Raw genomic sequence first — 910,996 nt, 5'->3', positions numbered from 1 at the left:
AGGCTATGCTGGTCACAACGAGAGGATGTCCGTCATGGAACCCCGGCGCTCGCGCATCGACCTCCCGCATGCCACCGTGTCCGTCCTGGAGTGGCTCCCGGCCGAACAGACCGGCGTCCCGGTGCTGCTGCTGCACGGAGGCGGCGCCGACAGCGCAGAGCTCTCGTGGGGCGAGGTCGGCCCTGCACTCGCTGCCGCGGGACACCGCGCGGTGGCGCCCGACCACCCCGGCTTCGGGCAGAGTCCCCGCGCGCACTGGGCGCTGACCCAGGAGAAGCTCGTCCGGCACGTCGCGGAGCTCGTGGACGCTCTGGACCTCACCGACTACGCGATCGCCGGACTCTCGCTCGGAGGTGGGATGACCGTCGGCCACCTGCTCGACCAGCCCGGGCGGGCGCGGGCTGCGATCCTCCTCGGCTGCTACGGCCTGATGCCGCGCCTCGCGGACGGTTTCCTGGGTCCGGCGACCCACCTGTCGTCGTTCCTGCTGCTCCGGTCGGGGCTGCTGGGTGCGCTGACACGCTCGTACGCACGCGACGATGCCGCGATGGAGCGCGCGCTTCGAGACCTCGTCAGGAACCCGCAGGCACGGACACCCGCGCTCGTGCAGGCCGTGATCACGGAAGCAGCCTCGGGCACTGGTCTGGAGGTCTTCGGCGAATGGCAGCGCGATCAGGTGCTCTGGAACCGTCTGCGCACCGTCTACACCGACAGGCTGTCGTCGATCGAGACACCGGTGCTGCTCGTGCACGGCGACCGTGACACCGGCGTCCCGATCGCACGCGTCGAGACCGCAGCCGAGCTGCTGCCCTCCGGCACGATCCTCGAGGTCCCCGGCGCCGGGCACTGGGTGCAGCGGGACCGGCCCGACCTCGTCATCCCGGCGATGCTCGATCATCTGAGGAGTGGCGATCATGCCCCGACCCCGCGTACCGAATAGGCGAGACCGCATCCTGGATGCGGCAGAGGAGCTGGTGCTCGCACACGGCTTCGACCGCATGAGCATCGCCGCCGTCGCCGAGCACGCGGGCATCGGCAAGGGCGCCGTGTACCTCGAGTTCGACGGCAAACGCGGCATCCTCGACGCCCTCCTGCAGCGCGGCACCGCGCGCATGAACGCCCGGGTGCGCGACGAGCTGGGCGACCACCCCCGCCTCAGTTCCGCGTATCGAGCGTCTGCACGGGCGCTCAGCGAAGATGCCCTCATGACCGCGGCGTTCCTCGACGATCGCGGAGTGCTCGGCGACCATGTCGCCGCGGTCGAGGACGGCCGCTACCGGGATCGGCAGCGACGAGTCGTCGCGTGGCTCCATGATCTGCAGAACCGCGGGGAGATCGTGGCCGACGTGGATGTCGATGCCCTCGCCCTTGCGTTGTCCAGTGCCTCGATCGGACTGCTGTCGGCCGCGCGCCTGCTCGGGCCCGTGGATCCCGCACACCTCGAACGCGCCATCGACACGATCGGGCGCATGGCCGAGACCTTCGAGAGGAGCTGACGATGCACATCGCCCGCTACGGGCCGACCGACGGCCGACGTGTGCTCCTCCTCCATGGCGGAGGTGTCGCGGGGTGGATGTGGGAGCCCCTTCGCGCGCACCTCGGCGACGAGCACCGCATCCTCATCCCGGACCTCCCGGGTCACGGACGCAGCGCAGACGAGCCGTACGTGTCGCATGCGCAGACCACCGCCGCGCTCGCCGGACTCCTCGAAGACGAAGCGCGACCCGCCATGGTCGTCGGCTTCTCGCTTGGAGCCCAGTTGGCCGTGCATCTCGCCTCCGCGCATCCGCGGCTGGTCGACCATGCCGTCATCGTGAGCGCGCAGGCCGTGCCGATGCGGGCGACTCGACCCACTCTCGCTCTCCTCGGGGCGACGGCGGGCCTCGCGAGGCGGGAATGGTTCGCGAGGCTGCAGGCGCGACAGCTGTTCGTTCCCGACGAGCTCGTCGCGGAGTACGTGCAGACCTCGGCCGGCATCTCGCGGGAGACGCTTCTGCGCACGGTCGAAGAGAATCTCCGGTTCACCCCTCCCCCGCGATGGCGGGCTTTTCCCGGTGCGGCGTCCATCCTCGTCGGAGCCGAGGAGAAGGGCCTCATGAAGCGCTCAGCGGCAGCGCTGCACCGAGACCTGCCGCACAGCGCGCTCGAGGTCGTCGACGGGTGCGGCCACGGGATTCCGCTGCAACGTCCCTCCTGGCTCGCCGCTCATCTCGGGCCGGCCCTCGACGCGCACCCGGACCCCCGCTGACCGGGATTCGCACGGCGTCAGCTCGGGCAGACGCCCTTCTCCTGAAGGGAGGCGTCTGTGACGATCGCGCCGTCGACGTCGATGTCGATCACGGCGGCCCCCTCGACGATCTCGAGTCCGGTCAAGGTGAGCCCTGCGGGAAGCTGATCGGCGATGCACACCCGCTGCGGTTCGGTGAGCCGCGCGCCGAGCGAACCGAGATTCGAGCCGAGCTGGTCGAGGTCGATGTCGAGCCCGCCGATGCTGGCCGCGACCGGAGTGAGCTCGAGGTCACCGTCGACAGCACCGGGAGTGAGGGTCAGCGACAGCGGAACGGCCGATCCGAACACGTCGATGGACCCGCCGACCGTCGCGTTCGGCGCGGCGAACTCCACCGACTCGATCGGCAGATCGGTGCCGGAGAGCAGCGAGGTGAACTCCTCCTGATCGATGCGGATCGTGCCGGACGCGCCGCCCAGATCGCCGCCGCGCAACGGCACGCCCGTCGCCGTGACGTCGGCCGCACCGGTGATCCCCTCCAGCGTCACGGAATCCGTCGAGAGGTGGAGCGTGTCCAGGCTGCCCCCGATGAGCTGCGGAAGCAGAAGGCCTTCGGTCTCGACATCCAACTGCTGGTCGGCGGGGAGGTCGAGCTGCTCGACCACGATCGACCGCACGATGCCCGGCAGGACGGCGCGCGCGATGAACTCCGCCGCGACGACGAGCAGTGCCAGCACGACGACCACGATCAGCACCACCCATGGCCAGCGACGGCGCGTCCGGGGCGCAGCGTCCGTGGCCGCAGCGGACGTGGAGCCGGGGATCACGAGCGTCGGATGCTCGGCCGAGGCGTCCGGATACGGCAGGGTGTGGTTGTCGTCGCTCATGCCTGCCATCCTGCCGCACGCCCGGAGACGGCGTCGTGCACTACATGCGCTCCGGCGCGCTCACACCGAGCAGGTCGAGCCCGTTGCGCAGCACCTGACCGGTCGCGTCGTTGAGCCAGAGACGCGTGCGGTGCACGCTCTCGATCGGGTCATCGCCCTGAGGGATCACGCGGCAGTTGTCGTACCAGCGGTGGTAGAGGCCCGCGAGCTCCTCGAGGTAGCGGGCGACGCGGTGAGGCTCGCGCACCTCCGCGGCGAAGGCCACGATGCGCGGGAACTCCTGCAGCGCACCGAGCAGGGCGCCTTCGGTCTCGTGCGTGAGCGTCTCGGGGACGAACTCGGTGCGATCGACGCCGGAGTCGGCGGCGTTGCGCGCCACGTTGTGCGTGCGGGCATGCGCGTACTGCACGTAGAAGACCGGGTTGTCGTTCGTGCGCTTCTGCAGCAGCTCGGGATCGAGGGCCAGCGGCGAGTCGGCGGGGGAACGCTCCAGCGAGTACCGCAGCGCATCGGTGCCCAGCCATTCCCGCAGGTCGTCCATCTCGATGATGTTCCCCGCGCGCTTGCTCAGGCGCGCGCCGCCGATCGACACGAGCTGACCGATCAGGACCTCGACGTTCTTCTCCGGGTCTTCACCCGCAGCGCCGGCGATCGCCTTGAGACGGTGCACATAGCCGTGGTGGTCTGCGCCGAGCAGATACAGCTTGTGCTCGAATCCACGGTCGCCCTTGTTGAGGTAGTACGCGGCATCCGCGGCGAAGTACGTGTACTCGCCGTTGGACCGGCGGATCACGCGGTCCTTGTCGTCGCCGAAGTCGGTGGTGCGCACCCAGACGGCGCCCTCGTCGTCGAACACGTGGCCCTGCTCGCGAAGGCGGTCGACGGCCTGGTCGACGAGGCTCACCCCCTGCGCGTTCTTCGCATGCAGGGTGCGCTCGGAGAACCAGACGTCGAAGTCGACGTTGAACTTCGACAGCGACTGCCTCTGCTCCTCGAGCTGGTACCCGTAGGCGAGCTCGCGCGTGACGACGACCTGCTCCTCGGCGGGCAGATCGAGCAGGTCGGGGCGCGCGCCGAGCACGCGTGCGGCCAGGTCGCCGATGTAGCTGCCGGCGTAGCCGCCCTCCGGCGTGGGCTCGCCCTTGGCCGCGGCGAGGACGGAGTTCGCGAAGCGCTCCATCTGCACGCCGGCGTCGTTGATGTAGTACTCCCTCGCGACCGTCGCTCCGGAGGCGGTGAGCACGCGGGCGATCGCGTCGCCGAGCGCCGCCCACCGGGTGTGCCCGATGTGCAGGGGTCCGGTCGGGTTCGCGCTCACGAATTCGATGTTGATGCTCTGACCGGCCTGGGAGTCGTTGGTCCCGTACGCCTCGCCCGCATCGACGATGACCTTCGCCAGCGCGCCTGCGGCCGCGGCATCCAGACGGATGTTGAGGAACCCGGGACCTGCGACCTCAGCCGTGGCGATGCCGTCGACCTGCGAGAGGCCGTCGGCGATCTGCTGCGCCAGTTCTCGCGGGTTCGTGCCGAGCGGCTTCGCCAGGCGCATCGCGATGTTCGACGACCAGTCGCCGTGCTCGCGGTTGCGCGGGCGCTCCAGCACGACGTCGGATGCGGCGAGGCCGAGGGGCACGCCAGGACGTCGTTCCTCGGCGATCGGTGCGAGGACGGCGAGGACGGCGGCGGCGAGGGTTTCGGGGTTCATAGCCTCCCCAGTTTACGGGGCTGGACAGCCGGATCCGACGGCATGAGGCGCGCGGAATTCGCGATCGACGCGCCGTGATCTACTCTCAAGCCATGAAGGCCTCCGCCCCCGACCGTCGACTGCGCACCGCAGGGGTCGCCATCGCCCTGCTCGTCGCCGTCACGGCGGGCGTTCTCGGCATGTGGCGGCCGTGGACTCCGCTCCCCTCCGCGGCACCCGTCGGGGCTGCCGCAGACGGCGTGACCGCGGCTGCGGAAGCGATCGCTCCCGCGGCGCTCACCCTTCCGGAGCACCCCACCGTGCTGGTGTTCGGCGACTCCTGGACGTACGGCTCCGCTGCGTCCGAGCCGACCCTCGGCTATGCCTACGTCTTGGCTGACCTGATCGGCGGCGAGACGATCGTGAACGGCGTGCGCGGGAGCGGGTACCTCAAGCCGGGAATCGACGGACCGACCTTCGGACAGCGCATCGCCGCCCTCGACCCCTCGCTCTCCCCGGACCTCGTGATCATCCAGGGCTCCATCAACGACCGCGCGCAGGGCGCCGCGGGCTACCGGGAAGCCGTCACCGCCGCCTGGGACGCCCTCGCCGCGATCTACCCCGACGCCGCGATCGTCGTTCTCGGTCCGGCCCCGCACGAGTTGCCGGTGGGCGCGACGACGGCGCGCATCGACACCGACCTCGGCGAACTCGCCGGCGCACGGGGCTGGTGGTACATCTCCCCCATCGCCCAGGACTGGATCACCGAAGAGAACTATCTCTCCGTGATCGACGTCGAGGTCGGACGCAAGCACCCTTCGACCGAGGGCCACCGGTATCTGGCCGAGCGCCTCGCCGCAGCCCTCGACGAGATGCGCGTCGCACCCGTCACCGAGGCAGGCGGGTCGGAGACCACCCCCGACGAGTGATATTGTCGACCGGTACGCCTCCGTAGCTCAGTGGATAGAGCGCCGGTTTCCGGTACCGTAGGTCGCAGGTTCGACTCCTGTCGGGGGCACATCGGGTTTTTCTACGCTGACGGTTCGTGAACACGTCAGTCAGACCCTTCACCACGAGAAAGGCCGCCTGGTTCAGGCGGCTTTTCTCGTCGAAGCCCGGTCGTGACAGGACTACTCGGCAGGGGTGCTCTGCATGGCTGAAAGGCTGCCCAGCAAGCGGAGACGCTCTTCCGTCGGCGTGTCTGCGGTCGGGGTCATTGTGAACATCACGAGCCCCGCGTCTGCGGGCAGCTCGAGTGCTTCGTAATCGAACTCGAGGTCGCCGACGTCGGGGTGATGGATCCGTTTGCTTCCGGTGCGGTGGAAGCGCACGTCGTGCGCAGCCCAGCGAGTGCGGAAGACATCACTGCGGGTGACGAGTTCTCCGATGAGGTCGGTGAGTTCCTTGTCGTGCGGATTGCGTCCTGCTTCGATGCGCAGCGACGCGATGATGCTGTTCGCCCCGGCTTCCCAATCGCTGTAGAAGTTCTGCGCCGCGGGGTTGAAGAACGTGAAGCGGGCGTTGTTGCGCTGGCTGGAGGCATCGTCCAGGATCGGCGAGAAGACGGCGTGGCCGATGGCGTTCTCGGCGAGGAAGTCTTTGCGTGCGTTCGAGATGTAGGCGGGCGCATTGATGCTGTCGAGGAGACGCTGGAGCGAGGGCCGGATCACGGGGGTTGCGGGCCGAGGGCGTTTGCGTGCCGCCCCGCTCGGTGCGGCGTTCCGTGCGAGGTCATGGAGGTGTGCGAGCTCGGCGTCGTCGAGGTGGAGCGCCCGGCCGAGCGCCTCGAGCACTTCCGGTGAGACGCCCGACAGGTTTCCGCGTTCCATCCTCGCGTAGTAGTCGACGCTCATCCCGGCGAGCATGGCCACCTCTTCGCGGCGCAGGCCGGTGACACGTCGCCGGCCTCCGCCGATGATGCCGGCTTGCTCCGGGGTGAGACGTGCTCGTCGCGTGGCGAGGAACTCGCTCACCTCGGATCGTAGCGTCATGCCTGCCACGCTATGCCTCCTGGTCGTGTGGGGATAGATGTCCGAGGCCGCTCAGGTCTTCCCACACGAAGGCGAGTTCTCGGCGAGCTCCCACGACGAGAACCGTGGCGGTTGCGGTCATGTCAGTTCTCCGGAATGTCCCGGCCGAACGCCTCGAGGGTGATGGCCTCAGGCTCGGGGCCGCCGCGGACGCCGGTGTCGAGAGCGTCGATGCGAGCGATCTCGTCGTCGGTGAGTTCGAAGTCGAACACGTCGAAGTTCTCCGCGATACGAGCGGGCTTCACGGACTTGGGGATGGCCTGGACGCCGTTCTGGATGTGCCAGCGGAGCATGACCTGTGCGGCCGACTTGCCGTGTGCATCGGCGATGGCGATGATGACCGGGTCGTTGAAGGTGCTCTTCGAGTCGTCTCCGCGGTAGGACGTGATGCCTCCGATGGGCGACCAGGCCTGTGTCAAGATGCCGTGCTCCTTCCCGAACGCCTGCAGGTCGCGCTGCTGGAAGTACGGGTGCACCTCGATCTGGTTCACGGCCGGCACGATCTCGGTCTGGTCGAGCAGTGTGGTGAGGTGGTCGACCATGAAGTTGCTCACGCCGATGGCGCGGACCTTGCCGTCCGCGAGAAGGGTCTCCAGCGCCTTGTAAGCGGCGATGGTCTTGTCGAACTCGCCGGGGAGAGCCTGGTGGAGGATGAAGAGGTCGATGACGTCGACCTGGAGCTTGCGAGCGCTCTTTTCGAACGCGTGCAGCGTCTCGTCGTAGCCGTAGTCGCTAATCCAGACCTTCGACTCGATAAACACATCGTCGCGAGAGAGGTCAGACGCCTGGATTGCGTCGCCGACGCCGCGCTCGTTGGCGTAAGCGGCGGCAGTGTCGATGAGACGGTAGCCCGTGGAGAGTGCGGAAGCGACAGCCTCGACCGTCTCGTCAGGAGGAGTCTGGAAGACGCCGAAGCCCAGTGCGGGCATCTCGACGCCGTTGTTCAGGGTGAGGTGAGTGTTCGTCATGGCATCGACGTTACGACGATCCACCACCCCCTGGGAGTGACTGTCGTTACACGGATAAGTAGTCACTCCCACCGCGACCGGTAGAGAGCTCTGATGGGTGACATGGCATCTCCCTCGACCTCGACCGTCGCACGAATGGCTCGCCCTGGAGCCGTGCTCGCCATCGTGCTGGTGAGCTATTTCATGATTGTGCTGGACAACTCCATCATCTTCACGGGGCTGACCCGCATCCGCGAGGACCTGTCATTCACGACCAGCGGACTCTCGTGGGTGCAGAACGCGTACGCTCTGGTCTTCGGTGGCCTGCTCCTCCTTGCCGCCCGTGCCGGTGACATCGTCGGCCGCCGTCGAACGTTCCTCATCGGCCTGGCGATTTTCGCCGTCGCATCGCTCCTCATCGGCGTCGCCCCGACCTCGGAGTGGATGATTGCGTCCCGCGCGCTCCAGGGTGTCGGTTCCGCGATCCTCGCCCCGACCTCGCTCGCCCTGCTCACCGCGCATTCCCTGCGGGCCCCGAACGCACAAGGGCCATCGCCGCGTACGGGTCGACAGCGGGGATCGGTGCGAGCCTCGGACTCGTCGTCGGAGGTGTACTCTCGGACCTCACCTCGTGGAGGGTCGGGTTCCTCATCAACGTTCCCATCGGTATCGCCCTCGCCATCGCCACCATCGTGTACATCCGGGAGACCTCCCGCCTGAGCGGACGTTTCGACGTCCTCGGAGCGCTGTTGTCCACGGTCGGGATGGCTGCTCTCGTGTTCGGCGTTACCCGCACTGCCGACGCAGGTTGGGACGATGCCACCGCCTTGACCTTCCTCGCCGTTGGGGTCGCGCTCCTGGTCCTCTTCGTGCTCGTCGAGCTGCGGGCGCCGCAGCCGATCCTGCCGATGCGGATCCTCACCAGCGGTGTGCGGGGCGGAGCCTTCATCTCGCGAATGGCGTTCGCCGGTGCGATCTTCGGCTATTTCTTCTTCATCAGCCAATACATGCAGACCGTCCTCGGCTTCAGCCCGCTGCAGGCAGGCATCGCGTTCCTGCCCATGACGGTCGTCCAGTTCGTCCTGTCCTTGCTCGTACCTCGCCTCACCAGACGATTCGGGAACACCGCGCTCGTCACTGTAGGTCTGGCCGTCACGCTCGCCGGCATGCTGTGGCTGAGCTTCATCGGCCCGGATAGCTCCTATTGGACGGCGGTGGCTCTGCCGATGCTCCTGCTGGGAGCCGGTCAGGGACTGGGGTTCGCGCCGCTGACGGCCGCAGGAGTCGCCGGCATCGAAGCCCGTGACGCAGGGGCAGCCTCCGGCGCCGCGAACGTCGCTCACCAGCTGGGTGGCGCCCTAGGGGTGAGCATCATGGTCGCCGTCGCCTCCACGATGACGCCCGTCGAAGATGTCGCCGCGGAGGCGCCCGCAGGCATCGCGACCGGTGCCGCGCTCCTCGGCCTCGCACTGCTATCCGCGGTCGCGCTCGTCATCCCCGGTTCTCGGCGGGCCCGCTGAACTGTGGCTCACGCACGGAACGGGCGGGCATCCGGGATGGATGCCCGCCCGTTCTGTCACTGGTCAGACCTGCGAGGCGGGCCGGAGCAGGATCTCGTTGATAGCGAGGTGCTTGGGGCGCTGCACGGTGAACGTGATGATCTCAGCGACGTCCTCCGCCGTCACCGTCGCCTGCGCGTACATCTCGTTGACGGCCGTGTTCGTCGCCTCGTGCGTGATGTGGGTCGGAAGCTCGGTCGCCACGACGCCCGGCTCGATGAGCGTCACGCGTACGTCAGGAAGAAGCTCCTGGCGGAGAGACTCCGACCATCCGTTGATGGCCCACTTCGTCGCGGCATACACGCCGTTGCCAGCCCGGGCCGTACGCCCGGCAACCGAGGAGATGTTCACGATGTCGCCGCCACCGTCGACGAGCTGGTCGAGGAACACCTCGGTCGCGGTGATGGCGCCGAGGAGGTTCACGTCGACCATGCGCCGGTAGTCCTCCCGCTGTTCAGACGAGAATGGGCCGAGGAGCATGATGCCAGCGTTGTTGACGAGGATGTCGACGCGTCCCAGGCTTTGCTTCACACGGGTTGCTGCTGCGACGAGGGCGTCGCGGTCTGTGACGTCGGCGGCAACCGCGACCGCGCCTTCACCCAGCTCTGCAGCGATGGTCTCGATGCGTTCAGTTCTGCGGGCAAGCAGTGCGACTTTGAAGCCCGCGGCGTGGAACGCGCGCGCCGTGGCCTCTCCGATTCCGGAGGATGCTCCCGTCACCAGGGCGACACGGGCGGTGTCAGTTGTGCTCATGGGTGGATCTCTTCTTCCTTCTCGGCGAAGACGCGCTTCGCGACCTTGATGGCGGACATCGCCTTCGGCCACCCGGCGTAGAAGGCCAGATGGGTAATCACCTCGACCACCTCGTCTTCCCGCACACCGTTCTCCTTGGCCAATCGCAGGTGGCTCTCCAACTGCTCGAAACTGCTCGAGGTGACCAGACTCGCCACCGTCACCAGGCTGCGGTCACGACGGCTCAACGCCTCGTGCCTAGACCACACCTGTCCGAACAGCACATCATCGGTGAGGGAGGCGAGCTGAGGCGCGACATCCCCCACCGCGCTCTGAGCGGGTGTCAGTTCTGTCATTGCAACGTCCTTTCCTTAGAGGTCACCGACAGGCTCCCTCGACTTCACAGTGACGCACCAGTGGCCAGCTATCCAGGTAACAACAGGGCACCCCACGCAGCGAGGTAACGGCATAGCGTCGAAGAATGTCCCGCACCAACGCTTCCCCACAACGATCCGCGACCGCCGGGCGTGGGGTCGCTGCTGCCGCAGGAATCGTGGCATCGGCGGTGTCGCTCGCTGCGTGCGCGACCCCGGCTGACTCGCGGCCCCACAGCTCAGCCGCCCCATCCGCGGTGCCGACTGTCGAGGAGGACGACATGACCCCTGACACGTACCGCGATGGCGAATACACCGCACGCGGCTGGTACGGCTCTCTGCCGTCCCATCACGACGTGACTCTCACCATCGAGAACGGCATCGTTACCGACGTCGACATCACCACACCCGCAGAGGACGAGGTCTCCCTGGGCTATCAACAGCGCTTCGCTGATGCCCTCCCCGCAGAGGTCGTCGGGAAGCCGCTCGACGACGTCGCGGTCGACCGACTCGCCGGATCCAGCGGATGCTCAGAAGGATTCATGAACGCGCTCGCAGACATCCGCGAGGACGCGCTCCGCTGATTCTCGCACGGCACTCGCTCAGACGCTCGGATGCGAAAGGAAGGCCCCAGGTGCACACTCAGCGTGACACTCCCACCTATTCGCCCCTCTGCCGCGGAGACTCACGAACGCCCGAGAGCAGTTGTCTGAAGGTGAACGCTTCACATCCACTTCTGTCGCTTGAAGATGACGTACAGGACGAGCGCGAACGCGACCATCCCACCGACGGCGAGCGGATAGCCGAAGGCCCAGTGGAGTTCGGGCATGTTGTCGAAGTTCATGCCGTAGATCGCGCCGATGAGTGTGGGGGCGAAGAGGATCGCGGCCCAGCCGGAGATCTTCTTCATGTCCTCGTTCTGGCGCTGGGCGACGAGGGTGCCGTTGACCGTGAGGATCTGCGAGAGAGATTCGCGGAGGTCGCTGACCTGTGTCTCGGCGCGGCTGAGGTGGTCGGCGACATCCTGGAGGTACGACTGCAGCGGCTCGGGGATGTCATAGCGGCGGAACCCCTTCCGCAGCGCGGCGAGCACCTCGGCGAGACCCGAGGTCGCCTGTTGGAGGTCGATGACCTCCTGACTCAGACGATAGATACGTTCGGTGACACTGGCGTCGCCGCTGAACACCTGACGTTCGATCTGCTCCCGGTCGATGGCGAGACCACGGAGCACGGGCATATAGCCGTCGACGATGGCGTCGAGCAGGCGGTACACGATGGCTTCGGGGCCGTGGTGGAGCAGTTGCTCGTCGTCGAGGAGGGTGTGGTCGCCGCGGTCGGTCGCCCCGGAGGCGTCATCGGCGTCGAGGCCGTCTATCCACCTCCCGTCCTGACAGAACACGGCCACGGCCTGCGGGCGCACGAGGATGTGGAACTCGGCGAAGTCGACGTCCTCTCTCGCGTCGACGTACCACGCGGACCTCACGACGAGGAACAGCGTGTCGTCGTAGCGTTCGAGCTTCGGGCGCTGCCCGGCATGGAGGAGATCCTCCACGAGTAGAGGATGGAGGTGCCAGCTGCTCGCGAGTTCGGCGACGTCCTCCAGCGTCGGCTTCGGATACAGCAGCAGCGCTGTACGCCGATCGTCCTCGTCGGTGAATGCCTGAGCGCCGTCCACGGTGGTGTCGCGCGGCGCGCGGAGGAGGTGGCCATCATCGACGTAGCGGGTCCGTCGACTCGTTCCCTCGGTGGGTGTCGCCGCGTTGGGCGTGCGGCGACGGAACACTCCGCCACGGGGACGGTTCGTGCCGTCGCTCGTCGACTGTGTCATGTCCTGTCCTCTCACTCTGTTCGGAGTATCCCGCAGATGGCGACGAGGTTCAGGAGAACCGCGGTGCGAGCACGTCTTGGAGCGCCGGCGCGACCACCCGGGCGAGGTCGTCGATGGCGCCTGGTTTCAGGCGGCTTTTCTCGTCGGTGCTCGCCCTTCACCTGTCGCGGAGCCTCCTCCGGCGCGAACGGACCTTCAGCGCCTGCCAGACGAGCAGCACCGCCGACCCTGCCACGATCATTCCGATGACCGTCCATTGCAGGACCGAGTACGCGATACCTGAGGTCAGCGTCTGCAGCAGGAGACCGACGATGAACGCGAAGAGCGGCGCGGCGAGCGCCAGCCTCCGCCACTCCCGCCGGTATCGCCGTCGTGCACCCCGCTCGACCATGTCAGTACGTGTACTCCCAGCCGTCTTGTCCCCCGAGACGCAGGATCAGCGTCCCATGCTCCGTCGGGACATCGAGGACGACGCTTCCGACGCCACGCTCCCCCGGGTTGATATCCGTGTAGTAGATCATCTCGGGGCGGGTCAGACAGGCGATGCCGGACTCGGTGACCGGATCGGTATTCACATTCACCCCGCTGGAGTCGATCGCACTCCAGTCGCTGAACGACAACACGGGAGGCACGCCGCCCTCCTGGTACGCCTGCGTGAGCCCGGGCAGAGCCTCGCCTTGGAGGTCGACACGGACGAAATACCCGTTCTCCGGAACGGGCGCGGCGTCGCCGCCCTCGCACTCCGGCTCGATCGAGATGGCCTGCACCATGAATCGCAACAGGTCTTCGCCGTTCGCGTCGGCGAGACCCGCCACCTCGCCGGGTTGTTTGACGACGTTCCCGCGTTCGCTCACCGAGGGCTCGTCATCGTATGCGGGGAATTCGACCCACTCGATGATGCTCGGAGTACGCGTCGGAGTCGGTGTGGGACCGAGCGTCACGACCGGCGCCGTCTCTTCGACAACCTCCGGCGCTGATGCCGTACATCCCGTCGCGATCGTTGCGGCGGCCGCGAGTGCGAGTATCGCCGGGAACCGGCGCGCAGAAGTAGTCATGAACACTGGTCGCTCTCCCCTTGGCAGTCGTCTCCGTAGACGGCAGCGCGCTCAGTCTCCCAGAGCCGCGGGAACCGCCGACACGGTGGAGCCGAATCGTTACGCGGAAAGGTGAAGCGGCTCGGCACCACGTCATCACCGTCGGTTCAGCCGGCGTGACCTCCCACGAATCGGGACTCTTCGGAGTCGAGGAGGTCGGCGTCGTGCACGAGGGGCGGGATGGTGGGGTCGTCCGGGAGGACGATCGACTCCGAGAGCAGGATGTCCTGGGAGGAGGAGCCCACATCGATGCGGAACTCCCCGCCTTCACGACGCCAGACACCGAATCGACCGTCGTCGCGTCGCGCCGCGGAGTCCCAGTAGGCGAAGTCGCGGTTGCCGAGCGGGAACTCGACCCGGACGCTCTCCCCCGCGTCGAGGAACACCTTCTCGAAACCGCGCAGTTCACGCACCGGACGCGAGACCTCGGCGTCGGGGTCTCCCACGTAGAGCTGCACGACCTCCGCGCCCGCGACGTCACCCGTGTTCGTGATCTCGCAGGTCACCCGCACCCGAGCGGCTTCGGCGTCGATCACATCGACCTCCAGTGCCGAGTACGCGAACGACGTGTACGACAGCCCGTATCCGAAGGGATACAGCACAGGCCTCCGCAGCGCGTCGTACCACCGGTAGCCGATGTAGACGCCTTCGCCGTACAGCACCGTGCCGCGCTCGCCGATCCAGTTCGGGAAACCGGGAGTGTCCTCCACCGCCAGCGGGAACGTCTCGGCGGTCTTCCCCGAGGGCGACAGCCGCCCGAACAGCACATCGGCGACAGCCGCGCCCGTGCCCTGACCACCGAGCCAGGTCTCCACGATGCCGTCCACCCTGTCGTGCCACGGCGCCATCGTGACGGGCGAGCCGTTCGCGAGCACCACGATCAGAGCCGCACCCGTGCGATCACGGAGATCGGCGAGGCGTGAGATCAGTTCGTCCTGCTCCGCGGGGAGGGCGAGCGAATCGCGATCGTTGGCCTCCTGTTCGAACGACAGCGGCAGACCGGCGAACACCACGATCGTGCCCGCGGTCTCGGCCGTCGCGACGGCCTCATCGATCAGCGCCAGCGCCCGGTCGGACAGCGGCCCCTTCGCCTGATGTCGCACGGCCTCGGCGAGCTGGAGCTCCTTGGCGAGGGCGGCCGACCTGCGCGCCACGCGCGGTCGCTGCTCCTCCACCGTGATGCCGTGCACGGCGAGGATGCCGAGATTGTCATCCTGATAGGCGTTCTTCGTGAGGTACGCATAGCCCTCCGCGAAGTCGATGCGTGCGCCGGCGATCGCCCGCAGCTGCTCCAGGGGGACGTCGACGCGCGTGGGATCGACGCCGGACGACCCGCCTCCCTGGATGCGCGCGTGGTGGGCGAACGCGCCGATCACGGCGATGCGTCCCTCCGCGGTCTCGTCGAGCGGAAGCACCGGCCGGCCGCTGCCCGACCGGACCTCGTTGCGCAGCAGGGTGACGCATCCGGCAGCAGCCTCGCGCGCGAGCGCATGGTGCTCGTCGGCACGCAGCAGTCCGAGTTGCGCCGCACTCAGACGCGCGCCCGGCGCGTGCCCCAGGTCCATGACCGCACCGGTCGCGGAGGCATCCCTCGGGTACGCGCGCGCCACGAGCTCCAGCACGCGCCGTGCAGCGTCGTCGACGACCGCTTCGTCGAGCACGCCCGCGCGCACGGCGGTGACGATCTCGGCGTCGGTCCGCCCCTGAGTGCCCGGCATTTCCAGATCGAGCCCTGCGACGAGCGCGGCGACACGATCGTGCACGGCGTTCCAGTCGGACACCACCGCTCCGTCGTATCCCCAGTCCTCACGCAGCACCTCGGTGAGCAACCAGCGGTTCTGCGAAGCGTGCACGCCGCCGATGCGGTTGTAGGAGCACATGACCGTCCACGGATCGGCCTGACGCACCACGCGCTCGAAAGCCGACAGATAGGTCTCGCGCAGCGTGCGGTCGTCGGCGACCACCGAGATGCGCGTGCGCTCGATCTCCTGATTGTTCGCAGCGAAGTGCTTGAGCGACGCGCCGACGCCTGTCGACTGCAGCCCGTTCACATAGGCGGCGCCGAGTTCGCCGCTGTGCAGCGGATCCTCCGAGAAGTACTCGAAGTTGCGACCGCACAGCGGAGAGCGCTTCATGTTGACCCCGGGACCGAGCACGACCTGCACGCCTTCGGCCCTCGCCTCCTCGCCGATGGCCGCGGCGACCCGGGCGACCAGCGCGCGGTCCCACGATGCCCCCATCGCCGACGCCGTCGGGAAGCCGGTCGCCGGCACCCACACCATGTCGACGCCGGTCTCCTTGCGCAACCCGTGCGGACCGTCTCCGACTTCGATCGAGGGGACCCGCGCGGGCAGCCCCTGGCGGTCGAGCGGCTGGGTGAACCAGTCGTCGAGGCCCGACAGGAGCGACGCCTTCTCCTCGAGGGTGAGCGCGGAGACCACAGCCTCCACGTCATACAGGGGCGGGGTCATCGACGGCCCGTCGTCTGGACGCTCAGCAGACGACATCAGCGCAGCGGGGGCAGGACGTCGGCCTGCAGCTCGAGGAACTCGTCGAGCATGGCGACGGCCCGGTTGTGGGAGTCGACGACCGGATCGAGCAGGATCGCCTGGAGCAGCTTCGCCTTCGACTCCTCCGCATACGCCTCGACGAGCAGCTTGTGGATCGAGCCCTGCAGCCGGATCATCGCCAAGATGCCCTCGGGGAGCTCGTCCATCTGCACCGCGACCAGTTCGCCGTCGACGACACGTGCCGGCACCTCGACCACCATCTCGTCCGGCAACCCGGGGATCGCGCCGCGGTTCGGGATGTTCACGGCGGGCAGTGCGCGCTCCACACCGCACGCCACCCACTCGATGATCGGGATCGCGAGCTCTTCGGACGACACGACCGGACTGTCCTCGAGCGACCCTTCGAGGGAGGCGTCGGGGCGCGGCGCATGGAACGGACGGTCGGTGTCGGCGAAACGGATCTCGTAGTACCACTCCGGCGTCGGCGCTCCCGGCCGCCACGGCGAACCCTCGGCGGGGTCATGGAAGTACTGCAACTGCGCCGGCACGTAGTCCTCGGCCCAGGAGATGTACTCGCCGATGTGGTTGGCGCTGGGCGACGGCCACAGCCCGAACCGACGGAACAGGATCCGGGACAGTCCGATCTCGTGCCAGTCGGACACCCAGTTCGCTGTGCTCTCACGCTCGCGGAGCTTCGGATAGAGGTCCTCTCCCGTCCGACGGTCGCGCATCGCCTGGAACCAGGTGAAGTGGTTGATCCCCGCGGCCGGGAGTTCCAGGTCCTCGCTCGGCATGTCGAGCAGCGCCGAGATCTGGCGGACGCCGTAGAAGTACCCGTGGCACAGTCCGACCACCTTGACCGACGTCAGGCGGCTGATCGCCTCGCACACCTTGTGTTCGGGATTCGAGAAGTTGAGGAAGAGAGCGTCCGGGGCGTTCCGCTCGATCGCCCGCGCGATCTCCAGCAGCGGACCGAACTGGCGAAGCGCATGGAACAGACCTCCGGGGCCGCCGTTCTCCCCGTAGACCTGACGGAAGCCATGTGCGCGCGGGACGGTGAAGTCCTGCGACCAGTAGTGGTACCGGTTCACCTCGATCGCGGTGATCACGAAGTCGGTCCCCGTCACCGACTCGTCGAGATCCGTCGTGGACGCCACGGTCGCTGCGTGCCCGAGGCGCTCGATCAGATGCCGGGTGTAGGCCTCCATCTCGGCGAGGGGCGCGGGCGCGATGTCCATCAGGACGATGTCGAGACCCTTCTCGGCGATCGGTGCGCTCAGGAGGAGGTCTCTGACCATCTTCCCGGCGAATTCGCGGCTTCCTGCGCCGATCAATGTGACTTTCATGAGTGAGGTTCTCCGATTCGGATGGGGGTGGATTCGAGGGCGAGGGTGCGTGCGAGCGCCAATGCTCCCCACACGGGTGGACGGTCGAGGACCAGGAGAGTGATGCCGGGTCTCGTGCGGGAGAGGTCGTCGTGCACGGCGGCTCGCATCCGCGGCTGCTTCTCGATGACCGAGCCTCCGGCCACGACGGTCGAGGCGGCGACGCCGCGATCCAGGAGCCGACCGACCAGAACGGCGAGTGCTTCCCCGGCGGCGTCGATCACCGCCGTCGCGAGAGCCGACCCTTCGTCGGCCGCGGCGAACACGACGGGCGCGTGCGCACCCCAGGATTCCGCCGAAGCGGTGTCGGTCAGGGCGAGGGCGAGTTCAGGTCCGTCGACGGCGTCGAACGCGGCGAGCAGCGCTGCCCCGAGCGGATCGGCGGCGGCTCCCTGTCTCGTTCGGCGAGCACGGCCCTGACCGCGTCGCGCACCACGCCGGGCGCACTGCCCTCGTCGCCGATGAGCCATCCCCAGCCCCCGGCGGTGATCAGCTCACCTTGGTCGGTGCGGGCCGTCGCGATCGATCCCGTACCGACGACCAGGCCGATGGCGCGCCCTGCGTCCATCGCGGGCGCCATGAGTTCGGAATCGTTCACGACCCGCACGGGGCCGCGCCACAGCCGGCCGAGTTCCCGCTCGAGGGTGCGGCACTGCGCGGTGCTGTCGCACCCGTGTGCGCCGACCGCCAGAGGCACCGCGCGCACGCCCTCTCCGAGCACGCCCACGAGCAGATCGCTCAGTCCCCTGGCATCGGCTGCCGGGTCGCCCAACGATCCGCGCCACGACGACGAGGCGACCACTTCGTCACGCACGACGTCGTCCGAGTCGCACCGCAGGAGGGCGAGTCGGGTCTTGGTGCCGCCGATGTCGACGCCGACGGCGGCGTTCATGCGTGGACGACGGCCGCGCCGCGGTCGGCGAAGAGGACGGGCTCTCGGCACTCGGTGATGATGGTCGCCGGCCAGTCGGGGTCGTAGGCATCGGCGGCGGTGATGCGCGCGTAGGCTTCGCGCTTGTTGACTCCCGTCAGGATCATCACGACCTCTGCCGACAGGCTCGCTATCGTGTCGACGCCGACGGTCACCCCCTTGCGCGGCACCATGTCCAACCGGGTGAACTCCGGGAACGTGCCCATATTGTCGCGACGCGTCGCCTCCCCGAGGTCGACCAGATGGGTTCTGGCATCGCGCGGTGTTCCCGGCTGGTTGAAGGCGACGTGACCGTCGCTGTCTCCCGAGGCGAGCAGGAAGACGTCGATACCGCCGGCGTCGGCGATCCGGCGGTCGTACTCTTCCGGATGCGCGGGGTCGGCCGTCCAGATCTCCGTCGGCGCCGTCGTGCCTGCCTTCTCCACGGCGCGCGCGAGCGGGCGAGGATGTCACGACGAGCGAAGCCCAGGCAGGAGTACGACGCATCCGGATCCACGACCGAGAAGCCGCCGTCCTCTCCTCGCTGGACGTAGTCGTCCATCATCACGATGACCAGGGCCGAGAGGTCGGCGCCGTCGGCCGCACGCCGAGCGAGCGCGGCATAGACCGGGACGGCCGTGCGCCCGCTCGGGCACCCGAGCAGGAACGGACCATCACTGCGGAGCGCCATCCGGTCGATGACCAGGTTCGCGACCGTCTCGCCGACCTGATCGGCGGTCTCGAGGACATGAGGGGTGAGTTGCACGATTCCTTGCTTTCGATTCGAAGGAGGGGGATGACGGGGGTCATTCCTTGACGGAGCCCGCGAGCATCCCCGAGATGAACTTGCGCTGGAAGATCACATAGAGGATCAGGACCGGCGCGGCCACGATCAGTCCGCCCGCCGCCATGAGATTGATCTGCGTGACGTACTTGCCCTGGAACACACCCAGCGCGACCGTGGCCGTCTGGTTGTCGCCGTGCAGGAAGACCAGGGAGAGGAAGTAGTCGTTCCAGGTCCACATGAAGCTCAGGAGGATCAGGGTGTACACCGCGGGCATGAGATTGGGCACCGCGATCGACCACAGCATGCGCAGCGGCCCCGCGCCGTCGAGCTCTGCGGACTCGAAGACCGCCTTCGGCAGGGCGCGGAACGCCGCACGCATCCAGAACACCCCGAACGGCACCCCCATGCCGAGGTGGATCAGGATCACCCCGAGCAGGTTGTTCGTCAGGCCCATGGTGCGGAACTGGTAGTACAGCGGCACGATGATGACCTCGAGCGACACCATCATCCCCAGCAGGATGACCGGGAACAGCACCTTCTCGCCGACCACCCCGAGGACGCCGAACGCGTACCCGCCGAACAGAGCGAGGAGGACCCCGACGATCACCACGACCGCCGTGATGATGAGCGACACCGACATCGAGCGGGCGAAATCCGCGTCGTTCCATGCGGTGGCGAAGTTCCCCCACTGCAGATCGACCGAGGGCCGTCCCGCACGATCCGGGCTGAGTGAGGCCGCGAGGAACGTGCCGACCGGCCACAGCACGATGAGCGCCATGGCGGTCAGGATCAGGTAGTTCCAGAACTTCTCCGAGCGAGAGGACACTGCTACTCCTTCTCCGACACGCGGGTGATGACGAGGGCGATCACGAGGCAGAGCGCGGCCATCACGACGCCGATCGCCGCAGCCTGCCCCACGTCGGGGTTGACGAAGGCCGCCTTGTACAACGCGACGGCGGGTGTCTGGGTCGAGGTGCCCGGTCCTCCGCGCGTGGTGATCCAGATCAGGTCGAAGGCACGCAGCGCGGCCGTGATCGTGAGAGTGAGCGCCACGGCGATCTGCCCGCGGAGACCGGGGAGCGTCACCGAGAAGAACTCGCGGAACGGGCCTGCGCCGTCCATCCGCGCGGCCTCGTACAGGTCGGGAGAGATGGCGGCCGCACCCGAGATGAACAGGACCATGCAGAACCCGAACGTCACCCAGGTGCCGATCAGGCCGACGGCGGGCAGTGCCCAGGTGAAGTCGCCGAGCCAGTTCTTCGTCAGAGCATCGAGGCCCAGGGCCCTGAGCGCTTCGTTGATCGGCCCCTCCGGCGCGTACATGCGCTTGAACAGGAGGGCGATCACGACGCTCGTCATGACCTGCGGGAGGAAGAAGATCCACCGGTAGACCGCCATGCCGGGCTGCCGCGAGCGGGTGATGAGCGCCGCCGACAGCAGGCCGAGGACGATGGGGAGCAGAGCGAAGAAGATCAGCAGCACGAGGACGTTGCCGAGAGTCGAGCGCAGAACCGGATCGGTGAAGAAGTTGATGTAGTTCTGCACGCCGACCCACACCGAGGCGGTGACGCCGTCCCACTTGTAGAACGAGTACTGGATCGATTGGATCATCGGCCACAGCACGACGCCGGCGTAGATCAGCAGACCCGGGAGCGCGAACAGCAGCCCGACCCTCCGAGAGCGACGCTGCGCGCGGGAGGCGCCACGGCGACGCCTCCCCGCGGTCACGATCGCCTCGGTCGCCGGGGTGTCGTCGCCGACCGCTCTCGCGGCGACGGCGACACCCGGATTCGGAGTCGACATGTGTGTCAGGATCCGGCGGACTCGGCGAGGAACGCACTGCGGTCGTCGTCGACGGCCGTGGTGAAGTCCTCGGGGGTCGTCTTCCCGGCGAGCAGCAGCTGGGTGTTCTGCGTCAGGATGTCGAGCATCGTCGGGCTCGCCCAGTCGAAGTAGGGCACGTAGCCGTCGTCGGCGTCGAGCGTCGCGGTCGCTGCGGCCTCACCGCTCTGGCTCAGCACGTCCGGGGTCTCGACCTCGTTCAGCATCGGGACCAGACCGAGGTCCGTCGCCGTCTGGCTTGCCTTCTCCGACATCAGGAAGTCGAGGAAGGCCGCAGCCACGTCCGGATGCTCGCACTTGGCGGAGATGACCATCGCGCCCGGCGCCGCACCGACGCCCACCGTGGCGTCGCCGTCGGCCTGCGGGAGCTGGATGTAGCCGAACTGGTCGAGCTGATCGCCGGTGAGCCCCAGCGCGCCCGTGTACTCGAAACGGAAGACGCTGTCGCCGTCGAGGTAGTTGGCCAGGGACGTCTGATAGTCGAGGCCCTGGAAGTCCGGCATCAGCCAGCCCTCGGTGTTCCACTCCTGCAGCGTCGTGGCCGCCTTCGTGAAGCCGGTCGTCTCCGCGTCAACCTCGGCATCGCCGTATACGAAGTCGTTGATCTCGTCGGCCGTGCCGTACATGGCCTGAAGGCCCAGCAGCGGCGCGGTGTTGCCGTCGAGACCGCTGTAGCTGAACGGGACCTCCCCCGCCGCCTTGACCGCGGCCGCGGCGGATTCGAGCTCGTCGAGGGTGGTCGGGACGGGGATGCCGAGCGCGTCGAGCATGTCGGCGTTGTAGTAGATGCCGATGAGCGAAGCCCGGGCGAGCGGCGTCGCGAACCAGGACCCCTCGCCGATCGTCGTGAAGTCCTTCGTGAACTGGTTCTGGCGGGCGATCGTCGTCGGGACCGCGTCTGCCCACCCGTACAGGTCTGCATAGGCGTCGAGGTTCAGCACGAGCCCACCCTTGGCCAGGGTGCCCAGGGAGGACCAACCGTTGTTCGCGGAGGCGATGTCGGGACCGCCCGCGTCCTGCAGCTGGAGGTTCAGGGTGCCGGTCAACTGGCCCCAGTCCTCCCGCGTGCGCTCGATCGTGACGTTCGGGTACTCGTCCTCGAACTCGTCGATGAGGGTCGTGATCCACTCCTCCTCCGCCGAGCCCCAGAAGTCCGACAGTTTGAGGGTGACATCCCCCGCACCGGCGACATCTTTGGAGACGTCGGTGGGACCGCTGCTCTCGGCTCCCCCTCCGCCCGGTGCACATGCGGAAAGGGCGAGCACCGCCGCGATCCCTGCGGACACCGCTCCCGCGGTGCGCGTCTTCTTCGAGAACATCGTTCACTCCATCGTGGTGGTCGGGTACATGCCGTCGGGAACCGGAATCGAGAACGCTCCGGGTCAATCGGAACGCTAACACTAACGAACCAGTTGCACCAGTGAAATACCAATGTGCGCAAATCTTGATCCAGATAGCCGCTGTGGTATGTTTCTGCCTGTGGTTCTGACTCCTGCCGCCTCCCTGGCCTACGACAAGCTCGTGCACGACATCGAGCTCGGCGTCTTCGCGGCCGGTGCGAGACTCCCCGGCGAACGCGATCTGGCTCTGCAGGTGGGCGTGAGCCGTTCCACTCTGCGCGCAGCGCTCGGTGCGTTGGAGGCAGAGGGAAAGGTGAACCGTTCGGCGCAGCGGGGCTGGTTCACGCCCGCGCAGGTCGTCGGCGAACCGCCGAGCACCCTGCAGTCCTTCAGCGAGATGGCCCGCGCACGCGGCCTGCGGCCGACCGCCGTCATCCTCAGCCAGGAGACACGTCCCGCGACCATCGACGAGGCGACGAGCCTCCGCATCGCACCGACGTCTCCTGTGTTGAAGATCAGTCGCCTTCGCGGCCTCGACGGGAACCCGGTGTGCTTCGACACCGTGGTGCTCCCGCAGCAGCGCACGGCCGCGCTCGTCGACGTCGACCTGACGGATGCGTCGCTCTACGACGCGCTGCGCGACGTGTGCGGGATCGCGATCCACCGCAGCGCCTACAGCGTCACGGCCTCCACCGCCGACGCCGACCTCGCACGACTGCTCGGCACCACCGTCGGCGCGGCGATCCTCGTAGGCGAAGAGATCGCCTACACGAGCGACGGCACCCCGTGCTGCTCGGCGTCAACCGCTACCGCGGCGACGCCTACCGCTTCGAGGCCGATCTCTTCCGCCGGGTGCAGTGAGCCGCCGCGCCTGAGGCAACCTCCCCGGGTGATTTCCCGCCCTTCCCGCCGGATCAGGACACAGGCGTGGGCAGCCTGACTCGACGGAGGCGCGGCGCTTCCGTCCACGACGGCTGCGGCGGCTCGTCTCAGCCCAGAGAAGGGAAGAGCTCATGGCCGAACTGATCGTCATCTCCTACGATTCCGAGACGCAGGCGGAAGGCGCGTACGAGCAGATCCAGTCGCTGCAGAACGATCTGGTCGTCGAGCTGGCGGGTCTCGCGCTCGTCAAGGTCGATCAGAACGGCAAGACGAAGGTCGAGTATCCCGGGGCCGCCGCCAACGTCGGTGTCGGTGCGGTCGGGGGCGCACTCTTCGGAATGCTGATCGGTCTGCTGTTCTTCATCCCCGTCGCCGGTCTCCTGTTCGGCGGCCTCTTCGGCGCGCTGTTCGCCGGACTGGACAAGACCGGAATCGACGCGGAGTTCCGCGACCGGGTGAAGAGCACCGTCTCGGCCGGCAAGTCGGCGGTCGTCGTGTATGCGACCAAGATCACGCAGGACAAGTTCGCCGCGGCGCTCGCCCCCTACGAGGGCACGGTCGTGCAGACGTCGCTCTCGGCCGAGGAGGAGGCGGAGCTCATCCACGAGCTCGGCGGAGCGAAGTGATCTGACCCCTCACAAGCCGCGCGACACGCGCGACCTCAGCGGTCGAGGATCGCGCGTGTCGTCACCTCCGGCCGCAGGTCCAACCGACGCAGCAGCTGGGCGTTGAGCGCGACGACGATGGTCGACAACGACATGAGGATCGCCCCCACCGACATCGGCAGCACGAACCCGATCGGCGCGAGCACTCCCGCGGCGAGCGGCACGGACAGCAGGTTGTAGCCGGCAGCCCACCACAGGTTCTGCCTCATCTTCCGGTACGCAGCCCTCGAGAGCTCGATCACCGAGAGCACCGAGCGCGGATCGTCGCCGGCGAGGATGACCCCGGCCGACGCGATCGCCACGTCGGTACCCGCGCCGATGGCCAGACCCACGTCGGCCTGCGCCAGAGCGGGGGCGTCGTTCACGCCGTCGCCGACCATCGCGACCCTGCGCCCCTCGCGCTGCAGCTCCTGCACCTTCGCGGCCTTGTCCTCCGGCCGCACCCCCGCGAACACCCTGTCGATGCCGAGATCCGCGGCGACGGTGTGCGCGACGGCTTCGGCGTCTCCCGTGATCATGACGACCTGGACCCCCAGGGCGTGCAGCGCGTCGACCGCCTCCCGCGACTCGGGACGCACCTCGTCGGCGAGCTTGAGCGCACCGATCACCTGACCGTCTTGGACGACGTGCAGGATGATGGCGCCATCCGCGCGCCAGGCTTCGGCGACAGCGAGCTCCTCGCGGCCCTCCTCGGACAGCAGGTGCGGGCCACCGACCCGGACCGTCGTGCTCTCGACCTCCGCTGTGACACCCACGGCAGGGGACGAGGTGAAGTCGCGGCTCTCCGGCACGGGGAGTCCCCGATCGGCAGCCGCGCGCACGATCGCCTTCGCCAGAGGATGCTCACTGTCCGCCTCGGCGGCGGCGGCGAGGGCGAGCACCGCGTCCGCGTCGCGCCCCTCGACGACCGACACCTCCGACACGACCGGCTCTCCCCTGGTGAGGGTGCCGGTCTTGTCGAACAGCACCGTGTCGACGGTGCGCATGCTCTCCAGCGCCAGGCGGTCCTTGACGAGCACCCCGCCCCGCGCGGCCCGCTCCGTCGCGATGGAGACGACGAGCGGGATGGCGAGGCCGAGCGCATGCGGGCAGGCGATCACGAGCACCGTGATGGTGCGGATGACGGCGTCGTCGGGCAGGCCGACGAGCGTCCAGACGATCGCGGTGATCGCGGCGGATCCGAGCGCGAACCAGAACAGCCATCCGGCAGCCGTGTCGGCGAGGCGCTGCGCTCGCGACGACGAGTTCTGCGCCTCCGTGACGAGCCGCTGGATTCCGGCGAGCGTGGTGTCGTCACCGGTCGCGGTGATCTCGACGCGCAGTCCGGAGTCCGTCGCGACGGTACCGGCGGTGACGGGGTCGCCGACGCCGCGGGCGACCGTGCGCGACTCCCCGTCACCATCGACTCGTCCATCGAGGCGCGACCGTCGACGATCCGGCCGTCCGCGGGGATGCTCCCCCGGGGCACGACGACGACGTCGCCGACGGCGAGGTCGGCGGGCGCGACGACGACCACCTGCCCGCCTTCCACGCGCTCGGCCTCATCGGGGAGGAGCGCCGCGAGAGAATCGAGTGCCGAGGTCGTCTGCGCGAGCGAGCGCATCTCGATCCAGTGCCCGAGCAGCATGATCACGATCAGCAGCGCCAGCTCCCACCAGAAGTCGAGCTCGTGATGCAGGATGCCGAGGCTCGCCCCCCACGATGCGAGGAAGGCGACCGTGATGGCGAGACCGATCAGCAGCATCATCCCGGGCTTGCGCCCGCGGATCTCGCTCACCGCGCCGACGAGGAAGGGCTTCCCTCCCCACACGTACATGACGGTGCCGAGGATCGGCGACACCCAGCGGAGGCCGGGGACATCGGGGAGCGGGTAGCCGAGGATCATCGCGAACATGCCGGACAGCGCGACGGTCGGCACGGCGAGCACGAGCATGATCCAGAACAGACGCCGGAATTGGGCGACGTGGTCGCCGTGATCGGCGTGACCGCCGTGCCCGCCGTGGTGGCCGTGACCCGCGTGGTCGGCGGGGGTGCCGTGTCCGGAATCCGCGCTGTGCTCGGCGTCGTACGGGTGTCCGTGGTGGGTATCGTGCGCGGGTTCGGGATGCGGGGTGCTCATGAACCTCTCCTCTTCGGGAAGACGGTGGTCGGGGCCGGCACGTGGTCGACGCCGAGCGGGGAAACGATCAGGCTGCTGCGGTGTACTTCGCGGGATCGGCGTCGAACGCCGGTCCGCACCCTGCGCAGCAGAAGTAGTAGCGCGTGCCCTCCCAGTCGCGGAAGAGTCCTGCGGCTTCCGCGTCGGCGATGACGACGGGACTGCCGACCATCACCGGGCACTCTGCCATGCCGGCGGCCGGTGGCGCGAGCAGATCCTTGCGTCCTGCCGGTGCGACGGCACGGCGGGTGTCGATGCTGCAGCACGAGGCTGCGGGGGAATCGGACATGTCGTTCTCCTCGTTCGTTCTCAGATGGTTTCCGCGGAGACGGTCTGCGGTGTGCGCTCGCGCGACGCCGTGGCCGCCGCCGGGGAGGGATCCGCCGCCTGGCTCCGGAAGGAACGCAGGCGGAGGCTGTTGCCGACCACGAAGACGCTCGAGAACGCCATCGCCGCACCGGCGAGCATGGGGTTGAGCAGTCCGAGAGCCGCCAGCGGGATCGCGGCGACGTTGTACGCGAACGCCCAGAACAGATTGCCCTTGATCGCGCCGAGGGTCTTGCGGGAGAGCCGGATCGCATCGGCCGCGCTGCGCAGATCGCCGCGGACGAGCGTGATGTCGCTGGCCTCGATCGCGACGTCGGTACCGGTGCCCATCGCGAGTCCGAGGTCGGCCTGCGCGAGGGCGGCGGCGTCGTTCACGCCGTCGCCGATCATCGCGACGACCCTGCCCTCGCTCTGGAGCCTGGTGACGACGTCGACCTTCTCCTTCGGCAGCACCTCGGCGATGACCTCCGCGATGCCGACCTCGGCGGCGATCTGCTCCGCGACGGCGCGGTTGTCCCCGTCAGCAGGATGGGTGCGAGTCCCAGGCTCTTCAGCTGCGCGATGGCCTGAGCGCTGGTGGGCTTCACCGTGTCGGCCACCACGAGCACACCGCGGGCCTCGCCGTCCCAGCCGACGGCGATCGCCGTCTCCCCGACGCTCGGCCTCGGACTTCGCGGCCGCGAGCGCGGCGGGCAGGTGCTGCGACCACTCGGCGAGCAGCGAGTCCCGACCGACCAGGACCGCACGTCCGTCGACGACGCCCTGCACACCGCGACCCTCGATGGCGGCGAAGCCCTCGACGAGGGGCAGTGTTCCGGCCTCCCGCGTCGCTGCCGCCGCGACGGCCTGCGCGATGGGGTGCTCCGAGGCGTCTTCCACGGCTCCGGCGAGCCTGAGCAGCTCGCCCCGGTCGACTCCCTCTGCCGTGTGCACGGCGGTGAGCGTCATCCGACCCGACGTGACGGTGCCGGTCTTGTCCAGCACGACCGTGTCGACCTTGCGGGTGGACTCGAGGATCTCCGGCCCCTTGATGAGGATGCCCATCTGGGCGCCGCGTCCCGTTCCCACGAGCAGGGCGGTCGGGGTGGCGAGTCCGAGGGCGCAGGGGCAGGCGATGATCAGCACCGCGACAGCGGCGGTGAAGGCGGCTGAGGCGGGGAACCCTGCGCCGAGCCAGGCCCCGAGGGTTGCGACGGCGATGGCGATCACGATGGGGACGAAGATCCCCGAGACGCGGTCCGCCAGCCGCTGCACTTCGGCCTTGCCTGTCTGGGCGTCTTCGACGAGTCTGGCCATCTGCGCGAGCTGGGTGTCGGATCCCACGCGCGTGGCCCGCACGACCAGCCGTCCCCGGCGTTGACAGTCGCCCCGGTGACAGTGTCTCCCTCGCCGACCTCGACCGGAACCGACTCGCCCGTGAGCATCGACGCGTCGACCGCCGAGGTCCCGGAGACGACGACCCCGTCCGTGGCGATCTTCTCCCCGGGGCGGACGACGAACTCGTCTCCTGCTGCGAGCTCCGCAGTGGGGATCCGCACCTCGACCCCGTCGCGGACCACGGCCACGTCTTTCGCTCCGAGTTCCAGCAGGGCCCGCAGCGCCGCTCCGGCCTGACGCTTGGACCGTTTCTCGAAGTATCGTCCGGCGAGGATGAACGTGGTCACCCCGGCGCCGACCTCGAGGTAGATGTTGGCGGCGCCGTCGCTCGGAGCCACGGTCAGCTCGAAGGGGTGCGTCATGCCGGGAGCCCCCGCGGTGCCGAAGAACAGCGCGTACAGCGACCACAGCAGGGCGGCGAGCGTGCCCATCGAGATGAGGGTGTCCATGGTCGCGGCACCGTGTCGGAGGTTCGTCCACGCCGCCGTGTGGAACGGCCACGCCGCCCACATGATGACCGGGGCGGCGAGCGCGAGCGAGAGCCATTGCCAGGAGGTGAACTGCAGCGCGGGGATCATCGCCATCGCTACGACCGGGACGGTGAGCACGATCGAGGCGACGAGCCGGTGCTTCAGACCTGTCAGCTCCGGGTCGGACGCGTCGTCGGGGCCATCCTGACCCCCGGTCTTCTCGGGTGCGGGGAGGGCGGCGGTGTACCCGGTCTTCTCGACCTCGGCGATGAGCAGTGCGGGGTCGAAGCCCTCGGGTGCGCTCACCTTGGCCTTCTCCGTCGCGTAGTTCACGGTCGCCGTGACGCCGTCGAGCCTGTTGAGCTTCTTCTCGATGCGCATCGCGCACGACGCGCAGGTCATGCCGCCGATGTCCAGCTCCATGCTCGTGCCTGCCGCGGGGGCCGCGGACCGTGTGTCCGTCATGATGTCTCCTCGTTCTGTGCCGTTCGCGCCGGATGGCGCATGACGCGCGGTGCCGGTGGGTCAGTGTCCGCCGTGGTCGTCGCCGGAGTCGTCTGCGGCGGCGTCTCCCGGTGCGGCGTCCAGGACGAACTCGGCCGTGTGCACAGCGCCGTCCACCTGGAAGTCCAGGTACAGCAGGTAGCGGCCGGGGTCGGGGTCTGTGCGGTGAAGACCACCTCGGGGCCTGCCAGGTCGCCGGGTTCCGGCTCGTCCCCGTGCGCGTGGACGTGGAGGTAGGCGAGGTCGCCCTCGCGCAGGGCCACCAGATGGCCGAAAGCGCCCAGGTAGGGTTCGAGAGTCGTGACCGGGGCGCCGTCGCGAGCGACCTCGACGGTGAGCTCGCTTCCGGTGCCGGCGACCAGCTCACCGCTGATCGTCACATCGAATCCGGCGACGTTCGCCGAGGTCTGCGTCGCCCTCGGGGCGTCGGGCACGACGGCACCCGAGACGTCGACGGTGCGGGAGAGCGTCACGCCGCTTCCGCCGTCGGCGGTGAAGTCCGCGTAGACGCGGTACGTGCCGGCGGCGTCCCATGTCCACGGCAGCGACCAGGTGCCCGTCTGCGGGTCGAGCGCGGGGTGCACGTGCCGGTAGCGGCTGCCGTCGCTGCGCACGACGATGAGGTGGAGCTGTCTGCCGTGCGCCGTCTCGTATCGGGTGACCGGCGCGCCGGTGGCGTCGCGGATGTCGAAGGACAGCTCGCCCTCCGCATCGACCTTCTCCGGCGCGCTGACCGGTCCGATGGCGTATCCGGATGCGGCGATCGTGACTCCGCTCACTTCGGTCTCCTCCTGCTCTTCTGCGCCCGCGTGCTCCGCGGACTCGTCTGCCGCGTGTCCGTCGGGGCCACGCTCCGTCCATGACGCCACGGCGTCGGCGGGGACGATGGCACCCGCCACGACGAACGCGGCGCCGAACACCACCGCGAGTCCCGCACCGTAGACGCCGAGACGGCCGGCCGTGTTCATCAGGCTCGCACCGCCTGGTACCCCGCTTCGTCGACCGCCGCGAGGATCGCCGCATCGTCGACGGGTTCTGCGCTGGTCACGACGAGCCTGCCCGTCTGCGCGCTGACCTCGATCGCGTCGATGCCGGGGATCTGGCCGACTTCGCCGCGGATGGCGACCTCGCAGTGGCCGCAGCTCATCCCGGTGACCTGGTATTCGCTCGTGCTCATGACGTTCCTCTCCTCGGATCCGGATACCCCCATGGGGTACTCCCTCGACACAACCCTATACCCACCGAGGGTATTCCGCACACCACGATTCCGGCTCATTCCCGGTCCCCCTCATCCCCCGGGGGTGACGCCTGCGCGTGCCACGCGACGCCCGATGTCAGCATGAAGAGGCCGCCGACCATCGAACGAGACGCGAGGATCCGACATGACCGACCACCCCTCCCTGCGCTCATGGCGCGACACCCGGACCCGCCGTGACATCGAGGCCTTCGTGGCCGCCGTCACCGAGGGACCGGATGCCGTCCCCGTCGAGGAGCGGATCGCCGTGTTCGACAACGACGGCACCCTGTGGTCGGAGAAGCCGATGCCCACGCAGCTGCACTACGTGGTGGAGCAGTGGCGGGCGGCGGCCGAACTCCGCCCGGAACTGGCCGAGCGACAGCCGTATCGCGCTGCCGTGAGCGGTGACTTCGGGTGGCTGAGCACCGCCATCGACAAGCACTACGCGGGCGACGACTCCGACCTCACGACCATCATCCAGGCGCTCGTCGGACTCACGGACGGCATGAGCGTGGAGGACTACGCCCGCTCGGTCGAGGACTTCTACCGCACGGCGCAGCATCCGGTCCTGAGACGGCCGTACTCCGAGGCCGTGTACGCGCCGATGGTCGAGCTTCTCCGCTACCTGGAGCACCACGGCTTCACCTGCTACATCGTCTCCGGCGGCGAGCGCGACTTCATGCGACCGATGACACTGTCGAACTACGGCATCCCCCCGGAACGTGTGGTCGGATCCGCCTTCGGACTCACCTGGGACGACTCTGACGCGACCGTGCGCTACTCGTCGTCTCTCGCCTTCTTCGACGACGGCCCGGAGAAGCCGGTCCGGATCTGGACGCGCATCGGTCGGCGTCCCCTGTTCGCCGGCGGCAATTCCAACGGCGACACCGCGATGCTGGACTTCGCCCGTCGAGGACCGCGGTCAGGGTTCGCGATGCTGATCCACCATGACGACCCCGACCGCGGCGACACGCCATACGACGCCGGCGCCGAGAAGGCTCTCGCTGCGGCGTCGGACAGCGGCTACACGGTCGTCAGCGTGCGGGACGACTGGGACACGGTGTTCCCCGGCTCCGTCGCGGACGCCGGGACCTCGTAGTCGGCCTCGGTCAGTCCATCTGCGTCGCGAGTTTCAGCCGCTCGTGCCCGCTCGGTGCCTGCACGGACGGGAGGTCGAACGTGACGGATCGGATCCTACCGGTGAAGGGGAAGAGCCCCCTGCTCGCATAGTCGTCGCACACCGGCGAGACGCAGTCCATCCCGACATCCATCGATTCCGTACCGCATCGCATCGGGATCTGCTCGGGCAGCAGGAGATCGCCGACGACCTGTCCGTCGACCGCCATCTGCACGTCGGCGGGTGCCCCTGGCCGAGGCTCCTGCGGGGTGATCGTGACGGTGACGGTGTGGGCGCCGGGGCCGACGGCCTCCGGCGAGACGATGTCGTACCGGCGGATACCGAAGAAGTTGTAGTGGAACCGCACCTTCCCCTCCCACCCGAACACGGACCAGCCCGCGGCGTCGCCGCCGACCGCGAAGATCACTCCCTCGGCGCCCTGATCGGCGACATCGACGTCCGCCGTGAGAGTGAGCGGGACGCTGACGAGCTTCGGCCCGCTTCCCTCGGGCAGTCGGGTCATCCCCTCACGGAAGGTGACGCGGTCCCGCCCCGCGAAGAAACTCGGGCGCAGCGTCACGTCGAGGCGCTCGGCGAATCGATCATCGAGCGGAAGGACGTCGTACCGGGCCGCCTCTGCCATGAACATGTCCTGCAGCGCGCGCAGTCGCTCCGGTTCACGCGCGGCAAGGTCTTCCGCCTGGCTGAAATCGTGCGTGATGTCGTACAGCTCCCACACATCGTCGTCCCAGCTGTACGACCCCGAGGTCTCCCACGGAAGCCGGCCATGTCGACAGGAGGCGATCCACCCATCGGCGTACATCGCGCGGTTGCCGAGCATCTCGAAGTACTGCTTCTCGTGACGGCTGGGCCGCTCGGCGCTCTCCGCCGCGAACGTGTAGGCGAAACTCGTCCCCTCGATGGGCTTCTGGATGACCCCGTTCACCACGGTCGGCTGAGCGATGCCGACGATCTCGAGAAGAGTCGGAGCGACGTCGATGACGTGGTGGAACTGCGAGCGGAGCGTGCCGGTGTCGGTGATCCGATCCGGCCACGAGACGATCATGCTGTTCCTGGTGCCGCCGAAGTGCGAGGCGACCTGCTTCGTCCATTGAAACGGCGTGTCACCCGCATGCGCCCAGCCGACGGCGTAGTGCGGCGACGTGCCGGGAAGCCCCCAGTTGTCGATGAAACCGATCGCCTCGTCGATCGACGGCTGACGCCCGTTGAGGCTCATGATCTCGTTCGGGGTCCCGATCAAGGATCCCTCACCGCTCGAACCGTTGTCCCCGAGGATGTAGATCACGATCGTGTTGTCGAGCTCTCCCAGCGCGTCGATCGCGTCGACGACCCGTCCCACCTCGTGGTCGGCATGTTCCAGGAAGTCGGCGAAGTTCTCCGCCTGACGAGCGAACAATCGGCGGTGCTCCTCCGGCTGGCTGTCCCAGGACGGGATCTGATCGGGGCGCTCGGTGAGCGCAGTCCCTGCGGGGATGATCCCGGCTTGGAGCTGGTTGCGATGCACCACCTCGCGATACTCGTCCCACCCCATGTCGAAGCGACCCGCATTGCGACCGCGCCAGTCGAGCGGTGGCTGATGCGGAGCATGAGCGGCACCCAGGGAGAGATAGGCGAGGAAAGGGCGATCGGGTGCGATGCCCTTCTGCGTGCCCACCCAGCCGATGCACTTCTCGGCGAGGTCCGTGGTCAAGTGATACCCGTCTTCCGGGCGCGCAGGGGGCTCGACGGCGGTCGTCCCATCGTACAGGGAGGGGTAGAACTGGTCGGTCTCCCCCGCGATGAAACCGTAGAAGTGATCGAAACCCTGACTCGTCGGCCAGTTCTCGAACGGCCCGGCCGGACTCGTCTGGTTGTCCGGGACGTTGTGGTTCTTCCCGAACCACGCAGACGTGTACCCCGCATGCTTCAGAAGCTCAGCGAACGTCGCCGTCGCCTTCGGGATGATGCCGCTGTAGCCCGGATAGCCCGTCGCCATCTCCTGGATGACCCCGGTGGCCACCGTATGGTGGTTCCGACCTGTCAACAGCGCGGCGCGCGTCGGCGAGCAGAGCGCGGTCGTGTGGAACTGGTTGTAGAACAGCCCTCGTCCCGCGAGCCGCTCCGCCGTCGGCATCCGCACCAGACCGCCGTTCACACTCGGCCAGCCGAAGCCGACATCGTCGAGGAGGACGAGCAGGATGTTCGGGGCCCCAGGACGCGCCGTCTTGGGCAGCGGGAAGTCGGGTACCGACTCGGTGGCGTGCATGCCGATCGTGGCATCCGCGTACGTCCATTCCGGTTCGGGGAGGTGGTTCCTGTCGAGACTCACGGGGAACTCGGGATGGATCGTCGGCTCAGGCACGTCGGCTCCTTCTGCAGTTCGTCCGGACACGGTCATTCGCGCGACAGCATCGCCGCGGCTTCGAGCTCGAGGTCGCGGTAGCGTTCGGCGCTGACGTCGATGCCGACGCCGAGCAGCTTCCCGCCGGTGAACGGGAACGGGTTGGCGTACTGCCGGCTCACCGGGTCGGCGCTGTCCCATCCCACGCACAGGCCGTCGCCGCACAGCGTGAACTTGCCGACCTGCGCGCGCATCGGCCCGGAGGCGACCGCGCGATCGTCGACGTACAGCGTGGCCGTGCCGACCGACTCCCCGTGCTCGCCGGCGCCCTCGCGGACGAAGTCGACACCGACCGTGTGCGGTCCCGGGGTGAGCTCCTCCGACGTGAACGACTGCTCCGGAGGGATGCCGAGGAAGTTGTAGACGTACGTGAGGCGGTTGTCCTTGAGGAACAGGGTGTGGCCGCCGAACCTCGAGCCGTGCGCGAAGAGGACACCCTGCGCGCCCTCATCCAGGACCACATCGGCCACGATCTTGTACGAGCGTCCTCGCAGATTCACCGCCACGCTCTCGGGCACGGCGTCGGTGCCCGGGTAGTACACGTAGCGATCCCGCGGCGGTTCCGCCTGTGGACGCTCGACCGTGAGCAGCTCCCGAGCGGACCGGTCGTCGAGCGGGAGCACGAAGTTCTTCTCCGCCTCGTCGAACCATGCGGCGATCAGCTCCTGGAGCTTCTCGGGCTGACTCTCCGCCAGATCGTTCGACTCCGAACGGTCCTCCGCCACGTGGTAGAGCTCCCAGACGTCCTGGTCGAAGTTCCCCTTGCCGGTGAGGGGTGCATGCACGGCTGCCGCCTTCCATCCGTCCTTCCAGATGCCGCGCGTGCCCAGCATCGAGTAGTACTGGACCTTCTTCTCGGTCGGCCCGTCCGGTTCCGCGTCGAAGCTGTACTTCATCGACACCCCGTCGAGCGGATGCTGGGCGACACCGCGGAACGAGTCCGGCATCTCGATGCCGATCACATCGAGCACCGTGGCGACCACGTCGACGGAGTGGTGGTACTGGTGCCGGAACTCCCCTCGGGCGGTGATCCCCTTCGGCCAGTGGATGACCATCGGGTCGCACGTTCCGCCCGCGTACTGCGAGTAACGCTTGAACATCTGGAACGGCGTGGAGAACGCGGCGGCCCACCCCGTCGGGTAGTGGTTGTAGGTGTCGGGCGATCCGAGGCGATCGATCATCGTCAGGTTCTCGGCGAGATCGTCGGGGTAGCCGTTGAAGAACTTGTTCTCGTTGACGGAACCGTCGGGCGACCCTTCACCCGAGGCGCCGTTGTCGGCGCAGTAGAAGATGAGCGTGTTGTCGAGCTGACCGCTCTCCTCCAGATAGTCGACGATGCGTCCGACCTGCGCGTCGGTGTACTCGGAGAACCCGGCGAACACCTCGGCGAATCGTGCGAACAGCTTCTTCTCATCGTCGGAGAGCTGGTCCCAGGGGCGCACGTGGTCCGCGGGGTTCGCGGCATCCTCCGGCAGCGGGTTGATCGGGGTCATCGCCGTGCCTTCCGGGAGGACGCCCTTCTCGATCATGCGGGCGAGCACCCAGTCCCGATAGGCGTCGTAGCCGTCGTCGAACGCACCCTTGTACTTGTCGATGTACTCCTGCGGTGCGTGGTGCGGAGCGTGGTTGGCGCCAGGACAGAACCACATGTACCAGGGCTTGGACGGGTTGGACGCCTGCTGGTTGCGGATCATGCCCAGGGCCTGATCGGCGAGGTCCTTCGAGAGGTGGTACCCCTCCTCCGGGGTCGCCGGCGCCTCGATGAAGTGGTTGTCCTCGACGAGGTCGGGATACCAGTTGTTGGTCTCGCCGCCGAGGAAGCCGTAGAACCGGTCGAAACCGAGCTGGAGCGGCCACATCGAGCGGTTTCCGCCCGGGGCGTTGTCCTCCTCGGGGACGTTGTGGTCCTTGCCCACCCAGAACGTCGAATAGCCGTTCCCCTGCAGGATCTGTCCGATCGTCGCGCACTCAGCCGGAAGTCGTCCGGCGAATCCGGGGAAGCCGTTCGTGCCCTCCATGATGACCCCGGCGCGGTTGACATGGTGGTTCCGTCCGGTCAGCATGGTCGACCTCGTCGGCGAGCACAGCGCCGTCGTGTGCCACTGCGTGTAGGTGAGACCCGATTGCGCCAGCCGATCCATCGTCGGCATGTTGATGCGACCGCCGTAGGGCGACCAGGACGCGAGTCCCGTGTCGTCGTAGAGGACGATCAGCACGTTGGGAGCCCCGTCCGGGGCGACCGGGAGTTCGTACGGCGACCAGTCCGGCGTGGAGTCACGCACGTCGAGCTCGATCTCCCCCGCGAAGTCCGCATTGAATTCCGACATCATCTCTCCTCCGGTCCCGGGTTGCACAACATCGTCCTCCTGCCGAGTATCGGCGTCCCGCCGAGCGGGCAGGCAGCCCGCTCACCCTCAGGGGGTGATCGATCGGGCGAGACCGTCAGAGCGCCGGCGCGGCCGACGACGCCGCAGCGGCGCCGTCCGCCTCACCCTCGTCCTGCACGGCGTCGTCCGGGGAATCGGTGCGCGTCTGCTCCATCTCGACAGGCCCCGGCCGTCGGAGCAGTTCCACCAGGATGGCGAAGACGAGGAGGCCGGCGCTGACGCCGAGCACCGTGCCGAAGGAGACGGGGCGGGTCATGACGAGGACGAGAAGGGCGAGCGCCATCCCGGCGATCAGGATCGGTCCGTGGAAGCGGTCGACGGCGAGACCGAGACGCCCCGTCGACAGCCCGCGTCCCTCCCAGGTGCCGCGGATGGCAGAGAAGCCGCTGCCGAGCACGCCACGGATGGCCACGGCACTGCGGCTCGACCCGGCGAACCACGCCCAGATCGCGACGAGCAACCCGACCATGGCCAGTGCAGCGATCGTCGAACCGAGCAGCGCGGTCACTTCGTCGAACAACGCCTCAGCGGCCGCCGACGTCATGATCGACGGACTCACCGCACCGATGAAGAACGTCCTGCCGATCCCCATCCCTGCGGAGAGGAGGAGGAATGCCGCGGCGAAGGCGGCACTGGTCCAGAAGAGGGCACGGGGACGGTTGCGGGCGAGGAGGACCCCGGCGACCACGAGTCCGAGGACGACCCACGGCAACCAGAATCCCGCGGCGACGGCGATCTGATAGATCGTGCGCACCAGGACGAGGGCGTCTGCCTGGGCGATGGGGATCGAACGGTCGATCACGGGGATCAGGTCGGCGAAACCCACGCCGCGCGTGGTCAGCTCCGCCTTGACCCGTTCGACGACCAGACCGAGGTCGATCGACAAGACGCCGTCGTCCGCGAGCTGCACCGCGGTGTCCGGACTGTTCTGCATGATCGCCACGGCACGCTCGTGCGTGAATCGGAGAGTCTGCGCCCAGATGTCGGCGAACTGCTCGGAAGCGACGACGTCGTGGACGACACCGTCGACGAGCGACGTCAGGCCACTGGCCGCCGGCGCCTCGAGCAGAGTGAGAGCCGATGCGGCACGCGGGGGGAGGTCGAGTTCGCGGAGTCCGTCGAAGACCTCGCCGACGACGGCATCGAGGTCGATCTGCTCGTGGATCGCGGTGCTGACCTGGGCGGAGACGAAGTCCTGGACATCGGGGTCGTCCGCCAAGGGGGCGAAGGTCGCGACGAAGCGATCGGAGTCCACGAGCTGGAGGCGGGCCCAGGTGCCCATCGCGGCGATCGGCGCCATCAACACCGCCAGTGCGAGCACGATCGCTGCGACGATGCTCCGTGCCATCGGGCGGCGACGCGGGGCCTTGAGCGTCTGGTTCTCCTGCTCGAGGAGGAGGACGCGGGCGCGCAGGTCATCCAGTTCACTCATTCGTCGTCTCCTCGGGGCGGGCGGCTCGGTCGGCGCAGACGGACGGCTCCTCAGCTGAGGAGCTTCTGCTTCGCCGCCGCGAACTCCTCCTCGGACAGCACGCCCGAGTCCTTCAGCGACGCCAGCTGCTGCAGTTTCGCGATCATGTCGTCGGCGCCGCCGACTGCGGGGGCTGCCGCCGGGGGCGCGGCGTACTGTGCGGCGGCGTTCTGCGCGGCGGCGTCGATCTGGGCCTGCTGCTGTGCGGCTTCGTACTGCTGCTGCTCGTACTGCCCCTGTGCGCGTTGCTGCTGGCTCCGTGACATGGCGCCGCCCACAGCCGAAGCCGTTCCGGCGACCACGGCCGTCCTGGCGGCGAGGCCGATCAGTCCGGGGCGACCGAATCTTCTCAATGGCATGTCATTCACCTTCCTGATCGAGGATGTCCATCATGGCGTTCACGACCGGCGCGGGGACCCGCTCGCTGCGGAGCACCTGACCGCCCGCGGCCGCGAGGCTCTGTGCCAGGGTGCGGGCGAAGGCGAGTTCGAGGACCACGACCGCAGCCGACTGGCCGGGGGCGAGGGCCTCGGCGAGCGCTTCGACGTCTTCCTCGCCGGCGAGGCCTGCCGCGATCGGCGCGAAGTCGTCGAGGCCCAGCGACGCGCCGTCCGCGTCCAGCTCGACGATCTCGACGTCGCCGCTCGCCGACTTCGACAGCACCACGAAGTCGAGGAGGCGGACCACTCCGCTGTCGACGAGGTCGGTGAGCGCGCGGAACGTGGCAGGGTCCGGACGCTCGCCCTCGAAGCCCACGAGGTAGAACTCGGCGGGGCCGAATCGGAAGTCGTTCATGAATCGTCCTTTCTCACGGTGGCGAGGAGCGGGGCCGTCCGCTCATGCTCGCACCGCCGCCCTCGAGGCGATGCCCGTGCTCACCCCAACGGGGTGAGCACGCCGTCGTCCGGCGGCATGGTCCGACTGTTCTGTCGCGGGATCCACACCTTGCGGACCACGATCAGGATCGACGCGGTCAACGGGATCGCGACGAGTGCGCCGAGCAGACCGAGCAGCGTGGCGCCGATCATCGCCCCGATGATCACGAGCACGCCGGGCACCGACGCGGCTCTGCCCATGATCCGCGGCGTCACCACGTATGCCTCGATCTGGATGTACACGAGGTAGGCGACGACGAAGACGAGCGCCGCCGTCGGGCTGACGAACAGCGTCGCGACGCCGCCGATGAGGAGGAAGACGAGTGAGCCGATCATCGGGACCAGGGTGATGAAGAACGCGACGATCGCCATCACCGCGGGGATGGAGGAGCCGACCGCGAGCTGGATCAGGAGCACGACCAGAGCATTGATCGCCGACAGGGTGACGCCACCGGCCACCACTCCCCCGACCGACTGCGTGATCTCCTCCAGCAACGCGGTGAACCGCGCACGCCGATACTGCGGCACCAGGTTCGCGACCGCCGCCTTGACGCTCGTGAGCGACGCGACGAAGTACAGCGTGAGCACCACGACCATGACGAAACTCGACACGGCGCCGATGACGCCGAACCCTGCCTTGAGGACGCCCCCGGAGATCGCGAGGAACGACGAAAGGGTGGTGAGCGAGCGGAGGCCTTCCGAGATCGCCACCGAGAGGTCGACGCCGAGGTTCGCCTCCAGCGTGCGGTACCACGTGCTCGCCTCCATCGCCGCGATGGTCTCCGGCGCCGCTTCGATGGCAGCGGTGATCTGGCGTACCGTCGCCGGGACCAGCACCAGGAGGATCACGGCCACGACCCCGAGGAAGATGATCGCCACGATCGCCACGCCCGCCGCCCGCGTCGTTCCGCGCCGCTCCAGGGCCCGCACCGCAGGGTCGAGCCCCAGGGCGAGGAACATGCCGAGGAAGATCGAGATCAGCACGGTGGAGATGCCGGCGATCGTCGTGGCGAGGGCGATCGCCAGGAGCACCCCGACCGCGACGGAGAAGCCGGAGAGCACGGGCTGTGCAGGCAGAACCTGCCGCAGCCGGGATCGGCGGCTGCGGTCGTCGGGCGCGTCGCCGCGCATGGTCTGGCTGTCATCCACAGGTGCACGCTACGCGCGGGCGACCCGCGCGGACCGTGGGCCCTCACCCGTTCCTGGTGACCGCCGTGGCCGCCGGTGCCGAACGGGGTCGCCCGCTAGGGGTGAGCGGTCCTCCCCCCGGCGGCGCGGACGCTGCCACCATCGCGATACGCAGTAACTCAACGAAAGGGGTCCGACGTGTCCATTTGGGAAAGCTTCTGGGACATCATCTGGTGGTTCTTCTGGGTCTTCGTGTTCATCTCCTACCTGATGGTGCTCTTCAACATCGTCGCCGACCTGTTCCGGGACCACAGCCTCAACGGCTGGTGGAAGGCCGTGTGGATCATCTTCCTCATCTTCGTCCCGTTCCTGACGGCGCTCGTGTACCTGATCGCGCGCGGCCGGGGCATGGGCGAGCGCAGCGCTTCGGTGTATCGCGAGCAGCAGCACGCCGCCGATTCGTACATCCGGAGCGTTGCGGGATCCAGTCCCAGCGATGAGATCGACAAGGCGTCGAAGCTCCTCGCGGCGGGGACGATCACGCCCGACGAGTTCGCCGCCATCAAGGCTCGCGCTCTGAGCTGACAGCATGGTTGAGGCGGTCGGTGTGACCCTGCAGGCGCTCGGCGACGTCGAATTCGTCGTCGTGCGCCTGGAAGACGACCGCCTCAGCCCGCGGATCCTCGAAGCACTGCTGCGCCAGGTGGAGGGCGGCACCATCCGCCTGCTGGACTTCGTGATGATGCGGCGTCTCGAAGACGGCTACCACCTGATCGAGATCGACGGCGACGAGTTCACGCTCGCGGGCCTCGGGCTGGACACCCCCGGACTGGTGTGCGAGGACGACGTGCGGTACTTCGCGTCACAGCTGCCGGTCGGAACGCTCGCCGCCCTCATGCTCGTCGAACCGACCTGGAGCGAACGGTTCGCGCAGGACGTCGACCATCGAGAGGACCGTATCCTCGCCGTCCAGCCGATCCCGGCAGAGATCGCGAACACGGTCCTCGCTGCCGCGCTTCGACAGTCGCGACCCGGATGAGGGAGATTCAGACGGTCGTCCGCACGGCCTCACGCCGAGAGGACACTCCGAGCTTGCGGTAGATCGCCCTCTGGTGGGTCTTCACCGTGTTGATCGACACGGAGAGCTCGCCGGCGATCTCGTGCAGGGTGCGTGCCGTCTGCAACTGCTGGAAGACCTCACGCTCCCGATCGGACAGGGCATCCACGAGCGAACCCGCCGCATCGTTCGCCAGGCACCGGCCGATGAAGTCCTCGAACTGGGTGCCGTAGTGCACGTGCTCGCCGAGGAGCTTGCGCACCGCGGTCTCCCTCGGGCCGAACGGCAGTCGGATGTTCTCGCCGCAGGCGACCGCGACCGCGGCCTCGCACAGTTCGTGCGCCTCCTCGCGGTGCCCCGCATGACGACGCAGCACCGCCGCGGTGATCAGCGTCGCGGATTTCACGTACGACACCTCGCCGAACGCACGCAGCGCTCTCAGCATCTCGAGGGCGCCAGAGTACTCCCCGGCGCGACGGAGCAGGCCGGCGAGGGCGACGTTGACGACCGGCAGGTCCGGGCACTGGATGTACTTCCTGGCGATCCGCATCGCGCGATCCTGGCGTCCGACCGCCTCCTCGAGCAGAGCGACCGACGACTCCCGGAACGCCGGCCAGGAGATGCCGTGGACCACTTCCAGCGGGATGTCCTGGATGCCGATCGCCGCTCAGCGACAGGCCGCGACGTCCCCCGTCTCGGCCGATGCATACGCGATCATCATGCGCGCGATGCTCGTGAACGACCTGTCCGAGCTCCCGTTCGCGATCACGGTCCCGAACGCCCGGATCGCCTCGTCCGACTCGCCCGCCCAGTACGCGACGTACCCTGCCGCGGCCGCCGCGCTTCCGCCCGCGTATGTGCTCCAGGGCAGGCTCACGTCTTCGGCGCCCTCGACCGAGGCGAGCGCCGATCGGGCGTCGGAGAAGCGCCCCGCCCACGTCTGGCCGAAAGCGAGATGACCCAGTGAGCGTTTCGCCAGCTCCCGGTCCCCGAGCTCTGCGCCTCTCGTGCCGCGGCCGAGAAGTACTCGAGGGGGATGGCGGGGTTGCCCCGATGTCGGATCTCGGTCCATCCGAGGAGATAGTTGAGGGCTGCCCGGTCGCCGAGCTCTGTCGAGTCCGCGTCCAGCAGCATCTGCCGCACCTTCGCGCTCGCATCGGCCACCGCCGCGCGCTCGTCGGCGATGAACAGGCGTGCGATCTGCAGGACCGCGGGTTCCCTGCCGTCGCCGGCTCCGGCGATCATCGCCTCCGCCCGCCGGAACAACTCGCGGGCCACCCGATGGTCGCCCAGCACATCGCTCGCGCAGGCGCGGACGAGGAGCACCTGCGCATCGTCCGGCGTGCGACGCAGCATGTCGGTCGAGGTACGTTCGACCTCTGCGGCGCTCGCCCCGACGACGAGCCCGAGCCAGTGGCGCAGCAGAGACTCCCGTGCGGCCAGAGGGTCGTCGGCGCGGAGCGAGTGCGTGATCGACGCGATGGGGTCCGTCGCCTGAGTGCCCCCGCCGCCCGACGATGACAGGCGGCGGCACGAGCCGCATCGTGTCGGAGGATCTCCGCGCACTGTCTGGCGAACGACGCATGCCAGCGGTAGACGACGCCGTCGGGTTCCTCGAACCGGTCGAGGAACAAGCCCAGGCGCACGCAGCTCTCGAGAAGTTCGGCTGCGTCCGGCCGTTCCGTCACCGCCGCCGCCAGCTCGGGTGTCAGTTCGCCGCACACACTCGCCTCGAGCACGAAGTCCGCGACGTCAGGCGGCAGCACACCGAGAACGTGCTCGCGCACGTACGTACCCAGGAAGCTCGACGCACTCTGCGCACCGGAGTCGGCCCTGGCGCCGCCGATCATCATCAGCCGCACGGCGATCGGCCACCCCTGCGTCTCTTCGAAGATCGTCCCCGGATCGAGAGCGCTCGCCTTCGCACCGTGCAGGAGCTGCACCTCCGCCGCCGTGAAGCTGAGGGTGTCCGCGCTCACGAACGACTCCGGATGCATGAGCCGATGCCGCGACAGCGTGACCTCCAGCAGGGTCGTCCCCACGAGCACGACCCGCAGACCGTCCGGCGCCTGCTCGGCCAGCATGCCGAGGAGACCGCTTCGCCAGTCCTCCCCTGCCCGTTGCGCGTCGTCGACGATGAGGTGGATGCGGGTGTCGAGGTGTTCGAGGACCCGGCAGATCTCGGCGTAGGCGTGATGGGGATCGTCCAGGTCGCGGCCAAGCGCGAGCGGTCGTCCCGCGCGTTCCGCCCCGACCAGGAGCGAGTTCACGACGCCCTGCGCCAGGCGGGAGGGATCGGCATCGGAGGAGCCGAGCCCGAGCCAGGCGACCTGTTCCAGCGACGCTGCCCAGTCGGCCACGGCCGTCGTCTTGCCGAATCCGCTGGGGGCGCTGACCACGGTCAGCGGATCCCGCGCCGCCGCCTCGGCGATCGCGGTGCTGACGCGCTCGCGGCGGATCGCACCGGGCTGGGGAGCCGGCGGCCGGAACCGAACCGTCGGTCCCGGCATCGTCGAACGTACGGGGGGCGACATGGCACCAAAGCTAGTGGCGCCGTCCAGCCCCCTTCAAGGGCCTCCCCCGGGTGATCTTTCCCTGCGCCACTCCCTCTGCGGCGTCTCGTTCGAGGGCGTCCGCCGTGCGGATGAAGAGGATGATCCACGTGAAGACGACCGTCCCCGCCACCAGCTCGACGGCGGTGAGGGTGTAGTAGCCGACCGCGAAGAACACCGACAGCACGAGGATCACCAGGACGAACACGTACCCGAGCACGAGAAAGGTCCGCGAGACCCCCGGCACCCACCAGCGGATCGCCACCACGAGGATCGTGTAGGCGACGACCATGCCGGACGCCACCCCGGTGTGGAGGGCGAAGTGCTGATCCACGGGGAACACGCCGACGAGTCCGAGGAAGATGCCGACGATGACGAGGCACGCGCGGACCGAGGCGACCCCGCGCGGATGCGTGGTGGGCAGATCCCGGGTCGCGTACCGGGCGAGCGTCGTCACGAGGATGCCGGCGACGATCAACGTCAGGTTGAAGGCGCGCGCCGACAGATCGTCCGTCATGCCCAGGGCGCTGAGATTCTCCTTCCACCACTGCGGATCGCTCGCCGTGAGCATGCTCGCGAGGACCCCGAGCACGAGGAACAGGGCGAGCACGGTCGCCAGAAGCTGCAGATCCAGATGCGTCGCCGAATAGTAGGTCACGTACGCCGTCAGGCCGGCGGCCGCCCCCGCCAGCAGGAGCACGGGCACCGGGAACACGACGGCTCCGATGAGCCCCGCCTCGATGATCGTCGCCGCCAGGGTCCACCCGAGCAGCGCGATCATGGCATGAGCGAACGCGAAGGCCGCGACGTCGATGATGTCGAGGGCGCCGAACTTCCGGCCACGCGCGGGGTCGGCTGCGATGATGCGGCCCAGCACGAAGACGACGATCGCCGTGATCGCGGACGTCAGCGCGGCGAACTGTCCGAGTGAGTCCGGTCCCGAGATCGGCGCGGGCTGCATCCGGAAGACGGGGAGGGCCACGAGCGCGGCGAGGACGAACGCGAAGATCGAGATCTGGAGGCCGATCGCCTCACGCGCTCGCTCCCGTGTCGCACCGTGGGCGCGTGCAGCCGAGAGGAGATCGGGATCGGCCGGCGTCGACGACATGCGTCCAGTGTCCGTCGCGTCCACGAAGCGGGCGACCCCGGGTCATCCGTACCGGGCGAGGTGGTGACGGTGTCAGATCTTGATCGGGTAGGTCGTCAGGACGATGACCCCGACGATCGCGAGCACCCCGCTGAGCGTCACGAAGACGGTCCGCCGCCAGCGCGCGCGCTGGTTCTGGGAGAGCGCAGCGAAGAACAGCACGAGCGCGAAGAGCACGGTCAGCAGCGAATAGTCGTCACCGCGCTGGTTGTTCCGCAGGGCTTCGTCGAACTTCTCGTCTGCACGAGCACCCAGCTCTGCCGCTTCCGCCTCGCCGGCCGGCACGTACTCCTCCATCGCGAACGGCCCGTCCGACACCCGCCCTTCCGCATCCCAGGCATCGAAGGCGACGGCGAACTCCGGTGTGAAGCGCTGTTCGATGAACTCCACCAGGTCGTCCGGTCCCTCGCGATCCGCGAGCACCCACTGCGTGTAGATCGTCAGATCGTATTGGCGCGCCGCCTGCGCTGTCGACTGCGCCGACGCCGCCTGCACCCGCGCGCTGGATGCCTGGCTGAAGGCGATCGACATCTCGCCGCCCCACTTCGACGCCTCGAAGCCGCACCACGCGGTGATCACAGCCGTGATCGAGAGGAGGAGCACGGTGCTGATCTCGAGCACCCCGTAGGTGCGGTCGTGGGCGGGAGCGGGCTTGTCTTCCATGCCGCTATCGTGCAGGTCCCGTCGGTGAGCGTCGTTCGGCGCTCACCCTCGTGGGGTGAGCGCCCCCTCCGGCGCATGCGGCACGGGCGCATCCTGGACGCATGAGGCGCACACCCCGGCGGAAGACACCGAGCGGCACGCGACCGTGAGCCTCAGCGACCTCTTCCCCGACGGGCTCTCCGCCTGGCAGATCGTGCTGGCGCTGCTGTCGGTGCTCGTCGGATGGCTGTTGTCGCGCTTCGCGCGCAAGGGTGTGCTCTCACTCGCCAAGCGCACTCCCGGGATCTCCGACACGGTGTCTCAGCTGGCAGCCCGACTCACGCAGTACGCCCTGCTCCTGGTCGGGATCGGGGTCGGTCTCGCGTTCCTCGGCGCGAACGTGCAACCGCTGCTCGCGATGACGGCCGTCGCCGTCGTGATCGTGATCCTGGTGCTGCGCGGCGTCGCGGACAACTTCGCTGCGGGAGTGCTGATCCAGTCCCGCCAGTCGGTGAAGATCGGCGAGGAGATCGCGGTCGACGGGCCCGACGGCGTGATCCGCGGCACCGTGCAGGAGCTCAACGGTCGATCCGTGGTCCTCACCACCGTCGACGGCCGCACGGTGCACGTGCCCAACGCCGCGCTGCTCAGCGGGGTGCTCGTGAACGATTCCCGGCACGGGGCGCGTCGCAGTGCCGTGGACGTCAGGATCGTCCGGTCGGACGGCGCCGACCTCGACGAGGTGATCCAGGTGATCACGACCGCGGCGAGCGCCGTCGACGGTGTGCACGCCCGCGAACACCCGGTCGTGCGCGTCGTCTCGATCTCGCCCGACCGCTGGATGCTCGCTCTCCAGGTCTGGCACCACCCCTGCACGGCGCCGCCATCGTCTCGGCCGCGGTGCGTGCCGTCGCCGACGCGCTGGAGGCCGCAGAACTCACGGCGGTCGTCGTGCAACGCGAGGGCCCGCCGCCGCTCGTCGCACCGGAGTCGTTCTGAGCCGCGCTCGTTTGAACCCCGCGGGGCGACGGGGAACCGGCGTCCTGACGGCTACGCTGGCCGCGTGACCACCTCGCCGGCACCCCAGGGTGCGCCAGACCGCATGCTCTCCCCCAGCCTGCGCGTGCTGCTCGTGCTCGCGGCCGCCGTCGTGACGCTGGCCGGCGTGTCCTTCGCACGCGACCTGGTCGGACCGGTCGCGCTCGCGATCGTCATCGTGGTGATCTGCGAACCGCTGCGCCGTCCCCTCGATCGACGCGGGTGGCCGACGTGGGCGAGCACGACGAGCGTGATCGTGGTCGCCTATCTGATCCTCTTGGCGATGGGAGCGCTGCTCTGGCTCGCCGGCACGCAGTTCGCCCGCCTGATCGGCGATCTCGTCTCCGAGGGCGGCCTCGCGGACACCGCCGACCAGGTCGTCGCCTGGCTGCAGTCGCTCGGCCTCGACGAGGAGGCCTCGGATGCCGCGGCCTCCGTGCTCGACCCCACGACCCTGTTGGGTATCGCGCGCAGTGTCGGCGGCACGGTCCTCAGCGTCGCCACCGCGCTGTTCTTCGTGTGCGCGTACATCATCTTCATGGCGGTGGACGCCGCGCGGTATCGTCAGGCGCCCGCGCTGTTCGGGGCCACGAAGGGCGTCGTGATCGCCCGCATCGCGCATCTGAACGCGGGCATCCGCCGCTACTACATCGTGAACGCCACGTTCGGTGCGATCGTCGCGATCATCGACGGCCTCGCCCTGTGGTGGATGGGCGTGCCGGCTCCCGTGGTCTGGGCGATCCTCGCGTTCGTCACGAACTTCATCCCCAACATCGGCTTCGTCCTCGGACTCGTGCCCCCAGCGATCCTCGCCTTCGTGGTGGGGGGCTGGCCCCTCATGCTCGGCGTCGTCGCCGTGTACTGCGTCGTGAACGTGGTGCTGCAGGTGCTCGTGCAGCCGAAGTTCGTCAGCGACGCGGTCGACCTCAGCCTGACCCTGAGCTTCTTCTCCGTCATCTTCTGGACGTTCATCATCGGACCGCTCGGAGCAATCCTCTCCATCCCCCTCACTCTCCTCGCGCGCGCACTCGTCCTGGAAGGCGATGCCGATCAGACGTGGGTGCGCTGGCTCTCGGGAGACCGCACCGCCGTGCCACCACCCCCTGAACCGACGCCCGCGCCCACAGCTCGTGGTCGTCGACGGCGCCGCACCGGCGCGTAAATCACCAGGGGAGGTTCGCGGCCAGACATGGTCGCCGCGTCCGTCGCGGTGGGATCGTTGACCCGGACGCGCTCGCCTGAGCGCCGGCGAAGGGAGGCGCTGTGCAACGACCACTCGCGGGTCTGACCCGGCGGAACTTCGTCACCGAGCTGACCGCGGGCGTCACGCTGCTCGCGATCGCGATCCCGCTGAACATCGGATACGCGCAGATCGCGGGTCTCCCGCCCACCGCCGGCCTCTACGCGCTGATCGTCCCCACCATCGTCTACGCCCTCGTCGTCTCCTCCCGGCAGCTGGTCGCCTCACCCGACGCCGCCGCAGCCGCGCTCGTCGCCTCCTCGATCGGCGGCCTCGCCGCGGCCGGCAGCGCCGACTACGCCACACTCGCTCTCGCCCAGGCGATCATCTGCGGCGGCATGTTCGTGCTGCTCGCCGTGTTCAAGCTCGGGTTCCTGGCGAACTTCCTGTCGAAGCCGATCCTCGTCGGGTTCGTCGGAGGACTGGCGCTCGACATCATGGTCAGCCAGGTAGCGAAGATGCTCGGCGTCACGATCGACTCCGGCAAGGAGTTCACCGGCAAGGTGGCCGACCTCGTCGGGGGGATCACGACGCTGAACGGGTGGGCCGTCCTGATCTCGGTCTGCTCCGTCGCGGTGCTGCTGCTCGGACGCGCGTTCCTGCGATCGGTGCCCTGGGCACTGATCGTCCTGATCGCGACGACGCTCGTCGTGGTCCTCACCGGTCTCGACCAGCGCGGCGTCGATGTCCTCGGCGAGGTCCCGGCCGGTCCTCCGGTGCTCACCTGGCCGATGATCGACTGGTCCCTCTGGCTGGCTCTGGTGCCCTCTGCCATCGCCTTGACCCTCGTCACCACGGCCGAGGGCCTCCTGGTCTCGCGGTCGTACTCCGAGAAGCACGGGTACCCGTTCCACGCCAACCGCGACCTCTTCGCGTTCGGTGTCTCGAACATCGCCGCCGGCGCACAGGGCAGCTTCGCGGTCGGCTCCTCGACCTCGCGCACCGCGGCCATGGATCAGGCGGGCTCGCGAACGCAGTTCCCCGCCCTGATCCTCGCCGCGGGCACCCTCCTGCTGCTCCTGTTCGGCACGGCGCTGCTGGCCGATATCCCCTCTCCCGCGATCGGAGCGATCGTCGGGGTCGCGATCATCCCGCTCCTCGGCATCCGCGACTTCGTGGACCTGTGGCGCAAGGATCGTTTCGAGTTCCTCATCGGGGCAACCTGTTTCCTCGTGACGCTCTTCATCGGATCGATCCCCGGGATCCTGGTCGCGTTCGTGCTCGCACTCATCAACCTCGCCAAGCGGGCGTCGAACCCCGCCATCGACGTCCTCGAATCCAGCGGCGACCCCGGCGAGTCGCTGCTCGAAGACGCTCCCGCCGGAACCGTGACCGCACCCGGCGTGATCGTCATCCGCCTCGCCGCACCGCTGTTCTTCGCCAACGGCGCCGTGTTCTCGAGCGCCGTCAAGGAGGCCGTCCGGTCGGCCGGGGAAGACGAGGTCCGCGATCTCGTGATCGACATGGAGGCGGTGACCGACGTGGATGTCACCGGCGCGGAGTCCTTCGTCTCCCTCAGGGAGTGGCTCGCGAACCATGCGGTGTCACTGTCCTTCAGTCGGGTCAGGCCGAACACGCTCCAGCGCCTCACCGCCCTCGGGCTGCTCACGTCCGAGACGGTCTATGCCACCAACCGCGAAGCGATCGCACGGCTCGCGCCGTCGACGACGGCGCGGTCGCCACAGGAGAAGGGCCGCTGATGGGCGCCGTCATAGGAGACATCCTTCCGCTCGCGCTCGGGGTCGCGATCAGTCCGATACCCGTCATCGCCGCGATCCTCATGCTGCTCTCGCCGAAAGCACGCGTGACCAGCGTCGGCTTCCTGCTCGGCTGGGTCATCGGGATCGTGGTGGCCGTGACGGTCTTCACGCTGCTGTCGTCGGTGCTGCCGGAGGAGGATCCCGACGCCTCCCGACCGATCCGGGGTGTCGTTCAGCTCGTGCTCGGAGTGCTCCTGTTCCTCCTCGCGTTCGGGCAATGGCGCAAGCGGCCGAAGGCGGGCGAAGATGCCGCACTCCCGAAGTGGATGAAGGCGATCGACACCATCACCTTTCCGGTGGCCTTCGGCCTCGGTTTCCTGCTCTCCGCCGTCAACCCGAAGAACCTCATCATGGCCGCCGGCGCGGGTACGGACATCGGCGGCGGAGCGCTCTCGACGGGCTCGACGGTCGTGGTCGTCCTCCTCTACACGCTCATCGCCGCGTCGACCGTCCTCGTGCCGGTGCTCGGATATCTGGTCGCATCGAACCGCCTGCGCGGCCCTCTGGATGCCCTGCGCGGGTGGTTGGCGCAGGAGAACGCCGTGATCATGGCCGTCCTCCTGCTGGTCATCGGGGTCTCGATGATCGGCAAGGGCATCGGCAGCTTCTAGGCCGCGAGCGCTTCGAGCAGACGGAGGATCCGGCGATGGGCGAACTGATCCTCGACCTCGTCCCGGTCGCTCTCGGCGTTGTCCTCAGTCCCCTCGCGATCATGGCGCTCGTCGCGGTGCTGCTCTCCGGCCGCGCGCGCACGAACGGGATCGCCTATCTCCTGGGCTGGCTCCTCGGGCTCGGCGGCCTCCTCGCGTTCTTCCTGTGGCTGTTCCCGCAGCTCGCCATCCGCGAGCGGAACGAGCCGCCGCTGTGGGTTCCGGTCGTGCGCCTGCTCATCGGCGCGTTCCTGGTCTGCGCGGCGGTGTGGGTGTATCGCAAGGGCCATGCCCACGTGGAGCAGATGGCTGCGGCCTCCTCGCCCCGCGACGTCGTCGCTGCGTCTCCGCAACTGCCCGGCTGGCTGCACTCGGTGGAGTCCTTCCGTCCCGGCCGCACGTTCCTCCTCGGGGTGGGGCTGTTCGTACTGAACCCGGTGGATGCGTCGTGCGCGATCCTCGCGGCGCTCGACATCTCCCAGTCGGAGGTCGGCGGCACCGCGGGAACCGTGGTGGCGATCGTGTTCGTCGTCGTCGGCACCCTGCCCGTCGCCGCACCCGTCCTCTACGTCATCATCCGCGGCGCTGACGCGCAGCCGGCGCTCGACCGTGTGCGCACCTGGATCGCCGGCAACTCCCACGTTCTCAACGCGGCGCTGCTCCTCGTGATCGGAGCGCTCCAGCTCGAGAAGGCGATCGCCGCCCTGCTGTGAACCGATGCGCGCCGCATGGCGACCGGACGACGAGGAGCGCGCAGAGATCACCCGGATGAACGCGTCCCCGCACGGGTGCTGGGAGAGGCGCGTCCCAGTACCGTGAAAATCCACGGGGCGATGGATGACCCACGATCTGAAGGAGACGATGATGGCTCGCGACTTCCAGGGCAAGATCAACCTCGACGTGCGCGACTCCGTCGCCGATTGGGACGCCTTCCTCCCCACGCGACCTCCGCAGGGGGCGCCCAACGTCCTCGTGGTCCTGTACGACGACACGGGCATGGCCGCGTGGTCGCCATACGGGGGTCGCATCAACATGCCGACCATGGATCGCCTCGCGCAGAACGGCCTCACCTACTCGCAGTGGCACACGACGGCACTGTGCTCGCCGACGCGGTCGACCTTCCTGACCGGTCGCAATCATCACCTGAACGGATTCGCGACGATCTCGGAGTCGTCGACGGGCTTCCCCGGGTACAACTCCCACATCCCCGAATCGAACGCCACGATGGCGCACGTGCTGCGCGACGCCGGCTGGTCGACGTTCTGGGTGGGCAAGAACCACAATGTGCCGATCGACGAGTGGACGGCCGGCGCGTCCAAGAAGCACTGGCCGCTGGCGCAGGGTTACGACCGCTTCTACGGCTTCATCGGCGGCGAGACGAACAACTGGTACCCGTCGCTCGCCGAGGACAACCACTACATCGATCAGCCGTACCTTCCCGAACAGGGCTACCACCTCTCGCGGGATCTGGCCGACCAGGCGTTGACGATGATCCGCGACGTCAAGCAGACCGAACCGGACAAGCCGTGGTACCTGTGGTTCTGTCCCGGCGCGAACCACGCACCGCACCACGCGCCGCAGGAGTACATCGACAAGTACAAGGGCATGTTCGACGACGGCTACGAGGCCTACCGCGAGTGGGTGCTCGCCCGCATGATCGAGAAGAGCATCCTCCCCGACGACACTCCGCTCACGGCGCTCAACCCCATGCCGGACGGCACGTTCTCTCCGTCCGACGAGGTGCGCCCATGGGACTCCCTGACCGACGAGGAGAAGGGGATGTTCAGCCGGATGGCCGAGGTGTACGCCGGATTCAGCGAGTACACCGACTCGCAGGTCGGACGCATCGTGGACTATCTGGAGGAGTCAGGTCAGCTCGACAACACGCTGATCATCTACTGCGCCGACAACGGGGCATCGGGTGAGGGCAGCCCGAACGGATCGGTCAACGAGGGCAAGATCTTCGGCGGGTACCCGGACGACGAGGCGGAGAACCTGCGCCTGGTCGACAAGCTCGGCTCCCCCGACACGTACAACCACTACCCGACGGGGTGGGCTGCGGCGTTCTCGACCCCGTACAAGATGTTCAAGCGCTACACGTACCAGGGCGGGGTGTGCGATCCGCTCGTCATCCACTGGCCTGCGGGGATCCGCGCGCGCGGCGAGGTTCGGCACCAGTACCACCACTCGACCGACATCGTCCCCACGATCCTCGAGGCGTGCGGGGTGGCGTTCCCCGACGTGTACAACGGCGTCGAGCAGACCCCGCTGTCCGGCATCTCGATGGCGTACTCGTTCGATGCCGCCCCCGATGCGCCGACCGCGAAGAAGACCCAGTACTACGAGATGTTCGGTCAGCGCGGCATCTGGCACGACGGGTGGAAGGCGGTGACGGTGCACGGTCCGATCAGCGGCAAGGGGAACTTCGACGACGACGAGTGGGAGCTCTACCACACCGACGTCGACCGGGCGGAGTCCACGAACCTCGCGGCGGAGCAGCCGGAGAAGGTCGAGGAGCTCAAGGCCCTGTGGATGGAGGAGGCGAAGGTCAACGACGTGCTTCCTCTCAACGATCTGCAGATCATCGGGAATCCGAAGGACTTCGAGACGTTCGTCGCGATGGAGTTCCACCAGCCGGCTCCCCCGTCCGGGCGGTTCGTGTACTACCCCGGCACGAGCGAGGTGCCGGAGCGGTCCGCCGCGAACACGCACGGCGTCTCGTACAAGATCGCCGCCGAGGTCGAGTTCACCTCGGACACGCAGGGAGTGATCTTCGCGCACGGGTCCCGCTTCGGCGGCCATGCACTCGTGGTCAAGGACGGACAGGTCCACTACGTGTACAACTTCCTCGGCATCCCGCCGGAGGACCGGGTCTCCGCCCCCGCGCCGACGACCGGGAAGCACATCATCGGGGTCGAGTTCACGAAGGAGAGCATGGGAGAGCACCGCGAGGGTGTCGGGCCGGTGAAGCTGTACATCGACGACCAGGTCGTCGGCGAGAAGCAGATCCGCACGGTGCTCGGGCACTTCTCGCTCTGCGGCGAGGGTCTGACGATCGGACGGGACAGCGCGGATCCGGTGTCGTCCCTGTACGGCTACGGGTTCGACTTCGCCGGCGGCGAGATCACCAAGGTCGTCTTCGACATCGCGGACGACGCGTACCTCGACCTGGAAGCCCACCTCGCGGCGGCCATGGCCCGCGACTGACGCGAAGGATCGGCGGCCGGGCGCGTCACTCGATCCCGAGGGCGTGCGCGGCCGCCGTGACGCCGTCGCGGTCGGAGACGCCCAGCTTGCGGTAGATGTTGCGCACGTGGGTCTTCACGGTGTTCGGAGAGATGAACTCCTGCTGGGCGATCTGACGCAGGGTCGAGTTGCGCGTCAGCGCTCGGAGCACGATCCGTTCGCGCTGAGTGAGTTCCTCGTCCACGAGCGCCCCGGCCGAGGCGAGCCGATCCCTGACCGTGTCGGCGAAGTGCGTTCTCGTTCCCGATGTGGCTCGCGCACCGAGCAGTCGCAGCACCGCAGGATCGGCGTGGGCGAAGCGCCGGACGTGCTCCTCTGGCTCGGCGAGCGACAACGCCGTGGCGAGCGATTCCTGCGCTCTGACCGGATCGCCGCCATGCACGTCGAGTGCGGCCTCGACCAACCAGGCGTCGACCATCGAGGCGGGCAGCAGGCACCGCGACGAGCCGTCGAGGACGGGGGCGAGAGTCGCGCGTGCCGACGCATGGCGATGATCGTGCAGCGCCGCGATCGCCCGGAGCACGACGACGTCGCCGGTCGCACCGAGAGCGTGTTCGGCGTCGGCGATGAACTGGTCCCGCAGGGTGGGTTCGTCGAGGCGGTCGAAGGCGTGCACCGCGAACGTGCTCACCATCGCGTACCAGTGCAGCGGAAGCGGCATGTCATCGCGCGGCGCGAGGTTGTCGAGGAGGGCGATCGCCGCGGCACGCGGATCGTCCGCCACGTCGTGCGTGAGCAGGACGACCAGCCCGCGGAGGCCCCGGGCGATCGCCGGTTCGGAACCGGAGTCGATGATCGCCGTCGCTTCGCGCAGCGTGCGGTCGGCATCGACCGTCTGCAGCCGCTCGTAGGGAACCCAGGACCGCCACACCCTGGTCACCTCGTAGAACGCGTCCTCGGGACTCCCGAGCTCGCGCCAGCGGGCGTCCAGCTGCGCACCGGAGTCGAGGACGTCGCGCATCCTCCCGCGGAAGAGCGCACTGGTGTTCCGGATCGCGGATGCCTGCAGCTCCGCGGCGATCGCGCCGACCATGCGAGCCCGATCCCCCGCGAAGTGGGCATAGCGTTCCGCGCGGTCGAGATGGCCGACGTACAGCTCCCCCATGGCCGCCTGGAGGAACGCGTAGGTGTCGACCTGGGATTCACCGGTGACCGCATCGAAAGCGGCTCCCAGCCTGTCGAGCGCCGCGACGATGCCCCCGCGGCGCAGGGCGGTGTGCAGGTCCAGCCCCGCCTCCCAGCGGCGCTGCACCGGCGAGTCGGTCCGATCGTGCGACTCGGCGAGCACGGCGGCCGCGGCGGACGCGTCGCCGCGGGCGAGCTCGGCCGCGGCGACGAGCATCTGCACGGCGGGGTCGGAGCGCAGTGGCGGCGGCATCGTCGCGATCGCCTCGATCACGCGCTCCGCGTGCCCGGTGAGGATCAGCTGCATTCCGCATCGACGCAGGATGACGGAGATGCACACGGGATCGGAGCTCAGGGTCGCATGGCGCAGTGCGGGCAGGTGCTCCTGCTGCTCCGCGAACCACCCTGCGGCCTCTTTCTCGAGACGTTCGACGACCGTATGCCCTCGATCGGCGAGGCGACCGGCGAGGAACTCCCGCAACAGCGGGTGGTAGTGGTACCAGACCGGTTCATCTCCGTGGCGGCTCATCAGCACGTGGAGGTGGGTCAGCCGTTCGACCAGCGCCGCGGCAGGGGCCCCGTCCGAGAGCACGGTGGCGAGCTCCAGGGTGAACGCGTCAGGCACCGATGTCACGATGAGGAAGTCGCGCAGTTCCTCATCGAGATCGGCGAAGACCTCCTCGAGGAAGTAGTCGACCAGGGCGGGAGCGTCCCCACGGAGCGGGCGTTCGTCCGCGCGCGTGCTCCGCTCGCGCGAGCAGCATGAGCCGGAGTCCGGCCGCCCACCCCTCGGTACGCTGCAGGATCGCGCTGATCTCCCCTGCGAGAGCCGATACCCGTGTGCTCGGAACAGCGTGCGCACCTCGGCGGGGGTGAAGGCGAGGTCGCCGTTGTCGAGTTCGAGCGCGATTCCGGCGATGCGGCGCCGCGCCACCGGGATCAGACGTGTGCCGCGGCCCGACAGCACCACGTGGGCGTTGCCCGGTACCGCATGCACGAATGCCGAGAGGGAGTCGGCCAAGTCCGGCGACTCGATGACATGCACGTCGTCGATCACGATCACCACCCGACCGGCGGCACCTCGCAGGGCTCGCGCGAGCGACCGCGCTGCGGCCGTCGAGGTGTCGGACGGAACCCTCGAGAGGCTCTCCCGGAGCCGCGGGTCGTCGACGCGCTCGAGTGCGGCGCGCAGCGAGGTGAGGTCGAGGTCGTCCTTCTCGACGGTGACCCACACGACCTCCATGTCCGCGTGCACGCCGATCGTCTGGGTCCACTGAGCGAGCAGGCGAGTCTTCCCTGCACCCGCCGGCGCCGTGACGAGGGTCAGCGTCCACGGTTGGTCCATCGCGGTGGTGAGGCGATCGAGCAACCGGATGCGGGGCAGGTCGTCATCGACGACCGCAGGGACGAGCGTCCGCTGCACGTCGTCGTCGTCGCCACCTTCCGCCATGGAACCCCCCGGTTCGTCCGTCGACGCCAGGTCAACCGATATTCCGCAGTATGGCATCGCGCGCGCACAGCCTCAAGCGCCTTGCGCGCAGGAACGAGTCACACCGAGCGCACTCCGTGTCGACGGGCGACGAACGACAGGAGCGATGGGACCGCGGCGCCGAAGACCAGTGCGAGCCCGACGCCGAGAAGCGTCTCCAGCGCCCGCTCGAGGAACCGCTCGGCCGGGGGTGCCGACGACGTCACCAGAATCAGCGTCAGGGCGATGAAGGTCGTGAACCCCGGGGCGACGTACCAACGGCTCTCCTGACTCGCACACAAGGCGCCGACCACGACACCCGCGGCGATCCCGATCATGAGGTCGTCCGGTCGGACGACAGCGAAGGCGGCAGCCGCGAAGGCGCCGACGAGAACCGACGCCGCACGACCGATGCTGCGCGCGATGAGCTGCCCGCGCACGGGTCGCATCACGAGCAGCACTGCCGCCGTGGCCCAGCCGACGTGCTCGAGTCCGAGGAGGAATCCGATCGCGGCCGCGATCGCGGCGGCCGCACCGAGAAGGATCCCGTAGACGAGCATCGCCCGCCCCCGAGGGACCGGTGCTGCCGCGGGCGGCGGTTCGTCGCGCTCCGGCCACGCGAGCGACACCACCCACGCGTATGCCGACCCCGCGAGCATGCTGGCGGCGAGTCCGATGGAGACGGCAGACCAGGGAAAACTCAGTCCGATGCCCACCATCGGCAGCGCGAGGATCAGCACCAGCTGCGCCACGCGCCCCCGAGCCGCGGTGACGGCCGCGATCACCGCCGACGCGAACACCGCGACGACGGCGACGACGGGAACCGTCGCCAGCAGCGATCCGAGGAGCACACCGGCGGCGCAGAGCACGCCGACGAGAGGGATGACCGCGCGCCCGCGACGTCGCGGCGGGAGTCGGAACGCCGCCGCCGGCAGCACCCCGGCCGCGAGCGCGAGCCCGGCCGTGACGCTGAACGGAGCGACGATCATCGCAGGGAGGGCGAAGATCAGGCCGAGGCCGAACCGCGACCACTGCCAGGTCACGCCGCCGTGGTCATCCACCTCGGCCGCCCCGCCGGCGCGGTCTTCCGTGTGTCGAGCATGCGAGTCCCCGTTCCCCGATCACGACGGCGGTCTCCGCCTACCGTGTTCGGGGCCAGCCTAGGCATCTCCCGGTCGGCCGTCAGCGGGCCTCGTCGACTTCACCAGGGTGAACGGCGCCATCGGAGGCATCCGTCGGTGCGGCGGCAGCGGCGTCCATCCCGTCGCGCACGGATCCATGCACGCGGCCCGCAGACCGGAGCGAGGTGAACCACGGGGTGCGTTCGGCGACCGCGACCGCTGCGGCAGGAAGCCCGGCGAGGTGCAGAGTCACCTCCTGCGTGGCGAGTTCCCTGTCGAGCTCCGCGAGTGCGTCGAGCACCGTGATCGTCATGACCTCCTGCTGCTCGAGCCCGAGCACGAGCGCGCGGATCGGCTCTTGCGCTCCCCGACGATCTCGAGGATCCTGCGTTCGTTGGCCTGCGCGTTGGCGGTGTACAGACCGCGGTCGAGCTCGACCCCGAGCACGCCGCGCGCCTGCCCCACCACTCGTGCCTTGGGCACGTTCAGCTCTCGCAGCACCAGGATGAGCGTGACGACGACCCCGATCGCCACGGCGGGGAGCAGCCCCGCCGTGAGTCCGATGATCGCGACGGAGAGCGCGATCCAGAAGTCGACCCGGCTGATGCGTGCCCAACGGACGAGCTCGGGGATGTTGATGAGCCCGGCGACCGCGACGAACACCATCGCGGCGAGGGTCGCCTCCGGCATCAGACTCAGGACGGGGCCCAGGAACAGCGCGACGAGGATCGCGAGGACGACGGTGGCGACGGTGGCGAGTTGGGATCGCGCACCCGCGCTCTGGTTGACCGCGCTCTGCGAGAAGCCCCCGCTGCGGGCATCGCGCCGAAGAAGGCGCCGACGCCGTTAGCGGCGCCGGTGGCGAACAGCTCCTGGTCGCTGTCGACCTGAGGCTCGGATGCGGTGCGCAGGCTCCGCGCCACGGCCGCAGATTCCAGGAAGGCCATGACCGCGATCGCGAGCGCGCCCGGCACCAGTGCCGTCGCCTGGGCGAAGTCGGGCACCCCGGGAAGCGGCAGTCCGCCGGGGACGGGGGCGATGAGGTTCACACCGAGGTCGTCGATGCCGACGAGCCACACGAGGAGGATGCCCCCGACCACGACGACGAGTGCCGGGGATCCGCGGCGCCACCTTCTTGAGGATCACCAGCACCGCGATCGATCCGACCGACAGCGCGACCGTCGGCCCGTTCAGGCTGTCCAGCGCCTGACCGACGGCGAGGAGCGAACGGAAGAAACCATGGCCGGAGAAGTCGAAGCTCTCCCCAGCAGCTTCGGCAGCTGTCCGACCGCGACGGTCGCCCCGACGCCGATCTTGAGGCCGAGCACCGTGGCGCCGCTGATGTTCTCGACGAGCGAGCCGAGTCGGCACAGCCGCGCGAGCAGCAGCACCACCCCGACCAGCAGGGTCAGCATCATCAGGGAACCCATCGCATCGTCGGCTCCGGCAGCCACTCCCGCCGACACCAGGGTCGTGGCCGTCAGCGTCGCGATCGTCGACGTCGTCGAGACGCTCATCGCCCTGCTCCCGCCGAGGAACGCGTAGACGATCATGGGCACGATGCACGTGTACAACCCGACCTGCACCGGCAGGTTCGCGATCGTCGCGTAGGCCATCGCCTGCGGGATCACCACGGCGCCGGCCGACAGTCCCGCGACCAGGTCGCGCACGATCCATCGACGCTGGTATCCCCCGAGCGTGCTGAACAGCCACGGTGGTCGTCTCACAGTGCTCACCTGCCTCCAGGGTGCTCGATGGCCCCGAGCGTACAGCGAGCGTGCGCCGGAGCATGCGATCGCTCACCCCGCGCGGGTGGGTCGTGCCATCCGCGCTTTGGGTTGTGCACAACTCACTTGTGTGCGATGCTTCTTTCATGGCCATGACCGACGAGATGGTGTGCTTCTCCCTCTATTCCGCCACTCGGGCCACCACCCAGGCGTACCGCGCGCTCCTCGCTCCCTGGGGCCTGACGTACCCGCAATACCTCGTGCTCGCGGCACTGTGGCTCGACGGAGAGCAGACGATCGGCTCGCTCGGCGAGGTGATGCGCCTCGACTCCGGCACGCTGTCGCCCCTCGTCCGTCGCCTCGAACAGGCAGGGCTCCTGTCACGGACGCGCAGCGCCGCGGACGAGCGGGTGGTCGCCGTGCGACTCACGCCCAGAGGCCAGGAGCTGCGAGCCGAGGTCGCTCCGATCCACGCCGTCGTCGCCGAGGCCGCCGGCCTTGACGATGACGAGCATCGCCGCGCTCTCATCTCCGAGCTGCACGACATCACGCAACGGCTCCAGCGCGTGAGCGCCGGCATCGCCTCGTCCGCCCGCGCCGCCGACACCCCTGAACTCTCACGAAAGAACGGAAACCCCATGCGCGCACTCATCCATCCGACGTTCGGTGATCCCGAGCTGGTCCTCCACGTCGAGGAGCGTCCGCTGCCCGTGCCGGGCGCCGGCCAGGTGCGTCTTCGGACGCTGCTCTCCCCGATCCACAACCATGACCTGTGGACGGTCCGCGGAACGTACGGCTTCACCCCGGAACTGCCCGCCGCGTCCGGCACCGAGGCGCTCGGCATCGTCGACGCTCTCGGCGACGGGGTCGAGCACCTCGCCGTCGGTCAGCGCGTGGCGACCGGAGGCACGTTCGGCGCGTGGGCGGAGTACTTCCTCGCCGACGCCGCCGGCCTGATCCACGTTCCCGATTCCCTCCCGGACGAGAGCGCGGCCCAGCTCGTGTCGATGCCGTTCAGCACGATCACCCTGCTGCGCTTCCTCGACGTGCAGCCGGGCGAGTGGATCGTGCAGAACGCGGCGAACGGGGCGGTCGGGCGCATGCTCGCCCAACTGGGCGCCGCACGCGGTGTCCGGGTCCTCGGCCTCGTCCGACGGACCGCGGGGGTCGACGAACTCCGCACACAGGGCATCGGTGATGTCGTCGCCACGGATCAGGACGACTGGCGCGAGCAGGTCGCCGCGCTCACCGGCGGAGCACCGATCGTGGCGGGCGTGGACTCCGTCGGCGGCTCCTCCGCCGGAGACGTGCTCTCCCTGCTCGCGGAGGGCGGCACGCTCGTGGCCTTCGGCGCCATGGACTCCCCACGATGGAGATCGCCTCCTCCGACGTCATCTTCAAACAGGCGACGGTGAAGGGATTCTGGGGCAGCAAGGTCATCCCGCAGCTCGAGCCCGCCGTCCGCAGCGAGCTCTTCGGCGAACTGTTCCAGCGGATCGGCGACGGCACGCTGACCCTTCCGGTCGCTGCGACCTTCGACGCCGCCGACATCCGTGCCGCCGTGCAGGCGAGCAATGCCCCCGGACGCGTGGGCAAGGTCCTGCTGCGGTTCTGATCCCCGCGACATCGGGGTTACCGTTGTCCGTCCTCCGGAGCAGAGTGTGCACATGGAGATCACACTCACTCAGCCGGAGGGGCTCGTCGTCAGCCCTGCGTTCAGTCACGTCGCCGTCGTGCCGCCCGGAGCGACGACGATCTATGTCGGCGGCCAGAACGGGGTCGACGCCACCGGTGCCGTCGTCTCCACGGATGCCGGAGAGCAGTCGCTCCGCGCCGTGGAGAACGCGCGCATAGCGCTGGAATCCGCTGGCGCAGGACTCGACGACGTCATCAGCTGGACCGTCCTGATCCACCAGGATGCCGACCTTCGCGCCGCGTACGGCGCCGTCGGTGCGAGACTCGCACGCGACGGCGCACCTCCCTGGTCACGGCGGCGCTCGTGGCGGGTCTGGGAGTACCGGGGGCGCTCATCGAGGTGAGTGCCGTGGCCGCGGTGATCCGCGGGTGAGCCCGGCCGGTCGAGCTCACCTGCCGTGGGCCGCCCGATCGCTCAGATCCTCCCGCGCACGGGTGTCCGCTCGACGTCGTCCGCCGCGTCGGGCATCGTCATCTCCGCACGCACGCCGAGCAGACGCACCTCCCGGTCGACGTCGAGGGCGGCCGCGAGTGCGAGCGCCGCGGCGACGAACTCGTCCCGGTCGCCGGTGGGGGCCGGCAGCTTCCGGCCGGACGTCTTGGTCTCGAAGGGCGCGTAGCGGACCTTGAGGTGCGCACGGACGACGGGTCGGCCCTCCGCCGCGCAGTCGTCGAACGCCTGCACGGCGAGCTCCCGGACCGCGGACTCGACCTGTTCGGGTGTGGTGAGGTTCTCCTGGTACGTCGTCTCACGGCTGTGGCTGCGGGCGACCCAGGGGGTGTCGTCCACGACGCTCGGCCCCAGGCCGGATCCGAGTCCGTGATACCAGACACCCATGCGCGGTCCGAACTCCGCGATGAGAGTCTGCTCGTCCGCATCGGCGAGGTCACGAACCGTGGCGATCCCGTGCGCGGCCAGACGCTTCTGCACCTTCGAGCCGATGCCCCACAGATCACGGGTCGACTTGGCGCCCATCACCTCGAACCAGTTCTCCGCGGTGAGCCGGAAGATCCCGCCGGGCTTGCCGAACTCGGTCGCGATCTTGGCGCGCACCTTGTTGTCGCCGATGCCGACCGAGCAGTGCAGTTCCGTCGCCTCGAGGACAGCGGCCTGCGCGGCGCGCGCGACCCCTTCCGGATCGTCGGTGGAGACGCCGAGGAAGCACTCGTCCCAACCGACGATCTCGACCACGACGTCGGGCAGGGCACGCAGCGCTGCCATGACCTCCCCGGAGGCGATCCCGTACGCCTCATGGTCGACGGGGAGGAACACCGCGTCCTCGGGGGCCTTCCTGGCGGCGATCTTGAGCGGCATGCCAGAGCCGATGCCGAATGCGCGGGCCTCGTACGATGCGGTGGACACGACGGCGCGCTCGGTGGGGTCGCCACGGCCGCCGACGATCACCGGCCGCCCTGCGAGCTCCGGCCTTCGGAGCACCTCGACGGCGGCGATGAACTGATCCATGTCCACGTGCAGCACCCAGTCGGCCATGCATCGAGTGTGACGGGTACCGGCGCGGCTGTCACCCCGGGAATGGGACGGCTCTCAGCCGGCGGCCACCCCGATGGCCGTCACGACGACCGCGAGCAGCGGGAGCGTCCCCTGCATGGCGGCCGCACGCACCTTCGTCCGGTCCGAGAGCACCAGCACGAGCGCGGCGGCGAGCATCATGGCGGTGCCGGCGAACACCAGGGTCAGCCCGACCGTCTGCGCGCCCACGATCACCAGGCCGATGCCGAGCAGCGTCGTCAGCGCCAGGAAGAGGTTGTAGAAGCCCTGGTTGAAGGCGAGCTGCTTCATCGTGACGGCGTCCGCCTCGCTCGCGACACCGAAGATCTTCCTCGTCTCCGGTTCGGTCCACCTCAGCGACTCGAGCGCGAAGATGAAGACGTGGAACGCAGCGGCGGCTGCGGCGAGGACGAGTCCGACGATGAGCATGGCCTGATTCTCTCGTCCCCACGACCGCTCGGCAACCTGAGCTCTCGCCGCCCCTCAGACGAGGAAGATCGGCAGGAGGCCGGGGTTGTGTGCGTGCACGAGCACGGCGAACACCACGGCGTCGAACAGCAGGTGCACGGTGACGACGTAGGCGAGCGAGTGCGTACGGAGGAAGATGTAGCCCTGGAGGAGCGCGAACGGGATCGTCAGCAACGGTCCCCACTCGCGGTAGCCCAGCTCCCACAGGAACGACACGAACACGATCGCCTGCAGCAGGTTCGCGAGCAGGTCGGGAAAGTGACGGCGCAGGAGGGCGAACACCGTGCAGATGAAGAAGAGTTCGTCCCAGATGCCGACGGCGCCGACGCCGACGAAGAGGCGCGCGATGAGGTCCGGCGTGTCGACCACCGGCCAGTTCTGGTAGACCCCGCTGGTGATGAAGTAGAACGGCAGGATCAGCCAGCCCAACACGAGCACGGCCACGAGCCAGCCCCACTGCAGCCGACCCCAGCGCCGATGCGTCCGCCACGGGAAGCCGATGGCACGGTCGCGGTAGACGAACCGGGAGATCGCATACGGCACCGCGACCGCCCCGCCCAGAGCCAGCGTGAACCGCAGCATCGCGAGGTTGTCGAGCTCGGCGGCGAGCGGGATGATGCTGACGATCAGCAGACCGACGGCGATCAGGGACAGGTCGCGGGTGAGCGAGGGCGGGCGATGCACGCCGAGCACCTTCGCGGTATCCCGACGCGCTCCCATGCTCACGACCTGATCCTCGGCGTGGCGGCCGCGCTCGAGCAGCCACGAGGCACCGATGCCGAGCGCCAGCAGCGCCCACCCCAGCCACGGGATCTCGAGCACGAAGAACGCCGGGGCCGCGGCGCACACGAGCAGTGCGGGCAGGATGCGCAGCCTCGTCGTCGTGGCGCGCCGCACCTCGGTCACGGGCGCGCCCGGCGCCGATAGACCAGGTCGCGGATGTCTCGCCCCTTGGCGATGCCCTTTCGTTCGAAGGCCGTCATCACGCGGCCGTCGAAGCGTTCTGCCCACTCCCCCTCGAAGGCGCGCTCGAACAGCGGTTCGGCGTCGAGCACCTCGCGCATCTGGAGCGCATAGTCCTCCCAGTCGGTCGCGAGTCGCAGCAACCCGCCGTCGCGCAGAGCCCGCGCCGCGGTGTCGCCGAACCCGGCACGGACCAGGCGCCGCTTGGTGTGCTTCTTCTTGTGCCAGGGGTCGGGGAAGAAGATCCAGACCTCGCGTGCGGCAGCCTCGGGCAGGTACGACGAAAGCACTTCCGGCGCATTCGCCTCGACGACGCGCAGGTTGCGGGCTCCCTCGCGGTCGGCGTCGAGCATCGTCCTGGCCAGACCCGCGCGGAACACCTCGACCGCGAGGAAGTCGTCATCGGGTCGGGAGGATGCGGCCGCCACGATCGCGTGGCCCTGCCCCGAGCCGATCTCGACGTACAGGTCGGCTTCCCGGCCGTACTCGGTCACAGGGTCGAGGCGCGCTTCGGGGTGCACCGACGTCCACGCGACGTCGCGGGGGACGTCGAGCAGATAGTGCGGCCCGAGTTCGGCGAAGGCGCGTTCCTGAGCGTCGGACATCCGGCCGCTGCGGCGCACGAACGACACCGGTTCGTCACGGAAGGTACGGGGTTCGGGCATGATTCCAGGGTAGCCGCCGCCGTCGTCGGTCCTCGCTCCCTGACGCGGCGGACTCAGGTCGCCGGCGCGGTCACGAAGTCGATGAGCTCTTCCACCCGGCCGAGCAGCGCCGGCTCGAGGTCGCGGTACGTGGTGACCTTCGACAGGATGTGCTGCCAGGCGCGCCCGGTGTCGCCCTGGGTCTCGTGGGGCCAGCCGAACGCCCGGCAGATCCCGGTCTTCCAGTCGGTGCCGCGCGGGATCTCGGGCCACTTCTCGATGCCGAGCGCGCGCGGGGTCACGCACTGCCAGACATCGACGAACGGGTGCCCGACGATGCGGAGGTGCCTCCCGTGCGGGCCGCGTGCGATGGCCTGCGCGATCCGTGTCTCCTTCGACCCCGGCACGAGGTGATCCACCAGGACGCCGTAACGACGCGTCGCGCTGGGGGCTCGGCCGCCAGCAGCTCGTCGAGCAGGTCGATGCCCTGCAGGAACTCGACGACGACTCCCTCGACGCGCAGATCGGCACCCCAGACCTTCTCGACGAGCTCGGCGTCGTGCTTGCCCTCGACGAGGATGCGACTGGGGAGGGCCACCCGTGCGCGCTGGTCGGAGACGACGAACGAGCCCGATGCCGTCCGCCGTGGTCCCTGTTCCTTCGCCGCGGGGACCACGAGTCGGACCGGAGCGCCGTCGATGAGGAAACCGCCCCCGAGCGGGAACAGCCGTCGGCGGCCGAGGCGATCCTCCAGCTCCACGGTGCCGCCGTGCACCCGGGTGACCGCACCACAGAACCCGTCGTCGGCGACCTCCACGACCAGATCGGCTTCTGCGGCGACCTGCGCCACCTGCTTCGCACCGCGGTCGCGCCAGCCGGGTGCCAGCACATCCGAACCGTACATGTCGTCCATGCCTTCCAGCGTATGTGCCTCCGCTGACGGCGAACGGTGATCAGGGGCCCGGAGCTGTCGCGTGTCGTGGTCTGTGCATAGACTCGTGACATGGGGCTCGGCTGCCGGTCGGAGGGAACACGATGACGAAACGGTGGCTCGCGCTGGCCGCACTCGCACTGGCCGCCGCGATGGGGACGCTCTCCGCATCCGCCGCCTCCGCCACCGACCCGGTGACGCTCGACGCCGGGTTCGTCACCGATCAGGCCGACGTGCTCAGCGCCGATGAGGAGGCGACGGTCGAGGCGCGCCTCCAGGAGCTGACCGACAACTCCACGGCCGACCTCTTCGTGGTGCTCGTCGACGACTTCACGAACCCGAGCGACAACGTCGAGTGGGCCGACACGGTAGCGGAGGCGAACAACCTCGGCACCGACCAGTACCTGCTCGCGATCGCCGTCGACGGCCGCAACTACTACATCTCCGCTCCTGCCGACGGTCCGCTGAGCTTCGGCCAGCTCGACGACATCGAAGAGAAGATGGTCCCCCTCGCCGCCGACGGCGACTGGGTAGGCGCCATCACCCTCGCCGCCGACGAGATCCAGGGCGACGGCGGCGCAGGGGCGATCCGCACGGTCCTGATCGTCGTCGCGATCATCGCCGTCGGCTTGCTCCTCTGGCTCATCATCGCGCTGGTGCGGCGGTCGCGCCGCAACGCCGAGGTCCGCAGGCGTGGCGCCATGCCGGAGAAGCCCGATCCCGCCGATCCCTTCTCCACGCTCACCGATCAGCAGGTCGAGACGCAGGCGGGGCTCGCCCTCGTACAGGCCGACGACGCGATCACCTCCAGCAAGGAGGAGCTCGGCTTCGCGGTCGCCCAGTTCGGAGAAGGCGCCACCGAGGAGTTCACCCGTGTCGTCGAGGCGGCGAAGGCGAAGATCGCCGAGGCGTTCGATCTCCAGCAGAAGCTGGACGACGAGATCGAGGACACTATCCACGACCGACGCGCGTGGCATATCCGGATCATCCAGATCGCGGCAGAGATCGACGACGTGCTGGACGACAACACCGAGGCTTTCGACGCGCTCCGCAAGCTCGAGCAGAACGCGCCTCAGGAGCTCGAACGCGTACGAGGCGAACGCGCGGCGCTCGATCCCGTGCTCGCGGCCGCCGCGCCCGCACTGGCGACGCTGTCGGCGACCTACGCTCCTGACGCGCTCGGCACGATCGCGGACAACCCGGCGCAGGCACAGGAGCGGGCGGCTCTGGCCGATCGCTCCATCGCCGCCGCGACTCAGGCGATCGCCGCCGGTCGATCCGGCGAAGCGGCCTTCGCGATCCGCACCGCAGAGCAGTCCGTCGCGCAGGCCGCTCAACTCGCGCAGGCCGTCACCACCCTCGGCAGCGAACTCGCCGGGATCGAGACTCAAGCGCAGGCACTCGTCACCGAGCTGCAGGGAGACCTCGCCGCCGCGCAGCAGCTCCCGGATGCCGATGGCACGATCGCCGCCGCGGCGTCGGCGACGGCCCGCCAGCTCCAACTCGCACAGGCGGATCTCGCAGGTACTCCCCGCAACCCGCAGCGCGCGTTCGAGGCCCTCACGGCTGCGAACACCCAGATCGACGCCGCCATCGCCCGCGGCCGCGAGGGCGTCGAGCGCTCGCGTCGTGTGCAGCAGATGCTCGAGCAGACCCTCGCCCAGGCCAACTCCGAGATCCGCGCGGCCCGCGAGTTCATCGAGACCCGCCGCGGCACGGTCGGGTCCACCGCTCGCACCCGGCTCGCGAGTGCCGAGGCGAGCCTCGCCCAGGCCGCGAACCTGCGCGCCACCGATCCGGAGGCCGCACTGTCCGAGGCGAACCGCGCCCTGGCCCTTGCCGGGCAGGCGACGTCGGCCGCGCAGTCCGACGTGCAGTCCTACCGTCCGAGCAGCGACGACGACGGGTGGGGCGGCCTCTTCGGCGGCTCGGGTTCGTCGTCGGGCGGCTCGGGAATCGGCGGCGACATCCTCGGCGGCATCATCGGCGGCTTGCTCGCCGGCGGTGGCGGCGGGTCGTCGCGGCGGAGCGGCAGCAGCGGCTGGCGCTCGTCAGGGGCGGCGGACTCCGCAGCTCCGGCTTCGGCGGCGGCGGTTCCCGCGGCGGAGGCGGCCGCAGCGGTCGATCCGGAGGTAGACGCTTCTGATCCCCTACACAGACACATACGACAAGCTCTCGAAGACGCCCTCTGAAAGGAACCACGCATGACCAAGCAGTCCATCTTCGGACGTATCTCGACCCTCGTCCGCGCGAACATCAACTCTCTGCTGGACTCTGCGGAAGACCCGCAGAAGATGATCGACCAGCTGGTTCGCGATTACACGAACAGCATCGCCGACGCGGAGTCCGCGATCGCCGAGACCATCGGCAACCTGCGCCTCCTCGAGCGCGATCACGAAGAAGACGTCCAGGCCGCGACCGAGTGGGGCAACAAGGCGCTCGCCGCCAGCCGCAAGGCCGACGAGATGCGCGCCAGCGGCGACGCCACGGATGCCGACAAGTTCGACAACCTCGCCAAGATCGCCCTCCAGCGCCAGATCAGCGCCGAGCGCGAGGCCACCGGTGCCGAGCCGCAGATCGCGGCGCAGACCGAGATCGTCGACAAGCTCAAGAGCGGCCTGAACGGCATGAAGGACAAGCTCGTCGAACTCAAGAACAAGCGCAGCGAGCTCCTCGCCCGCGCCAAGGTCGCCGAGGCGCAGACGAAGGTGCAGGACGCGGTGGGGTCGATCAACGTGCTCGACCCCACCAGCGAGCTGGGCCGGTTCGAAGACAAGGTCCGCCGCCAGGAGGCCATCGCGCAGGGCAAGATCGAGCTGGCAGCGTCCAGCCTCGACGCGCAGTTCGAGAGCCTGGAAGACCTCGGCGAGCTCACCGAGGTCGAGGCCCGTCTCGCCGAGCTCAAGGCCGGCGGCAGCGCTCCCCGTCAGGCCATCGAAGGCAACTGACACGATCAGCGGATGCCCCGGGCTGCTCGCTCGGGGCATCCGCGCTCTTCTTCCCGGAGGCACCCATGGTGCGATTCCTCGTCGTCCCGCAGTGGCAGGGGTCTCCTGCGCCGCGCGCGATGCTCCTCATCGACGGCGCCTCCGCGATCGCCGGTGACCTTCCCCGTGCGGCGACGACGGTGCTGGAGGTGCCGGTCGAGGCCGGAGAATCCCTCGGCACCGGCGTCCGTCGCCTCAGCGCTCTGCTGCGCACGCGCGAACTCGTCCACGGTCATATCGACGCCGACACCGTCGTCATCGGCGGCGACTGCAGCGTGACGGTGGCGGCTCTCGACGCCCTCCCTGGGGGCACGGGCGATCTCGCGGTCGTCTGGTGCGACGCCCACGCCGACATGCACACGCCCGAGACCTCGCCGTCCGGCGCCTTCTCCGGCATGGCCTTGCGCGCTGCTCGGCGATGGCGAGGAGCAGCTCGCGCTCTCCCCGCGATCCCCGCCGAGCGCGTCGTCACGGTCGGGGTACGCAATCTCGACGACGCGGAGGTCCCGCAGCTCGACCCGCTGACGAACCTCTCGGTCGCCGACCTGGACCGACCCGATGCGCTGCTCGAAGCCGTGCGCGGGACCGGCGCCGCGCGTGCGTGGGTCCACATCGATGTGGACGTGCTCGATCCGCCGGACTTCTCCGGGGTCTCCTCCGCGGTGCCCTTCGGCCTCTCTCCGGCAGCACTCGCCACGGCGATCCGGGTCCTCCGTGCGGAGATCCCGCTGGCGGGCGCGACGATCGCGGGCTTCGCCCCCGGTCGCCCGCCGATGCCGTCGATGACCTGGGTGCCCTGCTGCGCCTGGTCGGGGCCGTGGCGTGACCCCGCGCTCGGACTGGCGCCCTGCTGCCGACGAGGCACTCGCCCGCGGACGGCGGGCCGACCTTCGCATCCCGTCATTCCTGCTGCGGTCGCCGATCAGCCGCCTCGGCTACGCGTGGGGCACCGCCGTGGGGTGGTTGTGGGGCTCGCTGTGGAGCACCGGTCCCGTGGAGCGCCGTGCAGGACTCTGGATCTTCCGCGGCATGCCCGCGTGGACCTTCAATCGCGGCGGGGTGTGCGTCGGTGGCTGCTTCCTGACCGGAGATGAGCGTCCGAGCGATGCCGTGCTCCGCCACGAGGCCGTGCACAAGGCGCAGTGGCTCCGCTACGGTTTCCTGATGCCCGTCCTGTATCTGTTCGCGGGGCGTGATCCGCTGCGCAACAGATTCGAGATCGAAGCGGGTCTGGAAGACGGGAACTACGTGCGGCGCACGCGCTGACCGCGATCGGCGGTGCGACTCAGTGCGGGGCGGGCAGCAGGCCGAAGCGCTCGGGGGCCTGGATGAGCGCCGGGGAGATCTCCAGCGAGCTCGTGAGGTGCTCGACGATGTCGGCGGTGCCGAGGTAGCCGCCGAGCAGGGTGACATGCGTCTCGATCTCGTCGTCGCACATCATCTCGTCGGCCCAGGCGCAGGTCGCGCGGGCCAGGGCCTGCCCTGGTGCGCAGGAACGACCGCTTCCCGGAGTTCCGGAACGCTGCTCGCGGGCGAGCCAGGTGACGGTCATGCGGCCAGGCGCCTGGATCACTCCGATATCGGCGACTTCGGGCACCTCGATGAAGATGCGCCCGGATGCGCAGAGCGGCAGCGTCGTCAGGAACACCTCGAGTTCGGCGAGCGACTGCTCGTCTGCCGTCACCAGGTGGTGCGCCCGCTGACGGGCCGCGCGGCGTTCGGCTCGCGTGCTGCGGGTCTCGAGGGAGGTGTTCATGATGCCTCCATCGTACACCAAGAGAAGGCTTGCCTAACCTTGCTCCTGCGAGGAGTGTTCGTGGGGGGCGCCGCCTTCACTCGGCTCGACGAGGACGGCCCTCAGCGCTGCGAGTTCCTCCTCGGTCATCCCGTTGGCGCGCAGGTACCCCGCGGCGGATCCCCATCGCTCATCGACCTCTTCGAGCAGATGACGCATGACCGGCGCGGGCGATTGCGTCGCGAGAGCCACCGCGTGCACCGCTTCCGGATGCTGGGTGCGCAGATACTCGGCGATGCGCTGCGACCGCTGCGCGGGGAGCTGCGATTCGGTGAGCGCGTAGTCGGCGATCACCGCTTCCCTCTCGGCACCCACCGCAGAGAGGGCGAGCGCCACCGTGACGCCCGTGCGGTCCTTGCCCACCGTGCAGTGCACCAGGGTCCGCTCCCCCGCCGCGATGATCCGGATCGCGTCGACGATGCGATCTCCGCTCTCCTCGAGCAGGTGCAGATACAGCTCATCGAGACTCGTGTCCGCCTCGAAGAAAGAGCGGACCGACCCGAGGAACAGCGGAAGGTGCGTGGTGTCGGGGCCCTCGATCTCGGTCGGCTCCGCCGCGACCTCCTCGCCGTCGCGGAGGTCGACGATGTGCGCGACGTTCGCACGCAGCATCGCCGCTCCGCTCGTCGTCGCGCCGGACAGCTGACCCGACCGCAGCAGGACACCGGAACGGATGCGTCCGCCCGCCGTGGGGATGCCGCCGACATCGCGGACGTTCGTCACGCCCTCGACATCGAGGATGGTCATACCTCGGCCTTCGGTGCGCGTGCCGGGACGGGGTAGCGTCCGGCGATCACGACACGGTTGAACGCATTGATCGAGACGCAGGCCCAGCTCAGAGCCGCGTACTCCTTCTCTGTGAACACGCTGCCGACCAGGTCGTAGACCTCATCCGAGACACCGTCCTCGGAGATGAACGTGAACGCCTCGGCGAGTTCGAGCGCCGCGCGCTCCCGCTCGCTGAACACGCCGCTTTCACGCCAGGTCGGGATCTGGGTGAGCGTGTCGGTGTCGATGCCGGCCGCGACGGCGCGATCGACGTGGATCCGCGCGCAATAGGCGCATCCGTTGAGCTGGGAGCAATGGATCATGACGATCTCCTTGAGGCGATCGTCGATGCCGTTCGCGGCGCAGATCTGTCCGACCGTCTTGGAGAACGCATCGAGTGCCTGATAGGCGGCAGGCTCGGTCTTGGACAGGTGCACACGCGTCTCGCTCATGCCTCCATGATATTCGCCGTCCGTCCGCACGGGCCCACCTGGCGCGATGACGCGGAATGCAGAAAGACAAGACATGACGGTGAACAGCACGCATAAAGCGCATATGTTACGCATCAATGATGGGCACTCTGCTCTCGCATTTCTCTCGCGATGTCGCAAGGGCGCAGAATGTGGACGTGGCGATCGACAACAGCGAGTTCAGCTATCTTCCCGCACAGGCCGACGCACTCGGCGTCCCCCTCCCCCCGGTGGAGCGCCTGACGCTCCCCCTCGCCGACGGACGCACTCTGAGCGCTCTCCGTTTCGGCACGGACACTCCGCACGTGACGCTGCTGCACGGCGCGGGCCTGAACGCACACACCTGGGACACCACGGCCCTCGCTCTGGGACAGCCGCTGCTCGCGATCGACCTCGCCGGTCACGGAGATTCCTCGTGGCGCGACGACCAGGACTACACACCGCGAACCCTCGCGCGTGACGTGGCCGAAGCCCTCGAAGCCTGGTCGCTTCCGCCGCAGCTAGTCGTCGGACAATCGCTCGGCGGCCTCACCGGTGCGGCGCTCGCCGCGTCACGCCCCGACCTGGTGTCGGAGCTCGTGATCGTCGACATCACTCCGGGAATCGATGTGACCGCGGGTCCTGCCGCCCTCCGCGCGTTCTACGAGGGCCCCACCGACTTCGCGACTCGCGATGAGCTCGTCGACAAGGCGATGTCGCTCGGTTTCGGCGGCAGCCGCCCCGAGACCGAACGCGGCGTCTTCCTCAACACGCGCGTGCGCCCCGACGGACGCATCGAATGGAAGCATCACTTCGCACATCTCGCCGCGCAGTCCCTCGCCGCCCACGACCCCGGACCCTCCGCGACACCGTCGGCGCTGCATGAGACCGGGTGGGACGACCTGGCCGGTGTCGAGGCCCCGCTCACGCTGGTCCGCGCGGCGCGCGGATTCGTGAGCGAATCGGATGCCGCCGAGTTGCAGCGCCGTGTCCCCTCCGCGCGCCTCATCACCCTGGAGGCGACGCACAACGTCCAGGAGACGGCGCCCGTCCCCTTGGCCTCGCTCATCGGCTCCGCGTCCGCCGCGCGCGGAATATGACGATTCGTTCCACACCCGACCCGCACCCCGCCACGCAACTCTAGGCTCGATCCAACGGCACACAGCATCTGCCGCACCGAGAGGAAACACCCCATGTTCCGACGCACCCGACGTCTCGCGCTGATATCCGCGCTCGCAGCCACCGCGGTGGTGCTCAGCGCCTGCGCAGGCTCTTCCGCGCCGCAGCCGTCGACGACCACGGGAGCGCCCGACCCCGATGCGACCCTGCACGTCGGCCTGGTCCTGGAGCCGACCAACCTCGACATCCGCCACACCAGCGGCGCCGCCCTCGAGCAGATCCTGATCGACAACATCTACGAGGGTCTGGTCAGCCGCACTCAGGAGAACGAGATCGAGGGCCGCCTCGCCTCCGACTACACGGTGTCCGACGACGGCCTGACGTACACGTTCACCCTGAACGACGGTGTCGCGTTCCACGACGGGACGGCGCTCACGTCGGCCGACGTCGTCTCCTCATACGAGACGGTCCGCACGGACGCGACGGTGCAGGGCAACGCCGATTTCGCCTCCGTCGCATCGATCACCGCGCCGGATGCGACAACGGTCCAGATCGTCCTCGCCGCTCCGAACCAGAACTTCCTGTTCGCGTTGACGGGGCCCGCCGGGCTGGTCTTCAAGACCGGCGACACGACCGACCTCAAGTCGGCGGAGAACGGCACCGGGCCCTTCACGCTGACCCGGTGGAACAAGGGCAGCACCATCACCTTCGCGCGCAACGACGACTACTGGGGCGAGAAAGCAGGCGTCGCCCAGGTCGAGTTCCAGTACATCCCCGACTTCACGGCCGGCGTCAACGCCGCACTCGCGGGCGACGTCGACGTGCTCACCGCAGTCGACCCCAACCTCGCGCCGCAGCTCGAGGATTCCGGCGACTTCGCACTCACGAAGGGCCGCACGACCGACAAGGCGACGCTCGCCTTCAACAACAAGAAGGCACCGCTGGACGACGTCCGCGTGCGCGAGGCGCTGCGGCTGGCCATCGACCACGAGGCCCTCATCGAAGCGGTCGGAGCCGGGACGACCCTGTACGGACCGATCCCGGAACTCGACCCCGGCTACGAAGACCTGTCGGATGTGATCTCCTACGACCCCGACAAGGCGAAGGAGCTGCTCGCCGAAGCGGGCCAGGAGAACCTCGACCTCACGCTCACGATCCCCTCGTTCTACGGAACGACCGTGCCGAAGGTACTGATCTCCGACTTCAAGAAGGTCGGCGTCTCCCTCGAGGTGAACTCGGTCGAGTTCCCGACCTGGCTGGAAGACGTGTACACCAACCACGACTACGATCTCAGCTTCGTGCTGCACGTCGAGCCGCGCGACTTCGGCAACTTCGCCAACCCCGACTACTACTTCGGCTACGACAACGCCGAGGTGCAGGAACTGTACGCGCAGGCGCTCGCGGAGGTCGACCCGGACAAGTCCGCCGAGCTCCTCGCGCAGGCCGCGCGCATCGTGTCTGAGGACCACGCGGCGGACTGGCTGTACAACGGCGAGACCATCACCGCGGTGAGCCCGATCGTCGCCGGCTTCCCTGAGGACTCGATCAACTCGCGCATCAACCTCGCCGGAGTCACCGTCTCCGCCGAGAAGTAATCGGCGACGACACCTCCGTGATCCGCTACACGCTCGTCCGAGGAGCCCTGCTCATCGCAGGGCTCCTCGTGTCGAGCGTGCTCATCTTCCTCACCCTTCGCGTGTTCCCCGGTGACGTCGCCCAGTTGATCGCCGGCACCCAGGCCTCTCCGGCCGAGGTCGACGCTCTCCGCGAGTCGCTCGGCCTGAACCGCCCGCTGTTCGCGCAGTACACCGACTGGATCGGCGGCATCTTCCGAGGCGACCTCGGAACCTCGCTCCTCTCGGGCGCCTCCGTGAGCGAGGAGTTGCTCCTCAAGGCCCAGGTCACCGTGCCCCTCGGCATCATGTCGCTGCTCATCGCCGTGCTGATCGCCGTCCCGTTCGGCATCCTCGCCGCACTCCTCCGCGGTCGTCGCGGCGGCACAGCGCTCAGTGTCGGTGCTCAGGCGCTGGCCGCGGTGCCCGTCGTGTGGGCGGGCATGATGCTCATCGTCGTGTTCTCCGTGTGGCTGGGCTGGTTCCCGCCGCAGGGCTTCCCCCGCACCGGCTGGTCCACACCCTGGCAGGCCATCGAGTCCCTGCTGCTGCCGGCGCTGACGATCGGCATCGTGGAGGGGGCGATGCTCATGCGCTTCGTCCGCAGTGCGACCCTCCAGGCGGCCGGGCAGGACTTCGTCCGCACCGCCGCCGCGAAGGGACTCACCCGCACGCGTGCGCTGATCCAGCACGGGATCCCCGCGGTCGGACTGTCGATCGTGACGGTGCTCGGGCTCCAGGTCGCCGGCATCATCGTGGGGTCGGTCGTGATCGAGCAGCTGTTCACCCTCCCCGGTATCGGCCGCATGCTGGTGGCCGACGTCGGAACCCGCGATCTCATCAAGGTGCAGAGCGAGCTCCTCGTGCTGACCGGTTTCGTGCTGATCGTGGGTTTCCTGGTCGATCTCCTGCACCGTGCGATCGACCCCCGTCAACGGGAGGCCGCATGATGCCGCGCTGGCTCGGCAGGCTCTGGGGCACCTCGACAGGTCGCTTCGGCGTCATCGTGGTCGCCGTGATCGCACTCACCGCCGTCGTGGCGCTGTTCTGGACCCCGTTCGACCCTCAGTCCTCGGACATCGGCGACCGCTGGCTGCCGCCGAGCTGGCCGCACCTTCTCGGCACCGATGACACCGGCCGCGACATCCTGAGCCTGCTGATGGCCGGCGCCAGGACGACCGTCTTCGTGAGCGTCGGCGCCGGGATCGTCGCCACACTCGTCGGCATCGCGCTGGCGGCTCTCGGCGCCCTGACCGCACGATGGATGCGGGAGACCGTCGCGGTGCTCGTCGACATCCTGATCGCCTTCCCCGTCCTGCTGATCGCGATGATGATCTCCTCGGTGTGGGGCGGTTCGCTCTGGGTCGTGATCTGGGCGGTGGGCATCGGGTTCGGCGTGAACATCGCCCGCGTCACCAGGCCCGAACTGCGTCGCGTGCAGCAGAGCGACTTCGTGCTGGCCGCCCGCGCGGCGGGGCTCACCCGTCGCAGAGCCTCGTGCGGCACCTGCTGCCCAACGTCGCGCCGGTGTTCATCGTGCAGCTGTCGTGGTCGATGGCCGTGGCCGTCCTCGCCGAAGCCGGCCTGTCGTACCTCGGTTTCGGCGCATCGGTGGTCGAACCGAGCTGGGGTCTGCTCCTCGCCGATCTGCAGCGTTACATCGGCGTGCATCCGCTGTCTGTGATCTGGCCAGGACTCGCCATCACGATCACGGTGCTCGCCCTCAACCTCCTCGGCGACGGGCTGCGTGAAGCGACCGACCCCACCCTGCGGCACCGCGCCGCCGAGATCCACACTCCGGGGTGGTCGCATGAGTCTCTCCGTGCAGGATCTGGTGATCGAGATCGACGGGCGCCGCGTCGTGGACGGCATCTCCTTCGAGGTTCCGGACGGCGCGCGACTGGGCCTGATCGGCGAGTCCGGATCGGGCAAGTCGCTGACCGCCCTCGCCGTGCTGGGTCTGCTCCCCGACGGGGCGACCGCGAGGAGCGGCAGCATCCGCTGGAACGGCATCGAACTCATCGGAATGCCCGACAGCGAACTGGCGAAGCTGCGCGGCGACGACATCGGCATCGTGTTCCAGGAACCGCGCACCGCACTGAATCCCATCCGCACCGTCGGCAGGCAGATCGCGGAGTCGATCCGCATCCACGAAGGTCTGGGCCGCAGAGAGGGCAGAGAGCGCGCGATCCGGGAGGCCGCGCGCGTGCGACTGCCCGATCCGGAGACCATCGTCGACAGGTATCCGCACCAGCTCTCCGGCGGCCAGCGGCAACGCGTCGCGATCGCGATGGCGCTCGCCTGCCGACCCAAGCTGTTGATCGCGGATGAGCCGACGACGGCCCTCGACGTCACGATCCAGGCCGAGATCCTGTCGCTGCTGCTCTCCCTCGTCGCCGACGAGGGCATGTCGCTCGTCTTCATCACGCACGATCTCGCGGTGCTGGCACAGGTCGCGACAGAAGGTGTCGTGCTGGAACACGGCCGTGTGGTGGAGGCCGCCCCCGTCTACACGCTCCTCTCGACGCCCGCGTCTCCGATCACGCAGGGTCTTCTCCGCGATGCGACGGCGACGTTGTGGCGGCCGGACGGCGGTGTCGCATGAGCCTGATCGAAGCCAGGGGTCTGCGTCGGGACTTCTTCGTCCCGAAGCGCGCGACGTTCGAACGCACGCGCACGCAGACCGCGCTGGCCCCGACCGACCTCGACGTCGTGGAGGGCTCGTCTGTCGGCATCATCGGCGAGTCGGGATCGGGGAAGTCGACCCTGGTCCGGCTGCTGCTGGGCCTGGATCGGCCGACGGCGGGCACGGTGTCGATCGACGGTCGCCCCGTGGACGCGACCGCCTCGGCGAAGTCGCTGCACTGGCTGCGCCGCGAGACCGGACTGGTCTTCCAAGACCCGTATGCCTCGCTCGACCCTCGGATGACCGCAGGGCAGATCGTCCGGGAACCGCTGTGGGCGCTGGGCATCGACGGAGACCATCGTGCGCGGGTGCGCGAGGTCCTGGCGCAGGTCGGGCTCGAGTCCGACGCGGGCGACCGCTATCCGCATGAGTTCTCTGGCGGTCAGCGGCAGCGGATCGCCCTGGCCCGCGCGATCGTGCATCGACCACGCATCCTCGTCGGCGACGAGCCGCTGTCGGCCCTCGACGTGACGGTGCGCGCGCAGATCCTCGAACTGCTGATCGAGCTGCGGAAGACGACCGACCTCACGCTCCTGCTCGTGTCGCACGACATCGGGGTGGTCCAGAACCTGTGCGACACGGTCGTCGTGATGAAGGACGGGCACATCGTCGAGCGCGGCCCGACGCAGGACGTGCTCCTGCACCCGACCCAGGACTACACGAAGACGCTGCTCGCCGCGATCCCCGTCATCCCGGATCGCTGAGGCTCTCGGCGGGTGTCAGCGTCGGGCGCCGAAGAGCGAGCCCCGTCGTCTCCCTGTGGGTGTGAGCGCACGTCGCATGTAGACGGTGCCGAGGTCGCGGCCGAACTTGTGCCCGACCCGCCCCATCCGTCCCGCCTCGACGAAGCCGAGCTTCTCGTGCAGGCGGATCGACGCCTCGGCTCCGCGGTCGCTGATCACCGCGACCATCTCTCGGAGTCCGATCTGCTCGCACGCGTCGATGAGCGCCTGCAGCAGCACCGCGCCGAGGCCCTTGCCGCCTGCGCCGGGCCCGAGGTAGATCGAGTCCTCCACCGTGTACTTGTAGGCGTTCTTGCCCGCCCATGGCTGTGCGAGCGCATATCCGATCACCACGCCGGCCGGTGAGACCGCGACGAGGAACGGCAGTTGCAGCCGGGTGAGCAGCGCATATTTCTCGCGCCAGTACGGGATGCTGCTGCGCCGCTCGTCGAGCGTGACCGCCGAGTTGCTGACGAAGTGGTTGTAGATCTCCCGCACATGAGGAAGGTCGGCGGGCCGAGCGGCGCGGATCGTGTAGGAGAACACCTCCGGCGCGACATCAGGGCGCAGATGGCGCGGGAGGACGCGACGACGGTCCCCCGGTTCGAACTGCATGCGCTCAGCTTAGAGACGGAGGGGCTTCGCCTTCCACCCTCCAGTCGACCGGCGCGGCACCCTGCTCTTCGAGGAGGGTGTTCGCGCGGGAGAACGGGCGGGAGCCGAAGAAGCCCCGACTCGCCGAGAGCGGAGACGGATGCGCCGAGGCGATGACGGGCGTCGACCCGAGCATCGGCTGCAGATTCGCCGCGTCCCGCCCCCACAGCACGGCGACGAGCGGCTGATCACGCGCGACCAACGCGCGGATCGCGAGCTCGGTCACCTTCTCCCAGCCCCAACCGCGATGCGAGGCCGCAGCCCCTGGACGGACGGTGAGCACGCGGTTCAGCAGCAGCACGCCCTGGTCGCTCCACGCCGTCAGGTCGCCATGCGGCGCTGGCGGGATCCCGAGGTCGCTCTCGCGTTCCTTGTAGATGTTCGCGAGGCTGCGGGGCAGCGGGCGCACGTCGCGGTCGACAGCGAACGACAGACCGATCGGATGCCCCGGCGTGGGATACGGGTCCTGGCCCGTGATCAGCACCCGCACGTCGGACAGCGGCCGCTGGAACGCCCTGAGCACGTTCTCCCCGGCGGGCAGGTAGCCGTGCCCCGCCTGCTGCTCGGCACGGAGCCGGTCACCGAGTGCGGAGATCACGTCCTGCACAGGAGTGAGCGCCTGCGTCCAGCCCGGATCGATCCGGCCATCCGCCGCGAGCTCGGCGAGTGATCGCGCCATCGTCAGTCGATGGATCGCACACGCAGGGGCCGCGCGCGAGCAGATGCTGGGCCGACTGGGCGACGGGTCGCATCGTGATCAGGTCGAGGTTCACGTGCCCGGGCGACTCGAGGGCGTAGGCGATCACGTCGGCGACATCGTCGGCGACGAGAGGTGCCTCGACCCCGGCGTACACGGCCTCGGCGGCCACGGAGTCCCCACCGAGACGGTTCAGGGTGAACTCCTCGGTGTGGACCATGCCGGGCGCGACCTCGACGACGCGGATGGGCTCGCCGTTCAGCTCCTGACGCAGCACCCGCACGAGCATCGCCTCTGCAGCCTTCGCCGCGTTGTACCCGGCGCCTCCTGCGTACGCCGACTGCGCGGCCGTCGAGGTGACGAAGATCGTGTCGGCGTGACCGTCGGCCGACGCGGCCTTGCGCAGCAGCGGCAGCAGCCCCGCCACGAGCCGCTGAGTCGCGAGCACGTTCGCCTCGAACATCCACTGCCAGTCCTCGACCGCGGCGTCCTCGATGCGGTCGGTGCCGCGCGCTCCACCGGCCACCTGCACGAGAGCGTGGACAGGCCCCGACGCGGCGAGCTGCTCGACGAGAGCGTCGACGGCGGCGGAGTCGGTCAGATCACACGCGATGGCGGAAGCCCCGGTGGCTGCGGCGAGCGCGGACAGCCGGTCCTCGCGTCGCGCCACGCCGACGACGTCCCATCCACGCGCACGGAGCGCGCGCACCGTCGCCTCCCCGATGCCCGAGCTCGCACCTGTCACCACTGCACGTCTGTTCACCATGCCTCCACCGTACGATGTTCGCGGCCCTGCGCGGACAGACACCGCGCCTTCGCGCGAATCTCTCAGAACAGGGTGGCGGTGCGCGTGTGCACGAACCCGTCGGTGGGGCTGCCGGTCGACGTCACGGTGACCGACACCCCGGAGTGCAGCGGCGTCGGGCCGAGGATGCCGAACGTCACGTGCGTCACCCCCTGCCCCGGGAGGCTTCCGGCGTAGGCGAGCGTGTACGTCACGGTGCCGTCGCCATTGTCCGAGACGCCGGCGGCGGTCCAGGTCGGATCCGTGTTCGGGAGTGCGGGGACGGTGGGGCTCGAGCCGCCGGCGTTGGCGATCACGACGGGAGCGAGCGTTCCGGCGTCGGCCAGTGCGAACGTGACCGTGACCGTGCCGCTGGTGATGTCGGCGACCGGGAGCGACGCGGCCTGCGTGTCATCGTTGCGGAGTTGCAGCGATGCACCGTAGTAGTCGGGGTTCACCCACGTGCCGCCCTGCATGGTCTCGATCACGAAACGGCCAAGCGCGGCGGTCGAAGCCGCCGCTGCCGGGGTCGCGACGGCGACGGCGACGACAGGGAGCGACCACGCGGCTCCGATGAGCACCGTCCGCCGCGCGACGCCCGGTCTCGACGCCTCACGCCCGCTGAGGACACTGGTCGGTTCCGACTCGGCAGTCATCTGACGTTCCCTCCTCGCTCCGACGTGCGCGGTCGTGAGCACTTGAGCCACACAGTACAGAAATCCTTCGCGACCCGATACCCGCACTCCGGATGTCGGTCGCGCGTCGATCCTGTCGCTCCATCCGCCGCAAACCGCGTGATTCCGGGCCTCAGCCGTGTTACGTCACATTTCCCGGGTGTTGTTGACAACGAGCGGAGTTCCGTACTCTCGCTTCAACGGCATCCGCCATCCGACCTTCCGACCTCCTGGGGGAACATCATGTCCGCACCCGAGTCCTGGCGCTTCGAGACCAAGCAGATCCACTCCGGTGCTGCCCCCGATCCCGTCACGAAGGCCCGCGCGACGCCGATCTACCAGACCACGTCGTACGTGTTCGACAGCGCCGACCACGCGGCGAACCTCTTCGCCCTCGCGGAGTTCGGCAACATCTACACGCGCATCCAGAACCCCACGCAGGACGTGCTGGAGCAGCGTCTCGCCGCGCTGGAAGGCGGCACCGGCGCCCTCGTGCTCGCCAGCGGCCAGGCGGCCTCGACCTTCGCGATCCTGAACATCGCACAGGCCGGCGACCACTTCGTCGCCTCGAGCTCCATCTACGGCGGGACATACAACCTCTTCAAGTACACGCTCGCGAAGCTCGGCATCGAGGTCACGTTCGTCGAGAACCAGGACGACCCGGAGGAGTGGCGCCGCGCCGTCCGCCCGAACACCAAGCTGTTCTTCGCCGAGACGATCGGCAACCCGCAGATCAACATCCTCGACATCCGCACGGTCGCCGACATCGCGCACGACAGCGGCGTCCCGCTCATCGTCGACAACACGATCGCGACCCCGTACCTGATCCGTCCGTTCGAGTTCGGCGCCGACATCGTCGTGCACTCGGTCACGAAGTTCCTCGGCGGCCACGGCACCACGATCGGCGGCGTCATCATCGACGGCGGGAAGTTCGAGTGGTCGAAGAACGTCGACCGGTTCCCCGGCCTCACGGTTCCCGACCCCTCGTACCACGGCGCGAGCTACACCGCCGCGGTCGGCGACCCGCTCGCCTACATCATCAAGGCCCGCGTGCAGCTGCTGCGCGACCTCGGTTCGGCCATCGCCCCGCAGAGCGCGTGGAACCTCATCCAGGGTGTCGAGACGCTCTCGCTGCGCATCGAGCGCCACGTGCAGAACGCCCAGGAGATCGCCGAGTGGCTCGACGGCCGCGACGACGTCGCGACGGTCAACTACTCCGGCCTGCCCTCCTCCCCCTGGTACGCCAAGGCCAACGAGTACGCGCCGAAGGGCGTCGGCGCGGTGCTGTCGTTCGAGCTGAAGGGCGGCGTCGAAGCCGGCCGCGAGTTCGTGAACAGCCTGTCCCTGTTCAGCCACCTCGCGAACATCGGCGACGTGCGCTCGCTCGTCATCCACCCCGCCTCGACCACGCACGCGCAGCTGACGCCGGAGCAGCAGCTCACGGCCGGAGTCACGCCGGGCCTCGTGCGCCTGTCGGTCGGCATCGAGAACATCGACGACCTCAAGGCCGACCTCGACCAGGCTCTCGCCGCGGCCCGCGCCGTGTCGGAGGCCGCTCGCGCCTGACCCGCACCGCCTCGACGATGCCCCGGACCGCACGGCCCGGGGCATCGTCATGTGCGGGTTCCCTCTGCGCCCGTGCGGAGCAGACCCGAAACCCGGGTCGTAACCTGCCGCCGTCGGGCATCCGGCCACGCGAGAATGGATGCATGGACTGGCAGACGACCTCCGAGGACACGGTGCCGTCGGCGCCCGTGACGGAGGCCGACGTGCGGCTGCTCCGTGCCCGCCCCCGGCGACGGGCGCATGGCGCGACGGCGACCCCGTCGGCGGCCGACGCTTCGCCGCGTTCGGGCCGTTCTCCACGGAGAGCCGCGCCGAGCTGCCCGGCATCCGCATCGCCTACGAATCCTGGGGCGAGCTCAACGCCGCCCGCGACAACGCGGTCCTCGTGCTCCATGCCCTCACCGGGGACAGTCACGTGCGTGGTGCCGCGGGCGCCGGCCACCCCACCGTCGGCTGGTGGGAGGACATCACCGGTCCCGGTGCTCCGCTCGACACCGACCGTTGGTTCGTCATCGCCCCGAACATGCTCGGCGGCTGCCAGGGGTCGACGGGGCCGGCCAGCGTCGCCCCCGACGGCTACGAATGGGCCTCCCGCTTCCCGTACCTGACCATCCGCGATCAGGTGGCGGCGCAGGTGCGGCTCGCCGACGCGCTCGGCATCGACAGCTGGGCGGCCGTCATCGGCGGTTCCATGGGCGGAATGCACGCCCTGGAGTGGGCGGTCGCCCACCCCGAACGCGTGCGACGTCTCGCGGTGCTCTCCTCACCGCCGGTCACGACAGCAGACCAGATCGCTCTGAACACCGTGCAGCTCGAGACCATCCGCATGGATCCGCGCTTCCAAGGCGGCGAGTACTACGACCTCGGCGACGGCGAGGGCCCGCACCGGGGACTCGCTCTGGCACGGCGCATGGCGCTGCTGAACTACCGCAGCCCGATCGAGCTCAACCAGCGGTTCCAACGGTCCTGGCAGTCGGATGTCTCCCCGCTCGGTCATGGAGGACGCTTCGCAGTGGAGTCCTACCTCGACTTCCACGGCAACAAGTTCACACGTCGCTTCGACGCCAACAGCTACATCACCCTCGTCGAAGCCATGAACTCGCACGACGTCGGACGAGGGCGGGGCGGCGTCGAAGAGGCGCTGCGTGCGGTCACGGCGACCACCCTGGTCCTCGGCATCGACAGCGACCGTCTGTTCCCGGTGGACGGGCAGCAGCGCATCGCCCGCAGCATCCCGGACGTGATCGGCGGGGAGGCCGTGGTGCTCGCCAGCGACTTCGGCCACGACGGGTTCCTCATCGAGACGGACGCGGTCGGCGCGAACCTGCGGCGCCTGCTCGACAGCTGAGCCCGATGCACGAGTCGCGGCTCAGCCGGCGATGAACCGCCACGGCAGGGTGCCGGCTTCGAGTCGTCCCTGCTCCCAGGCGAAGACCTGTCCTGTCTCCGAGCCGAGCACCCGTGTCTGGAACAGCTGCGCAGCCCCACCGGAAGACAGGACGGACCGCGCATCGGTGAACGCCGAGAGCTGGTGCAGGGTCATCCAGGTCGGCGGATACAGCGTCCACTCCCCTGCTCCGTGCCGGGCCAGCGCCTCCTGCGGACGGACCCAGGCGACCTCGGCCACTTCGTCGGCGGACGGCGAGACCTCGGCATCGGGTGCCTCCGCGAGGAAGAACCAGGTGCGGATCCGGGTCGGCGCCTCGAGGGGCGGCTGCCACTCGGAGAACATGACGAGGTCGTCGACGTGAAGGCCGACCTCCTCGAAGGTCTCGCGGACCGCGGCGCGGCGTGCCTGTTCGACCTCGCCGTCGCCCGGATGCCGGTCCGCCTGGTCGACCTTGCCGCCGGGGAAGACCCACGCGCCGGCGAAGGATCCTCGTTCGGGACGGCGCATGACGAGCACCTCGAAGCCCTCGTCCACCGCACGCACGAGTACGGCGGTGCCGGCGAGAGGCAGGGGACGATCGGCTGTGCTCACCCCGTCACTCTATGACGCACCGGCTACGACGCGACGGCTATCACGCGACCGCTACGACGCGACGAGCTGCGGGACCGCTGGACGGCGCCTTTCGACCCGATAGGAGAGCAGAGCGATGAGCAGTCCGGCCACCGCGAGTGCCGCCCCGGTCCATGCGGGCGCCGTGAAACCCCACCCTGCCGCGATGACCACACCCCCGAGGAAAGCGCCGAGGCTGTTGCCGATGTTCAACGCCGAGTGGTTCATCGCCGCCGCGATCGACTGGTTGTCCCCTGCGACGTCCATGAGCCGTGTCTGGATCGTCGGGCTCAGGATCGACGAGACGAAGCCGACGACGAGCACCAGCAGGCCGAGGGTCACGATCCAGAACGCCAGCAGCGCGAGCAGCACGAACACGACGCCCATCGCCGCGAGGCCGAGGAGCAGAGTGCGTCGCAGGTCGATGTCGGCGAGATGCCCCCCGACGAGGTTTCCGGCCGTCATCCCGAGGCCCATCAGGACGAGGACGATCGGCACCGCCCACTCCGGGGATCCGGCGACCTCGGTCACGAGCGGCGCGATGTAGCTGTAGACCGCGAAGAATCCGCCGAAGCCGATCGCGCCGACCCCGAGCGTGAACCACACCTGAGGGATGCGGAACACGCGCAGCTCCTGGCGCATCGTTCGACCGGGATCTCCAGGATGCTCGGGCACGAACAGCGCGATGAACAGCGTCGCCAACGCGAACACCAGCGCGACGACCGCGAAGGCCGCCCGCCACCCCCACTGCTGCCCGAGGAACGTCCCCAACGGCACACCGACGACGTTCGCGACCGTCAGACCGGTGAGGATGAACGCGACGCCCTTCGCTCGTTTGCCCGGCCCCATGACGTCGGCGGCGACGAGCGCACCGATCCCGAAATAGGCACCGTGCGGAAGGCCTGCGAGGAACCGTGATGCGGCGACCAGCTCGAAGCTCGGGAGCACGACCGTGAGCGCATTGAACAGGGCGAGCGACAGGGCGAGCACGATCATCACGCGATGCCGCGGATAGCGCGCTACGAAGCCGGCGATGGTCGGAGCACCCACCACGACGCCGAGCGCATACAGCGAGATGAGCCATCCGGCCTGACTCAGCGCTTCTTCCTGGCTGGTCGCCCAGAGCGCAGGCAGCAGGTCTGCGGCGATGTTCGGCAGCAGCCCCATGACCACGAACTCGGTCATGCCGATGCCGAAACTGCCGATGGCGAGAGAGAGGAGCGCCCACTTCGCCGCACCCCTCGATTCAGTCGAGGGATTCACCGGTACAGCTTAGCGGTCGCCTGAGTCCTCGATCGCCGCCTCGAGACGTTCGATCTTGGCGTCCAGCTCGCCCGAGTAGCCGGGGCGGATGTCGGCCTTGAGCACGAGCGAGACGCGCGAGCCGAATGGCATGACCGCCTCGGTGGCGCGCTTGACCACGTCCATGACCGTGTCCCAGTCCGGGCCCTCGATCTCGGTGAACATGCTCGTGGTGCGGTGCGGCAGTCCCGACTCGCGCACCACACGCACGGCGGCGGCGACGGCGTCGTGCACGGAGGCGTCAGTGCGCTCGGTCCCCTCGGCGGGGACGCCGCTGGGGGCGACGGAGAAGGCGATCAGCATGGAATCACTCCTGAGGTTTCGAGGGACGGATGGCGGGTACCCGCACGAGTGCGCGGATGCCGAGGATGAGCAGGACGAGTAGGAGGAGGTTGCGCATGGTCAACACGGCAACCGCGAGAACGTCCGCGCGCAGCAGGGCGTCGTAGCCGAGCGGATACACCAGACAGGTGAACAGGCACAGCGCGAGCACGATGACCGCCGGCACGCGTGCCCTGGATCGATCGAGGACGATCCACAGGATCACCGGTGCGAGCAACCAAGTCTGGAACTGGGGCGACCCGACCTTGTTCGTGACGATCAGGGTGACCACCAGCGTCAGGGCAAGCGGAGGGAACAGTCGGGCGAACGCGGCACCGCGGACCGCCTTCACCGCGCCGATCCCGGTGACCGCAACGACGGCGATCGCCATGACGGGTGTCAGGGCCGCAGCGACCGCATCGACACCCGGTGCCGTGATCTGGAAGGTCAGGATCTCGAAGCTGTACTCGATGCGCGCAGCCCCCGCGACCGCCAGCCAGAGGAAGGGCGTCGCCGCGACGGCCTCGATCTGTAGACCTCGTCCTGTCTGCTCGGTGAGGAAACCGAGGATCTCGGTGTCCGCGCCGAGCAGCAGCAGCACGACGGCGACCGCTGCCGTGACGACCACCGCGCCGAACAGCATCCGGAGCCTCGCACGCGCCGCGACCAGCGCGGCGACGACGAGCGCGCCGGGCCAGATCTTGATCCAGGCCCCGATCGTCAGCAACGCGGCGGCGATCGTCGGCCGGGAGACGAGCCACAGCCCGGCGATCACGGCGATCGGTACGGTGATCGCGTCGATCCGATACAGCGCGATGGGTCCGAGGAACAGCAGAGCGGCGCACCAGAACCAGCCGGCTGCGCGCCGAGCGCGAGACGGAGACCTGCCGACCAGCACGACGAAAGCGATCACGTCGAGCACCACGACCAGCACCGCCCAGCCCACCAGGTAGGCGCTCGAGGCTCCGAGGAGCGGCACCAACGGCGCGGCGAGTCCCGCAGCCAGGAGCATGGGCACGAGGGCGAGCTGCGGATACACCCACGTCTCGGTGACACCGACGATCGCGCCTCCGCCGAGGGCCGACGACGCCCAGGGTTCGTACACCAGCACCACGTCACCCATCGGCTGGCTCGGATACACCCATCCCAGTGCTGCCGTCAGCACGTGCGCGAACACGAACGCCGACCACAGCGCGAGCACTCCCGACCTGAGGCGGCGGTTCACTCCCAGACGTCCCTGATCGCGAGCGGAAGGGCTTCGGCGACGTCCATCGCCACGATCGGATGCCCGGGACCGCCGTCGATCACGTCGGCGGCGATGCGCGCGGCGTGACCGTGGAGCCATGCCCCCGCGGCCGCGACGTCGGCGAACGGCGCACCCGGATTCGCGGCGGTCACCGCACCGAGGACTCCGGCGAGCACGTCTCCGGTTCCGGCGGTGGCCAGCCAGCCCGTCCCCGCCTCGACCGCGATCACCTCGGCGTCAGGAGCGGCGATCAGCGTGCGCGCCCCCTTGAGCAGCACGGTTCCGCCGATCTTCACCGCGACCTGGTGCGCTGCCTCGGTCCGATCGTCGCCATCCGTCTGCACGCGCAACCGCTCCTGCAAACGCGAGAACTCCCGCGCGTGCGGGGTCACGAGGAACGGAGCACGGGCCCCTGGTGCGAGATCCAGGGCCCCGGCGTCGATGACGACGGGAGCCGCGCCCGCGAGGATCTCCCGGAGTGCGATGCTCTCGTCGTTGGTGCGTTGGGCGGGGTCGGTGCCCGAGCCGATGACCCAGGCGTCGACGCGCGAGTGGCCGGCATCGGCGCCGACGACCGTCTCCGGCCGGCGCGAGAGCACCCGGTCCGCCACGCGCTCGTCGCCGACGAACCGCACGAAACCGGCACCTGCGCGCCAGGCGGCTTCGACGCCGAGCACCGCGGCACCCGGATAGGCGGGCGATCCGGTGCGCACGGCCACCACGCCGCGCGCATACTTGTCGTCCTCCGGCGTCGGCGGACGGAAGTACCGCGCCGTATCGCTGCGTGACCACTCGCGCACCTCGACCATGGCTCCACGTTAGTGCGACGGCCCTCGGTGCGCGTGCGCGACGGTAGCGTCGAACCGTGAGTCTTCTCTTCTCCCCCTTGCACCTGCGCTCCGTCACATTCCGCAACCGTCTCTGGGTCTCCCCGATGTGCATGTACAGCGCCGTCGACGGCCTCGTGCAGGAGTGGCACCACACGCACCTGTCTCAGTTCGCCTCCGGCGGGGCGGGGCTGATCGTCGCGGAGGCGACGGCGGTCGTCCCGGAAGGACGGATCTCCCCGCGCGATGCCGGACTCTGGAACGACGAGCAGCGGGATGCCTGGACACCGATCGTGACGGCGATCCATGACCGCGGCGCGACCGCCGGCATCCAGCTCGCCCATGCCGGGAGGAAGGCCTCGACGTGGTGGCCGTGGGCGGATGCGCGCGGGTCGGTGCCCTCCGCAGACGGCGGGTGGACGACGACGGCTCCCTCCGCGATCGCGTTCGACGGGTTCGCCGCTCCCGTGGCTCTCGATCTCGAGGGAATCGACCGCGTGGTCGACGCCTTCGCCGCGGCCGCACGCCGCGCCGTCGATGCCGGCTTCGACGTCCTGGAGATCCACGGAGCACACGGGTACCTCCTGCACCAGTTCCTGTCGCCGCTGTCGAACCTCCGCGACGGCGAGTACGGCGGCTCGCTCGAGAATCGCGCGCGGCTGCTGCTGCGCGTCGTGGACGCCGTCCGCGAGGTCACGGGTGACGGCGTCCCGCTCTTCGTCCGTATCTCTGCGACCGACCATGCGGACGGCGGGTTCACGGCCGAGGAGGCGACCGTCGTCGGGGACTGGGCGGCAGCACACGGCGCGGACCTGATCGACGTGTCCAGCGGCGGCCTCGTGGCGCATCAGCGGATCGACGTCTTCCCCGGCTACCAGGTGCCGCTCGCCGAGACCGTGCGCCGGGGCGGACGCATCCCGGTCTCGGCCGTCGGACTCATCACTGCGGCCGCACAGGCGGAGCAGGTGCTCGCCGATGGTGCGGCCGACGCGATCTTCGCTGGCAGGGAGTGGCTGCGCGACCCGCATTTCGCCCTGCGCGCGGCGCACGAGCTGGGCGCAGAGGTCTCCTGGCCCCCGCAGTACGAACGCGCACGCTGGCGCTGACGCACCCGATCATGACGATGGCCGCCGAACCCGTCCGGGTCGGCGGCCATCATCATCGGATCAGCGCCCGCGGAACCGCCGGGTCGCGTCCTGCACCTCTCCGACCAGCTCCTCGAGGATGTCCTCCAGGAACAGCACCGCGGTGGTGTCGCCCCTGGCGTTGCGCACCTTGGCCAGGTGCCGTCCGGCGCGGCGCATGACCGCGAGCGCGTCCTCCAGATCGGTGTCCTCCTGCACGGGCACCATGTGATGAATGCGCTTCGCCGGGAGGGGTTCGACCATCTTGGTCTCCGCGTCGGGTCCCTCGGAGGCGCGAAGGATGTCCTTCAGGTGCACGTAGCCGATCGGCACCTCGGCGTCGTCGACGATCACATAGCGGGAGAATCCGTAACGGGCGACGGCCTTCTCGATGTCTTCCGGGGTGGTCGATTGCGGAAGCGTCACCAGGTCGCTCAGGGGCACAGCGACGTCACGCGCCTTCTTGTCCGTGAACTCGACGGCTGCCGTGACGGTGCCCGCCGCATCCATCAGCACGCCCTCGCGCCGCGACTGGCTGACGATGGTCGCCACCTCGTCGAGCGTGAAGGTCGATGCGGCCTCGTTCTTCGGCTCGACGCGGAAGAGACGCAGCACGCCGTTCGCCGCCGCGTTGAGCACCCAGATCACCGGCATGAACACCTTCGACACCCACACCAGCGGCGGGGCGAGGAGCAGCACGGCACGGTCGGGCACCGAGAACGCCAGGTTCTTCGGCACCATCTCGCCGAACACCACGTGCAGGAACGACACGATCAGCAGGGCGATCGTGAACGACACCGCATCCACCGCGCCGTCCGGCCATCCGAGCGCGTGCAGCGGCACGGCCAGCAGGTGGTGGATGGCCGGTTCCGACACGTTCAGGATCAGCAGCGAGCAGATCGTGATGCCGAGCTGCGATGTCGCGAGCATGAGCGTCGCGTGCTCCATCGCATACAGCGCGGTCTTGGCAGCGCGCGACCCCTGCTCCGCGCGCGGCTCGATCTGCGACCGTCGCGCGGAGATGACGGCGAACTCGCCACCGACGAAGAACGCGTTCGCGACGAGAAGCACGACGAGCCAGGCGAGTCCTCCCCAATCGTTCATCGGGTGGCCTCCTCGTCGGCGTCGACCGGTCTCGGCACGTAACGGACACGATCGACGCGCCGGCCGTCCATGCGCACGACCTGCAGGGTGCCGCTGTCGAGGGGCACCTCGTCGCCGACGGACGGCACACGCTCGAGCACGCTCATGACGTAGCCGCCGACGGTGTCGTACACCTCGCCCTCCGGCACCTCGACGCCCGCGCGTCGGCGCACCTCATCAGGTCGGAGCTCGCCGGGGAACGTGATGCCCTCGCGGTTGCGGATGACGCCGGCCCTGGTGCGGTCGTGCTCGTCGGCGACCTCGCCGACGAGCTCCTCCACGAGATCTTCCAGCGTCACGAGTCCCGCCGTGCCGCCGTACTCGTCGACGACGACGGCGAGCTGATATCCGCGCGCACGCAACTCGGCGATCAGGCCGTCGACGTGCACGGTCTCGGGCACACGCAGGGGCTCGGTCGAGCGCACCGACCGGCACTTCCGCCCGACGGTCGCGGGGCACCGAGATCGCCGCCTTCAGATGCACGACGCCCGTGATGTCGTCCAGGTCGTCGTCGTACACGGGAAAGCGGCTGTGGCCGGTGCGGCGGGCGAGCTGGATGACGTCGTCGACCGAGTCGCTCGCGGCGATCGCGTGCATGCTCGGGCGGGCCGTCATGACGTCGGCGGCCGTGAGCCGGGAGAAGGTGAGAGTGCGGTCGAGCAGCGTCGCGGTGTCAGCTTCGAGCAGGCCGGCGCTGGCGGAGCGTCGGACGAGCGACGAGCTCCCTCAGCGCTGCGGGCGCCGGAGAGCTCCTCCTTCGGCTCGATCCCCATGCTGCGCAGCACGCCGTTTGCGCTGCCGTTGAGCACCACGACGGCCGGCTTGAAGATCGTGGTGAAGGCAGTCTGGAACGGGACGACGAGCTTGGCGGTGGCCAGCGGCAGCGCGAGCGCGAAGTTCTTCGGGACGAGCTCTCCGAGGATCATCGACAGCACGGTGGCGACGAGCATCGCGACGATGGTCGCGATCGGCGCGACGGCGGCCTCGGGAATGCTCCAGGCGATGAGCGTCGGTCGGAGCAGGTTCGACAGCGCGGGCTCCATCGTGTAACCGGTGAGGAGCGTCGTCAGGGTGATGCCGAGCTGCGCCGCGGAAAGATGCGTCGATGTGTGCTTGAGCGCGCTGATCGTGAGCGAGAGCCGGGATTCGCCTCGTGCCTGCCGCGCCTCCAGATCGGCGCGGTCGAGGTTGACCAGCGCGAACTCGCTCGCGACGAAGAGGCCGGTGCCGACCGTGAGCAGGAGCCCCACGCCCAACATGATGTAGTCCATCAGAGGTTCCTCTCCGGTGAGAGAGGCGGACAGTGGGGCGATGTTCTGCAACTGGGAGGGTCGTCCATTATGCGGACGATTGTACAGAAGACGGCTGTGCGCGCGCTCGCCCGATCACCAACTGACCGGCAGCGCCTTCCCCTCCTCGTACCCCGCGGCCGACTGGAGTCCGACCAGCGCGCGGTCGTGGAACTCCGGCACCGATGAGGCCCCGGCATAGGTGAACGAGGACCGGACGCCCGAGGTGATCATGTCGAGGAGGTCCTCGACACCGGGGCGCAGGGGGTCCAGGTAGATCTTGGACGAGGAGATGCCCTCGGCGAACAGCTCCTTGCGAGCCCGCTCGTACGCGTCGAGGCGTCCGAACCGCGCCTGCACCGCCTTGGTCGACGCCATGCCCCACGACTCCTTGAACAGACGCCCCTCGGCGTCACGCTGCAGCTCCCCGGCGCTTCGATGGTGCCGGCGAACCATGACCCGACCATGACCGATGCCGCGCCGGCCGCGAGGGCGAGAGCCACGTCGCGGGGATACCGCACGCCACCGTCGGCCCAGACGTGGGCTCCGAGTTCCCGTGCGGCCTGCGCGGTCTCGAGCACGGCAGAGAACTGTGGGCGTCCGACGGCCGTCATCATCCGGGTCGTGCACATCGCCCCGGGCCCGACGCCGACCTTGAGGATCGATGCACCCGCGTCGACCAGGTCGGCCACGCCGTCGGCCGTGACGATGTTGCCCGCGACGATGGGCAGCCCGAGATCGAGGGCGGCGACGGCGCGCAGCGCCGTGAGCATGCCCTCCTGGTGGCCGTGGGCCGTGTCGACGACCAGTACGTCGACACCCGCCGCGGCCAGTGCACGGGCCTTCGCGGCGACGTCGCCGTTGATGCCGACAGCGGCCGCGACGGCGAGACGGCCGTCCGCATCGACCGCGGGGGTGTAGAGCGTCGAACGGAGCGCACTGCGCGCGCTGAGCGTGCCGACGAGGTGACCGTGGTGCACGACCGTGACCATCTCGACGTCGGCGTCCGTGATGACGTCGAACGCGTGCCGCTCCGATCCGATGTCATCCGCGTCGATGGACGGCGTGCCACGGTGCACGAGGTCGCCGAGCTGCGCATCGGGCAGCGCGGTCGCGAGGCGTGTCGCCGGGAGCACTCCGACGATGCGTGCCACCTCGAACGGGGCGGAACCCTGCGCGACCACGATCCCGTGCCCAGGGGTGGCGGGGAGCAGCCGGAGCGCGTCGGCGACCGAGGCCTCCGGCGGGAGGACGATCGGCGTGTCCCACAGCACGGGCTGGGCCTTCACCTCGCGGATCGCGGAGTCGAGGTCCTGCAGCGGCAGGTCCTGCGGGAGAACGCCGAGCGCCCCGCGGCGCGCGAGGACGGCCGCGATGCGGGGACCCGTGACCGAGTTCATGTTCGACGCGACGATCGGCAGGGTGGCCGGGGTGCCGTCGAGCGGCGCGAGGTCGACCTGGAGGCGACTGGTGACGGCGGATCGGCGCGGCACGAGGAACACGTCCGAGTAGGTCAGATCGACGGTCGGTTGCGCTCCTGAGAACTCCATGTCTCCACGGTACTCAGAACACGCCGGTATGGGCGCACGGCTTCGACGATTCCCCGAGCGAAACAGGTTAGGCTTGTTGGTCGAGAGTGTGCGGGCCCGAACGCATCCTGCGTCGTGCGCCCCCACAGGACAGCTTCAGCGATGAAAGAGGGCGATAGAGCGTGTCGAACCAGGTGACCGGCGTCGGTGGCGACGGGGGGTTCGGAGCCAATTCCTGGCTCGTCGAAGAGCTCTACGAGCAGTTCAAGGTGAACCGCGACTCGGTCGACAAGGAGTGGTGGCCGATTCTCGAGAAGTACCACTCCGAGACCGGGGGTCCCGGCGCGGGCGCACCCGCCGCGGCGAACGATCAGACCGCGCATCCGGTCACCGCACCCATACCGGTCATCGGCTCGCAGCCGGTGGCCCGCACGACCGCCAAGCCGGCCGCCACCGCCCCGATCCCCGCTCAGGCCCCGAAGCCCGCGCCGAAGCCCGAGACGAAGGAAGCGGTCGAGCCCGTCGAGGAGGACAAGGTCACGCCGCTGCGCGGACTTCCGAAGACCCTCGCCGCGAACATGGACGAGTCGCTGACCGTCCCGACCGCCACCAGCGTGCGCACCGTGCCCGCGAAGCTGATGATCGACAACCGCATCGTCATCAACAACCACATGGCGCGCACGCGCGGCGGCAAGATCAGCTTCACGCACCTCATCGGCTGGGCGCTGATCCGCACGCTCGACGAGTTCCGCAGCCAGAACGTGTTCTACGCCGAGGTCGACGGCAAGCCCTCCGTCGTCGCGCCGGCCCACGTCAACCTGGGCATCGCGATCGATCTGCCCAAGCCCGACGGCACGCGCGCGCTCATGGTGCCCAGCATCAAGCGTGCCGACACCATGACCTTCACCGAGTACCTCACCGCGTACGAGGATCTGGTCACGCGTGCCCGCGGCAACAAGCTGACGGCTGCGGACTTCCAGGGCACGACCGTGTCCCTCACGAACCCCGGCGGTATCGGCACCGTCCACTCCGTCCCCCGGCTCATGAAGGGCCAGGGCTGCATCATCGGCGCCGGCGCGCTCGAGTACCCGGCCGAGTTCCAGGGTGCGAGCGAGAAGACGCTCAACGAGCTCGCGATCGGCAAGACGATCACGCTCACCAGCACCTACGACCACCGCGTCATCCAGGGTGCAGGCTCCGGCGAGTTCCTCAAGAAGGTGCACGAGCTGCTCGTCGGGCAGCGCGGGTTCTACGACGACATCTTCGCCGCGCTGCGCATCCCCTACGCACCGATCCGGTGGAACCCGGACATCGCGGTCGACCTCGCCGAGCGTGTCGACAAGCAGTCCAGGGTCCAGGAGCTCATCAACTCGTTCCGCGTGCGTGGTCATCTGATGGCCGACATCGACCCGCTCGAGTACGTGCAGCGCTCGCACCCCGACCTCGAGATCGAGAGCCACGGCCTCACCTTCTGGGACCTCGACCGCGAGTTCGTCACCGGCGGTTTCGGTGGTCGCCGCGTCGCGAAGCTCCGTGACATCCTCGGCGTGCTCCGCGACTCGTACTGCCGCACGCTCGGCATCGAGTACATGCACATCCAGGACCCCGAGCAGCGCCGGTGGTTCCAGGAGAAGGTCGAGGTCAAGTACCAGAAGCCCGGCCACGACGAGCAGCTCCGCGTCCTCCGCAAGCTCAACGAGGCCGAGGCGTTCGAGACCTTCCTGCAGACGAAGTTCGTCGGGCAGAAGCGCTTCTCGCTCGAGGGCGGCGAATCGCTGATCCCACTCCTCGACGAGATCCTCCAGGGCGCGGCGACCGCAGGGCTCGAAGGCGCCGCGATCGGCATGGCGCACCGCGGCCGCCTCAACGTGCTCACCAACATCGCGGGCAAGACCTACGGCCAGGTTTTCCGCGAGTTCGAAGGCACCCAGACACCCGGCAACCAGCGCGGCTCCGGTGACGTGAAGTACCATCTCGGCACCGAGGGCACCTTCGTCGCCGACGACGAGTCCGAGCTGCCGGTGTACCTCGCGGCGAACCCGTCTCACCTGGAGACGGTCGACGGCGTGCTCGAGGGCATCGTCCGCGCCAAGCAGGACCGCAAGCCGATCGGCACCTTCGCCTGGCTGCCGATCCTCGTGCACGGAGACGCCGCGTTCGCCGGGCAGGGCGTCGTGGTCGAGACGCTCCAGATGTCGCAGCTGCGCGGCTACCGCACGGGTGGCACGATCCACGTCGTCGTGAACAACCAGGTCGGCTTCACCACCACCCCGAACGACGGACGCACGTCGATCTACTCGACGGATGTCGCCAAGACCATCCAGGCGCCGGTGTTCCACGTGAACGGCGACGACCCCGAGGCCGTGATCCACGTCGCCCAGTTGGCGTTCGAGTACCGCGAGCGCTTCCACCGTGACGTCGTGATCGATCTCGTCTGCTACCGCCGACGCGGACACAACGAGGGCGACGACCCCTCGATGACGCAGCCGCTGATGACCGACCTGATCCAGGCGAAGCGCTCCGTCCGCCGTCTGTACACGGAGTCGCTCGTCGGCCGCGGTGACATCACCGAGCAGGAGTACGACGAGGCCAAGGCCGACTTCCAGAACCGCCTCGAGATCGCGTTCGCCGAGACGCACGCGGCCGAGACGGGCGCGACGCCGATCGCACCGGAGCTGCCTCCCGTCGAGGACCAGGTCGGCGCCCCCGAGGTCACCGGAGTGCCGAGCGAGGTCATCCAGCTGATCGGCGACGCCTTCGTGAACAAGCCAGAGGGCTTCACGGTGCACCCGAAGATCCAGCAGCTGCTCGAGAAGCGCCTCGACATGAGCCGAAACGGCAGCATCGACTGGGGCTTCGGCGAGCTGCTCGCGTTCGGCTCGCTGCTGGTCGAAGGCACCCCCGTCCGTCTCGCCGGACAGGACGCCCGCCGTGGCACGTTCGTGCAGCGCCACGCCGCTTTGCACGACAGGGCGAACGGTCAGGAATGGCTGCCGCTGTCGAACCTGTCCGACGCGCAGGGCCGGTTCTTCATCTACGATTCGCTGCTCAGCGAGTACGCCGCGCTCGGGTTCGAGTACGGCTACTCCGTGGAGGCGCCTGAAGCCCTCGTGCTCTGGGAGGCGCAGTTCGGTGACTTCGTCAACGGTGCGCAGTCTGTCATCGACGAGTACATCTCGGCGGCCGAGCAGAAGTGGGGGCAGCAGTCGAGTGTGACGCTGCTCCTCCCCCACGGCTACGAGGGCCAGGGACCTGACCACTCGTCGGCTCGCATCGAGCGCTTCCTGCAGCTGTGCGCGCAGGACAACATGATCGTGTCGCGCCCGTCGACTCCCGCGTCGTACTTCCATCTGCTGCGACGCCAGGCCTACGCCCGTCCGCGCAAGCCGCTCATCGTCTTCACCCCGAAGGCGATGCTGCGTCTGCGCGGCGCCACGAGCCCCGTGGAGGCCTTCACCCAGGGTCGCTTCGAGCCGGTCATCGATGACGACCGCGGGCTCGACCGCAATGCCGTCAAGCGCGTCCTCGTGCACTCCGGAAAGGTGCATTGGGATCTGCGCGCCGAGCTCGAGAAGAACCCGAACCCCGAGGTCGCCCTCGTCCGGCTCGAGCAGCTGTACCCGACGCCGATCGACTCCCTCAAGGCCATCACCGACTCGTACCCGAACGCCGAGCTGGTGTGGGTGCAGGAAGAGCCGGAGAACCAGGGCGCCTGGCCGTTCCTGGCCCTGGCCTTCGCCGACGTCCCCGGCGACCGGTCGTTCCGTCCCGTCTCGCGTCCGGCCTCCGCGTCGCCCGCGACCGGATCCTCGAAGGTCCACGCAGCCGAGCAGGCCGCACTGATCCGCTCGGCCGTCACACCCGGCTGATCGCGATCGACGACGAAGGGCGCCTCGACTCGGTCGGGGCGCCCTTCTCGTCTTCACGGCCGGCCTGCGGCGTGGCTCAGCCCGTGACGAGCGGCACCCGCGCCAGGCGCAGGTCGGAGCCCAGGTGGCTCCTGGCACGCTCCAGCGCCGGAGCAGCCGCCCCGGCCGCGCCCAAGACGAGCAGGGCTGCGCCCAGCACCGGCGGGGCATCGACGATCTGCAGGCGGGCCGCCGGCGCGTGTTCCGCCAGCCCGGCCCGGATGGTGTCGAGCAGAAGGGGTTCCTGCCTCGGGCGACGCCCCCGCCGAACACCACGGGCACCTCGACTTCGCGGAGCCCGAGCCGGTTCACACAGGCGCGCACGAAAGCCACCACTTCATCCGCCTGCCTCTGCACGATGCCCCGAGCCACTGCGTCGCCTGCCGTCGCGGCCTCGAACAGCATCGGGCTGAGGGTGGCGAACCCCTGCTCTTCCCGCCGACCGAGGTGAACGTCTTCGATGAACGCCGCCACCGTCGTCGCCTCGACGGCACGCAGGAGCAGTGGGACGAGCGCGGTCTCCGGTCCGCGACCGTCTTCGGCGCGGGCGGCGTGCCAGACGACGGCGTCGCCGAGCTCGGAACCACCGCCCCAGTCGCCGGACAGGGGTCCCAGTGCGGGAAAGCGCACCTGTGCGCCGTCAGCGCGGACCCCGATCGCATTCATGCCGGTTCCACAGATCACGGCGATCGCGTCCTCCGCGTCGGTGCCGGCACGAAGGAGCGCGTGCAGATCGTTCTCGATGACGGCGCCTTCCGCCCAGGGCAGCGAGGAGATCGCGTCGCGGAAGGCCGCGATCTCCTCCGCGAGATCGAGCCCGGAGAGATACAGCCCCACCTCGATGAGCTCACCCGGCTGGTTGTCTCCGAGGGCACGGCGCACGAGGTCGTCGATCACCCGCACCGACTGGTCCAGCCCATCGATCTGCGGGCTCGATCCGGGTCCACGCTCCCACGCCAGGACACGGCCGGTGATGTCGAGGAGCACGACATCCGTCTTGGAGCCGCCGCCGTCGACGGCGAGGACCAGCGCCGGTCGATCCGTGGCGCTCACGCCCACTCCAGGAACCGCGAATTGGCAGCCAGAAGCAGGTCGGTCAATTTCTCCGCACGTTCGTGCTGCAGCACCAGCGGGTGCGCACGCATCGCACGAAGCACCCGATCACGCCCACCGCCGATCGCGGCGTCGAGCGCGAGGCGCTCATATCCCGCGACCGCACCGATCAGGCCGCTGATGTCGTCCGGGAGGGCGGCGACCGGCTCGGCCACGAACCGCCCGTCGATGTGGCGCGCGGGGACCTCGATCACGTGGTCGTCGGGGAGGAACGGCAGCACACCGTCGTTGCGCAGGTTGACCACTCGCGGCTGATCCGTGCCACCGCGGATCGCGATCAGCAGCTCGATGGCCGCTTCGGAGTAGAACGCGCCACCACGCTTCCCGAGGATCTCCGGCTTGGTGTCGACGCGGGGGTCGGCGTAGAGGCCGAGGAGGTCGTTCTCGATCGCGCGCACCTCGGCAGCCCTGGTGTCGTTGTGGCGCTGTTCATGCAGCACCTCGTCGTGTGCGTAGTAGTAGCGCAGGTAGTACGAGGGGATCACTCCGAGTTGAGCGAGCAGCGCCGGAGCGAGCTCCACCGTGTCCGCCAGCTCGCCGACGCGGGTCTCGAGCGCCTCGGGCAGCCGGTCGACGCCGTCGATGAAGACGCCGCGCTCCCAGGTGAGGTGATTGAGCCCCACATGGGCGAGGGCCACCCGATCGGGCTCCACTCCTGCCTCTTCGGCGAAGCGCCGCTGGAAGCCGATCGCGACGTTGCACAGTCCGACCGCGCGATGCCCCGCCTGCAGAAGCGCGCGGGTGACGATGCCGACGGGGTTCGTGAAGTCCACGATCCATGCATCGGGCTTGGCGTGCCGGCGCACGACGTCGGCGATGCGGAGCACGACCGGCACGGTCCGCAGAGCCTTCGCGAGGCCGCCCGGTCCCGTCGTCTCCTGGCCGATGCAGTCGACCTCGTGCGGCCAGCTCTCGTCCTGCTCCCTGGCGTCCTGTCCACCGACGCGCAGCTGGATGAGAACCGCATCCGCTTCGCTCACACCCGCGACCAGGTCATCGGTCGTGAGAAGCCTGGCGGCGTGTCCTGCCTTGGCCAGCATGCGTCGGGACACGGCTCCGACGAGCTCCAGACGGGTCGGATCCGAGTCGACCAGCACCAGCTCCTCGATGGGCAGTTCACGCTGCAGGCGGATGAATCCGTCGACGAGCTCCGGGGTGTACGTCGATCCTCCGCCGACGATGGCCAGTTTCATCTGGTCTCCTTGTTCCTGATGGTCGTCCGCCCGCCGATGGGCGTCAGTCTGTGGGGATGCGTTCTTCGAGAAGGGTGCGGATCTGTTCGACGAGCAGTCGACGCGCGCCCACGAGCACGGCGCTCTCGCCCGTGCCGCTGACACGCACCGCCGGAACGGGTCTCTCGTCGGCCGCGGCCCGCTCCGCGACCAGCTCCGCCAGGCGGCGCCCGCCAGCAAGGCCCGTGGGTCCGCCCAGCACGATCATGGCGGGGTCGAGCACCACGAGCACCGGTTCGATCGTGAGGGCGATGCGCTCAGCGACGGTGCGCAGGGCTGCGTCGTCCTCGGCGAGGGCACGGATGCCGCGTGAGTTCGTGCCGTGATCGGCGAGGAGGTCGAGGATCACCTGCGAGCCCAGCAGGTCGGTGGTCACGGCTCCGGGCTTCCCGGTTCCGGCCGACACCGTCAGGTACCCGATCTCACCCGCGCTCCCGTGCGCACCGCGATGGATCGTGCCGCCCAGGTCGACGCCGACACCGAGGCCGACGCCCACCCAGAGGAAGGCGAAGCTATCGACCTCCTGCGCCACACCGACGGCGCGCTCCGCCATCGTGGCGAGGTTCACATCGTTCTCCAGAGTGACGGAGACGCCGAGCTCGGCCTCGATCCGGGCTCTGGCACCGAACGCCGGCCACCCGGGAAGGGAGTCGGTCAGCGACAGCGTGTCCTGCCCGCTGCTGACGGCGGCCTGCACGCCGACGGTCACCGCCTCGATCGTGGTGCGGTCGGAGCCGGCGGCGTCACAGGCGGCGTCGATGGCACGGGCGATGTCCCGCTCGGGCGAGCGCTCCTCGTCACGGACCGGAAGCTCGACGATGGGGTACTCGGTCCCCGCCGCGTCGACCAGCACCGCCTGGATGCTGTCGTCGAGCATGTTCACGGCCACACCGGCGACCCGGTCAGTCCGCACGCCCCAACTGACCGCACTCGGCCCGCGGCTCCCGGCGATCTCGCCGACCGGCAGCACCAGATCCGCACGCTCGAGTCGCGCGATCATCTGGGTCGCCGTCGGTTTCGACATCCCGGACAGCTCGCCCAGGCGCGAACGCGTGAGCGGGCCGTGCTCGAGGATCAGCCGCAGCGCCTCGCGGTCGTTCCTGGTACGCAGCCAGGCCGAGGTTCCCGGGTCGATCTGTGACATTGACTCTTCCTTCCGAGCAGCCTTTTCAGGCCACGCCGAGTTCGGTGCGGACTTCGTCGCGGAGGCGGCCGAGGTTGTCGGGTTCGGGTGCGGCTCCGAGGAGTGTCTTGGTGTATTCGTGCTGCGGGTTGAGGATGACCTCGTCCGCGGGTCCGCGTTCCACGACGTCGCCCTTGTAGAGCACCATGATCTCATCGGAGAAGTGGCGGGCCGTGGCCAGGTCGTGCGTGATGTAGAGGACGCCGAGGTTCTCCTCACGCTGCAGGTCCGCGAGCAGGTTCAGCACGCCGAGGCGGATGGACACGTCGAGCATGGACACGGGCTCGTCCGCGACGATGAACCGGGCGCCGGGAGCGAGCGCACGTGCGATCGCCACACGCTGCCGCTGCCCTCCCGACAGCTCGTGCGGGCGGCGTTCCGCGAAGCTCTCGCCGGGGTCAGCCGTACACGCTCGAGCAGTTCGACGGCGCGTTCCCTGACCTGTGCTCGGGAGAGCTCCGGCTGGTGGAGGCGGATCGGACGCTCCAGGTGATGCACGATCGTGTGGAACGGGTTCAAGGACGCGAACGGGTCCTGGAACACCATCTGCACGTCCGACCGATACCGCTCCAGTGCGTGCCCCCGCGTCCCCGACGGCTTGCCGTCGAGCAGGATCTCCCCTCCCGTCGGCGTCTCCAGCTTCATCAGCATGCGTGCGATCGTGGACTTCCCCGACCCCGATTCGCCCACCAGCGCGACGGTCTTCCCGGCCTCGATCGTGAATGACACATCCTTCACCGCGTGCAGGATGCTCGTGCGGAACCCGGAGCGCAGGGAGAAGTCCTTGACCAGATTCCGCGCCTCCAGGGTCGCGGTCGGCATGGCAACGCTCATCGGACGCCCTCCTGGCTCACTCCGGTGCGAACGAAGTCGCCCCGCTCACCCGTCAGCGACGGGAAACTCGACAACAGCCGCTTCGTGTACTCGTGCTGCGGGGTGCGGTAGATCTCTTCCGCCGTCCCCTCCTCCACGATCCGCCCCTGCAGCATGACCGCGATCCGGTCGCTGATCTCGATGAGCATGGGCAGGTCGTGGGTGATGAAGATCACCGCGAAGCCGAGCTTCTCCCGCAACCGCATGATCTCGCGGATGATGCCCCGCTGGACGACGACATCGAGCGCGGTGGTCGGCTCGTCCATGATCATCACCTGCGGATCGAGCGCCAGGGCCATCGCGATCATCATGCGCTGACGCATACCGCCGGACAGCTCGTGCGGGAAGCTCGTGAGCCGGTTCGGATCGACGCCCACGAGCGAGAGCAGCTCCTCGGCGCGCGCCGTCTTCGCCTTCCTGCTCATCCCCGGACGATGCGTGTCGAAGATGTCGAAGATCTGCGCCTTGACGCTGATCACCGGGTTGAGGGAATTCATCGCCCCCTGGAACACCATCGAGATCTTGTCCCAACGGAACGCCCGGAGCCCTTCGCCGTCGAGGCCGACGATGTCGACGTCATGACCATCCCGGTCATGGAAGACGATCTCCCCACCCGTCATCAGCGCCGGAGCCTTCAACAACCGATTCATCCCATACGCCAGAGTCGTCTTCCCACACCCCGACTCCCCCGCGAGCCCCAGGATCTCCCCGCGGTGCAGCGTCAACGACACGTTCCGCACGGCTTTCACCGGCGGGTCCACCTCGTATTCGATCGACACATTCCGCGCCGTCAACACCGCCGCTCTCTCGGTCACGCGACCGCTCCCTCTCCCCCGACACCATGGCCGGCACGACGCGCCAGACGCTGCCGTCGCGCGGCCACCGGCACCAGACGCAGCTTCGGATTCACGATCTCGTCGATCGCAAAGTTGATGAGCGACAAAGCGGTCCCGATGAGCGCGATGATCAGGCCGGGCGGCACGAACCACCACCAGGCGCCACTTCCCACGGCCTGCCCCGTCTGCGCATCGTTCAGCACCGTGCCGAGGGTGATGGATCCGGTCGGACCGAGGCCCAGATACGAGAGCCCTGCCTCACCGAGCACCGCGAAGATCACCCCGAAGATGAGTTGGGCCGCGAGCAGCGGAACGAGGTTCGGGAGGATCTCGACGAAGATGACCCGCAGCGGACGCTCGCCCGCGACGACCGACGCCGCGACGTAGTCTCGGGTGCGCAGCGATCTGGCGGTGCCGCGAAGCACCACGGCGGAACCCGCCCAGCCGGTGATGCCGAGCACCAGGGCCACGAGCAGCGAACTGCGCGCGAGGTCGCCGAGCCCCTCGGTGTGCTGCACGTACGCGGCGATCACCATGACCAGCGGCAGCCCGGGGATCACGAGCATGATGTTCGTGGCGAGCATCAGCGTCTCATCGAGGGCTCCGCCGAAGTAGCCGGCGAGCACACCGAACACCAGGGCGAGGAACAGCGCGACGACGCCCGCGACCGCGCCGACGAAGAGCGACCCCTGTGTGCCGGTCGCCACCTGGGCGAGCACGTCGAAACCGAGCTTGGTGGTGCCGAGCGGATGCTCGGGGCTCGGCGGCAGCAGCGGGTCGAAGCTCGCGTCACGCGGATCGCCGAGGAGCAGCGGTCCGATCAGCCCGAAGAGCACGATCACACCGAGGAGGATCACTCCGACGAGGAGCTTGCCGGAGATCCGGGGAAATCCGTCGCGCAGCCGTGCCGTCCGCGCGACGGCGACGGCGTGCGTGGACTCGGACGGGGAAACGATCAGGTCAGCCATCACGTCGCACTCTCGGGTCGATGAAGCCATAGAGGAGGTCGATGAGGAAGTTCGCTGCCAGCACCGTGAGGGTGATGACGAGGAATACTCCCTGCATCAGGGCATAGTCGAGCCCTTGCACGGACTGGATCATCAGCTTGCCGAGACCGGGATAGCTGAACACCTGCTCGGTCACGATGGAACCGGCGACCACGAAGCCGAGGGCGATACCGAAGCCCGCGAGGCTCGGGATCGAGGCGTTCCGCGCCGCATACGCCGTGCGGATGCGGGAGGGCCGCAGCCCCTTGGCCTCGGCAGTGAGCACGTAGTCCTCCGCCATGGTCTGCACCATCATGTTCCGCATCCCCAGCAGCCAGCCGCCGACCGAGGAGATGACGATCGTGGCCGCAGGCAGCAGGGCATGCACGAACGCACTGGCGAAGAAGGCCGGCGTCCACTCCGGACCCGCGGGGAACTCGAACACGTCGTACCCCCCGATGATGGGCAGCAGCCCGAGCTGCACCGAGAACACCGCGACCAGCACGAGGGCCAGCCAGAAGTACGGGATCGACTGCAGGAACGTGGTGATCGGCACGAGCTGATCGACCCACGTCCCCCGGAACCACCCCACCCACGCGCCGGCGATGATGCCGAGGACGAACGAGATGATGGTGGCTGCTCCGACGAGAGTCACCGTCCACGGCAGCGCCGCCGCGATGAGCTCGCCTACCGGCGCCGGGTATCGGGTCGATGAGACCCCGAGATCACCGTGCAGCAGCCGGCCCCAGTAGGCGAGGTACTGATCCCACAGGGTCGATCCCTTCTCTGCGCCGAGAATCGAGGTGATCGCCTTGATCGTCTCCTCGGAAAGCGGCCTGCCCCCGTTCGCACGCCGGAGCTTGCCCAGCATGATCGCGGCAGGGTCGCCGGGGAGCAACCGCGGCAACAGGAAGTTGAGGGAGATCGCGGCCCACAGCGTGATGATGTAGAACGCGACGCGGCGCATCCAGAACTTCACGAGCCTCTCCTCTCGACGGATCGATCCATGGGTGCTGTCCTACTTCTTGGCGGGACGGAGATGGGTCAAGATCACAGCCGACGCCGTCGACAGGTACGGCAGCGGTGCTGCGTACAGGTCGTCTTCGGTCGGCCATCCGGTGAAGTCCGCCGTGTTGAAGAACGACTGCGACGCGTTGAGCACCACGGGGATGTACGGCAGGTCCCGGGCGATCTCGGTCTGCACCGTCGCGTAGGCGTCCTTCTTGATCGCCTCATCCTGCGTCGCCCCGGCCTGCTTCACCGCCGCGTCGACGGCGGGGTTCGTGTAGCGCGAGTAGTTCTGCCCCTTGGCCGGCTCCTCCCCGACCTTCGCACTCGCGATCGTCGTGAAGTACTGGTCGTAGTTGGAGAACGGATCCGCCACGAGCGACTGCGTGATGCCATAGAGGGCGAGCTGGAACTCGCCGGTCGAGATCGGCGTCCAGTACTCGGCCTCGGAGACAGTCCGCGCGTTCACGCGGATGCCGGCCTTCGCCGCCTGCGCACTGATGAGCTTCGCTGCGTCGTTGTAGTCGGTCCACCCGTCGGGCGAGAAGAGGTCGAGCTCGATGGCCGTGCCGTCCGTGCCGTAGAAGCCGTCGTCGCCCTTGGTGTAGCCGGCCGCCTCGAGGATCCCCTCCGCGGCCGCGGCATCCGGTTCCTGCGGGCTGACGGCGAGAGAGGGGTCGCTCAACCACTTCTCGTCGCGCGGGAGCAGCGCGAAGCTCGGCGACGCCTCGCCGGAGAGCCCCGCGAACGCCTTGCTGCTGATGGCACCCCGGTCGATAGCGACGTTCAGCGCCTGGCGCACGGCCGGGTCGGTCTGCGCCCCCGTGCATCCCATCGACGCGTCAGCGCAGGTCATGATCACGGTCGGATCCTGCTGCTGGTTCATCGTGCTGATGCGTCCGTTCGAGGTCACCCCGTCCGGGTTGGCGATGAACTGGCCGACCCAGTCGAGCTTGCCCGTCTTCAGCAGGTCCTCCGACGACTGGTTCGAGTCGATGCCGATGTCCTGCACCTCCGTGATCGCGGGAGCCCCGTCGCGGAAGAGCGGGTTCGCCTCGAGCGTGTACGCGGCGTCGGTGAACGACTTGAGCGTGTACGGTCCGGAGCCGATGGGCTTCGGGTTGGTCTCCGTCATGTAGTCGTCGATCTCGGACCAGATGTGCTTCGGGATGATCCAGGTGGAGCCGAGGATCAGCGAAGTGGCCGTGAACTTGGCGGAGGAGTAAGTGACGACGACGGTGGTGTCGTCGGTCGCGTCCGCGGAGACCATGTCGGGATCGAGGTTCGAGCCGTAGCCGAGGCTGAACGCAACGTCCTCAGCCGTGAGGTCCTCACCGTCGCTCCACTTCAGGTCGGGCTTGATCGTGATCGTCAGCACCGTCCCGTCGTCGTTGAACGCGTACGAGTCGCCGAGCATCCCGACGGGGCCCTCATCCGAGAGCTGGTTGAAGAAGAACAACGGCTCGTAGATGGCCCCGAAGGTCATGTGCGTCGCCGTGTCGACCGCGAACGGATTGAAGTTGTTCGTGATCGGAGTCATCGATCCTGACCACATGCGGAGCGGTCGATCACCACCGGATGAGCTGCCTCCGGGCGTGCAGCCGGCCAATGCCAGGGCGAGCGCTGCAGCGCCGGCGACGAGAGGAAGGGTCTTCCTCCAGCGGTTGTCGTGCATGGGAACCTCGTCTCAAGAGCTTCGTTGCGGAAGTCGAGCAGGGCGGAAGGGCATCCGCTCTGAGGCGAGGTTATAGTAAAGGTTCTTTCCAGTAAAGAGGTTTCTAGTTTATTCTCATGCCAGACGTTCTTGCGGCGACGGTGTCGCTCGAGGCGAGGGGAATCAGTACCAGATGTCCAGGGAGGGCGCAGGGAAGGCGATCAGCGCCCGGTCGAGAGCCTCGACAGCCGCCGCGTCACCCGAGATCCGCCCGGCACCGTGCAGCGATGCCGCTCGGACTCCGCCCGCGTACAGCGAGGACAGCGCCGAGACATCGAGCGCGATGTCGGCGTCGCGGCCTTCGGTCGCGACCTCGACCTCCGCGACGCCGGATTCGTCGACGCGCAGCCGCCAGTCGCCGTCCGCGAATCCGAGGGAGTCCTCGACACGCAGCACCGTGTCCAGCGGCGCCGAATAGCGTCGTGCCGTCAGTGCGGCCGGCAGATCGAGGATGCGCAGCCACCCGTGGTCGTGCAGCACCTGGGTCACTCCACGAGAGTCGGCCACCAGCCAGGGCAGCGGGTCGTCGAGCGGCCGCAGGTCTGCCGTGACCTCGTCGACCAGATCATGCTGGAGGGCGTACCGCCAGAGCGCGGCGACGGCCGCCGGGGTCTCGCCCACGAGCATGCGCACGCGAAGCCGGAACCGGAACGTCCCCCCCATCTCCTCGAGGGTGTACGCCAGCACGCCGCGAAGGACGTCGTCCTGATCGAGAAAATGCACGCCACGCACCCGGTCGCGGTCCGTGTCTGCGCTGGCCAGGCCCGCGATCCCCGCCCATCTGGCGCTCCATCCGGGCACCTGACCCGGGCGCCCTCTCCGCGCGCGCTCGTGCACAGCGCCGAGGTCGGCGGCGAGCTGCTCGCGGTCGACGTATTCGAAACGGCCTCGCGACGGCGTGGCCGCCCATCCGGCGCGGCGTGTGTCGACCGTGAGGTGAGAGACGGGAACGGCAGCGCCGAAGCCGTAGCGTCCGTAGATCGTCGCCTCGGTCACCGTGAGTCCCGCAAGCGCGACACCCGCCTGCGCAGCGGCCCGGAGTTCGCCCTCGAGGAGCGAGCGAGCGATACCGCGGCGCCGATGGGTGCCGGAGACGGTGACCCCGCTGATCGCCCACATGCCGATGTCGCCGCCGGGCAGCGTCAGCGGCGTCACCCACGAGTCGATCGTCGCGACCGGGAGGGTCCCCCGCGCCGTGCCCCGCTCGTACACGCCGATGTTGCGACGGGAGCGCACCGTCGGCAGGCCCTCCTCGAGAGTGGCGGAGGTCGGCTCGGCGCCGAGGAATCCGCGGGACATCGCCCGCTGGAAAGGCACCGCCTGGGCGGGGTCGTCGGGGTCGACGACGCGATAGTCGAGGTCTTCGCGCGCGAGCCGCTCGACAGAGGTCTGGTCAGCGGGAATCCCGCGTGCATCGATGAGGGCCATGAGAACAGCCTACGGTCGCCCTCCGACGCGAGGTCAGTGCTGGACGGCCTGCACAGCGCGCAGACGCGCGAACACCTGGTCGCGCAGCTCCTCTGGAGCCGTCTCCTTGCAGGCACGTGCGACGACCTCGGTCAGGGTCTTCGCGACGAGCGCCTCGTCCCGACAGGACGGGCAGTTCTCGAGATGCTCGCGGATCTCGGTGTGCTCGGTGTTGCACACCTCGTTGCGGAGGTACTCCTCCAGATCCTGGCGAGCTTTGTCGCAGCCGCAGTCGCTCATTTCTTGCTCCTCGTGTCAGCCGCGGCGATGCCCCGCTCGGCGGCGTACTCTGCCAACAGCTCCCGCAGCATCCGTCTGCCACGGTGCAGACGGCTCATCACGGTGCCGATGGGGGTCTTCATGATGTCGGCGATCTCCTGGTACGCGAATCCCTCGACATCGGCGAGGTACACGGCCAGTCGGAAATCCTCGGGAACAGCCTGCAGCGCGTCCTTGACGACCGATGCCGGCATCCGGTCGATCGCCTCGGCCTCTGCCGAGCGGCTGTGCGAGGCGGTCGTCGACTCGGCACCGCCCAACTGCCAGTCCTCGAGCTCGTCGATCGTGCCCTGGAAGGGCTCGCGCTGCCGCTTGCGGTAGATGTTGATGTAGGTGTTCGTGAGGATGCGGTACAACCACGCCTTGAGGTTCGTGCCCTGCGAGAACGTCGACCAGGAGCCGTACGCCTTCACGAACGTCTCCTGAACGAGGTCGGCGGCGTCGGCGGGGTTGCGCGTCATGCGCATCGCGGCGGCGTAGAGCTGATCCATGAAGGGGATCGCCTGCTCCTCGAACTCGCGCCGAGGGTCGCCGACGGTGTCTGCGGTTGCGGTGTCATCCATCACCGGCCAGTCTAGGCCGCTGAGGTCGATCACCTCGCGCTCGAGCGTCGCCGGCATTCTCTCTCCTTCGTGACGGAAGCCCCGTGTCTGACGACGAACCTTCCCGCGTTTACTAAGGTGAGAACCGATGAGCGCCAACAGGTATTCCCCCTCCCGCGTGCAGGGCGCCTATCCTGCGCCCACCACCGACGTGCCCGTGCACGCCGAGCTCACGATCCCCGGCTCGAAGTCGCTGACGAACCGCGAGTTGATGATCGCCGCGATCGCAGACGGCCCCGGCAGACTGATCGCTCCGCTGCACTCCGACGACTCCGCCCGTATGGTCGATGCGCTCCGGGCGCTCGGCGTCGGCATCGAGGAGGTCGACGCCCGCCACGAATTCGGCCCCGATCTCGTCGTCACGCCAGCAAAGCTCCACGGCGGCACGACGGTCGACTGCGGACAGGCGGGCACGGTGATGCGTTTCATCGCTCCCCTGGCGGGCCTCGCCGAGCACGACGTGCACCTCACCGCGCACGAGACGGCGCTGCACCGGCCGATGGGCGGCCTCATCAGCGCTCTCCGCGACCTCGGTGTCGACATCGACGACGAGGGCACGTGGGCGCTCCCCTTCACGATCCGCGGACATGGTCGCATCCGTGGTGGTCGCGTGGAGATCGACGCCTCGGCGTCGAGTCAGTTCGTCTCCGGTCTCCTCCTCGCCGCTCCCCGCTTCGATGTCGGCCTCCATCTGGTGCACACCGGCGAACACCTCCCGAGCCTTCCGCACATCGACATGACGATCGAGGCCCTGAGCCGCCGCGGCATCCGGATCGAACGTCCTGCCGTCGGCGAATGGCTCGTCGAGGCCGGCGTCCCGCGGGCCAAGGAGATCGCGATCGAACCGGATCTCTCGAACGCGGCGCCGTTCCTCGCGGCAGCGCTCGTCACCGGAGGCTCGGTCGCCGTCACCGGGTGGCCGGCGCACTCCACCCAGCCCGGGGCGTTGCTCCCGGACATCCTCCAAGCAGCGGGAGCGCACGTCAGCCGACACGGCGGCACCCTCACCGTGCGCGCCGGCTCAGGCATCCGCGGCCTCGACCTCGATCTGTCGGCGGCGAGCGAGCTCACACCGACGCTGGTCGGGCTCGCCGCCTTCGCCGACTCGCCGACGACGATCCGTGGGATCGGCCACATCCGGCTTCACGAGACCGACCGGATCGCGGCGCTCATCGGCAATCTCCGGGCGCTCGGCGGCGAGGCGGAAGAACTGCCGGACGGACTCCGCATCATCCCCCGCCCGCTGCACGGCGGCACCTGGGCCGCACACCACGACCACCGCATGGCAACGACCGGAGCGCTCGTCGGGCTACGCGTCCCCGGAGTGGAGATCGACGACATCGGCACGACCGCCAAGACCCTCCCGGAGTTCACGATGCTCTGGGAGCGGATGCTGCGAGGCTGACGGTGAGCTGGCTCGACGACAACGACGACCTCGACGACGACTTCGAGGACTACGACGAGAGCAGTATCCGGACACGACCGAACCCGAAGGCCAACCGCCCTCGGACCAAGCGCCGCCCTGCGCACGACGACGCCGAGATCGGACGGGTGCTCGGCGTGGATCGCGGCCGCTACTCCGTGCTCCTCGGCGAGGACACTCCCGACGAGCGCATGATCACGACCACGAGGGCGCGCGAGTTGCGGCGGATGCCGATCGTGACCGGCGATCAGGCGCGTGTGGTCGGCGACACCTCGGGAGACGAGGGCACGCTCGCCCGCATCGTCGGCATCGTGGATCGCACTTCTCTCCTGCGGCGGAGCGCCGACGACACCGATCAGGTGGAGCGGGTGATCGTCGCGAACGCCGACCAGATGCTCGTCGTCGTCGCTGCCGCCGACCCCGAGCCACGCGCGCGCCTGGTCGACCGGTACCTGGTCGCAGCGCTGGATGCCGGGATCCGACCTCTGCTCGTCGTGACCAAGACCGACATCGCCGATCCCTCGGAGTTCCTCACCCACTTCGACGGCCTCGATCTGCGGGTGTTCACGAGTGCGCAGGATGAGATGCCGATCGACGAGATCGGTGAGGCTCTCGTCGGTCACTCGACCGTGTTCGTCGGGCACTCCGGCGTGGGCAAGTCGACGCTCGTCAACGCGCTCGTCCCGACGGCTGGTCGCGCGACGGGGCACGTGAACCAGGTCACCGGACGCGGCCGCCACACCTCGTCGTCGACGGTGTCGCTGCGCTACGAGGGGACGCACGGCACGGGGTGGGTGATCGACACCCCGGGCGTGCGGTCGTTCGGCCTCGGCCATGTGAACCCCGACAACATCCTCGCGGCGTTCACCGAGCTCGCCGTGATCGCACAGGATTGCCCCCGCGGGTGCACTCATCTGGCGGACGCTCCCGACTGCGCCCTCATCGAAGCTGCGGAGCGGGGCGAGCTCGGCGAGACCGGCCGCGCCCGCCTCGACTCCCTGCAGCGTCTGCTGCAGACGTTCGCCGACAAGGCTGAGCAGGCGCCCGGCCGATAGGCTGAGGGGGTGACTCAGCGCCTGGAACCCGGAACCGCCGCCCCCGACTTCTCCCTCCTCGATCAGGACGGCACGACGGTCCGTCTCACGGATCTGCGCGGGCAGAAGACCGTGCTGTACTTCTACCCCGCCGCCATGACGCCCGGATGCACGACCGAGGCGTGCGACTTCCGCGACAGCATCTCGTCGCTCCAGGGCGCCGGCTACCGCGTCATCGGGATCTCCCGCGACGAGCCCGCGACGCTGGCGAAGTTCCGTGAGCGCGACGCTCTCACGTTCCCCCTCCTCAGCGACCCCGATCACTCGGTCCACTCCGCCTACGGCGCCTGGGGCGAGAAGATGAACTACGGCAAGGTCGTCGAGGGCGTCATCCGCTCGACCTTCGTCCTCGACGAAGACGGAACCATCGACATCGCCCTCTACAACGTCAAGGCGACCGGACACGTGGCGCGGCTGCGCAAGCAGCTCGGCATCGACGCCTGACCCCTCCCCTCCGCGCACACACCGGATCCCCCGCACGCACCGACCCTCCCGAACGCCTTCACCCGTCGGGAGAAGTCACGGATGTCGGGGCGGAGACCACTTTCCCGCCCTGCACCCGTGCGAACTCCCGACAGGTGTCCCGGTGCCGGACGGACGTCACTCCGCGGTGCGCTGCGGCCCTTCGCGACGTGCACTCGAGATCAGCAGTGCGAATCCGAGGAGGCCGGGGAGCCCGACGCCGAGCGTGAACGTCCAGGAGACGGGCTGCACGGTGAGCGACGCCAGGGCGAGCGCCACGGCGAGCACCTGGAACACCACTCCTCCGGAACGCGCCCACGACTTGCCTGCGCGCGTTCCGACGGCGAACGCTGCGAGGGCGGCGGCGGCGATCAGCGTGAGCACGATGAGTGCCAGCGCAGTCGGCAGCGATGCGGCGTCACCGGCCCCGAGACCGGCGAGCTCGATGATCGCGAAGACGAGGAGCGCCACCGCTTCGAGAGAGAGGACCGCCGCGGCCGCGAGGGCGATTCCAGGTGCGCGCACGGGGTACTCCCAGGGATCGAAAGAGAAGAAAACCCTTGATTTCAGGGTATTCATGTAACAGAATAGACAAAGTCATGTGCTCCCACAGCGGCGTGGGGCGAGCGTTCACGCTCGCATCACAATTCGCGGGCATTCCGTCCGCATCTCAACAGGGTAGCCGAACCCGAACTGCTACCCGAATCCGAGAAGTCGCATCGCGAAATCTCACGATATCCACACCGAGGAGCCCCCATGGACTGGCGCGATAAGGCCGCCTGCCTGACTGTCGACCCCGAGCTTTTCTTCCCCGTGGGGAACACCGGCCCGGCCGTCGATCAGATCGAGAAGGCGAAGACCGTCTGCGCCACCTGCACGGTCACCGAGATCTGCCTGCAGTACGCCCTGGAGACCAGCCAGGACTCCGGCGTGTGGGGCGGCCTCTCCGAAGACGAGCGTCGCGCTCTGAAGCGCCGCGCCGCCCGCGCCCGCCGCGCCTCCTGACCTTTCGGCAAGCGGCCTGAGAGCACGTCTCAGGCCGCTTTCGCATGCGGGGCGTCGCGCCTCAGCGCTCCAGCCAGCGCAGCGGGATGTCGATCACGACCTCGGTCCCTTCGCCGTCGCTGCCGTGCCACTCGATGGTGCCGCCGAGTTCACCCTGGATGAGCGTCCTGATGATCTGCGTCCCCAGCCCCTGCCCGATCCGCCCCTCAGGCAGACCGTGTCCGGTGTCTCTCACGGTCACGCGGAGATTCTCCTCGGTGCGTTTCGCGTCGATCGTGACGACGCCCTCCTGACCCGCGAGGCCATGCTCCACCGCATTCGTCACGACCTCTGTCAGTGCGAGGGCGAGCGGTGTCGCGTACTCGCTCGGAAGCACCCCGAACCGACCGGTCGACTGTGTGCGGGCACGCGTATTGGGCGCGGATGCCACCTCGGCCACAAGCTTGAGGACCCGGTGGAAGACCTCGTCGAAGTCGACCTTCTGCGTGAGGCCCTGGGCCAGCGTGTCGTGCACGACGGCGATCGCGTCGACGCGCCTCATGGCCTGCGTCAGTGCGTCCCGAGCCTCGTCGGAGTGGGTACGACGCGCCTGGATCCGAAGGAGCGAGGCCACGGTCTGGAGGTTGTTCTTCACCCGGTGATGGATCTCGCGGATCGTCGCGTCCTTGGTGATGAGTTCCTGCTCCTGGTGGCGCAGCTCCGACACGTCGCGGCACAGCACGATCGCACCGATGCGGGTCCCATGATCCTTCAGCGGGATCGCTCGCAGCGACACCGTGACACCGCGTGCCTCGATGTCGGTGCGCCAGGGCGCGCGACCGGTGACCACGACGGGCAGGGACTCGTCGACCTGCCGCGACGGCGGGACGAGGCGGGTGGTGACCTCGGCCAGAGACTCGCCCTCGAGCTCGTCGTCGAACCCCATCCGGTTGAACGCCGAGAGGGCGTTGGGGCTCGCGAAGGTGCTGATGCCGTCGACGTCGATGCGGATGAGCCCGTCGGAGGCGCGCGGCGCCCCCGTCGCGGTGACGTCGGAGCGGCGAGATCGGGGAAGCTGCCGTCCGCGATCATCCGGAAGAGATCGTTCGCGCATTCGTCGAACGTGATCTGCTGACGCGATGGGGTCCGCAGCTCCCCCAGGTTCGTGTGCCTGGTGACCACTCCGATCACGGTGGCCGCAGAGTCGGCGGCGCGCCGTTCGATCACGATCGGCACGGCCCGAACCCTCGTCGGCGTCTCCTCGAACCAGTCGGGCGACGACGAATCGACGATCTCCGCCGAGTCGAAGGCGCCCTGCACCTGGGTGCGCCACTGCGGTCTCACCCGTTCGCCGACGATGTCGCGGTAGAAGAGCGTCGCGGCACCACTGGGCCGCGCGTGGGCGACCGCGATGAACGACCCGTCGTCGGTCTGGATCCAGATGACGATGTCGGCTGACGCGAGGTCGGCGAGGAGCTGCCCGTCGCCGGCTAGTCGGTGGAGCCACTCGACGTCGTTGTCGGTGAGGAGGCCCTGGGCATGGGCGAGATCGCTGAGGGTTGACACCTCACCAGCCTACGGTGACCTGTGTCAGAGAATCGCCAGGGATGTGGCGCGCCAGCGTCGGTCGAAGCCGTCCAGACGTACGGCGACCGCACGCGTCCGGCCCGGCCCCGCCACCACCACCACGGCTTCGATCACGCCATCACGAGGCTCCGCAACGCGGAGGGACACGATCTGGAAGGTCGGGCGCGCGGGCGCGACACCCCGCGCACTGCGGGCCCTGGCCGACAGGTTCGCCCTCGTGACCAGGCTGCGGTACGCCTCTTCGCTGAACCAGCGGGCGAGCTGATCGACCTCCCGCACACCGGCGAGCACTTCGAGGACCCCCTGCGTGAGGCTGCGGAGCAACGGCGCGGGATCCGGGAGGTCACTGGTCGACGTCGGCTGGGGTGCGAAGTACTCATGTGGCGTCATGTCGAACCTTCGATCGGGGCGGTCTGCGAGGCCGTCAGTACAGCACCGCATCGCTCGACCGCGTGTGTCGGCGGCGTAAGTATGTGGATAACTCGTACATCGGATCTCCCGCTCCCCTACGCTCGGGCGAGTGCACTGGGACCGCCTGTTCGAAGACCTCGAAGGTCAGCTGGAATCGGACTGGGAGGCGGAGCGCGCGGTGCTCGACGCCGAGTCCGAGAGGCTCCGCATCGCCCGGCTCGACCTTCGTGCGCGCCTGAGGTCCCTCTGCCGGACCGGCACCGATGCCACGGTCGACCTCGTGGACGGACAGCGTCTGGCTGTGACGATGCAGACGCTGGGAGCGGAGTGGATCGCCGTCGCATCACGAGGCACGACTGTCGAAGGCGGACGCGCGACGGCATCCGCTCTTCTCCTCCCCCTCGAAGCGATCGCGGGGATCACGGTGGACCACGGTGCTCTCCTTGCGAGCCTCGACGCCCTCGTTCCTGCAGAGCACTCGCTCCGAGAGCGGATGACGCTCGGATTCGTCCTCCGCGATCTCGCCAGGCGCCGCGTCTCCGTCCACATCAGCACCCGCACCGGGCACGACGCACACGGCACCATCGACCGCGCGGCGGCGGATCACCTCGATCTGGCCGTCCATGATCCGGGGCAGGCGCGCCGCGCGGAGGCCGTGCACGGGTTCCGGATCATCCCCTTCGCGTCGGTGGTCGCGATAAGGACCTCAGGGGATCAATTCCCGTGAGCGGATGACGTGCCCCAGACCTCCGGGAAGCTGGCCGCCGCCGACTGCCGCCACAGGGCCATCCGGCGGGAGGTCTCGGACTCCTCCGCCAGATACCCGGCGAGGCTCGACTCCTCGACTCGCCACCGCGGCGGCGAGCCCAGCTGTGCCCCACGAAGCCTGCCCTCGTGCAGGAGTTCGATCACCTCGCCGACCTCGATGCTCAACAGCTCGGCGACCTGCGAGGGAGCCAGGAATCGCGGTGCATGCGAGGAGGGGGCTGCCATGACCCCATTCTCCACGACCAGCATTCCGGGGGAACGGCCGAGGCCCGGCTGTGGATAACCGCGGTCGACCCGTCACGATATCTGTGACCATATGGCCATGGTCTCCCACTCTCGTCCACGGCGCGCGTTCTGGGGCGACGTGCGATTCCTCGTCGGCATCGCCCTGGTGGCCGTCTCCATCACCGCGGTGTGGCTCATCGTCACCGGAGCGGACGACGCGGAGCCGGTGCTGCGTGCCGGCCATACGATCGTGCAGGGCGATGCCTTGAGCTCCGATGACTTCCAGGTGGTCGACGTGGATCTCGGGCCATCGACCGACGACTATGCAGGCGCCGATGACCTGCAGCCGGGTCAGATCGCCGCACGTACGCTCATGAAGGGCGAACTGGTTCCGCACGCCGCGCTGACGGATGCGGAGAGCAGTCGCACCACCACGATCGTCATCGCGTCCAGCACCGGACTCCCCGACGAGGTGCGGGCCGGAACCGTCGTCGATGTCTGGAGTGCCCCGCCCATCGACGACGGACGATCCTACGACGTCCCCCGCGTCCTGGTCGCGGGTGTCGTCGTGCGCGACGTGCGCGAGCCGGAAGGCGTGCTGGCCGACACCGGCACGTCGCTCGAACTCGTCATCGAACGGTCTGATGCCGCCGACGTGCTCGCCGCCGTCAACGGAGGATCAGCCCTCTCCGTGCTTCCGGTGGGGGCGGCTCGTGACGCGGGTCGTCGTGGCGATCCCCGCGCCGCGTGCGAACCGGTTGGCGGCAGAGCTGGAGCTCGAGGGCATCACCGTGGTGGCGACGCTCGCACCTGCCGCTCCCCTCCCCGAACTCCCTCCGATGCCGAGGCACTCATCGTCTCCCCCGCGCGCACCCTGCTCACAGCCGAACTCGTCTCGAGGTGCGACCGCGCGGGCGTGCGCATCCTCGTCCTCGGCGGTACGGACAGTCGCCTCCTCGGTCGGCTGGGGCTGTCAGCCGCGCTCTCGTCCGAGGCCACGGGCTGGGAGATCGCCGCTGCGCTGCGAGCGGATGCGCCCGCAGCCCCCGCGCTGCGCCCTCCGCATCCGCATCGCGTCGTCGCCGTGTGGGGACCCCAGGGCGCTCCTGGTCGCTCCACCGTGGCGATCGATCTCGCCCTCGAACTCGCGCGCACCGGTCGCAGCGCGGCTCTGATCGATGCCGATACGGTGGCCCCGTCGCTCGCCCTGCTCCTCGGCCTCAGCGATGACGCCCCCGGCATCGCCGCTGCCTGCCGGCGCGCCGAGCGGGGCGTGCTCGACGACGCCGAGCTCACCCGCCTGTCGATGCGGATCGGCAGCGGAGGCGACGACGTCCAGGTGCTCCCCGGAATCAATCGGCCCAACCGCTGGCCCGAGCTGACCTCAGCCCGCGTACGCGCGACGTTGAACGCGTGCCGGCAGTGGGTCGAGGAGACGGTCGTCGACGTCTCCGGTGCATTCGATGCCGACGAGGAGGTGACGTACGACCTCATCGGGCCTCGGCGTCACGATGCCACATCCGCAGCGCTCCGGGAAGCGGACCACATCGTGGCGGTTGCGGCCGCCGATCCCCTGGGCATCAGCCGCTTCCTGCGGGATCATGCGGAGGTGCGACGCCTCACGGCACCCGCTCCGGTCACCGTGGTCGTCAATCAGGTCCGACCCGGGCCCCTCGGCATCGACGCGCGCGGGCAGGTGAGACGCACTCTCGAGCGTTTCGCGGGGATCACAGAGGTGACCTTCCTGCCGTTCGATCGACGAGCGGCAGACGCGGCGCTGCTGCACGCGCGACCGGTGACCGATGTCGCCCCCGATCGAGCTTCGTGGCCGGCGTGCGACGGCTGGCTGCGACGCTCTCGCCTCGGGGCGCGGAGGGCGTCACTGTCGATAGCTCGCCAGGAAGTTCCCGAGTCGCTCGACGGCTTCGCTCAGCACTCGGGGCTCGGGAAGCGTGACGAGGCGGAGGTGATCCGGCGTCGCCCAGTTGAAGCCGGTGCCCTGCACCAGGAGGATGTGCTCCGACACGAGAAGATCGTAGACGAGCTTGGCATCGTCCCTGATCTCGTGCACGTTCGGGTCCAGGCGCGGAAACGCATACAGCGCGCCCTGAGGCTTGACGCAGGAGACCCCCGGGATGGACTCGAGTCCTTCCCAGGCGATGTCGCGCTGCTCGTGCAGACGTCCGGTCGGCGCGATCAGCGCATCGATCGACTGCACCCCCGAGAGCGCCGCCTGCACCGCATGCTGAGCCGGCACATTGGGGCAGAGACGCGTCGAAGCCAGCAGTGTGATCCCCTCGAGGAATCCCTTGGCATGGTCCTGCGGACCCGTGATGACCATCCACCCCGAGCGATAGCCGGCGACACGGTAGGTCTTCGACAGCCCGTTGAAGGTCAGGCACAGCAGGTCGGGCGCGAGAGTCGCGGTCGGGATGTGCACGGCGCCGTCGAAGAGGATGCGGTCGTAGATCTCGTCCGAGAGCAGCAGCAGCTGATGCTCTCGGGCGATCTGCACCAGGCCCTCCAGGATCGGCCGTGAATACACCACTCCCGTCGGGTTGTTCGGGTTGATGATCACGAGCGCCTTGGTCTTCGGCGTGATCTTCGACCGGATGTCTTCCAGGTCGGGCTGCCACTCGTCGTCCTCATCGCACAGGTAGTGCACAGGGGTACCGCCGGCGAGACTCGTCATCGCCGTCCACAACGGGTAGTCGGGCGCCGGGATCAGGACCTCGTCGCCTTCGTCGAGCAGAGCCTGCATGGTCATGGTGATCAACTCGGAGACCCCGTTGCCGAGGTACACGTCGTCCGGGTCGAAACGAGGGAAGCCCTCGATCTGCTCGTAGCGGCTCACGACGGCCCTGCGAGCGGAGATGATGCCCTTGCTCTCGCTGTAGCCGTGCGCCGTCGGCAGTGCGGCGAGCATGTCGTGCACGATCTGGTGGGGTGCATCGAAACCGAAGATCGCCGGGTTCCCGGTGTTCAGCTTGAGGATCTTGTGACCCTCGGCCTCCAGACGCGCCGCCTCGACGAGGGCGTTTCCGCGGATCTCGTACAGGACGTTCTTGAGCTTCGACGACTGATCGAAGTTGCGCGTTGGTGTCATCGACCAAGCCTACAGCGACGAAAGGAGGGCCAATCCTCTCGGACTGGCCCTCCTTCCGTCGAGCACTACTTCTTCTTCTTGCCCTGGGCGCGTCGCTGTTCCCGGTTGCCTGCGGCCGGCGGTTCCGCCTCCGTACGCTGACCGAACGCTCCGCGCGGAGCCTCCTCGGCATCGGGCTGCGGGGCCGGAGTGCGCGCCGCAGCCTGGCGTACCCGATCGGTCGCCGCCTGCTGCACCTGCCCGCGGTCGTTTCGCACCTCGACCTCGCCCGCATCATTCGCGGCGGAGTACTCGAGACGCTGCTCGCCGCCGCCCGTGGAGAGCCCCTTGGCCTCGACCTCGGCGGTCTCCGAGTCGCCGGCGCGACGCACCTCGACCTCGAGGTTGTAGAGGTAGCCGACCGACTCCTCCTTGATCTGCCCCATCATCGACTGGAACATCGCGTAGCCTTCACGCTGATACTCGATCAGCGGGTCGCGCTGCGCCATCGCCCGCAGGCCGATGCCGTCCTTCAGATAGTCCATCTCGTAGAGGTGGTCGCGCCAGCGGCGGTCGAGGACCTGCAGCACCACGCGTCGCTCGAGTTCACGCGTCGCCGCCTCGCCGAGGGACGCCTCGCGGGTATCGTACGCGATCTTGGCGTCGGAGAGGAGTTCGCGAGTGAGCCCGTCGGCGGTGATGCCGCCCTTGCGGCCCGCAGCCTCGGAGACGACCTCGTCGATCGTGACGCCGACCGGGTAGAGGGTCTTGAGCTCGGTCCAGAGCGCGTCGAAGTCCCAGCTCTCGTTGTGCCCCTCGCCGGTGTGGTCGCGGACCACGCTGCTGATGGCGTCTTCGATGAAGTGCTGCACGCGGTCGGCGATGTCATCGCCCTGCAGGATCTGCCGACGGTCGGCGTAGATCGCCTCACGCTGGCGGTTCAGGACGTCGTCGTACTTGAGCACGTTCTTGCGCATCTCGGCGTTGCGCGCTTCGACCTGCGATTGCGCGCTGCGGATGGCCCGCGACACGAGTCCCGATTCGATCGGCACGTCATCGGGGAAGTTCGTCCGGGAGAGGATCGCCTCGGCTGCGCCCGACTGGAACAGCCGCATCAGGTCATCGGTGAGGCTCAGGTAGAAGCGGCTCTCCCCGGGGTCTCCCTGTCGGCCGGAACGTCCGCGGAGCTGGTTGTCGATGCGACGAGACTCATGCCGCTCTGTTCCGAGCACATAGAGCCCGCCGGCCTCGATGACCTTCTCGGCCTCCTCGGCGACGACGGCCTTCATGGCCTCGTACGTCTCGTCCCAGGCGACCTCGTACTCCTCGGGCGTCTCGACGGGGTCGAGTCCCTTGCCCTTGAGCTCCTGAACCGCGAGGAACTCGGCGTTCCCGCCGAGCATGATGTCGGTACCGCGACCGGCCATGTTCGTGGCGACGGTGACGGCGCCGAGGCGGCCCGCGCGGGCGACGATCTCGGCCTCACGCGCATGGTTCTTCGCGTTGAGGACCTCGTGCTTGACGCCCTTCTTCGCGAGCAGACGCGAGAGGTACTCGCTCTTCTCGACGCTCACGGTTCCGACCAGCACCGGCTGACCCCCCGCGTGACGTTCCGCGATGTCCTCCACGACCTGTGCGAACTTCGCCGTCTCGTTCTTGTAGACGAGGTCGGCCTGATCCTTGCGGATCATCGGCTTGTTGGTCGGGATGGGGATGACACCGAGCTTGTAGGTCGACATGAACTCGGCCGCCTCGGTCTCGGCGGTACCGGTCATGCCGGCGAGCTTGTCGTAGAGGCGGAAGTAGTTCTGGAGCGTGACCGTCGCGAGGGTCTGGTTCTCGGCTTTGACCGGCACCCCCTCCTTGGCCTCGATCGCCTGGTGGATGCCCTCGTTGTAGCGGCGACCGACGAGGATGCGACCGGTGTGCTCGTCGACGATCATGACCTCGTCGTTCATCACGACGTAGTCGGTGTCCTTCTTGAAGAGGGCGAGCGCCTTGATCGAGTTGTTGAGGAACGAGATGAGCGGGGTGTTCGCGGACTCGTAGAGGTTGTCGATGCCGAGGTAGTCCTCGACCTTCTCGATACCGGGCTCGAGCACACCGACCGTGCGCTTCTTCTCGTCGACCTCGTAGTCCTCGCCGACCTCGAGGGTGCGGGCGATCTTCGCGAACTCGGCGAACCAGCGGTTGGCCTCGCCCGAGGACGGGCCGGAGATGATGAGCGGGGTGCGCGCCTCGTCGATGAGGATCGAGTCGACCTCGTCGACGATCGCGAAGAAGTGCTCGCGCTGGACGAGGTCCTCCTTGCGCCACGCCATGTTGTCGCGCAGGTAGTCGAAGCCGAACTCGTTGTTCGTGCCGTAGGTGATGTCGGCCGCGTACTGCTCGCGACGGACCGCGGGGGTCTGGCCCGAGACGATGATGCCCGTGGTCATGCCCAGGGCGCGGAACACGCGGCCCATCAGCTCCGCCTGGTAGCTCGCGAGGAAGTCGTTGACCGTGATGACGTGCACGCCCTTGCCCGCGATCGCGTTCAGATAAGCGGGCAGCGTGGCGACGAGGGTCTTGCCCTCACCGGTCTTCATCTCGGCGATGTTGCCGAGGTGGAGGGCGGCGCCACCCATGACCTGCACGTCGTACGCGCGCATGCCGAGCGTGCGCTTGGCAGCCTCACGCACCGCAGCGAACGCCTCGGGCATCAGCTGGTCGAGCGTCTCGCCCTTCTCGAAGCGGGCGCGCAGCTCGGTGGTCTCGTTGCGCAGCTCGTCGTCGGTGAGCTTGGAGATGTCCTCTTCCAGCGCCCCCACTGCCTTGACGACCTGATTCAGACGGCGGATGACCCGCCCCTCGCCAGCACGCAGCAGCTTCTCAAGAGGATTGGCCACGGATGTCATCTCCCTGTCAGTGGGTAAATCGCCGGCAGCCGGTGAACCCGACGCGAGGCATGCTTTGCCATGTTACCGGGCTGTGACCTGCACGTCGCCTGCAAGGAGCGACCGGTGCGTCATCCGCGTGGCGCGATGCGCGAATACCGAGTATGCATATACTCGGTATTGCATTCCGGACGACCCACCAGGAGATCACCCATGTCGGTACGCCAGAGCCTTCTCGCCATCCTCGATCAGGGACCCTGCTACGGCTATCAGCTGCGGCACGAGTTCGACCGGCGCACCGGCTCCACCTGGCCCCTCAACGTCGGACAGATCTACAACACGCTCGAGCGGCTCGAACGCGACGGGCTCGTGCAGCGCGGCGATGCAGACGACCAGGGCCATATCTACTGGCAGATCACGGAGAGCGGTTCGGCCGAAGTCGCGCAATGGCTCTCCTCCCCCGTGGTGCGGACGCAGGCGACCCGAGACGAGCTGGCGATCAAGCTCGCGGTCGCCGCGACACTGCCCGGCGTCGACGTCACGGCGGTCATCCAGGCACAGCGCACCGCGTCGCTCCGTCAACTGCAGGCTCTGCAGCGCGCCAAGTACGCGGGTGGCGATGCGGACGGGCCCGAAGAACTCTCCTGGGCGCTGGTCGTCGACTCGATGATCTTCGCCGCGGAGGCCGAGGTGCGCTGGCTCGACCACACGGAACAGCGGCTCGCGCTGCATCCCCGCCACGCGATGACGCTCGAACTCGCCACCGAGCGCCCCAAACGAGGTCGTCCGGCCAAGGCCGGAGCCGCACTCGCGGATGCCGAGCCCACGCCGTGAGCGACGAGACGGTCCTGAGCCTCGTCGGCGTGACTCAGCAGTACGGTCACGGCGCGACGGCGGTCTCCGCACTCTCGGGCGTGGATCTGGAAGTTCGACGCGGTGAGCTCGTCGCCGTCATGGGTGCTTCCGGCTCCGGCAAGTCGACGCTGCTCGCGATCGCGGGCGGTCTCGCCAGGCCCACAACGGGCGAGGTCGTGATCGAAGGCGCGTTCCTCAGTGAACAGAGTGCTGCGGATGTCGCCCGCCTGCGCCGGAGATCGCTCGGGTTCGTCTTCCAGGACTTCAACCTGATCCCCACGCTCACCGCGATCGAGAACGTGACTCTCCCGTTGGAACTCGACGGCTTCCGCAGGCGGGTCGCGCGCCGCGCCGGCAAGGACGCCCTCGAGTCCGTCGGGCTGGCCGACAAGCTCGACTCCTACCCGGACGACCTCTCGGGAGGTCAGCAGCAGCGCGTCGCCATCGCCCGCGCAGTCGTCGGCGGCCGACGGCTCATCCTCGCGGACGAACCGACCGGCGCACTCGACTCCGTCACCGGCGAGCTCGTGCTCCGGATGCTCCGTGGGCGCGTGGATGCGGGAGCAGCGGGCATCCTCGTCACCCACGAGGCGCGGCATGCGGCGTTCGCCGACCGGATCGTGTTCCTCCGCGACGGCAGGATCGTCGACGAGACCCGACGCGATGATGCCGAGGTGCTCCTGAGCGGAACGGGCCGATGACCTCGACCGTCGAGCGGCCGGAGACACGGACGTCCCGACGTCTCCCCGCCGGTGGGCCGCGTCCGGGGACAGGGATCCGCTGGCGCGTCGCCGCCCGGCTGGCGCGCCGGCAACTGCGTCGCACTCTCCTGTCCAGCGCGCTCATCGGCGTCCTCGTCATGCTCCCGATCGCGGCCATGACGGCCTATGCGGTCATCGGGGCGAGCATGGTCGGCACGGCTCAGGAGCGCGTGACCGCGGAGCTGGGGCAGACGGAGGCGTGGATCTCGGTGGCAGGCGCACCGGGGAGCGGTTTCTGGCAGTCGCCGACCGATCCCACCTGGTTCGGATATCCCGAGAACACGAGCACCGCCCCGGAGGTGACACCGATCGCCGACCCGACCGCCCTGCTCCCGTCCGGCACCGAGGCCATCCGCGTGGTCGAGACCGACGTGCGCGTGGAGACACCGGACGGCGTGACGAGGATCCCGGCGTGGGGCGGTGAGGTGTGGGATGAGCGTTTCCACGGACGCTTCGAACTCGTCGACGGGACCACCCCGCGCACCGGACGCGAGATCATGGCGACCCCCGCCACGCTCGAGCGACTCGGAGTCGCGATCGGCGGCGAGGTGGTCCTCACCGACAGCGACCGGACCTACACCGTCGTCGGAACGCTCGACTCCGCCGTGCTCTCCGATGCGACCTCCGCGCTGTTCCTCCCGGCGAGCGCGGGGCTCGAGGGCGACGCCCGCTGGTACCTCCCGATCTGACGCTCAGCTGGTCGGACGTCGAGAAGCTGAACGAAGACGGAGTCGTCGCGTACGCCCGATCGGTGATCCTGGACCCACCCGACATCGCCGACGACTCGAGGCGCGGGTGGTCCGGAGCCGACGACGGCGCATTGTGGACGATGCTCATCGTGCTCATCGCCGGAGGGCTCTTCGCGGCCTACGTCGTCGTGATGCTCGCGGGCGCCGCCTTCGCCGTCGCCGCGCGTCGCCAGCAGCGATCCTCGCCGTCGCCGCGAGCGTCGGTGCGTCAGCTTCCGACCTCCGCCGCGTCATCCTGCTCCAGGGAACCGCGCTCGGACTCGTCTCGGGGGTCATCGGACTCGCCCTCGGCGTCGGCGCCGCCTCCATCACGATGGCGGTGCTCGCCGACGGCACGGCGACGCAGTTCTGGGGCTTTCACGTCCCCTGGCTGATCCTGGCCGGAATCCTCGCGTTCTCGGTGCTCGTCGGCACCATCTCTGCGGCTTTCCCGGCGCGGACGGTGGCGCGCTCCGACACTCTCAGCGCCCTCCGCGGCGCACGTCGCCCGCAGTCGCCCCGTGCGTCGAGACCCATCTGGGGATCGATCCTGCTGCTGGTCGGCGTCGCTCACGATCGGCAGCGCTTTCGCTGTCCTGGCGATCGTCGTCACCGATCTCCCGTGGGACTCCCCCTGCGGACCATCCCGCCGTTCGGGATCGTGATCGGGCCCGTCCTCGTGCAGATCGGCATCCTCCTCTCGGGACGCTGGCTGCTGTGGGTCACCGCCAAGGCGCTGTCCCGGCTCAGCCTCGCGGCCCGCATCGCCGCGCGCGACGCCGCTGCGAACTCGTCTAGGACAGTTCCCGCCTTCGCCGCGATCGCCGCGACCGTGTTCATCGCCGTCTTCGCCATCGGTCAGACCTCCATGCAGAACGCGTGGACGGCCCGTGATTGGATGTACCAGGCACCGGTCGGCACCCTCGCGATCAGCATTCACGAGACCGGGACGGGCGCTCCCCTCGATGACCCGGCGGCGGCCGAGGCCGAGAAGGCGGGCATCGAGCTCGCGGACGCCGTGGGGGCTTCTGGTATCGCTGTCGTCTCCCACCAGCCGGAGATCTGGTCGTACGCCAGCGCCGGCGATGTCCCCGCTGATGCGACCAGAGTCATCGCCGTGATGCCGGAGCGCCATCTTCTCGACCCGGTCGAGCAGGACTCGTTCTCCGGCGGGCAGAACCGGGCGAATCCGATCGCCGTGATCGCCGCGGACGAGGTCGAGGACGCGCTCGGGATCACGATGACGTCTGCCCAGCGCGCCGCCTACCGAAGCGGCGCCGCCATCGTCACAGACCCGGACTACGTCACCGACGGCACGATCGACGTCGGCGCGTGGACCGGCAGGGAAGCCTACGAAGGAGAGATGCCCGACAACATCTGGACCCGGTGGGAAGAAGGGCCCCCGCGCAGCGAACCGATCTGGGAGAAGAAGGTCGACGCCATCGAACTCGACCTCCCCCACCAGGGAATCGCGGTGGCGATCGCCCCGGAGACCGCGACGGAACTCGACATGGAGATTCGCCCGTTCCTGGTGATCGCGTCGTTCGACGGCCCCGTACCGGTGGAGGTGCGGGACCGCGTGCAGGAGCAGGCCGACGCGTCCACCGCGGATGCGTGGGTCCTCGCCCCGTACTTCGAAGACGGTCCACCGGATGACTCCCTGTGGATGATCCCGATCCTGGCGGCCGTGGGTGTGCTCGTCCTCGGAGCAAGCGGTGTCGCGCTGAGTCTCGCTCGATTCGAACGCCGGCCCGACGACGCGACTCTCTCCGCCGTCGGTGGGACGGACTCGCTCCGTCGCCGGATCGGGTTCTGGCAAGGGCTCATCATCGCCGGGTTCGGCACGATCGCGGGGGCTGCGGCCGGAGTTCTCCCGCCGATCGGATTCGCCATCCAATCGCGCGACGTTCTGCTCATCTCCGACATCCCCTGGCTGGTGCTCGCTCTGCTGGCCGTCGCCCTGCCTCTCGCGATCGCGACGGTCAGCTGGCTCGTCCCCCCGAGGAAGGCCGAGTTGACACGACGGACAGCGATCGCGTGACGTGCCCTGAGCGAACACCGCCCACCTGAAGCGGATGCTCAGCCAGCTCCCGCACACGGGAAACTAGGATCGGTTCATGGCTGGATTTTGGGGCAGACGCAAACGCGAACAGGAAGAACTCGCCGCACAGGACGCCGATCTGGCGCGTCGCGCCGAGCAGGCCCTGGTCGGGGCGGACGAGCGGATCCGCACGACCTCGGATGAGCTCGCGTTCGCGGAGGCCGAGCTCGGCGAGTCGCTGACCGCTGATCTGCGCAAGGCGCTGATCGCCGTGCGCACTCACCTGCGCGAGGCATTCCAACTGCACCAGCTGAACCACGACGAGATCCCCGACACTCCTGAGGAGCTGCGCACACGGAATGCGCGCATCCTGCAGCTGTGCGATTGGGCCCAGGATCTCCTCGACGAGAAGACCTCCGTGCTCGCGGAGTCCGTGGCGAAGGTGCGACGAGCGCCGGAGATCATCGCGCAGGTGCGCGCCGAGGCTGCCGCCCTGAGCACCCGCATCCCGCAGACCAACGAGACCGTCGCACGTCTCTCCGCCCGCTACTCCGATTCTGCGATGCACCAGATCACCGCGAGCGCTGCCGAGGCGGAGCAGCTCATCCGCTTCGCGACCCACAGCGCCGATGTCTCGGAGCGCCGCCGGGCGGCGAAGCAGAACGAGGAAGCGAACGTCGCACTCGAGACCGCGACCGAGGCGACCCGGCGTGCCTCGGCCCTGCTCGACGCGGTCGAGGACTTCGAGATCGAAGCGCTGCGGGCGGAGTCCACCCTCGCAGAAGTCGTCGCGGACTCGCGGGGCGACCTCATCGCGGCTCGCACCGCACCAGCGGTCCCCGCCGTGGCCGACGCGGTCGCCGCGCTCCAGGCGGCGCTGGCCGCGTTGACGCCGTCCGGGCAGCCCAACGACCCCTTCGCCGAGCTCTCCCAGCTGCGCGAGGCCAACTCCGCTCTGGACGACGCGATCGCGAAGGCGCGTCATCGCGCCGAGAATCCGCTCCCGAGCGTCGCGCAGGTGCAGCACGCGATCGATGACGCCGACCGGCAGCTCGGCGTGGCGCGCGGCCTCATCGCGGGGCATCGCGGATGGATCGGCGCCGACGCCCGCACTCGACTCGCCGAAGCCGAGCGGCTGCGTGTCGACCTCTCCGATCTCCTCCCCGCGGAAGAGACGCGGGAAGCCGCCCTGGTACAGGCCCGGCGAGTCGCTCATCTCGCGTCGGAGGCCCTGCAGCTCGCGCAGCGTGACATCGATTCGTCCCGTCCGCCGGACCAGGACTGGGGCGGCGGCGGTTGGGGCGGAGGACCGCGACGCGGTGGTGGTGGCGGCGACCTCGCTTCCGGCATCCTGGGCGGCCTCGTGATCGGCAGCCTCCTCGACGGCATCTTCGACTGACGGCTTCCGCCGCACGGACGCCGGAACGGCCCGGTCCCTCCGAGGGACCGGGCCGTTCTGCGATGCGGCTCAGGACGCGAGGGCCGCCGACGGCGGGGCCTGCGTGCTCAGAGCGATCACACCGTAGTCCCACCCCTTGCGGCGGTAGACGACGCTCGGGTGATCGGTGCGGACGTCGACGAAGAGGAAGAAGTCGTGACCGACCAGCTCCATCCGGTCGACCGCCTCCTCGACGGTCATCCATTCGGCGTCGAAGCTCTTGGTGCGGATCACGACAGGAGAATAGGCCTCCTCCTCGGACTGCTGCACGGGGACGCTGCCCGTCGCGACCGCATGGAGCACGTCGGCGGATGCGGGCTGGACATCGATGCCCTCCAGTGCGCCGCTGCCCTTCTCGAAGTGGGCGCCGCGGGGGTGCTGTCGACCATCGACTCGCTTCTCCTTCGCGCGACGCAGTTGCTCGGACATCTTGTCGACGGCGAGATCGAGAGCCACGAATTTGTCGCCATCGGTCGCTTCCGCGCGGACGACGGGTCCCTTTCCGACCAGCGTCAATTCGACGGTCTCATCGGGGATGCGGCCATTGCGATACACCCGATGGGTGACTTTCACGTCCAGTCGTTGCGCGCGAGACGCGAGCATCTGGACCTTGGCGATCTTCTCTTCGACAACGGTTCGGAAGCGATCGGTGATACCCACTCCGACGCCAACGATGCTTGTTTCCATTGCTGCCTCCTTGTCCCGGTCCTCCCGGCCAAGGGCGGACCGTGGTCGCCTTGTGTCCCCCCACCGTAGTCCGCCCGCCGACGGATGTCACGGGGTCCTGCCCCTGTGTCGCCGGTGCGTTCTCGATGAGGTTCCTCAGAATCCGGATCGACGCGGCGTGGCGGCGAGCGCGACCGCCGCGATGACGCGGAAGCCGGCGACATCGAGGGCCCGGAATGCTTCGTCGAACGTCGCTCCGGTGGTGACGACGTCATCCACGATCACGGCCTCGGCGCCGTCACCGCGCCGCCGCGCACGCATCGTGTGGTGCACGTTCATCGCCCGGGCGCGGGCCCCCAGCCCTCGCTGATCGACGCTCCTGGTGACGACGGAGAGCACTCGCTGCGGGAGGAGGCCCGCCCGACGGATCAGCAGCTCGGGGACCCGGTAGCCGCGCCGACGGAAGGCCGCGCGCGCCGTGGGCACCGGCACGACCCAGGTCGCGGGGGTGACACAGGGAGCGAGCACGGTCGCGAGAGCAGATCCCAGCGGACGCGCGAGGACCGTGGCGCCCTCGCCCTTGAGCCGACGGATGCAGCGCGCGGCGACTCCCTCGAAAGCGAGTGCCGCCTGGACCGGCAGCCCGCCGGTGGTCACCCCTGATGCGGTCGCGGTGCCAGCTCCTGCCGGCAGCGGGCGCACAAGGTGCTCCCCGGCACATCGCATCCGGCGCACGTGGCCGCCGAAAGGAACGCCGCGACCTCCGCGCCGAGGCGGAGCATCCGGGAGTCTGATCGCATCTCCCGATTCTGCGGGCGAGAAGCGCGCCATGACACCCGGATCGCATCGTCGAGAGAACTCGGCGCGAGCGCCTCCATCGTGGAGGAGGAGTCACTCCCCCGCGCGTGTGCCGAGGACGGAGATCCCGGAAGCGACCTCCCGCCAGGCGGACCCGGCGTGGGCGAACAGCTGCCCGCTCGCACCCAGGATCCGGACACCCGCCGACGTGCGCGCACCGGCCACCGAGATCGCATCGCTCGGTGCCGCCTCTGCCGACCCGGGTCCGCCCACCATCTGGGTGAGGAGCCGCGGGCCGGTCGGACCGGTGAGGATCCCGAGACGATCCGGCCCCAACCAGACGAGGCTGGTCGCCGGTTCGGTCAGCTGGGTGACCTGCTTGGCGTCTCCGAGCTCGATCGGGACCCCCGCCGAATCGCGGATCACGGCCGCGACGACGACCCAACGCTGCTTGCCGACCGCCACGACCGCGGCCACTCGTGCCCCATCTGCCGACACCCGCATATCGGAGATCGCGGAGGCCGTCGGCCATGCGTTCGCCACGGCCTGCGGTGCGACATCCGGGTCGCTCCCCGAGACCTGCACAGCAGAGGGCTGTCCTTCGGGAACGGACCAGGTGTACCCCCACGGATCGAGCGACGGCTCGATGAGGCCGGGGCGGGCATCCACCTCGTCGCGACTGTCGTCGTGAACCGCGTAGACGTGACCGTCGCCCAATTGGACAGCGGCGCGGGAGTCGTCTGCGGCGACGTCGATCGAGACGACCGGTTCTTCGATGGCGGCGATCTGCGCACTGATGTCGGCGACCGGCACGATCTCATCGCCCACGAGCCGGCCGAAGACGCCGTCCTGCAGCACCAGACTGCCGATCTCCGCTGTGGGCTCGACGACGTCGGCGACCCCGGCATCGAGGGAGCGCCCGTCGACCGTGAACTGCACGCGGGTGACGGCGACCCCCGCGGCCTTGAGCGTCGCCTGCAGCTGGGTGCGCATGCGGGAGAGGGTCGTCTCGTCGAGATCAGCCGCCGGCCGGGTGAGGGCGACCTCGGCGACCTGCCCGACGACGGGAACCGCATCCTGCGCGAGTTGGACATCAGCGGGGAAGGCGTTCTGCACCGCGGGCTCGAGCCATTCGCTGGGGGCTCCGCCGATCAGCGCCTGGGTCACGGTGGTCGCGGGGCTCAACCGCCGCGGGTACCACCTCATGTCGGGCACGAGTCGCGACCAGGCGAGATCGAAGTACTGCAGCGGATACCCCTGGAAGACGGTGGCGAACCGCGGGGCGTCGATCACGATCCCGTCGAGTGCCTCCGTGATGCGCCACTCACCGTCGTCCATCCGCTCGAGTGCGAACGGCATGGTGGACGCACCGAGCGCGTCGGAGTACGCCCCTGATTCGTCGACGCTCGCCACCAGATCGAGCAGCACCTGCACCTCCGCCGAGTCGGCGTCCTCCACCTGTTCGACGGGAACGGTGGAGGAGATGGTGCGCGTGTCCGTACCGAGATCGATCGACACCCCCGCCGCGGGCCGCCAGGTGCGCTGCAACTCCGGCGCCAGGAACTCGCGGGCCGTCGCCCAGTTGTCGGAGGTCGTGATCCCCGCCTCGAGGAAACCCTCGACGATCTCCTCGGGACCGGCTCCCTCGATGGGACCCGATGCCACCGGGAGGAAGTCCAGGTCCTGCGTCGACTCGCCGAGTTCGAGGCCGACCGACACGCCGCCGGTCGTCGGCAGACCGGCGCAGGCAGGGAGCAGGAGCGCGGCGAGCGCGAGACCGGCCGCGCGCAGCACCTTCTTCGACGTCGCCCGCCTCATGACCGGTCCCTCTCATCGAACAGGTCGGGACGGCTCTCGGCCAGTGAGATGGGCTGCGTCGCGTCGCCGAGTTCGGCGAGGGGCTCCTGTGGCTCCACGGGAATCGGACTCGGTCCGTCCAGGACGCCTTCGTGACGGGGAATCGTGAGCACGAAGTTCGTGCCGACACCGAGCTCCGACCACACCGCGAGCGTTCCGCCGTGCAGGGTGGCGTCCCCGAGCGCGATGGACAGCCCGAGACCGGTTCCACCGATCGTGCGCTGCCGGGAGGGATCCGCACGCCAGAACCGGTCGAACACGCGTTCGGCGTCGCCCGGCTCCATGCCGAGCCCGAAGTCCCGGACTCCAGCGGCCACCGCATGCTGATTGCTGTCGACCGTGATCACGATGGGGCGGCCCTCGCCGTGCTCGATGGCGTTGCCGATCAGGTTGCGCAGGACTCGACGGACGCGCCGCGGATCCATATCGACCGGAGAGTAGCCGCCGGGGGCGACGAGCCGCAGTTCGCTCCCGCGTCCCTCCGCGAGCGGGACCATCTGTTCGATGATGTCCTCCGCCAGGTGGGCGAGGCTCGTGGCCTCGAGCTCGAGCTGCACCGATCCCGCATCGTAGCGACTGATCTCGAGCAGGTCGGAGAGCAGCGTCTCGAATCGCTGCACCTGGGCATGCAGCAGTTCCGCAGTACGCGCGGTCGTCGGGTCGAACTCCTCACGCTGATCGTTGAGCATGTCCGCGGCGAGCCGGATCGTCGTCAACGGTGTGCGAAGTTCGTGCGAGACGTCGGAGACGAAGCGCTGTTGCACCATCGAGAGCTCGCCGAGCTCCTTGATCTGCGCCTCGATGCTGTCGGCCATCGCGTTGAACGAGCGCCCGAGGATCGCCAGCTCGTCCTCTCCGTGCACCTCGAGCCGCACGCCGAGATCTCCCGCAGCGAGCCGTGCACTCGTCTCGGCCGCCTGGACGATCGGCGTCGAGACCGCGCGCAGCACGATCCAGGAGATGGCGGCGACGATCGCCACCAGCCCGATGCCGGCGATCCAGAGCGTGCGCTGCACGAACACGAGCGTCTGATCGGCATCGGCGAGATCGTAGGCGAAGTAGATCTCGAAGGCCCCGGCCTCCGGCACCTGCAGCTGCTGGCCCACGACGATCCCCGGCACCACCCCGCCGTCCGCCACCGGCAGGGCCACGGACTGCCAGGCCTGGCGATCGTCGAGCTCGACCACCCGCCGCTGCAGCTCTGGACTGAGCAGATCCTCGTTCAACCCCGCCTCGAAGCCGTTCAGACGAACGCCGTCCGCTCCGGTGTCGATCTTGTATCCGGCCAGCTGGTCGGTGCTCGAGGTGCGGGCGAGCGTGTCTCGGATGCTGTCCCAGAGCGTCGAGAGCGCCGCAGGGTCATCGCCGACCTCCGCGACGTCGAGGATGCGTTGGGCCTGGTCGACGGCCCGCCGGGCATCTTCCAGCGCGACGTTCTTGCGCGAGATGAAGAGGTCGTTCTGGATCACGAGCGCCATCGTCACGCACGTGATGAAGATCGCCAGCGAGGTCGCCAGCAGTGTGATCGACAGCGTCCGGAAGCGGAGCGAACGCCGCCACAGCATGCCGAGCATGGTCGGCCAGCTCCGCCAGTCGCGCAGGACAGCGACCGTGGAGGTGGTCGCAGTCGTCGCGGCCATCGTGCTCCTAGCCGACGCTCCCGGCCCGATAGCCCACGCCACGCACCGTCATCACGATCTTCGGGTTGTCCGGGTCGAGCTCGACCTTGGCACGGAGGCGCTGCACGTGCACGTTCACCAGCCTGGTGTCGGCCTTGTAGTGATAGCCCCACACCTGCTCGAGCAGCATCTCGCGGGAGAACACCTGTTGCGGCTTCGACGCGAGTGCCACCAGGAGCTGGAACTCCAGCGGCGTGAGCGCGATCGGCGCCGTGCCACGCCGCACCTCGTGCGCATCGACGTCGACCGTGAGATCGCCGACCCGCAACTGCTCGCTGGTCGTCTGCGGGGCAGGACGGAGACGGGTGCGGATGCGCGCGACGAGCTCTTTCGGGTTGAAGGGCTTGACCATGTAGTCATCTGCCCCCACCTCCAGCCCGCGCACCACATCGGCGGTGTCGCTGCGGGCCGTGAGCATGATGATGGGGACACCCGATTCGGCGCGGATGCGCGTGCAGATCTCGATGCCGTCCATCCCGGGCAGCATGAGGTCGAGCAGAACCAGGTCCGGTCGCTGCGCGCGCCATTCATCGACAGCTCGCGCACCGTCAGCGCAGAATACCGGCTCGAAACCCTCGGTGCGCAGCACGATCCCGATCATCTCGGCGAGCGCTGTGTCGTCGTCGACCACGAGAATGCGTGAGGTCATAACAGTTACCTTATGGCACCGAGTCCCGCCGACCCCAGGTCTGCGCACCACGCGCGGGATATGACACGATGGGAGCGCACGATGGAGGGAGTGCCTGTGAGTGGCCAGACGTGGACGCCCGCCCCGAAGAAGGGGATCATCCCTCTTCATCCGCTGACGTTCGGGATGCTGCTGGGAAAGGCCTTCGCGGCGCTCCGCCATAACCCGAAGGTGCTCTTCGGCTTCGCCGTCGCCATCCAGCTGGTCGTCGTCATCGCCACGGCCGGCGTCATGGGGGTCGTGCTGTTCACGACGTTCTCGCGCCTGGAGACGGTCTCCCCGTCATCCCCCGACTTCGAGGCGGTGCTCGCCGGGACCATCGGGATCAACATCATCGCCGGGGTCGCCGTCGGACTCGCCTCGATCGCATTCACCGCCATGATGCAGGGCGTCGTCGCGGCAGAGATCGGCTACGCGGCGGTCGGCGTGAAGGCCACCCTGCGGATGCTGTGGCGGAGGATGGCACCGTCGTTCTGGCGCCTGGCCGGCTTCGCCTCCCTGTCGGTCGTGGCGCTCTTCGGCATCTTCGCGATCGTCGCGGCCGTGATCGCCGCGTTCGTCGCCGGCGGTCTGGGCGGCAGCGTCGAACTCATCGGGGTCGTCGTGCTCGTCGTGATCCTCATCGCATTGGCAGCGGTGCCGCTGAGCGTGTGGCTGACGACCAAGCTGCTGCTGGTGCCCTCGATCCTCGTGCTCGAGCGGGCCCGCTTCCGCGAGGCGTTCGTCCGCTCGTGGCGCCTCACCCGCGGGCGCTTCTGGGTCGCCTTCGGAGTGACCTTCCTCATCAGTCTCATCATGGGCCTCGCCATGCAGGTCGTGAGCTTGCCCGTGACCCTGCTCAGCAGCCTCCTCGGCTCCGTCGTCGCCCCGACCGGCGCGGAGGAGCCGACTGCCGCGATCGGGTTCGTCCTCACGCTGCTCGCGCCGCAGATCCTGCTCCTGGTGATCCAGGCGATCGCGCTGGTGGTGCAGAGCACCGGGTCGGCGCTCGTCTACCTGGACTGCCGGATGCGTTACGAGGGGCTGGATCAGACGCTCATCGCCTTCGTGGAGCGCCGCGACCTCGGCTGGACCGAGGAGCAGCTCGGCGATCCGTTCCGCGTCGACCCGACACGAGCGGTGTCCTCGGCGCCCCCGCCCCGGCAGGTGCCCGAGCACGTGATGATGACCCAGGGGTACGCCCAGAGCGCCTACGCGATGCAGCCTCCGGTGGCGCAGGGATACCCCCGCAGAGTCACCCGACGCAGCCGTGGCCGGGGCAGCCCTTCGCACCCCAGCCCCCATGCCGCCGCACCGCAGGGCACGTCGCCCGCGGCGTTCCCTCCGCCTCCCCGCCCGCGCCGACAGCAGCATCGTCGGACACCGCGCCCGGTCCGACGGCGGCGGAAAGCGCCTGGGCCGCTCCCGGCGGCGACGACCCGGCATGATCCTGCGGTTCGACGACCTGATCGTCCCTGACGGGGACGAGGCACGACGCTGGGCGCAGGACGAACTCGCCAACCCCAAGTACGCCGACGCCACACCGACCTGGTTCGACCTCGTGGCCCGTGACATCGGCCGGTTCCTCGCCGATCTCTTCAGTTCGGAGAACGGCGCCAACGTGGGCCCATGGGCGCTCATCGTCGTGAGCGCCATCATCGCGGCGGCACTGATCGCCGCTCTGCTCATCTGGGGCAGGCCCCGGAGCTCGCGAGCGGTCCGCCGCGCACGCACCGACCTTCTCGGTGAGAGCGACGACCGCACGGCCGCCCAGCTCCGCTCCGACGCCGATCGCAGTGCCCGCGACGGCGACTGGGACCTGGCGACGATCCTCCGCTATCGTGCGCTCGCTCGCGGCCTGCTCGAACGCGACCTGATCGACCCGGCGCCCGGAGCGACCGCGCAGGCGATCGCGCGCGAAGCGAGCACCGTCTTCGCCGATGAGGCGGACGCGATGCGGCGGGCGGCCGTCCTGTTCGACGACGTCCGCTATCTCGGACATCCGGCCACCGCGGAGAGCTACCGCGATCTCGCGGACACCGACGACCGGCTCCGCGCCCGTCGGCCCGAGGCGGTCCCGGCGTGACGACGACGGAGAGCGCCCAGAGCACGTCCGCTCCTTCGACCGCGGAGCGCAGGCCCCGCCGGGCGAAGACCATCCTCGGCTGGACGATCGTGGTGATCCTCGTGCTCGTCGTCTCGTTCGTCGCCCTCCGCGTCGCCGCGAGCCCTCCCGGCGGACGAGGCGCCCTCGACCCCGAGGGTCGCGACGACGCCGGCGCCCTCGCCCTCGCGGAGATCCTGCGGGATCAGGGCGTCGAGGTCGAGGTGCACCGCTCCCGGGCCGACGCGCGCGACGCTATCGACGACGACACCACACTCGTGATGGCGAATCCGTACACGCTGACCGATGAGGCCCTCGAAGAGCTGATGGAGCCCGCCGACCGTGTGGTCTTCCTGTCGACGAGCACTCACCTGCTGAGCGCACTGGGGATCGGCGAAAGCGCTCCTGGAACGCTCCCGGCCGTCGCCGCCGACTGCAGCGTGCCCGAGTTCGCGAAGGTCGGGACGATCCGCGCCGACCGGCTGTTCTCCGCGGAGCCCGAGGTGAAGGCCTGCTTCGGCGACGACGAAGGCTCGGCCGTGCTCGTCGACGACCGTTCCGGCACCCGCCGTGTCGTCGTGGAGGGCACGAGACTGTTCGGCAACGCCTCTCTCGCCGAAGACGGGAACGCCGCCCTCGCCCTCGCGCTGCTCGGCCAGACCGATCGCGTCGTCTGGTACGTGCCGAGCTATGCCGACTCCGACATCGAGGGCGAGTCCATCGACACGCTCGGGAGCCTCACGCCGCCCTGGGTCACCCCCGCCATCCTCCTGCTGATGCTGGCCGGAATCGCCACCGCCGTCTGGCGCGGCCAGCGCTTCGGTCCGCTGGTCGCCGAGACGCTGCCAGTGACCGTCCGCGCATCCGAGACGATGCACGGACGCGCACGCCTCACGGCCAAGGCCGCCGACGCGGCGCATGCCGCGGACGCGCTCCGGGACGGCGCGCGACGACGCATGGCTCGCCGGCTCGGGCTCGCCCTCCACTCCGGTGCCGATGAGGTCGCCGATGCCGCGTCAGACCGGCTCCGGATCCCTCGTGGCACGCTGCAGGCGCTTCTCACCGGCCCGCTCCCCACCGACGATGCCGCGCTGATCGACCTGGCGCGACGACTCGACGAGCTCGAGGCGGCCGTGGAAGCGAGCGCCCGGACCACCAGGGGCGACGAATGATCCGTACCGCACACCCGTCCATCCATTCCAGAGAAGCCGAGGGAACCCCGTGATCTCCGAGAATCAGACCGCCGACGACGCCGCGCTCCGTCAGGCCATGCATCGCGTGCGCACCGAGGTCGACAAGGCGGTGGTCGGTCAGGCCGGAACCGTCACCGGTCTCCTCGTGTCTCTCCTCGCCCGCGGACATGTGCTCCTGGAGGGTGTGCCGGGGGTGGCCAAGACGTTGGTGGTCCGCTCGTTCGCGCGCGCTCTCGGACTCGACACCAAGCGCGTCCAGTTCACGCCCGACCTGATGCCGGGGGACGTCACCGGCTCGCTCGTGTACGACGCCCGCACCGGCGAGTTCGACTTCCGGGCGGGGCCGGTGTTCACGCACATCCTGCTCGCGGATGAGATCAACCGGACGCCGCCGAAGACGCAAGCAGCACTGCTCGAGGCGATGGAGGAGCGTCAGGTGTCGGCGGACGGCGTCAGTCGCGCCCTGCCGGATCCGTTCCTCGTCGCCGCGACGCAGAACCCGATCGAGCACGAGGGCACGTACTCGCTCCCCGAGGCGCAACTCGACCGCTTCCTGATGAAGCTCGTGGTCGGCATGCCCGAGCGCGATGCGGAGGTGGCCGTGCTCCGCCGACACGCCGAGGGCTTCTCCCCCGCGAGCTCACCGGTGTCGAGGCCGTGGTGTCGGCGGAGGAGATCCGCGCAGCGCAGCAGGCCTCCGCGGCCGTCGAGGTGACCGACGACGTGCTCGGGTACGTCGTCGACCTGGCCAGGGCGACGCGGCAGTCGCCATCGGTCGAGCTCGGGGCAAGTCCCCGTGCCTCGACCGGGCTCCTCGCGGCGGCGAAAGCCTGGGCCTGGCTCAACGCCTCGTCGGCTGTCACTCCGGACCATGTGCAGACCATGCTGGTTCCCGTGTGGCGCCATCGCCTCCAGTTGCGGCCGGACGCCCAGATGGAAGGCGTCTCCGCCGATGCCGTGCTGACGTCCGTGGTCCAGCAGACGAGGGTTCCGATCTAGGTGTTCGTCACCGGCCGCCTCGCCGTCGCTCTCGCCGTCGGAATCGTCCCGCTCGTCCTCGCCGGACTCGCGGGGTATCCGGCGTACCCCGTGCTGGGAGCGTGGATCGGCCTGTGCGCTGTGCTCGTCGCGATCGACCTCGTGCTCGCCGCCAGCCCTCGCTCTGTGACCGTGAGCCGCCGGGTGCCGAAGCGCGCGCCCTGGGCGAGCGGGTCCCCGTGAGCGTCGCCGTCCACAACCACGGGACCAGGGTGCTCCATGCGGTGCTCAGGGACGCCTGGCAGCCGACGGCGGGTGCGCCCACCGAGCGACAGCAACTGCACGTGCCGTCGGGCGAACGCGGCCGCGTGGAGATACCGCTTCTCCCCGCCGCCGCGGCGAACTGGTCAGCGAGTTCGTGATGATCCGCTCGCGTGGACCTCTCGGCATCGCCGGTCGTCAGGCCACGCACTCCGTCCGCGGAGCGATCCGGGTGCTTCCCGCATTCTCCTCCCGCAAGCACCTGCCGTCGCGTCTCGCCCGGCTGCGGGAGCTCGACGGCAACACCAGCATCCAGGTGCGCGGCCAGGGGACCGAGTTCGACTCGCTCCGCGAGTACGTGCGCGGCGACGACGTGCGCTCGATCGACTGGCGGGCCACGGCGCGCGGGGGACGACGATGCTGCGGACGTGGCGGCCGGAACGCGACCGGCACGTGGTGATCATCATCGACACCGGGCGCACCGCGGCTGCACGTGTCGGTGACGGGACCCGCGTCGATGCGTCGCTCGAGGCCGCTCTCCTGCTCGCCGCACTCGCCTCCCGTGCCGGAGACCACGTGCACCTGCTGATGTACGACCGCGTGGTGCGCGGTCGAGTGACCGGCGTCGACGGTGCGGCGCTCCTTCCGGCGATGAGCGATGCGATGGCGCCCGTGCACGCCCGCCTGGTGGACACGGATTGGCACGGCGCGTTCGCGTCGGTGCGCACCCTGACGACGCGGCCTTCGCTGATCGTCGTGCTCACGGCGCAGGACGCGGCCGAGTCGGCCAGAGGTTTCCTCGGGCGTTCCCCGACGCCTCCCGCGCGACCACGGTGCTGGTCGGATCTGTGACGGACGGCGGGATCGCCTCCATCGCCCGCCGACGCGACTCCCGCGAAGACGTGTATCTCGCCGCAGCCGCCGAGCGGACTCTGCGCGATGCGGAGAACGTCGCCGAAGCGATCCTGCGCGCCGGAGGCGAGGCGATATCCGCCGACCCGGACGACCTCCCGCCGCGCATCGCCGACCGCTACCTCGAGCTCAAGGCCGCAGGACGGCTCTGATCGCGGTCGCCCCGCGCCGACATCTGCGCGGGGCCACCGGGCGCAGGTGCGGTGGAGGAAGAGGCTCACCCGCGACGAGGCGCGGGGTGCCCGCCTCGTACTCGACCAGGTCGCCGGTCTCGCCCTGCCGGTGCGCCCTGCCTCCGACGACGAGCATGTAGATGAGGAACACCGCGAGCGCTCCGGCACCGATCCCGATCTTCACCGGCCACGGCAGGGCCCAGCCCGTGACGAAACCCTCCACGAGGCCCGCGAGGAGCAGAGCGAACACCAACCCGATCGCGACGGTGGCGAGCGCCCTTCCCTGTTCTGCGAGGGCCTCACCACGCGAACGGCGGCCGGGAGCCACCCAGGCCCAGAACACGTGCAGTCCCGCAGCCGCGGCGACGAAGATGCAGGTCATCTCCAACATGCCGTGGGGGAGGATGTACAGCACCATGACGTCCGCCTTGTCATGCGCCGCCATCACCGCGCCGGCGGTGCCGATCCCCATGGCGTTCTGCACGAGCATGTACACCGGCCAGATGCCGGTGACGCCGAAGAGCACGCACTGCATCGCGATCCACGCATTGTTGGTCCAGACCATGCCCATGAACGTCGCAGCGGGGTTCTCGGTGTAATACCCCGTGAAGCTCTCGTCCGCGTACTGCTCGAGCGCGTCGGGCGGGCCGAGGGTCGCCACGAGTGCCGGGTCGCCCGCGATCCAGGCTGCGGTACCGACGGCGATCGCGACGAAGGCGACCGCGATGACCAGGGTCGTCCACCGCAGGCGATAGAGAGCGGCGGGCAGCTGCAGCCGGAAGAATCGCGCGGTCTGGGTCAGGATGCTGTCGGAAGCTCCGGTCAGGCGCAGTCTGGCGCGGACCAGGATCGTCGAGAGATACGCCCCCTGCGGGGTGTCGCCCACCGACGTCTTCAGCTCCGCGAGGTCGGCCGAGGCTGCGCGATAACGCACGATCAGCTCGTCGACTCCTGCACCGTCGAGGCGCGCACGGCTGAGCTCCTCGAGCCGCTCCCATTCGGTGCGGCGTGCATCGGTCAGCGCATCGGCATCCACCTGATTTACTGTACTCATGTCCGTCCCGATCGACGTCTCCGACGAGGTGCTCTCCGGCGAAGCCGTCGCGATCGACGTGCAACCGGTCGGCTTCCTGCTGCGAGCGCTCGGCGCCGCGATCGACATGATCGTCGGCTACGCGGTGTTCATCCTGTGGCTCTTCCTCCGCATCTGGCTCCTCGATGCCGGTGTGCTGGATGAGGCCACCGACCGCATCGCGACGGTCGCAGCGCTCGTCGTGAGCTTCGTGGTGCTGCCGATCACGATGGAGGTGGCGCTGAAGGGCCGCAGCCTGGGGAAGCTCGCCGTCGGCGGCCGCATCGTCCGCGTCGACGGAGGTGCCGCAGGATTCCGACACGCGTTCATCCGGGCCCTCCTCGGGGTGCTGGAGATCTACATGACCTTCGGCGGTCTCGCGGTGCTCACCGGGGCGTTCAACGCGCGATCGCAGCGTCTGGGCGATCTCGTCGCCGGCACCTATAGCCAGCGCGTCCGCACGCCCGCTCTCCCCTCGCACGTGCCGGTGCTCCCACCTGCGCTGGCGGGATGGGCTCAGATCGCCGACGTCGCGCGGATGCCGGATCGACTCGCTCGTCGCATCTCGCAGTTCCTGGTGAGCGCACCACGCATGCTCCCCGATGCCCGCGCGCGTCGCCCTCGAGCTGCTGACCGAGGCGACCCCGTTCGTCTCACCGGTCCCGCCCGTTCCGCCCGAGCAGGTGCTCATGGGCATCACGGTGCTGCGCAGAGAGCGCGAGCGACGCGCGCTGGAGAACGCCGACCGTCGGACCGAGAGGCTCACGGGCCGTCGGATCGGCGTCTGATCATCCGTCGGACCGCACCGGATTCGGGTCAGTAGCGGTAGTGCTCGAGCTTGTAGGGGCCCTCCACCGGAACGCCGATGTACGCCGCCTGCGCGTCGGTGAGCGTGGTCAGCTGCACGCCCAGCGCATCGAGGTGCAGGCGCGCGACCTTCTCGTCGAGCGCCTTGGGCAGAACGTACACCCCCGTCGGGTAGGCCTCGATGTTCGTGTAGAGCTCGAGCTGCGCCAGCACCTGGTTCGTGAATGACGCGCTCATGACGAAGGACGGGTGTCCTGTCGCGTTGCCGAGGTTCATCAGTCGACCCTCGCTGAGCACCAGGACGCTGCGTCCGGTCGGCATCCGCCATTCGTGGACCTGCGGCTTGATCTCGACCTTCTCGACGCCCTCCAGCGCCTCGAGGCCCGCCATGTCGATCTCGTTGTCGAAGTGGCCGACGTTGGCGACGATCGCGAGGTGCTTCAGCGCCTGGAGGTGCTCGGTCGTGACGACGTCACGGTTGCCCGTTCCGGTGACCACGATGTCGACCGCGCCCGCGACGTCGATCAGGCGCGCCACCTGGAACCCATCCATCGCCGCCTGGAGGGCGCAGATCGGGTCGACCTCGCTCACGATCACGCGCGCGCCTTGACCCCGCAGGGCTTCGGCCGCACCCTTGCCCACGTCGCCGTAGCCGCAGACGAAAGCGACCTTGCCGCCGATGAGCACATCCGTCGCGCGGTTGAGCCCGTCGGGAAGCGAGTGCCGGATGCCGTACTTGTTGTCGAACTTGCTCTTGGTGACCGAGTCGTTGACGTTGATCGCCGGGAACAGCAGTTCGCCTGCTGCGGCGAGCTCGTACAGCCGGTGCACGCCGGTGGTCGTCTCCTCGGTCACGCCGATCAGACCCTCGGCGAGCTTCGACCAGCGGTCGGAGGACGAGGTGAGCGAGCGGCGGAGGACGTCGAGGATGATCCCGTACTCGTGCGAGTCCGCCTCGGCGGTGTCGGGGACGACTCCGGCCTTCTCGAACTCGACGCCCTTGTGCACGAGCAGGGTCGCATCGCCGCCGTCGTCGAGGATCAGGTTGGGGCCGTCGACGCCCGATGCCGACCAGTCGAAGATCCGCTCGGTGCATGCCCAGTACTCTTCGAGCGTCTCGCCCTTCCACGCGAAGACGGGCACGCCCGCCGGGGCGTCGACCGTCCCTCGAGGGCCGACCACGACCGCAGCGGCTGCTTCGTCCTGGGTCGAGAAGATGTTGCAGCTCGCCCAGCGAACCTCGGCTCCGAGCGCGACGAGGGTCTCGATCAGCACGGCGGTCTGCACGGTCATGTGCAGGGATCCCGCGATCCTGGCACCCTTCAGGGGCTGGGTCGCCCCGAACTCCTCGCGCAGTGCCATGAGTCCCGGCATCTCGTTCTCGGCGAGCCGCAGCTGATGGCGGCCGGATTCGGCGAGGGACAGATCGGCGACGCGGTACTCGAGCTCAGGCATCTCCCCATTCTTCCATCACGCCGCAGCCGGACTCGCGTGTGTGTCCGACGCGTGATGCTCAGGCGCGAAGGGCTTCGTGGCGCACGACGAGCCACCCGGCCGGCACCGAGAGTCGGTCGGCATGCGGTGAGCACAGGTCATGGGCCTGGGGATCGTTCGCGGCGCCCAGCGGACCGAGCGCCGCCATCTGGTCCCCATAGTCGTAGGTGAGGGTGGCCACGGCTTCTCGCGCGCAGCCGACCTTCGAGCACAGTCGTCCGTCCATCTCCGTCAGAGTACGTCCCTGGAGTCCCCCGATCGGGATGCCGCGCCGCGCACGCGGGCACCGCCTAGACTTTCGTCATGCCCCGTCGTCGCGCCGCCCATGCCTCCGCCGCCCCACGGCGCGGTGCACGACACGGACGCCATGGACGGCTCGGCCGGAGCGAGGTCGTCCGGCCTCCGCTCGCGCCGCTGGACGGACGCATCGATCGTTTCGACCTGACCGTGAGCACGGCCGTCGAGTTCCTCCGTGGAACGTGGCCGGAGCTGCAGGACGTCCGCTTCGAGATCGGCGCGATCCCCGGTTTCGACGCGACCGAAGAAGTCCCGCGCTGGTATCTCGATCGGGAACGCGGGCGCATCGTGCTCTTCCGCCTTCCGATCGAACGGTTGCTCCCCCGGGGCACGACGACGCCGCGCACCGCCGGATGGCGATCGAGAGCGCCGTGTTCCGCGCGGCGGCCGAGTACGTCGGCCGCGAGCCGTGGGATCTCGGTCACGAGCATTGACCACCGTCCGCTGTCCACGCGGAAGCCGGAGCACGCTCAGGGGTAGACGGCGATCGCCTTCTCGACACCCGCGTTCGCCTGCAGGGGCAGCACCGCGAGCGCACCAGGACCGGTGAGGGTCACGGCGGCGTGGACCGGCCCCGTGGCGCGCAGCAGATACGTCTCACGGGCACTGACCTCGAGCCCCACGCTCTGCCCCGCCGCCACAGTGACCTCCTCCGGCTGTCCGCTGTCCAGGGCCTCGAGCGTCACCGTCGCGTCCTGGTCCGATGCGTTGACCACCTGGACCCGGGGTGAGGGACCCGCTGGCACCGCGAAGAGGACGTCGTCGTCGATCTCCTGAGCCGGTGTGATCCATGCGAAATCGGACCCTTGACCGAACCCGTCCTGCTGGCGCAGAGCCGCCACGACCGGCGCATCGGCCACGACATCGACTGTGTACGCCCCGGGTTCGAGGCCGCTGAGCGACACCTGGGCCGGCATGTCGGGCTCGAGCGGAACGGTGAACTCGTCGACGGCGCTCGATGAACCTTCGGGTGTGACCCTGACCTGCACGCGGGCGTCGGCCCCAGGGGACAGCACTCGCAGGACAGCCATCTCCGCGTCGTCCCCGTTCGCGGCGAACACCTGCACCCCGGAGAGCACGAGCCGCTGCTGTGGACCGGGCACCGCATCCTGCAGGTCGATCCCGGCCGGGTCGAGGACCTGCACGAGCGACGACTGGAGCACGGCGCGCACCGGAGCACCGGCGGCCTCGACGCGGACGACCGGGGCGGCGGTGCCCGCGGCGACGGAGGTCAGCGGAAGCGCAGCCTGGGTCCGTGCGGGAACCACGACGGTGCGCGTTCCGCGGGTCTCGCCGTACACCGTCAGCGTCACGGTCGACGGAACCTCTGCGGCATTGGTCAGGATCACGATGTCCTCGGTGCCGGTGTCCGTGCTGCCACCCACGAGCCACGAGTCGAGCCGCGGCGTGCCGCATGCCGCCGCGGCGTACCCGGCGAGGTCATCGGCCGCGAGCGTCGCCGACTCGGACGCGGCGATCAACGGCGCGGAACGCCCCTCCACCGCCCCGGTGAACACGCTCACCTCTCCGGCACCGGGCAGATCCGGCACCGCCAGCTGTTCGGAGGACGGATCTCCCGAGGTTCCCCCGATGGTGATGCCCGGCCGCCCGGCCGAGACCATGCTCAAAGGATCTGCCGCGTCACGTCCGAGCGCACGCATGTCACCGTTGCACACCACGATGTTGTCGCCAGGGAGCGGGGTCACCTCGACCTGAGCCGGGTCGTGGCCGATGATCGGCCACGGTGCATGCACCGCGGCCGTGACGCCGACGACGCACGCGGCGATCACGACGAGTCCCGTCACGACGCGAGCCCCGGTCGCCGCGACGCGGAATGCGCGAGAGCCGCTCATCGGTCATCCTCCACGGTGGTCGGCTTCGGTTCGTCGACATCGTCCGATGGCGGTGACGACTCCTCCGGGTCGGACGGCTCCTCATCGACAGGTTCGGCGATCGGTGCGAGCGCCTCGTCGTTCAGAGCCGCCTCGTCCTGCGGATCGTCGACAGCACCCACAGGGGCCTCCTCGTCGAGCGTCGCCCTGTCCTCCGCATGCCGTGGCAGGACGAGGGGCTCGTCGGGGGCCCGGCCGACGATGCGTGATCGGGCCCGCGCCGCGCGCCGCGAGGCACGCGTCGGAATGGACAGCAGCAATGCTGCCAGCACCGCCATCAGCTGGATGGTGATCACGAGACGAGCGGTGCCCTGCTGCGCATTCGTGAGGCTCGCCGGACCGGCGACGTCGACGTCGGCCTCGAGCCGCCACAGGACGCCGCGATCGGTCGTTCCCGCATGAACGAGTCCAGGACGCTGATCGATCGATGCGATCGCCGCGGTGCGGAGGGTGCGGGCCTTGTCCGCTTCGCCGCCGGGATCTGCGCCACCAGCACGTAGCTGATCCCGGCCGCGGCGAGTTCGCCCGGCGCATCGAAGTCGCGGGCCGACAGGAGGTCGACCGCCAGAGTCGAGATGTCGGCGCCCTGCGGCTCGACCGCCGTCGAGATCATGGTCGACTGCGACCCGAGCGTCTCGCTCGCGCCCCAGACGGCCTCGACCGCGAGACCGCCGTCGTTCTGCGGGGTCAGCACGAGCGTGGCGATGTCACGGTCGCCGGCGGCCTGGGCCGCGACGTAAGCGGGAAGGGTCGACTCCGGTCCGTTCGCGAGGACGGAGCGCTCGGTGTGGAACGCGGTGAGTGCGGGAACCGCGCAGATCCCGAGGGCGACGGCAGCGACGACCGTCGCGAGGGCGCGCAGCCGGGGAAGCGTGATCGCCGTGTCCAGCGTGACGAGCGCGGCCCCCACCAGCCCCGCCCAGGCCAGGCTGAGTCCGGCACCGGGCCAGATCGCCACTCCGATGCCCTGGGCGAAGCTCACGGTGATCCCGACGGCGAGGAAAGCGGTCGCGAGACCTGCGAGCGCGACGACGAGGAGCGTGATCCCGGCGCGCCATCGCGGGGCGACCGCCGCGCCGAGGGCGAGGAGGGCGATCGGCGCGCACAGCAGCGCGGTGCCCAGGCGGCGATCGGGGCGGGAAGCAGCGACATCCAGCCGGCGAGATCCGTGGTCGGGAAGCCCGTGGCGAGCGCCAGACGACCTGCCGTGTCCGCTGCAGCCTGCGGCCCGACCCAGATCGACCCTGGATCACCGAGCAGCGCCAGAGGCGTCCCGTGCGCGAGCTGCCAGAACACGAGAGGAGCGAAGAGGGCGGCCGTCGGCACGGGCACCCACAACAGCCGTGCCGCCCCGCGGAACTGTGCGGTACCGAGCACGATGCCCATCGCCACCACCCAGAGCAGCACGAGAGCGGGCACCAAGGACGGTGCGCACGCGCTGACGGCGGCGAGCAGGAGCGAGGCGCTCCCGGCCGCACCCCAGGAACGGTGCGCCACCACCGCGCTGTGGAACAGCCATGGCAACAGCAGATGGACCAGGACAGCCGTCGGGCGTCCGTCGACCAGCGCCGTCAGGAATGTGGGCGCGAGGGCCCACGCGACACCGGCGAAGATCCGCAGCCCCGATCGGTCGGTCACCCTGGTCGCGGCGAACCACCCGCCGAGCACGGCGAGAGGAAGGGCGAGGACCCACAGCAGAACCATCGCGAACGACGGAGCGCCCGGCCACAGGGTGCCGAGCACCGCGACGACAGCGGCGAACGGATCGGCGGGACCGATGAGGTCGACCGCGGTTCCACGCACCCCCCACGCCGCGTCGCTCCACAGCGCTGCGACGGTCTGCCGCAGCGGCAGCAGTCCCCCGCCGCCGAGCGCAGGCCAGGCCAGCAGCGTCGTGAAAGAGGCGATGCTGACCACGAGAGCCGCGAGCACGACCCATGCACCACCCCGGAGAAGAAGCGGAGCTCGCTCACGGCGCCGCCCTCGCTCCCATGACCGTCGTCGAGGCGTCGCCGCAGATCCGAGGAGGTCACGCGCAATGGTGCGATGCTCGCCCAGCTGGACGAGCGGAACGCACGGATACGAGACCGCGACCGCGTGATCGCCCCGATCCGGAGCATCGCGGTCAGCGCCGCGCCCCATTCCGGCAGGACGGCTTCCGGCCGCTTGCCGATGAGGTCGGCGGCGGAGCGCCAGAGAGCGAGAGGAAGCAGACTCAGCCAGTGGAAAGGCACAGCGACCGCCGGCGCATAGGCCAGACGACGGTGCAGTTGCGCGAGCCGGGTGACGTAGGCGCGACGGAATCTGCCCGAGGGCAAGGCGGCGGGGCCATCGGGCGCCACGGAGATCCTCGCACTCGGCGCGAGGACGACGCGGCCTCCCCCAGGCGCGCGCGCACGCCGAGGTCGAGCCCCTCGTCGGCTCCCGCGAGCGCCGGATCGGGGCGCAGCGCGTCTCGGACCTCACCACGGATGAGGATGCCGCGGATGTCGGATCCGAGCGCGTCGTCCATCCGATCGTGCTGTCCCTGGTCGAGTTCTCCCGCGGCGAGCTCGACCGAGCGACCCAGCGCGGTCATGCTGACCCCGAGCGACACGATCTCCCTGTCGTTGTCTGTCGCGACCAGCTTGGGCGCGATGACAGCCGCGGAGGGCGAGCGCTCCAACATGCCGCGAAGTCGCTCGAGGGCGCGAGGATGGGGCGCCGTGTCCTGGGCCAGCAACCAGATCGCGGACCCTTCGGACACCCGGGGTCGCGCGAGTTCGACCGCCTCGGCGAAGGACGTCGTGGCGCGCGCCTCGATGATGCCCTCGACGGTCGCGGCGACGGCTTCGCTCTCCCGCGCAGACGAGGCATCGCCGCACATCACGAGAGTCACCGCATCGACGGGGGCGGTCTGGGAGCGCAGTGCTTCGAGAGTGCGGAGGAGCTGCGCGCGGGAAGAGGATCCGGGGCGCGCGACGATGATGGCGTGAACACGGGCTGGCATGACGTCGTCAGCCTATGCGCGCTCCGCGTGGGGCCGGAGCAGTGGACGCGGCGCGCCCGCGAAGCCGCGGGATCCGGGTCGCACGGAGGCCCTCGGCGCGAGCGCGTTCACCGCGCGACGTCACGTCGGCCGGATCCCTACAGAAACCCGACGGGAGCGTCAGCTCGCGCGGCGCTTGAGCTTACGACGCTCGCGCTCGGAGAGTCCGCCCCAGATGCCGAACCGCTCGTCGTTGTTGAGCGCGTACTCGAGGCATTCGCTGCGCACGTCGCACGTGGTGCAGATGCGCTTGGCATCGCGGGTCGAGCCGCCCTTCTCGGGGAAGAAGGCCTCGGGGTCGGTCTGCGAGCAGAGCGCATCGCTCTGCCAGGCGAGAGCGTTGTCATCATCGGTGGCGTCTGCACGACGCACACCGGGAACTCCGAGGTTGACCGGGTCGACGAACCAGTTCTCCGGCACTTCCGAACGGTAACCCGTCATCTCGACCTCCAACCCTTCAATCCGCCCCCCTGGCGGGCCGTGCGCATGACTAATTACACCCGTGTCATTCGCTGCGGTCAAGTCGCGGATCGTAAACCCTCAAGCGAGTCTTGAAGGTTCACGGCGAATCGTCGGCGTGTCGCGACACCACGCGGAGCGCCCGCTCAGCGCCCAGGGCTCGCGACGAAGGCCTCGCCGACACCCGAGAGAGTGAGAGCGGATTCGTCCGCGCTCGCGAAGCCCGTCGTCCCGACCGCGAGCGCCAACTCCTCCCCGTCGCCGACGTGACGACGACGGAGCCTGCGGTGGCGAGGACCATCGTCGGTCCGGCGACCTCGATCACCACCGGATCGCCGTCGAGCGTGATGCGCGTCAACGCGAAGTCCGGCACCGGAACGGGGTACTCGGTGACGACCTCCCCTGCCGCAGGCCGCAGCACCGGCACCTCACCGGGAGACGTGTCGAGGATGGCGAGGAGCTCCGGCACGTCGATGCGCTTCGGGGTGAGGCCGCCGCGCAGGACGTTGTCGCTCGCGGCCATGATCTCGACGCCGAGCCCGGAGAGGTACGCGTGCAGCAGACCGGCACGCAGGAAGAGACCATCGCCGCGACGCAGCACGACATGGTTCATGAGCAGGGCGACGACGACCCCGGGATCGCGCGGATAGGTCTTCGCCACATCCGCGATCGCGCGGAGGTTCGCACTCCACTCCCCCGCGTCGTCGCGCTCGGCGGCCGCGACGACGGCCTCGATGATCTGGTCGACCTCGCGCTGCGCCTCACCGCCGAGAAGCCATCCGATCGCGTCGCGCAGCGGGTCGCCGGCGGATTCGAGACGCGCACGCAGCTGGGCGACTCCCTCGCCGCTGCCGAGGAGGCCGAGCAGGGCGACGGTGCGGTCGATCGGCCGCAGACCGCTCAGAGACTCGAACCTCTCGCTGAGGGCGACGATGAGCTCCGGCTTGTGGTTGTCATCGCGATAGTTGCGCTGCGGGTCGTCCGCGGGGAGCCCGAGTTCGCGCTCCCACCCCGCCCGTGCCTGTGCGATCGTCGGGTGCACCTGGATCGAGAGCGGCCGCGCCGCGGCGAGCAGCTTCAAAAGGTACGGGAGGGAGCCACCGGTGACCTGGTCGAGCGTGCCGCCTCCCACCACATCGGCGGGGTCACCCGGATGGTCTCCGAACCACACCTCGGCTTCGGGTGCACCGGTGGGCGCACGCCCTTCGAGGGAGGCCAGGAGGGAGGCGGAGCCCCAGGCGTAGTCGCGGGGCTCATTCGTCAGGCTCAGCAGCATGTCCCCCAGCGTAGAGCCGCGCTGCGGCGTTCAGGGATGCCGGGAGCGCGGCGCGGTAGCCTGAACGCGATGGCCCAGTACACCAAGCACCCGGTGACAGCCCCGCCCTCGGCGCCGGAGCGCGAGTCGACGGGGCATCTCCTGCTGCGCGGTTACGTGATCCTCGTCCTCATCGCGACGTTCGCGCACAGCGCCGTGTACAACCTCCTCGGCATCGAGGGGGCCGCCGTCGTCCTCGTCGTGTTCACCCTCGCGACGATCGGCATCGGCGTCCCGATGCTCACTCGCAACAGACCGCAGGCGTTCCGCTGGCGACGCCTTCCGTGGACGGCTGTCGGCTATGTCGCCTTCGCCCTCCTGTCGGTCGCCTGGTCCCAGTGGCGCGGGCCGACCCTCATCACCTGGGTCCTGCTCGCGGCGGTCACCGTGAACGGCCTGTTCATCGCGCACGTGCTCACGTGGCACGAGATCGTGCGGGCGCTGTCCTCCGCCTTCAAGTGGATCCTCGGCCTCTCGCTGGCGATCGAACTGTGGGTCTCCCTCGTGCTGCACGGACCGCTGCTGCCGAACTTCGTGACGCTGCCGGACGGCGAGATCGACCCGCAGTGGTACTGGGTGCGCGACAACCTGTTCGACGGTGGACGCATCCAGGGCATCGTGGGCAATGCGAACCTGCTGGCGATCATCTCCCTGTTCGCGATCATCACCTTCGGTGTGCTGTTCGCCGCTCGCGCTCGCTGGCGCACCACACTCGCACTGTGGATGCTTCTCGCGGCATACTTCCTGTTCCGCACGTCCTCGGTCACCGCGCTCGCGTGCGCCGCAGCGTCGCTCGTGGTCCTCGTGGTCGCACTGCTGATGCGACGGGCGCGCACTCCCGGTGCGCGAACCCGCATCTACGTGATCGCGATCGGCGGCACCTCCGTGGCGGCGGCCGCCGCGTGGCTGCTGCGTGACCAGCTGCTCGGTCTCGTGGGGCGCAGCTCCGACCTGACCGGCAGATCCGACCTGATCTGGGCCAAGGTCCTCGAGCGTGTGAGAGATCACCCGATCTTCGGCAACGGCTTCTCCAGCCCGTGGATCCCGACCGATCCTGCGTTCGACCGCTGGATCACCGACCACGACATCACGGTCTTCCACGCCCACAACATGTGGCTCGACGTGCTGTTCCAACTCGGCGTCGTCGGGGTGGTCCTGATGGGCGTCGCCTACCTGAGCATGCTCTGGCGGTCCTGGTTCTTCGCCGTCGACCGCCCGCGATGGGACCTCGATGCCGGGCGCCCCTTCTCGCCGCTGACCCTGCTCCCCAGCCTCTTCACGGTGGTGCTGCTCGTGCAGGGGTTCTCCGAATCGACCCCGATCATGCTGTGGGGGTGGATGCTCGTGGTCCTGCTGTCGTTCAAGCTCAAGTCCGTGCCGCTCGTGGGCGTCGGAGAGCGGGACCTCGTGTTCGAACGCGGCACGCGGCAACGGCGGGTGCCGTGACGTCGGCGCGTCCTCTCGTGCGCCTCCTCGGCTCGGCGGAGTTCGCGCGGGCCTTCACCCTCGCCGCTCTGACCGCGGTCTTCGGCTCCTTCGCGATCGAGCGGATGGCCTCGGGCGTCACACTGGCCGCCGTCATCACCGTGCTGTGCGTCCTGGGCGCCGCGATCCTCTGGGTCCGTCGCGAAGAGCTCTCTCCGCTGAGGATCGCTCCCTCGTCTCTCTTCGCCTTCCTCGGCTGGGCGCTGGTGAGCCTGGTGTGGACGACGGATCGCTCCGACACGTTCTTCGGGTGGATGTCCCTGTTCGGATTCGCCTTCCTGGCGATCACGATCGGCCATATCCGTGACACGCTGCAGACCGTACGTGCGATCGGCGACACGCTGCGCGTCCTCCTCGGCGCCTCGCTCGGACTCGAGATCCTCTCGGGCATCCTGCTCGACGTCCCCTTCACGTTCCTCTCCATCCAGGGCGATCTGGCGGAGGGCGGTCCGATCCAGGGCCTGTTCGGCAGCCGTAACATGATGGGATTCATCGCAGTCATCGCGCTCATCACGTTCGTGATCGAGTGGCGCACGCAGTCCGTGGATCCGCCGCTCGCCGTCGTCTCGATCGGGCTCGCCGGGGCGCTGGCATTCCTCTCCGCCTCCCCCACCGTGCTCGTGCTCGCCGTCGCCGTCGGCATCGTCACGCTCGCCCTCACGATCGTGCGGCACACCGCGCCGCACCGGCGCAACGTCGTCCAGTGGATGCTCGGAGCCCTGGTCGCGCTCGCTCTCGTGATCGCCTTCGCGTTCCGCCACCAGATCATCGCGCTGCTCGACGCCGGGTCCGACTTCTCGATCCGGGCGTCGCTGTGGAACACGATCCTCGACTTCGTCGCCCTGAAGCCGATCCAGGGGTGGGGATGGTTCGGCGATTGGGCCCGCGGCGAATACCCGTTCACGTTCATCAACTTCCAGCTCGACGACCACCACCAGAGCGCGTTGAACGCGTTCTTCGACGTGCTCCTCCAGCTCGGCTGGGCAGGGCTGGTGCTGTTCCTGCTGCTCGGTGGAGTGGCCCTGATCCGGTCGTGGCTGGTGGCGAGCGCTCGGCGGTCCGTCGTCTACGCCTGGACACCGATCATGCTCGTCACCCTCGCCGTCGACTCGATGTTCGAGAGCTTCACCCTGGTCGGTGCGGGGTGGTTCATGCTGGTTCTCTGCGCGCTGCGCGCCGGGCAGTCGCGGTCGTGGCGCGAGAACATCGATGCCGCGCACACCGGGGCGATCCCGACACTCCGCCCACAGCAGTAGTGGCGCGCGCTCGGGGAGGCGTCAGCCCAGCGAGCGCAGCTTCTCCGCCCACGCGATCGCGTCGCGCACGCCGTCGTCCACCGAGCGTTCCGCACGCCAGGCGAGCACATCGGCCGCGCGGTCGACGATCGCGTACGCGCCCGCCTGGTCACCCGGGCGGCGGGCGGCCTCGACCACGGGGAGCGGCTCTCCGGTGACGCGCTCGAAGGCGCTGATGAGTTCGCGAACCGTCACCCCGGCTCCTGTGCCGAGGTTGATCACCTGAGAGGGCGCGTCAGGGGTTGCGACCTGGTCGAACCTCTGCACTGCCGCGACATGCGCGAGAGCCAGATCCCAGACGTGGATGTAGTCCCGAAGCCCCGTCCCGTCCCGCGTCGCCCAGTCGGTGCCGGTGATCGTGAACGGCTCCCCGGACGCGCGTGCCTGCATGATCCGGCCCAGGGCGTGCGAGGGGGTCGGGTTCTGCAACCCGGTGCGCAGCCGCGGGTCCGCTCCGATCGGATTGAAGTAGCGCAGCGCGATGGCACGGAAGTCCCCCGCTCTCGCGGAGTCGTCGAGGATCTGCTCGATCATGGCCTTGGTCGCCGCGTACGGGCTCGCCGGCGCGAGGCTGCCGTGTTCGTCCACGCCTTCGCCGGACTCGCCCGCATACACCGCCGCCGAGGAGCTGAACACGATCCGGGGGATCCCCGCGTCGCGCAGCCCCTGCAGGAGCGTGATCGTCTTGCCGACGTTCGCGTCGTAATACCCGAGCGGGTCCGCGACGGATTCCGGGACAACGATCCGCGCGGCGCAATGGATGACCGCGTCGATGTCGGGGTGATCGGCCAGCAGCGTGTCGAGCACGGCACGGTCGGCGATGTCGCCGATGTAGAGATCGCGCCCCTCGCCGAAGGCCTTGAGCCCGGTGGAGAGATCGTCGAGGATCACGACCTCGATCCCTGCCTCGATGCATGCCGTCGCGACAGTCGCGCCAATGTAGCCGGCACCGCCGGTGATCAGTACCTTCATCGCGGTCAGTCTAGCCAGTGCGTCTCGTCGCCCGGCGGGAGGCTCTCCGCAGATCCAGAGGTCATCGACGGTAGGCTACTCACTGCTCGTCGAATCCCGCGCCGTCCTCCGACGGCGGCCTGTGGCATCAACATCGGAGAACCTCCCAGTGGCTCACGTCCTTCAGAACGTCGTCTTCCCACTTGATCGCGACCCCGATCTGCTCCCCCTCTACGCCGACCCGGAGACGTGGTCGGTGATCGAGAACGAGCCCGTGCGCGTGTCCAATCGTGCGCACCTCGGAAACATCCTCGGACGCCACCGCGCACGCATCGTGGCAGGGCGTCGCGTCTCGCTCGGGACCTACTTCAACGCGTTCCCCGCCTCCTACTGGCAGCACTGGACGAGCGTGCGCGACGTGCGGCTCACCGTGCGGACCACAGGACCCGCCACCATCCTGGTCTACCGCTCCAACGGGTCGGGCGTCCGCCAGCGCGTCGCCACCCGCGAGGTGACCGGCGAGTCATCGACGTCCTTCGACCTCGAGCTCACGCAGTACAGCGACGGCGGGTGGATCTGGTTCGACATCGTCGCCGACGAGAAGCCGGCCGTGCTCGAGGGCGCCGTATGGACCACAGAGCAGGAGCCCGCGCGGACCGGCAAGGCCTCGCTCGGCATCACGACCTACAACAAGCCCGACTACTGCGTCGAGACGCTGCGCGCGCTGGCCGCATCCCCCGACGCACTGGAGTTCGTCGACCGGATCTTCCTGGTCGACCAGGGCAACCGGCTCGTCGCCGACCAGGACGGCTACGACGACGTCGCCGCGAGTCTCGGGGAGACTCTGCAGGTGATCCGGCAGGACAACCTTGGCGGCTCCGGCGGATTCGCCCGTGCCATGCATGAGGCGCTGCAGCGTCCGGAGAGCGACTTCGTCCAGCTCCTCGACGACGACGTGCGGCTCGAACCCGAATCGCTGCGCCGTTCGATCGTGTTCGGTCAGTACGCGACCAGTCCGCTGCTCGTCGGCGGGCACATGTTCGACCTGCTCGATCGCCCCAAGCTGCACGGCTGGGCCGAGGTCGTCGACGAGGGCCCCTTCATGTGGCGCAACCTCTATCAGGAGAAGATGCCGCACGACTTCGGCGTCTCGAACCTCCGTCAGTCCACTCTCCTGCACATGCGCATGGATGCCGACTACAACGGCTGGTGGATGTGCCTGATCCCGCTCGACGCCGTCCGGAAGGTCGGTCTGTCGCTTCCGGCCTTCATCAAGTGGGACGACGCCGAGTTCTGCCTGCGCGCCGGAGAAGCGGGTTTCCCGACCGTGTCGATGCCGGGAGTCGCGCTCTGGCACGTCGCCTGGGTCAACAAGGACGACACGATCGACTGGCAGGCGTATTTCCACGCGCGCAACCGCATCGTCGCGGGCTTGCTGCATTCCAACGCCCCCCGTGGGGGTCGCCTCATCGTGCACAGCCGACGCGTCGACCTCAAGCACCTCATGATGATGCAGTATTACCCGGCTGCCCTTCGCGCCAGGGCGCTGAAGGATGTGCTCTCCGGTCCGGAGCACCTGCGCCGAGACCTCGCCACCGCGATGCCCGCAGCGCGCGCCCTCGCCGCGGACTTCCCGGAGACCGTCGTGCATCGCGACCCGTCGACGGTGCTGCACTCGCGGCGCGGGCGTCAGGTGTACAAGCAGCTGGACAAGAACGATCTGGACAACCCGAAGGGCCTCCGGCTGCGCTGGTTCACCCTCGCCACGCTCGCGTCGCACTTCCTGCACCGTCCGAATCCTGCCAACGTCGCCCAGCCCGAGGTGGAGTTCGGCAAGGAGGATGCGCACTGGTGGCGCGTCCCCGCCTTCGACAGCGCCCTCGTGAGCGCCGCCGACGGGTCAGGCAAGAACATCTACACGCGTGACCGCGCGAAGTACCGCCGGATGCTGCGAGAGACGCTGCGGCTGCACGCCGAACTGCGCCGCCGCTGGCCCGAGCTGCAGAAGCAGTATCGGCAGGCGCTCCCCGATCTCGTCTCCCCCCAGTCCTGGCAGAAGATCTTCGAGGAGAAGGCATGACCGCGGCTCCCGCTGCATTCGACCCGAAGTCCGCGACGATCGTCGTCGTCACCTTCAACCGCTCCCACCTTCTCTCGGGCCTGCTGACCAGCATCACCGCGATGGACCCCAAACCGGGGCGCGTCGTGATCATCGACAACGCCTCGTCCGACGACACGACCGACGTGGTCGAGTCGTTCCGCGACGACATCGGCACCGAGATCGTGTACCGACGACTGGACACCAACACCGGCGGCTCCGGCGGCTTCAGCGAGGGCATGCGCACCGCGTACGAACTCGGCTCCGAGTGGATCTGGATGATGGACGACGACGTCGAGGTCCTCACCGAGGGTCTCGCGAAGATGGGCGCCTGGAGCAGCCGGTTCAAGAGCATCCAGGGACGCCGCTTCGACTACGACGGCAGCGAGTTCTACTGGCAGTACCGCATCGCCGAGCGCATGGGCATCCCGATCCCGTTCGCCCCGTCGGGCTTCGACGAGACCGGATACAAGGAGATGAACAGCGGATGCTTCGAGGGCATGTTCATCCACCGCTCGATCGTGCAGCAGATCGGATTGCCCGACCCCCGGTTCTTCATCTACTGGGATGACCAGATGTACGGGTGGCTGGCCTCGCGTCTGACCACCGCGGTGATCGTCGACGAATTCGTGCTGCGTCGCACCCGTGAGATCAAGCAGTGGGACATGGGCATCCGCCACATGAACGCGTCGAGCAACGCCTACCGCTACTACATCATGCGCAACCGCGGCTTCATCAAGCAGTATTACCGTGTCCACGGGGTCTACAACCCCGTGCTGTTCGGCCTCGGCACCGCGGCGACCTTCTTCAAGGAGCTCATCCGCCTCGTCTTCGTCGAGCGGACCGTGCGCGGTACGAGCAACCTCTTCCGCGGCATCCGCGACGGGGGTAAGGCGGGCCGCGACCGCACCTGGCAGCCCATGCCCCCTCTGGAGGCGTGAAGCATGGACGAACAGGCGCCGGAGCTGCGCTGGGCTCCCCTGCCCCCGCAGCCGAAGAGGACGGGACGAGTCTGGCTCATCGTGGGGCTCGTCGTCGCGGCGCTCGCGATCGTCGGAGCCCTCCTCTTCTTCCTGGTGCCGCGCGGCGAGAACACGCCGCCGTCGGAGTCCGCCTCCCCTTCGCCCTCCGCTTCCGCATCGCCCACCCCGACGGCGACCCCGACCGCTTCTCCGACGCCCTCCGCCGTACCGGAGCCGACGCAGACCCCGATGGTGACCCCACCGCCCGTCGCAGACCCCAGCCTCGAGGTCTTCCGCGAGCGCGTGAGCGGCCCGCTGGGCGCCGCTCCTCGCGGCCTCGACATCATCGCCGGGTCGAGCGGGCAGGACGCCCTCTCCGTCGTCGACACGCTCCAACTGGACGCGCAGGGGCTTTCGGATGCCCGGCCGCCGTCATCGATCGATGCGGCCTGGCACGACGGGGTGTCGGCGTACAGCGAGCGCCTCACGCAGCTGCGCACGGCGATCTCGAACCAGTCGGGCGTCTCCGCGGCCGTGGATGCGGCCAGGGCGTCCGTCCAGCAGCTGAGGACAGTGGTCGGACTCTGAGCCGGAGGCGGTCGTGGTCCGTCGGGATCGCGCTCGTTACACCGCGTAGTCGGCGTTGTAGCGGTCGAGCACCTCGGCGATCGGGGCGTCGAGCGCCAGCGCTCCCTTGTCGAGGTAGAGCCCCCTGGTGCAGAAACGTCGCAGGTCGCGCTCGTTGTGACTGACGAAGAAGAGCGTGCGCCCTTCGGCGAGCAGCTCGTCGATGCGCTTGTAGCACTTGTCGCGGAACGCCTTGTCGCCGACGGCGAGCACCTCGTCGACGAGCAGGATCGGCTCGTCGAGCTGCGACACGACCGAGAACGCGAGCCTCACCTTCATCCCGTTGGAGAGGTGCTTGTACGGAGTCTCCTCGAACCCGGCGAGTTCCGCGAAGGCGATGATGTCGTCGTAGCGCCGAGAGACCTCGTCGCGCGACATCCCGTGCAGGCCCGCGGTCAGACGGACGTTCTCGCGCACGGTGAGGTCGCCGACGAATCCGCCGGTGATCTCGATCAGGGGGGCGACTCCCCCGTTCACCGAGACGGTGCCCTCATCCGGGAGCAGCACCTTCGCGACGAGCCGGAGCAGCGTGGACTTGCCCTGCCCGTTGCGCCCGACCACCCCGATGGACTCCCCGGGCTGCACGGTGAAGGAGACGTCGCGAAGCGCCCAGAACTCGCCGGGGCGCGACCTGCGCGAGGCTCCGGCGAACAGGTCCTTGAAACTGCGGCGTCCTCGCCTGTTCCGTCGGAAATGAACGCCGAGCCCCTGGACTTCGATCGCCGGTGCCATCACAGCTCCTTCAGCACGGGGCGCTCGAGACGGCCGAACGTCCACATCCCGAGCGCGAGGATGCCCACGCACATCACCGCGCTGATGAGAACCGGCATCGGCTCCCACAGGTCGGGGAAGAAGCCGACCCGGTACAGCGTGAAGATGCCCGCGAGCGGGTTGAACGCCCCGATGATGTCGAAGGGCGCGGGGAGGTCGCGGAAGCTGTAGATCACGGGCGAAGCGTAGAAGAGCGCCCGCAGGATGAGCGCCGTCGTGCGTTCGAGATCGGCGTACAGGGCGCACAGCGGCGCCACGAGGAGGCCGAGTCCGACGAGAAGGACGGTCTGCATGAGGATCGCCACCGGGAACCAGAGCAGCATCCAGGAGACGTGCGCCCCGCTGAAGACCGCGAAGAGGACGAGCACGGGCATGGAGAACAGGAACTCGATGCCCTTGCTCAAGACGATGCGGTTCACCCAGATGGAGCGGGGGATGGCGGTGGACCTGACCAGGCGGGAGTCCTTCTTGAACGCCCGTGTGAAGTCCGACACCGAGGTGTTGAACCAGACCCACGGCAGCAGCGCGACGATGAGGAACACGATGTACGGGTCCTCACCGACGCTCCGGTGGAAGATCTGCGTGAAGACGAACCAGTAGATCGCGCTCATCACGAGCGGATCGAGGATCGACCACAGGTAGCCGAGGGAGCTCGTCGCGTACCGGACCTTCAGGTCGCGGGCGGACAGCAGCCACAGCGAATGCAGATAGCGCCGGGGCGTCCCGGGCGCCCCGACAGCAGCGTGACTCACGATGTCGAGTCTAGGAGAGAGTGTTGTTCCAGAGCGACAGCGCCGAGCCGATGGCCATGTGCATGTCGAGGTACTGGTACGTTCCGAGGCGGCCGCCGAAGTGCACGTCTTGCTCGCCCTTGGCCAGCTCGCGGTAGGCCAGCAGCCCCTCGCGGTCGGTCGGGGTGTTCACCGGGTAGTACGGCTCGTCCTCCCGTTCCGCGAAGCGCGAGAACTCCCGCATGATCACGGTCTTGTCCGACTCGTAGACGTCCTTGCGCTCCGGGTGGAAGTGCTTGAACTCGTGGATGCGGGTGTACGGCACGTCCATGTCGGGGTAGTTCATGACGCTCGTGCCCTGGAAGTCGCCCACGTTCAGCACCTCCTGCTCGAAGTCGAGCGTGCGCCAGCTCAGCGCGCCCTCGGCGTAGTCGAAGTAGCGGTCGACCGGGCCGGTGTACACGACGGGGACCTGCCCGACGGTCGCCTTCTTGCTGAGCGGCTGCGCGTCGTCGAAGTAGTCGACGTTCAACTTCACGTCGATGTTCGGGTGGTCGGCCATCCGCTCCAGCCACGCGGTGTAGCCGTCTGTGGGAAGGCCCTCCCAGGTGTCGTTGAAGTAGCGGTTGTCGTACGTGTAGCGCACCGGGAGGCGGCTGATGATGTCTCCGGACAGCTTCTGCGGATCGGTCTGCCACTGCTTCGCGGTGTAGTCACGGAAGAAGGCCTCGAAGAGGGGACGTCCGACGAGCGCGATGCCCTTCTCCTCGAAGTTCGCAGCTGTCTTGGCGTCGAACTCGCCCGCCTGCTCCTTGACCAGCGCGCGCGCCTGATCGGGCGTGTACGCCGACTGGAAGAACTGGTTGATCGTCCCGAGGTTCACCGGCATCGGGAACACCGTGCCCTTGTGCGTCGTGTAGACCCGGTGGACGTAGTTCGTGAACGACGTGAAGCGGTTCACGTACTCCCACACGGTCGCGTTGGAGGTGTGGAAGAGATGCGCACCGTAGCGGTGCACCTCGATCCCCGTCTCGGGCTCGGCCTCGCTGTAGGCGTTGCCGCCGATGTGGTGGCGGCGGTCGATGACAGTTACCTTGCGGCCCGCTTCGGCGGCACGCTCAGCGATGGTGAGGCCGAAGAAGCCCGACCCGACGACGAGAAGATCCATGCCACCCATGGTATCGGCGCGTGGCTGGGAGCCCGTCCCGCGGCGGCGTCCCCTCCCGCTCTCCCCAGTTTGTCCACGCGCGCGCACTCGACCGCTACGCTGAGCGGCATGCGGGAACGCCGCAGCCAGTTCACCACAAGATGGAGTTCCCATGTCCCGACGTGCGGTACCCGCTGCTCTCGCCGCGGTCGTCTTCGCTGCCTCTCTGCTCACCGCGACCGGGATGAGCGCGTCCGCCGACGTCACGCGACCGTCGGAGACCGGCACCGCAGCCGACATCTCCTTCCCCGCCGGGGTCTCACGTCTTGCGGGCAACGACCGCTACGACACCGCGATCGCCGTGTCGAAGAAGTACGCTGCGGGCACGGATGCGGTCTTCGTCGCCACCGGCGCGAACTTCCCTGACGCCCTGTCCGCGGCCGCGGCCGCGGCACGCCTCGGCGCACCGCTGCTGCTCACGCCGGGCACGGCATTGCCTGCCGCCGTGCGTACGGAGATCACGCGGCTGAGCCCCTCGACCATCTTCATCGCCGGTTCCGAAGGTGCGGTCGGCGCTGGCGTCGAACGCGCGCTCACGGCGATCGCGCCGGTGGAGCGACTCGGGGGCGCCTCCCGATATGAGACGGGAAATGCGCTGGTCCGCCGGGTCTTCCCAGGAGCCACCCACGCCTTCATCGCGACAGGAAGGACGTTCCCCGACGCCCTCGCCGCCACCGGCGCCGCAGGTGCCACGTCAGCACCGGTCATCCTCGTGGACGGCGCAGCCGCCTCGCTGCCGACCGACACTCGAGACCTGCTCGACGCTCTCGGCGTCTCCGCGGTGACCATCGTCGGAGGGGCGGGTGCGGTCTCCCCGGCATCGAGGCGGAGCTCGCGAACGCGTACGACGTCCAGCGGCTGGGCGGCGCCGGCAGGTTCGACACCGCGGCACTCATCAACGATTCCTTCTTCTCCGCCGGCTCGGCCCCCGCGGCCTTCCTCGCGACGGGACAGAACTTCCCTGACGCGCTGGCCGGTGCCGCGCTGGCAGGACGCACCAAGAGCCCGGTCTACGTCACGAACGCCGCCTGCGTGCCCGAATCCGCGCACCTGTCGCTGCAGCGACTCGGCGCCCCCAGCACGGTGGTGCTCGGAGGGGTCGCCGTGGTCGGCGCTCAGGCCGCCGCGAACATGGGCTGCCTCACGGCGGGAACTCCGACGATCTCCGGCACCGCCCAGGTGACCGGCTCGCTCACGGCGAACGTCGGGACGTGGACGGCGGGGACGACCTTCCAGTACCAGTGGCTTGCGAACGGGAGCCCCCTGACGGGGGCGACGGGGGCACGACTCCCGCTGAATGCAGCGCATGCGGGCAAGCAGATCTCCGTGCGGATCACCGGCTCCAACCCCGGCTACGTGTCGGCGACGGTGCTCTCCGGACGGACCTCGACCGTCTTCTATCCTGCGCGCACGACCCCGATCGACAGCTGGAACTGCCCGAGCTGGGCGCCGATCAAGGGGAACATCGGGGACAAGGAGAACATCTATCACATGCCAGGCGGACGTTACTACGCGGCTACGAACCCCGAAGAGTGCTTCCGCACGGAAGCCGCCGCGAAGAGCGCCGGCTACCGCCGCTCGAAGCTGTGACGACGTCGTCTCCGATCGCCCTGGCGCCCGGCTCGCGGCACGATAGGATCACGCAACGGCCCCGGGCTCTCCGGCGCCTCGAAGAGAAACGATGACTCCTTGAAAACACGTTCGCACCGTCGCGCCGTCGTTGCCGCGACCGTTCTCGCCCTCGCGCTGTCGACTCCACTCGCCGCAGCGGCCGCCGGAGACCAGGAGCTTCCGCAGCTCGATCAGACCGACTCCTCGACGCCGCCTGAAACGCACTTCCGGCTGGACGAGGCGCCGGTCTCGAGCAACCGCTCGGCGGAACCGAAGGCGCTGGCCGCTGCAGAAGCGCCCGGCACCGTCACGGGTGTGACCATCGGCGATGTGACCTCCACTGACGCTCACGCCGCCTGGGCCGCGCCCGCGGACAACGGTTCGACGATCATCGGGTACCACCTGCAGCTCCTCATCGGCGGCTCCGTCATCGAGGAGTTCGTGTCTGACACCCCCGTGCTCGGCGCAACCCTCTTCAACCTCGCCCCCGACACCACCTACGGGTTCCGCGTCGCTGCGGTGAACGCCGTCGGCACCGGTGCCTTCTCCGCGGTGCAGTCCTTCACCACGACGCATACGTGGGTGGAGCGGCAGTTCGGCGCCGACCGCTTCGAGACCGCCGTGCGCGTCTCCGAGAGCGCCTTCCCCTACGAGGGGGTGCCGGTCACGTTCATCGCGAACGGTCTGAACTTCCCCGATGCTCTGGCCGCGGCCGCGGCCGCCGGCACCTTCGGTGGGCCTGTGCTCCTCACGCGACCGACCAGCGTGAGCGTCGGAACCGTGGACGAGGTCGCCGCGCTGAAGCCGGAGTACCTCTTCGCCGCCGGAGGAAAGGCCGTCGTCGGGGATTCCGTGTTCAACAAGCTCTCGCCGTACGCGACCATGGGCTCCGACCGCGCTGCGGGCGCGTCGCGATACGAGACCGCCGGCCTCATCTCCACGCTGTGGGAGTCGACCGGTACCGTGTACCTCGCCAACGGGATGAACTTCCCTGACGCCCTGGCCGGTGCTGCCGCGGCGGGGTACGAGGGCGCTCCGGTACTGCTCACGAAGCAGGGCTCACTCCCGCCGGAGACGGCGGCGTACCTGAACTACCTCCGACCGACGAGACTCGTCATCCTCGGTGGTACCGGCGCCGTCAGCCAGGCCGTCGTCGACCAGGCGCAGCGGGCAGCCGGCGGATTCGTCGCGTCGATCCAGCGCCTGTCGGGCGACAGCCGCTACGACACCGCGGTCGACATCTCCCGTCGCACCTTCACCGCGCCGCGGGTGCCCGTGGTGTACATCGCCAGCGGGCAGAACTTCGCCGATGCGCTCGCGGGAGCTGCGGCGGCCGGCGCCCTCGGTGGACCCGTGCTGCTGACAGAGCCGAACGCGATCAGCGACGCGACCATCGCCGAGATCGAACGACTGGACCCGGTCCGCGTGGTCGTGCTCGGGGGTCCCGCGGTCGTGAGCGACACCGTCAAGGACCGCATCGCGAACGCGCTCGACTGACCGACTCGGAACGGTCGCGGCGCCCTCGTGCCGCGACCGTTCTGGTGTTCTCGGCCCGTACCGAAAGGGTTTCCCTTGTCTCCCCGATCACGACGCCGCTCCTTCACCGTCGTTCTGACGCTCGCCCTCGCCGTCGCCACGCCTCTCGCTGCTCACCCCGCCGCGTCCGCGACCACGGCCGCACAGACCTCGGTCGAGCGGATCTTCGGCACCGACCGCTACGAGACGGCGGCAGCGGTGTCAGCCGACGCGTTCTCGCGCGGCGGAGTGATCACTGCCTTCGTCGCGAGCGGCGTGGACTTCCCCGACGCCCTCTCCGCCGCTGCCACCGCCGGACTCATGGACGGCCCTGTCCTCCTCACGAAGCCGGGGTACCTGCCTGCGGTGACGGCGCAGGAAGTCGACGCCCTCGAGCTCGATTCGGTCTTCGTGACCGGCGGAACCGGCGCTGTGAGCGACACGGTGCTGCGTCAGCTCGAACCGCTCACGGCCGAGGGGTCGTTCCGCTTCGGCGGTGCGGACAGATACGCCACCGCGGCCGCCATGCTGCCCTGGTGGACCCTCGAGTTCCCTGACACGGTCTTCCTCGCGAGCGGCGCCGACTATCCGGACGCGCTCTCGGGAGCGGCGGCGGCAGGATTCCTGCATTCGCCGGTCCTCCTCACCGCGCCCGACGCCCTGCCCGCCCAGACCGCGGACGCACTGCGGCGCCTCGCCCCGTCCACCGTGATCGCGCTCGGGGGCACCGGTTCCCTCAGCGACGCCGTGCTGGAGAGCGCGCGCCTCGCCACCGGTGTCGACGATGCGACGACCGAGCGCCGAGGCGGCCAGACCCGGTACGACACGGCCGTTTCCGTGTCTCAGGGGACGTTCGCCACCGGCGCACGCGTGCCGATCGTGTACGTCGCCAGCGGCGAGAACTTCGCCGATGCCCTCGCCGGAGCGGCGGCCGGAGGCAGTCTCGGCGGCCCCGTTCTGCTCACCCCGGCGCAGGACGCCCCCGCAGCCGTGCTCGCAGAACTCCGAAGGCTCGACCCGCAGCGTGTCGTGATCCTCGGAGGGCCGAGCGTGATCAGCGACCACGTCGCCACTCAGATCGCCGCCGCCCTGGGCTGAGGCATCTCCCCAGGGGTGGCGACGATGCCGCTTCCGGTGCGGAGGTGCGGTGTCAGCCCGCGGTACCGACGACGATGCGCGGCGTCCCGGCCCACAGAGCCGGATCGGTAGCCGCGCGGCCGTCGACGATCAGCTTGATGCCGGGCAGCTGCGCAGGCGTCAGCTCCTTGTAGTCGGCGTGGTCGGTCTGCAGGACGGCCAGGTCGACCTCGCCCCCGATGGCGTAGGGCTCGAATCCGAGGCCGCGCAGCTCGTCGTCGCTGTACAGCGGGTCGTGCACCACGACCTCGGCCCCACGATCCTTCAGAGCCTTCACCGTCGGGAACACCCCGGAGAACGCCGTCTCCTTCACGCCGCCGCGGTAGGCCGCGCCGAGGACGACGGCGCGCTGGCCGCTCAGGTCGCCGAGGATGCCCTCGGCCTGCGCGACGAGGCGCTCCGGCATCGAGGCGTTGAGCTGACGTGCGACGCGCACGATGTCGGCATCGGGGTCGGTCGACAGGTACAGCCGCGGGTAGACCGGGATGCAGTGACCGCCGACAGCGATGCCGGGGCGGTGGATGTGGCTGTAGGGCTGCGAGTTGCAGGCCTCGATCACCTTGTAGACGTCGATGCCGTGGGAAGCGGCGAAGAGCCCGAACTGATTGGCCAGCCCGATGTTCACGTCGCGGTAGGTCGTCTCGGCCAGCTTCGCCATCTCAGAGGCCTCGGTGCTGCCGAGGTCCCAGACGCCGTTCGGCTGAGCCAGATCGGGGCGCTCGTCGAACTGCAACACGGCCTCGTAGAACTCGCGGGCGCGACGATTGCCCTCGTCGGAGAGGGCGCCGATGAGTTTCGGGTACTTGCGCAGGTCGGCGAAGACACGGCCCGTGAGCACGCGCTCCGGAGAGTAGGCGAGGAAGAAGTCGGTCCCCTCGGTGAGGCCCGATCCCTCCTCGAGCATCGGCTTCCAGCGGTTCCGCGTGGTTCCGACCGGAAGGGTGGTCTCGTAGGAGACCAGGGTGCCCGGCGTCAGATGCTCCGCGAGCGAGCGGGTGGCTGCATCCATGTACTTGAAGTCGGGTTCCCAGGTCTCATCGTCCACGAACACGGGCGCGACGAGCACGACGGCGTCGGCCCCGGGGATCGCCTCGGCGTAATCGGTCGTGGCACGCAGTCGACCGGCGGGGATCAGCTCCTCGAGACGCTCCTGCAGCTCGGCCTCGCCGGGGAACGGCTCCTTCGCGGCGTTGATCAGGTCGACGGCCCTCTGATTGACGTCGACGCCGACCACATCGTGACCGGAAGAGGCGAACTGGACGGCGAGAGGGAGCCCGATCTTTCCGAGGGCTACGACGGCGATACGCATGATCCCCAGTCTACGGGCGCGTCAGACGACGCGTCGCAGACCCGGGACCCGCCGCATCAGGAAGACGACCAGGAACGAGGAGCAGACGACGACGAGCCACTCGAGCACCGACAGCAGCAGCGACCCCGCTGCGGACTCGAAGGGCGGGAGTGCACGCACCAGGAGCATGATCGCGAAATGCACGAGGAAGACGCCGAAGGCGCAGTCGGACAGCTCGCGCACCATACGCTGGGCGCCCGGTCCGGGGTTCCACCGCCCCAGCGCGCTGTTGACGCAGATGAAGACGCCGAGCGATGCGGCGGCCACCACGGGCCCGAAGTAGCTCAGGGAAGCACCGCGTCGACCAGCGGCAGGGAGGGACGCAGTCCGTACTGGACGATCGAGGCGACGATCGCGAGGACGGTGAGTCCCAGCACCACGACGAAGCGCCAGCCCGACACACGGACCGCACGCAACGCCCACCCCGCCAGGAAGTAGCCCGCGTAGGGCAGCCACTGCGTCAGCGCGAGCAGTGTCAACGGGGCCGCATCCCCCATCGCCGTCAGGACGCTCGAGGAGACCCCCGTGACGACGGTCGCACCGAGCGTCACTGCGGCGAAGATGACGGCTCGACGCTGTCCGCCGCCCTGAAGGAACGACGCCAGGACGGGCGCCACGACGTACAGGCCCACGATGAGCCACAGGAAGTACAGATGCGTGTAGGGCTGGCCGTCCAACACGAAGCGCGCGAGATCGAGACGGGTCGGCGCGATCTGCGAGAACAGCGTGCGGATGAGCACGAAGTAGAGGAGCGACCAGAAGACCAGCGCGGTGAGGAGCCGCGGAAGCCGCTTCCGGTAGAACAGTGCCGGACCGCCGGCATGCTGCCGCGGGGCCAGCACGAGGGCACCGGAGATCATGACGAACACGGGGACGACCCACACGAAGCCGATGTCGGCGACGACGGCGCCCCACCAGCCCGCCGTGCCACGGACGTCGGGATTCGCCACCATCCCCGCGAAGACATGGATCGCCACGACCCCGACCACCGAGCCGATGCGCAGGGCGTCAAGCGCCCACTGACGCCCGGACGCGGCGGACCTCGCTCGCCCAGGAGCGCCGGGCGAGCTTTCCTGCGCGGGTTCGGACGTCACGTCCGGTCCTGGAGCACCTGCACGACACGTTCTGCTGCACGACCGTCGCCGTAGGGTGCCGCATCGGTGGGCTGCGGGCGCTCACGGGCGACACCGCGCGCGATCTCCGCAGCGTCCTGTGCGAGGACGTTCCACCCGAGCTCGACCGTCTCGACCCACTCCGTCTCTGTCCGCACCGTCGTGCACGGCACTCCCAGCAGGAACGCCTCCTTCTGCAGGCCTCCGGAGTCGGTCACCACTCCGGCACTGGACAGCATGGCAGCGACGAGTTCGGGGTAGGCCAGCGGCGCGTGGACGATGAGCGATCCGCTCGCGAGGTCGATGCCGTGCTCTTGCGCCTTGGCGACCACCCGGGGGTGTGCGAGGAGGACGACCGGACGATCCAGACTCCCCAGCCCGGCCACCACCTCGGCGAGTCGTGCCGGGTCATCGGTGTTCTCGGCACGGTGAATGGTGGCGATGTAGTGTCCACCGACAGGGAGGCCGAGCTCTTCGACCAGCGGAGAAGGACGCGAGGCGACCTCGTCGCGAACCGTGAAGAGGACATCCGTCATCACGTCGCCGACGAGCACGGTGCGTTCGGCGAGCCCTTCCGCCGCGAGGTGATCGACGGCGACCTGCGTCGGTGCGAGCAGGAGGTCGGCCGCATGATCGGTCATCACCCTGTTGTGCTCCTCCGGCATGCGCCGGTTGAAGCTACGGAGCCCTGCTTCGAGGTGGGCGACGCGAATGTGCATCTTCACCGCGCTGAGCGCGGCCGCGACGGTGGAGTTGGTGTCTCCGTACACGAGCACCCAGTCCGGACGGTGCTCGTCGAACACCGCGTCCAGAGCCGCCAGCATCGCCCCGGTCTGGACACCATGAGACCCGCTTCCCACGCCGAGGTGGACGTGGGGGGCTCCGATGCCGAGGTCCTCGAAGAAGACATCCGACAGCATCGGGTCATAGTGCTGACCCGTATGCACGATCACATGGTCCACTCCTGCGGCCACGAACGCCTTGTGGATGGGCGCGAGCTTCACGAACTGGGGACGGGCGCCGACGACGCTGACGATCTTCACAACAGGCAAGTCTACGGAAGACGGAGGGCAGCAGTCATCGCCGTCCCGCCCACCAGGTCGCGGCACTGAATCGCAGCGGAGCCTCCCGAGCGAGCACACGCGGCAGACGCGCGGGAAGCAATGCCTTGATCGAGACGAAGCGCCGGCGGCGTCGGGACAGGTCGTCCAGGGCCTCATCGGAGACGGTCGGGTCCGCTGCGCCGGCGATCAGTGCGCGATCCGCGAGCGAGAGAACCCCCGCCGCTGAGGGCGAGAACGATCGCAGCGCCCGCACGATCTCCCGCAGCGCCTCGCGATCGTCGGATCCCCAGTCCCCTGCGCGATAGTGCACGGCGCCGAAGACCGTCACCCGCCAGAGCTTGACCGCGAGGGCCTCGCGATCACGGCGGGAGAGCGCTCGTGCGAACGGCGCGGCGAGGAGCAGTCCGACCGCCTCGAGTTCCTCGCGCAACGGGCGCGCCGTGAAGGTGACGCGCTCCTCCCCATCGTGGATCAGGTAGTCGTCCGGCCCGGCGTGTCGACTGATGCGAGCGCCGGAGAACCAGAGCCGGGCGCCGAAGTCCAGGTCCTCCCCGTCGCGACCCCCGGGGTGAATCTCAGCCCGCCGAAACGCGGCACTGCGATCAGGCCGAGCGGCGCGGTTCGATAGGCGAGGCGATCGCGGCGACCGCGAAGGTCGCGGCGTCGAAGCGTCGGCGGCGTGGGCACGCGGTGGCCGCCCGCATGACGCAGCGGCGCCACCACCATGTCGGACGCGTCCTGCTGCGCGGTCCGACGCCAGGCGTCGATCGCCCCCGCCGTCACCTCGTCGTCCGAACCCATCACCGCGACGTAGAGGCCCTCCGCGGCGTCCAGTCCGTGGTTGAAGGGCCCGGCGGGACTGCGCACCCCGTCGCGCAGTTCCAGGAACCGCACGCGGACGTCTTCCGCCGCCGCGCCCGCGGCCCGGCGGATCGCGGCCTCGTCCACGTTGTGGCACACCACGTGGACGGCACGCACGCTACGGGAAGTCAGGACGGACGAGATCGCGCGGCCGACGTCCCTGCGGGGGTCGTGGGCGGCGATGACGACGTCGACGTCCTGGGGAAGCGGGTCTGCCTCCGTCTCGGCGGCCGCGAGATACGCCGCACGCGTGGCGTTGCGCCGCTCCTCGGGATCGAACAGGGCCGACGCCGCCGACGCGATCTCCGCCGCGGAGCGGTCGCGGTTGAGCTCCTGGACGCGCTGCACGGCATCGGCGTAGTCGGAGGCCGACCATCCTTCGACCAGCACGCCATCGGGCTCCGAGACGAACGAGGCCTGCTCTCCGGACGCCGACACGACGACCGGCCGTCCCGCGACGAGCGCCTCGGCGATCGCCACCCCGAAGGTCTCCATGCGCGTGGGGAGGATGAAGACGTCTGCCTCGGCCAGGAGGCCCTCCACCTCGTCCGGCGAGACCCGCCCGCGGAGTTCCACATGGTCGCGCACGCCGAGCTCCTTCGCGAGCGAAGCGACGGATTCGCGCATCGGACCGTCGCCGGCCCAGAGGAGTCGGGCATCCTCGCCCCGGCCGCGGAGCTCGGCGACGGTCCGCACCGCGATGTCAGGTCCCTTGCGCGCGATCAGGCCTCCGACGCCGACCAGAGTCAGCACACCGCCGTCCGGCCGTGCATGGACTTCGACCGGGCGCGGCACCGCGTTGGGGATGATGCGCGTCCGCCCCCGCCGCGTCTTGCCGATGGCGGTCGCCAGATCGTGACCAACGGCGATCACGACATCCGGACGGCGGAGCAGCATACGCACGAGCGGCAGCGAGACGCGAGCCGACACCGGCGCCGTGGAGGGCGCGAGGAGGGCGGACCAGTGCTCCGTGTGCACCCACGGGCGCCCGATCCGTCGGCCGAGGAACGGGAGGAGCGCCGACGCGGCCATGGAGTGCACGAGATCGGCATCTCCGGCGCGCTCGGCGATGACACCCCGGCGCGCCGGATGCTGCGGGGGTCCGCCGTCGACATGCGCACGGTCGTGACCGGGAAGTCCACGGTGGCCTCTTGCCCGTCCGCGGAGAGGTGGATGACCTCCACGTCGTGATCCGCGCGCAGCATCTCGATGTCGCGCCGGATGAAGACGCCGATGTCCGGTCGCCCTGCGGTGGGAAGCCAGGGTGTCACGACCAGAACCTTCACGGTACGAAGCTATCAGGGTCGCTCATGCTCACGACGTGGTCCGCTCGCGAGAGAGCTCACCAGCTCTGCGGCGCGCGCGCCGGTACGCTCGGCGTCGTACTCCGATTCCCATCTCTCGCGAGGGGCGTATGTGCCCGGCGCTGCGTCGAGCACCGAGGCCAGTGTCGCCGCGACCGTTCCGCTGGACGCTTCGGCCTCGACCAGCTCACCGGTGCGCAACGCGGAGCCCACGATCTCCGGAGTCCCCCCGACGGCCGTGGCGACGACCGGCACGTCGTAGGCGATGGCCTCCATGATGCTGACCGGGACGCCCTCGGATGCCGAGAGATTGACGAAGAGATCCACCTCGCCGGACTCGTAGAACGCCGCGATCTCCGAGTTCGGCACCTGTCCGCGCAGATCCACCTCGATCCCCTCCGGGAACGCGCCGACGTGCTCACGCAGCTGTGGCATGAGCGGTCCGTCGCCGAAATGAACCCAACGCACCGGCCGCGACGGGTCGACGGCATGCAGCTCGCGGACGGCCTCGGCGATGCGATCGACCCGCTTCACCTCGCTCACCGCCGAGCACGACACGATGGTCGGTGCGCCGTGCAGTCGACGCTCGGGGGCCTGCGGGGGCCGTAGGCGCCGAGCCTGCTCAACCGGACCTTCCCCGGACCTCGGAGTAGCGACCCTCCAGGTAGCGCACAGCGTCGTCGGAGATCGCCAGGACCCGATCGGTGCGCGCGAAGAAGAAGGGACGGAAAGGCAGGTAGCCGCCGATGGCCCGCTCCTCGTAGAGGTCATACCGATGGACCCGCACCACGCGGGCCGACACCCCCGAAGCCAGGGCAGGACGAGCCCCCGCCCATGGCCCAGAAAGCGTAGGCGACGGTGTCACGGTCGCCCGCGACGGCCTCGCGCACCGCGGATCGGTGCGCCTGCGTCATCCCGACCTTCGCCCCCATGGCGAAGAGGCGCGCGTTCCGCAGGAGGCGGCCGCTCCACAGCTCTCGCCACGTCGCCTGCAGGAGCAGGAGGAGCGGGGCGAACTCGAGCAGTCTCCGGGGCGCGTCCTCCGGTGCAGGCACGAAGAGGTTGCCTCCGAAACGGACCCCCTCGGGGAGGTCGACCATGCCGGCACTCGTGTCGCGTGCATGACAGAACACGATGACGTCGTCGAATCGCGCGGCGAGCGCCTCGATCTCCTTCTCCACGAACACCACGTCGCCGGTGCGATAGGGATAGTCGTTCGTGAAGAGGAGCAGCCTGCTCATCCGCGCTCCTGACGAGGCGGCGCCGCCATCAGAGCGGCGAGGGCCTCGGCCCAGCGCTCGGCCTGCTCTTCACCGGAGAGTTCCCTGGCTGAGGCGTCGGACGCCTGCTTCCACTCCCGCACCCGCTCGGCGTCGAGTTCGTCGATGAGGCGCGTGAGCGCGGCCGCGTCGAAGCCGTCCGCCACGGCACCGAAGCCTCGTTCCTTCAGGACGCGGGTCATCTCGGGCGAGGGCCCGATGATCACGCCGAGTCGCGCCTGCACGTAGTCGAAGAACTTGTTCGGCAGCGCCCACGTGTTGTTGAAGTTGACCGGCGGGAGGAGATGGACGCCGACATCGTGGGCGTTGAGGGTCTCGCCGAGCTCGGCGTACGGCACGGGGTCGTGGAGCTCGACGCGCTCCGACGCCGCCGCCCTCGCACGGACCTCCTCCAGGAATCCCGGGTCGTTCGGCGTGAGGTAGAGGGCGAGCCGGACGTCAGCGGACGCCGCCTCGACCGCTTCCATGATCGCCACGATGTTGCGATCGCGGAGGGCGGCACCCGAGTGCACGAGGCGGATCGGCGACGCGACAGGGTGCGGGGTGAGTTCCGCATAGGGGGCCGCATTGGTCACCACCGTGGCCCTGATCCCGTAGCGTCGCTCGTACTCCTCCGCGATTCCCTGGCCGACCGTGGTGACGGAGTCGGCGCGTATCACGAACGTCCGGCACATCCACCGGACGAAGGGAGCGACGAACAGTCGCCACTTCCAGACGTCTTCCTTCTGACGGGGCGCGTACTCGTGCAGATCGGCATGCACCCCGTGCACGGATCGCTGAGCGAGCGCGAGTCCCACGGCATCCACGTCGTTCGCGAGCACGAGGTCCCAGTCCGTGTCGCGCAGCGCCGTCACGGCGGCGGCGATCGCGGGGTTCGACCAGTACGCGTGGCGGTATCGGCGCAACAGCACGGACGCCCGGTCGTAGCGCCAGATCGGGTGCTCGTCGGGGATGCGGATGTGGCCGCTCACACCGTCCGGGGTCTCGCCGTACCCGACCGTGTGCACCTCGTAGTCGCGGCGCAGACGAGTGATCTGCTTCAGCAGCCGCGCGTCGGCCCTGATCGTCGAGAACGAGATGATCAGGAGCTTCGGGGCGGTCATCGGCGGCCCTTCGCGACGAGGCCGTGGATGATGCGATCCCACTTCTGGACCTGCCGTTCGCCCTCGAGCTCGTGCGCACTGTCATGGGCGTGCTGTTTGTACGCCGCGACGGCCTCCGGCGTCAGCTGCTCGATCCTCTCGCGCAGCGCATCGACCGTGAAGTCGGAGGCCACCGACCCCAAGCCGTACCGCTCGACGTACCCGGCCATCTCCGGCGAGGGTCCGACGATGATCCCGAGTCGCGCCTGCACGAAGTCGAAGAGCTTGTTCGGCAGGGCGTGCCGGTAGTTGAAGGTCAGCGGCGGGAGGAGGAAGACCCCCACGTCGTAGGAGTTCAGGGTCGTCACCAGCTCCGAGTACGGCACGGGATCGAGGACGCGGACCCGGTCGGTCGTCGCCGCGTACTCCTTGAGCTCCTCGAGATAGGCGGGGTGGTTCGCGGTGAGGTAGAAGTCCAGCGTGACGTCGGCCTGCGCCGTCGCCACCGCCTCCGCCATCAGGTGGAGCTGACGATTGGTGAGGCCGGCCCCGCTGTGGACCAGTCGGATCGGGGCCGAGACCGCGCCGGGGCGCAGCTCGTGATACGGGGTCGCGTTGCTGACGAGCTCGGCGTGGAAGCCGAAGTTCCGCTCGTACTCCGCAGCGAGTCCTTCGCTCACCGTCGTCCAGGCCGCTGCCTTCGTCACGTAGGTGCGCACCACCCACTCGAACCACGGCGTGATGCGCTGGAACCAGAGCTCGTTGTCGTCATGCAGCCGCGGCGAGTACTCGTGCAGGTCCGCGAGGACACCGAACCGCGGACGCATCTTGACCGCGACGGGGACGGCCTCGACGTCGTTCGCGATGATCACGTCGAACCGTCGCCCCTTCAGCGCCGCCCGCGACCAGCGCACCGCGGACAGCCGCCAGTACGCCGTCCGATAGCGCTTGAGGGTGATGAGCTTGCCGTCGAGGTCGTTGTAGCGGACCTCCTTCGGCATGGAGAGGTGGTCGACCACTCCCTCCGGAGCGTCACCGTATCCCAGAGTCGTCACGTCGAAGTCGCGGGTGAACCGTGCGATCTGCTTCAGCACCCTGGCGTCGCCGGTCAGAGGCGAGAACGACATGATGAGCATGGTCGGGCGGGCGGTCATCGGGTTCTCCTTCGCTCGCGCTTGCAGAAGTAGAGGACGTATCGGCGCAGGGTGGATTCGCGCGCGAAGCTGTGCACCAGGTCGGGAGTGAGCCACCGGTCGCGCCGCCCTGCGCCGCGCGACGACGCCACATCGGACCGCAGCCGGGCAGCGCGAGGCTCGGCCAGCAGCCCGTCGAGAATCCGGCGGTCCTGGCGGTTGAACGGCAGCAGTGCCCGCGGCGCGACATCGAGGAGCCGATGGAGCAAGGTCGAGAAGGCCGCGACATCGTCGTCGTCGAGCTCTTCTGCGAGGGCCTGCGCATTGCCGACGATCGTCACCCTGATGAGTTTGACGGCGAGGGCGGTGCGGGCGCGAGCGGAGAGATCGGCGAAGACCCCGTCCTCGAAGAGCCGCACGATCGGGGCGAGCCGCTCGGTGACGGTCATCGCGCCGAGAGTCGTCCGCTCCGCGGCGTCCTCGCCGATCACGTACGTGCCGGCACCACGGAGGAGGTCGATCCGTCCACCCTGCGCCCAGAGCCGGATGCCGAACTCGAAGTCCTCGCCGACGCGGACGCCTTCGAGCATGCGCAGCCCCAACTCGCGCACCCGGGCAGTGCGGAACAGCCCGAGCGGTGCGGTGCGGTAGAAGAGTCGGTCGCGAGCGGCGTCGAGTCGCCGGTGGCGTCCGAGTCGCACGAGCGGGTTCGGCATCAGGCCTTGGCCCTGCAGCCGGATCTGCGCGATCGCGGCGTCCGGCCGTTCCGCGCGCACATATCGGACCCACTGCGACATCGTGCCGGGTTCGAGGAAGTCGTCCGAGCCCATCACACCGCTGTACTCCGCGTCGACAGCCGCGAGGCCGTGGTTGAACGGTCCGGCCGCGCTGCGGATGCCGTCCTGGAAAGGCAGCACACGGATGTCGCCGTCGATCCCCGCGAGGCGCCGTTCGAGGATGCCCGCGTCCAGCCCGTGAGCGACGACCGTGACGCGTACGACGTCGCGCACGTCATCGTCGTGAATGAGCGAGGCGACGGCCCGCTCGATCGGTCGCCGTTCGTCGTGGCAGGCGATCACGACGTCGACGAAGGGCCTCGTCACGTCAGGCCAGCCAGCTGAGCCTGCTCGGCGAAGTTCGGCACCCGGGCGACGAGTTCGTCGAACGTGCCCTGGTCGGCGATCGTGCCGTCCTGCATGAAGCAGACGAGATCGCTGTCGCGGATCGTCGAGAGCCGGTGCGCGACCGAGACGATGGTGACTTCCCCCTTGAGGCTGCGGATGGCCTCCGTGACCTTCGACTCCGTCTTGGTGTCGAGCGCACTCGTCGCCTCGTCGAGGACGAGGATCAGCGGGTCGCTGTACAGCGCCCTGGCGATGCCGAGACGCTGACGCTGCCCTCCGGACAGAGAGAGACCGCGCTCACCGATCCGGCCGTGCATGCCGCCGTCCCGCGCCTCGATCGTCTCCCAGAGCTGCGCGCGTTCGAGGGAAGCACGCACCCGGTCGAAGTCGATGTCCTTGTCGTCCCAGTCCAGGGCGACGTTCTGGGCCACGGTGCCGTCGAAGAGCGAGACGTCCTGGGGCACATATCCCACGCGGGAGCGCCAGGCGGCGAGGACGTCGTTGAGGTCCTGGTCGTCCAGGCGGATCGAGCCCTTCTGCGGGACGAGGAGACCGAGCAGGATGTCCACCAGAGTCGACTTGCCCGCGCCGGACGAACCCACCAAGGCGAGCGAGCTGCCGATCGGGATGCGCAGGTCGATGTCGTGCACCGCCGGCGTGTCCTCGTGCTTCGGGTATCCGAACGACACGTCGGTCAGGGTGAGCACGCGCGGCTCCCCCTCGATCGGCTCCTGTCCGAGGCGCTCCGCCACCGAGATGTACTTCTCCGACACCTTGATGTCGAAGATCACGGCCTGCACGTGCGGCACGTTCGCCGTGGTGGTCGTCACGATCGACTGGAATCCGGTCAGTGAGGGGACGAGGCGGAACCCCGCCACGGCGAACAGCGCCACCGACGCCAGCGCCTCCTGCATGCCCCCCAGCGCGTAGCCGATGCCGCCGACGAGCACGAAGCCTCCGACCAGCGCGGAGTTGAGGACGAACCCGGGGACGGAACCGAGGAAGTTCATGTTCGCACGAGCCCGGGTGCTGAAGGAGCGGTTGTACTGCACGATGCCGGCGACCTCACCGGTCTTGTTCCGCAGCGTGATCTCCTTGAGAGCCTGCATCATCTCGGTCATCAGCGTCGCGACCTTGAAGGAGTAGTCGCGCGAGACGCGCCCGGCCTGCACCGACCGTCCGGAGACCACCCAGTAGAGCAGCGCCATGATGCCGCCGAGGTAGACGACGGTGATGAGCGCTGTGAGCGGCTGGGCGACCACGATCACCGCCAGGATCAGCACGAAGCTCACGATGATCGACGGCAGCTGCACGATCGGCAGGAGGAAGCCGCTGATGGTGTTGGCGATGCCGACGTCGGCGATGCGGACGATCTGCGCGGTGTTCCGACCGAGACGATAGGTCCACGGCGCCTTGATGTAGCTGTCGAAGAGCTGCCGGCCGATCTCGAGTTCGAAGGAGGCGAATCGACGGGTCGCGAACCACTGCTGCAGCAGGGCCAGCGCGGACTTCACGAGGATGAGCACCGCCACGGAGCCGATCAGCCAGACGTAGTCGTCTTCCCCGATCTCGCCGATGACGGGGAGAGTGATGGTCGTTCGCGCGATCATCGGGGTCAGGCTCAGGGCGAGGAGCATGATCGCGCCGATGTCGAGGATGGTGAGCAGACAGGAGACCACGACGTAGCGCAGCAGGTAGGAACGCGCATCTGCGGGGAGATAGGTCACAAGCTCCCGGTAGGTCTTCGCAACGAGCTTCATGACGCGGAGTCCTCAGGGTATCGATCAGCGGGCATCGGTCCAGTCTTCCATGTGGGACCCTGCCGCGCCTTCACGTTCACCCAGGAACCCGGCGAGCGCATCGGCGGATCGGCGTCCGGAATGAACGGCCCGCACGAACTCGGGTCCGGCTGCGGCGATCCCCTTCGCCCGGTCCCGGTCGGCGAGGATGTCCCGCAGCACCCGTTCGAGGTCTGCCGCCCGAGCCTCGAGCACCGGGAGATCTCGCGACGTGCGCGCCCGCACCCTCTTTCGCACGACCTCGGACACGTGGCTGACCACGACGCGTCCGCTCGCCAGAGCCTCGCACGCGGCGACGCCGTAGATGCCGAGGGAGAACTGATCGAGCACGATGTCCGCTTCTCCGTACACCTCCGGCATGCGCGACGCGGGGACGCCGGTGATCTCGCGGTACTCGATGGCGCCTTCGTCGTGCAGACGGCGCATGGTCGGAGTGATCAGTGCCGTCCCCTTCAACCCTGCGCGACTCGGGGCGTGCACGACCACGGGACGATCGCGCACGAGGGGCGCTGACGGAGCCGCGTCGGCCCACCTCGCCGCATCGACGACGACGGGAAGCCAGGTCGCCTCCGGCACGTCCGTGAGCAGGTCGGGTGTGGAGACGAAGGCCGGGAGCTCGAGGGTCCGCAGCAGACGATGATTCGCCTCGGTGATGGCCTGGAGCCGCGGTTGCTCGGGATAGCGCCCTTCGCGGAACGGGGAGTCGGCATCAGTCCGCGCGTGCTGGTCCGGCAGACGGATATCGCTGCCGTGCCAGAGGAGCGCGACCTGGATGCCCCGTCGGCGGAGCCAGGCGATCTCGTCGTCGGGCGTCGAGCTGCCGCCCAGCACCTGCCGACCGGATTCGACGAGCACATGGGTGAACCCCGGGCGATCGCCCGACGCTGCGCGGCCTGCCATCGCCGGTTCTGGACGAAATACGCCGTCGAGACCGAGTGGTCGGCAGGGTAGGCGAAGACATCGTCCGCACCGCGGTACATGAAGTTCGCCGCACTCACATCGGGAAGCCGCTCGGCCGCGCGGGCCCAGGCGAAACCCTGACCCGCGGAGTTCACCGGAGCGATCAGCAGCCTTGTCTCGGCGGGGGCCACCCCGATGACACCCGCTTCGCGGAACGCCGCGCGCTTCCAGGGGAGGATGCGCTCGGCCACGGGGTCGGGAATCGCCTCCGTCACGGCTCTCTTGAGCCCCGCCAGTGCGCTCATCCCGCTCCTCGCGTCAGGTGTCCAGAAGAGGAAGGGCGTTCCCGGTCCGCGAAGACTCGAGCGCTGCTTCGACGACCACGAGCGTGCGCAGTCCCTGCTCCATGGTCACGACGTCGGTCTGCTGCCCGAGCACGGCATCGCGGAAAGCCTCATGCTCGACGCGCAGCGGCTCGCGCTTGGCGAACGCGTAGCGCGTGACGTCTCCTTCGGAGACCCCGCGGAAGGAGGACACGGATTCCCATTCGAGGGGGATCGTGCCGTTGGCGTAGAACGTGAGGTCGCCGGTCGAGGTGTCTGCGACGAATGCGCCCTTCTCCCCCGTGACGACCGTCAGTCGTTCCTTCATCGGGCTCAGCCAGTTGACGATGTTGTTCACGATGACGCCGGACGCCGTCCGTCCGGTGATCGTGATCATGTCTTCGTGCTCGCGACCGCTCTTGAACGCCGTCTGCGCGAACACACGGTCGTAGTCGCTCTGCACGACCCACGCGGTGAGGTCGACGTCGTGCGAGGCGAGGTCCTTCGCCACGCCGACGTCGGCGATACGCGAGGGGAACGGCCCCTGCCGACGGGTGACGACCTGGTAGACCGCCCCGAGCTCGCCCGCCTCGATCCGGCGTCGCAGTTCCTGGACCGCAGGGTTGAAGCGCTCGATGTGACCGACCGCTCCGACGAGCCCGGCGGAGGCGAACGCGTCGACCATGCGCTGCCCGGCCTCGACGCTGTGGGCGATGGGCTTCTCGACGAGAGTGTGCACCCCCGCGGCAGCCAGTTTGAGGGCGGCATCCTCGTGGAAGCGCGTCGGCACCGCGACCACCGCGATATCGATGCCCGCCGAGATCAGGGCATCGATGTCGGGAAGGATCTCGAGGTCGCCTGCCACGCCGTGCGGATCCCCACCGGGATCGGCGATGGCGACGAGCTCGACCCCGTCGAGTTCCCGCAGGACGCGGGCGTGGTGACGGCCCATCATCCCGACGCCGAGCAGGCCGGCGCGCAACGCCATCAGGCGCCCGCTCCGGCGACGGCCTCGACCGCGGCGACGATGCGCTCGAGGTCGGACGACGTCAGCGAGGGGTGGACGGGCAGCGAGACGACCTCGCGCGCCGCGCGCTCCGTCTCGGGCAGGTCCAGCCCCGGGGCGTACGGTGCCAGCGACGGCAGGCGGTGATTCGGGATCGGGTAATAGACCCCTGCTCCCACGTTGTGCTCGGACTTCAGCGCGGCGACGAAGCCATCGCGATCCTCCGGCACGCGCACGGTGTACTGGTGGTACACGTGCACCGCGCCCTCGGCGACGGGCGGGATCACGACACCCCGCAGGTTCGCATCGAGGAACGCGGCGTTCGCCTGACGGGTGCGCGTCCACGCGTCGACCTTGGTCAGCTGCACACGGCCGATCGCGGCGTGGATGTCGGTCATCCGCGCGTTGAAGCCGATGATCTCGTTCTCGTACTGGCGCTCCATGCCCTGGTTGCGCAGCAGCTTCACGCGACGCGCGACCTCATCCGTCGCGGTCGTGACCATGCCGCCCTCGCCGCTGGTCATGTTCTTGGTCGGGTACAGGCTGAACATCGCGAACTCGCCGAACGAGCCCACCGGCCGTCCGTCGAGGGAGGCGCCGTGCGCCTGGGCGGCATCCTCGTAGAGGGCGACGCCGCGCTCGGCGGCGAGGGCCTCGAGCTCACGCATGCGTGCGGGGTGACCGTAGAGGTGCACCGGCAGGATGCCCTTCGTCCGCGGTGTGATCGCGGCGGCGACGGCCTCGGGGTCGAGCGTGAAGGTCTCCGGCTCGATGTCGACGAACACCGGGGTGCCGCCCGTGAGCGCGACCGAGTTCCCGGTCGCGGCGAAGGTGAAGGACGGCACGATGACCTCGTCGCCGGCGCCCACGCCCGCGGCGAGCAGACCGAGGTGGAGCCCTGCCGTGCCCGAGTTCACCGCGACGGAGGGACGACCGGGGACGAAGTGGTCCGAGAACTCCTGCTCGAACGCCGCGACCTCGGGTCCCTGGGCGACCATCCCGCTGCGCAGGACTCGATCGACGGCGGCACGCTCGTCGTCTCCGATGATGGGCTTTGCGGGGGGGATGAACTCGGTCACACGGTCTCCTTGATCAATGTTCCGTCGGACTCGACGAATCGAGCACCGGTCGAAGGGCATATCCAGATGCCATCGCGCTCGCCTGCCGTGAGCGGCACGCCGGACTCCCCACCCAGCCGATGCGGCGGGCCGGAACCCCGGCCACCAGGGCGTATGCGGGGACGTCCTTCACGACCACGGCGCCTGCTGCGACGGTCGCCCAGGCTCCGATGGTCACCGGCGCGACGCAGGTGGCACGCGCGCCGATAGCGGCGCCGGTCTCGATGGTCACGCCGACCGGCTCCCAGTCGTGGGCGCTCTTGATGGTGCCGTCCGCGTTGATGGCCCTCGGGTACGTGTCATTGGTCAGCACGACGGCCGGTCCGATGAAGACACCGTCGGCCAGGCGGGCCGGTTCGTAGACGAGCGCATAGTTCTGGACCTTGCAGTTGTCGCCCATCACCACGCCGGTCCCGATGTACGCACCACGCCCGACGATGCAGTTCTCGCCCAGCACGGCCTCCTCGCGGACCTGGGCGAGGTGCCAGATCGACGAGCCGTCACCGATGCGCGCATCGGGCGAGACATCCGCGGACTCCACGATCCGCACACTTCCGGTTTCGGTCACGCAAAAGGCCTTTCATCGGGTCCAGAACGCGCGGGACGCGCAGGTCCGATCTTAGTCGTCCGCCGTTCACGAACCTGCGAGGTGACTGCGGCGACCCGCTCCGCGACGGCGGTGAGCGAGACGTTGGCACGCGCCCAGGCGGCCCGCGCGGTGCGCTGCTCCGCTGCGCGCCCCGAGCGCTCCTCGGCCAGCAGCTCTCGCATCGCGGTGGCGACCGACTCCGGGTCGAAGTCCACCGACGTTCCGAGATCGGCGTCCCGCACGAGACGCGCACCGGTTTCCGGGCCCGCGAAGAGAACGGGCGTTCCGACGGCAGCGGCGGCGTACGTCTTGGTGGGGCGAGCGAAGTCGTAGCCGATTCCCGGGACGATGCTCACCAGCGCCGCCGTCGCACCGCGGATCCACGAGGCCGATTCCTGCGGGCTCACCACTCCCCCGAACTCGACCCGCCCTGGGACGATCTCCTCCGCCAGAGCACGGAGGTCGGCTTCCACCGCCCCCTGACCGAAGAAGCGGATCCGCGCTGCGGGCTCCTCCTCCGTGATCAGAGCGAGGGCGCGGATGAAGAGGTCAGGGCGCTGCCACTCCGACATGGTCCCGGTGTACACGAAGTACGGGTCGACCCCCGTCGGAAGAACGGCATCCGGGGTGAAGATCGACGTGTCGATCCCGTTGCCGACCGTCTCTATCCTGGTCCGATCCGCGTCGAGCGCGACGAGCCGCTCGGTGACCTCGTCGGAGACGGAGACGATCGCCTGGGCGCGACGGAGGACGATCCTCTCCATCCAGCGCATCACGGCGATCACCGGGGCGGGAGCACCCATCGAGATCACGCCGTCGGTCCAGACGTCGGCGGCGTAGTACACGACCGGCTTGCGTCGCAGCGCCGCGACCGCGGTCACCACGAGACCCGTGGTGGGCGGCGATTCGGCGACCGCGACGTCGAACGACGAGAAGAGCAGGCGGAAGAAGAGCGGCGCGTCGTAGCTGAGGTACTGGATGTAGCCGCGGACGTTGCCTCCGCTGTCGCGCAGAACAGGCCACCGACGAACGACCACACCCGGTGCATCCGCCGTCTGCGGCGCATGTCGCGGCGGACGCGTCGTGAGGACGACCACCCCGTCTCCGCGTTCGTGCAGCGAGCGGGCGAGCGCGCCGAGTCGGAACGCACCGGCACTCACCTCGGGCGGGAACAACCGTGACGCGATGAGGATGCGGGAGCGCCCGCTCACTGCTCGTCCTCCTCGTCCGGGCGCGCGCCCCGTTCATGTTCGGCGGCCTTCGCCTCGAGGGCTTCGATCCGCGCCTCATGGAAGGCGGACTTCTCGGCGAGGGTGCGCATCTTCTCCTCCGTGCGCGTGAGCTCGGCACCGTACTGGAGGCTGACGAGGAACAGCAGGGCGATCGCGATGAAGAAGACGAGGTTCACCGGCAGCGCGATCCCGAGGGCTCTGGCCGCCCAGGTGAGCGTCTGCGGGAACACGGCGATGACGAGGGCGAGCAGGCCGCCGACGAACCACCACACGGCATGCCGCTCGCGAAGAGTGCCCCTTCGCATGAGTTCGACGATCGCGATCAGGGCCAGCACCGCCGCGACGATGCCGAAGGCGTACGTGACGGGGTTCATGCGATGTCCTCCATCCGCGCGCGCGGACGCATCATGGCGAGCAGGAAGGCCGCACATGCCCGGAGGAGATAGACCGCAGCCTTCCACGGGCGGTGCGACGGCTCGCCGCCCTGCCGCTGTCGCATGACGACCGGCAGCTGTCTGATCTTCAGACCGGCACGCGCGCCGATCACGAGGGCTTCGATCGTGTCGCCGAGGTATTCGGCGGGGAAATTGTCGGCGAACAGCAGCACGGCGCGCGGTCCCGCGGCCTTGAAACCGCTCGTGACGTCGGTCAGTCGTGTCCCCGCCACGCGACTCATCACGGCCGCGAGCACTCGCATCGCCCAGCGGCGAGGCCCTCGCACCCCGTAGTCCCCCACGCCGGCGAATCGTGCGCCGATGACCAGATCGGCGTCGCCCAGTGCGTCGATGAGGGCAGGGATCGCCGCGGGGTCGTGCTGACCATCCGCATCGACCTGCACCACGACGCCGTGTCCGTTGGCGCGGGCGTATCGGAACCCGGCGCGCATCGCCCCGCCGACACCGAGGTTGTACGGCAGCGACAGCACCTGCGCTCCCGCCTGCCTGGCTCGGGCCGCGGTGGCATCCGAGGATCCGTCATCGATGACGAGACACCGTGCAGAGGGGAGAGCAGCCACGACCGCCCCGACGACCTCTCCCACGGAATCCTCTTCGTTCAGCGCCGGGATGACGACGAGAACGGAGGTAGCTGACGGACGCATCGTCTGCGATCCTACAGACGGTGGGGCCGTGCTCACCGCGCGCACGCTGTGATCCGCCAGAGGGAGACCTCGCCGACCTCGGCGACGCGCTCGAATCCCGGCTCGCTCGCGAAGTCGGTCATGCCCGGCATCTCGAAGCGACCCGGTGTGTTCTCCCCTGGCCCGAAGTCGAGGACATACTGCGGATCCCCGTACTCATGAAGCGCCTCGCACACGGCCGGGTCGGATGCGGCGTTCCGCAGACCCTCGGCGAGCACCGTCCAGGTCTCGGTGCGCGGAGCCGACCAGGTCCGCGGATACACGTCAACGCCGCTGAGCATGTAGCCGAAGCCAGCTCCGGTCGAGGGATTCGCGATCACCCGCTCGTCCGTCCCGACGATGCCGTCCAGGGACTCGAGCAGCGTGCGCTCGTCGGGCGAGAGATAGCTGTCGGATACGGCGAGATAGCGCGATTCCCTGTCGAAGGTGCCCTCGATCACGGCCGGCATCGCGACAGGACGGACCAGGATCAGGACGACCATGAAGACCACCGTCGCCGCGAGCGCGCTCACAGCGAGAGTGTCGCCCCCGAACGCACGGGAGGCATCCCCGGTTCGACGACGGATCACACTCCCCACCCGGACGACGAGGTCGTGCATGCCCACGGCGGCCAGGGGGATCACTACGAGGGGTGCGAGCGCGGCGATCCGATAGGGGTCCGCGTACCACGCACCGAGGATGTCGATGCGCACCAGGGGCGCGCCGATCGCCGCGACGAGCAGGTAAAGGGCCGAGATGCCCGCCCACCCGAACACCAGCCAGCGCAGGCGCCGAGACCGCCAGGCGACGACGAGCCCCCAGATCATGAGCACGCTCACCCCGACCGCGAAAGGTATGCGCAGGTGACCGTTGAGCAGCACGTCGAGGAACACCTCGAGCTTGCCCCGGAAGGGCGGCCAGTGCGAACCGCTGGTGCTCCGCGAGAGTACGACCCAGAACGCCGCGAACACGATCCACATGCCGACGATGACGCTCCAGCGCCGGAGGGACGACCACCCGTTCGCGGCCTGCAGCAGTCGCGCGGTCAGCCACACCAGCACCAGCGCGATCCACGGCAGCAGGGCCGCCGGCTGGGCGAGGGCGAGAGCACACGCCGTGACGACCGCGAGGAGCATCGCGCGCACCGTGGTCTTGATACGACCACCACCGTCACGCCACGTCGGCAGCGAGATCATCAACGCCACGGCGGCGGGCAGCAGGGCGGTCGAGAGCGCGTTCGGGAACAGGACCCCCCACTGGAACATCAGCAGCGGGAACGTCTGGAGCGCGCCGGACAGCACCGCCGACATCCCCGCGATCAGCGGCGAACCGGTGATCGCGCGCGTGAGCCAGGCGATGCCGAGGGGCCAGAGGAGAGCGCCGATCACGAGCGTGAGCATGTTCGCCGCGACCGGGATGCTCGCTCCGCTGATCAGCACGATGAGCGAGACGAGGGCGTGCCACGCCGCCGGATAGAACGAGCTGCCGCCGATCACGCCGTTCACGTGCAGGGACGACGCATCCGAGGTCTCCAGGATGAACCGCACCGCGTTCATGTGGAAGACGGCGTCGTTCGTCTGCGAGATCCCGGCGGGGTCGGTGATGTACGTCGCCAGTCGCCAGACGCCGAGCACGACGCCGACGACGAGGAAGACCGGCAGTATCCACCGTCCGCTGTCCGCGCGGAGCGGTGCGAGACGTCCACCCAGGATCCGTCCGACGATGAACGACGCACCCGCCAGGAGCAGCATGGCCGCCGCCCAGCTCCAGGCCGACCATCCGACGCCGAGCATGCCGAGAGCCAGGGCGACGACGCCCGTCGCCGCCACGCTGAAGATCGGAGCAGCGGCGAGCAGTCCGAGTCCACGCACCCCCACACCCCAGAGCGCGAGCAGCCCTGGAAGGAAGACGATCGCCACCGCCACCAGGAGCGTCGGCGTCTGCGCGAGCCAGTCCAGCATCACGCATCCACCAGAGCGATCGCTCCTTCGACCTCGCCGTCGTAGATGACTTCGCCCTTGTTGATCACGATTCCGCGCGTGCAGAGTTCGCGCACCATCTCCATGTCGTGGCTGACCACGACGAGGGTCTTGCCGGACGCGATGAGCTCTTCGAACTTCAGACGGCACTTCTCACGGAAGGGTGCATCACCGACCGACAGGATCTCGTCGACGAGGAGGACATCCAGTTCGACGTGGATCGCGACCGAGAACGCGAGCCGCATGAACATCCCGGACGAGTAGTGCTTGACCTCCTGATCGATGAACTGCTCGATCTCGCTGAACGCCACGATCTCGTCGTAGCGGGCTTCGATCTCGTGCTTCTTCATCCCCAGGATCGCGGCGTTGAGGAACACGTTCTCACGTCCGGAGAGCTCCGGGTGGAAGCCCGCTCCCACTTCGATGAGACCGGCGACCCGACCGCGCGTGAGCACCTGCCCCTCGTCGGGCTCCATCACGCCGGACACGAGCTTGAGCAGGGTCGACTTGCCGGAGCCGTTGAGCCCGAGCACAGCGACGGACTCCCCCTCCCCGATGACCAGGTCGACGCCCTTCAGCGCCTCGAACTCGCTCGTGAGCTTGCGTCGCTTGATCCACGCCACGACGGTGTCTTTGAGGGAGAACGCGTGGTTGAGCGTGAACCGCTTCTTGACACCGTCGATGACGATGCTGGGGCGGAGCGTGGTGGGAGCACTCATAGGTCCTGTGCGAACCTTCCTTCGAGACGGCGGAAGACGAGTTGACCGATGAGCAGGGTGCCCACCGCGATGAGGAAGGTCCACAGGGTGTTCCAGGCGAGCCCGGGCGGGAGCGCGAAGGCGGTGTCGGTCACCGGCCGCCAGAACGCGTAGTGGAAGAGCTCGACCCCCTGGGTGATGGGGTTGAGCATGTACACCTCGACCACCCATTGCGGCCAGCCGAGCTTGTCGACGACCGCGTCCTGCACCTGTGTCCAGGCGTACAGCACCGGGGATGCCCAGGTCGCGAGGAGGAGCAGGAGTTCGACGATGTTCTCGGCGTCGCGGAAGCGGACGTTGATCGCTCCGAAGAACAGTCCGAGCCCCAACGCGAACGTCATGACGATGATCATCCCGGCGAGGATGGCGAGGACCGAGAGGATCGAGATGTGCGCGACCCAGCCGAGGAGGAGGCAGACGATGAGCAGCAGAGCGACCTGAGGAAGAAAGTGCACGAAGGCGACGATGACGGCCGAGACGGCGAACAGCTGACGCGGGAGGAAGACCTTTCGCACGAGGGGCGCGTTGCCGACGATCGACGTCGTGGCGTTCTTGAAGGCCTCGGAGAAGAGGTTGATCACGACGATGCCGGAGAACAGGTAGATCGCGTAGTTCGGGATCCCCCTGTCGAGGTTCATGAACAGCCCGAGGACCACCCAGAAGACCAGGAACTGGGCGGCGGGACGGACATAGGACCAGGTCCACCCGAGCACGGAGTTGCGGTAGCGGGTGGTGACGCCCGTGCGGACCAGGAGGTGCAAAAGATAGCGCCAGCGCACCACATCGATCAGCCCGCGGCTCTCACCAGGGGTGTCGAACGCGGAACGCGGGACGGCAGCGAAAAGATCTCGGGTATCAGTCACAGGCCCACTCAATCGACGACACGACGGCATCCCGTCGCCGTCTCAGTATCCCATAGCGCCTGCGACCGCCCCCTCAGGTTCGACCGCGCGGCCGAGCTCAACCGAGACTCGAGATGCTCTGCCAGCCCGACCCGATCTGAGCGCTCGCACCCCATCCGCCCTTGCCGTTGCCGGCATAGAAGAACATCGCACCGTCCTGGCGGATGGCGAGGACATCCGTCGAACCGTCGCCGTTGAAGTCCCCGGGGCCGACGAGCTGCTTCATCCCGCCCCAGCCCTTGCCGATCTGGACCATCGCGCCGAACCCGCCGGCGCCGGTCGTCGGGTAGAGGCGGAGGGCGCCGTCCGACGTGCGTGCCAGCAGGTCGCTTCGGCCGTCCCCGGTGAAGTCGCCGGCGTTGATCAACAGGTCCACCACGCCCCAGCCCTTCCCGATCTGCACGCCGTCGCCCTGGAAGCCGCCGCTGCCGTTGCCGCGATACAGCATCATCGTCCCATCCGCGTTGACCGCGATCACATCCACTTTGCGGTCGCCGTCGAAGTCCACGCCGCCGACGATGTGGACGAAGGATCCCCACCCGTGGCCGATGCGCACGGCCTTTCCGAATCCGCTGCCCGTGGCCGGCAGGAGCGAGAAGATCCCGTCGCCGTCGATGCGCCCGAGATCGGCACGGCCGTCGCCGGAGAAATCGCCGAGCGAGACGATCCTGTCCGTGGCGCCCCATCCCGTCGCGAGAACGCTGGAGGAACGCCAGGTGCCGGTGCCGGAACCGCCGTACAACCGGAGCTCGCCCTTGTTCGTGAGTGCCACGACGTCGTTGCCTCCGGCGCCGTCCACGTCGCCGAATCCGGCGGGCAGCGCGCGCGGTCTCGTCACCGCAGGTCCGGCCGACGACTTGACCGACAGGTTCTGCCATCCGGAACCCACCGTTCCCACGCCGGCGACGAACGAGGTGGAGCGTCCTTCATAGGCCATCAGCACGCCGTCTGCCGTGTGCGCGAGGAGATCGGGCGTCCCGTTGCCGGTGAAGTCACCGGGGCTGAAGACGGAGGTCATCCCCGACCAGCCGCTGCCGATCTGCGAGCGTGGCCCCCAACCGCCGCGACCGTCGCCCTGATAGAGGAGCAGTCGACCGGTGGAGTCGCGCGCGATCAGGTCGGAACGACCGTCGCCGTTCATGTCGAGTCCTCCGACGAGCATGCTCATGGAGCTCCAGCCGCTTCCGATGAGCTTGGCCGCACCGAACCCGCCCCTGCCATCGCCCGCACGCAGATAGAGCGCTCCGGATGCGTCCGTCGTGAAGACGTCGGGAAGTCCGTCGCCGTTGAAGTCTCCCGCGGGCACCACGAGGACCGTGCCCGACCAGTTGCCGCCCAGTCGTGTCGGCGCGCTCAGCTTCGTCGTCCCGTCGCCGTAGAGTGCGGACGGCTGACCGCTCGCGTCGACGGAGAGGAAGTCGCGATTGCCGTCGCCGGTGAGGTCGCCGACCCCGAAGAACGCCTTGACGGTGCCGAGTCCCGTCGCCATCTGCACGCGGGTGCCCCAGGCCTTCTTCGCGAACGGATACGCCCACACCGTCCCCGCGGCATCCGCCCCGACGACGTAGCTCGAGGTGTTGGCCGCCGAGATCACCGGAGGCGCGGTCGCCGGTGTGCCCTGCGTGGAGCCGAACCAGTCCGTGAAGTAGTTGTAGAAGTTCCGGTTGCCGTATGCCGAGCAGCCGTCTCCCGTGCCGTAGCCCGCCCGGAGCGCCGCAGCGTTGGGCTGGTAGGGCGTGTAGTAGTACAGCGCCGACGTCGCCTTGTTCGCGACGCGGACCGGTGCGGAGCCGCAGGAGGCGTTCGGGTTGTAGAGGATGTTCCAGGTCTTCCCCGGCGCATACCACTGGAACCACTTCCCTTCCATGTAGATCTGCATCTGACGCGCAGCGCCGTAGATCTGGTGGAAGAAGCCGATGTAGTTCGGATCGCACGGCGCGGTGTCGGGGCACCCCTGCCCCAGGGCGATCCTGTAGCGCCAGGCGCTGGGCCAGATGTGGGTGACGAGGCCCTGCTCCTTCTGGAGCATCACGATGAGCACCTGCGGGTTGATGTTGCAGGCTTGCGAGACACGGTAGATGATGCGCGCCGCTGACTCGTTCGCTGCCCCCGTGTACCCCGTGCAGTACTGATCCGCCGGGCGGGTGACCGTGTTCATCCGAAAGTCCTTGAGGCAGACGATCGCCTCGTTGTTCTCGTCGCGGCCGCCCTGGCACTTCGACACCTTGCTGTTGAAGAAGGTCTGGATCTGCGCCTCGGTCATCGTGTTCTTGTTGGTGAACACGGCGTCGCTGATGATGTTGCCCGGAGTGAAGCCGACGAGAGTGCTCTTCGCGATCCCCGTCGCGGCGGGATCGGTGGAGGCGCCCGCCATGCGGGCGACGGGCGCGGAGACGGAGGCTTGCGCGGCGGCGGCGGGGACGACCGTGCCGAGAACCAGGGCAGAGACAGCGAGGAAACAGGTGAGGAGTCGGGAGGTCCTCATGGTGTTTCGCGAGCGTGGGGCACGTCGAGACATGTGACCAGTGTGACGGAAGTTGCAGGATGATGCCACTGTTGCCCCGGTTACGTCGCAACATTCCCGCGTGTCGCGCGTATGCGCAGGTAGCTCCCAGCAGATCAGAGGTCGGCGTGCAGCCCCCAGAGGCGCTCCGCCGAACTCGCCCAGGAGAAGGCCCGCGACCGGTCGGCTGCGAGCACGCGCAGCCGCTCCGCGCCGCCCGCCGTGGCGTCCGCGACGGCCTCAGCGAGTTCCGCCGCCGGCACCAGCATTCCTCCGTCTGCGATGACGTCACGATGCGAACCGCTGTCGACGGCCACCACCGGGAGTCCGAGCGCCATGGCTTCGACCGCCCGCCACGGCCATCCTGCTGTCGCACTGGTGGCGACGTAGGCCGCGGCCCCCGCCAGAACCGCCGCGCGCTCTTGCGCACCCGATGCGCCCCGGATGTGCGCACGCCGCTCCGGCAGCCCGGCTGCGGATGCGATCTCCGCATAGTGGGGTTCCGCGCCCTCGGGGGCGTCGAGCACGACGGCATCGACACCCGCCGCCATCGCTCCTCGGAACCCCTCTGCCAGCGTCGCCGGGGATCCGCCGACCACCACGTACCGTTCCGGGAGCGACGCCGCGGCGCGGCGCTCAGCGGCGTCAGGTGGCGCGGCGTAGCCCTGGGGAGGCGCACCGGCGATGACGCGGACCCGATCGCCGAGTCGCGCGAGTTCGGAGAGCCGTTCCGCGACCGCGTGCGACGGCACGACCACCGCGTCGGCATGCTTCACAGCACGACGGAGCATGCCCCGCTGCCACGCGACCTGGCCTTTGGAGAGCGTCTCGGGTGCGTCCCACGCCCGCAGATCCCACAGCGTGACCGTGGTCTGGTCGTTGTCGTGCACGCGGTCGTGACGCACGAGCGGCGCCATGAGCGTCGGTGAATGGATCAGCCCTCCACCCACTCCCGGCGCGATTCCGAGCTGCCACGATGTCGCCAGCTCCCGACGCGCGAGGGCGAGGGTGCGCACGTCGCTCACACCGCCGATCGGCACCTCGGCGCCCGCCGTCACGATCGCGTCCACCGTGCATCCGGAAGGCGACGTCGCCACGAGTCCGAGCGTGAGATCGAGGGATGCGGCGGCCTGATCGGCATCGACGACATGCACCAGCTGATCAAGAACCACACGCAGCCGAGCACCCATGGGATCAGGCTATCCTCGCCGCGCCGTTCCCCCGTGGAGCACGACGCCCGCGCCGCGTGAATGTCAGCGTTCCCACAGATTCGACCCCCCACCGGCTCAGGGGTTCATGCTTGAATGCTCGGGTGAGCGATGGTCGACTTCCCGTCCGGCGCCGATGGATCGGGTGGACCGTCGGCGTACTGTTGGCGCTCCTCGTCATCGCGATCGGCTGGGTGACGGTGCGCGGCATCGGCGCGGTGAACGACCTCCAGCAGGTCGCGAAGGGCGCCACGCAGCTCAAGGAGTCGATCGCGAGCGGCGACCTCGACGGAGCAGAGCCGATCGCTCGGAGCATCGCCCGCAACGCGGCATCCGCCGATGACCTCACCTCGGACTTCGTGTGGCAGGCGTTCGGGGTGGTGCCGCTGCTCGGGCCGAACTTCCGCGCCGTGAGCGAGATCGCCGACATCGCCGATGACGTGTCGACCGATGCCCTCGCGCCCCTTCTCGACGTGGCGAGCGGCCTCGACCTCGCAAGCCTCGGGTTCAGCGGAGGTGCGATCGATCTCGCACCTTTCGCGGCGATCGAGCAGCCGCTCGGGACCGCCAGCACCGCGCTCAGCGCCGCCCAGGTGCAAGCCAGGCGGATCGACGCGGATGCCACACTCCCGCCGCTCGCCGAGGCGATCGGACAACTGCGCACTGCCGTCACGCAAGCGGCGACCGCCGTCGGTTCTCTGCACGGCGCTGCGGTGCTGCTGCCGACGATGCTCGGGGGCGAAGGGCCACGGAACTACGTGCTGGCGATGCAGAACAATGCGGAGCTGCGTTCCTCGGGAGGCATCGTCGGCTCCATCGCTCTCCTGCATGCCGAGAACGGCAGGATCTCTCTCCAGACGCAGGCGTCGACGCGCGACTTCCCACCGCTGGACACATCACTGCCGCTGAGCGAATCCACGATCGCGCTGTTCGAGGACCGCCCGGGGAGGTACCTGCAGAACATCACCAGCATCCCGGACTTTGCCGAGGCCGGCGAGACGATCGCCGCACGCTGGACGGGACGCTTCGGCGGCACCGTCGACGGCGTCATCGCGGTGGATGCGGTCGTCGCGAAGCACCTCATGGCCGTCACGGGAGACCTGACGTTCGGCCCTTTCACCGCGACGCCCGAGAACGTGACCGACATCCTCCTGTCCGAGATCTACGCCGCGGTTCCCGACCCCGCGGTCCAGGACGAGATCTTCGCGCAGGCGGCGGGCGCGCTGTTCAACGCCGCACTGTCGGGCGGGAACCCGAAGGCGCTCCTCGGCGCGCTGGCCGACTCCGCCGCCGAGGGGCGGATCCGCATCTGGAGCGCCCATGACGAAGAGGAATCGCTGCTCGCGTCCTCCGCGCTGGGCGGCACCATCCCGAAGGACGGACCCGACGGCACGTACGTGGGCGTGCTGATGAACGACAGCACCGGCGGGAAGATGGACTTCTACACGCGCGCGACCATCGCGACAGCGATCGGCACGTGTCAGGGGCTCCCCACCACGCAGGTCCGCGTGACGTGGACGAACACCGCTCCCGCCGATGCGGCCACCTCGCTGCCGGCCTACGTCACCGCCGACGGCTTCTACGGCGTGCCCGCAGGCTCGACACGCACGCTGATCGCGATCTACGGTCCCGCCGGCGCCACGCCGTCGCACGTCGACCAGGACGGGAAGGAGCCCGGAGTGCAGACGGCCGTGCTCGAGGATCGTTCCGTGATCCAACACGAGGTGTCGCTCGCTCCCGGCGAGTCGACCACCGTGACGGTCGAGTTCCAGGGAACGGGCGCCGGAGAGCGGCTCACCGAGGTGCTGCACACCCCCCTGATCGAGGCGCCGGACACGCCCAGAGAAACCCTCACCTGCGCTTCGTGACATTCGACGTCCGATAGGGTACTGTCGACTCACTGGGGAATATATTGGAGTCTGCAATCCTGCCGTGGGGGCAGGGAGGCTTCACGCAGTCGGATGCAGGGGTGTATCCGGAGGCGATTCCGCGTGAAATTCTGGGGAGAGATCATGCTGAAGAAACTGGCTGCCATCAGCCTTACCGCTGGCGCGCTCGTACTCGTCGCGCCTGCCGTCGCAACCGCGGCGCCGACGTCTGTTCCGACCGCGTCGTCCGACTCGTACCCGTCGCCTCCCGGCGTCAAGGTCAGCGACCCGATCATCGACACCTGCGAGGTCTCGACCATCGTGTTCGGATCCGGGTACTTCCTGCCGTCCGAGAACGTGAACGTCTCGGTCTCCGGCCTGAACGCCGGCAACGCCGCCGTCTCCGGAAACACGGCCGCGACCGACGGGAGCATGACGCTCACGTTCCGCCCGCCGTCCGACGGTGAGGGCTCTTACGCCGTCGCCTTCGGAGGCTCGCGCTCCTACACCGCGACGGTGGCGGTGTCGCATGGCCACGATGCCGCTTCCTCCTGCGACCACGACCCCGGCGTCGCTCCTGCAGGAGCCGAGCTGCCCCTCACCGGAGACGGGTTCGAACTGGCGCTCACGGGCGGAAGCGTGTCGCCGTGGGTCCTCGGTGGCGGCGCTGCGGCGCTCGTCGCCGGTGGTGCCCTCGTCGCCGTCGGAGTATCTCGCCGCAAGCGCGCCTAGGTCCGGCTGCCGCCTCGTGCGGTGGTCGACTGGACGACGGTGATCCCTCCCCCTCCGATCACCGTCGTCTGGTGCATCCGGTGGACTTCACCGGCAGCCCACGACTCGTCATCACCCGAAGGTGACGGTCGTGGGCTCTGGCGCGCCCGGGAAGAGTGCGGCCGGGTGGCGAGGACGACGCCCCCGGTCGTCACGGCGTAGGAGTCGGGGACTCCGTCGGCGGATGCAACGACTGCTGGATCATGGTGTGGATGAAGTCGTAGTCGGGCTGATGCTCATCCACGCCGAAATCCGGTGTGAGCTCGATCGTGATCACCTGCTGCTCCTTCGCCTTGAGCATCAGATCGAAGAACTCGGGCAGCTTGTCCGAGGGAAGGTCCGTGCTGATCAACGCCGTGCCGGCTGCCGCCACCTCGTTGAACCGCGTCAGCACCGTCTGCGGAGTGAACTGGGCGAGGATCGCCTCCTGCAGCTCGCGCTGCCGCTTCATGCGGTCCCAGTCGCTGGTCGTGTACCGCGAGCGGGCGTACCACTGCGCGGTGTCGCCGTTCATCCGCTGCTTGCCGGGCTCGATCCAGCCGATCGCCCACTCGTTGACGTCGGTACCGGTCCATCCCTCCGGCGGCCCGCCCTTCGGAAGGCGCTCCGTGACGTCGATCTCGACTCCACCGAGAGCATCCACCAGTTCCGCGAAGCCGTGCATGTCGACGAACACGTAGTACGGGATCTCGATGCCGAGAACCCCCTCCGCCGCATCCTTCGTGGCTTCGATGCCCGGCTCGGAGCCGTTCGCCTCGGCGTCGGGATAGAGTCCCGCTCCGCCGTCCTCCCGGCATACCTCCGCGGCGTTGCGGACATGGTTCATCCAGCCGTTCCATCCGCACGACGACGACTGGTGCCCCTCGAAACCGTTCGGGTAGAGCTCCTGCATGGGGCTGCCGTCGCTGAAGGGCGCGTTCGGAAGCTCTCGCGGGATACCCGTGATGGTCACCGCCCCGGTGTCGGCGTTGACGGAGACGACCGAGATGCTGTCGAAGCGCATGGAGTCTCGCCCGTCGCCGCTGTCCGCTCCGAGCAGCAGGATGTTGTAGTAGCCGTCGCTGGGTTCGACGCTCGGGCCGCTCTGCCCGAAGATCGCGCCGATCGTGCTCCGCACCGACCCAACGGCGGTGGCCGCATAGGCGGTCCCGCCGCCCACGAGGCCGAGCAGCACCAGAGCGACCACGGGGATCGCGAGGCGGGATGCGCCAGGGACCTTGACGAGCCGGACCAGACGGAGGGCATCGAACGTCAGCACGATCCAGAGCACGATGTAGCCGACGAGGACCACCTGCACGACGGTGAGGATCGCGGCGGAGAAGAACCCGCCCCCGATCGTGATCCACAGCAGCACCGGCCGCGCGAAGAAGGCCAGTCCTGCGGCCACGATCACGAGCACCCATGCGGTCACCGTCGCACCGAGACCGAAACGGCCGAGTCGACGGTTGCCAGCGAGCACCTGCGCGGAGCCGGGCAGCAGGAGGTTCAGCGCGACGAGCCACCAGCCGCGCTTCACCATCGTCCCGCCGTCGGCGACGTCCGGGTACCGCAACGGCCGAGTCTCGATCAGCGGGCGCTGTGGTGCGCGCGGAGGCGCAAGGGTCACAGCGAACCCTTCAGCCGATCATTCTTCTCTTCGACCTGGGCCTCGAGATCGAGCGCATACGCCTCCACCCGGTCGGCGAGGTCCTCGTCCGCCGTACCCAGGATCCGCGCGGCCAGGAGTCCCGCATTACGAGCGCCCGCGATCGACACGGTCGCCACCGGGATCCCCGCGGGCATCTGGACGATCGACAACAGGGAGTCCATGCCGTCGAGATAGGCGAGCGGGACCGGCACCCCGACGACGGGCAGCGGAGTCATCGAGGCGAGCATGCCGGGAAGGTGCGCTGCTCCCCCGGCGCCGGCGATGATGACGCGGATGCCGCGAGACCGCGCTTCCCGCGCGTAGGACATGAGCTTGTCCGGCGTGCGATGCGCCGAGACGACTTCGACCTCATGCGGGATCCCGAAGTCCGTGAGCGCCTGGGACGCATCGCTCATGACACGCCAATCGGAATCGGATCCCATGACGACGCCGACCAGAGGAGCGGCGGAGGAATGCAGTGGCTCGGTCACCAGATCAGGCTACGGTCTGCCGCTGTGAGAAACCCCGAACGGCACGCGTCTTGAGGCGCATGTCTCCCCACGATCGACGCAGCGACGACCTCACGGATCATGCGAAATGCGCGGCGGCGGCGCGCGCGACGTACACGGCGTCGTCGAGGTCGTCCTCCGCCACGTTCACATGGCCGACCTTACGGCCCGGACGCGGCGCCTTCCCGTACGTGTGGATCTTCGCCTGCGGGTGCTCCGCCATGGCAGCGCTGAATCGCTCCTCGAGCGTGCCCTCAGCGGGGCCGCCGAGGATGTTCACCATCACCGACCACGCCGCGCGAGGCTCTGGGCTGCCCAACGGGAGGTCGGCGACGGCGCGCAGATGCTGTTCGAACTGCCCCGTGACGGCGCCGTCCTGGCTCCAGTGCCCGCTGTTGTGCGGGCGCATCGCCAGCTCGTTGACGAGGATGCGCTCATCCACGGTCTCGAAGAGCTCGACGGCGAGCATGCCCGTGACGCCGAGGCCTTCGGCGATCGTGCGGCCGATCTCGTCCGCGACCTGCACGAGACGTTCTCCTGCGGCCGGTGCGGGCGCGATGACCTCCGCGCAGACACCGTCGCGCTGCACGGTCTCGACGACCGGGTACGCGACCATCTCTCCGTGGGGGCGACGCGCCACCTGCTGGGCGAGTTCCCGCACGAAGGGCACGAGTTCCTCCACGAGGAGCGCGTCGTCGTCGGCGAGCGCATCGAGCCAATCCTGCGCCTCCTCCGCCGCACGGACCACGCGGACGCCCTTGCCGTCGTATCCCCCACGCGGGGTCTTCACGACACCCGCTCCCGCGTGCGCGTCGAGGAACTCCTGCAGCTCGGCGACACTGCGCACCGCCGCCCATTCGGGCTGCGGGACCCCGAGTTCGGCGAGGCGTGCACGCATCACCAGCTTGTCCTGCGCGAACTGGAGCGCATCCGGTCCGGGATGCACGACGACTCCGTCGGCCACGAGCGCGCGCAGCACGGACTGCGGCACGTGCTCATGATCGAAGGTGACGACATCGACGTCGGCGGCGAACGCGCGCACCGCCTCGAGGTCGCGGTAGTCACCGACCGCTGTGGCCGCCAAGCCCGCGGACATCCCCTCGTCTTCTGCGAGCACCCGCAGTTCGAGTCCGAGTTCGACCGCCGGGGCGATCATCATCCGGGCCAGTTGTCCTCCGCCGATCACGCCAACACGCAACGCCATGTGCCGTCTCCCTTCGTCTGCACCCATTCTCCCGCACCGCTGCGGACGGATGTGACACACTCCGGACGACCGCAGGTACGCAGCGGCGTCGGACGAACGGCGCTCACCGCTCGGCGGGGTCGTCTCCGATGGCCTGCGCGTCGCGGTGCGCAAGGATCTGCCCGACCTCGATCTGGTCGGCGAGAGTCTCGTGCACCAGGGTCACGTTCGGGACGTTGGCGAGCCGCAGTGGGGCGTCCACGCCGTTCGAGAGCGTGATCGTGCCGGAGCCCCACATGCGCTGCAACGGGCCGCGACGCACGGCGATCGTGTATCCCCTGGCATGAGACATCTCGCGGCGTCGGCGCGCTCCGATGCCGTTGTGCGCGATGACGCGCCTCGTCGTCACGGTGGTGCTCCGCGAATACCAGACGATGAAGGGCACCACGACGGCGACGACGACCAGCACGCCCGCCGCAGCGAGCAGCATCCAGTCCTCGAACCCCGCAGGCAGGTTGCCGTAGAAGTACGCCGTCGCGCCGAATGTCGCGATGAGCACGAGTGCCGACCAGAACAGCCGCCGGGCGTGACTGCGGAAGCGCGCGATCAAGAGCTCCTCGGAGGGTGTGCCGGGCGGCGGCATCAGAGGCCGCCCACCGAGAGTCACGGGCTGGGTCACCCCACCATTGTGCCTGTGATCTGCGACATCGCCGTCTGTGGAGCGGCGTGTCAGCTTCCCGCCGGACGCACGTGCACCACATCGCCCGCAGAGATCGCGTGCTGCTCCCCCTGCGGTGACCACCAGGCGCCCGTCGGCGTCGAGTGCCGCGGCTGTGCCCTCCACCACGTGCCCGCCGGGCATCGACACGCGGACGGCCTGCCCGAGCGTCGCGCACCGCGCGGTCGCCGCAGAGTGCAGCCCGCTCTGCAGTGCGCCCCCTGTCGCGTTGAGCTCGGACACCAGAGCGTCGAGCAGCCGCAGGTAGGCGGCCAGCAGCCGGTCGTCGTCGGCGGCGACCCCGAGAGCGCCGAACGACGTCGCTGTCGGCACCGGGAGCTGCGCAGAGGTCATCGCCGTGTTCACACCGGCCCCGATGATCACCGCATCCGCGGTCGCCTCGGCGAGGATGCCGCAGATCTTGCGTCCGTCGACGAGGACGTCGTTCGGCCATTTCACCGCCACCTCGTGCTCCGGGAGCTGGGCGGCGATGGCGTCGCACATCGCGACACCCGCTGCGAGCGGGAGCCATCCGCGGGCCGCCGGCTCGTCGGGGAGTTCGCGGAGCAGGACGGAGACGGCGATCGCCGAACCCTCCGGGGCCACCCACGTGCGGTCGAGACGCCCGCGTCCCGCAGTCTGATCGCGTGTCACCAGGGTCGAGAGGTGCGGCCAGCCGATGGCGTCGGCGGCGTGTGCGCGCAGGTCGGCGTTCGTCGAGCCGGTCCGAGCGACGGACTCCACGCGGGGCGCGACCTCACTCGCCAGCGGGAACGGCACGCTCACACCTCTTCATCATCGGCTTCCTCGTCATCGTCGTCCTCGTCTTCGCGGATCGCGCCGACCTCATGCGCCTGCCATTTCTCCCACTCCTGCATGAGCTCGTCGATCGCCGCGTGGAACTTCTCGGTCGCGACGCCCTGTGTCGTGTCGCCGAAGTAGTGCTGCACCCACATCCGCAACCGTGCGATCGCCGCTTCGTCTCCGCGCACGCGCTCGACCTCGGCGACGATGTCGGCCGCCGCATCCGCGGTCAACCACTCGCAGTCCGCCAGGTAACCGTTCGTGTCGATCGAGGCACGTTCGTCTGTCGGCCTGGTGATCATCAGGGGCTTCCCCGCGGCCAGCCGGTCGTAGACCATGGCCGAGATGTCGACGACCGCGACGTCGGCGGCGGTGAGCTGCCAGCCGAGCTCGGGCCCGTGGTCGTAGATGTGCTGCGCGCTCGGGTCCGCGGCGTTCGCGGCGCTGATCGCCGCGAGGATCCTCCTGTGGGCGGCGCCGTACGCCTCGTCGATGACCCCGCTGCGCGGATGCGGGCGGTAGATCACGCGATGAGCACCCGTGGCCAGGAGACGGGTGACGAGTGTCTCCCCATGGGTGGCGATGGACCCGTAGTGGGCGCTGGGCCGGTCGCCCTCCCAGGTGGGCGCATAGAGCACCACGGTGCGGTCATCCGGAGCGTAGGGCAGCGTTCCCGAATAGTGGTCCGCCTGCGGACGTCCGATCTCGATCGTGCGCCGGTCGACGTCGTAGTCCCACAGCGTGCGCGAGAGACGGTCGCGCGCCGCCTGTCCGGCCACGAGGGCGTAGTCATACGCCTTGTACTGGTTCGTCGTCATGTACATCTTGTCGGACTCGCCGTGATTGATGAACACGTGCCACCGTCGCCCGTAACGGAACATCTGGAAGTTCCGGGTGTTCTGGTTGACGTACAGGACGACGCGGATGTCCTGGGTGGCGATGAACCGCTCGAGGTCGCGGATCTTCGGTACGAACGCGACGGGCGGCGATGCCTCGTCGAGCAGCTTCTCGGTGCCGGTCGCCTGCCGTGAGAGCACCACGACGGGCCAGCGTGTCGCGAGGTCGGCGAGCGGGCGGTACCACTGCCGCATCTGGTACATGTTCACGGCGCCGTCGGCGAAGTACACCGCGACCTTGAAGTGGTCGGTCGGGTACGGCTCCCGCTCGGAGAGCCGCCGTCGTACGCGCTGCACGGCGGTGCGGGAGGCGAGCGCCCGCTTCAGCAGACGGTACGCCTTCTTCGCGTCAGACAGTGCACCCATCCCTCCAGAATAGTTCGTCGTCGCGCCGCCCTCCTGCGGCTGTGGAACGATCCGCCGCGCCTGGTCAGGAACCGGGAGAGCCGCCGTGACATGATCGTCATGTGCCAGCCGATGAAACCGCAGCGCCCCTGCCCGGGGTCTCTTTCGTGATGCCGGTGCTCAACGAACGCGCCTACCTCCAGCACGCGATCGAATCCGTGCTCGCTCAGGACGTCGACGTGCCCACCGAGCTCGTCCTCGCGCTCGGTCCGTCCACCGACGGCACGACGGAACTCGCGCGACGACTCGCCTCGACGGAGAAGAGGATCCGCCTCGTCGACAATCCGGCCGCGCACATCCCGGTAGGACTGAACGCGGCGATCCGTGCGAGCCGCTACGACACGATCGTCCGCGTCGATGCCCACTCCGAACTCTCCCCGGCTATGCCGCACGCGCACTCCGGACTCTCGAACGCACCGCCTCGGCCAACGTCGGGGGCGTCATGCACGCCGAGGGTCGCACGCCGTTCCAGAAGGCCGTCGCCCGGCTGTACAACTCCCCCGTCGGACTCGGCGGAGGCGCCTACCATGGGGGCTCGCAGGAGGGTGAGGCCGAATCGGCGTACCTCGGTGTGATGCGCCGAGAGGTTCTCGAAGAGGTCGGCCTCTTCGACGAGTCGATCCGGCGCGGTGAAGACTGGGAGCTCAACCTCCGCATCCGCCAGGCTGGGCACCGCGTGTGGTTCGACCCCGAACTGTCGGTCACCTACTGGCCGCGCGAGAGCTGGCTGCGACTGGCACGGCAGTTCCGTGCGACCGGAGCGTGGCGCGGCGAGCTGGTGCGCCGATACGGCCGTCGGAACGGGATCCGCTACTTCGCCCCGCCCGCCCTCGTCCTTGTGGTCGCGCTCGCTGTCGTTCTCGCCGTGCTCCAGCTCACGGGCGTCGTCAGCGGCGTGGCCTCGATGATCGCGTCGCTCGTGGTCGGCGTGCCGCTGGCGCTCTACCTGCTGCTGGTGCTCGGGGTCGCCCTCGCGCCAGGAGGCGGCGGTGTGCGACAGCGATCATGGACCTTGCTGGTGCTCCCGACGATGCATCTCTCCTGGGGTCTCGGATTCCTCGGCGGAGTGCTCCGCGGCGCGCGGGACACCGTCGACGCCTCGCGGCTGGGCACACGCAACACGCCGCTCCCTGACCTGACGTTTCGTGCCGTCAGGGCGTGACGAAACCCAGGTCGAGGATCCGATCGACGACGCGCGCCGCGGCATGGCCGTCGTCGCGAGTGTTGAACTGCCGGCGCCAGGCCGCGTACCGTCCGGCGAACGCCGCATCGTGATCCGTGTCCGCCAGAGCCGCCGCGAGCTCCTCCTGCGTTCGGACCAGAGGTCCCGGCGCGCGTTCGGCGAGATCGAAGTAGAAGCCACGCAGCTGCCCGCGGTAGTGATCGAGGTCCGGTACGAGGAAGTACATCGGCTTGCCCGTGACGCTGAAGTCGAACATCACCGAGGAGTAGTCGGTGATCAGAGCATCGGCCGCGAGCAGGAGCCTGGCGGTCTCGGGGTACCCGGTCACGTCGATGACGCGCGCGCCGGAGCGATCTCGTCCCTGCTCGAGGGTCCGGGAGTGTCCGCGCACGAGGACGACGGCGTCGGCCTGCTGCGCCAGAAGCTCGGGATCGACGAAGTCGACCATCTCCGACCGGTCGTCCCGCCAGGTCGGCGCATACAGCAGCACCCGCTCATCGGCGCGGATGCCCAGGGCGGTGCGGACCGCTGTGCGGTCCTCGGTGGCGAGCACGTCGTTCCTCGGGTAGCCCTCCACCCAGATCGGCCGCCCGAAGAAGGCGTATGCCTTCCGAAGAATGCGCTCGGAGTATGTGTTCTGAGCGAGGAGGACATCCCAGCGCCGAGACTCCTTCACGACCGCGGCCATCCGCCGAGGATCGAACCCCGGGCGGTGCAGGGCGAGCCTCTTGAGCGGGGTGCCGTGCCAGGTCTGCAAGACCTTCTGTCCCGGCTTGCGGGCGAAGCGACGACGGAGCCAGTCGTTGACCACGAGAAGGCGCGCCGCTCCCCTGGCATGCCACCACTGCGGGGTGCCCTCGACGACGGCGATGGCACCCTCCGGCACCTCGACCGACAGGTCGACGACGCTCCAGTAGCGGCGCACGTCGGGTGCTCTGACCGCGAGCTCACGGTCGATCGCACGGGGGTTGCACCCCACGCTGCGTCCGTAGAAGCTCTCGAAGAACACCGCGTTCTCGGTTCCGCCCGCCTGCGCGACGTACCTCTCCTCCAGGGTCGAGCGTCCTTCTGCGGTCTCGTACACCGGGTCGATCGGAGGCGCGATGCGGACGCTGCCGCCGTGGACGGCGATGCGCACCCCGGTGAGCACCACGGGGTCGATGCGGATCCCCTCGATGTCGGCATCCGCGATCCGCAGTTCGTACTCCCCCGCCGGCAGCGGAAGCGAGGGTCCGCCCCAGCGCGACGCCTGGAGCGGGAACGTCGCCTTCCACGTCTTGCCGCCTCCGCTGATGCGGGCTTCGACACGCGCACGCGGGCCGATCAATGCGGCATCAGCAGGTCGCTGGCCGGTCCCTGCGATGACCAGCGCCTCCGCTGCGTCATCGATGCGGGCCGTTGTCATGCTGCTCCCTTCGGCGCGGGGATCCCCCGAGCGCGGATCGCCTGGTACACGCGATCCGTGTTGCGTCCGTCCCGATGCGCGTGCATCGTCGCGCTGAGCGTAGCGGATCTGCGGGACGCTCCTTCATACGCGTGGCGGTCGGAGAGCAGTGGCTCGAGCTGTGCGAGCACTGCTGCCCAATCGGCGGCCGCATCGGTACCAGCGACATCTTCGAACCGCCCGTAGAAACCGCGCGTGCGCGCGTACTCTCGCGCGTCCGGTGCGAGGAACAGGACCGGCATGCCCAGCAGCCCCACGTCGTACGCGAGCGATGAGTAGTCGGTGATCAGGACGTCCACCGCGGCGAGTGCCGGCGTCACATCGGAGAGGACGGCGGCGCCCAGCGGCCGCACTCGTCTGCTGGGCAGCGGGGGTGCGTAGCCGCCGGCTCCCAGGGGTGGGAGCGCACCAGCAGGATCGCGTTCTGCTCCTCGAGCAGGCGGAGGATCAGGATCCACTCCGCCGCCGTCGGCACCGCGGGATCCGGGGCCCCGTCCCGCCAGGTCGGCGCGTACAGGATCGTGCGGGCGGCCTCGTCGATCTCGCCGACCGCGTCCCGCAGGACGTCGGACGCGTGCGTGCGACGTTCCGCGTCGGTACGTGCCGAGAGGACGTCGACGCGAGGTTCGCCCGTCACCACCACACGGTCGTCGCCGAGACCGAACGCCGACTCCAGCCGCCCACGTGCCCGGTGCGAGGCGGCGGGGAGCACACGGATCCGCTGCGCAGCGGCCCGGTACAGGACGGCGACGATTCCACGCAGCACGCGTGCGCCGGGGATATCGGGGACCTGCGTCGTCGCCGGCGAGTCCAGCCCGATGCGCTTCAACGGGATACCGTGCCAGAGCTGCACCACGAACGCACCGCCATCGGCATAGCGATTGACGTCGCCGAGGCCGTGCGTGACGACGATCACGCCTGCTCTGGCCGTCGCCCACCACCCGCGCACGCCGCTCTTGCGCACGAAAGGGATGCCGAGAGCGGTCGCATCACCGTCTTCTCGTTCGGAGGCCGTGAGCCACAGGGTGTCGTGTCCGAGTGCCGAGGCGTGCCGCTGCAGAGCGAGCGCGCCGTCGCCGATCCCCGCGCCGCAGCCGAAGACCCATCGTCGCCCGCGCGGGACGAGGAGCGTACCGATGCGTCCGACGGCATACAACGGGATCCGGAGCAGCTTGGCCGCATTGCCGGTGCCGAAAGAGAAGGACGCCACCCCGCGAGCCTATCGCGGAGGTGGCGTCCTTCTCTGAGAGTCGCGGGTCAGCCGGCGAGTTCGCCGAGCGTCACCTCGACGTCGTACTCCTTGCCGCCACGGACGTATGTGAGCTCCGCCTTGCTGCCGGCGGCCGCTGCCCGTACCTGAGCGGTGAGGTCGGTCGCGCTGGTGATCGGCACCCCGTTGAACGAGGTGACGATGTCGCCCTCCTCGATGCCCGCGTCTGCGGCCGCGCCACCGGCGCTCGCCTTGGCGATGTATGCGCCGGCCACGGTCGCGCCCTCGATACTGGATGCGTCCTGCACCGATGCGCCGAGGAGGCCGTGCGTGGCCTGGCCATCGGCGATGATCTCCTCGGACACGCGCTTGGCGATGTTCGACGGGATCGCGAAGCCGATGCCGATCGAGCCGGACTCCTCGGAGCTGCCCGAGCTCGCGATCGCCACGTTGATGCCGATCAGCTCGCCCTTGCTGTCCACCAGGGCGCCACCCGAATTGCCGTGGTTGATCGCGGCGTCCGTCTGGATCACGGCGATCGAGATGGAGTCGGTGGCCTGCTGACCCGAGCTTCCCGGAATGTCGAACTGGAACGGTCCCTGCTGCCCCTCCTCCGGCGCCTGCTCCTGCGGAGCATCTTCCGAAGACGAGTCGGGCAGGGCCGACGATGCGATCTGGATGCTTCGGTTGAGGGCGCTGACGATGCCGGTCGTGACCGAGTTCGCGAGCCCCAACGGCGCGCCGAGGGCGACCGTGGTGTCGCCGACGTTGAGCTTGGACGAGTCCGCGAACTTCATGGGCGTGAGCCCCTTCGCATCCTTCAGCTTGATGACGGCGAGATCGTAGATGGGGTCGGTGCCGACCACGGTGGCCTCGTAGAGGCGCCCGTCCGACGTGGTCACGCGGATGGTCGGATCGGCGACCGCACCTCCGAGCGTCACCACGTGCGTGTTGGTGAGCACGTATCCGTCGTCGCTGATGATCACACCGGACCCGCTGCCGGCTTCGCTGGATCCCGCGACCTCGATCGTGACCACCGACGGCAGCGCCGAGGTCGCCACGGCGGTGGTCTCGTTGACCGAGCCCGGGTTGTTGACCGTGACCGTCTGCGGTCCTGTCGCCGTGCCGGAGGACGGGCGATCCTGGATCCCGTTGAGCAGTGCCCCGCCGCCGAAACCGGCGACGCCGCCGACGAGCGCCGCGGCCACGATGAACGCGGCGAACTTCGCCCCGCCCGCGGCTTCGCGTCTTTCGTCTTCGTGCCGTCGCCCGCGGCGGGCTCCGTGCCGAACGGCTGTGTCGGCTGCGTGTACGAGGCGGCCGTCGGGATGCCGAAAGCCGCCCCCGATGCCGTGGCCGCTGTGGGTGCCGCCGACGCGTCGTATCCGCGAGGGACGGACTCGATCACCGGAGCCGGCGGGGTGTGCGACGTGAACGTCGACGGAACCTCGTGTCCCTGCGCAGGAGCCGCGGGCGCTGCGGCGGCCGGAGCTGTGGGGTCGGCGGCGGCGTCCGTCGCCGGCTGGGCGGCGACCTCTGCGGCCTCGGTGGACGGTACGGCGTCGTTCGACGCGGGTACCGAGTGGTCCTGGGTGTTGTCTTCGTTCATGGTGTGTGCTCCTTCAACGACCATTTCAGAATGACGCGTGTATCTGTGCGTTCCTTATGTCGAGGATGAGTTTCAGCTATGGCCTTAGCCTGTTCTTCATGAGTGTCATCCCCGGCGCATGGCGTCGCACAGCCGCCGGAGCCGGTCTGCTCGCTGCGGACGGAACCGTCGCGCCCACCATCTTCGCAGAGATGTCCGCCGCCGCGGCCCGAACCGGAGCGATCAATCTCGGTCAGGGTTTCCCCGATGAAGACGGTCCGGCCGTGGTGCTCGAGGCCGCCCGTCACGCCATCGCCGACGGCGTGAATCAGTACCCGCCCGGGCGGGGCTTCCCCGATCTGCTCGCTGCGATATCCGCACATCAGCACAGGTTCTACGGCTTGGAGGTCGATCCGGGCAGCGAGGTCATCGTCACCGCCGGCGCGACCGAGGCGCTCACCGCGACGTTGCTCGCGCTCATCGACGGCCCCGACGACGAGGTCGTGGTCTTCGAGCCGTACTACGACTCCTACGCCGCCGCCGTCGCTCTCGCCGGCGCCAGACTCCGCACGGTCCCGCTCCGCGCCCCGGACTTCCAGCCCGATCTCGACGAGCTCGCAGCCACGGTCACCGACCGCACGCGCCTCATCCTCGTCAACGACCCGCACAATCCCACGGGTGCCGTGTTCGGTCGCGAGGTGCTCGAGGAGGTCGTCCGGCTGGCGACGCGCCATGACGCCGTCATCGTCACCGATGAGGTGTACGAGCATCTGACGTTCCATGCGGCCCACACGCCCATCGCCACGCTCCCCGGAGCCGCCGAGCGCACCCTGACCATCTCCTCCGCCGGCAAGACGTTCTCGACGACGGGCTGGAAGATCGGCTGGGTGCACGGCCCTGCCGCCCTCATCACGGCGGTGCTCACGGTCAAGCAGTACCTCACCTACGTGAACGGGTCGGCCTTCCAACCCGCCGTCGCCGTCGGGCTGCGGATGGACGATTCCTACTTCTCCGACGCGGCTGCCGTGCTCGCTCGAAAGCACGAGATCCTCGGCGACGGTCTGCGGGCCGCCGGCTTCACGGTGCATACCCCGCAGGGCGGCTACTTCACGGTGGCGGATGCGACGGCGCTCGGCGGCGAAGACGCGGCAGCGTTCTGCCGCACTCTTCCGGAGCGTGCCGGCGTCGTGGCGATCCCGCTGACCGCTTTCGTCTCAGAAGAGCGACGGAGCGAGTTCTCCGGTCTGGTCAGGTTCGCGGCGTGCAAGCGCGTCGACGTGCTCGAGACGGCCGCCGCGCGACTCGCTGCGCTCACCGTCTGATCTCGGCGGAGACCGGTCGGCGTTCTCGTCAGCGGGGAGCGACCGAGTACCGTCGCACGCGCAGCGACGGTTCCTCTCTCGCACCCGTGCGAGAGAGGAGCGTTCGACGACCGCCACAGCGATTCCCGGTGCCGTACCCACGCCCGCCAGCACGACACCCTCCGGATCGACGATCTGCGAGTGTCCGACGCCGATCGGTGCCGGGTGGTCCGCCGCCACGACGTACACCGTGTTCTCGATCGCCCGAGCGGCGAGCAGCGTCGTCCAGTGGTGTTCCTTGAGCGGTCCCCTGACCCACTCGGCGGGGACGACGAGCACATCCGATTCCGCGTCGACGAGGGTGCGTGCGACCTCGGGGAACCGCAGGTCGTAACAGGTCATCAGCCCGAAGCGCAGACCGCCGAGCTCGAAGGTCGCGGCCTCCCCCACAGCGCCGGGCTCGATCCAGTCGGACTCGGTCTGCCCGAATGCGTCGTAGAGGTGCTGCTTGCGGTAGACCGCGAGGATGCCGTCTCCGCGCACCGCGACGACGGTGTTCCGCACCCGATGCCCCTCGGCCCGCTCTGCCAGTCCGGCCACGATGACCAGCGCGTACTCGGCCGCGAGGGCGGTGAGAGTCGCGACGAACTCGCCGTCGAGCTCTTCCGCGTTGGCGGAGAGGCTCTCATCCATCGGGTCGACGAAGTAGCTCGCGTACTCCGGGAAGACCACCAGCTTCGCTCCTCGTGCAGCGGCATCCGCCGTCAGCTCCGCGATGCGTTCGCGGTTGTCGGCGCGGGATGCCGTCGGCGCGAACTGGCAGACGGCGACGGGGACGGCGGCGGTCTCAGACATGTCTTCATCCTCTCGCATCGACGACGCGCCCGGGCCGCACGCGGGCGGGGCCTCGATTCGCCCGCCTCCCGATTCCGTGATAAGTTACTTCTTGTGCCGCGGGGTGGAGCAGTTCGGTAGCTCGCCGGGCTCATAACCCGGAGGTCGCAGGTTCAAATCCTGTCCCCGCAACAAATGAAGGCCCTGAGATCATCACGATCTCAGGGCCTTCACCTTTTGGGTCCGACGCCGATGACACGCGCACAGCGCCCGGCGGTGCCGCGTTCCTGACGACGAAAGGGCGCCCCGTGAGGGACGCCCTTTCACCGTGAGGAAGCGATCACTGCCCCGCAGCGGACTCCAGCTCCAGTAGCTTCTCGACAGCCGCGGTGAGGCGCTCATCGGCCTCCGCGAACTTGGTGAGGTCGCCCGACTTCAAGGCGGTCTCGCGGTCGATCAGCGCCTGCTGCGCCGACGCCAGGGCAGTGGCCTGCGCGTCCGTCGGCTGCGTCGGCTCTGTCGGCGTCTCACCGGTCTCCGGGTTCTCCGTCTCCGGATCGCTCGGTTCGACCGTGTTGTCGCCGCCCGTCGCCCCGGAGTCGCCGCCGAAGAGAGTGTCGAGTGCCTCGGTGAGAGTGTTCTCGAAGGCGACCCGGTCGCCGAACGCGACGAGCACCTTCTGCAGGCGCGGCAGCTGCGTACCTTCGGAAGACTGCACGTACACGGGCTGCACGTAGAGCAGACCGCCACCCACGGGCAGCGTCAGCAGGTTGCCGTAGATCACCTCGGACTCACCCTGTTGCAGCAGGTTCAGCTGCGGGACCACCGAGGTATCCGAGTTGTAGGTGTTCTGCACCTGGCCGGGACCCGGAACAGTGGTGTCGGTGTCGATCTCGAGCATGCGCAGCTGACCGTAGCCCTCCGCCTTCACGCCCTTCTCCGATCCGGCATCCGAATCGACCGCGAGGTAGCCCATGAGCACGTCACGGCTCCCGCCGGCACCCTGCGAGTTCGGGATGAAGGTCGAGAACATCGAGAACCGCGGCGACTCCTGGCCGGGCATCTGCATCGTGAGGTAGTACGGCGGCTGCAGCATCGCGTCACTGCGCGGGTCGTTCGGCGTCTGCCAGCGGTTGTCCTGCTGAGCGAACGAACCGGCCTTGTCGACGTGGTAGACGCCGAGGATGTCGCGCTGCACCTTGAACAGGTCGGTCGGGTAGCGCACGTGGCTCATGAGCTCGCCCGACATCTCGCTGACCGGCTTCAGGGTCGACGGGTAGATCTTCTGCCACGTCTTGAGCACCGGGTCCTCGTCGTCCCACGCGTAGAGGGTGACGGAACCGTCGTAGGCGTCGACCGTCGCCTTGACCGAGTTGCGGATGTAGTTGATGTCGTCGATGGCGAGAGTCGGCGACGGCACGTTCGAGTCGGCGATCGCGTCGGACAGGCTCACGCTCGTCGAGTACGGGTACGTCTGGCTGGTCGTGTAGCCGTCGACGATCCAGACGATGCGGCCGTCGACCACGCTCGGATACGGGTCGCTGTCGAGTTCGAGGTACGGCGCGACCTTCTGGACACGCGTCTTCGGATCGCGGTCGTAGAGGATCTGCGAGTCGTCGTTCACGAGGTTCGAGAACAGGATCTGCTCCGACTGGAACTTCAGCGCGTAGAGGAGCTTCGTGAACGTGTCGCCGATCTTCGGACCGCCGTTCCCGGAGAACGTGGTCTTGGTCTCGCTGGAGCCGTCCTTGCCGCGCGGATAGTCGATCTCCGCGGGCTCCGACCCCTCGGGGGCGCCGACGATGGAGTACTCGGGCGAGTTCTCGCCGAAGTAGACGCGGGGCTCGAAGTTCTCCCGATCCGTCAGGAACCCGGACGAGGGGATGCCGCGCTCGAGGAAGACGGGCTCGCCGTCGGTCGTGCGCTGGTTGCCCGCAGCGGCGACGAGGCCGTAGCCGTGCGTGTAGACCGCGACCCGGTTGTTCCAGTTGTCGCCGTCGCCGAGCCCCGACATGTCGAGGTCGCGCACGGACACCACGGTGTCCTGCATCTCGCCGTCGATCTCGTAGCGGTCGACGTCCATCGTCTTCTGGAACTGGTAGTACCCGCGGTACTGCTCGAGCTGGCGCACCGTCGGCGGGATGACCTTCGGGTCCATGATGCGGGTGGACGCCGTCGTCTCGGCGTCGGCACGCAGCTGGCCGGCCTCGGCGTCGGTCTCGGCCTCGAACGGCGTCGTCTCGAGGTTCGCGACCCCGTACGCCTCCTTGGTCCCGTCGATGTTCCGCTGGTAGAACTCGGCCTGATAGGCGTTCTGGTTCGGCTTCACCTGGAAGGTGGTGACGACCCACGGGTACCCGACGCCGACCACCAGCGCGGCGACGATCAGGAGCGCGGTAGCCGCGAGCGGGAAGCGCCAGCGGCCGATGACCGCGGTGACGAAGAACAGGATCGCGACGACGGCCGCGATGATCGCGAGGATCGCAAGACCGGGGATCGTCGCATTCACGCCCGTGTACGCCGCACCGGTGATGCGGTCATCGGGCTGGACGAGGGTCTTGTACTGGTCGAGCCACAGGCTCGCCGCCTGGACGAGCAGGTAGAGCCCGGCGATGACCGCGAGCTGGATGCGCGCCGGCTTCGAGATGCGCAGCTCACCCTGACCGATGCGCACGGAGCCGTACAGGTACGACACCAGAGCGGTGACCAGGAGCGAGAGCAGCAGCACCGCGGACACGAACGCGAGCAGGATCGAGTAGAACGGCATCGCGAACATGTAGAAGCCGGTGTCGATTCCGAACTGCGGGTCGACGTCGGAGGTGGCGACGCCGTTGGCCCAGAGCCAGACGGTCTTCCACTGCCCGGCCGCGGCGAAGCCGGCGAACAGGCCGAAGAAGATCGGCATGCCCCACATGGCCAGTCGACGCAGGGGCTCGATGACCTCCTGGTACCGGTCGAGCTGCGAGCTGAGGCGCACGTACACCGGACGCAGCCGGTAGGCGAGCTGGATCACCACGAACAGCGGCACGGCCATACCGAGGAAGCCGACCACGAACATCACCGCCGTGGCTATCCACTGCGTGGTGAGGACACCGGTGAAGCCCACCTGGTCGAACCAGAGGAACTCGGTGTAGAGGGAGGCGAACACGAAGAACACCGCGATCAACGCGGCGATGATCACCAGGGAGATGCCGAGGATGCGTCGGGAGGTTCGAGGCGTGGCCGGATTCGGAGCTGAGGTCGAGGTCACCCTCCCATCCTAGGCACCGCTCACTGTGCGCAGGCTGTCATCCCGATCACGGCGAGGTCACGGCGACGCCCCGCGGGTCAGGAACCGGTGCGCTCGCAGCTCGGCAGCGCCGCCACATCCCCGCCGTCCGCGATGACCTCGAGCGCGGCGAGCGACTCGTCCAGCGTCGCGGTGCGGATCACCTGCAATCCGTCCGGGATGTGCCCGACGACCTCGTCGCAGTTGGCCTCAGGGGCGAGGAAGAACTCCGCCCCCGCGTCCCGTGCACCGTAGAGCTTCTGCCGGATCCCGCCGATCGGACCGACCGTGCCCGCGGCATCGATCGTGCCTGTTCCTGCGACGTTCTCGCCGCCGTTGAGTTCGCCTTCGGTCAGCGTGTCGATGATGCCCAGTGCGAACATCATCCCGGCGCTGGGTCCGCCGACATTGTCCAGCTGGATCGTGACGTCGACCTCGAAGTCGTAGTCGGTGCGCAGGGTGACCCCGATGAGCCACGTCGTGTTCCCGGCCTCGGTGTGCTCCTCCGGCGTCACCTCGACCTGCTGCTCGTCCCCGTCGCGCAGCACGGTGAGTTCCACCGGGTCCCCACCCGCATCCTGGATCGCCTCCCGCAGCTGCGTGGCGGACGTGAGAGGGGTGCCGCCGATCGCGGTGATCACATCGTCGGCCTCGAGGGTGCCGTCAGCGGGCGAGTCGGCCACGGCATCCACGACGACGACCTGGGCGCCGGTGTCGTAGCCGAGCTCGTTCAGAGCGGCCGCCGTGGCCTCGTGCTGCGAATCCACCATCAGAGTGGCATTGCGCTCATCGCGCTGCTCGGTCGTGACGCCCTCGGGGAAGACGGAATCCAGCGGGACCACCGCCCGCGAGGAGTCCATCCAGGCGAGCGCCAGCTCGAACCAGCTCGGCGTGCGCTCGCGGTTGCCGATGACCTGCACGGTGGTGAGGTCGAGGGTCCCTGCCGTCTCGAAGGTCTCGGCGCCCTCGACCTTGATGAGGGGAACCTCGTCGCCCTCCTTGTCGGTCGCGGTGCCGAGCGTGTCGTACACCGGCCCCGGCCTCTGGATCACGTACGGCGACGGCAGGAAGGTCAGCACGACCAGAGCGATGAGCGCGACGATCAGCGCCCAGACACCGAGTCCGAGCTTTCCAGACCGCGTTCGATCCACAGCATTCCTCCGTCGTTCGCGAGCGGCGTACACCGATCTGCCCGCATCGGGGTCGCGCGCAGAAACCTGTGACTAGCGTAGATGCCACGGCAAGCGAAGTGCTGAGAGGGCGATCGACATGGCAGACAACGACCCGACACCCGAGGATTTCCAGGAGTTCCTGCGAAGGATGCTCGCGAATCAAGGCGGTGGCGACATCGACCCCGCGGCGCTCCAGGGCGCCTTCGAGGGGATGGACGGCTTCACGCTCGACCCCGCCATGATGCAGACGATCATGTCGCAGCTCCAGGGCGCGTTCGGCGGCGACCCGTGGGAGAACGCGCTGCGACAGGCGCTGTTCATCGCCAATCGCGACGGCCAGGGGATCACCGACGGGTCGCGCACCTCGCTCGCGGATTCCTTCGCCCTCGCGAACCTGTGGCTCGGCGAGGCGACCACGATCTCCGAGCTCTCGGAGAACCCGACGGCGATGACGCGTGGCGAGTGGGTCGAGAAGACCCTGCCGGTGTGGAAGGAGATCGCCGACCCGGTGTCGACGAGCATCGCCGACGCCCTGACCTCCGCGCTCGACACCCAGGTCCCCGAAGAGATGCGGGGCGTCGTGCAGGGCGCAGGCCGACTCATGCGCGGGCTCGGCGGCTCGGTGTTCGCGGCGCAGTTCGGACAGGTGCTCGGCAACCTCTCGCTCGAGGTCGTCTCCGGCGGCGACGTCGGCATCCCCGTGCTGCCCGCAGGCACGGCTGCCGTCATTCCGCAGAACCTCATGGCGTTCGGAGAAGGACTCGAGATCCCCGAGGATCAGATCGCGCTCTACCTCGCCACCCGGGAGCTGGCGTATGCCCGTCTCTACCGGCACGCGAAGTGGCTGCACCTGCACGTGATGGCGCAGATCACGGACTTCGCCCGTGGTGTCACTGTGGATGTCGATGCACTCGAAGACGTCGCCAGCCGCCTCGACCCCTCCGACCCGGAGGAGCTGCGCGCGGCCATCGAGGGCGGGGCGCTCCTTCCGGTGCAGAGCGAGGCTCAGCGCGAGGCCCTCACCCGGCTCGAGAACCTCATCGCGACGATCGACGGGTGGGTGGACGTGGTCACAGCGCAGGCCACCTCGCGTCTGCCGGACGGAGCCCGCATCGCCGAAGCAGCCCGTCGTCGACGCGCCGTCGGCGGACCGGCAGAGGATGCGCTCGGAGCACTGGTGGGCCTGAAGCTGCGCCCCCGACGGATGCGCGAGGCATCCGCGATGTGGCACGCGGTGACAGAGGCCGTCGGCATCGGCGCCCGCGACTCCCTCTGGGACTACCCCGACCTCATGCCCACCGCCGAGGACATCGACGACCCGAGCGCCCTCGTCGCGCGGCTGCAGGCCGCCGAGCGCGGAGAACGTCCGGTCGCCGACGAGTTCGACGAAGCGCTCGCGCGGCTGCTGGACGGTGACGACTTCTCTGCGGAGGAAACGGACGCCGCGTCCGAGGCGGAGAACCACGACGACGCTCTCGAGGGCGACGACACTCCCGAAGGCGACCGACCGGTCTGACCTGCGCGCTCCGTCACGAGGGGATCCGGGAGCCGACTTCTCCTCCCCCTAACGCGGGGCGAGCCGAAGTTGTCCACGGATGCGAAGTCGTCGTCCCGGTCGACCGGGAACAGCTCCAGAATCGGAGGGATGCCGCTCACTCCCCCGATCCTCACCCGCCTGACTCCGACCGCGCCGCTCCTCTGGCGCGACGAGCGCACACTCCAGCTCGGCGACGACGGCGACATGCGCTTCGACGCGGACGATCCGTGGGTCGAGCTCCTGCTCAGCCGCCTGCGCTCCGGCTTCCGCCGCGCGTCGTTCGACGTGATCGCGCACGCCACCGGCGCACCACGGGACGCGGCTCGGGCGCTTCTCGCCCGCATCGCCCCGCTGCTCCTCGACGACCCGCCCACACCGCGCCCGGCGTGGATCGAGAGCATCGGACTCGCCGACGGCCGCAGCGAGTACCGCATGCGGGAGGCTCTCGCCGACGAGGGGGTCCCGCTGGTCGACCACAGCACAGCCGACGCGGTGGCGGTCGTCCTGGTCCGGGGAGCCGCAGCCGCGCTGCAGTTCGCACGCTTCCTGCGAGACGACACGCCTCACCTCCCGGTGGCGTTCGAACCGGGACGCGTGATCGTCGGGCCGCTGGTGATCCCCGGAGCATCCGCCTGCCTCGCCTGCCGTGACGCCCACTCAACCGCCCTCGACCCGGCGTGGCCGTTGCTGCACACGCAGATGATCGACCGCGACCCCGGACCTCTCCGCGCCGTCCAGGTCGCCGAAGCCGGCCGACTCGCCGCCCAGCTCCTCGCCGAGCACGAGGACACCGGTCGACTCGTGCGGGTCAGCGCCGATGGCTCGCGCGAGTGGCGTTCGGTGTCGTTTCACGAAGAATGCCGGTGCCGCGAGCCGTGGTCCCCATCTCGGCGAGGAACCTCGACGGTGCCCGCTCCCCGCGACCAGCCGACCTCGACCACGACAACGACAACGTTCGCGCGGCCCGCGTGACGCCCACGTACGCCAGACGCCGCTCCTCGTCGATGGACTCGAAGCTCGTCGCGTACGAGATGGGCAGCGACCCCTCGGCCCAGCCCGCCAGGTACACATGCGGCCACTCCAGGCCCTTCGCAGCATGCAGGGTCGAGAGCGTCACCGTCCGCATGGTCGGTTCATGCTGATCCTTCGCCCGCGCCATGAGCGCATCGCTGAAGCTGCGGAGGTCGGCGTCCGGTCCGGCCTCCTCGGCCAGCCGCAGAATCGCGCGTCGCGCCTCCCATCCGTCACGCTGAGCGCCGCCGGCCACAGGAGGCTCCTCCGTCAGGCCGAGCTCGCGCAGCACACGCTGGACACCGGGCAGGAACCCGTGCTCGGTGGGGGCCACGGCTGCCGCCCGGAGCGCCAGGATCGCCTGGCGCACCTCCGGCATCGCGAAGAACCTGGTCCCGCCCAGGACCGACGTCGCGATCCCCTCCGCGGCGAGCGCCTGCTGGAGCACGGCGGACTGCGCATGCGCGCGATAGAGCACCGCGATCTCCGACGGTGACGCGCCGTCCGAGAGGCGCGCGGAGATCCCCGCCGCGATGCCGGCCGCCTCCTCCCCCTCGGTGTCGTACGCGGTGACGGTCGGAGCATCGGCCGAGAACTGCTCTCGCGCCGGAACGAGCTCGAGTGCACCGGGGCGGCCGTGCATCAACGCGTTCGCGACCGTGAGGATCGGCGGCTGCGACCGGTAGTTCGTCTCCAGTCGCACGACCGTCGCGTCGGGATGGCGGCGTTCGAACTCGAGCAGGAACCGCTGCTGCGCACCCGCGAAGGAGTAGATCGTCTGACTCGCGTCGCCCACGACGCAGATGTCGTGCCGATCGCCCAGCCAGAGCTCCAGCAGCCGGTTCTGCAGCGGAGAGACGTCCTGGAACTCGTCGACCGTGAAGTGACGGTACTGCTCGTGGACGGATGCCGCGACGCGGGGCTCCGCCTCGAGCATGCCCGCACAGGCGAGGAGCACGTCCTCGAAGTCGAGTTGACGCCGGTCGTCCTTGAGCGCCTCGTACCCGCGCATGAGTTCGACGAGCTGCCCCGCATCGACGCCGCTGATCGGACGCCCGAGCGCGGCGTACTGATCGATCGAGAGCATGGACACCTTGCGCCACTCGATCTCGGAGGCGATGTCTCGGAGTGTCGCCGTGCGGGGACGCAGTCGCATCGCATCGGCGGCCTGCCCCAGCATCCGCACCTTGTTGTCGATGATCGACGGGGCGGGAGAGCCGGCCAGCGTCGGCCAGAAGAAGTTCAGCTGCGCGAGCGCGGTCGCGTGGAACGTGCGGGCGGCGACGCCCTCCACACCGAGGGCGCGCAGCCGTCCGCGCAGCTCGCCGGCGGCCTTGGCCGTGAAGGTGACGGCCATCACCCTCGACGGCGAATAGGCACCGGTGTCGACGCCGTGCGCGATGCGGTGCGTGATGACGCGGGTCTTCCCCGTGCCGGCGCCGGCGAGCACGGCGACCGGTCCCCGGAGGACGGATGCTGCTGCCCGCTGCCGCTCATCGAGGGCATCGAGTGCGCTCACGTGCGGCCCTCGTACCAGTCGACGATCAGGGCGCGGGCGATCGACGCGGGGCCGGGAAGCCCGACCGGTCCGCGCCCTTCGAGCGCGGACGCGATCTCTGCCCGAGTGAACCACCGCACGTCGATGATCTCCTCCCCGTCGGCGAGCGCCGCATCCTCGTCGTCGACCACGGCACGGAAGCCGACCATGAGCGAACGAGGGAACGGCCAGGCCTGCGAGGAGATGTAGCGCAGCGACGACAGCCGCACGCCGGATTCCTCCTCGATCTCGCGGTGCACCGTCGACTCGAGCGACTCCCCCGCCTCGGTGAAACCGGCGAAGCACGAGTACATGCGTCCGCCCCAGTTCGCGTTCGCGCCGAGCAGCAGACGTTCGCCGTCGCGACTCTCGACCGCCACGATCACCGCCGGGTCGGTGCGGGGAAGTGCTCACGGGCGCACACGAGGCACCGTCGCGACCACCCGGCCTGCCGCAGTTCGGTGCCGCCACCGCACGTGGGGCAGAACGGCGCATCACGGAGCCAGCCCGCGAGCGCGACGGCGCCGACGAGCACCTCGGACTCCTGTTCGTCGATCCGTCCTCCGAGATCGCGCAGCCCGAGCCAGACCTCATCCGGCGCGGAGTCGAGCGCGTCGGTCTCCGGCGGGGCGGCGGCGAGGAGCAGAGCGGAGCCGTCGGCGTCGCGTCCGAGCAGGGCCCACGTCGCATCGCCGACCGCGGAGGCCGGAACGCGCAGGAGCGCGGAATCCACGACCCGCAGACGCCCCTCACGGACGACGACGACCCGCGTGGCGGCGTCGCCGCGAAGACGGTCCAGGACGCCCGGTTCCTCACGGAGTTCGGCTGCACGGTCGAACGACGGGCGCTGAATGGTCATCGACTCCCTCTCTCACGGGCGTGGCGGAGGCGGGACCGCCCCTGAGCCGACCTACCCTGGGGGCATGGGACGCTCTCCTTTCACTCTAGCCGCGGCCGTGACCGCTGCACTGCCCGGGGCGGAGGTCACGGGCGCCCGCAGCCTGAGCGCAGACGGCGACGGACGGTTCGACTCCGCGGTCGCTTCGCTCGCCGATGGACGCGAGCTCGCGATCCGCGTCGCCGATGACGACGACGCCGGGCGCGAACTCGCCGCCGAGGCTCTCGCCCTGCGCGCACTGACGGACGGAGCGCGTGCCATGCTCCCGTTCCGCGCCCCCGCATACATCGGCGAGACGCGCATCGGTGACGCGAGCGCGCTCGTCACCGAGCTGCTGCCCGGGTTCCAGATCGAGGCGGCCATGGTGCCGCCGGGGCGTGGCGCCGCCGAGTCGATGGGCGCGTCGATCGCGGCCGTCCATGAACTGCCCACCTCCGTCGTGCGCAGCGCGGGACTCGCGACGCGTAGCGCCGAGGAGAGTCGCGCCGACCTGGAGCGCCTCGTCGACACCGCTGCGGCCACAGGACGCGTGCCCGCCCGTCTCACCGTCCGCTGGCGCGAAGCCGTCGCCGACGACGACCTGTGGCGGTTCGAATCGACCGTCGTCCTGGGCGGCGTGCAGGCCACGTCCTTCCTCTTCGACGACGACCCGAGCGCGGCCCGGAGGTCATCGGCCTGGTCGGGTGGCATGGACTCTCCGTCGGAGACCCCGCGGTCGATCTCTCCTGGTTGTCTGCGGCGCCGGACGCCGCGGACGACGTGCATCGTGCCTACGCCCGATCGATCGATCGGGCGACCGACAGCGGACTGGAGGTGCGTGCGCGTCTGCTCGCCGAGCTGGAGTTCGCACGCTGGCTCGTGCATGGGGACTCGATGCGTCGAGCGGACATCGTCGACGATGCGGCCGCGCTTCTCACAGCGCTCGCTGATGGACTGCGCGCCGACGACCTCAGCGTGATCCACGCCAGGAACGTCGGCGTCGACTCCGCCCTCGACGCTCTCGATCGTGTGCCGAAGACCGCGGTCGCCGACGTCGACACGTCGATGCACACCGACGCCTACAACCCCGAGGAGCTGTGGTCGGAATCGGCGGACGAGTCGGACGCCCGCTCCGACACGGATTCCGACGGAGGACCCGAATCCACGCCAGACATGCTGCCCGGCGTCTCATCCGGTCGACGCACCGACGAGGAGGAGCGCCGCGCCGCGATGCTCGACATCCCGACCGAGGACCTCTCCGGCGTCGCGAGCCTGTTCGCGGGGACCAGCGGCGTCGCCGGCGCGCGCGAGGACTCCCATCCGCTCGCACCGCCCGCCACCGCAGCCGCACCCGACGACGACGACTCGGACGAAGCTCAGCGTGCCGCGCGTGCAGCACTCCAGCGCTGGAAGAGCTCCTCCTCCGAGTAGACGCGGTCGCCGCGGATGATCAGGTCGTCCGCCACGTAGTACAACGCCACGTCGATCTCGTCGAGCGGCACACCGAAGCGACGGTGGTAGGCGAGCCGGTACAGGGCGAGTTGCAGCATCCGCTCATCCCGTTCCTTCTCGGTGCGCGGAGCCCGCCCCGTCTTCCAGTCGACGATCTCGATGCGGTCGGCGCGCCGGTAGACGGCGTCGAGCTTGCAGATCACGATGTGCGCCCGCCCCTCGTCGTCGGTCTTGTCGGCGTCGGCGCGGAGCGCGAAGTCGATCTCGATCTCGACCGCGATCGGTTTCAGTCCGCCCCACTCGCTGCGCTCGAACGTCGCCTGCAGGACCGCGAGATCTGCGGCATCGGCCGATGTCCCCGGAGCGTCGGCCCGCGGGGCCGGATCCGGCGACACGTCTTCATCGACCTCCCACAGCGCCTCGTCGATGCGGCTCCCGACGCCCACGAGTTCGGAACGCTGCTCCACCCAGGCATGGAACAGCGTGCCGAGGCGCGTCTGCCGATACGGGCGTTCCGGCATCGGTCGGACGATCGACGACAACGTCCCGGCGAAGTCGGTCACGTAGTCCTTGAACCGCGATGCCGGCACACGCGTCGGCGCCTCGGCGTCGGTGCCGCGCTGCCGGGCGGCGCGTTCGGCGAGCAGCCGTGACAGCTCGATCGTCGGCTCCGCGGCACCCGCTCGCACAGCGGCCTCCACCGTGGACGCCGCCGCGGTCACGGCCTCCCCGTGCCCCCAGCGGGTCGAGCGGCCACCGGAGTGTCGCACCGGGGCCGTCGTACGGGTTGTCTTCGGGATCCACGGACTCGATCGGATCGAGCCCCCGCACCTCGATCGCCTCCGCGAGGAAGGGACTCGGGGTGCGAGGGGCCTTCTGCCCTGCCCAGTGCGCACCGCTGAGCAGGAGGTCGGTCCGTGCACGCGTGACGGCGACATAGGCGAGACGCCGCTCCTCCTGCTGCTGGTAGGCGCGATAGGCGTCTTTGAAGCGTTTGAGCGCACCACCCTGAGGGTTCGCCTTCGTCGCGCCGCCGGACAAGGACGCCTGGGCGAGCTTCTGCCGCTTGCCGGGGTCGGTCTCACCGCCCACGGCCTCGAGGGGTCCCACTCGAAGCGCGGGAGCGCACCGCTGTCGCCGCGCAGCTCGAACGGCACGACGCCGAACCCGAACCAGCCCGAGGTGTTGGACACGCGGCTGGGAAGCTCGTCGACGACCAGCCGGACCACAGCGACCGCGTCCCACTCCAGTCCCTTGGATCCGTGGATCGTGAGCAGCTGCACGACGCCGGCCTCCGGAGGTTCCGGACGCGGCATCAGCTCGTCCGTGCTCTCCGCCTTGTCGAGCCAGGCGAGCAGACTGCCGATGCTCCCCGGTCGTCGGCGGCGAGGAATGCGCGCACCTCGTCGGCGAAGGCACGCAGCTGCGTTGCCGCGATGCGTGCAGGGCCCCTGGTCTCGTTCGCGGCGAGTTCGATGTCGAGGCGCAGCTCGAGCTCGATCAGCCGGATCAGTTCGGGGATCGGCTGCGAGGAGGCCCGCCGCAGCCGCTCCAGCATCTCCCCCGCCGCCCGGATCCGCGCGCGACCCTCGGGCGTGATCGCCTCGAGCAGTCGATAGTCGTCGCGCACCGCTCGCACCACGTCGACCGCATCGACGATCGACACCGCTTCATCGGCACCACGCGAGGATCGCAACCGTGCGCGCACCTCCTCCGGCAGCGGCGCCATCGCCGTGTCACGCTCGGAGAGCGTACGACCGAGATCGTAGAGAGCCGCCATGTCGGCGACGCCGACACCGAACCGCGGCCCCGTGAGGAGACGGATCAGCGCGGACCCCGCCGTCGGATCGTGCACGACTCTCAGCGTCGAGACGACGTCGACCACCTCCGGCGTCGCGAGCAGCCCGCCGAGGCCGAGGATGCGGTGCGGTATGCCCCGTGCCGCGAGCGCCGCCGCGAAGGTCTGCATGTGACGCTTCGACCGGAACAGGATCGCACCCGTGTGGGGGGCGCGATCCTGGCCCGGACCCGCGCGCATCGTGCTCGGCTCTGCGTGCGGCGAACCACTCGGCCGCCGCTGCCGCCTCTTCGTCGACCGTGAGCGGATACGCGACGCTCACGCTGCCCTCCCCTGCTCCTGGACGCGGTTCGAGCGGCGGGACATCCAGGCCGGGGCGCTGCAGTGGTTCGAGCACACGGTTCGCGATCCCGAGGATGCCCCGATCGTTGCGCCAGCTCGTCATGAGACTGTACGTCTGTGCCGTGCCCGTGCTCGAGAACGTCCCCGAGAACGCGTAGAGGTTGTCGGCGCTCGCACCTCGCCAGCCGTAGATGGACTGGTGCGGGTCGCCGACGGCCATCACCGCCGAATCGCGGAACAGCTCCGCCAGGAAGCGCGTCTGGATCACCGAGGTGTCCTGGTATTCGTCGAGCAGCACGACGCGGTGCTGCTCGCGCAGTTCGGCCCGCACATCGGGCGCGGACTCGACGATGTCGTAGGCTCCCCCGACCTGATCCGCGAAGTCGAGCACGCCGCGGCGCTCCTTCTCGGAGATGTAGTCGCGGACGAGGCGCGTGAGCGTCGACAGGCTCAGCAGATTCACCGCGGCCTTGTCGACGTCGGCATTGCCCCGATAGGGCTCGAACGCGACGGCCTGCTCCCTGGCGATGCGCTCGGCGAGATCGAGGTCCACGCGATGGTCCAGCGCTTCTCCGGCGAGCCGCTGCACCGCGTCGATGACGGTGCCGAGCGCGAACTCGATGTTCTCCAGCTCGGGGATGTCGCTGCGGAGCACGACCTCCCGCGCGAGCATCCACGACGCGGCCTGGCTGAGCATCGCCACGTCGGGATCGCGCCCGATCCTCGCAGCGTGCTCGCGGACGATGCCGTCGGCGAAGGCGTTGTACGTGGAGACGCGCGGTCGGATCATCAGGTCTTCCGCCGCCCGAGGCGTCGCGGGAGTCCAGCCCGTGCCGTGATGCGCCGCCAGTTCGTCGAGCACGTGCGCGCGGACGAGTTCGCGCTGCCTGCCCTGCGCGGCCTCGTCGACACGGCGCAACGCGCCCGATGCCACGATCTCCGCAAGGTGCGGGAGAAGACCGCGGCGCCCGTACTCGTCGATGACCGCGAGCCGATGCCCGATCCGTTCCGCGAGCTCGCCCGCCGCTTTGCGGGTGAATGTGAGGCCGAGGATCTCGTCCCGCCGCACGTGCCCGTTCGCGACCAGCCACACCACTCGCCCAGACATCGTCTCGGTCTTGCCGCTCCCTGCTCCCGCGACGACCAGCGCCGGCGCCGGCGGGGCCTCGATCACGCGCTGCTGCGCCGGGGTCGGCGAAGGCTGCCCCAGAGCCGCGGCGATGTCGGTGGCGGATATCCCCTCTCCCGTCGTCCACGCCGTCACGAGCTGACCGCCGGCACCGTGTGGATGCGGCACGGGTGCACACGGCGCTGTGTATCCGCGCAATGCGACTCGACCTGGGCGGTGAAGCTCGACGCCGACATACCGCGGGCGGCGTCGGAGACCCGCCGCAGGAACGCGGAGCGGGATTCGTCGTCCAGCGTGTGCTGGTGCGCGATGCGGTAGTCGCTCTTGGCGAGGGTCTTGGAGACGACGACCAGTCGCGCACCCGCGAGCGACGCGGGCGATGCGCCCTCGATCAGCCCCTGCTGGACGGCGATCTGGTAGGCGGAGAGCTGCGCGTGTTCGAGCACCCCGGAGTCGGACTCCGGGTCGTTCTTCCCCGTCTTGAGGTCGACCACGACGGTGGAACCTTCCGGGCCGCCGGACATCCGCTCCCAACCGCGGCCGCGTGCATGGGCGTGCTCTCCGGCACCGGGCGGATATGCCTCGACCCGGTCGATGTAGCCGTGGATGACCGCCTGGTTCGCGCGATCCTCTCCCACCGGACGCACTGTGGGAACGTCTCCGCCTGCCGTCTCTCCGGCGACGTCGACGGCGAACCGGAACTCCGACTCGCTGCCGATCACGCGGCCGCCCTCTCGGCGCACGTCCCCGATGTAGGTGTGCAGTCGATCGACGAGCACGTCTGCGCGGCGTCTCTCTTTACGGCCGATCCACTCGGTCTCGAAGTCGAGCTCCGGCCAGTGCTCCGCGACGATCGCGCGCATCCGCTCCAGGTCACCGTCGGGGACGCGCTCCATCGCCTCGTGCACGATCGTGCCGATGCCGGCCGTCGGCGGCATCACGGTATCGCCACCGAGCGCCGACACGACCCAGTTGAGGCCGCACTCCTCGTACGACTCCATCTTCGACGGCGAGACCCGTGCACCCGCGACGGCGAGGTCGCGCAGCGGAGCGTCGGTCGACGCCGGCACCACCCCGTACCACTCGGCGGGAGCCGCACCGGGCACGCCCTCGCGCGCGAGGACGGCCAGTTGCTCTGCGGCGTCCGCTCGCGTCGACTCCGCGTGCGCCGAGGTGAGCGTGCGGCGATGTCTGGCCACGAGTCCGCGCAGTGTGAGCGGATGCTCGGCGGAAGCGTGGCGTCCCGGAGGCTCCGGAGCAGGCAGGAAGCCGAAGAACGGACTCGGCGTCAGATCGTCGTCATCGACCGCGGTGATGAAGAGCCGATCCCGCGCCCTCGACACCGCTCGGACGAAGAGCCGCAGTTCGTCGTGCAATGCCGCACGTCGTCGGTCGAGGACGCCGGGGGCTCGACGCTCGTGCCGGTGCGTGCCGCCTGGATCGTGTCGGCCAGGCGCCAGGTCTGCAGCAGCCCGCCTCGCAGTCGGACGTTCGGCCAGACGCCGTCCTGCACGCCGGCGACGACGACCGCATCGAACTCGGTGCCCAGGGCCGTGGCCGGAGTCAGCAACGTCACCTTCCCCGGCCGGTCGGGAGTGGACAGCGAGTCCTCCGGCACCTCGCTGTCGAGGATGTCACGCACGAACCTCTCCGCGTTCTCGTGGGGCGTGCGCTCGACGAAGCGCTTCGCCGCATCGAAGAGCGAGACCAGGGCGTCGAGCGATCGCGCGGTCTCCGCTCCGGTGGGCAGCTGAGAGATCTCGCGCCACGCGACCTGCAGCCGCCGCCCGTCGACGGCGCGCGCCTGATCCCATACCCGCCAGAGCAGGTCGTGGATGGTCTCTCCTCGAGCGCAGCCCTGGAGGTGGCCGCGATGGTCTCCGCGAAACGCTCGGCCGTGCGCGACTCCGGCGCGTCGATGAGCGTCAGATGGGCCGGGTTCGCCATCGCCTGGCGCAGCAGTTCGCGTGCCGGCGTCGACCCACCCTGTTCGAGCTCGATGTGCCGGAGCCGCCCGCGGAGTCGCCGGAGACCGATCGCGTCCATCCCGCCGAAAGGCGTCCGCAACGCCTCCTCGAGTGCCTCCGAAGTGCGCTCCTCGATCGGCGTCAGCGCCAGCCGCACGATCCCGACGATGTCTCGCACGATCCCCTCGCTGCCCAGAGGGCGCTGGACTCCCGCGGCACGTGTGGGTATCTCGCGCGCAGCCAGCTCCGTCTCCAGTGTCGTGACCTGTCGGGTGTCGTGGGCGATGACCGCCATCCGATCCCAACGGACCCCTTCGGAGAGATGCCAGTGCCGCATGACTCCCGCGATGCGGTCGAACTCTTCATACGGCGACGGCGCGATGAACGTCGACACGGTGGACTCGATCTCTTCGGCGCCAACGGCCGCGGGAGCACGGCGATGCTCGACCCGCCCGGAGACGCCGATCGCCTGGGTCACTGTACGTGTGAGCGCGGTCAGCGCCGGCCGCTGCCGGTGCGCGCCGTCGAGCACGTGCACCTCGCCCAGGGCACCGACGAGCTGGGCGAAGAGCTCCGGGCTGGCGCCGCGGAAGGACCCGGACGAGATGTCGGGATCGCCGAACGCCAGGACGGCGATCCCGCGGCCGCGCAGCGCACGGACCATGGCGACCCCGCCGCGTGTGAGCTCCTGCGCGTCGTCGATCAGCACGACCTGCAGGGGCGCGAGCGGACCCAATGTCGAGGGCTGCGCCCGCTGGAGGACCGTGCTCGCCTCGGCCAAGAGGTCGGCGGCATCGCGGTGCGCCGCGCGTGAGGCGTCGAGCACCGCCCGATACTCGACGAGGAACTCGGCCGCCGCCACCCACACGTCGTCGCCGGACTCGCGGAGCTCTTCGGGGTGGATGCCGCTCTCGGTGCACTCGGCGAGGAAGGCGCGGAGCTCGGAACGGAAGCCCTTCGATGCGCGCACCGACGGGCTGAGCGCCTCGGGCCAGGCGATGCGACCGTCTTCGGCGTCGCCGGCGAGGAGTTCCGCGATGATCCGGTCCTGGTCCGCGCCGGTGAGCAGAGCAGGCGGCTCCGCTCCTTCCTGCACCGTCGCTCCGCGCACCAGCTGGAAGGCGAAGGACCCGAGCGACCGCGCGAGGGGTCCCGGTGTCGCCTGGCCGATCCGCACGCCGACCCGATCGCGCAGCGCCGTCGCAGCCTGGCGACTCGGGGTGAGCGCGAGCACCTGCTCCGGGCGCATGCCCTGCTCGTCGAGCAGGTGGACGATGCGGTCGACCAGCGTGCGCGTCTTGCCCGTCCCCGGCGCTCCGATGATCACGCCGGATGCGGAGGGCTGTGCGGCGATCACGGCTCGCTGCGCGGCATCCGATGTCATGCTGTCCACGCTATCCGGACGAGCCGACATCGTAGTGCGGTCGCGCCCGTCGCAGGGACCCGGCGGCCCTGCGCGCGCCTGTGCGCTCACGGCGAAACCGCCCCCTGCGGCCGATCCCCGCCGCGGCGTGCGGGGTAGAGTTGCCCCAGTCCCCGAACTTCAAGGAGCACGCGTGGAAATCCGCATCGGCATCATCAACACCGGCCGCGAACTCAGCTTCGACACCGCCTCGAGCGCGGACGAGGTCCGCACGCAGGTCTCGACCGCGCTGGAGCAGAACGCCACGCACGTGAGCTTCGCCGACGTCAAGGGCAACTCCTACATCGTGCCGACCGCGAATCTCGCCTACATCGAGCTGGGAACCGAGGAGTCCCGCCGCGTCGGCTTCGTCGCCTGATCCGACGATGTACATCCTCCTCGCACTCATCGGAGCGTGCGCGCTCGGGATCGCGGTGCACTTCATGATCGCCGACCGAGAGCTGCGCGGAGTGGCGCTCGCCCCGGCCATCGCGACGGCCGCGTCGGCGCTCCTCTACACGGGTCTGCAGTGGGCGGGCGTCGGCGAAGACAGCATCTGGCTGTGGCTCGCGAGCGTTCTGGGCGCTGTCGCGATCGCGGCGCTGGCGACATGGGCGACCACTCGTCTGCGCCGCCGGTCCGATGCGGCGGCCCGCGCCGCGCTCGGCATCTGACGTCGGCGTCGTCCGCTCAGGAGGCGAGCCCCATCGCATCCATACGGCGTGCGTGTGCACCCATGAGCTCGGTGTAGACCGGCTCGATGCGGTCATCCGACACTTCGAGCAGTTCCGGCCGCAGCGCCGAACGGCAGACGAGGATCGTGTCGCCGACGAGACGCCGCGCCCACATCGACAGGAGCGAGCGCCACTCCTCGTCGCTCTCGATCGTCTCCTGGATGATCGCGACGATCTCATGGCGCGCGTCGTCCTCGCGGAGGACCTCGGCTGCCCGCCGCCCGATCTCGCCGTAGCTCGAAGCGAGTGCGAGGTAGAAGTCGTCGAGCATGCCGGCGGTGATGTAGACCGCCAGCAGCGTCTCGCGCGGTCGCGCGCCGATCGTCTTGCGTCGGAACGCGTCGAGGTTCTCCCGGAACGGGAGCATCACCTGCGTCGGGTCGTCGCCGCGCTCGGCGATGAGGTCGACGATGCCGCGGTGCTTGGTCAACGCCGCACCGGCCGCACGGGACAGGGACTCCTTCTCCGACAGTTCGGGTGTCGCGCGGATCAGCCGGGTGAGGGTCTCGAAGTAGCCGAGCTGCAGATACGCGGCCTGACCGAGGAAACGGTCGAGCTCGGGGGCGAGCTCGGCGAAGTCGATGCGCGTCGCGTCGCTCTGCTCCCCTCGGCTGCGCAGAGCGAGGGTACGTCGGGGCGCGTCTTCGCGCTGCCAGAACCACTTAACCACGAGGTCTTCCTCCCGAGTCCACCACGACGTTCACAATACCCGCGCCGTCGCCTCCTTCCTGGTCCGCACCACCCCTCGGGTAGGCTGGGCGTGTCCCCGCCGTCGGAGCGGGGCCCCGCGCCTGTGGCACAAGAGACGGCGTGGCTCCGTTTACGTGGCGATCCCGCAGGGTCGCCGGACAGGCAATCTGAATAAAGTGACAACTTTCGCCGATCTCGGCATCGATCAGGACATCGTCGACGCACTCGCCGCGAAGGGCATCGTCGACGCGTTCCCCATCCAGGAGCAGACGATCCCCCTCGGTCTTCCCGGCCAGGACATCATCGGCCAGGCGAAGACCGGAACGGGAAAGACCTTCGGCTTCGGCATCCCCGTCGTCCAGCGGCTCGGAAAGGACCCGGAGCACGGTGTCAAGGCGCTCATCGTGGTGCCGACCCGCGAGCTCGCGGTCCAGGTGTACGAAGACATCGATCTGCTCACCAGCAACCGCTCGACGAGCGTCGTCGCCATCTACGGCGGCAAGGCCTACGAGGGTCAGATCGATCAGCTCAAGGCCGGCGCGCAGATCGTCGTCGGAACTCCCGGGCGTCTGATCGACCTCGCCGGACAGCGGCTGCTCGACCTCTCGAACGCGACCGAGGTCGTGCTCGACGAAGCGGACAAGATGCTCGACCTCGGCTTCCTCGCCGACATCGAGAAGATCTTCCAGAAGGTCCCGGCGGTCAGGCACACCCAGCTATTCTCGGCGACGATGCCCGGCCCGATCGTGGCGCTGGCCCGTCGTTTCATGACGAACCCGATCCACATCCGCGCGAACGACCCCGACGAGGGCCTCACGCAGGCCAACATCAAGCACCTCGTCTACCGTGCGCACTCCATGGACAAGGACGAGGTCATCGCCCGCATCCTGCAGGCCGAAGGCCGGGGCAAGACCGTGATCTTCACCCGCACCAAGCGTGCGGCGCAGCGCCTCGTCGACGAGTTGAGCGATCGCGGCTTCAACGTCGGCGGCGTGCACGGCGACATGGGCCAAGACCAGCGCGAGCGCTCGATGGCCGCGTTCAAGGCCGGCAAGAAGGACGTGCTCGTCGCGACCGACGTGGCCGCCCGAGGCATCGACGTCGACGACGTCACCCACGTGATCAACCACACCATCCCCGATGAGGACAAGACGTACCTGCACCGCGCCGGCCGCACAGGACGCGCGGGCAAGACGGGCATCGCGGTCACCTTCGTCGACTGGGAGGACCTGCACAAGTGGGCCCTCATCAACCGCGCCCTCGAGTTCGGCCAGCCGGAGCCCATCGAGACGTACTCGTCGAGCCCGCACCTCTACGAAGACCTCGACATCCCCGCCGGAACGAAGGGCCGCCTCGTCTCCGCTCCGAAGACGGAGTCGGTGAAGACGGAGCGCACCCGCCGTCCGGAGCGCGCTGCCGACGCAGCCGCCGAAGGTACCGACGAGGGCGGCACGCGTCGCCGGCGTCGTCGCCGCAACAGCACCACCCCGGTCGGCTCGACCTTCGTCGAGGGCGCCGCCGAGACGTCTTCCGGCGAGGGAGAGTCCTCCCCCGCGCCCCGCGGCGCCGAGGGGCAGGCACCCACGACGGTGCAGGCAAGGAGCACCACGACGGCAAGCCGGCTCCGGCGCGCCGCCGCCGCCGTCGTCGCGGCGGCTCCGGCGCGGGCGCCGCACCCGTCACGGGGGCCTGAGACACGATCGCCTCACGAAGGGCGCGTGCAGCGGAGGGTCATCCGCGGCACGCGCCCTTCGTCGTCCGCGTCACGCCGAGGTCGGCGACGCGTCAGAGTCGAGCCCTCGCCTCGTCCTCCCGGAGCAGCGCCGCAGGCACCTGCGGCGGATACACCCAGGCGACCAGCACGACCGAGATGATCATCAGCAGGAACCACGAGCTCAGCTTGCTCAGGGACACGGGCTGCCATCCCTCGGCCTGATCGGGATATGCCCATGCACCCGCCCACGTTCCGATGTTCTCCGCGAGGTAGATGAACAGGGCCACGCCGGCGAACACCACGAGCAGCGGGAGCCTGATCGTCCGACGCCAGATGCGTGCGTGCATCACGGTCGGCAGCCACAGCACGACGACACCGGCCAGCAGCACCCAGCGTGCATCCCACCACCAGTGATGCGCGAAGAAGTTGACGTAGATCGCCGCCGCGAGGACGGCCGTGATCCAGCGGCGGGGGTACCGGGTGAAGCCGAGGTCGAACAGGCGGTAGACGCGCACCATGTACGAGCCGACGGCCGCATACATGAAGCCGCTGAACAGGGGAACCCCGCCGATGCGGAGGAACCCGTCTGCGGCATACGCCCACGAGCCGACATCGGTCTTGAAGAGTTCCATCACGGTGCCGGTGATGTGGAAGAGCACGATGACCCACAGCTCGCGGCCGCTCTCCAGCCGGAAGACGAGCATCGCGATCTGGATGAGGACGGCCGCGATCGTCAGCGCGTCATTGCGCGCGAGGGCCGCGTCGTCGGGGTACCACAGCCGGGCTGCGACGATCACGACCAGCAGCGCCGCGCCGAAGATGCACGCCCATGCCTGCTTGAGGACGAAGACCGTGAATTCGATCAGGCCGGCGCGGATGCCGTCCGCCGGGGCGTCGCGGAGAAGGCGGTGAGCGATCCCGTCGACGCGGCGCTCCAGAGAGGTCGCTCGCTGCATGCCAGGAAACCTAGCGGTCCCGGTCGACAGGTCGCCGGGAGATGGCCGACAGAGTGCCGAGGATCAGGGAAACCGCGGGGCTGTGCCCGTCGCGCGTGCTATGAGCCGGGCGACCATCTCGTCGGACGTGGTGTTCTCGCCGGGGCGGTTCGGCTTCCCGCTGCCGTGGTAGTCGCTCGAGCCGGTGACGATGAGGTCGTGCTTCGCGGCGAGCTCGCGCAGCACCCGCTTGCCCGCTGCCGTGTTCTCCCGGTGGTCGATCTCGAATCCGCCGAGTCCCGCAGCGATCAGGCGCTCGATGAACGGCACTGGCATCATCCGATCGCGGCCGGTGGTGACGGGATGCGCGATGATCGCCACGCCCCCGGCCTCGGTGATCAAACGGACGGCGGTCAGCGGGTCCGGCGCGTAGTGCGGCTCGTAGTACCCCTCGCGGGGGTGCAGGATGCCGTCGAACGCCTCTGTCCGGTCCCGCACGATACCCCGCGCGACGAGCGCGTCGGCGATGTGCGGCCTCCCCACCGTGGCATCCATGGTCGTCTGCGCGACGACATCGTCCCAGTGCAGGTCGTAGTCGCGGCCGATGCTGCGCACGATGCGCTCGGCGCGGCCGATGCGGTCGCCGCGGATCCGGTCGGTCTCGGCGCGCAGGGCCTCGTCGTCGGGGTCGAACAGATAGCCCAGGACGTGCACGCTGCGCCACTCGTGCTTCGCCGACAGCTCCATGCCGGGGATGAAGGTCATCCCGAGTCCTGCGGCGGTCTCGGCGGCCTCTCCCCATCCCGTCGAACGGTCGTGGTCGGTGAGGGCGGCCGTCCGGATCCCGTGTGCGTGCGCCTGTCGCATCACCTCGGCCGGCGACTCCGTGCCGTCGGAGTGGTTGGAGTGCAGGTGCAGGTCGGCGGGACCGGCGAACCCGGAGGACGGAGTGGCCATCCTCCGAGCGTACCGAGAGCCGCACGGCCGAGACGCGCAGGCGCTCGGAAACGGGATGTCGAGGCAGGGACTTCACAGGGTGCGCTCCTAGGCTGGAAGGGATGTTTCGACTACTGGGGATCCTCTTCACCGTGCTGCTCGCGATCGCGACGGCGGTCGTGGTGTGGCCGCAGTTCTTCCGCCTCGAGCAGACCTACCCGTTCGCTCAGCTCGTCTCGGCACAGGGGCTGGTCCTCGGCGGCTTCCTGGTGGTGGCGGTGCTCGCCCTGCTCCTGCTGTTCGCCCGCCCGCTGCGCGGATTCGCCGCCTCGGTGCTGATCGTCGCCCTCCTCGGCGCCGGAGCGACGGGTCTGATCGGCGTCACCCGCGGGTTCGGCGCTGCCGACCTCCCCGCGAAGACCGAGAGCAGCGTCCGCGTGCTCACCTGGAACACGGCGGGCGAGGCCGTCGCCGCGGAGGAGATCGCCCGGCAGATCCTCGATCAGGGTGCCGACATCGTCGCTCTCCCCGAGACGACCGAGGCCGTCGGCGAGCGCATCGCCATCATGCTGCGGGAACAGGGGCACCCGATGTGGGTGCACCACGTGCAGTTCCGCCCCGACATCCCGGACGGGCCCCAGTCCTGGCAGACCACCGTGCTGGTCGCCCCCGACCTGGGTGAGTACTCCGTGATCGAGTCGTCGAAGGACGGCTCGAGCAACACGGGTTCCGTGCCGAGCGTGGTCCTGATGCCTGTCGACGGCTCCGGCCCCACCATCGTCGCCGTGCATGCCGTCGCCCCTCGCATGGAGGAGATGCGGCAGTGGCAGAGCGACCTGCAATGGATCGCCGACCAGTGCCCCGCCGGCGACTTCATCCTCGCCGGCGACTTCAACGCGACGATCGATCACATGGCTTCTCTGGGGGTGGAAGGCGGCGACATGGGCTATTGCCGCGACGTCGCCTCTCGCACGGGCAGCGGTCTCGCCGGCACCTGGCCGAGCTCGCTCCCCGCCCTCGCCGGCGCACCGATCGACCACGTGATGGCCTCCCAGAACTGGACGCCGACCGGTTCGGTCGTTCTCGACGACGCCGGCGGCAGCGACCATCGCGCCCTCGTCGTACAGCTGGAGCCCGCGGGCTGATGTCCCCCTGCCGCCCTGCAGATGACAGACTGGAGGGATGAGCACCGGAGAGCGCGACACGATCGCAGAAACCCCGTCGAAGCGTCCGCCGAGAACAGCACCACGAACCGCAAGCAGCCGTTCCCCCAGGGCTTCCTCGACACGATCTCCACCGGCTGGGCCGAGCGCCCTGAGACGCTCCCTGCCCCGCGCGCACAGGCGGCGTACGCGGCCGTGCGCCGTGCCGCGGTCTCTGCGGCGTTCCCCGGGCGACGACTGGTGCTCCCGGCCGGCGCGCTCAAGCAGCGCAGCAACGACACCGACTACGTGTTCCGTGCGCACTCCGCCTTCGCGCATCTGACCGGGTGGGCGTCCGACGCCGAACCGGACTCCGTCCTCGTGTTCGCCCCCACCGACGACGGGCACGACGTCACCCTGTACTTCCGCGAGCGCGCCGACCGCACGACCACCGAGTTCTACGCCGATGCGACGATCGGCGAGTTCTGGATCGGACCGCGTCCGTCCCTCGCCGGCGTCGCGGCCGACCTCGACATCGCGACGGCGCACCTGCACGAGCTCGAGCCCGTCGACGGCGAGCTCGTGCTCGACGAGGACGAAGCCCTCACCCGCTTCGTCTCGGAGCTGCGCCTCATCAAGGACGAGTTCGAGATCGCCGAGATGCGGCGTGCCGTGGAGATCACGGCGAAGGGCTTCGACGACATCATCCGCGAGCTGCCCTCCGCCGTGGCTCACGCGCGCGGCGAGCGGGTCGTGGAGGGCGTCTTCCACCGTCGCGCCCGCGAAGACGGCAACGGCGAGGGATATGACACGATCGCCGCGTCCGGTCCGCACGCGTGCTATCTGCACTGGACCCGCAACGACGGCACGGTGGTTCCCGGCGACCTGATCCTCGTAGACGCCGGCGTCGAGGCCGACAGCCTGTACACCGCCGACATCACCCGCACCCTGCCGGTCTCCGGCACGTTCACGGAGGTGCAGCGTCGGGTGTACGAGACGGTGCGCGAGGCCGCGGACGCCGCATTCGCCGCCGCCCAGGTGGGAGTGCGTTTCCGCGACGTGCACGGCGCCGCCATGAAGGTCATCGCCCAGCGCACCGCCGAGTGGGGCCTGCTCCCCGTGTCGGCCGACGAGGCGATCGATGCCGACAAGGGCGGCCAGCACCGTCGGTACATGGTGCACGGCACCTCGCACCACCTCGGCATCGACGTGCACGACTGCGCGCAGGCCCGGCGGGAGATGTACTACGACGGCATCCTGACGCCCGGCATGGTGTTCACGATCGAGCCCGGTCTCTACTTCCAGATCGACGACCTCACGGTGCCCGCAGAGCTCCGCGGCATCGGCGTCCGCATCGAGGACGACATCCTGATGACCGAGGACGGTCCCGTGAACCTGTCGGCGGACATCCCGCGCACGGCCGACGAGGTCGAGGCGTGGATCGCACGACTGCAGGGTTGACGGCCGCGGATGCACGACTCCGAGCTCGCGGTCGACGACGCGCTCGCCAGGAGCCTGATCGGCGCAACGTTCCCCGACCTCGCTGATCGGGAACTTCGCCGGGTGCACACCACCGGCACAGTCAACACGATCATCCGTCTCGGAGACGACCTCGTGGCGCGTTTTCCTCTCCTCCCAGCCACACGCGCGGAGGTGGAGGCCGAGGGGCGGGCGCTGACGGCCTTCGCGGCGTCGTCGCCGTTCCCGGCCCCCTGCCGCACGGGGCCGGGGGCGGAAGCGATGCGTACCCGTCCGCCTGGTCTGTGCAGACCTGGGTCCCCGGCGACACCGCGCACTCCGGCGCCCATGCGACGTCCGTCTCCTTGGCGCACGACCTGGCCATCCTGATCCTGGCGCTGCGGTCAGTCGACCCCGGCGGCCGGGTCTTCGACGGTCACGGACGCGGCGGCGACCTCGCCGACCACGATGAGTGGGTGACGCAGTGTCTGGTGCGCAGTCGTCACCTGATCGACGTTGGGCGCGCGACGGCGCTGTGGTCGACGCTCCGCGAGCTCCCCGTATCGGGGCCGGACGTCATGAGCCATCGCGACCTGACGCCGTTCAACCTGCTCGTCGACGAACGCGGCGGCGAGACGCGTCTCTCGGGGGTCCTCGACGGCGGCGGATTCGGCCCCGCCGACCGGGCGCTCGACCTCGTCGCGGCATGGCACGTCTTCGACGCGCCGGCGCGGCAGGTGCTGCGCGACGAGGTCGGCGCCGGGGAGATCGAATGGCGGCGCGGCGCTGCGTGGGCCTTCCAGCAGGCGATCGGGCTCGGCTGGTACTACGAGGAGTCGAACCCGGAGATGAGCGCGCTCGGGCTTTCGACACTCCGGAGGATCCTGGCCGACCCTGAGCTGTCCTCGCTCGTCTAGAGGCCGATGAACGCGGCGACGACCGGCGCGAGCGATGCCCCGATCTCTGCGGCGGGACGCTTGCGCCCCTTCACCTCGAAGGTGTGACCTGCCCCCTCGATCCACTCCACGCGGGCATCTCGACACGAAGCGACAGCTTCCTGGAACTGCGGGATCGGTTGGATGAAGGGATCGTTCGTCCCCTCCACGAAGAGCTGGGGCACGTCGATCGCGGGCAGATGCTCCACACGGGGCTTCTCCGGGCGACCCGGTGGATGCAGCGGATAGCCGAGGTAGACCAGGCCGTCGACCTCGAGGCCGTCGGCCACCGCCATCGAGGCCATACGTCCGCCGTAGGACTTGCCGGCCGCCCACACGGGTGCCTCCGCATCGTGCGCGCGGGCGAAAGCCACGACCGCGTTCCAGGTCGCGATCGCATGTGCGGCGGGCCCCGGCATCCTCCGGCCCTGCTCCACGTACGGGAAGTTGAACCGCAGCGTCGAGAAACCGCGCTCGCCGAGCGCATCCGTGAAGCCGGTGAGGAACGGGTGGTCCTTGCCGGTTCCTGCACCGTGGGCCACAGCGACGATCGCGCGGCCGTCCCCGGGACTCCAGTCCGCCGAGACCGTCGTGGTCCCGGTGGGGAGCTCGACGCGGATGTCGGTCATCGCACGCGCGGGGACAGCGTCACCGTCATGCCCTGCCGCCCTCGACGCCAGGCGCGCCGGGGTGGAATCGGAGTCGGTCGACTCTGCGGCATCGCCCGCTTCCGGCGTCGGCTCCGTACCCGGCTCGGCGACGGGCTCGGCCACCGGGTCCGCTGGGCGCGGCGGGATCACGGGCTCCTCCGGTGCCGGAGCAGGCGCCGTGGCGCCCGGAGCGATCCGCTCGCCGTACTTGGGCGGCTCGTCGAGGTTCACCGGCGGACGCACGGGGGCGACCCTGGCTGCCCCCAGCACCTGACGCGCCTTGGCGAGCGAGGCTGCCAGCACGGTGACCTCATAGTGGTCGGCCGCGAACTGCGTGACGCTCGCGAAATCGCGCCGGCGTCGGACGATCGCGTACGTCACGAGGCTGAGGATCATGCCGACGGCGACGCCGATGAAGACGAAGCCGACGAAGAGCTGGATCGGCACCTCGGGATTGCCGAGCACGAGGATCGCCGAGAGGAACAGGCCGATCAGGACGCCGTTGATCGCACCGGAGCGCGCGGCCGCCGCATAGCCCAACTTGCCGGTGACCCGCTCGACCGTCCGCACGCTCTGCCCGACGATCGCGATGTCCCGTGCAGGCACCTCCCCGCGATCAGCTTCGACACCGTCTTCTGCGCGCTCTCGTAGTCGCGCATCGAGGCGACGATCTCGCCAGTCTCCGTGCCGCTCGCGGGGCGGTTCAGCATGCTCATCCGGCTATTCTTCCACGCGTGCCGATGGACGGCCCGAAGCGCGGCCATCCGCCGCAGGACGAAGCCGCCGACTACTCTGGAGAAGTGAGCACACAACGGGTTTTCGCCGCGCGCCTGGCCGGGTGCGCCGTCTTCGACCCCGTCGGCGACCGGCTCGGCAAGGTCCGGGATGTCGTCGTCGTGTATCGAAGTACCGCGGCGCCCCGTGTGATCGGCCTCGTCGTCGAGATCCCCGGGCGACGACATGTGTTCCTCTCGATCGGCCGGGTCACCTCGATCCGCTCCGGACAGGTCATCACGACGGGGCTGATCAACGTGCGGCGCTTCTCTCCCCGCGCCGGTGAGGTGCGTGTGCTCGCAGAGATGCTGGGACGGCGGGTCAGCTTCGCCGACGGCAGCGGAACCGCCGTCATCGAAGACATCGCGATCGAGCCGAACCGCCTCGGCGAGTGGGCGATCAGCCAGCTCTTCCTCCGCCGTCCGAAGACCAGCGCCTCGCCGTTCGCGAAGGGCCCCACGACCTTCGCGGCCTGGAGCGAGGTCGCCGAGGAGCGTGCGCCCGGCGAGTCCCAGTCGGCCGAGCAGCTCATCGCGTCCTACTCGGAGCTGCACGCGGCCGACCTCGCCAACACGCTCCTCGATCTCCCCCAGCAGCGCATGATCGAGGTCGCCGAAGAGCTCTCGGACGACCGCCTCGCCGATGCCCTCGAAGAGATGCCGGAAGACGAGCAGGTGCACATCCTCGATCGTCTGGGAGATGAGCGCGCCGCCGACATCCTCGATCAGATGGAGCCCGACGACGCGGCCGACCTGCTCGCTCAGCTGGCACCGGACCGTCTGGAGCAGCTTCTGGAGCTCATGGAGCCGGAGGAGGCCGAAGACGTCAGGATGCTGCTGCGCTACGGGCCCGACACCGCGGGCGGTCTGATGACTCCAGAGCCGATCATCCTGTCCGCCGACGCCACGGTCGCCGAGGCTCTGGCACTGATCCGGCGGCACGAGCTGCATCCCGCGCTGGCCGCCGCGGTCTTCGTGACCCTTCCCCGTTCGAGACCCCGACCGGACGCCTGCTCGGGCTGGTACACTTCCAGCGGATGCTGCGCTATCCGCCGCACGAGCGTCTCGGGGCCATCCTCGACGACAGCCTGGAACCCGTGCCGGTGACGGCATCCGCCGCCGAGGTCGCGCGAATGCTGGCCAGCTACGACCTCGTCTCGCTGCCCGTGATCGACGCGGCGCACCGCCTCGTCGGGGCCATCAGCATCGACGATGTGCTCGACTACCTGCTCCCCGACGACTGGCGATCCCACGACAGCGATGACGCTCCGTCGACGGCGAAAGAGACACGCTGATGGCTCGCTCTCCCCGTCTCGATGCACCGGGCCGCAGCACCACCCGTCCTCGCACGACCTCACGAGACCGGTTCGGCAGGTTCACGGAGTGGGTCGCTCGGGCGATGGGCACACCTGCTTTCCTGCTCATCCTCAGCCTGTTCTGCGTGGTCTGGATCGTGTGGAACACGCTCATGCCGGAGAGCGTGCGCTTCGACGACGCCGCCCTCGGGTTCACGGCGTTGACGCTCATGCTGTCTCTGCAGGCGTCCTATGCCGCACCGTTGATCCTGCTCGCGCAGAACCGGCAGGACGACCGCGACCGCGTGCAGATCGAGCAGGACCGCCAGCGCGCAGAGCGCAACCTGGCCGACACCGAGTACCTCGCTCGCGAGATCGTCGCTCTGCGGATGTCGCTCGAGGAGCGCAATTCGCAGATCGTCACCCGCGACGTGCTGCGGCAGGAGTTGAAGGCCCTTCTCGCGGAACTCGAGGAGACGTCGGACACTCCTCGGCCGGACGCGGACTCGTGACGGAGTCCGACCGCGTCCGTGCAGCCGTCTCCGCCGTGACGGATCCCGAGCTGCGGCGCCCCATCGGCGACCTCGACATGGTGCGGGAGATCTCCGTCGACGGCGACAGAGCCCACGTCGGCATCGTCCTCACGATCGTCGGCTGCCCCGCTGCGGCGCGCATCGAGTCGGATGTGCGGCAGGCGGCGGCGTCCGTCCCCGGTATCGCCGCCGTCGATGTCGAGGTGGGTGTGATGACCCCGGCCGAACGCAAGGCGCTCACCGAGAAGCTCCGCGACGGCAGGCCGCCTCGGCAGATGCCCTTCGGCCCCGACTCGCTCACGCGGGTGATCCTCGTCTCGAGCGGCAAGGGCGGCGTCGGCAAGTCGACCGTCACCGCAAACCTGGCCGTCGCCCTGGCCGATCAGGGTCTCGCCGTCGGTCTCGTGGATGCCGACGTGCACGGGTTCTCGATCCCCGGTCTGCTGGGAATCCCGGCCGGTACGCAGCCGACGCGCATCGACGACCTGATGCTGTCGCCGGTCGCGCACGGCGTCAAGACGATCTCGATCGGGATGTTCCTGCGCGACGGCGAGTCGGTCGTGGCATGGCGCGGACCGATGCTCCACCGCACCGTGCAGCAGTTCCTCACCGATGTCTTCTTCGGCGACCTCGACGTCCTCCTCATCGACATGCCGCCCGGCACGGGTGACATCGCGATCTCGATCGGCCAGCTGCTGCCGCACGCGGAGGTGCTCGTGGTCACCACGCCGCAGACGGCGGCCGCCGAGGTCGCGATCCGCAGCGGTCTCGTCGCCCGGCAGACGGGTCAACGTGTGATCGGGGTCATCGAGAACATGGGGGCGTACACGCTCCCCGACGGCACGGTGATCGATCTGTTCGGCTCCGGTGGAGGTGCCGCCGTCGCCGACGCGCTCTCCGAACCGGGAGCCCCGGTGCCGTTGCTCGCATCCATCCCGCTGAGTCCCGCGCTCCGTGAAGGCGGCGATGCCGGGATCCCGATCGTCGCGGCCGAGACATCCGACGCGGCGGCCACGACGATCCGCGATCTCGCCCGCTCCCTCGCCCGGCAGGGTCGTGGCCTCTCCGGCCGCTCGCTGCCGATGTCGATCGGCTGAGCGCGCGTGGAAGGATGAGACGATGCCTCCCCGTTCCCTGACGGTCGACGAGAGCCTGCTGCGTCGGATGGCGCGCGACGCGGCGATCTACTCGCTCACCCGCCCCGTCGCCATCGTCATGTGGGTCGCCCTCGCCGGCGCGTTGACGCTCAGCATCCTGAATCAGAGCACGCCGCGCGCTCCCGGACAGGAGCCGCCATTCGGTGCGGGCTGGATGCCGACGATCGTCCTCGGCCTCGCCGCCTACGCGGTCGTGATGTCGGTAGCCACCGCGCGACGTGCCGTCCGCACCGCCATGCCCGTCGAGACGGTCGTGTGGGTCACGGTGGACGACGACGCGCTGAAGCTGGGCAGCGGAGACCGCCGCTCGGACATCGCGTATGCCACGTTCCAGAACATGCGGGTGGGCAAGGATGCCGTGCTGCTCAAGGTACGCGGGGCCTCCGTGGCCACGGCGATCCCCCGTGCTCTGCTCACGGACGAAGACATCGCCGCGCTGCGCTCCCGGATCTCCTAGGCAGCGGTCAGCGAACAGCGGCCGCGCCCGGATCGCCTCCCTGCGTGCGCGACACCCTGGCACGCGTGACCAGTCGCCGGATGAGGATGACTGCGGGGAGCAGCACGACGATCAGCGGGCAGAAGACGGCGCCGAAAGCGAGCAGCGTGCCGACGGCGAAGTCGCTCCCGCCGGTGCGTCCGAGGCCGATGGAGCCGCGCCCGAAGGCGTCACCGGCGACCAGGAATTCGCCGTCGTACGTGTCGAGGGAATCATCGCAGATCACCGTGTACGTACCCGCCTCAGCGGAGGTGAACTGCGTGCTCTGCTCGAAGCCGGGCTTCGGCGTCATCCACCAGAGCGTGTCGTCCCACGACAGGGACGGTCCGCCGTACTGCGGCGCCTCCGCGGCATCGGGTCCCGTCGCCGTGCACTGCATCGTACCCAGCATCGCGGAGATCCCGCTGCCCCAGATGCCGACGCGTTCACCGGCATCGAGGTCGACCGAGACGGCCGACCCGAGGGGCTCGGGGTGCGCATCGCCGACGGATGCGGCCACCGGCAGCACCCACAGCACCCAGATCAGCGCGCCGACGCATCCGCAGAAGGCGGAGAATCCGAACGCCACGGCATCGCGATGCGCGAGCCGCGCTCCCCTCACGTGGCTTCGGGGTCGAACGGCGGACGATTGGTCGCGCTGAACTCCTGAGGAATCGCGCGGGGAGCGACCGGCTCCGCGATGGTCTGGCGCGCCTGCGTCGGTGTCGGCGTCTGCGGTTCCTCGAACAGCGCATCGCGGATGATCCGGCGCGGGTCGTACTGACGAGGGTCGAGCTTGCGCCAATCGACGTCGTCGATCTCCGGGCCCATCTCCTGACGCATCCGGCTCTTGGTGTCGCGGAGGTACTCGCCGGCCTTGCGGACCATGCGGGAGAAGCTCTCCGCGGCCCGCGGGAGACGCTCAGGGCCGATGATGAGGACCGCGATGAGGCCGATCAGCAGCAGCTTCTCGAAGGTGAGCCCGAACGTCATCTCTACAGGCTACCGCCGCGCCTGCGTTCCCCGCGCGCGCCGAGCGAATACGCTGGGAGGAATCATCAGGGCAGGCAGGGAGAACAGGCCATGAGCGAGCACGACGCGAACGCGCGTTTCCTTCGCGAATCCATCGTGGAACCGGACTCGATCGCCCGCGCCAGAGCGCACGCGGTCGAACTGGGAGCAGCACCCGTCAGCGCGGTGGTCGGCTCGCAGATCGCGGTGCTCGCCGCAGCCACGGGCGCTCGATCCGTCGTCGAGATCGGCACCGGCGCCGGCGTCTCAGGGCTCTGGCTGATGCGAGGCGCCCCGCAGGCCGTTCTGACGTCGATCGACAACGAACCGGAGCATCTCGCCGCCGCACGTCAGGCGTTCTCCGATGCGAAGGTGCCGTCCACACGCGTGCGCTTCATCACGGGTCGCGCCATGGACGTGCTCCCGCGCATGAACGAGGCGTCGTACGACATCGTGCTGGTGGACGCCGACCCCGAGCACATCATCGAGTACGTCGAGCACGGGCTGCGTCTCGCCCGCGCGGGCGGAATGGTCCTCGTCCCGCGCATCCTCGCCGGAGGACGCGTCGCCGACCCGGTGCAACGCGACGAGGTCACGTCCGCATACCGGTCGCTCGTGCAGGAGACGCAGGAGTCGTCTGCGGTGCTCGCGACCGTGTCGCCTGCCGGCGAGGGACTCCTTCAACTGATCCGTCTGGCCGATCGGGACTGACCCGAGCGCCCCCGGGTTCCGGGAATCGACGAAGGGCGGGGGATCCGAGGATCCCCCGCCCTTTCGGATCCGCGGATGCGGACCCCTGGTCGATCAGGCCGGCGCCACGACGGCGGCGAGCACGTCGTGGAGTTCCTTGGCCTCGGCGTCGTTCACGGAGACGACCAGACGGCCGCCGCCTTCGAGTGGAACGCGCACGATGATGAGTCGTCCTTCTTTCACGGCCTCCATAGGTCCGTCTCCGGTCCTCGGCTTCATCGCTGCCATCGTGGCTCCCTTTCCTCCGGTGGTATGGAACGAGTTTATCGGGTGTCATCGGGACCTGGAGGTCACCGAGCAACATTGGGGTCGCAGAACGGTGTCACGGCACCTGCCAGAACGTGCTCCCGTGCGCATACACGTGAGAGATCCAGAACCACTGGCCGAGGAGACAGAGCGCCAGGACCCCGATCCTCCACGCACGTGATCGAGGTACCGCGACGGCGCCCCAGAGCGGGCTGAGAGGCAGCAGCAGCCGGAACGTGCTCGACTGCGGGAAGAACACGGCCAGCAGGTACAGCAGGTAGCTGGCGCTCCAGAGGCGCAGATCGCTTCCGAGAGCCCGCACCTGCGGCGAGTACAGGAGTGCCGCTCCGGCAGCGACGACCGAGAGCGCGAGCGCGATCGGCCCCCACCATGAGGGCAGACCCCAGAGTCCGAACCAGAACTGCGAGGCCTGCACCCAGCCCTCGAACGGCACGAACCCGTCGACGCCGCCGACGATCCAGTGTCGACGCCAGGCGAGTTCGGTCGCGAGGTAGGCGCCGGGATCGCCGGTCACGACGCCCGCGATGACCTGCCAGGCGAAACCGGCCGTCGTCGCCAGCGCACCCAGCGCGATGATGTGTGCGATCTCACGGCCGGACAGCGGATCCTCCCTGCGGCGGATCCAGCGGGTGATCCCGTGCAGCCCGAGGAAGAGCGCGAACGCCAGGATGCCGGGGCGCGTGAATGCCATCACCGGAATGAAGAGGTACAACCGGGCGTAGTGGCGTCTGGTCGTCGCATCGAGCGCGAGGAACAGCAGCAGCAGGAACAGGGTCTCCGCGTAGCCGACCTGGAACATCGCCCCGAGGGGTCCCGCCGCGAAGAAGACCACCGCCCACAGCGCCGCGGAAGCGCCGACGCGATCCCGCAGCAGCCGGTGCAGGGCGAGGCAGGCGAAGTACCCGGCCACGAGCGAGATCAGGAGCGCACCCGCTCCCCACGAGCCGAACACGAACCCGACGGCCTTCGCGGCGTATGCGAACACCGGCATGAAGGCCCAGGCGTTCTCGGCGACCTCGCCGGAATCGGTCAGCGGGAGCTCGCTCGGGTACCCGTTCTCGGCGACGAGCCAGTACCACTGCGCGTCCCAGCCGAGCACGAAGTCCGCGAGTCCCGGGTCTGCCCCGAACCGCGAGAACGAGGTCGACAGCGATGCGGCGAGCACGAGGAACAGCGTCGTCACGACGCGCGCCGCGAGGTACACGACGGCGATGCGCAGAGCCAGGGGTGACTGCGCCCAGCGGCGGGCTGCGCTCAGTGCGAGGTGAGCCATGCGCGCAGGCCCCGCTCCACGGCGTCGATCTGCGCGAGCGGCACCCGCTCCTCGTCGTGGTGAGCGAGATGCGGGTCACCGGGGCCGTAGTTCACTGCGGGGATGCCGAGCGCGGAGAACCGGGCGACATCGGTCCAGCCGTACTTCGGACGCGGCTCCGCGCCGACGGCGGCGACGAACTGCTTCGCGATCTCCGCATCGAGTCCGGGGCGGGCACCTTCTGCGGCATCCGTGATCTCGACGTCGAAGCCCGCCAGCACCCCGCGCAGGTGCGCTTCCGCGTCGGCAGCGGACTTGCTCGGAGCGAAGCGATAGTTGACCTCGACCTCGCAGGCGTCGGGGATGACATTGCCGGCGACGCCACCCGCGATGCGCACCGCGCTCAGGCTCTCGCGATACAGCAGCCCTTCGACGAGCACCTCCCTGGCCCGGTACTCCGCGAGACGGGTCAGGATCGGCGCGGCGCGATGGATGGCGTTCTCCCCGATCCACGCGCGGGCGCTGTGCGCGCGCACCCCTGTCGTGCGCACGATGGCTCGCATCGTGCCGTTGCATCCGCCTTCGACTTCGCCGTTGGAGGGCTCCCCGAGGATGGCGAAGTCCGCCTGGAACAGGTCGGGCCGGACGGCTGCGAGGAGTCCGAGCCCGTTCTTGGTGGCTTCGACCTCCTCGTTGTCGTACCACATCCAGGTGATGTCGACGGCCGGGTCGACGAGCTCCGCCGCGAGCTTGAGCTGCACCGCGGTGCCGGCCTTCATGTCGACGGTGCCGCGTCCCCAGAGGTGGGGGACGCCCTCGATCTCGACGTCTCGCGTCGGCAGGTTCTCGTTGATCGGCACGGTGTCGATATGTCCGGCGATGGCGACACGCTGTGCGCGTCCGAGGTTCGTGCGGGCGACGATCGTGTTGCCGTGCCGGATCACCTCGAGATGCGCGAGGGGGGCGACCGCCTGCTCGATCGCGTCGGCCAGCGTCTTCTCCTCGCCGGAGACGCTCGGGATGTCGCAGATCGCACGGGTGAGGTCGACGGAGGACGCGGTCAGATCGAGCACCATGCGTCAAGCCTACTTACCTCGTCATGAGTGACGTCGCACGGAGCGGAGCGCGCTAGCGTTGAGGGATGAGCGACGCGCGCACGGTATGGGGTATCGGACTGACCACGATCGCCGGAGACGGCACGGTTCTCGACGCCTGGTATCCGGAGGTGCGCACCGGCCGCGCGGCCGCCGACGACGCCGCCGTCGCCGCACTGGAACCCCTCGTCGGACGTGATGACCGCCGCAACGTCAGCGTCGAGCTCGTTCAGCTCGAGATCGACCTCGACGCCGCCCCGACCTCGACAGCCGACGCGTATCTCCGCCTTCATGCGCTCTCGCACCTCGTGGTGCGCCCCAACGACCTCAACCTCGACGGCATCTTCGGACACCTGCCGAACGTCGCCTGGACGAATGCGGGCCCTGTGCTCCCTGCGGACGCGGCGCGTCTGCGCGCACACCTCCAGCGCGCCGGCATCCAGGTGCAGGGACTCGACAAGTTCCCCCGGCTGACCGACTACGTGCAGCCGAGCGGTGTCCGGATCGCGGATGCCTCCCGTGTGCGCCTCGGGGCCCACCTCTCCCCCGGGACGACGGTGATGCACGAAGGTTTCGTGAACTTCAACGCCGGGACGCTGGGGGCCTCCATGGTCGAAGGTCGCATCTCGCAGGGGGTGGTCGTCGGCGACGGCAGCGACATCGGCGGTGGTTCCTCGATCATGGGCACGCTCTCCGGCGGGGGCACCCACCGTGTCTCGATCGGCGCGCGCACCCTGCTGGGCGCGAACGCGGGTATCGGCATCTCCCTGGGCGACGACTGCGTCGTCGAAGCGGGCCTCTACGTGACGGCGGGGACGAAGATCGTGCTGGTCGACGGCCCTGTGACAGCGGACGGCGGACGGCGGACGGTGAAGGGCGCTGAGCTCTCCGGCCAGGATGGGCTGCTGTTCCGCCGCAACTCCCTCAGCGGTGCCGTCGAGGCCGTGCGCCGGGCCGGCGTCGGAGTGACGCTGAACGAGGCTCTGCACGCCTGAGCGGAGCAGGTGAGGGAGTCGTCGACACCCTCGCGGCGGATCGGTCGACTCGCGCTGCATGGGCGCATGCAGGCTCCGACCCGTCCGCACTGGTAGACTGTTGTCGTTGCACAGACCGCCGGTCTCGCAATATCGTCGTCGTCACGGGGTCTCCGAGGACCGAAGCGAGCGGAACTGCTCCCATAACCAGCATGAGCTGGCCTTTCGAACGGCGAACCGATGCGCACCTCCTGCGCCGTCGCCCACCTCACCCCTTATCTCGCGCCGTTCATTCGTGCGCTGACGGAGTTTCTGCATGTCTACTTTCCTTGAACTCGGCGTTCCCGCCGAGCTCGCCGCTGTTCTCGCCGCCTCCGGCAAGACCGAGGCGTTCGCCATCCAGCGCGACACCCTTCCCGACTCCCTCGCCGGTCGTGACCTCCTCGGTCGCGGCCGCACCGGCAGCGGCAAGACCATCGCCTTCGCCCTCCCCCTCGTGGCACGTCTCGCCGCCTCCGGCGGTCAGCGCCGCGCCGGCCTCCCGCGCGGGCTCGTCCTCGCGCCGACCCGTGAGCTCGCGACGCAGATCGCCGCGACCATCGCTCCTCTCGCCGAAGCCGCCGGCCTGCGCGTCACGACCGTCTTCGGCGGTGTCAGCCAGCGTCCGCAGGAGCAGGCGCTGCGCGGCGGCGTCGACATCGTCGTGGCCTGCCCCGGTCGTCTCGAAGACCTCATGAAGCAGCAGGTCGTGCGTCTCAGCGCGATCGAGGTCACCGTGCTCGACGAGGCCGATCACATGGCCGACCTCGGCTTCCTCCCCGGTGTCACGCGCATCCTCACGGCCACTCCGGCCGGTGGCCAGCGCCTGCTGTTCAGCGCCACACTCGACCGCGGCATCGACACCCTCGCCCGCCGCTTCCTCTCGAACGCCGTCAGCCACGAGGTCGACGAGGAGAGCGTGCCCGTCGGCGAGATGACGCACCGAGTGCTGGTCGTCGACTCCACCGACAACAAGACCGCCCTCGTGCGCGACCTCGCGTCGGGAACCGGTCGTCGCATCCTCTTCACCCGCACCAAGCACCAGGCCAAGAAGCTCGCGAAGCAGCTGACCGCCGCCGGCATCCCCGCCGTCGACCTGCACGGCAACCTGTCGCAGAACGCTCGTGAGCGCAACCTCGGCGCCTTCTCCGCTGCCCCGGAAGACGGCGGCGTGCGCGTGCTGGTCGCGACGGATGTCGCCGCTCGCGGTGTGCACGTCGACAACGTCGACCTCGTCGTCCACGTCGATCCGCCCGTCGAGCACAAGGCGTACCTGCACCGCTCGGACGCACGGCGCGCGCCGGTGCCGCCGGTACGGTCGTGACCGTCGTGCTGCCCGAGCAGCGCCGCGACGTCAAGGACCTTCTCCGCAAGGCCGCGATCACCGCTCCCCTGGAGGACGTGACCTCGGCGACGATCACGGCTCTGGTGCCGGAGCGCGCACCGCACGTGCGCCCGGCCCCCGTGCAGGCGCCGCAGCAGCAGCAGCGGCAGTCGTCGAAGCAGCGTCCTGCCGGTGGCGAGAAGAACGGTGCGGCCAACCCGCCGTCGCGTCGTCGTCGCCGTCCCCGCTCCAACGGCGCAGGTCAGGGCGGCAGCTACTCCACGCAGAGCGGCCAGTCCCGCCAGGGCGGCCAGTCCCGTCAGGGCGGCGGCCGCGGCTCACAGGGTCGCTGACCCACCCAGCACATCGAAAGCGCCCCCTCCACTTCGGCGGAGGGGGCGCTTTCGGTTCTGCGCTCAGCGAGCGGGGAACGACCGCTCGGGCGATCCCGTGTAGAGCTGCTGAGGGCGACCGATCTTGGTCTGCGGGTCGAGCTGCAGTTCGCGCCACTGTGCGAGCCAGCCGGGCAGACGGCCGATCGCGAACAGCACGGTGAACATGCGGGTCGGGAAGCCCATCGCCTTGTAGATGACGCCCGTGTAGAAGTCGACGTTCGGGTACAGGCGACGCTCGCGGAAATAGTCGTCTGCGAGCGCGAGCTCCTCGAGCTCCTTCGCGAGGTCGAGGAGCGGATCGGTCACGCCGAGCGAGGAGAGCACCTCGTCGGCGGCATCCTTGACGAGCTTGGCGCGCGGGTCGTAGTTCTTGTAGACCCGGTGCCCGAAGCCCATCAGCTTCACGCCCTCTTCCTTGTTCTTCACCCGCTCGACGAAGCGCGAGACGCTCTGGCCGGAGTCGCGGATCTGACCGAGCATGGTGAGCACGGCCTCGTTCGCGCCACCGTGCAACGGGCCGGAGAGGGCCTGGATGCCGGCCGAGATCGACGCGAACTGGTTCGCTCCGGTCGAACCCACCAGGCGGACGGTCGAGGTCGAGGCGTTCTGCTCGTGGTCCTCGTGGAGGATCAGCAGCAGCTCGAGAGCCTTCGACATCACCGGGTTGACCTCGTACTCCTCGCTGTGCACGCCGAAGTTGAGCTTCAGGAAGTTGTCCACGAAGCTCAGCGAGTTGTCGGGGTAGAGGAAGGCCTGGCCGACGCTCTTCTTGTGCGCGTAGGCCGCGATCACAGGCAGCTTGGCGAGCATGCGCACCATGTTGAGCTCGACGTGCTCGGGGTTGTGCGGGTCGGTCTGGCCCTCGTAGTAGGTCGAGAGCGCCGCGACAGCGGACGACAGCACCGACATGGGGTGCGCCGTGTGCGGCAACGCCGAGAAGAACCGCTTGAGGTCTTCGTGCAGCAGCGTGTGGCGGCGGATCTTCTCGTCGAACTCGGCGAGCTCGGAGGCCGACGGCAGTTCGCCGTAGATCAGGAGCCAGGCGACTTCGAGGTAGCTCGTGGAACCCGCCAGCTGCTCGATCGGATATCCGCGATAGCGCAGGATGCCCTTGTCGCCGTCGATGAACGTGATCTCCGACTTGGTGGAGGCGGTGTTCACGAACCCGTAGTCGAGGCCGGTGTACCCCGTCTGCCGCGTCAACGTCGAGAAGTCGATGCTGTCGTGCCCGGCCGTGCCGCGCAGTAGCGGGAATTCGGCGGTCGTGTCGCCGATCGTCAGCTTCGCCGTCTGGTCTGCCGCAGCGCTCACGCGGACCTCCTCCTGGTGTCCGGGCCCCGCTCGTCGCGGCGACATCGGACAAGATCGTGATCAAGTCGGAACTGGCGATCTCACGGCGCTGTGCACCAGGTCGGGTCACGACCGAATCGCCTTTACAGCCTAGTAGGCACACAGGCCTACTGTGACATCCGCCAAACAGATGCCGGGTGTGAGGTGAGAACCTACAGAGACGCGCTCGCGAGTCGGCGCGCAGCCTCGATGACCCGATCCGTCGGGGCCGTGAGAGCCAGGCGCACGTGCTGGGCGGAACTCGCCCCGTAGAAAGGTCCCGGCCCGGCGAGGATGCCGAGATCGGCGAGCCGACCCATCGACTCCCAGGCGTCGCGGCCTTCGGTCGCCCAGAGGTACAGCCCCGCTTCCGATCCGTCGATGCGGAAGCCGGCGGATTCCAGTGCGGGACGCAGCGCGTCACGCCGCGCGCGGTAGAGCTCCTTCTGCACGGCGACGTGGTCGTCGTCTCCGAGCGCGACGGCCATGGCGTGCTGCACCGGTGCGGGCGGCATGAGCCCGAGATGTTTGCGAGCCGTGAGGAGGTCACCGGCGATGCGGGCGCAGCCCGCGACGAACGCGGCGCGATACCCCGCGAGGTTCGACTGCTTGCTCAGGGAGTAGACGCTGAGCAGGTTCGCGCGGCTGCCCCCGGTGACCCGCGGGTCGAGGATGGAGGGGATCGGCTCGGTCGCCCAGGGGCCGTCCCAGCCCAGCTCCGCGTAACACTCATCGCTGGCGAGCACGGCGCCGAGCTCACGGGCGCGGCGCACAGCTGCGGCGAGTTCCTCGACCGTCCAGGTGCGCCCGTCCGGGTTCCCGGGGTGTTGATCCAGATCAGCGCCGTGCCCTCCGGCCACTCCGCCGGATCGTCGGACGGGAACGTGGTCGCTCCCACGACGCGGGCGCCGACCTCGTAGGTCGGGTACGCCACGCTCGGGTGCACGACGATATCGCCGTCGCCGAGTCCGAGCAGCGTCGGCAGCAGCGCGACGAGTTCCTTGGAGCCGATCGTGGGCAGCACGTTGTCGACCGTGAGGTCGAGCACCCCCTGCGCCGCGCGTACCAGTCGACGATCGCCTCGCGAAGACTCGGCGTCCCGACGGTCTGAGGGTAGGCGTGCGCGTCGGTCGCGTCGGCGAGGGCCTGCCGGATGATCTCCGGCGTCGGGTCCACCGGCGAACCGACGGACAGGTCGACGAGGCCGTCGGGATGCTGCGCTGCGCGCTCGCGGAACGGGACGACGGCATCCCACGGGTAGTCGGCGAGGTCGCGGACGCTCACAGGACGCGCCTACTCGCCCTGGGGCGGGAGCGCGGCGATGATCGGGTGGTCGAACGCGTAGACGCCGACCTTGGCGGCTCCGCCGGGCGAGCCGATCTCGTCGAAGAACTCGACGTTGGCCTTGTAGTAGTCCTGCCACTCGTCGGGCAGGTCGTCTTCGTAGTAGATCGCCTCGACGGGGCACACGGGTTCGCAGGCGCCGCAGTCTACGCATTCGTCGGGGTGGATGTACAGCGAGCGTTCCCCCTCGTAGATGCAGTCAACGGGGCACTCGTCGATGCAGGCGCGATCCTTGACATCGACGCACGGGAGGGCGATCACATACGTCACCGCTCCAGTCTACGACTCGTGCGGCTCGGGTTCCTGCGCGGCGGGCGCCTCGGTGCGCACGGGAGGCCGTGAGAACGACGGCCACGCGATCACGAGCAGCACGATCCCGGCGACGAGATAGGTCCAGACCTGTCCGCTGAGCGAGTCGGGCACGACGACGGAGCCCCCGGGGCCGACACCCGAGATCAGCACCAGCATCCCGATCATGCCGAGACCCGCAGCCACCGCTGCTCCCCTGTCGTGCGTGAGTGCGCGCACCGCGATGAGGATCGACGCGCACGCGATCGCGGCGACGATCAGGCCGACGGGGATCGGCCCCACGCCACGCTGTGCGCGATCGTGCCGGCGATGCCGTAGACGCCGCCCACCACGGCCGCCGCCACCCAGGACAGGACTCTCGACACCCAGCTCACGCGCACCCGTCGATCCTACCGGCGACGGCTGCGGGGCCGCGGAGGAGTCGTCAACCTGCGAGGCCCAGAAGACGCAGGACCGCCGCGACCAGCGCCGCCGCGACCACCACCACGAGAAACGACTGCCGGAGCCAGAGGAGCCCTCCGGCGACGAGGAGAGCGGGCACCCGGGCATCCACCGTGATCGCCTGACCGTCGCCGAGCGTCTGCACGGCGACGAGCGCGGCGAGGAGGGCCACTGTCAACAGGTCGGAGATCCGCGCCGTGCGCGGTGCCTCGAGCACTTTGGGCGGAACGAGGTAACCGGCGGCCTTGAGCGCCAAGCAGATCAGTGCGGCGAGCAGGATCGCGCTCCAGAGGCTCATGCTTCTCCTCCCGATGGGGTGTCCGCCTGCTCCGTCCGCGGCGGCGACGCCCGACCGAGCCAGTTGAACCAGCCGACCGCGATCGCGACGACCGCGGCGACGAGCACCGGGAGCCCTGGCATGAGCAGCGGCGTGAAGGCCGCGGCGACGACGGCTGCCGCGGCGCCGACGGCCACCGCCTGCCGTTGCTTGAGCCGCGGCCAGAGCAGCGCGAGGAACGCGGCGGCGGCGGCCGCATCCAACCCCCAGGTCTTCGGATCGCCGAGCACGTCGCCGACGAGGGCTCCGACGAGAGTCGTGATGTTCCACCCGACGAAGATGCCGATGCCGGTGATCCAGAATCCCAGCTGCCGCAGCCGGGGCTGGCTCTGCGAGATCGCGACCGCTGTCGACTCGTCGATCGTGAAGTGCGCGGCTGCCGCCTTGCGGACCGGTCCGCCCGCCACGATCGGTGACATCCGCATCCCGTATGCGACGTTGCGCACGCCGAGGAGAGCGGCCGACGCGATCGCCGAGGGCAGCGCGGCGAGGCCGCCGGCCGTGAACACTCCGACGAAGGCGAACTGCGATCCCCGGTGAACATCAGCAGGCTGAGGACGCACGTCTGCCACACGTCGAGTCCGGATGCCACTGCCAGCGCGCCGAAGGAGATGCCGTACGCACTGGTCGCGAGCACGACGCCGAGCGCCTCGCGCCAGACCTCGCGCTCAGCGGTCATCCTGCCGCCCCAACTCCTTTGTTCGCTTCAGTGAACACATGACTATCATTCTGAACAGTCCCGCGTGGATAGTCAAGCGAACGAACGTTTGACATGATGAACGTATGGAGGATCTCCGCACACGCATCGCCCGCACGCTGCGCCGTGAACGGGAGGCTGTGAGCCTCTCGGTCTCCGAGCTCGCCCGACGGGCAGGTGTGTCGAAGGCGACGGTGTCACAGCTCGAAAGCGGCGCCGGCAACCCCAGCGTCGAGACGCTCTGGGCCCTCGGGGTGGCACTCGGGGTGCCGTTCGCCGTGCTGGTCGACCAGCAGGCGAACGCTCCCACGCTGATCCGCGCCGACGACCTCGCGGGTGTCCCCTCCTCCGCCGCGGCCTACAGCGCGACACTGCTGTCGGCAAGTCCTCCCGGCGCGCGACGAGACGTCTACCTGATCCAGGCCGAGCCGGGCGACCCGCGTCGCTCCGACCCCCACCATGCCGGCACCATCGAACACGTGATCCTCATCGCGGGCCAGGCGCAGATCGGCCCCGTCGGCGATCCCGTGCTGCTGAACCCCGGCGACTACCTCACGTACGCCGGCGACGCGCCGCACATCTTCGAGGCGACGGTGCCGGGCACCAGCGCCGTGCTCATCTCCGAACTGCGCTGAGCGTCACTCCGGCCCGCCCGCAGGCGAGGGGTCGGGGATCTCGTGCGGACGGTACTGCGGCAGCCGCGACGCGGGGAGGATCGCGAGTGCGCTGATGCCGGCGAGGATCAGCAGCCCGAGCTTGAGAGTGCCCAGACGGGACTCCTCGTTCACCGCGACAGCCGCATCCACCTGGGCAGGAGTCGCGTCCGTCGATTCCAGAGCCACCCGCAGATCGTCGTTGCTGATGAAGTTCAGATTGTCCATGTCGACCTGCGCCACGAGCGACGGCGGCAGCTCAGGATGCTCGACGACGGCCCTGCCCACGCTCAGCGCCAGCAGCGACACGAGCAGGGCTCCGGCCAACGCGGTGCCCACCGCCGACGCGAGGTTCTGGGTCGTCCCGCGCAACGAACCGACATCCCCTGCCAGTTCTGCGGGGGCAGCCGTGACGAGGACGTTGAACACCAGGGTGACGAGGGCGCCCTGTCCGATGCCGAACACGATGAGTCCCGCGATCGTCGGGATCGTCTCCCAGTTGTTGTTCACGACGAACGACAGCCAGACGAGCGCCGCAGTGGTCAGGATGAACCCGAACACCCCGATCGTGCGCGGCGGAAAGCGCCGGTAGAAGCGCACCACGAGCGTCGCCGTGATGAAGACGGTGAGGTTGAACGGCATCATGGCGATGGAGGTGTCGAACGGCGTGCGCCCCTGCACGATCTGGATGTACAGCGGGATGGTGAAGTTGACGCACGCCTCCAACGCGACCACGATGAACATCGCGTACACCGCCGCACGTTCCCGACCGGAGCCGAGGACGCTCAGATCGATCAGCGGGACCTTGCCCTCGGCCATCCGCTTCCTGGTCCACAGGAAGAACCCCTGCCCCAGCACCACACCGACGATGATGAACACGGGCGCAGGCGACAGGCCGAGGATGCTGAACGGCGCGGCCTCCGTCGCCGCGAGCGCGCCCCAGCCGTTCAGGTTGTTGAAGCCCAACGTCAGCAGCACGATCGCGGCGCCGATGAGCAGCGAGGCGACCAGGTCGATGCGGATCGAGGCGTCCCCCTGTCTCCGCGCAGCGTGAAGCTCAATGCGAAGACCAGCACCGCGATCCCGAGCACGATGAAGAACATGGGGCGCCATCCCACGAGCGTCCCGAGGGTGCCTCCGATGAGGAAGGCGCTGACGCCGGAGATCGCGCGGGCGGACCCGATCGCGCCGATCGCCGTCGCCTGCTGCGGTCCTCGGTAGTTCTCCGCGATGAGCGCCACGATCGACGGCACGATGATGGCGGCCGCCGCCCCGGCGACAGCCTGACCGGCGATGGCCCAGGCGATCGTGGGCGCGACGAGCATCATGACCGCCGAGCCGGCGAACAGCGCGATGACCACGCGGAAGATGAGCACCCATCCGATGCGCTGTCCGAGCTTCGCTCCCGTCATGACGAGCGCCGCGACCGCGAGCCCGTACATGACGATGGTGGTGCTGGCGACCGTCGGCGGCACGCCGAACTCGCCCACCATGCCGCCGAGGGAGATCGGCAGCGCAGCGACGTTGAACGACATCAGCACCTGCGCGAGGAACAGGCTGACCATGGGCAGCCAGGAGGTCTTCGTCGGGGTCTGTTCTGTGGTCGTCATTTCTCCTCCAGGGGTGCAGAGAGGACCCCGGTCGTGTCACGAGCGGGGACGGATGCGAAGAGGTTGAGCCCGAGCGCCCGCGAGAGGTAGCCGATCGCCATCTGCGACCTCACCGAGTTGCCCGCTTCGTCGAGACGCGGCGAGAACCCCGCGACGGCCCCCTTGCCGGGAGCGATCGCGACGATGCCTCCGGCGACCCCGGACTTCGCGGGGAGACCGATCTCGAACAGCCAGTCGCCTGAGCGCTCGTAGAGCCCGGTCGATGCGACCACGGCGAGGGTGTCCCGGCAGACCTCCTCCGAGACCACCCGCTCCCCCGTGACGGGATTCACGCCGCCGTCCGCCAACGTCGCCCCCATGACCGCGAGGTCGTGCGCGGTGACGCTGAGCGCGCACTGGCGCGTGTACACGTCGACCACCGCGTCCGGGTCGCCGTCCAGCCGACCGTAACTGCGAAGGAGACGTCCGAACGCCCGGTTGCGGTCGTTCGTCGCCGCCTCCGACGAGTAGACGACATCGTCGAGGGCGAGCGGCCGCCCCGCGAAGGCGGAGAGTCCATCCCTGATGCGCACCCACTGCTCGTCCGGCGTCGCCCCCGGTATCAGCCCGGTCGTCGCGATGGCGCCCGCATTGACCATGGGATTCATCGGATGCCCGTCGTTGAGCTCCAACGCGACGACCGAGTTGAATGCCAGGCCCGTGTTGTTCACGCCGACGATCTCGCGCACCCGCTCATGCCCGTGCTCCTGGATAGCCAGCGCGTAGACGAACATCTTCGAGATCGACTGGATCGAGAAGGCGTGCATCGCATCGCCGGCGTCGTGCAACCCGCCTGCGACCTCGATGACGGCGAGGCCGAACAGCTCGGGGTCGGCCTCCGCGAGGACCGGGATGTAGTCAGCGACACGGCCGCCGTGCTCCGAGGAGTACCGCAGATGCGCCTCGCGCACGATCTCCTCGACCCGGTCCCAGCCCGGGAGCGCGCCGGTCGACACCTCCTGCGCGACGCCTTGCCATGCGACGGGGTCGAGCATGTGTCCTCCTGGGGTCCGCGACGTCCCCAGGCGTCAGTGCCACCGTAGCGGCAGCCGGCCTCTCCGCACAGGAGTATTTCGGATCAGTACCAGTTCATGGCCTGCGAATGCGACCAGGCGCTGCAGGGGCTGCCGTACGCGCTCGAGATATAGCCGAGCCCCCAGGCGACCTGGGTCGCGGCGCTCGTCTGCCAGTCCGCCCCCGCGGCGGCCATCTTGCTGCCGGGGAGCGCCTGGGGGATGCCGGTGGCTCCTCCGTCGGCGTTGTACGCCTGGTAGTTCCAGCCCGACTCCTTGGTCCACAACGACTCCAGGCACGAGAACTGATCGGCTCCCCACCCGTACTGGCTCGACATCAGCTGTCGCGCGGTCGCCTTCGCACCCTCGACGGTGTTCGCGGCGGCCAGGTCGGCTGCGGCCTTCTCGGCGGCGGCTGCCTTCTCGGCGGCGATCCGTGCCGCCTCCTCCGCGGCCTTCTTCTCCTGAGCCGCGGTGAGCGCCTGCTGGAGAGCTTCGGTACCGGAGACCACCCGAGCCGTCTCGGACGCCGTCTCATCGGCGAGGATGTCCATCAGCAGCACCGGCATCACCTCGCGCTCGGCGAGCTTCTCGATGTCCTGCTCGAGTGCGGCCGTGTCGACGGTCGTCGAGCCGCCGACGTCGAGCCCCGAGGCGACGACCGCGTCGCCGAGATCCTCGGCGGCCAGCACGGCGCTCTTCGCCTCGACCAGGGTGACCCTGGCCTCCTCGCCGATCTGAGCCAGGGGCTCCGCACCGACGACGGTGCGAGGGACGGCTGCCGACGCGGCGGCGTTCACGGCGCCGGCGGCGGGCGTGGACGCGAGCCCCACGCTGAGCGTGATGCCCACGAGTGTCGCGGCGGTCACGCCGAGGATGGTCATCGGGCGTCGGGCGGTGACGGCTGCGCGAGCGGATGCCGCGGCGGAGGCGCGCCGAAGCGCACGGGTCTTCTGAAGCATGGGTTCGACTTTCGGGTGGTCGACTTTCGGATGGTCGCACGCCCATTCAGGAGACTCATCGGGTGATCGTCCCGGGCGCAAGTGACCGAGTCTGCATGATCAACCTGAGCGAAAACTAGCCCTCACCTGGGATTTACATGAGAAGAGGGCCTCGCACGGCCTTTCGGCGGTGCGAGACCCTCTTCCACGGAGCTGTGTCCGGCGATGTCTCAGGCGTTCGCGTCCTGACGCTTCAGACGCGCGGTCTCCCGTGCGCGGGTGTTCGCGTCGAGGTTGACCTTGCGGATGCGGACGACCTCGGGTGTGACCTCGACGCATTCGTCGTCGCGCGCGAACTCGAGGCTCTCCTCGAGCGTCAGCACGCGGGGCGGTGTCATCGACTCGAAGGTGTCGGAGCTCGCCGCACGCATGTTGGTGAGCTTCTTCTCCTTGGTGATGTTCACGTCCATGTCGTCGGCGCGGGAGTTCTCGCCGATGACCATGCCCTCGTAGACCTCCTGCGTGGGCTGCACGAAGAACGACATGCGCTCCTGCAGGGCGATCATCGCGAACGGGGTGACGACACCCTGGCGGTCGGCGACGATCGAGCCGTTCTGACGCGTGGTGATCGAACCCGCCCAGGGCTCGTAGCCGTGCGAGATCGCGTTCGCGATGCCGGTGCCGCGGGTCGTGGTGAGGAACTCGCTGCGGAAGCCGATCAGGCCGCGCGAGGGCACGATGAACTCCATGCGCACCCAGCCGGTGCCGTGGTTGGTCATGTTCTCCATGCGCCCCTTGCGGTTCGCGAGGAGCTGCGTGATCGCGCCGAGGTGCTCCTCCGGAGTGTCGATCGTGAGGTGCTCGAACGGCTCGTAGGTCTTGCCGTCGATCTTCTTCGTGACCACCTGCGGCTTGCCGACGGTGAGCTCGAAGCCCTCACGGCGCATGTTCTCGACGAGGATGGCGAGGGCGAGCTCTCCACGCCCCTGCACCTCCCACGCGTCGGGCCGTCCGATGTCGACGACCTTGAGCGACACGTTTCCGATGAGCTCCTTGTCGAGACGGTCCTTGACCATCCGGGCGGTGAGCTTGTGCCCCTTGACCTTGCCCATGAGCGGCGAGGTGTTGGTGCCGATCGTCATCGAGATGGCGGGGTCGTCGACCGTGATGGCCGGCAGCGGACGCACGTCTTCAGGGTCGGCGATCGTCTCACCGATCGTGATGTTCTCGAAGCCGGCGATGGCGACGATGTCACCGGGGCCGGCGGACTCGGCCGGGTAGCGCTCGAGCGCGCGGGTCTTCAGGAGCTCGGTGATGCGCGCGTTCTGGTGCGTGCCGTCTGCGCGGACCCAGGCCACGGTCTGGCCCTTCTTCAGCGTGCCGTTGAAGACGCGGAGCAGCGCGAGGCGGCCGAGGAACGGGCTGGAGTCGAGGTTCGTGACCCAGGCCTGCAGCGGGTGCTCGTCGTCGTACTCCGGAGCGGGGACGTGCTCGAGGATCGCCTCGAACAGCGGCTCGAGGTCGTCGTTGTCCGGCAGCGATCCGTCGGCGGGGCGGTTCTGCGATGCGGCGCCGGCACGACCGGACGCGTACACCACCGGCACGTCGAGCAGGGCGTCGACGTCGAGGTCGGGCACATCGTCGACCAGGTCGGAGGCGAGACCGAGCAGCAGGTCGTGCGCCTCTTCCTCGACCTCCGCGATGCGGGCGTCGGGGCGGTCGGTCTTGTTGACCAGGAGGATGACGGGGAGCTTGGCCTCGAGCGCCTTGCGCAGCACGAAGCGGGTCTGCGGCAGCGGTCCCTCGCTCGCGTCGACAAGCAGCACGACGCCGTCGACCATGGACAGGCCGCGCTCGACCTCTCCGCCGAAGTCGGCGTGACCCGGGGTGTCGATCACGTTGATCGTGATCTCCTTGCCCTGGGCGTGCTTGCCCTTGTAGGTGATCGCCGTGTTCTTGGCGAGGATCGTGATGCCCTTCTCACGTTCCAGGTCGTTCGAGTCCATGGCGCGCTCATCGACGTGGGCGTGTTCACCGAAGGAGCCCGTCTGACGCAGCATGGCGTCGACGAGGGTCGTCTTGCCGTGGTCGACGTGGGCGACGATTGCGACGTTGCGGAGGTCAGAGCGAAGGGCGTGCGCCATGCAGGTGTCCTAAAAGATGTGGGGTTTCGCCGGGAAGCCGACGTTTCAGGATAACGCAAGCTCAGGGCGTGTTCCTGAAAAGCAGGTCGTAGCATCGAGATCGTGACCCGACCGCAGGCTCCGTGGGACCTCCCCGACCTCTCCCCCGCTCCGTCCCGTACGCGACTGTGGTGGGAGATCTCGATCGTCCTGGCCCTGGGCCTCGGCCAGTCGGCGGTGTACGCGGTCGTGCAGTTCGTCTACCGTCTCACCGACGAGATACCGATCGCCGATCAGGTCGCGAAGCTCAACCCCTCCCGCAGCGACAGGGAGGCCTTCGACCTCGTCTATCAGGTGCTCGCGATCGGATTCTCGCTCATCCCTGTGCTGTTGGTGTGCTTCCTGCTCTGGCAGTCCCGACGACCGCACCTGGGCCGTCTCGGCCTCGACGGCACGAAGACCGGCGCGGATGTCGGACGAGGCGTCGTCCTCGTGCTCGCGATCGGCATCCCCGGGCTCGGGCTCTACTTCGCCGGACGCGCACTCGGTCTCACGGTGGCGATCGACCCCGCGGGGATCGACGCCTACTGGTGGACTGTGCCCGTGCTGCTGCTGTCCGCGGCGCGCGCCGCCCTGCAGGAAGAGGTCGTCCTCCTCGGCTACCTCTTCACCCGGCTCAGACAGCTCGGCTGGGGACCTTGGTGGATCATCGTCGGCACCGCGGTCCTGCGTGCGAGCTATCACCTCTACCAGGGGTACCCCGCGTTCATCGGGAACCTCGCGATGGGTCTGCTGTTCGGCTGGCTCTACCAGCGCAGCGGACGGCTGATGCCGTTCCTGGTCGCCCACTTCCTGATCGACGCCGCAGCGTTCGTCGGCTACCCCTGGGCTGCGTCGATGTGGCCCGACCTGTTCGGCCTCCCTGGTTGAGCGGCAGTCGGTCCGGCTGAGCGGGGGCCGGTCAGCCGGCGTTCGCGATGAGGATCGCGAGGATCGCCCACACGACGATCACCGCGAGCGCGACCAACGCCGGGCGGTCCCAGCTCCGACGGATCGGCGCATCCGCGGCGAGCGAGGCCGCGTCACGGCGCTGTTCGATCTCGGCCAGCGCACGGAGCCCCGCCGGCACCCGCTCCTCGCTGTCGCCGCGCGTCGGCATCCGAAACGAACCCGCCTTCGCGGGACCGCCGTAGCACGACACATCGCTGCCGTCGTCGAGAGAGAACACCAGCTGCCAGCGCAGCTCCACATCGCGCACCCGCCGCCAGCCGAACTCGATGCGGCGGAGCAGGTTCTGCACCGCGACGCCCTCATCGTCGATGCGCACCGACGATGCATAGGAGTTCACGTACACGATCCACAGCACGAGGAGGACCCACGGCGCCAGCAGCAGCATCTGCCCCCAGCCTGCCCGCAGGACGGCATCGCCGAGCAGGAACACGGCAAGCAGCGATCCGATGACCACCGCGGCGGGACCGGAGGGTGCGCGGAATGTCCGCACACCCTCCGACTGCTCGCTCCCACTCACGGTCAGTGGCCGCCGAGCGTGATAGCCGCACCGGGGATCGCCTGGAGCAGACGCTCGGTGTACTCCTGCTGCGGGTTCGCGAAGATGTCATCCACGGTGCCGTGCTCGACGACGCGGCCCTGCTCCATGACGCAGACCCGGTCTGCGATCACGCGCACGACAGCGAGGTCGTGGGTGATGAACAGATAGGTCAGGTCCAGCTCGGACTGGAGCTCGGCGAGCAGGTTCAGCACCTGTGCCTGCACCAGGACGTCCAGCGCCGACACGGCCTCGTCCAGCACCACGATCTCCGGCTTGAGGGCCAGCGCCCTGGCGATCGCGACGCGCTGTCGCTGACCGCCGGACAACTCGTTCGGATACCGGTCGGCGACGCTCGAAGGAGCGCCACCTGATCGAGCACCTCGAGCACGCGCTTGCGCCGCGACGCGCTGTCGCCCACACCGTGCACGCGCAGCGGCTCCGCCACGGTGTTGCCGATGTTGTGCAGCGGGTCCAAGGATCCGTAGGGGTCCTGGAACACCGGCTGCATCTGGCGACGGAGGGCCTGGAGTTCGGGCCGCGAGAGCGTGTCGGTGTCGCGCCCGTTCACCAGGATCGAGCCCGACGTCTTGGTCTCCAGGCGCAACAGCATCTTGGCAGCCGTGGACTTGCCGGACCCCGACTCGCCGACGATCGCCATCGTGGAGCCCTTCGGCACCTGGAACGACATCTTGTCGACGGCCGTGAAGTCGGTGGAGCGGAAGCCGCTCCCCCGGATCTTGTAGACCTTCGTGACGTCGCGGAACTCGATGACCGGTTCGGCCGGCACCACCTCGGTGTGCGCGAGCGATGCGAGATCGACCGTGCCCGTGGCCTCCGTGAGCACCTCGGCGAGAGGATCCACATCACCGGACACGGCGGTCTGGATGCGCTTCGACGCCAGGCTCGGCGCCGCGGCGACCAGGCGCTGCGTGTACGGGTGCTGCGGATTCTGCAGGATCTCCAGAGCGGGGCCCGACTCCACGATGCGACCACGGTGCATCACGACGAGGTTCTCGGCACGCTCGGCAGCGAGGCCGAGGTCGTGTGTGATGAACAGGACCGCGGTGTTGCGCTCCTTCGTGAGGGTGTCGAGGTGATCGAGGATGCGCTTCTGCACCGTGACGTCGAGCGCACTGGTGGGCTCGTCGGCGATCAGCAGCTTCGGATCGGAGGAGAGCCCGATGCCGATGAGGACGCGCTGGCGCATGCCGCCCGAGAACTCGTGCGGGAACTGACGCAGACGCCGATCGGCGTCGGCGAGCCCTGCCTCCTGCAACACCTGGATCGCACGCTTGCGCGCGGCCTTGCGGCCATCGGCCTGCCCGTTCGCGAGGATCGTCTCCTCGACCTGGAACCCGATGCGGTGCACCGGGTTGAGGCTGTTCATCGGGTCCTGGGGAACCAGGCCGATGAGGTTGCCCCGCACGTGCTCGATCTCGGAGCGCCCGAGCTTCGTGAGGTCGCGCCCTTCGAACTTGACGGCGCCACCCGTGACCTTGCCACTGCCGGGCAGCAGGTTGATGATCGCGTGCGCAGTGGTCGACTTGCCCGAACCGGACTCGCCCACGATCGCCATGGTCTCGCCCGGATAGATGTCGAAGCTCACGCCGCGCACGGCCGGCACGAAGCCGTCCTGCGTCTTGAACGCGACCTCCAGGTTCTCGATCGAGAGCAGAGGGACGTCGGTGTTGTGGTCGGCGGTCATCGCAGTGCCCTCGCCTTCGGGTCGAGCGCGTCACGCACCGTCTCGCCGAGCATGATGAACGACAGCACGGTGAGCGAGAGGGCGATCGACGGATAGATCAGCGGCATCGGATCGGTACGCAGACGCTGCTGCGCCATGGCGATGTCGTTGCCCCAGGAGATGAACTCCGGCGGCAGGCCGACTCCCAGGAAGGACAGCGTGGCCTCGGCCGTGATGGCTGCGGCCAGACCGACCGTGCTGAGCACGATCACCGGAGCGATCGAGTTGGGCATGACGTGCGAGAACATCGTGCGCACCCGGGAGACCCCGAGCGCCTCGGATGCCATCACGTAGTCGGCGGAGCGCACCCGCAGGATCTCGGCGCGGAGGATGCGCGCCACGGCGGGCCACCCGAAGAAGCCGATCGCGAGCGAGACCACGAGGATGTTCCGGTTGTCCAGGAACATCGACATGATGACGACAGCGGCCAGCACGTAGGGGATCGCGAAGAACATGTCGCCGATGCGCATGAGCAGCGAGTCGATCCAGCCTCCGAAGAAGCCGGCGAACGCGCCGATCACGATTCCCATGGCGGCGATGATGATGGTCACCAGGATGCCGACCGACAGCGAGGTGCCGGCGCCGTGGACGACGCGCGAATACACGTCGCAGCCCTGGAAGGTGTAACCGAACGGATGTCCTGCGGATGGCGGGTCGTTCGAGAATTTCAAATCGCACTGGAACGGGTCGACCGGAGCGAACAGGTCGGGGAACGACGCGATGATGACCAGGATCACGACGAAGACGCCGGCGGTCCAGAACATCCAGCGACCACGGAGGTCGCGCCAGGCGTCGAGCCACAGGTTGCTCTTGCGCTCGCTGACGCGGACGGCGTCGACGGCGCCGAGGCCGCCCTCGTCGGCCTCGGCCACGTAGTGCGCCATACGGCGGGTGGGACGGTTATCGGACATAGCGGATCCTCGGGTCGAGCACACCGTAGAGCAGGTCGATGAACAGGTTGACCAGGACGTAGATCACGACGAGCACGGTCACGATCGAGACGATCTCCGGCCCGTCGTGCTGGTTGATGGCCTTGAACAGCTCGTTTCCGATGCCCGGCACGTTGAACACGCCCTCGGTGACGGTGGCGCCGACGATCAGGATGCCGAAGTCGGCAGCGAGGTTCGTCGTCACGGGGATGAGCGAGTTGCGCAGCACGTGCACCGGGATGACGCGCCGCGTGGGGAGCCCCTTGCCGAAGGCCATCCGCACGAAGTCCTGCTGACGCGTCTCGATGACCGAGTTGCGGGTGAGGCGGACGACGTAGGCGAAGTTGAGAGCGGCCAGGACGATCGCCGGCAATATCAGGTCGGCCCATGGCGCGCCTCTGCCGACGGTCGGCCGGAACAGATGCAACTCGATCGCGAGGAAGTACTGCGCGATGAACGCGAGCACGAACACCGGGATCGAGATCAGCACGAGGCTCAGCAGCATCGAGGCGTGGTCGAACAGGCTGTTCTTGCGCAGGCCCGAGATGAGGCCGACGACGACCCCGAAGAGGAGCTGGATGACGATCGCCAGCAGCGCGAGGCGGAGCGTCACCGGGAACTTCGCGGCGAGGATCTCGTTGACGCTCTGACCGCGGAAGGTCGTTCCCAGGTCACCGCGGAACAGGTCGCCGAGGTAGATCAGGTAGCGCGTGAAGAACGGCTGGTCCAGGTGGTACTGCGCCTGCAAGGCGGCGTACTGCGCGTCGGTCGGCGTCTTGTCGCCGAACAGAGCGAGGATCGGGTCGCCCGGAAGCAGGAAGACCATCGAGAAGATCAGGAAGGTCGCCCCGAGGAAGACGGGTATCGCCTGGAGCAGGCGACGAATGATGTAAGCAGTCATAGCGTGAACCGAACCGCGCCGTGCGGGGCGACGCTTTGCGCATCGCCCCGCACGGCGGGTTCAGATCAGAGCGGGAGTGTTACTCGCCGGCCTTGGTGATCTCGAAGATGATCGGCCAGCTATCCCAGCCGTACTCGACGTTGTCAACCAGCGTCGAGAACCCGGCATTCGTCGAGCGGTACCAGAGGGGCAGCACGGGCAGGTCCTTAAATAGGACCTCCTGCGCCTGCTCGAAGAGCTTGTTGCCCTCTTCGACCGACGGTGCCGTCGCGCCCTCCTGGACGAGCTTGTCGTACTCGGGGTTCGAGTAGTCGCCGTCGTTGGAGCCGGCGCCGGTGATGAACAGCGCACCCAGGATGTTGTACGCACCCGGGTAGTCGAACTGCCAGCCCGAACGCGTCGCGGCGTTCAGCGAACGGTTCTTGATCTCCTCGCGGAGCGTCGCGAGGTCAGGGAACGACTGACCCGCAGCGTCGATGCCGAGCGTGTTCTTGATCTGGTTCGACACGGCGTCGACCCACGCCTGGTGTCCACCATCGGCGTTGTACGCGATCGTGAACGTGCCGCTCCACGGCGAGATGGCGTCGGCCTGAGCCCACAGGTCCTTCGCCTTGGTGGCGTCGGCGTGCGTGACCTCGGAGCCGGCGATCTCATCGTTCCAGCCCGCGATGACCGGGGAGGTGTAGTCGACGGCCGGAGTACGGGTGCCCTCGAAGATCACATCGGTGACCTCGTCGCGGTCGATCGCGTAGGAGATGGCCTGACGACGCAGGTTGCCCTCTTCGTCGTTGCCGAAGTGCGCGAGACGCGAGGGGATGGTCAGACCCTCCCAGATCGCGGCCGGCTGGTCGACGGCACGGTCGCCCAGGTCGTCCTTGTACGTGGCCAGAGCCGTCGGCGGCACGCCGGGGTTGAGCACGTCGAGGTTGTCCGAGAGCAGATCGGTGTACGCGGCCTCGGCGGTGGCGTAGCTGACGAGGTCGACCCCGCCGTTCATCGCCTTGCGCGGACCGTCGTAGCTCTCGTTCGGAAGCAGCGAGATCACGGAGTCGTGCTCCCACTTGTCGAGCACGTACGGGCCGTTGCCGACCGGTGCCTGACCGAACGCCTCGGGGTCGTCGAAGAACGACTCGGGCAGCGGCGCGAACACCTGGTAGCCGAGCGTGGTCGGGAAGTCCGACTGCGGGGCGGCGAGCTCGACCGTGAAGGTCGTGTCGTCGACGACATCGAGCGCGAGGGAGTCTTCCTTCACGGCGTCGGCGCTGTAGCCGGAGAAGTTCGCGAACCACCACTGGTTCTCGAAGGCGGGGTCGGACGCGGCGTACTGCCACGCCTCGGTGAAGGACTCCGCGGTCACGGGGGTGCCGTCGCTGAACTCCTCACCCTCCTTGATCTTGATCGTCCAGGTCTGGTTGTCGTCCGACTCGATCGACTCGGCGAGGTCGTTGGCGAGAGCACCATCGGCTTCGTAGTAGACGAGACCGGCGAAGATGTTCTGCAGAACGAGTCCGCCGCCGACCTCGTTAGTCACTGCGGGCAGGAGCGGGTTCTGGGGCTCGTTGCTCTGCACCGTGACGATGCCGGTCGAAGCCTCGCCGCCGCCTTCACCGCTGCCGTTGTCGTCGCCGGATGCGCACCCCGCCAGGGCGATAGCGCCGACGGAGAGCAGACCGATACCCGCGAGGGCAGTCCTGTTTCTTTTCACTTTTCGTCCTCCTGTGGACAGTGCTGAGTCTGCACGCTCACCATCGAGCACGCAGGGATACCTGAGCGTAACCCGGGGTATCGCCGCCGCCGTCCTCAGCTAACGAACTGTTACTGAGTGGTGACCATCCGTAATTTCCCCGAAACAGGCGGAAATACGCGCGGCGCCGCGCCTCCTGCACGGAAGCGCGGCGCCGTCTGCTCAGACGAGCACGAACTCAGGCGAATGCCTCAATGGGAGGGCATGCGCACACGAGGTTGCGGTCGCCATACGCCTGATCGATGCGGCGTACCGGAGGCCAATACTTGCCCGCGACGAGTGCACGAACCGGATATGCGGCGTCCTCCCGCGTGTAGGCGTGATTCCACTCCCCCGCGATCAGCGAGACCGCCGTGTGGGGAGCATGCACGAGCGGGTTGTCGTCGGCGGGCCAGCGCCCGGCCGCCACGGCATCCGCCTCAGCCTTGATCATGATCATGGCCTCGATGAACCGCTCGATCTCGTCGAGATCCTCCGACTCCGTCGGCTCCACCATGAGGGTGCCCGCGACCGGGAACGACATCGTCGGCGCATGGAACCCGTAGTCGATCAGGCGCTTGGCGACGTCGTCGACGGTGATCCCGGTTGCTTCCTTGAGCGGGCGGAGATCGAGGATGCACTCGTGCGCGACACGCGCGTTCTCGCCCGTGTACAGCACGGGGAAATGCGAGCCGAGGCGTTCGGCGATGTAGTTCGCGGAGAGGACGGCTGCTGCCGTGGCACGACGCAGTCCGTCAGCCCCCATCATGCGCACGTACGCCCACGAGATGGGCAGGATTCCCGCGGAACCGTACGGCGCTGCCGAGATGACCCCGCCGTCGAACGTGAAGCCGCCGAAATGCTCCGCGCGCTGCGCCAGCGGGTGCGACGGCAGGAACGGTGCGAGGTGGGCCTTCGCCGCCACCGGACCGATGCCGGGGCCGCCGCCACCGTGCGGGATGGCGAACGTCTTGTGGAGGTTCAGGTGCGAGACGTCGCCGCCGAGGTCGCCGAAACGCGCGTAGCCGAGCAGCGCGTTCAAGTTGGCGCCGTCGACGTAGACCTGCCCTCCCGCGTCATGGACAGCGCTCGTGATCTCGACGACCTGCTCCTCGTAGACGCCATGCGTCGAGGGGTACGTGATCATGAGGGCCGACAGGTCATCGGCATGCAGCGCGATCTTGGCGCGCAGGTCGTCGAGGTCGACGTTGCCGAGCTCGTCGGTCGCCACGACGACGACCTTCATGCCTGCCAGGACAGCGGATGCGGCGTTCGTGCCATGCGCCGACGACGGGATCAGGCACACCGTGCGGTGCTGGTCGCCGTTCGCGTGATGGTAGCCCCGGATCGCGAGAAGCCCTGCCAGCTCCCCCTGCGAACCCGCGTTCGGCTGCAGGGAGACGGCGTCGTACCCGGTCACCTCGGCGAGCCAGCCCTCGAGCTGGTCGATGAGCTCGAGGTATCCCTGCACATCGGCCGCCGGGGCGAACGGGTGGATGCCGGCGAACTCCGGCCACGTGATGGCGGCCATCTCGGTGGCGGCGTTGAGCTTCATGGTGCACGAACCCAGCGGGATCATGCCGCGGTCGAGGGCGTAGTCCCGATCGGAGAGGCTCTTTAGGTACCGCATCATTGCGGTCTCGCTCCGATGCGCGTGGAACACCGGGTGCGTGAGGAACTCATCCTGCCGGCGCAGCTCCGCAGGCAGGGCGTCCGCACCGTCGGAGAACCCGAAAACGCGCTCCTGCGCGCCGCCGAAGACCATCGACACCTGGTGCAGCTCCGCCACCGTCGTGGTCTCGTCGACCGAGATGCCGATCGTGTCGGCGTCGGCCACCCTGAGCAGGATGCCGTAGCCGTCACGGGCCTGCGCGGCATGCTCGGCCGCCCGACCGGGAACCCGCACCGTGAGCGTGTCGAAGAAGGACTCGTGCACCACCTCGGCACCGGCCTCGGTCAGCCAGTCGCGCAGGAGGGCCGCCTTGGTCGCCGCTGCGGAGGCGATCGCCCGCAGCCCGTCAGGTCCGTGATACACGGCGTACATCGACGCCATCACGGCGAGCAGCACCTGGGCGGTGCAGATGTTCGATGTCGCCTTCTCACGCCGGATGTGCTGCTCGCGTGTCTGCAGCGACAGCCGATACGCCGGCTTGCCGCCGGCATCGACCGAGACACCCACGAGGCGCCCGGGGAGCTGACGCTCGAGCCCGGAACGCACCGCCATGTAGCCGGCATGCGGACCGCCGAAGCCCATCGGCACGCCGAAGCGCTGGGTCGTGCCCACGGCGACGTCGGCGCCGAGCGAACCCGGTGAGGCGATCAGCGTGAGGGCGAGCAGGTCGGCCGCCGCGACCGCGAGACCACCGGCGAGATGCGCGGCGTCGAACACCGCCGACGGGTCCCAGACCCGACCGGATGCACCGGGATACTGCACGAAGACGCCGAACAGGCTCTCCGGCAGCTCCTCGCCCGCCGAGAAGTCGACTGTGACGAGCTCGATCCCGAGCGCCTGCGCGCGCGTGGCCAGCATCGCCGCGGTCTGCGGGAGCGCATCGGCGTCGACCGCGAACACGTTCGAGGAGGACTTCGAGGCGCGCCGAGCGAGCAGCATGGCCTCGACCACCGCCGTCGACTCGTCGAGCATCGACGCATTGGCCGTGGTGAGCCCCGCGAGCTCGGCGACCATGGTCTGGAAGTTGATGAGCGCCTCCAGGCGCCCCTGCGAGATCTCCGGCTGGTACGGGGTGTACGCGGTGTACCAGGACGGGTTCTCCAGCACGTTGCGCTGGATCACCTGCGGCGTGATGGTTCCGTAGTAGCCGATACCGATCATCGGGCGGTTCACGGTGTTGCGCGACGCGAGGCTGCGCAGCTCGGCGAGAGCCTCGGTCTCACTCGCCGCCACCGGAATCAGCGACGTGGCATCCGACGGGCCCGTGTAGATCGACGCGGGCACGGCCTGGCGCATGAGCTCTTCGACCGGGGTCAGCGCCTCATCCGTTCCCGAGGTGTCGATGCCGAGCGCGTCGAGCATCGTGCGCTGCGCGGCGTCTGTAGGTCCGATATGACGATCGGCGAAAGCTACCACGGGGAGATCAGCCCTCCGTGAGAGCGACGTAGGCGTCGCGGTCGAGCAGTCCGTCGAGTGCGCCGTCGGCGACCTCGACCTTGAGGAGCCAGCCGCCCTCGAACGGGGCGGAGTTCACCAGAGACGGGTCGTCCACGACCGCGTCGTTGATCTCGACGACCGTGCCGGACACCGGAGCGTACAGCTCGCCCACCGACTTGGTCGACTCGATCTCGCCGACCACCGATCCTGCGGTGACCTCGGTACCGACGGCGGGCAGTTCGACGAACACGACGTCGCCCAGCTTCTCCGCGGCGTAGTCGGTGATGCCGATGGTCACGGTGCCGCCGTCCGCGGCGATCCACTCGTGCTCATCGGTGTAGTGGAGTGCGTTGAGGTCGGTCATTTGGTCCTCCGGTAGAAAGGCAGGGCGGTCACGGTCGCGGGGATGCTGGTCCCCCGCACATCAAGGAATACTGCGGTTCCGTCCGCAGCGGAAGACGGATGCACATAGGCCATCGCGATCGGATGGCCGAGCGTCGGACTGAGCGCACCGCTGGTGATCTCTCCGAGCGTCGCACCACCGGCATCGACCACGGCGTATCCGGCTCGCCCGGCACGCTTGCCCTCGGCGACGAGTCCGACCAGCACCGGCGCATCGGGTGCCGGTTCGATCGCATCCTTGCCGACGAACCGCTCCTTCGCGGTCACCACGACGCGTCCGAGTCCGGCCTGGGCCGGTACGGTCTCGAGGGTGAGCTCGTGTCCGTACAGCGGCATTCCGGCCTCGAGGCGCAGAGTGTCGCGGGCGGCGAGGCCCGCCGGGACCAGCCCGCGCGGCTCTCCCGCGGCGAGGAGGGCGTCCCACAACGCCTCGGCGCGCGCGGCGGGGACGAGGAGCTCGAAGCCGTCCTCCCCGTGTAGCCCGTGCGGGCGAGCAGAAGCGGCTCGCCCGCGAATCGCGCGGACGCCCAGGCGTAGTACTTCTGCTCCGACCACGGCGTGCTCACGTCGGTGATCTCGTCGGTCGCTGCGAGGACCGCCTCGGCCTGCGGCCCCTGCACGGCGATGAGGGCGTAGGCGTCCGACACGTCCTCGACCACGACATCGGCACCTTCGGCGCGGGCGGTGAGCGCTGCCGACACGGCCTCCCTGTTGCCGGCGTTGGAGATGATGAGGAAGTCGTCGTCGGCGAGGCGGTAGACGATGACGTCGTCGATGATCCCGCCGGACTCGGCGAGCAGGAGCGAGTACTTCGCCTTGCCGACGGGCAGCGCCGACAGGCGCCCCGCGAGCGCGTAGTCGAGGAACTCGCCGGCCGCACCGCCGCGGACCGTGAACTCGGCCATGTGCGAGATGTCGAAGATCCCGGCGCTCCGGCGCACGGCGTGGTGCTCGGCGAGGTCGGAGGTGTACCGGACCGGCATCTGCCAGCCGCCGAAGTCTGTGAACGATGCGCCGAGGGACTCGTGGCGTTCTCGGAGCGGGGTGTAACGAGGATCGGACATGGAGTTCTCCCGGGTGCATGCGGGCGGCATGACGGCATCGCCATACCTCGGAACTCCCCCTCTGTCATGGGCCTGAGAGTTTCGCCCGTGCACAGATGCGGGGCTTTCACCGTCGGCGGATCCGTCGCTTCGCTCGGGATCGCTTTTCAGAGTGGCCGGAACCGCGCGGTACGCATACCTGAGAGATTGGCGGGGAGGCTTGCTCCTTCGGTGCCCGGCTGCGTTCGCCGGGGCTCTCCCGCGGGGGTCATTCGGCCTGTCTTCAGTTGTGCGCTCAGTCTAGCCGGTCGCTCCCTCGTATCCGCGTCCGCCTCGACATACTCTTCGACGCGCGACCGACGCGGGACCCGAGGTCAGACGTCGAGGGCGAGCTCGGCGCGGACCTCGTCGCGGAGGCGGCCGAGGTTCTCCGGCTCCGGCGCGGCGCCGAGAAGCGTCTTGGTGTACTCGTGCTGCGGGTTGAGGATGACCTCGTCGGCCGGCCCCCGCTCGACGACGTCGCCCTTGTACAGCACCATGATCTCGTCGGAGAAGTGCCGGGCCGTCGCCAGGTCGTGCGTGATGTACAGCACGCCGAGGTTCTCCTCACGCTGCAGATCGGCCAGCAGGTTCAGCACGCCGAGGCGGATGGACACGTCGAGCATGGACACCGGCTCGTCGGCCACGATGAACCGGGCGCCGGGAGCGAGCGCACGTGCGATCGCCACACGCTGCCGCTGCCCTCCCGACAGCTCGTGCGGGCGGCGTTCCGCGAAGCTCTCGCCGGGGGTCAGCCGTACACGCTCGAGCAGTTCGACGGCGCGTTCCCTGACCTGTGCTCGGGAGAGCTCCGGCTGGTGGAGGCGGATCGGACGCTCCAGGTGATGCACGATCGTGTGGAACGGGTTCAAGGACGCGAACGGGTCCTGGAACACCATCTGCACGTCCGACCGGTACCGCTCCAGTGCGTGCCCCCGCGTCCCCGACGGCTTGCCGTCGAGCAGGATCTCCCCTCCCGTCGGCGTCTCCAGCTTCATCAGCATGCGTGCGATCGTGGACTTCCCCGACCCCGATTCGCCCACCAGCGCGACGGTCTTCCCGGCCTCGATCGTGAACGACACATCCTTCACCGCGTGCAGGATGCTCGTGCGGAACCCGGAGCGCAGGGAGAAGTCCTTGACCAGATTCCGCGCCTCCAGGGTCGCGGTCGGCATGGCAACGCTCATCGGACGCCCTCCTGGCTCACTCCGGTGCGAACGAAGTCGCCCCGCTCACCCGTCAGCGACGGGAAACTCGACAACAGCCGCTTCGTGTACTCGTGCTGCGGGGTGCGGTAGATCTCCTCCGCCGTCCCCTCCTCCACGATCCGCCCCTGCAGCATGACCGCGATCCGGTCGCTGATCTCGATCAGCATGGGCAGGTCGTGGGTGATGAAGATCACCGCGAAGCCGAGCTTCTCCCGCAACCGCATGATCTCGCGGATGATGCCCCGCTGGACGACGACATCGAGCGCGGTGGTCGGCTCGTCCATGATCATCACCTGCGGATCGAGCGCCAGGGCCATCGCGATCATCATGCGCTGACGCATACCGCCGGACAGCTCGTGCGGGAAGCTCGTGAGCCGGTTCGGATCGACGCCCACGAGCGAGAGCAGCTCCTCGGCGCGCGCCGTCTTCGCCTTCCTGCTCATCCCCGGACGATGCGTGTCGAAGATGTCGAAGATCTGCGCCTTGACGCTGATCACCGGGTTGAGGGAGTTCATCGCCCCCTGGAACACCATCGAGATCTTGTCCCAACGGAAGGCACGGAGCCCTTCGCCGTCGAGGCCGACGATGTCGACGTCGTGCCCGTCGCGGTCGTGGAAGACGATCTCGCCCTCGGTCATCAGCGCCGGGGCCTTGAGCAGGCGGTTCATCCCGTACGCGAGCGTCGTCTTGCCGCAGCCGGACTCCCCCGCGAGCCCGAGGATCTCGCCGCGGTGCAGCGTCAACGACACGTTCCGCACGGCTTTCACCGGCGGGTCCACCTCGTATTCGATCGACACGTTCCTGGCCGTCAGCACCGGCTCGCTCATGCGGTGACCCCCTTGGTCTTGGCGGCCTTGCGCACACGACGGGCCGCATCGGGCGCATTGCGCAGCTTCGGGTTGATGACCTCGTCGATCGCGAAGTTGATGAGTGCGAGCCCGGCTCCGAGGATCGCGATCATGATGCCCGGTGGGACGAACCACCACCACGCACCGCGTCCGAGAGCCTGCCCCGACTGTGCGTCGTTGAGGATCGAACCCCACGTGATCGACGAGTTCGGACCGAGGCCCAGATACGAGAGTCCTGCCTCTCCGAGGATCGCGAAGATGATCGCGAACAGGAACTGCGCCGTCAGCAGCGGAAGCAGGTTGGGCATGATCTCGACGAGGATCACCCGCAGCGACTTCTCGCCGGCGACCTTCGAGGCGTACACGTAATCGCGGGTGCGCAGCGACCGGGTCTGCAGGCGCAGCACGTACGCGGCGCCGGCCCAGGAAGTGATACCGAGCACGAACGCGACGAGCTGCCAGCTGCGCTGCGGGACGAACGAGGCGATGACCATCACGAGCGGAAGACCGGGGATCACGATCATCACGTTCGTGAGCAACGCCAGGATGTCTTCGCGCCAGCCGCCCAGGTATCCCGCGAGGACACCGAACAGGAGCGACAGCACGATGGCGATGCCGCCGGCGGTGACGCCGATCAGGAGCGAGCCCTGCGCGCCGACCGCGAGCTGGGCGAGCACGTCGTTGCCGAGTTTGGTCGTGCCGAGCCAGTGCTCCACCGACGGGGCGGCGAGGGCGGGGTTGTCGGTGCTGCGCGGGTTCTGCGTGAAGAACGGCGCGACGATCGCGAAGAGCACGATGGCGAGGACCAGGATCGCGCCGACGATGAACTTCGGGGAGGTGCTCGGGAGGATGCGGCGGCGCTTGCGGTCCAGCCGCTGCGTGGCCAGCGAGATCGTGCTCGCGGGGGCGGTGGTCGGAGGCTCCTGGGTCAGGAGCGGATTCTTCGTGTCAGACATTCTGGCGCGCCCTCGGGTCGATGAAGCCATAGACGAGGTCCATGAAGAAGTTGGCGACCAGCACCGTGATCGTGATCACGAGGAACAGCCCCTGCATGAGTGCGTAGTCGTTGTTGGTGACGGCCTGGAACATCAGCTTGCCGACGCCGGGATAGGTGAACACCTGCTCCATGACGATGGAGCCGGCGACGACGAAGCCGAGCGTGATGGAGAAGCCGGCGATCGAGGGGATCGCGGCGTTGCGGGCGGCGTACGTGGTCATGATGCGCCGCGGTCGCAGGCCCTTGGCCTCGGCCGTGAGCACGTAGTCCTCGGCCAGCGTGGAGACCATCATGTTGCGCATCCCGAACATCCAGCCGCCGACCGAGCTGATCACGATCGTGATCGCGGGGAGGAGCGAATGCGCGACGGCATCGGAGAAGAACGCCCAGGTCGGCTCGGGGCCGTCCGGGAAGTCGAACACGTCGTAGCCCCCGAAGATGGGGAACCACCCCAGACCGACCGCGAACACGGCCACGAGGATCAGAGCCATCCAGAAGTACGGGATCGACTGCAGGACGGTGGTCGCGGGGATCAGGTGATCGACCCAGGTGCCGCGCTTCCATCCGGCCCAGGCGCCGAGGACGACGCCGAGGACGAACGAGATGACGGTGGCGGTGCCGACGAGGACGAGCGTCCACGGCAGCGCCCCTGCGATGAGCTCGGCCACCGGGGTGGGGAACTTCGTGACGGAAACGCCGAGGTCGCCCTGGAACATCCGGCCCCAGTACGCCAGGTACTGGTCCCAGAGGGAGGAGTCGTCTCCCCCCAGCAGGAGCTTGATGTTGCGGATCGTGGTCTCGGAGACGTCGCCGCCGGCCCGCTGCATCTTGGCGATCATGATATCCGCCGGGTTCCCCGGCATGAGCCGGGGAAGAAGGAAGTTGATGGAGATCGCGGCCCAGAGCGTGAACGCGTAGAACCCGATTCTTCGTGCATAGAACTTCATGTCACTGTTTCCTGACTTCCCTCTTCCCCGGCTCCTCTCGCTACTTGACCGGCTGCAACTGCGTCAGGACGTAACCTGCCGCGATCGCACCCCAGGACGGCGGGAAGGCGTACAGGTCCTCCTCGGTCGGCCAGCCCGTGTAGTCCTTCGTGTTGTAGAAGGTCTGCGTGGCGTTGATGACGAGCGGGATGTACGGCAGGTCGCGCGCGATCTCGGTCTGGATCGTCGCGTAGAGCTCCTTCTTCGTCGCCTCGTCGTTCGTGCTGATGGCCGACTGGATGGCCGCGTCGACCGTCGGGTTGCTGTAGCGGCTGAAGTTCCAGCGGCCTGCCGGCACCTCGGTGCCCACCGGGCTGGTCGACTCGACGGCCGTTCCGCCGAACCAGTCACGGTAGATCTGGAACGGGTCCGCGACGGATGTGCCGATCACGCCGCCGACGATCAGCTGGAACTCGCCGCCCTGACGCGAGTCGGAGAACTCCTGCCACTGCACGGTCGACGCCGTGATCTTGATGCCGGCGGCCTCCGCCTGCTCGGCGATCAGCTTCGCTGCGTCGTTGTAGTCGGTCCAGCCGTCGACCGAGGTGAGCGTGATCTCGAGCGGGACACCGTCCTTCTCATAGATGCCGCTGGAGCCCTTCGTGTAGCCGGCGGCTTCGAGGATCGCTCCCGCCTCGGCGGCGTCGGCCTCCTGGGGGCTGACCTCGTTCGCGGGGTCGGCGAGCCACTTCTCATCGCGAGGGAGCAGCGTGAAGGCGGGCGAGATGTCACCGGTGAGTCCGACGAACGCCTTGTCCTTGATCGTCGCGCGGTCGATCGCGACGTTGACCGCCTGACGGACGGCGACGTCGGTCTGCGGTCCGGTGCAGCCGAGCTCGGCGTTGGAGCAGGTGTACAGCACCGTCGGGTCCTGCGGTGTGTTGATCCACTCGATCTTGCCGTTGCCGGTCACGTCGTCCGGGTTCGGGATGAACATGCCGGTCCAGTCGAGCTTGCCGGCGGCGAGCAGGTCCTGAGCGGTCTGGTTGTTGTCGACCGCGATGTACTGCACCTTCTTGACGCCGAGCTCATCCGCGTCGCGGTAGTTCTCGTTCGCGACGAGGGTGTACGACTCGCTCGTGGTCTTGTCGACGACGTAGGGGCCGGAGCCGACGGGCTCCTCGTTCGTGAAGTCGGCGAAGTCCTTCACGTCCTTCCAGATGTGCTCGGGGAGGATGTAGCTCGAGCCCATGCGCTGGAACTCGGTGGTGTACTGCGCCGAGGCGTAGGTGAGCACCACGGTCGTGTCGTCGGTGGCCTCCGCCGAGACCAGGCCGTTGCCCTCGGGGTTGTTGGCCTCGTAGTTGAAGGAGAAGGCGACGTCTTTCGCGGTGAGAGGCTCGCCGTCGCTCCACTTGAGGTCGGGCTTGATGGTGACCGTGATCACCGTGCCGTCTTCGTTGTACTCGAACGAGTCGCCGATGAGGCCGACCGGCTCGGAGTCCGCCGTCTTGTTGTAGAAGAACAGCGGTTCGTAGATCGGCCCGAGCGCGCCGTGGAGCACGGTCGGGGCGAACGGGTTGTAGTTCGCGGCGATCGGCGTCTGGCTGCCGGCCCAGACACGCAGGGCCCGATCGCCGTCGGCGTCGCCGCTGTCGCTTCCGCCACCACAGGCGGTGAGGCCCAGGGCGAGGACGGATGCTCCGGCAATCGCGGTGAGCGCAATCTTGCGCCTTCCGTTTCGGATCATTTTCTCTTGTTTCCTCTCGGTGCTGCACTGCAGGAGGGATCGCTCCGGATGGAGCAGAACCCCGGAAGCGGGGTTCGTGGGCCCTGCGAGGCGACCGCTGGCCACTCCCGAAGGGGTTTGTTAGGACAGTAACCTAACAAACCCCTCCACGGGGAGACAAGCGTTCCCGCGCCCCGGAGATAACGTTTCGGACTCGACGCCGAAATGCGTCACAAGGAACCCCTAAGGGTCCGAATGACACTAAGATCGAGAACGGAGGTTAAGGTGTCTATGACTCGAAGCAGTGACATCAGGGTCGCCGTCTCGACGGTCATCCTCACGCTGCGGCGTACCGATGACGGCGGCGCGGTGCTCGCACTCCCCCTCGTGCTGCGCACCCGCGAACCCTTCGCTCAGCAGTGGGCACTCCCCGGAGGTTGGCTGACGCCTGCCGAATCACCCGTCGACGCGGCCGCACGCACGCTCGCCGAGACGACCGGACTCGCCCCCAGCTACCTCGAGCAGCTCTACGCCTTCGGCGCCGTGGACCGCTCCCCCACCCGGGTCGTCTCGATCGTGTACTGGGCTCTTCTCCGTCAGGACGACGTGACCGCGCAGATCGCCGCACACCGCGCGACCGGAAGAGCACCGGAGAATGTGCAGTGGTTCGACGTCGACCAGCTGCCGCACCTCGCGTTCGATCACTCGAAGATCGTCGACTACGCCCTCTGGCGACTGCGCAACAAGGTCGGCTACAGCCGCGTCGCGCAAGGGTTCCTCCCCGCGGAGTTCACACTCGCCGAACTCCGAGAGGCCTACGAGGCCATCCTCGGACGGAACCTTGACCCCGCGAACTTCCGACGCCAGGTCGAGGCGGCGGGCAACCTGCTCCCCACCGAGCGGTTCCGCACCGGAAGCCACCGTCCTGCACGTCTGTACCGCGACAACACCGATGTCGAGCTGGCCGATCGCGGCCCCCTCGGCCCCGAAGAAACGAGCACCCGATGAGCATCACTTTCGTACCCGCTCCCGCCGTCCCGCCGCTGGACCCCTCCGTGGATCACGCGATCCAGGCGATCGTCACCGGGGCCTCGACCGACGCCACCTGCGCCACCGACCTCGCCGCCGGGCCCTGGGACTTCGACAGCCGCCCCGGCTACGGCCCCGGCTCGTCGATGGGCGACGTCATCCCCACCGGCGCCCCCGACAGGGCGAGCTCCCCGTCGAGTACCGCGAGGCGTCGGAAGAGGACCTCGACCGACGCATCCGTGCGGCGAAAGCCACCCTCGGAGACCGGGTCGTGATCCTCGGGCACTTCTACCAGCGCGAGGAGGTCGTGCAGCACGCGGACTACGTGGGCGACTCCTTCCAACTCGCTACGGCAGCCAAGGGCAGAGCGGACGCCGAGGCCATCGTCTTCTGCGGAGTGCACTTCATGGCCGAGACGGCCGACCTGCTGTCGAAGCCGGAGCAGGCGGTGATCCTGCCGAATCTCGCGGCCGGGTGCTCGATGGCCGACATGGCCGACATCGATCAGGTCGAGGACTGCTGGGAACAGCTCGAGGACGTCTTCGGCGACCTCGACGCCCCCGACGAAGAGGGGCGCGTCCCCGTGATCCCCGTGACCTACATGAACTCCTCGGCAGCGATCAAGGGCTTCGTCGGGCGACACGGCGGGATCGTGTGCACCTCGTCCAACGCGCAGACCGTGCTGGAGTGGGCGTTCCAGCGCGGACGGCGCGTGCTGTTCTTCCCCGACCAGCACCTCGGGCGCAACACCGCCAAGGCGATGGGCGTGCCGCTCGAGCAGATGCCGATGTGGAACCCGCGGCGAGCGCTCGGCGGTTCGACGGCCACCGATCTCGTCGACTCCCGCGTGATCCTCTGGCACGGCTTCTGCTCGGTGCATCGGCGCTTCACCGTCGATCAGATCGATCAGGCACGCGCCGAGCACCCCGGCGTCCGGGTGATCGTGCACCCGGAGTGCCCGATGGAGGTCGTCGACGCCGCCGATGAATCCGGCTCCACCGAGTACATCCGTCGCGCGATCGATGAGGCTGCCGAACCGACGACCTTCGCGATCGGCACCGAGATCAACCTCGTGCGCCGGCTCGCGGCACAGTACCCGCAACACGAGATCTTCTGTCTGGACCCGGTGGTGTGCCCGTGCTCGACGATGTATCGGATCCATCCCGGCTACCTCGCCTGGGTGCTCGAGGAGCTGGTCGCCGGCCGCACCCCGAACCGGATCACGGTGACCGGCGACGTCGCCGACCCGGCGCGGGTCGCTCTGGAGCGGATGCTCGCGGCGAAGCCGCCGGTGCCCGCCGGCGTGCGATGAAGGTCGTCGTCGTGGGCTCCGGCATCGCCGGGCTCACCGCGGCGCTCCACGCCCACGAGCGCGGACACGCCGTGACCATCGTCACCAAGGGGCGGCTCGGAGACGGATGCACGGGTCTCGCCCAGGGCGGCGTCGCCGGGGTATACGGCCCCGAGGATTCGATGCAGCAGCACGCCGACGACACGATCGAGGCCGGCGCGGGTCTCTCCGACCCTGAGGCCGTGCGCGTCCTGGTCGAAGACGGGGCGTCCAGGATCGCCGAGCTGATCGCCCGCGGCGTCGCATTCGACCGGACGCCGTCCGGCAGGCTGCAGCTCGGGCGGGAGGCCGCGCACAGCCACGCACGTATCGTCCACGCCGGAGGGGACGCCACAGGGGCGGCGATCGCGGCGGCCCTCGTCGCCGCAGTCCGGGGCACGTCCATCGCCATCGTGGAGCGCGCCCTGCTGACGGATCTCGTCCTGACGGACGGCACCGCGCGTGGCGTCCGCCTGCTGATCGGCACGGCCCATACCGCACTCCCCGCCGACGCCGTGATCCTCGCCACCGGTGGCGCCGGCCACCTGTACGCGCACACGACGAACCCCGCCGGCACCACCGGAGACGGCATCGCGGCCGCTCTCCGGGCCGGAGCGGCTGTCGCGGATCTGGAGTTCGTCCAGTTCCACCCGACGATCCTGGCGACCGGTCCGGCGTTCCTGATCTCGGAGGCGGTGCGCGGCGAGGGAGCGACGCTCCTCGACCACACCGGTCGTCGATTCGCGTTCGACAGCCACCCCGACGGCGAACTCGCTCCGCGCGACGTCGTGTCCCGCGCGATAGCGAGGCAGGCGGCGTCACAGGGCGCACCGGTGCGACTCGACGCCACGATGCTGGGGGCCGAACGACTCGCCACCCGGTTCCCGACCATCGACAGGGTGACGCGGGAGCGGGGATTCGACTGGTCGCGTGATCCGATCCCCGTGACTCCCGCTGCGCACTACCTGATGGGAGGCATCGTCACCGACCTCGACGCCCGCACGACCATCCCTGGGCTCTTCGCGGTCGGCGAGGTGGCACGCACCGGGGTGCACGGCGCGAACCGGCTCGCCTCGAACTCGCTGTTGGAAGGTGCTGTCTTCGGCGCGCGCGCCGCGTCCGCCCTGGACCAGCCCTGGCGGGCGATCCTCCGCGAGACGCCCGCTCCGGCCGATCGCGCACCGGAGGACGTCGGCGACGCGCGTTCCGCCTTCGACCGCAGCGCGCTGCAGGAGCTGATGTGGGCCGAGGTCGGACTGCTGCGCACCGGCGACGGACTCGCGCGCGCCCTCCGCACCCTGCAGGGGTGGGCGGCCGCCACCCCCGCTCCGATCACGACCGCCGAGCACGAGGACGCGAATCTGCTGCTCCTCGCGCGAGCGACCGCCTCGGCCGCCCTGGCCCGCACGGCCTCGGTGGGTGCCCACCATCGCGTCGATGCCGCCGCCGAAACGGATCTCGCGTCCACCGGCACCCTCCCCTCGATCTTGGAGACCGTCTGATGCTCACCCGCGCAACCCTGAACCGCGCCGTCGAAGCCGCCCTGGACGAAGATGCCCCGTGGGGCGACCTCACCAGCACCACCCTGATCCCTGTCGAGGCGACGGCCACCGCCGACCTCGTCGCGCGAGAAGCGGGCGTCTTCAGCGGCGGCCAGGTCTTCGCCGCCGCGTTCACCCTGACCGACCCGCAGCTCACCGTGGACATGCACGTCGGGGACGGAGACGAGTTCGCGCCGGGCGACGTCCTCGCCTCGGTCGCCGGTTCGGCACGCAGCATCCTCACGGCGGAGCGCGTGGCCCTGAACTTCACCCAGCGGATGAGCGGGATCGCGACGCTCACCGCGGCCTATGTCGCCGCGGTCGAGGGCACCGGCGCCCGCATCGCCGACACCCGCAAGACGACGCCGGGACTGCGGGCGTTCGAGCGGCATGCGGTCGAGTCCGGCGGCGGACGCAACCACCGTCACTCGCTCTCGGATGCCGTGATGGCGAAGGACAACCACCTGGCCGTCCTCACACGGTCGGGACTCGACCTCGCGACGGCCCTGCGCGATGCGCTGTCGCGGCTGCCGCACACCACGCACGTCGTGGTCGAGGTGGACAGGCTCGACCAGATCCCGGCCGTCCTCGAGGGCGGCGCACACACCGTCCTGCTCGACAACTTCTCCCCCTCCGAACTGCGGGAGGGCGTCGCGCTGATCGACGCTCGTGCCACGGTCGAGGCGTCAGGCGGGGTGACTCTCGAGACCGTCGGCGAGATCGCCCGCACCGGCGTCGACGTCATCTCGGTCGGGGCGCTCACCCACTCCGCGCGCGCCCTCGATCTGGGCCTCGACCTCCGGATCGACTGAGCACCGTGCTCTACCTCGACCATGCCGCGACATCCCCGGTCCGCCCGGAGGTGCTCGAGGCGATGCAGCCCTCCCTCACCGGAGTGTTCGGAAACCCGTCTAGCCATCACACGGCGGGTGAAGCGGCAGCGAGCGCGCTCGACGACGCGCGCGCACGGGTCGCTCGCGTGCTGGGGATGCGGGCGGGCGACATCGTGTTCACGGCGGGCGGCACCGAGGCGAACAACCTCGCCGTCAAGGGCATCGTGCTCGCCGCACTGGACAGCGGCCGACGACACCTCGTGATCTCGCCCATCGAACACGAGTCGATCCTCGAGTCCGCCGAGTACCTGCGCCGCTTCCACGCCGTCGAGGTGACGACCCTGCCCGTGGATCCGCGCGGCCGGATCGCACCGGACGCGCTGTCCGCCGCGATCAGAGAAGACACCGCTCTGGTCTCGATCGGTCATGCCAACAACGAGATCGGCACGGTGCAGGATGCGGCAGCGCTGGCAGCCGTCACCCGTGCGGCTCGGGTGCCGCTGCACCTGGATGCCGTGCAGTCCGCCGGCTGGCTCGCGTTGAACGCCCTCGGCGCGGATGCCGTGTCGATCGCCGGGCACAAGCTCGGCGCACCCAAGGGCATCGGAGCGCTGGCGGTGCGTGGGCGTGTGCCCGTGGAACCGGTGCTGCACGGCGGAGGTCAGGAACGGGGGCGACGCTCCGGTACCGAGAACGTCGCGGGGGCCGTGGCGCTCGCGACCGCCCTGGAGCTTGCAGACCGGGAACGCGAGACGGTGTCGTCGCTCGTGGGTTCGACCACGGCGCGGTTCATCACGCTGGTGCTCGATGGCGTCCCCGATGCCGCGCTGACCGGGGACCGCGATCACCGTCTCCCGGCGACGGCGAGTTTCACCTTCGCCGGGACGAGTGGCGAGTCGGTCCTGCTCGAACTCGAGCGCCGCGGAGTCATCTCGTCGAGCGGTTCGGCCTGCGCCGCCGGCAGCGACGACCCCTCGCATGTGCTCCTCGCCTGTGGCGTGCCGGCGGAGGTCGCACAGACCGCCGTCCGTTTCAGCTTCGGGCGGGAGGCGCTGCCCACCGACGCCCCTGAGCGTCTCGCTGCCCTCGTCGCGGAGTCTGTGCGCGCGGCCCGAGGATGATGCACGGCCATAGACTCGGCTGGTGACCGCCCCCCCCCGATCGTGACGCTGATCGTCCCCGGTCGCGATATCGCCGCCTTCGCCCCTGCCGCTCTCGACTCCCTCCGCGCGCAGACCGAGCAGCGCTGGCGGGCGATCCTCATCGACGACGGCTCGACCGACGACACGGGGGCCGTCTTCGCGGATGCGGCCGCTGCCGACGGACGGTTCCGGATGATCCACCACGAGGCTTCGCGGGGACTCGGCGCCGCCCGCAACGTGGGCATCGAGCACGTCGACACCCCGTACCTCGGGTTCCTCGACGGCGACGATGTGCTGCTCCCCGACGCGCTCGCGCGGATGACGGGCACCCTCGAACGGACAGGAAGCGATTTCGTCGCCGCCGCCTATGTGCGCTCACGACCTCGAGGCGATGCCTACGTCGCCGGACGTGTGCAGCCGTGGGTGGCGGCTGCGACCTCGCCGGAGCGTCTGGGCACCACGCTCGCCGCACACCCGCACGCGGTGTCGAACATCGTCGCGTGGTCGAAGGTGAGCCGCACCGACTTCTGGCAGGATCTCCGTTTCCCCGAGGGCGTCGCGTACGAAGACCAGGTGATCGCGCAGTCGATGTACACGCGGGCGCGCGCCTTCGATGTGATCCCGGACGTCGTCGTGCACTGGCGGCTCCGCGCCGACGGGACCTCGATCACGCAGAGCAAGGCACAGCTGACGGTGCTGCGCGACTACCTCGCGGCGCTGCGAGGGGGCATCCGCGTGCTCCAGGAAGACGGGGCGCGCGACGCGGTCATCGCCCGCCTCGAACTGATCCTGGCGATGGACATCGCCCCGCTGCGCGAGATCGCGGACACGCACGCCGATCCGTCGTATGCCGCGGAGGTCGACGCCTTCATCCGCGAGCTCCACGCCCTCCCCGAATTCGCCGACGCCTCGCCCGACCCCGACATCGCCGCCGCGCTGGCGTGGTGACCCCTACCGCCCCGACACACCTGGATCTCCCATGAACGATTACCTCGCTTCTCTCTTCTCGCTCGAAGGACGCACCGCGGTCGTGACCGGCGGCAGCTCCGGCATCGGCAGGGGATCGCCACCGCGCTCGCACGTGCCGGGGCCGCGACGGTCGTGGTCGCCCGCGGCGAGGCCCGCATCGAGGAGACCGTCGACGAACTCCGCGCGCACGGCTGCCGTGTCGCCGGCGTCGTGGGCGATCTCGGCAGCAGAGCAGGGATCCGCGCCCTCGCCGAAGCCGCCGCCGTGACCTTCGGCGAGCCGGACATCCTGGTGAACTCGGCGGGCATCAACATCCGTCCACCGTTCGCGGAGATCACCGAAGACGACTGGGACGCGACGATGACGGTGAACGCCCTCGCACCTTTCCTGCTCGGGCAGCGCTATGCGCCCGGGATGGCCGAGCGCGGGTACGGCAGGCTGATCCACATCAGTTCGCAGCAGGCGCACCGCGCGTTCGTCGGCAGCGGCGTGTACGGCGCTTCCAAGGGCGCGGTGGAATCGCTCATGCGTTCCGAGGCCGAGGCGTGGGGCGGCACGGGCGTGACGAGCAACACCCTGGTGCCCGGATTCGTGCTCACCCCGCTGAACGCCCGCCTCCAGCAGGACCCGGAGAAGATCGCCGAGCTCGCGGCACGCACCATGATCGGGCGCAACGGCCTCCCGGAGGACTTCGCCGGCGCTGCGGTGTTCCTCGCCGGCGCCGGTTCGGCCTACGTCACCGGGCACTCGCTCTTCGTCGATGGCGGGCTGTCGGTGCATTGAGCGCGCCGGACGGCGCTCACGGCTCCGGCGGGTAGATCCTCTCGTCCGGGCGCGGCTCGGCGAGCAGCGGCACGGCGGCGGTGATCGCGGCGACGGCGTCGGCGCCGGCGGAGTCGACAGGGGCCCTGTCCGCCCGCCGGTCGGTGAACGCTGCACGACCGTCTCCGACCAGCGCCTGCTCGACGGAGGCCTCGGTGTCGAGCACCCGCGAGGCCGCGACCTGTTCGGCCGCGAGTTCCGCATACAGCCCCCGTGCGCCAGGAGTTCGGCGTGTGTGCCCGACTCGACGATGCGTCCGGCCTCGAGCACGTGGATCACGTCGGCGCCCATGACCGTGGAGAGCCGGTGTGCGATGGACAGTGTCGTGCGCCCCTTCGCCGCTTCGTCGAGCGCCTCCTGCACGACCCGCTCCGACACGGTGTCGAGCGCCGACGTCGCCTCGTCGAGCAGCAGGACGGGTGGGTCCTTGAGCAGGACCCTGGCGATCGCGATGCGCTGCTTCTCGCCCCCGGAGAGGCGATAGCCGCGTTCACCGACCACGGTGTCGTATCCGTGCTCGAACCCGGCGATGATGTGGTGGATGTTGGCGGCCGTGCACGCCGCGATGAGCTCGTCCTCGGTCGCGTCGGGCTTGGCGTACCGCAGGTTGTCGCGGATCGTCGCGTGGAAAAGATAGGTCTCCTGCGAGACGATCCCCACGTGGTCGATGATCGACTCCTGGGTGAGCGTCCGCACGTCGGCGCCCGCGAACAGCACGGCCCCGCCCTTCGCCTCGTAGAGCCGTGGGGCGAGGTAGAGGATGGTGGTCTTCCCCGCACCGGAGGGACCCACGAAGGCGACGTGCGTGCCAGGCTCCGCGATGAACGAGACACCGTCGAGTGTCGGCCGCGCGTCGGGCGACGCGTCGGAGTAGCGGAAGACGACGTCGGCGAACTCGATGCGCCCCCGGGGGCCCGGCGCCTCGTCGACGGAGATCGCGTCGGCCGCGTCTTCGATCTCGGGAACCAGGTCGAGGTACTCGAAGATGCGGGCGAAGAGCGCGGACGAGGTCTGCAGATCGAGCGAGACGCGCATCAGCCCCATGAGCGGCATCAACAGGCGCGCCTGCACGGTGGTGAACGCGACCACGGTTCCCGCCGTGATGGCCCCGCTCCCCCCGGCGATCAGATAGCCCGACACCAGGTAGATCACTGCGGGGACGCTGGCCATGAGCACCTGGACGACGGCGAAGAACCCTTGCCCGCTCATCGCCCTGCGCACCTGGAGCACCACCTGGTTGCGGTTCTCGGCCTGGTAGCGCTCCGACTCCGTGCGCTGACGGTTGAACGCCTTGGACAGCAGCATCCCCGACACGCTCAGCGTCTCCTGCGTGATGGAGGTGAGCTCCGACAGCGACTCCTGCGTCTCGCCGGCGATCCGTGCGCGCACCTGACCGACCTTGCGCTGCACGAAGATCAGGAACGGCATCATGACGACCGCGATGAGCGTGAGCCGCCAGTCGATCAGGATCATCGCGACGAGCGAGGCGACGACGGTCACGACGTTGCCGAGGATGCTGGTGACGGTATTGGTGAGCACGCCGGACACCCCGCCGACGTCGTTCTGCAGCCGCGACTGGATGACGCCCGTCTTCGTGCGGGTGAAGAATCCGAGCTCCATCGCCTGAAGGTGCTCGAACAGCTTCACGCGGAGATCGCCGGTGACGCTGTTGCCGACCGTCGACGTCAGCCAGGTCTGCGCGACGCCGAGGACCGCGGAGAGCAGGAAGAGGCCGATCATCGCGCCCACGAGCCACGCCAGCAGTTCCAGGTGCGGACCTCCCCCCGCGACGGGGAACAGCGCATCGTCGAAGATGCGCTGCACGATCAGCGGCGGGATGACGGCGATCGCGGCTCCCGCGACCACGAGGATGCCCGTGAACAGGATGCGCCAACGGTACGGACGGAACAGGGAGACCACGCGTGCGCCGAGACCGCTGATGCGCGGTGCCTCTGCGTTCAGCTTCCGCTGCGCGTCTTCATCGACCCCGCGGAAGCCACCGCCCCGTTGTCCACCGCCCATGCTCATGGCGCCAGCGTACTCAGCCTCGGCGACATCGAGGCGGTGCGCATCCGCCCTCAGCGGATTTCTGTGAGTTCGGAATGAAATGTCGTCGGTCGCCGTTACGCTGAAGGACTCTTGCGAACTCTCGCGATACTTCCGTTTCATCTTCGCCCAGGAGGCCGCCCATGTCTGCCGTCGATACCGGCTCGCTCTCGACGACCCCCGCACCGGCAGGGGGCGAGATCCCCCGCAAGGACATGCGCGTGATCTGGCTGCTGCTCGTCGCCGCCTTCGTCGCCATCCTCAACGAGACCACGATGGGGATCGCGATCCCGCATCTGAACGCCGACCTCGGCATCCCGCCGGAGCTCGGGCAGTGGCTGACCAGCGCGTTCATGCTCACCATGGCCGTCGTGATCCCCACCACCGGGTTCATCCTGCAGCGCTTCACGACGCGACAGGTCTTCATCGCCGCGATGATCGCGTTCTCGCTGGGTACTCTCGTCGCCCTCGTCGCGCCCGGCTTCGGTGTGCTGCTGGTCGGCCGCGTGATCCAGGCCGCCGGTACCGGCATCATGATGCCGCTGCTGATGACCACGATCATGAACGTCGTCCCGCCGCAGTCCCGCGGACGCATGATGGGCCGCGTCGGCCTCGTCATCTCGCTGGCCCCTGCCCTCGGCCCGACCATCGCCGGCGCGGTGCTCGAGACGCTCAACTGGCGGGCGTTGTTCGCGATCATCCTCCCCATCGCGCTCATCTCCCTGTTCATGGGCGTGAAGTGGATGACGAACCTCGGCGAGACGCGCGTCGCTCCCCTCGACGTCCTCTCCATCCCTCTCGCAGCGCTCGGCTTCGGCGGCATCGTGTTCGGCCTCAGCCAGTTCGGCGGCGAGGGAGGGTCGGGCGAGACCACCGGCATCATCGCTCTGGTCGTCGGCGCCATCTCCCTCGCGCTGTTCGTCTGGCGTCAGCTCGCCCTGCAGCGCGTCGACGACGCCCTGCTCGACCTGCGTGTGTTCCGCTCGATCAACTTCACGTTCTCGGTGGTCATCATGACCATCCTGGCGCTGTCGATGTTCGGCACGCTGACGCTGCTCCCGCAGTACCTCCAGAACGTCGCGGGGCTCAATCCGCTGGAGTCGGGTCTGATCCTTCTCCCCGGCTCCGTGTTGATGGGTCTGCTCGGTCCGGTGATGGGGCGGCTGTACGACGCTCGCGGCACACGCCCGCTGCTGATCCCCGGCACGATCCTGGTGTCGGCCGCGCTGTTCTTCTACTCGACGGTCGGCGAGCACACGGTCTGGTGGGTGCTGATCATCGTGCAGGCGGCCATGTCGGTCGGACTCGCGATGTCGTTCACTCCCCTGTTCTCCGCATCGCTCGGTTCGCTGCAGCGCTCGTTGTACTCACACGGTTCCGCCGTGCTGAACACGCTGCAGCAGGTCGGCGGGGCAGCCGGTGTGGCCCTGCTCACGGTCACCTACTCGGCGATCCTGCACGCGGGCGAAGACGAAGGACTGTCGCAGGCCGTCGCCGGCGCCCCGGGGGCGCGCATGGCGTTCCTGATCGCGGCGATCATCTCGCTTGCAGCGGTGGCGCTGAGCCCGTTCGTCCGTAAGCCCGCCGACGACGCCGGCGAAGGCTTCCACGGAGGTCACTGACCGCGCAGAGCTCGCAGAAGACGGCGTCTGCCGCTTACTCGGCCTTCGGGGCGGGGAAGTGGCAGACGCCGTTGCTGCAGTAGCCTGCGGCGTCGCCTTCGAGCAGGTTCAGAGCATCGGGCAGCGGCTGCAGCCCGGAGGGCGCATCCTGCTGCACGGAGTCCTGCTGCGTCTTCTTCATCCCTCGATCGTACGCCTGCGGAGAGGCGGTGGCGCCGCACCGGCCGCCAGCGGATCGACAGCCGTTCTCCTCTACGGTTGATCCATGCTCAAACGAACCCTCGCCCGCGTGTTCTGGGCGTTCAGCAGATGGACGCTCGCGAGTGAGGCGGCACCGACGCGACCCACCGTGCTGGTCGGCGCCCCGCACACGTCGAACTGGGACTTCGTCTTGATGCTCGCCATCGCCTGGCGGCTCGACATCGACGTGCATTGGCTCGGCAAGAAGAGTCTCTTCCACGGATGGCGAGGTCCGATCATGCGCAGGCTCGGCGGAATCCCGGTGGATCGCGCGGATCCCGCTCGCGTGGTGAAAGACGTCGTCGGACAGGTGCATGCGGGTACGGTCTTCGGGCTGGTCGTCACGCCGGACGGAACCCGTGGCGGCAACGAGTACTGGAAGTCGGGCTTCTACCGGATCGCGCGCGAGACGGGCATGCCGGTGACTCTGGGGTTCGTCGACCGGACGACGATGACGAGCGGTCTCGGCCCCACCCTCGATCTGACGGGTGATGTCGCGGCGGATATGGACCGCATCCGCGCCTTCTATGCCGACAAGGCCGGGGTACGCCCCGAGCGCCGCACCGAGCCGCGCCTGCGCGAGGAGACCTCTGCAGCGACGCCGCCAGAGGGAGCCTGAGTCCGTCGCGACCGACGAGCGATCAGCCCGACTCCCCCGCATGCGATCGCGCGTATGCGAGGTCGTCTTCGGTGAGGGACTCGACCATCCCGACGACCGCGCCCGTGATGACCCGGATCTCCTCCCGCACGGCCTCGCCGAGGTGGGGTGAATCACTGTCGAGCACGTCCTCGCGTGCGTCATCCGACAGCTCGGACCACCATTCCCTGAGCGGTGGAAGCGTCATGGGGTAGCTCCTTTCGATCCGTCGTCGCAAGAGTCTGGACATCGTCCGAGAAACGGCACGACACTGTGTTCATGACTTCGGAAGGACCGCGCGAAGAACGCGACATGGACGACCGCGTCGACGGTCGCGACGAGACGGCTAACGAACGGGCGGACCGGAACTGGGACGAGCTCCTGCAGGAGCTGCGGGTCATGCAGACCGGAACCCAGATCCTCACGGGCTTCCTCCTGGCCGTCGCCTTCCAACCGCGGTTCACCGACATGGACGCCCTCCAGCGCGACGTGTACGTCGTGCTGGTCGCCCTGGCGGCCGTGGCCACCATCCTCGCTCTCGCACCCGTCGGGATGCACCGTGCGCTGTTCGGACACCGTCGCAAGCCCGATCTCGTGCGCATCGCGGCCCGGATCGTCAGGATCGACCTCGTGGTGATCGGTGCTCTGACCATCGGCGTGACCACTCTGATCGTCGACTTCACGGTCGGCCGCATCGCGGGGATCATCGCGCTCATCGCGGCACTGATCCTCGTGGTGTCGCTGTGGGTGGCGCTGCCCCGCGTGATGCGGGGGAGGCCTCTCTCCCGCGGGGGCGGATCACGCCCCCGCGGATGAGAACGCTCAGCGTCCGGCGGGGCTCCGGTTCTCGGCGCTCACCATCCAGGCGAACTGCTCGAGCCGCTCGATGATGGCGTGCAGGAGATCCGCCGAGGTCGGGTCTTCCTCGTCGACGGCGTCGTGCACGTCTCGCACGGTCGCCACAGCCGCCTCCAGACGCGCCGTGACCAGGTCGATGGTCTCCGTGGTCGACACCTCGCCGGCGGGGAACTCCGGAAGAGAGCTCGTCTTCGCGATCGTCGCGCTGCGACCGTCGGGCACGGCGTGCAGCGCCCGCATGCGTTCCGCGATCGTGTCGCTGAACGCTCGAGCGTCGTCGATGATCTCGTCGAGCTGACGGTGCGTGTCGCGGAAGTTGCGGCCGACGACGTTCCAGTGCGCCTGCTTGCCCTGGATCGCGAGATCCAGCAGGTCGACGAGGACCGACTGCAGGTTGCTCGCGAGAGTGGAAGAGGCGGTGAAGCCCTTCTCCGCGTTCTGCTGCCTGGTCGTCTTGACCGCGCCCTTCGACGCGCTGCCGCTCTTCTTGGTGGTCTTGCTCTCAGCCATGGTGTGTCCTCCTGCGCACGACGCTAGCCCGCGCCCTCCGACGGATCGAGGGGGTTGACACCGCACGCGCCAGCCCCGAATGTGGCACAGGATCAGAAAGGCGCAGAAGTGACGGACGACCAGAGCAGAGACTCCTCGGAGATCGTGATCTCCCCCCTCAGCGAGGCCGACGCCGGCGAAGTGCTGACCGTTCAGCGCGCGGCCTTCGTCTCGGAGGCGAAGATCTACGGAAGCGTGGACATGCCGCCGTTGACACAGACACTCGCCGAACTCGAAGCGGAACTCCGCTCGGAGTCGGGTTTGGCGGCGCGGATCGACGGGCGCCTGGTGGGCGCGATCAGGTTCGTCGAGAAGGAGGACATGCTCCTCATCGGACGGATCGCGATCGCCCCGGACGTCCAGGGCGAGGGCGTCGGGCGCATGCTGCTGGAGAGCGCGGAGAGGTCCTCCAGTGCAGGGATCGCCGAGCTGTTCACGGGGAGCCTGAGCGAGGCGAACATCCGTCTGTACGAGAGATGCGGGTACGAGGAGCACGAGCGCGTCCCGGATGGCGACGGCACCGCGCAGGTGTTTCTCCGCAAGAAGCTGCGAGCAGGGTAAGAGCCTCCTCCGAATCCGCGCAAGGGGGTTGAGCGGGTCGCCGGTGTCGGGCATCGTAGCCCGGACATGTCGCGACCGCGGCATGCCCCAACCGGAAGGAGAGTCTCGTGCTCACCCTCACCGACAACGCCTCCGCCATCGTGACGACCCTCGTGAGTCGTCAGACCGATGCGCCGGACGCCGGCCTGCGCATCCACTCGACCGCACCTCAGGACGCGGAGGGCGGTGCGCGCCTCGCCGTGCTCGTCACCGCGGATCCGGAGCCCCAGGACCAGGTCGTCGAGATCTCCGGCACCCGTCTCTTCCTCGACGAGTCGGCCGTCGCCGCGCTCGACGACAAGATCCTCGACGCGGGTGTGGACGACGAAGGGTCCGTGTCCTTCGCGGTCCTGCCGCAGGTCGCCTGACCGAAGGATTCCGGATGCCGCGGCCGCTTCGGCCGCGGCATCCGTCGCGTCTGCACATCACGATTCAGGGACGACGTCGCGTCGCGTCTCGGATGCCGCGACAGGGCCCCTAGCATCTGACCATGCGACGTCCTCTCACACCGACGCTGGTGCTTGCCACCTCGGCGCTCCTTCTCCTGGGTTGCGCTCCGGCCGCGCCCGCAGCTCCGACCCCGACAGCAGAGCCGACCCCGATGACCACGTCGTCCTCGCCCGCTCCGACGCCTGAGGTCGACCCGCAGATGGTGGTGTCGCTCGACGGGATCACCGCCACCGATGCGTCCGGCACGAGCAGCGCCGACTACGACGACCCCACGGCGCTCCTCGCGCTCCTCGAGAAGTCGACCGGAGAGCTTCCCGAACCGGAGACCGTCGAGATCTTCCCCGGAGAGCCGTCGACTCTGCAGCGCTTCGACTGGGATGGTCTCTCGGTTCTCGCGGACAGCAAGCGCGATAGTCCCGCCTCCCTCACCATCACTGCCGCGGACATCAGCGGAATTCCGGTGAGCACGGCTGAGGGTCTCCGCGTCGGCTCGACCAGGGCGGAGCTCGTCGACACCGGCGCCTGGGCGCTGACCGACGACCAGGATGCGGCGACGGCGACCGACCTCGGCCTGGGAGGGCAAGAGGTGCCGGGCACACAGTCGCTGACGCACCCCGGGTCCGTCGGCATCCTCTTCACGCTGTTCGTCCTCGAGGGCGATACGGTGACGCGCATCCTCGTCCCGTCCAACGACTTCAGCGACCTCTGAGCCGACAGCGCACCGCGTAACCTGGAGCGTGCCTACACTCCAGGGCACACCGTCGAAGGGTCACCGTGAAGATCTCTCTGCTCCGCCGTTTCGTCGTCCTCGCCGACGAACGGCATTTTCCTCGGGCGGCGGAGAAGCTCGGCATCCCCCTGGCGTCGTTGTACACCTCGATCGACAAGCTCGAGGCGGAGGTGGGGCATCCGCTCGTGCACAGAGACGGTCAGACGCGTCTGACCCACGTCGGCGAACTCTTCCTCGAGGAGGCGAGGGCCGAGGTCGCCACAGCTCCCGAACCCGTGAAGAGCGCTCCTGCCCCTCGCGGTGGCAAGGCGAAGGCATCGAAGGGCAAGGGCCGCGCGCCGGCGGTGAAGGGACAACCGAAGCCGTACAAGAAGCGGCAGGGCCGCTAGCAGCTCAGTCCCAGTCGAGGTACTCCTCGATCACGACCGCCGTCTCGATCGGGTGCGTCATCGGGAACAGGTGCGCTCCCCCGTCGATGCTCTTCACGCTCGCCCGCTCCGGGGCCGTCGCCTGCAGACGCTCGCCGTTGACGAACGGGGTGTCCGCGTCTTCGGTGCCCTGGATGATCAGGACTGGCATCACGGGGGCGAGAGGGGTGTCGTCGTCTTCGACGCCGAGCAGCGCCAGACCGTTCACGCGGTCGGTGTGGGCGACAGCGAATGCCCGTGCGATCGTGCCCCCGAAGCCGTGGCCGCCGATCCAGGTGTCGCCGAGGCCGACGTGGTCGATCACCGCGAGCGCATCTTCGACGCGTTCATCGATCGACGCGTCGGCGCCGTCGGCACGGTGGCCGATCCGCACGACGTGGAAACCGGCCTCTTCGGCGAGGTAGTGCGCCACGACACCGAGGACATCGGCTGCCACATCGCGCTCCTGGATCAGCACGAGCTTCACGGGCCCGTCACCCTCGTCGACGAAGGGGATCGCGCGGCCGTCGGGCTCGAAGATCTGGGTCTCGGTCATCGGCGTCAATCTCCTCGTGCCGTCGGTGTCAGGTACGCAGGCGGACGTTCACGGCGGGCGTCAGCGACCGACCGCGGCGCGAACCGCCATGTTCCAGCGTATCCCGCGCGCAGGCCGGCCGCTCGACCCCGGTGTCACCTGCACGGACGCGTGGTCAGAGCTCTGCGACCTGCCCCGCCTCGACGCGCCAGTGTCGGTCGGTCTTCACGGTCGCGAGCATCCGCCGGTCGTGCGTCACGAGCAGCAGGGTGCCCTCGTAGGATTCGAGGGCCTGCTCGAGCTGTTCGATCGCGGGCAGGTCGAGGTGGTTGGTCGGCTCGTCGAGCACGAGGAGGTTGATGCCGCGCGCCTGGAGCAGCGCCAGTCCTGCCCTCGTGCGCTCGCCCGGCGAGAGCTCGTCGACGGCGCGGGTCACGTGATCGGCCTTGAGCCCGAACTTCGCGAGGAGGGTGCGGATCTCGGCCGAGGCCATCTCCGGCACGAGATCCTCGAAGGTCACCGCGAGCGGCTGCGAACCCGCAAGCAGCGCCCTGGCCTGATCGATCTCGCCGATCTGCACGCTGGCGCCGAGGCTCGCCGTCCCCTCACTGGGATCCTGCCGACCCAGCAACCCTCGAAGCAGCGTCGACTTGCCGGCGCCGTTCGGGCCGGTGATGCCGATCCGCTCCCCCGCGTTCACCTGGAGCGACACGGGCCCGAGCTGGAACGAGCCCTGACGGAAGACCGCCGACCTCAGGGTCGAGACGACCGAGCTGGACCGCGGCGCAGAGCCGATCGTGAACTCGAGCTGCCACTCCTTGCGCGGCTCCTCCACCTCGTCGAGCCGCGCGATCCTGCTCTCCATCTGACGTACCTTCTGCGCCTGCTTCTCGCTGGACTCGGCAGATGCCTTGCGCTTGATCTTGTCGTTGTCCGGCGACTTCCTCATGGCGTTGCGCACACCCTGGCTCGACCATTCGCGCTGCGTGCGCGCTCGCGCCACGAGGTCGGCCTTCTTGTCGGCGAACTCCTCGTACTTCTCGCGCTGATGCCGGCGAACCGTGGCCCGTTCCTCCAGGTAGGCGTCGTAGCCCCCTCCGAACACGCGGTTGCTGCCCTGGGCGAGGTCGAGCTCCAGCACCCTGGTCACGCACCGCGCGAGGAACTCCCGATCATGGCTCACGACGACAACGCCGCCCCGGAGCCCGCGGACGAAGGCCTCGAGCCGCTCAATGCCGTCGAGGTCGAGGTCGTTGGTGGGCTCATCCAGCAGCGCGATGTCGAACCGCGAGAGCAGCAGCGCCGCGAGGCCGACGCGTGCCGCCTGTCCGCCGGACAGCGAGGTCATCATGGCCGCAGCAGGATCTTCACCGAGGTCGAGTCCGAGATCGGCCAGCACGACGGGGAGCCGTTCGTCGAGGTCGGCGGCACCGCTGGCCAGCCACCGCTCGAGCGCGGCCGAATAGGTGTCGGCCGGATCCGTGCCCGGGGCCGCGAGCGAAGGGTCGCCGAGAGCGGCGGCTGCGGAGTCCATGTCTCTGGTCGCTGCCGCGCAGCCGGTGCGGCGCGCGATGTAGTCGACGACGCTTTCGCCGGCGATGCGCTCGTGCTCCTGAGGCAGCCAGCCGACGAACGCGTCAGCGGGAGCGAGCCTGACCGTGCCTGCCTGTGGCTCGTCGACGCCGGCCAGCAGTCTCAGCAGCGTCGACTTCCCCGCGCCGTTCGCACCGACGAGGCCGACGACGTCGCCGGCCGTGACCGTCAGGTCGAGAGAGTCGAACAGTGTGCGGTGGCCGTACCCGCCGGCCAGCCCTTGGGCCACGAGAGTTGCGGTCATCCGTCAATCCTCTCAGCCGCAGGGCATCAGAACGTCCCGATGCTGAATCCGCCCGAGAACAGCACGGCCCCGAGACCGACGACCGCGAGACCGACCAGAAGCACGTAGGCGACGACACGCACACCGGCAGCGGTCGGGCGCCCGATGGCGGGGAAGGCGATCAGGACGACGGCGGGGATCAGCATCAGGCCTCCGAACAGGAGAGCTGGAGCGACTCGGACATCGGGGGCAGGGCACGGGTTCGCCAGGGCGCACAGCGTGGGGATTCCCTGAGCCATCCACAGGAGCAGCCAGGTGACGAGCAGGATCGCGAGCGCGGGAAGGATCTCCCGGTACCCGCGGCGAGGAACGTGAGCATCTTCCACGGGGCCAGTATGTCAGCGCTGCGATCCTGATGGACGACGTCGCCCACTTCCGCAGGGCGGACTGCAAGAATGACACCCATCTCATCACCCACCCATGAGAGGACAGCCCGCACCATGGCACGACGTCTGGCGAGCCCCCAGTCGATCCGCGCCTCTCGGGACGGCCTGGTCCACGAGGCCACGGTCGCGTGGCGACTGACCGACGACCACCGCTGGGCCGTGACGATCTCCGGTCGGGCGTTCGGCACGGCTGAGGCCGTCGCCGACGACGCCTTCGAGGCGCTCTGCATCGTCCGTGAGCAGCTCGAACCCTATGGTTGGCGGATCGGCGTCGCGGGCGCACAGGTCGATGTCTGGCCGAGCGGCATGGCGCGTGACCAGGGCGGCGGGTTGAAGGTCTACCGCATCACGGCCGAGCACGTCGAGGATCTCGTCGACACGTTCGAGCCGGTCGATCCCTCGACAGCGACCACAGTGGCCCTCCAGCGAGCCGAGACCGATCGGATGCTCGATGAGATCCGTCGGCGACTCAGCGCCCGCGCCGACGCACATCCGCTTTCGAGCGACTAGTTGTTGAAGCGGGACTCCACGACATAGTGAAACAACCTCTGGTGCTCTAATCCTGTTCGATTCGCAGAACACGAACTTCGAAGTTGCGGCCCCGAGCGGGAGCCTCGTCGACCACGAACACACACGTATGGGACCGGCATACTTCAGGCATGAGCACATCTCCAGGCGCCGGACGGTCAGCCAAAGCAGATCAGGTAATGGACCTGGCCGAACTCGAGAGAGAACTCTTGAGAAAACTCTCGCAGAGAGTAACAGGGAGTGTCACGTCCTACAGACGTCGAACTCCGAACGCTGACCCACGCGAGAAGGCGCGCGACTTCCTTGAGAATCTCGACTGGCACCTTCCAGAGGACCTCGCGGAGCTTGGCTCGGCGGCTCGCGCAATCCCAGACCTGGTGAGCGACTCGGTAGCTGGGCTTCTAGACGAGTCAATAGACTTCGTCGCGGCCTATCTGTCGATCTGCGGTCATGTGCTGGCATCCGCCGGCACTCGCTGGCTTCAGCAGGGACGCCCGCGTCGGAAGGCGGAGGCTTTGGCAGGACTGCTCCAACGGGCCATGACCGCAACTAACGAAACCTTCGCACTGCTCGAACGCGGATTTCCCGACGGAGCCGAAGCCCGCATGCGGACCGTCGTGGAGCTCGGTGTGATCGCGACGTTCATCGAACGAAGCAGCACGGAGATTGCACGACGATTCGAGGCAAGTCACCATGTGGAGATGTGGCGCCGCAAGGAGGACGGTCATATTCGGGGCCTTTCTGACGAGGCTTCTCAAACAATAGACAGGCAGTATCAGCGCGTGATCCGGCAGCATGGCGTCTCAATGTCCAAACCATACGGCTGGGCATCGCCCGCCTTCGACGACCGTCGCGTGACCTACGCAGACATAAGCAGAGCGTACGGAAACGACGATGCAAGCTCCCGCTTTTCGAACGCCAGTCACCACGTCCACGCCTCGCACAGTGGATCGGTGAAGTCAGCAGTCGCGGACTCCTCGGGTGTCTTCCTCCATGGCCCAAGACCTGTGGGCTTCTACATGCCGGCGTACGAGTGCATGGATAGCTTGAATCAGAGCGCCACGGCCTTCCTCAGGGCCGTCATGAGCTCGAGGCGGCACGTAGAAATTGTCTACTGGACGGAGTTGCTCCATTACACAATGAAAGAAGCCCAACTGCAGATCACGTACGCGCAAGCCATGGTTGACCCCGAGTGGGCACGGCGGTCGATGGCCAAGTTGCCGGAGCTGGACATCGCCAATATCTTGCGTCGGAACTAATCTCAGGCGTCCGCCCTCGGATCATGTTGTCCGCGCGCCACTCGGATCATGTCGTCCAGACCTCAGTTGTTGAAGCGGAACTCCACCACGTCGCCGTCCTGCATGATGTAGTCCTTGCCCTCGAGACGGGCCTTGCCCTTGGCGCGGGCCTCGACGACGGATCCCGTCGCGACGAGGTCGTCGAACGAGACGATCTCGGCCTTGATGAAGCCCTTCTCGAAGTCGGTGTGGATCACACCCGCCGCCTGGGGAGCCTTGGCCCCTTGGGGGATCGTCCACGCACGCGCTTCCTTCGGCCCGGCGGTGAGGTATGTCTGCAGACCGAGTGTGTCGAAGCCGATACGCGCGAGCTGGTCGAGACCCGACTCGTCCTGCCCGGTCGATGCGAGGAGCTCCGCCGCATCCTCGGGGTCGAGGTCGATGAGCTCCGACTCGATCTTCGCGTCGAGGAAGATGGCCTTCGCCGGCGCGACGAGCGCGGCCAACTCCGCCTTGCGGGAGTCGTCGGTCAGCACGGCCTCATCGACGTTGAACACGAAGATCACGGGCTTGGCCGTCAGGAGTCCGAGCTCGCGGATGGGTGTCAGATCGATGCCCGCAACCGAGAGCAGCACGCCGCGCTCCAGAGCATCCTTCGCCGCGTTCGCGGTCTCGAGCACGACAGGCTCGATCTTCTTCCCGCGCACTTCCTTCTCGTACCGGGCGATCGCCTTGTCGACGGTCTCCAGGTCGGCGAGCATGAGCTCCGCGTTGATCGTCTCCATGTCGGATGCGGGATTGACCGCACCGTCCACGTGGACCACGTCGTCGTCGGCGAAGCCCCGCACGACCTGCGCGATGGCGTCGGCCTCGCGGATGTTCGCGAGGAACTTGTTGCCGAGCCCCTCGCCCTCGCTGGCGCCGCGCACGATGCCGGCGATGTCGACGAACGACACCGCTGCGGGGAGGATCCGCTCACTGCCGAAGATCTCGGCCAGCTTCTCGAGCCGCGGGTCGGGGAGGTTCACCACGCCGACGTTGGGCTCGATCGTCGCGAACGGATAGTTCGCCGCGAGCACGTCGTTCTTGGTGAGAGCGTTGAAGAGGGTGGACTTGCCGACGTTGGGCAGGCCGACGATGCCGATAGTGAGAGCCACGGGGCACGAGTCTACCTGGCCGGAGCTGCGCGGCCCTGCGGAACGCTGTGCGTCCCGCGGCCCGCGTCAGTCGCGCACGGCGCGGAACGCCCGAGTCATGTAGGGCAGGTCGACCGTACTGTCGTCGTCCAGGCCGATCTCGTCGAACAGCTCATCCATCTCCCGCCGGATCCGCGCCTTCTCCGCGTCGGATGCCGTGATCACGTAGCTGCGCGATGAGGCCATGCGGTGGAGGTGCTCCCTGGTGATGGGGCGCGCCCACTCCCACGAGCGTTCCTCGAGCGCGCCGAACGGGGCAGCGACCTCGGGGCCGCCATCCGCGAGCATGATCTCGGCGTTGCTGCCGTGCATGATCTCGGTCAGGCGACGCACCCACTCGATGCGGTCGTCCCTGATGTTCCAGATCAACCCCAGCACTCCCCCGCTGCGCACCACGCGACCCACCTCACGGGAGCCGGCGACCGGCTCGACCCAGTGCCAGGCCTGTCCGAGCACGACGGCGTCGAGGCTCGCAGCGGGAAGCGGGAGCGATTCCGCCGTCCCGGTGAACGTCGGCACGCCGGGCACAGTGGAGCGGTGCATCGCGAGCATCTGCGGATCCGGGTCGATAGCGACGACCTCGGCTTCCGGCGCCGCGGCGAGGACTCGCGTGAGCTTGCCCGTCCCTGCTCCGACATCGGCGATACGGCGCGAGTCGGGCGGCATCCGCTCCAGCATCCATGCCACCGCGTCGAACGGATACTCGGGTCTGCCGACCTCGTAGTCTCCCGCCTGCGCGCCGAACGACGTCGCCATGTCTTCAGCCATGCCGCCAGCCTACGGCGAGTCTGCCGCCCGCTCGCGGACGACGGAGGGAGAGTGGAGACGTGCCACTGGACTTCACTGCGATCGACTTCGAGACCGCGAACTCCAGCCCCGCCTCCGCTTGTTCTGTGGGACTCGTCCGGGTGCGCGGCGGCGAGGTCGTCGCGATGACCGGATGGCTTATCCAGCCTCCGCCCGGACACGACGAGTTCCAGGAGTGGAACGTGCGCATCCACGGGATCCAGCCGGAGGATGTGTCGACGGCCGCCACGTGGGTCGAGCAGTTCGACCGTCTCTGTGCCTTCGCAGGAGCCGACGTCCTCGTCGCCCACAACGCCGGCTTCGACCTCAACGTCCTGCGCCGCGCCTCCGAGGCCACGGGACAGATATGCCCGCCGTATCGCTCGCTGTGCAGCCTCCAGGTCGCCCGCAAGACCTACGAACTCGACTCCTACCGTCTGCCCAGCGCCGCGGCCGCGGCCGGATTCGCCGAGTTCTCCCACCACGATGCTCTGGCCGACGCGCGCGCCTGCGCACAGATCGTGATCGACGCGGCGTCCAGAGCCGGAGCCGCCGACGTGTTCGCCCTCGCCGACGCTCTGAGCCTGCGCGTGACCGCCCCGGTCGCGCCGGCCGCGGTCGCACCCGCCTTGGAACGCGCGGTCGCCTGACGCCCCGCCCCTCGCAGCGCGCCGACCTCCGAATGTCGGACGCCGGTCGCATCATGAACACATGGATGCACTCGTTCTCGTTCTCGCACTCGTCGCGCTCGCGTCGGGCGTCGCCCTGGGGTGGTTCCTGCGCGCGGGGCGCGGTGCAGCAGAGCTCGCTCGCAGCGAGGCCGAGTTGGCGGCGGCGCGCGACGACCGCGACCGTCAGTACGACCTCTATCGCGATGCGGTCGAGCACGCACGCAACGAGCAGCGCGCCGAAGCGCAACGAGTACAGCAGCAGAACGCGGTGCTGACGGCCCTCGCTCCCGTGCGGGAGAGCCTGCAGGAGATGCAGAGCAAGGTCACCGCGATCGAGCGCGAGCGGCATGCGCAGTTCGGCACCCTCGAAGAACAGCTGCGGCGTGCCCAGGAATCGGACGAGGCGCTTCGCGCGACCACGGAGTCGCTCGCGGGGGCGCTGCGCTCGACAGCGACCCGCGGCGTGTGGGGCGAGACGCAGCTGCGGCGCGTGGTCGAGGCTGCCGGTCTGACCCGACACGTCGACTTCGACCTGCAGTCGACGATCTCGTCGGATCGCGGCCAGGGGCGCCCCGACATGGTCGTGCGCCTCGCGGGCGGCAGCTCGATCGCGGTCGACGCGAAGGTCCCGCTCGACGCCTATCTCGAGGCATCTGCACTCCCCGCGGCCGATTCGCACGAGCCGCAGCGACGCACCCTCCTGCAGAAGCACGTCAAAGCGGTCCGAGCGCACGTCGACGCGTTGGGGAAGAAGGCGTATTGGGCGGGACTGGAGGCGAGCCCCGAGTTCGTGATCTGCTTCCTGCCGAGTGAATCGCTGCTCGCCGCCGCGATCGACGAAGACCCGACACTTCTCGACTACGCGTTCAGCAAGCGCGTCGCCCTCGCTTCACCCGTGAATCTGTGGGCCGTGCTGAAGACGGTCGCCTTCACCTGGACGCAGCAGGAGGTGTCGACCGAAGCCCGCACGCTGCTCGCCCTCGGCACGCAGCTGTACGACCGGCTGGGCACCCTCGCCGGCCACGCCGACGATCTGCGGCGTGCACTGGAGCGCACGGTCGACAGCTACAACCGGTTCGCCGGTTCGTTGGAGACGCGGGTGCTCGTGACCGCCCGGCAGTTCCCCGGCATCGATGCCTCGGCACTGTCGAGTGCGTCGCCTGCCACAGCGGGAACCGGACGGCGATTCACCGCGCCCGAGCTGATCGGCGATGAGCGGCCACACGAAGACACGATCGACGAAGCGGCCGTCACGACCCCGGAACCGGTACGCGCAGACGTGGGCGAGGTGCGCAGGCGCCTCGACGAGGTCTAGAGCCCGATGATCAGGCGATTCCGGGCACGCCGCTGAGCAACAGGATCACCAGACCGCTGGTGGCGAGGAACGCTCCGATCATCCACCAGGCGCTGATCTCGTGGCCCTCGTCGCGGCGGACGCGGAACAGCACGTCTGCACGACGTGCCGGGTCAGCGATCGCGGCAGGCGGAGTCGTCACCGGCGGAGTGCTCGCTGCGCCGGCCTCGGTGTCGGCGCTCACCCGGAGAATACGTCCCGTGTTCGTCGTGATGATCTTCGTCGCGGCGGCCTTCGAGCCGCTCGTGTGCTGCGTTGTCATCCGTTCGCCCTCCTGTGCCTGCGGTGCCTGACGGCTCCGTCGACGGCGACAAACCCAGTGACAATTGTGACACGATGCTCCGGAAAGCGTGGATCACGCCACTCCGCGCGGGTACCGGCTCGATAACGATGGCACACCGCACCGCTGCGATCAGCGCGATGCAGAACGCGCCGGAGTGCTCAGAGCCACTTCGAGACGAGGTGCTCCGATGCGATGCGACGCAGGGTGCCTGAAGCTCCGCGGAGGACGACGCTCTCGGTGTACACGTAGCCGCGCTCACGGCGGACACCCGCGACGAGCTGACCGTCGGTCACGCCGGTCGCGACGAAGATCGTGTTGTTCCCCTGCACGAGATCGTCGGCCTCATAGACCTTGTCCATGTCGAGCCCGGCGTCGATGCCACGCTGACGCTCATCGTCGTCACGCGGCCAGAGGCGTCCCTGGATGTGTCCGCCGAGCGCCTTGATGGCGCAGGCCGTGACGATACCCTCGGGACTGCCGCCGACGCCGACGCACATGTCGGTGCGCGCATCGTGACGTGCGGCGTTGATCCCGCCGGCGACGTCGCCGTCGCTCATGAGTCGGGTGCCGGCGCCCGCGTCGCGGATCTCCTGGATCAGCTGCTCGTGACGCGGCCTGTTCAACACGGACACGACGATCTCATCGACCGGCTTGTCGAGAGCACCCGCGAGCTTGCGGATGTTCTCGCCGATGGGAAGGCGGATGTCGACGACGCCGACACCGGCAGGGCCCGTCACGAGCTTGTCCATGTAGAAGACACTCGAGGCGTCGAGCATGGTGCCGCGGTCCGAGACCGCGATCACCGAGAGAGCGTTCTGTCGACCGGCAGCGGTGAGGGAGGTGCCGTCGATCGGGTCGACCGCGATATCGCACAGGGGTCCGCGCCCCGTGCCGACGATCTCGCCGTTGAAGAGCATCGGGGCGTTGTCCTTCTCGCCCTCGCCGATCACGACGCGTCCCTGGAAGTCGACCGTGCCGAGGAACGCACGCATCGCGTCAACGGCCGCGCCATCCGCAGCTTCCTTCGCACCGCGCCCGATGAAGGGGACCGCACGGATCGCCGCCGCCTCTGTCGACCGCACCAACTCCATCGCGAGGTTGCGGTCGGGACGAAGCGGGCTCAGATCAGCAGTCAGACTCACCATGCGGTCAGCCTACCGATCGGCGCGCGCGAACCATCCCGTTTTCGGCCTCGGCAAGACGAAGGAATCGCGATTCTTAACACCAACGCAGAAGCACCAGCGCGTCGACGTCGTCCATCCCGCGGTATCACCGCGCGCGCCCCGATAGAGTGGCTCCTGTCCCGGCTTCCCTATCGCAGGAGTTCTCATGCCCGTCGCCACCCCGGATCAGTACGCCGAAATGCTCGACCGCGCGAAGGCCGGCGGCTTCGCGTATCCCGCTTTCAACGTCTCGAGTTCGCAGACGATCAACTCCGTCCTGCAGGGCCTCACCGAGGCCGGCTCCGACGGCATCATCCAGGTCACCACGGGTGGCGCGGACTACTTCGCCGGTCACACCGTCAAGGCACGCGCCACGGGTGCGCTCGCGTTCGCACGCTTCGCGACCGAGGTCGCCAAGAACTACCCGATCACCGTCGCGCTGCACACCGACCACTGCCCGAAGGACGCCCTCGCCGGCTTCGTCGAGCCGCTGATCGCCGCTTCCGAGGAAGAGGTCAAGGCCGGTCGCAACCCGATCTTCCAGTCTCACATGTGGGACGGCTCGGCCGTTCCCCTCGCGGAGAACATCGAGATCGCCAAGGATCTGCTCCCCCGCATGAAGAACATCAACGCCATCCTCGAGGTCGAGATCGGCGTCGTCGGCGGCGAGGAGGACGGCGTCCAGCACGAGGGCTCGAACGAAGCGCTCTACACGACGTTCGCCGATGTCGACCAGGCCGTGCAGGCCCTCGGTCTCGGAGAGCAGGGCCGCTACATCGCCGCGCTCACCTTCGGCAACGTGCACGGCGTGTACAAGCCCGGCGGTGTGAAGCTCCGCCCGGAGCTCCTCGGCGAGATCCAGGCGGAGGTCGCCGCGAAGTACAACACGGGCCCGAAGCCGCTCGACCTCGTCTTCCACGGCGGCTCCGGCTCGACCGACGAGGAGATCGCCCTCGCGGTCGCGAACGGCGTGATCAAGATGAACATCGACACCGACACGCAGTACGCCTACACGCGTGCGATCGCCGACTACATGTTCAAGAACTACGACGGCGTGCTGAAGGTCGACGGCGAGGTCGGCAACAAGAAGCAGTACGACCCGCGCGCCTGGGGCAAGATCGCCGAGACCGCGATGGCCGCCCGCGTCGTCGAGTCGACCCGTCAGCTCGGCTCCTACGGCCAGTCGAAGAGCTGACCGACAGGACACACCAGAAGGGGTTCGGCTGCCTGCCGGGCCCCTTCTACGTTCTCCGAGGGTCCGCACCGACCGGCGGCCTCGCCTCAGATCAGCGCGTGGTCATCTGTTCGATGTAGGCGATGAACGCCGGATCGCCCATCATCGGCACGGAGATGCAGATCGTCACGATGATCATGGTCGCGAACGCGCCGACGATCGGCAGCCACCACGTGATGCGACCGCGGCGCAGCCGCCGGATCGACAGCGCAGCGGTGATCGACCAGCCGACCGCGAGCACCACCGCGGCGACGGTCCCCAGACCCTTCCCTGTGCGAAGTTCGTGAACTCCCCCTCGATGCCCAGGATCGTCATCGTCTGGTTCAGCACCGTCGGCAGGTCCAGATACGACAGACCGGTGATGACGATGTTCACCAGGCCGTAGGCGAGCAACGCGAGCGTCACGAGACGGTCGACCGGGTGCGGACGCGCAGATGAGGCCGTCGCATCCTGCGCTGTGATGACGGCTGGGGCGACAGGAGGCGCTGCCGGCGCGACGGCGACCTCCTCGAGCGGCGGCAGGCTCGCGGCCCGTCGCTGTTCCTCGGGAGTCGCGAGTTCACCGTACTGGGGCCGCTGATCGGTCATCCCGCCATGCTAATCGCACCGGCTCAGGGTGGCTCACAGCGGCGATCAGGTGAGAAGCGTGCGGAAAACGATAGCGGCCCCGGAGAAGTGGGGACTCCTCGGGGCCGCGGACGTGAAGCGCTGGGGACGCTTCTCATCCAGATTGACCACCGGCGCTGGGGACGCCTGGGGGTGATCAGTAGCGTTCATGTATGCCGCTACTCTCCTGATCATAGGAAAACGCATGCCCGAGCACCAGGGCCGTATCTTCAGATAGTGAACTCCGCGCCGTCGGAGCCGGCATCGAAGGAGTCGGCGCCCAATTGCAGCGAGAGCCGCTGCGCTGCACGCTGCAGCGTCGACACGAGGCGACGGTCGACGACCGCGAGATCGGCAGGCAATGAGATCGCGAGCGAAGCCGTGACCCCCGGGGCGATCACGGGGACCGCGACGCACGTCGCACCGACGACGTACTCCTCGTGATCGACGGCCCACCCCGGCGAATGCTCGAGCTGCGTCAACAGGGTCCTGCGATCGCTGATGGTGCGCGGTGTGAGCTCCTCCAGACGGTGCCGGGAGAGGTAGTCGAGGCGCTGATCGTCCGGTAGATCCGCGAGGATCTGCTTTCCCAGGGCCGTCGCATGGGCGCTGGACTGCAGACCGACCCACAGTTCGACCCGGGGGTTGCGGACCGCGTCGACGATGTCCACCAGGTGCATCTCGCCGTCGTCGAAGCGGGAGAGATACGCGGTCGCGCCGAGATCCTCCGTGACGTCGCGCAGAGCCGAGCGCACACGCGCCAGGAACACTCCCCGCGAGTCCAACTGGGTCTGGAACGAGGGGAACCGGGAGCCGAGCACCAGCCCGTCCGGTTCGGCACTCAGATACCCCTCGTGGATGAGGGTGCGCACGAGGTTGTACGTCGTGCCCGGCGTGAGCCCCGTGATCGCCGCCAGCATCTTGGCCGGAAGCGGACGAGGCGAATTGGCGACGATGTCGACCAGCCGCAGCGCGCGCTGCACCGACCCGATGAGGGTCGGCTCCGCTTCCGCGGCGCTCAACGCTACGCGCCTCCTCCAGTGGCACGACCGCCGAGTGCACGATCGTCGCGCTGGCCGGAGGCGTCATGACGAAGTTCCTTCGGGAGCGAGAACATGAGGTCCTCTTCCGCCGTCTTCACCTCTTCGACGTCGCGGTACCCGGCGTCGCCGATCGCATCGAGCACTTCGCGCACGAGGACCTCCGGCACCGACGCCCCGCTGGTGATGCCGATGGTCTCGACACCGTCGAGCCACGCCTGCTGGATCTCCTCCGCGTAGTCGACGCGGTATGCGGCCTTCGCGCCGTACTCGAGAGCGACCTCGACCAGGCGCACGCTGTTGGAGGAGTTCGACGAGCCGACGACGATCACGAGGTCGGCGCCGGCTGCGACCTTCTTGATCGCGACCTGACGGTTCTGCGTGGCGTAGCAGATGTCGTCGGACGGCGGGTTGTGCAGGTCGGGGAAGCGCGTGCGCAGGCGGTTGACCGTCTCCATCGTCTCGTCGACGGAGAGGGTGGTCTGCGAGAGCCACACGACCTTGCTGGGGTCCTTCACGACCACCGTGTCGGCCTCGGCCGGAGAGTTCACGACCGTCACATGGTCGGGGGCCTCGCCTGCGGTGCCTTCGACCTCCTCATGCCCGTCATGGCCGATGAGCAGGATCTCGAAGTCGTCCCGCGCGAAACGCACGGCTTCGCGATGAACCTTGGTCACCAGCGGGCATGTGGCGTCGATCGCATGCAGTCCGCGGTCGGACGCCGCGTTCACGACGGCGGGCGAGACACCGTGTGCACTGAAAACGACATGCGCACCCTCCGGCACCTCGTCGACCTCCTCGACGAAGATCGCCCCCTTCGCCTCGAGCTCGGTCACCACGTGGATGTTGTGCACGATCTGCTTGCGCACGTACACGGGCGCTCCGTAGCGCTCGAGCGCCTTCTCGACGGCGACGACAGCGCGGTCGACACCGGCGCAGTAGCCGCGCGGTGCGGCGAGCAGAACCCGCTTGCGTCCGACCACCGGGTTATCCTGAAGCCGTCCGGCCGCCGCACGTACACGTGGGAGCCGCGGGATGGGGAGATGAACAGCAGTCGAAGTCACCCCTGAATTCTACCGCCGCACGGCTGTGCGAGGCCGGGGAGACTCCGGCAGGAACGGGAGCGGATGACAGTCTTCGAAGCGACGACGGGACACGGCGAGACGCCGCCGGCCGATTCGGTCGCCCCGCGCGACTCCACCGCCGACGCCCCGACCTCGGTCACCCGGCTCAACGCGACCATCCGCGACTTCATCGCGCGTTGGAACACCGTCTGGGTCGAGGGCGAGATCACGTCATGGAACGTGCGCGCCGGCAACGTGTTCGCGCGGCTGAAAGACACCCGCTCCGACGCGCAGATCTCGATCCGCGTGTGGTCGAGCGTGCGCGGGCGCATCCCGTCCGACATCGGCATCGGCGACCATGTCGTCGTCGCCGTCAAAGCCGACTACTTCGTCAAGGCCGGTGACTTCAGCTTCGCCGTCTCCGCCATGAAGCACGTGGGGCTCGGCGATCAGCTCGAGCGTCTCGAGAGACTCCGGGTGCAGCTGCGCCAGGAGGGACTCTTCAACCCGGCCCGCAAGTCACGTCTCCCGTTCCTCCCGCACGTCATCGGACTCATCACCGGCGAGCGGTCGGACGCCGAGAAAGACGTGCACCGCAACGCCGAGCTGCGGTGGCCGCAGGTCCGCTTCCGGACCGAGTACGCGGCCGTGCAGGGCGATCGGTGCGTACCCGACACTCTCGCGGCCCTCGCCAAGCTCGATGCGGACCCTGATGTCGACGTCATCATCATCGCCAGGGGCGGCGGCGACCCGCAGACACTCCTCGGGTTCAGCGACGAACGTCTCGTGCGGGCGGTGGCCGCGGCCTCCACCCCCATCGTCAGCGCGATCGGACACGAGAACGATCACCCCTGCTCGACGACGTCGCCGACCTGCGAGCCTCGACACCGACCGATGCGGCGAAGCGCGTCGTGCCCGATGTGGGAGAACAGCGCGCACTCATCGCGCAACTGCGCTCCCGCGCGACGACGCGCCTCACCCAGCGCCTGACGCACGACATCGCGCAGCTCGAACAACTGCGCTCGCGTCCGGTCCTGCGCTCACCCGATCCCCTCATCGACGGTCGCGCTCAGGAGCTGTGGCTGCAGCTCTCGCGCGGACGGGATGCCGTGACCAGGCAGCTCGACGCGGCCGGTCGCCGCACGAGCGAATTGCGCGCGTCGTTGCGCGCCCTCTCGCCTGCCGCGACGCTCGCCCGCGGGTACGCGATCGCCCATCTCGAGGGGGCGTGATCCTCCGCGACGCCGCGGACGCCCCTGCCGGCAGTGCCCTCACCATCACCGTCGATCGCGGCTCGGTGGCGGTCCGTTCCGAAGGCGAGATCCCCGAGTCCACCTGAGCAGGACCGCCACGACGCACGACGTAAGATGGAGGAGTGAGCGCCCTGAACGACACCCCCGTGGACACGCTGTCGTTCGAGGCAGCCCGAGACGAACTCGTCAAGGTCGTCGCCGAGCTCGAACAGGGCTCCCCCACCCTCGAGCATTCGCTCGCGCTCTGGGAGCGGGGCGAAGCACTGGCCGCACGATGCGAGGAGTGGCTCCTCGGGGCGAAGCGCCGACTCGATGCCGCCAGAGCCGCGGCATCCGACACCGAGACGCCAGGCGGACAGTCATGAGCAAGCAGACCACCGGGGCGCCCATCGTCGCCGAACTCGGTCGCCCCGAGACGCCGGATGAGACCGCCGCGCGCAAGGCTGCGTCCAGCAAGGCGTACCGCTCGAGTCAGACCTTCCGGAACCTCATCGCCGCCCTGCTGGTCACCGTCGCCGTGGTCGCCGTCATCATCTTCGCCGTGCCGCGTGGGGAACCGGTCGAAGCCGAACCGATCGACGTGGCCGGCATCGCCGAAGGCGTCGAATCCACGATGGACGGCCCCGTCCTCGTCCCCGAGCTGGGTGACTTCTGGCGCGCGAACTCCGCGAAGCTGCTCAGCGGCGCCACGGTGGTCTGGGAGGTCACCCTCGCGCCCGCCGCTCAGGACGAACGCGGCTTCATCAAGGTCGCCCAGGCGTTCGACGCCGACGTGTCCTGGGCACCGCAGCGCCTGAACGGCATCGCCCCCACCGACACCGTGCGCATCGGCGGACTCGATTGGGACGTCTTCGAGCCGAGCAACGCCGACTCGAACGCGAACGTCTCCTACGCCATCGGCACTCAGGCGGGCGACGACTACGTCCTGCTCTACGGCTCCCGCTCCGCCGACTCCACGGCCGAGCTCGCCGAGTCCCTCATCCCGCAGATCCGTGCCATCTCGGAGGCCTCATGACCCATCCCCTGACCCCCTCCGCGGCCTGGCAGCAGATGCAGGACGGGAACCGCCGCTTCGTCGCGGACGAGCCGCAGCACCCGAACCAGAACGTCGCCAGACGCAAGGACCTCACCGCCGCCCAGCATCCGGTGGCCACGCTCTTCGGGTGCGCCGACTCGCGCCTCGCCGCCGAGATCATCTTCGACCTCGGACTCGGCGATCTGTTCGTCGTCCGCAACGCGGGTCAGGTCATGGGCGAGTCGATCGTCGCGAGCCTGGAGTACGCGGTCGCCGTCCTGGAGGTGCCGCTGATCGTCGTGCTCGCTCACGACTCCTGCGGTGCGGTCCGCGCCGCCATCGACGGCACGGCGATCGACGCTGCCCCTCTCCCGCCGCACATCTGGAAGCTGATCGCGCCGATCGTCCCTGCCGCGCGCAAGGTGCTGGCCGAGAACGGCGGCACGACCGTCGCCGACATCGACGCGGAGCTGGTCGGCATCGAGCATCTGCGCAACACCGTTCGCGACCTGCTGCAGTCGTCCGAGATCATCAGCAACGCCGTCGCCGAGGGTCGCCTCGGCATCGTCGGAGCGAACTACCGTCTGGCCGAGGGTGCTGCCGTGCCCGTGATCACGGTCGGAATCGACGCCGACGGCGTCAACAACGAGGGAACCGACGTAACCAAGGAGGGTTCGGAATGACCGACACCGACCAGCGCAGCGGCGACGACTCGCTGCGCTACCGCATCGAGCACGACACCATGGGCGAGGTGCGGGTCCCCGTGAACGCGCTCTACGGGGCGCAGACGCAGCGCGCCGTGGAGAACTTCCCGATCTCGGGCAAGGGCCTCGAGTCGACACAGATCGCTGCGCTCGCTCGCATCAAGAAGGCCGCCGCACTCGCGAACAAGGAGCTCGGCACACTCGACGCCGCCATCGCCGACGCCATCGCGCAGGCCGCCGACCAGGTGGCTTCCGGGGCGCACGACGGCGAGTTCCCGGTCGACACCTATCAGACCGGTTCCGGCACCTCCTCGAACATGAACATGAACGAGGTGCTGGCGACGCTCGCGACGCGCATCCTCGGCGCGACCGTGCATCCCAACGATCACGTGAATGCCTCGCAGTCGTCGAACGACGTGTTCCCCACCTCCGTGCACATCGCAGTCACCCAGGCGCTCATCGACACGCTCATCCCCGCTCTGGACCATCTCGCGGTCGCCCTCGAGGCGAAGGCGGAGCTCTGGAAGGACGCCGTCAAGTCCGGTCGCACCCACCTGATGGACGCGACCCCGGTCACGCTCGGCCAGGAGTTCGGCGGTTACGCCCGTCAGATCCGCCTGGGCATCGAGCGCGTGCAGTCGGCCCTCCCCGCGTCGCCGAGGTTCCGCTGGGCGGCACCGCCACCGGCACCGGGATCAACACGCCGCTCGGCTTCCCGCAGAAGGTCATCGCGCTGCTCGCGGCCGAGACCGAGCTGCCCATCACCGAGGCGAAGGACCACTTCGAGGCGCAGGCCAACCGCGGCGGTCTGGTCGAGGCGTCCGGCGCGCTGCGCACCATCGCGGTGTCGCTGACCAAGATCAACAACGACCTCCGTTGGATGGGCTCCGGCCCCAACACGGGCCTCGGCGAGCTGCACATCCCCGACCTGCAGCCCGGCTCCTCGATCATGCCGGGCAAGGTCAATCCGGTCGTCCCCGAGGCGGTGCTCATGGTGTGCGCCCGCGTGATCGGCAACGACGCGACGGTCGCCTGGGCAGGAGCATCCGGTTCCTTCGAGCTCAACGTCGCGATCCCGGTGATGGGCACCGCGGTGCTCGAATCGATCCGCCTGCTCTCCAACGCCTCGCGCGTGCTCGCCGACAAGACGATCGACGGTCTGCAGGCCAACGTCGAGCGGGCCGCGGCGTTCGCCGGCATGAGCCCGTCGATCGTGACGCCGCTGAACAAGCTCATCGGGTACGAGGCCGCGGCGAAGATCGCCAAGCACGCCGTCGCGAAGGGCATCACGGTGCGCGACGCCGTGATCGACCTCGGCTACGTCGAGCGCGGCGACCTCACCCTCGAACAGCTCGACGAGAAGCTCGACCTGCTGTCCATGACCCACCCGGGCTGACCCCCGGAGCACGACCGGACGCCGCGCGGACTCGTTCCCCGCGGCGTCCGTCGTCTTCGTGATCGGGTCGCACACAGGAAACAGCGGATGCCGCGAGGTCAGACCCCCGGGGCATCCGCTGCCATCCGTCGTCAGCTGAGCTCTCCACCCTCCAGGAGCTCGGTGACGAGGGCCGCGATCGCCGAACGCTCGGAGCGCATCAAGGTCACGTGGCCGAACAGGTCGTGTCCCTTCAGCGTCTCGATCACGCTCGCGATGCCGTCGTGGCGTCCGACGCGGAGGTTGTCGCGCTGCCCGACGTCGTGCGTGAGGATCACCCGCGAGTTCTGTCCCATGCGGCTCAACACCGTGAGCAGCACGTTGCGCTCGAGCGACTGCGCCTCATCGACGATCACGAACGCGTCGTGCAGGGACCGGCCGCGGATGTGCGTGAGCGGAAGCACCTCGAGCAGTCCCCGCTCGATGACCTCTTCGATCACGTTGCCGGACACGACCGATCCCAGGGTGTCGTATACCGCCTGGCCCCACGGCCCCATCTTCTCGCCCTGGTCGCCGGGAAGATACCCGAGCTCCTGGCCTCCCACGGCGAACAGCGGGCGGAACACGATGATCTTCTTCTGCTGCTGACGCTCCAGCACGGCCTCGAGTCCGGCGCACAGGGCCAGCGCCGACTTGCCGGTTCCGGCGCGACCGCCGAGGGAGACGATGCCGACCTCCTGGTCGAGCAGCAGGTCGATCGCGATGCGCTGTTCCGCGGAGCGTCCGTGCATCCCGAAGATGTCGCGGTCGCCTCGAACCAGCCGATACTCGCCGTCGCCGGTGACCCGGCCGAGCGCGGATCCCCGCTCGGAGTGGATGATCAGGCCCGTGTTCACGGGCAGGCCCCGCGCCTGCTCGCTGATCCCCACCTCGCTCTCGTACAGGTCGCTGATGTCGTCGCCGGAGAGGTCGAGGGTGGATATCCCGGTCCACCCCGAGTCCACGGCCTGCTCTGCGAGGTACTCCTCGGCGCGAAGACCGAGAGATGCGGCCTTGACGCGCATGGGAAGGTCTTTCGACACGATCGTGACGTCCTGGCCGTCCTGCGCGAGGTGCATGGCGACCGAGAGGATGCGCGTGTCGTTGTCGCTGAGCCGGATGCCGGCGGGGAGCACCGAGGAGTCGGTGTTCGCGAGCTCGACACGGAGGGTGCCGCCCTCTCCCACCTCGACGGGGAAGTCCAGACGTCCGTGCTCGATGCGCAGGTCGTCGAGATGGCGGAGCGCCTGCCTCGCGAAGTAGCCGATCTCCGGATCGTGGCGTTTGCCCTCGAGCTCCGTGATCACGACGACGGGGATGACCACCGAGTGCTCGGCGAACCGGAAGAACGCCTGCGGATCGCTCAGCAGCACCGAGGTGTCGAGGACATACGTGCGCAGATCCTGGTCTGGATCGGCGGACGATGCGCGCCTCGACGTCTTACGGGTGGACTGCTGCGCGGTGCTGGCGGCCTGCTGCGCTGTACGTGTGGTCACGACCCACTCCCGACCCGGGGGAATCCCGGCTATTCGAACGAGTCGACCAGGGGGTCACGAGTCGGAGGCCTCAAGGTCGACTCGGTCGGGCGCCTTGCCCGATGCCTAGAACGTACGACCGCCCGGGGACTTAACCCGATCAAGACACGCCAGCGATTCGTTACGCGCTGATGAACGTCTCGTTGCCGAACGCGTGCAGGGTGTCGTCCAGGAGCTGCAAGGTCTCGGTGTCCGTCCCCGCGTGCGGAGCGATGCGCACAGACGCACCGCGCGCCGTGACCACCAACCCGGCGTTGGCGAGCGCTGCGGCCAGGCGTGCCGGTTCCTCCGGGGCGAGCGCGACGATGCCGGCTCGCTGCGAGCGTTCGCGCGGTGAACGGACGGCGATGCCGTGACGGTCGGCGATCTCGATCACGGCGTCGACCTTGTCGGCGAGGCGATCCTCGATCGCTGCGATTCCCGCATCGCGCACGTCGCGCGCCCCGATCGCGAGGCGTCCAGCCGCGAGGGTGTCGGGCTGGCTGACCGTGTACGCGCGCGCGGACGCCGCGGGTGCGGGAAGCTCGTCGACGAAGAGGCCGGAGGCGGTCGTCCCCGTGATCCCCGAGAGCAGAGGACTGATCCGCTCTCTGGCGCGTGGCGCGAACCAGGCGAAAGCGCTCCCCCGACCGGCGCGCAGCCACTTGTATCCGTGGCCGACCACCACGTCCGCCGGCGTGTAGTCGACGTCGATCACGCCGAAAGACTGCACGGCGTCGACGATCAACAGCCGGTCCGGACCGATGGCATCGCGCAGTGCGGCGAGATCGGCACGGTACCCGGTGCGGAAGTCGACATGGCTCACGGCGATCGCGACCACCTCATCGTCGAGCGCGTCGACGACGGCGTCGGCGGTCACATGCCCGTCGTCCGGGGTGATCCAGCGGGGTCTCACCGCATGGTCGGTCGCTGTCGCGGCCCGCTCGACGGTCAGACTCACGCTGGGGAATTCCGCCGTGCTGGCGATGACGGTTCCGGTGAGACCGTACAGAGCATGCATGAGACCCTGGGTGGAAGACGGCTGCACGGTGACGTCGTCAGCTTCCCCGCCGAGCAGCTCGGCGATGATCTGCTGTGCTTGCCCGACCCGCTCCGCGACAAGGGACAGCGACGAGGGTCGTCCGCTTCCGAGCAGGTCGGCGTCGGCGAACACCTCCGCGCGCACGGAGGGTGACAATGGGCCGAAGGCCGCCCAATTCAGGTAGCCGGGCTCGTTGTCGAACGTGTCGACATAGTCCTGAAACGTGCTCATTTCGTCATTGTGGCACGCTGACGTGGCCCCCGTGCGCCGCTCAGCGTCCGAAGCGACGGTCGCGATCCGTGTAGTCGCGTATCGCGCGGAGGAAGTCGACCTGCCGCAGATCGGGCCCCAGAGCCTCGACGAAGTAGAACTCGCTGTGCGCGCTCTGCCACAGCAGGAAGTCGCTGAGACGCTGCTCTCCGCTCGTCCGGATCACGAGGTCGGGATCCGGCTGCCCTCCCGTGTACAGGTGCTCGCCGATCATCTCGGGCGTGAGGTGGGCTGCGAGGTCCTCCATGGTCCCGCCGGATGCTTCGTGCTTGGTGATGATGCTCCGCACGGCGTCGACGATCTCGTTGCGTCCGCCATAGCCGACCGCGAGGTTCACATGCAGCCCGCTGTGGTCTTTCGTGCGTTCCTCGGCGTCTGCGAGGACCCGTGCGAGTTCAGGCGGCAGGATGTCGGAGCGCCCCACATGTTTCACCCGCCAGTTTCCCTCCTGCGACAGCGCTTCGGCGAGTTCCGCGATGATCTCGATCAGATCGGCGAGTTCCGCCGAATCGCGCTTTCGCAGGTTGTCGCTGGACAGCAGATACAGCGAGACGACGCGTACGCCCAGTTCGTCGCACCATCCGAGGAATTCGCGCATCTTCGCCGCGCCGGCGCGATGCCCGTCTGCCGGGGTGGCGAACCCGAGCTGACGAGCCCATCGTCGGTTTCCGTCGATCATCATCGCGACGTGGTGCGGCACCGAGGCCGGATCGAGGTGGCGACGCAGGCGACTGGTGTAGAGCCGATACAGCGGCCCTCGCACCGGGTTCTCGCGTGATATCACCTCCCTACGCTACCGTGCCGAGACTTTTGTCACGGTGTGCGGATGCTGGGTATATGTGCTCGGCGAGGAATGCGCATCCGCTTAGAGTGAGCACGTGAGCACACCCGAGTCCCCCGGTCCCGAAATCCCCGAGCTGCCGCTGCTCGACGCCGCGGCCGTGGACGCCGCGGTCGAGATCAAACCCACCTGGCGCGGCTGGATCCACGCCGCCACCTTCCCCGTCGCCGTCGTCGCGGGCATCATCCTGATCGTCGTCGCCGAGGGTGCGGCGGCGAAATGGGCCGCAGCGGTGTTCATGCTCACCTCCATGCTGCTGTTCGGCAATTCGGCGCTCTACCACCGCATCGACTGGTCACCCAAGATGAAGGTGCTGCTGAAGCGGATCGATCACGCCAACATCCTGCTGCTGATCGCCGGCACCTATACACCCCTCGCGGTCCTGGCACTGCCGCCCGCGAAGGGCGTGCTGCTGCTGAGCCTGGTGTGGGGCGGCACACTGGTCGGAATCCTGTTCCGCGTGTTCTGGATCAACGCGCCACGTTGGCTCTACGTCGCGCTGTATCTGCTGCTCGGGTGGGCTGCGGTGATGTACATCGTGGATCTGCTCGACGCCAATGTCGCGATGATGGTGCTGGTGATCGTCGGCGGACTCCTCTACACCGGCGGCGCGATCGTCTACGCGCTCAAGAAGCCGAATCCCTGGCCGGGGCATTTCGGTTTCCACGAGATCTTCCACGTGTGCACGGTTCTCGCCTTCCTGTGCCACTGGACGGCGTGCCTGCTGATCGCCCTTGCTCCGCTCTCACCATCGCTCGGCGCCCCGTAGAGGGCGCTCCTCGACCGACGATGTCCCGGTGCGCGAGGAACTCAGCGAGCGGGCGGTTCTTCGTCTCCGTCGTCCGGCGTCGCCCCTCGAGGATCGTCCGTCGCGCCTGTCCCGGCCTCGGACTCGCCTGCGGCGCGGGCCGCTTCCTCCGCGTCGAGCTCCTCGCGGACCTCGTCGCGATAACGGACCCGGCGGATGCGTCGGTTCATGTCCCAGATCAGCAGGATCACCGCGATCACGACCAGGACGATCGCGGCGAAGCCGACGAACCCCGGAGTGACGGAAACCGGATCCACCGTCATGCTGGGCGTCGGCATCGGAGTCTCGGTCAGAGAGAGCATGAATCGGCCTTTCGTACTCAGGTCGCATAACCTGGTAACCACCAGCCTAACGACCGGAAGACCCCCCCCTGTGACGACCGCGCAAGAGCTCGATGAACGCTATGGCCGAACCCGACGGCGGCGGACGCCCTGGATCATCGGCGGCGCCGTGGCCCTGCTCCTGGTCGGCGCGTTCGGCTGGATGACCGTCGCCCAGTCGATGAGCTCCGTCGATGCCGACGACCTGGGCTTCACGCTCGTCGACGAGCACTCCGTCGATGTGAGCTTCCAGGTCACCGGCGTGCAGGGCAAGGCCGTCGTCTGCGCCCTCGAGGCGCTCGATGAGGAGTTCGGCGTCGTCGGCTGGAAGATCGTCGAGATCGAGGCCGGAGACAGCCACTCGCAGGCACGTTCCGTGACCATCCCGACCGTGTCGGAGGCGACGACAGGTTTGGTGAACGCCTGCTGGGTCGCCTAGACTCGTGCCAGACAGACGACGCCCCGGCACCGTGCCGGGGCGTCTTGGCATATCCCCCGCAGCACGTCGGAGGGATCCGGAAAGAAGGAGCTTCGTCATGTCCACCGATGCTCAGGTTCCCTTCCTCACGCAGGAAGCGTATGACCGGCTCGTCGCCGAGCTGGAGCACCTGTCGACCGTCGGCCGCGACGAGATCGCCAAGCGCATCGAGGCGGCCCGCGAAGAAGGCGACCTCAAGGAGAACGGCGGGTACCACGCCGCGAAGGACGAGCAGGGCAAGCAGGAAGCCCGCATCCGCACGCTCGAGGGTCTGCTGAAGACCGCCAAGGTCGGTGAAGCTCCCGCGAGCCGTGGGATCGTCGAGCCCGGCACGGTCGTCACCGCCGTCGTCGCGGGCGGAGAAGAGGTCTTCCTCCTCGGCAGCCGCGAGATCGCCGTCGGCAGCGACCTCGACGTCTACAGCGAGGCCAGCCCGCTCGGCCAGGCGATCCTCGGCCTGAAGGTCGGCGAGAAGTCGTCGTACGAGGCGCCGAACGGACGCGACATCAGCGTCGAGATCGTGAAGGTCGAGACCTACACGGGCTGAGACGCATGCGAAAGCGCCCCCTCATCCGCGCGGACGAGGGGGCGCTTTCACGTGCGGCGCTGAGATTCAGTCCGGGACGAGGATGGGCTCGAAACCGGCCCGACGCAGCGTGTCGAGCGTGTGCTCGGAGTGCTCGGGACCACGTGTCTCGACGCTGAGTTCGAGGATGACGTCACTGATCTGGAGCCCGTGGCCGTGCCGCGTGTGCATGGCCTCGATCACGTTCGCGCCGGCCTCGGCGATGAGTTCGGAGACGCGGGCGAGCTGCCCGGGGCGGTCGGGCAGCGGGATCCGGATGGTGAGATATCTGCCCGAGGCCGCGAGGCCGTGCGAGACCACGCGCTGCAGCAGCAGCGGATCGATGTTCCCGCCCGACAGGACGGCCATCGTGGTCCCCGGCCCCGACACCTTGCCGGCGAGGATCGCCGCGACCCCTGCCGCGCCCGCCGGCTCCACCACGACCTTCGCCTGCTCCAGCAGGATGAGGATCGCGCGCGCCAGATCGTCGTCGGAGACCGTGACGACCTCGTCGACGAGATCCTTGATGATGTCGAACGGGATGTCGCCGGGGCGCGCGACCAGGATGCCGTCGGCGATCGTCGGACGCGTGACGATGTCGACAGGCTCACCGGCCGCCAGCGACGGAGGCACCGCCGCGGCGTTCTCGGCCTGGACTCCGATGATCCGGACCGTGCGCCCGAGTTCGGCGGCTCGCGCCTTGACCGCTGCGGCGACACCGGCGATGAGCCCGCCACCGCCGATACCCAACACCACCGTGTCGACGTCGGGGGCGTCCTCCAGCAGTTCGAGTCCGAGGGTTCCCTGACCGATCACGACATCGCGGTGGTCGAACGGGTGGATCAGCACCGCGCCCGTGCGGTCGGCGAACTCGGCGGCGAGACGGAGCGAGGTCGCGACCGTCTCCCCTCCAGCACCACCTCGGCCCCGTACCCGCGGGTGGCGAGGAGCTTGGGGACCGGGACGCCGAGCGGCATGAAGATCGTGGCGGGGATGCCGAGCGCCTGTGCCGCGAGGGCGACTCCCTGAGCGTGGTTTCCTGCCGACGCCGCGACCACACCCCGCGACCGCTCCTCGGCGCTCAGACGCGAGAGCCGGTAGGCCGCGCCGCGGATCTTGAAGGAGCCTGTGCGCTGAAGGTTCTCCATCTTCAACACGACGGGTCCGCCGTGGATGTCGGAGAGGGCTCGCGACGGCAGCGTCGGCGTGTGCGAGATCACCTCAGCCAGACTCTGAGCAGCGTGCTCGAACTCGGTCAGGCTGGGGACTGCGCTCATCGATTCCTCCGTCTCCGCTCGCGCGGAACTGTGCTCCAGATAAGGTCGCCGCTCGGACCGGCGCCCGTGCGCCACGACCCCGAGCTGATGGTCACGGCCGCGACGTTGACGAAGGCCGCCAACGGAACGGCGAAGAGGGCGCCGGGGATGCCGGCGATCATCGCTCCACCGGCGACCACGAGGACGACGGCGAGAGGATGGACCTTGACGGCGGAGCCCATCATGATCGGCTGCAGGATGTGCCCCTCGATCTGCTGGACCGCCAGCACGACGACGAGCATCCACAGGGCGATCCAGGGACCGTTGTAGACGAGCGCGAGGAACACCGCCACGGCTCCGGTGACCACGGCACCCACGATCGGGATGAAGGAGCCGAGGAAGACCAAGACGGCGACCGGGAGCGCGAGGGGCACCTGCAGGAGGAAGGCCCCGAGCCCGATGCCGATCGCGTCGATGGTCGCGACGAAGAGCTGTGTCCGCGCGTAGTTCACGATCGTGGTCCACCCGTTGCGGGCGGCGCCGTCGACAGCCGGCCGCGCCTTGCGCGGGAAGATCTTGACGGTCCAGCGCCAGATGCCGGCGCCGTCGGCCAGGAGGCAGATGAGGATGAACAGCGACAGCAGCGCGCCGGTGGCGACGTGGCCGACGGTCGTCCCGATGGCCAGAGCGCCGGTCCAGAGCGCCTGCGTCTGCTCGGTGAGGAAGTCGAGCCCCTGTTGCACGTAATCGGCGATCTGCGTGTCGGAGAGGCTCAGCGGCCCCTCGTGCAACCACACCTGGAACTGGTCGAAGGCCTCGGTCGAGCGCGCCTGGACATCGGGCAGCTGCGCGCGCACCTGCCAGACCACGAGCCACATCAGCCCGGTGACGATCGCCGCCGTGCCGATCAGGAGATCGCGATCGCCAGCCAACGCGGGAACCCGCGCCGCAGCATCCAGGAGAACGCGGGCCACAGGAGGGCGGTGATCAGGATGCCGACCATCAGCGGGATGACCAGGAGCTTCAGCAGCATGACCAGCCAGATGAAGACGCCGATCGCCGCCGCTATCAGGAGCAGGCGCCAGGCATAGCCCGCCGTTATCCGCAGCGGCAGAGGCACTGCCTCGTCGGCCTCGGTCGTCACGGTGCGGTCGGTGGAGACCGGGCGCGGACGGAAGAGATCTCGCAGCCGGGGTCGCTGGTCCTCGCTCATCGCCCAAGTCTACGGTCAAGCCGTATGCCGTTCGACGCATCCTTCATCGAACATGACGATGTCGGCGGCCGGAGATACCCTGGCGACGTGACCGACACCCTCAGCTCGACTCAGGCGCGCCGCATCGCGCTGGCCGCTCAGGGTTTCACGCGCGCCCGCCCCTCGACTGTCACCGCACGTCACGTCCACCGGGTGATGGACCGCCTCGGGGTGCTCCAGATCGATTCCGTCAACGTGTTCGCCCGTTCGCACTACCTGCCGCTCTTCTCGCGGTTGGGCGCGTACGAGCCGGCGCTCCTCGACCGGGTCTTCCTCTCCCGCACCACGCACTACGTCGAGTACCTCGCTCACGAAGCGACGTTCATCCCGGTCGCCGACTGGCCGCTGTGGCGGTTCCGCATGGACGACTTCCGGCGGAAGTGGACCGACGCGGACTCGTGGATGAGCACCAACGCTCGGACGGTGCAGTGGGTGCAGGACGAACTGCGCGCCCGGGGTCCGCTGCGGCCGGCTGACCTCCGCGTCGATGTCCCCCGAGAGCGCGGAACCTGGTGGGACTGGGACGAGGTCAAGCTCGCACTCGAGCACCTCTGGCGGACCGGCGATGTCGCCGTCAGCGGACGCAAGGGTTTCGAACGGACGTATGCGCTCGCCGAGCAGGTCATCCCCGAGGGCATCCGCTCGAAGGAGATCTCCCGCGCGGATGCGATCCGGGAGTTGACCCGCCGCGCGGCCCGCTCGAGCGGCGTCGCAACGCAAGCCGACCTGGCCGACTACTACCGGATCCGCGACAGAGCGGCGGTCGCCCGGTCGATCGCCGATCTCGTCGATGCAGGCGAGCTCCACCCCGTGCACGTGCGTGGCTGGGAGCGTGGCGGCCGTCCGCTCGCCGCCTGGCGGCACCACGAAGCGGTCCTTCCCCGGAGGGTCGGGACGGCCGCCGTCCTGACCCCGTTCGATCCGGTGGTCTGGTTCCGCGACCGCGCACTCCGGGTGTTCGACCTCGACTATCGCATCGAGATCTACGTGCCCGCCGAGAAGCGCAAGTACGGCTATTACTCGCTCCCGGTGCTGGTGGGAGACAGGATCGCGGCACGCGTCGATCTCAAGGCCGACCGCGCGACCGCGACGTTGCAGGTGCAGTCCGCATGGTGGGAGCCGCAGGCGCGTCCCGGCGACGCCGAGGCCATCGCGAGCGAGCTCGCCCTCGCTGCGGCATGGCAGGGCCTCGAACATGTGTCGGTCTCCGGCTGGGGCGATGCGACGGCGGCGCTGCATGCGGCTCTGACGGCACACGCCACCACCTCCGTGCACCGACACCTGCACGCGCGGGAGACCGCCCCATGAGTCGACGTCGGTGGGCGCTGATCGGGGCTGCGGCGGGTGTCGCGGCGATCGCGGCCGGTGCGGGGATCTGGTTCGCGGCCACGCGCTCACCGACGCCGCAGGAAGCCGCCCTGGGCTATCTGCACGCTCTCGAATCAGGGGATCCCTCCGCCGTGGAGGACACGGGCGTCGACGCATCCCCGACGGCGCTCGATGCGTTCGCTCACGCGAGCGCTCACATCGAGGATGCCGCGGTGACGTCGGTCAGCGAGGCCGACGGCGCGCCCGGACAGCGCGTGACCGCCGAGATCACGTTCCGACTGGGTGGAGACGAGCACGCCGCCGCGCTGACCCTCGTGCCCGCGAGCGGACGTTGGATTGTGGACGCCTCCGGAATGGGCGCCGTGACGGCCACGGCGAGGATCGGCTCGTTCGTGACCATCGGCGACCAGACGGTTCCGGTGGGCGAAGAAACGCTTCTCCTGCCCGCGGCCTATGAGGTCGCGGCTGCACCATCACGACTGCTCGATGGACGGGGGACGGTGGTCGCGCTGCCCGGCGGATCCGCGGAGGTCGACGTCGAGAGCACGCTGCGTCTCGAGGCCACGACGGCGGCGCAGAAGACGCTCGACGCACAGCTCGCCGCCTGCACGGAGCCGGCCGAGACGATGCCGGAGGGCTGCGGCATACGGATCCCCTGGGGGACGGAGTTCCGGTCGGTCTCCGAGATCCGTTATCGCGTGGAGCAGCTACCCGTGCTCACACTGTCAGACGACGGCTTCGATGCGGTCGGGGGTGTGCTGGTCGCCACGGTGAGCGGGACCGGTCAGGACGACGCGGAACGAAGCACGACGTATCGGACGACGTCGTGGAGCGTGCGCGGAGACGTGTCCTTCACGGATGACGACCTGGTCCTCACCTCGTGGTGAGAGCGCGTCGCGTCAGAACTGCACCCGCGGAGGCTCGGAGATCGCGCTGCTGTCGGCGACCTCGAAGAACTCGCGCTCAGTGAAGCCGAGGCCCTTGGCGAAGAGGTTGTTCGGAAAGACCTTGATCTTTGTGTTGAGCTCGCGCACACCACCGTTGTAGAACCGGCGCGCGGCCTGGATCTTGTCTTCCGTGTCGACCAGAGCCTGCTGCACCTGGAGGAAGTTCGTGCTCGCCTGAAGCTGCGGGTACGCCTCGGCGACCGCGAAAAGACTGCGCAGGGCCTGCTGGAGGTGCCCTTCCGCGATGCCCGCCTCCCCCGGACCGCCTGCCGACAGCGTCTCGGCCCGTGCACGGGTCACGTTCTCGAACACGGCCTTCTCATGGGAGGCGTAGCCCTTGACCGTCTCGATGAGGTTCGGGATGAGGTCGGCCCGTCGCTTGAGCTGCACGGTGATGCCGCTCCACGCCTCGTCGACGCGCACCTTCAGCTGCACCAGCGAGTTGTACGTGGCCCACAGATAGATGCCGGCGAGCAGGATCACTCCGACAACGATCAGTACCGGCACGAGCCATTCCATCAGAGGCCCACCCTTCCTCGTGTTTCTCTCATCCTAGACGCGCACCCTGCACGTGGACTGGGCGCGCGCGACGGGTATCGTGCCCTCTCGGATCACGAGCCGAGGACCCGCTCGAGATAGCGGTTCGCGAATCGCCGGTCGGGATCGAGGCGGTCGCGCAATGCGACGAAGTCCCCGAACCGCGGATAGCGATCGCGCAGCGTCTCCTCCGTCAGCGTGTGGAGTTTGCCCCAGTGCGGGCGTCCGCCGAACTCGAGCATGATCTCCTCCACGGCGCCGAAGTACTCGGTCGGGTCCGCGCGCCAATAGCGGTGCACGGCGATGTACGCGCTCGCGCGCCCGTAGGCGGTCGACAACCAACGGTCGTCTTCGGCCGCGAAACGCACCTCGATCGGGAACTCGATCCGCCATCCGCGGCGGGCGATGAGGGCGCGGACCGCCTGGAAGGCGGGCACGACGTTCTCGACCGGGAGCGCATACTCCATCTCACGGAAGCGCACCGTCCTGCTCTGGATGAGCACGCGGTGCGAACGCTCGGTGTACTCGCGATCCCCGGTGAGCTTCACCGCGAGACGGCTGAAGGGCGGTGTGATCGCCGGAGCGACCTGCCCGGCAGCGCACACCGCGCGGTACACGCCGTTGGACAGCAACGTCTCATCGATCCAGCGCCCGATGACCGGAAGCGGCCGACGCACGGTCGACTCCGGCAGACGCGTCTGACGCTTCGTCAGAGCGACGTCGGTGTGCGGGAACCAGTAGAACTCGAAATGGTCGGCTCCGGCGACGCGCTCGTCGAGCGTCTCGAGCACGTCGTCCAACGGCGCCGGTTCGTCGATCGCGTGCATCACGAAGGCGGGTACGCACTGCAGAGTCACCTCGACGATGATGCCGAGTGCGCCGAGTCCGAGAGCCACTGCCGGAAGCAGCCCGCTCTCGTGTTCGTCGTCGATGCGGAGGAACTCCCCGGCGGCCGTGACCATCGTCACCCCGACCACCTGGGTCGCCAGGCCGCCGAACGCCGCCCCGGTGCCGTGGGTACCGGTCGAGATCGCGCCGGAGATGGACTGCCGGTCGATGTCGCCGAGGTTCTCCATCGCGAGTCCGTAGGGCGCCAGCAGCCCCGGGATGCGATGCAGCCGCGTACCGGCGAGCAGTGTCACACGCCCTGTGGCGGCATCCGCCGAGACGAGGCCCTGCAGGTCGTCGAGCTCGAGCAGGACCCCGGGCGCGACCGCGATTCCCGTGAAGCTGTGCCCCGCGCCGACGGCCTTCACGGTGAGGCCGTGCTTGACCGCTGCGATCACGGCCCGCTGCACCCCCTCGGGACTCCGCGGACGCTCCACACGCACCGGACGAACCGAGGCGGATCGGCCCCAGTTCTGCCAGGAGCCGCCGATTCTCGTCACAGGAACGCCTTTCCCTCGCCGCGATACGTCGGGAGTTCGTCGATGACCTGCTCCCCCGATACCAGGTGATACCGGTCGATCCGCTCCGCGGGCTCGCCGCTCTTGGCGTGTCGGAACCAGACACGATCCCCCACGCCGAGCGACGTGGCCGCGGGACCCTGCAGCGGGGTCTGCACCTCGCCCGCCGCTTCGCGCGGGAGCGTCCGCAGCCCCGCGGGCCAGACCGGCAGGGGCTGACGGGAAGCGACCGGGGGCCGGACGCGATCCACCCTCCACCGAGCACCGTGGCGATGTCGACCGCCGGGCGTCGCACGACATCGAAGGCGAAAGCGGAGGCCGGAGCCGGGCGGAACGAACGGTATCCGTCGAAGAGGTGCCCGCCCAGAAGACCGCTGCCGGCGCTCGCCTCGGTGAGCGACTCGTCGCTGCCCGTGAACTCGAGCGACCCCGTGCCGCCGCCGTTGAGGAACTCCATCGGCGCGATCGCGGTGACCGCCCCGACGATGTGCGCCCGCCGATCGCGCAACTCGTTCCGCGATCGCGCCTGCACCATGCGGATCAGCGGGGCGTCCGCGCCGGCATCGTCGCCCTGCCCCGCGATCTGCGCGTCGTACATCTGCAGACCGACGAGGCGGAATCCCGGTCGCGCGACGACCTTCCTGGCGAAGGCCGCGACCTCCCCGGGCTGAAGAGCGCTGATCGACGCACGCCGATGTGCCCGAGGAGGGACGAGCGCCACGAGGCGTCCACGTCGATCGCGACACGGATCTCGGGGCGTGCCGACGGACCGGCGACGCTGTCGATCAGGTCGAGGTGCACGAGGTCGTCGACCATCAGGGTGATGCGCTGCGCCGCCTGTTCGTCGGCGAACAACCGCTCGAGGCTCGCCCGGTCCACGGTCGGGTACCCGATCACGATGTCGTCGTGCGTCTCTGCGAGCCAGAGTGCCTCTTCGAGCGTGAACGCGAGGATCCCGCGGAATCCCGGGAGCTTCAGCACCGCATCGAGCACGGCACGGACACGCACCGACTTCGATGCCACGCGGATGGGGAGACCGCCTGCACGGACCAGGAGGTCCATGGCGTTGTAACGGAGGGCGTCGCGGTCGATCACCGCGACGGGCGCAGGCAGGTGCCCGGTGGCGGCCGAGAGGCGCGGCCAGTAGCGAGCCGGGTCCTCCCACTCGGGAGCAACAGAGGACGCACCGTGGACGGGGCTCAGTTCATCGATGAGGTCGAGCACTCCCCCACCCTAAGGCCTCCTCGTATTCCGGATCACGTCCCGCGGCACCGGGTCGCACCTGCAGCGCGGCGATAGGCTGGCGGCGCGGCCCCCGTAGCCCAATGGCAGAGGCAGGCGACTTAAAATCGCTTCAGTCTGGGTTCGAGTCCCAGCGGGGGCACCCGGTGGAGGCGGCGAGACACGGCGCCAAGTCGCCCCGGTCCCTCAGTCCTCCTGCTCGGTGAGAGCCTTCTTCGCGCCCGCCGCCTCCCGCACGCGTCGCACGACCAGGACCACGAGTGCGACGGCGATCGCCGTGTACACGACGTAGTCGAGATAGCCGAGGTAGTGCTCCAGCTGTTCGTGCTGTGTGCCCAGAGCCGCCCCGACGCCGATGAGCAGCGTGTTCCACGCACCGCTGCCGATGACCGTATACACGCTGAAGGTGATCAGGTTCATGCGGGATGCGCCGGCCGGGATCGAGATGAGGCTGCGCACCCCTGGCACCATGCGCCCGACGAGCACCGTCCAGCCGCCGCTGCGGACGAACCAGTCGGACCCCCGCTCCAAGTCGGACCGACTCACCAGTCGTGTCGCGGCCAGCAGCCGCACCGCCCTCTTCATACCGATCGCCGCTCCGAGGCCGTAGAGCAGCAGGGCCCCGAGCCAGGAGGCAAGGGTGCTCCAGAAGATCAGCCAGCCGAGGTGCAGATCTCCGCTCTGGCTCAGGTACCCCGCGAACGGCAGGACGACCTCGCTCGGGATGGGTGGGATCAGAACCTCGAGGAACACGAGGACGCCGACCCCGACATCGCCGAGGGCGGTCAGGACGTCGGCGGCGAAGCCGGTGAGGCCCGTGAACCCGTGGTCGGCGGTGCTGGCGAGGCTCATCGATCAGCGCCCGAAGATGTCGCCGAGCCCGGGTATCCCGAGGTCGCCGAGCCGCTCACCCCACCCGCTCGCCGCATCGCCGATTCCCGACACCGCTTCCCCGGCTGATCCCATCAGATCCCCGGCCCCGCCCGCGAGCGACTCGACATCGATGCCGGCGGCCAACGACTCGACGTCGACGCCCTCCGCCAGCGCGCCGAAGTCGACGCCGATGTTCGCCGCCTGCTCCAGCAGAGGTCCTGCGACGCTGCTGAGGACTGCTCCCCGGCCACGACTCCGAGCATTCCGACGGCCGCGCCACCGGCGGCGACCGCAGCACCCCCGGCACCTGCGCCCCGTGCCCGCGACAGCAGACCACGCATCCGGCCGGGCTTCATGGCCTCTGCGCGCCCGGCGGCACGGGCCAGGTCATCCGGCGACGAGGACCGCGGACGCTCGCCCGGCTCGAACTCCTGCCGCATGCGGGCTTCGACGAGCGCGCGCTGTTCCGGAGTCAGGCGCGCGAACGCCTCGCGGTGGATCTGCTCGACGCGCTGCGGATCCGCCGTCCGAAGCAGGTAGTCGTAGCGGGCGATCGCCGCCCGGTCGACGTCGGTCGCGGTCTGCGCGTTCCGTGACGTCCCTGGTGCCGGAGGCGCATACCCGTCGGCGACAGGCGCTGCCGTGTACGTGGAGCGCGACCGCTCCCCGGTGCGGCGGGTGGCGCATACGGGTCGCTTGACGCCGGAGGTCGCCGATCGGACGGCTCGCCCTGCCCACGGACGGCATCGACGGCGCCGCGGAGCATCCCGCTCCAGTCCGTCGACCGGGCTCCGTCCGACGAGTGCGAGCCGCGCCCGGAGCTCTTCTCGAGTGCGTCGGAGGCGATGCCCATCAGGCGGGAGAGCTTTCCCATGGTGTCCCTTTCGTGGGGCGAGCCACCGGGATCCATGGCGCCAGGACGACGGCAGGGGTTTCTCGGCGACCCGCAGTGCGGGTGCCAGGTCTCTTCCACCCTCGCGGGCCAGCGGGCCGGAGCACGTTCTCATGCTCGTAATGACGACGACGCTGCAGACGGGAATACTCCCCTTGCACCGGTGACGTTACCGATCCCACCTGTGCGTCGCCTCGGAGACGCGCCGCCGGAACGACGATCGGCCCCGGGCGCAGTGCGCTCCGGGGCCGATCTCGAGGTGCGTCGTGGACGACTACTTGGCAGCAGCCTCCGCGGGCTCAGCGGCCTTCGAGGCGGAAGCCTTCTTCGCCGCAGGCTTCTTCGCGACGGGCTTCTTCGCGACGTCCTCGGCCGCAGCCGCAGGCGCAGCCTTCGCCGCAGGCTTCTTCGCGACAGGCTCTGCCTTCGTGGCCGGAGCAGCATCCGCAGCGGGCGTCGCCGGCGCGGCCGGACGGGGACGAGCGGCGAACTCCTCGAAGACGTAGCGCGGGTTCTGCACCGTCTCGAGGTTCACCAGGTCGCGACCGAGCCACAGGTTGTTCCACCAGCCCCAGATGACGCGGAACTTGCGCTCCCACGTCGGCATCGCGAGACCGTGGTAGCCGCGGTGCGCGACCCAGGCGACGAAGCCCTTGAGGGCGATCTTGCCGGACTGGAAGACGCCGTTGTACAGGCCGAGACCCGCGACGGCGCCGAGGTTCTTGTGGAAGTACTCCTTGGGGTTCTCGCCACGGAGGACGGCCACGAGGTTCTTCGCGAGGAGTTTCGCCTGACGAACGGCGTGCTGGGCGTTCGGCACGCAGAAGCCGCCGACGCCACCACCCGAGAGGTCGGGGACAGCCGAGACGTCACCGGCCGCCCAGGCGCCTTCGACGAACTCCTCGGGGGTGCCGACGCGGAGGTCTGCACGGGTCTGGATGCGGCCGCGCTCCTCGACGGGGAGGTCACCGCCGCGCACGACGGTCGGGTTGGCCATGACCCCGGCCGTCCAGACGATGACGTCGGTCGGGATGACCTCGCCGGTGGAGAGCTCGACGTTGCCGTCGATGGCACCCGTGACCTGGGTGTCGAGGTGCACGTTGGCGCCGCGCTTCGCCAGGTCCTTGAGGACCCACTCGCTGGTCTTCAGCGACACCTCGGGCATGATGCGGCCCATCGCCTCGATGAGGTGGAAGTGCGTGTCCTCGAAGCTCAGCTGCGGGTACTTGCCGACGAGGGAGGAGGCGAGCGAGCGCAACTCGGCGAACACCTCGATACCCGCGAATCCGCCGCCGACGACGACGACGGAGAGCAGACGGTCGCGCTCGGGGCCGGCAGGCAGCGACGCCGCCTTGTCGAAGTTCGACATGACCTTGTCGCGGATCGCGACGGCCTCCTCGATCGTCTTCAGCCCGATCGCGTTGTCGGCGATGCCCGGGATGGGGAAGGTGCGGGAGACGGCGCCGGCGGTGACGACGATCTGGTCGTACGCGAACTCATACGAGTCACCCACCGGGGGTGTGATCGTGGCGACCTTCTGCGCATGGTTGATGTTCGTCACCTTGGCGGTGATGACGTTGGTGCGCTTGAGGTGACGGCGGTGCGCGACCACCGAGTGCCTGGCCTCGATGGAACCGGCGGCGACCTCGGGGAGGAACGGCTGGTACGTCATGTAGGGCAGCGGGTCGACCATGGTGACGTCGGCCTCGCCCTTGCGCAGGTGCTTCTCGAGCTTCCACGCGGTGTAGAAACCTGCGTACCCTCCGCCGACGATCAGGATCTTGGGCACAGTGCTGTTCTGAGGCACAGAAGAACTACTCCTCGGAGTCGGGAATTTGGCGTACGGGAACGCGCGCCGATCGGATGCGCCGGGCAGCTGCGGTGACGCCAAGCGCTATCAGGATACCAGGCAGAGTGAGCGCGATGAGCGGCAGGGTACCGTAGCGCAGTGAATCCGCGCTGGGAAGCAACGGGGAACCGGGCTCGCTCGGCGCGTCGGCCGCCGGAAGAGGCGGCACGGCGACCGGCGTCGTCGTGGGCACCGGCTCCGGCTCGGGCTCCGCATCCGCTCGACGGAAGAATCGGATCCACTCGGCCAGGTCCCCCATCGGGTTGACGCTCACGGGTGCGACGTCGGCGGAGATCGCGGCTGCCGCGTCGACGAGTCCGTACCCGTAGAGCGGGTCCTGGGGCTTGATCGCGTCCGGCACCGGGATCGCCGTCTTGATGATGCGGTTGATGACGTCGATCGCCTTGATGTCGGGGTGGGCGGAGCGGATCAGAGCCGCGACGCCCGCGACGATCGGAGCAGCTCCGCTGGTGCCGCGCCATCTCGCGACCTCGCCGTCGGCGGAGACGCCGAGCAGTCCCTCGCTGGGTGCCGAGATCCCGATCGTGATGCCCTGGGTGGACGCCTCGACGCTCGCGGTGCCCGTCTGGTCGACGCCGCCCACCGTGAGCACCCCGGGGATCGTCGCGGGCGCGCCGATGATGTTCGTGCCGCTCCCGCGGTTCCCCGCCGCGACCACCACCACGACGTCGTGCTCGAACGCATAGAGGAACGCGTCGTCCCAGCTCTCGTCCCAGTCGAGCGTGTTCGTCGTGAACGAGAGATTGATGATGTCGGCGCCGTTGTCGACGGCCCAGCGCATGCCCTTGGCGACCTGCTCCGTGAAGGGTACGGCTGCGGCGGCGCCGAATCCGACCGAGATCGACAGCAGATCGGCCTCCGGAGCCACCCCGATCATGCCGGTGCCGTCCGCTGCGCCACGGCCTGCGGCGAGCGAGGCCACCCACGATCCGTGGTTCCCGTCGATCGCGCCGAGCGGCGTGCGGCCGTCCGGTGTGCCGGCTCCGGACACATCGGTGCCGCCGACCACCGCATCGCCGAACACCCCGGGCACCTTGCCGATACCCGTGTCGATCACCGCGATCGTGACGCCTTCTCCGCGCGTGGTCTGCCACGCCTCCCGGATCCTCGCGCCGTCGAGCCAGTACTCCGCCGCGCGCGTCGGATCCGCCGGATCATCCGGGATCGGCGGCGGCGTCGCCGACGCGCCGAGGAGCGCGACGGACGCTGCCACCACCACCATGGCGGCAGCGCTGCGCAGCGTCCGACGCGCGGTCATGCCGAGGGCGCCGACTCATCACGCGTCGCCGCACCGGGGTCTTCGCACCGGCAGACCATCGGCGACCAGGACGACCGCGCCAGGGCAGCGTCGCCGATCGGGTTCACGCCGGGCCCCGCGGCGAGCGCATGTCCTGCCAGCGCATGCAGGCACTTCACGCGCGTGGGCATGCCTCCTGCCGAGATGCCGTCGATCTCGGAGACGTCACCGAACTGCGCCCGGTCGGCGAGATACGCCTCATGGGCGGCGAGGTAGGCCGCAGCCACGTCCTCGTCGTCGGTGAGGAGCGCCGCGAGCTCCGGCATCACCTGCGTGGCTTCCAGAGTCGACATCGCAGCCGTGGCCGCAGGATGCGTCAGGTAATAGAACGTCGGGAACGGCGTGCCGTCCGGAAGGCGCGGAGTCGTCGCGACCACTGTCGGGTTGCCGCAGGTGCACCGGGCCGCGATGCCGACGACGCCGCGAGCGGGACGACCGAGCTGGGCCGATACGACAGCGAGCTCGGCGGGCGTGGGGGCGGGGAACGGCGGCGTGGTCACCCCTCCAGCGTAGGGGAGCCGCCCGGGAGGATGCTCCGAGCCGGTCGTCAGGGAGCGACGGCAGCCGTGCCGCTCAGCCCCGTCGAGACGAGGGTCTTCAGCAGCTGCGGCATCCAGTCGGAGGGCTTCTCCTCGAGTGTGTCGCTGACGGGCTCCTGCTCGCGCGGCAGAGCCGAGGGATCGAGGTCGTTGTCGATCAGGTAGACGACCTCGCCGGGTTTGACGTAGTAGAGACGCTCGCGGGCCTGGGTCGTGATGTACGCCGGGTCGTTCCAGCGCTCTCGTTCGGAGACGAGCGCCGCGATCTCCGCTTCGCTCACCTGCACCGAGGCCTCGAGCGCCGCGATCTTCTGTCGCTGATCGATGAAGGTGCCGAGCGTCGGGACCAGCACCCAGGCGCCGAGGACCACCAGGGAGAGCATGATCACGGAGAACGCGGACAGGCGGATGCCCGCTGTCCATTCCCGTACATCGACCCTGGCACTCGCGCCGCCACGCGCGCGGGACGGCTTCGCGGCAGATCTGGTCGTCGAAGACGCCTTCGGGGTCGTCGACCCCACGGGCCGCTGCCCCTTCGGCGCCGGAGACGGCGAAGGAGGAGCCGGTCGTCGTGCCACGGCTCCTCCTTCGTCAGACCGCTGCGCGGCGGGGTTTCCCGCATCCGCGCCGGCGGTTCATCGTGTGTCTCAGCGGCGCTCAGGCCCGGTAGCGCGGGAACGCCGAACGACCCGCGAAGACCGCGGCATCACCCAGCTCCTCCTCGATGCGCAGAAGCTGATTGTACTTCGCGACGCGCTCGCTGCGCGCAGGCGCACCCGCCTTGATCTGACCCGCGTTCGTGGCGACCACCAGGTCGGCGATCGTGGTGTCCTCGGTCTCGCCCGAGCGGTGCGAGAGCATCGCCGTGTAGCCGGAGCGCTGCGCGAGGCTGACCGCGTCGAACGTCTCGGTGAGCGTGCCGATCTGGTTGACCTTCACGAGCAGCGAGTTGGCGACGCCGCGCTCGATCCCGTCGGCGAGGCGCTGCGGGTTGGTGACGAACAGGTCGTCGCCGACCAGCTGGACCTTGGAGCCCAGAGCGTCGGTGAGGTGCTTCCAGTTGTCCCAGTCGTCCTCGGCGAGCGCGTCTTCGATCGTGACGATCGGGAAGTCGTTGACCAGGCCGACGTAGTACTCGGTGAGCGCGGCGGCGTCCCAGTCCTTGTTGTCGAGGCGGTACACGCCGTCCGTGAAGAACTCGGTCGCCGCGACGTCGAGGCCGAGGGCGATGTCGGTGCCCGGCGTGAAGCCGGCCTTCTCGATCGCCTTCACCAGGAAGTCCAGACCCTCGCGGTTGCTGGGCAGGTCGGGGGCGAAGCCGCCCTCGTCGCCGAGACCGGTCGCGTAGCCGGCGGCCTTCAGCTCGGCACGCAGCACGTGGTAGGTCTCGACGCCCCAGCGCAGGGCCTCGGAGTACGTCTCGGCGCCGATCGGAGCCAGGAAGAACTCCTGCATGTCGATGCCGTTGTCGGCGTGCTCGCCGCCGTTGATGACGTTGAACAGCGGAACGGGCAGCACGTGCGCGTTCGGGCCGCCCAGGTAGCGGAACAGCGGCAGGTCGGCCGAGTCGGCGGCGGCCTTGGCGACCGCGAGGCTGACGCCGAGGATGGCGTTGGCGCCGACGCGCTTCTTGTTGTCGGTGCCGTCGACCTCGATCAGGATCTCGTCGACGATGCGCTGCTCGCTCGCCTCGACGCCCTCGATCGCCGGGCCCAGCTCGTCGATGATGGCCTCGACGGCCTTGAGCACACCCTTTCCTCCGTAGCGGCTCTTGTCGCCGTCGCGGAGCTCGTACGCCTCGAACGCGCCGGTGGATGCCCCGGACGGGACGGCGGCCCGCTGCACGATGCCGTCGTCGAGGAGGACCTCCACCTCGACGGTCGGGTTACCGCGCGAGTCGAGAATCTCGCGTGCGCCTACAGCCTCGATCAGTGCCACTGATGTGCTCCTTGCTCAGGGGGAAAACGTGGTGTGGAGCGTCGTCGATCCGCGCCCAGTCTAGCCCGCCGTCCGACGGCTTCAGAGAGGCGCCGGACGGGACGACGTCGGTCAGACGACGACAGCTATCGCGAAGCCGTCCCACCCCTTCGCACCCACGGTCTGCAACGCCGTGGCGTCGAACCGCGGGTCCTCCCCCAGCATCCGGAGTCCCTCCCGCGTGCCGATCACCTTGGAGTCGGCGGTGTCGTCACGGACGATCTCACCGTCGCGCCCGATGTTGTCCAGCACGATCACGGTGCCGGGGTGGCCGAGCTTCGCCGCCCAGTCGAGGTAGATGGTGTTGGATTCCTTGTCGGCGTCGATGAACACCAGATCGAAGCCGCCGACGAGTGTGGGCAGCACCTCCGCGCCGCGCCCGATCCGGATGTCCACGCGGTCGCCCACACCCGCGGCATCGATGCTCGCGCGCGCGAGCATCGCATTGTCGGACTCTGCCTCGACCGTCACCACCCGCCCTTCCGGACCGACAGCACGCGCGAGCCAGATCGTGGAGTAGCCGCCGAGCGTGCCGATCTCGAGCACGCGGCGCGCGCCGCTGATGCGCACCAGCAGGTTGAGGAGCTTTCCCGCCACGGGCGCGACTTCGATCGCGGGCAGACCGGCAGCACGCTGTGCGGCGAGCGCCGCCTCGAGTGGGGCATCAGGACCGACGAGCGTGTCGGCGAGGAACGAGTCGGTCAGGGACCAGGCTGCAGGAGAGGAATCCATGACCTCAGCCAACCCCCGCCGCCCCGGCCCGTCAAGACCGCGGCGGCGAGAGCAGACGCCCCTGCGCGTCGGCGAGCTCGGGCTGCGTGCGGAACTGTCCGGTCAGCACCAGGACGAGCGTGACCACGGCGATCACGATCCATGCCGCGACGCCGAGAGGCCCGGCCAGCGCCATGTCGGGTTGCGTGGCCGCGACGACCACGACGAGGCCGGCAGCGGCGTTGAGCGCTCCATGCGCCAGCACGGCGGGCCACACTGACGCCGACCGCAGGCGCAGCCAACCGAGCAGGATGCCCCACGCCACGCATCCGCCGATCATGAACAGCACTCCCGAGATGTCGGTGCGACCGAAGTTGTACCCGAGCAGGATGATCGGGCTGTGCCAGAACCCCCAGATGACGCCGCTCAGGATCAGGGCCGGCCAGGTGCCGAGCGGTCGGAGCGCCGGCACCAGCCATCCGCGCCAGCCGATCTCCTCACCGAAGGCGAAGACGCTGTTGAACAACGCCCCGAGAGGGATCATCGCGAACTGCGCGAACACGAGCAGGCCCATCGGAGGCAGCGGCGCACCGGCGGGGAGGGCCTTCTCGATCTCGGCCGCGAACGCGGAGAACGCGAAGTCCAGCTGCACGAAGCCGAGGCCGGCGGCGACGAGCACGCTCGCGACGACGATCACCGGCGGCACGAGCCAGCCCGCCACCATCAGCCAGATGACGCGCTTGGCCGGGCGCAGCGGCCACACTCCGAGGAACCGTGCGCGCTCCCCGCGGGCGGGAACCCTCATCAGGAAGGTGACGACGAGCACCGCGACCGCCGGGGTGAACATGATGACCGGCAGCAGCACGACGGCGGCCGGCTCGGCGAGACCGTCACCGAGCCACAGCGGCAGAGCCACGACCCACGCCAGGGCGCAGGCCACGATCACGAAGACGATCACCGCGGGCCACGGCACGCGTCTGGTCTGGGGGTCGAGTCGTTCACTGCTTCGCCTCTCTCGTCTGGTCGGGCTTCGTGCCCGGGGTTCTCGTGCCGTCCACATAGGCCTGCAGCAGCGCGGCCGCCTCCTCCGCGCCGTCGATCGTGGCGATAAACGGCCGACGGTCACGACGCGACACCTCGATCGCGGACCCGCGTCGCATGACGATCCCGTTCCTGCCGTCGACCGAGATGCGCCAACCCCAACCGCCGAACTCCCCGAACGGCGAGATCTCGACCGCACGGGCGGATTCGACCTCGGCGAGCGGGATGCGGATCCGCGGCCATCCCAGCAGCGACCGCGCCGCGAAGCCCTCCGGGGTGACGCGCACACGGAACGACGAGGTCGCCAGGAGCGCGAAAGCCACGAAGATCACGACCAGGACGACGATCCAGGCCCCCTCGACCCCGGCGATCAACATGAAGGCGGCGAGCGCCACGAGGCCCAGCTGCACGAGGACGAGGAAGACCAGTGGTCCGCGGGGCATGGATGTGGTCCCCACCCAGACGACGCGCTCGCCCTGCGCGACCGCGACGCTGTGCCGGGGCTCGAGGGTGCGCCCCTGTTCTGCGCGGACGCGCGGTTGGACGATCCACGCGACGGCGCTCACCACGACCAGCGCCGCGAAGCAGAGCGCCATGATCCCGCCGATGCCCGGCACGTCAGAGGGGTCTGTCAGGTCGCGCTGCATGGCGAGGGATCCGAGGCACATGACCGCCGCGAAGACGGCCATCCCGGCCGCAAGCGCACCCATCAGTCGGGCCGCGCCGCCCCAGTGGGCGCCGACCGACGCGAGAGTGGTGACGGCCATCAGCAGCGGCAGCACGAGTCCGACGCCGATCAGGAGCCAGACATAGGTCGACGGCGGGCCGAAGCCGTCGGCCCCGTTCACGCCCCAGTGCGTCGCGACCTGCTCCGGCAGTCCCGGCAGCCACGAGATCAGCACCAGGAGCGCGACCGCGGTGATCACGACCGGGACGACGACCGCCACGATCAGGAAGGTCAGACGTGCGCGTCGCAGGAGCCGAGGCGGGGTTCGGGTGAGGTCGTGCGTAGTCATGGCGAGTCCTCCTCGCGGCTCTCGGGCTTCATGGGGGCGGGTCGGGGTGCGGACACATCGCGGTGCGCGTGAACGATGCCGGCGAGCGTGTCTGCGGAGACGCCGAGGGCTGCCGCACGTCGCACCAGGAGATCGATCTCGTGCGCGAGTTCAGCGAGGGGTGCGGCGGTCGCGGCGATGACTGCTCCCCTGCCTCTGCGCAGGTCCACGAGCCCTCGTCGCGCAGTCGCTGATAGGCGTGGAGCACCGTGTGCTGGTTGATGTCCAGCGCTTCCGCGACGTCGCGCGCGGCCGGCAGTCGATCGCCCGGCGCGAGGATGCCGGCGAGGATATCGGAGCGGACGGACGCCGCGACTTGGTCGAAGAGTGCGCGCGGGCTGTCGGGGTCGACGCGGATGAGCATCCGATCCTCCTCTCAGGGAATCGCTACTTATTCTATATGAACTAGAACAACTGTGGCAACCCTCCACACGTCTTCGTCTCCCTCGGCCCGATCGTCCACACTGACCTCATGCGCATCACTCCCCGTCGTCTCGCGATCGGCATGAGCCTGTGGATTCCCAACCTCTTCAGCGGCATCCGGGTGCGCCGCTTCAGTGAGGACTGGACACACGCCGCGGTCGAACTGCACGTCAACGTGTTCACCCGCAACTACGTCAAGACCGCGTTCGGCGGATCGATGTCGGCCATGACCGACCCGTACTTCTTCATGCTCGTGATGCATCAGCTCGGGCGAGATCACGTCGTGTGGGACACCCGCGGCGAGATCGAGTTCCTCAAGCCGGGGCGCGGCGTGCTGACGGCGGAGTTCGAGGTGTCGAAGGAGAAGGCGGACGAGATCCGCGAGCGCGCGCGCGGCGGAGCGAAGGTGCTGGAGTGGTTCGAGACGGTCATCACCGACCGCGAGGGCGACGTGGTCGCGAAGGTGCGTCGCGAGGTGTACATCCGCGAGAAGAAGCGGGTCACCGCAGCCCGGAGCTGACCACGGGCGCGAGCGTGGACGCCCTCGCGACCAGAGCAGGGGCGAGCCGCATCGTCCCGTGCGCGGTCGTCGCTCCCGACACCAGGCCGAGAACGAGCTCGAGTGCCGCGCGTCCGCTCTCCTCGAACGGCTGCCTGACGGTCGTGAGATCGAGTGCTGCTGCGACCTCGCCGTCGTCGTAGCCGACCACGGCGAGCGGGGCGGTTCCGTGGTCGGCGCGCAGTGCTGCCAGCACCGCGACGGCGAACTGGTCGTGGTTCGCAACGATCGCCGTCGCTCCGGCCGCCCTGGCCGCGGCGATCACCCGCCCGTCGACCGCGGACGGATCGGCGACCGCCAGATCGGTCATGGCCAGGTGCTGCGTCAGCCCCTCGACCCTGAGCATCCCCGCCGACACGTACGCCGGCGAGCGCTGCGGCTCGTGTACGAAGAGGACACGGCGATGCCCCAGCCCGACGAGGTGGCGGCCGATCTGAGCCCCGCCGTCGCGGTCGTCGACGAGGACGACGGGGCCACCGACGTCGGAACGCGTCGGCACGACGTCGACGTAGACGACCGGGATGCGTGCCGCTCTGCTCGCCCGCCGCGCAGCTCCGCCGAGCGGAACACCCATCACCACGAGACCGGTGACATCCGTGCGCGTCGGCAGCACGTCGAGCAGCGGCTCATCCGCCGCCGCGGCCGAATCGAGGTCGTACGGGATGATGTCGACCGCGGCATCCCTGGCCCGACGGAGCATTCCGGACAGGCGGCGCAGATACGACGGATACGTGGTGAACGGGGCGGCGACCGCGACACGGGCCGCTCCCACGCGCCGCCCCTGCGTCATGCGATACCCGAGCGCTGTGGCCGCGGCGACGATGCGCTCGCGGGTCTCCGGTCGCACCCGATGCGGAGCACTCACCGCCAGCGACACGGTGGAGATGCTCACTCCCGCCCGCTGAGCGACGTCGTAGATGGTGACCCGTCCCGGTCGTGCGCGCATGCTCTGACTTCCTTCTTCATCGAAGTTCTTCGATTGCCAAGACTAGGGCGGAAGTCGGAGGCGGGGTACCCGCCGGCGAGGAACACATCGAAGGAGATGCGATGCCGACAGCACGAACCCGATTCCGGCGCCCCGCGCTCGACAACGCGGTGGCGGCGTGGGAGGAGCGGGTCGCTCCGCTGCTCGACGAGGAACCCGGTGACCCGGCGGGGCGACGTCGGGTCGCCGCGAGGAACGACGACGCCGTCAGCGCGGCACTCGGGATCACGCCTCTGCCCACGGCGTCCGAGGAGCACATCGTCGCGGTCGACGGGCACCCCGATGTGCGCGTCCGGGTGTACTGGCCCGGTGCGGAGCGCACACCGTCGGGGAGCGGCCTGCCCGTGCTGGTGTACTTCTACGGCGGCGGATTCACGATCGCCGGGATCGACTGGGTCTCCTGGGATGCCCGCCTCCGGAGCAGAGCACGGGATGCGGGCATCGTGATCGTCGCGGCCGACTATGCGCACGCGCCGGAGCGGAGATTCCCCACTCAGCCGGAGCAGTGCTGGTCGGCGTTCGAATGGACTCGCGCCCATGCGGAGCAGCTCGGAGCCTCGCGCAACCGGATCGCCGTGGGCGGAGCGTCCTCGGGGGCGACCTCGCCGCCGCCGTGACGCTCATGAACAGGGATCGCTCCGCCCACCCGATCGCACTGCAGCTGCTGGAGAACCCCGCCCTCGATCTCACGATGGGACACGCGGACATGAGCGGCATCGACGCGAGGATGCCCGGGGTCATCGTGCGCGCCGCCGGCCGCACGCTGGTGCGGCAGTACCTCGGCGACGACTCCGCGACCGCCCGCCGACCGTACGCCTCGCCGCTGCTGGCCGCATCGCACGAGGGTCTCCCGCCCGCAGTGATCCTCACCTCCGAGCTCGACCCCCTGCGCGGCGACGGGGAGGCCTATGCGCGGGCGCTCTCCGCCGCGGGTGTACCGGTGACCGCGATGCGCTTCATCGGTCAGACCCACGGATCTCTGGGCTCGACCGGGTTCGTGCCCGCCGCGGACGCCGCGCACCGCATCGTCGTCTCCGAACTGCGCACCCTGCACGAAGGTTCCAGGGCATGAGCGACCATGACCAGGGCCGACCGCCGATGAGTCCGGAGATCCAGGAGTGGATCCAGCGCATCCGCGAACACTCCGCGACTCTCCCCGACCTGGACTCCCCGAGATGGGTGCGCGCCGTCGGGCGCAGCGCGAGCTGAGCGATCTCCTCGCCGTCGAGTTCACCGAACCGGTCCCCGCGGGCGTGGAGATCGACGACCTCACGATCGCCGGCGGAGGGGGTCCGCTGCGAGCCCGTCGTTTCCGCCCCGCATCCGTGATCGGCGCGCTTCCCACGATCGTCTGGCTGCACGGCGGCGGCTGGACGGGCGGCACGATCGACGAGCTCCTCAACGACCGCCTCTGCGCAGACCGCGCACTGCGCTCCGGTGTCCAGATCATCGCGCTCGAGTACCGGCTCGCGCCCGAGCACCCGTTCCCGGCTCCGGTCGACGACGCCGTCGCGGCGCTGGCCGACCTGCGCGAGCGCGCCGACGGTCTCGGGGTCGATGCGGAGCGACTCGGCATCGGCGGCAATTCCGCCGGGGCGACGATCGCCGCGACGACGGCGCTGCGCCAGCGCGACATCGGCGCACCGCTGCATCATCAGACCCTCGAGGTGCTGCCGGCGGCACTGCGGATCGTCGGCGCGTCGATGGGTCGCCTTCTGCTTCCCGCGGAGAAGGAGAGCGTCGAACGGCTCGCCGACACCTATCGCGCCGGGGCTCCGCTCGCCGAGGCGTCGCCGTTGGACGCCCCCGAACACCGAGGGCTCGCTCCCGCACTCATCCTCGCCGCCGAGTTCGATCCCCTCAGGGACGGCGCCACCGCCTACGCCGACACCCTGCGGCGAGCGGGCGTCCCCGTCGTGCTGCGCATCGGTCGCGGCCACGATCACGCGTCCCCCGGTCTCACCGCCCGCTGGGATAGTGCGCGGCGGTGGCGTGACGTCTTCGTCGCCGAGCTCGCCGACGCCTACCGGACGCGCCGCGCGAGCGCCGAACCCGACGAGCATCGTCGGAGTTCGCGCATGACCAGCCCCACCCCGACCGAGACCAGGAGACGATGATGTCCACCCACGCAGTCGACCCTGTCTTCCCCGCGGACCCCACGCCGCCGCCCACTGCGGACGCGATTCCCGGCCGACGCCAGAGCCGATGGTTCTGGATCTGCTTCGTCCTGGGATGGCTCGGATCCGGCATCGCCCAAGGCGTCGCCAGCGTGGCGGTCCCCCAGCTGCTCAAGGAGTGGGACCCTGGTCAGGCGACAGGCAACCTCAGCATCATCCTGACATTCGGCGGCGCCGCCATCCTCGTCACGACACCCATCTTCGGGCGCCTCAGCGACCGCTCGATGTCGCGGCTCGGCATCCGCCGCCCCTGGATCCTCTCCGGATCGCTGATCGCCCTCGCGGGATACGCGGTACAGGCCACCGCCCCCTCGCTCCTCCTGCTCGGTGTCGGCACGATCCTCGTCCTCGTGGGCTGGGGAGCGGTGTCGATGACCGTCCACACGCTGTTCGCCGACCAGATCCGTCGAAGCATCCGTGCCATCATGTCGGCCGTCACCGGCGCCGCCACCGCGATCGGAATCCTGGGAGGTGTCTCCCTCGCGGGCATCGTCGCCCCGGCGGGCCAGATCGGCATGTTCCTGATCCCCGGGGCCCTCTCCGTCCTCCTGGCGATCACGTTGTTCTTCACGCTGAAGGACATCCGTCGGCTGGGGCCCGCCGAACCGATGGACTGGAGCGGCGTGCTGGCGACCTTCTGGCTGAGCCCGCGCCGCTACCCCGACTTCGCCTGGGCGTGGGTATGCCGCTTCTTCATGACGGCATCGATCGTGTCGGTCACGAGCTACCTCTACCTCACGATCTCCGGACGCTTCGGCATCGACGACCCGACGGCGATCGCCGCGGTGCAGACGCAGGCGACGGCGGCGTTCACCCTGATGAACCTCGTAATGGCTTTCGTCTTCGGCGTGATCTCTGATCGGACGGGGCGTCGCAAACCGAGTGTCATCATCGGCGCTCTCGCGAGCGCGGGCGGACTGGTCCTGGCGATCTCGTTCGGCGACATCGCGTTCTTCCTCGTCGGGATCGCTGTCGTCGGGGCCGGACAGGGCGCCTACATCGCGGCTGATGTCGCCTTGATGACGGAGTGCCTCCCCTCCGTCGAAGACGCGGGCAAGGACCTCGGGATCGTGGCCCTCGCCTATCTGCTGCCCGGCATCCTCGTGCCCGCCTTCGGATTCTTCGCGACGCGCATAGGCTCACCGACAGGTGAGAACTTCGGGGCGCTCTACGTCGGCGCCGTCGCGATGGCGGTGATCGCCGCATTCGCGGTCACCAGAGTGAAAGGTGTGCGATGACCGATGCTCCCCGCCTCAGCGGCGCGGCCCGCCGCGAGTACCGGCGCCTGACCCGAGCCGCGGACATGCCTGAGCCGACGCACCGGAGCGTCATCAGGACACCCGACATCCCGGTCGCCGCGGACGACGGCACCTCGCTTCTCACCGACCACTGGCATGCCGAGGGTGCCGGCGAGCACACGGTGCTGATCCGCACCCCCTATGGGCGAGACGGCATCGCCGGGGTCGCCCTGTTCCTCGCAGAACGCGGACACCACGTGGTGGTGCAGAGCTGTCGCGGGACGTTCGGGTCGGGCGGGAGCTTCGATCCGCTCCACGACGAGGTCGACGACGGACAGGCGACGATGCGGTGGCTGCGCGCACAGTCGTGGGCGGCCGGGCGCGTGCACTCCTGGGGCGGCAGCTACTTCGGCGTGACCCAGTGGGCATACTGCGACGGCGCCGACCGCCCCGACGCGATGGGCATCGCGATCTCGGCACGCTGCTTCGACGACGCGATCCTGTACCCGGGCGGCGGATTCTCGATCGACACTCCGCTCACGTGGGCCTACGTCCTCGACATGCAGGAACGGTCCCTGCCGGCGAAGGCCCGGGCGCTGCTGCGTGCCCGCCGCGGGTTTCGACGCGGCGCGCTCGCGATACCACCCGCGGACGCAGTGCGGGTGGCGCGCGGCGCCGACCCGCAGTTCTTCCGCGACTGGGTCGAGCACAGCGACCAGGGCGACCCCTGGTGGAACCCGATGCACTTCGCGCAGGACATCGACACCGTCCCGCCCGTCACCCTGGTCGCCGGGTGGCAGGACCTGTTCCTGGTCGGTCAGCTCGCCGATCATGCCGCACTCCGCGATGCCGGACGCCCGGTGCGCCTGATCATCGGCGACTGGGTCCACGGAGCACCGGAGATCACCGTGATCGGCGTCCGCGAGGCGCTGCGGTCGTTCACACCGGACGCTCGCACGGAAGGCGTGCACCTCGAGGTGACCGGCGGAGGCGGGTGGCAGGAGCTGAACAGCTGGCCCCCGCCGCACGCCACGGTCACCGCCGCGCTCACGGCAGACGGCAGACTCGACCTCAGCGGCGCCGAAAGCCCCGCCGCCGCCGCCACCTATCGCTATGACCCCGCGGATCCGACACCGGATGCCGGCGGTAGAACCCTCAATCCGTTCTCTGCAGGACGTCGCAGACAGCGCGCCCGCGAACGCCGCCGGGACGTGCTCGTCTTCACCGGCGCCCCCCTCCCGGACGACCTCGTGGTCATCGGAGCACCGGAGATCACACTGTCCTTCGCATCGACGAACCCCCGGGCGGACCTGTTCGTGCGGCTGTGCGAAGTCGATTCTCGAGGCGTCTCGCGGGCACTCACCGACGGATATCGACGGCTCTCCCCGGAAGCGGCCGGAAACGACGCCGACGACACACGCTCCCACGACGCTGGTCGGGTGACGCTCGAACTCGCCCCGCTCGCCCACCGCTTCGCCGCCGGGTCGCGCATGCGCGTGCAGGTGTCCTCCGGTGCGCATCCTCTGCATCTGCGCAATTCCGGGACGGACGATCCGGTCAGGGACCATTCGCGACTGATCCCCAGCGATCAGATCCTGCACGTGGGCGGCTCGACCCCGGCGCTCCTCGCTCTGCCGGCACAAGGGACGGTCTCGGGGAGCGAGCCCTCGCGTCACCCGCCGTTCACCGCCGCGTGCCACGATGACGGAATGCCTCTCGCGCGACGACTGACACTCGGGGATGCCGTCGCCATCGGTCTCGGCTCCATGATCGGCGCCGGCGTGTTCGCCGTATGGGCACCGGCGGTCGGTGTCGCCGGAAGCGGCATCCTCATCGCCCTCGCGATCGCCGCCGTCGTCGCGTACTGCAACGCCGCCGCATCGGCGCAGCTCGCCGCCGTGCATCCCGTCGCCGGGGGACGTACGCATACGCCCGCGCCGAGATCGGACCGTGGTGGGGGTTCGTGGCCGGGTGGAGCTTCGTGATCGGCAAGATCGCCAGCTGCGCCGCGATGGCCATGACCTTCGCCGCCTATGCGGCCCCCGCCGGGTGGCAGGTGCCGGTCGCCGTGGCAGCCGTCGCCGCGCTCGCCACGGTGAACTGCTTCGGTGTCACTCGCACGGCGCTGCTCACCCGCATCCTGGTCGTCTGCTCGCTGCTCGGCCTCGCGATCGCCGTCGGATTCGGGTTCGGCGCGGCGTCTGCATCGACACCGACGCCGCTGCCCGATGCCACGGCATACGGTGTGCTGCAGGGGCCGGCCTGCTGTTCTTCGCCTTCGCCGGGTACGCGCATCGCGACCATGGGCGAGGAGGTGGTCGACCCCGCGAAGACCATTCCGCGCGCGATCGGCCTCGCCCTCGCTGGCGCGGTCGTCGTCTACACGCTCGTCGGCATCGCGGTCATCCTGGTCCTCGGCGGGGACGCGATCGGCTCGACAGCGCCGCTGGTCGACCTGCTCGACGCGGCAGATGCCTCGGCATGGGCTCCGGTCGTCCGCGTGGCCGCCGCCGCCGCCTCGCTGGGCGCGCTGCTGGCCCTGCTGACCGGGATCGGTCGGACGACTCTCGCCATGGCACGGGAGAGCGACGTCCCGAGGTTCCTCGCCACGATCGACGAGCGCCACCACGTGCCGCAGCGCGCCGAGATCATGATCGCCGTCATCGTGATCGCGATCGTCCTCCTCGCCGATCTGCGAGGGGCGATCGGATTCTCGTCGTTCGGCGTGCTGCTGTACTACCTGATCGCGAACGCGGCAGCTTTCCGGCAGACAGGGCCTGCGCGCCGCTACCCCCGCGCTCTCCAGGTGCTCGGAGCGCTCGGGTGCCTCGTGCTGGTGAGCACCCTTCCGATCCTCGCCTCCAGCATCGGCGCCGGCGTCGTCCTGCTCGGCGTGGGCTATCGGATGCTGCGACTCCGGCTCACCCACGCCTGAGGTCAGCGGTTCGACTCCGCGCGATACACGCGAGGCGCGATGCCGAGCACCGTGCGGAAGTCACGCGTGAGATGCGCGTGATCGGCATATCCGAGTTCGGCGGCGATCGAGGCGAGATCGATCCCCGGCTCGTCGCGCACCCGCTGCGCCGCCTCCTGCAGACGCCGACGCCGGATCATCGCGGCCGGCGAGAGACCGACATGGCGGTGCGTCATCCGCTGCAGGGTCCGCACCGAGACGGCCAGCCGCGTCGCGGCCTCCTCCGGAGTCAGGGCCGCGTCGTCTCCCATCAAGACCTCCATGAGCGCGTTCGCCTGTCGCGCCGGCGCATCCACCTGCCCCGCCCGCTCCACCAGCCAGCGGGCGAAGGCGGCGACCGCACGCTCACGGCGCCCGTCACCGGTCGCCATGGCCCCGGCGACGGCGTCTCGCAGGCCGGACACCCCGGCGGTGACGAGCACGCGCTCGCCGTCGACCAGGGAGGAAGGATCGTCGCTCAGCGCGGCGACCGCGGCGGGGCGCAGCAGTGCGCCGACGGCCCACCCCTTCCCTCGCAGATCGCGGTGGGACGCACGGGTGGTCGCTCCCGACAGGGTCACCGTCTCGGCGTCGACGACGAGGTTGAGGGCCGGATACGCGACGATCTCCTGCCGCGAGGAGCGGCCAGGATCGATGTCCCACTCCGGGATCCAGAACCACGCGACGAGTTCCGCGACCTCGACCGGCGCGGGCAGCCGATGGAACTCCGGAAGCCGCGCCGGATAGAGCACGCCGCGTGTGGGGTCCACCATGCGCCCAGCGTAGGCGCCCGCACCGACATCGGAAGGTTGTCGCGGATCTTCAAGTCGCCGCCATGCCGTGCGACCTAGCGTGGCGACATGACCGACGACAGCACGACGACCCCCACCTCCACGACCGGCGCGAACGGGCGTTACACGACCGACGGCCGTCCGAACGGAGCCACCTCGCTCACGCCCTTCCTCGCCATCGCGGACGCGAAGCAGGCGATCGATTTCTACCGCGACGTCTTCGGCGCCCGAGTCATCGACGTGACCGAGTTCGGCGGCGTCGTCGCGCACGCCGACCTCGACTTCGGACTCGGGCTGCTCCAGCTCGGAGAGCCGAACCCCGATTACCACCTCGTCCGCGCACCCGGAGGAGAGGACGACTGCTACTCGATGGGCCTGTACGTCTCCGATGTCGATGCCGTCGTGGAGAGGGCCGTCGCGGCAGGAGCCACCGTGCGCGAGGCACCGGCCCCCTTCGTCTCGGGTGACCGCTTCGCGAGCATCCGTGATCCGTTCGGGGTGCGCTGGTCGGTCATGACCCGCGTCGAGGACATCTCCGAGGAGGAGAGCAGCCGCCGGGTGACGGAGTGGGCGGCGTCGTTCAGCGCGGCACCGGCAGACGGCTCGAGCTGAGAGACCTCTCGGCCGCCCGGCACACGGCGGGCAGCAGCGCTTCGGCCGTGCGGCGGTAGCCCAGCGCGCTCGGGTGGAAGCGGTCGAGACTGAACATGGCCTCCGGCTCGTCGAAGAACATCGGCCCGACCGCGCGGCGCAGGTCGACCGGCTCGGCGTCGGCCCGTCGCGCCGTCTCGTCCTGGATCTCGGAGAGACGGCGGGACAGGCTGGACGCGATCCGACGGAGCGGCTGCGGCACCGCACGCAGCGCACCGAGGTCCGGGCACGTCCCCACGACGACCTCTGCCCCCATCGCTCGGAGCCTCCGGATCGTCTCGTGCAGATGCTGTGCCGACAGTGCCACCGGCAGCCGATGCGTCACGTCGTTGCCCCCGACGACGATCACGGCCACGTGCGGGCGGTACTCCCCGGGGAGGGTGTCGAGCTGTCCCGGCAGATCGGGCGACTCCGCGCCGACGACGGCCGCCGTGCGCAGTCGTACCGGCCGATGCATCCGGCGTCCTGCCGCCTTGGCCAGACGGCCCCCGAGTGTCTCCTTGCGGTGTTCGGCGCCGAGGCCCGCGGCTATCGAATCCCCGAGCAGCAGCAGCTCGAGCGGCTCGCCGTCGAGGGCGCGCCGCCAGACACGATCGGCATCCAGGGACTCCTCCCCAGCGGCTTCCCGATCCGCCGGCGGGCGAGGGCCGCCTGCTGCACGAGGACGAGACGGATGCCGCCGAGCACCGCTGCGGCGGCGAGCGCCACGACGACCGGGATGCGGATACGACTCACGCCCCGATTCCACCCCGCCACCGTGAACGCGACGTGAACGCCCGCCCGAGGTCGCGTTCGCGGGGTGCCCCGCCGGGAGCGCGCACACGTCGGGAGCGCGCACACATGTCGGACGGAACGGCGACGAGTCCCCCGACAACCGCGCATCCTCCCGACGGGTGTCCGGAAGATGCCCGGTCCGGCCGGGTCAGGAGAGCGGCTTGACCTCGAGGTCGCCTGTTCCGGCGGAGACGGTCGCGAACGCCGTGTAGCCGTCGGCGGCCGACCGCTCGAGCAGCGCCTTGACGTTCTTGGTGCGTCGCTCGAGCCGCACCCTGGCACCGCCCGCGATGAGCGTGGCCTTGTGCCGGACGAGCTCCGCGACCGGCACATCGGCATCGTGGATGAGCACGACCGCCCGCGCACCCGCGTCGGCCTCCTCGGCGATCAGGTCGACCAGACGCTCGAAGCCGAGGGAGAAGCCGACAGCCGGGACCTGCTGCCCGAGGAAGCGGCCGATCATGCCGTCGTAGCGTCCGCCGCCCCCGAGCGAGTATCCGACCGAGGGGTGCGCCAGCTCGAAGATGGTGCCCGTGTAGTAGCCCATGCCCCGCACGAGGAACGGGTCGAAGACGAGGGGATGTCGCTCTGGCCTCGGCCTGCCGCGACGGCCTCGCCGATGCCCACGAGGTGCTCGACGAGTTCGGCGGGCGCACCGTCGGGCAGCGCCTTGCGGATCTGCCGCTCGCCGAACGGGTGGTACTCCATGGTCTGGGGACGTCGGAGGAAGGCGTCGAACGCATCGGCGGCCGCGGTCGAGGCACTGCGCTCGCGGAGCTCGGCGGCGACCCCCTCGGGCCCGATCTTGTCGAGCTTGTCGATCGTGATGAGAACGCCGGGGCGCTCGGCCTCGCTGAATCCGAAGCTGTCGAGCATCCAGTCGAGCACCCGCCGGTCGTTGATGCGCACCGTCGCACCCTCGAGACCCAGCGCGTCGACGGCGTCGAGCGAGGCGACCATCAGCTCCGCTTCGGCCCGCGCGGAGTCGTCGCCCATGATGTCGATGTCGCACTGCACGAACTGCCGGTAGCGTCCCTTCTGCGGCCGCTCCGCGCGCCAGACCGGTCCGATCTGGATCGAGCGGAAGACGGCGGGGAGCTGGGCCCGGTTGCTGGCGTAGAAACGCGCGAGCGGCACCGTCAGGTCGTAGCGCAGCCCGAGATCGGAGAGCGCGGCGGGATCGTCGGCGGCGGCACGGATCGCATCGGCGTCGAGGCCCCGGCGCAGGATGTTGTACGACAGCTTCTCGTTGTCGCCGCCGATGCCGGCGTGCAGGCGGCTGTACTCCTCGACGACAGGCGTCTCGATCTCGTCGAAGCCGTGCGCGAGGTAGCGCTCACGGATGACGGAGAGCACGCGCTCACGGCGAGCCTTGTCGGCGGGGAGGATGTCGCGCATGCCGCGCGGCGGGTTCACAGTAGCCACCCGTCCATCTTCCCAGGTCGGCCGGTGCCGTCGCGCCGAGCGTCAGGATGCGGCTTCGGCGGCGCGCACGTCGTCTTCCAGCACGCGCAGCCGCTCGCGCAGAGCACGCTCCGCATCCCAGCCCCGAGCCCGCGCGGTCGAGACCAGAGCCAGCAGCGCCTCTCCCAGCTCGGCCTCGGACTCCGGCGCCGCCGACGACGGAACCGGAGCCACCGCCACACCGGCTCCCGCCGCGCGCCCGGCGAGCTTCTGTGCGAGCGCGAGGGCGGGCATCCCCCGCGGCACGCCGTCGAGGACGCTGCTGCGGGTCCGCTTCTCGGCTGCCTTCGCCGCGTTCCAGTGCACCAGCACCTGCTCCGGGGTCTCGGCGACCTCGCCGGCGAAGACGTGCGGATGCCGACGCACCATCTTCTCGGTCAGCGTGCGGGCCACATCGTCGATGTCGAACGGGTCGTCCGGGTCCTGCGCCGCGATCGCCGCATGGAACAGCACCTGCCAGAGCAGATCGCCGAGTTCCTCGCGAAGGTCGTCGCGGGTGCCGGCCTCGACGGCGTCGATCACCTCGTGCGACTCCTCGATCAGATACGGCACGAGGTCGCGGTGCGTGATCCGCTGCGACCAGACGCAGCGCTCTCGGACCGCGTGCATGGTGTCGGCGGCGATGCGGAGCGGATCATCCGCATCCGCACGATTCTCGGGCTGCGAGCTCACGCGTCCTCCTCGGTGATCGGGATCCGGGTCACGCGCTCACGAGGAGGCGGATGCCACCCGACGGTACCAGCGCGCCCGCAGCGACACGACGAAAGCGGAGAGGACGAGCGCGATCAACGAGCCGACCAGGACGCCGAGGATCGCCTGGTCGCGGATCCCGCCGTCGCTCGCGAAGGCCAGGTTCGCCAGCAGCAGGGACACCGTGAAGCCGATGCCGCCGAGCGTGCCGGCCGCGAGGATGTCGGCGAACGGCAGGGCGGGCTCCGCACCTTTCGGACGGATCCGCATCGCGAGCCAGCCGAACAGCGAGATGCCGATGATCTTGCCCACCGGAAGCGCGACGACGATGGCCCAGAACGCGGGCGACAACTGCGTGGGCGAGAGCGCGGGGATCACGACGAAAGCCGCGACGAAGGCGAAGATCGGCAGGATCGCGCCGTTCACGGTGGGTTCGAGCGCATGACGGGTGCGTCCGGCCGGCACCGGGGACATCACGAGCCCCAGCATCACCCCGGCGATCGTGGCGTGGATACCCGACGAGGCGACCAGACCCCAGGTGACGACACCGACCACGGCCATCGCGACCGCGATCAGCGGGTGCCCCTTCGCGTGCAGGAGGCGGCTGAGCGCCCAGAACGCCGCGACGCCGACGATGGCGAGACCGAGCTGCAACCACTGCACGTCGCCGGCGAAGAGGACCGCGATGAAGATGATGCCGATGATGTCGTCGAGGATGGCGAGGGCGAGCAGGAACACCCGGACACGCGAGGGCAGGCCCCGGCCGAACATCGCCAGCACGCCGAGGGCGAAGGCGATGTCGGTGGCTGTGGGGATCGGCCACCCGGAGGCCGTCGACGGGTCGCCGCCGGCGATCAGCAGGTACACCGCGATCGGCACGAGCACGCCCCCGCTCGCAGCGATCGCGGGCTGCACGGCCTTGCGCGGCGAGTCGAGTTCACCGTGGGTCAGCTCGTGGCGCAGCTCGATGGCGACGACGAGGAAGAAGACCGCGAGGAGCCCGTCCGACACCCAGTGCGCGATCGACAGGTCGAGATCGGTGCCGGGTACCGCGATGTGGAAGTCGAGGAACGCCGCGAGGCCGTCGTGCGTCGGCAGGTTCGCGAACAGGAGACCGAGCCCTGCGGCGACGAGGAGGAGGACAGCGGGGAACTGCTGCCCGCGGAGGGGGTTCGCTGAGATGCGCATCCCTTCCATCGTAGGTCGGGACTCGTCGCCGCGGTCGCCATCGATCCGCGCGGGACGCCCTCGTGCGTCATGCGTGCAGGACTCCCCCGCGACGCGGGATACTCTCGAGGAGTGACCCCCGCACATTCTTTTTCCGAGCCGACGAACACCGAGGCGATCCGTGTGATCGGCCGCTTCGAAGCAGGCCAGGGCATCCCCGATGCCATGCGCACCGACGTCCGCATGCTCGGCCAGCTGCTCGGCCAGGTGCTGCGCGAGGCCGGCGGCGAAGACCTCTTCGACGATGTCGAGCGCCTGCGCCTCGCGACCATCCAGGCCTACGAGGACGAGACGTCCGACGCGTTCGAGCGCGCAGCGGCGATCGCCGAATCGTTCACGGTCGCTCGGGCCGACGAGGTCGCTCGCGCCTTCACCTGCTACTTCCACCTGGTGAACCTCGCCGAGGAGCATCAGCGCGTGCGCGTGCTCCGCGAGCGAGCGGGACAGCCGGGGCGGGAGGACGCCGCGGACACGGTCGCCACCGCCTACGCGCGTCTGCGCACCGAGGTCGGCCCGGAAGAGGCGCGCCGTCGCCTGGACGGTCTGCGCTTCCACCCCGTGTTCACCGCGCATCCGACCGAGGCCCGGCGCCGCGCGGTCTCGTCCAGCATCCGCCGTCTCTCCGAACTCCTGACCCAGCACGACGCGGCGAGCACCGGCGGTGCCGAGGAGCACCGCGCGCGCCGACGGATGCTGGAGGAGATCGACACGCTCTGGCGCACGGCGCCGCTGCGGTCGCAGAAGCCCTCCCCGACCGACGAGGTGCGCACCGTGATGGGAGTGTTCGACGAGACGCTCTTCACGACGGTGCCGCACGTGTACCGCCGCATCGACGATGCCCTGCGTGGCGAGGACTCGGGCGCCAGTGCCCCGATCGTCCCCGCGTTCGTCCGCATCGGCTCCTGGGTGGGCGGCGACCGGGACGGCAACCCGTTCGTCACGGCGTCCGTGACCAGGGAGGCGTCGCAGATCGCGGCCGACCATGTGCTGCGAGGTCTCGAACGTGCCATCGACCGCATCGGCCGTACGCTGACGCTCGCCGCCGACGACACACCGCCCAGTGCCGCGGTCGTCTCCCTGTGGGAGCGGTTCGCCGCCACCGAGTCCGACCTGGCAGCGGACCTCGCCACCCGCTCCCCCGACGAGCCGCATCGCCGCGTGCTCCTCGTGCTGGCGCGTCGGGTCGCCGCCACTCGACGCGGTGACGCCGAACGGGGATACACACGCCCGGAAGAGCTGCTCGCCGATCTGCGTGCCGTGCAGTCGTCGCTCGCGGATGCCGGAGCCACGCGTCACGCGTTCGGCGGCGTGCAGCATCTGATCTGGCAGGTCGAGACGTACGGCTTCCACCTCACCGAGCTCGAGGTGCGTCAGCACTCGCAGGTGCATGCGAAGGCACTGGCCGAGCTCGACGCGGGCGAGGCCATCAGCGCGCAGACCGAGGAGGTGCTGGAGGTGTTCCGCGCGATCGCGGAGATCCAGCGCGACCGTGGTTCACGCGCGGCCGGGCGGTACGTGGTGTCGTTCACCCAGGCCGCATCCGATCTCGCCAACGTCCATCGCCTGGCCCGCTATGCGCTCGGCGACGATGCGCCCGTGCTCGACGTGGTCCCGCTGTTCGAGACCTTCGCCGACCTGCAGGCCGCTCCCGGCATCCTCGCGGAGGCGGTGACGTTCCCGGAGTTCCGCGAGCGCATGGCCGCGACCGGCAACCGCCTCGAGGTCATGCTCGGCTACTCGGACTCGTCGAAGGACGTCGGCCCTGTCGCGGCGAACCTGGCCCTGTACGAGGCGCAGGAGAAGATCGCACGCTGGGCGCAGGAGTCCCGCATCGAACTGACCCTCTTCCACGGTCGGGGCGGTGCTCTCGGCCGCGGTGGCGGCCCCGCGAACTCCGCGATCCTCGCGCAGCCGCCGCACTCGGTCGACGGCCGCTTCAAGCTCACCGAGCAGGGTGAGGTCATCTTCGCCCGTTACGGCGAGCCCGCGATCGCGATGCGGCACATCGATCAGGTCGCCGCGGCGACCCTGCTCGCGTCGTCGCCCACCGAGGAGGCACGCACCAGCCGCGCGGCCGAGCGCTACGCCGAGGTCGCCTCGATCATGGACGCCGCCTCCCGCGAGCGCTTCTTCTCGCTGGTCAAGGCGGAGGGGTTCGCGCCCTGGTTCGCCACCGTGACGCCGCTGGAGGAGATCGGGCTGCTCGCGCTCGGCTCGCGTCCGGCCCGCCGCGGGCTCTCAGTGGAGTCGCTCGAAGATCTGCGCGCGATCCCCTGGGTGTTCGCGTGGACGCAGGCGCGGATCAACCTCGCCGGATGGTTCGGGCTCGGTACAGCGCTCGACGCCGTCGGCGACGCGGAGCTTCTCACCGAGGCGTATCGCGAGTGGCCGTTGCTGCGCACCATGATCGACAACGTGGCCATGAGCCTCGCCAAGACCGACGAGCGCATCGCCCGCCAGTACCTGGCTCTCGGCGACCGCGACGATCTGGCTCAGCTCGTGCTGGACGAGCTCGCGGTCACGCGGCGCTGGGTGATCCGCCTCACCGGCGGCGAGGGCCTGTTGGAGAACAAGCCCGTCCTCCAGCGCGCCGTGCAGTTGCGAAGCCCCTATGTCGACGCGCTGTCGCTCCTGCAGCTCCGTGCGCTCCGGGCGCTGCGCTCCGCGACAGACGGACCGACGGGTTCGGGCGCCGACGGCGAGCAGCAGCGGCTGCTCCTGCTCTCGGTCAGCGGCGTCGCGGCGGGGCTCCAGAACACCGGATGACCGGCATACCGTGCGGCCGCGTGCGTGACCCGCATTCGGCCGCCGCTAGAGTGAAATCTCGCGCCGACTCCGGCGAAGCCTCACGCGACACGATCGCCTGCACCACCATCCCCCACCAGAAAGCCACTCCCGCGTGACCGCTACGACTGCTGACTTCCACCCGCTCGCCGCCTCCGTGCAGCCCGTCTTCGACACGGTGCTGACCCGCAGCCCGTACGAGCCGGAGTTCCACCAGGCCGTCCACGAGGTGCTGCACTCCATCGCGCCCGTCCTGGAGCAGCGGCCAGAGTACGTCGACGGCGGCATCCTCGAACGCCTCGTCGAGCCCGAGCGCCAGATCCTCTTCCGGGTGCCGTGGATCGACGACTCCGGAAAGCTGCAGGTCAACCGCGGCTACCGCATCCAGTTCTCCTCCGTGCTCGGACCCTACAAGGGCGGGCTGCGGTTCCACCCCTCGGTGAACCTGTCGATCATCAAGTTCCTCGGCTTCGAGCAGATCTTCAAGAACGCACTGACCGGTCAGGGCATCGGCGGCGGCAAGGGCGGCTCCGACTTCGATCCGCACGGCAAGTCCGACGCCGAGGTCATGCGCTTCTGCCAGTCGTTCATGAACGAGCTCTACCGCCACCTCGGCGAGCACACCGACGTCCCCGCGGGCGACATCGGCGTCGGCGGCCGCGAGATCGGCTACCTCTTCGGCCAGTACCGCAAGGTCACCAACCGTCACGAGTCGGGCATGTTCACCGGCAAGGGCACCGGTTGGGGCGGTGCGGAGGTGCGCACAGAGGCCACCGGGTACGGTGCGGTGTTCTTCGCGCAGGAGATGCTCGCAGTGCACAACGACTCCCTCACCGGCAAGCGCGTCGGCATCTCCGGCTCGGGCAACGTGGCGATCTACGCGATCCAGAAGGCCACCCAGCTCGGTGCGACCGCGGTGACGGCATCCGACTCCTCCGGCTACGTCGTCGACGACGCCGGCATCGACGTGGATCTGCTCCGCCAGCTCAAGGAGGTCGAGCGCGCCCGCATCGTCGAGTACGCGAACCGCCGTCCGGGCGCCCGCTTCGTCGAAGGCGGCAGCGTCTGGGAGGTCCCGGTCGACATCGCCGTGCCGTCGGCGACGCAGAACGAGGTCGCCCTCGCCGACGCCGAGGCGTTGATCGCGAACGGTGTCCGTGCCGTGTCGGAGGGCGCGAACATGCCCTGCGTGCCCGAGGCCGTCGAGGCCTTCCAGAAGGCCGGCGTGCTGTTCGCCCCCGGCAAGGCCGCCAACGCCGGCGGCGTCGCGACCTCCGCGCTGGAGATGAGCCAGAACGCCTCCCGCCAGCGCTGGACCTTCGCCGACAGCGAGAACAAGCTGCGCGAGATCATGGCCGACATCCACGACGCCGCCTTCGATGCGGCAGAGCGTCACGGCGTCGGCGGAGACTACGTCGCCGGCGCCAACATCGCCGGCTTCGAGCGCGTCGCCGCCGCGATGCTCGCCCAGGGCGTCATCTGACCCGGACTCGCCATCGCTCGCGCGCGCCCTCGCGTGAGGGGCATGACACGCCGCGCGTCCGCACGAGGACAGAGCGTGTCTCGACCCCTCGCGGGAAGGGACGGCGAGAGGTCTCAGCGGGCGGGGCGGTCGGGGAGCGGGCGATCGTGGGCGTGACGGGCGAGGGAGCTGCCATAGCGCTCGGTGAGCTGCACCATCAGGTCGGGTGTGTCGCGGTCGACGCCGAACACGTGCCCGGGGAAATCGAGTTCCGGTTGTGCGGCCGCGATCTCGTCGTCGCGGTCGGGTGAGAGCAGCTGCACGGGGTCGCCGACCGCGACCCATCCGATCGGCACGACGGTGCCCTCCGGCAGCACGGCGCGGCGATGCACGATCGCGTTGACGCGCACCTCGCAGCGGTCGCCCACCAGAGCTCCGTTGAAGACGCGGGCACCGGACGCGAAGAACACCTCCTCGCCCACGGTCGCCCCGGCGATGCTCGCGAGGGTCCCGACCAGGGTGTGAGCGCCGATGTGCACGGCATTCGCGGCGGTCGCACGGATCAGCGCGTTCTCCATCACGATCACATGCGCCCCGAGAGTGATCGGGCCGCCCTCGGCCGTGATCACGGCACCGTGCAGCACCTGGCACCCCGGCCCCACCTCCACGTCGCCGGAGATGACGGCGGTGGGGGCGATGACGGCGGTGTCATGGATGCGGGGGCGAGCCCCGAGGTGCTCGTACAACATGCGGCCAGACTAGTCCCGCCGCTGCCGCGGTGCGCTACTCGACCTTGACGGGTTCGGGGAAGATCGCGGTGAACAGCTGCGCGACCCACTCCAGCAGCTCGGCGTCAGGGAGCGGCTCGACCCCACGCCGACGGCTGAGGCGACGGTCGGCATCGGCACGACGAGCGCCTCGCCCCCGGAGACGAGCTTCGCCTTCGGGTAGAGCCGCTGCAGCCGCACCTTGATCGAGTCCTCGAGATGCGCCGGGGCGATGCGGAGGTTCGACCCCATGGCGACCACGTCGGTGAGGCCCGCCCGTGCGGCGCGCCGTCGCAGCCGCGCGATCGCGAGCAGCCCCTCGACCTCCGCCGGCGGTGCGCCGTAACGGTCGACGAGCTCGTCGACGACCAGGTCGATCGCCCCGTCCTTGGCGGTCGCCGCGGAAGCGGCCGACAGCTTCTGATACGCCTCGAGACGCAACCGCTCGCTGTCGATGTAGTCCTCCGGGATGCGAGCGTCGAGCGGGAGTTCGAGCCGCAGCTCCTGACCGGTCTCGACCTCCTCTCCGCGGAACGTCGCCACGGCCTCACCGATCATGCGCAGGTACAGGTCGAAGCCCACGCCCGCGATGTGCCCTGCCTGCTCCGCGCCGAGCATGTTCCCCGCACCACGCAGCTCGAGGTCCTTGAGCGCCACCTGCATGCCCGATCCGAGCTCGTTGTTCACCGCGATCGTCTGCAGACGGTCGGCGGCCGTCTCCGACAGGGGCTTCATCTCGTCGTACAGGAAATACGCGTAGGCACGCTCGCGGCCACGGCCGACCCGGCCTCGGAGCTGGTGCAGCTGACTCAGGCCGTACTTGTCGGCGCGGTCGATGATGATCGTGTTGGCGTTCGAGATGTCGAGGCCGGTCTCGATGATCGTCGTCGAGACGAGGACGTCGAACTTGCGCTCCCAGAAATCATCGACGACCTGCTCGAGGGAGTGCTCGCCCATCTGCCCGTGCGCCACGGCGATGCGCGCCTCCGGCACCAGTTCGGCGAGCTGCGCGGCGACACGCTGGATCGACTGCACCCGGTTGTGCACGAAGAAGACCTGCCCCTCTCGGAGGATCTCCCGGCGGATCGCGGCGGCGATCTGCTTGTCGCTGCGGGGTCCGACGAACGAGAGGATCGGATGCCGGTCCTCGGGCGGCGTCGCGAGGGTCGACATCTCGCGGATGCCGGTCACCGCCATCTCGAGCGTGCGCGGGATCGGGGTGGCGCTCATGGCGAGGATGTCGACATTGGTCTTCATCTTCTTGAGCGCGTCCTTGTGCTCGACGCCGAACCGCTGCTCCTCGTCGATGATCATGAGTCCCAGGTCTTTGAAGAGGACCTGATCCGTGAGGATGCGGTGGGTTCCGATCACCATGTCGACCGTGCCGTCGAGGAGTCCCTGCAGCGTGAGGCGCGCCTCCTTGTCGGTCTGGAAGCGCGAGAGGGGGCGCACCTTCACGGGGAATCCCGCGAAACGCTCCGTGAACGTCTCGAGGTGCTGTTTGACGAGCAGCGTCGTCGGCACCAGCATCGCGACCTGCTTGCCGTCTTGGATCGCCTTGAACGCCGCACGGACGGCGACCTCGGTCTTGCCGAAGCCGACGTCACCGGAGAGGAGGCGGTCCATCGGGATGGGACGCTCCATATCCGCCTTGATCTCGTCGATCGTCTGCAGCTGATCGTGCGTCTCGGCGAACGGGAACGCCTCTTCCAACTCGCGCTGCCACGGGGTGTCGGGACCGAACGCGTGCCCCTTCGCACTCATCCGCGCCGAGTACAGCTTGACGAGTTCGACGGCGATGTCGCGGACGGCCTTGCGGGCCTTGCCCTTGGCCTGCGCCCAATCGCTGCCGCCCATCTTCGACAGTGTCGGCGCTTCCCCTCCGACGTACTTCGACAGGGAATCGAGCTGATCCGTCGGCACGAACAGCTTGTCGCCCGGGTACCCGCGCTTGGAGGGTGCGTACTCGAGCACCAGGTAGTCGCGCACCGACTTCGTGGCGTTCCGGCCGCCCGTCGACACCTCGCGCTGCGTCATCTCCACGAATCGCCCGATGCCGTGGGTCGCGTGCACGACGAAGTCGCCCTGCTTGAGCTGCAGCGGGTCGACGACGTTCTTGCGTCGCGACGCCAGCTTCTTGACGACGCGCTGATCGCCGCCGATCGTCCGCCCGTAGAACTCGTTGTCGGTGAGGACCGCGAGCTTCGCCTCCGGCACCTGGAAGCCGGCCTCGACCGAGCCGGTGACGAGGGTGACGACCCCGGCGTCCGGCGCATCGGTCACCGCATCGACCACGCGGGCCGCGAGGCCGCGGTCGGAGAGCACGTCGCGCGCCCGGTCGACGAGCCCGTGGCCGGCGGCGATCACGACGACCCGCCATCCGGCGGTCGTCTTGGCCTCGACGAAGGAGATCGCCCCGTCGACGTTGCCGTGGAAAGACGGGATCACCGACGCGGCGGCGTTCGCGGCGTCTTCATCCGAGGCTGCGTCGCCGTCGCCGAGGCTGATGCCGAACGGGCTCACCCGCCACCACACGCCGCCGCGCTCGCGCACGACGTCGCGGAGCGCGTCGATGGTCAGGAAGTCGCCGGCGCCCAGGTCGATGGGAGCCGAGGCACCCGACGTGGCTGCGCTCCACGCGGCATCGAGGAACTCCCGGTTGGTGTCGCCGAGCGTGATCGCCCTGGCGGTGGAGCGATCGGGATCGACCACGGCCGTCGCGCTCCCCGCCGGCAGGTACTCGGCGAGCGACTTCAGCGGTCCTGCCACGGCGGGCAGCAGCGACTCCATACCCTCGACCGGGATGCCCTCGGCCATCTTCTCGAGCATGCCGGCGATGGCCGGGAAACCGCCGACGAGCGCACGCGCACGCTCGCGGACGTCCGGTGTGAGGAGCAGCTCGCGGCTCGGAGGGAGATCGACACCGGGGACATCGCCGGGAAGCGACCGCTGATCGGCGACGGAGAACGCGCGGATCTGGTCGATCTCGTCGCCGAAGAACTCGACGCGGAACGGATGCTCCGATACCGCGGGGAAGACGTCGAGGATGCCGCCGCGCACCGCGAACTCACCGCGGCGCGAGACCATGTCGACACGGGAGTACGCGCGCTCTACCAGCTGTTCGACGACCCGGTCGAGCTCATGGCCCCGGCTGCCCGCGGCGAGTTCGAGCGGCGCGATCTCGCCGAGGTTGCCCGCGATCGGCTGCAGCGCGGCCCGCACGGAGGCGACCACCACGAGCGGATGCTCGCCCGACCACTCGGCGATCCGGCGCAGCGTCTGCAGACGGTGCCCCACCGTGTCGGGGCTCGGGCTGAGCCGCTCGTGCGGCAGCGTCTCCCACGCGGGGAAGGTGAGGACCTCGGCCTCGGGCAGGTACGACTCCATCGCCACGGCGAGGCTCTCGGCCCGGCGCCCCGTGGGGACGACGGCGAGGAGCGCCGCAGGATGGCCGCCGTTCGCCCTCTTCTCGAGGAGACCGGCGAGGGCCGGCGCATCGAGGCCGTCGACCAGGCCCAGGTCGGCGTCGGTGTGCGCCCACTGGAGGGCGTCACGGTACAGAGACGCCTCTTCCAAGGCGCGCAGAATCCCCGGAACAGTCACCGGACAAGACTAGTCGCGCCCACCGACACTCCGGCCGCGCGCCTTTAGGCTGATCTGATGGATTCCGTCACCCTCACCACCGGACGACTCGTGCTGCGCGCGCCGACGGCAGCCGACGTCGACGCGATCACGGATGCGTGCCAGGATCCGGAGATCCAGCGCTGGACGACGGTGCCGAGGCCGTACGGCCGCGGAGACGCCGAGACGTTCGTGCGCCTGGTCGCTCATCAGTGGGCGGAAGGCTCCGAGACCGTGTGGGGCATTCGCGCGGACGACGAACTGGTCGGCATGATCGGCCTGCACAACGTGGGCGAGCACTTCACCGGTCCCGACGCCGAACTCGGCTTCTGGATCACGCCGAGCGCTCGAGGCAAGGGCTACCTCGGGGAGGCGGCCAGGGCGGTCATCGACTGGGGCTTCGCCGAGTTCGGCCTCGTCCGCATCCGCTGGCAGGCCGTGGCGGGGAACGTCCCCTCCGCGCGGGCCGCCCGTGCCCTCGGCTTCTGCTACGAGGGTCTGCAGCGTCAGGCCCTCACGAGTCCGCGCGGCCGGGATGACGGCTGGATCGCGGGGCTGCTGCCCGACGACGACCGCACGCCGGTCGACTGGCCCGTGCTCTGACGAGGTCCGGTCGATCGGTGTGCGGGCACCGCGTGACAGTGTCCGACGCCGATGACAGGATGAGGGCATGCCGGAGATGCCGGAAGTCCAGGGGCTGACCGCCTTCCTCGCCGAGCGCGCCGTCGGGCGCACGATCACCCGCGCGAGCGTCGCGGCCATCGCCGCGCTCAAGACCTACGATCCGCCGATCAGCGCGCTGCAGGGCGCCACGATCACCGCATCCGCGCGTCTCGGCAAGTTCGTGGTCCTCTCCTGCGGCGACGATCTGCACCTCGTGTTCCACCTCGCGAAAGCCGGATGGCTGCGCTGGTACGAGAATCTGCCGACGACCCTGATCAAACCAGGCAAGTCGCCGATAGCACTGCGCATCGCACTCGACGACGACAGCGGGTTCGACCTCACGGAGGCCGGCACCAAGAAGTCGCTGGCCGTGTACGTGGTGCGGGATCCGCAGGAGGTTCCGGGAATCGCACGGCTCGGCCCCGACCCGCTCGACCCCGCCTTCACCCGCGACGCCTTCTCCGCCCTGCTGGACGATCGGCGGATGCAGATCAAGGGCCTGCTGCGCGACCAGGGGGTCATCGCCGGGATCGGCAACGCCTACTCCGACGAGATCCTGCACGCGGCGCGGATGTCGCCGTACGCGATCGCCGGGAAGCTCGACGACGCCGAGGTCGATCGCCTCTTCGAGGCCATGCGCGAGACCCTGACCGAAGCGGTCGCCGAGGCGTCGGGCAAGCCCCCCGCCGATCTCAAAGATGCCAAGCGCCGAGGGATGCAGGTGCACGCGCGCCGCGGCGAGACCTGTCCCGTGTGCGGAGACACGATCCGCAGCGTGTTCTTCGCCGATCGCTCTCTCGAGTACTGCCCCACCTGCCAGACGGGCGGCAAGGTGCTCGCCGATCGGCGGCTCTCGCGTCTGCTGAAGTGACGATCGTCACCGTCGCGGAATGAAATGTGCACGGACGCGTTGAGTACACTCAGAGCAACACGTGCTCCGGGGTCGGTGAGAATCCGAACCGGCGGTGACAGTCCGCGAGCGTCTCGAGAGATCGGGATGCCGATCCGGTGGAATTCCGGGACCGACGGTGATGCGAGGGAGACCTCGCTAGTCCGGAAGGGAGGCAGCACGAGGCGCATGCATGCGTCCGTTCCGCCACCCCTGTCCGCTCCGGAGCCTCAGAGGAGGACGACGGATGGCAGTGAACGCGGCAGAGCGTGACGCGATGGATCGCGCGCTCCAGCTCGCCGCCCGAGGACCACGCGGGGCGAACCCGCAGGTCGGCGCGGTCCTCCTCTCCCCCGACGGCACGGTGCTCGCCGAGGGCTGGCACCACGGCGCCGGCACCCCACACGCCGAGGTCGACGCCCTGTCGAAGCTCGCTCCCGGCGACGCACGAGGAGCCACGGCGGTCGTGACCCTTGAGCCGTGCAACCACACCGGGCGCACCGGACCGTGCGCCGTCGCGCTGATCGAAGCAGGCATCGCCCGCGTCGTGTACGCCCTCGACGATCCGGGGGCCGCTTCGGGCGGGGGCGCCGAGCGTCTTCGCGCCGCGGGCGTCGAGGTGGAGGCCGGTGAGCAGGCATCCGCCGCGCACGCTCTGATCGACGGCTGGCTCACAGCGCAGCGACTCGGACGCCCGCAGGTGACGGTCAAGTGGGCGCAGAGCCTCGACGGCCGCGCCGCGGCGGCCGACGGTTCGAGTCAGTGGATCACCGGACCAGCCGCCCGCGCAGACGTGCACCGCCGCCGGGCAGAGGCCGACGCGATCGCCGTCGGAACCGGCACCGTGCTCGCCGACGACCCGGCTCTCACCGCCCGCGACGGCGACGCGCTGCACCAGCACCAGCCGATCCCCGTGGTCATCGGTTCACGTCCGGCTCCGACCGACGCCGCGGTGCGCCGGCACCCGCACTCCCCGCTGTTCTTCGACACGCACGACCTGCACGCCGTCATGGCCGACCTGCACGCCCGCGGCATCCAGAGCCTCTTCGTCGAAGGCGGCCCGACCCTCGCGAGCGCCTTCATCGAAGCGGGACTCGCCGACCGTGTGCTCGCGTACCTCGCTCCGGTGCTCCTCGGCGGCGACCGCCTGGCGCTCACCGACATCGGGGTGGCATCCATCACCGACGCACGTCGCCTGACGATCGAGGAGTGGGTCCCCCTCGGACCCGACCTGCTGGCGATCGCGCGGCCCGCACAACCCCACGACACCCCCACGGACGAAGGAGCCGCCTGATGTTCACCGGAATCATCGAGGAGATGGGCGAGATCACCGCCATCGCGCCCGCGGGCGACGGCTGGCGCCTGACCGTGCGCGCACCGCGTGCGGCGGCGGATGCCGTGCACGGCGAATCCATCGCGGTCTCCGGCGTGTGCCTCACGGTGGTCGACTCGACCGCTGACACGTTCGACGCCGATGTGATGAAGCAGACTCTCGACGTCGCCGCGATCGGCTCCGCAACGGTCGGCACCCGTGTGAACATCGAGAAGGCGATGCCGGTCGGGGCGCGACTGGGCGGGCACATCGTCCAGGGCCACGTCGACGGCGTCGGCGAGGTGCTCGAGGTGCGCCCCGGCGCGCAGTGGAGCGTGCTGCGCATCAGTCTGCCCGGCGACCTCGCCCCGCTCGTCGTCGACAAGGGCTCGATCTCGGTCGACGGCACCTCGCTGACCGTGAGCGCCGTCAGCGCGCCCGCAGACCCCTCCCCTGGTTCGAGATCTCGCTGATCCCGGAGACGCTCGCCGCGACGACCCTCGGCATCCGCGCCGTCGGAGATCGCGTGAACCTGGAGACCGACATCCTCGCGCGGCACGTCGAGCGTCTGCTCGCGTTCCGCACCGCACCGGAAGGAGGCTCGCGATGAGCCTTTCCACCATCCCCGAGGCCCTCGACGCACTGCGCGCCGGGCGCCCCGTGCTCGTCGCCGACGACGAGAACCGCGAGAACGAGGGCGACGTCGTGCTCTCGGCCGAATTGGCGACCCCCGAGTGGGTGGCCTGGACGGTGCGCTGGTCTTCGGGTTTCATCTGCGCTCCCATGCCGGCCGACCTCGCCGACCATCTGAACCTGCCGCCCATGGTGGCCGCGAGCGAGGATGCCCGTTCGACCGCGTACACCGTGAGCGTCGATGCCGCTGAGGGCGTCACCACCGGCATCAGCGCCGGCGACCGCGCGCACACGCTCAACGTGCTGGCGAACGCGGAATCGACCGCGACCAGCATCATCCGCCCTGGGCATGTGCTGCCCCTGCGTGCGGTCGACGGCGGTGTACGCGAGCGCAGCGGTCATACCGAGGCGGCCGTCGAACTCATGAAGCTGGCCGGCCTGCGCCCGGTCGGCGCGATCGCGGAGGTCGTGGCCGAGGACGGCAGCATGATGCGTCTTCCCGGTCTGCAGGAGCTGGGAGCCCGCGATGGCGTTCCGGTGATCACGATCGAGCAGTTGATCGCTCACCTGAACGAGATCGACCCCGAAGACGCGACACCGACCGCACACCGCGGGCGTCGAGTGAGCCTGCGCGCCGATGCCACCGTGCCGACGACGCACGGGGTGTTCCGCTTCCTCGCCTACAAGGACCGCGTCACGGGCACCGATCACATCGCCGTGGTCTCGGGTGAGCTCGGCGAGACCGCGCTCGTGCGCGTGCACTCCGAATGCCTGACGGGCGAGGCATTCGGCTCGCTGAAGTGCGAGTGCGGCCCGCAGCTGGACTCGGCCCTCGACGCGATCGAGCAGGAGGGCGGCGTGGTCATCTACATGCGCGGACACGAAGGGCGAGGGATCGGGCTCATCAACAAGCTCCGCGCCTACAGCCTGCAGGAGGAGGGCCTCGACACGGTCGACGCCAACCTCGCACTCGGCCTCCCTGCGGACGCCCGCGACTACGCCGCCGCGGCGGGGATCCTCGCCGACCTTGGCGTGTCGAGCGTGCGGCTGCTGACCAACAACACCGACAAGGTGCAGCAGCTCCGCGAACTCGGCCTCGACGTCATCGAGCAGGTGCCGCTGATCGTCGGTGTGGGGCCCAACAACCACCAGTACCTGGAGACCAAGCGTGACCGGATGGGTCACATCATCGGCGAAGCGGAGCTCGCACAGGCGCTCGCCCACGGAAAGGACGAGAGATGAGCGGCGCAGGAGCACCCCAGACGGGCGACATCGACGGACGCGGGCTGAACGTCGTGATCATCGCCGGCACCTGGCACGAGACGATCTCGAACGGGCTCATCGCCGGCGCAGAACGCGTCCTGGACGCGGCACAGGCCACGCATCGGCTCGTGCGTGTGCCGGGATCGTTCGAACTCGCTGTCGCCGCGCAGGCCGCCTTCGCCGGCGGAGCCGACGCCGTCGTCGCCCTCGGCGTGATCATCCGCGGCGGCACCCCGCACTTCGAGTACGTGTCCGCCGCGGCGACGGACGGGCTGACCCGCGTCTCGCTCGACGCAGGCAGGCCGGTCGGTTTCGGCCTGCTCACCCTCGACGACGAGCAGCAGGGACTCGACCGCGCCGGGCTCGAGGGGTCCAAGGAGGACAAGGGAGCCGAAGCCGCGGACGCGGCGCTTCGCACGGCGCTCGTGATCAGGCAGCTGCGCGGTTGAGGTCAGCCTGCCCTTGCTAGCGCAGAGCTGCTCGATCCTCGTACGGTGAGGGCATGGAGACCCTCCGCCACATCGTGCTGTTCGTCCACCTGATCGGCTTCGCCGTGCTCTTCGGCGCGTGGGCCGTGCAGGCCTTCGGGGGCAAGCGGGAGTTCACCCGGCTGATGAGCATCGGCATGACGATCGCCGCGATCGCCGGTCTCGCTCTGGCTGCACCGTGGGGTCTGCCCGAAGGCGTGGAGATGAACTACGCCAAGATCGGCACGAAGCTCGTGATCCTGCTCGTGATCGGTGCCCTGCTCGGCATCGGAGCGGGACGCCAGCGCAAGACCGGCACGATCCCGCCCGCGATGTTCTGGCTGGTCGGCATCCTCACCGCAGTCAACGCGGGCATCGCCGCGATCTGGCGCTGAGCCCGTCGCCGCCGGTCGCCTGCGCCGGATGACGGTGGCGCGCTAACCGCCGGCGCACTCCTTCCAGAGCGCGGCTGACCGGGTGGAGACCTCCGAGTCGTGGACGCGCTGCCAGTTTCGGCCGCCGCGGGCGAAGGTCGCGCGCACCGCGGCAGGAACCTCCGACGCGTCGATCGGCGCCTCGCCCCACGCACACGGGCGCACATGGACGAGATCGACCGCCTGCGCGGCCGCCGAGGGATCGTAACGCCATGCGCCGGCCAGGCGACCGAGCCACAGCAGCCCCTCGGCGTCACGCGTCCACACGAATGCGCCATCCGGTGCGGCGGCGAACCTCTCGAGCCGTCGGGCCAGGCGTTCGCCGTGACGCGCATCCACCGCGGCGAGGGCCTCCTGATCGATGAGGGAACGCGCTCCAGGCGACCGCCCACTCCGCACACGCCGAGCGTGAGCGCCCGTTCGACCGCTGCCCCCGCGGCGACCCCGTCGTCTCGCGAGCGCATCGGAGCCCGGAAGACGGGGGCATCCTCTGCGGCGAGCTCTCCTCGCACCATCACAGCACCGGAACGAGCGCCGCATCCACGCGGTCGCCGTCGATCAGGACCGTCATCATGGTGCACACCGGCTGCCGGCGCCGATCGGTCGGCGACCCGGGGTTCACCAGGCGCATCCCCGCTGGTGAGACCGAGTCCCACGGGATGTGCGAGTGCCCGAACACGAGCAGATCGGTGTCGGGGAACCTCGCGTCCATGCGCGTCTCGCGTCCTGAGGCCTGACCGGTCTCGTGGATCACCGCCATCTCGACGTCTTCGACCCGCAGCATCGCGACCTCCGACAGTCGTGCGCGGAGGCCCTCCCCGTCGTTGTTGCCGTAGACGGCGCACAGCCGCCGTGAGCGCGCCTCGAGCAGGTCGAGCGTCGCCTCGTCGATCCAGTCCCCGGCGTGCACGACCAGATCCGCCTCGTCCACGGCGCGCAGCACCGCGTCGGGAAGCCGTCGCGCCCGCGCAGGAACGTGAGTGTCGGCCAACAGCAGCATCCGTGTCGTCATCGCACGTCCCCTCCCGGTCGCACCCGACTCTACGCGCGGGCGGAGTCGGTGGCTGCGCACAGCAAACACTCAGGAAGGCGTAAACTCACCCGGGTGCCTTGGTATACCAGGGCTGAACGGAGATGAGAGATGAGTACTGCCACTGCGCCAGCGAACCCCCGTTCGCGCGTCATCACTGCGAGCCTCGTCGGCACGACGATCGAGTTCTACGACTTCTACGTCTACGCGACGGCGGCCGTGCTCGTGTTCCCGACGCTGTTCTTCCCCAGCGACAATGACACCGCCTCGCTCCTCTCCTCCTTCGCGGTGTTCGGCGCCGCGATGGTCGCGCGACCGATCGGCGCCGTCGTGTTCGGGCACTTCGGCGACAAGTTCGGCCGCAAGGCCACGCTTGTCGCCTCGCTGCTCACGATGGGCATCGCCACATTCCTGATCGGCCTGCTTCCCACGTTCCAGCAGATCAACTGGGTGGCACCGCTGCTCCTGCTGCTGCTGCGGCTCGCACAGGGCTTCGCGCTGGGTGGCGAATGGTCGGGTGCGGCCCTGGTGGCCACAGAGAACGCCCCCAAGGGCAAGCGCGCCTGGTACGGCTCCTTCCCGCAGCTCGGTGCGCCGCTCGGCTTCATCATCGCGAACGGACTGTTCCTCGCGATCAACTGGCTGCTGCCGCACCCCGAGAGCCCGATCCTGAAGTCCGAGGCGTTCCTCGCCTGGGGATGGCGCATCCCGTTCCTGTTCTCCGCCGTCATGGTCATCATCGGCCTGTGGGTCCGGCTCAAGCTCGTGGAGTCCGAGACCTTCAAGAAGGCCGAGACCAAGGGCACGATCCGCAAGCTGCCCCTCGCGACGGTCTTCCGCCACCACTGGAAGCAGCTGATCCTCGGCACCTTCATCATGCTCGCGACGTACGTGCTGTTCTACCTGATGACGAACTTCACGCTCACCTACGGCACCAAAGCCGCGGATCTCGAGACCGCGTCCGCTGCGGCCAGGGCTGCCGCGGAAGCGACGGGCAAGGCCTTCGACCCCGACGCCTTCGCCGCACAGTTCTACCCCGGTCTCGGCTTCGGCTACACGGACTTCGTCCTGATGCAGATCATCGGCGTCGTGTTCTTCGGCCTCTTCACGCTGCTCTCCGGCCCGATCGCCGACGCCATCGGCCGACGCAAGCTCCTGCTCTGGGTCACCGGGCTGATCGTCGTCTTCGGCCTCTCGTTCAACACCTTCCTGCTGCCGGCCGTCGACCCGAAGTTCACGGGTGCACTGGTGCAGGCGTTCCTGGTGTTCGGCTTCATGCTGATGGGAGCGACCTTCGGGCCCATGGGGGCGCTGCTGCCCGAACTGTTCCCGACGAACGTCCGTTACACCGGTTCGGCCATCGCGTACAACGTGTCGTCGATCCTCGGTGCGGCGGTGGCTCCCCTGATCGCGTTGAAGCTGTGGGAAGCAGCGGGCGGCGCGCCGTGGCTGGTGGGCCTGTACCTGTCGGCGATGGGCGTGCTGACCTTCATCGCGCTGGTCTTCACCCCCGAGACGAAGGATCACGACTACGAGGACGACCTCGGCCTCGCGGCAGCCGTCGAACTCTAGGCCGCCGCGGGCCGCGCCCGCGGCGTGTGGTTCGCCCGCGGCCATGTGGCGGCATGTGGCGCGGCTCGCAGTTCGGAGCGCAGTTCGGGCGCAGTTCGGAGCGCAGTTCGGAGCGCAGTTCGGAGGGTATCCGCACTCGGGAGGACAGTTCCCTCGTATCCACCCTCCCCTGCGCGGATCCCCTCCGAACTGCGGGGGCCATCCGCATGCGCGACGCCACGAGGTCACGCACGGGAGCACGCCACGGGCGGTGCGGCATGGACGTCACGAAGCGCGGTGCAGCCCTTGCGCCACCGCCCGCATGATGAGCTCCTGCACCTGGGGCCAGTGGTTCATCACCTGCTCGTACCCCACCCGGATGACGTGATAGCCGCGGAGCATCAGCCGCGCGTCGTGGTCGATGTCCTCCGAGCGCTGCGGGCCGACGTGGTGTCCGCCGTCGATCTGCAGCACGAGGCGGTCGCCGATGAGCAGATCGACCCGATGGCCGAGGATCCAGACCTGACGACGGAGCGGCAGCTGGAGCCACCGCAGACGAGGAACCACGATGCTCTCCAAGCCGGAATCCGCGAAGGGCGTCGCCTCGTCGAGAAGCTCCCGCGCCCGTAGGGGAAGAGGGAGACTGCGCAGCAGCTGCAGGTCGACGAGGCCCGCGCGGAGGGCGGAGTTCCACACCGCGAGGGCCGCGTCTCTCGGCTGACATCGCGCGACGATCCCCAGGACGTTCTCGATCGGGTCTTCGAGGAGTGCGGGCTCTCGTGGGACGACCGGTCGTTCCCAGTGGACGTGCGCCTGTACGTGCACCCTGCCGGCATGAGGACGCGCAGCCACGTGAGTGCGACCGTCGTCGATCACCCAGAGGCCGAGCCGCTGTGCCTGGGTGATGCAGCTCACCATCACTCCCGCCCTCGCCGCCGCGACGAGCATCGGATCCGCTTCCGGTGTGCTCACCCATCCGCGTCGCACGCGGATCAGCTCCCCACGCGCGATTCCCCTCATGACGGCATCCCGCGTTATTCCGGCCTCGATGAGTGAGCGTACGGTCATGACCCCACGTGCTCCGGTGTCGGGAAGTCGTCTCCGCATCCCCTCACCGTGTCAGCGCGGCGGGGCGCGCATGCGGGCGCCGGCGAGGGGCTGCGGCGGCGGCGGAGAACTCGTGGGCACACCAGGATGTGCAGGGGGAGCGCTGGCCCTCGGATGCCTTCACATCGGAGGAGATCTGCGCACCGGAGGAGATCTGCGCAACGGAGGAGATCTGCGCAACGGAGGAGATCTGCGCAACGGAGGAGATCTGCGCAAGGGAGGGCCGAATGCGCTCAAGCACCCTCCGAAGCGCGGATCTCCTCCGAAGCGAGGACCGGAGCACGGGGCACGGGAGCACGGGGCACGGGGCACGGGGCACGAGAGCACGAGGGCACGAGAGCACGAGAGCACGAGGGCACGAGGGCACGGGAGGGGTCAATGCGTGTTGACAAAGCGGCCGTGCGTCAATGAGTATTGACGCAGGAGGTTCCGATGACACTGCCGACACTGAGGAGTCAGGATGACGGGGGCGAGCCGCTCGCCACCCTGCACCGGCTCGCCGAGACCCGCAAAGAGATCGCCCGCGCCGAGGAGGCGAACGTGCGCCGCGCCCGCAACCTCGGATACTCGTGGCAGGCGATCGCGAGCGCACTGGGCGTGAGCAAGCAGGCGGCGCATCGCCGATTCGGCCGTTCCTGAACCGCATACAGCCCGCCCATAGGATTCGAGCGCGCACGAAGTACGGTCGAAGTACCATCTCCAGATCGAGGTCACCCATGTCCGGTTCCGCGACCGCACGCCGCCGCGGCCGTGGCGCACAGCCCGAAGGCCCCCGCGCCACCTTCCGCCAGCTCCTCCCCTTCCTGTTCGAGCACAAGCGCACCCTCATCGTGGTCGCCGTGCTCAGCGTCGTCGGCGCCGCGACCTCGCTCGTGCAGCCGCTGCTCGTCGGTCAGGTGATCGAAGCCGTGCAGTCCGACACCGGGATCGGCATCCTGGTGTGGCTCCTGGTCGGCTTCGTGATCGTGTCGTCGGTCATCTCCGGCTTCCAGCACTATCTGCTGCAGCGCACCGGGACCGCGGTCGTGTACTCGAGCCGTCGCAAGCTCATCGCACGGATCCTGCACCTTCCCACCTCGGAGTTCGATGCCCGCCGCACCGGTGACCTCGTCTCGCGCGTCGGCACCGACACGACGCTGCTGTACGCCGTGCTCACCCAAGGCCTCGCGGATGCCGTCGGCAGCGCCGTGCTCTTCCTCGGTGCGCTCATCGCGATGCTGGTGATCGACCCCGTGCTGCTGCTGCTCATCGTGGTCGTGATCGGCATCTCGGTCACCGTGGTCGTACTGCTCAGCGGACGCATCCGCACCGCGTCGACGGCGCAGCAGATGAAGGTCGGCGAGCTGGCGTCCGGCGTGGAGCGCGCGATCGGCTCGATCCGCACCATCCGCGCCTCCGGGGCGACAGAGCGAGAGGCCGCCGCGGTGACGGACCTCGCGTCGGAGACCTACGGCATCGGCGTGCGCATCGCCAAGATCTCCTCCCTCGTCGTGCCCGTCTCGGGTATCGCGCTGCAGCTGTCACTGCTCGTGGTCCTGGGTGTCGGCGGGTTCCGGGTCGCCGCAGGGGCGATCACCATCGCCTCGCTGATCTCGTTCATCATGTTCCTGTTCCTGCTCGTGATGCCCCTCGCGACGACCTTCGGCGCGATCACCTCCGTGAATCAGGCGCTCGGCGCCCTCGGCCGCATCCAGGAGGTGCTCGACCTGCCGACCGAGTCGCAGGACGACGCCGCCATCGCCGCCACCGTCCCTCGGGAGGAACCCGCTCCGGATGCACCGGCTATCGAGTTCCGCGACGTGCGCTTCCACTACCCCGCCAACGTCGTGGCCGCCCGCCAGGCTGCGGCGAAGGAGGCCAGGACCCTGCTCGCCGACGCCCACCTGGAGTCCGCGGAGGATGCCGCCCCTGCCGTCGAGGACCATGAGGTGCTGCGCGGGGTCTCCTTCGCCGTTCCGAGGGGCGCCCGCGTCGCCCTGGTCGGTCCGAGCGGTGCGGGCAAGAGCACGATCCTCTCGCTCATCGAGCGCTTCTACGACCCGACCGGAGGGTCGATCCGCGTCGCCGGCCACGACGCGCGCACCTACCCTCGTGACGAGCTCCGCGCCCACTTCGGGTACGTCGAGCAGGATGCCCCCACTCTCGCCGGCACGCTGGCGGAGAACCTCCAGCTCGCATCCCCGACGCCTCCGACGCGGACTGCGAGCGCGTGCTGCGCGCGGTGAACCTCGCGGACGTGCTCGAGCGCAACCCCCTCGGCGTCGACGCACCCGTCGGAGAAGACGGCGTGATGCTGTCGGGCGGCGAGCGTCAGCGTCTCGCGATCGCGCGCGCCCTGCTCACGGATGCCCCCATCCTGCTGCTCGACGAGTCGACGTCGTCACTCGACGGGGTGAACGAGCAGCGCATGCGCGAGGCCATCGACGCGGTGTCCACCGACCGGACGCTCGTCGTCATCGCGCACCGCCTCTCGACCGTCGTGGACAGCGACCTGATCGTGGTGCTGCAGGACGGCGCCGTGGTCGGTCAGGGCACGCACGCCGAACTCGTGGAGTCGACGCCCCTGTACCGCGATCTCGCCAGGCACCAGCTGCTCGCCTGAGGAGTCAGCCTTCCGGGGGCGCTGCGGCCTGCCATGCCGTGACATGAACGGTCGCGCCCTGGATGATGTCGAGCGGCATCTCCCAGGAGAGTCTCTCCTGCCCTGGGGCCACGGCGATCCACAGGCTGCGGGCGGCGAGCTGCCCCTGCTCCGAGTTCGCGTCCCATCCGAGCACCGCCGAGGCCGACTCCCCGGGCTGGAGGGTGATCGGCGCGGCCCCGGATCCTCCGCCATGAATGAGCGGCCGTGTTCGACCGACACGTCGAGGAGGTGCCCGTTCTGGTCGCCGTACGCGACGTCGGGATACCCCTCGATGACGCACGTCTCGTCCGAGACGTTCACGAGCGACAGCGACTGTCCCCTATGGCCCGTCGCGCCGTCGGGCGCGGGAGCGAGGATCGTCGTGCTCTCGGCGGTGCACGCCCCCTCCGCGGCCGAGCCTTCCGCGGGTGCCGCCGTCGGGACCGGTTCTCCCGCTGCGGACGGGTCAGGGGCCGCTGCGCCGCTCGGATCGGCCTCCCCTGCGCTGTGGCCTGTTCCTCGCGCAGTCGCTCCTGCGTGGCGGCGGCGCCGGCTTCGGCCGCGATGGGGAGCAGGATCAGCGCGAGCACCGCCACCAGCGACACGACGAGCGACCCGGTCGCGCGAGACGCGCGAGGGGGCACCGGTTCGGTGTCGGGCATCGGACGCCGCCGCATGCTCACGAGAGCCGGGAGCCACCCAACGACCACGGCCCACCAGGTCGACTCGGATGCGGCGCCCATGGTGCCGACGGCTCCTCCGATCCCGAAACTGCCCACCCACGTGAAGAAGCTGCCCAGATCGAGGGCGGCTCCGATGGCGAAGGCGCTCAGGACCGCCGCGAGCCAGCCACCGGCGAACGACGCGCGACCTGCGGAGAGCCTCGTGGAGAGCACGGCGAAACCCGTGACGAGCACCGTCGCCATGAGCAGCTGCACGATGACGGCCCACAGGAGCGGACTGCCGAAGACGCCTCTGCCCATCGGTGACGGGATCAGCTGCGCCAGCGTCGCCAGGCTCCCGCCTGCCGCCGACAGGAAGTACGGGACCCATCCGCACACGAACCACAGGACGGCGAGCACCGCTCCACCGATCAGACCTCGCCGCATCGCATTCCCCCCGCACGAATCCGCAGACGCGCGGATGTCACGACCCTATCGTCGCGACGCGGGTGTTCCCGACAACACGAAGGCGGGACGTCTGAGACCACTCAGCCATGGGTTCGTCTCGGATGTCCCGCCTTCGCGGATCTGCGGGGCGTGGGGCCCCAAGGTGCCGGCTCCCCCGAACCGGCACCGGTCTGTGGGCTACGCCTTCGCGAGGCGGTAGCGCAGCGAAGCCAGCTCGGCGCGCAGCGCCGCGGGGACCTTGTCGCCGAACGTGTCGTAGAACTCCTCGGTCAGGTCGGCCTCGGTCTTCCAGGCCTCCGCGTCGACCGAGAACAGCTCGTCGAGGTCGGCGGCGGGGAGATCGAGTCCGTCGAGGTTGAGGTCGTCCACGCGCGGCAGGCGTCCGATCGGGCTGTCGACCGCGGGCACGTCGCCGGCGACGCGACGGATGATCCAGTCCACGACGCGCGAGTTGTCGCCGAAGCCGGGCCACAGGAAGCGGCCGTCCGCACCGCGGCGGAACCAGTTCACCTGGAAGATGCGCGGCGCGCGGTCGAAGCGGAGCCCCCGGCCCACCGAGCCAGTGCCCGAAGTAGTCCGCCATGTTGTAGCCGCAGAACGGGAGCATCGCGAACGGGTCGCGGCGCAGCTCGCCCACGGTGCCCTCGGCCGCGGCGGTGCGCTCGGACGAGATGTTCGAGCCCAGGAAGACGCCGTGCGTCCAGTCGGTCGCCTCGACCACGAGCGGCACGTTGCTGGCGCGGCGTCCGCCGAAGAGGATGACGTCGAGCGGCACGGCCTCTTCCCAGTCCTCGGAGATCTGCGGGCACTGTGCCGCCGACACCGTGAAGCGCGAGTTGGGGTGTGCGGCCGGGCGACCGGAGTCGGGCGTCCACTCGTTGCCCTCCCAGTCGATCAGGTTCGCGGGCGCCTCGTCGGTCAGGCCTTCCCACCAGACGTCGCCGTCGGGTCGGAGCGCGACGTTCGTGAAGATGGTGTTGCCCCACAGGGTCTCGACCGCGGTGACGTTGGTCGACTCGCCGGTGCCCGGCGCGACGCCGAAGCCGGCCTCGGGGTTGATGGCCCAGAGGCGACCGTCCTCCCCGGTCGGATCCAGGCGATGTCGTCACCGAGGGTCTCGACCTTCCAGCCGGGGATCGTCGGGCGCAGCATCGCGAGGTTCGTCTTGCCGCACGCCGAGGGGAACGCGGCGGCCACGTGGTAGGCCTTGCCCTGCGGGTCGATCACGCGGATGAGGAGCATGTGCTCGGCGAGCCAGCCCTCGTCGCGGGCGATCACGGAGGCGATGCGCAACGCGAAGCACTTCTTCGCGAGGATCGCGTTGCCGCCGTAGCCCGAGCCGTAGGAGTAGACCTCGAGCGTCTCCGGGAAGTGCACGATGTACTTGTCGTCGTTGCATGGCCACTCGACGTCGGGCTCACCGGCGGCGAGCGGCGCACCGACCGAATGCACGGTCTTGACCCAGGGCGCACCCTCGGCGATCTGACGAGTGACCTCGTCGCCGACGCGCGTCATGATGCCGATCGAGGCCACCGCGTATGCGCTGTCGGTGATCTGCACGCCGATGTGCGAGAGGGGACCGCCGACGCGACCCATGGAGAAGGGCACGACGTACATGGTGCGACCGCGCATCGAGCCCTCGAAGATCTCGTCCATCTTCGCGTGCATCTCGGCGGGAGCGGCCCAGTTGTTCGTGGGGCCGGCGTCTTCCTCGCGCTCCGAGGCGATGAACGTGCGACCCTCGGTGCGGGCGACGTCGCTGGGGTGCGAGCGAGCCAGGAAGGAACCGGGACGCCATTCGGGGTTCAGTTTGATGAGCTTGCCCTCGTCGACGAGTCCGCGCAGCAACCAGTCGTTCTCGGCGCGCGAGCCGTCGACCCAGTGCACGGCGTCGGGCTGGGTGAGCTCGCGGATCTCCTCGACCCACGCGGCCAGCTCCGCCATCGCGGGAGTGTCATACGTCGGCGCCGTGCCGAACGTGCGCGTCGCGGAGACGGGAGACGTGCGGGGCGTGAAGACTTCGGCCATGGCCATGACTGCTCCTTAGATGTGTGGGGCGTTGCATCCATCTTCTTCGCACTCCTGGGGAAGTTTTCGCCAATCCGGGCGATAAGAATCACGATTCTTTCGCTAGACTCAAACAATGGCGTCCTCCGGCATCCACCTCACGACTCTCGGTCATCGCATCCGGCACCACCGGCTGGACAACGGGTACACGCTCGACGAGCTCGGCGCCCTCGTCGGCGTCGCCGGTTCGCAGCTGAGCCTCATCGAGAACGGCAAGCGCGAGCCCAAGCTGTCGCTCCTGCAGGCGATCGCCCAGGCCACGAAGACCGAGGTGACCGACCTCATCTCGGGCGAACCCCCGAATCGACGTGCCGCACTCGAGATCGCCCTCGAGCGGGCGCAGGAGAGTCCGCTGTTCCGGCAGCTCGGCATCGCGCCCGTGCGCGTCACGAAGGGCATGAGCGACGAGACGATCGAATCGATCCTCGGCCTGCACCACGAGCTGGAGCGCCGCGAGCGCGAAGCCATCGCGACGCCAGAGGAGGCGCGACGCGCCAACACCGAGCTGCGACTGCGCATGCGCGCCCAGAACAACTACCTCCCCGACATCGAGCGGCTCGCCGAGAAGCAGCTCAAGGCAGCGGGCCACACGCAGGGCGCACTCACGCACCGCACCGTGAGCATCATGGCCGAGAAGCTCGGCTTCGAGCTGATCTACGTCAACGACCTCCCCCACTCCACCCGGTCGGTGACCGACCTCGAGAACGGACGCATCTACCTGCCGCCCGCATCGATCCCCGGCGGACACGGACTGCGATCCATGGCGTTGCAGGCCATGGCGCACCGGCTGCTCGGACACACCCCGCCCACCGACTACGCCGACTTCCTGCAGCAGCGCCTGGAGATCAACTACTTCGCCGCGTGCTGCCTCATGCCGGAGACCGCGGCCGTCGCCTTCCTGCAGCAGGCGAAGAAGGACCGCAACCTCGCGGTCGAGGACTTCCGCGACGGATTCGGGGTCACGCACGAAGCCGCGGGCATGCGGATGACCAATCTGCTCACGCAGCACCTCGGCATGTCGCTGCACTTCCTGCGCGTCGACTCCACCGGCGCGATCACCCGCGTGTACGAGAACGACGACCTGCCGCTGCCGATGGACGTCACGGGCGCCGTCGAGGGGCAGCGCGTGTGCCGCAAGTTCCAGGCCCGCGCGGCGTTCACGCAGCAGAACCGCACGGTCGAGCACCACCAGTACACCGATACGCCCTCCGGCACGTTCTGGTGCTCGACGCAGACCGGCTCCTCGACCGACGGCGAGTTCTCGGTCACCGTCGGAGTGCCGTTCGACGACGCGCGCTGGTGGCGTGGACGCGAGACGAACGATCGCGCCGTGTCGACCTGCCCCGACGAATCCTGCTGCCGTCGCCCCTCCACCGAGCTGACGGAACGCTGGAACGGGAAGGCCTGGCCGAGCGCGCGCGTGCACACCCACATGTTCTCGCCGCTGCCGCGCGGGGCGTTCCCCGGCGTGGACGACAACGAGGTCTACAACTTCCTCGGACGTCACGCCAGTGAGTGATTAAGATATATTCAATTCACTCATTGATCCCGAGGGAGCCCCGTGACCGAGCAGACCCCCGCCGCCGCAGACGCCGACATCGAGACGTTCACCTCGCGCCGCCACCGCATCACCGCAGGAGGACGCTCGATCGACTACGCCGCGGGCGCCGGCACGGTGATCGTGCGCGACGACGAGCACCGGCCGCTCGCCAGCGTGTTCTACACCTCGTACGTCGCGGATCGAGAGGAGGGGGCGCCCGTGCGGCCCGTCACCTTCCTCTTCAACGGCGGGCCCGGTTCGGCGAGTCTCTGGCTCAACATCGGCGGCTTCGGTCCGCGACGCACGCCCACCAACACGCCGCGGGCGACCCCGCCCGCGCCCTACGTCACGGGCGACAACCCGCACACGCTGCTCACCGAGTCCGACCTCGTGTTCATCGACGCACCCGGCACCGGATACTCCCGACTGAGCGGCGATGCGACAGCGTCCGACGTGTGGGGCGTCGACCAGGACGTCGACGCGTTCGCCCGAGCGATCACCCGCTGGCTGACGATCACCGACCGGTGGAACGCCCCGCGCTTCCTGTTCGGCGAGTCCTACGGCACCACGCGCGCCGCGTCCCTCGTGCACCGTCTGCAGAACCAGGGCCTCGACTTCAACGGCGTCGTGCTGCTGTCGACCGTGCTCAACTGGGGAGAGAGCAACCTCGGCGGCCCCCGCGAGTACATCAACCTGCTCCCCTCGTTCGCCGCCACGGCCTGGTACCACGGCAGGGCGCGCACGGCCCACGAGGAGCTCGAGCCGTTCCTGGAGGAGGCGAGGGCCTTCGCCCAGGGACCGTTCGCGGCGGCGCTGCTGCAGGGCGACCTGATCTCGCCCGAGGTCGAGGACGAGGTCGCCGAACGGATGAGCGCCCTGATCGGCCTCGACGCCGCGCTCCTGAAGAAGAACCACTTCCGCATCGGCATGGAGCCCTTCCGCTACGCGCTGCTGGCCGACGAAGGACGTGTGATCGGCCGCTTCGACACCCGGTTCACGGCCGAACACCAGTACGTGGTCGGCGGCGGCTCGCACGACCCCGCGACGGACGACGCGGCGACCGCCGGGGTCAACAGCGCACACCTGTCGACCTACCGTGCGCATCTCGTCGAGGACATCGGCTTCACGAGCGACCTGCACTACCGGCACCTGCACAACATGCCCATCTCCCGCGCGTGGGACTGGAAGCACAAGGCGCCGGGCGTCGACGCACCCCAGCTCGTGCCGGATGTGTCGCTCGACCTCTCCGCCGCCGTTCGGCGCAACCCGAACCTCCGGGTGTTCGTGATGGGCGGCTACTACGACCTCGCGACGCCGTTCTTCGGACCCGAGATCGACGTGGCGCACCTGTACCTCGCGCCGTCGCTGCGAGAGAACATCCGCTTCACGTTCTACGAATCCGGACACATGACATTCGTCGACGAGGACGCGGTGCAGAAGATGAAGAGCGACCTCGACGCGTTCTACCGCGACGCCACAGCGCGCTGATGAGCGCGCGCGAGACGACGGGCCGGCTCGGCGAGCTGGAGTACGTCGCACGGGTGGAGGAGCTGCCGCTGCGGCGCTCCGACGGCACGCGCCAGGGCACGCTGTCGGCGTTCAGCTACACGGTGAATGCCCCCGGCCGGCCGGTCGTGTTCCTCACCAACGGCGGGCCCGGTGTCTCGTCGATCTACCTGCACCTGAGCGGAATCGGGCCGTGGCGGGCGCGCATCCCCGTGGACCCGGACGACGCCGGTCAGCCGCCGTACGGCATCGAGGAGAGCCCGTCGAGCATCCTCGACGTCGCCGACCTGGTGTTCCTCGACGCACCGGGCACGGGCTTCGGCACCTTCGCAGACGACGCCGACCACGCGCTCTTGCGCACCGTGGAGGGCGACGCCGACGCGATCGCGGCCGCGATCGGCGACTGGCGCGACCGGCACGGCCGCTGGGACGCGCCGACGTACTTCCTCGGCGAGAGCTACGGCACGCTGCGCGCGGCGTTCCTGGCGACGAACCCGCACGGCATGGACACCGCACCGCTGGCCGGGATCGCCCTGCTCGGTCAAGCCGTGAACATCCAGGAGACGCAGGATCGCCCCGGCAGCATCGTCGGCGCCCTCGCCAACCTGCCTTACAAGGCCGCCACCGCCTGGTACCACGGCATCGGATCGCGCCGGCATGCGACGGTCGAGGACGCCACCGAGGACGCCCTCGACTTCGCGCGCGGCGATCTGGCCGCGGCCATGCTGCAGGGCGATGAGCTGCCCGCGGCCGACCGGGATGCCGTCGCCGAACGGCTGTCCGCGATGATCGGCATCCCGGCCGAGGAGCTCGTGCGCGACCGACTGTGGATCAGCAAGACCGACTTCCGCGAACGGCTGCTCGCGGGCCAGGTGCTGGGCGTGACGGACAGTCGATATACCGCGCCCCCGCCGCCGACCGCCGCTTCGGGGAGCTCGACCACGATCCCGCCGACACCGCGCTCTCCCCGCGCTACGTCACCGGGCTGTCGCGCCTGCGGCACGACGTGTTCGGCGACGACTCCGCACGTCCGTACCGGGTCGTCGACACGGAGGCCGGCCGCCACTGGGACTGGCAGGAGCAGGGCGGCGCCGCGTTCCCCACCTACGGCCGACCGTCGCCGTTCCACACCTACCCCTACCCCGCGCGGCTGTCGCGATGGATGAAGCAGAACCCGCATGCGCGACTCTTCATCGGCACCGGGGTGTACGACGCACTGACCACTGTGGGGGCCGCCGACCATCTGCTGCGGCACTTCGGGCTGCCCCGCGAGCGCACCGAATCGCACTGGTATCGGGCCGGTCACATGATGTACAGCGACCCCGACGTGGCGGCGCGACTGAACGGCGACCTGCGGGCATTCCTCACGCGGTGAGCATCGCGGCGACTGCGGCGACCGCGGCACGGCGCATGCCCGCCCCGTTCAGGCCGTGAGCCGACCGAGGGCGAACGCGGCGAGCGCGGCCGCCTGATCGGCGAGCACCGCGTCGTCGAACACGACCGTCGGCGAATGGTTCGGTGCGGCCGTCTCGAGGTCGACGTCCTCCGGGGTCGCGCGCAGGAACAGGAACGCACCGGGGACCTGTTCCAATACGAACGAGAAGTCCTCCGACCCCATGACCGGGTGCGCGGTCTCCCACACCCGCTCCTCGCCGAACAGTCCCTGCAGGGTGGTGCGCACGTGCTCGACCGCCTGCACATCGTTCACGGTGGGGGCGCACAGCAGCGTCACGTCGACCGTCGCGGTGCAGCCGTGCGCCGCAGCCAGCTCCTGCACCAGGGCGGGGATCTCCGCCTGGACGCGGGCGCTGTTCTCGTGCGACAGCACGCGCACAGAGGCGACGAGCGACGCGGTGTCGGAGATGATGTTGCGTGCAGGCCCACCGGCGTGCAGCTGTGTGACGCTCAGCACCACCGGGTCGAACACGTCGAAGCGCCGCGTGACGAACGACTGCAGTGCCGTGACGAGCTCGGCCGCCACCGGCACCGGGTCGCGTGTGAGGTGCGGTGCCGAGGCGTGCCCGCCCGATCCGGTGATCGTGACCTCCACCTCGATCGCTCCCGCCATCAGAGCACCAGCCCTCGTCGAGAACACCCCGAACTCGCCCGGCACCACGTGGATGCCGAAGGCGGCGACCGGACGGGAACCGGTCACGTCGAGCAGGCCCTCCCCGAGCATCCGCGACGCCCCGTCGCCGAGCTCCTCACCCGGCTGGAACATCAGCAGCACGTCGCCATGCAGCTCCTGACGCCGGGCCGCGAGCAGCTGCGCCGCTCCGACGAGACCGGCCACGTGCAGGTCGTGCCCGCACGCATGCATGCGTTCGCCGGACGCGGCATAGTCGAGCCCGGTGTCTTCGGTGAGCGGAAGCGCGTCCATGTCGGCGCGCAGCAGCACGGTGGGACCGGGGTGGGCCCCGCGGATCACGGCGGCGATCGAGCTCAGGCCGTTCCCGAGCGTGACCTCGACGCCGAGCGGCTCCAGGGCGTCGAGCACCCGGCGCTGCGTGCGGGGCAGCTCGAGCCCGAGCTCGGGGTCGGCGTGGATCGCGCGGCGGAGGGCCACGAGTCCGGGGAGCAGGTCGCGGGCGTCGTCGAGCAGGGGCATTCAGGATCCGATCGCGTGCAGGAGGTGGTCGGTCCCCGCGTTCTGGATGCGCGGGATGGCGGCCACGAGGGACTGCGTGTAGGTGTGCTGGGGGTTCGACACGATCTCGTCGGCGTCGCCGTGCTCCACGATCCTGCCCTTGCGCATCACGGCCGTCGTGTCGGCGATGTAGCGCACCGCGGCGAGGTTGTGGGTGATGAAGAGCACCGACAGCTCGAGCTCACGCTGCAGCTCGCGCACCAGGTTGAGCACCGCACCCTGCACGGAGGCGTCGAGGGCGGAGGTGATCTCGTCGGCGATGATGAGCCGGGGCTTCACGGCGAGGCACCGTGCGATAGCGACGCGCTGCCGCATGCCGCCGGACAGCTGCGAGGGGTACTGGTCGGCCGTGCCCGGCTTGAGCCGCACCAGGCGCAGCAGCTCCTTCACACCGGCCGCGCGCTCCTTGGCGTTCCCGGTGCCGTGGAGGGAGAGGGCCTCGTCGAGCGTGGCGCCGATGGTCATGCGCGGATTGAGCGAGGAGTACGGATCCTGGAAGATCATCTGCACGTCGCGGGCGCGTGTGAGGCGCTGTCGACCGGTCGCCGGACGCAGCTCTTCGCCGTCGAGCAGCAACCGGCCGGCCGTCGCCGGCTGGAGACCGGCGATCACCCGCGCGATCGTCGACTTCCCCGACCCGGACTCCCCACCAGGCCGACGATGCTGCCGTGCGGCACCGTGAGCGAGACGCCGTCCACGGCGTTGAACGAGGAGTCGCCGTGCCCGAAGGTCACGACCAGATCTTCGACGACGAGTGCGGCCATCAGCGCACCTCCTGCGTGTTCTGGGTGCCCGTCAGGACGACCGGCTCTCCGAGGATGCCCTCGATCGGCACCCCGTCCTGGGGATGCCAGCAGGCGACGCGTCCGCCGTGGCCGTGCGCCACCGGCTCCGGCGTCACCGCGCGGCACTGCGCCGTCGCGAACGGGCATCGCGGGGCGAAACCGCAGCCGACGAGCGGCAGCGACAGGTCGGGCGGCTCGCCCGGAATGGTCGCGAGCGGCTGGACGCGGTCGGTGTCGAGGTCGGGCAGCGACTCCGCGAGCGCCCGCGTGTAGGGGTGCGCGAGCTTCTCCGGCGTCGCGAGCAGGCGCACATCCACGTCCTCCACGATGCGCCCCGCGTACATCACGAGGATCCGCTGGCAGAGTTCGGCGAGGACCGCGATGTCGTGCGACACCACGATCGCCGCCGCACCGGTCTCCTCGCACTCCCGACGCAGCAGCGCGAGCACGCGCTGCTGCACCGTGACGTCGAGCGCCGTGGTCGGCTCGTCGGCGATGATGAGGCGTGGCTTGCCGATCTGCGACATCGCGATGAGCGCACGCTGCCGCATCCCGCCCGAGTACTCGTGCGGGAACTGTCGCGCCCGCCGCTGCGGCTCGTCGATCGCGACATCGTCCAACGCGGCGACCGCCGCAGCCTGCGCGGCCGCCCGCCCGCTCTTCGCGTGGAAGCGCGGGATCTCGGCGAGTTGCGTGCCCACGCGCAGTGCAGGGTTGAGGGCCGTGAGCGAGTCCTGGAAGACGACGCCGATCTTGGTGCCGAGCCGCTTCTTCATCACGGCGGGCGGGAGGTCGAGCAGATCGTCGCCGTCGAAGCGCAGTCGCTGCGCGGTCACGGCGGCACCCGCGGCGGAGAGCTGGGCGATCGCCATCAGCGCGACCGACTTGCCGCTGCCGGATTCGCCGACCACGCCGACGATCTCCCCGGCGCCACCGAGAAGGTCACGTCCTGCACCGGGCGCACCCATCCGGACGGCGAGGGGAACGACACCGAGAGTCCGTCGACGACGAGCAGCGCACCCTCGTCCGGCACGCTCTCGCGCTGCGGCACACGCGGCGCCGGTCCGAGCTTGCGGCGCGACAGCACGCTCCCTCTGCCGTGGCTGCGCAGGTGGGCGGCGAGCGACTCGCCGAGCGTCCCGAAGGCGACGCCCGCGAAGACCACGGCGACACCTGGGCCCACGACCGCGGTCGGGTTCGTGTACGCCTGATCGAACGCCTCGCTCAGCATCCGCCCCCAGTCGTAGTCCGGCGGCTGCACGCCGACACCGAGGAAGCTCAGGCTCGACAGCGCGAGGAGCCCTCCTCCGATCGAGAGCGTGACGTTGACGATGATGGGCTCCGCGATGTTCGGGAGCACGTAGCGGGTGAACTGCCGCCCGCGCGAGACGCCCATCATCCGCGCCGCCGCGAGATATTCGGAGCCGCCGACGCGCGACGACAGGGTCTGCGCGAGGCGGGCGAACGAGGGCACCATCGTGAGGCCGAGAGCGATCACCGCCGACGTCGAGCTCGGCCCGAGGAGGATCACGGTCAGCATCGCGACCAGCAGCACGGGAAAGGCCAGCCAGGTGCTGATGATCGAGCTGAACAGCCGCTGCACGCGGGGTCCGAGCACGGAGGGCAGGGCGCCGAGCAGCAGACCGAACACGAGTCCGATCACGGTGGCGATCAGTGCCATGCCGAGCGACAGTCGTGTCGCGACGAGGGTGCGCAGCAGCAGGTCCCTGCCCAGTCCGTCGGTGCCGAGCGGGTGCGCGTCGCTCGGCCCCTGCAGGAGTGCGGATGTGTCGGTCTGCGTCGCCTGCGGACCCCAGATCTCCGGGGCGAACAGCGCCAGGAACACGAGCACGAGCACCATCACGGCGCTGATCGCGCCGAGGGGGTTGCGCAGGAAGGTGAGGATCGAGCGCATCAGGTCGTCTCCAGGAGGGTGGTTCGCCGGTCGAGGAGCGACAGCACGATGTCGACGGCGAGCGTGATGACGAGGATGATCGCGGCGTACACGAGCGCCAGGCCCTGCACGATGCCGTAGTCCTTCGTGGCGATGGCGTCGACGAAGGCCGAGCCGAGGCCGGGCCAGTTGAACACCTTCTCCACGAGCACGCTCGACGCCACCATGGTCGACAGCAGGGTGCCGCCGATCGTGAGAGTCGCGGTGAGCATGTTCGGCAGCGCGTGACGGAAGTAGACCCACGATGCGGGGATGCGCTTGGAGCGGGCCGTGCGCACGTAGTCGTCGGAGAGCGTGTTCAGCGCCTCGACGCGGGCGATGCGCGACAGCGACGCCCACGAGGCGACCGTCATCGCCAGCACCGGCAGCACGTACGAGGCGGGGCCCGAGCGTCCGGCGACGGGGAACCAGTGCAGTCCCACCGCGAAGACCACGACGAGCGCGACGCCGAGGAGATACTCGGGGATCGCGGCGATGAGGCCGGTGATCCCTGTGAACGACACCTCGACGCCCCGGCGTCTGCTGCCCTGCGTGAGGATCGCGACCCCGAGGCCGACCGGGATCGCCACGAGCAGCACGATCAGGAAGGAGATGCCGGCGAGCTCCAGCGTCGCCGGCAGCCGGTTCTGCACGAGCTCGGACACCGACCGGCCGGTGATCAGGGACGAACCCAGATCCCCGTGGAGGATGCCGGTGAGATAGTTCCAGAACTGCACGATCAGAGGGTCGTTGAGACCGAGCTGATCGCGCCGCGCCTGGACCACGGCCTCGTCGGCCGTCGCGCCGAGTGCGGCGCGGACGGGGTCGCCGCCGGATGCGCGGAGGACGAAGAACGCGACCGCGATGATCACGAACATCGCCACCAGCATCCGCAGGGTGCGGCGCAGGAGGAATCTCAGCCAGGGGTTGCCGTGGCGGCGCTTCCGGAGAAACACCGCCACGGTATCCGTTCTGGCGGACGCGTGGTCCAGCATGCGGCTCCTAGCCTCGGAGGCTCGTCGGGATGAGCAGTCCGTTGGTGGTGACCTCGAACTCCACGCCGGCGCCGTACAGGGTGCTGGTGGACTCCGCGAACGGCATCACCTCGAGGTTACCGATCGCCGAGGCCTGTGCCGCCGTCCAGGCGTCGCAGCTCTCTTCGCCGGCAAGCTGCTGCGCCTCGGCCGTGAGGTCGAAGAACTCCTGGTTCGTGTTGTACGTCCAGTTGCCGCCGTTCGGGGGGAAGTCCCCGGCGAGGATGCCGGCCCAGGTCGAGGGCAGCGTGGTGGAGATCGGGGCCCAGATGAGGTCCCAGTCGCCGCCCTGGAAGATGACGTCGGTGTACGACGACGACGGGCTGGGCGTGACCTCGACGCCGATCTCGGCCAGCTGCTGCTGGATGAGCTCGATGCCGGCGACGACCGACTGCGCCTCGGTGGAGGGATAGACGAAGCTCAGGGCGAGCTTCGCACCGTCCTTCTCGCGCACGCCGTCGGCGCCGACCGTCCAGCCGGCCTCGTCGAGCGATGCGGCCGCGGCATCGGCGTCGAAGCCGATGAGCGAGGTCGTGGCATCGGCCCCGACGCACACCGCGGTGAACGAGGAGACGAGCGAGGTCATCAGTTCGCCGCGGCCACCCGTGGAGACCGAGGCGACCTCATCGCGGTCGATTCCGCCGGCGATGCCCTCCCGCACGAGCAGGTCGTTGGTGGGACGCCCCTCTGCCTGGTTGAAGAACATCAGACCGGGTCGCGCCGGCACGTCGATCGTGAACAGGTCGCCGCTCTCGAGCCGGTCGCGATCGGTGCCGCCGACCTCGGCGACGTTGATCTCGGACGACAGGAGCATGTTGGCGCGGGTCGGCTCGGTGTCGACGACTTCGAGCTCGACCGTCTTCGGCAGGCCTTCCGTCTCGCTGGTCACGTCGCCGGGACCCCAGGTGTAGTCGTCGCGCAGGGCGAGCGTGTAGGTCTGACCGGGCGAGGAGTCCTCGAGCGTGTAGATGCCCGTGCCGACGGGGGTGGCGTCGAGCGACGCGGGGTCGTCGACGCCGGCCGCGCACACGACAGGCATCTGGCCGATGTTGCTGAGCAGGAAGCTCTGCGGCTGCGCGCTGGTGAACGTCACGGTGCGCGAGGCGTCGTCGGCCTCGACCGTCAGGCCCTCGCCGGGGAAGTAGACGCCCGCGTACGGTGAGGCCGTCTCAGGATCGGCGGCGTAGTCGAACGAGGCCTTCACGTCGGACGCCGTGAGATCGGAGCCGTCCGTGCAGACGATGCCGTCCTTCAGAACGAACGAGACCTCGGTCGTCGACTCGGTCCAGCTCTCGGCGAGCAGCCCCTCGGCGTCCTTGCCGTGGGCGAAGGACATGAGCGTCTCGTACAGGTACGCCGAGACCTCCTGCCCTGCCTGGGTGGCGTTCGTGATCGGGTTGAGCGAACCGGGATCCGCGGCGATGGCGATGGTGGCCTTCTCGACCGTGCCTTCGCCTCCTCCGTCTCCCCCGCCGGCGCAGCCGGTCAGGGCGAGTGCCGTCACGCCGACGACCGCGGCTACGATGCTGCGTCTCATGGGTGTCCTCTCTTCACGGAACCCTCGGGCGGGTTCCACCTAATTGAATGTTATGAATTGCTCTTTATTGCCTCGTGTCGGCGGTGTTTCGAGATTGTTACCGGTCACGAATGGTCGTCGACGAGGGCGGCGGCGCCCATCACCGACTTGAGCTCGAGGAACTCCTCGAACCCGTGCACCCCGCACTCCCGGCCGACACCCGACTGCTTGTACCCCCCGAAGGGAGCACCCACATCGAGCCCGGCGCCGTTGATGCCGACGGTCCCCGTCCGCATGCGCAGCGCGATGCCGAGCGCGCGTCGAGGATCGCTCGACCACACACCGCCCGACAGTCCGTACACGCTGTCGTTCGCCAGGTCGACAGCCTCATCGACCGTGGCGTAGGGAGTGATCGTGAGCACCGGACCGAAGACCTCCTCGTGGAAGATCCGCATGTCGGGCGTCACATCGGTGAAGATCGTGGGCTGCACGTACGCGCCACCGGCCGTCGGTTCGACGATATCGAGGCCGCCGGTGAGCACGCGCGCGCCCTCGTCGATCGCGGTGGCGATGTGCGCGCGCACGCGCTCGCGCTGCAGCTCCGAGGCGAGGGGACCCGTCGCGGTGACCTCGACGCGCGGGTCACCGGGCGCCCAGCCGGCCGCGACCTCGACGACGGCCCGCTGCCACGCCTCCTGCATACCCGCCGGCACCAGAACCCTGGTCTGCGCGGCGCAGGTCTGCCCGGCATTCGCGAAGCACGAGGCCAGCACACCGCGCACCGACTCCTCGAGGGGCGCGTCGTCGAGGACGATCGCCGCGGACTTGCCGCCGAGCTCGAGGGCGACCTTCTTGATGGTCGCGGCGGCCGCGCGCGCCACATGCTCGCCCACCTGCCGCGAACCGGTGAAGGTCACCATGTCGACGCCGGGGTGCGCCACCAGCGGTGCGCCGACACCGGCGCCGTCGCCGTGCACGATGTTGACGACGCCGGCCGGGAGTCCGATCTCGCGGAGGATGTCGCCGACGATCGCGGCGTTGAGCGGCGCGGCCTCGCTCGGCTTGAGCACCACGGTGCATCCGGCGAGGACGGCCGCGCCGACCTTGAGCATGATCTGGTGCAGCGGGAAGTTCCACGGGGTGATCGCAGCGACCACGCCCACCGGCTCCGACACGACGAGGGAGTTCGAGACCGCCGCACGCTCGACATGAGCGCGGGCGGCCTCGATCAGGAGGGAGAGATCGGCGATCGCCACCCCCACCTGGGCGGAACGCGCGAACGCGATCGGCGAGCCCATCTCGGCGCTCAACGTCTCAGCGAGCAGCTCCCGGTGGCGCGCCAACCCCTCGGCGAGCGCCTGGACGTGAGCGATGCGCTGCGACATCGGCGTCGTGGACCAGCTGCCGAACGCCTCCGCGGCCGCGGCCACCGCCCGATCGACGTCGGCGGGACCTCCTGCGACGACGGCGCCGATCACGGTGCCGTCGGCCGGGCTGACGACATCGATGGAGGCCTGCCCTGCGGCGTCCTCCCTGATGCCGGCGATGTCGTGCCCGATGACCATGTCAGACCCCGGCCCTCTGCACCAGGTGCGCGTCGGGTGCGAGAGGCGCCGGACGCGGCACACCCTCGTGGATGAGGTGCCACGGCGAGGGGAACTCCCCACCGGGACGTCGATCAGGATCGGCTCGTTGGCCGGCACGGCATCCGCGAGCACCCCGGCCAGCTCCTGCGGGGTGTACGCCCGCGCGGAGCGGATCCCGAACGCGTCGGCGAGCTTGCCGTAGTCGGGGTTGGTGAGATCGCTCGCGAAGTACCGCGCGCCGTAGCGGTTCTTCTGGATGCGGCGCACGTTGCCGTAGAAGCCGTCGTGGAAGACGATCGTCACGAGCCCGAGACCGTACCGCTTGGCCGTGGACAGCTCCTGAAGCGTCCACGAGAACCCGCCGTCGCCGTTCACCGAGACCACCGCCCGCGAGGGGTCGGCCGCCTTGACGCCGAGCGCGGTGGCGAAGCCGTACCCGAGGGTGCCCTGGTAGCCGGGCCCGATGTAGGTACGCGGCTGGTATGCGGGGTACGACGCACTGGCCGCGTAGCCGACCTGGGTGAACTCGCTGACGAAGACGCCGTCTTCGGGGAGCGCTCCGCGGATGGCGGCGAGGTACTCGCGCTGGGGGCGATGTCGGCGAACTGCTCGGCGATCCACGTGCGCACCCGAGCGAACTCGCTCTCGCGCGATTCGCGCGCCGGCGACCCGACCTCCGCCGCGAGCGCAGCCAGGGCGAGGCGGGCGTCCGCGTGCAGGGTCTGCACCGCGGCCCTCGGTCCTTCGAGGTCGGCCGCCTCGGCGTTGACGAGGATGACGGGGGCGCCGTTCGTGTCGACCTGCGTGCCGAACGTCGAGACGAAGCGCGTGCCGACCGCGAGCACCAGGTCGGCGTCTTCGCGGAAGGCCCGGAGCGCGAGGGCGTCGAAGGCGAGGCGGTGCCTGGCGTCGATCGCACCGCGGCCGTTCTCGGTCATCAGCACCGGGGCCTCCAGCGCCTCGGCGAGCGCCTGGAGCGCGACCGACGCGTTCGCCGCGAGCACTCCGCCGCCGACGACGATCATCGGGCGCTTCGCGGCGACGAGGCGCGCGGCGGCCGCGCGGATCTGCTGCTCGTCGGGCGTCAGGGGCGCGGCGGCGACGCGCTCGGCGGCCGCGGCGCGCGACGTGGCAGCCAGCACGTCCGGCGGCACCTCGATCGCGACGGGGCGCGGTCGCCCGGTGCGCAGCTGGGTGAAGGCCTCGTGGACGAGGCCGGGGATCTCATCGGCGGACCGGGCGGTGCCCGTCCACTTCGTGAGCCGCTGCAGGATGCCGGTCTGGTCGGGGATCTCGTGCAGGGCGCCGAGACCACGGCCGATGGCCTGCGAGTCGATCTGCCCGGCGATGAGGAGCATGGGCGAGTTCGCGGAGTATCCGGTGGCGACGCCGGAGAGGGCGTTGAGGACTCCCGGTCCTGGCACGACCATCGCGACACCGACGTCTCCGGTGCTCCGTGCGTAGCCGTCGGCCATGTAGGTCGTGGCCTGCTCGTTGCGGGCGCAGAGGAAGTCGACCTTGTCGGCGCGGGCGTGGAGGGCGTCTGCGGCGGCATCGAGCTGAACGCCCGGAATACCGAAGATCCGTGAGACTCCCTGGTTGATGAGGGAGTCTGCGAGCAGATCGCCACCGGTGTGGTCGGTCATCTGTTTCCTCTCGTGAGCGGCATTGCGTGATTGACTGTATTAGATACATTCAATTATGGCAAATGGGAGAATCGCCCGGGGACACCGCCCCTGCTCGCCGCTCGCTCCTTAGGATGTGAGAGATCCGCCCCGCCCCCTCCAACCGAAGGACCCCCGTGGCAACCACCCAGGATGAAGCGCGCACCTTCCAGCGCGTCGCCCCCGCGCAGTCCGTCGCCGACCGCGTGGTCACCGAGGTCGAGGCGATGATCAAGTCCGAAGGACTCGAGCCGGGACACCGGATCGGTACGCGGCAGGAGCTGTGCGAGCAGTTCGGCGTGGCGCCGGCGACGCTGGGCGAAGCACTGCGCGTGCTGCGCGCCCGCGGCTCCGTCGATCTGCGCCCTGGACCCGGCGGTGGCATCTTCGTCGCCGACCAGTCGCCGCTGATCCGCCTGGCGCACAGCGTGCTGCGTCTGCGGCAGACGGGGGCGCCCGTGAACGACGTCATCAAGGTGCTGGATGCGCTCGACGAGGCGGTCATGCAGGACGCGGTGCACAACCGCACGGATGCCGACATCGCCGACCTCGACGCCGTGATGGCGGAGCTCACGGAGCACTGGCACGACCCGATCGAGGGTCTGCACGGCAACTGGCGACTCCACCGAAGGATCGCCGAGATCTCGCCCAACGCCGTGCTGCGCACGTTCTACCTCAACCTCGTCGACTACATCGAGGGCGAGACGGCCGGCGCCGCGAGCGAGGACGCCCTGGCCGTGCCCGGATTCCGCCAGGACACGGACGAGCGTCTGCGCATCCACGAGGCCCTCATCGCCGCGATCCGCTCCGGCGACCCGGAGGTGGGCCGCAAGGCCGTGCTCGACCACCGCACCCTCGGCCGCTGACGCGGACGCCGCGGCGCCGTCCGACGGGCGCCGCAGCGGGACTACGCGTCCCCGACCCCCACGTGCCGCCAGGCCAGCGCGGCGAGTGCGGCCGCCTGGTCGCCCAGCACGGCGTCGTCGAACTGCGCATGCGGCGAGTGGTTCATCGGGATGTCGTCGGGGTCGACGTGCGGCGGGGTCGCGCACAGGAAGAGGAACGTGCCCGGTACCTCCCTGAGCACGAATGAGAAGTCCTCGGATGCCATCCAGGGGACGTCGAGCTCTTCCACGCGGTCGTCGCCGAACGTGGTGCGCAGCACCTCCGTCGCCGCGGCCGTCTCCGGCGCCGTGTTGACCGTGACGGGGTAGCCGACGATGACCTCGACGTCGACCGTGCAGCCGTGCGCCGCGGCGATCCTCTCGATGAGCGGAGGCAGCTCTGCCTGCGCCTGGGCGATCGAGGCCTCGGACAGGGTTCGCAGGGTCGCCGCGAACCCGGCCTCCTCGGGGATCACGTTCGTGATCTCGCCCGCGTAGAGCGTCGTGACGGACAGCACCACGGGGTCGAACACATCGACGCGGCGCGTCACCCATGCCTGCAGGGCGAGCACGAGCTCTGCCACCACGGGCACCGGATCCACGGCCTGCTGCGGACGGGAGCCGTGCCCGCCTCGCCCGTGCACGCGAACCTTCAACACGTTCGCACCGGCCATGATCGTGCCCGGCTTGAGCTGGAACCGTCCGCGCTCCCCGGGCCGACATGGATGCCGTACGCGGCCTCGACCCTGCGCCCCGAGGCCTCGAGCACACCGTCGCGGATCATGAGCGGAGCCCCGCCCCCTGCCTCCTCGCCGGGCTGGAACATGAACACCACGGACCCCGCGATGCGGTCGCGGCGCGCGGCGAGCAACCGCGCGGCACCCACGAGCCCTGCGACGTGCAGGTCGTGTCCGCACGCGTGCATCGCCCCGTTGGTCGCGGCATAGTCGAGACCGGTCTCCTCGACGATCGCGAGCGCATCCATGTCGCCGCGCAGCAGCACGGAGGGACCGTCGACGGCCCCGCGAAGGACCGCGGTGACCGAGCTCAGGTCGGTGCCGGAGGTGATCTCCAGTCCGAGACCCTCCAGTGCGTCGAGCACGGCGCGCTGGGTCTGCGGCAGGTCGAAGCCCGGCTCGGGGATGCGGTGCAGCTCCCGCCGCAGTGTCACCAGCTCCGGCAGCAACCGGGCGGCGTCATCACGCAGCGTCATGCCTTCTCCTTCTGCGATGCCCCGCCCGACACGTACACGGTGCGGCCGTCGATGAGGACCTCCCGGACGGTCGAGGCGACGTCGAGGGGGTCTCCGCTCCACAGAACCACATCGCCGTCCCTCCCCGGCTCCAGCGCGCCGACCCTGTCGTCGATGCCGGCGATGGACGCTGCGGTCGAGGTCATCGCGGCGAGCGCGGTCTGCCTCGGCAGTCCCGCCCGCACGGCGACGGCCGCCTGCATCGCGAGCAGGCCGATCGGCACGACGGGATGGTCGGTCGTGAGCGCGACGCGCACGCCGGCGGCGGCGAGCGCGGCGAGGTTCGCGGGGTCGGCCTCCCGCACCTCGACCTTCGACCTGGTCGAGAGGATCGGACCGTAGATGACCGGGATGTCGCGGGCGGCGAGGACGTCGGCGAGCTTGTGCGCCTCGGTGCCGTGGTTGAGCACGAGGCGCAGACCGAACTCCTCCGCGATGCGCAACGAGGTGGCGATGTCGTCGTGGCGGTGCGCGTGCTGCTCCCAGGTCAGGGTGCCGTCGAGCGCCTCGGTGAGCGCCTGCATGCCGAGGTTCACGGCGAACGGCGCCCCTTCGGCCCTGGCCTTGTCCCGCCGCGCGCCGTAGTCCCGCGCGTCCATGAGCGCCTGCCGGATGACGAGCGCGATGCCGAGACGGGTCGACGGCAGCTGCTTGCGCTCCCCGTACGCCTGCTTGGGGTTCTCGCCGAGCGCCGACTTCATGCCGAGGGCCGCGCGGATCACCTGCTCATCGACCGAGCGGCCGCCGGCGGTCTTGATGGCCACGCTCTGTCCGCCGATCGGGTTGCCCGATCCGGGTTTGACCACGACGGCCGTGATGCCGCCGGCGAGCGCGTCGCGGAAGGCGATGTCCTCGATGTTGATCGCATCGAGAGCGCGCACTCCCGCGGTGACGGGCGACGAGACCTCGCTGCCGTCGAAGCCGGCGGGTCCGTTGGCCTCCTCGTGGGCACCGATGTGGCTGTGCGGGTCGATGAGCCCCGGCAGCACCCAGCATCCCGCGGCGTCGATCACGCGCGCGCCCGCTGGCACGACGACGTCCGCGCCGACGGCCTCGATGAGGCCGTCGATCAGCAGCACCGCGCCGCCATCGAACTCCTCGCCGAGTCCCGTGACGACCCGTCCTCCCACGATCGCGACGGCATCCGTCATGCGTCCTCCTCCTTCGTGCGGCGCTCGACGAGCTCCCGCGTCCTCGTCAGCAGATCATCGACATCCAGGCTGAGGATGCCGGCAGCGGGGTCGACCCGCACCACGATGCCGTCCTCGCACTCCGGGGCTCGCCGCTCAGGTCGACGAGCGGGTCGTCGACCCAGACCCACGGCAGACCGTCGGCGTACCGGCGGATGTGGGCGAGCTTGTCGAACTGCACCGGAAGGAACGGCCACGGCTCCTCCGGCAGCTCGAGCGGCTCGCGGAACGCGGTGTGGGCGTTGTGCCCCCACTCCGATGCCCACACGATGTCGAAATGCGCGGCGAGGTCGTGCAGGCGCTGCGCCGCGGCGTCCGGGATCGCGACGTCGCGCACCCAGCGCCCCCACGCCGACAGGTGGTGCATCGTGACGGGCACGGTCGGCTCGCCCTCGATCACCACCACGTCGCTGATGCCGAGGACGAGCACCGGCCGGTCGCCCCGCGGCGGTCGCGCCGTGTACTTGGCCATGTCAGTCGTCCACCGCGTCGGCGAGCAGCGGCGCGTCGGGGGCTCCCTCGAAGTAGTTGCCGCCCTCGATGCGCACCAGGCGCTCCGAGTCGTCGAAGAACACGCCAACCGGATCGCCGCCCCCGGCGACGGCACGATGCTGCTTGGCCATCATGCGGCGGATCATCGCGATGCCCTGGTCGGTCGTGGTGAGGTGGTCCTCGGAATGCAGCGAGATGGCGCCCTGCGACTTCTGGGCCTCGTAGTCGCCGGGAAGCCGCTGGTGCTCCAGGTCGGTGAGCTCCTTCCACGGCTTGCCCTCGTGCGTGGAGCGGAGCTTCGCGAGGAAGTCGGGGTCGCTGTCGCGCGCGACCGTGAAGATGCGGAAGTGCGTGTCGTCCATCGGCACGACCCAGCCGATCATGTTCGTCTGGCCGGAGGCGAGCTTGGGGCTGGCGACCACGCGCAGGTTCGGGAAGATGACCTCGGTGACGCGGCGCAGCTGGCGCCCGTCGCCCAGTTCGCGCATCTGGATGCTCCGCACCCCCAGCGGCGTGTACTCGTAGCTGACCTCGGGGATCAGCGCCATCTCGGGTGTGAACTGGTTGCCGCTGAAGCGCGCGTGCAGGATCGGCACGTGGAACGGATCCATGACGTTCTCCCAGTGCTGCAGCCAGTTGAAGTCGAGCTCGGCAGGGCCGCCGCCGCCCACTCCCTGGTCGTTCACGATGAGCTGCTCGCCGTCGCCGAGCTCCTCGAGCGTGTCGTAGCGCGGAAGGACCGGCTTCTTCTCCGGCGGTCCCATGTAGGCCCAGATCAGGCCGTACTGCTCTTCGACGGGATACCACGGCTGCCGCACACGGTCGCGGTGCAGCCCGAGTTCGGGTTCGCACGGCTGCTCCAGGCAGTGACCCTCGGTGTCGAACACCCAGCCGTGATAGCAGCAGCGGATGCCCTCATCTTCGACACCGCCGTAGAACAGCGAGGCGCCGCGGTGGATGCAACGCGGATGCAGGAGACCCGCCTTGCCCTTCCTGGTGCGGAACAGCACGAGTTCCTCCCCCAGCACCCGCAGCGAGATCGGGCGCGTCGTCGCATCCTCGACCTTCGCGACCGGGTGCCAGTAGCGACGCAGCACCTCGCCGTAGGGCGTGCCTGGCCCGACCTGCGCGAGTTCGTCGAGTGGCTGCCCGAGGCGCAGCCCGTATGCGGTTCCGGTGTCCATTGGTCGCTCCGTTCGTTGGTCAGATGTCGAGGACGAGCCGGTCGCCGAGAGAGCGGGAGACGCAGATCATCATCGTCTCGTTGCTCTCCCGCTCGTCAGGGGTGAGGACCGAGTCCCGGTGCTCGGGGGCGCCATCGATGACGGCGGTCTCGCAGGTGCCGCACACGCCCTCGAGGCACGAGCTGGGCACGCCGATGCCGGCGTTCTCGAGCATCTCGAGGATGCTGCAGCCCCGGTCGACCGTCACCACGAGGTCGGAGCGGCGGGCGACGACCTCGAAGGAGTCGGCCCCCTGCGATTCACCGAAGGTCTTGGCCTGGAACCTCTCGACGTGCAGCACGCCACGCGGCCAGTCCGCGCTGAGCTGTTCGAGCGCGTCGAGCATCCGCTCGGGGCCGCAGGCGTACACGCCGGTGTCGGCCGCAGGGGCGCCGATCCATGCCGCCAGATCGAGGCGGTCGTCGGTGTCGCCGCGCACGAGCAGGGTCTCCCCGCCGGCGAGCTGCGGCGCCGAGAGGAACGCCATGCGCTCCCCCGCCGAGCCGAGGTAGGCGAGTCGCCACGGGACGCCACGCCTGGTGGCGTCGGCCAGCATCGGCAGGATCGGTGTGATGCCGATGCCGCCGGCGATGAAGACGTACTCCGCGTCCGGTGCGAGCGCGAAGTGGTTGATGGGTGCCGAGACGGTGACGAGGTCGCCGACGCGCAGGCTCTGGTGCACGTGGCGCGAACCACCACGGCTGGGGCTCTCGGCGAGGACCGCGACCCGCCACATCGTGCGGTCGTCGGGATCGGAGCACAGGGAGTACTGGCGTTCGACGCCGTTCGCGAACCGGAGATCGATGTGCGCGCCCGGTTCCCACGCCGGCAGCTCGGCGCCGTCGGGGGCATCGAGCTCGAGGGACAGCACGTCACGCGCCTCCTGGCGCATGGCGCGCACGCGCAGGGTGAAGCGCTGCTCCGGGGTTTCGACCGCTGTGTGGGGCACCGTCGCTCCGCTCCTTCCGTCGTCCCGACCGGGAGATCAATTGACAACATTCGTTATATTCAATTACGATAGTATGAAGTCCGCCCTGGGCCTGTCAAACGGACACGGCCGGAGCGGGCACGAGAGAAGGGCGATCGGATGTCGGAGCTGAGACTGCGCGGAGACCTGGACGCGATCCCGGGCTACAAGCCGGGAAAGGCTGCACCGCAGTCCGAGACGGCAGACGCGGTGCACAAGATCTCCTCGAACGAGAACCCCTATCCTCCGCTCCCCTCCGTGACGGCGGCGATCGCCGACCAGCTCGCCCACATCAACCGCTACCCCGAGACCGCGGCGACCGCCCTCACCTCCGTGCTGTGCGAGCGGTTCGGGGTCGACCCCGTCAACATCGTGCTCGGCAGCGGCTCGGTCGAGGTCGTCTCGCAGCTCATCCGCGCGACCGCCGGCGAGGGCGACGAGGTGCTCTTCGCCTGGCGCTCCTTCGAGGCGTATCCGATGCTGGTCAGGGCGGCCGGCGCCGTGCCTGTTCCCGTGCCCCTCACCGCCGATCACCGGCACGACCTCGACGGCATGCTCGCAGCCATCACCGAGCGCACCCGCCTCATCCTCGTCTGCAACCCGAACAACCCGACGGGGACGACCATCGGCGAAGCCGAGCTCGACCGATTCCTCGCTAGCGTGCCCTCCGACATCGTCGTCGTGATCGACGAGGCGTACGTGCAGTTCAACGACCGCACGGACTCCCCGGTCGGGATCGAGCATTTCCGCCGCCACGCCAACGTCGCCGTCGCGCACACGTTCTCGAAGGCGTACGGACTCGCCGGGATGCGCGTCGGCTACGCGATCGCACCGGCACCGCTGGGCATCGCGCTGCGCAAGGTCGCCATCCCGTTCGGCGTCACGAACCTCGCACAGACCGCCGCCGTGGCCTCGCTCGCGGCCGAAGAGGAACTCGGTGCGCGCGTCGCGTCGCTCGTCGCGGAGCGCGAGCGCGTGATCGCCGCCTTCGCCGCAGCCGGCTTCCCGCTTCCGGAGAGCAAGGGCAACTTCGTCTGGCTGCCGCTCGGCGAGGCGACAACGGCCGTCGCCGAACTGCTGGAGCGTCACGGCCTGCTCGTGCGCCCGTTCGCCGGAGAGGGACTGCGCGCCACGGTCGCCGAGACCGAGGCCAACGACATCCTGATCGCGCTCGCGCCGGAGATCGCCGCCTTCGTCGCCGCCTCGCCGGAAGTCGCCCCCGCGCTCGCGAGAAGCTGAGAGCACGGTGTTCCTCGGACGGCGTCACTCCCCGAGGAACACCGAGAACCGGGTGAGGGCGGCCTCGACCGCCGCCGCGTCCGCCGGGGTGTCGAACAGCTCGGGCGGGGTGTCTCTGGCGGCCGTCGCGTGCGTCCAGCAGCCGATCACGCGACCGTCCTCGACGAGCGTGGCGCGCACCATGCCGTTCTTGCCGGGGCCGATGGCGGACAGGTGCTCGGGCGCCGCGACAGCCGTGCGGTCGGCGTACGAGATGTAGTACTCGTCGAACGCGCCGAGGGCGAGCACACTCGACGCACCGGCCGGACGACGCGGATGTGCGCGCGCGACGAACAGCCCGTCTTCGACCTCGGTCACACGGGCGGCGGCGTGCACCACGGCCTCGCGGGACTGCCCGAGAGTGAGACCCGACCACCATGCGAAGTCGGCGACGCCGGCGGGTCCGTGCCCGTCGATGTAGCGCACGAAGAGCTCGGCGAGAGGGTCGTCCGGCCGCGCGTGCTCCCGGATGTGCTCGTCGACCAGCACGAAGCGCTGCTCCCTGGTGATGCCGGCCCTCGCGACCACGGGTCCCTGGCAGATGAGGCCGTCGATCGTCAGGGTGAACAGCAGATGGATGCCGCGCTGCCCCGTAGGGTCGATGCCGACGCTCTGCAGGATCTCGAACACCTCGGCCCGCGTGCGCCCGCCGTCTCGCAGCTGCGGGGTCAACGCACGCACGGCCGCGGCGATCATGTCGTCGTCGATGCCGAGGTCGCGATGCCGAGAGGCCGCCTGCTGCCGCTGCCGCCCCGCCGTGACCTCCAGCATCCAGCCGAGGTCACGAGCCGGCACGGTGTGCAGCGTGCCACGCATGGTCCATGCCCGTACGAGGTCGCCGCGGTCGAACGCCCGATCCACGTCGCGCAGCCGCACATCGCCGCGGGTGCGCACGGCGAGCGCCCACCGTCCGGCCGTGAAGTCCTGGCTCTGCACGGCGAGCATGTGGTGCGCGGCATCCGTCACGGTGCGCGTCGGCGCGGTCAGACGGTGCGATCGGAGGCGCTCGGCGCGAAGGGTCGCGGTCTTCATGACCCCATCATGCCGGGCGCCTCCGACGCGGCGCAGGGCGGTCAGCCCTGCAGGGTGACCTCGCGGCGCTCCGGGAGCACGATCGGGTGCGAACCGGCCATGACCTCGAGCACCCGGATGACCTGGCACGAGTAGCCGAACTCGTTGTCATACCAGACGTACAGGATCAGGGTGTCCTCGTCGGCGATCGTGGCGAGCCCGTCGACGATGCCGGCACGGTGCGAGCCGACGAAGTCGGTGGAGACGACGTCGGGGCTCTCGACGTAGTCGATCTGCTGGCGCAGCTTCGAGTGCAGCGAGACGCGGCGCAGATAGTCGTTGACCTGCTCCGTGGTCGCTGGGCGCTCGATCGTCAGGTGCAGCACCGCGAGCGACACGTCGGGGGTGGGTACACGGATCGAGCTCCCCGTGAGCTTGCCCTCGAGCTGCGGGAGGGCTTTCGCCACGGCCTTCGCCGCGCCGGTCTCGGTGATGACCATGTTGAGCACGGCAGAGCGCCCGCGCCGGTCGCCCTTGTGGAAGTTGTCGATCAGGTTCTGGTCGTTCGTGAACGAGTGCACCGTCTCGACGTGCCCCTTGACGACGCCGTACGCCTCGTCGATCGCCGCGAGCACCGGCGTGATGGCGTTCGTGGTGCACGAGGCGGCCGACAGGATGCGGTCGGAGTCGACGATGGTGTCGTCGTTGATGCCGTGCACGATGTTCTTGAGGGGGCCCTTGCCCGGCGCGGTGAGCAGCACCCGGGCGACGCCCTGCGAGCGCAGGTGCTGCGAGAGGCCGGCCTCGTCGCGCCAGCGCCCGGTGTTGTCCACGACGATCGCGTCGTGGATGCCGTGGGCGGTGTAGTCGATGGTCGCGGGGTCGTCGGAGTAGATGACCTGGATGCGCGTGCCGTTCGCGATGATCTGCTCGGCGTCTTCGTCGACCGTGACGGAGCCGGCGAATCGGCCGTGCACGGAGTCGCGCAGCAGCAGGGACGCCCGCTTGACGAGGTCGTTCTCCGCGCCGCGGCGGACGACGATCGCGCGCAGTCGGAGCCCGCTGCCGCCGCCGGTGTGCGCGATCAGGATGCGCGCGAGCAGACGGCCGATACGCCCGAAGCCGTAGAGCACGACGTCGGTCGGCTCGGCGGCGACGGCGCCCATCGCCGGCGCGAGCACCTCGGCGAGGTACGCCTCGAGGGGCTGGTCGCTCTCGGCGTGCTCGGCGACCAGCCGCGCGACGTCGAGGGAGGACGCACCGGGGGCGAGGGCGCTGATCGCCTCGAGCACCGCCAGGGTGTCTTCGATCGGCAGCCGTTCGTGGCCGAGCTGGGCGACCCGCTCGTGTACCTCGACGAGGCCCGTCGCCGAGAGCCCGAGCAGGCGGTGGCCGTGGAGCGAGGTGACCACGTCGTGCTCGCGGCGGAGCGCGCCGATGAGCGGGATCATCCGCTCCGCCAGCTCTTCGCGCTCTGTCCATCCTTCGCGGTGTGCCGCGGAAGCGTTCATCTGCGTCCTTGCATGTGTGAGCGCGCGCCGAGATCGCCGGCGCGCGAGTTGCCGGGTGAATCGGGGGATGCGTCCAGCGTACAAGCCTGAGAACCGCGCGCCGAATCGGCGGCGCTCCGCTCGCGGCACCCGGCATTTTCCGTCTACACTGGTGGAATAATGAGCGAGACACTTCCCGGCGACGACGCCGACCTGATCATCCGCGGCGGTCGCATCCACACCCTCGATCCCGCGGGCCGCACCACCACCGCTCTCGCCGTGCGCGACGGAGTGATCGTCGCGCACGACGCCGACGCCGAAGCGCTCGACGCCTGCGAGGTCGTCGAGCTCGACGGGCGCACCGCGATCCCCGGCATCAACGACGCCCACCTGCACGGCGCGTGGCTCGGAGCCCGCTGGCCGCACCTCTTCTTCTCCGACACCGCGCCCGAGGACCAGCCGTCGGGCCCCCTCGTGACGACTGCGGGCGAACGGCGATCCGCCCTGCGCCGGGCCTGGCGCCTGCTCGCCGAACTCGGCATCACGAGCTACACCGAACCCGGCATCGGTCCCGGCGAGGACGCCGGCGAGACGGGCTGCTTCGGCACCGACATGCTCGACACATACTGCGAGCTGCACCGCGAGGGCGCGCAGACCTCGCGCGTCACCCTCCTGCGACTGTTCGGGACGATCGACGGCGAGAGCACACTCGACGACTTCGAGCGGGGCATCCTCACCCCTCCCCGGCGACCGACCGACGGTGGCTCGCGATCCCCGGCGTGAAGATCTTCGCCGACGGCATTCCACCCCTGGCGACCGCGTGGGTCGAGGAACCCTACGCCGACGGCACAACGGGCGCCCTCCTCACCCGCGGTGGCGCCGATCCCCTGTCCGCGTTCCAGCGGATGGTGGAGCTCGCCGCCACCCGTGGCATGCAGATCGCCGTCCACGCGACGGGCGACCGGTCGATCGCGGAGTTCCTCGCCGTCCTGGAGCACCTCCGCGACGCCCCCGCCCCCGCCGGGCCGCACTACGTGGTGCACGGCGACCTGGCCACGCCCGAGCAGATCGCACGCATGCGCGAGGTGGATGCCGGTTTCGCCGTGCAGCCCCTCATCGCGGCGCACACCCACTCGTGGGCCGCCGTGCAGCTCGGTGAGGCCCGCCTCGCCACCGCGTGGCCCCTGGCCGAGATGCTCACGTCGGGGACGCTGACGACCGTGACGAGCGACGCCCCGATCGCGAGCCCCGACTGGCGACGCGGCCTCGACGCCGCGCTCGCCCTGCTCACCGACGCCGGGGTCGTGGACGACGCCGAGACACGGCGACGGCTGTTGCGCACGATGACCGTGGATGCCGCCCGTCAGGACGGCGCGTCGGCCTGGAAGGGATCGCTCGCCCTCGGCAAGGTCGCCGATCTCACGGTCCTCGACGAGGATCCCCTGACGCCGGGACGCGCGTTCTCGTCGCTCGGGGTCGACAGGACCATCGTCGACGGCCGCACGGTCTTCTCCCGCGACTGAGCCGGGCGTCCGGCGGCGCCGCGGCCCGGCGACCCGGACCGACGCACGCACGCACGAAAACGGCGGGCGGCATGTTCACGCATGCCGCCCGCCTCTGATCCCCCGGACCAGTCTGCGGCCCCGACGCCGGGCTCCCGACGTCGGGGCAGGTCTCACACCGCGGTCGCGACCAGCACCCGCGGGCTGCCGGGCAGGGCGACCTTGTCGCGCACCACCCAGCCGGCATCGGTCAGCCAGCCCCGAACCTCGGACTCGGGATACACGACCGTCCCGTCGATCACGAGGTACTCCCCGCGTGCAGCGCGTCGATCCCCGCTGCTCTGCGTCGTCGTCGAGGAAGAAGTCGAGCACGGTCAGGGTCGCGTCCGGAGCCGCGGCCGCCCGCAGATTGCGGAAGATCTGCGCGTTCTCCTCCGCCGAGAACCGGTGGATCACGTGGTTCGCGAACACGGCGTCGTACTCCCCCTGCGGCGTCGCGGTCGCCGTGTCCGCGACCTCCACGGCCGTGCGGTCTGCGAGCCCCGCCGCCGCGACCGCCTCGACGATGCCGTCCTCGAAGCCGGGCGCGTAGACGAAGGTCGTGTGCAGCGCCGGGTTCTGCGCCATGACCGACAGCGCGAAGTCGGCGGAGAGCCCACCGAAGTCGAGCGCCCTGGTGGCGCCGGAAAGGTCGAGGTGACGCCCGAACTCCTGAGCGTGCAGCCGGTTGTACGTCATGACGCCGGCCATGAACGTCGCCCACCGGGCGTCGTCCATCTGGAGGTCGCCGGGCTGCGTCGTGTCGACGGTGTGTGCGAACTGGAGCCAGTGCGGGTAGCTGATCTCGTCGAGGAAGGTGAGGAAGGGGGCGAGGTCGATCGCCGCGTCGTCGCCCGTGAGGTAGGCGGCGGCATCCGGGGCGACGGCGTAGCGGCCGTCGGCACGGAGCAGGAGCCCCTTGGCCGCCATGGCGTCGGCGAGCAGACGGGCGATGCGCTCGCTCACTCCGCACGCGACGGCGATCGCCGAGACCGTGTCCGAACCGTCGGCGACAGCGGCGAACAGGCCGATGCGGCTGGCATGGAAGAGCTGCTTCGACGCCATGTAGCCCGTGGCGATGTCGAGGATCCGCGCGGCGTCGGCGGTGGGGGTGTCGGTCATGGTGATGGCCTTTCGTTATTTATCTACAACTGTGGGAATTAAAGGGCAGGGAGGGGCCGACTGAACGAGACGCGCTCAGTCCGACAGGAAGGCGCGCGTCGCGGCACGGAACTCGGCCGTGTGCACCGCAGCGACGTGGTCACCGGGAACACGCTGCGTGTGCGCATCGGGGAGCAGCCGGGCGAGATCGTCGATCCCTGCCGCCATCGCGTCGTCCATGCCGCCGAGCAGCAGCGTCGGCTGCGCCGGCCCGTCCGACCCGGCGACGAACGGCTCGGAGGCCAGCCCCTCGACCAGGTCGACGAGCTCCGCCGGCCGGTTGCCCTCCTGCGATGCCAGGTGCACGATCATGCCGGTGAGCGGATCGGCCGGTGCAGCGCCGCCCGACACGCTCGCGCGCGCGGCGGCGAGGTCGACGAGCGCGAACGGCTCCCCCGCGCTGAGGCCGCCGAGCACGAGACGCCGCACCGACACCCGCGGATGCCGCGCCAGATCCCACGCGAGTCGCGCTCCGAGGGAGTAGCCGACGAGGTCGATCTCGTCGGGACCCACCGCCGTCGCGAGTGCGTCGAGCACCGTCGATGTGGGCGCGGTGCCGAGCGACGGACTCGCACCGTGCGCGGGAAGGTCGACCACGACGCGGGGGCGGTCGCCGAAGACACCCGCCCACTCGCTCTCGGGCCAGTCCTGCGAACCGCGCGAGGCGAGGCCGTGCAGGAACGCGACAGGCCGCCCGGTGCCCGGGTGCCGCTCGACGAACAGGGGTGTGGTCATGAGGCGCCGTCCTCTCGGATCCGGCGCACCGTGCTCAGCGCAGGCGTGCCAGGAACTGGTCGATGTAGTTCTCGTAGTCGGCGATCCGCTCGCCGTCGGGGTACATGAGGTTGATCACGGTCGCACCGACTGCGACGGAGATGAACTCGTTCGCGAGGGACGCATAGTCCTGATCCCGGATGACGCCGGCATCGCGAGCCGCTTCCATCCGCTCGACGAGCATGTCGCGCCAGCGTCCGAGGTGCGTGCGATACAGCTCCGTGAGCGAGTCGTTCGACATCGCGTACTCCCACAGCGCGAGCAGCACGCGTCCGCTGGCGATCTCTTCCACACCGCTGGGCAGAGTCCCCTCGAGCACCTGCCGCAGCATCCGCTCGGGGGTCGCACCCTCCGACATCGACTCCTGCAACCAGGTGTCGTGCTCGTGCAGCACGGTCTCGAAGGTCGCCGCGACGATGCTCTCCTTGCCCGGGAAATAGTGCTTCAGGGCGCCGTTCGCGAAGCCGGCCTCCGCCGCGATGCTCCGCATGGTCGCGGCCTCGAAGCCGCCCTTGAGGATGATGCTCTTGGCCACCTCGACGATATCCCGTCGACGCTGGTCGTGATCGATGATCTTCGGCATGGGGTCCTTCCGGCCGATTGCGATGCGGGGAGCGATCCGGCCTGGAGCTACCGTACCGCCGCATCGCGCACCTCCCGCAGAGCGAGCCACTGCGCACGTCGCTCGCGTTGCGCGATCGGGTCGGCGACGGGCGAGGCCAGACGCAGCCGCTCGGAGTAAGGATGCCGGGGGCACGGGTGACCTGCTCCCCCTCGCCGACCTCCACGAGCTCGCCGCGGTACATCACGGCCACCCGGTGGCAGACGCGCCGGACGACGCCGAGGTCGTGCGAGACGAACAGGTATGCCACCCCGGTGTCGCGCTGGAGCTCGATGAACAGGTCGAGGATCGTCGCCTGCGTCGTGAGGTCGAGGGCGCTGACCGGCTCGTCGCACACGACGAGTCGCGGTCCCCGGACGAGTGCGCGCGCGATCGCGACGCGTTGGCGCTGACCGCCCGAGAACTCGCTCGGGTAGCGGTCCATCGCGGTGCTCGGAAGGCGCACGCGATCGAGCATCTCGCGCACCTTCGCCTCCGCCGCCTTCGCGCCGATCCCCGTGGTCAACAGCGGCTCGGCGAGGATGTCGCCGATCGTCATGGCGGGGTTCAGCGAACCGTACGGGTCTTGGAACACGACCTGCACGTCGTCGGCGAGCGCTCTGCGGGCGCGACCGCCGAGTCGGCTGATCTCCTGACCGTCGAAGCGGATGCTCCCCGCGGTCACGGGCGCGAGGCCGAGGATCGCCTTGCCGAGTGTCGACTTGCCGGATCCGGACTCGCCCACCAGGCCGAGGCATTCGCCGGGGGCGATGTCGAGGGAGACCCCGTGCAGCGCGCGGAAGGCGTGGCGGCCACGGCCGTATTCCACGACCAGGTCTTCGACGGAGAGCAGGGCGCTCATGCGGTCACCTCGATTCTCGCGCGGTCCAGTTCGACGCGGCTCTCGACATCGTCGAGGGAGGCGGCGATCAGTTCGCGCGTGTAGTCCTCGGCGGGGGCGGCGAACAGGTCGTCGACCGGTCCCGACTCGACGACGTCGCCGCCGCGCATCACGATCACGCGGTCGCAGATGTCGGCGACGACGCCGAAGTTGTGGGTCACGATCAGCAGCGCCATGCCGTACTCGGCCTGCAGCTCGCGGAGGAGTTCGAGCACCTCGGCCTGCACCGTGACGTCGAGCGCCGTGGTGGGCTCATCGGCGACGAGCAGCGAGGGCTTGCCTGCGATCGCACCCGCGATCAGTACCCGCTGCGCCATGCCGCCGGACACCTGGTGCGGGTAGCTGCGCATCACCCGGTCGGGATCGGTGAGGCCGACGCGGATGAGCATCGCGCGAGCCCGCTCCTTCGCCGCCGCAGCGCTGAGACCCTGCGTGTGACGTAGCGGCTCGATCAGCTGGTGGCCGATCGTGTACGAGGGGTCGAGGTTGCTCATCGGCTCCTGCGGCACGTAGCCGATCGCGCGTCCGAGCAGGGCATGGCGCTGCTTCGGCGTCGCCTTCGTGACGTCGGTGCCGCCCACCCAGATGGCGTCGGCGATCGCCCGGCCCGTTGAGGGCAGCAGGTCGAGCACCGAGAAGACCGTCTGCGACTTCCCCGATCCCGACTCCCCACGATGCCGACGACTTCGCCGGGGGCCACATCGAGGGTGACGCCGTGCACCACCTCGGTCTCGCCGTTCGGGGTGGCGTGCACGACGCGGAGGTTCTCCACTCGGAGGGCGGAGGCCTCGGCCGCGTGCTGCGCGGTGCCGGTCGGTGCGGTGGTCGCCGCCGCGGCGACCTGCGCCGCCTTCCGACGGGACGCCCGAGGCGTCCGTACCTGCACGAGCTCGGCGAGTGTGGACCCCATGATGGCGAGCACCGCGATCGTGAGCCCCAGTGCGGCCGAGGGCCACAGCAGCATGAGCGGGTAGGTGAGCATGAGGCGGAAGCCCTCGAGCATCATGGCGCCCCAGCTGGGGACGTTGGAGTCGCCGATGCCGAGGAACTGGAGCCCGGCCTGCATGCCCATCGCCATGCCGGCGGTGAGCGCGGTCTGAATGATGACCGGCGGGTACACCGCCTTGATCACGTGACGGAAGATGATGCGCCCGTCGGAGAGACCCGAGACGCGGGCCGCATCGATGTACGGCTCGCTGCGGACGGCGAGGGTCTGCGACCGCGCGATGCGGAAGTACCCCGGCACCATGAACACGCCCACCGTGGCCATCAGCAGCTCGAAGTTGTTGCGGCTGCCCGCAGCGACGACGAGCAGGATGATCATGCCGGGGATGGACTGCAGCGCGTCGCTGACCCAGGTGGCGACGCGGTCGAAGACCCCGCCGAAGTAGCCGGCGGCGACACCCGCCGGAACACCGATGACGAGCGCGGTGACGATCGTGATGAGCGCGCCCCACAGGGTCGTGCGCGTGCCGTAGATGAGTCGGCTGAGGATGTCGCGCCCCGTGGAGTCGCCGCCGAGGAGGTGCTCTGGCCCTGGGGGCGCCTTGGCCGCGGCGAGGTCGACGAAGTTCGGGTCCATCGTGCGAGGAGCGGGGCGAGGACGCCGACCAGGACGATGAGGACGAAGATCGCCAGCGGGATGTAGCCGCCGGGGTGGCGCAGGAAGCGTCGGAACAGGCCGGAGCGGCGCTTCTGGGCGGCCTTGTCGAAGGCGACGCGGATGTCTGTCGTGGTCATGCGACGCGCACCTTCGGGTTGATCCAGCCGAGCACGAGGTCGAGCAGGAGGTTGATCAGGACGACGAACACGATGGAGATGACGGTGATGCCGAGGAGCATCGGGATGTCGCCGTTCTGCGACGACTGGTTGGTGAGTTGCCCGAGGCCGGGAAGGCTGAAGATCTGCTCGACCACGATGGCGCCCGAGAGCAGCCCGACGAACATGAGGGCGATCACGGTCAGGGCCGCGGGTGAGGCGTTGCGGAGGATGTGCAGGTTCACCCTGGTCGCGGAGAGTCCGCGGCTGCGGAGCGTGCGCACCCAGTCCTGGCGGCTCTGCGCGATGACGGCGTTGCGCAGCTGCTCGGAGACCGCGACGATGCCGCCGAGGGCGAGCGATATGGCGGGCAGGGTGATCGAGCGCAGCCAGCCCTCGACCGACTGGGTGGGCGGCACGTAGCCGACCGCGGGGAACCATTTCAGCTGCACGGCGAGCCACATCACGAGCACGAGGCTGACCCAGAAGCCGGGAAGGGCGAAGAGCACGACCGAGATGCCCTTGATGATCCGGTCGAACCAGGTGCCGGGGCGGAGACCGGTGATCATCCCGAATGCGACGCCGATGACCGCGGTGATGAGCGTGGCGAATGTCACGACCGAGAGGGTCACGGGGACCTTGATCGCGAGCTGTGCGCTCACGGGCTGGAAGTTGCGCCAGGAGACGCCGAAGTCGAGCAGTGCCGCATGCGAGAGCCAGTCCCAGAACTGTACGAGGAGCGGGCGGTCGATGCCGATCTTCTCGGCGAGCGCGGCCTGCTGCGCAGGGCTCGCCGTGGTGCCGAGGAGCGAGGCCGTCGGATCGCTGATCGCCAGGTGGGCGAGGAAGAACGTGCCGATCGAGACCGCGACGAGCAGGAGGATGCCGGACAGCACCCGCTTCGCCGTGAACAGGAGCATGGGAGCCTCTCGGGAGGTGGCGGGGTCGGAGGGGGAAGGAAGTGCCGGGGCGGCCGTCGTCGCGGCCGCCCCGGCGGGGGCGTCAGCCCTGGGTGATGTAGCGGAGCGTCGGGAACATCATGCCCACCACCGGCTGCAGCTGGATGCCGGGTGCCGTGTAGTAGATGTTGTTCGCCTGGTACCAGACCGACCACCATGCCTGGTCGACGAGGGCCTCGTTGAGCTCCTTGACGGCCGCGGTCTGGGCGTCGCCGCGCTCGGTCTGGACCTTCTCGACGAGAGGGGCGATGACCTCGTTCTTCGCGTAGTCGGGCTCCGGGTTGAACCACTGCACGCTGGTCACCTGGCGGGCGACCGTGGCGACGTCGTTGCCGTCCATCGCGAGGAACGAGATGAACATGGGGTAGTTCGGTGCGTTCAGCTGGTAGTCGGGCATCTGCATGTTGTCCCAGGTGACCTTCACGCCGAGCTCGGTGAGCGCCTGCTCGGCCGAGGGCTTCCACATCTCGAAGATGGGCGACATGGGCATCGAGATGGCGAACCCGTCGGGGTATCCGGCGTCGGCCAGCAGTTGCTTGGCCTTGTCCATGTTGTAGGCGTAGGTCTCGTTGAGCGCCGGGTCGTTGATCGGCCCGCCGTCGGGGAACACCTGGTTGGTCGCGACGCCGGCTCCGCTGCCGACGGCGGCGAGGATGGCCGCTCCGTCGAAGGCGTAGTTCAGCGCCTGGCGCACCTCGAGCTTGCCGAGCGGCTCGCTCTTGACGCCGGTGTGGTCGGTGATGACCAGGCCCGCCCAGCCGGACACGCGCTCGGCCGTGTTCCAGCCCTGCTGCTTCGCCTGCTCCAGGTTGGCGACATCGCCGTACTGCACGTTGATCTGACCGCTCAACATGGCGTTGTGGCGCGCGGTGGCGTCGGTGATCGGGAAGATCGCCAGTTCGGAGAACGGATAGGCCTCGGCGTCCCAGTGGTCGGCTGCCTTGGTGAAGTGGTACTCGGCGCCGGCGACGCTCGTCGTGCTGTCGAGGACGTAGGGTCCGGAGCCGATCGGCTCACTCCCGAGTGTGCCGGCTTCGATGGCGGCCGGGGAGGCGACGTAGCTGCGGCCGAGGCCCATGAAGTAGAGGATCGTGTCGTCGCGCTGCGTGAGGACGATGCGGACCGTGTCGTCGTCGACCTTGTCGAAGGCGGAGACGTTGACGTAGGCCTCACCCGAGCGGGCGCCGGCCTTGAGGTATTCGAGGCTCGCGATCACGGCGTCGACATCGACCGGGGTGCCGTCGCTGAACACGGCGTCGGTGCGGATGTCGAGGTCGATGCTGAGGTCGTCGTCGGCGACGGTCCACTCGGTGGCGAGCGACGGGATCGGATCGCCGTCTTCGTCGAGGGCGATCAACGCGTCGTACACGGCCGACAGGTACGGCCCGTCGAAGCCGATGTCGGCCAGCGACGGGTCCCACGACGTGACGTCGAGGAAGTTGCCGATGTTGAGGGCGTCGGGGCTCTCGACACCGCTGCCGTCGGACGGCGAGGGTGTGGCGCCGCCGCTGCAGCTGGTGAGCGCGAGCGTCGCGGCGACGGCCGCGGCGAGCGCGAGGGGCATTCGTTTCATGGTTCCTTCTCTCGGGTGCAGGGGGTGGTGAAGAAGGTTCGACGTGCCGCTTGACCGGAGGCCGGATCGACGTCACTTCGATGTGTCGTGGTGGTTAGTCTACATGCGTGGAAAAAGAGCGCAAGAGCGTTTCTCGTCCGCGAGGCGCCGACTCATGCCTCGGGGTGCACCGGGCTTGTCCGAGCGCGCAGGCATAGCGGCGCCAGCGGACGTCAGCGCTCAGCCGACGCGCTCAAGCGGCGCACTCACACAGCGCAGCGCAGCCACGCGGCGCACTCACGCGGCGATGTCGAAGCGCGCTCTGCCGCCCAGGCGCGGGACGCGCGCAGAGTCGACCGCAGCGGGCGGCACGAACCACACCCTCCCGCACCCGCCACCGCCGTCGACCCGGATCTCCCATCCGTTGTCATGGATGCGGTGGTGACACGTCTCGCACAGCAGCACCCCGTTCGACAGGTCGGTCGGCCCGCGGTCGCGCTTCCACCACCGGATGTGATGCGCCTTCGTCATCTCCGGCGGCAACCCGCACATCGCGCACCCACCATCCCGCTCCACCAACGCCAACCGCTGCGACCGCGTGAACAGGCGCTTCTCACGCCCCCAGTCGAGCACTTCGCTCGCAGCGCCGAGCACGCACGGGATGACTCCCCACCCGCGGCCATCCGCCGCGCAGCGCCGATACTGACCGGATGGTCCAGACCGTCGAGGGCTGCCGACCCCGACCCGGACTCGAGGTCTTCGAGGCTCATCCGCACCACGACGGTCGCACCCGCCAGCGGCACCTTGGCTTCACATCCGAGCACGTGCGCGGCGAACACGGCGAGCGCGTCGGCCTGGATCATCGGCACCGTGCGACGGTCGGCATCGCACGAATCGGGCGCGGCAGCATCCTTCCGCGCAGCGAACGCGGCGGTCACGTACCCGCGGATCGCGGTCACCACGGGAGCCGCGGTCTCGACGTCGAGGACCGCGTTCAGATGCACCATCCCGTCGCGCTCGTGGACGGTCAATGATCGACGGGAGCGCTGCTCCTCGAGGCGCGGCTCCACCCCGTCCGGGTCCAACCATGCCTCCGCCCGCACGATCAGCTTCCGCACGTCGTCGAGCGCGAGTCCGATTGCCTCCTCGACCAGCAGCCGCTCCGCCTCGGCGACACGCACCGCCCCGGCCGCCACCCGACACCGGTCCAGAAGAGCGACGATCAAGGCCGCCACCTGCGCGCTCAGCATGCCGGCGCCGAGCGCCTCCCGCACGGCCGGATACCTCGCCGGGAGGGGCGCACCGAGGAGATCGGCCCGCGGTGCGACCGCTTCTCCCACCTTCACGAGCCGAGTCGCATCACCGCGTGACACGCCGACCGTCGCCGCGATCATCGTCGCCGGATTGCGGAACCCCTGCTGCTTCGCGAGGCTCTCGGCGCCCAGCTCCGGACGGGACTCGCGAGAGATACACGCGGCCACCTCGATGTGCACCGCATCCAGCCGCCTCTGCAACACCCCGATGGATGCGCTCACGGCGATCAGCTGCTGCCGGGACAGCTCGCCGGACGCATCGGCGTCTGCCCACGCCTCATCGAGGCGGGACATCGCCTCATGCAACGCGGCCAACTTCGACATGACTCGATTCTACCGGGAATCCCGCACACTTTCGAAGATCTGTTCGAGTCATTCCGGCATGCCGCCATGCCTCGAACCTCGAACCGAAACGGACTGTCCAACCTCGACGACACGGCCCGTTCACCGGCAACAGAGACGATCGAACGCCCGCCTCGCACATGCCCGCCTTCCTCGCCCACACGCCTACACGCCCACACGCCCACTCACCTCCTCGCCCACACGCCCACCTCGCCCACACGCCAACACGCCCTCCTCGCCCACTCGCCCGCACACCCACTCGCCGATGAGGGAATCCCCCACCTCCGCTCCACGTTCTCCCTCCTCGGACCCCTCCACGAAAGGCCCGTGATGACCGACCACCCGCGCCCCTCCGCCTGGCCGCCCCTCTTGATCGCGATCGCGCTGGAGGTCACGGCGACGCTCTCGTTGCGCGCGGCCGAGGGGTTCACGCATCCGCTGTGGTTGATCGTCGTCGCGGTCGGCTACACGGGCTCGCTGTGGCTGCTGTCGGTCGTGCTCGACCGCGGCATGGCCGTCGGCGTGGCCTACGGGATCTGGTCGGCGGTCGGCGTCGTGCTCACGGCGGTGTTCGGCACCATGCTGTTCGGCGAGGTCCTCGGCCCCGTGCAGCTGATCGGCGTCGGCGTCATCGTGGTCGGCGTGCTGCTGGTCGAGCTCGGGTCGCATGCGCGCGAGTCGACGGAGGCCGCGTCATGATCTGGCTGCTGCTGGCCCTCGCGATCGGCAGCGAGGTCACCGCGACCCTGAGCCTGCGCGCGTCCGAAGGACTCCGGCGCAAACGCTGGATCCCCGTGATCGTCGTCGGATACCTCGCGGCCTTCACGCTGCTCGGCACGATTCTCGCGCTGGGGATGCCGGTGGGTGTCGCCTACGGCATCTGGGCAGCCGCGGGCGTCGCGCTGACTGCGGTCCTGGGCCGCGTGATCTTCAAGGACCACTTCTCCCTCATGATGGCGATCGGCGTCGCGCTCATCGCGGCCGGCGTGGCGATGATCGAGTTCGGCGGCGCGCACTAGTCGCGCACGTCGAACCGATGCGCAGGATCGGGTCTCGGCCCGCGCTCCTCACCAGACGCCGTCGGCGCGCACCTCCCGATCGACCCGGCATGCGGCGAGCGCATCGCGCACCTCGGCTCCGTGATCGCGGGCGAGGGCGAGAGCCGCGTGGTTCTGCTCCAGCTGCGAGAGTCGAGAGGCGCCGAACAGCACGTTCGCCGTCGCGGGGTTGGTGAGGCAGAAGGCGATGCCGAGCGCGGCCGGTGTCACCCCGAACTCCCCGCGATGCGCGCGACAGTGGGGAACACCGCGGCGATCTGCTCGCGGATGCCCCCACGTCGGCGCCGATCTTGCGCTCGGGCACCCGCCCGGTGGCGAGGATGCCGCCCTCGAACACGTCCGACGCCTGGAGCGTGAGCGTCCCGTCGGCGAACAACGGACCGTAGGCGTCGCCCTCGGCCATCGATCGACGGGCGATGCCGTACTTCAGCTGCGCGAACACCGGCCCGGCGACGCGCTGCGCCTCTGCTTCGGCGATGGCCTGCCGCGTGTGCTCGATCCGCCAGTTGTTGATGCCCCAGGAGTCGACGAGCCCCTCGGCGATCAGGTCGTTCACCTCCGTGACGAGTCGCGGCATGTCGGGGGCGTCGAGATAGTCCCCCACGACGAGCGTGTCGAAGCGGTCGAGCCCTGCGCGCTGCAGCGACTCGACGAGTTGCGCGCGGAACCCCTGGTTCGGCCAGTCCCACAGCCAGAGCTTGCCGCACAGCACGATGTCGGCCCGGTCGACACCGCTCGCCCGCAGCGCCTGGCCGAAGAGGATGTCGGTCTTCGAGTTCTCGGCATGCGGACCCATGTTGTAGTAAGCCACGTCGAAGAACCCGGCGTCGAGGTCGACCGCTCGACGGATCAGGGCGACGGCCTCGTCCGGCCCCATCCGGTCCCAGGTGTTCCACGACCCGAGGGCGAGCGGCGGCACAGGACTCCCACCGGCGCGGAGGGACTTCCGGGGATATGTCGATTCGGGCATGAAGGCTCCTTCGCCATCTCTTCGCACGGGGTTGTGTTTTTCTATGTTTGTAGAATATAACGGAGACACTCCGTCAGACCAGCCGTCAGTGAGGACGAACATGACCGCATCTCCCCGCCGCATCCTCGTCACCGGAGGCGCATCCGGACTCGGCCGCGGAATCGCCGCCGCCTTCCGCGAGAGCGGCGACGTCGTCTTCATCGGCGACGTGGATGCGGATGCCGCCGCCAGGGTCGCCGCCGAGATCGGCGCGACGGCCCTCGCCCTCGACATCGCCGACGAGTCGTCGGTCCTCGCCGCTGCGGAGCTGCTCGCAGCAGACGGCGGCATCGACGTGCTCGTCAACAACGCGGGCGTCGTCGCGGGCGGCGGCACGCTGCAGGAGGTCCCGGTCGACGTGTTCGACACGGCCCTCCATGTGAACGTGCGCGGCACCTTCCTGATGCTGCGCACGTTCGGCGCCCTGTTCGCCGAGGCGGGGCGCGGCGCGATCGTGAACATCTCGTCGATCGGCGCCAGACAGCCCACCCCGGGCTCGGCCACTACGAGGCCACGAAAGCCGCTGTCGATGCTCTGACCCGCACGGCCGCGATCGAGCTCGCGCCCTCCGGTGTACGAGTCAACGCCGTCGCCCCCGGCCCCGTGCTCACCCCGCTGACCGCCGACTTCGCATCGAACCCCGCTGCGCGCGCGGCCTGGGAGTCGCGCATCCCGCTCGGCACGATCGCCGCCGTCGAGCAGGTCGCTCCCCTCGTCGTCTTCCTCGCGAGCGACGCCGCCAGCCACATCACCGGAGTCTCCGTCGCCGTCGACGGCGGACAGCTCCTGGTCTGAACACCGCCGTCTGGAGAACCATGTCCGTCCCCACCACCGACCTGCCGCGCATCGCCGACCTGCCGCGCACGACTCGCGCCGCCGTGCTCACCGCGCACGGCGAGCCCCTCACCCTGCAGGACCTCCCGCTCCCTTCCGAGATCGAACCGGGCGCGGCCCTCGTGCGCATCGCCTGCACCACGCTGTGCGGCACCGACATCGAGATCTGGGAGGGGCGGATGACGTTCCCCGGCATGCTCCCGATGGTGCTCGGTCACGAGATGGTCGGCGAGATCGTCGCCACCGGGCCGGACACCAGAGACGCCCTCGGTCGCCCGCTCGCGCCCGGCGACCGCATCGGCTGGTCCGAGTCGACGTGCGGCGAGTGTCACGGGTGCGTGGTGCTGCGCGAACCCGTCGCGTGCACACGCCGCGGGTACGGCTTCCTGCAACGCGCCGACGTGCCCCCGTTCGCCACCGCCGGCCTCTCGGAGTACGCCTACGTCACCCCGGGAGCGGCCAAGCTGCTGCTCCCGGCATCCGTGAAGGACACCTGGGCCTCGATGGCGGGCTGCGCGGCCAAGACGGTGCTGCGGGCGTTCGAACGCGCCGGACGCCTCCGGACCGGGTCGAGCGTGGTCGTGCAGGGTGCCGGCGCCCTCGGGATCTTCGCCACCGCCGTCGCGAAGATCTCCGGCGCCGGCCAGGTGATCACGGTCGGCGCACCCGCATCCCGCCTCGCACTCGCCGGACGTTTCGGCGCCGACGCCGTCGTCGACTTCCGCGACGGACCGGTGGTCGACCAGGTCATGGCGCTCACCGGCGGTCGCGGCGCCGACCACGTGTTCGACTTCGCCGGCGCCCCGGGTGTCGGTCCTGACGCGATCGGGATGGCGGCACAGCGCGGGACCATCGCGATCGTGGGCTCCACGGGCCCCGCCGGCGACGGCTTCCCCCTCAGCACCATCATGGGGAAGGAGCTCACCGTGGTCGGCTCGCTCAACGGCGACATCTCGGACTACTCCCGCGCGATCGACTTCTTCACCGCCTTCGCCGACCGCTTCCCGTGGGACGAGCTCTTCAGCACCCCGGTCGGCCTCGCCGACGCCTCGACGAAGATCGCCCACATGCACCACCTCGATGAGGTCAAGGCCGTCATCGACCCGAGACGGTGAGGACGACCATGACCGCTCCCCTCCTGCCCCGCCGCGAGATCGGCCGCAGCGGCATCGACGCCGGGCTGTTCTCACTCGGCTCCTGGCACACCTACGACCGGATGGACTTCGCCGACGCGGTCGCCATGCTGCGCGAGGCCACCGACCGCGGCGTGAACCTCTTCGACGTCGGTGTCTACTCCGCGCCGGGCGCCCCTCCCGTGTTCACCGACGTGATCTTCTCGGCCATGGTGCGCGCGGCAGGCCTCCGCCGCGACGAGTGGTTGCTGTCGTCGAAGCTGTGGCTCGAGGCCTTCGGCGACGACGGGTTCCGCCCGCAGCTCGAGAACGCCCTGATGCGCGTCGGCGTCGAGCACGCCGACCTCGTGATCCTGGGCGACCTGCGCCGCGACGACCTCGACCTGCGCGAGCTCGTCCTCGACCTCGCCCGGCTCCAGGACGCCGGCCTGATCCGCGCCTGGGGTGTGAACAACTGGTCGGCGTCGAGCATCCAGACCCTGATCGACATCGCCGCGGCCGAGGGCGTCGCGGGGCCGCAGATCGCGCAGCTGAAGTACAGCGTCGCGCGGCGCTCGATCCCCGACGGCGAGCCCTTCGCACGACTGTGGGACCAGGGGCTGACCCTGCAGGCCTCCGACTGCCTCGAGGGCGGCGTGCTGGCTGGGAAGGTGAACAGCGACCGGCAGATCGGCCGCGACCCCGGCGACATCCGGGAGCGGATCATCGCCGACGTGCCGGCTTTCGCGGAGGTCGCGTCGTCGCTGGGCGTGTCCCCGGCGCAGCTCGGCATCGCGTTCACGCTCACCCACCCCGCGCTCACCACGACGCTGTTCGGCGCCTCGAGCATCGAGCAGCTGCGCGCCAACCTCGACGCCCTCGCCCTGGTCGACCGCCTCGGGGTCGAGGAACTGCGCCGCCTCGTCGAGCCGTTCTGGGCCGACCGCGGGGTCGTCGACCCCGAAGGCCCCTGACCCCCGTCGCCCGCCACGCCCGCAAGGAGAACCATGACCGCCATCGCCGCCGGACACCCGACCGTCGCCCCCGTGCCCTTCGACCCCGAGGTGCAGGCCGTGCTCGATGAGCTCGCCGCGAACCCGCAGCCGCCGCTCACCCGCGAGACCCTGCCGCGGGAGGGCGCGGACCGGATGTTCCCCGACAACGACACGGTCATCGCGGGCCGCGCCATCGATGGGGAGGACCGTGTCATCCCCGGTCCCGCCGGAGCGCCCGACATCGAGATCACGGTGTTCCGCCCCACAGGATCGAGCGGCCGGACGCTTCCCGCGTTCGTGAACATCCACGGCGGCGGCATGATCGTCGGCCACCGCTCGTGGGAGACCGGCCGTGTCGTCGACATCGTGGCCGAACACGGGGTCGTCGCGGTGAACGTGGAGTACCGCCTCGCCCCGGAGGATCCCTATCCCGCGGGCGTCGAGGACTGCTACGCGGCCTTCGTCTGGGTGCACGCACACGCCGCGGAGCTCGGCATCGACCCCGAGCGCATCGTCGTCGGGGGCGGCAGCGCCGGAGGAGGCCTCACCGCCGCGGTCGCACTCCTCGCCCGCGATCGGCAGGGCCCCGTCATGGCCGGACAACTGCTGCTGTGCCCCATGATCGACAACACCAACACCACGGTCGCGAGTCGTCAGTACGACGGCATCGGCACGTGGCAGCGCGAGCTGAACCTGCTGGCCTGGTCGTGCGTGCTCGGCGACGACCTCGCGTTCAGCGACGAGGCCCCGGCCTACGCCGCACCGAGTCGCGCAGCCGACCTCTCCGGACTCCCTCCGGCGTACATCGAGGTCGGCGAGGCCGAGGCCTTCCGCGATGAGGACACCGAATACGCCCTGCGCATCTGGGCGACCGGCGGACAGGCCGAGCTGCATGTCTGGGGCGGCGGCGCACACGGCTTCGACATGTACATGCCCGAAGCCGAGATCTCCCGCGCCGCTCTGGCCGCTCGTGCCTCGTGGCTGCGGCGGATCTGGCGGGCGGCCCGATGACCGTGCCGCTGCCCGTCCCGTACGACCCCGAGCTGGTCGCCGGACTCGACGCCTTCGTGCGGATGGTCGAGATCATCCCGCTGCGCGCCGACACGATCCTCGCGAACCGCACCCACTTCGCCACGATCATCCCGCCCATGGCCGTGCAGGCGGAGGGGCGGGCGATCACGTGGGAGGACCGTGTGATCCCTGGTCCGGCAGGCGCGCCCGACATCGAGATCACGATCGTGCGGCCGATGCGCCCGGCTTCCGCGCCGGCACCCGCCGTGCTGTCGATCCACGGCGGCGGCATGGTCCTGGGAACACGGTTCTTCGGCACGGCGGAACTCATCGACCTCGCCGAGCGTCACGGGGTGGTCGGAGTCGCGGTCGAATACCGCCTCGCGCCCGAGCACCCGGGCCCGGCGCAGGCCGAGGACTGCTATGCCGCCCTGGAGTGGATGGCCGCCCACGCCGACGACCTCGGCATCGACCCCGACCGCATCATCGCCTCGGGGATGAGCGCGGGCGGAGGTCTCTCCGCGGCGGTCGCCCTTCTGTCGCGCGACCGGAATGGGCCGCGCCTGGCCGGCCAGCTGCTCGGGTGCCCGATGCTCGACGACCGCAACGACACCCCTCCAGCCGGCAGTACGACGGGTTCGGCGCGTGGGACCGCAACAACAACGACACCGCGTGGGACGCCATCGCCGGCGACGACCGGTTCAGCGACCGGGTGTCTCCCTCCACGGCTCCCGCCCGTGCCGAGGATCTGTCTGGGCTCGCCCCGGCGTTCATCGAGGTGGGCGCCGCCGAGACGTTCCGCGACGAGGCGGTCGAGTACGCCCTGCGCATCTGGGCGACCGGCGGACAGGCCGAGCTGCACGTGTGGGCGGGCGGATACCACGGGTTCGCGGGATTCTCGCCGGAGGCCGAGGTGTCGCGGGCCGCCGTCGCCGCGCGCGAGAGCTGGCTGCGGCGCACCCTGCGCCTGGACGGATGACTCTCCCGGGGTCGGCGGAACAGGGCCGTCCGCGCATGAGCACGCTGCGGGCCATGCTGGTGCTCGGGATGCTGGAGGCCTTCGGACCCCTGTCCATGGACCTCTACCTGCCGCAGCTGCCGCAGCTCGCCGCGTCTCTCGGCACCACCGAGGCTCTGGCTCAGGTCACGATGTCGGCGTGCATGATCGGGCTGGGGCTCGGGCAGCTCGTCGCGGGGCCGCTCAGCGACCGGCTCGGTCGACGCCTGCCGTTGCTGGTCGGTGTCGTGGCGTTCACCGTGCTCTCCGTCGTGTGCGCGGTCGCGCCGAACATCGAGCTGCTGCTGGTCGCGCGCTTCCTGCAGGGACTCGCGGGCTCGGCGGGCATCGTGATCTGCCTCGCCATCGCCAGGGACCAGTTCGAGGGCGTCGAGCTGTCGCGCATGCTGTCACTGTTGTTCCTCGTCTCCGGCACGGCGCCGATCATCGCGCCCGTCGTCGGAGGTCAGCTCGCCCGCATCATGGACTGGCGCGGCATCTTCGGGGTGCTCGGCGCGGTCGGGGTCGTCCTCCTCCTCGTCGTGGTGTTCGCCCTGCCGGAGACCCTCCCTCCGGCGGCACGACACGGCGGAGGGCTCCGCACACTCGGGGCGCACGCCGGCGCGGTCGTCCGCGATCGGCTCTTCGTGGCGGTGCTGTGCGCCGCGGCGGGCGGCGGCGTCGCGTTCTTCACCTATCTGTCGATGTCGTCGTTCGTGCTGCAGGAGCAGTTCGGTCTCACCCCGCAGGCCTTCAGCATCGCGTTCGCGGCCGGAGCGCTGGCGAGCATCGTCGGCAGCCAGACCAGCCGACTCGTGGTGCGGCGCTGGGAACGCTGCGCGTGTATCTCGGCGGGATCACGGCCACGCTGCTCGCCACGACGGTGTTCCTCGTGCTCGCGTTGACGGGCACCGGGGTGCAAGGGGTGATCGCGGCTCTCGTCGGCTTCATGCTGTGCTCGGGTCTCGGCGGCCCCAACGGTCAGACACTGGCGCTCGCGCACCACGGCAGTCGCGCCGGCACCGCCTCGGCGCTGCTCGGCATGGCGACGTTCCTGTTCGGCCCCGTGCTCGCCCCTCTCGCCGCGGGCCTCGGCGGCACGAACGCGGTGACGATGGCCGTCACGATGACGGTGGCCTCGGCGGTCGCCGCCGTCGCGGCATGGGCGTTCGTGCGCCGCGCTGCGGCGTCTCAGTAGCGCGCCGAGAACGCCCCGTCCGACTGGAGCAGCTGGCCGGAGATCCACCGGCCTTCGGTCGAGACGAGGAACTCCACGACCGCGGCCACGTCGGCGGGGCGACCCAGACGACCCAGGGGTGTCATCGCCGCGAGCGACTCCCGCGTGTCGGCGTCCATCCATCCGGTGTCGATCGGTCCGGGGTTGAGCACGTTCGCCGAGATCCCGCGCGGACCGAGCTCTCGCGCGGCGGAGATCACGAGCCGGTCGAGCGCCCCCTTCGACGCCCCGTAGGGGAGGTTGCCCGTGACGTGGTCGCTCGTGAGGGCGAGGATCACTCCCCGTCGTCGTCCACCTGGCGGGCGAACGCCGCGATCAGCAGCAGGCTCGCGCGCGCGTTCACGGCGACGTGCCGGTCGAAGCTCTCGGCCGTCGTGTCGAGGATGCCGGACTCGACGTCGTGGGCATGGCTGAGGATGAGCGCGGTGATCGGTCCGTGCACGGCGTTCACCTCCGCGACGAGCGCCTCTGGCCCCTCGGGGGTCGCGAGGTCGGCGGGGTGGTCGGCGTCGTGGATGTCGCTGGTGACGACCGTCCAGCCGGCGGCCCGGAGTCGAGGGACGATGCCGGCGGCGATGCTGTTCGCGCGGGCGGCGCCGGTGATCAGGGCGAGGGGCATCCGGCCACGCTAGCGGACGAGAGGTGCAGCGCGTGGGTCAGAACCCGAGGCACATGACAGCGACCCCCGCGGCCATGGCCCACGACTCGGTCGTGAGCAGTCGTGCCGTGCGGCCGTGGTGCACGGGGGTGATGACCCACTCGCCGACCACGGTCCACAGCACCACGCCGACGACGCCGATCAGCACGAGCACCGACAGCACACCGGACATGCCGTGCCCGCCGTGGCCTGCGCTCACGACCGCCGTCGCCGGCGACACCGCGACCGCAGCCGATGCGCCCTCGAAGGCGCAGATCGCCATCACCAGCGAGACCAGGGCGCGGTGGCAGCACGTGGCGGCAGCCGCGGTTCCGCGGACTCCCATCGTGCCGACCATGGCGGAGAGCAGCAGCACGACGCCGAGCACGAGTCCGATCAGCGGTTCGCCGTCCGTCGCGGCGAGGATCAGCATCGCCGCCGCCATCACGAGCGCGGTCTGCCGCCCCTGCCAGGGCACTGCGCGCCACGCGGCGAGGCAGGCGACCGCCGAGACGGTCGCCGCGGCGGCCATCAGCCACGGTGCTGCGGGAAGGAGGTGCTCCACTCGGGCAGTATATTGATCACTCGCTCAATATCGCTAGACCCGGTCTCGATGCGACAAGATGGGCACGTGCCCCGCATCGTCGATCACGATGAGCGCCGCCGGCAGATCGCCGAGGCGCTGCTCGCCGTCGCCGCGCGCGACGGACACGAGAGCGTCTCCTCGCGCGCGGTCGCCGCGGAGCTCGGCGTCGCGACCGGGTCGCTATGGCACTACTTCGACGGCTTCGACGAGGTCGTGCGCGCCGCGGCCGCCGAGGTCACCCGCCGCACCGACGCCCGCATCTCGGACGCGACGGCCGGACTGCGCGGGCTGGCGCGGCTGCAGGCCCTGATGCGCGAGGTGCTCCCGATCGACGAGCACACCCGCACCGAGGCGCACGTGGTCGTCGGCTTCTGGGGGCGCCTTGCCGCACTCGCGCCCACCCCGGACGCCGGGGCGCCGACGCTCGCGACCTGGCAGCACAGCATCCGCCTCGCCCTGGACGAGGCCGTCGACGACGGCGAGCTGCGCCAGGACACCCCCACCGAGTCCGTGATGGCGCTGCTGCGCTCGATCACCTACGGGCAGCAGATCGTCGAGGTCACCGAGCCGCAGCCCGCCGCGGCCCATCTCGCCGTGCTCGACGGCATCCTCTCCCCCTGGCTCGCCTGAGCCGCGCCCGCACCCACGCACCCCGCCCCCGATCGATGGTTGTGGTCGTCGGGCGCGCCGTCGTATCATCGTGCCAACCCGTTTATTGAGCAGTCGCTCGAAAATAGTGAGGTCGACGATGTCCCACCACGCCCCGCAGCCCGTGTCGATCGAGAAGATCGCCGCCCCGCACCCGCACGACCCCTTGACCGGCGCCGAGATCGCCGCGGCGAGGGCGGTGCTCGAGACGGCCGGCCTCATGACCGAGACCACGCGCGTGCCCATGCTGCTCCCCGACGAGCCGACCAAGGAGGAGCTCGCGGCCTGGCGGCCGGGGTCCCCATCGACCGCCGCGTCGACATCACCCTGCTCGACGTCGCGACGGGCGTCGCGACCGAGGCCGTCGTGTCGATCACGCGCGGCGAGGTCCTGCGCACCGAGCGCGTGCCGAACGACGCCCCGCCGTACGGTCAGCCGCAGTACCTGTTCGAGGAGTACGAGCGCGCCGAGATCATCGCCAAGGCTTCTCCCGAATGGCAGGCGGCCATGCGACGCCGCGGGTTGGAGGAGCACATGGCGCTCGCGTTCTGCGGCCCTCTCGCGCCGGGATACACCGGTCGCGCCGATGAGGTGGGTCGCCGCGTCATCCGCTCGCTGACCTTCCTCAAGTACGACGAGCAGGACTCCCCCTGGGCGCATCCGGTCGAGGGTCTCATCGTGCACATCGACCTCACGTCGAACAGCGTGATCCGCGTCGAGGACCACGGCGACGTCCCGGTCCCCGCCGGTCACGGCAACTACTACCCCGAGACGCAGGGCGCCGCCCGCACGTCGCTCAAGCCCATCGAGATCACGCAGCCCGAGGGCACGAGCTTCACGGTGTCCGGCTCCCTGGTGGAGTGGGAGGGCTGGTCGATGCGCGTCGACTTCAACGCGCGCGAAGGCCTCGTGCTCCACGATGTGAGCTTCCAGGGCCGCTCGGTGCTCAGCAGAGCCAGCGTGCCCGAGATGGTCGTGCCGTACGGCGACACGGCCCCCGGCCGCTTCTGGATCAGCTACTTCGACGCCGGAGAGTACCTGCTCGGCAAGAACGCGAACCACCTCGAGCTCGGCTGCGACTGCCTCGGCGTGATCCGCTACCTCGACGGATACGTCGCCGACGATCACGGCCACCCGGTGCGCATCCCCAACGTGGTCTGCATGCACGAGGAGGACTACGGCATCCTCTGGAAGCACACCGACCTCGCCGGACGCGCCGACGTGCGCCGCTCGCGCCGCTTCGTGGTGTCGTACTTCTCGACGATCGGCAACTACGACTACGGGTTCTACTGGAACTTCTCGCTCGACGGCTCGATCGAGGTCACCGCGAAGGCCACCGGCATCGTCTTCGCGGCGGCGGGCGAACCGGGCGTGCGGCAGAAGCACGCGACCGAACTCGCCCCCGGGGTCTTCGCACCCGTGCACCAGCATCTGTTCTGCGCTCGCCTCGATGTCGCGATCGACGGTGAGGACAACAGGCTCCTCGAGATCGACGCGCAGCGCGTTCCCATGGGCCCGGAGAATCCGTTCGGGAACGCGTTCACGTGGTCCGAGACGCCGCTGCGTACCGAGCACGAAGCACAGCGCGAGGCGGACTCCTCGGTCGCCCGCGTGTGGGAGGTGCAGAGCGCGTCGCGCACCAATCGCGTCGGGCGCCCCACCGCCTACCATCTGATCCCGGAGCCGACCGCCCTGCTGATGGCCGACCCGCAGTCGTCGGTCGCCGCGCGCGCCGCCTTCGCCACGAAGCACCTGTGGGCCACACGTCACGAACCGGGGCAGGTCTGGCCCGCCGGCCGCTATCCCAACGCGCATCAGGGCGGCGCTGGACTGCCGGAGTACACGGCGGGCGACCGGTCGATCGACGGCGAGGACATCGTGCTGTGGCACACGTTCGGGCTGACGCACTTCCCGCGGCCGGAGGACTGGCCCATCATGCCCGTCGACTACGCGGGATTCTGGTTCAAGCCGAACGGGTTCCTCGACCAGAACCCGGCGATGGACGTGCCGGAGTCGTCCCAGGCTCACGGCGCCGCCACGGAGGGATGCTGCGGCGGAGGCGCCTGCACCTGCGGACACTGAGCCGGGTCGGCCCGGCGGCGGATCAGGCGAGCGCGGAGATCGCGTCGCGCAGGATGCCGTCGGCGCCGTCGAGCGCGGATGCCGCGGTCTGCGGCGAGGCATCGGTCGCCAGCATCAGCAACGCGAGCTTGACCGAGCCCTCCGCGCCCTTCAGCGCCGCGGAGGCTTCGTCGATCCCCACGCCGGCGAGCTGCGACACGGTGCGGATCGACCGGGCGTGCAGCTTCTCGTTCGTGGCGAGCAGGTCGACCATGACGCCGCGATAGGTCTTGCCGAGCTTGATCATCGACAGCGTCGTGAGCATGTTCACGACGAGCTTCTGAGCGGTCCCGGACTTCAGGCGCGTCGATCCGGAGATGAACTCGGGTCCGGTGACGACCTCGATCGCGATCTCGGCGACCGCCCCGATCTCGGAGGAGGCGTTCGACGCGATCGCGACGGTGAGGGCTCCGACGGCTCTGGCGTGGTTCAACCCGCCGACGACGTAGGGGTGCGCCCCGACGCGGAGATGCCGACCACCGTGTCCAGGGCCGACAGCTCGAGGTCCCGCAGCGAGACGCCCGCCGCCTCCGCATCGTCTTCGGCGTTCTCGACCGCCGCGCGGATGGCGGTCTCGCCACCGGCGATCAGGCCCACCACCATCGAGGGGTCGGTCCCGAACGTGGGCGGGCATTCGCTCGCGTCGAGCACGCCGATGCGCCCCGCCGTGCCGGCGCCGATGTAGATGAGCCTCCCGCCGCGGCGGAACCGCTCGGTGATGCCGTCGACGGCAGCGGCGATCTCGGGGATGCGCTCCGCGACGGCTTCGGGCACCCGGCGATCCTCGGCGTTCATCCTGCGCACGAGCTCATCGGTGCCGAGCAGGTCCAGGTCGCCGCGTTCCGTCGTCGACGCCTCCGTATCGAGGTTCTCGAGCACGGAGAGGAGGGCGGCGAGTCGGGAGTCGTCATTCGGCACGGTGCACGAACCTTTCGTGAGGGAGATCGAGGCGTCGCGCGAGCAGCAGCGCGCCGTCGAGGGCGTCGCCCGACGCCGGCACGACGCGGCGGCCGGCGGCGCTCAGGGAGGAGTGGAGAACGCCGCGGAACCAGACGTGGTCTGCGAGCCCTCCATGGACCACCACATCGGCGGTCAGGGTCGAGGCGGCGACGGCTGTCGCCGTGAGCAGGCGGACGCCCTCGGCGACGATCGCGTCCGCGATCGGGTCTCCGGCTTCCGCGGCGTCGAGGACGAGCGGGGCGAGCGTCGCGAGTCGCCGAGGGAGGGGGCCGCTCTGCGCGAGCCAGGCCTGCACGTCGGACGCCGTGCCCACGGGGGCGGCGAGCGCGTCGGCGAGGGCGGTGCGGGGCGCGAGACCGTCATCGGCGCGCAGCAGTGCGCGCAGCGCCTCACGACCGAGCCACGACCCGCTGCCGAAATCGCCGAGTTCCGGGCCCCAGCCGTCGACGAGCCGGGCTCCGTCGTCGTCGATGCCGAGCGCCGCGGCCCCAGTGCCGGCGATGAGCAGCACTCCGGAACCGCCGTGCAGAGCGCCGGCGTGCGCGGTGACGACATCGGAGGCCACGGCGATACGAGCCCCGGTGGCCGCGGCCAGACGACGCGCCAGATCCTGCGCGGCATCCGGTGCGAGCCAGGCGCCGGCGGCGCCGACCCCGATGAGGTCGAGACCCTTCGCATCGTCGAGCAGCGACACGATGGCGTCCACCGCAGCGGCGACACCGCCTGCCGCAGCAGGCCCGGCGCTCCCCCGCCGGAGCGCTCGATGCGCGTAGCGTCGTGGATGACGACACGGCACCGCGACTTGCCGAGATCGACGGATGCGGTCGACTGCGCGCTCATCGGCTCTCCTCAGGGACTCGGTCAAGATGCAACGAAAAGAGACTACATGCGAAGTAGACTCACTGAAAAGAATTTACCATTCTTGTCACGACCGCCGTCACGACATACTGAGAATCCCCTATCCCCGGAGGACCGATTGAGCATCCAATCGACGATCGAAGCCGCCGCATCGACCCTGCCGCCGTCGCTCGCGCGCATCGCCGCCGTGGTGCGCGAGAACCCCTCGATCGTGATCGACAAGACGATCAACGAGCTCGCAGAGGAATGCCACACCTCGGTCGCCTCCGTCGTGCGGTTCTGCCGGGCGATCGGGTTCAGCGGCTACGCCCCGCTGCGCATGGCACTGGCGACCGAGCTCGGCAAAGAGGCCGCACAGTTCTCCGCCCGCGGGGCCTACGGGTCGGAGATCTCCGACGAGGACTCGCTCCAGGAAGCGGTGTCGAAGCTCGCCGCGCTGGAGCTGCTCGCGATCGAGGAGACCGTCGCCCGACTCGACTTCGACGTGCTCGAAGCGGCCATCGACGCGATCGACGGCGCCGACCGGATCCTCCTCTACGGCATCGGCGCGAGCCAGTTCGTCGCCGAGGACCTGGCCCACAAGCTCCTGCGCGTCGGCCGCAACGCCCACGTGCTCTCCGACTCGCACGAAGCGGTCGCAGCGAGCGTGCTGCAGTCCGCGCCGACCGTCGCGATCGGCTTCTCGCATGCGGGTTCGACGATCGAGACGGTGCGCTTCCTCGAGACCGCGCGGGCCAACGGCTCCGCCACCGTCGCCGTGACCTCGGCGAAGGACTCCCCCTCGCCCGCGTCGCCGACCACGCCCTGTTCACCGAAGTGCGCGAATCGGCGTTCCGCGCCGGCGCCATGGTCAGCCGCATCGCACAGCTCGCCCTCGTGGACTGCCTGTTCATCGGCGTCGCGAAGCGGCGGTTCGCCGAGACGGTCGACGCCCTGCAGCGCACCCGCCAGGCGACCAACGCGCTCCGGGACTGAGGCGGGCGCGCCCCGCTCACGCGTCGGCGTGCGCCCCGATCGACCCGGCTGTGCGCAGGAACACGATGATCCAGCTGAAGATGAGCACGGCAGCGATGAGCTCGACGGCCGTGAGGTTGTAGTACCCGACGGCGAAGAACGCCGCGAGCAGGATGATCACCAGCACGTACGCCCAGCCGAGGCCGACGAACACACGCGGGATGCTCCGCAGGAACCACGGCAGACCGATCACGATCACCGCGAACACGACGCACATGCCGGTCGCCACCGTGTTGTGCACGAGGAAGAACTCGTCGACCGGGAAGAGCCCGACGCACGCGAGGAGGATCCCGAGCAGGATCAGCCCGCCGCGCACCACGAATCGTCCTCGGCGGTCGAGGGGGTCCTCCGCAGGCAGTCCCGCCGTCGCGTACCGCGAGATCGTGGTCACCATGATTCCGGCGATGATCAGCGTCGTGTTGAACGCGACCGAGGCGCTGTTGCTGCTCATGCCGAGGGCGGAGAGGTTGTCACGCCACCAGTGCACGTCGCTCGAGGCGAGCATGCTGGCGAAGGCGCCGACCACCAGGAACACCGCCAGCACCAGTGACAGCACCATGGGGGTGAGGGCGACGGCGCTCAGGAACGACACGTAGCCGGTCAAGGCGAACGCCACAGCGACCAGCACCGCACCGGGGAAAGGGAACACCGGCGCATCCGTGAAGCTGCGCTCCAGCAGCTCCGCGACACCGAGCCACCCCAGGAACGCGATGGCCGCGTGCGCGAAGGCGATGGCCGCGAGGTCGTACCAGCGCAGTCGATCGCCGGGGACGCTGAACCCGTCGCGAGCGGCACCGGGATCCCCCTTCTCGGGCCGCACGGCCAGGCGTCCGAACGTGAACGCGATCACGGCGGCGACGGCCCCGCCGTATGCCGCGAAGAGGCCGATCGACCCGGCGCCGCTGATCGCCAGCTCGCGCCCCCAGAACACCGGCAGCGCGATCAGGAAACCCGCGAGGAGGAAGCCGCTGCCCACGATCAGGGCCGTCGCCTCGAACACGGCGGCATCGGTCGCCGGTCCGCGCACCTGCCTCAGCACCTGCCGCACCCGACCGGCGAGCGTCTTGAGCGATCCATCCGTCACGGTCCACATCATAGAAGTCGTCCCGTCGACCGGATGCCGGTGATACCATCGCGGAACGGATCGTATACAACGTCGTCGTTCCACCATCCCGAGGTGATCAGTCATGAACGGTGCACCCGCCGCCGAATCGGTGTCCACTCTTGTCGCGCGCAACATCAGCGACTTCCGCGCCGCCGTCTCCGAGTCCTTCGTCCCGTTGCAGGTGACGACCGCCGGCCCCGATCACTTCCGCGGCGTGATCCGCGGCGCCTCGGTCGACGAGGTGCACGTGAACGATCTGCGCGCCACCTCGCACGTCGTCGAGCGCACCCCGGAGCTGATCGCGCGCTCCGACCGCTCCTACTTCAAGGTCAGCCTGATGCTCGCCGGTACCGGCCTGTTGATCCAGGACGACCGCGAAGCCGTGCTGCAGGCGGGCGACCTCGCCGTGTACGACACCGATCGCCCCTACTCCCTCGTGTTCGACCAGGACTTCCGCACCATGGTCGTGATGTTCCCCAAGCACCTCATCAGCCTTCCCGCCGACATGGTCGGACAGCTGACCGCCGTGCGCATCTCCGGTCATGAGGGCCTCGGCAGCATGGTGGTGCCGTATCTGACGCAGCTCGCGGGCAATCTCGACCAGCTCGCCGGAACCACCGGAGCGCGACTCGCACACAGCGCCCTCGACCTCGTCACGACGGTCTTCACCCGTGAGCTCGGCCTCGACGAGGTGTCGGCCGACCCGCATCGGGCTCTGGTGCAGCGCATCCGCTCGTACATCGACCGCAACCTCGCCTCGACGGACCTCGGCCCCGCCACGATCGCCGCAGCTCACTACATCTCGACCCGCCACCTGCACGGGCTGTTCCAGGAGCAGGGCGTCACGGTCTCGACCTGGATCCGCACCCGACGCCTGGAGCAGTGCCGCCGCGACCTGCTCGACCCCATGCTCGCCGACCGTCCGGTCGCCGCGATCGCGGCCCGCTGGGGGTTCGTCGACGCCGCGCACTTCAGCCGCGCGTTCAAGTCGACCTTCGGCGTCTCCCCCAGCGAGTACCGCGCAGGGCACTGACGTCGCCGCACACGTCACGCCGGCCGTCGACCCTTGCCCGGGAGGGCACGCCGGTTGACTCTCGGCGCGCGATGGCCGCCGCGGCCTTGAGCGGATGACGGGCCCGGACCGAGCATGAGGCAAGCGCACCGCGACGACGCGGTGCCCGGAGCATCGATGCTCCGCCGCGTGCGACGTCAGGACCCCCATGACCGACATCTCCACCGACCCGGCACTCGACCAGTGGCGCACGTACGACGAGTTCGCCGCCGGCATCGACACGTTCCGTCTGCCGAACAGCGCGCTCACCGGAACGGCCCTCACGCTCGCGCTGGACGACGGCACATCGCTGGCCCTGCGCTTCTCCGACGACACGGTCGCCTGGGACGGACTCGGCGCCTCCGGCACCGACCCGTATGACGCGGTGCGGGTGCGCGACGACGTCGTCTTCGTCAACATCCCGATGCACAGCCGCCCTCGCGAAGCCGTCACGGTGGTGTTCTCCACGACGACGAACCGTGCCACGGTGGTCCGCTCGCGCATCGCCGCAGAGGCCGTGGAAGGCACTCCGCAGGTCGGGCAGGACTTCTGGGCGGCGACGACCGACGCCGGCCCTGCGACGGGCGAGGTCCCCGGACCGAGCCGCGACCTCATCGGCAAGCGCAACGTCTACCGGTACAGCCCGCACCACCTGTACGAGCACGTGTACATCTCGAGCCGGCGCTACGCGTGGCAGTGCCTGGAGGGCGTGCAGCGCGGTCACGGCGACATGGACCTGTCGACCGTGTGGAAGTTCGCCGACGGCCTGTACCTTTTCTGCTTCCGTGAGTTCCGCATCGCGGTCGCCAGCGTGTGGCTGCACGACCTGGGCTACCCGCTGATGACGACGGGGATCTTCCTCGGGCTCAACGGGGACGGCGAGGCGGAGCACTCCCGCGGCGGCGGCCACATCTATCCCCTGGGCTCGGTCGCCTACCCCGACGCCCAACCCGTCTGACCTCCGCTCCGCACGGCCCCGAAGGAGAACCGCATGAGCAACGCAGACCTGATCCGCGAGCACTACGCCGCCAACGATCGCGGCGACCTCGACGGCATGCTGGCGCCGTTCGCCGCCGACATCCGCTGGACCGAGGCGGCGGGGTTCCCCTACGCGGGGACGTACATCGGCCCAGACGCCGTCGCCGAGAACGTGTTCGGTCGCATCCAGGAGGAATGGGACGACTACACCGTCGCGATCGACGAGGTCGTCGACGGCGGCGACGTGATCGTGGGGATCGGCACCTACTCCGGCACCTACACGCAGACCGGACGCTTCTTCGCCGCCCGCGTCGCCCACGTGTGGCGGGTCGCAAACGGCGAGGTCGTCGCGTTCGAGCAGTTCACCGACACCGAGCTCGTCAACCGCGCCCTGCGGCCCTGAACGCGGCCTGCAGCCGCACACGCACAGCACCACCGCACCACGGCACCACCCAGGTACGACCCGAAAACGAGAGGCAGGAATCACATGAACAAGCGAGTATCCGGCACTGCGGCGCTCATCGCCGTGGCAGCCCTCGCCCTGGCCGGCTGCGCCGGTGGAGACGGCGGATCCGGCGGAGGCGAAGGCGCCCCGATCGTGGTCGGCTCCGTCAACACCATCAGCGGCCCCGCGACGTTCCCCGAGGCGTCGCAGGCCGCCGCCGCGGTGTTCGACGCCTTCAACGAAGACGGCGGACTCGACGGACGCACGATCGACTACAAGATGCTCGACGACAAGGGCGACCCGGCAACGGCCACCGCGTCGGCCAGGGAGCTCGTGGGCAGCGACGGTGCGGTCGCGCTCGTCGGCTCCGCGAGCCTCATCGAGTGCGAGATCAACGCCAAGTACTACGAGCAGGAGGGGATCCTCTCCCTGCCGGGCATCGGAGTGGACACCGGGTGCTTCGCCAGCGACAACATCTCGCCGGCGAACGTCGGGCCGTTCAACGACATGACCCTCACGCTGCAGTACGGCTCCGAGGTGCTGGGCCTCGACGACATCTGCATCCTCCTGGAGATCGCCGGCTCCACCCGGCCGACCTATCAGGCTGCGATCGACAAGTGGACCGAGAACACCGGCAAGGAGCCGAAGTACGTCGACGACACCGTCCCGTACGGCGCCTCCGACTACACGCCGTACATCGTCAAGGCCCGCGACCAGGGCTGCAAGGCACTGGCGATCAACCCGGTCGAGCCCGATGCGATCGGACAGGTGAAGGCCGCGAACGCCCAGGGCTGGGACGACGTGACCTGGCTGTACCTGACGAGCGTCTACAGCGAGAACTTCGCCGACGCGATCGACAACGCGGGCGCCGGCATCTACGTGCCCGCCGAGTTCTACCCGTTCACGGACGACGATGAGATCAACGCCGACTGGCGCGAGCTGATGGAAGCCAACGACATCCCGCTCACCTCGTTCAGCCAGGGCGGCTATCTCGCCGCGAAGTACTTCATCGAGGTGCTCGAGGGCATCGACGGCGACATCACCCGCGAGTCGGTCTCCGAGGCGTTGAAGAGCATGGACCCGATCGAGAACCCGATGGTGGGGACGCCCTACGCGTTCGGCACGCAGAACACCGCCGGCTGGCCGATCATCCTCGAATCCGGCACGAACGCCTGGGAGAAGGTCGCCGACGACTGGCTCCGCATCGGCGAATGACCCCCTGACCGCCTGCCGCCGGGCGCATTACCGGCGGCAGGCCCCTCCCCTCGGAACCGAAAGGACGCCTCATGCTGCAAGGCGCCATCGCCGGCCTCGCCGCCGGCGGTCTCTACGCCGTTCTCGGAGTCTGCCTGACTCTGATGTCCCGGCTCGTCAGGGTGGTGAACTTCGCACAGGCCGCGACCGGGATGTTCGGCGCGTTCACCGCCGTGTGGTTCGTCCGCGAGCTCGGCCTGCCGATCTGGCTCGGATCCGTGCTCGGCGTGCTGGTGGCAGGGCTCCTCGCCGCGGCGATCGGCTTCATCGCCGCGACTTGGCTCTCCGAGGCGTCCACCACCACCCGGTCCGCGATGACCGTCGGGCCGCTGCTGCTGCTCATCTCGATGTCGTTCATCCTGTTCGGCAACAAACCGCAGCCCTTCACGCCGATCATCGCGGGCCCCGCCTTCTCGATCGGCGGCGTCGTGATCAGCCAGGTCACCGTCGCGACGGTCGCCATGGCGATCGTCACCGCGATCGCCGTGCGGATCGTGCTGCGACGCACCAGGGTCGGCACACAGCTGCGGGCGCTCTCGGAGCGCCCGACCACCGCCGAGCTCCTCGGCATCCGCTCGCGCCCGCTCTCGATCGCGGTCTGGTTCGTCACGGGGTGATCAGCGCGATCGCGATCATCATCGTGGCGCCGTCGCAGTCGAACGACGCGACGAGCCTGTCGATGCTGATCGTGCCCGCCGCCGCGGCCGCGCTGCTCGGCGGCTTCCGCCGGCTCGACCTCGCCGTCGTCGGCGGGATCGTGCTGGGCGTGCTCGGCGGTCTCGTCGCGCAGATCGACGAGGTGGCGCTCGTGCGCAACTTCCTCCCGTTCCTGTTCATCGTCGTCCTGCTGCTCTGGACGCAGCGCAAGGAGGTGTGGGATGCCGCTCGCTGACCGTCCCTGGTTCCGGATCACCTGGCCGTTCGCGGTGGCCGTCGTCGGCATCGGCGTCGGCGCGATCCTCAGTGCCGCCCTTCCGGGGTACTTCGTGTTCCTCGCGATCAGCGCGGTCACCGCGGCGATCGCGATCCTCGGGCTGGGCATCGTCACCGGTTCCGCCGGGATGATCGCGCTGTGCCAACTCACCTTCGCCGCCGTCGGCGCGTGGATCGTCTCGCTGCTGAACGTCATGCAGGCCCCGGGCGGGTTCCTCGTGTGGCTCGTCCTCGGCGGGGTCGCCGCCGGCCTGGTCGGCATCCTCGTCGGACTCCCCGCGCTGCGTCTGCGCGGCGTGAACCTCGCCGTCGTCACGCTGGGGTTCGCGGCGGCCGCCGATGTGACCCTCGTGCAGATCCAGTTCCCCGGCTCGGCCGACGGCACCGCGATCGAGCGACCGGAGATGTTCTCGAACGACCGGCAGTTCTTCTTCCTCTCCATCGTCGTCCTCGCGGTCTGCGCGCTCGGGGTGTTCTTCCTGCAGCGCGGCCGCTGGGGCTCGAGCTGGAAAGCCGTGGCATTCTCCGAGCGCGGAACGGCCGCGGCGGGGCAGAGCGTGCAGACGGCCAAGCTCACCGCCTTCGCGGTGTCTGCGGCGCTCGGAGGCATCTCGGGCGGCCTGCTCGCGGGCCAGGTGCAGCTGCCGTTCGCGTCGAGCTTCACCCCGCTGCAATCGCTCGCGCTCTACGTGCTGGCGATCATGTCGGGGGCGCACCTGATCGACATGGCGATCTTCGGCGGCCTGCTCTGGGTCCTGGTACCCGAACTCCTCAAGCGCTGGGGCGTCCCGCAGGACTGGGGCTTCGTCGTGTTCGGCGTGCTCGGCGTGCAGGCGCTCACCAGCGGCACCAACCTCGGCCAGGGCATCCGCAACCTCATCTACCGCCGCGCCGACCGACGGACCGCGAACGCCGCGCTCTCCGCACTGCCACCCGACGCCGGGACGGATGCCGCAGCGATCACCACCACGACGACGGCGACCGTGGACGAGGCCGCCCTCGACGGCGCTCCCGTGCTCACCGTCGAGGGGCTCACGGTGCAGTTCGGAGCCCTCAAGGCGCTGGACGACGTGTCGTTCTCGGTGCCGGCCGCTTCGATCATGGGACTCATCGGCCCGAACGGCGCCGGCAAGTCGACCTTCGTCGATGCGATCAGCGGATTCCTTCCCCAGCACGGCGGCAGGGTGCTCTTGGGCGACCACGACCTCGCCGGCCTCTCCCCGACGCGGCGCGCCCGACTCGGACTGCGTCGCACGTTCCAACAGGATCGCGTCCCCCGGCCCTCACCGTGGGTGCGTACGTGCGCTTCGTGGCACGGCGTCGCCTCGCCACCGCGGACATCGAGGAGGTGCTGGCGTTCTTCGGCTGCCCGCCCGCCCGGGCGCGACTGTCGAGCGTCGATGTCGGGACGCGCCGTCTGGTCGAGGTGGCCGCCAACGTCGCGGCACGTCCTCGCCTGCTGATCCTCGACGAACCCGCAGCCGGACTCTCGCACGAGGAGCACCTCGCCCTCGCCGCCCGGCTGCGCGAGCTGCCGGCGCGCTACGGCGTCGCGCTCATCATCATCGAACACGACCTCGATCTCGTCCGCTCCGTGTGCCCGACCCTGACCGTGCTCGACTTCGGTCGGGTGCTGGCCACCGGGCCCCAGGCCGAGGTCCTCGCGAACCCCGACGTCGTCAAGGCGTACATGGGAGAGACGGAGCTGCTGACATGAGCGAACTCGTCCTCGACGCCGTGACCGTACGGCGCGGCGCAGGTCCGGTGATCTCGGACGTCTCCCTGCGGGTCGCCGGCGGAGAGGTGCTGGCGCTCGTCGGCCCGAACGGGGCAGGCAAGACCAGCCTGATCGAATCGGTGTCCGGCGTGACCCCCATTCGGCGGGAACCATCACCCTCGACGGGGAGCCGATCGACAAGCTGTCCCGCGTCGCACGGGCCCGCCGCGGCATCGTGCACATCGAGCAGGGGCGCGCGGTCTTCCCCGCTGACCGTGCGGGAGAACATCTCCCTCACCGCGCGCACCTCCGCGGAGCAGGACGCCGTGCTGGCGCAGTTCCCCGAGCTCGAGAAACGCATCGACGCGCCGACCGCCCTGCTCTCCGGCGGCGAGCAGCAGATGGTGGTGCTCGCGCGGGCGTTCGCCGCGAAGCCGCGGATCCTGCTGATCGACGAGATGTCGCTGGGGCTCGCCCCGGTGGTGTTCATGCGGCTGATGCCGATCGTGAAGTCGATCGCCGAGTCCGGAGTGGGGTGCTGCTGGTCGAGCAGTTCACACAGCTCGCGCTGGGACTCGCCGCGGAGGCTGTGGTCGTCGCCGGCGGTCGCGTGTCGTTCCAGGGCACGGCCGAGGCGCTGCAGGCCGACCCCGCGCTCCTGCACCGCGCCTACCTCGGCGGCTGACTACGCACCTCATCCCGCCGCCCGCCACGTCTCGCTCAGCTCGCACACGCGATCCGCTCCCGCAGCGGCGGGTGCGGCTAGCCTGAAGGGGTGACCCAGACCATCCACGCCCGCGCCGCCCTCCTCGATATGGACGGCACCCTCGTCGACTCGACCGCGGTGGTGGAGCGACTGTGGTTGGCCTGGGCGGAGCCGCACGGGATCGCGCCCGAGACGGTGCTCAGCGTCGTGCACGGCCGTCAGGGCCACCAGAGCATGGCGATCATGCTCCCCGAGCGCGACCATGCCATCAACCTCCGCGAGAACGACCTCATGCTCGCGACCGAGGCCGGGGACGTGGACGGCGTCGTCATGATCGCGGGCGCCGACGGTCTGCTCGACGCCCTGGAGCCCTTTCCCCACGCCGTGGTGACCTCGGCCAACGTCGCCCTCATGACGGCGCGGATGCGGCAGGCCGGACTGACCGTGCCCGCCCTCGCCGTGACGGCCGAGGATGTCTCGGCCTCGAAACCGGACCCGGAGGGCTTCCTCCTCGCCGCGCGCACCCTCGGCATCGACCCCGAGGACTGCGTGGTGTTCGAGGACTCCGGAGCCGGGATCCAGGCCGCCCACGCCGCGGGCATGCGCGTGATCGGCGTCGGACCGCACGCCGCCGCCCACGCCCCGACCGCGCACGTCGACGACCTCACGCACGTGTCGATCGTCGCAGCGGACGGCGGCTTCGAGCTCCGGATCGGCTGACCCGCCCCGCGACCGCGCCCGTCACGTCGACTATGCGGCGGAGCGGTGCGCCACAGGTCGCCGTCGCAGAGCGGTCTCGAGCACGGCGGGCGGGTTGTACTGCTGGTCGAGGCGCCCGACGTCGGTGCCCGGCGCGACGATCGCGTCGATGCGGTCGAGCACCTCATCCGTGAGCGCGACGTCGACACCGGCGAGCAGGTCGTCCAGCTGCTCCATCGACCGCGGGCCGATGAGCGCACTCGTGACGCCGGGGTGCGCGATCGCGAACGCCATCGCGAGATGGGTCATCCGGATGCCGGTCTCCTCGGAGAGGGCGACGACCTGCTCCACGGCGTCGATCCGCCGCTCGTCCTGGTTGTGCCGGAACATGGTCGCGCGTGCGAGGTCGCTCTGCTGTCCCCTCCGGAATCGTCCGGTCAGCATGCCGCCGGCGAGAGGGCTCCACACGAGGGTGCCCATGCCGTAGCGCTGTGCGACAGGCAGGACCTCCCGTTCGATGCCACGGTTCAGGATCGAGTACGTCGGCTGCTCCGTGCGGAACCGCTCGAGTCCCCGACGCTCCGAGGTCCACTGCGCCTCGACCTGCATCGATGCAGGGAAGTCCGAGCTGCCGATCGCACGCACCTTGCCGCTGCGAACGAGATCGGTGAGCGCGGAGAGCGTCTCCTCGAGGTCGACGGTGTCGTCCGGACGGTGCGCCTGGTACAGATCGATGTGGTCGGTTCCCAGCCGACGGAGCGAGCCCTCGACGGCGCGCATGATCCACCGGCGCGAGTTGCCGCGGCTGTTGGGGTCATCGCCCATCGGCCCGTTGAACTTCGTGGCGAGGACGACGTCGTCACGGCGGCCGGCGAGCGCCTTGCCGATGAGCTCCTCGGAGCCGCCCTGCGAGTAGCGATCAGCCGTGTCGATGATGTTGATGCCCGCGTCGATGGCACGGTGCACGATGCGGATGGAATCCCGCTCGTCGCCGTTTCCGATGCTGCCGTCGGTGCCGAGCATCATGGCGCCGAGGGCGAAGGGGCTGACCTGGATGCCTGTCCTGCCGAGGGTGCGGTACTGCATGTCCTGTTCCTTCCGTCGATGGCGTGCTGCTGTCCGGTGCTCTATCGTTGACCGAAGTGGAACGCCTTTCCGGAAGCATACGGAACGACGTTCCGTTTATGCAACCCCTGGAGGATCCATGCGCGCCGACGCCCGCCGCAATGCTGACGCTCTCACCGACGCCGCGCGCGAGGTCTTCGCGACGGAGGGGGTCGACGCGCCCGCGAGACTGATCGCCGAGCGCGCGGGTGTCGGAGTCGGCACCCTGTATCGGCGGTTCCCGACGCGTTCGGACCTCGTGGTCGCCGTCTTCCGACACGCCGTCGATGCCACCGCAGTGGCTGCCGACGAACTCGCCGCAGCGCACGCTCCTGACGAAGCGCTCGCCCTGTGGCTGCAGCGCTTCACGCAGTTCATCGCCACGAAACGCGGCCTCGCTGCTGCCCTGCACTCCGGAGACCCCGCGTTCGAGGCGCTCCCGTCGTACTTCACCGCCGAACTCGGCGGAGCCCTCGAACGTCTCCTCGACGCCGCCGCCGACGCCGGGACGATCCGCCCCGACGTCGACGCGAGACAGCTCCTGTATGCCGCGGCGAACCTCTGCCACCCGCCGGATCGGAGGAGCAGAGCCAGACCCTGGTCGGTCTGCTGGTGGACGGCCTCCGCTACCGCGCCGCAGCGGGGGTCCGCGCCTGACGTCCCCGTCCGGCTACATCCCGGCGTGGTCGAACGCGATCGTCGGAACGTCGACGACGTGCGATCCGCCATCCGCCACGATCACGGCCCCCGTGATGTACGACGACTCGCCGGAGCCGAGGAACCGCACGACTGAGGCGATCTCGGCGGGACGCGCAGGGCGCCGCAGCGGAACGTCGGCCGTGACCTTGGCGTAGCCCTCCTCCCGGGAGGCGAGTCCGGCGTGCGCGGCGAACTCGTCCATCTCCTCGTCGGCCATCGGCGTCTGCACCCAGCCGGGGCAGATCGCGTTCACGCGCACGCCGTGTCGGCCGTAGTCGCGGGCAGGGTGCGGGTGAGTCCGACCAGGGCATGCTTGCCGACCGTGTATCCGGCCACCGATGGGCCCGCGAAGAGACCGGCCAGCGACGACACGATCACGATCTGCCCCTTGGCCTCGATCAGGGCGGGAAGCGCCTCGCGCGCCATCGTGAACGCCGTCGTGAGGTTGGCGCGGATCGCGGCGTCCCAGCTCTCGTCGTCGGTCTCGCCGACCGGGGAGAACCCGTGTCCTCCGGCGTTCGCCACCAGCACGTCGATGCGCCCGAACCGCGCCAGCACCTCGGCCACCGCGGCCTTCGCCGATGCCGTGTCTGCCGCATCGGCGATGATCGGCACCGCGCCGACTGCGCGCTCGACCTCGTGCAACGGCTCAGGACGACGCCCGACGACGACGACGTGCGCCCCCTCGGCTGCATATCTCTCCGCGATGGCGGCGCCGATGCCCGTGCCGCCTCCTGTGATGACGACGACGCGTCCGGAGACCGTCGATCCGACCACGATTCCCATGTGTGCTCCTCGGTGTTGTGTTCTGTATGCGGTGTTCTGCGTGCGGCACCCTGGTGCTCGACACGGGGGCGGTCGGCCCGGCTCGACCGCGCTAGGCGGGGAACCCGGAACGGGCGGTGTAACCGAAATCGCTGAGGAGGCTGGCACCGTTGACCGCCCTCGTCCGCGGCGACACCAGGTAGGTCACGTGGGCGGCGACCTCCTCCGCCGTCTGCACCGGGAACGGCGGCGCGTCGAACGCCTCCGCCCCGAGGTCCCCCGACTCATCGGGGTGTCGACGATCGAGGGAGCGACCGCGTTCACACGGATCCCCGTGTCGGCGAGGTCGACTGCGAGGGCGCGGCCGAACTGGACCAGGGCGGCCTTGGACGTGCAGTACGGCACCATCCCGGGTGAGGCGACGAAGGCCGAGTCGCTCGCGAGCAGCACCACGGATGCGGCACCGGCCGCCCGCAGCGCCGGCAGCGCGTGCTTCAGCACCAGGAAGGGACCCGTGACGTTGACCGCGAGCACCGCGTTCCACGCGGCGAGGTCGATCTCCTCGATCGACGCTCCGACGGGCCCCGAGACCCCCGCGCAGCACACCACGGCATCGAGGCGGCCGAGCATCTCGACGGCATCCTCGACCGCCGTGCGCACCTGATCCTCGTCCGTCACATCGGCGACAACGACGACCGCGTCCCCCGTCGCGGTCTCGCTCGCCCGCACGGCGGCGGCGGTGACTTCCACCGCGGCGCGATCCCTGTCCAGCAGGGCGACGCGAACACCCTCCGCGGCGAGCGCGACCGCCGTCGCACGACCGATGCCGCTTCCGGCGCCCGTGATCAGGGCTGCCGTGCCGTGCAGCTGCAGGTCCATCGCATCCTCCCCGCGCCGTCCGGCACGCGGTGGTGCGGCAGGGGACGGCGGCGTCTCACGGTCATCCTGCTCCCCGGGTGACACCGAGGCGACGCCGCCCGTCGGGGTGTGCACGGTGACACCATCGTCCTTCGCTCAGGGTCAAGCACGGCCGAGGCCGCGCGAGCAGACTCGCTCTATCGGCGATTCCCCTCGTCGTCGATGCCGTGTCCGCACGGCCGTCACCCAGCAAAGGAGCCGACGTGGCAGAACAGACTTCTGCGTCCACGACGACGCAGCACCACACCTCCCTCCGCCCCGGCGCTCTCGGCGTCGCCGGCATCGTCTTCCTGGTCCTCGCCGCGGTCGCGCCGTTGACGGGCATCGTGGTCGTGGCCTCGCTCGCGATCGCCCTGGGCAACGGCGGCGGCACCCCGATGTCGTTCTTCCTGGTCGCGGCGATCCTGCTGCTGTTCGCGGTCGGCTACGCGCAGATGTCGAAGCAGCTCGTGAATGCGGGCGGCTTCTACGCGTTCGTCGTGAAGGGGCTCGGCCGCACGGGTGGACTCGTCGCCGGACTCATCGCCACACTCGGCTACAACTTCTTCGTGGTCGGCACGATCGGCACGAGCGGCTTCTTCATGCAGACGATCATCCGCGACCTCACCGGACTCGACGTGCACTGGCTCGTGTGGGGGCTGCTGTCGATCGTCGTGTGCTTCATCCTGGCCAGGGTCGGGGTCGACTTCAGCTCGAAGATCCTCGGCGTGTGCCTCCTGCTCGAGGTGCTGATGCTGGTCGTGTTCGACGTCTCCGTGCTCGTGCAGACCGGGTACGACGTCGCGGCGTTCAGCCCCGAGGCCGTGTTCTCCGGCTCGCTGCCGATCGGTCTGCTGCTCGCGGCCACCGGGTTCCTCGGTTTCGAGGCGACCGCGCTGTTCAGCGAGGAGGCCAAGCAGCCGCTGCGCACGATCCCGCGCGCCACCTACACCTCGATCATCGCGATCGGCGTCATCCTCGGTGTGACGACCTGGGCCGTGGTGAGCGCGACCGGGGTGGCGCAGGCGCAGGCCACCGCGCTCGAGCACCTGCCGACGGGCGATCTGATCTTCTCGCTCTCGCAGCAGTACCTGGGCGGACCCCTGACGACCGTGATGATGGTGCTGCTCCTGGTGAGCCTGTTCGCCGCGATGCTCGCGTTCCACAACTCGGCGACGCGCTACCTCTACTCCCTGGGTCGGGCGAGGATCCTCCCGCAGGCTCTCGCCCGCACCCGCGCGAACGGCGCACCACAGCTGGCGGGCGTCGTCCAGGCGGGCTTCGCCGCGATCGTCGCGATCATCTTCGCGATCGCCGGCGCCGACCCCATCGTGACCCTCGTGCCCGCCATGCTCGGCTTCGGCACGCTCAGCGTGCTGATCCTGCAGGGACTGGCCGCGATCTCGATCGTGGTGTACTTCCGCAGGAGGAACGACCCGCGGTGGTGGAGCACGTTCATCGCCCCTGGCATCGGCTTCCTCGGCATCGCCGCGATCTCGATCCTCGCTGTCGTGAACTTCGACATCGTGGCCGGGTCGCAGGAACTCGCGATCCGTCTGATGCCTCTGCTGCTCGTGCTCGCCCTGATCGGCGGGCTCGTGTACGGCGCCTATCTCCAGCGTTCGAAGCCCGCCGTGTACGAGGGCCTCGCCACCGACCTGGAGCGGTTCAGCGACCGCTGAGCCGTTCCCCCGCACCCCGCACCCACTCCGACCGAAGGAAAGACATGACGACGCTCAACCCCGCCGACACCTCGACCTGGTTGCCGCTGGAGGGCCTCGCCCCCGGCTTCGACGCCAACAAGGCCCCGCACAGCACCGCGCTGAGCGGCCGCGAGATCACGGTCGTCGACGGCCGAGGCACCCGCATCGTGCACCGCTTCGCCGACACCACCGTCACCTGGGACTACCGACCGGGAGCCGACGACGACACCGCCGCGGCGTCGGACACCGACGACTACGAGGCGTTCGAGGTCGACGCCGACCTGTTCTTCGTGCAGTTCCACCACCGGTACCTGCCGAACGAGGCCGTCTCGCTGATCCTCGACCTTCGTCACGGCCGCTCACTGGCCGTGCTGTCGGAGATCCTTCCGGCGCCGGAGCAGGGCCGCACGCGGGTGCAGCACCACTTCGGGCCCGGCACGATCGAGGGCGCCGAGGTCACGGGCACCGAGGCCGCCCCGACCACGACCCTCATCGGACGCCGCGTCGAATGGGTGTACAGCGAGGAGCACGCGTACGAGCACGTGTACCTGTCGTCGCGGTGGTACTCGTGGCAGTGTCTCGCGGGCCCCGAGCGCGGCCTGGCCGACACCGACGAGAACAGCGTGTGGGAGATCCGTCCCGGCATCTACGTGTTCGCGTGGCGCGAGAAGGTCATCCCCTGCGCCTCCGTGACGATCGCCGACCACCGTGACGTGAACGCGATCCGCTCGCACGGCGTGCTGTTCGGCCTCGACGAGAGCGGCGAGGTGCCGACGCACTTCACCTTCGGGGCGCACGGCCGCCTGCTCTCCACCACGGTGCACACGCCCGAGCTCGAGCCCGCATCGTTCGGAGAGGCCTGACATGACCGACGTCGCCGACCTCATCGTGAGCGGCTCCGTGATCCGGACGGCCGACCGCGCGAACCCCGTCGTCGAGGCGTTCGCCGTCCGCGACGGCCGGATCCTCGCCGTGGGATCACGGTCCGACATGGAGTCGTACCGCGGCCGCAGGACGCAGCTGCTCGAGGTCGGCGACGCGGCGGTGTATCCGGGCTTCGTCGACGTGCACAACCACCACGCGCTCGCGGGACGCACCGACCTGTTCGAGCTGTCGCTGGCACCGTCGTTGCCGTTGGAGGGGGTCCTCGACCGCGTGCGCGAACACGCCGCGGGGCTCCCCGAAGACGCCTGGATCGTCGGCGGAGCAGTCGCGACCACGCTGCTGCCGGCGCTCGCGAACACCGCGAGTCGCCGTCTTCTCGACGAGGCGGCCGGCGGGCGTCCGGTGATGCTGATGGAGGACTCTCGGCACAACCGCTGGGCGAACACGCGGGCTCTCGAGCTCGCGGGCATCACGGCGGAGAGCATCCCCGCTTCCGGGGTGACACTGCTCGACCCGGACGACGGGACCCCCTCGGGCGTCCTGCTGGAGGCCGCGGGCATCCCGGTACAGGAGGCATATGACCGCACGGGAGGTCTCACCCCCGCCCAGCACGCGGCCGCATCGCGGCGGGGCATCGAGATCCTCAACTCCTACGGCGTCACCGCGTTCCAGGACGCGGGGGTCTCGGTCGACATCCTCGCAGCCCTCGCCGACCTCGACCATGCCGACGAGCTGAACGCCTGGGTCGTCTCCTCGCTGCTGATCAACGACGAGATCTTCGGCTTCGACCCGATCGGCGCCCCGCTGCTCGATCGCGGCGAGGAGTTCCGCACGGACCATCACCGCCCCGACTTCGTGAAGATCTTCCTCGATGGAGTGCCGCCGGCGCGCACGGCCTCGTTCCTGGAGCCCTACCCCGCGGATCCCGTGCACGGTTCGCATTTCCACGGCGAGACGACCATGACCCTGGACGAGCTCACGGGCTGGTTGCGCGCGGTCGCCGACCGCGGTCTCGGTGCGAAGGTGCACTGCACGGGAGACGGCTCCGCCCGTCTGGTCCTCGACGCCGCCGAGCGGTTGCGGTCCGACGGTGTCACCACGCCGGTGCAGATCGCCCACGGGCAGTTCCTCGCCGAGTCCGACATCCCGCGGTTGGCGGCACTCGACGTCGCGGCCGACATCTCCCCTTCATCTGGTATCCGGGCGTTATCCCGCAGGCTCTGGCCGAGGTGCTGGGCGAACGCGCGGAGCACTCCCAGCCGAACCGCGCGCTGCTGGATGCGGGGGCGCTCGTCGCCGGGGGCTCGGACTGGCCCGTGAGCGACTCGCCGAACACCCTCGAGGGGCTCCAGGGTCTCGTCACCAGGGCCGACCCGCTCGGCAGGGCATCGGGCACGCTCTGGCCCGCGCAGGCGATCACGGCCGAGGAGGCGCTCGAGGTCTTCACGATCAACGCCGCGACAGCGATGGGGCTCGGCACGGAGACCGGTTCGCTCACGCCAGGCAAGTCCGCCGACTTCGTCGTGCTCGCGCGCGATGCGATCGCCGGACCCGCGGAGGACATCGTGCGCACTCCGGTCGTGTCGACCTGGTTCGCGGGTCGCCGCGTGCACGGGAACTGATCCCGGATGCGGCGCTCCCGCCGATACGATGAGGCGATGAGCCGCTTCCCCGCCTCCGTCTACGGCATCGGCGAGGAGCCGGACCCCCGATTCTCGCTCGCGAACGAACGGACGTTCCTGGCCTGGACACGCACGGCCCTCGCGCTGATCGCGGGCGGCGTCGCGCTCGAGGTCCTCGGCCTCGATCTGCATCCCGGGTTCCGACTCGCGGCCTCTCTGCTGCTCATGGTCACCGGCACGGTGGTGGCACCGCTGGCCTGGTGGGAGTGGATGCGTGCGGAGCGTGCCCTCCGCCGCTCGCGTCCTCTTCCCGGCGCCTTCTCCGCGGTGGTGCTGGCACTCGTCGTGGTGACCGTCGGGCTGCTCGTCCTCGCCGGCGTGCTGTGGCGCTGACCGGGCAAAGGGCATGATGCGGCGCGCGGCAGAACCCGATCGGCTGTACGACCCAGGGCTGCAGCCGGAGCGCACCGAACTGGCCTGGCGACGCACGGCGCTCGCGATCGCGATCGGCTCCCTGTTGTCGCTGCGGGTCTTCCCGCTCTTGCTGCCGGACGGGCTCGCTGCCTGGGGCGTCGTCCCCGGGGTGATCGGCGTCGGCACGGCCTGCCTGCTCTGGATCGTGGCACGGCGACGGCAGCGGCGCACGACAGCGGTGTTGACGAGCCGGGTGTCCGGCGTGCTGCCCGGCGGTGCGCTGCTGCTCGTGCTCACGGTGTTCGGAACGGGCTTCGGAGCCGTCGCCCTGCTGCTCGTCGCGGTGACGCAGCTGTCCCGATGACGAGGCGGGCACGCGCCGCAACGGCCGACGACGGCGCCCCCGAGGACGCCGGCGTCGGCCGCGCTCGGTCGGCGCCGGTCAGTCGGCGACGGCCAGCACCGCTCGACCCACCTCCCGCAGCACGGTCGCATCGTGCGGTGAGCGCGCGCCGGGGAGGTAGCGGACGCGCCGCAGCTCGCCGCCCCGGAACGGATACGAGCGGTGCTGGGCGTGCAGCTCCCAGTCGACGGGACCGCCGAAGTCGTAGCCGACGCTGATGCCGGTGAACGGCGACATCCCGATCAGCATCGGCACGCCGTCGATCCGGGCGCCCTGGACGCCGTCGACGTCGACGGTCAGGTTCCACCGCAGATCGGGCAGCTCGTCCACGCTGACCACGATGCGATGCGCGCCGACCGTCAGCGCCTCGCCGCGGGCGCGGTGCATCCGCCCGTAGGCGTTGTAGACGAGCAGCGGCGCGCCGTGGTCGATCGCGAGCAGATAGCCCCCGCCCTGGTCGCCGTGCGCGACGATCACACCCGCGGAGTCCGCAGCGGTCTCGATGTCGACCTCGATCGCGAAGGAGCGCAGCACGGTGAGCTTGGCAGAGCGGAACCTCTCCAGCGGCGGTCGGAACGGGACGAGGTCGACCGGAGCGGACAGCGGCTCCTCGGTGTCGGGGCGCAGGCGGAACAGCGCTCCCTGATCGTCGAGGGGAACACGGTGTTCCGCCAGGCCTCCTCGTGCCAGCGGGCGGCCAGCGCGGTGACCACCTCCGGGTGCGCATGTGCGAGGTCCACCGTCTCGGTCGGGTCCGCGGCGAGGTTGTACAGCTCCCACACCCCGCCTTCCGGGCCGTCGTCCCGCGTCGGCGGCACGGTCGAGAGCGCCTTCCACGGGCCGTCCACGAGCGCGCGCCGGCCCACGCATTCGAAGTACTGCGCTTCGCGGCCGTCCGCTGCGGCGTCGGCCAGCACCTCGACGATGCTGCCGCCGTCCATGTCGAGCGCCGACCGTCCGTGCCGTTCCTCGAGCGCGGGCACCCCGCACAGCTCCAGCACGGTGGGCGCGAGGTCGGACACGAACACGAACTGCTCCCGCAGCCCGCCGGGCATCGGGGCGTCCGGCCAGGAGATGACCAGGGGCGCATGCACCCCTCCCTCGTAGGTCGTGGCCTTGAAGGAGCGGAACGGCGTGTTCGAGACCCGCGCCCAGCCGGTCGGATACTGGCCGAACAGTCGCGGGCCGCCGATGTCGTCCACGTCGCGGGGCACGTCCGTGACCCAGCCGGCCGGCATGCCGCCGTGACTGCCGAACTGCGCGAAGTAGCTGCGCGTCCCGGTCGGGCCGCCCTCGGCCGTGCCGCCGTTGTCGCTCGCGATGATCACGATCGTGTTGTCGCGCTCCCCGCTGCGGTCGAGGCGCTCGAGCAGGCGCCCGACGCTCTGGTCGATCTCGTCCACGGCGGCCGCGTAGACCTCCATGTGTCGCGCGAACAGGCGTCGATCCTCCTCGGGGAGGTCGTCCCAGGCGGGGATGGCGTCACCGTCGGCGAGCGCCTCGGCTGGCAGCTCCGCGTGGGGCGGGACGATGCCACGCTCCTGCTGTCGGGCGAAGCGCTCCTCCCGCATCCGGTTCCACCCCGCCTCGTAGCGGCCGCGGTACTTCTCGATGTCGACGTCCTTCGCCTGGATCGGGCCGTGCACCGACGTGTGGGCGTAGTAGAGGAAGAACGGCTTGTCCGGCTCGTTCACGCGGAGGTCGTCGATCATGCCGATCGCGCGATCGGTGAGCTCGTCCGTCAGGAAGAACCCGTCCGGGTACTCGCGCACGTCGACGACGGAGTTGTCCTGCACGAGCCGATGCGGGTGGTGCAGCGAGGTGAAGCCGTCCATGCTGCCGAAGTACCTGTCGAATCCGCGCTGCAGGGGCCAGGTGCTGCGGTCGGCGCCGTCGTGCAGCCGCGACTCCAGGGTGAGGTGCCACTTGCCGACCATGAAGGTCGCATAGCCCCCTGCCCGCAGCGACTCGGCGAGGGTGGGCGCCGCCTCGGGGAGCTCGCAGCTGAACCCGGGGTAGCCGGGATCGATGTGCGCGACGAAGCCGAAGCCCGCCCGGTGCGGGTTGAGGCCCGTGAGCAGCGCCGCCCTGGCCGGGGAGCACATGGGCGCGGTGCGGTAGTTGGTGAACACCCAGCCGTCGTCCGCGAGGCCGTCGATGTGCGGTGTGTCGATCTCGCTGCCGAACGGACCGAGATCGCTGAACCCCAGGTCGTCGATGAGCATCACGATCACGTTGGGCGCCCCGGAACGCGCGCGTCGCGGCTCGGGCCACCACGGCTCGGACTCCGAGGTGAACTCCCCGCCACCCCCTCGAACCGCTCGTAGCCGCGGGCGCCGGTCGACCCCGACATCAGCCGGCCTTCCTGATCAGCTCGAAGATGCGGGTGCGCAGCTCGGCGAACACGGGCAATGCCCTGGTGGTGAGCTGGTCGCGCGGTGCGCCGAAGTCGATCTCGATGATCTCGGTGACCTTCGCCGGGCGCTCCCCCAGCACCACGACGCGGTCGGAGAGATACACGGCCTCGTCGATGTCGTGCGTCACGATCACGATCGTCATCCCGAACTGCTCGCGGATGCGCAGGCACAGGTCTTCGAGCTCGAAGCGGGTCTGCGCGTCGACCGAGGCGAAGGGTTCGTCCATCACCAGCACCTCCGGCCGGTAGGCGATGGCGCGTGCGATCGCGACGCGCTGCTGCATGCCTCCGGAGAGCTGCCACGGGAACTTCGACTCCGCTCCGGAGAGGCCGACCGCGACGAGCGCAGCGGTGATCCGCTCCTCGCGCTCGGCTGCGGGCAGGTGCAGGTGCTTGAGGGGCAGTCGCACGTTCTTCTCGACCGTGAGCCACGGCATCAGCGAACGCGTGTACTCCTGGAAGACCAGTGCCATCTCCTCGGGTGGTCCGTCGATCACGGCGCCGTCGATCGCCGCGGTGCCGGCGGTCGTGCTCTGCAGGCCGGTGAGGCACTTCAACAGCGTGGTCTTGCCGATGCCGGAGGGGCCGACGATGCAGCAGACCTCTCCGACGTGCACGTCGAACGTGAGGTCGGCGATCACGGGGATGAGTCCCGCCTTCGTCTGGTACGACTTCGCGAGCCCCTGCACGCTCAAGCGCACGGGGGCGTGTCCGGTGATGGTGGTCATGCGTTCTTCTCCTGTTGCTGGGAGGCGATGTACCAGCGCAGCACACGGCGCCGGACGAGGGTGAACACGGCGGTGGCCGCGTAGCCGATGATCCCGAGGACGAGGATGCCCGCCCACATGTCGGGGATCGCGAAGGACTGCTGGGCGAGCAGGGTCGCCGCTCCGAGGCCGGTGGAGGAGCCGAGCATCTCGCTCGCGATCATCACGACGAACGCGGTGATCAGGCTGACCTGCATCCCGGAGAGGATGCGTGGACTCGCGGCGGGCAGCATCACCGAGAACAGCCGTTCGGGCCCGTTCAGCCGGTAGACGCGACTCACCATCTCGAGGGTCGGCTCGCCCGCGCGCACCCCGTCGATGGTCGAGATCAGGATCGGGAAGACGGCGGCGAGGGTGATCGAGAGGATGCGCGTCTCGGTGCCGAAGCCGATCAGCGACACGAAGATCGGCACGAGCGCGACGGGAGGGATCGCACGGAAGAAGTGCACGGTCGGCTCGACGAACCAGCTCAGCGGACGGATGAGGCCTAGCACCAGCCCCAGCAGCACGCCGATCACGGTCGCCAGGAGGAAGGACACGACGAGGTTTCCCACCGAGGACGCGATGTCGAGCAGGAACGCGGGGGTCTGCAGCAGCTGCCACAGCCGCTGCAGGATGACCTGGAGCGGCGGGAAGAAGGCGTTCGTGGAGGCCGCGGAGGCGTACCACCACAGCGCGAGCAGCAGCGCGGGCACCGCGATCTCGGCGCCGACGAGCACACCGCGAGGGAGCGCACCCTGCCTCCCCTGCGGGCGAGGCGCGTACGGGTCTGGATCGAGGAGGTGAGGGTCATCAGACCACCTGCTTCCGGTATTGCGGATGCCAGTGCAGCAGTCGGCGCTCGCCCCACTGGCTGAGTCCTTGGACGAGCAGCCCGAGCGTGCCGAGGATGAGGACGTACGCGAAGAGCTGGGCCTGGTTGCCCGAGATCTGCGACAGCAGGAGGCTCTGACCGAGCCCCGGTCCGCCACCGAGGAGTCCGGCGACCACCGCGACGACGAGCGAGGTGGGTGCGGCGACGCGGATGGCGGTGCCGATGTAGGGCAGGGCGCTGGGCAGCACGATGCGTCCGAGGATCTCGGTGCGCCCCATTCCGTAGGAGCGACCCGTCGCCCGTGCGACGGGGTCGGTGTCGAACACTCCGGCCGAGGCCTGCACGGCGATCGCGATGAAGCACCCGAAGAACACGAGGAAGATCCCCATGCCCTGCGTCGGCCCCATCACGAGCACCACGATGGGCAGGATGACGATCGGCGGGATGGGCTTGAGGAACTCCAGGGGCACGCGGGTCGCATGCATCGCGAGCGGTGAGGTCCCGATCGCGACGCCGAGCGCGACCCCGATCACGACCGCGAGCACGAGTCCGATCACCGCCATCGTGAGGGTGTCGCCGATCGCGGTCCAGGTGGTCGCGGTGCCGAGCAGGTTCACGGCCTCGCCGAGCGCTGCGGTGGCCGCGGGCAACGGCGATGCGGCGAGCGGCCCGGTGGTGGCCGACCACTCCCACAGCGCCAGCGCTGATACGACACCGGCGGCGCCGATGAGCGGCGGAAGGAGCGTGGACCGTGTCATGGCGATCACTCGGCGGCGAGGACGACGCCCTCGAGGTCGACGGGTGTGGGGAGGAACCCGAGGGCGACGAGCTTGTCATCGACGCGCTCGAGATCCACGGGGGCGACCTCCGCCGGCCAGAACGGCAGCTTCACGTCGTCGACGCCGAGGGTCGATCCCGTGGCGTCGATCCCGGCCTGGATGGCCTCTTCCGGGTGCTCGTTGGCGTAGGCGTTGCTCTTGGCGACGGCGCGCTGGAAGGCCGCGATCGCGTCGCCCTTCGCGCTGATCGTGCCGTCTCCGGCGGTCCAGAGGCCGACCGCACCCTCCTCGAAGAAGTCGACAGACGGCGCTGAGACGAACACGGCGCCTGCGGCGTCCGCCTCGCCCGTGAACGGGCTGACCAGACCGGCCGCGTCGACTGTTCCGCTCGTGAGCGCGGCCACGGCCGAGGTGAAGTCGAGCACGACCCACTCGACCGAACCGGGGTCGATCCCCTCGCGGTCGAGGGCGTCGGAGATGACGACCTCCAGCTGCGCCTTGCGGGCGGGGATGGCGATGGTGGCGCCCTCCAGGTCGGCGACCGAGGTGATGCCGCTGGCGGCGGATGCATAGAGCCCGGTGTCGTCGACCGCGGCGGGGTCCTCGGCTTCGGCGGCGCCGTCGACGTAGCCGTCGGCCGGTGCGATGACGGTGAGGGGAACCCCGCTCGAGAGCGCGTTGAGCAGGGGGATGCTCGGGGCGTAGGCGACGTCGACCTGGCCGCTCTGCGCTGCGGCGAGGCCCGCGGGCGGGTTCGCGACCACCGACGTCTCGAGGACGATCCCCTCGTCTTCGAAGAAGCCCTGCTCCTGTCCCACCAGCAGAGCGCCGTCGGAGATGAGCCCGATCGTCGCGACCTTGAGCGTCGTCATCTCGCCGGCGTCACCGGTCGAGGACGAACCGGGAGCCGCGGTGCAGGCCGCGAGCGCGAGCACGCCCGCCGTCACGACGACCCCGGTTGCCCGACGTGCGAGTCTTTTGACGTTCATGAGAACTCCTCTTCGAGATAGTCACCGGCTGGTGATTTTAAAGATCGTACTCGTGCCTAATGCAGCATTGATTACGATCGCGTTACATTAGTCACCGGTTGGTGACTAAAAACAGCAAATGGACAATCGTGGAGACGAGAGTCGTGACTGCGAGGGAGGGACCCGATGCCGAAGATCGTCGACCATGACGAGCGCCGCACCCACATCGCCGATGCGGCGACGCAGGTGATCATCCGGGTGGGGTTCGACAACCTCACCATGCGCGAGATCGCCACGGAGGCGGGCTATGCACACGGCGCGATCGCCCGGTATTTCCCCGACAAGCGGAGCGTCCTCACGGCAGCCTTCCTTCGCCTGTACACGCTGGCCAACGATCGCATCCATGCCCGCATCGAAGGAGTGCGCGGCTTGGAGGCCCTGGAGCGGATCTGCCGGGAGATCCTCCCCTACAGCCCGAACGGCCCCCTCTACGCCAAGGTCGTGATCGCGTTCTGGGACCACGCCTCCCAAGACGACGAGGTCACCAGGATCCACCGCGTCAACAACCTGCACTGGCGGGATCTGTTCCGGCAGTGCCTGATCGAGGCGCGGGATGACGGCGAACTCGCCGATCACATCCAGATCGACACCGCGGTCAACGAGATCGCGTCCCGCAACGCCGGCTGGCAGATGATCTCGGTGCTGATGCCGGACTCGGCCGGCGACGGGCGACTCGACGACGCACTGGACGCCCTGCTGTCGACGCTCCGTCGCCCTGCCCCCTCGCCGCACCGCTGACCGCATCTCGTCCGCGCCTCAGCTGTCGAGCACGAACCGTGCGCCGCGTTCGCCGATCATCGCGGCCGGCGCGTTGGTGTTGCCGGTGGGCACGGTCGGCATGATCGATGCGTCGATCACACGGAGGTTCTTCACCCCGTTGACGCGCAGCTCGGGATCGACCACGGCCGCGGCGTCCGTCCCCATCCGGCAGGTGCCGACCTGGTGGTGGTAGGTGATGGCCGTGCGGCGGACCCAGTCCTCGACCCCGGCATCCGACACCTCAGGGCCGGGATAGACCTCGACGGCGCCCCATTCCTCGGCGAGGGCAGGACGCGCACCGATCCGCCGGCACTGCCGCACCGACGCGGCGAGCGAAGCCACGTCGCGGTCGTCTTCGAGAGCTGCCAGGTCGATGGCGGGAAGGTCGGCGAGCCCCGGCCCGGTGAGTCGGAGCGCACCCCGGCTGCGCGGTGTGACGAGACCGGCCATGAGCGTGAACCCGTCGTCGCCGCGCGGTTCCAATTCGCCCCACATCGGCACGGAGAAATGGATCGGCTGCGTGTCGGGCTCGGAGAGGTCGTCGCGACTGCGCCAGAAGAGGTGCGTCTGCGTCACCGAGACTCCCGGCTGCGGGGGTCCGACCGGGCGCCGCGTGGCGAAGATCACCGGAGACAGGAGGTGGTCGTGGAGGTTCTGCCCGACCCCGGGGAATCGTGCACCACCGGGATCCCGAGGGCGTCGAGGTCGGCTGCGGGGCCGATACCGGAACGGAGGAGGATCACGGGCGAACCGATGGCACCGGCCGAGAGGATCACCTCGTCGGCGAAGACCTCCTCCGCCGCGCTCCCCTCCCCCAACCGCACACCGACCGCCGCACCGTCGCGGACGATGACCGAGTGCACCTCGCGTGCGGTGACGATCGTCAGCGCCTCCGCGACCGGCTTCGCATACGCGGTCCAGGTGTTGACCCGTCGGCCGTCGCGCATGGTCACCTGCTCCTGCGAGACTCCGTCGAGGGTGCCCCCGTTGTAGTTCGGGTTGTGCGGCAGGCCCTCCTGCACGGCGGCATCGATGATGGACGCCTGGATGGGCGAGAGCGCGTAGTCGTCGGTCACCGGGAGCAGATCGTTCTCGATCGCGTCGTACACGGGCTCGACATCGGCCCAGCCCCAGCCCGGCGCCCCGTCGCGCGCCCAGGCGTCGTAGTCGGACGCCGCACCGCGCACCCAGATCATGGCGTTCAGCGCGTGCGACCCGCCGGTGACCTTCCCTCGGGGCAGGTGCAGACGACGGTCGCCTGCGTGCTTCTGCGGAACGGTGAAGTAGTCCCAGTCCTCCGCGGAGTGCCAGAGCTCGCCGGCGCGGGAGGGGTCATGGATCGCGGGGTTCGTGTCGTGACCGCCTGCTTCGATGAGGGTCACCGCGACCCCGGCGTCGGCCAGCCGTCGCGCGACGATCGCTCCCGAGGTTCCTGCTCCGACGACGATGGCAGAGCGCACGGGTCAGCCCTTCCGGCCGGGGCCGGAGACGACCTGCGAGACGGCGACGGACTTGAGGCCCTCGACGCCGAACTCCAGCCCGTAGCCCGAACTCTTCACCCCGCCGAACGGCACCATCGGGTGCAGTCCGCCGTGCGAGTTGATCCATACGGTTCCCGACTGCATCCGCCCGGCGGCGTCACGTGCCGCCTCGGGGTCGCTCGACCAGACCGAGGCGCCGAGGCCGACATCCAACCCGTTGGCCCAGTCGAAGGCCTCGTCGACGTCGCTGTAACGGATCACCGGCAGCGCGGGGCCGAACTGCTCCTCCTGGACCAGCGCCGCGTCGTTGTCGATGTCGGCGACGATGGTCGGACGGTAGAAGAGCTCCCCGAGTTCGGGCGCCGACTCGCCACCCGTGACGACGCGTGCACCACGAGCCTTCGCGTCGTCGACAAGGCGGCTGACGATGTCGAACTGGGCGCGGTTCTGCAGCGGTCCCAGGACGTTGTTCTCGTCGAGGCCGTTGCCCATCGGGACCGACGCGGCGATCGCCGCCAGCGCATCGACGACCTCGTCGTACACGGAGTCGTGCACGTACAGCCGCTTCATCGCCGCACAGGTCTGGCCGGTGTTGATGAACGCGCCCCAGAAGAGGTCTTCCGCGATCACGGAGGGATCGGTGCCCGGAAGCACGATCCCGGCGTCGTTGCCGCCGAGCTCGAGCGTCAGCCGGGCGAGATTGCCGGCCGAGCTCTCGATGATGCGGCGCCCCGTCGCTGTGGAACCCGTGAACATGATCTTGTCGATGTCGGGGTGCGACGCGAGTCGAGCGCCGACCTCACGGTCGCCGGAGACGCCGATCAGGACGTCGGGGGGCAGGACCTCGTTCATCACGGCGATCATCGCGAGCACGCTCAGCGGGGTGTATTCGCTCGGCTTCGCGACGACGGTGTTGCCCATGCGCAGCGAGGGCCCGATCTGCCAGATGCTGATCATGAGGGGCCAGTTCCACGGACCGATCGCCCCGACGACGCCCGCCGCCTTGTACACGAGCTCCGCATGCAGCGTCTCGTCGTCGACCAGCACCTGCGGCTCGAGCACGGTCGTGGCGTTGGTGCGCAGCCACGCGGAGCAGGCCCCGAGCTCGAAGCGGGCGTTCGGACCGTTCAGCGGCTTCCCCTGCTCGCGCGAGAGCAGATACGCGAGGCCTTCGGCGTTCGCGTCGATGGCGTCGGCGGCGGCGAGGAGCACCGCGCTCCGCTTCTCGTGACCGAGCGCTTCCCAGGCCGGCTGTGCGGCCTTCGCCCGGGCGATCGCGTCGTCGAGGTCCTCGACAGCGGCCACGGGCGCACGGCCGATGACCTCGCGTGTCGCCGCATCCGGAATGTCCCGGCCTGCGCCTTCCGGGGCCTGGATGCGGTCGAGCAGCGCGGCGGCTGCAGAAGCGGCGGAATCGGACATCAGGGACTCTCCTTCGAGCGTGGCGCGGGCCAGCGACGGTGCAGAAGCTGGTCGTCCTCTCATTCTCGGACCCCGATCGCCGCCGCACTTGTCGCGGAGCGCGCCGCAGATGTCCGAGTGCGAAGGATGCCCCGGCCTGCGGGCGCTGCGACCCGGTCAGCCCTTCGCGTAGTCCTCGAAGATCAGGGTGGTCCGCGTCGAGCGGATCGACGGGATCGCCTGGATGTCCTCCAGCACGATGCGCCGCAGATCCCGCGCGTCGTTGGCGCGCACCAGCAGGATCACGTCGAAGTCGCCGCCGACGATCTTCGAAGCGGATTCCTCGACCTCATCCAAAGAATCGATAGCACTTAGTTTTCACCACTCGGGCAACGACTAGATGGCATGGCCTGCTGAACGACTACTGGTCGACACTTATCAGTCAACAGCGATCACTCAGTCTCTCTGATTCGGCATCAATCCCCCAAAGTGCCAGCGAGTTATGTTGCATATTAAAGTAAAGCGGCGCGACTACGCCGCGCCGTCGCAGAGCTGGACGAGTCGAGCCTCGAATATTGGAAGCCTCGCTGCGATAAACGTCTCAAGCTTGGCGTTCGCATAGTCGTAATCGCCAGGCAGCGGGATCAAGTTGCTGGCGAACACCGCGTCGGCCTCGTTCCCGAGGTCTGCGATCAACTTCGGCAGGTAGACCGATGGGTCCGCGTCAGACACCAGGTTGTTTTCCGACGCCGACAGCATCGCAAAGTTGAGCAGTCGACTTCGCTCGATCTTGGGGTCGAGCTTCCGCAAGAAGGCCTCCGGGAAAATATGATGGAACTGCTTCTTGTTATATACGGATAGGGCGTCCGCTGTATCGATCGGACTCGCATTTGTGAGGTTCTTCGGATGCTGCTTCGCCAGCGCCAGCGTGAACGCGCGAGACCGCGAGTTGTTCTTTCTGAATACGGCGTTCCGTAGCTCTGTCCCAGATGGAGGGTTTCCGAAGTCAGACGCCACCGCGCCGACTCCTCGGGCGACAAATTGCTCGACAACACTGAGGTCCTTTGTTACGAAGGCATCATTCGTACCCCTATATCGCTCAGAGAATGAAGTTCTCCAGAACCACTGGCGGAGTCGCTTCATCTGGTTCGCGTTGAGAGTGCGGTGCTTCGCAAACACATGTGTCAGGATCAGCAAGTGAGCTTCGTACGGCAAGAAGTCCAGGCTGTAGATACGGAACTCTGTCAACAGCTGATCGACCGCACGCAGTATCGCTTTGGTGGTCTTCTGGACAAGCTTGTTGATCTGCTTTGGATCGGGGCTCAGCTTCCGAAGTCCAATTACGCGTTCCCGGCTGACCGAGTCGTATTGAACAGCCGCCAGGCACTTGAGGACAGTGTTTCCGCGGATATCGCCGTAGTTCTTGGGCTGCAGGGCCACCGTGATCTCGTCAACTTTATCGTTCAGGTCGAATCCGTCTGACCATGTAGCAGCAACCATCAAGTCGAAGATCGAGAGTGGAGTTCCCGAGCTGTTGATCCGCTCGAATATCGGACCCACTTCTTCCAGGCTGAGATCGCGAAGGGTTACAACCGGGATCTGGTAGCCAGTAAGGACGTTAACGAGCGCATCGAATCGCGTTTGGAGCTCTGAGGCGTCAGCCAGATCCTGAATGCGAGTTCTGAAGTTCAGCAGCGGCGTGGTCTGGTACAGCCAACGGAGAGGGAACTGGTGCGCCGCCGTTTCAGTCTCGGACAACACAACGAACTCTTGCGACCGCAAGTCGAATGCAGCCTTAAACCCAGGATCGGCATCTTCCGCACCGAAAACTGAATATAGCACTGTCACACGCTGCTGCCCGTCGAGCACGTACTCAGTAGGGCTCAGGTCATCAACTGAAGGCAGTTGAAAGAGACCAAGGTCGCGTTCGGTCTTCAGCCTGTCAGGCGTCCGCCACAGCAAAAGACTCCCGATTGGATAATTGCGGCGCAGGCTGTCCAGGAGGGCGAGGGCTTGGTCCTCAGTCCAAACGAAAGGGCGCTGGAACTTGGGGACCTTCATCTCTCCAGCCCGAATCTTCGCGTTCAGATCGCGAATGTAGGGCGTATTCGTGGAAAGTCGGTTGCCGGTAGTGACCATCCGCTGAATGTATCGCATCCGCCCGATTCATCCCCGGCGACCTGAGGGTGTATCAATAACTTCCCCTGTTGTCGGTGCGGGTGGGGCCACCGCGAGCGTGCTCGGCGACGTGGTGGATCTCGCACCACGCCGCGGGAACGTAGCGTCCCGGGGTGAGGCACTCCCGGTGGCGGACGGCGATCGCCCGGCGTTGGAGCACCGTGAAGATGCGCTCGCTCGTGCTGATGTCGACGATCCGCCCCACCCGGTCGAACAGTACCCACTGCACGCCGCAGGCGCATGCGGTGTGCACCCCGGTGCGGGTCGAGACGAGAGCATCGATCCCCTCGACGTGCCTATCCGCGGCCGTAAGCGTAGTCGTCGGCCGTCACCGAGACGACCAGGGTCGGGGCGGCACCGCCGAGGCGCGGCGCGTCATCGTGTCGGGCGGCGATCCCCAGGACGGCGGCAGAAGTCGACCGCGGATCGGAATCACGCCGTCCCTCGCCCGGCCGATCACGACTCCTCTGGCACGCATCGCGATGTCCTCCGACGGTTCCGCCCATCCGGGGCGAGGTATCGCACGACCGCCTAGGCGAGGATCCGCAGGCCCTCCGACGTCGCTGCCGCATCACGGTCCGCCGCACCCGCGGTATACACACCCCGCTCGAGGTCCCGGTCCGGTGGCTATTCCCCGAACGACAGTCCGCGCGCATACGCCGCTAACTCCACATCGGCTTAAAGTCGATCCGCAGTTCCTATGCGGGGACCGCCCTGTTCGAGAGGTCCACCGCTGCGAGCAATCCTCCGATGCCTACCGCACCGTCCACCAGAGCCGTGCGCAGGGCGGGCCATCGCGCCGGAAACCGGGCGCTGGTCATCAGCGCGTCGTCTCGCCGCACAGCCTTCTCGGCCTTCACCACCCGTGACGCCCCGGCCGCGTTCGTCCGCAGCATCCGCTGCAGCAACTCGTTCATCCTCCGGCATCCGAATCGCACGCAGAACGCCCGATCTCTCTCCCCCCCCCCCCTCGCCGGACGGGCATCCACCGACGCGACCGTCTCGACGATCACCGCATCCAGCCGTCGGCGGACGGCGCCCGCCTTTCGCGGGACCGCCATCTTCACATCGTCATTAGGCTCCGCGATCGCTTCGGAGCGCAGCATCGCCTCCAGGTCGGCGACGACCCGACTGAGCACATCCGTGGTTTTTTCATACTCCGAGTCAACTCGGGACATCCGACATTCGTGGGCTGAAAAACACAGGTCGAGGCATAATTTCGGAATGCGCGAATGGGCCAAGCTGGCCTCCGCAGGCCGGGAGGAATCACCATCTCCACAGCCCTCGGCGATCCCGCATCCGGATATGCGCGAACGTCGGTCGCCCCCTTCAGCCTGTCCCTACCCACAGCCGAGCAGACACCTACGGCCACCTCATCGAGGACGCCGAAGACCCGGCCCTTTACGAAGGGAACACCCGTAAATGCCGCGGCGGATCGCCTCCCGCACCTCGCAACACAACATGCCCCCTCTAGGCGGCCCTGGTATGCCTGCGACACGTTCAGCCCTTCGCGTAGTCCTCGAAGATCAGGGTGGTCCGCGTCGAGCGGATCGACGGGATCGCCTGGATGTCCTCCAGCACGATGCGCCGCAGATCTCGCGCGTCGTTGGCGCGCACCAGCAGGATCACGTCGAAGTCGCCGCCGACGAGCGCCATGTGCTCGATCTCGGGGATCGCCCGCAGTCGTGCGCTCACCTCCTGCCACGTCGCCTGCTCGATGGCGAGGGTGACGTGTGCGCTCGCGTGGTGTCCGAGCAGCACGGGATCGGTCCTGACCGTGTAGCCCGTGATCACGCCGGCCTCGGTGAGGCGCTTGATGCGCGCGTGTGCACCGGCCCTCGAGATGTGCACGGCATCGGCGATCGCCGTCATCGACGAACGGGCGTCGCGACGCAGCTCCTCGAGAATCGCACGATCCGTCTCATCGATGGCGACCATGTCGACCTCTCTGCTCGGGAAGAATTACTGACACTTCGATCAAGAATGCCTCAATCCTCGCCCTTTCATCCACGATTCGGCAATTGATCTTGGATGACTGTCGCGCCTCGGGGCATGCTTTCCCCATCGAGTTCGGCAAGGAGGACGAACGCATGCTGCACACCGACATGCTTCCGCGAGACACCGCGGTGCGACTGATCGACGAGAACGGGGCGACGGTCGCGGATGACCGATACGCGCTTCCCGACGCCGACACCCTCCTGGCCGCCTATCGCGGTCTCGTCGAGGGCAGGCGGATCAACGATCAGGCCGGCGCTCTCGTCCGCCAGGGCCGACTGGCCGTGTACCCCTCGTCGCACGGGCAGGAAGCATGCCAGGTCGGGGCTGCGATGGTCCTGGGCGCTGGCGACTGGCTGTTCCCGACCTACCGCGACTCGGTCGCCGTGATCGCCCGCGGAGTCGAGCCCGCAGACGCGATGGTGCTCCTCAAGGGCGACTGGCACTCGGGGTACGACGTCCGTGCGCACCGGGTCGCTCCGCAGGCGACCCCGCTCGCCACCCAGCTGCTCCACGCGGTCGGTTTCGCGCACGCCGCGAAGCGCCGCGGCGAAGACACCGTCGTGCTCGCCCTCTGCGGCGACGGCGCCACCAGCGAAGGCGACTTCCACGAAGCGTTGAACTTCGCCGCCGTCTTCCACGTCCCCGTCGTGTTCTTCGTGCAGAACAACGAGTTCGCGATCTCCGTGCCGCTGTCCCGCCAGAGCGCCGCTCCGTCCCTCGCCCACAAGGCGATCGGTTACGGGATGCCGGGCGAGCGCGTCGACGGCAACGATGTGGCCGCCGTGCTCGCGGTCCTCGGCGGAGCGGTCGAGCGCGCCCGCACCGGCGGCGGCCCGTCTCTCGTCGAGGCGCACACGTACCGGATGCAGGCGCACACGAATGCCGACGACGACACGCGTTACCGCGAGCGCGAGGAGGTGCAGGCGTGGATCGCGCGCGATCCGCTGCGCCGCCTGCGAGCGCATCTCTCCTCGACGGGAGCTCTCGACGCCGACGCCGAAGAGCGCTTCGCGAACGGCGCGGAGGAGATCGCCGCCGCGATGCGCACCGCGCTCAACACCGATGCCGACCTCGACCCCGAAGACCTGTTCCGATTCGTGACGACGCACCGCTCACCCCAGCTCGAGGAGCAGTGGCACCTGCTGCGCGAGGAGATCGAGCGGTCGCGACTCGACGACGCGGCGACGGCTCCGAACGGAGGACACCGATGACCATCGCACAGAACGCCGCCGGCACCACGCACGACGCCACCACCGACGGCGGCGCCGTGGACCATGCCGGCACAGTGACGACGATGACCATGGCCGGAGCGCTGAACACGGCGCTCGCGGACGCGATCGAGTCGGACCCGGATGTGATCGTCTTCGGCGAGGACGTCGGGGCGCTCGGTGGAGTCTTCCGCATCACCGACGGCCTCACGGCGCGCTTCGGCGAGGAACGCTGCTTCGACACCCCTCTCGCGGAGTCCGGCATCGTCGGCACCGCCGTCGGCATGGCCATGAACGGCATGCGACCCGTGATCGAGATGCAGTTCGACGCTTTCGCCCTGCCCGCCTTCGAGCAGGTCGTCAGCCACGTCGCCAAACTCGGCAACCGGACCCGCGGGGGCATGCGGATGCCGCTGGTGATCCGCATCCCCTTCGGCGGCGGCATCGGCGGAGTCGAGCACCACTGCGACTCCTCCGAGGCGTACTACGCGCACACCCCTGGCCTGACGGTGGTCAGCCCGTCCACCCCGCAGGATGCGTACTCCCTGCTGCGTGCCGCGATCGCCTCCCCCGACCCCGTGATCTTCCTCGAACCGAAGAAGCTGTATTGGATGAAGGGCGAGGTCGACACGTCGATCACCGCCGAACTCGGCACCGCACGCGTCGCCCGGGCGGGCACCGACGTGACTCTCCTCGCGTACGGCGCCTCGGTACCCCTCGCTCTCGAGGTCGCTGAGGTCGCCGCCGCGGAGGGGCGCAGCGTCCAGGTCGTCGATGTCCGCTCGCTCTCGCCGTTCGACGACGCGACCGTGACGGCGGCGGTGAAGTCGACCGGTCGCGCCGTGGTGGTCGCCGAAGCACCGGGCTATGTGAGCGTCGCCTCCGAGATCCAGGCGCGCGTGTTCGAGCGGTGCTTCGAATACCTCGCGGCCCCCGTGCGCAGGGTCACCGGGTTCGACACGCCCTACGCCCCTCCGAAGTTCGAGCACTGGTACCTGCCCGACGTCGACCGTGTGCTCGACGCGATCGACACGCTGCACTGGGATGAGGACGCATGAGCACGCCCCTGAAACCACGCACCCGCACGCAGGTGTTCCGGCTCCCCGACCTCGGCGAGGGACTGACCGAGGCAGGTCTCGTGCAGTGGCTCGTCGCCGTCGGCGACACGATCACCACCGACCAGCCCATCGCCGAGGTCGAGACCGCGAAGAGCGTCGTGGAGCTGCCATCGCCCTTCGCCGGCGTCGTCACCGCTCTGCATGGCACAGCCGGCGACACGATCGACGTCGGAGCACCCGTGCTCGAAGTCGCCGACCCCGACGCCTCTGACGGCCCAGACGACGAAGCCGCTGCGGTCATGCCGGATCCGGACGCCGCGAGCACCGATGCCGGGACGCCCGACGGCACCGAGCACGAGGCCTACCGCCAGGAGGAACGCGCGGGCTCCGGCAACGTGCTGATCGGTTACGGCACCACCGCACGCACGACGAAGGGGCGTCGCCGCCCGCCCGCACGCGCGACCGCTGCGGCAGCTGCACCCGCACCCGCGGCTGTCACGCCCGCGGAAGCCGCTCCGGCCGTGACTCCCGATCGCCGCCCGATCGCCGTGCGCTCTCCGCTCGTGCGGCGCCTCGCTCGGGATCTGGGCCTCGACGTCCACTCGATCAGTGCGACCGGCGCCGATGGAGCGATCACGCGCGCCGACGTGCTGCGCGCCGCGGTCGAGAACGCGGTCGACGGCGTCGCCGCGCACCAGCGGGTCGACGGCCCCGCAGGCGTGCACACCGACACCGACGCGGCGACCGGCTCGAGGGAGAACGTCGACGGCCTCACGGTGACCTCCCGCGAACGCCTGTCGCCGCTGCGGCGTGCCGTGAGCGCGAAGCTCTCCCGCAGCCGCTCCGAGATCCCGGAGGCGACGGTCTGGGTCGACGTCGATGCCACGGCGTTCTGGGAGCTGCGCGCGCAGATGGCCCCGGAGGGAGGAAAGGCCCCGTCCGTGACGGCTCTCCTCGCGCGGTTCGTTCTGCTCGCCCTCGCCGAATACCCCGTCCTCGCCTCTCGCCTCAGCGAGACAGCCGAGGAGCTGATCTCCTTCGACGGGGTGAACCTGGGCATCGCCGCCGACACCGAGCGCGGGTTGCTGGTTCCCGTCATCCCCGACGCACACACCTTGACCATCGAGCAGCTCGATGCCGCGCTGCGCGAGGTCGCCGCGACCGCCAGGGCGGGCACGATGCCACCGGAGCGTCTGCGGGGATCGACGTTCACCCTGAACAACTACGGCGGTCTGGGTGTCGACGGGTCGGCCGCGATCATCAATCATCCCGACGTCGCGATCCTCGGCATCGGCCGGATCATCGAGCGGCCGTGGGTCGTCGACGGCGCGATCGTCCCCGGCGCATCGCCCAGTTGTCGCTCGCGTTCGACCACCGGGTGTGCGACGGCGGGTACGCGGCGGGATTCCTGCGGCGCGTGACCGCGCTCATCGAGCATCCGCTGCGCGCCTTCGTCAAGGTATGACGCGGGTGCCGCATCGCAGCGCCGTGCGCGACCATGGGATGATTACTATACGATCGGTCAGTAAATCGGGACCGGACGGACGCCGGACGGGCCCCCACCGAGACGACGCAGTCAGGAGATCCGCATGACCGAGGCATACCTCGTCGGAGGAGCGCGCACCCCGGTCGGGCGCTACGGAGGCGCCCTCGCGTCCATCCGTCCCGACGACCTCGCGGCGGTCGTCGTCGCCGAGGCCGTGCGGCGGGCGGGCATCGATGCCGGAGACGTCGAGATCGACGAGGTGATCCTCGGTGCGGCCAACCAGGCAGGCGAAGACAACCGCAACGTCGCCAGGATGGCCGTGCTGCTCGCCGGGCTCCCCGACAGCGTGCCCGGCATCACGGTGAACCGGCTGTGCGCCTCCGGGATGTCGGCCGTTGCCATGGCGGCGCAGGCGATCCGCGCCGGCGATGCCGACCTCATCGTCGCCGGGGGCGTCGAGTCCATGACCCGTGCGCCCTGGGTGCAGGCCAAACCCGAGAAGGCCTGGGCCAAGCCCGGCGCGGCGTTCGACACGTCGATCGGATGGCGCTTCCCGAATCCCCGTCTCGTCGCCCGCGACAAGGCGACCTTCTCGATGCCGGAGACGGCGGAAGAGGTCGCCAGGATCGACGGGATCACCCGCGAGGAGGCCGATGCCTTCGCGCTCCGGTCGCAACAGCGCGCGGCCGCGGCGATCGCAGCCGGACGCTTCGACGCCGAGATCGTCGGCGTCCAGGTCGGCGCCGACGAGGTGCGGGTCGACGAGGGTCCGCGACCCGCGACGACGCCCGAGGCGCTCGCGCGTCTGCGACCCGTGGTGGCCGGTGGTCGGGTCGTGACGGCCGGCAACTCGAGCGCGCTCAACGACGGCGCGTCGGCGATCGTGGTGGCGAGCGCCGCCGCGGTCGAGCGCCACGGCCTCGTGCCCCGCGCCCGCATCGTCGTCGGCACCAGCGTGGGTCTCGCGCCGGAGGTCATGGGCCTCGGCCCCGTCCCCGCCACGCAGAAGGCCCTCCGCCGCTCCGGACTCTCGGTCGACGATCTGGGTTCGGTCGAGCTCAACGAGGCCTTCGCCACGCAGTCGATCGCGTGCATCCGGCGGCTCGGCCTCGACGAGGAGCGTGTCAACGCCGACGGCGGGGCGATCGCGCTCGGACATCCGCTCGGTTCGTCCGGATCCCGACTCCTCATCACTCTGCTCGGTCGCATGGAGCGCGAGGGCTCCCGTCACGGACTCGCCACGATGTGCGTCGGCGTCGGCCAGGGTGCAGCCATGATCCTGGAGCGGGTGTGATGCACACGCAACCGGATGCCGATGCTCCCCTGCTCGTCGAGCGGCACACTCACCATGTGATCGCCACGCTCAACCGCCCGCACAGACGCAACGCGATCGATCAGGCGACCATCGACGCGCTCCACATCCTCTGCGCCGAACTCGAGGAAGCCCCGAAGACGCTGGTCCTCGCCGGTGCGGACGGGGTGTTCGCCGCCGGGGCCGACATCGCCGAACTCCGCGAACGACGAGCGCCCGATGCGCTGCGCGGCATCAACACGAACGCCTTCGTGCGACTCTCCGAGCTGCCGATGCCCGTGATCGCCGCGGTCGACGGCTATGCGCTCGGCGGCGGCGCCGAACTCGCCTACGCCGCAGACATCCGCATCGCGACACCCACGCTCGCGATCGGCAACCCGGAGACGGGCCTCGGGATCATCGCCGCCGCCGGTGCGAGCTGGCGTCTGAAGGAGATCGTCGGCGATGCCAGGGCGATCGAGCTGCTCCTCACCGGACGCACGGTGCGGGCCGAGGAGGCCCTGCGCATCGGCCTCGTCTCGGCGATCCACGACAGCGGCGACCTCCTCGCCGCGGCCGAGGCCATCGCCGCCCGGATCGCCCGCAACGATCCCGCCGCGACCATCGCCACCAAGAGCGTCTTCCGCGCCCCGCGCGACCACCACCCCGCCGCCGACCTCGAGGCACAGGCCGTGCTCTTCGAGAGCCCGGAGAAGTTCCGGCGGATGACCGATTTCCTGGAGCGGAGAGACCGATGACCGCGAGCAGTCCCCCGGCCCCGCACGCGTCGGGGTACTCGGCGGCGGGCGCATGGGAACCGGCATCGCCCATGCGTTCCTGTTGGCAGGATCCCGCGTCAGCGTCGTCGAGCGCGACGCGGATTCCGCCGATACCGCCGCCGCGCGGGTACGGGAGTCCCTCGACGCCTCTATCCTCCGCGGCACGGCGGGCGAGCCGATCGACGCCTACCTCGCCCGCTTCGACACCGGCACGGATATGGCGCTGCTCGCACGATGCGATCTCGTGGTCGAGGCGGTCCCCGAGGACATCGCGCTCAAGACCGAGGCGCTCACCCGCGTCGAGGCGCAGCTCGGACCGGACGCGGTTCTCGCCTCGAACACCTCGTCCATCTCGATCGATGAGCTCGCCGCGGTGCTGGAGCGGCCGTCGCGCTTCGTGGGGATGCACTTCTTCAACCCCGTGCCGGCGTCCACCCTCGTCGAGATCGTGCGCGGGGCGGCGACCGCTCCCCGGTCGTCGAGTCGGTGCGCGGGTGGGTGCAGGCGCTCGGCAAGACGCCCATCGTGGTGGCGGATGCTCCCGGCTTCGCGTCGTCGCGGCTCGGGGTCGCGCTCGGCCTCGAGGCGATCCGCATGCTCGAGGAGGGCATCGCCTCGGCCGAAGACATCGACACCGCCATGACGCTGGGCTACAAGCACCCGGTGGGGCCGCTCCGCCTCACAGACATCGTGGGGCTCGATGTGCGCCTCGGCATCGCCGAGTACCTCGCAGCGCACCTCGGCGAGCGCTTCGACCCCCGGCCCTGCTGCGTCGTCTCGTCGCCGAGGGCCACCTCGGGCGGAAGACGGGCCGCGGCTTCTACGAATGGGACGCCTCATGAAGGGAACACACATGACCGAGATCCTGCCCAGCTACGTGCAGGACGCGTGGTGGAGGCCCGACGCCGATGCCGACGTGACCGAGGTGCGCGACGCGTCGACCGGCGAGGTGGTCGCACGCGTGTCGACCGAGGGCATCGACCTCGGCGCGGTTCTCGCCCACGCGCGGCAGGCCGGACAGGCCTCGCTCGGCGAGCTCACCTTCCATCAGCGCGCCGTGCGGTTGAAGCAGCTTGCTCTGGCCCTCACGGAGCGCAAGGCGGAGCTCTACGACATGTCGAGCCGCACGGGCGCCACGACGCAGGACTCCTGGGTCGACATCGACGGCGGCACCGGCGTCCTGTTCGCATACTCGAGCAAGGGTCGACGCGAGCTGCCGAACGCGAAGGTGTACGTCGACGGCGCCGTCGAGAACCTCTCCAGGGACGGGTCGTTCCTCGGCCGCCACATCTACACGCGCCTGCCCGGTGCCGCGGTGCAGATCAACGCCTTCAACTTCCCCGTGTGGGGCTCGCTGGAGAAGTTCGCCCCCGCGTTCCTCGCCGGCGTGCCCACCGTCGTGAAGCCCGCGACCCCGACCGGGTACCTCGCCGAGGCGATGGTGCGCATCATGGTCGAGTCAGGACTGCTGCCCGACGGCTCGCTGCAGCTCGTGTCCGGCAGCGTCCCCGGGCTCTTCGAGGAACTGCAGCTGGGCGACCTGGTGGCTTTCACGGGCTCGGCGTCGACGGCGGAGCGCCTGCGGTCGCATGACGCCGTGCAGACCGGCGGCGTGCGCTTCACGAGCGAGACCGACTCCATCAACGCGTCGATCCTGGGAACCGACGCGATCGCCGGCACACCGGAGTTCGACGCCTATGTGAAGCAGCTCGTCGCCGAGATGACATCCAAGGCCGGGCAGAAGTGCACGGCGATCCGACGCGCGATCGTGCCGACTTCCGTGGTCGACGACGTGATCGCCGCGGTACAGGCACGCCTCTCGGAGCGTGTCGTGCTCGGCGACCCGAGGGCGGAGGGCGTGACCATGGGACCGCTGGCCTCGACCGCGCAGCGCGACGAGGTGCTGCGCCAGGTCGCGCGACTGCAGGACGGCGGCGGCGAACTCGTGATCGGGTCGACCGAGGCGCCCGAAGTGCGCCACCGTGACGGCGGCGAAGGTCCCGCACCCGACGGCGCGTTCCTCTCACCGATGCTGCTGCGCTTCGCCGACCCCGAGAGCCCGGCCGTCAACGAGATCGAGGCGTTCGGTCCGGTCTCGAGCATCGTCGGCTATCGCACGCTCGATGAGGCGAGCGCCCTGGTGGCTCGCGGCGGTGGATCGCTGGTCACGAGCGTGGCGACGCACGACCCCGAGGTCGCCGTCGCGCTCACCACCGGGATGGCTGCGTACAACGGGCGTGTGCTCTTCCTCGACCGCGACGACGCGCGAAGCTCGACGGGCCACGGCTCTCCCCTCCCGAACCTCGTGCACGGGGGCCGGGTCGCGCGGGTGGAGGCGAGGAGCTCGGAGGGATCCGTGCGGTGCTGCACCACATGCAGCGCACCGCCGTCCAGGGCTCTCCCGCGATGATGACGGCTCTGACCGGCGTGTGGCATCAGGGCGCAGAGGCGCGTCCGTTCGCGGAGACCGACGGCGTGCATCCGTTCCGCAAGTCGCTGGCCGAGCTGCACATCGGCGATCAGGTCGCGAGCGGTTCGCGCACGGTCGCGCTCGAAGACATCGAGACGTTCGCGGCGTTCACGGGCGATACCTTCTACGCCCACATGGACGAGGCCTCGGCGGCCGCCAACCCGTTCTTCCCCGGCCGTGTCGCGCACGGATACCTGCTCGTGTCGTGGGCGGCCGGCCTCTTCGTCGACCCGGCGCCCGGCCCCGTGCTCGCGAACTCCGGCCTGGAGAACCTGCGATTCGTGACGCCCGTGTCCCCGGAGACGAGATCCGCGTCGAGCTCACCGCGAAGCAGATCACCCCGCGCGAGACCGACGAGTACGGCGAGGTGCGCTGGGACGCGGTGCTGAAGAACCAGAGGGATGAGATCGTGGCCACCTACGACGTGCTGACGCTGGTCGCGAAGGAGCAGTCGGCGGCATAGACGCGTCGACGAGGGCGTCGGTCAGTCCGTCGAGGCGTCCTCGCGACGACGCAGGCCGTCCAGCGCGATCGCGACGACGTCGTCTGCGAGACGATCGGCACCCTCGCGACCGCCGGGGCGATACCACTCGACGATCGAGTTGATCATGCCGAAAGACAGACGTGCGACGACGCTGGCATCGATGTCGGCGCGCAGCGAGCCCTCGGCCTGGGCCTCGGTCACCAGCGCGGTGATCCTGCGGTCGAACGCGCGGCGTCGGGTGAGCGCGCGGCGCTCCACATCGGTGTTGCCGCGAACGCGCAGGAGCAGGGTCACCGCCGGGAGCTGGTCGACCAGCACGTGGACCGCACCACGCAGCACGTGCTCCAGGCGCATCACGGCGTCGGTCCCCGGCGCGGAGTCCGCGTCCGGAAGCGGATCCTCCACCACGGCCTCGAGTCCGCTCAGTGCGGCATCGAGGGCGAGGTCGAGCATCTCGTCCTTCGAGCCGAAGTGATGATAGATGGCCGATTTGGAGAGCCCGAGCCGCTCGGCCAGCATCCCGATCGACGTGGCGTCGTACCCGTGCTCGTTGAACGCGGCGACGGCGACGGCGAGGATGCCCTGCTGGTCATACCCCGGGCGGCCTCGTCGCGTCGTCTGCGTCATCACCACCCAGTCTCGCACGCGATCATGCCGGCCCAGGGAACCACGGCCGTGAGACCTCCGGGGTCTCCGCCCGCGATCACCGCAGATCGTAGACGCGCTGGTACTTCCCCTCGCTGCGCGGGAGTGCGCCGGGTTCTTCCAGACGGACGGCGACCGTGGTCCCGATGAACACCTTGATCCGCTGCGCCAGCACCTCGGCGGCACTCGCACAGGTCTCGACCGACAGGTCGGGATGACGCTCGATGCGCACGGTCATCGCGTCCATCCGCCCGTCCTTGGACAGTTCGAGGACGAAGTGCGGGGTCAGCTGCTCGATGCCGAGGACGAGCTCTTCGATCTGGGTCGGGAAGAGATTCACGCCACGCAGGATGATCATGTCGTCGTTGCGGCCGGTGATCTTCTCCATGCGCCGCATCCCCGGCCGCGCGGTGCCGGGCAGAAGGCGGGTGAGGTCGCGGGTGCGGTAGCGGATGACGGGGAACGCCTCTTTGGTGAGCGACGTGAACACGAGCTCCCCGAGTTCGCCGTCCGGCAGCGCCGCTCGGGTCTCCGAGTCGATGACCTCCGGGAGGAAGTGGTCTTCCCACAGATGCGGACCGTCCTTGGTCTCGAGGCATTCGTTGCCCACTCCGGGTCCCATCACCTCGCTGAGGCCGTAGATGTCGAGAGCATCGATGCCGAGGCGCTTCTCGAGCTCGTACCGCATCTCGTTCGACCAGGGCTCGGCGCCGAGCACGGCCACCTTCAGCGAGGTGGAGCGCGGATCGATCCCCTGTGCGGCCATCGCATCCGCGATCGTGAGCAGATAGCTCGGGGTGCACAGGATCGCCTCCGGCGCGAAGTCGCGGATGAGCTGCACCTGCCTCGCGGTCTGCCCGCCCGACATGGGGATCACGGTGGCGCCGAGGGCTTCGATCCCCGCATGGGCTCCGAGCCCGCCGGTGAACAGTCCGTAGCCGTAGGCGTTGTGCACCTTCATCCCACGTCGGATGCCGCTGGCTCGCAGCGAACGCGCGACGAGCGAGCCCCACCGGTCGAGGTCGCCCTTGGTGTATCCGACGACGGTCGGACGCCCGGTGGTTCCGCTCGACGCATGGATGCGCGCGACCTCGTCCATCGGCACCGCGAACATGCCGAACGGATATGTCGACCGCAGATCCTCCTTGGTCGTGAACGGGAGCCGCCGTACGTCCTCGAGGCTGCGGATGTCTTCGGGGTGCACGCCGGCCTCGTCGAACTTCGCGGTGTACAGCGGCACGTCCGCATACGCGTGGCGCACCGTCCACTGGAGTCGTTCGAGCTGGAGCGCGGCGATCTCCTCGCGGCTCATGCGTTCCTCGGGGTCCAGGTCGTCCGGGGAGGGCGGGCGGATGGCGGAAGAGGATGCGGTCGTCGTCGACACGTGATGCTCCGTCAGATCGGTGGGCGGTCAGAGGACACGACTGGTGGTGCGCGAGCGTCCACGGAACTCGGCGACGGGATCGCCGAGTTCGTCGACCACCGTGACGTCGTAGATACCGGAGCGACCGGTGCGCGAACGGCGGATCGCCGTGGCCGTCAGCGTCTGGCCGGCGACGGTCGACTTCAGGAACGAGATGTCGGCTCCCGCCGCCACCGTGACGCGATCGTCTTCGTTGCAGGCGATCGCGAAGGCTGTGTCTGCGAGCGCGAACACGAGGCCGCCGTGGGTGATGTGGAAGCCGTTGGTCATGTCTTCCCTGACCCGCATCGACACCACCGCGTGCCCGGGCTCATCACGCTCGACGACGAGACCCAGCATCGCCGCTGCACGATCGCGCTCCATCATGGATCGGCTCCCCCGACCGTTTCCCGATGCTTCGCTCGTGATGTCCGTCATCGCCGACCTCCTCGTGGCGCTCCGCTACGAGACGCCGACGTCCCGCCCGGCCATACTAACCGACCGATCGGTCAGGAATACAGCAGCGCGGCGGTCGGCTCAGCGCCGCGTTGCTCACCCCACGCCGAGCGGCGGTGCGAACGTCGCATCCTCGGCCGTCACTCCCGTGATGACAGCCGATGCGTCCGCGTAGTCCCGGTCGGCACGGAATCGGATCACTCCGCCGTCCCGCGACGCCCACTGGTAGAAGTACTCGCCGGACGAGACGACGCGGATGAACGTGCCCCGGGGAAGGCCGCGGCAGCGTCGGAGAGAGACGCGCCGATGCGCACGGCGCCCGCAGCGGGGAGTGCCGCACCATCCGGCTCGACATCGCCCTCCATGTTCGCGATACCGGCAGTCACCCCGATCAGCGTCGCCCCGTCGTCCGTGAAGTGCAGCACGAGCGATTCGTCGCCGTCGCCGCTCCAGAGCCGCGCGAAGGAGTCGGTCCACTCGACCTCCTCCACGGTCGCACCGGGAACGGCCGCGAGCGCCGACTCCCGGTCGGCGCCGAAGATGAGCGGCCCCACGCCGGCGCCCGACAGCTGCCACTCGCTCCATGGCGCGGCGGGATCGGTCGGCGTCGGCGTCTCCGTCGCCGGCGGGTTGTCGGTCAGGTCGGTGATCAGCGCCGCCTTCGCCTCGACCGCGCGGTCGCGCAGCAGCAGAGCGGCGCGCTCCGCATCGAACTCCGAGCCGTCGAGCGCGGGCTGCCACAGCTCCACGAGCACGTTGCCGACGGACGCGAACCCGTGGTGCACGCGCCACCGGCTCCCGGAGCTGTCGAGCGTGAGGGTGCCGGCGAAGGCGCGCACGCCCTCGAGTTCCGGTGCCACCGCGGTCTCGAACGTGCCGGGACCCTGGGCGTCGAACTGTGCGCAGTGGTCGATCGTCGACGTGAGCTGATCCATCCGCGTCGACGCCTGCTCCTCCGAGGCGAACTGAAGGATCTGCTGTCGCCCGCTGTTGCTCGAATCCTCCGGATCCTTCCACGGCACGGTGCGCGCTGCGACGCTGCGCATCGACATCTCGCTGAGGAGCAGCACGCAGACGGACGGGTCGAAGTCCGGTCCACCGCCGTCCGAGTACTGCAGCAGCTCATCGGTCACCGCGCCCGCCGGAGCGGCACCGGGAAGCAGGCCGGCGACTTCGTCCGGGCTCAGCGCGAACGCGACGAGGTCGTCACCCGCGAACGTCAACGGGCCTGTGTAGGGATCCGGCGTCGGCGAGGTCGTGGTGGTGGGGGTCGCGCTCGGCTTCGCCTCCGCCTTCGGTTCCGCGGCGCACGCGGGGAGCGCCATCAACACGACCACCATCACCGCGGCCGCAACCCCCGAACCGCGTGTGTTCTCGCGCGATCGCCTGCTGGATGCCATGACCCCTCCGTTGGTGTTCGCACCCCTGTGCGGGGTCCCCTGCGCACACCGTATCGAGGGAGACGGCTGCGGGAACAGAGGGCGATATATTCTGGTATCAGACCGAGATGATCTTCATGCCGTACCCGGAATACACGATCAGCGCGACGCGGCACCTGTCCCGTCGCCCTGCACTGCGGCTCGGGCCGCAGCGGCTGTCGGAGCGCCGAGCGCCGCCTTCGCCGCGCGGCGGCACTCCTCCTCGGTCACGGCGTCCAATGCCGCCGCCACGCGGCCCAGCGATCGCGACGTCATCGACAGCGACGTGACCCCGAGACCGACGAGCACCGGGGCGAGCGCGGGGTCGCCCCCGGCCTCCCCACACCCCGACGGGCTTCCCCGCGGCCCGCCCTGCCTCTCCGACGGCCCCGATCAGACGGAGGACCGCCGGCTGCCACGGATCGTTGAGATCGGCGAGATCGGCGAGCTGACGATCGGCCGCGAGGGTGTACTGCGCCAGGTCGTTGGTACCGAGGCTCACGAAGTCGACCACCTGGAACAGCTCGGCGGCGAGCAGCGCCGCGGCCGGAGTCTCGATCATGATGCCGACGCGCTCCAGCCCCGCGGCACGACACCGCTCGGCGAACGCGGCGGCCTCGTCCACCGTGGCGACCATCGGGGCCATGACCTCGATCTCGGCGGACTCGGCATCGGCCGCCGCGGCGAGCGCGTGCAGCTGATCGTCCAGCAGTGCGGGATTCCGACGGGCGATGCGCAGGCCCCGCACTCCCAGAGCCGGATTCTCTTCCTGCTCCGCGTTCGCGAAGGGCAACGGCTTGTCGCTCCCCGCGTCGAGAGTGCGCACGACCACCCGACGCCCGGGGAACGCCGCCAGCACGCCCCGGTATGCCGCGGTCTGCTCCGCGACAGACGGCGCATCCGTCCGGTCGAGGAAGCAGAACTCGGTGCGGAAGAGACCGACCCCCTCGGCGTGCGCTGCGGCGGCGTTCTCGGCGTCGACGGCTCCGCCGACGTTCGCGAGGAGCGGGATGCGGTGTCCGTCGGCGAGACGCCCGATACCCCGAACTCCACGACCGAGGCCACGGCCGCCGCCTCGGCGACACGCGCGGGCGGGGGTCGATCTCGACCGACCCACGTCCGCCGTCCACCAGAACCGTGGCGCCGACGGGGATGCCGACGGCGCCGGGCACACCGACGACGGCGGGAAGCCCCAACGACCGGGCGATGATCGCGGTGTGCGAGGTCGGGCCGCCCTGCTCCGTGACCAGCGCGACGCAGCGGCCGCCCGCGAGGGAGGCCGTGTCGGCCGGGGCGAGGTCGGTCGCGACGAGCACGAACGGCTCCTCCCGCTCCGGCACACCCGGCATGTCGACCTGGAGGATCTCGGCGATGATCCGGTCGCGCACATCGCGGATGTCGGCGACGCGCTCCGCCATCCGACCGCCCAACGCGGCGAGGCCCCTCTCGTGTTCGACGGCCGTCTCCCACACCGCCCTGGCCGCGCTGCGCCCCTGTGCCCTGACGAGCGCCGTCGCCTCGGACACCAGCTCAGGATCCGACGCCAGCAGCCGCGAGGCATCGAGGATCGCCCTGGTCTCGCCTGTGGCCTGCGCGGTGCGGGTCCGCAGCTGATCGGCGACGGCGACGGCAGCCCACTCGATCGCCGACACCTCAGCATCGCGCTCAGCCGGGGGATGACCACCTCGGCGTCGGGCTTGGTGACCGCGGGCGCGAGGTGCACGACGGGGGCGGCGACCCTGCCGGGACTCACGCCGCGTCCGTGCAGCACCGATCCGGAGACGACCTCGACGGGCGGTTCCGGGGACACGGCCGGCGCGGCGGCGGGAGCATCCGTGTCGGCTGTCGGCGCCGCCGCATCCGTCCCCTCGCCGAAGCCGTCGTCGAACAGCGCCGAGAGTCGGTCGAGCACGGAGGCGGCGTCGGCCCCGCGCGCACGGAGCTCGAGCTCGTCACCCTGCCTGGCCCCGAGGACCAGGAGGCGCGAGAGACTGGCGGCCGACGCATCCGGCCCGTCGGGAAGGCGCCGCAGACGCACATCCGCTCCGGCCGACGCCTCGGCGATCAGGGCAGCAGGGCGCGCGTGGAGCCCCTGAGGGTTGCGCACCCGTACGCGCCGCACGAGCACCTCGCCGTCTTCCGCTCCGTTCCCCGGCACCGCAGCCCCCGACGCCGTGTCGGATGCGACCGCCGTCTCGGATGCGATCGCGTCGCCGTGCTGGTCACTGAGCTGCCCCGTCTTCGCCCCCAGTGCCGCAGACGCCTCCGCGGCGACGGCGTCGAGCCCTCCCCCGCAGCGGCGGCCACGACGGCCGCGAGCAGTCCCTCGACGAACGGGGCTGGTGCGAGTCGCACGGGAACGGCACTCGCGCGCAGTTCGAGTGCGAGTTCCGCGCTCAGGACGGCCGAGCCGAGGTCCATCAGGACCAGGACGCCGTCGCAGTCGGCCGCGAGGTCGTCGATCGCCGCCGCCACGGCGACGGCATCGGTACCGAGGATCGGCGTGCCGTCGCCGTCGACCCCGGCGCCGGCCGCCACCTGCACGCGCACTCCCCGCCCGGCACCATCTGCAGGGCAAGCTCCAGCGCCGCCTCCCCGAGCCGCGCGCTGTGGGAGACGGCGACGATGCCGATCATCCGGCGCTGCCAGCGACGGCCGCGGCGAGCGTGTCGAACAGGATCGCCGTGGAGGCGGCTCCCGGGTCGAGGTGCCCGGCGCTGCGCTCGCCGAGATAGCTCGCTCGTCCCTTGCGGGCGACGAGGGGCGCCGTCGCGTCGCGGCCGACCTCGGCGGCCTCCGCGGCAGGCCTGACGGCGTCGGCGACGGACGAGCCGCCCGCGAGCGCGGCGTCCAACGCATCGACGGCGGGCGCCATCGCGTCGAACATCGTCTTGTCCCCCGCCTCCGCCTTCCCCCGCGCGACGATGCCGTCGAGTCCCGCTCGCAGCGCGGCAGCGAGAGCGGGACCGTCGAGTTCCCGCACCGCCCCCGCGGTCATCCCCATCCGCAGGAAGAAGGTGCCGTAGAGCGGGCCGCTCGCTCCGCCCACCGAGCTCACGAGGGTCATGCCGACCGTCTTCAGCAGCTCATCGACCGTGGCAGGCGTCCCCGCGCCCAGCTTCTCCGCGACGGCACTCATGCCCCTGGCCATGTTGGCTCCGTGATCCGCGTCGCCGATCGCCGAGTCGAGTTCGGTGAGCCAGTCGCGCTTGTCGGTGACGGCGGTCCCGAAGCGCGTCACCCAGTCGGCGAGGACGGCGGTGTCGACGGCCGCCATCACGCGCCCCACCGCAGGCCGGGGGTGTTCACCGGAGCATCCCACAGCCGCAGCAGCTCGTCGTCGGCCTTGAGCACCGTGACCGAGCAGCCGGCCATGTCGAGGGAGGTGATGTAGTTGCCGACGAGGTTCCTGGCGATCTGCACGCCGGACTTCTCGAGGATCGCCGCGACCTCGCCGTACATGAGGTACAGCTCGATGAGCGGTGTCGCGCCCATGCCGTTCAGCATCACGATCGCGGGTCCGGCAGCGTCGAGGTCGGAGAGGATCGGCTCGACCAGCTGACGGGCGATGTCGGATGCCGGGGCGAGCGGCTCGCGGTGACGGCCCGGTTCTCCGTGGATGCCGATGCCGATCTCCATCTGGTCGTCCGGCAGGTCGAAGGTCGGCTTGCCCGCGGCGGGCACGGTGCAGCTCGTGAGCGCCATCCCCATGGACCGGCCCTGTCCGTTGACCCTCTTCGCCAGCTCGACGACGGCGGCGAGGTCGCGCCCCTCCTCGGCGGCGGCGCCGACGATCTTCTCCAGCAGGACGGTCAGCCCCACCCCGCGGCGCCCTGCGGTGTACAGCGAGTCCTGCACGGCGACGTCGTCATCGACCGTGATGCTGCCCACCTCGATGCCTTCCATGGAGGCGAGCTCGGCGGCCATCTCGAAGTTCAGGACGTCTCCGGTGTAGTTCTTGACGATGTGCAGCACGCCGGCCCCCCGGTCGACGGCCTTGGTCGCGACCTGCACCCGGTCGGGAGTGGGAGACGTGAAGACCTCGCCGGCGACCGCCGCGTCGAGCATGCCGGTGCCGACGAAGCCGCCGTGCAGCGGTTCGTGCCCCGATCCGCCGCCGGAGACGATCGCGACCTTCCCCTGCTCCTTCGGGGTCGCCCGCGTGATGACGTGGTTCTCGAGGTCCACGGAGAGCTCCGGATGAGCGAGCGCGACACCCTTCAGAGACTCGACGAGGACGTCCTCGGGGGCGTTGATGAGCTTCTTCATCGTTCGATCTCCTTTGATCCATCGTGATTTTCGCAAAAATCGGAAAGCAATTCGTTAATGTCGAATATGCTCGGGGCCTGCCGGGTTGTCAAGATCGATCCTGAAGCCCGGCTCGATCTGCACCGGCTCGACGACGCACCGGAAGGAGGGCTCCCGTGATCCAGGCGATCGACCGCGCGGCGAAGATCCTCGAACTGCTCCAGGGAGCACGCCATCTCGGCATCACCGACCTCGCGGCCGCCCTGAGCCTGCCGCCGTCGACCGTGCACGGAATCGTGAAGTCGCTGCGTTCGCACGGACTCGTCGCGAAGGAGCGCGGCGGCCAGCGCTACATGCTCGGACCCACGCTGCTGCGCCTGAGCAACGTGTACCTCGACACCCTCGACGTGCGCGCCAGGGCGATGCGCTGGACGCAGGAGCTCGCCCGCCGCACGAACCTCTCGGTGCGCCTCGGCGCCCCGCACTTCACCGACGTCCTCGTCATCCACCACAACCTGCGCCCCGACGACAGCCAGCAGATGCTGGAGACCGGCGTCGCGATCCCCGCGCACGCCTCGGCGATGGGCAAGGTGCTGCTCGCATACGACCTCGGCTTCCAGCAGAACGTGTTCGCCCAGCCGCTGCGCAGCCTCACCGGTGACACCATCACCGACATCGCCCGCGTGACGCTGGAGCTGCCCGCGATCGCCGAGCGCGGTACGGCGGGCGAGTTCGACGAAGCGGTGCTGGGCGAATCGTCTCTGGCCGCACCCGTCGCCGACGCCTCCAACGACATCGTCGCCGCGGTCGCCGTGGTGCTGCCGACCTCGCAGACGCCCGCCTCCGATGCGATCCTCAACGCTCTCCGCGAGACCGCCAGGAACATCTCGCGCGAACTCGGCGCGACCACCTGGCCGCCCCGCGTCGCCCCGGCCGACGAATGAGACCGCCGCTGCGCCCTCCGCTCAGCCGCGCACCGCGAGAGCGAAGGGCAGCACCGCCGTGGCCCCGGCCTGCCGGAGCACGCGCGCTGCCACCGTCATCGTCCACCTGCTGTCGACCAGATCGTCCACGAGCAGCACGGGGCCGGCCGGAACGTCGAGGTGCGCGGCGCTGAACCGATCCCAGAGCCCGGCGAGACGGAACACGCTGTTGCCACCCGGCTGACCCGTCGGGCCACCCCCGACGGGAGCGAGCGCTCCGAGGTACGGCAGTCGTCCGATCTCGGCGAGACCTCGTGCCAGGGAGTCGACCAGCAGCGGATGCGACCGCGAAGGCATCGCGACGACCGCGACCGGACGCTCCGCCCACTCCCATCCCGCGAGCACCCGGATGCACCCCTGCAGCACAGACGGCGTCACGGGAGCATCGACGGCGCCCGCCGCGAACATCTCACGGAGCGTCCCACCCCAGCCCAGGTCGGTGAGCCGCGCCAGCGCCCTCCCCTCGACCGCCTGTTCCTCCGCGGGGATGCGCCCCTTCACGGGCACGTCGAGTCGCTCGGCTCCCGTGGGCCAGGCGCGGCGGGGCTCGATCGGCACCCGACCCGGTCGAGAGACTCGGCGGCCTGTGTGCTCGCCGCCTCCCCGATCTCACGGGGGAACCACGCGCCGGCGCAGTTGTCGCACCTCCCGCACGGGGCAGCCGTGTCGTCGTCGAGCGCACGCTGCAGGAACTCCATGCGGCAGGCGTCCGTCTGCTCGTACTCGATCATGTGCTGCTGCTCGGCGACCCGCTCGGCGGCGATGCGCTCGTAGCGGTCCGCATCGTACGTCCACGGCTCTCCCGTCGCGACCCACCCGCCCTGCACGCGTCGCACGGCCCCGTCGACGTCGAGCACCTTGAGCAGCAGCTCCAGCGGCGTGCGGCGGATGTCGACCATCGCCTCGAGGGCGGGGGTGGAGGTCGGAGCCTCTCCGAGTGCCGCGATCACCCGTTCCGCACGCTCCCGATCCGGCATCGACGCCGTCGCGAAGTAGTGCCAGATGTCGCGATCCTCGACGCCCGGCAGCAGCAGCACGTCGGCGCTCTCGCTGGCACGACCGGCGCGTCCGACCTGCTGGTAGTACGCGACGGGCGACGAGGGGGCGCCGAGGTGCAGGACGAATCCGAGATCCGGCTTGTCGAACCCCATGCCGAGCGCACTCGTCGCGACCAGCGCCTTGACCTCGTTGCGCTTGAGCATCCCCTCCGACTCGGCGCGCTCGTCGGTGTCGGTCTGCCCCGTGTACGCGCGGACATCGTGGCCGTGGTCGCGCAGCAGTCGGGCGGTGTCGACGGCCGCCGCCACGGTGAGGGTGTAGATGATGCCGGAACCCGGGAGGTCGTCGAGGTGACTCAGCAGCCATGCCAGACGACTCGCCGAATCGCGCAACCGCAGCACGCCCAGCCGGAGCGACGTCCGGGCGAGCGGCCCGCGGATCGTGAGCACCGGTTCGGCCTCCTCCCCGCCTCCCTTATGGAGGGCGCCCAGTTGCTCGGCGACGTCGGCGACCACGCGGCTGTTCGCGGTCGCCGTGGTCGCGAGCACCGGCACGTCGGCGGGCATCTGCGCGATCAGGTCTCGCAGGCGTCGGTAGTCGGGACGGAAGTCGTGCCCCCAGTCGCTGATGCAGTGCGCCTCGTCGACCACGAGCATGCCGATGCGGCGGACGAGAGCCGGCAGCTGCTGCTCCCGGAAGGCGGGATTGTTGAGGCGCTCGGGCGACACCAGCAGCACATCGACCTCGTCGCGGTCGAGTCGCGCGAGAACGTCGGTCCACTCGTGCGCATTGGTGGAGTTGATCGCGACCGCGCGCACGCCGGCTCGTTCGGCCGCAGCGATCTGGTCGCGCATGAGGGCGAGCAGCGGCGAGACCAGCACGGTCGGGCCCGCGCCCTCGCGCCGCAGCAGCAGCGTCGCCACGAAGTACACGGCCGACTTGCCCCACCCCGTCCGCTGCACGACGAGAGCGCGGCGACGCCCTTCGACCAGCGCCTCGATCGCCTCGTACTGCCCGTCGTGGAAGTCGGCGTCCGCGCGGCCGACGAGTTCGCGCGCAGCGCCGCCCGTGCGGCGTCGCGGGTGGCGGAGGGAGCGGCGGAGGTCATCCCTCCACTCTGCCCCACCCCGCCGACACGTGGTCCGGGCTCGCACAGGGAGCGGGGAACGGCGGGCACGTCCTCGTCGTCTAGCGTGAGGGGATGATCACACGCGAGCTCGCCGTCACGCTGCGAGATGCCGGACTCGTCTGGCACCCGGCCGAGGGCGACCGCTTCCAGCTCGACCTGTCGGACGACGTGGAGCTCGAAGCGGAAGCCGACGTCTTCACGGTGAGCGAGATGACGATCGAGGCCCGACGCACACCGACAGGCACCGATCTGGCGTTCAACGGCACCACGGAATGGGCGCTCGATGCCGTGACCCTCGCCGAGGCGGTGTGGCTGCCGAGGGAGGATCAGCTGCGCGAACTCCTGCGCGGAACGTTCCGCGCTCTGATGCGCCTCGACGACACGTTCCGCGTCGACGTCGACATCGCCGGCGACCTCCTCTCGTTCGAGCACCCCGACCCCTCCGAGGCGTACGGCCGCGCACTGCTCGAGCTGATCTCCCGCTCGCGCTGAGCGTCCGTCTTGAATCCGCTCATCCCGTGTGTCAGAATTACCTAACGATCGGTCAGTAAAGAAGACCGGATGCCGAGGAGTCGAAGATGACCAGTCCTGCAGACCTGTCCCTGGTGGGCGAGATCTCCGACGAGGAGCGCCTGTTCGACGAGCTCATCGCGAACGAGCAGCGCATCGAGCCTCGCGACTGGATGCCCGATGCCTACCGCAAGACCCTGATCAGACAGATCTCCCAGCATGCGCACTCCGAGATCATCGGGATGCAGCCGGAGGGGAACTGGATCACGCGCGCACCGAGCCTCAAGCGCAAGGCGATCCTCATGGCGAAGGTGCAGGACGAGGCGGGCCACGGGCTCTACCTCTACTCCGCCGCGCAGACCCTGGGCGCGACCCGCGACGAGATGATGGACCAGCTCATCAGCGGCACGGCCAAGTACTCGTCGATCTTCAACTACCCCACCCCGACCTGGGCCGACATGGGGGCCATCGGGTGGCTCGTCGACGGTGCGGCGATCTGCAACCAGGTGCCGCTGTGCCGTGCGTCGTACGGACCCTACGGCCGGGCCATGGTCCGCGTCTGCAAGGAGGAGTCTTTCCATCAGCGGCAGGGCTTCGAGATCCTCCTCACGCTCATGCGCGGAACAGAGGAGCAGCGGCGGATGGCGCAGGACGCGGTGAACCGCTGGTACTGGCCGAGCCTGGCGATGTTCGGACCGCCCGACGACCAGTCACCCAACTCGGCGCAGTCGATGAAGTGGAAGATCAAGCGGTTCTCGAACGACGAGCTGCGTCAGCGCTTCGTGGGGATGCTGGTGCCCCAGGCCGAGATCCTCGGCGTCACGCTTCCCGACCCCGACCTGCGCTTCGATGAGACGACCGGGGAGTACGCGATCGGAGAGATCGACTGGGACGAGTTCTTCGAGGTGCTGCGCGGCAACGGACCCTGCAACGCCGAGCGCCTGGAGCGCCGCCGCACGGCGCACGAGGAAGGCGCATGGGTGCGCGAGGCCGCAGCCGAGTACGCCCGCAAACAGGCGTTGAAGGCGAAGGCGGTGGCGTGATGACGACGCCGGGAGCAGACGAGCGCGAGCCGTGGCCGCTGTGGGAGGTGTTCGTCCGTGCGAACCGCGGGCTGAGCCACGTGCATGTGGGTTCCCTGCACGCCCCCGATGCCGAGATGGCGATCCGCAACGCCCGTGACCTCTACACCCGTCGCGGTGAGGGCGTCTCGATCTGGGTCGCTCCGGCCGAGGCGATCACCACGAGCGACCCCGACGCCAAGGGCGCGTACTTCGAGAGCCCCGCAGGCAAGAACTACCGGCACGCGGTGTACTACACGGCCTCCGAGGGAGTGCCGCACCTGTGAGCGCCGCGCCTGACGACCTCGACGTCCACGGCGACGTCTCCGTCGACGAGCTCCGCCTCTCGCAGGAGCTGTCGGGAACCGGGGCGGTCGCCGCGTCGGCCGACGTCGCCGAGTACGCCATGCGGCTCGGCGACGATGCGCTGATCCTCTCGCAACAGCTGGGTGCGTGGATCTCCCGTGCTCCCGAGCTGGAGGAGGATGTGGCGCTGGGCAACATCGCCCTCGACCTCCTCGGTCACGCCAGGTCTTTCCTGCACTATGCCGGCTCGTACGACGGCCGCAGCGAAGACGAGCTCGCGTTCTTCCGCGACGAGCCCGAGTTCCGCTGCGCATGGATCGTGCAGCAGCCCAACGGCGACTTCGCCCAGACGATCGCCCGGCAGTTCGTGGTCGCCACGTACATGTTCGAGCTCTACGCCGCGCTGCGCGCGAGCAGCGACGCGACCTTCGCGGCGATCGCCGAGAAGTCGCTCAAGGAGGTCGACTACCACCGCGACCACGCCGTGCAGTGGGTGCTGCGCCTCGCCGGCGGCACCGAGGAGTCCCGCACGCGGATGATCCGCGCGATCGGCGACGTCTGGCCGTACGTCGACGAGCTGTTCCGCGACGACGACCTGATCGACCGCCTCGGCGATGCGGCCGTGCGCCCGTCGACCCTCCGCGTCGGATTCGACCGGGTGGTCGAGACGGTCTTCGCCGAAGCCGAGGTGGTGACGCCCGCCGTCGCCGCTTCGTCCGCCGGTGGTCGACGGGGCGCGCACGCCACGCCGCTCGGGCACATCCTCGCCGAGATGCAGGTGCTCGCACGACGGCATCCGGGGGCATCATGGTGACCCGCACTCCCACCCAGGACGCGTGGGCCATCGCCGCCGCTGTTCCCGACCCCGAGGTGCCGGTGCTCACGATCGAAGACCTCGGCGTGCTGCGTGCCGTCGAGGTCGAAGGCTCCCGCGTGCGTGTCGACATCACACCGACATACAGCGGCTGCCCTGCCATGGACACCATCCGCGACGACGTGCTCCTCGCCCTGACCGCTGCGGGCTACGACGAGGTGGAGGTCCGCCTCGTCCTCTCCCCCGCGTGGACCACGGACTGGATGACGGAGGCGGGCAAGAGCAAGCTCGCGGAGTACGGCATCGCGCCTCCCTCCGGCCGTGCCGCGTTGTCGAGCGGTCCGATCCGGCTGACGCTGAGCGTGCGCTGCCCGCGCTGCGGGTCGCTCGACACCCGCGAGGTCTCGCACTTCGGTTCCACCTCGTGCAAAGCCCTGTTCGAGTGCCGCGCCTGCCTCGAGCCCTTCGACCACTTCAAGGTGCATTGACATGTCGCTCTTCACCTCCGCCCCGGCACCGACGCCGCGCACGACGCCCGCGTGCGACGGCGCCCCGCGCACGCGCGCGCTTCCACACGCTCACGGTCGAAGACGTGCGCCCGCTCACCGACGATGCGGTCGAGGTGACCTTCACGGTGCCCGCGGCCCTCGCCGACGACTACGACCATCTCCCGGGGCAGTATGTCGCGCTGCGCACCACGCTCGACGGTGTGGAGGTGCGGCGCTCGTACTCGTTGTGCCGCGCACCGGAGCACAGGGACGACGGGCAGGACACGAGACTGAGCGTCGCGGTGAAGCGCGACGAGGGCGGACTGTTCTCGACCTGGGCGCAGACCGGACTCCACCCGGGATTCGAGATCGACGTCATGAGCCCGCAGGGCACCTTCACCTCGGGGCTCGACGACCTCGATCACCGGCACGTGGTCGGCATCGCCGCGGGGTCGGGCATCACGCCGCTGATGGCGCTCGCGCACACCGTCCTTACCCGGTCGGACACCTCCCGATTCACGCTGCTGTACACCAACCGCGCGACGCTCGACGTGATGTTCCTCGAAGACCTCGCCGACCTCAAGGACCGCTACCCCACCAGGCTCGTGCTGCACCATGTGCTGTCCCGCGAGCAGCGGACCGCGCCGGTGCTCTCCGGTCGTATCGACGAGGAGAAGCTCCGCACGATCCTCGACGCCCTCATCCCGCCGACGACCGTCGACGAGTGGTTCCTGTGCGGGCCGCTCGCCCTGGTCGACCTGTGCCGCGAGGTCCTGGCGGACCAGGGCGTCGACCGCTCGCACATCCGCTTCGAGCTGTTCACGACCGGCGACGAACCGGCACGCGCGGCCAGACCGGTGCAGGTGCGGGCGGGCGAGAAGACCGTGCGCATCGAGGTCACCCTCGACGGCGTCTCCTCGACCGTGGAGAGTCCGGTCGACGCCCACGAGTCGGTGCTCAACGCAGCGCTCCGCGTGCGGCCTGACGCTCCGTTCGCATGTGCCGGAGGGGTGTGCGGCACCTGTCGAGCACGCGTGCTGGAGGGCAGCGTGATCATGACGGAGAACTACGCCCTGGAGCCGGATGAGCTCGAGCGCGGGTTCGTGCTCACCTGCCAGTCCCACCCGACGAGCGACCGTGTGGTCGTGGATTACGACGTCTGATCAGGAGCCCCGATGATCGATCTCACCATCGCCGACGACGTGGCGACGATCGTGCTGAACGCGCCGGCGAAGCTGAACGCACTGGACGAGCAGGCGCTGGGCGAGCTGGATGCGGCCTACGAGGCTGCGGAGGCGGCGGGCGTGCGGGCCCTCGTGCTCCGCGGCGAAGGACGCGCGTTCTGCGCCGGGCGCGACATCTCGGGCGTCGATCCCCGGGACGACGACGTGCTCGGCTACCTGGGCGGCATCGTGACCCCGTTGCTGCAGCGCATGGCGCGGTTCCCCGCGCCGACGTTCGCCGCCGCCCACGGAGCATGCCTGGGCGTCGGCCTCGGGCTGCTGATCGCGACCGACGTGGTCTACGTCGCCGAGTCCGCGAAGATCGGCTCCCCGTTCGCCGCGCTGGGAGCGACACTCGACTCCGGCGGGCACGCCCTCTTCCTCGATCGACTCGGCGCCCACAAGACGCTCGACCTGATCTACACGGGCCGGCTCATGAGCGGCACGGAGGCCGTCGCGTCCGGCTTGTTCTCCCGGGTCTTCCCGGACGACGAGGTGACACAGGCGACGACGGACGCCGCCACCACGGCCGCCCGCGGGGCCACGGCGGCGTTCCTCGCCAGCAAGGACCTGATCGCACGGATCCGCGATGAGCGGCTCACGCTGTGGGACGCGGTCGGCATCGAGAACACGGCGCAAGCCGCCCTGTGCGACACCGACGACTACCGCGAAGGGTTCGCCGCGTTCCAGGAGAAGCGCAAGCCGCAGTTCCGCGGGCGCTGAGCACGCCCTCCGCCGCTGCCGCCCCGCCCGTCGCGTCGGCCGCATCAGGCGAACACGCCGCATCAGGCAGTTCTCCCGAGAACCGGCCTGATCCGGCGCGTCTGCCTGCGCCCGGTGCGATGCGGATGTCGGACCTCGATGCGAGAATGCCCAGATGATGCTCGCAGAGCTCGTCACCACCGCCGACCGCGTCGGGGCCACCTCGTCGCGGCTCGCCAAGATCGATGCCATCGCCGACCTGCTCGCACGCGCCGATCCGACCGAACTGCCCGCCGTGACGGGTCTCCTGCTCGCGGCGCCCCGCCAGGGACGATTGGGCGTCGGATGGCGCGGACTCTCGACCATCGAGATCGCGCACGCCGACGAGTCCGCGCTGACCGTCGGCGACGTCGACACGTCGCTCGACGCCCTCGCTGCCGCATCCGGCACGGGCTCCGCAGCGGCGCGCACCGGGATCCTCGCCGACCTCGCGTCTCGGGCGACGGCGACGGAGTGGGACTTCCTGGTGCGCGCGATGCTCGGCGAGCTGCGCACCGGCGCCCTGTCCGGCGTGCTCCTCGATGCCATCGCCCGCGCAGCGGAACGCCCACCCGCCGTCGTCCGTCGCGCCGCGATGCTCTCGGGCGACCTCGGCGAGACCGCCCGCATCGCTCTGACCGAACCCCTCGGTGTGCTCGAGGCGGTCGGGCTGCAGGTCGGTCGCCCGGTCCTGCCCATGCTCGCGGCGACGGCGGCGAGTCCCTCGGCGGCGCTCGAGGTCACGGGCGAAGCCTCGGTCGAGTACAAGCTCGACGGCGCCCGCATCCAGGTGCACCGCCGTGGCGACGAGGTCGGCGTCTACACCCGGAGTCTGGCCGACATCACTCACCGTGTGCCCGAGATCGTCGAGATCGTGCGCTCCCTGCCGGCACACGACCTCATCCTCGACGGCGAGACGCTGTCGCTCGATGAGGACGGAGGGCCGCGCCCGTTCCAGGAGACCATGTCGAGGTTCGGCGCCGAGGTGTCACGTGAGCTCGTGCTGCGGCCCTGGTTCTTCGACGTGCTGCACGTCGACGGGCGGGATCTGCTCGACGAGCCTCTCGTCACACGCCTGTCAGAGCTCGAACGCGTGGCCGGAGACTGGCGGATGCCCGGCGTCGTGACCGACGATCCCGCTGCCGCCGAGCAGCTGTCGCTCGACGCCCTCGCCGCGGGGCACGAGGGGGTCGTGGTCAAGGCGATCGACGCGCCCTATGCCGCCGGCCGCCGCGGCTCCTCCTGGATCAAGGTCAAGCCCGTCCTGACGTTCGACCTCGTGGTCCTGGGGGCGGAGTGGGGATCGGGCCGACGCCGAGGCTGGCTGTCGAACCTGCACCTGGGAGCGCGCGATCCCGAAGGCGAGTTCGCCGACCCCGGTGGCTTCGTCATGGTCGGCAAGACCTTCAAGGGTCTCACCGACGAGCTGCTGCGCTGGCAGACGGAGCACTTCCCCGAGCATGAGACGCACCGCACGGCATCCACGGTGTTCCTGCGCCCGGAGATCGTGGTCGAGATCGCGATCGACGGGGTACAGCGCTCTCCGCGATATCCAGGCGGCATCGCCCTGCGCTTCGCCAGGGTGAAGGGCTACCGGGACGACAAGTCACCGGCGGAGGCGGACACGATCCAGTCGCTGCGATCGCTGCTGCGAGGCTGACCGCTCCCGACGTCAGGCGGAAGGGGCGAGCCCCTGGTCCTCTTCGCGCACCGTGCCGCGGAACGACCACGGGAAGTCGATCCAGAGGTCGGTGTCCTTCCAGGCGTAGTCGGGCTGGATGATCGTCGAAGGCTTGGTGAAGATCGTCACCGAGCGCACGTCGGCACCCTTGTCCTTCAGCAGCTGCACGGCGAGGGCGAGCGTGCGCCCGGAGTCGGCGACATCGTCGACGAGCAGGACGCGACGGCCATCCAGGTACGCCATGTCGAGTTCGGGGGGAAGCACCTCGGGTGCATCCAGGACCGTGCCGATGCCGGTGTAGAACTCGACGTTGATCGCCCCGCAGTTCTTGGCGCCGAGACCGTACGCGATCGCTCCGGCCGGCAGCAGACCGCCGCGGGCGATGGCGACGACCACCTCCGGCATGAAGCCGCTGTCGAGGATGCTCCGCGCCAGCTCGCGCGTCGCCGCTCCGAATCCGTCCCAGGTGAGCGTCTCCCGCTCGATCGCTGCATCAGTCATCGGCCCATTCTCGCGTATCCGAGGCGCGCGACCCGTCGGTAGACTGAACGGGTCCGGCCCGGCCGGTGCCTGAAAAAGAGGCACGAAGCACTCCGTGAAGACGCGGAGGCGAGACACATACGGATCCCGCAGTTCCTCCGTCCCTGTCTCGAAAGGCCTCCGCATGCCCACCGTCTCCGCGCACGTCGCTCTCACCCTCGCCCAGCACATCGACGCCGTCTTCGGGGTGATGGGCAACGGCAACGCCTACTTCCTCGACGCCCTCGAGACGCAGACCGACGCCGTGTTCACCGCCGTCCGACACGAACAGGGCGCCGTGGTCGCCGCGGATGCGCACTTCCGCGCTTCCGGACGGATCGCCGCCGGCACGTCCACGTACGGCGCCGGGTTCACGAACACCCTGACCGCTCTCGCCGAAGCCGTGCAGGCGCACGTCCCGCTCGTGCTCGTGGTCGGCGACGAGCCCACCTCGGGCCCGCGCCCGTGGGACGTCGACCAGATCGCGCTCGCCTCCGCCGTCGGCGCACGCACGTACACGGTCGGACGCGCGGATGCCGCAGCGACCACGGTCATCGCGATCGAGCACGCCCTCACCTATCGCGTCCCGGTCGTCCTGGCCATCCGTATGACGTCGCCGCGCTCGAGGCCGGCGAGGTGCCGGAGGCCCCGTCCCCTCGCATCCCCGCACCGCTCGCGCCGCGAGGTGAATTCGCCGAAGGGATGCTCGACGAGATCGCCGAGGCCCTGCGTGGCGCACGCCGCCCGTTCCTGCTGGCCGGCCGGGGCGCATGGCTGTCCGGCGCGAGCACCGCGCTCGGCGAGCTCGCCGCGGCGACGGGGGCGCTCACCGCCTCGTCCGCCCTCGGCCGCGGTGTCTTCCCCGAGTCCCGGTACGACCTCGGGGTGACGGGAGGGTTCGGCGCAGACGGGGCCATGGACCTCGTCCGCACGGCCGACGTCGCGGTGGTCTTCGGCGCCTCGCTCAACCAGTTCACGATGCGCTTCGGCGAGCTGTTCGCTCCGGGGACCCGGGTGTTCCAGATCGACACGGCTCCGGCGGCGACGCACGCCCACGTCGGCGGGTTCGTGCGCGCCGATGCGCGGCTGGCCGCCGAGGCCCTCGTCCGCCGTCTCGGCCCGGTCACGACGACGACCTCGTGGCGCGAGTCGGTCGACGTGACCGCGGCACGTGCCTACGAGCCCGGAGACGAGCGCGCTGCAGACGGGCGCCTCGACCCGCGGTCGGCGGCGCGCCGCATCGCCGAACTCCTGCCGGAAGACCGCGTCGTGGTGTCAGACGGCGGGCACTTCATCGGCTGGGCGAACATGTACTGGCCCGTCGCCGCTCCCGATCGCATGATGATGGTCGGCACCGCGTTCCAGTCGATCGGTCAGGGGTGGCCGAGCGTCGTCGGGGCCGCCCTCGCGCGGCGGGAGTCCACCATCGTGCTGACCTCGGGCGACGGCGGCGGACTGATGGCGATCGCCGACCTCGAATCCGCCGTCCGCGCGGCCGGCGGTCGGGGCATGGCGGTCGTGTGGAACGACGCGGCATACGGCGCCGAGGTCAATCTCTATGGCCTCAAGGGCCTGGCAGAGGGGCCGATGCGCATCCCGGAGGTCGACTTCGCGGCATTCGGTGCGGCCGTGGGCGCGGAGGGCGTCGCGGTGCGCACCCTCGCCGACCTCGACCGGCTCGCGACCTGGACGGCGGAGGACCCCGCGTCCCGCCGATTCCTGCTCCTCGACCTCCGCATCTCGGGCGATGTCATCGCTCCGTACCAGCAGGAGATCATCCGCGTGAACTCCTGAGGGGCATCTGACCCAGGCTCTCTCGCTGCGCCCGCTCACGGCTGGCACGCGCTCTACGCCGAGCGCTACCCGCACGCCGGGGGCGACCGGCACTACGCGGGATGGCTCGAGAACGCCTCGGGCTTCAAGATCGAGGTCGTCGCCGACTACTAGGCGCCGTAGTCAGGCAACTGCTGCAGTGTCCAGGAGTTGCCGTCGGGGTCGTCGAACGAGACGAAGCGCCCCCACGCCAGCTCCTCGACGCCCCGCGCCCCGACGCCGAGCCCCTGGAGATGGGCCAGAGCCTCGTCGGCGTCCGGCACGACCACCTGGATCGTGTTCTGCTTTCCCGGCTCGAGGTCGATGCCCAATCCGGTGCCGAACGCAATCGAGCATGCCGACCCCGGGGGTGTCATCTGCACGAACCGCAGCCCTTCGACGGGCGTCTGATCCCAGTCCGGGGTGAAACCGATCTTCTCGTAGAACTCCTTCGACCGGTCGACATCGGTGACCGGGACGAAGATGAGCTCGATCTTCCAGTCCATCGCGCACTCCTCCTGTCGGGCGCCGTCGCCCGTCGGAGCCCACGGTACGCGCGGCCTCCGACACCGCACCAGACTCCGCGCGGGACGACCGGGCGCCACCGCCCGGCCGCCGTGTCAGATCCAGCCCTTGTCGAGCGCGATCCGCACGGCCTGCGCCCGGTTCGCCGCGCCGGTCTTCCCGATAGCCGCGGAGAGGTGGTTCCGCACGGTCCCCGCCGACAGGAACACCTCCGCCGCGATGGCCGCAGCCGAGCGTCCGTCGGCGGCCAGGCGCAGGACCTGGCGCTCCCGATCGCTCAGCGGGTTCGCGCCGTCGAACAGGCTGTCGGCCGCGAGCGCCGGATCCAGCACCCGCAAACCGGAATGCACCCGGCGAACCGCCTCGGCCAATTGCTCCGCGGGGGTGTCCTTCACGATGAACCCGCTGGCTCCGGCGTCCAGAGCCGAACGCAGGTAGCCCGGACGCGCGAACGTCGTCACGACGAGGATGCGCGTCTCCGGACTCACCTCGCGGATGCGGCGCGTCGCCTCGACGCCGTCCATGCCCGGCATCTGGACGTCCATCAGGCACACATCCGGCCGCAGCTCCTCCGCGAGTCGCAGCGCCTCCGCACCGTCGGATGCCATACCGATCACGGCGAGGTCAGGCTCCAGATCGAGCAGCGCGCCCAGCGCACCGCGCACCAGCGCCTGGTCGTCCGCGATCAGCAGCCGGATGCCGCCGGCCTCCCCCGCGGCCGTCACCACGTCACCTCCACCCTGGTGCCCGACCCCTCGGATTCCCGCGCCGCGGTGATCAGGAAACCCGCACCCGCCTCCGCCGCGCGTTCGCGCATGCCGCGGATGCCGTTGCCCGCGCCGTCACCTGCGCCCTCCGCCATGCCGATCCCGTCGTCTTCGACCACCAGCCGACCCGGCGCCAGCAGCACCCGCACGGTGTGCGCCTCGGAATGGCGCAGCGTGTTGGTCGTCGCCTCGCGCAGGATCCAGCTCGCGGTGATCGCCTGCACCGGCGACAGAGTCGCGGGCTCCCCGTCGACGCGCAGGTCGATATCGGCCGCACGGAGCGAGTCCCGCGACGACGCGAGCTGTTCGACGAGCGTCGTCGCCCGCGCGCCAGCCACCGACGACCGCACCCCGGCGATCGCCTCGGCGGTCAGCCGCTCGATGTCGGCGAGTTCGGCCTTGGCCCGCCCCGGATCGGAATCCATGAGGCGGCGCACGAGCTGCGCCTTGAGCCCGACGACGGTCAGCGAGTGGCCGATCAGGTCGTGCACGTCGCGGGCGACAGCTTCGCGCCCCTCACTCGTCGCCAGCTCGAGCCCGAGCTGTTCGGCCTCGGCGGAGCGGATGATGAGCCAGGTCGACACCGTGTTGACCACGCCGAGCAGCCCGATGATAGCCAGCACCGACAGGTAGCTGAGTCCTCCGGGGAGGAGGAAGACGCACAGCGCCGCGATCGCCACGGATGCGATCGTCGTGATCCAGTGCCAGACGCGCGTCAGGCCGTACGAGGCGAACGACATGATGAACGGCAGGAAGCTGAGCGCGGATCCGCCCTCGGCCGGCACGGAGACGACCGCGCATGCGATGAGCGCCGCGAACGTGATCCACTGGCGGGTCGACGGCGGTCGTCCGAGTCCCCCGCCGCCGCGCATGCCGTGCATGAAGCCGGTGACGTAGAGCACGACGAACAGCACGAGGGCCGTCCAGCCGACGACCACCCAGGCGACCGACGCCTCGGAGCGGAGCAGCGCGAGAACCGGGTACACGAGGAAGACCAGCCAGATCACGGCCATGAGCCAGCCGAACCGCGCCCAGGGGTTCTTCCCCACCGGTCCACGCGCAGCCCGCGCTCCTGGAGCCGCCCAGGCCGCCGGGGGCGCGCCGAGCGCGGCGAGATCGGCGGCGTCGCGCGAAAGCCGAGCGCGCCCCTGACCGTCCGGGGTGGAATGCTGCGTCATCCGTCCAACCTACTGTCGTCGTCCGGTGCGTCCGGCGTCTTACTGCCGCGCTCTGGAGCGCTTCACGCCCATCATGACCAGCACCACGAAGACCGCGAGCCAGACCGCGACGTTGAGGAAGAGCATCCACAACGGGTCGGTCTGCCCGGTCGTGAGCACACCCTCGGTGAGCGGCCACCGGCTGAGCGCGACGAAGCCGTACAGGGGTGTGAACCGGGCGATGTCGAGCATCACGCCGTCGAGCGGCATGAAGACGTTCCCGAAGAACGCGAAGAAGGTCATCGAGATCGAGGCGAGGGCCGCCGCCGAGTCCGAGCTGAAGAAGAGTCCGACCCCGAGTCCGAACAGGCCGTACATCAGGCCGAGGCCGAGGATGATCCCTGCTGTGGCGACCCAGCGCCAGGCGTCGTCGGCGTGCGCTCCGGTCATCATCCCCGCGGCGAAGACCGCGACGAGCGCGAGCGCCGCGAACGCGACGGAGGTGAGCAGCTTGGTCATCGCGTAGCCGGCGGTGGTGAGCGGTGACATCGCGAGCTGGCGACCCCACCCCTGCTTCGCCTCGGTCGCCGCGAGCGAGGTCAGCGAGCTCATCGCGACCGCCGTCCCGTATGCGGCCATCGACGTCATGACGTAGAACGAGACGTTGCCGTGCCCCGCCGAGAGAGAGCCGTAGCCCATCCCGGCGCCGAACAGCAGATACATCGCGACCGGCATCGCCAGGGTGAACGCGAGCGTGTACGGGTTGCGCAGCTGGCGGACGCCTTCGATGCGCAGCATGGTGGGTGAGACGAGCATGTCAGTTCTCCGTGAGGGCCGTGAAGGCGGTTTCGAGGGTGGGTGCGGCGATCTCGAGGTCGTGAGCGCCGCCGTCGAGCAGGATGCGGGCGGCGGCGTCGGAGTCGGTCGCGCGGAGGCTGAGCCGGTCGCCGTCCACGCGGACGGCGCTGACCCCTCCATGGCCCGCAGGGTCGTGGTCAACACGGTCGATGCCGGGTCGACCGTCGCCGAGACGGTCCGCTCCCCCAGGCTCGCGCGCAGCGACGCGGTCGGCGCGTCCGCCACGACCGTTCCCCGATGCATGACGACGGTCCGCCGGGCGAACTGCTCCGCCTCCTCCAGGTAGTGGGTGGCGAAGATGATCGTGCGCCCCGCGTCCGCATCGGCCCGCATCACATCCCAGAAGTGTCGGCGCGCGGTGACGTCCATGCCGGCTGTCGGCTCGTCGAGCACGAGGATGTCGGGGTCGGAGACCATCGCGAGGGCGAACTTCACGCGCTGCTGCTCGCCGCCTGAGCACTTCGACACCCTCCGGCGCGCGCGAGGTGCTCGAGGTCGGCGCGCGCCATGACCTCGGCCACACGATCCAGCGCGTCGGCGCCGTACAGCGAGGCGATGAGTCGGACCGTCTCCCGACCGTCAGATCGCCGAGGAGTCCGCCCGTCTGGAGCACGGCGCCGATCGCCCCGCCAGATGTGGCCTGCTCCGGGGTGACACCGAGCACGCGCACCGAACCGCTGCTGGGTGCGCTGAGCCCGAGCAGCATGTCGAGCGTGGTGGTCTTGCCCGCGCCGTTCGGACCGAGCAGCGCGACGACCTCTCCGCGTCGGATCGACAGGTTCACCCCGTCGACGGCCTGGACGCGGCGGTCTCCCGTTCCGAAGTGGCGGGTGACGTCGTCGAGCTCGAGCACCACGGGGGCGTCCGCCGAGGTGTCGGATGCCGGTCGCGCGACGGCCCGCGTCGCCGGCTCGTGCACAGAGGAGTTGTTCATGCCTCCAGCCTCGCGGCGTCGCGGCTGCAGGACCGGAGGGCGGTGTCATCTCCTCGGCATGACACGTGTCATGCCGAGGGATGCGTCACTGCGCCGGGAGGAACGCCCCCTGCAGGAACTCCTCGAGCTCCGCGGTCGCATTCAGCGGGAAGATCGCCGCGACGTACTGGTCGGGCCGCACCACGACGACCACGCCGTCACGCGACAGCTCCCGTGCGTCGAAGATGTCGGTCGCGCACCACTTGCTGGGCCCTGCCGCGTAGACCTTCTCCCAGTCGGTGAGCCCGAGGGGTCCCGTCTTCGGCTGGAAGAGCGCCGGCGCCGAGGTCACCTCGACCTCCTCGAACGGCTGCGGGTACACGGCCTTCACGTCGAAGACCGCGTCGACGTCGGCGTCGGCCGGGGTGAAACGCGCGAACACGGGCTCGGCCGCTGCCGCCCAGGTGGCGAGCGCCTCGCCGGTGCGGTCGCCGAAGGCGTACACCCGCCAGCGCCCGTCGGCCTTGGCGTGGTGCCCGAGGTGCACGACGTTGCCGTCGCCTACCCGCACGACCTCGGCCGACTTGAACCGTTTGCCCAGCGGGAACCCGCCGGCGAGCGCCTGGTGCGCGCCCGTCCCGGTGATCATCGACGAGGTGTACTGGGTCATGAAGCCGGAGGGGAACTCGGCCGTGGCGAGGTAGTAGGTCGCGAGCTCGTTGGGGTCGGAGATCTCCTCGGGCTTGCGCGCCATCAGGCTCGACCACTCGCGGTCGAAGTCGATCAGCTGCTGAGCCACCGGCCGCCGCTCGGCACCATACGTGGCCAGCAGCGACTCCGGCGCGCGACCGGTGAGCACCGAGCCGAGCTTCCACCCGAGGTTGAACCCGTCCTGCATCGAGACGTTCATGCCCTGTCCCGCCTTCGCGCTGTGCGTGTGGCAGGCGTCTCCGGTGAGGAACACGTGCGGCGTGCGGCCGGAGTCGTCGATCACGTCGTCGAAGCCGTCGGTGACGCGGTGGCCGACCTCGTACACGCTGTGCCAGGCGACCTGCTTCACGTCGAGCGTGTACGGGTGCAGGATGTCGTTCGCGCGGCGGATGATCTCCTCGATGGGCGTCTGCCGCACCCGGTGGTCGTCGTCTTCCGCGACCTCGCCGAGGTCGATGTACATGCGCGACAGGTAACCGCCCTCACGCGGGATGTGCAGGATGTTCCCGGCCTCGGAGTTGATCGCGCACTTGGTGCGCCAGTCGGGGAAGTCGGTGTTGACCAGGACATCCATCACTCCCCACGCGTGCGCGGCGGAGGCCCCGACGTGTGTGCGACCGATGGCCTGGCGCACACCGCTGCGGGCGCCGTCGCTGCCGACGACGAACTTCGCCTTGATCGTGCGCTCTTCGCCGGCGCGCTCCCCTCCGACGTACCGGATCCGCACCTCGACCGGGTGCTCTCCGTCGTCGTGCACGGTGAGTCCGACGAACTCGACCCCGTAGTCCGGCACGATGCGGCCGGGGCCGTGTGCCGCCGCTTCGGCGAAGTAGTCCAGCACCCGCGCCTGGTTGACGATCAGGTGCGGGAACTCGCAGATGTCGTAGGCGTAGTCCGCGGTCCGGGTGGTGCGCACGATCTCGCGCGGGTTCTCCGGGTTCGGGCCCCAGAAGTTCATCCAGCCGATGTTGTACGCCTCGGCGATGATGCGCTCGGCGAATCCGAAGGCCTGGAAGGTCTCGACGCTGCGCGGCTGGATGCCGTCGGCCTGGCCGAGCGGAAGGCGACCCTCGCGCTTCTCGATGATGCGGGTGGCGATGCCGGGGTACTGCGACATCTGCGCGGCGAGCAGCATCCCGGCGGGGCCGGAGCCGACGATGAGCACGTCGATCTCTTCGGGGATGTCGGTCGGGCGATCGGCGCCGATGCCCGCGGCGTCCTGCACGCGCGGGTCGGCGGAGACATAACCGTGGTGGTGGAACTGCATCGTCGTCGATTCCTTCCGGACGTCTTCGTCGGGTCTTGCGTCCTGACAGCGAGTGTTCTATATTCGAACACGCTGTTCTACTATTGAACACAGCGTAATGCGCGCCGCCCGCGATCGCAAGGAGCTGCCCATGCCCGACAGCGCGACGACCTCCCCCGCCTCCCAGACGCTCAGCCGCGGCATCCGGATCCTGGAGGTGCTCGCAGACGCCCGTGAACCCCTGATGATCGACGAGATCGCGAGCCGACTCGGCGTCCACCGATCCATCGCCTACCGCCTGCTGCGCACACTGGAGGACCACAGTCTCGTCACCCGCGACGCTGCCGGGGCCGTCAGCCTGGGGGCCCGTATGGCCGCACTCGCCGCCGGCGTCGCCCACGACCTGCAAGCCGAAGCCCTTCCCGAACTCACCGCGATCGCCAACGACCTCGGCATGACCTGCTTCCTCGCCGTGCTCGACGGCGAGGAGTGCATCACCCTCGCGAGCGTGGAGCCGCGACACCCGGTCGCGAGCGTCGCGCAGCGCCCCGGCGCCCGGCATCCCGTCACGGTGGGGGCGCCGGGCAAGGCGATCCTGGCGCAGCTCTCCGACGCGGAATGGCCGAGAGAGGCCCCCGCCTCACTGGCCGCCGACGTCGACGCGGCCAGGAGCCGCGGGTACGCCACGAGTCACGATGAGGTCATACCCACCGTGCAGGCTGTGGCGGTCCCGCTCGTCCTGCGGGGCCAGCGCCCTTCGGCGATCGCCGTGCTGCACGTCGCGACCGACCTCGACGACGCCGAGATCGCCGCACGTCTGCAGCGATCGGCCGCCGTGATCCGCGAAGCGCTCGACGGCTGACCAGGGCGGCATGGCGACGCCCCGCCGCGCGTCGGCCGACACGGGAGCACCGTGTCGGCCGCGCACGCGACGGGAGCGCCGCTCGGGGGGTCAGGCCTTGGCGAGTCCGTAGATCGGGCTGACGGACTGCTCCTCCTCGTGATCGGGTCCGAGGGGGATGCCGGAGCGGTCGCGCAGCAGCAGCGTCGCGATCAGCCCGAGAACGGTCATGCCCGCCAGGTACCACGTCACGCCCTGCGTCGAACCGGTCGCCTGCACGATGGCCGTGGCGATGGTGGGCGCGAACGCCCCACCGGCGATCGCACCGATCGCGTACGAGATCGAGACCCCGGAGAAGCGGATGCTGGCGGGGAAGAGCTCCGCGTACAGCGCGGCCTGGGGGCCGTAGGTGAATCCGAGGCCGATCGTGAGGAGCGCGAGTCCGGCGAACAGCAGGCCGATCTGCCCCGTGTTCACCAGCGGGAACAGGGAGAACACGCCGACCAGCTGCAGCACCCAGCCGATGATGTACGTCGTGCGCCGGCCGATCCGGTCGCAGACCCATCCGGCGAGCAGCGTGGTGAGCAGCCAGGTCACGGCGGAACCGGCGACCGCCCACAGCACGGCTCCGGGCGCGAGTCCGATCGGACCTGCGGGGTCGGTGGCGTAACGCTGGATGTATCCGCCGGTGGTCATGTAGCCGACGGCGTTGTTGCCGGCGAAGACGAGCGCCGCGATGATCACCAGGAGCAGGTGCTTGCGGAACAGCTGCGCGATCGGCATCCGCGCCTTCTCCTTGCGCTCGGCCAGCTCGGTGAAGACCGGGCTCTCCTCGACCTTGCGTCGGACGTAGTAGCCGACGAGGATCAGCACGACGCTGAGCAGGAAGGGCACGCGCCAGCCCCAGATGGCGAACTGCTCGCCGGGGGCGATCGCCGTCATCAGCGCCATCACTCCCGAGGCGAGCAGCAGACCGAGCGGAACACCGATCTGCGGCGATGCGCCGAAGATGCCCCGCCTCTTGCGCGGTGCGTGCTCGACGGCCATGAGCACGGCGCCGCCCCACTCGCCACCGGCCGAGATGCCCTGGATGATGCGCAGGAGCACGAGCAGGATCGGTGCCGTGAGGCCGATGGTCTCGTACGTGGGCAGGAGCCCGATGAGCGCGGTCGCCGCCCCCATCAGGATGAGCGTCCACATCAGGACGGTCTTGCGTCCGAGCTTGTCTCCGTAGTGCCCGGCGAGGAAGGCGCCGAGCGGGCGGAAGAGGAAGCTCACACCGACGGTGGCGAACGCGATCAGCGCACTGTCCGCGCCGAGCGGCTCGAAGAACAGCTGCCCGAACACGAGTCCGACCGCTGTCGCGTAGATGAAGAAGTCGTACCACTCGACCGTGGTTCCGACGACGGTGGCGAACACGACTCGACGGCGATCAGCCGCTGTCGCGATGGTTCCGGTGGGCGTGAACCCATCCTGTGACTGCCCGCTCATGGGGTGTCTCCTTTGATTGTGACCGCATTGTCACGGCGCGCATCGGGAGTGAACCCGAAGTGCTTGCCGAGGGGTGAACCGATGATATATGATTTCGAATACGACGCACAAGGCGTCCGCAATACACCGCAGACGAGCGCGAGGAGGCGCCCCGTGACGGAAACACTCCACCGCCCCGGCAAGATCATCGCGATCCATCTGAGCTACGCCTCCCGTGCCGATCAGCGCGGTCGGCGCCCGGCATCCCCCTCCTACTTCTTCAAGCCGGCGAGTTCCCTCGGCGTCTCCGGCGGCACGGTCGAACGGCCGGCCGGAACCGAACTGCTCGCGTTCGAAGGCGAGATCGCCCTGGTGATCGGCACGGCCGCGCGCCGCGTGTCGCTCGACGAGGCCTGGGCCCATGTCGGCGCGGTCACGGCCTCGAACGACCTCGGCCTGTACGACCTGCGCGCGAACGACAAGGGCTCCAACGTCCGCTCCAAGGGCGGCGACGGCTACACACCCCTCGGCCCCGAGCTCATCGACGCCCGCACGGTCGACCCCACGGCCCTGCGGGTCAGGGCGTGGGTCAACGGCGAGCTGCGTCAGGACGACACGACAGCCGGACTCATCTTCCCGCTCGCACAGCTCGTGGCCGACCTCTCCCAGCACTTCACGCTCGAACCGGGCGACGTCATCCTCACCGGCACGCCGGCGGGGTCCTCGGTCATCGTGCCGGGCGATGTCGTCGAGGTCGAGGTGGATGCGCCTGATGCTCCTGGCGCTCCGACCTCCGGGCGTCTGGTCACCACCGTGACCCAGGGCGAGATCCCGTTCGACGCGGACCTCGGGTCCCTGCCCGCCGTGGACGATCTGCAGCGCACCGAGGCCTGGGGCTCGGCCGAGGCCGCCGGGCTCGCACCCACCACCGGTGAGGGGTCAGAGAACGCCGCGCGCCCTCCTGCCGATACGGCGATTCCTGCCCCCTCACGCCTCTCCCCCGAACTGCGAGCCCTGCTCCTCGAGGCTCCGACGGCCGGGCTCTCGGCGCAGCTGCGCAAGCGCGGCCACCACTCCTGCTTCGTCGACGGCGTGTCCGTCAACATCCCCGGCCGCAAGATCGTCGGCACCGCGAAGACGCTGCGCTTCGTCCCCTTCCGCGAAGACCTCTTCCGTTCGCACGGCGGCGGCTACAACGCGCAGAAGCGCGCGTTCGACGCGGTGGAAGACGGCGAGGTCATCGTGATCGAAGCGCGCGGCGATGCCACCACCGGCACCCTCGGCGACATCCTCGCCCTGCGCGCGAAGACCAGGGGCGCGGCCGGTGTCGTGACAGACGGCGGCGTGCGCGACTTCGATGCGGTCGCCGAGATCGGGCTGCCGGTGTTCTCGCAGGGGGCCCATCCCTCCGTGCTCGGACGCAAGCACGTGCCGTGGGACGTCGACGTCACCATCTCCTGCGGCGGTGCGACCGTGCAGCCCGGCGACATCATCGTCGGCGACAGCGACGGCGTGATCGTCATCCCGCCGTCCCTGGCGGCAGAGGTCGCTGCGGACGCCGTGGCGCAGGAGATCGAAGACGCCTGGATCGCCGAACAGGTTGCCGCCGGGCATCCGGTCGACGGTCTCTTCCCGCTCAACGCGGAGTGGCGAGCACGCTACGAGGCGGCGACGGGCGGCACGCGATGACGACCACGTCCGCCAGCAAGTCCGAGGTCGCGTACGACTGGATCCGCTCCCGCATCACCGGGCACATGTTCAGTCCCGGGTATCGCCTGGTGCTGGGTTCTCTCGCCGATGACCTGAAGATGAGCGTCGTCCCGGTGCGCGAGGCGATCCGTCGCCTCGAAGCGGAGGGGCTGGTGACTTTCGAGCGCAACGTCGGAGCGCGTGTGACGCTCGTCGACGAGAGCGAGTACGCGCACACCATGCAGACCCTCGGGCTCGTCGAGGGGTCGGCGACCGCGCTCTCCGCCCCGTTCCTCGACGAGGACGCCCTGGACGAGGCCGCCCGCATCAACGAGCGGATGTCGCAGATGCTCGACCACCTCGACGCGCACGCATTCACCGAACTCAACCGCCAGTTCCACTCGGTCCTGTTCGAGCCGTGCCCCAACCCGCATCTCCTCGACCTCGTGCACCGCGGCTGGTCACGGCTGTCGGCCATCCGCGATTCGACCTTCGCGTCGGTCCCCGGACGAGCCCAGCACTCGGTCGAGGAGCACACCGAGATCCTCGAGCTCATCCGCGCGGACGCAGACCCGCTCGAGATCGAGCTCGCCGCCCGCAACCACCGCTGGCGCACCATGGACGCGTTCCTCGATGCGCTGCACACCCGTTCCGCCCAGACGATCTCAGCCCAGACGACCGGAGACCTCTCATGACCGATTCGCGCATCCCCGCCGACCTCCCGGACCACATCCAGCACTACATCGACGGCGCGTTCGTCGACTCCATCGACGGCGACACGTTCGACGTGCTCGACCCGGTGACGAACCAGACCTACACGACGGCCGCCGCCGGCAAGAAGGCCGACATCGAGCTCGCGGTCGCCGCAGCGAAGCGCGCCTTCGACGAGGGACCATGGCCGCGCATGCTCCCCCGCGAGCGCTCGCGTGTCCTGCACAGGATCGCCGACATCGTCGAGTCCCGCGATGCGCGCCTCGCCGAGCTGGAGTCCTACGACTCCGGCCTGCCGATCACCCAGGCACTGGGCCAGGCTCGTCGCGCCGCCGAGAACTTCCGCTTCTTCGCCGACCTGATCGTGGCCCAGTCCGATGACGCCTTCAAGGTGCCCGGCCGTCAGATGAACTACGTCAACCGCAAGCCGATCGGGGTCGCCGGCCTCATCACGCCGTGGAACACGCCGTTCATGCTCGAGTCCTGGAAGCTGGGACCCGCTCTCGCGACCGGCAACACGGTCGTCCTCAAGCCTGCCGAGTTCACGCCGCTCTCCGCCTCGCTGTGGGCGGGCATCTTCGAAGAGGCGGGACTCCCGAAGGGCGTCTTCAACCTCGTGAACGGTCTCGGCGAGGATGCGGGCGACGCACTCGTCAAGCACCCCGACGTGCCGCTCATCTCCTTCACGGGCGAGAGCCGCACCGGACAGATCATCTTCGGCAACGCCGCCCCGTTCCTCAAGGGCCTGTCGATGGAGCTCGGTGGCAAGTCGCCGGCCGTGGTCTTCGCCGACGCCGACCTCGAGGCTGCCGTGGACGCCACGATCTTCGGCGTCTTCTCCCTCAACGGCGAGCGCTGCACGGCGGGGTCGCGCATCCTCGTCGAGCGCTCGATCTACGAGGAGTTCGTCGAGCGGTATGCCGCTCAGGCGAAGCGCGTCAAGGTCGGCTACCCGCACGACCCCGAGACCGAGGTCGGCGCGCTCGTGCACCCCGAGCACTACGACAAGGTGATGAGCTATGTCGAGATCGGCAAGGGCGAGGGACGCCTGGTCGCCGGCGGCGGTCGCCCCGAGGGCTTCGACGAGGGCAACTTCGTCGCGCCGACCGTGTTCGCCGATGTCTCCCCCGACGCCCGGATCTTCCAGGAGGAGATCTTCGGTCCGGTCGTGGCGATCACGCCCTTCGACTCCGATGAAGAGGCGCTGTCGCTCGCGAACAACACCAAGTACGGGCTCGCCGCCTACATCTGGACGAACGACCTCAAGCGTGCGCACAACTTCGCGCAGTCGGTCGAGGCCGGGATGGTGTGGCTGAACAGCAACAACGTGCGCGACCTCCGCACCCCGTTCGGCGGCGTGAAGGCCTCGGGCCTCGGTCATGAGGGCGGCTACCGCTCGATCGACTTCTACACCGACCAGCAGAGCGTGCACATCACGCTCGGGCCCGCACACAACCCGACCTTCGGCAAGAACTGACCCACCGCAGGAAGAAGCAAGGACGCTGACATGACCGACAAGACGGCAAAGACCCTCACCTCCTCCGGCTACTACGTGTCGCAGGAGGCACCGATCCAGTCCGACAACCCCGTCGCGACTCCGAAGGCCACCCCGCCCGACATCCTGCGCTGCGCGTACATGGAGATCGTGGTGACCGACCTGGCCGCTTCGCGCCAGTTCTACGTCGACATCCTCGGTCTCTACGTGACCGAAGAGGACGACGAGGCGATCTACCTGCGGTCGACCGAGGAGTTCATCCACCACAACCTCGTACTGCGCAAGGGCCCGATCGCCGCCGTCGCGGCATTCTCCTATCGTGTGCGCTCGACGGACGACCTCGACCGCGCCGTGGAGTTCTACACCGAACTCGGATGCGACGTGCGCCGCAACGAGAACGGCTTCGTGAAGGGCATCGGCGACTCGGTGCGTGTGGTCGATCCGCTCGGCTTCCCGTACGAGTTCTTCTATGCCACCGACCACGTCGAGCGCCTGTCCTGGCGGTACGACCTGCACACCCCGGGTGAGCTCGTGCGCCTCGACCACTTCAACCAGGTGACCCCCGACGTGCCCCGCGCCGTGCGGCACTACCAGGACCTCGGTTTCCGCGTGACGGAGGACATCCAGGACGACGAGGGCACCGTGTACGCCGCGTGGATGCGCCGCAAGCCCACGGTGCACGACACCGCAGCCACCGGTGGCGACGGGCCCCGCATGCACCATGTCGCCTTCGCCACGCACGAGAAGCACAACATCCTCGCGATCTGCGACAAGCTCGGGGCGCTCCGCCGCTCCGACGCGATCGAGCGCGGTCCGGGTCGCCACGGCGTCTCGAACGCCTTCTACCTGTACCTGCGCGACCCCGACGGCCACCGCGTCGAGATCTACACGCAGGACTACTACACGGGCGACCCCGACAACCCGGTCGTCACGTGGGACGTGCACGACAACCAGCGCCGTGACTGGTGGGGCACCCCGGTCGTCCCCTCCTGGTACACCGACGCTTCACTCGTGCTCGACCTCGACGGCAACCCGCAGCCGGTGATCGCGCGCACCGATTCGAGCGAGATGGCGGTGACCATCGGCGCCGACGGCTTCTCCTACACCCGCGCGGACGAGGGCGAGAAGTCGATGCCCGAGTACAAGCAGGGCGAGTACAAGCTGGGCCACCAGCTCTAAGGAGGCTCGGATGCTGTCAGCGGAGACCATCACCCAGATCGCGGCGGAGCTCGCCGAGGCCGACCGCGCGCACGCGGTGATCCCCCGTATCACCGCGCGTTTCCCGGAGGCGACGGTCGAGGACTCGTATGGGATCCAAGGCGTCTGGCGCGACTCGCAGATCGCGGCAGGGCGCCGGCTCGTCGGTCGCAAGATCGGCCTGACGTCGAAGGCGATGCAGCAGGCGACCGGTATCACCGAGCCCGACTACGGCGTGATGTTCGACGACACCGTGTACGAGTCCGGTGCCGAGATCCCGGTCGACCACTTCTCGAACGTGCGCATCGAGGTCGAGCTCGCCTTCGTGCTCAAAGAGCCTCTCGAGGGTCCGGACTGCACGCTCGAAGACGCCCTCGCCGCGATCGACTATGCCGTGCCGGCCCTCGAGGTGCTGAACTCGCACATCGAGCTCGAGGGCCGCACGATCGTCGACACGATCAGCGACAACGCGGCCTACGGGGCCATGGTGCTCGGCACGGTGCACAAGCGTCCGGACGAGATCGACCTGCGGTGGGTGCCTGGCGTGCTCTCGCGCAACGGCGAGATCGAGGAGACCGGCGTGGCCGCCGGGGTGCTGGGTCACCCGGCGACCGGCGTGGCGTGGCTGGCGAACAAGTTCCATCAGCACGGCGCGCGTCTCGAAGCCGGCGAGATCATCCTGGCAGGATCGTTCACGCGCCCGATGTGGGTGTCGCGTGGCGATGAGGTGCTGTGCGATTACGGACCGATGGGAACAATCGCATGCCGCTTCGTCTAGACCCTTCCTTCCGCGAGCAGCTCGCAGGCGCGGATCACCCGTTCGTGGGGATGTGGGTGTGCTCGGGCAGCCCGCTCCTGGCCGAGGTCGCCGCAGGGTCGGGGCTCGACTGGCTGCTGATCGACATGGAGCACTCGGCGAACACTCTCGAATCCGTGCTCCTGCAGCTCCAGGCCGTCGCCGCGTATCCGATCGCACCGCTGGTGCGCGTGCCCTCCAACGATGCGGTCGCGATCAAGCAGATCCTCGATCTCGGCGCGCAGAACCTGATCGTGCCGATGGTGTCCTCCGCTGACGAAGCGCGCGCCGCTGTCGCCGCGACCCGGTATCCCCGGCAGGGGTCCGCGGGGTGGGCAGCGCCCTGGCCCGCAGTGCACGGTGGAACCGCATCGATCGCTATCTGCAGGAGTCCGCGCAGCACACCTCCCTCACCGTGCAGATCGAGACGGCGGCGGGTGTCGAGGCGGCGGCCGAGATCGCCGCGGTCGACGGCGTCGACGCGGTGTTCGTCGGTCCCTCCGATCTCTCCGCCTCGATGGGGCTGCTCGGTCAGCAGACCCATCCCGATGTGACCGCGGCCGTGTCCTCGGTGTTCTCGGCGGTCACCGCTGCCGGCAAACCGGTCGGGGTGAACGCGTTCGATCCTGCGGCCGCGGATGCGTACCTCGCCGCGGGCGCCGACTTCGTGGCGGTTGGCGCCGACGTCGCCCTCCTGGCGCGCGCCTCCGAGGCGCTGGCCGCACGGTTCATCCGCACGGACGGAAGCACCCGCGCCAGCTACTGACCCAGCGGGTCGGGTGCGCGCCTCGAACGCGCAGCCGCCGGGCGCCGCGGTCGCTCTGCTCACCCTGCTGGTGCCTGCCGTGTGGCGGATGGGACGCCCGGAGTAGGCCGTGGCGACCTCGGGTGAACTAGCGGATTCATAGCATTCCCGGCGAGACTGTGGGCATGACCTTCGCCGCGCTCCAGCCTCTCGCCGACCGTGCCGCCCTGTTCGTCGCCCTCCGACAGGACGCCTTCTCCGCTGCCGCCGACGCTCTCGGCGAACACCGCTGGGACGCCGACATGGCAGCGGGGACGTTGACGTTCACGGCGAACGCCGACCCCACGCGTCAGCTGGTCACGCGCGCGCACCTGATCGCGACGATCGCACCGAGACCCCGATCGCTGCTGTGGGCCTGGGCGCACCCCAGCGGAGACGCGCAGGGTGTCGCCGGCCAGCTGCACACCTACGGCACCGAGCACGGCATCGCAGAGCTCACGACGTCGGAGGTGCCGTTCCCCGCCGACGCATCGGGCGACGACGACTGGATCGCTCAGGCCGCTCACGCGGTCGGAGGTGTGGCCGTGGAACTCACCGGGCGCTCGCCGTACTACTCGGCGCCCGTGGGCAACGGAACGCGCGCGGTGTTCCTTCTCGATGCTCCGCTCGCCCCGCTCACCGTCGCCGATGCGGTCGTCGCGCTGCCTCGCGTCCTCGCCGGCGTGAACCTCCCCGACGCACGCACGTCCGTCTGGGATCTCGCGCGCCTCGCGAACTGGACCCTCACCTGGACCGACGAGGCCTTCTCCGGAGCCACGGTGTCGGACTCGTCGGGTACGGCGACCTTCCGATTCGACGACCGGGCCCGCATCAGCGGGATCGAGAGCACCCTCCACGCGCAGGGCTGACCCGCCGGCGAGGCCACGGCTAGCATGAGCGCATGAGCGACCTGGACCTCATCCCCGCAGGACGCACCTTCACGGCCGACGAGATCACGGTCTTCGCCGACAGCGACAGTCGCACTCTCGACGAGGCCATCGCCGAGGCCGACGTGCTCGTCAGCGCGCCTCATGCGGGTGCGCGCATCCCCGAGGAGCTGGTGCCCCTCCTCTCCCCGCGCTCACCCGACGGCTGCAGTACGACTTCACCGACGTCGCCACCGCGGCGGGATCGTGCGGGAGTGGGCGCAGCGGGACCGCCGCATCGTCGCCGTCATCAACCCTCATCCTCGCCTCGTCCGCGACCCCAACCGCGCGCGTCCGGCCGACATCGCCGCCGACCTGACGACAGCCATCGAACGCACCCGCGCTGCCGGCCCCTGGCAGAAGGTGGATCTCTCCGGCGTGGATGCGATCCGCCCTGTCACGTTCTCCTTCTTCCCGATCCTGGCGGTGCCGGGGGACGACGCCGAACTGCAGCGCCTGGTGCACGCGTTCGTCGAGGTCGGCGAGCGCGGTCTCGGCGTCTACGAGCGCACGAGAGACGCTCTCACCGAACGCTTCATCGCCGCGAAGCTGCGGGTCGGCGGCCGCTTCACGCGCTTGTCGTTCCACGACACCATGAACACGACCACGACCAGGGATGGCGCGGTCGACGTCGCACGCGCGCCGGAAGACCGACTCCCCGCCGTCGTCGCCCTGTCCAACCGCGGAGACCCTCGCGGCGACGAACGAGATCCGGCGGACCCTCCGACCATGGACCCGGAGCGACTTCGCGCGCTCGCAGACGCGCATCGTGCCGGGTTCCGCGTCGAGCAGCCGGACGCCGTGGCGCTCAACACGCCCTATCTCGGCAGCCAGGAGATCCGTGCCGCGGGTGCGCGGTTCCGAGAGCTCGCCGACCAGGCCGTGGAGGCGGCGCTCGAACTCGATGCCGTCCAGGCCGAATTCCGGCGCGAGTACCTCCTGGGCGCCGACGCGGTCTCCGAACTGCATCGGCCGGGAACGGAATGGATCCGGGAGGACCCTGCGCAGGTGCGCGCGGTCGCGGAGGCGAGCCGGCGCTCCTGGGATCTGTACCGCGCGCTCTGACCCGTCGTCCTCGACCACCCTGCACGGATGTGGGACGCTGGTCGCATGAAGAACGGAATCGTCCGGTTCGCCGCCCTCTACGTGTTCGATGTCGCCGTGCTGCTGTTGATCGGGCTGCTGCTGCCGGGCGTCTCGGTCGGGTGGAACGCCCTGTGGGCGGGCGTCATCCTGACCCTGGCCGCGCTGTTCGTGAAGCCGCTGCTGGCGGGAGCTTTCCGCAGATCCGCCGCGAAGTCCGCCGCCGAGCGCACGAAGACCGGCGAGAAGGTCGTCCAATACGTGCTCGTGTATCTCGTCGAGCTCGTCATCTGGGTACTCACCGTGTGGCTGAGCGGCGTGCGGGCGTCGGGCTTCTGGGCTTTCGTGCTTCCGCCGCTCGCGCTGCTGTTCGGTTGGATGATCTACGACCAGATCGACGACAGGATGCGCGCGAAGGCCGGAGAGATCTACGACTCCGTGCAGGCTCGCGTCCGGGGTCGGGGCACGGAACCCGCTCCCGCCGCGACCCCGTCCGCAGCGGAGACCCGCGAGACGGCCGCCGCCCGCGAGGAGTTGAAGGACGGCCTGACGCCGGAGCAGCGTCGGATGCTCGACGAACTCGGCTGACCCCGATCCGCCCTCGCGCGGGCGTCAGACGAGTCGTTCCGCCGCCTCCACGACGTTCGTCATGAGCAGTGCGACGGTCATGGGGCCGACGCCACCGGGGTTCGGAGAGATGTATCCCGCGACGTCGGCGACGCCGGGTGCCACATCACCGAACACCAGGCTCTTGCCCGTCTCGGCGTCGGTCTCCCTGGTCACGCCGACGTCGAGCACTGCTGCTCCTGGCTTCACGTCCTCGGGCCGGATCAGGTGCTTGACGCCCGCCGCGGCGACGATCACGTCGGCCTCACGCAGGTATCGCGGCATGTCGACCGTGCCGGTGTGGGTGAGGGTCACCGTGGCGTTCAGTTCGCGGCGGGTCAGCAGCAGCCCGATCGAACGGCCGATCGTGACGCCACGGCCGACGACGACCACGTGCGTGCCCCTGAGGTCGTAGTCGTTGCGCAGCAGCAGCTCGATCACGCCGCGCGGCGTGCAGGGCAGCGGCGTGTGGATCGGCCCGTTGACGTTGAGCACCAGGCGTCCGAGGTTCGTCGGGTGCAGGCCGTCCGCGTCCTTCGCGGGGTCGATCCGCTCGAGGATCGCATCGGTGTCGAGGTGCTTCGGCAGCGGCAGCTGCACGATGTAGCCGTGACATGCGGGGTCGGCGTTGAGCTCGTCGATCAACGCCTCGACCTCGGCCTGCGTCGCGTCGGCGGGCAGTTCGCGCTGGATCGAGTTCATCCCGATCGCCTCGGACTGCCGATGCTTCATGCCCACGTACAGCTGCGATGCCGGATCGCCGCCCACCAGCACGGTGGCGATGCCCGGCGTGATGCCCTTGTCCTTCAGCGCAGCGACGCGCTCGGTCAGCTCTGCGCGGATGGCGGCCGATGCGGCCTTCCCGTCCAGGATCTTCGCGGTCATGTCTCTTCCTTCCGTCGTGCGTCATACGCCCTGTCGTCTCCGCCGAGCGCACGGTTCCTCGTCGAGTGCACGGCCTGTTCGCGTGGACAAGCCGTGCACTCGGCAGCGTCCCGCGCGCTCGCGACAGAGGCGAGGGGCGGGCGAGGCGAGGGGCTACTGCTGCAGGTCGGGGTACAGCGGGAACGACGCGGCGAGAGCATCGACGCGGGTGCGCAGCGACTCGACGTCGGCCCCGGGGAGCAGCGCGAGCGCGATGATGTCGGCCACCTCGGTGAATTCGGCATCCCCGAACCCGCGGGTCGCGAGCGCCGGGGTGCCGATGCGCAGGCCCGAGGTCACCATCGGCGGCCGGGGGTCGTTCGGCACGGCGTTGCGATTGACCGTGATGTGGATGTCGTGGAGGAGGTCCTCTGCCTGCTTGCCGTCGACCTCGGCGTCGCGCAGATCGACCAGTACGAGGTGCACGTCGGTGCCGCCCGAACGCACGGCGATGCCGGCGTCCTTCACATCCTGCTGCGACAGGCGCTCGGCGATGAGCTTCGCGCCGCGCAGCACGCGCTCCTGACGCTCCTTGAACTCCGGGGTTCCTGCGAGCTTGAACGCGGTCGCCTTGGCGGCGATCACGTGCATGAGCGGACCGCCCTGCTGGCCGGGGAACACGGCGGAGTTGATCTTCTTCGCGAGCTCGGCGTCGTTCGTGAGGATGAAGCCCGAGCGGGGGCCGCCGATGGTCTTGTGCACGGTCGAGGAGACGACATGGGCGTGCGGCACCGGGTTCGGGTGGAGCCCTGCGGCGACCAGTCCGGCGAAGTGCGCCATGTCGACCCAGAGCAGGGCGCCCACCTCGTCGGCGATCTCGCGGAACGCCGCGAAGTCCATCGTGCGCGGATATGCCGACCAGCCGGCGATGATGACCTTCGGCTTGTGCTCGATCGCGAGGCGACGCACCTCTGCCATGTCGATGGTCGAGGTCTCGGGGTCGACGCCGTAGGCGACGATGTCGTAGAGCCGGCCGGAGAAGTTGATCTTCATGCCGTGCGTGAGGTGACCGCCCTGGTCGAGGGAGAGACCGAGCAGCGTATCGCCGGGGCGCGCGATCGCGTGCAGGACGGCCGCGTTGGCGGAGGCGCCGGAATGCGGCTGCACATTCGCGAACTCCGCGCCGAACAGGCTCTTCGCCCGCTCGATCGCGAGGGACTCCGCGACGTCGACCTCTTCGCAGCCGCCGTAGTACCGGCGTCCGGGGTACCCCTCGGCGTACTTGTTCGTGAGCACGGAACCCTGCGACTGCAGCACCGAGACGGGAACGAAGTTCTCGGACGCGATCATCTCGAGGAAGGTCTGCTGGCGCTTCAGCTCCCGGTCGAGCACCTCGGCGATCTCCGGATCGACTTCGGCGAGCGGGGCGTTGAAGTAACGGTCGGTCATGGTGACATGCTCCTTTGACGACGGATTCGAAGGGGTGTTCCTATCGGCCCAGGCGCGCGGTCGAATTCCGTGGTCAGTCGCTCCCCGGTGGTAGTCCACCCAGACGCCAGTCGCGACGAGTACGAGCATAGCGGATGTCGGCCCACGGGAACGCTGCCGTTTCGGCCCTGGTCGCAGAATCGATTCGACTTCCCCATTCCGCTCGACGATCACGGCCGGTAGGTTTTGTTCATGGTCCTTCCTCATCCTCTCCCGCTCGTACCAGCGCCCGTCTCCGCCATCGCACGGGAGGGACGGATGCCGATCACCGCGACGACGCGCGTGCTCGGCCACTCGCCGGCGGCGGCCCAGCTGCTCGCCGCGGTGGAGCGGCGCACCGGCATCCGTCTCACCCCTGTCGAGACGGCGCCTGCGGAGATCGAGCTGTTCGTGGATCCGGAATCCTCGGCACCGGAGGGCTACACGCTCGAGGTCGGCGAGCGCGCGGTCATCATCGGCGCCGACGAGGCCGGCCTCTTCTACGGTGTCCAGACACTGTTGCAACTGCTGCGGCAGGACGACACCGGCTGGAGCGTTCTCGGTGCGGACGTCGCGGACTCGCCACGCTTCCCTCGGCGCGGTGTGATGCTCGATGTGGCACGGCACTTCTTCGGTGTGGACGACGTGAAGAGGTTCATCGACAGCACCAGCGCCCTCAAGCTCAACCACCTGCACCTGCACCTCAGCGACGATCAGGGGTGGCGTGTGCACATCGACTCGTGGCCGCGATTGACGCAGCTGTCCGCCGGCAGCTCCGTCGACGGCCACCCCGGAGGCTTCTACACGAAGGACGACTACCGTGAGATCGTCGCGTATGCGGCGTCGCGGCACATGATCGTCATCCCCGAGATCGACCTGCCGGGGCACACGCATGCGATCGGAGTGGCCTATCCCGAACTCGTGGAGGCCCCGGTCCTCAACGACACCCTCGTCGCCGACTCGCAGCGCCTCGAACAGCCGCTGCCCGAGGCCGGGAAACCGTACCTGGGGTGGGGCGTCGGGCATTCCAGCGTTCGCATCCACGAGGAGCGCACCTACGGATTCGTCCGCGACGTCGTACGCGAGCTGGCAGAGATGACCCCCGGCCCGTACATCCACATCGGGGGCGACGAATCGCTCGGGACGCCTCAGGCCGACTTCGACCTGTTCGCCGAACGCGCGACGGAGATCGTCGTCGAGGCAGGGAAGATCCCGATCGCGTGGCACGAGATGGGATCAGCGGCGGGTATCGCCGAGGGCACGGTCGGACAGTACTGGGGGATGACCACCCCCGCAGGTGCGCATGCCGAGGAGGCGGCCCACTTCGTCGAGCGCGGAGGGGCACTGATCATGTCCGCCGCGAACGTCACCTACCTCGACATGAAGTACACCGATGACTTCCCGCTCGGACTCACGTGGGCCGCGGTCATCGACGTCCGCACCGCCTACGAGTGGGAGCCGACCGCGATCCTCGACGTACCGGAGTCCGCGATCCTCGGCATCGAGGCGCCGCTGTGGTCCGAGACCACGCGCACGCTCGGCGAGGTCGAGCAGCTGGTGTTCCCCCGGGCCGCGGCCCAGGCCGAGGTCGCGTGGTCGCCGAGAGAGGCTCCCGATCGAGTGTGGGCGTCGTTCCGTGTGCGCGTCGGATCGCTCGCGCCCCTGTGGAAGGCTGAAGGGGTCGAGTTCCATCCCGCCGACGAGATCCCCTGGAGCGCACGTTGAGCACCCATTCCTTCCCGACCGGTTCGCTGGTCATCCACTCCGCGCGGATCATCGACCGCGGCGAGAGCCTCGACGACGGGTGGGTGCGCATCGAAGGCGGCATCGTCACCGCCCGCGGAACCGGCTCGACGTGGGATCCGGCCGATGAGGTGATCGATGCCGCCGCGGTCGCGGGTCCCGGCGCCGTGCTCACTCCCGGTTTCATCGACATCCACGGGCACGGCGGTGCCGGGGCGTCGTTCGACGACGGCGTCGAGGCGATCCGCACCGCGCGAGAGCTGCACCGTGCACACGGGACCACCCGCGCGGTCGTGTCACTCGTGACGGCACCGCTGGACGAACTGGCGCGAAGCGTGGCCACCATCGCGGATCTGACCGACACCGACGCCGACATCCTTGGCTCTCACCTCGAGGGGCCCTTCCTCGACCCCGGCCATCACGGCGCCCACGAGCCCTCGCTGCTGCGTCACCCCGACGCCGCCGACGTCGAGCGGCTGCTGGAGGCCGGACGCGGGACGGTGCGGCAGGTCACGATCGCGCCGGAGCTCCCCGGCGGACTCGACGCCATCCGGCGGATCGTCGCTGCCGGATCCGCTGCCGCGGTCGGGCACACCGACGCGGATGCCGAGATGGCGGTCGCCGCGTTCGAAGCGGGAGCGTCGATCCTCACCCACGCGTTCAACGCGATGCCCGGTATCCACCACCGCGCTCCGGGGCCGGTGCTCGCCGCAGCCGCCGACCATCGGGTCGTGCTCGAGGCCATCGCCGACGACGTGCACCTCGACCCCCACGTGGTCAAGCTGGTGTTCGACGCCGCCCCTGGTCGCGTGGCGCTGATCACCGATGCGATGGCCGCCGCGGGCAGTGCCGACGGTCATTACGACCTCGGTGCCGTGAGCGTCACGGTCGAAGACGGCGTGGCACGGGCGGACGACACCGGCTCGATCGCGGGATCGACCCTCACGCAGGACGTCGCGTTGCAGCGCGCGGTCGCTGCGGGCGTGCCCCTGGTCGAGGGCGTGCGTGCCTTGACGGAGACGCCGGCGAGAGCGATCGGACGGGAGGCCGCGCTCGGGAGCCTGCGCCCCGGGATGCTCGGCGACGCCGTGCTGATGGATGCGGAACTGCGCATCGCGCGTGTGTGGTCGGGACCAAAGCTGCTCGGCTGAACGAGCACGCATTCGCGCGACGCGCAGCTCTGCGCTCTCCGGTCGTGCGTGTCGAGGGCGGGGGGTCGCCGTTCCCCAGATCGGCGACCCCGTTCCCCCTCCAGAGAAGGGGGGCCGGGACTCCTCCCCCGAGGTTCCCGACCCACCCGGCCGGTGCAGTTGCCCCTCGCACCAGCGCCTGAACTCCGCCCCCCGGAGGAGTTCGTACGGCTGTCTCTATGGGATGAGACGGCAGCCTCATCGATTCATTACGCGATTTCTCGAAAATTCTTCGAGAAGTCCTGTCGAACCCCATCCCGACGGAACGGGGGGCCACCGTTCCCCAGAGCGGCGGCCCCGTTCCCTCTTCAGAGCTGGGCGGGCGAGGACTCCTCCCCCGAGGTTCCCGACCCACCCGACCGGTGCAGTTGCCGCTCGCACCAGCGCCTGAACTCCGCCCCCGGAGGAGTTCGTATGGCTGTCTCCATGGGATGAGACGACGACCCCCACGGTTCATTACGCGACTTCGTGAAAATCCTTCGAGAACGTCCGACGCCGGTCGCATGGACCCCGGATCGGCGGGCTCGCGAAGCCGGGCATCGTCTCGGAATTGTCGCGAAAGGTGGCTTCCCTGGGAGATTCGCGAGAGAATGGAGAAGTCGCGTGATAAGCGGCGCTTTCCCGCGTCTCCCCTGTAGAGACGCATCCGCGCCCCGCGACAGATGGATGATTGTGCACGAAGAGAACACGACAGACGACCAGCCGATCGGCGATGCCGACCTGATCCTCCGCGCCCGCTCGGGCGACACGGGGGCGTTCGGTGAACTCTGGCGGCGACACTATCCTTCCGGCATCGCCGTCGCGCGATCGATCACCTCGTCGATCGATCCCGACGACCTGGTGCAGGAGGCGTACACCCGCATCTACCAGGCGATCATCAAGGGCGGCGGACCGAACGGCTCCTTCCGCGCCTATCTGTTCACGAGCATCCGCAACACCGCCGCAGGCTGGGGGCGCGCACGCCGCGAGACCGCGATCGACGAGCTCGACTCGGTGGCCGATCCCGAGACGACCGATCAGGCCGAGAACGAGGCTCTCGATCGGAGCCTCACCGCGCAGGCGTTCCGGAGTCTTCCCTCCCGCTGGCAGGAAGTGCTCTGGTACACCGAGATCGAGCAGATGAAGCCCCAGGAGGTCGGCCGTCTCCTCGGGATGAAGTCCGGCGCCGTGTCGCAGCTCGCGTTCCGTGCACGCGAGGGCCTGCGCGAAGCCTGGGTCCAAGCACACCTGCGCAGTGCGGCCGAGGGCTCCGAATGTCAGTGGACCATCGAGCACCTCGGCGCATACTCACGAGGAAACCTCAGCACACGCGACCTCAAGCGCCTCGAACTGCACCTCGACGAGTGCGCACGATGCATGATCGTGGCCGCCGAGGCCAAAGACGTCTCGAAGCGTCTCGCACTCGTGCTGCTGCCGCTCGTGCTGGGCGTCACCGGCGCCTCGGGGTATCTCGCGACGCTGCAGGGTGCAGGCACGCCGATCGTCGCACTCGCCGCGATGCCCTCCGACATCCCGGGGCGGTGTTCGGCGGTGATGTGTCGGGCCCTGCCGTGACCGCGGGCAGCACGTCCGGCGCCCATGGCTCCGGCGGCGGAACGGCCGGCGGAGCCGGCAGCAGCGCGGGAGGTGCCGCAGGAGGCGGTGCAGCCGGTGCGGCCGGAGCAGGAGCCGCTGGTGGCGTGTTCACCGGAATCGGCGCCCTCGTCGGAGCCGGATCCGCGGCGCTCGTCGTCGCGGGTGTCGTCGCCGCAGCCACCATCATCCCCGGGCTCACGGGTGCCGATCCCGCGACCTCGCTCCCCAGCGCGGGCGACCAGGATGCGTCGTCGATCACATCCGATGTCGGCCCCGATGAATCGATGAACCTCGACGAGCCGATCGTCATCGAGCCGCCCGTCACCGTTCCGGAGGAGGCGCCCGTCACCCCGGTGGAAGACGAGACCAACGAACCGGCGGCGGAGCAGACCGGACCGGTCGTGGCCCCTCCGGTCGTGGTTCCTCCGGTCGTCGTTCCTCCAGTCGTGGACCCGGTCGACCCCGTGGACCCCGTGGACCCGGTCGACCCCGTGGACCCGGTCGACCCCGTGGACCCGGTCGACCCCGTGGACCCGGTCGACCCCGTGGACCCTGTGGACCCCGTGGACCCGGCCGTTCCCACCGAGGCTCCGACCTGGGATCTCGCCACCATCTGGTTCGACGATCTGACCGTCCACTACAGCGTCCCCGTCACCGGCGCACCGGGCACGACGGTCGAGGCACTGCTGGACGGAAGCAGCGGCGGCGGAGACAGCATCGTCCTCGACGACGCCGGGCTCGGGACGATCGACCTCCGTCCGAGCCTCTTCCAATACCTGTTCGCCGGCCGGACGACGGTGACCTTCCGTTATCTGCTCGACGGCGAGATCGGCCCCTCGGCCAGCACCACCCTGCTGGCACTCGAATCCACGCGACCGGTCGAAGACGTTCCGACCGACGAGCCGCAGGACCCGGCCGCTGTCGCGGAGACGCCTCTCGCGCCCGTCGAGAACGTGGGGACCGGTACCTCGACGACGACACCGGTCGACGTGGCTCCGGCACCCGAGTCTGCTCCGGCACCCGAGCCCGCGCCGGCACCGGAGCCCGCACCCGCGCCGGAACCCGCACCCGCGCCGGAGTCCGCGCCTGCACCTGAGGCCGTCGAGTCGGCGCCGCTCGCGGCTCCCGTCGAGGCCGAGTCCGCCGAGACCCCTGCCGCTCCGGCTGAGGACGCCCCGCCCGCCGAATAGACTGGATCCATGTCCTCGGATCCCGCACCCGTTCCCGGCGTCGAGCGCCCGACCATCACCGCGCTCGACATCGTCCGCACCATCGTCCTGGTGGTCGCGGTCGCTTCGCTCGCGCTCTGGGGCTTCGCCAGCTGGTCGCTTCCGTGGAACATCATCATCGGGATCGGGGCTCCCGTCATCGTCGTCCTGATCTGGGCGCTCTTCCTGTCACCCCGAGCCATGCTCCGGGTGCACCCCTTCCTCCGCGCCGCGGTCGAACTGCTGATCTACGTCGGCGTCACCATCGCCTGGTGGTCGATGGGGCAAGCTCTGATCGGTACCGCCTTCGCCCTCGTCGCCGTCGTCGCCGGCGTGCTCAGCGGCCGCCGCGCACTGTCGTGACCGCCCTGTCGTGAGCGCCTGACGTGAGCGTGCTGTCGCAGCTGCAGGAGTCGCTCGGAGCGCTCGTGGACACCAGCCGCGCATCGCTCGAGGAGGCGAGGGCCGACCGTTCCGGTCACGCGGCGGCAGGACTCCCGGTCGCGGTCGTCCATGCCGAGAGCGTCGAAGACGTCCAGCAGACCCTTCGCATCGCCACCGCCACGCGCACTCCCGTCGTGGTCCGTGGGGCCGGCACCGGTCTGGCGGGCGCCGCCAATGCGGGAACGGGCGAGATCGTGCTGTCCGTGCGACGGATGACCGCGATCCGCGAGGTACGGGCCGACGATCTGCTCGCCGTCGTCGAACCGGGCATCTTGAATGCGGATCTCAACGCCGAGCTCGGCCGCCACGGGCTGTGGTGGGCCCCCGACCCCGCCAGCCGAGACATCTCCACCGTCGGCGGCAACATCGCCACAGGTGCGGGCGGTCTCCTGTGCGCGAAGTACGGTGTCGTGCGCGATGCCGTCCTCGGCGTCGATCTCGTGCTCGCCGACGGTCGCCTGCTGCACCTCGGCCACCGCAGCGTCAAGGGCGTCACCGGCCTGGACCTCACCGCGCTCGTGGTCGGCTCCGAGGGGACTCTGGGGGTCGTGGTGGGAGCGACACTCAAACTGCGTCGGCTGGTCCCCGGCGACACGTGCACGATCGCTGCGACCTTCCCCGGTGTCCGAGCGGCTGCTGCGGCGTCGGCCGCCGTGACCGCAGCCGGGGTGCAACCGGCGATCATGGAGCTCATGGATGCCGCCAGCCTCGAGGCGGTGCATGCGCTCCTCGCCCTTCCCGCGCCGACGACGGGCGCCGCGCAGCTCACGATCCAGACCGACGGACCCGCCGCGCGCCGAGGCAGAGGCGATCGCGGACATCCTGCGAGCGCATGACGGAAGCACGGTCGTCTCGCACGACAGAACCGAAGGAGAGCGTCTACTCGCGATCCGGCGGTCGATGCACGCGGCGATGGCGTCGCTGGGCACTTCCCTGATCGAAGATGTCGCGGTGCCGCGAAGCGCGATGCCCGCGATGTTCGACGAGATCGCCCGTATCGAACGGGAGTACGGTCTGCGCATCCCGACCGTCGCCCATGCCGGCGACGGCAACCTGCATCCGAACTTCCTGTTCGACGGACCCGAGGTCCCCCCAGAGGTGTGGGCGGCCGCAGACGACCTGTTCCGCGCCGCCATCCGGCTCGGCGGGACGCTCACCGGAGAGCACGGCATCGGCGTGCTCAAGCGACGTTGGCTCGCCGAGGAGCTGGGAGACGACCAGTGGCACCTCCAGCGGCAGATCGCGGCGGTGTTCGATCCGCTCGGCATCCTCAACCCAGGGAAGGTCTTCGATGCCTGACATCCACGTGAGCGCGGCTGTGATCGTCGACGACGACGGGCGCGTCCTCGTCGTCCGCAAGGAGGGCACGACGACCTTCATGCAACCGGGCGGAAAGCCCGAGCCCGGCGAGTCCCCCGCCCAGACGCTGATCCGCGAACTCCACGAAGAGCTGGGGCTGCTCCTGGAGGAGCGCGACCTCCGACCTCTGGGAACGTTCGCCTCGGCCGCCGCCAACGAGCCGGGCCATCGTGTCGTCGCAGAGGCTTTCGCGACGACCGTCGATCCCGAGGCCGTGACCGTCCAGGCCGAACTCGCCGAACTCCGTTGGATCACCCGGGAGGACATCCCGACGCTCGCCCTGGCACCGCTGAGCACAGAGCACCTGCTGCCGATCGCGTGGCCTGCGCTCGCGCAGGACTGAGCACGCTCGGCGTGCGTCAGATGCCCTGCCACTCGGGCTTGTTGGCGAAGGTGTAGCGGTAGTAGTCGGCGAGCGAGAGGCGCGACGCGGCGGCTTCGTCGACGACGATCGTCGCGTGCGGGTGGAGCTGGATCGCGGAGCCGGGCAGAAGTGCCGTGAGCGGTCCTTCGACGGCGCCGGCCACGGCCTCGGCCTTGCCTGCACCGAAGGCCAGCAGCACGAGGTGGCGCGCCTTCAGGATGGTGCCGAGCCCCTGCGTGATGCAGTGCATCGGCACGTCGTCGATCGAGTCGAAGAAGCGGGCGTTGTCTTCGCGGGTCTGCTCGGTGAGCGTCTTGACGCGCGTACGGGAGGCGAACGACGAGCCGGGCTCATTGAAGCCGATGTGCCCGTCGGTGCCGATTCCGAGGATCTGCAGATCGACGCCACCCGCCGCGTCGATGGCGGCCTCGTAGTCGTCGCCCGCGTGCTGGATCGTCGCGAGCGCGCCGTTGGGCACATGGATGCGCTGCGGGTCGAGCCCGAGCGGTTCGACGACCTCGCGCGTGATGACCGAGCGGTAGCTCTCCGGGTGGGTCGGGTCGATGCCCACGTACTCGTCCAACGCGAAGCCGCGCACCTGGGAGACGTCGCGGCCGGCGAGCTTCGAGCGCAGCGCCTGGTACACGGGCAGCGGGGTCGAGCCCGTGGCGAGACCGAGCACCGCGTCGGCACGCCGGTCGATCAACTCGACGATCTCTGTGGCGACCAACTCACCGGCGGCCTCGGCATTCTCGACGATGACGACCTCAGCCATGCGGGACGATCTCCTTCTCTGTGAGGGAGGCGCCGACGAGCGCGGCGCCGAAAGCGGCGGCGGGAGACCCCGCGGACAGCAGTTCGATTCTCTCATCCAGCCGGAGCGACCGCATGAACGGCGAAGCCTCGGCGCCCGCATGCAGCGCCGCGCGGATTCCGTCTTCGAGGCGTCCGCCGAGCGCGGTCAGGCCTCCCCCGATGATCACGGTCTCGACGTCGGCCGACAGCACGAGCACCCGCACTGCGGCGGCCGCGCCGTGGTGGAGATCGTCACGCAGCGCGAGGGCCAGCGGGTCACCCGCGTCCGCGGCGTCGAAGATGTCGCGGATGGGAAGAGCCCCCGGTCGTCCCCACGCCTTGGCGAGGGCGCCACCGCCGCAGAAGGTCTCGATGCACCCGCGCTGTCCGCATCCGCACAGACGCCCGTTCGGGTCGACCGAGAGGTGCCCCACCTCGCCGGCGGTGCCGCGCGCACCACGCCAGATCCGCCCGTCGATCACGATCCCTGCGGCGACCCCTGTGCCCAGGTTGAGGTACGCCATCGACCCGGACACGCCGCTGAGCGCGGCCGCGCCGAGCGCAGCGGCCTTCACGTCGTTCTCCACCCGGAAGGGCACACCGAGTGCACGCTCGGCACGGTCGGCGAGGTCCAGGGACTCGACCCCGAGGTTGACGGCGTGGTCCACTCGTCCAGCCTCGGCGTCGACGAGTCCGGGGATGCCGATCCCGACGGAGCCGGTACGCGAGACCGTCAGACCCGTCTCGTCGGCGAGCGTCGCGACCGCGGTGACGATGCTCTCGACGACCGCGTCGTCTCCCCACCCGGTCGGGCGACGCAGCCTCCCGATGATCTCACCGGCGGCATCGACGGCCACGGCATCGATCTTGGTGCCGCCGACGTCGAGGCCCACACGAATCGGCCGACCGGAACGGTCGGCGGTGCCCGCATCGGTCATCAGATGCCACGCCCTGCAGTGCCGGCGGCGAGAGCAGTCGTCACGACACTCCCAACTGACCGGAGAGGACCATCACCGCGGCCCCGCGCAGCACGATGTCGTCCTGGTGCGTGAGACGCACCTCTACGTCCTCGAACACGCCCTCGAGAGTCCGCGCGTGCAGGGTCTCGATCGCGGCGTCGATGAGGATGCCGTCGAGCAGGTCAGCGGGTCCGGAGAGCACGACTTCGGAGAGGTCGAGCGCGGCGACGATCGGGGCGATGGCGATGGCCATGCGGGTCCCGGCATCGCGCAGGATCTCATCCCGCGCGGCAGGATCGGCGGCGATCGCGGCACCGAGGCGGCTGACGCTGAGCCAGGCTTCGAGGCATCCGTCCTTGCCGCACGCGCACCGTGGCCCGCCGTCCGTGCCGACCACGACGTGACCGATCTCCCCGCCGCGAAGCGACGACTGCCGAGCAGCGGCTGGCTCCCGGTGATGAGGCCGGCGCCGACCCCTCGGCCGATCTTGATCAGCATGAAGTCGGCCTTCGCGTCGCCGAACGTGTACTCGGCGAGCACGGCGGCGTTGGCATCGTTCCTGGCGAGGACGGGCAGGTCGAGGTCGACGCCGAGCTTCGCCTCCAGCGGGAAGTCGGTCCAGCCCAGGTTGGGAGAGCTGAGGACGAGACCGTCGGGTCGCACGACACCGGGCGTGCCGATGCCGACGCCCAGCAGCGGCTGCGTCGAGGCGGCGACGAGCGTCTGCGCCAACTCGTGCAGCGCCGCATACGCTGCTTCGCCGTCGGGCGACTCGGGACGCGGCACCTCACGTCGCTCCAGGACGTCGCCGTCGAGGCTGAGCACCGCCCCGGTGAACGCACTGGGACCGGAGAGGTCGAGGCCGAGGATCTGGTGGCCGAACCGGTCGATGTCGATCAGGATCGGCGGCTTACCTGGGCCCACGGCTTCGCGGACGCCCATCTCGATCACGATGCCGTCGGCGATGAACTCCGCGACCAGATCGGAGATCGTCACCCTGGTCAGCCCCGTCTCGCGCGAGAGATCGGCGCGGCTCATGGCTCCGGCGTGATACAGCGTCTGAAGCACGAGTGCCCGGTTGTGCCCGCGAGCGTGCTCAGGGAGCACTTTGGAGCGCGAGCGCAGGTGCCGCCCGGGGCCGAAGGCGTGCGAGTTCGCGCCGAGGTACTCTGCCGGCGACGCGGGGCGCTGTTCATCCGAAACGGACATGTTTGTTAGTAGACCTTACGAACAAAATTTACGCAACCTCTGCCCGCGGACGCGCTGGCAGGGTTACCGAAACGTTACATTACTTTCGATACTCGGCGGAAGCGGCCTGAGACCGCTCCACCAGGCGAGCGACCAGGCCCGCGACGATGTCCTCCCGAGCCGAGATCGTGAGCGGTTTGCCCGGCACGCCGGGTCGGCGCTGAGCGGGCGTCGGGCCGTCAAGGGGACGATACCGCACCCCGAGGCACGCAGGCGGCGCAGGTGCGTGGGCAGGCGTCGACCGAAGTCCGCATACGGCGCCGGGTCACCGCCGTCCCAGAGGCGCTCGGCGATCGCTGCCAGACGAGGGAACATCGCGAAGTCGACGCGATCCCGCGTCGGCAGGTGCTCGCTCCAGACGTTGGCCTGCCCTCCGACGGCGCCGTCCTCGATGCGCAGGGTGTACGCCCGCTCGATCGTCAACGGAGGACCCACTCTGATCGGCTCCTCCACGGACTCCGACTGGGGATAGTCGAGGTACACCTCGAGATCGGGACAGGCCACCACCGGGATGCCACGGGCGAGGGCATCGCGCATCGCCGCGGGGCCGCGCCAGGCCAGGATGCGCACACCGTCCGGCACGTCGCCCTCGAGGACCTCGTCCCATGCCAGGGCCGTCCGCCCCCGCGAGCGGACGTGCGCCACGAACTGCGCCGTGAACCACGGTTGCACGTCGTGCGCGGTGGCGAGTCCGAGCTCACGCATGCGTTCCGCGGCGGCGGCGCTCTGGGCCCACTCCGTCACGGGCACCTCGTCTCCGCCGATGCCGATCCACTCCGCGTCGAACACGTCGCACAGGGCGTCGATGGCCGCACGACCGAACGCCAGCGACGCCTCGGTCGGAGCCAGTGTGCGGGGGTTGACACCGAAACGCTCCCACGGCGCGGTGACCGGATCGCCGACGTCGACGTTGCCGAGTTCGGGGTAGGCCGCGAGCGCAGCCTGGACGTGGCCGGGCAGCTCCACCTCGGGCACGAGCGTCACGAAGCGCTCGGCGCCGTACTCCACGAGTTCGCGCAGCTCGACGGCGGTGTAGAACCCCTCGTGCACCCCGGGTTCCACCGTCGAGAGCGGACCGTGCCCCCTCTGCGTGGCCACCCGCGTGGAGCCGATCTCGGTGAGCCGGGGGAAACCGGGAACCTCGAATCGCCACCCCTGGTCATCCGTGAGATGCAGATGGAGGACGTTGAGATGGTGGTCGGCGAGCAGGTCGATGAGCCGACGCACCTCGTCGACGGGACGGAAATGCCTGGCGACATCGAGCATCGCCCCGCGCCACCCGTACGCGGGCGCGCCCTCCCAGACGCCGGCGGGGACGATGACGGCCGAAGCCTCGGGATCGCGGAGCTGCCGCAGCACGGTGGCGCCCCGGAACACGCCGCACGGACTCGCGCCTCGGATCTCGATGCCGCCCGCGCTCACGGTCACCCGGAACGCCTCAGCACCGATGCTTCCGGCTGCCTCCGCCTCGGCGCCGAGACTCTCATCGACCAGGAGGCGGATGGGGGCCGCGTCGTCCGACGCCCCTCCGCCGCCCAGCCGCACCACGGAAGCGGCGAGGTCGGCTGCGGCACGGATCGGGGTTCCGTCTGCCCAGGCGAATCCGGGCGCGGAGGGGTCGATCCGTGCGTCGACCCGCGGCACGGTCGCCCGATGGGGCGGTGGCGGCATCCGCAGGGCGCGCCCCGGTGCGGCACCGGTGGGCTCGCCGTTGGCCACCACCGCCACTCCTGCGACCAGCACCTCCACGATGCCGCGCGGAGCGGCGAGCGGTGAGTCGAAGGTGGCGCCGGCAGCGACGGTCTCGGGGTCGAACAGTACGAGGTCGGCAGTCGCGCCGTCCCGGATGACGCCGCGCGGCGCGTCTCCCCTGTCGAGCCCGAGGCGTCGAGCCGGAGTACCCGACAGGTGGCGCACCGCCTCCTCGAGTGTCAGGATGCCGAGCTCGCGCACGTAGTGCCCCAGGTAGCGCGGGAAGGTGCCCCGGCCGCGAGGGTGCGGCCGGGCGCCGATCAGGATTCCGTCGCTCCCGCCCGAATGCCGCGGGTGGCGCATGATCGCGCGGACGTTCTCCTCGTCTCCGATGTGCATCAGGATTCCGGTGGCCCCGGCGTCCTGGATCACGGTGTCGACCACGACGTCCACGGCTCGGCGACCCGTCGTGGTCGCGATCTCGGCGACCGTGCGTCCGACGAGGTCCGCGAGCGCCGGGTTCGCCGCGCCCGAGATCTGGATCTGCGTCCAGTCGGCCTTCTCACCGTGGAAGCCGTCGCAGCCGACCTCCTCCAGCTCGACGCGCAGGGCCTCCCGCCCTTCGGGATCCAGCGCGGACAGGGCTCCGAGAAGGTCTCCCGTCGCCGCGAGCCGACTCGGCAGCAGCGCGGCCAGCGTGGTCGCCCCCGGCAGGTACGGGTAGGTGTCGAGGGTCACGTCGACCCCGTCGGCGATCGCCTCGTCGATCAGGGCGAGGAGCTCGTCAGCCCTCCTCCGATTCGGAGCGAAGTTCATCGTGGCGTGCGTGAGATGCACGGGGCAGCCGGTGCGACGACCGATGTCGAGCGCCTCCCGATAGGCGTCGAGTGCTCCCCCTCCGTAGCTACGGGTGTGGGGCGCCCAATATCCGCCGCGCTCGGCGACGACTCGGCAGAGCGCCTCCAACTCCGCCGTGTCCGCGTACATGCCCGGCGTGTAGGTGAGACCGCTCGACATCCCGAAAGCTCCCGCATCGAGGGCCGCGCCGAGCATCTCCGTCATCGACGCGATCTCGGCGGACGTCGCTCGACGGTTCTCGTGTCCGACCACCATCATCCGCAGGTTCCCCTGAGGAACCAGCACGGCGGCGTTCGCGACGGTCGCCGCGTCGATGGCCGACAGCAGGTCGTCCATCGACCGCCACGGCACGTCGTCGGGCAGACCGTTCCACCCCGCGATCTGCGCCGGGATGACAGCCGCGGAGGCGTCGTCGAGCGGCGCGTAGCCGAGGCCGTCCTGCCCGAGCACCTCGGTCGTGACACCCTGCCTGATCTTCGCGTCGTGCGTGATCCCGCCGAGCACCGCGAGGTCGCTGTGGGCGTGCATGTCGATGAAGCCCGGCGCCAGGGCGAGCCCTTCGGCCGCGATCTCGACCGCCCCCGCCGGGAGTTCGAGTTCGTCGGGGCGGCTGTCCCGCGGCAGGACGGCCACGACCCTGGCGCCTTCCACCGCGACGTCGGCCACGAAACGGGGGCGCCGGTTCCGTCGACGACCGTGGCGCCCCGATAGACACGGACGAGCCCCGCAGCGGCCTTCTCCGCACTCAGAAGCATGTCGCCACCGCCCCGATCACCCGAGGGTCCGGCGCGTCGGGGTCGTCGATGACCGCGACCACCCGCCACTTGTCGAACGCGGTGCACGGGTGGGAGAGGCCGAGCCGCACGACGTCGCCGACCGCTGTGGTGGCGGCATCGGCAAGGCGGAGGAACGCGTGCTGATCGTTCAGCGCCGTCACTTCGCCCTCGACCGATTGCGGCACCGGCAGGTCCAGGTCGAAGGGCACATCGCGCCGCCCCGCATCCAACAGGGCGAGACCGTCCTCGGGCTGCGAGACCACCCGGGACCAGACGTGCATCGCCGAACGGAGCGACGCCGTGTCGGTCAGCGCACCGAAGGGCGACATGCGGGAGTAGAAGCCGTCGTCGTGGATCTGGAACGCGCCAGAACGCAGCACGATATCGGCTTCGACGTTGCGCGGGGCGAGCACCGCGGCAGCGCGATCGGGAAACGCGCTGCCTCCCGCGCTCAGTACGGGGCGGACGCCCTCGGGATACACGAGCCGATCGTGCAGCTCGACGATCGAGCGCAGATACCGGTCGACGGCGGCGACGGAGCCCTCGCTGCGATCCGGCCCGAACGGTCCCTCGTATCCCGCGACGCCGGCCAGCCGAAGTCCCGGGGCGGCGGAGACCGCTTCGGCGATCCGTTCCCCTTCCTCCACGGATCGCGCGCCGGTACGCCCGCGCGCTCCCCGAGCTCCACCAGCACGTCCAGCGGCCGCGCGGCGTCGCGCATGCCCTCTGCGAGGATCGCGACACCTCCGAGGGAGTCCGCCCAGCACAGCACCCGCAGGCGGGTATCGGCGAGCAGGGCGCCGAGCCGCCGCACCGCAGCGAGATCCGTCACCGCGTTGGCGATCAGCACCGTCGACACACCGGCGTCGATGGCCACCTCTGCCTGCCACGGCGTGGCGACCGAGATACCCCACGCCCCCGCGTCGAGGAGCCGCTGCCAGAGTGCCGGCGCCATCGTGGTCTTGCCGTGCGGAGCGAGCAGCACGCCACGCTCCTCGGCCCACCCGAAGACGGTGTCCTCGTTGTGCGTCAGCGCCTCTTCGTGGACGGTCATCACCGGGGTGACCAGGTCGGAGAGGCGCAAGCCGGCGCCGTGCACCTCGGAGAGTCGGAGCCCTGCGGCGTGCGCGGGGAACCCCTTCGTCCAGGCGCCGAAAACGGGATCCGGAATTTGTAGAGGCATCTAACAAGGCTACTAGGCTGGTGGCATGACCGCGAAGATCCGAGTTTCCACCGACGCCGCCCCCGCTCCCGCCCACACTTTCTCGCAGGGGATCCGCAAGGGCCCGTTCGTCCAGGTCTCCGGCCAGGGTCCCGTCGACCCGCAGACCAACGAGTACCTCTTCCCCGGTGATGTCGCCGCGCAGACGACTCGCACGCTCGAGAACGTCAAGGCGATCGTCGAGGCATCGGGCGCGACGTTCGACGACGTCGTCATGCTGCGCGTGTACCTCACCAAGCGCGAGGACTTCCCGATCATGAACGAGGCCTACGGCGAGTTCGTCACAGCGCACACCACCGACGGCGTGCTCCCGTCGCGCACCACCGTCTTCACCGGTCTGCCGCGCGAGGAGATGCTCGTCGAGATCGACGGCATCGCCATCGTCGACTGACGGGCGCAGTGCGGGGAGGCACCGTATCACGGACCGTTGCCTCCCCGTTACCTCCCATCCCGTACCATTGGACCTCAGGACACGTTTTGAGATCCGGGGGGTGAAGTTCGTGACCGATCTGATTTCTGCGCCGGGCGCCGCAGCCGAGGCGCACGGTGACGACTCCGCGCCCACCGCCGTGCTCACACCGGGAGACGCTTCCACCGACGCGATGCCGCCCGGAACCGGCGAGCAGCCGCTCGCCTGGGCGCCCGTCGAACCGGCCCCCAAGAAGCGCCACCTCGGCCTGTGGATCGGCCTCGGCATCGGGGCCGTCGCCCTGGGCGCGGGCGCCGCCTCCTGATCCTCATCGCTCCCGGCACCACGGTCGCCGGCATCCCCGTGGGGTGGATGACTCCCGGGGCCGCGGCCGACGCCATCAGCACCCACCTCGCCGAGACCGAGGTCACGCTCACGGGCGACGGCGGCGATGTCGTTCTCACCGGTGCCGACCTCGGCGCGCAGGTCGACGCGACCGCCCTGGCCGACGCGGCCTTCGCCGATCGCCCGATGTGGAATCTCGGGATGTGGATGGGCCACCCGGTTCCCGCCGACATCGTGCTCGACACCGAAACGGCCGGCTCTGCACTGCGCGCAGCTGTACCGACGAGTTTCACAGACCCGGTCGATGCCGGAGTGGTGTTCGACGCCGCGAGCGGCACCTACGTGATCACCCCTCCGAGGCCGGCACGGGGATCGACGTCGACGCACTCACCGTCGCCTTCGCCGACGCGGTCGCCGACGGTGCGACCTCGCTCGAATACCCCGGCGGACCTGCCGAGGCGCTGCCCCCGTGTCTGACGACGACGCGACGGCCACAGCCACCGAACTCAACACGCTGCTCGGGAGCATCGGCTTCTACGTCGGCGACGAGCGCACGGTACCGGTCGCTCCGGCCGTCGCCGCGACCTGGCTGACCGTGGTCGACGACGACGGTCAGCTGCGCATCGAGGCCGACCCGCAGGCGATTCAGGCGACCGTCGACACTCTGCCAGGGCTCGTCGACCGGGCCGCGGTCAACGCGACCAACATCGTCGATTCCGCCGGCACCGTGCTCCGCTCGGAGCAGAAGGGCGCCACCGGCCGCGCGCTCGGCGACACGTCGACCGTCGCGGAGCAGTTCGCCCAGCAGCTCGCCGCCGGCGACGGCGTGTTCGTGCTCACCGTCAGCGAGACCGCGTTCGAGACCGTGAGCCTGTTCCGCCGCATCGAGATCAACCTGAGTCAGCAGCGCGCGTATCTGTTCGAGAACAACGAGGTCGTGAAGTCCTGGGCCGTCTCGACCGGTCTGCCCGGAACCCTCACCCCTACTGGCAACTTCAAGGTGTTCGCACACACCGCGATGCAGGACATGGGCTGCTACGAAGGCGCCCCGTACTGCACCGAAGACGTGCCGTGGATCACCTGGTTCGCGCCGAACATCGGCTTCCACGGCACCTACTGGCACAACAACTTCGGCCAGCGGATGAGCCACGGCTGCGTGAACCTGCCGATCGATCTCGCCAAGTACGTCTACGACTGGTCCCCCGAGGGCCTCGAGATCTCCGTCTACTACTGATCCGCATGTCGGGTCCACCCGGGCACCCGGGTGCGTCGTCGACGGGTCGCGCGCCCCGCGCGGGGAACGGGTACGAGAGAGGGGGCGGATGCCGCAGCATCCGCCCCCTCTCTCTGTGCGTCAGCGCAGCGCGTCGACGATGCCGTTCAGCGTCGCGGACGGACGCATGACGGCGGCGACGAGCGCCTCGTCCGGGCGGTAGTACCCGCCGATCTCGACCGGCGAGCCCTGCACGGCGTTGAGCTCCGAGACGATCTTCTCCTCGTTCTCGGCGAGGGTCGCGGCGATCGGCGCGAAGGCCGCTGCCAGGTCGGCATCCTTCGTCTGCTTCGCCAGCTCCTGCGCCCAGTACAGGCCCAGGTAGAAGTGGCTTCCGCGGTTGTCGATCGTGCCCAGTGCGCGACCGGGCGAGCGGTCCTCCTCGAGGAAGGTTCCGGTCGCGGCGTCCAGGGTCTCGGCCAGCACGCGCGCCTTCTCGTTGCCCGTGCGGTCGGCGAAGTGCTCGAGCGACGCGGCCAACGCGAAGAACTCGCCCAGCGAGTCCCAGCGCAGGTAGTTCTCCTCGACGAGCTGCTGCACGTGCTTGGGAGCGGAGCCACCCGCGCCGGTCTCGAACAGTCCACCGCCGGCGAGCAGCGGCACGATCGAGAGCATCTTGGCGCTCGTTCCGACCTCGAGGATCGGGAAGAGATCGGTGAGGTAGTCGCGCAGCACGTTCCCGGTCACCGAGATGGTGTCGAGGCCGTGACGCATGCGCGCGAGCGTGTAACGGGTGGCCTCCTCCGGAGCGAGGATCGTGATCGTGAGGCCCTTGGTGTCGAGCGTCGCGAGTCCCTGGTGCACCTTCGCGATGATCTGCGCGTCGTGTGAGCGGTTCGCGTCGAGCCAGAAGACGGCCGGCACACCCGTCGCCCGAGCACGGCTGACGGCGAGCTTGACCCAGTCCATCACCGGGATGTGCTTGGTCTGCGTGGCCCGCCAGATGTCACCCTTGCCGACCGTGTGCTCGATGAGCACGGTGCCCTCGCTGTCGAGCACCTGGACGATGCCGTCGGCGGCGATCTCGAAGGTCTTGTCGTGGCTGCCGTACTCCTCGGCCGCCTGCGCCATCAGTCCGACGTTCGGGACGGTGCCGATCGTCGCCGGGTCGAGAGGGCCGTTCGCGATGACGTCGTCGATGACCGCCTGGTAGACGCTCGCGTACGAGGAGTCCGGGATGACGGCGAGCGTGTCGGCCTCTCCGCCGTCCTTGCCCCACAGCTTGCCGCCGTTGCGGACGAGCGCCGGCATGGAGGCGTCGACGATCACGTCGCTCGGCACGTGCAGGTTCGTGATGCCCTTGTCGGAGTTCACGTACGACAGGCGCGGTCCTTCGGCGATCGCCTTGTCGAACGCCGCAGCGATCTCCGCACCGCCGGTGACGTTCGCGAGCCCGGCGAGGATCGAGCCGAGTCCATCGTTCGCGTTCAGGCCGGCGGCCGCGAGCTGATCGCCGTACTGCGCGAAGACGTCCTTGAAGAACGCCTTCACGACGTGACCGAAGATGATCGGGTCGCTGACCTTCATCATGGTCGCCTTGAGGTGCACCGAGTACAGCACATCGTCGGACTTCGCGGTCGCCAGCGTCTCAGCCAGGAACGCGTCGAGCTCCTTCGCCGAGAGGAAGGTGGCATCGATGATCTCGCGCGGGAGGACCTTGAGGCCCTCCTTGAGCACGGTGACGGTGCCGTCCTCGGCGGTGTGCCGGAAGGACAGCACGTCGTCGTGGGCGGCGACCCACGAGCGCTCGTTGTGCTTGAAGTCGTCGTGCCCCAGGGTGGCCACGCGGGTCTTGGAACCCTCGGCGAAGGGCTTGTTGCGGTGCGGGTGCTTCTTCGCGTAGTTCTTCACCGCGAGGGGGGCACGTCGGTCGCTGTTTCCTTCGCGCAGCACCGGGTTCACCGCGGAGCCCTTGATGCGGTCGTAACGCGCGCGCACGTCCTTCTCTTCGAGCGAGGAGGGCTCGTCCGGGAAGTCGGGGATGTCATAGCCCTGCGCCTGCAGCTCGGCGATCGCACCCTTCAGCTGCGGGATGGATGCGGAGATGTTGGGCAGCTTGATGATGTTCGCCTCGGGGAGCGTGGCGAGGCCGCCCAGCTCGGCCAGCGCGTCGCCGACCTGCTGCTCCGGGGAGAGCTTCTGCGGGAACGCGGCGAGGATGCGGCCGGCGAGGGAGATGTCGCGCGTCTCGAAGTCGATGCCCGCCTGGCCGGTGTAGGCCTGGATGATCGGGAGGAAGGAGGCGGTGGCGAGTGCCGGTGCTTCGTCGGTGTGCGTGTAGATGATGGCGTCGTCGGTCACCGGGAGGTTCTCCGCTCTCGTGGTCTATTTGTCTCGATACCAAGATACCTGAGTGACCTCGACCCCGTGTCCTGGCCAGCGCGGCGGCGCCTGCATCCTCGACGCGGGTCATCCCTCCGGAGTGAAATGTTCGCCCGAAACGTGTCCCGCCCGCTGGGAGGGGTTAGCCTGGGGTCATGTCCGAACTGCGCATGGTCGAACTCTCCGCTGCGACGATCGTCGCCGTGAACAACCTGTCGCTCAAGCCCGGACAGGAGCAGTTCCTCGCTCCCGTCTCGTACGGGATCGCGGCCACCGTCATCAATCCGCAGACGTCCTGGCAGCGGGTGATCCTCGATCGCAACGAGGTCGTCGGGTTCGTCAGCGCGAACTTCGATCCCGAGGCGCCGGAGGAGCACTTCCGCTCCGTGCTGTGGCGCATCAACGTCGACGCGGACGATCAGGGGCGCGGCGTCGGCCGCTTCGCCGTCGAGGCTCTCATCGAAGAGGCCCGCGAGCGCGGCGTCGACCATGTCGACGTGATCTACGAGGCCGGCGAGGGAGGACCCGAGACCTTCTTCCACCGGGTCGGATTCACGCCTGTCGGCGAAACCGCCTATGGCGAGGTCATCGCCGAGATCCGCGTCACGTCCTAGACCGGCGGCGGGGTCTCGAATCCCCTCCCCCATCGAGACCTCGTCGCCTTAGTACCAGGCGAGGGAGCGCTCTCACCGGCCGCGCATCACCCCGGCGCGCCGCTCGGGCGCGACGTGGACTCCCTGACCACCAGCGCGGTGGGCAGCAGAGGAGGCGCGGGCGCGAGTTCGTCTCGGCGCATCACCCCGAGCAGAGCCCGCACGGCGGCCCGCCCCTTGGCATCGACGTCCTGACGCACGGTCGTGAGCGCCGGAGAGACACGGGCCGAGAGGGGTTGTCGTCGAAGCCCACGATGGAGAGCTGCTCCGGGACGCGGAGGCCGCGTCCTCTCGCGCGCTCCATGACTTCCAGCGCGGCGAGGTCGGAGAAGGCCAGGACGGCGGTCGGCGGGTCGTCGAGCATGCGATCGATCCGCTCACGCAGCACCGCATCGATCCCGAGCGCGGGGTGCCGACCACCCTCGGCACGATGCCGGCTTCGTCGAGCGCCCGCATCCAGCCGTCCATGCGGCCCGCGATCGTCAGGGACCCCGTGTCGAGGGCGGTCTCGGAAGCGGGGACATCATCGATGTCCAGTGCAGCGACCACGATCGCGATCCGTGAATGACCGAGATCGATGAGATGCTTCGCCGCCTCATAGGCACCGGAGGCGTTGTCGATGCCGACGTCGGGCACTCCGGGGAGCGGCGACCCCTCGACGTTGACGATCGGCAGCCGCCGCTCGCGCAGGGCGGCGAACGCCGAGACCGCCGGAGCGCAGGAGTACACGATCGCGCCGTCCATGGCCACATCACGGGCGGGGACGACGCCACTGTCGTGAGACGAGTGCAGCAGCACCAGGGAATACCCCTCGTCCGCGAGGGAGCCTGCCACCGCGCGCACGAACCCCACGGCGACGTCGTCGGTGAACGCATCCTTCGGGGAGTTGGTGAGGACCATTCCGATGACCCCGGTGCGCCCGCGCGAGAGCGCGTGCCGCAGGATCGGGACCGGCGTACCCCAGATCGTCCGCTGCGGTCAGGATCCTCGCCCGGAGGTCTTCCGAGAGCTGATCGGGGCGGGAGAAGGCGTTCGATACGGTCATGCGGCTGACACCCACGTGCTCCGCGATCGTCTGCAGCGTGACTCGCCCCACCTCGACCACCTCCGAGCCCATTCTGCCGGACGCGGAGAGGTCTCCGGTCGGCTTCAGCACGGATCAGACGCGGGCACGGCGCAGGGAGCCCGCGGCGGCTCCACCGCCTCGGCGAGTCGTCGGATACCGCGGGCGAGGATCGCGCGAGCGCGGCGACGCCACTGCGTCCTCGCCCGGAGTGCGCGTGCGCGATCCCGGGCTGCGAGCGCGTCGCGACGATGCTGCTGGTACGGGTCGCGCGCCGCGGCGACGCGCTCGGCGTCGACGAGTACCGCGATCATCTGATGTTCCATGCTCGACCTCTTTCTGTATCGGTACAGAAAGAGCCTACTATACCGGTACAGAAAAACACAGTGAGGAAGATCCTTTGCGCGACAGGCAGGTCAGCCGCGCTGGTCGGGTTTGTCCGGCTTGCGGCGACTGCTCCACGCCGAGAAGGCGGCGGCGGCCGCGCCTGCGGCACGATCGATCGCGTCAGCGGAACGGCTGAGCATGTCCTGAGCCGCATCCTGCCAGGCGGCGGTCGCCGGAGCCTCCCCCGCCTGCACCTTCGCCGAGTGTTCGGCCGCCTCGAATGCGCGCTCGAGATCGGCGACGGCATCACGATAGGCGGCGAACTCCGCCGGAGTCACACGCCCCGCAGCCGCGCGGCGCATCTCGACCGCGTGTCCCGCCGCACGCAGATACGCGGCCGTCACGGGACTCTTGACATCGGTCATACCCGGGTACGCGATCTGCAGCGCGAGGTCGGTCTCGTATCGCATCCACCGCGCCGTCACGGCATCGTGAGCGGCATGCAGCCGGTCCAGGGGCTTGGGCTCGGAGGCCGACGGCACCGCCGCCCTCGCGGCGTTCAACCTCACCTGCCGGGCTCTCACGTCGGCAGACGCGGCCTTGGCGTCACGCTCGCGCTCGCGCAGCATGCGTCTGGCCCCCGCGACCTGCTCGGCTGTGGCGCGTTGCGCGGCGCGCTCGGCAGAGACGCGGGCCAGGTCGGCGCGCGCGATCTTCAGGGCGGTGCGGCGCTCGGCCGCTGCCAGCTGCGCTTCTCTGAGGTCATGCCGGGCGGCATCGACCGCGAGGCGGCGGCCGCTCACCGTGCTGCTGTGACGACGCATTCCCATGACACCTGCCGTTCCCGCCGCGACTGCCGTCGGCGCGATCCACCACCACTCGGCAGCGAGCAGCAACGGATCCATACCTCGATGCTACCCACGCCGCGCACACGATGCGCGGGGACGGCATCGGCACGCCGTCTCGTCTGCCGCGGCCTCGGCCGCTCCGCCATCCTGGCGAAGGCGGATCCGGCCGCGACAGACGAGGGGCGTGCTCACACCAGCGTCTCCTGCCAGGCCGCATGCAGCTGCGCGAACTTGCCGCTGCCGCCGATGAGCGCCTCCGGAGTGTCGTCCTCGATGATCTCGCCGTGCTCCATGACCAGGACCCGGTCGGCGATCGCCACCGTCGACAGGCGGTGCGCGATGATGATCGCCGTGCGGTCCTTGAGCAGGGTCTGCAGCGCGTCCTGGATCAGCCGCTCGGACGGGATGTCCAGCGACGCCGTCGCCTCGTCGAGGATCAGCACCGCCGGGTCGGCGAGGAATGCCCTGGCGAACGAGATCAACTGACGCTGCCCGGCCGAGACACGTCCACCGCGCTTGTTCACGTCGGTGCCGTACCCGTCCGGAAGAGACGAGATGAACTCGTCGGCCCCGACCGCGCGCGCCGCCGCCCTGATCTCGTCGAGCGAGGCATCCGGCTTGCCGAGCGCGATGTTGTCGGCGACAGTGCCGCTGAACAGGTACGCCTCCTGCGTGACCATCACGATCGCACGACGCAGGTCCTTCGGGTGCAGCGAGCGCAGATCGACGCCGTCGAGGGTGACCCGCCCCTCGGAGGGGTCGTAGAACCGCGAGATGAGCTTCGCCAGCGTCGACTTGCCCGCACCGGTCGTGCCGACGAGGGCGATGGTCTGACCCGCCGGGATGTCGAGCGAGAAGTTCGGGAGGATCGTCTTCTCGCCGTTGTAGCCGAAGGTCACCTCGTCGAACTCGATGTGACCGCGCGACTCCCAGAGATCGACCGGCTTCTCGGGATCCGGAACCGTCGGCACCTCCTCGAGCACGCCCGACACCTTCTCGAGCGCTGCCGTCGCCGACTGGTAGGAGTTCAGGAACATCGCGATCTCCTGCATCGGCGCGAAGAAGTTGCGCACGTACAGCACCGCCGACAGCAGCACACCCACGGTGAGCACGCCCTCGGAGACACGGATGCCGCCCCAGAGGACGACGATGCCGAGCACCAGCGCGGCCACACCCATGAGACCAGGCTCGAACGTGCCGAACAGCAGCATCGACCGACGGTTGACGTCGCGATACTCCCCCGCGATCTCCTGGAACGCCTTGTCGTTGCGCGGCTCCTTGCGGAACGCCTTGACGGCGCGGATGCCGGTCATCGTCTCGACGAACTGCACGATCACCTTCGCGCTGATGACGCGCGACTCGCGGTACACGAGCTGCGAACGGGAATAGAACCACTTCATCAGGAAGAACAGCGGCACTCCGCCGATCGCGAGGATGAGGCCGGACTGCCAATCCCAGACGCACAGCGCGATGAAGGTGAAGAGCCCGAAGAGCACGCCGGAGACGAGCTCGTTCAGACCGCCGTCGAGGAGCTCCTTGATCGAATCGAGGTCGCTCGTCTGCCGCGAGATGATGCGCCCCGACGTGTACGACTCGTGGAACTCCAGGCTCAGGCGCTGCGTGTGAAGGAAGATGCGCTTGCGCAGATCCAGCAGCACCGCCTGCGTGAGCTTGGCCGCGATGATCACGTACCAGGCGATCAGGACGGCGGCCAGCGCGCCGGCGGCCAGGTAGATGCCGCCGATCATGAAGGTCGGCATCCAGTCGGCGTTCTTCAGCACCGCCGGCAGGGCACGGTCGAGCCCGATGCTGATGAGGATCGGACCAGCGACCTGCAGGGCGGTGGACACGATCAGCACGGCAGCGGCCAGCACGATCTGCGGCTTCAGCGGGCGGACGAGGGAGCCGAGCAGCCGGAGGGACCGACGACGGATCTCCCTGCTCTCCTCGCGGGTGTACTCGGAACGATCCTCGTCCTGGGTTCCGGTGATGGCGGAGCTCATCGCTGCACCTCCTTCTCGGTGATCGGGTCTTCGTCGGCGGCGTCCATCGCGAGGCCCTCGCGGACCTCGTCCTCGACCTGCTGTGCGTCGCGGATGATCGGGATCGCCCCGGTACGCGCCGCCTCTTCCGCCTCGAGGCTGGAGATGACGTGGCGGTAGTGCCGGCTCGTCTTCAGCAGTTCCGAGTGCGTGCCGACGGCCGTGACCCTGCCCGCCTCGAGCAGGGCGACCCGGTCGGCGAGCGCGACCGTGGATGGGCGGTGCGCGACGATCATCGCCGTGGTGTCGGCGAGGACGTGTCGCAGTGCCTCCTCCACGAGCGCTTCCGTGTCGACGTCGAGCGCCGACAGCGGGTCGTCGAGCACGAGGACCTTCGGCTTCGCCGCCACCGCGCGGGCGAGGGCGAGCCGCTGGCGCTGACCACCGGAGAGGCTGAGTCCCTCTTCGCCGATCACGGTCTCGACGCCGTCGGGCAGCGAGTCCACGAACGACGCCTGCTCCACGTCGAGTGCTTCGCGGAGCACCCGCTCGCCCTCTTCGCTGTGCACGTCGAGCTCCGCGCGGCCCAGCAGCACGTTCTCCCGCACCGTCGCCGAGAACAGCGTCGCGTCTTCGAACGCCATCGCGATGTGCTGGCGCAGCTCGGAGAGCGGAAGATCGCGCACGTCGACGCCGTCGAGCGTGACCTTGCCGCCCGTCACGTCGTACAGGCGCGTGGGCAGCGTCGTGAGCGTGGTCTTGCCGCTGCCGGTGAGTCCCACCAGGGCCATGGTCTCGCCCGGGCGGAGGACCAGATCGATGCCGTCGAGCAGGTCGCGCTCGTGGGACCCGGCATCCTGATACCGGAAGTGCGCGTTCTCGAACGCGAGCTCTCCTCGGGGGCTCTCGATGTGCACCGGGTTCTCCGGATCGGTGATGGTGTTGGTCTCCGAGAAGATGTCGAACACGCGATCGGTCGCCGTTCGGGCGTCGAGCATGAACGAGAAGAGGAAGCCGATCGACTCGATCGGCCAGCGCAGCACCACGGCCATCGCGAAGAACGCGAACAGCTGCGCTTCGTCGATCTGCCCCACGGAGATCAGCCAGATGCCGGAGATCAGGCTCAGACCGAAAGCGATCTGCGGCATCAGGTCGAGCCAGAACCAGATCGACGCGATCGCGCCGGCCTTGCTCATCTCGGTCTCGCGGAGGGTCTCGGCCTGACGGCTGAATCTGCTCAGGGCGTGCTTGCCGCGACCGAACGCCTTCAGGACGCGGATGCCGTGGACGCTCTCCTCGACGCTGGTCGCCAGGTCGCCGGCCTGATCCTGGCTGCGACGGGTGAGGGCGCCGTAGCGCTTCTCGAACAGGTAGCCGCGGATCCACAGCGGGACGGCGGTGACCAGGAATATCGTGCCCAGCAGCCAGTGCCAGCGGAACAGCAGCACGGAGCCGATGATGATCGTGAGCACGTTGACGACCAGCAGCACGAGACCGAACGCGAGCCACCGGCGGATGAGGCCGATGTCCTGCATCATGCGGCTGAGCAGCTGGCCGGACCCCCACTTGTCATGGAACGACACCGGGAGCGTCTGCAGGCGCGAGTACAGCTCGGTGCGCATCCTGTATTCGACCTGTGTGGCCGGGTTGAGCACGAACTGTCGACGCAGCCAGACCATCAGCGCCTCGCCGAGGCCCAGCGCGAACACCGCGGCTGCGCCCCAGACGATCGCGCCGATCTCACCGGAGCGCACGGGCCCGCTGATGATCTGCTCGAGGACGATCGGGATCATGAGGGCGATGACGGCTGCGACGAGCGCGCTGGCGGCACCACCGGCGAGCCGCCAGATGACGGGCTTGACGAAGGGCTTCAGCCGCCACAATGCGACCGGAGTGGAAAGGGTCGATGACGGCGAGGGATTCTGCACGGAGGGCGAGGAAGACATGTCTCTCAGACGAGTTTCGTGTGAACTGCGGTTACGGAAGGGGCGGATGCGAGAGCGGACTCACAGAGTCCGGCATCCGAGCAGGAAGGGGCGGGGGCTCTAGGAGAGCGGGCGCGCCGGGGTCGAGCCGAGAGCTGCGATCTGCGCGGTGGCGATCGTGGTCATGATGTCCTCCTCAGGGGCTCGGCGATGTCGTCCGGTTGGCGCGACAGCCCACCAGCCTATGGCTGTGAACCAGCTGAGTGCAAGAGGCATTCCCGATTCGTCCGCCTCCCTCCGGGTACGGACGAGCGCCGCGCCCTCAGGGCGCGGCGCTCGGGGTGCCTGATCAACGCGAGGCAGCCTCACGCGACAGAAGACTCTCCTTGACCGCAAGACCCCAGGCGAAGCCGCCGAGGCTCCCATCCGTGCGCAGGACCCGATGGCACGGGACGAAGAGCGCCGGGGCGTTGCGGGCGCAGATCGAGGCGGCCGCACGCACGGCAGCCGGGTTGCCCAGGAGCGAAGCGAAGCCGGTGTACGTGAGCGGTGCGCCGGGCGCGATCTCTCGCAGCGCAGACCACCCTGCGAGCTGCAGTGCGGTGCCCGACTGCTTCACCGCGACCGCATCGATCGCGGAGAGGTCTCCCGCGTAGTAGGCCACGACGGCCGCAGCCGCCTCGGTCTCGCCCTCGCGGACCTCCTCGGGGCGGTTCGCCGCGGACAGTCGCGCGAGGATCGCCTCCTCGTCGGAGGTCCAGCCCGACGCCAGCACGCGCTGACGGTCGTCGGCGAGGATCGTGAAGGCGCCGTCGGGCGTCTCGATGGTCTGGATGAGGGCGGTCATGGTGTCTCCTTCGTCGTCGTGGCTGTGTCGGGGCGAGCGGGGTGCGACGCGGATGCCGGCGTCTTCCGACCGACGGGTCGCACCGGTGCAGCACGCCAGAGGTGCGCGCTCAGATAGCTGCGCCACGGGGCCGTGCGCTCCGCCCATGCCGTGAGCGGTCGCGCATCTCCGGGGAGACCCGACGCCGCAGCCCCTGCACGCAGCGCGACGTCGCCGGGGAGCAGGATGTCGGGATCGCCGAGAACGCGCATGCGCACATAGTCGGCCGTCCAGGGGCCGATGCCCGGCATGTCGAGGAGCGCACGGCGCTGCTCGACGCCGTCATCGCCGACCGTGAGTGTCAACGAGCCGTCGGCGAGGCCGGCGGCGGCACCCGTGATCGCGCGGATGCGCGCTGCAGGGCCGCGGAGCACCTCGACTCCGCGCTCCGCGATGGCCGACATCGTGGGGAAGAGCACTCCCTGCTCGGTGCGCTCCCCCAACGCGTCGGTGAGCGCGATGAGCGCCGTGCGGGCGGCGACCACGGTGATCTGCTGGCCGACCATGGCTCGGATGAGCATCTCGTGCGGGTCGGCCGAACCGGGAACCCGCATCCCCGGCGTGCGGGCGATGAGCGGTGCCAGCTCGGGGTGCGCGGCGAGCGCCTCATCGATCGCGAGCGGATCGGCGTCGAGGTCGAAGATGCGGCGGACGGTAGACACCAGCGGAGCGAGGTCGCCCAACCGCGCGACGCGAGCGCGCAGATGGAGGCGCTGCGCCTCGTCTTGCGTCACTTCGAACCACGCGGGTCCGCCCGACATGCGCAGATGCCGGGAGAACGATGTCGCCGTGGCCTCTTCGACACCGGGAACGGCGCGCGCAGCCATCCAGGCGAAGATGCCGCTCGCATCCAGCGGACCGCGATACGGGAGCACCAGGTCGATCGCACCGGGCGCGGCGGATGCCGGCAGGCGTCGACGAGCTCTGAGCTCACCGGGAGTGAGGCCGAACACCTCGCGGATCGTGTCGTTGCACTGGCGGATGCTGGCGAAGCCGGCGGAGAACGCCACATCGGAGATCGGCATGTCGGTGCCGACGAGCAGCATCCGCGCGGTGTGCGCGCGGTTAGCCCTCGCGAGCGCGAGGGGGCCGGCCCCGAGTTCTGCGGTCAGCAGCCGGGTGAGGTGCCGCCCGGAATAGCCGAGACGCGCGGCGAGGCCGGGCACCCCTCGCGTTCGACCACGCCGTCGGCGATGAGGCGCATGGCCCGCGCCGCCGTATCGCCCCGGACGTTCCACGCAGGAGACCCGGGGGCCGCCTCGGGAGACACCGCTTGCACGCGCGGTATCCCGCCTCGTGCGCCGCAGCGCTCGTCGGATAGAACGTGACGTTCTGCGGCTTGGGCGTACGGGCGGGGCAGCTCGGACGACAGTAGATTCCGGTCGAGCGCACCGCCGTGACGAACTGACCGTCGAAGCGGGTGTCGCGCGCGCTGATCGCACGGTACCGCTCGTCGAAGTCGATCACGGGGAAGGTCATGCCTCCACCCTGTCACGCCCCACCGACATCGACTGGCGGAAATCGGACATCGCGGTGAGAGGTCCAGGACGAGCGACCGCTCAGTGGAAGAAGTGGCGCTCCCCCGTGAAGAACATCGTGACGCCCGCCTTGCGCGCCGCGTCCACGACCTCCTCGTCACGCACCGAACCACCCGGCTGCACGATGGCGGTGACACCGGCGTCGATCAGCACCTGGGCGCCGTCGGCGAACGGGAAGAAGGCGTCGGAGGATGCGACCGAACCGGCGGCACGGTCCCCGGCGCGCTCGACCGCGAGGCGGCACGAGTCGACGCGGTTGACCTGGCCCATGCCGACACCGACCGTGGCGTTGTCCTTCGCGAGCACGATCGCGTTCGACTTGACCGCGCGGCAGGCCTTCCACGCGAAGATGAGGTTCTCCATCTCCTCGTCGCTCGGGCGCTCGCCCGAGACGAGCTCCCAGTTCTTCGCGACCGAGACGATGTCGTCGGGGAAGCGGTCGGCGTCCTGCAGCAGCAGGCCTCCCGAGACCAGGCGCACGTCCATCCGCTCCTGCTGCCAGTCCTCGGGGAGCTGGAGAAGACGCAGGTTCTTCTTGGCCTTGAACACTTCGAGCGCCGCAGGCTCGAACGACGGGGCGACGATGACCTCGGTGAAGATGTCCTTGAGGTTCTCGGCCATCTTCAGCGTCACGGTGCCGTTCGCCGCGATGACTCCGCCGTAGGCCGAGACCGGGTCGCACTCGTGGGCGCGCAGGTGGGCGCTGGCGATCGGGTCGAGCGCGTTCGGCGCCGTGGTGGCGATGCCGCACGGGTTGGCGTGCTTGATGATCGCGACGGCCGGCTTCACCATGTCGTATGCGGCCCGCAGCGCGGCATCCGCGTCGACGTAGTTGTTGTACGACATCTCCTTGCCCTGCAACTGGGTCGCCTGGGCGATGCCGTGGCCGCCGGCGCGCGTGTAGATCGCGCCGCGCTGGTGCGAGTTCTCGCCGTAGCGCAGAGTGGCCAGCCGCTCGGCCTGGATCGTGAGATGCGTGGGCAGATCGCCGTCGTCCTGCAGCGTCCCCTCGGCGAACCACGATGCCACGGCCGTGTCGTACGCCGCCGTGTGGGCGAATGCACGGGCTGCGAGCTCGCGCCGCTGCGACAGCGAGGTGCCTCCCGCGTCGAGTGCCGAGATGATCCCGGGGTACGACTGCGGCGAGACGACGATCGCGACATTCGCGTGGTTCTTCGCGGCGGCGCGCGCCATGGCGGGCCCACCGATGTCGATCTGCTCGACCACGTCGTCGCCGACGGCGCCGGAGGCCACCGTCTCCACGAACGGGTAGAGGTTCACGACGACGAGCTCGAACGGGGTGATGTCGAGTTCGGCGAGCTGCCGTTCGTGGTCTTCGAGGCGCAGGTCGGCGAGCAGCCCCCGTGGATCTTGGGGTGCAGCGTCTTGACGCGGCCGTCGAGCATCTCGGCGACGCCCGTGACGGCGGCGACATCGGTCACGGCGATACCGGCCTCGCGGATCGTCGAGGCCGTGGAGCCGGTCGAGACGATCTCCACGCCGGCCTCGGCGAGTGCCGCAGCGAGGACGAGCAGGTCGGTCTTGTCGCTCACCGAGACGAGCGCGCGCCGGATCGGAACGGCATCGCGATCGCGGTAGAGCGTGGGGTCGTGGCGGGGGCCGGCCATGAGGGCTCCTTCGTGCGGGGCGTCGGGTGGGGGTCAGGAAGAGGAGGGGAGGGCGAGGTCGCCGGTGGCGATCCCGCGGACGACATCGATCAGCAGTCGACGTTCGACGGGCTTGATGCGCTCGTGCAGGCTGTGCTCGGTATCGCCGCCGAGGATCGGCACGCGCTCCTGCGCCAGGATGGGGCCGGAGTCCACGCCGTCGTCGACGACGATCACGCTGGCACCCGTCTGGGCGGCGCCGGCGGCGAGGGCGTCCCGGACGCCGTGCGCGCCGGGGAACTCCGGCAGGTAGGCGGGGTGGGTGTTGATCAGGCGCGGCGAGTACTCCGCGACGACCGACGGCGGAAGCAGCCGCATGAGACCGCTGAGGACGACGAGGTCCGGGTTCCAGACGGCCAGCTGACGGGAGAGTTCCTCTCCCCAGGCCTCTCGGCTCTCGTGCTCGTGCCACGGCACCGTGAAGCTGGGGATGCCGAACTCCTCGGCGTGGGCCAGGCCGTCGGCCTCGCGGTCGGCGCCGACGACGATCACCCTGGCGGGAAAATCGGGATGACGAGCGGCCTCGAGGAGGGCGCGAAGGTTCGAGCCGGTGCCCGAGATGAGAACGGCGACCGTGAGCACGCGCCCAGTCTACCGGGGAGCGCGACCGGCTCCGTCCGGCGGGTTCGCGCCACGGAGGTCATCCAGCGGCGCCGTGTCGTCGAAAGCGGAGGGTTCACGGAAGGACGCATCGGCTGAGGCATCCGTCGCCACCGAGAACGGGGCCGGAGTGCTCTCCAACGCCGACATCTCTGCGACCCAGCGATCGGTGCGCTCTTCGGCCAGCTCGTCGCGGTTCCGCGGGGACAGCAGCAGGATCGCCGCACCGACGAGGACCTCGGCTCCGAGCGCGAGTGCGAACGGCAGCACGGCAGGACCGACCACCGCCAGCCGTCCCGGTCCCATCGACCCGTTCGAGAGGGCCGCTGCGATCGCGGCGACACCGGCAGTGACCCCGGCGATGCCGACGGCGATCGTCACCCGCTGCAGCATGCCGAGAGGCGTGCCCTCCCACACGAGCCTCGAGCGGACCGCCCATCCGGCGAACGCCCCCGCGGCGACGGGGACGAGCACGACGATCAGCATCCAGATCGAGCTGTTCTCCGGCAGCAGTCCGAAGACGGGGATGCCGGGTACGACGCCGAGCTGGGTCCCCGCGGGGAGACGGCGGTTCCGGCACCGACCGCGAAACCGGGACCCGCGAGCCACGACGCGGTCCACACGATCAGCGTCGGCAGGTAGACGAGCTGCCCGAGGGTCATGACGGTCGCACCGAGCGCATCGACGCGGGCGGCCTGGAACAGCGCGACCACCTCGCCTCCGCGCAGCAGCACGGTCACAGCGAGCGCCAGAGCAGCGGCACCGACCACACCGACCAGTGCGAAGGCGGCGCCACGCACCACGGCGACCGGGACCGGCGCCCACTCGTCCCTGGCGTCGAACCAGTCGTGCACCCGGTCGAGCACTCCCCCGTCGCCCTCCTCCCATGCGATGCGCACGGCTCCGCAGAGCGCTCCGATCAGGTAGACCGCGGCGGGGAGGATGATAGCGAGCGGCAAGGGAGTCTGCGCCGCATCCAGCCGGGTCGTGAGCGACTCCGGCCGAGATGAGTGCGAATGCCCCCGCTCCGGTCAGCGAGCCGAGCAGCCATGCCCCGGCCTTCGCCGCCCTGCCACCAGACCGCGCGGCGAACAGGAGGGTGAACAGCAGGAAGGCCAGCGGGGTGATCGACACGACGAAGGTCGCGGCCTCCGGCGGGATGCTCAGAGCGACCAGGAGCGCGTCCGGGATCCCGACCGTGAGCGGCACGCCGTGACCGAACTCCCAGAGCGTGCCGGTCAGCGGCCAGAGCGCGCCCCAGTCGGCGGTGATCCCGAAGGCCACCGTCCACAGCAGCGTCAGCGGAGCCAGCAGCACGACGAGACCGACCGCAGCGGCGATGGCGGCGTCGAAGGCGGCGAGGAGCGCGACGAGGAGGCGTTGCATAGCGATTCGAGACTACGACGAGTTGCCGACGAACCTCTGGGGGCGCGCGTGGGCTCCGCGACACGATAGCGTTTCTCCGGAGGTTTCCCGATGACAACTGCCCCACCCGCCCCCGCATCCACCGAGCCCACCGGTGCTCTGGACCGCTTCTTCGAGATCAGCAAACGCGGATCGACGATCGGCACCGAGGTCCGAGGGGGTCTGGTGACGTTCGTCACCATGGCCTACATCGTGATCCTCAACCCGATCATCCTGTCCGGCAAGCCGGATGTCGCCGGCAACATGCTCGACTTCAACGCTGTCGGAGCCGCCACCGCGCTCACTGCCGGAGTGATGACGATCCTGTTCGGGCTGGTGACGCGCCTGCCGTTCGGGTTCGCCGCAGGGCTCGGGATCAACGCGTTCGTGGCCTTCTCGGTCGTCGGGCAGGTGACCTGGCCGGAGGCCATGGCCCTCGTGATGATCAACGGTGTCGTGATCGTGCTGCTCGCGGCCACCGGCCTGCGCAAGGCGATCTTCGATGCGGTGCCGTTCCAGCTCAAGATCGCGATCACGGTCGGCATCGGCCTGTTCATCGCGTTCATCGGCTTCGTCAACTCGGGATTCGTCACGGCGACCGGAGCCTCCTCGCCCCCGGTCGGCCTCGGCGTGAACGGCTCGGTCGCGACCGTTCCGACCCTGCTCTTCGTGATCACGCTCCTTCTGACCGGCATCCTCGTCGCCTTGAAGATCAAGGGCGGCATGCTGATCGGCCTGATCGGCGGCACCGTCCTCGCGGTCATCGTCGAGGCGATCTGGCACATCGGCGCACGCGGCTTCGACGACGAGGGCAATGTCGTCAACCCGGGCGGCTGGGGCCTCACGGTCCCCGCACTGAACGGCTCCCCGGTCGGGATCCCCGACCTCAGCCTGATCGGCGCCGTCGACTTCGGCTTCGACCTGGGCAAGGTCAGCCTCGTCGCGATCGTGATGATCGTCTTCACACTGCTGTTCACGAACTTCTTCGACGCCATGGGCACCATGACGGGCCTCGCGAAGGAGGCGAACCTCGCCGACGACAACGGAGACTTCCCGCGCATCAAGTCGGCGCTGGTCGTCGAGGGCGTCGGAGCGATCGCCGGTGGCGCGACCTCGTCGTCGTCGAGCACGGTGTTCATCGAGTCCGGCGCCGGAATCGGCGAGGGCGCGCGCACGGGTCTCGCCAACGTGGTCACGGGCGTCGTGTTCCTGATCGCGATGTTCCTGACCCCGCTGACGTCGATCGTCCCGACCGAGATCGCGGCAGCCGCGCTGATCATCGTCGGCGCGATGATGATGGCGCAGATCCGTTTCATCGACTTCACCGACTTCCGCGTGCTGCTGCCGGTGTTCCTCACCGTCTCGGTGATGCCGCTGACGTACTCGATCGCGAACGGCATCGGGGCGGGCTTCGTCAGCTGGGTGCTCATCCACGCGTTCTCCGGCAAGGTCAAGAGCATCAGCCCTCTGCTGTGGGTGGTCGGTGCCGGCTTCCTGATCTTCTTCGCCCGCGGCCCGATCGAGGCGCTCTTCGGCGTCGGTATCTGACCGGAACCACGAGAGAGGGGCGGATGCTGCGGCATCCGTCCCTCTCTCGTGTCTCGCCCTGCGCCGTCCGTCCTCTCCGGCACCCGTGCCATGTCACGGACGCACGACCGCGACGCGGATGCACGACCCGGTCGCGGATGCCGTCGTACGGACGCGCCCGCTTCATGCAGGTGTTCCGGCGAGGAGCGGCTCAGGCCGGTGCGGCGTAGGCGGCGGCGAACTCCGGCGACGGCTCGATCGGCTCGATGACGTCGATGAGCACTCCTCCCGGTGCCTCCACGATGAAATGACGCTGACCGAAAGCCTCGTCGCGAAGGGTCAGTCTCTCCGGCAGGCCGCGCTCCCCCACCAGCCGCGCATGCACCGCCTTCGCATCCGACACCTCGATGTTGAGCAGCAGGCCGCGGACCTGTTCGCGGAAGCCCTCGGGGATGCTCTCGTGCGTCCGGGCGAGGATCGCCAGTTCGCCTCCGTCGAAGCGCAGGCTCACGTACCAGTCCGCCTCGAACGTCGGCTCGAAGCCGAGTTCCTCACGGTAGAACCGTGCCGCAGTCGCGACGTCGTCCACCATCAGCACCGGATAGAAGCTCGTGATCTCCATGGTCACTCCTTTTACATACACTGTGTTTGTATCGTTCCCGTTAGAATACATACACATCACACGTAAAGGAACCTATGCCCCGCGCATCCGCCGCAGACGCCGCAGAGACGGCACGTCGAATCCTCGAAGTCGCCACCGCGCACTTCGTCGCGCACGGCTACGCATCGGCGTCGGTCGACGAGATCGCCCGCGCCTCCGGCGTGACCCGCGGCGCCGTGTACCACCACTACACGTCGAAACCGGGGCTGTTCGCAGCCGTCGTCGCGACGCAGCAGCAGCTCGTCGCAGAGGCGATCATCGCGGCCACGCGGAACAGTGCCCCGGACACCGCGATCCACGACGGGAGCCACGCGTTCCTCGACGCGATCACCCGAGGGGCGGCAGCGCGGGTGCTGCTCGTCGACGGACCGGCCGTCGTCGGTTGGCAGGAGTGGCGGCGCCTCGACGCGGAAGGTCCGGAGCAGGAGCTGCGCACGGGCCTCCGTGAAGCGGGCACCTCCCCGCGCTCCTGGACCCGCTGACCGCCGCACTCTCGGGCGCGATGAACGAGCTGGCTCTCTGGCTCGCCGTGCGTCCGGACGACGCCGCCGCACGCGGGCACGCCCACGAGGCTCTCGACGCCATCCTGAGTTCCGTCGCTCCCCGGCGCTGACTCCCCCGGACGCTCCCGGCAGAACGATCCGACGCCCCGGCATGAAAGAAGGCCCCGGGGTGGAGCCCGGGGCCTTCAGATCAAGCGTAGCTCAGATCAGAGCGCTTCGATGATCTCGCGCATCAGGTCGGCGGTCTCGGACGGCGTCTTGCCGACCTTGACCCCGGCGGCCTCGAGGGCCTCCTTCTTCGCCTGGGCGGTACCGGCCGAACCGGAGACGATCGCTCCGGCGTGACCCATGGTCTTGCCCTCGGGAGCCGTGAAGCCCGCGACGTAGCCGACGACCGGCTTGGTGACGTGCGCCTTGATGTACTCGGCCGCGCGCTCCTCGGCGTCGCCGCCGATCTCGCCGATCATGACGATGGCCTTGGTCTCGGGGTCGGCCTCGAACGCGGCGAGCGCGTCGATGTGCGTCGTGCCGATGACCGGGTCGCCGCCGATGCCGATGGCGGTCGAGAAGCCGAGGTCGCGCAGCTCGAACATCATCTGGTACGTCAGGGTGCCCGACTTCGACACGAGGCCGATCGGGCCCTTGCCGGTGATGTTCGCGGGCGTGATGCCGACGAGCCTCGCCGGGCGTGATGATGCCGGGGCAGTTCGGGCCGATGATGCGGGTCTTGTTGCCCTTGCTCTGCGCGTAGGCCCACGCTTCGGCCGAGTCGCCAACGGGCACGCCCTCGGTGATGACGACGAGCAGCGGGATCTCGGCATCGATGGCCTCGATCATCGCGTCCTTCGTGAAGGCGCCGGGGACGAAGGCGATCGACACGTCGGCGCCGGTCTCCTTCATGGCCTCGGCGACCGAGGCGAAGACGGGGAGCTCGACGGCGGTGCCGTCCTTGTCGGTGTGCGAGACCGTGGTGCCGGCCTTGCGGGCGTTGACACCACCGACGACCTGGGTGCCGGCCTTGAGCATCAGCGCTGTGTGCTTGGTGCCCTCACCACCGGTGATGCCCTGGACGATGACCTTGGAGTCCTTGTTGAGGTAGATCGACATTCTTCTCGTCCTTCAGTCTCAGGCGTTGGCGAGCTCGGCGGCCTTGTCGGCGCCCTCGTCCATGGTTGCGGCCAGGGTCACAAGCGGGTGCGCGTACTCGGCGAGGATCGCACGGCCCTCGTCGACGCGGTTGCCGTCGAGGCGGACGACCAGAGGCTTGGAGGCGGTGGCCCCCAGCGTCTCGAGCGCGCCCTTGATGCCGTTGGCGACGGCGTCGCACGCCGTGATGCCGCCGAACACGTTCACGAACACGCTCTTGACCTGCGGGTCGCCGAGGATGACGTCGAGGCCAGCGGCCATGACCTCGGCCGAGGCGCCGCCGCCGATGTCGAGGAAGTTCGCCGGCTTGACGCCGTTGTGGTTCTCGCCTGCGTAGGCGACGACGTCGAGCGTCGACATGACGAGCCCTGCGCCGTTGCCGATGATGCCGACCTCACCGTCGAGCTTCACGTAGTTGAGGCCCGACTCCTTGGCCTTGGCCTCGAGCGGGTCTGCGGCGTCCTTGTCCTCGAGCGCCTCGTGCTCGGGGTGACGGATCTCGGAGGCGTTGTCGTCGAGCGTGACCTTGCCGTCGAGCGCGATGATGTCGCCCTCTTCGGTGCGAACCAGCGGGTTGACCTCGACCAGCGTCGCGTCCTCGCCCTTGTAGACGTCGAAGAGCTTCACGAAGACGTCGGAGACCTTCTCGACCAGATCTTCGGGGAAGTTGGCTGCGCGAGCGATCTCGACGGCCTTCTCCTTGTCGATGCCCGTGAGCGGGTTGACCTCGACGCGCGCGAGCGCCTCGGGGCGCTCGACCGCGAGCTCCTCGATCTCCATGCCGCCCTCGACCGAGCAGAGGCTCAGGTAGGAGCGGTTGGCGCGGTCGAGCAGCACGGAGAAGTAGAACTCCTCGGCGATGCGCGCACCCTGCGCGACCATGACGCGCTTGACGACGTGGCCCTTGATGTCGAGACCGAGGATGGACTTCGCCGCCTCGTACGCCTCGTCGGGGGTCTTGGCGACCTTGACGCCGCCTGCCTTTCCACGGCCGCCGGTCTTCACCTGAGCCTTGACGACGACCACTCCACCGATCTTCTCGGCTGCCGCCCTCACCTCTTCAGGGGTGTCCGCGACGATGCCGGCGAGGACCGGCACTCCGTACTTTTCGAAAACGTCTCGTGCCTGGTACTCGTACAGATCCACTGTGGTTCCTTCACTGGGCTGCTGTCTGGTAATTCTCTCGATGTCGAGACATCGACCAGTCCCCCAGCCTACTACCTCGGCCTGGGCGCGCTTACGGCCCCGGGCTCTTGCCGGTCACCGCAGCGGCGGCACGCCGTAGCGACGTGAAGGCAGCGCAGCCAGACGGAGCTGACGCGTGATCAGCAACGGAGTGATCACCAACGCGGCGCCGACGGCGACGATCACCGGTCGCACGACGACGACCGGCAACCCTCCCCACAGCGCGATGAGGATCGAGCCGACGAGGACGACCCCCAGGACGGCCTCGCTCACGAGCAGCTGCCGCCGCACCGCCGCGGTGTCTGCCGCCAACGTGGTCTCCCGTCCATGCACGGCGATGTGCTCGGTCCACCGCGCGCCGTCCCACCAGCGTCGGGTGCCGCGGCGGCGTGTCTCGTACCATCCGGCCGGAATCCCACGTTCGCTCACGCTCCTCAGTATGACGGCGGCGCCTCGGTGTCGGCGCCCGCCGAGGTCTAGGCTTTCGCCATGCACGAATCCGCAGAACTGCGCACCGGCGTCGTCGCCGCAGCGCTCGAGCTCTTCAGCGCCCAGGGCTTCGACCAGACGTCGGTGGAGCAGATCGCGAAGGCGGCCGGAGTCTCCCGCTCGACCTTCTTCCGCCAGTTCGGTGGCAAAGAAGATGTCGTGTTCGCCGATCATGAGGTGCTTCTCGAGCAGCTCCGCGAGTTCCTCGACGAGGGGCACGACGACCCGTGGGGCGCGGTCTGCGCCGCCTCGGAGTCGGTCTTCGCGCATTTCGCCCACGATCCTCAGCTCGCCCGACGGCGCTACCAGATCGTGCGTCAGGTCCCCGTGCTGCGCGAGCGCGAGATCATCACGGTCTTCCGCTACGAGCGCCTGTTCGACGAGTATCTGCGCAGCGCTCTCCCCGGCGTCGATCCGCTGGACGCCGTGGGGTTCGCGGCGCTCGTGACCGCCGTGCACAACCACGTGCTGCGCCAGTTGCTGCGCGGGCGCAAGAAGGTGCCCCTGGCGACGCTGCAGACGGCACTCGCCGATGTCCGCCGCCGCTACGGGGTGACAGGCGAGACCGCGACCGCGCCCGACGACATGGTCGTCGCCGTGTTCCCTCGCTCCATGCCGATCGCGGAGGTCACGCGCCGCCTGCAGTCCGAACTCGACTGACGACTCGTGGAACCGAGTATCGAGGAGTACGATACTCAGGTCCACGAAGGAGTCCCATGAGCACTGCAGCCTCCCCCTCCCCCTTCCCCGGCGAGCGCGTCTCGTCCTATGACATCACCGCCCGTCAGGACAGTGATTACTACGCCGTCTTCAGCGACGTCCCCGCCGCGGATCGCGCCGCGTGGGATCGTGCGAAGTCCTACGTCGACGAGGTGGCCCCGCAGATGACGGAGGCCTGGGACCGCGCGGAGTACCCGCTCGCAGCCGCCCGACGGATGGGCGAGATGGACCTTGTCGTCGACGGCGTCCAGCACCCGTCGCTCACGAGCCTCTCACCGTTGGCCGCAGGCCTGGTCAACATGGAGATCTCACGCGGCGACGGCTCCCTCGGCACGATCCTCGCGGTGCAGGGCGGGCTCGCACTGCGCACACTGGCCCTGTTCGGCTCGTCGGCGCAGCAGGAGCGTTGGCTCACCGCGCTCGCAGACGGATCGGTGCTCGGATCCTTCGCCCTGACCGAACCCGACCACGGCTCCGACTCCGTCTCGCTCGAGACCGTGGCCAGGCGCGACGGCGACGCGTGGGTCATCCGCGGCGCGAAGAAGTGGATCGGCAACGGCGCCTCCGGCGGCATCACCTTCGTGTGGGCGCGCGTCGACGACGAGGCCGCCGAGGAGCACGGCGCCGTGCGGTGCTTCCTGGTGGAACAGGACGCGCCCGGCTACACGGGCACTGTGATCCGCGGCAAGGCCTCGCTGAGGGCGATCCACCAGGCGCACATCGTGCTCGACGACGTGCGCGTACCTCTGGATGCGGTGCTGCCGGGCACGAAGAGCTTCAAGGATGCGTCCACCGTCCTCTACGCCACACGCTCAGGCGTCGCCTGGTCGGCACTCGGTCACGCGACCGCATGCTACGAAGCCTCCCTGGCATACGCGACCCAGCGAGTGCAGTTCGGCAAGCCTCTCGCGAAGTTCCAGATGGTGCAGGAGCGCCTCACCCACATGCTGGAAGACCTCACGGCGATGCAGCTGTACTGCCGCCGGATGGCCGACCTCGAGACCGCGGGAGATCTACGTCCGACGCAGGCATCGCTCGCGAAGTTCCACAACACGCGCGCCGCACGCCGGATCGCCTCGACAGCCCGCGATCTGCTCGGCGGCAACGGCATCCTGCTCGAGAACGGCGTCATGCAGCACATGGCCGACATCGAGGCGATCCACACCTACGAGGGCACCGAGAGCGTCCAGGCGCTGCTGCTCGGTCGTGACATCACGGGGATGAGCGCCTTCGCCTGAGGCCAGGTTCGGGCGTCCTGGTCAGTCTCACGCGGGACGGATCATGCACACCAGACGCGGACGCGGGTCCCCACTCTCCGCGCGGCGGAAGCCGCGTGATTCGTAGAGGCGGATCGCTCGCTCGCGCCACTCCCACACGGAAAGACGCACCTCGCCCTCGGCATCCGCGATCGCCGCGTCGAGCAGCGCCGATCCCACACCACGGCCACGCACGCGGGGATCCGCCCACAGTCGCTTGACCTCGGTGATGCCGCCGCGCGCGAGCGAGACGACGACGCCGACCACCCGGTCGTCGAGATCCGCGACGAGCACCCGGCAGCCGTCGTACGCAGCAGAGGGGTCGTCGACCTCCGGCCGGTACCGCTCGGGGAGCACGAGGAGCGCTGCGCTCTCCGTGCCGCTCTCCCGCCTCTTCTCCTCCTCTGTCTGGACGAGGTAAGCGCGCACGGCGGCGGCGACGGCGGGAGTGTCGTGGCGGAAATCCGCGGGGCGGATCCGCGGCGACGCGTCCGCCCGATCGACCATCAGTCGCAGCCGCAGCCGCCGGACGGCGTCTTCACCATGAAGCACACGTCGCATACGCCGTAGTCGCGCTCCGTGACGGGCTTCGGCGCCTTCTCGGCGCGCGGTGCCGAGACGCGCGGGGTCGTCGCGCGCTTCGCCGCTCGCTGCGGCGCGAGCGGGATGAACTCGCTCGGATGGCTCACGTAGAAGTACGGCGCGCGCCCTTCGCTCGGCTGGAGTCGCAGGGGAGCTGAGCCGACGATCAGTCGCTCGTCCTCGGTGAAACCGTTGGTGTAAGTGCGCCCGATGTGCAGCGACGCACCCTCGCCGCGACGGATCGCCTCGATATAGCGACCGCGGTCGATGAACGAGCTGATCCCGATCGCATCGACGATGGCCGTGATGAACGCGTGGTTCGCCGGGTCTATGCGGTGCGCGCGCAGCGCTTCCTGGAGCGAACGGTATGGACGGGAGGTGCCTGCGGGGGTCGGCCCCTGTACTTCTTTCATCCCTTCCAGGATCGCACGCTCCGAGGCCTGCGTCCGACCGTTTCCTCCGATGTGCGTGCGAGACTGGCGTCATGGTTCGGGCGACGATCATCGGCTCCGGCCCCAACGGCCTCGCCGCCGGGGTGGCCCTCGCACGCGCCGGCTACGAGGTGCGAGTGCTCGAAGCGTCCGACACGATCGGCGGCGGAGTGCGCACGGCGGAGACCACTCTCTCCGGCTTCCGACACGATGTGTGTTCCACGGTGCATCCGGCCGCGCTGGCTTCCCCGTTCTTCCGCGCCTTCGGCCTCGCAGAGCGTCTCGAGTGGATCATCCCGGAGATCTCGTACGCGCACCCGCTGGATGCCGGAAGGGCCGCGATCGCGTGGCGGGACATCGAGCGCACCGCTGCGGGACTCGGTGCCGACGAGCGGGCCTGGCTCAGGCTCCTGCGACCGCTGAGCCGCCGCATCGACGGCGTCACCGACTTCACCGGCAACCAGCTGCTGCGCGTTCCCGCAGACCCCGTGACAGCCGTCCGCTATGCGCTGCGCATGCTGGATCAGGGCACTCCCCTCGCCGCGCGCAGCTTCCGCACCGTGGAGGCGGCCGCCCTGATGTCGGGAGTCGTCGCGCACGCCAACTCCCCACAACCGTCGCTCGCCGGCGCGGCCGCCGGTCTGCTGCTGGCGGCTCTCGGACATGCCGACGGGTGGCCGCTCCCCCGCGGTGGCGCGCAGAGCATCGCCGACGCGCTGGTCGCCGATCTCGAAGCGCATGGCGGCTCCGTCGAGCCCGGCACGGCGGTCACCGACCTCGGCGCGCTCGACTGGGGCGACCCCGGCCGGGGCGATCTGCTTCTGCTGAACACCTCTCCCCGTCTGGCGCTCACCCACCCCGACATCCCGGCCGGATACCGGCGCGCACTCGCCTCGTACCGCTACGGAGCGGCAGCGGCCAAGGTCGACTTCGCCCTCGACGGCCCCATCCCGTGGAGCAACGCCGACGTGCGACAGGCGATAACCGTGCACCTCGGCGGCACCCGCGCCGAGGTCTGGGCGAGCGAGAACGCCGTCGCCGCGGGCCGCGTGAGCGAACGCCCTTACGTGCTCGCGGTGCAGCCGTCCGTGGTCGACGCCTCGCGCGCACCGGAGGGCAAGGCGGTGCTGTGGGCGTACATCCACGTGCCCAACGGCTCCGACCTCGACCCGACCGCCCTCATCACGACCCAGGTCGAGCGCTTCGCTCCCGGCTTCCGCGACCTCGTGCTGGCGCCCCACGCCGTGCCCGCGTCGTCGCGCGAAGCCGTCAACCCCGCGGAGATCGGCGGTGACATCTCCGGAGGCGTGTTCGACATGCGGCAGGCGCTGCGTCGGCCCGCGCTCTCTCCGACACCGTGGCGCACGCCCATGCGGGGTATCTACCTCGCCTCCGCTGCCACCCCACCCGGCCCGGCGGTCAGCGGCATGGCCGGGTGGCACGCGGCGCGCACGGCGCTGGCCGACGCCGGCGAACCCGCCACGCTCGACGACCTCTTCGGCTGAGCGCAACCCCTTCCGTCGCGGCGTCCTCGGCGTCCAGGATGGGACCATGCGCTACGAGATCCCCGCACCGATGCTGGCGAAAGCGGTCCGGACCGTCCCCGACCCGGACAAGACCCCCGGCGGACTCGTGTACGAACCGAAGTGGGACGGTTTCCGCGGCCTCATCGCCTGGGACGGTGAGACCGTGGAGATCGGCTCGCGAGGAGCGAAGCCCCTGACCCGGTACTTCCCCGAGCTGGTCGACGCCATCCCCGAGCTGCTGCCGGGGCCGTGTCTGCTCGACGGGGAGATCGTCGTCGCCACCGGTCCCCGAGGGTCCCAGCGCCTGGACTGGGAAGCGCTGAGCCAGCGCATCCACCCCGCGGCCTCGCGCGTCGCGAAGCTCGCCGTCGAGACACCGGCCATGTTCATCGCCTTCGATCTGCTCGCCTACGGGGACGACGACCTCCTCACGCAGTCGTTCGAGACGCGGAGGGCGCGGCTCGAGACGGTGATGGAGGCCGTCGAACACCCCCTGCACATCACCCGGACGACGCGCGATCGCGATTCCGCTGTGCGCTGGCTCGAGGAGTTCGAGGGCGCGGGGCTCGACGGCGTCGTCGCGAAGCCCCTCGACCAGCCGTATGCCCCTGGCAAGCGCACCCTGTTCAAGATCAAGCACGCCCGCACCGCCGATGTGGTCGCACTCGGCTACCGCATCCACAAGTCGGGTTCCGGCGTCGGCTCCCTCCTGGTCGGCCTCTACGGCGACGACGGCGTGCTGCGGCAGGTCGGCGGGGTCGCGGCGTGGAGCGACGCGCGGCGACAGGAGCTCGTCGACGAGCTCGCACCCCTGGTCGAGCGCGACGAAGCGGGCGACGCCGTGACCGCGGAGGGCGAGCGCTCGCGTTTCAGCGGTGCGAAGGATGTCTCGTTCGTGCGGTTGCGCCCCGAGCGGGTCCTCGAGGTCAGGTACGACCAGCTCGAGGGCGCGCGCTTCCGACACACCGTGCAGTTCGAGCGCTGGCGCCCCGATCGCGACGCCCGCTCATGCACCTACGATCAGCTCGACACCGTCGCGGGGTACGACCTGGCCGACGTCCTGAGCTGAGCGGGTCACGGGAGCAGGGCGATCATCTGCGGTCTCGCCGGCATGGCATGGATGACCAGTTCATTGCCGCTGTCGAACGTGAGAACGACGGTTTCCAACAAGCGCCCGCGCGTTTCGAACCCCAGCCGGAGCTGACGCGCGGGACTGTCCCTATCCAGATCTTCGATCCAGAGGGACCACGTGGCCGCCTGGACGATGTCTTCGTGCTCGAATCCGTGCTTGAGTGCCGCGGAATGGACTTTCACGCCGCCGCCACCGCCAGCGCCTCGCGGATCACCTCAGACCGCGTCTTCCCCTCACGTTCAGCGCGAGCATCCAGCGCCGCGATCTCATCGAGGGTGAGGCGCAGTGCGACGACCTGCGACGGCGCTGCCCCCCGCCCTGGTCGTCCACGACCGCGCTTCTTCAGCGTCTCTGCGTCGTAGCCGGCTTCGGCCTCGGCCGCCCATTCCGCGATCTGCTCCTCGGTCACCGGGTTGCCGTCGATCGTTTCGCGCGAGATCATGAAATTAATGTAATACGAAAAAGACCGAACCGCCAGAGTCACTTGTCGGCGGGAGTGCCGTCTTCGTCCCAGTTCGCCGCGACCTTCTTGCTCGGCTGCACGCGCGGAGGCTCGCCCGGCATCTTCGGGAACTCCGGGGGGAACGGCAGTTCGCCCAGACCGTTCTCGGTGTCACGGGTCCACCACTCCAGCAGGGTGTCGATGCGACCGGGTGACGCCTGCATGTCGGCCCACGGATCGCCCACGTCTTCGAGTCTCTTCGGGATGCTCCGCACCGTGAACGCGCGGGGGTCCAGTCCGTCGAGCTCGTCCCACGAGACGGGTGTCGACACCGTCGCGCCGGGCAACGCCCGTGGACTGTAGGCACCGGCCATGGTGCGGTCGCGGTTGGCCTGGTTGAAGTCGACGAAGATCCGCTCCCCGCGCTCCTCCTTCCACCAGTTCGTCGTGACCTGCTCCGGCATCCGCCGCTCCAGCTCGCGTCCCGCGGCGATCACCGCGTGCCGCACGTCGAGGAACTCGTGGGTGGGCTCGATGGGCGCGAAGACGTGCAGCCCGCGATTGCCGCTCGTCTTGGCGAACGCCTCCAGACCCGCCTCGCGCAGCACCTCGCGCAGCGTGTGCGCGGCGACGACAGCATCCGCGAAATCCGTCCCCGGCTGCGGGTCGAGATCGATGCGCAGCTCGACGGGGTTGTCGGCGTCGGTGGCGAGCGATGCCCACGGGTGGAACACGATCGTGTTCATCTGCACCGCCCAGACGATCGCACTCGTGCGGTTCAGGACGATCTGCGGATGCTGGCGCCCGCTGTTGTAGGTGACGGTGACCGCGTCGACGAAGTCCGGGGTGCCTTTGGGCGGGTTCTTCGAGAAGAAGCCCTCCGCTCGCGGGCCGCCGGACGCGCCGACGCCGTCGCGGAATCGCTCGAGCGAGACCGGACGGTTGCCGTTGGCCGCGAGGAACGGCTCGGAGACGCGTTGCACGTATTCGGCGAGTTCGGCCTTCGTGATCCCGAGATCCGGCCACACCACGCGGTTGGGGCTCGAGAGCGTCACCTCGCGCTCCCCGTCGGAGTCGGCGACGGTCAGTGTCACGCGTTCTGAGGCCATGCTCCGACCCTAGAGCGATGCCCCGACAGACGGAACCCCGCGTGGCGCGACCACAGCGAGGCGACGGTGGATCAATCGTCCAGGTCGACCGCGAGCACGAGGACGGGGGCGAGTGCCTCCCGTTCGACGACGAGTGACGGCCCCGCGGAGTCGACGATCACACCCGCCATCTCGGCGTGGCTCGTGAGGACCTTGGCCAGCTGCTCCGGCTCGAACGGAAGCGGACGGTCGCCCCGGCCGAGAGCGATGACCTCGAGCGGATGCGAGAAGAGCTGCAGGTACCGCCGACCGTCCGCGGTCTGCGCCTCGGCGATGCCGACCTGCCCTGAGCCGGTGCCGTCGTTCACGGCCACCCACATCCGCTTCGTCGCCAGTGCCTCGCCGACCTTCACCGCGGAGTCCTGCTCTCGCGGCGCGGCGAGGATCGTCTTGACCGCCATGTCGACATCGGCCTGTTCGAGCGTCTTCTGCAGCAGCTCGGTCGGGAAGACGACGCGATGCGGGGCGGAGGCATTGTCGACGATCAGTCCGGCGAAGTCGCCCGACACGACCTGCTGCAGTACGGAGGTCACCGGCTGCGCCACCGCCGAGGTCGCCGCAGGGTCTGCCTCGAGCTGTACGGAGTCACGCACAGCGCGTGCCGAGCTGAAGGCCAGCATGAACTGACGGTCGTCGTTGTCGCGCACCACCGCGACAGAGAGCGGCTTGCCCTCGCTGATCTGCGCGCGGGCATCGCCGTTCACGCGGATGTACAGGTGACCTTGCAGCGCCTGGCGCATCACACCGAGGAGCTGGTCGTTGGTCGCGCCCGCTTCGATCTCGGTCAGCGCCTCGCGCAGCAGGACGTTGTCCTTCATGCCCGCGACGGTCTCGGTCTGCTCGGGCGGCAGAGCCGCAGCGAGGGGAGGCGTCGCTCCTGAGGAGCCGCCGGCGGGGCGGCAGGGCGCTGTGTCGTCTGGGCGGCAGGAACCGATGTCGTCTGACGCGGTGCGGGAGCCTCCGCGGGCTTCGCATCGGCGTCGGGCAGCGCGACTTCGGGCCCCGCCTCCGCGCCGACACCGCGGAACGCCTGCACCGAGATGCCGATCGAGGGCGCCTCGACATCCGGCTGCGTGGTGGTGGCACCCGCATCGACGGCGGGAGCCTCGCCAGCTTCCTGCGGGGCATCGGCGGTGGGGGCGACGGCATCGTCACCGGACTTCTTGCGGCGGGAGAAGAGGGCCATATGAGCCAGCCTAACCGGCATCCCACCCCGGTTCTGCGCGATTGCGCCGCGCGCGAACCGGGCCGCGGTCGATGCTAGATCTTCTCGATCGGAGCGACCTTGATGAGCAGCTTCTTCTGCCCCGCAGAGTCGAACCGGACGTGCGCGATCCGTTTGGCGCCCTCCCCGGTCACGGCATCCACGCGGCCCTCACCGAAGTCGACGTGACGGATGCGGTCGCCCGCGGCGAGCTCGAGGTCGCCGTTGTCACGCATCTTGGCCGTGACCCTGTTGGGGAACTTGTCCATCGCGGTCGACAGCGGCTTCAGGGAGTCGCGCCCGGGGAGCGCCTTGACCGCGAATCTGTCGTTCGACGCGGATCCGCCGAAGCCGCCCTGACGACGCGCGTTCAAGGCACGCGACTGCATGCCGCCGCGCGAGTTCACGTCGCCCGGCGACTGCCGCCAGTCGATGAGTCCTGCCGGGATCTCCTGGAGGAAGCGGCTCGGCATCGCCACGGTCACCTCGCCGAACTGCGCCCGGGTCATCGCGAGAGACAGATGCAGCCGCTTGCGTGCTCGCGTGATGCCCACGTAGAACAGCCGGCGCTCCTCCTGCGGGCCACCGGGCTCTCCCGCAGAGATGCGGTGCGGGATGAGGTCTTCTTCGACACCGGTGACGAACACGGCGTCGTACTCGAGGCCCTTCGCCGTGTGCATCGTCATGAGGGAGACGGATCCGGATTCGTCGTCGAGATCATCGGCGTCGGATACCAGAGCGACCTCGGTGAGGAAGTCGGTGATCGTGCCCTCCGGGTTGTTGCGGGCGAAGTCACGGGTGACCGCCACGAACTCGTCGAGGTTCTCGACGCGCGCCTCGTCCTGCGGGTCGCGGCTGGCGCGCAGCGCGTCGAGGTAGCCGCTCTTCGCCAGAAGCAGGCTCAGCCCGTCGGCCACCGACGTCGATGGCGGCACCTCGCCGGACGGCGGGAGCATGATCGCGGTCGCCTCGGTCAGCACGGCGTCGAGCTGGGCGATGGCCGCCTGGATCTTCGGCCCTACGCCGAGCTGCCCTGGCATCGAGAGCGCGTCGCGGAACGAGATGCCGTGCTCCTCGGCGAACCGCGCGATCGCGGTCTCGGTCACGTCGCCGATGCCACGACGCGGCTTGTTGAGGATCCGTCGCACCGACATCTCATCTGCGGGGTTGGCCACCGCCACGAGATATGCCAGCGCGTCCTTGATCTCGGCCCGCTCGTAGAACTTCGTGCCGCCCATGATCTTGTACGGCACGGCGGAGCGGATGAAGATCTCCTCGAGTGCGCGCGACTGCGAGTTGGTGCGGTAGAACACCGCCATCTCGGAGTAGGGCATCCCCGCGCGGCGGAGCGCCTCGACCTCATCGGCGACGAACTGCGCCTCATCGTGCTGCGAGTAGCCGGTGAAGCCGATGATGGCATCACCGTCGCCCTTGTCGCTCCAGAGCTTCTTGTCCTTGCGATCGAAGTTGTTGCCGATGACCGCGTTCGCCGCCGACAGGATGTTCTGCGTCGAACGGTAGTTCTGCTCGAGCAGCACGACCTTGGCGCCGGGGAAGTCGCGCTCGAACTCGCTGATGTTGCGGATGTCGGCTCCACGGAAGGCGTAGATCGACTGGTCGGAGTCGCCGACCACGGTGAGCGACGCCCCCGGCTCGCCCGCGCCGGCGGGTTCCGGGTCGGGCTCGAAGATCATCATGCCGTTCGAGGCATACGGGTCGGGCGCGGACCCCGCACCCGACACGGGTCGCGTCAGCTCGTGGATCAGGGCGTACTGCGCATGATTCGTATCCTGGTACTCGTCGACCAGGATGTGTCGGAACCGCCGGCGATAGGTGTCGGCGACCTGAGGGAAGGCACGGAACAGGTACACCGTCTGGCCGATGAGGTCGTCGAAGTCGAAGGCGTTGGCCTTCTGCAGCTGTCGCTGGTAGTCGGCGAAGACCTCGACGAACACGCGCTCGGCGGGGTCGCTCATGTTGGCCTGACGCGCATACGCCTCGGCGTCGGACAGTTCGTTCTTGAGCTTGGAGATGCGCCCCTGCACCGCGGCGGGAGTGAGACCGTAGGCGTCGGCGTCGTGCTCCTTCACCAGACGCTTGATCAGTGCCCTGGAATCGCCGGAGTCGTAGATCGTGAAATTCTTCGTGAAGCCGAACTGCTGCGCCTCGCGCCGCAGGATGCGCACGCAGGCCGAGTGGAACGTCGAGATCCACATGCCGCGAGCGGCGTCGCCGATGAGCCCCTCGACACGCTCGCGCATCTCGCCGGCCGCCTTGTTCGTGAAGGTGATCGCGAGGATCTGGCTCGGCCACGCCTCGCGGCTGCGCAGCAGGGAGGCGATGCGGCGGGTGAGCACGCTGGTCTTGCCCGACCCTGCTCCCGCGACGATCAGCAGTGCGGGGCCGCGATAGGTGACGGCCTCGAGCTGCTGCGGGTTGAGTCCGGCGAGGAGGTCGTCTTGCGCCGGGGCTCCCGCAGACGAGGGGCCGACGGATCCGGGGACGATGAGGGGGGCTTCGGTCATGGCCTTATGAGTCTAGGCGGCGGCACCGACACCGGGGCACGGGTCTCGGAACGACGAGGTGGGGCGCGCGGACGGACCGCGCCCCCACCTCGGCGCTCAGGCCGCCGCGCCCTGCGGCGGATCAGCACGAGCGTCCCGGCGGCGAGGAGCGCCATCGCGAGCGCGGCCGCGGCGACCGGGAGTTCGGCTCCGGTCGCCGCGAGCCCGCCCCCACCGGCGACGATGCGGATGTCGGCCCAGCCGAGGAGAGCGCCGTCGGCGGCGAAGACCGCGATCCGGTGCGCGCCGAGCGGTGCATCGGCAGGGACCGTGACGGTGAGGGCGCCCGCAGCCGAGAGCGTCCCGGTCGCGAGTCGGACGGGGTCGGAGTACATCCAGGCCGCGGCCTCCGCACCCGCCGACTCCTCACCGGCCGTCACCGTGACGCTCTGTCCACGGGCCGCGACGGAGGGGTCGACCGTCACGCCGTTGCGGTTGCCGTCGACCAGCTCCGTCCCGGACAGCGGCGGGTTCTCTCCGCCGGGGTTCTCTCCGCCGGGGTTCTCCCCGCCGGGGTTCTCTTCCCCGACGCCGGGGAGCGTACCCGTGCGCAGCGACTCCGAGGCGAAGCCGTCCGCGAACCACCACACCGGACGCTGACCGTCGACCGACAGCGAGGCCGGTGCCGTCGCGAAGCCCTCGTTGTTGATGTCGGGCATGCCTGCCGGGCGCTCGTAGTGGGCGATCCCGGGCTGGGCCGTTCCGTTCAGCGTGATCTCCGCCGACCGGCCGTTGCACCCGTCATCGCACACGGCCCACAGGGTGTTCCGCACCGTGTCGTAGTCGAGCGCCATGACACCGGCGAGGCCCGGCGCGACCTCGGAGACCAGTGTCGCCGTGCCGTCGGCGCCGAGCGCGAAGGCGTAGACGTGACCGTTGTCCTCGACCGCGACGAGGAACAGCCCGGCGCCGTGTCCGTCGTAGTCCGCCGGGTCGTACGCGGCGCCGGTGTTGTCGTCGAACAGCTTCCCGGCGAGAGCCGCGTCGGGCACCCACTGCACCGCCTCCATGCCGAGGTTCGCCCCGACAGCAGGGAGCAGCGCCGTGAGGTCCCACTCCTGCTGGGCGACCAGGTCACCCGCAGCCGCTTCGGGATCGACCTTCAGCACCACGTTCTGGTTCACACCCTTCGCGCTGTTGTCGCGCTCCGAGGCGACGTACACGAAGCCGTCTCCGTCGACCGTGATGCCCTCCGTGTCGGGACCGGCGGCACCGGGGTCGGCAGCATCCTTCTGGAAGCGCACGCGCTTGCCCGCATCCCAGCCGTCGATCTTCTCGACCGAGCCGTCGGCGTGGGCCTCGAGCTTCCAGATGCGGCCCTCGCCGTTGTCGACCGCCCAGAGGAACGCGCCGTCAGCCGTCTCCTGCACGTCCAGGCCCGAGCTGTCCTCGAGGAACGTCGGCACGGCGTCGAGCGTGCGGACCTCCGCCGACCCGGGCCACGGGGAGAACGCGACCTCGCCCGCGCAGACGTTGGCTGCGCCCTTCGTCGATTCGGTGGTCGCCGCGAAGGCGCCGGTGGTGTCGGGGCAGCGACCCCAGGTGGTGGCCGCGTGACCCTCGCCCCAGGTGGTCTCGTCGACCAGCAGCTCGCCGTCGAACACACGCACCGCGTCGCCGCCGCCGAGACCGAAGCCCAGCTGCTCCCGCTCGATCACGAGATACTGACCCGCCGCGATCGAGGTGCCGGCCGGGATGGCGTAGGCGTGCGCGTCATCGTCGTCCTTCACCACGACGCCCGAGACGTCGAGCGCGGTGTCGGTCGGGTTCACGAGCTCGATCCAGTCGTCGGGCGATCCGCCGTCGGACTCGACCTCGTTGATGCGCACGGGGTTGCCGCAGGCGTTGCGGAGCCCCTTCGTTGAGACGGCCACATCGACGAAGTCGCCTGTGCCGTCGGCGCAACGCGCCAGGACGCCGTCGGCGTGTGCCGCATACACGTGCTCGTCGACGGTGTTGCCGTTCGCATCCCGGATCGTCACGGTGTCGCCGTTGCCGAGACCGAAGATGAAGTTCGCCGGCTGGTCGAAGACGAAGTACCCGCCGGGCTGGAGCACCGTACCAGCGGGAAGCGGCGTGGTCTCGGCCGCGTGACCGGTCGGATCGCTGTCCATGACGGTCCAGCCCGAGAGGTCGACCGCCGTCGTTCCGGTGTTGACGACCTCGACCCAGTCGGTGGCGTCGCCGTTCGACTCGATCTCGTTGATCACGACGTCGGGCATGACGCACGAGTTCGCAGCGCCGGGCGTCGGGTGCGCGAGCACGAAGGAGCCGATCCCGTCGGGGCAGCGGGCGAACGTGGCCGCGGCGAAGTCGCCGTCGATCGCCGCGTGCCCCTGCCACGGGAGGGTGTCGTCGATCTGGGCGCCCGTGGCGTCGAAGAGGCGGATGCGGTCGGCGCTGCCGATGCCGATCGGGTCGCGGAAGGCGGTCTCGACACCTCCGACGAGGCCGATCGTGCCCTCTTCGACGACCAGGAACCCGCCTGCCGCGATCTGCGTGCCGGGGAGGAACTGCCAGCGGTGGTCATCGGAGTTGTCGCGGATCTCGTACCCCGAGATGTCGAGGGCCTCGGTGCCCGGGTTGAAGAACTCGACCCAGTCCGCAGGCTGCGAGTCGACCTCGTTGATGCGGATCGAGCCGTCGACCGGCGTCACGCTGCAGTCGTTGGCCGCACCCGGGGTCGCCGCCGTCGCAGGCGCCCACTCTCCCGTCCCATCGGGACACCGCGCCCACACCGACAGCGGTGCGGTGTTCTCGTAGGCGTAGGAGTCGACCTCGGTGCTGGTCGGATCGAACAGCACGACCTCGTCGCCCTTGCCGAGTCCGAAGTCGAAGTCGACGTCCTTCACGAGCACCAGGAACTCACCCGGAGCGAGAGAGGTCCCCTCCGGCGCCGCACCGAAGCTGTCGCGCTTCTCGTCGGCGATCGTCCACCCGGTCAGGTCGACCGTGTCGGTGCCGGCGTTGTAGATCTCGACCTGATCGGCCAGGCCCGTCGCGGCGTCGTCGTAGACGATCTCGTTGAGCACGAGGCTCGGCTCCGTCGGAAGTGCGGCGGGGCGGACCCCGGATTCGGCGCCGATCGCGACGGCGGGTGTGGCGAGCAGGGCGGCAGCGCTGAGAGCGCACACCGCCACGACCGCCGCTGCGGATTGCAGGCGGGGCATGGAGGACTCCTGGGGGCTCGGCCGGCGGGCCCCGCGAGCGGAGCGCGTCGGCGATGAGGCAGACGGGTACGCGCTCAGACCATCGATCCCGCGTTGCCGCAGGAAGACTCCCCGGTGCACGGCAGGTGAACGGGAGGTGGCGATTGATGCCGGATCGGTCCGTTCCGGTCGCCCTTCCTGTCGGGTCGGCGAGTTCAGCCCGACAGGAAGTGCGACGGGAAGCGGTCAGGCGATGCGGGTGCCGGGTGGCAGACGACGAGCCGGCGTCCGTGTACGCGCCCATGCTCCGGCGAACAGCGAGCCGGCGATGACCACCTGCACCCCCAGTCCGACGAACCAGCTGGGCACCGACGACTCCATCATGTCCTGCGGCGTGAGGTATCCGCCGTCCGGATCGCACTCGTCCCAGCGCTGCTCGAGCGGCGACTGCTGCGCAGCGCGCACACCGGTCTTGATCTGCCCGAACAGGTCGACGGGGTACCCCTCTGGCGAGAACTCGGTCGGGGTCGCATCGGCCAGCACCACGAACGGGTTCGCGGCCAACGCCCACCAGACGAGGTCGAAACGCGGCACCTCATACGTGGTGCTGACCTCCCAGTTCTCGCAGTCGACCGCCCCGTTCGCGTCATACGGCCGCGAGTAGCTCGTCGCCTCGCTGCGCACGGCCAGACCGCCGAGGCCGAACGCGATGAGCGTCCCGAACACGAGCGCCGAGACCACGAGATACGTGGTGGCGACCGAGAACAGCGGGCGCGCGATGAGTCCGCTCAGGCCGACCCCGATCGCGGCGACGATGATGATCTCGGCGGCGAGCACGAGCAACGAGACGAGCAGCACGAGCGGGTTCGCTCCCCCGCCCAGCAGCGACAGGGCGAGGAAAGGCAGCGCGACCGCCAGGAAAGCACCCCGGTCGCGACGGCGGCGAGCAGCTTGCCCAGCATGATGTCGCCGGTGGATGCCGCGGTCACCTGGATGGCAGCGAGGGTCGCCGCGTCACGGTCGCCGTTGATGGCGTTGCCGCTCAACGTCGGCGACACCAGCACCACCAGCAGCAGCACGATGTTGACGACGATCGAGTAGACGCCGGCCCCGACGAAGTCGCCCCAGGAGTACACCGCGAACGCGAGTCCGGTGACGCCGAGGAGGACGAGCGCGAACACGCCGAGCAGGACGTACCAGCCCACGCTGCGCAGCCGCTGGGTCAGTTCGAGGCGGGCGATGATCCCGATGTTCGCGGCGCTCATGCTCCCGCCTCCGTTGCGCTCTGCTCGGTCGGTGCCGCGGGCGGCGCGGGCGGCGGCGCAGGTGTCGCCGCGGGGGTCGAGGTATGACGCAACGCGAGGAACGTGTGCTCGAGGTCGCTCTGCGCCGGAGCGAACTCCGCAACCGGAAGCCCGGCCTCGACGAGGCGGCGCAGCGACTGGGCAGCCGCCTCCTCCCCATCGAATCCGACGAGGACGGCGCCGCGATCGCTGGCGAGCGATTCGGGGGCGAGTCCGAGGTTCGATGCGACCTGCCAGACGTCGGCCTTCAGCCGTTCGGGTGTGACGCCGGCCAGTCGGATCCGCCAGGCGCGCACCGCGGTCTGGGCGGGCGCGGCGTCGACCACGGCGCCGGCGACGAGGAACACCGCGTCGTCGACGACCTCCTCCAGCTCGGAGAGGATGTGGCTCGAGATCAGCACCGTGCGACCTTCGGCGGCGAAACGGCGCAGCAGCACACGCAGCTGCACGCGTGCTTCCGGGTCGAGGCCCGATGCGGGCTCGTCGAGGAGCAGGACCCGTGGATCGTGCACGAGCGCGCGTGCCAGACCCAGCTTCTGCTTCTGCCCGCGGGAGAGGACCTTCGCCGGCGAGTCCGCCAGGTCGCCCAGTCCGACGAGGGCGAGCAGCTGCTGCGCACGAGCTGCGGCATCGGCCTTCTCGATGCCGTACAGCCGCGCGGTCGTGACGATGGTCTCGCGCGCGGTGAGCGACGGCCACGCGCCCAGCGCATCCGGCATCCACCCCAGCAGACGGCGAGCGGCGAGCGGATCGACGGCCGGATCGACGTCGCCGATGCGGATCGTGCCCGTGTCAGGGGCGAGCAGCGAGGCGAGCATCAGGAGCAAGGTGGTCTTGCCCGCGCCGTTGGGTCCCACCAGGCCTGTCACGCGACCAGGCTCCGCCCGCAGCGTCGCTCCCCTCACCGCCTGAACCGTCCCGAATGCCCTGCTGACGTCTTGCACCACGATTCCGGTCATGCGGTCAGTCTGGCATCAGAGTCCTGTCGCGCCGGGGACCTCCGGGCGGATGCTCAGCCACGCCGACCGCCAGGTGGAACAATCGGCTCATGCGCACGATCCTCAACATCATCTGGGTCATCCTCGCCGGGTGGGCCCTGTTCCTCGGGTACGTCCTCGCCGGGATCGTGCTGTGCATCCCGATCGTGACCATCCCCTGGGCGATCGCCTCGTTCCGCATCGCCGCGTACGCGATCTGGCCCTTCGGACGCGAGGTCGTCAGCAAGCCCACGGCGGGAGTCGGGTCGTTCCTGGGCAACGTGCTGTGGGTGATCCTGGCCGGGTGGTGGCTCGCGATCGGACACATCGTCTCGGGGATCCTGCTGTGCGTGACGATCATCGGCATCCCGATGGGCATCGCGGACTTCAAGATGGTTCCCGTCTCGCTCATGCCGCTCGGCAAGGAGATCGTCTCGACGCGGAGAGGCTCGTTCGACCGGACCCTCTGAGCGTCGGCTCATGGGACGGTGATCGCTCAGTCGCGGAAGAAGGCGACGCCGAGGTCCGGGTGGTCGACGAACACCCCGTCGATGCCCTGACGGGCGATCACCCCCCATTCGGCCTCATAGTCGCCGTATGCGCCGCGCCCGCCCGATCCGCGGAACTCGGGGGCGAGGAAGGCGTTCTCCGGTCGGCATGTCCACGTGAAGACCGTGAGCCCGCGCGCGTGCGCATCCGCGACGATCGTGTTGCCCCGCGCGAGGAGCATCTTCTTGTTCACGCTGATGCCGTCGACGCGTCCGACGAGCCCGTCCAGGCCCTGTGCGGTGACGGTCGCCGGGTACGTGAGCGCCTGCTTGCCCTCCGCGACCAGACGGTCGTACGGCCGCCCCGCCGCCTCGATCAGATAGACGTACGATGCGGCGATCCCGCGCTCACGCAACTGACCGAGCACCGTCGACTCGAAGCACTCGACGATCAACGGCAGCTCTCCGTCGGCCCACCCCGCTTCGCGCAGCTCACGGTCGATCAGCGGGGCGAGGTCGAGGCCGATGCTCGCGAAGTAGGTGGCGTGCTTGACCTCGAGCACCACGCCGATCTCCCTGCCGTGCTCGACCGAGCCTTCCCGTACGAGGTCGAGCACGTCCCGGAGGCGCAGGATGGCCTGCGAGCCGTCGAAGCTCGCGCTCGACAACCGCACTTCCGGCAGCCGCTCTCGTCCGCGCAGCGTCGACAGCTCGGCCCAGGTGAAGTCCTCGGTGAACCACCCGGTCAGGGCGTTCCCGTCGACACGCTTGGTGGTCTTCCGGTCGGCGAACTCGGGATGCTCCGCGACGTCGGTCGTGCCCGAGATCTCGTTCTCGTGCCGCACGATGAGGACGCCGTCCTTGGTGGCGACCACATCGGGTTCCACGGCGTCCACCCCCATCGCGAGTGCCAGTTCGTACGAGGAGCGACTGTGCTCCGGCCGATAGCCGGGCGCACCGCGATGCCCGATGACGAGGGGGGATTTCCTGGGCACGCTCTCAGCGTAGAACACCCCGGGAGTGTCGCCACCCGGGTATCGTGGAGGGAAGCGACCTACTACCCCCCTTTGGAGTGAGGCCCACCAATGAGCAACTTCGCTTTCAACAATCCTGCTTTCCAGCAGCAGGACCCGCGCAACGTCGCGACCTACCCGGGCGGACCCCAGGCTGCTCAGGGCGCGCAGAGCGCCTCGCTCCAGCACGGGGCGATGGATGCCGCAGCCAATGCGCAGCTCGAAGGCATGTACGCCGCCCCGCCGGCCGGCGCCATCGAGACCGATCGCATGTCGGTCGAGGACACGGTCTGGAAGACCGCCGGACTCTTCGGCATCCTGCTCGTCACCGCAGCCATCGGTTGGGTGCTGACGCTGGGCGGACTCGATGTTCCGCGCTATGACCCCTACAACCCCGCTCCGGTCAACATCCTCCCGTGGATCGTCGGCGCACTCGGCGGCTTCGTGCTCGCGATGGTCATCACGTTCACCTCGCGCAAGAAGGTGCGGCCCGCGCTGATCTTCGCCTACGCCGCGTTCGAAGGTCTCTTCATCGGTGGCATCTCGGCGTTCTTCGAGGTGCAGTGGCCGGGCATCGTCTTCCAGGCGACCCTCGCGACCATCTCGGTCGTCGGCGTGACCCTCGCCCTCTTCGCGAGCGGCAAGATCCGCGCCTCCAAGAAGGCCACCAAGATCTTCATGATCGCGATGATCGGCTACCTGGTCTTCTCGCTGCTGAACCTCGTCCTGATGTGGACCGGCATCAACACCAACGCCTTCGGCCTGTTCAGCGCCGAGATCATGGGCATCCCGCTCGGCCTCATCATCGGCGTCCTCGTCGTGATCATGGCCGCGTACTCGCTGGTGCTCGACTTCGACCAGATCCAGCAGGGTGTGCGCAACGGCGCCCCCCGTAAGTACGGCTGGCTCGGTGCCTTCGGCATCATGGTCACCGTGGTCTGGCTCTACGTCGAGATCCTCCGCATCATCGCGATCGCCCGCGGCAACAACTGACGCGACACGATCCGCACGGCGAGAGGCCCGTCTCCCTGGGAGGCGGGCCTCTTGCCATACCCGGGCGGCGCCGCGCAAGGGGTTGGCATGCGCCCTGCCACGGGAGCATCCTGAATATCAGAAGCCCCGGCACCCCGGGGCTCCCGATCTACAGGAGCTGACCATGAGTTTTCTCGGCTTTCTTCTTCTCGGCCTCATCGCCGGGGCCATCGCCAAGCTGATCCTTCCCGGAAAGCAGGGCGGCGGCTGGTTCATCACCCTGCTGCTCGGTGTCGTCGGCGCTCTTCTCGGAGGCTGGCTCGGCAGCCTGATCCTCAACCGTCCCCTCACCGAGTTCTGGGATCTGGGCACCTGGCTGCTCGCCATCGCTGGTTCCATCATCGTGCTGTTGATCTACGGCCTGATCGCCGGGCGCGGCCAGAAGGTCAACGACTGACCTTCCCGCACCTCCCCACGCCCGTCCCCTTCGGCAGCGCCAGCTCCCGAAGGGGGCGGGTCATCTCTGTGAGCCGCGAGCCTTGCGCTCCAACAGGGCGCGCTCCCGGTCGTTGCCCGCGATCGCCGCAGCGACGGCGAACTCGCTGCGCGCCTCGTCTTCCCGCCCGAGTCTTCTCAGGAGTTCGCCCCTGGTCGCCGGCAACAAGTGGTACCCGCGCAGGGCACCGGAGGCCGAGAGCTGATCGATGATGCGCAGGGCCGAGGCCGGTCCCGTCGCCATCGCCACGGCTGCAGCCCGGTTCAGTTCGACCACCGGCGAGGGTGAGATGCGTCCGAGCGCCTCGTACAGCAGCACGATCCTGTCCCAGTCGGTGTCGTCGACGGAATCCGCCACCGCGTGACACTCGGCGATCGCGGCCTGGAGCCCGTATGCGCCGCGACCGCGTCCGAGGGCATCCGCCGTCGCCAGCGCGGCCCGACCGCGCGTGATGCGCCCACGGTCCCAGCGCCGACGGTCCTGATCGGCCAGCAGCACAGGGTCGCCGTTGCGGTCGACCCGTGCCGCGAACCGGGCGGCGGTCAGCTCCATCAGCGCCACAAGGCCATGCACCTCGGGCTCTCGCGGCATGAGCGCGGCGAGGACCCGCCCGAGCCGGATGGCCTCGTCGCTCAGCTCGGGGCGCATCCACTCCGGGCCGCTGCTGGCGGCATGCGCCTCGTTGAAGATCAGGTACAGCACCCCGAGTATCGCCCCGACCCGCTCCGCATGCTCCTCGCGGGGCGGCACCTCGAACGGGGCGTGCGCGGCGGTGAGGGTCTTCTTGGCGCGCACGATCCGCTGCTGCACGGTCGCGGTCGGCACCAGGAAGGCCCGCGCGATCTCCTCGCTCGACAGTCCGCCGACCACCCGCAGGGTCAGCGCCACCTGCGCTTCGCGCGAGAGCACGGGATGACACGCGATGAACATGAGGCGCAGCACGTCGTCGTCGACGGCATCCGGATCCCACGGCAGCTCCGGCGCTTCGGCCTGCTCCCGTTCCAGGTCATGAGCGAGGACGGCGACACGCGCCTCCAGCCGCTCGGCTCGGCGCCACCCGTCGATGGCCTTGCGCTTGGCGACAGCGGTCAGCCATGCCCCGGCGTTGCGCGGCACCCCCTCGATCGGCCACTGCCGGAGCGCGTCCACCAAAGCCTCCTGCGCGAGGTCCTCCGCCAGCCCGAAGTCACCGACCATCCGCGTGAGGGCGCCGACGATACGGGCGGACTCGATGCGCCACACGGCGGCGACGGCGCGCTCCGCCGACCGGGTGCCGGTGGCGGAACGCGCCGTCTCACTGCGGGCGGAAGCGTCCATCACTGCTGCGCGCGCCGGGCCTGCTCCTCGCGCCAGCCGGCTTCCTTCTCGATCCACTCGTTGTCGGCCGGGAAGTCCTCCGCACCGGTCACTCGACGCACCTCGAGGAACGACCCCGGTCCGAGGGGTGCGCGGCTCGCCCACTCGGCGGCCTCTTCGCGCGACGACACCTCGACGATCCAGAACCCGTTGAAGAGCTCCTTGGTCTCCCCGTAGGGGCCGTCGGTGATGAGCGGCTTCTCGGCGCTGAAGTCGACCACGAAGCCCTCTGCGGCATCCGTCAGCCCTTCGCCTGCGACGAGGACGCCGGCCTTGATCATCGACTCGTTGTACCTGCCCATGGCCTCGATGACCTGCTCGAACGGCATCTGCTTGTAGGCCTCGACGGCGTCGTCGGTCGCGCGCATGATGAGCATGAACTTCATGATGTTCTCCTTGTTCGAAGGGGCCGTGTCTCGACCCTCTCATCTATGACGTCGAACGGGAATGCCGCGGATCGACATGCGCGGGAGATTCTCTCAAAAGAGTTTCCCGCCCCCTCCCGTCGACGTCATGACCGCAGACCGACAGAAGGTGCGACGGGAACGAAGGGGCGGGGCGAGAGGGTCAGCGCCGAGGCGGGGCGGTGACCGCGTGGGAGACGGCGGCGGCGAGAGCGGCGAGAGACGACTCGGGGCTCCAGGCCGCGGCGACCGCCGGCGCCTCGGCACTCAAAGCCGAGAGCCGCCCCTGGTCGGTCAGCACGGCACGGATGGCCTCACCCAACGCCACGACGTCTCCCCGGGCACCAGGACTCCCCCACCCTGCTGCAGCACATCGCGGATGCCGTAGCGCACGTCGTACGAGATCACGGGCGTCCCGTGCAGCAGCGACTCGACGACGCCGAGCGGCTGTCCTTCGAAAGCGGTGGAGGTCACGAGGAGCGACGCCCTGTCGAGGACCGTTCCCGGCGAATCGGTGTATCCGGCGAGGACGACACGGTCGCCGGCCCCGAGCTCGTCGATCAGAGTCTGCAGCCGCTCCTGCTCCGGTCCGCCGCCCCAGATCTCCAACCGGGTACCCGGCACGTCCGCTGCCACGAAGGCGCGGATCGCGTGATCGACGCGCTTCCCCGGCGCCAGCCGTCCGAGCACGATCACGAGTCCGTCCTCACGGAGGTCGTGGCGGGTCGCGACAGGAGCGATGGGGTTCGGCACCACCACATGGTTCGCCGACGGGCCGAAGCGTGCCACGACATCGTCACGCTGCGTAGCGGTCGGCCAGATCACGGCGTCGAAGCGGTCGGCGAGACGGAACCAGCGGGTCCAGAGCGTGTTCATGGTCGAGTCAGGCGTGTACGGCGCCTCGACGTGCATGGTGTGGATCGTGTGCAGGATGCGCACCCGCGGGTCGGACCAGTCCGCCACGAGCTCGCCGATCTGGCGTGACTCGCAGATCACGACGATCAGGCGGTCGCCGACGGCCGCGGTCACGTGCTCGAGCCAGGCTCGATACAGGCCCCGGAAGCCGTGCAGGGCTCCGGCCACCGCGCCGGCGGCGTCGTACACGAGCACCGGCTCCTCGGTGAGGTGCCAGTCCGGGTTGCCGGGTATCACCGGGAGAGCCGCGAAGGCCCGCCCCTCGGCGTCCGTCAGCACCCGATACTCGACATCAGGATCAGCGGCCACCGCGGAATCGGACGCATCGAGCAGCCACCGCGCTGCGCCGCCGTGAGGGTCGACAGCCTCATCGAAGAGATTGCGCATGCGGGAGGGGTCTACCAGCGCCCCCTGTTCCGCGAACGTGCGCCGATGCGCGGCGTGGTCGGCCACGGAGCCGGGATCGAACGTGAGCAGCTGCGGCCCTGCGCCGTCGGCCACGCCGGCACCGGCCAACTGGCGGGCGCGCGCGAGCGTCGCGATCGTGTACCCGCCGTCCATCCCCGGGATCAGCCGGCTGGAAAGCACCAGGTACTCGGCGTCGGGGAGACCCGGCACCGCGTCGGGAGGCATCGCGCCCCCTACTCCCACTCGATCGTTCCCGGCGGCTTCGACGTGACGTCGAGCACGACGCGGTTGACGTCGCGTACGCCGTTCGTGATGCGGTTCGAGATCTTCGACAGCACGTCGTACGGCAGGCGGGTCCAGTCGGCGGTCATGGCGTCTTCACTCGACACCGGGCGCAGCACGATCGGGTGGCCGTAGGTGCGACCGTCGCCCTGCACGCCCACCGAGCGCACGTCGGCCAGCAGCACGACGGGGCACTGCCAGATCTCCTGGTCGAGACCCGCCTTCGTCAGCTCCTCGCGCGCGATGGCGTCGGCCTCACGCAGAATCTCGAGACGGTCAGCGGTGACCTCACCGATGATCCGGATGCCGAGACCGGGCCCCGGAAACGGCTGACGCCCCACGATCGCCTCGGGGATGCCGAGCTCGCGGCCGATCGCACGGACCTCGTCCTTGAACAGCGCGCGCAGCGGCTCGATCAGCTCGAAGTCGAGGTCGTCGGGAAGGCCGCCCACGTTGTGGTGCGACTTGATGTTCGCAGTGCCCGCACCGCCACCGGACTCGACGACGTCGGGATAGAGCGTGCCCTGCACGAGGAACTTCACGGGAGCACCACCCGACGCCTTGGCCTCGGCGACGAGGTCGAGCTGCACCTTCTCGAACGCGCGGATGAACTCGCGTCCGATGATCTTGCGCTTCTCCTCGGGGTCGGTGACACCCTGCAGGTGACCGAGGAACGTGTCGGCCGCGTCGACCGTGATCAGGCGCACTCCGGTGGATTCGACGTAGTCCTTCTCGACCTGCTCCCGCTCGCCCTTGCGGAGCAGGCCGTGGTCGACGAAGACCGCGGTGAGCTGGTCGCCGATCGCCTTGTGCACGAGAGCGGTGGAGACCGCGGAGTCGACCCCGCCGGAGAGTGCGGAGATGACGCGGGCGTCGCCCACCTGCTCACGGATGCGCTCGATCTGCTCGGCGATCACGTTGCCGCTGTTCCAATCGGACGCGAGACCTGCACCCTTGTGCAGGAAGTTCTCGAGCACGCGCTGACCGTGGTCGGAGTGCTTGACCTCGGGGTGCCACTGCACGCCGTAGAAACCGCGCTCCTCGTTCGCGAAGGCGGCGACCTTGGTGGCCTCGGTCGTCGCGAGGACTTCGAAGCCCTCCGGCGCCGTGGCGACCTGATCGCCGTGACTCATCCACACGTTCTGCTCGGTCGGCTGGCCGCTCAGCAGTGTGCCGCCGTCGCCGGAGATCACCGCGTCCGTCGCGCCGTACTCGCGAAGACCCGTATGGGCGACCTCGCCGCCGAGGGTCTGCGCCATGTACTGGAAGCCGTAGCAGATGCCGAGCGTGGGGACGCCGAGGTCGAAGACCGCCGGGTCGAGCTTCGGGGCGCCCTCTTCGTACACGGACGACGGTCCGCCGGAGAGGATGATCGCGACCGGGTTCTTCGCGGCGATCTCCGCGGCCGTGGCCGTGTGCGGCACGATCTCGCTGTACACGCCCGCTTCACGGACTCGACGGGCGATCAGCTGCGCGTACTGCGCGCCGAAGTCGACGACGAGCGCCGGGCGCTGCTGGGTCTCGGACTGTTCGGTCAACGGACACCTTCCGGGGCGGGGGCGGAGGCCTCTTCGGCCTCTCTGGTGGCGAGATAGGTCTTCACTTCACGGGCGACGATGGCCTCCATGAAGAACGACAGCAGCGGGACGACACCGCCGAGTGCGAGCAGGATGAAGCGCGGGAAGGGCCAGCGCATCAGGCTCCACATGCGGAAGCACGCGAAGAGGTAGACGACATAGAACCAGCCGTGCGCGACGAGGATGAACAGCGACAGGTTGAACCCGTCACCGAGCGAGGTCATCTCGCAGGAGTTGGTCATCGGCGCGAACAACGACCACCATTGGCAATCGGGTCCGGCGATGACGCCGGCGAACCAGAGCGGACCGCCTGAGCCCCCCAGGAAGAGCTCGAGGTGGATCGGCGTGTACTTCAGCACCATCTCGGTCAGCAGCAGGAGCAGCATGACTCCTGTGATGATCGACGCGATCTGGTAGAACTTCAGCGCACCGCGGATCGCCGGAAAGCTGGCGACTTTCGGTTCGGGCATGCCTCCAGTCTAGCCGCCGGGAAATCGCGTCGAATCCGCCCGCAGATGCATCGGTCAGGAATCGAGAAGCACCCTCTCGCCGACCTCCGTAGCGTCGTCGACATGAACACCACGATCACCTCTCTCACCCTCGACGTCTCCGATGTGGACGCCGCCCGCTCCTTCTACGCACAGGCCTTCGACCTCGGCGATCGCCTGCGCTTCCGCACCGCGGATACCGACGCCTCCGGCTTCCGCGGATACACCCTGTCACTCGTCGTCTCCCAACCCGCGAACGTGCGCGCCCTCGTCGACGCGGCCGCCGCCGCCGGAGCGCGCGTGATCAAGCCCGTGGCGAAGTCCCTGTGGGGCGTCGGCGGCACGATCCAGGCTCCGGACGGCTCGATCTGGAAGGTGGCGACGTCTGCCAAGAAGGACAGCGCGCCCCCGACGCGCGATGTCGACGAGATCGTCCTTCTGCTCGGCGCCGACGACGTGGTCGCGTCGAAGTCGTTCTACATGGAGCGCGGCATCCCGGTGGGCAAGAGCTTCGGGCGCAGCTACGTGCAGTTCGACACGGGGACGAGCCCGATCGGTCTCGGGCTGTATCGCCACGCGTCACTCGCGAAGGACGCCGGCGTCCCGGCGGAAGGATCCGGTTCGCATCGGATCACGATCAACGGCGTGCTCGGCGCGGCCGTCGACCCCGACGGCTTCGTGTGGGCTCCGGTCGCGGTGGCCGCCTGAGACGGAGCGGAGACGACGGAGGCCGCCGGGATCTCTCCCGACGGCCTCCGTCGTGTCATCCGATCATCGGATCAGAACCAGCCGCTGATGAGGTCCCACAGCCGGTCGATGATCACCCCGACGATGCCGCCGGCCCGGTTCACGGTGACCGTCGCGGTCGCCGCATCCCCGTCGGCCTGCGCCGCGGCGACCGTGTACTTCCCCGGCTGCGCATTCTTCGGCACCGTGACCTGCGTGCTGAACGTGCCGTCCGCCTTCACCTGGACCGTGCCCACCTGCGCGGCAGCGCCCTTCTTCGGGCGGAGCTCGATCGTCACGGTCTCGCCGGGCACGTAGCCCTCACCGGTGACCTGGAGCTTCTTGCCCGCGGCCACCTTGGACGACCCGAGGTCGATGCTCCCCGCGAACTCGGCTTCACCGGCGATCGTGAACGGCACCTGCACCGTGGTCCCGGTGCCGGCGACCGCGACCGTCAGGACCTGCTCCCCGAAGACGCCGGACGGAACCGTGAAGGTGAGCGAGGCACGGCCCACCTCATCCGTGGTGTCGACGACGGTCGGATCGACCGCGCCCGTCGCGAGCAGCGTGTCGCCCAGCGAGAGCGACACCTCGCCTGGAGCAGGCTCCCCCGCGCTGAACGCCAACGAGGAGAGGGACACGGTCACCTGGTCGCCGGCGCTGTAGCCGTCGGCATCCGCCGGGCTGACCGTCACACCGACGGCGCGCTGGGCGTAGTCGGGGCTCGCGGTCTTGTTGGCGTCGAACCAGTCGACCATGGACTGCAGATCGATCTTGCCGGTGTCGCGCTTGCCCGCCCCCTCCTTGAAGGTGAAGAAGTTGTCTCCACCCGCTGCGAGGAACGAGTTGGCCGCGACCGTGTAGTCCGCGTCCGGATCGACGGGCACCCCGTTCAGGGTGATCGAGGTGATGCGCGAACCCTGTGCCGCCGCGGGGTCGTACGTGTACACGAGCCCCTTCGAGACGCCGAGCTTCAGGAACGGACGGGCCGAACCAGCTGGCTGCCACTGCTCTTCGAGCACGCCCTTGAGCTGCGTACCCGTGAGCGTGAGCGTCACCAGCGTGTTGGCGAACGGCTGGACCGTCGCCGCCTCGCGGTAGGTGACGTTGCCGTTCGGATCGTTCGCGCCGGTCGACGCGTAGGCGAGATTCGCGCGGATGCCGCCGGGGTTCATGAGCGCCAGGTCGGCACCCGTCGACCACTGCTGCACGTCGGCGACGAAGTTGCCGACGGTGGACTCTCCTCCACGGTTCTCGGTCTTGCCGTCGCTCTGGCGCGCCCGGTTGAAGTCGGCGGTGATGTCGCCGACCTTGATCGCGCCCAGCACATCGGCTTCGGCCTTGGCCTGGTCGACGATCGCCTGCACCTCGGGCACGGCCGGGTACAGCGGCTTGCCTGCCGCGGTGAGGGGCTTGATCTCGTTGGTGATCGAGATCAAGTCCTTCGTCTCAGGGTCGACCTTGATGTTCATGAGCCCGAGGTTCTCGCCGTACTGCCCCGCGGAGACGACCGGGCGGCCGTCGATCACGTGGTTGTACGCGAGGTGAGTGTGGGCGGACACGATCGCGTCCACATCCTCATCGACCCCGTAGACGATCTCGCCGAGGGGCGAGTCGGGCGTGATGCTCGACAGTTCGACGCTCGACGCGCCTTCGTGCACGAGCAGGATGACGACATCGGCTTCACCGTTGGACTCGTCTCCGTCGCGCAGGTCGTCGGCCACCGCGTTCACGGAGTCGACGATGCTGCGGACCTCGAGATCCTTGATGCCCTCGGGCGAGACGAGCGAGTCGAGATCCTCGGTGACAGCGCCGACGAAGCCGACCTTCACCCCGTCGAGCTCCTTGACCCAGGCCGGTGCGAGAGCCGGTTCGCCGGTCTCGGTGACGAACACGTTCGACGAGATGTACTCCCAGTCCGCGCGCTCCTGTACGCGGTCGCGCAGGTCTTCCCAGCCCTGGTCGAACTCGTGGTTGCCCGCAGCGCTGACATCGAGACCGGCCGCGTTGAGGGCGTCGATCGTCGGGTTGTCGTCGTTGATGAACGAGGTGAACGTCGAGGCGCCGATCAGGTCGCCGGCTCCGGCGAAGATCGTGTTCGGGTTCTCCTCACGGAACTGCTTGACCGCACCGGCGAGGACGGCCGCGCCCGCGGCTGCACCGTCGGCCTCGATCCGCCCGTGGAAGTCGTTCACCGTGACGACGTCGATGTTCACCGGCGGGATCTCCGAGGAGACTCCGACGATGATCGGGTCGTGGTCGCTGGACCGGTACGGGGTGCCCTCCTCTGTGGCGCCGAACGCGTAGCCGCGGTCGCTCCACTCGGGCGAGTTGATACCCCACACACCCGCGCCCGTGATCGACGAGACGAGCGACGGGGAGGCGATCACGTGGTCGAGCGAGCCGAGCTCGCCGTCGAACGTGTAGGTGTACTGCCCGTCGGTCTTGTCGGCGACCAGGTCGCTCCACCCCTGCGAGGTGAACACGTCGATCGGATCTTCCTTGCCGTAGGCGTTGAAGTCCCCGATCAGGAGCATGTCGCTGCTGCCGCTCGACTCCGCGAGCTCGTCGGTGAAGGCGAGGATCGCGTTCGCCTGCTTCACGCGGTCGGCGTTGAAGAAGCCCTGACCGTCGGCCGGCTCCGCGCCGGCACCCTCGGGCGGCGACTTCGACTTGAGGTGGTTCGCCACGACCGTGACCACGCGCCCGTCGATGTCGAACGCCTGCGCGATAGGTTCGCGGGCGTTGCCCCACACGGTCTCATCGGTGACGGTGGTGCTGTCGCCCACCGTCTTGACCGCATCCTTCTTGTAGATGATCGCGTTGGTGATGTAGTCGGTCGTCGTGGCGTCGTTCAGCGCAGCGGGGGTGGGCACGTAGTCCCACACGTCGCTGCCCGCATCGGCGTTGAGACCGGCGACCAGATCCTTGAGCGCCGTGTCGATCGGCTTGCCCAGCTTGACCGAGTTCTCGATCTCCATGAGCGAGACGATCTCGGCGTCCAGGCCGTTGATGGCCGCGACGATCTTCGACTTCTGGATCGCGAACTGCGCAGCGTTGGCCGCGCCGCGGGCGTCGGAGTTCTCACTCTTCAGCGTTGTGAAGTAGTTGTACACGTTGAACGACGCGACCTGGACGTCGCCGCCCACCTCTGGCGCCGATGCGGTGCGAGGGTTCGTCGCCTCGAAGCCGACCTTGAGGTCGGCCGACGAGGAGTCGTCGATCGGCACGACGGGCTGGAGGCGCCAGTCGTCGAAGCCCCACTGCAGCACGTAGCCGTTGTCGCCGAAGTCGACCGTGTCGCCGTTGCGGACCACCGTGTCCTTCGTGAAGTACGGCTGCTCGCCAGGGTGACCGCTGTTGGACACCTGGATCGACCAGCCGTCGTCGAGCAGGATCCGGTTGGCGCGGTTCGCTGCGGCGATCGCGGCAGCCTCGTCGCCGGGGCGCGTGGTCTCGGTGCTCTTCACGGCGAGGTCGTCGCCGGCGTTCAGCCAGAGCGTGCCGAAGTTGTACAGCTGGTGGCTGGAGGCGAGGCGGTATGTCCCCTCCGGCGCCACGTACATGTTCTCGTACTGCTCACGGTCGGCACCGCGCACCGAGTCCGGCAGCGGGGTGACGGCGGGGACGCCGACGCCGGCGGTCACCACGGAGATGTCGGCCGCTGCGGCCGGGTTGATCTGCGTCTGACCGAAGTACTCGCTCACCGAACCCTTCACCGACACGAGGTCGCCGATCGCGAGGGCGGGGCTCAGCGCGTTCAGGAACACGAAGACGCCGTCGGAGGCACCGGGAGTCGCGTCGGTGTCGCCGCCGGAGCCCTGCGTCTGGATGACGATGCCCTTGTAGCCGCCGGTGCGGTAGTCGGCCGTCACGACGCCCTCGACCTGGACCGTCTTGCCGCTGAGGGGCGAGACACCCGTCGTCCCCTGGACCTCGGCGATCGTCGCCTTCGTCGGCTCTGCGCCCGGGTCGGTGCCGGGGTCCGTACCGGGGTCGGTGCCGCCGGAGTTCTGCGGGGTGATCGTTGCGGAGAGGGTGAAGTCCGCGCTGTTGTCGTCGGTGTCCGCGCCTGCGGCACGGTTGAGCGACTTCACGTCGGTGTTGCCGGTCGGAGGCGTCGCCGCCTTCGTCTCGAACGTGTTCGAGGTGCCGTAGCCGAGCAGGTCGACCACGCCGTCGACGCCCACGACGGAGCCGGGGGTGAGGGTCACGGCGGCGGTGCCCTCGACGAGCGCGAGCGTGCCGTTGGTGCCGCTCGGGGTCAGAGAGCTGACCGCGTCGGGAGTCGGGAGTTCCGCGCCGTTCGCACCGTTGCTGTTGCCCTGCACGAGGTAATAGCCGCCGGCGGGGATGACGCCCGTGAGCGGCGCGACGCCGTTGAAGGCGGCCGTCCCTGTCGCCGAGCGGTACTGCAGCGACATGCCGTCGAGGGTGACCGGCGCGGACGTCGGGTTGTACAGTTCGACGAACTTGTTCTTGAACGCCGCTCCCGCGCTGCCTCCGGAGAGGTACGCCTCGTTGATCACCACCCCCGTTCCCTCGGTGTCGGCGACAGCGGGCACAGCCGCGAGGGAGCCGAGGCTCAGCGCGGCCACGCAGGTCACGGCGAGAGCGCCGATGCGCCCCCGACTTCTACGGTGCGGGGCGGGAACCATGCGGTTCTCGCCGTCTGGAGCGGACATCATCGGTGCTGTCTCCTCGATCGGGTTCGACGCTTCTCAGGACTGACACGGCACACAGGAGAAATTCCCAGCGTGCTCACATGGAGCGAGCATACGGAGCGGTCAGGACATCCTCAACGGAGTTTCCCGATTCGTCATCCAGCGCTCACCGGATGGCTCGGACGACCCCTGACGAACGTCGCTATCGAAGCGGAGCCTTGCGCAGGTGCGCATCATTTCGCGCGCGGATGCGCGTGCGATCAAGGGGTCTCCGCGGCCGCAGCGTCTTCGAACTCCTCGACCTCACGCTCCCAGGCATCCTTGGCGAGGCGGTACCAGAGGTAGAACGCGAAGCCCGCGAAGATGGCCCACTCGACCGCATAGAAGACGTTGAGCCAGTTGACCGGCGACATCTCTTCCGGAGCGGGCGAGGAGATGTCGACAAGCCCGGCGGATGCGGTGGTCGAGGCGAGATACGGCCGATAGACGTCGAGCTGCTCGATGTCGTGCCAGCGGCTCAGCAGCGCGGCCGACGACATCCGGTCCAACTGATACGGATCCGACTGCGGCGGCACCTGGGGGCCCTCGTCCGAGATGATGCGCCCCGCCACGGGGACCTCCGTGCCGTCGACGCCGGCCTCGAGCTCCTCCACGGCAGCATCCGCGGTCTCCCGGTCGGGCGCCCAGCCGATCGCGACGGCGATGGACGTCCGCTCTGCCACCCGCAGCTGACCCGTGACCCAGTAGCCCTGCACGCCGTCGTTGAACCGACTCGACACGACGATGAAGTCCCCGGGGATCCAGGTTCCCGATGCCTCCACGCGCTGGCCCACCAGAGGCTCGGGGAGATACTCGCCGGGGGCGACGACCTCATCGAGCAGCTTCACCTGCTCCGTGGCGCCGGGGGCAGGCGGATCCGTCTCGATCGCACGCTCCAGCTGCCACTGGCCGAGCCAGGCGAAGACCCCGGCGACGAGGAGGCAGAGCAGGAGCATGCCGATCCACCGCCCCCGGAGCATGACCTCGCGGAGGGTCGGGGGAACAGAGCAGGAGTCGTCACGGTCGAGCGCTGCGCCTCAGGCCTCGTAGGGCGCGAGCACGACCTCGACCCGCTGGAACTCCTTGAGGTCGGAGTAACCGGTGGTCGCCATCGACTTGCGCAGCGCGCCGATGAGGTTCGCCGTGCCGTCCGCGACGGGCGCCGGTCCGTAGAGGATCTCCTCGAGCGTGCCGATGCCGCCGACCTCGACCCGACGGCCACGGGGCAGCTTGGGGTGATGCGCCTCCGGACCCCAGTGGAATCCTCGGCCCGGCGCGTCGGTCGCGCGGGCGAGTGCGACACCGAGCATGACGGCGTCCGCGCCCATCGCGAGCGCCTTGACGATATCGCCCGACGTGCCGACACCGCCGTCGGCGATCACGTGCACGTAGCGTCCGCCCGACTCGTCGAGGTAGTCGCGGCGCGCGGCGGCGACATCGGAGACGGCGGTCGCCATCGGCGCGTGGATGCCGAGAGTCGCGCGGGTCGTCGATGCCGCTCCCCCCGCCGAAGCCGACGAGCACGCCGGCTGCCCCCGTGCGCATGAGGTGCAGCGCGGCCGTGTAGGTCGCGGCACCGCCCACGATCACCGGGACGTCGAGGTCGTAGATGAACTTCTTGAGATTCAGGGGTTCGGCGACGCTGGACACGTGCTCGGCCGATACCGTCGTGCCGCGGATGACGAACAGGTCGACACCGGCCGCGGCCACCGTGTCGTAGAACTCCTGCGTGCGCTGCGGGGTGAGCGAGCCGGCCACCGTGACACCGGCCTCACGGATCTCCGCGAGGCGACGCGTGATGAGCTCGGGCTTGATCGGCTCGGCGTACAGCTCCTGCATCCGCACGGTCGCCTTGCTCTCGTCGAGCCCGGCGATCTCCGCGAGCAGGGGCTCGGGGTTCTCGTATCGCGTCCACAGCCCTTCGAGGTCGAGCACGCCGAGTCCGCCGAGCTGCCCGAGCATGATGGCCGTCTGGGGGCTCACGACCGAGTCCATCGGTGCTCCCAGCACGGGGATCTCGAAGCCGAAGGCGTCGATCGTCCACGCCGTCGAGACGTCCTCCGGGTTGCGCGTGCGCCGGGAGGGCACCACCGCGATGTCATCGAACGTGTACGCGCGGCGCGCGCGCTTTCCTCGGCCGAGCTCGATCTCCATGGTCACCCCTCCAGCCTACCCGGCGGTCGGACGCCCCCGTGCTGGGAGACTGGATCCGAGAGCGGGAGGCAGCATGAGGACCGAGACCGTGGACGTCGTCGTGGTGGGCGGCGGGGTGATGGGGCTGGCGACGGCATGGGAGCTCACTCGTCGGGGCCGCCGGCCGGTCGTCGTCGAGCGGTTCGCGCGCGGGCACCGGCACGGTGCATCCCACGGCGCGACCCGCAACTTCAACAACGCCTACGCCGAGGAGCATTACCTCGACCTGCTCCAGCGCGCCCGCGCCGGCTGGGAGTCCCTCGGGCAGGTGGACGGCGAACCCCTCCTGCGCCTGCACGGCCTCGTCACGCACGGCCACCTCGACGTCGCAGAGATCCGTGTCGGCCTCGACGGTCGCGGCATCCCGTCGGAGATCCTCGCTCCCGCAGAAGCCGCGCGCCGCTGGCCCGGCATGCGCTTCGACGGCGACGTGCTGTGGTCGTCCGACGCCGGAGTCGTCCGCGCGGCGGCCGCGCTGCACGCGCTCGAACGGCGGATCGTCGCCGGAGGCGGCGAGGTGCGCTGGAGCACACCGGTCGCGCACATCGGCGAAGACCGGGACGGCGTCGTGCTCGACCTCGGCGGCGACAGCCGACTGCGCGCCGACGCCCTCGTCGTCACCGCAGGGGCCTGGACCGGAAGGCTCCTCGGACGATTCGGCCTGCCGCGGCTCGCCGTCACCGAGGAGACCCCTGCGCATTTCCAGCCCCGAGGGCCCGCCTCATGGCCATCGTTCAACCACTACGCGGACCCCGCGTCCACCCCCGCGACCGTGTATGGGATGCCCACTCCCGGCGAGGGAGTGAAAGTGGGGTTCCACCGTGTCGGCGACGAGGTCGACCCCGACGCGCGCCCCCACCTCCCGACCCACCAGCGCGCCCTCGCGGAGTACGTGCGGGAATGGATGCCGGGCCTGGACCCCACGTCCGCCGTCCCGATCAGCTGCACGTACACCTCGACCGACGACGGCGCCTTCGTGCTCGACCGCCGAGGACGCATCGTCGTGGGAGCGGGCTTCTCGGGCCACGGCTTCAAGTTCGCTCCCGGCATCGGCGGCGTCCTGGCCGATCTCGTCCTCGACCCCGACGCACGGGCGGCACCGCCCTTCCGATTGCCCGAACTCCTCGCCGAGCCCGGCGCGACCACGTAGGCACGCCCCGCCCGTGTCTCGACCGCGGCGACGACGATCAGCGGACGCGCGACACCCTGCTCTCGTCCCAGACGGGTGCGTCCGACTCGTACACCTCGCCGTCGGAGCCGAACACCAGGAACCTGTCGAACGACCGCGCGAACCAGCGGTCGTGCGTGACCGCGAGCACGGTGCCCTCGAACCGTGCGAGGGCCTGCTCCAGCGCCTCCGCGGACTCGAGGTCGAGGTTGTCGGTCGGCTCGTCCAGGAGCAGCAGCGTCGCGCCGGACAGCTCCAGCAGCAGCACCTGGAACCGCGCCTGCTGCCCGCCCGAGAGCGAGTCGAACGTCTGCTGCGCCTGCCGCACGAGACCGTAGCGGTCGAGGGCGGAGCTCGCGGCATCCCGCGGCATCCCCGCTCTGCGGTCGTCGCCACGGTGCAGGATCTCCAGGAGGGTGCGACCCGCGAACTCCGGATGCGCGTGGGTCTGCGCGAACAGACCGGGGACGACCCGCGCGCCGAGCGTGGCCGTGCCGGTGTGATCGACCGCGCGCAGCTGCTCCCCGTCGAGGTGACGTGGCCGAGTGTCGCATCGGGGTCGCTTCCTCCTCGGGCCAGCAGCCTCAGGAAGTGCGACTTGCCCGAGCCGTTCGACCCGAGCACCGCGACACGGTCGCCGTACCAGACCTCGACATCGAACGGTCGCATGAGACCGGCCAACTCCAGACGCCTGGCGACCACGGCGCGCTTGCCGGTGCGCGCGCCGCGCAGCCGCATGTCGAAGTCCTGTGCAGGCGGGCGCTCCTCCGGCGGACCCGCCTCCTCGAACTTGCGCAGACGGGTCTGAGCCGCCTGATACCGCGACGCGAATCCGTCGTTCGCCGCGGCTTTCACCTTGAGGTTCGCGACGAGGGTGCGCAGCTTCTCGTGCTGTTCGTCCCACCGACGGCGCAGTTCGTCGAGGCGATCCATGCGGTCGCTCCTGGCCTGCTGGTACGTGGAGAAACCCCCGCCGTGCACCCACGCCGTCGCTCCGGCGCCGCCCGGTTCGAGCGTGATCAGTCGATCGACGGCCCTGGCCAGCAGCTCGCGATCGTGCGACACGAGCAGGACGGTCTTCGGCGTCTGGCGCAGCTGCTCCTCGAGCCACCGTTTCGTGGGCACATCGAGGTAGTTGTCCGGCTCGTCGAGCAGCAGCACCTCGTCGGGTCCGCGCAGCAGCGCCTCGAGGGCGAGACGCTTCTGCTCACCTCCGGAGAGCGTGGTGAGCTCTCGGAATCTGGCGCGCTCGTACGGGACGCCCAGCGCGGCAACAGTGCACTGATCCCACACCGTCTCGTGCTCGTAGCCGCCGGCATCCGCATACTCCGCGATCGCCGACGCGTACGCCATCTGCGTGTCGTGCTCATCGCGTTCGATCAGCGCGTCCTCGGCCGCCTCGAGAGCCTCGGCGGCGGCACGGATCCGCGCCGGGGCGACCCTGGTCAGCAGCTGGTGCACCGTCTCCCCAGCCTCGCCGTGTCCGACGAACTGGTCCATGACGCCGAGTCCGCCGTCGATCGTCACGACACCGTCGTCGGCGACCTGATCGCCCCGGATGATGCGCAGCAGAGTCGTCTTGCCGGCGCCGTTCGGGCCGATCAGCGCGCTCGTCGAACCGGCTCCAACCCGGAACGTCGCCTCGTCGAGGAGAGGTCTGCCGTCGGGGAGCGTCAGGGAGACGCTGGAGACATCGATGTAGCCCACGGTGCGTGGCCGTCCTTCCGCCCGCGCATGCCGAGCCGACCAGGCTATCAGCCGGTGCGGAGTGACGGATACGTCGGGCTCGGACGATAGGACGCTCGAGTCACCCTCGGAGCTGCTCGATGCGGTCGGACTCTCCCCAGGCACGGTCGGCGGTGAGCACTGGGACGTCCAGCCGGAGGCCGAGCGCGAGACAGAGCCGATCGCCCAGCGAGAGCCCGCTCCCCCGCCGCCACATTCCTGCAGCAGCCTCGCCATCGGACTGAGACACGGGCTCCACCTTCAGCCCATAGCTGAGCAGCAGACCCGAAGCGACCGCCCAATCCGCCTCGGATACCCGCACCTTCTGGGCCACCTCAGCCCAGTTCGCCGCCCCGATCACGGCCCGATCGAGAATCTCCTCGACCCTGTCGGATCCTGGCTCACCCTGCAGGAATGCGAGGAGCGCCGAGGCGTCGACCACGATCACGCAGCGGCGTCCTCGGAGGCGGCGGCGCTGCGCCGTTCCTCGAGGAGGGAGCCGAGCGGATCCTTCCCTTCGAGCTGCGAGCGCACCACGGACTTCGCCTGCTCACGGGTGAGCAGGATCACGCCGCCGGGTGTCTCGATCATGAGCAGGGGGACGCCTTGGTCCCAGCGCTGGCGCGCGCGCAGTTCGGTGGGCACGACGAGTCGACCGCGGTCGCCCATTGGAGCAACGAATGTGGTACCCATGCCACCACGGTACCACTCCGCCCACTCGGGTGGTACGTCAGTCGGCGCGACTCAGGCTCAGGAGCACCTCGGTGCGGGGAGACGCAGGAAGCACGAAGCGGAACTCGGTGCCCACACCTTCCTGACTCGTCACGTCCATCGTGCCGCCGTGCGCGATCACGATCGCGCGCGTGATCGTGAGTCCGAGGCCCACCCCGGGCACGGCATTGCGCGTCGCGGTCGATGCGCGGAAGAACCGGGTGAAGAGCATCCCCTGCTCGTCCTCGGGGATCCCGACGCCGGTGTCGGCGATCGACAGCTCGACGCCCCCGTCGATCGACCGCACGCTCGCGGTCACCGTCCCGCCCCGAGGCGTGAACTTGATCGCGTTCGACAGCAGGTTGTCGATCGCCTGCCCGACCCGACCCGCATCGAGCACGACGGGGATCCGCGCTGGCCGCACCTCCGCGACGAGCTCGATGCCTTCGCGTTGCGCGTGCGGGCCGGCGGATGCGACCGCGGAGCGGACCAGCTCGGCGACGTCGGTCTCCTCCCGCTCGAGCGGGAACCGACCCGACTCGACCTGGGCGGTGAAGAGCAGGTCGCCGACGAGGTTGAGCAACCTCTTCGCGTTGCGCTCGATGATGTCGACGAACTCCTGCTGGTCGGCCGTGAGCGGCTGACCGGGATCGTTCTGGAGCAGATCGAGGAAGCCGATGATCGCGCTGAGCGGCGTGCGCAGCTCGTGCGAGATCATGCCGACGAATTCGTCCTTCATCCGAGCGACCTCGACCGCCCTGGTCTCGTCGGTGAGCACGAACAGGTATCCCTGCTGCGCGCCGGCGCCGTCCTTGTGCGGACTCACCGTGACGCGCGCGGGGACCGTGCTTCCGCCCGCCGTCGTCACCTCGATGTCGCCGTCGACCGGCAGCCCCGCGTCGGCCTGCGCGAAGAGGGCCTGGATTCCCCGCGGGAGTTCGCCGTACCCGTGCGGGCGCTCCGCGATCGGCACCGGGTGATCGGCGTTGTCCGCGGCGAGCATCGACAGCACCGCCGTGGAGAAGAACCGGTCGATCCGCACATTCTTGAGCGCCTCGGCCACGGGGAGTCCGAGCAGACGTTCCGCCCCGGGGTTCCAGGCCGTGACGGTGCCGGTGCAGTCCGTCGCGATCACCGCCTGCGCCGTGATCGACGACCAGAGGCTCTCGAAGGAGTCCAGCAGCTCCCGGTATTGGCGCTCCTTGTCGCGGAGCTGCACGATCATCGCGACGTTCTCCGACAAGGCCCTCGTACGTTCGGCGACCAGCTCCTCCGCCTGCTCGATGCGCATGCGCTGCTGCCGGGACAGCTCGTTGACGACCGCGGCGACCGCGGAGAACACGAGCGGACCGACCACGCCCCGCAGCCATTCGACCGAGGTCGACGGCGGGTCGGCGAAGTACGGCATGAGCAGCGCGATCGAGGTCAGGCCGCCCACCACGAACACCCAGCGGATGCCGGGCGCCGCGGCGAGCCACACGACGGGCAGCAGCACCAGCGAGCCGAAGATCGATGACGCACCGCCCGTCCCCGCACGGAACAGTCCGAGCCCGATGATGTCGATCATGGGGATGAGCAGCACCACCCACCCGTCGTACACGTGTCGCGCGCTGAGCACGGCGGCCTGCATCGTCGCGACGAGGACCACCCCGATGCCGACGAGCGCGGCGCCCAGGTGGGTGAACGGCAGATCGGGATTCACCCACGCCATCAACCCGGCCACGATGACCGCGGCCACCGACGGCAGCTGCTTGATGAGCGGGCTGGGGTTGTCGAAGATCTGGTACCAGCGGTTCTCCGCGCGGTCGAGCGGGGTGGCCCTCATCGCTGCACCCGTTCCACGATGGCATGCAGGTCGGCACCGGTGATGGGCTTGGGCAGCGCGGCATCGGCCGGCGGATAGTCGGCGGCGTCGAGCACCGAGCTGATCACGAGGAAGCAGTCGGGGAAGCGCTCCTGCACCAGGCGTGCACACTCCTGCCCCGAGATGCCGGGGAGCAGCAGATCGAGCACCGCGAGGGTGGGATCGATCTCGGGGAACGCCGCGATCGCGGACTCGGCGTCGCGAGCGATGAAGACGTCGAAGCCCTCACGATCGAGGTAACGGCGCAGCAGCGCCGCCTGATCGGGGGCGTCCTCGACGACCAGGGCCAGCGGCCTCCCGGTCATCGAAGGAACAGCTCTCGGACGACGACGACGAGGACGACGACGACGAAGGCGATGACCGCCTGCGGGATCAGACGCCGTTCCTTCCTGGCGTCCTCGACGATCTCCTCCACTTCGGCTTCGTATGACGGGGCTGCGGTCATGAGTCGACACGTCCGATCTTCTCGGTCTTGATCCACGAGGCGTCTGCGCGGCGCCACTCTTTGATGTAGGAGTCCACGGTGATGGCGCACAGCAGCGAGCCGTAGCCGCAGATGTAGAGCAGCAGCCCGGCGAAGAAGCGTCCACCGGGGAGCTTCTCGACCGCGCGCGCGAGCCAGATCCCGAACATCGAGATCGGTCCCCACAGATAGAAGATCACGGCCCAGACGATGCGCGACTGGTCGGTGAGGGCCAGCCCGAGCCCGGCGAGGACCGACTCGAAGGCCCAGGGGAACAGCGCGATGGCCATCAGGATGAGCGCCCCGAGACCGGGGAACATGATCGCCTCACGCCAGGAGTGCCGCCCCGTACGCGGATCGAGCTGCACCGAGTAGAGGATCGAGAACAGGTAGATGCACGCCGCGGAGATCCACATGAAGCGGAAGACGAACTCGGCGATGTCGCTGTGCAGGAAGAGCAGTGCCAGCATGCCGGCCGCGGCCAGGAGCATGAACGCGGGCAGCAGCAGGATCGTGAACCATGCCAGACCGAACGCGAAGCTGCCGAGATTGTGCTCTCGGCTCGGGCGGAACCAGAGGTGGCGGTAGATCGAGGTGAGCTGCACGTTGCCTCGCGCCCAGCGCAGGCGCTGCTTCCACAGACTGTCGATCGTCCGCGGCTCCTCCGCCAGGACGACCGCGTGCGGCTCGAACACCATGCGGCGCCCCTTGAGCTGCCCTTCGAACGTCGTCATCGTGTCCTCGGCGAGGGTGCCGGTGGGGATCCGCCCGCCGATCGCCTCGAGGTTGGCTCTCGAATGCAGTTGGGCACCGCCGGCGAGGCACGCGATCGCCCCGCCTACGTTCTGCACCCGACGTGCGGAGAGCTGGCCGATCACGTACTCGATCGCGATGAAGCGCGTGAGGTAGTTGCGGTCGCGACTGCCCTCGGCGATGTACGCCGTCACGGCGCCGACCTTCTCGTCGGCGAGGTGCCTGCTGAGCTTGCGCAGCGAGTCGCGCGCGAAGATCACATCGGCGTCCATGATGAGCACGGCCTCGGTCCACGCGTCGGCGAGCACGACGTCGAGGCCGTGGTTGAGGGTGTGCGCCTTGCCCTCGCCGCCCTTCTCGCGCCGCAGGTGTGCGACGCGTCCCGGGTGCGCCTCGGCCTTGGCGGCGACGATCGCGGACGTGTCATCCGTCGAAGCGTCATCGACCACGAAGACGCGCAGACGCTCGGCGGGATACTCCAATTGGAGCAGCCGCTCGATCGCCGGTCCGATCACGAGTCCCTCGTTCCACGCCGGGATGATGACCGCGACGTTCGGGTGGTACGGGGCCGCCTTGCCGTAGTGGTTCCGGAACGCGTGCAGCGGGAGCATGAGGAACTGCAGTCCCGTGTTGATGACGGGCAGCGTGCCGACGAGGACGCACAGCAGCAGCACGATGACGAGGGCGGTCTCCCACCAGGGCAGATCGGCCATCAGACCACCTCCGCCGCGTCGAGCAGCGGGATCACGCGGGAGTACCGGCCGACGTCGGCCGCCTCGTGGCTGTCGGTGGATGCCACGACCTCGCCGCCCGCGAGGAGTAGGGCCGACAGCGCCCCGGCACCGGGGCACCCCCACTTCTCGTTGACCTCGACGAGCGTGTCGTCGCGGCGGCCGCACGCGCCCACGCGTCGATCCGCTCCTGGCCGAGGTCGTGCTCGGAGAGGCCGATCTTCGGCAGGAGCGAGAAGCAGTGCGCCAGCTGATTGCCCGGGTGACGGTGCATCGCGGCGACGATCGCGCCGACGAACTGATCGAGGACGTCGTCGGTCGCCCACCCGGCGGCGATGCGCTCCCGCACGGTCGAGGGGCCGAGGGGTCCGTCCGCGCCGGGGAACTGGTGGTCGGCGATGAGGATCCGATCGATGCCGTCCGGCAGTGCCGGGATGTCGAGTGCCCCCGACGCATCGAGGATCTTCGCCTCGACACCGGAGAGCACCGTGAGGCCGTCCGGGACTCTGAGCGCACGGACGGCCGCCAGGTACTCGGGGACCCACGTCGTGCTCTGACGCACGTGATCCACCAGGCGGAGCGTGCGCAGCCCGGCGCCCACCGCGGCGTCGACGTTCTCGGCGAGCGTCGACACGGCGTCATCCGAGAAGGTCGAGTGGACGTGGTGATCACCGTGGAGCACCGCGTGCGTCACAGCTCCTCCTGGTGCCCTGCGTGCGCGGAGACGAGCAGGTCGTCGACCTCGACGATCACGTCCTCCAGGAAGCGGACGGAGGCGACCTCGCGGAACGGCACACGCACCGGCAGCTCGCGCCCCAGGAAGAGATCCGTCACCAGCGAGGGGATGTCCACGCCGGCCGCGATCGTCAGGGGCAGGGCGCCGGGGAAGCGAGGGTTGACCTCGAGCAGCACGGCTCGCCCGGCGCGGTCACGGCGCAGCTGCACGTTCGCGACGCCCACGAGCCCGATCGCCCGTGCGATGACGGCCGCGGTCTCCTCGAGTTCTTCGTCGCGCACCGTGCGCCCGGCGATCGCGACGCCGGAGTCGACCCTGGCGCGGGTGCGGGGCACGGCCGCGATCACATTGCCCGCCGCGTCGGCGATCACATCGACCGAATACTCCTCGCCGGGGAGGAAGTCCTGCACGATCAGACCCTCGTCCGTCGGCAGGGCGTCGAGCGCGGCACGATCAGGGACGAGTCGCACGCCACGGCTCCCCGCGCCCTGGCGCGGCTTCGCGAAGACCGGGAACTCCCAATCGACGGCCGCGGCATCGCTGCCGGCGAGGACCGTCCGCGGGGTGCGGCCGGTCGGAGCGCAGCGCTCGGCGAGCGCCATCTTGTCCAGCGCGGTGTTCAGCGTGTCCGCGGAGGGTGCTGCCAGAATCGCCGGGGCCAACTCCTCCCGCCGTTCCGAGAGCGCGATCAGTTCGACGTCGACGGTGGAGATCACGAGATCGAGGTCGTCCGCCTCGACCATCCGCGCGATCGCCGGCACGAAGTCGTCGTCGCGCCCCGGGGGACGAGACGCCGCTGTCCTGGCGGCACCAGATAGATGCCGCTGGCCCACCCGTCCATGTCGGCCGCGAACACGGTCAGGTCGGAACGTCGCAGGAGCGAACGGATGACGGCGACGCCGGCGGGACCGCCCGCTCCGGTCACCAGGACACGCGTGGTCATCTCAGCTCTCCCGTCGGGTGAGTTCGTGGGCGCCGATGAACTCGGCCGTCTCGCGCACCACCTCGAGCGGTTCGACGGCCGTCCCGCCGCCGAAGCGCGACCAGTACCGCGCCGTCGCCGTGACGAACTCGGGCGCGAGGTAGTCGCGGCTCGCCGTCTGGGAGCCGAATCGCTCCAGCAGCCGCAGCTTGTCATCGAGATACGGATCGATACGCACGAATCGGGTCGGGCGGAAGTCGATCGTCGACGACGGACTCTGGTAGCACGCGACGGTGCCGACGCGCCGCGTCGCCACGACCGTCGCCTCGCTGACGGCACGGTGGTCCTGGTGCCGATCGTGGCTCGAATGCGTGTAGACGATGGTGGGCTGGACCTCGTTCACGACCTCTTCGATGAGGCGGACCGTCGATCCCCCTCCCGAGATCTCGGTGTCGATCAGATCCTTGAGGAAGAGCCGTGCGCCCAGCATCTCCGCCGCCGCGAGCGACTCGTCCTGCCTGCTGTCGGCGTCGCCGCCTCGCGCGCCACGGGAGAGGGTGAGGATGGTGATCGCGTCGCCCGCCTTGGCGTGGGCCGCCAGCAGGCCGCCCACTCCGATCTCGACGTCGTCGGGATGCGCCCCGATGGCCAGGACCACGTCGCGCGGGCGCGCCTCTTCGCGCCGCCTGCGTCCTTCTTCCACCAGCCGAGTGACCGACTCGACGAGCTTGCCGTTGTCGAGCGGCTTCGTGAGGAACTCATCGGCCTGCGCACGCAGCGCAGACACGGCGTACTCCACCGACACGTGAGCGGTCATCACCACCACGGGAACCGTCGGCACGGTGCGTCGGAGCTCGGCGAGGAGCTCGAGACCGCTGAGCCCCGGCATCTCGATGTCGGTCACGACGACGTCGGGACGCACCGCGGTGACACGTTCGATCGCGGTCTGTCCGTCTTCGGCGACGTCGACGACGCAGCCGGCCCGCCGTTCGAGGACGGTCTTCACGAGCAGGGCGACATCGGCGTCGTCGTCGACGACGAGGATGCGAGGAGCGTCCTCAGGCATATGTAGAGCTCTCCTTGGGGAGGTTCCCTGATCGATGGGGATCGATCACGCGATCTCGGCGCCTTCATCGCCGGGGCCGCAGGGAAAGTCGAGCGGGGTATGTCGATTGTGGCATACCGATGCGCGGCGGCCGCTCGTCACGACCGCGCCGCAGCAGCCCGCTTCTCCTGCTGATAGACCCTGATCGCCTCGTAGCGCTCAGCGGAGCGTGCGCGGCGCTTGGCCGCCTCATCATCCCGGTTCTTCGGGGGCGCTGTCGTGACCAGCTCGTCGAGCAGGACCCTGGTCGCCTGGGCGATCTCGGCGACCGCCCTGTCGAACACCGCACGGTTGGCACGGGAGGGCGCGTTGGCCCCGGAGATCTTGCGCACGAACTGCAGCGCCGCATCGTGGCATTCGGCGTCGGTCGCGGCGGGCTGGAGGTTGTTCAGCGGGACGATGTTTCGGCACATACCCGGCACGCTACGCCGGGCCGCGCACAGACGGAAGAGTCCCGCTCCTGTCGGATGCCGCGTCGTCAAGGGGATGTGGCGGCGCTGCCGTGCTCGCTACGCTCGGGCTGCCGAGAGGCGAAAGCACGTAGCGATCACTCCGACGACAGGACAGAAGATGACGAACCCCGCGAACCCCGACTCGCCGAACCCCGAAGAGTCACAGATGCCCGACGCGCCGCCGCCCCCACCGAGCGCGGCGCCGCCGCCCCCACCCGCGTCAACGCCGTACGAGAACACCGCCCCGGACGGCATCGCCGGTCATCCGACGGCCGGCACGACCGGGTACGCGCAGCCGCAGCCCAGCCCGCCAGGGCGCGTGCTGTCGATCGTCGGACTCGTCCTCGCCTTCGTGGCGGCGCCGGTCGGTCTCATCCTGAGCATCGTCGCCGTCGTGAAACTCGGCCGAGCCGGCCAGTCGAAGGGCCTCGCCATCGCCGGCATCATCGTCGGTGCGATCCTGACGATCCTCGGCATCATCGGGATCATCCTGTTCGTGACGGTCATCGGCGGTCTCATCGGCATGTGCGCCGAGCTCGGCCCCGGAGTGTGGGATGTCGACGGCATCACCTACAGGTGCGGCTGAAGTTCCCGGCCCGCAACGCCGGAAGGGGCTGGATGCGACAAGCATCCAGCCCCTTCCTCTGCACGCGATCCCTGCGGGATCCGGCGTCACTTCTTGTAGTTCGGCGCCTCCACCACGATCTGCACGTCGTGCGGGTGGGACTCCTTCAGCCCAGCCGAGGTGATGCGCACGAACTTGCCGCGCGTCTTGAGCTCCTCGATCGTGCGCGCCCCGACGTAGAACATCGACTGACGCAGACCGCCGACCAGCTGATACGCCACCGCGGCGAGAGGCCCGCGATACGGCACCTGTCCCTCGATGCCCTCGGGGATCAGCTTGTCGTCGCTGGGGACGTCGGCCTGGAAGTAGCGGTCTTTGGAGTACGACGTCTGCTTGCCGCGGGTCTGCATCGCGCCGAGCGAACCCATCCCCCGGTACTGCTTGAACTGCTTGCCGGACTGGAAGACGATCTCACCCGGCGACTCGTCGGTGCCGGCCAGGAGCGAACCGAGCATCACGGCGTCGGCACCGGCGACGAGCGCCTTCGCGATGTCGCCGGAGTACTGCAGACCGCCATCGGCGATGACGGGGACGCCCGCGGGGCGAGCGGCGAGGACGCCTCGTAGACCGCGGTGACCTGCGGCACGCCGACACCGGCCACGACACGCGTGGTGCAGATGGAGCCCGGTCCGACGCCGACCTTCACGGCGTCGACCCCGGCATCGACGAGAGCCTGAGCGCCTTCGCGTGTCGCGACGTTGCCGCCGATGATGTCGATGTGCTCGAACGAGGCATCCGCTTTGAGGCGCTTGACGAGTTCGATGACGCCCTGCGACTGCCCGTTCGCGGTATCGACCACGAGCACGTCGACCCCGGCGTCGCGCAGCGCCTCGGCACGCTCCCACGCGTCGCCGAAGAAGCCGATCGCCGCGCCCACGCGCAGACGGCCCTGGTCGTCCTTGGTCGCGAGCGGGTACTTCTCGCTCTTGTCGAAGTCCTTGATGGTGATGAGGCCGGCGAGCTTGCCCTCGTCGTCGATCAGCGGCAACTTCTCGACGCGGTGCTTCGCGAACAGCGCGATGACCTCGCCCGCTGCGACGCCGACCGGTGCGGTGACGAGGTTCTCGCTGGTCATGACGTCCTTGACGAAGGTCGTCTGACGCTCGAAGCCCGAGACGAAGCGCATGTCGCGGTTCGTGATGATGCCGACCAGCTTGCCGTCGGCGTCGACGACCGGAAGCCCGGAGATGCGGTACTTCGCGCACAGGTTGTCGACCTCTTCGACCGTCGCATCCTGCGTCGTGGTGATCGGGTCGGTGATCATGCCGGACTCGCTGCGCTTCACGCGGTCGACATGCGCTGCCTGGTCGGCGATGGAGAGGTTGCGGTGCAGGATGCCGATGCCGCCCTCGCGCGCCATCGCGATCGCCATGCGCGACTCGGTGACGGTGTCCATCGCACTCGACAGCAGCGGAGTCGCGACCGAGATGCGACGGGTGATCCGCGACGAGGTGTCCGCCTCGCTGGGGATGACATCGGTATGCCCGGGAAGGAGAAGCACGTCATCGTACGTCAGTCCGACGAAGCCGAAGGGATCGTGCTGTTCCATGGATTCTCCTTCTGCGCGAGTCGCGCGAGTCCGAGTGCGAGGGGGTGGTCGACTTCGGCCGATGCGGGGCTGCGGCCCGTATGTAGATTCTAAGCGAGACACGCCCGAGAACATTCCCAGAGCCCCGTCGTTATCGGACCGTTGGTCCCGGTGGTAGGTGAATCGTCGTTCGCGCATTACGCTCAAGTGCGTCGCACATCCCCGCGGTTCAACCCGAGTTCGCGGAGACAGCACTCACAGTGGAGGTTGCGTGGGACCCACAACAATCGCCGTGCATCGAAAGCGCCCTTGGCTGGTCGCCTTCCTCGGTATCCTCATGGCGCTCAGCGCGTTCCTGCTCCTCCCTCCGTCATCGGCTTCCGCCGACACGACGGACGACGGGCAGGAGGTGACCGACTTCTACTTCGCCGGCGTCGTCACGAACGCCGACGTCCCCGTCGAGGGCGTCGGGATGTCGATCGAGGGCAACGGTTTCGAAGCCGAGACCGAGACCGACGCCGAAGGCAAGTGGCGCCTGTACGTGCCGGAGAAGGAGACGTACACCCTCACGGTGGACGAGTCCACGCTCCCCGACGGCGTGATCGTCGATGCGACGCAGCTTCCCGAGGGCATCCAGCCCGTATCGGGGACGACGGCCTCCTTCGAGCTCGAGTTCGGTCTCACCGGAACGAAGATCGTCAACTTCTTCCTCGGTGCGGGCGAACGTGTGACGGTGTCGTTCCTCGATCAGCTGCTGTCGCGTCTGGTAGGCGGCCTGAACTTCGGCCTCCTCCTCGGGCTCGCCTCGATGGGTGCAGCGCTCATCTACGGCACCACGCGGCTGTCCAACTTCGCCCACGGCGAGATGGTCACCTGGGGCGCCGTGGTGGCGCTGCTGTTCACCACGTTCTGGCACCTGCCGATCTGGCTCGGCATCATCGCCGCGGTCATCGGGGGCGCCGCACTCGGATGGGCACTGGACGCCGGCATCTGGAAGCCGCTGCGGCGGAGAGGCCTCGGCGTGGTCCAGCTGATGATCGTCAGCATCGGCCTCTCGCTCGCGCTGCGCTACGGCATGCAGTACATCATCGGCGGCAACACCTACCAGCTGCCGGGCGCGAGCCCGACCCCGATCAAGCTCGGACCGATCTCCCTCTCGTACATCGACATGATCGGGATGGCGACGAGCATCATCGTGATCCTCGGTGTGGCGTTCTTCCTCACCAGGACCCGCACCGGCAAGGCGACACGAGCGATCTCGGACAACCCGCAGCTCGCCGCCGCGTCCGGCATCGACGTCGACAAGGTCATCCGCACGGTGTGGATCCTCGCCGGAGCCCTCGCGGCCGTCTCGGGCATCCTCTGGGCGTACTTCCGGCCGGGGGTGAAGTGGGACATGGGCATGCAGATGCTGCTGCTGATGTTCTGCGCGATCACGCTCGGCGGTCTGGGCTCGGCGATCGGCGCCCTGATCGGCTCGATCATCGTGGGTCTCGCCGTCGAGGTCTCGACGCTCCTCGGCGTCCCTTCGGATCTCAAGTACGCCAGCGCCCTCGTCGCGCTGATCGTGATCCTGCTCGTGCGACCACAGGGCATCCTCGGGCGCAAGGAAAGGTTGGGCTGACGCATGGACTTCGGAAGCATCTTCGGCAACACCGCCTCCTACCTCTTCAGCCCGACCACCATGGCCTACGCCCTCGCGGCGACCGGTCTCGCGGTGCACTTCGGCTACACGGGACTGCTCAACTTCGGCATGGCGGCCTTCATGGCGATCGGCGGCTACGGCTACGCGATCTCGATCCTCACCTTCGGGTTCCCCTGGTGGGCCGGTGTCCTGGTCGGCATGATCGGCGGCGCCCTGTTCGCGCTCCTCCTCGGCATCCCGACGCTGCGTCTGCGCGCGGACTACCTCGCCATCGCCACGATCGCGGCCGCCGAGGTCGTCCGGCTCATGTTCGTCACGGAGCTGTTCAAGAAGTGGACGAACTCCGCCGGCGGGCTCTCGGGTTATCACCAGAGCTTCCGCGACGCGAACCCCTTCCCGCCGGGAACCTACGGCTTCGGCCCCTGGACCTACAACGCGAACGACCTGTGGGTCCGCGTGGTGGGGCTCATCGCTCTCGCGGCCGCCGTCCTGGTGGTCTGGGCGCTCATGCGCAGCCCGTGGGGACGCGTGCTCAAAGGCATCCGTGAGGACGAAGACGCGGTGCGCTCGCTGGGCAAGAACGTCTTCGCCTACAAGATGCAGGCGCTCGTGGTCGGCGGTGTGATCGGTGCCCTCGGCGGCATCGTGTTCGTGCTGCCCTCGGCCGTGATCCCCGGCAGCTACTCCACCTCGCTGACGTTCTTCCTCTGGACCATCCTGCTGCTCGGCGGCGCGGCGACCGTGCTCGGCCCGACGCTGGGCGCCGTGCTGTTCTGGGTGGTGTTCGCCTTCCTCGGAGCGTTGCTTCCCGCGATGGCGAATGCCGGCTACCTGCCGATGTCGGGAGCGCAGGCCGACGTCGTGCGGTACATCGTGATCGGCGTCGTGCTGATGCTGATCGTCGTTTTCCGCCCGCAGGGCATCCTCGGAAACAAGAGGGAGATGACCTTTGTCAAATGATGACGACGCGGTGGTCACGCCCGCGAAGAGCACACCTCGCGCCAAGACCGGCGGCCTCGCGGCCGGACCGGCGGCACCCGGGGTCAAGAAGGTCGATCCGATCCTCGTCGTCGATGCCGTGGAACGCCGCTTCGGCGGTCTGACAGCGGTCGACGTCGATCACCTGGAGATCCCCCGCGGAGCCATCACGGCGCTGATCGGCCCGAACGGCGCCGGCAAGACGACCCTGTTCAACCTCCTCTGCGGCTTCGACAAGCCCAACAGCGGCACCTGGTCGTTCGACGGGACGAACCTGTCGGGCATCCCCTCCTTCAAGGTTGCGCGGATGGGGCAGGTGCGCACGTTCCAGCTGACCAAGTCGCTGTCGCTGCTCACGGTGCTGGAGAACATGAAGCTCGGCGCGAAGGACCAGCGCGGCGAAGGGTTCTGGGCGGGGCTGTTCCCCTTCCTCTGGCGCAAGCAGGACCAGGAGATCGAGGCGCGTGCGCACGAACTCCTCACCCGCTTCAAGCTCGACGCCAAGGAGCAGGACTTCGCGGCGTCGCTCTCGGGCGGTCAGCGCAAGCTGCTCGAGATGGCGCGCGCTCTCATGAGCGACCCGACCCTCGTCATGCTCGATGAGCCGATGGCAGGGGTCAACCCCGCGCTCACGCAGTCGCTGCTCGAACACATCCTCGACCTCAAGGATCTGGGGATGACGGTCCTGTTCGTCGAGCACGACATGCACATGGTCCGCCACATCGCCGACTGGGTGGTCGTGATGGCCGAGGGGCGCGTCGTCGCCGAAGGCCCGCCCGACCAGGTCATGGAGGATCCGGCCGTGGTCGACGCCTACCTCGGGGCCCACCAGGACGTCGACCTCGGAGCCGTCACCGGCCGCCTTCCGGTGATCTCGGACGAGGACGCCATCCGGATCCGCGAGCAGATCGAGACCGAGGTCGAAGCCGAGGTCGAGGCCGAAGACGCCGAGGAGGAGAAGGCATGACCGACGCACCCGTCGAGCGGAACGAGATCAAGAACGACGATGTCATCGTCGAACTGACCGACGTTCACGCCGGCTACCTCCCCGGAGTGAACATCCTCAACGGCGCGAACCTCGTCGCTCGCAAGGGGGAGCTGATCGGCATCATCGGTCCGAACGGCGCCGGCAAGTCGACCCTGCTCAAGGCGATCTTCGGCATGGTCGAGATCCGCTCCGGCGACGTCACCGTCAAGGGCGAGAGCATCGTGGGCCTCAAGGCCGACAAGCTCGTCCGCCGCGGCGTGGCCTTCGTTCCGCAGACGAACAACGTGTTCCCCTCGCTCACCATCCAGGAGAACCTCGAGATGGGGCTCTACCAGAACCCGAAGATCTTCGCGGAGCGGCTGGAGTTCGTGAGCAGCATCTTCGGCGAACTCGGCAAGCGCCTCAAGCAGCGCGCAGGTTCGCTCTCCGGAGGAGAACGGCAGATGGTCGCGATGTCGCGGGCACTCATGATGGATCCGTCGGTGCTGCTGCTCGACGAACCGTCCGCCGGCCTCTCCCCCGTGCGACAGGACGATGCATTCATCCGCGTCTCCGACATCAACAAGGCGGGTGTGACGACGATCATGGTCGAGCAGAATGCGCGTCGCTGCCTGCAGATCTGCGACCGCGGCTATGTCCTCGACCAGGGCAAGGATGCCTACGAGGGCACCGGCCGCGAGCTGCTGAACGACCCCAAGGTCATCGGCCTCTACCTGGGGACGCTCGGGACAGACGCCGCCTGAGCACTTCGCACGAGAAGGGGGATGCCACGCGGCATCCCCCCTTCCCGTGTGTCCGGGCCTGGCGCCCGCGCCGCGGCTCCGACACGAGGTCCGACGCGGGTCACATGTCGGGAGTTCATGCACCCGTCGGGCGGTCGGCCGGCGTTTCGTCCGACATCCGCGCGAACTCCCGACATGTGGACCGGGCAGGGACGGGCGGACGGGCGGGGCGGGCGGACGGGCGGGACGAGCGGGCGGGGCACGACGAAGGCCCCGGATGCGAGCATCCGGGGCCCCGTCAGCGCCTTACTTGATGCGCGTGGTGGTGTTGTCCGCGCCGAACTCGTAGACGCCGATCGCGGCGCCCTTCGGGTCGTTGTTCTCGTCGAACGTGATCTCACCGGAGAGGCCGTCGTAGTCGGCCGTTCCGCCGCCGTTGATGATGTCGGCGCACTCGGCGAACGTGGTGCACTTCTCGCCCTCACCGTCGCCACCCGACACGGTGCGCATCTGCTCAGCCATATCGGCACCCTCGACGGAGCCCGCCGCCAGCGACGACAGCGCCATCAGGATCACGGCGTCGTATGCCTCTGCCGAGTAGGTGACCGCGTCGATCGGGTCGTTGCCATCGGCGGTCCAGACCTCGTTCAGCTGGTCGAGGAAGTCCTGCGGCAGCTCGGCGCCGGCGCGGGTTCCCTTCGATCCCTCGAGGCTGACCGGGATGTCGGTGCCCCAGTCCTTCAGGTTGCCGTCGACCAGGTACAGCGCACCGGTGTCGATGCCCGCGTTGCCGAGAAGCGGTGCGATGGTCGCGAACTGGTCGTACGAGACGACCGCGACCGCGTCGGGCTTGGCCGCGGCGATCTCCGCCACCTGGGCGTTGAACTGGCCATCGCCCTGGTTGTAGGACGACTCGGCGACGACTTCGCCGCCCGTGCCCTCGAACGTGGCCTTGATGGCCTCGAACAGGCCCGTGCCGTAGGGGTCGTTCTGGTAGATGATGCCGAGGGTCTTGTGCCCGTCCTCGGCGATCTGGTTGCCCAGCACCTCGCCCTGGAGGTTGTCGCTCGGCGCCGTGCGGAAGTACAGCGGGTTGATTCCCGTGAAGTCCGGCGACGTGTTCGACGGGGAGACGGTGAGGATGCCCGCACCGGCGTTGCCGTCGAGGATGAGCTTGGTCACGCTCGAGGATGCGGCGCCGACCATGGCGGTGATGCCGGCGTTCTGCAGGTTCGTGATGGAGGTCTCGTACGCCTTGTTGTCGAGGTCGCCCTCGTCGGCCGTGGTGAGGTCGATGGTCACACCGGCGTCCGCCTCGTTGATCTCGTTGACAGCCAGCTGCACACCGGCTTCCATCGGAGCGCCGAGGAACGCGAGCGAGCCGGTCGCGGGGAGCAGCGAGCCGAGCTTGAGCGTCAGATCGACGGCCGGCTTCTCACCACCCTCGCTGGGCTCGGCGTTCGGCGTGCTGCTGCAGCCGGCGATGACGATGGCGGATGCGCTGATCAAGGCGATCCCTGCGAAGACCTTCGCGCTGCGCGAGCCCTTCAGTGAGTTCATGATGCTCCCTTGCGTAACTGAACGTGGATTGTGACCACGGTCGGGTGCTCTAACACTAGGCCGTGAGGCCCGCGCGCAGGAGGTGCAAGTATCTCGGTGCGTTAACGATCCGGCACTGGGTTCCCCGGTGCACGAACCGGCGGCTCACACGGGTGCGGGACGCGCCATCATGCGGGCACGGCGACCCGCGAGCAGCAGATCAGCCACGAAGACGCCGATGGCGATCCAGACGATGATGAACCCGGCCCAGCGCTCGACGGGCATGGGCTCGTGCAGGATGACCACGCCGATGAGGAACTGCAGCACCGGGGTGATGAACTGGATCATCCCGATCACCGTGAGATCGATGCGCCGGGCCCCCGCGGCGAACAGCAGCAGCGGGACTGCGGTGGCGACCCCGGCGAATGCCAGGAGCAGGGCGTGCACCCCGCCGTTCGCGCCCATCGTGATGCCCGGGGGTGTCTGCGCCACGACGATCAACTGCACCACGGCGATGGGGATCAGCCAGAACGACTCCAGCGTCAGGCCGCTGACCGCGTCGACTGCCGGGCCGATCTTCTTCTTGATGAGTCCGTAGACCCCGAACGACGCGGTGAGCGAGAGCGCGATCCACGGGAACTCCCCGTAGGCGACGACGATCACGACGACGGCGATCGCGGCGATCGCGATCGCCGCCCATTGCAGCCTGCGGATGCGCTCCTTGAGCACGAACACGCCGAGGAGCACGGTGGTGATCGGGTTGATGAAGTAGCCGAGACTCGTCTCGATCACGTTGCCGCTGAGCGTCCCGATCAGGAACACCTGCCAGTTGACGTAGATCAGGAGACCCGCCAGGGCGGTCCAGCCCAGCAGCTTCGGCTGCCGCAGGATGATGCCGAACGCCGCCCATCCTCGCGTGAGCGTGAGCAGGAGGATGCAGAAGACGAACGACAGCAGCACCCGCCAGGCGACGACTTCCCACGGACCGGTCGGGAGGAGCAGTACGAAGTAGAGCGGGAGCACTCCCCACAGGAGGTAGGCGGCTCCGGCGTAGGCGACTCCCGCGGTCTGGGTGGCGCGGGTCGTCTCGGGGGTCACCGCACAACACTATGCCCACGTGCCCGACGCCGAAGGCGCCGAGACGACGTCGCGCCGCAGTTTGGCAGGAAACGGACGTCTTCTGACCGAACGCAGAAGGGGGCCCGGATGCCTGAGCATCCGGGCCCCCTTCGAGGACCATGTTCCGACGCCTCTGAGAGGCGCGGAACCGGGTTCAGCTGATCAGCGGACGACGACAGCCAGGACGTCGCGAGCGGACAGGACGAGGAACTCGTCTGCACCGAACTTGACCTCGGTTCCGCCGTACTTGCTGTAGAGCACGCGGTCGCCCACGGCGACGTCGATCGGAACACGGTTGCCGTTGTCGTCGATGCGGCCGGGGCCGACCGCCACGACCTCGCCCTCCTGGGGCTTCTCCTTGGCGGTGTCGGGGATGACCAGGCCACTCGCGGTGGTCTGCTCGGCCTCGACCTGCTTGATGACGATGCGGTCCTCGAGCGGCTTGATGGAAACCGACACGGTCTACCTCTTCTTTCTTGACGCTGACACGAAAGACTTGTTCGCACTCTCAACCCGAGAGTGCTAATGCCAGTGTAGGCGGTCGGCTGGCACTCATGCAATGCGAGTGCCAACAGGTTCGCCGCCACCGACCCGCTCGGACGGGAATTAGGCTGAGGGCGTGGAGATGTCCGAGCTGCGCGCCCTGCTGACCCCCGCCGGTCTCGAACTGCTCGACACGGTGGGCCCTATCGAGTCCACGGCCGACGTGGCCCGTGCGGTCTCTCGGCTCCGCGCCGCCGGCCACTCCCCGAGCTCGTCTCGGCGGTCGTGGGACAAGCCCGATTGCGAGCCAAGGCGACCGCCAAGTTCGGACCGTTCGCCGCGCGCATGCTGTTCACCCGAGCGGGGCTCGAGCAGGCGACACGGCTCGGCGTCGCCGCACGGCACGCCCAGCGGATCCGCGGCGCGGGCCTCACAGCCGTCGCCGACCTCGGCTGCGGGATCGGCGGCGATGCCCTCGCATTCACCGGTGCGGGTCTGGATGTGCTCGCGGTCGACGCCGACGAGGTCACGGCCGCCATCGCCGCCTACAACCTCGCGCCGTTCGGCGACAGCGCGGTCGTGCGGCACAGCACGGCGGAGGACGCGTTCGAGGCGACGCCCCTCACCGGCTCCGGTGCGGTCTGGATGGATCCGGCTCGGCGGACCGCGGGACACAGCGAGACCCGACGAGTGTCCGCCGACGATTACTCCCCTTCCCTGGACTGGGCGTTCGACGTCGCCTCACGTGTACCGACCGGCATCAAGCTCGGTCCGGCTCACGACCGCGAGGCCCTGCCCCTCGACGCCGAAGCGCAGTGGGTGAGCGCCGACGGCAGCGTCGTCGAGCTCGTGGTGTGGAGCGGCGCCCTCGCACGGGAGGGCGTCCGTCGGGCGGCTCTCGTGATCCGCGACGACCGGTCGCACGAGCTCACCGCTCCCGCGGACGCCCCCGACGAACCCGTGCGCGAGCTCGGCGCGTTCCTGCACGAGCCGGACGGCGCCGTGATCCGCGCCCGCCTCATCGGCGAGGTGGCCCGGAGCCTCGACGCCGGGATGCTCGACGAGCACATCGCGTACCTGACCTCGGACGCGGCGCTGACGAGTCCGTTCGTGCAGTCGTTCCGCGTGCGCGAGACCCTGCCGGCGAACCCGAAGGCGATCAGCGCCGCACTCACGGCGCACGGCATCGGGCGTCTCGAGATCAAGAAGCGCGGCGTCGACGTCGACCCTGCCGCCTTCCGCAAGAAGCTCACGCTGCGCGGTGACCAGGAGGCCACGCTGATCCTCGCTCGCATCGGCGATCAGCGCCGCGCCATCCTCGCCGACCGGGTCCCCGCCGCCTGACCCCCTCCCTCCCCTGCCCCTGCTCCCTGCTCCCCTGCCCCCTGCTCCGTCGAGCGCACGGCTTGTCGTCGAGAGCACGGGATGTCGACGCCACGAGGCCGTGCGCTCGGCGGCAAGCCGTGCACTCGCCGGGAGGGGCGGGGGCGAAGGGGCGGGGGCCGGGGGCGGGGGCGGAGGGGCGGGGCGGGGGCAGGGTGGGTGGGGAGCAGGGGTCAGCCGCGCGGATCGTGTCCTGGCGGCTCGACCTCGATGGGGTCGCCCGGCGGGACCTGGATGATCAGCGAATCGCCGGGGGCGGCCTCGTCCGCGGAGGCATCGGCGTCGACGGTGAGGTACGGGGTCTGCTGCGTCGTGAAGCGCAGGTCCAGCACCGACGCCGCGACCACACCCCCGGTGGGGTCGACTTCGACCACATGCACATCGAGGCCGGATGACAGCGCCTGCTGGAACGACTCGCACGCGATCGCACCGCCGGCGTCGACGATGAGGCACCGCTCCGTCGAGCCCTGCTCGGAGACGCGGTCGCCGAGCCAGACGGGGGCACCGCGGAAGTACCCCACGATCGAGAGGCCCATTTCGTATCCCTCCTCGACGAGAGCCCCCGCGCGATCACGTTCCGCCCCCTCGAACTGATCGATCACCCCCGACTGCACACCCCACCGTTGCATTCCGACCATCGGCTCGCCCGTTTCGGTGAGGAACATCGTCGCCTGCACGAATTCCGAACCCCCGGGGTCCTCGCCGTCATCCGCGGGCAACGGCAACGGCAACGAAGCCATCAACCCGCGCTCGCGCTCCTCCGGTGGACGGCAGTCCGCCTGCGACTGGTCACCCACGTCGAGGATCAGGCAGACCGACTCGCCGTCGCCCCTGGTCGCGTACCAGGCCAGTGCGTCGGCGGTCTGGGCGATGGCGCGGACGGAGCCGGCGTCGTACTCCTCGGCGACGAGCGCGACACGGCGTTGCTGCTGTGCGTCGGTCAGCGGGAGGCTCGCCGTCCGGGGTGAGAACAGCGCCCACCCGGCGCCCACGCCGATCGCGAGCACCACAGCAGCCGCCGCGACCACGACCATCGCGGATCGCCGCCGAGCATCGCGAGGAGTGTCCGGGGAACGGCCTGGTGGGACTCGCCATCCGCCATCGCGGCGAACGCGTCCGTCACGGGCGAGTCCTCTCCGAGCGAGTCCGTCCCGAGCGAGTCCGTATCCCCGAGTGAGTCCGTATCCCCGCGTGACTCGGTTCTCCCGAGTGAGCCGGCGATCCCGAGCGAGTCCGCCGCAGACGGGTCAGTCGGGGGCGGGGGTAGCCCGGGGACGCTGCGCCTTCCGGTGGATCGGCCGCCCTGTGCACGGGACTGCGGTGCGCCTCTTCGAGGGCACGGAGGCGATCCGCCTCGCCAGGGGTGAGGGCGCCGCCGCGGCCGTAGGCCTTCCGCTGCAGTACCCTGAGCTCTTCGGCGTCAGTTCCCGCCGGCACCGGAGACGCCTCCCTCGCGGGTGATGACGAGGTAGCCGGGCCCCTGGGTCGATGCCAGTTCGAGGTGGGTCTGACCACCGGTCTCGGTGTCGACGACGCTGAGCACGAGACTCGACGACTGCTCCTGCATCGTCTGCGGATCCGCGCACGTCATCGGGGACTCGGCGGTCGAGCCGTCGTAGATCAGGCACGGGTTCTGGGACTCGGTCTGCACGGCGGTCCACACCGGCACGTCGCGGTCGTATCCGACCACCCAGAGAGAGCTGGCGTCGAAGCCGTCGTCGGCGAGGCGCTTCGCAGTGTCCGCCTCGCGGTCGTTCGCGTAGGTGATGCCGCTCTGACCCGGGTCGTAGTCGTACGAGCTCACGGCGACCGCCGGTTCACCCGACGCGGTGAAGAGCATCTGCACCCCGACCTGCCGCTGGAGGTCATCCGATGCCTGCACGGTGATGGAGCCGTACACTCCGGTCTCGGCGACCGTCTCGGTGAGCTCGCAGTTCGGCACGGTCACCTCGCCCGTTCCCAGGATCACGCAGGTGCGTTCGCGCGCGTCCTTCGTCGCGGCCCAGATGACCGCGCCCTCTTCGACCGCGAGGGCACGGACCGACCCCGCGTCGTAGACGCCGCCGGCGACCAGCTCGTCGTGCCATGCCTGCTGCTCGACCGTCAGCTCGACGGGGGCGGGTTCGGGCCCGCGGAAGGCGAGCCACCCGACGCCGACGCCGATCGCGAGCATGGCCGCGGTCGCGAACGCGACCGGCCGCCAGTGACCCCGGAGGAGGGAGAGCACCGAGCGCCAGGCCATCCTCCCCTGCGCGGGCCCCGTGTCGGCGGCCGCACCGGCGGCGACATCGGCCGGGTCCTGTTCACGCGCGGTCAGCTGTTCCTGCGCGACGCCCTGCTCACGCGCGGGATCGATCTCGGCGACCGGTCCGGCATGATCTGCGCGACCGCTGCCCGGCTCGTCGCCCGTGGGCGCAGGGAGCACGGCGAAGGGCGACTCCGGAACATCGGCGACGCGTTCGACCCGACGCTCCTCGAGCTCCCGCAACCTCGCCGCATCGCCCGGAGTGAGCGCAGCATCGCGGCCGTATGCACGTTCCTGAAGGGAGCGCAGCTCCGCGGACTCCTCCGGCTCCAGCATCCGTCAGCCCAGTCTCTCGAACTGCATGCCGGCCCAGACCAGCCACCCCAGGCTGTAGACGGTCGCACAGAGGCCGAGCACGAGGGCCCAGCGCGCGATCGCCCGGCTCTCGACGGGACGACGCAGCGACATGATCGCGGCGATGACCGCGACGACGGCCACGGGGATCCCCAGCCGACGAAGAAGGACGCGCCGAGAGCCACGATCGCCGCCAGCAGGGCCCAGGGAGCCAGACGCGTGTCGTCGGCGGGGATCGCACCGGTGGAGGGCTCCCACTCGGACTCGTCAGGAGCATCGATGTCGGGCCCCGTCACCACGACCGGTTCGATGCCGACCGGTCCGGTCGGCAGCTTCGTGTACCCCTCGCGTCGCGCGCCGGGCAGACGTGCTGCCTTGGCAGGATGCTGGACCACCTCGTCGCTGGCGCTCTCGATGCGCGCGGCCGGAGTCGCAGAAGACCGCGCGTCGGGAGCGGCGGAACCGTCAGTCATGTGAGCACCGCCTCCGCGATCTGGATCTCGGTGACCGGCAGCGTCGAGTCCGCCCCGAACGCGAGCGTCGACGGGCGCCGCCCGGAGGAGATCAGCTCAGCGGCCAGAGCCGCGATCATGGCGCCGTTGTCTGTGCAGAGCGAGAGCGTCGGGATGCGCACCGTGACGCCGGCCTCCGCCGCACGTCGAAGAGCCACCTCGCGCAGGCGCCGATTCGCGATCACGCCTCCGCCGAGCAGCAGTCGCGGGACACCGAGATCGGTGCAGGCGGCGAGCGCCTTCGTCACCAGCACATCGACGACCGCCTCCCGGAAGCTCGCGGCGACGTCGGCCACGGGCACGTCGACGCCGTCGGCCTCGCAGCGTTCGACCCAGCGCGCCACCGCGGTCTTCAGCCCCGAGAAGGAGAAGTCGTACCGGTGCTTCGCCATGTCGGATGCGCGGGAGAGTCCGCGAGGGAACCGGATCGCGTCGGGGTCGCCGTCGAGCGCAGCGCGGTCGATCTCGGGCCCGCCGGGGTAGGGCAGCGAGAGGAGTCGGGCGACCTTGTCGAACGCCTCGCCCGCGGCATCGTCCATCGTCTCGCCGAGCAGCTCGACGTCGGTGGTGAGGTCGCGGACGTGCAGCAGCGAGGTGTGACCGCCCGAGACGAGCAGGGCGATGGTCGGGTACTCCAGCGGTGCGGAGTCGGGCGTGAGGATGTCGGCCGCGATGTGTCCGACCAGGTGGTTGACCGCGTACAGCGGCTTGTCGAGGGAGACGGCCAGGCCCTTCGCGGCCCCGACTCCGACCATCAGCGCACCGGCGAGACCGGGACCGCTCGTGACGGCGACCGCGTCGAGTTCGGCGAGGCCCACACCCGCTTCGGCGAGCGCGGCTTCGATCGCCGGCTGCAGCGCCTCGAGGTGCGCCCTCGCAGCGACCTCCGGCACGACTCCGCCGTATCTGGCGTGCTCGTCCATGCTCGAGGCGATGGTGTTCGAGAGCAGGGTGCGACCGCGGACGATGCCGATGCCGGTCTCGTCGCAGCTCGTCTCGATGCCGAGGACCAGCGGCTCGCTCATGCCTTCGCCTCCTCGGCCGTATGTCCGGACGCCGGGTGGCGGCGCAGCTCCAGCCGCATCACGATCGCATCCACGTCGTCGGGCTGATAGTAGCGGGGCCGACGCCCGATCTCCTCGAACCCCTCGGCTCGGTACAGCCCCTCGGCGACCGGGTTGTCGGCCCTGACCTCGAGGAACACCTCGCGCGCCCCGCGCTCGGCCGCGACGGCGAGGAGCCGATGCAGGAGCGAACGACCGCGCCCCTGACCCCGGTGCTCCGCGAGCAGGGCGATGGTCTGGATGTCGGCATCTGCGCTGCCCTGCAGGGCCCGCACCCCGCCGTAGCCGATGATGGCGCCGTCGTGCTCGTCCACCACGTACCGGCCGTGCGGGCTGGCGAGTTCGGCGGCCATGGTCTCGCTGCTCCAGGCGTCGGTGGGGAAGGAGCGGTCTTCGATCGCCATGATCGCGGCGAGGTCAGCGGGTGTCGCGTCGCGGAGCGTCATGACCCGACCTTCTTCGGAGCACCGGGAAGCGTGACGTCGGGGTGTCGGAGGTAGAGCGGCTCGTCGTCTGCGAGCGTGCGTCCGGCCGCCAGCGCTCGTGCTCCCACCCTGGCCAGGTCGGATGCGGACAGCGTGCCGACGTCGATACGACGGATGCCGTCGAGGTGCGCATCCGCGTCGACCGCCCGCACCAGGACCGTGTCGGCGACGACATGCGGGATGCCGTCGGCATCGACGCCGTCGAACACGGTGATCGCGACCTCGCGCCGCCGCGCGTCGGTGACGATCGCGAACGGCTGCGTCTCGGTCTCGAGCGCTGTGAGCGCTGCCCCGAGATGACTGGGGACCGGAAGCACGGGGATACCGCGTCCGAGCGCGAAGGCGCGCGCCGCGGCGATGCCGATCCGCAGACCGGTGAACGGCCCCGGCCCCATGCCCGCGACGACGTGCGTCACCTCGCTGGCGCCCGCCTCGTCGAGAACCTCCACGAGCAGATCGCCGATGACTTCGGCATGGCCGAGGGGTCGGCGGCGCTCGCATCGGCTCGTCGCGCCCCGTCCGCATCGATGAGGGCGACAGCCGTGCCCAGAGAGGTGTCGACGGCAAGGATCACATGTCCAGGGTAGCCGTGGTTCCGCTGGCAGAGCGGCCCGTGCCCGTGGGGGATCGCGCCTCAGCCCAGCGGGGCGCGCAGAGGATGGTCCTGATCCTCGAGGATCACCTGCGAGGCGGCTCCGGTCGTGCGATTGACGACCACGGGGGCCAGGAGGTTCACGCTCACACCCTCGGCAGAGGGGTGGGCGACGACCAGGACAAGCGCATCGTCGGCCGAGTCGAGCCCGAGCCCTTCCGCCTGCGCGTCGGTGAGGATCGGCGCGTAGTCGGTCAGCACGGATCGGGGGTCGACGAGATACAGGCGAAGATCCGCATCCTGCACGGCGCGCATCGCGAACAGGCCGTCGGCGCCCTCGACCGGTGCGAGCACGAACTCGACGTGAGGGGCGAGCCCCGGCGGCGGCGAGACGAAGGTGAGCGCCGCGGTCATCGGAGGAAGTCCATGAGCGAGGGCTGGAGCACGCGGGCGTTGACGGCGAGGGCCGAGCGGTACACGAGCTCCTGGGCCTGCAGGCGGACGAGCACCTCGATCGAGTCGACGTCCTCGACCGCGGCACGGCGGGACTCGAGGGACACGGAATTCTGCACAGCCGCCTCCTTGGCGCGTTCGATCTGAGCCTGTCGGGTGCCGACCGAGCCCTGCACACCGAGCATCGCCGTGCGGCGGGAGTCGATCTCGGCGAGTCGAGGCCCGACGTTCGTCCCCGAGCGGAGGTCGGCGACGATCTTGTCGACGAGAGCGAACACCGAATCCTCCCCGTGCCGAAGACGGCGGCCCCGTCCGTGTCGACGCGCACGGCCGCACCGTCGGACACCCGGCGCGTGACCTCCGCTCCCGGCACCCCGCTGTGCGCGTAGTCCGCGGTGAAGGCGGCGGTGTCGGAGGTGCCGGCGAACACGGAGCGTCCGAGGAGGCGGGTGTTCGCCTGTGCGAGGAGTTCCTTGCGCAGGCCCTCGAGCTCGACGGCCAGGGACTCCTTGGCCACGGCGTCGAGTGCGCCGTCGTTCGCGCCCTGCGCCGTGAGGTCGCGGACACGCCCGAGCAGAGACGTGCTCGCGGTGATCGCACCGTCGGCCGCGGTGACCCAGGCGAGCCCGTCGTCGATGTTGCGTGCGTACTGTTCGGTACGTCGCTGCTCGGCATGCAGTGCGAGAGCGGCCGCGGCAGCCGCAGGGTCGTCCGATGGCGCGGCGAAGGCTCGCTGGGAGGTCGCCTGCTCCTGCAGGCGCGCCAGCTCGGAGAGGTTGGACTGCAGGTGGCGCATCGCCGTCTGCGTCATGGCTGACGATGTCACTCGAGAGATCACGGTGCTCCTTCGCTCAGCGTCCGACGAGACCCGTGCGGTTGATGAGGACGTCGAGCGCCTCATCGACCGCGGTCATCACGCGGGCTGCGGCCTGATAGGCGGTCTGGTAGGTGAGCAGGCTGATGGTCTCCTCGTCGCCGTCGACGGCGGCGACGGACTGCTGCGCGCCGACCGCAGCGACGGCTGCCGAATCGGAGACCTTCGCGCGCTGCACGTCGGCGGCCGTGGCCACGCCGAACCGGGTCACGTGGTCCGACCAGAGCGCGTCGGGAGCGGTCGCGCTCCGGCCGATCTGCGAGATCAGATCGGCGTTGGAGGCGTCCCATGCCCCCGCGCCCGGAGCGGCGAGGGCGAGTTCCGACGGTCCCGTGATCGCGACGCGGAGGCCGAGAGCGGCCGACCCGGTCGTCGCCAGGGTGAAGAAGTCTCCGCCCTGCTGACCGGACGAGGTGACTCCGGCGCGATGCTGCGTGTTCAGCGTGGCCGCCAACGCGGTCGCGACCGCGTCGTACGTCGACGCGAGCTGAGCGAGCATCCCGCCCTCGTCCGCGGGGGCGAGGATCGCCAGCGATGCACCGAGCTCACCGCCGTCGATCGACACCGGGAGGTCGGGCGCCGACGCCCACGACACCGTCAGACGCTGGCCGCCGTCGATCGATGTCGGCCCGGAGAGGACGAGGTGACGGGCATCGGACCCCGCGACGAGCGCGTTGCCGCCGATGCGCAGAGTCATCGTCCCGTCGCCCTCGACCGTGGCCGAGGCTCCGGACATCCGCGAGACGGTCTGCGCGAGGACGCTGCGCTGGTCGAGAAGCTCGTTCGCCGATCGCCCGGACGCGAGAGCGTCGCGGATCTCTCCGTTGAGCACGGCGATCTGGTCGGCAGCGGCGTTCATCTGCGTGACACTGCGGTCTGCTGCCTCGCGGGCGTCGCTCCACTTCGACGCCACCGAGCGGTATCCGCCGGCGATGTGGGAGGCGAGCTCCTTCGCCGACTCGAGGATGCTGGAGGCCGCAGCTCCCGAGTCGGGGGTGTTCGCGAGGTCCTGCCACCCCGACCAGAACTTCGACAGCCTGGCCGCGAGTCCGTTCTCGGTGGGTTCGGCGAGTGAGGCCTCGATGGTGGTCGCGGCGACCGCACGTGTCGACCAGTACCCCGAGGCCGCGAGCGCGTCGCGCACCCTGGCATCGAGCAGCGCGTCTCCGAGCCGGGCGACGCCGTCGACCGAGACGCCGTTGCCCGCAACGGCGCCCGTGCTGAACCGCCCCGTGTGCGCGACGGCCGCGATGGCCGAGGTCTGCACGCGTTGACGCGTGTACCCCTCGGTCTTCTGATTCGCGATGTTCTGTCCGACGACGTCCATACCGCGCCGTGCGGCCGCCAGCCCGCTGGCCGCCGTGTTCAATCCGCTGAAGGTCGACATGATCCCCTTCCGGTCACATCTCGGTGTCGATGATGCGCGCTGCGTCGTCGCGAGCGCGATCACCGGTCGTGGTGTACTCGCCGGTGTCGTGCCCCAGCGCGGCGATCGTCTCCTGTGTCGCACGGAGCACTCCGCTGAGCTGCTCGGCGTTGGCGTCCCGCATCTGCTCGACCTCTGCGGCCAGCTTGGTCAAGGCCCGCAGATGGTCGGCGAACACCTCGCGCCACGCGCCTTCCGGTGCGTGCTCGATCAGTTCGCGGATCGTCGCACCCTCGGGAGCACCCCACTCCTCCGCGACGCTCTCGACCTCGACGGTGCGGGCGAGTCCCGCGCCGCGCAGCCGGTCGAGCACCTGATCGACCTCGCGGGCGGCAAACTGGATCCATTGGGATCGCCCCGCGGCGAGGAGCAGCTGCTGTTCGTCGAGCTTGAAGAGCAGCATCTCGAGCAGTTCGCGTTCACGCCACAGCTGTATCGATAGTTCGTTGGCTCCCATGATCCCCTTTTCCCCAGTGATCGCCCCGCCTGTCAACGCGGCCAAAGGTCACTATCGGCTGCCGCGCCCCTAAGGTTACTATGTGGAACGGCGATGGGTAGTTCTCCCCATGTACAAATCATGTCCAGTGTGATATGTGCATCTATTCATCTCCTCGGAGCTTCCGGAGTGCATCCAGAGAGGTGGATCATCCCCCATGTCGTCGCGCGCTGAGCGCAATCTGCTCATCGAGAGCAACCTCCCCCTGGTCGGATACCTCGCTGCCGAGACCCACTCCCGCGCCACCCACATCCCCCGTGACGAGTTGGCGGCCGTCGGCGCGCTCGCGCTCGTGACCGCAGCCGAGGCGTTCGATCCCGAACTGGGCGTCCCGTTCGGCGCCTATGCACGCCGGCGCATCCTCGGCGCCTTCGCCGATGAGATGCGCTCCATGGACTGGGCCTCGCGCGGGATCCGCAAACGCATCAAGGAGACCGTCGAGGTCCGCGAGACGCTCACGGCCGGACTCGGCAGGACCGCGACGCCCGCGGAGGTGGCCACCGCCATGGGTGTCGCGAAGGACGTGGTCGTGGAAGCGCTCGGCGATGCCGCACGCACGGTGACGACGCTCGACGACCCGTCAGCCCGCGACGTGGCAGCCGAGATCCCGCTCCCCGAGGAATCGGCACTGGTCGGCGAACGGCGCGAGGTGCTCGAGCAGGCGGTCTCCGCGCTGCCAGAACGCATGCGGCGGATCGTGCAGGCCGTGTACTTCGAGGAACGCCCCGTCAAGGACATCGCCGAGGAGCTGGGCGTGACGCACTCCGCCGTGTCGCAGCAGCGGTCGGAGGCGATCCGGCTCCTGCGCGACGCCGTCGACAGGTTCTACGCGGAAGGTGCGTCGCCCGCCACGACCACACGCGTCTCCGCCGGCGCGCGCGACGCCTACTTCAGCAGGATCGCGGAGGCGAGCAGCGCACGGATCGCGGAGGTCTTCCGTACGACGGCGCCGGCGTAGGCACCCTCCCTCCGATCCCCTAACGGACGCTCCGTCTCCGCCGATAGGTGTGAACGGGAGACCACGGATGGTCCCCCGTTCAACGAAATTCACGGAGGAAACCCTCATGGGTATGCAGATCAACACCAACGTGTCGGCGCTCAACGCCTACCGCAACCTGTCCAACACCCAGAACGATGTGTCGAAGTCGCTCGAGAAGCTGTCGAGCGGTCTGCGCATCAACCGGGCAGCGGACGACGCCGCCGGCCTCGCGATCTCCGAGGGCCTGCGCTCGCAGGTCAACGGCCTGAACGTCGCGGCCCGCAACGCCCAGGACGGCATCTCGGTCATCCAGACCGCGGAAGGCGCCCTGACCGAGGTCCACTCGATCCTGCAGCGCGTTCGCGACCTGACCGCTCAGGGTGCGAACGACTCGAACAACGCGAAGTCGCGTGAGGCGATCCAGAAGGAGATCAACACCCTGGGTGACGAGCTCACCCGTGTCGCCGACAGCACGAACTTCAACGGCATCAAGCTGCTCTCGGGCGGCACGACGCTGACGTTCCAGGTCGGTGCGGGTGCGGTCGCCGCCGAGGACCAGATCTCGGTCGCCCTGACCGACTTCGACACCCTCGGAGCCGACATCAAGACGCTCGCGGCCACGATGACCGACGCGGCGACCTACGGAGCGGCGCTCGCCGGCATCGACACGCAGATCCAGGCGGTCTCGACCGCACGTGCCGGCTACGGTGCGCTGCAGAACCGCTTCGAGTCGACCATCAACAGCCTCAACGTGTCGGCAGAGAACCTGTCCGCCGCCGAGAGCCGGATCCGCGACACCGACATGGCGTCCGAGATGGTCAAGTTCACCTCGGCGAACATCCTGTCGCAGGCGGGTACGGCCATGCTGGCCCAGGCGAACCAGTCCAACCAGGGCGTTCTCCAGCTCCTGCGCTGAACCACGCCGTAGGGTCCGGGCGGCGGTCGCGACCGTCGCCCGGACCCTGTCCGCTCCCGACCTGCAAAGGCGAACATGTCTCTCTCGCTCGACGGCCTCGTCTCCGGCCTGAAGACCACAGAGGTCATCAAGGCCCTGATGGACGTGCACGCCATCCCGCGCTCGCTGCTCAAGGCGAAGATGGATGACAAGAACGGCATCGTCACGCAGCTGCAGACGTTGAACACCGCGATCCAGAACCTCGCCACGGCCGCCGAGAAGGCCGCGTCGCGCGACGGGCTGGCCCGATTCACGACATCGTCGTCGTCGACCTCGGTCACGGTCGCCACCCGCACCGGCGCCGCCCCGGTCTCGGCGGAGATCGTCGTCGACGCGGTCGCGAAGAACCACACCATCGTCTCGGCCGCCTCGAACGGGTGGCCCGTCGACCCGCCGGTGATCACCCTCGAGAACGCCAAGGGCGAGCGTCTGCAGATCGAGGCCGACGGCACCTCGATGCAGGACATCGCCCAGGCCGTCAACGAAGCGGGCTTCGGAGTCGTCGCCTCAGCGGTGCCCGCGGGTCGCGACGCCGACGGCAACCCCTGCACCGCCTGCAGCTGCGCGCGGCCGACGCGGGCGAGGGCAGCCAGTTCCGCGCCTACCGGGGTGACGTCGCCGCCGTCGAGGCCGGCACCGCATCCGAGCTCTCCGCCGAAGCTGGGGCAGCAGTGATCGCGGTGGGCGCCGACGCGAGGGTGCGGTTGTGGGCCGGCACCAGCGCCGAACAGGTGCTGACCTCGTCGAGCAACACCTTCACCGATCTGTTCGACGGCGTCGACGTCACGGTATCCGCGGCATCCGCCGACCCCGTCACGATCGGCGTGACCGTCGATGCCGAGGCCCGCACCAAGGCCTCCGCCGACTTCATCGCCGCGGTCAAGGACATCCTGACGCGCATCGACAACGGATCGAAGGCCACCGTCGCCGCGAATCAGGGCGACAAGACCACCCTGGGCGTCTTCACGGGAGACAGCACGGTCCGCTCGCTCCGGTCGGCGCTCGCCGACGCGATCCAGCACCCGGTCGACGGCGTGTCACCCTCGTCCATCGGCATCTCCACCGACATGTACGGAGTGCTGAGCTTCGACGAGGAGAAGTTCGCCGAAGCCCTCGCGAAGGACCCGGATGCCGTCGCCGGGCTGTTCTCCGACGTCGCCTCCCGCGTGCAGGACACGGCGAAGGTCTACTCCGACAAGTACGACGGCCTGCTCACCTCCCGCATCACCGGGCAGGAGAGCGAGGTCAAGAGTCTCGGCGAGCAGATGGAACGCTGGGACGTGCGCCTCGCCCAACGCAAGGCGAATCTCGAGCGCACCTACGCCCGCCTCGAGGTGATGCTGTCGCAGCTGCAATCGCAGTCCACCTACCTGTCTTCACAGGTCGCCGCCCTGTCGACCTCGAGTTCGGGGAAGTGAGCATGAACGCCGCCCTGCGCGCGCAGCAGCGCTACCGTGACGAGGCCGTCCTCTCGGCACCGCCCGAGCGCCTCGTGACGCTGCTGTACGACCGACTCATGCTCGACATCGAGCGCGGCGAGGCTGCACAGCGTGCCGAGGATTGGACCGAGGCGAACGCCCAGCTCCAGCACGCGCAGGCCATCGTCGCCGAGCTGTCGTCGTCTCTCACCGACGACTGGAACGGCAGCGCTGGCCTGCGCTCGGTGTACGTGTTCCTGTCGCAGACCCTGATCGGCGCCAACATCGGCCGGGACCCCGAGCGCACGCACGCCTGCCGCGGGATCGTCGCCCCGCTGCGGGATGCCTGGCACGAAGCCGCCAGGACCGTCGCGGAGACCCGTTCGTGAGCATCGACGACGTGACCGCAGAGTGGACCGACCTGCTGGATCGACTCGAGCTCGACGCCGACCGGATCCTCACGGCCGCCCCCGGCACCGCGGATACGGCCGTCATCGGACCGTGGACACCGCCCTCCGCTCCCCTGCCCCCGGCGCTCGCCGATCGCGCCCGTCACGTGATCGAACGCCAGCGCCTCGCGATGGAGCGCGCCCGCACGGATCTCGACGACCTCCGACAGCACCTCGTCGTCGTGGATCGCATTCCGGGGATCCGTCGCCCCGATGCCCCCGCATTCCTCGACGTGGACGGCTGAGACCGCTCGGTCTGCGTGGCATCAGCGTCCCACGAGGGGGTCCGTGGCCACCTAACGCCTTCTGGAATCTCGTGATCCACGCCGCATGTTCACGAGACTGGCGATCAATCCGGTGAGCAGCAGAAGGCCCGAAACGAGCCAGAGGATCGCCGCGATATTGCTGAAGGGGGAGAACTGGCTCAAGAGCATCGGACCGATTGCCAGAAGGGGCGCCATCACGGGAATCCGCGACAACAGCGGTGGATGAGACATCACATTCCTCAACTATTCGCGCCGGCCTGTTGGATGCAGAACCCCACCGTTCCACCGAATCCCGCCGATGCAGCTCCGAGGCAGACAGGGCATCCGATGCCCACCGTTACGACACACACCGCCGAGCATGCGATTGAGAGTCCCGTGATGACCCATGCGTTGCCGTCATGTGATTCGCATGTCTTCCAACTCCTTCATTGGTGAACCTGAACAACTAAAGTGTTACACGTCACCCGTGGTGAGGCAACCATCATGATCACTCGCTGTCATGACCGTCTCTCACCGCAGTACTCCCTGTTCGTGGACGGCTGAGACTCCCTAACGCAGTGCGCGACCCTGCCGATAGAGCAGGGAGAGCACGGATGGCTCGCAAGACTCGGCCAGGGATCGGCCACATCAGCCACACACGGGAAGCCGGTTCGTGTTCGACTCTGTGACCATCACCGCACTGACGAGTGCGCTCGACGGCCTCGCGCTGCGCCAGCGCGCCATCGCCGACAACATCGCCAACATCAACACCCCCGACTACCACGCCAAGCGCGTGCGATTCGAAGAGGCGCTCGCCGCCTCCGTCGACGCGGGTGACGGACGCGTCGATGCGACGGTCGGCACCTCGCTGGAGCCGACCCGCCTCGACGGCAACAACGTCAACCTCGACACCGAGACCCTGTCGAGCGTCGACACGATGCTGCGCTACCAGTTCGCGACCCAGGCCGTGAACGGCTCGTTCGCGTCGATGCGCGCCGCGATGAGGACCTCATGACCTTCGACGCCATCGGCATCGCGAGCACCGGCCTGACCGTGCACCGCAAATGGCTCGACGCCATCAGCGACAACATCGCGAACATCAATACCGCGACCGCGACCGACGGCGCCGCGTTCCGCGCGCGGTACATCCTCGCCCAGACGAGCGACCAGTCGCCTGGGGTGTACGTGGCAGGCACCGTGCAGGGCAGCGCAGAGGGCCGCCTCGTGCATCAGCCCGACCACCCGCTCGCCGACGCCGACGGGTACGTCCGCTACCCCGACATCGATCTCGGCGACCAGATGAGCCAGCTCATCCTCGCCCAGCGCGGCTATCAGGCCAGCGCGGGGATCGTCGACCGTGCGCGCAACGCCTACGAAGCCGCCCTGCAGATCGGACGCAGCTGATGGACCCTCTCACCGCGATCGACGGCGTCTCCTCCGCTTTCACCCTCGCACCGCCCGCCGCGCCGGCGAAGAGTGCGGACGACACCGCCTTCGCGAACAGCGTGACCGGCGCGATCGACGAACTGCGATCCCTGCAGTCCGAGTCCGACGCGCTCAAGGTCGCCGCTGTCACCGGCGACCTCGACGACATCCACTCGGCCATGATCGCGTCGTCCCGCGCGGCGGTCACGCTCGAGCTCGTCGCCGCCGTGCGCAACAAGGGCGTCGACGCGTTCACCGAGATCATGCGGATGCAAGCCTGATGCCCCAGGCCGTCACGAACGTCTTCCAGCGCATCGGTCGCGTGATCGCGGGCTTCTCGCTCGCCCAGCGCACGATCGCGATCATCGGCGTCGCCGTGCTGGCACTCGGGATCGTCGCGTTGTCGAGCTGGCTCACCCGCCCCACCTACACGCCGCTGTTCTCGGGGATGAGTGCCTCCGACGCGAACGCCGTCGTCGAGCAGCTGCGTTCCTCCTCGGTCCCCTACGAACTCGCAGACGGCGGTGCGACAGTGCTCGTGCCCGAGAAAGACGTGTACGACCAGCGCCTCGCCGCCGCATCCGCCGGCCTCCCGGGTGCCGGCTCCGGCGGCTACTCGCTGCTCGACGACATGGGGGTGACGACCTCGGAGTTCCAGCAGTCCGTGACCTACAAGCGCGCCATCGAGGGCGAACTCGCCGCCACGATCTCGTCGATCGAGGGCGTGACGGCGGCATCGGTGCAGCTCGCGATCCCCGAGGAGAGCGTGTTCGTCTCGGAGACCGTCGACGCCACGGCATCCGTGTTCGTGGAGACCTCCGGCAACGCGACGCTCACGCAGAAGCAGGTCGAGGCGATCGTGCACCTGACCTCCGCAGCGGTCAGCGGCATGAAGCCCGAGAACGTCGCGGTCGTCGACCAGAGCGGTCAGACGCTCTCGGCCGTCGGCATCGGATCGACCGGCGGCCTCGACCAGCAGGCAGGCGACTACGAGGCGCGCGTGACCGCGAGCGTGCAGCAGATGCTCGACAAGGTCGTCGGCCCGGGGAACGCGACCGTGACGGTCGTCGCCGAGGTCGACCGTTCCGTCAACGAGCGCGTGGACGAGACATACACCCCCGCGGAAGGCGCTCCCCTCTCACCGAGCAGACCAGGACCGATAGGCAGAACGGCTCCGGCTCGAACGCCGGCGTGCTCGGTCCCGACAACATCGCCGTGCCGTCGGCCGATGGCGGCACGTCGGAGTCCACCGAGGAGTCCAAGACCAACGCGGTCAACAAGAGCACCCAGAGCACCTCGACCCCGGCGGGGAGCATCCTGCGCCAGTCGGTCTCCGTCGCGGTCGACGCCGGGGCGGGCGGCGACCTCAGCACCGCCCAGCTGACCGATCTGGTGGAGACCGCTGCCGGGATCGACACAGCGCGCGGCGACGCCATCACGGTCGAGCGCGTCTCTTTCAGCCAGACCGATGCCGAGGCCGCTCAGGCCGCGCTCCAGGCGGCGAAAGACGCGGAAGCCGCCGAGCGCCAGGCCGTCCTGCTGAACACGCTGATCATCGCCGCCGCGATCGCCCTCCCCCTGCTGCTCGCCGCGATCGCCCTCCTCGTGCGGATGCGTCGCAAGGCCACGGCCGCGTCCGAGTTCGACCAGCTCTTCGGCGACCGGCCACCCCCGCTGTCCGCCCTCGGCGCCGGAGCGCCCACCGTCGCGATCGATCAGGCGGCGACGACCCCGCTCGCATTCCTCGAGACGACGCCGGATCCCGAGCCGGAGCCCGACCCGGAACCCGCGCAGATCAGCCTCGAGCGCCGCCGCGCCGAGATCGACTCCCTCACGCGGCAGGACCCGAAGCGGACGGCCGAACTGCTGCGCACGCTCATCGACGACAGGCAGCACGCATGAACGAGCTGACCGACCGGCAGACCGCGGCCGTCGTGCTGATGAACCTCGACCGCGCACAGGCGATCGAGGTGATGAAGCACCTCTCGGAGTCGGAGGCCGAGGCCGTCGCCGCCGAGATCATCGAGCTGCAGGACCTGGATGCCGCCACCACCGCGCAGGCGCTCGGACAGTTCCACCGGATCGCCACGGGACACCTTCCCCCGCACGCGGCGGGAGGGACATCGCCGCCGGACTGCTGGAGGCGACGTTCGGCGCCGAACGCGCGGCCGCCGTGCTCGGCCGTGTCGGCTCGTCGTCGATGAACTCCTCCTTCGAGTTCCTCGGCTCGGCGGATCCGGCGCATCTGGCCACGCTCCTCGACGGCGAACTCCCCAGACCGTCGCCCTCGTGCTCGCGCACCTGCCCACCGACCGTGCCGCAGCCGTGCTGGCCGCACTCCCCGACCCGATCCGCACCGATGTCGCCCATGCCATCGCGACGATGGGCACCGCGTCGCAGGAGGCCATCGCGATCGTGGCCGATGCTCTGAAAGCGCGCACCGGTTCGTTCGCGAGCCGCGATGCACCCGAGACCCTCGGCGGCGTGGAACCCCTCGTGGAGATCATCGCGCGCTCGGGGGCGACGGTCGAGAAGGCACTGCTGGCGAGCATCGAAGACCGCGACAGCGCGCTCGCCGAAGACATCCGGTCGCGGATGTTCACGTTCGCCGACATCGTCAAGCTCGACGACCGCGACACCCAGCGTGTGCTGCGAGGCATGGACATCCGCTCGCTGGCGCTCGCCCTGAAGGGTGCGCATCAAGCGATCGCCGATCTCATCCGCCGCAACGTGTCGGAGCGCAACAGGGAGAACCTCGACGAGGAGGCCCGCACGCTCGGACCGGTGCGCGTGTCGCAGGTCGAAGAGGCCCGCGCCGAGATCGTGCGCACCATCCGTGCTCTCGAGGCCGCGGGAGACATCACGGTGCAGCGGGCGGACGAGGACGAGTATGTCTACTGACGCCTTCTCCCCGTGCTGTTCCCGCGTCTGGACGGACGCGGCGACGGCGCCGAGCACCGCAGAGCGCGCATGCGCGGCTATGCGGACGGGCATGCCGAGGGATTCCGTGCCGGCGCGGACGAGGCCGCCTCGGCGCAGCGCATCGCCGCCGAGGAGCGCGCCACCCGCGACGCGGCGGCCGCGCACGAGTTCGACGCCGCGATCACCGCTCTGCACGCCGCCGCACGCTCGTTGACGGAGCGCGAGCGCGAGCTGACCTCCGCAGCGGAGGAACAGGTGCTGCGCTGCGCGATCGAGCTCGCGGAGCGCATCGTCGTCGGCGAGCTCTCCGACGCCGGCGCCTCCGCGGCCGCGGCGGCTCGACGCACCCTGGCCTCAGCCGCGTCGGCGGAGATCCGCGAGGTGCGCCTGCACCCCGACGACCTGCGCACGATCCAGGGGTCGAACGCCGATCTGTCTGCTTTCGCCCTGGTCGCCGACGAGGAGCTCGACCGCGGCGACGCCGTGGCGGTCCTGGCACACGGGCACATCGACGCCAGGATCGGGAGCGCGTTCGAGCGCGCCCGCGCCACCCTCACGGAGGCGGCGGGATGAGCACCTGGAACGCCGTCCTCGATGCCGTGCACCCGGAGCGCGTCGGCGTGGTGTCGCAGGTGCGCGGCCTGAGCGTTCAGGTGCGCGGGATAGAAGGCGCGGTCGGCGACGTGGTGACCCTCGACGGGGTCGATGCCGAGGTCGTCGCGATCGGCGAGGGCGGACTACGCTGCATGCCGTTGGGCGCTGTCGCCGGGCTCACGGTCGGGACGCCGGTGCGCGGTCGCGGTGGCCCCCTGCGCGTTCCGACCGGAACCGCCCTGCTCGGACGGGTGCTCGACGGGCTCGGACGGCCGATCGACGGGAAGGGCCGCTCGTCGGGGCCCCCGCCGTGAGCCTCGATCACGCTCCGCCGTCGATCATGGAGCGCGACCGGATCGACTCCCCTCTTCCGCTCGGTGTCCGCGCACTCGACACGCTCGTGAGCGTCGGGCGCGGGCAACGCGTCGGGCTGTTCGCCGGTTCGGGGTCGGCAAGTCGTCGCTGCTGTCGATGATCGCCCGCGGCACCGAGGCCGAGGTGACGGTGATCGCGCTGGTCGGCGAGCGCGGTCGCGAGGTGCGCGAGTTCATCGAAGACGACCTCGGACCGGAGGGGCTCGCACGCTCCGTGGTCGTGGTCTCGACGTCGGATCAGCCGGCCATGGCCCGCATCCGTGCCGCCTACACCGCGACGCGGATCGCCGAGGCCTTCCGCGACGACGGCGCCCACGCGATCCTCATGATGGACTCGCTCACGCGCGTGGCGATGGCACAGCGCGAGATCGGACTGTCGGCGGGCGAGCCGCCTGCGACCCGCGGCTACCCTCCGTCGACGTTCTCGCTGCTCGCGGGGCTCCTCGAACGGGCCGGCACCGACCGTCGCGGCTCGATCACCGGCATCTACACCGTGCTCGTCGACGGCGACGACCACAATGAGCCGATCGCCGACACGGTGCGATCGATTCTCGACGGCCACGTGGTACTCGACCGCGCGCTCGCCCTGTCGGGCCATCATCCGGCCATCGACGTGCTGGCCTCGGTCTCCCGTGTCGCGGGCAAGGTCACCGCGCCCGACCAGCGCGACCGTGCCGCGACCCTGCGGGCGGTGCTCGCGGCTCGGCGCCGTGCGAACGATCTGATCGACATCGGCGCTTACCACCCCGGCGCCGACCCGCGCATCGACGCCGCGATCGCGCACGAACGCGCGATCTCCGCCTTCCTCACCCAGCCCCTCGACGAGACCAGCGCGATCGACGATTCCTGGCGCCGATTGGACGAGCTGGTCACGGCGTTCGGAGCAGTCGCATGACACGGTCGTTCTCGCTCGCCGGCCTTCTTCGCGTACGGGGATCCAGGAGCGCGCCGCGGCACAGCGCCTCTCCCGCGCCGTGATCGACGCCCAGCACACGGAAGCACGCGACAGGTCGCTGCGTGCACACCTCACCGGCACGGGGAGTGAAGCCGTCGACGTGCGGTCGCTGGCAGCGCTCGCGGCGGCACGCGTGGCCGGCCGGACGCTGCTCGCCGACCTGTCGACGCTCTCCGAACTGCAGGAGCAGACCGTCGATCAGGCCCGCAGAGAGCACGCGGAGGCGCGGAGGGCGGTGCGCGGGCTGGATCGACTCGCCGAGGCGCACGCCGCGGAGATACGGGCCGCCGACCTGCACGCCGAGCAGGCGGAACTCGACGAGATCGGGTCGCGGACCGGAGCGGAGGAGCCGTCATGACCTCGCTCGGTCTGATCGACATCGTCGACGCCCGGGCGTCGCGTGCTGCCGGCGGCGCGGCCGGCCGTAGCGCGACTCCGGGGGCGGCGGCCTTCGCCGACGTGATCCAGGACGCCGCGCGGGCGCAGCGCACGGACGACGCTCCGGCCGAGAGCACGCCCAGGGAGAGTGCACTGCCGACGGGCACGACTCCGGATGCCGCTGCCGACACCTCCGTCGATACGGCGATCCCCGTGCCCACCGTGGTCGTGTCTCTTCCCGGCACGGTCATCCCTCCCGCCGGGGCGGAGTCGCCCGCGCCCGCCACGGGAGTCGCCGCGCAGGTCCCCGATTCGGGCCAGACGGATGTCGCGCCGCCCGCCGCGGCGCTCGGCGCGTCGCCCCTCGTCGTTCCGGCCGCGAAAAGCGAACCGCGCGGCGCCGTGGTCGCCGCGTCGGTCGCGACGGCATCGCCCGCAGGACGGACCGCTGCCGTCGCGTCCGCATCTCCCGTGTCGGTGGAGGCCGTCGCGACGCCCGCAGAAGCCGATGACTCCGCCACCGCCGCTCCGGTACCGGGACCGCGAACCGCGTATGCCGTCGCGACACCGCCCGGACGGTTCGTCGCGACGTCCGCGGCACAGGTCGGCGCGGTGAAGGGCTCGGCGACGCCGCTCGCCTCCGCGGCCCGAGCTGCCGAGGCGCCATCCTCCGTGCCGACCCCTGCGCCGTCGGCACCGTCCGGAGAAGCGGCGACGCCCGCGGCCACGCCCGCGCCCAGCGCCGCGGCGCCCGTGGCATCCGCGCCGATCGTCCCGGCCACGCCTGCTGCCACACCGGTTGCCACGCCGGCTGCGGTCGCGAACGCGGCGAGCGCTCGCCCCGTGCTGCTCCCACAGATCGCGGGTCCCGTGGTGGCGCTGGCGCAGGCCCCCGACGGGGATCACCGCCTGACCCTGACCGTGTCGCCAGAGAACCTCGGACCCGTGACGGTTCGCGCCCACATCTCGGGCGGGGCCATCCACATCGAACTGCACGCGCCGAACGACCTCGGGCGCGAGGCGCTGCGCAGCGTCCTCGCCGACCTGCGCCGCGACCTCGCCGCCGCCGCGCCGCACGCCTCGCTGATGCTGTCGTCTTCGGACGACGGTCCCGGTTCGTCGAACCCGCAGAGCTCCTCGAACGGCGGTGGCGCCCCGAACAGCACCACAGCGGGCACCGGCGGCGGTCAGCCACGCGGAGAGGGGTCAGGCGACCGGAATCGCGAGGCCCGACCGGCACCGAGCCTCCTTCCATCCCCGCCCGACGCGGCCTCCCCTGTCACTGTCCCGCCCCACGGCGGCATCGACGTCTACGCCTGATCCGAGAGGACCCCATGACCGACCCCATCTCCGGCACGATCCCGCCTTCCGGGGTGCAGACCGGAAGCACCACACCGGCGACCGAACGCAAGAAGAGTCTCGACTCCGAGGTGTTCTTGAAGCTGCTGGTGACCCAGCTCACCAATCAGGACCCCAGCTCGCCCATGAACACCAACGAGATGATCTCGCAGACCACGCAGCTGGCCTCCATGGAGCAGTTGACCGCCCTCACGGCGACCTCGACCGAGAGCTTCGCGCTCAGCATGCGCCAGACGGCGGCGGCGCTGATCGGTCACGAGGCGCAGTACGTCGACGAAGACGGGGTCACCCAGAAGGGCATCGTGTCGTCGGTCTCGTACGCGGGGGCCGTCCCTCTCGTGACCATCGGCGAGAAGTCGATCCCGCTCGATGCCGTGTCCGGCGTCAACCTCGTCACCCGTCCGCAGTCCTGACCAGTCCCCTTCCAGAAAGGCACCACCATGCTCCGCTCTCTGTTCGCCGGAATCTCGGGTCTGCGTTCGCACCAGACCATGCTCGATGTCACGGGCAACAACATCGCCAACGTCAACACGACCGGCTACAAGGCTTCGGCCGTGCAGTTCCAGGACTCGCTGTCGCAGCTCCTGCGCAACTCGATGATGCCGCAGCAGGCCGCGGGCGGCCAGAACCCCGCCCAGGTCGGACTCGGGGTGCAGGTCGCCGGTATCAGCACCAACTTCGCGTCCGGGGCCCCGCAGCCCACGGGTGTGCCGACCGACCTGATGATCGCGGGTGACGGGTTCTTCGTGGTCCGCTCCGGCGGCGAGACCCTCTACACCCGCAACGGCGGCTTCTCGTTCGACGCGAGCGGCAAGCTCGTCTCCGCCGACGGGGCGCTGGTCCAGGGCTGGACCGCCCGCGGCGGCGCGATCGTCCCCGGCCAGGGCATCGGCGACATCACGCTGCCGGTCGGTGCGCTGAGCCCCGCGGCCGCGACCACCACCGCTCGTGTGACCGGCAACCTCCCCTCCGGGGCGGCCGTCGGCGAGACTCTCGTGCGCGACATCAAGACCTACGATGCGGAGGGCGCCGCCACCTCGCTGCGCCTGACCTTCACCCGCACGGCCACCGGGTGGGACGTGACCGACCCGGCAGGCGCGCGCACCTCGCTCGCGTTCACCGACGGCACGCAGGCTGGAGCATCGTCGATCGTCTCCGCCGGCATCACGGTCGACCTGTCGGCGGTCACCGGGTTCGCCGATGTCAGCGACGTCGCCATCAAGGAGCAGAACGGCAAGCCGGCCGGCACCCTGAGCTCGTATGCCCTGACCAACGACGGCAGCCTCGTCGGCACGTTCAGCAACGGCGACACCGAGGTGCTGGCGCGCATCGCGCTCGCGGGCTTCGTGAACCCGGGAGGGCTCGAGAAGGCCGGATCGTCGCAGTTCCGCCCGAGCGGCAACTCGGGCCAGCCGACCCTCGGACAGGCCGGCTCCGACGGCATGGGCGCGATCATCAGCGGCGCGCTGGAGATGTCGAACGTCGACCTCTCGCAGGAGTTCACCAATCTCATCGTCGCGCAGCGCGGATTTCAGGCGAACGCCCGCATCATCACCACCAGTGACGAGGTGCTGCAGGAGCTGACCAACCTCAAGCGCTGAACGCGGTGCCGTCCGTCGTCGCCGCTGCACCACCGGTACTGTCTTCTCAGGGAGAACGGAGTCGGGGATGAACGCGATCGACGCCGTCGGCATGATCGCCGAGATCCTGTCCTGGATCGGCCTCGGCATCGGGCTCCCGCTGCTCGCCGTCGTGCTCCTGGTGAAGGTGCACGACGGCGCCTGGTCACCTCAGGAGGTCGTGATCGTCGAGGACGCGGGCGGCTCGGCGCGCGCCCGCTGGTTCGCCGCCGGCGACTTCCGGGAACGCCCGCTCCGCGCCGACGAGCACATCCACCGGCAGGGACGAGACGAGGTCGATGCCTTCGTCAGCGAGCGGCATCCTGACCTGATGCGGTTCGAACCCCGACGGCCGCTCCTGCATGCGTTCCAGGTGCTCGGCGTCACGCTGGCCGGCGTCGGGGCCGCCGCGGTCGTCGTGTCGATCGTGCTCCTCTTCGTCGGCTGACGGCTGCGGTGTCCGCGGACGACGATCCCGGGCAGGATGGAGACATGTCCGCCACCCCTCTCAGCTCCCGACCATGGCTCGATTCCTACGCGGACGGCGTCCCGGCCGAGATCGACGATCCCTCGCAGACGCTGCCGGAGATGCTGGCGGCCAGTGTCGCGGCGTTCGGCAGGCGTCCGGCGCTGGACTTCTTCGGTGCGGTCACGAGCTACCGAGAGCTCGGCGAGCAGGTCGAGCGCGCCGCGGAAGGGCTCCGGCGGCTCGGAGTCGGCGCGGGCGACCGTGTCGCTCTGGTCCTGCCCAACTGCCCGCAGCACGTCGTGGCCTTCTACGCGATCCTGCGACTCGGTGCGATCGTCGTCGAGCACAACCCGCTCTACACCGCGCGGGAGCTGCGGCACCAGTTCGAGGACCACGGAGCGCGCGTCGCCGTCGTGTGGGACAAAGCGGTCGACACGATCGCCGGCTTCCCGGTCGACCTCGAGGTCGAGCACATCGTGAGCGTCGACATCACCGCGGCGATGCCGCTCTCGAAACGGGTCGCCCTTCGACTGCCGCTGCGCCGCGCGCGCGAGTCGCGGGCGAAGCTGACCGGAGCCCCGAAGGCGCACCACCTCGTCGCCTGGAAGAGCCTCGCCGATCACCGCAGGATCTCACGGCGGGTGCCGGGTCCGACGCTGGATGACACCGCCCTGCTCCAGTACACGAGCGGGACGACGGGTTCCCCGAAGGGGGCCATCCTGACGCACTCGAACCTGCGCGCCAACGCGATGCAGGGACGAGCGTGGGTGCCGGGGCTCGTCGACGGCGAGGAGACGTTCTACGGCGTGCTGCCGCTGTTCCACGCGTACGGCATGACGCTGTGCCTGACCTTCGCGATGAGCATCGGGGCGAGGCTCGTCCTGTTCCCCACGTTCGACCTCGGCCTGGTCACGGCGGCGTCACGCTCCACGCCGCCCACCTTCCTTCCGGCCGTGCCGCCGATCTACGATGCTCTCGCCCGCGCCGCCGCCCGAGGGACCATCGACCTCTCGACGGTCCGTTTCGCGATCTCCGGAGCGATGAGCCTTCCGGTCGCCACGGTGAAGCGCTGGGAAGAGGCCACCGGCGGTCTGCTCGTCGAGGGCTACGGCATGACCGAGAGCTCACCGGTCGCGCTCGGCAACCCGATGGGCCCCACCCGTCGTCCCGGCACCGTCGGCGTTCCCTTTCCGAGCACGGAGATCCGCGTCGTCGACCCGGCGGACCCGACCGTCGACGTGCCTGCCGGTGAGGACGGCGAACTCCTCCTCCGCGGTCCGCAGATCTTCCAGGGGTACTGGCGGCGTCCTGGCGAGACGGCCGATGCTCTGCTCCCCGACGGCTGGCTGCGTACGGGCGACATCGCCCAGGTCTCGCCCGACGGGTTCGTGACCATCGTGGACCGCCTCAAGGAGCTCATCATCACCGGCGGTTTCAACGTGTCGCCCAGCGAGGTGGAAGACGCGCTCGTCGCGCATCCCGACGTCACGGCGGCCGCGGTCGTGGGTCTTCCGCGACCTCATGGCGGAGAAGAGGTCGCCGCCGCCGTGGTGCTCCGCGAGGGCGCTGCGCTCGACGTGGACGCGCTCCGCGACTTCTGTCGCACGCGGCTCACCCCCTACAAGGTGCCGCGCCGCATCACCGCGGTCGACGATCTCCCCGATCGCTCATCGGCAAGGTTCTGCGCCGCCAGGTGCGCGATCGGCTGCTCGCCGACCGCTGAGCGGCGGGGCGCAAAGCCGATTATCGCACTCGTTACTAAGGCTTGTCCTCTTAACCACGAGTAACGACGCCATCACTCGTGTTCTCGGCACCGAGCCGGTTCGCCATCGACACCCACCTCCGCGCTAACGCCGGGCCCTCTCCAGCCGACAGTCCCCTCCGACAGCCCAGGACGGGCCGTCGGGTCCGCGCTCCTCGGAACGCGGACGGATCTTTCCAGGATGGAGCCCATGATCGTCCTCACGCGCCTGAACCGTTCGCGGTTCGCGGTGAATCCCGACCTGATCGAACGTGTCCAGGCCACGCCGGACACGACGCTCATCATGGTCGACGGCGCGACCTTCGTCGTCACCGAGACGATGGACGACGTGATCGCGGAGATCACCCGCTTCCGCGCCGGAGTGCTGGCCACCGCGGCCGCCCTGATCGCCGGAGCCGACACGGATGCCGCGTCGGCGGACACCGAGGACGGTCGCTGATGGATCCGTCTCTCATCCTCGGACTCGTCCTCGCCTTCGGCGCGCTGGTCGCCATGATCAACATCGAGGGCGCGACCGTCGGCTCCCTGCTGCTGCCCGCACCCATGGTGCTGGTGTTCGGCGCCACGATCGCGGTCGGCCTCGCGAGCGGCACCCTGCGCGATGCCCTCCACGCCGTCAAAGCGCTCCCGCGCGCCTTCCGCGGCGAGCGCCGCACGGCCTCGAGCATGATCGACACGGTCGTCGGCTACGCCGAGAAGGCGCGAGCGGAAGGACTCCTCGCCCTGGAACAAGGCTTGGACGACGAGAAGGACCCGTTCCTGCGCCAGGCGCTGCAGAGCATCGCCGACGGCACGGATGCCGAAGACCTGCGGACGCTGCTGGAAGACGAGCTCACCTCGACCGCCGCGCGCAACCGCACCGCCTCGCGGTTCTACATGACGCTCGGCGGATTCGCGCCGACGGTCGGCATCATCGGCACGGTCGTCTCGCTCACGCACGTGCTGGAGAAGCTCGACAAGCCCGACACGCTCGGACCGATGATCGCGGCGGCGTTCGTGGCGACGCTGTGGGGTCTGCTCTCGGCCAACTTCATCTGGCTGCCCATCGGCGGAAGGCTGCAGCGACTCGGCGAGCTCGAGCTCGAACGCATGACCGTGCTCATGGAGGGCATGCTGGCGGTCCAGGCCGGGGCTCCGCCGCAGTTCGTGGGCGAGCGGCTGCGGGCACTCGTCGCCGAGCGCCCTTCGAAACGCTCCGGCCACGGCACCAAGGATCGCGCCGCGCAGGAGACGGAGCCGGAGTCCGCTCCATGAGCGTGCGCGCGCGTCGCCGGATTCCGCACGAGGAGCACAGCGGGCCGGATGAGCGCTGGATGGCGTCGTACCTCGACATGGTCACCGTGCTGATGTGCATGTTCATCGTGCTGTTCGCGATGTCGACCGTCGACCAGGAGAAGTTCGAGGCGCTCAGCGCATCCCTCGCCACGGGGTTCGGCCAGGAGCCGTCGGAAGACGTGGATGCCGTGACGGGCGTGGTGGTGCCGCCGGAACTGGTCGACGAGAACGGCGACGACTTCGCCGACGTGAACCTGGCGGCTGCGCAGAACGAGTTCAGCGAGCTCTCCGCGCTCCGGGAACGCCTGCGCCAGGTGCTCTCCCAGAACGGTCTCGAGGCCGACGTCACCTTCACGATCGACGAGCGCGGTCTCACGATCGGGCTCGTCAGCGCCGAGACGTTCTTCACCACGAACAGCACCGCTCTCAGCTCCACCGCGGTCCTGGTGCTCGACGCCCTCGGCTCGGTGCTCGTGACCGCGCCGAACGAGATCTCGGTCGAGGGGCACGCCGACGTGCGCGGCTCCGTGGCGCCGTACCCCACCAACTGGGAGCTGTCGGCCGGTCGTTCGACACAGGTGCTGCGGCACCTCGTCGAGTCGTCCGGCCTCCCGCCTGCGCACCTGAAGTCGGTCGGCTTCGGCGACACGCGACCCGTAGCAGCCGGCGACTCCTCCGAGGCCCTCGCCCAGAATCGACGGGTCGACATCGTGGTCCTCTCTGATGCGGACGAGGAGGTGCGAGCGCTCATCCCCGAAGCACAGGCGGGGCAGCCGTCCTCCTGACCCGTCCTGCACCTAACGCGCGCCGCTCACCGCCCGATAGTCGGGTTCGTGGTGATCCAGGACAGCGTGCGCTCCGAGGTGCGCGCAGCGACGGCGACGAGAAGCGCCGAGGTCGACGTCTACGACTTCGGCCGCTCGGCGACTCTCTCGCGCGAGCACACCCGGGCCCTGGAACTGGCGTTCGAGACCTTCTCCCGGCAATGGTCGGCGCAGCTCTCGGCGAAGATCCACGTGCGCGCGACCATCGCGGTCGAGCACGTCGGGATGCTGACCTACGGCGAGTACGCCCAGTCGCTGCCGTCCACCACCACCCTGATCGTGTGCGCTCTCCCCGATTCCGATGAGCGTCTCATCGTGCAGCTGCCCACCTCTGCGGCGACCACGTGGATCGTGCAGATGGTCGGCGGGCGCGCATCCGGAGCCTCCGAGGACCGCACCTTCACCCCGATCGAGCAGGCGCTGATCCGCTCGCTGATCGTCGACGCCCTCGACCACCTCACCGGTGCGCTCGACGGGCTGCTGCCGAGCGGGGTCACGGTGAACGGGATCCAGTACAGCTCCCAGTTCGCCCAGGTCGCGGCATCGGGAGAGCCCGTCATCGTGGCGCGGTTCTCGATGCGCCTCGCGGGCAGGGCCGTGCCGGCGAGCGTGATGCTGCCCGCCTCCGTCCTCGCCGGATTCACCGCACGGACATCGGATGCCGATCGCACGGCCGCCCCTGGCCTGATCCGCGGTCAGGTCGAGGTGTCGCCCGTCGATCTCGCCCTGCGACTCGCCTCCCGAGTGGTGCTCCCCGCGAGGTTCTCGATCTCGCGGTGGGCGACATCGTGTCGTTCCCGCACTCCGCCGATCGCCCGCTGCTCCTCGCCGTGGGCGACCAGACCGTCGCCACCGCCGCCGTCGGCAGTGCCGGTGCGCGTCTGGCGTGCGTCGTCACCTCCACCGTCCCCGATCCTGCCGTCGCCGAGGAGTCCGCGTGACCAGCACCACCACCTACGAGTCCGCTGTCGCCGCCGCCTTCGCGGCGAAGCTGCCGACCGCGGTTCCCACCAGGGCCCTCCCCTCCGAGGTCTCGGGAGACACCGGGGATGCCGTGATCGTGCAGTTCGTCGGCGAGGCGAGTGCACAGCTCGCCGTGCAGCTCTTCGACCCGGAGAGCCTGGTCGACGGGCTCGGCTCCGCGCCGCTCGGAGATCGGCTGCGCGACGCCCTCGAGGCCTCCGCGAGCACCCTGGGCGCCGGCGCTCTCGGCGATGCAACGGTGGGTGACGCCTCTCCGCTGTTCTCCGACCCCGCCGCCCAGCTCTTCGACCTGCAGGACGACACGGGTCGCACGATCGGCCGACTCTCGGTGATCGTCACGCACGCTCCGGCCCGTGGTGCACGCAGCTCGCACCGCCTGCACCGCATCGCCGGGGTCGAGATGGAGCTCACGGTCGAGATCGGCCGCACCAGGATGGCCGTTCGCGATGTGCTCGACCTCGAGCCGGGACGCGTCGTCGAACTCGACCGCTCCGCCGGAGCACCCGCCGACATCAAGCTCAACGGCCGAGTCATCGCGCACGGCGAGGTGGTCGTGGTCGACCAGGACTACGCGGTCCGCATCACACGCATCCTCGAGAACGTCGAGGCCTGATCCTGGACGACCTCCTGCTCGGCCTCCGGGTCGTGCTCTCGCTCGCCGCGGTGCTCGGGGTGCTCTGGTACCTCCAGCGCCGCGTCGCACGGACGCAGGCGCGCCGCCGCGACAGCGAGGCGATCACGGTCCTCGGCCGTCAGGGAGTGGGGCCGAAGGCGCAGATCGTCGTGATCCAGACCGCGGACGCCCGCTACGTGCTCGGGGTCACCGAGCACGGCGTGAACGTCGTCGACCGCCTGCCCGTCAAGGAGCCGGATGTCTCCGACGAGGCCGCCCGTCCCTCGTGGCCGACCGGGTCCGATACGGCAGCCGACGCCGAGGAGTTCGACCGCATCCTCGCCGCGACCGCCCTGGCAGAGGCGACGCCGTCGCACACGGCTCCGGCACCGCAGCGACGCGTGCGGCACCGCAACGATCCGCTGCGCGGTTCCATCCTCTCCCCGAAACCTGGCGGCAGACCGCCGAGGCCATCCGGCGCACGCGATGAGTGTCGCCCGTGGGGTCGTCGACGGCCGCGCGCTGCGACGCGTCGCACTGATCCTCGCCCTCGCGCTCGCGCTGGTCGTCGTCCTGACGCTTCTCTCGAGCACGGCGGCCCACGCCGAGGTCACCCCGGACGATCCGGGCGAGGGCGTCACGATCGACATCAACGGCGTCGACGGCGGTCCCTCCGGATCGATCCTCACCCTGCTGGGCATCACACTGCTGTCGGTCGCCCCTGCGCTGCTGCTGATGATGTCGTCGTTCACGAAGATCTTCGTGGTGCTGGCGATGACCAGGAACGCCCTGTCGCTGCCGACCATCCCGCCGAACCAGGTGCTGGCCGGGCTCTCGCTCTTCCTGTCGCTGTTCATCATGTGGCCGGTGCTCACCGAGATCAACACGATCGCGGTGCAGCCGTACATCGACGGCAGCCTCACGTTCACGCAGGCGATCGACGTCGGTCAGCTCCCGCTGCAGGAGTGGATGCTGCGCTTCACGCGCGAGGAGGATCTCGCCCTCATGACCCGGATGGCGGGTCAGCCGAACCCCGAGGATGCATCGAGCGTGCCGATGTACACGCTCATCCCGGCGTTCATGATCTCCGAGCTCCGTGCGGCGTTCATCATCGGCTTCGTGATCTTCGTGCCGTTCCTCGTGATCGACCTGGTGGTCGCGGCGGCGCTCATGTCGATGGGCATGATGATGCTCCCGCCCGTCATGATCTCGCTGCCGTTCAAGATCCTGCTCTTCATCCTCGTCGACGGATGGGGGCTCATCATCCGCGCCCTGCTGGAGAGTTACGGAGGTGTCGGATGAGCCCGGAGGCCGTGATCGACATCGGCATGCAGGGGTTGATCATCGCCGCCAAGCTCGCCGCACCCGTCCTGGTCACCGCACTCGTGGTGGGGTTCGCGATCTCGCTGCTGCAGTCCATCACCCAGGTGCAGGAGGTGACGCTCTCGTTCGTGCCCAAGATCGTCGCGGTCGGCATCGCACTGCTCATCGCGGGCAACTGGATGATCGCCGAGATGATCGCGTTCACGAACGAGATGTTCGCCCGCATCCCCTCGCTGCTGAGCGGCTGACGACGTGTACATCCCGATCGACTTCGCCTGGCTGGAGGCCACGATGCTCGCCGCCGTGCGCATCACGGCGTTCATCGTCATCGCCCCGCCGTTCTCTTACGGGGCGATCCCGGCACGGGTGAAGGCGATGCTCGCGATCGGTCTCTCGCTCGCCGTCGGCACGGCGGTCGCCCCCGGGTACGAGAACCTCGACACCGGGCCGTTCCTCGGGGCCCTCGTGCTGCAGCTGGTGACGGGAGCCCTGCTCGGCTTCCTCGTGCTGTTGTGCTTCTCGGCGCTCCAAGCCGCCGGCAGCCTGATCGACGTGTTCGGGGGATTCCAGCTGGCGCAGGCGTTCGACCCGCACTCGATGGTGAACGGCGCGCAGTTCACCCGGCTCTTCCATCTGACCGCGCTGACCCTGCTCTTCGCCTCCGGTGGGTATCAGCTGATCCTCGCCGGGCTCGCCCGCAGCTTCCAGGCCGTACCGGTCGACGGGGTGTTCACGGTCGCAGGGCCGGCAGAGCTCCTTGTCGACGGGGTGTCGCAGATGGTGCTCGCGGCGGTGCAGATCGCCGGGCCTCTCGCGCTCGTGCTGTTCCTCGCCGACGTCGGGCTGGGGCTGATCACGCGCGTGGCGCCGGCGCTCAACGCGTTCGCGATGGGCTTCCCGGTGAAGATCCTGCTCACCCTCCTGCTCGCCGGAGCCGTGTACATCGCTCTGCCCGGCATCGTCGACGCGCTCGCCACCCAGGCCCTCAGGATGATGCAGGGGGTGCGGGAGTGAGCGGCACCGATACCGGCGAGCGCAGCGAGAAGGCCACCGACAAGCACCTTCGCGAAGCCCGCAAGAAGGGGCGCCTGTCGCGCAGCCAGGACCTCACGGCGTGGCTAGGCATCGGTGCGGCCGCGGTCACCATGCCCGCGGCCATCGCCCTCGGCGCCTCCGCGGGAACCGAACAGCTCCTCACACTGACGTCCCTGGTCGAGGCGCCCACCCCTGAGGCGGCTCTCGTGGCGCTGGGGCGTGGCCTCGCCTCCGTGCTGCCGACCCTGACGGTGATGCTGGCCGCGGTCGCCGTCGTCACCCTGATCGGGGCGGTGATCCAGGGCGGCGTGCATCTGCGTCCGCTCACCGGCCGGTTCGAGCAGTTCAACCTCGTCACGGGCGTGCGCCGCGTGTTCGGCATGCAGGCGCTGTGGGAGGGGGCCAAGGCCCTGCTGAAGACGGCCGCGATCGGCATCGCCCTCTGGCTCGTGATCGCGAACCTGATGCCCGTGCTCACCGCCAGCGGAGCACACTCGATCTCGCGACTGCTCGGCACCGCGAGCGAGGGCACGACCGCCCTGCTGCAGACTGCGATCGCCGTCGGACTCGTGCTCGCGGCGATCGACATGTTCGTGGTGATGCGGCGCAACCGCAAGCACACGCGCATGACGAAGCGCGAGATCCGCGACGAGAGCAAGAGCTCGGAGGGCGACCCCCTGATCCGTCAGCAGCGACGCTCCCGGCAGCTCGCCGTGAGCCGGAACCGCATGATCGCCGCGGTCGCCGGATCGGATGTCGTGCTCGTGAACCCCACGCACATCGCCGTCGCCCTCCGATATGAGGCAGGGCGGGCCGCCCCAAGGTGGTCGCGAAGGGCAGCGGCGTGGTCGCGGAGCGCATCCGCGACGAGGCCGTGCGCGCCGGTGTGCCGCTCGTGCGCGAGATCACCCTCGCGCGCGCCCTGCACGCCGCGTGCGAGCTGGGGCAGGAGATCCCCGAAGACCTGTACAACGCCGTGGCCCGCGTCCTCGTGTTCGTCGACTCGCTGCGACGACGCGGGGCCGCCCGCGGCATCCACTCGCTTCCCTACCGGAGGACCGCATGAGACAGCTGCTCGTCAAGCTCATGGTGCCGATCGGAGTCGTGGGCATCATCATGCTCCTCGTCGTCCCGGTGCCGCCGTTCCTGCTCGACATCCTCATCATCCTGAACATCATGTTCGCGCTCGTGATCCTGCTCACGTCGATGTTCGTGAAGAAGCCGCTGGACTTCTCGGTGTTCCCCTCGCTCCTCCTCGTGGCGACGCTGTTCCGCCTCGGGCTGAACGTGGCGTCGACCCGTCTGGTCCTCGGTGAGGCCTATGCGGGGCAGGTCATCGAGGCGTTCGGGGCGATCGCGGTCGGCGGCTCCCTCATCATCGGCGCCGTCGTCTTCCTGATCCTCGTCGTGATCCAGTTCGTCGTGGTGACCAAGGGAGCGGAGCGCGTCGCCGAGGTGGGCGCGAGGTTCACGCTCGATGCCATGCCCGGCAAGCAGATGGCGATCGACGCCGACCTCAACGCGGGGCTCATCACCGATGCGGAGGCCCGCGCCCGTCGTGCGGAGGTGGCCGCCGAGGCGGACTTCTACGGCGCCATGGACGGTGCGTCGAAGTTCGTGAAGGGCGATGCGATCGCCGGGCTCGTCATCATCATCATCAACGTCGTCGGCGGCATCGCCATCGGGCTGGTGCAGCACGGCATGACCATCGACGAAGCGGTGAGCACCTACAGCCTCCTGACGATCGGCGACGGACTGGTCACCCAGATCCCCGCGCTGCTGATGGCCGTCTCCACGGGCATGATCGTGACGCGCTCGACGGCGGAGGCCGAGATGGGAACGGCCGCCTCGGCGCAGCTCGGGCAGTCCCGCAATGCGCTCATCATCGCCGGATGCGCCGCGATCGTGATGTCGCTGATCCCGCACATGCCCATGCTCCCCTTCGTGGCGATCGGGGCGGGCCTCCTGCTCATCGCGCAGCGCATCAAGGCGACGAGGAAGCGCGAGGAGGCGGCCGCCGCGCAGACGCCCGTTGCTGCCGCCGCGGATCAGCCGGAGGAGCTCATCGAGAAGATGCGCGTGCATCCGCTCGAGATCCTCCTCTCCCCGACATCGTCGATCTGGTCACAGGAGGGCCCGACGATCTGCTGGCGCGGGTGAAGGCCCTGCGCCGCCGTGTCGCCCTCGACCTCGGGCTGATCACGCCGCCGGTGCGCACACGCGACAGCATCGAGCTCGCGCAGGCGACCTACGTCATCCGCATCGCCGGCGTGGAGACCGGGAGGGGAACCGCCCCCGTGGGATCCGTGCTGGCTCTCGGGCAGGGTCTGGAAGCTCTCCCCGGCACCGCGACCCTGGACCCGGTGTTCGGCCTCGAGGGCAAGTGGATCCCGCTCGAGATGCGTCACAGCGCCGAGTTCGCCGGAGCCACCGTGATCGATCGGGCCAGCGTGATCATCACCCACCTGTCCAGCGTGATCCATGCACACGCCGCCCGGCTGCTCAGCCGGGAAGACGTGCGCCAGCTCACGGATGCCCTCAAGCAGGCCTCGCCTGCCGCCGTCGAAGAGCTCACCCCCGCGCTGCTGTCCCTGGCCGAGGTCCAGCGGGTGCTGCAGGGGCTGCTCGCCGAGCGGGTGCCCATCAACGATCTCGCCCGGATCTACGAGGCGCTCGCGCTGCGTGCCAGAGTCGGCACCGACCCGGAAGGACTCATCGAAGCGGCTCGCGCGGCACTCGGACCCGCGATCGCCGCACGATTCGCGGATGCCGGCACGCTGCGGGTCGTGATGATCGCTCCGCTTCTCGAGCAGGCGATGCTCGAGAGCCTGCGCCCCGGAGACGAGGGGTCGCAGATCGTGTTCGACCCGCAGCGCATGGAGACGGTGGTCGAGTCGGTCAAACAGGCTGTTTCGTCGGTGCGGGAAGGCGGCGAGCCCGTGCTGGTGTGCGCCCCCTCGCTGCGTCCCGCCGTGCGCAGGCTGGTCTCGGCGCAGACCGACGGCCTGCCGGTGCTGTCGTACACGGAGGCGACCGCCGCCGCGCTCACGATCGAGACGGTCGGCGTCGTCCGAGACGCACCGCTGGCAGCGGTCGGCTCCACCGCCACGGCAGTAGGCTGAACGGATGCTGGTGTTGACGAGGCGGATCGGTGAGAGCGTGCGCATCGACGGCGACATCGAGATCACGCTGCTCGAGATCAAGGGCGACAGTGTGCGCATCGGCGTGAAGGCGCCGCGCGAGACGCGCATCCAGCGCACCGAGATCATCGAGGCCGTGGTCGCCGAGAACGTCTCGGCGGCCGCCGAGACCGGACCGGACGCCGAGACCGCCATCCTCGCGGCCCTCGCCAAGGGCCGCGAGTCCCGCGACGCCTAGCCGGCAGTGAAGCGACGGCGACGACTGCGGGGCTCACCCGCGCCCACCTCCGCGCACTCCACCAGCACCTCGGCTGATACCGCCGTCGCGAGCTCCTCTCAGCTCCCGTCACTCTGCTGGACGATGCTCACCACTCGACGATTGAGCAGGATGGCAGCGACGAGCGCGCCGACACTGCCCACGGCGATGAATGTCGTCGCGAGGCAAGAGAGCGAGCCCTGCTCTTGACCCGGGCCTGAGACGAGGGCGACGAGGGCGACAACGACCCCGACGAGCGAGACGGCGGAAAAGGCAAGCGTGCCGAGCGCGAACCATCGCGTCCGCACATCGGTGAGGTTCTCCCTGAATCGCATGTCATTGCCCGCCCTGTGAGTAATGTGCGACATTCTACAGGGGGCGTTGGCATGGACTTTTTAGACGACAGTCGTCAGGCGCTCTGGAGATCGAGTGCCGTGGCCCGCTTCCACTGGTCGCCTCCGGCTGCACGCGCCCTGGCGGCCGCCCGTCCTGCGGCGGCGACGAGCGCGTCGTAGTCGAATCCGACCACCGACACCGTCGCCCAGCCGATGCTCGCGGAGGCGCGGATGCCGGTGACCGTGGTGTCGCGGTCGATGATCGAGATGCGGGTCAGGATCGCCCGCAGATGATGGCGCACCGATTCGTCGCTGCCACGGATCACGACGATCGCCCGCCCGTCTTCGACGCGGTCGGCATCGGCCGACGCGGGCAACGCCTCACGGATGTCCTCGTGGAAGCGGTCGATGATGAGCGTGTAGGCCGCACCCGTCGAGGCCTCCCGGAGGTCAGCGGGGTCGTCCAGACGGATGTCGAGCACCGACCAGGGCTGGTCGTTCTGCGATTCCGCCTTGCGGAGACGGCGTCGTGCACGCTCGGCCGCGTCCCCGGCGTCGACCCTCTTCTCCTCGCCCCGCACCATCAGCACCAGCGTGAAAGCCGCACAGGTGCTCACCACGAGGGTTCCGACGGCGTTCATCCCGCGTAGGGCACTCAACTGCGCGTCGGTGCCCGCGTCACCCGCGATCAGCGCGGACACGGCGCTGACGACGGCCACGATCACGAGCCCGCAGGAGGCGAGTGCGAGCGGGAGGACGATGTCGCGCACGGCGGCTCTGACGCGCAGCAGTTCGTACGCCACCAGGGCCCCGAAGACCCCGCTGCCCAGGAAGACGATGTGGAAGGACGGCAGGTACCACGCCGTCTCCGCTGTCGCCACGAGCAGGGTCGGGGCGACGACCAGGAAGGGGATCACGGTCCACCACGACACCCGTCGGCCGAAGTGCATCCGCAGTCCGATCCACACCAACGGCTCGAAGCACAGCAGGAGCGCCGAGGCGGCGGCACGCAGCGCCTGCTCCTGCGTCTGCTGCCCGGCGAGCCACAGGTACGCCCCCAGCATCCCCAGGCCGAAGGCCGCGCCCCACGTGATGGTCGCCCTGCTCGGACGTGCGAGGGTCGCGAGCCCCACGACCAGAGCGGTGAGCACGGTCACGACGGCGACCATGCTGGTCGTGACGTCGACGCTGACGGGGACGAGCGGGGTCATGCCCTGGCCTCTTTCACTCGGTGCTGCGGGAAACGCAGCGTCACCCGGGTGCCGAGCCCGACCTCGCTGGAGATGTCGATGCTGCCCTCGTGCGCGGAGACGATCTCACGGACGATGCCCATGCCGAGCCCCGTGCCGCTGATGCCGGCGCGTACGGCGCTGTCCGTCCGGAAATACGGTTCGAACACGCGAGGCAGGTCCTCCGGCGTGAGTCCCACGCCGTCGTCGACGATCGCGAGCTCGACGTGCCCGTCCGTCGACGTGCCGAGAGCGATGCGGATGTGCCCACCCTGTGGCGTGTACTTGACCGCGTTGCTCAGCAGGTTGTCGAGCACCTGCCGAAGCCGGAACGCATCGCCGTAGATGACCAGGCTCTGCGCTCCCTCGATCAGGAGCTCCTGCCTGCTGCCGGAGATGAGCGGCGCATACGACGCCGCCGAGGCCTCGACGACATCCCGCAGATCCACGGGTTCGAACGGCTCCTGCACCGTGCGACCGTTCTGATCGAGGATGCTCGAGACCAGGTCCTGCATGCGCTCGCCGGCGTTCGCGATGATGTCGAGCTGCGCCGGCACACGCCCGGGGAGGTCGTCGCGCTCGCGCAGCAGATCGACGTGTCCGACGATCGCGGTGAGCGGGTTGCGCAGCTCGTGAGAGACGACGGCGGCGAGTGCACGCCGTTCCTCATCCGCCTCCCGCAGCATCGTGACGTCGTCGATCACCAGGAGCGTGACGTCTTGGCCGCCTCCCGCGGTGGCCATGGGCTGCGTGCTCACCTCGAGCGCCCGCCACTGGCCGTTCCCGTCGAAGAGCCACACCTCCTCGGCCTGGAGCTTCTCGCCGCTCGCCGCTCGCGCGATCGAGGTGCGCGAGGGCGGGACCGCCGTGCCACGCCTGGCGTCGTACTCGACACCGGCAGACGGGAGCGCGGCGCCGAAGCGATCCCGCCCGTAGAGGGCGCGATAGGCGTCGTTCATCTGCAGGATGCGCCCTCCGGCGGAGACGACGACCAGGGCGACGCTGAGCGCGTCGACGATCTGGGTCACCCTCCGCTGGTTGGTCTCCGCCCGGTCCGCGGCGCGGTTCACCTGTTCGGACCGTCGCTGCAGGAGCCTGCGCGCGGCGCGGGAGCGCTGGGAGCCGATGCGGACGGTCACGCCGAGGAACCCGAGAGTGATCACGACCGTGAGCAGGCGGAGGAGGATGTCGGCCGGTGTGCCGCTCTGGTCGGCGAACAGGACGAGGGTCGCGCTGATGAAGGCGATGCCGCCGAGCACCCACGGCATCGTGAAGTAGGTCGCCAGCCACACGACGGGGAACACCCAGAGGAACCCGAGCCGGATGTCGGGGGCGTTCGTCGTGAAGCCGACCGCGAGCGCGTCCAACAGCGGCACCGCGGTCGCGAACGGGTGGGGAAGTCGGTGCCACGGCACGGCGAGGGTGATCAGTGTCGTGACCACCACGAGGGCGATCCCGGCGACGACGAGGGGGTTGGCGAAGGTCTGCGGCTTGAACGCCGTGATCATGACGACGATCGCCACGATGCTGCCGGTGAACACGAGCTGCCAGCGCCAGATCGACATGGTGCGGATCATCGACGCGTGCCCTCCCCCATGAAGCTCAGCTTTCCCGCAAGATTACTCAAAGATCGGGGAACCCCGCTCTTCAGGTGTCCCCGCCGCCATAGCATTCTGAGTGGGGGCCGACACTGCGACTGGGGAAGAACGCAGACGCTGGGGCCACGCGAGTGGGGATTCGCAGGCACACGGGACCGCGGTTGGGGAGCCGCGGTCCCGCCCCGGTCAGCTCGCCGGGTCATCGACCGGAGTGAGCCGATAACCGACTCCGCGCACCGTCTCGATGTAACGGGGCCTGGTCGAGCTGTCGCCGAGCTTGCGTCGCAGATTCGCGATGTGCGTCTCTATGGCCCGCTTGTCCGGTTCGCTGACGTACTCCTTCGAGCCTTCCGGTGCTCCACGCAGGCCGCGCGCCAGGTCCGCCTTGCTGCGCACCTTGAGTTTCGCGTCGAGGATGGCGGCGAGCAGGTCGAACTCCGTCGGGGTGAGGTCGATCCGTTTCTGACCGACCAGCACCAGACGCGTGTCCAGGTCGAGGCTGAGGTCGCGATGCACACGCCCCCGCCAGGTGAGCACGGTCGTGCTGTCGGCTGCAGGCTCGCTCTCCGCCGCAGGGCGCGCCGGGGTCGGCCGGTACTCGCCGGCCCGAGGCCTCCGGAGCAGCGCCTCGATGCGCGCCCGCAGTTCGCGCGGCCGGAACGGCTTGACGAGGTACTCGTCCGCCCCGGAGGTCAGACCGAGGACCACATCCGACTCGTCCGAGAGGGCGGAGAGCATGATGATGAACGTGTCGCTGACCCGTCGGATGCGTCGGGCGACCTCGAACCCGTCGATGCCCGGCAGGTTGATGTCGAGCGTGGTGATGACGGGGCGGTGCTGCTCGATCGCCGCGAGACCCTCGGGTCCGGAGCCGGCCAGGTGGGTCTCGAACCCCGCGGCGAGGAACACCTCGTCGAGGAGCGACCGTACGCCCGGATCGTCCTCGATGATCACGGCCACGAGCGTCTCGTTCACAGTTGCGGTCACGTCGACCCCTCGCGGACGATCGTCACGATGCGCGGCGCGTCGGCATCGAGCTCCGACGGATCGAGGTCGTCCACGCCGACCGGACGCTCGAGCTCGATGTCCCACCACGCATCGGCAAGCTCCTCCGCCATGCCGCGTCCCCACTCGATCACGACCACCGATCCGGCGAGGTCGAGGTCGAGGTCGTCGAGTTCGGCCGCGGAGCCGAGGCGGTACGCGTCGACGTGCACGAGCGGCGCCCTGCCGACGAGGGAGGGGTGGGTGCGGGCGATCACGAAGGTCGGGCTCTGCACGGGTCCGCGCACGCCGAGACCTTCGGCGAGGCCCCGGGTGAACGTGGTCTTCCCCGCGCCGAGGGGACCCGTGAGGATGAGGAGGTCTCCCGCCTCCAACTGCTCGCCGATGCGGAGACCGAGCTGCTCCATGGCCTCGGATGTCGCGACCTCACGTCGTCCGAGGAAGGCCGGGTCGACGCTCATGACGACCGCCGGGGCACGCGCGGTCCGATGCGCGTGACGATCTCGTAGTTGATGGTCTCCGCCGCGTCCGCCCAGTCTGCAGCCGAGGGGACGCCGAGGGTGGGGTCACCGAACAGCACGACCTCGTCGCCGACCGAGATCGGAGTGTCGCCGACGTCGACGACGAACTGGTCCATCGCGATCCGCCCGACGTTCACGAACCGGCGTCCCGCGATCGAGACCGGAAGGCGGCCGGAGGCGTTCCGCGGCACCCCGTCCGCGTACCCGAGCGGGACGAGGACGAGTGTGGTGTCACGGTCCGTGCGGTGCGCGTAGCCGTAGGACACCCCGGTCCCCGCGGGCACTCGGCGTACTGCGGCGATCGCGCCGCGGAGCGTCATCGCCGGACGCAGCCCGAGTTCGGCGGAGGTCCGGTCGTCGAACGGCGAGAGCCCGAAGAGCCCGACCCCGATCCGCACCGCGTCGAGTCGCGTCTCCGGGAGATCGATCGCGGCGGCGGTCGCGGCGATGTGGCGGATCTCGGGGCGGATGCCGAAGGATGCGGCCGCCGCGACGCCCTCGTCGAACTTCGCCAAGGCCGCCCTGTCGTCCTCCGCGGAGGTGTTCGAGAGGTGACTGAACAGCCCCACGATGCGCAGCCGTCCGACGCGTTCGAGGCGTGCCGCTTCCGCCAGCACCCGCCCCCAGTCGGCCGGGGCGACGCCGTTGCGCGAGAGACCGGTCTCGAACTTCAGGTGCACGCCGACGGGCCGGTCGACCGAGGCGGCGGCCGCAGCGGCTTCGAGCTGGTCGAAGGATGAGATCCCGATCTCGATGTCCTGCGCGGCGGCGTGCTCGAACCTCTCGCCCGGCGCATGCAGCCACGCCATGATCGGCGCATGCACGCCCTGTCTGCGCAGTTCGAGGGCCTCGGCGATCTCGGCGACGCCGAGCCGCGTCGCGCCGGCGGAGAGCGCGGCGACCGCGGCCGCAGCGGCACCGTGACCGTAGGCATTCGCCTTGACGACCGCGATCACCTCGACGCCGGTGAGCCTGCGGAAGTGCCGCACGTTGTCGGCGATGGCGTCGAGCTCGATGGTCGCTTCGCGGAACGGGGCGGTCACAGGGGAGCTCCTTCGGCGACGACGAACGCGGCGGCGAGACCCGCGTCATGGGTGAGGGTCAGATGCAGGGTGACGATCCCGCGCTCCTCGACGACCGCGGCCGTCGATCCGCTGAGGACGAAATGCGGACGCCCCGAGGCCTCCGAGGCGATCTCGATCTCGATCCAGTGCACGCCGTCCGAGCCGCCGAGCGCCTTGATCAGCGCTTCCTTGGCCGCGTACCGCGCCGCCAGCGAGGGAAGACGCAGCGTGCGTTCGGACGGGGCGAACAGCCGCTCCAGAAGGCGCGGGGTCCGGGCCATCGTCCGTTCGAACCGTGGGATGTCCACGAGGTCGATGCCGGTACCGATGATCACTCGTTCAGCCTACTGTCCCCGCCGAGCCGGGCTCGGAAAGACGAGAGCCCCCGTCCCTGCGTCTCGCCGCGGACGGCGCGCACGAACGGGGGCGACTCGGTGACGGGGTTACTCGACCGTGACGGACTTGGCGAGGTTGCGCGGCTGGTCCACGTCGAGCCCCTTGGCCGTGGCGAGCGCCATCGCGAAGATCTGCAGCGGCACGACCGCGAGCAGCGGCTCGAACATCGCACCGGCGAGCGGGATGTGGATGACCTCGTCGGCGAACGGCAGCACTGCCGCGTCGCCCTCTTCTGCGATCACGATCACGCGGGCGCCACGGGCGCGGATCTCCTGGATGTTGGAGACGACCTTCGAGTGCACGAGGGCCGAGTGACGAGGCGACGGCACCAGCACGAACACGGGCTGTCCCGGCTCGATCAGCGCGATCGGTCCGTGCTTGAGCTCGCCGGCGGCGAAGCCCTCGGCGTGGATGTACGAGATCTCCTTGAGCTTGAGCGCACCCTCGAGCGCGATCGGATAGCCCACGTGACGACCGAGGAACAGCACGGAGCGGGTGTCGGCCATCCAGCCGGCCAGCTGCGTGACGTGCTCCTGCTCGCTCTCCAGGACCTTCGCGATCTTCTCCGGCAGCGCCGCGAGTTCGGCGACGTCGACGGACGCATCGGCCACGGTGCCGCGCACGCGGCCCATGTGCAGGCCGAGCAGCAGCAGGGCGGTGATCTGGGCCGAGAAGGCCTTGGTCGAAGCCACGGCGACCTCGGGTCCGGCGTGGGTGTAGACCACGGCGTCCGACTCGCGCGGAATCGTCGCACCCTGCGTGTTGCACACCGACAACGTGCGTGCACCGCGCTCGCGCGCGTACTTCACGGCCATCAGCGTGTCCATGGTCTCGCCCGACTGGCTGATCGACACGACGAGCGTGTCGGCGCCGATCACCGGGTCGCGGTAGCGGAACTCGTGCGCGAGCTCGACGTCGACCGCGACGCGTGCCCACTGCTCGATCGCGTACTTGCCCACGAGCGCGGCGTACGATGCGGTGCCGCAGGCCGTGATGATGACGCGGTTGATGCCGACGAAGAGCTCGTCGAGTCCATCGAGCTCGGGGATGACGACCTGGCCGTCCTGGATGCGGCCGCGGATCGTGTTCGCGACGGCCTCCGGCTGCTCGGCGACCTCCTTGGCCATGAAGCTCGACCATCCGCCCTTCTCGGCGGCGGCAGCGTCCCACGACACGTCGAACGGCTCCGGCTCGACGGGCGTCCCGGCGAAGTCCGTGACGCTGACGGCGTCCGGGGTGATCGAGACGATCTGGTCCTGGCCGATCGCGAGCGCCTTGCGCGTGTGCTCGATGAAGGCGGCGACGTCCGAGCCGAGGAAGTTCTCGCCCTCGCCGAGTCCGATCACGAGCGGCGAGTTGCGGCGAGCGCCGACCACGAGGCCCGGGTGGTCCTGGTGCATCGCGAGCAGGGTGAACGCGCCCTCGAGGCGGTTCACGACGCTGCGGAACGCGAGCTGGAGGTCGCCGCCGTTGCCGGCGTACTCACGTCCGAGAAGAGCAGCAGCGACCTCGGTGTCGGTCTCGCTGCGGAACACGACGCCGTCCGCGAGGAGCTCCTCTCGGAGCGCCGAGAAGTTCTCGATGATGCCGTTGTGGATCAGGGCGAGCTTGTCGTCGTCGGCGAGGTGCGGGTGCGCGTTGCCGTCGGTCGGGCCGCCGTGGGTCGCCCAGCGCGTGTGTCCGATGCCGGTCGAGCCGTCTGGCAGCGGAGCGTCGGCGAGGGAGTCACGCAGCACGGCGAGCTTGCCCGCCTTCTTGCGCATGCCGAGCGAACCCTCGCCGTCGATCACGGCGACTCCCGCGGAGTCATAGCCGCGGTACTCGAGACGGGCGAGGCCGGCGAGAAGGATGTCCTGGCTGGGGCGCGGGCCCACGTATCCGACGATTCCACACATGCGATCAAGAGTAAGGCGGGATTTTTGCGAGTCGTCCGAACAATATTCGGCCCCACCGTGTCAGAGCTTGCGCAGCAGAACGCTCTCCACGTCGTGGTCCGCCCCCTTGCGCAGCACGAGCCGCGCGCGATGCCTGGTCGGCATCACGTTCTCGACGAGGTTCGGCATGTTGATCTCGTTCCAGTAGCCGAGCGCGGTGGTGATCGCCTCGTCATCGGTGAGATGAGCGAACACGTTGAAGTACGAGGACGGGTTGCTGAACGCGGCCTGGCGGAGGGCGAGGAACCGGTCGACGTACCACTTCTCGATGTGCGAGGTCTCGGCGTCGACGAAGATCGAGAAGTCGAACAGGTCGCTCACCGCGACATCGTTCGGTGCAGGAGGCGGCTGCAGCACGTTGAGCCCCTCCACGATGACGACGTCGGGGCGGCGCACCACGACGTTCGCATCGGGCACGATGTCGTAGCGCATGTGCGAATAGAAGGGCGCGCGCACCTCGGTCGCACCGCTCTTGACCTCGGTGAGGAAACCGAGCAGTGCACGCCGGTCGTACGACTCGGGAAAGCCCTTGCGGTCCATGATCCCGCGGCGTTCGAGCTCGGCGTTCGGGTAGAGGAATCCGTCGGTGGTGACCAGTTCCACGCGGGGGGTCCCCGGCCATCGGCTCATGAGCTCGCGCAGCAGTCGGGCGATCGTCGACTTGCCGACCGCGACCGAACCGGCCACTCCGACCACGAACGGCGTGGTCGTGTCGTCCTCCTGGAGGAACTCCGACGTCGCGGCGCCGAGACGCTTGGTGGCGGTGGCGTAGAGGCTGAGCAGTCGGCTCAGAGGAAGATAGACCTCCCGCACCTCGGTGAGGGAGAGCCGGTCGCCGATGCCACGGAGCTCGACGACTTCGGTCTCGGTGAGCGGCTGGTCGAGCCCGGCCGCGAGCCGTGCCCACTCGGCACGACCGATCTCCCGGTAGGGCGACAGCGGCAGCGTGGGGTCGGCGGTGGTCACGGAGTACATCGTAACCGTGGCGCGAGTAGTCTCTTCCCGTGCGCCTGGGAGTCCTCGACATCGGATCCAACACCGTCCATATGCTGGCGGCCGACGTGCGCCCGGGTGGCCGTCCGCTCGCGACGACGAGCGACAGGACCGTGCTGCGCCTCATGCGCTACCTCACGCCGGATGGCGCGATCTCCGAGGAGGGAGTGATCGCCCTCGAAGCGGCGGTCGCTCAGGCGCGGCATGTCGCAGAGGTCGAGCGTGTCGATGCACTCCTCGCCACCGCGACGAGTGCGGTGCGTGACGCGCGCAACGGCGCCGATGTGATCGCCCGCATCGAGGCGGCACTCGGCCAACCGCTGCAGGTGCTCGACGGCGAGACCGAAGCCGAGTTGACCTTCCTCGCCGTCCGACGCTGGTTCGGCTGGTCGGCCGGGCAGCTTCTTCTCCTCGACATCGGCGGCGGCTCGCTCGAGATCGCGGCGGGTGCGGAGGAGATGCCCGACGCCGCGGCATCCGTTCCCCTCGGCGCCGGGCGCATGACGGTGCAGTTCCTGCCGAACGATCCGCCGGGCGAGGGCGATGTCGAGAGGTTGCGGGCACATGCCGCGTCGACGCTCGACGCCGTGCTGCCGCGATTCGTCGCACTCCCCGTCCGGATCACGTCGTCGGTTCATCCAAGGCGATCCGGTCGCTCGCACGGCTGGTCGGCTACCCCGTGCCCGGCTGGTCGGGAAGCGAACGGATGCTGCTGCCTCGTGCCTCTCTCGGGTCGTGGATCCCGCGGCTCGCCCGACTGCCCGCGTCCGCGCGGCAGGAGCTGCCGGGGATCACCCCGACCGCACCTTCCAGATCGTGGCTGCGGCGGTGTCGCTGCATGCGGCGATGACCGCGCTCGACGTGGACGAGCTCGAGGTGTCACCGTGGGCGCTGCGCGAAGGCGTGCTCCTGCGTTACATCGAGCAGCTGAACTGGAGCGACGGCCGAAGCTGAGAGCCCCGCCGAGGTGCCGCCGTTACCATGGCGGACATGCCATCCGCGACCGCCGCTCCCGTCCGCACCGGGGCCGTGTCCGCCCGGGTGGCGCTCGTCGCCTACCTGCTGTTCGTCGGGTTCACGGTGTGGCTGCCGGCGAACGTCTCGGCGAAGGTCACCGGACTCGTCGGCATCCTCGCCCACTGGTCCGCCGACATGGGCATCGCCTCATATGCCCGGAGCGCCGTCGTCCTGGAGTTCCTGGCGAACGTCGCGCTCTTCGTGCCCGTCGGGCTGCTGCTGCCCCTCGCGTGGTCGCGTCTGCGGTTGTGGCGTGTCGTGGTGATCGGCGCACTCATGAGCGGTCTGATCGAATCGGTGCAGGGCCTGATGCCCTCGCGGTTCCCCACGATCTCCGACGTGATCGCGAACAGTCTCGGCGCCCTGGTCGGCGGCGTGATCGCGGTGCTGCTGATCCAGCTGCTGCCGGAACGGGCCCCGCGGAGGCCTAGGCTGGTCGCGTGACGCCGCAGCATGAGGACGGACCGCCGACCGGGATGAGCCGCCGGGAGTGGCGCGAGAAGCAGAAGACCGCTGCGGCCGCAGAACCTTCCCCTCCCTCTGCCGCCACACAGCCGACCCCCATCGGAGGCGGCTTCGCTCGCCGCTCTGCTGGGTGCACCTGACCGGCGGGGTGCCGAGGCGCCGCTGACGATACTCACCGTGTGCACGGGCAACATCTGCCGGTCGCCGCTCGCGGAGGTGCTGCTGCGCGCTGAACTCGAACCCCTCGGCGTGCGCGTCCACAGCGCAGGTACCCACGCTCTGGTCGGCCACGGCATGCCGGAGCCCGCCCTCGAACTCGCAGCGAGGGAGGGCGTCGACCCTGAGGTCGCAGCCGCCCACCAGGCGCGCTACCTGGTCGAGCCTCTCCTCGCAGATGCGGATCTGATCCTCACGATGGCACGCGAGCATCGCTCCCACGTGGTGAAGATGATGCCGAGTCGACTCCGCCGCACCTTCACGGTCCGTGAGTTCGCGCGTCTCGCCTCCACTCTGAGCAGCGCGGATGCGCGCGCGGCCGCCGACGCCGCCGGCGCGTCTCCCCGCGAACGCCTCGCCGCCGTCCTGCGCGCGGTCAACGACCAGCGGGGGCTCACACCCTCATCCGGCGACGACGACGACGTGATCGACCCGTATCGCCGCTCCCGAGAGACCTATGCGCGCTCGGCGGCGGAACTGACCCCGGCTCTGGTCGAGGTCGAGCGCCTCGTGCGCGACGCGCTCATGTGAGCCGTGTCCCCCTCCGGCGCACGGGCGTTCACCGTATGCTCATTCTGATGTCTGCGTCCCGAGCTCCACACGGGATGTGCGAGGAGATGAAGAGTTGGAACTGAGAGACTACGCGCGCATCCTGCGCGCCCACTGGATCGTCATCGTCGTCGCCACCCTGGTGGGCGCGGCGGCGGCGTTCGGCTGGAGCGCGCTGCAGCCGCGCGTGTACTCCGCCGATACGACCGGCATCGTGACGGCGGTGGGCGGCGACGGCACGAGCGGTTCCGCCCTCGTGGGCAACCAGCTCGCGCAGAGCAGGGTCAAGTCGTATCTCAACCTCGGTTCCTGGCGTGCCGTGGCCGAGCATGCGATGGAGGAGCTCGACATCGACACCTCCCCCGACGTGCTCGTCAATCGCGTCACGGTGACCAACCCGGTCGACACGACCGCTCTCAAGGTCACGGCCACCGGGCCAACGCCGGAGTCGGCGCAGGCGCTGGCACAGGCCTGGCTCGACGGCATGGCGATCGAGATCGAGAAGCTCGAGGGCGGCACCGCTGAGGCACCCGCGGCGATCTCTCATCGTCGGCGATTCGGCCCGCCTCCCCAGCAGCCCGTCCTCCCCGAACACACGTCTGAATGTGATCATCGGCGCCCTCGCCGGCCTCGCGCTCGGACTCGTCTACGCGTTCGTGCGGCACACGGTCGACCGTCGTGTGCGTCATCCGCGTGACATCGAGCGCGAGACCGGCGTCTCGGTGATCGGCACACTGCCGCTCGAGAAGTCCATGTCGGATGAACGACAGGTGATCGACTTCTCGCTGGAGTCGCAGCACGGCGTCTCGCATCACACGATCGAGTCGATGCGCGAGCTGCGCACGAACCTCCAGTTCATCGACGTCGACAACCCGCCGCGGGTGATCGTCGTCACCAGCTCGGTGCCGGGAGACGGCAAGTCGACGGTGTCGGTCAACCTCGCCTCGAGCCTGGCCGCTGCCGGCCAGTGGGCCATCCTGATCGACTGCGACCTCCGGCGCCCCGTGATCGCCGACATCTTCGGGATGTCGCGCGATGTCGGACTCACCGATGTCCTCGCCGGTCGTGCCGAACTCCAGGATGTGGCGCACCGCCCGTCCCGAGACGTCCCCCTCGCCGTCGTCGGCGCTGGACGCATCCCGCCGAATCCCAGTGAGCTGCTCGGTTCGCAGCGCATGCGCGACTTCCTGGCCGAGATCAGCAAGTCGGCGATCGTCATCCTCGACTCCCCGCCCGTGTTGCCCGTGACGGATGCCGCGGTGCTGGCTGCGGGTGCCGACGGCGTGCTCATCGTCGTCTCTTCGGGGAAGACGACGTTCGACATGCTGCAGCGCGCCATCGATGCGATCACGCGCACCACTGGCCGCGTGCTCGGGGTCGTGCTGAACCGCGTGCCCCGCAAGGGTGCGGAATCGGCGTATTACGGCCGCGAGTACTACGGCGCCTACGAGCGATATGCGCAGAAGGAGGACGACGCCGAATCGGCCGAGTCCGAGCACGCTCCCGGCGTGCGCAGGCGGGGTTCCGCTCAGGTCTGAGGCTCGGCTGCCCGCAGTAGATCGTCGGCGATCAGCTGCGCGACGGCTGCGTCCACGAGCTCCGCAGGGTCCGCTCCGTCCGGGCGTCCGTGCTCGGCGATGACCTCGTCGGTGATCTCGTCGATCGTTCGTCCCGGTGCCGCCGCCCAGACGGAGGGGCCGATGCCGTCGAGGACGTGGAGTCGGCTCCCCGCGGCGCAGCGACGCAGCACCGCGAGCCGTCCGTCTCCGAGGTCGAGGGCATCGACGACAGGAGTGCGCTGGTATCCCCTGATCGCCTCCGACACCACGGTCTCCTCCAGTCCTTCCGCCGATGAGGTCGCCTGTGTGCGCGGTCGCGCGGCGTCGCCCACTTTCGGGGTGGCCAGGAGCTCGTCGATCGTCGCGTCGAGCGTCTCGACCTCGCGATAGCTCACGCGCACGGCGCCGCCGGTCGCGTCCAGGAGATGCCGGACCAGATGCAGAGGCGCCGGTGCATCGCTGAGATAGCTCGTCTGCGGGGCCAGCAGTTCGAGCGCCGTCGCGGTATCGAGCGGCTCGACCTCCGGCGCCTCCGGCCCGTCGGGGCGGCGGTCGAGGACGACGATCCTGGCGACCCGCGGTCGCGCGGGCAGCGGATGGCTCGCGTGGATGGCCGAGGGGGCGACCTGCAGCTTGTGGGGCGAGTCCGGCTGGATGACGGACAGAGGCTTCCGGTAGGGGACGACTTCTCCGTGCGCCGTGATCGCGACGGTCTCATCGCTGACGTAGGCGAACCGACGCGAGAGGTGCCGTGCGGCCGTGGTCTTTCCGGTGCCGGATGCCGCACTCAACACGACGACGTTCCCGTCGTGGTCGGCGAGGCCGGCAGCATGCAGCATCCACAGGTCTGCTCCGCGGCGCGCGGCCAGCGCTGCGAGCGTCACGTCGGTGGAGAGCATCGCGAGTGCGGCGTCGTCATCCAGCTCGGACCGATCGGCCACCACGGCCTCGGGCTCCCCCTCCGACGAGGTCGCAGCGTCAGCCCAGGCCGCCCGCACCCGGTCGAGGAACGCTTCTCCTCGGTCGGCGATCTCGATGTCGATGACGACGCCGATCGCGGCGACTCGGAGGCGATCGGACATGCCTGCAAGCCTATCCAGCATTCACGGGGAGACGAGGCGCACGCCACGAGGCATGGGCGGCATGCGCCTTTGCTTCAAAAGCACAATGCGCGCAGAAAGAACGCGCAGAGCGCGCTTTTCGCCCATTCCCCGCACGGGCCGCTCATCCCGCGCCTACCGTGACTCGCACGGGGAGGCTCCTGGGGGATGCAGAAGATTCGTGTCGCCTCACCGGTCACGCACGAAGCATCATCTGCATCAATGAGGAGCACGCAGTATGACCGAAGACAGCCAGCACAGCACAGGATTTTCGCGCCGGACGATCATGAAGGGCGCCGCGTGGTCTGTACCGGTCGTGGCGGCCGTCGTGGCGACCCCGCTCGCTGCGGCGAGCATCACTCCGACCTCGGTCGCGTGGACGGGAACCAGCACCTCGCTGGCGACGCTCCAGCTCCTCGACGGCGGAGGCACCCTCAGCGCCCAGGCCCTCGTCACCCTGCCGACCGAGTTCTCCATCAGGAACGGCAGCAGTGCCCGCACGGCCGAGATCGCCACCATCAGCGTCACCGTCGGTCGTCCCGCAGGGATCAACATCCCCGTCGGACGCGCTCGCGGTTTCGGGGTGCAGTCCGTGAACGGCGTCACCACCACAGCCGGAGAGCGGACCGCGACATACCAGACGGCGCCGATCGTCGGGCAGTTCGGGTTCCCTCTGACGACGTGGACGGGCACCCGCACCATCACGATCGCAAGCGACGGAACGCTGGTGATGCCGATCGCGTTCGGCCTCGCGGGAACCTCGACCGGAGTGGCCGTCTCGGCTCTTGCGAGCTTCCCGGTGACACTCAACGTCACCCTCGGTGCCGACACCTACACCGCGGTGAGTTCCGTGACCGTGCCCGTCGGGGCCGGGATCCTCTGAGCCGACCGGCACGTTCCGCCACACCTGCTGAACATTTGTTCAATCATTCCCCTTTCCAGGGCTGCTGACCGATATCCTTTCGGGCAACGAGAGCGATCGGCGGCCGGGATGACCTCCCGGCCGTCGTCGTACTCTCGGAAGTCCGACCTCCGAAGGAGGCCTTTCGTGAACACCAAGATCGCCCGCTCCATCGACGACCGCGAACTCGCCATGCACGGCATCCGCCGCGTCGGAGACAGGCCCGGTCTGCGCTCGCGCGTCCGTTCCTCCGGCGGAGTCCTGCTCCTCGGCATCAGCGGCGCGACGTCGGAACTCACGATCGACACCGCCACCGTGTACCCCGAGCATTCCGTGTTCGCTTTCGTCGAGACGCAGGCGCTGTGGTCGCGGCTCGAGGGCGAGCCGTGGGTCGAGACGGAGGGCGGTCTCGTCATCGCTCCGCAGGGGATCACGCGGCGCCTGCGCTGGGCCGGCTCGTGGCGGGTCTCAGCCGCTCTCGTGCCCCGGTCCGCCATCGCCTCCTTCGTCCCGTCGCTGGCTCCGGACGCCAACGTGTATCCCGAGCGGAGGCTCCTCGACACGTCCATGCAGCAGTTCGTCACGGGACTCCTCGACGCCGATGCCCAGGCTTCCGCGATCGAGCAGTATGCGATCGAGCAGCTGGTGATGGAGATGAGCGGCGCCATGCTGCTCGACCGCATGGGCGCGGTCACCGGGCAGGGCACCCCGCACGAGGTTCTCCGTGAGCGTGCGATCGCCGTGATCGCCCAGCAGTGCGGAGACCCGGCGCTCAATCCCGCGCGCGTCGCTCGAGAGGTCCAGTCGTCCCTGCGTCAGCTGCAACTGGTGTTCTCCGAGTCGGGGAACAGCGTCGCCGGCGAGATCCGTCGCCAGCGCGCCCGCCTCGCGCACTCCCTCCTGATGGACAGCCGCTACGACGTGCTGAGCATCGACCAGATCGCGCAGCGCGCCGGGTTCCATTCGCCGATGAGCCTGCGACGCGCTCTCGACGACGCGTATTCGTGCACTCCGCGCGCCCTGCGCGCCGCTCGCCGCGCCTGAGCGCGGACCTCGGAAAACTCATTCCGCGCAGGTTGAGCGCACCCTGCGCGTAGTTCCTCGGAACGCCCTTCTGCGCTGTTTCCGCCGCCCTAGCTTGAGGTCACGAAGAGGCTCCTGGGGGATGCAGACAACGTGTCGCCTCTTCGACGACACCGCGGGCAACCGCATCTGCATCTAACAGGAGGGCACTCACGTGACCGAGGAAATCCAGAAGAACAAGGGCATCTCGCGCCGCACGATCGTCAAGGGCGCCGCATGGTCGGTCCCCGTCATCGCTGCCGCCGTCGCCACGCCGCTCGCCGCCGCATCGGTGGTCGATGTGGGCGCATTCTCCGTCGACGGCGACTGCGGCACGTTGGGGCTTCTGTTCCCCGGCTTCGAGATCACGGCGGGGCCCAGCGCGCCGCTTCCGGCAGGAACGGTGATCACGATCACCGCGACCGGAATCGCGAACGTGCAGCTCTTCTCGATCTCGAGCGCGCTGGCCGACATCCAGCTCCTCGGCCCCACGTCGCAGCAGATCACGCTCGTGGCCGACCTTCCGGCCGGAACGTCGTTCGATGCCCGCGCCGTCGTCGGCCTCGGCGTCGGGAGCACCCTGACGGCGACCGCCACGCTCCCCGCCGGCTACACGGCCACCGGTGCGAAGACTTCGGGCTCCCTGAGCCAGACCGCGATCCTCTGCTCCGACTCCTGATCGATTCGGACGATACCGGATGGCCGGACCTGCGGGTCCGGCCATCCGGGCGTCCTGCACGACTCCCCCTGACGAATGGAACACCCATGACCGACGAACAACCCAGCGCAGGTCGCTTCTCCCGGCGCACGATCGTCAAAGGCGCCGCATGGTCGGTGCCCATCATCGCCGCAGCGGTCGCCACGCCGCTGGCCGCCGCGTCGACCGATGTCGAGGTAGGCGCCTTTGCGCTGCGCGGCACGTGCGGCACCCTGGGCCTCCTCGGACCGGGATTCACCCTGACCGCCGGGACAGCGCCCCTGCCTGTCGGCACCACCCTTCTCATCAACGGCTCCGGCGTCGCGAATGTCGGTGTCTTCGGCGTCTCCGGCGGGACCGCGAGCGTCTCCGTGCTCTCGGGCACCAGCCGCCTGATCACCCTGACGTCCGCGCTCCCGGCCGGCGCGACCATCGCGTTCCGCTCGACGCTGTCGATCACGGTCGCGTTCACGCTCAACGGCATCACCACCCTGCCGTCCGGCTACATCGCCACGGGGAGCAAGCCGACCGGAACGGTCAGCTCGACTCTGGTCCTGTGCTCCGGCACCTGAGCTGTTCAACGATTCTGCGGACGGAACTCGGCCGTCGAGCAGTACCTGCTCGGGAACATGACCGCGCGACACAGCTGAGCCAGCGCACGACGGAGCGGCCGGATCCTTCACGGTCCGGTCGCTCCGTCGATGCAGGATAATGAGCCCATGATCGCGTTCCTTCTCCCGCTCGCGGTGTTCCTCGCCACCGTCTTCGCGGCGAGCGCCCTTGGCAAGGTGCGATCCGCAGATCGGGGGCTCACGGCGTTCACCGCCCTGCGTATCCCCGTGCGCCACCCGCACACCGCGGCGGTGTCGCTCATCGTCCTCGAGGCGGTGATGGCACTCGGCCTCCTGCTGACCACGGGGTGGCTCTTCGTGGGTTTCTCCAGCGCCGCCCTCCTCCTGTGCACAGGGCTGCTGATCGCTGTGGTCCGAGCGCATAGGCTCGGGTCGGACGACGACTGCGGATGCTTCGGCGAATGGCTCCCCTCCGCCGTCGGCCCTCGGCTCATCGTGCGCAACGCGGTCCTCACCGTCATCGCCCTGTCGACGCTCGCCGCTGCACTCGCCGCCCTCGGTTCGTCGCTTCCCGTCGGCATCCCGGCCGTCGCGGGCTCCGCGACGGCTGCGCCCGTCGCGATCGGCGCCGTCGGCTCGGGCCTGCTGATCGCCACCGCAGTCTGGTCCATCGTGCGGGCGTCGGGCATCGCGGCCGCCGAGACCGATCAGATCCCCCGCGGAGCCGGTGCGGTACTCCTCCCCGGCACGGCGGAGGTCGTCGATGTCCTCGCCCCCGGCGCGCGCACGACTCCTCCTGTTCGTCTCTCCGGGATGCCACGCCTGCGCCACAGCCATCGCCTCGCTCGACACGGCGGAAGAGCAGCTGGCACCGTTCGTGGACGTCTATGTCATCCAACGGCTCACGGCGGGCATGGTGGACACGGGCTCGTCGCACAGCATCCCGGCATCTGCCCGCTTCGCGCTGGACATCGGGGGCTCACTCGACAGCGCGCTCGAGGTCGGACGGGTCGCCCCCGTCGGCGCTCTCATCGGCACGAACGGTTCCCAGGCCGGGCCGCTCGCGCGCGGCAGTGACGACGTCGCCGTGCTGATCGACAGCATCCGGGCCCTCGCAGACGTGACCCCCGCCTGAGCCGCCGTCAGCGGCGACGCAGAAGCGGCTTGCGTCGCCCGGTGAGCCACCCCATCACCCATTCCACCGGACCGGTGCCGACGAACCGCCACCAGAGCCAGCCCACCAGGATCATGCCGGGAACGATCACGAGCCAGCCGGGCCAGAAGTTCTCGACAGGGCGGCCGTAGGCGCGGGCATACAGCGCGATGATGCCGACATGCAGCAGGTACAGTGACAGCGCCACCTGACCGCACGCGATCAACGGGACGAAGACCGGTTGCCAGAACCGTTTCGCTCCTTCCCGACGCACGGTCGCGGCGAGCACGACCACGACGTAGACCGCGAAGACGAGACCGATGTCCTTGAGGGTGTCGAGGTAGTCGCCGGACTGGATTCCGCCACGTTCCATGAAGGCGACCGCGCCCCATGCCAGATACGACGCCACCGCGACGAGGCCGATCACGCCCAGAAGGCGATCGCGGCGGAGTCCATGCCGGATCAGCAGACCGCCGATGAGGAAGAAGGGCAGGAGGTTGACGAGCCGGTAGTGCGGGCTCATCACCACCCAGTCGAGGATGTCGCGCAGGGGGCTCGGTGCGGCGTAGGCCCATCCCCATCCCCGCCCCAGACGCACGAGCGGATCGCTGATCACCAGGACGACCGCGGTGGTCCCGATCACCCACGGGCTCCGGGCGAGGAGCAGGGGCACCCCGATGAGGAGGAGGATACCGAGGTGGGCGAGAACGATCGCGACCCAGGACCCCCAGGTCGCCATCCACACTCCGAGCACGATGAGGAACACACCGCGGATCGCCTGTTGTCCCAGGGTCACCGGTATACGCGGCCCACGGTTCCAGACGATCTGGGCGGACATGCCCATCACGAGAGCGAAGAGTGGCGACGCCACTTCGCTGAACATCGCGATGACGAAGGACACGGCACCGGAACGCTCCGGAACCATGGGTCCGGCGTGGGCGATGAGCATCGCCACGATGGCCACGCCACGGAGGACATCGGGGACCACGAGCCTCTCGAAGCGCGACGGCGACAGGACGGACTCCTCGGTGCGCGTCATGTGGACGTCGGCTTCTCGACCCATTCTTTGACACTATTGGGTGTGTCCCCGACTGCGCGACCAGAGAAAGTCACGATGACGACCACCGACGAACCTCGACGGCGACGCAATCCTCTCCGAAGCGTGTGGGCGAGCGTGGCGCTCGCGCTCACACTCACACTCCTGATCGTCGCGTTCGTGGGTCAGCCGTCTTCCAGCTCGATGTCCCCGACCTTGCAACCCGGAGACAGGCTCATCGTCAACCGTCTCGCCTACGTCGCCGCGGACCCCGCTCCGGGCGACATCGTCGTCTTCCGCCCGGACGAACGCTGGGGCGACGAACCCGCCGCGCCGACGAACTGGCTGTCCGCCGCATTGCGCTGGGCCGGAGAGACCACCGGTATCCGTCCGTACGTCCTCGTCAAGCGGGTGATCGCCGGCCCCGGGCAGACGGTCGAATGCTGCGACGCCGACGGCTCAGTGCTGGTCGACGGGGCGCCGATCGACGAGCCCTACGTCGTCGAGAATCTGCCCTACACCGCCGGCGAGGTGGATTGCGAGACAGAGCCCGCTTCGTCACGCTGCTTCCCCGCGGTCACGGTGCCGGAGAACGCCTACCTCGTCCTCGGCGACAACCGTGCGAACTCTGCCGATTCCGTCTATCGCTGTCGCGGCGATGCGGACGCAGGAGACGAGTGCTTCCGTTGGATGATGCGCGCCGATGCCTTCGGCAAGGCCGGCCCGATCCTGTGGCCGATCAGCCGGTGGGGCGGACCGTAGAGGTCGACACTCGACACTCGACACTCAGTCGGCGTCGCTCGTTCGGCAGGCGGGTCAATCTCCCCGGAGCAGCCTCACGAGACCGTCCCGCAGGCGCTTCACTCGCACGAGGAAGACTGCCTTCGGCGGGAGGTCTGATGCTGCCCGGACTCTTCGGGACGCGTCACGCGCGGGCCAGACCAGTCGCTTCACCACTCGCGCCCGCTGCCGCCAGGGCAACAGCCGGACAGCTGCCAGTTGACGCCTCGGCACCGAGACCACAGACCGCCACTCCCAGTCAGACGGAATCCGGGTGCTGATCCGAGACGGATCGAAATCAGGGAACCCCTCGGACAACGCGTCTTTCAGAACGAATCCGGCCCCGAGCCGTTCGGTCACGTCGATGGTCGAGTCGCCGGCGCTCGTGAGGGCACGCACAGCCGTGCTTCTCTGTTCCGGGGTGTGCTGTCTGCCCGCAACCGGACGCAGCTCATGGAGTGCATAGATCACCGCGTGGACCGGCGGAGAGGGAACCCGTACGAGCGTGCCGGCGAAAGCGCGGGTGACCGTGTTAGCCAGGACGAGATCGAACGCCGCCGACTCGTCGAGAGTCATCCCCGGAAAGCGCGTGTGGACGTCGATCTCGCACCCCCACTCCCCCGGCATCAGGGTCTGGGAGTGCGCGATACGGGTCCCGTCGAACGCGGTCCGCGAGGTTCGCCACCCCCACCTCTCCATGGCCTCGGCCAGGATCGTCTCGTGGCCCGGTCGAACCCAGCAGTCGACGTCGCCCGAGTGCTCCTTGCCGCGCAGACCCTGCCAATGCAGGACAGGCCCCTTGATGAAGACGATGTCGATCCCCGCTTGATCGGCGACGTTGCTCAGCAGCGCATACACGAGCTCATGCTGGTACGACACGAGCCAGGGCGGACTCGCCCGGCGACTCGGCAGGGTCGGCGATTCGGATCGCACGAGCACGCCAAGATCCTCCAACGCCGCCAGAGCGTCTCGTGTGGGTTCGTCGACATCGGAATCGTCGATGGCAGCATCGAGTGCTTCGCTCCAGAGCGCTGCACCGTCGCCCCACAGGATCTGGGGTGGTGAAGGAATGATCGGCGTGACGACGAACTCGTAGCCCTCCGAAGCGAGGTCGTGGTTGCGCACATCCAGCGCGCCGAAGCTCGCGGCCACCCAGTACGACATCTGCCCTCCGAGCGGAATGCTATCGCGAGACGGGAGGCGAACGGGCCCCCGCCGAACCGCGCCGTCAGTCGCAGCCCGGCGCCACGACGTCGACTGCGGTATCCCTCACCATCGGAGTGTGCTTCACCACGAGCGGACCGAACGACCCACTCTCGGCGTCGTCGGAAGCCTTCATCACCACCTGCAGCGCCGCGGACTCGCCTGGCTGGAGGACCACGTTCACGCGGATGGCGTCACGCCCGAGATGCGTCGTGTGCGCAAGCGCATCGCGCGCCGCCCCGTTCACCGTCCAGCTCTCGATGGTCGCGCCCACCGGGGCGTAGACGATGTAGTCGGTGCCGATGTCCCCGGGGGTGAAGTACGGTCCGGTGATGTAGCGCGGAAGCTCGTTCGCGTCCTCGCGGGTGATCCCGTTGTGGAGGTTGACGGTCGTGGTCCAGCTCGGAGCGCCCGCCGCCGTGCACTGGTCCGTCTCGACCGCGATGTCCGCGTCGACGTAGTAGTCCATCTTCGACCCGGTGGTGTCGTTGAAGTAGACACCGATCGCCGTCTCGTCCTCATTGTCGACCGGAAGCACGCCGGCGACGGGTGACCCGCCGATGACCTCCGTCACCGCGGGGTCGGGGACCCAGAGTTTCAACCGCCCTTCGACAGACGCTTTGGCGCCGGCGTCGACGAGCTTCACGGGCGACGCTCCCCCGGCCAGCAGGCCGTTGAACACCGAAACCGCCGCACTAGCGAAAAACGCGTTCGAGTCCTGGCCCTTGGGGTACTTGAAGTACACCTCGTTCATGAGCAGCGCGGTCGCGTTCTTCGATGTGAGCACATCGCCCGTCGCAAGAGTGAGGGGCCCGGTGGCATCGAGGAAATAGCTCAACGCAACTGGATCCACCGAGACGACTCCATCGATCTGGTCATCGAACTCCGATGCCCACCATCCCTGCATCAGCGTCGCGACCGTAGGAAAGTCCGGAGTGGACGTCATGTTTGCCGTCCATCGGCCGACGATGTCGGAGTAAAGCGCCGTCGTCTCCGCATCGAGCGGGACGATCGACTGCGGAATGGCGAAGGGGAACTCGGTGGCTGCGACTTCCTTCTCGAACGTGATCGCACCCTGGTCCGCGCGAACGAGCACAAAGGAACCTGGACTCCCGCCGCTGGCGCGCGCCTCCGCATTGCCCTGGAACATGAGCAGGTAGTTCTTCGGCCCGTCCGCCCCCAGCAGTCCTGGCAGGATCCCGAGAATATCCTCAGCCGGAGAGACAAGAGCGCTCACCTGACCCACGGCGTCGTCAACTTGCCGGAATCCATCGCCCACTTGGTCGATCAAGGCACTGCGATCGATGGCGTCTAGGCGCCCGTCGATATCGCCGATCACGTCGCTGATTCTCATCACCGCGGCCTGGATGTCCGACAGCCCAGCGACATCCACCTTTCCCCCGGTCGGAGCGATCGACGCAAGCGTGATGGATGACGCCGGCACCAGGATCTCGGTACCCACTGTCTCCGCAACGTTCGTCACTGTACGCACCGCACGGAGGTTCTCGAACACGGGCAGGGGGATCCCCTGGAGCACGTCCCACAACCGCCCATCGACGGCAGCGTTCGCGGCCGACGCCTCCTTGACGTAGGCCTGAGCGGCGAGTTCCGCAGCCGCAACGTCGCTGGCTAGCATCGCCGACTTCACTTGATTCACGAACGGCATCGCAGTTGCGAGGTGCTCGCGCGCAGAAGTCGCCTGCTCATACACTCGCTTGGCGGCGAACCCGCCGCCAACACCCAAAGCAACGATGAGGAGAAAGGCTGCGGAACTCCAAATCCAGATCCGCCGACGCCTTGTTGCTCGACGACTACCTCGACCGGCTCGGTTGGAGGTTCGCATCTCAGAGGCATGGGCTCGAGGCGACTCATACCGGCTAGCAGGTTCACTCGAACCTGCCGCTGCGGGGCGAGAGGTGGAGAACAACGCCTCCATGCTGTCATCGCCTTCTCGCCGGAGCCGATCGCGCCGGAGTGGTGGCGGCTGATGGGGGTCGCTCATAACCCGATTCAAGCACAGGGCGGCTGACGGAGAACTGCATGGAGGACTAGCAGATCGGACATGACGCTCCGCAAGACTCGGTGGACGGACGGCATCGTCGGCGCGGACCGAATGATCGTTCGCTAGAATGATCTCGCTTGCGCGACGCCGCGCCTTCTTGCGCTTTCACCGTCGGCGCACCGCCACATTCACTCATTCGAAGGGTCTCATGTCCACGCCTCAGAAGGTCGTTGTAATCGGTCAGGGATACGTCGGGCTCCCCGTCGCAATGAGAGCGGTCGACGCGGGATTCGTGGTCATCGGCCTCGACATCGACGAGCGTCGGGTACGTGCGCTCGCCCGCGGCGAGTCTTTCGTTGAAGACATCAGTGGTGCGGAGCTCGCGGAAGCGCTCGGATCTGGCAGATACACGCCCACGACGAGCTACGACGAAGCCCGAGGCTTCGACATCGCCGTCATCAGTGTTCCGACCCCCCTGCGCGAATCGCTGCCAGATCTGACGTTCATCGAAGAGGCCGGCCGCTCCCTCGCTGAGCACCTCACCCCCGGCGCCACAGTCATTCTGGAGTCGACCACATACCCCGGCACCACCGAGGAGCTCCTCGTTCCGATCCTGGAATCGGGCAGCGGCCTTCGTGCCGGCGACGACTTCTACGTCGGCTACTCCCCTGAGCGCATCGACCCGGGCAACCAGAAATGGAATCTGCAGACAACCCCGAAGGTGGTATCAGGGATCAATCCTCCGTCGCTGCAGCGGGTGCAGGCATTCTTCGACAGGATCGTCGATCGCACGGTGCCCGTGTCTGGCACCCGGGAAGCCGAGCTCACCAAGCTTCTCGAGAACACGTTCCGCCACGTCAACATCGCTCTGGTCAACGAACTCGCAGTTTTCGCGAATCAGCTTGGGGTGAATGTATGGGAGTCCATCGATGCCGCCGCAACGAAGCCGTTCGGTTTCATGAAGTTCACGCCTGGACCCGGCGTCGGCGGGCACTGCCTGCCAGTCGACCCGAGCTATCTCTCTTGGCAAGTACGGAGAGAACTGGGGAAGTCGTTCCGCTTCGTGGAGCTCGCCAACGACATCAACGAGCACATGCCGAGTTACGTCGTGGAGCGGAGCATCGACCTTCTCAACGCTGACAGAAAAGCCGTCAACGGTTCGAAGATCATCTTGGTCGGGCTGTCCTACAAGAAGAACACCGGCGACGTTCGCGAAGCACCAGCGAAGCGCATCATCGAACTCCTCACGCAGCTCGGCGCTGAAGTCTCGGCAGCAGACCCTCACGTGTCCGAACACCAGTGGCCCGCGGCGACGACACGGATCGATCTCAACCGAGAGGGAATCGACTCGTTCGATCTGGCTATCGTGGTCACCGACCACGACGAGTTCGATGTAAGCCGTCTCACAGCTGGATCGACCCCCGTCCTGGACACGCGCAACGTGCTTCACGGCGATAACGTCACGCGCCTCTGAGCCGCGCTGATGCGAATCGTCTATTTGCACCAGTACTTCAACACTCCCGATCAGCCAGGTAGCACGCGATCCTACGAGTTCGCCCGTCGCTTGGCCGCACGAGGTCACGACGTCAAGATCGTCACCTCGGAACGCGGCCCCGGCTCATCAGCTAAATGGAGTGCAGCGACCATAGATGGATTCGAAGTTCATCGGCGGCAAGTACCATATGACAATACGATGGGGGCGATCGCGCGGCTGAGAGCCTTCGCAACTTTCGCAGTTTCTGCAGCGTCAAAAGCCCGGAAACTCCACGGCGACGTGATCTTCGCCACCAGCACCCCGTTGACGATCATTCTCCCTGCATGGTTCGCCGCCGCGGGCCGTAGAACACCGATCGTGTTCGAGGTTCGTGATTCTTGGCCCACTGTGCCGATCGCACTGGGGTACCTGAACAATCCGCTCGCCCAGCGAGCCGCTCGCGCTTTGGAGCGTTTCGCCTACCGAAAGTCGTCGCAGGTCGTCGCGCTGTCACCTGGGATGAAAGACGATGCCTGTCAGCATGGTGCTGAGGCGAGCAAGATCACGGTTATCCCAAATGCCGCAGACGTCGAGCTGTTCGACGTCGATCCCGCCGTCGGCGTCGAATGGCGTGCCGCGAACGACATCTCTCCGGATGCACCACTCATCGTGTACACCGGAACATTCGGTGCCGCGAACGAGGTCGAATATCTGGTCGACGTCGCTGCGGAGGCAGTACGACTCGATCCCACGATCGTCTTCGCTCTCATCGGAACGGGTGCCCGCGAGGCTTCCGTTCGTGCTCGAGCTGCGAGCGTGAACCTGCTGGGAACGACGGTTCGAGTACTGCCACCCGTGTCGAAGAATGAGGTGTCACGGATCCTGGCGGCAGCCGATATCGCCACCTCAGTGGTCACCGAGAACCCCGCGATGAACGCCAACAGCGCCAACAAGTTCTTCGACACATTGGCAGCGGGCCGGGCGATCGCGATCAACCACGAGGGCTGGCAGGCGGATCTGATCCGGGAACACTCTGTCGGCCTCGTGCTCGATCGCAAGGATGTCGCTGCTGCCGCGCGCAGCATTCTCGCGTTGGCGACGAACGCAGAGGCACTCGCTGCTACGCAGGATCGGGCGCGTGCGCTCGCCAGGAGCGATTTCGCCCGGGACGACCTCGCGATCAAGCTTGCTGAGGTGCTCGAATCCGTCGCGCCGCCGTCCGCGTCGTGAAGGTTTGACCCCGTCTGCAGCGTCCTCGTCGCGCGTCGGCGGCACTCGGCTGTCAGCTCGTGCAGTCGAATGCTGACGGCATCAGCCTGAACGCGCCGGGCTCACTTCGCCGACGGTGAACGAGGCGCCGTCGTGACCTCTCGGTCACGGTTGGCCACCCGATCGGGCACAGAGAAAATGATGGCCGCGAACAGGAACCCTCGAAGCATGAACAACGGGGTGAGGATCAGCGACTGCCAGTTCCCCTCGGAGATTCCGGTCGTCAGGAAGCCGATGAAGAACAAGAACGGGACGATTCTTCCCGCATTAAGATGGCGCCATGAGGCGGCGAGAACGAGGCCGACGAAGACCAGTGAGCACAACAGGTAGAAGAGGCCACCATGAACCAATAGCGTGATCATCATGTTGTGGCTGCTCGTGTGAGCAAACCCTGTGAACATCGCATGTTCGGCGTACCACCCGTACCCCAGCCCCAAAATAGGAGACTCGGACCACGCCAAGAGGTCCGTCTGCCAGATTCTCCCCCTCCCCGTGAGGAAAGCCGGGTCCGTGTTGAGGATAGGAAGCAACACAACCACCGTTGATATTCCGACGATGATCAGCGCAGCCACAAACTTCTTGACACCGATGGAAATGAACTTCCGGCTGAACAGGAATGCGAAGACAAGCATGATTCCGACAGAGATCAACGATGTCCGCGCGAAGGTCATCCAGAGCGGTGGAACTATAAAAAGCAGAAAGAGCAGGCGAGCGCTTGTCTTCTTCCAAAGAAAGACAAACGGTACGCAGGTACTCAGGACCAGACCAAGCGAATTCGCGTTCGCAAACGGCCCGGCGAGCAACCGCTGTCCCCCCTCGCCCTTATAAGATCCGAGAAAGGAACCGAGCTCGTTGGTCATGAAAGCAATACTCGGCGTGGCAACGCTCATGAGCAACGCGATGCCCCCCACAATCGCACCGTAGACCGCAAACACTCTGAGCCACTCAAGCTGAGGCTTGATTGCCCACAAGGCGAAAAAGACAATCCCGGTCGCAGCGATGTTGAGGATGTCAGTCGCCTGACCCACCTCACCTCGCAGGATCTCTGTCACCTGAAGGGTCGAGACCAAGAAGATGATCAGGAGCGGGATGCCAACGCTGCGGCGCCCCTTCTCACCCCGACGTGAAAGGCAGACGTGCACAGCGTAGACAACGAGCACGGCGAGCACGATGAAGCGAACGATGAGGACGTCGGCGCCCTCGTTCTCCGACCGATCTCCGAGGTATGCACCTGCGAGCCCCGGCACGAGCAGGGATGCGAACGCGATGGAACTCAGTAAGGAGAATTCCTTACGCCGGGCTCGCTCGGTCTTGTCTGACGAGACTGCTCTCGAAACGATCGAGCCTGGCGTCGGCAGCATGCGTGCTTCTCCTGTCCGGAGTAGCGCACCCCGACTGAACATGGTATCAGCCGCGCCCGCGCAAAAAGTCGCGGGCCGGTGAAGCCATGCCCGGCCTGGTGTGCCGGAATGGAGCATCGCTCGCCTGCCGTCGATGGGGACTCGTTCGCGGCATAGACGGGTTCGACTGATAGCATTCATCGTGCACTCGGAACCTCGCAGCAACTTTCGTTTAGACATTCAGGGCCTGCGCGCTGTTGCAGTGATCGCCGTAGTGGTCTATCACTCGATCCCGGATGCCCTACCTGGCGGCTATACGGGCGTCGACGTCTTCTTCGTCATTTCCGGCTTCCTGATCACTGATCACTTGTACCGCGGATATGTCGCGACAGGGCGGGTCGATTTCGCGAAGTTCTACTCTCGCCGAGCGCTTCGAATTCTGCCGGCGGCGCTTCTCGTCGTTCTTCTCACCGTCGTGGCGAGCGCTATCTTCCTGCCGCCGCTACTGCTTGAAGAGACGCTGAGCGCTGCGATCGCAACCGCCTTGTATGTCCCGAACATGTACTTCGCATTCACGGGCACTAATTACCTCGCGGAGACCGTCCCGTCCGTTTTTCAACACTATTGGTCACTCGGTGTTGAGGAGCAGTTCTATGTACTTTGGCCACTGACGCTGCTATTGGTTCTAGCCATTACGAAGAAGAACCGGAGATGGCTCGTCCCCATCCTTGGCATCCTGATACTCGTGTCGTTCGTCGCGGGCATCCTGCTGACGGTGCGATCCCAACCTTGGGCTTTTTTCAGCCTCCCCACTCGGGCCTGGGAACTCGGCACTGGAGGCGTCCTCGCCATCGTGCTTGCACGACTCCCCAAGTCCGTTCGGCTGAGCCGACCGGTAAGCGGCGCGATTGCAGCAGTCGGCTTCGCAGGCCTCCTCTGGGCGTTCTTCGTGTTCGACGAAACCGTGGCGTTTCCCGGTGTCGCGGCGGCAATACCGGTAGTCTCCACAGCCTGCCTCCTCCTCGCCGGCGCGCACGGAAGTCATGTCTTCAGTCAGATATTGACGAACCGTGTCGCGATCTTCATCGGCGCAATCTCGTACTCCATGTACCTCGTCCACTGGCCGCTGATCGTAATTACTGAAGCGCACGTGGGCTATGAAAACCCACTTCCCATCTGGGTTGCACTGGTCCTCGGCGCGTGCAGTGTTCCTCTGGGCTACCTCTCCTATCGCTTCGTGGAGCAGCCAACGCGACGCTTGCGGTTCGCTGCCAGCATGCCCCGTCGGACTGTCATCATGAGCACTGCCGTCTCTGCTTCCATTGCAGCCATCCTGCTGATCGCTCTCCCGGCTGTGTCCGGCCGAGATTTCACGACCTCCCGGACTGCTGAAGCGACGAACGCACGCACCTCGCCGATGTCAGCAAGTTATGTGCCCATCAATCTGCGACCGGCACTCCGCAATGCATCCGATAGCGTGCCGGCAATCTATGCCGACGGATGCCACGACAACACCTTCACCAATACCGAACCACGGGCCTGCGAGTTCGACGCGGCTGATGAAGAGGCGCCGCTCGTGGCTCTTGTCGGCGATTCCCACGCTGCGCAGTGGTTCCCCGCTCTCGAGCGCCTCGTCGCGGACGGGAGGATTTCGCTCGTCGTGTACACGAAGAGTTCGTGCCCCGCCTCGGACTACCCCGTCCTTCTGCGTGGCGTGGCGTATGGGGCGTGCGATGATTTCCGCGCTGCGGTTCAGACGGATATACAAGAGCGGCAACCCGACATCGTCCTTCTTTCTTCATATGGCGATGGCTACGCTGCGACTTCTTCTACGGCGACCTTCAGTGACGACTGGAAGAGCGGCATCGAGAGCTTCATCAAGAAACTTCCTGCCTCGACGACACCCGTAGTGCTGCTGGACACTCCGAATCTGCGGGCCACACCGGCAATCTGCCTCTCCGCACACGTGGACTCGCCAGAGGACTGCGCGGCGAGCCGAGCGGACGCATTGGACAGCGATGCGACACGGGCGGAGCGCATGCTGAAGGTGCAAGAGATCGATATGAGCGACTACTTCTGTGATTCTCGCCTGTGCCCGGTCATCATCGGCAACGAGCTGGTGTACCGCGACAGTCATCACGTCACCGTGGAATGGTCCGAGCGTCTTGCCGGCGTGCTGGGAGACCGCATAGAGTCCATCCAATGATGGGATCGCCGCCGGCTGTGGCGTGACTCGCGTTACGCCACGATCCCCGTGACGGAACGCTCGCTCTTGCGGGACTCCTGGACCACCACGATCAGCGCATAGACCCAAGTGACTACGTAGATCAGCGCCAGGGAGTAATACATCACAGAGACGGCGACCAAGAACGGGGCTTGTGTGAACATCACCCACGCGATCGCACCCAGCATAGAGAGTGATCGGCAGACATCGATCACGAACATGCCGCCCGCCCGTTGGAAGAGACCAATCACTCGACTTGTCGGACTCGCCACCAGTCGAAAGGCAACGGTGATCGACATAATGCTGACGCAGTGCCCCGCCAGGGCCCACTCCTGCCCGAGGATGATGGGGACGGCCCAGTCCCCGAGAAGATAGAACCCAGCTCCGACGCCGAGCGCAACCACGCCGAGCCACAGCGAGACCTTCATGTAGGGGCGCACGTACCCTCCGCGCCCTGCCCTGATCTTTCGCGCCATCTCCCCGTCGAACACTTGGGCCACCGCGTTGCCGATCAGCGTCATCGGGATACCTATGACGCGCTCGGCGACGCCGAGAATACCCGCGAACGCGACGCCGTACCACGCGGTGACGAAAAGAAGCGGCGCCTGCACTCCGAAAGCATTGAGCGCTGCAGACGGAGCGAAGAAGACGGGGAATCGCCAGTACTCGCGAAGGACCTTGATCTTGATCTTGCGGTGCGTTCGACCGATATACCCTCGCGAATATCGGTAGAGAGGAACGAGCCCGAAGAGTCGACCGATAAGGCTACCGACGATCAAGCCGAGTGATCCACCAGGGAAAGGATTCAAGGCAAGCTGTGCTCCGCCCGTCCCGATGGCTTGCGCAACGGCACGTTTTCCTACCTCGGAGTACCCTCCCTTTCGAAGCGCAAGACGGTTCAGCACTGTGTACACAGCGGAGAGAAGAATCGAAAGAAAGACCCACAGCGGTAGGCCGGTATGGATGTCGAACGCAGGGTCACGGAGTCCAATGAAGAACACGATCAGAGCCGTGATCGTCGCGACGATAGAAGCACTCAGGAGGCTGAGGGACACGAGCGCCCGAACGTCCCGGTGAGCCGTCGGCAGCATAAGTGCCGTCTCGAGCCGAAGAGTCGAGAAGGTCGTGACCAGCATAGTGATGGACGTCACGAGAGTAAGTGCACCGAAATCCTCGGTGCTGTAGATCCTCGTCAGGATGGGAAGGATCACCAAGGTCAAGGCTTGGGCGATCACGGTTCCCGAGACCACGTGGAGGAACCCACGTCCCGCCGTATTTACTCGGAGCTTCTTCATTGCTCGGCATGACCTGAATCGAGAGACCTATCGCGCTCGGATTTCCGTGCGAGGTCAGCGAAGAGCTCATCCCAACGAGCCATCACTGCAGCGACACTGAAGCGCTGAACACTCTGGGCGGCTGCCCGCCCCAGCCTCTCGATACGCGCGGCATCGTCCATGAGGAGTTGAAGTTCTTCCGCGAGCCGACCAACGTCGTTCACGGGGACGAGTACTCCGTCCACATCATGGGTGATTTGGCTGCGGACGCCTGGAGAGCAATCGAACGCGACGGTCGGGGTACCCACCGACGACGCCTCAGCGACCGACATGCCGAATCCCTCATGTTGTGAGGGGAGCAAGTGGATGGTGGCCTTGCGGAGCACACCGAGCGAGTCTTCCGTCTTGCCTTCGAGATGCACCGACCCTGAAAGACCTGCAGCGTCGATCTGATCCTGAAGCGGCCGGTACAACGGACCGTCGCCGAAGATCCGAAGCGTCCAGTCAGCGTTCTTGGCGCCCAACAGACCCCACGCTTCAATCGCCTTGTCGAGTCCCTTCTCGGGTGCCAAGCGTCCGAGCGTTACCACCTCGCGTGGCTCCGCTCTCTCTGACGCACTCTCGGGAGCAGTTGGCACTGGGTTCGGCACCCAGTCGCAATCCACGTTCGTCGCAGCGCGGAATGCGCGCGCGTCTTCCTCTGTGAGCAGCAGCATGAGGTCAACGTCGGAAAACGCGTCGGAGATTCGCCGAAGACGCGATGGGGACAACGCCTCGACGGTGCCTCGAAACTGACCGATCAGTGCGAGAGGTCTCGCTTCTAGACGCTGCAGCGCGAGGCCGACATAGTCCATCGAGTTCACATCGGTCACGATCACGATCGTATGACCGAGGTCCATCGCGGCCAGATGACTCGTTAGGCGATCAACACCATCTGCCGTCGGGCGAACCAATCGCAGGTTCCGAGGTTTCCACCGTCTGAAGAGGCGTAGAGCGAGCTGCCGTCCTCGAGCGCCCACTCCATTGGAGTAAAACTGCTGCGACCGTGGGACTTCCTGGTTGCAGGTGAAAACGGGAATCTCGCTGTCGATCTGCTGGGCGACGGGAATCATGCCCGGCGCGATGCTGATCAACTCGACGGTATACCCTCGTCGGTTGAGCGAATTGGCGATCGTCGTGGTCGAACGTGGCACTCCACCAAGGTTGTGGATGTTGTACGTGACGATCGCGATGCGGGGCTTCGGCGGTTCTGCTGCAGCCATTACTCTTCCTGCCCTTTCGTCCACTTCGCGACCAAGATTCCTCACCCATTCTGTCGATCAGGTGAACGACGTCCGACGCTTTCTGTTGCTCCGAGTAGTTGGCCGAGTGCACTGACGACGGCGGACGCATGCCGCTCCGCGGTGTAGCGCTCCTCCACCAGGGCACGCCCCGCGGTGGAGAGTTCGCTGTAGACCTCGTCGGGCATGGCTGCCGTTGCGGCGATGGCCCGGCTAAGCCCCTCCGTGCCTGCGGCCGCGGGGTAGAGCACACCCGTGACCCCCTCCTGCACCGCTTCGATCTCGGGGCCGCTCTGGGGGTCTCCGGAAGCGGCGATGACGGGAACCGCGAATCCGAGCGCCTGAATGACGTTGAGGCCCGTCGCGCCAGGGGAGACGGCGAAGTCCGCTTTCCGGTAGACCTCGCGAAGCTCATCGAGATCGTAGAGGGCACCGCGCAATTCGATCTTCTCGTCTTCACGCGCGAGCTCTTCGAGCCGTTCGCGCTCCGGACCGTCGCCGATCAGGATCAGCCGTACATCGTGGCCCTGAGCGTTGGCCGCGATCACGGCGGACACCGCATCGTCCGCCTTGTGCCGCGCCGTCAGCCGGCCGGAGTAGACGAGCGACAGCCCCCCGCTCCGCGTCGGCCGGTGCGTGCGCGGACTCTCGGACACGATCTCGCGGCGCGGATAGATGCTGTTGAACACCGGGACGAAGGTGCGCGCATCCAGTCCGACGGTCCCGGCGTACGCGGGAGCCCACTCGCCATACGTCAGGTGCCCATCCGCGAGAGCGTAGAACGTACGTCTGAGACGGAGCTTCGCGCCGGATTCGGGACGCTTCCAGGCATGCCCCCAGAACACCACTTTGCGACGGCGCACCCGTGCGACCGCGATCGCGACCCAGTTCGACACGCCGTAGACGTTGCCCTCGAGGACGATCGCCTGTGCGGAGGTGCGGAAGACCCGCGGTACCAGACCGCGGTCCCAGTACAACGCGCGGAACAGCCCGGCGCGCCGCAGCTCGCCGACACGAGCCAACACCTCGTCGTTCGCCGACTCCGGGTCTCCGCTGGTCCCCATCGTGCGGTTCACACGGCCGACCAGTTCGAAGTCGATCCGGTCCTGCTCGACGAGACTCTGCACGAACGGCGCCCGATAGTGGCTGACCGATGGCTGAACAGCGAGAAGAACCCTCATCGGAGCCGTCATGAGGACTCGCCCTCCCGATCGGCTCGCACGGCCTCACGCGCAGGCACTCCGACGACGGTCGCCCCCGGTCGCACATCGCGGGTCACGCACGCCGAGGCACCGACCGTCGCACCCGTACCGACGGTCAGGCCCTGCAAGACGACCGAGCCGGCGCCGAGGAGGACCCCGGCCCCACCGCCACGTTGCCCGACACGATCGCTCCAGGGTTCACGGACACGAAGTCCGACAGCGCCGCATCGTGACCGATGACACTCGCCGGGTTGAGGTGTACGTGGTCGCCCAGGGTCACGTTCGTCGAGACCTGCACGCCGGAGGCGACGACGACGCCCTCTCCGATCTGAGCACGGGAACCGATCACGGCACGTGGATGGATCAGAGTGGCTGCGCGCAGTCCGGCGTCGGACAGGCGTCGGACGACGATCTCGCGAACGGCCGGCGCACCGATCGCCACGACGAAATGTTCATCGCCGGAAGACTCCGGCAGCCAGGTCTCCTCGGTGCCGAGATAGACGATCCCACGTTCCGCCAACCGGCCCAGGTCGAGCTCGCTGGGCCCCGAGTCCACGACGCCGACGAGGTCGATATCCCGGCCCGCCGCGACGAGGGCCTCGACGATGTCGAGGGTCTCGCGACCGAAGCCCCCCGCACCGATCACGATGATGCGCTCACTCATGGGCCTCGCCGAACTTCGCCATCGTCACATGTCCTTCTGCAGAGATGCCGTCGCGCTTCACGACGGAACCGATCGTGGCGATCACGATGCGCAGGTCCAGTCCGACGCTGCGGTGGTCGACGTAGCGGACGTCCTGCCGGAACTTGCTCTCCCACGAGATGGCATTGCGACCGGTCACCTGCGCGAGCCCTGTCACGCCGGGCCGCACTTCGTGTCGGCGTGCCTGTTCTGGGGTGTACCGATCCAGGTACTCCACGAGAAGCGGCCTCGGACCCACGATGCTCATATCGCCCTTCAGCACGTTCCACAGGCTCGGCAGCTCGTCGAGGCTCGTCGAGCGCAAGCGCGCACCGAACGGGGTGAGCCGATCCGCGTCCGTCACCCATCCCCGCGCCGCATCGACCGAGCGCATCGAGCGGAACTTGTACAGGGTGAAGATCCGTCCATCCTTGCCCGGGCGCTCCTGGGCGAAGAGGACAGGCCGCCCGAGCCTCACCGCGACGAGCACCGCCGTCACGACGATCACCGGCGACAGCAGGATGAGAGCCACGGCGGACGCGGCGATGTCGAGCACACGCTTCACGAAGTCGTACGGACGGACCCGCGCGCTCATCGGTCGAGGAAACCGCGGATCGCGACGACGACGCGCTCACGCTGGGAGTCGGTGAGGGCCGAACCGCTCGGCAGCGTCAACCCCCGCGCGAAAAGCGCCTCCGAGGCACCGCTGGTCTTGCTGCGCGCTCCGTCGAACACGGGCTGCGCGTGCATCGGCTTCCACAGCGGACGACTCTCGATGTCGTCTTCGGCGAGCGCCGCCGCGAGCTCGGACGGCTCCCACCCTGTCACCGAGGAATCCACCAGGATGGACGTCAGCCACACGTTGTCGTGCTCGTCGCCCTCGGCTCCGAACACCTCGACGCCGTCGACCTCGGCGAACAGCTGCTTGTACAGCTCGCGCATCTCGCGGCGTCGGGCGATCATGGCATCGAGCCGCGACAACTGTGCCCGGCCGAGAGCAGCGAGCAGGTTGCTCATCCGGTAGTTGTAGCCGATATCGGTGTGCTCGTAGTGCACGACCGGCTGCCGCGCCTGGGTGGCCAGGTAACGCACGTGTTGGGCGAGCTCCGCGTCGTCGGTGAGAAGCATCCCGCCGCCGGAGGTCGTCATGATCTTGTTGCCGTTGAACGACACGATCGATGCGCGGCCGAAGCTTCCTGCTGCGCGACCCGCGTGGACGGCGCCCAGGGACTCCGCCGCATCCGCCAGCACGGGCACGTCGAATTCATCGGCCACCGCGAGGATGGCGGTGTAGTCCACCGCCTTGCCCAGCAGGTCGACCGGGACGATCGCCCCGACCCGCTCCCCGCGGCGCGCAACTCGAGGAGTGCCTCGCGCAGCAGTGCGGTGTCCATGTTGCCGGTCGCGGCATCGGCGTCGATGAAATACGGCTCGGCGCCGGTGTACACGATCGCGTTGGCCGTCGCGGCGAAGGTCATCGACGAGGTGAGCACCACGTCGCCGGGCTTCACTCCGATCGCGAGCAGCCCCAGGTGAAGGGCGGCGGTGCCCGAGCTCAGCGCCACCGCGTGCGCGACCCCGATGCGGTCGGCGAGCTCGCGCTCGAAGGCGTCGACGTCGGGCCCGAGCGGGGCGATCCAGCCGGACCTCATCGCCGCGACGACCGCGTTCTCCTCGGCCTCTCCGACATCCGGCGAGGACATGTAGATGCGTTCGGTCACTGCGTGTTCTCCGTAGCGTCGAGGCGGATGGGCTCGATGATGGCCGTGTCGTTGTCACGCGGAATCGACATCATGCGCGCCTCCCAGCCCGCCTTGTCGAGCCGCTCGGGGGTGATCACGTCAGCCCTCGTGTGCGACACCTTCGGGTGGAACGGCCGCTCCAGGTTCTCGCGCGACCCCACAAGCTCTTCGTGCAGCTTCTCGCCGCGGCGGAGCCCCGTGAACACGATCTCGACGTTCTTGCCCGACATCGCGATCATCCGCTTGGCGACCTCGAGGATCGAGACGGGCTCTCCCATGTCGAGGATCAGGACCTCGCCCGCGCGCCCGATGCCCCCCGCCTGAACGACGAGCTGGCACGCCTCGGGGATGGTCATGAAGTACCGCGTCGCCTCGGGGTGGGTGACGGTGATCGGCCGCCCCTCCGAGATCAGTCGCTGGAACGTCGGCAGCATGGATCCGCGGCTGCCGATCACGTTGCCGAACCGCACGGAGAGGTACCGCATCCCGGTCTCCTCGCCCGCCCACGCGGTGAGCTTCTCGGCGACGCGCTTGGAGTGGCCGAGCACACTGGTCGGGTTGGCCGCCTTGTCGGTCGAGATGTTCACGAAGGTCGTGACACCGACCCGACGCGCCGCGTTGATCACGTTGAGCGTGCCGATGACGTTGGTCTTCCACGCCTCGTCCGGATACTGCTCGAGCATGGGCAGGTGCTTCAGCGCGGCCGCGTGGAAGACCACCTCGGGCCGACGTTCGTCGAACAGCTGGTCGAGCGTCTCGACGTCGCGGATGTCGGCGAGCACGACGTCGTTCGTGTCGAGGAGTCCGTGCCCCGACGTCCCGAGCTGCGCGACCTGGAGTCCGGTCTCGTCGCGATCCACCATGATCAGCTCGCTCGGACCGTATTTGGCGAGTTGGCGGCACAGCTCCGACCCGATGGATCCTCCGGCGCCCGTCACGAGCACACGCCGCCCGGTGACGTACCCGGCGATCAGCTCGACGTTCGTGTCGACCGGGTGCCTGCCGATGAGGTCTTCGATGCTGATGTCCCGCACGTCGGTGACCGACTCCTCACCCGAGGTGAGCGTGGCGAGGGTCGGTGTGATCGCGACCCGGAGTCCGGCGGCGGCCGCCCGGTCGCTGAGTGTGCGCAGCAGCATGCTGTCGGCATTGGGGATCGCGATGACCGCCAGCTTCGCCCGGGTGCTCTGGGCGGCGGCGGCGATGTCGCGCGTGGTGCCGACGACGGGCACACCCCGAAGACGGAGGTTCCTCTTGGCGGGGTCGTCGTCCAGCAGCCCCACGGCCCGGATGGGCGAGGCCGGATCCGTCGTGATGTTCGCGAGCAGTTTGTCGCCGAGGAATCCCGCACCGATGATCAGAGCCGGCTCGGCGTCTTCCCCGGGCTTCCGCGCCCGGTCGATGAGCAGCCGCGACATGTAGCGCACCCCGAACATCAGCAGGAGTACGAACGGGAACGCGAGGAGCAGGGTTCCCCGGGGAACCCCGATGACCGGTCCGAGCGGGATGACGATCAGGGAGAGGAAGACGGCCTCGAGGATGACGATCAGCGCGACGGCACGGACCTCGTCGAAGGAGCCGTAGGTGAACCGGCCGCGGTACAACGTGGTCGCATAGCCGACAATGACCTGGATGACGCCGGCGACGACGGCGAGCACGATCGTCGCGATCCAGCCCCGCGCATCCATCACGAACTCGAATCGCAACGCGATCGCGAGAGTGACGCCGAAGCTCCACGCGAGCCCATCGACGGCCGCCGCGAGCATGCGGCGACGGCGCTGCTTCACCGATACCTCAGACGATATGGGGATACCGCCGGTCGACACGTCGATGAATCCATCCTGCTGATTCAAGATCAGGAGCCCCCTCAGACATCTTGTTCTCCCCTGAAGACATGTTCTCACAGGGAACGAGCAGGTCTGTGCCTTATGGCGTCGTATCTCCGTCGGGAGGGGTCTCCGGATCGGTCGGGTTCGCGGGGTCCACCGGGTCGACGGGGACGACCGGGTCCACCGGCGTCGGGTCGGTCGATCCGCTCGATGGCGGGGTCTGCGTGCCGTTCTGCGGACCCCACTGCTGCGTCGCGTTCTCGGCCTCGCGCTCGATCTCGATCCGCAACTGCTCGGCAGCCAGCGCGACGAACGCATCCCGGTATGCAACGAGCGCCGCCCGCCCGTCGGCCCCCCACAGGTCCGCTCCGGCGATGCGTACCGCCGCATCGGACACGGCGATGCGCAGCGCCTCGTCGGCATCGGGGTACCGCGCGACGGCGGCGCCCGCCATCGGGCCGAAGGATGCGGCGAAGGCGTCGACAGCCGCGTCTGCGGGAGGACGGAGGGCATCGAGCTGGGTCCGAGCGCGCGCGCCTCCGCGGTCGCGTCGTCCAGTGCGACCAGGCGCTCCTGGACGCCGTCGATCGCGCCACCGACATCCACGAGGGAGTCCTCGTCGATGTCCGCACGCTCGTACTCCCGCGGAAGATCGGGGACGACGATCGCGGCCAGTCCTGCGGCGTAGGTGTCGAGCGCAGCGAGCACGGCCGTGCGCGCCGTGTCGTCGGAGACGTCGAGCGGGGCGTCTTCGGGGCCTCCGGCGGGGTCGGGAACCGTGGCGGTCGAGGTCAGCGCACCCCTGAGCGCCGTGATGTCCGCTGACTGCGCGTCGATATCGGCGACGAGGCGGTCGTGTGCCGTCTTCAGCGATTGGGCGGCGTTCTGGACGGCGGCCTCATCGGCCTCCAGCGCTTCCAGCGCGCTGGCGGCGGGGCTGGCCGTCGCCATCTGGATGCCGCCGACGGTCGTCGCAGCGACCACCGCGAGCACCGCGACGACGGCTGCGGAGAGCGTGAGGGCATCGACGCGGCGCCGGGGCCGACGCGGAGTCCGCTCCGACTCATCGGTGGGCACGGCGACCGAGACAGCCGTGCGCCTGGCCGCCTCGACCATGTCGATCAGCTGAGTGGTATCGGCGAGAGGGCGGATCGATGACGTGTTCGCCCGGGGCTCGCCGATCATCTCGCGCAGTCGCCAGGCGGTGTGATGGTCGTCCAGCACGGCCGCTCCGGCATCGCCGGCACGCGGGCCGTCCGGGAAGAGATCGCTCAGGGCCGTCATGTCACCTTCAGGGGAATCGGTAGTCTCAGGAGACGATACCGCCGATCGCACCGACCACGCTGGAGAGCCATGGACATCCACGACTACCTTCGGGTGTTCCGTCGACAGATCGTGGTGATCATCGCCGGACTCCTCATCGGGCTGTCCACGGGCGCGCTCGTCGCGATGCTCACCCCGCAGCGCTACCAGGCGACGACCGAGGTCATGGTGACCGCACAGGTCGCAGACACGGCGACGCCTGCCGAGCGCGCGCTCGCGACCGGATACGCCAAGCAGGCGGTGGAGACGTATCGCACGATCATCACGAGCTCACTCGTTCTCGCACCCGTGGTCGAAGACCTCGGCCTCGACGCCGTGCCGTCCGGCATCAGCGCCACCTCGGCTCTCAACAGCACGATCGTCGCGATCAGCGTCTCGCACCGCAACCCGGGTCAGGCCGCGCGCATCGCGAACGCGGTCGCCGAGAGCTTCGCCACGGTCGTCACCGACACCCTCGAGAAGCGCGAGCAGGAGGCGGCATTCACGATCCGGGTCGTCACCCTCGAGCCCGCGCAGGTGCCGACCGAGCCGGTCGCGCCCAACCTGCAGGTATCGCTGATGCTCGGCGCGGTCGTGGGACTCGCCGCCGGCATCGGGGTGGCGCTCCTGCGCGCGACGCTCGATCGTCGCGTGCGCGTCGCCGCCGACGTCGAGGCCGCTGTCACGGCTCCTCTGCTCGGGCAGATCCCCCTCGACGCCGACACCGGCGATCACCCGCTCGCGGTGAGCTCCGCCCCGCACAGCCTCCGCGCCGAGGCGTTCCGCAGTCTGCGCACCAACGTCCGCTTCTTCTTCTCGGGCGGGCAGGGGGTCTTCGTCGTCACCAGCTCCGGTCCTGGTGAGGGCAAGTCGACCACGGCGGCGAACCTCGCTCTCGCCTTCGCGGATGCCGGGCAGCGGGTCGCGCTCCTCGACGGCGATCTCCGCCTTCCCCGTGTCGCGGAGTACTTCGACATCGAAGGCGGCATCGGCCTCAGCGACGTGTTGGCAGGTCGCGTCGAACTCAACGACGTCCTCCAGCGGTGGGGCCGGAGCACCCTGTTCCTCCTGCCATCGGGGACCTTGCCGCCGAACCCGGCCGAACTGCTCGGCTCGTCGGCCATGGAACAGCTCATCGACGCGCTCAGCGACGCGTTCGACGTCGTGATCATCGACGCTCCTCCGCTGCTGCTCGTGACGGATGCGGCGGTGATCGCCCGGGTCACGACCGGCGCTCTGCTGATCGCCGCGGCGGGGTCCACCCAGGCGAATCGCCTGGCGGACGCCGTGAAGAGCATCGAGTCCGTCGGTGCGAGGGTGCTCGGCACCGTGCTCACGAAGGCCCCTGTCGACGGCGCGGCGAAGACGCCGTACGGGACCGCGACGTCGGCCGCCACGCGCTGACCCACGCTGACCCGCGGCAGGGCGGGCGGAGGTCCCGCCGCCGCTGTGAAAGAATATCGAGATACCGTTTTCGCGGCTCGCCCCCTCGGCTGAGGTCGCTTTGCATCAGGGGGAATCTGCCGCGTGGAACTTCGCGATTACGTGCGTGTCCTGCACAGGAACTGGATCCTGATCCTCGTCCTGCTCATCCTCGGTCTCGCGGGCGGCGCCGGCTATGCCGCGCTCCAGCAGCCGAAGTACGTCGCGTCGACGCAGCTGTACGTCTCCGTCCGCACCGAGGGCGCGGCGACCGGCGACCTCGTCCAGGGCACCACCTTCGCGCGACAGATGGTCACGAGCTACGTCGACGTCGTCGGCACCGCCCTCGTGCTCGAACCCGTGATCGAGGAACTCGACCTCGACGACTCGGTCTCCGGCTTGAGCAGCCGCATCACGGCGACCACACCCCTGAACACCGTGCTGATCGACGTCAGCGTGACCGACGGCGACCCCGAGCAGGCCGCGGCCATCGCCAACGCCGTCGCCGCGAGCTTCCAGGAAGCCGTGCAGACCACGCTCGAGCAGCCCGCCACCGAAGACGCCGTCAGCCCGGTCCGCATCACGGTGACCGAGCCCGCTGTCGCCTCCTCCACGCCCACGAGCCCGAACGTGCGACTGCTGATCATCCTCGGGGTGTGATCGGACTCGCTCTCGGCCTCGCGATCGCGATGCTGCGCACGGTGCTCGACAACCGCATCCACACCCTCCACGACATCGAGACGCTCACCGATCGCCCGGTCCTCGGCGGCATCGCGTTCGACCCGGATGCCGCCAAGCGGCCGTTGATCGTGCACGCCGACCCGCGCAGCCCGCGCGCGGAGTCGTTCCGCAGCCTGCGCACGAACCTGCAGTTTCTCGACCTCGACTCCGGGCCCCGGATCTTCGTCGTCTCCAGCGCCGGCCCCGGCGAGGGCAAGTCGACCACGACAGCCAACCTGGCGATCGCTCTCGCGGAGACAGGAGCGCGCGTCGCGCTGATCGACGGCGATCTTCGCCTGCCCCGTGTGGCGGACTACCTCGCGATCGAGGGCGGCGTCGGACTCACCGACGTGCTCATCGGACGCGTCGACGTCGCCGACGCTCTGCAGAAGTGGGGCACGACCGACCTGTACGTGCTGCCCAGCGGCCAGATCCCTCCCAACCCCAGCGAACTGCTGGGCTCCGCCGCCATGGACCAGGTCCTCGCGTCGCTCGGCGAGTACTTCGACTACGTGCTCATCGACGCCCCGCCCCTGCTGCTGGTGACGGACGCCGCGGTCGTCGGCAGCAAGACCCGCGGAGTCATCATCGCCGCCGCCTCCGGCAAGACCAAGAAGCAGGAGCTGTCCGGCGCGCTGCGCGCCCTGGAGACCGCCGGCGTGCAGATGCTCGGGATCGTGGTCACGATGCTCCCCACGAAGGGTCCGGACAGCTACGGATACGGCGCGTACACCTACGGTGCGACCCACGACCTCGACGGCGATGCCGTGACCGGCAGTCGGGCGGCGAAGAGCCGGAAGAAGGCTCCGCGAGCGAAGAAGCGCTCGACGGCTCGTTCCTGACCTGCCAGAGGCGCAGGACTACTTCGCCGGCGACACCCGGAAGACGATGCCGTGATACAGCACGAAGCGCAGCAGCACGACGATGACGATGCTCGCCAGGTTCACGATGTTGACGGCGACCGCGCCCGGCGCGCGGCCGAGGGCGACGGCGGCGAACTCGACGCCCACCCACACGAGACCGGCTCCGATGGCCGTGCAGACCGCGTTGGTGACCAGGAAGAGCACGACCTCGGACACCCTGCCGCGGCGGTCGCGGTGGCGGAAGGTCCACTCCCGATTCCCGATGTAGGCATTCACGAGCGCGACCAGCGAGGCGACGATCTTCGCGGTCACCACGTCCCATCCCCACACGAAGACCAGCAGGTTGAAGACCCCGACCTCGATCAGGGTGCTCAGGGCGCCGACGACGAGGAAGCGGCTGCCGACGCCGACGAGTCGGCGCAGTCGGGAAGGAGGATTCATGACTCAACTAGGCTACTTGCTGATCCCCGTGCGCCCCGCCACCCCAAGGACCCTGTGACTCTCCGCCATCTCGCCATCGTCATGCCCGCCTTCAACGAAGCCGAAGGCATCCGGGGCTTCATCGACGAGATCCGGGAGTGCGTGTCACCCCTGGCCGACCGCGTCACCTTCCACGTCGCCGACGACCGCTCGACGGACACCACGGCCACGGTCTTCGACGGCATCTCCGATGTGGACGTCGAGGTGCAGCCCCTCAACCGCGGACACGGACCGACGGCACTCGCCGCCTACCGCGCCGGCCTGGCCGCCGACCCCGACCTGCTCGTGCACGTGGACGGCGACGGCCAGTTCTACGGCAGCGACTTCCCCGGCTGATCTCCGCACTCGTCGCCGAAGACGCCGACGTCGTGCACGGTGTTCGCGACGGTCGCAGCGACCCCTGGTACCGCAAGGTGCTCACCGGCGCGGTCGGCCTGCTCATCGCCGTGTCAGCCGGACGCCGCATCCCCGACGTCAACACCCCGATGCGCGCGTATCGCCCCGACACGCTCCGACTCCTCGTCGACGCCATCCCGGCCGACGCGTCCGTGCCGCATGTGCACTTCTCCCTCGCCGAGGCGCGCGCCGGCTTCACCGTCCGCTATCTGCGGGTCGCCAGCATCCCGCGGCGCGGCGCCTCGACCACCGGCACCATGTGGGGGCGAGGCAACGCGGTCTCGCTGCCGCCCAAGCGCCTGCGCCGCTTCGTGCGTCTCGCGCTCCTCGAGGCATGGTCGCTCTCGCTCAAGCCGTCCGCACCGCTGCGCAGCATCCGCCGTCCGGAGCGCGTCCCGCGATGACCCGCACCCGCACGATCCTGTTCTGGGTGGCCGCGGCCGCTCTCCTGATCGGGCATGTCGTCGTCGCCTGGCACAGCCTCGTCGTATGGCGCTTCTGGGAGGACGAGGCCTTCAACCTGACCGTCCCGCGCAACCTGCTCGACGGCCTCGGCTATTCGAGCGACGGCGCGCTGTCCGGGTCGACGATCACCCCGTTCGATCCCCGCATCTCGACCGGGCCCGTCGTTCTCCTTCCCGTGGCGGCACTCCTGGCGACCGGGATGGATCCGGTGCTCGCCGCACGCCTGGTGCCCCTGGCTTTCTGGGTCGCGCTGCTCGCGGGACTCGCCCTCCTCGGGCGACGTATCGGCGGGCGTGGGGCCGCGCTGCTCGCCGTCGCCGTACCCCTCGCCTTCACCGCGAGCGCCGGTGTCTCGCCCATCCAGGGCCCCGCCGACCTGCTGGGCGAGATCCCCGCAGCAGCGCTCATCGTGTGGGCTCTGGTCGTGCTGCCCCGACGGGCATGGCTGGCCGGTCTGCTGGTGGGGCTCGCTGTCCAGGCGAAGCTCATCGCGATCCTCGCTCTCCCGGCGTTCGCCGTCGCACTCTGGGTGCTCTCGGGCGGGACGGGGTGGGCGCGCGTCCGTGAGACTCTTCGCCGATCGTGGCCGCCGCTGCTCCTCGTGGCCGTGCCGACTCTCCTGGTCGAAATCGCCGCCCTCCTCTCCCTCGGGGTCTCCGGATTCATCGAGCACGTTCGCGCGCTCGTCTCCTTCGTCCGCAGCGGCGGTCAGGGAGATGCCGCGACCACGGTGCTGCAGAAGCTCGGCACGCTGGCCGACTCGTGGTCGCTGCCCGCTGTCCTGGCCGTGGTCGGAGCGGTGCTCGCGGTCTCCCTCACCGTGTTCGGCATCGTGCGTCGATGGCGCACCGCGACCCCCGCCGAGCGCCTCGTGATCGCCTACGCGCTCGCCGCGCTCATCGGTGCACTCGCCTTCGTCGGCTGGTGGGCCACCGCCTCCCGTCTCCCCTGTGGGTGCGGCACCCGGCCCCCGGAATCTTCGCGTTCTTCCCCGTGATCGCCGCCACTGCCGTCTGGGCGGTGAAGGGACTGCCGGGCCGTGGTGTCGTCCGCATCGGCGGCGTCGTCGCGGCATCGGTGCTCGCCGCCGTCGTCGCCGCGGGCGCTGCCGTCCACGTCGCCTCGTCCTTCGCGCCTCGCGGCCTCACCCTGGAGACGCAGCGCGCCGCCGTCGCTCCCTTGACGGACTGGGTCGACGAGAACGAGGTGGAGTGGCTCGCGGCGGATCCGTGGGGTGCGGCGGTCGCTCCGATCGTGCTCACGGGCGCGCATGTCGGCCTGTTCGACGCGCCCGCCATGGCGGGGGTTCCTCGGCTCACGGGACTCCCCTGCCCGGCGGAGACGCTCGTCGACGCGGGGCTGTACCGGATCTGCGCGGCGCCGTAGACCGCCGACGAAGAACCGGCCGGCCGGCCACTGAGATCAGCGACCGGCCGGTTGTTCTGAGAGAGGCTCAGAGCGCGAGGCGCTCCTGCACGACCTCGGCGAGGCGTCCCGCGTAGGCATGCACCGACTCCGGGTCGGCTGCTTCGACCATGACGCGGACCAGCGGCTCCGTACCGGACTTGCGCAGCAGCACACGGCCGTTGTCGCCGAGCTCGGACTCGACGTCGCGGACAGCCTGCTGCACGACCTCGTCGTCGGCGACGCGATCCTTGTCGACGTCGCGCACGTTGATGAGCACCTGCGGGTAGACGGTCATCACAGCGGCGAGTTCGGCGATGGACTTCTTCTGGCGCGCCATCTCGGCCACCAGGTGGAGGCCCGTGAGGATGCCGTCGCCCGTGGTCGCGTACTCGCTCATGATGACGTGACCGGACTGTTCGCCGCCGAGCGCGTAGCCGCCCTCGTTCATGTCCTCGAGCACGTAGCGGTCGCCGACAGCCGTCTGACGGACCGTGATCCCATGCTCGCGCATCGCCACATGAAGGCCCAGGTTGCTCATCACCGTGGCGACGAGCGTGTCGTCGGTGAGACGGCCGCGCTCCTTCATCGACACGGCGAGGATCGCCATGATCTGGTCGCCGTCGATGACCTTGCCCTCGGCATCGACCGCGAGGCAGCGGTCGGCGTCGCCGTCATGGGCGATGCCGATGTCGGCGCCGAGACGCACCACGGCCTCGGCGAGGTTGTCGAGGTGGGTCGAGCCGACGCCGTCGTTGATGTTCCAGCCATCGGGGTCGGCGCCGACGACGGTGACCTCGGCGCCCGCGTCGCGGAAGGTCTCGGGCGAGACGCCGGATGCCGCACCGTGTGCGCAGTCCAGGACGACGTGGATGCCCTCGAGGCGATTCGGCAACGAGCCGAGCAGGTGCACGACGTAGCGGTCCTCCGCGTCGGAGAACCGGTCGATGCGCCCCACACCGGCACCGGTCGGGCGCAGCATCTCGCCGTGCATGGCCTCTTCGATGCGCTGCTCGACGACGTCGGGGAGCTTACGGCCCCCGCGCGCGAAGATCTTGATGCCGTTATCGGGCGCGGCGTTGTGCGACGCGGAGATCATCACGCCGAAGTCGGCATCGCGATCTGCGACGAGGAACGCGAGGGCGGGAGTCGGGATGACCCCTGCTTCGAGAACATCGACCCCGGAGGAGGCGAGACCCGCGGAGACGGCCGCGGTCAGGAAGTGTCCGGAGACCCTGGGGTCCCGGGCGACCACTGCGGTGAGTCGCTTGCCTTCGGCCTTGCGAGCCTCCGCAGTACGGCCCTGGCCCAGGACGACAGCAGTCGCCTGGGCCAGGGTGAGCGCCAGGTCGGCGGTGAGGATGCCATTGGCGAGTCCTCGCACGCCGTCCGTGCCAAAGATCGGCATCGGAGCAGTGGACCTTAACGCTTCGAGTACTGAGGCGCCTTGCGGGCCTTCTTGAGTCCAGCCTTCTTGCGCTCCTTGACGCGCGCGTCGCGCGAGAGGAAGCCGGCCTTCTTCAGGGTCGGACGGTTGTTCTCCTCGTCGATGCCGTTCAGCGAACGAGCGATGCCGAGGCGAAGCGCACCGGCCTGGCCCGAGGGGCCGCCACCGGAGATGCGCGCGATGACGTCGTACGCACCGGCGAGGTTCAGAACGGTGAACGGGTCGTTGATCAGCTGCTGGTGCAGCTTGTTCGGGAAGTAGTCCTCGATCGTGCGGCCGTTGACCGTGATCGTGCCCGAGCCGGGGACGATGCGCACGCGGGCGATGGCCTGCTTGCGACGGCCGACAGCGGCACCCGGGACGCTGAGGACGGGGCGGGGAGCCGCCTCGACCGCGTCGGTCTCGGGAGTCGACGTCGAGAAGTTCTGGGGGGTTTCGGTGGTGTCCTGGATGTCAGCCACGAGTATGTCCTTAAGTCTTTACGGCGCTTACTGGGCGACCTGGTCGAGGGTGTACGTCTGCGGCTGCTGCGCGGCGTGCGGGTGCTCTCCGCCGACGTAGACCTTGAGCTTCGACAGCTGCTGGCGGCCGAGGCTGTTCTTGGGGAGCATGCCACGGATGGCCTTCTCCACAGCGCGGACCGGGTTCTTCTCGAGGAGCTCGGCGTAGGTGACCGACTTCAGGCCGCCCGGGTAACCGGAGTGGCGGTAGGCCAGCTTCTTCTGGAGCTTCTGACCGGTGAGCGCGACCTTGTCGGCGTTCACGATGATGACGAAGTCACCCGAGTCGATGTGGTTGGCGAAGGTCGGCTTGTGCTTGCCACGCAGGAGCGTAGCGGCGTGCGAAGCCAGACGGCCGAGAACGACGTCGGTGGCGTCGATGACGACCCAGTCGCGCTGGACTTCGCCAGCCTTGGGGGTGTAAGTGCGCGTCACGATAGTGCTGCTTTCTTGTGTCGAACGGAGAAGTTCGTGAATCCCACTCCGGGGTGGTTCTTCCCTAGAGGGAGGAACACGCCAGTGGAGGGCTCACGTTCGGACGATGCCCTTCATCCCGCGAACAGGGAAAGGCACCAAAGGGAAATCATACGCCACACCGGGCGATTGCCCAAACCGCTCCCCTGCGGCCCCGCTCAGTCCGGGGTGACCGTGACGAGGATCGGACGGTGGTCGCTGGATCCCTGCGGCAGCGTCGTGATGCGCTCGATCTCGAATCCGGCGGACGTCGCGAAGTCGTAGTGCCCGCGGAACACCCGGTAGCGGGTGTAGGTGTGGTCGTCACTGAGCGACAGCGCATACCCGTGATCGCGCACGGCCTGCCCGAGGTTCTCCTTGAACACGGGGTAGTTGTAGTCGCCGACCATGAGCTGCGGCAGGCCTTCGCCCAGAGTCGCCAGCTCGGTCAGCGCGGCGCGGATCTGATGCCGACGAAGGGAGTTCAGCGCCGTGAGGGGCGCGGCGTGGAACGAGGCGACGATGAAGTCCTGGCCGTCGTCGATGTCGCGCAGCCGGGCCCCCAGCACGCGTTCGTGTGCGGGTTTGGCGATGCGGTCGTGCAGCGATTTCTTCAGCCCGAGGGTGCGGATGGCCTGCAGGTGGTACGTACTGGAGCGGTAGAAGAGCGCGAGTCCGAGGCGGTTGCCCTGGGTCGCATCCGCCAGCACGAGATCGCCGATCTGCGCGGGAAGGGCGGGCACATCGCACTCCTGGAGGCAGAGGATGTCAGGATCGTGCGTACCGACGAGCGCCGCGAGCTCTCCGGCCGCGCGATGCTTCTGGAGGTTGTACGAGATGACCTTCATGATCCCCCCAACGCTACTCGTCCCGGCTGTGCCCCGGCTTCGGGTCGGCGTCGTATCCCCAGCGGACGCCCAGCACACCAGGCCCGCAGCCGTGACGGGCTACATGCACCGATCCACTGCGCACCGCCCTCATCACGGAGGCGTATTCGTCGTCGGTCTCCGTGTACTCCTCGCACCAGCTGGGCTGCGCATCGGGATGGAAAAGCACCCAGATGAGCGTCTCCCTGGCCGGTCGCGACGTCGCGTGCCATGCCGACTGCCTCGGTGGATACCCGGCAGGGAAGGTCTCCGTGAACTCGAGGAGGGTCGTCTCGCCGACGGTGACGGGGTCATCGAGCGCGATCACCACACCGGACAACAGGTGTCCTGGATGCAGTTACTCGCGGTCGACGCGCCCTCCGACCACGTCGGAGATGATGGACAGGATCGCGGTCTCCGCCGGCGCGACGTCGATGAGGGGGATCTCGGTGATGACGCCCTGTGTCGCCTGCACGAGCGAACGCATCACGGTCCGCTCGACGGCTCCGTCGGCCCCGACCTGCACGGTCAGCTGCGTCGACAGGTCGCGCAGCGTGTCCTGTGGAGTGGAACGCAGGGCCGCCAGAGTCTCCGCGGTCTCGCGGTTCTCACGCTCCTCGTCGAACGGCAGCCGCGGCGGGGGGATGGATCCGAGCCGCACAGAGGGTCCGAGCAGAGCACTCAGATGACCGCGACCGAGCCGCAGACGATCCTCGATGCCCTCGACGACGCTCAGCGACTGGGCACCTTCCGGTTGGCGGTCGCCCGAGCGCCAGTAGCTGAGCGTCGCCATCGACACGGCATTGCCGTCGTCGACGAGCTGCTGCTGGAGCCGCGCGAGCGTGATACCCCGCTCCGAGATCGCTGCGCGCAGTGCCGCGGCGAATGCTCCCCGCCGCTCGCCACCCCGCGTCGCCATCGCGTCTTCAGCCGCTCGTTCGATCGCGACGGGCCCGCGTCTGCTCCGCGCGTGCCGCGAGCAGCTCGTCTGCGGGGTACCCCACCTCGGTGAGGATCAGGCCCCGGGCGGCCAGCACCTTGAACTCGCTGGTGCGCGTCAGGGCGTCGCGCAGCACGACCAGGTCGTCGACGTCCAGGCGCCCCTCCCCACGGCCGCGCACGCGCCGACGAGTGCGCGGACCATGCTGTGGCAGAACGCGTCGGCCTTGACCTCGGCGACGAGAACTCCCTCAGCGTCGCGCGACCACCGATAGTCGAGCAGCGTGCGGATCGTGGTCGCCTCTTCGCGGGGCTTGCAGTACGCGGCGAAGTCATGCAGTCCGATGAGCGTCCGCGCCGCCGCATCCATGGCCTCCACGTCGAGGTGGCCGCGGATGCTGGTCGTGTCGAGGCGTCGCAGCGGGTCGAAGCCGGCCTGTGCGTCCGCGAGGCGATAGCGGTAGCGGCGCCAGACGGCCGAGAATCGGGCGTCGAAGCCCTCCGGCGCGAGCGACGAACGAGCGACAGTGACGTCGGAGTATGCGCCGAGCACCCCGCGGATGCGACCGGCGATGGTCTCGGCCGGCTCCAGGGGAGCCCGTCCGTTCCGGGCCTCGATGCGCGACCACTGCTTCTCGTCGAGATCGACGTGCGCGACCTGTCCGCTCGCATGCACGCCCGCATCCGTGCGGCCGGCGACGACGAGCTGCACATCCGACCCCAGGATCCGGGCCAGGGCCGCTTCGAGCGTTCCCTGCACCGTCCGCAGCGTCGGCTGCTTCGCCCACCCGCGGAAGTGGGTGCCGTCGTAGGCGATGTCGAGCCGGATGCGCACGGAGCAAGCCTAGGACAGCATGGCCGCGGTGACCGGCGGTGTCAGATGCCGCCGTCGATCGAGCGGATGGTCACCGCCGGCTCATCAGGCACCATCACCTCGGTGTCACGGTTGAGGCTCTCGCCGCGGAAGAACCTCTTCGACCGCGGGAACAGGTACCAGACGAACATCAGCACCAGGCCGAACGCGAGCGAGCCGACGCCGATCACGAACGTGCCGCCGATGCCGAACAGGACCGTGTACCCGTAGTCGACGTCCCACATGTCGATCGCGGACTGCACGAACGCCCACGTCAGCATGACGCCGCCGAGCAGCGGGAACAGCCCCTTGAAGAAGAACTCCCGCGGCGAAGCGGTCAGATCCTTCCGGAAGTACCACACGCACGCGAAGCCGGTGATGGCGTAGTAGAACGCGATCGCGAGGCCGAGGGACAGGATCGAGTCCTGCAGGATGTTGTCGCTGATCAGGGTCATGCCGATGTAGTAGACCGAGGCGACGACCCCCATCACGATGGTCGAGAACGACGGGGTCTTGTACGTGGGGTGCACGTCCTTGAACCGCGCAGGGAGGGCGCGATAGACGCCCATCGCGAGCGTTCCGCGTGCGGTCGGGAGGATCGTGGTCTGGGTCGACGAGATCGCGGAGATGATCACCGACACCACAAGCACCCAGCCGAACGGGCCGAGCAGCCCGTCTTTGATCGCGAGGAAGAAGTCGTCCGCGTTCGCCTCGTTGCCGAGCCCTGTGCCGTCTTCCCCGAGTCCCGCGTACATCATGGCCGCGATGGTGACCGCGACGTACGTGAACAGCAGGATCACGGTGGTCAGCAGCGCGGCGCGGCCGGGGATGCGCTTCGGGTCCTTGGTCTCCTCGTTGAGCGCGAGGCAGGTGTCCCAGCCCCAGTAGATGAACAGGGCGAGCAGGATGGCCTCGGTGAAGCCCGACCAGTCTGTGAACGCGAAGGGGTTCATCCATTCCCAGTCGAACGGGGTCGGGTTCGGCGCCGTGCCGGCGAAGAACTGCCACAGCGCGGTCACGACGAAGATCGCCAGCGCCAGGTACTGGATACCGAGCAGGATGTTCTGGATGCGCTCGCCGATCTCGACCCCGCGCCAGCTGACCCAGGTCATGGCGGCGATGAAGATCACGGCCACGACGACGACGCGCCAGTCGTTGTTCTCGAGGTCTTGTCCGATCAGCGACCAGAAGTAGACGGAGGCGATCTGGGCGAGGTTCGCGAGGACCACCATTCCGGCGACCGCGACACCCCAGCCTCCCATCCAGCCCACCCACGGCCCGAACGCCTTCGTCCCCCAGGTGAACGTGGTGCCGCAGTCGGGGACGGCGTTGTTGAGCTCGCGGTAGGCGAACGCGATCAGGAGCATCGGGACGAAGGCGATGATGAACGCGATCGGCGCCTGTGCGCCGACGGCGAGCACCACGAAGCCGAGCGTCGCGACGAGCGAATAGACGGGTGCCGTCGAGGCCAGACCGATGACGGTGGATCCCCACAGGCCCAGCGTGCCTGCAGCCAGTCCCTTGCCGTCGGGTCGTTCAAGGTGAATGGGCGTCGTTGCCATGTTCAGAACAGTACGGCCACTGCGGTTATCGCGTCAATCTCTTTCTGGAACCTTCCGAATCCGCAGCCAGCTGCGCTCATCGGCGACGGATTCCGCACAATCAGACGCGATCGAGCATGCTGTCGGCGTGGTCAGCGACCCACGCCATCAGCGGCAGCATCCGCTCCATCAGGTCGCGGCCGAGCGGCGTCAGGCTGTACTCGACGTGCGGCGGCACGGTCGGCAACGATTCCCGATGCACCAGTCCGTCCTCCGCGAGGGTGCGCAACGTCGAGGCGAGCATCTTCTCGCTGATCCCGTCGACCTCGCGGCGGAGCTCCCCCCATCGGTGCGTGCCGTCGGACAGGGGGGAGAGCACCAGCACGCCCCACTTGCTCATGATGTGGTCGAGGATCACGCGCGTGCCGCAGTTCTGGTCGAAGACGAACGGCGTGGATTCCTTTATCTGGGCAAAACTTACCGTCATGTCGGTACCTTACGTCAAAGTGGGTACCCCTTGGGCGGAATGTTCTCACCCGGTCGACGGGTTGTCGAGGGTGTCACTTACGAAAGGACCCTCATGACCATCCTCGTCACCGGCGCGACCGGCAACCTCGGTCGCCTCATCATCTCCAGCCTGATCGAGCGCGGAGCAGACCCCCAGTCGATCGTCGCGGGGGCCCGCGACACCGCGAAGGGCGCCGACCTGGGTGTGCCGGTCGTGCACCTCGACTACACCGACCCCGCTTCGGTCGCCGCCGCCGTGGACGGCGTCGACACCGTCGTGCTCGTCTCGGGATCCGAGGTCGGGCAGCGAGTGGCACAGCACCGGGTGGTCATCGACGCGGCCGCGGCTGCGGGTGTCTCCAAGTTCATCTACACGAGCGCCCCCAAGGCCACGACGAGCGACCTCGTCCTGGCACCGGAGCACAAGGCGACGGAGGAGCTCATCGCCGCCGCGGGGCTGCCTGCCGTGATCCTCCGCAACAACTGGTACACCGAGAACTACGTCGCGGATCTCGCCAGGGCCGCCGAGACGGGTGTGCTCGCCGCGGGCACCGGCGACGGACGCGTCGCCTCGGCCAGCCGCAAGGACTTCGCCGAGGCCGCCGCCGTCGTGGCGCTCGAAGACGGCCACGTCGGCGAGGTCTACGAGCTCGGTGGCGATGTCGCCTGGACGTACACCGACCTGGCCGCCGCGTTCTCCGAAGTGACCGGTCGCGAGGTCTCCTTCGTGCCGCTCGACGCCGACGCCCAGATCGCAGCCCTCCGCGAAGCCGGGCTGGATGAGGGCACGGCCGGATTCGTCGCCGCACTCGATGCCGGGATCAAGAACGGCGCCCTCGCCGACTCCGACGGCACGCTCGCACGGCTCATCGGCCGTCCCACCACACCCCTCGTCGAGGGCTGCGCGCCGCGGCCTGATCGCTGCCCACGACGGTGTGCCGCTCTCCTCGGGGAGCGGCACACCGTCGTCAGCGGCACATCGTCGTCCGCGGCACACCGTCGTCACGCGATTCCGCTCAGGCCGCCTCGCGGGGCTGCACGTGCACCACTGTGAGGGTGATGCTCTGCCGCCGCACGCCGCGCTCCACCAGGATCGCGTCGATCTCGGCCTGCACCGCACGCAGGATGTCCTCCGACCGCGAATCGGAATCCACCCCGATGGATGCCTCCACCACGACTCCATCGCCCGAGGAGACGACGGCCACGATCGGTTCGTCGTCCTTGCGGGTGCCGAGCGCGGCCGCTCCGGCGCGCAGCAGGTTGGAGATGAGCGACCCAGAGCGGAACACGGCGCGCACCCCGGCGTCGCGCGAACCGCCTCCTCGATGTGAACGGCGAGTTCGGTGCGCGCGTCCGGCGTCATCAGCTCTCCTGCGTCCACGAGGACACCTCCCGGATGTCTCGGATCGCGATGTCGATCGCGACGACGTTCAGTGGGGTGTGCGCGCGGAGGTCGCGGTCGACCTCGGCGCGCAGCTGCTCGGCGATCAGCGGGATCGGCTGACCGTGCAGAGCGCTCGCGTCGATGGTCACGCGAACCGGCGCACCCGGCTCGGTCAGGTCTCCGTCGAGCCGGCAGCGCCCGATGAGCAGACCCGGCACGGCACGCTCCGCTGAACGGATGAGTCCCCGGATCGCACCCTCCGTGATGCCGAGGTCGGCGGTCGGATCCGGGGAGTCGAAGCGGATGCGTCGTCCGGCACGCGCGTCCATGGCGATGCCGCTGAGGATCCGGTCGACCCAGCCCTGGTCGACCTCCCGTTCGGCTGCGGCTTCGGCGGCGATGAGTTCCGCCCCGAGTCCGTGCAGCCGCTCCAGAGCGTCCAGCGCCAGCTGACAGCCGGGGGATTCGTCGATGGAGCGGTCGGCGGGCTGTCGTCCCGCATCGAGATAGTCGGTCAGCTCGTCGAGCGTGTGCCCGTCGAGATCGGTGGGCTCCAGCCCCAGTCGGCGCACGTCAGGAGTCTCTCTCTCGTCGGTCATCGCCACTCCTCCATCCGCACGATCATGTATCTGCGCGCCCGCGCCAACAGGCCACGGGCGGTCGTGACGGGGATGTCGAGTTCATCGGCGATCTCCTCGTACGAGTAGCCGCCGATCTCCCGCAGGACCCAGCACTCGCGTTGCGCATCGGGGAGCTCGCGGAGCGCCGCGCTGAGAGCCGCGACGCCCGCTCTCACCTCGACGATCGCCGACGGTGATGCATGCAGCGGCGCCGGACGATCGATCGTGTCGATGTCGACAGCGGGGCGGATGGCGCGGATGCGATCCACGGCCTTCCGGCTGACGATCCTCATCAGCCAGCTCTTGACCTTCCCGGGGTCTTCGAGTTCCCCGAACCGCTGCCACGCCGTGACGAACGACTCCTGCACGACGTCGTCGACGTCGGCAGAGGCGTTCAGCATCCGCTGCGTGTACGCCCGCATCATCGGCGTGTACCTGCGCACGAGGACGGCGAACGCCTCGACGTCGCCGTCCATCGCGCGTCCGGCGACGATGCCGTCGTCCGCGTGTTCGAGCGCTCTCCGAAAGCGTTCGTCTTCCATCCACCCCACCCCTCGGTCCGATCCCCTGAGAGATTCGGAACGGACGCCTCACCGGATCGGATGATCTCGCACCGACCTGGGAGCGATCGGGGAGGGACTCGCATGACCCCCTCCCCGAGTCCGTCACTTCTTGAAAGCGTCCTTGACGTTCTCAGCGGCATCACGGACATCACCCTTGGCCTGTTCGGCCTTTCCCTCCGCGACGAGCTTGTCATCGCCCGTCACCTTGCCGACGGTCTCCTTCGCCTTTCCGGCGACCTTCTCCGCAGCGGCCTTGATCTTGTCTTCCGCACCCATGGCGTCTCCTTTCCCGTATCGATCCCGACTGTCGGAATCGAGTCCTCACCCAGGCCCCCGCCTGTGCGTCTGTGCGTCCTGCGCGGTCACTGCACCCTTCGAGGCGAGCGGAACGCGTCACGCCATCGTCGGTCGGACAGGTGCAGCATGATGGGTATCCGCTCCCCCAGGAGCTCGTCCCACTCACGGATGGCCGCCTCGGCCGCATCGACGACCGCACCCAGCGGGGCTCCCGGCCGCACGATGACGGCGAGTTCGACGGCGCGCGATCCCCGATGCGATACGCCCCCGTGCGCGCCGAGAGCACGTCGGGGCGTCGCACCAGCGGGTCGGTCAGCAGGCTCTCGGCGACGTCCCGATCGACCACCGTGCGGCCGCCCTCGGCGTCGATCTCGAGCACCGTCTTCGAGCCGCCGCGTCTGCGCGTTCCGAGGAACACCAGCAGGACCACGGTGAGGACGAGGCATCCCCCGCCGCGAGGACAACCGGGGCGGATACCGCACCGACACCCACGACCTGCCAGGTCCACGCGGATGACGCGCCCCAGAGGTCCATCACGGCGGACGCCGGACGCCGGATCCAGTCCGGCGCCTCCCCGGTGACGACGATCGCGGCGGCGAGGGCCCCGACGCCGAAGACGAGCAGGATCACTCCGGCGACGAAGAGCAGCGCGCGATTGGCGAGACGATTGGTCGCGTTCATGCGATCACTCCGTCGGGTTCCACGCTGACTCGCGGCGTCGCGGCGAACCCGATCCCCGTGAGGACGTCGTTCACCGCCGCATCCGCGGCCCCGACATCCACGGGGATGCCGCTGGTCGGCGTGATCCGTACCGCCACCATGCGTCGGCCCACCGTCACGGCGACCCGACCACGGTCGACGCCGGTGCGGCGTGCCACGGCCTGGGCGACCGAGTCGGCGATCACACCGTCGTCGACGAGGAGGGCGCTCCGCTCCGTCGTGCGGGATCGCCGAGCGCGCCGCCCCGGCAGCAGGGCGAGAGCGAGGAGGACGATCGCGCAGACCACGAGCGCGACCCCCACCCCGATCGGAACCGCCAGCTGTGCGGGAGCGTCGAGCGCGCCGTACCATCGGGCGAGGGCATCGCGGAATGCCTCATCGATGAGCCACCACGCGCCGCCCACCAGTGCGGCGAGGAGCAGCACGACCCCGATCGAGGCGACCACGGTCGCCGGGATCGTGCGCGGCGCATGGGTCTCCCGACGGAGAACACGCCGGTACGTCGCCTGCTCGTTCGTCATCTCACCCTCGTCTCTCTGCTCCTGCGGACTCCCGCGTATCGGATGTCCACGATCCTCACGTCTCGTCCCGCCAGGTCTCTCATTCCGTCGATGACTGCCCGTCGAAGCGCGTCACCCTGCTCGACGAGGTTCGACGTCTGCCCGCCCCCGCGGGCGACCGGCACGGCGACCGCGATCCGCAATGCGCCACGATGGTCGGACAGCTGCACCCCCACGTCGCGGACCGCGACCCCTGCCGCGTCGCGCACGATGCCGACGGCGAGTCGTTGCAGGGCCCGAGCGGAGAAGGTCGTGCTCCCCGAGACGCCGCCCGTCGCCGCCTCGGCTGCACCGTCGCCCGTCATGACGACGAGCGCCGGCCCCGGAAGACCTCGGCGAGCGCGCGCACGTCGATCGGGCCGTCGATGATGCGGCCGGCGACCGCGCCGAGGAGCATCGCGACGGCCACGAGCAGGAAGGCCCAGAAGCCCAACGCCACCCATGTCAGCGCGAGCACCGCTGCGGCCGCCGCGCCGATCACCGACGCGCTCACTGGACTCGCGCCTCCTGCGTGTCATCGCCCTCGTCATCGGAGGGGATGTGCACGTCGTTGACGGTCACGTTGACCTCGGCGACGTCCATGCCGACGAGCTCCACCATGGCGCGGTGGATGGCCACGCGGACCTCGTCCGCGACCTTCTGCAAGGACACCGGATACTCCGCGACGATCGTGACGTCGACCGCCACCTGGGTCTCGCCGACCTCGACGCTGATCCCCTGCGAGAGATCGGTCGTGTTGAGAGCGTCGCGGATCGCGCCGACCATGCGTGCGGCGCCCCCGCCGAGTGCATAGACGCCGCTGACCTCGCGCGCTGCGATGCCGGCGATCTTCGCCACCACCGCGTCTTCGATCGTGGTCTTGCCCGCAGCAGTCCCCAGCTGCGGTGCGACGACCTGAGCCTTGGGCTGGGTGCCACCAGTCACGTTCGCCATCGTGAGCTCCTTCATCCGTGTGTCCGTCTCCGGTCGGAGCGCGGGCCGCAGTGCTGCGACACCACTAGGACGTGTGCCGAGCGTCGGATGTCACAAAAAAGATCCGGATCCGTTTCGCCGACTCACAGTGCACTCCAAGGAACAGAGTGCAATATTGCACTCTATGAATGACAGTGCAGATTCTTTGCGGGAGCAGCGCAAGCGGGAGACGTCTCGCGCACTCACGGATGCCGCGCGACGGCTGACGGCGAGCGAGGGTTTCGCCGGGTTCACGATCGAGGAGCTGTGCACCGAGGTCGGGGTCTCGCGGCGCACCTTCTTCAACTACTTCGAGAGCAAAGAGCACGCCGTCTTCGGCTTCACCACGATCGACTCCCGTCAGGAGGCGCTCGAGGAGGAGTTCGTTTCGCAGCGCGGCGATCTCCTCGACGACTTCCTCCAGCTGACGATCGGTCGCTTCGAGCTCTTCAACCCCGTCGACGACGCGCCGGCCATGTTCGCCGTGATCGAGCAGGAGCCGCGGCTGCTCAAGGCCGCCTTCGAACAGCTCGCGAAGAACGAGCGCCGCGACATCGGACTCATCCTCCGTCGGACCTCCGAGACGGTCGACGCCGAACTCCGCGCCGAGGTCATCGTGCACACGGTCGGCGCGTTGATCCGGATGAGCATGGACCAACTGCTGCACCACCAGTCGACCGAGACGTTCGGCGAGCTCATCGCCCGACGCCTCGAGCTCGCCCGCTCCCTCTACGCACCGTCACAGAAAGACCATTGATGTCCACCACCGCCACGAAGGATGCGCCCTTCCTGCTCACGAAGCGCCGCATCTGGATCATCTTCAGCGCCCTCATCGCGGGCATGCTGCTCTCGAGCCTCGACCAGACCATCGTGTCGACCGCCATGCCGACGATCGTGGGTCAGCTCGGCGGCGTCGACCACCAGGTCTGGATCACCGCCGCCTACCTGCTGGCCACCACGATCGTGATGCCCATCTACGGCAAGTTCGGCGACGTGCTCGGGCGCCGCAACCTGTTCCTCGTCGCGATCGCGCTGTTCACCCTGGCCTCGGTCGGCTGCGCATTCGCCACCGACTTCTGGATGTTCGTCGTGTTCCGCGCGCTGCAGGGGCTGGGCGGCGGCGGGCTCATGATCCTCTCGCAGGCGATCATCGCCGACATCGTCCCCGCCAACGAGCGCGGCAAGTACATGGGCCCCCTCGGCGCCGTCTTCGGTCTCTCCGCCGTCGCCGGTCCGCTCCTCGGCGGATTCTTCGTCGATCACATGACCTGGCAGTGGGCGTTCTACATCAACATCCCGGTCGGCATCGCCGCGTTCATCATCGCCCTCGTGGCGCTGAAGCTGCCGAGCAAGAAGGCCGAGAAGCCGATCGACATCTTCGGCGTGATCTTCCTCTCGATCGCCACCACGTGCCTGATCTTCTTCACCGACTTCGGTGGCGATGCCGAGTTCGGATGGGACTCGCTGGCCACCTGGGCCTGGGGTGCGGGTCTCGTGGTCGCCGCCACGGCATTCGTCATCACCGAGTCACGCGTGCAGGACCCGATCATCCCCCTGAGCCTGTTCCGCAACCCGATCTTCGTCAATGCCACCGCCATCGGGCTCGTGCTCGGCATCGGGATGTTCGCCGCGATCGGATTCGTGCCCACATTCCTGCAGATGTCGTCGGGCACGTCGGCTGCGGCCTCAGGCCTGCTCATGATCCCGATGATGGTCGGCCTGATGGGAACGTCGATCTTCTCGGGCATCGCGATCTCCAAGACCGGCAAGTACAAGATCTACCCCATCCTCGGCACGATCATCACGGGCATCGCGATGATCTCGATGACCACACTGTCGGCATCGACCCCGATCTGGCTGATCTGCGTGTTCCTGTTCGTCTTCGGCGCGGGGCTCGGCCTCATCATGCAAGTCGTGGTCCTCGTCGTGCAGAACGCCGTCCCGGCGGGTGAGCTGGGCACCGCGACCAGCACGAACAACTACTTCCGCGAAGTGGGCGCATCGCTGGGAACGGCCGTCTTCGGGACCATCTTCACCACGCGACTGACCGAGAACCTCCTCGGTGTCTTCGCCGACGCCGGAGCCTCTCCCGATGATGCCTCCCAGGCAGCGTCCACGATCGACCCGTCGACTCTCGGATCGCTCCCCGACGAGGTGCGCGAGGGGATCGTGACCGCGTACGCCGACGCCCTCGCACCCGTCTTCTGGTACCTCGTGCCGTTCATCGCACTGGCGCTGCTCCTCTCGCTGTTCCTCAAGCAGATCCCCCTGTCCGACCAGGCAGGTCTGGTCGCTCGCGGCGAGGCGATCAGCGGGGAGGAGGCCGAGCGGCTGGAAGCCGAGCTGCGCGGGGGCGGCGAACCCGTCTCCGCGGCGGATATCCGCTCGACCGACACCGGCTCGACCCCGGCGGCCCGCTGAGACGAGAGGCCCTCGACCCCGACGGGGCGGGGGCCTCTCGCTTTCTGTCAAGGGGCTCCCCTCGGACGCGCGGATGGGTCATGGTTCATCCTGGGGACGAGCGAGGAGAATGATGGAGCACGATCCGGACCGAAGGTTCGCGCTGATCGAGGTCAGCGCGAACGATTGGGCGATCCACGATCTGCACTACTCCGAGAACGATCACCGCAGAGTCGTCTGCACGATCTTCGAAGACGCACCGACCGAGGTCGAGGTGCTCTGGAGGCGCGATCTTCCGCTCGCCCTGCGGTACTCCTCCCCCGAAGACGTGCTCGACGCCGTACGGAGGTTCCAGGACGCCTCCCGGGCCACCCGTCCCATACCGATCCCGCACCTCCCTCCGGTGCGCGGCACGAAGGGCTCCGCGAGAGATTCGCGCTGACCCTCCGGACGCGGACGCATGGACGAAGAGAGCGTCCCTACGTCAGACTGACGACCAATCGACGATCCTCAGCCGCTCGGAGCCCCCATGTCTGACTCGCGCACGACGACCGCCTGGAAGCGCTTCTGGGAGAAAGGCGGCTGGTGGCGCGCACTCCTGCTCGCCGTGGTGTACTTCGTCCTCTACCAGGGACTCTCGCTCGCGTTCACTCCCCTGACGTCGCTGGTCGACGATCCGAACAGCGCCGCGGCCGTCGTGGTCTACTACGTGCTCCCTCTGCTCGTGGGCGGACTTCTCCTCGTCGGATTCATCGCCTCGGTGGGATGGTGGCATGAGGTGTTCGGCGCGCAGCCGATCCGCGGACGCGGCTGGATGTGGATCGCGATCGTCGTCGTGCTGCTCTTCAACATCCTGCGATTCGCGACGATCGACTATGCCGAGACGGGCTTCGACGTGGTGGCGACCTGGCTCCTTGCCGGCCTGCTCATCGGATTCGCCGAGGAGGTGCTCACGCGGGGTCTCGTGGTGAACCTGCTCCGCAGAGCCGGCTCCCGCGAGATCGTGGTCGCCGTGATCTCCGCTGGCGTGTTCGCCGGGCTTCACTCGGGGAACCTGCTGAGCGGACAGGACCTGTTCGCGACGGCGATCCAGCTCGTCTACACGTTCGCGTTCGGCATCTGCATGTACCTCGCGATGAGGGTCACCGGCACGATCATCACCCCGATCCTGCTGCACGCCAGCACCGACCCCGGTGTCTTCCTGCAGGTCGCCCACCCCGCCGAGGGCGCGCTCACCGGCATCGCGAACCTCAGCAACATCGCGGTGATCATCGTGGGGCTCGTGCTGCTCTTCTTCATCCGCGGACGCGTCCGGGAGGCACACGGTCGGGAACGTAGTCTCGAAGCATGACTGTCGAGTATCTCGCAACCGTCGTGTCGGGGATGTGGCTGACCGTGGCGATCCTCGCGGGCGGGTTCGCCCGGACCCGTAACCGCTCCGCGTGGGCCTGGTTCCTCCTCACGCTGCTGTTCGGTCCGTTCGCCGCGTTCCTGCTCGTCGTGTGGCCTCCTGTCACGCGCACCCCCGCGGCGAGCCGTCCTGGACACTCCGTCATGGTCGACCCCGACGTGCCACGCTGATCATTCCCGTCCGCAAGCCTCTGGCAGGATGACGGCGTGCACTATCTGACGATCGATATCCCCGTCCGGCTGTGGCACCGCGTCGACGGGTGCGTCGACAACTCGATGGCGGTCGACGTCGTGGAGGGCCTCATGGATTCCGTGATCGCCGCATCCTGCATCCGCGACGCCGGATGGCGTGGCTCCGCCTCATACGAAGGCGACCGTGACGCATACGGATGGCCGCCTCGCGAGCATCTGCTGCCGATCACTCTGCGACTCGCGCACTGGGAGTGGGTGCTGTCACAGCTGGACCGCTGGACGCCGTACGCGACGGATGGGGCGCACGACGACGTCGAAGTCCGTGCGCTCATCAGTACCGCCCTCGCCGATCGCACCCGCCCCCAACGGTAGACCGCGCTCGACTCACGATTGGTTTCCCCAACGCATCGGGGATATCGGGGAGTACCTGAGGGCCTCGAAAGGCGTTGCGTGCCGCTGGCGAGCAATCACGCTGCCACGGTAGCCGAGTCATTCGCGGCCCGCGGTGAATCCCCAGGGGCAGTGGAAATGGAGATCGAGCGATGCCTCAGCTGACGCGTCCACCGTCCTGGCCGCGACGATGAATGTCGAGATTTCAACTTGCCTGAGACGAGCGGAATGACTTCATCGCCGATGCGGCTGCGCGCAGGAGAAGGTCGCCGATGGAGTCGACTCGGTCGGCCACGCGCTGCGTGGGACCCGAGACGTTGATGACCCCGGCGATGCGGCCGTGACGGTCACGCACCGGTGCTGAGATGGAAGTGAGGCCTACCTCGACTTCTTCCGACGCGACGCTGTACCCGCGATGACGGTCGTCCCGAAGACGCTGCAACAGTGTGGGGAGGTCGCGGGGCGCGGCGGGTCCTCCAACTGTCGTGGCGAGGTCCGGGGCGGTGAGACTTTCGACGTGCTCATCGTCGCTGTCCAACAGCAATGCACGCCCTGATGCGGTGCAGTGCAGTGGTGATCGGCGTCCGACCCACCCGCCAGCTTGCAGGGACTGCTGCGACTCTTCGCGATGCACGGTGAGGCTGCGGTTTCCCTCTTGGACGGAGAGTAGAGCGACCTCTCCGGTCGCGGCGACCAGTCGCTGCAGGACGGGTCTGCTCGCTCGCACAAGGAGGTCATTGCCTGCGGACGCTGCGAGCACACGAAGACGCCAGCCCAGACGATAGGTCCGAGTGATCTCGTCCTGTTCGAGCAGCCCGCCACGGGCAAGCGACTTCAGCATGCGCGAGACCTGGCTGCGTTCTCGTCCGATGGCGCGCGAGAGCTCACTGACCGATCGCGGGGCCCCGTCCGGGGTTTCGAAGGCGAGCAGCAGTGCAGCGACGCGCTCGGCAACTGAATCTGTCATAACGACTCCTTGTTGGTGTGACAGCAACACTTCGGACCACCGTAAGACAATCGCTGAGAAAAGTGGCTTCTTTGGTGCATTGACAGCAACGCGTGTGGTTGTCATGACCCCCGCGCGTCTACCTTCGTTCTATTCCACCCACGCGCAAAGAAGCGGAGTCCTCATGGAACCCCTCAGCAGTCATCCGGACAGTGTGCTCTACGGTCGCCAGACCAAGCTCGGCATCCTCAACTTCGGGCCGGGGCGCCGCCGACTCGGCGATGTTCCCGCACTCGTTCGCAACTATGCGGCTGTCAAATCTGCGGCCGCACGAGCGAACCGCGAGCTCGGTGTGATCGACGAGTCGATCGCGCGGGCGATCATCGCGGCGACCGATGAGATCTCGACCGGTCTTCATGATCGCGAGTTCCCGACCGCCCTGGTGCTCGGAGGCGGTGGCACCACGACGAACATGAACGTCAACGAGGTCATCGCGGCGCGGGCGTCGCAAATCGCGGGCATGGCGGTGCACCCCAATGACCATGTCAACGCGTCGCAGTCAACCAATGACACCTACCCCACCGCCATGGCGCTCACGGTCCTTGAGCTCGCTGCCCACCCCCTGGCGGCTCTCGACGACCTCATCGACGCGTTCGACAGCAAAGCTGCGGAGTACGACGACACAGTTCGCCTCGGACGCACGTGCCTCCAGGATGCCGTGACACTCACCGTCGGGCAGACCCACCGCTCACATGCCACCGCGCTCCGCCGCACGGCTGCGGGCTTGCGCTCCGCCGTCGACGAGCTCACCTCCGTCCCCCTCGGAGCCACAGTTCTCGGAACGGGTATCGGGGCCCCGGACGGCTACCGGGAGCGCGCAGTTACCGGACTCGCCAGTCTGACGGGACTGCCTCTGACCTCGAGCGATGACCTGTTCGATGCACTCGCTCATCTCGACCCGTACGCGGCGATCGCGTCCGCAGGGGTGCGAGTGTCGCTGACGATGGCGAAGATCGCCGCCGACCTGCGACTGCTCTCCTCCGGGCCGGGAGGCGGGTTCGCGGAAGTGCGACTGCCCGCCGTCCAGGCAGGCTCCTCAATCATGGCGGGGAAGATCAACCCCGCCATCCCCGAGTATGTCATGCAGCTGAGCTATCGGATCCGTGGCGCCGGCCACACCATCGAGGCCGCCGCGGCCGCAGGCGAGCTCGAGTTGAACGTCATGGAGCCGATCATCATGGACGCGCTGATCGACATCCTCGACGACATCGCCTCCTCCGCGACCGTGTTCGCGGAGCGGTGCATCCGCGAGCTGACCTGGGACGGTGCCCGCCGAGCGTCGAACGCCGACGCCGGCTTCGACAAGTGGGTCACCCTCGCCGCAGAACAGGGTTACGACATCGCCGCCGATCAGGTCCGCTCGACATGGGCAGCAGACCGCGCGGAGGTGGCGCGATGAGCGCTACGACAAAGTACGAAGACATCCCTCTCAACAAGTTCCACGTCCGCGTCGCCATCGCAGGCTCGGGCGGGCAGTTCAGCGACGGTTTCGTGCTCGGCATCGTCGGCATCGTCCTCGCCTCGGCGAAAGACGACCTCCAGTTGACCCCACTGCTGATCGGCATGCTCGGCGCCGCCACCCTCGGTGGGCTTTTCCTCGGCGCGCTCATCACCGGCCCCGTCGCGGACCGGATGGGGCGAAGCAAGATCTTCCGCTTCGACATGCTCTTCATCGCGCTTTGCTCTCTGTCACAGTTCTTCGTGCAGGAGGCCTGGCAGCTGCTCGTGATCCGACTCATCATCGGACTGCTGCTCGGCGCAGATTACGTCGTCAGCAAGACCCTCGTCACAGAACACGCGCCGCGCCACTTCCGCGGACGCCTCCTGAGCCTGCTCGCCGTCGCATGGGCCGCCGGCTACGTCTTCGCCTACCTCGCGGGCTTCCTGCTCTCAAGCCTGGGAGACGAGCCGTGGCGCTACATGCTGATCGCCAGCGCGATCCCCGAGCTGCTCGTCTTCGCCGTCCGACTCGGCGTACCCGAGTCCCCGCTCTGGCTCGTCCGCCACGGCAAAGTCTCACAGGCTGCGGCAATCGTGAGGCGCGTCGCGGGACCGAACGTCGAACCGCCGCCCGTCACCGCCGCCGTCAGCACGGTGCGCACCCAGTCGCGCTACACGGAGCTCTTCAGCCCCATCTACCGACGCCGCACCATCGTAGGCATTGTGTTCTACGTCTGCCAGGTGATCCCGTACTTCGCGCTCGGAACGTTCTCCCCGCTCGTGATGTCGTCCCTCGGCGTGACGAACAGCCTCGCCGCAGGTGCGCTGTACAACGTGTTCCTGCTCACCGGCGCCATCCTGGGTCTCGTGGTCGTCGACCGCCTCAGCCGGCGCTCGTTCCTCATCAGCACGTTCTTCACCGGCGCGGTCTTCCTCGCAGCTCTGGTCCTGCTCGCACCGCTGAGCCCGATCATCGCTGTGATCCTGTTCGCGAGCTTCGCGCTCATACTCGCTGCGGCAGCAAACCTGGAATTCATCTACCCGCCCGAGCTCTTCCCCACCGAGGTGCGCGGGTCGGGTATGGGCCTTGTCACCGCAGGAAGCCGCCTCGGATCCGCGACCAGCACCTTCCTGCTGCCGATCGTCGTCGCCGGTGCCGGGATCAACACCGCCCTGTTCGCGTGCGTCGGCGTGCTCCTCATCGGCGGCATCGTCTGCTGGCTCTGGGCACCCGAGACGCGTCGCGAGTCGTTCGTGGCCATGGACGCGACGGCAGACGCCGGCATAGGACTTCCGGGCGACTCCACTGCGCTGGCGGAGGAGCCGAAGGGCTCATCCGAGCCGATCATGCGCAACCAAACGCGGTGACCCCCGGGTTCTCGCAGCGAACGGCCGCTGACTCACACGGCGAGCCCTCAACCGAGCCGCGGCGCCCCGCACTGACCTCTCGCCAACGCTGGCTGCCGAAACAGTGTCTGCTTAGTTAGGTGAAGCTCGCGACTGCGTTCTGGTCGCGAGCTTCACCGCTGCCCCCTGCAGTGTCCCGCTGCGGGGCCTCGCGACATCGCGCAGCACCTCGGCCACGCAGATCCCTTGTTGACGATGGAACCGACATGTCAAAGAAGCTCGGTGGCAGCCGTGCTGCAGACACCCTAGACACGGTCCTCGGGAATCGACTCTTCGGAGCATGCGCGGCGTGTGGTGAACCAGAACACAGAAAGCCCCGGACGAATCCGGGGCTGACCAGGTGTTTCTGTAGCAGGAGCGGGGCTTGAACCCGCGACCTCACGATTATGAGTCGTGCGCTCTAACCAGCTGAGCTACCCTGCCGCGAGGCATCCGTCCGCGTGAGAAGAATGCTGCGAGCCCCGAGTCAGGATTGAACTGACGACCCCTTCCTTACCATGGAAGTGCTCTGCCACTGAGCTATCGGGGCGTGCTGCCCCTCGCGGGGCAACCGTACGAGAATACCATCACTGTGGCGTCCTCATGAAATCCGGACCGTCAGTACGAGGTCCGACCGGCGTTGGCTTTGAGCCACGGCATCGGGTCGATGGTCGAACCGTTGACGATGAGCTCGAAGTGCAGGTGCGCGCCGTACGAACGACCCGTGTTCCCGGTCTTCCCGACGACCGTACCGACGGTGACCTTGTCGCCCGCCTTGACCTGCAGCGAACCGTACTGCATGTGCGAGTAGTGGCTCGTGATGACCTCGCCGTCGATGACGTGGTCGATGTAGACGGTCACACCGAAGGCGCCGCCCTGCTCGGTCGCGATGCGGACGGTGCCATCCGCGATGGCCTGGATCGGCGCGCCGTTCCCGGGGACGAAGTCGATGCCCTCGTGCAGGCGGCCGCTGCGCATGCCGTAGCCGTAGCTCATGCCGACGCCGACCAGGAACGGCCACTGGATAGCAGCATCGGGGTCGTTGGTGAAGATCTCGCCCGAATAGTTGATGCCCTGTTCGGCGGCGACCTGGACGAGCGAGACCGTGCTGAAGTCGTCGGCCCGGGCGAGCGAATCATTCTCGACACCTGCGGGAGCCACGAAAGCCTGGATCTCGGCGGCCGCGGCGTCGCCGGCCTCATCAGCGGCGGTGGACACCAGCGATGTGCGGGCAGTCGAGCCGCCCTGAACTGCGGCGACGGCCTCGGCCGGAAGCGTCATCGACACGGCGAGGAGACCCGCCAGGCTCATCACGCCGACGGTCGCTCCGAGCGTCACGACCTTGCGGATGTTCCGCGGGCGACGGCTCGCCACGTGGGCGGAAGCCTCGGAATCGGATGTGGTCGACTCCTGCGCGCGCGACGACCGCGCAGAGGCGGCGACGGTGCGCACTGCTCCCGTGCGGAAGGCGCGGGATGCGCGCTCGAAGGGATCGGCCTGATCGTCGAGGGGAAGTTCCTGCGTCGGATCCGTGTCCACGACGAACTCTTCGGACTCGCTGGACGGAGCGGCAACCTCGTCGCCCGATGCGGTGGGGACCTCGACGAACTCTTCCACCGTGTCGGCGACGACGGGGACGTCGGCGATGATCGGCTCAGGGGTCGCGGCGATGAACGGCTCGAGGGGAGTTTCGGCGACGGTGTCGCCGGCAGCCTGCTGCCGAGCAGCACGACGCGAGAGCGGCGCGACCGCGGCGAGCGCGACGGCTGCGGACTCAGCGGCGGAGATGTGCGCCGTCGTTCCTGCCGCGGAGGTCGGGGAAGCCTCGGTGCGGAGTCGGCTGGATCGGCGCGTGGGCGCAGAGGCAGCCTGGGTTTTCTCGAAGGGCAAAGCGTTTCTCTCGGTCGTGCGTCGTGCTCGGGGGCGCAAACTCAGACTTTCACCTTCGGGTGGCGAAAGTAACGATCGGGTAAAACACTACCCTGATCACCCTGGGAAAGCCATGAATCAGTCAGCTTTTCGACGTCAGGATGTCGCGCAGGCGGGCGTGCACGTCGCGCCCACCCGCGATCAGCATCGGCCGCGGCGACTCGACGTCGATCCGTGAGACCACCCCACCGGCCTCCTCGATCAGGAGAGCGCCGGCAGCGTGATCCCACGGGCGCAGCCCGCGTTCGAAGAAGCCGTCCAGACGGCCGGCGGCGACGTAGGCGAGGTCGAGCGCTGCAGCTCCCATGCGCCGGAGATCGCGCGCGATCGGCATCACGCGCCGCACCGTGGCGAGGTCGCCGTCATGGGTCGCGGGGTCGTAGCCGAAGCCGGTGCCGAGAAGGGCACCCGCTGGCGTCTCGTCGGTCACAGCCAGCCGGAGTCCTCCTGACCACGCGCCTTCCCCACGAGCCGCCGTGTAGATCTCGCCGAGAGCCGGTGCGTTGACCACGGCGGCGAGCGCTTCCCACGACTCCGGCGCGGGCTCGCCGCTGACCGCCGCGATGCTGACGTTGTATGCGGGAAGTCCATAGGCGTAGTTGACCGTGCCGTCGATCGGATCGACGACCCACGTGATGCCGCTCTCCCCGGTTCCGCACCCGATTCCTCACCGAGGAACCCGTCACCGGGTCGCGCCGCGCGGAGACGTCGGCGGATCAGGTCCTCGACCTCGCGGTCGGCCTCGGTCACGATGTCGGCGAGAGTCGACTTCGTCGCAGCGAGTCGCACGCCCTCCATCCGCCGGGCGCGAGCGAGCTCCCCTGCCTCACGAGCGATCTCGGTCGCGAGCTCGCTGAGCTCTCCTGCCGGAGTCACCGTGCGCGTCACCGGGACGGCGGCTGCGGGGCGGGCGGCGGCGGCGGGAACGCGGGCGGTTCGCTCTGCGTCGGCACCGGCGGGTGTTCCTCGGAGGCGGGGACGGGCGGGACAGGCGGGACAGGGTGTCCGCCTGCCGGCGCCGCCGTCGCGTCTGGCTGCGCGAACTGCGGAGCGGGCTGGGGCGGCGCGGGCTGTGGCACCACCGGGAAGCTCGAAGCCGGCAGCGACGGGAGGGCCTGCTGCGGCGCGGTCGGATACCCCGTGTAGTACGCGTTCCAGTCGGGCGAGGCGTCGGGCAGCGCGGGCAGCGGAGTGATGCCGTCGGCATAGGTGGGCCAGCTCGGCGCTCCCGCAGGAGACGCGACGGCCGGCGATTTCTTCTTCGGCGCGAACAGCGCGTTCAGCAGGGGGATGAGCGTGGTGCCGACGGCGACGAGGATCGTGAGCGCGACCACGATCCGCCAGTACAGCTCGCCGTAGTGGAACGTGTGCGGGAAGGCGAGGAAGAACACCAGCATGCCGACGAGACCGGCGAGGAACGTGATGGTGACGATGAAGATCACCCGCGTGAACGTGGTCACGTGGCGCTGCGCGGCCGCCGTGAACAGACGCACGTGCAGCAGCGCGAGCTGCAGGATCGCGATGACCAGCAGGAGTTGGAAGAATCGCTCGGCTCCGAAGTAGATGCCGTCTTCGGGGAGCCAGATCTTCACGGCGCCGACGAGCAGCGCGACGATCCAGCTCACCATGCTCGCGAGCTGGAGCCAGTCGGGCCTGTTCGGCGCGAGGCCGGCTTCGAGGATGGCGATCCCCGCGAAAGCCGCCAACAGCAGGATCGTGAGGAAGGCGCGGCCGATCAGGCCGTCCTGGTCTCCGATGAGCACCCAGACGACGCACACGAGTGCCGCGGCGATCAGGGCGCCGATGGCGATCCAGAGCGAGCCCCGGATCAGCAGCGACATGTTCTTCTTCTCACCCTGCGGCTGCTGCGTGGTGATGTCCGGCTGGGACATGGCGATCCTCTCGTCGAGCGGCGATGCCTTCATCCTGCCACGCGCGTCGCCCGATGCCGCGGCGGGCGCTCAGGATGGGGAAAGTCGACGCTCCGTGAGTGATCGCGCAGAAGAAGTCAGCCCGCCTTCTTGGCCGACGCCGCGGCGAAGGCCGCGACCCTCGCCTGGGCGTCCGGGGTCTCGAGCGCAGCGCCGATCGAACGGGCCTCCTCGCTCAACTGCTCCACGAAGGAACGCTCCGGCTGCGAACGCACGAGCCGCTTCGCCTGGCCGTAGGCGTCGGCTGCTCCCGCGAGCCAGAACCGCGCGATCTCCTCGCCACGAGCGCGCACGAGGGCGGCTTCGGCTGCGGCGTCCTCACCGGCGACAGCCTCTGCGACGAGACCCCACTCGACAGCCTCAGCGGCCGAGAGGAGTCGATCCTGCAGCACGAGCTGCAGCGCACGACGCTGGCCGACGGCGCGGGCGAGCTGGGCCGAGACGGAGAGGTCGGGCGTCAGGCCGATGTTGGCGTACAGGCTGCCGAGCTTGGAGCGCGACCCGACCACGGCGTAGTCGCTGGAGAGCAGGATGCCGAGTCCACCGCCGGCCGTCGTGCCGTGCGCGGCCGCGACGACCGGAACCGTCGACTCGGTGAGCGAACGGATACCGGCATTGATCACCTCGGCAAGAGCAGTGATCTCGCTGCCGGATGCTCCCATCGTGGTCGCCATGTCGATCACGTCGCCGCCGGCGCAGAATGCCGGGCCCGAGGCATCGATGAGGATCGCCTTGACGTCGGGGCGCGAGGTCGCCTCGGCCGTCGCCTCTTTCCACGCGTGCGCGAGGTCGGCGTTGAACGCGTTGAGGCGGGCGGGGCGGTTCAGCGTGAGCCGGGCCATTCCCTCTTCGACGGCGAACAGGATGGCATCACTCATGGCATCTCCTTCGAGCACAGGACGTGTGGCTCCAGCGTAACCGCGATCAGACGCGCTCCCAGACCTGCGCGACGAAGCTCTCCATCCGACGACGCGTGCCGTCCAGACGGAAGTCGACCTGCCCTGGCGTCCTGACCTCGTTCGGTGCGAGCGGGTGCGCCAGCCGCACGTTCTCGTGACACGAGAGATCGGCGCACATGTACGTGCCGAACGAGTCGCCTCGACGCCCCGCCTCCCCCGCGCGTCGTGCCGAGAAGAGCGCAACCTGGTTTCCTGGCTGCATCGTGTGGCAGATGTTGCACATGCCCGTGCGGATGCGACTCGTCTCCGTGGCCCTGAGCACGATGCCGACCACATCGTCCTCGTGGGGGATCAGCACGTAGCCGCGGCGGCTGGCGGAGGGATCCTGCCAGGCGAAGAAGTCGAGGTAGTCCCAGTCGACGAGCAGGAAGTCATGCGGCATCTCCATGACCCGCAGCTCGTCGGCATCCGCGTTGACGAAAGATGCCCTGACGTCGGCTTCGGTGAGCGGTCGCATCGGTCCAGTCTATGAAGTCGTGCCGACCGCAGGTGCATCTGCCGTCGCATCGCGGTCTCGGATCAGGAGCCCGAACCCGAACGCGATGAAGAACATCAGCACGCCGTACACCGCAGCGGGCAGGCTCAACTCCACCGAACCCAGGACGGACTGCGCGATCACGATCGCCAGAGTGGCGTTGTGGATCCCGATCTCGAAGGACGTCGCGATGGCCTGTCGCTTCCCCACCCGCAGCATCCGCGGAACGAGGAAGCCGATCGCGAGGCTGATCAGGCAGAAGAGTACGGTGATGAGGGCGAGCTGCGTGAAGTTCGCGACCAGGAGCATCCAGTTCGAGGCGACGGCACCCGCGATCACGACCACCAGGATGATCACCGAGGCGATACGCACCGGCTTGTCCATGCCTGCGGCGAATCGCGGCCAGAAACGTCGCACGAGCATGCCGAGCGCGACCGGCAGCAGCACGATCGCGAACACCTCGAGCGCCTTCGACCACTGCAGGCCCAGACGGTCATCGAACGGCTGGAAGTACGCGATCGCGAGGTTGGTGATGATCGGAAGCGTGATCACCGCGATCACCGAGTTCACGGCGGTCAACGAGATGTTCAGCGCGATATCGCCACGGAACAGATGGCTGTACAGATTCGCGGTCGTCCCGCCCGGCGATGCGGCGAGCATCATCATGCCGACCGCGAGCACGGGCGGCAGCTGGAACGCGAGCACGAGCCCGAAGCAGATCGCCGGCAGCAGCACGAGCTGGCAGAGCAGCGCGACGATCACCGCCTTCGGCTGCTTCAGCACCCTCGCGAAGTCGGCGAGAGTGAGGCTGAGTCCCAGCCCGAGCATGATGATGCCCAGGGCGACGGGGAGTCCGATGGTGGTCAACGCTGATCCCATGGGACTCAGTGTGACGGACGAAGGGCCTCGGTGTCACGCGTTGCGGACGTGGAAGCCGTGCGGTGATGGTGGCGAGTGAGGGATTCGAACCCCCGAATGCAGAGCAGTCTGATTTACAGTCAGATCCCTTTGGCCGCTTGGGTAACTCGCCAGAGCGCACCCGTCCGACTTGAACAGCCAACCGGGGGCACGAGTATTGATCATACCCGCCAGACGCGGTCGGATGAAATCGAACGTTCAGCTGCCGTGGATCCCTCGCCCGGAGTCGGCGAGCGACTCCGGCGTGCGCAGCAGACCGCCCTCGGCGCGACAGGTCGCGGCGGCGACGTCCATGGCGCGCAGGAGCAGGTCGCGCCAGTCGTCGAGCAGGCGTGGGGATCCTGAGACGAGTCCCGAGGCGACCGCCGCGAGCGTCGCATCGCCCGCGCCCACCGTGTCGATCACTCGCCCCGGCAGGTCCGAGATCGGGGCGGACACGCTACCGGAATCCGTCTCGAGCACCGCGCCCTCCGCTCCCGCTGTCGCCAGCACCGCGCCGACGTCGAGTCCGCGCAATCGCGAGCGCAATGCGTCGAGGTCCCCGTCGTAGAGGATCGCCGCATCATCGGCACCGACCTTCACGATCTGCGCACCCGCGGCGAGGCGCTCGAACCCCCGCACGAACTCCGCACGGTCGTGGAGCATCCCGGTGCGCGGGTTCGGGTCGATCGCCACCCGTGCACCTGACAGCGCGGCGGCCAGCGCGTCGACCTCGGCGGGAACATCGAAGGGGAAGCAGCTGATCACGGTCAGTCCTGCGTCGGCGATCGCCTCGCATGCGGCATCGGAGTACCGGATGCTCCGGCCCTGCGCGGCATCGTTGAACACGTACTCGGGCTCACCGTTCGCGGCTCGCCGCACCACCGCCCGCGACGACCCGCGCGGTGCCTCACTCGCGATCAGTCCGACCCCGAAGTCGGCGAGGTATTCGCGGATGTGATCTCCGGCCTCGTCGTCGCCCACCATCGCGATGAGGGTCACCGGCACTCCGAGCCGGCGGAGCCCGACAGCCACGTTGAGCGCCGCTCCCCCGACCAACTCGCGCACGCCGGATTCGTCGTGGATCTCGTCGATCAGGGCATCGCCGATCACGACGACGGAATCAGCGGGGGAAGTCTCGTTGCTCACCCGCCGACACTATCGTGCGACGATGCGGCGCACCGCTCCGGCCGCCACTTCGACCGCACGGCTTCGCGACGAGCGCACGGCTTCGCCTCGAACGCACGGCTTCACGACGCACCTCGCCCGTGCACTCGGCAGCTTCCGGTGAACTCGGCAGCACCCCGCACGCCTACGCAGCGGACACGGAGAAGGCCCCAGGCGAATCGCCTGGGGCCTTCTGCGTCACTCAGTACACGATCAGTTGTAGGTACCGGGCGTGATGTCGTCCGTCGAGAACGCGTCAAAGTCGACGTAACCGAAGTCGCCGTCCGCGTACGCACCATCGGATGCGAAGATCCGGTTCGGGTAGCGCTCGCTCTTGGCTTCCTCGGTGGCCTCGACCGTGACGTCGCGGTACTTCGAGAGTCCCGTTCCGGCGGGGATGAGCTTACCGATGATGACGTTCTCCTTGAGACCGACCAGCGGGTCGCGCTTGCCCTGCATCGCAGCCTCGGTGAGCACGCGGGTCGTCTCCTGGAAGGAGGCGGCCGACAGCCACGACTCGGTCGCGAGCGACGCCTTCGTGATACCCATCAGCTCAGGGCGACCGGACGCGGGGCGCTTGCCCTCTGCCACGGCCTCGCGGTTGATCGACTGGTAGCGCTTGAGGTCGACCATCTCACCCGGGAGCAGGGTCGTGTCGGCGTGATCGACGACGGTGACCTTGCGGAGCATCTGACGGACGATGACCTCGATGTGCTTGTCGTGGATCGGCACACCCTGCGAGCGGTACACGCCCTGGACGCCGCCGACGAGGTAACGCTGCACCTCGCGAGCACCCATGACGCGCATGATCTCCTTGGGGTCGAGCGTGCCCACCAGGATCGGCTGACCGACCGTGACGTGCTGCCCGTCCTCGACGAGAAGCGTCGCACGCTTCAGCACCGGGTAGACGACCGGCTCTTCACCGCTGTCGGGCGTGAGGATGACCTTCTTGCCCTTGTCGGTCTCGTCGATCGCGATACGACCATCGGCCTCGGCGATCGGCGACGCGCCCTTGGGGGTACGCGCTTCGAAGAGCTCCTGCACGCGGGGAAGACCCTGCGTGATGTCATCCGCCGACGCCGAACCACCGGTGTGGAAGGTACGCATCGTCAGCTGGGTACCGGGCTCACCGATCGACTGGGCCGCGATGATGCCGACGGCCTCGCCGATGTCGACGGTCTTGCCCGTCGCGAGCGAACGGCCGTAGCACTGTGCGCAGACACCGACGGCGGAGTCGCACGTCAGGACCGAGCGCACCTTGATGCTCTCGACACCCAGCGCGACGAGCTTGTCGATCAGCACGTCACCCACGTCGTCACCGGCGGAGGCGAGGACCTCGCCCTTGCTGTCGACCACGTCGGAGGCCAGCGTACGAGCGAACACCGAGTTCTCGACGTTCGCGTCGCGCACGAGCTCACCCTGCGAGTTCGGAGCAGCGATCGGGAGCTCGAGGCCCTTCGACGTGCCGCAGTCCTCTTCGCGGATGATGACGTCCTGCGAGACATCCACCAGACGACGGGTCAGGTAACCCGAGTCGGCGGTACGCAGAGCGGTGTCGGCCAGACCCTTACGGGTACCGTGCGTCGCGATGAAGTACTCCGCCACCGACAGACCCTCGCGGTACGAGGAGATGATCGGACGCGGGATGATCTCACCCTTGGGGTTGTTCACCAGACCACGCATACCGGCGATGTTCCGGATCTGCAGCCAGTTACCACGAGCACCCGACGACACCATGCGGTTGATGGTGTTGTCCTCGGGGAAGTTGGCCTTCATCGCGGCCTGGACCTCGTCGGTCGCCTCGGTCCAGATCTTGATGAGCTCCTGGCGACGCTCGGAGTCGGTCGTCAGACCCTTCTCGTACTGCGACTGGACCTTCGCGGCCTGCTTCTCGTAGCCGGCGACGATCTCCGCCTTGTTCGGCGGGGTCAGGATGTCGCTCAGGGCGACGGTCACACCGGAGCGCGTTGCCCAGTAGAAACCGGCGTCCTTGATGCGGTCCAGCGATGCAGCAGTCTCGACCTTGGGGTACTCCTCGGCCAGCTTGTTGACGATCTGCGACAGCTTGTTCTTGTCGGCCTGCTCGCGGACGAACGGGTAGCCCTTGGGCAGCGTGTCGTTGAAGATCGCCTGACCCAGCGAGGCGTCGACGAGACCGTGGCGCTCGTAGCCCTCGGGAGCTTCGCCCTCGAGGAACGTCAGACCCGGGATGCGGATGCGGATCTTCGCCTGCAGGTCGAGGGTTCCCTCGTCCTTGGCCAGGATCGCCTCGCCCACCGAACCGAACGCACGGCCCTCACCGGCTGCGCCCTCCTTGACCGTGGTCAGGTGGTGCAGACCGATGATCATGTCCTGCGAAGGCAGGGTGACCGGGCGTCCGTCGGACGGCTTCAGGATGTTGTTCGAGGCGAGCATCAGCACGCGGGCCTCGGCCTGGGCCTCGACCGACAGCGGCAGGTGGACAGCCATCTGGTCACCGTCGAAGTCGGCGTTGAACGCCGCGCAGACGAGCGGGTGCAGCTGGATGGCCTTGCCCTCGACGAGCTGCGGCTCGAACGCCTGGATGCCGAGGCGGTGCAGCGTGGGTGCACGGTTCAGCAGAACCGGACGCTCACGGATGATCTCCTCGAGCACGTCCCAGACCTCGGGACGGGTGCGCTCGACGGCACGCTTGGCCGCCTTGATGTTCTGCGAGTGACCGAGGTCGATCAGGCGCTTGATGACGAACGGCTTGAAGAGCTCCAGCGCCATCTGCTTGGGCAGACCGCACTGGTGCAGCTTCAGCTGCGGGCCGACGATGATGACCGAACGGCCGGAGTAGTCGACGCGCTTGCCGAGCAGGTTCTGACGGAAACGACCCTGCTTGCCCTTCAGCATGTCGCTGAGGGACTTCAGAGCACGGTTGCCGGTGCCGGTGACGGGACGACCGCGACGACCGTTGTCGAACAGTGCGTCGACGGCCTCCTGCAGCATGCGCTTCTCGTTGTTGACGATGATCTCGGGGGCGCCGAGGTCGATCAGACGACGAAGACGGTTGTTGCGGTTGATCACGCGGCGGTACAGGTCGTTCAGGTCGGAGGTCGCGAAGCGGCCACCGTCGAGCTGGACCATCGGGCGCAGCTCCGGCGGGATCACCGGAACCACATCGAGGACCATCGCGGCCGGGCTCATGCCGGTCTCGAGGAACGAGCTGACGACCTTGAGGCGCTTGATCGCACGGATCTTGCGCTGGCCCTTGCCCTCGGAGATCTGCAGACGCAGGTTCTCGGCCTCGGCGTCAAGGTCGAAGGCGGCGAGGCGACGCTGGATCGACTCGGCGCCCATGTAGGCCTCGAAGTACTGACCGAAGCGGTCCTGCAGCTCGTGGAAGACGTCGTCCTCGGGGCGGAGCGCACCGACCTCGAGCGTGCGGAAGTCCTCCCACACGCGCTCGAGCTTGGCGATCTGCTCGTCGGCGCCCTTGCGGATGAGGGACATCTCCTTCTCGGCGGCGTCCTTCACCTTCTTCTTGGCGTCGGCCTTGGCACCCTCTGCCTCGAGAGCAGCGAGCTCCTCCTCCAGCTTGGCGAGGCGCTCCGCGATCTTGGAGTCGCGGCGGTCGCCGAGCGTCTTCAGCTCGAGGCGGATGTTGTTCTCCTGCGTGCCCAGGTCGCGGTGACGAGCATCCTCGTCGACCGAGATGACCATGTAGGCGGCGAAGTAGATGACCTTCTCGAGGTCCTTCGGCGCCATGTCGAGCAGGTAGCCGAGGCGCGAGGGAACACCCTTGAAGTACCAGATGTGGGTGACGGGAGCGGCGAGCTCGATGTGACCCATGCGCTCACGACGGACGGAGCTCTTGGTGACCTCCACGCCGCAGCGCTCGCAGACGATGCCCTTGAAGCGGACACGCTTGTACTTGCCGCAGGCGCACTCCCAGTCGCGGGACGGGCCGAAGATCTGCTCTCCGAAGAGACCGTCCTTCTCCGGCTTCAGTGTGCGGTAGTTGATGGTTTCGGGCTTCTTGACCTCGCCGTACGACCAAGCGCGGATGTGGTCTGCGGTCGCCAGGCCGATGCGAAGCTCATCGAAAGTTGTGGACTCGAGCACTAGTTCTCCTGTGTCGGAAATTCTTTTTGAGAAGTCTGCTTCGGTGTGCCCGGGAGGTGGATCCCGGGCACACCTGCGGATTAGATCTCGTCGATCGAGGCGGCCTCGAAGCGGCTGGAGATGTTGATACCGAGTTCCTCTGCGGCGCGGAACGCCTCATCGTCGGTGTCTCGGAGGTTCACCAGCGTGCCGTCGGCCGAGAGGACCTCGACGTTCAGGCAGAGCGACTGCATCTCCTTCATGAGCACCTTGAAGGACTCGGGGATGCCGGGCTCCTGGATGTTCTCGCCCTTGACGATGGCCTCGTACACCTTGACGCGGCCGAGGATGTCGTCGGACTTGATCGTGAGGAGCTCCTGGAGCGCGTATGCGGCGCCGTAGGCCTCGAGGGCCCACACCTCCATCTCACCGAAGCGCTGTCCACCGAACTGCGCCTTACCACCGAGCGGCTGCTGGGTGATCATCGAGTACGGACCCGTGGAGCGCGCGTGGATCTTGTCGTCGACCAGGTGGTGCAGCTTCAGGATGTACATGTAGCCCACGGAGATCGGAGCCGGGAACGGCTCACCCGAGCGACCGTCGAACAGCTGCGTCTTGCCGCTCGAGTCGATCAGGCGCACGCCGTCGCGGGTCGGGGTGGTGGCGTCGAGGAGACCGGCGATCTCCTCCTCGCTCGCACCGTCGAACACCGGGGTGGCGACCTTCGTACCGGGGGCGGCCTCGAACGCGTCCTTCGGGAGCTTCACAGCCCACTCCGGGGTGCCTTCGACCTTCCAGCCCTGCTTGGCGATCCACCCGAGGTGGGTCTCGAGGACCTGGCCGAAGTTCATTCGACCGGGGATGCCGAGCGGGTTCAGCACGATGTCGACCGGCGTGCCGTCCGACAGGAAGGGCATGTCCTCGATCGGGAGGATCTTGGCGATGACACCCTTGTTGCCGTGACGACCGGCGAGCTTGTCACCCTCGGTGATCTTGCGCTTCTGGGCGATGTAGACCACGACGCGGCGGTTCACGCCGGAGCCGAGCTCGTCGTCGCCGTCCTCGGCGTTGAACTCCTTGACGGCGATGATCGTGCCCTGCTCGCCGTGGGGCACCTTCAGCGAGGTGTCACGGACTTCGCGGCTCTTCTCGTTGAAGATCGCGCGGAGCAGACGCTCCTCGGCCGACAGCTCGGTCTCACCCTTCGGCGTGACCTTGCCGACGAGGATGTCGCCGGGGCGGACCTCGGCGCCGATGCGGATGATGCCGCGCTCGTCGAGGTCCTTCAGCAGCTCGGGGCTGACGTTGGGGAGGTCACGGGTGATCTCCTCCTTGCCGAGCTTCGTGTCGCGGGCGTCGACCTCGTACTCCTCGATGTGGATCGACGAGAGGGTGTCGTCCTTCACCAGGTCCTGGCTCAGGATGATGGCGTCCTCGAAGTTGTAGCCCTCCCACGTCATGAACGCGACGAGGAGGTTCTTTCCGAGGGCCAGCTCGCCGTTCTCGGTGGCGGGGCCATCGGCGATGACCTCTCCGACCTCGACGCGCTCACCGGCGTTGACGACGACCTTCTGGTTGTACGAGGTGCCCTGGTTCGAGCGGTCGAACTTGCGCAGGTGGTACTCCTGCGTTCCGCCCTCGTCGAGCATGACGACGACGCGGTCGGCGGAGACCTCGGAGACGACACCGGGCTTCTCGGCGGTGATCACGTCACCCGCGTCGATGGCGGTGTAGCCCTCCATACCGGTTCCGACGAGCGGCGAGTCGCTGCGCAGCAGCGGCACAGCCTGACGCTGCATGTTGGCGCCCATGAGGGCGCGCTGTGCGTCGTCGTGCTCGAGGAAGGGCACGAGCGAGGTCGCGACCGACACCATCTGGCGCGGCGAGACGTCGATGTAGCCGATCTCCTCGGGGACGAACAGGTCGACCTCGCCGCTGCCGCCCTTGGGGCGGGCCAGGACGTGGCTCTCGCGGAAGCGACCCTTGGCATCGAGCGGGGCGTTCGCCTGCGCGATGTTGAAGTCGACCTCTTCGGAAGCGGTCAGGTAGTCGATCTGCTCGGTCACGACACCGTCGACGACCTTGCGGTACGGGGTCTCGATGAATCCGAACGAGTTGATGCGTGCGAAGGTCGCGAGCGCACCGATCAGACCGATGTTCGGGCCTTCCGGCGTCTCGATCGGGCACATGCGGCCGTAGTGCGAGGGGTGCACGTCACGGACCTCGACGCCGGCGCGGTCACGCGAGAGACCACCGGGGCCGAGCGCGGAGAGACGACGCTTGTTCGTCAGACCCGCGAGCGGGTTGTTCTGGTCCATGAACTGCGACAGCTGCGACGTTCCGAAGAACTCCTTGATCGCGGCGACGACGGGGCGCACGTTGATCAGGGTCTGCGGCGTGATGGCCTCGATGTCCTGCGTGGTCATGCGCTCGCGGACGACACGCTCCATGCGGGACAGACCCGTGCGGACCTGGTTCTGGATCAGCTCGCCGACCGCGCGGATGCGACGGTTGCCGAAGTTGTCGATGTCGTCGGTCGCGAGACGGATCTCGGCCTTCTTGCCGCCGCGGATGCCCGTGAAGGTCTCCTCGGTGCCGGCGTGCAGACGCACGAGGTACTTGATCGTGGCCACGATGTCTTCGACGGTCAGCACCGACGAGGTCAGGGGCTGGTCGAGACCCAGCTTGTGGTTGATCTTGTAGCGGCCGACCTTCGCGAGGTCGTAGCGCTTCGGGTTGAAGTAGAAGTTGTCCAGCAGGGCGCGGGCAGCCTCGGCGGCGACCTGCTCGCCCGGGCGGAGCTTGCGGTAGATGTCGCGGAGCGCATCTTCCTTCGTGACGATCGTGTCCTTCGCGAGCGTCTCCTCGATCGAGGTGTAGCCGGCGAACTCGGCGAGGATCTCCTCGCTGGTCATGCCCAGCGCCTTGAGGAAGACGGTGACCGACTGCTTGCGCTTGCGGTCGACGCGCACGCCCACCTGGTCGCGCTTGTCGATCTCGAACTCGAGCCACGCACCGCGGCTCGGGATGACGCGCGCCGACACGATGTCCTTGTCGGAGGTCTTGTCGGGGGTCTTGTCGAAGTAGACACCCGGCGAGCGCACGAGCTGCGACACGACGACGCGCTCGGAGCCGTTGATGATGAACGTGCCCTTGTCGGTCTGCAGCGGGAAGTCGCCCATGAAGACCGTCTGGGTCTTGATCTCACCCGTGAGGTGGTTCATGAACTCGGCCTCGACGTACAGCGGAGCGGCGTAGGTCTTGCCACGCTCCTTGCACTCCTCGATCGAGTACTTCTCGGGCTCGAGGTAGGGGTTCGTGAACGAGAGCTGCATCGTCTCGCCGAGATCCTCGATCGGAGAGATCTCCTCGAAGATCTCGCCCAGACCGCTGTTCTCGTTGACGTCGGTGCGACCGGCCGCCTTGGCCTCGGCGACGCGCGCCTTCCAGGCGTCGTTGCCGACCAGCCAACCGAAGGACTCGGTCTGCAGAGCGAGAAGGTCGGGGACCGTCAGCGTGTCGGAGATCTTGGCGAACGAAAGACGGGAAGCTCCGCGTCCGTTCTTGGTGGTGGTGGATGTGGATGCGTTGCGAGCAGCAGCCAAGGGAATAACCTCCGTGAGCCCCGCAGGGCTTCTCGATTCCTTTGTCGTCAGGTGGAGTGTGCGCTCGAGAACTCAACGAAATGCCGACCACCATATGAGGGCAGGGAGAAGCGAGCGCAACTACCAACTATACGCACGATTGTGCGACATGGCAAGCGCAGTCCTTGACCAATCTCGGATGCTGCGGTATTGGACCGAAGCACCGGGCCGGACCCCGCCCGGCCCGGTGCTTCACGACGCGATGTTGAGCTCGTTGCCGGGGATGGAGGCCAGCAGACGCCGCGTGTACGGGTCGCGCGGATTCGTGAAGATCTCCTCCGAGCTGGCCGCCTCGACGAGCCTGCCGTCCTTCATGACGCACACGTAGTCGCTGATCAGTCGCACCACTGCCAGGTCGTGCGAGATGAAGAGGTAGCTCAAGCCGTACTCGCGTTGCAGATCTCCGAGCAGCGTGAGGATCTGATCCTGCACCAGGACGTCGAGCGCCGAGACGGGCTCGTCGCACACGATCAGGTCGGGCGACAGCGCGAGCGCGCGGGCGATCGCGACGCGCTGCCGCTGTCCTCCCGAGAGCTCGGACGGATACCGTCGCAGCATCGACTGCGGCAGGGCGACGTCGTCGAGGAGCTGCCGCACGCGCGCGCGTCGCTCGGCGCCACTCCCCCTCTTGTAGAAGTCGAGCGGCTCCGCGATCAGGCGCTCGATCGTGAACATCGGGTTCAGGCTCGAGTACGGATCCTGGAAGATCGGCTGCACCTGCTGGCGGAAGTCCCTCGTCTCGGCCCGGCTCAGCGACGCGATGTCCTTGCCCTCGTAGCGGATAAGCCCGCTCGTCGGCTCGATCACCTTCAACAGCATCCGCGCCGTCGTGGTCTTGCCCGACCCGGACTCCCCCACGATCGCCACCGTCTCCCCCCGGGGGATGGCGAGCGACACGTCGTCGACCGCCACGAAGTCCTCACCGCGACCGCGCACCGGGTACACCTTCGTGAGGTTCTCGATCTCGACGATGTTGTCGGCGGGAGCAGCCTCGACCTCGACACCAACCTCCGCGGTCCGCTCCTGCACCCGGAACGCCTCCGGCTGCAGACGGGCCGCAGCGACCGAGGGCGCCGCCTTCACGAGCGACTGCGTGTACGGATGCTGCGGGTTCTCCAGGATCTGCCGCGCGGCACCCTGCTCGACGACCCTGCCGCGATGCATGACGATCACCCGCTCGGCACGCTCGGCCGCGAGGCCGAGATCGTGGGTGATGAGCAGCACGGCCGTTCCCAGCTCCCGCGTCATCTGCCCGATCTGGTCGAGGATCGTCTGCTGCACCGTCACGTCGAGAGCGCTGGTGGGCTCATCCGCGATCAGCAGGCGCGGTTTGCACGCCAGACCGATCGCGATGAGTGCGCGCTGGCGCATCCCGCCGGAGAACTCGTGCGGGTACTGCTTCGCACGCCGTTCCGGGTCGGGAAGGCCCGCGGCGGTCAGCGCCTCCACGACCTTCGCGTTCACGTTCTGCCGGGTCGCGAGACCGTGCGCGAGCAGCGTCTCGGCGACCTGCGTGCCGATCTTCGCGACCGGGTTCAGGTTCGACATCGGGTCCTGCGGCACGAGGCCGATGTCGCGGCCGCGGATCGTGCGCAGCTCGTTCTCCGGCGCGTGCGCGATCTCCTTCCCGTCGAGACGGATGCTTCCGGACGCGACCTTTCCCCCGCCGGCGAGCAGGCCGATGATGGCCATCGCGGTGGTCGACTTGCCCGACCCCGATTCCCCGACGATCGCGACCGTCTCCCCCGGACGGATCTCGAGGTCCACGCCCTCGACGGCGTGCACCACACCGTCCATGGTGGCGAAGTCCACCGCGAGGCCTTCGACCGACAGCAGCGGTTCGGACGACATCTGATTCTCCTTCGTGGCGTACAGGGCGCCCTCGTCGCGGGGGTTCATCGCGCCCTCGTCCGCGGATCCATCGCTTCGCGCAACGCCTCACCCAGCAGCGTGAAGCCGAGTGCGGTGATGGCGATGCAGATGCCGGGGAGGAACGCCAGCCAGGGCGCGATCGCGAGCTCGGCCTGCGCGTAGGTGAGCATGCGCCCCCACTCGGCCGTCGCGGGTCCTCCGCCGCCGAGCCCGAGGAACGACAGCGCCGCCGCATCGATCACGGCGGTCGCGAGCGTGAGGGTCCCCTGCACGATCACGGGACCGATCGCGTTCGGCAGCACATGCGACATGGTGATCTGCCCGCGGCCGAGCCCGAGCGTCTGCGCCGAGAGGACGTAGTCGCTCGAGCGCTGCTGCAGCATCGAGGCCCGGAGCAGGCGCGCGAAGATCGGAACCTGCGACGCCCCGATCGCGATCATGACCGCGAACGGCGTCTGCCCGAGGATCGCGGCGATCGACACCGCCAGCAGGAGGTTCGGCACCGAGAGGATGATGTCGACGACGCGCATGATGACGGTGTCGACCCACCCGCCGAACGTGCCGGCGAGGAGACCGAGGATCATGCCGCCGACCAGGCCCATCGCGGTGGAGATGACGCCGATCAGGAGCGACGCCTGCGCGCCCCAGATGAGCTTCGACAGCACGTCTCCGCCGAAGCGGTCGAGACCGAGCGGGAACTCCGGCAGCTCCCCCGGGCCGGGGATGTGCGTCGGCGTGATGAACTTCGCCCCCGGCAGCGCGGTCTCCGGGTAAGGGGCCAGCCATGGTGCGAGTCCGGCGACGAGCAAGAACAGCAGCACGATGATCGCGCCGATCCAGGCCGTCGGGTTGCGGCGCAGTCGGCGGAACACGTCGCGCCAGAATCCGCCTGAGCCGTTCTTGAGATCGGCCTGCGCGATCGCGACGGTGTCGATGCTGCCGCCGCTCTCGGCCGACGGCCCCTGGGCGGGTGGGAGGGCGATGCTCATGCGACCGCCTCCTTTCGGACGATGACGAGGGACATCACTGCACCCTCACTCTCGGGTCGATGAAGCTGTAGGAGACATCGACCGCCAGGTTGATCAGCGCGTACGCGATCGCGATGAAGATGATGAATCCCTGGAGCACCGGGAAGTCCCTCGTGAAGATCGCCCTCGCGAGGAACGAGCCGATACCGGGGAAGGCGAACACCGTCTCGGTGAGCACCGCCCCGGAGATCAACAGTCCCGTCTGCAGACCGATCGTCGTGATGACCGGGAGCATCGCGTTGCGCAGGATGAAGCGGTTGCGCAACGTGGGCGCACCGACGCCCTTCGCCCGCCCGGTGCGCACGTAGTCCGCGTTCTGCACCTCGAGGACGCTGGCCCTCGTGATGCGGACGATGATGGCGAGGGGGATGGTGCCGAGCGCGAGCGCGGGCAGGACCAGGTGCAGGATCGCATCCCATGCGGCGTCGAACTCGCCGGTGATGATGCCGTCCCACACGTAGAAACCGGTGGGATGGGTCGCGTCTATCCGCGGGTCTTGGCGGCCGTCCGACGGCAGCCATCCCAGTTGCACGGCGAAGACGTACTTGAGGATGAACGCGAGGAAGAACACCGGGATCGTGATGCCGATGAGGCTCAGCACGACCGACGCGTGGTCGGTGAACTTCCCGTGCCGGCGGGCGGCCCAGTATCCCAGGGGGATGCCGACGCCGACCGCGAAGATGAGCGCCATCACGCTGAGCTCCAGCGTCGCGGGGAAGCGCCGCATGAACTCCTCCACCACGGGTCGGTTCGTCTGGATCGACGTTCCGAAATCGCCCTGCAGCAGGCGACCGATCCAGGTGAAGTACTGCTGGATGAGGGGTTCGTCGAAGCCGTAGAGCTCGTTGACCCTGGCGATGGCCTCCGGTGTGGCCTTCTCGCCGAGAAGGGCGACCGCGGGGCCGCCGGGAAGGGCCCTGACCCAGGCGAACAGCAGGATGCTGAGCCCGAACAGGGTGGGGATGAGGAACAGCAGTCGCCTGCCGATGGTGCGCAGCACGAAGATCTCCGTCGATCAGAAGGTACGCCGTTCCCCGGTCCCGCCGCGAAGGAGGAACCGGGGAACGACGATCACATGGTCGGGCCTACTTGGTGAGGACGATGTCCGTGAAGACCTCGTCGTTCACCGGGCTGGCCGGGTAGCTCTTCACGCGCGGGTCGAACGCCAGCGTCGGCGCCGGGTGCGCGAGCGGGACGCCGGGGATGAACTCGGCGACCATCTCGTTGATCTCCTCGTACAGCGGCGTCTGGTCGTCGAGGTTGGAGACGCCGCGCGCCTCCGTGAGCTTCTGGAACAGCTCCGGGTTGTCGAAACCCCATTCGGAGCTCTTCTGCCCGAAGAAGACGCCGACGAAGTTGTCGGTGTCGTTGTAGTCGCCGGTCCAGCCGAGCAGGTGGATGCCGTGATCCGCCGTGCCGGTGGTGCGGTCGAGGTACTCGACCCACTCCTCCGAGACCGGGGTGGTCTCGACGCCGACCTCGGTCAGCTGCGACGAGAGGACGGTGTAGATCTGCTCGGGGTCCGGCATGTACGGCCGCGAGACGTTCACCGGGTAGTTGAAGGTGAGCTTCAGCGGGTTCGCCTCGTCGTAGCCGGCTTCGGCGAGCAGCGCCTTGGCCTTCGCGGGGTCGTAGTCGTAGGTCGTGACATCCGGGTTGTAGCCGTTGACGACCTCCGGCACGAACTGCGTGGCCTTCTGGGTGCCTTCGGGCAGGACCTGGCTGATCAACGCATCCTTGTCGATGGCGTACGACAGCGCCTCGCGCACCTTCGGATCCTGCAACTCGGGCACGGCCTGGTTGAAGGCGAGGTAGAGGATCGTGAACGGCGGACGCGACACCATCGTGAAGCCGTCGTCGCCCAGAGCCTTGGTGTCGGCGGGGCCGACGAGGTCGTAGCCGTCGATCGAGCCGGACTCCAGCGCCTGGCGGCGAGCGGTCGGGTCGTCGATCGTGCGGAAGATGATCTCGTCGATCTGGCCGGCCTCACCCCAGTAGTCGCCGTAGGCCTTGAGCGTGACCTGCTCGCCCGGCGCCCACTCGTCGAACTGGTACGGGCCCGTGCCGACGGGGTGGCCCATCGCGTACTCGGACAACTGCGGAGCCTCGGCCGAGCCGCTGACGTCGTCGGCGCCGAACTCCTGCATCGCGGACGGGCTCTGCATCGCGAACGCCGGGAGCGACAGCGACGGGATGAAGCCGGCGAACGGCTTGTTCAGCTCGATCGTGACCGAGTAGTCGCCGTCAGGGGTGCAGGACTTGTAGACGGCGTCGGCTGCGTTCGACGCGTATCCCTTGAAGAGCTTGTTGTAGTAGTAGCCGAACGCCTCGGACGCGGCCAGCCCGGTCCAGTTGTACCAGCGGTCGAAGTTCGCGCAGACGGCCTCGGCGTTGAAGGGCGTCCCGTCCTGGAAGGTCACGTCCTCCTTGAGGGTGAACGTGTGCGACATGCCGTCTTCGGACGACTCCCACTTCTCGGCGAGGAGCGGGGCCGGATCCGCGGTGCCCGGCTCGGTGCCGACCAGGCCCTCGAAGACCTGTCGCGAGACGCGGAAGCTCTCGCCGTCCTGCGCGAACGCGGGGTCGAGGCTCGCCGGGTCCGATGACGCGGCGAAGACGAACGTCCCGTCGACGTCGCCCGAGCCTTCCGAGCCTTCGTCCCCTCGCTCGCTCGCGACGCACCCTGCGAGGGCGATCGCCGCGATCGTGGCTCCGGTTACGGCGATGAGTCCTCGCCGACGCTTGACTGATTGGTGCATTGTGTGACCTTCCCTGTCGGGCGCTTCCTTGCGCGTCCCGCGGCGTCTTCGCCTCGGTGACGGTGATGAGTCGACGGTACCCAGCAGATCCGCAGATACCAAACGGAACCAGGTTGCGATCCGGTATCGGCGCGACCGGGGCCGATCCGGTAGTGTCCAGATCGTGCCCGTCTCCTCCCCGCTCGCCGTCTGCTTCGGCGAGGGCATGGTCGCCCTCGTCGCCGCTTCCGCCGGACCGCTGGAGGACTGTCGGACCTTCCACCGATCCCTGGCCGGAGCCGAGTGGAACACCGCGATCGCGCTGGCGTCCGCCGGTATCCGCACCTCGGTGCTGTCCCGCGTCGGCGACGACGGCTTCGGACGCTTCCTGACCGCCGAACTGCGCGCGCACGGTGTCGACGACTCCGCGGTGGAGATCGATCACGATGCACCCACCGGGCTCTACGTCAAGGAGCTCTCCGCGCGCACGGACGGTGCCGTCGACGGGACGATGCACTACTACCGCTCAGGGTCGGCGGCGTCGGCTCTGTCGCCGCAGACGCTCAGGGGGCCGGTGGCATCCGCGCTCCTCGCGGAGGCGTCGCTCGTGCACACCTCGGGGATCACTCCCGCCCTCTCCACCTCGACCCTCGCCGCTCAAGAGGCGCTGTTCGCCGAAGAGCGCCACGACCGACTGCTCAGCTTCGACCTGAACTGGCGCCCGGCGCTCTGGCGGGGCCGCGAGGCGGAGGGCAGGGAGATCCTGTCCGACTTCGCCGGTCGCGCAGACGTCGTCTTCTGCACGCGCCCTGACGCCGAGGCGGTGTTCGGCACCAGCGCCCCGCAGGAACTGCGCGCACGTTTCCCGCACCCCGGTATCTGCTGGTCACCGACTCCCGAGGCGCCGTCGCCTTCGACGGAGCGGAGACAGCCGAGAGCGACGCGCTCGATGCCCCTGTCGTGGAGACGATCGGGGCCGGCGATGCGTTCGCGGCGGGCTTCCTCGCCGGTGTGCTCACGGGCCTGTCCCTGACGGGCAGTCTCGCCCGCGGGCATCGCATCGCGACCAGAGCCCTGGTTAGCACCCGCGACCACGTCGACTGATCCTCCGGGAGGCCGGCGGTCAGGTGCGCCGCCGTGTCGGAACCGCGTCGTGTGTGCGCTGCAACGACACGGCGACGGGCTCGCCCCTGTGCTGCACGACCCGCACGAAGAGCACGTCGACGAGGGCGAGCTGAGCGATGCGGCTCGACATCGCAGCCATCCGGAACGGCGACTCCTGCGCCTGGGTGAGCAGCACGACATCTGCCGCCAGCGCCAGAGGGGAGTCGGCGACGCCGGTGACGGCGACCGCCAACGCTCCCGCGTCGCGCGCGACCTCGAGGGCCCGCAGCGTCTCTGCGGTCTCGCCGCCGTGGGAGAACGCGATCGCCACGTCCTTCGTCGTCCGCAACGAAGCCGTCGTCACCGCGAGATGCGGATCCGGGGAATGCGAGACCGAGCAGCCGATGCGAGACAGCTTCAACAGCAGGTCCTGCGCGGTGAGCGAAGACGCCGCCTGCCCGAACAGATCGATGTGTCGCGCGTCGACGACGGCACGGGCCACACGGTCGAGCGCGACGGGATCGAGAGCGAGGGCGGTCTTCTCGATCGCGTCGATCTCCTGCGCCGCGAGCTTCGCCGCGATCGCCGCAGGCCCGTCCTCGGGATCGATCGCCGTGGTGTCGAGACCGAACCGCGCCTGCTGCGCCTGCGCGAGCGTGATCGCGCGGGCGACCGCGACACGGAGCTCGCGATAGCCGCTGTATCCCAGCGACTGGGCGTAGCGGGCGACGGTCGACAGCGACGTGCGGCACAGCTGGGCGAGGTCGTTGATCGCGAGGTCGACGACGAGCGTCGGATCGCCGAGGATCGTCTCGGCGACGCGCGCCTCGGCAGCGCTCACCTTCGGCAGGGAGCGTCGCACCCGAGCGAGAACGTCATCGTCCATGGGGGTCCTGTCTCAGCCGGCGCTGGTCATCCTCTGCTGCACGGCGAAGCGCCCCAGGAGTGCGTCACGCGCCGTCTGCGCACCGAGCCTACTGGCTGCGGCGACCTCGATCGTCGGCAGCGGCAGGGCCGTCCGCGTCGGGAGACCGACGTTGACCACCACGGCTCGCGGATCGCGGGCGGCTGTCCGCTCGACCAGGGAGCGCTGCGCGGCATCCGTGTCTGGCCGATCGATCAGCACGACCGTGGTGCCGGAGGCCGCGGCGACCTCGTCCACCACGCGGTCCTGCTCGGCGACGGAGGCGGAGGCCACGTCGAGCCGCACCCGCAGACCGCCGTCGGCCAGCGCGTTCGCCACGTACGAACCCGCACTGTCGACGGCGAGGGTGGAGCGCCGGCGCGCATCGATGACGGCGAGTTCGGTGGCCGTCTCGAGGGTGGAGCCGGAGAGGGTCACCGTTCGGCGCACGATCTCGGCGGCGTCGAAGTCGTCGGGGGCGTCGAGGCGGTGCTCTGCGGCTGCGCGGAGCTTGGCGGCCAGGGCTGCGACCCGGGCGGCTGCCTCTTCCACACGTGCCCTCGGCAGCGAGCCGTCACGCAGAGCGGCAACGATCCCGTCTCTCGTGGCGTGGAAATCGCGCTCGTCCTGATCGGACGACGCGGCGTCGCCCGGATTGGTCGGGTTGCCGATGCACAGGAGGTCGGCACCGGCGGCCAGGGCTGCGGCCGCTCCCCGCCGAGCCCCACGGTCTCCCTGATGGCAGCCATGTCGAGGGCATCGGTGATGATCACGCCGTCGAAGCCCCAGTCGCGCAGCATCCCGAGCACGCGCGGGTTGAGAGTTGCGGGCTGCGGGCCCCAGGCGGGCACCACGATGTGCGCGGTCATCACGGCATCCACGCCGGCGTCGACCGCCGCACGGAACGGCTCGAGGTGCACACGCTCGAACTCCTCGAGATCGAGCGTGATCTCGGGAAGGGCGTGATGCGAGTCCATGTGGGTGTCACCATGGCCGGGGAAGTGCTTGACGCACGCGGCGACCCCTGCATCCTGGATGCCGTCGATCGTCGCGATCACATGCCGGGAGACGAGGGCTTCGTCGTCGCCGAACGCCCGCACGCCGATCACCGGGTTGCGCGGGTCGGTGTTGACGTCGGCGACGGGTCCGAGCACCACGTTGGCGCCGACCGCACGCACGCGTCTGGCGAGTTCGGCGCCGGTGCGCTCCGTCGCGGCCAGGTCGTCGAGGAGCCCCAGTTGCGCGGCCCCAGGCACCGTCGACCCCGTAGCGGATTCGAGCCGGGTGACGCTGCCGCCCTCCTCGTCGATCCCGATCAGCGCATCGGGGTTCGCGGCGAGGATCTCGGCGCTGAGGGCGGGAAGACCATCGCCGACGTTCTGTCCGAAGTAGACGACGCCGGCCAGGCCGTCGCGCAGTTCGTCACGCAGCCACTGCGGCGCCTCCGCGCCGAGGAAGCCCGGCCACAGGACGCCGTTCGCGAGGCGCTCGAGGTCGTCGGTCATCCCTTCACGGCTCCCGCGACCATGCCGGAGGCCAGCTTGCGCTGCACCAGCACGAAGAAGATCATGACCGGGACGGTGATGATGGTCGACGCGGCCATGATGCTGCCCCAGTCGTTGGAGTGCAGGCCGAAGAACGACTTCAGACCGATCGAGACCGTGTACTGGTCGGTCTGCGCGCCGAGGATCGTCATCGCGAAGATGAACTCGTTCCACGCGGTGATGAAGCTGAAGATGCTGGTCGCGACGAGGCCGGGCATGACCAGGGGCAGCAGCACCGAGCGGAACATCCGCCACCAGCTCGCACCGTCGATGTAGGCGGCCTCTTCGAGTTCGACCGGGACCGCCGCGACGAACCCGCGCAGCATCCAGATGCCGAACGCGAGCGACAGCGCCACATAGACCACCATGAGGCCGAGGATGCTGTTGAGCAGGCCGAGGCTCTTGACCTGGAGGAAGAGCGGGATCACCAGCGCCTCGAGCGGCACCATCTGCACGATCAGGATCATCATCAGGATCATGGTGCGGAACTTGAAGCGGAACCGCGCGACGGCGACGGCCGCGAGCAGGCAGACGAGCGCGCTCACGAGCACCGTGACGAGCGCCACGATGGCCGAGTTGCGCAGGTAGGTGCCGAATCCGCCGTCGGTGAGGACGAAGGCGAAGTTGTCCCACGTGAACTCCTGCGGGAGCAGCGACTGGCCGCCGCTGGAGGCCTTGCCGTCGAACGCGCTGGAGACCATCCAGTAGACGGGGAACAGGGTGAAGATCAGGACCGCGGCGACGCCGATGCCGAGTCCGATGCGGGAACGGAGCCGAGGGCGCGGGTTCACAGCTCGTCCTCCTTCATGAGGGAGCGGATGTAGACGATCGTGATGCCGATCAGCACGAGAGTGAGCAGGACGGCGAGCGCGGCGCCGAAGCCGTAGCGGTTCTGCCCGAAGGACTCCACGTACGACCAGACGCCGAGGTTCAGGACCTGACGGTTTCCGCCGCCGCCGCCCGGCATGAGGTACACCTGCGCGAAGACCTTGAAGTCCCAGATGGTCGACAGGATGATGACCACCGAGAAGACGGGCTTGAGCGTGGGGAAGATGATCTTCCAGAAGCGACGCCAGGCGCCGGCGCCGTCGAGGGCCGCCGCCTCGAGCATCTCCTTGGAGACGCCGAGGAGACCCGCGAGCACCGTGATCGCCACGAACGGGAACCCGTGGTGGACGACGTTCAGCAGGACGATGGCGTAGAAGGACCACTGGTTGGTGAACCAGTTGACCGGGTCGTCCATGAGGCCGAGGTCACGCAGCACGGTGTTGAAGATGCCGCGGTCGGCGTCGAAGATGAAGGTCCAGACGTAGGTGCCGGTCACGGCGGGCATCGCCCAGGCGACCATGATGCAGCTGGACACGATGACGCGCCAGGTGGTCCCAAGGCGCGCCAGCAGCAGGGCGACGAGCGTGCCGAGTGCGACGGTCGTGAACACCGCCACGGCGGCGAAACCGACCGTGTTGGGCAGCACCACCGTCCAGAGAGTCGGGTTGGTGAGCGCCTCGACGTAGTTGTCGAGACCGATCCAGTTGTTCTCCCCGGTGTTGATCTCGCGCAGACCGTAGTCCTGCAGCGAATAGATGAACACCTGGACGAGCGGCCAGAGCATGAGCACCGCGAGGATGGCCAGCCCGGGCGCGAGAAGGAGCCAGGGGCGGGCCGCGACGGCCGAGAGACCGCGTCGCTTCCGGCCGCCGGCCACGGAGGCGGAGGGGGACTCCGCCTTCGTGGCCGGCAGTGGCGCTTGCACCATCGACATGGAAGGAGTGCTTCCTTACTTCTGGTTGAGCAGGTCCGTCATCTCGGCGGAGGCGTCCTTCGTCGCGGTCGCGACGTCCTTCTGCCCGCTGAGGATGGCCTGGATCATGGAGTTGGTCGTCTTCTTCGCCTGGACGGCGCCGAAGTTCGGGGTGACCGGGACGGATGCGCCGCCGTCGACCATCTGCTCGGCGAACGGTGCGACGAGCGGGTCGGTCGAGGCCAGCGCCTCTTCCATCGCGGACTGGACGCCCGGGAAGTACCCGGTCTCGTTCGACCACTGCTCGGCGAACTCGCCGGTGGTCATGAGCTGGACGAACTTCCACGCCAGGTCGGCGTTCTTGGTCGTGTTGAAGACCGAGAGGTGCGATCCGCCGAGCACCGACGGAGCGATGCCGCCGTCCTGGCCGGGGATGACCGCGGCACCGATCTTGCCCTCGAGGTCGGGGTTCGCCTCGATGAGCGACTTCGGCGTCCACGAGCCCGAGAGCATCATGGCGACGTTGCCCTGCGTGAACGCGTCACGGAGGTCGGTCTCCTTCCAGGTGGTGGCACCTGCGGAGGAGAAGCCGTGCTCGGTCGCGAGTCCGGTGTAGAACTCGATGCCGGCCTGCGACTCTGCGCTGTCGAGCTCGCTCGTCCAGGTGTCGCCGTCCTTCGTGGCGATCTCGCCGCCGGCGCCCCAGACCCAGGGGTAGACCTGGAACTCGGCGTCGCCCGGAACCGGGAACGGCAGCATGTCGGGCTTGGCGGCCTTGATCGCGTCACCCGCAGCGACGATGTCGTCCCACGTCTTCGGAGCATCGAGCCCGAGCTCCTCGAACACGTCGGCACGGTAGACGAGCGAACGCACGCCGGCGTACCACGGCATGCCGTAGAGCTCGTCCTCGTACGTGCCGGCGACCTCGAGACCCTCGACGAGGTCGTCACGCAGGCCGTCTTCCGCGTCGACGTACTCGTCGAGCGGGAGGAGCGCGCCGGCGTCGGCGAACTCGGCGGTCCAGGTGGTGCCGGTCTCGGCGACGTCGGGCGTGGTGCCGCCGGCGATGGAGGTCACGAAGCGGTCGTGGGCGTCGGCCCACTGGATCTCCTCGATGGTGACCGTCGCGCCGGTCTCCTTTTCGAAGGCCTCGGACACCTTGTCGTAGAACGCGGTCGCGTCCGGGTTGGTGCCCTTCATGATCCAGACGGTGAGCTCCTGGCCCTCGCCATCGGCAGAGCCGTTGTCGCTGCCGCCGGCGCAGCCGGCGAGGGCGAGCGTGGCCACGGCGCCGAGCGCCACGGCCGGAAGAATGCGCTTGTGCATTGCGGGGATCTCCTCTTTGAAAGTCCTGGCGGGTATCGGGTACTCACCGGGGGTTAGGAAAAAGTATCCACGACTAACTAATTACCTGCAAGTTCCTCCCACAATCGTCATATCCCCGTAACATCAGGCCTCGCGGCCTTCTCCCAGGAAGTCCCCAGGCTCCCGCTCCCCGCCGTCGAGCAGCCCCGCCGGTAGGCTCGCGACATGCTCCGCCGCGACGACGAAGCCGACCGCCCGACGGTCGCACGCCATGCGACCCTGCCGACCCCCAGCGCCCTCTCGACGGTGCTCAAGTTCCTCGGGATCGCCGTCGGCGTCGTCGTGGTCTCCGCCGTCGCCGTCGCGGCCTTCCTGGTGATCGACGTGTTCAACCGGGTCGGGGACGGTGCGGTCGCCCTGGAAGGCGCCCCGAGGTCGACCCGCCGACGCTCGGGTCCTACCCCGCAGATCAAGCGTTCAACCTCCTCATCATCGGCACGGACGAATGCGGGGCGAAAGCAACGGCGCTGTTCGCCGAGCGGTGCTCGGAAGCCGACGGTCTGAGCCGCAACGACGTCAACCTGCTCGTGCACGTGTCGGCGGAGCCCCGCAACGTCACGGTCATCTCGCTCCCCCGCGACCTCGGCGTCGAGGTCCCCGAGTGCACGCGCCCCGACGGGTCGGTGGCCTCGTCGATGTGGAAGGCGTCGATGAACTCGATCTTCGAGCACGCCGGTCTCTCCTGCGTGGCGAAGACGGTGAGCGAGATGGGCGACATCCCGATCGAGTACGCCGCGAAGATCAGCTTCGACGGGGTCATGGAGGTCACCGACGCGATCGGCGGCGTCGAGGTGTGCATCGCGGGCGAAGGCATCCGCGACCGGCACACCGGCATCGACTGGCCTGCGGGGATGCGCACGGTGTCCGGCGTGGAAGCCCTGCAGTTCATCCGCACCCGGCACGGCGTCGGCGACGAGAGCGACCTCGCCCGCATCTCGAACCAGCAGCAGTACATGTCCCGGTTGGCGAAGAAGGTGCTCAGCGAAGAGACGCTGACCGACGTTCCGAAGGTGCTGCGGCTCGCCGACGCGATCGCGGAGAACATCGACCCGAGCGACGAGCTGAGCAACCCCGTGCGTCTCGCTCAGCTCGCACTCGCGCTCAAGGATGTGCGATTCGGCGACTTCGTGTTCGTGCAGTACCCGAACGTGACCGACCCCGACGACGACGACAAGGTGGTGCCGAACGAAGCCGCCGCCGAGCAGCTGTGGGCCGCCGTGAAGTCGGGTCAGCCGCTGCAGCTCACGGGGACGTCGCCACTCATCGCGGAGTCACCCTCGTCACGCCCGCACCGGGCGACGGCACCACTGCGGAGCCGACGCCCGGCACGGAGACGGCGGCCCCCGAGGTCAGGACCACACTGCCGCCGGACATCTCCGGACAGTCCCTCGAGCAGGAGACCTGCGCGAACGGCCGGCTGAACTGAGCCGCGTCCTCACGGCGTAGGCTCGGGCCATGGGCCGCACGCGAACGCGAGACACAGAGCATCCGCAGGCTCGGCTCGATCACGGCGGCATCGCGCGTGTCGTGCCGTCGGAGTTCACGAGCGGCTTCGAGCTCATCGTCGACGACACCCCGCAGTCGCACGTCGACCTCGACGATCCGACGCACCTCCACTTCGAGTACATCGTCCGTATGGGCGCGGTGATCGACCAGCTCCCCGATGGCCCCCTCACCGCGGTGCATCTGGGGGCAGGTGCGCTGACCATCCCCCGCTACATCGACGCCACGCGACCGGGCTCCCGGCAACAGGTGATCGAGCTCGAGGCCCCGCTCGCGCAGCTGGTCAGGGAGCACCTCCCCTCCCCCGAAGGGGGCAGCCATCCGCATCAGGATCGGCGACGCCCGCGAGGGAGTGCGCAGGCTCCCCGGCGCCCTGCGTGCGAACTGCGACCTCGTCGTCTCGGATGTCTACTCCGGCGCGCAGACACCGGCGCATCTCACGAGCGTGGAGTTCTATCGTGAACTCGCCGAGCTGCTCGCCCCGCGCGGGGTGCTCCTCGTCAACGTCGCCGACGGCCCCGGCCTCGCGTTCGCCCGGCGTCAGGCGGCGACCATCGCGGCCGTGCTGCCCGAGATCGCCGTCCTGGCCGACACCCAGGTGCTCAAGGGGCGCCGGTTCGGAAACCTCGTGATCGCCGCATCCGCCTCTCCCCTCCCGACCGAGTGGCTGCCGCGCATGCTTGCGGCCGGCCCGCACCCCGCGAAGATCGCACAGGGCGCCGAGGTCTCCACCTTCGTCGAGGGAGCGAGGGTCGTCACGGACGCGGATGCCGTGGCCTCGCCACGCCCCGACGCCTCGCTGTTCCTGCGCTGATCGCCCCCTACGACCGGAACGCGGACCCGGACGTGGCCGACGCGGAGCGCCGCGCGGCGTGTCGCGGACAGGATGCGCAGAGCAGGGCGCGCCGCCCCGACGACCGCGCACCGGGAAGGCACACTGGACGGGGACGCTGCGGAAGGAGAGCAATGAGTTTCATCCGGGGATACGACCAGGAGACCCTCCGCGAGGTGGTCGATCTCGACGAGTGCGCGACCCGTCTCGCGGAGATCGAATCGCAGCGCAGCCTGCCCGCCCTGCTGGAGCGCGTCTGGCTGCTCAAGGTGCTCGGCCGTCTCGATGAGGCCCTCGCACTGGCCGACGAAGCCGTGCGCCAGGCCCGCATGGCCGGAACCCGCAGGACGTGCTGCGCGCCCGGGTCCTGCACGCGACGATCCTGCAGTATCGGGGCGCTCATGCCGCCGCCGAGCAGGAGTTGGCGACGTGCGCGACCGAGGCCGAAGGGCAGCGATGGCTGTCGATCGCCGCCTTCGCCTACCAGCATCACGGCAAGAACGCCTACGACGCCGGTGACTACGAGACCGCGCGGGAGAGCTTCAAGCTCTCGCTGTTCCTGCGGCGGGAATCCGGGGCAGAGGACAGCGAGCTCGAGACCGCGCTGCTCGCGATCGAAGCGGCCGAACGACGCCGTCCGTCGCAACTCGTCGCCGGATGAGCTCCTGCGACCGCGATGTCGGTCGTATGGCTTAGCCTGAGCGCATGGCGGAACTCGACCGTGTGCGCGTCTGGGGCGAAGCACTCATCACGTTGCATCTCGACGACAGCTGGACCTTCGGCTTCGACAATGCCAAGCGGCGTGCGGGGCAGTGCGACTACACGAAGAAGCGCATCACGGTGTCGCGCTATCTGGCGGCGCGGTTCGAGGACGACGACATCCATCAGGTCCTGCTGCACGAGGTCGCCCACGCTCTCGCCGGCCACGCCGCCGCGCACGGGCCGACCTGGAAACGCCTGGCGCGCGAACTCGGCTACGTGGGTGGCACGACGCATCACGGTGAGACCGCCGTCGAACTCGCCCCGTGGGTGGGCAGTTGCCCTGCGGGGCACGTGACCTACCGGCATCGCCGACCGACGCGGCCCACATCGTGCGCACGCTGCTCGCGCACGTACGATGCCAGGCACCTGTTCTCCTGGACGCGTCGCGAGATCTCGACCGACGCGCGGCTCGCGGCCCAGCTGCCGCGCTGATCCGGCCTCAGCGGGCCGGGTTCTCCGTGCTGTCCGGCGCGCCCCGATCGCGCCGTCCACCGCGTCATCGTGTGCGTCCGCAGTATCGTCGTGGACTTCGGCGATGTCGTCGTGCCCTTGCGCAGCGCTGCGGCGTCGACGCAGCAGGGCCGTGATCGCACGCCAGCCGACGAGGAACACCCCAGCACGATCGTCGCGACGATGATGAACGGCACCTCGGCCGTATCGCCGCTGAGCACGCGGATGAGCATCCCTCCGGCGACCGTGACGACCCACACGACCGCGCCCCACAGGACCGACCAGGGGCGGCGAGGCCTGCCCGGCAGCAGCGCCGCGAGCAGATGCCCCACGACCAGGGCGATCAGGAAGGGCCATGCGGTGAGCAGGAACCCTGCCGGGTTCTCATCGTGCGACGCACGACCGATCGCGGCGAAGACCAGCACGAGCACGATGTCGACGATGACGGCGGGAAGGTACCTCATGCCACGACCCTACGTGCCGACGACGGAACCACAGCCTCCCCCGCGGCAGGCGGCGGAGATCCGCGTCATTCGAGGCGGATGAAAGACCCCTGACGCAGCACCGGGACCACGTCGACGGCATCGAGCACGGCGGCGTCCGTCGTGCTCGTCGGCACCAGACCGGATGCTTCGATGCGAGCTGTCGCCTCGACGCCGACGGCGAGCTCCCGGCCGGAGCCGCTCGCACCGACCATGTGCCGCACCGCGCCGCGAAGGGCTCGGAACCCCTCGGCGGCGACCGCGGCATCCGGTGCTGTGTGGTCGATGCCCCGATCCGAGAGGGCCAGGATGATCGCACCGGCGCCGAGTTGATCCTCGACCGCGAACCGCAGGGCGCCTGCCGCGTCGGCCTCGCCCGCCGCGATGACCGCGACCGACGTCCGGGCCTGTCGGCGCTCCTGGATCGTCTGCACCGCCCTGGCCACGGCTGACGCATTGCGGATGCCGCCGACGAGCACCGTCGCGTCGGCGGAGACCGCGGAGGCGACGGCCGCGCCGTTCCGCGACCACTCCTCCGCCTCCGCCAGCGCGACCTCGGCTCCGGATGCCACCGCATCGATCACGGTGGAGGAGAACCGCAGCACGTCCACGACGATGACGACGTCACTCGCGGCGAGCCGGGCAAGACCCGCGGTGCCCCAGTCGAGGCGGACCTGATACGTGGACTGATCGAACGGCGACGGCATCCGACCAGCCTAGAGGCGTCAGTCCGCCGCGAGCGCCTCGACCGGAGCGACGCGAGTCGCGAGCCGGGTCGGCGCGGCTGCAGCCACCAGCGTGAGCACTGCCGTCGCCGCGACGATGATCGCGACAGGGAGCCACGGGATCTGCGGCGCCACGAGCCCCGCAGGAACGAAGTCGGGCAGCGTCGGCACCGAGCCGAGCAGCGACTGCGCGGCGATCCAGCCGTACACGACGCCCAGCACCAGACCCGTCAGGGTGGCGGCGACCGTGATGTGCGTGGCCTCGAGCAGGACCATCCGCCGCACCTGCCGGTTGGACAGGCCGATCGACCGCAGCAGGCCGAGTTCACGACGACGCTGCACCACGCCGATCGTGAGCAGGTTGACGAGGCCGACGGCGGCGATCACGGCAGACACCGCGACGAGCACCATCATGATCGCGGCGAAGGCATCCATCGGCGCGAAGAACTCCTCTGGCACGTCGCCCGTGACCTGACTCATCATCAGACGCTTGGCCGATTCGAGCGCCACCGCGAACATCGTCACCAGCGTCACGCCCATCACGACGCCGATCGCCATGCGCGACGAACGCTCCGGGTAGCGCAGCGCGTTCTCGGCCGCGAGGCGGGCCGTCGCGCTCGAGCCGAACATCCGCCCCACCAGCCGCAGGATCGGCGGCATGAAAAGCACCGAGCCGAGAGCCAGACCCGTGAACGAGAGCACGCCCCCGAAGAACGCGACAACGACACCGAGCGGAGTCATCAGGCCGACCAGCACACCCCCGCGAGAAGTGCGGCGCCGGTCGCCAGCAGGACCCAGGCGCCGATGTGCCGACCCGGCTTCCCGGAGACCTCGTCGTGCGTGCGCTCGACCGATCCGCCGAGGGCCTGCAACGGGGTCACCGACAGCACACGCCGCGAACCCGCCCACGCCGCAGCCCAGGTGGTGAGCGCGACACCGAGCGCCGGCAGCACGACGAACGGCTGCGCGAGGGAGAACGAGTCGGGAGCGTTGTCGATGATCTGCGCCCCGAGCTGCACTCCGAGCGTCGCGAGCAGCAGACCGGCGAGGAGCCCGATCGCCGCCCCGAGCACGCCGACGACGAGCCCCTGCCTTCCGACCTGCGCCCGCTGCGAGCGCGCCGTGGCTCCGATGAGGCGCATGAGCGCGATCTGCCTGGTGCGCCCGGCGATGATCGTCGAGAACGTGTTGGCGGTGACGATCGCGGCGACGTACATCGCGACGACGGTCAGCAGCACCGACAGCAGCGCCACGACGAAGGCGAGCGTCTCGCTGTCTCCGATGAAGGGGTCGGCCTGCAGCACCGCGCCGATGTAGGCGGTGATCTCGACCAGGAGGACGCCGAACGCGGCGGACAGGGCGGCCACCAGGATGCTGGCGCCCATGCCGCGGTCACGCAGCCAGGCCAGTCGTGGTCCGGTCGCCCGCGTCTCGGGGACGACCGTCGCGACGGCGGTCATGCCGCGACCTCCGCGGCGAGCATGTATGCGGAGATCTCCTCCGCGGTCTGGCGCGGGTGGTCGGCGACGATCCGGCCGTCGCCCAGGTAGAGCACCCGGTCGGCGTGACTCGCGGCGATCGCATCGTGCGTGACCATGGCGATGGACTGCCCGTGCTCCCGGCTCGCGGTGGCGAGAAGGCGCAGCACCTCCCGCCCCGTCTTGGAGTCGAGGTTGCCCGTCGGCTCGTCTGCGAACACCAAGTCGGGCGCCGTGGCCAGCGCACGGGCGATCGCCACGCGCTGCTGCTGCCCGCCGGAGAGCTGGTGCGGGCGGTGGCTCAGGCGCGAGCCGAGGCCGAGCGTCTCGACGAGTCCGTCGATGCGGGCCCGCTCGATCGCACTGGGGCGGCGTCCGTCGAGCTCGAACGGGAGCATAATGTTGCCGAGCGCGTCGAGCGTCGGCACGAGGTTGAAGGCCTGGAAGATGAAGCCGACTCGACGGCGGCGCAGGATCGTCAGGTCGATGTCGCCGAGACCCGTGATCTCGGTGTCGCCGATCCAGGCACGCCCTTCCGAGGGGCTGTCGAGCCCGGCCATGATGTGCATGAGGGTGGACTTGCCCGAGCCGGACGGTCCCATGATCGCGGTGAACTGTCCGCGGCGGATGCCCACGCTGACATCGTCGAGCGCATGAACCGTGCCCTCGCCGGAGCCGTAGGTCTTCTTCAGGTGCTGGACGCGGGCGGCGAGGCCCAGGTCGGTGGTCGTGATCTCCATGTCATCGACGCTATTTCGACCACTCCGGGCCGGTCATCGCCCTGCGGACGCATCCCCATACATCGGAAGGATGATCCCATGGGTGACGATTCACCGACCGCACAACGATCCACCGAGGTATCCCCACGACTTCCTCGGCGAAACGTCATCGAGCCGGCGGACCGTCCGGTGGGGGCGCCAACGGATGCCGGTCAGGCCAGACCGTGCTCGAAGGCGAAGACCACGAGCTGCACGCGGTCGCGCAGGGCGAGCTTCGTGAGGATGCGGCTGATGTGCGTCTTCACGGTCGCTTCGCTGAGGTATTCGCGTCCGGCGATCTCGGCGTTCGACAGGCCACGCGCCGCAAGAGCGAAGATCTCCTTCTCGCGGTCGGTGAGTGTGGCGTACTGCGGCGGCACCGGGGTGGGTGCTTCGGTGAAGTGCGCGAACAGGTCACGGGTCGCGGAGGCCGCGATCACGCTCGAACCCGCGTGCACCGTACGGATCGCGGCGAGCAGGAACTCGGGGTCGGCGTCCTTGAGGAGGAAGCCGCTCGCCCCCTGTCGGATCGCCCGCGCGGCGGCCTCGTCGAGATCGAACGTGGTGAGCATCACCACGCGCGGGGGCTCCGGACGTGTGAGGATCTCGGCCGTCGCAGTGAGCCCGTCCATGACCGGCATCCGGATGTCCATGAGCACCACGTCGGGCCGCGTCGCGCGGACGATCTCGAGCGCCTCCTGACCGTTGCCCGCCTCGCCGACCACCTCGAGGTCGGGCTGCGAGGCCACGAGCATCCTGATGCCGGCGCGGAACAGGGCCTGGTCGTCGACGAGTACGACGCGGATCATTCGGGGGCTCCGATCGGAAGCGTGGCATGGACGACGAACTGCGCCCCTCGGCGCTCGGCCTGAAGACTACCGCCGACGAGCTGCGCCCGTTCGCGCATCCCGATCACGCCGTGGCCGCCCGCCGTGGTCGTCGCCTCGTGCGGAATGGTGTTCCGCACATCGATGTCGACCCGGTCAGGGAGCCACGCGAGGTGCACGTCGACCGCGCCGTCGCCGTGCCGGATCGCGTTCGTGAGCGCCTCCTGGAGGATGCGGTAGACCGCGAGCTGGATCGCGCCCGGTGGTTCTCCCGGCGGCATGGGGTCGACCGTGACCCGGGGCTCGATCCCCGCCTGACGGACCTGCGCGAAGAGCGCCTCCAGGTCGGCGAGTGTCGGCTGCGGGCCGTCGCCCTGTCGGTGGCGGAGCTGGGTGAGGAGCATCCGCACGTCGCTCAGCGCCGCGCGCGCGGTCTGCGCGATGGTGCCGAGCGCTTCGGTCGCCATCTCGGGCTTCGTCGCGGCCGCGTAGCGCGCGCCATCCGCCTGCGCGATGACGACCGCGAGGGAATGTGCGACGACGTCGTGCATGTCGCGCGCGATGCGCACGCGCTCCTGCTCTTCAACGGCGAGGGACTCGGCCTGCAGTTGGGCCGCGCGGGTGCGCCGTGAGCGCAGCACCACCCGCCAGAGCAACCCGCACACCCAGGCGAAGCCGAGTGCCATGACCGAGGACCAGCAGGAGCGTGCCCGCCGTGACCTTCTCCCAGCCGCTGCCGGAGCCGAAGGCGACACCGTTGAACACGACCATGTAGAGGGCCGCGACGAGCCCGCCGACCAGCGCCGAACCGAAGCCCCACCAGAGCACCCGTCGGGTGCCCCATGCCGCCGTGGCGTAGAGCACGAGGAGGATCGCGAAGTCGATGGGAAGCGGACCGAACCCGGCGAGCATCTGCAGCACGGCGCCGACCCATGCGGCGGCGAGCGCGAGCCCCGGTGCGAGACGCCCGATAGCGACGCCGCCGAACATCAGCACGCCGGCGATGACCACGATCGCGATGGCCGCGCCGCCGGTGGCGGTGTTCCCGACGGCCGGGCCGTAGAACACCAGCGACATCGGCAGCAGGACGAGGAACAGCAGCGCCGCCCCGACGATGTCGAGGGTCAGCGCCGTGCGGGAGAGCGGGCGGATCACTCCCCCACGCTACGCGAGCACCCTGCCGCCGGCATCCGTCGCGGGATGTATCCGGCGCCGGTCAGGCGCGGGCGAGGATCTCGCCGTGCGGCACCAGGAACCAGCCGTCGCCGTCGTCGGCCCAGCGCTTCCACGCGTCGCTGATGTCCTGCAGATCGGCGGGAGTGGCCATGTCGCTGTCGACGAGCTGGCGGGCGAGCGCGGACTCGAGGATGCGGTCGGCCCACAGCCCTCCCCACCACGCGCGCTCCGCAGGGGACGCGTAGCACCAGGTGGATGCCGTCGCCGTCACGTCCTCGAAGCCGGCGGCGCGGGCCCACGCGAGCAGTCGACGCCCGGCATCGGGTTCGCCGCCGTTCGCGTGCGCGGCTGCGCGGTACAGGGTGAGCCATCGGTCGAGTTCGGGAAGCACGGGGAACAGAGGGAACCCGGCGTAGTCGGCGTCGCGGGCGGCGACGAGGCCGCCGGGCACGGTGACGCGACGCATCTCCCGGAGCGCCTGCACCGGGTCGCCGACGTGCTGCAGCACCTGATGCGCGTGCACGACGTCGAAGGAGTCGTCGGGAAGCTCAGCGCGTGCACGTCTTCCACCGAGAAGTCGAGGTTCGTGACGCCGCGCTCCTCGGCGAGGCGACGGGACAGCGACAGGGCGTCCTCGTCGATCTCGGTGGCGGTGACGTGGGCGACCACTCCCGCGAAGTCGACCGTGATGCTCCCGGGCCCGGCCCCGACGTCGAGGAGCCTGGTCGCCGCGGTGAGGTGCGGGCGAAGGTAGGCCGCGGAGTTCGCGATGTCGCGCACGTTGTGCGAGCGGAGGACGGATTCGTGGTGTCCATGCGTGTAGGTGGCCATGACGCCCAGTCTGGCAGAGCTGCGCGCTGCGGCTTCGGGATCAGTGCAGGTCGGCGACGGTTCGCCGGATCGCCTCGCGGTCGGGCTTGCCGGAGGACAGGAGGTCGATCTCGTCGACCACGATCAGGCGAGCCGGACGTGCGTGCCTGCCGAGCTCGTGCTCCACGGCGTCGCGCGCATGCGCCAACTGCTCGGACTCGCTGCGTCGCAGCACCTCTCCCCGAGCCGCGACGATCACCGAGGCCTCACCCCAGCGCTCGTCCTCGACGCCGACCACGACCGCCTCATGCAGTCCCGCGATCCGGCGCACGATCCGCTCGACGCGGTCGAGGGAGATGTTGATGCCGCCCGACACGATCACGTTGTCTGCGCGGCCGTGCACCCGCACCACGCCGTCTTCGACGAGGCCGAGGTCGCCGGTGCGGTACCAGCGGATGCCGTGCTCATCGCGCACGAACGTGCGGGCGGTCAGCGAACCGTCGCCCAGGTAGCCCTCGGCGAGCATGGGCCCGGCGATGCGCAGCTCGCCATCGACGGTGCGAACCCCGACCGTGTCGAGCGGCACACCGTCGTACACGCACCCGCCGCTGGTCTCGGTCGAGCCGTAGGTGCGCACGAGCCGCACGCCGAGGTCGGCCGCCCGTTCGCGCAGCGGCTCCGGGAGAGACTGTCCGCCCACCAGGATCGCGCGATACGCCGTGAGCGCCGCCCGCACCGCGGTGTCGTCTGCGGCATCGAGCAGCGTGGCGACCTGGGCCGGCACCAGCGAGGTGAACAGCTCGGGGAGGCCCACACCCGACGATGGGCGCAGCATCCCGAGCGTGGCTTCCGCGAAGGACTCCGGCGAGAACCGGCCCTCGATCGTCGCGGGGCGCGTGTCGGCGAGGATCGAGCGCACGATCACCTGGAGTCCGGCGACGTACCCTGCCGGGAGCGCGAGCAGCCAGCGTCCGCTCCCGATGCGTGCCGCGGTCGCCTCGGCGCTGGCCCGCAGAGCCTCACCGCTGAGCGCGACCCGCTTCGGGATGCCGCTCGACCCCGAGGTCGCGATCACGGCCGCGATGCCGTCCGCCACGTTCTCGAGGGCGCCGGAGACCATACCCAGCCCGAGCGCCGGTCCGCCCTCGAGTGCGCGTTGCAGGGCGTCCCGCAGCAGATCCGGATCTTCGGCATCCGTGGGGATCAGCGCGGTCATGCGGGCCTCCGACTCAGTAGTGCCAGGGGAACGACGACCAGTCGGGGTCGCGCTTCTCGAGGAACGAGTCGCGGCCCTCGACGGCTTCGTCCGTTCCGTAGGCCAAGCGTGTCGCCTCCCCGGCGAAGACCTGCTGGCCGACGAGTCCATCGTCGACCGCGTTGAAGGCGAACTTCAGCATGCGGATCGCGGTAGGCGACTTGGTCAGCACGGTGCGCGCCATCTTCAGCGCCTCGCGCTCGAGCTCGGCGTGCGGCACGACGCGGTTCACGGCCCCCGCTTCGTATGCCCGCTGTGCGGAGTACTCCTCGGCGAGGAAGAACACCTCGCGGGCGAACTTCTGTCCCGTCTGACGAGCCATGTACGCGGAGCCGTATCCGGCGTCGAAGCTGCCGACGTCGGCATCCGTCTGCTTGAAGCGCGCCTCTTCGGCGGACGCGATCGTGAGGTCGCACACGACGTGCAGGGAGTGCCCGCCGCCGGCCGCCCATCCGGGCACGACCGCGATGACGACCTTGGGCATGAAGCGGATGAGTCGCTGCACTTCGAGGATGTGCAGGCGGCCCACCGCGGCGCGACTCGCGCCGTCGACGACCGCGGTCTCGGTGTCCGAGTACTTGTACCCGTCGCGACCGCGGATGCGCTGATCGCCCCCGAGCAGAACGCCCAGCCGCCGTCCTTCGGGCTCGGGCCGTTGCCGGTGAGGAGCACCGCTCCGATACGCGCATCCTGTCGGGCGATGTCGAGCGCCCGGTACAGCTCGTCGACCGTGTGCGGTCGGAAGGCGTTGCGCACTTCGGGCCGGTTGAACGCGATGCGTGCCACCCCGCCGTCGTGCGAGACGTGGGCGGTGATGTCCGTGTAATCCTCGGCGCCGGGTGCGAGCACCCATTCGGCCGGGTCGAACAGGTCGGAGACGAAGGCATCGGTCACGACATCCAGCCTATTCCTCGGCCCGCTCCGGCGAGGCAGGAAGCGCCGCCCCGACCGGGACGGCGCTTCCTGCGTCCTGTGCGCTCAGACGCGGCCTGCGCGTGAGGCCTTGACCCACCCGTCGACGATGTCCCACCCGACGCCGACCGCGATCCCGAATCCGAGCAGGACCGCGACGATGCGGAAGACGCCGCCCTCGGCTGCCGATTCGGCTTGGCCTGCGGCGAGGCCCTCGCCGCCCGCTGCGGCGATCTGCGCGAGGAACTCCGGATTGACGAGCTGACCCGTGAGGAGCAGGAACACGACCCACGCGAGGAACGCCAGAGCGAGGAGCGTGTTCGCCACGGCCAGCCCGGTGGTCCACCGCCTGGTGCGGTAGAGCACCACGGCGAAGACGGCCTCCGCGACGATCAGCAGGAACAGGAGACCGATCCCCCACGGCCACAGGGAAGGGGCGAGGACGGGCAGCGGATGGCCGTCGACCACGACGAAGCCGCGGAACCGGTCCCAGAGGAGCGCGCCGACAGAGATTCCGAGGAAGACGAGCGAGGCGATCAGCTCACTCCGCCCCACACCCTTCTCGGTCGGCTCCGGCAGCTGATCGACATCCCATTTCCCTATCGCCGACGTGCTGTTGCTGCGCTCGAGGATGACGAACACCAGTGTCGTCCAGAAGCAGATGTGCAGGATCGCTCCGCCGGTGACGAGGATCGAGGTCGAGATGATCTCTCCCACGGGCGCGGCGGAGATCGTCTGGCCGAGCGCCACGGCCCCGAGCACGCAGACGGGCACGATCGTCAGCAGCAGCTTGAGCAGCCGCCACCACGTCAGGTAGAACCGCGGGCCGATGAGGTACAGCGGACGATCCGCGTATCCCGCAGCCAGGACGCCGGGATCCCCGAGTTCGGTGAGGACTGCGCGTTCCGCCGCGTCGGGCGTCTCCCCCTGTTCGAGTCTGGCCTCGACCGCATCGGCGATCGCGGCTTCGAGCTCGGCACGGACATCCTCTTGCGTCTCCGGACGGAGGCTTCGGATCGTGGCGGTGATGTAGCGCTCGGTGAGCGTGGCAGTCGTGGTCATGTCAGTTCTCCTCTGCGGTGAGGGAGGCGATCGCCGTGGTGAGCGACCGCCATTCGTCGGTGAGGGTGTCGGCCAGACGGACGCCGGCATCCGAGGTGCGGTAGAACTTGCGGGGCCGTGCCTCGTCGGTGTTCCACTCGCTCGTGAGGTACTCCTGCTTCTCCAGCCGGCGCAGCAGCGGGTACAGCGTGTTCGCGTCGGTGGCGAAGCCGCGCTGCTCGAGTTGCTCGAGCAGCGAGTAGCCGTATCCCGGCGTGCGCAGCAGTTGCAGGCACGCGAGCACCACGGTGCCGCGCCGCAGTTCCTGCAGGTGCGTGTCGAGCGTCTCGTTCATGTCGATCACATTACTGTGCGTCACACACCATTGTCAATCACACATTTATGTCGGACGTGCGCCCCGACGAAACCCGGGGCGGAGACTCACCCGCACGGTGCACGGCGCGCGACGCCCCGCACAGAGCAGAATGGGCTCATGATCCCGCCGCTCGCAGAACTGGTCGACTCGGCCAGGGTCGTCGCCCTCCCGATGCACAGTCGCTTCCGCGGCGTCGATGTGCGGGAGGCCCTGCTCTTCGAGGGCCCGGAAGGGTGGGCCGAGTTCTCGCCTTTCACGGAGTACGACGATGCCGAGGCCGCCACGTGGCTCGCTGCCGCGATCGACTTCGCGTGGCGTGAGCAGCCGACGCCGCTGCGCGACCGGATCGGCGTGAACGCCACGGTGCCGGCGATCGACGCCGCGCGCGTGCCAGAGCTGCTGGCGAGGTTCCCGGGGTGTCGCACGGCGAAGGTCAAGGTCGCCGAGCCTGGCCAGACCCTCGCCGACGACGTGGAACGCGTGCGGGCCGTCCGCGAAGCCATGGGACCGGAAGGACGCATCCGCGTCGACGCGAACGGCGCCTGGAACGTCGACGAGGCCGAGCACGCGGTGCACGCGCTGGGCGAATACGACCTGGAGTACGTGGAGCAGCCGTGTGCGAGCGTGGCCGAGCTGGCCGACCTGCGCACGCGCGTGAAGCACATGGGCATCCCGGTGGCCGCGGACGAGAGCGTCCGGAAGTCGACCGACCCCCTGGCCGTCGCCCGTGCCGGCGCCGCCGACCTGCTCGTCGTCAAGGCCCAGCCGCTGGGCGGCATCACGCACGCGCTGCAGATCGTGACCGCCGCGGGGCTCCCCGTCGTGGTGTCGAGCGCCTTGGACACAGCGATCGGGCTCTCGCAGGGCGCCGCGCTCGCTGCAGCACTCCCGAGCCTCGACTACGACTGCGGCCTCGGCACGGCATCGCTCTTCCTCGACGACGTGGCCGACCGACGCCCCGTCGACGGAGCGATCACGGTCGGTCGCGTGACGCCCGACGGCGACGCTCTCACGCGTCTCGCCGCATCGGACGAGCGCCGGGAGTGGTGGCTGGCTCGCCTCGCACGCTGCCACTACGAATTGACGGCCGCCGCGGAGTGATCGGGGCTAGGACTCGATGAGCAGCTGGACCAGGCGTCCGAGCTCCTCGCCGCCCGAGTGGCGCAGCTGCGCGTCGTCCTGGCCTGCCATGGCTCCGCGCACGGTCATGCCCTCCCAGAAGATCAGGAGCATGCGCGCCGCGGTCTCGGCGGGCAGTCGCAGCCGCAGGAGTCCCGCAGTGACGATGTCGTCGACGATCCGGGCGATGCTCGAGACCATCTCGCGCTCCTGCGCGAGGTAGGCCTCGCCGAACTTCGGGTCACGGAGCGCGCGGATGCGGATCTCGCTCAGCAGCATCACGCCGAGACGATCGTCTCCGCCCAATTCCATGATCTGCTGCACGAGGTCGATGGGATCGCACCCCTCGACCAGGGCGCCCGCAGCAGTCAGCTCCTCGACACGCGTGCGCACGGCGTTGACGCGCACCTCGGAGACGCTCGCGGCGAGCATCAGGAACAGCTCGTCCTTGGATTCGAAGTTCGAGTAGAACGCTCCCCGCGTGAACCCCGCACGCTCGCACACGGCTTCGACGGAGGCGCCGTCGAGACCGACCTCGGCGAACACCTGCGCCGCCGCTTCGAGCAGACGCGCACGCGTGTTCACGCGGCTTCGGGTTGCGGGTGTCGACATCGAGCCCTCCTGACCCTTCACTCTCGCACGATTCACACCCCGCACACAGACTCATCCGGGCGGGTCACCTTACGATACAACTATGTATTGGATACACCTGTGTATCCACCCCGCACCCTTCGGAGGAACGCGTGTCCACTCTCCTGTCCTCGCTCGGACGCTGGTCGTTCCGGCACCCCTGGCGCGTCCTCGTGTCGTGGCTGCTCGCACTCGGCATCGCCGGAGCAGGCGCCCTCGTGCTGGGCGCAGGTACGGACAACACGTTCTCGATCCCCGGCACCGAGTCTCAGGCGGGCCTCGAGCAGCTCTCGCGCTCCTTCCCGCAGGTGAGCGGAACGAACGCGCAGTTCATCGTGGTGGCCGCCGACGGCGACCAGATCACGGATGACGACTACCGCGAGCACATCGAAGACGCCGTCGACGACCTCTCCGACCTCGACGGCGTGCTCGCGGCCACCTCGCCCTACGACGAGATGGTCAACGGCATGATCAACGACGACGACACGGCGGCCATCGTCCGCGTGCAGTTCGACGGTGAATCCACCGATGTCTCGGATGACACGAAGGACGCTCTGCGCACCGTCGTGAGCGACCTCGACGCCGAGCTCCCCGACGGCGCGCAGACCGCACTCGGCGGCGACCTCTTCGCGATCTCCATCCCCGGCGTCACCCTGACCGAGGCGGTCGGACTCCTGATCGCGCTGCTGGTGCTCATCGTCACGTTCCGGTCGTTCGTGGTCGCCGGACTCCCCCTGCTCACCGCGATCCTCGGCGTCGGCATCTCCATGGCCGGGATCTTCACCGCGACCGCCTTCGCGACCGTCTCCTCCACCACCCCGCTGCTGGCACTCATGCTCGGGCTCGCCGTCGGCATCGACTACGCGCTGTTCATCATGGCGCGACATCAGGATCAGGTGCGCGAGGGCGTCGATCCGGAGGAGTCCGCCTCCCGCGCGGTCGGCACGGCCGGCTCCGCCGTCGTGTTCGCCGGTGTCACGGTGCTCATCGCCCTGATCGGCCTCGGCTTCGCCGGCATCCCGTTCCTGACGACCATGGGCGTCGCGGCCTCGGTCGCGGTCGCCGTGGCCGTCGCGATCGCCGTGACCCTCACTCCTGCCCTGCTCGGGTTCATGAAGGGCAAGGTGGTCGGCCGGCCCCGACGCGCCCCGAAGGCGAAGAAAAAGGGCACGGACGACGACGCCGCACCGACGGCTCCGGCTCGCGTCAAGGGCAGCCTCCGATGGGTGAACGGCGTGACCAAGCGCCCTCTCCTGGTGTCGCTCGCCGTCGTGATCGGCCTGGGGATCGTGGCCATCCCCGCTCTGAGCCTCAACCTCGCCCTGCCGAACGCCGGAGTGCTGCCGAAGGACTCCGAGGCCAGGCAGACCTACGACCTCGTGGGCGAGGAGTTCGGCCCCGGCTTCAACGGTCCACTGATCCTCACGGGCACGATCGTCACCTCCACCGACCCCCTCACCCTGATGGAAGACCTCGGGGACGCCGTCGCCGACGTCCCCGGTGTCAAGGAGGTCGCCCTCGCGACACCGAACGAGACCGCAGACACCGGCATCGTGCAGATCATCCCGGAGACCGCACCGGACGACCCGGCGACCGCCGACCTGGTGCGTGAACTCCGCAGCCACCACGACGAGTGGCTCGACGAATTCGGCATCGACCTCAAGGTGACCGGCTTCACGGCGGTGGGGATCGACATCTCCGACCAGCTCGGCAACGCGCTGCTGCCCTTCGGCATCTTCGTGATCGGCCTCTCGCTGATCCTGTTGACGATCGTGTTCCGTTCACTGTGGGTGCCGATCACCGCAGCAGCGGGATACCTGCTCTCGATCGTCGCCGCGTTCGGCGTCGTCGGTGCCGTGTTCGAATGGGGCTGGTTCGCCGACCTGCTGCACGTCGCCAAGGTCGGTCCGATCATCAGCTTCATGCCGATCATCCTGATGGGCGTGCTGTTCGGACTCGCGATGGACTACCAGGTGTTCCTCGTCTCGCGCATGCGGGAGGACTTCGTGCACGACCCGGACTCGAAGAGCCCCGATCGGGCGAAGCGGCGTGCCGCGGCACTGCGCACGGTGCGCAGCGGGTTCACCGGTTCGGCGAAGGTCGTCACCGCGGCCGGCCTGATCATGTTCGCGGTGTTCGTGGCGTTCGTCCCCGAAGGCGACTCCTCTCTCAAGCCGATCGCGCTCGGTCTCGCCGCCGGCATCGCGATCGACGCCTTCCTGGTGCGGATGACCCTCATCCCGGCGCTGATGGCGATCCTCGGGGAACGCGCCTGGGAGCTCCCGCGCTGGCTGGAGAAGATCCTGCCGCGCGTGGACGTCGAAGGCGAGGCCGTCGAACGCGAGCGCCACCTCGCCGACTGGCCGGGCGACGGATCCGTCGTCGCCGCCGACGACCTCGAGATCGCTGCCGACGCGCCGATCATCGAAGGCCTCTCGCTGCGTCTGCCCGAATCAGGGGCACTCGTCGCGACCGGCGGCGACGTGCGTGCGCGGCGAGCCCTGGCGCTCACGGTCGCCGGGCGTCTGACGCCGACGGATGGCCGCATCCGCGTGGCGGGACACCTGCTGCCGGGTCGCGCCGCCTGGGTGCGCGGCCACGTCGGCTGCGTGCTCGTCGACGACGCGGACACCGCACTGGGCGACCTCGTCGAAGCCCTGCGAGGCACCTCTCGCCTCGTCGTGATCGACGGGCTCGACCGTCTCACCGGCGGCCGACGGGATCAGGCGACCGCGATGCTGCGCGACGCCGCCGCCGCTCGGTCGCTCGCGGTGTTCGTCACGGCATCCGATGCCCACGCCGCCCGCAGCATCCTCGCCGAGGCCGGATGGCCCGAGGCGCAGACTCTCGACACGCAGGCTCCGCACCGGAGCGCCGCAGAATCCACCGAGGTGACCGCATGACCCTCCCCATCGAGCGCGCACGCTCCCGCAAGCCCATCACCTGGCTGACCCTCCTCGGCGTGCTGTTGCTGCCCGCCGCGGTCGGCGGCATCCTGGTCGCGGCGCTCCAGAACCCGACCGAGCGTCTGGACTCCATGACCGCGGCGATCGTCAACCTCGACGAACCCGTGACGATCGACGGGCAGACCACCCCGCTCGGCCGCCAGCTCGCCGCGGGACTCGTCGACGGCTCCGACGACCTGGACTCGAACCTCACGTGGGTCATCTCCAATGAGGACGATGCGAAAGACGGGCTCGCCGACGGGTCCTACCAGGCCGTCATCACGATCCCCGAGGACTTCTCCGCTGCGGCCACCTCGGCCGGCACGGCCATCTCCGACGGCGGCGGCGACGCGGAGCAGGCGACCATCACGGTGACGACCCCGGATGACGGACTCGTCGCCGACGACCTCATCACCGGCCAGATCGCCGACGTCGCCGCGTCGACGATGGGCACGATGCTCACCGAGGCCACGACCGAGAACATCCTCGTGGGGTTCACCACGATCGGCGATCAGATCGGCGATGCGGCAGACGGCGCGCTGAAGCTCGCGGACGGCGCTCGTGACGCGGCGACCGGCGCGGCGGCGATCCCCGACGGCGCCTCGAAGCTGGCCTCCGGCGCGGGCGAACTCGGAACCGGGGCCTCGTCGCTCGCGACCGGACTCGACACCATCGCGGGCAAGACGAGGGAGGCGGCGGCCGGCGCGGCGCAGATCGGGTCGGGACTGACCAGCGGCGGAACGACCCTGCAGCAGAACGTCGGCGGGACGCAAGAGCTCGTCGGCGCGATCCAGGGGGCATCCGCCTCGGCGAAGTCGGCCTCGGACACGTCGATCGCTCTGGCCGGGAGGCTCGGCGCGCTGGCGCAGACCGCCTGCACGCCACCCGTCGCGGACCAGGCGCAGTGCGACCTGTACACCTCCCTCGCCTCCGACGCGGCAGCCGTGGCGAAGGATGCCGGGACCGCATCCGGAACCCTCGACAACCCGAAGGTCGCCGGTGGCGTCGCCGCACTCCCCGGCACGATCAGCACTCTCGCGTCGAGCATGACTCAGGCGGGCGCCGGCGCGACGCAGCTCGCGGGGGGCCTCACCCAGCTCGCGGATCAGGGCATCGCCGCATCCGCGACCGGCGCACGGGGCATCGCTTCGGGTGCAGGCCAGCTGTCAGAGGGCGCGACCGCTCTCGCCGACGGCGCCACCGAGCTCACGACCGGGCTCGACACCCTGGCGACGGGTACCGGTGATCTCGCCGGTGGGCTGCGCACAGCATCCGATTCGCTCCCGTCGTTCAGCGACAGCGATTCGAAGTCGCTCGCCTCGGTGATCGCCGACCCCGTGTCGTCGAACTCCTCGATGAACACCATCTTCGGCCCGACCGCGATCCCCCTCCTGGCGGCGGTCGTGCTGTGGTTCGGCGGACTCGCGACGTTCGTGGTGATGCGCGCGCACACCGCCCGCACCCTCACTTCTCGACGGTCCTCCGCCGCCCTGACGTTGCGCGCCTTCGCACCCGCTGCGCTGATCGGCGCGGGACAGGGACTGCTGGTGTCGTTGATCGTGCAGATCGTGGCGAGCTACGACGCGGCCACCTGGTGGACGTTCGCCGGCACCGCGGTGCTCGCCGGCGTGGTGTTCGCGGCGGTCAACCAGGCCCTCGTCGCCCTGTTCGGCGGCGTCGGACGGTGGGTCTCCGCGCTGGTCGGCGTCCTGGCCGTGGCGACCGGGCTGATCTCGACCGTGCCGGGGTGGCTCGCGGGGCTCGGGGCTGCTCTGCCCACGGCACCGGCCTTCGCGGGCTTGATCGCCGGAAGCGGATCCGCGGTCGCTGCCCTCGCGGTGTGGGGTGTGCTGTCGCTCGTGGCCACGACGCTCGCGGTCACGCTGCGGCGCACGACTTCGGCGAAGGCGGTCCTCGCCACCACCTGACACCTGTTCCTCCCCCGGCCCGGCGCGTCGACATGTGGCGCGCCGGGCCAGCGTTTGTGACCGTCTCCGTTTCGCATGCGGCGCGCCGCGACCTAGGCTCCTGCCATGCGCCGACCGTTCATGGACACCCCCGAGCAACTCGCGAGTCTGGAGGGGCAGCAGTACCTCGTGCTCCGGCCCACGGGGGCGGTCGCCGAGGTCTACCGGGAGGTCCAGGATGCCGCGCTCGCACGCCTCGACTCCCCGGCACGGCGTCCGCACACCGGGCACATCACCCTCCGGGGCTTCTACGAGCCGGAACGTCGTGAAGAGCTCGCCACGCTGATCCGTATGTGGGCCACGCAGCAGCGCCCGATCGAAGCGATCGCCGAAGCCGTGGACGAATTCCCCTCTCCCTGGCAGATCGTGATCGTGCGCCTCGCCCGCAGCACGTCACTCGTCTCGGCGTACTCATCCCTGACCACTGCATTGGACGGCACGAGCTTCCGCCGCCTCGGCGAACTGCCGCTGGAGGAGTGGACCTTCCACCTGTCGGTGCTCTACGGAAAGACTCTCCAGCCGGAGGAGTGGTCGCGGTTCACACAGGCGGAGCTGCGCGCCTTCGAACCAGCGTCTACCGAGACGATCACCGAAGCCGAACTGGTTTGGTACGAACACGGCGTCGAATACGCGGAGGTGCTGCCCCTCGGCGGTTGACGCCGGGCTCAGCTCAGGCCGGAGTAGGCGTGCAGGCCCTTGAAGAAGACGTTCACGATCGTGAAGTTGAAGATGACGGCCGAGAACCCGACGATCGCCAGCCAGGCGGAGGGGTTGCCGCGCCACCCGCGGGTCGCGCGCGCGTGGATGTAGCCGGCGTAGATGACCCAGATCACGAAGGTCCAGGTCTCCTTGACGTCGAAGCCCCAGAAGCGGCTCCAGGCGTAGTAGGCCCAGATCGAGCCGGCGATGAGCGTGAACGTCCACAGGATGAACCCGATGATCGTGAACATGTACGCCAGGCTCTCCAGGCGAACGGATCCGGGGAACGTACGGAGGAATCCGGGGCCGGTCTTGTCTGCGCCTTCGGCGACGAGGCGCTCACGACGCGACTGCATGAGCTGGATCACAGACAGGGCGAACGCGAGCGCGAAGAACGCCGTCGCGAGCGAGGCGACGAAGACGTGGATGATGAGCCACACGCTCTTCAGCGGGTCCATCAGGGGCGAGACCTCGACGTAGAAGTTCGTCGCGCCCAGACCCAGCAGGACCACGACCAGGCCGGTGATGAACGTGCCGAGGAAGCGGAGGTCCAGACGGGTCAGCACGATGAGATACACCGCGATGATGAGCAGCGTGCCGATCATCGCGAACTCGTAGAGGTTGGCCCAGGGCACGCGTCCTGCCGCGATGCCACGGGTCACGGTCGCCGCCAGGTGGAACAGGAAGCCGAGGACCGTGAGCGACGTGCCGATGCGGGCCATGACGAATCGCTGCGGCGGCGCGTCACCGGATGCACCGGGTGCGCCGGCGGCTGCGGTGGCCGCTCCGCCACCTGCCCCGACGAGCACCGGTTCGCGGACGGTCTGCGCATCGGCCGTGGCCTGCGAGCGCCGCGCGAGATCGAAGGCGTAGGCCACGAAGGCCGCCGCGTAGATCGCGATCGCCGTCCAGAGCAGGACCGGCGAGATCACGTTGAGCTCGAGCATGGTGTCAGTCTACTTTCCGGGTGTCGGGTGCCGGGGCTTCCGGCGCAGCGGACTCCTCCGCGGTGTCTTCGGCGCTCGGGCGCGGCGTCGTCCCACCGGCAGCGTCGAGCAGACGGGCGTGGCCCGCGACGAGGTCGTCGACGGCAGCGGCGAGGGTCGGGTCTTCGCCGCGAGCCAGTGCGGCGTACTCGAGCGCGATCTCGCCGTCGTGCGCCGTGGCCTTGACCCACACGCGACGGCGCGGCACGAAGAGCGCGATCATGAGTCCGCCGAGAGCCAGCAGCGCGAAGCCGAGCACCCAGACACCGGACTCGTCGCGGTGGATCTGCAGCGAGGCGAACCGCTTCACCGATTCCGAGGCGTCCGTCGCCCCCGCCGGCGACTCGTCGTCGAAGGTGACCGAGCCGAGGCCGTCCGGCAGCTGGGCCGTCTGGCCGGGGCTGAGCTTGATCGACTCGACGTCGGTGGTGCGTCCGGTGAGCTTGGTCATCCCGGTCGTGTCGAGCACGTAGACGGAGCGCGGCACACCCTCGTTGATCCCCAGGTCCCCGGTGTACACGTCGAACGTGAGCGTCGGGTTGGTGAGGTCGCCGTAGGCGGAGAAGAAGGCGCCGTCCTCGAGGACGCCCGTCGTCGGGTAGAAGAAACCGACGAGCCCGACCTGCTCGGCCAAGCCGTCCGGCACCTTGAGCACCCCGAGCGAGGTCATGTTGGTGTCCTGCGGGAGGAACGGGGTGCTGCCTGTGAAGACCACCGTGCCGTCGGGATCGCGCACCGTCACGGTCGGCGCGTAGCCGTTGCCCAGGAGGAAGACGTCGTCGTCGGCGACCGCGAGAGGTTCGTTGACCTTGACGGCGCCCGTGCGCTCCTCGCCGTTCTCCTGCACCGTGACGTTGGCCGAGAAGTCGCCGGCCTGACCGGAACCGGGCTCGCCGAACGGCTGATAGGTCACGTCGAAGGAGTCGAGACGCATCGAGTACGGCGCGAAGGCGTCGTCGCCCACGAAGCGCCCGCGGTTCATGGAGTCGTAGTCGAGAAGCGTGTTGGCGAAGGTCTCGCCCTCGACGAGCACGCGCTGGCCGGTGTACGAGAAGCCCCCGCCGACGCCGACCGTGACGAGCACGCCCACGAGCGCGAGGTGGAACAGCAGGTTGCCGGTCTCGCGCCAGTATCCGCGCTCGGCGGAGACGGAGAAGGTGCGGCCGCGATCGTAGCGCTCCACCCGGTAGCCGAGTGCCTTGAGCTGCTTCGTCGCCACATCGATCGACGCAGCGGCCTCCGCCTCGGCATCGCCGGTCGTGGAGCCGGAGTCGGCGGACGGGTCGCGCGTGACCGCACGATAGTCCTCGAGGCGCTGGAGTCGGGCCGGAGTGCGTGGCGGACGCGCGCGCAGGGCCTTCGCGTGGTGCTTGATGCGCGGGATCACGCAGCCCACGAGCGAGGCGAACAGCAGCAGGTAGATCGCCGAGAACCACGGTGACAGGTAGACGTCGAATAGCTTGAGGCCGTCGAGGATCGGGAAGAGGTCGGGGTTCTCGCGCTCCCACTGCGTGACGCCGTTCGGGTCGGCCATGCGCTGCGGGAAGATCGAGCCGGGGATCGCCGCGATCGCCAGCACGAGCAGCAGGACCAGCGCTGTGCGCATCGAGGTCAGCTGCCGCCACCCCCACCGCAGCCACCCGACGAAGCCGAGCCGCGGCTGGATGATCGAGTCGTCGCCGTCGACGTGGTCGGACGGGCGGAGCGGATCGCTGGAGTCGCTGTGCACGGCACCCTTGTTCTTCGTCATGGTCGTCTCCGTGCGGGCGTTCTTCTCGGTGCGGTCGGTGCGGTCAGAGCGGGAGGATGACACTGCCGATCACCGCCGTCAGCCGCGACATGATGTCGGTCCACAGGCCGGTGACCATCAGGACACCGAGCAGGATCAGCATCACGCCGCCCACGATGTTCACCACGCGGATGTGGCGACGGAGGAACCCGATCGCCTTGGTCGCCCAGCCGAACCCGAGGGCGACGAGCAGGAACGGGATGCCGAGCCCGAGGGAGTACGCCAGACCGAGGAAGCCGGCGCGCACGGGGTCACCGGCGTTGAAGGAGAGGGCCAGGATCGCGGCGAGCGTGGGGCCCATGCAGGGCGCCCAGCCGATGCCGAGTGCGACGCCGAGGAGCGGGGCCCCGATGATGCCGGCCTTGGAGTCCACGTGGAAGCGGAACTCCTTCTGCGCGAAGCCGAAGAGCCCGAGGAACACGAGCCCCATCGCGATGATCACGACGCCGAGGATGCGCGTGATCAGGTCGCCCCACTGCAGCAGGAACACACCCACGGTGCCGCCGAGCACGGTGTAGAGGATGAACACGATCGTGAAGCCGAGGATGAACAGCAGCACGCCAAGGACGAGCCGTCCCCGGGTCGTTGTCACGGCGGGCTGCGCGGCGGTCGATGCATCCCCGTCGGCGACGGTGGTCCGCCGCGGCGCGACAGCGCCCCCCAGGAAGCCGAGGTAGCCGGGCACGAGCGGGAGGACGCACGGAGACAGGAACGACACGAGGCCTGCCAGCATCGCGACCGGGATCGCGATCCAGAGGGCGCCCGAGCCGATGATCGCTTCGGGGTTCACGGCGCTCCGAGGGTGCTCACGAGTCCTCCGCGAGCGTGTCCTTGACGAGCGTGGAGAGGATCGACGGTCCGTCGATCGGACCGATGATCTTCGCGGCGACGCGGCCCTGCTTGTCGAGCACGAGCGTGGTGGGCGTGGCGGCGATCGGCACGACCTTGGCGAACGCCAGCTTGGCCTCGGCGGTGTCGACGTCGATCAGGCTCGGGTACGTGATGTCGTACTCGTCGGCGAAGGCGATGGCGGTGTCCGCCTGATCGCGCGTGTTGATGCCGACGAACGAGACGTCGTCGGCGGCGAACTTCTGCCACACGGCTTCGAGGTCGGCGGCTTCGAGCCGGCACGGCGCGCATCCGGCGTACCAGAAGTTGACGACCGTGACCTGCCCGGCGATGTCGGCACTGTCGAACTTCTCGCCGGTCTCGGTGACCCCGCCGAACTCCACGGGCTCACCGCGCTCGGCGACGGGGATCTCGACGATCGCGCCGTCGGCCGCGACGTACCCGGTGTTCTCCCCGCTCAGGAACGATTGGCTGACCGGATCGGGAGCGCAGGCGCTCAGACCGATCGCGAGCACCGCAGCGAGCGCGGCACCGACCGCACGGCGCGAAGGCCGGGTGCGGGAGGAGCGGCCGCTGCGGATCGAGGAAACCGTCGAATCGCGTGGCACGACTCCGAGTTTACGCAGAGAATCCTATGCACGAGGTGGATGCGGAGCGGTCCGAGACGGGCCTCAGAACCGCGCCAGAACGTCGTCGACGCCGGCCCGGAACCGCGGACAGGTGGCGATGTCGTGGGCGCGGCATCCCATGGCGTGCTCGGTCATCTCCCGCGAGCGTCGCATCTCCTCCATCCGCCGGTCGATGTCGTCCAGGTGCTGCTGGAGCACCTGGTGTCGCCCGGCGCTCCCGTCGTCGAGCAGCACGGCGATCTGGTCGAGGCTCATCCCTGCGGCTTTGCTGCGTCGGATCACCGCGATACGCACGACGTCGTCCTCGCCGTAACGTCGTCGCCCCGCATCGTCGCGCGACGGCCGCAGCAGGCCGACCGACTCCCAGTGCCGCAACACGTTGGTCGGCAGTTCGAACCGGGCGGCGACATCGCCGACGGACCAGGGATGCTCGGCGCTTGACTTCATGTTGACATGAAGTCACAGACTGTCGGAGAACGCAACCTCCTCCGAAAGGACTGACATGTACGACGCCATCGTGATCGGCGCAGGACCGGCAGGTCTGCAGGCCGCTCTGACCCTCGGACGGATGCACCGATCTACGCTGCTGTTGGATTCGGGTGAGTACCGCAACGGCACCGTTCTGCACATGCACAACATGGTCGGCGAGGATGGGACGCCCCCGGCGGAGTTCCGCGCCACGGCCAGGGCCGAGCTCGCCGCCTACGACGACGTGGATATCCGCGACCTCTCCGCCACGACCATCTCCGCCGACGAGACCTCGTTCGAGGTGCAGCTCTCCGACGGGTCGCGGGTGGCGGGGCACCACATCGTGCTGGCCACGGGCGTCGCCGATGACCTTCCGCCGGTGCCGGGGCTGCAGGAGCTGTGGGGCACACACGCCTTCAGCTGTCCGTTCTGCGACGGACACGAGCATGCGGGCACCCCGATCGGCATCCTCGGGGCGGCGCCGAGGGCCGCGCACCTGATCGGCCTGCTCGGTCGCATCGTGGGCGACATCACGGTCCTCCCGGTCGGGGAGCCGTTCACCGACGAGGACACGGCGATGCTCGAGGGCCTCGGCGTGCGCGTCGGCGCCGCCCCCGTCGCATCCGTCGAGAAGAGCGACGGCGGCGTGCGGATCGGCACCGCGGATGGCGAGCTCACCGTCGGCGGGATCTTCGTGGCGTCGGGGACGATGCGCCAGCGCGCGCCCTTCGCCGCAGGACTCGGACTCCGGATGCTCGAGTCGGGGTGCATCGAGATCGACGAGTTCGGGCGCACGTCGCACCCCGGCGTCTTCGCCGCGGGCGATCTCGCGCACCGCGCGACCCTCCCCGGCCCGATGGCATCGGTGCTGCTGGCGGCCGCCGCCGGTCAGCTGGCCGCTATCGGCATCATCCAGTCGCTTCTGGCGGCCGAGCACTGACTCCGTCTCGAATCGCGCGGATGGCGCCATCCTTCACCGGGATCGAGCCCCTTGCGCGATTCGAGAACGGGATTCAGACCGCGCCGACGTCGACCGCACCGCCTGTGGCCGCTGGTTCGGCATAGGCGACCTCGCGCCACACGTCGCCGACGCGTTCGAACGAGGTGACGCTCGAGAGGGCGCAGCGCCGGGTGCGCGGGTCGTGCCGCAGGGGCAGCCCCGCAACCCTCAGGTGCGTGATCCAGATGGGCGCCTGGTGCGAGACCATCACCACATCGCCGTCCGCGGCGGCGTCCCAGGCCTCGTCCATGACCCCCAGCATCCGCTCCGCGATGGAGGAGTACGGTTCGCCCCAGCTCGGCAGCGACGGCTGGCGCAGGTGCCACCAGTTGAACGGGTTCATCAGCGAACGACGCATCTGCGTGCCCTCGAACACATTGGTCGGCTCGATCAGGCGGATGTCGATCTCCGGCACGAGGTCGAATCGTTCGGCGAAGGGCGCGGCGGATTCCTGCGCACGCTCCAGCGGAGACGCGTACAGGGCGGAGACCGCACGATCCGACGCGGCGACGTGATCGGCAGCAGCCTCCGCCATCCCCCGACCCGCGGCGCTCAGGTGGTAGTCGGGAAGACGGCCGTAGAGCACGCGGGCCGGGTTGTGCACCTCGCCGTGTCGGACCAGATGCAGGCGCGAAGCCGCCATCTCACGCCTCGCGGTAGCGGGAGTCGCCGAAGCCGAGGATCAGGTAGCCGATGTAGGGGAAGACGAACAGCAGGAAGAACGAGAACAGACCCCCCTTGCCGAACCGCTCACCGAGCTTGACGGCCACGATGATGCCGAAGATGAAGCCGACGATCGGGATCAGGTACAGCAGCGCGAGCCAGCCCGACATCCCGGCGATCTTGACGAGGAAGATCACATTCACGATGGGGATGATCGCGAGGATGCCGGGGTAGCCGGCCTTCGTGAAGACCTTCCAGAGGCCGATGACGACGAGGACGTAGAAGACGAGGGCGATCAGCCCCGTCGTCCCCGAGAAGATCGCGCCGAAGAGGTCGGAGATGCCGTTGGAGTCCATGATGCGCCTTTCTGTCCTGGCGATCATACTGAGCGCCCGGTACGGGCCGAGCGGGCGACGCGGTCCCCCGTAGAATGGGCGGGTTCCCCATTTCCCAGATCAGAAGGAATACTCCGTGCTTCGCACCCACTCGGCAGGCTCGCTGCGAGCAGAGCACATCGGTCAGACCGTCACCCTCGCGGGGTGGGTCGATCGCCGTCGTGACCACGGAGGAGTCGCCTTCATCGATCTGCGAGACGCCTCCGGCATCGCCCAGGTCGTCATCCGCGACGAGGAGATCGCCCATCCGCTGCGCAACGAATTCGTGCTGCGGGTGACCGGCGAGGTGTCGCGTCGACCGGAGGGCAACGCGAACCCGAACCTGCCCACCGGCGAGATCGAGCTCATCGCGACCGACGTCGAGGTGCTGAACGAGTCGGCCCCGCTCCCCTTCCAGGTCTCGACCGCTGTCGCCGAGACCGAGACGGTCGGCGAAGAGGCACGCCTCAAGTACCGCTACCTCGACCTGCGCCGCCCGGCACCGGCCTCCGCCCTTCGTCTGCGCTCGAACGTCTACAAGGCGATCCGTGACGTGCTGCACGCCGACGACTTCACCGAGGTCGAGACGCCGACCCTCACGCGCTCGACGCCCGAGGGCGCGCGCGACTTCCTGGTGCCCGCACGCCTGAGCCCGGGTAGCTGGTACGCCCTGCCGCAGTCGCCGCAGCTGTTCAAGCAGCTGCTCATGGTCGGCGGCGTGGAGAAGTACTTCCAGATCGCCCGCTGCTACCGCGACGAGGACTTCCGCGCCGACCGGCAGCCGGAGTTCACGCAGCTCGACATCGAGATGAGCTTCGTCGACCAGGAAGACGTCATCGCGCTGATGGAGTCGCTCATCGTCGCGATGTGGGCGACGATCGGGGTCGAGGTCCCGACGCCTCTGCCGCGTCTGACGTACGCCGACGCCATGGCCAAGTATGGTTCCGACAAGCCCGACCTGCGCTTCGGCCTCGAGCTCGTCGACGCGACCGAGTACTTCGCCGACACCCCGTTCCGGGTCTTCCAGGCCGAGTATGTCGGAGCAGTGCGTATGCCCGGTGGCGCCTCGCAGCCGCGTAAGCAGCTCGACGCGTGGCAGGACTGGGCGAAGCAGCGCGGTGCGCGCGGCCTCGCGTACGTCCTGTTCAACGAAGACGGATCCCTGGGCGGTCCTGCTGCCAAGAACCTGTCCGAGGCGGAGCAGGCCGGGCTCGCCGCGCTCGTGGGCGCCGAGCCGGGCGACTGCGTCTTCTTCGCCGCCGGCGACACCAAGCAGAGCCGTGCGCTGCTCGGTGCCGCACGCGTCGAGATCGGTCGCCGTCTCGGCTACCTGAATCCCGACGAATTCGCCTTCACCTGGGTCGTCGACGCGCCGATGTTCGAGCCTGCCGCCGACGCGGTGGCCTCCGGCGACGTGGCCGTGGGCGCAGGCGCCTGGACGGCCGTGCACCACGCGTTCACGGGCCCCAAGCCCGAGTTCCAGGACACGTTCGACACCGACCCCGGGTCCGCCCTCGCGTACGCGTACGACATCGTGTGCAACGGCTCCGAGCTCGGCGGCGGATCGATCCGCATCCACCGCGAAGACGTGCAGAAGCGCGTGTTCGAGGTCATGGGCATCAGCGACGAGCAGGCCGACGAGCAGTTCGGCTTCCTGCTCGACGCGTTCAAGTTCGGTGCTCCGCCCCACGGCGGGATCGCGCTCGGCATGGACCGCGTGCTGCAGCATCTGACCAAGACCGAGTCGATCCGCGAGGTCATCGCGTTCCCGAAGTCGGGCAACGGCTACGACCCGCTGACCGCGGCTCCGGCCCCCATCACGGCCGCACAGCGCGCCGAAGCGGGCGTGGACGCCGAGCCCGAGGACGAGTCCGCCTGAGGTCCGTCCCGCGCGGGATCAGGCACTCACGCCGGATCAGGCGGTTCTGCACAGAACCTGCCTGATCCGGCGTCTCTGCCTGACCTGGCGTCGTGTCAAGAGCCGAGAAGCGCGAGAGCCGGCACGATGTTCTCGTTCCACACGTCGACGCCCAGCTTCGCGATCAGGGCGACCACGACCACCAGGAACACCACCCGGATGAACGTGGTCCCGCGCGAGATGGCCATGCGCGACCCCAGGTAGCTGCCCGCCACGTTCGCGACCGCGAGGATGCCGCCGAGCAGCCACAGCACGGCACCGTGCGGGATGAACAGCATCAGCGCTCCGGCGTTCGTCGCGAGGTTCACGATCTTGGCCTTCGCGCTCGCCTGCAAGAAGTCGTAGCCGAGCAGGGCGACGAGCGTGATCACCAGGAAGGTGCCCGTGCCCGGACCGATCATCCCGTCGTAGAAGCCGATGCCGAGTCCCGCCGCGCCCGCCATGATGTGGTGCTTGTGCCCGGAGTACCGCAGCTTCGTCGCCGCTCCCATCTGCGGCTTGAACGCGGTGAACAGGGCGACGACGAGCAGCGCGATCACGATGATGGGCTTGAACGCGGCGGGCGGCAGCACGGTCGCGACAGCTGCGCCCCGAACGAGCCGATGAAGGCGATCGCCGCCATCGGCAGCGCTGTGCGGATGTCGGGTTTGGCGCGTCGGTAATAGGTGACGCTGCTGGTCGCGGTGCCGAACACGGAGGCGAGCTTGTTCGTGGCGAGCGCCTGCACGGGCGAGATGCCGGGGATCAGCAGGAGAGCCGGCAGCTGCAGCAGGCCTCCGCCTCCGACGACCGCGTCGATCCAGCCGGCACAGAACGCGGCGATGACGACGAGCAGCAGCATCCCCCAGGTGAGCTGCTCCAGTCCGAGCACGGCGCCGATATCCACCTGGCCATGATTCCAGAGTGCCGCCGTCGACCTCGCATCCGCCCCGCGCGCTGGCAGCCTGGAGCCATGCTCGACGCCCTCCCTCTGCCGCATCCGCAGCGCCTCGGCTACGTCGGGTCGCACCGCGGCTTCACGTACACGGTTCCCTCGCGCTGAGCGCCCGCCCGCACCCGAGCGTCCACCGTCGCGTCACCGTCCGTTCACCCGAGCCGCGACGGTCGGCAACCTCGGCCTCATAGTGTCCTCTCGCAACCCGACACCGGCTCACAGCGCCGGACACCGAGAGGACACTCATGGCTCGCATCACCCGCCGCGCGCGCATCGGCGCCGGCATCGCCCTGGCCGCGACGGCCGCACTCGTTCTGACCTCCTGCGCCACCGCTGCAGACACCCCCGCCTCCGGCGACTCCGATGTGGATGCCTCCACCGCGACCTCGGTGGAAGACTTCGGCACCTTCGCCGACCTCGAAGCCGCGGCCAAGGCGGAGGGATCCCTCAACGTCATCGCCCTCCCGCGCGACTGGGCGAACTACGGCGAGATCCTCGACCTTTTCACCGAGAAGTACCCGGAGATCACGATCAACGAGGCCTCGCCCGATGTCTCCAGCGCCGAGGAGATCCAGGCCGCGGAGACCAACAAGGGCCTCGACACGGCTCCTGACGTGTTCGACCTGGGTCTGACGGTCGCTCTGCAGAACACCGACACGTTCGCGCCGTACCAGGTGCAGACGTGGGACGAGATCCCCGATGAGCTCAAGGAGCCGACCGGGCTCTTCGTCGGCGACTACGGCGGATACATGTCGATCGGCTACGACTCGTCGAAGTTCGACGCCCCCGCCGAGCTCGCCGATCTGCTGTCGGCCGACTACAAGGGCTCTGTGGCCATCAACGGCGACCCGACGCAGGCCGGTGCTGCTTTCGCCGCCGTGGGTCTGGCCACCGTGCAGTCGGACGGCACGCTCGACGACTTCCAGCCGGGCATCGACTTCTTCTCGGAGCTGCAGAAGGCGGGCAACCTGCTCAAGGTCGACGTCACCACGGCGACCATCGCGAGCGGCGAGACGCCGGTGGTGTTCGACTGGGACTACCTGAACGCGTCCCACACCGCCGACAACGAGGACTGGAAGGTCGTCGTGTTCGACGGCACCGGCTACGCCGGGTACTACAACCAGGCCATCAACATCGACGCCCCGCACCCGGCCGCCGCGCGCCTGTGGCAGGAGTTCCTCTACAGCGACGACGTGCAGAACCTCTGGCTGAAGGGCGGCGCACGCCCCGTGCGCATGGAGGCCATGACCGAGGCCGGCACGATCGACGCCGACCTCGCCGCCGCGCTCCCGGAGGCCCCGGAGGAGACCGTGGTTCCGACGGAGGAGCAGTCGACGAACGCCGGCACGCTTCTCGGCGAGAAGTGGGCCGCGGCGGTCCAGTGACCACCCTCACCGCTGCGGGGGTGGATGCCGCGTCATCCACCCCGTCACCCCCGCCGGGTCCTCGCACGACGCGAGGGCCCGGCGGTCCGCGCCGTCGTTCGCCTGGCTCGGGCTCGTCCCGTTCGCCGCCTACGTCGTGCTGTTCCTCGCGGTGCCGACAGTGCTCGCGATCGGCTCCGGGTTCTTCGACGACGACGGCACCTTCACGTGGAGCAACATCGCCGCCCTCGGCGACCCCGTCGTGCTGAACACCTTCGCGAACTCCGCATGGCTCTCTGCGCTGACGGCCGTGGTGGGTGCTCTCGTCGGAGCGCTGGTCTGCTATGCCCTGCTCGGGGCGAATCCCGACGGCGCGATCCGTTCTTCGATCGATGCCGCGGCAGGTGTGCTCGCCCAGTTCGGCGGCGTCATGCTGGCGTTCGCCTTCATCGCCACGATCGGGATCCAGGGGGTGATCACGCTCTTCCTCAAGGACACGTTCGGAGTGGACATCTTCCCGAACGGCACCTGGCTCTATGAGCTGCCGGGGCTGATCCTGCCGTACATCTACTTCCAGGTGCCCCTGATGATCATCACCTTCATGCCCGCTCTCGCCGCGCTCAAGCCGCAGTGGGCCGAGGCCAACCTCACCCTCGGCGGCACCGGAGCCAGCTTCTGGGTGCGGATCGGCATCCCTGTGCTCGCGCCTTCGTTCCTCGCCAGCCTGCTGCTGCTGTTCGCGAACGCGTTCTCGTCGTACGCGACGGCTGCCGCGCTCGCGAGTCAGGGGTCGCAGATCGTGCCGCTGCAGATTCGCACGGCCCTCACGAGCGAGACCCTTCTCGGTCGTGAGAATCTCGCCGGTGCGCTCGCGCTCGGCATGATCATCGTCGTCGGCGTCGTGATGGCTCTGTACTCGCTCATCCAGCGCCGGGCGGCACGGTGGCAGTCGTGACCGGCATCGGCCCCTCGCGGGCGACGCGCCGGATCATCGGTCTCGCCGTCGGGGCGTTCTTCGCGATCCCCTTGATCTCGACTTTCCTCTTCACGCTTCGAGGCAAGGACGGTCCCTCCTTCGAGCGATGGGCCGCCGTCTTCGACCCCGCCGCCTCCGCCGCGATCAAGCCGATCTGGACGGGCCTCGGCAACTCCCTGATCCTCGCGCTCGTCACGGTCGCGATCGTGCTGCTTGTGCTCGCGCCGACGATGATCCTCGTCAACCTGCGTTTTCCGAAGCTCAAGCCCGCATTCGAGTTCGCGGTGCTGCTGCCGATCTCGATTCCCGCGATCGTGCTCGTCGTCGGACTCGCGCCCATCTACCTGCAGATCGGTCGCACGCTCGGTACCGGTACCTGGACCCTCGCCTTCGCGTACGGCATCACGGTGCTGCCGTTCGCGTTCCGTTCGATCCAGGCATCGATCGACGCGGCCGACCTGCGCACCCTCTCCGAAGCCGCCCGCTCGCTCGGCGCGAGCTGGCCGACGGTCGTGCTCCAAGTGCTCGCGCCGAACCTGCGTCAGGGTCTTCTCGCCGCATCCCTGATATCGATCGCGGTCGTGCTCGGCGAGTTCACGATCGCCTCGCTCCTGAACCGCCAGGTGTTCCAGACCGCCATGGTCGTCGTGCAGAAACAGGATCCGTACGCCCCGGCGATCTTCACCTTGCTCGCCCTGGCCTTCGTCTTCCTCCTGCTCCTCCTCATCGGCCGCGTCGCTCGCGGCCCCCGAAAGGCCCGCTCATGACCGTCGACAACGCGCTGCCGCGCACCAAGGACAACCTGCTGCTCGCCCGCGCCGGCGAAGGCACGCGGGTCGAGCTCCACGGCATCGTGAAGAGCTATTCCGGAACGCGGGTGCTGCACGGGGTGGATCTCGACATCGCCCCCGGCGAGTTCGTCTCCCTTCTCGGCCCGTCGGGCTGCGGCAAGACGACACTGCTGCGGGTGCTCGCCGGCCTCGAAGGTGCGGATGAGGGCAGCGTGCTGCTCGGCGGCGGCGATGTCTCCCGAGTACCGACCAACAAGCGCGACATCGGCATGGTCTTCCAGTCGTACTCCCTCTTCCCCCATCTGCGGGTCGTCGACAACACGGCCTTCGGCCTGCGGCGGCGGGGGCTGGCGAAGGCGGAGGCCGCTCGACGCTCGCTCGACGCTCTCGCCCTGGTCGGCCTCTCCGACTTCGCCGATCGCTTCCCGCATCAGCTGTCGGGCGGGCAGCAGCAGCGCGTCGCCCTGGCCCGTGCCCTGGTCACCGAACCCAAGGTGCTGCTGCTGGACGAGCCGCTGTCGGCGCTCGACGCGAAGGTGCGCGTGCAGCTGCGCGACGAGATCCGCCGTCTTCAGCTGCGCCTCGGCATCACCACCGTGTTCGTCACACACGATCAGGAGGAGGCCCTGGCCGTCTCCGACCGGATCGCCGTCATGAATGCCGGGCGCATCGAGCAGATCGGTTCCCCCGAAGAGCTGTACACGACCCCGTCGACCGCTGGGGTGGCGGCGTTCGTCGGGCTCTCCAGTGTCGTGTCGGGAGTCGCCGAGGGAGATCATGTGCGGGTGTGGGGCCAGCGGCTCCCCCTCCAGGCCCCGGCTGACGGCCCGGTCGACGTGTACCTCCGGCCTGAGAACGTCTACTTCGCATCCGAGGCGGATGCGGCGACCGACGCCCTCGTCGAAGAGAGCACCTTCCTCGGCAGCATGCGACGCACACTGGTGCGCACCGAGTCGGGCGAACTCGTACGCGTCCAGCATGCTCCCGGGATTCACCCGTCGTTCGGCGACCGCGTGCGCATCGCCGTTTCGCCGGAACCGGTGGCCGTGCACCCGCGCGCCTGACCGGCCGCTCTTCCCCCGGGCAGGCGCTGAGCGCTAGCGTGAGGCCCGAGGGGCGGGGTCCCCTTGATCCGAGAGAGAAAGGACGCCTCATGGCAGGCACGTTCGAGCTGTACACCGACAAGTCCGGCGAGTACCGGTTCCGTCTCAAGGCCGGCAACGGCGAGGTCATCGCGATCAGCGAAGGCTACTCGTCGAAGTCCGCCGCACTGAACGGGATCGACTCCGTCCGACGGAACGCCGCAGATGCCGAGGTCGTCGAAGCCTGACCTCCGACCCGAACTTCACGCCGAGACCCCGTGCCGCTGATGATGGCGACACGGGGTCTCGGTCTGTGGCGAGGCGCCGTAAGAGCTCAGAGCACGCGCGAGAGGAAGTCCTTCGTGCGCGGATGCTGCGGGTTCGCGAGCACCTCGCGCGGGTCGCCTTCCTCCACGATGTTCCCGCCGTCCATGAAGACCAGGCGCGAACCGACCTCCCGCGCGAAGCCCATCTCGTGTGTGACGACGAGCATCGTCATGCCCTCGTCGGCGAGTGCGCGCATGACCTGCAGCACTTCGCCGACCAGCTCGGGGTCGAGCGCCGAGGTCGGCTCGTCGAACAGCATCATGTCCGGGTTCATGCAGAGCGCACGGGCGATGGCGACGCGCTGCTGCTGTCCGCCCGAGAGGTGACCGGGGTAGGCATCGGCCTTCTCCGCCAGTCCGACCCGGGCGAGCATGGCGTGCGCGATCTGCTCGGCTTCTTTCTTGGAGCGCTTCTTCACGCGCTGCTGCGCGATCGTGAGGTTGCCCAGCACGTCGAGGTGCGGGAAAAGGTTGAAGCTCTGGAAGACCATGCCGATGCGCGTCCGCACGCGGTCGATGTCGACGTCGGGGTCGGTGATGTCGATGCCCTCGATCAGCACCGTGCCGCCTGTCGGCTCCTCGAGCAGGTTCACCGACCGCAACAGGGTCGACTTGCCGGAGCCCGACGGCCCGATCACGCAGACGACCTCGCCCTTGGTGACCGTGAGGTCGATGCCCTTGAGCACCTCGTTGTCGCCGAAGCTCTTGACGAGCCCGCGCACGTCGATCGCGGGGGCGTGCACATCGATCAGTTCGGTGATCATCGCTGCCTCGACATCCGGCGCTCCAGCCACGCGCTGAAGCGCGTGAGCGGGATCGTCACGATCAGGTACAGGATCGCCGCCATGATCAGCGGCGTTCCGTTCGCGTTCTGCGTGCTCGCGTCGCGCGCGAACGTGGTGAGCTCCTTCGACCAGATGAAGGAGCCTGCCACGAACAGCAGCGACGTGTCCTTGAGCAGCAGCACGAATTCGTTGGTCAGCGGCGGGATGATGATCCGGAACCCCTGCGGCACGACGATCCAGAACGTCGTCTTCATGGGCGACATGCCGAGCGAGCGTGCCGCCTCGGTCTGCCCCTTCGGAACGGCCTGGATCCCCGCGCGGATCGTCTCCGCCATGTACGCCGAAGCGACGAGCACCAGGCCGATGAGCCCGAGGACCACAGGGCCGCCGAGCTTCGTCCCCGGCACGCCCAGCGCGATCGGCAGGATGAATGCGATGCCGAAGATCGTGAGGATCGCCGGCAGTCCACGGAACAGCTCGATCCAGACCGTCGCGATCCAGCGGAACGGTGCGATGGTCGACAGCTTCATCAGCGCCAGCACCACACCGAGGACGAGCCCTCCGGTGAAGGCGACCGCCGTGAACCACAGCGTGTTGACCAGAGCGGTCGTGATGATGCCCGGGAACATCTTCGCTGCGACTTCGGGGTTGAAGAACAGCGGCCCGATCTTCGCCCAGTCGGTGCTGACGATCGCCCAGACGGCGATGGCGATCAGCACCACGTAGACCGAGTATCGATAGAGCTTGCTCTTCGTCGTACGCCTCAACGCCATCGTCGAGGTCCTCCTGCTCTGCTGACGCCGCCGGTCACTTGGCCGCGAGGTACTCGTCGTAGATCTCCTGGTAGCCGCCGTCGTCCTGCAGTTCCTTCAGCGCCTTGTTGACCGCCTCGCGCAGCGCATCCTTCTCACCCTTCGCGAAGGCGAAGCCGTACGACTCGTCGGTCGGGTAGGTCTCGACGATCTTGTAGTTGGGGTCGTCCTGCTCGTGAACGTAGTTGACCGGCTGGTCCTGGAGGATCGCGTCGATCTGACCGGCCTGCATAGCCGGCCACAGCTCGCCGTCCGACGGGTACTGCACGAGCTGAGCGCCCGGCGCGTTCTCACCGGCGTAGGACTCGCCTGTGGTGCCCTGCTGCACGCCGACGTTCTTGCCGTCCAGGTCATCGATGGACTTGATGTCCGAGTCGGCGCGCACGAGGAGCGACTGCAGCGAGTCGACGTAAGGGTCCGAGAAGTCGATGTTGGCCTTGCGCTCCTCGGTGATGGTCATCGCGGAGGCGCCGATGTCGCAGGTGCCGGCGGCGAGCGTCGTACCGGACTGCAGAGCGTCGAAGCCGACATCCTGCACGGAGAGCTTCAGGTCGATCTTCTCGGCGATCGCGCTGAGCAGATCGATGTCGAAACCGGAATAGCCGGTCTCGGTGCTCGTGTCCTCGACCTCGAAGGGCGGGTAGGGAACGTCCGAGCAGACCGTGAGAGTGCCCGGCTCGACGAGGCCGTAGTCGTCGCCGGCGGCAGGAGCGTCGCTGCTTCCCGCATCGGTGGATCCGGTGGCGCAGCCGGCGAGCGCGAGGGTGGCGGTCGCCACGAGAGCGAGACCGGCGATGAGGTTACGACGAGGCATGTCGGCTCCTGTGAGTCGAGGGCGAATGTGACGCCCGATGACGGGTAGGAGAACATCTAAACATGCGGCCCGTCGCGTGACCAATGACATCCGTGACGGACGTGTCACGTTTGTGTTGCAACTATGCACCTGCGACACGCGCGGAATCGAGTCCCGCGAGGCGTGCGACGCGGTCTCAGACCTCGAAGTCGACCGCGACGCGGGAGGCGACCACCGAGCGGATGTAACCGGCGACCTCCTCGTGGGCGGGGTGGACCTGATACTCCTCGATCGCCTCGACGGACGCGAAGTCCGCCACGAGGGTCACGTCCCAGTTCGTCTCGGGATAAGCCGCATTCGCGCCGGCCGAGATCGCGAGGAGCTGCGGAACGACCCCGTCGAGGGCGTTGAGCCGGCGCACCACCTCGGCCGCCTGCTCGGCACGCTCCACGGAGTCCTCGGCGGCGAGCTTCCAGGTCACGACATGCCGGATCGTCACAGCGACTCCTTCAGTTCGGTCTTCGCGTCGCCGCGGAGTGCCCCTTCGAGCGCCTCACGCAGCCGGTCGGGCGTCACACGCCAGTGGGCGTGCATCTCGCCGTCGATCAGGACGACCGGGATCTTCTCCCACCACAGCTCGTACAGAGCGGGGTCGTCGTGGATCGAGGCTTCGACGATCTCGATCTGCTCCGCCGCAGCATCGGGGAGCTCCGCGACGACCGCGTCGATCACATCGGAGGCCACCTCGCACAGGTGGCAGTCGGGCTTGCCGATGAGCGTCAGCGTGGTCACGCCGACGGCACCTCGACGGCGCGGCCCTGCGAGATCCACTCGCCGGTGCCGCCCTCGACGTTGGTCGCGTCGAAACCGCGCGACTCCAGCGCCTCGACGACTCTGGCCGACCGCCCGCCTGCCTGGCAGATGACGTCGAACGCCTCCGCCGGCAGCTCCTCGAGGCGGTTGCCGATCTCGGACATCGGGATGTTGACGGCGCCGGGCACGTGGCCGGCGGCGAACTCGTCCACCTCCCGGACATCGATGAGCGGGACACCGGAACGCTCAGCGAGCTCGGTGACGGTGATCGACTTCATGACATCCCTCTCGACGTTCGGAGACGCGGGCAGAGACACAAAGCGCCCGTCCGAAGACAGGCGCTCGTGTCCGGCCGCTTACTTCTTGTTGCGGCGCTGGTGGCGAGTCTTGCGAAGCAGCTTGCGGTGCTTCTTCTTCGCCATGCGCTTGCGGCGCTTCTTGATGACAGAACCCACGGAAACCTCACTAAGTCAGTGGCTGGGTGTCGCCGATAGCGGACACCCGGGTACGGGCACGGAAAAATGCCTCGGATCAGTCTAGCAAACCCGACGGCCTGCCCTGTGCGGGGTCACTCCCCGACGTCATCCGTCACCAGGAACCGCCACACGAGGGCATGCCCCAGAGCGACGAGACCGATGAGGAGCAGTGCTTCGACCTGGATGCCGGTGAGTCCCAGCGGCGCGACGATCTGGGGCGCGACCCCGATCACGGCGACGGCCGCGTACACGACCACCGTGCCCACCTGGATCCAACGCACCGCCGGCGAGGCGCCGTCTCGCCCGGCCTGCGCGACCAGTCGGACCATGGAGATGCCGCCGACCACTGCGACGACCACGAACGAGAGCCGCCACAGCACGGGGCTCTCTGTTCCGCCGACCTGGGCGAACAGGCCCATCAGCGCCGGCAGCAGGAACGACAGGTAGATGCCGCCGATCGTCCGGCGCATCGCGGGGTTCGCGGTCCAGTCCCGACGCGCACGGACGACGTTCCACCACAGTCCGGTGAGCGTGAAGCACGTGGTGGAGAAGAGTGCGTAGAACGTGCTGACGTCCACGATCTCCTCCGCGCGGTCAACCGACGTCGGCGATGGGCCGCTGCAGGGCGTCGGCCACGGCCGACTCCGGTACGCGGTAGCTCCGTCCGAAGCGGACGGCGGGCAGCTCCCCGGCGTGGACGAGCCGATAAACGGTCATCTTCGACACGCGCATGAGCTCGGCGACCTCGGCCACCGTGAGGAATCTGACGTCTGGAACCTCGGGCATCCCACGTACCCCTTTCTCGATGTGCACACTCTATGGGGTAGCTGGGACGCGTGTAAACCCGTGTGACCCCTGTGATCAGTGGGATCGTGCGTGCGCTCGAGGGGCATGCCCGACGGTCAGGCCGGTTTCTTCGCCTTCGCGACGCGGTCGCGCGCCTCGCGGAACGCCTGCCGCTCGAGCTTGCGGGCTGCACGCAGCGCCTTCTCCGCCTCGCGCACGGCTTTCTGCGCCTCCTTGAGCCTACGGTCGCCGGCGAGCTCGGCGGCGTCGAGTCCGACCCAGTCGGCGGCTGCGGCATGAGCGTCTCCGCGATCGAGCCCGGCGATGTATGCGGTCACGCCGTCCAGCGTCCGTTCGACCGCGAATCGGAAGGGGTCGGCCTCCGAGAGGAAGACACCGTCGTCGATCCCTCGGCGCAGCGCGGGGAACTCCTCCGCTGTGATGACACGATCGAACAGAGCCGCCTCCCGGACCGCGACCTCCTCTGGCGTGAGGCCCGACGACCGGGACTGCTCCGTGTACCCGGCCTGCACGATCCCGCACCAGCGCGCGTGGCCCGTGACCGCCAGCGCCACTGCCATCCGCTCCTCCGCGTTCAGAGGGGTGTCCTCGAGGGCCGCGAGCCCCGCATCCAGCCAGGCGGAACTGTGCGGCGTGATCGGCGAGCCGGTGATCGGGAGCGACAACATCCACGGATGCCGGAGGTAGAGGAGTATCTGCGCTTCGTAGAGCGCGAGCAGCCGCCCGCGCCAGCCGTCGATCTCGAGGTGGCTCTCGGGCGGGAGCCCCGTCGCCTCCTCCTGCATCAGCAGCAGCAGATCATCCTTCGCGGTGACGTAGCGATAGAGCGACATGGGGGTGAAGCCGAGCTTGGCGGCGACCGCAGCCATGGAGACGGCTCCGATCCCCTCGGCATCCGCCAGCTCGACGGCCGCGTCGACGATCTTCTCGACGCTCATCTCACGCTTGGGCCCGCGCTGGGGATTCGCCGCGACGCCCCAGGCGAGCGCGATCCCGCGTGGCAGCTCGGGCAGCTCGGTCTCGGTCATGGCCTCATCCTACTTCTGTTTATTTAATAAACAGTGTGTTACCGTCATACGCAGTTGTGTTGCTCATACACAGTTTCCTACATACACAGAAGGGATGATCCGATGGACACAGCCATCGAGGTACGGGGTCTGCACAAGGCCTTCTCCGGGAAGACGGTCGTCGAGGGTCTGGACTTCGAGGTCGGCCGCGGCGAGGTGTTCGCCCTGCTCGGCCCGAACGGTGCAGGCAAGACCACCACGATCAACATCCTCACCACGCTGACCGCCGCAGACGCCGGCACAGCGACCGTCGCGGGCTGGGATGTGCGCACCCACGCCCTCGAGGTCCAACGGCGCATCAGCCTCACCGGTCAGGCCGCCGCCGTCGACGACGCACTCACCGCCACCGAGAACGTGATCATGTTCGCTCGGCTCGCCGGCCTCCGAGGCGCAGCCGCACGACGCCGGGCTGCTGACCTGATCGCCCAGTTCGGCCTCGCCGATGCCGCTTCCCGAACGGTGCGCACCTTCTCGGGAGGGATGCGTCGGCGCCTCGATCTGGCGCTCAGCTTCGTGGTCACCCCCGAGGTGCTGTTCCTCGACGAACCGACGACCGGCCTCGACACCCGCAGCCGCCGCGACCTGTGGAGCATCATCCGAATGCTCGCATCCGCCGGGACGACCGTGTTCCTCACGACGCAGTATCTGGAAGAGGCCGATCAGCTGTCCGACCGGATCGCCGTGCTTCACGACGGCAACATCGCCGCGATCGGAACGCCGGCCGCATTGAAGTCGCGCATCGGAGGCGACACCGTCGAACTGCACGACGGCCAGGGCGAGCTGCGCCGCGAGATCCCCACCGACGGCACGGTCGCCGACCTGCGGCGAGCGCTCGACCTGCTCGACCGCGAAGGGGAGGACGGCATCGTGACGCTGCGTCGCCCCACCCTCGACGACGTGTTCCTCGCCGTCACCTCCCCCTCGTCCGACGCCCGCACCGTGAAGGAGCTCGCATGAACATCGCCCTGGCCGCACCGCGATCGACGACATCCGCACCGCCGCCCGCCCCTCCCCGCCCGCGCCTGCGCGGCATCACCGCAGAGACGGTCTTCGTCGGCCGGAGCCTGCGCCATTCACTCCGCGACGGCGAATCTCTGCTCATGGCGATCCTGCTCCCCGTGGTGCTGATGCTCATGTTCACGTGGGTGTTCGGCGGCGCGATCGACCCGTCCGGCGCCTACGTCGACTACGTCGTGCCGGGCATCATCCTCATCTGTGCGGGGTTCGGGGCCTCGTCCACCGCGGTGTACGTCGCGAACGACATGCGCACCGGCATCATCGACAGGTTCCGCACGATGCCGCTGCGCGCGAGCGCCGTCCTCACGGGACACGTCGTCGCGAGCGTGCTGCGCAACCTCATCGCGACCGCGATCGTGATCGGCGTCGGGGTGCTCGTCGGTTTCCGACCGGCCGCGACGCTCGGGGGTGGCTCGCCCTGACCGGACTGATCGCGCTGTACATCCTCGCCATCACCTACCTGTTCGCGGCGATCGGTCTCGCCGCCGGAAGCCCGGAAGCCGCCACCGGGTACGGCTTCATCCTGCTGTTCCTGCCCTACCTGTCGAGCGCATTCGTCCCGGTGGCGAGCATGCCCTCATGGTTGCAGCCCGTCGCCGCGAATCAGCCGATCACGCCCATCGTCGAGACCATCCGCGGACTGCTGACGGATACGCCGGTGCAGGACGAAGCCTGGTGGGCGATCGGATGGTGCGTGGTCATCCTCGTGGTCGCCGTGGCGTGGGGCTCGTGGCTCTTCCGCCGCAAGGCCGGACGACGCTGACACCGGCCGCGTGATGCGGTCCCAGCGGAGGCATAGGCGTTGTGCGCCGTTCGCTCAGACGGGACTGCCATGGTCGGCACAGGACTTGTGCCGGCACCGCCGAGTCCGCGCGAATCTGGGGATTCGCGGATCGCCCCTGACGACACGCCCCCTGTCGTCAGGGGCGAGTCACGTCCGCAACCCTCAGGCGCCGAGGCGCTTGAGTGCGTTGGTGACGACGTGCTTCGCCGATGCCGCGGCACGCCCGACGACCTCCGCTGCGTGTGCCGCACCATCGGGCAGCGGGACACCACCGGGGTAGTCGATGTCCGGCGCTCCGTCTCCGAAGGCGTCGACCAGGAAGGGGACGAGCCAGTCGTCGACGACCTCGAGCGGCTCGACGGCCAGACTGTAGAAACGACGCTGCCCGTCTTCCCGCACGGACACGAGCTCCGCGTCGCGCAGCACCTTCAGATGCTTGGACACCGTCGGCTGACTGATCCCCAGATCGGCGACGATCTGGCTGACGCTCGTGCCGGTCTCCCCTTCGGTGGTGCGTCGCAGCAGGAGCTGGAGGATGTCTCGCCTCGTACCGTCTGCGATCACGTCGAAGATGTCCGTCATGAGTTCAGGGTAGTCGCCCCCGCCACGGAGTACCATGACGAAGGCTCGGCGACTGGCGCCGTGCGTCCGAGGTCCGTGACCGAGGAAGAATCTCGAAGGGGGCAGCGATGTCGGGCATCGTTTCGGCGTCGTCCCCAGGACACCGCCTGCGCGATGCCTCCGGCCGTGTCAAGCACCTCATCACGTCGTCGCCCTCCCGCTTCGCCATCGCGGTGTTCGCCCTTCTGATCCTGGTGTTCACGGTGCTCTTCTCGCTGCCGATCGCCTCGGCCGATCGCACCGTCACGCCGTTGAGCGATGCCCTCTTCACCGCCGTCTCCACGATCTGCGTCACCGGGCTCGCGACCGTCGACATGGCCAACCACTGGTCGCCGTTCGGTCACGTGGTGGTGTTCGTCGGCGTCAACATCGGCGCGCTAGGCGTCCTCACCCTCGCCTCCCTGATGGGCATGCTCATCTCGAAGCGACTCGGCCTGCGCGCGAAGCTCATGGCAGCGGGCGACACCAATCCGCTGCGCGCGCACGGAGGCGTGGTCAACGAGAGTCAGACCGTCCGCCTCGGTGAGGTCGGCCAGCTGCTGACCACGGTCGCCGTCTCGGCCCTCATCATCGAGGCGTCGCTCGCTGCGCTCCTCTACCCGGCACTCGTGATGGCGAAGGTCGACCCCATCGCCGCGTTGTGGGAGGCACCGTACTTCGCCGCGATGGCATTCACCAACACCGGATTCGCTCCGAACGACGGCGGCGTCGCGGTGTTCGCCGACGACTACCTCGTGCTCTCCCTCCTCATGGTCGGAGTCTTCCTCGGCAGCATCGGGTTCCCCGTCATCTACACCCTCGCCAAGCACGTCTGGCATGTGAAGCGGTGGTCGCTGCACTCCAAGCTCACACTCGTGACGACGGTGCTGCTGTTCATCGTCGGAGCCGCGGTCTTCGTGATCCTCGAGTTCAACAACCCGAAGACGTTCGGATCGATGGATGCCGCCGACACGACGTTCCAGGCGTTCTTCCTGTCTGCCATGACCCGATCAGGCGGCTTCAACGTGATCGAGATGGACGATCTGAACGGCTCGTCCCTGCTCGCAGCGAGCATGCTGATGTTCGTCGGAGGCGGTTCCGCGTCCACCGCCGGCGGCATCAAGGTGACGACCCTCGCTGTGCTCGCGATCGCCGTCTGGTCTGAGGCGAAGGGACGGCAGTCCGTCGAGGCCTTCGGCCGCCGCATCCCGAGCGATGTGCAGCGGGTCGCCCTCAGCGTCGTCGCGTGGGGCGCCACCATCGTGGCTCTGTCGACCATCGTGATCTCGCAGATCACGAAGGCCGACATCAGCCACGTGCTGTTCGACGTGATCTCCGCGTTCGGAACGGTCGGGCTGTCGACCGGCCTCACGGCGGATCTTCCCGATTCGGCGTCCTACGTCATGGCCGCGACCATCTTCATGGGGCGCGTTGGTACAGTGACTCTCGCCGCGGCCGTCGCCGCGACATCGCGAACGCAGTATTACTCGCTGCCCGTGGAAAGGCCGATCGTTGGTTGAAGTCCTCCGGGGCGACGCTCCCGTCCTCGTCATCGGCCTCGGCCGGTTCGGCGCCGCCTGCGCCGGAGAGCTCGACCGCCTCGACCGCGAGGTGCTCGCGATCGACGACAACCTCGAGCTCGTGCAGAAGTGGTCCGACCGGGTCACGCACACCGTGCAGGCCGACGCCAAGAACATCGATGCCCTGCGCCAGATCGGCGCCCAGGACTTCCAGGTGGCCGTCGTGGCCGTCGGCTCGTCGATCGAGGCATCCGTGCTGATCACCGCGAACCTCGTCGACCTCAAGGTGCCGCAGATCTGGGCCAAGGCCGTCTCGCAGTCGCATGGCAAGATCCTGGCGCGCGTGGGCGCCAACCACGTCATCTACCCCGAGCGGGAAGCCGGCGAGCGCGTCGCGCACCTCGTCTCCGGGCGGATGCTCGACTTCATCCGCTTCGACGACGACTTCGTGCTCGCCAAGATGTATCCGCCGAAGTTCATCCGCGGGGTCGGCCTGAACGAGTCGGGCGTGCGCTCGAAGTACAAGGTCACGGTGGTCGGGGTGAAGAGTCCCGGCAAGCCCTTCCGGTACGCCGAGGCGAACACGATCGTCACCAACCACGACCTCATCATCGTCTCCGGCACGAACAGCGACATCGAGCGGTTCGCCGGCCTCGACCGCTGACGCCCCTCTCCCGATCTCTCGACTCCCCCGGGCGGCGGATGCGTCGCCGTCGGTCGCCGTGATGGGATGGGCGCATGACCGACCACGCTGTGGCTCCTCCTGTCCTCGCTCTCCGCGGGCTGCGCAAGCAGTTCGGGCCCAAGGTGGCCGTCGACGACCTCTCACTCGACGTACCTGCCGGGTCCATGCTCGGCCTGCTGGGGCCGAACGGCGCGGGGAAGACCACGACCCTCGCGATGACCACGGGCCTGCTGCGCCCGGACTCCGGGACGGCATGGGTGCTCGGTGCGGACGTGTGGCAGGACCCCGCAGCGGCCAAGGCACGCATGGGGTGCTCCCCGATGGGATCCGCATGCTCGACAGGCTCACCGGCGCCGAGCTGCTGCGATACACCGGGCTGCTGCGGGGCATGGCCGAGGCCGAAGTGGTCTCCCGCAGCGGGGATCTCCTCGACGCCCTCGGACTCACCGACGCGCGCGACACACTCGTCGTCGACTACTCCGCGGGCATGCGCAAGAAGATCGGGCTGGCGTGCGCCCTGATCCATGCACCGCGCCTGCTCATCCTCGATGAGCCGCTCGAAGCGGTCGACCCGGTGTCGGGAGAGACGATCCGTCAGATCCTGCGCTCCTTCATCGACAGCGGAGGCACCGTCGTGCTCTCCAGTCACGTGATGGAGCTGGTCGAGTCGATGTGCGACCGGGTCGCGATCGTGGCCGAGGGCCGCCTGCTCGCCCATGGCCCGCTCGACGACGTGCGCGCAGGCCTCTCGCTGCAACAGCGTTTCCTCACCCTCGTGGGCGCGCATGACCTCGGGACGGAGACGCTCGCGTGGTTGCGCTCCTCGTAAGCCTGCGCTGGCGTCAGCTGCGCCACCAGCTGTCGCGGAATCCCTGGATGATCGTCACCCTCGCCATCACCGGGATGATCGCCCTGGGATTCCTCGGCGGACTCACGGCAGCGCTCGTCGCGCTGCGGTTCGCCGCGCCGGACGCGGCGGTCACCGCCATCGTCCTCGCCGGCGCCGTGATCGTCCTCGGCTGGTGGGTCGGTTCGATCCTGGTCAGCGCCGACGACTCGCTGGCTCCGGAGCGCTTCGCCCTGCTTCCGGTGACCGCCCGCACGCTGCTCCCGGGCTTCGTCATCGCCGGAGCGACGACCGTCGGCGGTATCGGCACGACCGTGGCGCTGGTGCTCATGCTCCTCGGCTGGTCGGTGAGCCTTGCCGCGCTGCTCACCGCCCTCCTGCTGATACCCGTCGCCGTCGCGACCTGCGTGCTGGGTGCCCGTGTCGTGAGCGGAGTCCTCGCCGGCTGGTTGGCACGCCGCAGCACCCGCGACCTCGTGCTGACCCTCGGCGTCGTGCTGCTGGCCTCCTCCGGTCTCCTGCTCAATCTCGGCATCGGCGCGCTGAGCACGGTGAGGGATGTCGGCGGAACGTTCGTGATGATCGCCGACATCGTCGGATGGACCCCGATCGGTGCGGTCTTCGGCGTGTCCGCCTCCGCCGCCGGAGGCGACGTCATCGGCGCTGCACTCCGGCTCCTCATCGCCCTCGCGACGGTCGCCGCCCTGTGGTTCGCGGCGCGGGCGCTGCTCGCCGCTCGTCTCGTCGCTCCGATCCAGAGCAGCGGCGGTGGCCGTGTGCGCTCGGGCGGGCTGCTCGACCGGTTGCTCCCGGCCAACCCCACGGGCGCGATCGCCGCGCGGACGCTGCGCTACTTCCGCCGCGACCCGCGGCAGGTCGTGAACATCGTGATGCTGCTCCTGCTTCCCGCGATCTTCATCGGGCTCAGCCTCATGAACGGGCTGCAGGCGGAGTCGGTCGGCTTCGCTCCGGTCATCACTCTGATCCCCTCGATCAACGCGCTCCTCGCGGGGACGATCGTGCAGATGGCGATCGCCTATGACAACGACGCGATCGCCGCGCACATCCTCAACGGTGTGAGCGGCGCGGCCGATCGGGCGGGGCGCCTGCTCGGGTTCGGGATCATCGCGATCCCCGTGACCATCGCGCTGTGCATCGCCACCTGCCTGATCGCCGGTCGATGGGATCTGCTGCCCGGCAGCATCGGCTCCGCCCTCGGGCTCACCACGATCTCGGCGGGTGCCGGAGCCTGGGTGGGCAGCTTCCTGCCGGGCAGGGCCCCCGCGCCGGAAGCCAGCCCGTTCGGTCGCGGTTCGTCCGGAGGGTGCAGTCGCTGCTCGCGATGATCATCATCGGGCCGATCACGCTCGCGCTCGGCGCCCCGGCATTCGGCTTCGCGATCGCAGGGATCTGGAACCCGGTCTTCGGCTGGGTCAGTCTCGCGTGCGGTCTCGTGTTCGGCGCCCTCGCCGTGTGGGGTGGGACAGCCCTCGGCGGACGCACCCTGAACCGGCGCTGGCCCGAGGTGCTCGCCGAAGTGTCGAGCGAGAGCTGACCCGCCGCGTCCGGTTGAGTGGGGTCCTTCCGGAGCTGCGCGACGGTCAGGCGTCTATCTCGACGACGACCTCGACCACGTCATCCACGCCGATGCCCTCGCGATCCTGAAGCGCCTTCTTGATGGGCACGATGTACCCGCCATCCTTCGGCCAGAGCGCTGTGGTCACGGAGGTGGAGCCGACCGTGACCGACGCGGGGATCATCCCCCAGCCGTAGGTGACCACCGAGGCGACCTCGTGGATCATCTCGCTCTCTACCGGCGGCACGGTGACGAAGTGGAACGGCGCGGGTCCGCGCCAGAACCAGATCACGCCCTCGATCCGCAGCCGCATGGGATCACCCGCCGGCGGCGAGTTCCTTCGCCCTGGCGAGCGCGGCAGCGGCGGCATCACCGAACGTGCGGTCGAGGTGCGCGTCCTGCAGCACGGCGACAGCCCGCTCGGTCGTGCCTTTCGGACTCGTGACGCGGCGGCGCAACTCGGCGGGGTCCTCGCCGGAGGCGTCGAGCAGAGCCGTGGCGCCGATGAACGTCTGCTCCACCATCAGGCGCGCATCCGCGGCGGCGAAGCCCATGCCGACTGCGGCCTTCGTGAACTCCTCGATCAGCAGGTACACATAGGCAGGGCCGGAGCCCGAGATCGTGGACAGCGCGTCGATCTGCGACTCCGGCACCTCGACGACCGCGCCGACGGTCTCGAAGAGACTGCGCACGAGAGCGAGATCGTCATCGGACACGGCAGCACCTGCGGCGAGACCGGTGACGCCCTTGCGGACGGTCGAGGGGGTGTTCGGCATCGACCGTATGACACGAGCGTCCGCGCCCAGCACCTCGGCGAAGGTCTGCAGGGTGACCCCGGCGGCGACGCTCACCACGATCGAATCGGCGGCGAGGTGCGGGGTGATCTCGCGGAGCAGGTCCGGCACCATCGCGGGCTTCACCCCGACCAGCACGACGCGCGCCCACGGACGGCCTCGGCGTTGCCGTCGGGCCGCTCGGCGAGGGCGATGCTGGTGACCCCGTCGAGATCCGCGAAGGCGGCGGCCTTCTCGGCCGTCCGGTTCGTCGCGGTGATCCCCCCGTCGATCCGGATCCCGGAGGCGAGCACCCCACGGAGGATCGCGCCTCCCATCGAACCGGCACCGAGGAAAGCGAGGGAAGGAAGGGATTCGGCCATGTCGTCATCCTACGGCGGGCACTCCCGCATCCTCAGGCGGGCGGTTCTAGACTCGTGGCATGAGTGCATCCGGAGGCAACAAGGCCATCGTCGCGGCGTTCCTGGCGAACATGGGCATCGCCCTCGCGAAGTTCGTCGCCTGGGCGCTCTCCGGTTCCGCCTCGATGCTCGCTGAGGCCATCCACTCGGTCGCCGACTCGGGAAACCAACTGCTGCTCATGCTCGGCGGACGCAAGGCCCGCCGGGAGGCCGACCGCGCACACCCCTTCGGCTACGGCCGCGAACGCTACGTGTATGCGTTCGTCGTCTCGATCATCCTGTTCTCGGTCGGTGGGCTGTTCGCGATCTACGAGGGCGTCGAGAAGCTCACGAACCCCCACGAACTGGACAAGACCTGGTGGTGGCTGCCGCTCGTCGTGCTGGTCGTGGCGATCGGGCTGGAGTCGTTCTCGCTGCGCACCGCCGTACGCGAGAGCAATCTCGTGCGCGAGAAGGGCCAGTCGTGGGTCTCATTCGTCCGACGCTCGAAGGCCCCCGAGCTGCCGGTCGTGCTCCTCGAAGACGTGGGCGCGCTGACCGGGCTCACCTTCGCGCTCCTCGGCGTCGGCCTCACCCTCATCACCGGGAACCCGGTGTTCGACGCGCTCGGAACCGTGATGATCGGTGTGCTCCTGGTGCTGATCGCGATCGTTCTGGGCGTCGAGACCAAGAGCCTGCTGGTCGGCGAGGGGGCGACACAGTCCGACCACGACCGGATCGTCGACGCCATCAACGCGGGCGACGAGATCGAGAAGATCATCCACATGAAGACCCTCTACCTCGGTCCGGACGAGCTGATGGTCGCCGCCAAGATCGCCCTCAACGCCGACAAGCCGTTGCGGGAGGCCGCCGACGACATCAACGCGATCGAGGCGCGGATCCGAGAGGCCGTGCCGGTCGCGCGCATCGTCTACATCGAGCCCGACGTGTACCGCCCTGCCATCGATCCCGAGCCCTCGACCGACGTCTTCGTGCTGAAGTCCTCGGACTGATCGAGACCGCCTTCACAGTCAGCGTCGCTGCCCGAAGAACGCACGCAGGAGAGCCGTCGACGCGTCCGCCTCGACACCGCCGATCACCTCGGCACGGTACGGAAGCCGCCGGTCGCGCAACAGGTCGTACAGGGACCCCGCCGCCCCTGCCTTGTCGTCCCACGCCCCGAAGACCACCCGGCTGATCCGCGCCTGCAGGATCGCCCCGGCGCACATGATGCACGGCTCGAGTGTCACCACGAGGGTGTGCCCTTCGAGGTTCCAGGAACCCACCACTGCCGCGGCACGGCGCATCGCCTCGATCTCGGCATGACCGGTGGGATCGTGTGTCGCCTCCCGGGTGTTGCGGCCCTCGGCGATCGGCCGCCCGTCCGGGGCGAGGACCACCGCTCCGACCGGGATCTCCGACGCCTCGGCAGCCTCGGCCGCGAGCGCGAGCGCACGGCGCATCGCGGAAGCATCGTCGTCGGACATGCGTCGAGCCTACGACAGCGACCGCACTCGGTCGGGGCACCGATGTCGTGCGGGGACCTGCGGCGCATTACCCTGTATCCATGCGTGTTCACGTGGCCGACCACCCCCTCATCACTCACAAGCTCTCGGTGCTGCGCGACGCGCGAACCCCGTCGCCGGTCTTCCGGCAGCTCACGGAGGAGCTCGTCACTCTGCTCGCGTACGAGGCGACGCGCAATGTGAAGGTCAGCCCGGTCGAGATCACCACTCCGGTGACCACGACCATGGGCGTCAAGATCTCCGAGCCCCGACCGATCGTGGTGCCGATCCTGCGCGCGGGACTCGGCATGCTCGAAGGTCTCGTGAAGCTGCTTCCGACGGCCGAGGTCGGGTTCCTCGGCATGGTCCGCGACGAGACCACCTTCGAGCCGACGACGTACGCCGAGCGTCTGCCCGACGATCTGAGCGACCGGCAGTGCTTCGCGATCGACCCGATGCTCGCCACCGGCGGTTCGCTCGCCGCCGCCATCCAGTTCCTCTTCGACCGCGGCGCGAAGGACGTCACCGCGATCTGCCTGCTCGGCACGCCCGAGGGCGTCGCCGCGATCGAGGCCATGGCCGGCGACCGTGATGTGACCCTCGTGCTGGGAGCGCTCGACGAGCGCCTCAACGAGAAGGGGTACATCGTGCCAGGACTCGGCGACGCCGGCGACAGGCTCTACGGCACGGTCTGACGCCTTCCGGGCGTAGACCGCCTCACACCGCGAGACGGTAGACGCGTTCGTCTCCGTAGTGTGTGAACCCGGCTCGCGCCAGGATCGGTGCGGAGGTGGAGATCCGGCCCTTCACGAGGGCCGTCTTCGCACCCCACGCGGCGCCCTGCCGCAGCCGCTCGGCGAGCACGGCACGGTAGGCGCCGCGGCCTCGTTCCGCCTCGAGCGTGGACGCTCCCCACAACCGTACGAATCCGTCTTCGACCGTGCATCCGCCGGTGCTGACCGCGCGACCCTCGATCCTCGCGAGCACGCGGCATCCTGTCTGCGCCGTCAGCGCCGCCGTCACCTCGGCGAGTTCTTCGCGCAGACCCTCGTCGTCGAGAGCCTGCTGCTTCCACACCGGCACGTTGACCCCGTCGAGGTCGCGCACCTGATCGAGCGTGCTCACAACCTCGACCGACACATCGGACGGCACGTCGATCTCGACGTCGTCAAGGGACCGTGCGAACACCGCCACCGTGTCGACATGCTCCGCTCCCCGCCGGAGCATCTCCTCTTCGATGTGGGGGCGATCGGCAGCGCTCGTCCAGAAGGTGAACCGGGTCTCGCCCCATGCCTTCGTCCGCGCCAGCGATCGATCGACCACCTCGACCGGGTCGAGCGCGGACTCCACCTGGGATCCCCGCACGCCGCCGCCGAACCTGGCAGGGTCTCGAACGAGCAGCAGCTCTTCCCGGATGTGCTCGCTGTCGCGTGGGAACCAGACCCATGCCGCAGCGGCGCGGAGGATGTCTTCGGTGCTGTGCGTCTGACCGCTCATTCCGCCGCTCCCACCAGACGGGCGAAGGCGCTGAGCCGTGCCACCCCCTCCGGCGTGTACGGCAGATCGTCGAGCAGCGCCGGCGAATGGATCAGATACGCGACGACCTGCGCGCGCGAGATCGCCACGTTGAGCCGGTTCTGCAGCAGCAGGAACTCCGGTCCTCGCGGCGCATCACGGCCGCTCGAGGCTGCGAGCGACGTGATCGACACCACGGCCTCCTTGCCCTGGAAGTTGTCGACCGTGCCGACGGGAACGTCGGGGAAACCCGCGACGGCGAGCGCATCGAGCACCAGCTGGCGCTGTGCGTTGTACGGCGTGACGACGATGATGTCGGACTGCGCGAGCGGCCTGCTCGACGCGTCCTGGTCGTTGTCGGTGAAGGCGCGCCCGACGAGATCGCCGACGAGCCGCACCACCTCAGCGGCCTCTTCGGGTGACTGTGTGGCGTTGCCACGATGTCGGAGCGGCACGACGTGGAGACCGGGATCGATGCCGTCGACCGATCGGAGTTCGGTACCGGGGGCCGAGGCGAGCTGTCCGGCATAGGCGAGGGTGGACACGGGTGCCGCGACGAACGGATGCATCCGCCACGAGCGGGCAAGGAAGTAGCCGTAGTCGGCGCGAACGACCGGATCGCCATCCATCACCCATCCGAGCGCCGAGGTGTCGACCGGTTCGGGGTGCGCGCCCTGGCTCACCTGCGGAAGCTGCTGCGGATCGCCCAGCAGCAGGAGCCGTTTCGCTCCGGCGGCGACCGCGATGGTCGAAGCGAGGGAGAACTGCCCGGCCTCATCGATCACGAGCAGGTCGAGGCCACCGCGATCGACGCGCTGCGTGTTGCTGAAGTCCCACGCCGTGCCGCCGACCACCGCGCCCTCCCCGTGTGCTCGGCGAGGAAGGAAGCCATGCCGTTCTTCGGGATCGCCGTGTAAGACGGGTCGATGTCGGCGTCTTTGGGAGCCTTCGCCACCTGCGCGGGCGGGACGCCGTCGGCGACGACCCGGTCGAGGAGGGTCTCGATGATGGCGTGCGACTGCGCGACGACACCGACGGTGAAGCCGTGTTCTCTGACGAGCCGCGCGATCACCCGCGATCCCGTGTAGGTCTTCCCGGTACCGGGAGGACCCTGCACGGCGAGATAGCTCCGGTCGAGATCGAGGATGCCGCGCACGATCGCATCGATCGTGTCGTCCTCCGCGGGCGGCAGGCCGGCACCGGAAACCGTGCGCGGCGGGATACGGCGCAGGATGTCGGTGGCGGGGTCTTCGGGGAACTCCGGGGCAGCGGCGTGGACGGCGTCGGCCCACTCGTCGATCGCACCCTGGAGCGAGACCACCCGAGGGGGCGCCGCCGGCGTGAGGGCGAGCGGCAGCTCATCCCACGTCTGACCCTGTATCGCCGATTCGGTGACGAGGTAGCCGTCGTCGAGGACTTCGGCCACCGTGACCGTGTGGGGCACGTGCACAGCGCGCGACGGCACCTCGGTGTCGAACGGCGCCGGGACCGCGTAGAGCGCGAAGGGCTGGGATCCCACACCGAGCGTCGTGCCGGGCGAGACCTCACCGCGGATCTCGAGGTCGCGGGACATCACCCGGCGTCCTCGCCGATGCTCCAGTCCCGACGGACGGCCGAGGTGGGCGGGTCGATGCGCACCACGTCGCGCGTGCCGTCCCACATCGTCACCGGTTCGCGCAGCCGCTGGAAGTGCGAGACCCAGAAGCTCTTCGCCTCTCGCGGGAAATAGTCGATGGCGGCGGCCGCTATGCGGTGCACGAGCCCGTCGCCGCCTTCCTCGACGTCACGCTCCGCATCGGCGAGCAGGGCGACCGAACGGGGCGACGGCTCGTAGATGACCTCATCGGCGTCGTCGGGCGGCGCGGGTGTCACGCCCTTCTGCCGGGCGATGTCGATGAGCCAGTTGCGCAGGCGTCGCGTCGACACGCAGTCGTAGCGGTTGTAGTCGGCGAGGTCTGCCAGCACCGCATCGGCCTCGGCCCGCTCCCCGGCCGCCGCGAGCTCGCGCGCCGCGACGTACTGCACGATCGAGTCGTCGCCCTTCTGCACATCGCTGGTGCGCACGTCTTCGCCCATGTAGAGCGGCTCGAGCTTCTTGATCGAGTACGACCGCGAGCCGACGCGGACCGTGCGAAGAACCAGCGGATACAGGTCGACGAACACGCCCTCTCGCAGCAGCCGGTCGACCTCTCCCTCACGGATACCGTGTCGCGCGGCCATCGCCACCAGGTGCGAGGTCTCGTACGGCGCGTAGTGATAGATGTGCATGCCGGGGTGCGCCACCCTGCGGGCGTTCACGAAGTCGAGGAAGGTCTCGAGCGCGCGCTTCTCGTCGGCGAAGGTGTGCGCCCACAGCGCCGAGTACTGATCGGCGTTGTCGACCCAACCGAAAAGGTAGTCGATCCCCCAGTGCGCCTCGCCGTCCGGCGCGGGCTCGGTGTAGAGGGGGTCGCCCTCGAAGTCGAAGAAGATGTCGCCGTGGCTGGGCAGCGGAAGGGTGTGGATCGCCGGCGCGTAGTGCACCTCGTAGGTCGGGACGCCCTCGAGGTCGGCCCTCACCTGAAGCCGAGCCTGGGCCCGAAGCGTCTCGAACGTGTCGACGTTCATGCCGACCGGTGCCTCGGTGGCTTCGGCCAGTCGATCGATGGTCTCGATGCCGGACGCCCGTAGCCGCGCACGCTGCACCGGACGCATCCGCGCCACCATGAGCAGGTCGCGATGTGCGAGCACCTGCTCCTCGCAGGTCGCGCACCGCCCGCACGCGACGATCTGCAGATCGCCCCGGTCGTCGCCCCACGCGAGCGGCGCGCCCGTCTCACCGTCGGCGATGCGCCGGTCGGCGATGAGCGCGCGCAGCCGCGCGCGCCGCACCTGGAACAGCGGCAGGAGGTCGTCGACGGCGTGCGTGCTGAGCGTGCTGTCGCCCAGGATCAGGTCGACCTCGTCGGAACGGGGGATGCCGAGACGATCGAGCTGATCGACATATGCCGCCAACTGCATGAGCGCCGTGACGCGGGCCTTGCGGGCCAGCTTCGAGTCCTGGACCCGCCACCGGCCGTCCTCGTCCTTGCGCAGGAAATCGGCGAATCCGACGAACTCCTCGGTCGCGAACGCGGCCTGGAAGACCACCTGCACGTCGGAGCGCAGCGCATCCACCGTCTCGGAGATCGCTGCGGACAGCGCCTGGGCGTCGATCGATGACACCTTCTCGACCCGATGGACGTTCTCGTCGCCGAGGTCGTGGATGTAGCGCGCCAGCACGTTCTGCTCGTGAACGTCTCCGAGCTCGGCCGCCCGCTTCAGGGTCGCGTCTTCGGGTTCCTCGACGGCCGGCACCCGACCCAGCTTCGCGTCGATCGCACGGCACCACGCGAACTCGCACTCGGCGGCCGCCTTGAGGTCGCTCGCGCTCCAGATGACGCGCTGCGCCTGAGTGTCGATCCGCACGATGCTCCCGTTCTGTCGGATGCATCGACACTATCCGCGGCATCCGACACGGGCGAAGCCGGGCGCGCCCGGCGTGTGCGGGCGGTCAGCGCCACCACGTGTCGTCGGGGGTCACCGGGAGGTGCCGCTTGTGCTGGGTGGCGAGGTACCTCGACTCGATCCGGCCGGCGACGTCGGGGTCGACCGTCCGCCCTTCGAGGAAGTCGTCGATCTGCTCGTACGTGAGCCCCAGCTCGTCTTCGTCCGCCCGGCCGGGCTGTCCGTCGAGCAGGTCGGCCGTCGGCACCTTGAAGGCGAGCCGGTCCGGCGCGTCGAGGAACTGCAGCAGCGCGCGTCCCTGCCGCTTGCTCAACCCGGAGAGCGGGAGGATGTCGGCCGCGCCGTCGCCGAACTTCGTGTAGAAGCCCGTGACGGCCTCGGCGGCGTGGTCGGTGCCGATCACGAGCAGACCGTCGTGGCCCGCGAGCGCGTACTGCGTGACCATGCGCACGCGCGCCTTGATGTTGCCCCGGTTGAAGTCGCTGATGTCGCTCGTGACCGCGAACTCGATGTCTTCCTCGACGCCGTCCACCCCGTTCTGGATGTTGACCTCGACCGAGGAGTCCGGTGCGATGAACTCGAGGGCGGCCTCGGCATCCGCTGCGTCGTGCTGCACGCGATACGGCAGACGCACGGCGAGGAACTTCGCTTCGCCCCCCTCGGCTCGTACGCGTTCGACGGCGAGCTGGGCGAGGCGTCCGGCGAGCGTCGAGTCCTGCCCCCCGGAGATGCCGAGCACGAACCCCTTCGCACCGGTCGTTCGGAGGTAGTCGGCGAGGAATCCGACACGCCTGTCGACTTCGGCTTCGGGATCGATCTCGGGCCTGACACCGAGGTCTTCGGAGATCTGCTGCTGCAACGACATGTGTTCCTCCGGTCTTGTCTTCGAATCAGTATCGCCCCTGCGTGTTACGCTCGGGTGACGCCGCGGCGTTCGGATGCTTCTGCCAGTCGCGACCTGAGAGAATGAGGCAGTGAAACTCCTGCTCGCCGCTCTCGCATCCGAACTGTCCGCATTCCCCGAGGAGCTCGCGGGCTTCGACCGGCTCGTCACCGGACCGGGCAAGCTGCAGGCGACATACGCGCTCACCCGCGCCCTCGACGCCCACGTCTACGACGAGATCGTGGTCGTCGGAACGGCGGGAGCCATCGATCCCGAGCTCGAGGCCACCGTGCACGAGGTCGGCGCCGCCTTCCAGCACGACGTCACGGATCTCGACGGCATCTCCGGGCAGCACGTCTCCCTCCCCGCACGCGTGTCGACCGGGCGTGACGGCGTTCTGATCGCGACGGGCGATCACTTCGTGGAGGACGCCGAGGTCACGGCTGTCATCCGCCCGTCCGGCGCGGCGCTCGTCGACATGGAGACCTACGCCTACATCTGGGTCGCTGAGCAGTTCGATGTGCCGATCCGCGTGTTCCGTGCCGTGTCGGACCAGGCCGAGGACGGCGCACTCACCGACTGGCGCGAAGCCGTCGCCCGCTGCAGCGTGCAGCTTCGCGAGGTCATCCGCACCGAGTACGGCGTCTGAGTCGGAACTCCCTGGTCGCCCGCGTCAGCGAGCCTCGATCACGCTGGGCCCGTTGGGCAGCGCCCGGACGGTGAGCTGCGCGGGGATCTGCTCCTGCATCGCCTCGACGTGGCTGATCACGCCGACCGTGCGTCCGCCCTGGCGAAGCTCGTCGAGCGTACGCATGGCCACGTCGAGCGTGTCGCCGTCCAGCGAGCCGAAACCCTCGTCGATGAAGAGGGTGTCCAGTCGGATGCCGCCGGCTCGCGCCGTGACCACCTCGGCGAGGCCGAGCGCCAGAGCAAGCGAGGCGAGGAAGGTCTCGCCCCCTGACAGGGACTGCGGTGGTCGGGTCTGGCCCGTGAAGGCGTCGGCGACCACGATTCCGAGACCGGACGCGGCACCGCGAGCGGCGAGGGCATCGGAGTGCTGCAGCTGATACCGGCCCGACGACATGTCGTGCAGGCGACGATTGGCCGCCTCGACGATCTCTTCGAGTTCGGCAGCGAGGACGAACGTCTCCAGTGTCATCTTGCGAGTGTTGGCGCCCCGACCCGCGATCGTGTCGGCGAGGTTCTGCAGCACGTCGAATCCGGCCAGGTCGTCGGCGGCACGAGCGTGCTCCGCCGCAGCCGAATCGATCAGCCCCGTGAGTCGCTCTGCCGTGACTCCGGCGCGGGCGGCCTCATCGACCGCGCTGGTCCAGAGCGCGCGTGCCGCGGCGGATGCCTGTTCGACGGCGGTGAGGTCGATCGGGTCTTCGGGGAGAGTACGCAGTTCCAGGTCGAACAGGATCGCGCGTTCCTTCTCTCGCTGCACGGCGTGCTGGGTGATGCGCGCATCGAGAGCTTCCTGCGTCGACGCCGACCGCAGGGCCTGTTCGACGGCCGCGACGCCGTCGAACACCGTGTCGGCCAACGCCGCATCCCGTTCGGCCTCCGCCGACGCGAGCGCCTGCCTACGCCTGGCGGTCTCGGCGATCGCCGCGACGAGGGCGTCGGCGGCATCGATCGTGACGGCAGCGTCGTCGAGTCGCGCCCGAACGGAAGGGAACGGGCCGCGGGCCTCGGCGATCAGCGCCTGCGCGTCCGCGTTCCGCTGCAGCAGCACGGCGTGAGCCTCTCGCACGGCTGCCAGATGTGCAGCGGCCTCCGCACGCTCCGTCTCGAGATCGCCGGCTCGGGAGAGGAGCGTCGCCAGACGCGTGTCCAGCGCCGCCACGTCTTCCGCAGCCGCACGGCTCCGTGCGTGCGCGGCGACCGCATCGGCGAGTTCCGCTTCGGCCTGTTCGACGGTCCGCCCGTCCGAGCGTGCTTCCGCGCCCGCGCGCTCGGCACGCAGCGCGGACGACACGGCGACGAGCTCACGCTCTCGCTGCGCCGCAGCATCGCGCACCGCCTCCGCAGCCTCGACGTCTTCGCGTGAGACCGGATCGGAATGCGTGGCGGGAGCGGGATGCTCGAGCGAGCCGCAGACCGGGCATGCGGTATCCGGCACGAGACGAGAAGCGAGCTCGCCCGCCATGCCATCCGCGCGCCGCTGCCTGAGCTGCGCGAGAGTCGTCTGCGCCTGAGCATGAACGGCCGAGGCTTCGGCGATCTCCGCGTCGGCAGCGGACTCCTCCTGGCGGAGCCGTCGCGCCTCACTCGCGGCGACACGACGCGCATCCGCCGTTTCCAGAGCCGCGCGCAGATCGCCTTCACGGTCTGCGATGCGCCGCGCCTGATCCCGCTCCTCTGTGAGTGTCGCCATCGCGTCCGGCAACGACGCGCGTTCACGTTCCCCGTCTTCGACGCGGGCCGTCGACACCTCGACCGCGGCCGCCGCGGCCGCCAGTTCCTCTGCGAGGCCGACCTCCTGCTCTTCGAGCACACGGGCGCGTTCCCAGGCACCGGTCTCCCTCGTGCGAGACCGCCACCCATTCTTCGAGCGCGCCCTCCTCGAGCTCCGCCTTCTCGCCGCCCCCGACGGCGATCTCGAATGCGTCCCACGCGGTCCGCGCGGCCTGTTCGGCCTCGACAGCCGTCTGGTACTCGGCCTGCGCTCTGGCGGCTGCGGCGACGGGGAACGCAGGGTCTCCGCTGCGCGCGCCGCCGCGAGTTCTGCGCGGGCCGCATCGATCTCGGGGATCTCCGCATCCAGACGCTCGAGAGCGACCCTGGCGCGGTCACGCTCGCGCTGGGCGTGCTGCTCCTCGCGCGTCACCGCGAGCACGGCGTCGGCGGCGACCGACCGCTTCTCGGCCTCCGCCTGCTCGGAAGCCCGGCGCTCGGCGCGATAGTCGGCACGGGCCTTCGCACGGGTCAGCGCGGCGAGACGGTCCTCGACGGAGAAGGCCCCCGCCCGCTCCCCGGTCGCCTCCGTGACGTCGTCGTCCTGCTCACCCGCCAGCCCCTCTCTGGCCACGAGACGCTCGGCTTCGTCGACACGGGCCTCGACCGTGGCGAGTCGAGCGCTGAGCGCGTGTTCGGCGGCCCGGCGACGCTCATCGAACCGGGCCTGCACGTCTTCGAACCGCTGCGTGCCGAACAGACGGCGCAACAGGGCCTGGCGCTCTCTGCTCCCGGCGAGCAGGAACTCGGAGAACCGGTTCTGGGCGAGCAGGATCACCTGAAGGAACTGCTCCCGGCTGAGCTGGAGGATCTCGTCGAGCTCGTTCCCCACGTCGACTGCTCGCGCTGCCCGCCCGACCCAGCCGTCACCTCTCCACTCGTCGAGGGCGACGGCGGACGCCTGTTTCGTCATGCCGCCGCCGCGTTTCGCCGGCCGCAGATACTCGGGCGACCGTGTCACGCGGAAACGGCCCGAAGGGGTGCTGAACTCGACCACGACCTCGGAGGGATCGTCGGGCTCGCAGTGATCGCTCCGAAGCCGCTTCTCTCCGCCCTCGTAGCGCGGCACGCCCCCGTAGAGCCCGAAGCACACGGCGTCGAGGATGCTCGACTTCCCGGCACCGGTGCGCCCCGCGATCAGGAAGATGCCGTCGTCGGCGAACGCATCGAAGTCGACGACCTGCCGCGACCGGAAGGGACCGAATCCCTCGACCTCCAAGCGGTGGAGACGCATCTAGACGAGTGCCTCGGCGCGCACCCGCTCATCGAGCACGTCACGGATCAGCTCCTGCTCCTGCGGGCTGGGCCCGTGCCCCGCTCGCACGTGCTCGAGGAAGGCCTCGATGCGGTCGGCGTCGGTGACCGCGGCGCGCAGCCTCTGGACGTACGACCCCTGCTCCGCTTCGGCGACCGCATCGGGCTGATGCTGCACCATCGCGCAGTAGGGGTAGCTCTCTCGCAGACGGCGCATCGGCTCGGTCTGCGGCGCGGCGTCGGTGTAGACCGCGCAGACCCAGTCCCCTGCGTGCTCGGCCACGGACGCGGACGACAGGATCTCGTCGAGCGGACCGGTGAGCGTCACGAGCCGACGCGGCACGGGCAGGTCGAGCCACGTCACGGCGGCGAGACCCTTCGCGTCGAGGTCGACGAGCCACGATCCTCGAGGTTTGTCCTGTTCTCCGAAGCTGTAGTGCAGCGGGGCGCCCGCGTAGCGCACCCGATCGCTGAGCTGCTGACGGCCGTGGATGTGCCCGAGCGCGACATAGTCGGGGCCGTCGAAGACGCTCAGCGGCACGAGGTCGAGTCCGCCCTGACGCACCTCGCGTTCGAGCCCGACGGTGGCGTCGACGCCCTGAGCGAAGCAATGGGCGATCGCGACCGAGCGCCCCTGATGCGTGGTCATTCCGGCGCGTACGAGGTCCATCGCGTGGGCCATGGTCTGCGCCTGGGTGCGCAGCGGGCGCCCGGCACCGTCGCCCTCGGGCCAGTGCTGCCGGACGATCGCGGGCTCGAGGTACGGGATCCCGAAGAAGTGCACGGGTCCGTCGGCGTCGACGATCGTGACGGGCACTCCGACCGCCGACGGGTCGGTCAGCACGTGGATGCCTTCACGCAGGAGGCGAGCCTGGAATCCGAGGCGGGCGGCGGAGTCGTGATTGCCGCTGGTCACGATCACGCGGGCGCCGGTGTCGTGCAGTGCGACGAGAGCATCTCCGAGCAGCGTGTACGCAGGACCGGAGGGGGTCGCGGAATCGAACACGTCTCCGGCCACGATGACCACGTCGACGGCGTTCTCGCGAACCTGCTCGGTCAGCACTCCGAGCACCTCGGTCAGCGCGTCCATGGTCGAGTTGCCATGGAAAGTCCGGCCGATGTGCCAGTCGGAGGTGTGCAGGATTCGCATACTCACACGGTACGAAGGACCTCGGACATTCCACGCGAGGCGTGCCGTGCCGTGCCGTTCACGGCCTGCGGAGGAGGCGGAAGGTCCCCTGACCCACCCTCGTGGCGACGATCGGCACGTGGTGATGCGAGATGCTCGGTGCACCTTCACCTGTGCGGCGTGCGGGGCTGCGCGATGCGAGATCAGGGCTGCCCTCCGCCCAACAGGAGCCGGACTTGCCCCGCCGGCTGAGGGTTGTGCCCGCTCCGTCGCGACTACCGACTTCCGCTCTCCTCCTCGAGGTCGTTCGACCAGTTCGCCTCCTGGATGCGGTTGTCGAGCTCGCGCAGCTCCTGCGCGACCGCGTCCGCCCGTGCACGCAGCTGTGCGACCGGGAGTGCCGAGACCTGCCGGAGCTCCGAGCGCATCTGGCGCAGGAACTGGTCGTTCGAGCCGGAGGCGGCGACAGCCGCATCCGTCAACACCGAGTGTCGCAGACGCAACACGTCGCGAGCCGCGAGGGCGTCGGTCATCGTCCCCTCCGCGCCGAGCACGAGCCGTGCGTTCGTGGAGTTGATGCGGCGGATGAGCTCTTGCAGCTGTACCAGAGCGGCATCGGCGTCGAGGATCAGCGCTGCGGCGTCCTCCGCGGGCTCCTCCCCCTCTTGATACCGGGCGTTCGCCACGATGCGGGCACGCAACTGCTCGATGCGACGCTGCAGATCGGCGCGCGCGGTGAGGGCCTCGGCGAGTTTCATGACCTCATCCTCGCAGGAACAGCGCGTAACAGTACGTCATACGGCGAGCGCTCAGCGCGCGCGCAGCAGGTGCGCGTGCTCAGGGTGGGCGGAGAACCAGTCGGAGACGTACCAGCACACCGCATCGACCTTGCGATCACCGCGTTCGAGGATGTCGGCCACCGCACCCTCGACGACCTTGCCCGCGTAGCCGTTCCCGCGGAAAGTCGGGATCGTGAAGGCTCTGGTGAGAGCGATCGTGCTGCCGTCGTCGCGGTAGTCGAGCACGCTCACGAGTTTGCCGTCGCGAGTGAGCGTGTAGCGCGACGCGTCCTTCTCATCGGTCAGGATGAAGCCGCCGACTGTATGCGAGATCGTCATTCGATCCACGTTACGCCCGCTGCGGCCGGCCGGGCGTTTTGACATGGGCCGTCATGATCGGACATAATCCCCCCATGACCACCAACGCACGCCCTTTGTCCGCCCAGGAGGCGAACGGGACTGCCGGGATGATGATGCCCGGTCGCGTTGGCATGTGTTGCCGAATGTGTCGCTGAACGAACAGCCACCCCGCCTGACCTGAACTTCTCGCCATCTGCGAGGTCAGAGTCACCGAGCATCCACCCTTGCTCGCTTCCCGGCTCCGCCGGTCATTCACGCAACGCATCAGAGCCCCGCTCGATCCGGGCTCACGTCCTGAGGACCACATCATCATGTCGAACACCGCACTTCTCGAGCGTCCCGCCACCACCGCCGCGATCCGCACCCAGCCGGATCCCGCCCCCCTCGCCACCCCCTCGGCCGATCTTCCCGCCGTCCGCTCGCCGCGCGGCTTCGCCCTCTACGTCGGACTCGACGAGATCAAGGCGGCCGAAGCCGGAGTCAGCCTCCCGCTCCTCGTCGACGCTCTGCGACGCACGCTCGCCGAACTCGCACCGGGCGCCGAGACGCACGCGACGGTCGCCCTTGCACCGCACGGCTCGGGAGGTCGCGACCTCGACGTCGTCCGCCTCGCCCTGCAGGAGCCCGGCGCCATCGCCCGCACCAAGGCGGCAGCCGAAGACGACACGGTCGAGGAGGAGACCGGCGTGACCGTCGACATCTCCCGCAAGCGCGTCCTCATCGACGGCGAGTCCGCCGCGTTCACCTACAAGGAATTCGAGCTTCTGCAGTACCTCGTGCTCCGCGAAGGCCGCACGATCGAGCGCAGCGAACTGGTCTCCGCGCTCTGGCAGGCGCAGGACGACGAGACACCGGGCGAGCGCACGATCGACGTACACGTGCGTCGCCTGCGCGCCAAGCTCGGGCGCTACGAGGACATCGTCCGCACGGTGCGCGGCATCGGCTACCGGTTCGACCGGCACGCCGACGTCGTCATCCGCTACGGACACGGAACCCCCTCGCCCGACCGCTTCTGAACCCGACCCCGAGGCCCGTGTCAGGGCCGGAGCGTAGGGTGGGCGCATGACCCTGACAGCGGACTCCGCCGCGGCCGATGCCGTCGACGCAGACCTCCGCAGGGACACCGTCTACCGCCCTCCGCACGATCTCGATCTGCTCCGCACCGTCGGGATGCTCCGCCGCGGCAGGAACGACCCCACGATGATCATCGACGGACCGATCATCTGGCGCGCGCTGCGCACCCCGCTCGGGCCGGTGAGTCTCGCGCTTCGCCTCGTCGGCGGAGAGGTTCGGGCCACGGCCTGGGGACCCGGCGCGGAGCATGCGCTCGCCCGTGTGCCCGCACTCTGCGGCGCCGACGATGACGACGACGGCTTCGACGCCTCACGACATCCGCTCATCGCCGAGGCCGGCCGCCGAAATCCAGGGCTGCGCCTCACCCGCACCGACGAGGTGTTCGACGCGCTCGCCTGCGCGATCATCGAGCAGAAGGTCACCGGGATGCAGGCCTTCGGCGCATGGCGTTGGCTGGTCTCCCGCTACGGCGAGCGCGCGCCCGGTCCGACCCCTCGGCCCCTGTTCGCGCCCCCGTCCGCCGAGCACTGGCGGTGCATCCCCTCCTGGGCGTGGCACCGCGCCGGTGTCGAACCGCCCCAGTCCCGCACGATCGTGCGGGCGGCCGAACGCGGCGACCGCATCGCCAGCGCCGTGCAGGCGGCCACGTCCGGGGCCGACCGCGACCGCGTGCTCACCAGCCTGCCCGGGGTGGGGGTGTGGACGTCGGCCGAGACGCGCATCCGAGCCCTCGGCGATCCCGATGCGGTGAGCGTCGGCGATTACCATCTCGCACATGAGGTGGGCTTCGCCCTCGCGGGAAAACGCACCGATGACGCAGGGATGCTCGAGCTCCTGGCGCCCTGGGCGGGGCACCGTCAGCGCGTCGTGCGTCTCATCTTCGCGAGTGGGGTACACGAACCACGGCGGGGTCCGCGTCTCGCGCCCGAAGATCATCGCGACCGCTGAGACCGCCGCCTATGCTGGGGCCATGTCCCGTACCGCCCTGCGCATCTCCATCACCGTCGGCCTCCTCATCGTCGGCGTCGTGGTCGGGCTGATCTTCCAGAACGTGTGGCTGGGCGTGCTCCTCGCCGCGATCGTCTGGTTGGGCTGGTTCCTGGGATACGAGTCGCGCCGCGGCAACAACGCCGGCGTCAACGACGAAGACCACGGCATCGAGCTCTGAGCGACCCCCGCGGCACTCAGTAGTACACGGCCAGCGGTCCCGAGGGTCCGTCGATCACGCGCACGGGCGTCTCGAAGACGCGGGTGAGGACGTCGTCGGTCATGATCGCCGCCGGCGAGCCGAACTCCACGACCGCGCCGTCCTTCATGGCGCAGATGTGATCGGCGTAGTGTCCCGCGAAATTGATGTCGTGCAGCACGATGACGATCGTGCGGCCGAGTTCCTCCGCCGCCCGACGCAGGTGCTTCATCATCTGCACGGCGTGCCGCATGTCGAGGTTGTTCAGCGGCTCGTCGAGCAGCACGAACTCGGTGTCCTGCGCGAGCACCATCGCGACGTACGCGCGCTGACGCTGTCCGCCGGAGAGTTCATCGAGGTAACGGCTCTCCAGCGCACCCAGATCGAGGAAGTCGATGGCGCTGCTGATGATCTCCTCGTCCGCACGGGTCAACCGACCCTTCGAGTGCGGGAAGCGCCCGAATCCGACGAGCTGACGAACCGTGAGCCTCGTGACGAAGTGGTTCTCCTGCCTCAGGATCGACACGACCTTCGCCAGGTCCTTCGATTTCGTGGAGGCGACGTCGAGCCCGGCGATCTCGATCGCACCGGCATCCATCCCGTTGAGGCGTCCGATCATGGTCAGCAGGGTCGACTTGCCTGCACCGTTCGGGCCGATGAGCGCCGTGATGCCGCCCGCGGGGATCTCGAGGTCGACGGGACCGATCCCGACCTCGCTGCTGTAGTCACGGCGGACGCCCTGGAGTGCGATCACAGCCTGCCCTTTCTGAGGATGACGATGAGGAAGACGGTGCCTCCGACGAGTTCGATCAGGATCGACACCATGCCCTGCGCATAGAACACGTTCTTCATGACGAAGTACGCCCCGGCGAGGATGGTGAAGGCCGTGAGCGCGGCAACGGGGAAGATCAGTCGATGGTCGTGCGTGTCGGCGAACTGGTACGCGAGCGTCGCGACGAGGAACCCGAGGAACGTCATCGGTCCGACCAGCGCTGTCGACGTCGCCATCAGCACCGCGACGAGGAACAGCACGACGAAGAGCTCGCGCCGATGGTCGAGACCGAGCGACCGCGCGGCATCCGGGCCGAGGGCCATGAGGTTCAGCCGTCGCGCGCGCATCCACAGCAGCGCGGACGCTGCCACGACCAGGGGGATGGCAAGCGGGAGATACGATGCATCGGCGTTCGAGACGTTGCCGAAGAGGCGCGCGGCCAGCACATCGAACTCGCTCGGGGTGAGCAGGCGCTGCATGAAAGTGGCGATCGCGCCGAGTCCGCCGCCGATCACGATCCCGACGAGGAGCATGATCTGGAGGTTGCCGTACCGCCCTGACAGCAGCCATCCGTACAGGGCCACCGCGAGCCCGACCATGATGGCGACCTGGATCGCGAACTGTCCGATGCCCTGGATCGCGACGAGCCCTGCCACGCCGAACAGGTACACGGTGGAGGTCTGCACCACCCGGTAGAGCGACTCGAAACCCATGATCGACGGTGTGATGATGCGGTTGTTCGTGACTGTCTGGAAGCTCACGGTGGCGATGGCCTGAGCCACCGCGACGAGCGCCATGACCGTGACGTCGGTCGCGCGATGCTGCGCGATGCGCCAGAACCCCGGGGTCCCGACGGGCATCGGGTTGCCCCATGCGAGGAGCCCGAAGCCCGATCCGACGGACAACACGATCAGGATCCCGAGCACGATCACGTACCGACGGCGGGCGCGCGGCGTCGTGAACGAGCCGGCGGAACGCATCGGAGCGCTCGATGTCGCGAAGGTCGTCGTGCCGCTAGCCACGTCGACGCTGCCTGAGCAGGAGGAGCACGAACACGACGGCGCCGACGACCCCGAGGATCAACGAGACGGGCACCTCGAACGGCATGATGATCGTGCGCCCGATGATGTCGCACACCGTGACGATGGCGATGCCGAGCAGACACACCCAGGGCAGGTTGCTGCGCAGGTCGTCACCGCGCACCATCGAGACGATGTTGGGCACGATGAGTCCCAGGAAGGGCAGATTGCCGACGACCACGGTCACGACGCCGGTCGTCACCGCGATCAGGACCGTACCGAGGAGGATGATCCGGTTGTAGTTCACGCCGACGTTGGTGGCGATCTCCTCGCCGAGGCCCGCGATCGTGAGCCGGTCAGCCACGATGAACACGATCACCCCGATGATCGCGACGATCCAGAGCATCTCGTATTGCCCGCGCATCACCGAGGTGAAGCTCCCGGCGAACCACACGCCGAGGATCTGCAGCGAATTCGTGGCGAGCGCGATGTAGGTGGACAGCGCTCCGACCACCGCACCGAGCATGATGCCGACGATCGGGACGATCAGCGACGACTTCAGGGCGACCCGGCGGAGGAAGGCGAAGAACACCATCGTGCCGATGAAGGCGGCGATCACGGCGCCGGCCATGCGCAGCGGGAGAGACGGCTGGGGCACGAGGATCATCACCGCGAGAAGGCCGAGCCCCGCCCACTCCGTCGTCCCGGTGGTGGTCGGCTCGACGAAGCGGTTCTGTGTGAGCAGCTGCATCGCCAGTCCCGCCATCGCCATGGACGCTCCCGCGAGCACCAGTGCGATCGTGCGCGGGACGCGGGTGATCTGGAACATCTGCGCGCCGTCCGCGGCGCCGGCAATGTCGTACACGCCGGTGAACAGCGAGATGACGAGGAGGACGGCGACGACGAGGACGCCGATGAGCAGCTTCACGTCGAAGAGCCGCCCGGCGTGGCGGGGCGGCACAGTGATATCGGTGGTGACCATGATGACGGTGCGGCGGCATCCGGATCAGCCGGATGCCGCCGCAAGAGCTCAGTTCGCGCTCTTCTCGAGCGCGTCTGCGAAGTCGTTGAGGAACGTCGTGTACGTCTGGATGCCCTCGTTCAGGTAGGTGTCGGTGGGCATGTAGACGATCTGCTCGTCCTGCACCGCCGTCACTCCAGCGAGCGCCTCGGAGCTCTCGAGGATCTCCGCGGCCTGCACGTAGTCGGGGGTCTCGGCGGCGAACACGGCGTCGCGGTCGAGCACGAGGATCCAGTCAGGGTTCGACGACGCGATGGCCTCGACCGAGATCTCGTCACCCTGGTGGTCGTCACTGGCGTCATCGACTTCGAGCGCCGGAGTGAGGCCGAGGATGTCGTAGATCGGCCCGAGCGAGCGGCCGACCGTCGGCGCGAGGTAGCCGATCTCTCCGCCGGAGGTGTTGACGGCCATCACCGTATCGGCGTCGTCGTACGCGGCCTTGGCGCGCTCGACCGCGGCGTCGAAGTCGTCGACCAGCTTCTTGGCCTCGGCCTGCTTGCCGAAGATCTCGCCGAGGACGGTGACCTGGCGCGTGAGCTCCTCGTCGAAGGGCTCACCCTCGCGCGGCTCGAGGTCGATGATCGTGGCTTCGGGCACGAGGTCGGCGATCGCGGCGTTGTGCTGGGTGAATCGCTGACCGCTGATGATCAGGTCGGGCTCGACGGCGACGACCGCCTCGAGGTTCGGCTCGCTGTGCAGCCCGATGTCGACGATCTCCTCGTCCTTCGCATACGACACGGTCTCCGGCATGAGCGCCACGGCGCCGGCCGAGAGCTCGACGCCCCAGTCCGAGAGCGTCTGGAACGTGCGGTTGTCGAGGGCGACGACGGACGCGGGCGGGGTGTCGATCTCGTGCGTGCCCGTGTTGTCCTCGATCGTGACGGAGCCGGCCGCCGGGTCGGTCTCCTCCGGTTCCGCCGTGCTGCTGGAGGCGCAGCCGGCGAGGGCGAGAAGTCCGACGAGCGCGACGCTCGTGGCGGTGAGGGTTCTGGGCACGGACATGGAGAGACTCCTGTTCTGCGGGATCGTCGCGCACACGAAGGGCGTCGGGGGGGGTGAAGTTAGGGTGACCTGACCTCACTTCAATTAGGTTAGCCTTACTTCATGAGCGATACGAAATCCGGCTTCTCGATCGAGCGTCGCGGCCTCGAGCTGCGCTTCCGCAACGTCACCCTGAGCGCACGCGAATGGCTGGCCCCGGACTTCGTGCGCGTCCGCCTGACCGGCAGCGACCTCGCCGGCTTCGACTCCCTCGGCTCCGACGACCACATGCGGCTCTTCTTCCCCGACGGTCCGGTCGGCTCGGTGGAAGAGCTGCGCTCCGCACCGAGCCGCGAATACACCCCGCTCGCCTGGGGCGAGGATTGGCTGGACGTCGAGTTCGCCGTCCACGGCGACCAGGGCGTCGCGGCTCCCTGGGCCGCGACAGCACCGCTCGGGGCGGCGATCGGCGTCGGCGGACCTCGTGGCTCCGCGGTCCTCGTCGGCGAACCCGGCTCCTGGCTGCTGGTGGGCGATGAGACCGCGATCCCCGCGATCCGCCGGTTCGCCGCGCTGATCCCCGTGGGCACCCCCGCCCGCATCGTGGTGGAGACGGTGAACCAGGGCCGGGAGTTCGACATCGAGGCCCCGGTCGAGATCGAGTGGCTGCACCGCGGTAACGCGCCGTCCGGCTCCGCTCTCATCGCGTTCCTCGAGACCCTGACCGCCGATGACGCCGTCGGCTCCGACCCCTTCGTGTTCATCGCCGCCGAGCAGGCGATCGTCAAGCCGGGTCGGGCGCTGCTCGAGCGCTGGGGCGTCGACACCGCCAAGGCCGTCGTGAAGGGCTACTGGAAGCGCGGCGAGGCCGAGTACCACGCCCCGCACTAGTGCGAGGTCAGCCGCCCCTGGAAGACTGACGGGATGGCACTCCTCGATCACCTGGGCATCACCGTCGCCGACCTCGAGCGCGGACGCACGCAGTTCCATCCCGTCCTCACGGCCCTCGGGTACGTGAGCGGTGGCGAAGACGACCACTCCCTCTCGTGGAACAACGGCGACGAGACCGAGATCATCCTGTACACCTGGGACGACGACGATTCTCCGCACCGCCACGGCCGCGTCGGCTGGCAGCACATCGCGTTCGCGGTGGCTTCCCGCGACGAGGTCGATCGCCTGCATGCACTCGCGACGGATTCCGGCTGGACGGCTGTGCGCGAGCCGAAGGAGTATCCGCGATACTCGGACCGCTACTACGCGTCTTTCGTGGAAGACGCCGACGGCATCCGGATCGAGTTCATGTACAACCCGCCGCGGGACAGCGTTTGACTCCCGGGCGTGTCGCGCCCTAGGGTGGCAAGGCTGTGCCGGACGGCCAGCACGCCAGCCGAGGAGTCGACGGATGACCGCCCAGCGGAATCTCCCCATCGCAGCGGTCTTGCAGCTTCAGCCGAAGCGCAATGACCGCTACGAGTCGTACCCTCCGGCGCGCGCCGTGTGACAGCATCCGCTCTCGCAACGCCCCGCACCGTCAGGTCCGGGGCGTTTTCCGTTGGAGGCCCCTGACCTTTTGGCTGGACACCACCACAAGGAAAGGAATCATGGAGAGGCTCTCCGCACGGCTGCTGTCGTGGGCATCGCTGATCGACGAGAAGACACTCGATCAGGCGTACACCACGGCTCGCATGCCGTTCATCCACCCGCACCTGGCGCTGATGCCGGATGCCCACCTCGGCAAGGGGGCGACGGTCGGCTCGGTCATCCCGACGCTCGGCGCCATCATCCCGGCGGCCGTGGGCGTCGACATCGGTTGCGGCATGATCGCCGTCCGCACCCCGTTCACGAGGAGCGACCTCGACGGCCGAGACCTCGCCGAGCTTCGGGAGCAGATCGAGCGCGCCATCCCGCTCTCGGCCGGCCGGTACAACCGCAAGGTCGTCGCGACCGCCGAGCCGCGGATCTCCGAACTCGAGCAGCTGGCAGAGAAGAACGGCTTCGATCCCGCGACCTACGCCGGGAACTGGCGGCTGCAGCTGGGAACGCTCGGTTCGGGCAACCACTTCATCGAGGTGTCGGTGGACGAGCTCGACCGGGTCTGGCTGTTCCTGCACTCGGGTTCGAGAGGTGTCGGCAACAAGATCGCGACTCACCACATCGCCGTGGCCCAGCGGCTGGCGAAGCAGTGGTGGATCGACCTCCCCGACCCCGACCTGGCCTATCTCGTCGAGGGCACCCCGGAGTTCACCCGCTACATCCGCGAGCTGCGGTGGGCCCAGCACTTCGCCCTGCTGAACCGGGAGGAGATGATGGACCGGGTCATCCGCCAGGTGTCGGAGTTCCTCGGCACCGCGGTCGCGGAGCAGGAGCGCATCAACTGCCACCACAACTTCACCGAGTCGGAGAAGCACTACGGCAAGCTGGTCTGGGTGTCCCGGAAGGGCGCCATCCAGGCGGATGCCGGTCGACCGGGCCTCATCCCGGGGTCGATGGGCACCGCTTCGTACGTGGTCGAGGGGCTCGGTGACCCGCAGTCGCTGAACTCCTCGCCGCATGGCGCGGGGCGGGAGTACTCCCGTTCGGCCGCCAGGAGGACGTTCACGCATGACCAGCTGCGTGAGGCCATGGCCGGCATCGAATTCCGAGACACGGATGCCTTCGTCGATGAGATCCCGCAGGCGTACAAGCCGATCGACCAGGTGATGGCGGATGCCGCGAGCCTGGTGACGATCCGGCACACGCTGCGGCAGCTCGTCAACGTGAAGGGCGATTGAGCAGGACCGGGTGACGGAGCAGTCCGTCGCCCGGTCTTCTCCTGCTCAGTGGGCGAAATCGGCAGACTCCCCACAATCCTCGTAGCTCCGATATCTTCGCGGATCGCGCTCTGGCAGGCTGGCCGGATCGATGCGACGATGAGGAAGTGGGATTCATGAACGATGCGCAGATCTGGACGATGATCGGGGCCTTCGTCACACTGATGTTCGGCACCCTGACCCTCGTCTCGACGCTGTTCATCCGCGTCCTCCGCACCGAGATCGGCGGACTCCGTACCGAGATGAACGGCCAGATCGGCGGGCTGCGCACCGAGATGAACGGCCAGATCGACGGACTGCGCACCGAGATGAACGCGCGCTTCGATACCGTGAACACCCGCATCGACGGACTCGACCGGGATGTGCAGGCGATCATGAAGCGCACCTTCGGACTCGACCGCGACTGAGGGCCCCGAAGGCCGCCCGCGCGGATGGCCTTCGCCGCGTCGACGGAGGTCAGACCACGGGAGCGATCTCGGCGTCGACGGTGCGGTCCGTGAACGCGGTCTTGGGGACGAACACGAGGATCACGGCCGCCGCGAGCGCCGTCGCTCCGCAGACGATCCAGACGGTGAAGTACCCGGCGAGCGAGCCGGCCGTCCCCTCGGCACCCCCTGCCGCACTCGCGACCCCGTGCAGCAGTGCGATGCCGAAGACACACGAGGCGATCGCCCCACCGACGGTCTTCACGGAATTCGTGAGTCCCGTCGCGACGCCGGTCTGCGAGGCGGGCGCGGCGGACGCGGCCGCCGCAGGGAGCGCCGCCACGAGCGCCCCGGAGCCGAGCCCCACCACGACCATGTTCGTGATGACCTGACCGTAGGCGTCATGGAACGGCAGGAAGAGCAGGAACCCGACACCCACGAGCACGGATGCGCCCATGAGGGTCAGGCGGGGCGAGAACCTTCGCGCGACCACAGGGAACAGGAGCGCCCCGACGATCATCGCGACGAGATACACCCCGATGATCAGGGAGGTCGCGAACCCGCTGGTCCCCAGACCGTAGCCGTAGACGTTCGGATCGGTGCGCGCGAACGTCGACAGCGGGGCCTGCGCCCCGAGCACGCTGACCCCGAAGAGGCCGGCGGTCAGGAACACCGGACCGAGCGCGGGAGAGCGGAACATCCGCACGTCGATCAGCGGGTCGTCGCAGCGCAACTCCCACCGCACGAACGGGACCACGAGCAGGACGCCGAGAACCACGACCGCCCACGACCACGGGTTCACCAGACCGCCCTCGAGGCGCAGCAGGCTCAGACCGCCCGTGAAGCAGAGCAGTGCGAGAGAGATCAGCACCAGTCCGACGGTGTCGAAGACGCCTCCTGTGGGCTCTGGCGACTCCGTCACGCCGAAGAGGATCACGAAGAAGCACACCACGATGAGCACGGCAGGGACGAGCAGCACGACAGTGAGAGGAAGCACGTCGATGAGCGCTCCGCCGACGAGGGCACCGATGATCGCGCCGGCTTCGAGCGCCGCGACCAGGAGCCCCGCCGCCTTGGCCGTGATCGAGGAACGCCCCTCCATCCGCCGCGACCGCGACCAGACGAGCGCGATCTCCAGCGGGAGCCACACCACGTAGAACCCCATGAGCGCCCAGGCCGCGAGGAACACCACGAAGGAGTCGGTGAAGGGCAGGACCAGGGCGGCGGCAGCGGTGACGGCCGTCGAGATGAGCAGCATCCGCTTGTGGCCGACCATGTCGCCGAGCTTCGCGAACGCCGGCACCACGAGCGCGGACAGCATGAGCTGCGTGCCCTCGAGCCAGTTCACGTCTGCGTCGTGGATGCCGAGATGCCGCGCGATGTCGCTGAGCATGGGCGTGTAATAGCCCTGCAACACCCCGCTCGTGAACTCCACGAAGGCGAGGAAGCCGACGACGACGGCGAGGGTCCCCAGGGTCCGGGTGCGCGTCATCGCGTCTCCTGCTTCTCGTGCGGGTCCTCCGGCGGGCGGCGGGAGGCGGGTGAGATCACCCTAGCCGTTCGAGGAGCGTGCGATGGAACCGCTCCCCCGCTCCAGGGCCGCGATCTCGACGCTCTCGTCGACGCCGTGGATCGAGGCGCGCTGCGCGTTGGACATGTCCAGCGGAGCGAAGCGGTAGACGGCCGGCGCGAAGCGATGGAAATGGCGCGAGTCGGTGGCCGCCATCATGACGTACGGCACGGCAGGGACACCGGGATGGGAGACCTCCAGTGCCGCCGCGAGCAGCGCGAACTGGACGTTGTCGGTCGACGACTCGGGCGACGGCTCACTCGCCTCGACGACCTCGACCCGCACGAGGGGGTCGCGGATCCGGCGTCGCAGGCGGTACACGGCCTGCTGCGTCGTCTCGCCCAGCGCGATGCGCAGATTCACGGTGGCGGTCGCCTGCGAGGGCAGCACGTTCGCCGCGGTTCCGCCGGACTGCATCGTCGGCGCGACCGTCGTGCGCACCAGCGCCGCGGGTTCGCCGCCGAGCGCGGCGAACACCTGCGACGTCAGCGGCCGCGCCGAGGCCAGGAGCCGGAGCAGGTGTCGCGCAGGTCCCGTCGTCTGCGCCGCGAGCTGGGACAGCATCCGCAGGACCGCGTTCGATGCCCGCGGGCGGAACGTCGTCGGTCCGAGCCGGTCGACGGCTCTGGCGATGCGACGGACTGCGGTGAGCGACGGCGGAGCGGAGGCGTGGCCGCCCTCACCGCGGGCCGAGAGCCGCACCGTCATGACGCCCTTCTCGCCCACGCCGATCATCGCGGCGCGGCCCGGCACGAACGGAAGCGGCGCATCCACGACCGCGCCGCCCTCGTCGACGACCAGCCACGGCACGATGCCGCGGTCGTGCAGCACCCGCGCGATCTCCTCTGCGGCCTTCCCGTAGGTCTCCTCGTTGCCGCCGAACGAGAGGTACACGTCGCGGGTGGGCACGAATCCGTCTGCCAGGAGGTTCTCGACCGCTTCGAGCACGACGATCAGCGGTCCCTTGTCATCCAGGGCACCGCGACCGTACACCGAGCCGTCCGCGACCACCCCGGCGAACGGCGGATGGGTCCAGGCATCGCTCTCGTCGACCGGGACGACGTCGTAGTGGGCCATCAGCACCACGGGCCCTCCGTCGGAAGCGCCGGAGCCGGGCCAGTGGAAGAGCAGACCGAATGCGGTGTGGCGTTCGAGGGTGAGCCTCTCGTGCACGAGGGGATAGAGCTCGGCGATCAGTGCGACGAACTCCTCGAACGGCGCGGAGCCGCGCTGATCGAGCTCCGCGGAGACCGTCGGGATCCGGATCATCTGCGAAAGACGCTCGGCGATGCCGGGGCGCACGGTCGTGGGGGTCACAGTCGTCATCGTAGCGAGGGCGGGGCGTCTGCAGGAGAGAGGCCGCTCCGTCACGTCGCCCGTCCGCGCGCACGAAGAAGGAGGAGGATGTGTCGGGACGAAGGAGCATGCACATGAGGATCGCCGTCGCAGGAGGAACCGGGGTCGTCGGACGCCGCACGGTCGAGGCCGTGCGCGCAGATGGCCACGACCCGGTCGTGCTCAGCCGCTCGCACGGCGTCGACCTGGTGACCGGCCGCGGTCTCGCGGCGGCGCTGGAGGGCACGGACGCGGTGATCGACGTCGCGAGCATCGAGACGCTGAAGGCGAGCACCGCCATCGAGTTCTTCACCGCCGCGACGGGCAATCTGATCACCACGGCGGCGGAGGCGGGTGTCGGGCACGTCGTGCTGCTGTCGATCGTCGGCATCGATCGGATCCCGTACGACTACTACGCGGGCAAGCTCGCCCAGGAGAAGCTCGTGCAGGCGGCGACGGTGCCGTGGACGATCCTGCGGGCGACGCAGTTCCACGAGTTCGCGGCGCAGATGTTCGCGCGCGCGAAGCTCGGCCCCCTGCACATCGCACCCCGAGCGCGCACGCAGCCCGTGGCCGCCGGCGAGGTCGGAGAACGCTTGGCACAACTCGCTGCCGGCGATGCGCAGGGACGGGTGCGCGACCTCGCCGGACCGCGCGAGGAGCAGCTCGCCGACATGGTGCGCGCCTTCGCACGCCACACCGGATACCAGGGCTGGGTCCCGGCCGTCAGCGTGCCGGGACCCCAGATGTCGGGCATGCGATCGGGGAAGGCGCTCCCCGGCCGGGACGCGGACCTCGGTCGGCAGACCTTCGAGGAGTGGCTCGCCGCACAGTGAGTCGCCCGACCGCGGCGACGGCAGAGCGTCCGCGGGGACGGGATAGCCTCGCGCCGTGCCGAAGACGACCGGAGCGGGGTGCCGGCGGCGGGAACAGGTGGCACCGATCGGCGGTTGCACCCGAAAGGGCAGATCGCGTGAGCCGGGAGGAGACCGCATGGAGCTGACACTCGTGTCCTCCTCGTTCTGCGGCGCCTGTGCGCGGACGAGAGCCGTGCTCGGCGACGCGGCGCGCTACCTCCCGGATGCGGTGGTCTCGGAGATCGACATCGCGCACGAGCCCGATCTCGCGGAGGAGCTCGACATCCGCTTCACGCCCACCGTGATCATCCGCGACGCATCCGGCACGGAGGTCTTCCGCGCCGAGGGCGTTCCGACGGTGCCGCAGGTGCTCACCGCGGCCGTGCGCGCCCTCCCGGAGTGACGGGACGGGCCCCCTTGCGAGGCGGCCGAACGCGGCGCAGACTGAGCGTCAACGGTGCCGGCCGTGACACCTTCCGTTCGACTTGGAGATCCTCATGCCCGCTCTCAACCCGTACCTCTCGTTCCGCACGGAAGCCCGCCAGGCGATGGAGTTCTACCAGAGCGTGCTGGGCGGCGACCTCGACCTCAGCGTGTTCGGGGACTTCCCCGACATGGTGCAGGACCCGAGTCAGAACGAGCTCATCATGCACGCGCAGCTGAACACGCCGGACGGCCTCGTGCTGATGGCGTCCGACACCCCCGATGGCATGACGTACGAGAAGCCCCAGGGGATCTCGGTGTCGCTGAGCGGGAACACGCAGGCGCGCACCCAGGAGGTCTGGGATCGCCTGTCGGAGGGTGCCACGATCACGATGCCGCTGGACACCCCGCCGTGGGGTGGCACGTTCGGGATGCTCGTCGACCGTTTCGGCATCGCCTGGATGCTGCACGGCGACCCGGAGTGACCGCTCAGCCGGGCAGCACGGCCCGGCACGCCAGGTGCAGCGCGAGCCGCGCCTCCGGATCGCTCATGTCGATGCCGAGCAGCTCCTGCACGCGGCGGATCCGCACGGCCACGGTGTTGCGGTGCAGGCCGAGCGCGGCCGCGGTCGCGGCGATGCCCGATTCGTGGTCGAGGTAGGACGAGAGCGTCGTGAGCAGTTCGCCTCCGCCCTCCCGCAGGGGCGCGAGGAGGATTGCGCCGCCGGGACGAAGGTGTCGTTCCCCGTCCAGGCGAGCAGGAGCTGTTCGAGCCCGAGGCTGTCGACTCGCACGAACCATCCGGTGGCCGACCTCGCGGCGGCGATCCGTGCGGCGTCGCCTGCCTCGTCGAGCGTGCCCGCCAGACCCTCCGAGCCGCTCTGCAGCGAGCCGACGCCGGTCGCGACGGCGAAGTCGCGCAACGCGCTGAGGTGCAGCTCGCGCAGAGCGGCCACCGAGCGTTCGACCCGGTCGGGCCCCGGGGCCTCCGGGAACGACAGCCAGCCGCTGATGCCGCGCCCCGCCGTGGTGGCGTGCGCTTCGGCATCGATCGCACTCAGACCCGCGCTGATCGACCGCAGGAGCGAGAACGGATCGACCCGTCCGCGCGCCACCATCCGGAACCCGATGTGGTGACCGTCGGTGCGCCAGCCCCGCTCCACCATGCGTCGTTCGACGTCGGCGTCGGCGGCTCCGCGCAGATCGACGAAGTCCCTGAGCAGGCCCGACGACGCGGCGACATCGTTGACCGCAGCGATCTCGTCGATCAGGATCCGTGCGGCGACCGCCGGCATCGCGACCTCGGCGGCGACCGAGAGGGACTGCAGCTGCGACTCGCCGAGTCCTCGTCCGAACAGCACCAGCCGCAGTCCGGTGCGCCCCGGGCTGTCGACGCGCACGGAGGCTGCCGCGGATTCGCCGGCTCTGGCGCCATCGATCCAGGAGTCGAAGCGGATCGCGGCGTGCAGCGCGGTGTCCAGATGCGCCCCCGCCTCCCGCAGCACTCCCGCGGCGTCGATGAGAGCCACGCCGATGCCCAGGTTCGCGGCGAGGTGCCCCAAGAGGTCGCCGAGGTCGTCGGCGGCGTACTCGAAGGACTGTGCGATCTTCCGCACCCGGTTGAGTGTCAGCGCATCGCGTGCCTCGATGAGCATCCAGCAGGCCCTCGCCAGCTGAACGGGGCGCGCGACGTCGAGGAGGCAGAGTCCGATGCGGTCGGCGAGCCGGAACGAACCCGCGTCGATCCCCGCCGCCCCGGGCAGAGCGAGCCCCGTGTAGCCGCGATCCCGCACGCGGCGCAGCATCGCGTCCTGCTGCCACGTCGTCGACGGCGCGCTGCCGGTGAGGATCGCGAGGCGGCCGTCGCCGTCGTCGGGCAGATCCGCCTCCGTCGCCTCCACCGAGACCGCGTCCCAGCTCATCGACGGCCCGGCGACATGACGCACTCCGCCGTTCTCGCCCTCGGCCAGCAGCGCACTCAGGGGCAGGCTCTCGTTCATGCGACGTCCAGATCCTCGAGCCCGTACGCGGAGGGCACCACACGGGCGAGGCGGTCGGCTCTGGCGTTCCACCACTCGGGGGCGGGCAGTCCGAGGACGGCGACGTGGCGCGCGAGACCCAGATCCGTGACCTCCAGGATCTCCCGTGACACGGCGTCGACGACGACGATGATGGTCGGTGCCGACGCCACGAGCAGGCCGTCGCTCAGCACCGCCAGCGTCTCCGACCGCGTGATGACCCGATGGACCGCACCGCTGCGCCCGGCGATCTCCACCGCGTTCACATGCGGGTCTGCGGGAGACGTCGTGATCGAGACGATCCGCCCCTCCGCGAGGAGTTCCCCGCCGAGCTTCTCGGCCAGGCCGGACAGTGGAGCCGTCGCCGCGGCCTGGAACGACCGACCGAGCCGCAACGCCCTCGCGAGATGGCCCTCCATGGCGTGCTCGTGGAGGTCGCCGACCGTGAACCCGGCGAGGACGGCGCCGCCCACCCCGCCGGCCTGCACGATCGCGGAGCGCACGACGCGTTCGGCGTCGATCGCTCTGGTGGCCTCCACGAGCGCGACCCCGTCGGCACCTGTCTCGCACGCGAACACGAGGCCCGGCACACGATCCACGAACAACGACATCTGGTCGAGGCCGGGCACGGCACGGCCGGTGCAGTCCGCGTCGACGACAGTGTGCGTACCGGCGAGTGTGAGCGGCGAGAGCCCGTTCATCCCCCGCCCTCCAGCGAGCACACCACGGGCACCGGGTGTCCCAGCCACCGCTCGACCGCTGCCAGAAGCGAGGCGAATGGCGCCGCTCCCGGCATCCGTTCACCCAGCAGCATGGTGGACCCGACGAAGGCGACGCCCAGACACGGCGTCGAGGGGTCGAGCGAGGACGCGTCGGCGACCTCGATCGGCCACTCGTCGGACGCGCCGAGCATCAGTTCGAGCATGGTGGTCGACCCCCGCCGCCCGATCCGAGGAGCGCGTAGCCGCGCGCGAGGGCCCCGAGGTCGTCGCGCGCCAGCTTCATGGAGACCAGCCTATGGCGCGGCCAGCTCTTCGACGGGGGCGAACTCCTCCGTGAGGCCGAACGCCGACGGACCGAACGCGGCGAGCGCCTCGGGCGTGCGCATCATGTCCGGCGTGGAGATGCCGAGCACCCGCACCCGTTGTCCGTAGCGCAGTCCTTCCGTGGTGATCGGCTCGGCCTTCTCGTGGTCGACCACGCAGATCAGATCCGGCACGATCGCGACGAGCGCACCGGATCGACGCGCGATCAGGTTCTCGTTCTGGAAGGCGATCTCGAACACGGCGCCCTCCTCGGCGCCCAGCGGGGCGATGACCGCCCTGCCCTTCGCGAAGCCCTCCGTCGTGCGGCGCTCCACATCGACGACCTTGCCGACGCAGAGCTCTCGAAGGTGCGGGTAGAGCGTGGTGGACAGGGTCTCGGCGATCGCGTCGAAGGGTGAGCGGTGCCCCTCACGCGCGAGCCGGATGGCCCGGCCGAGAGCCAGCGCCATCGAGATGGTGCGCGGCACGGCGGTGCGACGGACATCCGCTCCGCTCATCGCATACTCGGCGATGTGGCCGACGCCGCCGAGCCGGATCGTGATGCCTCGGGCGAGCCATTCCATCTGCCGGTCGTCGTCGCCGGTGTCGATCACGACCTGCTCTCCGCGCTCCCCGGCGAGCGCCAGCGGCGAGCCGTGCACACCGTAGACGGCGAAGGTCTCCATGGAGAGCTCGGGGAAGGCGCGCCCCATGCCATCGGCGTCGACGACGGGCAGTCCGGTCTCCGCCGCCACGATCAGGGGGATCATCGAGTTGATCCCCCCGCACTCGATGGGCATGGTGGCATCCGCCTTCCGCCCGAGGTGCTCCTCGAGCGTGCGCAGGGCGAGGGTGGGCTCCGTACCGGCAGGGATCTTCTCGACCATCACGGTCGGCGCGCCCATCTGCGCCGTGGGGATCACGAACAGGTCGTCTGCGAGGTCATCCGGGTCGAGGATCGTGATGCTGCCGTCACCCAGCACGCGCTCGACGAGCATCTTGCCGATATAGGGGTCTCCTCCCCCGCCGGTGCCGAGCAGCGTCGCGCCGCGCGCGAGGTCGGGCAGATCGGCGGCGGTGAGCTGCCAGCTCATGCCGCCGCCCCTTCCACGGCGCTCCCGGCCGAGACGCTGCCGTCGAACCGGTGCGCCGGGATGTCGTAGCCGAAGTAGCCGGGGCCGACCATCGCGAGGGCCGCATCGGAGTGCCAGCGCTCATCGGCCGGAGCCGCGATCACGCGCACCCGCTGTCCGTACCGCAGCCCCTCCGTGGTGACGGGCTCGCCCGACTCGCCGTCGAGCACCATGATGAGGTCGGGAGTCGTCGCGAGCACCTCCCCGTCGGCTTCGGCGACGAGATGCTCGTTCTGGAACCGCAGGGTCAGCGATGCGCCGCCGTCCCCGTCGATGCGCGCACGACCACGGGCGAAGCCGGTCGTGGTGGCCCGGTTCACGTCGGCGACCTTGCCGCCGAACAGCTCCCGGCCGCCCAACAGCTCGACCACGGCGGAGACGGGGTCGGTCTTCTCGTCGCGGGCGATGGCGATCCGCTGACCGATCTCGATGCAGCGCGACAGCGACCCCGCGACGAGCGACTCACGAGCAGCGGCACCGGTCATCGAGAAGCCGGAGATCATCACGGAGCAGCCCATCTCGACGCAGGCCACCCGGGCGATGCGCTCCGTCCAGGAGTTGTCGGCGGTCTGCAGCACGCCGGTGTTGCCCTTCTCGTCGCTGAACGCGAGGGGCGATGCGGTCACGCCGTACAGGGTCGGCAGCACCATCTGCAGTTCGGGGAACGCGCGGCCCATGCCGTCCGCATCCACGAGCGGGAGTCCGAGCGCGGCCGCGGCGGCGATGGGAATGGTGGAGTTGACGCCGCCGACCTCGGCGCAGGCGATGTGCGTCACGGGGCGGCCGAGGTGGATGCCCAACGCCTTGACCGGTTCGATGACCTCGGCCAGGCTCGGCAGCTTCTCGACCATGACGGTCGGTGCGCCCATCATCGCGACGAACAGCACGAGGGCGTCGTCCGGTACCTCGTCGAGGGCCACGACGGTGACGTCGCCGGCGGACAGGGCCTGACGGGCGAGGAGCGCGCCGATGTAGGGGTCGCCGCCGCCGCCGGTGCCGAGCACTGCGGCGCCGCGGGCGAGTCCGTCGATGTGGGCGGGGGTGATGGTCCAGCTCATGTCACGCCCCCATGTCGAGGTCGCCGACCGCCTTGACGCGGATGCGCGTGGCATTGCCCGGCAGGTACGGGATGGGCACTTCGTCGAAGTCGATGATCGACACGGTGGACGGCTTGGCCCCCGCGGCGATGGCCTTGTCGACGGCCTCGCCGCGCACTTCCGCGAGAGTCTCCTCGCGGCGCCCTGGTTCGATCGCGTACACCTTGTCGATCTCACCGCCGACCTGGGCGATCGAGGCGCCGATGGCGTTCGCGACCGCGTAGTTCTCCGGGCGGTGCACCGTGCCGAAGAGAGGCAGCTCGTCCGGCAGGAGGATCGAGCCGCCACCCACCGCGACCACGGCGATCGGATCGGGCGACGTGCGCATGCGGTCGACGGCCTCAGAGACACGCTCCGCGATGCGGGCGAGCACGCGCTCCACGAACGCGGGGTCGAGGTGGGCGACCCTGCTCGGGTCTCCCACCTGCGCACGTCCGGCCGCGACGGCGATGTCGGTCGCGGTGAGAGTCGAACCGCCGAAGACGAGGGCCTCGGTCGTGAGCTTGTACCCGACCGATGCGGGTCCGACCTCTGCGGTCTCCTCGTCGACGATGCTGCCTCCGCCGATGCCCAGCGAGAGCACGTCGGGCATCCGGAAGTTGGTGCGGATGCCCGCGACCTTCACCTCGTTCGCCGTCTCCCGCGGGAAGCCGTTGATGAGCAGCCCGATGTCGGCCGTGGTGCCGCCGACATCGATCACGGCGCAGTCGTCGAGGCCGCTCGTGGCCGCGGCCCCGCGCATCGAGTTCGTCGGACCCGACGCGAAGGTGGCGACCGGGTAGCGGCGCACGTACTCCTCGTCCATGAGCGTGCCGTCGTTCTGGCTGAGGAAGATCGGCGCCTCGATGCCCTGGGCGCGGACGGCCGAAGTCAGCCCGTCGACGATCTCGGAGGCGAGTTCACGCAGCGCAGCGTTGATGATGGTCGCGTTCTCGCGCTCCAGCAGGCCGATCCTTCCGATCTCGTGCGAGAGCGAGATCGCGGCGTCCTCCCCCAGGACCTCGGCGACGATCTCGGCCGCCCGCACCTCGAGGTCGTGGTTGACCGGGCTGAAGACCGAGGAGATCGCGACGGAGCGGATGCCGTGCGCCTTCATGTCCTCCGCGTGCGCCCGGATCTCGTCCGGGTCGAGGGGCGAGATGGGACGCCCGTCGAACTCGTAGCCGCCGTGCGCGAGGTAGCTGCGCGCCTGCGTGGCCTCGACCAGCACCTCGGGCCAGTCGATCAGCGGCGGCAGCGCCCGCGTGGCGGGGAGCCCGAGCCGGAGAGCCGCCACGGGGGCGAGTCGACTCGCCTGCACGAGCGCGTTGATGAAGTGCGTCGTGCCGATCATGACGGCATCGATGTCGGCGCCCTCGAAGGAGTGCCCGACGCGCAGATCCTCGATCGCCTGGACGATGCCGCTCGTGACGTCGGGCGTCGTCGAGTGCTTCACCCCGGCCAGGGTGCGCGTGCCGTCCATGAGGACGGCGTCGGTGTTGGTGCCGCCGACGTCGATGCCGATGTGCATGATTCTCGCTTTCGTGGAGGTGGTTCTGTTCCGGGCGGTCTGCTCAGACCACAGCGGGGGCGCTGTCGGCCTGGTTCGCCTGCCGGGTGGTCGCGACGCCGACGCCGCGCACCCAGCCGAGCTTGCCCGCGACGATGTAGAGCGCCATGGAGAGGAAGAGGCTGAGCAGCGACGGGATGCCCCAGGTCACGAAGTACCCGACCAGTGCGGAGACGAGCCATACGACGATGGTCGCCGGGACGATGCGGGGTGCCGTGGCGGGCAGGGTGCCGGCTTCGCGGGTGGCGTCGAGCTCGGGCCGCCAGCGGCGCACGACGTAGTATTCGGCGACCATGATGCCGGCGATGGGCGGGAACGCGACGCTCAGCACGATCAGGAACTCGGTGAACTGCCCGAGGATGCCGACCGCGGCGAGCACGGAGCCGACCACGCCCAGCACGATCGTCGTGGTGACGCGGTGCAGGTTCTTGCCGAAGGCGGTGGAGATGAAGTTCACCAGGCCCAGGGTCGAGGAGTACAGGTTCCAGTCGTTGATCTTCAGCGTGCCGGTGAGCACGATGAACAGGCCGATGAAGCCGACCGAGGAGGTCACGATCGCGACGATGTCACCGCTGGCGGCCGCGTGGGCGAGCAGCACCCCGGCGAGGCCGATCACGAACTCGCCGAGCGAGACACCCACGACGGTCTGCTTGATGACGTCGGCGCGCGAGCGGTTGAAGCGGGTCATGTCGCCGGTGATGATCGCGCCGACGATGAGACCACCCGCGACGATGCCGGTTCCGGCCCAGACGCTCATGGTGGGTCCCGGCGCCGGGCCGGTGAGGAGCTCGCCGATGTCGTGCCGGGTGAGCTCGGAGATCACGGACCAGCCCACCAGGATCAGGAACAGGGGGACGGTGACGTTCGCGAGCCACTGCATGCCGACGAAGCCGAACGCCACGATCGCGGTGACAGCGAGGCCGAAGATGAGGCTCCACGCCCAGACCGGCAGCGCACCGGGCATCAGGGCGTCGAGCGACTGCGCGGAGATGGCGGACTGGATGCCGAACCATCCGATGAGGCTGATGCCGATCGCGAGGCCGACCAGGGAGGCGCCGATCTCGCCGAACCCGGTCCATCGGGCCAGGAGGGCGGTGTTGAGGCCCTCGCGCTGTCCGATGAAGCCGACGACGCACATGATCACCTCGAGGATGAGCGAGCCGAACAGGAAGGCGAGGACGGCCTCGCCGAAAGTCATGCTGTAACCGAGGGTCGCGCCGAGGAGGAACTGCGAGAGGGCCGAGACCTGTCCGAATCGCTGAACGGCGATTCCGAACCAGGGCTTGCGAGCCTCGGGCGTCACTCGGGAGAGCGCGAAATCGTCTGCGTGCGCCGTGCGTGCCATGAGGATCCTTCGGGGAGGAGGGGGTAACGGGTTGTGGCCACAGTAGCCAGCCTGTTCTTCCCTCGAAATGTGCATTGCGCACCAGGATCGTCCGCCCGTGTGCAGGTCGCACATCCCAGGCGCCGCCTCGCAGGCTCGATCCGACGCAGAGACCCCCTGTCGCCGGCGGGCGTCAGGGTCTGTGCGGGAACCGGGATCTCGACCCGGCGCGGATCAGTGCAGGGCGTTCGCGGCGATGAACACCCGGAGCGCCTCGGCGTCGTCCGCCATCTCGGTCACGTGCTGCGGAGCGTCGAGCATCGCCTGCAGTTCCGGCGAGTAGCCGAGCTCGACGCCGATCGCCTCGTGGATGGTCTCGGCGAACTTCTCGGGCTTCGCAGTCTCGAGCACGAGCATGGGCACACCGGGCTCGACGTACTCGCGCGCGACCTTCACGCCGTCGGCGGTGTGCGGGTCGATGACTTCCCCGTGGCCTCGTACACGGCGCGGATCGTCGCGAGGCGGTCGGCGTGGGTCGAGGTGCCGCTCACGATGCCGAACTCCTCGACGAAGCGCTCCCGCTCTGCGGAGAAGTCGAAGTACCCCTGTGCCTCGAGGTCGTCCCAGGCACCCACGACGCGGGCGGGGTCGCGGCCGACCAGCTCGAAGATGAACCGCTCGAGGTTCGACGCCTTGGAGATGTCCATCGAGGGGCTCGAGGTCGCGAGCGTCTGGGCGGCGCTGCGCGGACGGTAGATGCCGGTGCGGAAGAACTCGTCCAGCACATTGTTCTCGTTCGCGGCGAGCACGAGCCGACGGATCGGCAGCCCCATCTGCTTCGCGAAGAACCCGGAGAGGATGTTGCCGAAGTTGCCGGAGGGCACCGTGAACGACAGCTCGGTCCAGCCACCCGCATCGGTCGCGCGCAGCCATGCCCAGAAGTAGTAGACCGTCTGCGCCGTGATGCGGGCGAGGTTGATCGAGTTCACCGCACCCAGGTGCTGTGCACGCTTGAAGTCGAGGTCTCCGGCGAGCTTCTTCACGAGGTTCTGGCAGTCGTCGAACACACCCTCGACGGCGATGTTGTGCACGTTCGCATCGTCGAGCGAGAACATCTGCGCACGCTGGAACGCGCTCATGCGACCCTGCGGCGACAGCATGAACACGGCGACGCGCTCCTTGCCGCGCAGGGCGTGCTCGGCGGCCGAACCCGTGTCGCCCGAGGTCGCTCCGAGGATGTTGAGGACCGCGTCGTTGCGCTCCAGCGTGTACTCGAGCACCTGCCCGAGGAACTGCATCGCCATGTCCTTGAACGCCAGTGTCGGCCCCTCGGAGAGCCCGACGAGGGTCAGGTCGTCGTCGATCGCGCGCAGCGGCACGACACCATCGGGGAAGTCGGCATAGGCGGCATCCGTCATCCGCGCCAGGTCGGCACGGGGATGTCGGTGGCGAACAGTGCGAGCACCTCGGTCGCGAGTTGCGGATAGGTCAGCGCACGCCAGCGCTCGAGCGTCTCGCCGTCGACGGTCGGCATGACCTCCGGCACCGCCAGTCCGCCGTCGGGCGCGAGGCCCTCCAGAAGCGTCTCGCTGAACGATTGCGGCTGCATGCCGCCGCGGGTGGAGATGAACGGCACGGTGGCTCCTCGGCTCGGTACTCGGCTCGTCCATTCTCGCAGGGTGTTCCGGGTCGAGATGACGGATGACGATGCCGCGGCCCCGCTCAGAAGAGGGACGTGGGCAGTGCGCCTTCGTGTTCCAGCAACCAGCGCTTGGTCTCGAGCCCGTGCCCCTCATCGCCGCCCGAATATCCGCCGAGCCCGTCGCCGGCGACGACACGGTGGCACGGGACGATCAGCGGGACCGGATTCGCGCCCATGATCGAGCCGATCCCCGGGCCGGCACCTCGGTGCCGCTGCGGGCGGCGAGCCCTCCGTAGGTGATCGTCTCGCCTCGGCCGACGGTCTCGTGCAGCACCGTCAGAACCGCACTGGTCGTGGGGTCTGCGGGCCGAGATCGACCGGGAGATCGAACCTCCGCAGTGTGCCCTCGAAGTACGCCGCCAACTGCGCCAGCGCCTCGGCGAGGAGCGGATCGGGCCGCATATCGCTGCCCTCGGGTGCCGCCGTACGCCACGCGACTCGGGTGATCGCCGCACCGTCGCTCACGACGCCGATCACCCCGACCGGGGTGGCGAGCGTTCCGAAGGCGGACATGCGTCGAGGCTACCGCCCCCTGATCGCACGCGTCGGGCGCCGCGGCAGACGAGACGAATGACCGCCAGACGAAGAGACGGGGCTGGCGCAGAGTCGCGTCCGGGGCCACCCTGGATGCAGGCGCGCGCGGCACACGCCGAAACCGCTCGACCGTCAGGAGCAGCACATGAGCACTTCCACCGACACCCTCGACCTCCCCGATGTCCGGCTCCACTACGAGCTGCGCGGCGAGGGCCCGCTGATCGCCCTGATCGGGGCCCCCATGGATGCGGACGCCTTCGCGCCCTTCGCGGAGGAGCTCGCCACCGACCACACGGTGCTGACGAGCGACCCGCGCGGAGCGAAGCGCAGCGTGCTCCGCGACCGCTCCGTGGGTTCGAGTCCGCAGCAGCGGGCCGCCGATCTGGCGGCGCTCGTCGAGCATGTCGATCGCGGCCCCGCGATCGTCTTCGGCTCCAGCGGTGGGGCGGTGACGAGTCTGGCGCTCGCGCAATCACGCCCCGATCTGGCAGCGACCGTCATCGCGCACGAACCTCCGTTGCTCGAACTGGTGCCCGACCGCGTCGAACAGCGCCAGCTCACCGATGAGCTCACGGCGGCGGCACTCTCGGGTGACCGCGTCGGCGCCTGGCGACTGTTCTTCCGACAGGCGAACATCCCGATGCCGGAGGAGATGCTCGCGCAGTGGTTCGGCGGCGAGAGCGACGCCGATGAGCAGTTCTGGTTCCGGTACGAACTGCCGGGGAGCGTGCGTTGGGAGCCCGACATCGACGTTCTGCGCTCACGCGCAGGCAGCCTCATACTCGGCATCGGCGAGGAGTCCGTCGACCAGCTCTGCGAACGCACGACCACGGCCCTCGGCGTGCAGCTCGACATCGAGCCGACGCGCTTCCCCGGAGACCACACCGGGTTCGTCGATCACCCCGCCGAGTTCGCGGCCCGGCTGCGCGAGTCCCTCGCAGCCCTCGCGGGGCACTGACCCTCGGGCGGGGGCGCTCGTCACCCGCGCGACACCTGATGCCAGAGGGCGGCCCAGTGCTCGGGGTGCAGATCGCGCGGAAGCCGACGATCGGCCGCTCCCGCCATCGCCACCACGCTCCGTGCACGCCGGGTCGGGATGCCGGCGGCAGCGGCGACCACCGCGGGCAGAGTGGCGCCTCTCCCGGTGAACATCGCCCGGACGAAGGCCTCGTACTCCCGTCGATCGGATGCTCGGACCAGCGGTGAGCCCCGACGTGTGATCGCCAGGATGCCGCCGTCCACGCTCGGCTGCGGCGAGAAGCCCCACGCCGGGACCCTGCCCTCCACCGAGAACGCGAACCACGGCGCCGACTGCGCGGTCATCATGGTCCCTCCGCCGACGCCGGCTCTCTTGCGGGCCACTTCCCACTGGGTCAGCAGCACGGCCTCGCTCCACCGACCGTGCGAGAGCAGTCGCCGCAGGATCGGGGTCGTGACGTGGAACGGGATGTTGCCGACCACGACGTCGGCGTCGAGCGGATGGCGCGTCGCGTCTGCGACATCGAGCTGCACGCTCGGCAGGGCTCTGCGCAGCCGACGCACGCGGTGCTCGTCGATGTCGATCGCGGCGAGAGGTCGATCGAGTTCCGCGAGCCTGCGGGTGAGCGCCCCGTCACCGCACCCGAGTTCGAGGATCGCCCCCGACGTGCGGTCGACGAGGGAGGTGATGCGGGTGAGAGTCGGACGGTGGATGAGGAAGTTCTGGCCGAGTTCGTGACGGCCGCCATGGATTGAACGAGGCATGAGTGCGCTCCAGAAGAAGGATCGGAGCACCACGGAGGAGCGGATGACGCGAAGAGGCGTCGACGAGACGGCCCGTCCCGAGGTGCGATGACATCTCGGTGGACGGCGCGCAGATGCGTGCGGAGAGCGAGCGCGCCGTCAGGCGCGGCGGTCGCGGAACACGAGGGTGCGCCCCATCACGGGCGCTGCGCATATTGTTCCCATGCCCGCCAGCATATCGGCTCAGATCCAGCCGCGCTCTTCGGCGATGAGCACCGCCTGCTGGCGCGTCCCGACCGAGAGCTTGCCCAGGATCACCGAGATGTGGTTTCGCACGGTCCCGGGAGCGAGCGCGAGAGCACGCGCGATCTGCCCCGTCGTCTCCCCTCTGCGACCGGCACGCAGCACATCGAGCTCGCGGTCGGTGAGCGGCGAGCGCTCGTCGCTCAGCGCATCGGCGGCGATCTCCGGATCGACGTAGCGCGCGCCCGCAGCGACCTTGCGGATGACGGCGGCGACCTCGTCGGCGCCACGGGACTTCGGCAGAAAGCCCGACACACCGGAAGCCAGAGCGCGCCGAAGCACGCCGGGACGCGCATGGCGGGTCACGACCACGCAGCGCGTCGCGATCGCGCGGTTCAGCTTCTCGGCCACCTGCACGCCGTCGAGGCCCGGCATCTCGAGATCGAGCAGACACACGTCGGGAAGCAGACGCAGCGCCTCGGCCACCGCCTGCTCTCCGTCAGCGCACTCGGCGATGACCTCGATGTCGTCCTCCAACCGCAGCAGTGCGGCGAGCGCCGAACGGATCATCGCCTCGTCGTCGGCGAGCAGCACCCGGATCATCGCGCTTCCTCCGACTCCGAAGGGACGGTGACGATCACCACGAACTCGTCCGCGTCGCGGCGCACCTCGAGGGAACCGTGCGCCTCCTCGATACGTCGCCGCACGCCGTCCAGCCCTGAGCCGGCGCGCTCGGCCTCCGCGTCGGGTGCCGCATCGTTGGCGATCTCGTAGCGCCAGGCGCCGGTCGTCCGTGTGAGGAGGAGTCGCGCGCGTCGGCCGCCACCGTGGCGCAGGACGTTCGTCGTCGTCTCCTGATCACCGGTCCGAGAGCGGATGCAGGCGCGGAGTCCGCGTGCGCGTCGATCGCGGCCTCCACGTCGAGCCCGGCGGCGGTCAGCAGGTCTCGTGCGTTGGCCAGTTCGTCTCCGAGCGGAACCGACCGGAAGCGCGTGGCGAGATCCCTCGTCCCCTGTCGTGCCTCATCGACGCTGATCCGCGCCGCGCGGAGCTGCGCCATCCCGGCGCCGGCGTCGGTCGGCAGCAGGCGCTCGGCCAGCTCCAACTGCAACGCGATCACCTGGAGGTGGTGCCCCTGCAGGTCGTGCACGTCGGTCGCCACCCGAAGACGCTCCTGGGTCGCGGCGAGCTTCGCCTCCGAGGCACGGGCGCGGTCGAGCGTGACCAGCACGTCCCACCACCACAGCGAGCTCACGCTCATCCCCGGCAGCATCACGCCGTAGATGACCGGAACCCACCACGGCAGACCGAAGCTGAGCCCGGTCACGGAATCGACGACGGCGAGAGCGACGAGCACGAACGTCGCCGCGATCACGACCCGCACGCGCACCCCGCGGGGCCAGCTCTGCAGCACGAAGAACTGCACCACCGGCATGGCGACCAGCTGCCAGCTGCCCACGAGCAGACCGGCCGTCACCCCGTAGCCGAGGGCGACGACGAACGGCACCGCCGACCGCCCCCAGGCCACTCCCGGCCCGGCATCGACACGGTGACGGTAGTCGACGAGCAGCATCAGCGTCGACGCGCACCACAGCACACCGCCGAGACCGACGACGAGGATGCTGCCGCCACGCAGGTCGACCGCGACGGCGATGCCCGTCCAGGCGCCGACGAGCATGAGTTCGATGAACAGCACCGCGGTCACCGTGTACCACCAGGTCGCCGTGATCCCGCGGGACAGCTGTCGCGCCCCCGGGCTCAGGTCGGCGGGGGCGACGGTCTCGACGCGGCTGCTCACGCTCCCACGATAGGGCCGTGACAGTTGTCACGGATGCGCCGGGCGATCCACCCGGAAAGCGGTGACGGCTCGACACTGCCGCAGAGGGGCGCGCTCGAGTGGACTGGAGTCATCGCGACGGAGACACCGTCCGCACCGACATCCGGGAGCATCCCATGAACCTCATCGAGACCTTCCAGAACCTGGTCGCCCAGGTCCCCGAGCTTCTGCAGCCGCTGATCGTCGCGCTCGCCGGCGCGATCCCGTTCATCGAGGGCGAGGGCGCGGTGAGCATCGGCATCATCGGCGGAATCCCGCCCGTGGTCGCCGCGATCGCCGCGATGGTCGGCAACTTCCTCTGTGTCGCCGTACTCGTCCTCGCGAGCTCCGGCGCGCGCCAGGCGGTCGTGAACCGGTCGCGTGCGAAGACGGCGGCCCTCGCCGGCGGCGGCACCGAAGACGCGGCGGTGGAGGTGGGTGACACGGCCCGCACTCCCCGTCGCGAGAAGTTCCAGCGGGCGTTCGAGCGCTACGGCGTCCCCGGCGTGAGCCTGCTGGGGCCACTGCTGCTGCCGACTCAGTTCACGGCGACCATGCTCGCCGCATCCGGCATCGGCAAGGCCCGGATCCTGTTCTGGCAGGCACTGGCGATCATCGGCTGGACGACCGCCGTCGCCATCATCGTCGGCAGCGCGGTGTACGCGATCCGCTGATCGACCGGTGGGGAGTCCGACGACGCGGTCGTGCTCCCCCTCGGTGCGCGCAGGACCCGTGCCGCCTAGGTTGGGGGAATGGAAGCTGCCTCTCCCCCGCTCGGGGACCTTCGCGATCGCACGGTCCTCGTCACCGGTGCGAATGCGGGGATCGGCTACTGGTGCGCGGAGCAGCTCGCGCGACGCGGAGCCCGCGTGATCCTCGGGTGCCGCTCCTCCGAGCGCGCGCACACGGCGGAGGCGGCGATCCGCAGCGAGGTGCCGGACGCCGACCTGCGCGTGCTCCCGCTCGACCTCGGCGCCCTCGACAGCGTGGCCCAGGCGGCCGCAGACCTCGGCCGGCCCCTCGACGCGGTCGTCTGCAACGCGGGAGTGAAGGCGGCGGATCCCGCGCAGCGCACGGGTGACGGGTTCGATCTCATGGTCGGTACGAACTTCCTCGGGCATTTCGCGCTGATCGCACACCTGGAGCCGCTTCTCACCCCAGACGCCAGAGTGGTCGCGGTCGGCTCCCTCGCCCACCGTTTCGCGCGACTCGATCCCGCACGCATCGAGGCTCCGTGGCGCGGATCCTCGCTCCGTCAGTACGGCATGTCGAAGGCAGCGCTCATGGCGTTCGCTTTCGAACTCGCCCGGCGCTGGTCGGGGTCATCGCGCACTGCCGCCTGCGCGCACCCCGGTTACGCGGTCGACCCGCTCACGCCGGAGCGTCCTGGCCTCGCCGAGGTGTCGGGCGCCCTCCGCGTGCTGGCGGCGCCCACCCGCGTCCTGGTCCAGGGCAAGGACGACGGTGCGCTGCCGATCGTGCACGCGACCGCTTCGACCGACGTCTCGAACGGCGACTACTGGGGACCGGGCGGTCTGCTCGAGTTCCGCGGTGCACCGACCCGTGTCGCCGCGTCCGACCTCGTGCGATCCCCCGCGACGGGCGCCGGAGTGTGGGCCGCGGCCGAACGGCTCACCGGGGTGCGCTTCCCGGCGTGACCCGAGCGAATGTCCGACCCCGAGGCACGCTGGAGCCATGATCACTCTGCTCTCCGCTCCCTCCAACCTCGGGCTCCGGCCGCCGGAGGCCGGCAGCGTCCCCGGCGCCGCGAAGGCCCCGGAGGCGTTGCGCGAAGCCGGGCTGCACGCGCGTTTCGCCGCGCTCGGCGCCACCGACTCCGGCGTCGTCCTCGCCGGTCGCTACGTCGACGACGACGCCACGAGGCCACCCGGCCTGGTGCGGAACGAAAGTGCGACGATCGACCACTCCCTGCGCCTGGCCGCCCGCATCGGCGCGGCGCTCGATCGCGGTGATGCCCCCGTCGTGCTCGGCGGTGACTGCGCGATCCTGCTCGGGGCAGGGCTCGCGGTCGCCCGCCGCGGAGGCGTCGGGCTCGTGCACGTCGACGGGCACACCGACTTCCGCCATCCCGGCAACAGTGACGAGTGCGCGAGCGTCGCCGGCGAGGCTCTCGCCGCGGCCGTCGGCCGGCACTGGCCGGCGATCGCCGACATCGAGGGACGCAGTCCCTACTTCGCACCGGAGCGCACCGCGCACATCGGGCACCGGAGCGACGACGAAGACCAGGAGGAGGTGCGCGCTTTCCTCGGTCGCGTCACTCCCGCATCCGACATCATCGAACGCGGTGCGGCCAGGGTAGCGGCCGACGCCGCCGCCGTGGCCGGCCCCGACTACTGGCTCCAGGTGGACGTCGACGTGCTCGATCCCGAGGTGATGCCCGCGGTCGACAGCCCTGACCCCGGGGGATCCGCGCGCCCGAGCTCACGACGCTGTTGCAGGAGCTGGCGCCGCACGCGGTCGGCATCTCGATCACGGTGTTCGACCCCGATCTCGACCCCGACGGACGATATGCCCGCCTGCTCGTCGACATCCTGACGGCGGGGCTGACCGACCTCGGCAGCCGGGTCCGCCGCGATGACGGCGGCGTCCCCGGCTGAGGCTGGTCAGGCGTCGGTCGCGCCCGCAGGCTCCGGGCTCGTGTGCGGCGTGACCCGCACGCGAGAGATGCGCCGGCGGTCGACCTCCGCGACCTGGATCGTCGCGCCCGGCACCTCGACGGTGTCGCCGACGACGGCGAGGCGGCCCAGCTGCTCGGTCACGAACCCGGCGATGGTGTCCGACGAGCCGCGCGGCATCGCCAACCCGGTCGCCTCCTCGAAGTCCTGCAGGTTGAGGCGCCCGTCGAGTCCCTCGTCGGCCGAGAAGAACACCTCGGCGTCGTACTCGTCGAAGATCTCGCCCACCACCTCTTCGACGAGGTCTTCCAGGGTGACCAGGCCGTCGGTCCCGCCGTATTCGTCGACCACGACCGCGATGTGATGCCCCTCGGCCCGCATCCGCGTGAGCGTGGGCAGCACCCGTGCACTCGACGGGATGTACGGGATGTCTCGAACGAGGGTGTTCAACGGACGAGCGGGATCATCGGCGGCCGCCTCGAACAGGTCGCGCACATGCACGAATCCGGTGATGTCGTCGATCGAGGTGTTCGAGACGGGGTAGCGCGAGTAGGGGAGGTCGCGCACCTGAGCGAGCACCTCGCCGATGCCCGCGGCCTCGTCGAGGGCGACCACCTCGGGCCGCGGACGCATGACCTCGCTGACCTGTCGTCCCCGCAAGGAAAGCACGTCGTCGAGGATGCGGCGTTCATCGTCGGGCAGTCCCTGGTGGCTGGCGACGATGTCACGCACTTCCTCGTCGGTCATCTCGTCGCTGGTCTTGTGCGGGTCTCCGCCGAGCAGCCGCACGAGGGCATTGGTCGACACCGAGAGCAGCCAGATCACGGGGCGCATGACCGTCGCGAATCCGTTGAGCGCGGGCGCGACCGCGTAGGCGAACTGCGCGTTGCGCTGAATCGCGAGGCGCTTCGGCACGAGCTCTCCGAGCACGAGCGACAGGTAGGCGATGACGAGCGTCAGCACCAGCGTCGCAAGGGTGAGCGACAGCGCGGGCGCGAGCCCCCACGATTCGAGCACGGGCGCGAGCGAGGGTGCGATCGACGTCGCCCCGTACGCGGCCGACGCGAAGCCGGCGACCGTGACGCCGATCTGCACGGCCGAGAGGAAGGTGTTGGGGTTCCGCGCCAGCGCGGCGACCTTCGCGCCGCGGCGGCCCCGTTGGCCGATCGCGTTGATCTGACTCTCGCGCAGCGTGACGAGCGCCATCTCCGTCGCAGCGAAGACACCGCCGATCAGCACGAACACGAAGACGAGGGCGATGTTCCAGAGCAGGTCGCCCATCAGCGGGCTCCCTCCTCTGTGGCGGGGTGAGCGCCCGGCGTGAACCGGGCGCTCGTACTGTCAGAGTCCGAAGAGTCAGAACAGCGCTGCGCGCTCAAGAGTGCTCCTTCTGGGTGGGGGTGGTGTCGGTCTGTGAGGTGATGGCGTCGGGCGAGCGCCGGGTCTTGATGAGGCTCGCGACGGTGGCGACGGCGATGGTCGCGGCGATGAACAGCAGCGAGAACCAGATCGGGATCTCGGGCGCCCACTCGACGCCCTGGCCGCCGTTGATGAACGGCAGTTCGTTGACGTGCAGCGCGTGCAGGACGAGCTTGACGCCGATGAACGCGAGGATCACGGCGAGGCCCTGCGCCAGGTACACCAGACGCTCGAGGAGTCCGCCGATGAGGAAGTACAGCTGACGCAGTCCCATGAGCGCGAAGGCGTTCGCGGTGAACACGATGTACGCCTGATCGGTGAGGCCGTAGATGGCGGGGATCGAGTCGACCGCGAACACCAGGTCGATGAAGCCGATCGCGATGATGGTGAGCAGCATCGGCGTCACGAAGCGCTTGCCGTTCTTGACGACGGTCAGCTTGTCGCCGTTGTACTCGTCGCTCACGGGCAGGTGACGACGGACGAAGGTCATGAACCGTCCGTCGGCGGGGTTGCTCTCATGGTTGCTGAACGCCTGGCGGTAGGCGAGCACGAGGAGCAGCGCGCCGAACAGGTAGAAGATCGCGGAGAAGTTCTCGATCAACGTCGCACCGACCGCGATGAAGATACCGCGCAGGATCAGGGCGATCACGATGCCGATCATCAGCACCTTCTGCTGGTACTTCTTGGGCACGGCGAAGCCGGTCATCACGATGAGGAAGACGAAGAGGTTGTCGATCGACAGGGCCTTCTCGGTCAGGTACCCGGCGAAGTACTCACCGCCGTACGTCCAGCCGGAGAAGATGCCGATGCCGACGCCGAACAGCAGCGCGAGGCTGATGTAGAAGATCGACCACCGCGCCGATTCCGCGATCGTCGGCTCGTGGGGTGTGCGCACGTGCGCGAAGAACTCGTAGACGAAGAAGGCGATCGTGATCGCGATCGTGATGATCCAGATCAGCGGGGTGATATCCAAACGGGGACTCCAGACTCGGGGTACGAAAGCACCGCCAAAGTCTTCTCCATTCCTGACCAGGAACCGGTGGCCCGGGATGCGACGTGCATCCGTAATGACGACCCGACCGTATCGGAGTACTCCCCTTGGGATCTCCAGGTTAGGAGACGACCCTTTGCGCTTCCTGTGGATTCGCCGGGAACTCCCTCGTGCGGGGCGACCCGTCGACGTCAGTCCTCGTCGTACTGGATCAGGTTCTGCTCTTCTGCGCGATCGATGCTCGCAGGGAGCGCTTCGTCGAACAGGGTGACGAGCACTGCTCGCGTCTTCACGGCATCGCGCTCGGTGATCGCCTCACGGATGGCGACGACGAACGCGTCGACGGTGTCCCAGTCGAACGCATCCTTCGCGTGCTGGCTGAACCGGCCGATCTGCGGCCCCAGTCGTTCGATGATCGTGGCACGTGCGGCGTTGCCCTCGATACGCGCGAAGCCGGTGGCTGCACTGCGCAGGGCTGCGCCGAACCTCGCGACATCACGGGACTTGCCCGCGGCCGACATCTCGTCGGTGAGGTCGATCAGGTAGGCGACGTCGTCGTCCTGGATCAGCGGCATGACGTGACGCACCGACCCGATCCAGATGTCTCCGAAGAGATCGACGGCGTTGCGGACGCGGTCGAGGTCGATGGGCGCGACGCGGGTGTACCGGTTGCGCTGCATCTCGACGAGACCGTGATCCGCGAGGCGATCCAGCGCATGGCGGATGGGCGTCTTCGACGTTCCGAGCCGCTCCGCGAGCTCGTAGTCGCGCAGACGCTCGCCCGGGCGCAGCTCGCCGTTGATGATCGCGTCCTGCAGACGCGCGTACGCCTCGTCGCTCATGGACCTGCGCTCGAGAGGTCCGCCTGAGAGTGCCACATGTCCTCCACTCGAGTACGACGTCGTAGTAGAGCCTGAAGTTCTACCTACAATGCAATGTATCGCATTCCGAAGGCGCACGACCGTGAAAAACACCGTATCGACACGAGATGATCGCTGAATGGTGGCGTGGGGAGAGCGGAATCAGGTGGCGCTGTATGCGGGAGCCATCGTCGTCGGCGGGGTCGTCGGGCTTCTCGCGCCGTGGCTGGCCGCGCCTCTGGAGACGGCGATCACTCCACTTCTCGGCGTTCTGCTCTTCGCGACGTTCCTCGGGGTGCCGTTCGCCGCGATCGGTCGGGCGTTCGCCGACCGACGCTTCCTCGTCGTGGCCCTCGTGCTCAACTTCGTGGTGGCGCCGGTGGTCGCATTCGGGCTGAGTCGCACGGTCGCGGGAGATGCGGGGATCCTGCTGGGAGTGCTGCTCGTGCTGCTGACGCCCTGTGTCGACTATGTCATCGTCTTCGCGGGGCTGGCGGGCGGCGACCGCACGAGACTCCTTGCCGCCACTCCCCTGCTCATGCTGCTGCAGATGGTGCTGCTTCCGGTCTTCCTGACGGTCATGGTCGGCTCCGAGGCGACGCGTGCTTTGGATCCCCGCCCGCTCCTGGCGGCGTTCGCGCTGCTGATCGTGCTGCCGCTCGTGCTCGCCGCGCTCACGCAGCTGTTCGCCGCGAGGGTCCTCTTCGCGCGCGGTGTGGAACGGGCATCGGCATCCGCCATGGTGCCCGTGATGATGCTCACTCTGGCCACGATCGTCGCGTCTCAGATATCGAGCGTCAGCGATGAGGTCTGGCAGCTCGCGCTCGTCGTGCCCGTGTTCCTCGGGTTCGCCCTGATCCTCGCCCCGTTGGGCGCGATCCTCGCCCGCATCGCGCGGCTGGATGCGCCCGGCAGCCGAGCGGTCGTCTTCAGCGGCGTGACCCGGAACTCACTCGTCGTGCTCCCGCTCGCGCTCGCCCTGCCGGAGGCCTTCGCGCTCGCTCCGCTCGTCGTGGTCACCCAGACGCTGGTGGAACTCGTCGTGATGGTGATCATGGTGGCTGTGGTCCCACGGTGGATCCGGTGACGATGACCGCGGGCAGATCCCCCTCGGCGCCGATCAGGGCGTGACGCTGTCGCGGTCAGCGACGTCGGCGGCGGCCCAGCTCGAGAGGAGCTTGAGGCGATCCTCGTGCGGTGTCCCCGGCTCGGCGGTGTAGAGGTTCAGCGTGCGCGCGGCGCGGGTGCGGTCGGCGAGCTCTGCCGATTGGTAGGTGAGTTCGATGGAACCCACGACCGGATGCTGGAGCACCTTCAGCCCCTCATGGCGGGTGCGGACTTCGTGCGATGACCAGAGTCGCGTGAAGTCGCGGCTGCTGGTCGACAGTTCGCCGATGAGTTCACGAAGCGCACGGTCGTCCGGCTCGCGTCCGGCCTCCGCGCGCAACAGGGCGACGGTCGCCGAGGCGCCGCCCTCCCAGTCGACGAAGAAGTCCCTGGCGTCGGGGTCGAGGAAGTGGAACCGGGCGAAGTTCGCACGCCCGCCGACGACCGTCGGGCTGTCGAACAGCGGCGCATGGAGCGCTCGAGCCAGAGCGTTGGTCGCGAGCACATCCAGACGACCGTTGCGGAGGAACACCGCCGACATGCCGACGGAGTCGATCAGCCACTGCACGGGTCCCTGGATCGCCCCGTCTCGGGGCCGCGGGGCGCGGCGGATCGTGGGGCGGGCGGCCTTGGCGAGGTCGAAGAGGTAGGCCCGCTCGTCGTCGTCGAGGTGCAGCGCGCGGGCGACGGCGGTGAGGACTTCTTCGGAGACGCCGGAGATGTGCCCCTTCTCGAGCCGGGTGTACCACTCGGTGCTGACGCCGGAGAGCACCGCGACCTCCTCGCGGCGCAGACCGGGAACACGACGGCGTGTTCCGGAGGGCAGCCCGACCTGTTCGGGCGTGAGCCGCCCGCGCCGGCTGACGAGGAAGTCCCGGATGTCGTCTCGGTTGGAACTCGGGGTGTCCATGAACCCCACGGTAAACCCCCGCACGCGCGGCTGCGGGGGGAGAGCTTCTCCCCCGATACATGCGACCTCCCGCGCCTGGAGGATCGGCGGTGTGATGGTCTTCGCGCTGCGAGACCCGCAGCGGAGAGGACACCCCCGCCGAATGACCACTGAGAGCACCCGCACCCTCGCCGCACCGGCGCGCGATGCCGCCGGACCCGAACGCAGACGCCTGCCCCTCGTGGTGTACGTCCTGGCGCTCGGGACCTTCCTGATGCTGACGACGGAGTTCGTCGTCGCCGGGATACTGCCCGAGGTCGCGGCAGACCTGCGGATCCCGCTCGCCCAGGCGGGGAGCCTGATCACCGTGTTCGCCGTCGGGATGATCATCGGCGCACCGCTCATGGCGCTCCTGACGATGCACATGTCGGCACGCCTCACCCTCATCGTCGCGATGCTCGTCTTCGTCGCCGGTCACATCGTGGTCGCACTCGCTTCCGACTTGGCCGTGCTGCTCGGCGCGCGGTTCGTCACCGCATTCGCGACCGGCGCATTCTGGTCGGTCTCCGCGGTCGTCGCCACGCGTGCCGCGGGCACCGCCGCCGGTGCACGTGCGCTCGGAATCGTCACAGCGGGAGGGGCACTGGCCACGGTGCTCGGCGTGCCGATCGGTGCGTTCATCGCACAGGCGACCGGATGGCGGGGCACCTTCTGGTTCCTCGCGGTCGCCGCCGCGATGGCGACGTTCTTCGTCGCCAGGCTCGTTCCCGCACACGACGGCTCCGCCCCGGCGACCTCCCTGAAGACCGAACTCGCGGGGCTGCGCTCGAGACGCCTGTGGCTCGCCCTGCTGGCGTGTGCGACGACGACCGGCGGCGTGCTCGCGGCGTACTCCTACATCGCGCCCATCCTGTCCGAGCAGGCCGGTGTCAGCGCCTCCGCCATTCCCCTGGTCCTCACCGGTTTCGGGGTCGGATCGCTCATCGGCACGATCCTCGGCGGCCGCTTCGGCGACGACCGCCCCGGCCTCGTGACGGTGCTCACGCCCGCCGTCACCATCGCGATCCTCGCCGGCATCAGCATCAGCACCGGAGAACCCGCCATGATGATCGTCCTGGTCGTGCTGCTCGGGCTGTTCGGCCTGAGCGCCAACGGGGTCCTCATCCACCTCGCCGTCCGCGCCTCAGGCCACGCGGCGACGCTCGGCTCGGCCCTCGCCGTGTCGGCGTTCAACGTCGGCACCGCGGTCGGATCCGCTCTCGCCGGTGCCGCACTGTCCAGCCCGCTCGGGATCCACGGACCCGCGACGATCGGCACGGTGATCGTCGCCCTCACTCTCATCCCCACCATCGCCCTCGCCGTCCTCCGCCGACGCGACGCCTGATCGCCGCGGCACCCCCCACCAGAAGAGAAGGAAACACCATGCGCGCCACCCTCATGTACAGCGCCGGAGACGTCCGGATCGAGAACGTCCCCGACTCCACCATCAAGAACCCCACCGATGCCCTCGTGCGCATCACAGCGTCCTGCATCTGCGGGTCAGACCTGCACCCGTACCACTCGATGACCGCCGAGCACGGCCCCACCCGGATGGGGCACGAGCTCATCGGCATCGTCGAAGATGTCGGATCCGCAGTGACGACCCTGAAGAAGGGCGACCTCGTCGTATCGCCGTTCGCGATCTCCGACGACGTGTGCGAGTTCTGCCGAGAGAACCTGCAGACCTCCTGCATCCATCACGAGGCCGGGTTCTGGGACGGCATCCCCGACGAAGGCGGCCAGGCCGAGGCGGTGCGGGTCCCCCTCGCCGACGGCACCCTCGTGAAGCTGCCCGTCGCGGCGGACTCCGCACTGATGCCCTCGCTGCTGACCCTCGCGGACGTGTTCGGCACCGGCTACCACGCCGCGAAGATGGCCGGCGTGAAGCCCGGCGACCGCGTGACCGTGATCGGCGACGGAGCGGTCGGACTCCTGGCCGTGCTCTCGGCGAAGCGTCTCGGCGCGGAGCAGATCATCCTCATGGGCCGCCACCGGACCCGCACCGACCTCGGCCGCGAGTTCGGCGCCACCGACGTCGTGGCCGACCGCGGCGAAGAGGGCATCGCCCGGGTGCGCGAGCTCACCGGCGGCCATGGCACCCACGCCGTCCTCGAGGCCGTGGGGCACATGCCGGCCTACGAGCAGGCCGTCGGCGTCGTCCGACCCGGAGGCGTCATCAGCCGCGTGGGCGTTCCGCAGTACGAGGACGCACCTGTCGGCTTCGGCAGCCTGTTCCGCCACAACATCCGGCTCGCCGGTGGGCCCGCGCCCGTCCGCGCCTACATCGACGAGCTGATGCCCGACATCCTCGGCGGCGCCATCGAACCGGGCAAGGTCTTCGACGCGGTCACCGACCTCGACGGGATTCCGGCCGGCTACCGCGACATGGACGAGCGGAAGAGCCTCAAGGTCCTCGTCCGCCCCTGAGCGTCGCGACCGAGCCGATCGCGACGGCCCGACGCCCCGCATGCCGAGGCGTCGGGCCCCGATCGGGCCGGCTCTCAGGGGACGCGGCGCGGCGACGTCTAGTGCGTGAGCAGCACCTTGGCGATTCCGATGCCGGAGGCGACCAGAGCGAGTACCACTCCGCTCCACAGCGCGCCGAAGGTCAGCGTGGTGCCGCTCATTCGCCGCAGGAAGATCCCCACGAAGGCGATGCGGACGGCGAGGACGACGATCGCGGCGGTCTGCATCCAGCCGGCCGGCAGCCACCCGATCCACGCGACGGCATAGAGCGCGGCGGGGATCAGGGCCGACGTGGCGATCGGCCGAGCGGTGCCGAGCACTTCGCGGAGGGTTTCGCGGCGTGCCTCGGGTTCCCGCTCGTCCGCGGTCTCTCCGTACCCGTGTGCCACCACGTGGGCGAGCACATGGGCGAGGAACGTCAGGATCCCCGTCGCCAGGACCGCCCACACCGCCGCGCCATGGCGGATCTGTTCCGGCCCCACCGCGATCGCCGCGCTCAAGACGGTGATGTTCCCGTAGACGTAGGACGACACCCACTCCCGCACCTGTCCCACGGGCATGTCGGACGAGGGCCGGTTCTTCCGCCGCCGCTCCCTCTCGGAGCGACGTCCCTGCCTGCTCGCATCACCGGAACGAGATGACATCTTGATCCCTTCTCGAGCCCTGTGGCTCACCACCACCTGGATGATGACAGCCTGCACCCGATCGCGCGCGCTGGGCAGGATCGCCACGTCGTCCGTCGCGGCCGCACGGTGGACGTCTGTCCGCTCCGGAAAACTCCGTGATCAAACCGTTGCATTCGTTACCTCGCCGTTATACAGTGATCGCACGGTGAATGTTTGCTGTGGCATCCACCGCATGTGATTGCAGGACACTCTTGGTGCAAGGGACAAGGGCCGGTCGGGAGCCTCTCCGACCGGCCCTTTACTGTTCCCAGTATTCTGAGGGGATGACCGATCGCAAGCTCGCCCTCGAGGCCTGGGAGAGCCTGTTCCGCGCGCAGCACGAGCTGTTCACCGAGATGATGACCGACTTCGACGACAGCGATCTCGCGCAGGCCGAGTACGACGTGCTGCTGACGGTCACCCGCTCCCCCGACATGACAGCGCGGCTGCGCGACATCACCTCGAACATGCTGATCAGCCAGCCCAGCGTCTCGCGCCTCGTCGACCGCATGGTCGCGCGCGGACTCGTGGCGAAATGCGCCGATCCCGACGACGGCCGCGGCGCGCTGATCCGTGCGACCGACGAGGGTGCGCGGGCGTTCCGCTCACTCGCCACCGTGCACGGCCGCTCGATAGCCGACCGCATGTCGCGTCTGGACGACGAGGAGCTGCGCGCGCTGCGCGACCTCGCGGAGAAGCTCCGCTCCCGCTGACGCCGATCCCCGGCTGCCGACCCCGCGAGAACGGGCTCCGCTCTTTTCTGGCAGGGTGGTTCGCGTACGCCCGCACTGAGCGCGGGCACGTCAGACCGCCCCCTCGGGGGGAACCAGGGAGGTCATTCATGGAGATCGCCGGAATCGTCGGCATCCTCGTCATCGTGGGAATCGCGGTCGTCGTCGCCGTCGTCCTGCTGCTGATCCTGCTGCTGTTCGCGCGTAGCTGGATCAAGGTCGCTCGCGCCGACGAGGCGCTCGTCATCTCGGGGCGCAAGCAGAAGGTGCAGACCGCCGTGCTCTCGGCCGACGGCTCGAGCAGGTCCGAGATGTCGGAGTCGCCGGTCACCGTGATCGTGAACGGCAAGTCGCTCGTGAATCCGATCACGCAGCGTCACGAGATCATCTCGCTACGTTCACGTCAGGTCTCCCTGAACGCCGAAGCACAGTCGCTCGACAGTGTGACCCTGAACGTCGACGGTGTCGCGATCGTGAAGATCGGATCCGACCCGATCCTGGTCCGCCGCGCCGCCGAGCGATTCGCCTCGCAGGACAAGGCCATCGAGCAGTTCACCACCGAGCAGCTCGAAGGTGCGCTCCGCGGCATCGTCGCCACCCTGTCGGTCGTCGAGCTGATGCGCGAGCGCAAGAAGTTCTCGGACCAGATCGCCGCCGACGTGTCGCAGGAGCTCGCCGAGCAGGGCCTGATCCTCGACTCGTTCCAGATCAAGGGCATCACCGACAAGGTCGGCTACATCCAGTCGCTCGGTGCTCCCGAGATCCAGGCCAAGCGTCAGTCCGCCGAGATCTCGCAGACCAACGCCGACCGCGCGATCAATCAGAAGAACATCGCCAACCAGGAAGCCAACCTGATCGAGCAGACCGCGCTCGACACGAACACCGCCAACGCCGACTCGGGCATCGGTCGCGCACGTGCCGAGGCGGAGCAGGCGGAGGCACTCGCCCGCGCCCAGGCGGAGCAGGCCGTGCTGCAGCAGCAGGCCGAGAACAAGCAGGCCCAGCTCGACGCCGACGTCAAGCGCGTCGCCGATGCCCAGCGGTATGAGGCCGAGACACGCGCCCAGGCCGAGCTCTACACCCGCGAACGCGCCGCCGAGGCTGCCGCGATCGAGCAGGTCAAGCAGGCCGAGGCCCGCACCCGCATCGCCGAGCAGCAGGCGCAGGCCGACAAGGCTCGCGCCGAGGGTGAAGCAGCCGCGGCGATCGCGAAGGCCAGCGGTGAGGCGAACGCTCTGCGCGCCCAGGCCGAGGCCGAGTCGGAGGCCCGCCGCCTCCGCGCCAACGCCGAGGCCGACGCCATCCGTGCCGAAGGTGACGCCCGCGCGGCTTCGCTCGAAGCCGAGGCCAAGGCCATCGCCTCGAACCAGGACGCCTTCCTCTCGCAGCGCGTGCTCGAAGTGCTCCCGTCGATCATGGCCGAGTTCTCCAAGGGCTATGCGGCGATCGGCAACGTGTCGATCATCGGCGGCTCGGGCGACGACGGCGCCTCGAACGTCGTCGGTGCCGACAGCGCCAAGGCCCTGCGCTCCGTGTTCGACAGCGTGCACTCGGCGACCGGGCTCGACCTCGCCGGCATCATCCAGGGCCAGGCCGTCGGCCGCGGCATCGGCGCAGGCGTCGCGGAGGCCACGCCGCCCGCACCGCGCGTCTCGACACCGACCACCCCGCCACCCGCTGCCCCCGCTCCCGCAGCGGAGTAGCCACCTGAAACACAGCGGATGCCGCGGCCGACCTCGGTCGCGGCATCCGCTGTCTTGCGAGAACCGACCAGGCAGACTGGACACATGACGCGCGCCGCCTTCGACCTCGCCGCCATCGGCGCGGGGCTCTCGTTCGCCGGCGCCCTGGACGAGCTCTCGGCGGCGCTGGACGCGCGCGGATCGGCGGTCGTGACGGCGCCGCCCGGCACGGGAAGACCACCCTCGTGCCGCCGCTCATCGCCGCACGAGGTACCGGCCGCGTGATCGTCACCCAGCCTCGGCGCGTAGCCGCCCGCGCGGCCGCCCGTCGTCTCGCGCACCTCGACGGCTCCGCCGTCGGCTCCCGCGTCGGGTTCACGGTGCGCGGCGAGCGCTCCGCCGGGGCGGCGACGCGGGTCGAGTTCGTCACGGCCGGAGTCCTCCTGCGACGCATGCTCGACGACCCTGGACTCGATGGCGTCGACGCGGTGGTCATCGACGAGGTGCACGAGCGCGCGCTCGAGACCGACCTCCTCATCGGCCTGCTCTCCGAGGTGCGCGAGCTGCGGGACGACCTGCTCGTCGTCGCCATGTCCGCCACGCTCGACGCCGCACGCGTGGCTGCGGTCATCGGCACCGACGAGGCTCCCGCCCCGATCGTCGAGCACGCCGTCGCCGCCTTCCCCCTCGCCGAGCGCTGGGCCCCGAGCCCCGTACCCCGCCTCGACCAGCGTGGAGTCACCCGAGGATTCCTCGACCACATCGCGGATGTCACGGCATCAGCGACCCTGGAGCTGATCGGCGAGGCACCGGATGCCGACGTGCTGGTGTTCGCACCCGGCGCCCGCGAGGTGTCGGAGATCGCCCGCCGCGTCCGTGCCGCGAGCGACGCGTTCGATGTGCGGGAGCTGCACGGCCAGATCCCACCCGCCGCGCAGGACGCCGTGATCCGGGGCCGCGCGCCGGAGGATCTTCCCCGCGTCATCGTCACGACCTCTCTCGCGGAGTCCTCGCTCACGGTGCCGGGTGTCCGCCTGGTCGTGGACAGCTGTCTGTCGCGGCATCCGCAGCGCGATGCCACCCGCGGCATGACCGGTCTGGTCACCACGGCGGCCGCCCGATCGTCGTGCGTGCAGCGGGCGGGGCGCGCCACACGACAGGGCCCCGGCGTCGTCATCCGCTGCGTCGACGAGCGCTCCTACGCGGCCGCCCCTGCGCGTCCGACACCCGAGATCGCGGTGTCCGACCTCACTGACGCCGCCCTGTTGCTCGCATGCTGGGGTGCCCCTGGCGGGACCGGCCTGCGCTTGATCGACCCGCTGCCTGCCGAGAGCCTCGCCGACGCCCTGCGGGTTCTCCGCGGTCTGGGCGCGATCGACGACGATGGTCGCGCCACGGTGGAGGGCCGCGCGCTGGCCCGCATCCCGACCGATCCGCGACTCGCCCGTGCCCTCCTCCGTGACGGCAGCCCGGCGGTCGGGCGTCGACTCGCGGCCGAGACCGTCGCCGTCCTCGGTGGGGACCTGCGCGTCTCCGATGCCGACGTCGCGCAGGCGCTCATCGCGTTGCGAGGGGGCAGGACTCCGGATGCCCGCCGATGGCACGACGATGCCGATCGCCTCGAGCGCATGGTCGCTCTCACGCCAGGGGTCGACGCGGGTCTCGACGGCGTGGGCCTCGTGATCGCACTGGCCTTCCCCGAGAGGGTCGCCCACCGGGTCGAGCGCACCGCCGATGGAGCGACGTTCCTGCTGGCATCGGGCACCAGGGCGGGGGTCAGCGGCCCGCTCGCAGCGGTCGAATGGCTCGCGGTCGCCGATGTGGCACGCGCCGCCTCGCGGGCCGCGGCCGGATCAGGGGCGATCATCCGGTCCGCCGCGTCGCTCACCGATGCCCAGCTGGAGCGGGCCGCGAACCACCTGATCTCCGACCGGGTGGAGGCGGAGTTCATCGGCGGACGCGTCCGGGCTCGGCGGGAGCAGAGGGTCGGTGCGATCGTGCGCAGTTCGGCGCCGGTGCGGGCATCGACCCAAGAGGCTCGCGACGCCGTGCGCCGCGCACTCCGCCGCGACGGTCTCGGGGTGTTCACCTGGTCCGACGCCGCAGACCAGCTGCGCCGCAGGCTCGCACTGCTGCGACGCGAGCGGGGAGCGCCCTGGCCCGATGTGTCGGATGCGGGGCTGGTCGAGGCACTCGACGCCTGGCTTGCACCCGAGATCGACGCGCTGGCAGCCGGCACGCCGGCGGGACGTCTGGACCTTGTGTCCGCGCTTCGCCGCCTGCTGCCTTGGCCCGAAGCCGTGCGGCTCGACGAGCTCGCGCCCGAACGCCTCGAGGTGCCCAGCGGATCCCGCATCCGCCTCAGCTATCCGGAGCCCGAGGACCCGCAGGCGCGCCCCGTCGTCGCCGTGAAGCTGCAGGAGTGCTTCGGGTGGGCGGAGACTCCCCGACTCGTCGACGGGCGCGTGCCGGTGCTGTTCCACCTGCTCTCCCCGCGGGGCGACCGCTCGCGGTCACCGACGACCTCGCCTCGTTCTGGTCCGGTCCGTATGCGCAGGTGCGCGCGGAGATGCGCGGACGCTACCCGAAGCACCCGTGGCCGGAGGATCCGTGGGCAGCCGTTCCGACGAAGCACACCAAGAACCGCGCCGCGCGGTGATCGGCGGCGGGGGTCGCGGACTCAGCGGGTGCGTCGACGCAGAGTGAGCGAGGCCAGGATCAGCGCGCCGACGGCGAACGCGAGCACCACGAGCAGCGGCCCGAACACATCCCACCCCTCGTCGCCCGCGGCGACCGCATTGATCGTGTCGATCGCGTAGCTCAGCGGCAGCCAGTCGGAGATCGCGGAGAGCACGTCGGGCATCTGGTCGCGCGGCATGAACAGCCCGCCGAGGATGATCTGCGGGAACACCAGCAGCGGCATGAACTGCACCGCCTGGAACTCGGTCTGTGCGAACGCGCTCGCGAGCAGTCCGAGCGCCGTGCCGAGGAGCGCGTCGACCACCGCGACGAGTCCGAGCTGCCACAGGGGGCCGTCGACGTCGAGTCCGCACACCGCCACAGCGAACCACACCGTGATCACCGCCTGCAGCACGGCCATCAGCCCGAACGCGAGCGCATAGCCGAGGATGAAGTCGGCCTTGTCGAGTGGCGTGGTCATCAGCCGTTCGAGCGTGCCCGACCGCCGCTCGCGCAAGGTGGTGATCGACGTGATGAGGAACATCACGATGAACGGGAACAGGGCGAGGATGGCACCGCCGAACTGGTCGAAGACGCCGTCCTGATCGCTGAACAACCACGCGAAGAGCCCGACGAGAAGGCTCGGTGCGACGAGCATCAAGGCGATCGACCGCGGGTCGTGCCGCAACTGCGTGAGGACCCGACCAGCAGTGGCGAACATCCGGCGGCCGTTCATTCGCCGACCTCCTCACGGTGCTCGCGTGCTTCTCGGCGCGACCGCCTCGTGCCCGCATCGCCGGAGCGATCGCGCTCGATCAACGTCAGGAAGGCCGCCTCCGCATCGGTCGTGCCGGTGTCCGCCAGCAGCGACGTCGGCGTGGTGTCGGCGATGATGCGGCCTTCTCGCATGAGCAGCAGCCGGTCGCAGCGCACCGCCTCGTCCATGACGTGGCTCGACACGATGAGCGTGACCCCCGATCGGCGAGCCCGCGGAAGAGCGCCCACAGCTCGGCTCGCAGCACGGGGTCGAGACCGACGGTGGGCTCGTCCAGCACGACGAGTTCCGGGGAGCCGATCAATGCCGCGGCGAGCGAGACCCGCGTCGCCTGACCGCCGCTCAGCGAGTCGACGAGCTGCCCCGCTTGCGCACGCAGCCCGACCTCGTCGATGACCCTGTCGACATCGCCCTTCGGCACCTTCAACAGCGACGCGAAGTAGGTGAGATTCTGGCGCACGCTGAGGTCGCCGTACACCGCGGTGCCCTGTGTGCCGTACGCGACCCGATGGCGGAGCTGCCGCGACCCGCCCGGCTCACCGAAGACCGTGACCTGGCCTCCCGCGATCCTCTGCACACCGACGATGGAGCGCATGAGCGTGGTCTTGCCGCACCCGGACGGTCCGAGCAGACCCGTGATCTGCCCGCGCGGGATCGTGAGGTCGATCCCCTCGAAGACGTGCACGACTCCACGCCGGACGCGGAGGTCCGTGATCTCGACAGCCGAGTTATTCATCATGTGATGAATTATGCGCCCGCCGCTCCATCGCGTCAACGGACTTCGCGCGCCCCTTCGTCAGTCGAAGAGGTAGCGCTGCACGGTAGGCCCCACGCGCCCGACGAGTTCGTCCACCGATGCAGCGGCGAGCGCCGGGAGCCGCAGGAGATACCGTGCGATCAACATGCCGGCGATCTGCGAGGCCACGAGCGACGCACGCAGGTCGGCGTCCTCGGTGCCGAGGCTCCGGGCGATGCGTCCGATCAGCTCACGCGTCAGGAACCCGGCGAGCAACGGCGTCGTGAGTCTGCTTCCGAGCGCGGTGCGCAGGAGCATGACGCCGCGTCTGCGCACCTCCGGCTGCTCGAACGCCTCGAGCACGTAGCGCACCAGACGTTCGCCGACCTCGTCACGCGGCCCGGCGACGATCGCCGGCACGTCGATGTCCGGGCGCAGGGGAATGCCGACGGCCTCGGCGAACAGATCGGCCTTGGTGCCGAAGTAATGGTGCACGAGAGCGGAGTCCACCCCGGCGCGGGCGGCGATCGAGCGGATCGTCGAGCCGTCGTACCCCTGCTCGCCGAACTCGTCGACCGCCGCGGCGATGATGCGCTCGCGCGAATCGGAGCCGCCCTTCGGGCGCCCACGGCGACGCGGCGTCTTCTGCTCGGTCATGCCCGCCAGCCTACGACTTCGCCCGTGGCGGCCATCCCCGGTGCGCGCGACTCAGTCGAGCAGATGACGGAGGTACCGGGTGGGGTGGTCGAGGAACGAGCGCCAGTGGTTCACGATCTCGAGGTCGCCCCATTCCGCCTCACGCACGCCCCACTCGCCCACCTCGAGGATCTTCGCACCGGGAAGAGCGGCGAGCACCGGCGAGTGGGTCGCGCACAGCACCTGACCCCCGTCGTCGGCGATGCGGCGGAGCACGGCGATGAGCGCGAGCGTCGAGTTGAACGAGAGCGCGGCCTCTGGCTCATCGAGGCAGTAGAAGCCCGGCTCGTCGAAGCGGCTCTCCAGCAGGGCGAGGAACGATTCGCCGTGACTCATCTCGTGGAACGGCACATCGGCCCCGCCGGTCGACGGATTCTCCTCGAGGTACGTGTAGAAGGAGTGCATGGTCTCCGCACGGAGGAAGAACCCCCAGCGGTGGGCTCCCACACCCCGCTGCAGGTGCAGCCAGTCGGACAACGGCGATTCGGTCGCCCGTGTGGTGTGTCGCGCCTGCCGGGACCCGCCCTCCGGCGAGAGGCCGTACGCGATCGCGATGCCCTCGACCAGGGTCGACTTGCCGCTGCCGTTCTCGCCCACGAGGAAGGTGATGCCGGGGTCGAGGTCGATACCCTCCCGCAACACCTGGGCGACGGCGGGGATGCTGGTCGGCCACTGCCCGCCGGGCGCCGGCGCATCGTCGTTCGGGCGGACCGCGACGACCGGCTGCTGTCTCCGGCGACGAGAGCTCGGCTCCCAGAACGCGTCCATGATGCTCCCTCCGCGCGTGCTGTCTCGTGGAGGCTATCGGCATCCACCGACGCGGAGCATCAGCACTCGATGACGTTGACCGCGAGACCGCCCTCGCTGGTCTCCTTGTACTTCGTCGACATGTCCGCCCCGGTCTGGCGCATGGTCTCGACGACGGCGTCCAGCGAGACGTAGTGGCTCCCGTCCCCCGGAGTGCGAGACGAGCCGCCGTGACCGCGGTCGAGGCGGCGATCGCGTTGCGCTCGATGCAGGGGATCTGCACGAGTCCGCCGATCGGATCGCAGGTGAGCCCGAGGTGGTGCTCCATCGCGATCTCGGCGGCGTTCTCGATCTGCCGGTTCGTGCCACCCATCACGGCGGTGAGGCCGCCCGCCGCCATGGCGCAGGCCGAGCCGACCTCGGCCTGGCAGCCGCCCTCGGCGCCGGAGATCGACGCGTTGGCCTTGAACAGCGAGCCGAGCGCGGTGGCCGTCAGGAGGAAGCGCCGGATGCCGCGGCGGCGATTCGCCTCGGCGGTCTGCTCATCGTCGAGATCGCTCGCGGCGTCGAGCGCGCGGACCTCCGGCTCGAAGCCGAGAAGCGCGCTGCCGACGAGCTCGCCGTAGGGCGTCACGGCGTTGCCCGCTCCGAGACCGGAGTCGGCGAGGAAGCGCCACCAGTACATGGCGACGGCGGGCAGGATGCCGGCCGCGCCGTTCGTCGGCGCGGTGACGACTCGTCCGCCCGCGGCGTTCTCCTCGTTGACCGCCAGGGCGAACGCGCCGAGCCACTCGCCGGGAAGCTCGCGATGTCCCTCGGCCTCGACCGCCTCGAGCTGGCCGCGGATCACGCCCGCCCGTCGCTTCACCTTGAGGATGCCGGGAAGAGTGCCCTCGGCGTGCAGACCGGCGTCGACGCATCCGGACATCGCGTCCCAGATCGCATCCAGACCCGCCGCGACCTCCTCTTCGCTGCGCACCGACGTCTCGTTGAGTCGCGCGACCTCCGCGATCGACAGGCCGTTCTCGTCGCACAGGGCGAGCAGCGATGCGGCATCCGCGTAGGCGTATGGGAAGCCGGCGCTCGCGAGCTTCGCCTCCTCCCCGTCGCGGCGGATGAACCCGCCGCCCACGGAGTAGTAGGTCTCCTCCGCCACGGCCGTGCCGTCGGCGGCCCACGCCGTGAGGGTCATCGCGTTCGGATGCCCCGGCAGGCGCGTCCGCGGCGCGAAGACGATGTCGTCCTTCACGAAGGGCACGTCGTGGGTGCCGTCGACCCGGATCACGGCCTGGGCGGGAAGCTCGGTCCACGCTGCGCGCACATCTTCCGGATCGCACGTCTCGGGCGCGAGTCCACGGAGTCCGGCGACCACGGCGTCCGGCGTCCCATGCCCGATGCCCGTCGCTCCCAGCGAACCGTACAGCGTGCCGCCGACCCGGGCCACCCGGTCGAGGACGCCCGTCGCAGTAAGTCGTCGCGCGAAGTCGAGGGCCGCCCGCATGGGTCCGACCGTATGGGAGCTCGACGGCCCCACTCCGATGGAGAAGAGGTCGAAGGCCGAGACATACGCAGTCACCCCTCAAGGCTACGCCGGATCCGTCGCTTCGGTCCGCCGCGGTCGGCCCTCGCCCCGGTGTGCCGACGACGAGCGCGTCAAGCCCCTTCACCATGGCTCGCCGCCGCGGCATCCTGAACCGACGACATCAGAAAGGGGCCATCATGACCGACACGACACCAGAACCTGAGTCCACCCAGGAGCACGCCGACCAGCACGCCGGCGAGGACTCCGCCGAGGCGCAGACGCCGACGCCGAGCCCCGCTTCGGACACGAGCGAGGGTGAGGTCACGACGCCCGCCGAGGCCGACTCCCCGAGGACGCGGACCCGAGCGAGGTGCCCGACACCGCAGACCTCGAAGAGCCGAGCACCGAGAAGGCCCCCGGCGAAGAACCCAAGGCCCCGAAGCGCGACGAACCGGAGCCCGACCATGAGGCCGTCGGCATCGGCGTGATCGACACGGAGGAGCCTCAGGCCGACTGAGATCACTCCCACCCGCCCCACCACCTGCCTGAGGGGTCAAGACACGCCCGAGCGTGCCGTGGGCGAGCGGCGTGTCTCGACCCCTCGGCAGATCACTCGACGAGCTTGCCCGCGGTGTCGACCTCGCGCATGAGCTCGGCGATCTCGGGCGAGACCGGCGGGATCTCCTCGCGGGTCACGCCGGCGGTCGGCGACCACACCAGGTTCACCTGCAGCGTCGGGTCGGTGTCGGGGAAGTCGCTGCGGTTGTGGCATCCGCGGGTCTCCCGACGTTCCAGCGCCGCCTCGAGCGTGGCCCGCGCCGCGAGCGCCGAGGCCTTGAGGTCGAAGGCGTGAGCGAGGTCCTGGAACCCGGCGATGTCGGGGTGGATGCCGACGTCCTCCATGCGCCCCTCGATCATGTCGAGGTCGGCGAGTCCGGCGCGCAGTCCCTCCTCCGAGCGCACCACACCCGCGTACTCGGTCATGAGGTTGCGGATCGCGCGCTGGAGGGCGCGCACGTTCTCACGCCCCTCCGCCGCGAGCAGATCGTCGATCTCGGCCCGAGCTTGAGCCACGGCCGTCGCGGAACGTCGCTGCGCGTCCAGCCCTGCCGCGTGCTCCATGGCCGCCTGCCCCACGATGCGGCCGTACACCAGGAGCTCGATCAGGGAGTTGCCGCCGAGCCGGTTCGCTCCGTGCAGTCCGCTCGAGGCCTCGCCGATCGCGTAGAGGCCTTCGACGTCGGTCCGGTGATCCTCTGGACGCACCCAGACCCCACCCATCGAGTAGTGCGCGGTCGGGGCGATCTCGATCGGGTCGCTCGTGATGTCGAGCATCTGCAACTCCATCATCGTCTGGTACACGCGGGGCAGACGGCTCATGATCGTCTCGCGCGGCAGGTGCGACACGTCGAGCCAGACGCCGCCGTTCTCGGTGCCGCGTCCCTCCTGGATCTCGGTGTACGCGGCGAGCGCGACGCGGTCGCGGGTCGACAGCTCCATCCGTTCCGGGTCGTACTTCGCCATGAAGCGCTCACCGAGAGCATTGCGCAGGATGCCGCCCTCGCCGCGCGCCGCCTCGGAGATCAGCGTGCCGGCCGCGCTCTCCGGCTCGATGATCCCCGACGGGTGGAACTGCACGAGTTCCGGGTCGCGCAGACGTGCGCCCGCATCGACCGCGAGCCGGAAGGAGTCGCCGGTGTTCTCGTCGCGGCGCGACGAGGTGCGCCGCCAGATGCGGTTGTGTCCACCCGCCGCGAGGATCACGGCATCGGCGTGGATGAGGTAGCGGGTGCCGTCGGCCTGGTCGAAGCCGTAGGCGCCGAACACCACGTTGTCGCGCACGAGCAGGCGCGTGATGTAGACGTGGTCGAGGATCGGGACCTCGAGCTGCTCGGCCTTGCGCACGAGGGTGCGCTGGATCTCGAGGCCGGTGTAGTCACCCGCGAAGGCGGTGCGACGGAAGGTGTGCGCACCGAAGAACCGCTGCGAGATGCGACCGTCGTCTTCCCGCGCGAAGTCCATGCCCCAGCGCTCCAGATCGCGGATGCCGCGCTCGGCGCCCTGCGTGACGATCTCGACCGTGTGCGGGTTGGCGAGCAGGTAGCTCTCCTTGATGGTGTCGGCGGCGTGCTGCTGCCAGCTGTCCTCGGCGTCCATGGTGCCGAGCGCCGCATTGATGCCACCGGCCGCGAGGGACGTGTGCGCATCCTGCCGCGGACGTTTGCCGACCGCGAGCACGTCGACACCGTGCTCGGCGATCTCGATCGCCGCTCGCAGCCCGGAGCCGCCGGTGCCGATGACGAGGACGGTGGTGGATATCTGACGTTCGGGGGTAGCCATGCGTTCCACGCTAATTAGGGCATCCTAATAACTCCAATGCATAGTCCGACTGGAAACCATGCGGCTAGGCTATGGACATGAACCTCGAGCAACTCCGCGGGTTCGTCGAAGTCGCCCGCCTCGGGCACTTCACCCGCGCATCCGAGCACCTGCACCTCGCCCAGCCGTCGCTGAGCCGCCAGATCTCGACGCTGGAGCGTGAACTCGGCGCGGAGCTGTTCCACCGCGCGCGCGGCCACATCGCGCTCACCGCCGCAGGCGAGACCCTCCTCCCGCGCGCGCAGCGCATGCTCGCCGAAGCCGACGCCATCCGCGACGAGATGGGCGAACTCGCCGGTCTCCGCCGGGGTCGCGTGCGCCTCGGTGCGCCGCCGACCCTGTGCACGAGCCTCGTCGCAGAAGCCATCAGCGCGTTCCACTCCGCCCACCCGGACGTCGACCTGCACCTCACGGAGAGCGGGTCACGTCGACTCGTCGAAGAACTCGCGGTGGGGGCGGTCGACATCGCGCTCGTCACCCAGTCCGACGGTCCCACTCCTGTCGGCGTGAGCCTGACGCACATGCCGCTGCTCTCGGAGGAACTCGTCGTCGTCTCGTCGGCGGCCGCCGCACCGGTCACCCACGGTCCGTCGATCAGCCTCGCCCACCTCGCGACGCTTCCGCTGATCGCCTTCGACGAGAGCTACGAGCTGCGCGCCACGATGGATGCCGCGTTCCGCAGCGCCGACCTCACCCCGAGGCTCGCGCTCGAGGGGGCCGAGATGGACGCGGTGCTCCGCTTCGTGGAACGCGGCGTCGGCGTCGCCGTCGTGCCGGCCATGGTGCTCTTCGACCGCCCCCTGCTGAGGTCGGCGCGACTCGCGCACCCGGCGATGTCGCGCACGATCAGCCTGGCGCACCGCTCCGACGTCACTCCGGCCGTCGCGGTGGCCGCGATGCGCAGCGTCATCGTCTCGACGGCGGCGGATGTGGCCGAGCGCGACCCCGCCATCACGAGTCTGCTCTGAGCCGAACGGAGAAAGCAGAAACCCCCGCCGCTGATGCGACGGGGGTTCCTGTACTGTCTCAACACAGTGTGCGCCCGAAGGGACTCGAACCCCTAACCTTCTGATCCGTAGTCAGATGCTCTATCCATTGAGCTACGGGCGCCCAGCCCGCTCAGCGGGCCGTGGAACAGCCTACAACAGTCCCGACGCGAAAGCGAAACGGCGCCTCAGTCGCTCGACGCCGCGGCTTTCTGCTGCTTCTTCCGCCGCTTCGCCTTCGCTCTCTGCTCCGAGGAGAGCGCCTGCAGGTCGACGAGGCGCAGCGCCTGCATGCGGGCCTCGCGCATACGGCCGTAGTCGGGGTCCTGGTCGGGACGCATGCCTTCCACGCGCAGCCGACGGTCGAGGTTGTGCCGCACGTCCGCCCACGCCGCGTCACGCGCCTCCTCGACGATCTCGGCGAGCCGATCGCGGTCTTCCATCATCTCCCGCAACCGGACGGCGACCCCGGTGGACTGCTTCGCCCGTCGGCGGAGGTTTCGCACATCGCGATCGCGATAGTCATGCGTGCCCACCGGATCGGAGTGCCGACCCCTCGCGCGCTTGCGCAGTGCAGTGACCGTCGCTGCGGCCTCCTCGGACTCCTCGGCCATCGCCCGGAGCGCCTCCCGCGCGTCGTCGATGTACCTGTCCATGTCGAAGACGCCGTCTTCGGCGATCGTGCCGATGAGGATGTGGTTCTTCACGGCGAGGCGCGCGGCAGCGGTCGCGATCGCGACGCCTTCGGCGATGGCATCCGCTGTCCGTCCCACCGGTACCTCCTCTCTTCGAGCGTACCGGTATCACTGGTGCCCGGTGTCGGCCAGAATGGTTCCGGATCAGCATGCCCCGCACATCCGACATCCGCCCGGTACACCGCCGAATCGGGCACGCGGCAGGAGTCACATGAAACGTCTGGACCTCACCGGCAGCACCACCGTGATCACCGGCGCCGCGAACGGGATGGGGGCCCACATCGCCCGGCTGCTGGCCGCACGGGGAACCCACCTCGCCCTGCTCGATCATGACCGAGCCGCGCTCGACACCGTCGCCGCGGAACTCGACGGGACACGGCTCACGACCCATGTCGTCGACCTCCGTGACGACGACGCCGTGTTCGCGGCAGCCGACGCGGTCGCAGCGTCGCATCCGAGGATCAACGCCCTGATCACCTGCGCCGGATCGTCGATGCTGGGCAGCCTCGATCAGCTCACGATGGAGGAGATGCGCTGGCTCACCGATGTGAACCTGTGGGGCACGGTGTCGATCACCAAGGCGATGCTTCCGGCCCTGCGCGCCGCTCCGGCCGCACACATCACGCACTTCGCGAGCGTCTACGCACTCGCCGCCCCCGCAGGCCGCATCCCCTACGCGATGAGCAAGTTCGCCGTGCGTGGATTCTCCGAGGCCCTGCGGCACGAGCTCGAGGGCACCACGGTCAGTGTCGGCGCGGTCTACCCTGCGGGCGTGCGCACCGGGATCATCCTGCACGGCCGTTACGCCGCGGCGCTCGACCCGGCCATCGCCGCGCGCGCAGCCGAGGCGCAGGCCGCGATGTACCACACGGACCCCGCGGACGCGGCGGCGCTCATCATCCGCGCGACCGAGCGACGCGCCGCGCGCACGATGGTGGGCCGTGAGGCACGCCTCATCGACACCCTCGTCCGCCTCGCACCGAGTGCCTACTGGCGCGTCATGCGTCGGCCGTTGAGGGCCGCGATCGACACGACCACACCGGTGGCCTGACCCGAGGCTCCGCGCCCGTCAGCGCACCGCGCCGACCCAGATGCCGGAAGCCCAGGCCTGCTGTTCTCCGTTGCAGCCGACCGAGCCGGGGAAGCCCCTGACCACGGCCATGCAGTTCGCGAGGAACTCCGGATCGGCGCCGAACAGCGACCCGTAGGCGCCCGACGACGTGAGGGCGCCCCAGACGCGGAACTGATAGATGTGCGCGAGCTCGTGCGCCATCGCCCAGTTGAGTCGGCCCGAGCTCCAGTTCACGATGTCGGCGCGGTACTTGATGTATCCGTTGCTGTTGGCGCATGCCGGGGCGTTTCCTCCCGCGCAGGATGCCGACTCGTACAGCCCGACGCCGCCCCCTCCGACCAGGTCGAGCGCCGCCCGCACCCGCGCATACCCGCCGGGCCCGCTCGACGACCACGCAGGTCCGCCAGGACCCGAACTCTGGGCGGCCTGCACGGAAGCGACCTCGGACCCGACCTTCTCGGTCAGCGCGTGCACGGTCGCGGTGGCTGCCTTCACCGTGGCGGGGTCGGCCTTCTCATCCAGCACGGTCTGCTGGGCAGAGAGAGCCGCCGCACGGTGCGCAGCCGTGTCGACCATGCCTTTCGCGCGTTCGAGGGCCGCGGCCAATGCGGTGATCTCGGCGACGAAGGCCGGCCGGAGGGCGAGCACGGATGCGCGGTCCGCGACGTCGGCCTCGGCGCGCTCGACCGATCCTTCGAGGTAGTCGGTGCGCTGTCCCGCCTCGTGGTACTGCAGCGTCAGGAGATCGAGCTCCGCCACCGCCGACGCCCGCTGCTGCTCGAGGCTCTCGGCCCTGGCGAGCATCCCGGCGGAGAGCATGACGGCTGCCGCGACGGTCACGGCCAGGATGCGGCGGCTCACTGCAGGAAGCCCGTCGTGTCGGAGATCTCGGCGTCCTGCTCGGCGAGCTGTGAGCGGAGGGCGGTGAGCTTCTCCGCGAGTTCGAGGTTCTCCCCGCGTGACTCTTCGAGCGCGTGCTCGACGCGCACGATCTCCGCCTTGACGGCGGCGACGGCCGCGGTGCGTTCCTGATCGGCGATCGCGACGAGCGCGACTCCGCCCAGAAGTAGCAGGCACCCGACCGCGACAGCAAGATTCCGCATCTCGCTCCCCAGGACAGCGCGACAGTTCGGACCGACTCCGATCGCCCCAATATACAGCCGGAGCGGTTCCCGTTGTGGTCACCGACGGGTCGGGCCCGTTCGCGCCGTCAGACCAGCAGGTCGCTGCCGTCGGCGAGACGGCGCTCCGCCGCCGACTGACCGCTCGCCAGGTGCGCCGGGATGATCCGGCGCAACGCCTCGGCGTCTCTGGCGGCCAGGGCTTCGAGGATGATGCGGTGCTCCTCGGCCATCAGGAGAAGATCGTCGTGCTGTCCGAAGAGCCACCGCAACCGCGTGAGGAAGACGGCGATCAACTCCCCAGCATCTCGTTGCCCGCGATCTCGACGGCGATCTCGTGGAACTCCGCCGCAGCGATCCTCGCGGCCTCGGAGTCGCCGGTGCGCGCGGCGGCGAGTTCACGCTCATAGGCGTCCTGGATCCGGGCGAGGCCCGCCTCGTCGTGCCGTTCGGCAGCGAAGACGAAGATCAACGTCTCGATGGCCTCGCGCACCTCGGCGAAGTCCTGGATGTCACGATGGGTGAACTCGCGGACGACGGCCCAGGTACGAGGTCGAGCCACGACGACGCCCTCGGCCACGAGTGTGCGGATCGCTTCGCGCACCGGGAGTCGGGACACGTTCAACTCCGCCGCGATGTCTCGCTCGACCAGTCGCGACCCGGGTACGCGGCGCCCGAGGACGATGTCGTCTCTCAGGATCCGCGTGACCCGGACAGATTCGAGTTCGCCGTTCGTCCCCATAGCCCCCGCCATCTGGGCATTCTTGCATTCCGGGCCGCGTTCCTCAACTTTTGGTATCCCAACCGGTGCCGGTGTGCACACCCGAGGCGCGACGAGGAGCCGGCGTCGGCCCCTCGCCGCGACCGCGGATCAGGGAAGACGGTTCGCGCGCTCGACGTTGGCGGTCAGCTCCTCGGCGTTCTGACGCACGACATATGCCGGACGATCGCGCTCGACCCGCCACGACTCGCTCAACGATCCGACGTTGACGGTGTCGAAGCCGGCCTCGTCGTAGAAGCGCGTCACGAAGGCGACGGCATCGGCATCATCTCCCGCCGTGGCGAGTGCGCGCCGGTTCGGAGTGCCGGCCGGCGACCCGTCTGTCGTGATCTCCGACGCGAAGATGTGGTTGAATGCCTTGGCGATCTTCGAGTCGGGGAGAGCGCGCTGCACGAGCTCCGACGTCGTGGTCTCGCCTTTGTCGAGGGCCTCGATGCGCCCGTCGCGCTCGAAGTAGTAGTTGTTGGTGTCCAGGACGATCTTGCCGGCGAGCTGCTCCGCGGGGAGCTTGTCGATCGCATGCAGCGGGACCGTGACCACCGCCACATCCGCGGCCGCCGCCGCTTCCTCCGCCGTGGCCGCCTTCGCGTGCGGTCCGAGTTCCGCGACGAGGTCGGCGAGCGTCTCCGGACCCCGCGAGTTCGCGATCACGACGTCGTAGCCGTTCGCCACCGCCACCCGGGCGACCTGGCTGCCGATGTGTCCTGCACCGATGATTCCGAGAGTTGTCATGCTCGTGGCAACGCCCGAGGGCAGCGACTATTCCCCCGAGTCACCGCGTGTCGCGCCCTGGCGGGTCGCCCTCAGCTGCGGCTCAGCGCATCCTCTGCGGCGACCCAGGCGAGCATGGCGCACTTGACGCGGGCCACGTACTTCGACACTCCGCCGAGCGCGGCCGCGTCGCCCAGCAGCTCCTCGTCGGGCTCGATCTTCCCGCGCGACCGCATCGCCTCGCGGAAGGCCGCGATGCGGACCTCGAGCTGTTCGACGCTGAGCCCCTCGGCGAGTTCTGCCAGCAGCGACGCCGAGGCCTGGGAGATCGCACACCCGTGTCCCTCCCAGGCGATGGCCTCGACGCCGCCATCATCGCCCCGGTGCACCTGCAGCGTGATCTCGTCGCCGCACGTGGGGTTCAGCTGATGCGACTGCGCCGCGATCTCCTCACGCAGGCCGTAGCCGTGCGGGGTGCGCGAATGGTCGAGGATCAGCTCCTGGTACAGGTTCTGCAGGTCGCTCATGCGCCCCTCCGGAAGAAGTCGATCGCTCCGGCGACGCCCTCGATCACGGCATCCACCTCGGCATCCGTCGTGTAGAGATACGTGCTCGCCCTGGTGGACGAGGTCACTCCGAGGCGTCGATGCAGCGGCTGGGCGCAGTGGTGCCCCACGCGCACCGCGATCCCGAGATCGTCGAGGTACTGACCGACGTCGTGCGAATGGATGCCGGCGACGTCGAAGCTCGCCAGGCCGACACGCGGCAGATCGATGCCGGCGCCGAGCACGCGGACGCCCTCGATCGCGCTGAGCCCGTCGACGAGTCGGCGACCGAAGGCGGCCTCGTGCGCGGCGATGCGCGGCATCCCCACCGTCGTCAGATAGTCGACGGCGGCGGCGAGCGCGATCGCCTGCGACACGCGCTGCGTGCCCGCCTCGAAGCGCTGCGGCGGCGGGAGGTACTCGGCCTCCGTCGTCGTGACCGTGGTGATCATCGAGCCGCCGGTGAGGAACGGGGGCATCGCTGCCAGCACCTCACGGCGCCCGTAGAGCGCGCCGATGCCGGTCGGACCGAGCATCTTGTGCCCGGACAGGACGGCGAGGTCGACGCCGAGCGCGCGGACATCGAGGGGCAGGTGCGGCGCCGACTGGCACGCGTCGAGCAGGGTGAGCGCGCCGACCTCGCGGGCGAGCGCCACGAGGTCGTCGACGGGGTTGATCACACCGAGCACGTTGGAGACATGGGTGAAGGCCACGAGCTTCGTGCGCGCTGTGATGAGCTCGGCGGCGATGTCGAGGCGGAGTGCTCCGTCGTCGTCGAGCGGGATCACCTTGAGCGTCGCCCCCGTGCGTGCGGCGAGCTCCTGCCACGGAATGAGGTTCGCGTGGTGCTCCATCTCGGTCGTGACGATCTCGTCGCCCTCGCGGAGCCGGAGACGCTCGGCAGCCGCGCCCCCACGCCCGAGCGACGCGTTCGACAGGGAGTAGGCGACGAGGTTGATCGCCTCGGTGGCATTCGAGGTCCAGACGATCTCGTCGTCGTCCGCCCCCACGAAACGCGCGACCGTGCTGCGAGCATCCTCGAAGAGCTCCGTCGCCTCCGCGGCGAGCGTGTGCGCGCCGCGATGCACCGCCGCGTTCAGTGTCGTCGCGAATGCGCGTTCCGCATCCAAGACGGCGAGCGGGCGCTGCGACGTCGCCCCGGAATCGAGGTACGCGAGCGGGTGCCCCTGGACCTCGGTACGGAGGATGGGGAAGTCGTCACGGATGCGCCGCACCTCGTCCTCACTCAGAGGGGCGATCACGTCGACACCGGATGAAGTGCTCATCGTTCCAGTTTCGCACCTGCGGAGGGGACCTGGGCCCGGGCGGTCGGCTCCCCCTATGCTCGACCCATGATCGCCCACGACACCCTGCTCGCCTTCGTGGTCGCGGCGTTCGTCATGGTGGTGATCCCTGGTCCGACCGTGCTGTTCACGATCGGCAGGGCCATGGCGCTCGGGCGCCTCGGCGGCTTCCTCAGCATCCTCGGCACGGCGATCGGATCGATCATCCTCGTCGTGGCGGTCGCGCTCGGCGTCGGCACGATCATCGCCCAGTCCCTCGTGCTGTTCACGATCGTCAAGGTGCTCGGGGCGGGGTATCTGATCTTCCTCGGCATCCAGGCGATCCGCCATCGGAACGACGCCGCGAAGGCGATGGTCGCGCAGACGCCGAGACGGTCGGGGTGGCGCCTGCTCACCGAAGGGCTCGTGGTCGGTGTCACGAACCCGAAGTCGATCGCGTTCTTCCTCGCGATCCTGCCCCAGTTCGTCGACATGCACGCGGGCTCCGTTCCTGCACAGCTCTTCGCACTGGGCGTCATCGTCGTCGCCATCGGGGTGACGTGCGACGCGGTGTGGGTGCTGCTCGCGAGCGCCGCCCGCGACTGGTTCGGCCGCTCTCCGCGCCGGATCGCGGCGATGGGCGCGACCGGAGGGTACTCATGATCGCGCTCGGCGCGTTCCTGCTGGCGTGGAGCGAGAAGCCCGCGACCGCGTGAGAGCCCGACGCGCTCCCGTCACATGCGGGCGTAGCGGGCCCTCGCGATGCAGAAGACGCCGTAGATCGCGAAACCCGCGCCGACCGCTCCCAGCACGAGCCCGCCGAGCGGCAGGTCCAGCAGGCTGTGCAGGGCGGCATCCAGCCCCGCCCCTTCTCGGGGTCCTGCGTCACGGCGGCCACCACGAACAACACCCCCGTCACCGCCACGGCGATGCCCTTCCCGAAGTACCCGATGACTCCCAGCGTCACGATGCCGCCGCGCGCGACTCCGGACGGCAGATCGAGGAGCTTCTCGAATCCCCGGGTGAACCCGCCGACCACGAACCCCACTCCGACGCCCACCACCGCGAGCCCGATCACGACGAGCAGAGCGACGCCTCCGGGAGCGGCGAGCACGACCGCACTCAGGGTCTTCGACGCCTCCTCCGAGTCGGCACGACCGCCCACCGCGTAGATGATCGCCATGCCCGCGACGACGAGGTAGGCGAGTGCGATGCCGAAGAGCTTGATCCGCTTCCCCCACTTCTTGGTCTCGGCGGGGTCGGCGGCGAGGAAGGCGCTCGCGATCTGCCACACGGCGAGCGCCAGCAGCCCGGCGCCGACCAGCAGGAGCAGGAGGCCGCCGATGGGATTCTGCCTGATCTGCTCCATCGCACCGTCCTGATCCGCGTCACCGGACGCACCGGCCGCGATCGAGATGGCGATCGATCCGATGATGACGTGGATGAGTCCGAGGACGACGAACCCGGCGCGGGCGATCCGACGGAAGGCCGAGGATCTCTTGGCGACCCGCGCCGCATGCTTCACCGTGCTCATCGACGAAGCGTATCCAGCGCAGCGCGCATCTGCGCAGGGGCTTGATTTTCGACCTTCATCCGGTCAGTCCCGCGGGCGCCACGGGCTGCCTCAGGATGGTGCGGAGTCTGGCAGGGTCGGCGCGGCGGAGGTCGCTCAGGTAGATCTCGTGGTGCCGCCCCCGCATCTGCAGTCCGTTGTCGGGGATGAAGCGGTGGTGCAGCTCGTCGAGCACCGGTCCTTCATCGTCGAACGGCCCGACGTGCAGGGTCTGCACGCACCGGCCCTCGTCGAGCGATTCGAGCCGCACCGAGTCCAGAGCGGGCAGCGGCTCCTTCTTCTTCGCCGCCTTCTGCGCCACAGCGGCGACGGCGTCGTCGAACATCGACGGGGTGATGTGGTCGCCGACCATGATCATCATGGTCCACAGCCAGGCCGACTTGTCTCGGGCTGTGGTGAAGGACGCCATGTCGGGCGCGTGCCAGAGCCCCTCGAGGGGCATCACGACCGTATCGATGCCCAGCTCCTTCCGGCTCGCGAACTTGAGCGTGTAGGCGAGGGAGAACAGCGCGGACACCGCGTCGGAGTAGGCGGGAGCGGTGTTGGGGTCGCCGGCGCCATCGACCATCAGGTACTGCATCGGCGGCACCTCGACCACGCGGAACTCGCCGCGCTTCGCCCGGTACGCGTCGAGCGTCTTCTTCGGATCGGTCGCCACCATGGTCCTCCTCGGGTCGTGCGCCCAGTGTGGCACGCGGGTCAGACACCGGTCAGGGCGGGCCGCCCCACCCTGACCGGTGCCCGACCTCACGCCTGCTCGACCGGCAACCAGAGCTCGCAGGAGGCGAAGTCGCCCGAGAACTCCAGATAGCGCACGATCGAGGGGCCGGGACGCAGCCGCCACGGGTTCGACGGGAACCACTCTGTCGCCGTGGCGGCCCAGAGATTCTGCAGCGTCTCGGGGAAGGGGCCGCGCGCGGCGAACACCGCCCAGGCGCCCTCCTCGAGCCGGAGCGCGTCGAGGTCGCCCGGGACCGCAGTCGACTCCTTCAGGGCGACGCCGTGCAGATAGGTGAGCGTGGACCCCTCCGGCGCGTCCGGCTCGATGTCGGCCGTGACGGCCAGGATTCCCGAGGGCTCGGCGTCGCCGAGCGCCTTGAGGCGTGCGTGCTCCTCGGGAGGGATCGCGGCGATGTGCGCCTGGATGTGCGGGTTGACCCCTCGTGGATCAGGGGTACCTCCGCGGCATGGCCGACGAGGGCGAACGCGGGCTGGTGGGTGATGGTGACATCCATCGGGGTGCTCCCTTCGACGCTCAGGCGGAACCGGAGCGTGGGTTGTGTACGGAGAGGACCCCCTTCTCGGCGCGCATCGGCCGGTCCGATCCCGTGCACGGCGCGGAAAGCACGCCCGAACGCCTCGACCGAGCCGTACCCGTGGCGCACGGCCACATCGAGAAGGCTCGGTGCACCGGCCGCGAGTTCGGCGCCGGCGAGCGTCATCCGGCGACGACGCACGTACTCGGACAGCGGCATCCCCGCCAGTGCCGAGAACATCCGGCGCAGGTGGTACTCGGTGGTGCCGTGCTCCCGCGCGAACGCGGCGACGTCGATCTCATCGACGCCGACCGCCTCCACCAGGTCGACCAGGGCGTTGAGCGTACCGATCATGGGGTCCTCCTTTCCCCACCATCGTCGCCGCGCGTCGGCCGGGGCGACCCGACTTCTCGTGTCGGATGCGATCGGCTCGGCCCGTCGCCGTCAGTGCGAGGTCACAGCTCGACGGGCGGTGCGGGCTCCGTCTCGGCGGCCTCAGGGTGCCTGGCGAGGTTCACGATGGCGGCGATCAGTCCGCCCCACACCGTGACCATGGCGATGATCATCATGACGATCGCTGTGGTGGTCATGATTCCGCTCCCTTCGTCGCGGGGGCGACCGGGATCGCCGACGTCTCCGCATCCGGCTCGTACTGCTCCTGGTCGAGGAACTCGTCGTATTCGGGATCGTCCTTCGCGTGGGAACGCCCGCTCCACGGCAGCGCCGAGAGGACGAGAGCGAGTACGACGAGGGCGATCACCATGCCCCAGCCGAAGATCGCGAGGAACCACGCCGGGTATCCGCTGTACGGCTCGGAGATCTTCGCGATGAGCTCGCTGATGAAGAGGTACCCGAGCACGAGAGGCGCCAGGACGCCGACGAGGAGCTTCCAGATGGTGCCGACGCGGAAGCTGGAGCGACGGTCGAGGTGCTCGACCAGCACCGGGAGCTTGTGCAGCAGCCAGGCCACGACGATCACGGCCACCAGTGCCACCGCCATGATGCCGAAGGCGTTGACGAACGCGTCGGCCGTGTCGAGCACGGTCAAAGCCGTGGTGGTGGAGAACAGCGCCAGCGAGACGAGCGCGAGCGGGATCGACACCGTGAGCGTGGTGCGAACGCGCGCCCACCCGAGCTTGTCCTGCAGTGCGGCGACGATCACCTCGAGGATCGAGATCAGCGAGGTGATGCCGGCGAACACCAGAGCGCCGAAGAACAGCACGCCGATGATCGAGCCGCCCGTCGCCTGCGAGACGATCGTCGGGAAGGCGACGAACGCCAGGCCGATCCCCGACGTCGCCACCCCCGCGACCTCGGTTCCCTGAGCCTGGGCCATGAAACCCAGGGCGGTGAAGACGCCGATGCCGGCGAGGATCTCGAAGCCGGAGTTCGCGAATGCCACCACGAGTCCGGAGCCGGTCAGGTCGGTCTTGCGCTTGAGGTACGAGGAGTAGGTCACCATGATCCCGAACGCGACCGACAGCGAGAAGAAGATGTGCCCGTAGGCGGACGCCCAGACTCCCGGGTCGGCCAGGGCCTCCCAGTTCGGCGTGAAGAACGCGTTCAGCCCGTCCATCGCCCCCGGCAGGAACAGCGACTGCACCACGAGGATCGCGAACATCACCGTGAGCAGGGGCATGAGGATCATGTTCGCCGTGCCGATGCCGCGCTTGACGCCGAGCGCCATGATCACGATCACGATCAGCCAGACCGCCACGAGAGGGAGGCCGACCTGCGGCACGAACTGCGTGGACACGCCGACCTCGGCGACGTCGGCCGATTGCAGGAACTCGCCGGAGAAGAAGGCGTCTTCGTTGCCGGGGCCCCACGTCAGCTGCGCGGAGAACCAGGTGTACATGGCCGCCCAGGCGATGATCACCGCGTAGTACACCGCGATCACGACGCAGATGAGCACCTGCCACCACCCGAGGGGCTCGGCGGCACGGTGCATGCGACGGAAGGCCAGCGGCGCGGAACCGCGGAACCGGTGTCCGATCGCATAGTCGAAGAAGAGGAGCGGGATGCCGGCGGTCAGCAGTGCGCACAGATACGGGATCAGGAACGCCCCGCCGCCGCCCTCGTAGGCGACATACGGGAAGCGCCAGATGTTCCCGAGGCCGACCGCGGATCCGATCGCCGAGAGGATGAAGACGTTCCGCGAGCCGAAGGCCTCGCGTCTGGGGGTCTGCGTCGTTGACGTGGCCATGCGGGCGAGACTACTAGAGCCCGCGGCCGCTCACGAGGTGCCGGGCCCGAGTGCCCGACACCTCGTTCCGGATGATCGCGTCAGGAGCTGATCTCGGCGAGCGACCTGTCCTTCGTCCGCACTCCCATGCGGATCAGGAGAGCGGAGACGATCAGAAGCGCGATCATCGTCGCACCCGCGGGGACCGCCCCCGCACCGAGCAGGATCGGGAGGATGATGAAGGGCGCGACCGCCCCGCCCAGGTGGCCCAGCCCGTCGCAGATGGACGCCGCCGTCCCGCGCGCGGCTGTCGGGAACACCTCCGCGGTGTACGTGTACGCCGGGGTCGCCATGAACGCGATTCCGGCGGTCGCCAGCAGAGAGCCGGCCGTGGCCCATGCGTCGCCCCATCCGAGGATGATGAGGACGATTCCGAGGGCGAACACGAGCGTGCCGATGATGATCATGGTGCGTCGCTCCCACTTCTCGATGAGGGCGACGACGATGAACCCGACGATCAGCGGAGCCCCCCGCGTGAGCACGGTGACCAGGAGAGCGTTCGACGTCGAGACGCCGACGCCCTCGAGGATCAACGGGAGGTAGCTGGAGAACCCGTACATCGCGATGTAGAAGATGAACCAGAAGCCGAGCACGGTCAGCAGTCGCCACAGCAGCGGGGGACGCAGGAGGGTACGCAGCGGTCGTTCGGCTTCGACATCGGGAAGGTGATGCGCCGGCGCGGCGAGCGTCCCCCTCGCGACTTCCACACCGACCGTTCGCTGCATCGAACGGACGACCTCCGTCGCCTCGTCGATCCGTCCCTGCTCGGCCAGCCAGCGCGGCGACTCCATCAGGTCTCTCCGGTTGATGAACGGGAGGATGAGCAGCACGAGCCCGCCGAAGCCCATGAGGATGCGCCAGCCCTCCGACGGCAGCGCGGCCAGGACGGGCAGCGACGCGAATCCGACGATCAGATTCAGGATGCCGCCGATCACGTAGAGCAGCGAGAGGTACTTGCCCCGACGGTTCTTGGGCGCCATCTCGCCGATGTAGGCCGAGCACAGCGCGAGGACCGCCCCCATGCCGCCTCCGGTCAGGAACCGGAAGAACGACAGCGACGCCGCGTCCCAGGACACGGCAGTGAGCGCGCCTCCCACTCCGAGCAGCGCGATGGTGAGGAAGAGCCCGAGCTGACGACCGCGGCGGTCGGAGATGTGCCCGAAGATGTAGGCGCCGACGGCGTAGCCGGCGAGGTTCGCCGCCACCGGCCACGACAGATCGGCCGGATTCAATCCGATACCGCTGATCATCGACGGGATGGAGACGGCGAACACGCCGATGTCGTAGTTGGCGAAGAAGAATGCCAGCATCAAGGCGAGCCAGGCGCCGCGGCTGAGGCCGACGCGCGGCATCCTGTCGATGGCCTCCTCGACGGTGAGGGGCTGTGCGGTCGCCCGCGTGGTCAGATCAGACATCATTGTCCTTTCGGGGGTGATATTGCTAGGCGTTTTTCTCGAAGAACGGCAGCACTTCGTCGTCGGGGCCGCTTCCGCTCGGCTCGAAACCCACGCGGACGCGGGCGCCCTCGAGGTCGTCGTCCGGGTCGAAGCCGCGCAGTTCCGTCCACCACCAGGGACCCTCGTCGAGCTCGACGATCCCCACCACGGAGCGGTGGACGCTACCATCCGGCCGTCGCGTGTGAGGGACCGACCACGAGACGACCCGTGCGCCCCCGGAGGCGGCGACGGTGCCGAAGCGCGCGCGGTCATGAGCCGTGTCCGTACGGGGGTCGAGGAGCTCGCCGGTCTGGAGGTCTTCGATGAGGAGGAATTCCCCTCGCGCGGTGCCGTCGAGGAAGAAGGCGGTCGCTTCGTCGCGCCGCAGGGGCATGAGTGCCATGAGAGTCGCTCCGTTCAGACCGTGCCGAGCACGAGAGTCGCGTGATGGTCGAGGGTGCCGCCGTTTCCGGAGACGAGAGCGCGATCATGCCGGGCCACCTGGCGATCGCCGGCCTGGCCGCGGGTCTGGATCACGGCCTCCGACAGCGGAGTCATGCCCCAGAGGTAGTAGGACGACAGCTCGCCTCCCCGGTGTTGACCTTGAGGGAGCCGCCGGGCCCCAGCACGCCGGGTTCCGCGAGGAAGCGGCCGCCCTCCCCTTCGGGCAGAAGCCGTAGTCCTCCAGGGTGACCAGTGCCGTGTAGGTGTAGCAGTCGTAGACCTCGACGAGGTCGATCTCGTCGAGCGTCGTGTCCGCCATGCGCAGCGCCGCCGGCCCCGAGATGGCGGCCCCCGTCGTCAGGCCGAAGTCATCGTGCCGGATGCCGCTTCTGCCCGGATGGGTCTGCGCCCAGCCGAGCACTTCGACGGGAGGCTGGGCCAGCGCGGTGGCGTGTTCCAGCGAGGTGACGATCAACGCGATGGCGCCGTTCGACACCAGACAGCAGTCGAGCAGGTGGAAAGGCTCGGAGATGTAGCGCGACGCGTGGTAGTCCTCCATCGTGATCGGTGTGCGCATCTGCGCCAGTGGATTCATCAGCGCCCACTCGCGCTGGGCGACGGCGATGGCGCCGAAGTGGTCGTTCGTCGTGCCGAACCTCTGCATGTGCCGCCGGGCGGCGAGGGCGTAATAGGTGTTCGCGCTGTAGATTCCGCTCGCGGCGAGCATCCCCCGCCATCCTTGTGCTGAGGTTCCCGCCGCCTTGTACGCGGCGCCGCCGCCGAGGTTCTCCTTGAGGGGCGCGTCCGCCCACACGATCGCGATCGTCTTCGCCATCCCCGCACGCACGGCCATCCCCGCGTACTGGACCATCTGCGCCGCCGTCGAACCGTATCCCTGCATGAAGGTCAGCAGCCGGAGGTCCGTGAGGCCGAGCGCCACCTGCAGGTCGAGGCCCACATCGCCGCCGAGGCCGCTCGACATGATCAGTCCGTCGATGTCGGCGAGATGCAGTCCGGCGTCCCGCACCGCGTCGCGCACGGCGATGGAGGCGAACTGCGTCGCCGTGTTGTCGTACACCTTGCCGATATCGCTCATCCCGAGCCCGGCGATGGCGATGCGTTCCGAGGAGCTCATCGTCCCTCCCATCGAGGAGCGCGCTTCTCGGCGAAGGCGCGCATGCCCTCCTGCGCGTCGGCGGATGCCATGAGCGTCTCCCCCTCGCGCGCCGTCCGCTCCCAGTCGGCTGCCTCACGGTCGACGACCCCCGCCGTGATGCCCCTGGCGATGCGCTTGCTGACCTGCACCGCGATGGGCGCGTTGGCGATGATCTCGTCCGCGAGGGCGAAGGCGGCGGGGAGCACCTCGTCGAACGGGACGACCCTGTTCACGAGCCCGAGTTCATGCGCGCGGTGTGCGCTCAAGGGCGCACCGGTGAGGATCGCCTCCATGGCGATCTTGTCGGGGATCTGTCTGGGCAGCCGGAAGGCGCCGCCCGCCCCGGCGAAGATGCCGCGTCTCACCTCGGGCAGACCGAAGGTCGCGCCGTCGGCCGCGACGGCGAGGTCGCTCGCGAGGGTGATCTCGGTGCCGCCCCCGAGCGCGAAGCCGTTGACGGCGGCGATCGTGGGCTTCGAGATGTGGTGCGTCACGTAGCCGGCGAAACCCCACGCGCGGATCCGCTCGTCGTCGGTGTTCAGCTCGCCCGCCGCTGCCGCCTTCAGGTCCGCTCCGGCGCAGAACGCCCTGTCGCCGCTTCCGGTGATGATCACGCACCACACGTCATCCGTCGATTCGGCGTATCGGAGCGCCTCCCCGACCCCGATCATCACGGCGAGGTTCACCGCGTTGCGCGCATCCGGTCTGTTCAGGGTGATCAGGAGCACGCGTCCCCGCTGCTCGGCGATCACGGCTCCGTCACCTCCCACGTCCACGTTGGTGCCGCTCATCTCGAACGTCGGGTTCGCGTCGATTGCCATGGTCATCTGTCGTCGTCCTTCTCTGTGTCGCTATGCCGTCGGTACGGGAGCTGCGGACGGATGCTCCTCGAGCACGCCGGATTCGAGCAGCTGTGTGATGCGGGATTCCTCGACGCCGAGCAGCGTGCGGAGGATGTCCCTGGTGTTCTCGGCCTGCAGCGGTGCCGGACGCAGCAGGGGCGGCGGCAGCGTCACGGTTCTGGCCTCGCCGAGGTTCGCGGGCAGCGGCTCGGGCAGCTGCGGCTGCGTCAGGGTGCCGAACGCCCCGCGGACCATGAGGTGCGGATCGCGTTCGATGTCGTCGAGGCGGAGCATCGGGGCGGCAGGTACTCCTGCGGCCTGCAGACTCGCCGCGGCCTCGCCCGGGTTCCTCGTCGCCGACCACTCCGCGAACAGCCGTCGCAGCTCCTTCCGGTGCACCACACGCTGCTCCGCGGCGCGCAGGCGCGGGTCGTCGAGCAGGTCAGGGCGGCCGATCGTGCGGGCCGTCGCCGCGAACCGTGCATCCCCGACGGCGTCGACGACGAGCCACTCGTCGTCGCCGGCCGCCGGGAAGACTCCGCGGAATCCGTCAGAGCCTCGATCGTTCCCCTCCCCGCGGATGCCTGCCCCCGGTTGCAGCTCCTCTGCCAGCAGCCAGTCGGCCATCGCGCCGAAGATCGCGTCGACCTGGGCCGTGCTCACGCGCCCGCCTCGTCCCGTGCGGTCCCGACGCAGCAGCAGCGCGACGACGGCTGCGGCGTTCAGTCGGGCCACCACATGATCAGGGAAGATCGTGATCGCATCGCTGAACCCGTCGGCGTCACCGGGATATGACCAGAGTGCCGAGAGCCCGGCGCTCGCGCGCACCAGCGGCCCGTAGCCGAGGCGCCTGCTCCACGAACCGTGGTTTCCGAACGCGCTGGACTCGGAGAGGATGATGCCGGGGTTGAGCGCGCTGAGCGTTTCCGTGTCGAACCCCAGCGAGGCCAGCGTGCCCGGCTTGAAATTGGTCAGGATGACGTCGCTGCGGCGGACCAGTTCGGAGAAGATCTCGCGGCCCTCGTCGGTGCGCAGGTTCAGACCGAGGCTGCGTCTGTTCCGCATCCCCCAACTGGCGCCCTCGGTGATGGCGGTCGCGGTTCCGGCGGACTGGCGCGACCCATCGGGGAACGCGCTCGATTCGATCTTGATGACGTCAGCGCCGTAGTCCGCGAAGAGCCGGCCGAGTTCCGCGCCCACGACGATCACACCGAGGTCGAGCACCCGCAGGCCGTCGAACGGGAGCCGTCCGGGGTGCGCCCCCTCGACGATCGGCACACCCTGCGTCGAGGATGCGCGGCGCCCGTCACCGGCCCGGCACGTCGGTCGTCGATCTCGAACCACCCGGTGTGGGCGAGCGGCGCTCCGGGCAGATCGGATGCACGGGAGAACGAGCCGTTCTCCTGGAACGCGCGCTCGCCCAGCACCTCCGCGGACTGCGCCACCGCTGCGGTCGGAACGCCGAGCTGCTGCCCCTGTTCGACGGCCTCCGCCATCGTGAGCGTGCGGAACAGGTCGCCGATGAGGGGTACAGCTCGCCGGCGGCGCCGAACCTCGTCTGGGTGTCGTCGTAGCGGGGGTCCGCGAACGCCTCGGGGCGACCCAACCACTCGAACATGCCCTGCCACTGCCGCCTGGCGAGCACGCAGATGCGCACCCAGCCGTCTTTCGCGGGGAAGATCGGATACAGGTGTCGGGCGTCGGGGCGACCCCGCGGCAGGTCTCGGAGCGGTACTCCGGCGCGCGCACTCCCGCCGATGCCGAAGACCGGATCGAGGATCTGCACGATTCCCTCCTGCACGGAGAAGTCGGCCACATCACCCTGCGCGGTAGCGCGGACGTGCGCGAGTTCGAGCATCACCACCCACACGGCCTGCACCGCCGCCGATTCGTAGGCGAGGAACTCGGGCGGCAGCAGCGGGGTGGCCGCGTCGGGGAGCCCCGACCGCGAGAGCACCGTGCTCAGGGCGGCGTGGACATCGGGGGTGCCGAGCCAGGACGATCGATCGCCGAAGCTGCCGAAGTCGCTGATCTCCACCACGACGAGACGTTCGTTCCCGGCGCGAAGGGCAGCGCCCGACAGGTCTCGATCCGCCCACCACCACGCCGACCGATCGCGGACCACCACATCGGCGGTCCTGGCCAGTTCGCGGAAGCGGCTCCGCCCGTCGGCAGCATCGAGGTCGATCTCCTCGAAGGCCTTTCCGCGGTTGCGCGTCGCGAACGTGGTGCTCGCACCGTCGATCATGACGCCGGCCGTGCGTGCGGGCGAACCCCGGGCGCCTCGACCCGGATCACCTCCGCACCGAGCTCGGACAGGATCCGGCCGACATTCTGCAGGTCGCTGTCGACCGCGTCGATGATCCGGATACCCGCGAGCGGCATGTCGATTCCCACCTGGTGCATGCGATCACTCCTTCGTGAATGAGCCGTCGTCGCTGAGCGGCTCGCCTCACTCTCCCGCCGTTCGAGGGGCAGGCCCAGCGCAAATCGACGCCGATGCAGGGGGCGGAACGAGTCCTCTCCTGACGTCTGTCGACGACCCCGGATCCGGATCGATCCCGCTCACCGCACCGGACCTGGACGGTCCGATGCAAGCTTCCGCATCGGACCGATCGGGCAATCCTCGCGGGGCTAGAGTTTCGAGATGGAGCTGTCGCAGTTGAGAGCCTTCGTCGCGGTGTCGCGCACGGGGACGGTCGCGGCCGCTGCGGACATCCTCCATGTGACTGCGTCACCGCTGAGCAGGACCGTTCGCGAGCTCGAGCGGCAGCTGGGCCGCGACCTGTTCACGCGCGCCTATCACCGCTTCACGCTGACGGAGTTCGGACGACGGCTGCTGCCGCTCGCCGTCGAGATGATCGCCCAGGCCGACGAGTGCGAACTCCTCGCGTTCGAGAGTTCGCCGATGCTCAGGAGCGGAGCGACGCCGTGGACCTCGCGCGCCCTGAGTTCGCGGTTCCAGCAGGCCCTCGCACGATCGGGAGAGCCGCTCGGCGAGTTCTCGTCCGCCCTGTCGTCCGTGCTGCTCCACGACCTTCGTCACGGCATCACCGACATCGCGCTCGTCCACCTCCCGGTCGACGAGCCCGGCATCGAGACGATCGCCCTGGCGAGGTACAACTACTCGATCGCCGCGGCTGGCGACTCGTCTCTGGACCTCGGGCGTCCCGTCCGACTGACGGATCTGCGAGGGCGATCGCTCCTCTCCCTGCCGATGATGATGCAGCCCAAGCCGATGAAGTCCATGCTCGACCGCCTGTATGAGGCAGGGGTGGCGTCCATCGTCGAGGTCGACCTGCGAGACATGATCGACCTGCAGAATCGGATGGCACGCACCGGCGAGCTCATGTTGACCACCATCTCTCCCGACCTCCCCTCCACTCGATTCCTCGATCAGGAGAGCATGCAGATCTTCCCCCTCGCCGAGGGGGAGATCCTGTTCGAGGTTGGACTCGCCTGGCGCACGAGAGACAGCGTGCATGGCGCGCGGCTGGCGGCGGTGGTCGACGAGCTCCGCCCGGTCGGCGGTCTGGAGCTCATCGGTTGAGCCCGATCGGATCTCGTTTCACACTCGGCGTACAGAGTTTGTGAACAGCGATCACATATTGTCGAATGATCGGGGGAAAACTGGGGAGATCGATTCGACATGAAGGTTAGGGACCTGCTCATCGGCGTCCCCCGCGAATTTCCGAGCCTCCAGGACGAGGAGAATCCGTTCCTGCACGCCGACGCTCTGATCGGCGCCCAGATCACGCGGGTCATCGTCGACGTGCTCGGTGGAGCCGTCGGTGTGCTCCTCGAGCTGCGACAGTCGACGCGCCTTCGCGGCAACACCGCCCTGCTGCGCGTGACCGGCGTCGCCCAGCAGAACTGGGTCTGCGCACGCACCGCGAACGAGTTCACCGCGTGGTCGATCACCGCTGCGGTCGTGCACCAGCACGAGAAGGAGGTGCAGTTCGTGGCCGATTGCCTCCCCGTCGGGACCCTTCGCATCGTCGGCTCCGCGGCGGACTTCACCCTGCTCGACGCTGCCGCGCTCCCGACCGCTCCGCCCGATTACCGCGCCGACCCGCGAGCGCTGATCCGGTTCGGGATCGCCGACGAGTCGACAGAGGTCGAACTGATCGGCGTCGCCCGCTCGGAGGGCGCCCGCCCGCCTGCATCACCCGGATCGTGAAGGATGCTGCGCCACGCGCTCGAGCGCGGACTCCAGGTGCGCCGAGAATCGTCGCGGATTCTCAGCGTGCGGAAAGTGCCCGAGCTCCGGCATCTCGGCGAAGGACGCGTTCGGGATCGCTGCGGCGAGCGCGCGCGAGGCCTCGGGCGGCACACTCGTGTCGTAACTGCCGCTGAGCACGGCGATGTGCGGACTCGCAGAGGTGAGCAGGGCGGCCACGTCTTCGAAGCGCCATTGCTGATACGAGTCGATGTCTGCGGCGTACAGTCCGTGCCCGCCGGACGAGTACCCCCACCAGACCCTCGTGCGAGATGACGACGGCGATGCGGGGTTCATCAGCCCGTAGGTCCACTCGGGCACGAACACCGAGGCATCGATGTCGGCAGCTCTGAGCTCCGCGACAGCGCGATTGCCGACCCCGTGCCCGACCTGACATGCCACTGCTCCGGCGAAGCGGTCCTGATGCGTCGCGAGCGCATGCACCACAGCCGCTCCGGCCATCGATGCGCCGACCAGTGTGGGGCACGGCAGCTCCAGCGCGTCGGCGACCGAGACGATGAAGTCCGTGTATCGAGCCGGCGTGAGCGTCCACGACCCTGCGGGGTCGCCGAAGATCGGACTCGATCGACCGTGCCAGGGCAGATCGACCGTGATCAGCTCGTAGCGGTCGGTCACGTCCGTCTCGGTGATGAGTCCGTGCCATTGCGACGTGTCACTGCCCGCGGTCGCGAGAGCCAGCAGCTGCGGACCGGAACCGCACCTCTCGACGTAGATGTCGGCGGTGCCGAGTGCCGAATGTACGCGATGGTAGCTGCCGACCGCAGAGAGCGGACGGCGCGGCACGACGGCGTCGATCGCCTCCGTGTGCCGTGCGGCCTCGATCACCGCGCGCACGACGTGCAGGTGCCGCAGATACTCCCGCTCGTCGCCCTCGACGACCATGCTCCCGGTCCGGACGAGGTGGAGGGGACTCTGCCATCCGGGCGCCGGACGCTCGGCGAGGACGAGAGCCCACACCTCGTCCGTCGCACGCAGCACGAACCGTGGCCCGCAGTCTCCTTCTCCGAGCTCCATCCGCCGCATGACGCGGTCGGAGACGGAGAACACCACCGTCCAGCTGCTCCCCTGGATCGAGAAGACGGTGTCGACCCCTCGGACGAGCGCACCCACGTGCGAGTCGGCGACCACCTGATCCCACCGGTCGCTCATCGCCATCGACCGATCGTCGCCGCCAGTCCCCTCAGCAGGCCGCCCACCGGGCTGTGCCGATCGAGTTCCCCCGCATCGTGACCGCTGATCAGATGGGCGGCCGAGCGGGAGCGCAGCTCCTCCAGCACCTCGAACGACAGCGGCAGGTCCGCCATGGACTGGAACAGCTTGTCCCCCTCCAGCTCTTCATGGAAGTGCATCGCATCGCTCGCGAGGATCACCAGTCCCTCGCTCGTGTGCACTTCGACGATCGCCTGTCCCGGGGTGTGCCCTCCCACCGCGGTCACACGCACGCCGGGTGCGACGTCGACGTGCTCACGGAAGACGCGGAGTCGACCGTCGGACTCGGCGGACGCCATCGCCTCGCCGGCGGACGCATCGCCGAAGTGCGCGAACAGGGTCTTCTCGGCCATCGGCCCCGTCCAGAACCCCACCTCGGCCTGCGAGATGTGGATCGGCGATCGCGGGAACGCGGTCAGGTTGCCGATGTGGTCGTAGTGCGCATGGGTGATCACCACGGGATGACCCGCCGTCGGGTCGATGTCGAGCGCGCGGAGGGCGTCGACCGGATCGACGAGCACCTCGCGCCCTCGTCTGCGGCCCTCCGTGCCCGAATACCCGGTGTCGACGATCACCACGTCGTCGCCGCTGCGAAGGACCCAGAAGAAATAGTCGAGACGGAAGGGAGCATCATGCTCCCCGTAGAACGAGTAGTTCATGAAGGCGTCCGACCGGGTGGTGCTGCGCGTTCCGTGCTTGACGATGACGACCTGCCACTCGCGGGTCTCGCTCTGCATCTCCGGCATCCTGATCCTCCGAGACTCGTCGTCGGGCCGGGCTACTCGCCCGAGCCGCCCTGATGGACCTCGACGCTGGGCTCGATGCCGTCGGCGCCCACGACCTCGCGCCAGGCCTCGAACCCGGTCTGGAAGGCGACGATGCCCGCTTCGGGAAGAGCGATCTCGATCGCCTCCAGGATCTCGGTCGGTGTCAGGCCCAGATCGAGCGCGACCCGGATGTGCGATTGGATGTGCCCCTTGGACGCGCGCATCACCGTGAGCGAGACGATGAAGATCAGCTCCTTCGTCTTGCGGTCGAGCGTGCGCTGGTCGAGGTAGGCCGCAGACACCATGTGGTTGGCGGCCTGGAGCACAGGGAAATCCTGTTTCGCCATGACCTTGTGATAGTCGAGGACGTATCCTCGCTTCGCCGCCATGTCGTCGATGTACGCCTGGGGGTCGAGGGATGCGGGGGAATCGCTCACTTCGATGTCTCCTTCTCTGTGGGGTCGTGCGGGGTCGTGCCGAGTCCGTACAGCCGACCGATCTCGGTATGGTCCGGGGCGTCGCCGAGGCGTCCGCGTGACCCGCGCAACGTCTCGAAGACGGTGTCGACCACCGGCGTCTCGAGTCCGTCTGCGATGCCCATCGCGATCGTCATGTCCTTGAGCATGAGGTCGTAGGCGAAGCCGCTGTCGAACGAGCCGGTGAGGATGTACCGGGGGAACTTCAGTTCGGTGGCCTGACTGCGTCCCGTCGCCTCGTTGAGCACCGCGGTCATGGTTTCGGGGTCGATCCCGAAGCGCTCCGCGATCGAGAGCGCCTCGCTGGCCACGGCGATGTTGCTCGCACTCACGAGGTTGTTCAGAGCTTTCGCGGCGTCTCCGGCACCGGCGGGGCCGACGTGCAGGATCGAGGCCCCCAGCACGTCGAGGTGCGGCATCGCCCGCTCGACGGCCGCCGTCGTCCCCCGACCATGATCGCCAGCTCGCCCGACACGGCCTTGGGGACGCCGCCGGACACCGGGGCGTCGACATAGTCGATGCCCCGGCGAGCTGCCTCCGCTGCCAGCGCGCGGGTGCTGTCCGGTTCGCTCGAGCCCATGTCGATCACGATCGTCCCCGACTCGAGCGTCGCCAGCAGCCCCTCCCCTCCGAGGAGGATGCTCTCGACGTGTCTGCTGGTCGGAAGCATCAGGATGACGGCTCCGACGCCGGCGGGGAGGTCGTCGAGCGCATCCACGGCGACGGCCCCTCCGGAGCGCACGACCTCCGCGACCGCCTCGCCGGACAGGTCGAAGACCGCCGTGGGGTGGACGCGCGCATGTCTGATGGCCATGGGGGCCCCCATGTGGCCGAGACCGATGAACAGTGTGGTCGACATCCGTCGCCTTTCCCTCGAGCCCGTGCGTGCTCAGTCGAAGACGACGGAGCGCTGCGGGCGTGTGTCGACACGGAGCTCGAAGACATCCGGTCGTGAGTAGTGCCCCACAGCGTCGAAATCAAGGTGGGATCGGGTCTTGTCGCCCTGGTCGATGTCGGCGAACAGAATCGTCTCCTCATCGAAGACCGGACCGGCGAGGACCTCCCCGGACGGTGCGACGATCATGCTCCCGCCGCGCATCACCGTGTCGCCGTGCGGCGGTTCCGCATCGAACGGATGGTCCGCCGGGAAGGCATCCTTGGTGATGAACTGGCACGCCGAGAGCACATGGGTGCGCCCTTCGACGGCGACGTGCATCATGGTCGCCGCCCAGGTCGGCCGGTCATCGGCCGTCGGAACGCAGTACAGCTCGACGCCCTTGGCATACATCGCCTGTCGCAGCAGCGGCATGTAGTTCTCCCAGCAGATGACGGTGCCGATGCGGCCCGCCGGTGAATCGACCGTGTCGAGCGTCGATCCGTCGCCGAAGCCCCAGATCAGTCGTTCGGCACCCGTGGGCATGAGCTTGCGGTGGAGACCGGCGACGCCGCTGTTCGGGTCGATCATGACCGCTGTGCAGAAGAGGGTGTTGCCGAGGCGTTCGATGATGCCGATGACCACGAACACCCCGTGCTCTCGTGCGGCCTCGCAGAGCTGCGCGATCTCCGGACCATCGACGCGGACGGCGCCCTCGGCATACCGCCGATACTGATCCCGTCCCTGCTCCGTCCTGATCCCGACGGGCGATCCGAAGGTGCTGCCCTTCGGGTATCCCCCGATGAACGCCTCGGGGAAGACCACCACCTGGGCGCCGCCCTGAGCCGCCTCGGCGAGCAGCTTCACCGCTTTGCCGGTCGAGGCCGCGGCGTCGAAGGGGATCGCCGCCGCCTGCACCACCGCGACCCTGTGCGTATCCGTCATCGTCTCCTCCTCCGTCTGCCTTGCCTCCGACATGCCCGAGCGCTCAGCCACGGGAGATGTCGATGCCTTTGGTCTCCTTCAGCGTGGGCAGAAGGATCCCGAGGGCGAGCACGGCGACGGCGATCACGTAGAAGGCCGGCGAGATGAGGATGCCGGTGCCGGCGACCAGCGCCGCGGCGATGAGCGGGCCCGGTCCTGCGAGGACGGCGTAGGCGACGTTGTATCCGATCGCCGAACCGGTGGCGCGGATCGACGCGGGGAAGACCTCGACGAGCAGGACGTTGTTCACGACTGCCGTGCACGCCACGAAGAGGGCGAACGGGACCATCGCGATGCCGGCGAGCCACGGGTTCCCCGTGCTCATCAGCCAGAACGCGGGGACGCTCCACACGACCAGACCGATGAGCCCGGTGAAGAGCACCGGACGCCGCCCGATGCGGTCGACGACGACGCCGACGAGAGGGTTGAACGCCACATAGATCGCCATCACGATTCCGCACACCACGAGCGCGTCGACGCGGGGCATCCCCACCGGTCCGGAGAGGAAGTTGTTCATGTACGTGATGAGGTAGTAGAGGCTCACCCCGAAGACACCGGAGAACGCGAGCGTCATCACGAAGGCCTTGACCTTCGCCGATGCGGCGGTGTGCTCGATCGTGTTCGCCGCGCGCTTGCGCTCGACCTCCTCGAACACCGGGGTGTCGACGAGCTTCCGGCGGATGTAGATCGCGATCACGGCCATGAGCAGCGAGCCGATGAACGGGATGCGCCAGCCCCACGTGTTGAGGGCGTCTTCCGGGATCGCGACCGTGAGGGTCGCCGCGGTGACGGTGCCGACGAGGAACGCGAGCCCGGCCGTGCCGGTGACGACGCTCGCGTAGATGGCGCGCTTCTTCGTCGGCGCGCTCTCCCCGATGTAGGCGGCGGCGCTGGTCCACTCGCTCCCGGCGAACCCGCCCTGCAGCAGCCGCAGGACGACGATGATGATCGGGGCCGCGATGCCGATCGTCTCGAAAGACGGGGTCAGTCCGATCAGGGTGGTGACGATGCCCATGCCGAGGACGGTGATGATCAGCACGCTCCGCCTGCCGAGCTTGTCACCGAGCGGGCCGAGGATGAGAGCGCCGAAGGGCCGGGAGATGAACCCGACCGCGAAGACCGCGAGCGCCGAGAGCATCTCCGCGGTCGCGTTCCCCGAGGGGAAGAACTGGGCGCCGATGATGGCGGCGAAATAGCCGTAGATGGCGAAGTCGAACCACTCCATGAAGTTGCCGATGCCGACGGCCGTCATGCGGCGGGTGCGGTCGGAACGGGTCAGTGCGGTCGTCGCGGTGATCGGATGCTCGGCAGCAGCCGAGGCTGACCTGTCGGTGGCGGTGTCGTCCATGGCGTGATCTCCCTTGGTCACATGAAGTCTCATCCCCCAATCTGCGGTGCATATCGACAACAGTCAAACCGATGTTTATCATGGGCAGTATCAACAGGATCGATTTACACCAGGTGGATCTCAACCTGCTCGTCGTGTTCCAGGCCCTCATGCAGGAGGGCAGCGTCACCCGAGCGGGCTACAAGCTGAGCCTTTCGCAGAGCGCCGTGAGCGCTGCGCTCGGCCGACTCAGGAAGCTCTTCGACGACCCGCTGTTCGAGCGGTCCCGCTCGGGGATGACCCCGACGCCGAAGGCTCTTTCCCTGTCGTTGAGCATCGGTCCGAGCCTGAGCACGATCGCTGCGGTCATCCTCGACGACGTCGAGTTCGAGCCGTGGCAGAGCGCACGCACGTTCCACCTCGCGATGTCGGACGACATCGAGATGCTGTTCGGACCCTGGGTCGCGCGACAGAAGCTCGACCACAACTGGAGCGTGAACTTCGCCATCCACCAGACGAATAGTCATCTGTGGCGGGAGACGCTCGACGACCCGCTCATCGATGTCGTGCTCACCACGACCCCCGCGCACATGGCCGCCGACTTCCGGGCCGAGCCGATGTTCTCCGGCGACTACCGCTGTGTGCACAACCCGCGGCTGCTGAACCTCTCGAACCCGCTCACGACCCGCGAGTACATCGAGACGCGTCACCTTCGCGTGTCCTACGACCTGCAACGCGGCTGGGTCGACGAGGTGCTCGCCGCCATGGGCCACCAGCGGAACACCCTGTGCACGATCAGTCACTTCAGCGGCATCGGACCGATCCTCCTCGACCTTCCCGTCATCGCGACCATCCCCGAGCACGTCGCTGTGCGCGTGGGCGAGATGTTCGACCTCCGCGTGTCGCCCGTTCCCCTGCAGATGCCCCGGTTCACGATCTCGGCGCTCTGGCGCACGGAGGTCGACGGCCTCATCGAGAACCAGTGGATCCGCCAGCTGTGCAACACGTTCGTGCAGGTGCAGGGACTCTAGGCCAGGGCGTCGTCCAGTCGCTGAAGCCCGTCGAAGCGGCCGTCGAACTCGTCGGCCGGGGTCGGGGCATCGCCCACGGGGCGTCGCACGTAGGCGGTGCGCATGCCCACTGCCTGCGCCCCTCGCAGATCCCACGCGTGGGCCGCGACCATGAGCACGCGCGTCGGATCGCCGCCTGCCGCCTCCACGGCGAGGGCGTACACCTCGGGAGCAGGCTTGTAGGCACGGGCAGCGTCGGCCGACAGGGCTCGATGCCACGACAGCCCGGTATGCGCGCTCAGCCCGCGCAGGGTCTCGGGCGCCGCGTTCGACAGTCCGAAGACGGAGAACCGGTCCGCGAGACGCGCGACACCCTCGACCGCGTCGTCCCACGGCGACAGACGCTGGGACGCGGTGGCGAGCCGCTGGATGACCGCCGGATCGTCGACACCGGCGGTATCACCCACCCGCACGGCGGCTTCGTGATCGAGTGTCACGGTGTCGACGTATTCGCGCTCCCCCCGAGCGATGCGTCGCTGCTCACGTTCGACGTGCCCGCGCCAGACGCCGAGCAATTCGTCGGAGTCATGCCCCGGCCCCACGGCGTCGACGATCGACGTACGGATTCCTCGCGGTTCGTCGACGAGAGTGCCGAGCACGTCGAAGACGACCGTCGTGATGTCGCGGATCATGATTCGAGTCTGCCGTGGACGGCGACCGGAGGGGTCTTCTGGAAGAAGAAAGTGCGGAGACGAGGGGATTTGAACCCCTGGTCCCCGTGAGGGGACTCCACCTTAGCAGGGTGGTGCACTCGGCCGGACTATGCGACGTCTCCAGGCATCCGACCCGAAAGCACGGATGCACCAGGCAATCATAACGGGTATGTGGAGCGGACACGAACCGCGTCCCGCCCCGCCTCCCGAACACTCCCTCGCAGGCTGGGATACTGACCGCAGATCGCGGCGCTCGACCCACCGATGCGAAGGAGACGCCATGACCGGAATGCCGTCGATGCACGACAGGGTGGAGGCGAGCCCCTCCGAGCGACTGTGGAGCAGGCGCGCCATCGGGTACGCGATCGTGCTCGCCCTGCTGATCGCCTCGTACGGTCTGTGCGCCCTGCAACCGAGCACGGATCCGAGCCCCTGGGCCTTCCTCTTCATGCTGGCGACGGTCGCGGTGGTCTTCTACGTCACCGGAGCGAGCCGTCTCGCTCAGCGCGTGTCGTGGGTGGTCCTCTCCGTCGCTGGCGCGGCGGCGATCGTGGCGGCGGCGCTCGGAGCCGACGGTCCTCTGCTGGCCATCCGCTGTCGGCGGCGTCGATGGTCGCGCTGCTCGTCGCGCCCTGGGTGATCATCGCGCACCAGGTCACGCGGCGCGGACTCGACCTCGAGGCGCTGCTCGCCGCGATCACGGCGTACATCCTGGTCGGCATGTTCTTCGCGTTCGTCTACAACCTGATGTCGCAGATCTCGCCGACCCCGCTGTTCGGTGACGACAGCCCCGAGTCGCTGGGCAACCAGCTCTTCTTCTCCTTCACCGCGCTCACGACGACCGGGTACGGCAACCTCGTGCCGGCGGGCGCCGGAGGCCAGGCCGTCGCGGTGGCCGAGGGCATCACGGGTCAGCTGTTCCTCATCACCGCCGTCGCCCGCATCATGCGCGGCGCGAGCGCGAGACGTAGTACCCCGCCGGTCGCCTGAGCGGGCACGGTGAGACGTCGGTCGGATCCGGGAGGATGAGGGGCATGACGACCGTCTCCGCGCCGCGCATCGAACACCACCGCGAGCCGCTGGGCATCGGCGAAGCCCGACCGCGCATGAGCTGGACGCTCGACGATGCCCCGGAGGGGTGGCAGCAGCGCGCGTACGCGATCACCCTCACTCGCGCCGCGGGAGGCGAGACCGTCGAGGTGGTGTCCTCCGAGCAGGTGCTGGTGCCTTGGCCGAGCCGCGCACTCGATTCGCGCGAGCGTGTCGGCGTACGCGTCGCGGTGCAGGGCATCGACGGCACGTGGTCGGCGTCGAGTCCGCCGACCTGGCTGGAGACGGGACTGCTCCACCCGGCGGACTGGTCGGCCGGGCCGATCGGACTCGACCTCGACGAAGACCCCGAGAGCGACGCCCGTCGAGCCACTCTGGTGCGCTCGACCTTCCGCATCGACGGTCCCATCGCCCATGCACGGCTCTACGCCACGGCACACGGGCTCTACGACGCCGAGATCAACGGGATGCGCGTCGGCTCCGACACCCTCTCCCCCGGATGGACGGTGTATCGCGAACGCCTGCGGTACTACACCTACGACGTGACGACGCTGCTCGGCGAGGGCGACAACGCGATCGGCGCCTGGCTCGGCGACGGCTGGTATCGCGGTCGACTGGGGTGGCGCGGCGGACACCGCAACATCTTCGGTTCCGACCTCTCGTTCCTCGGACAGCTGGAGATCACGTACGCCGACGGACGACGTGAGACGGTCGCCACAGACGACACCTGGCGGGCCACGCTCTCCCCATCCTCCGTTCCGGCATCTACGACGGCGAGGACTACGACGCACGGCAGGAGCTGCCCGGCTGGTCGACCGCGGCGTTCGACGACACCGCCTGGCTGCCGGTCTCGGTCCGCGATCGCGATCCGCACACCCTCGTCGCCCCGACCGGACCGCCGGTGCGGGTGACGGAAGAGATCACGCCGGTCGCCGTGCTCACCTCGCCCCATGGCGCGCGCATCCTCGACTTCGGACAGAACCTCGTCGGCCGCGTCCGCATCCGCGTCACCGGGCAGCGCGGCACGACGGTCACGCTGCGCACGGCCGAAGTCCTCCAGGAGGGCGAGCTGTACACGCGCCCCTGCGCAGCGCCCGCTCCAGCGATGCCTACACGCTCGCCGGTCACCCCGACGGCGAGGAATGGGAGCCGCGGTTCACCTTCCACGGTTTCCGCTACGCCGAAGTCGCCGGCTGGCCAGGTGACCTCGATGCGGATGTCGCAGCGGGTGCCCTCACCGCGCGCGTGCTGCACACCGACCTCGAGCGCACGGGGTGGTTCGCGTGCTCCGACCCGCTCGTCGAACAGCTGCACCGCAACGTCGTCTGGGGGATGCGCGGCAACTTCGTCGACATCCCCACGGACTGCCCGCAGCGGGACGAGCGCGTCGGCTGGACGGGCGACATCCAGGTCTTCGGCCCCACGGCGTCGACCCTGTTCGACGTCTCGGGGATGCTCTCCGGCTGGCTCAGAGACGTCGAGGCCGAGCAGCTTCCCGACGGCACCGTGCCGTGGTTCGTCCCGGTGATCCCGTCGCACAAGGTCTGGTCGCCGATCCGTCCCGGTGCGGCATGGGGCGACGTGGCGACGCTGCTGCCCTGGACCCTGTACCAGCGCTTCGGCGACGAGGGCGTCCTGGCGGCGCAGTTCGACAGCGCGCGCCGCTGGGTCGACCGCATCGACGCCGCCGCGGGTCCCGATCGGCTGTGGGACGAGGGCTTCCAGCTCGGCGACTGGCTCGATCCCGCCGCGCCCCCGCAGGACCCGGCCGATGCCCGCACCGATCGCTACCTCGTGGCCACGGCGTACTTCGCGCGCTCCGCCCGCGTCGTCGCCGACATGGCCGTCGCGCTCGGCCGCGAGGCCGACGCCGAGCGCTACGGCATCCTGGCCGCCGAGGTGGCGGCCGCCTTCCGTGCCGCCCATGTGAACCCCGACGGCACGATGTCTTCGGACGCCCAGACCGCGTACGCGCTCGCGATCGTGTTCGACCTCCTCGCCGACGAGGCGCAGCGCGCGGCGGCGGGCGCGCGTCTCGCCGACCTCGTGCACGCCGCGGGCAACCGCATCGCGACCGGATTCGTCGGCACTCCCCTCGTCTGCGATGCCCTCACCCTGACGGGCCACACCGCTGCCGCCTACGCGCTGCTGCAGGAGCAGGGCTGTCCATCGTGGCTCTACCAGGTGGTCCAGGGCGCGACCACGATCTGGGAGCGCTGGGATGCGCTGCTTCCCGACGGGAGCGTCAATCCCGGCACCATGACCTCGTTCAACCACTACGCACTCGGTGCGGTCGCCGACTGGATGCACCGCCGGGTCGCCGGGCTCGCCCCCGCGGCCCCGGGATACAGGCGCATCCGGTTCGCCCCACGTCCTGGAGGGGGACTCACCCACGCCGCGGCGGTGCAGCTCACCCCCTACGGGGAAGCCTCGATCTCCTGGCGCATCGAGCAGGACGCACTCCTCGTCGATCTCGTCGTCCCGGTCGGCACGACCGCAGAGCTCGACATCCCCGGTCTCGAGACCGAAGAACTCGGACACGGCGCGCACTCCCGAGCGGTGCGCGTCTGACGACCGCGGCCACGCGACCGCGGGTCACCCCGTCGTGGACCGCCGCACGACGAGTTCGGGACGGAAGCGCACGCGGCGCTCGTAGTCGCCATCCGGGTCGCTGATCGTCCGCAGCAGCAGTTCGACGGCGGTTCGACCGATCAGCTGCGCCGGCTGCCGGACCGAGGTCAACGGGACGACGGTGGCCGTGGCGAAGTCGATGTCGTCGTAGCCGACGAGGGCGATGTCGTCCGGCACCCGCACCGTGCGGAGCATCGTCAGCGCCTGCAGCAATCCCACCGCGAGCAGGTCGTTCGCGGCGAAGACCGCATCGGGGCGCTCGGCGTCGACACGAGCGGCGATCTCCTCGCCGGCCGCCCGGCCGTGCAGCACCGTGAGCGCCGGCATCCCGATCACCTCGAGCGTCGCATCCGGCTCCTCGGCGACCGCACGCCGAGCGCCGCATAGTCGGTTGGCGACCTGCGCGATCGACGAGGGTCCACCGAGGAAGGCGATGCGACGTCGCCCCTGCTGCAGCAGATGCCGTGTGGCGAGGAAGCCGCCCTCGACATCGTCGACCGACACCGAGCAGAAGGCCGATCCAGGAACCTCGTGGTCGACGAGCACGACCGGGATGCCCGCGGCCTGCATGCGCGACAGCTTCTCGACGTCGCCGGATACCGGGGTGATGAGCACGCCGTTCACCCGCTGCTCGCGGAACAGGTCGAGATAGTTGTCCTCCCTCGACGGGTCCTCGTCGCTGTTGCCGAGCAGTACCGCGAGCGAGTCCTCATCCGCACGCGCCTCGGCGCCACGGGCCACATCGGCGAAGAAGGGGTTGCCGGCGTCGGGCACGACCAACCCGATGCTGCGACTGCGCCCCGCGCGCAGCTGGCGCGCCGCGTCGTTGCGCACGAATCCGAGCTCCGCGATGACCGCCTGCACCCGCGCGACGGTCGCCGGCGCGACCTTGTCCGGGTGGTTCAGCACGTTCGACACCGTGCCGACAGCCACTCCCGCGGCCGCTGCGACGTCGCGCACACTCACTGCCACTGCTGCTCCTCGTCGCTGTCGACGGCACGATCCCGCCGGCCGGATGCGGATCTCGGCGTGTGCGTCACGGTCGCATCCGCCTTCCCCCGCTGCGGTTCGACAGTAGCCCATGCCCGACCGGCGGCCCCGCTTGACGCGTCGAGGACCGTCGGCTTACGATGGGCGTTGAAACGATTCATAAATATCCCGTCACGATCGGCAGAGGAGCCCCATGACGCGCATCGGCTTCCGCCTCCACGTGCGGCCCGAGCTGCTCGACGAATACCTCGCGAGACACGCGCCCGTGTGGCCGGAGATGCTCGCCGAGATCGCCAGAGCAGGACGCCGGAACTACACGCTGTTCCTCGACGAGGGCGGAACGCTCATCGGCTACTACGAGACCGATGACGACGCAGCCGCCCAGGCATACCTCGCCGCCTCACCCGTCGCCGCCCGCTGGGAGGCCGAGATGAGTCGCTTCTTCGTCGGCCTCGACGGGCGCCCCGACCAGGCGGCCACGGCCCTCACCGAGGTGTTCCACCTGGAAGACCAGCTCGCCGCCGCCGGCATGACACCGACCCCCGCAACCGACAACGAAAGCAGCGCATCGTGAGCATCCTCTCGCCCGACACCCTGGCCGCCCTCGAGCAGCAGGCCATCGAACTCCCCAGCTGGGCGTTCGGCAACTCCGGCACCCGCTTCAAGGTGTTCGGCACTCCCGGCACCCCGCGCGATCCGTACGAGAAGATCGCCGACGCCGCGCAGGTCAACGCGTACACGGCGCTCGCTCCCTCGGTGGCCCTGCACATCCCGTGGGACCTCGTCGACTCGTACGACGATCTGCGCGCGCACGCCGAAGACCTCGGGGTCACGCTCGGCACCATCAACTCCAACACGTTCCAGGACGACGACTACAAGTTCGGCGCCCTCACGCACGAAGACGCCGCCATCCGCCAGAAGGCGATCGATCACCATCTCGCCTGCATCGACGTGATGGACGCGACGGGCAGCCGCGACCTGAAGATCTGGCTCGCCGAGGGCTCGAACTATCCTGGCCAGGCCGATCTGCGCGGTCGCCAGGACCGACTGCAGGAGTCGCTCCAGAAGATCTACGCGCGCCTCGGCGACGACCAGCGCCTCGTGCTCGAATACAAGTTCTTCGAGCCCGCGTTCTATCACACCGACGTCCCCGACTGGGGCACCTCGTACGCCCAGGTGAGCTCTCTCGGAGACAAGGCGATGGTCTGCCTCGACACGGGCCACCACGCGCCCGGCACGAACATCGAGTTCATCGTCATGCAGCTGCTGCGCCTCGGCAAGCTCGGTTCGTTCGACTTCAACTCGCGCTTCTACGCCGACGACGACCTGATCGTGGGCGCCGCCGACCCGTTCCAGCTGTTCCGCATCCTCTTCGAGGTCATCCGCGGCGGCGGTCTGAACAACCCCGACGTGGCGTTCATGCTCGATCAGTGCCACAACGTCGAGGACAAGATCCCCGGCCAGATCCGCTCGGTGCTGAACGTGCAGGAGATGACCGCCCGCGCGCTGCTCGTCGACCGCGACGCCCTCACCGCCGCACAGAAGTCCGGCGACGTCCTCGCCGCGAACGCGGTCTTCATGGACGCCTTCTACACCGATGTCCGCCCTGCCCTCGCCGAATGGCGGGAGAGCCGCGGCCTCGCCGCCGACCCGATGGCCGCGTACGCCGCGTCCGGCTACCAGCAGAAGATCGCCGCCGAGCGCGTCGGCGGAGTGCAGGCGGGCTGGGGCGCCTGACGGCTTCCGCTCCTCGCCGTCCGTACGCCGCCCGTGCCCTCAGGCCCGGGCGGCGTACTGCTGGCGGATGAGCGGACGGTGGTCCGCCGCGAAGGAGCGTGCGTCCTCGTCGGTCCACGACGGACGCTCGCCGGTCAGCGCCCACGCGGCCTGCACGGCCGCGCCGCGTGCGACAGCTTCGTCGATGCCCGGCACCACGATAGGCACGTCGAACACCTGAGTGGCGATCTGCGATACCGCCGGGTTGCGCGCGGCACCGCCGATGAGCAGGATGCGTCCGGCGGGCACTCCGCAGCGACGGATCGCATCGAGGCCGTCGGCGAGCCCGCACAGGAGTCCCTCGATCGCGGCGCGGGCGAGCGTCTCGCGTCGCGTGGAAGACAGCGACATGCCGAAGAGCGTCGCCGTGGCATCCGGGCGGTTGGGCGTGCGCTCCCCCTCGAAGTAGGGCTGCAGGACGAGCCCGTCCGCGCCGGGCGCGCAGTCCAACGCCAAGCGGGCGAGCTCGCCGTGATCGACCCCGAGGAGGCCGGCGATCGCATCGAGCACCCTCGCCGCGTTCAGCGTCGCGACGAGCGGCAGGTAGTTGCCGCTGCCGTCGGCGAAACCCGCCACCACGCCGCGGGGATCGCTGATCGGGAGGTCGGAGACCGCGAACACCGTCCCACTCGTGCCGATCGAGATGACCGCGTCACCGGGACGCGCTCCGAGTCCGAGGGCACCGCCGGCGTTGTCGCCGAGACCGGCGCCGACGACCGCACCGCCGAGAGTGACCCCCATCCGGTCGGCGGGGCCGAGCACGCGCGGGAGGGCGGGGACTCGACCGAGTGCGCGTTCGAGCAGCCCCAGGTCGTATTCGCCCGCCGCGGCACTCCAGTACGCCGTGCCGCTCGCATCGGAGCGATCGGTGGCGAGGGCGTCGAGATCGGGACCGAGCTCGCTCGCACGCGCGGGACCGTAGCCTCGGAGCCGCCAGGAGAGCCAGTCGTGCGGGAGGGCGACCGCGGCGACCCTCGCGGCGTTCTCCGGCTCCTGGTCGCGCAGCCAACGCAGCTTCGCGGCGGTGAACGAGGCCACCGGGACGACCCCGACTCGGCGCGCGTACTCCTCGGCGCCCACCTCCGCCGCGAGCGCCGCAGCCGCATCAGCGCTGCGGACGTCGTTCCACAGGAGAGCGTCGCGGACGACGTCGCCCTGGGCGTCGAGCGCGACGAGTCCGTGCTGCTGCGCCGCGACCGAGATGGCGGACACGTCGTCCAGGCCCCCGGCGTCCGCGATCGCCGCCTGGAGAGCCGACCACCACGCCTCAGGGTCGACCTCGGTTCCGGACGGATGCGAGGCGCGACCGTTGCGCACGACCTCCCCGGTGGCGAGGTCGTGCACGCTCACCTTGCAGCTCTGCGTGGACGAGTCGACGCCCGCGACATAGGTCGGCGGCATCCGGTTCTCCCTTCGTCTGCGACGCCTCGAGCCACGAGGGCGCCGGAGCACCCTCGTGGCTCGAGGTCAGCCGTCACTCAGTCTGGCCGGTGAGACCTTCGTAAGCGATGTTTCCGCTCTTGAGGTTCTTGTTGGTCATCTCGCTGAGGTTCTTCAGGAACGCGTCGCGCTCGGTGACGACGTGACCGATCGCCTCGTCGACGTTGTCCTTCGTGATCGCGGGCATCAGGTAGACCGGGTTCTCCTTGACGTCCTCGCCACGCACCACGGCGGCGGCGTAGGCGACGCCGGCCGACAACTCGACCGTTCCGTTCTGCAGCGACGTGCCGATGAAGTCACCGTTCTTGACGGCCTCGAGTCCGTCGGCGATGCCGTCGATGCCGACGATCGGCACATCCGTCATGCCGGCTTCCTTGAGGGCCTGCAGGGCGCCGAGGCCCATGTCGTCGTTCTGCGCGATGACGCCGTCGATGTCGTCGCCGAAGGCCGAGATCCAGTTGCTGACCTTGTTGACGGCCTCGTCGCGCTTCCAGTTCGCGGTGTCCTTCGCGAGGACCTTCACGTCGGGGTTCTCGGCGAGCACGTTGTCGATGCCCTTGCCGCGGTTGATCTCTCCCGAGCCGCCGAGCGGGCCCTGCAGGATGATGACGTTGCCCTTGCCGTCGAGGGCGTCCATCATCATCTGCGCCTCCTGCTCACCGGCGGCGACGTCATCCGGCTGCACCGAGCCTGTGAGGTCATCGCTGTTGAGCGAGGCGTTCACGTCGAAGAAGGGGATGTCCGCGGCCTTCGCGGCGGCGATCTGCGGCTGCAGCGAGTCGGCCTGCACGGGGATGACGACGATCGCGTCGACGCCGGCCGTGACGTACTGGTCGACCTGGCTCGCCTGCGTGTTGACGTCGAGACCCGCGGAGTTCCACAGGATCTCGATGTTGTTCTCCTCGGCGTAGCGCTCGATGCCTTCCTTGCCCTCGGTGACGAACGACGACATGTCGTACACGCTCACACCGATGGTGATGCGCTCCTGACCGCTGTCGTCTCCGCCGGCGTTCGCGTTCGGGTCGCCGGCGCCGCAGCCGGCGAGCATCAGCGCGGCGACCGAGCTGACGGCGAAAGCAGCGACGATGCGGCTCTTCTTGGTGAACATGGGATTCCTCTCGTTGGGTGGTGCGGTGAAGCAGAGTTCTTCGAAGGTCGTCAGCGACTTCGGCGACGGGTCGCCCACACGTCGACGGCGACCGCCGCGACGATGAGCACGCCCTTGATGACCTTCTGCCAGTAGGCGGGGACGGTCAGGATGTCGAGACCGTTGTTCAGCGTCTGGATGAGCAGCAGGCCCAGGGCTGTGCCCCAGATCGAGCCTCGCCCGCCGAGCAGGCTTGCCCCGCCGATGACGACGGCCGCGATCGCGTCGAGCTCGTATCCCACGCCGAGGTTCGGCGCGCCGAGCGTGACGCGGCTGGCGAGCATGACGCCCGAGATGCCCGCGAGCATGCCCGAGATCGCGTACACGCTGAAGATCGTCCGCCCGACGTTGATGCCGGCAATCCCTGCCGCGATGGGGTTGCCGCCGATCGCATAGACGCGCATGCCCCAGGTCGTGCGCCGCATGATGATCGCGAGCCCCAGGATGCCGACGATCATGAGGATGACCGGGAGCGTGAGTCCACCGAACTGCGCGTTGGCGATGCGGGAGAAGTCGGCGGGCAGCCCCGTGATGGGGGCGCCGTTGCCCGCGACGTAGGCGACGCCGGACGCGAGCGTCAGCATTCCGAGGGTCGCGATGAACGGTGGCACCTTGATCACCGACACCACGAATCCGTTGATCGCGCCGGCGACGAATCCGACCACGACTCCGGCCACGATCGCGAGCCAGATCTGGTCGGGGAACGCCTTGGCGGTGAGGCTGCCGAACACGGCCGCAGCGGCGATCACGCTGCCGACCGAGAGATCGATGCCGCCGGTGAGGATCACCAGGGTCTGCCCGAGCGCGATCAGGGCGAACGGCGCCGCCGCGACCAGGATCGTCTGCAGATTATCGACGGTGCCGAATCGCGCGCTCCGGTAGAGGAAGAACGCGATGATGAGCACCATCACGATCACCATGGCGTAGCGGATCGCGAGGTCGCCGAACCAGGTCGGGCTGAAGCGCTTCGTGCCGGACTCCGGCACGAAGGTCTGCGAGGCAGTGCGGGTGTCGGTCATTGGTCGTCCTTTGCGGAGGATGCGGCGCCCGAGGGCGCGTCGGAGATGTCGAGGCCGCTCGCGAGGCGGAAAATGCGGTCCTGCACGTCGGCGTGGGCCAGTGCCGTGCGGTCGAGCTCCGCCACCACGCCGCCGCCCTTGAGCACGAGAGCACGGTGCGAGAGCGCCAGGATCTCCGGCATGTCGCTGGAAGCCATGACCACGGCCATGCCGGAGGCGGCGAGGTCGGTGATGATGCGGTAGATCTCGCTGCGGGCGCCGATGTCGACGCCACGGGTCGGCTCGTCCAGCAGCAGCACCTTGACCTCGCCGGTGAGCCAGCGGGCGAGCACGACCTTCTGCTGGTTGCCGCCGGAGAGCGTCTCCATGAGCTGTCCGAGTCCGCGGCTGCGCAGGCGCACCGAGCTCATGACCTCCGACACGGCGTCGACGCGGCTGCGCCCCTTGAGCCACCCGGCCACGGAGAACTGCCCCATGCGCGGCAGGGTCGCGTTCGCGAGGATGTCCATGCTGAGCACGGCGCCTGCGCCCTTGCGGTCTTCGGGGACGAGGGCCATGCCCGCGGTGATCGCGTCGGCGGGGCGGCCGCGTCGCACCCGCGTGCCTCCGACGGTGATCTCGCCCGCGGACGAGGCGCGCACGCCGAACAGCGCCTCGATGAGCTCCGTCCGCCCGGCCCCGACGAGACCGGCGAGACCGACGATCTCGCCGCGGCGGACCTGAAGGTCGACCGGCTCCGGTGCGGCCGCGTACTCGAGACCTCGAACCGAGAGGGCCACCTCGTCGGCTGCCGGAGCCAGGTCGGGGAACAGGTCCTCGAGCTCTCGGCCGATCATGGCGGTCACGATGTCGTCGTCGGTGAGCGACGAGAGCGGCTCGTCGGCCACGAGCCCTCCGTCTCGCAGCACCACGACGCGGTCGGCGATCGCGCGGATCTCCTCCATCTTGTGCGTGGTGAAGAGGATCGCGACGCCACGGTCGCGGAGCATCCGCATGCTCTCGATGAGCCGGGCGACCTCGCGTTCGGCGATCGCGCTCGTCGGCTCGTCCAACAGCAGCACGCGGGCGCCGGTACTGGTGGCCTTGACGATCTCCACGATCTGGCGGAGCCCGACGGGCAGCGAGCCCATACGCGCGCTCGGGTCGATGTCGACGCCGAACTCGGCGAGCATCTCCTTCGCCTCCCTCGCCATGCGACGGCGGTCGACGAGACCGAGGCGTCCGCGCAGCTCCCGTCCGACGAAGATGTTCTCGTACACCGTGGTGTCGAGGATCGACGCGAGCTCCTGCGGGACGATCGCGATGCCGTGCTGATGGGCGTCACGCGACGATCCGGCGGACAGCTCCTCGCCGCGCACCAGGACCGTGCCGCTGTCGGCCTTCATCTGCCCGGAGGCGATCTTCATCAGGGTCGACTTGCCGGCACCGTTCTCTCCGGCGAGCGCCGTCACGGTGCCCGGTTCGAGGTGGAGCCCCACGCCCTTGAGCACGGGGACTCCACCGAAGGCCTTGCGGATGTCGACGCACGCCAGCATGTCGGGCTGCTCGTCGAGGGTGATGCTGCCCGTCCGCCCGAGGTCGGTCATGATTCCCTCGCGTACTCGCGGTCTGGACGCACGATGCTCTTCAGCGTCGACGGGTGCGACGCCGAGTCGAGAGCCTCTCGGACCTCGCGGATCCCGAACGACCCGGTGACGAGCGCGTCGAGGTCGACGGCCCCCGACGCGACCAGCTGGATCGCGGTCGGCCAGGTGTTCGCGTACCGGAAGATGCCGGTGACCACGAGTTCGCGGTTCTGGATCGTGGAGACGGGGAGCGCGATCTCGTCTGCGCCCATGCCGACCAGGACAGCGACGCCGCCCGGCTTCAGGGCGGAGATGCCCTGCTTCACGGCGACGGGAGAGCCTGAGGCGTCGATGAAGGCGTCGTAGCCGGTGCCGAGCGGGCCGGACGCCGGGTCGACCGCCTCGGTCGCGCCGAAGCGGAGGGCGACTTCGCGGCGCTCGGCCATCGGGTCGCTGATGACGATCGCGGCGGCGCCGAAGGCCCGCGCGGTCTGCGCCGTGACGATGCCGATCGGCCCTGCTCCGGTGATGAGCACGCGGCTGCCGGGGCGTACGCCCGCCTTCTGGATCGCGGCGATCGCGACCGAGAGGGGCTCCATGAGGGCTGCTGCGTCGTCGCTCACCGCGTCGGGCACCGTGTACGCGAAGTCGTTCGAGATCGCGACGTACTCGGCGAAGGCGCCGTCGATCGGCGGGGTGGCGTAGAACTCGATACGCGGGCACAGGTTGTACCGGCCGCTGCGGCAGAACTCGCACACCCGGCACGGACGCTGCGGCTCGATCGACACGCGCTCCCCCACGCGGGAGTCGTCGACGTCGTCGCCGACCGCGACGATCACTCCCCCGACTCGTGCCCGAGCACGAGGGGCTCCTCCACCACGAAGTCGCCGATGCGCCCCTCGTGGAAGTAATGGACATCCGAGCCGCAGATGCCGACCGCGTTCACCCGGACGATCACCTGGTCGGGGAGCGGGACCGGCACGGGGCGGGTCTCGACCGTGAGCTCGCCGGCTCGCACCAGCACGCTCGCACGCATGGTCGTCGGCAGTTCAGTGCGCTTCATCGGGCTCCTCAGGGTGCAGTCGTGATTGCTCGACCGACATTAGTCATGCATGACGAATGAGACAAATGGCCGCTCAGATGAGCGCGAACGAGAAATCAGGGCTATGCTGAACGGACCTGACGGACGCGAGACGAAGAGGCGACATGGGACCCGATGAACTGGTGCGGATCTCGCACGTCGCACGACGGCACTACCTCGACGGCCGAACGAAGATCGAGATCGCCGATGAGCTCGGCGTCTCCCGCTTCAAGATCGCCCGCATGCTCGAGGATGCGCTCGGCCAGGGACTCGTGAAGATCACGATCGAGGCCCCCGACTCGCTCGACCTCGACCTGTCGATGCAGCTGCGCGCACGATTCGGCCTGACCCGTGCCCTCGCCGTGATCACCCCCGGCACCACACCCGAACTCATCCAGGATCGGCTGGGGCGCGCCGCCGCAGACCTCCTCAGCGAGATCGTGACGGACGGCGATGTGCTGGGCCTCACCGCCGGCCGCACGCTGACCGCGATGGCCGGGCACCTGCACTCCCTCGCCACCTGCGAGGTGGTGCAGCTCGCCGGCGTCGCGGCCCCCACGCCCGAGAACGGCGTCGAGGTGATCCGGCAGGTGAGCAGGATCTCCGGCGGCCGCTCGCGGGCGATCTTCGCGCCCCTCCTCGTCGAGACGGCCGCCACCGCATCGGCACTGCGGCGCGAGCCCGGCATCCTGGAGACGTTCCGACGGTTCGACTCGGTGACCAAGGCGGTCGTCGCGATCGGCTCCTGGAGTCCACCCGACTCGCAGCTCTACGACAACGCCGGGCGCGCTGGTGCGCTCGACGAGCTGCTGGCCGCCGGCGTGAAGGCGGAGATCTGCGCCACGCTCATCGACGAGAACGGCGCCGTGGTCGGCTCGGTGGCCGAACGTGCCCTCGCGGTGTCGACGGAGCAGCTGCGGGGGATCCCCGAGGTCATCGCGGTCGCCGGAGGACCCTCGAAGACCGGAGCGGTCGCCGCCGCACTGCGCTCCGGGATCATCGACTCCCTCGTCACGGACGCGGCGCTCGCGCGGCGGCTGCTCGAGACCACCGGCTGAGGCGGAGCTCGCCTCGAAGGCTCAGCGCCGGTTCGGCTCGTAGGGGCGCAGCTCGGTCGACGCGCGCACGATGCGCCGCAGGTCGCTGAGACCGCCGTGCGCCGCGCCGTACGCACGCGCCTGGACCAGGATGTTGCCCATCGACGTGGCCTCCGAGGGTCCCGCCATCACGGAGCGCCCCGAACGGTCGGCGACGGCCTGCGCCAGGATGGGCGACTCGGACCCACCACCCACGAGATGGATCACCCGCACGTCGACGCCGGAGAGCGCCGCGGCCTCGTCGACCTGACGCGCCACGAAGGCGCCGAGGCTCTCGAGCACGAGCCGCACCACGGAGGGGCGATCATCGGGCATGCGACCGCCCGCCTCGGCGACCAGTTCGGCGATGCGAGCCGTCATCTGCCCAGGACGCAGCAGTCGCGGATCCCCGTGTCGACCAGGATCCCCGTGGCGGGGGCGGCCTCGGCACGGGCCAGCAGCTCGCGACGCGCGGCGGTGCTGCGTGCGCCCCATCCGTCCAGCCCCCATTCGCGCATGCACTCGTTCACGATCCACAGCCCCGCGGCGATGCGCAGGAACCGCACGGTGCCGTCGAGTCCGAGCTCGTTGGTGAAGCCCGCCTCGCGCGCACGGTCGCTCGTGATGATCCGGTCGACCTCCACCCCGGTGAGGATCCAGGTGCCGCACGACACGAACGCGAAGTTCTCGTCGCGCGCGGGGACCGCGACCACGGCGCTGGCGGTGTCGTGCGAAGCGACCGTCGTGATGTCGGTCGCGTCGCCCGGCGCGAGGATCCCCGCGGTCACGCGGCCCGTGACCGTGCCCGGCAGCACCGTCTCGGGGAAGATCCGCGAGGGAAGCCCCAGCACGGCCGTCCGGCGATGGTCCCAGCCGCGCCCGTAGGGCAGAGCGAGGCCGGTGCTCGACACGTTCGTGGCCTCGGCGACCTCCGCAGCGCCGAGCCAGTGCGCGAGCAGATCGGGCATCAGCAGCATCCGCCGCACGGTGTCGAGCCGCCCCGCGTCGAGATCCGCCATGAGCTGGTAGATCGTCATGATCGGCAGCGCCGTGACGCCCGTCTCGCGGAAGGCCTGATCCCCGGGCAGGAGGGCCTCCACGGCCGGGAAGCTGCGATCGGTCCGGGCGTCGCGCTGGTGGAACGGCGCGTCCAGCAGACCGTCGTAGGCGAGCAGGCCGTAGTCGCCCGACCAGGCATCGACGCCGACGCTGGCGAACTCCGGTCCCTCCGCGCGCAGCGCCCTGAGCCCGGCCACCGCGTCACGGAACAGGCGCTGGGCATCCCACCGCAGTCCGAGCTCATCCGTGAACGCGCGATTGCGGAATCGGTGCACGCCATCGATCCGCAGCCGCCCTCGGTCGACGGACGCACTCACCACGCGTCCACTGGATCCGCCGAGGTCGACGGCGGCAGCTCGGAAGGTCGCCGAGCCGAGGGGCAGTTCGGGCATGCCTCTCAGCCTATGGTCCGCCGAGGATCAGACGCTGGTATATCCGCCGTCGATGAGGATGCTCTGCCCGACGACGTAACTCGATCGCTCGCTCGCGAGGTAGACGAGGAGGTCGCCGAGCTCTTCCGGCTCCCCCATTCGACCGGCCGGGATGCGTCGAACCCAGTCCTCCGCCATCTCGGGGTTCTCGGCCACGAAGTCCCTCGTCATGTCGCTGGCGAAGTACCCCGGTGCGATCGCGTTGACGCGGATGCCGTGCGGCCACCACTCGATAGCCGCGCTCTTGGTGAACATCGACACGGCAGCCTTGGAGGTGTTGTACGCCGCCTGGGTCTGCGGGATGTTCACGGCGAAGGCCGACATCGAGGAGACGTTGACGAGGCTCGCCGGGTTGCCGCGCGCGGCGCCGATGTGCCGCCGTGCGAACTCCCGGCTCGTGACGAACGTGCCGGTCACGTTCACGTCGAGCACGCGCCGCCAGTCGTCGGGCGCGGTGTCGATCAGCGGCGTCCCGAGCGTGATGCCCGCGCTGTTGACGAGCACGTCGGCGACGCCGAGGCCCTCCGCGACGGCGTCGAACGCGGCGGCGACGGACTGCTCGTCGGTGACGTCGACGGTGACGCCGATGCAGCGGCGCCCCGAGGCGGACTGGAGGGCGGTGGCAGCGTCGCCGACGGCGTCGAGGCGATCCAGGAGGGCGACATCGGCGCCCGCGGCGGCGAGCGCCTCCGCCATGGCGTAGCCGAGGCCCCGCGCGCCGCCCGTGACGACGGCGACACGGTTCAGGAGAGGTTCAATGGTGTTTCCAGACATGAGCAGAGCCTAGCCGCTGCGCTCATTGCAGAATACTGCACGCTCAGATGAGCATGGCCGACACGATCCGCCTAGCGGCTCGTGTATCCGCCGTCGATCGGGAGCGAGACCCCGGAGATCATCCCCGCACCGTCGCCGAGCAGGAACACGATCGGCGCGGCGATGTCGTCCTCGGTCGCCCACCGGTGCAGGGGCATCGCGTCGAGGAAGGGCCCCTCGATGTCGGGACGCCCCCAGTACCACGCCGACATCGGGGTCATCACGACCGTGGGGTTCACGCTGTTGACCCGGATGCCGTACCCGCCGAGCTCGAGCGCCGAGACGCGGGTGATGTTGTCGAGAGCGGCCTTCGACGAGCCGTACGAGATGTGCCCGGCCAGACCGACGAGGCTCGCCTGGCTCGACACGTTGACGATGGCGCCGCCGCGGCCGACGCGGATCATCTCCCGCGACGCGTACTTGGTCACCAGCAGAGAGCCACGGGCGTTGATGCTCATGACCCTGTCGAACACGGCGATATCGGTGTCCATCGGGGTCGCGATCTCACCGCCCCAGCCGCCGCAGTTGACGACGCCGTAGAGATCGCGGCCCTCGATCGCCGCCCGGATCTGGTCCTCGTCCTCGAGGTCGAACACCACGGGGTCGCGCCGGTCTCGCTCACGATCGCCGCCACGCTCTCCGCGGTACGCCCCGCAGCCAGCACGTCGGCGCCCGCCGTGACGAGGTGGCGGACGGTGGCGCCTCCGATGCCGCCGCCGGCGCCGGTGACGAGGATCGTGCGGCCGTGGAATTCAGTCATGGGTCATCTCCTGAGCGAGAGGTGTTCGGGGTCCGCCACGGGGGTCGCAGAAACCTTGACACCGGTGACATGCACAGCGTAGCGTGCTCGAAGTCGCGCACCCAGCGATCCCTCGATCCGATGTCCGCATCACCGGAAGGAAGACCACGAAGCCGTGCTCCCCACCCCGCCCTCGTCGATGCCGGAAGACGGCATGACCATCGCCGCGCTCGCCGAACGCGCGCGCGAGCTCGCGGCCGACGGGCGGCGTCGCATCCTCGGCATCGCGGGAACCCCGGGAGCCGGGAAGTCGACCGTGACCGCCGCGCTCCTCGAGGCCCTCGGCGATCGCGCGGTCGTGGTCGGCATGGACGGCTTCCACCTCTCGAACGCCGAACTGCGGCGCCTGGGGCGGCGCGAACGCAAAGGCGCCCCCGACACGTTCGACGTCGACGGCTACGTCGCCCTGCTCACGCGCCTCTCCACACAGACGGAGGGGACGATCCACGCTCCCGTCTTCGATCGGGAGCTCGAGGAGTCGATCGGCTCCGCCGTCGCCGTCCGCGCCGACACCCCCCTCGTGATCACCGAGGGGAACTACCTGCTGCTCGCCGACCACGGCTGGCACGAGGTGCGGGATCTGATCGACGAGGTCTGGTACATCGACGTCGACGCGGAGACGCGCCGCCGGCGTCTGGTGACACGGCGCCTCGGCCACGGGCATCCGCTCGCCGAGGCGACCGCGTGGGTGGACCACGTCGACGAGCCGAACGCGCGCCTCGTCGACGCGACGCGCGAGCGCGCCGACCTCATCGTCCGCATCGCCGAGGAGCCGGCCGCGACCACCCTCGGCGCGCACGGCCTCGACGATCTCCCCGCCGCGGTCGCGCGCCCCTCCTACGACCCCGACGACGTGGGCTGCGGCATCGTGCACATCGGCGTCGGCAACTTCCATCGCGCCCACCAGGCGATGTTCGTCGACCGCCTCCTCGACGCTGGCGAGCGCGAATGGGGCATCTGCGGCGTCGGGCTGCTCCCCCACGACGCCGCCATGCGCGATGCGCTCAGCGCCCAGGACGGTCTGTACACGCTCGTCACCGCAGCCACGGACGGGACCGAATCGGCTCGCGTCATCGGATCCCTCACGAGGTACCTGTACGCACCGGATGACCCCGACGCCGTGCTGTCGGCCCTGTGCGACCCCGGACGCGCATCGTCTCGCTGACGATCACCGAGGGGGATACGGCATCGACGAGACCACGGGAGCCTTCTCGCCGGAGGACGCCGCCACCCGCGCCGACCTCGACGACGCGACGCAGGGAAGGCTGCAGGCACCTCGCAGCGCGGTCGGCTACCTCGTGGCTGCTCTCCTCCGGCGTCGTGAGGCGGGTGTCGCGCCGTTCACCGTCATGTCATGCGACAACATCCAGGGCAACGGCCACACGGCGCGGACCGCCGTCTCGGGCTTCGCGGATCGCATCGATCCGGCTCTGGGCGCCTGGATCCGCAGCACCGTCGCCTTCCCGAACTCGATGGTCGACCGGATCACCCCGTGACGACCGACGAGACACGCGCCATCGTGGCGGAGCGGTTCGGCATCGCCGACCGGTGGCCCGTGCGTTCCGAGGCCTTCGTGCAGTGGGTGCTCGAAGACGACTTCCCGCTCGGTCGTCCGCCGTTCGAGACCGTCGGGGTGCAGCTCGTCGACGACGTCGAACCGTACGAGCTGATGAAGCTGCGGCTGCTCAACGCGTCGCACCAGGCGATGAGCTATCTCGGGATCCTCGCGGGCGCCACGATGGTGCACGAGGTGTGCTCCGACCCCCTCTTCGTCCGATTCCTGCGCGGCTACATGCACCACGAGGCGATCCCCACGCTCCGCCCGGTACCGGGCATCGATCTCGACGACTACTGCGAGCAGCTCCTCCAGCGCTTCGGCAGCACCGCGGTGCGCGACACCCTGGCCCGTCAGGTCGTCGACGGAGCCGACCGCATCCAGACGTTCCTGCTCCCTGTGGTGCGCGAACAGCTGGCGGCGGGAGGGCCCATCGAGCGCGCCACGCTCGTGCTCGCGGCCTGGAGCGTCTTCCTCGAGCGCGCGGGGGACGGCGGGATGCCGGTGCCCGTGACCGATCGACGTTTCGAGGGACTCCGCGCCGCGATCGTGGCCGAGGCCGTGACGCCGGGGGCGTTCCTCGACCACTCCCCGTGTTCGGCACCCTCGGAGCGGACGACCGGCTCCGCAGCGCGTTCATCGCGGCGCGGGCGTCCCTCATCGCGGACGGGGCGCGCGCGAGCATCGCCGCCGTGGGGTGACCGACCCTCGCGGCGAGGGGCGGATCAGGCCGAGCACCCCGCCGCACGATTCCCGCTCCACCAGGTCCACATCGATGACGGTCAGCGTCGGGGCGTCGAGCTCCTGATCGCCGAGGCGCGCGAAGATCCGTTCTGCGGCGAGGGTTCCGAGCCGGTGAGGATCCTGATCGATCACGGTGATCGACGGGGTGAGGACGTCGGCCATCGGGAAGTCGCCGAACCCCACGAGGGCCAGCGGGTCTCCCCGCAGCGCCGCCGCGAGCGCCATCGAACACCGCGCATTCGCCGAGAAGATCGCCGTCGGGGGTCTGCGAGGGCGCGCAGGTCCGCGACGGCCGTCCGCGCCGCCTCACGATCCGACACCTGCGACCGCACCAGCAGCGCATCGGGTTCGATGCCGGCGTCACGCAGTCCGCTGCGCCACCCCTCGAGCCGGTTCGCCTCGGTCGACAGATGCACGGCGTCCCCGACGTAGGCGATGCGCGTATGACCGTGCGAGACCAGGTGCTGCACCGCCGCGTGCGCCCCGCGCTCATCGGCCTCGATGAACGTGTCGGCCTCGAGGCCGACGGGGGCGCGGTCGACGAACACGATGGGGTGTGCTCCCGCCAGCGGTCGAGCCAGGAGTGGTCGACGCCGACAGGCGCGACGACCAGGCCGGAGAGCTGACGACCGAGCATCGACTCGATCGCGGCCCGTTCGTCGTCGGGCTCGTCGCCGAGGCTCGTGACCAGCGTGGAGAGACCGCGCTCGCGCGCGACGTCTTCGATGGCCCGGGCGATCGAGGCGAAGAAGGGGTCGACGATGTCCGGCACGGCGACGCCGATGACCGACGTACGCCCGGCACGGAAGGTGGTCGCCAGAACGTTGGGCACGTAGTTGAGCTCGCGCATCGCCTGCTCCACCAGCGCTCGCGTGTGCGGCAGCACGTGCGGGTCGTCGTTGAACACCCGCGACACCGTCTTGGTGCTGACGCCTGCGTGCGCGGCGACATCGCGCATGGTCGTCACGGGCACCTCCTCACCCCCGGGCCGGGGTCGCCTCCGCCACCCTACCGGCGCCCGGGCCTCACCTGCGCCCGTCGACCGCGTCGGCGAGCTCGCGCAGCCGAGGCAGCGCCCGGGTGGTCAGCAGCTCCTCGCGGCGCGCGGGATCGTACGACAGGCTGTCCTTCCACAGCGACCGTCCGGCCATGGCCCCTGCCGCGCCGTGGCTGACCGCCTCGGACACCTGCACGATGAAGGTCTCGTGATCCACGCCGGCCGAGAGCACGGCCCACGGCACACCCTTGGCGGCCGCGGTCACCGCCGCGCTCGCCTCGCCGGAACCGGGATACTGCAGCTTGAGGATCTTGGCGCCGGCGGCGACGGCGAGCGCGGCACCGTCGGCGACCAGCGACGGGAATGCGGCCGCATACTCCTCGTCGCTCTCGCCGTCGAGCTGATACGTGAGCAGCTCGACGATGAGCAGCAGCCCCTCGGCCTCGCATTCGGCCACCAGTGCACGGATCTCGTCGAAGACGCGCGAGTTCTCGTCCTGGCGGTCGGGACGTGTGTAATAGAGCATCTTCGCGACCCCGCCGCCGAGCTCGCGCACGGTACGCGGCGTCACGCCCGGCACGAAGCGCGTGTACCGCAGCCCGTCGACGGTCTCGAACCCGGAGGCGTCGAGGCCGACCACGAGCGCCGTGTCACGATCCAGCACTCCCTCATCGACGATCGACGGAAGGGCGACCTCGGGGTCGAGGAGGATCGCCGGTGCGTGCCTGGCGAGATGGCGGACCAGATCGGCCTTCACCGCGGACAGTTCGTCGCGGGTGATCGCCTCGGATCCGCCTGGCGCATCGGGGATCGCGGCCTTCATGCCGTTGCGCTGGTCGGCGGCGACGATGAGCATGCTGCCCTCCGGCGTCGTGATCGACTGCAGTGCGCGACGCTCGAGCGTCGTGAGGGGGTTCACAGCGGTGCGGGTGGTCATGGGGTCCTCTTCTCATCGCCACCGGTGTTCCGCGGAAAATCAACCATGACACCGGTGTCTTCTCCCTCTATGGTGGAGGTATGAACGACACCTGTCAACCACCGGAGCCCCTGGCGATCGCCGTGAGCGGCATCGCGGGCAGCGGCAAGTCGACCCTCGGCCGCGCGCTCGCGGCGTCGCTGCGCCTTCCGCTCGTCGACCTCGACGCGGTAACGAACCCCCTCCTCGACGCCCTCGACGACGCGGTGCTCGGCGGACACTGGCTGCGCGGACCACACGCGCGCACGATCCGCGAGGGGCGCTATGCCGCGCTGCGGGCGGTCGCCGCCGACGCGGTCGCCACGGCGGGAGGTGTCGTGCTCGTCGCTCCGTTCACGACCGAGCTCGACGGCGGCGAGGAGTGGGCGCGCCTGCAGGCCGCGGTCGCACCCGCCGCGCTGCGCATGGTGTACCTCGAGGGCGACCCGCAGCTGCTCACCGCGCGGAGGGCTGCGCGCGGCGAGCCGAGGGACCGTCATCGCACGGACGCCCCGCCACGCACCCCCGCGATCCCCGTGGTGCGCATCGATGCGGAGCTGTCGACCCCCAGCAGTCGGCGAGAGTGCTCGCGGATCTCGGGGTCAGGACGCCGCTGGATCCCGATGCCGCCCTCTTCTCCCGCAGCTTCGACGCCGTGCTCTTCGACCTCGACGGCACCCTCGTCGACTCCACCGCCTCGGTCATCCGCGCCTGGCGCCGCTTCGCCGCGCACTACGGCGTCTCCTCCGACCCGCTGCACGAGAACCACGGACAGCCGGCGCGCACGCTGATCGCACGACTGCTCCCGACCGGGTTGCGGGCTGAAGGACTCGACCGCATCCTCGAACTCGAACTCGCCGACGCGGTCGCCCTCCCCGAGGTGCGCGGAGCACGGGCGTTCTACGACAGCATCCCCGCCGACCGGCGCGCCGTCGTGACCTCCGGCACGGCGCCGCTGGCCACTGCCCGCCTGCGCGCCGCCGGGTTCACCACCCCCGGGGTGTTCGTGACGTCCGACGATGTCCCCGGGGCAAGCCCGACCCCGAGCCCTTCCTCCTGGCCGCGGACCGGCTCGGTGTCGACCCCGAGCGGTGTCTGGTGCTCGAGGATGCCACCGCGGGAATCCAGGCGGCACGCGCGGCGGGGTGCGCCGTCATCGCGGTCACCGGGACGGTCGAGCCCTCCGCGCTCCCCGCCGACCTCGTGATCGACGGACTCGACCGTCTCGCCGTGTCGCTCGACGCCGAGGGCATCCACCTGCATCCGGTCGGCTGAGCGGGTCGGGCGGGCTCCCTCAGACGGCCGGTTCGGTCAGCTCGACGGCGGCATCGGGATCGCGGGTCACCTCGGCCGCCGGCAGGTCGTCGAGGGTGCGCAGGATCGTCGTGCTCTGCGCGACGGCATGCGCTCCCCACGAAGCCGCGGTCGCCGCCGCACGTGCGAGCGCGGCCTCGCCTCCCCCTTCGCCGCCGAGCCCCACCAGGAAGCCGGCCAGCGATGCGTCGCCCGCGCCAGCCGTGTTCACCAGCCCCCGCGCCTCGGCCTTGGCATGGACCACGCCCGACTCCGACACCACAAGGACGCCGTCGGCTCCCATGCTCGTGTAGACGATGCCGACCCCGCGTGCCCGCAGCTGCCGGGCGGCGGACACGACGTCTCCGATCGTCCGCAGCGCCGTGCCGATCAGTTCGGCCAGCTCATGCGTGTTGGGCTTCATCAGCGCGATGCCCGCGGGGTCGACCGCCAGTGCGCTGAGCGCGGCCCCGCTCGTGTCGACCGCCACCCGGCGACCACCGCGCGCCGCGGCCTGCACGACGTCGACGAGCGACGCCGGAGCATCGTCGACGGCGGGCACGGTCCCGGAGATCACGACCCATCCCGCCCCGAGCTCGGTGCACGCCTCGGTCACCGCCGCCTGTGCCGCGAGCCACGCCGTGCCCGAGATCGGCGGCGTCGGGGCGTTGATCTTCGTGGTCGCACCGGCATCGTCTATCACCGAGGTGTTGACCCTCGTCGCACCAGGCACGGCCACGATGCGCAGCAGGTCGCGGTGTGCCGAGCGCTGCGCGAACGCCAGGTCGTCCTCCCCGACCACGACGACCGCCGCCGTACGCACCCCGGCGAGGTCCAGGGCGGCCGAGACGTTCACCCCTTGCCGCTGAGTTCGCGCTCATAGCCGCTCGCCCTCGTGAACGCGCCGCGTTCGAGCGTGGCGATCCGATAGGTCGCATCGATCGCGCCGGACGCGGTGAGCGTCACGATCGAGGGTGTCTCCGGAACCGGATGCGCATCGCGCTCGCCCATGTCGTGCCTCCGTCAGATCGGTTGCCCGGTCGGCAGCAGCACGAGATCGCGCACGACCACGTGCGGCGGCCTCGTCAGCATGAACAGCATCGCATCGGCGACGTCCGCCGAACGGATCCCCGTCCCCTCGGCGATGCGCTCCGCCTCCTCCGGGGAGCCGTGCGCGAAGCCCCACAGCGGGTTGAGCACCATCCCGGGCGCGATGGCGCCGATCCGAACGCCGCTGTCGGCGTACTGCCGACGAACCGTGTGCACGAACGACTGCACGGCGTGCTTGCTGGCCGAGTACACCGGCTCCCACTCGATGTCCTGATGCCCCGAGACCGAACTGGTCACCAGGATGTCGCCGCTGCCCTGTGCGAGGAGCGAGGGCAGGGCCGCGCGCACGAGTGCCATGACACCGGTCACGTTCGTCGCGACGACGGCCGCGATCTGGTCGACCGTGGCATCGGCCAGATCACCGCCGAGGTAGATACCGGCGTTGGGCAGCACGATGTCGAGGCGCCCGTGCCGTCGGAGCGTCTCGTCGACGATCTGCGTCGCGGCCGCGGGGTCCGACACGTCGGCCTGGATCGTGGAGATGCGGTCGGGGTGGTCGGCGGCGAGCGCGGCGAGGCGCTCCGCGTCACGGGCGACGGCCACAACGTGGCAGCCCTCCGCGGCGAGCGCGTTCGCCGTCGCGAGGCCGATCCCCGAACTCGCACCGGTCAACACCGCGACCTTGCCCTCGAGCGTCACGGCGGTCATCGCGCCACCCCCTCGGCCAGCAGCGCTCTGCGATAGACCTCGTCGGGGCGCGTGTCGATGCGCTGCACCTCCTCGGCGGGCATGAAACGCACGCCCCCGACGGCCGCAGCCCCGATGATCGCCCGCGCGCACTTCTGGGCCATCGCGGTCATCCCCAGCACCTGATCCGGATTCGCACCGACCACGAACATCCCGTGGTTCTGCAGATACACGGTCGCCGGTGGCCTGCCGTGCCGCTCCGCGTGTGCGCGCACCAGGCGGCGCACCTCGCGGGCCAGCGGGAGCCCGGGGTCGATGTAGGGCACGAGCAGCGGCGCAGCGCCGAGCACCACGATCTGGTCGGGGAACAGCGCCCCGTCCACCAGCAGCTCTGGATGCTCCGAGCACAGCAGGGCGTTCACGGCGGTCGGATGCGAGTGGGCGATCACCCGCGCCGGGGTCTGGTCGTACAGCACGGCGTGGAGCAGCGCCTCGACGGAGGGGCGCCGCCCCTGCTCCGCGGCGATCCGGTCGAACCAGCGGTCGATGTCGGCTCCGCCCGTGTGCTCGTCGTCGATCAGGCGCAGCGCCTCGTCGAGGGCGATCCGCACGAAGTCCTCTGGCTGTGCGGAGCCGAGCACCGCCCCCGAGGCCTTGACGAGCATGTGGCCGCCATCCCGTGCCGAGGTGTTGCCCTCGCTGAGCAGCGCCGCCTCCATGACGGGGTCGCCCAAGCGTCGGCTGAGGTCTGCCAACAGGTCGCGGTGGTTCACGAAGGATCTCCGATCGTCGGGGTTGCGGTGGCGACGGCGGCCGCCGGATGAAAGCGCGCAGGACCGTCGCCGTCGTCCACGACGATGCCCCTGGCGGACGCGGCATCCGTCAGGTCACCCGCGGCGACGGCCACCTGCAGCAGCACGCCGCGCACCGAGGCCTCGACGGGGCCGGCGATGACCGGGAGACCGCTGCGCTCGGCCGTGAGCGCACACAGCAGATCGTTGCGGGCTCCTCCGCCGACGATGCGGATACGTTCGAGGCGCCGTCGGCTCAGGTCCGCGGCCACGCGGAGGGTGTCGGCGTACGCAGCGGCGAGACTGTCGACGATCGCCCGGACGAAGTCGCCGCGCGAGGTCGGCGGTGCGCTCCCGGTGGCCGTGCACGCCGCGGCGATGCGGGCCGTCAGACCGTCGGGGGCCTGCAAGGACGGGTCGGCCGGATCGAAGCGTCCCCGGTAGTGCGAGTCGGCGGCCGCGGCCAGGAGGTCGGTGAGCATCTCGATGGGCGCTGCGGACGAGCCATCCGCCTCCGCCCATTCGCGCAGCGTCTGCTGCAGGAGCCACATGCCGCTGAGGTTCTTCACGAGCAGGGTGTCGCCGGCCGCACCGATCTCCTGTGTGAAGCCCTCCCGTCGCGCGCTCTCGTCGAGCAGGGGCGCGGCGAGGGCCAGACCGGCGACTCCCCAGCTGCCGCTGGAGACCACGCCGGTCCCCTCGTCCGCGGCGTCCGTCACGGCCATGAACGCGGCGGCGGTGTCGTGCGCGGTGACCGCGAACACGGGCACGGGGTCGTCGGCTCCGATCGCTGCCGTGACCTCAGGGGTGGTCGACCCCGACCACGATCCGTCTTCGACGATCGGCGGCAGCAGTGCCGGCAGCCCTGCGGAGAGCGGGATCGACCAGTCGCCCGTCGCACGGTCGAGCAGTCCGGTGGTGGAGGCGAGCGAGACCTCGGCGCCGACCCGGCCGGTCAGCAGATGCACGAAGATGTCGGCGGTCAGCAGGATGGTGTCGTCCGCCGCGCCGATCCCCGCCGCCCGGTCCTGCCGGAGCTGGTGGGCCGTGTTGATCGCCTGATCGAGCACGCCGGTCACGGCGTAGTCCGCGGCGAGGTCGCGTTCCGCTGAAGTCTGCGCCGCGAGGACGGCATCGGCGTCGCGGTGATGCCGGACGAAATCGCGGAGCACGCCGTCTGCGGTCAGCCTGGCGTAGTCGACGCCCCACGCGGCGACGCCGATGCCCCGCACCTCCGCGCCGGCAGCCCGCGCTGCGGCGACACCCGACCGAAGACCCTCCACGACCCCGGCGTGCAGGGCGGCGACGTCCCACCCGAGTCCTTCGGGTCGTCGTACCGGGATGTTCGGGAAGCGGCCGGCTTCCCGGATCACGAGCGACCCCGCCCCCGACACGGTGCGGAGGATCCCGACCATGACGCGGACGCTGGAAGAGCCGAGATCGACGGCGAGATAGGCGGTCGACATGTCAGATCGCGGTGTAGCCGCCGTCGATCACCAGCGTCTGCCCGGTGAGGTACGACGAGGCCGATGAGGCGAGCAGCAGGAGCAGTCCGTCGAGGTCGGCGGGCTCGCCCATGCGCCCTGCGGGGATCTGCGAGATCCAGTCGGCCGCGAGGTCGGGGTTCGCCTCGGTGAACTGCCGCGTCATGTCGGACAGGATGTAGCCGGGGGCGATGGCGTTGACACGGATGCGCGGTGCCCATTCGACCGCGAGCGACTTCGCCAGCTGGTCGACCGCGGCCTTGGACGCGTTGTACGACGCCTGGTGCTGCGGAACGTTGACGACCCGCCCCGACATCGAGGAGATCAGGATCGCCGAACCGTCGCGGCCCTCGGCGAGCAGCGGGCGCGCGAACGCCTGCGTGGCGTAGAAGGTCCCGCTGAGGTTCACATCGATGACCTTCGACCAGGTCGCGGGATCGACCTCGGCCGAGTCACCCCAGATCGTGATGCCTGCCGCGGTCACGAGCAGATCCGCGATGCCGATGTGCTCCCGCACGGTCGCGAAGGCCGCCTCGACGGAGGCGGCATCGGTCACGTCGACGCGGGCGGCCGCGGTGGGGACGCCCGTCTCGGCAGCGAGCCTGGCGGCCGACTCCTCGACGTCGGGCAGCAGGTCGAGCAGGGCGACGCTCACGCCCTGGCGAGCGAGCGTGGAGGCGAGGGAGTAGCCGATGCCGCGGGCTCCGCCGGTGACGACGGCGACGCGCCCCGCGAGGTCAGGAAAGCTCATGGTGTCCTCTCGGTGGTGGCTTCCGGCGGCCGGGTGTCCCCGGCCGCCGGAAGAGGGTGGTGTCAGCAGGTCGACTTGTAGACGGCGTCCGCGCCGTCGGTGTCGATGTTCTCCTTGGTGATCACCGTGAACCCGGTCTGGATCTTCTCCTCGTTGGCGTCGCCCTCGAGAGCGGCGAGCGCCTGGGCGACGCCGTCCTTGCCGATGGTCGCCGGCTCCTGGGCGACCAGGGCCTGCACGATGTCGTTGCGGAGCGCCTCGACCTGTGCGGGACCGGCGTCGAATCCGACGACCGTGACCTCGCCCTGCTTGCCCGCCTGCTGGATGCCGGTGGCCGTGCCCTCGGCTGCGAACAGGTTCGCGGCGAAGATCCCCACGATGTCGGGGTTCGCCTGCAGCGCTGCGGTCACGATGCGGGCGGCCTCGGCGGGCTCGTTGTGCGAGTACTCGATGCCGAGCGACTCGAACTTGGAGTCTTCCGCCACGGCGTTCTCGAATCCTTCGGCACGCGCGTCGGAGGTCGAGATGCCCGGGTCGATCGAGACGACGAGGACCTTGCCGCCATCGGGGTGCGCAGCCTGGATGGCCTCGAACGCCGCCGCGCCGCCGCCCTCGTTGTCGGACGCGATCTGTGAGACCGCCATCGAGGGGTCCTCCAGCGTCGTGTCGACGAGGACGACCTTGATGCCGGCGTCTGCCGCCGCCTGGATCGGCGCCTGCATGGCCGTGACGTCGGTCGGGGCGATGAGCAGCGCGTCGGGCTTGGAGGCCACGAGCGCGTCGACGATCGGCTTCTGCAGGGTCGGGTCGAACTTCTCCGGGCCCTGCACCTTGACCGTGGCACCGGCGGCCTCTGCCGCCTCTTCGATGCCGCACTGCATGGAGATGTAGAACTCGTCTCCTGCCACGCCCTGCACGAATGCGATCTCGTAGCCGTCGTCGCCGCCGGAGCCGCCGTCGCCGCCGGCATCGTCGCCTCCGCCTGCGCAGCCGGCGAGGACGAGCGCTGCGCTCGCGCCGAGCGCGGCGATGCTGATCGCTTTCCTGTTCCACTTCATTGTGATCACCGTTCTTCTCTTGACTGTGTGTGGATGGGTGGTGGGCCGGGCGTCAGGTACGCCGGCCCCCGCTGACGAACTTGCGCCAGAGGCTTTGCGAACCGCCGCGCATGGCCGCCGACCGGCGGGCCTGGTCGACGTAGACGGCGGTGATGAGGACGGCGCCGACGGCGACCTGCTGCCAGAACGGCGGGACGCCCGTGATGACGAAGCCGTTCTGCAGGACGGCGGGGATGAAGAGACCGACGACGGTCCCGACGATCGTGCCGACGCCGCCGAAGAGGCTGGTGCCGCCGATGACGACCGCGGCGATGACGTTCAGGTTCGTCTGCGACTGTCCGGCGATCGCGGTGGTGGAGAACTGCGACAGCGACAGGATGCCGGCGATGCCCGCGAGTCCGCCCGACAGCGTGTAGATGGAGATGAGGTGTCGGTCGACCTTGACGCCGACGCGGCGCGCAGCGAGTTCGCTCGACCCGACGGCGTAGGTGTGCAGGCCGAAGCGGGTGAAGTGCAGCACCACGCCGCCGATGACCACGACCACCAGGGCGATCACCGAGATGGTGGGGATGGTGCCGAAGACGTTCCCGTAGCCGATCGTCGTGGTCAGCACCGAGGGCACCTCGCGGATGTCGACGCCGCCGGTGAGGATCTGCGCGAGGCCGAGCGCCATGCCCAGCGTGCCGAGGGTGACGATCAGCGGCGGGATCTTCGCCTTGGCGATGAGGAATCCGTTGAGGAGGCCCCAGCCGATGCCACAGGCGATCGCGACGAGGATGCCGACGACGGCCGTGCCCCACCCGTCGCCGCCCATCGCACGCATGACCATCGCCGACACCACTCCGGAGAACACCAGGACGGAGCCGATCGACAGGTCGATGCCCGCCGTGATGATCACGTACGTCATGCCGACCGCGAGCACGGCGAGGATGGAGGCGTTCTGGATGATCAGACGGAAGTTCGACCACTGCGCGAACGTGTCGGGCGCCAACGCGCTGAAGACCAGCACGATCGCGATCAGCACGAGCAGGATCTGGAACGCCTGCGCCTTGATCAGGTTGCGGAAGTAGCCGGTCTTCGGCTCCTCCAGCGTGCCGATCGCGACCGTCTCGGTCGGCGGCTTCGTGGTGCTCATCGGTTCGACTCCTTCTCAGCGTCAGTGCCCTCGGCGAGGTCGCCTTCGGGCGCGAGGTCGGCGGGCGGGGCGGCGTCACGGGTGACGGCGCCGGTCATGAGCCCCACGAGCTCCTCCATCGAGGTGTCGTTCGCCGGGATGTTCGCGACCCTGGTACCAAGGCGCAGCACCTGGATGCGGTCGGAGACCTCCATGACGTGCGGCATCGAGTGCGAGATGAACACGACGGCGATGCCCTTGTCGCGCACGCGGCGGATCGTCTCGAGCACGTTCTTGGTCTGCCGCACGCCGAGGGCCGCGGTGGGCTCGTCGAGGAACACGACCCGCGATGCCCAGTGCACGGCGCGGGCGATCGCGATCGCCTGACGCTGACCACCCGACATCTCACCGACCGGCGAGGTCAGCGAACGCACGGTCGCACCGAGCTCGTCGAACGCGGCGCGCGACTGTGCCCGCATCTCCTTGGTCTTCATGAAGCCGAGAGTGCCGGCGAGACCGTTCTGGCGCAGCTCGCGGCCGAGGTACATGTTCTGCACGGGGTCGAGATGCGGGGCGAGGGCGAGGTCCTGGTACACGGTCTCGACCCCGAGCGCGCTCACCGCGGACGGGGTGGACATGTCGGCCTCTGCACCGTCGAAGAGGATCGTCCCCGAGTCGATGGCGAGGTTGCCCGAGAGCGCCTTGACGAGGGTCGACTTGCCCGCGCCGTTGTCGCCGATCAGCGCCGTCACCTCCCCCGGGTACACCTCGAAGTCGACGTCGTTCAGTGCGCGCACGTGACCGAACTGACGCGACAGTCCTCGCGCCTGGAGAACCGGAACCGTAGAACTGAGCGACATGGGTCAGCTCCTTCCCTTGCTGTGGTTGTGATCGGAATGTCCGGAGCGGAACCCGGCGGCCACGCTCTCGAAGTCGGCTTCGCTGTTCGCGGCCGATGCGGCGAACAGCGCCGCCCCGAAGGCGGTGGCTTCGTCGTGCGTCGCGACCGTGACGTCCGGCAGCACGCGCCGCCGGGCCCTGACGATGCTGGCCATGCTCGACCAGCCGCCGGTGAGCACGGTCGAGGTGGGAGGAGAGACCTCGCGGTCCATGACCTCCATCAGCTCGGCGCACATGTCGTTGCCGTGCAGCAGCGTCGCCGTGAACAGCTCGGCGGGGGTGAGGCCGTCGCTGTTCGCGACGATCTTCAGCACGCCGTCGTCGTTGCGGGCGCCCGTCACGCTCAACCCGCCGTCGGCGAGGGAGCCCGCGACGGGCAGCGCCATCACCTCGTCGTCGATGCGGGCCCGTCCCTGCGCATCCGCGATGCCCAGCACCTGCAGCACCCGCCGCATGAGGAGTCCGGACTTGGTGCCGGCGAGGAGGACGTACTTGCCGGGCAGCACATGGCGGACGGTGTTGATGCCCGCCACGGCGAGGCGTTCGCGCGCGTCGAAGGGCAGGGGTTCGTCGAGCACGCGCACGAGCGCTTCGGCGGTTCCCATCGAGTCGTAGAGCTGGCCGCTGTGGACCGCGCCGACCGCGACGGCCGACACGAGGTGGTCGTGGCCCGCGACCGTGAGGACGGCGCCGCGGAAGCCATCCGGCATCGCGTCGTCGGTGACGATCCCGACGGGCGTCCCCGCGCCGACGCGCTCGGCGAGCAGGTCGGGGCCGACGCCCAGCACCTCGAACGCGGTGTCCCACGGCGTGCTGTCGTCCTGGTCGAGAAGGCCGGTGCGCGAGACGAGCGAGTACTCCGCCACACGGGGACCCCGAGCGAGTGCACGACGTACTCCGGCACGTTCAGGAAGGTCTGCCCGTGCAGATCGACGCCCGTGCCGCGAAGGTGCAGGAGCTTCGCGATCGAGGCGAGGGGACCCACCGGCAGCCCGGTCCGACCGAGGAACTCGGCACGGAAGGCCTCGGGCGTCGCGAGGATCTCCTCGGCGCCACGCGGGTCGAACCACGCGAGGATCGGCGCCGCCGGCCGGCCATCGGGGTCGAGGACGACTCCCGCCTCCGCCATCCCGGACACCCCGAGTGCGAGGACGCGGTACGACCCGCGCTCCGAGAGCAGGGAATCGGCCTCGTGCGCCAGTTCCCGCACCGTGTCCATGACGAGAGCGGCCGACATCTCGGCGCGCCCGTGCTCGCCGCTCCGCCACGGCGACCGCCTGCTCGCGACGAGCTCCTGACGGCCGTCCGTCCCGGTCACGAGGAGCTTGATGCTCGTGGAGCCCACGTCGACGCCGACCATGTACGCGTTCATCGCAGCTCCGCAGCGGCGAGGGTCGTCGGCCATCCGGCACCCGGCTCGGCGACGAGCACGGCGGCATCCCCCTCGACGGTCCAGTCCCCGAAGGAGTACGGCACGGCCAGCACCTGTCCCTGCGAGACCGGGAGGCGTCCGTCGGCTCCCACGAGCTCGCCCGCTCCCTCCGAGATCAGCACGACGGCGAAGCCCGCAGGACGCACCGACGTGCGCGTGCCGAGCGTCGCGGCATCCCAAAGGCGGAAGTACGGGTCGGCGGCGGCCGGCAGGAGCGAGCGGAAGCCTGTGCCGGCCGGTGTGGTCCCGGCCTCGCTGATGAGCGCGGCGAGGTGCTCCGGCGCGAGGCGGTCGGACGACACCGCCGGCATCACGGCGTCGAAGCCCAGGTCCAGGTGCGACTCCTCGCGGGTCGACGTCGTCACCGACCACTCCAGGAGGATCGAGAAGTCCGTCGGCTCCTGCACCTCGGCGACGAAGATCCCGCCGTCGATGGCGTGCGCGGTGCCGGCCGGGACGAGGATGCCCATGCCCTCGCGCACCACGACGCGGTTCATGTGGGCGAGCATCCACTCGCTGTCCTGCGCGTCGCGCCGACGGTCGAGCTCGTCGCGGTCGAGGTCGGTGTTCCACCCCACGTGCACCGCGGAGTCGGGCTCGGTGTCGAGGACGTACCAGGCCTCGGTCTTGCCATAGGGGCAGTCGAGGTGCTCGACCGCGAAGCCGCGTCCGGGGTGCACGTGCACGGGGAGGCGCTGGCGTGCGTCGAGGAGCTTGACGAGGATGCCGACGTCTCCGGCATCCCGTCCCCTCACCGGCCCCGTCCATCCTGCGGGGTCCGCGGTGACGAGGTCGCGCAGGATCTCGCCGTCCGCGGTGATCGCGAGCCCCGTGCGGGGGTCGCCGAACCGGGAGACCGTCGCCCCGAGCCATTCCTCCGGCTGGTGGTCGGTCTCGGGGACGATCCCGCGCAGCGCCGCGATCCGGTCGCCGCCGCGGTAGAAGTGCTGGACGGGGTTCGGCGGCAGCAGGACGGGGTTCATCGCAGGTCTCCGATCGGGCGCGACGGCACCTCGCGGTCCGGCGCCATCTCTCCCCGAGCCGCGGGCGATCAGGCGCGTCGGCACCACGATGTGGGCGGGCTCGGCTTCGCTGTCCGCGCCGAGCTCCATGAGCCGGCGGAAGGCGGCTTCGCCGATGAGGCGCGGGTCCTGGTCCACGCAGGTGATGCCGGGCGTGAAGACGTCAGCGAACTGGAAGTCGCCGAACGAGATGAGAGCGGGCATCGGGATGTGGTCGGCGCTGAGCACGTGGATCGTGGCGATCGCTGCGGGGCTCGTGGCGCAGAAGACGGCGGTCGGGGCGTCGGGGCGCGTGAGGAGGTCGCTGATCGACCGCTCCTCGCGGTGTCGGCCCTGCGAGATCACGAGCGTCTCGTCGACCTCGATACCGGCTTCCGCGTGCGCAGCACGGAAGGCGCGGAGGCGCTCGTGGACCGTCGGATACGGCGTCTCCTCGCCGATGAAGCCGATACGCCGATGGCCGCGGGCGAGGAAGCCGCTGATCGCCTCGTACGTCGCGCCGTAATCGTCGACGATGACGGAGTCGATCCCCTCGCGCGAACGGTCGACGCAGATCACGGGGAATCGGCGTCGGAGCGGCTCGAGCTCCGCAGCCTCGATCGCGAACGGCGAGATGATGAGACCGCGCAGCCGGTCGCCGGTCAGACGCGCGAGCTGCTCACGCTCCTGCGCGGCGTCGTGGACGGTGCTGGCGAACAGGACGTTGAGGCCTGCCGCGACGGCGAGTTCCTCCACCGCGCTGACGAAGGCCGCGAAGAACGGGTCCGAGATCGCGTCGATGAGGATCCCGATGGTGTCGGTGTCGCCGCGCTTGAGCGAGCGCGCCCGCCGATCGGGGACGAATCCGAGCTCGAGGACGGCGGCTGCCACGCGCTTGCGGGTGTCGGGGAGGACGCCTGCTTCGCCGTTGACGACACGCGAGACGGTCTTGATGCTCACACCGGCGAGGTGCGCGACATCCGTGATCCGTGCGCGGCGCCGGTCGTCACGGCGTGCGCCGCCGTGCGTGGCCGGCTCGTCGTGTTCGTGCGTCATTGCTACCTCGACATCGTTGTCATCGTTGAATCCGCGGTCATCGCGGCTCGATTGCCACTCATCATGCGACTCCCTCGACAACGTTGTCAAGCAGGAATCTTCGAGAGGCGGCCGTTCGGCGAGCTCACGCCGTCGTCGTGACCTCGATCTCGACGGCGAGGTCGAGCCGGGCGCCCGGCGCGAGCGGACGCAGCAGCCCGCGTGCGCGCGTCGGCGCGACCGAGGATCGTGGGGGCCGTCGCCGGCTCGATGCCGAGCACGACGTGCCCGTCTTCCTCCGCCACTCGCCACTGGAACATCGCGCCGAGCTGCGCGGTGTCGAAGCCGATGCGCAGTGCGAGTCCCCGCGCGCTCTCCACCGTCACATCGACGTCGGAACGCTCCGGCAGCTCGTGTCGGAAGACCTGCTCGGGGTAGACGGGGGCAGGGGCGGGGAACCGTTCCCAGGTGGCGAGTCCCCGCTCCGCCTCCGCATCGCGCGGTCGCACCTCGGTCGCCGGACTCGTGAGCACGGTGCCCTCGTCGACGAGCGGCCAGCCGAGGTTCAGGTGGTACAGGACCATCGGCTCGACCTCCTTCACGCCCCTGTTCACCACGGCGTCCTCCACCCGCACGAGGCGGGAGCCGATCGGACTCACGATCCTCCGTCGCAGCTCCAGGTGGGCGCCGAAGACCTCGACCTCTCGCGTGACGCCCTCCACGACGACCTCGCTCTCGGTGACCTCGGTGCGCGTCACCTGTGCGGCGAGCGACGAGTACCGACCGTGCAGCGGGTGCGACTCGCCCTGATCGACCGAAGGGGCGCCGAAGCTGAGCAGGCCGCAGGTCGTGAGCAGCCCACCCCGAACGCGCGGAGCCAGCCGCGCCCGTCGGGGTCGGCAGGCACGGGAGGAAAGCCCGTCGGCGACGTCCATGCCAGCGGGATGCCCGCAACGCGGAACTGCCCGAGGTCGAGTCCGCGATCGGGCAGGATCTCGAGCTCCAGATCGCCGTTCACCACGCGGATCCGCCGGCTCCCCGCATCCGGGCCGTCGGTGCGCCGCGACGACTCGACGGAGACCGCCTGCCCTCGATGCCCGAGGCGCCGCCATGCCTCCGCGATCGGTGATCCGTACAGCTCTGCCGACATGCTCCTGCCCTTCCCGCAGCCCCACCCGGCGCGTGCGGCCACCGTATCAGCCGCCTTCCGTACGACGCCGGCGGACGATTGACAACGTTGTCTCAGGTCTGCATACTGAGGCTGCGCACCGCCGCGCCACCCTCACGCAGAGAGCACACTCGATGACGAAGCCTCGCCTCAACCGCCTGTTCCACGCCCGTTCGGGGCGTGCCTTCGATGTCGCCGTCGACCATGGCGCGTTCCACGAACACTCGTTCCTCAGCGGCATCGAAGACATGCGGGCCACGGTCCGCACCCTGGTCGACGCCGGCCCCGACGCCATCCAGCTGACCCTGGGGCAGGCGCCGCTCCTGCAGTCGATCCCCGGCAAGCAGAAGCCGGGTCTCGTGCTGCGCACCGACATCGCGAACGTGTACAACGATCCGCTGGAGTCGCCGCTGCACTCGATCCACGTGCCGGACGCGATCGAGGCCGCCGTGCGGCTCGACGCCGTCGCGGTGTGCGTGAACCTGCTCGACCTCCCCGGCCACCCCGAGGTGCGCGAGCAGTGCATCCGGTCGATCCTCGCCCTGCGCACGGATGCCGAACGCTTCGGGATGCCGCTCATGATCGAGCCCCTCGTGATGCAGACGAAGCCGGGATCCGGCGGATACGCGGTCGACGGCGACACCTCGAGGATCGTGACCCTCGTCCGCCAGGCCAGGGAGCTCGGAGCCGACCTCATCAAGGCCGACCCGACCGACGACATCGCCGACTACCACCTCGTCGTGCAAGCCGCGGGAGACACCCCTGTGCTCGTGCGCGGCGGCGGACGAGTCGACGACAGGGTGCTGCTCGAACGCACGGTCGAGGTGCTCCGGCAGGGCGCGCGCGGCATCGTCTACGGGCGCAACGTGATCCAGCACCGTGACCCGGCCGGCATCACCGCGGCCCTCATGGCGGTCGTCCACGAGGATGCCTCCGTGGACGACGCCCTCGGTCTGATCGGAGCCGGGCGATGAGCGGCCGCCGCGTCAACATCGGCATCATCGGCGGCGGACTGATGGGCAGGGAGCTCGCTGCCGCGCTGCGACGCTGGCCCGCACTCGTCGACCACCCCGCCGACCCCCGGCTCGTCGCGGTGTGCGACATCAACCCGGCGGCCCTCGCGTGGTTCCAGGGCATCGACACCGTGCGCCTCACGACCACCGATCACCGGGAGCTCCTGGCCGATCCCGACATCGATGTCGTGTACGTCGCCGTGCGGCACGACCTGCACGAGCAGCTCTACATCGACACGATCAAGGCGGGCAAGGCGCTCCTCGCCGAGAAGCCCTTCGGCATCGACGGCTCGGCCGCCGATGCGATCATGCGGGCCATCGACGAGACCCCCGACGCGTTCGTGCGGGTGTCGAGCGAGATGCCGTTCTTCCCCGGAGCGCAGTGGGCGATCGACTACGTGCGCTCTGGCGCGCTCGGTCGCATCGTCGAGGCGAAGTGCTCGTTCCTGCACGCCAGCGATCTCGACACCGCCAAGCCGCTGAACTGGAAGCGACAGCAGCAGTACTGCGGGGCCGCCGGCGTGCTCAACGACCTCGGCATGCACACCTGGCACGTGCCTCTGCGACTCGGCTGGGCCCCGGAGACCGTGTTCGGGGTGCTGCAGGACATCGTCACCGAGCGGCCGGGTCCCGACGGCACCCCGCTCCCCTGCGACACCTGGGACAACGCGGTCATCCACTCCTGGGCATCGCACGAGGGCGCCCGCTTCCCCCTCACGACCGAGACCAAGCGCATCGCTCCCGGCGAGAAGAACACCTGGGTGTTCGAGGCCATCGGCATGAAGGGCAGTGTGCGGTTCAGCACCAAGAACCCGAAGGAGGTGCAGGTCTTCGCCGTGGTCGACGTGCCGGGGATCGGCCGCGAGCAGAGCTGGCAGCGCATCGACGCGGGGAGTCAATCCGTGTGGCCCACCGTCACCGGGCCGAACTTCGAGTCGGGGTTCTCCGACGCGATCCTGCAGATGTGGGCCGCCTTCCTCGCCGAGCACCAGGGGGAACTCGGCGACGGGTTCGGCACGGTGCGTCCGGAGGAGGCCGCGCAGACCCACCGCATCTTCGCGGCGGCGATCTCCTCCCACGAGTCCGGCGGGTCGGTCGCGCCGCAGCGCTGAGTACGGTCGGCCGGCTTCTATCGTGGGAGTGACGAAGGAGCGGGCGATGCGCAGCAGCGGCAGACCGACGATGAACGACGTCGCCGCAGCGGCAGGGGTGAGCCTGAAGACCGTCTCGCGCGTCATCAACGCCGAACCGAACGTCGACGCGACGATGGCGAGCCGGGTCGCCGAGGCCATCGAGCGGCTGGGCTATCACCGCAACGCCCTGGCGGCGAGCCTGCGCTCCGGCACGAACGACACGGTGGCGTTCCTCGCCGCCGACCTGTCGAACTCGTTCTACATGGGCATCGCGGCGGCGGTGTCGACCGTCGCCGCGCACCGACGCATGCACGTCGTGATGGCCTCCAGCGAAGAAGACCCCGCCACCGAGCGACGCGTCGCACTCGACCTGTGCCAGCGGAGGGTCGGCGGCCTGATCCTCGTGCCCACGTCGGCGGATCACTCCTACCTCGCGCCCGAGGTCGCGCACGGCACACCCGTCGTGTTCCTCGATCGACCGGGCAACGGCATCCACGCCGACACCGTGCTCCTCGACAACCGCGGCGGGGCACGGGCCGCGGTCGCCGAACTGCTGGCGGCGGGACACGAGCGCATCGCGATGCTGCTCGACACGACGGAGATCTACACCATGGACGAGCGCCTCGCCGGTGCGCTCGAGGCGTTCGCGGCCGCCGGCCGCTCGCAGGACCCCGCTCTCCTCATCACGGGAGTGCACACGCCGGCAGACGCCCGCGCTGCGGTGTCGATGCTGCTCGACTCCGCCGCCGCACCCACCGCGCTGTTCTGCGGGAACAACCGCGCGACCGTCGGCGCGCTTGAAGAGCTCATGGTGCGCGATGCCGATATCGCCGTCACCGGGTTCGACGATTTCGAGCTGTCGTGGATGCTGCCGCGGCCCATCCGGGTGGTGTCCTACGACGTGTCCGCACTGGGCACGCTCGCGGCGACGACCCTGCTCGACCGCATCGCCGGAGGCCCTCTCGCCGACCCGAGTCTTCACCTCGTGCCGACGTCGCTCGTCGACCGCGGCGGGCGCTCCCGCTAGGGCGGCGGGATCGAGCACCGGATAGATTTCCTCTCATGGCTCTTTCCGGCAATCTCGAAGCACAACGGCGTCGCGATGAGCTCGTCGAACTCGCGAACGGCCCGCAGGGCGTGATGATCGAGGCCGCGGCCGAGCTGTTCTCGGTCTCGTCCATGACGATCCGCCGCGACCTCCTCGAGCTGGAGGCCGAGGGACGGGTGCGGCGCGTCCGCGGCGGAGCGACGGCAGCGCCGAGAGCCCGCCCGTTCGACGCCAGGAGGGCGATCCGCGCGAGCGCCAAGCGCACCATCGCCGAGAAGGCGCTGCAGCTGGTCCCCACCCGGGGCAGCATCGCACTCGACGCCTCCTCCACGGTCAATGTGCTCGCCTCGATGATCGGACCGCGGACGGGGCTCACCGCCTACACGAACTCGTTCGAGTCCTTCCAGCTGCTGCATCCGCTCGAGGGCGTGACGGCGGTGATCTCCGGCGGCACCGCCGAGCCGACCACGGGCAGCCTGGTCGGGCCCATCGCGCGTCGCAGCATGAGGTCGGTGTACTTCGACATCTTCTTCTCCTCCGCGGATGCCCTCGACGTCGCCGACGGCACGTCCGAGGTGTCCGTCGATGAGGCCGAGCTGAAGCAGGCGATGGCGGCCAACGCGGGCACGACCGTGGTGTGCATCGACTCCAGCAAGCTCGACCGGCGATCCGTCGCCCGCGCCCTCGAGCGCGACGACATCTCGGCGCTGATCACGGAACTCGATCCAGGAGACGAGCGGCTCGACCCGTTCCGCGACCGCACCGACATCCTCTGAACACTTCACCTGGGCGTCAGTTCGTGTTAGATTTCACATGAAGTAACAGCACGAGCACACGGTCGTGTGCATCGTCCCCGTCTTGGAGAGTCATGACCAACGCCACCGCCGCCGCACTCATCGCCCGGTCGAACCGCCTCGGCGCCGACCCGAAGAACACCAACTACGCGGGCGGGAACACCTCTGCCAAGGGCACCGAGACCGACCCGGTCACCGGACGCCCGGTCGAGCTCATGTGGGTCAAGGGCTCCGGCGGCGACCTCGGCACCCTGACCGAGAGCGGCCTCGCGGTGCTGCGCCTCGACCGCATGCGCGCGCTCGTCGACGTGTACCCCGGCATCGAGCGCGAAGACGAGATGGTCGCGGCCTTCGACTACTGCCTGCACGGCAAGGGCGGAGCAGCTCCTCGATCGACACCGCCATGCACGGCCTCGTCGACGCCGCACACGTCGACCACCTCCACCCCGACTCCGGCATCGCGATCGCCACCGCGGCCGACGGCGAGGCCCTCACAGCGCGCATCTTCGGCGACAAGGTGGCCTGGGTCCCGTGGCGTCGCCCCGGCTTCCAGCTCGGACTCGACATCGCCGAGATCAAGCGCGAGAACCCGCAGGCGATCGGCTGCATCCTCGGCGGGCACGGCATCACGGCCTGGGCCGACACCTCGGAAGAAGCCGAGGCCAACTCCCTCTGGATCATCGACACCGCGGCCGCGTACATCGCCGAGCACGGAAAGGCCGAGCCGTTCGGCGGAGTGCGCTCCGGTTTCGAGGCGCTGCCGACCGCCGAGCGCCGCGAGCGCGCTGCCGCACTCGCCGGGACGATCCGCGGCATCGCGTCGACCGACAAGCCGATGGTCGGTCACTTCACCGACGCCGATGTCGTGCTCGATTTCCTGGCGTCCGAGAAGGCCCCGGCGCTGGCCGCCCTCGGCACGAGCTGCCCCGATCACTTCCTGCGCACGAAGATCAAGCCGCTCATCCTCGACCTCCCGGCGACGGCATCCGTCGATGAGCAGGTCGCGCGCCTGCACGAGCTGCACGCCGAATACCGCGCCGACTACCAGGCGTACTACGACGCGCACGCCACCGCCGAGTCCCCCGCCATCCGCGGCGCGGATCCGCTCATCGTGCTGATCCCCGGAGTCGGCATGTTCTCCTACGGCGCGAACAAGCAGACCGCCCGTGTCGCCGGCGAGTTCTACGTCAACGCGATCAACGTGATGCGCGGCGCCGAGTCGCTCTCGACCTATTCCCCGATCTCCGACGCCGAGAAGTTCAACATCGAGTACTGGGCGCTGGAGGAGGCCAAGCTGCAGCGCATGCCGAAGCCCAAGTCGCACCAGGGCCGCATCGCCTTCGTGACTGGAGCCGCCAGCGGCATCGGCAAGGCCATCGCCACCCGTCTCGCGGCGGAAGGCGCGTGTGTCGTCGTGGCTGACCTCGACCTCGAGAAGGCGCAGGCCGCCGCGGCCGAGCTCGGCAGCACCGACGTCGCGATCGGGGTGGCCGCCAACGTGGCAGACGCCGATGCGGTCCAGGCTGCGCTGAACGATGCCGTGCTCGCGTTCGGCGGTGTCGACCTGGTCGTGAACAACGCCGGCCTGTCGCTGTCGAAGCCGCTGCTGGAGACGACCGAGAAGGACTGGGACCTGCAGCACGATGTGATGGCCAAGGGCTCGTTCCTCGTGTCGAAGGCCGCCGCCCGCGTGCTCATCGACCAGAAGCTCGGCGGCGACATCATCTACATCTCGTCGAAGAACTCCGTCTTCGCTGGGCCCAACAACATCGCCTACTCCGCCACCAAGGCCGACCAGGCCCACCAGGTGCGCCTCCTCGCGGTCGAGCTCGGCGAGCACGGCATCCGCGTCAACGGCATCAACCCCGACGGCGTGGTCCGCGGCTCCGGCATCTTCGCCTCCGGCTGGGGTGCCAACCGCGCCGCGACCTACGGCGTCAAGGAAGAGGACCTCGGCCAGTACTACGCCAACCGCACGATCCTCAAGCGCGAAGTCGTGCCCGAGAACGTCGCCGACGCTGTCTACGTGCTCACCGGCCCCGAGCTGAGCCGCACCACGGGCCTGCACATCCCGGTCGACTCCGGCGTCGCCGCGGCCTTCCTGCGATGACTCTCCTCCGCCGAGTGCACGGGAACGCCCCGAGCGCACGAGAACGTCACGTGAAAGCGCCGTGCGCTCGGCAGGATGCTGTGCACTCGGCGAGGGGATGCGCGCATGACCGTCCGCGCGGTCGCGGCCGTCGACCTCGGCGCCACCAGCGGACGGGTCATGATCGGACGGATCGGCGACGGACGCCTCGACCTCGAACTCGTCACGCGGTTCCCGAACGGACCGGTGGCACGCGAAGACGGACTCCACTGGGACTTCGGCGCGCTGTACGAGCATGTGCTCGACGGGCTCACCGAGGCCGTGCGCCGCGAACCGGGCATCGAGAGCATCGGCATCGACTCGTGGGCCGTCGACTACGGGCTGCTCGCGGGCGGAGAGCTCCTGGGCGAGCCGTTCCACTATCGCGACGAGCGCACCGCCCGCGGGGTCGACGAGGTGCACGCGGTCGCCCCCTTCGACGAGCTGTACGCGCGCAACGGACTGCAGTTCCTGCCGTTCAACACGCTGTACCAGTACCGGGTGGACGCACACCTGGGCGAGGCAGACACCGCGCTGCTGATTCCCGACCTCATCGCCTACCTGCTCACGGGGTCAGCTGTCGCCGAACGCACGAACGCCTCGACCACCGGTCTGCTCGGCGTGGCCGACGGCGAGTGGGACACAGCGCTGGCCGACCGGCTGTCCATCCGCTCGAGCATCCTGCCGCCCCTCGTGGATCCGGGCGCGACGATCGGGACACTGCGGCCGGAGCTCGCCGCACGCATCGGCAAGGACCTCCCGGTGATCGCCGTCGGTTCGCATGACACGGCGTCCGCGGTCGCGGCCACTCCCCTCTCGACGCCCGACTCCGCGTACATCTCGTGCGGCACGTGGGGCCTCGTCGGGGTGGAGCTGACCGAACCCGTGCTGACCGATGCCGCGCGCACAGCGAACTTCACGCACGAGCTCGGAGTGGACGGCCGCTTCCGGTTCCTGCACAACGTCACCGGACTCTGGCTGCTGAGCGAGACGGTGCGAGCGTGGGAGGCAGAAGACGGCGCGAGCATCGACCTGGCGGAGCTGCTGTCCGCGGCCGCCGAGGTCAGCGGTCCCGTGCCCGTGTTCGACGCCGAGGACCCCTCGCTCACGGCACCGGGAGACATGCCGCAGCGCATCACCGCACTCCTCGGCGACGCGGCCCCGACGTCGCGAGCAGCGTTCGCGCGGACGATCATCGAGTCGATCGCGGCGTCCTTCGCCGGGGCCGTCCAGAGCGCAGCCGCCCTGTCGGGCCGCACGCTCGACGCCATCCACCTCGTCGGGGGAGGATCCTCAACCGTCTTCTCTGCCAGGCGACGGCCGACCGGACGGGACTGCCGGTCCTGGCCGGTCCTGTCGAGGCGACCGCGCTCGGCAACGTGCTGATCCAGGCGCGCGCTCGGCGCTGCACCGGCGACCCTCGAGGGACTGCGTGCCCTGGTCGCGGCGACCCATGCGCCGGAGCGGTTCGTCCCGCACCCGTGACAGGAACGACAGAGGGCGCCGGGGCTGAAAGCCCCGGCGCCCTCTTCGCGGTGACTCAGAAGTCGAAGTCGCCGATGTTGTCCGCGTCGAACACGAACGGGTCGCCGAGCAGCACGACGCCGTCGGCGCCGACCGTGTACTCCCCGAGGTCGCCGGCGTCGAAGGTGTCGCCTTCCTTGCCGGTGATGTCACCCTCGACGAGCGCCTTGGCCGCGAACGCCGACAGGTAGCCGAGGTCGGCCGGGTTCCACAGCGCGAACGAGGTGACGGTGCCGTCCTCCACGTACTCCCGCATCTGGTTCGGAGTGCCGAGTCCGGTCAGCGCGACCTTGCCCTTGAAGTCCGAGGTCGACAGGTAGCGGGCTGCGGCCGCGATGCCCACCGTGGTCGGCGAGACGATGCCCTTCAGCTGGGGGTGGCTCTGCAGCAGGGCCGCCGTCTTGTCGAACGAGGTCTGATCGTCGTCGTCGCCGTAGACGGTCTCCACGATCGTGATGTCGGGGTAGTCGCTGGCGACGTACTCCTTCATCAGCTCGATCCAGGCGTTCTGGTTGGTGGCGTTGGCCGATGCCGACAGGATCGCGATCTCGCCCGCGCCGCCGATCTGCTCGGCGACCTGATCGATCTGCACCTTCGCGATGCCGTCGGAGTCCGCCTGGTTGATGAACAGGTCGCGGCACTCGGGGTTGGTGTCGGAGTCGAAGGTGACGACCTTGACCCCGGCGTCCCGCGCCTCGTTGAGCGCGTCGCAGATGGCCTTCGGGTCGTTCGCCGAGACCACGAGGGCGCCCACTGCCTGCTGCGTCGCGGTGTTGATGTAGCTCACCTGCGCGTCGGGCGTCGCCTCGGCGGGGCCGACCTCGGCGAAGGTGCCGCCGAACTCCTCGACGGCCTTCTTGCCTCCTTCACTGGAGGTGTCGAAGTAGGGGTTGCCCAGGTTCTTGGGCAGGAACGTGATCGACAGGTTGTCGGATCCGCCGCCGTCACCGGAGCCGGAGTCGCCCGACCCGCTGCCGGTGTCGGCGCAGCCGGTCAGCACGAGCGCTGCGGCGACGGCCACTGCGGCGAGCGCCGTGACCCTCTTGCGTGCAAACGTCATTGTTCTTCCTTTCGTGATGATCACCGCGGGCGGATGCCGGCGGCGAGAGGCTGCCTCATGGTGCGGGAGAGGCTGCGACGCGGAGGGGCGGTCCCGCTTTCGCGCGGATGCGCTGCGCCCAGGCGAGGACGCTGGCTGCGACGACCGAGAAGATCAGCAGACCGCCCGTGATGATGTTGATGACGTCGGAGGTGACTCCGGCGAGGCGCAGGCCGCTTCCGAGCACGCCGATCAGGAGCACCGCGGCGACCACACCGTGCAGGTGCCCCCTGCCGCCGAACACCGACACACCGCCGAGCACGACCGCGGCGATCACCTGGAGCTCGAGACCGGTGGCGTTGTCGCCGCGGGCGCTGCCGAAGCGCAGTGTGTAGAAGATGCCGGCGAAAGCGGCGACCACCCCGGACAGGATGAACAGGATGAACTTCGTCCGCTCGACGTTCACGCCGGAGAACCGCGCCGCATCCTTCGAGAGACCGATGGCGTAGATGCCCCGGCCGAACGGGGTGAAGTGCAGGACCACGGCGAAGATCGCGAGGAGGATCAGGAACGGGATGACGATGTAGGGGATCGTCGTGCCGGCGATCTTCGCCTTCGCCAGAGCCGTCCACATCTCCGGGAAGTCGGTCACCGCCGTCGTCCCGAGCAGTCCGACGGCGAGTCCGCGGAACAGCGCGAGCGTGCCGATCGTGACGGCGAGCGACGGGAGTCCGACGACCGTCACGAGGAACCCGTTGAAGGCCCCACCGACCGCTCCCACAAGGAGAGCGGCGAGCGCTGCGACCTCGAAGGGTGCTCCCGACTCGGTGAGCACGCCGGTGACGACGCTCGCGAGGCCCACCATGGAGCCCACCGAGAGGTCGATCTCGCCCGTGATCATCACGAGCGTCATGGGCAGGGCGATCAGCAGGATGGGGGCGACGTCGAGCAGCAGGTAGTTGACCGTGATGGGCTGCGCGAAGCCGCGGATCGACACGGCCGACACGAGCACGACGAGCACCAGGAGGGCGATGATCGCGAACTCGCGATTGATCAGCACCCGCCGCCACAGCGGTCGGTCGTAGTCGCGGATGATCCGCGTCGAGGTCGTGGTGGTGGTTGTCATGAGTCGTCCCTCGCCTCGATGAGCTGACGTTTCTGCCGCACGGCGAGCACGCGGTCCAGCACGATCGCGCCGATGATGAGCACGCCGACGACGGCGCGCTGCCAGAAGTCCGGGATGCCGAGGATCGGCAGCGCCCTGTTGATGGTCATCAGCAGCATCGCGCCGATGGCGGCACCCCACACCGACCCGACACCGCCGGTGATGGCGATGCCTCCGATGACGGCGGCACCCACGGCATCCAGCTCCCAGCCGGAGCCGACCTGCGAGCTGACCGATCCGTATCTGGCGACGTAGAAGACACCGGCGAGGCCGGCGAGCGCCCCGAGAGCACGAAGGCGCTGAGCACGCGGCGCGTGGTCTTGAGACCGTACAGCTCCGCGGCGGCGGGGTCGGAGCCGATCGCGTAGTACTCGCGCCCGCCCCGGGTGTTGCGCATGTACCAGGCGGCGATCGCCAGCACGACGATCGCGACGATCGACAGCACCGGGATCGTGAGGATCTGCTCGGTGCCGAGCCCGAGGAACGCCTTCGGGAGATCGGACGGATGCACCTGGTCGCTGCCTGTCCAGAGCACGTTTATGCCGCGATAGGCATAGAGGGTGCCGAGGGTGATCACCATCGCCGGCACCTTGGCGAACGCCACCAGCGCACCGTTGACGAGTCCGAGCAGGCCCCCGAAGATCACGGCGGCGATCACCACGACGGCGATCGGGATGCCGGGGACGTCCATGAACAGGCGGCCGGTGAGGAATGCCGTGAGGCCCATGACCGAGCCGACCGAGAGGTCGACGTTGCGGGTGATGATGACGATCGCCTGCCCGACTGCGACGAGCACGAGGATCGAGGGGGTGAGCAGCAGGTCGCGCCAGCCGTCGGCGCTGAACAGGAAGTTCGGATTCTTCACGGTCGCGGCGATCACGACGAGGATCAGCGCGACGAGGATCCCGACCTCGCGGGCGCGGCCGATGCCGCCGGGCTTCTTCGCGATCGCGGGGGCTGGTGCCGCGGTTGCCGTGGTGCTCATGCGTGCTGCTCCGATGCGTGGGTCGCGGCGAACATGACGTTCTCGCTGGTGGCGTCCTCGCGGGCGATCTCGGCGGTGATGCGTCCTTCTCGCATGACGAGCACGCGATCGGCCATGCCGAGGACCTCCGGCAGCTCCGACGAGATCATGAGGATTCCCCTCCCCTCGCCCGCGAGCTGCGAGAGCAGGCGGTGCACTTCGGACTTCGTACCCACGTCGATGCCTCTGGTGGGCTCGTCGATGATCAGCACCCGAGGGTCGGTGGCCAGCCACTTGGCGAGGACCACCTTCTGCTGGTTGCCGCCCGAAAGCGTGGCCGCGACCGTGTCGAGGGCGTGCGTCTTGACCTCGAGTCGCGACGCCCAGAGCGCGGCCGCGCGGTTCTCCATCCCGGTGGTGATGAGACCCCACCTGGCGAGTGTGCGGCGGATGGCGAGGGTGATGTTGCCACCGACGCTCGCATCGATCACGAGCCCCTGCTTGCGTCGGTCCTCCGGCACGAGAGCCAGGCCGTGGCGCATGGCGGCGGTGGGGTTGCGGCGCGGCACCGCGGCGCCCAGCATCCGCACCTCCCCTCCCGGTAGGCGTCGACGCCGAACACGGCACGCGCGACCTCGCTGCGACCCGCACCCACGAGACCAGCGAGCGCGACGATCTCACCGGCTCGCACCGTGAACGTGATGTCGTGGAACACTCCGGGGCTCGTGAGGCCTCGCACGTCGAGCAGTGGTTCGCCGATCTCGGCCTCCTGCTTGGGGAAGAGCTCGGTGACGTCGCGGCCGACCATCTGACGCACGAGGTCGTCGACGGTGGTGTCGGCGATGGGCGTCGTGTCGATGTAGGCGCCGTCACGCATCACGGTCACCGTGTCGCACAGATCGAACACCTCGTCGAAGCGGTGCGAGATGAACAGGATCGCGCGTCCCTCGTCGCGCAGGCTCCTCGCGACCGCGAACAGGCGGTCGACCTCCACGCCGCTGAGGGCAGCGGTGGGCTCGTCCATGATCAGCACGCTGGCGTCGAGGGAGATCGCCTTGGCGATCTCGATGATCTGCTGGTCGGCGATCGACAGCCCCTCGGTGATGCGATCGGGGTCGAGCGCGACGCCGAGCCGGCGGAAGATCTGATCGACCTCGGTGCGCATCGCCTTGCGATCGATGCGGCCGAGGGCGCGCGTGGGCTGCCGGCCCATGAAGATGTTCTCGGTGACGGAGAGATCGGGGAAGAGCGTCGGCTCCTGGTAGATCACGGCGATGCCAGCGGCCTTGGACTGCGCCGTGCTGGTGAAGTCGACCTCTTCGCCGTGGAGGCGGAAGTCTCCGGAGTCGCGACGGTACAGCCCGGCCATGATCTTCACGAGCGTGGACTTGCCCGCGCCGTTCTCGCCGATGAGGGCGTGGATCGAACCGGACTGGAGCGTGAGGCTTCCGGAGCGCAGTGCGATGACCGGCCCGAAGGACTTCACGACGCGATGCAGTTCCAGCGCGGTGGGGGGAGCACTGCGGGCGTGTGCGTCGTCGGCCACTGGCTTTCCTCTCCGTTGAGGGGGATGATGTTCGGAATGAACCGAGATGAATCGATTCAGGTGGGTTTCAGGCTAGTGTATGTGATGCGAGCGTCAGGTCAAGCCCTGATACCCGAACCGTGATCCACCCGACGACGAGAGGACAACAGTGGCGGTCAGCATCCGCGATGTCGCCCTCCGTGCGGGCGTCTCCGTCGGCACGGTGTCGAACGTCCTGAACCGGCCGGAAGAGGTCTCGAGCGATTCCGTCGCTCGCGTGAGCCGCGCCATCGAGGAACTCGGATACGTGCGCAACGATGCCGCCCGCAAGCTGCGCGCCGGCGTCAGCACCACCGTCGGATTCGTGGTCCTCGACGGGCAGAACCCGTTCTACAGCGACGTCGTCCGCGGCGCCGAGGACGAGGCATCCAGTCACGGCATCGCGATCCTGTACGGCAACACCGACGACGACCCCTCCCGCGAGAAGGTGTACCTCGATCTGTTCCGCGAGCAGCAGGTGCGCGGTCTGCTGATCGCGCCATACGGCGACGTGATGACGCAGCTGCGTCGGTTCCGTGCGAGCGGCATCGCGACGGTGCTCGTCGACAGGTTCAGCGCAGACAGCGGGTTCTCCTCCGTCTCCGTCGACAGCGTCGCCGGCGGAAGGCTCGCCGTGGAGCATCTGATCGAGGTCGGGCGACGCCGCATCGCCTTCGTCGGCGGCCCCTTCGACATGCGCCAGGTGACCGATCGACTGGCCGGCGCGCGCGCCGCCGCCGAGAACGCCTCCGTACACGTCGACCTGGAGGTCGTCCCCACGGCGGCCATGACCGTGGAGGAGGGCGCCGCGGCAGGAGCGCGGCTCCTCACCCGTCCGCGTCGTGAATGGCCTGACGCGCTGTTCGCCGCCAACGATCTCCTGGCGCTCGGTCTGCTGCAGTCCCTCGCCGCAGGTGGCCGGGTGCTCGTCCCCGACGAGATCGCCCTGATCGGATTCGACGACATCCCGTTCGCCGCCGCGGCCGCCGTTCCGCTCTCCTCGATCCGGCAGCCGAGCCGGATGATCGGACGCACCGCGCTCCGCATCGTGCTCGAAGAGGCAGCCGACCCCGACAGCATCCCGCGGCAGACGGTCTTCCCACCCGAACTCATCGTGCGCCGCTCCACCACGGGCTGACCTCACAGCCTCACCCCTTCTCGCGGTGAACCCCTCGCACCGGTGTCGTGTAATACTTTACTGTGCGCGTGGGGACGCGCCTCAGGGGTATCGATACTGGGGAGGCATGGCGACATGCGAAAGAAGACGATGTGGCGCGTCATCGCGCCGACGACGGCGATGGGGCTCGTGGCGATCGGCATCGCCTCGGCGAGCTCGACGGCACTCGCGGCCGACGACGCGGGGGCGTTCACCGACATCCACCTGGAATTCGCGGACGGCGCCGACGCCGCATACGTCGGAGGGGCGTTCCAGATCACGGCGGACTGGGCCGTGCCCGCCGGAGCGGATCGCGGTGCGAGGTTCGACATGGTCCTGCCGCCGGAGTTGCGCGGCGTGGACGAAGTGCCTTTCGTCGCCTCCGACACCCACGGACAGCCCGCGGCCACCTGCGCCGTCGGTGGGGGCGCCGGCCCGGCACTCACCTGCACACTGCTGGGGGCAGTCCATCGCAGGGAGGGCGTCGAGGGCTCGCTCCACTTCCCGGCCGTCGCCGCGACCGCCTCTGCGGGCTCGAGCCTCGGCTTCCGCATCGGGGTGGATCTCGTGAGCGTGGGAATCCCCGGCGGCGCACCCATCGTCATGCCCGGGCTCCCGACACCCGGGCATGGCGAGGGCGATACCCCGGCGACCCCGGCGCTCCGACCGATCCGGCGGGCCCGACCGACCCGGTCACTCCGACCGATCCGACCGACCCGGTCACTCCGGCCGACCCGGGCACTCCGGCCGACCCGGGCACTCCGGCCGACCCGGGCGCTCCGACCGGCCCGACGGACCCGACCGACCCGGGCACTCCAACCGATCCGGCAGGCCCGACCGACCCGGTCACTCCGACCGATCCGGGCACTCCGGCCGACCCGGGCGCTCCGACCGGCCCGACCGCCCCGGCGATCCCGGTCACTCCGGAACAGGCCGCCCCCGCTCCTCCGCCCGCGCCGGCTCCGGACCCGGCACCGGATCCCGCGGCCGCGCCCGGCTCTCTGTCCGACGCCGGCCCGTCGAGCCAAGAGGAGAGCCCTGCGCTCGATGCGGCCGACACGTCGACGTCCGCAGAACCCGTCGCGGGCGTCGCGCCGCTGGCCGACTCGGCGACCACCGACGCGTCTTCGATGTCGCCCGACGGAGAGACGCCACAACGCCCCGAAGCTTCCCGCGCCGAGCGCGGACAGGGCGTGGATCTCACCCCACCGCAGGGCGACCCAGCGCAACCGGAATACGTCGGCGCCGGCGATGCCGTGTCAGCTGAAGGACCGACCGCCACGCGGGCAGTCGTCGCTCCCGTCATCACCGGTTTGGGCGCGGCGCTCGTCGCGGCCTTGGTGGCGCTTGCGGTCACGTCCGCTCTGGTCATCCGACGGGGACGACTCGACGGCTGACCGCCGCCCTTCCCCCACGAGAATCGACCACATATGACAGCTGCCGTTTCATGCAGTAACATCTTACTCGTCAAACATTAAGCGCAATGGGCCTGGGGGCCGTTAGGGGAACGAAATGCGCATCAAATCGCTCAAGAAGCTCTTATCATCGGTGACGGTGGTGGGGCTGGCGACGCTGGGGGTCATCTCCGCCGGGGCTACGGCTTCAGCCGCCACGTACACATATCCCGACGCGATCACGAACGTGCAGATGGCGTTCGACACCGGGGAGTCGGCTCCCGCGGAGGTCGGTGACATCTTCACCGTGACGGCCGACTGGTCCGTGCCCAACGGCGCGGTCGGAGGTGAGACGTTCGGGATGACGCTGCCGACCGAGCTGCACAATATCGCGGGTGGTGCATTCGACCTCAACAACCCCGCGGGGGATCTGGTCGGTACCTGCACGATCAGCGAGGATGCCGCACCGGTCCTCACCTGCACGCTGACGGACTTCGTCAACGGCAAGGAAGACATCAGCGGAAGCCTCTGGTTCAAGGCTCAGGCCATCAAGTCGACCACGGACTCGACCCTCGAGTTCCAGATCGGCAACACGTTCGTGCCGGTGGGGATTCCGGGAGGCGGACCGATCGTCGGCACCAGCCCCGCCCCGACCAAGGTGTCGAAGGACGGATGGCAGTCGTTCGACAAAGGCGTCTGGGGCTGGACGATCAATGTCCCCAGCTCCGTCGCCTCTGGCGGGCAGTTCACGATCCAGGACACTCTCGTGCCCGGCTCGCTGCAGCTCGAGAACCACACGCTGACAGGGCAGGTGCGCGCCGAATGGCGTGCCGTCGACGGCAACGGCAACCTCACCGGGCCCGCCACCGCTGTTCCTGCGTCGGACTTCGTGCAGAACACCTTCGCCGCGGGCGGCAAGTCGTTCACCCTCACCATCGGCAATGTCCCGGCAGACCAGGCTCGCGCGTATCAGGTCATCTACTACACCACGCCCGACGGGTCCTTCTTCCCCGGCGACGCCTACGCCAACGAGGCGACCGTGCAGTCCACGACGGTGGGCACGACCTTCACATACCAGGCATCGGGCGGCGGTGACGGAGATGCCAAGTCCTACGCGCGCTTCTCGATCGCCAAGGCCGTCTCCGGCGAGGGCGCATCGCTCGTTCCCGCAGACACCGAGTTCACCGTGCACTACACCGTCGCAGGCGACGCCCGAGACATGACCGTCAAGGCCGGAGAGGCCAACCGCGTGCAGTCCGAGCGGTACCCGATCGGATCGACGTTCGTGATCTCCGAGGTCGATATCCCCACCATCGCGGGGGTCGACTGGGCCGACTACACGATCTCCGGCCCTGGCGTCACCGACAACGGTGACGGGACCTACTCCGTCACACCGGGCGACAACACCACCGTCGCGCTCACGCTCGACAACTCCGCTCTCGTCGTACCGCCGCCCACCGGCACGGTCTCGGTGACGAAGCACGTCACCGGCGCGGGCGCCGCACTGGTCCCCGACGCGAAGTACACGGTCCACTACGCGTACACCGTCGACGGCACCGCGACCGAAGGCGACCTCACGATCGCCGACGGCGACACCGCCGCGATCGACGCCACCCTCCCGGTCGGCACCGAGGTCACCTTCACCGAAGTCGCACCCAAATCGGTCACCACCGACCAGGGCACCGTGAAGTACGGCGACCCCGTCTTCACCGCAGGCGGCAAGACCCTCGGCACCACCGCCACCGTCACCGTGACCGACGCCGACCAGGCACTCGCCGTCGACCTCGAGAACCCGACGACCCTGGTACCGCCGCCCACCACACCGGAGACGCCTCCGGCCACGCCGCCGACGACCCCTCCGACCACCCCTCCGACGGGACTGGCGCAGACCGGCTCGTCGTTCGCAGCGGGCACGGCCGCGCTTCTCGGCCTGGGACCGCTCATCGCCGGCGGCGCTGTGTTCGTCGCACGACGGAAGGGCGTGAAGCACTGATCGTGATCTAGCCAGATGCGGCACCCGGGACATGTTCCCGGGTGCCGCATCTCTTTGACCGTGGGGGCTCCCGCGTGAGCCGGAGCCCGCTCGAACTTATCCCTCCGCGTTTGCCGACGCGATCAGCTGCTCGATCTGCTCGAAGGTCACAGGCAGGCCAGGGAACCCGGCGAGTCGACCGATCGGGAACGAGGCCATCATCTTCTCCATTGCTTCGTCATTCGGCATCATCGACGCCGCCGCCGCATCGCCGGCCTGCCCGCCCATCAGACCGCCGAGCGCCTGCTGCACGATGGGCCCCGCGACCGGATGCGCCATGAGATCGCCCACCGAAGAGTTCATGGTGAGTTCCTGACGCACCTCGTCGCCGGCGAGGTCGACGGTCGATGTCGACCGGATGTCACGGCTCGATACGGCCACATCGACGACGTACGTGCCGCCCTCGACGATCCACCGGTCGACACGCACGTCCCAGTAGGCGAGGTCTTCCCGGCGCACGACCAGCTCGACCGTACGGGTCTCCCCCGCGGCGAGCGCGACCGAGGCGAATGCCTTGAGCTCACGCGGCGCACGCTGCACGATCGACTGCTCCGGCGCCACATATACCTGCACGACCTCGCGCCCGTCACGATCGCCCGAGTTCGTGACATCGACCCCCACGACGATGTCTCCGCTCGCGCCCACTTCGACGGTCGCCGGCGCATAGTCGAAGCTCGTGTACGACAGCCCGTGGCCGAACGGGAAGGTCACATCGAGGCCCTTCGCGTCGTACCACCGGTACCCGACCAGCAGGCCCTCGCCGTAGCGCACGTGGCCGAACTCTCCGGGAAAGTTGCCGAAGGACGGGTTGTCCTCCAGACGCACGGGCACGGTCTCGGTCAGCTTTCCGGAGGGGTTGACGGCGCCGTAGAGCACATCGGCGACGGCGCTGCCCCCGGCTTGTCCGAGCAACCAGCCCTCGACGATCGCCGGAACACGGTCGGCGAAAGGCAGGGCCACCACGCCACCGTTGGAGAGCACGACCACGACGCGTCGGTTCACCTCGAGCACCGCATCCAGCACGGCGAGCTGCTCCGCGGGAAGGTCGATGTGCTCACGATCGAACCCCTCCGACTCCTCTGCCGCCGGGAGACCGAGGAAGAGCACCGCCACGTCCGCCGCACCGGCGGTCTCGACCGCCTCGGCCCGAAGGTCGTCGGCAGTCCGTCCAGAGGCAGCGATGGCTCCGCCCTCGACCGCGAAGCCTGCCGCGTAGCTGACGTTGTCTCCGCCGACCGCGCGCAGCTCGTCGAGGGCCTTGTCGACCCGGGTGGGGTTGATCAGCGATGAACCCGCCCCTTGGAAGCGCGGCTCCGTCGCGAACGCGCCGATCACGGCGATTCGCTGCTCGGGGGCGAGCGGCAGCAGCGCGCCCTCGTTCTTCAGCAGCACGATCGACCGACCGGCCGCCTCGCGGGCGAGCGCATGGTGCGCATCGACGTCGAGCGGTCCGTCCACAGCCGGACGCGCGCCGGCCTTGCGCACGAGCTCGATGGCCCGGGAGGCGGCTGTGTCGAGCACGCTCTCCTCGAGCGTCCCGGCGCGCACGGCCGCGACGAGCTGGGCATCCGTGCGTCCACCCGATGCGGGCATCTCCAGGTCGAGCCCGGCGGCGATACCCGCGACGCGGTCGTTCACCGCGCCCCAGTCCGAGACGACGAGGCCGCCGAAGCCCCAGTCGTCACGCAGCACGCTCGTGAGCAGCCACGGGTCCTCCGAGGTCCACACGCCATTGAGCTTGTTGTACGAGCACATGACCGTCCACGGGGCGGCGTCCTTCACGACCCGCTCGAACCCGCGCAGGTAGATCTCGCGCAGGGGGCGGGGGTCGACGTCGGAGCTCGCGCGCATGCGGTCGAACTCCTGGTTGTTCGCGGCGAAGTGCTTCAGTGAAGTGCCGACGCCCTTCGACTGCACACCTCGGACCGAGGCGGCGCCGAGCACGCCCGACACGATCGGGTCCTCGGAGAAGTACTCGAAGTTGCGACCGCACAGCGGCGAGCGCTTGATGTTGATGCCCGGGCCGAGGACGACGGCGACGTTCTCGATCGCGGCCTCCACCCCTATCGCGGCGCCCACCCGCTCGATGATCTCCGGGTCGAAGGAGGAGCCGATGCCGACGGCCGGCGGAAAGCACGTCGCGGGGACGCTGTCGGCGAGGCCGAGGTGGTCGGAGCTGCCGGACTGCTTGCGCAGGCCGTGCGGTCCATCCGTCATCATCACCGAGGGGATGCCCACGCGGTCGATGGCCTTCGTGGTCCAGAAGTCCGCACCGCTGGTGAGCGACGCCTTCTCCTCGAGCGTGAGGTCGGAAGCCGAGTTCTCGGTCATTGTGTTCCTTTCGCGGGCGACGTCGATGTCCTTGCGAAAACCTTATGCTCTTCAGTATTAGATTTCAAACGTCATTCAGGATTAGTGTCGAAGCATGGCTCGACGAGGTTCATACGCGAAGGGTGTCGCGCGACGCGAGGAGATCCTGGAGAGCGCGCTCGACGTGATCGGGCGCAAGGGCTACCAGAACGCCTCCCTCAAGGAGATCGCCGAGGTCGTCGGCGTCACCCCTGCCGCCCTTCTGCATTACTTCGGCTCGAAAGAGGAGCTCTTCACCGAGGTCCTCCGCAAGCGCGACGAGCACGACGGCCTCGACCCCGCCGGCCTCAGCGACACCGAAGCCAGAACCGCGTTCATCGACGTGATCCGCCATAACACCGAGGTCCCGGGACTCGTCGCGCTCTTCTCCCGCCTCTCGGTGGATGCGGCCGACCCCGAGCATCCGGCCCACCCGTATTTCCTCGACCGCAGTGCACGCCTGCGGGAGTCCATCGCGGACAACTTCGCCGGAGAGGAGCAGCACTCCGCCCTCGACCCCGACACCCTCGCCCGCGTCATCCAGGCCGCATCCGACGGACTCCAGCTGCAGTGGATGATCGACCCGTCCGTCGACATGCCCGGCATCATGGCCGCCCTCATCGACGCCCTGCTCCCCCCGGCGGTGCACGACTCCTAGCGCCCCTCCGGCACACTCGTCCGGCGCACCGAGGGACCCTTGTCGGGCGGATGCCCGGATGTCGGGCGAATGCCGGGGATCTGGTCCTGCATCCGGTCGCCCGCCCGACATCCGTGCGGACGGAACGGCGTCGCCCACTACCCCTTCACGGCACCCCCGAGCCCCGCCGACCGCAGGAAGACCGACTGGAACAGCAGGAACATCGCGATCGGGATCAACGTCGCGATCGCCAGCGCCGCCAGGAACACGTCGAGCTCGGTCTGCGACTGCACGGCCGGTAGCCGCACCGACAGCGGCTGCACCGCGGGGTCCGGCAGCACCAGCATGGGCCACAGATAGTCCTTCCACGCGGCGATGATCGCGAACACCGAGACCACTCCGAGAATGGGCTTCGACATCGGCAGCACGATCGACCAGAACAGCCGGAAGGGACCGGCGCCATCCGTGCGCGCGGCTTCGAACACCTCACGCGGCAGCGAATCGAAGAAGCGCTTGACCAGCAGGATGTTGAACGCGTTCGCGCCCATCGGCAGCCAGACCGCGAGGTAGTTGTTGAGCAGGTTCACCTCGCCGAGCAGCGGCGGATTCACGATCGTGAGATACAACGGCACGAGGAGCACGATGCCGGGGATGAACAGGGTCGCCAGCACCAGCGCGTTCAACACCGGCGCGTACTTCGGCCGCAGCACCGACAGTGCGAAACCTGCGGTCGTCGCGATGAACAGCTGGACGAACCAGGCGCCGAGCGCGATCACGACCGTGTTCAGGAAGTACTGGTCGATGTGGATGTCGTTCCATGCCGTCGACAGGTTCGCCCAGTCGATGCCGTTCGGCCACAGCGCGAAAGGCTGCTGCAGGGTGTCCTGCGTCGGTGTCACGGCCGACTTCGCGAGCCACAGGATCGGTCCGAGACCGGCGACCACCAGCCCGACGGCGAGGAACACGTGCGTGACGGACATCCCGATACGGATGCCGGGTCGCCGACGCTCCGAGTCCGAGATGACGGTGCGATCGCCGACACGGTCGGCGGCCTTCTCGGCGGCCTTCTCCGCGGCACGGGTGGAGAGGCGGGTGGTGAGGCTCACGTCGTGCTCCAACGGTCGGTCAGCCTGAAGTACAGCCAGGAGAGGAGGGCGAGGACGATCGCGAGCAGCACCGACACGGCGGTCGCCTCGCCGTAGTCGCCGCCCAAGCTGTTCCGGAAGGCCTTGTCGTAGATGTACAGCAGCACGGTCTTGGTCGCGCCGGCGGGTCCGCCGCCGGTGAAGAGGAACGGTTCCAGGAAGACCTGCGCCGTCGCGATGACCTG

General features: G+C 69.2%; 823 protein-coding genes, 8 tRNA genes, 122 pseudogenes and 2 riboswitches (1 of these 955 cut by a window edge). Of the genes and pseudogenes, 375 read left to right on the top strand and 578 right to left on the bottom strand.

Translation table 11 applies throughout. The features are described 5' to 3' along the window. The first annotated feature begins 34 nt into the window (after positions 1–34). From K1X59_RS08415 to K1X59_RS08405, 3 genes are read left to right on the top strand one after another with little or no spacing between them, the layout of a single operon-like run. Positions 35–940 carry an alpha/beta fold hydrolase gene (locus K1X59_RS08415; RefSeq protein WP_183152464.1) on the top strand — a complete coding sequence of 302 codons (906 nt, stop codon included), beginning with the start codon at positions 35–37 and terminating at the stop codon, positions 938–940. Continuing rightward, positions 915–1,496 (top strand): TetR/AcrR family transcriptional regulator, encoded by a 582-nt coding sequence (locus K1X59_RS08410; RefSeq protein WP_220174139.1) that lies wholly within the window; start codon positions 915–917, stop codon positions 1,494–1,496. Before K1X59_RS08415 ends, K1X59_RS08410 begins: the two co-directional genes overlap by 26 nt. A 2-nt stretch (positions 1,497–1,498) precedes the next feature. After that, entirely contained in the window at positions 1,499–2,248 is a 750-nt protein-coding gene (locus tag K1X59_RS08405) for an alpha/beta fold hydrolase (RefSeq protein WP_220174138.1), read from the top strand. Positions 2,249–2,265: 17 nt separating this feature from the next. On the opposite strand, the gene K1X59_RS08400 is transcribed toward K1X59_RS08405, so the two are convergent. After that, positions 2,266–3,114, bottom strand: coding sequence for a DUF2993 domain-containing protein (locus K1X59_RS08400; protein ID WP_220174137.1), 849 nt, complete (start codon positions 3,112–3,114; stop codon positions 2,266–2,268). Between the two features lie 40 nt (positions 3,115–3,154). Continuing rightward, positions 3,155–4,819, bottom strand: a complete 1,665-nt coding sequence (argS, locus tag K1X59_RS08395) for an arginine--tRNA ligase (RefSeq protein WP_183152463.1) — start codon at positions 4,817–4,819, stop codon at positions 3,155–3,157. A gap of 92 nt (positions 4,820–4,911) precedes the next feature. On the opposite strand from argS, the gene K1X59_RS08390 reads away from it, so the two are divergent. Both K1X59_RS08390 and K1X59_RS08385 read left to right on the top strand, forming a co-directional pair. Continuing rightward, positions 4,912–5,727, top strand: coding sequence for an SGNH/GDSL hydrolase family protein (locus K1X59_RS08390; RefSeq protein ID WP_244632531.1), 816 nt, complete (start codon positions 4,912–4,914; stop codon positions 5,725–5,727). Positions 5,728–5,743: 16 nt separating this feature from the next. Next, a tRNA-Arg gene (locus K1X59_RS08385) sits at positions 5,744–5,816 on the top strand. A 112-nt stretch (positions 5,817–5,928) separates the two neighbouring features. On the opposite strand, the gene K1X59_RS08380 is transcribed toward K1X59_RS08385, so the two are convergent. Together K1X59_RS08380 and K1X59_RS08375 are read right to left on the bottom strand one after the other, a co-directional pair. After that, positions 5,929–6,789 (bottom strand): helix-turn-helix transcriptional regulator, encoded by an 861-nt coding sequence (locus K1X59_RS08380; RefSeq protein ID WP_183152461.1) that lies wholly within the window; start codon positions 6,787–6,789, stop codon positions 5,929–5,931. Between the two features lie 122 nt (positions 6,790–6,911). Further along, positions 6,912–7,796: an aldo/keto reductase gene (locus K1X59_RS08375; RefSeq protein ID WP_183152460.1), complete on the bottom strand. Its 885-nt coding sequence runs from the start codon at positions 7,794–7,796 to the stop codon at positions 6,912–6,914. Between the two features lie 93 nt (positions 7,797–7,889). Between K1X59_RS08375 and K1X59_RS08365 the strand changes: the two are divergent. Further along, positions 7,890–9,295: pseudogene (locus tag K1X59_RS08365) on the top strand (MFS transporter). A 63-nt stretch (positions 9,296–9,358) separates the two neighbouring features. Here the strand turns inward: K1X59_RS08365 and K1X59_RS08360 are convergent. After that, positions 9,359–10,087 (bottom strand): SDR family oxidoreductase, encoded by a 729-nt coding sequence (locus K1X59_RS08360; protein ID WP_183152459.1) that lies wholly within the window; start codon positions 10,085–10,087, stop codon positions 9,359–9,361. After that, positions 10,084–10,422, bottom strand: coding sequence for a carboxymuconolactone decarboxylase family protein (locus K1X59_RS08355; protein WP_183152458.1), 339 nt, complete (start codon positions 10,420–10,422; stop codon positions 10,084–10,086). Before K1X59_RS08355 ends, K1X59_RS08360 begins: the two co-directional genes overlap by 4 nt. Positions 10,423–10,721: 299 nt before the next feature. On the opposite strand from K1X59_RS08355, the gene K1X59_RS08350 reads away from it, so the two are divergent. After that, the gene (locus K1X59_RS08350; protein WP_183152457.1) at positions 10,722–11,024 is read left to right on the top strand and encodes a hypothetical protein; all 303 of its coding nucleotides are present in this window, start codon (positions 10,722–10,724) and stop codon (positions 11,022–11,024) included. A gap of 140 nt (positions 11,025–11,164) precedes the next feature. On the opposite strand, the gene K1X59_RS08345 is transcribed toward K1X59_RS08350, so the two are convergent. The 11 genes from K1X59_RS08345 to K1X59_RS08295 all read right to left on the bottom strand — a co-directional run bounded on the left by K1X59_RS08345 (position 11,165) and on the right by K1X59_RS08295 (position 22,115). Further along, a complete protein-coding gene (locus K1X59_RS08345) occupies positions 11,165–12,268 on the bottom strand; it encodes a magnesium and cobalt transport protein CorA (RefSeq protein ID WP_183152456.1) in 1,104 nt (367 codons plus the stop codon). A 157-nt stretch (positions 12,269–12,425) separates the two neighbouring features. Continuing rightward, positions 12,426–12,659, bottom strand: a complete 234-nt coding sequence (locus K1X59_RS08340) for a hypothetical protein (protein ID WP_183152455.1) — start codon at positions 12,657–12,659, stop codon at positions 12,426–12,428. A 1-nt stretch (position 12,660) separates the two neighbouring features. Beyond that, on the bottom strand, positions 12,661–13,323 hold the full coding sequence (locus K1X59_RS08335; RefSeq protein ID WP_183152454.1) for a hypothetical protein: 663 nt from the start codon (positions 13,321–13,323) through the stop codon (positions 12,661–12,663). 146 nt (positions 13,324–13,469) lie between these two features. Further along, a complete protein-coding gene (locus K1X59_RS08330; RefSeq protein ID WP_183152453.1) occupies positions 13,470–15,833 on the bottom strand; it encodes a beta-glucosidase in 2,364 nt (787 codons plus the stop codon). Between the two features lie 35 nt (positions 15,834–15,868). Beyond that, positions 15,869–17,218, bottom strand: a complete 1,350-nt coding sequence (locus tag K1X59_RS08325; protein WP_183152452.1) for an alpha-galactosidase — start codon at positions 17,216–17,218, stop codon at positions 15,869–15,871. Beyond that, complete coding sequence (locus K1X59_RS08320; RefSeq protein WP_220174135.1) at positions 17,215–17,523, bottom strand: hypothetical protein; 309 nt, start codon at positions 17,521–17,523, stop codon at positions 17,215–17,217. Before K1X59_RS08320 ends, K1X59_RS08325 begins: the two co-directional genes overlap by 4 nt. 44 nt (positions 17,524–17,567) lie before the next feature. Then, a complete protein-coding gene (locus tag K1X59_RS08315) occupies positions 17,568–18,149 on the bottom strand; it encodes a BadF/BadG/BcrA/BcrD ATPase family protein (protein WP_220174134.1) in 582 nt (193 codons plus the stop codon). After that, positions 18,146–18,613, bottom strand: a complete 468-nt coding sequence (locus K1X59_RS08310; RefSeq protein WP_183152450.1) for a 6-phosphogluconolactonase — start codon at positions 18,611–18,613, stop codon at positions 18,146–18,148. Before K1X59_RS08310 ends, K1X59_RS08315 begins: the two co-directional genes overlap by 4 nt. A 360-nt stretch (positions 18,614–18,973) precedes the next feature. Further along, positions 18,974–19,780 carry a carbohydrate ABC transporter permease gene (locus K1X59_RS08305; protein ID WP_183152449.1) on the bottom strand — a complete coding sequence of 269 codons (807 nt, stop codon included), beginning with the start codon at positions 19,778–19,780 and terminating at the stop codon, positions 18,974–18,976. A gap of 2 nt (positions 19,781–19,782) precedes the next feature. Beyond that, positions 19,783–20,757, bottom strand: a complete 975-nt coding sequence (locus K1X59_RS08300) for a carbohydrate ABC transporter permease (protein WP_183152448.1) — start codon at positions 20,755–20,757, stop codon at positions 19,783–19,785. Positions 20,758–20,762: 5 nt separating this feature from the next. Further along, on the bottom strand, positions 20,763–22,115 hold the full coding sequence (locus K1X59_RS08295) for an ABC transporter substrate-binding protein (protein WP_220174133.1): 1,353 nt from the start codon (positions 22,113–22,115) through the stop codon (positions 20,763–20,765). A gap of 160 nt (positions 22,116–22,275) precedes the next feature. On the opposite strand from K1X59_RS08295, the gene K1X59_RS08290 reads away from it, so the two are divergent. Beyond that, complete coding sequence (locus tag K1X59_RS08290) at positions 22,276–23,076, top strand: GntR family transcriptional regulator (protein ID WP_220174132.1); 801 nt, start codon at positions 22,276–22,278, stop codon at positions 23,074–23,076. A 73-nt stretch (positions 23,077–23,149) separates the two neighbouring features. Beyond that, the gene (locus K1X59_RS08285) at positions 23,150–23,644 is read left to right on the top strand and encodes a DUF1269 domain-containing protein (protein WP_183152444.1); all 495 of its coding nucleotides are present in this window, start codon (positions 23,150–23,152) and stop codon (positions 23,642–23,644) included. 35 nt (positions 23,645–23,679) lie between these two features. Here the strand turns inward: K1X59_RS08285 and K1X59_RS08280 are convergent. From K1X59_RS08280 to K1X59_RS08260, 5 genes and pseudogenes are all read right to left on the bottom strand, one after another. After that, a pseudogene (locus K1X59_RS08280) lies at positions 23,680–25,802 on the bottom strand (heavy metal translocating P-type ATPase). 67 nt (positions 25,803–25,869) lie between these two features. Next, positions 25,870–26,130, bottom strand: coding sequence for a YHS domain-containing protein (locus tag K1X59_RS08275; RefSeq protein WP_183152443.1), 261 nt, complete (start codon positions 26,128–26,130; stop codon positions 25,870–25,872). Positions 26,131–26,150: 20 nt separating this feature from the next. Then, positions 26,151–28,403: an HAD-IC family P-type ATPase gene (locus K1X59_RS08270; RefSeq protein ID WP_258567184.1), complete on the bottom strand. Its 2,253-nt coding sequence runs from the start codon at positions 28,401–28,403 to the stop codon at positions 26,151–26,153. A 73-nt stretch (positions 28,404–28,476) separates the two neighbouring features. Next, complete coding sequence (locus K1X59_RS08265; protein ID WP_244632529.1) at positions 28,477–29,487, bottom strand: heavy-metal-associated domain-containing protein; 1,011 nt, start codon at positions 29,485–29,487, stop codon at positions 28,477–28,479. Beyond that, on the bottom strand, positions 29,487–29,696 hold the full coding sequence (locus tag K1X59_RS08260) for a heavy-metal-associated domain-containing protein (protein ID WP_183152442.1): 210 nt from the start codon (positions 29,694–29,696) through the stop codon (positions 29,487–29,489). Before K1X59_RS08260 ends, K1X59_RS08265 begins: the two co-directional genes overlap by 1 nt. A 205-nt stretch (positions 29,697–29,901) precedes the next feature. Between K1X59_RS08260 and K1X59_RS08255 the strand changes: the two genes are divergently transcribed. Beyond that, positions 29,902–30,855 (top strand): HAD family phosphatase, encoded by a 954-nt coding sequence (locus K1X59_RS08255; RefSeq protein WP_183152441.1) that lies wholly within the window; start codon positions 29,902–29,904, stop codon positions 30,853–30,855. Positions 30,856–30,865: 10 nt separating this feature from the next. On the opposite strand, the gene K1X59_RS08250 is transcribed toward K1X59_RS08255, so the two are convergent. The 6 genes from K1X59_RS08250 to K1X59_RS08225 form a co-directional block, all read right to left on the bottom strand. Continuing rightward, positions 30,866–33,235, bottom strand: coding sequence for an arylsulfatase (locus K1X59_RS08250; protein ID WP_202045618.1), 2,370 nt, complete (start codon positions 33,233–33,235; stop codon positions 30,866–30,868). A 32-nt stretch (positions 33,236–33,267) separates the two neighbouring features. Beyond that, positions 33,268–35,604 (bottom strand): arylsulfatase, encoded by a 2,337-nt coding sequence (locus tag K1X59_RS08245; protein ID WP_309491644.1) that lies wholly within the window; start codon positions 35,602–35,604, stop codon positions 33,268–33,270. A gap of 112 nt (positions 35,605–35,716) precedes the next feature. After that, positions 35,717–37,093 carry a hypothetical protein gene (locus K1X59_RS08240; RefSeq protein ID WP_258567183.1) on the bottom strand — a complete coding sequence of 459 codons (1,377 nt, stop codon included), beginning with the start codon at positions 37,091–37,093 and terminating at the stop codon, positions 35,717–35,719. A 50-nt stretch (positions 37,094–37,143) separates the two neighbouring features. Next, complete coding sequence (locus K1X59_RS08235; protein ID WP_220174131.1) at positions 37,144–37,491, bottom strand: SHOCT domain-containing protein; 348 nt, start codon at positions 37,489–37,491, stop codon at positions 37,144–37,146. A 1-nt stretch (position 37,492) separates the two neighbouring features. Continuing rightward, positions 37,493–37,927, bottom strand: a complete 435-nt coding sequence (locus K1X59_RS08230) for a DUF6325 family protein (RefSeq protein ID WP_183152438.1) — start codon at positions 37,925–37,927, stop codon at positions 37,493–37,495. An 80-nt stretch (positions 37,928–38,007) separates the two neighbouring features. Next, the gene (locus tag K1X59_RS08225; RefSeq protein ID WP_220174130.1) at positions 38,008–39,156 is read right to left on the bottom strand and encodes an AI-2E family transporter; all 1,149 of its coding nucleotides are present in this window, start codon (positions 39,154–39,156) and stop codon (positions 38,008–38,010) included. Positions 39,157–39,333: 177 nt separating this feature from the next. Between K1X59_RS08225 and K1X59_RS08220 the strand changes: the two genes are divergently transcribed. Then, on the top strand, positions 39,334–39,720 hold the full coding sequence (locus tag K1X59_RS08220) for an SHOCT domain-containing protein (RefSeq protein ID WP_183152435.1): 387 nt from the start codon (positions 39,334–39,336) through the stop codon (positions 39,718–39,720). Between the two features lie 4 nt (positions 39,721–39,724). Beyond that, on the top strand, positions 39,725–40,174 hold the full coding sequence (locus tag K1X59_RS08215) for a DUF6325 family protein (RefSeq protein WP_183152434.1): 450 nt from the start codon (positions 39,725–39,727) through the stop codon (positions 40,172–40,174). A gap of 7 nt (positions 40,175–40,181) precedes the next feature. Here the strand turns inward: K1X59_RS08215 and K1X59_RS21215 are convergent, their stop codons facing one another. The 6 genes from K1X59_RS21215 to K1X59_RS08185 all read right to left on the bottom strand — a co-directional run bounded on the left by K1X59_RS21215 (position 40,182) and on the right by K1X59_RS08185 (position 44,554). Continuing rightward, complete coding sequence (locus K1X59_RS21215) at positions 40,182–40,826, bottom strand: LuxR family transcriptional regulator (protein ID WP_258567182.1); 645 nt, start codon at positions 40,824–40,826, stop codon at positions 40,182–40,184. Between the two features lie 33 nt (positions 40,827–40,859). Next, positions 40,860–41,069, bottom strand: coding sequence for a hypothetical protein (locus K1X59_RS08205; protein WP_220174129.1), 210 nt, complete (start codon positions 41,067–41,069; stop codon positions 40,860–40,862). Continuing rightward, positions 41,066–41,437 (bottom strand): hypothetical protein, encoded by a 372-nt coding sequence (locus K1X59_RS08200; RefSeq protein ID WP_220174128.1) that lies wholly within the window; start codon positions 41,435–41,437, stop codon positions 41,066–41,068. Before K1X59_RS08200 ends, K1X59_RS08205 begins: the two co-directional genes overlap by 4 nt. Then, the gene (locus K1X59_RS08195; protein ID WP_220174127.1) at positions 41,434–42,726 is read right to left on the bottom strand and encodes an AAA family ATPase; all 1,293 of its coding nucleotides are present in this window, start codon (positions 42,724–42,726) and stop codon (positions 41,434–41,436) included. The genes K1X59_RS08200 and K1X59_RS08195 overlap by 4 nt, the downstream gene beginning before the upstream one ends. Positions 42,727–42,736: 10 nt before the next feature. Beyond that, complete coding sequence (locus K1X59_RS08190; RefSeq protein WP_220174126.1) at positions 42,737–43,852, bottom strand: DUF998 domain-containing protein; 1,116 nt, start codon at positions 43,850–43,852, stop codon at positions 42,737–42,739. Positions 43,853–43,924: 72 nt separating this feature from the next. Beyond that, on the bottom strand, positions 43,925–44,554 hold the full coding sequence (locus K1X59_RS08185) for a hypothetical protein (RefSeq protein WP_220174125.1): 630 nt from the start codon (positions 44,552–44,554) through the stop codon (positions 43,925–43,927). Between the two features lie 55 nt (positions 44,555–44,609). Here K1X59_RS08185 and K1X59_RS08180 point away from each other — a divergent pair, with 55 nt between their 5' ends. The 5 genes from K1X59_RS08180 (at position 44,610) to K1X59_RS08160 (ending at position 52,428) form a co-directional block, all read left to right on the top strand. Beyond that, a complete protein-coding gene (locus K1X59_RS08180) occupies positions 44,610–46,733 on the top strand; it encodes an AI-2E family transporter (protein WP_220174124.1) in 2,124 nt (707 codons plus the stop codon). 101 nt (positions 46,734–46,834) lie between these two features. Beyond that, positions 46,835–48,511, top strand: coding sequence for a SulP family inorganic anion transporter (locus K1X59_RS08175; RefSeq protein WP_220174123.1), 1,677 nt, complete (start codon positions 46,835–46,837; stop codon positions 48,509–48,511). Continuing rightward, positions 48,511–49,182, top strand: a complete 672-nt coding sequence (locus K1X59_RS08170; RefSeq protein ID WP_183152428.1) for a GAP family protein — start codon at positions 48,511–48,513, stop codon at positions 49,180–49,182. The genes K1X59_RS08175 and K1X59_RS08170 overlap by 1 nt, the downstream gene beginning before the upstream one ends. Before the next feature lie 35 nt (positions 49,183–49,217). Then, on the top strand, positions 49,218–49,934 hold the full coding sequence (locus K1X59_RS08165) for a GAP family protein (RefSeq protein WP_220174122.1): 717 nt from the start codon (positions 49,218–49,220) through the stop codon (positions 49,932–49,934). A 124-nt stretch (positions 49,935–50,058) separates the two neighbouring features. Continuing rightward, positions 50,059–52,428, top strand: coding sequence for an arylsulfatase (locus K1X59_RS08160; RefSeq protein ID WP_309491643.1), 2,370 nt, complete (start codon positions 50,059–50,061; stop codon positions 52,426–52,428). A 25-nt stretch (positions 52,429–52,453) separates the two neighbouring features. Here K1X59_RS08160 and K1X59_RS08155 read toward each other — a convergent pair whose 3' ends face one another. From K1X59_RS08155 to K1X59_RS08145, 4 genes and pseudogenes are all read right to left on the bottom strand, one after another. Continuing rightward, the gene (locus tag K1X59_RS08155; protein ID WP_220174121.1) at positions 52,454–55,042 is read right to left on the bottom strand and encodes a LuxR C-terminal-related transcriptional regulator; all 2,589 of its coding nucleotides are present in this window, start codon (positions 55,040–55,042) and stop codon (positions 52,454–52,456) included. 98 nt (positions 55,043–55,140) lie between these two features. After that, a complete protein-coding gene (locus K1X59_RS08150) occupies positions 55,141–56,121 on the bottom strand; it encodes an FUSC family protein (RefSeq protein ID WP_258567181.1) in 981 nt (326 codons plus the stop codon). A gap of 121 nt (positions 56,122–56,242) precedes the next feature. Beyond that, positions 56,243–56,494: a hypothetical protein gene (locus tag K1X59_RS21210; RefSeq protein WP_258567180.1), complete on the bottom strand. Its 252-nt coding sequence runs from the start codon at positions 56,492–56,494 to the stop codon at positions 56,243–56,245. Next, positions 56,491–57,797 (bottom strand): annotated as a pseudogene (locus tag K1X59_RS08145) (SulP family inorganic anion transporter). The gene K1X59_RS21210 and the pseudogene K1X59_RS08145 overlap by 4 nt, the downstream one beginning before the upstream one ends. A gap of 173 nt (positions 57,798–57,970) precedes the next feature. Between K1X59_RS08145 and K1X59_RS08140 the strand changes: the two are divergent. The 3 genes and pseudogenes from K1X59_RS08140 to K1X59_RS08130 form a co-directional block, all read left to right on the top strand. Next, positions 57,971–58,300: pseudogene (locus tag K1X59_RS08140) on the top strand (MarR family winged helix-turn-helix transcriptional regulator); the annotation flags it as partial. Between the two features lie 246 nt (positions 58,301–58,546). Further along, positions 58,547–59,523 (top strand): annotated as a pseudogene (locus K1X59_RS08135) (zinc-binding dehydrogenase). A 52-nt stretch (positions 59,524–59,575) separates the two neighbouring features. After that, positions 59,576–59,947, top strand: a complete 372-nt coding sequence (locus tag K1X59_RS08130; RefSeq protein ID WP_244632522.1) for a RidA family protein — start codon at positions 59,576–59,578, stop codon at positions 59,945–59,947. A 71-nt stretch (positions 59,948–60,018) separates the two neighbouring features. On the opposite strand, the gene K1X59_RS08125 is transcribed toward K1X59_RS08130, so the two are convergent. The 5 genes and pseudogenes from K1X59_RS08125 to K1X59_RS08105 form a co-directional block, all read right to left on the bottom strand. Further along, a complete protein-coding gene (locus tag K1X59_RS08125) occupies positions 60,019–61,095 on the bottom strand; it encodes a DNA polymerase IV (protein WP_183152423.1) in 1,077 nt (358 codons plus the stop codon). A gap of 54 nt (positions 61,096–61,149) precedes the next feature. Further along, a complete protein-coding gene (locus K1X59_RS08120) occupies positions 61,150–61,542 on the bottom strand; it encodes a DUF1304 domain-containing protein (RefSeq protein ID WP_183152422.1) in 393 nt (130 codons plus the stop codon). 54 nt (positions 61,543–61,596) lie between these two features. Beyond that, entirely contained in the window at positions 61,597–62,487 is an 891-nt protein-coding gene (locus K1X59_RS08115; protein WP_183152421.1) for a CPBP family intramembrane glutamic endopeptidase, read from the bottom strand. Next, positions 62,484–63,209 (bottom strand): tRNA (guanosine(46)-N7)-methyltransferase TrmB, encoded by a 726-nt coding sequence (gene trmB, locus K1X59_RS08110; RefSeq protein WP_220174120.1) that lies wholly within the window; start codon positions 63,207–63,209, stop codon positions 62,484–62,486. Before trmB ends, K1X59_RS08115 begins: the two co-directional genes overlap by 4 nt. A gap of 53 nt (positions 63,210–63,262) precedes the next feature. Then, positions 63,263–64,101 (bottom strand): annotated as a pseudogene (locus K1X59_RS08105) (DUF3097 domain-containing protein). Between the two features lie 122 nt (positions 64,102–64,223). Between K1X59_RS08105 and K1X59_RS08100 the strand changes: the two are divergent. The 4 genes and pseudogenes from K1X59_RS08100 to K1X59_RS08085 all read left to right on the top strand — a co-directional run bounded on the left by K1X59_RS08100 (position 64,224) and on the right by K1X59_RS08085 (position 68,372). Next, positions 64,224–66,311, top strand: a complete 2,088-nt coding sequence (locus K1X59_RS08100; RefSeq protein ID WP_220174119.1) for a YgcG family protein — start codon at positions 64,224–64,226, stop codon at positions 66,309–66,311. A 12-nt stretch (positions 66,312–66,323) separates the two neighbouring features. Beyond that, complete coding sequence (locus K1X59_RS08095; RefSeq protein WP_183152418.1) at positions 66,324–67,067, top strand: PspA/IM30 family protein; 744 nt, start codon at positions 66,324–66,326, stop codon at positions 67,065–67,067. 65 nt (positions 67,068–67,132) lie between these two features. After that, positions 67,133–67,807 (top strand): annotated as a pseudogene (locus tag K1X59_RS08090) (arginase family protein); the annotation flags it as partial. 121 nt (positions 67,808–67,928) lie between these two features. Then, positions 67,929–68,372 carry a Fe-S oxidoreductase gene (locus K1X59_RS08085; RefSeq protein WP_183152417.1) on the top strand — a complete coding sequence of 148 codons (444 nt, stop codon included), beginning with the start codon at positions 67,929–67,931 and terminating at the stop codon, positions 68,370–68,372. Positions 68,373–68,391: 19 nt separating this feature from the next. Here the strand turns inward: K1X59_RS08085 and K1X59_RS08080 are convergent, their stop codons facing one another. From K1X59_RS08080 to K1X59_RS08070, 3 genes are read right to left on the bottom strand one after another with little or no spacing between them, the layout of a single operon-like run. Beyond that, positions 68,392–68,862: an SIP domain-containing protein gene (locus K1X59_RS08080; protein ID WP_183152416.1), complete on the bottom strand. Its 471-nt coding sequence runs from the start codon at positions 68,860–68,862 to the stop codon at positions 68,392–68,394. A 33-nt stretch (positions 68,863–68,895) separates the two neighbouring features. Continuing rightward, positions 68,896–69,648 (bottom strand): tyrosine-protein phosphatase, encoded by a 753-nt coding sequence (locus K1X59_RS08075; protein WP_183152415.1) that lies wholly within the window; start codon positions 69,646–69,648, stop codon positions 68,896–68,898. After that, positions 69,645–70,121, bottom strand: a complete 477-nt coding sequence (locus K1X59_RS08070; protein ID WP_183152784.1) for a carboxymuconolactone decarboxylase family protein — start codon at positions 70,119–70,121, stop codon at positions 69,645–69,647. The genes K1X59_RS08075 and K1X59_RS08070 overlap by 4 nt, the downstream gene beginning before the upstream one ends. A 170-nt stretch (positions 70,122–70,291) precedes the next feature. On the opposite strand from K1X59_RS08070, the gene K1X59_RS08065 reads away from it, so the two are divergent. The 6 genes and pseudogenes from K1X59_RS08065 to K1X59_RS08040 all read left to right on the top strand — a co-directional run bounded on the left by K1X59_RS08065 (position 70,292) and on the right by K1X59_RS08040 (position 76,240). Next, positions 70,292–71,218, top strand: coding sequence for an alpha/beta fold hydrolase (locus tag K1X59_RS08065; protein ID WP_244632521.1), 927 nt, complete (start codon positions 70,292–70,294; stop codon positions 71,216–71,218). A gap of 93 nt (positions 71,219–71,311) precedes the next feature. Further along, on the top strand, positions 71,312–72,832 hold the full coding sequence (locus K1X59_RS08060; RefSeq protein ID WP_183152413.1) for an ABC transporter substrate-binding protein: 1,521 nt from the start codon (positions 71,312–71,314) through the stop codon (positions 72,830–72,832). A 17-nt stretch (positions 72,833–72,849) separates the two neighbouring features. Further along, positions 72,850–73,800 (top strand): ABC transporter permease, encoded by a 951-nt coding sequence (locus tag K1X59_RS08055; protein ID WP_220174118.1) that lies wholly within the window; start codon positions 72,850–72,852, stop codon positions 73,798–73,800. Then, positions 73,797–74,650, top strand: a pseudogene (locus K1X59_RS08050) (ABC transporter permease); the annotation flags it as partial. The gene K1X59_RS08055 and the pseudogene K1X59_RS08050, both read left to right, overlap by 4 nt. Positions 74,651–74,660: 10 nt before the next feature. Next, on the top strand, positions 74,661–75,455 hold the full coding sequence (locus K1X59_RS08045) for an ABC transporter ATP-binding protein (RefSeq protein WP_220174117.1): 795 nt from the start codon (positions 74,661–74,663) through the stop codon (positions 75,453–75,455). Beyond that, entirely contained in the window at positions 75,452–76,240 is a 789-nt protein-coding gene (locus K1X59_RS08040) for an ABC transporter ATP-binding protein (protein ID WP_220174116.1), read from the top strand. Before K1X59_RS08045 ends, K1X59_RS08040 begins: the two co-directional genes overlap by 4 nt. A gap of 15 nt (positions 76,241–76,255) precedes the next feature. Here K1X59_RS08040 and K1X59_RS08035 read toward each other — a convergent pair whose 3' ends face one another. From K1X59_RS08035 to K1X59_RS08020, 4 genes are all read right to left on the bottom strand, one after another. Beyond that, positions 76,256–76,873 (bottom strand): GNAT family N-acetyltransferase, encoded by a 618-nt coding sequence (locus K1X59_RS08035; protein ID WP_183152411.1) that lies wholly within the window; start codon positions 76,871–76,873, stop codon positions 76,256–76,258. Positions 76,874–76,877: 4 nt separating this feature from the next. After that, positions 76,878–77,591, bottom strand: a complete 714-nt coding sequence (locus K1X59_RS08030) for a uracil-DNA glycosylase (protein WP_183152410.1) — start codon at positions 77,589–77,591, stop codon at positions 76,878–76,880. After that, positions 77,491–78,375: an SDR family oxidoreductase gene (locus tag K1X59_RS08025; RefSeq protein WP_258567179.1), complete on the bottom strand. Its 885-nt coding sequence runs from the start codon at positions 78,373–78,375 to the stop codon at positions 77,491–77,493. Before K1X59_RS08025 ends, K1X59_RS08030 begins: the two co-directional genes overlap by 101 nt. Positions 78,376–78,437: 62 nt before the next feature. Next, positions 78,438–79,049, bottom strand: a complete 612-nt coding sequence (locus K1X59_RS08020) for a hypothetical protein (RefSeq protein ID WP_220174115.1) — start codon at positions 79,047–79,049, stop codon at positions 78,438–78,440. Positions 79,050–79,310: 261 nt separating this feature from the next. Here K1X59_RS08020 and K1X59_RS08015 point away from each other — a divergent pair, with 261 nt between their 5' ends. After that, positions 79,311–80,633 carry a bifunctional o-acetylhomoserine/o-acetylserine sulfhydrylase gene (locus K1X59_RS08015; protein ID WP_183152407.1) on the top strand — a complete coding sequence of 441 codons (1,323 nt, stop codon included), beginning with the start codon at positions 79,311–79,313 and terminating at the stop codon, positions 80,631–80,633. Positions 80,634–80,776: 143 nt separating this feature from the next. Beyond that, positions 80,777–81,981, top strand: a pseudogene (locus K1X59_RS08010) (homoserine O-acetyltransferase). Between the two features lie 21 nt (positions 81,982–82,002). Here the strand turns inward: K1X59_RS08010 and K1X59_RS08005 are convergent. The 5 genes from K1X59_RS08005 to K1X59_RS07985 are packed head-to-tail and all read right to left on the bottom strand — an operon-like array spanning position 82,003 to position 86,310. Continuing rightward, on the bottom strand, positions 82,003–82,614 hold the full coding sequence (locus tag K1X59_RS08005) for an NUDIX hydrolase (RefSeq protein WP_183152406.1): 612 nt from the start codon (positions 82,612–82,614) through the stop codon (positions 82,003–82,005). Between the two features lie 51 nt (positions 82,615–82,665). Continuing rightward, on the bottom strand, positions 82,666–83,895 hold the full coding sequence (locus tag K1X59_RS08000) for an MFS transporter (protein WP_183152405.1): 1,230 nt from the start codon (positions 83,893–83,895) through the stop codon (positions 82,666–82,668). A gap of 9 nt (positions 83,896–83,904) precedes the next feature. Continuing rightward, positions 83,905–84,237, bottom strand: a complete 333-nt coding sequence (locus K1X59_RS07995) for a thiamine-binding protein (RefSeq protein WP_183152404.1) — start codon at positions 84,235–84,237, stop codon at positions 83,905–83,907. A 4-nt stretch (positions 84,238–84,241) separates the two neighbouring features. Continuing rightward, positions 84,242–85,480, bottom strand: coding sequence for a hypothetical protein (locus K1X59_RS07990; protein ID WP_244632520.1), 1,239 nt, complete (start codon positions 85,478–85,480; stop codon positions 84,242–84,244). Next, a complete protein-coding gene (locus K1X59_RS07985; RefSeq protein WP_183152403.1) occupies positions 85,477–86,310 on the bottom strand; it encodes an NAD(P)H-hydrate dehydratase in 834 nt (277 codons plus the stop codon). Before K1X59_RS07985 ends, K1X59_RS07990 begins: the two co-directional genes overlap by 4 nt. 56 nt (positions 86,311–86,366) lie before the next feature. On the opposite strand from K1X59_RS07985, the gene K1X59_RS07980 reads away from it, so the two are divergent. Continuing rightward, positions 86,367–87,434 (top strand): NADH:flavin oxidoreductase/NADH oxidase, encoded by a 1,068-nt coding sequence (locus tag K1X59_RS07980; RefSeq protein WP_220174114.1) that lies wholly within the window; start codon positions 86,367–86,369, stop codon positions 87,432–87,434. Positions 87,435–87,494: 60 nt separating this feature from the next. Here K1X59_RS07980 and K1X59_RS07975 read toward each other — a convergent pair whose 3' ends face one another. The 3 genes and pseudogenes from K1X59_RS07975 to K1X59_RS07965 all read right to left on the bottom strand — a co-directional run bounded on the left by K1X59_RS07975 (position 87,495) and on the right by K1X59_RS07965 (position 91,434). Further along, positions 87,495–88,556: a hemolysin family protein gene (locus K1X59_RS07975; RefSeq protein WP_183152401.1), complete on the bottom strand. Its 1,062-nt coding sequence runs from the start codon at positions 88,554–88,556 to the stop codon at positions 87,495–87,497. Continuing rightward, positions 88,553–89,866 (bottom strand): annotated as a pseudogene (locus K1X59_RS07970) (hemolysin family protein). Before K1X59_RS07970 ends, K1X59_RS07975 begins: the two are co-directional and overlap by 4 nt. 114 nt (positions 89,867–89,980) lie before the next feature. After that, positions 89,981–91,434, bottom strand: a pseudogene (locus K1X59_RS07965) (GuaB1 family IMP dehydrogenase-related protein). 161 nt (positions 91,435–91,595) lie between these two features. Between K1X59_RS07965 and K1X59_RS07960 the strand changes: the two are divergent. Further along, positions 91,596–95,282, top strand: coding sequence for a multifunctional oxoglutarate decarboxylase/oxoglutarate dehydrogenase thiamine pyrophosphate-binding subunit/dihydrolipoyllysine-residue succinyltransferase subunit (locus K1X59_RS07960; RefSeq protein WP_220174113.1), 3,687 nt, complete (start codon positions 91,596–91,598; stop codon positions 95,280–95,282). Between the two features lie 76 nt (positions 95,283–95,358). Here the strand turns inward: K1X59_RS07960 and K1X59_RS21205 are convergent, their stop codons facing one another. The 12 genes and pseudogenes from K1X59_RS21205 to K1X59_RS07905 all read right to left on the bottom strand — a co-directional run bounded on the left by K1X59_RS21205 (position 95,359) and on the right by K1X59_RS07905 (position 106,632). Then, positions 95,359–95,481: a hypothetical protein gene (locus K1X59_RS21205; protein WP_258567178.1), complete on the bottom strand. Its 123-nt coding sequence runs from the start codon at positions 95,479–95,481 to the stop codon at positions 95,359–95,361. A gap of 149 nt (positions 95,482–95,630) precedes the next feature. Next, positions 95,631–96,308: pseudogene (locus K1X59_RS07955) on the bottom strand (N-acetylglucosamine kinase); the annotation flags it as partial. 62 nt (positions 96,309–96,370) lie between these two features. Then, the gene (locus K1X59_RS07950; protein WP_202045608.1) at positions 96,371–97,627 is read right to left on the bottom strand and encodes a 6-phospho-beta-glucosidase; all 1,257 of its coding nucleotides are present in this window, start codon (positions 97,625–97,627) and stop codon (positions 96,371–96,373) included. A gap of 43 nt (positions 97,628–97,670) precedes the next feature. Next, positions 97,671–98,810 carry an ROK family transcriptional regulator gene (locus K1X59_RS07945; RefSeq protein WP_220174112.1) on the bottom strand — a complete coding sequence of 380 codons (1,140 nt, stop codon included), beginning with the start codon at positions 98,808–98,810 and terminating at the stop codon, positions 97,671–97,673. Positions 98,811–98,835: 25 nt separating this feature from the next. Next, a pseudogene (locus K1X59_RS07940) lies at positions 98,836–99,683 on the bottom strand (ATP-binding cassette domain-containing protein). Next, complete coding sequence (locus tag K1X59_RS07935) at positions 99,680–100,537, bottom strand: ABC transporter ATP-binding protein (RefSeq protein ID WP_244632518.1); 858 nt, start codon at positions 100,535–100,537, stop codon at positions 99,680–99,682. Before K1X59_RS07935 ends, K1X59_RS07940 begins: the two are co-directional and overlap by 4 nt. Continuing rightward, on the bottom strand, positions 100,534–101,526 hold the full coding sequence (locus tag K1X59_RS07930) for an ABC transporter permease (RefSeq protein WP_183152397.1): 993 nt from the start codon (positions 101,524–101,526) through the stop codon (positions 100,534–100,536). Before K1X59_RS07930 ends, K1X59_RS07935 begins: the two co-directional genes overlap by 4 nt. Next, positions 101,519–102,523 (bottom strand): ABC transporter permease, encoded by a 1,005-nt coding sequence (locus K1X59_RS07925; protein ID WP_183152396.1) that lies wholly within the window; start codon positions 102,521–102,523, stop codon positions 101,519–101,521. Before K1X59_RS07925 ends, K1X59_RS07930 begins: the two co-directional genes overlap by 8 nt. Before the next feature lie 39 nt (positions 102,524–102,562). Next, positions 102,563–104,092, bottom strand: a complete 1,530-nt coding sequence (locus K1X59_RS07920; protein ID WP_258567177.1) for an ABC transporter substrate-binding protein — start codon at positions 104,090–104,092, stop codon at positions 102,563–102,565. 297 nt (positions 104,093–104,389) lie between these two features. Further along, positions 104,390–105,694: a GNAT family N-acetyltransferase gene (locus K1X59_RS07915; RefSeq protein WP_220174111.1), complete on the bottom strand. Its 1,305-nt coding sequence runs from the start codon at positions 105,692–105,694 to the stop codon at positions 104,390–104,392. Positions 105,695–105,727: 33 nt separating this feature from the next. Next, positions 105,728–105,973, bottom strand: coding sequence for a zf-HC2 domain-containing protein (locus K1X59_RS07910; RefSeq protein ID WP_183152394.1), 246 nt, complete (start codon positions 105,971–105,973; stop codon positions 105,728–105,730). After that, a complete protein-coding gene (locus tag K1X59_RS07905) occupies positions 105,970–106,632 on the bottom strand; it encodes a sigma-70 family RNA polymerase sigma factor (protein ID WP_183152393.1) in 663 nt (220 codons plus the stop codon). Before K1X59_RS07905 ends, K1X59_RS07910 begins: the two co-directional genes overlap by 4 nt. 70 nt (positions 106,633–106,702) lie before the next feature. Here K1X59_RS07905 and aroA point away from each other — a divergent pair, with 70 nt between their 5' ends. The 3 genes from aroA to bcp are packed head-to-tail and all read left to right on the top strand — an operon-like array spanning position 106,703 to position 109,575. Further along, entirely contained in the window at positions 106,703–108,019 is a 1,317-nt protein-coding gene (gene aroA / locus K1X59_RS07900) for a 3-phosphoshikimate 1-carboxyvinyltransferase (protein ID WP_183152392.1), read from the top strand. Between the two features lie 2 nt (positions 108,020–108,021). Then, positions 108,022–109,092 (top strand): ribosome small subunit-dependent GTPase A, encoded by a 1,071-nt coding sequence (gene rsgA / locus K1X59_RS07895; protein ID WP_220174110.1) that lies wholly within the window; start codon positions 108,022–108,024, stop codon positions 109,090–109,092. A 9-nt stretch (positions 109,093–109,101) separates the two neighbouring features. Further along, positions 109,102–109,575 carry a thioredoxin-dependent thiol peroxidase gene (bcp, locus tag K1X59_RS07890; RefSeq protein WP_183152391.1) on the top strand — a complete coding sequence of 158 codons (474 nt, stop codon included), beginning with the start codon at positions 109,102–109,104 and terminating at the stop codon, positions 109,573–109,575. Positions 109,576–109,731: 156 nt separating this feature from the next. Here the strand turns inward: bcp and K1X59_RS07885 are convergent, their stop codons facing one another. After that, positions 109,732–110,118 (bottom strand): hypothetical protein, encoded by a 387-nt coding sequence (locus K1X59_RS07885; protein WP_183152390.1) that lies wholly within the window; start codon positions 110,116–110,118, stop codon positions 109,732–109,734. A gap of 231 nt (positions 110,119–110,349) precedes the next feature. On the opposite strand from K1X59_RS07885, the gene K1X59_RS07880 reads away from it, so the two are divergent. Continuing rightward, the gene (locus K1X59_RS07880; protein WP_017203224.1) at positions 110,350–110,598 is read left to right on the top strand and encodes a WhiB family transcriptional regulator; all 249 of its coding nucleotides are present in this window, start codon (positions 110,350–110,352) and stop codon (positions 110,596–110,598) included. Between the two features lie 61 nt (positions 110,599–110,659). Here the strand turns inward: K1X59_RS07880 and K1X59_RS07875 are convergent. After that, positions 110,660–112,143 (bottom strand): annotated as a pseudogene (locus tag K1X59_RS07875) (sensor histidine kinase). 24 nt (positions 112,144–112,167) lie between these two features. Then, on the bottom strand, positions 112,168–112,554 hold the full coding sequence (locus K1X59_RS07870; protein WP_183152389.1) for an Rv3235 family protein: 387 nt from the start codon (positions 112,552–112,554) through the stop codon (positions 112,168–112,170). 130 nt (positions 112,555–112,684) lie between these two features. Between K1X59_RS07870 and K1X59_RS07865 the strand changes: the two genes are divergently transcribed. Further along, entirely contained in the window at positions 112,685–113,302 is a 618-nt protein-coding gene (locus K1X59_RS07865) for a hypothetical protein (protein WP_183152388.1), read from the top strand. Here K1X59_RS07865 and K1X59_RS07860 read toward each other — a convergent pair. Beyond that, positions 113,290–113,568 (bottom strand): helix-turn-helix domain-containing protein, encoded by a 279-nt coding sequence (locus K1X59_RS07860; RefSeq protein WP_220174109.1) that lies wholly within the window; start codon positions 113,566–113,568, stop codon positions 113,290–113,292. The genes K1X59_RS07865 and K1X59_RS07860 overlap by 13 nt on opposite strands. A 351-nt stretch (positions 113,569–113,919) precedes the next feature. After that, positions 113,920–114,084 carry a hypothetical protein gene (locus tag K1X59_RS07855; RefSeq protein ID WP_220174108.1) on the bottom strand — a complete coding sequence of 55 codons (165 nt, stop codon included), beginning with the start codon at positions 114,082–114,084 and terminating at the stop codon, positions 113,920–113,922. Here K1X59_RS07855 and K1X59_RS22830 point away from each other — a divergent pair. After that, positions 114,041–114,745: pseudogene (locus K1X59_RS22830) on the top strand (hypothetical protein); the annotation flags it as partial. The gene K1X59_RS07855 and the pseudogene K1X59_RS22830 overlap by 44 nt on opposite strands. Positions 114,746–114,952: 207 nt before the next feature. On the opposite strand, the gene K1X59_RS21200 reads toward K1X59_RS22830, so the two are convergent. The 3 genes from K1X59_RS21200 to secA all read right to left on the bottom strand — a co-directional run bounded on the left by K1X59_RS21200 (position 114,953) and on the right by secA (position 119,541). Beyond that, on the bottom strand, positions 114,953–115,354 hold the full coding sequence (locus tag K1X59_RS21200) for a hypothetical protein (protein ID WP_258567176.1): 402 nt from the start codon (positions 115,352–115,354) through the stop codon (positions 114,953–114,955). A gap of 93 nt (positions 115,355–115,447) precedes the next feature. Further along, on the bottom strand, positions 115,448–116,674 hold the full coding sequence (locus K1X59_RS07845; protein ID WP_183152387.1) for a pyridoxal phosphate-dependent aminotransferase: 1,227 nt from the start codon (positions 116,672–116,674) through the stop codon (positions 115,448–115,450). A 65-nt stretch (positions 116,675–116,739) separates the two neighbouring features. Continuing rightward, entirely contained in the window at positions 116,740–119,541 is a 2,802-nt protein-coding gene (secA, locus tag K1X59_RS07840) for a preprotein translocase subunit SecA (RefSeq protein ID WP_183152386.1), read from the bottom strand. 201 nt (positions 119,542–119,742) lie between these two features. On the opposite strand from secA, the gene K1X59_RS07835 reads away from it, so the two are divergent. From K1X59_RS07835 to K1X59_RS07815, 5 genes are all read left to right on the top strand, one after another. Further along, the gene (locus K1X59_RS07835) at positions 119,743–120,363 is read left to right on the top strand and encodes a PadR family transcriptional regulator (RefSeq protein ID WP_183152385.1); all 621 of its coding nucleotides are present in this window, start codon (positions 119,743–119,745) and stop codon (positions 120,361–120,363) included. Next, entirely contained in the window at positions 120,360–121,085 is a 726-nt protein-coding gene (locus K1X59_RS07830) for an ABC transporter ATP-binding protein (protein WP_220174107.1), read from the top strand. Before K1X59_RS07835 ends, K1X59_RS07830 begins: the two co-directional genes overlap by 4 nt. Further along, positions 121,082–121,834 carry a hypothetical protein gene (locus K1X59_RS07825; RefSeq protein ID WP_220174106.1) on the top strand — a complete coding sequence of 251 codons (753 nt, stop codon included), beginning with the start codon at positions 121,082–121,084 and terminating at the stop codon, positions 121,832–121,834. Before K1X59_RS07830 ends, K1X59_RS07825 begins: the two co-directional genes overlap by 4 nt. 133 nt (positions 121,835–121,967) lie before the next feature. Further along, on the top strand, positions 121,968–123,914 hold the full coding sequence (locus tag K1X59_RS07820; RefSeq protein ID WP_220174105.1) for an ABC transporter permease: 1,947 nt from the start codon (positions 121,968–121,970) through the stop codon (positions 123,912–123,914). A 76-nt stretch (positions 123,915–123,990) separates the two neighbouring features. Continuing rightward, positions 123,991–125,313, top strand: coding sequence for a hypothetical protein (locus K1X59_RS07815; protein WP_220174104.1), 1,323 nt, complete (start codon positions 123,991–123,993; stop codon positions 125,311–125,313). A 69-nt stretch (positions 125,314–125,382) separates the two neighbouring features. Here the strand turns inward: K1X59_RS07815 and hpf are convergent, their stop codons facing one another. From hpf to mtrA, 5 genes are all read right to left on the bottom strand, one after another. Next, positions 125,383–126,039 (bottom strand): ribosome hibernation-promoting factor, HPF/YfiA family, encoded by a 657-nt coding sequence (gene hpf / locus K1X59_RS07810; RefSeq protein ID WP_183152383.1) that lies wholly within the window; start codon positions 126,037–126,039, stop codon positions 125,383–125,385. A 135-nt stretch (positions 126,040–126,174) separates the two neighbouring features. Next, positions 126,175–126,675 carry a ComF family protein gene (locus K1X59_RS07805; protein ID WP_258567175.1) on the bottom strand — a complete coding sequence of 167 codons (501 nt, stop codon included), beginning with the start codon at positions 126,673–126,675 and terminating at the stop codon, positions 126,175–126,177. A 234-nt stretch (positions 126,676–126,909) separates the two neighbouring features. Beyond that, positions 126,910–128,634, bottom strand: coding sequence for an LpqB family beta-propeller domain-containing protein (locus K1X59_RS07800; RefSeq protein ID WP_220174103.1), 1,725 nt, complete (start codon positions 128,632–128,634; stop codon positions 126,910–126,912). Further along, a complete protein-coding gene (gene mtrB / locus K1X59_RS07795; protein WP_183152781.1) occupies positions 128,631–130,313 on the bottom strand; it encodes an MtrAB system histidine kinase MtrB in 1,683 nt (560 codons plus the stop codon). Before mtrB ends, K1X59_RS07800 begins: the two co-directional genes overlap by 4 nt. A gap of 7 nt (positions 130,314–130,320) precedes the next feature. Continuing rightward, positions 130,321–131,001, bottom strand: coding sequence for an MtrAB system response regulator MtrA (gene mtrA, locus K1X59_RS07790; protein ID WP_183152382.1), 681 nt, complete (start codon positions 130,999–131,001; stop codon positions 130,321–130,323). A gap of 96 nt (positions 131,002–131,097) precedes the next feature. Here mtrA and K1X59_RS07785 point away from each other — a divergent pair, with 96 nt between their 5' ends. The 5 genes and pseudogenes from K1X59_RS07785 (at position 131,098) to K1X59_RS22825 (ending at position 136,619) form a co-directional block, all read left to right on the top strand. Continuing rightward, positions 131,098–132,498: a hypothetical protein gene (locus K1X59_RS07785; protein WP_258567174.1), complete on the top strand. Its 1,401-nt coding sequence runs from the start codon at positions 131,098–131,100 to the stop codon at positions 132,496–132,498. Continuing rightward, entirely contained in the window at positions 132,464–133,105 is a 642-nt protein-coding gene (locus tag K1X59_RS07780; RefSeq protein WP_183152380.1) for a DUF4129 domain-containing protein, read from the top strand. The genes K1X59_RS07785 and K1X59_RS07780 overlap by 35 nt, the downstream gene beginning before the upstream one ends. Further along, positions 133,102–134,295, top strand: coding sequence for a DUF4350 domain-containing protein (locus K1X59_RS07775; RefSeq protein ID WP_220174102.1), 1,194 nt, complete (start codon positions 133,102–133,104; stop codon positions 134,293–134,295). The genes K1X59_RS07780 and K1X59_RS07775 overlap by 4 nt, the downstream gene beginning before the upstream one ends. A gap of 97 nt (positions 134,296–134,392) precedes the next feature. Continuing rightward, positions 134,393–135,315 (top strand): annotated as a pseudogene (locus tag K1X59_RS07770) (AAA family ATPase). Then, a pseudogene (locus K1X59_RS22825) lies at positions 135,316–136,619 on the top strand (DUF58 domain-containing protein). It begins immediately after the preceding pseudogene. Here K1X59_RS22825 and K1X59_RS07760 read toward each other — a convergent pair. Next, on the bottom strand, positions 136,597–137,676 hold the full coding sequence (locus tag K1X59_RS07760; RefSeq protein ID WP_258567173.1) for a stage II sporulation protein M: 1,080 nt from the start codon (positions 137,674–137,676) through the stop codon (positions 136,597–136,599). The pseudogene K1X59_RS22825 and the gene K1X59_RS07760 sit on opposite strands and share 23 nt — an antisense overlap. A 16-nt stretch (positions 137,677–137,692) precedes the next feature. Between K1X59_RS07760 and K1X59_RS07755 the strand changes: the two genes are divergently transcribed. Next, positions 137,693–138,535: an RDD family protein gene (locus tag K1X59_RS07755; protein WP_258567172.1), complete on the top strand. Its 843-nt coding sequence runs from the start codon at positions 137,693–137,695 to the stop codon at positions 138,533–138,535. Here the strand turns inward: K1X59_RS07755 and ahcY are convergent. Then, entirely contained in the window at positions 138,529–139,974 is a 1,446-nt protein-coding gene (gene ahcY, locus K1X59_RS07750) for an adenosylhomocysteinase (RefSeq protein ID WP_220174101.1), read from the bottom strand. The two genes, K1X59_RS07755 and ahcY, sit on opposite strands and share 7 nt — an antisense overlap. A gap of 58 nt (positions 139,975–140,032) precedes the next feature. Continuing rightward, a complete protein-coding gene (locus tag K1X59_RS07745; RefSeq protein ID WP_021199833.1) occupies positions 140,033–140,239 on the bottom strand; it encodes a DUF3499 family protein in 207 nt (68 codons plus the stop codon). A gap of 77 nt (positions 140,240–140,316) precedes the next feature. On the opposite strand from K1X59_RS07745, the gene K1X59_RS07740 reads away from it, so the two are divergent. Continuing rightward, positions 140,317–140,790: a hypothetical protein gene (locus tag K1X59_RS07740; protein ID WP_258567171.1), complete on the top strand. Its 474-nt coding sequence runs from the start codon at positions 140,317–140,319 to the stop codon at positions 140,788–140,790. Here K1X59_RS07740 and K1X59_RS07735 read toward each other — a convergent pair. From K1X59_RS07735 to manA, 7 genes are all read right to left on the bottom strand, one after another. Then, positions 140,781–142,163, bottom strand: coding sequence for a DUF5719 family protein (locus tag K1X59_RS07735; protein WP_183152378.1), 1,383 nt, complete (start codon positions 142,161–142,163; stop codon positions 140,781–140,783). The genes K1X59_RS07740 and K1X59_RS07735 overlap by 10 nt on opposite strands. Next, positions 142,160–142,498: a hypothetical protein gene (locus K1X59_RS21195; RefSeq protein WP_258567170.1), complete on the bottom strand. Its 339-nt coding sequence runs from the start codon at positions 142,496–142,498 to the stop codon at positions 142,160–142,162. The genes K1X59_RS07735 and K1X59_RS21195 overlap by 4 nt, the downstream gene beginning before the upstream one ends. Further along, entirely contained in the window at positions 142,495–143,184 is a 690-nt protein-coding gene (locus K1X59_RS21190) for a hypothetical protein (RefSeq protein ID WP_258567169.1), read from the bottom strand. Before K1X59_RS21190 ends, K1X59_RS21195 begins: the two co-directional genes overlap by 4 nt. Beyond that, entirely contained in the window at positions 143,181–144,134 is a 954-nt protein-coding gene (locus K1X59_RS21185) for a hypothetical protein (protein ID WP_258567168.1), read from the bottom strand. Before K1X59_RS21185 ends, K1X59_RS21190 begins: the two co-directional genes overlap by 4 nt. Before the next feature lie 283 nt (positions 144,135–144,417). After that, positions 144,418–145,191 carry a glycosyltransferase family 2 protein gene (locus K1X59_RS21180; protein WP_258567167.1) on the bottom strand — a complete coding sequence of 258 codons (774 nt, stop codon included), beginning with the start codon at positions 145,189–145,191 and terminating at the stop codon, positions 144,418–144,420. Positions 145,192–145,350: 159 nt separating this feature from the next. Continuing rightward, positions 145,351–145,671 carry a WhiB family transcriptional regulator gene (locus K1X59_RS07725; RefSeq protein WP_274601226.1) on the bottom strand — a complete coding sequence of 107 codons (321 nt, stop codon included), beginning with the start codon at positions 145,669–145,671 and terminating at the stop codon, positions 145,351–145,353. 118 nt (positions 145,672–145,789) lie between these two features. Next, positions 145,790–146,965, bottom strand: coding sequence for a mannose-6-phosphate isomerase, class I (manA, locus tag K1X59_RS07720; protein WP_309491637.1), 1,176 nt, complete (start codon positions 146,963–146,965; stop codon positions 145,790–145,792). Positions 146,966–147,034: 69 nt separating this feature from the next. Here manA and K1X59_RS07715 point away from each other — a divergent pair, with 69 nt between their 5' ends. Continuing rightward, complete coding sequence (locus K1X59_RS07715) at positions 147,035–148,450, top strand: O-antigen ligase (protein ID WP_183152377.1); 1,416 nt, start codon at positions 147,035–147,037, stop codon at positions 148,448–148,450. Further along, on the top strand, positions 148,447–149,745 hold the full coding sequence (locus K1X59_RS07710; RefSeq protein WP_183152376.1) for an O-antigen ligase: 1,299 nt from the start codon (positions 148,447–148,449) through the stop codon (positions 149,743–149,745). Before K1X59_RS07715 ends, K1X59_RS07710 begins: the two co-directional genes overlap by 4 nt. A 21-nt stretch (positions 149,746–149,766) precedes the next feature. Here the strand turns inward: K1X59_RS07710 and galE are convergent, their stop codons facing one another. Then, a complete protein-coding gene (gene galE / locus K1X59_RS07705) occupies positions 149,767–150,756 on the bottom strand; it encodes a UDP-glucose 4-epimerase GalE (RefSeq protein WP_183152375.1) in 990 nt (329 codons plus the stop codon). 148 nt (positions 150,757–150,904) lie between these two features. Between galE and K1X59_RS07700 the strand changes: the two genes are divergently transcribed. The 3 genes from K1X59_RS07700 to K1X59_RS07690 are packed head-to-tail and all read left to right on the top strand — an operon-like array spanning position 150,905 to position 154,383. After that, complete coding sequence (locus K1X59_RS07700; protein WP_183152374.1) at positions 150,905–152,815, top strand: glycosyltransferase; 1,911 nt, start codon at positions 150,905–150,907, stop codon at positions 152,813–152,815. Continuing rightward, a complete protein-coding gene (locus K1X59_RS07695; protein ID WP_183152373.1) occupies positions 152,812–153,774 on the top strand; it encodes a glycosyltransferase in 963 nt (320 codons plus the stop codon). The genes K1X59_RS07700 and K1X59_RS07695 overlap by 4 nt, the downstream gene beginning before the upstream one ends. A 3-nt stretch (positions 153,775–153,777) precedes the next feature. Then, entirely contained in the window at positions 153,778–154,383 is a 606-nt protein-coding gene (locus K1X59_RS07690; RefSeq protein WP_183152372.1) for a hypothetical protein, read from the top strand. Between the two features lie 36 nt (positions 154,384–154,419). Here K1X59_RS07690 and K1X59_RS07685 read toward each other — a convergent pair whose 3' ends face one another. Genes K1X59_RS07685 through glf form a run of 3 tightly spaced genes read right to left on the bottom strand, consistent with a single transcriptional unit; the run spans position 154,420 to position 157,092 of the window. After that, positions 154,420–155,154: an ABC transporter ATP-binding protein gene (locus K1X59_RS07685; RefSeq protein ID WP_183152371.1), complete on the bottom strand. Its 735-nt coding sequence runs from the start codon at positions 155,152–155,154 to the stop codon at positions 154,420–154,422. Further along, positions 155,154–155,945 carry an ABC transporter permease gene (locus K1X59_RS07680; protein WP_183152370.1) on the bottom strand — a complete coding sequence of 264 codons (792 nt, stop codon included), beginning with the start codon at positions 155,943–155,945 and terminating at the stop codon, positions 155,154–155,156. The genes K1X59_RS07685 and K1X59_RS07680 overlap by 1 nt, the downstream gene beginning before the upstream one ends. Positions 155,946–155,955: 10 nt before the next feature. Next, positions 155,956–157,092, bottom strand: coding sequence for a UDP-galactopyranose mutase (glf, locus tag K1X59_RS07675; RefSeq protein ID WP_183152369.1), 1,137 nt, complete (start codon positions 157,090–157,092; stop codon positions 155,956–155,958). A gap of 151 nt (positions 157,093–157,243) precedes the next feature. Between glf and K1X59_RS22820 the strand changes: the two are divergent. The 4 genes and pseudogenes from K1X59_RS22820 to K1X59_RS07655 all read left to right on the top strand — a co-directional run. Further along, a pseudogene (locus K1X59_RS22820) lies at positions 157,244–157,936 on the top strand (cell wall-binding repeat-containing protein); the annotation flags it as partial. A 14-nt stretch (positions 157,937–157,950) separates the two neighbouring features. Beyond that, positions 157,951–158,721 (top strand): cell wall-binding repeat-containing protein, encoded by a 771-nt coding sequence (locus K1X59_RS07665; protein ID WP_309491654.1) that lies wholly within the window; start codon positions 157,951–157,953, stop codon positions 158,719–158,721. A 99-nt stretch (positions 158,722–158,820) separates the two neighbouring features. Beyond that, complete coding sequence (locus tag K1X59_RS07660) at positions 158,821–160,239, top strand: cell wall-binding repeat-containing protein (protein ID WP_220174100.1); 1,419 nt, start codon at positions 158,821–158,823, stop codon at positions 160,237–160,239. A gap of 75 nt (positions 160,240–160,314) precedes the next feature. After that, entirely contained in the window at positions 160,315–161,355 is a 1,041-nt protein-coding gene (locus K1X59_RS07655; protein WP_183152364.1) for a cell wall-binding repeat-containing protein, read from the top strand. A 52-nt stretch (positions 161,356–161,407) separates the two neighbouring features. On the opposite strand, the gene K1X59_RS07650 is transcribed toward K1X59_RS07655, so the two are convergent. From K1X59_RS07650 to K1X59_RS07625, 6 genes are read right to left on the bottom strand one after another with little or no spacing between them, the layout of a single operon-like run. Continuing rightward, on the bottom strand, positions 161,408–162,703 hold the full coding sequence (locus tag K1X59_RS07650; protein WP_220174099.1) for a nucleotide sugar dehydrogenase: 1,296 nt from the start codon (positions 162,701–162,703) through the stop codon (positions 161,408–161,410). A 21-nt stretch (positions 162,704–162,724) separates the two neighbouring features. Beyond that, positions 162,725–163,012: a hypothetical protein gene (locus K1X59_RS07645; protein ID WP_220174098.1), complete on the bottom strand. Its 288-nt coding sequence runs from the start codon at positions 163,010–163,012 to the stop codon at positions 162,725–162,727. A gap of 14 nt (positions 163,013–163,026) precedes the next feature. Continuing rightward, the gene (locus tag K1X59_RS07640; RefSeq protein WP_220174097.1) at positions 163,027–163,836 is read right to left on the bottom strand and encodes an acyltransferase; all 810 of its coding nucleotides are present in this window, start codon (positions 163,834–163,836) and stop codon (positions 163,027–163,029) included. Continuing rightward, on the bottom strand, positions 163,833–164,897 hold the full coding sequence (gene wecB, locus K1X59_RS07635) for a non-hydrolyzing UDP-N-acetylglucosamine 2-epimerase (RefSeq protein WP_183152362.1): 1,065 nt from the start codon (positions 164,895–164,897) through the stop codon (positions 163,833–163,835). Before wecB ends, K1X59_RS07640 begins: the two co-directional genes overlap by 4 nt. A gap of 34 nt (positions 164,898–164,931) precedes the next feature. Beyond that, entirely contained in the window at positions 164,932–165,348 is a 417-nt protein-coding gene (locus K1X59_RS07630; RefSeq protein WP_183152361.1) for a hypothetical protein, read from the bottom strand. A 41-nt stretch (positions 165,349–165,389) separates the two neighbouring features. Beyond that, positions 165,390–166,811, bottom strand: a complete 1,422-nt coding sequence (locus K1X59_RS07625; RefSeq protein WP_220174096.1) for a glycosyltransferase — start codon at positions 166,809–166,811, stop codon at positions 165,390–165,392. A 3-nt stretch (positions 166,812–166,814) separates the two neighbouring features. Between K1X59_RS07625 and K1X59_RS07620 the strand changes: the two genes are divergently transcribed. Next, positions 166,815–166,970: a hypothetical protein gene (locus tag K1X59_RS07620; RefSeq protein ID WP_220174095.1), complete on the top strand. Its 156-nt coding sequence runs from the start codon at positions 166,815–166,817 to the stop codon at positions 166,968–166,970. A gap of 107 nt (positions 166,971–167,077) precedes the next feature. Here the strand turns inward: K1X59_RS07620 and K1X59_RS07615 are convergent, their stop codons facing one another. The 19 genes and pseudogenes from K1X59_RS07615 to K1X59_RS07525 all read right to left on the bottom strand — a co-directional run bounded on the left by K1X59_RS07615 (position 167,078) and on the right by K1X59_RS07525 (position 187,118). Continuing rightward, complete coding sequence (locus K1X59_RS07615; protein WP_258567208.1) at positions 167,078–167,662, bottom strand: glycosyltransferase; 585 nt, start codon at positions 167,660–167,662, stop codon at positions 167,078–167,080. A 43-nt stretch (positions 167,663–167,705) separates the two neighbouring features. Next, positions 167,706–167,873, bottom strand: coding sequence for a hypothetical protein (locus tag K1X59_RS07610; RefSeq protein WP_220174093.1), 168 nt, complete (start codon positions 167,871–167,873; stop codon positions 167,706–167,708). Then, on the bottom strand, positions 167,851–168,324 hold the full coding sequence (locus K1X59_RS07605) for a hypothetical protein (RefSeq protein WP_220174092.1): 474 nt from the start codon (positions 168,322–168,324) through the stop codon (positions 167,851–167,853). Before K1X59_RS07605 ends, K1X59_RS07610 begins: the two co-directional genes overlap by 23 nt. Further along, positions 168,321–169,466, bottom strand: coding sequence for a glycosyltransferase (locus K1X59_RS07600; protein ID WP_183152357.1), 1,146 nt, complete (start codon positions 169,464–169,466; stop codon positions 168,321–168,323). Before K1X59_RS07600 ends, K1X59_RS07605 begins: the two co-directional genes overlap by 4 nt. Further along, positions 169,463–170,599, bottom strand: coding sequence for a glycosyltransferase (locus tag K1X59_RS07595; RefSeq protein WP_183152356.1), 1,137 nt, complete (start codon positions 170,597–170,599; stop codon positions 169,463–169,465). The genes K1X59_RS07600 and K1X59_RS07595 overlap by 4 nt, the downstream gene beginning before the upstream one ends. Next, on the bottom strand, positions 170,596–171,681 hold the full coding sequence (locus K1X59_RS07590; RefSeq protein ID WP_183152355.1) for a glycosyltransferase: 1,086 nt from the start codon (positions 171,679–171,681) through the stop codon (positions 170,596–170,598). Before K1X59_RS07590 ends, K1X59_RS07595 begins: the two co-directional genes overlap by 4 nt. Continuing rightward, a complete protein-coding gene (locus tag K1X59_RS07585; protein ID WP_183152354.1) occupies positions 171,678–173,462 on the bottom strand; it encodes an ABC transporter ATP-binding protein in 1,785 nt (594 codons plus the stop codon). Before K1X59_RS07585 ends, K1X59_RS07590 begins: the two co-directional genes overlap by 4 nt. 24 nt (positions 173,463–173,486) lie before the next feature. After that, positions 173,487–174,401, bottom strand: a complete 915-nt coding sequence (locus tag K1X59_RS07580; RefSeq protein ID WP_220174091.1) for a hypothetical protein — start codon at positions 174,399–174,401, stop codon at positions 173,487–173,489. Between the two features lie 318 nt (positions 174,402–174,719). Next, on the bottom strand, positions 174,720–175,715 hold the full coding sequence (locus tag K1X59_RS07575) for a Gfo/Idh/MocA family protein (RefSeq protein ID WP_220174198.1): 996 nt from the start codon (positions 175,713–175,715) through the stop codon (positions 174,720–174,722). Next, on the bottom strand, positions 175,712–176,809 hold the full coding sequence (locus tag K1X59_RS07570) for a DegT/DnrJ/EryC1/StrS aminotransferase family protein (RefSeq protein ID WP_202045604.1): 1,098 nt from the start codon (positions 176,807–176,809) through the stop codon (positions 175,712–175,714). Before K1X59_RS07570 ends, K1X59_RS07575 begins: the two co-directional genes overlap by 4 nt. Further along, positions 176,806–177,398: pseudogene (locus tag K1X59_RS07565) on the bottom strand (DapH/DapD/GlmU-related protein). The gene K1X59_RS07570 and the pseudogene K1X59_RS07565 overlap by 4 nt, the downstream one beginning before the upstream one ends. Positions 177,399–177,412: 14 nt before the next feature. After that, complete coding sequence (locus K1X59_RS07560; protein WP_183152351.1) at positions 177,413–178,648, bottom strand: glycosyltransferase family 4 protein; 1,236 nt, start codon at positions 178,646–178,648, stop codon at positions 177,413–177,415. Continuing rightward, a complete protein-coding gene (locus K1X59_RS07555) occupies positions 178,645–179,043 on the bottom strand; it encodes a DUF2304 domain-containing protein (protein WP_183152350.1) in 399 nt (132 codons plus the stop codon). Before K1X59_RS07555 ends, K1X59_RS07560 begins: the two co-directional genes overlap by 4 nt. After that, on the bottom strand, positions 179,040–179,768 hold the full coding sequence (locus K1X59_RS07550) for a glycosyltransferase family 2 protein (RefSeq protein WP_183152349.1): 729 nt from the start codon (positions 179,766–179,768) through the stop codon (positions 179,040–179,042). The genes K1X59_RS07555 and K1X59_RS07550 overlap by 4 nt, the downstream gene beginning before the upstream one ends. A gap of 32 nt (positions 179,769–179,800) precedes the next feature. Then, a complete protein-coding gene (locus K1X59_RS07545; RefSeq protein WP_220174090.1) occupies positions 179,801–181,747 on the bottom strand; it encodes a DUF6541 family protein in 1,947 nt (648 codons plus the stop codon). After that, on the bottom strand, positions 181,747–182,484 hold the full coding sequence (locus K1X59_RS07540; protein ID WP_183152346.1) for an ABC transporter ATP-binding protein: 738 nt from the start codon (positions 182,482–182,484) through the stop codon (positions 181,747–181,749). The genes K1X59_RS07545 and K1X59_RS07540 overlap by 1 nt, the downstream gene beginning before the upstream one ends. Then, a complete protein-coding gene (locus K1X59_RS07535; RefSeq protein WP_244632509.1) occupies positions 182,481–183,386 on the bottom strand; it encodes an ABC transporter permease in 906 nt (301 codons plus the stop codon). The genes K1X59_RS07540 and K1X59_RS07535 overlap by 4 nt, the downstream gene beginning before the upstream one ends. A 97-nt stretch (positions 183,387–183,483) precedes the next feature. After that, complete coding sequence (locus tag K1X59_RS07530) at positions 183,484–185,910, bottom strand: VCBS repeat-containing protein (protein ID WP_183152344.1); 2,427 nt, start codon at positions 185,908–185,910, stop codon at positions 183,484–183,486. A gap of 134 nt (positions 185,911–186,044) precedes the next feature. Further along, on the bottom strand, positions 186,045–187,118 hold the full coding sequence (locus tag K1X59_RS07525; protein WP_220174089.1) for a glycosyltransferase: 1,074 nt from the start codon (positions 187,116–187,118) through the stop codon (positions 186,045–186,047). A 122-nt stretch (positions 187,119–187,240) separates the two neighbouring features. On the opposite strand from K1X59_RS07525, the gene K1X59_RS07520 reads away from it, so the two are divergent. Continuing rightward, complete coding sequence (locus tag K1X59_RS07520; RefSeq protein ID WP_220174088.1) at positions 187,241–189,004, top strand: DUF4012 domain-containing protein; 1,764 nt, start codon at positions 187,241–187,243, stop codon at positions 189,002–189,004. Between the two features lie 144 nt (positions 189,005–189,148). After that, entirely contained in the window at positions 189,149–189,736 is a 588-nt protein-coding gene (locus tag K1X59_RS07515) for a hypothetical protein (RefSeq protein WP_183152343.1), read from the top strand. 190 nt (positions 189,737–189,926) lie between these two features. Here K1X59_RS07515 and K1X59_RS07510 read toward each other — a convergent pair whose 3' ends face one another. The 6 genes and pseudogenes from K1X59_RS07510 to K1X59_RS07485 all read right to left on the bottom strand — a co-directional run bounded on the left by K1X59_RS07510 (position 189,927) and on the right by K1X59_RS07485 (position 195,878). Beyond that, the gene (locus tag K1X59_RS07510) at positions 189,927–191,381 is read right to left on the bottom strand and encodes an LCP family protein (protein WP_183152342.1); all 1,455 of its coding nucleotides are present in this window, start codon (positions 191,379–191,381) and stop codon (positions 189,927–189,929) included. Further along, positions 191,378–191,845 carry a 5-(carboxyamino)imidazole ribonucleotide mutase gene (purE, locus tag K1X59_RS07505; RefSeq protein WP_183152778.1) on the bottom strand — a complete coding sequence of 156 codons (468 nt, stop codon included), beginning with the start codon at positions 191,843–191,845 and terminating at the stop codon, positions 191,378–191,380. Before purE ends, K1X59_RS07510 begins: the two co-directional genes overlap by 4 nt. A 145-nt stretch (positions 191,846–191,990) precedes the next feature. Beyond that, complete coding sequence (locus K1X59_RS07500; protein WP_220174087.1) at positions 191,991–193,115, bottom strand: 5-(carboxyamino)imidazole ribonucleotide synthase; 1,125 nt, start codon at positions 193,113–193,115, stop codon at positions 191,991–191,993. Between the two features lie 103 nt (positions 193,116–193,218). Next, positions 193,219–193,737, bottom strand: coding sequence for a PH domain-containing protein (locus K1X59_RS07495; protein WP_220174197.1), 519 nt, complete (start codon positions 193,735–193,737; stop codon positions 193,219–193,221). A gap of 189 nt (positions 193,738–193,926) precedes the next feature. Next, positions 193,927–194,556: pseudogene (locus tag K1X59_RS07490) on the bottom strand (biotin--[acetyl-CoA-carboxylase] ligase); the annotation flags it as partial. A 38-nt stretch (positions 194,557–194,594) separates the two neighbouring features. Beyond that, positions 194,595–195,878 carry a CDP-glycerol glycerophosphotransferase family protein gene (locus K1X59_RS07485; RefSeq protein ID WP_183152341.1) on the bottom strand — a complete coding sequence of 428 codons (1,284 nt, stop codon included), beginning with the start codon at positions 195,876–195,878 and terminating at the stop codon, positions 194,595–194,597. 149 nt (positions 195,879–196,027) lie between these two features. Between K1X59_RS07485 and K1X59_RS07480 the strand changes: the two are divergent. Then, positions 196,028–197,079, top strand: a pseudogene (locus tag K1X59_RS07480) (glycosyltransferase). Here K1X59_RS07480 and K1X59_RS07475 read toward each other — a convergent pair. From K1X59_RS07475 to K1X59_RS07465, 4 genes are read right to left on the bottom strand one after another with little or no spacing between them, the layout of a single operon-like run. After that, the gene (locus K1X59_RS07475; protein WP_220174086.1) at positions 197,069–198,505 is read right to left on the bottom strand and encodes a CDP-glycerol glycerophosphotransferase family protein; all 1,437 of its coding nucleotides are present in this window, start codon (positions 198,503–198,505) and stop codon (positions 197,069–197,071) included. The pseudogene K1X59_RS07480 and the gene K1X59_RS07475 sit on opposite strands and share 11 nt — an antisense overlap. Beyond that, on the bottom strand, positions 198,502–198,864 hold the full coding sequence (locus K1X59_RS21170) for a CDP-glycerol glycerophosphotransferase family protein (RefSeq protein WP_258567162.1): 363 nt from the start codon (positions 198,862–198,864) through the stop codon (positions 198,502–198,504). The genes K1X59_RS07475 and K1X59_RS21170 overlap by 4 nt, the downstream gene beginning before the upstream one ends. Next, positions 198,861–199,754, bottom strand: a complete 894-nt coding sequence (locus K1X59_RS07470; RefSeq protein ID WP_258567161.1) for a CDP-glycerol glycerophosphotransferase family protein — start codon at positions 199,752–199,754, stop codon at positions 198,861–198,863. The genes K1X59_RS21170 and K1X59_RS07470 overlap by 4 nt, the downstream gene beginning before the upstream one ends. A gap of 47 nt (positions 199,755–199,801) precedes the next feature. Continuing rightward, entirely contained in the window at positions 199,802–200,962 is a 1,161-nt protein-coding gene (locus K1X59_RS07465) for a S1C family serine protease (RefSeq protein WP_396652581.1), read from the bottom strand. Positions 200,963–201,037: 75 nt separating this feature from the next. On the opposite strand from K1X59_RS07465, the gene K1X59_RS21165 reads away from it, so the two are divergent. Together K1X59_RS21165 and K1X59_RS07460 are read left to right on the top strand one after the other, a co-directional pair. Then, positions 201,038–201,397, top strand: coding sequence for a hypothetical protein (locus K1X59_RS21165; protein WP_258567160.1), 360 nt, complete (start codon positions 201,038–201,040; stop codon positions 201,395–201,397). 64 nt (positions 201,398–201,461) lie between these two features. Then, positions 201,462–202,664: an aminotransferase class I/II-fold pyridoxal phosphate-dependent enzyme gene (locus tag K1X59_RS07460; protein ID WP_183152338.1), complete on the top strand. Its 1,203-nt coding sequence runs from the start codon at positions 201,462–201,464 to the stop codon at positions 202,662–202,664. A gap of 28 nt (positions 202,665–202,692) precedes the next feature. Here K1X59_RS07460 and K1X59_RS07455 read toward each other — a convergent pair. Further along, positions 202,693–203,498: pseudogene (locus K1X59_RS07455) on the bottom strand (carbon-nitrogen hydrolase family protein). A gap of 97 nt (positions 203,499–203,595) precedes the next feature. On the opposite strand from K1X59_RS07455, the gene K1X59_RS07450 reads away from it, so the two are divergent. After that, positions 203,596–203,669: transfer RNA gene (locus K1X59_RS07450), tRNA-Met, on the top strand. Positions 203,670–203,817: 148 nt separating this feature from the next. Here K1X59_RS07450 and K1X59_RS07445 read toward each other — a convergent pair. Both K1X59_RS07445 and K1X59_RS07440 read right to left on the bottom strand, forming a co-directional pair. Beyond that, positions 203,818–206,727 carry a UPF0182 family protein gene (locus K1X59_RS07445; RefSeq protein WP_183152336.1) on the bottom strand — a complete coding sequence of 970 codons (2,910 nt, stop codon included), beginning with the start codon at positions 206,725–206,727 and terminating at the stop codon, positions 203,818–203,820. Positions 206,728–206,804: 77 nt separating this feature from the next. Further along, positions 206,805–207,896: a PDZ domain-containing protein gene (locus K1X59_RS07440; protein ID WP_220174085.1), complete on the bottom strand. Its 1,092-nt coding sequence runs from the start codon at positions 207,894–207,896 to the stop codon at positions 206,805–206,807. Positions 207,897–208,014: 118 nt separating this feature from the next. Here K1X59_RS07440 and K1X59_RS07435 point away from each other — a divergent pair, with 118 nt between their 5' ends. Beyond that, entirely contained in the window at positions 208,015–209,433 is a 1,419-nt protein-coding gene (locus tag K1X59_RS07435; RefSeq protein WP_183152335.1) for a zinc-dependent metalloprotease, read from the top strand. A gap of 829 nt (positions 209,434–210,262) precedes the next feature. On the opposite strand, the gene K1X59_RS07430 is transcribed toward K1X59_RS07435, so the two are convergent. Genes K1X59_RS07430 through K1X59_RS21155 form a run of 3 tightly spaced genes read right to left on the bottom strand, consistent with a single transcriptional unit; the run spans position 210,263 to position 212,861 of the window. Next, positions 210,263–211,984 carry an ATP-dependent helicase gene (locus K1X59_RS07430; protein WP_220174084.1) on the bottom strand — a complete coding sequence of 574 codons (1,722 nt, stop codon included), beginning with the start codon at positions 211,982–211,984 and terminating at the stop codon, positions 210,263–210,265. Continuing rightward, entirely contained in the window at positions 211,981–212,382 is a 402-nt protein-coding gene (locus K1X59_RS21160; protein WP_258567159.1) for an NAD(+) diphosphatase, read from the bottom strand. The genes K1X59_RS07430 and K1X59_RS21160 overlap by 4 nt, the downstream gene beginning before the upstream one ends. 2 nt (positions 212,383–212,384) lie before the next feature. After that, positions 212,385–212,861 (bottom strand): NADH pyrophosphatase zinc ribbon domain-containing protein, encoded by a 477-nt coding sequence (locus tag K1X59_RS21155; protein ID WP_258567158.1) that lies wholly within the window; start codon positions 212,859–212,861, stop codon positions 212,385–212,387. Between the two features lie 64 nt (positions 212,862–212,925). On the opposite strand from K1X59_RS21155, the gene K1X59_RS21150 reads away from it, so the two are divergent. Both K1X59_RS21150 and K1X59_RS21145 read left to right on the top strand, forming a co-directional pair. Beyond that, positions 212,926–213,858, top strand: coding sequence for a hypothetical protein (locus K1X59_RS21150; RefSeq protein ID WP_258567157.1), 933 nt, complete (start codon positions 212,926–212,928; stop codon positions 213,856–213,858). Continuing rightward, on the top strand, positions 213,855–214,310 hold the full coding sequence (locus K1X59_RS21145) for a hypothetical protein (RefSeq protein ID WP_258567156.1): 456 nt from the start codon (positions 213,855–213,857) through the stop codon (positions 214,308–214,310). Before K1X59_RS21150 ends, K1X59_RS21145 begins: the two co-directional genes overlap by 4 nt. Here K1X59_RS21145 and K1X59_RS21140 read toward each other — a convergent pair. From K1X59_RS21140 to K1X59_RS21110, 7 genes and pseudogenes are all read right to left on the bottom strand, one after another. Next, positions 214,256–215,101: a PD-(D/E)XK nuclease family protein gene (locus K1X59_RS21140; protein WP_258567155.1), complete on the bottom strand. Its 846-nt coding sequence runs from the start codon at positions 215,099–215,101 to the stop codon at positions 214,256–214,258. The genes K1X59_RS21145 and K1X59_RS21140 overlap by 55 nt on opposite strands. A 545-nt stretch (positions 215,102–215,646) precedes the next feature. Then, the gene (locus K1X59_RS21135) at positions 215,647–216,111 is read right to left on the bottom strand and encodes a hypothetical protein (protein ID WP_258567273.1); all 465 of its coding nucleotides are present in this window, start codon (positions 216,109–216,111) and stop codon (positions 215,647–215,649) included. Positions 216,112–216,159: 48 nt separating this feature from the next. Beyond that, positions 216,160–216,300 (bottom strand): annotated as a pseudogene (locus tag K1X59_RS21130) (hypothetical protein); the annotation flags it as partial. A gap of 319 nt (positions 216,301–216,619) precedes the next feature. Next, positions 216,620–217,735 (bottom strand): annotated as a pseudogene (locus tag K1X59_RS21125) (UvrD-helicase domain-containing protein); the annotation flags it as partial. Next, positions 217,732–218,943, bottom strand: coding sequence for a PD-(D/E)XK nuclease family protein (locus tag K1X59_RS21120; protein WP_258567154.1), 1,212 nt, complete (start codon positions 218,941–218,943; stop codon positions 217,732–217,734). The pseudogene K1X59_RS21125 and the gene K1X59_RS21120, both read right to left, overlap by 4 nt. After that, entirely contained in the window at positions 218,889–219,242 is a 354-nt protein-coding gene (locus tag K1X59_RS21115; protein ID WP_258567153.1) for a hypothetical protein, read from the bottom strand. Before K1X59_RS21115 ends, K1X59_RS21120 begins: the two co-directional genes overlap by 55 nt. Beyond that, entirely contained in the window at positions 219,173–220,951 is a 1,779-nt protein-coding gene (locus K1X59_RS21110; RefSeq protein WP_258567152.1) for a UvrD-helicase domain-containing protein, read from the bottom strand. Before K1X59_RS21110 ends, K1X59_RS21115 begins: the two co-directional genes overlap by 70 nt. A 172-nt stretch (positions 220,952–221,123) precedes the next feature. Between K1X59_RS21110 and K1X59_RS07405 the strand changes: the two genes are divergently transcribed. Then, positions 221,124–221,348, top strand: coding sequence for a DUF3107 domain-containing protein (locus tag K1X59_RS07405; protein WP_183152333.1), 225 nt, complete (start codon positions 221,124–221,126; stop codon positions 221,346–221,348). Between the two features lie 7 nt (positions 221,349–221,355). After that, positions 221,356–221,643 (top strand): hypothetical protein, encoded by a 288-nt coding sequence (locus tag K1X59_RS07400; RefSeq protein WP_183152332.1) that lies wholly within the window; start codon positions 221,356–221,358, stop codon positions 221,641–221,643. Between the two features lie 16 nt (positions 221,644–221,659). Here K1X59_RS07400 and K1X59_RS07395 read toward each other — a convergent pair whose 3' ends face one another. Further along, positions 221,660–222,373 (bottom strand): ferritin-like fold-containing protein, encoded by a 714-nt coding sequence (locus K1X59_RS07395; RefSeq protein ID WP_183152331.1) that lies wholly within the window; start codon positions 222,371–222,373, stop codon positions 221,660–221,662. A gap of 196 nt (positions 222,374–222,569) precedes the next feature. Between K1X59_RS07395 and K1X59_RS07390 the strand changes: the two genes are divergently transcribed. Further along, entirely contained in the window at positions 222,570–224,267 is a 1,698-nt protein-coding gene (locus K1X59_RS07390) for a DEAD/DEAH box helicase (RefSeq protein WP_244632497.1), read from the top strand. Here K1X59_RS07390 and K1X59_RS07385 read toward each other — a convergent pair. Further along, on the bottom strand, positions 224,179–225,063 hold the full coding sequence (locus K1X59_RS07385; protein WP_183152329.1) for a DUF817 domain-containing protein: 885 nt from the start codon (positions 225,061–225,063) through the stop codon (positions 224,179–224,181). The two genes, K1X59_RS07390 and K1X59_RS07385, sit on opposite strands and share 89 nt — an antisense overlap. Before the next feature lie 63 nt (positions 225,064–225,126). After that, positions 225,127–225,999 (bottom strand): PHP domain-containing protein, encoded by an 873-nt coding sequence (locus tag K1X59_RS07380; protein ID WP_183152328.1) that lies wholly within the window; start codon positions 225,997–225,999, stop codon positions 225,127–225,129. Positions 226,000–226,100: 101 nt separating this feature from the next. On the opposite strand from K1X59_RS07380, the gene K1X59_RS07375 reads away from it, so the two are divergent. The 3 genes from K1X59_RS07375 to K1X59_RS07365 all read left to right on the top strand — a co-directional run bounded on the left by K1X59_RS07375 (position 226,101) and on the right by K1X59_RS07365 (position 229,495). After that, entirely contained in the window at positions 226,101–227,123 is a 1,023-nt protein-coding gene (locus tag K1X59_RS07375; protein ID WP_220174083.1) for an endonuclease/exonuclease/phosphatase family protein, read from the top strand. Between the two features lie 21 nt (positions 227,124–227,144). After that, positions 227,145–228,581, top strand: a complete 1,437-nt coding sequence (locus K1X59_RS07370) for an aminopeptidase P family protein (RefSeq protein WP_258567151.1) — start codon at positions 227,145–227,147, stop codon at positions 228,579–228,581. Positions 228,582–228,832: 251 nt separating this feature from the next. After that, positions 228,833–229,495 (top strand): phosphotransferase, encoded by a 663-nt coding sequence (locus K1X59_RS07365; RefSeq protein ID WP_396652587.1) that lies wholly within the window; start codon positions 228,833–228,835, stop codon positions 229,493–229,495. Here K1X59_RS07365 and K1X59_RS07360 read toward each other — a convergent pair. Beyond that, the gene (locus K1X59_RS07360) at positions 229,492–230,142 is read right to left on the bottom strand and encodes an alpha/beta family hydrolase (RefSeq protein ID WP_183152326.1); all 651 of its coding nucleotides are present in this window, start codon (positions 230,140–230,142) and stop codon (positions 229,492–229,494) included. The two genes, K1X59_RS07365 and K1X59_RS07360, sit on opposite strands and share 4 nt — an antisense overlap. Positions 230,143–230,637: 495 nt before the next feature. Continuing rightward, positions 230,638–230,733: pseudogene (locus K1X59_RS22815) on the bottom strand (hypothetical protein); the annotation flags it as partial. 230 nt (positions 230,734–230,963) lie between these two features. Between K1X59_RS22815 and K1X59_RS07350 the strand changes: the two are divergent. The 4 genes and pseudogenes from K1X59_RS07350 to K1X59_RS07335 all read left to right on the top strand — a co-directional run bounded on the left by K1X59_RS07350 (position 230,964) and on the right by K1X59_RS07335 (position 234,378). Continuing rightward, a pseudogene (locus K1X59_RS07350) lies at positions 230,964–232,231 on the top strand (magnesium transporter MgtE N-terminal domain-containing protein). Next, the gene (locus tag K1X59_RS07345) at positions 232,231–232,743 is read left to right on the top strand and encodes a DUF1003 domain-containing protein (protein WP_183152325.1); all 513 of its coding nucleotides are present in this window, start codon (positions 232,231–232,233) and stop codon (positions 232,741–232,743) included. The pseudogene K1X59_RS07350 and the gene K1X59_RS07345 overlap by 1 nt, the downstream one beginning before the upstream one ends. After that, on the top strand, positions 232,740–233,861 hold the full coding sequence (locus K1X59_RS07340; RefSeq protein ID WP_220174082.1) for an Mrp/NBP35 family ATP-binding protein: 1,122 nt from the start codon (positions 232,740–232,742) through the stop codon (positions 233,859–233,861). Before K1X59_RS07345 ends, K1X59_RS07340 begins: the two co-directional genes overlap by 4 nt. A gap of 22 nt (positions 233,862–233,883) precedes the next feature. After that, entirely contained in the window at positions 233,884–234,378 is a 495-nt protein-coding gene (locus K1X59_RS07335) for a YcxB family protein (protein WP_220174081.1), read from the top strand. A gap of 7 nt (positions 234,379–234,385) precedes the next feature. On the opposite strand, the gene K1X59_RS07330 is transcribed toward K1X59_RS07335, so the two are convergent. After that, positions 234,386–234,985, bottom strand: a complete 600-nt coding sequence (locus K1X59_RS07330; protein ID WP_183152323.1) for a hypothetical protein — start codon at positions 234,983–234,985, stop codon at positions 234,386–234,388. A gap of 29 nt (positions 234,986–235,014) precedes the next feature. Beyond that, positions 235,015–235,389, bottom strand: a complete 375-nt coding sequence (locus tag K1X59_RS07325) for a twin-arginine translocase TatA/TatE family subunit (protein WP_183152322.1) — start codon at positions 235,387–235,389, stop codon at positions 235,015–235,017. 90 nt (positions 235,390–235,479) lie between these two features. On the opposite strand from K1X59_RS07325, the gene K1X59_RS07320 reads away from it, so the two are divergent. Further along, complete coding sequence (locus K1X59_RS07320; protein WP_183152321.1) at positions 235,480–236,118, top strand: O-methyltransferase; 639 nt, start codon at positions 235,480–235,482, stop codon at positions 236,116–236,118. Between the two features lie 93 nt (positions 236,119–236,211). On the opposite strand, the gene K1X59_RS07315 is transcribed toward K1X59_RS07320, so the two are convergent. The 3 genes from K1X59_RS07315 to dapE form a co-directional block, all read right to left on the bottom strand. After that, positions 236,212–236,385, bottom strand: coding sequence for a DUF3117 domain-containing protein (locus K1X59_RS07315; protein ID WP_017203323.1), 174 nt, complete (start codon positions 236,383–236,385; stop codon positions 236,212–236,214). Positions 236,386–236,479: 94 nt separating this feature from the next. Then, the gene (locus K1X59_RS07310; RefSeq protein ID WP_183152320.1) at positions 236,480–237,697 is read right to left on the bottom strand and encodes a hypothetical protein; all 1,218 of its coding nucleotides are present in this window, start codon (positions 237,695–237,697) and stop codon (positions 236,480–236,482) included. After that, the gene (dapE, locus tag K1X59_RS07305) at positions 237,679–238,752 is read right to left on the bottom strand and encodes a succinyl-diaminopimelate desuccinylase (protein WP_183152319.1); all 1,074 of its coding nucleotides are present in this window, start codon (positions 238,750–238,752) and stop codon (positions 237,679–237,681) included. The genes K1X59_RS07310 and dapE overlap by 19 nt, the downstream gene beginning before the upstream one ends. 65 nt (positions 238,753–238,817) lie before the next feature. Here dapE and dapD point away from each other — a divergent pair, with 65 nt between their 5' ends. Together dapD and K1X59_RS07295 are read left to right on the top strand one after the other, a co-directional pair. After that, positions 238,818–239,765 carry a 2,3,4,5-tetrahydropyridine-2,6-dicarboxylate N-succinyltransferase gene (gene dapD / locus K1X59_RS07300; RefSeq protein ID WP_220174080.1) on the top strand — a complete coding sequence of 316 codons (948 nt, stop codon included), beginning with the start codon at positions 238,818–238,820 and terminating at the stop codon, positions 239,763–239,765. Positions 239,766–240,060: 295 nt separating this feature from the next. Next, a pseudogene (locus K1X59_RS07295) lies at positions 240,061–241,460 on the top strand (DEAD/DEAH box helicase). A gap of 63 nt (positions 241,461–241,523) precedes the next feature. Here the strand turns inward: K1X59_RS07295 and K1X59_RS07290 are convergent. From K1X59_RS07290 to K1X59_RS07265, 7 genes and pseudogenes are all read right to left on the bottom strand, one after another. Then, complete coding sequence (locus K1X59_RS07290) at positions 241,524–242,813, bottom strand: citrate synthase (RefSeq protein WP_183152318.1); 1,290 nt, start codon at positions 242,811–242,813, stop codon at positions 241,524–241,526. A gap of 191 nt (positions 242,814–243,004) precedes the next feature. Further along, a pseudogene (gene dapC / locus K1X59_RS07285) lies at positions 243,005–244,115 on the bottom strand (succinyldiaminopimelate transaminase). 9 nt (positions 244,116–244,124) lie between these two features. Next, positions 244,125–244,445, bottom strand: a complete 321-nt coding sequence (gene fdxA, locus K1X59_RS07280; protein ID WP_021199610.1) for a ferredoxin — start codon at positions 244,443–244,445, stop codon at positions 244,125–244,127. 9 nt (positions 244,446–244,454) lie between these two features. Beyond that, a complete protein-coding gene (locus tag K1X59_RS07275; RefSeq protein WP_258567148.1) occupies positions 244,455–244,766 on the bottom strand; it encodes a histidinol dehydrogenase in 312 nt (103 codons plus the stop codon). Further along, on the bottom strand, positions 244,742–244,864 hold the full coding sequence (locus K1X59_RS21105) for a hypothetical protein (protein ID WP_258567147.1): 123 nt from the start codon (positions 244,862–244,864) through the stop codon (positions 244,742–244,744). The genes K1X59_RS07275 and K1X59_RS21105 overlap by 25 nt, the downstream gene beginning before the upstream one ends. Before the next feature lie 44 nt (positions 244,865–244,908). Continuing rightward, entirely contained in the window at positions 244,909–245,223 is a 315-nt protein-coding gene (locus K1X59_RS07270; RefSeq protein ID WP_220174079.1) for an AzlD domain-containing protein, read from the bottom strand. Further along, positions 245,220–245,941: pseudogene (locus K1X59_RS07265) on the bottom strand (AzlC family ABC transporter permease). Before K1X59_RS07265 ends, K1X59_RS07270 begins: the two are co-directional and overlap by 4 nt. A 104-nt stretch (positions 245,942–246,045) precedes the next feature. On the opposite strand from K1X59_RS07265, the gene K1X59_RS07260 reads away from it, so the two are divergent. Continuing rightward, positions 246,046–246,594: a helix-turn-helix domain-containing protein gene (locus K1X59_RS07260; RefSeq protein ID WP_183152317.1), complete on the top strand. Its 549-nt coding sequence runs from the start codon at positions 246,046–246,048 to the stop codon at positions 246,592–246,594. Between the two features lie 3 nt (positions 246,595–246,597). Here K1X59_RS07260 and K1X59_RS21100 read toward each other — a convergent pair whose 3' ends face one another. The 5 genes from K1X59_RS21100 to typA form a co-directional block, all read right to left on the bottom strand. Beyond that, complete coding sequence (locus K1X59_RS21100) at positions 246,598–247,590, bottom strand: MFS transporter (protein ID WP_244632493.1); 993 nt, start codon at positions 247,588–247,590, stop codon at positions 246,598–246,600. Further along, positions 247,581–248,222 (bottom strand): MFS transporter, encoded by a 642-nt coding sequence (locus K1X59_RS21095; protein WP_244632492.1) that lies wholly within the window; start codon positions 248,220–248,222, stop codon positions 247,581–247,583. The genes K1X59_RS21100 and K1X59_RS21095 overlap by 10 nt, the downstream gene beginning before the upstream one ends. Beyond that, on the bottom strand, positions 248,219–249,256 hold the full coding sequence (glsA, locus tag K1X59_RS07250; protein WP_183152316.1) for a glutaminase A: 1,038 nt from the start codon (positions 249,254–249,256) through the stop codon (positions 248,219–248,221). The genes K1X59_RS21095 and glsA overlap by 4 nt, the downstream gene beginning before the upstream one ends. Positions 249,257–249,339: 83 nt before the next feature. Next, positions 249,340–250,236 carry a phospholipase gene (locus K1X59_RS07245; protein ID WP_183152315.1) on the bottom strand — a complete coding sequence of 299 codons (897 nt, stop codon included), beginning with the start codon at positions 250,234–250,236 and terminating at the stop codon, positions 249,340–249,342. A 209-nt stretch (positions 250,237–250,445) separates the two neighbouring features. Then, positions 250,446–252,359 carry a translational GTPase TypA gene (gene typA / locus K1X59_RS07240; protein ID WP_183152314.1) on the bottom strand — a complete coding sequence of 638 codons (1,914 nt, stop codon included), beginning with the start codon at positions 252,357–252,359 and terminating at the stop codon, positions 250,446–250,448. A gap of 102 nt (positions 252,360–252,461) precedes the next feature. On the opposite strand from typA, the gene K1X59_RS07235 reads away from it, so the two are divergent. Continuing rightward, positions 252,462–253,268 (top strand): CPBP family intramembrane glutamic endopeptidase, encoded by an 807-nt coding sequence (locus tag K1X59_RS07235; protein WP_183152313.1) that lies wholly within the window; start codon positions 252,462–252,464, stop codon positions 253,266–253,268. A gap of 31 nt (positions 253,269–253,299) precedes the next feature. Here K1X59_RS07235 and K1X59_RS07230 read toward each other — a convergent pair whose 3' ends face one another. The 15 genes and pseudogenes from K1X59_RS07230 to K1X59_RS07170 all read right to left on the bottom strand — a co-directional run bounded on the left by K1X59_RS07230 (position 253,300) and on the right by K1X59_RS07170 (position 269,506). Continuing rightward, the gene (locus tag K1X59_RS07230; protein ID WP_244632491.1) at positions 253,300–253,839 is read right to left on the bottom strand and encodes a PH domain-containing protein; all 540 of its coding nucleotides are present in this window, start codon (positions 253,837–253,839) and stop codon (positions 253,300–253,302) included. Between the two features lie 29 nt (positions 253,840–253,868). Then, complete coding sequence (locus tag K1X59_RS22810; RefSeq protein WP_396652606.1) at positions 253,869–254,147, bottom strand: hypothetical protein; 279 nt, start codon at positions 254,145–254,147, stop codon at positions 253,869–253,871. A 42-nt stretch (positions 254,148–254,189) separates the two neighbouring features. Then, positions 254,190–255,463: pseudogene (locus K1X59_RS07225) on the bottom strand (ATP-binding cassette domain-containing protein); the annotation flags it as partial. Positions 255,464–255,588: 125 nt separating this feature from the next. Beyond that, positions 255,589–256,542, bottom strand: coding sequence for an ABC transporter permease (locus tag K1X59_RS07220; RefSeq protein ID WP_183152310.1), 954 nt, complete (start codon positions 256,540–256,542; stop codon positions 255,589–255,591). After that, complete coding sequence (locus tag K1X59_RS07215) at positions 256,532–257,461, bottom strand: ABC transporter permease (protein ID WP_183152309.1); 930 nt, start codon at positions 257,459–257,461, stop codon at positions 256,532–256,534. Before K1X59_RS07215 ends, K1X59_RS07220 begins: the two co-directional genes overlap by 11 nt. A gap of 79 nt (positions 257,462–257,540) precedes the next feature. Next, on the bottom strand, positions 257,541–259,166 hold the full coding sequence (locus K1X59_RS07210; protein WP_183152308.1) for an ABC transporter substrate-binding protein: 1,626 nt from the start codon (positions 259,164–259,166) through the stop codon (positions 257,541–257,543). Positions 259,167–259,383: 217 nt separating this feature from the next. Beyond that, positions 259,384–262,218 carry an aminomethyl-transferring glycine dehydrogenase gene (gene gcvP / locus K1X59_RS07205; protein ID WP_244632490.1) on the bottom strand — a complete coding sequence of 945 codons (2,835 nt, stop codon included), beginning with the start codon at positions 262,216–262,218 and terminating at the stop codon, positions 259,384–259,386. A gap of 61 nt (positions 262,219–262,279) precedes the next feature. Then, positions 262,280–262,657, bottom strand: coding sequence for a glycine cleavage system protein GcvH (gene gcvH / locus K1X59_RS07200; RefSeq protein ID WP_183152306.1), 378 nt, complete (start codon positions 262,655–262,657; stop codon positions 262,280–262,282). Beyond that, on the bottom strand, positions 262,654–262,965 hold the full coding sequence (locus K1X59_RS22805; RefSeq protein ID WP_396652586.1) for a glycine cleavage T C-terminal barrel domain-containing protein: 312 nt from the start codon (positions 262,963–262,965) through the stop codon (positions 262,654–262,656). The genes gcvH and K1X59_RS22805 overlap by 4 nt, the downstream gene beginning before the upstream one ends. Before the next feature lie 63 nt (positions 262,966–263,028). Then, positions 263,029–263,678 (bottom strand): annotated as a pseudogene (locus tag K1X59_RS22800) (glycine cleavage system protein T); the annotation flags it as partial. Between the two features lie 237 nt (positions 263,679–263,915). Next, positions 263,916–264,010, bottom strand: a riboswitch (glycine riboswitch). A gap of 102 nt (positions 264,011–264,112) precedes the next feature. After that, on the bottom strand, positions 264,113–264,964 hold the full coding sequence (locus K1X59_RS07190) for an ABC transporter ATP-binding protein (protein WP_258567146.1): 852 nt from the start codon (positions 264,962–264,964) through the stop codon (positions 264,113–264,115). Next, positions 264,961–265,812: an ABC transporter ATP-binding protein gene (locus K1X59_RS07185; protein ID WP_220174078.1), complete on the bottom strand. Its 852-nt coding sequence runs from the start codon at positions 265,810–265,812 to the stop codon at positions 264,961–264,963. Before K1X59_RS07185 ends, K1X59_RS07190 begins: the two co-directional genes overlap by 4 nt. Then, on the bottom strand, positions 265,809–266,789 hold the full coding sequence (locus K1X59_RS07180; RefSeq protein ID WP_183152304.1) for an ABC transporter permease: 981 nt from the start codon (positions 266,787–266,789) through the stop codon (positions 265,809–265,811). Before K1X59_RS07180 ends, K1X59_RS07185 begins: the two co-directional genes overlap by 4 nt. Then, the gene (locus K1X59_RS07175; protein ID WP_183152303.1) at positions 266,782–267,777 is read right to left on the bottom strand and encodes an ABC transporter permease; all 996 of its coding nucleotides are present in this window, start codon (positions 267,775–267,777) and stop codon (positions 266,782–266,784) included. The genes K1X59_RS07180 and K1X59_RS07175 overlap by 8 nt, the downstream gene beginning before the upstream one ends. Before the next feature lie 40 nt (positions 267,778–267,817). Beyond that, positions 267,818–269,506 (bottom strand): ABC transporter substrate-binding protein, encoded by a 1,689-nt coding sequence (locus K1X59_RS07170; protein WP_183152302.1) that lies wholly within the window; start codon positions 269,504–269,506, stop codon positions 267,818–267,820. 270 nt (positions 269,507–269,776) lie between these two features. Between K1X59_RS07170 and K1X59_RS07165 the strand changes: the two genes are divergently transcribed. From K1X59_RS07165 to K1X59_RS07135, 7 genes and pseudogenes are all read left to right on the top strand, one after another. Then, on the top strand, positions 269,777–270,493 hold the full coding sequence (locus tag K1X59_RS07165; protein WP_183152301.1) for an NrtR DNA-binding winged helix domain-containing protein: 717 nt from the start codon (positions 269,777–269,779) through the stop codon (positions 270,491–270,493). Then, a pseudogene (nadA, locus tag K1X59_RS07160) lies at positions 270,490–271,826 on the top strand (quinolinate synthase NadA). Before K1X59_RS07165 ends, nadA begins: the two are co-directional and overlap by 4 nt. Beyond that, positions 271,823–273,346: an L-aspartate oxidase gene (gene nadB / locus K1X59_RS07155; protein ID WP_220174077.1), complete on the top strand. Its 1,524-nt coding sequence runs from the start codon at positions 271,823–271,825 to the stop codon at positions 273,344–273,346. The pseudogene nadA and the gene nadB overlap by 4 nt, the downstream one beginning before the upstream one ends. Next, positions 273,346–274,197, top strand: coding sequence for a carboxylating nicotinate-nucleotide diphosphorylase (nadC, locus tag K1X59_RS07150; RefSeq protein WP_183152300.1), 852 nt, complete (start codon positions 273,346–273,348; stop codon positions 274,195–274,197). Before nadB ends, nadC begins: the two co-directional genes overlap by 1 nt. Before the next feature lie 5 nt (positions 274,198–274,202). After that, positions 274,203–275,339, top strand: coding sequence for a cysteine desulfurase family protein (locus tag K1X59_RS07145; protein WP_183152299.1), 1,137 nt, complete (start codon positions 274,203–274,205; stop codon positions 275,337–275,339). A gap of 42 nt (positions 275,340–275,381) precedes the next feature. Beyond that, positions 275,382–276,308: a glycosyltransferase family 2 protein gene (locus K1X59_RS07140; RefSeq protein WP_244632487.1), complete on the top strand. Its 927-nt coding sequence runs from the start codon at positions 275,382–275,384 to the stop codon at positions 276,306–276,308. 153 nt (positions 276,309–276,461) lie between these two features. Then, positions 276,462–277,112 (top strand): SDR family NAD(P)-dependent oxidoreductase, encoded by a 651-nt coding sequence (locus K1X59_RS07135; protein ID WP_258567145.1) that lies wholly within the window; start codon positions 276,462–276,464, stop codon positions 277,110–277,112. A 16-nt stretch (positions 277,113–277,128) separates the two neighbouring features. On the opposite strand, the pseudogene K1X59_RS07130 reads toward K1X59_RS07135, so the two are convergent. Further along, positions 277,129–279,179, bottom strand: a pseudogene (locus tag K1X59_RS07130) (ABC transporter ATP-binding protein). Between the two features lie 161 nt (positions 279,180–279,340). Here K1X59_RS07130 and K1X59_RS07125 point away from each other — a divergent pair. Next, on the top strand, positions 279,341–280,819 hold the full coding sequence (locus tag K1X59_RS07125) for an MDR family MFS transporter (RefSeq protein ID WP_183152297.1): 1,479 nt from the start codon (positions 279,341–279,343) through the stop codon (positions 280,817–280,819). A 34-nt stretch (positions 280,820–280,853) separates the two neighbouring features. Here K1X59_RS07125 and K1X59_RS07120 read toward each other — a convergent pair whose 3' ends face one another. Continuing rightward, positions 280,854–281,000, bottom strand: coding sequence for a hypothetical protein (locus K1X59_RS07120; protein WP_183152296.1), 147 nt, complete (start codon positions 280,998–281,000; stop codon positions 280,854–280,856). A gap of 84 nt (positions 281,001–281,084) precedes the next feature. On the opposite strand from K1X59_RS07120, the gene K1X59_RS07115 reads away from it, so the two are divergent. Next, positions 281,085–281,678, top strand: coding sequence for a 1-acyl-sn-glycerol-3-phosphate acyltransferase (locus K1X59_RS07115; protein ID WP_183152295.1), 594 nt, complete (start codon positions 281,085–281,087; stop codon positions 281,676–281,678). A 22-nt stretch (positions 281,679–281,700) separates the two neighbouring features. Here K1X59_RS07115 and K1X59_RS07110 read toward each other — a convergent pair whose 3' ends face one another. Then, a complete protein-coding gene (locus K1X59_RS07110) occupies positions 281,701–281,904 on the bottom strand; it encodes a hypothetical protein (RefSeq protein ID WP_183152294.1) in 204 nt (67 codons plus the stop codon). A gap of 71 nt (positions 281,905–281,975) precedes the next feature. On the opposite strand from K1X59_RS07110, the gene K1X59_RS07105 reads away from it, so the two are divergent. Further along, positions 281,976–282,512, top strand: coding sequence for a DUF6328 family protein (locus K1X59_RS07105; protein WP_183152293.1), 537 nt, complete (start codon positions 281,976–281,978; stop codon positions 282,510–282,512). A gap of 6 nt (positions 282,513–282,518) precedes the next feature. Here K1X59_RS07105 and K1X59_RS07100 read toward each other — a convergent pair whose 3' ends face one another. Continuing rightward, on the bottom strand, positions 282,519–283,064 hold the full coding sequence (locus tag K1X59_RS07100; RefSeq protein ID WP_183152292.1) for a Dps family protein: 546 nt from the start codon (positions 283,062–283,064) through the stop codon (positions 282,519–282,521). A 108-nt stretch (positions 283,065–283,172) separates the two neighbouring features. Here K1X59_RS07100 and K1X59_RS07095 point away from each other — a divergent pair, with 108 nt between their 5' ends. From K1X59_RS07095 to K1X59_RS07080, 4 genes are all read left to right on the top strand, one after another. Then, positions 283,173–283,664 carry a GNAT family N-acetyltransferase gene (locus K1X59_RS07095; protein ID WP_183152291.1) on the top strand — a complete coding sequence of 164 codons (492 nt, stop codon included), beginning with the start codon at positions 283,173–283,175 and terminating at the stop codon, positions 283,662–283,664. A gap of 107 nt (positions 283,665–283,771) precedes the next feature. Continuing rightward, positions 283,772–284,071 carry a Fe-S cluster assembly protein HesB gene (locus tag K1X59_RS07090; RefSeq protein ID WP_183152290.1) on the top strand — a complete coding sequence of 100 codons (300 nt, stop codon included), beginning with the start codon at positions 283,772–283,774 and terminating at the stop codon, positions 284,069–284,071. 122 nt (positions 284,072–284,193) lie between these two features. After that, complete coding sequence (locus K1X59_RS07085) at positions 284,194–284,862, top strand: hypothetical protein (RefSeq protein ID WP_183152289.1); 669 nt, start codon at positions 284,194–284,196, stop codon at positions 284,860–284,862. Positions 284,863–284,927: 65 nt separating this feature from the next. Then, complete coding sequence (locus tag K1X59_RS07080) at positions 284,928–285,272, top strand: LysR family transcriptional regulator (protein ID WP_183152288.1); 345 nt, start codon at positions 284,928–284,930, stop codon at positions 285,270–285,272. Between the two features lie 4 nt (positions 285,273–285,276). Here K1X59_RS07080 and K1X59_RS07075 read toward each other — a convergent pair whose 3' ends face one another. The 3 genes from K1X59_RS07075 to K1X59_RS07065 all read right to left on the bottom strand — a co-directional run bounded on the left by K1X59_RS07075 (position 285,277) and on the right by K1X59_RS07065 (position 288,027). Next, on the bottom strand, positions 285,277–285,846 hold the full coding sequence (locus K1X59_RS07075) for an alpha/beta fold hydrolase (protein ID WP_183152287.1): 570 nt from the start codon (positions 285,844–285,846) through the stop codon (positions 285,277–285,279). 154 nt (positions 285,847–286,000) lie between these two features. Continuing rightward, positions 286,001–287,662, bottom strand: coding sequence for an ABC-F family ATP-binding cassette domain-containing protein (locus tag K1X59_RS07070; RefSeq protein WP_183152286.1), 1,662 nt, complete (start codon positions 287,660–287,662; stop codon positions 286,001–286,003). 26 nt (positions 287,663–287,688) lie between these two features. Then, positions 287,689–288,027, bottom strand: coding sequence for a hypothetical protein (locus tag K1X59_RS07065; protein ID WP_183152285.1), 339 nt, complete (start codon positions 288,025–288,027; stop codon positions 287,689–287,691). 114 nt (positions 288,028–288,141) lie between these two features. Between K1X59_RS07065 and K1X59_RS07060 the strand changes: the two genes are divergently transcribed. Next, positions 288,142–288,597: a hypothetical protein gene (locus K1X59_RS07060; protein ID WP_244632486.1), complete on the top strand. Its 456-nt coding sequence runs from the start codon at positions 288,142–288,144 to the stop codon at positions 288,595–288,597. Positions 288,598–288,746: 149 nt separating this feature from the next. Next, positions 288,747–289,874, top strand: a complete 1,128-nt coding sequence (locus K1X59_RS07055) for a DUF5677 domain-containing protein (RefSeq protein WP_183152284.1) — start codon at positions 288,747–288,749, stop codon at positions 289,872–289,874. A gap of 62 nt (positions 289,875–289,936) precedes the next feature. On the opposite strand, the gene ychF is transcribed toward K1X59_RS07055, so the two are convergent. Together ychF and K1X59_RS07045 are read right to left on the bottom strand one after the other, a co-directional pair. Further along, complete coding sequence (gene ychF / locus K1X59_RS07050; protein WP_183152283.1) at positions 289,937–291,010, bottom strand: redox-regulated ATPase YchF; 1,074 nt, start codon at positions 291,008–291,010, stop codon at positions 289,937–289,939. A gap of 66 nt (positions 291,011–291,076) precedes the next feature. After that, a complete protein-coding gene (locus K1X59_RS07045) occupies positions 291,077–291,817 on the bottom strand; it encodes a class I SAM-dependent methyltransferase (protein WP_183152282.1) in 741 nt (246 codons plus the stop codon). Positions 291,818–291,876: 59 nt separating this feature from the next. On the opposite strand from K1X59_RS07045, the gene K1X59_RS07040 reads away from it, so the two are divergent. Then, positions 291,877–292,485 carry a 3'-5' exonuclease gene (locus tag K1X59_RS07040; protein WP_183152281.1) on the top strand — a complete coding sequence of 203 codons (609 nt, stop codon included), beginning with the start codon at positions 291,877–291,879 and terminating at the stop codon, positions 292,483–292,485. A gap of 61 nt (positions 292,486–292,546) precedes the next feature. Further along, positions 292,547–293,821, top strand: a complete 1,275-nt coding sequence (locus K1X59_RS07035) for a DNA recombination protein RmuC (RefSeq protein WP_183152280.1) — start codon at positions 292,547–292,549, stop codon at positions 293,819–293,821. Positions 293,822–293,831: 10 nt separating this feature from the next. On the opposite strand, the gene K1X59_RS07030 is transcribed toward K1X59_RS07035, so the two are convergent. Together K1X59_RS07030 and glpX are read right to left on the bottom strand one after the other, a co-directional pair. Beyond that, complete coding sequence (locus tag K1X59_RS07030; protein WP_183152279.1) at positions 293,832–294,122, bottom strand: hypothetical protein; 291 nt, start codon at positions 294,120–294,122, stop codon at positions 293,832–293,834. Positions 294,123–294,301: 179 nt separating this feature from the next. Continuing rightward, positions 294,302–295,288, bottom strand: a complete 987-nt coding sequence (gene glpX / locus K1X59_RS07025; protein ID WP_183152278.1) for a class II fructose-bisphosphatase — start codon at positions 295,286–295,288, stop codon at positions 294,302–294,304. 184 nt (positions 295,289–295,472) lie between these two features. Here glpX and fbaA point away from each other — a divergent pair, with 184 nt between their 5' ends. After that, positions 295,473–296,501 carry a class II fructose-bisphosphate aldolase gene (gene fbaA, locus K1X59_RS07020; protein WP_183152277.1) on the top strand — a complete coding sequence of 343 codons (1,029 nt, stop codon included), beginning with the start codon at positions 295,473–295,475 and terminating at the stop codon, positions 296,499–296,501. A 91-nt stretch (positions 296,502–296,592) separates the two neighbouring features. Here fbaA and K1X59_RS07015 read toward each other — a convergent pair. The 3 genes and pseudogenes from K1X59_RS07015 to K1X59_RS07005 all read right to left on the bottom strand — a co-directional run bounded on the left by K1X59_RS07015 (position 296,593) and on the right by K1X59_RS07005 (position 299,223). Continuing rightward, positions 296,593–297,128, bottom strand: a pseudogene (locus tag K1X59_RS07015) (DUF6264 family protein). Between the two features lie 248 nt (positions 297,129–297,376). Then, positions 297,377–298,168, bottom strand: a complete 792-nt coding sequence (locus K1X59_RS07010) for an IclR family transcriptional regulator (protein ID WP_183152276.1) — start codon at positions 298,166–298,168, stop codon at positions 297,377–297,379. A 2-nt stretch (positions 298,169–298,170) separates the two neighbouring features. Next, the gene (locus tag K1X59_RS07005; RefSeq protein WP_396652603.1) at positions 298,171–299,223 is read right to left on the bottom strand and encodes a 4-hydroxy-3-methylbut-2-enyl diphosphate reductase; all 1,053 of its coding nucleotides are present in this window, start codon (positions 299,221–299,223) and stop codon (positions 298,171–298,173) included. A gap of 90 nt (positions 299,224–299,313) precedes the next feature. On the opposite strand from K1X59_RS07005, the pseudogene xseA reads away from it, so the two are divergent. The 5 genes and pseudogenes from xseA (at position 299,314) to K1X59_RS06980 (ending at position 303,618) form a co-directional block, all read left to right on the top strand. Then, a pseudogene (xseA, locus tag K1X59_RS07000) lies at positions 299,314–300,589 on the top strand (exodeoxyribonuclease VII large subunit). Between the two features lie 36 nt (positions 300,590–300,625). Next, positions 300,626–300,868, top strand: a complete 243-nt coding sequence (locus K1X59_RS06995; protein WP_183152274.1) for an exodeoxyribonuclease VII small subunit — start codon at positions 300,626–300,628, stop codon at positions 300,866–300,868. Beyond that, the gene (locus K1X59_RS06990; protein ID WP_183152273.1) at positions 300,865–301,518 is read left to right on the top strand and encodes a DUF4245 family protein; all 654 of its coding nucleotides are present in this window, start codon (positions 300,865–300,867) and stop codon (positions 301,516–301,518) included. Before K1X59_RS06995 ends, K1X59_RS06990 begins: the two co-directional genes overlap by 4 nt. Next, the gene (locus K1X59_RS06985) at positions 301,515–302,201 is read left to right on the top strand and encodes a carbonic anhydrase (protein WP_183152272.1); all 687 of its coding nucleotides are present in this window, start codon (positions 301,515–301,517) and stop codon (positions 302,199–302,201) included. The genes K1X59_RS06990 and K1X59_RS06985 overlap by 4 nt, the downstream gene beginning before the upstream one ends. Beyond that, positions 302,198–303,618: pseudogene (locus K1X59_RS06980) on the top strand (class II fumarate hydratase). The gene K1X59_RS06985 and the pseudogene K1X59_RS06980 overlap by 4 nt, the downstream one beginning before the upstream one ends. A gap of 131 nt (positions 303,619–303,749) precedes the next feature. Here K1X59_RS06980 and K1X59_RS06975 read toward each other — a convergent pair. From K1X59_RS06975 to K1X59_RS06965, 3 genes are all read right to left on the bottom strand, one after another. Next, positions 303,750–305,132 (bottom strand): PhoH family protein, encoded by a 1,383-nt coding sequence (locus K1X59_RS06975; RefSeq protein WP_183152270.1) that lies wholly within the window; start codon positions 305,130–305,132, stop codon positions 303,750–303,752. A gap of 160 nt (positions 305,133–305,292) precedes the next feature. Further along, positions 305,293–306,423, bottom strand: a complete 1,131-nt coding sequence (locus K1X59_RS06970; RefSeq protein ID WP_183152269.1) for an aminotransferase class V-fold PLP-dependent enzyme — start codon at positions 306,421–306,423, stop codon at positions 305,293–305,295. Positions 306,424–306,463: 40 nt separating this feature from the next. After that, positions 306,464–307,243, bottom strand: a complete 780-nt coding sequence (locus K1X59_RS06965; RefSeq protein ID WP_183152774.1) for an isoprenyl transferase — start codon at positions 307,241–307,243, stop codon at positions 306,464–306,466. A 97-nt stretch (positions 307,244–307,340) separates the two neighbouring features. On the opposite strand from K1X59_RS06965, the gene K1X59_RS06960 reads away from it, so the two are divergent. Beyond that, complete coding sequence (locus K1X59_RS06960) at positions 307,341–308,072, top strand: hemolysin III family protein (RefSeq protein WP_396652580.1); 732 nt, start codon at positions 307,341–307,343, stop codon at positions 308,070–308,072. Positions 308,073–308,113: 41 nt separating this feature from the next. Here the strand turns inward: K1X59_RS06960 and K1X59_RS06955 are convergent, their stop codons facing one another. After that, the gene (locus K1X59_RS06955) at positions 308,114–308,413 is read right to left on the bottom strand and encodes a hypothetical protein (protein ID WP_183152268.1); all 300 of its coding nucleotides are present in this window, start codon (positions 308,411–308,413) and stop codon (positions 308,114–308,116) included. A 70-nt stretch (positions 308,414–308,483) separates the two neighbouring features. On the opposite strand from K1X59_RS06955, the gene K1X59_RS06950 reads away from it, so the two are divergent. Further along, complete coding sequence (locus tag K1X59_RS06950) at positions 308,484–308,870, top strand: DUF4307 domain-containing protein (RefSeq protein ID WP_183152267.1); 387 nt, start codon at positions 308,484–308,486, stop codon at positions 308,868–308,870. 97 nt (positions 308,871–308,967) lie between these two features. Then, on the top strand, positions 308,968–309,456 hold the full coding sequence (gene greA, locus K1X59_RS06945) for a transcription elongation factor GreA (RefSeq protein ID WP_183152266.1): 489 nt from the start codon (positions 308,968–308,970) through the stop codon (positions 309,454–309,456). A 66-nt stretch (positions 309,457–309,522) separates the two neighbouring features. On the opposite strand, the pseudogene ilvA reads toward greA, so the two are convergent. Then, positions 309,523–310,751: pseudogene (ilvA, locus tag K1X59_RS06940) on the bottom strand (threonine ammonia-lyase). After that, positions 310,748–311,943 (bottom strand): annotated as a pseudogene (locus K1X59_RS06935) (AI-2E family transporter). The pseudogenes ilvA and K1X59_RS06935 overlap by 4 nt, the downstream one beginning before the upstream one ends. 87 nt (positions 311,944–312,030) lie before the next feature. Here K1X59_RS06935 and K1X59_RS06930 point away from each other — a divergent pair. Both K1X59_RS06930 and K1X59_RS06925 read left to right on the top strand, forming a co-directional pair. Then, on the top strand, positions 312,031–313,290 hold the full coding sequence (locus K1X59_RS06930) for a winged helix-turn-helix domain-containing protein (RefSeq protein ID WP_220174076.1): 1,260 nt from the start codon (positions 312,031–312,033) through the stop codon (positions 313,288–313,290). Continuing rightward, positions 313,287–314,198, top strand: a complete 912-nt coding sequence (locus K1X59_RS06925) for a hypothetical protein (RefSeq protein WP_183152265.1) — start codon at positions 313,287–313,289, stop codon at positions 314,196–314,198. The genes K1X59_RS06930 and K1X59_RS06925 overlap by 4 nt, the downstream gene beginning before the upstream one ends. A gap of 12 nt (positions 314,199–314,210) precedes the next feature. Here the strand turns inward: K1X59_RS06925 and K1X59_RS06920 are convergent, their stop codons facing one another. From K1X59_RS06920 to K1X59_RS06910, 3 genes and pseudogenes are all read right to left on the bottom strand, one after another. Beyond that, on the bottom strand, positions 314,211–314,777 hold the full coding sequence (locus K1X59_RS06920) for a LemA family protein (protein WP_029262976.1): 567 nt from the start codon (positions 314,775–314,777) through the stop codon (positions 314,211–314,213). A 92-nt stretch (positions 314,778–314,869) separates the two neighbouring features. Then, a complete protein-coding gene (locus tag K1X59_RS06915; RefSeq protein WP_183152264.1) occupies positions 314,870–316,183 on the bottom strand; it encodes a D-arabinono-1,4-lactone oxidase in 1,314 nt (437 codons plus the stop codon). After that, positions 316,180–317,425: pseudogene (locus tag K1X59_RS06910) on the bottom strand (alanine racemase). Before K1X59_RS06910 ends, K1X59_RS06915 begins: the two are co-directional and overlap by 4 nt. A gap of 87 nt (positions 317,426–317,512) precedes the next feature. Between K1X59_RS06910 and K1X59_RS06905 the strand changes: the two are divergent. Continuing rightward, a tRNA-Leu gene (locus K1X59_RS06905) sits at positions 317,513–317,585 on the top strand. Positions 317,586–317,629: 44 nt separating this feature from the next. Here K1X59_RS06905 and K1X59_RS06900 read toward each other — a convergent pair. The 11 genes from K1X59_RS06900 to K1X59_RS06850 form a co-directional block, all read right to left on the bottom strand. After that, positions 317,630–318,295 (bottom strand): DedA family protein, encoded by a 666-nt coding sequence (locus tag K1X59_RS06900; protein ID WP_183152263.1) that lies wholly within the window; start codon positions 318,293–318,295, stop codon positions 317,630–317,632. 113 nt (positions 318,296–318,408) lie between these two features. Then, on the bottom strand, positions 318,409–319,323 hold the full coding sequence (locus K1X59_RS06895) for a hypothetical protein (protein WP_258567144.1): 915 nt from the start codon (positions 319,321–319,323) through the stop codon (positions 318,409–318,411). 159 nt (positions 319,324–319,482) lie between these two features. Next, complete coding sequence (locus K1X59_RS06890; RefSeq protein ID WP_220174194.1) at positions 319,483–320,997, bottom strand: NAD(P)/FAD-dependent oxidoreductase; 1,515 nt, start codon at positions 320,995–320,997, stop codon at positions 319,483–319,485. A 25-nt stretch (positions 320,998–321,022) separates the two neighbouring features. Continuing rightward, positions 321,023–322,336 carry a S8 family serine peptidase gene (locus K1X59_RS06885; protein WP_183152262.1) on the bottom strand — a complete coding sequence of 438 codons (1,314 nt, stop codon included), beginning with the start codon at positions 322,334–322,336 and terminating at the stop codon, positions 321,023–321,025. Next, positions 322,333–322,875, bottom strand: a complete 543-nt coding sequence (locus tag K1X59_RS06880; RefSeq protein WP_183152261.1) for a DUF501 domain-containing protein — start codon at positions 322,873–322,875, stop codon at positions 322,333–322,335. The genes K1X59_RS06885 and K1X59_RS06880 overlap by 4 nt, the downstream gene beginning before the upstream one ends. Before the next feature lie 47 nt (positions 322,876–322,922). Beyond that, positions 322,923–323,492: a septum formation initiator family protein gene (locus tag K1X59_RS06875; RefSeq protein ID WP_244632481.1), complete on the bottom strand. Its 570-nt coding sequence runs from the start codon at positions 323,490–323,492 to the stop codon at positions 322,923–322,925. 79 nt (positions 323,493–323,571) lie between these two features. Further along, on the bottom strand, positions 323,572–324,852 hold the full coding sequence (gene eno, locus K1X59_RS06870) for a phosphopyruvate hydratase (protein WP_183152260.1): 1,281 nt from the start codon (positions 324,850–324,852) through the stop codon (positions 323,572–323,574). Between the two features lie 111 nt (positions 324,853–324,963). Next, a complete protein-coding gene (locus tag K1X59_RS06865) occupies positions 324,964–325,623 on the bottom strand; it encodes an O-methyltransferase (RefSeq protein WP_183152259.1) in 660 nt (219 codons plus the stop codon). A 31-nt stretch (positions 325,624–325,654) separates the two neighbouring features. Then, positions 325,655–326,575: a CPBP family intramembrane glutamic endopeptidase gene (locus tag K1X59_RS06860; RefSeq protein WP_244632480.1), complete on the bottom strand. Its 921-nt coding sequence runs from the start codon at positions 326,573–326,575 to the stop codon at positions 325,655–325,657. 25 nt (positions 326,576–326,600) lie between these two features. After that, positions 326,601–327,659: a DUF1648 domain-containing protein gene (locus tag K1X59_RS06855; RefSeq protein ID WP_220174075.1), complete on the bottom strand. Its 1,059-nt coding sequence runs from the start codon at positions 327,657–327,659 to the stop codon at positions 326,601–326,603. Positions 327,660–327,687: 28 nt separating this feature from the next. Continuing rightward, positions 327,688–328,062, bottom strand: coding sequence for a GntR family transcriptional regulator (locus tag K1X59_RS06850; RefSeq protein ID WP_396652578.1), 375 nt, complete (start codon positions 328,060–328,062; stop codon positions 327,688–327,690). 108 nt (positions 328,063–328,170) lie between these two features. Between K1X59_RS06850 and K1X59_RS06845 the strand changes: the two genes are divergently transcribed. Beyond that, complete coding sequence (locus K1X59_RS06845) at positions 328,171–328,641, top strand: DUF4442 domain-containing protein (protein ID WP_183152256.1); 471 nt, start codon at positions 328,171–328,173, stop codon at positions 328,639–328,641. Here the strand turns inward: K1X59_RS06845 and K1X59_RS06840 are convergent. Next, a complete protein-coding gene (locus K1X59_RS06840; RefSeq protein WP_183152255.1) occupies positions 328,622–329,626 on the bottom strand; it encodes a LacI family DNA-binding transcriptional regulator in 1,005 nt (334 codons plus the stop codon). The genes K1X59_RS06845 and K1X59_RS06840 overlap by 20 nt on opposite strands. A 101-nt stretch (positions 329,627–329,727) precedes the next feature. On the opposite strand from K1X59_RS06840, the pseudogene K1X59_RS22795 reads away from it, so the two are divergent. The 6 genes and pseudogenes from K1X59_RS22795 to K1X59_RS06810 all read left to right on the top strand — a co-directional run bounded on the left by K1X59_RS22795 (position 329,728) and on the right by K1X59_RS06810 (position 336,015). Next, a pseudogene (locus tag K1X59_RS22795) lies at positions 329,728–330,737 on the top strand (alpha/beta hydrolase). Further along, on the top strand, positions 330,734–330,874 hold the full coding sequence (locus K1X59_RS06830; protein ID WP_183152254.1) for a hypothetical protein: 141 nt from the start codon (positions 330,734–330,736) through the stop codon (positions 330,872–330,874). The pseudogene K1X59_RS22795 and the gene K1X59_RS06830 overlap by 4 nt, the downstream one beginning before the upstream one ends. Next, positions 330,841–331,782, top strand: a complete 942-nt coding sequence (locus tag K1X59_RS06825; RefSeq protein WP_220174074.1) for an alpha/beta hydrolase fold domain-containing protein — start codon at positions 330,841–330,843, stop codon at positions 331,780–331,782. Before K1X59_RS06830 ends, K1X59_RS06825 begins: the two co-directional genes overlap by 34 nt. Then, on the top strand, positions 331,782–333,080 hold the full coding sequence (locus tag K1X59_RS06820; protein ID WP_183152252.1) for an MFS transporter: 1,299 nt from the start codon (positions 331,782–331,784) through the stop codon (positions 333,078–333,080). Before K1X59_RS06825 ends, K1X59_RS06820 begins: the two co-directional genes overlap by 1 nt. Further along, positions 333,077–335,065 carry a CocE/NonD family hydrolase gene (locus K1X59_RS06815; protein ID WP_258567140.1) on the top strand — a complete coding sequence of 663 codons (1,989 nt, stop codon included), beginning with the start codon at positions 333,077–333,079 and terminating at the stop codon, positions 335,063–335,065. The genes K1X59_RS06820 and K1X59_RS06815 overlap by 4 nt, the downstream gene beginning before the upstream one ends. Continuing rightward, the gene (locus K1X59_RS06810; RefSeq protein ID WP_258567139.1) at positions 335,044–336,015 is read left to right on the top strand and encodes an APC family permease; all 972 of its coding nucleotides are present in this window, start codon (positions 335,044–335,046) and stop codon (positions 336,013–336,015) included. The genes K1X59_RS06815 and K1X59_RS06810 overlap by 22 nt, the downstream gene beginning before the upstream one ends. Before the next feature lie 2 nt (positions 336,016–336,017). Here the strand turns inward: K1X59_RS06810 and K1X59_RS06805 are convergent, their stop codons facing one another. Next, the gene (locus K1X59_RS06805) at positions 336,018–336,806 is read right to left on the bottom strand and encodes a helix-turn-helix domain-containing protein (protein ID WP_183152251.1); all 789 of its coding nucleotides are present in this window, start codon (positions 336,804–336,806) and stop codon (positions 336,018–336,020) included. A gap of 87 nt (positions 336,807–336,893) precedes the next feature. Between K1X59_RS06805 and K1X59_RS06800 the strand changes: the two genes are divergently transcribed. Beyond that, a complete protein-coding gene (locus tag K1X59_RS06800; protein ID WP_220174073.1) occupies positions 336,894–337,436 on the top strand; it encodes a glyoxalase/bleomycin resistance/extradiol dioxygenase family protein in 543 nt (180 codons plus the stop codon). Here K1X59_RS06800 and K1X59_RS06795 read toward each other — a convergent pair. From K1X59_RS06795 to nhaA, 5 genes and pseudogenes are all read right to left on the bottom strand, one after another. Further along, positions 337,405–338,007 carry an SGNH/GDSL hydrolase family protein gene (locus K1X59_RS06795; RefSeq protein WP_244632658.1) on the bottom strand — a complete coding sequence of 201 codons (603 nt, stop codon included), beginning with the start codon at positions 338,005–338,007 and terminating at the stop codon, positions 337,405–337,407. The two genes, K1X59_RS06800 and K1X59_RS06795, sit on opposite strands and share 32 nt — an antisense overlap. Beyond that, entirely contained in the window at positions 338,004–338,210 is a 207-nt protein-coding gene (locus K1X59_RS21080) for a hypothetical protein (protein WP_258567272.1), read from the bottom strand. Before K1X59_RS21080 ends, K1X59_RS06795 begins: the two co-directional genes overlap by 4 nt. A gap of 187 nt (positions 338,211–338,397) precedes the next feature. After that, positions 338,398–339,647, bottom strand: a pseudogene (hisS, locus tag K1X59_RS06790) (histidine--tRNA ligase). 69 nt (positions 339,648–339,716) lie between these two features. Then, positions 339,717–340,322, bottom strand: a complete 606-nt coding sequence (locus tag K1X59_RS06785) for a MazG family protein (protein WP_258567261.1) — start codon at positions 340,320–340,322, stop codon at positions 339,717–339,719. Between the two features lie 99 nt (positions 340,323–340,421). Continuing rightward, on the bottom strand, positions 340,422–341,591 hold the full coding sequence (nhaA, locus tag K1X59_RS06780; protein WP_220174071.1) for a Na+/H+ antiporter NhaA: 1,170 nt from the start codon (positions 341,589–341,591) through the stop codon (positions 340,422–340,424). A 111-nt stretch (positions 341,592–341,702) separates the two neighbouring features. Between nhaA and K1X59_RS06775 the strand changes: the two genes are divergently transcribed. Both K1X59_RS06775 and gdhA read left to right on the top strand, forming a co-directional pair. Further along, positions 341,703–344,396 carry a phosphoenolpyruvate carboxylase gene (locus K1X59_RS06775; RefSeq protein ID WP_183152249.1) on the top strand — a complete coding sequence of 898 codons (2,694 nt, stop codon included), beginning with the start codon at positions 341,703–341,705 and terminating at the stop codon, positions 344,394–344,396. 133 nt (positions 344,397–344,529) lie between these two features. After that, positions 344,530–345,897, top strand: coding sequence for an NADP-specific glutamate dehydrogenase (gene gdhA / locus K1X59_RS06770; protein WP_183152248.1), 1,368 nt, complete (start codon positions 344,530–344,532; stop codon positions 345,895–345,897). Positions 345,898–346,010: 113 nt separating this feature from the next. On the opposite strand, the gene K1X59_RS06765 is transcribed toward gdhA, so the two are convergent. Further along, entirely contained in the window at positions 346,011–346,625 is a 615-nt protein-coding gene (locus K1X59_RS06765) for a gamma carbonic anhydrase family protein (protein WP_183152247.1), read from the bottom strand. Between the two features lie 34 nt (positions 346,626–346,659). Continuing rightward, positions 346,660–350,204 (bottom strand): annotated as a pseudogene (mfd, locus tag K1X59_RS06760) (transcription-repair coupling factor). 99 nt (positions 350,205–350,303) lie between these two features. On the opposite strand from mfd, the gene K1X59_RS06755 reads away from it, so the two are divergent. The 7 genes and pseudogenes from K1X59_RS06755 to K1X59_RS06725 all read left to right on the top strand — a co-directional run bounded on the left by K1X59_RS06755 (position 350,304) and on the right by K1X59_RS06725 (position 355,886). Then, entirely contained in the window at positions 350,304–350,867 is a 564-nt protein-coding gene (locus K1X59_RS06755; protein WP_183152246.1) for a GNAT family N-acetyltransferase, read from the top strand. Positions 350,868–350,934: 67 nt separating this feature from the next. Beyond that, the gene (locus tag K1X59_RS06750; RefSeq protein ID WP_183152245.1) at positions 350,935–351,798 is read left to right on the top strand and encodes an Fpg/Nei family DNA glycosylase; all 864 of its coding nucleotides are present in this window, start codon (positions 350,935–350,937) and stop codon (positions 351,796–351,798) included. A gap of 265 nt (positions 351,799–352,063) precedes the next feature. Beyond that, positions 352,064–353,110 (top strand): bifunctional diaminohydroxyphosphoribosylaminopyrimidine deaminase/5-amino-6-(5-phosphoribosylamino)uracil reductase RibD, encoded by a 1,047-nt coding sequence (gene ribD, locus K1X59_RS06745; protein WP_220174070.1) that lies wholly within the window; start codon positions 352,064–352,066, stop codon positions 353,108–353,110. Continuing rightward, positions 353,110–353,738: pseudogene (locus K1X59_RS06740) on the top strand (riboflavin synthase). The gene ribD and the pseudogene K1X59_RS06740 overlap by 1 nt, the downstream one beginning before the upstream one ends. After that, entirely contained in the window at positions 353,735–355,003 is a 1,269-nt protein-coding gene (ribA, locus tag K1X59_RS06735) for a GTP cyclohydrolase II (RefSeq protein ID WP_183152243.1), read from the top strand. Before K1X59_RS06740 ends, ribA begins: the two are co-directional and overlap by 4 nt. Continuing rightward, positions 355,000–355,473, top strand: coding sequence for a 6,7-dimethyl-8-ribityllumazine synthase (gene ribH / locus K1X59_RS06730; RefSeq protein WP_183152242.1), 474 nt, complete (start codon positions 355,000–355,002; stop codon positions 355,471–355,473). Before ribA ends, ribH begins: the two co-directional genes overlap by 4 nt. A gap of 53 nt (positions 355,474–355,526) precedes the next feature. Then, complete coding sequence (locus K1X59_RS06725; RefSeq protein ID WP_183152241.1) at positions 355,527–355,886, top strand: Fe-S protein; 360 nt, start codon at positions 355,527–355,529, stop codon at positions 355,884–355,886. A 42-nt stretch (positions 355,887–355,928) separates the two neighbouring features. Here K1X59_RS06725 and K1X59_RS06720 read toward each other — a convergent pair whose 3' ends face one another. Beyond that, positions 355,929–356,264 (bottom strand): hypothetical protein, encoded by a 336-nt coding sequence (locus tag K1X59_RS06720; protein WP_220174069.1) that lies wholly within the window; start codon positions 356,262–356,264, stop codon positions 355,929–355,931. 175 nt (positions 356,265–356,439) lie between these two features. Further along, positions 356,440–356,937 (bottom strand): metallophosphoesterase, encoded by a 498-nt coding sequence (locus tag K1X59_RS06715; RefSeq protein WP_183152239.1) that lies wholly within the window; start codon positions 356,935–356,937, stop codon positions 356,440–356,442. Between the two features lie 129 nt (positions 356,938–357,066). Here K1X59_RS06715 and K1X59_RS06710 point away from each other — a divergent pair, with 129 nt between their 5' ends. Continuing rightward, entirely contained in the window at positions 357,067–358,527 is a 1,461-nt protein-coding gene (locus tag K1X59_RS06710) for an MFS transporter (protein ID WP_183152238.1), read from the top strand. Positions 358,528–358,791: 264 nt separating this feature from the next. Here K1X59_RS06710 and K1X59_RS06705 read toward each other — a convergent pair whose 3' ends face one another. Continuing rightward, positions 358,792–359,526, bottom strand: a complete 735-nt coding sequence (locus K1X59_RS06705) for an endonuclease domain-containing protein (RefSeq protein ID WP_183152237.1) — start codon at positions 359,524–359,526, stop codon at positions 358,792–358,794. Positions 359,527–360,045: 519 nt separating this feature from the next. On the opposite strand from K1X59_RS06705, the gene K1X59_RS06700 reads away from it, so the two are divergent. Continuing rightward, positions 360,046–360,252 (top strand): AsnC family protein, encoded by a 207-nt coding sequence (locus K1X59_RS06700; RefSeq protein WP_183152236.1) that lies wholly within the window; start codon positions 360,046–360,048, stop codon positions 360,250–360,252. A 77-nt stretch (positions 360,253–360,329) separates the two neighbouring features. After that, positions 360,330–362,215: pseudogene (locus K1X59_RS06695) on the top strand (ABC transporter ATP-binding protein). A 4-nt stretch (positions 362,216–362,219) separates the two neighbouring features. Here the strand turns inward: K1X59_RS06695 and K1X59_RS06690 are convergent. The 3 genes and pseudogenes from K1X59_RS06690 to K1X59_RS06680 form a co-directional block, all read right to left on the bottom strand. Further along, positions 362,220–362,537, bottom strand: coding sequence for a DUF4232 domain-containing protein (locus K1X59_RS06690; RefSeq protein ID WP_220174067.1), 318 nt, complete (start codon positions 362,535–362,537; stop codon positions 362,220–362,222). Then, positions 362,519–363,289 (bottom strand): annotated as a pseudogene (locus K1X59_RS06685) (hypothetical protein); the annotation flags it as partial. The gene K1X59_RS06690 and the pseudogene K1X59_RS06685, both read right to left, overlap by 19 nt. Positions 363,290–363,543: 254 nt before the next feature. Continuing rightward, positions 363,544–365,310 (bottom strand): annotated as a pseudogene (locus K1X59_RS06680) (phosphoenolpyruvate carboxykinase (GTP)). Between the two features lie 199 nt (positions 365,311–365,509). Between K1X59_RS06680 and K1X59_RS06675 the strand changes: the two are divergent. The 4 genes from K1X59_RS06675 to K1X59_RS06660 are packed head-to-tail and all read left to right on the top strand — an operon-like array spanning position 365,510 to position 369,854. Then, the gene (locus tag K1X59_RS06675) at positions 365,510–366,952 is read left to right on the top strand and encodes a helix-turn-helix transcriptional regulator (RefSeq protein ID WP_220174066.1); all 1,443 of its coding nucleotides are present in this window, start codon (positions 365,510–365,512) and stop codon (positions 366,950–366,952) included. Between the two features lie 42 nt (positions 366,953–366,994). Beyond that, positions 366,995–368,461, top strand: a complete 1,467-nt coding sequence (locus K1X59_RS06670) for a S10 family peptidase (RefSeq protein ID WP_183152234.1) — start codon at positions 366,995–366,997, stop codon at positions 368,459–368,461. After that, positions 368,461–369,645, top strand: coding sequence for a S10 family serine carboxypeptidase-like protein (locus K1X59_RS06665; protein WP_220174065.1), 1,185 nt, complete (start codon positions 368,461–368,463; stop codon positions 369,643–369,645). The genes K1X59_RS06670 and K1X59_RS06665 overlap by 1 nt, the downstream gene beginning before the upstream one ends. Then, positions 369,642–369,854: a hypothetical protein gene (locus tag K1X59_RS06660; protein WP_220174064.1), complete on the top strand. Its 213-nt coding sequence runs from the start codon at positions 369,642–369,644 to the stop codon at positions 369,852–369,854. Before K1X59_RS06665 ends, K1X59_RS06660 begins: the two co-directional genes overlap by 4 nt. A gap of 48 nt (positions 369,855–369,902) precedes the next feature. On the opposite strand, the gene K1X59_RS06655 is transcribed toward K1X59_RS06660, so the two are convergent. The 9 genes from K1X59_RS06655 to K1X59_RS06615 form a co-directional block, all read right to left on the bottom strand. Continuing rightward, positions 369,903–371,087 carry a M20 family metallopeptidase gene (locus K1X59_RS06655; protein WP_183152232.1) on the bottom strand — a complete coding sequence of 395 codons (1,185 nt, stop codon included), beginning with the start codon at positions 371,085–371,087 and terminating at the stop codon, positions 369,903–369,905. Then, entirely contained in the window at positions 371,088–371,738 is a 651-nt protein-coding gene (locus tag K1X59_RS06650) for an ATP-binding cassette domain-containing protein (protein WP_220174063.1), read from the bottom strand. Next, entirely contained in the window at positions 371,735–371,890 is a 156-nt protein-coding gene (locus K1X59_RS06645; protein WP_220174062.1) for a hypothetical protein, read from the bottom strand. The genes K1X59_RS06650 and K1X59_RS06645 overlap by 4 nt, the downstream gene beginning before the upstream one ends. Beyond that, a complete protein-coding gene (locus tag K1X59_RS06640) occupies positions 371,890–372,822 on the bottom strand; it encodes an ABC transporter ATP-binding protein (protein WP_202045602.1) in 933 nt (310 codons plus the stop codon). The genes K1X59_RS06645 and K1X59_RS06640 overlap by 1 nt, the downstream gene beginning before the upstream one ends. Beyond that, the gene (locus K1X59_RS06635; RefSeq protein WP_202045600.1) at positions 372,783–373,826 is read right to left on the bottom strand and encodes an ABC transporter permease; all 1,044 of its coding nucleotides are present in this window, start codon (positions 373,824–373,826) and stop codon (positions 372,783–372,785) included. The genes K1X59_RS06640 and K1X59_RS06635 overlap by 40 nt, the downstream gene beginning before the upstream one ends. Then, on the bottom strand, positions 373,826–374,839 hold the full coding sequence (locus K1X59_RS06630; protein ID WP_183152230.1) for an ABC transporter permease: 1,014 nt from the start codon (positions 374,837–374,839) through the stop codon (positions 373,826–373,828). Before K1X59_RS06630 ends, K1X59_RS06635 begins: the two co-directional genes overlap by 1 nt. A gap of 7 nt (positions 374,840–374,846) precedes the next feature. Further along, entirely contained in the window at positions 374,847–376,415 is a 1,569-nt protein-coding gene (locus K1X59_RS06625; RefSeq protein ID WP_220174061.1) for an ABC transporter substrate-binding protein, read from the bottom strand. A 104-nt stretch (positions 376,416–376,519) separates the two neighbouring features. Beyond that, on the bottom strand, positions 376,520–378,445 hold the full coding sequence (locus K1X59_RS06620) for an aldehyde dehydrogenase family protein (protein WP_258567260.1): 1,926 nt from the start codon (positions 378,443–378,445) through the stop codon (positions 376,520–376,522). Further along, a complete protein-coding gene (locus K1X59_RS06615; protein WP_183152228.1) occupies positions 378,352–379,626 on the bottom strand; it encodes a thiamine pyrophosphate-binding protein in 1,275 nt (424 codons plus the stop codon). Before K1X59_RS06615 ends, K1X59_RS06620 begins: the two co-directional genes overlap by 94 nt. A gap of 155 nt (positions 379,627–379,781) precedes the next feature. Between K1X59_RS06615 and K1X59_RS06610 the strand changes: the two genes are divergently transcribed. Beyond that, positions 379,782–380,510, top strand: coding sequence for a FadR/GntR family transcriptional regulator (locus K1X59_RS06610; protein ID WP_183152227.1), 729 nt, complete (start codon positions 379,782–379,784; stop codon positions 380,508–380,510). A gap of 41 nt (positions 380,511–380,551) precedes the next feature. On the opposite strand, the gene K1X59_RS22375 is transcribed toward K1X59_RS06610, so the two are convergent. From K1X59_RS22375 to K1X59_RS06585, 6 genes are read right to left on the bottom strand one after another with little or no spacing between them, the layout of a single operon-like run. Continuing rightward, positions 380,552–381,172: a M20/M25/M40 family metallo-hydrolase gene (locus K1X59_RS22375; RefSeq protein WP_309491636.1), complete on the bottom strand. Its 621-nt coding sequence runs from the start codon at positions 381,170–381,172 to the stop codon at positions 380,552–380,554. Between the two features lie 8 nt (positions 381,173–381,180). Beyond that, positions 381,181–381,741 (bottom strand): M20/M25/M40 family metallo-hydrolase, encoded by a 561-nt coding sequence (locus K1X59_RS22370; protein ID WP_309491635.1) that lies wholly within the window; start codon positions 381,739–381,741, stop codon positions 381,181–381,183. After that, positions 381,738–382,931, bottom strand: coding sequence for an amidohydrolase (locus K1X59_RS06600; RefSeq protein WP_220174060.1), 1,194 nt, complete (start codon positions 382,929–382,931; stop codon positions 381,738–381,740). The genes K1X59_RS22370 and K1X59_RS06600 overlap by 4 nt, the downstream gene beginning before the upstream one ends. Before the next feature lie 46 nt (positions 382,932–382,977). Then, on the bottom strand, positions 382,978–383,442 hold the full coding sequence (locus tag K1X59_RS06595; protein WP_220174059.1) for a hypothetical protein: 465 nt from the start codon (positions 383,440–383,442) through the stop codon (positions 382,978–382,980). A gap of 1 nt (position 383,443) precedes the next feature. Beyond that, positions 383,444–384,646: an aromatic ring-hydroxylating dioxygenase subunit alpha gene (locus K1X59_RS06590; RefSeq protein ID WP_183152224.1), complete on the bottom strand. Its 1,203-nt coding sequence runs from the start codon at positions 384,644–384,646 to the stop codon at positions 383,444–383,446. 19 nt (positions 384,647–384,665) lie between these two features. Then, positions 384,666–385,634, bottom strand: a complete 969-nt coding sequence (locus K1X59_RS06585) for a PDR/VanB family oxidoreductase (protein ID WP_244632474.1) — start codon at positions 385,632–385,634, stop codon at positions 384,666–384,668. A gap of 138 nt (positions 385,635–385,772) precedes the next feature. On the opposite strand from K1X59_RS06585, the gene K1X59_RS06580 reads away from it, so the two are divergent. After that, positions 385,773–386,891 (top strand): histidinol-phosphate transaminase, encoded by a 1,119-nt coding sequence (locus tag K1X59_RS06580; protein WP_220174058.1) that lies wholly within the window; start codon positions 385,773–385,775, stop codon positions 386,889–386,891. A 24-nt stretch (positions 386,892–386,915) separates the two neighbouring features. Here K1X59_RS06580 and K1X59_RS06575 read toward each other — a convergent pair whose 3' ends face one another. Together K1X59_RS06575 and K1X59_RS06570 are read right to left on the bottom strand one after the other, a co-directional pair. Continuing rightward, a complete protein-coding gene (locus K1X59_RS06575) occupies positions 386,916–387,962 on the bottom strand; it encodes a winged helix DNA-binding domain-containing protein (protein WP_220174057.1) in 1,047 nt (348 codons plus the stop codon). 41 nt (positions 387,963–388,003) lie between these two features. Then, positions 388,004–389,452 (bottom strand): glyceraldehyde-3-phosphate dehydrogenase, encoded by a 1,449-nt coding sequence (locus K1X59_RS06570; RefSeq protein ID WP_183152222.1) that lies wholly within the window; start codon positions 389,450–389,452, stop codon positions 388,004–388,006. Positions 389,453–389,611: 159 nt separating this feature from the next. On the opposite strand from K1X59_RS06570, the gene K1X59_RS21075 reads away from it, so the two are divergent. Then, positions 389,612–390,214, top strand: coding sequence for a hypothetical protein (locus tag K1X59_RS21075; protein WP_244632473.1), 603 nt, complete (start codon positions 389,612–389,614; stop codon positions 390,212–390,214). Continuing rightward, complete coding sequence (locus tag K1X59_RS21070) at positions 390,211–390,954, top strand: amidohydrolase family protein (protein ID WP_396652577.1); 744 nt, start codon at positions 390,211–390,213, stop codon at positions 390,952–390,954. The genes K1X59_RS21075 and K1X59_RS21070 overlap by 4 nt, the downstream gene beginning before the upstream one ends. A gap of 75 nt (positions 390,955–391,029) precedes the next feature. On the opposite strand, the gene K1X59_RS06560 is transcribed toward K1X59_RS21070, so the two are convergent. The 11 genes and pseudogenes from K1X59_RS06560 to K1X59_RS06525 form a co-directional block, all read right to left on the bottom strand. Then, a complete protein-coding gene (locus tag K1X59_RS06560) occupies positions 391,030–392,094 on the bottom strand; it encodes a methyltransferase dimerization domain-containing protein (RefSeq protein WP_258567136.1) in 1,065 nt (354 codons plus the stop codon). A gap of 75 nt (positions 392,095–392,169) precedes the next feature. Next, positions 392,170–392,868 (bottom strand): alpha/beta fold hydrolase, encoded by a 699-nt coding sequence (locus K1X59_RS06555; protein WP_220174056.1) that lies wholly within the window; start codon positions 392,866–392,868, stop codon positions 392,170–392,172. Between the two features lie 34 nt (positions 392,869–392,902). Next, positions 392,903–393,490: a TetR/AcrR family transcriptional regulator gene (locus K1X59_RS06550; protein WP_183152220.1), complete on the bottom strand. Its 588-nt coding sequence runs from the start codon at positions 393,488–393,490 to the stop codon at positions 392,903–392,905. A 47-nt stretch (positions 393,491–393,537) separates the two neighbouring features. Further along, positions 393,538–394,370: pseudogene (locus K1X59_RS06545) on the bottom strand (ATP-binding cassette domain-containing protein). Continuing rightward, on the bottom strand, positions 394,367–395,041 hold the full coding sequence (locus tag K1X59_RS21065) for an ABC transporter ATP-binding protein (RefSeq protein ID WP_244632469.1): 675 nt from the start codon (positions 395,039–395,041) through the stop codon (positions 394,367–394,369). Before K1X59_RS21065 ends, K1X59_RS06545 begins: the two are co-directional and overlap by 4 nt. A 308-nt stretch (positions 395,042–395,349) precedes the next feature. Next, positions 395,350–395,829, bottom strand: a pseudogene (locus K1X59_RS21060) (ABC transporter permease); the annotation flags it as partial. Continuing rightward, positions 395,730–396,149, bottom strand: coding sequence for a hypothetical protein (locus K1X59_RS21055; RefSeq protein WP_244632468.1), 420 nt, complete (start codon positions 396,147–396,149; stop codon positions 395,730–395,732). The gene K1X59_RS21055 and the pseudogene K1X59_RS21060, both read right to left, overlap by 100 nt. Beyond that, on the bottom strand, positions 396,146–397,087 hold the full coding sequence (locus K1X59_RS06535; protein ID WP_183152219.1) for an ABC transporter permease: 942 nt from the start codon (positions 397,085–397,087) through the stop codon (positions 396,146–396,148). The genes K1X59_RS21055 and K1X59_RS06535 overlap by 4 nt, the downstream gene beginning before the upstream one ends. Before the next feature lie 82 nt (positions 397,088–397,169). After that, a complete protein-coding gene (locus K1X59_RS06530) occupies positions 397,170–398,699 on the bottom strand; it encodes an ABC transporter substrate-binding protein (RefSeq protein ID WP_244632467.1) in 1,530 nt (509 codons plus the stop codon). Positions 398,700–398,975: 276 nt separating this feature from the next. After that, positions 398,976–399,209, bottom strand: a complete 234-nt coding sequence (locus K1X59_RS21050; protein ID WP_258567135.1) for an HNH endonuclease — start codon at positions 399,207–399,209, stop codon at positions 398,976–398,978. Next, a complete protein-coding gene (locus K1X59_RS06525) occupies positions 399,206–400,315 on the bottom strand; it encodes a 13E12 repeat family protein (RefSeq protein WP_258567134.1) in 1,110 nt (369 codons plus the stop codon). The genes K1X59_RS21050 and K1X59_RS06525 overlap by 4 nt, the downstream gene beginning before the upstream one ends. A 348-nt stretch (positions 400,316–400,663) precedes the next feature. Between K1X59_RS06525 and K1X59_RS06520 the strand changes: the two genes are divergently transcribed. Both K1X59_RS06520 and K1X59_RS06515 read left to right on the top strand, forming a co-directional pair. After that, entirely contained in the window at positions 400,664–401,032 is a 369-nt protein-coding gene (locus K1X59_RS06520) for a multidrug efflux SMR transporter (protein ID WP_183152217.1), read from the top strand. Then, positions 401,029–401,352, top strand: a complete 324-nt coding sequence (locus K1X59_RS06515) for a multidrug efflux SMR transporter (protein ID WP_183152216.1) — start codon at positions 401,029–401,031, stop codon at positions 401,350–401,352. The genes K1X59_RS06520 and K1X59_RS06515 overlap by 4 nt, the downstream gene beginning before the upstream one ends. On the opposite strand, the gene K1X59_RS06510 is transcribed toward K1X59_RS06515, so the two are convergent. Continuing rightward, positions 401,306–402,361: an aldo/keto reductase gene (locus K1X59_RS06510; RefSeq protein ID WP_258567133.1), complete on the bottom strand. Its 1,056-nt coding sequence runs from the start codon at positions 402,359–402,361 to the stop codon at positions 401,306–401,308. The genes K1X59_RS06515 and K1X59_RS06510 overlap by 47 nt on opposite strands. On the opposite strand from K1X59_RS06510, the pseudogene K1X59_RS22790 reads away from it, so the two are divergent. The 7 genes and pseudogenes from K1X59_RS22790 (at position 402,360) to K1X59_RS21035 (ending at position 408,547) form a co-directional block, all read left to right on the top strand. Beyond that, a pseudogene (locus K1X59_RS22790) lies at positions 402,360–403,195 on the top strand (SDR family NAD(P)-dependent oxidoreductase). The gene K1X59_RS06510 and the pseudogene K1X59_RS22790 sit on opposite strands and share 2 nt — an antisense overlap. Before the next feature lie 20 nt (positions 403,196–403,215). Beyond that, entirely contained in the window at positions 403,216–404,349 is a 1,134-nt protein-coding gene (locus K1X59_RS06500) for a zinc-binding dehydrogenase (protein WP_220174055.1), read from the top strand. 8 nt (positions 404,350–404,357) lie between these two features. Beyond that, positions 404,358–405,320 (top strand): aldo/keto reductase, encoded by a 963-nt coding sequence (locus K1X59_RS06495; protein WP_183152215.1) that lies wholly within the window; start codon positions 404,358–404,360, stop codon positions 405,318–405,320. Positions 405,321–405,353: 33 nt separating this feature from the next. Then, positions 405,354–406,352 carry an alpha/beta hydrolase gene (locus K1X59_RS06490; RefSeq protein ID WP_220174054.1) on the top strand — a complete coding sequence of 333 codons (999 nt, stop codon included), beginning with the start codon at positions 405,354–405,356 and terminating at the stop codon, positions 406,350–406,352. 137 nt (positions 406,353–406,489) lie between these two features. Then, positions 406,490–407,331: pseudogene (locus K1X59_RS06485) on the top strand (alpha/beta hydrolase). Then, positions 407,328–408,254 (top strand): multidrug effflux MFS transporter, encoded by a 927-nt coding sequence (locus tag K1X59_RS06480; RefSeq protein WP_258567132.1) that lies wholly within the window; start codon positions 407,328–407,330, stop codon positions 408,252–408,254. Before K1X59_RS06485 ends, K1X59_RS06480 begins: the two are co-directional and overlap by 4 nt. Then, on the top strand, positions 408,191–408,547 hold the full coding sequence (locus K1X59_RS21035) for a hypothetical protein (RefSeq protein WP_258567131.1): 357 nt from the start codon (positions 408,191–408,193) through the stop codon (positions 408,545–408,547). Before K1X59_RS06480 ends, K1X59_RS21035 begins: the two co-directional genes overlap by 64 nt. Here K1X59_RS21035 and K1X59_RS06475 read toward each other — a convergent pair. Then, a pseudogene (locus K1X59_RS06475) lies at positions 408,541–409,205 on the bottom strand (SDR family oxidoreductase). The gene K1X59_RS21035 and the pseudogene K1X59_RS06475 overlap by 7 nt on opposite strands. A 37-nt stretch (positions 409,206–409,242) precedes the next feature. Then, positions 409,243–409,788: a hypothetical protein gene (locus K1X59_RS06470; RefSeq protein ID WP_183152214.1), complete on the bottom strand. Its 546-nt coding sequence runs from the start codon at positions 409,786–409,788 to the stop codon at positions 409,243–409,245. A 66-nt stretch (positions 409,789–409,854) separates the two neighbouring features. Here K1X59_RS06470 and K1X59_RS06465 point away from each other — a divergent pair, with 66 nt between their 5' ends. From K1X59_RS06465 to K1X59_RS06460, 3 genes and pseudogenes are all read left to right on the top strand, one after another. Next, the gene (locus tag K1X59_RS06465; RefSeq protein WP_220174053.1) at positions 409,855–410,439 is read left to right on the top strand and encodes a TetR/AcrR family transcriptional regulator; all 585 of its coding nucleotides are present in this window, start codon (positions 409,855–409,857) and stop codon (positions 410,437–410,439) included. Between the two features lie 118 nt (positions 410,440–410,557). Beyond that, positions 410,558–410,790: pseudogene (locus K1X59_RS22785) on the top strand (tyramine oxidase); the annotation flags it as partial. Continuing rightward, positions 410,779–412,539, top strand: a complete 1,761-nt coding sequence (locus K1X59_RS06460; protein WP_396652602.1) for a primary-amine oxidase — start codon at positions 410,779–410,781, stop codon at positions 412,537–412,539. The pseudogene K1X59_RS22785 and the gene K1X59_RS06460, both read left to right, overlap by 12 nt. A gap of 22 nt (positions 412,540–412,561) precedes the next feature. On the opposite strand, the pseudogene murQ reads toward K1X59_RS06460, so the two are convergent. Both murQ and K1X59_RS06450 read right to left on the bottom strand, forming a co-directional pair. Then, positions 412,562–413,457 (bottom strand): annotated as a pseudogene (gene murQ, locus K1X59_RS06455) (N-acetylmuramic acid 6-phosphate etherase). A gap of 28 nt (positions 413,458–413,485) precedes the next feature. Continuing rightward, entirely contained in the window at positions 413,486–414,403 is a 918-nt protein-coding gene (locus K1X59_RS06450; RefSeq protein ID WP_220174052.1) for an N-acetylglucosamine kinase, read from the bottom strand. On the opposite strand from K1X59_RS06450, the pseudogene K1X59_RS06445 reads away from it, so the two are divergent. Beyond that, positions 414,302–415,117, top strand: a pseudogene (locus K1X59_RS06445) (MurR/RpiR family transcriptional regulator); the annotation flags it as partial. The gene K1X59_RS06450 and the pseudogene K1X59_RS06445 sit on opposite strands and share 102 nt — an antisense overlap. 95 nt (positions 415,118–415,212) lie before the next feature. After that, on the top strand, positions 415,213–415,371 hold the full coding sequence (locus K1X59_RS21030) for a hypothetical protein (RefSeq protein WP_258567130.1): 159 nt from the start codon (positions 415,213–415,215) through the stop codon (positions 415,369–415,371). Between the two features lie 16 nt (positions 415,372–415,387). Here K1X59_RS21030 and K1X59_RS06440 read toward each other — a convergent pair whose 3' ends face one another. Continuing rightward, positions 415,388–416,494, bottom strand: a complete 1,107-nt coding sequence (locus tag K1X59_RS06440; protein WP_244632457.1) for a DUF998 domain-containing protein — start codon at positions 416,492–416,494, stop codon at positions 415,388–415,390. A gap of 103 nt (positions 416,495–416,597) precedes the next feature. Here K1X59_RS06440 and K1X59_RS06435 point away from each other — a divergent pair, with 103 nt between their 5' ends. The 10 genes from K1X59_RS06435 to K1X59_RS06400 all read left to right on the top strand — a co-directional run bounded on the left by K1X59_RS06435 (position 416,598) and on the right by K1X59_RS06400 (position 424,319). Continuing rightward, positions 416,598–417,548, top strand: coding sequence for a helix-turn-helix domain-containing protein (locus tag K1X59_RS06435; protein ID WP_220174051.1), 951 nt, complete (start codon positions 416,598–416,600; stop codon positions 417,546–417,548). A 187-nt stretch (positions 417,549–417,735) separates the two neighbouring features. After that, the gene (locus K1X59_RS06430) at positions 417,736–418,524 is read left to right on the top strand and encodes a MoaF C-terminal domain-containing protein (protein ID WP_183152211.1); all 789 of its coding nucleotides are present in this window, start codon (positions 417,736–417,738) and stop codon (positions 418,522–418,524) included. A 33-nt stretch (positions 418,525–418,557) separates the two neighbouring features. Then, a complete protein-coding gene (locus K1X59_RS06425; RefSeq protein ID WP_183152210.1) occupies positions 418,558–418,947 on the top strand; it encodes a nuclear transport factor 2 family protein in 390 nt (129 codons plus the stop codon). An 84-nt stretch (positions 418,948–419,031) separates the two neighbouring features. Continuing rightward, complete coding sequence (locus K1X59_RS06420; protein ID WP_183152209.1) at positions 419,032–420,204, top strand: ABC transporter substrate-binding protein; 1,173 nt, start codon at positions 419,032–419,034, stop codon at positions 420,202–420,204. Between the two features lie 71 nt (positions 420,205–420,275). Continuing rightward, positions 420,276–420,860 (top strand): branched-chain amino acid ABC transporter permease, encoded by a 585-nt coding sequence (locus tag K1X59_RS06415; RefSeq protein ID WP_258567128.1) that lies wholly within the window; start codon positions 420,276–420,278, stop codon positions 420,858–420,860. Beyond that, positions 420,857–421,135 carry a hypothetical protein gene (locus K1X59_RS21025; RefSeq protein WP_258567127.1) on the top strand — a complete coding sequence of 93 codons (279 nt, stop codon included), beginning with the start codon at positions 420,857–420,859 and terminating at the stop codon, positions 421,133–421,135. The genes K1X59_RS06415 and K1X59_RS21025 overlap by 4 nt, the downstream gene beginning before the upstream one ends. Continuing rightward, positions 421,122–422,639, top strand: a complete 1,518-nt coding sequence (locus K1X59_RS22365) for an ABC transporter permease subunit (RefSeq protein ID WP_309491634.1) — start codon at positions 421,122–421,124, stop codon at positions 422,637–422,639. Before K1X59_RS21025 ends, K1X59_RS22365 begins: the two co-directional genes overlap by 14 nt. Further along, complete coding sequence (locus tag K1X59_RS21010) at positions 422,603–422,893, top strand: hypothetical protein (RefSeq protein ID WP_258567126.1); 291 nt, start codon at positions 422,603–422,605, stop codon at positions 422,891–422,893. Before K1X59_RS22365 ends, K1X59_RS21010 begins: the two co-directional genes overlap by 37 nt. Next, positions 422,890–423,672, top strand: coding sequence for an ATP-binding cassette domain-containing protein (locus K1X59_RS06405; RefSeq protein ID WP_220174050.1), 783 nt, complete (start codon positions 422,890–422,892; stop codon positions 423,670–423,672). The genes K1X59_RS21010 and K1X59_RS06405 overlap by 4 nt, the downstream gene beginning before the upstream one ends. Then, a complete protein-coding gene (locus tag K1X59_RS06400; RefSeq protein ID WP_183152208.1) occupies positions 423,669–424,319 on the top strand; it encodes an HAD-IA family hydrolase in 651 nt (216 codons plus the stop codon). The genes K1X59_RS06405 and K1X59_RS06400 overlap by 4 nt, the downstream gene beginning before the upstream one ends. 30 nt (positions 424,320–424,349) lie before the next feature. Here K1X59_RS06400 and K1X59_RS06395 read toward each other — a convergent pair whose 3' ends face one another. Then, the gene (locus K1X59_RS06395) at positions 424,350–425,384 is read right to left on the bottom strand and encodes an aldo/keto reductase (RefSeq protein ID WP_183152207.1); all 1,035 of its coding nucleotides are present in this window, start codon (positions 425,382–425,384) and stop codon (positions 424,350–424,352) included. Between K1X59_RS06395 and K1X59_RS06390 the strand changes: the two genes are divergently transcribed. After that, complete coding sequence (locus tag K1X59_RS06390; RefSeq protein WP_309491633.1) at positions 425,266–426,195, top strand: TetR family transcriptional regulator; 930 nt, start codon at positions 425,266–425,268, stop codon at positions 426,193–426,195. The two genes, K1X59_RS06395 and K1X59_RS06390, sit on opposite strands and share 119 nt — an antisense overlap. Here the strand turns inward: K1X59_RS06390 and K1X59_RS06385 are convergent. Next, positions 426,178–426,887: pseudogene (locus K1X59_RS06385) on the bottom strand (SDR family NAD(P)-dependent oxidoreductase); the annotation flags it as partial. The gene K1X59_RS06390 and the pseudogene K1X59_RS06385 sit on opposite strands and share 18 nt — an antisense overlap. Positions 426,888–427,070: 183 nt before the next feature. Beyond that, the gene (locus K1X59_RS06380; protein WP_258567124.1) at positions 427,071–427,859 is read right to left on the bottom strand and encodes an SDR family NAD(P)-dependent oxidoreductase; all 789 of its coding nucleotides are present in this window, start codon (positions 427,857–427,859) and stop codon (positions 427,071–427,073) included. A gap of 128 nt (positions 427,860–427,987) precedes the next feature. On the opposite strand from K1X59_RS06380, the gene K1X59_RS06375 reads away from it, so the two are divergent. Genes K1X59_RS06375 through K1X59_RS06355 form a run of 6 tightly spaced genes read left to right on the top strand, consistent with a single transcriptional unit; the run spans position 427,988 to position 432,751 of the window. After that, positions 427,988–429,445, top strand: coding sequence for an APC family permease (locus K1X59_RS06375; RefSeq protein ID WP_220174049.1), 1,458 nt, complete (start codon positions 427,988–427,990; stop codon positions 429,443–429,445). A gap of 44 nt (positions 429,446–429,489) precedes the next feature. Then, positions 429,490–430,329 carry a molybdenum cofactor biosynthesis F family protein gene (locus tag K1X59_RS06370; RefSeq protein ID WP_183152205.1) on the top strand — a complete coding sequence of 280 codons (840 nt, stop codon included), beginning with the start codon at positions 429,490–429,492 and terminating at the stop codon, positions 430,327–430,329. A 1-nt stretch (position 430,330) separates the two neighbouring features. Then, positions 430,331–431,671 carry an amidohydrolase gene (locus K1X59_RS06365; protein ID WP_258567123.1) on the top strand — a complete coding sequence of 447 codons (1,341 nt, stop codon included), beginning with the start codon at positions 430,331–430,333 and terminating at the stop codon, positions 431,669–431,671. Next, positions 431,581–431,973, top strand: coding sequence for an amidohydrolase family protein (locus K1X59_RS21005; protein WP_258567122.1), 393 nt, complete (start codon positions 431,581–431,583; stop codon positions 431,971–431,973). The genes K1X59_RS06365 and K1X59_RS21005 overlap by 91 nt, the downstream gene beginning before the upstream one ends. Positions 431,974–432,009: 36 nt before the next feature. Continuing rightward, complete coding sequence (locus tag K1X59_RS06360) at positions 432,010–432,366, top strand: YidH family protein (protein ID WP_183152204.1); 357 nt, start codon at positions 432,010–432,012, stop codon at positions 432,364–432,366. 13 nt (positions 432,367–432,379) lie between these two features. Then, positions 432,380–432,751, top strand: coding sequence for a DUF202 domain-containing protein (locus K1X59_RS06355; RefSeq protein WP_244632454.1), 372 nt, complete (start codon positions 432,380–432,382; stop codon positions 432,749–432,751). A 78-nt stretch (positions 432,752–432,829) separates the two neighbouring features. Here the strand turns inward: K1X59_RS06355 and K1X59_RS06350 are convergent, their stop codons facing one another. From K1X59_RS06350 to K1X59_RS06325, 6 genes are all read right to left on the bottom strand, one after another. Next, positions 432,830–433,324, bottom strand: coding sequence for a hypothetical protein (locus K1X59_RS06350; RefSeq protein ID WP_220174048.1), 495 nt, complete (start codon positions 433,322–433,324; stop codon positions 432,830–432,832). Next, positions 433,264–435,015 carry an arylsulfatase gene (locus tag K1X59_RS06345; protein WP_220174047.1) on the bottom strand — a complete coding sequence of 584 codons (1,752 nt, stop codon included), beginning with the start codon at positions 435,013–435,015 and terminating at the stop codon, positions 433,264–433,266. Before K1X59_RS06345 ends, K1X59_RS06350 begins: the two co-directional genes overlap by 61 nt. A gap of 127 nt (positions 435,016–435,142) precedes the next feature. Continuing rightward, positions 435,143–435,934 (bottom strand): ABC transporter ATP-binding protein, encoded by a 792-nt coding sequence (locus K1X59_RS06340; RefSeq protein WP_183152202.1) that lies wholly within the window; start codon positions 435,932–435,934, stop codon positions 435,143–435,145. Continuing rightward, entirely contained in the window at positions 435,931–436,692 is a 762-nt protein-coding gene (locus K1X59_RS06335; protein ID WP_244632453.1) for an ABC transporter permease, read from the bottom strand. The genes K1X59_RS06340 and K1X59_RS06335 overlap by 4 nt, the downstream gene beginning before the upstream one ends. A 73-nt stretch (positions 436,693–436,765) precedes the next feature. Then, entirely contained in the window at positions 436,766–437,545 is a 780-nt protein-coding gene (locus K1X59_RS06330; RefSeq protein WP_183152201.1) for an ABC transporter permease, read from the bottom strand. Positions 437,546–437,550: 5 nt separating this feature from the next. Then, positions 437,551–438,555, bottom strand: coding sequence for an ABC transporter substrate-binding protein (locus K1X59_RS06325; RefSeq protein WP_183152200.1), 1,005 nt, complete (start codon positions 438,553–438,555; stop codon positions 437,551–437,553). 165 nt (positions 438,556–438,720) lie between these two features. Between K1X59_RS06325 and K1X59_RS06320 the strand changes: the two genes are divergently transcribed. Next, positions 438,721–439,332, top strand: a complete 612-nt coding sequence (locus K1X59_RS06320; RefSeq protein ID WP_183152199.1) for a TetR/AcrR family transcriptional regulator — start codon at positions 438,721–438,723, stop codon at positions 439,330–439,332. Between the two features lie 18 nt (positions 439,333–439,350). On the opposite strand, the pseudogene K1X59_RS06315 reads toward K1X59_RS06320, so the two are convergent. From K1X59_RS06315 to K1X59_RS06285, 7 genes and pseudogenes are all read right to left on the bottom strand, one after another. Further along, positions 439,351–440,813, bottom strand: a pseudogene (locus K1X59_RS06315) (GMC family oxidoreductase). Positions 440,814–440,816: 3 nt separating this feature from the next. After that, entirely contained in the window at positions 440,817–442,256 is a 1,440-nt protein-coding gene (locus K1X59_RS06310) for an aldehyde dehydrogenase family protein (protein ID WP_258567121.1), read from the bottom strand. Positions 442,257–442,412: 156 nt separating this feature from the next. Further along, positions 442,413–442,592 carry an Lrp/AsnC ligand binding domain-containing protein gene (locus K1X59_RS06305; RefSeq protein WP_244632452.1) on the bottom strand — a complete coding sequence of 60 codons (180 nt, stop codon included), beginning with the start codon at positions 442,590–442,592 and terminating at the stop codon, positions 442,413–442,415. Between the two features lie 174 nt (positions 442,593–442,766). Beyond that, the gene (locus K1X59_RS06300) at positions 442,767–444,374 is read right to left on the bottom strand and encodes a DUF262 domain-containing protein (protein WP_210274247.1); all 1,608 of its coding nucleotides are present in this window, start codon (positions 444,372–444,374) and stop codon (positions 442,767–442,769) included. A gap of 52 nt (positions 444,375–444,426) precedes the next feature. Further along, the gene (locus K1X59_RS06295; RefSeq protein WP_183152196.1) at positions 444,427–444,642 is read right to left on the bottom strand and encodes an HNH endonuclease; all 216 of its coding nucleotides are present in this window, start codon (positions 444,640–444,642) and stop codon (positions 444,427–444,429) included. A gap of 469 nt (positions 444,643–445,111) precedes the next feature. Then, positions 445,112–445,654, bottom strand: coding sequence for a hypothetical protein (locus K1X59_RS06290; protein ID WP_183152195.1), 543 nt, complete (start codon positions 445,652–445,654; stop codon positions 445,112–445,114). Between the two features lie 259 nt (positions 445,655–445,913). Further along, on the bottom strand, positions 445,914–446,351 hold the full coding sequence (locus K1X59_RS06285; RefSeq protein ID WP_183152194.1) for an Lrp/AsnC family transcriptional regulator: 438 nt from the start codon (positions 446,349–446,351) through the stop codon (positions 445,914–445,916). A gap of 152 nt (positions 446,352–446,503) precedes the next feature. Here K1X59_RS06285 and K1X59_RS06280 point away from each other — a divergent pair, with 152 nt between their 5' ends. The 7 genes and pseudogenes from K1X59_RS06280 (at position 446,504) to paaZ (ending at position 455,166) form a co-directional block, all read left to right on the top strand. Continuing rightward, positions 446,504–447,622 carry a thiamine pyrophosphate-dependent enzyme gene (locus K1X59_RS06280; RefSeq protein WP_220174046.1) on the top strand — a complete coding sequence of 373 codons (1,119 nt, stop codon included), beginning with the start codon at positions 446,504–446,506 and terminating at the stop codon, positions 447,620–447,622. After that, entirely contained in the window at positions 447,619–448,677 is a 1,059-nt protein-coding gene (locus K1X59_RS06275) for an alpha-ketoacid dehydrogenase subunit beta (RefSeq protein ID WP_396652575.1), read from the top strand. The genes K1X59_RS06280 and K1X59_RS06275 overlap by 4 nt, the downstream gene beginning before the upstream one ends. Next, positions 448,674–450,142: pseudogene (locus K1X59_RS06270) on the top strand (dihydrolipoamide acetyltransferase family protein). Before K1X59_RS06275 ends, K1X59_RS06270 begins: the two are co-directional and overlap by 4 nt. Before the next feature lie 124 nt (positions 450,143–450,266). Beyond that, positions 450,267–451,457: an acetyl-CoA C-acyltransferase gene (locus K1X59_RS06265; protein WP_183152192.1), complete on the top strand. Its 1,191-nt coding sequence runs from the start codon at positions 450,267–450,269 to the stop codon at positions 451,455–451,457. After that, on the top strand, positions 451,457–452,212 hold the full coding sequence (locus tag K1X59_RS06260) for an enoyl-CoA hydratase/isomerase family protein (RefSeq protein WP_220174190.1): 756 nt from the start codon (positions 451,457–451,459) through the stop codon (positions 452,210–452,212). Before K1X59_RS06265 ends, K1X59_RS06260 begins: the two co-directional genes overlap by 1 nt. A gap of 52 nt (positions 452,213–452,264) precedes the next feature. Continuing rightward, positions 452,265–453,075: pseudogene (locus K1X59_RS06255) on the top strand (3-hydroxyacyl-CoA dehydrogenase family protein). 11 nt (positions 453,076–453,086) lie between these two features. Then, positions 453,087–455,166, top strand: a pseudogene (gene paaZ / locus K1X59_RS06250) (phenylacetic acid degradation bifunctional protein PaaZ). A gap of 21 nt (positions 455,167–455,187) precedes the next feature. On the opposite strand, the gene K1X59_RS06245 reads toward paaZ, so the two are convergent. The 10 genes and pseudogenes from K1X59_RS06245 to dhaK all read right to left on the bottom strand — a co-directional run bounded on the left by K1X59_RS06245 (position 455,188) and on the right by dhaK (position 463,377). Then, positions 455,188–455,814 (bottom strand): TetR/AcrR family transcriptional regulator, encoded by a 627-nt coding sequence (locus K1X59_RS06245; protein WP_220174045.1) that lies wholly within the window; start codon positions 455,812–455,814, stop codon positions 455,188–455,190. A 76-nt stretch (positions 455,815–455,890) separates the two neighbouring features. Beyond that, positions 455,891–457,216: a phenylacetate--CoA ligase PaaK gene (gene paaK, locus K1X59_RS06240; protein WP_396652574.1), complete on the bottom strand. Its 1,326-nt coding sequence runs from the start codon at positions 457,214–457,216 to the stop codon at positions 455,891–455,893. A 27-nt stretch (positions 457,217–457,243) separates the two neighbouring features. Beyond that, positions 457,244–457,672, bottom strand: coding sequence for a hydroxyphenylacetyl-CoA thioesterase PaaI (gene paaI, locus K1X59_RS06235; RefSeq protein WP_183152191.1), 429 nt, complete (start codon positions 457,670–457,672; stop codon positions 457,244–457,246). 215 nt (positions 457,673–457,887) lie between these two features. Beyond that, a complete protein-coding gene (locus tag K1X59_RS06230) occupies positions 457,888–459,090 on the bottom strand; it encodes a sensor domain-containing protein (protein ID WP_220174044.1) in 1,203 nt (400 codons plus the stop codon). 138 nt (positions 459,091–459,228) lie between these two features. After that, a pseudogene (locus K1X59_RS21000) lies at positions 459,229–460,078 on the bottom strand (putative PEP-binding protein); the annotation flags it as partial. Between the two features lie 202 nt (positions 460,079–460,280). Continuing rightward, positions 460,281–460,760: pseudogene (locus K1X59_RS20995) on the bottom strand (PEP-utilizing enzyme); the annotation flags it as partial. 290 nt (positions 460,761–461,050) lie between these two features. Beyond that, a pseudogene (locus tag K1X59_RS20990) lies at positions 461,051–461,215 on the bottom strand (HPr family phosphocarrier protein); the annotation flags it as partial. Further along, complete coding sequence (locus tag K1X59_RS20985; protein WP_258567119.1) at positions 461,173–461,652, bottom strand: hypothetical protein; 480 nt, start codon at positions 461,650–461,652, stop codon at positions 461,173–461,175. The gene K1X59_RS20985 and the pseudogene K1X59_RS20990, both read right to left, overlap by 43 nt. An 88-nt stretch (positions 461,653–461,740) precedes the next feature. After that, entirely contained in the window at positions 461,741–462,385 is a 645-nt protein-coding gene (gene dhaL / locus K1X59_RS06215; protein WP_183152189.1) for a dihydroxyacetone kinase subunit DhaL, read from the bottom strand. Then, positions 462,385–463,377: a dihydroxyacetone kinase subunit DhaK gene (gene dhaK, locus K1X59_RS06210; RefSeq protein WP_220174043.1), complete on the bottom strand. Its 993-nt coding sequence runs from the start codon at positions 463,375–463,377 to the stop codon at positions 462,385–462,387. Before dhaK ends, dhaL begins: the two co-directional genes overlap by 1 nt. Positions 463,378–463,532: 155 nt before the next feature. On the opposite strand from dhaK, the gene K1X59_RS06205 reads away from it, so the two are divergent. Then, a complete protein-coding gene (locus K1X59_RS06205; RefSeq protein ID WP_183152188.1) occupies positions 463,533–464,300 on the top strand; it encodes an IclR family transcriptional regulator in 768 nt (255 codons plus the stop codon). Positions 464,301–464,321: 21 nt separating this feature from the next. Here K1X59_RS06205 and K1X59_RS06200 read toward each other — a convergent pair. Next, positions 464,322–466,446: pseudogene (locus K1X59_RS06200) on the bottom strand (DEAD/DEAH box helicase). 93 nt (positions 466,447–466,539) lie between these two features. On the opposite strand from K1X59_RS06200, the gene K1X59_RS06195 reads away from it, so the two are divergent. The 8 genes from K1X59_RS06195 to K1X59_RS06160 all read left to right on the top strand — a co-directional run bounded on the left by K1X59_RS06195 (position 466,540) and on the right by K1X59_RS06160 (position 473,270). Then, complete coding sequence (locus K1X59_RS06195; protein WP_183152187.1) at positions 466,540–466,959, top strand: pilus assembly protein CpaE; 420 nt, start codon at positions 466,540–466,542, stop codon at positions 466,957–466,959. Positions 466,960–467,045: 86 nt separating this feature from the next. Then, positions 467,046–468,020: a 1,2-phenylacetyl-CoA epoxidase subunit PaaA gene (gene paaA, locus K1X59_RS06190; protein ID WP_183152186.1), complete on the top strand. Its 975-nt coding sequence runs from the start codon at positions 467,046–467,048 to the stop codon at positions 468,018–468,020. Next, positions 468,020–468,325 (top strand): 1,2-phenylacetyl-CoA epoxidase subunit PaaB, encoded by a 306-nt coding sequence (paaB, locus tag K1X59_RS06185; protein WP_183152185.1) that lies wholly within the window; start codon positions 468,020–468,022, stop codon positions 468,323–468,325. The genes paaA and paaB overlap by 1 nt, the downstream gene beginning before the upstream one ends. Continuing rightward, positions 468,322–469,158, top strand: a complete 837-nt coding sequence (gene paaC / locus K1X59_RS06180) for a 1,2-phenylacetyl-CoA epoxidase subunit PaaC (protein WP_183152184.1) — start codon at positions 468,322–468,324, stop codon at positions 469,156–469,158. Before paaB ends, paaC begins: the two co-directional genes overlap by 4 nt. Beyond that, positions 469,152–469,646, top strand: coding sequence for a 1,2-phenylacetyl-CoA epoxidase subunit PaaD (paaD, locus tag K1X59_RS06175; protein WP_220174042.1), 495 nt, complete (start codon positions 469,152–469,154; stop codon positions 469,644–469,646). The genes paaC and paaD overlap by 7 nt, the downstream gene beginning before the upstream one ends. Then, entirely contained in the window at positions 469,643–470,809 is a 1,167-nt protein-coding gene (gene paaE, locus K1X59_RS06170) for a 1,2-phenylacetyl-CoA epoxidase subunit PaaE (protein WP_220174041.1), read from the top strand. Before paaD ends, paaE begins: the two co-directional genes overlap by 4 nt. Positions 470,810–470,821: 12 nt before the next feature. Continuing rightward, entirely contained in the window at positions 470,822–471,592 is a 771-nt protein-coding gene (locus tag K1X59_RS06165) for an enoyl-CoA hydratase/isomerase family protein (RefSeq protein WP_220174040.1), read from the top strand. A 154-nt stretch (positions 471,593–471,746) separates the two neighbouring features. Next, positions 471,747–473,270, top strand: coding sequence for an ATP-dependent DNA ligase (locus K1X59_RS06160; RefSeq protein ID WP_220174039.1), 1,524 nt, complete (start codon positions 471,747–471,749; stop codon positions 473,268–473,270). Positions 473,271–473,282: 12 nt separating this feature from the next. On the opposite strand, the gene K1X59_RS06155 is transcribed toward K1X59_RS06160, so the two are convergent. Then, the gene (locus K1X59_RS06155) at positions 473,283–473,792 is read right to left on the bottom strand and encodes a phosphoribosyltransferase (RefSeq protein ID WP_183152182.1); all 510 of its coding nucleotides are present in this window, start codon (positions 473,790–473,792) and stop codon (positions 473,283–473,285) included. A gap of 163 nt (positions 473,793–473,955) precedes the next feature. Here K1X59_RS06155 and K1X59_RS06150 point away from each other — a divergent pair. After that, positions 473,956–475,604, top strand: a pseudogene (locus K1X59_RS06150) (thiamine pyrophosphate-binding protein). 149 nt (positions 475,605–475,753) lie between these two features. Here the strand turns inward: K1X59_RS06150 and K1X59_RS06145 are convergent. The 6 genes and pseudogenes from K1X59_RS06145 to K1X59_RS06120 all read right to left on the bottom strand — a co-directional run bounded on the left by K1X59_RS06145 (position 475,754) and on the right by K1X59_RS06120 (position 481,820). Then, positions 475,754–476,128 carry a VOC family protein gene (locus K1X59_RS06145; RefSeq protein WP_183152180.1) on the bottom strand — a complete coding sequence of 125 codons (375 nt, stop codon included), beginning with the start codon at positions 476,126–476,128 and terminating at the stop codon, positions 475,754–475,756. A gap of 114 nt (positions 476,129–476,242) precedes the next feature. Continuing rightward, a complete protein-coding gene (locus K1X59_RS06140) occupies positions 476,243–476,872 on the bottom strand; it encodes a response regulator transcription factor (RefSeq protein ID WP_183152766.1) in 630 nt (209 codons plus the stop codon). After that, complete coding sequence (locus K1X59_RS06135) at positions 476,869–478,092, bottom strand: sensor histidine kinase (protein ID WP_220174038.1); 1,224 nt, start codon at positions 478,090–478,092, stop codon at positions 476,869–476,871. The genes K1X59_RS06140 and K1X59_RS06135 overlap by 4 nt, the downstream gene beginning before the upstream one ends. A gap of 39 nt (positions 478,093–478,131) precedes the next feature. Continuing rightward, positions 478,132–479,364 carry an ABC transporter permease gene (locus K1X59_RS20975; protein WP_258567117.1) on the bottom strand — a complete coding sequence of 411 codons (1,233 nt, stop codon included), beginning with the start codon at positions 479,362–479,364 and terminating at the stop codon, positions 478,132–478,134. Between the two features lie 163 nt (positions 479,365–479,527). Next, positions 479,528–479,863, bottom strand: a pseudogene (locus tag K1X59_RS20970) (ATP-binding cassette domain-containing protein); the annotation flags it as partial. Between the two features lie 85 nt (positions 479,864–479,948). After that, entirely contained in the window at positions 479,949–481,820 is a 1,872-nt protein-coding gene (locus tag K1X59_RS06120) for an FAD-dependent monooxygenase (RefSeq protein WP_220174037.1), read from the bottom strand. A gap of 130 nt (positions 481,821–481,950) precedes the next feature. Between K1X59_RS06120 and K1X59_RS06115 the strand changes: the two genes are divergently transcribed. Beyond that, complete coding sequence (locus tag K1X59_RS06115) at positions 481,951–482,661, top strand: IclR family transcriptional regulator (RefSeq protein WP_183152177.1); 711 nt, start codon at positions 481,951–481,953, stop codon at positions 482,659–482,661. Between the two features lie 90 nt (positions 482,662–482,751). Here K1X59_RS06115 and K1X59_RS06110 read toward each other — a convergent pair whose 3' ends face one another. Continuing rightward, entirely contained in the window at positions 482,752–484,131 is a 1,380-nt protein-coding gene (locus K1X59_RS06110) for an MFS transporter (protein ID WP_183152176.1), read from the bottom strand. An 81-nt stretch (positions 484,132–484,212) separates the two neighbouring features. Between K1X59_RS06110 and K1X59_RS06105 the strand changes: the two genes are divergently transcribed. The 9 genes and pseudogenes from K1X59_RS06105 to K1X59_RS06065 all read left to right on the top strand — a co-directional run bounded on the left by K1X59_RS06105 (position 484,213) and on the right by K1X59_RS06065 (position 493,379). Continuing rightward, the gene (locus tag K1X59_RS06105; protein ID WP_258567116.1) at positions 484,213–485,799 is read left to right on the top strand and encodes a fumarylacetoacetate hydrolase family protein; all 1,587 of its coding nucleotides are present in this window, start codon (positions 484,213–484,215) and stop codon (positions 485,797–485,799) included. Further along, entirely contained in the window at positions 485,796–486,494 is a 699-nt protein-coding gene (locus K1X59_RS06100) for a GntR family transcriptional regulator (RefSeq protein ID WP_183152175.1), read from the top strand. Before K1X59_RS06105 ends, K1X59_RS06100 begins: the two co-directional genes overlap by 4 nt. Continuing rightward, positions 486,491–487,987 (top strand): 5-carboxymethyl-2-hydroxymuconate semialdehyde dehydrogenase, encoded by a 1,497-nt coding sequence (gene hpaE / locus K1X59_RS06095; RefSeq protein WP_183152174.1) that lies wholly within the window; start codon positions 486,491–486,493, stop codon positions 487,985–487,987. Before K1X59_RS06100 ends, hpaE begins: the two co-directional genes overlap by 4 nt. 30 nt (positions 487,988–488,017) lie before the next feature. Then, positions 488,018–489,184: a 3,4-dihydroxyphenylacetate 2,3-dioxygenase gene (hpaD, locus tag K1X59_RS06090; RefSeq protein WP_183152173.1), complete on the top strand. Its 1,167-nt coding sequence runs from the start codon at positions 488,018–488,020 to the stop codon at positions 489,182–489,184. 10 nt (positions 489,185–489,194) lie between these two features. Next, positions 489,195–489,980: a fumarylacetoacetate hydrolase family protein gene (locus K1X59_RS06085; protein WP_183152172.1), complete on the top strand. Its 786-nt coding sequence runs from the start codon at positions 489,195–489,197 to the stop codon at positions 489,978–489,980. Continuing rightward, a pseudogene (locus K1X59_RS06080) lies at positions 489,965–490,764 on the top strand (HpcH/HpaI aldolase/citrate lyase family protein). Before K1X59_RS06085 ends, K1X59_RS06080 begins: the two are co-directional and overlap by 16 nt. Positions 490,765–490,928: 164 nt before the next feature. Continuing rightward, positions 490,929–491,651, top strand: a complete 723-nt coding sequence (locus tag K1X59_RS06075) for a DUF6882 domain-containing protein (protein ID WP_183152171.1) — start codon at positions 490,929–490,931, stop codon at positions 491,649–491,651. Positions 491,652–491,915: 264 nt separating this feature from the next. Beyond that, positions 491,916–492,773, top strand: a complete 858-nt coding sequence (locus K1X59_RS06070) for an N-formylglutamate amidohydrolase (protein WP_258567114.1) — start codon at positions 491,916–491,918, stop codon at positions 492,771–492,773. A 45-nt stretch (positions 492,774–492,818) separates the two neighbouring features. Beyond that, the gene (locus K1X59_RS06065; RefSeq protein WP_183152170.1) at positions 492,819–493,379 is read left to right on the top strand and encodes a hypothetical protein; all 561 of its coding nucleotides are present in this window, start codon (positions 492,819–492,821) and stop codon (positions 493,377–493,379) included. A gap of 24 nt (positions 493,380–493,403) precedes the next feature. On the opposite strand, the gene K1X59_RS06060 is transcribed toward K1X59_RS06065, so the two are convergent. Further along, entirely contained in the window at positions 493,404–494,282 is an 879-nt protein-coding gene (locus tag K1X59_RS06060) for a bifunctional methylenetetrahydrofolate dehydrogenase/methenyltetrahydrofolate cyclohydrolase (RefSeq protein ID WP_220174035.1), read from the bottom strand. Positions 494,283–494,435: 153 nt separating this feature from the next. Next, positions 494,436–495,710: a serine hydroxymethyltransferase gene (gene glyA / locus K1X59_RS06055; RefSeq protein WP_183152168.1), complete on the bottom strand. Its 1,275-nt coding sequence runs from the start codon at positions 495,708–495,710 to the stop codon at positions 494,436–494,438. Positions 495,711–495,749: 39 nt separating this feature from the next. Further along, positions 495,750–495,834, bottom strand: a riboswitch (ZMP/ZTP riboswitch). A gap of 107 nt (positions 495,835–495,941) precedes the next feature. On the opposite strand from glyA, the gene K1X59_RS06050 reads away from it, so the two are divergent. The 7 genes and pseudogenes from K1X59_RS06050 (at position 495,942) to K1X59_RS06020 (ending at position 503,590) form a co-directional block, all read left to right on the top strand. Next, positions 495,942–497,453, top strand: coding sequence for a family 20 glycosylhydrolase (locus K1X59_RS06050; RefSeq protein WP_220174034.1), 1,512 nt, complete (start codon positions 495,942–495,944; stop codon positions 497,451–497,453). Beyond that, the gene (nagA, locus tag K1X59_RS06045; protein ID WP_183152167.1) at positions 497,450–498,622 is read left to right on the top strand and encodes an N-acetylglucosamine-6-phosphate deacetylase; all 1,173 of its coding nucleotides are present in this window, start codon (positions 497,450–497,452) and stop codon (positions 498,620–498,622) included. The genes K1X59_RS06050 and nagA overlap by 4 nt, the downstream gene beginning before the upstream one ends. Before the next feature lie 711 nt (positions 498,623–499,333). Continuing rightward, positions 499,334–500,215 carry a sigma-70 family RNA polymerase sigma factor gene (locus K1X59_RS06040; RefSeq protein ID WP_210274244.1) on the top strand — a complete coding sequence of 294 codons (882 nt, stop codon included), beginning with the start codon at positions 499,334–499,336 and terminating at the stop codon, positions 500,213–500,215. Next, entirely contained in the window at positions 500,212–501,426 is a 1,215-nt protein-coding gene (locus K1X59_RS06035) for a hypothetical protein (protein WP_220174033.1), read from the top strand. The genes K1X59_RS06040 and K1X59_RS06035 overlap by 4 nt, the downstream gene beginning before the upstream one ends. 9 nt (positions 501,427–501,435) lie before the next feature. Continuing rightward, on the top strand, positions 501,436–501,807 hold the full coding sequence (locus tag K1X59_RS06030; RefSeq protein ID WP_183152165.1) for a YrdB family protein: 372 nt from the start codon (positions 501,436–501,438) through the stop codon (positions 501,805–501,807). Positions 501,808–501,830: 23 nt separating this feature from the next. Next, a pseudogene (locus K1X59_RS06025) lies at positions 501,831–503,187 on the top strand (FAD-binding oxidoreductase). Beyond that, positions 503,180–503,590, top strand: coding sequence for an NUDIX domain-containing protein (locus K1X59_RS06020; RefSeq protein WP_220174032.1), 411 nt, complete (start codon positions 503,180–503,182; stop codon positions 503,588–503,590). Before K1X59_RS06025 ends, K1X59_RS06020 begins: the two are co-directional and overlap by 8 nt. Before the next feature lie 16 nt (positions 503,591–503,606). Here K1X59_RS06020 and nagB read toward each other — a convergent pair whose 3' ends face one another. From nagB to K1X59_RS20960, 6 genes and pseudogenes are all read right to left on the bottom strand, one after another. Next, positions 503,607–504,386: a glucosamine-6-phosphate deaminase gene (gene nagB, locus K1X59_RS06015; protein WP_183152163.1), complete on the bottom strand. Its 780-nt coding sequence runs from the start codon at positions 504,384–504,386 to the stop codon at positions 503,607–503,609. Then, positions 504,379–505,344 carry an ROK family protein gene (locus tag K1X59_RS06010; RefSeq protein ID WP_220174031.1) on the bottom strand — a complete coding sequence of 322 codons (966 nt, stop codon included), beginning with the start codon at positions 505,342–505,344 and terminating at the stop codon, positions 504,379–504,381. Before K1X59_RS06010 ends, nagB begins: the two co-directional genes overlap by 8 nt. Before the next feature lie 40 nt (positions 505,345–505,384). Then, a pseudogene (locus K1X59_RS06005) lies at positions 505,385–506,574 on the bottom strand (ROK family protein). Between the two features lie 63 nt (positions 506,575–506,637). After that, complete coding sequence (locus K1X59_RS06000; RefSeq protein WP_309491631.1) at positions 506,638–509,829, bottom strand: family 20 glycosylhydrolase; 3,192 nt, start codon at positions 509,827–509,829, stop codon at positions 506,638–506,640. Positions 509,830–509,908: 79 nt separating this feature from the next. Further along, positions 509,909–510,421, bottom strand: a complete 513-nt coding sequence (locus K1X59_RS20965) for a hypothetical protein (RefSeq protein ID WP_258567113.1) — start codon at positions 510,419–510,421, stop codon at positions 509,909–509,911. After that, complete coding sequence (locus K1X59_RS20960; protein ID WP_244632443.1) at positions 510,391–511,122, bottom strand: hypothetical protein; 732 nt, start codon at positions 511,120–511,122, stop codon at positions 510,391–510,393. The genes K1X59_RS20965 and K1X59_RS20960 overlap by 31 nt, the downstream gene beginning before the upstream one ends. 25 nt (positions 511,123–511,147) lie before the next feature. Here K1X59_RS20960 and K1X59_RS05990 point away from each other — a divergent pair, with 25 nt between their 5' ends. From K1X59_RS05990 to K1X59_RS20945, 4 genes are all read left to right on the top strand, one after another. Then, positions 511,148–511,552 (top strand): RidA family protein, encoded by a 405-nt coding sequence (locus K1X59_RS05990; RefSeq protein WP_183152162.1) that lies wholly within the window; start codon positions 511,148–511,150, stop codon positions 511,550–511,552. 109 nt (positions 511,553–511,661) lie between these two features. Further along, positions 511,662–511,895 (top strand): hypothetical protein, encoded by a 234-nt coding sequence (locus K1X59_RS20955; protein WP_258567112.1) that lies wholly within the window; start codon positions 511,662–511,664, stop codon positions 511,893–511,895. Positions 511,896–511,942: 47 nt separating this feature from the next. Then, the gene (locus K1X59_RS20950; RefSeq protein ID WP_258567111.1) at positions 511,943–512,392 is read left to right on the top strand and encodes a hypothetical protein; all 450 of its coding nucleotides are present in this window, start codon (positions 511,943–511,945) and stop codon (positions 512,390–512,392) included. Next, complete coding sequence (locus tag K1X59_RS20945; RefSeq protein WP_244632441.1) at positions 512,385–513,149, top strand: L,D-transpeptidase; 765 nt, start codon at positions 512,385–512,387, stop codon at positions 513,147–513,149. The genes K1X59_RS20950 and K1X59_RS20945 overlap by 8 nt, the downstream gene beginning before the upstream one ends. Positions 513,150–513,269: 120 nt before the next feature. On the opposite strand, the gene K1X59_RS05980 is transcribed toward K1X59_RS20945, so the two are convergent. Beyond that, positions 513,270–515,489, bottom strand: coding sequence for an NADP-dependent isocitrate dehydrogenase (locus K1X59_RS05980; RefSeq protein ID WP_183152161.1), 2,220 nt, complete (start codon positions 515,487–515,489; stop codon positions 513,270–513,272). A gap of 176 nt (positions 515,490–515,665) precedes the next feature. Between K1X59_RS05980 and K1X59_RS05975 the strand changes: the two genes are divergently transcribed. Further along, positions 515,666–516,124, top strand: a complete 459-nt coding sequence (locus K1X59_RS05975) for an N-acetyltransferase (protein WP_183152160.1) — start codon at positions 515,666–515,668, stop codon at positions 516,122–516,124. Positions 516,125–516,210: 86 nt separating this feature from the next. On the opposite strand, the pseudogene K1X59_RS05965 reads toward K1X59_RS05975, so the two are convergent. From K1X59_RS05965 to K1X59_RS05915, 12 genes and pseudogenes are all read right to left on the bottom strand, one after another. Then, positions 516,211–516,527, bottom strand: a pseudogene (locus K1X59_RS05965) (substrate-binding domain-containing protein). Between the two features lie 77 nt (positions 516,528–516,604). Continuing rightward, positions 516,605–517,063 (bottom strand): annotated as a pseudogene (locus K1X59_RS20940) (hypothetical protein); the annotation flags it as partial. Positions 517,064–517,127: 64 nt separating this feature from the next. Then, positions 517,128–517,280: pseudogene (locus K1X59_RS22780) on the bottom strand (LacI family DNA-binding transcriptional regulator); the annotation flags it as partial. Between the two features lie 32 nt (positions 517,281–517,312). Beyond that, positions 517,313–517,540 (bottom strand): hypothetical protein, encoded by a 228-nt coding sequence (locus K1X59_RS05955; RefSeq protein ID WP_220174029.1) that lies wholly within the window; start codon positions 517,538–517,540, stop codon positions 517,313–517,315. 102 nt (positions 517,541–517,642) lie between these two features. Then, positions 517,643–518,458, bottom strand: coding sequence for a hypothetical protein (locus K1X59_RS05950; protein WP_220174028.1), 816 nt, complete (start codon positions 518,456–518,458; stop codon positions 517,643–517,645). A 131-nt stretch (positions 518,459–518,589) separates the two neighbouring features. After that, positions 518,590–520,404: an ABC transporter ATP-binding protein gene (locus tag K1X59_RS05945; protein WP_183152157.1), complete on the bottom strand. Its 1,815-nt coding sequence runs from the start codon at positions 520,402–520,404 to the stop codon at positions 518,590–518,592. Next, positions 520,401–522,329 carry an ABC transporter ATP-binding protein gene (locus tag K1X59_RS05940; RefSeq protein WP_220174027.1) on the bottom strand — a complete coding sequence of 643 codons (1,929 nt, stop codon included), beginning with the start codon at positions 522,327–522,329 and terminating at the stop codon, positions 520,401–520,403. Before K1X59_RS05940 ends, K1X59_RS05945 begins: the two co-directional genes overlap by 4 nt. Positions 522,330–522,657: 328 nt before the next feature. Continuing rightward, entirely contained in the window at positions 522,658–523,155 is a 498-nt protein-coding gene (locus tag K1X59_RS05935) for a methylated-DNA--[protein]-cysteine S-methyltransferase (protein WP_183152156.1), read from the bottom strand. Further along, positions 523,152–524,673 (bottom strand): annotated as a pseudogene (locus tag K1X59_RS05930) (DNA-3-methyladenine glycosylase 2 family protein). Before K1X59_RS05930 ends, K1X59_RS05935 begins: the two are co-directional and overlap by 4 nt. Before the next feature lie 80 nt (positions 524,674–524,753). Next, positions 524,754–526,360 (bottom strand): annotated as a pseudogene (purH, locus tag K1X59_RS05925) (bifunctional phosphoribosylaminoimidazolecarboxamide formyltransferase/IMP cyclohydrolase). A gap of 33 nt (positions 526,361–526,393) precedes the next feature. Further along, on the bottom strand, positions 526,394–526,981 hold the full coding sequence (gene purN, locus K1X59_RS05920) for a phosphoribosylglycinamide formyltransferase (protein WP_183152155.1): 588 nt from the start codon (positions 526,979–526,981) through the stop codon (positions 526,394–526,396). Positions 526,982–526,990: 9 nt separating this feature from the next. Next, positions 526,991–528,385 (bottom strand): annotated as a pseudogene (locus K1X59_RS05915) (DUF6350 family protein). Between the two features lie 90 nt (positions 528,386–528,475). On the opposite strand from K1X59_RS05915, the gene K1X59_RS05910 reads away from it, so the two are divergent. Next, on the top strand, positions 528,476–529,951 hold the full coding sequence (locus K1X59_RS05910; RefSeq protein WP_183152154.1) for an NCS2 family permease: 1,476 nt from the start codon (positions 528,476–528,478) through the stop codon (positions 529,949–529,951). Positions 529,952–530,141: 190 nt separating this feature from the next. On the opposite strand, the gene K1X59_RS05905 is transcribed toward K1X59_RS05910, so the two are convergent. Continuing rightward, positions 530,142–530,552, bottom strand: coding sequence for a VOC family protein (locus tag K1X59_RS05905; RefSeq protein WP_183152153.1), 411 nt, complete (start codon positions 530,550–530,552; stop codon positions 530,142–530,144). A 74-nt stretch (positions 530,553–530,626) separates the two neighbouring features. On the opposite strand from K1X59_RS05905, the gene K1X59_RS05900 reads away from it, so the two are divergent. Both K1X59_RS05900 and K1X59_RS22775 read left to right on the top strand, forming a co-directional pair. Then, positions 530,627–531,073, top strand: coding sequence for a TetR/AcrR family transcriptional regulator (locus K1X59_RS05900; RefSeq protein ID WP_244632439.1), 447 nt, complete (start codon positions 530,627–530,629; stop codon positions 531,071–531,073). A 20-nt stretch (positions 531,074–531,093) separates the two neighbouring features. Then, positions 531,094–531,204: a hypothetical protein gene (locus tag K1X59_RS22775; RefSeq protein ID WP_345941155.1), complete on the top strand. Its 111-nt coding sequence runs from the start codon at positions 531,094–531,096 to the stop codon at positions 531,202–531,204. A 96-nt stretch (positions 531,205–531,300) separates the two neighbouring features. Here K1X59_RS22775 and sucD read toward each other — a convergent pair. The 3 genes and pseudogenes from sucD to K1X59_RS05885 all read right to left on the bottom strand — a co-directional run bounded on the left by sucD (position 531,301) and on the right by K1X59_RS05885 (position 533,854). Further along, a pseudogene (gene sucD, locus K1X59_RS05895) lies at positions 531,301–532,201 on the bottom strand (succinate--CoA ligase subunit alpha). An 18-nt stretch (positions 532,202–532,219) separates the two neighbouring features. After that, entirely contained in the window at positions 532,220–533,386 is a 1,167-nt protein-coding gene (gene sucC, locus K1X59_RS05890; RefSeq protein WP_220174026.1) for an ADP-forming succinate--CoA ligase subunit beta, read from the bottom strand. 114 nt (positions 533,387–533,500) lie between these two features. Beyond that, positions 533,501–533,854 (bottom strand): DUF2510 domain-containing protein, encoded by a 354-nt coding sequence (locus K1X59_RS05885; protein WP_183152151.1) that lies wholly within the window; start codon positions 533,852–533,854, stop codon positions 533,501–533,503. Between the two features lie 60 nt (positions 533,855–533,914). Between K1X59_RS05885 and K1X59_RS05880 the strand changes: the two genes are divergently transcribed. Both K1X59_RS05880 and K1X59_RS05875 read left to right on the top strand, forming a co-directional pair. Beyond that, positions 533,915–534,574: a TetR/AcrR family transcriptional regulator gene (locus K1X59_RS05880; RefSeq protein ID WP_183152150.1), complete on the top strand. Its 660-nt coding sequence runs from the start codon at positions 533,915–533,917 to the stop codon at positions 534,572–534,574. 56 nt (positions 534,575–534,630) lie between these two features. Then, positions 534,631–535,872 (top strand): acyl-CoA dehydrogenase family protein, encoded by a 1,242-nt coding sequence (locus tag K1X59_RS05875; RefSeq protein ID WP_220174025.1) that lies wholly within the window; start codon positions 534,631–534,633, stop codon positions 535,870–535,872. A gap of 27 nt (positions 535,873–535,899) precedes the next feature. Here the strand turns inward: K1X59_RS05875 and K1X59_RS05870 are convergent, their stop codons facing one another. Further along, entirely contained in the window at positions 535,900–536,397 is a 498-nt protein-coding gene (locus tag K1X59_RS05870) for a GNAT family N-acetyltransferase (RefSeq protein WP_183152149.1), read from the bottom strand. Next, entirely contained in the window at positions 536,397–536,885 is a 489-nt protein-coding gene (locus K1X59_RS05865; protein ID WP_183152148.1) for a magnesium transporter, read from the bottom strand. Before K1X59_RS05865 ends, K1X59_RS05870 begins: the two co-directional genes overlap by 1 nt. A 71-nt stretch (positions 536,886–536,956) precedes the next feature. On the opposite strand from K1X59_RS05865, the gene K1X59_RS05860 reads away from it, so the two are divergent. Together K1X59_RS05860 and K1X59_RS05855 are read left to right on the top strand one after the other, a co-directional pair. After that, positions 536,957–538,408 (top strand): NAD(P)/FAD-dependent oxidoreductase, encoded by a 1,452-nt coding sequence (locus K1X59_RS05860; protein ID WP_220174024.1) that lies wholly within the window; start codon positions 536,957–536,959, stop codon positions 538,406–538,408. A gap of 46 nt (positions 538,409–538,454) precedes the next feature. After that, positions 538,455–539,498, top strand: a complete 1,044-nt coding sequence (locus K1X59_RS05855) for an ATP-dependent DNA ligase (protein WP_220174023.1) — start codon at positions 538,455–538,457, stop codon at positions 539,496–539,498. Between the two features lie 5 nt (positions 539,499–539,503). Here K1X59_RS05855 and K1X59_RS05850 read toward each other — a convergent pair whose 3' ends face one another. From K1X59_RS05850 to K1X59_RS05810, 10 genes are all read right to left on the bottom strand, one after another. Continuing rightward, the gene (locus K1X59_RS05850) at positions 539,504–539,743 is read right to left on the bottom strand and encodes a toxin (protein ID WP_183152147.1); all 240 of its coding nucleotides are present in this window, start codon (positions 539,741–539,743) and stop codon (positions 539,504–539,506) included. Then, positions 539,740–540,003 carry a ribbon-helix-helix domain-containing protein gene (locus tag K1X59_RS05845; RefSeq protein WP_183152146.1) on the bottom strand — a complete coding sequence of 88 codons (264 nt, stop codon included), beginning with the start codon at positions 540,001–540,003 and terminating at the stop codon, positions 539,740–539,742. Before K1X59_RS05845 ends, K1X59_RS05850 begins: the two co-directional genes overlap by 4 nt. Positions 540,004–540,041: 38 nt before the next feature. Beyond that, positions 540,042–541,112 carry a non-homologous end-joining DNA ligase gene (gene ligD, locus K1X59_RS05840; protein WP_183152145.1) on the bottom strand — a complete coding sequence of 357 codons (1,071 nt, stop codon included), beginning with the start codon at positions 541,110–541,112 and terminating at the stop codon, positions 540,042–540,044. A gap of 71 nt (positions 541,113–541,183) precedes the next feature. Next, positions 541,184–541,969, bottom strand: coding sequence for an SseB family protein (locus tag K1X59_RS05835; protein WP_220174022.1), 786 nt, complete (start codon positions 541,967–541,969; stop codon positions 541,184–541,186). Then, complete coding sequence (locus tag K1X59_RS05830; RefSeq protein ID WP_220174021.1) at positions 541,966–542,337, bottom strand: hypothetical protein; 372 nt, start codon at positions 542,335–542,337, stop codon at positions 541,966–541,968. Before K1X59_RS05830 ends, K1X59_RS05835 begins: the two co-directional genes overlap by 4 nt. Before the next feature lie 74 nt (positions 542,338–542,411). Beyond that, on the bottom strand, positions 542,412–544,880 hold the full coding sequence (locus K1X59_RS05825; RefSeq protein ID WP_220174020.1) for an ATP-dependent helicase: 2,469 nt from the start codon (positions 544,878–544,880) through the stop codon (positions 542,412–542,414). Continuing rightward, positions 544,877–548,089: a lamin tail domain-containing protein gene (locus K1X59_RS05820; RefSeq protein ID WP_220174019.1), complete on the bottom strand. Its 3,213-nt coding sequence runs from the start codon at positions 548,087–548,089 to the stop codon at positions 544,877–544,879. The genes K1X59_RS05825 and K1X59_RS05820 overlap by 4 nt, the downstream gene beginning before the upstream one ends. Before the next feature lie 225 nt (positions 548,090–548,314). Then, positions 548,315–548,926 carry a hypothetical protein gene (locus K1X59_RS20935; RefSeq protein ID WP_244632436.1) on the bottom strand — a complete coding sequence of 204 codons (612 nt, stop codon included), beginning with the start codon at positions 548,924–548,926 and terminating at the stop codon, positions 548,315–548,317. Next, positions 548,857–549,333: an ABC transporter permease gene (locus K1X59_RS20930; protein ID WP_258567106.1), complete on the bottom strand. Its 477-nt coding sequence runs from the start codon at positions 549,331–549,333 to the stop codon at positions 548,857–548,859. The genes K1X59_RS20935 and K1X59_RS20930 overlap by 70 nt, the downstream gene beginning before the upstream one ends. Then, positions 549,330–550,331: an ABC transporter ATP-binding protein gene (locus tag K1X59_RS05810; RefSeq protein ID WP_183152143.1), complete on the bottom strand. Its 1,002-nt coding sequence runs from the start codon at positions 550,329–550,331 to the stop codon at positions 549,330–549,332. The genes K1X59_RS20930 and K1X59_RS05810 overlap by 4 nt, the downstream gene beginning before the upstream one ends. 89 nt (positions 550,332–550,420) lie before the next feature. On the opposite strand from K1X59_RS05810, the gene K1X59_RS05805 reads away from it, so the two are divergent. Further along, positions 550,421–550,819 (top strand): YccF domain-containing protein, encoded by a 399-nt coding sequence (locus tag K1X59_RS05805; protein WP_183152142.1) that lies wholly within the window; start codon positions 550,421–550,423, stop codon positions 550,817–550,819. Positions 550,820–550,845: 26 nt separating this feature from the next. On the opposite strand, the gene K1X59_RS05800 is transcribed toward K1X59_RS05805, so the two are convergent. Then, positions 550,846–551,832 carry a glycerophosphodiester phosphodiesterase family protein gene (locus K1X59_RS05800; protein ID WP_244632434.1) on the bottom strand — a complete coding sequence of 329 codons (987 nt, stop codon included), beginning with the start codon at positions 551,830–551,832 and terminating at the stop codon, positions 550,846–550,848. Positions 551,833–551,922: 90 nt separating this feature from the next. On the opposite strand from K1X59_RS05800, the gene K1X59_RS05795 reads away from it, so the two are divergent. Next, the gene (locus K1X59_RS05795) at positions 551,923–552,843 is read left to right on the top strand and encodes a Bax inhibitor-1/YccA family protein (RefSeq protein WP_183152140.1); all 921 of its coding nucleotides are present in this window, start codon (positions 551,923–551,925) and stop codon (positions 552,841–552,843) included. A gap of 163 nt (positions 552,844–553,006) precedes the next feature. After that, positions 553,007–553,279: a GlsB/YeaQ/YmgE family stress response membrane protein gene (locus K1X59_RS05790; protein WP_017203627.1), complete on the top strand. Its 273-nt coding sequence runs from the start codon at positions 553,007–553,009 to the stop codon at positions 553,277–553,279. Between the two features lie 60 nt (positions 553,280–553,339). Here the strand turns inward: K1X59_RS05790 and K1X59_RS05785 are convergent, their stop codons facing one another. From K1X59_RS05785 to K1X59_RS05765, 6 genes are all read right to left on the bottom strand, one after another. Beyond that, a complete protein-coding gene (locus K1X59_RS05785; protein ID WP_220174018.1) occupies positions 553,340–554,635 on the bottom strand; it encodes an RNA polymerase sigma factor in 1,296 nt (431 codons plus the stop codon). Beyond that, positions 554,635–555,060: a YciI family protein gene (locus K1X59_RS05780; protein WP_183152139.1), complete on the bottom strand. Its 426-nt coding sequence runs from the start codon at positions 555,058–555,060 to the stop codon at positions 554,635–554,637. Before K1X59_RS05780 ends, K1X59_RS05785 begins: the two co-directional genes overlap by 1 nt. A 181-nt stretch (positions 555,061–555,241) precedes the next feature. Then, positions 555,242–555,406 (bottom strand): hypothetical protein, encoded by a 165-nt coding sequence (locus K1X59_RS20925; protein ID WP_258567105.1) that lies wholly within the window; start codon positions 555,404–555,406, stop codon positions 555,242–555,244. After that, positions 555,373–556,626, bottom strand: a complete 1,254-nt coding sequence (locus K1X59_RS05775; RefSeq protein ID WP_258567104.1) for a glycosyltransferase — start codon at positions 556,624–556,626, stop codon at positions 555,373–555,375. Before K1X59_RS05775 ends, K1X59_RS20925 begins: the two co-directional genes overlap by 34 nt. A gap of 8 nt (positions 556,627–556,634) precedes the next feature. Beyond that, complete coding sequence (gene guaA, locus K1X59_RS05770; RefSeq protein WP_183152138.1) at positions 556,635–558,221, bottom strand: glutamine-hydrolyzing GMP synthase; 1,587 nt, start codon at positions 558,219–558,221, stop codon at positions 556,635–556,637. After that, positions 558,218–558,730 carry a DUF3817 domain-containing protein gene (locus K1X59_RS05765; protein ID WP_183152137.1) on the bottom strand — a complete coding sequence of 171 codons (513 nt, stop codon included), beginning with the start codon at positions 558,728–558,730 and terminating at the stop codon, positions 558,218–558,220. The genes guaA and K1X59_RS05765 overlap by 4 nt, the downstream gene beginning before the upstream one ends. A gap of 102 nt (positions 558,731–558,832) precedes the next feature. Here K1X59_RS05765 and K1X59_RS05760 point away from each other — a divergent pair, with 102 nt between their 5' ends. Next, positions 558,833–559,456 carry a glyoxalase gene (locus K1X59_RS05760; RefSeq protein ID WP_183152136.1) on the top strand — a complete coding sequence of 208 codons (624 nt, stop codon included), beginning with the start codon at positions 558,833–558,835 and terminating at the stop codon, positions 559,454–559,456. Between the two features lie 71 nt (positions 559,457–559,527). Here the strand turns inward: K1X59_RS05760 and K1X59_RS05755 are convergent, their stop codons facing one another. The 3 genes and pseudogenes from K1X59_RS05755 to K1X59_RS05745 form a co-directional block, all read right to left on the bottom strand. After that, positions 559,528–564,162 carry an ExeM/NucH family extracellular endonuclease gene (locus tag K1X59_RS05755; RefSeq protein WP_183152135.1) on the bottom strand — a complete coding sequence of 1,545 codons (4,635 nt, stop codon included), beginning with the start codon at positions 564,160–564,162 and terminating at the stop codon, positions 559,528–559,530. A 236-nt stretch (positions 564,163–564,398) separates the two neighbouring features. After that, complete coding sequence (locus K1X59_RS05750; protein WP_220174017.1) at positions 564,399–565,157, bottom strand: SURF1 family protein; 759 nt, start codon at positions 565,155–565,157, stop codon at positions 564,399–564,401. 57 nt (positions 565,158–565,214) lie between these two features. Next, positions 565,215–566,331: pseudogene (locus K1X59_RS05745) on the bottom strand (GuaB3 family IMP dehydrogenase-related protein). 73 nt (positions 566,332–566,404) lie between these two features. Here K1X59_RS05745 and K1X59_RS05740 point away from each other — a divergent pair. Next, complete coding sequence (locus tag K1X59_RS05740; RefSeq protein WP_220174016.1) at positions 566,405–567,520, top strand: FAD-dependent oxidoreductase; 1,116 nt, start codon at positions 566,405–566,407, stop codon at positions 567,518–567,520. A 37-nt stretch (positions 567,521–567,557) separates the two neighbouring features. Here the strand turns inward: K1X59_RS05740 and K1X59_RS05735 are convergent. The 12 genes and pseudogenes from K1X59_RS05735 to K1X59_RS05685 all read right to left on the bottom strand — a co-directional run bounded on the left by K1X59_RS05735 (position 567,558) and on the right by K1X59_RS05685 (position 576,961). Continuing rightward, positions 567,558–569,245, bottom strand: a pseudogene (locus tag K1X59_RS05735) (ABC-F family ATP-binding cassette domain-containing protein). 100 nt (positions 569,246–569,345) lie between these two features. Beyond that, positions 569,346–569,711 carry a type II toxin-antitoxin system VapC family toxin gene (locus tag K1X59_RS05730; protein ID WP_183152133.1) on the bottom strand — a complete coding sequence of 122 codons (366 nt, stop codon included), beginning with the start codon at positions 569,709–569,711 and terminating at the stop codon, positions 569,346–569,348. Beyond that, a complete protein-coding gene (locus K1X59_RS05725) occupies positions 569,708–569,956 on the bottom strand; it encodes an AbrB/MazE/SpoVT family DNA-binding domain-containing protein (RefSeq protein WP_183152132.1) in 249 nt (82 codons plus the stop codon). The genes K1X59_RS05730 and K1X59_RS05725 overlap by 4 nt, the downstream gene beginning before the upstream one ends. 37 nt (positions 569,957–569,993) lie before the next feature. Further along, positions 569,994–571,799, bottom strand: a complete 1,806-nt coding sequence (locus K1X59_RS05720; protein WP_220174015.1) for an ATP-binding protein — start codon at positions 571,797–571,799, stop codon at positions 569,994–569,996. Beyond that, positions 571,796–572,143: a response regulator gene (locus K1X59_RS05715; protein WP_183152131.1), complete on the bottom strand. Its 348-nt coding sequence runs from the start codon at positions 572,141–572,143 to the stop codon at positions 571,796–571,798. Before K1X59_RS05715 ends, K1X59_RS05720 begins: the two co-directional genes overlap by 4 nt. Further along, positions 572,140–572,283 (bottom strand): hypothetical protein, encoded by a 144-nt coding sequence (locus K1X59_RS05710; protein WP_183152130.1) that lies wholly within the window; start codon positions 572,281–572,283, stop codon positions 572,140–572,142. Before K1X59_RS05710 ends, K1X59_RS05715 begins: the two co-directional genes overlap by 4 nt. After that, entirely contained in the window at positions 572,280–573,767 is a 1,488-nt protein-coding gene (locus K1X59_RS05705) for a glycosyltransferase (RefSeq protein ID WP_183152129.1), read from the bottom strand. Before K1X59_RS05705 ends, K1X59_RS05710 begins: the two co-directional genes overlap by 4 nt. A gap of 31 nt (positions 573,768–573,798) precedes the next feature. Then, entirely contained in the window at positions 573,799–574,479 is a 681-nt protein-coding gene (locus K1X59_RS05700) for a PHP domain-containing protein (RefSeq protein ID WP_309491630.1), read from the bottom strand. Beyond that, positions 574,476–575,282, bottom strand: coding sequence for an ATP-grasp domain-containing protein (locus K1X59_RS05695; RefSeq protein WP_309491629.1), 807 nt, complete (start codon positions 575,280–575,282; stop codon positions 574,476–574,478). Before K1X59_RS05695 ends, K1X59_RS05700 begins: the two co-directional genes overlap by 4 nt. Further along, a complete protein-coding gene (locus tag K1X59_RS22355) occupies positions 575,234–575,464 on the bottom strand; it encodes a hypothetical protein (RefSeq protein WP_244632426.1) in 231 nt (76 codons plus the stop codon). Before K1X59_RS22355 ends, K1X59_RS05695 begins: the two co-directional genes overlap by 49 nt. Before the next feature lies 1 nt (position 575,465). Continuing rightward, positions 575,466–576,509 (bottom strand): response regulator, encoded by a 1,044-nt coding sequence (locus K1X59_RS05690; RefSeq protein WP_183152127.1) that lies wholly within the window; start codon positions 576,507–576,509, stop codon positions 575,466–575,468. Positions 576,510–576,646: 137 nt separating this feature from the next. Next, positions 576,647–576,961: a DUF2277 domain-containing protein gene (locus K1X59_RS05685; RefSeq protein WP_183152126.1), complete on the bottom strand. Its 315-nt coding sequence runs from the start codon at positions 576,959–576,961 to the stop codon at positions 576,647–576,649. A 157-nt stretch (positions 576,962–577,118) separates the two neighbouring features. On the opposite strand from K1X59_RS05685, the gene K1X59_RS05680 reads away from it, so the two are divergent. Further along, positions 577,119–577,586 (top strand): DUF4190 domain-containing protein, encoded by a 468-nt coding sequence (locus tag K1X59_RS05680; RefSeq protein WP_183152125.1) that lies wholly within the window; start codon positions 577,119–577,121, stop codon positions 577,584–577,586. An 86-nt stretch (positions 577,587–577,672) separates the two neighbouring features. On the opposite strand, the pseudogene guaB reads toward K1X59_RS05680, so the two are convergent. Continuing rightward, positions 577,673–579,174, bottom strand: a pseudogene (guaB, locus tag K1X59_RS05675) (IMP dehydrogenase). 316 nt (positions 579,175–579,490) lie between these two features. On the opposite strand from guaB, the gene K1X59_RS05670 reads away from it, so the two are divergent. From K1X59_RS05670 to K1X59_RS05655, 4 genes are read left to right on the top strand one after another with little or no spacing between them, the layout of a single operon-like run. Beyond that, on the top strand, positions 579,491–580,777 hold the full coding sequence (locus K1X59_RS05670) for a branched-chain amino acid ABC transporter permease (protein WP_183152764.1): 1,287 nt from the start codon (positions 579,491–579,493) through the stop codon (positions 580,775–580,777). A gap of 3 nt (positions 580,778–580,780) precedes the next feature. Further along, on the top strand, positions 580,781–581,758 hold the full coding sequence (locus K1X59_RS05665) for a branched-chain amino acid ABC transporter permease (protein WP_183152123.1): 978 nt from the start codon (positions 580,781–580,783) through the stop codon (positions 581,756–581,758). Then, positions 581,748–582,743 (top strand): ABC transporter ATP-binding protein, encoded by a 996-nt coding sequence (locus K1X59_RS05660; protein ID WP_183152122.1) that lies wholly within the window; start codon positions 581,748–581,750, stop codon positions 582,741–582,743. Before K1X59_RS05665 ends, K1X59_RS05660 begins: the two co-directional genes overlap by 11 nt. Next, positions 582,740–583,507: an ABC transporter ATP-binding protein gene (locus tag K1X59_RS05655; protein WP_183152121.1), complete on the top strand. Its 768-nt coding sequence runs from the start codon at positions 582,740–582,742 to the stop codon at positions 583,505–583,507. The genes K1X59_RS05660 and K1X59_RS05655 overlap by 4 nt, the downstream gene beginning before the upstream one ends. 285 nt (positions 583,508–583,792) lie before the next feature. Here the strand turns inward: K1X59_RS05655 and K1X59_RS05650 are convergent, their stop codons facing one another. The 3 genes from K1X59_RS05650 to groES form a co-directional block, all read right to left on the bottom strand. Continuing rightward, positions 583,793–585,046, bottom strand: coding sequence for an ABC transporter substrate-binding protein (locus K1X59_RS05650; RefSeq protein ID WP_183152120.1), 1,254 nt, complete (start codon positions 585,044–585,046; stop codon positions 583,793–583,795). A 144-nt stretch (positions 585,047–585,190) separates the two neighbouring features. Beyond that, on the bottom strand, positions 585,191–586,123 hold the full coding sequence (gene rarD, locus K1X59_RS05645) for an EamA family transporter RarD (protein WP_183152119.1): 933 nt from the start codon (positions 586,121–586,123) through the stop codon (positions 585,191–585,193). Positions 586,124–586,306: 183 nt separating this feature from the next. Then, on the bottom strand, positions 586,307–586,603 hold the full coding sequence (groES, locus tag K1X59_RS05640; protein WP_047524164.1) for a co-chaperone GroES: 297 nt from the start codon (positions 586,601–586,603) through the stop codon (positions 586,307–586,309). 166 nt (positions 586,604–586,769) lie between these two features. Here groES and K1X59_RS05635 point away from each other — a divergent pair. Further along, positions 586,770–587,971: pseudogene (locus K1X59_RS05635) on the top strand (SAM-dependent methyltransferase). A 212-nt stretch (positions 587,972–588,183) separates the two neighbouring features. Here K1X59_RS05635 and K1X59_RS05630 read toward each other — a convergent pair. From K1X59_RS05630 to K1X59_RS05585, 11 genes and pseudogenes are all read right to left on the bottom strand, one after another. Next, a complete protein-coding gene (locus tag K1X59_RS05630; RefSeq protein ID WP_220174014.1) occupies positions 588,184–589,044 on the bottom strand; it encodes a hypothetical protein in 861 nt (286 codons plus the stop codon). A 386-nt stretch (positions 589,045–589,430) separates the two neighbouring features. Continuing rightward, entirely contained in the window at positions 589,431–590,591 is a 1,161-nt protein-coding gene (locus K1X59_RS05625) for a hypothetical protein (protein WP_183152117.1), read from the bottom strand. A gap of 3 nt (positions 590,592–590,594) precedes the next feature. Next, positions 590,595–590,753, bottom strand: a complete 159-nt coding sequence (locus K1X59_RS20920) for a hypothetical protein (protein ID WP_258567102.1) — start codon at positions 590,751–590,753, stop codon at positions 590,595–590,597. 325 nt (positions 590,754–591,078) lie between these two features. Further along, complete coding sequence (gene tsaD / locus K1X59_RS05615; RefSeq protein ID WP_183152115.1) at positions 591,079–592,146, bottom strand: tRNA (adenosine(37)-N6)-threonylcarbamoyltransferase complex transferase subunit TsaD; 1,068 nt, start codon at positions 592,144–592,146, stop codon at positions 591,079–591,081. After that, on the bottom strand, positions 592,143–592,631 hold the full coding sequence (gene rimI / locus K1X59_RS05610) for a ribosomal protein S18-alanine N-acetyltransferase (RefSeq protein ID WP_183152114.1): 489 nt from the start codon (positions 592,629–592,631) through the stop codon (positions 592,143–592,145). Before rimI ends, tsaD begins: the two co-directional genes overlap by 4 nt. Then, a complete protein-coding gene (gene tsaB / locus K1X59_RS05605) occupies positions 592,628–593,119 on the bottom strand; it encodes a tRNA (adenosine(37)-N6)-threonylcarbamoyltransferase complex dimerization subunit type 1 TsaB (RefSeq protein WP_244632423.1) in 492 nt (163 codons plus the stop codon). Before tsaB ends, rimI begins: the two co-directional genes overlap by 4 nt. A 185-nt stretch (positions 593,120–593,304) precedes the next feature. Next, a complete protein-coding gene (locus K1X59_RS05600) occupies positions 593,305–593,676 on the bottom strand; it encodes a flagellar assembly protein FliW (protein WP_183152113.1) in 372 nt (123 codons plus the stop codon). Then, positions 593,673–593,993, bottom strand: a complete 321-nt coding sequence (locus K1X59_RS20915) for a flagellin (RefSeq protein WP_258567101.1) — start codon at positions 593,991–593,993, stop codon at positions 593,673–593,675. Before K1X59_RS20915 ends, K1X59_RS05600 begins: the two co-directional genes overlap by 4 nt. Before the next feature lie 197 nt (positions 593,994–594,190). Then, positions 594,191–594,511 (bottom strand): annotated as a pseudogene (locus tag K1X59_RS20910) (flagellin); the annotation flags it as partial. 55 nt (positions 594,512–594,566) lie between these two features. After that, positions 594,567–595,976, bottom strand: a complete 1,410-nt coding sequence (gene flgK / locus K1X59_RS05590; RefSeq protein WP_183152112.1) for a flagellar hook-associated protein FlgK — start codon at positions 595,974–595,976, stop codon at positions 594,567–594,569. 13 nt (positions 595,977–595,989) lie between these two features. Then, a complete protein-coding gene (locus K1X59_RS05585) occupies positions 595,990–596,472 on the bottom strand; it encodes a flagellar protein FlgN (protein WP_183152111.1) in 483 nt (160 codons plus the stop codon). A gap of 196 nt (positions 596,473–596,668) precedes the next feature. On the opposite strand from K1X59_RS05585, the gene K1X59_RS05580 reads away from it, so the two are divergent. The 33 genes and pseudogenes from K1X59_RS05580 to csrA all read left to right on the top strand — a co-directional run bounded on the left by K1X59_RS05580 (position 596,669) and on the right by csrA (position 621,846). Beyond that, a complete protein-coding gene (locus K1X59_RS05580; protein WP_183152110.1) occupies positions 596,669–597,469 on the top strand; it encodes a sigma-70 family RNA polymerase sigma factor in 801 nt (266 codons plus the stop codon). Between the two features lie 106 nt (positions 597,470–597,575). Continuing rightward, positions 597,576–598,406: a flagellin gene (locus K1X59_RS05575; protein ID WP_202045583.1), complete on the top strand. Its 831-nt coding sequence runs from the start codon at positions 597,576–597,578 to the stop codon at positions 598,404–598,406. A 75-nt stretch (positions 598,407–598,481) separates the two neighbouring features. After that, positions 598,482–599,120 carry a flagellar cap protein FliD N-terminal domain-containing protein gene (locus tag K1X59_RS20905; protein WP_244632421.1) on the top strand — a complete coding sequence of 213 codons (639 nt, stop codon included), beginning with the start codon at positions 598,482–598,484 and terminating at the stop codon, positions 599,118–599,120. After that, positions 599,117–599,863: a flagellar filament capping protein FliD gene (fliD, locus tag K1X59_RS20900; RefSeq protein WP_258567099.1), complete on the top strand. Its 747-nt coding sequence runs from the start codon at positions 599,117–599,119 to the stop codon at positions 599,861–599,863. The genes K1X59_RS20905 and fliD overlap by 4 nt, the downstream gene beginning before the upstream one ends. Positions 599,864–599,865: 2 nt before the next feature. Beyond that, positions 599,866–600,252, top strand: coding sequence for a flagellar export chaperone FliS (fliS, locus tag K1X59_RS05565; RefSeq protein WP_183152109.1), 387 nt, complete (start codon positions 599,866–599,868; stop codon positions 600,250–600,252). Beyond that, entirely contained in the window at positions 600,249–600,557 is a 309-nt protein-coding gene (locus K1X59_RS05560) for a hypothetical protein (RefSeq protein ID WP_183152108.1), read from the top strand. The genes fliS and K1X59_RS05560 overlap by 4 nt, the downstream gene beginning before the upstream one ends. Positions 600,558–601,230: 673 nt before the next feature. Further along, positions 601,231–601,572, top strand: coding sequence for a flagellar basal body protein (locus K1X59_RS05555; protein WP_183152107.1), 342 nt, complete (start codon positions 601,231–601,233; stop codon positions 601,570–601,572). Continuing rightward, on the top strand, positions 601,569–601,961 hold the full coding sequence (locus tag K1X59_RS05550) for a flagellar basal body rod protein FlgC (protein ID WP_183152106.1): 393 nt from the start codon (positions 601,569–601,571) through the stop codon (positions 601,959–601,961). The genes K1X59_RS05555 and K1X59_RS05550 overlap by 4 nt, the downstream gene beginning before the upstream one ends. Further along, entirely contained in the window at positions 601,961–602,263 is a 303-nt protein-coding gene (gene fliE, locus K1X59_RS05545; protein WP_183152105.1) for a flagellar hook-basal body complex protein FliE, read from the top strand. The genes K1X59_RS05550 and fliE overlap by 1 nt, the downstream gene beginning before the upstream one ends. After that, positions 602,263–603,048 (top strand): annotated as a pseudogene (gene fliF, locus K1X59_RS22350) (flagellar basal-body MS-ring/collar protein FliF); the annotation flags it as partial. The gene fliE and the pseudogene fliF, both read left to right, overlap by 1 nt. Further along, the gene (locus K1X59_RS22345; RefSeq protein ID WP_396652601.1) at positions 602,937–603,884 is read left to right on the top strand and encodes a flagellar M-ring protein FliF C-terminal domain-containing protein; all 948 of its coding nucleotides are present in this window, start codon (positions 602,937–602,939) and stop codon (positions 603,882–603,884) included. The pseudogene fliF and the gene K1X59_RS22345, both read left to right, overlap by 112 nt. Next, positions 603,881–604,883 (top strand): annotated as a pseudogene (gene fliG, locus K1X59_RS05535) (flagellar motor switch protein FliG). Before K1X59_RS22345 ends, fliG begins: the two are co-directional and overlap by 4 nt. A 12-nt stretch (positions 604,884–604,895) precedes the next feature. Further along, positions 604,896–605,477 (top strand): FliH/SctL family protein, encoded by a 582-nt coding sequence (locus K1X59_RS05530; RefSeq protein WP_183152104.1) that lies wholly within the window; start codon positions 604,896–604,898, stop codon positions 605,475–605,477. Further along, positions 605,474–606,767: pseudogene (locus K1X59_RS05525) on the top strand (FliI/YscN family ATPase). Before K1X59_RS05530 ends, K1X59_RS05525 begins: the two are co-directional and overlap by 4 nt. A gap of 79 nt (positions 606,768–606,846) precedes the next feature. After that, positions 606,847–607,185, top strand: a complete 339-nt coding sequence (locus tag K1X59_RS05520; RefSeq protein ID WP_244632418.1) for a flagellar FliJ family protein — start codon at positions 606,847–606,849, stop codon at positions 607,183–607,185. Then, positions 607,182–608,525 (top strand): flagellar hook-length control protein FliK, encoded by a 1,344-nt coding sequence (locus K1X59_RS05515; protein ID WP_220174013.1) that lies wholly within the window; start codon positions 607,182–607,184, stop codon positions 608,523–608,525. Before K1X59_RS05520 ends, K1X59_RS05515 begins: the two co-directional genes overlap by 4 nt. A gap of 14 nt (positions 608,526–608,539) precedes the next feature. Further along, positions 608,540–608,977 (top strand): flagellar hook assembly protein FlgD, encoded by a 438-nt coding sequence (locus K1X59_RS05510; RefSeq protein ID WP_183152101.1) that lies wholly within the window; start codon positions 608,540–608,542, stop codon positions 608,975–608,977. A 27-nt stretch (positions 608,978–609,004) separates the two neighbouring features. Then, positions 609,005–610,165, top strand: a complete 1,161-nt coding sequence (locus tag K1X59_RS05505; RefSeq protein WP_220174012.1) for a flagellar hook protein FlgE — start codon at positions 609,005–609,007, stop codon at positions 610,163–610,165. Positions 610,166–610,232: 67 nt separating this feature from the next. Further along, positions 610,233–610,631 carry a hypothetical protein gene (locus K1X59_RS05500; protein WP_183152100.1) on the top strand — a complete coding sequence of 133 codons (399 nt, stop codon included), beginning with the start codon at positions 610,233–610,235 and terminating at the stop codon, positions 610,629–610,631. A gap of 44 nt (positions 610,632–610,675) precedes the next feature. Continuing rightward, positions 610,676–612,375: pseudogene (locus K1X59_RS05495) on the top strand (long-chain-fatty-acid--CoA ligase). A 229-nt stretch (positions 612,376–612,604) separates the two neighbouring features. Next, positions 612,605–612,853, top strand: coding sequence for a flagellar FlbD family protein (locus K1X59_RS05490; RefSeq protein ID WP_183152099.1), 249 nt, complete (start codon positions 612,605–612,607; stop codon positions 612,851–612,853). Beyond that, positions 612,853–613,668: a motility protein A gene (locus tag K1X59_RS05485; RefSeq protein WP_183152098.1), complete on the top strand. Its 816-nt coding sequence runs from the start codon at positions 612,853–612,855 to the stop codon at positions 613,666–613,668. The genes K1X59_RS05490 and K1X59_RS05485 overlap by 1 nt, the downstream gene beginning before the upstream one ends. Continuing rightward, positions 613,665–614,474 (top strand): flagellar motor protein MotB, encoded by an 810-nt coding sequence (locus K1X59_RS05480; RefSeq protein ID WP_183152097.1) that lies wholly within the window; start codon positions 613,665–613,667, stop codon positions 614,472–614,474. The genes K1X59_RS05485 and K1X59_RS05480 overlap by 4 nt, the downstream gene beginning before the upstream one ends. 48 nt (positions 614,475–614,522) lie before the next feature. Continuing rightward, positions 614,523–615,086: pseudogene (locus K1X59_RS20895) on the top strand (hypothetical protein); the annotation flags it as partial. A 203-nt stretch (positions 615,087–615,289) separates the two neighbouring features. Then, on the top strand, positions 615,290–615,454 hold the full coding sequence (locus K1X59_RS20890; RefSeq protein ID WP_258567098.1) for a FliM/FliN family flagellar motor C-terminal domain-containing protein: 165 nt from the start codon (positions 615,290–615,292) through the stop codon (positions 615,452–615,454). Continuing rightward, complete coding sequence (fliN, locus tag K1X59_RS05470; RefSeq protein ID WP_220174011.1) at positions 615,451–616,110, top strand: flagellar motor switch protein FliN; 660 nt, start codon at positions 615,451–615,453, stop codon at positions 616,108–616,110. Before K1X59_RS20890 ends, fliN begins: the two co-directional genes overlap by 4 nt. Positions 616,111–616,142: 32 nt before the next feature. Beyond that, a pseudogene (gene fliO / locus K1X59_RS20885) lies at positions 616,143–616,394 on the top strand (flagellar biosynthetic protein FliO); the annotation flags it as partial. A 202-nt stretch (positions 616,395–616,596) separates the two neighbouring features. Then, complete coding sequence (gene fliP / locus K1X59_RS05460) at positions 616,597–617,412, top strand: flagellar type III secretion system pore protein FliP (protein WP_183152096.1); 816 nt, start codon at positions 616,597–616,599, stop codon at positions 617,410–617,412. Next, positions 617,409–617,681: a flagellar biosynthesis protein FliQ gene (gene fliQ / locus K1X59_RS05455; RefSeq protein WP_183152095.1), complete on the top strand. Its 273-nt coding sequence runs from the start codon at positions 617,409–617,411 to the stop codon at positions 617,679–617,681. The genes fliP and fliQ overlap by 4 nt, the downstream gene beginning before the upstream one ends. Before the next feature lie 4 nt (positions 617,682–617,685). Further along, positions 617,686–618,447: a flagellar biosynthetic protein FliR gene (locus K1X59_RS05450; RefSeq protein ID WP_183152094.1), complete on the top strand. Its 762-nt coding sequence runs from the start codon at positions 617,686–617,688 to the stop codon at positions 618,445–618,447. Then, positions 618,444–619,534, top strand: a pseudogene (locus K1X59_RS05445) (flagellar biosynthesis protein FlhB). The gene K1X59_RS05450 and the pseudogene K1X59_RS05445 overlap by 4 nt, the downstream one beginning before the upstream one ends. After that, positions 619,531–621,590: pseudogene (locus tag K1X59_RS05440) on the top strand (flagellar biosynthesis protein FlhA). The pseudogenes K1X59_RS05445 and K1X59_RS05440 overlap by 4 nt, the downstream one beginning before the upstream one ends. 4 nt (positions 621,591–621,594) lie before the next feature. Then, positions 621,595–621,846 carry a carbon storage regulator CsrA gene (gene csrA, locus K1X59_RS05435; RefSeq protein ID WP_183152092.1) on the top strand — a complete coding sequence of 84 codons (252 nt, stop codon included), beginning with the start codon at positions 621,595–621,597 and terminating at the stop codon, positions 621,844–621,846. A 98-nt stretch (positions 621,847–621,944) separates the two neighbouring features. On the opposite strand, the gene K1X59_RS05430 is transcribed toward csrA, so the two are convergent. The 9 genes from K1X59_RS05430 to coaA all read right to left on the bottom strand — a co-directional run bounded on the left by K1X59_RS05430 (position 621,945) and on the right by coaA (position 630,921). Then, positions 621,945–622,199 carry a hypothetical protein gene (locus K1X59_RS05430; protein ID WP_183152091.1) on the bottom strand — a complete coding sequence of 85 codons (255 nt, stop codon included), beginning with the start codon at positions 622,197–622,199 and terminating at the stop codon, positions 621,945–621,947. Positions 622,200–622,273: 74 nt separating this feature from the next. Further along, the gene (locus K1X59_RS05425; RefSeq protein WP_183152090.1) at positions 622,274–623,410 is read right to left on the bottom strand and encodes a hypothetical protein; all 1,137 of its coding nucleotides are present in this window, start codon (positions 623,408–623,410) and stop codon (positions 622,274–622,276) included. Further along, the gene (locus K1X59_RS05420; protein WP_220174010.1) at positions 623,407–625,005 is read right to left on the bottom strand and encodes a cell wall metabolism sensor histidine kinase WalK; all 1,599 of its coding nucleotides are present in this window, start codon (positions 625,003–625,005) and stop codon (positions 623,407–623,409) included. The genes K1X59_RS05425 and K1X59_RS05420 overlap by 4 nt, the downstream gene beginning before the upstream one ends. A 207-nt stretch (positions 625,006–625,212) precedes the next feature. Then, positions 625,213–626,013, bottom strand: coding sequence for a response regulator transcription factor (locus tag K1X59_RS05415; protein WP_183152089.1), 801 nt, complete (start codon positions 626,011–626,013; stop codon positions 625,213–625,215). Then, positions 626,010–626,492 carry a tRNA (adenosine(37)-N6)-threonylcarbamoyltransferase complex ATPase subunit type 1 TsaE gene (tsaE, locus tag K1X59_RS05410; RefSeq protein ID WP_183152088.1) on the bottom strand — a complete coding sequence of 161 codons (483 nt, stop codon included), beginning with the start codon at positions 626,490–626,492 and terminating at the stop codon, positions 626,010–626,012. The genes K1X59_RS05415 and tsaE overlap by 4 nt, the downstream gene beginning before the upstream one ends. After that, positions 626,489–627,595 (bottom strand): alanine racemase, encoded by a 1,107-nt coding sequence (gene alr, locus K1X59_RS05405; protein WP_220174009.1) that lies wholly within the window; start codon positions 627,593–627,595, stop codon positions 626,489–626,491. The genes tsaE and alr overlap by 4 nt, the downstream gene beginning before the upstream one ends. Further along, positions 627,592–627,951 (bottom strand): holo-ACP synthase, encoded by a 360-nt coding sequence (locus tag K1X59_RS05400; RefSeq protein WP_183152087.1) that lies wholly within the window; start codon positions 627,949–627,951, stop codon positions 627,592–627,594. Before K1X59_RS05400 ends, alr begins: the two co-directional genes overlap by 4 nt. Before the next feature lie 108 nt (positions 627,952–628,059). Next, a complete protein-coding gene (gene glmS, locus K1X59_RS05395) occupies positions 628,060–629,907 on the bottom strand; it encodes a glutamine--fructose-6-phosphate transaminase (isomerizing) (RefSeq protein WP_183152086.1) in 1,848 nt (615 codons plus the stop codon). A 60-nt stretch (positions 629,908–629,967) separates the two neighbouring features. Continuing rightward, positions 629,968–630,921 (bottom strand): type I pantothenate kinase, encoded by a 954-nt coding sequence (gene coaA / locus K1X59_RS05390; RefSeq protein WP_183152085.1) that lies wholly within the window; start codon positions 630,919–630,921, stop codon positions 629,968–629,970. A 29-nt stretch (positions 630,922–630,950) separates the two neighbouring features. Here coaA and K1X59_RS05385 point away from each other — a divergent pair. From K1X59_RS05385 to K1X59_RS05365, 5 genes and pseudogenes are all read left to right on the top strand, one after another. Then, positions 630,951–631,893 (top strand): annotated as a pseudogene (locus K1X59_RS05385) (Ppx/GppA phosphatase family protein). Positions 631,894–631,929: 36 nt separating this feature from the next. Continuing rightward, positions 631,930–632,400 (top strand): VanZ family protein, encoded by a 471-nt coding sequence (locus tag K1X59_RS05380; RefSeq protein WP_183152084.1) that lies wholly within the window; start codon positions 631,930–631,932, stop codon positions 632,398–632,400. 198 nt (positions 632,401–632,598) lie between these two features. After that, positions 632,599–633,168 carry a low molecular weight phosphatase family protein gene (locus tag K1X59_RS05375; protein ID WP_244632413.1) on the top strand — a complete coding sequence of 190 codons (570 nt, stop codon included), beginning with the start codon at positions 632,599–632,601 and terminating at the stop codon, positions 633,166–633,168. 94 nt (positions 633,169–633,262) lie between these two features. Beyond that, positions 633,263–633,883, top strand: a complete 621-nt coding sequence (locus K1X59_RS05370; RefSeq protein WP_220174008.1) for a YveK family protein — start codon at positions 633,263–633,265, stop codon at positions 633,881–633,883. Then, positions 633,792–634,724, top strand: coding sequence for a CpsD/CapB family tyrosine-protein kinase (locus K1X59_RS05365; protein WP_220174007.1), 933 nt, complete (start codon positions 633,792–633,794; stop codon positions 634,722–634,724). Before K1X59_RS05370 ends, K1X59_RS05365 begins: the two co-directional genes overlap by 92 nt. On the opposite strand, the gene K1X59_RS05360 is transcribed toward K1X59_RS05365, so the two are convergent. After that, complete coding sequence (locus tag K1X59_RS05360) at positions 634,715–635,827, bottom strand: hypothetical protein (RefSeq protein ID WP_183152081.1); 1,113 nt, start codon at positions 635,825–635,827, stop codon at positions 634,715–634,717. The two genes, K1X59_RS05365 and K1X59_RS05360, sit on opposite strands and share 10 nt — an antisense overlap. 256 nt (positions 635,828–636,083) lie before the next feature. Between K1X59_RS05360 and K1X59_RS05355 the strand changes: the two genes are divergently transcribed. From K1X59_RS05355 to K1X59_RS20875, 6 genes and pseudogenes are all read left to right on the top strand, one after another. Continuing rightward, positions 636,084–636,728 (top strand): hypothetical protein, encoded by a 645-nt coding sequence (locus K1X59_RS05355; RefSeq protein WP_183152080.1) that lies wholly within the window; start codon positions 636,084–636,086, stop codon positions 636,726–636,728. Positions 636,729–636,893: 165 nt separating this feature from the next. Then, a complete protein-coding gene (locus K1X59_RS05350; protein WP_183152079.1) occupies positions 636,894–637,790 on the top strand; it encodes a helix-turn-helix domain-containing protein in 897 nt (298 codons plus the stop codon). Between the two features lie 193 nt (positions 637,791–637,983). Continuing rightward, entirely contained in the window at positions 637,984–638,487 is a 504-nt protein-coding gene (locus tag K1X59_RS05345) for a hypothetical protein (protein ID WP_183152078.1), read from the top strand. Between the two features lie 86 nt (positions 638,488–638,573). Next, a complete protein-coding gene (locus tag K1X59_RS05340; RefSeq protein ID WP_183152933.1) occupies positions 638,574–639,077 on the top strand; it encodes a hypothetical protein in 504 nt (167 codons plus the stop codon). Between the two features lie 129 nt (positions 639,078–639,206). Continuing rightward, positions 639,207–639,554 (top strand): annotated as a pseudogene (locus K1X59_RS22770) (MauE/DoxX family redox-associated membrane protein); the annotation flags it as partial. A 286-nt stretch (positions 639,555–639,840) separates the two neighbouring features. Further along, positions 639,841–640,212 carry a hypothetical protein gene (locus tag K1X59_RS20875; RefSeq protein ID WP_258567096.1) on the top strand — a complete coding sequence of 124 codons (372 nt, stop codon included), beginning with the start codon at positions 639,841–639,843 and terminating at the stop codon, positions 640,210–640,212. Positions 640,213–640,219: 7 nt separating this feature from the next. On the opposite strand, the gene K1X59_RS05330 is transcribed toward K1X59_RS20875, so the two are convergent. Continuing rightward, positions 640,220–641,269, bottom strand: coding sequence for a DUF418 domain-containing protein (locus tag K1X59_RS05330; RefSeq protein WP_183152076.1), 1,050 nt, complete (start codon positions 641,267–641,269; stop codon positions 640,220–640,222). Between the two features lie 75 nt (positions 641,270–641,344). Here K1X59_RS05330 and lepB point away from each other — a divergent pair, with 75 nt between their 5' ends. Continuing rightward, positions 641,345–642,028: a signal peptidase I gene (lepB, locus tag K1X59_RS05325; protein ID WP_183152075.1), complete on the top strand. Its 684-nt coding sequence runs from the start codon at positions 641,345–641,347 to the stop codon at positions 642,026–642,028. 54 nt (positions 642,029–642,082) lie between these two features. On the opposite strand, the gene K1X59_RS05320 is transcribed toward lepB, so the two are convergent. After that, positions 642,083–643,210: a nucleotidyltransferase family protein gene (locus K1X59_RS05320; RefSeq protein ID WP_183152074.1), complete on the bottom strand. Its 1,128-nt coding sequence runs from the start codon at positions 643,208–643,210 to the stop codon at positions 642,083–642,085. Between the two features lie 64 nt (positions 643,211–643,274). After that, positions 643,275–644,915, bottom strand: coding sequence for a DUF4012 domain-containing protein (locus tag K1X59_RS05315; protein WP_220174005.1), 1,641 nt, complete (start codon positions 644,913–644,915; stop codon positions 643,275–643,277). Between the two features lie 544 nt (positions 644,916–645,459). On the opposite strand from K1X59_RS05315, the gene K1X59_RS05310 reads away from it, so the two are divergent. Both K1X59_RS05310 and K1X59_RS05305 read left to right on the top strand, forming a co-directional pair. Further along, the gene (locus tag K1X59_RS05310) at positions 645,460–646,725 is read left to right on the top strand and encodes a nucleotide sugar dehydrogenase (protein WP_183152072.1); all 1,266 of its coding nucleotides are present in this window, start codon (positions 645,460–645,462) and stop codon (positions 646,723–646,725) included. Positions 646,726–646,734: 9 nt separating this feature from the next. Next, positions 646,735–647,955 carry a glycosyltransferase family 4 protein gene (locus tag K1X59_RS05305; protein WP_183152071.1) on the top strand — a complete coding sequence of 407 codons (1,221 nt, stop codon included), beginning with the start codon at positions 646,735–646,737 and terminating at the stop codon, positions 647,953–647,955. 101 nt (positions 647,956–648,056) lie between these two features. On the opposite strand, the gene K1X59_RS05300 is transcribed toward K1X59_RS05305, so the two are convergent. Beyond that, positions 648,057–649,355, bottom strand: a complete 1,299-nt coding sequence (locus K1X59_RS05300; RefSeq protein ID WP_183152070.1) for an O-antigen ligase — start codon at positions 649,353–649,355, stop codon at positions 648,057–648,059. Positions 649,356–649,536: 181 nt separating this feature from the next. Here K1X59_RS05300 and K1X59_RS05295 point away from each other — a divergent pair, with 181 nt between their 5' ends. Continuing rightward, entirely contained in the window at positions 649,537–651,540 is a 2,004-nt protein-coding gene (locus K1X59_RS05295; protein WP_183152069.1) for an acyltransferase family protein, read from the top strand. A gap of 32 nt (positions 651,541–651,572) precedes the next feature. Here K1X59_RS05295 and K1X59_RS05290 read toward each other — a convergent pair whose 3' ends face one another. The 8 genes and pseudogenes from K1X59_RS05290 to K1X59_RS20870 all read right to left on the bottom strand — a co-directional run bounded on the left by K1X59_RS05290 (position 651,573) and on the right by K1X59_RS20870 (position 660,851). Next, a complete protein-coding gene (locus tag K1X59_RS05290) occupies positions 651,573–652,853 on the bottom strand; it encodes an oligosaccharide flippase family protein (protein WP_220174004.1) in 1,281 nt (426 codons plus the stop codon). Next, the gene (locus K1X59_RS05285; protein ID WP_183152067.1) at positions 652,850–654,094 is read right to left on the bottom strand and encodes a glycosyltransferase; all 1,245 of its coding nucleotides are present in this window, start codon (positions 654,092–654,094) and stop codon (positions 652,850–652,852) included. Before K1X59_RS05285 ends, K1X59_RS05290 begins: the two co-directional genes overlap by 4 nt. A gap of 41 nt (positions 654,095–654,135) precedes the next feature. Further along, complete coding sequence (locus tag K1X59_RS05280) at positions 654,136–655,293, bottom strand: glycosyltransferase family 4 protein (protein ID WP_210274240.1); 1,158 nt, start codon at positions 655,291–655,293, stop codon at positions 654,136–654,138. A 136-nt stretch (positions 655,294–655,429) separates the two neighbouring features. Continuing rightward, the gene (locus K1X59_RS05275; RefSeq protein ID WP_202045581.1) at positions 655,430–655,978 is read right to left on the bottom strand and encodes an acetyltransferase; all 549 of its coding nucleotides are present in this window, start codon (positions 655,976–655,978) and stop codon (positions 655,430–655,432) included. Then, the gene (locus K1X59_RS05270) at positions 655,971–656,591 is read right to left on the bottom strand and encodes a sugar transferase (RefSeq protein WP_183152065.1); all 621 of its coding nucleotides are present in this window, start codon (positions 656,589–656,591) and stop codon (positions 655,971–655,973) included. The genes K1X59_RS05275 and K1X59_RS05270 overlap by 8 nt, the downstream gene beginning before the upstream one ends. Then, positions 656,588–657,295: a DegT/DnrJ/EryC1/StrS family aminotransferase gene (locus K1X59_RS22335; RefSeq protein WP_309491628.1), complete on the bottom strand. Its 708-nt coding sequence runs from the start codon at positions 657,293–657,295 to the stop codon at positions 656,588–656,590. The genes K1X59_RS05270 and K1X59_RS22335 overlap by 4 nt, the downstream gene beginning before the upstream one ends. 116 nt (positions 657,296–657,411) lie before the next feature. Continuing rightward, positions 657,412–657,648: pseudogene (locus K1X59_RS22330) on the bottom strand (aminotransferase class I/II-fold pyridoxal phosphate-dependent enzyme); the annotation flags it as partial. Positions 657,649–657,713: 65 nt separating this feature from the next. Then, positions 657,714–660,851, bottom strand: coding sequence for a polysaccharide biosynthesis protein (locus tag K1X59_RS20870; protein WP_258567095.1), 3,138 nt, complete (start codon positions 660,849–660,851; stop codon positions 657,714–657,716). A gap of 69 nt (positions 660,852–660,920) precedes the next feature. Here K1X59_RS20870 and K1X59_RS05255 point away from each other — a divergent pair, with 69 nt between their 5' ends. From K1X59_RS05255 to K1X59_RS22320, 3 genes are all read left to right on the top strand, one after another. Continuing rightward, the gene (locus K1X59_RS05255; RefSeq protein ID WP_220174003.1) at positions 660,921–662,273 is read left to right on the top strand and encodes a polysaccharide biosynthesis tyrosine autokinase; all 1,353 of its coding nucleotides are present in this window, start codon (positions 660,921–660,923) and stop codon (positions 662,271–662,273) included. Positions 662,274–662,396: 123 nt separating this feature from the next. After that, on the top strand, positions 662,397–662,951 hold the full coding sequence (locus K1X59_RS22325) for a Wzz/FepE/Etk N-terminal domain-containing protein (protein ID WP_309491627.1): 555 nt from the start codon (positions 662,397–662,399) through the stop codon (positions 662,949–662,951). Next, positions 662,948–663,853, top strand: a complete 906-nt coding sequence (locus K1X59_RS22320; protein WP_309491626.1) for a polysaccharide biosynthesis tyrosine autokinase — start codon at positions 662,948–662,950, stop codon at positions 663,851–663,853. Before K1X59_RS22325 ends, K1X59_RS22320 begins: the two co-directional genes overlap by 4 nt. A gap of 18 nt (positions 663,854–663,871) precedes the next feature. Here K1X59_RS22320 and K1X59_RS05245 read toward each other — a convergent pair whose 3' ends face one another. Next, on the bottom strand, positions 663,872–664,315 hold the full coding sequence (locus K1X59_RS05245; RefSeq protein WP_183152062.1) for a GtrA family protein: 444 nt from the start codon (positions 664,313–664,315) through the stop codon (positions 663,872–663,874). 54 nt (positions 664,316–664,369) lie between these two features. On the opposite strand from K1X59_RS05245, the gene K1X59_RS05240 reads away from it, so the two are divergent. Genes K1X59_RS05240 through K1X59_RS05225 form a run of 4 tightly spaced genes read left to right on the top strand, consistent with a single transcriptional unit; the run spans position 664,370 to position 666,601 of the window. Then, on the top strand, positions 664,370–664,690 hold the full coding sequence (locus tag K1X59_RS05240) for a glycosyltransferase (protein WP_183152061.1): 321 nt from the start codon (positions 664,370–664,372) through the stop codon (positions 664,688–664,690). 32 nt (positions 664,691–664,722) lie between these two features. Continuing rightward, positions 664,723–665,154 carry a hypothetical protein gene (locus K1X59_RS05235; protein ID WP_220174002.1) on the top strand — a complete coding sequence of 144 codons (432 nt, stop codon included), beginning with the start codon at positions 664,723–664,725 and terminating at the stop codon, positions 665,152–665,154. Then, positions 665,151–666,212: a hypothetical protein gene (locus K1X59_RS05230; protein WP_220174001.1), complete on the top strand. Its 1,062-nt coding sequence runs from the start codon at positions 665,151–665,153 to the stop codon at positions 666,210–666,212. Before K1X59_RS05235 ends, K1X59_RS05230 begins: the two co-directional genes overlap by 4 nt. Further along, a complete protein-coding gene (locus K1X59_RS05225) occupies positions 666,209–666,601 on the top strand; it encodes a hypothetical protein (protein ID WP_220174000.1) in 393 nt (130 codons plus the stop codon). The genes K1X59_RS05230 and K1X59_RS05225 overlap by 4 nt, the downstream gene beginning before the upstream one ends. Before the next feature lie 67 nt (positions 666,602–666,668). Here K1X59_RS05225 and glmM read toward each other — a convergent pair whose 3' ends face one another. The 9 genes and pseudogenes from glmM to K1X59_RS05180 all read right to left on the bottom strand — a co-directional run bounded on the left by glmM (position 666,669) and on the right by K1X59_RS05180 (position 673,705). Continuing rightward, positions 666,669–668,027 (bottom strand): phosphoglucosamine mutase, encoded by a 1,359-nt coding sequence (gene glmM, locus K1X59_RS05220; protein ID WP_183152057.1) that lies wholly within the window; start codon positions 668,025–668,027, stop codon positions 666,669–666,671. Between the two features lie 14 nt (positions 668,028–668,041). After that, positions 668,042–668,527: a 30S ribosomal protein S9 gene (gene rpsI / locus K1X59_RS05215; protein ID WP_045263679.1), complete on the bottom strand. Its 486-nt coding sequence runs from the start codon at positions 668,525–668,527 to the stop codon at positions 668,042–668,044. Between the two features lie 27 nt (positions 668,528–668,554). Further along, entirely contained in the window at positions 668,555–669,001 is a 447-nt protein-coding gene (gene rplM, locus K1X59_RS05210; protein ID WP_105669983.1) for a 50S ribosomal protein L13, read from the bottom strand. A gap of 197 nt (positions 669,002–669,198) precedes the next feature. Beyond that, positions 669,199–669,867, bottom strand: coding sequence for an endonuclease/exonuclease/phosphatase family protein (locus K1X59_RS05205; protein ID WP_183152056.1), 669 nt, complete (start codon positions 669,865–669,867; stop codon positions 669,199–669,201). 13 nt (positions 669,868–669,880) lie between these two features. Continuing rightward, on the bottom strand, positions 669,881–670,225 hold the full coding sequence (locus K1X59_RS05200; protein ID WP_183152055.1) for a hypothetical protein: 345 nt from the start codon (positions 670,223–670,225) through the stop codon (positions 669,881–669,883). 18 nt (positions 670,226–670,243) lie between these two features. Further along, positions 670,244–670,804: a hypothetical protein gene (locus tag K1X59_RS05195; RefSeq protein ID WP_183152054.1), complete on the bottom strand. Its 561-nt coding sequence runs from the start codon at positions 670,802–670,804 to the stop codon at positions 670,244–670,246. Between the two features lie 7 nt (positions 670,805–670,811). Continuing rightward, positions 670,812–671,659 (bottom strand): annotated as a pseudogene (gene truA, locus K1X59_RS05190) (tRNA pseudouridine(38-40) synthase TruA). A gap of 41 nt (positions 671,660–671,700) precedes the next feature. Further along, a complete protein-coding gene (locus tag K1X59_RS05185) occupies positions 671,701–673,239 on the bottom strand; it encodes an APC family permease (protein WP_183152052.1) in 1,539 nt (512 codons plus the stop codon). Positions 673,240–673,339: 100 nt separating this feature from the next. Beyond that, positions 673,340–673,705 carry a helix-turn-helix domain-containing protein gene (locus tag K1X59_RS05180; RefSeq protein ID WP_183152051.1) on the bottom strand — a complete coding sequence of 122 codons (366 nt, stop codon included), beginning with the start codon at positions 673,703–673,705 and terminating at the stop codon, positions 673,340–673,342. 93 nt (positions 673,706–673,798) lie between these two features. On the opposite strand from K1X59_RS05180, the gene K1X59_RS05175 reads away from it, so the two are divergent. Beyond that, positions 673,799–674,779, top strand: a complete 981-nt coding sequence (locus tag K1X59_RS05175; protein WP_220173999.1) for an SDR family oxidoreductase — start codon at positions 673,799–673,801, stop codon at positions 674,777–674,779. Here K1X59_RS05175 and K1X59_RS05170 read toward each other — a convergent pair. From K1X59_RS05170 to K1X59_RS05125, 10 genes are all read right to left on the bottom strand, one after another. Beyond that, entirely contained in the window at positions 674,742–675,014 is a 273-nt protein-coding gene (locus K1X59_RS05170; protein WP_258567094.1) for a hypothetical protein, read from the bottom strand. The genes K1X59_RS05175 and K1X59_RS05170 overlap by 38 nt on opposite strands. Positions 675,015–675,087: 73 nt before the next feature. Beyond that, the gene (locus K1X59_RS05165) at positions 675,088–675,708 is read right to left on the bottom strand and encodes an Asp23/Gls24 family envelope stress response protein (protein ID WP_220173998.1); all 621 of its coding nucleotides are present in this window, start codon (positions 675,706–675,708) and stop codon (positions 675,088–675,090) included. After that, positions 675,705–676,271 carry an RNA polymerase sigma factor gene (locus K1X59_RS05160; RefSeq protein WP_183152048.1) on the bottom strand — a complete coding sequence of 189 codons (567 nt, stop codon included), beginning with the start codon at positions 676,269–676,271 and terminating at the stop codon, positions 675,705–675,707. The genes K1X59_RS05165 and K1X59_RS05160 overlap by 4 nt, the downstream gene beginning before the upstream one ends. 123 nt (positions 676,272–676,394) lie before the next feature. After that, complete coding sequence (locus K1X59_RS05155) at positions 676,395–676,568, bottom strand: CsbD family protein (protein WP_183152047.1); 174 nt, start codon at positions 676,566–676,568, stop codon at positions 676,395–676,397. 86 nt (positions 676,569–676,654) lie between these two features. Further along, a complete protein-coding gene (locus tag K1X59_RS05150; protein ID WP_220173997.1) occupies positions 676,655–676,810 on the bottom strand; it encodes a hypothetical protein in 156 nt (51 codons plus the stop codon). A gap of 91 nt (positions 676,811–676,901) precedes the next feature. Further along, positions 676,902–677,270: a hypothetical protein gene (locus K1X59_RS05145; RefSeq protein WP_183152045.1), complete on the bottom strand. Its 369-nt coding sequence runs from the start codon at positions 677,268–677,270 to the stop codon at positions 676,902–676,904. Continuing rightward, entirely contained in the window at positions 677,267–677,830 is a 564-nt protein-coding gene (locus K1X59_RS05140; RefSeq protein ID WP_220173996.1) for a DUF6286 domain-containing protein, read from the bottom strand. Before K1X59_RS05140 ends, K1X59_RS05145 begins: the two co-directional genes overlap by 4 nt. After that, positions 677,827–678,174 carry a hypothetical protein gene (locus tag K1X59_RS05135; RefSeq protein ID WP_220173995.1) on the bottom strand — a complete coding sequence of 116 codons (348 nt, stop codon included), beginning with the start codon at positions 678,172–678,174 and terminating at the stop codon, positions 677,827–677,829. Before K1X59_RS05135 ends, K1X59_RS05140 begins: the two co-directional genes overlap by 4 nt. Beyond that, positions 678,171–678,362, bottom strand: coding sequence for a DUF2273 domain-containing protein (locus tag K1X59_RS05130; RefSeq protein WP_220173994.1), 192 nt, complete (start codon positions 678,360–678,362; stop codon positions 678,171–678,173). Before K1X59_RS05130 ends, K1X59_RS05135 begins: the two co-directional genes overlap by 4 nt. Then, entirely contained in the window at positions 678,359–678,802 is a 444-nt protein-coding gene (locus K1X59_RS05125; protein ID WP_244632410.1) for an Asp23/Gls24 family envelope stress response protein, read from the bottom strand. Before K1X59_RS05125 ends, K1X59_RS05130 begins: the two co-directional genes overlap by 4 nt. Before the next feature lie 163 nt (positions 678,803–678,965). Between K1X59_RS05125 and K1X59_RS05120 the strand changes: the two genes are divergently transcribed. The 6 genes from K1X59_RS05120 to K1X59_RS05095 all read left to right on the top strand — a co-directional run bounded on the left by K1X59_RS05120 (position 678,966) and on the right by K1X59_RS05095 (position 683,194). Further along, positions 678,966–679,577: a TetR/AcrR family transcriptional regulator gene (locus K1X59_RS05120; protein WP_183152042.1), complete on the top strand. Its 612-nt coding sequence runs from the start codon at positions 678,966–678,968 to the stop codon at positions 679,575–679,577. Beyond that, positions 679,577–681,241 (top strand): MDR family MFS transporter, encoded by a 1,665-nt coding sequence (locus K1X59_RS05115; protein WP_244632409.1) that lies wholly within the window; start codon positions 679,577–679,579, stop codon positions 681,239–681,241. The genes K1X59_RS05120 and K1X59_RS05115 overlap by 1 nt, the downstream gene beginning before the upstream one ends. Positions 681,242–681,350: 109 nt before the next feature. Further along, on the top strand, positions 681,351–681,662 hold the full coding sequence (locus K1X59_RS05110) for a hypothetical protein (protein WP_244632408.1): 312 nt from the start codon (positions 681,351–681,353) through the stop codon (positions 681,660–681,662). An 87-nt stretch (positions 681,663–681,749) separates the two neighbouring features. Then, the gene (locus tag K1X59_RS05105) at positions 681,750–682,571 is read left to right on the top strand and encodes a CPBP family intramembrane glutamic endopeptidase (protein WP_183152040.1); all 822 of its coding nucleotides are present in this window, start codon (positions 681,750–681,752) and stop codon (positions 682,569–682,571) included. Further along, the gene (locus K1X59_RS05100) at positions 682,568–682,801 is read left to right on the top strand and encodes a hypothetical protein (protein ID WP_183152039.1); all 234 of its coding nucleotides are present in this window, start codon (positions 682,568–682,570) and stop codon (positions 682,799–682,801) included. The genes K1X59_RS05105 and K1X59_RS05100 overlap by 4 nt, the downstream gene beginning before the upstream one ends. A 36-nt stretch (positions 682,802–682,837) precedes the next feature. Then, positions 682,838–683,194, top strand: coding sequence for a hypothetical protein (locus K1X59_RS05095; protein ID WP_183152038.1), 357 nt, complete (start codon positions 682,838–682,840; stop codon positions 683,192–683,194). A gap of 223 nt (positions 683,195–683,417) precedes the next feature. Here the strand turns inward: K1X59_RS05095 and K1X59_RS05090 are convergent, their stop codons facing one another. Next, positions 683,418–684,284 (bottom strand): IclR family transcriptional regulator, encoded by an 867-nt coding sequence (locus tag K1X59_RS05090; protein ID WP_202045570.1) that lies wholly within the window; start codon positions 684,282–684,284, stop codon positions 683,418–683,420. Between the two features lie 58 nt (positions 684,285–684,342). On the opposite strand from K1X59_RS05090, the gene K1X59_RS05085 reads away from it, so the two are divergent. Next, a complete protein-coding gene (locus tag K1X59_RS05085) occupies positions 684,343–685,617 on the top strand; it encodes a lyase family protein (protein ID WP_183152037.1) in 1,275 nt (424 codons plus the stop codon). After that, positions 685,614–687,026 carry an MFS transporter gene (locus K1X59_RS05080; protein WP_183152036.1) on the top strand — a complete coding sequence of 471 codons (1,413 nt, stop codon included), beginning with the start codon at positions 685,614–685,616 and terminating at the stop codon, positions 687,024–687,026. Before K1X59_RS05085 ends, K1X59_RS05080 begins: the two co-directional genes overlap by 4 nt. Positions 687,027–687,414: 388 nt before the next feature. Here K1X59_RS05080 and K1X59_RS05075 read toward each other — a convergent pair. The 16 genes and pseudogenes from K1X59_RS05075 to K1X59_RS05000 all read right to left on the bottom strand — a co-directional run bounded on the left by K1X59_RS05075 (position 687,415) and on the right by K1X59_RS05000 (position 707,773). Beyond that, positions 687,415–687,488: transfer RNA gene (locus K1X59_RS05075), tRNA-Met, on the bottom strand. 34 nt (positions 687,489–687,522) lie between these two features. After that, a tRNA-Thr gene (locus tag K1X59_RS05070) sits at positions 687,523–687,594 on the bottom strand. Between the two features lie 68 nt (positions 687,595–687,662). Further along, on the bottom strand, positions 687,663–688,934 hold the full coding sequence (locus tag K1X59_RS05065) for a M23 family metallopeptidase (RefSeq protein ID WP_183152035.1): 1,272 nt from the start codon (positions 688,932–688,934) through the stop codon (positions 687,663–687,665). 121 nt (positions 688,935–689,055) lie between these two features. Next, positions 689,056–689,849 (bottom strand): annotated as a pseudogene (locus tag K1X59_RS05060) (inositol monophosphatase family protein). Positions 689,850–689,857: 8 nt separating this feature from the next. Further along, positions 689,858–690,865 carry a hypothetical protein gene (locus K1X59_RS05055; protein ID WP_220173993.1) on the bottom strand — a complete coding sequence of 336 codons (1,008 nt, stop codon included), beginning with the start codon at positions 690,863–690,865 and terminating at the stop codon, positions 689,858–689,860. 116 nt (positions 690,866–690,981) lie between these two features. Beyond that, positions 690,982–691,782 carry an enoyl-CoA hydratase/isomerase family protein gene (locus tag K1X59_RS05050; RefSeq protein ID WP_220173992.1) on the bottom strand — a complete coding sequence of 267 codons (801 nt, stop codon included), beginning with the start codon at positions 691,780–691,782 and terminating at the stop codon, positions 690,982–690,984. Between the two features lie 46 nt (positions 691,783–691,828). Further along, positions 691,829–692,320: an FBP domain-containing protein gene (locus K1X59_RS05045; RefSeq protein WP_183152033.1), complete on the bottom strand. Its 492-nt coding sequence runs from the start codon at positions 692,318–692,320 to the stop codon at positions 691,829–691,831. Positions 692,321–692,329: 9 nt separating this feature from the next. Next, positions 692,330–693,217: a bile acid:sodium symporter family protein gene (locus K1X59_RS05040; protein ID WP_183152032.1), complete on the bottom strand. Its 888-nt coding sequence runs from the start codon at positions 693,215–693,217 to the stop codon at positions 692,330–692,332. 66 nt (positions 693,218–693,283) lie between these two features. Continuing rightward, positions 693,284–693,368: transfer RNA gene (locus K1X59_RS05035), tRNA-Tyr, on the bottom strand. An 86-nt stretch (positions 693,369–693,454) separates the two neighbouring features. Further along, positions 693,455–694,384, bottom strand: a complete 930-nt coding sequence (locus K1X59_RS05030; protein WP_183152031.1) for a PfkB family carbohydrate kinase — start codon at positions 694,382–694,384, stop codon at positions 693,455–693,457. 231 nt (positions 694,385–694,615) lie between these two features. Further along, positions 694,616–698,491, bottom strand: a complete 3,876-nt coding sequence (gene rpoC / locus K1X59_RS05025) for a DNA-directed RNA polymerase subunit beta' (protein WP_183152030.1) — start codon at positions 698,489–698,491, stop codon at positions 694,616–694,618. Positions 698,492–698,571: 80 nt separating this feature from the next. Beyond that, positions 698,572–702,075, bottom strand: a complete 3,504-nt coding sequence (locus K1X59_RS05020; protein ID WP_183152029.1) for a DNA-directed RNA polymerase subunit beta — start codon at positions 702,073–702,075, stop codon at positions 698,572–698,574. A gap of 231 nt (positions 702,076–702,306) precedes the next feature. After that, a complete protein-coding gene (locus K1X59_RS05015) occupies positions 702,307–704,013 on the bottom strand; it encodes an ABC transporter ATP-binding protein (RefSeq protein WP_220173991.1) in 1,707 nt (568 codons plus the stop codon). After that, complete coding sequence (locus K1X59_RS05010) at positions 704,010–704,975, bottom strand: ABC transporter permease (RefSeq protein WP_183152028.1); 966 nt, start codon at positions 704,973–704,975, stop codon at positions 704,010–704,012. Before K1X59_RS05010 ends, K1X59_RS05015 begins: the two co-directional genes overlap by 4 nt. Before the next feature lie 34 nt (positions 704,976–705,009). Next, positions 705,010–706,014, bottom strand: a complete 1,005-nt coding sequence (locus K1X59_RS05005; RefSeq protein ID WP_183152027.1) for an ABC transporter permease — start codon at positions 706,012–706,014, stop codon at positions 705,010–705,012. An 85-nt stretch (positions 706,015–706,099) separates the two neighbouring features. After that, complete coding sequence (locus K1X59_RS05000) at positions 706,100–707,773, bottom strand: ABC transporter substrate-binding protein (protein ID WP_183152026.1); 1,674 nt, start codon at positions 707,771–707,773, stop codon at positions 706,100–706,102. Between the two features lie 205 nt (positions 707,774–707,978). Here K1X59_RS05000 and K1X59_RS20865 point away from each other — a divergent pair. Further along, positions 707,979–708,560: pseudogene (locus K1X59_RS20865) on the top strand (PfkB family carbohydrate kinase); the annotation flags it as partial. Positions 708,561–708,631: 71 nt separating this feature from the next. Further along, the gene (locus K1X59_RS20860) at positions 708,632–708,856 is read left to right on the top strand and encodes a PfkB family carbohydrate kinase (protein WP_309491669.1); all 225 of its coding nucleotides are present in this window, start codon (positions 708,632–708,634) and stop codon (positions 708,854–708,856) included. Positions 708,857–708,875: 19 nt separating this feature from the next. Here the strand turns inward: K1X59_RS20860 and K1X59_RS04990 are convergent, their stop codons facing one another. The 6 genes from K1X59_RS04990 to K1X59_RS04970 are packed head-to-tail and all read right to left on the bottom strand — an operon-like array spanning position 708,876 to position 714,371. After that, complete coding sequence (locus tag K1X59_RS04990; RefSeq protein ID WP_220173990.1) at positions 708,876–709,742, bottom strand: MurR/RpiR family transcriptional regulator; 867 nt, start codon at positions 709,740–709,742, stop codon at positions 708,876–708,878. A 12-nt stretch (positions 709,743–709,754) separates the two neighbouring features. Further along, a complete protein-coding gene (locus K1X59_RS20855; RefSeq protein ID WP_258567091.1) occupies positions 709,755–710,210 on the bottom strand; it encodes a hypothetical protein in 456 nt (151 codons plus the stop codon). Continuing rightward, the gene (locus K1X59_RS04985) at positions 710,195–711,265 is read right to left on the bottom strand and encodes a glycoside hydrolase family 3 N-terminal domain-containing protein (RefSeq protein WP_244632404.1); all 1,071 of its coding nucleotides are present in this window, start codon (positions 711,263–711,265) and stop codon (positions 710,195–710,197) included. The genes K1X59_RS20855 and K1X59_RS04985 overlap by 16 nt, the downstream gene beginning before the upstream one ends. Next, the gene (locus tag K1X59_RS04980; protein ID WP_183152024.1) at positions 711,262–712,095 is read right to left on the bottom strand and encodes a carbohydrate ABC transporter permease; all 834 of its coding nucleotides are present in this window, start codon (positions 712,093–712,095) and stop codon (positions 711,262–711,264) included. The genes K1X59_RS04985 and K1X59_RS04980 overlap by 4 nt, the downstream gene beginning before the upstream one ends. Continuing rightward, positions 712,092–713,066 (bottom strand): carbohydrate ABC transporter permease, encoded by a 975-nt coding sequence (locus tag K1X59_RS04975; protein WP_183152023.1) that lies wholly within the window; start codon positions 713,064–713,066, stop codon positions 712,092–712,094. The genes K1X59_RS04980 and K1X59_RS04975 overlap by 4 nt, the downstream gene beginning before the upstream one ends. A gap of 15 nt (positions 713,067–713,081) precedes the next feature. Further along, positions 713,082–714,371 (bottom strand): sugar ABC transporter substrate-binding protein, encoded by a 1,290-nt coding sequence (locus tag K1X59_RS04970; RefSeq protein WP_183152022.1) that lies wholly within the window; start codon positions 714,369–714,371, stop codon positions 713,082–713,084. 204 nt (positions 714,372–714,575) lie between these two features. Between K1X59_RS04970 and K1X59_RS20850 the strand changes: the two genes are divergently transcribed. The 5 genes and pseudogenes from K1X59_RS20850 (at position 714,576) to K1X59_RS04950 (ending at position 717,939) form a co-directional block, all read left to right on the top strand. Then, positions 714,576–714,914: a hypothetical protein gene (locus tag K1X59_RS20850; protein ID WP_258567088.1), complete on the top strand. Its 339-nt coding sequence runs from the start codon at positions 714,576–714,578 to the stop codon at positions 714,912–714,914. A 29-nt stretch (positions 714,915–714,943) separates the two neighbouring features. Continuing rightward, positions 714,944–715,831, top strand: coding sequence for an LCP family protein (locus K1X59_RS04965; protein WP_258567087.1), 888 nt, complete (start codon positions 714,944–714,946; stop codon positions 715,829–715,831). Positions 715,832–715,865: 34 nt separating this feature from the next. Further along, positions 715,866–716,727 (top strand): annotated as a pseudogene (locus tag K1X59_RS04960) (spermidine synthase). Positions 716,728–716,879: 152 nt separating this feature from the next. Next, a pseudogene (locus K1X59_RS04955) lies at positions 716,880–717,406 on the top strand (hypothetical protein). 44 nt (positions 717,407–717,450) lie between these two features. Next, entirely contained in the window at positions 717,451–717,939 is a 489-nt protein-coding gene (locus tag K1X59_RS04950) for a SprT-like domain-containing protein (RefSeq protein WP_183152019.1), read from the top strand. 239 nt (positions 717,940–718,178) lie between these two features. On the opposite strand, the pseudogene K1X59_RS04945 reads toward K1X59_RS04950, so the two are convergent. The 12 genes and pseudogenes from K1X59_RS04945 to K1X59_RS04895 all read right to left on the bottom strand — a co-directional run. Beyond that, positions 718,179–718,421, bottom strand: a pseudogene (locus K1X59_RS04945) (DUF3054 domain-containing protein); the annotation flags it as partial. Positions 718,422–718,486: 65 nt separating this feature from the next. Continuing rightward, positions 718,487–719,146 (bottom strand): 2-phosphosulfolactate phosphatase, encoded by a 660-nt coding sequence (locus tag K1X59_RS04940; protein ID WP_220173989.1) that lies wholly within the window; start codon positions 719,144–719,146, stop codon positions 718,487–718,489. A gap of 18 nt (positions 719,147–719,164) precedes the next feature. Next, positions 719,165–720,624 (bottom strand): annotated as a pseudogene (locus K1X59_RS04935) (FtsX-like permease family protein). Next, positions 720,621–721,382, bottom strand: a complete 762-nt coding sequence (locus K1X59_RS04930) for an ABC transporter ATP-binding protein (protein ID WP_220173988.1) — start codon at positions 721,380–721,382, stop codon at positions 720,621–720,623. Before K1X59_RS04930 ends, K1X59_RS04935 begins: the two are co-directional and overlap by 4 nt. 191 nt (positions 721,383–721,573) lie before the next feature. Continuing rightward, entirely contained in the window at positions 721,574–722,209 is a 636-nt protein-coding gene (locus K1X59_RS04925; protein ID WP_220173987.1) for a response regulator transcription factor, read from the bottom strand. Beyond that, the gene (locus K1X59_RS20845) at positions 722,206–722,913 is read right to left on the bottom strand and encodes a sensor histidine kinase (RefSeq protein WP_258567086.1); all 708 of its coding nucleotides are present in this window, start codon (positions 722,911–722,913) and stop codon (positions 722,206–722,208) included. Before K1X59_RS20845 ends, K1X59_RS04925 begins: the two co-directional genes overlap by 4 nt. After that, positions 722,810–723,382, bottom strand: a complete 573-nt coding sequence (locus K1X59_RS20840; protein WP_258567085.1) for a hypothetical protein — start codon at positions 723,380–723,382, stop codon at positions 722,810–722,812. The genes K1X59_RS20845 and K1X59_RS20840 overlap by 104 nt, the downstream gene beginning before the upstream one ends. Before the next feature lie 61 nt (positions 723,383–723,443). Beyond that, positions 723,444–724,234 (bottom strand): annotated as a pseudogene (locus K1X59_RS04915) (class I SAM-dependent methyltransferase). Between the two features lie 40 nt (positions 724,235–724,274). Continuing rightward, a complete protein-coding gene (locus K1X59_RS04910; protein ID WP_183152017.1) occupies positions 724,275–725,429 on the bottom strand; it encodes an AMP-binding protein in 1,155 nt (384 codons plus the stop codon). Positions 725,430–725,442: 13 nt separating this feature from the next. Beyond that, a pseudogene (locus K1X59_RS04905) lies at positions 725,443–726,362 on the bottom strand (1,4-dihydroxy-2-naphthoyl-CoA synthase). Positions 726,363–726,446: 84 nt separating this feature from the next. Beyond that, on the bottom strand, positions 726,447–727,442 hold the full coding sequence (locus K1X59_RS04900; protein WP_183152016.1) for a permease prefix domain 1-containing protein: 996 nt from the start codon (positions 727,440–727,442) through the stop codon (positions 726,447–726,449). Between the two features lies 1 nt (position 727,443). Further along, positions 727,444–727,776: a PadR family transcriptional regulator gene (locus K1X59_RS04895; RefSeq protein WP_183152015.1), complete on the bottom strand. Its 333-nt coding sequence runs from the start codon at positions 727,774–727,776 to the stop codon at positions 727,444–727,446. Between the two features lie 138 nt (positions 727,777–727,914). On the opposite strand from K1X59_RS04895, the gene K1X59_RS04890 reads away from it, so the two are divergent. Next, a complete protein-coding gene (locus K1X59_RS04890; protein ID WP_220173986.1) occupies positions 727,915–728,898 on the top strand; it encodes an o-succinylbenzoate synthase in 984 nt (327 codons plus the stop codon). Positions 728,899–728,904: 6 nt separating this feature from the next. Here the strand turns inward: K1X59_RS04890 and K1X59_RS04885 are convergent, their stop codons facing one another. Further along, positions 728,905–729,528 (bottom strand): TetR/AcrR family transcriptional regulator, encoded by a 624-nt coding sequence (locus K1X59_RS04885; RefSeq protein ID WP_220173985.1) that lies wholly within the window; start codon positions 729,526–729,528, stop codon positions 728,905–728,907. Positions 729,529–729,659: 131 nt separating this feature from the next. On the opposite strand from K1X59_RS04885, the gene K1X59_RS04880 reads away from it, so the two are divergent. From K1X59_RS04880 to K1X59_RS04870, 3 genes are all read left to right on the top strand, one after another. After that, positions 729,660–732,449 carry an efflux RND transporter permease subunit gene (locus K1X59_RS04880; RefSeq protein WP_220173984.1) on the top strand — a complete coding sequence of 930 codons (2,790 nt, stop codon included), beginning with the start codon at positions 729,660–729,662 and terminating at the stop codon, positions 732,447–732,449. Beyond that, on the top strand, positions 732,446–734,419 hold the full coding sequence (locus K1X59_RS04875; protein ID WP_220173983.1) for a YhgE/Pip family protein: 1,974 nt from the start codon (positions 732,446–732,448) through the stop codon (positions 734,417–734,419). Before K1X59_RS04880 ends, K1X59_RS04875 begins: the two co-directional genes overlap by 4 nt. Positions 734,420–734,524: 105 nt before the next feature. Then, positions 734,525–735,115: a 2'-5' RNA ligase family protein gene (locus K1X59_RS04870; RefSeq protein ID WP_244632399.1), complete on the top strand. Its 591-nt coding sequence runs from the start codon at positions 734,525–734,527 to the stop codon at positions 735,113–735,115. 8 nt (positions 735,116–735,123) lie between these two features. Here K1X59_RS04870 and ccsB read toward each other — a convergent pair whose 3' ends face one another. The 5 genes from ccsB to K1X59_RS04845 form a co-directional block, all read right to left on the bottom strand. After that, positions 735,124–736,104 (bottom strand): c-type cytochrome biogenesis protein CcsB, encoded by a 981-nt coding sequence (gene ccsB / locus K1X59_RS04865; protein ID WP_183152013.1) that lies wholly within the window; start codon positions 736,102–736,104, stop codon positions 735,124–735,126. A gap of 4 nt (positions 736,105–736,108) precedes the next feature. Next, positions 736,109–737,893, bottom strand: a complete 1,785-nt coding sequence (locus K1X59_RS04860; RefSeq protein WP_244632398.1) for a cytochrome c biogenesis protein ResB — start codon at positions 737,891–737,893, stop codon at positions 736,109–736,111. Positions 737,894–737,936: 43 nt separating this feature from the next. Further along, the gene (locus tag K1X59_RS04855; protein ID WP_220173982.1) at positions 737,937–738,722 is read right to left on the bottom strand and encodes a cytochrome c biogenesis CcdA family protein; all 786 of its coding nucleotides are present in this window, start codon (positions 738,720–738,722) and stop codon (positions 737,937–737,939) included. A 16-nt stretch (positions 738,723–738,738) separates the two neighbouring features. Further along, on the bottom strand, positions 738,739–739,389 hold the full coding sequence (locus K1X59_RS04850; RefSeq protein WP_183152011.1) for a TlpA disulfide reductase family protein: 651 nt from the start codon (positions 739,387–739,389) through the stop codon (positions 738,739–738,741). A gap of 63 nt (positions 739,390–739,452) precedes the next feature. Next, positions 739,453–739,857 (bottom strand): MerR family transcriptional regulator, encoded by a 405-nt coding sequence (locus K1X59_RS04845; RefSeq protein WP_183152010.1) that lies wholly within the window; start codon positions 739,855–739,857, stop codon positions 739,453–739,455. A 55-nt stretch (positions 739,858–739,912) separates the two neighbouring features. On the opposite strand from K1X59_RS04845, the gene K1X59_RS04840 reads away from it, so the two are divergent. Next, positions 739,913–740,818 (top strand): NAD(P)/FAD-dependent oxidoreductase, encoded by a 906-nt coding sequence (locus K1X59_RS04840; RefSeq protein ID WP_183152009.1) that lies wholly within the window; start codon positions 739,913–739,915, stop codon positions 740,816–740,818. Positions 740,819–740,891: 73 nt separating this feature from the next. On the opposite strand, the gene K1X59_RS04835 is transcribed toward K1X59_RS04840, so the two are convergent. Both K1X59_RS04835 and K1X59_RS04830 read right to left on the bottom strand, forming a co-directional pair. Next, complete coding sequence (locus K1X59_RS04835; protein WP_183152008.1) at positions 740,892–741,521, bottom strand: histidine phosphatase family protein; 630 nt, start codon at positions 741,519–741,521, stop codon at positions 740,892–740,894. Position 741,522: 1 nt separating this feature from the next. Next, positions 741,523–741,897, bottom strand: a complete 375-nt coding sequence (locus tag K1X59_RS04830; RefSeq protein ID WP_183152007.1) for a DUF5684 domain-containing protein — start codon at positions 741,895–741,897, stop codon at positions 741,523–741,525. Between the two features lie 115 nt (positions 741,898–742,012). On the opposite strand from K1X59_RS04830, the gene aspS reads away from it, so the two are divergent. After that, complete coding sequence (gene aspS, locus K1X59_RS04825) at positions 742,013–743,794, top strand: aspartate--tRNA ligase (protein WP_183152006.1); 1,782 nt, start codon at positions 742,013–742,015, stop codon at positions 743,792–743,794. 95 nt (positions 743,795–743,889) lie between these two features. On the opposite strand, the pseudogene K1X59_RS04820 reads toward aspS, so the two are convergent. After that, a pseudogene (locus K1X59_RS04820) lies at positions 743,890–744,674 on the bottom strand (sulfite exporter TauE/SafE family protein). Positions 744,675–745,012: 338 nt separating this feature from the next. Between K1X59_RS04820 and K1X59_RS04815 the strand changes: the two are divergent. The 5 genes from K1X59_RS04815 to K1X59_RS04795 all read left to right on the top strand — a co-directional run bounded on the left by K1X59_RS04815 (position 745,013) and on the right by K1X59_RS04795 (position 749,228). Then, positions 745,013–746,152, top strand: a complete 1,140-nt coding sequence (locus K1X59_RS04815; protein WP_183152005.1) for an ABC transporter substrate-binding protein — start codon at positions 745,013–745,015, stop codon at positions 746,150–746,152. Positions 746,153–746,288: 136 nt separating this feature from the next. Continuing rightward, complete coding sequence (locus K1X59_RS04810; RefSeq protein ID WP_220173981.1) at positions 746,289–747,086, top strand: ABC transporter permease subunit; 798 nt, start codon at positions 746,289–746,291, stop codon at positions 747,084–747,086. Next, positions 747,074–747,874, top strand: a complete 801-nt coding sequence (locus tag K1X59_RS04805; protein ID WP_396652571.1) for an ABC transporter permease — start codon at positions 747,074–747,076, stop codon at positions 747,872–747,874. Before K1X59_RS04810 ends, K1X59_RS04805 begins: the two co-directional genes overlap by 13 nt. Then, the gene (locus K1X59_RS04800; RefSeq protein ID WP_183152002.1) at positions 747,871–748,962 is read left to right on the top strand and encodes an ABC transporter ATP-binding protein; all 1,092 of its coding nucleotides are present in this window, start codon (positions 747,871–747,873) and stop codon (positions 748,960–748,962) included. The genes K1X59_RS04805 and K1X59_RS04800 overlap by 4 nt, the downstream gene beginning before the upstream one ends. 89 nt (positions 748,963–749,051) lie before the next feature. Then, positions 749,052–749,228 (top strand): YegP family protein, encoded by a 177-nt coding sequence (locus tag K1X59_RS04795; RefSeq protein ID WP_183152001.1) that lies wholly within the window; start codon positions 749,052–749,054, stop codon positions 749,226–749,228. 86 nt (positions 749,229–749,314) lie between these two features. On the opposite strand, the gene K1X59_RS04790 is transcribed toward K1X59_RS04795, so the two are convergent. The 10 genes from K1X59_RS04790 to K1X59_RS04745 form a co-directional block, all read right to left on the bottom strand. Beyond that, positions 749,315–750,070, bottom strand: coding sequence for an amino acid ABC transporter ATP-binding protein (locus K1X59_RS04790; RefSeq protein WP_183152000.1), 756 nt, complete (start codon positions 750,068–750,070; stop codon positions 749,315–749,317). Continuing rightward, positions 750,067–750,864 carry an amino acid ABC transporter permease gene (locus tag K1X59_RS04785; RefSeq protein ID WP_183151999.1) on the bottom strand — a complete coding sequence of 266 codons (798 nt, stop codon included), beginning with the start codon at positions 750,862–750,864 and terminating at the stop codon, positions 750,067–750,069. Before K1X59_RS04785 ends, K1X59_RS04790 begins: the two co-directional genes overlap by 4 nt. 34 nt (positions 750,865–750,898) lie before the next feature. Beyond that, positions 750,899–751,717: a basic amino acid ABC transporter substrate-binding protein gene (locus tag K1X59_RS04780; protein ID WP_183151998.1), complete on the bottom strand. Its 819-nt coding sequence runs from the start codon at positions 751,715–751,717 to the stop codon at positions 750,899–750,901. Positions 751,718–751,892: 175 nt separating this feature from the next. Next, positions 751,893–752,195: a Dabb family protein gene (locus tag K1X59_RS04775; RefSeq protein ID WP_183151997.1), complete on the bottom strand. Its 303-nt coding sequence runs from the start codon at positions 752,193–752,195 to the stop codon at positions 751,893–751,895. Beyond that, positions 752,192–752,488: a glutaredoxin family protein gene (locus tag K1X59_RS04770; RefSeq protein ID WP_183151996.1), complete on the bottom strand. Its 297-nt coding sequence runs from the start codon at positions 752,486–752,488 to the stop codon at positions 752,192–752,194. Before K1X59_RS04770 ends, K1X59_RS04775 begins: the two co-directional genes overlap by 4 nt. Continuing rightward, on the bottom strand, positions 752,485–752,787 hold the full coding sequence (locus tag K1X59_RS04765) for a rhodanese-like domain-containing protein (RefSeq protein ID WP_183151995.1): 303 nt from the start codon (positions 752,785–752,787) through the stop codon (positions 752,485–752,487). The genes K1X59_RS04770 and K1X59_RS04765 overlap by 4 nt, the downstream gene beginning before the upstream one ends. Positions 752,788–752,865: 78 nt before the next feature. Further along, the gene (locus tag K1X59_RS04760; protein WP_003792170.1) at positions 752,866–752,964 is read right to left on the bottom strand and encodes a 30S ribosomal protein bS22; all 99 of its coding nucleotides are present in this window, start codon (positions 752,962–752,964) and stop codon (positions 752,866–752,868) included. A 113-nt stretch (positions 752,965–753,077) separates the two neighbouring features. Continuing rightward, positions 753,078–753,563 (bottom strand): hypothetical protein, encoded by a 486-nt coding sequence (locus K1X59_RS04755; RefSeq protein WP_183151994.1) that lies wholly within the window; start codon positions 753,561–753,563, stop codon positions 753,078–753,080. Positions 753,564–753,579: 16 nt separating this feature from the next. Beyond that, the gene (locus K1X59_RS04750; RefSeq protein ID WP_017204627.1) at positions 753,580–753,771 is read right to left on the bottom strand and encodes a helix-turn-helix domain-containing protein; all 192 of its coding nucleotides are present in this window, start codon (positions 753,769–753,771) and stop codon (positions 753,580–753,582) included. A 116-nt stretch (positions 753,772–753,887) separates the two neighbouring features. After that, positions 753,888–754,820 carry a TetR/AcrR family transcriptional regulator gene (locus K1X59_RS04745; RefSeq protein ID WP_183151993.1) on the bottom strand — a complete coding sequence of 311 codons (933 nt, stop codon included), beginning with the start codon at positions 754,818–754,820 and terminating at the stop codon, positions 753,888–753,890. 102 nt (positions 754,821–754,922) lie between these two features. Between K1X59_RS04745 and K1X59_RS04740 the strand changes: the two genes are divergently transcribed. From K1X59_RS04740 to K1X59_RS20830, 3 genes are read left to right on the top strand one after another with little or no spacing between them, the layout of a single operon-like run. After that, positions 754,923–755,816, top strand: coding sequence for an ATP-binding cassette domain-containing protein (locus K1X59_RS04740; RefSeq protein ID WP_220173980.1), 894 nt, complete (start codon positions 754,923–754,925; stop codon positions 755,814–755,816). After that, positions 755,813–756,298 carry an ABC transporter permease gene (locus tag K1X59_RS20835; protein ID WP_258567083.1) on the top strand — a complete coding sequence of 162 codons (486 nt, stop codon included), beginning with the start codon at positions 755,813–755,815 and terminating at the stop codon, positions 756,296–756,298. The genes K1X59_RS04740 and K1X59_RS20835 overlap by 4 nt, the downstream gene beginning before the upstream one ends. Further along, positions 756,295–756,639, top strand: coding sequence for an ABC transporter permease (locus K1X59_RS20830; RefSeq protein WP_258567255.1), 345 nt, complete (start codon positions 756,295–756,297; stop codon positions 756,637–756,639). The genes K1X59_RS20835 and K1X59_RS20830 overlap by 4 nt, the downstream gene beginning before the upstream one ends. 183 nt (positions 756,640–756,822) lie before the next feature. On the opposite strand, the gene K1X59_RS04730 is transcribed toward K1X59_RS20830, so the two are convergent. After that, a complete protein-coding gene (locus tag K1X59_RS04730; protein WP_183151991.1) occupies positions 756,823–757,242 on the bottom strand; it encodes a helix-turn-helix transcriptional regulator in 420 nt (139 codons plus the stop codon). A 107-nt stretch (positions 757,243–757,349) separates the two neighbouring features. Between K1X59_RS04730 and K1X59_RS04725 the strand changes: the two genes are divergently transcribed. From K1X59_RS04725 to K1X59_RS20825, 5 genes and pseudogenes are all read left to right on the top strand, one after another. Continuing rightward, on the top strand, positions 757,350–758,780 hold the full coding sequence (locus tag K1X59_RS04725) for a TrkH family potassium uptake protein (protein WP_183151990.1): 1,431 nt from the start codon (positions 757,350–757,352) through the stop codon (positions 758,778–758,780). Continuing rightward, the gene (locus tag K1X59_RS04720) at positions 758,773–759,444 is read left to right on the top strand and encodes a TrkA family potassium uptake protein (RefSeq protein ID WP_021198064.1); all 672 of its coding nucleotides are present in this window, start codon (positions 758,773–758,775) and stop codon (positions 759,442–759,444) included. The genes K1X59_RS04725 and K1X59_RS04720 overlap by 8 nt, the downstream gene beginning before the upstream one ends. 74 nt (positions 759,445–759,518) lie before the next feature. Next, positions 759,519–760,294, top strand: a pseudogene (locus K1X59_RS04715) (ABC transporter ATP-binding protein). Continuing rightward, positions 760,276–761,658 carry a hypothetical protein gene (locus K1X59_RS04710; RefSeq protein ID WP_244632395.1) on the top strand — a complete coding sequence of 461 codons (1,383 nt, stop codon included), beginning with the start codon at positions 760,276–760,278 and terminating at the stop codon, positions 761,656–761,658. Before K1X59_RS04715 ends, K1X59_RS04710 begins: the two are co-directional and overlap by 19 nt. Then, the gene (locus K1X59_RS20825; RefSeq protein ID WP_244632394.1) at positions 761,655–761,867 is read left to right on the top strand and encodes a hypothetical protein; all 213 of its coding nucleotides are present in this window, start codon (positions 761,655–761,657) and stop codon (positions 761,865–761,867) included. Before K1X59_RS04710 ends, K1X59_RS20825 begins: the two co-directional genes overlap by 4 nt. 46 nt (positions 761,868–761,913) lie before the next feature. Here K1X59_RS20825 and K1X59_RS04705 read toward each other — a convergent pair whose 3' ends face one another. Beyond that, positions 761,914–762,201 carry a DUF1905 domain-containing protein gene (locus K1X59_RS04705; protein ID WP_183151988.1) on the bottom strand — a complete coding sequence of 96 codons (288 nt, stop codon included), beginning with the start codon at positions 762,199–762,201 and terminating at the stop codon, positions 761,914–761,916. A gap of 4 nt (positions 762,202–762,205) precedes the next feature. Then, a pseudogene (gene proC / locus K1X59_RS04700) lies at positions 762,206–763,044 on the bottom strand (pyrroline-5-carboxylate reductase). Positions 763,045–763,103: 59 nt separating this feature from the next. Here proC and K1X59_RS04695 point away from each other — a divergent pair. Further along, complete coding sequence (locus K1X59_RS04695; protein WP_183151987.1) at positions 763,104–764,075, top strand: cation diffusion facilitator family transporter; 972 nt, start codon at positions 763,104–763,106, stop codon at positions 764,073–764,075. 18 nt (positions 764,076–764,093) lie between these two features. On the opposite strand, the gene tadA is transcribed toward K1X59_RS04695, so the two are convergent. Next, a complete protein-coding gene (gene tadA, locus K1X59_RS04690) occupies positions 764,094–764,549 on the bottom strand; it encodes a tRNA adenosine(34) deaminase TadA (RefSeq protein ID WP_244632393.1) in 456 nt (151 codons plus the stop codon). Between the two features lie 80 nt (positions 764,550–764,629). On the opposite strand from tadA, the gene upp reads away from it, so the two are divergent. After that, positions 764,630–765,262, top strand: coding sequence for a uracil phosphoribosyltransferase (gene upp, locus K1X59_RS04685; protein ID WP_220173979.1), 633 nt, complete (start codon positions 764,630–764,632; stop codon positions 765,260–765,262). A gap of 22 nt (positions 765,263–765,284) precedes the next feature. Here upp and K1X59_RS04680 read toward each other — a convergent pair whose 3' ends face one another. From K1X59_RS04680 to nadE, 3 genes and pseudogenes are all read right to left on the bottom strand, one after another. Next, on the bottom strand, positions 765,285–766,064 hold the full coding sequence (locus K1X59_RS04680) for a hypothetical protein (protein ID WP_183151986.1): 780 nt from the start codon (positions 766,062–766,064) through the stop codon (positions 765,285–765,287). Further along, positions 766,061–769,529: pseudogene (locus K1X59_RS04675) on the bottom strand (TM0106 family RecB-like putative nuclease). Before K1X59_RS04675 ends, K1X59_RS04680 begins: the two are co-directional and overlap by 4 nt. Positions 769,530–769,614: 85 nt before the next feature. After that, on the bottom strand, positions 769,615–770,433 hold the full coding sequence (nadE, locus tag K1X59_RS04670; protein ID WP_183151985.1) for an ammonia-dependent NAD(+) synthetase: 819 nt from the start codon (positions 770,431–770,433) through the stop codon (positions 769,615–769,617). Positions 770,434–770,542: 109 nt separating this feature from the next. Here nadE and K1X59_RS04665 point away from each other — a divergent pair, with 109 nt between their 5' ends. Then, positions 770,543–771,100, top strand: coding sequence for a nucleoside phosphorylase (locus K1X59_RS04665; RefSeq protein WP_183151984.1), 558 nt, complete (start codon positions 770,543–770,545; stop codon positions 771,098–771,100). A 24-nt stretch (positions 771,101–771,124) separates the two neighbouring features. On the opposite strand, the gene K1X59_RS04660 is transcribed toward K1X59_RS04665, so the two are convergent. From K1X59_RS04660 to K1X59_RS04645, 4 genes are all read right to left on the bottom strand, one after another. Continuing rightward, on the bottom strand, positions 771,125–774,145 hold the full coding sequence (locus tag K1X59_RS04660; RefSeq protein WP_220173978.1) for an AAA family ATPase: 3,021 nt from the start codon (positions 774,143–774,145) through the stop codon (positions 771,125–771,127). After that, positions 774,146–775,315, bottom strand: a complete 1,170-nt coding sequence (locus K1X59_RS04655; protein ID WP_183151980.1) for an exonuclease SbcCD subunit D — start codon at positions 775,313–775,315, stop codon at positions 774,146–774,148. A 254-nt stretch (positions 775,316–775,569) separates the two neighbouring features. Then, positions 775,570–776,052: a DIP1984 family protein gene (locus K1X59_RS04650; protein WP_183151979.1), complete on the bottom strand. Its 483-nt coding sequence runs from the start codon at positions 776,050–776,052 to the stop codon at positions 775,570–775,572. A gap of 51 nt (positions 776,053–776,103) precedes the next feature. Further along, a complete protein-coding gene (locus tag K1X59_RS04645; protein WP_183151978.1) occupies positions 776,104–776,412 on the bottom strand; it encodes a GNAT family N-acetyltransferase in 309 nt (102 codons plus the stop codon). A gap of 332 nt (positions 776,413–776,744) precedes the next feature. On the opposite strand from K1X59_RS04645, the gene K1X59_RS04640 reads away from it, so the two are divergent. The 3 genes from K1X59_RS04640 to K1X59_RS04630 are packed head-to-tail and all read left to right on the top strand — an operon-like array spanning position 776,745 to position 778,675. Next, on the top strand, positions 776,745–777,449 hold the full coding sequence (locus tag K1X59_RS04640) for a winged helix-turn-helix domain-containing protein (protein ID WP_183151977.1): 705 nt from the start codon (positions 776,745–776,747) through the stop codon (positions 777,447–777,449). A 46-nt stretch (positions 777,450–777,495) separates the two neighbouring features. Then, entirely contained in the window at positions 777,496–778,455 is a 960-nt protein-coding gene (locus tag K1X59_RS04635) for a DNA-3-methyladenine glycosylase (RefSeq protein ID WP_183151976.1), read from the top strand. A gap of 22 nt (positions 778,456–778,477) precedes the next feature. Beyond that, entirely contained in the window at positions 778,478–778,675 is a 198-nt protein-coding gene (locus tag K1X59_RS04630; RefSeq protein ID WP_167634225.1) for a hypothetical protein, read from the top strand. A 16-nt stretch (positions 778,676–778,691) separates the two neighbouring features. Here the strand turns inward: K1X59_RS04630 and K1X59_RS04625 are convergent, their stop codons facing one another. Genes K1X59_RS04625 through K1X59_RS04610 form a run of 4 tightly spaced genes read right to left on the bottom strand, consistent with a single transcriptional unit; the run spans position 778,692 to position 782,507 of the window. Continuing rightward, positions 778,692–779,447: an ABC transporter ATP-binding protein gene (locus K1X59_RS04625; RefSeq protein ID WP_183151975.1), complete on the bottom strand. Its 756-nt coding sequence runs from the start codon at positions 779,445–779,447 to the stop codon at positions 778,692–778,694. After that, a complete protein-coding gene (locus K1X59_RS04620) occupies positions 779,444–780,445 on the bottom strand; it encodes an iron chelate uptake ABC transporter family permease subunit (RefSeq protein ID WP_183151974.1) in 1,002 nt (333 codons plus the stop codon). Before K1X59_RS04620 ends, K1X59_RS04625 begins: the two co-directional genes overlap by 4 nt. A gap of 34 nt (positions 780,446–780,479) precedes the next feature. Further along, positions 780,480–781,466 carry an ABC transporter permease gene (locus tag K1X59_RS04615; protein WP_183151973.1) on the bottom strand — a complete coding sequence of 329 codons (987 nt, stop codon included), beginning with the start codon at positions 781,464–781,466 and terminating at the stop codon, positions 780,480–780,482. Positions 781,467–781,514: 48 nt separating this feature from the next. Next, positions 781,515–782,507, bottom strand: coding sequence for a siderophore ABC transporter substrate-binding protein (locus K1X59_RS04610; protein WP_183151972.1), 993 nt, complete (start codon positions 782,505–782,507; stop codon positions 781,515–781,517). Between the two features lie 102 nt (positions 782,508–782,609). On the opposite strand from K1X59_RS04610, the gene K1X59_RS04605 reads away from it, so the two are divergent. The 4 genes from K1X59_RS04605 to K1X59_RS04590 all read left to right on the top strand — a co-directional run bounded on the left by K1X59_RS04605 (position 782,610) and on the right by K1X59_RS04590 (position 785,703). Further along, positions 782,610–783,377, top strand: coding sequence for a siderophore-interacting protein (locus K1X59_RS04605; protein WP_183151971.1), 768 nt, complete (start codon positions 782,610–782,612; stop codon positions 783,375–783,377). Positions 783,378–783,410: 33 nt separating this feature from the next. Next, positions 783,411–783,815 (top strand): VOC family protein, encoded by a 405-nt coding sequence (locus K1X59_RS04600; RefSeq protein ID WP_183151970.1) that lies wholly within the window; start codon positions 783,411–783,413, stop codon positions 783,813–783,815. Between the two features lie 272 nt (positions 783,816–784,087). Next, the gene (locus tag K1X59_RS04595) at positions 784,088–785,257 is read left to right on the top strand and encodes an RtcB family protein (RefSeq protein WP_183151969.1); all 1,170 of its coding nucleotides are present in this window, start codon (positions 784,088–784,090) and stop codon (positions 785,255–785,257) included. 155 nt (positions 785,258–785,412) lie between these two features. Beyond that, positions 785,413–785,703 (top strand): hypothetical protein, encoded by a 291-nt coding sequence (locus tag K1X59_RS04590; protein WP_183151968.1) that lies wholly within the window; start codon positions 785,413–785,415, stop codon positions 785,701–785,703. 49 nt (positions 785,704–785,752) lie between these two features. Here the strand turns inward: K1X59_RS04590 and K1X59_RS04585 are convergent, their stop codons facing one another. Further along, a complete protein-coding gene (locus tag K1X59_RS04585; RefSeq protein WP_220173977.1) occupies positions 785,753–787,213 on the bottom strand; it encodes an MFS transporter in 1,461 nt (486 codons plus the stop codon). Positions 787,214–787,273: 60 nt separating this feature from the next. Beyond that, positions 787,274–788,608 (bottom strand): M20/M25/M40 family metallo-hydrolase, encoded by a 1,335-nt coding sequence (locus K1X59_RS04580; RefSeq protein WP_244632389.1) that lies wholly within the window; start codon positions 788,606–788,608, stop codon positions 787,274–787,276. Positions 788,609–788,721: 113 nt separating this feature from the next. Between K1X59_RS04580 and K1X59_RS04575 the strand changes: the two genes are divergently transcribed. The 3 genes from K1X59_RS04575 (at position 788,722) to K1X59_RS04565 (ending at position 790,391) form a co-directional block, all read left to right on the top strand. Beyond that, positions 788,722–789,462: an SDR family oxidoreductase gene (locus K1X59_RS04575; RefSeq protein ID WP_220173976.1), complete on the top strand. Its 741-nt coding sequence runs from the start codon at positions 788,722–788,724 to the stop codon at positions 789,460–789,462. A 157-nt stretch (positions 789,463–789,619) separates the two neighbouring features. Next, positions 789,620–789,886 (top strand): thioredoxin domain-containing protein, encoded by a 267-nt coding sequence (locus K1X59_RS04570; RefSeq protein ID WP_183151966.1) that lies wholly within the window; start codon positions 789,620–789,622, stop codon positions 789,884–789,886. Between the two features lie 94 nt (positions 789,887–789,980). Continuing rightward, positions 789,981–790,391, top strand: coding sequence for a VOC family protein (locus tag K1X59_RS04565; protein WP_183151965.1), 411 nt, complete (start codon positions 789,981–789,983; stop codon positions 790,389–790,391). Between the two features lie 4 nt (positions 790,392–790,395). Here K1X59_RS04565 and K1X59_RS20820 read toward each other — a convergent pair whose 3' ends face one another. The 11 genes and pseudogenes from K1X59_RS20820 to K1X59_RS20805 all read right to left on the bottom strand — a co-directional run bounded on the left by K1X59_RS20820 (position 790,396) and on the right by K1X59_RS20805 (position 800,267). Next, a complete protein-coding gene (locus K1X59_RS20820) occupies positions 790,396–790,707 on the bottom strand; it encodes a helix-turn-helix domain-containing protein (RefSeq protein WP_258567081.1) in 312 nt (103 codons plus the stop codon). Positions 790,708–790,790: 83 nt separating this feature from the next. Then, positions 790,791–791,072 (bottom strand): annotated as a pseudogene (locus tag K1X59_RS20815) (PucR family transcriptional regulator); the annotation flags it as partial. A gap of 830 nt (positions 791,073–791,902) precedes the next feature. Continuing rightward, positions 791,903–792,625: a DUF917 domain-containing protein gene (locus tag K1X59_RS04555; protein WP_396652570.1), complete on the bottom strand. Its 723-nt coding sequence runs from the start codon at positions 792,623–792,625 to the stop codon at positions 791,903–791,905. Further along, positions 792,622–792,849: a DUF917 family protein gene (locus K1X59_RS22765; protein ID WP_396652569.1), complete on the bottom strand. Its 228-nt coding sequence runs from the start codon at positions 792,847–792,849 to the stop codon at positions 792,622–792,624. Before K1X59_RS22765 ends, K1X59_RS04555 begins: the two co-directional genes overlap by 4 nt. 90 nt (positions 792,850–792,939) lie before the next feature. After that, positions 792,940–794,043: a DUF917 domain-containing protein gene (locus tag K1X59_RS04550; protein WP_183151963.1), complete on the bottom strand. Its 1,104-nt coding sequence runs from the start codon at positions 794,041–794,043 to the stop codon at positions 792,940–792,942. Further along, positions 794,040–795,140: a DUF917 domain-containing protein gene (locus tag K1X59_RS04545; protein WP_183151962.1), complete on the bottom strand. Its 1,101-nt coding sequence runs from the start codon at positions 795,138–795,140 to the stop codon at positions 794,040–794,042. Before K1X59_RS04545 ends, K1X59_RS04550 begins: the two co-directional genes overlap by 4 nt. Position 795,141: 1 nt before the next feature. Continuing rightward, positions 795,142–796,689 carry a hydantoinase/oxoprolinase N-terminal domain-containing protein gene (locus K1X59_RS04540; protein ID WP_183151961.1) on the bottom strand — a complete coding sequence of 516 codons (1,548 nt, stop codon included), beginning with the start codon at positions 796,687–796,689 and terminating at the stop codon, positions 795,142–795,144. Positions 796,690–796,732: 43 nt separating this feature from the next. Next, a complete protein-coding gene (locus K1X59_RS04535) occupies positions 796,733–798,073 on the bottom strand; it encodes a cytosine permease (RefSeq protein WP_183151960.1) in 1,341 nt (446 codons plus the stop codon). Between the two features lie 213 nt (positions 798,074–798,286). Beyond that, a pseudogene (gene thrC / locus K1X59_RS04530) lies at positions 798,287–799,688 on the bottom strand (threonine synthase). Positions 799,689–799,774: 86 nt separating this feature from the next. After that, entirely contained in the window at positions 799,775–799,930 is a 156-nt protein-coding gene (locus K1X59_RS20810) for an MGMT family protein (RefSeq protein ID WP_258567079.1), read from the bottom strand. Positions 799,931–800,030: 100 nt separating this feature from the next. Then, on the bottom strand, positions 800,031–800,267 hold the full coding sequence (locus K1X59_RS20805) for a hypothetical protein (RefSeq protein ID WP_258567078.1): 237 nt from the start codon (positions 800,265–800,267) through the stop codon (positions 800,031–800,033). A 166-nt stretch (positions 800,268–800,433) separates the two neighbouring features. On the opposite strand from K1X59_RS20805, the gene K1X59_RS04520 reads away from it, so the two are divergent. Continuing rightward, a complete protein-coding gene (locus tag K1X59_RS04520; protein WP_183151959.1) occupies positions 800,434–801,246 on the top strand; it encodes an alpha/beta fold hydrolase in 813 nt (270 codons plus the stop codon). 20 nt (positions 801,247–801,266) lie between these two features. Here the strand turns inward: K1X59_RS04520 and K1X59_RS04515 are convergent, their stop codons facing one another. The 3 genes from K1X59_RS04515 to K1X59_RS04505 all read right to left on the bottom strand — a co-directional run bounded on the left by K1X59_RS04515 (position 801,267) and on the right by K1X59_RS04505 (position 804,051). Next, the gene (locus K1X59_RS04515; RefSeq protein WP_183151958.1) at positions 801,267–802,031 is read right to left on the bottom strand and encodes an rRNA adenine dimethyltransferase family protein; all 765 of its coding nucleotides are present in this window, start codon (positions 802,029–802,031) and stop codon (positions 801,267–801,269) included. Positions 802,032–802,253: 222 nt separating this feature from the next. Then, positions 802,254–802,856: a response regulator transcription factor gene (locus K1X59_RS04510; protein ID WP_220173975.1), complete on the bottom strand. Its 603-nt coding sequence runs from the start codon at positions 802,854–802,856 to the stop codon at positions 802,254–802,256. 34 nt (positions 802,857–802,890) lie between these two features. Beyond that, positions 802,891–804,051, bottom strand: a complete 1,161-nt coding sequence (locus tag K1X59_RS04505; protein WP_258567077.1) for a histidine kinase dimerization/phosphoacceptor domain-containing protein — start codon at positions 804,049–804,051, stop codon at positions 802,891–802,893. 155 nt (positions 804,052–804,206) lie between these two features. Here K1X59_RS04505 and K1X59_RS04500 point away from each other — a divergent pair, with 155 nt between their 5' ends. From K1X59_RS04500 to K1X59_RS04490, 3 genes are all read left to right on the top strand, one after another. After that, a complete protein-coding gene (locus tag K1X59_RS04500) occupies positions 804,207–804,743 on the top strand; it encodes a small multidrug efflux protein (protein ID WP_183151956.1) in 537 nt (178 codons plus the stop codon). 78 nt (positions 804,744–804,821) lie between these two features. Continuing rightward, complete coding sequence (locus tag K1X59_RS04495; RefSeq protein WP_183151955.1) at positions 804,822–805,727, top strand: SDR family NAD(P)-dependent oxidoreductase; 906 nt, start codon at positions 804,822–804,824, stop codon at positions 805,725–805,727. A 37-nt stretch (positions 805,728–805,764) separates the two neighbouring features. Continuing rightward, on the top strand, positions 805,765–806,625 hold the full coding sequence (locus tag K1X59_RS04490) for an arginase family protein (protein ID WP_258567076.1): 861 nt from the start codon (positions 805,765–805,767) through the stop codon (positions 806,623–806,625). A 68-nt stretch (positions 806,626–806,693) separates the two neighbouring features. Here K1X59_RS04490 and K1X59_RS04485 read toward each other — a convergent pair whose 3' ends face one another. From K1X59_RS04485 to K1X59_RS04475, 3 genes are all read right to left on the bottom strand, one after another. Then, entirely contained in the window at positions 806,694–807,986 is a 1,293-nt protein-coding gene (locus tag K1X59_RS04485) for a hemolysin family protein (protein WP_183151953.1), read from the bottom strand. A 94-nt stretch (positions 807,987–808,080) separates the two neighbouring features. Further along, the gene (locus tag K1X59_RS04480; protein ID WP_183151952.1) at positions 808,081–809,097 is read right to left on the bottom strand and encodes a TerC/Alx family metal homeostasis membrane protein; all 1,017 of its coding nucleotides are present in this window, start codon (positions 809,095–809,097) and stop codon (positions 808,081–808,083) included. Positions 809,098–809,306: 209 nt separating this feature from the next. Further along, a complete protein-coding gene (locus K1X59_RS04475; RefSeq protein ID WP_183151951.1) occupies positions 809,307–809,957 on the bottom strand; it encodes a GntR family transcriptional regulator in 651 nt (216 codons plus the stop codon). Positions 809,958–810,114: 157 nt separating this feature from the next. Here K1X59_RS04475 and K1X59_RS04470 point away from each other — a divergent pair, with 157 nt between their 5' ends. Beyond that, the gene (locus K1X59_RS04470) at positions 810,115–811,062 is read left to right on the top strand and encodes an arsenic resistance protein (RefSeq protein WP_183151950.1); all 948 of its coding nucleotides are present in this window, start codon (positions 810,115–810,117) and stop codon (positions 811,060–811,062) included. A gap of 33 nt (positions 811,063–811,095) precedes the next feature. On the opposite strand, the gene K1X59_RS04465 is transcribed toward K1X59_RS04470, so the two are convergent. Beyond that, positions 811,096–811,992, bottom strand: coding sequence for a helix-turn-helix transcriptional regulator (locus K1X59_RS04465; RefSeq protein WP_183151949.1), 897 nt, complete (start codon positions 811,990–811,992; stop codon positions 811,096–811,098). A gap of 142 nt (positions 811,993–812,134) precedes the next feature. On the opposite strand from K1X59_RS04465, the gene K1X59_RS04460 reads away from it, so the two are divergent. Continuing rightward, positions 812,135–813,355 (top strand): MFS transporter, encoded by a 1,221-nt coding sequence (locus K1X59_RS04460; RefSeq protein ID WP_183151948.1) that lies wholly within the window; start codon positions 812,135–812,137, stop codon positions 813,353–813,355. Between the two features lie 38 nt (positions 813,356–813,393). After that, positions 813,394–814,437, top strand: a complete 1,044-nt coding sequence (locus tag K1X59_RS04455; protein WP_183151947.1) for an alcohol dehydrogenase catalytic domain-containing protein — start codon at positions 813,394–813,396, stop codon at positions 814,435–814,437. 98 nt (positions 814,438–814,535) lie between these two features. On the opposite strand, the gene K1X59_RS04450 is transcribed toward K1X59_RS04455, so the two are convergent. Next, the gene (locus K1X59_RS04450) at positions 814,536–815,036 is read right to left on the bottom strand and encodes a hypothetical protein (RefSeq protein WP_183151946.1); all 501 of its coding nucleotides are present in this window, start codon (positions 815,034–815,036) and stop codon (positions 814,536–814,538) included. A 389-nt stretch (positions 815,037–815,425) separates the two neighbouring features. On the opposite strand from K1X59_RS04450, the gene K1X59_RS04445 reads away from it, so the two are divergent. The 3 genes and pseudogenes from K1X59_RS04445 to hrpB all read left to right on the top strand — a co-directional run bounded on the left by K1X59_RS04445 (position 815,426) and on the right by hrpB (position 820,213). Beyond that, complete coding sequence (locus tag K1X59_RS04445) at positions 815,426–815,854, top strand: MarR family winged helix-turn-helix transcriptional regulator (protein WP_220173974.1); 429 nt, start codon at positions 815,426–815,428, stop codon at positions 815,852–815,854. Positions 815,855–815,982: 128 nt separating this feature from the next. Next, entirely contained in the window at positions 815,983–817,575 is a 1,593-nt protein-coding gene (locus tag K1X59_RS04440) for an SPFH domain-containing protein (protein WP_183151945.1), read from the top strand. 84 nt (positions 817,576–817,659) lie between these two features. Next, positions 817,660–820,213 (top strand): annotated as a pseudogene (gene hrpB / locus K1X59_RS04435) (ATP-dependent helicase HrpB). A 21-nt stretch (positions 820,214–820,234) separates the two neighbouring features. Here the strand turns inward: hrpB and K1X59_RS04430 are convergent. The 5 genes and pseudogenes from K1X59_RS04430 to K1X59_RS04410 form a co-directional block, all read right to left on the bottom strand. Continuing rightward, positions 820,235–820,969, bottom strand: a complete 735-nt coding sequence (locus K1X59_RS04430) for an ABC transporter permease (protein ID WP_183151944.1) — start codon at positions 820,967–820,969, stop codon at positions 820,235–820,237. An 85-nt stretch (positions 820,970–821,054) separates the two neighbouring features. Further along, positions 821,055–821,747 (bottom strand): ABC transporter ATP-binding protein, encoded by a 693-nt coding sequence (locus K1X59_RS04425; protein ID WP_309491625.1) that lies wholly within the window; start codon positions 821,745–821,747, stop codon positions 821,055–821,057. Between the two features lie 57 nt (positions 821,748–821,804). Continuing rightward, positions 821,805–822,401, bottom strand: a complete 597-nt coding sequence (locus K1X59_RS04420; RefSeq protein ID WP_183151943.1) for a TetR family transcriptional regulator — start codon at positions 822,399–822,401, stop codon at positions 821,805–821,807. A gap of 51 nt (positions 822,402–822,452) precedes the next feature. Continuing rightward, complete coding sequence (locus tag K1X59_RS04415; protein ID WP_183151942.1) at positions 822,453–823,208, bottom strand: AAA family ATPase; 756 nt, start codon at positions 823,206–823,208, stop codon at positions 822,453–822,455. A gap of 59 nt (positions 823,209–823,267) precedes the next feature. After that, positions 823,268–824,763: pseudogene (locus K1X59_RS04410) on the bottom strand (L-serine ammonia-lyase, iron-sulfur-dependent, subunit alpha). A gap of 316 nt (positions 824,764–825,079) precedes the next feature. Between K1X59_RS04410 and K1X59_RS20800 the strand changes: the two are divergent. Next, positions 825,080–825,226: a hypothetical protein gene (locus K1X59_RS20800; protein WP_258567075.1), complete on the top strand. Its 147-nt coding sequence runs from the start codon at positions 825,080–825,082 to the stop codon at positions 825,224–825,226. 92 nt (positions 825,227–825,318) lie between these two features. On the opposite strand, the gene K1X59_RS04400 is transcribed toward K1X59_RS20800, so the two are convergent. Next, positions 825,319–827,049: an L-aspartate oxidase gene (locus tag K1X59_RS04400; RefSeq protein WP_183151941.1), complete on the bottom strand. Its 1,731-nt coding sequence runs from the start codon at positions 827,047–827,049 to the stop codon at positions 825,319–825,321. Positions 827,050–827,126: 77 nt separating this feature from the next. Between K1X59_RS04400 and K1X59_RS04395 the strand changes: the two genes are divergently transcribed. Beyond that, the gene (locus K1X59_RS04395; RefSeq protein WP_220173973.1) at positions 827,127–828,056 is read left to right on the top strand and encodes a LysR family transcriptional regulator; all 930 of its coding nucleotides are present in this window, start codon (positions 827,127–827,129) and stop codon (positions 828,054–828,056) included. A gap of 69 nt (positions 828,057–828,125) precedes the next feature. On the opposite strand, the gene K1X59_RS04390 is transcribed toward K1X59_RS04395, so the two are convergent. Further along, positions 828,126–828,198: transfer RNA gene (locus tag K1X59_RS04390), tRNA-Arg, on the bottom strand. Positions 828,199–828,262: 64 nt separating this feature from the next. Continuing rightward, positions 828,263–828,847, bottom strand: a complete 585-nt coding sequence (locus K1X59_RS04385; protein WP_183151940.1) for an asparagine synthase — start codon at positions 828,845–828,847, stop codon at positions 828,263–828,265. Between the two features lie 133 nt (positions 828,848–828,980). On the opposite strand from K1X59_RS04385, the gene K1X59_RS04380 reads away from it, so the two are divergent. Continuing rightward, a complete protein-coding gene (locus tag K1X59_RS04380) occupies positions 828,981–829,820 on the top strand; it encodes an SDR family oxidoreductase (RefSeq protein ID WP_220173972.1) in 840 nt (279 codons plus the stop codon). An 18-nt stretch (positions 829,821–829,838) separates the two neighbouring features. Here K1X59_RS04380 and K1X59_RS04375 read toward each other — a convergent pair whose 3' ends face one another. The 7 genes from K1X59_RS04375 to K1X59_RS04350 all read right to left on the bottom strand — a co-directional run bounded on the left by K1X59_RS04375 (position 829,839) and on the right by K1X59_RS04350 (position 834,285). Further along, entirely contained in the window at positions 829,839–830,702 is an 864-nt protein-coding gene (locus tag K1X59_RS04375; protein WP_220173971.1) for a hypothetical protein, read from the bottom strand. Next, positions 830,699–830,944 (bottom strand): hypothetical protein, encoded by a 246-nt coding sequence (locus K1X59_RS04370; protein ID WP_183151939.1) that lies wholly within the window; start codon positions 830,942–830,944, stop codon positions 830,699–830,701. The genes K1X59_RS04375 and K1X59_RS04370 overlap by 4 nt, the downstream gene beginning before the upstream one ends. Before the next feature lie 107 nt (positions 830,945–831,051). Further along, the gene (locus tag K1X59_RS20795; RefSeq protein ID WP_258567074.1) at positions 831,052–831,258 is read right to left on the bottom strand and encodes an FCD domain-containing protein; all 207 of its coding nucleotides are present in this window, start codon (positions 831,256–831,258) and stop codon (positions 831,052–831,054) included. Continuing rightward, complete coding sequence (locus K1X59_RS04365) at positions 831,255–831,716, bottom strand: GntR family transcriptional regulator (protein WP_258567073.1); 462 nt, start codon at positions 831,714–831,716, stop codon at positions 831,255–831,257. Before K1X59_RS04365 ends, K1X59_RS20795 begins: the two co-directional genes overlap by 4 nt. Before the next feature lie 117 nt (positions 831,717–831,833). Then, positions 831,834–832,475: an NADPH-dependent F420 reductase gene (locus tag K1X59_RS04360; protein ID WP_220173970.1), complete on the bottom strand. Its 642-nt coding sequence runs from the start codon at positions 832,473–832,475 to the stop codon at positions 831,834–831,836. Between the two features lie 71 nt (positions 832,476–832,546). Then, positions 832,547–832,981, bottom strand: coding sequence for a Fe-S cluster assembly sulfur transfer protein SufU (sufU, locus tag K1X59_RS04355; RefSeq protein ID WP_183151938.1), 435 nt, complete (start codon positions 832,979–832,981; stop codon positions 832,547–832,549). Further along, the gene (locus tag K1X59_RS04350; RefSeq protein ID WP_183151937.1) at positions 832,978–834,285 is read right to left on the bottom strand and encodes an aminotransferase class V-fold PLP-dependent enzyme; all 1,308 of its coding nucleotides are present in this window, start codon (positions 834,283–834,285) and stop codon (positions 832,978–832,980) included. The genes sufU and K1X59_RS04350 overlap by 4 nt, the downstream gene beginning before the upstream one ends. Before the next feature lie 66 nt (positions 834,286–834,351). Between K1X59_RS04350 and K1X59_RS04345 the strand changes: the two genes are divergently transcribed. Then, entirely contained in the window at positions 834,352–834,945 is a 594-nt protein-coding gene (locus K1X59_RS04345; RefSeq protein ID WP_309491624.1) for a LysE family translocator, read from the top strand. A gap of 71 nt (positions 834,946–835,016) precedes the next feature. Here K1X59_RS04345 and K1X59_RS20790 read toward each other — a convergent pair whose 3' ends face one another. The 14 genes and pseudogenes from K1X59_RS20790 to K1X59_RS04285 form a co-directional block, all read right to left on the bottom strand. Continuing rightward, entirely contained in the window at positions 835,017–835,523 is a 507-nt protein-coding gene (locus tag K1X59_RS20790; protein ID WP_258567072.1) for a DUF1206 domain-containing protein, read from the bottom strand. After that, a pseudogene (locus K1X59_RS20785) lies at positions 835,469–835,816 on the bottom strand (DUF1206 domain-containing protein); the annotation flags it as partial. The gene K1X59_RS20790 and the pseudogene K1X59_RS20785, both read right to left, overlap by 55 nt. 55 nt (positions 835,817–835,871) lie before the next feature. Next, complete coding sequence (locus K1X59_RS04335) at positions 835,872–836,516, bottom strand: GyrI-like domain-containing protein (RefSeq protein WP_183151934.1); 645 nt, start codon at positions 836,514–836,516, stop codon at positions 835,872–835,874. A gap of 86 nt (positions 836,517–836,602) precedes the next feature. Continuing rightward, a pseudogene (locus K1X59_RS04330) lies at positions 836,603–837,465 on the bottom strand (GyrI-like domain-containing protein). Positions 837,466–837,566: 101 nt separating this feature from the next. Next, entirely contained in the window at positions 837,567–837,701 is a 135-nt protein-coding gene (locus K1X59_RS04325) for a methionine/alanine import family NSS transporter small subunit (RefSeq protein ID WP_183151932.1), read from the bottom strand. Next, positions 837,698–839,317, bottom strand: coding sequence for a sodium-dependent transporter (locus tag K1X59_RS04320; protein WP_183151931.1), 1,620 nt, complete (start codon positions 839,315–839,317; stop codon positions 837,698–837,700). The genes K1X59_RS04325 and K1X59_RS04320 overlap by 4 nt, the downstream gene beginning before the upstream one ends. Positions 839,318–839,397: 80 nt before the next feature. Beyond that, positions 839,398–840,771, bottom strand: a complete 1,374-nt coding sequence (locus K1X59_RS04315) for an MFS transporter (protein WP_220173969.1) — start codon at positions 840,769–840,771, stop codon at positions 839,398–839,400. 25 nt (positions 840,772–840,796) lie between these two features. Beyond that, a complete protein-coding gene (locus tag K1X59_RS04310) occupies positions 840,797–841,195 on the bottom strand; it encodes a Zn-ribbon domain-containing OB-fold protein (RefSeq protein ID WP_183151929.1) in 399 nt (132 codons plus the stop codon). Positions 841,196–841,209: 14 nt separating this feature from the next. Then, a complete protein-coding gene (locus tag K1X59_RS22760) occupies positions 841,210–841,329 on the bottom strand; it encodes a thiolase C-terminal domain-containing protein (protein WP_396652567.1) in 120 nt (39 codons plus the stop codon). After that, positions 841,280–842,371, bottom strand: coding sequence for a thiolase family protein (locus tag K1X59_RS04305; RefSeq protein WP_202045568.1), 1,092 nt, complete (start codon positions 842,369–842,371; stop codon positions 841,280–841,282). Before K1X59_RS04305 ends, K1X59_RS22760 begins: the two co-directional genes overlap by 50 nt. Beyond that, entirely contained in the window at positions 842,368–843,219 is an 852-nt protein-coding gene (locus K1X59_RS04300) for an enoyl-CoA hydratase-related protein (RefSeq protein ID WP_258567070.1), read from the bottom strand. The genes K1X59_RS04305 and K1X59_RS04300 overlap by 4 nt, the downstream gene beginning before the upstream one ends. 24 nt (positions 843,220–843,243) lie before the next feature. Further along, positions 843,244–844,512, bottom strand: coding sequence for a CaiB/BaiF CoA-transferase family protein (locus K1X59_RS04295; protein WP_220173968.1), 1,269 nt, complete (start codon positions 844,510–844,512; stop codon positions 843,244–843,246). 28 nt (positions 844,513–844,540) lie between these two features. Further along, complete coding sequence (locus tag K1X59_RS04290; protein ID WP_220174186.1) at positions 844,541–845,482, bottom strand: CoA transferase; 942 nt, start codon at positions 845,480–845,482, stop codon at positions 844,541–844,543. Continuing rightward, on the bottom strand, positions 845,479–845,640 hold the full coding sequence (locus K1X59_RS04285) for a hypothetical protein (protein ID WP_202045562.1): 162 nt from the start codon (positions 845,638–845,640) through the stop codon (positions 845,479–845,481). Before K1X59_RS04285 ends, K1X59_RS04290 begins: the two co-directional genes overlap by 4 nt. Positions 845,641–845,881: 241 nt before the next feature. On the opposite strand from K1X59_RS04285, the gene K1X59_RS04280 reads away from it, so the two are divergent. Further along, on the top strand, positions 845,882–846,784 hold the full coding sequence (locus K1X59_RS04280) for a LysR family transcriptional regulator (RefSeq protein WP_183151928.1): 903 nt from the start codon (positions 845,882–845,884) through the stop codon (positions 846,782–846,784). A 99-nt stretch (positions 846,785–846,883) separates the two neighbouring features. Continuing rightward, on the top strand, positions 846,884–847,414 hold the full coding sequence (locus K1X59_RS04275) for a hypothetical protein (protein WP_183151927.1): 531 nt from the start codon (positions 846,884–846,886) through the stop codon (positions 847,412–847,414). On the opposite strand, the gene K1X59_RS04270 is transcribed toward K1X59_RS04275, so the two are convergent. From K1X59_RS04270 to K1X59_RS04240, 7 genes are read right to left on the bottom strand one after another with little or no spacing between them, the layout of a single operon-like run. Beyond that, positions 847,400–848,629, bottom strand: coding sequence for an alpha/beta fold hydrolase (locus tag K1X59_RS04270; RefSeq protein ID WP_183151926.1), 1,230 nt, complete (start codon positions 848,627–848,629; stop codon positions 847,400–847,402). The two genes, K1X59_RS04275 and K1X59_RS04270, sit on opposite strands and share 15 nt — an antisense overlap. Further along, positions 848,620–849,420, bottom strand: a complete 801-nt coding sequence (locus K1X59_RS04265) for an N-acyl homoserine lactonase family protein (RefSeq protein ID WP_183151925.1) — start codon at positions 849,418–849,420, stop codon at positions 848,620–848,622. Before K1X59_RS04265 ends, K1X59_RS04270 begins: the two co-directional genes overlap by 10 nt. A gap of 41 nt (positions 849,421–849,461) precedes the next feature. Next, positions 849,462–849,887 (bottom strand): carboxymuconolactone decarboxylase family protein, encoded by a 426-nt coding sequence (locus tag K1X59_RS04260; protein ID WP_244632383.1) that lies wholly within the window; start codon positions 849,885–849,887, stop codon positions 849,462–849,464. Beyond that, positions 849,884–850,258 carry an NAD-binding protein gene (locus K1X59_RS04255; protein ID WP_183151924.1) on the bottom strand — a complete coding sequence of 125 codons (375 nt, stop codon included), beginning with the start codon at positions 850,256–850,258 and terminating at the stop codon, positions 849,884–849,886. Before K1X59_RS04255 ends, K1X59_RS04260 begins: the two co-directional genes overlap by 4 nt. Positions 850,259–850,266: 8 nt before the next feature. Next, a complete protein-coding gene (locus K1X59_RS04250) occupies positions 850,267–850,785 on the bottom strand; it encodes an NAD(P)-dependent oxidoreductase (RefSeq protein WP_220173967.1) in 519 nt (172 codons plus the stop codon). Positions 850,786–850,815: 30 nt separating this feature from the next. Then, positions 850,816–851,745 carry a carbon-nitrogen hydrolase family protein gene (locus tag K1X59_RS04245; RefSeq protein ID WP_183151923.1) on the bottom strand — a complete coding sequence of 310 codons (930 nt, stop codon included), beginning with the start codon at positions 851,743–851,745 and terminating at the stop codon, positions 850,816–850,818. Positions 851,746–851,788: 43 nt separating this feature from the next. Next, a complete protein-coding gene (locus tag K1X59_RS04240; RefSeq protein WP_202045560.1) occupies positions 851,789–853,132 on the bottom strand; it encodes an MFS transporter in 1,344 nt (447 codons plus the stop codon). A gap of 80 nt (positions 853,133–853,212) precedes the next feature. On the opposite strand from K1X59_RS04240, the gene K1X59_RS04235 reads away from it, so the two are divergent. After that, complete coding sequence (locus tag K1X59_RS04235; protein WP_183151922.1) at positions 853,213–854,142, top strand: LysR family transcriptional regulator; 930 nt, start codon at positions 853,213–853,215, stop codon at positions 854,140–854,142. Here K1X59_RS04235 and K1X59_RS04230 read toward each other — a convergent pair. Beyond that, positions 854,139–854,813 carry a haloacid dehalogenase type II gene (locus tag K1X59_RS04230; RefSeq protein WP_183151921.1) on the bottom strand — a complete coding sequence of 225 codons (675 nt, stop codon included), beginning with the start codon at positions 854,811–854,813 and terminating at the stop codon, positions 854,139–854,141. The genes K1X59_RS04235 and K1X59_RS04230 overlap by 4 nt on opposite strands. 54 nt (positions 854,814–854,867) lie before the next feature. Further along, a tRNA-Ser gene (locus K1X59_RS04225) sits at positions 854,868–854,956 on the bottom strand. Between the two features lie 158 nt (positions 854,957–855,114). On the opposite strand from K1X59_RS04225, the gene K1X59_RS20780 reads away from it, so the two are divergent. From K1X59_RS20780 to K1X59_RS22300, 4 genes and pseudogenes are all read left to right on the top strand, one after another. Next, entirely contained in the window at positions 855,115–855,474 is a 360-nt protein-coding gene (locus tag K1X59_RS20780) for a hypothetical protein (RefSeq protein WP_258567068.1), read from the top strand. Next, positions 855,444–855,824 (top strand): potassium channel family protein, encoded by a 381-nt coding sequence (locus tag K1X59_RS20775; RefSeq protein WP_258567067.1) that lies wholly within the window; start codon positions 855,444–855,446, stop codon positions 855,822–855,824. Before K1X59_RS20780 ends, K1X59_RS20775 begins: the two co-directional genes overlap by 31 nt. Before the next feature lie 35 nt (positions 855,825–855,859). Beyond that, positions 855,860–857,075 (top strand): annotated as a pseudogene (locus tag K1X59_RS22315) (family 78 glycoside hydrolase catalytic domain); the annotation flags it as partial. A gap of 54 nt (positions 857,076–857,129) precedes the next feature. Then, on the top strand, positions 857,130–858,455 hold the full coding sequence (locus K1X59_RS22300) for an alpha-L-rhamnosidase C-terminal domain-containing protein (RefSeq protein WP_309491668.1): 1,326 nt from the start codon (positions 857,130–857,132) through the stop codon (positions 858,453–858,455). A gap of 24 nt (positions 858,456–858,479) precedes the next feature. Here the strand turns inward: K1X59_RS22300 and K1X59_RS04210 are convergent, their stop codons facing one another. After that, positions 858,480–859,487 carry a LacI family DNA-binding transcriptional regulator gene (locus tag K1X59_RS04210; RefSeq protein WP_220173966.1) on the bottom strand — a complete coding sequence of 336 codons (1,008 nt, stop codon included), beginning with the start codon at positions 859,485–859,487 and terminating at the stop codon, positions 858,480–858,482. 211 nt (positions 859,488–859,698) lie between these two features. Between K1X59_RS04210 and K1X59_RS04205 the strand changes: the two genes are divergently transcribed. Further along, positions 859,699–860,079, top strand: a complete 381-nt coding sequence (locus tag K1X59_RS04205; protein ID WP_183151919.1) for an L-rhamnose mutarotase — start codon at positions 859,699–859,701, stop codon at positions 860,077–860,079. Beyond that, entirely contained in the window at positions 860,076–861,242 is a 1,167-nt protein-coding gene (rhaI, locus tag K1X59_RS04200) for an L-rhamnose isomerase (protein ID WP_220173965.1), read from the top strand. The genes K1X59_RS04205 and rhaI overlap by 4 nt, the downstream gene beginning before the upstream one ends. Positions 861,243–861,281: 39 nt before the next feature. Here rhaI and K1X59_RS04195 read toward each other — a convergent pair whose 3' ends face one another. The 5 genes and pseudogenes from K1X59_RS04195 to K1X59_RS04175 all read right to left on the bottom strand — a co-directional run bounded on the left by K1X59_RS04195 (position 861,282) and on the right by K1X59_RS04175 (position 867,515). Next, the gene (locus tag K1X59_RS04195) at positions 861,282–862,682 is read right to left on the bottom strand and encodes a xylulokinase (protein WP_220173964.1); all 1,401 of its coding nucleotides are present in this window, start codon (positions 862,680–862,682) and stop codon (positions 861,282–861,284) included. A 73-nt stretch (positions 862,683–862,755) separates the two neighbouring features. After that, a complete protein-coding gene (locus tag K1X59_RS04190) occupies positions 862,756–863,769 on the bottom strand; it encodes a substrate-binding domain-containing protein (RefSeq protein ID WP_183152753.1) in 1,014 nt (337 codons plus the stop codon). A 110-nt stretch (positions 863,770–863,879) separates the two neighbouring features. Further along, positions 863,880–864,887 (bottom strand): ABC transporter permease, encoded by a 1,008-nt coding sequence (locus K1X59_RS04185; RefSeq protein ID WP_202045555.1) that lies wholly within the window; start codon positions 864,885–864,887, stop codon positions 863,880–863,882. After that, complete coding sequence (locus tag K1X59_RS04180; RefSeq protein WP_220173963.1) at positions 864,884–866,473, bottom strand: sugar ABC transporter ATP-binding protein; 1,590 nt, start codon at positions 866,471–866,473, stop codon at positions 864,884–864,886. Before K1X59_RS04180 ends, K1X59_RS04185 begins: the two co-directional genes overlap by 4 nt. Then, a pseudogene (locus K1X59_RS04175) lies at positions 866,470–867,515 on the bottom strand (NAD(P)-dependent alcohol dehydrogenase). The gene K1X59_RS04180 and the pseudogene K1X59_RS04175 overlap by 4 nt, the downstream one beginning before the upstream one ends. 143 nt (positions 867,516–867,658) lie before the next feature. On the opposite strand from K1X59_RS04175, the gene K1X59_RS04170 reads away from it, so the two are divergent. Further along, entirely contained in the window at positions 867,659–868,591 is a 933-nt protein-coding gene (locus tag K1X59_RS04170; protein WP_220173962.1) for a sugar-binding transcriptional regulator, read from the top strand. Between the two features lie 21 nt (positions 868,592–868,612). On the opposite strand, the gene K1X59_RS04165 is transcribed toward K1X59_RS04170, so the two are convergent. From K1X59_RS04165 to K1X59_RS04150, 4 genes and pseudogenes are all read right to left on the bottom strand, one after another. Then, positions 868,613–868,990 carry an FGGY-family carbohydrate kinase gene (locus tag K1X59_RS04165; RefSeq protein ID WP_220173961.1) on the bottom strand — a complete coding sequence of 126 codons (378 nt, stop codon included), beginning with the start codon at positions 868,988–868,990 and terminating at the stop codon, positions 868,613–868,615. Beyond that, the gene (locus tag K1X59_RS04160) at positions 868,987–870,060 is read right to left on the bottom strand and encodes a hypothetical protein (RefSeq protein WP_220173960.1); all 1,074 of its coding nucleotides are present in this window, start codon (positions 870,058–870,060) and stop codon (positions 868,987–868,989) included. Before K1X59_RS04160 ends, K1X59_RS04165 begins: the two co-directional genes overlap by 4 nt. A gap of 27 nt (positions 870,061–870,087) precedes the next feature. Further along, positions 870,088–870,873: an SDR family NAD(P)-dependent oxidoreductase gene (locus tag K1X59_RS04155; protein ID WP_183151917.1), complete on the bottom strand. Its 786-nt coding sequence runs from the start codon at positions 870,871–870,873 to the stop codon at positions 870,088–870,090. Between the two features lie 71 nt (positions 870,874–870,944). After that, positions 870,945–871,672: pseudogene (locus K1X59_RS04150) on the bottom strand (SDR family oxidoreductase). 154 nt (positions 871,673–871,826) lie between these two features. Between K1X59_RS04150 and K1X59_RS22295 the strand changes: the two are divergent. From K1X59_RS22295 to K1X59_RS22755, 3 genes and pseudogenes are all read left to right on the top strand, one after another. Further along, on the top strand, positions 871,827–872,876 hold the full coding sequence (locus K1X59_RS22295; protein ID WP_309491622.1) for a nucleoside/nucleotide kinase family protein: 1,050 nt from the start codon (positions 871,827–871,829) through the stop codon (positions 872,874–872,876). Next, positions 872,818–873,207: a hypothetical protein gene (locus K1X59_RS20765; protein WP_258567066.1), complete on the top strand. Its 390-nt coding sequence runs from the start codon at positions 872,818–872,820 to the stop codon at positions 873,205–873,207. Before K1X59_RS22295 ends, K1X59_RS20765 begins: the two co-directional genes overlap by 59 nt. A 173-nt stretch (positions 873,208–873,380) precedes the next feature. Beyond that, positions 873,381–873,788: pseudogene (locus K1X59_RS22755) on the top strand (mannitol dehydrogenase family protein); the annotation flags it as partial. 135 nt (positions 873,789–873,923) lie between these two features. Here the strand turns inward: K1X59_RS22755 and K1X59_RS22750 are convergent. The 4 genes and pseudogenes from K1X59_RS22750 to K1X59_RS04120 all read right to left on the bottom strand — a co-directional run bounded on the left by K1X59_RS22750 (position 873,924) and on the right by K1X59_RS04120 (position 875,944). Further along, on the bottom strand, positions 873,924–874,235 hold the full coding sequence (locus K1X59_RS22750; RefSeq protein ID WP_220173959.1) for a substrate-binding domain-containing protein: 312 nt from the start codon (positions 874,233–874,235) through the stop codon (positions 873,924–873,926). Further along, the gene (locus tag K1X59_RS22745) at positions 874,139–874,558 is read right to left on the bottom strand and encodes a substrate-binding domain-containing protein (RefSeq protein ID WP_220173958.1); all 420 of its coding nucleotides are present in this window, start codon (positions 874,556–874,558) and stop codon (positions 874,139–874,141) included. The genes K1X59_RS22750 and K1X59_RS22745 overlap by 97 nt, the downstream gene beginning before the upstream one ends. A gap of 287 nt (positions 874,559–874,845) precedes the next feature. After that, a pseudogene (locus K1X59_RS22740) lies at positions 874,846–874,968 on the bottom strand (LacI family DNA-binding transcriptional regulator); the annotation flags it as partial. Positions 874,969–875,035: 67 nt separating this feature from the next. Then, complete coding sequence (locus K1X59_RS04120) at positions 875,036–875,944, bottom strand: hypothetical protein (protein WP_220173957.1); 909 nt, start codon at positions 875,942–875,944, stop codon at positions 875,036–875,038. A gap of 80 nt (positions 875,945–876,024) precedes the next feature. On the opposite strand from K1X59_RS04120, the gene K1X59_RS04115 reads away from it, so the two are divergent. Together K1X59_RS04115 and K1X59_RS22735 are read left to right on the top strand one after the other, a co-directional pair. Next, positions 876,025–876,753: an AAA family ATPase gene (locus tag K1X59_RS04115; protein WP_220173956.1), complete on the top strand. Its 729-nt coding sequence runs from the start codon at positions 876,025–876,027 to the stop codon at positions 876,751–876,753. Beyond that, a pseudogene (locus tag K1X59_RS22735) lies at positions 876,666–877,237 on the top strand (HAD-IA family hydrolase). The gene K1X59_RS04115 and the pseudogene K1X59_RS22735 overlap by 88 nt, the downstream one beginning before the upstream one ends. A gap of 19 nt (positions 877,238–877,256) precedes the next feature. Here the strand turns inward: K1X59_RS22735 and K1X59_RS04105 are convergent. The 13 genes and pseudogenes from K1X59_RS04105 to K1X59_RS20745 all read right to left on the bottom strand — a co-directional run bounded on the left by K1X59_RS04105 (position 877,257) and on the right by K1X59_RS20745 (position 889,708). Beyond that, complete coding sequence (locus K1X59_RS04105; RefSeq protein WP_220173955.1) at positions 877,257–878,111, bottom strand: 1-phosphofructokinase family hexose kinase; 855 nt, start codon at positions 878,109–878,111, stop codon at positions 877,257–877,259. Further along, complete coding sequence (locus tag K1X59_RS04100; protein ID WP_202045535.1) at positions 878,108–878,266, bottom strand: hypothetical protein; 159 nt, start codon at positions 878,264–878,266, stop codon at positions 878,108–878,110. Before K1X59_RS04100 ends, K1X59_RS04105 begins: the two co-directional genes overlap by 4 nt. A gap of 12 nt (positions 878,267–878,278) precedes the next feature. Beyond that, positions 878,279–879,013, bottom strand: a complete 735-nt coding sequence (locus tag K1X59_RS04095; protein WP_183151915.1) for an SDR family oxidoreductase — start codon at positions 879,011–879,013, stop codon at positions 878,279–878,281. Beyond that, positions 879,010–879,765 carry a class II aldolase/adducin family protein gene (locus tag K1X59_RS04090; protein WP_220173954.1) on the bottom strand — a complete coding sequence of 252 codons (756 nt, stop codon included), beginning with the start codon at positions 879,763–879,765 and terminating at the stop codon, positions 879,010–879,012. The genes K1X59_RS04095 and K1X59_RS04090 overlap by 4 nt, the downstream gene beginning before the upstream one ends. Continuing rightward, positions 879,762–881,249, bottom strand: coding sequence for a rhamnulokinase family protein (locus tag K1X59_RS04085; protein ID WP_220173953.1), 1,488 nt, complete (start codon positions 881,247–881,249; stop codon positions 879,762–879,764). Before K1X59_RS04085 ends, K1X59_RS04090 begins: the two co-directional genes overlap by 4 nt. 1 nt (position 881,250) lies before the next feature. Then, positions 881,251–882,018, bottom strand: a complete 768-nt coding sequence (locus K1X59_RS04080) for an SDR family oxidoreductase (protein ID WP_183151913.1) — start codon at positions 882,016–882,018, stop codon at positions 881,251–881,253. Positions 882,019–882,080: 62 nt separating this feature from the next. Continuing rightward, positions 882,081–883,076: an ABC transporter substrate-binding protein gene (locus tag K1X59_RS04075; protein WP_183151912.1), complete on the bottom strand. Its 996-nt coding sequence runs from the start codon at positions 883,074–883,076 to the stop codon at positions 882,081–882,083. Positions 883,077–883,128: 52 nt separating this feature from the next. Then, the gene (locus K1X59_RS04070; RefSeq protein WP_183151911.1) at positions 883,129–884,211 is read right to left on the bottom strand and encodes an ABC transporter permease; all 1,083 of its coding nucleotides are present in this window, start codon (positions 884,209–884,211) and stop codon (positions 883,129–883,131) included. Continuing rightward, positions 884,208–885,050 (bottom strand): ATP-binding cassette domain-containing protein, encoded by an 843-nt coding sequence (locus K1X59_RS04065; RefSeq protein WP_183151910.1) that lies wholly within the window; start codon positions 885,048–885,050, stop codon positions 884,208–884,210. Before K1X59_RS04065 ends, K1X59_RS04070 begins: the two co-directional genes overlap by 4 nt. Before the next feature lie 3 nt (positions 885,051–885,053). After that, a complete protein-coding gene (locus K1X59_RS20750) occupies positions 885,054–885,956 on the bottom strand; it encodes a hypothetical protein (RefSeq protein WP_258567061.1) in 903 nt (300 codons plus the stop codon). Positions 885,957–886,048: 92 nt separating this feature from the next. Further along, positions 886,049–886,450: pseudogene (locus K1X59_RS22730) on the bottom strand (FGGY family carbohydrate kinase); the annotation flags it as partial. Positions 886,451–886,458: 8 nt separating this feature from the next. Then, positions 886,459–888,579, bottom strand: coding sequence for a substrate-binding domain-containing protein (locus K1X59_RS04050; protein WP_220173950.1), 2,121 nt, complete (start codon positions 888,577–888,579; stop codon positions 886,459–886,461). 86 nt (positions 888,580–888,665) lie between these two features. Next, a pseudogene (locus K1X59_RS20745) lies at positions 888,666–889,708 on the bottom strand (aldose 1-epimerase family protein). A 152-nt stretch (positions 889,709–889,860) separates the two neighbouring features. On the opposite strand from K1X59_RS20745, the gene K1X59_RS04035 reads away from it, so the two are divergent. The 6 genes and pseudogenes from K1X59_RS04035 to K1X59_RS04010 all read left to right on the top strand — a co-directional run bounded on the left by K1X59_RS04035 (position 889,861) and on the right by K1X59_RS04010 (position 897,327). Next, positions 889,861–890,700 (top strand): class I fructose-bisphosphate aldolase, encoded by an 840-nt coding sequence (locus K1X59_RS04035; RefSeq protein ID WP_183151906.1) that lies wholly within the window; start codon positions 889,861–889,863, stop codon positions 890,698–890,700. Then, positions 890,697–891,851 (top strand): Gfo/Idh/MocA family protein, encoded by a 1,155-nt coding sequence (locus tag K1X59_RS04030; RefSeq protein WP_220173948.1) that lies wholly within the window; start codon positions 890,697–890,699, stop codon positions 891,849–891,851. Before K1X59_RS04035 ends, K1X59_RS04030 begins: the two co-directional genes overlap by 4 nt. Positions 891,852–891,897: 46 nt before the next feature. Further along, positions 891,898–892,899 (top strand): LacI family DNA-binding transcriptional regulator, encoded by a 1,002-nt coding sequence (locus tag K1X59_RS04025; RefSeq protein WP_220173947.1) that lies wholly within the window; start codon positions 891,898–891,900, stop codon positions 892,897–892,899. A gap of 35 nt (positions 892,900–892,934) precedes the next feature. Beyond that, entirely contained in the window at positions 892,935–893,696 is a 762-nt protein-coding gene (locus K1X59_RS04020; protein ID WP_183151904.1) for a DeoR/GlpR family DNA-binding transcription regulator, read from the top strand. 92 nt (positions 893,697–893,788) lie between these two features. After that, a pseudogene (locus K1X59_RS04015) lies at positions 893,789–895,824 on the top strand (bifunctional aldolase/short-chain dehydrogenase). A 105-nt stretch (positions 895,825–895,929) separates the two neighbouring features. After that, positions 895,930–897,327: pseudogene (locus K1X59_RS04010) on the top strand (rhamnulokinase family protein). Positions 897,328–897,382: 55 nt separating this feature from the next. Here the strand turns inward: K1X59_RS04010 and rhaS are convergent. From rhaS to K1X59_RS03990, 4 genes and pseudogenes are all read right to left on the bottom strand, one after another. Then, positions 897,383–898,426: a rhamnose ABC transporter substrate-binding protein gene (gene rhaS, locus K1X59_RS04005; protein ID WP_183151902.1), complete on the bottom strand. Its 1,044-nt coding sequence runs from the start codon at positions 898,424–898,426 to the stop codon at positions 897,383–897,385. A gap of 55 nt (positions 898,427–898,481) precedes the next feature. Then, the gene (locus K1X59_RS04000) at positions 898,482–899,531 is read right to left on the bottom strand and encodes an ABC transporter permease (RefSeq protein WP_183151901.1); all 1,050 of its coding nucleotides are present in this window, start codon (positions 899,529–899,531) and stop codon (positions 898,482–898,484) included. Continuing rightward, positions 899,528–900,555 (bottom strand): annotated as a pseudogene (locus K1X59_RS03995) (ABC transporter permease). The gene K1X59_RS04000 and the pseudogene K1X59_RS03995 overlap by 4 nt, the downstream one beginning before the upstream one ends. Continuing rightward, positions 900,552–902,080 (bottom strand): annotated as a pseudogene (locus K1X59_RS03990) (sugar ABC transporter ATP-binding protein). Before K1X59_RS03990 ends, K1X59_RS03995 begins: the two co-directional pseudogenes overlap by 4 nt. Positions 902,081–902,228: 148 nt before the next feature. On the opposite strand from K1X59_RS03990, the gene K1X59_RS03985 reads away from it, so the two are divergent. The 3 genes from K1X59_RS03985 (at position 902,229) to K1X59_RS03975 (ending at position 906,641) form a co-directional block, all read left to right on the top strand. Further along, positions 902,229–903,236: a LacI family DNA-binding transcriptional regulator gene (locus K1X59_RS03985; protein ID WP_183151899.1), complete on the top strand. Its 1,008-nt coding sequence runs from the start codon at positions 902,229–902,231 to the stop codon at positions 903,234–903,236. 1,211 nt (positions 903,237–904,447) lie between these two features. Beyond that, positions 904,448–904,651 carry a hypothetical protein gene (locus K1X59_RS03980; protein WP_183151897.1) on the top strand — a complete coding sequence of 68 codons (204 nt, stop codon included), beginning with the start codon at positions 904,448–904,450 and terminating at the stop codon, positions 904,649–904,651. A gap of 115 nt (positions 904,652–904,766) precedes the next feature. Continuing rightward, positions 904,767–906,641 (top strand): DUF5979 domain-containing protein, encoded by a 1,875-nt coding sequence (locus K1X59_RS03975; RefSeq protein WP_183151896.1) that lies wholly within the window; start codon positions 904,767–904,769, stop codon positions 906,639–906,641. A 96-nt stretch (positions 906,642–906,737) separates the two neighbouring features. Here the strand turns inward: K1X59_RS03975 and K1X59_RS03970 are convergent, their stop codons facing one another. Then, on the bottom strand, positions 906,738–909,011 hold the full coding sequence (locus K1X59_RS03970; protein ID WP_183151895.1) for a glycoside hydrolase family 3 C-terminal domain-containing protein: 2,274 nt from the start codon (positions 909,009–909,011) through the stop codon (positions 906,738–906,740). A 94-nt stretch (positions 909,012–909,105) separates the two neighbouring features. Between K1X59_RS03970 and K1X59_RS03965 the strand changes: the two genes are divergently transcribed. Beyond that, positions 909,106–909,687 carry a TetR/AcrR family transcriptional regulator gene (locus K1X59_RS03965; RefSeq protein ID WP_183151894.1) on the top strand — a complete coding sequence of 194 codons (582 nt, stop codon included), beginning with the start codon at positions 909,106–909,108 and terminating at the stop codon, positions 909,685–909,687. 137 nt (positions 909,688–909,824) lie between these two features. On the opposite strand, the gene K1X59_RS03960 is transcribed toward K1X59_RS03965, so the two are convergent. Further along, entirely contained in the window at positions 909,825–910,772 is a 948-nt protein-coding gene (locus K1X59_RS03960; protein ID WP_183151893.1) for a carbohydrate ABC transporter permease, read from the bottom strand. Continuing rightward, positions 910,769–910,996 carry the 3' end of a carbohydrate ABC transporter permease gene (locus K1X59_RS03955; protein WP_183151892.1) on the bottom strand. It continues 738 nt past the right edge of the window, so the window shows 228 of its 966 coding nt (coding positions 739–966); the start codon falls outside the window, past its right edge; its stop codon occupies positions 910,769–910,771. Before K1X59_RS03955 ends, K1X59_RS03960 begins: the two co-directional genes overlap by 4 nt.

It is taken from the genome of Microbacterium sp. Se5.02b, from assembly GCF_019464375.1.
Classification (GTDB): domain Bacteria; phylum Actinomycetota; class Actinomycetes; order Actinomycetales; family Microbacteriaceae; genus Microbacterium.
The sequence above is the reverse complement of the archived record's forward strand: the minus strand, read 5'-3'. Positions and strand labels throughout refer to the sequence as shown.

Coding starts and splice junctions, on each gene's coding strand:
- K1X59_RS05270 (WP_183152065.1), bottom strand. CDS start 656,591: ATGAGCGCGCGGGTCCGTCCGTACGACTTCGTGAAGCGTGTGCTCGAC.
- K1X59_RS05360 (WP_183152081.1), bottom strand. CDS start 635,827: ATGTCCGATCGCCTCCGAGTCGCCGCGATCGGCGTCGTCATCGACATC.
- K1X59_RS05110 (WP_244632408.1), top strand. CDS start 681,351: ATGATGGAGCACGATCCGGACCGAAGGTTCGCGCTGATCGAGGTCAGC.
- K1X59_RS05680 (WP_183152125.1), top strand. CDS start 577,119: ATGACGAACCCCGCGAACCCCGACTCGCCGAACCCCGAAGAGTCACAG.
- K1X59_RS07500 (WP_220174087.1), bottom strand. CDS start 193,115: ATGGCGTTGCGTGTTGGCGTGATCGGCGGAGGACAACTGGCCCGGATG.
- K1X59_RS07380 (WP_183152328.1), bottom strand. CDS start 225,999: ATGGCCACTCCGTCCTCCGGGTTCGCCGGTCCCGCCGACCTGCACCTG.
- K1X59_RS05845 (WP_183152146.1), bottom strand. CDS start 540,003: ATGATCTCGCGCGAAACGATCGACGGCAACCCGGTGACCGAGGAGCAG.
- K1X59_RS06230 (WP_220174044.1), bottom strand. CDS start 459,090: ATGGCATCCAGCAGGCGATCGCGCGAGAACACACGCGGTTCGGGGGTT.
- K1X59_RS07115 (WP_183152295.1), top strand. CDS start 281,085: ATGCTCAAACGAACCCTCGCCCGCGTGTTCTGGGCGTTCAGCAGATGG.
- lepB (WP_183152075.1), top strand. CDS start 641,345: ATGACGACCACCGACGAACCTCGACGGCGACGCAATCCTCTCCGAAGC.
- K1X59_RS05485 (WP_183152098.1), top strand. CDS start 612,853: ATGGATCCGTCTCTCATCCTCGGACTCGTCCTCGCCTTCGGCGCGCTG.
- K1X59_RS04515 (WP_183151958.1), bottom strand. CDS start 802,031: ATGCCTCGTTCAATCCATGGCGGCCGTCACGAACTCGGCCAGAACTTC.
- K1X59_RS06750 (WP_183152245.1), top strand. CDS start 350,935: ATGCCGGAGATGCCGGAAGTCCAGGGGCTGACCGCCTTCCTCGCCGAG.
- K1X59_RS05975 (WP_183152160.1), top strand. CDS start 515,666: ATGTCCGAACTGCGCATGGTCGAACTCTCCGCTGCGACGATCGTCGCC.
- K1X59_RS06845 (WP_183152256.1), top strand. CDS start 328,171: ATGCGCATCACTCCCCGTCGTCTCGCGATCGGCATGAGCCTGTGGATT.
- K1X59_RS07855 (WP_220174108.1), bottom strand. CDS start 114,084: ATGGGCGGGGCACTCCAGACATCGACGACGGTTCCGGCCCGCACCTCG.
- K1X59_RS06510 (WP_258567133.1), bottom strand. CDS start 402,361: ATGCCCGAATCGACATATCCCCGGAAGTCCCTCCGCGCCGGTGGGAGT.
- manA (WP_309491637.1), bottom strand. CDS start 146,965: ATGCTGCTGAGCCTGACGAATGAGCCCCGCGACTACGCCTGGGGCTCC.
- K1X59_RS05180 (WP_183152051.1), bottom strand. CDS start 673,705: ATGACGGTAAGTTTTGCCCAGATAAAGGAATCCACGCCGTTCGTCTTC.
- K1X59_RS04080 (WP_183151913.1), bottom strand. CDS start 882,018: ATGAGCTTTCCTGACCTCGCGGGGCGCGTCGCCGTCGTCACCGGCGGA.
- K1X59_RS04235 (WP_183151922.1), top strand. CDS start 853,213: ATGGGCAGTATCAACAGGATCGATTTACACCAGGTGGATCTCAACCTG.
- K1X59_RS04740 (WP_220173980.1), top strand. CDS start 754,923: ATGGACACAGCCATCGAGGTACGGGGTCTGCACAAGGCCTTCTCCGGG.
- K1X59_RS04450 (WP_183151946.1), bottom strand. CDS start 815,036: ATGCCCGTGGGACAGGTGCGGGAGTGGGTGTCGTCCTACGTCTACGGG.
- K1X59_RS06855 (WP_220174075.1), bottom strand. CDS start 327,659: ATGACTACGCACGACCTCACCCGAACCCCGCCTCGGCTCCTGCGACGC.
- K1X59_RS04395 (WP_220173973.1), top strand. CDS start 827,127: ATGAACCTCGAGCAACTCCGCGGGTTCGTCGAAGTCGCCCGCCTCGGG.
- ligD (WP_183152145.1), bottom strand. CDS start 541,112: ATGGCCTCAGAACGCGTGACACTGACCGTCGCCGACTCCGACGGGGAG.
- K1X59_RS06525 (WP_258567134.1), bottom strand. CDS start 400,315: ATGTCGAAGTTGGCCGCGTTGCATGAGGCGATGTCCCGCCTCGATGAG.
- hpf (WP_183152383.1), bottom strand. CDS start 126,039: ATGGAAACAAGCATCGTTGGCGTCGGAGTGGGTATCACCGATCGCTTC.
- K1X59_RS06885 (WP_183152262.1), bottom strand. CDS start 322,336: ATGACCGCGCGTCGGACGCTGCGCAGCGCTGCCGCCATGGTGGTGGTG.
- K1X59_RS06430 (WP_183152211.1), top strand. CDS start 417,736: ATGACCGACATCTCCACCGACCCGGCACTCGACCAGTGGCGCACGTAC.
- K1X59_RS04460 (WP_183151948.1), top strand. CDS start 812,135: ATGACCACTGAGAGCACCCGCACCCTCGCCGCACCGGCGCGCGATGCC.
- K1X59_RS05000 (WP_183152026.1), bottom strand. CDS start 707,773: ATGCACCAATCAGTCAAGCGTCGGCGAGGACTCATCGCCGTAACCGGA.
- K1X59_RS04445 (WP_220173974.1), top strand. CDS start 815,426: ATGACCGATCGCAAGCTCGCCCTCGAGGCCTGGGAGAGCCTGTTCCGC.
- K1X59_RS05825 (WP_220174020.1), bottom strand. CDS start 544,880: ATGACCGAAGCCCCCCTCATCGTCCCCGGATCCGTCGGCCCCTCGTCT.
- K1X59_RS08335 (WP_183152454.1), bottom strand. CDS start 13,323: ATGACTACTTCTGCGCGCCGGTTCCCGGCGATACTCGCACTCGCGGCC.
- K1X59_RS05275 (WP_202045581.1), bottom strand. CDS start 655,978: ATGAGTGAGCGCATCATCGTGATCGGTGCGGGGGGCTTCGGTCGCGAG.
- K1X59_RS04300 (WP_258567070.1), bottom strand. CDS start 843,219: ATGACCATGGCAATCGACGCGAACCCGACGTTCGAGATGAGCGGCACC.
- K1X59_RS08375 (WP_183152460.1), bottom strand. CDS start 7,796: ATGACGAACACTCACCTCACCCTGAACAACGGCGTCGAGATGCCCGCA.
- K1X59_RS05810 (WP_183152143.1), bottom strand. CDS start 550,331: ATGACCGGAATCGTGGTGCAAGACGTCAGCAGGGCATTCGGGACGGTT.
- K1X59_RS06850 (WP_396652578.1), bottom strand. CDS start 328,062: ATGCTCATCCGCGTCGACCCCGACAGCCCGCGCGCACTCTTCGACCAA.
- K1X59_RS07375 (WP_220174083.1), top strand. CDS start 226,101: ATGTTTCGACTACTGGGGATCCTCTTCACCGTGCTGCTCGCGATCGCG.
- K1X59_RS04325 (WP_183151932.1), bottom strand. CDS start 837,701: ATGACCACCACAGCGATCGTCATGATGATCATCGCCATGGTCACGGTG.
- glsA (WP_183152316.1), bottom strand. CDS start 249,256: ATGCTCGACCCCGTCGCATGGCAAGGCGTCGCGCAGGAGGTGTCGACC.
- K1X59_RS04970 (WP_183152022.1), bottom strand. CDS start 714,371: ATGCACAAGCGCATTCTTCCGGCCGTGGCGCTCGGCGCCGTGGCCACG.
- K1X59_RS04900 (WP_183152016.1), bottom strand. CDS start 727,442: ATGACCACGACTGCCACGCTCACCGAGCGCTACATCACCGCCACGATC.
- K1X59_RS06490 (WP_220174054.1), top strand. CDS start 405,354: ATGACCGCCATCGCCGCCGGACACCCGACCGTCGCCCCCGTGCCCTTC.
- K1X59_RS05690 (WP_183152127.1), bottom strand. CDS start 576,509: ATGCCTGAGGACGCTCCTCGCATCCTCGTCGTCGACGACGACGCCGAT.
- K1X59_RS05195 (WP_183152054.1), bottom strand. CDS start 670,804: ATGGCGACGCGGGGTGGCGAGCGGCGGGGAGCATTCGCCGCGGCACTG.
- hpaD (WP_183152173.1), top strand. CDS start 488,018: ATGACCGACAAGACGGCAAAGACCCTCACCTCCTCCGGCTACTACGTG.
- K1X59_RS05550 (WP_183152106.1), top strand. CDS start 601,569: ATGACCTTCGACGCCATCGGCATCGCGAGCACCGGCCTGACCGTGCAC.
- rhaS (WP_183151902.1), bottom strand. CDS start 898,426: ATGACGTTTGCACGCAAGAGGGTCACGGCGCTCGCCGCAGTGGCCGTC.
- K1X59_RS04565 (WP_183151965.1), top strand. CDS start 789,981: ATGCCCGCTCTCAACCCGTACCTCTCGTTCCGCACGGAAGCCCGCCAG.
- fliQ (WP_183152095.1), top strand. CDS start 617,409: ATGAGCCCGGAGGCCGTGATCGACATCGGCATGCAGGGGTTGATCATC.
- K1X59_RS21055 (WP_244632468.1), bottom strand. CDS start 396,149: ATGACCACGACAGACATCCGCGTCGCCTTCGACAAGGCCGCCCAGAAG.
- K1X59_RS07905 (WP_183152393.1), bottom strand. CDS start 106,632: ATGCCGGCGACGCTCGAGCGCGAGGTGATCGACCTCAGCGGCCTAGAC.
- K1X59_RS05630 (WP_220174014.1), bottom strand. CDS start 589,044: ATGGTCGTGGTCGCGGCGGCTGCTGTGGTGCTCGCGATCGGCGTGGGC.
- K1X59_RS06415 (WP_258567128.1), top strand. CDS start 420,276: ATGCTGCAAGGCGCCATCGCCGGCCTCGCCGCCGGCGGTCTCTACGCC.
- K1X59_RS06970 (WP_183152269.1), bottom strand. CDS start 306,423: ATGAGCACGTTTCAGGACTATGTCGACACGTTCGACAACGAGCCCGGC.
- K1X59_RS05125 (WP_244632410.1), bottom strand. CDS start 678,802: ATGGCGAACGTGACTGGTGGCACCCAGCCCAAGGCTCAGGTCGTCGCA.
- K1X59_RS04290 (WP_220174186.1), bottom strand. CDS start 845,482: ATGATCGACGGTGCGAGCACCACGTTCGCGACGCGCAACCGCGGAAAG.
- K1X59_RS06625 (WP_220174061.1), bottom strand. CDS start 376,415: ATGAGACGCAGCATCGTAGCCGCGGTCGTCGGCGTGACGGCACTCGCC.
- K1X59_RS05185 (WP_183152052.1), bottom strand. CDS start 673,239: ATGGCAACGACGCCCATTCACCTTGAACGACCCGACGGCAAGGGACTG.
- K1X59_RS04350 (WP_183151937.1), bottom strand. CDS start 834,285: ATGAGCACTTCATCCGGTGTCGACGTGATCGCCCCTCTGAGTGAGGAC.
- K1X59_RS04315 (WP_220173969.1), bottom strand. CDS start 840,771: ATGTCTGATCTGACCACGCGGGCGACCGCACAGCCCCTCACCGTCGAG.
- K1X59_RS05115 (WP_244632409.1), top strand. CDS start 679,577: ATGTCCACCACCGCCACGAAGGATGCGCCCTTCCTGCTCACGAAGCGC.
- K1X59_RS07985 (WP_183152403.1), bottom strand. CDS start 86,310: ATGGTCGAGGTGCGCGAGTGGTCACGCAGCGATACGGCGCGGTACTTC.
- K1X59_RS04500 (WP_183151956.1), top strand. CDS start 804,207: ATGAACCTCATCGAGACCTTCCAGAACCTGGTCGCCCAGGTCCCCGAG.
- K1X59_RS20850 (WP_258567088.1), top strand. CDS start 714,576: ATGCTCCGCCGCGACGACGAAGCCGACCGCCCGACGGTCGCACGCCAT.
- K1X59_RS21180 (WP_258567167.1), bottom strand. CDS start 145,191: ATGCCAGCCCGTGTTCACGCCATCATCGTCGCGCGCCCCGGATCCTCT.
- K1X59_RS07485 (WP_183152341.1), bottom strand. CDS start 195,878: ATGGGTGCACTGTCTGACGCGAAGAAGGCGTACCGTCTGCTGAAGCGG.
- typA (WP_183152314.1), bottom strand. CDS start 252,359: ATGGCGCACGCCCTTCGCTCTGACCTCCGCAACGTCGCAATCGTCGCC.
- K1X59_RS08185 (WP_220174125.1), bottom strand. CDS start 44,554: ATGGAAGACAAGCCCGCTCCCGCCCACGACCGCACCTACGGGGTGCTC.
- K1X59_RS08315 (WP_220174134.1), bottom strand. CDS start 18,149: ATGAACGCCGCCGTCGGCGTCGACATCGGCGGCACCAAGACCCGACTC.
- K1X59_RS04240 (WP_202045560.1), bottom strand. CDS start 853,132: ATGGACGACACCGCCACCGACAGGTCAGCCTCGGCTGCTGCCGAGCAT.
- K1X59_RS08015 (WP_183152407.1), top strand. CDS start 79,311: ATGTCCGCACCCGAGTCCTGGCGCTTCGAGACCAAGCAGATCCACTCC.
- K1X59_RS08300 (WP_183152448.1), bottom strand. CDS start 20,757: ATGTCGACTCCGAATCCGGGTGTCGCCGTCGCCGCGAGAGCGGTCGGC.
- K1X59_RS04585 (WP_220173977.1), bottom strand. CDS start 787,213: ATGACGCGCACCCGGACCCTGGGGACCCTCGCCGTCGTCGTCGGCTTC.
- K1X59_RS06715 (WP_183152239.1), bottom strand. CDS start 356,937: ATGACGACACGGATGCTGCTGTTGGCCGACACTCACGTTCCTGCGCGG.
- K1X59_RS21135 (WP_258567273.1), bottom strand. CDS start 216,111: ATGGCGGCTCTCTACGATCTCGGTCGTACGCTCTCCGAGCGTGACACG.
- K1X59_RS06275 (WP_396652575.1), top strand. CDS start 447,619: ATGACCATCGCACAGAACGCCGCCGGCACCACGCACGACGCCACCACC.
- K1X59_RS07045 (WP_183152282.1), bottom strand. CDS start 291,817: ATGGCTGAAGACATGGCGACGTCGTTCGGCGCGCAGGCGGGAGACTAC.
- K1X59_RS07175 (WP_183152303.1), bottom strand. CDS start 267,777: ATGAAGTTCTATGCACGAAGAATCGGGTTCTACGCGTTCACGCTCTGG.
- K1X59_RS08080 (WP_183152416.1), bottom strand. CDS start 68,862: ATGAACACCTCCCTCGAGACCCGCAGCACGCGAGCCGAACGCCGCGCG.
- K1X59_RS06420 (WP_183152209.1), top strand. CDS start 419,032: ATGAACAAGCGAGTATCCGGCACTGCGGCGCTCATCGCCGTGGCAGCC.
- K1X59_RS04730 (WP_183151991.1), bottom strand. CDS start 757,242: ATGACGGACATCTTCGACGTGATCGCAGACGGTACGAGGCGAGACATC.
- K1X59_RS08045 (WP_220174117.1), top strand. CDS start 74,661: ATGAGTCTCTCCGTGCAGGATCTGGTGATCGAGATCGACGGGCGCCGC.
- K1X59_RS08325 (WP_183152452.1), bottom strand. CDS start 17,218: ATGAAAGTCACATTGATCGGCGCAGGAAGCCGCGAATTCGCCGGGAAG.
- K1X59_RS08295 (WP_220174133.1), bottom strand. CDS start 22,115: ATGTTCTCGAAGAAGACGCGCACCGCGGGAGCGGTGTCCGCAGGGATC.
- K1X59_RS06635 (WP_202045600.1), bottom strand. CDS start 373,826: ATGCGCTCGATCCTCACCTTCCTGCGCAACCCCCTCGGCGCGATCAGC.
- K1X59_RS04310 (WP_183151929.1), bottom strand. CDS start 841,195: ATGGCACTCATGCCCCTGCGGCGCGACGAAGCGACCGCCTTCTTCCTC.
- K1X59_RS05515 (WP_220174013.1), top strand. CDS start 607,182: ATGACCTCGCTCGGTCTGATCGACATCGTCGACGCCCGGGCGTCGCGT.
- K1X59_RS07545 (WP_220174090.1), bottom strand. CDS start 181,747: ATGCTGGACTGGCTCGCGCAGACGCCGACGCTCCTGGTGGCGGTGGCG.
- sufU (WP_183151938.1), bottom strand. CDS start 832,981: ATGAGCGACCTGCAGAACCTGTACCAGGAGCTGATCCTCGACCATTCG.
- K1X59_RS04750 (WP_017204627.1), bottom strand. CDS start 753,771: ATGCCCGAGGTTCCAGACGTCAGATTCCTCACGGTGGCCGAGGTCGCC.
- K1X59_RS07780 (WP_183152380.1), top strand. CDS start 132,464: ATGATCCTGCGGTTCGACGACCTGATCGTCCCTGACGGGGACGAGGCA.
- K1X59_RS04925 (WP_220173987.1), bottom strand. CDS start 722,209: ATGATCCGCGTCGTACTCGTCGACGACCAGGCCCTGTTCCGCGCCGGC.
- K1X59_RS07915 (WP_220174111.1), bottom strand. CDS start 105,694: ATGGCCCTCATCGATGCACGCGGGATTCCCGCTGACCAGACCTCTGTC.
- K1X59_RS04250 (WP_220173967.1), bottom strand. CDS start 850,785: ATGTCGACCACACTGTTCATCGGTCTCGGCCACATGGGGGCCCCCATG.
- K1X59_RS07600 (WP_183152357.1), bottom strand. CDS start 169,466: ATGACCGCCCCGAAGCTCCTGATCATCTCGTTCTCGACGATCAGGGCC.
- K1X59_RS08265 (WP_244632529.1), bottom strand. CDS start 29,487: ATGAACACGGCCGGCCGTCTCGGCGTCTACGGTGCGGGACTCGCGGTG.
- K1X59_RS04620 (WP_183151974.1), bottom strand. CDS start 780,445: ATGCGTTCCGCCGGCTCGTTCACGACGCCGCGCGCCCGCCGTCGGTAC.
- K1X59_RS04335 (WP_183151934.1), bottom strand. CDS start 836,516: ATGGTGGCGACCGATCCGAAGAAGACGCTCGACGCGTACCGGGCGAAG.
- K1X59_RS04115 (WP_220173956.1), top strand. CDS start 876,025: ATGAACGACACCTGTCAACCACCGGAGCCCCTGGCGATCGCCGTGAGC.
- K1X59_RS06600 (WP_220174060.1), bottom strand. CDS start 382,931: ATGACGGATGCCGTCGCGATCGTGGGAGGACGGGTCGTCACGGGACTC.
- K1X59_RS08120 (WP_183152422.1), bottom strand. CDS start 61,542: ATGCTCATCGTCGGACTCGTCCTCGCCGCAGCCGCCGCTGCGTTCCAC.
- K1X59_RS04990 (WP_220173990.1), bottom strand. CDS start 709,742: ATGGACGATGACGTTCTCGCTCGGGTGCGACGCTCCCTGCCGAAGGTG.
- K1X59_RS05090 (WP_202045570.1), bottom strand. CDS start 684,284: ATGACAACCACACGCGTTGCTGTCAATGCACCAAAGAAGCCACTTTTC.
- K1X59_RS05945 (WP_183152157.1), bottom strand. CDS start 520,404: ATGAGCTCCGCCATCACCGGAACCCAGGACGAGGATCGTTCCGAGTAC.
- K1X59_RS06840 (WP_183152255.1), bottom strand. CDS start 329,626: ATGCGCGCACGACCGGGACGGGTCACCATCTACGACGTCGCTCAGCGG.
- K1X59_RS07190 (WP_258567146.1), bottom strand. CDS start 264,964: ATGAGCGTTGCCATGCCGACCGCGACCCTGGAGGCGCGGAATCTGGTC.
- K1X59_RS08070 (WP_183152784.1), bottom strand. CDS start 70,121: ATGAGCGAGACGCGTGTGCACCTGTCCAAGACCGAGCCTGCCGCCTAT.
- K1X59_RS08330 (WP_183152453.1), bottom strand. CDS start 15,833: ATGACCCCGCCCCTGTATGACGTGGAGGCTGTGGTCTCCGCGCTCACC.
- K1X59_RS07075 (WP_183152287.1), bottom strand. CDS start 285,846: ATGACCGAGACCCAGATCTTCGAGCCCGACGGCCGCGCGATCCCCTTC.
- K1X59_RS06575 (WP_220174057.1), bottom strand. CDS start 387,962: ATGAAGACCGCGACCCTTCGCGCCGAGCGCCTCCGATCGCACCGTCTG.
- K1X59_RS04950 (WP_183152019.1), top strand. CDS start 717,451: ATGGCGGAACTCGACCGTGTGCGCGTCTGGGGCGAAGCACTCATCACG.
- trmB (WP_220174120.1), bottom strand. CDS start 63,209: ATGCCCGAACCCCGTACCTTCCGTGACGAACCGGTGTCGTTCGTGCGC.
- K1X59_RS07695 (WP_183152373.1), top strand. CDS start 152,812: ATGACCGCGGCTCCCGCTGCATTCGACCCGAAGTCCGCGACGATCGTC.
- K1X59_RS04265 (WP_183151925.1), bottom strand. CDS start 849,420: ATGCAGAGCGAGACCCGCGAGTGGCAGGTCGTCATCGTCAAGCACGGA.
- K1X59_RS04895 (WP_183152015.1), bottom strand. CDS start 727,776: ATGAACGAGACGCTCGACACGCACCTGCAGGAACTGCGGCGCGGCACC.
- K1X59_RS20875 (WP_258567096.1), top strand. CDS start 639,841: ATGTCCTCGCCCCCGGCGCGCGCACGACTCCTCCTGTTCGTCTCTCCG.
- K1X59_RS05430 (WP_183152091.1), bottom strand. CDS start 622,199: ATGCGATTCAGGGAGAACCTCACCGATGTGCGGACGCGATGGTTCGCG.
- K1X59_RS05355 (WP_183152080.1), top strand. CDS start 636,084: ATGACCGAAGACAGCCAGCACAGCACAGGATTTTCGCGCCGGACGATC.
- mtrA (WP_183152382.1), bottom strand. CDS start 131,001: ATGACCTCACGCATTCTCGTGGTCGACGACGACACAGCGCTCGCCGAG.
- paaI (WP_183152191.1), bottom strand. CDS start 457,672: ATGACGGACATCACGAGCGAAGCATCGGGAAACGGTCGGGGGAGCCGA.
- K1X59_RS04205 (WP_183151919.1), top strand. CDS start 859,699: ATGACGCGCATCGGCTTCCGCCTCCACGTGCGGCCCGAGCTGCTCGAC.
- K1X59_RS05425 (WP_183152090.1), bottom strand. CDS start 623,410: ATGACCCCGCTCGTCCCCGTCAGCGTCGACGTCACGACCAGCATGGTC.
- K1X59_RS06105 (WP_258567116.1), top strand. CDS start 484,213: ATGATATATGATTTCGAATACGACGCACAAGGCGTCCGCAATACACCG.
- K1X59_RS07125 (WP_183152297.1), top strand. CDS start 279,341: ATGTCTGCCGTCGATACCGGCTCGCTCTCGACGACCCCCGCACCGGCA.
- upp (WP_220173979.1), top strand. CDS start 764,630: ATGCGTGTTCACGTGGCCGACCACCCCCTCATCACTCACAAGCTCTCG.
- K1X59_RS22370 (WP_309491635.1), bottom strand. CDS start 381,741: ATGACGCTGCGTGATGACGCCGCCCGGTTGCTGCCGGAGCTGGTGACA.
- K1X59_RS06435 (WP_220174051.1), top strand. CDS start 416,598: ATGAACGGTGCACCCGCCGCCGAATCGGTGTCCACTCTTGTCGCGCGC.
- K1X59_RS05820 (WP_220174019.1), bottom strand. CDS start 548,089: ATGCCCCGCCTGCAATCCGCAGCGGCGGTCGTGGCGGTGTGCGCTCTC.
- K1X59_RS05830 (WP_220174021.1), bottom strand. CDS start 542,337: ATGGCCCTCTTCTCCCGCCGCAAGAAGTCCGGTGACGATGCCGTCGCC.
- K1X59_RS05145 (WP_183152045.1), bottom strand. CDS start 677,270: ATGAACGCGACCAATCGTCTCGCCAATCGCGCGCTGCTCTTCGTCGCC.
- K1X59_RS08165 (WP_220174122.1), top strand. CDS start 49,218: ATGGGCGAACTGATCCTCGACCTCGTCCCGGTCGCTCTCGGCGTTGTC.
- K1X59_RS06340 (WP_183152202.1), bottom strand. CDS start 435,934: ATGACCACCATCACCGGACACGCCCCCGTGCGCTTGAGCGTGCAGGGG.
- K1X59_RS07755 (WP_258567172.1), top strand. CDS start 137,693: ATGTCCGTCCCGATCGACGTCTCCGACGAGGTGCTCTCCGGCGAAGCC.
- K1X59_RS05480 (WP_183152097.1), top strand. CDS start 613,665: ATGAGCGTGCGCGCGCGTCGCCGGATTCCGCACGAGGAGCACAGCGGG.
- K1X59_RS05135 (WP_220173995.1), bottom strand. CDS start 678,174: ATGACGGGCGACGGTGCAGCCGAGGCGGCGACGGGCGGCGTCTCGGGG.
- K1X59_RS07825 (WP_220174106.1), top strand. CDS start 121,082: ATGACCTCGACCGTCGAGCGGCCGGAGACACGGACGTCCCGACGTCTC.
- K1X59_RS20780 (WP_258567068.1), top strand. CDS start 855,115: ATGACCGGAATGCCGTCGATGCACGACAGGGTGGAGGCGAGCCCCTCC.
- K1X59_RS05305 (WP_183152071.1), top strand. CDS start 646,735: ATGCGAATCGTCTATTTGCACCAGTACTTCAACACTCCCGATCAGCCA.
- K1X59_RS04780 (WP_183151998.1), bottom strand. CDS start 751,717: ATGCCTCGTCGTAACCTCATCGCCGGTCTCGCTCTCGTGGCGACCGCC.
- K1X59_RS06280 (WP_220174046.1), top strand. CDS start 446,504: ATGCTGCACACCGACATGCTTCCGCGAGACACCGCGGTGCGACTGATC.
- K1X59_RS05010 (WP_183152028.1), bottom strand. CDS start 704,975: ATGAGCATCGCCCTCCCACCCGCCCAGGGGCCGTCGGCCGAGAGCGGC.
- K1X59_RS06520 (WP_183152217.1), top strand. CDS start 400,664: ATGACCGACCACCCGCGCCCCTCCGCCTGGCCGCCCCTCTTGATCGCG.
- nhaA (WP_220174071.1), bottom strand. CDS start 341,591: ATGCGCATCTCAGCGAACCCCCTCCGCGGGCAGCAGTTCCCCGCTGTC.
- K1X59_RS04270 (WP_183151926.1), bottom strand. CDS start 848,629: ATGGCGATGAGCGACCGGTGGGATCAGGTGGTCGCCGACTCGCACGTG.
- csrA (WP_183152092.1), top strand. CDS start 621,595: ATGCTGGTGTTGACGAGGCGGATCGGTGAGAGCGTGCGCATCGACGGC.
- glpX (WP_183152278.1), bottom strand. CDS start 295,288: ATGGTGAGTCTGACTGCTGATCTGAGCCCGCTTCGTCCCGACCGCAAC.
- K1X59_RS05165 (WP_220173998.1), bottom strand. CDS start 675,708: ATGACCGACGAGAGAGAGACTCCTGACGTGCGCCGACTGGGGCTGGAG.
- K1X59_RS05780 (WP_183152139.1), bottom strand. CDS start 555,060: ATGAAGTTCATGCTCATCATGCGCGCGACCGACGACGCCGTCGAGGCC.
- K1X59_RS03965 (WP_183151894.1), top strand. CDS start 909,106: ATGGCTCGACGAGGTTCATACGCGAAGGGTGTCGCGCGACGCGAGGAG.
- K1X59_RS07185 (WP_220174078.1), bottom strand. CDS start 265,812: ATGAGCGAGCCGGTGCTGACGGCCAGGAACGTGTCGATCGAATACGAG.
- K1X59_RS07335 (WP_220174081.1), top strand. CDS start 233,884: ATGCCTCCCCGTTCCCTGACGGTCGACGAGAGCCTGCTGCGTCGGATG.
- K1X59_RS07400 (WP_183152332.1), top strand. CDS start 221,356: ATGTACATCCTCCTCGCACTCATCGGAGCGTGCGCGCTCGGGATCGCG.
- K1X59_RS08390 (WP_244632531.1), top strand. CDS start 4,912: ATGAAGGCCTCCGCCCCCGACCGTCGACTGCGCACCGCAGGGGTCGCC.
- K1X59_RS05310 (WP_183152072.1), top strand. CDS start 645,460: ATGTCCACGCCTCAGAAGGTCGTTGTAATCGGTCAGGGATACGTCGGG.
- K1X59_RS07385 (WP_183152329.1), bottom strand. CDS start 225,063: ATGCAGCGAGCGACCTCTCTGGAGCGCCGCGTCGACGGGATCGCTCAC.
- glmM (WP_183152057.1), bottom strand. CDS start 668,027: ATGCCGATCTTTGGCACGGACGGCGTGCGAGGACTCGCCAATGGCATC.
- K1X59_RS04800 (WP_183152002.1), top strand. CDS start 747,871: ATGACCGTCGACAACGCGCTGCCGCGCACCAAGGACAACCTGCTGCTC.
- K1X59_RS05380 (WP_183152084.1), top strand. CDS start 631,930: ATGCCATCCGCGACCGCCGCTCCCGTCCGCACCGGGGCCGTGTCCGCC.
- K1X59_RS04930 (WP_220173988.1), bottom strand. CDS start 721,382: ATGGAGATCACGACCACCGACCTGGGCCTCGCCGCCCGCGTCCAGCAC.
- K1X59_RS22765 (WP_396652569.1), bottom strand. CDS start 792,849: ATGCTCGAACTGATGCTCGGCGCGTCCGACGAGTGGCCGATCGAGGTC.
- K1X59_RS04180 (WP_220173963.1), bottom strand. CDS start 866,473: ATGACCGACCTCGGGCGGACGGGCAGCATCACCCTCGACGAGCAGCCC.
- K1X59_RS20835 (WP_258567083.1), top strand. CDS start 755,813: ATGAACATCGCCCTGGCCGCACCGCGATCGACGACATCCGCACCGCCG.
- K1X59_RS04490 (WP_258567076.1), top strand. CDS start 805,765: ATGATCACTCTGCTCTCCGCTCCCTCCAACCTCGGGCTCCGGCCGCCG.
- K1X59_RS06345 (WP_220174047.1), bottom strand. CDS start 435,015: ATGCTCATCGACGACCTGGGGTTCAGCGATCTCGGTCCGTTCGGCAGC.
- K1X59_RS06830 (WP_183152254.1), top strand. CDS start 330,734: ATGAGCGACCATGACCAGGGCCGACCGCCGATGAGTCCGGAGATCCAG.
- K1X59_RS05870 (WP_183152149.1), bottom strand. CDS start 536,397: ATGGTCGATCGGGCGGACGCGTCGCCGCGGATCCGCCCCGCGGATTTC.
- K1X59_RS04575 (WP_220173976.1), top strand. CDS start 788,722: ATGAGGATCGCCGTCGCAGGAGGAACCGGGGTCGTCGGACGCCGCACG.
- K1X59_RS04650 (WP_183151979.1), bottom strand. CDS start 776,052: ATGAAACTCGCCGAGGCCCTCACCGCGCGCGCCGATCTGCAGCGTCGC.
- K1X59_RS08025 (WP_258567179.1), bottom strand. CDS start 78,375: ATGGTGAACAGACGTGCAGTGGTGACAGGTGCGAGCTCGGGCATCGGG.
- K1X59_RS05835 (WP_220174022.1), bottom strand. CDS start 541,969: ATGAAGGACAACGTCCTGCTGCGCGAGGCGCTGACCGAGATCGAAGCG.
- K1X59_RS06500 (WP_220174055.1), top strand. CDS start 403,216: ATGTCCGTCCCCACCACCGACCTGCCGCGCATCGCCGACCTGCCGCGC.
- K1X59_RS06805 (WP_183152251.1), bottom strand. CDS start 336,806: ATGGTGGACCCCACACGCGGCGTGCTCTATCCGGCGCGGCTTCCGGAG.
- K1X59_RS07880 (WP_017203224.1), top strand. CDS start 110,350: ATGGACTGGCGCGATAAGGCCGCCTGCCTGACTGTCGACCCCGAGCTT.
- K1X59_RS06085 (WP_183152172.1), top strand. CDS start 489,195: ATGCTGTCAGCGGAGACCATCACCCAGATCGCGGCGGAGCTCGCCGAG.
- K1X59_RS20870 (WP_258567095.1), bottom strand. CDS start 660,851: ATGACGGCCCTGAGCGATCTCTTCCCGGACGGCCCGCGTGCCGGCGAT.
- K1X59_RS05775 (WP_258567104.1), bottom strand. CDS start 556,626: ATGCCTCCCGACGCGGTGCCGGGTCTCCCCGACGCCGAGTACCTGGTG.
- K1X59_RS06245 (WP_220174045.1), bottom strand. CDS start 455,814: ATGACGCAGACGACGCGACGAGGCCGCCCGGGGTATGACCAGCAGGGC.
- K1X59_RS07165 (WP_183152301.1), top strand. CDS start 269,777: ATGACTCGAAGCAGTGACATCAGGGTCGCCGTCTCGACGGTCATCCTC.
- K1X59_RS08200 (WP_220174128.1), bottom strand. CDS start 41,437: ATGATCGCCGGAGCCGGCGACGGCAGGGAACCCGCGGTCCTGCAGATC.
- K1X59_RS06075 (WP_183152171.1), top strand. CDS start 490,929: ATGACCTTCGCCGCGCTCCAGCCTCTCGCCGACCGTGCCGCCCTGTTC.
- K1X59_RS07860 (WP_220174109.1), bottom strand. CDS start 113,568: ATGGCAGCCCCCTCCTCGCATGCACCGCGATTCCTGGCTCCCTCGCAG.
- K1X59_RS04870 (WP_244632399.1), top strand. CDS start 734,525: ATGCGCCGACCGTTCATGGACACCCCCGAGCAACTCGCGAGTCTGGAG.
- dapE (WP_183152319.1), bottom strand. CDS start 238,752: ATGGTGCTCGATCTGACCGCGTCCTCCGTCGACCTCACCCGTGCGATC.
- K1X59_RS06865 (WP_183152259.1), bottom strand. CDS start 325,623: ATGGATTCCTCTCCTGCAGCCTGGTCCCTGACCGACTCGTTCCTCGCC.
- K1X59_RS07725 (WP_274601226.1), bottom strand. CDS start 145,671: ATGACGGGTTACCGTTCGGAAGTGCCGGAGAACTGGTTCGTCGACCCG.
- nadB (WP_220174077.1), top strand. CDS start 271,823: ATGAAGGTCGTCGTCGTGGGCTCCGGCATCGCCGGGCTCACCGCGGCG.
- K1X59_RS05655 (WP_183152121.1), top strand. CDS start 582,740: ATGACCGACGCACCCGTCGAGCGGAACGAGATCAAGAACGACGATGTC.
- K1X59_RS05050 (WP_220173992.1), bottom strand. CDS start 691,782: ATGAGTGATGCCATCCTGTTCGCCGTCGAAGAGGGAATGGCCCGGCTC.
- K1X59_RS04470 (WP_183151950.1), top strand. CDS start 810,115: ATGGTGGCGTGGGGAGAGCGGAATCAGGTGGCGCTGTATGCGGGAGCC.
- K1X59_RS05245 (WP_183152062.1), bottom strand. CDS start 664,315: ATGAATCCTCCTTCCCGACTGCGCCGACTCGTCGGCGTCGGCAGCCGC.
- galE (WP_183152375.1), bottom strand. CDS start 150,756: ATGAAGGTACTGATCACCGGCGGTGCCGGCTACATTGGCGCGACTGTC.
- K1X59_RS08340 (WP_183152455.1), bottom strand. CDS start 12,659: ATGGTCGAGCGGGGTGCACGACGGCGATACCGGCGGGAGTGGCGGAGG.
- K1X59_RS05155 (WP_183152047.1), bottom strand. CDS start 676,568: ATGGGTGCGGAAGACAAGATCAAGGCCGCTGCGGAGAAGGTCGCCGGA.
- K1X59_RS06330 (WP_183152201.1), bottom strand. CDS start 437,545: ATGACACGGTCCACGCTCCTTCCGCCGCTCATCGGCGCCGCCGGTGTC.
- K1X59_RS04845 (WP_183152010.1), bottom strand. CDS start 739,857: ATGAAGTCAAGCGCCGAGCATCCCTGGTCCGTCGGCGATGTCGCCGCC.
- dapD (WP_220174080.1), top strand. CDS start 238,818: ATGAGCGACGCGCGCACGGTATGGGGTATCGGACTGACCACGATCGCC.
- K1X59_RS07800 (WP_220174103.1), bottom strand. CDS start 128,634: ATGAGGCGGGCGACGTCGAAGAAGGTGCTGCGCGCGGCCGGTCTCGCG.
- K1X59_RS05750 (WP_220174017.1), bottom strand. CDS start 565,157: ATGCTCCGGGGGCGGTGGATCGGCATGCTCCTGCTCTGCCTCCTCGTC.
- K1X59_RS05585 (WP_183152111.1), bottom strand. CDS start 596,472: ATGGGAGCCAACGAACTATCGATACAGCTGTGGCGTGAACGCGAACTG.
- K1X59_RS06425 (WP_183152210.1), top strand. CDS start 418,558: ATGAGCAACGCAGACCTGATCCGCGAGCACTACGCCGCCAACGATCGC.
- K1X59_RS05510 (WP_183152101.1), top strand. CDS start 608,540: ATGACCGACCCCATCTCCGGCACGATCCCGCCTTCCGGGGTGCAGACC.
- K1X59_RS05085 (WP_183152037.1), top strand. CDS start 684,343: ATGGAACCCCTCAGCAGTCATCCGGACAGTGTGCTCTACGGTCGCCAG.
- K1X59_RS04835 (WP_183152008.1), bottom strand. CDS start 741,521: ATGGCGGCTTCGCGCCTGCATCTGGTCCGACACGGCGAGGTGCACAAC.
- K1X59_RS08380 (WP_183152461.1), bottom strand. CDS start 6,789: ATGACGCTACGATCCGAGGTGAGCGAGTTCCTCGCCACGCGACGAGCA.
- K1X59_RS08215 (WP_183152434.1), top strand. CDS start 39,725: ATGGTTGAGGCGGTCGGTGTGACCCTGCAGGCGCTCGGCGACGTCGAA.
- K1X59_RS05725 (WP_183152132.1), bottom strand. CDS start 569,956: ATGGGTACCACATTCGTTGCTCCAATGGGCGACCGCGGTCGACTCGTC.
- K1X59_RS04610 (WP_183151972.1), bottom strand. CDS start 782,507: ATGTCCGTGCCCAGAACCCTCACCGCCACGAGCGTCGCGCTCGTCGGA.
- K1X59_RS07220 (WP_183152310.1), bottom strand. CDS start 256,542: ATGTCCGATAACCGTCCCACCCGCCGTATGGCGCACTACGTGGCCGAG.
- K1X59_RS08245 (WP_309491644.1), bottom strand. CDS start 35,604: ATGATGTCGGAATTCAATGCGGACTTCGCGGGGGAGATCGAGCTCGAC.
- K1X59_RS06020 (WP_220174032.1), top strand. CDS start 503,180: ATGCCTGACATCCACGTGAGCGCGGCTGTGATCGTCGACGACGACGGG.
- K1X59_RS06110 (WP_183152176.1), bottom strand. CDS start 484,131: ATGAGCGGGCAGTCACAGGATGGGTTCACGCCCACCGGAACCATCGCG.
- K1X59_RS05105 (WP_183152040.1), top strand. CDS start 681,750: ATGTCTGACTCGCGCACGACGACCGCCTGGAAGCGCTTCTGGGAGAAA.
- glmS (WP_183152086.1), bottom strand. CDS start 629,907: ATGTGTGGAATCGTCGGATACGTGGGCCCGCGCCCCAGCCAGGACATC.
- K1X59_RS06920 (WP_029262976.1), bottom strand. CDS start 314,777: ATGGAATGGCTCGTGCCGGTACTGATCGTTGTCGGAGTGATCCTGCTC.
- K1X59_RS05865 (WP_183152148.1), bottom strand. CDS start 536,885: ATGAAAGAAGTACAGGGGCCGACCCCCGCAGGCACCTCCCGTCCATAC.
- K1X59_RS05935 (WP_183152156.1), bottom strand. CDS start 523,155: ATGACCGCCCTCATCCAGACCATCGAGACGCCCGACGGCGCCTTCACG.
- K1X59_RS04360 (WP_220173970.1), bottom strand. CDS start 832,475: ATGACAACTCTCGGAATCATCGGTGCAGGACACATCGGCAGCCAGGTC.
- K1X59_RS04065 (WP_183151910.1), bottom strand. CDS start 885,050: ATGTCGCTCAGTTCTACGGTTCCGGTTCTCCAGGCGCGAGGACTGTCG.
- K1X59_RS06990 (WP_183152273.1), top strand. CDS start 300,865: ATGAGCAAGCAGACCACCGGGGCGCCCATCGTCGCCGAACTCGGTCGC.
- K1X59_RS05320 (WP_183152074.1), bottom strand. CDS start 643,210: ATGTCGTACTGGGTGGCCGCGAGCTTCGGCGCGCTGGATGTGCGCAAC.
- K1X59_RS07110 (WP_183152294.1), bottom strand. CDS start 281,904: ATGACGCTTCCACCGCTCAGGGAATGGTGGTCCGAGCTGTCGGATGAC.
- K1X59_RS04160 (WP_220173960.1), bottom strand. CDS start 870,060: ATGCCCGAACTGCCCCTCGGCTCGGCGACCTTCCGAGCTGCCGCCGTC.
- K1X59_RS21095 (WP_244632492.1), bottom strand. CDS start 248,222: ATGACGACCACAGAACAGACCCCGACGAAGACCTCCTGGCTGCCCATG.
- K1X59_RS06955 (WP_183152268.1), bottom strand. CDS start 308,413: ATGCTCTCTCTGACCGAGACTCCGATGCCGACGCCCAGCATGACGGTG.
- K1X59_RS05710 (WP_183152130.1), bottom strand. CDS start 572,283: ATGACCGCAGCCCCGTCATACGAAGCCGAAGTGGAGGAGATCGTCGAG.
- K1X59_RS05255 (WP_220174003.1), top strand. CDS start 660,921: ATGGACATCCACGACTACCTTCGGGTGTTCCGTCGACAGATCGTGGTG.
- K1X59_RS06710 (WP_183152238.1), top strand. CDS start 357,067: ATGAGTACTGCCACTGCGCCAGCGAACCCCCGTTCGCGCGTCATCACT.
- K1X59_RS04815 (WP_183152005.1), top strand. CDS start 745,013: ATGGCTCGCATCACCCGCCGCGCGCGCATCGGCGCCGGCATCGCCCTG.
- tsaE (WP_183152088.1), bottom strand. CDS start 626,492: ATGAGCGTCGACCCGGCCTTCCTCGGACGACGTGAGGTCGCGACATCC.
- K1X59_RS07920 (WP_258567177.1), bottom strand. CDS start 104,092: ATGACTCCGATCACGAACAACTTCAATCCGTTCGCGGTCGACACGGCG.
- glyA (WP_183152168.1), bottom strand. CDS start 495,710: ATGACCGACCGTTACTTCAACGCCCCGCTCGCCGAAGTCGATCCGGAG.
- K1X59_RS07215 (WP_183152309.1), bottom strand. CDS start 257,461: ATGACTGCTTACATCATTCGTCGCCTGCTCCAGGCGATACCCGTCTTC.
- K1X59_RS05670 (WP_183152764.1), top strand. CDS start 579,491: ATGGCGCTCAGCGCGTTCCTGCTCCTCCCTCCGTCATCGGCTTCCGCC.
- K1X59_RS06100 (WP_183152175.1), top strand. CDS start 485,796: ATGACGACCACGTCCGCCAGCAAGTCCGAGGTCGCGTACGACTGGATC.
- K1X59_RS06765 (WP_183152247.1), bottom strand. CDS start 346,625: ATGTTGTACGAGCACCTCGGGGCTCGCCCCCGCATCCATGACACCGCC.
- K1X59_RS08030 (WP_183152410.1), bottom strand. CDS start 77,591: ATGGCGCGATCACTCGCCGAGCTCGCGGCGGATGGCCGGATCGATCCG.
- K1X59_RS04245 (WP_183151923.1), bottom strand. CDS start 851,745: ATGACGGATACGCACAGGGTCGCGGTGGTGCAGGCGGCGGCGATCCCC.
- K1X59_RS04070 (WP_183151911.1), bottom strand. CDS start 884,211: ATGAGCACCACGAAGCCGCCGACCGAGACGGTCGCGATCGGCACGCTG.
- K1X59_RS22365 (WP_309491634.1), top strand. CDS start 421,122: ATGCCGCTCGCTGACCGTCCCTGGTTCCGGATCACCTGGCCGTTCGCG.
- K1X59_RS04635 (WP_183151976.1), top strand. CDS start 777,496: ATGACCCTGACAGCGGACTCCGCCGCGGCCGATGCCGTCGACGCAGAC.
- K1X59_RS07100 (WP_183152292.1), bottom strand. CDS start 283,064: ATGGCTGAGAGCAAGACCACCAAGAAGAGCGGCAGCGCGTCGAAGGGC.
- K1X59_RS20825 (WP_244632394.1), top strand. CDS start 761,655: ATGATCATCATCGGGCCGATCACGCTCGCGCTCGGCGCCCCGGCATTC.
- K1X59_RS06060 (WP_220174035.1), bottom strand. CDS start 494,282: ATGACCGCGAAGATCCTGGACGGGAAGGCCGCATCGGCCGCCATCCGC.
- K1X59_RS07270 (WP_220174079.1), bottom strand. CDS start 245,223: ATGAGCCTCTGGAGCGCGATCCTGCTCGCCGCACTGATCTGCTTGGCG.
- K1X59_RS05720 (WP_220174015.1), bottom strand. CDS start 571,799: ATGAGGGCCACCCCGCTCGACCGCGCGGAGAACCGCTGGTACCAGATC.
- K1X59_RS07580 (WP_220174091.1), bottom strand. CDS start 174,401: ATGGCAGGCCGCGCAGCGTCGGGCGATCGCCCGGGGTTCACCCATGTG.
- K1X59_RS08350 (WP_183152457.1), top strand. CDS start 10,722: ATGACCCCTGACACGTACCGCGATGGCGAATACACCGCACGCGGCTGG.
- K1X59_RS07975 (WP_183152401.1), bottom strand. CDS start 88,556: ATGAACGATTGGGGAGGACTCGCCTGGCTCGTCGTGCTTCTCGTCGCG.
- K1X59_RS04370 (WP_183151939.1), bottom strand. CDS start 830,944: ATGCGGAATCTTGCTGTCGCGGTCGGGTGCCTGCTACTTCTGGGCGGA.
- K1X59_RS08040 (WP_220174116.1), top strand. CDS start 75,452: ATGAGCCTGATCGAAGCCAGGGGTCTGCGTCGGGACTTCTTCGTCCCG.
- K1X59_RS07105 (WP_183152293.1), top strand. CDS start 281,976: ATGACTTCGGAAGGACCGCGCGAAGAACGCGACATGGACGACCGCGTC.
- K1X59_RS06595 (WP_220174059.1), bottom strand. CDS start 383,442: ATGGCCAAGTACACGGCGCGACCGCCGCGGGGCGACCGGCCGGTGCTC.
- K1X59_RS04120 (WP_220173957.1), bottom strand. CDS start 875,944: ATGACCACCCGCACCGCTGTGAACCCCCTCACGACGCTCGAGCGTCGC.
- K1X59_RS06195 (WP_183152187.1), top strand. CDS start 466,540: ATGATCACACGCGAGCTCGCCGTCACGCTGCGAGATGCCGGACTCGTC.
- K1X59_RS05900 (WP_244632439.1), top strand. CDS start 530,627: ATGCCCCGCGCATCCGCCGCAGACGCCGCAGAGACGGCACGTCGAATC.
- K1X59_RS05600 (WP_183152113.1), bottom strand. CDS start 593,676: ATGACCGCGGCGCTCACCTTCGTCTCGCCGCCGCCGGGGCTCGCCCCT.
- K1X59_RS08170 (WP_183152428.1), top strand. CDS start 48,511: ATGGGCGCCGTCATAGGAGACATCCTTCCGCTCGCGCTCGGGGTCGCG.
- K1X59_RS05205 (WP_183152056.1), bottom strand. CDS start 669,867: ATGAAGGTCATCTCGTACAACCTCCAGAAGCATCGCGCGGCCGGAGAG.
- K1X59_RS20930 (WP_258567106.1), bottom strand. CDS start 549,333: ATGAGCGCCGCGAACATCGGGATCATCGCCCGCCTCGAACTGACCCAG.
- K1X59_RS05760 (WP_183152136.1), top strand. CDS start 558,833: ATGAACACCACGATCACCTCTCTCACCCTCGACGTCTCCGATGTGGAC.
- K1X59_RS06645 (WP_220174062.1), bottom strand. CDS start 371,890: ATGGCCGCACTCGTCGTCGAAGATCTGGTCGTGACCTTCGGGCACGGC.
- K1X59_RS07740 (WP_258567171.1), top strand. CDS start 140,317: ATGCCCCGTCGTCGCGCCGCCCATGCCTCCGCCGCCCCACGGCGCGGT.
- K1X59_RS04655 (WP_183151980.1), bottom strand. CDS start 775,315: ATGCGAATCCTGCACACCTCCGACTGGCACATCGGCCGGACTTTCCAT.
- K1X59_RS06355 (WP_244632454.1), top strand. CDS start 432,380: ATGATGCGGCGCGCGGCAGAACCCGATCGGCTGTACGACCCAGGGCTG.
- K1X59_RS05955 (WP_220174029.1), bottom strand. CDS start 517,540: ATGATCGCGGTACTCGTCGACGCCGAGCGCGTCGCCGCGGCGCGCGAC.
- fliP (WP_183152096.1), top strand. CDS start 616,597: ATGAGTGTCGCCCGTGGGGTCGTCGACGGCCGCGCGCTGCGACGCGTC.
- greA (WP_183152266.1), top strand. CDS start 308,968: ATGTCCACCGATGCTCAGGTTCCCTTCCTCACGCAGGAAGCGTATGAC.
- K1X59_RS06725 (WP_183152241.1), top strand. CDS start 355,527: ATGGAGACCCTCCGCCACATCGTGCTGTTCGTCCACCTGATCGGCTTC.
- K1X59_RS03970 (WP_183151895.1), bottom strand. CDS start 909,011: ATGACCGAGAACTCGGCTTCCGACCTCACGCTCGAGGAGAAGGCGTCG.
- K1X59_RS04020 (WP_183151904.1), top strand. CDS start 892,935: ATGGCTCTTTCCGGCAATCTCGAAGCACAACGGCGTCGCGATGAGCTC.
- K1X59_RS04885 (WP_220173985.1), bottom strand. CDS start 729,528: ATGTCGACACCCGCAACCCGAAGCCGCGTGAACACGCGTGCGCGTCTG.
- K1X59_RS06360 (WP_183152204.1), top strand. CDS start 432,010: ATGAGCCGCTTCCCCGCCTCCGTCTACGGCATCGGCGAGGAGCCGGAC.
- fbaA (WP_183152277.1), top strand. CDS start 295,473: ATGCCCGTCGCCACCCCGGATCAGTACGCCGAAATGCTCGACCGCGCG.
- K1X59_RS08075 (WP_183152415.1), bottom strand. CDS start 69,648: ATGACCATCCTCGATGTCGAGGGCGTGACGAACGTCCGCGATGTCGGC.
- K1X59_RS07260 (WP_183152317.1), top strand. CDS start 246,046: ATGGAGGATCTCCGCACACGCATCGCCCGCACGCTGCGCCGTGAACGG.
- K1X59_RS05785 (WP_220174018.1), bottom strand. CDS start 554,635: ATGGACGCTTCCGCCCGCAGTGAGACGGCGCGTTCCGCCACCGGCACC.
- K1X59_RS07315 (WP_017203323.1), bottom strand. CDS start 236,385: ATGGCAGCGATGAAGCCGAGGACCGGAGACGGACCTATGGAGGCCGTG.
- K1X59_RS07995 (WP_183152404.1), bottom strand. CDS start 84,237: ATGCTGATCGCCTTCTCCGTCGCCCCCAGCGGCGTCCCCGCCGAGGGG.
- K1X59_RS07735 (WP_183152378.1), bottom strand. CDS start 142,163: ATGAGCGGCTCTCGCGCATTCCGCGTCGCGGCGACCGGGGCTCGCGTC.
- K1X59_RS05795 (WP_183152140.1), top strand. CDS start 551,923: ATGAGCAACTTCGCTTTCAACAATCCTGCTTTCCAGCAGCAGGACCCG.
- K1X59_RS04305 (WP_202045568.1), bottom strand. CDS start 842,371: ATGAGCTCCTCGGAACGCATCGCCATCGCCGGGCTCGGGATGAGCGAT.
- K1X59_RS04550 (WP_183151963.1), bottom strand. CDS start 794,043: ATGAGCTGGCAGCTCACCGCCGCCGATCTGCCCGACCTCGCGCGCGGC.
- K1X59_RS08345 (WP_183152456.1), bottom strand. CDS start 12,268: ATGACACAGTCGACGAGCGACGGCACGAACCGTCCCCGTGGCGGAGTG.
- K1X59_RS21075 (WP_244632473.1), top strand. CDS start 389,612: ATGAGCGAGACACTTCCCGGCGACGACGCCGACCTGATCATCCGCGGC.
- K1X59_RS04365 (WP_258567073.1), bottom strand. CDS start 831,716: ATGGCGGGGGCTATGGGGACGAACGGCGAACTCGAATCTGTCCGGGTC.
- K1X59_RS07540 (WP_183152346.1), bottom strand. CDS start 182,484: ATGAGTGCTCCCACCACGCTCCGCCCCAGCATCGTCATCGACGGTGTC.
- K1X59_RS07070 (WP_183152286.1), bottom strand. CDS start 287,662: ATGACCGCAACTCTCGTGGCCCAAGGGCTGGCCGGCGGGTACGGCCAC.
- K1X59_RS05575 (WP_202045583.1), top strand. CDS start 597,576: ATGGGTATGCAGATCAACACCAACGTGTCGGCGCTCAACGCCTACCGC.
- K1X59_RS05790 (WP_017203627.1), top strand. CDS start 553,007: ATGAGTTTTCTCGGCTTTCTTCTTCTCGGCCTCATCGCCGGGGCCATC.
- K1X59_RS07460 (WP_183152338.1), top strand. CDS start 201,462: ATGAGTGTCATCCCCGGCGCATGGCGTCGCACAGCCGCCGGAGCCGGT.
- K1X59_RS04910 (WP_183152017.1), bottom strand. CDS start 725,429: ATGACCGCGCTGATCCCCACGGATGCCGAAGATCCGGATCTGCTGCGG.
- K1X59_RS06590 (WP_183152224.1), bottom strand. CDS start 384,646: ATGGACACCGGAACCGCATACGGGCTGCGCCTCGGGCAGCCACTCGAC.
- K1X59_RS06320 (WP_183152199.1), top strand. CDS start 438,721: ATGCCGAAGATCGTCGACCATGACGAGCGCCGCACCCACATCGCCGAT.
- K1X59_RS06165 (WP_220174040.1), top strand. CDS start 470,822: ATGATCGATCTCACCATCGCCGACGACGTGGCGACGATCGTGCTGAAC.
- K1X59_RS08100 (WP_220174119.1), top strand. CDS start 64,224: ATGACGAAACGGTGGCTCGCGCTGGCCGCACTCGCACTGGCCGCCGCG.
- K1X59_RS04640 (WP_183151977.1), top strand. CDS start 776,745: ATGTCGAACACCGCACTTCTCGAGCGTCCCGCCACCACCGCCGCGATC.
- K1X59_RS04705 (WP_183151988.1), bottom strand. CDS start 762,201: ATGCGGCTGCGGATCGAGGGCGTGATCTGGTTCTGGCGCGGACCCGCG.
- K1X59_RS05175 (WP_220173999.1), top strand. CDS start 673,799: ATGACCATCCTCGTCACCGGCGCGACCGGCAACCTCGGTCGCCTCATC.
- ribH (WP_183152242.1), top strand. CDS start 355,000: ATGAGCGGCGCAGGAGCACCCCAGACGGGCGACATCGACGGACGCGGG.
- K1X59_RS07585 (WP_183152354.1), bottom strand. CDS start 173,462: ATGAAGCTCGTTGCGAAGACCTACCGGGAGCTTGTGACCTATCTCCCC.
- K1X59_RS07170 (WP_183152302.1), bottom strand. CDS start 269,506: ATGATCCGAAACGGAAGGCGCAAGATTGCGCTCACCGCGATTGCCGGA.
- K1X59_RS05580 (WP_183152110.1), top strand. CDS start 596,669: ATGTCGTCGCGCGCTGAGCGCAATCTGCTCATCGAGAGCAACCTCCCC.
- K1X59_RS05160 (WP_183152048.1), bottom strand. CDS start 676,271: ATGGAAGACGAACGCTTTCGGAGAGCGCTCGAACACGCGGACGACGGC.
- K1X59_RS05140 (WP_220173996.1), bottom strand. CDS start 677,830: ATGACGAACGAGCAGGCGACGTACCGGCGTGTTCTCCGTCGGGAGACC.
- tsaD (WP_183152115.1), bottom strand. CDS start 592,146: ATGAGCGAGCCGCTGGTCCTCGGCATCGAGACGAGCTGCGACGAGACC.
- K1X59_RS08190 (WP_220174126.1), bottom strand. CDS start 43,852: ATGTCGTCGACGCCGGCCGATCCCGATCTCCTCTCGGCTGCACGCGCC.
- K1X59_RS05940 (WP_220174027.1), bottom strand. CDS start 522,329: ATGTCTTCCTCGCCCTCCGTGCAGAATCCCTCGCCGTCATCGACCCTT.
- K1X59_RS04555 (WP_396652570.1), bottom strand. CDS start 792,625: ATGAACGGGCTCTCGCCGCTCACACTCGCCGGTACGCACACTGTCGTC.
- K1X59_RS07910 (WP_183152394.1), bottom strand. CDS start 105,973: ATGAGCGACTGCGGCTGCGACAAAGCTCGCCAGGATCTGGAGGAGTAC.
- K1X59_RS08260 (WP_183152442.1), bottom strand. CDS start 29,696: ATGAGCACGAGCGAATACCAGGTCACCGGGATGAGCTGCGGCCACTGC.
- K1X59_RS07715 (WP_183152377.1), top strand. CDS start 147,035: ATGGCCCAGTACACCAAGCACCCGGTGACAGCCCCGCCCTCGGCGCCG.
- K1X59_RS07245 (WP_183152315.1), bottom strand. CDS start 250,236: ATGCTTCAGAAGACCCGTGCGCTTCGGCGCGCCTCCGCCGCGGCATCC.
- K1X59_RS06390 (WP_309491633.1), top strand. CDS start 425,266: ATGCGGATGGAATCCCGCTCGTCGCCGTTTCCGATGCTGCCGTCGGTG.
- K1X59_RS20960 (WP_244632443.1), bottom strand. CDS start 511,122: ATGCCTCTACAAATTCCGGATCCCGTTTTCGGCGCCTGGACGAAGGGG.
- hpaE (WP_183152174.1), top strand. CDS start 486,491: ATGACCGATTCGCGCATCCCCGCCGACCTCCCGGACCACATCCAGCAC.
- paaB (WP_183152185.1), top strand. CDS start 468,020: ATGACGACGCCGGGAGCAGACGAGCGCGAGCCGTGGCCGCTGTGGGAG.
- K1X59_RS21210 (WP_258567180.1), bottom strand. CDS start 56,494: ATGACGATCACGGTGCTCGACGCACTCGCGGAGCTCGACAGGGAACTC.
- K1X59_RS06310 (WP_258567121.1), bottom strand. CDS start 442,256: ATGTCCGATTCCGCCGCTTCTGCAGCCGCCGCGCTGCTCGACCGCATC.
- K1X59_RS04075 (WP_183151912.1), bottom strand. CDS start 883,076: ATGAAGTGGAACAGGAAAGCGATCAGCATCGCCGCGCTCGGCGCGAGC.
- K1X59_RS04170 (WP_220173962.1), top strand. CDS start 867,659: ATGGGACCCGATGAACTGGTGCGGATCTCGCACGTCGCACGACGGCAC.
- K1X59_RS06115 (WP_183152177.1), top strand. CDS start 481,951: ATGCCCGACAGCGCGACGACCTCCCCCGCCTCCCAGACGCTCAGCCGC.
- K1X59_RS20820 (WP_258567081.1), bottom strand. CDS start 790,707: ATGGTTCGTGCGAGTCGACAGCCTCGGGCTCGAACAGCTCCTGCTCGC.
- K1X59_RS20765 (WP_258567066.1), top strand. CDS start 872,818: ATGACCCCGACGCCGTGCTGTCGGCCCTGTGCGACCCCGGACGCGCAT.
- K1X59_RS05080 (WP_183152036.1), top strand. CDS start 685,614: ATGAGCGCTACGACAAAGTACGAAGACATCCCTCTCAACAAGTTCCAC.
- K1X59_RS05950 (WP_220174028.1), bottom strand. CDS start 518,458: ATGGATCCGTTGCTGCTCGCTGCCGAGTGGTGGTGGATCGCGCCGACG.
- fliS (WP_183152109.1), top strand. CDS start 599,866: ATGAACGCCGCCCTGCGCGCGCAGCAGCGCTACCGTGACGAGGCCGTC.
- K1X59_RS07515 (WP_183152343.1), top strand. CDS start 189,149: ATGCTGAAGAAACTGGCTGCCATCAGCCTTACCGCTGGCGCGCTCGTA.
- K1X59_RS04785 (WP_183151999.1), bottom strand. CDS start 750,864: ATGGCGTTGAGGCGTACGACGAAGAGCAAGCTCTATCGATACTCGGTC.
- K1X59_RS08405 (WP_220174138.1), top strand. CDS start 1,499: ATGCACATCGCCCGCTACGGGCCGACCGACGGCCGACGTGTGCTCCTC.
- K1X59_RS08060 (WP_183152413.1), top strand. CDS start 71,312: ATGTTCCGACGCACCCGACGTCTCGCGCTGATATCCGCGCTCGCAGCC.
- K1X59_RS08285 (WP_183152444.1), top strand. CDS start 23,150: ATGGCCGAACTGATCGTCATCTCCTACGATTCCGAGACGCAGGCGGAA.
- K1X59_RS06515 (WP_183152216.1), top strand. CDS start 401,029: ATGATCTGGCTGCTGCTGGCCCTCGCGATCGGCAGCGAGGTCACCGCG.
- K1X59_RS04510 (WP_220173975.1), bottom strand. CDS start 802,856: ATGATCCGGGTGCTGCTCGCCGACGACGAGGCGATGATCCGTTCGGCG.
- dhaL (WP_183152189.1), bottom strand. CDS start 462,385: ATGGCGGCCGTCGACACCGCCGTCCTCGCCGACTGGGTGACGCGCTTC.
- K1X59_RS07085 (WP_183152289.1), top strand. CDS start 284,194: ATGCGACGTCCTCTCACACCGACGCTGGTGCTTGCCACCTCGGCGCTC.
- K1X59_RS05650 (WP_183152120.1), bottom strand. CDS start 585,046: ATGAACTCACTGAAGGGCTCGCGCAGCGCGAAGGTCTTCGCAGGGATC.
- K1X59_RS06260 (WP_220174190.1), top strand. CDS start 451,457: ATGCACACGCAACCGGATGCCGATGCTCCCCTGCTCGTCGAGCGGCAC.
- K1X59_RS06925 (WP_183152265.1), top strand. CDS start 313,287: ATGAGTCGACGTCGGTGGGCGCTGATCGGGGCTGCGGCGGGTGTCGCG.
- K1X59_RS06535 (WP_183152219.1), bottom strand. CDS start 397,087: ATGCTCCTGTTCACGGCGAAGCGGGTGCTGTCCGGCATCCTCCTGCTC.
- K1X59_RS08155 (WP_220174121.1), bottom strand. CDS start 55,042: ATGGCGGAAGGTGGCGACGACGACGACGTGCAGCGGACGCTCGTCCCT.
- K1X59_RS06160 (WP_220174039.1), top strand. CDS start 471,747: ATGATGCTCGCAGAGCTCGTCACCACCGCCGACCGCGTCGGGGCCACC.
- K1X59_RS07345 (WP_183152325.1), top strand. CDS start 232,231: ATGGCTCGCTCTCCCCGTCTCGATGCACCGGGCCGCAGCACCACCCGT.
- K1X59_RS05910 (WP_183152154.1), top strand. CDS start 528,476: ATGACAACTGCCCCACCCGCCCCCGCATCCACCGAGCCCACCGGTGCT.
- K1X59_RS07435 (WP_183152335.1), top strand. CDS start 208,015: ATGGCAGACAACGACCCGACACCCGAGGATTTCCAGGAGTTCCTGCGA.
- K1X59_RS04420 (WP_183151943.1), bottom strand. CDS start 822,401: ATGACCGAGCAGAAGACGCCGCGTCGCCGTGGGCGCCCGAAGGGCGGC.
- K1X59_RS04495 (WP_183151955.1), top strand. CDS start 804,822: ATGGAAGCTGCCTCTCCCCCGCTCGGGGACCTTCGCGATCGCACGGTC.
- K1X59_RS05230 (WP_220174001.1), top strand. CDS start 665,151: ATGACCCGCACCCGCACGATCCTGTTCTGGGTGGCCGCGGCCGCTCTC.
- K1X59_RS05705 (WP_183152129.1), bottom strand. CDS start 573,767: ATGGCCGATCTGCCCTGGTGGGAGACCGCCCTCGTCATCGTGCTGCTG.
- K1X59_RS04660 (WP_220173978.1), bottom strand. CDS start 774,145: ATGCGTCTCCACCGCTTGGAGGTCGAGGGATTCGGTCCCTTCCGGTCG.
- K1X59_RS07745 (WP_021199833.1), bottom strand. CDS start 140,239: ATGGACGGACGACTGTGCTCGAAGGTCGGCTGCGCGCGAGAAGCCGTG.
- K1X59_RS05015 (WP_220173991.1), bottom strand. CDS start 704,013: ATGAACCCCCGCGACGAGGGCGCCCTGTACGCCACGAAGGAGAATCAG.
- K1X59_RS05875 (WP_220174025.1), top strand. CDS start 534,631: ATGAGCACTGCAGCCTCCCCCTCCCCCTTCCCCGGCGAGCGCGTCTCG.
- K1X59_RS06555 (WP_220174056.1), bottom strand. CDS start 392,868: ATGACCACACCCCTGTTCGTCGAGCGGCACCCGGGCACCGGGCGGCCT.
- K1X59_RS04830 (WP_183152007.1), bottom strand. CDS start 741,897: ATGGACTCCAACGGCATCTCCGACCTCTTCGGCGCGATCTTCTCGGGG.
- K1X59_RS04695 (WP_183151987.1), top strand. CDS start 763,104: ATGAGTGCATCCGGAGGCAACAAGGCCATCGTCGCGGCGTTCCTGGCG.
- K1X59_RS06065 (WP_183152170.1), top strand. CDS start 492,819: ATGAAGAACGGAATCGTCCGGTTCGCCGCCCTCTACGTGTTCGATGTC.
- K1X59_RS07950 (WP_202045608.1), bottom strand. CDS start 97,627: ATGAAACTGGCCATCGTCGGCGGAGGATCGACGTACACCCCGGAGCTC.
- K1X59_RS04520 (WP_183151959.1), top strand. CDS start 800,434: ATGAGCACTTCCACCGACACCCTCGACCTCCCCGATGTCCGGCTCCAC.
- K1X59_RS04380 (WP_220173972.1), top strand. CDS start 828,981: ATGAAACGTCTGGACCTCACCGGCAGCACCACCGTGATCACCGGCGCC.
- K1X59_RS04285 (WP_202045562.1), bottom strand. CDS start 845,640: ATGCACCAGGTGGGAATCGACATGCCGCTCGCGGGTATCCGGATCATC.
- K1X59_RS06570 (WP_183152222.1), bottom strand. CDS start 389,452: ATGAACGCTTCCGCGGCACACCGCGAAGGATGGACAGAGCGCGAAGAG.
- K1X59_RS05490 (WP_183152099.1), top strand. CDS start 612,605: ATGATCGTCCTCACGCGCCTGAACCGTTCGCGGTTCGCGGTGAATCCC.
- K1X59_RS07605 (WP_220174092.1), bottom strand. CDS start 168,324: ATGAGCAGGCTGCTCCTCTTCACGAACGACTATCCCTATCGCACCGGC.
- K1X59_RS08020 (WP_220174115.1), bottom strand. CDS start 79,049: ATGACTGCCGAGTCGGAACCGACCAGTGTCCTCAGCGGGCGTGAGGCG.
- K1X59_RS03975 (WP_183151896.1), top strand. CDS start 904,767: ATGCGCATCAAATCGCTCAAGAAGCTCTTATCATCGGTGACGGTGGTG.
- K1X59_RS08415 (WP_183152464.1), top strand. CDS start 35: ATGGAACCCCGGCGCTCGCGCATCGACCTCCCGCATGCCACCGTGTCC.
- K1X59_RS04400 (WP_183151941.1), bottom strand. CDS start 827,049: ATGGCTACCCCCGAACGTCAGATATCCACCACCGTCCTCGTCATCGGC.
- K1X59_RS05740 (WP_220174016.1), top strand. CDS start 566,405: ATGAGGACCGAGACCGTGGACGTCGTCGTGGTGGGCGGCGGGGTGATG.
- K1X59_RS04745 (WP_183151993.1), bottom strand. CDS start 754,820: ATGACCGAGACCGAGCTGCCCGAGCTGCCACGCGGGATCGCGCTCGCC.
- K1X59_RS06050 (WP_220174034.1), top strand. CDS start 495,942: ATGGTCCTTCCTCATCCTCTCCCGCTCGTACCAGCGCCCGTCTCCGCC.
- coaA (WP_183152085.1), bottom strand. CDS start 630,921: ATGTACTCCGTGACCACCGCCGACCCCACGCTGCCGCTGTCGCCCTAC.
- K1X59_RS05505 (WP_220174012.1), top strand. CDS start 609,005: ATGCTCCGCTCTCTGTTCGCCGGAATCTCGGGTCTGCGTTCGCACCAG.
- K1X59_RS04195 (WP_220173964.1), bottom strand. CDS start 862,682: ATGCCGCCGACCTATGTCGCGGGCGTCGACTCGTCCACGCAGAGCTGC.
- K1X59_RS04615 (WP_183151973.1), bottom strand. CDS start 781,466: ATGGTCACCACCGATATCACTGTGCCGCCCCGCCACGCCGGGCGGCTC.
- K1X59_RS21150 (WP_258567157.1), top strand. CDS start 212,926: ATGGGACGCTCTCCTTTCACTCTAGCCGCGGCCGTGACCGCTGCACTG.
- K1X59_RS20810 (WP_258567079.1), bottom strand. CDS start 799,930: ATGGGCGCGAATCCGGTCCCGCTGATCGTCCCGTGCCACCGTGTCGTC.
- K1X59_RS04545 (WP_183151962.1), bottom strand. CDS start 795,140: ATGAGCTGGACCATCACCCCCGCCCACATCGACGGACTCGCCCGCGGC.
- K1X59_RS06285 (WP_183152194.1), bottom strand. CDS start 446,351: ATGGTCGCCATCGATGAGACGGATCGTGCGATTCTCGAGGAGCTGCGT.
- K1X59_RS08400 (WP_220174137.1), bottom strand. CDS start 3,114: ATGAGCGACGACAACCACACCCTGCCGTATCCGGACGCCTCGGCCGAG.
- K1X59_RS08035 (WP_183152411.1), bottom strand. CDS start 76,873: ATGCAGTTCGAACCGGGGGACCGTCGTCGCGTCCTCCCGCGCCATCTG.
- K1X59_RS05990 (WP_183152162.1), top strand. CDS start 511,148: ATGACCGCGAAGATCCGAGTTTCCACCGACGCCGCCCCCGCTCCCGCC.
- K1X59_RS06815 (WP_258567140.1), top strand. CDS start 333,077: ATGACCGATGCTCCCCGCCTCAGCGGCGCGGCCCGCCGCGAGTACCGG.
- nadE (WP_183151985.1), bottom strand. CDS start 770,433: ATGTCGTTGCAGCAGCAGATCTCCGAAGACCTCGGTGTCAGGCCCGAG.
- K1X59_RS08125 (WP_183152423.1), bottom strand. CDS start 61,095: ATGGCCGACTGGGTGCTGCACGTGGACATGGATCAGTTCATCGCCGCC.
- K1X59_RS04275 (WP_183151927.1), top strand. CDS start 846,884: ATGAAGGTTAGGGACCTGCTCATCGGCGTCCCCCGCGAATTTCCGAGC.
- K1X59_RS04000 (WP_183151901.1), bottom strand. CDS start 899,531: ATGACAACCACCACCACGACCTCGACGCGGATCATCCGCGACTACGAC.
- K1X59_RS04890 (WP_220173986.1), top strand. CDS start 727,915: ATGATCCCGCCGCTCGCAGAACTGGTCGACTCGGCCAGGGTCGTCGCC.
- K1X59_RS06615 (WP_183152228.1), bottom strand. CDS start 379,626: ATGACCGACCACACCGGTGGCGATCTGCTCGCAGACTCCCTCATCAAC.
- K1X59_RS07945 (WP_220174112.1), bottom strand. CDS start 98,810: ATGTCACAGATCGACCCGGGAACCTCGGCCTGGCTGCGTACCAGGAAC.
- K1X59_RS04025 (WP_220173947.1), top strand. CDS start 891,898: ATGCGCAGCAGCGGCAGACCGACGATGAACGACGTCGCCGCAGCGGCA.
- K1X59_RS07555 (WP_183152350.1), bottom strand. CDS start 179,043: ATGAACCCCGTCACGTACGCCTTCGGCATCGTCGCGGCGGTGCTGGCC.
- K1X59_RS06495 (WP_183152215.1), top strand. CDS start 404,358: ATGACCGCTCCCCTCCTGCCCCGCCGCGAGATCGGCCGCAGCGGCATC.
- paaA (WP_183152186.1), top strand. CDS start 467,046: ATGACCAGTCCTGCAGACCTGTCCCTGGTGGGCGAGATCTCCGACGAG.
- K1X59_RS04595 (WP_183151969.1), top strand. CDS start 784,088: ATGGAGAGGCTCTCCGCACGGCTGCTGTCGTGGGCATCGCTGATCGAC.
- K1X59_RS04680 (WP_183151986.1), bottom strand. CDS start 766,064: ATGAGCGGTCAGACGCACAGCACCGAAGACATCCTCCGCGCCGCTGCG.
- K1X59_RS05330 (WP_183152076.1), bottom strand. CDS start 641,269: ATGACGCGCACCGAGGAGTCCGTCCTGTCGCCGTCGCGCTTCGAGAGG.
- K1X59_RS08275 (WP_183152443.1), bottom strand. CDS start 26,130: ATGTCCGATTCCCCCGCAGCCTCGTGCTGCAGCATCGACACCCGCCGT.
- K1X59_RS07030 (WP_183152279.1), bottom strand. CDS start 294,122: ATGACAACGCAGCACACGAGCGGCTCGAAGGCCGCCGCGACGAAGATC.
- K1X59_RS05040 (WP_183152032.1), bottom strand. CDS start 693,217: ATGGGATCAGCGTTGACCACCATCGGACTCCCCGTCGCCCTGGGCATC.
- K1X59_RS21155 (WP_258567158.1), bottom strand. CDS start 212,861: ATGACCATTCAGCGCCCGTCGTTCGACCGTGCAGCCGAACTCCGTGAG.
- K1X59_RS06395 (WP_183152207.1), bottom strand. CDS start 425,384: ATGCAGTACCGCACCCTCGGCAGGACAGGCATCCAGGTCAGCCCCTTC.
- ribA (WP_183152243.1), top strand. CDS start 353,735: ATGAGCCTTTCCACCATCCCCGAGGCCCTCGACGCACTGCGCGCCGGG.
- rimI (WP_183152114.1), bottom strand. CDS start 592,631: ATGACGCTCCGCGACGCGACACCCGCTGACCTCGCCGCGATCATGGCG.
- K1X59_RS08235 (WP_220174131.1), bottom strand. CDS start 37,491: ATGCCATTGAGAAGATTCGGTCGCCCCGGACTGATCGGCCTCGCCGCC.
- K1X59_RS20805 (WP_258567078.1), bottom strand. CDS start 800,267: ATGTCCGCCTTCGGAACGCTCGCCACCCCGGTCGGGGTGATCGGCGTC.
- K1X59_RS08410 (WP_220174139.1), top strand. CDS start 915: ATGCCCCGACCCCGCGTACCGAATAGGCGAGACCGCATCCTGGATGCG.
- K1X59_RS04230 (WP_183151921.1), bottom strand. CDS start 854,813: ATGATCCGCGACATCACGACGGTCGTCTTCGACGTGCTCGGCACTCTC.
- gcvH (WP_183152306.1), bottom strand. CDS start 262,657: ATGACCGACCTCAACGCACTCCACTACACCGATGAGCACGAGTGGATC.
- K1X59_RS07325 (WP_183152322.1), bottom strand. CDS start 235,389: ATGACGTTCGGGCTCACCTTCGAGAAGCTGCTGCTGATCGGCCTCATC.
- glf (WP_183152369.1), bottom strand. CDS start 157,092: ATGGATCTTCTCGTCGTCGGGTCGGGCTTCTTCGGCCTCACCATCGCT.
- K1X59_RS04440 (WP_183151945.1), top strand. CDS start 815,983: ATGGAGATCGCCGGAATCGTCGGCATCCTCGTCATCGTGGGAATCGCG.
- K1X59_RS06895 (WP_258567144.1), bottom strand. CDS start 319,323: ATGAGAACGTGCTCCGGCCCGCTGGCCCGCGAGGGTGGAAGAGACCTG.
- argS (WP_183152463.1), bottom strand. CDS start 4,819: ATGAACCCCGAAACCCTCGCCGCCGCCGTCCTCGCCGTCCTCGCACCG.
- K1X59_RS07650 (WP_220174099.1), bottom strand. CDS start 162,703: ATGCGTATCGCCGTCGTAGCCCTCGGAAAGATCGGGCTCCCTCTCGCC.
- paaD (WP_220174042.1), top strand. CDS start 469,152: ATGGTGACCCGCACTCCCACCCAGGACGCGTGGGCCATCGCCGCCGCT.
- K1X59_RS07120 (WP_183152296.1), bottom strand. CDS start 281,000: ATGAAGAAGACGCAGCAGGACTCCGTGCAGCAGGATGCGCCCTCCGGG.
- K1X59_RS20845 (WP_258567086.1), bottom strand. CDS start 722,913: ATGGCACTCGGCTTCGCCTGGGTGTGCGGGTTGCTCTGGCGGGTGGTG.
- nadC (WP_183152300.1), top strand. CDS start 273,346: ATGCTCACCCGCGCAACCCTGAACCGCGCCGTCGAAGCCGCCCTGGAC.
- K1X59_RS04455 (WP_183151947.1), top strand. CDS start 813,394: ATGCGCGCCACCCTCATGTACAGCGCCGGAGACGTCCGGATCGAGAAC.
- flgK (WP_183152112.1), bottom strand. CDS start 595,976: ATGTCGACCTTCAGCGGATTGAACACGGCGGCCAGCGGGCTGGCGGCC.
- K1X59_RS05280 (WP_210274240.1), bottom strand. CDS start 655,293: ATGAGGGTTCTTCTCGCTGTTCAGCCATCGGTCAGCCACTATCGGGCG.
- mtrB (WP_183152781.1), bottom strand. CDS start 130,313: ATGGCCGCGACGACTGCGACCACCTCCACGGTCGCTGTCCTGCGCGAC.
- K1X59_RS04035 (WP_183151906.1), top strand. CDS start 889,861: ATGACGAAGCCTCGCCTCAACCGCCTGTTCCACGCCCGTTCGGGGCGT.
- K1X59_RS21110 (WP_258567152.1), bottom strand. CDS start 220,951: ATGACATCGGATGCCGCGCAGCGAGCCGTGATCGCCGCACAGCCCTCC.
- K1X59_RS08095 (WP_183152418.1), top strand. CDS start 66,324: ATGACCAAGCAGTCCATCTTCGGACGTATCTCGACCCTCGTCCGCGCG.
- K1X59_RS08255 (WP_183152441.1), top strand. CDS start 29,902: ATGACCGACCACCCCTCCCTGCGCTCATGGCGCGACACCCGGACCCGC.
- K1X59_RS07690 (WP_183152372.1), top strand. CDS start 153,778: ATGGACGAACAGGCGCCGGAGCTGCGCTGGGCTCCCCTGCCCCCGCAG.
- K1X59_RS08360 (WP_183152459.1), bottom strand. CDS start 10,087: ATGAGCACAACTGACACCGCCCGTGTCGCCCTGGTGACGGGAGCATCC.
- K1X59_RS05855 (WP_220174023.1), top strand. CDS start 538,455: ATGCGCTACGAGATCCCCGCACCGATGCTGGCGAAAGCGGTCCGGACC.
- K1X59_RS05420 (WP_220174010.1), bottom strand. CDS start 625,005: ATGATCCGCACCATGTCGATCTGGCGCTGGCAGCTCGTGTTCACCGGC.
- K1X59_RS20775 (WP_258567067.1), top strand. CDS start 855,444: ATGGTCGCGCTGCTCGTCGCGCCCTGGGTGATCATCGCGCACCAGGTC.
- K1X59_RS06700 (WP_183152236.1), top strand. CDS start 360,046: ATGACACTGCCGACACTGAGGAGTCAGGATGACGGGGGCGAGCCGCTC.
- nagB (WP_183152163.1), bottom strand. CDS start 504,386: ATGGCTGAGGTCGTCATCGTCGAGAATGCCGAGGCCGCCGGTGAGTTG.
- fliE (WP_183152105.1), top strand. CDS start 601,961: ATGGACCCTCTCACCGCGATCGACGGCGTCTCCTCCGCTTTCACCCTC.
- K1X59_RS07815 (WP_220174104.1), top strand. CDS start 123,991: ATGGCTGGATTTTGGGGCAGACGCAAACGCGAACAGGAAGAACTCGCC.
- K1X59_RS04465 (WP_183151949.1), bottom strand. CDS start 811,992: ATGGACACCCCGAGTTCCAACCGAGACGACATCCGGGACTTCCTCGTC.
- purE (WP_183152778.1), bottom strand. CDS start 191,845: ATGGGATCCGATTCCGATTGGCGTGTCATGAGCGATGCGTCCCAGGCG.
- K1X59_RS07530 (WP_183152344.1), bottom strand. CDS start 185,910: ATGAGGACCTCCCGACTCCTCACCTGTTTCCTCGCTGTCTCTGCCCTG.
- K1X59_RS04085 (WP_220173953.1), bottom strand. CDS start 881,249: ATGTCGACCGCCTATCTCGCCGTCGATCTCGGCTCTTCCAGCGTCCGC.
- K1X59_RS05880 (WP_183152150.1), top strand. CDS start 533,915: ATGCACGAATCCGCAGAACTGCGCACCGGCGTCGTCGCCGCAGCGCTC.
- K1X59_RS07475 (WP_220174086.1), bottom strand. CDS start 198,505: ATGACAACGGCCCGCATCGATGACGCAGCGGAGGCGCTGGTCATCGCA.
- K1X59_RS06755 (WP_183152246.1), top strand. CDS start 350,304: ATGGATTCCGTCACCCTCACCACCGGACGACTCGTGCTGCGCGCGCCG.
- K1X59_RS04765 (WP_183151995.1), bottom strand. CDS start 752,787: ATGAAGTCGATCACCGTCACCGAGCTCGCTGAGCGTTCCGGTGTCCCG.
- K1X59_RS04190 (WP_183152753.1), bottom strand. CDS start 863,769: ATGCTCGCCGGCTGCGGCGCCGGCGACCCGAACGCGAACGCCGGCGGA.
- K1X59_RS05765 (WP_183152137.1), bottom strand. CDS start 558,730: ATGCCCGAACCGAAAGTCGCCAGCTTTCCGGCGATCCGCGGTGCGCTG.
- K1X59_RS04320 (WP_183151931.1), bottom strand. CDS start 839,317: ATGGCCACGTCAACGACGCAGACCCCCAGACGCGAGGCCTTCGGCTCG.
- K1X59_RS04430 (WP_183151944.1), bottom strand. CDS start 820,969: ATGAACGGCCGCCGGATGTTCGCCACTGCTGGTCGGGTCCTCACGCAG.
- K1X59_RS05340 (WP_183152933.1), top strand. CDS start 638,574: ATGACCGACGAACAACCCAGCGCAGGTCGCTTCTCCCGGCGCACGATC.
- K1X59_RS06265 (WP_183152192.1), top strand. CDS start 450,267: ATGACCGAGGCATACCTCGTCGGAGGAGCGCGCACCCCGGTCGGGCGC.
- K1X59_RS04940 (WP_220173989.1), bottom strand. CDS start 719,146: ATGCCGTCGCCGTTCGATCAGTCCACGTATCAGGTCCGCCTCGACTGG.
- K1X59_RS06010 (WP_220174031.1), bottom strand. CDS start 505,344: ATGACCGATGCGGGCACCGCCGACCGTTCCGGTCGGCCGATTCGTGTG.
- K1X59_RS05100 (WP_183152039.1), top strand. CDS start 682,568: ATGACTGTCGAGTATCTCGCAACCGTCGTGTCGGGGATGTGGCTGACC.
- K1X59_RS05805 (WP_183152142.1), top strand. CDS start 550,421: ATGCGCACGATCCTCAACATCATCTGGGTCATCCTCGCCGGGTGGGCC.
- K1X59_RS05290 (WP_220174004.1), bottom strand. CDS start 652,853: ATGAAGAAGCTCCGAGTAAATACGGCGGGACGTGGGTTCCTCCACGTG.
- K1X59_RS07495 (WP_220174197.1), bottom strand. CDS start 193,737: ATGCCGCCGCCCGGCACACCCTCCGAGGAGCTCTTGATCGCGCGCTTC.
- K1X59_RS04630 (WP_167634225.1), top strand. CDS start 778,478: ATGTCCCGTACCGCCCTGCGCATCTCCATCACCGTCGGCCTCCTCATC.
- ribD (WP_220174070.1), top strand. CDS start 352,064: ATGGCAGTGAACGCGGCAGAGCGTGACGCGATGGATCGCGCGCTCCAG.
- K1X59_RS04030 (WP_220173948.1), top strand. CDS start 890,697: ATGAGCGGCCGCCGCGTCAACATCGGCATCATCGGCGGCGGACTGATG.
- K1X59_RS06155 (WP_183152182.1), bottom strand. CDS start 473,792: ATGACTGATGCAGCGATCGAGCGGGAGACGCTCACCTGGGACGGATTC.
- K1X59_RS06550 (WP_183152220.1), bottom strand. CDS start 393,490: ATGCCGAAGATCATCGATCACGACCAGCGTCGACGGGATATCGTCGAG.
- K1X59_RS04475 (WP_183151951.1), bottom strand. CDS start 809,957: ATGAGCGACGAGGCGTACGCGCGTCTGCAGGACGCGATCATCAACGGC.
- K1X59_RS07835 (WP_183152385.1), top strand. CDS start 119,743: ATGTCGGTACGCCAGAGCCTTCTCGCCATCCTCGATCAGGGACCCTGC.
- K1X59_RS07370 (WP_258567151.1), top strand. CDS start 227,145: ATGACAGACTGGAGGGATGAGCACCGGAGAGCGCGACACGATCGCAGA.
- K1X59_RS07845 (WP_183152387.1), bottom strand. CDS start 116,674: ATGACACCAACGCGCAACTTCGATCAGTCGTCGAAGCTCAAGAACGTC.
- K1X59_RS06675 (WP_220174066.1), top strand. CDS start 365,510: ATGGCGTCCTCCGGCATCCACCTCACGACTCTCGGTCATCGCATCCGG.
- K1X59_RS04605 (WP_183151971.1), top strand. CDS start 782,610: ATGAGCGATACGAAATCCGGCTTCTCGATCGAGCGTCGCGGCCTCGAG.
- K1X59_RS06985 (WP_183152272.1), top strand. CDS start 301,515: ATGACCCATCCCCTGACCCCCTCCGCGGCCTGGCAGCAGATGCAGGAC.
- K1X59_RS04540 (WP_183151961.1), bottom strand. CDS start 796,689: ATGCACATCGGCATCGACGTCGGCGGCACCAACACCGACGCCGTCCTC.
- K1X59_RS06405 (WP_220174050.1), top strand. CDS start 422,890: ATGAGCGAACTCGTCCTCGACGCCGTGACCGTACGGCGCGGCGCAGGT.
- K1X59_RS04795 (WP_183152001.1), top strand. CDS start 749,052: ATGGCAGGCACGTTCGAGCTGTACACCGACAAGTCCGGCGAGTACCGG.
- K1X59_RS06900 (WP_183152263.1), bottom strand. CDS start 318,295: ATGAGCCTCGCCAGCACCGCCGACCACGGGTTCACGGGCCTCACCGGC.
- K1X59_RS04985 (WP_244632404.1), bottom strand. CDS start 711,265: ATGACCGACGACCTCGAGCGCCTCGCGAACGGCGTCCTGTGGCCGGGC.
- K1X59_RS05500 (WP_183152100.1), top strand. CDS start 610,233: ATGAACGCGATCGACGCCGTCGGCATGATCGCCGAGATCCTGTCCTGG.
- ahcY (WP_220174101.1), bottom strand. CDS start 139,974: ATGCCTGAGCTCGAGTACCGCGTCGCCGATCTGTCCCTCGCCGAATCC.
- K1X59_RS06655 (WP_183152232.1), bottom strand. CDS start 371,087: ATGCCCCTGCTCGACGACGCCCGCGACCTGCTCCCCGGACTCGTGGCC.
- K1X59_RS22355 (WP_244632426.1), bottom strand. CDS start 575,464: ATGACCACGCGTGTCCTGGTGACCGGAGCGGGCGGTCCCGCCGGCGTC.
- K1X59_RS07320 (WP_183152321.1), top strand. CDS start 235,480: ATGAGCGAGCACGACGCGAACGCGCGTTTCCTTCGCGAATCCATCGTG.
- K1X59_RS04725 (WP_183151990.1), top strand. CDS start 757,350: ATGTCGGGCATCGTTTCGGCGTCGTCCCCAGGACACCGCCTGCGCGAT.
- K1X59_RS08240 (WP_258567183.1), bottom strand. CDS start 37,093: ATGAGTGAACTGGATGACCTGCGCGCCCGCGTCCTCCTCCTCGAGCAG.
- K1X59_RS05045 (WP_183152033.1), bottom strand. CDS start 692,320: ATGCGACCGCTCACCGAAGCCGACGTCAGGGCATCTTTCGTCAACGCG.
- K1X59_RS08230 (WP_183152438.1), bottom strand. CDS start 37,927: ATGAACGACTTCCGATTCGGCCCCGCCGAGTTCTACCTCGTGGGCTTC.
- K1X59_RS08130 (WP_244632522.1), top strand. CDS start 59,576: ATGGAGATCACACTCACTCAGCCGGAGGGGCTCGTCGTCAGCCCTGCG.
- K1X59_RS07870 (WP_183152389.1), bottom strand. CDS start 112,554: ATGACGCCACATGAGTACTTCGCACCCCAGCCGACGTCGACCAGTGAC.
- K1X59_RS07525 (WP_220174089.1), bottom strand. CDS start 187,118: ATGGGTGCTCGGCTGCGTGTGGTTCTTGATCAGCTGGTGCATGTCGTC.
- K1X59_RS06560 (WP_258567136.1), bottom strand. CDS start 392,094: ATGACCGACACCCCCACCGCCGACGCCGCGCGGATCCTCGACATCGCC.
- K1X59_RS06825 (WP_220174074.1), top strand. CDS start 330,841: ATGGGTGCGCGCCGTCGGGCGCAGCGCGAGCTGAGCGATCTCCTCGCC.
- K1X59_RS05285 (WP_183152067.1), bottom strand. CDS start 654,094: ATGGCTGCAGCAGAACCGCCGAAGCCCCGCATCGCGATCGTCACGTAC.
- tadA (WP_244632393.1), bottom strand. CDS start 764,549: ATGTCCGACGACGATGCTTCCGCGATGCGCCGTGCGCTCGCGCTCGCG.
- K1X59_RS06705 (WP_183152237.1), bottom strand. CDS start 359,526: ATGAGGGGAATCGCGCGTGGGGAGCTGATCCGCGTGCGACGCGGATGG.
- ccsB (WP_183152013.1), bottom strand. CDS start 736,104: ATGCTCGAGCTCAACGTGATCTCGCCGGTCCTGCTCTGGACGGCGATC.
- K1X59_RS04570 (WP_183151966.1), top strand. CDS start 789,620: ATGGAGCTGACACTCGTGTCCTCCTCGTTCTGCGGCGCCTGTGCGCGG.
- K1X59_RS04185 (WP_202045555.1), bottom strand. CDS start 864,887: ATGACCGACACCCGCACTGCCTCGCAGACCTTCGTGCCGGAGTCCGGC.
- K1X59_RS06630 (WP_183152230.1), bottom strand. CDS start 374,839: ATGCTGGACCACGCGTCCGCCAGAACGGATACCGTGGCGGTGTTTCTC.
- K1X59_RS08160 (WP_309491643.1), top strand. CDS start 50,059: ATGACCCACGATCTGAAGGAGACGATGATGGCTCGCGACTTCCAGGGC.
- K1X59_RS06120 (WP_220174037.1), bottom strand. CDS start 481,820: ATGCAGTTCCACCACCACGGTTATGTCTCCGCCGACCCGCGCGTGCAG.
- K1X59_RS08355 (WP_183152458.1), bottom strand. CDS start 10,422: ATGACAGAACTGACACCCGCTCAGAGCGCGGTGGGGGATGTCGCGCCT.
- K1X59_RS06785 (WP_258567261.1), bottom strand. CDS start 340,322: ATGCACGCGGTCCGAGAGCGCTGCGTCTGGTCGCAGCGGATCACGCAC.
- K1X59_RS07595 (WP_183152356.1), bottom strand. CDS start 170,599: ATGACCGCCCGCCCGACCATGCTCATCATGTCGTTCTCGCCTCTGACC.
- K1X59_RS04645 (WP_183151978.1), bottom strand. CDS start 776,412: ATGACGATCTCGCATACAGTCGGCGGCTTCATCCTGACCGATGAGAAG.
- K1X59_RS05120 (WP_183152042.1), top strand. CDS start 678,966: ATGAATGACAGTGCAGATTCTTTGCGGGAGCAGCGCAAGCGGGAGACG.
- K1X59_RS05300 (WP_183152070.1), bottom strand. CDS start 649,355: ATGCTGCCGACGCCAGGCTCGATCGTTTCGAGAGCAGTCTCGTCAGAC.
- K1X59_RS04280 (WP_183151928.1), top strand. CDS start 845,882: ATGGAGCTGTCGCAGTTGAGAGCCTTCGTCGCGGTGTCGCGCACGGGG.
- K1X59_RS04415 (WP_183151942.1), bottom strand. CDS start 823,208: ATGGACGCGTTCTGGGAGCCGAGCTCTCGTCGCCGGAGACAGCAGCCG.
- K1X59_RS06370 (WP_183152205.1), top strand. CDS start 429,490: ATGACGACGCTCAACCCCGCCGACACCTCGACCTGGTTGCCGCTGGAG.
- K1X59_RS07035 (WP_183152280.1), top strand. CDS start 292,547: ATGGATGCACTCGTTCTCGTTCTCGCACTCGTCGCGCTCGCGTCGGGC.
- K1X59_RS07930 (WP_183152397.1), bottom strand. CDS start 101,526: ATGGCTGACCTGATCGTTTCCCCGTCCGAGTCCACGCACGCCGTCGCC.
- K1X59_RS05860 (WP_220174024.1), top strand. CDS start 536,957: ATGGTTCGGGCGACGATCATCGGCTCCGGCCCCAACGGCCTCGCCGCC.
- K1X59_RS06580 (WP_220174058.1), top strand. CDS start 385,773: ATGTCGGAGCTGAGACTGCGCGGAGACCTGGACGCGATCCCGGGCTAC.
- K1X59_RS06660 (WP_220174064.1), top strand. CDS start 369,642: ATGAAGCAGAACCCGCATGCGCGACTCTTCATCGGCACCGGGGTGTAC.
- K1X59_RS20950 (WP_258567111.1), top strand. CDS start 511,943: ATGACTCCCGGGGCCGCGGCCGACGCCATCAGCACCCACCTCGCCGAG.
- K1X59_RS04860 (WP_244632398.1), bottom strand. CDS start 737,893: ATGACGAAGAACAAGGGTGCCGTGCACAGCGACTCCAGCGATCCGCTC.
- K1X59_RS06800 (WP_220174073.1), top strand. CDS start 336,894: ATGACCGACGACAGCACGACGACCCCCACCTCCACGACCGGCGCGAAC.
- K1X59_RS06665 (WP_220174065.1), top strand. CDS start 368,461: ATGAGCGCGCGCGAGACGACGGGCCGGCTCGGCGAGCTGGAGTACGTC.
- K1X59_RS07060 (WP_244632486.1), top strand. CDS start 288,142: ATGGCACGACGTCTGGCGAGCCCCCAGTCGATCCGCGCCTCTCGGGAC.
- K1X59_RS04975 (WP_183152023.1), bottom strand. CDS start 713,066: ATGTCGATGGTGCAAGCGCCACTGCCGGCCACGAAGGCGGAGTCCCCC.
- K1X59_RS07310 (WP_183152320.1), bottom strand. CDS start 237,697: ATGGCTCACCTCGCACTGAGCGCAGCCCGCCGCTGGGCGCAGTCACCC.
- K1X59_RS08195 (WP_220174127.1), bottom strand. CDS start 42,726: ATGTCGCCCCCCGTACGTTCGACGATGCCGGGACCGACGGTTCGGTTC.
- K1X59_RS04875 (WP_220173983.1), top strand. CDS start 732,446: ATGACCCTCCCCATCGAGCGCGCACGCTCCCGCAAGCCCATCACCTGG.
- K1X59_RS07360 (WP_183152326.1), bottom strand. CDS start 230,142: ATGACCGACATCCGCGTCGAGCTCCCCACCGGGACCACGACGGTCTCG.
- K1X59_RS06530 (WP_244632467.1), bottom strand. CDS start 398,699: ATGAAACGAATGCCCCTCGCGCTCGCCGCGGCCGTCGCCGCGACGCTC.
- K1X59_RS04840 (WP_183152009.1), top strand. CDS start 739,913: ATGTACGACGCCATCGTGATCGGCGCAGGACCGGCAGGTCTGCAGGCC.
- K1X59_RS05625 (WP_183152117.1), bottom strand. CDS start 590,591: ATGCTGGAGCCGGAGGAGTCCGCGGAGCTGCGCTCCCTTCAGGAACGT.
- K1X59_RS06030 (WP_183152165.1), top strand. CDS start 501,436: ATGTCCTCGGATCCCGCACCCGTTCCCGGCGTCGAGCGCCCGACCATC.
- aroA (WP_183152392.1), top strand. CDS start 106,703: ATGAGCGCCAACAGGTATTCCCCCTCCCGCGTGCAGGGCGCCTATCCT.
- K1X59_RS04165 (WP_220173961.1), bottom strand. CDS start 868,990: ATGACGGCTCGCATCGCCGAACTGGTCGCCGAGGCGGGCGGTCGCATG.
- K1X59_RS04050 (WP_220173950.1), bottom strand. CDS start 888,579: ATGACGCACGAACACGACGAGCCGGCCACGCACGGCGGCGCACGCCGT.
- K1X59_RS22775 (WP_345941155.1), top strand. CDS start 531,094: ATGAACGAGCTGGCTCTCTGGCTCGCCGTGCGTCCGGACGACGCCGCC.
- K1X59_RS04100 (WP_202045535.1), bottom strand. CDS start 878,266: ATGGGCGAGCGCGATGCGCATCCGGTTCCGGAGACACCCTCGATCGTG.
- K1X59_RS07625 (WP_220174096.1), bottom strand. CDS start 166,811: ATGGCCGCGTCGGCGCTCCTCCCGTTCCTCGGCCGACGGATCGGGCGC.
- K1X59_RS04425 (WP_309491625.1), bottom strand. CDS start 821,747: ATGATGAATAACTCGGCTGTCGAGATCACGGACCTCCGCGTCCGGCGT.
- K1X59_RS06135 (WP_220174038.1), bottom strand. CDS start 478,092: ATGACGCAGCATTCCACCCCGGACGGTCAGGGGCGCGCTCGGCTTTCG.
- K1X59_RS06300 (WP_210274247.1), bottom strand. CDS start 444,374: ATGGTCACTACCGGCAACCGACTTTCCACGAATACGCCCTACATTCGC.
- K1X59_RS04590 (WP_183151968.1), top strand. CDS start 785,413: ATGAACGATGCGCAGATCTGGACGATGATCGGGGCCTTCGTCACACTG.
- K1X59_RS22750 (WP_220173959.1), bottom strand. CDS start 874,235: ATGGCGCTCGCGGCGGCGCTGCGGGGAGACCCGCTGGCCCTCGTGGGG.
- K1X59_RS04600 (WP_183151970.1), top strand. CDS start 783,411: ATGGCACTCCTCGATCACCTGGGCATCACCGTCGCCGACCTCGAGCGC.
- K1X59_RS04345 (WP_309491624.1), top strand. CDS start 834,352: ATGATCGCCCACGACACCCTGCTCGCCTTCGTGGTCGCGGCGTTCGTC.
- K1X59_RS04535 (WP_183151960.1), bottom strand. CDS start 798,073: ATGGCACGCACGGCGCACGCAGACGATTTCGCGCTCTCCCGAGTGACG.
- K1X59_RS06325 (WP_183152200.1), bottom strand. CDS start 438,555: ATGAACGTCAAAAGACTCGCACGTCGGGCAACCGGGGTCGTCGTGACG.
- K1X59_RS06145 (WP_183152180.1), bottom strand. CDS start 476,128: ATGGACTGGAAGATCGAGCTCATCTTCGTCCCGGTCACCGATGTCGAC.
- K1X59_RS05755 (WP_183152135.1), bottom strand. CDS start 564,162: ATGATGTCCGCTCCAGACGGCGAGAACCGCATGGTTCCCGCCCCGCAC.
- K1X59_RS04485 (WP_183151953.1), bottom strand. CDS start 807,986: ATGGGCGACCTGCTCTGGAACATCGCCCTCGTCTTCGTGTTCGTGCTG.
- K1X59_RS07180 (WP_183152304.1), bottom strand. CDS start 266,789: ATGTCTGACACGAAGAATCCGCTCCTGACCCAGGAGCCTCCGACCACC.
- K1X59_RS05905 (WP_183152153.1), bottom strand. CDS start 530,552: ATGGAGATCACGAGCTTCTATCCGGTGCTGATGGTGGACGACGTCGCG.
- K1X59_RS07550 (WP_183152349.1), bottom strand. CDS start 179,768: ATGCGTCCGTCAGCTACCTCCGTTCTCGTCGTCATCCCGGCGCTGAAC.
- K1X59_RS20905 (WP_244632421.1), top strand. CDS start 598,482: ATGTCTCTCTCGCTCGACGGCCTCGTCTCCGGCCTGAAGACCACAGAG.
- K1X59_RS05315 (WP_220174005.1), bottom strand. CDS start 644,915: ATGCCGTTCGTGAATCAAGTGAAGTCGGCGATGCTAGCCAGCGACGTT.
- dhaK (WP_220174043.1), bottom strand. CDS start 463,377: ATGAAGAAGCTCATCAACGCCCCCGAGGACGTCCTCGTCGAGTCTCTG.
- K1X59_RS06480 (WP_258567132.1), top strand. CDS start 407,328: ATGACTCTCCCGGGGTCGGCGGAACAGGGCCGTCCGCGCATGAGCACG.
- K1X59_RS05685 (WP_183152126.1), bottom strand. CDS start 576,961: ATGTGCCGAAACATCGTCCCGCTGAACAACCTCCAGCCCGCCGCGACC.
- K1X59_RS04790 (WP_183152000.1), bottom strand. CDS start 750,070: ATGATCACCGAACTGATCGATGTGCACGCCCCCGCGATCGACGTGCGC.
- K1X59_RS05715 (WP_183152131.1), bottom strand. CDS start 572,143: ATGACCGGGAGGCCGCTGGCCCTGGTCGTCGAGGACGCCCCCGATCAG.
- gcvP (WP_244632490.1), bottom strand. CDS start 262,218: ATGCTCGACGCGCTCGGCATCGACACCTCGGGAACGGATGAGGCGCTG.
- K1X59_RS06365 (WP_258567123.1), top strand. CDS start 430,331: ATGACCGACGTCGCCGACCTCATCGTGAGCGGCTCCGTGATCCGGACG.
- K1X59_RS07685 (WP_183152371.1), bottom strand. CDS start 155,154: ATGGCACCGGCGATCGAAGTCCAGGGGCTCGGCGTTCATTTCCGACGG.
- K1X59_RS04155 (WP_183151917.1), bottom strand. CDS start 870,873: ATGTCTGGAAACACCATTGAACCTCTCCTGAACCGTGTCGCCGTCGTC.
- K1X59_RS06820 (WP_183152252.1), top strand. CDS start 331,782: ATGTCCACCCACGCAGTCGACCCTGTCTTCCCCGCGGACCCCACGCCG.
- K1X59_RS07055 (WP_183152284.1), top strand. CDS start 288,747: ATGAGCACATCTCCAGGCGCCGGACGGTCAGCCAAAGCAGATCAGGTA.
- K1X59_RS04095 (WP_183151915.1), bottom strand. CDS start 879,013: ATGACCGCCGTGACGCTCGAGGGCAAGGTCGCGGTGTTGACCGGTGCG.
- K1X59_RS05665 (WP_183152123.1), top strand. CDS start 580,781: ATGGACTTCGGAAGCATCTTCGGCAACACCGCCTCCTACCTCTTCAGC.
- K1X59_RS21050 (WP_258567135.1), bottom strand. CDS start 399,209: ATGACGAAGGCGCATCACATCCGGTGGTGGAAGCGCGACCGCGGGCCG.
- K1X59_RS05055 (WP_220173993.1), bottom strand. CDS start 690,865: ATGTCCCAGCCGGACATCACCACGCAGCAGCCGCAGGGTGAGAAGAAG.